This is a genomic window from Sporosarcina thermotolerans, from assembly GCF_030067815.1.
Lineage (GTDB): Bacteria > Bacillota > Bacilli > Bacillales_A > Planococcaceae > Sporosarcina > Sporosarcina thermotolerans.
The window spans coordinates 1,804,388-2,727,133 of record NZ_CP125968.1 but is presented as its reverse complement, the minus strand read 5'-3'; the positions used below and the strand labels follow the sequence as shown (position 1 = coordinate 2,727,133).

Here is a 922,746-nt window from a genome sequence, read left to right as displayed (position 1 = left end):
GACGCCGTTGGGCCGCTAACGATGGATCGATTAAAAGAGATTGTCCCTATGTATTACTCGGACGAAGGGAGCGAATTGTTTGTCTATGCGCCTGGCGTAACGATCCAGACGGGGTTAGAGACAGCCGATTTCGTTAAGGCGATAGTTCATGAAATCAAACCGGATGTTATAATCGTCGTTGATGCCTTAGCGGCAAGGGATAGTTCACGCTTATGTAAAACGATTCAAATGACAGACACAGGGATACATCCTGGTTCAGGCGTTGGAAATAGTCGAAAAGAGTTGTCGAAGGAAACATTGGGAATCCCGGTTATCGCAATTGGTATTCCGACTGTTGTCGACGGTCCTGTCTTAATTGCTGATGCTATAAATACATTGTTTAATTATATCGCGACCAAAATTGAAGAGGAAAGTCATCCATCCTCCCGGTTGTCTGTTTCAAATTGGTTGCATACTCCGAATAAGGATGCGGACAGGACGAAACTGATTCCTATATTTGGGGATTGGACATCATGGCCGCATGAGGAAAGGGTGCAATTATTTGAAGAGGTTTTATCCAACCATGATTTGAATACTTTTATCTCACCAAAAGAGATTGACTCCTGGGCAGCACTTTATGCAGAAATCTTAACTGACTCCATTAGCGAATGGATTCAAGAACTTAAAACAAGTCATTGACCCATTCCCCCCGGCATATAGTTGAAAAAGGGGGATGTCGCATGAAGAAAAATATGCAAATATGGCTTGTAATCGTATTCGTTCTATTCCTATTCCCGGTAGTCATCCAATTTATACCGGAAGAATCCAAGATCTCCAATTCCAAAATAATTAAGGAAAATGCTCTTATCGTCTATGCATCCAACGTAGTGGCAGAGGAAGAGCCAGTCCCTGAGGTTGAAATTGAAGTCCAAACAGAATTGGAAACTGAAGAAGAACCGAAACTTGGAAAAGTATTACTTTATAATACGCACTCTACTGAGGCATACAAACCGATTACAAAAGCGATTGATGGGAAAATTGCCGTAAACCATCAAACTGAAAACGTAGTGAAAATGAGTGAAAAACTTAAAAGCCTACTGGAAATCAATAGCGTGGAAACTGATACACTAAATAAAGCAGTACCCTACTCACGCGCCTATAGGGAAATAAGGCCATTCGTCAAACAGCAAATTTCAGAAAATGAATATGATTTAATAATTGACATCCATCGGGATGATATAGGACCTGAAAAGTCGACGATTATTCATAAAGAAGAACGGTATGCAAAAATCGCATTTGTACTTGGTTTGGATAATCCATCCTATAAAGAGAATGAAGCGATTACGAAGAGATTGAATGCAATAATGGAAAAGAAGGTACCGGGCATCACGAGAGGTGTCATTCCGAAAGGTGGAGCAGGTGTCGATGGGAAGTATAACCAAGATCTTCACCCTAAGTTAGTTCTTTTAGAGTTAGGTGGAGTAGGGAACTCGGAAGACCAGTTGAACAGGACACTAACTGTCCTGTCAGAAGCAATCCTTGAAATGTTTGATGAAGAAGAGTTAGAACAGAAATGACAGGAGTTTCTGCTTCATGGATAGTTTCCATGGGGCTTTTTTCTTTTGAATTGGGCCAGGCTTTATCAAAGTGAACTCATCTGTTAAACTTAATTAGTTGAGCGTGATTAATGAAAATTAGGGAATAAGAATATGTAACATGTTTATCAGTTATTTGCTATAATGCAAATAGCTTATATAGGAGTGAACTGACAGATGAATCATGAGGAAAGATTGGCACGTCAAAAAAACATTAGAAACTTCTCTATCATTGCCCATATCGATCACGGGAAATCGACGTTGGCCGATCGCTTGTTGGAAAAGACTGAAACTGTGAGTTCGCGTGAAATGAAATCACAAACATTGGATTCAATGGATTTGGAGCGCGAGCGCGGAATTACGATTAAATTGAACGCAGTACAATTATCTTACACAGCGAAAAATGGCGAGGAGTATACGTTCCACTTAATCGATACTCCAGGGCACGTCGACTTTACGTATGAAGTGTCACGAAGCCTTGCAGCATGTGAAGGGGCTCTTCTTGTCGTTGACGCAGCCCAAGGAATTGAAGCGCAAACGTTGGCAAACGTTTACTTAGCGCTCGACAATGATCTTGAAATTTTGCCTGTTATTAATAAAATCGATTTACCAGCTGCGGATCCGGATAAAGTGAAAAAGGAAATTGAAGACGTAATTGGCCTGGATGCCTCCGAGGCAGTCCATGCATCTGCAAAAGCTGGTATCGGCATCGAGGAAATCCTTGAGCAGATTGTCGAAAAAGTACCCGCACCTACAGGTGATCCACAAGCACCGTTGAAAGCATTGATCTTCGACTCGCATTATGATCAATATAAAGGCGTTATTGTCAATATTCGGATTGTCGAAGGGACTGTTAAACCAGGTGATAAAATCCGCATGATGGCAACTGGAAAAGAATTCGAAGTCATTGAAACAGGAGTGTTCACACCGAATATTTCCTTGCGCGATGAATTATCTGTAGGCGATGTCGGTTTCCTTTCTGCAGCCATCAAAAATGTCGGAGATACACGCGTCGGTGACACAATCACGAATGCAAAAAATCAAGCCAGTGAACCGTTGCCGGGTTATCGTCGATTGAATCCAATGGTATTCTGCGGATTATACCCGATCGACTCGTCTAAATATGTCGATTTACGTGAAGCACTTGAGAAACTTGAGCTGAACGACTCAGCTTTGGAATACGAAGCAGAGACATCACAAGCGCTTGGCTTTGGATATCGATGCGGCTTCCTTGGATTACTCCATATGGAAATCATCCAGGAGCGGATTGAACGTGAGTTTAAGATTGATTTAATCACAACGGCTCCGAGTGTTATTTACAATGTTGTAACGACAGACGGAAAAGAATTGAAAGTGGATAATCCTTCGATGATGCCAGATGCACAGAAGGTTGACCACGTTGAAGAACCGTATGTGAAAGCATCGATCATGGTGCCGAATGAATACGTCGGCTCTGTCATGGAATTATGCCAGCATAAACGAGGTAACTTCATTACGATGGATTATTTGGATGCATCTCGCGTAAATATCATTTACGAATTGCCTCTCGCGGAAATCGTTTATGACTTTTTCGACCAATTAAAATCAGGTACTAAAGGTTATGCGTCATTTGACTATGAGCTGATTGGCTATAAAACATCGAAGCTTGTCAAAATGGATATTCTATTGAACGGAGAACAGGTCGACGCACTTAGCTTCATCGTGCATCGTGACTTCAGCTATGAGCGAGGCAAAGCGATTGTTGAAAAGTTGAGAAAACTCATTCCGCGTCAACAGTTTGAGGTGCCAGTCCAAGCTGCAATCGGTCAAAAGATTGTAGCGCGTTCAACGATTAAATCAATCGGTAAAAACGTTCTTGCAAAATGTTATGGCGGTGACATTTCCCGTAAACGAAAACTTCTTGAAAAGCAAAAAGAAGGTAAGAAGCGTATGAAACAGGTCGGATCGGTAGAAGTTCCGCAAGAAGCTTTCATGGCGGTCCTTAAAATGGATGAAGATTAACAAAAGCGAAAAGCGCCTGCATTGAAAAGGTTCGCAGTCTAAGTTCGCCGCGTCAAAGAGGAAGGTGACCTAAATGCGCGACATCGTGTCGCAACGGTCGCATGACTCGCATCCTGCGAGCCTCAACGACTGCATGACCGGCATCCTGCCGGCCTCAGGCATAAGGCGAAGATGCGGCGTGGCGCTTTTTGCCACATAGCAACTTTGACTTATGACCCGAGTCTCTGGCGCTCGGAGTCTGGACGATAATCATAAGAAGGGGGCCTACTTCAGGCTCCTTTTTGCACTAACGGCATTGCCGAAAGAAAGGGGACACAACAAATGCGAGGCATGTATATCCATATTCCTTTCTGCCATCAAATTTGCCATTACTGCGATTTCAATAAAGTGTTTTTTAAAAATCAACCAGTTGACGAGTATATTGAATGGATAGGAAATGAATTATCCATAATGAAAGAAGAGGGTACTTCATTTAAAAGTCTTGAAACGGTTTTCTTAGGCGGAGGAACTCCGACAGCATTATCAGAAAACCAATTGGAACGTTTACTTGAAATAATCCATCAATATGTAGATGTTAGTTCCCTTAAAGAATTTTCCACTGAGGCAAATCCGGATGAATTGACTAACGGAAAGCTGTCTGTCTTGAAAAATGGCGGTGTTGGTCGACTGAGCATAGGTGTCCAGTCTTTTGACACGGAGCTTTTAAAGAGGATTGGTAGAACACATGGTGCAGATGATCCGATACGAGTAATAGAAAATGCCCGAAAAATAGGCTTTGAAAATATAAGCATCGATCTCATCTATGGTTTACCAGGACAAACCATCCAACAATGGGAGGATACACTTAATAAAGCACTATCCCTTGATCTTCCACACTACTCCGGGTATTCACTCATAGTGGAACCGAAAACTGTCTTTTATAACTTGATGAATAAAGGGAAGCTTCCTTTGCCCGGTGAAGATATGGAAACGTCCATGTTCTCAATGCTTATCGATCGTATGGAAGCTGCCGGTAGACGACAATATGAAATCAGTAATTTCTCTATTCAAGGAAAAGAATCCATACATAATCTAATCTATTGGGAGAATGATGAATATGCCGGGATAGGTGCCGGAGCGCACGGGTACTTGAATGGACAAAGGTATGCGAACATTGGCCCTTTGAAAAAGTACATGGAAAGCGCGGATAACGGAACACGACCGATCATGAATCAACAAGAAGTAACTAAAATCGAAGCAATGGAGGAAGAAATGTTCCTTGGCCTTCGAAAAACTGACGGAGTTTCATTCAATTCGTTTGAAATGAAGTTTGGTAAAACGTTACCTGAAGTTTATGGAGCCGTTATCAAAGAATTATCCAATAAAGGGCTCGTTCAGATTTCAGAAGAGCATATAAAATTGACAATCAAAGGTGTTTTTAGGGGCAATGAAGTATTCCAGGAATTTCTTCACTGATTGGGAGTTAATTCGTTGACACCGTTAAACTGATTTGATAAATTATGAATAGCATTAGCACTCGCTTATAAAGAGTGCTAACAGGAGTGATGATTAATGTTGACAAACAGACAATTGCTTATATTGCAACTGACGGTTAACGATTTCATCGAATCCGCTCAACCTGTCGGATCAAGGCAGTTATCTAAAAAACCTGAGGCCCCCTTTAGCCCCGCAACCATTCGCAATGAAATGGCTGATTTGGAGGATCTTGGTTATCTTGAAAAGACCCATACTTCATCGGGCAGGATTCCTTCCGAAAAAGGTTACCGTTTCTACGTTGACCATTTGTTGACACCGGAAAAGTTAACAGTGGAAGATAGCGTTCAAATCCGCTCTGTTTTCCAGAACAGTGTCGTGGAAACAGAAGAGCTGATCCGCAATTCTGCTAAAATCATATCTGAATTGACGAATTATACGTCAATCCTTTTAGGGCCAGACACATTGATGCACTCGGTGAAGAAGTTCTCAATTGTACCATTGGATGAAACTAAGGCTGTAGCCATTATTGTTACTGATAATGGACATGTAGAAAACCGGATTTTTGATGTGCCAAAAGGTATGGTGGCTTCGGATATTGAAAAGATGGTAAATATTTTAAACGAAAGGCTTGTCGGAACTCCATTGAGTCTCCTTCAGAACAAGCTTGCCCGGGAAGCAAAAATAGTGTTCGAACAGCATGTCCATCATGCGGGCGACCTATTTGCCTCGTTCCAACGGGCCATGACAATCAAACCAGAGGAACGACTCTATTTCGGCGGCAAAATGAATATGATGAAACAGCCGGAATTCAATGATCTTCAAAAAATGAAGATGTTATTCGAGTTCATGGAGAATGGAACAACCGCTTTTAACTTTTTCCGAGATGACACGAAGGGAATTCATGTACGGATCGGTTCGGAAAATGAACTGGATGCAATGGAAGATTGCAGTGTTATTACTGCGAATTATTCCGCTGGCCCTAATATGTCTGGATCCATAGCAATCATTGGACCGAAACGGATGGATTACGGAAGAGTCATTACGATGCTCGATATCTTAAGCGGTAATTTATCACAAGCATTGGAAAAAAACAGAAAATGAGTATCGGATTGGATAGGAGGAAAGATTTGTGACTGATAAAATGAATGAAGTTGAAAATGATGCTATCGAAAAGCAGGAGGAAGTAAGTACTGATTCAGCAGTTTTGGATGCCGAACAGGAAACGATTTCCGGATCCGATGAAAGTTTGGAAGAGACGAACGAAGTAATCGATGAAAAAGATGCAAAGATAAGTGAGTTGGAATCGAAGTTACAAGACGAGGAAAACAAGCTATTCCGTGTACTCGCTGATTTTGAAAATGCTAAAAGAAGAGCAACTCTTGATAAAGAAGCTTTGAATAAGTACAAAGCACAGAGTATCCTTACAAATCTATTGCCTGTGCTTGATAATTTTGAACGTGCTTTGGCTGTTGAAACAAAAACTGAAGAAGCACAGTCACTTATGACAGGCATGGATATGATATATCGCAGCCTTGTCGATGCACTAAAAGGCGAAGGACTTGTCGAAATCGAGGCATATGATAAAGAGTTCGATCCTAATTTCCATCAAGCGGTTATGACAGGCAGCGAACCTGATAAGTCTTCAGGCATCGTGCTTGAGGAACTTCAAAAAGGGTATATGTTAAAAGATCGTGTGCTTCGACCTTCCATGGTCAAAGTTAACGAATAACCCGTTAAATCTTTTAATTTGCATTATATTTAGGAGGAATACAAATGAGCAAAATTATCGGTATTGACTTAGGAACTACAAACTCTGTAGTAGCAGTATATGAAGGTGGAGAAGCAAAGGTCATTCCTAACCCGGAAGGCAATCGTACAACTCCATCTGTAGTAGCTTTTAAAAACGGCGAACGCCAAGTCGGTGAAGTGGCTAAGCGTCAATCCATTACAAACCCAAACACAATCATGTCCGTTAAAAGACATATGGGATCTGATTATAAAGTAAAAGTTGAAGATAAAGAATATACACCTCAAGAAGTTTCCGCAATGATCCTTCAATACATGAAAGGATATGCAGAAGAATACTTAGGTGAAAAAGTGACAAAAGCGGTCATTACTGTACCAGCTTATTTCAATGATGCACAACGCCAAGCAACAAAAGATGCTGGAACAATTGCAGGTCTTGAAGTAGAACGGATCATAAACGAGCCGACAGCGGCTGCATTGGCATACGGCTTAGATAAGACAGATGAAGATGAAACAATCCTTGTATACGACCTTGGTGGTGGTACATTCGACGTTTCTATCCTTGAACTTGGCGACGGCGTATTCCAAGTACGTGCGACAGCTGGAGACAATAAATTGGGCGGGGACGATTTTGACGATGTTATCATCGACTACCTTGTTCAAGAATTCCGTAAAGAAAACGCAATTGACCTTTCAAAAGACAAAATGGCGATGCAACGTTTGAAAGATGCAGCGGAAAAAGCGAAAAAGGACCTTTCCGGTGTAACTTCTACACAAATTTCCTTGCCGTTCATCACAGCTGGCGAAGCTGGTCCATTGCACCTTGAAATTTCATTAACGCGTGCTAAATTCGATGAATTGACAGCTCATTTAGTTGAACGTTCTATGGTACCAACACGCCAAGCGATGAAAGATGCTGATCTATCAGCGTCCGAAATTGACCGTGTTATCCTTGTTGGTGGTTCAACACGAATTCCAGCAGTCCAAGAAGCGATTAAGAAAGAAACTGGAAAAGAACCGTTCAAAGGTGTAAACCCAGACGAAGTTGTTGCAATGGGTGCAGCTGTTCAAGGTTCAATCATTCGTGGAGATGTGAAAGATGTTGTATTGCTTGACGTCACACCACTTTCACTTGGTATTGAAACAATGGGAAGCGTATTTACAAAATTGATCGAAAGAAATACGACAATCCCTACAAGTAAGTCACAAGTATTCTCAACAGCTGCGGATAACCAACCTGCTGTTGACATCCATGTCTTGCAAGGTGAGCGTCCGATGGCTTCAGACAATAAAACACTTGGCCGCTTCCAATTGACAGATATTCCACCAGCTCCACGTGGAATTCCACAAATTGAAGTGACATTTGATATCGACAAAAACGGTATTGTTACAGTTAAAGCGAAAGATCTTGGTACTCAGAAAGAGCAAAATATTACAATCCAATCAAGCTCAGGTCTATCTGATGACGAAATCGAGCGCATGGTGAAAGACGCCGAAGCGAACGCTGAAGACGACAAGAAACGTAAAGAGGAAGCAGATTTGAAAAATGACGCGGACCAACTCGTTTTCATGGCTGAAAAGACATTGAAGGATCTCGAAGGCAAAGTATCCGAAGACGAAGTGAAAAAAGTTGAGGATGCAAAAGCAGAATTGAAAGCGGCTATTGAAGCTAACAATTTGGATGATATGCGTACGAAGAAAACAGCTTTGGAAGAAATCGTGCAACAAATGACGATGAAATTATATGAACAAGCTGCTGCAGACGCACAAGCTCAAGATGGAGCGGGTGAAGATGTTAGCGGCAAGCCGCAAGATGATGGCGTTGTAGATGCTGATTTTGAAGAAGTTGAAGATGATAAGAAAAACTAATTGAACGATCGATTGACGGAAAAGTCAAAGTCCGATATTCCGGCTTTGGCTTTTTCTTTTGGTAAAGGTTCTTCACGTGTTACAATTAGTCGAGCTTTTAGCCGAATTGAATAATATAAAATAGTGTCGATTGATTTATGGGAGTGTGGAATAATGAGTAAACGAGATTTTTACGAAGTGCTTGGCGTTTCGAAATCAGCAAGCAAAGAAGAAATAAGGAAAGCTTATAGGAAACTATCGAAACAATATCACCCTGACTTGAATAAAGAAGCAGGAGCAGAAGATAAGTTTAAAGAAGTAACAGAAGCATTTGAAACATTGAGTGATGAAAGCAAACGTGCAAATTACGACAGATTTGGTCATTCAGACCCTAACCAAGGATTTGGTGGATTCGGAGGCGGAGGATCAGCAGACGGATTCGGATTCGAAGATATTTTCAGCACGTTTTTGGAGGCGGAAGCACAAGACGTCGTGATCCAAACGCCCCAAGAAAAGGCGATGATCTTCAATATACAATGACAATCGATTTCATGGAAGCGGTTTTCGGTAAAGAAACCGAAGTCGAATTGCCAAAAGAAGAGACATGTGATACTTGTGATGGATCAGGTGCTAAAAAAGGAACACCTGTCAACACTTGTTCGCACTGTGGTGGATCTGGACAGATTTCAGTGACACAAAATACGCCTCTTGGTCAGATGGTAAATCGCCGTACATGTCCACATTGTCAAGGTACAGGGAAAATTATCCCTGAAAAATGTAACACATGCCATGGTTCAGGAAGAGTGACAAAACGGAAGAAGATTAAAGTAACTATTCCTGCTGGAGTTGATGACGGACAGCAACTGCGAGTATCCGGTCAAGGCGAAGCTGGAGTAAATGGCGGACCTTCTGGGGATCTGTACATTGTATTCCGGGTCAGAGAACATGAAAGTTTCGTCCGTGAAGGTGATGATATTTACCTTGAAGTGCCTGTTACATTCCCGCAATTGGCGCTTGGTGATGAAATCGAAGTGCCGACCGTACATGGGAATGTGAAATTGAAAGTACCTGCTGGGACACAAACAGGAACGAACTTCCGTTTACGCGGAAAAGGAGTAAAAAATGTCCATGGTCACGGACAAGGCGACCAACACGTAATTATCAAAGTAGTTACTCCTAAGAAAATGACCGAAAAACAAAAGGAACTACTTCGTGAATTCGCTTCTATCGGAGGCAACTCACCAGATGAATACTCAAGCTCTCTTTTTGACAAAATTAAACGAACACTAAAAGGCGACTGAAAGGGATGAATGTAGTTGAAGTGGTCTGAAATCTCCATCCATACAACACATGAAGCGACCGAAGCGGTTGCCAATATCTTGCATGAAGCAGGAGCAAGTGGTGTCATAATCGAAGATTCAAATGAACCCGATCGCATCCATGAAGATCGTTTCGGGGAAATCTATGAGTTGAAAAAAGAGGATTTTCCTGCTGAGGGTGTCATTGTCAAAGCTTATTTACCTGCCAATAGCTTTTTAATAGAAACTGTAAAAGAAATTAGTGAATCCGTAGACAAATTAGTTGAGTATGGCTTAGATGTCGGTATCAATTTGGTTCAAACAAGTGAAGTGGATGAAGAAGATTGGGCTACTGCTTGGAAGAAATATTATCATCCAGTGAAAATCTCTAGCAGGTTCACAATCGTGCCTACTTGGGAAGATTATGAACCGGTTGAATCTGATGAATTGATTATTGAACTGGATCCAGGGATGGCATTCGGAACTGGAACTCACCCAACAACCGTCCTCTGTCTACAGGCACTTGAAAAATACGTTAAAAAAGGTGACTCTGTCATTGACGTTGGAACCGGTTCAGGTGTATTGTCAATCGGCGCAGCCCTACTTGGTGCATCACATGTTCATGCACTCGATCTTGATGAAGTCGCTGTAACTGCGGCAAAAGAAAATATAGAATTGAATAATGTCCAAAACATTGTGGAAGTCACTCACGGAAACTTATTAGACTCTGTGAAGGATCCAGCTTCAATAATTGTCGCCAATATTCTTGCGGAAGTGATCATGACGTTTACGGAAGACGCATATTCTATCTTGCCTGACAATGGACTGTTCATAGTATCGGGAATCATTGCCCAAAAACGTGACCTTGTAAGGGATGATCTTATTGAAAAAGGCTTTGAAATTGTTGAGTCAATATTAATGGAAGATTGGGTTGCAATTATCGCATCCAAAAGGGGAGTGTAACGGTTGCAACGCTATTTTCTTGACTCTCCTTTCGACGTAGATGGAAAAGCAATGATTCAAGGAGAAGATGGTAAACATATTGTCAAGGTCATGAGGATGAATGTAGGGGATCGAATCATCGCCGTCACTGATGGTGAGGCATTTATCTCAGAAATCATAGAACTATTTTCTGACGGGGTTCTTATCAGTTGTAATGAAGGGCCACTATCATCCAATGAAATGCCGGTTCAAGTGTCTATTGCTTGCGGTTTACCAAAAGGGGATAAGCTTGACTTGATTGTCCAAAAAGGAACTGAGCTTGGCATGAAAGCGATTATTCCATTTGAAGCAGAACGATCTATTGTTAAATGGGATAGTAAAAAAGGCGATAAGAAAGTGGATCGGTTACGTAAAATTGCAAAAGAAGCAGCAGAACAATGTCACCGGACTGTTATCCCGAATGTGAAACCTCCTCTGTCTTTCAAACAGCTTTTAGTCGAAGCCGAAAACTATGATGTACGGTTATTTGCTGATGAAGAGGATGCAAAAAGTGCTGAACCCAATAGGATTGCAGATAGGCTTAAAAACGTGTATCATAAACAAACGGTAATAGTTGTTTTCGGGCCTGAAGGTGGGTTATCCAGAAAAGAGGCGGACTCGTTAGTCTCTGCTGGATTTCTCTCGGTATCATTAGGACCCCGTATTCTTAGGACGGAAACAGCCCCTTTATATCTATTGTCCGCAGTGTCTTACGAATTTGAATGAAAGAGGTGAGCAGCTAGTGTCTTCTGTTGCTTTTCATACATTAGGCTGCAAAGTGAATCATTATGAAACGGAAGCGATCTGGCAACTTTTCAAGGAATCTGGCTACGACCGTTCCGATTTCGAGAAAAATGCAGACGTCTATGTTATCAATACATGTACGGTTACGAATACTGGCGATAAGAAAAGCCGTCAAGTCATTCGAAGGGCAGTGCGTAGAAATCCGGATGCCGTTATTTGTGTTACGGGCTGTTACGCCCAGACATCTCCAGCTGAAATCATGGCAATTCCTGGGGTCGATATTGTTGTCGGTACACAGGATCGTACGAAGTTATTAGGTCTCATCGATGAGTACCGAAGCGAACGTCAACCAATCAATGCTGTCCGCAATATTATGAAAAACAGGGTTTATGAAGAGCTTGACGTCCCTGCATTTACGGACCGTACACGTGCATCTTTGAAAATCCAGGAAGGCTGCAACAACTTCTGCACCTTCTGTATTATTCCTTGGGCACGAGGCCTAATGCGTTCAAGGGACCCCGAAGAAGTCATCCGACAAGCTCAACAGCTTGTTGATGCCGGCTATCTTGAAATCGTCCTTACGGGTATCCATACGGGTGGCTATGGAGAAGATTTGAAAGACTATAACCTGGCCCGTCTGTTACGCGATCTTGAAACGAAAGTAAAAGGCTTGAAAAGGCTTCGCATCAGCTCCATCGAAGCAAGTCAATTAACTGATGAAGTGATTGATGTTCTTCGAAATTCTTCTGTTATTGTGCGCCATTTGCATATCCCGATTCAATCAGGATCCAATACAGTGCTTAAACGTATGAGAAGAAAATATACAATGGAGTTTTTCGCGGAACGATTGGATCGTTTACGTGAAGCGTTGCCGAATCTTGCAATCACATCTGACGTCATCGTTGGTTTCCCGGGTGAGTCTGAAGAGGAATTCATGGATACGTATAATTTCATCAGAGACCACAGATTCTCTGAATTACATGTATTCCCTTATTCGAAACGGACAGGAACACCTGCTGCGCGCATGGAAGATCAAATAGATGAAGATGTGAAAAACGAACGTGTTCACCGTTTAATCGAATTGAACGATCAATTGGCGAAACAATATGCTTCTGAATTCGAAAATGAAGTACTCGAAGTCATCCCGGAAGAAAAGTACAAGCTTGATCCTGAAAGTGGCTTGTATGAAGGGTATACTGATAATTATTTGAAAGTTGCTTTCCAAGCAGATGAGTCAATGGTCGGGAAAATTGTTAAAGTGAAGATTGTCAAAGCGGGTTATCCATATAACGAAGGGCAATTCGTGCGCGTTGTCGAATCAGACGAAGCGCTTGTATAATTTTTAGAAAACAGTCTATCCTTACGGGTGGACTGTTTTTTAATGCAGAGGAAAACAATTTTTGTTATGATGAAGAGGTACATACAACTCAAGGAGGATTATTTACATTGAATAAAAATTATGCATCGTATATTGATCATACATTACTGAAAGCTGACGCAAAAAAGGAAGAAATCGTTTTATTATGTGAAGAAGCGAAAACTTATTCATTCGCATCGGTCTGTGTCAATCCAGCGTGGGTAAAAACAGCCTCGGAACTTCTTGAAGGGACAGACGTGAAAGTTTGTACAGTCATCGGATTTCCACTTGGTGCATCAACATCAGAGGTAAAAGCATTTGAAACGAAAGATGCGATTGGCAATGGTGCAACTGAAATCGATATGGTTATAAATATCGGCGCTTTAAAAAGCGGAGATGATGAAAAAGTTGGACAAGACATTGCAAGCGTAGTAGAAGCAGCAAAAGGAAAAGCGATTGTTAAAGTAATCATTGAAACTTCTTTGCTTACTGACCAGGAAAAGCGCAAGGCTTCTGAATTATCACGTGCAGCTGGAGCTGATTTCGTTAAAACGTCAACTGGCTTCTCTACAGGCGGTGCGACTGAGGAAGATGTAAAGTTGATGCGTGGAGTAGTTGGGCCGGAAATGGGTGTGAAAGCATCCGGAGGAGTTCGTAACTTTGAGGATATGCAAAAAATGATTAATGCCGGCGCAACACGCATTGGAGCAAGTTCAGGCGTTAAAATCATGCAAGGATTACAAAGCGATTCTGATTATTGATAGGTTTGGGACGATTACAAAGGCATTCACCTATTTTGGATAGATATTTTGAAAGTTTTTTATTGACCGTTTTGTAATAGTACGTTATAATTTTTTAGTACAAGGGTATCACCTTGTTTCGAAGTGTGCTCGGAGGGAGGGACAAGAGATATGACGAAAACTGTCGTTCGCAAAAATGAATCGCTTGAAGACGCTCTTCGCCGCTTCAAACGTACTGTATCAAAAAGTGGTACAATACAAGAGGTAAGAAAGCGCGAGTTCTACGAGAAACCAAGTGTCAAACGTAAAAAGAAGTCTGAGGCTGCTCGTAAGCGTAAATTCTAATATCTGTCCATATTGAACTAACAATTAAAGCTTGTTTATTATGAAACCGGAACTTCCTTTGGAATTTCCGGTTTTTTATATGCGTTTTCGCAAATAATATTTTAAAACATCTAATAGAGTGAAACTTAATACCATTACCATACGTAAAGAAGGTATAATTGTAAGTAGAGAAAGGGGTGAACATAAAGATGCATAAAATGATAGGAAAGTTCATCCTGTTCATTTTATTTTTATCTATGATTTCTGTTCCTTTTGCACAAACGTCAGCCGCGGTTGACAAAGTCTACCATGTGAAAATTGATGAGGCTGTAGAAAAAGGCCTTTATGCGTATCTAAAACGATCCTTCCGTGAAGCTGAGGATGCAAATGCCAAAGCGATCATCCTTGAAATCAATACAAATGGAGGTTTTACCGACGCGGCGGGCGAGATTGCAAAGCTGATGAGTGAGACAGAGCCTGATATCATAGCCTTTATCAATTACAAGGCAATTTCAGCAGGGGCATACATCGCACTTTATGCTGATCAGATCTATATGTCACCGAATGGTAAAATCGGCGCTGCACAAGTGATTGAGGGTTCTGGTAATGCCGCGGATGATAAGGCACATAGTCTATGGGTTGCTGAAATGAAAAGCGCAGCCGAATCTCATGGTCGTAATCCGGAATTTGCGATTGCAATGGCTGAACCGTCAGTTGACCTTGAGCAGTATCGTGCAGGACCTGGCAAGCTGTTGACACTTACAGCAAGCGAAGCGGTAAGTGAGGAAGTCGGATATAGTGAAGGAACCGTCTCTTCATTGGATGAACTTTTAAAATTGAATGGACTGCAAGATGCAGAAATCATTGCAACAAAAGTGTCATTTGCTGAAGGGATTGTACGTTTCATTACACATCCGATCGTTGTACCAATCTTGCTATCAATTGCAGGACTCGGCCTTGTAGTGGAACTTTATTCTCCTGGTTTCGGGGTTCCTGGGACGATGGCGATCAGCTCATTGATGTTATTCTTTTTCGGACATCTTATCGCCGGCTTGGCAGGTTATGAGACGCTGATCCTTTTTGGCATAGGTGTCATTCTTATTATATTGGAGCTTTTCCTACCAGGTGGAATTGCCGGGACCCTTGGTGCGATTGCGGTTGTTGTTAGTATCATTTTGGCAGGTGGCAATCCGATGTACATGGCTTATTCTGTTCTTATCGCGATTGCTGTTGCCGTCATTGGGATGGTGATCATAATGAAGTTTTTTGGAAAAAGGTTGCACTTGCTTAATAAGATGGTGCTGATGGATTCAACAGATACCGATAGCGGGTATGTCTCGAACGTCAATCGGACTGAACTGTTAGGTAAGAAAGCCAAAACTATCACTCCTCTCAGACCAGCGGGAACGATTGATATGAATGGAGAACGAATTGATGTTGTTTCCCAAGGAAGTTACATCGACAAAGGTAAACATGTTATTATAGTGAAGGTTGAAGGATCCCGGATTGTTGTCAGGGAATCTGAAAAAAAGGGGGAAAATGAATAATGGGAGCACTTGCAGGAGGTTTACTTATTCCGGGATTAATCATCATCGGGGCAATCATTGTACTGTCAGTATTTTTCACACTTGTTCCTGTAACGCTATGGATTTCGGCGTTGGCAGCAGGTGTACGAGTTAGTATTTTCACGTTAATCGGTATGCGTTTACGTCGGGTAATTCCAAGCAGGGTCGTAAATCCGCTTATTAAGGCGCATAAAGCTGGTTTGAATGTTGGAATCAATCAACTTGAGAGCCATTACCTTGCTGGTGGTAACGTCGACCGTGTTGTCAATGCATTAATTGCTGCACACCGTGCTAATATAGAGTTGACTTTCGAACGTGCTGCTGCAATCGATCTTGCTGGTCGTGATGTTCTTGAAGCGGTACAAATGTCAGTTAACCCGAAAGTCATCGAAACACCATTCATCGCAGGTGTTGCACTTAACGGGATTGAAGTTAAAGCGAAAGCTCGTATTACAGTACGTGCCAACATCGACCGGCTTGTCGGTGGTGCAGGTGAAGAAACAGTTGTTGCACGTGTTGGTGAAGGTATTATTTCAACAATCGGTGCGTCTATCGACCATGCGAAAGTGTTGGAAAATCCGGATTTGATTTCTCAGACTGTATTGGCAAAAGGACTTGACTCCGGTACGGCTTTCGAAATCTTATCCATCGATATCGCGGACGTTGACATCGGTAAAAACATCGGTGCAGAGCTTCAAACTGAACAAGCGATGGCTGATAAGAATATTGCACAAGCTAAAGCCGAAGAACGCCGTGCAATGGCTGTTGCGAACGAACAGGAAATGAAAGCGAGAGTCCAAGAGATGCGCGCGAAAGTGGTCGGAGCTGAGGCTGAAGTACCTTTAGCGATGGCTGAAGCACTCCGTACTGGCAATATCGGCATCATGGACTATATGAATTATAAAAATATCCAAGCGGATACAGGAATGCGTGAATCCATCAGCAAAATTGGTGGAGATCAGCCAAAACCGGATGCAAAGAAAGAGTGACGTTTGAGCATAAAATTCCCGGAAAGGGGATGCACAGATGGAAACGTTGATCATAGCAGTTGTCTTGGGATTCATCAGTATGCTCTTCAAAGGGAAAAAACCTGGTGAAGAATCGAAGACACAAACAAAACGGCCCTCTACACAATCGAAACAACAGCAATGGCCATCTGCGAAACCAGATACACGTGCACAAGATCCATTGCGAAGATTAAAAGAGATGTCCCAAGAGATGTATAAAGAAATTCAACGGGAGTTTCAAACGGAAATTGATGAACCGCCAAGCAGGCAAACTGAACCGGCAAATATGTCGAAAATGGTTCCTGTCGAGGAGAAACCTCAAGAGATTTCAAAGCCTTCTCAACGTAGAGAAAGGGAAAAGCCATCTCAGAAAAATACCCACCGAGGCAGACTCTCTACTCATCAAGGTGAAGCAGTTTGGGAAAAACCTGTTGAACAGTCCCATATGATTCCCAAAACGAACAGGATCTTATCAAGGGCATCATCTTCTCTGAAATTTTAGGACCGCCTAAATCAAAACAATAATCATCGACCCCCTATCCAAATCATAGGCTTGGATAGGGGGTTTTATCATGAAAAATTTATTTAAAATGAACTCTTCAGTAACAATTGATGAATTTGTCGTTATTCGTATCACGGGTCCTTATACTCTATTGAAACTCGGCCCCGATTACGCAGCAGTTCGAAGTGGGGATCATGTCATTGAAGCAACAGGGGAAGATCTTATCGTTGAGACCTTATCAGAGGAATTGGCGGTGTTCTCTTTTGAGGCCATTTCAACGGTATCCATGAAGGAAGTTAAGGATGGACAGGGCGCCTATGATTCATAAAAGATACGAAGTCATTTTAACGGGCAAAACTGATCCATCCAGGTTTTTAGGTTTCCTCGCAAGGTCTGGGGTCAAGATTACAGGGATAACAGAATCGGATGACAAAATCCGATTCCAAACTGACAAGAAAGGCATCCAATTCATACGGAATAATAGGCGTCGATATAGGATGAAGGTATCTATAAAAAGGCCAGATGAAGGATCCGTGGAACAGCGGCTATTTACCTCTTTCCGGTTTTTGATAGCATGCCTAATTCCTTTAATCGCATCAATGTTTCTTTGGGAAATAGAGATTGAATCGGATATGCCAGAAGTGGCTGAACGAATTGAAATTAAATTGGATAAAGCGTCAATTTCAAAATTTCGGCCCCTTTCCACAATTCCTGATGAAGGAGAAATTAGACGAGCGCTAATGCTTGACGATCCATCACTATCCTGGGTTAGATTCAAAAGATCAGGAAGTACATTGACAATCACCCCAATGTTATCACCGAAGTTGAACGACAAAGTTGAAAAAGATGGTCCGCCCTCCGATTTAATCGCAAGAACCGGTGGGGTTATTACAAGCTTTCGATTAAGTAGGGGGAGAGGGTGGCCCACGTCTTCCAAACAGTGAAGAAAGGGGATTTGCTGGTGACTGGCACTTTGGTACAGGGGGATAAGACGACAGTTGTAGGTGCGGAGGGTTCAGTGTTTGCCGATTTTTGGACAGAATACACGTTTAAAATCCCGAAAACAATAGACTACCAGTTGTTAGGTGAAGAGAACGTAATCGTTCATTGGCAATCCCCAATTGTTTGGAAAAAAGAAGGTATTCCATCTTTCCGATCCTTTATAAAAACTGAACATGTCCGAGAAGACCGAATTGAACAGTTTGAATTAACTGAAGACATGGGAGAATCCATCATCCTTCCATTAATAAAACACAAAATCTTAAATGATTCACAGTCCAATCTCATCATTAAAGATGAAAACATTTTACACTTGACGTTCGGAAGTGATACAGTTGAGGGGACTATATTATTTTTAATGAATGAAAATATAGCGGTTAGAAGACCGATTCCCAAGGAGACTGAAACTATTGAGTGAACAAGTAATTCAACTTCATATTGAGGAACCAAATGAAGCGGTTATGCTTTTAGGCATTTCTGATCAGAATTTGAAAATGATTGAAGAGTCAATGAGTATTTCTATCCTGACACGGGGCGATACGATTTCATTGGCGGGTGAAGAAAAAGACATCCAAGCAGGAAAGTTCTTACTTGAGCAACTCTTAAAGGTCATACGAAAAGGAATCAACATTAACTTGCGGGATATTTCTACAGCCATCGAAATGGTGAAGAATGGAACAATTGAATATTTTTCAGAACTGTATGACGAAGAAGTTGCGAGAACTACAAAAGGAAAAGCAATCCGTGCAAAGACGATTGGTCAGCGTGAATATATCCATGCGATACGGAAAAATGACCTTGTTTTTTGCATTGGTCCAGCAGGGACAGGAAAGACATATCTTGCCGTAGTTCTAGCTGTGCAAGCTATGAAAACTGGCAGTGTCAAAAAGATAATTTTGACGAGACCAGCTGTGGAAGCTGGAGAAAGTCTTGGTTTCCTTCCAGGGGATCTAAAAGAAAAGGTCGATCCTTATTTACGTCCTCTGTATGACGCTCTACATGATGTCTTAGGGGCAGAACACACTGAACGACTAATGGAGAGGGGGAGTCATTGAAATTGCTCCCCTGGCCTATATGAGGGGCCGTACGCTCGATGATGCTTTCGTAATTCTTGATGAGGCCCAGAATACAACAAAGGCTCAAATGAAAATGTTTCTGACACGACTTGGCTTCGGGTCTAAAATGGTGATTACGGGGGATAAAACCCAAATTGACTTGCCTAAAGGAATCGGATCAGGGCTAATTGCATCGGAATCGATTTTGAAAAATGTATCTGAAATACACTTCCAGTACCTTGAGCAGGGTGATGTTGTACGCCACCCAATTGTTGCAAAAATCATTGAAGCTTATGAAAGTGAGCAGTCATCTTAAAGTGGCTGCTCTTTCAGTATTTTTATAAACAACAGTAAAAAGATATAAGGGCAGGGGGGATCAATCGTGTTCAAACCAGTGGTGAAGCTTTTCAAGTCATTGAAGTTCAAATACCTTTCTCTGTTTGTAGTCATCTTGGCGGCTATTGCATTATTTTCGTTGATGTATGGGAATGTAAAGCAAGAAACATATGAACTGCATGAATTCAAAATTTCTCCAAAAACGATTAGGTCCTTGAAAACAGTCGAGGATACCGTGAAAACAGAGCAGGAGAAACGTAGAATTGAAGCTGAAGTAACGCCTTTTTATCAATTCAATGAAGATATTTCGAAAAATAGGTCAGCGATAGCGACACAGCTTTTTGATATTATCATAGAAGCCAAACAGGTAAATGTTCCGGACCCCGATGATGAATCCAAAATAGTGAAGTCCCGCTCTGATCAAATAAAAGAAATCCGGACAAAGTTTACTAAGTTGGAGGAAGAAGAGCCGGGCTTAAGGCTGACCAATGAAGCGATAAGCAGCTTATTGAATGAAAATATTATTGAGTTAAGGAAAATGCAAAGGGAAGTCTCTACGATAATTGAAGAAGAATTATCAAAACCGATTCGAGGTGGAGATCTTTCTACAGTAAGGTACGAGGTAGAGAGGAAACTTCGTTTATCCGAGGCCATTAGGCCAGCTGTTTTGCAGACGTTAATCACACTCGGAAGATCCTTAGTTGTCGAAACTGAAACGATTAATAAAGAGTTGACGAATAAACGGATTGAAGAGGAGAAAAATGCGGTTGAATCGAAAAGGATTCTGCAAGGACAAGTAATTGTCCGAGAGGGGCAATTCATTGATTCCGAAATATATAGACAGTTAGAGTTGGCTGGCTTATTGACAAATCAATCCTCTTTAAAACCGATTATAGGACTGAGCCTTTTTGTATTGTTTGTGTCGGCAATTATTTATATGCATTTCCTGACATGGCAAGAAAAAAGCAATAAGAAGAAAAAGTCCTTGCTAATTGTTTATAGTATCTTTTTTATATTAGCTGTAATGATGAAACTAATTGGATTGATAGATAAGGAGTTTGATGTCCAAGTTGCATTTTTATTCCCGACTGCATTGGCGCCTCTTCTTGTGAAACTATTGACGAATGAGCGCTTGGCTTTCATGATGACGATAGTCACCGCCGCAACTGCTGGAATTATGCTTCATGAAGGATTCACTTCAATCATGCAAATGGAAATTGTCCTTTATATCCTATTTGGTGGGATCGTTAGTATTTATGTCTTAGGTAATAACGGAAGAAGGTCGAATATCTTAAGGACGAGTCTTGCCGTTGCTGCGTCCAATATTTTATTCATAGGGTTTTATTTATTAATGACTCAGTCTACATACGACCTAACGGAATTGATATTTTACCTAATTGTCGCTTTAACATCTGGAATAGTCTCTGGAGCGCTGACCATTGGACTAATGCCTTTCTTTGAATCAGCGTTTGGATTGCTTTCTGACATGAGGTTGATAGAATTATCAAACCCCAATCACCCATTACTGAAAAAAGTTCTTACAGAAACACCTGGTACATATCACCATAGTGTCATGGTTGCGAATTTAGCAGATGCCGCCTGTGAATCCGTCGGGGCTAATGGATTGTTGGCAAGAGTGGGAAGTTACTATCATGATATTGGGAAAACCGTGAGACCAAACTTTTTCATCGAGAACCAACATGGGACAACAAATCCACATGATGCTTTGCCACCTGAAAAAAGCCGTGATATCATTATTGCTCATGCTACTGACGGAGCAGATTTACTTGCGAAGCATAAGATGCCATCTGAGATCGTTGATATTGCTAGACAGCACCATGGAACAAGCTTTTTGAAATTCTTTTTTGTAAAGGCGAAGGAAATGGGACAGGATGTAGTTGAGGATGATTTCCGATATCCTGGCCCCAAGCCACAGACGAAGGAAATTGCAATCATTTCAATTTCGGATAGTGTTGAAGCTGCGGTACGTTCAATAAAAGAACCGACGCCGGAGAAAATTTCGAAATTGGTCAAATCGATTATTTCAAGTAAATTAAGTGATGGCCAATTCGATGAATGCGATTTGTCCATGAGAGAGTTGAAGACAATCGAGAACGTCATTTGCGAGACGTTGAACGGCATATTCCATAGCCGGATTGAATACCCGGACTGATAGGAGGAAGGCAAGAGAATGCTGGATATTTATTTCGATGACAGAACTGAAAAAGTGACCGATGATATTACAAAGCTTATTCAGGATGTATTGGATCATGCTGCTAAAATGGAGGATCTTAAGGGAAGTCCCGAGATTTCCATCACTTTCATGACAGACGAAGAAATACGCAAACTAAACGCTGAATACAGGGGAAAAGATAAAGCAACCGATGTTATTTCATTCGCACTTGAAGAAATGACAGAAGGTGAAGTTGCCATTGTACAAGAAGATGATATGCCCATTGTACTTGGGGACATTATTATCTCGGTCGAAACTGCAAATAGGCAAGCTGCGGAGTATGGTCATGATGAAAAACGTGAAATTGGTTTTTTAGCATTGCATGGTTTCCTGCATCTACTTGGATATGACCATATGACGGAAGATGATGAAAAGAAAATGTTCGGAAGGCAGAAGGATATTCTTTCTTCATTCGGCCTTGAAAGGTGACATAGAAATGCATCCTTTCTTCAAATCATTTCATTATGCTTATAAAGGAATACAACATTGCATTATCGCCGAACGGAATATGAAGTTTCATACAATTGCGGCCATCGGAGTTATTGTCGGGGAATACTTACAGGACTATCAAAGATGGAGTGGATTATCATTATACTTCTCATTGGAGGAATGTTAGCCCTTGAGTTGTTGAATACTGCAATTGAAAGGACGGTCGATCTCGTAACGGAGGAATTCCATCCGTTAGCTAAGCAAGCTAAGGATTTGGCCTCCGGAGCGGTTTTGATATTTGCAATTTGTTGTGCAATCATCGGTATGATTATTTTCATTCCAAAATGGTTGTAATAATTAATCTCTAGGAGTGAGTTTATGGATAAAAATATATTAATGGATGAAGCAAAGCTTGCACGCGAAAAGGCATATGTGCCTTATTCAAAGTTTCCGGTAGGAGCGGCTCTTTTAAGTGAAGATGGCCAATTGTACCATGGTTGTAATATTGAAAACTCGGCATACAGTATGACGAATTGTGCGGAGCGGACTGCGTTTTTCAAGGCAGTCTCTGAAGGTGTTACAAAGTTTAAGGCGCTTGCAATTGTTGCAGATACAGAAGGCCCTGTTTCACCATGCGGAGCATGCAGACAAGTCATAGCAGAATTCTGCGATCATTCAATGCCGGTTTATTTGACGAATTTAAAAGGTGAGGTCCAAGCTACAACCGTTGGAGAATTGCTGCCTGGCGCTTTTTCCAAGGAGGATTTAGATTATGCAGAAGGACAGCAATAAATTTAAATCAGGATTCATTTCAATCATTGGACGTCCGAATGTCGGTAAATCCACATTTTTAAATCGTGTCGTTGGACAGAAAATCGCAATTATGAGCGATAAGCCACAAACGACAAGGAATAAAGTTCAAGGCGTCGTAACTACGGATGAATCGCAGTTGATATTCATAGATACTCCAGGTATCCATAAACCGAAGCATAAGCTTGGAGATTTTATGGTGAAGGCTGCACGAAATACATTAAAAGAAGTCGATGTCATCATGTTCATGGTGAATGCCAATGAGCCAATAGGCGGTGGTGACAGATTCATAATCGACTTATTACAAAATACGAAAACACCAGTCTTTTTAGTTATCAATAAAATTGATTTGGTTCACCCAGATAACTTGTTATCAACGATTACGTCATATACCGAAGTCTATGAATTTGCGGAAGTTGTACCATTATCTGCCCTTAATGGGAATAATGTTGAAAGATTAATGGAGACTTTGACGAAGTATTTGCCGGAAGGGCCTAAATATTATCCTGATGACCAGGTAACAGACCATCCGGAGCGCTTCATTATATCTGAATTGATCCGTGAAAAGGTTTTGCATCTTACACGTGAAGAAATTCCACATTCCGTGGCGGTTGTCATCGAGAAAATTGATCGTGATGAAACCCGTGGACTCGTTGAAGTTTCTGCAACAATTGTAGTTGACCGAGATTCCCAAAAGGGGATTGTGATCGGCAAAAAAGGTGCTTTACTAAAAGAAATTGGCACGAAGGCAAGACATGATATCGAAATGCTACTTGGATCGAAAGTGTTTTTAGAACTGTGGGTGAAGGTGCAGAAGGACTGGCGTAATAAGCCAGGCCAACTGCGTGAGTTCGGTTTCAGGGAAGATGAGTATTGAGTCGTTAATGAAAAGGAGTGACGGCCTTGCTTAATAAATGGGAAGGGATCGTTCTTAAAAGCATGCCCTATGGTGAAGCGAATAAAATCGTAACGCTCTACACCCGTGAAGCAGGGAAAATGACGGCGATGGCAAGAGGCGCAAAAAAGCCTGCAAGCCGTCTATCCGCTGTCACACAAACATTCACATATGGATTTTATCTTTTACGGTCGGGTCGTGGAATGGGTACTCTTGAGCAAGGGGAACCAATCGATTCAATGCGGCATATTCGGGAGGACCTCGAAGCTACGGCATACGCGAGTTATATTGTTGAGTTAATCGATCGATTGACAGAAGACCGTGGGGCAAGTCCAAACGTTTTTGGCTTGCTCCATGATGCGCTTCATGCAATCAATGAACAATATGACCCTGAAGCAATTTCGTTATTTGTTGAATGGAAGATGCTGCCAATTGCGGGCGTGCATCCTGTCCTTCATCAATGTGCAAATTGTGGGTCAACTGAAGGAGAATTCGCATTTTCTTTCAGAGAAATCGGCTTCCTCTGTCATCGCTGTTATCAAATCGATCCATATCTGATTCGGATCACTCCAACGCAACTTAGACTAATCCGAACCTTCTTCACGGTACCGATTCAGCAGGTCGGATCGTTGAAGTTAAAAAAAGCGACAAAGCAATTCATGAAAAAAATAGTTCGGACAGTATATGATGAGCAGGTCGGAGTACGTTTGAAATCGAGGTCATTTCTTGACCAATTGGAAAGAACCCCAGAATTATTGCCACAAAGAGAAAAACCACCGGAAGAAGGCGACTAACCTTCTCCTGTGGTTTTTATTATTTTTAAACTAATAATCAGTATGTTGATATTCCGTTGCTTGAAGTGGAAGGCGTCCGCCTGGAACGTAAAGCAACATTTTATTTTTTAGTATTAAAATTCCAGGTGCTTTTCGATGTATGCTTTTACGTCTGCGATTGGCATACGGACTTGTTCCATGGAATCGCGGTGTCTAACAGTCACTTGGCGATCTTCTTCAGAATCGAAGTCGTATGTGATACAGAATGGCGTGCCAATCTCATCCTGACGGCGGTAACGGCGTCCGATGGATTGAGAATCATCATACTGCACAGCGAAATGCTTACGAAGCTCTGCATACACCTCATCAGCGCCTTCAGCCAACTTCTTCGACAATGGAAGAACAGCTGCTTTGATAGGTGCTATAGCTGGGTGGAAACGCATCACAGTACGCTTATCGTCTCCTTCAAGCTCCTCTTCGTCAAACGCATCACATAAGAACGCCAATGTGACACGGTCCGCACCAACAGATGGCTCAATGCAGTATGGAATGTACTTATCGTTTGTAACTGGGTCTTGATAATGGAAGTCTTCTCCGGAATGTTCCATATGTCTGGATAAGTCGAAATCCGTACGGTTTGCAATACCCAAAGTTCTCCCCAACCGAATGGGAATTTGTATTCGATATCAACTGTACCTTTTGAGTAATGAGAAAGTTCATCAGAACTATGTTCACGAAGTCGAATGTTTCCGACTGTCAAACCAAGGTCTACTAGCCATTTCTCAGAGAAATCTCTCCAATATTCATACCATTTCATGTCTTCTCCAGGCTTACAGAAGAATTCCAATTCCATTTGTTCAAATTCACGTGTACGGAATGTGAAGTTACCTGGTGTGATTTCATTACGGAAGCTTTTTCCGATTTGTGCAATTCCAAATGGCATCTTTTTACGCATAGAGCGTTGAACATTTTTAAAGTTCACGAAAATCCCTTGAGCTGTTTCAGGGCGTAGATAGATTTCATTTGCAGATGAATCAGTCACGCCTTGTGAAGTTTTGAACATCAAGTTGAACTGGCGAATTCCAGTATAGTCCATTGCACCACAGCTTGGGCAAACGATAGTATGTTCTTGGATAAGTGCCTCCATTTTTTCAAATGGCATCCCGTCAACTACAAGTTCGATACCTTTTTCATCTAATGCGTCTTCAATCAGTTTGTCAGCACGGTGCCTCGTTTTACATTTCTTACAATCAATCATTGGATCATTGAAATTCCCGATGTGGCCGGAAGCAGACCATACTTTTGGATTCATCAGAATCGCAGCATCCAGACCTTCGTTATAAGGGGATTCCTGGACAAATTTCTGCCACCAAGCGCGTTTAATGTTATTTTTCAATGCAATACCCAGTGGACCGTATCCCAAGTATTTGCTAATCCGCCATAAATATCGGAGCCTGGGAAGACAAAGCCTCTTTGCTTCGATAAATTTACAATCTGTTCCATTGTTAACATAAAAAATCCCTCCAATTAAAATAAGCACCCATCCCCGGACATACAGTCCGAGGACGAGTGCATAATAACCCGCGGTTCCACCCCGATTGGTTGTAGAAACAACCCACTTAAAAAGTTTTTGGCTCCAGGCTGCCGTTTCATGCCTTTACGGGCTTCCACTGTCCCCGTTCGCTATTGTTGGCATTACTTATAGGCCTTTCCTCGCCTATTTAATTCAGTAATAGTGTAGCACGCTTTATGTCGCTCTGCAAACCAAATAGCCAATTACATAAAACAAAGTTAGTTAGGAAGCCATCGGGTTAGGAATTATTGTTGTAAAATGCTATACTATTCAAGTATCTATTATCGAACGATTAGGGCGGTGATTCATATGGAATTGAATAAGCGCCAGACGGAAATTCTTGAAATTGTGAAAGCAGACGGTCCCATCACTGGTGAACAGATAGCTGAAAGATTGAATTTGGCAAGAGCCACGATACGACCCGATCTAGCAATTTTAACGATGGCGGGCTATTTGGATGCAAGGCCGCGTGTCGGTTATTTCTATTCGGGAAAGAAGCCGACCCAATCGGTCATGGATGGCATGATTGGAATGAAGGTCGGAGATTTCCAGTCCATTCCTGTTGTTGTAAATGAAAATGTTACAGTCTATGATGCTATCTGCCAAATGTTTTTGGATGATGTTGGCACTTTGTTTGTTGTGGATAAAAATTCATTTCTAACAGGTGTTCTGTCCAGGAAGGATCTTTTACGAACAAGTCTCGGTAACAGTGAACTTGATAAAATTCCGGTACATGTCATTATGACGAGGATGCCGAATATAACATATTGTAAAAAGCAGGATTCACTTATTCAGGTGGCAAAAAAAATGATTGATCAACAAATAGACTCCCTACCAGTAATATACGCTAAAGAAGAAGGGCTAGAAGTAGTGGGAAGAATAACCAAAACTAATATTACACGAGCTTTCCTTTCGCTAGCAGAGGAACATGAATTATAAGCGGTGTGGCTTAGTGCATAAAGAAAAAGGAGTGATACAATGAGAAAGTTAACATTGTTCATCGTTTCCGATTCTGTCGGTGAGACAGCAGACCTAGTTGCCAAGGCAGCAGCGTGCCAATTCAGGCAGGACCTGGAAACTGTATCGATGAAACGCTTTTCACATGTTGAGGATGAATCCCAACTTAGGGAAATAGCGTATTTGGCTAAACAACAACAAGCCGTCATCATCTATACACTAGTGAAAAGCTCCATGCGTGAAAAACTTAAACAAGAGTGTCAACTTAATGGATTAAATTGCATAGATTTATTAGGGCCGATTGTCGAAGGGATCGGTAATTCACTGGGTGAAAAACCAAAGGAAGAGCCTGGGCTTGTCCGCCAATTAGATGAGGATTATTTCAAAAAGATAGAAGCGATAGAGTTCGCAGTAAAATATGATGACGGTCGGGATCCGAGGGGCGTCATGAAAGCAGACATAGTATTAGTCGGAGTATCTAGGACATCAAAGACCCCACTGTCTCAATATCTTGCTCATCGCAGTTTTAAAGTCGCGAATGTCCCACTTGTTCCTGAAGTTGACCCGCCCGAGGAATTATATAATATTGACCCGAAGAAATGCTTTGGTTTAGTCATTTCGCCGAATGTATTAAATTCGATTCGAAAAGAAAGACTGATTGTACTTGGATTGAAGGATGATGCAAATTATGCCCGAATCGAGCGGATTAAGCAGGAACTTGATCATTTTGAAAAAGTTGTATCGAAAATTGGTTGTAAAGTGATTGATGTATCAAATCGAGCTGTTGAAGAAACTGCAAACCTTATTTTAAGTGAATTACCAAATAGGCGTTTATAAAAAATACAAGAAAAGAAGGACCACCCGATGAGAAATGGTTGGTTCTTTTTTGCGGATTGTGTACAATAGTAAACTGGGTGTAAATTTTATAGAATTTGTTAAAGATGTATTTATAATAAGAACTTTTTTTGTCGAATAAGCAGGATTTATGAAAACTATCCCGAATTGAACTATGTAAGAGGGGAATGGTGATGATAGAATGACCAAAATTCCCGAAGAGACAATTGAGGCGATCCGATCTCAGACAGATATCGTCGATTTAATCGGAGAATATGTTCAACTGACAAAAAGGGGAAGGAATTGGTTTGGATTATGTCCGTTTCACGGCGAGAATACGCCATCCTTTTCCGTTGCAGAGGATAAACAATTGTTTCATTGCTTTGGATGCGGAGCTAGTGGCAATGCCATTACTTTTATCATGGATATTGAAAACAGTCCGTTTACAGAAGCAGTTTCGAAACTTGCAGATCGGGTTGGCATTGAGCTGGAAGTATCGGTAAACGATCGTACAAGAAATGGGAAGACAAGTGACTTTCAGCATATGATTGACGCCCATTCACTTGCAGCGAATTTTTATAGTCATTTACTGCTAAATACAGTAGAGGGTGAGAAAGCATTATATTATTTGGAACAAAGAGGATTTTCCCGTGACCTTATCGAAAAGTATGGTATAGGATGGTCCCTTGATGACCGAGAAGTGCTCACCCAGCTTTTACAACGAAAGAAATTTGAGATGAAGGAGATGGAGCGCGCCGGACTTTGTGTTATGAAAAATGACGGCACTGGGTATTTCGATAGATTCCGCGGACGTATCATGTTCCCATTGCATGACGATAATGGAAATGTTGTCGCCTTTTCGGGACGGGTATTATCAGACTCAAAAGAGGAAGCTAAATACTTGAATAGCCCTGAAACACCCATTTTTGAAAAAAGTCGTTTGCTTTATAATTTTCATCATGCACGTCTTAATGTCCGTAAAACGGGTAAAGTAATACTGTTCGAAGGATTTATGGACACGATTGCTGCAGAAAAAGCAGGAATTATGAATAGTGTTGCAGTCATGGGCACATCCTTGTCTGACACACATCTAACAAAATTGAAACGAATCGCCAACCAATTAATCATTTGTTGTGATGGCGATAACGCAGGCTGGGAGGCCGCCAAAAGGTTTGCTCTCCTTGCCGCACAAAAAGGGTTAGATGCACAAATTGCCCTTTTACCAGGGAAAATGGACCCGGATGAGTATATTTCTATAAACGGTGGCGAAGCATTTACTGAGAAAGTACTAGGGAATCCATACTCTTATATGTCGTTCATTATGGCCTACTATAAAAGGTCGAAGAACTTATCACATGAAAATGATGTGTTGCAATATATTCATGAAGTGATAGAGGAGCTTGCAACGAAAGTATCACCGGTAGAACGGGATTTAATGATCCGTCAATTATCGACTGAAACCGGTGTATCGTCCAACGCTCTAAATGAACAGATCATAAAAAAAGTCGGTCAGCAAGCAAAACAGGAAAAGGCGAATCAGTCGATTGGACAAGCCCCTCAAATTGCTATCAATATGCCGGAGCGTCAGCAAAACAGTATTGATCGGGCAGAACGACTTTTATTATGCCATCTGTTAAACGACGGGAATTTATTCGATAGGATTCGTGACGAGCACCAAGATCTTTTCATGCGAGAAGAGTACGCCACGATTTTTGTGAAACTTGCTGGGTTTTATGAACAGTCTGGCGAGCCGGATTTCCACAGATTCGCTGAGTCTTTGGAGGATCGTGAACTTCGAAAAATCGTCATGGAAGCGGCAATGCTTGAAAGGGATCCAGAATTTGCAGAGCAAGAATTTAGTGATTGCATACACCATCTAAAAAAACATAAAATTAGAAGACGCATTGACGAGATGATGCATGAATCGAAAGAAGCAGAGAAGATGAATGATTATACCCGGGCACTGGAGCTGGCCAGGGAAATTATACAGCTCCGGAAATCATTATCGGCAATGTAGGCCGGATTCTGGTGAATTAAGGAGGAACGGGTATTATGACTAAAAAAGAACAATCCGGAGAGATGGAACACGAGATGACTGTAGATGAAGTAAAAGCAGGTTTATTGGAAGCTGGTAAAAAAGCAGGGGAACTAACCCTTGAAGAGGTAACAGAAAAACTTTCTGTCTTTGAGATGGAGCCTGAGCAATTTGAAGAATTTCTTGATCAAATAGAGGCAGCTGGTATAGAAATGGAACGTAAAGATGATGAAGAGGAATCAAGCAAAGAAGAAGAGCAATTTGACCTGAATGACCTGAGCGTACCGCCTGGTGTTAAGATCAATGACCCCGTACGTATGTATTTGAAGGAAATTGGCCGCGTCGATTTGCTGACAGGAAATGAAGAAGTGAAATTGGCAATTGCGATTAAGGAAGGTGTGGAGGCGGAAGAGAAGCTTGCTGACATGAAAACTCCTGATCCCGAGCAATTAGAGCTTGTCGAGAAGGGTGAAAATGCAAAGAAAAAACTTGCAGAAGCTAACCTCCGTCTTGTAGTCAGTATAGCAAAAGATATGTCGGACGTGGAATGCTCTTTTTGGACTTAATTCAAGAAGGAAATATGGGACTTATCAAAGCGGTTGAGAAATTTGACCATACTAAAGGATTTAAGTTCAGTACGTACGCAACATGGTGGATTCGTCAGGCCATCACACGGGCTATTGCTGACCAAGCGCGTACTATCCGTATCCCGGTTCATATGGTTGAAACGATTAATAAATTGATCCGGGTTCAACGTCAATTGCTTCAGGATCTTGGGCGAGAGCCTTCCCCAGAGGAAATTGGTGAAGAAATGGACTTAACTGCAGAAAAGGTAAGGGAAATTTTAAAAATTGCTCAAGAGCCGGTTTCACTTGAAACACCTATTGGTGAAGAAGATGATTCACATTTAGGTGATTTTATCGAAGACTCTGAAGCGCAATCCCCTTCGGACCACGCTGCTTATGAATTACTGAAAGAACAATTGGAAGATGTTCTTGATACGCTTACCGACCGGGAAGAAAATGTTTTACGACTACGTTTCGGTCTGGATGATGGCAGAACGAGAACTCTCGAAGAAGTCGGCAAGGTTTTCGGAGTTACACGTGAGCGGATCCGTCAAATCGAAGCAAAAGCACTTCGTAAGCTTAGACACCCGTCACGCAGTAAAAGATTGAAGGACTTTTTGGAGTGATCCGCATCGGCATTTTATGCCGATGCGTTTTATTATTTCCTAGGGTTCAGGGGGAGACATCGTGAGTAATCAACGGAAAAAGACCATAATAACAGAAATTAAATATTGGAAGGAAAATAAATTGTTACCTGAGCATTATTGTGATTATCTTATTACTCTATACACTCAAGGGGAACAAGAAGAGAATATCAATGCCTCAGATGCTATCCTTCCGAAAAGGAAAAAGAAATTAAACAAAAGCTTTATTTTTTTGCACCTTATATACATACTCTCTGGATTGATACTACTTGCAGTAAGCTTAAAAGTATGGGCAATCTATTTTGAGGGGCAAACAACATTATTGACTTTGCTCTTAGCCCTGAACTGCTTGCTGTGGTTTGTAATGGGTAGACTATTAAAATTGATCTATTTTACAATTTCAGGAGTTGCAGGCATCATTTTCATCATTACATTTATAGTCATGCATTTATAGAATAGTATCCTTCCAAAGAATGATTGTGATAATGCTTCGGATTTCGGTATAATAGTAATGTAAGCGTTCACAAAAAAGGGGATGTTAAAAATGAATTTTGATTTGACAGATGAGCAGCTGATGATTAGGAAGATGATGAGGGAATTTGCGGATGAAGTTGTTGCGCCAGGTGCAATAGAACGTGACCGTACAAAGGAATTTCCAATAGAGATTTTTAAACAGCTATCTGAAATGGGTATGATGGGGCTACCGTTTCCTGAAGAATATAGTGGGGCAGGGGCAGATACGACAAGTTTCGCAATCGTAACCGAAGAGTTAAGCCGTGCCTGCGCTTCAACTGGTATTACATATTCGGCGCATATCTCATTAGGTGGAGCACCGCTACATCTTTTTGGAACGGAAGAGCAGAAACGGAAGTACTTAACTCCAATCTGTACTGGGGAATCTTTCGGTGCATTTGGACTGACTGAACCGAATGCAGGGTCAGATGCGGGGGGTACTCAAACGACTGCAAAAGAAGACGGGGATGATTTCATCATCAACGGCTCAAAGGTATTTATAACGAATGCAAGTCATGCCAAACATCTTGCCCTTACTGCAATAACAGGTGAGAATAACGGTAAGAAGGAAATTAGTGCAATTATCGTACCGACAGATGCAGAAGGCTTTAAAGTGATTGATAACTATGAAAAGATGGGCTTGAATGCTTCGAATACAACAGAATTAGTACTTGAAAATGTAAGGGTACCGAAAGAAAACCTACTTGGAAAGCGTGGAAATGGGTTCAGGCAATTCCTTGTTACATTGGACGGTGGCAGGATTGGTATCGGGGCAATGGCTGTAGGTATAGCTCAGGCGGCTTTTGAAAGGGCGTTAAAATATTCTAAAGAACGAAAGCAGTTTGGAAAGGCATTATCAGAATTCCAAATAACGCAGTTTAAATTGGCAGATATGGCGATGAAAATAAATTAGCTCGAAATATGGTATATAAGGCTGCATGGATGAAGGATCAAGGCAGACCATTCACGAAAGAGGCTGCAATGTGTAAGCTATATGCGTCTGAAATTGCGATGGAAGTAGCCGATCAAGCAATCCAAATTCACGGTGGCTACGGGTATATGAAAGAATACGAAGTCGAGCGTTATATGCGAGATGCGAAACTGCTCGAAATAGGCGAAGGGACTTCTGAAGTGCAACGAATGGTGATTGCACGAGAAGTTCTTAATTGATTTTCGTATAAAATTTCATAAGCTAAGAAAAAGTATGTCGAATTTGTCACAAACGTAGAATTGTATAGGGATAACTCTTTCAGTTTTCTACAGGATACAGTACAATATTAAATGTGCACTGTATAATTTTACAGAATAATTCCTGGTGAAGGAGGGTAATTCAATGAAAAGCAATCCTGTAGTGCCTTATATCCTGATTTTCGCGCTGGGATTAGGACTTATTTTCTTTATGTCCCTATACGGTCTTGATCAGAAAAAAGAAATTGCTGGGGCGGGTGAAGAAGGTCAAACAGAAACAGATGTAGCTACATCTGAAGATTTCGATCCTGAAAGCTTTACTCAAGGTCAATGTGTGAGCTGTCATGGTGGCGATCTATCTGGTGGATTTGGACCAACTCTTCACGGTCTAACTGACAAAGAAGCGGTTCATGACATCATTAAAAATGGTGTTGGTTCAATGCCTGCATTTGGAAGTAAACTATCTGATGAGCAAATCGATCAACTAACAGACTATCTTCTAACACTTAAATAAGAGCAAGAAGTCATCGAAACTTGGCAATAACTTGCCGTTTCGATGGCTTTTTTAATTTTTGTATGTTTTTAATTCTATCAGTGATTAGTAAATCAGTGACACCGGCATTCTATGGGAAGTCGTGGGCATTCTATGGGAAGTCCGCGGTGTTCTATGGGAAGTCATCGGCGTTCTATGGGAAGTCATCGGCGTTCTATGGGAAGTCGTGGGCATTCTATGGGAAGTCGTGGGCATTCTATGGGAAGTCCGTGGTGTTCTATGGGAAGTCATCGGCGTTCTATGGGAAGTCCCTAACATCCTATGGGAAGTCGTCGGCGTTCTATGGGAAGTGCCGCCGTTTCTACGGGAAGACGCCGTACTCTCCAACGAAGTACATTATCCCGTTTTTGTAAATTGGCAATGATAATGGAATCCCCTTATAATGGGGATATTGGAAAGGCGGGGTTTTATTGAATTCAGACAAACTATCTATGCGACTAACAGCAGTCGCTTCATATGTAGAAACAGGTGCAATACTGGCTGATATCGGGAGCGATCATGCATATTTGCCTTGTTATTTAATCCGCAATGAAAAAATTTCAAAGGCCATTGCGGGAGAAGTTGTAAAAGGCCCTTTTGAGTCGGCAAAGAAAAATGTTAAAAAAGAGGGATTTGAGAATAATATAACTGTTCGTTTAGGAAATGGTTTGCAAGCTGTCGAGGAAAGTGATGGCGTAGATACAATTACCATTGCTGGTATGGGTGGACCTTTAATCGCTTCCATATTACAGGAAGGCCACACTAAACTTGGGCAAGTGAAACGCATAATTACACAACCAAATATTCATTCTTCGTCAATCCGGGAATGGGCAGTGCAAAATGGATGGGTCATTATTGACGAAGAGATCCTTAAAGAAGACGGCAAGATTTATGAAATTATAGTACTTGAAAGAGGGCAAGCCAACTACGATGAACTTGAGATGAAATTTGGCCCTTATTTACTTAAAGAAAAATCTCCAGTTTTTATTGAGAAATGGGAAAGGGAATCGACTGAATGGAAAAGGATTCTTGGCTCGTTGGAAAAGGCGGGAGATACGGAGGAAATCTACCAGAGGAAGGAGCAATTACGGAAGGAAATTGAGTTGGTTGGGAGGGTATTAACAAATTGAAAAAGGTAAATGGGCATGAAATTATAGCTTTATTTGAACAATGGTCCCTAAACGGTTTGCAGAAGATTGGGATCCGATTGGTTTACATATCGGCCAGCTGAACCGTCAAGTCGAGAATGTGTTAGTTACATTGGATGTCAATGAGGCTGTAGTTGACGAAGCAATCAAAAATCGTGCAAATTTAATAATTGCTCACCATCCACCAATCTTTAGCCCGATGAAAACAGTTTGGACGGATACACCCCAAGGTCGCCTTATCGAGAAATGCATTAAACACGATATATCTGTTTATGCTGCACATACGAACTTGGATGTAGCACCAGGTGGGGTGAATGACCTTCTTGCAAACCAATTGGGACTACTTGACTTGGAAGTGATGAGTCCAACCGTTTCAGATCCGTTGTACAAATTGGCTGTCTTTTGTCCAGTGAGTCATGCGGAACAATTACGAGCTGTTTTGGCACAGGCAGGGGCGGGAGCAATAGGAGATTATATCGGATGCAGCTTTACCTCAACCGGTACGGGAAGATTTATCCCGTCGACTGGTGCAAACCCGTTTATCGGAGAAGTTGGCAAGTTGGAAGAGGTCGAGGAGGAACGGATCGAAGTTGTGCTTCCTGGTCCGATCAGAGGAAAAGTTTTGAAGGCAATGCTTGCGGCGCACCCATATGAGGAGCCAGCATATGATTTTTTTGTGCTTGACCAACGAACCGAAGAATTTGGTCTTGGTAGGGTAGGCAATTTACCTGAGAAGATGGAACTTGAGCAATTCGCCATTTATGTAAAAGAAACATTCAAAGTTCCTGCTGTGAGAGTAGTTGGTAGTCCACAGAAGCAAGTACGTAAAGTTGCTGTGCTTGGTGGGAGTGGAAGCAAATATATCAAGGCGGCAAAACGAAAAGGTGCGGATGTTTTTGTAACTGGGGATATGGATTTTCATAGTGCGCAAGATGCTGAGTCATTGGATTTGGCAATTGTCGATCCGGGTCATCATGTAGAAAAGGTAATGATTACAGGCGTTGCAGAATATATGCAGCATGCCTCGCGTGAAAAAGGATATGAGGTTACCTTTATCCAATCCGAAATTGATACCGAACCGTTTCGATTTGTATATTAAATTAATACAAAAAAGAATAAAAAAAGTGCTGCCCAATATGTTAATAATTTAACGCGGGACAGCACTTTATTTAACTACCTTATTCGGTTACGGCATATGGTTCAATTCGCTTAACTGGTTCCGGGTTTTTGATTTTCGGTAAAATCTTCTCCAATTTGAACTTTCGTTCTGGTAAATGAGTGGATGGATCTTCCGGATCAAAGCTTTCAAGGAAATTAATCACTTCACGGACAATGATAGTCGGTGTAGAAGCTCCTGCGGTAACTGAAACGGTTTTAACATCTTTTAACCAATTAATATCAATCTCAGAAACATCCGATATGCGATAAGATGGTGTATTAGCGATTTCGACAGAAACTTGCGTCAGTCGATTTGAGTTATTGCTTTTCGGATCACCGACAACTATTAGAAGATCTGATTCGCCGGCTTGCTCCGCGACTGCTTCCTGTCTAACTTGAGTAGCAAGGCAAATCTCCTTGTGTGCTTCAATATGAGGAAACTTTTCTTTCAAAGCTTCCATAATATGAACGACATCCCACTGGCTCATTGTTGTCTGATTCGTAACAAGCAATTTCTCATTTTCAACCTCTAAATTCTCAACATCATCAAGCGTTTCAATCAGATGGACGGCATGAGGGGCTACGCCAATTGCTCCCTCAGGTTCTGGGTGATATTTCTTACCGATATAAATGATGTCATATCCTTGATCAGTCTTTTCTTTTATCAAGTCATGGGTAACTGTCACGTCTGGGCATGTCGCATCAATTGAAACGAGTCCTTTACGACGTGCTAGTTCCCTAACTTCAGGGGAAACGCCATGTGCCGTGAAGATGACAGTTCCCGTCTCAACCTTTTCAAGGATTTCCAAACGGTTTTTACCATCCAACGTAATAATGCCGTCCTCTTCAAATGCATCAGTAACATGCTTGTTGTGGACAATCATGCCAAGTATATAAATTGGTCTCGGCAATGATTTGTCGAGTGCCGCGTTTCTTGCAATAACCATTGCATCAACAACCCCGTAACAATATCCTCGCGGGGAAATCTTCTTTACTATCATTCGTTCCTCACTCCTCAAAAGAGATCTATATCTATTATAGCGGAGTTAGGCACCTGTTTCAAAATTATAAATTAGGTGGTTGGAAAATACGTGGATTGGAAATACCTGGAGTCGGGCCTGGCGTGCCTACCGGCGGCGTATTCCTTGCAACCGGGTTTGCTGCACCACTTGCTCCCCAGCTGCCCCGGAAGTTGGTAGCGACTGAAATCCTTTATATAATCTCCACATGGCAGGAAGGTTCTGGAACATTGGTGCTATTTGCTGGACAAGTGGTGCATATTGCTGTGCGGTAGTTAAAAAACGGTTAGCAGTTTGCATGTATGCTTCCATTTTGGGAATGTTTTGTCCCTGTCCCTGCATGGGCGGTCCGAATTGATTTCCCATTGGAGACCCCCGAAAAGGTTGTCTCGGTGGCTGGCCGAAGAAGGGTTGCTGTTGTTGGCCGTACATCGGTTGTCTAAAGCCGAACGGCGAAGAATGTCCGCGTGCAAAAGGATAGAAGGATTCGTATCTCATGGATAACCCCTTTCATTTGGTCATGATAACTTTCACATATATACTATGCCAAAAACACATACGATGGAACGAAAATCATGCTACAATAGGAATACGTTAGGAGGCATATAAATGTCTAAATTCACTGATTATCAATTCAAACCATTCATTAGGGAAGCAATCGACCGCTTAGGGTTCAAAGAACCTACACCTATACAGAAGGAAATGATTCCTTTAATTTTAAAAGGGTCGAATGCAATTGGCCAAGCCCATACAGGAACAGAAATCGCATAGTTTCCTTATACCAATTGTTGAACGGTTGGACGAGCAAAAAGAGGAATTGCAAGCTGTCATTACAGCACCGACAAGAGAACTTGCAATGCAACTATATGAAGAATTAAACAAAATAATTGAAAACACGGCAATACGGAGCTCGATTTTGATCGGAGGAACTGATAAGCAACGTTCCATTGACAAATTGAAGTCGAAGCCCCATATCATTGTGGGAACGCCGGGAAGAATCCGGGATCTCGCTGAAAATGGAGCATTGTCAATCCATACTGCTACAATTTTAGTTGTCGACGAAGCGGATCTGGCTTTTGACATGGGATTCATCGAGGATATCGATCAATTCGCTTCAAAAATGCCAACGAACTTGGAGATGTACGTATTCTCGGCTACAATCCCCGAAAAATTAAAGCCATTTCTTGCAAAATACATGGAAAATCCTATCCATGTGCAAATTGGAAATAAAAAGCCATTGACAGAGGGAATGCAATATCTCTTGTGCCGGTTCGAAGTATGGACAGAAAGAAAAAGTTGCTACATGTCTTGAATGCTATCAATCCATATTTGGCGATTGTTTTTACAAATACAAAGCAGAATGCAGATGAACTCGCGAATTATCTTGCTACGCAAGGCATTAAGGCAGGTAGAATCCACGGCGATTTGTCACCACGTGAACGAACAAGAATGATGAAACAGATTCGTGATCTTGAGTACCAATATATCGTAGCGACTGATCTTGCTGCACGCGGAATTGATATTCCTGGCGTCAGCCATGTCGTCAACTATGAACTTCCCGATGACTTGGAGTTTTTCATTCATCGTGTAGGTAGGACTGCGAGAGCGGGTCTTGAAGGTATTGCTATTACATTATATGAGCCTTCAGAGGACGATAAGATTGTCCAAATTGAAAAGATGGGTATCCCATTTGTCCATGAAGATGTGAAAAATGGAGAGTGGATAGAAGTAAAAGAGCGAAATGCACGGAAAAAGCGCGTCAAAGAAGTTGACGAACTGGATCGCAAAGCTGCATCCTTTGTCCGTAAACCTGACAAAGTTAAACCAGGTTACAAAAAGAAAATGGCAAAAGATATAGAGAAATTCAAGAAAAGGGAAAGGAGACTGAAACGCAAAAATGACAAATGATCAACCACTATTATTAGGTTCCCATGTTTCCATGAGCGGGAAAAAAATGCTCTTAGGTTCAAGTGAGGAAGCATTAGGATATGGAGCGAGCACTTTCATGATTTATACGGGTGCTCCGCAAAACACACGTCGAAAAGCAATTGAGGAGCTGAACATCGAACAGGGGCTCCTGCATATGAAAGAGAATGGATTATCCAATATTGTTGTCCATGCACCTTACATTATCAATATCGGGAACACAACAAAGCCCGAAACGTTCAGATTGGGCGTTGACTTCCTTCAAAAGGAAATAGAAAGAACAGCAGCCCTCGGAGCCAATCAGATTGTCCTTCACCCTGGTGCTCATGTAGGTGCGGGTGCCGATAAAGGGATTGAAAAGATTATTGAAGGGTTGAATGAAGTCCTCTCCGAAGATTCCACAGTGCGAATAGCCCTTGAAACGATGGCTGGGAAGGGCAGTGAATGTGGAAGGAATTTTGACGAGATTGCCAAAATTATCGATGGCGTTAAGAACAATGAAAGGCTTTCCGTCTGTTTTGATACTTGTCACGTTCATGACGCAGGCTATGATATCGTTAATGATTTTGATGGTGTATTGGAAGAATTCGACCGGATCATCGGCAAAGATCGAATTTCTGTTATCCATGTCAATGATAGTAAAAACGAACGCGGTGCGATGAAGGATAGACATGAAAATATCGGGCATGGGCATATCGGCTTTGAACCACTTAGCTATATCGTTCACCATCCGGACTTTGCGTTGATTCCAAAAATCTTAGAAACACCTTTCGTTGGTAACGATGCTAAAAACAAGAAAGCTCCATATGAGCAGGAAATCGGTATGTTGAAATTGAAACAATTCCAACCTGAGCTACGAGAGCTTTTATTAGTCTAAAAAAGAAGTCCCGCCCTTACAATAGCAAGGGCGGGGCTTTTTTAAATCATATCTAAATACTGACGAAACAATTCCTCACCTTTTTATCCCCAACAGCATTCTTTACTTTATCCAAGAAGCTTTCTGGTATTCCTGTAAATAGCCAATGAAATGAAATCTCGTCAAGCAATGGACGTAATGCCCTTATTTCATTTACGGATAAATTAATGCCATATGCATCCGCCAACATTTTCGCTTCTTGATCACTTTTCGTTTTTATCTCATTTAAAATTCTCATGTAATCCAAAATTAACCATTCCTTCTCAATTAGTTGTGCCCAGCCATCACTTCGTATATAATTTTACAAGTAATCGTAATCGTTCCTGTTTACAACAAGGAGATAATAGAAAGGATTTTTCATTTGAAAAAGTCGATTATTGAATGTGAAGATGTATATTTTCAGTATGAAGATTCTACTGTTCTTGAAGAAATTACACTAGAAGTGAAAGAGGGCGAGTTTTGGGCGCTTATAGGTCCGAACGGTTCCGGCAAATCAACGTTGATCAATATTATTTTAGGTCTAAAAAATCCCGATCAAGGGATTGTTAAGTTATTTGGTGAAAATGTGGACTCATTCCGGCAGCGGGAACGGATCGGCTATGTCTCACAGAAATCCAATTCATTCAACACGGGCTTTCCAGCTACAGTACTTGAAGTTGTAAAAAGCGGCCTTACCGCAAAGGTAGGATTGTTTAAAGCTTTTTCCAAACAAGATGAGCAGAGGGCGATGGAAGCATTGCGGATTGTTAAGATGGATGCATTTTCAACAAAGAATATTGGAGAATTATCCGGAGGGCAACAGCAGCGAGTGTTCATTGCGAGAGCATTGGTTGGAAAGCCTGACTTACTAATAATGGATGAACCAACTGTAGGAATTGACCAGAAAAACGTTGCTTCGTTCTATTCTATGCTCAATGAATTAAACCGTGAGCATGGTATTGCGATATTGCTTGTTACCCATGAAATTGATTTAGTAACCGACCTTGCAACGCATGTGGCTTGTTTGAATCGGTCAATCCATTTCCATGGCAGAAAAGCAGAATATCAGAATATGGATGATGCTGATATTTCGAAATGGTATGGTCATCCTGTAAGGCGCGTTCATACCGATCGGAAGGGGGTATAACGTTGATCAGTGCTTTATTGACATATGAATTTCTTCAGAATGCATTCTTATCTGGACTGATTATCGGTATCATTGCTCCTTTGTTAGGCTTATTCATTGTTGTAAGAAGACTTGCACTGATAGCGGATGCATTGAGCCATGTTGCACTAGCAGGCATTGCGGGAAGCCTTTTCCTCAGTCAATCGGTGCTGTTTTTTTCTGCTCTAAACCCAGTTTACCTTGGAATGGCGACGGCAGTTGGAGGCTCGCTTTTGATCGAAAAACTGAGAGGTGCCTATAAGCATTTTGAGGAACTTGCCATACCAATTATCCTATCTGCTGGAATTGGTTTTGGAGCAATCTTCATTTCTTTGGCTAAAGGGTTTTCATCTGATTTGATGGGGTATTTATTCGGTTCTGTTTCTGCTGTCAGTCGGCAGGATTTATGGATAATCGTCATTATTGCTATTATTGTTATTGTCTATATCCGATTAGTCTATAAAGAGCTATTTGCATTATCCTTTGACAGCGAATATGCAAAAATCTCAGGAGTGCGTGGCAAAGTAATTCAGACAATTTTTATGATTATCGTTGCATTGGTTATTGGTGCTTCCATGAGAATAGTAGGTATCTTACTTGTATCATCATTGATGACTATTCCCGTTGCGGCTGCAATACAGCTTGCAAAAAGTTTTAAAGGGGCCATGCTGTACTCACTAATTATCGGTGAGCTATCTGTTATCATCGGTTTATTTTCGGCGTACTATCTTGATATTGCCCCAGGAGGTACAATTGTCATAACTTCCATCGTCATTTTACTCGCAGTCTTAGGGTGGAATAAAGTGAAAGGTAGAAAACGAAACCGGATTGTGAAGGGGGAATTTGCATGATGTTAGATGAAGCTTGGATCATTCTACAAGAAAATCAACTCAAGCGGACTAAAAACCGAGAAACAATTCTTGAGTTTTTTGCTGAGAATGACAGGTATTTAACGGCAATGGAAGTTCGGAATTTTATGGCTGCCGATAATCCGGGCATTAGCTTTGATACGATATACCGCAATTTAGCGTCATTTTCCCAACTTGGTATTTTGGAAGAAACGGAGTTAAACGGTGAACGTCACTTCCGGATGCAATGCGATCACGGAGTACATCATCATCATTTTATTTGCACAACATGCGGAAAGACGAGAAATATACTACACTGCCGATGGAATCGATTTCGGTAAATTTACCTGGTTACGAAGTTGAAGGACATAAGTTCGAAATCTACGGAAAATGTCCGGTTTGTACAAAAGCGTAGGGTGCCTGCTTAGGCCCGAAGCTGGACGGCATTGATAATATAAAAGGAGTGGGAATCCCATTATAGGGTCCCACTCCTTATTTTATTTCACACTTTCTATTAGTGGAAACAGTTTATTGATCCATTCATTTGCTTCTTGCCAATTTGTTACTCGTATAACCCCTTCAGGAATCGGTTCGCGATTGTATGGGGTGTCAAAAAGAAAGACTGGAATACCCAATTCTTCATGTATCCCAACTGCATTATCATGCTTATCTTCAAAAAACGCGTCAACTTCAAACTTTCTCGCAGACTCTATTTTTTCATGGCTGCCGATTAATTCGATATGATCGTAAGGAATTTCCTCACGTTCGAACCATTGAACTGTACAATCCAAAACATTTTTTCCCCGTGCCGAAATATAGAACAACTCAAAACGCTGTTGTAATTCCGAAAGAATCATTTTAGCATGTTCCTGAGTGGGGGATGTTTCATAAATCGTAGTTTCAGCCTGACGATACCATTCATAGAACTCTTCTTCATTGACCGGGAAAGCCTTCGTTAAGTCGTATTCCTTTATATCATCTAAAACTAAATTACATCCAAATTGTTTATTGATATGCGGGAGTAGGGAAGTAGGACATGTTACAGTCCCGTCGATATCAATACCAAAACGGAATTCCCTCATTCAGCGGCTCCGCTTTTTAATAGAAGCTCTTCTTGACGCTTCTTTTCAAAGTATTCTTCAGCCAATTTATCGATTTCCATTTTTAACTCTTCAACCATTGTTTCCTCAGGAACTTTCCGGACCGTTTTACCTTTCATGAAAAGAAGGCCTTCCCCACGTGCGCCGGCAATGCCTATATCTGCTTCTCGTGCTTCTCCCGGCCGTTTACCGCACAACCTAATACAGCCACCTTCAAAGGAGCCTTGATCGTTGAAATATACTCTTCAACTTCATTGGCGATGGAAATTAGATCGATTTCGATACGACCACATGTCGGACAAGAGATAAGTGTTGCGGCATTCGATGAAAGTCCAAATACTTTCAATAGCTCGCGAGCAACTTTAACTTCTTGCACAGGATCAGCGCTTAAAGAAACACGAAGTGTATTTCCGATACCTGCTGAAAGCAATGTCCCGAGTCCTGCGGCACTTTTAATAGAACCTGCGAAAAGGGTACCAGATTCTGTAATACCAAGATGTAAAGGATAGTCAAAAGCAGCTGCGGCCTTCGTGTATGCTTCTACCGCGAGATTCACGTCAGATGCTTTCAATGAAACGATAATATCGTGAAAATGCAAGTCTTCTAATATTTTAATATGATGCAATGCACTTTCAACCATTCCATCTGCCGTAGGATATCCGTATTTTTTAAGGATATGCTTTTCAAGAGAACCGGCATTTACACCAATCCGAATTGGAATTCCTTTAGCTTTAGCCGCTTTAACAACAGCTTCCACTTTTTCTTGCCGTCCGATATTTCCAGGGTTGATCCTGATTTTATCGGCACCTTGTTCAATTGCGATTAACGCGAGTTTATAGTCGAAATGGATGTCAACAACTAACGGAATATTGATTCGCTCTTTAATAGCTCCAATTGAATAGGCTGCGCGTTCATCAGGGCAAGCTACACGAACAATTTGACAGCCCGCTTCCTCTAAACGCAATATTTCAGCAACTGTAGCCTCAACATCATGTGTTTTCGTTGTTGCCATGCTTTGGATGAACAACTCATCACTGCCGCCAATTGTCAAATTGCCTACACGGACAGGACGTGTTTTGGATCTGTGTGTCATTTCATTCATGGATTCTCTCTCCTTAAAAACTCATAACTACTTTCTATTTTAGCAATCAATCATATGAAAAGACAAGGGACTGAGTCTAAATCATCTTTAATTGCAGTTGTTCACACCCGTTTTGGAAAGTGGAAGCTTGACGGTCAGGCCGCCTACTATTTCCTGGTTTTGAAGATGGGGATTAAGGGAATAGAAGGTAGATAGTCTTTCTACAAATGTCATATTCATATCCGGATACATTGATAATAGCGTTTCAATTGTATCGCCTTCTATCGTAGTGACGCTTATTGAGTCAATTGTTGATTCGCTGCAAGGCTGCGGTGCTGTATCCCCGTAAAAAGCAGCCAGAGGGATTGTCCCTTCTGAAAAGTCAATTCGGATAATATGGATGGCTATAAAAATAATAACGGCTATTAATAAAGTGCGCATGGTCATTCCCCCTCGCGATACTATATGCGAGAAATGGGAAAGTATTCATTTTGGCGCGTTTGGATAATACTTGAGTGTTACAAAAATATAGCAGATATGAATTAAGGACGACAATACTGAACTAATGGTTTCAGCAGAAGGGAAGAAGTCCAGTACAATCGTTATTAATAAAGGAACAGTCGCTGCAATTGCCGTCGTCCTCCATAAAAAACGATACTCCACACGTTTTTTTCTCAACTTTCCAATGAGCATTCCGATAGCTGCAAAGATACTAATTCTAACAAATACATAAAATGTGGCAATGACAAATTGAATAACAAATGCCATAGGATAAAGTAGTCCGCCAATTGTTTTACTATAATCGTCCAATTCTGGACTAGTTTCAAAAAGTGCAACATCCCCAAAACAAAAAGGCTGAATGAGATCAAAGTCATTAACAGGATGAAAAAGAAAGCAAAGCGGATCACCCTTCCAATTGGAAGGAGACGGAATGCCGCAAGCTTTTTCGGTTCATGAAAGCCAGCAAGTAATAATTGGTGAAACTTCACAATACAACCTCCTTCAACTATTAATAGTTTATCATTTTCTTAATTTAAAAAGGCAAATATGGTTGAAATGCATATTTGACAAAATGATGGCAGTATCTTGGTGAATTGTTAAGGGAATGTAAAGTTTTAGCTGTTAGTATTTACAATTCCTTAATATTATCAACATAATAAGATTGAATTACATAATGTTTGATGGAGGTTGGCTGAATAATGGAGATGAATTGGCAGGAAATGCTCTTTCAGTTTGTGGGGGTTAGGGATTTTCCTCTTTGCCATTAAATACATGGGTGATGGACTACAAAAAGCGGCGGGGGATAGGCTTAGATCCATTTTGGATCGGTTCACTACAAACCCGTTCATGGGTGTGCTTGTCGGAATTATTGTTACCGTCCTCATCCAGTCCAGTTCGGGAACGACTGTTATTACTGTTGGATTGGTTAGTGCAGGCTTCATGACGTTGAGGCAAGCAATCGGTGTCATAATGGGAGCAAATATTGGGACAACAATTACTGCCTTCATCATCGGATTGGACGTAGGTGCGTATGCATTGCCAATTATGGCTGTAGGTGCTTTCCTCATATTTTTCATGAGGAAAAACTCTGTAAAAAATATTGGTGAAGTTATTTTCGGTTTCGGTGGCTTATTCCTAGGTCTCGAGCTTATGAGCGCTGGTATGAAACCACTCAGATCGCTTAGTGCGTTTTCCGATTTTACAGTCGCGATGGCAGATCATCCGTTATTAGGGGTTGTAGCTGGAACGGTATTTACTCTTATTGTTCAAAGCTCAAGTGCGACGGTAGGGATTTTGCAAGGTTTGTATGCAGAGAATCTTATCCCATTAGGTGCTGCTTTACCGGTGCTGTTTGGCGATAATATCGGAACGACAATTACGGCAGTACTTGCGTCAATTGGTGCCTCTGTTGCAGCAAGAAGAGCCGCAGCGACACATGTACTTTTCAATATTGTAGGTACAATCGTGTTCATGATTATCCTTTATCCATTCACTTTATATGTTGAATGGATTGCGGGTGTTTTAAATTTGGAAAATAAAATGCAAATTGCCTTTGCCCATGGTTCATTCAACGTCGCAAATACAATATTGCAATTTCCGTTAATCGGAGCTTGGGCATTGTTGGTAACAAAGATCATTCCAGGCAAGGATGTTACAATTGAATACAAGCCGAAGCATCTGGATCCTAACTTTATCAACCAATCGCCAGCTGTCGCAATTGGACAAGCGAAAGAGGAAATCATTCGAATGGGTGATTTCGCGGTTCAAGGATTGCAAGAGACGTATGAGTATTTAAAAACAAGTAATAAACGAAATGCTGAAACAGCCTATCAAATCGAAGACGCCATCAATAATTTAGATAGAAAAATCACTGATTACCTCGTAGAAATCTCGGCTGTTAACATTTCACCGATCGAATCGGCCAGACATGTAATGCTGATGGATACAGTACGTGATATTGAACGAATTGGTGACCATTTTGAAAACATCATTGAATTGATCGATTTCCGTGAAGTGAACCGTGTGAAATTGACGGATGAAGCTATGAATGACTTAACAGAGATGTTTACTCTAACTATAGGTACAGTTGATAAAGCGATTCGCTCGCTTGATATGAACGATACAGAGTTAGCGAAGTCGGTTGCAGAGCAGGAAGACTTGATCGACAAGATGGAGCGGAAGTTCAGGAAAAACCATATTGTTAGACTAAATGAAGGACTGTGTACTGCACAGTCAGGTATGGTATTTGTCGATATCGTTTCGAATCTTGAACGAATCGGTGATCATGCCGTTAATATTGCAGAGGCGATTTTAGGGAAACGAGTATAAGGAAAATTCGGGAGGGAAGTCATGGAAATAATCGGTTGGATAATAGCCATTGTCATGTTTATCATCGCATTTATCGGATTGGTTTACCCAATCATCCCTTCCGTAATCTTTGTTGTGGGCGGTTTCTTGTTGTATGGATGGATTGTGACGTTTGACGGGATGAATTGGCTATTTTGGATCATCCAAATTCTTTTTGTGGTTTTGCTGTTCGGTGCTGATACACTAGCCAATATTGTTGGCGTGAAGAAATTTGGCGGTTCCAAACCAGGGATGTGGGGAAGTACGATTGGTCTGCTTGTAGGACCTTTCGTAATTCCTGTTGCTGGCATTCTGATTGGACCGTTTATCGGTGCAGTTTTGGCCGAGCTGCTTATATCGCGTACAGACTTTAAACAATCATTGAAAACGGGAATCGGGTCCCTTGTTGGTTTCTTAACATCCATTGTTGCAAAAGGGGCTGTAATGCTTCTAATGATTGGAATATTTATATTCTTTGTCGCCTAATAGTTCATTTAAATTGAATGCCCTTCTAAATTTTGATAATGTTTATAGTGCAGGATAAATTATGAATCAATCAAGGAGGAATGGAAAATGGCTTACAAATTACCAGAACTGCCATACGCATATGATGCGTTAGAGCCTCACATCGACAAAGAAACGATGAACATCCACCACACGAAACATCACAATACGTATGTGACTAACGTGAACAACGCATTGGAAGGACATGAAGAGCTAGCTTCTAAATCTGTAGAAGAGCTTATCTCCAATTTGGATGCTGTTCCTGAAAACATCCGTACAGCTGTACGCAATAACGGTGGTGGACATGCAAACCATACATTCTTCTGGAACATTCTTTCACCAAACGGTGGCGGAACTCCAACGGGTGCTCTTGCAGAAGCTATCGATAAAAAATTCGGAAGCTTTGATGCATTCAAAGAAGAGTTTGCAAAAGCTGCTGCAACTCGCTTCGGCTGGGATGGGCTTGGCTTGTTTCAAACAACGGAGAACTTGAAATCATGTCTACTCCAAACCAAGATTCACCATTAATGGAAGGCAAAACACCAGTGTTAGGTCTTGACGTTTGGGAGCATGCTTACTACCTAAACTACCAAAACAGACGCCCTGACTATGTTTCAGCTTTCTGGAACGTTGTTAATTGGGACGAAGTTGCTAAAAACTTCGGCTAAAATCAAAAATTGATGCAACCTAGCATACATTCTGTTCGTCAGAATGTATGCTTTTTGTATATAGAATGATATAATCCAAAGTGGACTATTTTAAGTAAGGGGAATACATATGAAAAAGCCGATGCGCAAGGTGGATCAAGCAAAAATCCGTCAACGGAAACATATTGCCTTTAGGATGAACCTACTTTTCTTTTCGATTTTCATCCTGTTTTCCATGCTCATTTTCAGGCTTGGGTATTTGCAAATCGTTAAAGGCGAGGACTATACAAGGGAATTGGAGAAGAAAGAGGAAATCGCTGTCAATACCAGTGTCCCACGTGGCAGGATTTATGATCGCATGGGGAATATCCTTGTTGATAATAAACCAATGAACGCCATCACATATACGAAGTCAACATCCACAACTGCAAGGGAAATGTTAGAGATTGCCGAGAGTCTATCCGAATTGATCGAGCAAGATACGAGGAGGGTTACGGTCGGCGATAAACGGGATTTCTGGATTCTTTTGAATAATGAAGAGGCAAAAGCGAAAGTCAGCGCCGAAGAAATAAAGGAAATTGGCAAGGATGGAACGCTTTCCAAACAGGACATTCAGCGCGAGGTAAACAGGTTGACGCGTGAGAGGGTAACAGAAGAAGAACTAGACTCTTTTACAGATCATGAACTTGAAGTATTAGCAATCTATCGAGAGATGATGTCAGGCTATGCTTATTCTCCTCAAATTATTAAAAGCGGCAATGTAACGGAGGAAGAGTTTGCGGCAGTCTCAGAACGATTGACTGAATTTGAAGGAGTCGATACGACGACCGATTGGGAACGTGTTAAATTCTCTGACAGCACAATTCTTGGTACGATGACGAGCCCGATCGAGGGGATTCCGTTAACGCATCTGGATTATTATTTGGCTAGGGACTATTCCCGCAACGATCGGATCGGGCGAAGCTACTTTGAACAATATTACGAAGAACTTTTAAAAGGTCAGAAGACTATCGTCAAAAACATTAAAGATCGAACGGGCCGTGTCGTTGAAACAAAAACCGTAAGAGAAGGTGAGCCGGGTAAGGATCTTGTTTTGTCGATGGACAGTGAATTACAAGAATCATTGGAAAAACTTCTATCAGATAAGTTGTTAGAGTTAAAGAAAGACCCTAAGTCGGATCTATTGGATCGAGCTTTTCTAATCATGATGGATCCGAATAACGGTGAAGTCCTTTCCCTTGTAGGAAAACGACTACTAAAGGATCCTGACTCAGGTAGATGGGAAGTCCGTGACTATGCTTACGGAACATTCACTTCCGCCTATGAAGTAGGGTCAACTGTAAAAATTGCGACTGTATTGACGGGCTATAGTGAGGGCGTATTAAATGTCGGGGACATTAAAATAGACGAACCAATCTATATTGCTAATTCCAAACCAAAACGATCTCTATTCAATCAGAACGGACGCTATTCTGTCGATGACGTCCTGGCACTTGGCAGGTCTTCTAACGTCTATATGTTCCGGATTGCCATGTCTCTTGGGAACGCAGTGTATAGACCAAATCTTCCACTACCAATCGATATTGAAGGATTTGATAGACTTCGGAATGGGTATGCCTCATTCGGGTTAGGTGTGAAGACAGAAATTGATTTGCCGGGCGAATACGCGGGTCAAACAGGTACGGATACTATTTCGGGTAAGCTCTTAGACTTCGCAATCGGGCAGTTTGACACGTATACGCCATTGCAACTCGCACAATACGTTTCTACAGTTGCAAATGGAGGATATAGGGTTGCACCTAAGATTTTGAAAGAAATCCGAGAGCCTTCTCGTGATGGTGAAACACTTGGTCCTTTGTTGCAAGAGACGAAAGTAAAAGTATTAAATCGTATCAACAATACCGAAAAAGAGATTGAGCAAGTGAAAAAAGGGATGAAATACGTATACTATGGACCGAATGGAACGGCGCCGAATCTGTTTAATGATGCACCGTACACAGCTGCGGGTAAAACAGGAACTGCCCAATCTGCGTATTACGGAGATGATCGTAGCAAGTATGGAATGGCGTCTGTTAACTTGACCCATGTCGGATTTGCACCAGCCGAAGAGCCTGAAGTGGCGTATGCGCTTGTTATTCCGTACGCTTCTACGGATCGCGGCCACTACCCAAGTAGGGATGCGAATCGGTTAATGAGAGATGCACTTGATATTTATTTTGATTTGAAAGAAAAACGTGGAAACGTGAACCAAAACGAAACGACTAGTCTAAAAATAGGACGTAAATCTGTTGTGGAGCTTGATGAGGAAGACGAGAAGGAATAAAAAAACTGCCAGATCGATAACAAATCGATAATGGCAGCTTTTTTTATTTCGTTTTTGTGATAATACTTGCAATCGTTTTTAAATCCATAGTCGTGTCGACTTCATATTCTCCAATTTGGATAAGGCCAGAAAGACCATTTTCAATTAAATAGGATTCAAGGTTTTTAGCGCTATCGATAACACCAGCTCTTTCAAGTTTGTTCGCAACAGTTTTGGAATTGGAACCTGGTTCGATGGAGAGTATTATTTTTGTTATTGGCTCAGGCGCAGTTTGTTGTTCATCTTCGGCCTTAGCCACATCCTCGGTTTGAGTTGAAACCGGATTGTTTGGTGTAACCGTTTCTGTGGAAGTTATTGTTTGTGCAATTGCCAATTCCTTTTTCACTCGTTCCAACTCGGTTTGCAACTCTTCCAATTGTGTTTGCTCGTGTTGAGTAGAGGATGGGGTAACTAAGGGTGTTGTAAAATAAATGATTCCTCCAGCCAAAATGCATCCGATACCTGCTGCCCTAAATATATCTTTCATCATAGCAGAACACCTCGGGACTTCAATACATCCAAAACTTCATCGTTTGTAAGAGACGAGCGTTTTGCGATTTCTGGAACGGTATAACCTTGTGCTTGTAAGGAAAGGATTTGGTTGACGATTATTTCATGCACAGGTTTAGTTTTAGGCTGTTTACCCTTTGGAATTGGTCCAACACTGATCATCAATTCCTCTTCGATGGCCCTCAATCTCTTTTTTAACTGATTTGTTTCTTGATGCAGGCTAATTGAGATATTTTCAATTTCATCTTCGTGCTTGCGTGAGGAGGTACCGAAAAAGAATGAAAGTATGATTAAAATAATTCCGCTGACTAATAATATTAATGGTATATCCACTTGAAAACGCCTCCGGGAAAGATTACTTTGTTCCCATAGTATCATATGCACCAATTTATTGTAATTTGAAACTTTCTTCTTTACATACACGTGTGGTATGATACAATAAAAAAGTCGTATAAATCATGCTCATATTTAATTTATATTGCTGAATGAGTGGGAGGGACAACAATGCGCGTAAATATTACACTTGCTTGCACAGAATGTGGAGAGCGTAATTATATTACAAAGAAAAACAAGCGTAACAATCCGGAACGTCTTGAAATGAAAAAATATTGCTCACGTGAAAAGAAACAAACTTTGCATCGTGAAACGAAATAATCGCTCATGCCAAAACTCTTCACGGGTTTTGGTTTTTTATTTCAAAATGGGGAATAATATAATGGGGAAATTGACTAAACGAAAACAAATATTGTCTAATATGAAAGATATGGATACATCCGAATATGCAAGTAAATCTTCATCGATTGTAAAACTCCTATAGCTTCTGAGGAATATTGCAAAGCGGAAACAATTGGTGTAACGATATCTCGTTTTCCGGAAGTCGATACAATTTCTATAATCGAAGCTGCGTGGAAATCGGGTAAGAAGGTAGCTGTACCCAAGTGTATTTCTTCGACCAGGGAAATGGATTTCCGAATCATTACTTCATTTGATGATTTAGAAACAGTCTATATGGATTTAAGAGAGCCTGTCATCGAACGAACCGAAACGGTTGAAAAAACGGCTATCGACCTGCAAATTGTGCCAGGAGTCGTCTATTCCGATGAAGGCTATCGGATCGGCTTTGGTGGCGGATATTATGATCGTTACTTGACTGATTATCCCGGGGAACGTTTATCCCTCGCTTTTAAAGTTCAGACGGCCCTTAACGTTCCTGTTGAAGAACATGATATACCAGTCAATAAGATTATTACTGAAAATGGAGTCATTCAATGCCGAATGTTACGTGAAAGAATATGAAAGAGATGAAAGACTTTTTTAGTGTTCTGCAACTCCTTAAACGTTTTGGGATTTTCATATATACCGGAGACCGAAATACAGACATTGAGCTGATGATGTCCGAGGTGAAAGAGCTATTTGATAACGGCTTAATCCTTAAAGAGGATTACCTACGGGCGCTACTTATATTGAAAAAGGAATTAAATTAAATACGATAAGTTTACTTTTTAAGACTATTTAGAAGTAATTTTTTAAAGATAATCTGCAACTTTTTCTCCTCTAATCCGTCTATAATATGTAGTGCATGTACAATTGACAGGGTGAAATTACAAAAAGCTTCAATAATGAAAGGAAGATAAGTATGAAAAAAGTAACGTGGCCCAAACATTCCGTACTCGGCATTGCAATTGTCGCTACATGGCTCACAACATATATAGGCTACATTACTAGCTTCAATATGAAAATCGATAATATGGTACAGGAGTTAATACTCTTCATAAATCCATTAAGTTTTCTATTATTCCTGTACGGCCTCGCGCTATTCATAAAGAGTACGAAACGTAAGAATATCTATATAATTTCAATCAGTTTGATCACATCTATTATTATGTTCAGTAATGCAGTGTTTTATAGGTTTTTCAGTGACTTCATCACATTGCCATTGTTGTTCCAAACTAATAATTTCGGGGATTTATCTTCCTCGGCAACTGCTAATATGCACTTTACAGACATCTTCTTTTTCGCAGATGTCATCATCATTGCATTAGCTATCAAGTTCATCCCTCAGAGGGAAAGTGCTTTAAATCGTCGTAACATTGGCCGTAAGCTTTATTTTGTTGTAGCTGCTACAATTTTGATGGTGAATTTAGCTTTGGCTGAAGCTCAAAGACCACAACTTCTAACAAGAAGTTTCGATAGGGAACTGCTTGTGAAGAATATCGGGACGTACAACTACCATATTTATGATTTATTCATCCAGTCGAAAACACATGCGCAACGTGCTTTGGCGGATGGTAGTGAGTTGACCGAGGTCGCAAACTATATTAATGCGAATTATGCGGAACCGAATCCGAAAATGTTTGGTGCTGCGGAAGGTCGTAACTTGATCATTGTTTCGATGGAATCTCTTCAAAACTTCGTTATAAATAATAAGATGAATGAGTATGAAATCACACCATTCTTAAACAGTTTGACAAAAGACAAGGATACATTTTATTTCAATAACTTCTATCACCAAACAGGTCTTGGGAAAACATCCGACTCCGAATTCATATTGGAAAACTCCTTGTATGGTAGAAATGGAGGAGCTGTTTTCTTCACAAACAGTGGAAACACGTTTAACTCATTATCTGAAAAACTTGGTCACAATGGTTATTTTACAAGTGTAATGCATGCCAATAACCGAAGCTTCTGGAACCGGGATATTATGTACCAAGCTCTTGGGACTGAAAAGTTCTATGATGTGGAAAGCTATGAAATCGGTGAAGGTCAAGCGGTTAACTGGGGTATGAAGGATATTCCATTTTTAGAGCAATCTGTGGATTTAATGAAAGAAATGCCACAACCATTTGCAACTCGTTTGATCACATTAACGAATCACCATCCTTTCGATTTGGATGAAGAGGATATGATGATTCCGCAGTATGATTCTAATTCGAAAACGGTAAACAAGTATTTTCAAGCAGTCCGCTATATGGATGAGGCGTTAAAGATATTCTTTGATGACTTGAAGCAAAGCGGTTTATACGATAACTCTATTATTGTGATGTATGGAGATCATTACGGTATCTCTGAAAATCATAATAAAGCGATGGGTATGTACATGGATAAAGAAATTACACCGTTTGATAATGTTGAATTGCAGAAAGTGCCAATGTTCATCCATATTCCAGGATACGGAAAAGGTAAAACTATGGATGAATTATCAGGACAATTGGATTTAAGACCAACAATCTTGCATTTATTAGGCGTTGACACAAAAGAAGATATGCAAATGGGTGCTGATGTTTTCTCTCCTGATCATGAACCTTTTGTCATTTTCAGAGATGGTCGATTGGTGACGGAAAACAATATTTTCACCAATGAAGTATGTTATGATATCTCTACAGGAGAAGAAACAGATAACGAAGCTTGTGAGCCTTACGTTGAACGCGCCACAACTGAACTTGACTATTCCGATCTGATCATCAATGGAGACTTGCTCAGATTCACAGATGATGACCAGGAAAAGTCAAAGACAAAGATGCATTAAAACGACTAAGTTCTGCACGGGTTCGTTTCCCGTGCAGTTTTTTTATAAGGATGGGGGGGAGGGGACGTATTGAAAAGAATAGTAATCTTGCTTATATTGGCGTTAATCGCTTTGACGGGTTGTACAACAAAAAAAGAAACAGTTGAACAACCTGAAATCGAAAAACCGAATGAACCAATTGATGGGCCGATTAATGAACCAGATGTAGAAAACATAGTTTCACCTAAGCCTCTTCCCATTTTCAAAGCGGACCCCTCTTCGTTTCACTTCATTGCCGACTGGCTTACTGATTCTGAAATCCTTTATGTGGAAAAGAGGAATGGAGTTTATCAAGTTAAGTCATATAATTTGGAAACGGGAGAATCGAACCTTGTTTATGAAGATGAGTCCTTTATAACGGATATTATTGTTCATCCTTCAATGAATTATTTGCTTGTACATACGAGTGATCAATCGGATCTTGCAATTGTTAAAGTGATTTCAATGGACGGCGTAGTCCGACATCAAGTTGAAATTAATTCCACAGAATTAGCGATTGAATGGAATGATTTGGACCCGGAAAAAATATTACTTACCGCTTTCCATGAAGATTGGTCTTTTGATCTCTTCGTCTTTGATGGCCATACTGAGAGTCTTTCGGTTATTGAGATGGATGATCCGTTTCCAAAATGGATAGGTGATAGTCGAATTGCCAATATTGTTTTTTCGGAACATCCTCTTGATGGAGGAAAAATACAAATTTTAAATATAGCAGCAGGAGCGACAGAAACTTTTGATGCGGAAAATGTCATTTACTTCGATACGTATGAAGATAAGTTACTGATTGTTCAGTCCCTTGAAGCCGATAATTTTTCATATTCATTACGCAATGATACTAACACGGTGTTAGCCAATTGGAATATGCCGTTAGTCAGCAATTATTCGGAATGGGTCATTCCGGAAATTGAATGGATTAATGGAGAAAGTTTTCTTTTTAAAGGAGCTTTGAGAAGCGGGCAGTTGGACGAGCTTAGTTCGGAGTTTAATTTATATCTTCATGAAGTTGGAGTCTCGAAAATAATAACAGAAGGATTGGATGCGGATTCAATCACGTGTTCACCTTCCGGTAAAAGATGTTTGAATGGGTATACTTTCGAAGAAGTAATAGAGGTTGAATCTGGCGATAGAAGGAACTGGATTGAATTCGATAATTGAAAAACATCCCCTGCAGGTGAGTGAAGGGGATGTTTTTTGTTTACCAATTTTAATTAATGTAGAGTTGCCGGATATCCTCCGAAAACAAGCGTAGCAATTGTGAAACCGCCAAAGATAACAGCAGCCGCCAAATTGAACACGATGCTTAGGATATTGCGCTCTTTAAAACCTTGTACAGTTCCGACAACGGAAAGAATCGCTACTAAGCCGAAGATTACCATTAAAATCAAACTTGCGTTCATAATGAAGACACTCCTTTCAAATAGAGAAAAAATGAATGCCGATTTAGCAATATTCCTCTCTTATTGTACTGTTTAAAAAAGATTTTGTCGAGGCATATTAGTGACGTTTGTTTGAAAATGGTATCCGAGTTCATTATTATTACTTAAAGGAGGGTGAAAAATGTTGAAAATACGTACATATCCATTAGGTCCGATTCAAACAAATTGCTATATTGTAAAAGACAGTGAAGGCCAATGTCTGGTGGTAGATCCTGGGGAAGAGGGAAGCAGGATTATACAGAAAATCGAAAACATGAATGGTAAACCTTTGGCTATTCTTTTGACGCATGCACATTTTGATCATATTGGAGCTGTAGATGAGGTTAGAGACCACTTTTCCATTCCGGTTTATATTCATCGGGAGGAGCAATATTGGCTGATGAATCCGGATCTTAACGGTTCGTCGAGATATCCCGGACTACCGCTCGTTTCCAATAAGGCGGCCGATCATTTTTTACAGGAAGGCCAAATAACGATAGGACCGTTTCAATTTGAAATCCGACATACACCCGGCCATTCCCCTGGAAGTGTATCATTTATCTTTAAAGATGCACAATTCGCTATCGTTGGGGATACACTTTTCAAACAAAGTATAGGACGAACCGATTTGCCTAACGGCGACACAAATATGCTCCTTAATTCAATTCAAGGGAAGCTTTTGTCATTGCCTGATGATTGCAAAGTATATCCGGGGCACGGCCCATCGACAACGCCGGGCGCCGAAAAAGTATCCAATCCATTTCTGAAATAAAAAAACAGCCATTAGGCTGTTTTTTTTGATGGACGATTAATTAATGTCCGCCTTGTACATGAATGAATGTTGAGTAGTAGCTGAAACCCACCATGAAAATCATTAGGTAAGCTCCGAACATGTACATATACATACGCTCTGTAAGATTCAAATATCCAAGCAATAGGAAGAAAATAGTGCTGGCTACGAAAATGACGGTTGCTGGCATCATTCCACCGATGAAGAACATAACAGCGAAGATACCCGTCCAAAAACCGCATAGCTTGAACATATTATCCATAAGTGCGTCCCTCCTTAACATGAAACAGTTCAAAGATCTCCTATTCATTATAATGGATAGCAACTTGAAAAGTAAACTCTTATCAAGTCAACATTGTGACAAATGGATGGATTGGAGTTGTTTGGAAAGACAGTAAAATTTAAATTTACTATGGAAAAAGCGGTTTAATATTTCTAATGGGCCGAAAACGGCATGTAAACTTCGAGTTTGCTTCAAACTATTCCTTTATAAATAATTTCATCGTATACTCACGATAAGGTGAAAAGCGGTCTTTCACCCCTAAATTCGAAAAAGGGGTGTTCAATGGAAATGCGTACTAACCTCATTGAAATAAAATGCTTTGAACTTTTGGAACGTGCAATATTCAATGATGCGACTGATATCCATCTTGTTCCAATGCGTGAAGGTTATGATGTGCGTTTCAAAAAGAATTCGAAATTAGAGCGGGCTGGCACATATCCCCACAGTTGGCCACCCGTATGATCTCCTTTTACAAATTCCTTTCATCATTAGATATTAGCGATAAACGTAAACCTCAAAGTGGCTCATTTCATAAAAAAGTTCAGGATAAAAATTATTCATTTCGCGTATCAACTATTCCCTCTGTCCATATGAAAGAAAGTGTCGTAATACGATTGCAAAGGCATGATAGAATCTTGCCCCTTGAAAAACTATGTATCGACCCAATATGGGAACAAAAATTTCGATACGCAACTCAGGAACAGCAGGGGCTGATCATCGTCACGGGGCCTACTGGTAGTGGAAAAACGACTACTATTTATTCACTAACCGCACATTGTGTCAATCATCTTGAAAGGCATGTCATTACATTGGAAGATCCAGTAGAAAATAATCATGCTCATTTGCTGCAAATCGAAGTGAATGAAAGATCCGGCATGACTTATGCCGCTGGTCTGAAAGCAATTCTTAGACATTCACCAGATGTCATTATGATTGGTGAAATTAGAGATGCTGAAACCGCGAAAACAGCCGTGGCGGCGGCTTTGACGGGCCATCTTGTTTTGACGACGGTCCATTCAAAGGATCCGGAAGGTTGTTTTTACAGATTAATGGATTTTGGAATCACTTCGGAAGAGCTACGACAGACAATCGTCTGCATTTCCGCACAGCGGTTGATACAGAAAAAAGATGGTAGTGCAGGCGTGGTGTTTGAAATTGTTCAAGGCAATCTTTTGGAGACTATCGCCGAATCGATCAGTAAAGGCGAAAAGGTATCCATCCCAAGGGAGATAAAAATAGAATCAGTTTTAAAGAAATACAGCAGACAAACCGAAAAGACATATGGCTAAGAAAGGATTTAAGGTTTTCGTCGGTACATCGCAAAATATTGAAAACCGTCCTGCCTTTTTAGAAAGGCTATCGATTTTATTACAGGAAGGTTATACATTTCATGAGAGTCTGGTTCTATTGCTGCCTCATCATTCAAAAAGTTATTCAGAACTACTTGAACGGGTGGAAACTGATCTGAAAAGTGGACAAGGGGTTACGTCAATTCTTGAAAGGCTTGGATTTTCTCAGAGCGTCCTTTTGCCGGTTGTTGTTTCGGAAGTAGATGGGCGATTAGCAGAAACATTGAAGGGGATAGCGGAACGGTTGAAAAAGACCGATGAGAGAAGAAAGAAATTAAGAAATCTCCTTCTTTATCCTCTCGTCCTTTTTTTCTTCATGACCATCTTGCTCCTTGCCTATCGAAACTATTTCCTTCCGAATTTACAGGCATTATCGATATCAAGAAATGAAGAGGGGTCTGGGTTTGTCGATATGTTACCCCTTATCGTCTCCAAAATTCCAGATGTCGTTGTAGGTTCGGTTTTAGTGGTTATTATAGTGGCAACTGCCGGGCTGATATTCTACCGGAAGCTTATGCCGTCGTCAAAAATCAGTTTTTTATTGAAACTGCCTTTAATTCGGTGGTTTTTTACAAAGCTTAAAACACGAGATTTCGCTGGTGAGATAGGAAGCCTGTTGCAATCAGGACTATCCATGCAAGATGCCCTTGAAGTTTTGGTAGTACAAAAAGTAGACCCCATCATGAGTGAAGTTGCAAGCACGATTAAGAAACATGTCGTTTACGGTGAATCTTTCGATCAGGCGATCTATTTGACGAGTGGGTTGCTTGATGAATTAGGTGCATACGCCAAGCATGGTTCTGATACTGGTCACCTTGCGAAAGAACTTATTATCTATAGCGAAAAACTGAATGAGGTGGTAGAAGAAGAGATAGGAAAATGGCTTGCAATGTTGCAGCCGATCCTGTTTACAATACTTGCCATCTGCATTTTATCAGCGTATTTGGCGTTACTTTTACCTGTATATGGCATGTTCGATAAAATTTAGGGGGAGGATAAATTGAAATTTATTAAAGGGGAGAAAGGCTTTACATTAATTGAAATGATGATAGTTTTGTTGATAATCTCTGTTTTAGTATTGATAGCATTACCGAATGTGATGAAGCATGCGGAAAAAATAGATGAAATGGGTTGTGATGCGTATATATCAATGGTTCAGGGGCAAGTTGCGGCGTATATGATGGAGAACCATGAATTACCAGAGTCAGTAAGTGATCTCATCCCCGATTTACTACCTGATCCTGCTGAAGAAGCCATAGAAGCAAAGTGTCCTGATGGAACAGAAATTGAGATAGATAGTAATGGAATTGTAAGTCGAAAAGATGAAAGCAAATAATCAATCAGGCTACACATTCCTTGAAATGCTATTAGTATTAAGTGTAGTTATCATCCTTACGGTCGTCATCATTCCGATTGGCGACCGTTGGATTCAAAAACAAAGTGAGGAAGAGGCACTTCAAATGCTCATAGCAACAATTCACCATGCCCAAGCATATGCGTTAGCTCACGAAGTGCACACTTCTATTTCGTTTCGGAATTCGGGAAGATCCTACAGCCTATTTACCCCCATCAATGTAACGTATTCTACAATTGACTTTCCGGAAGGCATGAGATGGGTTGCTGGTAATAGGTTGAGGGCGGTTGAGTTTCATCCGAATGGCCATATTATTAACCCAGGGACCCTTGTTATCCAGACATCTACTGGGAACAAAGTTATCACCTTGCAGTTACAACATGGGAGGATGCTTGTCTATGATCAATGAAAATGGCTATTCATGGCCTGAATCGATTCTTTCCCTTGGTATTGTAATGGTTATCTTCGGGACGCTTTTTCCTTTTTACTCCCATATGTCAGCGAGGCTCGAGATGAAACGACTGGAAATGCATGCTGCCGAAACCGTATATCATGCCGCTATCCTTCACAAGTCATACGGTTTAAGTGAAGGAGTAAATCGTATAGAAGAGGTTACTTATATATGGACAGTTAACGCTGATTCCATTTGTGTCATGTATAAATCTATCGAAACGGAAGTTATCAAGTGCATAAACTTTTAAAAAATGAAAAAGGATTCACGTTTTTAGAGTCAATCTTTCATTTACTGATTGCTGCTATTTTTCTTCAATTTGTTGTCCTTTTTTTCTACTGGAAATCACCTATTGAACGCCAATTGGAAGATTATTTCGCTACCGAATGGGAGTTATTTGCAATCGATCTTCAAACGTTATTATTGGAAGTTGAGGATTTTAATGTAGCTGCAGGGAATCAATCTATATCGTTTATCAACAAAAGGGGAAAGATTCAAGTTGGGCAAGCGGGTACTTTAATCCGGAAAACAACCATGATAGTGGCTACATCCCACTTTTCACTAATGTGGCTAACACGACCTTCATAGTAGACGGGCATGAATTGCTCTTGAAGGTAAAGATGCTAGACGGTAGTGTAAGGGAGAGGAGATTTGCAATTGGCTCGTATTCGGAATGAAGAAGGCATAATCCTTGTCGCTGCACTTATTTTACTATTTATCGTAAGCCTCTTTCTTTTTACCCTCGTTTCATGGCATAGTAATTTATACAGAACATTCGATTCAATTGAAACGTATTACGAAAAGGAAACAAAAAAGATTATGGGGCAAGGCGGTTAAAATAATGAAGAAAGTTTACTTGGTCGGTTTCATGGGGAGTGGAAAGAGTGCAATTGGCAAACGGTTAAGCACTTTATTGAATATACCCTTTTATGATATGGATGCTGAGATTTCCGAACAAACCGGGATGACGATACACCAAATATTCGAAACGTATGGGGAAGAGAGTTTTCGGGAAATGGAAACGAATTTTTTACGGAGTTTTCATGATGAGTTTTGTATTATTGCCACAGGCGGGGGAGTGGCGATGCGTGAGGAAAATAGAAGTATTATGAGAAAGACAGGCCTTGTCTTTTATTTGAATGCTAATTTCCGTGATATTTGGCGCAGGGTGTCCACGGATATCAACCGTCCAATCGTTCAACGGTCATCAAGGGGTGAGTTGGAGTCTATTTTCAATCAAAGGATGCCGCTCTATCTCAAAAGTGCTCATATTAAAGTTGAGACTGCGGATCGAACATTGAAAGAAATTACACAGTATATAGCGTTTCAGATTGAACGATTGAAAAATTAATAGCCTATTGATGAATTTTATAGTTATTTGACGAAAATGGACGTAGAAAAATAATTTGAACAAGTTAAACACGAACGTTTTACAATGTTTTATAAAAAATGTTCGTGAAATCACCGTTACATTAAAAAGGATTGCGCTTCCACCTATGAAATGTTAAGATATAAGGCGAAAGGGCATGTAGTTGCCAGAATTTTTTCAGATACCTAACACTTAACAGCATATCGCGGATGATTGGATTGGGGAGAGCACGCATCGGGCGTCGCCGAAGGAGCAAGTAACTAAGGTTATGAATCTCTCAGGTAAAAAGACCATCCATGACGCATCTCTGGAGAGCGCCATATTAACGGCCACCAACGAGGAAAGCCGCAAGGTCAAACTTTCAGGTACATGGACAGAGGTTCTCTTATTATTAAGGGGACTTCTGTCTTTTTTTATCAATTATCTAAGGGGGAATATGGCTGTGACAGAAACTTTAAAACGTACCGCGCTTTTTGATAGCTATAAGGAGTATGGCGGTAAAACAATCGATTTCGGCGGTTGGGAATTGCCAGTTCAATTCTCAAGCATTAAAGCTGAACATGAAGCGGTTCGAACAAAAGCAGGTCTATTTGATGTATCGCATATGGGTGAAGTCTTCGTATCCGGAGATCGTGCTCTAAATTACTTGCAAAAGCTTGTTACGAATGATGTTTCAAAACTGAAGGACGGTCAGGCGCAATATACTGCAATGTGCTATGAGAACGGCGGAACCGTAGATGATCTATTAATCTATAAAAGAAAAGATAATGACTATTTATTGGTCGTAAATGCTTCAAACATTGAAAAAGACGTTGAGTGGATGAAGAAATATGTAACTGATGATGTAGTTATTGAAGACCGTTCAGACGAATTTGGTTTGATCGCTTTACAAGGACCAAAAGCGCAGGAAGTCCTGCAGAAATTGACATCTCAACCTTTAGATGAAATCAAATTCTTCCGTTTTAAAGAGAATGTCGATGTTTCTGGACACAATGTCCTTATTTCCCGTACAGGTTATACAGGTGAAGATGGCTTTGAAATTTATGGGTCTCCAGAATCCATTGTTGCCCTTTGGCCGATCATCCTGAACGCAGGCAATGAAGAAGGCGTTGTACCTGCTGGATTAGGTTCACGTGATACTCTTCGTTTTGAGGCTGGGTTACCTCTTTATGGTCAGGAATTATCGAAAGATATTTCACCACTTGAAGCAGGCTTAGGCTTTGTTGTGAAGTTGAATAAAGAAGTCGATTTCATAGGAAAAGAAGAACTTGCAAGACAAAAAGAAGAAGGCGTATCAAGAAAACTTGTCGGCCTTGAAATGATTGATAAAGGAATTCCACGTACTGGCTATAAAGTGTATGTCGGTGATCAGGAAATCGGTGAAGTTACTACTGGTACACAATCGCCTACATTGAAAAAGAATATCGGTTTCGCACTACTTGCAACTGAACATACTGCTGTTGGAACAGAAGTAGAGGTTGAAATTCGAGGAAAACGTTTGAAAGCAGTATTAATTGCAACACCATTTTATAAACGATAATTGAATGAAGAGGAGATATGTGGACATGAAGCTCAAGCATCGTTATATTCCTATGACGGATAAAGATCGCGAAGAAATGCTGTCAACAATCGGCGTTGCGACGGTTGATGAACTTTTTGAAGATATTCCCGAAAAAGCCCGTTTTAAGGGTGAATTGAATATTAAGAAGGCAAAATCTGAATCGGCATTGACGAAGGAACTTGCTCAACTTGCGGCTAAGAATGCTGATGCTCGTACATATGCATCATTCCTTGGAGCTGGTGTTTATGATCATTACAAGCCAATCATCGTTGACCATGTAATTTCACGTTCCGAGTTTTACACGGCTTATACACCATATCAGCCTGAAATTTCACAAGGTGAATTGCAAGCGATTTTCGAATTCCAAACAATGATTTGTGAATTGACTGGCATGGACATTGCGAACTCCTCCATGTATGACGGCGGAACTGCACTTGCAGAAGCCGGGACTATGGCAGCAGGTCATACACGCCGCAAGAAAATTCTTGTTTCTGAAACAGTGCATCCTGAATCTCGTGACGTAGTTACGGCTTATGCGGCTGGACAATATATCGAAGTTGTGACTATCCCGCAAAAAGACGGTGTGACGGATATGGCGCAGCTTGAAGAATTACTCGATGACAATACAGCGGGTGTACTCGTACAATATCCTAACTTCTTTGGACAAGTTGAAGATATTCAAAAAATCGGTGAAATGGCTCATGACAAAGGTGGATTGCTCGTCGTCTCAGCGAACCCTCTTGCTCTTGGTGTGTTGACGCCTCCAGGAAAATTGGGTGCAGACATTACTGTAGGGGACGCTCAACCATTCGGCATTGCTGAACAATTTGGCGGACCGCATTGTGGTTATTTCGCATCAACGAAAAAGTTGATGAGAAAAATGCCGGGCCGATTAGTAGGGGAAACGACTGACGAAGAAGGTAGACGCGGTTATGTATTGACGCTTCAAGCAAGGGAGCAGCATATCCGTCGTGACAAAGCGACATCCAATATCTGTTCGAACCAAGCATTGAATGCTCTTGCAGCTTCTGTTGCGATGACTGCTTTAGGTAAAGTCGGTACGAAAGAAATCGCCTACCAAAATATCGCGAAAACGGCTTATGCGAAAAGTGCATTTGAAAAAGCAGGTTTTGAAGTGAAATTCGGTGGAGCGCATTTCAATGAAATTGTTGTTGCAGTTAACAAGTCTGTAAAAGAGATGAACGCTAAACTTCTTGATAAAGGAATCATCGGTGGATATGATCTTGGTTTGACATATCCTGAGCTATCCAACCATTGTTTGATCGCAGTCACTGAACAGCGTACAAAAGAAGAAATCGATGCACTTGTGCAGGAAATGGAGGCCCTTCATGCATAAAGATAACCAACCGCTAATTTTTGAAATTACAAAAGAAGGTCGAATCGGATATAGTCTGACTGAACTTGATGTGCCGGAAATCGATTTGTCCAGCCATTTGCCAAATGGATTTCTAAGGGAGGAATCGGCTGATCTTCCTGAAGTTTCTGAGCTTGATATTATGCGCCATTACACAGCCTTATCCAACCGTAACCATGGTGTTGACACAGGTTTCTATCCGCTTGGATCATGTACAATGAAATATAACCCTAAAATTAATGAAGCTGTTGCACGTATCCCTGGATTCGCGAACATTCACCCTTTACAAGATGAATCGACGGTCCAAGGTGCAATGGAAATGATGTATGACCTTCAACAGCATCTTTCTGAAATTACTGGTATGGATGAAGTGACACTTCAACCAGCAGCAGGTGCACATGGTGAGTGGACTGCATTAATGATGATCCGTGCATTCCATGAAGCAAACGGAGAAGGCAACCGTACAAAAGTTCTTGTGCCGGATTCCGCTCACGGAACGAATCCTGCTTCTGCAACTGTTGCTGGATTTGATACAGTTACGATTAAGACGAATGAATTCGGATTAGTAGATATTGAAGATTTGAAAACGAAGGTTGATCAAGACACAGCAGCATTTATGTTGACGAACCCAAATACACTTGGGCTTTTCGAAAGAGATGTTCTTGAAATTGCTGAAATCGTACATGGAGTTGGCGGTAAGATGTACTATGACGGCGCTAACCTGAATGCGATCATGGCAAAAGTACGCCCGGGAGATATGGGCTTTGATGCTGTTCACTTGAACTTGCATAAGACGTTCACTGGTCCTCACGGTGGCGGTGGCCCAGGTTCAGGCCCTGTCGGTGTAACAAGTGAATTAGCACCATTCCTACCGAAACCGGTACTTGTGAAGAAAGACGATAAATATACATTCGAATTTGACCGTCCACAGTCAATCGGACGAGTTAAACCGTTTTACGGCAACTTCGGCATCTATTTACGTGCATACACATATATCCGTTCCATGGGTCCAGATGGTTTGAAGGCCGTTACGGAATATGCGGTATTAAACGCGAACTATATGATGCGCAAGTTACAGCCTTATTTCGATCTGCCGTATACACAACATTGTATGCATGAGTTTGTTCTTTCCGGCCGTCGTCAAAAGAAATTGGGTGTCCGTACTTTGGATATGGCAAAACGTCTGTTAGACTTCGGTTTCCATCCACCAACAATCTACTTCCCGTTGAATGTTGAAGAAGGAATGATGATCGAGCCGACTGAAACAGAATCGAAGGAAACGCTTGATTCATTCATCGATGCAATGATTCAAATTGCGAAGGAAGTTGAAGAGACTCCTGAAATCGTTCAGGAAGCTCCACATACGACTGTCATCAACCGTCTTGACGAAACGAAAGCAGCTCGTCAACCGGTATTGCGCTACATCAAAGAAGAAGATCTTGTAAATGCATAATAAGTGAAATGCAAAAGGAGAGTCCCGAAAATGGGGCTCTCCTTTCCTTTTAACTCACAGATTAAAATCCGATGGATCCACCATTTTGATCCCATTCTCCTTTTGAAGACCGTCTGTGTTGTTTTTGAAGATCTTCAATTCTGCGCTGATAGACAATCATTCCATCGTAGTGGAAGCTTATCGCGATTGACATGTATAACTCGTTCAATTGGGAAATCGATAACCCTCTTGTTCGGTTTGCCATATCGTCAAGTTGTTCATCATTGAAAAGGTTTTTGATGTCGAGTTGTTTTAAATAGGCCCTTCTTACTTCTGCAGTAGGGGACGGGATTTCGTATGTGCTATCAAAGCGTCCTGCGCGATTGATAAGGGCTGGGTCAATTCGTTCAGGATAATTGGTCGTCCCGATGATGAAAAGTCCATCACGCACCCGTGCGCCATCCAATGTATTCAGGAATGTGCTTCGCGTATGCTCCGGCATTGAATCGATATCTTCAATGACAAGAATCGCAGGCGCCATCCTCGCTACAGTATTGAACACTTCTTCAACTGAATAACTACCCGTATGTTCTGTAATCTGCCAATAGATGACAGGGGCTGACGTTGAACCGGTGATTGAGCGGACGAGAGTCGTTTTTCCGTTGCCTGGAGCACCGTGTAAAAGAATACCGCGTTTATATGGGAGACCGTATTCTTTATAGAAGTTCCCATCGTTTTTGAAGAATTCATCCACGGAACGATATATATCGTTTTTGATTGTTTCCTCAAGAAATACGTCAGCTCGATCAATCGTATTATCTTGCGCAAAGCTCTTTTTCACAACACCACTATCCGTATCGACCAAATAAGTGATTGTCGTTTTCATCAGTTCACGCTGTAATCGGTTTACATCATTTATGAAATTCAGCACTTTTGCAGGTGTTGGGGCAATGATATGGTGCTCCGGCCAGGTGGTCCCGCTGTCTACATAATAGAGAAATTGTGCAAAGGCCACTTCGTATTCGGGGAAATAGAGCAGCTGATTTTCGATTGTTTCAGAAACGCGTAATTCGAAAGCCCGATCTGATTCGGTTTTTTCGACTTTCCCAGACGGACGTGTGCCATATATATGCCCCAATGATTCGAAATGCAATTTCCCTTTTTTCATTAATTCATCAATGACGGATTCCGCATGTGAAATAAGCTCTTCTGCCTGAATGATTTTCCAGTCTTGCATTTTCCGTGCATTAAGGCGTTCAATGACTTTCCTCATAACGAATGCGTAGTTTTCAAAGTTAGGATGCGAGTCATTAAATAATTTCTCGATTGGTAATAAAGTAAAGGATTGTTGGTTATCCATTAAGGTCTCCATTCATTTTTTAGTTATAGAAAAAGTTCCTCCAAAGGAAGAACTTAAACTGGTTGTATTTTGTATTTAGTTACTTGCTTTTCACTTTTCCTGTCCAAGTGCGGAACCCGCCTTGCAATTGGTAAAGTTGAGTATAATCCTTTTTCTTAAGGAATAAAGCAGCACGGGAACTTTTCCCAGTGTTTTGGTCATACAAGTAAACAGGCTTGTCCGGACGGATCTCTTTGTAGCGCTGACGAAATTGGGAATAAGGGATATTACGTGCACCTAAAATATGTCCCGCTTCATAATCCTTGGGCTCTCTAACATCAACCAATTGGGCTTTACGGTACCCTTCGATAAATTGCTCTTGCGTTAAATTGGTAACAGCTTTTCGTAAACGGACCATTGTGATTACGATATATAATATCAAAATTAGTAAAACTGCACCTGAAACATAATAATTACTCACAACCGCTTTCCCCTTCTATATATAGTTTTATTATATAGAATGACTGTCACTTGTTCAATGGAAATAAAACAATGGTAATTTATAAAACCGCCATTTGTCGAAGTTTGTAAAAATCAATACTTATACGTATGAAGACTTCATGGTATTATAGAAATATTGTTTTGAAAAATGAATGGTGTAAAACTCCGTGTGTAAGCGGGCGATAGTTTAGTCCTTAATGAGGTGTTGTTCAGATTCAGAACGGCGAATAGACTGGAACTTTCGGATTATTTTTCAATGCAAACTGCATGATATCAACTTTTTTATTTCTCATGTCGAAATGTTTTTATTGCAGCGTGTTTCAATATGTAGTAGATTAGGGAATAGATTCAACACAACATGTTGTGTTGCTATAAAATATATCACCAGAAGGAGGATGCGTTAATGGTAATTGTTTCAAAGCATCAAGAACCGATTCTGGACAAGACGCGGTTGAATGCAGATATTGTCGAATTCCCGCAAGTACATCCAATTACAGAAGATATGAAAATCGAACACAGTGGGGTATCCCGACTTGTCATGATTGACCGGTATTCCTTCAAGGATATCGAAAAGAAAACACTTAAAGTTGGTGATTTCGTTGTTCTGACAGTGAAGGAAGATCCGAAATTTCCAGCAAGAGGGCTTGGCTTCATCACAGCACTTGATGAAAAGAATCGAAAAGCAGATATTTGGATCGAAAAAGAATACCGTAGTGCAATCGACAATCCCGAAAGCATGGAAACCGGAATTATTACAAGACCAATCGATGTGATTGAAAAACCACTTGAAGTGTTCTACGAACAGATTGCTAAACGGAATGCAACAGGGCTTGCATCTGTTGAAAAGACAGAAGAACAACGTAAAGCATCTTTCGACAAGTTTTACGGACAATTGTCGAATTTGAATTTTATCCCTGCAGGCCGTGTATTATATGGAGCCGGTTCGGGTACTGAAGTAACGTTTTTCAACTGTTATGTAATGCCGTTTGTTGCGGATTCACGCGAAGGCATTTCTGATCACCGTAAGCAAGTAATGGAAATAATGAGCCGTGGCGGCGGTGTTGGAACGAATGGTTCGACATTACGTCCAAGAAATACATTAGCACGCGGCGTCAACGGAAAATCATCCGGGTCAGTATCATGGCTCGATGACATCGCAAAATTGACACATCTTGTCGAACAAGGTGGATCAAGACGTGGTGCCCAGATGATTATGTTGGCGGACTGGCACCCTGACATTTACGAATTCATCATTTCGAAAATGCAAAATCCAAGGATTCTGCGGTATCTTATTGAAAATACAGAAGACGAATTGATTAAGAAACTTGCAAATGAAAAACTGAAATTCAAACCGCTTACTACACAAGAAGAAGCGATGTACCAAGGAATCCTTAATTATCGGACAATCCCTGGTATGGCGGTTTCAACGAAGCAATCTTAAGAGACGCTGAAACAAAATTACGTGACGGAGGAACTTATTCCGTTAACAATCCAGAGTTCCTAACTGGTGCTAATATTTCAGTTACATTGACAGATGACTTCATGAAAGCTGTGGAACAGGACGCTTATTATGAGCTTCGTTTCCCAGCGGTTGAGAAATATTCTCCTGAAGAAATGGCAACGTATAATGAAGAATGGCATAAAGTTGGAGATGTAAGAGAATGGGAGCGCCAAGGATATGAAGTCCGTGTATACCGGACGATTAAAGCACGCGCACTTTGGGATCTTATCAACATTTGTGCAACGTACTCTGCAGAACCGGGAATTTTCTTTATCGACAATGCGAACAGCGAAACGAATGCAAAAGCTTACGGCCAGCAAGTCGTAGCGACAAACCCGTGTGGTGGACTTCGCCTCACGTTAAAAATTGCGGGATGAAGCGGGGAAGCTGAGAATGCCAATCCGAACCGAAGGCTGAAGGTAAAGCTTCAGTCAGGGGCAACGCATACCTGGTGATCCTGTTTTACATAGTAAAACAGACTATAATCCAGGCACGAGACCGCAAGGCTGTATTAAACAGTCAAAATGTATGCTGAACTTACAGGAAAACGAACTGTAAGAACTGAATGGATAAAAAACCTTCAGGATAACAAAATTGGAACAACCATTAGCACCATATTCGGTTTGTAACCTTGCTGCTGTAAACCTTGCAGAATTCGCTGATAAAGAAACGAAGACAGTAAACTACGATAAATTGAAAGAAACTGTTCGTGTCGGTGTCCGCATGCAGGACAACGTAATTGACGCAACACCTTATTTCCTTGAAGAAAACAAAGTACAAGCCCTTGGTGAACGCCGTGTAGGACTTGGCGTTATGGGACTTGCCGATCTTCTTATCTACTGTGAAAAAGAATATGGTTCAGAAGAGGGCAACGAACTTGTCGATAAAGTTTTCGAAACGATTGCGACAACCGCTTACCGGGAATCAATTGAACTTGCAAAAGAGAAGGGAAGTTTCCCATTCCTTATTGGCAAGACAGACGAGGAAACAAAAGCGCTTCGTGAAGCATACATCAACACAGGTTTCATGAAAAAAATGCCGGAAGATATCCGTGAGGCAATTCTTCAACATGGAATCAGAAACTCCCACTTATTGACAGTTGCACCAACTGGATCCACTGGAACCATGGTTGGCGTTTCTACCGGCTTAGAACCATACTTCTCCTTCACTTATTACCGTAGCGGACGTCTCGGGAAATTCATCGAGGTGAAAGCGGGTATCGTCGAAGAATATTTAAAACGTAATCCAGAAGCAGATCCGGACAATCTTCCTCATTGGTTCATTTCATCAATGAGTTTGGCACCGGAAGCGCATGCTGATGTACAATGCATTATCCAGCGTTGGATTGACAGCTCGATCTCGAAGACTGTTAACGCACCACGCGGTTATACAGTCGAACAGGTAGAAAGCGTATATGAGCGTCTTTATAAAGGCGGAGCGAAAGGCGGTACTGTGTATGTCGATGGCAGCCGTGACTCGCAAGTACTAACGCTGAAAGCTGAAGAAAACGAAATGGATTCCGATTATGTTGAAGAAGTTGTCGAACAACGTAAAGTCGTACTCGTTAATACGATTCAGGACCTACGTTCAACGAATGTCACAATCGGCTCTGAAGTGGGCGATACATGCCCTGTATGTAGACAAGGCACCGTTGAGGAAATGGGCGGCTGTAATACATGCACGAACTGTAATGCACAGTTGAAATGTGGATTATAATCACAGGAACTAAAAGCATCCCAGTTCCTTTTTACAATTAAATAAAGAAATTGAATTAAATGTAAAAATCGTCCTTTCTAATATGGGTTGGCTGACTCCATTATAAGATAGGACGATTTTTTTGCGTTTTTTAAGTTAGTTTCTACGCTACCTTCATCAAACAAGCCTGATTGCAAACAACTAAGAAACTTATTTAATCTTAATCCGTCTAACCATTCAAGAGGAATTATGTGAGAATAAATACTAATCGGAAAAATAGAGTCCAACTTGAAAGGATTGGTTACATTGAAAAGTAGATATTTGGGCTGGAAAAGTATCCCGATACCAGTTATGGTATTCATACTTACTGCTTGTACGGGAGAAATAAGGCCTTCCGATAATACGAAAAAGGAGGCCGTAAAAGTTGACGCGGTTTCGTCTACTTCATCGGGTCAGAATACGACCGATGTTGAAATTCGCCCTGCTGTAAAAGATGTTGAGCTGCTAACATCTAAGGGGAATCAGTCCCTAACGGCTACTCTACAACATGGGAAAGGATTTTCTTTGTATGTTTTTGAGAACTTTACATTTAATGAAGCGACAGGTCGTCTATCATTGAGTAGTAACCCAGAATATTACGTTGATATTGAGTCACTGCCATCCGAAGATGATTTAGCTCAACTTGAAGTAGCAGGTGAGGAAGAGTTAAGTCAGATCGGTGAGGTGTTTAATTACAGCGGTGAGTTGGTTGAACATCCCCTTGGTTTCGCGGATCTCTACCTTCAAACCTCCGGAGAGGGTGGCATTAGCGATTATATTGTGTGGAAATCGGAATCGGGCGCTGCATTCTTATTCCGTCTTCACAATCCGAAAGGGGTGGAGGCATCTGATTTTGCTGGACCAATTCTCGTTTCCCTTTCAACCGTACAAAGCGAATAAAACATTGCACTTTCTGTACTATTTGAAGAAAATCGACCCTTGAACTAACGAGTATATCAGAAAAGTGAATCGTCAAATAACTAATGAGGGGGGATGGTATGAGAAGATTATTTATTTTAGTAGCAGTACTTAGTTTTGCGCTATTTGGATGTAACCAAGGTTCTTCAAATCAAATTGAGGAAGTTGTAAATAGTCATAATGACATTAAAAACTTGGAGGGTTTAGATAAATTTGTTGAAAGTGTAGAAAATCAAAGTGATGCAAAAATAAACTATATTCAGTATGGTATAGGGACAACGTGGCGTCAAGACATTGGCGTTTGACGGAAAGAGCATTAATGTTTCACAAAGTGTAGATGGTGAATTTATTGAGGAATATGATTGCCAAGGGTTAACAATTGAAATAGAGAAAGATATAAAACAATATATTCTCAGAGATTGTAGTGGAAGTTTTAATGGTGATTCTGTATTGTTATCAATCCCAAATAAATAAATGGCGCTTTACTTAAACAAACAAAATGAAGTAATTGGTAAGTCGGGTTATACTTCAATTATCTTAAAGGCAATGAAGAGCAACCACAGTAATTCATATCTGTTCATATAAAAAGGAAGTGTCCATTTATCGGGACACTTCCTTTTATTAATTGACCGGAACTGTAGAATTTTGCACTTTTGCATCCGTCGATTTTAAAATCTCGACATTTTCAATTCCTTGCTCTTCAATTTCCAATAACTTATTAAAAGAAGCGATTGCCACTTCTACTTGATTATCCTCGGGTTCTTTTGTAGTCAATAACTGAAGCCACAAACCAGGGTATCCCAAATACTTCAGTACTGGAATATTCCGGAGGCTATTCGTAAATTGTAACACTTCGAAAGATACACCAATCACGACTGGGATTAATAAAATTCGATTGACAATCCGTAGCCAGAATGGATCTGTTGGAACAAGGAAATAGATGAACATCCCGACAATAACGGTGAATAATAAAAAGCTACTTCGCAACGGAAATGCAGGCGTGACTGCGACTGTACATTTTCCACAGTCAACGGTAATCCGTTTTCATAAGTATTGATTACTTTATGCTCCGCACCATGATATTGAAACACGCGTTTGATAAGAGGTGTCATCGATATAAGAGAAATGTATATCAATAACAACGCAAGCTTGAAGAAGCTTTCCAATAGAATCTGTGCTGTTTTACCGGGAGCTATAAAATCTAACATTTGTGCCAAAAACACGGGAACTAAAGTAAAAGCGAACTTTCCGAACAAGAATGATAGAACACCCACTGCCGCTACACCTAAAACCATAGCCAACTTTGAAGATTCCTGTTCTTCCACAACCTCTTCTCCAGGCATCACGTCATACCGTTCATTTGCGAACGTTAAGTGTCTGGATCCAATGCCTGCTGATTCGACCAATGCTACAATTCCTCTGATAAAAGGTATTTTTTTAAGCTTCGTAGAGATTGGCTTCTGTTCTTTCGGAACATAAAAGTAATCCAGTGAATCATCTTTACGTCTAATTGCTGTCACCGTATGGTTCTTGCTGCCAAACATTACACCTTCTATAAGGGCTTGGCCACCATATGTAGGCGGCTGTTGCTTTTTGGTCATAATTTACCCAACACCTTCTTTTTTTAAATGAGAATCGCATGTACCGCAATCATTGCGATTGAAATTTTAATCGAATCGGAAAGCCTTATCCGCTATTGTGATAACAACTATCTTATCATATTATTGTACAAAAAATCGCATCATTACACCACCTTTTAGGTTTAAAAAACCTAATCTTTCCCGACACTTCTTTTAAGGAGGAATTACAAAATATGAGCAGAACTATGGTATGGACAACTTTATTTGCAGCTTTATTTACATTAATCTCTTTAAAATCATTGCATTTTTTCAATTTCATAAAATGGTCACCTGTTGGTTGGGCGGAAAAATGGTTAATTTTTGGTTCCAAACATGAAGCGCCGAAATGGGCACTATTATTTGTTATTCTACTAATCGCTTTCGGTATTTTTTATTTGGTTTCAAAATTAACAGTCAGCATTTCGCCAGCCATTACAGCTATAGTTATAAGTGTGATTTGCGCAGTAGCCCTCGAGTGGGTCATTTTCTCACCAACATCTCTATCGGAAGGTGTCAAGTCGATTTCAATTCCATTCCTTTCAATTATTGCGGTTGTCAGCAGATTCGTAACAGGTACGGCCGTTTACGAGGTGAAATCTTCAAATAACGACTAAAAATAGGTTGCGACAATGTAGCGATGTGATAAAATGGGAAAGAAAATGGTGAGAGGAATGGTGCGGCGGTGAAACTGCTAGTTCTGAATGGACCGAACTTGAATAGGCTTGGAAAAAGGGAACCGGATATTTATGGAGCAGAGACGTTGGCGGATGTCGAACAAAAACTGCAAACAATTGCTTCAGAGAGCTTCGTTGAACTTTTCTTTTATCAATCTAACAGCGAAGGCGCCTTAATTGATAAAATCCATGAGGCATATGACTTCGGTTACGACGGAATTATTTTTAATCCAGGTGCTTACACACATACAAGCATTGCAATAAGGGATGCTATTGCTTCGGTGGATATTCCGGTTATCGAAATCCATATTTCAAATATACATAGTCGGGAGCCATTCAGACATACTTCTTTAATCGCTCCAGTGTGTATCGGACAGTTATCCGGTTTTGGCACAAGCGGTTATGAGCTTGCACTCCAAGCTTTCCTTCTCCGTAGAAAAGGGGTAAAGCTATGAAACTGTCAAAATTACGTGAATCACTGAAGAAAAGTGGAATCGATGCATTATTGGTAACAAATCCTTATAACCGACGTTATATTACCGGATTTACAGGCAGTGCTGGGGTGGCTGTCATATCTGCTGAAGACGCTGTATTTATCACGGATTTCCGGTATACAGAACAGGCGGCTAAGCAGGTGCAAGGGTTCCGTATCCTGAAACACGAAAAGACACTCATTGAAGAGGTTGCTGTGCAAGTTAAAGAAATGAATGTTAACACGCTTGGATTTGAAAAAGATAATCTTACATTTGGTATGTATGACACGTACAATGAAAAAGTAGATGCGGAATTAAAACCGGTATCCGGTATCATCGAAGAGCTTCGGATGGTAAAAACTACAGAAGAAATTGAAATTCTCAAGCAAGCAGCGAAAATTGCAGATGACGCATTTGCGCATATTTGCACGTTCATAAAACCAGGTGTAACAGAGCTTGAAGTATCTAACGAACTTGAAATGTTCATGAGAAAACAAGGTGCTACATCATCATCTTTCGATACGATTGTAGCTTCAGGTGAGCGGGGAGCTTTACCACATGGTGTCGCTTCCGATAAAGTCATTGAGTCTGGTGACATGGTCACTTTAGATTTTGGGGCTATTTACAACGGTTATATTTCAGACATTACTCGAACAGTTGCAGTTGGAGAACCGTCTGAAAAAATGAAAGAAATCTACGAAGTGACACGTGCCGCACAACAAATGGCTTTAGAACAGATCAAACCGGGTATGACTGGTATAGAAGCTGATGCAGTGGCGCGAGACTACATCAAGTCAAAAGGTTATGGCGATGCATTCGGACATTCGACTGGACATGGTATTGGTTTAGAGGTCCATGAAGGACCAGGATTATCATTCAGATCGGAAACTGTTCTTGTTCCGAATATGGCAGTAACTGTTGAGCCAGGGATTTACCTACCAGGAATTGGCGGTGTCCGTATTGAGGATGATATAATTATCACCGAAGAAGGAAATGTCCGTTTGACACATTCACCAAAAGAATTAATCATCCTATAACGAACATAATGGAGGAAACAGAATGATTTCAGTAAACGAATTTAAAACAGGTCTTACCATCGAAGTGGACGGGGATATTTGGCGCGTCATTGATTTCCAACACGTTAAGCCAGGAAAAGGTGCTGCATTTGTCCGTTCAAAACTACGTAACCTGCGTTCCGGAAACGTGAATGAAAAGACATTCCGTGCGGGTGAAAAAGTGGCAAAGGCACAAATCGACAACCGTCGCATGCAATACTTATATGCAAACGGTGACGACCATGTTTTCATGGATAATGAATCATATGAGCAAATCGAATTGCCTTCAGGACAAATCGAAGAAGAATTGAAATTCTTAAGAGAAAACATGGAAGTTCATATCATTTCCTACAAAGATGAAATCCTTGGGGTTGAACTACCTGCAACAGTAACTCTTGAAGTAACTGAAACTGAACCGGGCATCAAAGGCGACACTGCAAGCGGCGGCTCCAAGCCTGCAACACTCGAAACAGGTCTCATCGTACAAGTACCATTCTTCGTCAACGTTGGTGACAAACTAATCATCAACACAGAAGAAAGTGAATACGTATCAAGAGCATAATTAATTTTAAAAAACACTTCGTTTCCTAAATTAGGAAGCGAAGTGTTTTTGCGTTTATGCTTATCATATTTCACCACGCCCTTTCATAAGTTGTTACATGAAGGGGAACCCGAATTGGAATGAATGATTTACTGAGAATAGCCGGTATTGGATTGGTCATTGGATTTTTACACGTTTTCTTCGAACAGACCGGTAAGAAGGAGTTCTCATTCTTTCTTTTCTTCGTAGCCTATATTTACATTGCCGCTGAAATGATCCGTTTCCTCAGAATTTTCTTCTTAGAAATCGCTGAGTTCTTTCAATGGCTTTCTCTGGCATTCTAAATATGGTTACACTCTTTCAACTGATTGTCATTTATCTCCTTCTACTAACCGTGTCATTTGTCACCAAAAGTTTACAACCGATCATTTACGCAGCCATTTTTTTCATCTTCCTGTCGTATGTCGGTATGACAGTCATCGTACCTTTCGGAAAAACTTTTATGCAGCTATTCGCCCCAATACCGGGTCCATTTGTGAAGTTACTGATCGGAAGTGTCCTTCTATTCTACTTCTCGGAAATAATTGTAAAACATGTATCAGAAGCAGGGTACGACTCAATAGCAAAAGTAGCTCATTTCGCTGTCAAAATCGTAATTTTATCACTTTGGCTACCACAATTATCAGCGTTAATTGAATCACTATCCAAATTTATTATTAAATGATCGGATGAAGAATCCATGATAGCTATGCTTGAATCCGTAATCGGAACTGTACTTTCCAGTTTTATCGTCGTTATTATTTCCTCTTTTATGGTATTAGTATTGGATTTTCTATTTCCTTCGTTCAGTAAATGGACGAGAATGTTTCTTTTTTTCATTGTGCTCACAGTTGTCCTTCAACCGGCATTCGAGCATTTTCAAATGATAAGGTCCATTACACAAAATATCGCATCCATGTTCATCTCAATCTATCCATTATTGACGGCAAGCATAATTGCTTCTGGAGGTTCATTCAGTATGTTGAATTTCCAGCCAGCTATGTTGTTATTCGCGAATGGCGCAGTCATACTGGCAGATAAAATCCTGATTCCATTATTGTCCGCTACGATGCTGTTTGACATCCTGTCGAGACTAAATCCTTCAATCCCTTTTACGAAGATGGCCGACTTGTTACGGACATCCCTTATTAGCCTTGTATCTGCAATGGTTGCTGCTTATTCAATCTTCATCACAGCAGGAGGAACAATATCATGGGCATTGACAGGTGTAACAAGCGAACCGATAAAGGAGTTGATCCGTCAAAACATTCCACTAATTGGTTCGTTCATGACGGATAGTTTGGGGGCTATCGGACGTTATTCCTCAGGAGCAAGTGTGTTCATCGGGGCGTGGCTAATTATTACAATCTGGTCTGTTGCCCTATTGCCGACGCTAAAGACCTTGCTGACAGGCTTTCTTTATCGATGGACGGCAGCAATCATTGAACCATTTGCGAACGAAGAAATCACAGGCATACTCGATGACATCGGCAAGACATTGTTTGTACTTTGCGCCGTCTCTTTCTTGGTCGCATTCGCGTTCATCTATACCGCGCTATTTACAGTCATCCTTGTCAAATTAATAACAGTTGTGAAATGAAATGAGGGGTGGCTTGCAGGGGTTTTTAAGCGGATTACTATTACTCTGCATTTTATCTTCCGTCTTGTCACTTATATTGCCCGGGGAGCTGGAAGATGAATTTCTACCTTTAATGAAGATGGCTATAGGAATTTGGATCATTCATTCTATCACCACAATTTTTGGTCATAGCCTCTTCTGAACAAGCATATCATGCAACATAGATGACACGAACCATATCCGGCTCGAAGAATGAAATGGTGATTATATGCAAAAACCAAAACGAAAACTTCATATGCTCTTCATCGGAACGCTACTCGCGATCCTCATAATTTTCATCAATTCTACAATTGGTTCGATGGGAGGGGGAAATAAGAAAGGGGAGGAGAGTCGAGAGGTTTCTGCACTTGAACAAGCGTTGATGAAAATTGAAGGAATTGGGGAAGTGTTCATCTACACACATTCTGAACCGAAAGATGAGTCAAGCCCATTAACAGATTACTTTTCAGTATCCGGCACCAAGTCTGAAAAACAGAACCCGTTGCAAGGGATCCTCGTCGTTGCGGAAGGTGCGGACAATCCCATGACGAAAAACAAAATCAAACGAATCTTATCGGCGGTTCTCCAATTGCCAGAACATCGGATTGTCGTCGAGGAAATGAATAAAAGGGGGATATATATTGAAAGCGAATAAACGAACTGTCTGGTTCCTAACTCTACTAAGTCTCGTAGCGGTGATCTCAATCTATTATTTGAAAAAGGAAGCACCGATGGATTTAGATGCAATGGCAATTTTTGGAGATAATGATAAAGTTACAGTTTCTAAGCCGGATGTCGAAAGTGCAATAAAACCTGTCTATGCGGACGCCATGCAATTTGAGGAAATGAGAATGAATTTGATGAATGAAAGAAGCACGGAGAAAGCCCTGTTGACGACAAAAATGTTAGATTCAGCTTTGTCAGCAGAAGATAAAATAGCGGCATATGAGGAATTAAATGAACTCAACAAACAGACATCTGCGGAAGAAATGATGGAGATTCAAATAAGAAACCTTGGCTTTCCTGATGCATTTGTAAAAATGGAAAAGGGCAAAGTAACTGTTACTGTCATTGCTGAAGATGGACATTCATCTAAAATGGCGGCAGAAATCACACAATATGTAATGACGAGCTGGGAAAATGCACGTACTGTCCAGGTTGAATTTATGGAATAATTCTAAGACTAGGCCCTAAAAGGTCTTTTTCTTATTAACCGACTCTTTTTCGAAGTAAATCGACTATATCTATTTCAATATGTATGAAAAACGTCTAAAATAGATGTAGTATAGAAAAAAATTAGAGTCAGGAGAATTGTCAATGTTGAAAATTCAAGAAATCCGAGAAATCATTAAATTAATCGACCAATCCTCAATTGAGAAATTTACATTTGAATCAGAAGGCACGAAGATAAAATTGGAAAAAGGTAATTCGAATGCACATGTGCAAACGGAACAAAAAAATGCGGAACCAGTTAAACAAGAAACACCGGCAACGCAAGAAGTTAAACAAGATGAGCCTAAACAAGAAAAAGTTGAAACAACAAACAACGAGAATATATCGAACTCATCTGCCGCAGCAGTTGATCCTTCTTTACACAAAATCACATCTCCGATGGTCGGCACATTCTACCAGTCTTCATCACCGGATACACCTTCATATGTTAAAAAAGGGGACTCCGTCAGCCCAGAGAAAATCGTTTGTATCGTAGAAGCGATGAAGCTCTTCAATGAAATCGAAGCTGAAGTGTCCGGAGAAATCGTGGAGATTCTTGTGGAAGACGGTCAATTGGTTGAATACGGACAACCTCTCTTCCTCGTCAAACAAAACTGAGGGGGGTTACAGAAATGAAAAAAGTATTGATAGCTAACCGCGGGGAAATTGCAGTAAGAATTATCCGCGCATGCAAAGAGATGGATATTAAAACTGTGGCAGTCTATTCAGAAGCTGACCGAGAAGCTCTACACGTTGAGCTTGCAGACGAAGCATATTGCATTGGTCCGAAACTTTCTAAAGACAGCTACTTGAACTTTTCCAATATTATTAGCGTAGCCAAATTGACTGGCTGTGATGGAATTCATCCGGGTTATGGTTTCCTCGCAGAAAATGCAAGTTTCGCTGAACTATGCGAAGAAGTGAATATCGAATTCATTGGCCCAACCTCGGATGCAATTTCGAAAATGGGAACGAAAGATGTCGCGAGAGAAACGATGAAACAAGCCGGAGTTCCGATTGTACCAGGATCCGACGGCCTTGTTGAAGATGAAATCGAAGGGCTTAAAGTAGCTAAAGAAATCGGTTTCCCAGTCATCATTAAAGCAACTGCAGGTGGTGGTGGAAAAGGGATCCGTGTTGCAAGGGATGAAGATGAGTTAGTTAAAGGCATCAAGATCACCCAAAAAGAAGCTGCTGCTGCATTCGGTAATCCAGGAGTATATCTTGAAAAATATATAGAGGTTTTCCGCCACGTAGAAGTACAAGTTCTTGCGGATAAGTATGGCAATACCATTCATTTAGGTGAACGTGATTGCTCAATCCAACGACGAATGCAGAAGCTTGTAGAGGAAGCTCCATCCCCAGCATTAACTCCTAAAATCAGGGAGCAGATGGGTGACGCGGCAGTTAAGGCTGCTAAGGCAGTTAATTACCGTGGAGCGGGAACTGTTGAATTCATATTCGATCATATTAATCAAAAGTTCTATTTCATGGAAATGAACACACGTATCCAGGTAGAACATCCTGTCACAGAGATGATTACTGGAATAGATTTAATCCAACAGCAATTAAAAGTTGCTGCGGGTGAGAAGTTAGCCTTCCGTCAAAAAGATATTAAAATCAATGGATGGTCAATCGAATGCCGTATAAATGCAGAAAACCCATCGAAGAATTTCATGCCGTCCCCAGGTAAAGTTACAATGTATATGCCTCCAGGTGGATACGGAGTAAGGGTTGACTCAGCGGTTTATACTGGATATTCAATCCCGCCTTTCTATGATTCAATGGTCGCAAAACTCATCGTCCATGCCGATACTCGTGAAGAAGCGGTAGCAAGGATGAAACGTGCACTTGACGAATTCATTATTGAAGGCGTGGAAACTACTGTACCGTTCCATTACAACCTAATGAACAACGAAGTGTTCAAATCCGGCGACTTTGATACAAAGTTTCTTGAGAAATACTCCGTAATGGAATAAAAGTAATTTTAGATAGTAGGAGGAGAAGTGGAATGGCTGATAAGACAAATCCTTCATTTGCTGGAAAGAGTTCAAATGGAGACGCGGTTTTAGGACGCGTCCAGTTAGCTCCTGAAGTCCTCGAAGTAATAATTGGCATCGCTACAAACGAAGTAGAAGGTGTCGCAACAACAAAAGGCAATTTTGCAACAGGGGTAGCAGAAAAGTTCGGAAAAGTATTTCATGGTAAAGGTGTTAAGATCGATTGGATCGAAGATAAGCTTATTGTCGATGTTTATTGTGTTGTCCAATACGGCTACCCAATACCTGAAGTAGCTACGGAAATTCAAAAACAGATCCGTCACACCGTACTCAATATGACTTCACTTGAGACTAAAGAAATAAATATCCATGTAACAGGTATCGATTTTGATGTAACAGAGGATAACGAATAAGAAGAAAAGCATCGTCCATCGGATGGTGCTTTTCAACTTGTCCTGCTATATCTTCATCAACCGAATATGCTATGATATAGCCCAAGAGATATAGTAGCGAAGGAGACAAATTTATGAAACGAAGAGAAGCACGTGAAAAAGCGGTACAAACCCTTTTTCAGCTGGATAACACAGAAATGTCAATAGAGGAAGCGATAACGTATATAACAGATGGCCCTATCGACCCTTTCTATGAATCACTTGTCAAAGGAACTACTGAATATCGTGATGAAATCGATGCGGTACTCGCAGACAAACTTGAAAATTGGTCACTTGACCGGTTGCCGAAAATTGAAAGAACGGTCCTCAGACTTGCTGTTTATGAACTTCTTCACCATGTAGATGTACCACATCGAGTAGTACTAAACGAAGCGATTGAACTTTGTAAACAATTTGGGGATGAAAATCCGGCCGCTTTGTTAATGGCGTCCTATCTAAATTCGAAGAAAAATAACAAACTTATGTGGAGGGGAAATAGATGACTGCTCAATTAATCAATGGTGTAGCAATCGGAAAAGAACTCAGGGAGGAAATTAAGCAAGGTGTCAGCAATTTGAAATCATCTGGCACGACGCCGGGCCTCGCAGTAATACTCGTTGGAGAAAATCCCGCTTCAAAAACATATGTTAGAAATAAAGAGAAATCAAGTGCTGAAGTCGGAATAAGGTCCGAAGTGATCAATTTGCCGGCAACTGTTTCTGAAAAGGAACTTTTGGACCAAGTTGAAAAGTTGAATCAAGACGACTCCATCCATGGCATTTTAGTTCAATTGCCTTTACCAGAACATATCAATGAAGATTTAGTCATCCAAAAGATAGACCCTAATAAGGATGTAGATGGTTTCCACCCTCAAAATGTCGGTAAAATGATGATTGGACAAGTGGCATACCTTCCATGCACGCCCCATGGGATTATGGAAATGCTTGAGCGTACTGGTGTTGAAATTGCAGGAAAACATGTAGTCGTTATTGGAAGAAGTAATATAGTCGGCAAACCGATGGGACAATTGCTGCTTCAAAAAGATGCAACGGTCACATATTGCCATTCGAAAACGAAGGATCTTGCGTCCTACACAAAACAAGCGGATATTCTCATTGTTGCTATCGGCCGCGCTAAATTTGTCACGGACGAGCATATTAAAGAAGGTTCGGTTGTCATTGACGTAGGTATGAACCGAGATGAGAATGGTAAATTATGCGGAGATGTAGATTTTGAAAAAGCGAAAGAGGTAGCTTCCGCTATTACCCCTGTACCTGGTGGAGTAGGTCCGATGACGATTACAATGCTTTTGAAAAACACACTTCAAAGCGCGGAAATTGCAAGTGAAAAGAAGATGAGTAATCTTCAGGTTTGAAGATGCGTGAAGCAATTAAAATACTTATAAAGTAATGGTGTCTGGACGCTGTTTTTCGCAGGAAAGACAGCGTTTATATCGTCGGTGAACTGGAGGTGAAAAGATGACTGAAAATCCCTATCTCTCTGTATTTACATTAACAAAATACATAAAACGGAAATTCGAGGCGGATCCTTACCTTAGGAATGTTTTCGTAAAAGGCGAATTATCCAATGTTAAGATTCATCCAAGTGGGCATATTTATTTTACATTAAAGGATGATAAAAGCAGGATACAATCCGCCATGTTCCGTTCTGCAGCAAATTCACTAAAATTCAAACCTGAAGAAGGGATGAACGTCCTTATTACTGGTGACGTGAATGTTTTCGAATCAAGTGGCCAATATCAACTTTACGTTCAATCTATGCAACCTGATGGTGTCGGTGCTCTTTACCTTGCATTCGAGCAACTAAAGAAAGCGTTAGCAAAAGAAGGACTTTTCGACGAAAGATGGAAGCAAAGATTACCTTCACTTCCAAGGCGAATTGGTGTAATTACTGCACAATCTGGGGCTGCAATTCGGGATATCTGCTCCACCATACAACGACGTTATCCTTTGGCGGAGATCTGTTTATTCCCTGCTATCGTGCAAGGTCCTCAAGCTGCGCCCTCTATTGTCAAGGCAATCAGTTCAGCAGAGTCTTATGGTTCAGTAGATGTACTGATCATAGGTCGTGGTGGTGGCTCTATAGAGGATTTATGGGCATTTAATGAAGAGATAGTAGCGAGGGCGATCTTTTCATGTCGCATACCAATTATTAGTGCAGTTGGTCATGAGACGGATACGACAATTGCGGATTTTGTCGCTGACATGAGAGCCCCGACTCCTACCGCAGCGGCTGAATTAGCCGTCCCTTCGCGTGAGGAATTGTTTGAAAGGATATTGGATCGGAAACGTTCAATTTATAGGTCATTTTCACATCAAATTAAACATGAACGTAAACGACTGACAACTACTCAGCAATCATACCCGTTACAATTCCCAGAGAGACTTTATCGTCCTTTCACTGAAAAAATGGCTAACTTGGACGACAGGTTACTAAGAAACAAAAATGACATAACTGCGAATCGTAAGCACAACCATGAGCGATTGGATAGAATGCTTTCATATTATTCACCACTGCAGCGAATAAAAGAGGAAAGCAGAAATATGGACTTGTTAGTTGAAAGAATGACACGTTCAATTCAAAGCGATATGTGCAAGAATCAGGATAATTTCAATTCCATCATCAGAATGTTAAGGGCCCTAAACCCTTTGGACGTCATGGAACGCGGTTTTTCAATTGTTTATAAAGAGGGAAATGTCGTCAATTCAGTTAATAGCCTTAAAGTGGGTTCAACTGTACAAGTCCGGCTGCCAGATGGAACGGTAGAGGCGGACATCAAGTCAATCAAGATGAAGGACAAGGAGGAAGATTCAAATGAGCAATGAAACACTCCGATTTGAAGAGGCGATGTCTAAATTGGAAGATATCGTTCAAAAGTTGGAATCAGGTGATGTTCCCTTGGAAGATGCCATTACACTTTATAAAAAGGGAATGGAGCTATCTGCATATTGCCATGGGAAATTGCAGGATGCTGAAGAGCAGCTAATTACTATAATTGATAAAGAAGGGAAGCCTACTTCGTTCAATCCGGCGAAAGGACAAGATTCCGATGAATAACTATTTACAACAATTTATCTCAGAAAAGACACCCCTGATTGATGCGGAGATGAATCAATTAATCCAATCGAAAAATTCTCCGATCAATTTGAAAGACTCGATGCTTTATTCTGTCAATGCTGGCGGAAAACGGATAAGACCACTCCTTGTCCTTGCGGTTTTGGCCGATTTCGGAAAGACTACTTCGGAAGATGCTCTGAAAGTTGCTTGTGCAGCCGAACTTATTCATACATATTCCCTTATTCATGACGACTTACCTTGCATGGATGATGACGATTTCAGAAGAGGTAAACCTACGAATCACAAAGTGTATGGGGAAGCTACAGCAGTCCTTGCTGGTGATGCCTTGCAAACGGTTGCTTTTGGGATTTTAGCGTCTTTACAACATACAAGTCCTGAAAAGGTGGTTAAACTAATTGCTCTACTTGCCAATGCTTCAGGTGCAGATGGAATGGTTGGTGGCCAAATACTCGATATGGAAGGCGAAAGCTCAACTTTGACGCTTGATGAGCTTGAAGAAGTGCACCGAAATAAGACGGGCGCATTATTATCATTCTGTATTGAAGCTGGTGCAATTCTTGCTGGTGCGGATGAAGAGGAGTTGAACCAACTCCGGGAATATGCGACAAACATTGGGCTGGCTTTTCAAATCCAAGATGATATTCTTGACGTCACTTCAACTACCGAGCAGCTTGGTAAAACTGCAAACAGTGATACTGCAAGTGATAAGTCTACTTATCCATCGCTTCTTGGTCTTGAGGGTGCTAAGCAACAACTTGAAAAATATCACCAAGACGCAATTGAGTGCCTTTCCTTTATAAAAAAGGAAAACTCTATGTTAAAACATTTCGCCGACTATATCGTGCAAAGAAATGCTTGACCGTTAAAAGTTAAAATAGCCTGTTATGCTGATTTTCGCCAAAAAGTTTCTATTGAAGAGCCTTCTTGATATAATGAAAACATTACTGACGCAAACGTGGCAATCAAATTATGAAGGTGTGTGATAGTAGTGGATCTCACTCAAATAGCGAATCCGTCGTTCTTGAAAAAATTTAATAAAGAACAAATGACGGAATTGGCAAAGGAAATTCGGAAATTCCTTATTCATAACCTGTCGACGACGGGTGGTCATATTGGACCGAATTTAGGCGTTGTTGAATTGACAATCGCATTGCATAAACTGTTTGATAGCCCTCAAGATAAGATTATCTGGGATGTTGGACATCAAGCGTATGTGCATAAGATATTAACAGGCCGAGCGGGACAATTTGATACATTACGTCAATATAAGGGATTATGCGGGTTCCCGAAAATGTCCGAAAGCGCACATGATGTATGGGAAACAGGCCATAGCTCAACATCACTTTCCGCAGCGATGGGTATGGCAGCCGCAAGGGATATGCAAAGCGGCTCGAACTATGTTGTACCGGTCATAGGAGATGGGGCATTGACAGGCGGTATGGCCTTAGAAGCCTTAAATCATATTGGCCATCTTAAAACGAATATGATTGTTGTCCTAAATGACAACGAAATGTCAATTGCGCCTAACGTAGGTGCACTTCACGCTGTACTTGGAAAATTGAGGACAGCTGGGAAGTATAACAGTGCCAAGGATGAACTTGAATATCTTCTCAAAAGAATTCCAGCTGTTGGCGGGAAGGTTGCAGCCGCTGCTGAACGAGTGAAAGATAGCTTGAAATATTTGCTCGTATCAGGAGTGTTTTTTGAGGAGCTTGGATTTACTTATCTTGGTCCAATCGACGGACATGACTTTACTGATTTGGAACGAAACATCCAATACGCTAAAAAAATGGATGGTCCAGTCCTCCTTCATGTAATTACGAAAAAGGGTAAGGGATTTAGACCTGCCGAGGACGATAAAATCGGAACGTGGCATGGAACTGGCCCATATAAGATTGAAACAGGAGATTTTGTGAAATCACCGACAACTGCACCATCTTGGAGTGGACTGTTTCTGAAACGGTTAGGAAGATTGCTCGAGAGGATAAACGTGTGGCAGCTATCACACCTGCGATGCCTGTAGGTTCGAAACTCGAATCGTTCGCAGCTGAATTCCCGGAACGCTTCTTTGATGTTGGTATTGCGGAACAGCATGCTGCAACAATGGCAGCAGGCCTGGCAACCCAAGGTATGAAGCCGTTTTTGGCAATTTATTCGACATTCTTGCAACGAGCATACGACCAAGTTTTACATGATATAACTCGTCAAAAACTAAATGTATTCATTGGAATTGATCGTGCGGGACTTGTAGGAGCTGACGGAGAAACCCATCAGGGCGTATTCGATATTGCGTTTTTACGGCATATGCCAAACATTGTTATTATGATGCCGAAAGATGAAAACGAAGGTCAGCATATGGTGAAGACTGCATTAAGTTATGATGATGGTCCGATTGCAATGCGCTATCCGCGAGGCAATGGACTTGGAGTCGTAATGGATGAAAAACTGAAAACCATTCCAATCGGGACATGGGAAGTACTTCGTGAAGGTGCAGACGGGACAATTTTGACATTCGGAACAACGATTCCAATGGCTATCGAGGCGGCTGAAACACTTTCTAAAAAAGGCATTGAAGTAAAAGTGGTAAATGCAAGGTTCATCAAACCCCTTGACACAGAAATGCTTGATGAGATATTTAAGGATGGGAAACCAATCATTACGGTTGAAGAGGCCGTATTGGCAGGTGGATTTGGAAGCGCTGTTCTTGAATATGCACATGATGTATCAATGGGGCATATTTCGATTAATAGGTTAGGCATTCCTGACGAATTCATCGAGCACGGAAGTGTTGATAGATTGCTCGAGGAAATAGACTTGACTTGCGAAAACGTTGTGAAAACTATGGAAAAATCAGTTGCCAAGACTAGTGTTGCGAGGGAAATTGTATGACAAACGGCCAACAGAAGGAGCGGGTCGATATCCTGCTTGTCCAAAGAGGGTTAGTGGAAACAAGGGAACAAGCGAAACGCTCGATAATGGCGGGAATCGTATTCTCTGCCGAAACAAGGTTGGATAAACCTGGAGAAAAGATTAAGATTGACGCCCCTTTAATCGTAAAAGGGGCGGTTTTGAAATATGTAAGCCGTGGCGGTTTGAAACTGGAAAAGGCTTTGGAATTATTTGATATGACCGTTGATGGTAAAATCGTTTTGGACATCGGTTCATCCACCGGCGGATTTACCGACTGCGCACTTCAGAATGGAGCTAAGCATTGTTATGCTTTAGACGTGGGCACCAATCAGCTTGCCTGGAAGATACGAAGTGATGATCGGGTTACGGTAATGGAGAAAACAAACTTCAGGCATGCTACTCCTGAACTGTTTAAAGACGGTGTTCCAGAAGTCGCGACCATTGATGTTTCATTCATCTCTTTGAAATTAATCCTACCTCCATTAAAACAAATTCTTGCTCACGGCGGAGATGTAGTTGCACTTGTTAAACCACAGTTCGAAGCAGGAAAGGACAAAGTAGGGAAAAAGGGAATTGTTAGGGACAAATCCGTGCATTTGGAAGTACTGCAGAAAATTGCGGAGGCTTCCTTACGGGAGGGTTTTTTACTTCAAGGCATCTCATATTCACCAGTTACTGGTGGAGAAGGGAACATTGAATTCCTTTACCATTTAAAATCGGTAAGTGAGCCGGCTATAACTTACGCTCAATCTGAATTTGAATCATTGATCGACGAGGCGCATAAAGCCTTTCAGTAACTTACAGTGATAATTAAGCAATGGAGTGATTGAAATGAATAAGGGACAACGGCATTTACGGATTCGTGAGATTATCACCAATAATGAAGTGGAAACTCAGGATCAACTTGTTGATATGTTAAAAAGTTCGGGTGTGGATGTTACACAGGCGACAGTATCCCGTGATATTAAGGAATTACATCTTATTAAAGTCCCTCTTCCTGACGGCCGTTACAAATATAATATCCCGACTGTCAATAAGTTCAATACCGAAGAAAAACTTGGACGGATGTTAAACGACGCATTCGTCAGTGTGGATAGCGCAAGTCATTTTATCATTCTGAAAACCTTGCCAGGAAACGCCCATGCTGTAGGTTCCCTTATCGATAATTTAGGCTGGGATGAAATGCTTGGAACTATTTGTGGGGATGATACTTGCATGATTATTTGCAGGGATGAGTCGCTAACTATTGAAGTGAAGTCCAGGTTATTAGCACTAATATAAGCCTGATTTTCAATAAAGGAGGCTCGTATTTACATGTTAAGTGAACTATCCATTCGTAATTTCGCTATTATCGAACAACTTGAAGTATCGTTTGAAGAAGGTTTAACTGTTTTAACAGGTGAAACAGGTGCCGGAAAGTCTATAATTATTGATGCAATTCAGCTTCTAGTCGGGGGAAGAGGTTCCCAAGAATTTATTCGCCATGGTGCAAATAAAGCGGAGTTGGAAGGCATGTTCATCATCGAAGAAGAAAATCATCCTGTTTTTGAAAAGTTAAATGACTTTGGAATAGATTTCGAGGATGGCAATATTATACTTAGGCGCGATATCAATTCAAATGGTAAGACGTCTTGCAGGGTTAATGGCAAGCTTGTGACTATTGCAAGTTTACGTGAAATAGGTTCTCAGTTAATCGATATCCATGGCCAACATGATAATCAGGAACTTATGCATGAGAGAAGGCATATTCACCTGCTTGATCAATTTGCAGGACAGCCCTTATTTGAAGCCCATAAAAATTACCATGATATTTATGAACGTTATGTAAAACTAAAGCGAAGACTTGAAACAGCTAATGAGAATGAACAACAGGTTGCACAGCGTATAGACCTTTATTCTTTCCAGTTAAAAGAGATTGATGCAGCAGGTCTACAGGTTGGTGAAGAGGAAGAACTTGAGGAGGAAAAGCTAAAACTCCAACATTTTAATCGGCTTTTCGAACGGTTGAATACTGCATTTGAATCCATTGGCGGAGATAATCACGCTTTGGATTGGGTTGGATCGGCAATGAGCGATCTGGAAGATGCCGCTTCAATTGATAAAGAGCTTTCTTCACAGGCTGAAATCATTTCGTCATGTTTCTATTCCCTTCAGGATGTATCTCATGAGCTTAAAAGTATAATTGACAGTATGGAATTCGACCCTATGAGGTTATCTTTTGTAGAAGACCGTCTTGCTTTGCTTCTATCATTAAAAAGAAAATATGGTACAACGATAGAGGATATCCTAATTTATCGGGAAAAGATTTCTGATGAGCTGGATCAGTTGCTGAATCGAGATGCGCGTATTGTGGAAGAACAAGAAAAGCTTGATCAGTTAAAAAAGGACTTGGAGATCGAAGCAAACGAGTTATCCATAATAAGGAAGAAATCTGCTAGTGTGTTGGAAAAAGCGATTATGCAGCAATTAAAAGAACTACATATGGAAAAATCCGATTTTAAGGTTTCTGTTACAAGAAAACCAGCAAATGTATTTGACAGTAACGGAATTGATGATATTGTTTTCCTAATTTCAACAAATGTCGGTGAGCCATTAAAACAACTTGTTAAAATAGCGTCCGGCGGTGAACTATCACGGATTATGTTGGCGTTAAAAACAATTTTTTCAAAACATCAAGGAATTACTTCAATTATTTTTGATGAGGTAGATACTGGTGTAAGTGGACGGGTCGCACAGGCAATCGCTGACAAAATTTCCATGATTGCAGTAAATTCCCAAGTGCTTTGCATTTCCCATCTTCCACAAGTGGCGGCAATGGCCGATCATCATCTTCTTATTAAAAAAGAAGTAACTGATAATCGGACAACAACAGCCGTTGCTGAAATATTTGAAATAGAGCGAACGAAGGAATTATCGAGGATGCTTTCCGGAGCCGAAATTACTTCGTTAACTTTACAGCATGCGGAAGAGCTACTTTCAATGGCTGAAACAAGAAAAGCTACATTTCATTGATATTTAACAATAAAAAACATTATAGGAAACGATTATTTACGCATACTTAATGTATGCGTTTTTTCTTGTTTTACCCTTTCATAAGTTCCGTCAGAACGGACATACCAATAGTATCTTTCAGCTGAGGAGGTGAACCATGGGATGGAGTAGGCGACTGTTGTCCGTTTCGTTTGCCACGCTTTTGTTATTACTGCCTTTCCACGAGAAAGTATCGGCAACTTCAAGAGATCATGTCATTCCAATGGGACATTCCATTGGTATTCAAATGGATTTGTCCGGTGTTTATATTACGAATGACGTACTCGTTCAGGAAGATTATTGGTTGAAGGCAGGCGATTCCATTATCAAAATGGAGGGGATACCTGTCGTTAATCTGAGGGACTTTGAAAAAGTCGTCGGCAAGGCAAAAAAAGATCGAATCCACATGAATATCAATCGGAAAGGAACACCGATTGAAATACTTGCGGATAGGGATGCGGTAAAACGTCTCCTGCCATTCCTCAAAGACCGAACAGAGGGAACAGGAACTTTAACATATGTTGACCCGAATAGTGGAACATATGGCGCCCTCGGCCATCAGATTGTCGATAGTTCCTTAAAATCACCACCATCATTCAAAAAAGGCGCGATTTACCTCTCTGAAATTGAGCAGATTAAGAAAAGTATACCAGGCACTCCGGGTTACAAGATATCTTCCATCATAGATGGTGAAGATTACCTTGGCACAATTAAAACAAATGGCGTATATGGAATTTTCGGCAACTGGAATGCTGCCTATAAGAAAGTTTTATCCGAGCCGCTTGAAATCATGCAGCCCACGGAATTAAAGACTGGGGCAGCGGAAATTTTTACAACCGTAAAAGGGACTGAAGTCGAGACATTCTCCATCCGAATTACGCATATTGAAGAAGAACAATTCCAGTTCATTCTAACGGATCCTGTCTTGTTAGAAGCAACGGGTGGAATTTTGCAGGGGATGAGTGGAAGTCCCGTTATCCAAAATGGAAAGTTTGTTGGTGCCATAACGCATATGTTTGTGGATGAACCAAAGAAAGGTGCCGGTTTATTCTTAGTGACAATGCGTGACGGCGAAGGAAAGTATTCCATTTTAAAAGGTCAATCCATTGGGGATTGACCTTTTTTTTCTTTATAATCCACCGCCTGTCGAAGCTAAACGCCGCCTTCCACACTTTAATGTCCTGTCAAAGTCCGTCGAAATTTAGGGAAACCCTAATTCATTAGACGCATTTTCAAATTTCTTAAAGGAATGTTAAATCGTTTGTCGAATTTTTACTATACATAAGTTTGCTTAAAGCGAAAAATGTAAAAGGGATAACCAATGGAAAAATACGGGGGGAATTGTGGGATGACGAAAGTGAAAATTGCAATTGCGGATGATAATAAAGAGCTTGTTAAAACGATGACCGCTTATTTTAAACAACATCCGGACCTTGAGGTGATTTGGTCTGCTCATAACGGCAAAGTTTGTCTTTCCATGCTTGAGGAAAACAAACCGGATTTGTTGCTTCTTGATATAATTATGCCCCATTTGGATGGTATAGCTGTTTTGGAAACGATTAAAGGGAATCCAGAAATGTCAGCTATGCATATAATAATGCTAACCGCTTTTGGTCAAGAGGATGTAATGGCTCAAGCTGGAGGCCTTGGTGCATCATATTTCATGTTGAAGCCTTTTGAATTCGATCGATTAATCACACAAATACACCAAGTTGCTGGAACACAAAAACCAGTTAGACCAACGATGCAAGCACCGAAAGAAGAAGTTGAGGATACTGGTATGACACAGCGAGCACTTGATACAACAATAACGACCATCATAAAAGAAATTGGCGTTCCAGCACATATTAAGGGATACGCTTTTTTACGGGAAGCCATTCAAATGGTTTACACAGATAATGATTTACTTGGTTCAGTTACAAAAGTTCTTTATCCGGATATTGCAGAAAGATACAAAACAACCCCGTCACGAGTAGAAAGAGCAATACGGCATGCAATTGAAGTTGCATGGAACAGGGGAAATTATGATACAATTTCCAAAATATTCGGTTATACAGTACATCATTTAAAAAGTAAGCCAACGAATAGTGAATTCATTGCAATGATTGCAGATAAAATTAGACTTGAAAACGTGGCAAGTTGAAATCATACTAAAATTCTTAATCGGACACAGGCCATAGCTTGTGTCCTTTTCATTCGGAAGATCCAATAAAATCTTTTAGGGAGTTCCTTGTTCGATTGGAGTATAATAGTAAAAACTCGAAAGGTGTTTTGAAATTGTCAATTGAATCCCCAAATTATAAACCGCTTGTTTTTGCGCATAGAGGAGCCTCTGGAGTTTGTTTTGAAAATACGATGAGTGCATTCAAGGAAGCATTGAGGCAAGGAGCAGACGGCATTGAGTTGGATGTACAGCTTACTGCCGATGGGATACCTGTAGTTGTTCATGATAAGGATCTATCGAGGGTTGCTGGCATTCGGAAACCCATTTCGTCACTAAGCCTCAGTGAATTGAAAGGAATTAAAGTTGGCAGGAAGTTTATTAGAAATTTTGCCGGTCATGAAATTCCTACATTGAGTGAGGTTGTTTCATTTTGCGCATTGAATCATCTTGCATTGAATATCGAATTGAAAGAAACAGTATCGGAAAGACCCGAATACCTAAGGGATATCCTTAATATGGCTCTTCTTTTGGATCAAGTGCATATATCATCATTTGATGCAGGAATTCTCGAAAGGGTAAAAATGATGGAATCTTCACTTGAAATTGCCTTTTTAGTGAAAAAGAAAACGACTGACTGGGATGATTTAGGGAAATATCATTTCGCGGATGGATTCCATTTATCTAAAAGTCTCATGCAGGAGCCTTATTTGAGTAAGATGGTAGATAGCGGGAAGATATTAAGAGTATACGGAGTGACGGGAAAGGAAGAAAACATACGCAATCCTGCTCCGTCAATAACGGGCTGGATAACCGATTATCCAGGAAGGTTCAAATAATATAAAAAGGGACATCAGCATAACTTGCCGATGTCCCTTTTTATTTGGTTGCATTAATATTTTTTGTTGATTATAGTTGCTCCGTTGATTGGAGCGAAAGGCGGCGACTCCTGCGGGAATAGCATGAGCTGAAGACCCCGCAACGAAGCGTAGTGAAGTGAGGAGGCTGAAGCCATGCCCGCGGAAAGCGTCCGCCTGTAGCGTAAATCAACAGTATCTGCATATTATTTAAATCTTTCCTGAACTCTTCCTTTACGACGGTCGCGGCGTAAAAGGAAGCCTGCGAAAAATGCAAGACCTGCACCAAACATAAGTAAACCGATTACAAATTGTAGCCAAATGAACGGAAGTGGGCTGAATAGAATGCCGAAAAGCGAATCACGCATCAATTTAATGCCACCAGCCGTTATTAAAATGGGTATCAAAAGAACGATGAAAGCTGCCATTCGTGCCATATTATCAATCTCCTTAACATTTTTTATTTTACCTGCTCAACAAATATTGTCAAGAACTGTGCAATCGTGTATGATGAAAATAGATTTGCAAAAGATTGCATGGTGCTAAAAGGAGAATGAATATCCTTGCAAAGTGTTCTTTTAATTGACCTGTTGAAAACTAATGATCAATTCTTTCGAAGGATTCAAACAGAGATGGATAGGCAGCGTTTGATACTCAACTCAATTGATGAAGGTATGATTGGGATTGATCAAAAGGGGATTGTCGATTTCATAAATGAAAGCGCTTGCACAATGTTAGAAGTTTCTGATTTCAACACAATTGGCAAATCGATTTTCGAGATAATTCCCGATAGTAAGTTAGTTAGGGTTCTTAATTCTGGAAAACCTGAACTGAATGACGAATTGGTTCTTCCGAATGGTCTGGCAATAATCAGCTCTCGTTACCCACTTATTTCAGCAACTGGGGAAAGATTTGGTGCGTTTGCAGTTTTCAAGGATGTATCCGAAGTAGTCAAATTAGCTGAGGAAGTTACAGACTTGAAATCAATAAAAACGATGCTCGAAGCCATAATTCAATCAAGTGATGACGCAATTTCAGTCGTAGATGAAAAAGGAAATGGCGTACTTGTCAATCGGGCATATACAAGAATCACAGGCTTGTCTGAAGATGAAGTGATTGGAAAACCCGCCACCGTAGATATTAACGAGGGTGAAAGTATCCATATGAAAGTCTTAGAGACACAAAAACCAATTCGCGGAGTTAATATGCGAATAGGTGAGGAGAATAGGGATGTTATTGTAAATGTAGCTCCTATTATAGTCAACAAGCAGATGAAAGGCAGTGTTGGTGTCATCCATGACATCACAGAAATGCGAAATCTGATGAAAGAGCTTGATTGGGCTAAGCAAATCATTCGGAAATTGGAGTCGACTTTTACATTTTCCGATATTCACGGGAATTCTCCAGATATACGTCTATCAATTGATCAAGCAAAAATTGCTGCGAAGTCGGATATACCTGTTTTATTAAGAGGTGAACCTGGCTCGGGAAAGAGCTCTTTGCAAATGCTATTCATAGTGAGAGTAGTAGAAAATCCTATAAATTTATACGTGTGAACTGCAGTGCGATTGACCCTTCCGTCATTGAAAGGGAGTTATTTGGGGAATATGACCAAGATAGTTCCAAGCCTGTTAAATCGGGATTATTTGATGAGGCCTTTAGCGGCAGTATTTTTCTTGATGAAGTAACTGACTTGCCTTTAGGCGTTCAACTTAGGTTATTGGATCACTTAAAAGAAAGAACAATTCAAATGAATGAACAGCGTGAATTTAATCCGGTGCGTATCATCGCAGCAACCTCCAAAAACTTGGAGAAAGCCATTCATGAAGGTTCATTCAATATCGATTTGTATTATGCATTAAACCGTATTACCATTCAAATTCCTTCATTGCGAAATAGGAAGGCGGACATTCCTGAAATTGCAGTTCAATTACTGAAGAAATTAAATCAAGAATTTGGGATGAATGTTGGAGAAATATCTGATGAAGCAATGAATAGATTGCAACGATATGAATGGCCAGGAAATGTTCGGGAACTTGAAAATGTACTCAGTCGGGCGATGATTTACATAGGGCCAGGTTCGTCAATTATTCAAGTCGAGGATATTAGAAGGTCACTTTTTACAAACGAAGTTAAAACGACTGAAGAGATTCTTCCAGAGAAGAGTACTCTTGCGTCAGTTATGGATGATTACGAACGATCAGTCCTTGAAAAAGCTCTGGACGAGCATAATGGAAATAAATCATTGACAGCGAATCGTCTCGGTATTTCATTGCGCTCCTTATATTACAAACTAGAGAAATTTAAACTTATCTAATGGTGGAGGGCTGAAATGACGACACTAAATGCACTAGTAGAAAAAACTGCGGCCTCCGGTTTTAGGACAGTAGCTGTGGCAAGTGCGGCGGACCCGGAAGTCCTCCAAGCGGTGGAGATGGCAATGATGAGAGGGATTGCCTCCTTTATTTTAGTTGATAATGAGGAGCTATTAAAGAGACTTATTAAATCGCGTTTCCCGGAATTAGAAAGCAATCCTTATATTTCGATTGAGCATGCCGATACTATTCAGGAGGCAGCTGAGAAAGCTGTCCGTTTCGTTTCGACTGGGGAAGCGCAAGTCTTAATGAAGGGGAATTTGCCCACAGCAATTGTCTTAAAAGCTGTGTTAAACTCTGAATATGGATTGCGAACAGGAAAGGTGCTTTCCCATGTAGCGGCTTTTGAAGTTGATGGATACAATCGCTTGCTATTTGTAACGGACGCCGGGATGAATATTGCCCCTAACCTTGAAGAGAAAGCACAAATCATCCGGAATTCAGTAGCGGTTGCTAAAGCTTGTGGAGTTGCTGTACCAATTGTTGCACCCCTCGCAGCCATTGAGACCATCAATCCTGTCATGATACCTACGACGGATGCTGCGGCGCTTGTCGTTATGAATCAGAGGGGGCAAATCAAAGACTGCATTGTCGATGGACCGCTTGCATTAGATAATGCTGTGTCTGTCAAATCGGCCCAACACAAAGGAATTGTTAGCGATACGGCTGGGAAAGCCGATATCCTTGTCGTTCCGTCCATAGAAGCGGGAAATATTTTGTATAAATCACTTATGTACTTCGCCAATGCTAAAGTCGGAGGAATTATACAAGGAGCAAGAGCGCCAATTGTTCTCACTTCAAGATCTGATAGTGCAGAAACAAAGTTGTATTCTTTGGCGTTAGCTATACAAACTTCAAAAAAATAATACGGATTATCCCAAGGAGGAAATGCATCATGGAATTATTTAAATATATGGAAACTCACGATTATGAACAACTTGTTATCTGTCAGGATAAAACTTCCGGCCTTAAAGCAATCATCGCGATTCATGACACAACACTTGGACCAGCATTGGGTGGAACTCGCATGTGGACTTATGCAAGTGAAGAAGAAGCAATTGAAGATGCACTACGACTTGCAAAAGGTATGACATATAAAAATGCAGCTGCCGGATTGAATCTTGGAGGCGGGAAAACAGTTATCATCGGAAATCCAAGAACGGATAAGAATGATGAAATGTTCCGCGCGTTTGGTCGCTTCATTGAAGGTTTAAATGGTAGATACATTACTGCCGAGGATGTTGGTACAACTGAAGAAGATATGGATTTAATCCATTTAGAAACTGATTATGTTACAGGAGTTTCCGCGGAATTCGGTTCATCAGGAAATCCATCACCAGTTACAGCTTACGGCGTTTACAAAGGAATGAAAGCTGCAGCAAAAGAAGCATTCGGTAGCGATTCCCTTGAAGGCAAGACGATTGCTGTACAAGGCGTCGGTAACGTAGCCTATACACTTTGTGAGTATCTCCATGAAGAAGGCGCTAAATTGATCGTAACGGACATAAACAATGAGGCCGTACAACGTGCTGTTGATGCATTCGGTGCAATTGCTGTCGGAATTGATGAAATCTATTCACAAGACGCAGATATTTTTGCACCATGTGCACTTGGAGCAATCATCAATGACGAAACGATTCCACAATTTAAATGCAAAGTTATCGCTGGCTCTGCAAACAACCAATTGAAAAATCCTGAACATGGCGACATCATTCATGAAATGGGAATCGTTTACGCTCCAGACTACGTCATCAACTCAGGCGGTGTTATCAATGTGGCTGATGAGCTTGCAGGCTATAACCGTGAACGTGCGATGAAACGCGTGGCAGGAATTTACGACACAATCGAACAAATCTTTGCGATTTCAAAACGTGATAATATCCCAACATACGTAGCTGCCGACCGCCTTGCAGAAGAAAGAATTGCAAGAGTTGCCAAATCTCGTAGCCAATTTTTGCAAAATGAAAAAAGTGTTCTTTCAAATAAAAAATAAAAGACGGCGCATCTCAGAAGAGTAGGAGGGATGTTCGTGCATAATGAGATCTTTAGGATCCTTGTTATCAATACGGGGTCAACATCAACGAAAATCGGTGTGTACGATAATGAGCATCTTGTATTTGAAGACACATTGAGACATTCAGCAGAGGAACTTGCACAATATCCTTCGGTTATCGATCAATACGTTTTCAGGAAAGATTCTATTATCGCATCGTTAGAGCGCGGAGGAGTCGCCTTGGATGAACTGCATGCAGTTTGTGGTCGGGGTGGACTTCTCCGTCCAATTGCGGGCGGAACATATATTGTCAATGCCCAATGATCGAAGACTTGAAAAAGGGCTATTCCGGACAACATGCATCCAATCTTGGTGGCATCATAGCCGAGAAACTCGCAAATGCCACTAAGATTCCGGCATATATTGTAGATCCAGTAGTTGTTGATGAAATGCATCCGCTTGCCCGTATTTCAGGATTTTCATTAATCAATCGAAAATCGATTTTTCATGCTTTAAATCAAAAAGCAGTTGCAAGACGGTATGCCAAACAAATTGGTAAACGTTATAAAGATTTGCGTCTCATTGTCACTCATATGGGTGGAGGCATAACAGTTGGCGCACATCGTTTTGGAAAAGTGATTGATGTTAATAACGGCTTGCACGGAGACGGACCATTCAGCCCGGAACGAGCGGGAACAGTTCCAATCGGTGAATTAGTCGATCTTTGCTATTCAGGAACTTATTTCAGAACAGAAATCATGTCGAAATTGGTAGGAAAAGGCGGACTCGTAGGATACCTTGGAACAAATGATGCTGTCACTGTAGAAAAACGGATTGATGCAGGCGATGAAGAAGCGGCTCTTGTCTACGAAGCGATGGCATACCAGGTGGCAAAGGAAATTGGAAGTGCCGCAACTGTCCTTGAAGGGAAAGTAGATGCCATCATTCTAACCGGAGGGCTTGCTTACGGGAAACAATACGTGGAAATGATAAACTCCCGAGTTCAATGGATTGCAGATGTAGTTGTCTATCCCGGAGAAGATGAATTACAAGCACTTGCAGAAGGTGCTTTACGCGTCTTGAACGGTGAGGAGAAAGCAAAAACCTATCCCGCGTGATGGATAGCAAGAGGAGGCCATAAACAGATGGCAGTCGAATATGATGTAGTTATTTTAGGCGGCGGAACAGGCGGGTATGTAGCAGCTATTCGTGCAGCACAATTAGGGCTTAAAACAGCTTTAGTTGAAAAGGAGCTACTTGGCGGAACTTGCTTGCATAAAGGATGCATTCCAAGCAAGGCTTTGCTGAAAAGCGCTGAAGTCTACAAAATTGCTAAAACGGATGCTGCGCATTTCGGTGTCGAAACAGCCGGTGCCACGCTAAACTTTACCCGTGTCCAAGCAAGGAAAGAAGAAATCGTCCAACAGCTTCATAAAGGTGTTACTGCCTTGATGAAGAAAGGCAAAATAGATGTCTATGAAGGATTTGGCAGAATGTTAGGCCCATCCATCTTCTCTCCAATGCCGGGCACCATTTCTGTTGAAATGAATAATGGTGAAGAAAATGAAATGCTCATCTTAAAAAACCTTATTTTAGCTACCGGATCAAGACCCCGCACTTTACCGGGACTAGAACTGGATGAAATCCAAGTTCTTTCTTCAGATGGTGCGTTGAAAATGACTAAATTACCGAAGTCGATGTTAATCGTCGGCGGTGGAGTAATCGGAATCGAATGGGCTTCCATGTTATGTGATTTTGGAGTGGAAGTTACAGTAATTGAATACGCTGACAGAATCATCCCAACTGAAGACGAAGATATATCAAAAGAAATGAAAAAACTTCTTTCGAAAAGAGGAGTCACTTTCATCACAGGTGCAAAAGTATTGCCTGAAACGCTTTCAAAATCAGAAGAAGCAGTTACCATTTCAGCTGAAATTGCTGGTGAAACGAAAGAGTTTACTGCGGAGAAATTGCTTGTATCCGTAGGAAGGCAGGCCAATACTGAAGGAATCGGCATCGACAACACCGAAATCCAGTTAGAAAAAGGCTACATACAGACTAAATCGACGTTCCAAACGAAAGAAAGCCATATCTACGCAATCGGCGACGCAATCGGCGGACTTCAATTGGCACATGTTGCCTCACATGAAGGGATAGCTGCTGTTGAACATATTGCTGGACTTTCAACGGAACCGATTAATTATACAAACATTTCCCGATGCATCTATTCAAGCCCTGAAGCTGCAAGTGTCGGGTTGACTGAAGCACAAGCGAAAGAGCAAGGATACAATATAAAAGTAGGTAAATTCCAATTTGCAGCAATCGGCAAAGCACTCGTCAATGGTAACGCAGATGGATTTGTAAAAATTATCGCCGACAAAGATACAAACGACCTATTAGGCATCCATATGATCGGAGCTCATGTTACAGATTTAATATCCGAAGCTGGCCTTGCGATGGTTCTTGACGCCACTCCATGGGAAGTAGCATCTACAATCCACCCACACCCATCCCTTTCCGAAGTAATGGGCGAAGCAGCACTTGCAGTAGACGGAAAAGCTATTCATATGTAATTTTCAATATATCATATCAGATTATATTTATTTCTTGTGATTTCTGTTGCTTGTAGTGGAAGGCGGCGACTCCTGCGGGAATAGCATGAGCTGAAGCCATGCCCGCGGAAAGCGTCCGCCTGGAACGGAAAGCAACAGTTTTATTAATATGACAACCGAAACGAAGGGGGATTCATACAATGGCGAAATTGCGTCATGAAGAATTAGGATTGACGAACGAAAATGTTCTAGAAATCTACGAAACAATGGTAATGGCTAGACGTTTGGACGAACGCATGTGGCTATTAAACCGTGCCGGAAAAATTCCATTCGTCATCTCCTGCCAAGGGCAAGAAGCCGCTCAAGCCGGAGCAGCATACGCACTTGACAAAAACAAAGACTGGATTGCACCATATTACCGCGACATGGGAGTCGTCCTCCACTTCGGAATGACACCAAAAGAACTAATGCTCTCAGCATTCGCAAAAGCAGAAGATCCGAACTCTGGAGGCCGTCAAATGCCTGGTCACTTCGGACAACGAAAAAACCGTATCCTAACAGGATCTTCCCCTGTTACAACACAACTTCCGCACGCTGTCGGAGTTGCACTTGCGGCTAAAATGAAAAAGAAGACTTCATCACATTTGTCACATTAGGTGAAGGTTCATCCAACCAAGGGGACTTCCACGAAGGGATGAACTTTGCAGGAGTCCATAAATTACCGACTGTAGTAATGGTCGAAAACAATAAATATGCAATTTCAGTGCCTCTTGAAAAACAATTGGCTTGTGAAAACGTTTCGGACCGTGCAGTTGGATACGGCATGCCCGGCGTAACAGTTGATGGTACAGATCCACTCGAAGTCTACCGTGTAGTAAAGGAAGCTGCTGACCGTGCTCGTAGCGGAGAAGGACCAAGCCTTGTTGAAGCAATTTGTTACCGCTTGACTGCTCACTCTTCAGACGATGACCATCGTCTATACCGAGATGCAGAAGAGCTTGAAGCTGAACGAAAAAATGATCCAATCCCTAAATTTGCAGCTTACTTGAAAGAAGCCGGTGTCATGGATGACACGCTTGAGAAAGATATTGACGAACGCATCAAGAGAATCGTCAATGAAGCGACTGACTATGCGGAGAAGGCTCCTTACGCTGAACCGGAATATGCACTTCGCCATGTCTATAAAGAGGAAGGGGGAGACCAATAATGGCTGTACTTTCATATATTGATGCAATTACACTTGCGATGAAGGAAGAAATGGAACGGGATGAAAATGTATTCGTTCTTGGAGAGGACGTTGGTAGAAAGGGTGGCGTATTTAAAGCGACAACTGGCCTTTATGACCAATTTGGTGAATACCGTGCACTCGACACGCCACTCGCAGAATCTGCGATTGCCGGTGTTGGAATTGGAGCTGCAATGTACGGAATGCGTCCAATTGCCGAAATGCAATTCGCGGATTTCATAATGCCTGCGGTGAACCAGATTGTTTCTGAAGCAGCGAAAATCCGTTACCGTTCAAACAATGATTGGTCTTGTCCGATTGTTATCCGCGCTCCATTTGGTGGTGGAATTCATGGTGCGTTATACCATTCCCAATCAGTCGAGTCCATGTTCGCAAGTACACCAGGATTGAAAATCGTTATTCCTTCTACTCCTTACGATGCAAAAGGTCTCTTGAAGGCGGCTATCAGAGATGATGATCCGGTACTTTTCTTTGAGCATAAGCGTGCATACCGTTTGATAAAAGGCGAAGTTCCTGAAGAGGAATACGTTTTGCCGATAGGTAAGGCCGATGTGAAGCGTGAAGGTGATGATATTACGATCATCACATACGGACTATGTGTACATTTTGCACTACAAGCAGCTGAAAGGCTTGCTGAAGATGGAATATCTGCACATATCTTAGACTTGCGTACAATTTATCCACTCGATAAAGAAGCAATCATTGAAGCTGCTTCAAAAACGGGTAAGGTATTGTTAGTGACGGAAGACAACCTGGAAGGTAGCGTAATGAGTGAAGTTTCTGCGATAATCGCAGAGAACTGCCTCTTTGACCTTGATGCACCTATCAAACGTCTTGCGGGACCTGATATTCCTGCTATGCCATATGCTCCAACAATGGAAAAGTTCTTCATGGTCAACCCGGATAAAGTTGAAAAAGCAGCGCGTGAATTAGCAGAATTTTAATCGGAAAGGAGGATTTCGAAGTGGCAATTGAAAAAATCGAAATGCCTAAACTTGGCGAAAGCGTTACAGAAGGAACGATTGAAAAGTGGCTTGTTAAACCCGGCGACACGGTTAATAAATACGATCCATTGGCAGAAGTGAATACGGATAAAGTTACTGCGGAAATCCCTTCATCTTTCGCTGGTGTAATTAAAGAAATTACCGTGCAAGAGGGCGAAACGGTGGAAGTGGGAGTCGTCGTCTGTACGATTGAAACGGAAGGCGGAGCGGAAGGGAATGCTGAACAGGTTAGTCAACCTGCAGCAGTGCCTGCAAAAGAGGAACCTGCGAACGAAATGCCAGCTGCTGGATCTCAAAAACCGGCCTCGCCTCTTAAACGCGGAGCAGGAGCAGCCCGCTTTTCACCAGCAGTTATGAGAATGGCGCAAGAAAACAATATCGACCTTTCGCTCGTTGAAGGATCCGGAAAAGAAGGGCGCATAACGCGTAAAGACCTTCAAGCGATTATCGACAGTGGCGAAATTCCAACAGCGGCTGCACAGAAAGTTGAACCGGTTGCTGAAGTTGTTCAGGCGGCACCCTCCCAAGAGGCGCGTCCAGTTAACAAACCTGCTGCCCCTGAGGCAATTCCTACTGCTGCTGGTGATATCGAAATTCCAATCACTGGTGTGCGCCGAGCAATTGCGACTAACATGCTCCGTTCTAAGCATGAAGCACCTCATGCGTGGACTATGATTGAAGTCGATGTGACGAATCTTGTCCAATACCGTGATTCATTGAAAAATGATTTCAAACAAAAGGAAGGCTTCAATCTGACATACTTCGCTTTCTTCGTGAAGGCTGTATCACAGGCATTGAAAGAATTCCCTATGATGAATTCCATGTGGGCCGGGGACAAAATCATCCAAAAGAAAGACATCAATATTTCCATCGCAGTAGCAACGGAAGATGCTTTGTTTGTACCTGTCATCAAACATGCAGATGAAAAAACAATTAAAGGAATCGGAAGGGAAATCAATGAATTGGCTTCAAAAGTCCGTTCAGGAAAACTCAAATCCGACGAAATGCAAGGCGGTACATTCACTGTAAACAACACAGGATCTTTCGGATCTATCCAATCGATGGGTATTATCAATTATCCGCAAGCTGCCATCCTACAGGTCGAATCCATCGTGAAACGTCCTGTCGTCATGAATGGTGGCATGATCGCTGTAAGAGATATGGTAAACCTTTGCCTATCACTTGATCACCGTGTATTGGACGGACTGTAGCGGGACGTTTCCTTGCACGCGTTAAAGAAATACTCGAAAATATAACAGCAGATAACACATCTGTCTATTGATGAAATTTCAGCTGTCTCTCTTTTAGGGGGACAGCTTTTTTGTGTATGAAGAGAGTAAATTTGCCATTCTGACTTTCAAAGAAATTGCATGTCAGGTACACTATAAATAGGCTTTAAAGAATTATAAAATAATTTCTACATAGTTTTCACGACTCCTCATGAATAACGAAAGGAGCAATTCCATTGACAGTTGAAAATATGAAAAAAACAACATTTAATAAAGCGGACTTTAAGCAGTGGAAAGAGATTGCTATACAATCACTTAAAGGAAAGCCATATGAAAGTCTAATTGCAAAAACATGGGAGGGCATTAACCTCCAGCCCCTTTATTTCGAAAAAACAGATTATAAAAAAACAAACAATGAAAACACGACAACCATTCAGTCAATGAAAGAAAACCGAGGTTGGACAATTGCACAACAAACCATTGCTGATCATGCATCTTCTTTTATTGCCGAACTGAAAAATTCACTTGATAGAGGAAATGAATCAATCGTTTACGATGGCTCGTTTTCATTTGACTGGGAAGAGGATGAATTACTGCAGTTAGCCTCATTGCTGTCGGAATATCCCGTGTTTTTTATGAACATTAAGAATGATGATCCTATTTTAAGAGCTTTTGATTTTGTTCATCATGAAATTAGGGAAAACGTGAAGGGGGTCGTTCAGTCGGAAGATTGGATAATTTCTGTCGGTTATAAAAATTTAAGGACAATCGGTGCGGATCTTTGGAAAGTACATCATGATGGTGCCGATGCTGTTTTAGAACTTGCCATCGCCCTTTCTGAAGCTGCCCGAATTGCTGAAGGGACAGAATCATTCCAATCGTTTGCGGATAATTTCTTCGTCCGGTTTGCAATTGACACGCATTTTTTCATGGAAATTGCTAAACTACGAGCATTCCGGATTCTATGGAAAGCTTTTTCAAAAGCATATGAAATTGACGATGCACCATATATACCAATAATGGCTGTAACTTCAGTACGATCCTACTCAAAACTGGATCCCTATGTAAATTTGCTGCGTGCAGGAAATGAAACATTTGCAGCAATTTTGGGCGGCTCTGACTTTATAACAGTTCATCCTCATGATTGTTTGACTGGGCCAAATGCAAGTTCGATACGATATGCAAGGAATATTCAACTTGTTTTAAAGGAAGAAACTCATGTAGAAAAAGTGCTTGACCCTGCTGGCGGTTCATACTTCATCGAGGAATTAACTGATGAACTTGTCGAAAAGGCTTGGGATTTATTTTTGGAAATCGAAAATAAGGGTGGACTTGACGTCTTTCTTCAAGGTGGCGAATTGAAGGAACTCTTGTCAAAACGTCAAACAGAAGTGAATACTGGCAAAAGATCACTTACCGGCACAAATGTATATGCCGAACTTGGAACTACAAATTTTGATGATTGGGATGGGTTCAAGCAACTGAATAGGCTAGCGAAACCATTCGAGGATTTTCGGAAATTAGCGAGTGAAAACCAGCCTAAAACAGTGTTAGTTACATTCGGCGAGTTAAAAAACTTCAAGCCTCGTGCAGATTTCGTTACAGGATTCTTGGCTTCAGGCGGTATAAAAAGTGAATGGAGTCCTTCATTCCAAACAGCCGAACAAGCTATTGAATGGTTGAATACAGCGAAACCTGACTACGCAATTATTTGTGCTACGGATGAGGAACTGTCTAATATCGTTGAATCAATCCTTGAAAAAATGCCTGAAGGTCTACTATTGGATGTCGCAGGTAAAGTCGATAAGGAAACTGAACGAAAATGGTGTGCGAAAGGGTTGAACGGCACAATTTTCAGTGGTCAAAACAAAATTGAAAAACTCCATACCATTTTTGATTCATGGCAAGGGGGGGCTACAAATGATGAAACCAGATTTCAATAAAGTTGATATCAACGCGCTGAAAATCACAAATCATTCCGTAAGTAATGAAAAGCCGTTCCTTACGAATGAAGGAATTGAAATTAAAAAAAGCTATTCAATTGAGGATGTTGCGGGAATTTCGCATTTGGATGATCTACCGGGCATCGCACCGAATACGCGTGGGCCTTATCCAACAATGTATGTAGCTCGTCCATGGACTGTTAGGCAGTATGCAGGATTCTCAACTGCAGAAGAGAGTAATGCCTTTTATCGACGGAACTTGGCGATGGGGCAAAAAGGATTATCTGTCGCCTTTGACCTCGCGACACACCGTGGCTATGACTCCGATCATCCACGTGTAACAGGCGATGTTGGAAAGGCCGGTGTCGCAATCGATTCGGTCGAAGATATGAAAATCCTTTTTGACGGGATTCCACTCGATCAAATGTCGGTATCAATGACAATGAATGGTGCGGTTCTTCCAATCATGGCTTTTTATATCGTTGCTGCTGAGGAGCAAGGTGTTTCGCCATCAAAACTCTCTGGGACGATTCAAAATGATATTTTGAAAGAATATATGGTTCGCAATACGTATATTTTCCCGCCTGAAATGTCGATGCGGATTATTGCGGATATTTTTGAGTATACATCAAAGAATATGCCGAAATTCAATTCCATTTCAATCTCTGGCTACCATATGCAAGAAGCCGGGGCAACAGCGGATATCGAGCTTGCTTATACATTGGCGGATGGGTTGGAATATGTCCGGACTGGACTTAAAGCAGGCATTGATATCGATTCATTCGCCCACGCCTATCTTTCTTCTGGGCAATTGGCATGAATTACTTCATGGAAATCGCCAAGATGCGCGCAGCTCGAAAAATTTGGGCACAAATGATGCAATCATTCAATCCATCAAACCCGAAATCACTCGCCTTACGAACTCATTCCCAAACCTCGGGATGGAGTTTGACAGAGCAGGATCCGTTTAATAACGTAACCCGAACATTGATTGAGGCAAATGCTGCAGCAATGGGCCATACGCAGTCATTACACACAAATGCACTTGACGAAGCGATTGCACTACCGACTGATTTCTCAGCAAGAATAGCGCGTAATACGCAATTATTCCTTCAGGAAGAAACATATATGACGAAAACGATTGACCCATGGGGCGGCTCATATTATGTCGAAAAGCTAACCGCTGAACTAACGGAAAAGGCTTGGGCTTTAATCGAAGAAATCGAAGAATTGGGCGGTATGGCGAAGGCAATCGAAACTGGTTTGCCGAAAATGAAAATCGAGGAAGCAGCTGCAAAACGTCAAGCGAAAATTGACTCGCGTGCAGAAACAATTGTCGGGGTGAATAAATACCGACTTGAAAAAGAAGAGCCGATTGATATTTTGGATATCGACAATTCGCTTGTTCGCCAAAAACAAATCGATCGTATTCATGAAGTGAAAAAGAATCGCAATGAAAATGCAGTCGAAAAAGCGTTGGAAGCACTTACTCATGCCGCACAGGACGGAGAAGGTAATCTTCTTTCGTTATCGGTGGAAGCAGCAAGGGCAAGGGCAACGATAGGGGAAATCTCGGATGCAATCGAGAAAGTGTCGGGCAGACATAAGGCGGTGATTCGTTCGGTGAGTGGCGTATACAGCTCGAACTTCACGAATGCTGAAGAAATCGAAGAAGTGAAAAGAATGTCTGAAGAGTTTTTAGAAAATGAAGGCCGTCGACCGCGGATTCTTATTGCAAAAATGGGACAAGACGGACATGACCGTGGCGCGAAAGTAATTGCCTCATCATTTGCCGACCTCGGATTCGACGTGGATATCGGTCCTTTATTTCAAACTCCGGAAGAGACTGCGTTGCAGGCTGCTGAAAATGATGTGCATGTCATCGGAGTAAGTTCACTTGCGGCAGGACATAAAACACTTGTGCCTACATTGCATAACGAACTGAAGAAAATCGGCCGTGAAGACATCCTGATTGTCGTTGGCGGGGTCATTCCTGCCCAGGACTATGACTTCCTAAGAAGTAATGGCGCGACGGCAATATTCGGTCCTGGAACGGTCATCCCTGTAGCGGCACAGAAAGTGATAGAAGATATTTACAAAGCGCTCGGTTATGAGGAAGTGACAGAGTGAATAAAAAGAATCGTTTACAGGACGACAGCGCATTGCATGTAATGAACGGCATTGAGTCCTCGCATGATGGCATGGTTGCCCCAACTCGCAAACGATTTGTTAAAAAAGAAAGAGCAATTGAGATCGAGGATCTTTACGCAGAAATCTGTAACGGGTAAAGACTTCATTTATCCAAAGCAATCACTCTATTGGAAAGCATAAATGTAACGGATAAGAAGGCGGGTCAAGATCTATTGAAAAAACTGCTTCCTCAGACAGGAAACAGTATTCGAATCGGCATAACGGGAGTACCGGGGGCTGGGAAAAGCACATTCATCGAAGCGTTCGGCCTTCAGTTGGCTGAGCGTGGGTCTAAGGTGGCTGTGCTCGCTATTGACCCAAGCTCAACTGTGACAGGCGGAAGCATATTAGGCGATAAAACAAGAATGGAGACGCTCGCGAGGCATAAGAACGCCTTCATCCGGCCGTCCCCCTCTTCCGGAACACTTGGCGGAGTCCACAGAAAGACACGGGAAACAATGCTCTTATGTGAAGCAGCGGGATACGACATCATCCTCATCGAAACAGTCGGTGTTGGCCAAAGTGAAACCGTCGTAAGGGGAATGGTCGACTTCTTCATGCTTCTTGTTTTAACTGGTGCCGGAGACGAATTACAAGGTATGAAAAAAGGGATAATGGAACTCGCAGACGCCATCATCGTCCATAAAGCGGATGGCGATAACTTGAAGCTTGCTAAAAAGACAGTAAGAGAATACAGTCAATTGCTTCATTTCCTCCAACCCGCAACATTAGGATGGACAACCATCGCCATGCCTGTTTCATCGCTACAAAAAACAGGACTCGACAAAGTCTGGGAAACCATCACCAACTTTCAAGATCAAATGATAGTAAGCGGGGTATGGAACGAACGCAGACAATCCCAAACAAAAGACTGGTTCCACTCCATGATCCGCGACCGACTAATCGACAACTTCTTCTCCGAAAAAGGGAAGAGAGAACTTGTAACTGATCTGGAAGGCCAGTTGTTGTCAGGCGATATCACAGTCGCAAACGCAGTAGACAGGATTTTCTCTAATGAATAACACTATTAGGATTGTAGCGGAAGGTGGCGACTCCAGCAACCCCTGCCTTAATTTCTGCAAAAGGAGCGCAGAAATACGGCAAATCGAACTCTTCGTAGTTCGATTGGAAAGCGTCCACCCGAAGCGAAAATCCGTTTTTTAGAAATTATTCATTTCCAATCTATCTTTTTTGCAACTAAATGTACCACCTGCTATGATAAACTCATACAAAGAAAGGGGACGACTAAAATGACAATGGACTTTAATTTTTATATGGATGACATCACAAAAACAGCACGCAACGAAATGGAAACAAGCGGCTACGAACAACTAACAACACCTGAAGAAGTAGACGCGGCATTCAAACGTTCCGGAACTACTCTAGTAATGGTTAACTCCGTATGTGGTTGTGCAGGAGGCATCGCACGTCCAGCAGCAGCACACGCCGTCCATTACGACAAACGCCCTGATCACCTTGTCACAGTTTTTGCAGGACAAGATAAAGAAGCAACTGCATACGCGCGTATGATTTTCGGCGAAGACCACCTTCCTTCATCGCCATCCTTCGCACTATTAAAAGATGGCAAACTTGTAGCAGAAGTAGGGCGCTATGAAATAGAAGGACATGACCCAATGTCGGTTGTAACAAACCTACAAGGTTATTTCGAAGAATATTGCGAAGAAGTATAATAAAGAAACAGTCCTATGCAGGTGAGGGCACTGAAAAATTCCTCTAAGGCAGATTATCGCGAGAATGGAAACGACTTGTCGTTTTCCATTCTCGCTTTTTTCATCTTGGAAGCCATGGGAACAAGGGGGATGTACTAAAATAGATTAGAAGATGGCGGCGTATACAGCAAGCTGGTCATTTAACGGGCTAAGATTATCGATGTTGTTCATTGTTGCGCGCATTTCCATGTAAGGGAATGCGCCCAGTATCACAATCGGGCCAGATTGGTGGTAGAATAGTATATAAAAAATTATTGGTTCATTTAAAGTTGTTTGGGATTAATCATAGTGAACCGTATCACAAATAGTGGTAAAACAGAGGAGAGAAATAGTCATAAGTAAGAATATTTTAGGAAATTTATAAGTGGACTCACTAATAAACAATGTTATAATTTAGGTAAAATTCATGAGAAACAGACTCCATAAAATCTTTAGGGGTCTGTTTTTTATAAATGAAATGAGGGGGAATCTAAGATAAGACTCAAACATTTAGACTATTACTGTGTGCTTCAATTTTTGTAGTCTTCTTTTTAGCCTATTCTACTGAGGCTTCCGCAACTATTGATAATTTAGAAGAAAAAATTAAAATGATTGACGAAGAAATTGAATATAACATGAGGACACATAATATTCCGAGTATGGCATTTTCATTAGTGGACAGGAATGGTGTTGTATATTCTAAAGGCTACGGCACTTTAAATGTAGGAGATAAATCTGAACTAATAAACGAAAGCACTAATTTTCATTTAGGTTCAGTATCGAAAGTATTCGTTTCACTTGGTATCCTAAAACTCCAAGAGGAAGGTTACATAGATATTGAACAGCCTGTGGTTGATTATCTTCCTTGGTTTTCTACAAAAGATACTTTGCTTTCTAATGAAATCAAAATTGAGCATTTACTAAACCACTCCAGTGGATTACCTGGTAGGTTAAATGTACATGAGATTAGTAGTTTAGAAAGCAGAGAAATTATAAATAAAATTAAACACAAACTAAAGAATGTTACGTTAGTGGGAAAACCGGGGACTGTTAATGAATACACCAATATGAATACGGACTTACTACAGTTAGTAATAGAAGAGGTAACAGGCAAATCATTCATACAATATATGGAAGAAAACCTCTTTACTCCGCTTCAAATGAACCGGACAGGATATTTCATTTTTGATGATAGTCAATTGTCGAATACCGCAATGGGTCATCGATATCACTGGGGAAAGATAAAGCCTTTTAAAGAAGAATTAGTGTATGCAACATCCGCATCTGCTGGGCTATCATCAAATGTTGATGACTTATCAAAGTTTTTATGTTTACTATTAAACGATGGGCAAGGGGCACAAGGCAAATTACTGGATCGTAGTAGCATAGATCAAATGTTCAAACCCAATCAATACGGTGCAGGATACAACTGGAATGTGTACCCACATAATATTTCTATGGATGGTGGTTTACCAGGCTTTACGTCAACCATTGTACTTTCATCAGACAAAACCTTTGGACTTATCCTTTTAGCAAATTCTAAACAGGATATAACGTATCACTCTGGTTTTAACCTTTATAGAATAATAGATGGTGGAACACCCACGAAATTGTTGGAGAAGGACTTTCCAAAAATCCATTTACTTGTGCAGATAATCCTTTTTATTGTAATTATCTTTAGTATTTTAATCTTATATATAGTGGGATTAACTATTTTTCAACTATTTAAAGGTACGAAAGAGATTTCTTTTAGGAAGCCCAGTTTCAAGAAGATTAGGATCATTAGTTTCATTTTAATAATCTATTTAGGTATCATGTACTTCATATATATCCAAATGCCTTTTTACATTGGAGTACCAGCGTTACAGAATTTTAAAATGGAACCCGACACTGTGGGTTTGTTGTACATCATATCGGTAGTATGGTCGATTTTCACTATCCTGTTATGTGGAAAAATAATATTCATCCAAAAGACATGGCAATCAAGCGCTGGTCAATTAACTTCACCATTAAGAAAAAGTGAACCGTATCACAAGTAATAAGATAAAATGGGTCATCTTTGATAAAGTATTAATAGAGTACTCTACAATAAGGAAAATAAGAGAGATATAATGTATTTACTTAGGGAGGGTGGAGAGGGTGTTATTAAATGAGAGTGCGTGTTTATGATAAAGAAAAGGATACTTATTTTAAATCTGAAGTTTATGCAATAATTAACACTGGATACTATGAAAAGTTATTAGTGTTGACTCCTGAAGATATGGGGAATTGCTTAATGTTTTATGATTATTTGGATAAAACGCACAATGAACTTTCCGCACTTATTAATTCAATCAATTTAGCAAGACCAAGTGACTGGATTTATCTAAAATCACAATCTGTAGATGAGCAACTAGATAGATATAAGGGATTATTAAAATCAAATATCAAATTTTTTGATTATATTGGTTTTCCATGGTTGTGGAATAATACTGATTCCTTAATTAAGTTATTAAATGGCGAAGCAATTCCTCTAAGAGGTAGTATTTTTGAAAAAAATTTATATAGTGATATAAACCATACAGAATGGCATTTTATCGAGACGCAAGATGATGTGAATATGCTTATGAAACAGACGTGCTTTTTTCATGATTCTATTATTAATGAAATCAACTATGTTAGTGGGGGTTTTGTTGATTCCGATAAAATTATGAATTTAACTAATTTAAGAAAAGTAACGGTTAAAGTAGATAGCCAACAGTGTAGTAGTATTGAAATGATTTTTGAAGGAGTCACGGCTCTGAATCTAAGACCACCTTTAGATAATTACTCTGGTGATATTTATGAAGCATCAGTAATTGTAAAAGATGCTTCAGTTTTCTTTTGCGATGGCCAGTCGGAACAGATTGATACTAATTATAATGGGACATGGATTTATGCATATAGCTTGAAATGGCGTTTTTTTGATAGTGAAAATACTAATTAAATACAGATGAATTTAAGCCTGATAAATTACAAGATTTCGCAGTAAAACATTGATGTTAAATAAATTAAAAACCTCATTTGGAAATAATCTGAGGAATCTTATCATAAATCATGTTAATAAACAATAGAGCGCTTTTCCCCGCATAAGGGTGTGCTGTTTTAGGATTAGAATAAATAAGCAGATTCTTAGTTGATTGGAGTGGAAGCCGGCGACTCCGGGAGGATCAGCGGGACAGGTGAAACAACCAACGGAAGCGAAGCGAACGGGTTGGTTCACCGCACGCCCTCCGGAAAGCGTCCGGCTGGAATGCAAATCAACGGTTATTAAAGCAATTCCAGATAAGGGCGCGTTTTCGGATTAAAGGTTAGGACAAAAAAATGCACAGGCATTATAACCTGGGCATTTTTTTTTAAAGAAACATGCTTAATCCGAATAAAATACCTAAAGCAACCATTGCCAGAACCATCATATATACAACGAACTTTTGTACTTTTTTATTACTCATTAGGCAATCTCCTCACGATTCGATATACATACATTTTAACAGAAATACAGAATTTCTCAAGGTGTAGCGGAATTATTCACAAAACGTTACAATGAAATAGGGAGGGGGATGCGAGATGAAAAAAGTAGATCATATCGGTATAGCTGTCAGAGATATAACGAATGCGCTTCCACATTACATAGATACGTTGGGGCTTACTTTGCTTGGAATTGAAGAGGTAGAAAATCAGAAAGTGAAAGTGGCATTCATAGATGCTGGCAACGTCAAGCTTGAATTGTTAGAGCCTATTGGTGAAGAAGGCGCAATTGCTAAGTTCATCGAAAAGCGTGGAGAGGGAATCCATCATATTGCTTTCGGTGTAACGGATATTAGAAAACGAATGCTTGAATTGAAGGAAAAAGGTGTTCACCTACTTCAGGAGGAGCCGAATGTTGGTGCAGGAGGTGCCGACGTAGCCTTCCTACATCCGAAATCTTCCTTCGGCGTGCTTTATGAATTATGTGACAAAGGGGACAAGCCAAATGGACATTTATGATAAAATCAATGAATTATATGATAAGAAAAGAGAAATAGAGTTAGGCGGCGGTGACGAGCGAATTGCAAAACAGCATGAAAAGGGAAAATTGACAGCTCGGGAACGCATCAATCTGTTGTTAGATGAAGGGTCTTTTGTTGAATTGAATCCATTTGTCGTCCATCGAACACGCGATTTTGGCATGGATAAACAGACGGGTCCTGGTGACGGGGTAGTTACCGGTTACGGAAAAATCGACGGACGACCAGTCTACCTGTTTTCTCAAGACTTCACTGTGTTTGGTGGAGCACTTGGTGAAATGCATGCCATGAAAATTGCGAACGTCATGGATCTTGCTGCGAAAAACGGAGCACCATTCATCGGATTGAATGATTCGGGCGGAGCGCGTATTCAGGAAGGCGTCGTTTCATTGGATGGATATGGTGAGATTTTTTACCGGAATGCTATCTATTCGGGCGTCATCCCACAAATTTCGGTCATCTTAGGCCCATGCGCGGGCGGAGCTGTTTATTCACCAGCCATCACTGATTTTGTTCTTATGACAGATGAAACGAGCCAAATGTTTATCACAGGGCCTAAAGTGATAGAGACTGTAACAGGTGAAAAAATTTCTTCAGAAGACTTAGGTGGGTCAAAAGTACATAATTCAATTAGTGGAAATGCTCATTTCCGTGGGAAGGATGAAAAGACGGTTTTAGAGCAAGTTCGTCATCTGCTTTCCTATCTTCCACAAAATAATAACGAAAAAACACCGGAGTTGAAGGCGGATTCGAATGACGATTATCGAAATGATTTGGCAGACGTTGTGCCATTTGAAACGATTCGCCCTTATGACATTCGAAAAGTTATTGAGCAGGTTGTCGATGAAGGATCATTCCTTGAAGTACAGGCGGAGTTCGCGAAAAATGCAGTTGTTGGATTTGCGAGGATGAATGGTGAATCGGTCGGCTTGATTTGTAATCAGCCTAAAGTGATGGCAGGGGGGTTAGATATCAATCTCTTCCGATAAAATTGCCCGGTTCATCCGGACTTGTGATTCATTCAATATCCCGTTAATCACATTTGAAGATGTGACTGGATTCTTCCCAGGTGTCAAACAGGAGCACGGGGGCATTATTCGTCATGGAGCTAAAATCCTTTATGCCTATTCTGAAGCTACCGTTCCTAAGATTACGGTCATCCTTCGCAAAGCATTTGGTGGAGCATATGTAGCATTGAATTCAAAAGCAATTGGCGCAGATGTCGTCTATGCTTGGCCGAACGCTGAAATTGCAGTGATGGGGGCGGAAGGTGCAGCTAACATTATTTTCGCACGTGAAATCATGAACAGTGAGAATCCGGAAGGTACAAGGGCTGAAAAGATTGAGGAATATCGAACGAAATTCTCGAATCCATATGTGGCAGCCTCGCACGGAATGGTCGACGATGTTATCGACCCAAGAGAAACTCGCATTAAATTATTGCAGGCGCTTGAAATGATGAGAAATAAACAGGAAACCCGACCTCGTAAAAAGCATGGAAATATTCCATTATAATTAAGAATTTAGAAGGAGAGAAACAAAATGAATGAGCAAAGATTATTAGAAGAGTTTTTTGAACTTGTACAAATCGACTCAGAAACAAAACACGAAGAAGTTATCGTAACTGTATTAAAAGAGAAAATGGAGGCGCTTGGTTTCTCCGTTTTTGAAGACGATTCCAAAGAAATTACGGGCCACGGGGCTGGAAACCTAATTGCGACTTTAAAAGGTACTGTCGAAACCGCGGATCCGATTTATTTCACTTGTCATATGGATACGGTAGTGCCAGGGAAGGGCATTAAACCAGAGTTACGAGAAGATGGCTATATTTATTCTGATGGAACGACGATTTTAGGGGCAGATGATAAAGCAGGCCTTGCAGCTTTATTTGAAATGGTAAGAGTTTTGAAAGAAAGTGGCCAGCCACATGGTGATATCCAATTTATCATAACAGCAGGTGAAGAAAGTGGACTTGTTGGGGCAAAAGCAATGGACCCTTCACATTTAAAAGCAAAATATGGCTATGCTGTAGACAGCGACGGTAAAGTTGGAGGCATTGTAACAGCTGCACCTTACCAAGCTAAACTTCATACAACCATTTATGGAAAGACTGCACATGCAGGAGTAGCGCCTGAAAAGGGAATCTCAGCTATTAATATTGCTGCGAAATCGGTTGCCGCAATGACACTTGGCAGAATTGACTCCGAGACGACAGCAAATATTGGTCGATTCGAAGGTGGACAGGCTACCAATATTGTATGCGATGAAGTTCGAATTTTAGCGGAAGCGCGTTCTATCAATCCGGAAAAACTGGATAAACAAACTGCGCATATGGTTGAGACTTTCGAAAAGACTGCAGCTGCAATGGGAGGAAGAGCCGAAACGGAAGTGAAGTTGGCGTATCCTGGCTTTAGTTTTGGAGAAGAGGCAGAAGTCGTTCAGACGGCGATGGAGGCAATCCGTAATATTGGTAGGACTCCAGAATTGATGACAAGTGGAGGCGGAAGTGACGGTAACGTATTTAATGGTACAGGTGTCCCAACTGTCACTTTATCTGTCGGCTATGAAGAAATCCATACGAAGAATGAGCGCATGCCGGTAGCGGAATTGAATAAGCTTACAGAGTTATTGATTGAAATTGTTCGGATTGCAGCTACGAAAGAGGCTTGACGATGGGCAATCTGAAGGCGGTCATCGTTCAATGTGGGCAAGAAGAATACGCCCTGCCCGTGGATATTGTCATTTCCGTTGAAAAGTTGCAGCAGGTGAACCCGATTCCGCATCTACCAGAATATATGCTTGGTTTGATGAAAATAAGGGGAGAACTAGTTCCATTTTGGATTTTCAATGGATATTATATGATAATTCGGCTAAGGATCATAAAAATGCGAAAGTTGTAGTCGTCCAAACAGAAGGTCTTGATATCGGTTTACTCGTTCTCGATGCAAAGGAAATTCTCGATATATCTGAGGATACATTTACATCATCCGAATTATTAGCCCATTCAAAAACACCTTATTTTACAACGATTGTTAATTTGGAAGAACGGATGATCACAGTTGTTGATCCGCAAATTCTTTCAGAGAGACTTACTGGAATGGAAGTAATTGGAGACTATATTCGTTCGCTAAAAACACAGGAAACGTAAAATACTACCGGATGGTTTGCATCCATCCGGTTTATTTATTTAAATGGAGAGAGGCAAATGACAGAGACCAGAGTGTCACATACCTAGAGTCATCCTACATCTTGATATGAATAGTTTTTTTGCTTCGGTCGAACAAGCCCATGACCCGAAATTGAAAGGAGTACCGATGGCGGTAGCAGGGAATCCGAAGGAAAGACGTGGCATCCTTGTCACTTGCTGTATGAGGCTAGGGCGCTTGGGATTTATACAACGATGTCTGTAGGTGAAGCTAAAAGAATTTGCCCTGAACTTGTCCTTGTCCCACCTGATCACGAGAAATACCGGATCGCTTCTGATGCGGTTTTTTCGATTTTACGGACTTATACCGATCTTGTCGAACCCGTTTCAATCGATGAAGCTTTTATCGATATTACCAATATAGGCGGCTTGACGAATGCTGTACAAATTGCGACGCATATGCAACAGCGCATCTTGTCTGAATTGGATCTGCCTTGCTCCATAGGAATTTCTCCGAATAAATTTCTTGCAAAGACCGCATCTGATATGAAAAAACCGATGGGTATCACTATTTTGCGGAAAAGACAGGTACCTGATATTCTATGGCCACTTCCGGTTATTGAAATGCATGGCGTTGGGCAGAGTACAGAAAAGCGGTTGAATGAAATTGGCATTACGACGATTGGGGATCTTGCTAAAGTTGATGAAGTGCTTATTAAAGCTACGTTAGGTAAAAATGGGTTGCGCCTTCGAAACCGTGCCAACGGTATAGATCATCGACCGTAGATCCGGAAGCTGCGGAAGAGCGTAAAAGTGTTGGGAGTTCTACAACATTACCAATTGACGAGACTGAATTGGATTCTTGCCTTGAAATATTCAAGCAATTAGCCGTTAAAGTTTCCAAACGGTTGGAGAGGAATGGATTAGCAGGAAATGTTGTTATGATTCAAATCCGTACGTCTGATTGGCGTAACCAAACAAGGAGCCGTACAGTATTGAACCCATTGTATAAATCAAATGATATTTACAAGGAAGCGGCAGATTTATTCAAACGACATTGGGACGGGGAACCCGTTCGGTTATTAGGCATTACCGTTTCAAATACCATTCCGATGAACGAGTTGTATGAACAATTATCTATTGATAATTTTGAGATGCATGCGAAAGATGCTAAAGTGGATGAACTCGTAGCGAAAATTGAGAAGAAATTTGGTCCAAACTCAGTTAAACGAGGAATTTAAGAAGGGAGCGACTCAAATGGAAATCTTTTTTTTAGGGACAGGTGCGGGCATGCCCTCCAAGATACGCAATACTTCTTCATTAATCCTGAACCTTTCAGCTGAACAGGAAGGGTACTGGATGTTTGATTGTGGCGAAGCGACCCAGCATCAGTTGCTTAGAACGTCAATTAAACCAAGGAAAATTAATAAGATTTTCATAACCCATTTACACGGAGATCATATTTTCGGTTTGCCGGGCTTCCTTGGTTCTCGTTCGTTTTTAGGTGGTGAAGAAGAGTTGACTATTTATGGTCCAGTTGGAATAAAGGAATGGGTAATCACCTCGCTAAGAATTACAAAGACTCATTTAACCTATCCGTTAACCATTAATGAGATAGATTCAAGTATACTTTTTGAGGATGATCAATTTAAGGTCACAACGAAGGAACTTGAACACGTAATTGAATGCTTTGGTTTTAGGATTGAACAAAAGTCACTGCCCGGAAAACTGCTCATTGAAAAAGCGGTGGAGGCTGGTGTGCCGAAAGGTCCTTTACTAAAAAGGCTAAAGGATGGGGAAGACGTTCAGTTGGACAATGGACAATACGTCTATAGCAAAGATGTAACTGGCGACCCTCAAAAAGGATTTATTGTTACAATCCTTGGGGATACACGATATTGTGAAGCATCGCTTGAGTTGGCAATGGATGCAGATATTTTAGTTCATGAAGCGACTTTTGATAGTGAAACTGGCGAACTTGCGAAAGAATACGGGCATTCTACAATCGCTGATGCCGCAAGGACTGCAAAAGCTACCAACGTCAAAGCGTTAATCGCAAATCATATCAGTGCCCGTTTCATGCCAAGTGATCTTGCGAAATTAAAAGAACAAGGCTCTACCATCTTCCCGAATCTTTTTATCGCTGAAGATTTCAGCCATTTTGAATGGAAAGATGAACAATTGATGAAAAAATAAGCTGTCGCAGAGTCATAAAAATGACCGCGACAGCTTTTATATATTGAAAAACGTTTAAAAACTCCAACCACGCACGTATTGAACTGGTGGCTCAATCTCTACATCTAATTCCTTTGCAGCTGAATAAGCCCAATACGGATTCCTCAACAATTCGCGCGCCAGTAAGACCAAATCAGCCCGTTCGTTTTTCAAAATTTCTTCCGCTTGAATTCCGATGTTATTAATCCCACTGCTCCTGTTGCAATTCCTGCACCCTTTTTGATTTCTTCAGCAAAAGGTACTTGATAACCTGGAAATGCATCGATTTTGGCAGGAACGACTGCACCTGAACTCACATCAATCAAATCAACACCTTGTGTTTTCATCCACTTCACCATCTCGACGTATAGAGTTGGTGACATACCGCCTTCTACATAATCCTTTGCAGAAATACGGACGAATAATGGACCGTCCCATACTGAACGGACTGCATCAATAATTTCACGTAAGATGCGGTACCGATTTTCGGATGAACCACCATAAGCGTCATCTCGCTTATTTGATAAAGGGGATAGGAATTCATTGATAAGATAACCGTGTGCGCCATGCAATTCGATTACATCAAAACCAGCCTGTTTCGCTCGGATTGCACCATCTTTGAATGCATTAACCACTGTTTTAATATCTTCCACTGTCATTTCAACAGGAGTTTTATAGTGTTCATTGAATTGAATTGCACTTGGTGCATAAATGTCACCATCTACAGTCGCTTTTCTACCAGCATGGGCAAGTTGAATTCCTGTCTTTGCACCATGCTGTTTCATAAGACGTACAATTTCAGAAAGTCCTTCAAGATGGTCATCATTCCAAATTCCAAGATCCTGGGCTGAAATGCGACCTTCCTGTAAAACTGCTGTTGCTTCGACAATTATCAAACCAACTTGTCCGACAGCGCGGGTGGCATAATGGATTTTATGCCAATCTTCCACTTTCCCGTCCATATTATGAGAAGAGTACATGCACATCGGTGCCATAACAATCCGATTTTTGAACTCCACACCACGAATTGAATATGGTGAAAATAATTTTGCCATTTCCTGACCTCCTTCCGTTACAATAACCAAATTATAGCAAACTGCCTGACAGAATGCGTTTTGTTTGCTCTACTAATGCCAATGCTCACATATAATCTTTGAAGAAATAAACGACGCCTACTACAAGAGCTAACAACATCACTATAATAGATATTTTCCATACACTGACAGGGGCGTGACCACTAACTTTACCTGTTTGGCCATTAACTAAAAAGCGATAAACCTTATTATTATAATTAAATGAAGAAATCCACATTGGCAGTAAAATATGTTTAAATGTGATTCCATCGTAGTTTGTTTGGACATTAACAATCCGAACTTCATCACCGGTTTCCTTGCGAAGAATTCCGTTTCGGATTCGGGAGTCAATTATGTCCCTGGCCGAATACCATCCGTTTTTTAGCGAAATCGAGTACCGTTCAGCAAGAAAACCCGAAAGGTATTCCGTGCGATAGTCAAGAAGGCCAGAGAGTTGGAAAGGCTCAACCCGGTCGATTAATCCGGAAGCGACATTTTTTGATGCCTTTACAAGGACATCATCATAGAATTTCTGGTAATTGCCGCGTTTTGTACGCCATCTGATCTTTCGGACTTGTTCTGTAATCTGTTCGGTCTTACCGTCGCGATGTACCGTCCTGGTTTCCATTACGTAATAATAGGTGCCGATTTTTACAGTGTAGTCGGAATCAGTGTCCGAATCGAAGGTCCAATATGGAATATAAGCACCATTTATCTTCTGTAGTTCATAATTATGTTTTAATTTTGAAGGGGCGAAATATCGTTTTGCAATCCATTTTTTGAATTTATTTACGGCTTCATCTTTTGAAATATGAAACGGAATGACAAGTGCCGGTTTTATGCCGGCATCGTTTTCGGTTACCGTAATATGGGATGACCCACAAAATGTACAGAAATCAGCGACTTTATCCTTATCCAATAAAGTTTCCGCACCGCAGTTGTCACATTTGAATACCCTTTTTTCATCTCCCCAGCTATGATCAGCCTTATCAAGAGCATCCAAGTAATCATGCTCGGTCGTATTTTCCTCGTTGCTTCGATTTCAACTTCCGTTCCACAAAAAGGGCATTTCAATCCCCGTGTATCTGGATCATAAACCGCATTCCCTCCGCAAGAGGCACACTGGTTCACTTCAGTGTCTTCGTGTTTATTTTCATCCATGAAGTCATCGGCATTATCCAATTTAGTCACCCGGTTTCACCTCTTTACCCTTCAAGTCCCTCTCCACAATCACCGCAAAACTTGGCTGTAGGCCCATTTACCGTACCGCAAGAATTGCATATTTTCTCGGTTACTTGTTTTGTTCCGCATTCACCACAAAATTTTGAGCCTTCTTTAATTTCCGCTTTACAATTAATGCATGGGATCGTCTTCTGTTGTACGGATTTCCCGCAGTCAGGACAGAACTTCGCACTAACTCTAATCTGAGCCTGGCAATGAGGACAGGCCATTTTTGCTGGTTCAGCCGGCGGAGTGGCTTGTTGCTGATTTTGATTTAATGCATTAGCCATCACATTTCCGATTGCGGCTCCTGCGCCAATGCCTGCACCTGTTGCAGCCATTCCACCACCTTCATTGCGCGCAGCATCGCGTAGTGCTTCGGCGGCTTGATATTGCGTGTACGTATTCAAGTTTCCAAGCACACCCATTGTCGTCCGCTTGTCCATAGCTTGCTCGACTTCTTTTGGTAAAGACAAATTCTCAATATATAAGGAAGTGATTTCAAAACCGAATTTTGCAAATCGTTCCTGCATCTTATCTTTACCTTCGTTGCTAAGTTCGTCATAATGCATGGCAAGATCAAGCGCTGGGATTTGTGATTCAGCAAATAGATCCGTCAACCCTGATAAGATCATCTTTTTCAAATGGCCTTCAATGCTGCTTGTATCATACGAAGCATTAGTTCCAAATAACTCTTTTAGAAAGATGACAGGTTCTGATACTCTATAGGAATAGATCCCATACCCACGTAAGCGAATTATCCCGAAATCAGGATCACGCATCATAATAGGATTCGAAGTTCCCCATTTTTGATCAACAAATTGCTTTGTATTAATGAAATAGACTTCCGCCTTGAAAGGGGAGTTGAATCCTGTTTTCCAAGACTTCAGCTTTGTTAAAATCGGCATGTTTTGGGTATATAAAACATGGTGGCCGGGAGTGAATACGTCAGCGATTTCACCTTCATTCACAAAAATCGCTACTTGCGACTCCCTGACAATCAGACTTGCCCCCATTTTGATTTCATTATTTTGCACTGGAAAACGATATACCATTGTATTAGAACTTTGATCTGTCCATTCAATAACTTCGATAAATTGGCTCTTAAAAAAATTGAAAAATCCCATATCGATCCCCCTTGAAAAAAGTTATGGTCATTATATCATATACGTATAAGGGGATAGAAAATTTTCAACGGTTTTATAGGGGATGACATAGGTTTCTAAAAGAGGTAGAATGGACTGAATACCGATTCAGTATGTGAAAATCTGTTGTTAGTTGAGGGAGTTAAAAATATGATACATAAAATTGCTATTCCGACACCATTCGCAGTTGGCGATGTAAATGCATTTGTCGTAAAAGGAGATGCGTTATCACTTGTCGATGCCGGACCGAAAACGCCGAAAGCTTATGAAGCACTAAAACAAGGACTGAATGAAATCGGCTATACATTCAAGGATATCGAACAGGTGATTTTAACCCATCATCATCCTGATCATGCGGGTTGGATGGACGCCTTTGACAAGGCAGAGGTTATCGGTCACCCATATAATGATCTTTGGTTAAAAAGAGATGCAGAATTCATGAAGTACCACGATAAGTTTTATTTGGAACGTCTGATAGAAGAAGGAGTTCCCGAGTCCAAATTCCACTGGCTTGAAAAGATGAAACGTCCAATTAGGTTGATGGGGGAACGGACGCTGGATCGAATAATTGGGGAAGGCGACGAATGGACAGGGCATCCTAACTGGATTGTGATGGAAACACTTGGACACGCCCAAAGTCATATTGCCTTATTTAATGAAAAGACGGGTGAGATGATTGGAGGGGATCTTGTTTTGGAGAAAGTATCTTCCAATCCATTGATCGAACCTCCTGCAAATCCTGAAGCGGATCGACCGAAGTCGTTGTTACAATACAATGCTTCATTGACACGATTATTAGATCTTCCTATAGACATCGTATACGGTGGCCATGGGAATGAAGTGCATAATGTACATGCCCTAGTCGAAACAAGACTACAAAAACAGCATGATCGCGCAATAAAAGTGCATGGCATGCTGAAAGAAGGGCGCAAAACGATTTATGAGCTTACGCAACAATTGTTCCCGGCTGTTTATGAAAAGGAATTAGGACTCACTTTATCCGAAACGATTGGACAAGTGGATTATTTATTATCAAAAGGGCTTATCCGGGAAAATCTCGGAGAAGGCGGCGTCTTGTATTATGACCAAGCGTAAGGTTTTGATTACAGGTGCAACGAGCGGAGTCGGTTTTGCAGTGGCAATGCGCTTACTGGCGGACACGGATAATTTTACGGTCATTGGTACGGGAAGGGCTCCGGATAAGCTATGGGAATTGCAAAACGAAGGGGCAGAAGCTGTACCTGCAGATGTGACGAACATGGAGGACATGGAAAGGGTTTTGGATAAGATCGGCCCTCCGGATATTGTTATCTTTTCCGCAGGTGTCGGCTTTTTCGAGTCAGCCCACCTAATGCCCGAGGAATCAATCCGTGCTATGATGGAAACGAATGTCATAGCTCCGTTTTTATTAACCAAACGCATCTTGCCGCAAATGATGGGACGTCAAAAAGGTCATCTTATCTACATCGGTTCCCAGGCTGGAAAAGTAGCTACGCCCAAAGCGTCAGTTTACGCAGCGACAAAGCATGCATTGATCGGCTATACGAATGCGTTACGCATGGAAGTTGCTGAATTCGGCATTGATGTTAGCGTCATTCATCCCGGGCCGATCGATACTCCATTTATTGATGGGGCAGATCGTACGGGGAGGTATAGGTCATCATTAGGCAAGCATTTGTTGCAAGTAGGTACTGTAGCAGATGCAGTTTTGAAAACGATTGAAAAGCCTGTTCGGGAAGTCAATCTACCTGGGGTTATGGGGTTGACGAGTAAACTATATTCGATTGCACCTAAATTGGTTGAAAAGGTTGGACGTAAATATTTCATGAAAAAATAGCTGTCTTAGAGACAGCTATTTTCATTGAGGTTATTCGTGCAAACGCTCGTTTTTCTACGGAAGCGCTCGTTTAATCGTGAAACCGCTCGTTTACTCGTGAATCCGCTCGTTTATTTCGAAAAGCGCTCGTTTACTTGTGAATCCGCTCGTTTATTCCGAAAAGCGCTCATTAATTCGCAAATCCGCTCGTTTATCCTCACAAGCCCTCGTTTTTCGCCATCTGTTCCTGCGCCAGCCTCACCATTTCTTTCACCATATTTCCTCCAATCGGACCACCGATTTTTCCGGCTTGCTCCGATGTCAATTTTCCATTATATCCATCCGATAACGGAATACCTAATTCCTTTGCGACTTCATATTTCACCGCATCCGGACGCCTATCATCAACATCGTACCCTTTAGCCCGCATGACATCTGCTTTCAATCGATCCAGCTGTTCACGTGCTTGAGGAACTAATATTTTATTTTTTCTTGCCATCTTAACCGCTCCTTTCTTTCATAGTCTTAACCGATCCACTAAAAACATGTAAATAACTATGTAGAATAAGCTAAAATATTCCTTTCCATGTTATACTATTGTCAAATTATACAAGCAGGGAAGTGTGGGAATGAACACAGTTACGATTGCTGACATCGTGAAACGTTTTAAATTGGAAGTGCTGATTGGGCATAACCAACTAAATAAAGTTTTGAAAAAAACAAAAGTGAGAAGGCCAGGATTAGAATTCATGGATAAGTTCGATTTCATCGCTACAGAACATGTGCAAATCCTTGGCAAAAATGAAATTAATTATTTGCATACATTATCGGACGAGGAGTGCAAATTGCGAATCGCTAATATTGTCCAGTATGACCCGCCTTGTATTATTATCACCTCCAATCAGGAAGAGCCGCTTGGGCTTCTGCGCTATTGTACAGATAATCACATACCTGTTTTACGGACACCCGACTCGATGACTGAGATGAGCGCTAAATTAGACGCATATGTTACGAAGGTGATGGCGCCAGAGATTGCAGTTCATGGAGTATGTGTGAATGTAGCAGGAATTGGGATTTTATTACGCGGAAAATCTGGGGTGGGGAAAAGTGAAACCGCCCATACGTTAATCGGAAGAGGGCATCGGCTGATTGCGGATGATATCGTTGTGCTTAAAAAACTGAGTCCGCAGACACTTTTAGGGACGCATAATGAAAAGAATAAAGAATTTCTTGCATTACGAAGCATCGGTTTATTGAACGTCGTACGACTTTACGGACGGGCAGCATTTCAGGATGAAAGCCGAATCGCTCTTGATATTGAATTGACAGAGTGGCAGGAAAATGCGTTGAATAATGAACTTGAACTGGATGAAAAATTCAAGACGTATATGGACGTCCCGATTCCGCATATTCAAATCCAATTGCAGCCGGGAAGAGATGTGGCGGGTTTGATTGAAGCGGCTGCGAATAATTGGTATTTGCAACAGCAAGGATATAGTGCTGCTGATGAATTCATGAAGCGTCTTGAACCGGAATTTGAGGAGGATAATTAAAGAAACCCGCCAATTCGGTATTGGCGGGCTCAAATCGTCTTATTTCCTTTCAAATCCTAAATATCGGGTCCCTTGGAATGCAAGCATACCGATGTCACCTTCCGCAAGCATTCCGTATTCCTTGGCGCTTACACTCAATTCCATCCGATCTCCGCTTTCCACTTGGAATGTTGCATAATACCATGTAGAGGCAGATGAATCGCCGCTTCCACCTGAGGTATGCGCCCGCTTTGTTACAACATGCGCTGGCACTGTCAGTCGAGGTGAATTGTTGTTTTTGGACCATTGTCCGATACTCTTAACAATCACGACAATGAAAAAGCCAATGACTAATGCAAACACAATAAAGAAGAAAATAGGGCCAAAAGAAAACATGAAATCGTCGAATGCATTAAATCCCATGGCGCCACCTCCGTTTGAATCTATTATAGAATACGTCTGTTAGGGAATAAGGTTTCAGCTGACCACTATTGAATAATCGCTTCAACTGTAACTTCTACATTACCTTTTAAGGCTCTGCTAATCATACACGAATCTTCCGCTTTCATAATCAGTCTCTCTGCAATTCTTTTTTTATCTTCTGAAGTGTCCTCATGCAAAACGAGTACAGGCTTATGTATGATCTTCTTATATGTAACAACGCCATTCGTATAGTCGACAACCCCAACGGATTCCATCGTCAAGCTTGTCTTCTCAATGCCGCTTCGCTCAAGCATCGCCGCAAGTGTGATGATATAGCAGGTTGCAGCTGCTCCAAGCAACATTTCATCCGGATTTGTCCCAATTCCAGGGCCATCCATTTCGACTGGTATCGAAACTTTTGTCTTCAAATTCAACGTTTCAATCGACCCTACGTCATTACGTAATCCCGGCCAGTTTGCCTTTAAATGAAATAAATGTTCCGCCATTATAACAACCACCTTTTGTATGAATTAGTTATAGTATAATTCATAATTCTTCTATTTTGTAGTTGTTGGTTTAGTTAGAAAATAGTAAAATTAAGGAAAAAAGCTATTCAGGGAGAGTGGGAGTAAGCGTTATGAAGATAGAATACGGAGAATATGGAGTTCCTGATGAAGTAAAAAAATTGATAGAATTGGAAAATACATTGAAGAAAAAGGGATTAACACTGGATACAATAGGCTTGGTGCCCATCCAAGATTTTTTTTCATATTGGATAACTCCACCAGATGTAATTCCGTTTGCCCATACTGGTGGGGATGGAGTTCATTTTGGGTTTTTAACTGATTTTGGATCAATAACTGATTTGAATGAAGCACCGATTGTTTGTGTTACGCCTACAAATGATCCACCGATACGCTTAACGGCACGAAATATCAATGAGTTTATGACGATAGCCTCGTTTGTTCCGCATGTTGGGCTATTGGATAATTGTTGGCCTTGGAAGGATAAAGAATCCACAGAGCTGATTTTTAAAGATTACCTTACAGACAGTTGGCAAATAAATAGAGATAAGCTTTTGGAACTTCTACAAGAGGTGTTCTGCACGAAGAAGGTGGACGTTGCCGAATATGTTCAAACAGTTCTCCATGAACGTGAAGAAAGTATTGTTTTAAAAACTTATGATGGCCTGGGAATCAAGGGAGCAAATGTTGATCTTCATAGACGCTACTCTTTTGATCCTGAAAGAAGGCAGGATAAGGAACAGATCGTTAGAATGAAACTCTTCTTGAAAGACGCAACATATGAAGAAAAATTGGGTTTTACACGAGATGCAATGTTCTGGTATGTATTAACACCAGATTATGACAGTGAAGTTTTAACCTTGGTTATTGACCTTTTGAAGTCCCTAAATTTAAAGGATGAAGTAAGAAGGCTGACCTTTAGAAACCGTATATGACAGAAAGAAGTACTGTCTATTTCATGAAGAAAAAGGGGGTATCGGTTTGAAAAAGTTTATCGTAACCTCGATGTTTTTGTTTTGCCTATCATTGTATGCTTGTCAGGCTAATAATAAAGAATTGTCATTTATAGGTGAGGTTAAAAACTGGTTTGCAATAGTAACCGTTAATCAGAGTAACGGAAACGAAATCTATCAAATTCAAATTGAATACAAAGGAGATAACCTACAGGATATCAAAACATTTGGTTTCTATGTTAAATCGAAAAATAATGGAGTAATAAGTTTTGGCGGGGATGATTTAACTTTAAACAAAGAAGGCGTATTTTTTAGCGATTTACCAATTTCTAACAGTCCATCAACAAATAAAAATGATAAGTTGGAAATGAAAATAGATTGGAATGGAAGTAGTGAAGAATTTACATTACTAAACGAAAGTAATGATACCAAATAGGAAAACATAGAAAAAGGCAGTAGGGATGAAGTTAACATTCCTACTGCCTTTTAATCGTTATCGCAAGAATCGTCAAAAAACCTCAACTTCGCCTATTGAACGAAATGAGATAGTATGGTAAATTTATAAAGATAGACACTGTGTAATTAATGTGAATATATTAACCCTATTTTAATTATACATCATCATCTATTCATTAGTCAACCCTTTTACTCATTTTTTTAAGGAGTGTTTGCTATGGAATCGACGTTTCAGCACGAACAACAAAGAGTGGATCGTGTAACAGAAATTATTGAAGGACGAATTCTTAAATTAGGGGAAGATACAACCCGGCAACGGAATGAAGTTGTAAAGATCCGAAAATATTTTTGGGATGAAGTTAAGGTCAATGTCGATACGTTCGATGATTATCTTGAAACGATTATTGGATTAAGACAAGAAGCACAAGCCCTTGCTGTTAGTCAAAGCACGCATCGGCTTTCATCCAAAAAGTTGTCCACACTACAACGAATGAAGAAATCACCATATTTTGGTCGAATTGATTTTAGCGAAGAAGGGGTTCCGACTGAAGAACAGATTTATATCGGAATATCCACTTTAACAGATGATAGCGGGGAAGATTTCCTTGTCTATGACTGGAGAGCCCCGATTTCAAGTATTTACTACGATCATCACCCCGGTATGGCTTCTTATGTAACGCCGGGCGGGGTTATCCATGGTAGGTTGGAGAAAAAGTGGCAATATTTAATCCGTGATGGTGTACTCCAATCGATGTTTGATACAAGTCTCACAATTGGAGATGAGATTTTACAGATTGTTTTAGGCAAGGGTACCGATAAGCATATGCATAATATCGTGGCGACGATCCAGCAGGAGCAAAACCGAATCATTCGTCACGATTCGGGTAGGCTTCTTATCGTTCATGGTGCAGCAGGTAGCGGTAAAACGTCTGCGGCCCTACAACGAATCGCCTATTTACTTTACAAATATCGGGATAGTATGAGCGCTGACCAGATTATATTATTTTCGCCGAATTCTTTGTTCAATAATTATGTATCCAATGTCCTACCGGAGCTTGGTGAAGAAAATATGCAGCAAGTCACTTTTCAAGAGTATTTGAACCATCGTCTAAGCGATGGCTTCAAAGTGGAAAATCCATACGAGCAATTGGAATATGTTCTGACTGCTGAAAACACATCATCCTATAGATCAAGGGTGGAGGGCATTGTGTTTCAAAGCCTCGACACCGTTTTTTGAAGCGATCGAATCGTATAGAAGAGGGTTAGAGACATCTAAAATGCTGTTTAAGGATATTCTTTTTAGAGGAAAACCGATTGTAACGAAACAGGAAATTGAAGATATATTTTACAGCAGCGATACCTCACTCCGTTTTCATAATCGCCTTGAAAAGTTGAAGGATTGGCTAATGAAGAGGGTGAATGAAGTTCGTAAAAACGAACTTACAAAGCCGTGGGTAGAAGAGGAAATTGAATTACTTAGCGATGAGGCATATCATAAGGCGCATAAGCATCTCGCGAAAAAGAAAGGCTTTAAGGGTGCGGCCGTTGCTGATTATGAAATGGAGCCGACAGAACTTGGCCGATTGATAGTTCAACAAAGATTTAAGCCACTTCGTAAACAAATAGAAGAGAATGCCTTCATAGACATGAAAGGGATTTACAAGCAGCTATTTACAAGTCCTCAGTATATCGAACAATGGATTGAAGGAGATTTGCCGGCAGAGTGGCAGTCTATTTGTCTAACTACACTTAGCACGATAGATGAAGGTAAGTTGTTGTATGAAGATGCCACGCCATATCTACTATTAAACGAGCTCATCCAGGGCTTTCAAACAAATAGGACGATTAAACATATCGTTGTCGATGAGGCGCAAGACTATTCACCATTCCAATTCGAATACTTGCGTCGTCTATTTCCTACCGCGAAGATGACTGTTTTAGGGGATTTTAATCAAGCTATTTTTGCACATGCAAGTGCACGCGTTGATTTCCAAGTACTAACTGGGCTTTTCGGCCGGAAAACACGGAAGTTGTAAACTTATCACGAAGCTATCGTTCCACAAAGCCGATTATCGAGTTCACACGTCAACTCGTGCCGAACAGTGAGCAGATTATTCCGTTTGAACGTGATGGAGAGCACCCTGTTTTGACAAAACTGGCAAGTTCCGGTGAATTGCATAGCTGTATAACCTCTAAAGTCAGTGAGTTACAAAATGTTGGATACAATACGATTGCAATCATTTGTAAATCGGGAGAGGAAAGTGAGCGCGCTTATAATGCCTTATCCGGCATCGATGGTATCAAGCATGTAAGGAATGGATCGATGGAATATGAACAAGGGGTCGTTGTCATACCATCTTATTTGGCTAAAGGAATTGAATTCGATGCAGTCATTATTTACGATGCTTCAGAGCATGTTTATAACGATGAGAGCTTACGGAGGATTTTTTACACAGCCTGCACGAGAGCTATGCATTATTTACAATTGTACTGTGTGGGTGAACCGACTAATTTGTTGGAAGGCGTTTCGAATGAGAGTTACGTACAGAATTGAAGTGGAATTAAGGCGGTTGGGATGAATGAATCGTTCATTCCAGCTGCTTTTTTGCTTTATGAATTTCTCGCGTCCAAAGTAAATCCCGGCGCGTCCAAAGCAAGCCATTGCGCGTCCAAACAACTCGATTCCACGTCCAAAGCAAGCCCCTGCGCGTCCAAACAACTCGGTTCCACGTCCAAAGCAAGCCACTGCACGTCCAAACAACTCGGTTCCACGTCCAAAGCAAGCCCCTGCACGTCCATAGCAACTCGATGAAAAAAGGAGATTTCATCTTCTATATCGAATAGGTTGGTTAGAAAGTATTAGGGGGAATACTTATGGAATATGATGTCATTGTTGTCGGCGCCGGTCTTGCGGGCCTTGTCACGACTTCCGAATTGATCAAAGGTGGTAAGAAGGTATTACTCTTAGATCAAGAATCCGAAGAGTTTTTAGGCGGACAGGCATGGTGGTCTTTCGGTGGACTTTTTTTAGTCGATTCGCCTGAACAAAGAAGACTCGGCATTAAAGACTCTTTGGAGCTCGCGAGGCAAGATTGGATGGGGAGTGCTGGGTTTGATAGGGAAGAAGATGAGGATTATTGGGCGAAACAGTGGGCTGAGGCTTACCTCGAATTTGCGGCCGGTGAAAAAAGGGAATGGCTGCATTCGTTAGGGGTACGGTTTTTTCCGGTTGTCGGTTGGGCGGAACGTGGAGGATATTTAGCAGAGGGACATGGCAATTCAGTGCCTCGATTCCATATAGTTTGGGGAACTGGACCGGGAATTGTCCAACCATTCGAAAAGGCTGTGCGCGATGGAATGGAAAAAGGGCTTGTCGACTATCACCCACGCCATCAAGTCGACGAATTATTGACAGCGAATGGGGCAGTCATTGGTGTTCAAGGGTCAATCCTTGAGCCAAGTGGTGTCAAAAGAGGGGAATCGAGTTCGAGAACTGTCGTCGGGGAATTTACATATAATGCGCCTGCCGTTGTTGTATGCAGTGGTGGAATCGGAGCGAACTTTGATGTGGTCAGGGAGAATTGGCCAAACGCCTTGGAAACCCACCGGAAAGGATGATTTCAGGAGTACCAGCCCATGTCGACGGGCGAATGTTGCCAATCACTGAAAAGGCTGGCGGGCGCATCGTCAACAAGGATCGGATGTGGCATTATACGGAAGGTATCAGGAATTGGAATCCAATCTGGCCATCTCACGGTATACGAATTCTCCCGGGACCTTCATCAATATGGTTGAATGCAGAGGGAAAACGTTTCGATGCTCCGAATTTCCCAGGTTTCGATACACTTGGGACGTTACATACGATTCAGGATACAGGCTATGATTATTCATGGTTCATCCTAACTGCAAAGATCATTGAAAAGGAATTTGCGTTATCTGGATCTGAACAGAACCCGGATTTGACAGGAAAAAGTATTAAACAAGTTCTTTCCAGAATATTACCAGGTCCTCCAAAACCCGTTCAGGCTTTTATGGACAAAGGGGAAGATTTTATTGTCGCCAGGACAATTGAAGAGTTAGTAGAGGGAATGAATCTCGTAACAGGCAATGAACTATTAGATGTCAATACAATCGAACGTCAATTGCTCGCGAGGGATCGAGAAATGGATAACAGTTTCACGAAAGACCTTCAAATTACTGCCCTACGAGGGGCCAGGAACTATATTGGGGATAAATTAATACGAGTCGCAAAGCCTCACAAAATACTTGATCCTAAAAACGGACCACTTATAGCGGTGCGGCTTAACATTTTAACAAGGAAAACATTAGGTGGACTTCAAACGGATCTTGAAGGACGCGTTATGAATGAATTCGAAAAAGCCGTGCCTGGATTATATGCAGCGGGTGAAGTCGCTGGGTTCGGCGGTGGAGGAGTACATGGATACCGGGCATTAGAAGGCACTTTTTTGGGTGGATGTCTATTTTCAGGAAGGCAAGTTGGACGGGCACTAAGTCAAATCTAATAGAAGCGCATTTCCCTTAACAATGGGAAATGCGCTTCTTCATAGTGTTAAACCCGGTTTTCTCGCATATTTCAAATAAACGATAAAAAACAAACAGGCGGCGAGTAATCGTAATATCGAATTTATGTACATCGCCGTCTCTACGCCTAAACTATTTAACAACCAAATTCCAATCTGTGGCGCGATAAACGCTACAACTGACAGTAATACGTTATAAGTGGTAATACAATACGTTCTTACTTCAGACGGAGACTGTTCCAATAGCAAGTTAAATAATAATAGCACTACACCAGCGAGGAAAAACCCCGAGGAAGTTTGGATAATTGTAATATAGAATAGGTTCGTAGACAAAACGGTTAGAAAAGGGGTGGTTGCCATCCCGATTGCCGCCCAGACGAAAACCAATGTATTTGACCTTTTTTCTGCCCACTTTTTCCATAATGGAAATGAAATAATTTGAGCTAACATGCTTCCTACTGAAAACATGCTAATCCAAAAGATGGTTACACCGACAACTCTAACGTGATAGATATTAAAAATACCCCATGCCATCTGCCATGCAAAATTAAAGAATAATGCTGCAACTAAAAATGAAACGTAATTTTTATATTTAAAAATCGACCAATCCATTGTTTTCTTTTTAAGCGATGTTTCATCAATCTTTGCGGGTTGCTCATCATGCTTCATCAGGAGGAATACTTCAAGTAAACCGAAGCAAAAGGCGATTCCGAACAATATTTGATACGCAATCACATTTTCAGAAGCGTCCTTCATTAAAATACCGATCAGAAGTGTGGAACAGAGTCCAACAATCGTTAATAATCGGTTTCGGTCACTAAAAAAGGTTCCTCGGTTGGATTCTGGAACAGCCCGCTTATGAACGTCTGCCATCCTACGTTTGCAACAGTATTCGGCAAGTTCATCAGTGCAATGATGACTAAAAACATCCACGCTTGTGTAGGCTGAGACGGAATAAAAACAAGCGCAATAATTAATAGAAACATTAATCGTGCGAGCAATACGGAAACAGCGACAAGTTTCTTCTGTGTTTGTGCACGATTTAATAGAATTGCTGCTGGAATTGTCATGAGTAGTGCCATTAACGGGGGGAGTGAACTGATTAACCCAACCTGGTAATTGGTTGCTCCTAAAATAGTGATTGCAAAAATCGGGAAAAAGTTACCTGAAAAGTTTACTGCAACTGTTGAAGCCATGCCATGATAGATGCTTATTTTTTCATTGTAAGTACGCATTAGTCACTCCACATTTCTATGTATCTAACCCTTGTATACAGATTATATACTTAGATTTGCAGAAAACAAGTCCAATTTTGAACTACCCCCACTTTCGCTTCGCTTAGAAGTGAGGGATTCCTAAGAACTCCACCCCAATGGGCAGATATTGATTAGGCGATCCCCGTAGTCCCTACGGTTAGCAGTCTCATCGCTTCTTTTCTAATATTTTTCCCTGCGTTAATATCCCGGTCATGATGAGTGCCACAAGTCAGGCAAGTCCAGTCACGGAGATTCAGGTTCTTAACCTCTTTATTCCGGTGACCACAATCCGAACACAGCTGGGAACTTGGATAGATTTTTGATACAGCGACAACCTGCTTGCCGTACCATTCCGCCTTGTACTCCAACATTTTACGGAACTGTGACCAAGATGCTTCACTGATTGCTTTGGCGAGTTTACGGTTTTTTAGCATGTTGGACACCTGCAAATCCTCAATGCCTACAACATCGTGGTTTTTGATGATGTGCGTCGAGATTTTCTGCAGGTAATCCGTCCTGGCATTTGTAATCCGTTCATGTATCTGCGCCACTTTGCGCTTCTGCTTTAGATAGTTCTTCGCCTCGGACAGTGGGCATTGGCGGTTCACTGCTCCCCTTTGCCGCCTGGAAAGAACGCGTTGTGCATCCGCCAGCTTCTTTTCCATGTTTCGGAACCACTTAGGGTTGCCAAATACCTCGCCCGTTGAAAGGACCGCAAAATCGTTCAGTCCCATATCCACGCCAACAGTCGAACTGGTTTTAGGAAGCTCGCTGATTTCCACTTCCGTTAGGACGGATACGAAATATTTCCCGCTCGGTCGGCGTGTAACGGTTGAATTAAGAATGCGTCCATCTACTTCTTGGCTTTTCGCAATACGCACTAGTCCAAGCTTTGGTAATTTAATTTTTTTATCGAGTAGGGCAATGTTTCCATTCGTATGTTTTGTCGTGTAGGATTGTACGTTGTTCATTTTGGATTTGAAACGGGGATGTTTATTCTGCCCTTTAAAGAAACGATTATACGAATCGGCGAGATGCTTCACGGATGTTTGAATGGCTATGCTATCGACTTCACGCAGCCAAGGCAATTCACTTTTCAGAAGAGGTAGCTGTTTGGAACAGACGTTGTAGGACAGCCCTTTTCCGGTTTCTTTATACGCGTCTGTCCATTTCGCCAGAAAATGATTGAAGACAAATCGCGAACAGCCAATTGTTTTTACAATCAATTGTTCCTGCTCCTTGTTTGGATAGAGTCTAAATTTATACGCTTTATGGACCAGCATACCCTTCATCTCCATCTATCTGTGTGATATTTATTATGACTCTGCATAGGAACATAGGTTCCATTTATTTGACTTTACCAATAATTTGACGCAGTGTCAAGGCTGCGCCTAACCGACATTCATCTCCCGCTTACTCATTGGTCTTCGCCCTTCTCATTCCTTGAAGTGGGAGTCTTCTGTTGGATTTTGATAAATATAACCACAAATATTAGTTGAATAAGCATTACCAATAGCTTAGGAAGTTATAAATATACCGATGTTTTTTATAGTCAAAACGTGGAATAGTGAAAAGAAGATACTTTCTTGAATTGTAGTATAATCGATTAGATATTAAAGGAGGTACTTATGTTTTTTATCGAGGCGAAAAGAATTATTGCGGTGATTTTCAGTGCTTTATTGGTAGCAATTTCATTAAACTTCTTCCTCATAAATGCCAATGTTTACGCAAGTGGATTTGCTGGAGCTGCCCAGCTTGTTTCCAGCATTTTGAATGATCATTTTGGAATATCACTAAGTACTGGAATTTTACTTTTGTTATTCAATATTCCTGTATTCATTCTTGGTTGGTTTAAAGTCGGTAGAGGTTTTACTATCTATAGTATAATATCGGTCTTTTTTACAACTTTGTTCCTTGAGTTATTGCCAATACTTTCACTATCCAATGATATTATTCTAAATGCGGTTTTCGGTGGGGTGATTGCAGGAGTTGGAGTTGGGATATCGTTAAAGCTTGGAGCATCCACCGGCGGAATGGATATTGTCGCAATGGTATTGTCCCGTCTACAGGATAAACCTATCGGTACGTATTTCTTATTGTTGAATGGAATTATTATTGTGCTTGCAGGCTTCTTATATGAACCAGAGAATGCACTTTATACGATGGTTGCCCTGTACGTCACTACTTCAGTCATTGATATGCTTCACACAAGACACGAGAAGGTAACGGCAATGATCATCACACATAAGGCAGATGACCTCCAACAAGCAATTCATAACAAAATGGTGCGAGGAATTACGATTGTGCCAGCAAAGGGCGCATATTCCAAAGAAGAGAAAAATATGTTGTATTTAGTAATCACAAGATATGAATTATATGATTTGGAAAAGATCATTAATGAAGTTGATCCGCAAGCCTTTACAAACATTGTTCAAACTGTAGGCATCTTCGGCTTTTTCAGAAGAGAATAAAGGGCATCCCTTTGTAATCGGGATGCCTTTTTTTATTTATTCGTTAAACTTTCTGTATCCGCTATCTCTTTTTTATCGCTAAGGAAATCATTCAAAGCCTCAATGTTTTGCTCCATATCGATATCAAGGACCGCACCTACATAATCAACTCGTTTATCGGAGTATGAGCCATCAACCGGAAGACGCAATGTCTCGATTTTTTCGGATTTATTGTCCATAATCCCTTTACCGATCGAGAGAATCTTCATCTTATCAAGATTCGTATCGACATATGCATCAGCCGCACCTAAGAGCTTTGGTAGACTTAAAATGCTATGGATACTTACAGCTTCATCTTTCAATTTTGAAAGTACTTCCTGTTGACGATCCACGCGACCAAAATCATTTTTGGAATCATGACGGAAACGGACGTATCCTAATAGTTGGTCACCGTGTAAAATTTGCTTGCCTGGCTTTAGCGTCATATAAATCCCGTGTTCCATCGTATAGGGGATGTCAACCTCTATTCCGTCCGGTGCAATAATATCAGCAATCTTTGGAAAACCTTTAAAGTCAACCATTGCGTAATAGTGTATATCTAACCCGAAGTTTTCTTTAATTGTCTGTCGGACCAATTCTGGACCTCCGACTGTATAGGCAGTGTTAATCTTTTGCTTTCTATAACCGGGTATATCCACGTATACATCTCGCATAATAGAAATTAATTTTACTTTTTTGGTTTCCTGATTGTAATTAGCAATCATTAATGTGTCTGAATGTCCGTCTTCATTTTTACGGGCGTCCGATCCTAAGAGTAATACATTGATCTCTCCGAATTGTGGTTCAGGACCGTCAAAAATACCGAAGTCTTCATTTTGTCCTTTTAATGTCCCATCACCAGAAAGCGATAATCCTTTATTATATTGGTCGACCCAATAATAAACTCCGAAGGCAAGCAACACTAAAATGATGCCGATACCAATTCCGAACTTCTTTTTTCTTTTCTTTTGCGTCCTTATGTCGTGTCTATTCATCTAAGTCACCGCCTTATCTATATAAAATCTTAATTTATTAATATGATTGATTAGCACGCGTATCATATCACCTAATAACTTACTGGGCAAGTATTATTTCAATAGATATAGACGTACAAGGACTTGAAAAGTTTTATAGTTTCCGTAAAAAGTTTATTGTGAAAATAAAGGCAAAACAGAGGATTGTTTAGTTAAAGTCAAAAAATGGTTAAAAATAGCCTTTGCCATAAGTTAGTCGCTCATGGCAAAGGCTATTTATTGATGTCACGATTTATCTTCCGGGCACATCCCGCTCTTCAACAAACACATGTACATCAGGCTCATGCTCCTCATTGATTTCGAGAGCTTTTTTCTCTGCATCCTCCCTGTTCTCATATAATCCTACTTCAAGGTAAAACTCGCTTTCCCATGTGGAAAATAGTATTCCGTTTTCCCGAAGTACTCGCAGTCCTTTTTCTTTTAATAAATATTCTTCATAATAAGGAATATCTCCACCGAATAAATGAGAAGGAGTTCGTACGGTGTATAGTTTTGTTGCGGTCGGTTCCTCATCTGCAGCAACACTGACTACAAGTTGTGCAGGATCGGCATATTCCTCACCTGCAATTTTTACCGGTCCTTTAAAAACGATTGTAAAACGAATGGCTGAATCATCATGTGTGACGAGCCAATAGGCATCCTCAACTAAATCACTGTTTTTCAAATCGATGAATTCATTTGCATCAAATGCCCGTGCCCCGTGTATCGTAAAGGTCATCGTATACGGATTTTCTTGATATTTAATCATATAGACCGGTGCTAAAAGCTGATATTCTTCTTCTTCACCCCTCTGCGTGAAATGGATACTGATATGTTCCACATCATCTTCTTTTTCAAAAGTAATCGATTTGACGTTTACATTATCTGTAATCGTTCCTCCTGTTGCCAATCCATACTCAAACGCAAATGTCTTGACTGGATTCCCAGTATCTGAAATGTCATTGCTTTTGGAATTTGTGGTGGCGACAGCCTCATCTTTCTCCGGTTCCTCGGATACCGGTTCGTTTCCAAATTCAACAGCTTTTACTATATGGCCTAAACAGGAGTATCCGATATACGTGCTGCGAAGCTTGGTATCGTATTTACTGCAGCAATGAACAGGATGAAAGTCGCGATTAGCCAAGCTAAAAAAGGGAAGCCGTTTTTGCTATTTTGCTTTTTCATTTAGTTTATCCTCCTTTTTAGTTCAATTTTCCGAATTTAGTAGATATATATATCCTATCATTTGAGTTTGAAAAATAGAGCAGATAACTGAAATATATTTTTATGGCAGGAAGGATAAGAAGATTTGCAAGATGAATATAGTAGAGAGTCGCTATGATGATTACAAGGGGAGAAAATGATGCGATTGTCAGAGATTCATCCATTTTTTTATCATGCTCGAATTGAGCAGAAAAGGTTTTTTCGCTACATTAGTAATTTGAAGACTAAGAAACAGTTCGCAAGGCAAAAGGTCGAAACGAATTTTCGATTCACATGTAAAAAACATCAATCCTTATTACGGAGAAGATTAGGGACAGTGATCCGATTCTGCAGGAGAATAAAATCGTGAACGTAAGAATGGCCGCAAGTAGAATTGACGGTATACTCATTCAACCGGGAGAAGTATTTTCCTTTTGGGAATTGGTTGGGAGGGCCACAAAGAAAAAAGGTTATATCGAAGGGATGCAATTATCAAGAGGAGAAGTGAAAACCGGAATCGGGGGCGGTATTTGTCAGTTGGCAAACCTTCTCTATTGGATGGTGCTACATACACCGATGACTGTTATTGAACGGCATCATCATAGCTTTGATCCTTTCCCTGATGAGGGAAGGGTTCTTCCGTTCGGCAGCGGGGCGAGCGTTTTTTATAATTATGTGGACTTGCGGTTTAAGAATACGACTACTTATACGTTTCAAATCCGTTTATGGCTGACGGATCGACATTTGAAAGGTGCTGTTTTTGTGAATGAAGAAATGGAATATAGTTACCATATTGAAGAAAGGGAACATCAATTTTATCGACAAAAAGAAAAAAACTATAGAAAGAACGAAATTTGGCGGCGGACGATTGATAAGCGCACAGGGGACTGTGTAAGTGAAGAATTAGTCATAAAGAATAATTCAGAAGTGAAGTATGAGGTGAGTGAGAGGGAGTTAGTCACAACAAGTTAAAAAGGCCAGGCGGTCATTTGCCCGCCCGGCCATGCATTAAAATGTCACTGTATAGAAGCAATAATTCCTTCTTCCCTATCCAGCAAAAGTTTTATGCTTGCTGCATAAGGATCACCTTGTAATACTTCCTTTATATAGAAGCGAATTGATTGAATCATTTCGAACGAGCCAATCACGTATTTTTTATCGAAAAATTCCACTTCCGCAGAAAAGCCTTCATCATCGTCATAGATTAACTCAACTTCAACGTTTTCTGGCAACACATTTTCATGTTTCCATGCTTGTTCAAGACAAATCGCATTAATGATATCTTGCTCGGACATCATTAATTCCGCCATTGATTAACTTCCTCTTTTTCTTTCTTCGCTTTTAGAAGCGTGAAGATCTTCCGTATTAGACTAATCGCAAATACAATAGCAAGTACATTGATCATTAAGCCTAAAATTGACCCTAACATTCCCATATTGGCGAATAGGCTACCGAAAAGTAAGCCTGCAAGCCTCCGATGAACAATCCCCTCATAAGTCCGCCGGAGAAGAAACCGCCCTTCGTGGAAGTGTTTTGGGAAGATTTATTAAATGATGTGTTTTCATCTTGTTTTTTCTTATCCACTTTTGGTTGATTATTGATGCTGTTTTGTTGTGGATTTGTATTAAAGCCTTTCTTTCCTGATTTATACCTTTTCGCTTCAACAGTTGTTGCATGATCATTTAACACTAAGCTGCCGATAGGCGACATAACAATCGTCAAGGCAATTAGCGCAGACAAGATTTTCTTCAATTTCATTTCCCTCCAGTTAGCTGTAAAAAAACTAAGATGTACCTAAAATAGTATAATTCATTTTAAAAGTAAACTATACTAATTTGCCTTATTGTTAGTGGTTAAGTTGATATTCGTAAAACAAATCGATCGGGATGAATAATCCAACTTTGCCATGCTCTTCATGATCCAAAGTAGCAAAGACGACACCGACCACTTGCCCGTATTCATTTATTACCGGACTACCACTATTTCCCCATATACCGGAGCTTTTATCATAATTACCTCGTCCACCCAGTTTTTTAATGTAATGGGAGCCAATATTGTTCCTTCATTTGCGATTCCTTTAAAGCTTAATGGATTTCCGATAAAAGTAATCGGGTCATTTTCTTCCATTCCGTTGTCCTTTGCAAGAGGTAGGGAAGGAAAGTCGTTCCCTTCAATTTCAAGTACAGCCAAATCGATCTCCGGATATGTTTCTAAAATGGTTGCATTATAACGACCATCCTCCGGAAAAACGACTGTAATAAAATTATTTTCTTCAATTACATGATAATTTGTTAAAATTATGCCTTCTTCGGATATGGAGAACCCCGTCCCTTTTCCGTTCTCGGTCGAAACAACCACAACAGATTTTTTATAGGTAGCTATATTTTCCTGTTTCGAAAGTTTTGCAGACGTTATTAGAAATTCAATCGCCGGAATCGAAAACACTTGAAAAAGTCCAACAAACGTACTCAGCGCTAACGTGATCGACATTAGCCAAACAAACCATTTCGGAATACGTCTCTTTGGTAACGCAACTTCCTCGGACGATCTTAGCAAAGCCTCCCTTTGAGCCTCCAACACAAGTTCATTTATCTCCTCATCACTCATTTGTTCGAACTGATCATTGCTTTCATCGTGGACAAGATTATCTTTTTCAGTAGTCAATTACTATTCACTTCCCCGCAAGTAAGAACTTTCTATTATTATAGCAAAAATTTGAATTAATTTAGAATGAACCTAAACCTGTACCTGATATTTCGTTGCTTGAAGTGGAAGGCGGCGACTCCTGTGGGGTTAAGCGCGAATGGTGAGACCCCGCAGGAGCAAAGCGACGAGGAGGCTCACCCGCGCCCCACGGAAAGCGTCCGCCTGAAACGTAAAGCAACAGTTATAATGTAATCCGTTCACATTTTGTACCTTACCACCATATGTATAAAGGGGAAAGGGGAGAGTAATTGGTTTCAATGACACCCATTATTATAAACGGTCACACATTTACAGCAGTGACTGTTCTGTTACCTAAAACAACCTTACTTACCGTCTCAAACGACAAAGGATACATCATGTGTGGTGCACTTGATGTAGCTTTACTGAATAACGTCCTTGCAGATCGGAAAATAATCGCTGGAAGAGCTGTCGGGGTAAAAACAATCGAACAATTATTAAAAGCTCCACTCGAATCAATTACAAAAGAAGCAGAAACTTTAGGGATTCATGTAGGCATGATTGGTGAAGAAGCCTTATTAAAAATGGTATAAAGAAAAAGCATCGAATCGGTTGTTGTGAACCGCTTCGATGCTTTTTCTTTTTAAATATTAACGATTGTTGTTGTTATTGTTATTATTGTTGTTATTTCTGTTATTACGGTTATTCTTATTCCTGTCGTCGTTGTTTCTGTTGTTATTATCTTGATTGTTTACATCAAAAAAGTCTTGACCGAATTCAGTATTGTTGTTTCTGTTTTGATTTCGATTGTTTTGGTCGTTCCTGTTGTTATTGTTGTTCCTGTTTTGTCTATTGTCTGGCATATGAGACATCTCCTTAAATAATTGTTAAGTGAAATGGTCACTTACACAATGTATGATGTCCTAAGTTCAAAAAAATATCCTTTAACATAATAAATGTAAAAAACACCATCCAATGGATGGTGTTGAAATTATGTATCAAACAAGCCGCTTTTGCCGTATCGAGTCATAGAAAGTTTTAAACCACCACTCCTCAAAGTGGGTGTTCGCAGAAACGCTCCTGTTCGTCCCGATTAATAATGAATCGGCATACCATTCCTGTTTCAATGTAAAACTCCCTTTTACAGCTTAAAGGTTAAAACTTAATGTGAATACGTACAATGCAGCCTGTGAATTCATCTTACATGACTTTTTGCTGCGTGGCAATGAAAATAACTTCCAGTTCCAAAAAGGAATGGAAGCCGTTTGCATTTTCGCCTATAGGGAAAGATAAGTTAGCGAAAGGGAGTGAGGAATATGAATCGTGTATTTTTGTTTCTTGCATTCACAGGAGTTCCGTCGGTGTTGATTGGCTCTTTATTAAATTGGCCTGCGATTCCTATTTTTTTAATAAGCTGTGTTAGTATCATTGCGCTTTCGGGGTTTATTGGCAGAGCAACGGAAAGTCTTGCCATTGTGAGTGGACCGAGAATAGGCGGCTTATTGAATGCAACATTCGGCAATGCAGTCGAATTGATCATTTCTATATTCACATTAAAAGCAGGTTTAATCGGGATCGTTCTTGCATCGCTAACAGGGTCCGTCCTTGGGAACTTGTTGCTTGTATTGGGTTTTTCCTTTTTGCGGGAGGGATTAAATATAAAACGCAAAATTTCAGCATTCGTGATGCCCGATATAATTCAGGTTTGTTAATATTTGCGGTTATTGTTGCATTTGTGATTCCCGAAATCTTTTCGCTGAAGATGAATCCTCAAAATACGGTTACATTAAGTATAGGCGTATCGATCATTTTAATCGCCTTATATTTGGCTGGCCTGTTTTTTAAACTTGTGACACATCGAGGTGTGTTTGCTTCTTCCGATAAAGATGTGGAAAAGGAAATTGAAATTCCAGAATGGTCAAAGAACAAGTCGATCATTGTACTTCTTTTATCAACTGTTGCTGTTGCGTTTGTATCCGAAAAATTAGTGCATACATTCGAAACGCTTGGTGACCGATTCGGTTGGACGGAATTATTCATTGGAGTCATCATCGTTGCAATTGTAGGGAACGCTGCGGAACACTTCTCAGCAATAACGATGGCAATGAAAGATAGGATGGATGTGGCTGTCGAAATTGCGGTTGGTTCAACATTACAGGTAGCTATGTTTGTCGCACCTATACTTGTTATCGTTTCACTATTCATGCCAGTGACGATGCCATTAGTGTTTACAATTCCTGAATTGGTAGCCATGGTAACAGCTACTTTTCTTGTTATCAATTTATGTAATGATGGTGAATCCAATTGGTTTGAGGGTCTAACGTTACTATCTGCGTATCTTATTATTGGTATTGGGTTTTATTTCTTATAAAGAATAAATTTTATCACAATAACTTTAATTTGAATTGTATTCATATTTAAAGCATTTATTTAATTTAAATATAACTGTTTATTATATCTTGTTTGGAATGGTGTTAAAATGAACTACACTCATTAATCCCTTAGTTATAAGGTTTTATTGATAATTCATTTATGATAGTTAATTTTCTAATAATATTTTCAGAATAACTATTCAATAAAAACAGTTTGATTTCAGTTGTTTTCGTTGTATAATATAAAAGTGTTAATTCTTCTGACAATTACAAAGGGAGGTCATCATCATGAAGAGAAACAAAATGCTATTGCTCATGGCCCTTTCTTTAGTGCTTAGTGTCGTTCTTGCAGCTTGTGGAGGGAAAGACGAGGCGCCTAATAAAAGTGGCAGTAATGCAACAGGGCAAAATGAAGGAACCGGAGAGCCGGATGCGGAGCAAGTGCTTAACTTGATTGAAGGGGCGACAATTCCTTCCGTAGACTCTGCTATCGTAGAAGACCAAGTAGGATTCAACGTTTTGAATAACGTTAACGAAGGTCTGTACCGTTTGAACTTGGAAAACGTTGCTGAACCTGCTATCGCTGCTGAAGAAGCAGTAGTAAGCGAAGATGGATTGACTTACACATTCAAACTTCGTGACGCAAAATGGTCTGACGGATCAGAAGTTACTGCTCATGACTTCGTATTTGCATGGCAACGTGCAATCGACCCAGATACTGGATCACCTTATGGTCCATTTATGATGTCTGGTGTTGTTAAAAACGCAACAGCAATTAGTGAAGGGAAAATGGACAAGTCAGAATTAGGCATTGTTGCCGAAGACGACAAAACATTGGTTGTTACTTTGGAGCGTCCAGTGCCATATTTCTTATCTCTAATGTCTTTCGGAACATTCTACCCACAAAAAGAAGAATTTGTAACAGATAAGGGCGATGCCTATGCAGCGAACTCCGATAACCTTCTTTACAACGGTCCATTCATTTTAACTGAGTGGGATGGAACAGGGGATAGCTGGGTTTATAAGAAAAATGAGAACTATTGGGATGCAGAAAATGTTAAACTCGACACGATTAATGTTGATGTAGTAAAAGACTCTGCAACCGCTGTAAAACTATATAATGATGGCAAAAAAGACCGTGCTGGTGTATCCGGTGACTTGGCGCTTCAATATGCCGGACATGCTGAAGCAGTAGTTGAACCTGATACATCTATATTCTTTTTGAAGTTTAACCAAATGAAGGACGGCAAAGAAACGCCGCTTGCAAATGAAAACATTCGTAAGGCTATTGCTAAGTCTTTCCAAAAAGAGGATTTGGCTGATGTAGTCCTTGCGAATGGCTCAAGTGCTGCAAACTTCATCGTACCGAAAGAATTCGCTTTTGATGAAAACGGAAATGATTTCCGTGATATGAACGGCGACCTATTGGTGTACGATACTGAAGAAGCGAAAGACTACTGGCAAAAAGGTTTGGACGAGCTTGGAGTATCTAATTTAGAACTTGAAATCCTTGGTGGGGACAGTGAACTTTCCAAGAAAATGGATGAATATTTCAAAGATCAACTTGAAAGCAATCTTAAAGGATTGAAGATCAAGCTGAAAGAAGTACCGTTTTCAGTTCGATTGGAGCTTGAAACTAATCAAGATTACGATATCGAAGTATCTGGATGGGGGCCTGACTTCCAAGACCCGATTTCATTTATGGATATGTTCGTCACTAATGTGACTAACAATTTGATGTCTTATTCAAATTCGGAGTACGATGCGCTAATCAGTTCAACAAAAGATGAACTTGCATTAGATCCAAAAGCGCGTTACGAAGCATTTGCTAAGGCTGAAAAGATTCTTTTAGAAGACGATGCTGCAATCGCACCGATTTATCAAAAAGGATCCATCCAATTACAAAAGCCTTACTTCAAGGATCTTGGTGTGCATCCATTTGGCGCGGACTATAGCTATAAATGGGCTTATATCTCCGGTAAAAAATAAGGGATACGAGTAAATGCTTAATATGCCAGAGAGTATATGGACGGTAATTTGTTCATATACTCTCTCTTTTTAACTAATCGGTTGGAAATCTTTAAATTGAATGAAATAGGTTATTCTACAATTATTGAGCAATATGGAGGTGCGAAATGGTTAAATATGTTGGTAAGCGTCTAATTTATATGTTCCTCACGATGTTCCTCATTGCGACAGCAACTTTTTTCCTTATGCAAACGCTACCAGGTTCACCGATAGCCTCGTATAACAAGCTAAATGAGTCACAAAGGGCAATCGTTGAGAAAAAATATGGCATCGACAAACCGAAACCGGTGCAATATGCCATCTATATGAAGAATTTGGCGAAAGGGGATTTGGGTACATCATTCGTCTTTAAAGGGAAAAGTGTAAACGACCTTCTTGCAAGTCGCTTTAAACCTTCCTTAATCCTTGGGGCACAAGCGATGGTATTCGGTACAATTATTGGTATCCTTTTAGGTATGCTTGCCGCGCTCCGGCAAAATACATTTTGGGATTACGGAAGTACATTCTTTGCGATATTGGGTATATCGATTCCATCCTTTGTCTTCGCATCATTACTTCAATATTGGATCGCTTCCGAATGGCATCTACTGCCGGTTGGATTATGGAATGATGGCTGGAAATCCAGTATCTTGCCATCTATCGCGTTGGCTATGGGCCCGCTTGCTTTATCTGCGAGGTTCATACGGACGGAAATGATTGAAGTGTTGAGTTCGGACTATATAACGTTGGCAAAAGCTAAAGGTGCAAACGGCTTCGAAATCGCCTTTAAGCACGCACTACGTAATGCGTTGATACCTTTGGTTACAGTATTGGGTCCGGTTGCGGCTGGTCTTGTAACAGGATCGCTTGTTGTAGAGCAGATTTTCGCAATCCCAGGTATCGGGGAGCAATTCGTTTCTTCTATTATGACAAATGATCACGCGACGATTATGGGAACAACTTTATTCTTCTCAGCATTCCTGATTGTCGTTATTTTCATCGTTGATATTTTATACGGAATCATTGATCCACGAATCCGTCTGTCTGGAGGTAAGGGATAATGCAAAATGATAAACAGCAATTACCGCCAGAAAAATTCGAACGTGTAACGATTGATACACATACAGCGGAGAGAATTACAAAACCAAGTTTAAGTTTCTGGCAAGATGCTTGGCTTCGCTTACGCAAAAACAAAGCGGCTATCGTCAGTATGGTTGTCTTGGTATTGTTGGTATTGATGGCGCTTGTGGGACCACATTTAAACGGTCGCTCGGGAGATACTCAAAATCTTCGTCATGCTAACTTGCCACCTAAAATTCCTGGCATCGAGAATTTGGGTATTTTTAATGGTGTCGGTGAATTAGGTGGACAAAAGGTCGATCTGTATGAAGTGAAAAAAGTCGACGAGTATTATTGGTTCGGAACGGATGGGTTAGGACGTGATTTGTTCACCCGACTTTGGGAAGGAACTCAGATCTCGCTATTGATCGCTTTCATTGCGGCGTTGATTGACGTTGTGATTGGAGTAGCTTATGGTGGCATTTCGGGCTACTTCGGTGGTCGGACAGATGACGTCATGCAACGGATTGTGGAAATCCTAATCGGAATTCCGACGTTGATCGTCGTTATTCTCATGATTCTTATTATGGAGCCGGGGATAACTGCAATCATCATTGCGATTTCCATCACGGGTTGGATAGGGATGTCCCGTATCGTACGTGCACAAATTTTGAAATTCAAAGGCCAAGAATTTGTTCTTGCTTCAAGAACCCTGGGAGCCGGCCATAGTCGTATCATTACAAAACATCTATTGCCAAATATATTAGGGATTGTCATCATCAATACAATGTTCACAATTCCGAGTGCAATATTCTTTGAAGCGTTTCTGAGCTTTATCGGGATTGGTCTTCAACCGCCAGCAGCTTCACTTGGTACATTAATTAACGATGGATATAAAGTAATGGAATTCCAACCATATGTACTTTTATTCCCGGCGTTGGTCATTAGTATTTTGATGATCGCGTTCAACTTAATCGGTGACGGTTTACGTGATGCGCTTGATCCGAAAATGAAAGATTGATTGGAGGAAAGCCGAGATGGAAAAAATATTGCAAGTAAAAGACTTGGAGCTTTCCTTCCATACCTTTGCCGGTGAAGTGAAAGCAATCCGTGGAGTAAGCTTTGATTTGAACAAAGGGGAGACGTTGGCGATTGTAGGCGAGTCTGGGTCAGGGAAATCGGTGACCACGAAGTCGATTATGCGATTGCTACCCGAGTCGAGCTCCGAGTTTAAAAACGGAGAAATCCTTTTTGAAAGTAAGGATCTAACGAAGTTGCCTGAAAAGGAAATGCAGAAAATCAGAGGGAAAGACATTTCGATGATTTTCCAGGATCCGATGACATCTCTGAATCCGACGATGCCGATCGGAAAGCAGGTTATGGAACCGATTCTAAAACACCAAAAAGTAAGTAAGTCAAAAGCGATGGAAGTTGCCGTCGACTTATTGAAAATGGTCGGAATTCCAAACGCGGAAAACCGATATAAAATGTACCCGCACCAATTTTCTGGGGGACAAAGACAACGGATAGTTATTGCAATTGCACTTGCATGTAATCCTAAAGTGTTGATCGCCGACGAACCAACAACTGCACTTGACGTTACAATCCAGGCACAAATTTTGGAATTGATGAAAGATATCCAGAAGAAAGTTGATACTTCTATCATCTTCATCACGCATGACCTTGGTGTAGTTGCGAACGTCGCCGATCGTGTTGCGGTTATGTATGGAGGCCGTATTGTGGAAGTCGGTACAGTCGATGAAATATTCTATAACCCTCAACATCCATACACATGGGGACTTTTAAGCTCTATGCCATCGTTGGATCTTGAAGAGGAAAGACTTTATGCGATTCCGGGTACTCCGCCAGATCTATTGAATCCGCCAGTAGGTGATGCATTTGCACTGCGTAGTGAATATGCTTTACAAATTGACTTGGAGCAAGCGCCGCCGATGTTCAAGGTAAGTGATACACATTACGCAGCTACATGGCTGCTTCATCCAAACGCACCAAAAGTCGACCCGCCAGCAACGATCATTGAGCGAATGAAGACTTTCCGTGCAAGCAGATATTATGAAGAGACTAATGGAGGTGAAGCGTAATGGCAGAAAAATTGCTTGAAGTAAAGAACTTGAAACAATACTTTAATGCCGGAAAACCTTCAGAAGTTAAAGCGATTGATAATATTAGCTTTGACATATATCGTGGTGAAACATTCGGCTTAGTTGGTGAGTCGGGTTGCGGTAAATGACGACGGGCCGGACGATTATCCGACTTTACGACGCTACAGACGGAGAAGTCCTTTATGATGGTGTTAGTGTCCATGGGAGCAAGTCAAATGCTGAAGTGAAATCTTTAAATCAGAAAATGCAAATGATATTCCAAGACCCTTATGCTTCTTTGAACCCAAGGATGAAGGTTATGGATATTATCGCTGAAGGCCTTGATATCCATGGTCTTGTGAAAAATGCCAAGGAACGTAAGCAGAAGGTAATCGAACTGCTTGAAACGGTAGGTTTGAATAAGGAACATGCGGAACGGTATCCCCATGAATTCTCAGGTGGTCAGCGCCAACGGATTGGTATTGCTCGTGCGTTAGCTGTGAACCCTGAATTCATCATTGCGGATGAGCCGATTTCTGCATTAGACGTTTCAATCCAAGCGCAGGTTGTCAATTTATTAAGGGATTTGCAGAAAGAGAAAGGTCTTACATATTTATTCATCGCACATGATTTATCGATGGTTAAATATATTTCAGACCGGATCGGTGTAATGTATTTTGGTAAACTTGTCGAAATGGCGACTGCTGAAGAACTCTACAAGAATCCGATGCACCCATATACAAAATCATTACTTTCTGCTATTCCGTTGCCGGATCCAATCTATGAACGCTCACGTGTCAGAACGCCATATAATCCGGAAGACCATAAATACGGCCCAGATGAAAAAGTGGAGTTCCGTGAAATATCACCTGAACACTTCGTTTTAAGTTCGGATAAAGAATTTGAAGAAATGAAAAAGCAGTTAAAATAAAAAAAGTAAAGCCGCCTCCATCTGATTAGTGATGGAAGGCGGCTTTTATTATATAGAATAGACTAATAAGGCGACTAACATTAGCAGAATGACTGGAACACCAAGACGGAAAAAGAAGTTAGGTTTTATGGTGATAACTTCTGATGGGGGCCTCATCGTCATAATATCTTCCTGGACATGTTTTCTATAAAAGACTTTTTTCATGCTTGTCGAGAAGAAATCAAAGAAACCAGATTGGAAAACAAGAACTGCAAGGCCCATGAATAGTAATGCTGATCCTATATTGAATGAAACATTAATATAGTCTAAAAGCGTTGCTTCTCCATTTAAAACAAACAATAGTAAAATAATTAATAATTGGCTTACAATAACATTAATTACAATTCTCTTCATATTCTAACCTCTTTTTTATTGTTTATATAATTGTTTATTCCTGTATATTATAACAAATAGGAAAAGAAAGCAATTAGTATAAACCTTATTAAATCAATGTTTCTCTCTAAAATATTGACAATATAAAAACTTCTAATTACTTTAACATAATATTGTTTCTGAAAAAATCGTTAAAAAGGCTTTGACTTGAGACGTTTTCAGGGTATAATAAAAAGTGTTAATTCTTCAGACAATTACAAAAGGAGGTCATCATCATGAAGAGAAACAAAATGCTATTGCTTTTAACACTTTCTTTAGTGTTGAGCGTCGTTCTTGCTGCTTGTGGCGGTAAAGACAAGTCAGAAGATAAAAACGCTGCACCTAACAAAGAAAACGACAAAGCTACACAAGAAGAAGTTAGCGAGCCAGATGCAGAACAAGTTCTTAACTTGATCGAAGCTGCTGCTATTCCTTCTGTAGACTCTGCTATCGTAGAAGACGCAGTAGGTTTCAACGTATTGAATAACGTAAACGAAGGTCTGTACCGTTTGAACTTGGAAAACGTTGCTGAACCTGCTATCGCTGCTGAAGAAGCAGTTGTGAGCGAAGATGGATTGACATACACATTCAAACTTCGCGACGCAAAATGGTCTGACGGATCAGAAGTTACTGCTCATGACTTCGTATTTGCATGGCAACGTGCAATCGACCCAGATACTGGATCACCTTATGGTCCATTCATGATGTCAGGTGTTGTTAAAAACGCAACAGCAATTAGTGAAGGGGATATGGACAAGTCGGAATTAGGTATCGTTGCTGAAGACGACAAAACATTGGTTGTTACTTTGGAACGTCCAGTGCCATACTTCTTATCACTTATGTCTTTCGGAACATTCTACCCACAAAAAGAAGAATTTGTAACAGCTAAAGGCGATGCTTATGCTACAAACTCAGACAACCTTCTATACAACGGTCCGTTCGTTCTAACTGAATGGGATGGTACTGGAGATAGCTGGGTTTATAAGAAAAACGAAAATTACTGGGATGCAGAAAACGTTAAACTTGAAACTATTAATGTTGACGTTGTAAAAGACTCTGCAACTGCTATCAAGCTATACAATGACGGCAAGAAAGACCGTGCAGGTGTATCTGGTGATTTAGCATTACAATACAGTTCTCATGCTGAAGCAATCGTACAACCTGAAACTTCTGTATTCTACATGAAGTTTAACCAAGAAAAAGACGGTAAAGAAACACCACTTGCAAACGTGAATATTCGTAAGGCAATCGCTAAGTCTTTCGAAAAACAAGATTTAGCTGATGTAATCCTTGCAAATGGTTCAATTCCTGCAGACTTCATCGTACCTAAAGATTTCGCTTTTGACGAAAATGGAAAAGACTTCCGCGATATCGGCGGCGACCACCTGGTATATGATGCAGAAGAAGCGAAAGATTTCTGGCAAAAAGGTTTGGACGAGCTTGGTGTAACTGAATTGGAACTTGAAATCCTTGGTGGAGACACTGAACTTTCCAAGAAAATGGACGAGTACTTTAAATCTCAACTTGAAAGCAACCTTGAAGGTTTGAAAATCAAATTGAAAGAAGTACCATTCTCCGTTCGTTTGGAACTTGATACAAACCAACAATATGATATCCAAATTTCCGGATGGGGCCCAGACTTCCAAGACCCGATTTCATTCTTGGACATGTTCGTCACTGATGGTACTAACAACTTGATGTCTTATTCTAACCCTGAATACGATGCGTTGATCGAGGCTTCAAAAGCTGAACTTGCATTGGATCCAGTAGCTCGTTATGAAGCATTTGCAAAAGCCGAGAAAATCCTTTTGGAAGATGACGCAGCTATCGCGCCGATTTACCAACGTGGATTGCTTCAATTGCAAAAACCATACTTTAAAGGTCTTGCAGTACATCCATTCGGAGCTGACTATAGCTACAAGTGGGCTTATATCTCCGGTAAATAATACGCATTACGATAAAACAATTTAATATGGAAGAGAGTATATGAACTCGGTTCGTTCGTATACTCTCTCTCTTTTAGTTGTAGGCAATAATTAGAAAATTTATTGTATTATCAACTTGAAAAAGTATTGAGTATTCAATTTGACATAAATGGAAGACCCTAATTTGGAGGTGCGATATGGTTAAATATGTTAGTAAGCGTCTAATTTATATGTTCCTCACGATGTTCCTCATTGCAACAGCGACATTTTTCCTTATGCAAACGCTACCAGGTTCACCAATAGCTTCATATAACAAGTTAAATGAATCGCAAAGAGCAATAGTAGAAAAGAAGTATGGTATCGACAAACCGAAGCCAGTACAGTACGCAATCTATATGAAGAACTTGGCAAAAGGGGATTTGGGTACATCATTCGTCTTTAAAGGGAAAAGTGTAAACGATCTTCTTGCAAGCCGTTTTAAACCTTCGTTTATCCTTGGGGCACAAGCGATGGTGTTCGGTACGATAATAGGTATCTTATTAGGTATGATTGCCGCGCTACGGCAGAACACATTCTGGGATTACGGAAGTACATTCTTTGCAATCTTAGGAATATCGATTCCATCTTTCGTATTTGCATCTTTACTGCAATATTGGGTTGCTTCAGAATGGCACTTACTACCTGTTGGATTATGGAATGATGGGTGGAAATCCAGTATCTTGCCTTCCATCGCGTTAGCAATGGGTCCGCTTGCATTGTCTGCAAGATTTATCCGTACTGAAATGATTGAAGTATTAAGCTCAGACTATATAACATTAGCAAAAGCTAAAGGTGCAAACGGCTTCGAAATTGCATTCAAACACGCACTTCGAAATGCATTGATTCCTTTAGTTACAGTTTTGGGGCCGGTTGCGGCTGGACTTGTAACAGGATCGCTTGTTGTCGAGCAGATTTTCGCAATCCCAGGTATCGGTGAGCAATTCGTTTCTTCTATTATGTCGAATGACCATGCGACGATTATGGGTACTACATTATTCTTCTCTGCATTCCTGATTGTCGTTATTTTCATCGTTGATATTCTTTACGGAATCATTGATCCAAGAATCCGTCTGTCTGGAGGTAAAAGCTAATGCAACTTGATAAACAACAATTACCGCCGGAAAAATTTGAACGAGTGGTGATCGATAGCGATTCGGCTGAACGTATTACGAAACCAAGTTTAAGTTTCTGGCAAGATGCTTGGCTGCGCTTGCGTAAAAACAAAGCCGCCATTGTCAGTATGGTTGTCCTCGTTTTGTTAGTTTTGATGGCGCTAGGTAGGACCGCATTTAAACGGTCGCTCGGGGGATACTCAAAATCTCCGTCATGCTAACTTACCGCCTAAAATTCCCGGTATCGAAAAGTTGGGTATATTTAATGGTGTTGGTGAACTTGGTGGACAAAAACTTGACCTTTATGAAGTTAAAAAAGTTGACGAATATTATTGGTTCGGAACAGACGGATTAGGGCGTGATTTATTCACTCGTCTTTGGGAAGGAACTCAGATTTCGTTATTGATTGCTTTCATTGCGGCTTTGATTGACGTTGTGATCGGAGTAGCTTACGGCGGTATTTCCGGCTATTTCGGTGGACGAACAGATGATGTCATGCAGAGGATCGTTGAAATTCTAATCGGGATTCCTACCTTGATCGTCGTTATTCTTATGATTCTCATTATGGAACCGGGAATAACAGCAATCATCATAGCGATTTCCATCACAGGTTGGATAGGGATGTCCCGTATTGTTCGTGCACAAATATTGAAATTTAAAGGGCAGGAATTCGTACTTGCCTCAAGAACCCTTGGTGCTGGACATAGCCGCATCATTACAAAACATCTATTGCCAAACATATTAGGAATCGTCATCATCAATACGATGTTCACGATTCCAAGTGCGATTTTCTTTGAGGCGTTCCTAAGCTTTATCGGAATTGGTCTTCAACCGCCTGCAGCTTCGCTTGGTACACTTATCAACGATGGCTACAAAGTTATGGAGTTCCAACCATACGTACTATTATTCCCATCGTTGGTCATAAGTATTTTGATGATCGCGTTCAACTTAATCGGTGACGGTTTGCGTGATGCACTTGATCCGAAAATGAAAGATTAATAGGAGGAAAGCCAAGATGGAAAAAATATTGCAAGTAAAAGACTTGGAGCTTTCCTTCCATACGTTTGCCGGTGAAGTGAAAGCAATCCGCGGAGTAAGTTTTGATTTGAACAAAGGGGAGACCCTTGCAATCGTAGGCGAGTCGGGATCCGGTAAATCCGTAACGACGAAATCCATTATGCGATTACTACCTGAATCTAGCTCCGAGTTTAAAAATGGTCAAATTTTATTCAATAATAATGATTTGACAAAACTCCCTGAAAAAGAGATGCAGAAAATCAGGGGTAAAGAGATTTCAATGATTTTCCAGGATCCAATGACATCTCTGAATCCGACGATGCCAATCGGAAAGCAGGTTATGGAACCGATTTTAAAACACCAAAAAGTGGGTAAAGCGAAGGCTAAGGAAGTTGCCATCGACCTATTGAAAATGGTAGGGATTCCGAATGCGGAAAACCGATATAAAATGTACCCTCACCAATTTTCTGGGGGACAAAGGCAAAGGATTGTCATTGCGATTGCACTTGCATGTAATCCAAAAGTGTTGATTGCTGACGAACCTACAACTGCGCTTGACGTTACAATCCAGGCTCAAATTTTGGAATTGATGAAGGATATTCAGAAGAAAGTCGACACTTCCATCATTTTCATCACACATGACCTTGGGGTCGTAGCGAATGTCGCTGATCGCGTCGCGGTTATGTATGGTGGACGTATTGTTGAAGTTGGTACAGTCGATGAAATATTCTATAACCCTCAACATCCGTACACATGGGGACTTTTAGTTCCATGCCATCGTTGGATCTTGAAGAGGAAAGACTTTATGCAATTCCTGGTACACCGCCGGATTTATTGAATCCACCGGTTGGAGATGCATTTGCACTACGTAGTGAATATGCGTTAAAAATTGACTTGGAGCAAGCCCCACCTATGTTTCAAGTAAGTGAAACACATTTCGCGGCAACATGGCTGCTTCATCCGAATGCACCTAAAGTGGACCCGCCCGCAACGATAATTGAGAGAATGAAGACATTCCGTGGAAGCAGATATTATGTAGAGACTCATGGAGGTGAAGCGTAATGGCAGAAAAATTGCTTGAAGTAAAGAACTTGAAACAATACTTTAATGCCGGAAAACCTTCAGAAGTTAAAGCGATTGATAATATTAGCTTTGACATTTATCGTGGTGAAACATTCGGTTTAGTTGGTGAGTCGGGTTGTGGTAAATCGACTACCGGCCGGACGATTATCCGACTTTACGACGCAACAGACGGTGAAGTCCTCTATGATGGTGTCAGTGTACATGGGAATAAATCGAAGTCTGAAGTAAAATCACTAAATCAAAAGATGCAAATGATATTCCAAGATCCATACGCTTCTTTGAACCCAAGGATGAAGGTTATGGATATTATCGCAGAGGGTCTTGATATCCATGGTCTTGTTAAAAATGCCAAAGAACGTAAACAAAAGGTAATCGAACTACTTGAAACAGTCGGTTTGAATAAAGAACATGCGGAACGGTATCCCCATGAATTCTCAGGCGGTCAGCGCCAGCGGATCGGTATTGCGCGTGCGTTAGCCGTGAACCCTGAATTCATCATTGCGGATGAGCCCATTTCTGCATTAGACGTTTCAATCCAAGCACAGGTTGTCAACTTATTAAGAGATTTGCAGAAAGAGAAAGGTCTTACATATTTATTCATCGCGCATGATTTATCAATGGTTAAATATATTTCAGACCGAATCGGTGTAATGTATTTTGGAAAACTTGTCGAAATGGCAACTGCTGAAGAACTTTACAAGAATCCGATGCACCCATATACAAAATCATTACTTTCCGCTATTCCCTTACCGGATCCAATCTACGAGCGTTCACGCGTCAGAACGCCATATAATCCGGAAGATCATAAATATGGTCCGGATGAAAAGGTGGAATTCCGCGAGATTTCGCCTGAACACTTCGTTTTGTGCTCAGATAGAGAATTTGCACAAATGAAGAAAGAAATAAAGTAAACCAAAGCCGTCCTTGTCGAAATCGATGAAGGCGGCTTTGTATTTTCACCCTTTAGGACGATGGCCATTTGTTTTTCAATCCATTTGATTTATATTGCTTTCACTGATAAGCAGGACTCCTTAAAAGTAGTAAAGTAGTAGGGTAAGAGGCGCTTTCTGTTCGAATTTGAACAGAAGGCGCCTCTATTATAATTTAATCAAAAAATCATGTGCTTTTTACTGTTCTTCCAACATTTGCTTTTTGCAAAATATTATTTTGTTCGCTCACTTTTTTAATATCCAGTTGGATTAAAATGGAGATGATTAATGCAACTACAAAAAGTCCGGCAAAGAAAATAAGGCTGCCTTCATAACTTCCCGTAGTATCCTTCATCCAAGCGGCAAACATAGGTCCTGCTAAACCTGCTGCGGCCCATGCTGTTAATATATATCCATGGATAGCTCCCAACTGCTTTGTGCCGAAAATGTCGCCGATATAGGCAGGGATGCATGAGAAGCCACCGCCATAGCAAGTGTAGATAACGGCAAGCATTACTTGGAAAATAATTGCGTTTGTTGTAAATGGAAGTAGGGCAAACAACGCTATTTGAATAACGAAGAACACCGTGTACGTATGTTTGCGCCCGAGATAATCCGAAATCGAAGCCCATGCCTAGTCTTCCGCCACCATTAAAGAGACCAAGGACACCTACAAGAGCAGCAGCTTGCACTGTCGTCATACCGATACTCTCAATTGCAAGCGGTTTGGCTGCCGACAAAATTGCGATTCCGCAAGTGACATTTATGAAAAGCATAAGCCATAAATAATAGAAACGTTTTGTTTTGACGGCCTCGTTTGCCGTCAGTTGCGCAAGATCCACTTTCGCTTCAACTTTTCCAGCTTCGATCTTTTTCAAAAACCCAGCAGGAGCCCATCCTTCTTCAGGTTTTTCAAGATAAAGTGAGGAAAGAAGCATAATTAGAAGGTAACTTGCCCCAAGTATAAAGAAGGTATTTTGCAGTCCAACTGAAGTTATCAGTATTTCCATTATCGGACTGCTAATTGCAGCGGCAAAACCGAACCCCATAATTGCCAAACCGGTTGCCAAGCCTCGACGGTCAGGAAACCATTTAACAAGTGTTGAAACTGGTGCAATGTACCCGACGCCCAATCCGATACCACCTAATACCCCGTAAAAGATATACAGTAGCGTCAGTGATGAAACGCTTACAGCAAATCCGGCACCCATAACGCCTACTCCGAAACAAATAGCAGCGAGCATTCCAGCTTTACGAGGTCCATGCTTTTCGACAAAATGTCCAAGAAACGCAGCAGATAGACCAAGAAAGAGTATGGCTATGCTAAACGTCAGTTGTACTTGGCTGGTCGTCCATCCGAATTGATCAATAAGCGGGTTTGTAAAATTGCTCCACGCATATACCGATCCAATCGAAATATGAATTCCGACAGCAGAAGCGGCGATCAACCATCTGTTCTTTGTTTTCTTCGATTTCACTTTCAATTTTCACATCTCCCTTTGATAATAATATAATATGACAGAAAATTTTTCTCCCTATTATCTCTCGTTTGTAACCCCTATTTTTAAACGGTAGAGTGAAAAGTTTTTCACGATTAAGAATAAGAAACCATATTTTGTCACATTTTAGTCATATTATCATCATCATTTGGGTTTGTCACTTACTATTTTGTCTAATGTGAAAAAAGTGAAATCAGTGAATTATCCTTTCGGGATGTGTGTAGACGTTGAAAGATTGTCCTCTGATGAACCCTACTGCGGTAATTCCAAGTTCATCAGCAAGATTGATCGCTAAATGTGTAGGTGCTGATTTTGACAGAACGATTTCGCAACCAATTTTGGATACTTTGAGTAAAATTTCCGAAGAAATTCGTCCGCTAAAGACGATGACCTTGTCTTTGACAGAAATATTATTTCTTAAGCAATACCCATATATTTTGTCCAGGGCATTATGCCTGCCGATATCCATCCGGGTTAACATCAGGTTATTCTTATCACACAGGGCTGCGATATGGACACCGCCAGTTTGTTGAAATAAGTCTGCCTGTGTATCCATATTTTCCATCAATGAAATACATTCTTCAGGGGTTAAATGGACATTCTTTTCAATCATTCTTTTTGCAGTTAGCGCATCATTCGCAAACACGAAACCTTGCCGACTCATGCCGCAACAAGATGTAATATACCTTTTATTTTGCAACTGTTCGAAAAACGGAAACGTTTTGTTTGACTCAATCGAGATAAACCCCAATTCTTCCTCCAATCGGATATCCTTGATATCGTCATAGTTTACAATAATCCGTTCGGATGCTAAAAAACCGACAACCATATCCTCTATATATTCGGGTGTGCAAACGATTGTCAATAACTCCTTGCCATTCAATTTCACAGTAATCGGGTATTCGGTTGCAACCACATCCTGTTTTGCTCAAAACGACCATTTGCAAATCGATAAATAGGTCGTTGATGAATCCGGTTCATATTTTTTCTCCTTTCTCATTCATCAATAGGTTTGTCGAACATGAATACAGATACCGCAATATCATCTTCCAATTTTATGTCTGAAAAAAGATGAACAAATTTCGCACCTACCAATTCTTCAAGTCCATCTGGCGGTGCTATATCATACACTTCTTGAATCATTTTCGTTCTCGCCAAATGTACCATCTCTTTTCCATCGGATTTTCCAGCAATGAACTTTTCAGTAGGCGTCAAATTACCGTATAGGGTTGAAATCGCCATATTATCTACGAAAATAGTATGTATTCTATCTGGTCCTTTTCCGAAAAGATCTTTCCTTAGTTTTCGGATGATGGCATTGAAGTCATGTATTTTTTTTGACATTATCAAACTCTCCTTTTTAATGCAATGGTGAATTATCTTGCAATTTACCGAAAAATCGATTGTATAATAGTTTGTTATAATCTATACTATTAAGTAAGTATGATATCGGCGTATGTGACTGCATCGATATTATAATCTCACTTTATAGTTGGATTGGTTATTTAGCAAGCCCTGCTATTAGACTATTCCACCATAATTCAAAGACACCTCTACAGCAGGTTTATTTGGTTATGGTGGTTTTTTTATTACAAAAAGGAGGCGCTTACATTGTCGATTAAAATTAATGGGACAGCATACCCGTACTCAGAAGGCACGACTGTATTACAAGTGATCAATGAATTAAAAATCGACCATCCGCAAATTTGTTACTTTCCTGAAGTAGATCCGATTGAGACATGTGATACGTGCATCGTAGAAGTGAATGGTCGCCTCGTCCGCGCTTGTTCAACAAAAGCAGAACACGGGATGGATGTGCAGCTATCTTCAACACGCGCCAAAGAAGCGCAAACAGAAGCGATGGATCGTATCCTTGAAAATCATCTGTTATATTGCACAGTTTGTGATAACAACAACGGAAACTGCAAAATACATAACACTGTCGATATGATGGGAATCGAGGAACAGAAGTATCCGTACGAGCCAAAATGCACAAAAGACAGTGTCGATTTCACGCATCCGTTTTATCGATACGATCCAAACCAATGTATCGCTTGCGGACAATGTGTGGAAGCCTGTCAAAATCTGCAGGTCAATGAAACACTAAGCATCGATTGGGAACGAGACCGTCCGATAGTCCTTTGGGATGGCGGCGCCAAGATTAATGAATCCTCTTGTGTCGGCTGCGGCCATTGCGTAACGGTTTGCCCATGTAATGCATTGATGGAAAAATCGATGTTGGGTGAAGCAGGATTTATGACGGACATAAAAGAGGAAATTTTGACACCGATGATTGATCTTGTTAAAAACGTAGAGCCCGGTTATAGCGGAATCATGGCGATTTCCGACGCGGAAGCTGCGATGCGTGATACAAGGACTAAAAAGACGAAAACAGTTTGTACGTTCTGTGGTGTAGGCTGTTCATTCGAAGTATGGACGAAGGACCGCGAAATCCTGAAAATTCAACCAGTTTCCGATGCCCCAGTTAATGCGATCTCAACATGCGTGAAAGGGAAATTCGGATGGGATTTCGTCAATAGCGAAGAACGATTGACAACACCCCTTATTCGAAAAGGCGAAACGTTCGTGGAAGCTACGTGGAAAGAGGCATTGGATCTTGTTGCAGATCGTCTGGGATCGATCCATAAAAAACATGGCAAAGACAGTGTCGGCGTCATTTCATCTTCTAAAATAACGAACGAAGAAAATTATGTAATTCAAAAACTGGCTAGACAAGTTTTCAAGACAAATAATGTTGATAACTGCTCTCGCTACTGCCAGTCACCTGCAACTGACGGGTTGTTTAGGACAGTCGGTATGGGTGGAGACGCAGGTACAATTAAGGATATTGCAAAAGCAGGACTCGTCATTATTATCGGTGCGAATCCTGCAGAAGGCCATCCGGTTTTAGCGACACGCGTAAAACGTGCCCATAAGTTGCATGGTCAGAAGTTGATCGTAGCTGATTTGCGTAAGCATGAAATGGCAGAACGATCGGATATATTCATTAGTCCGAAACAAGGAACAGACCAAGTGTGGCTAATGGCAGTTACAAAATATATGATTGACCAAGGGTGGCACGACGCTGCATTCATCCAAGAAAATGTCCATCATTTTGATGATTTTAAAGAAGTGTTGAAAAAATATACACTTGAATACGCCCAACATGTAACAGGCGTTTCTAAAGAAAAGTTGATCCAGACGGCTGAAATGATCCGTGATGCTGATGGAACATGTATTTTATGGGGGATGGGCGTTACCCAAAATACAGGTGGATCCGATACTTCTGCAGCTATTTCAAATCTACTTCTTGCGACGGGCAATTACCGTAGACCAGGTGCTGGTGCGTATCCACTTAGGGGTCATAACAACGTCCAAGGAGCATGCGATATGGGGACTCTTCCAGGATGGTTGCCTGGATATCAGCATGTCACGGATGACGCAGCACGCACAAAATTCGAGCGAGCATATGGAGTTGCAATTGACGACAAGCCAGGAATGGATAATATTCAAATGCTGCATGCCGTTGACGATGGCATTATGAAAGCGATGTATATCGTAGGGGAAGATATGGCGTTAGTAGACTCGAATTCAAACTATGTCCATGATGTAATATCGAAATTGGACTTCTTAGTCGTCCAAGATATTTTCTTCTCAAGGACTGCGAGGTATGCCGATGTCATTCTGCCAGCGGTGCCTTCCTTAGAAAAAGATGGCACATTCACGAATACGGAAAGAAGAGTGCAGCGTCTATACAAAGCATTGCCGGAATTGGGTGATTCAAAGGCAGATTGGTGGATCGTTCAGGAAATCGCAACCAGGTTGGGAGCAGATTGGAACTTTGCAGGACCAAGAGAAATCTTTGCGGAAATGGCAAGTCTATCACCTTTATTCGGTCAAGCCGATTACAGCAATATGGAAAACTGGGATAGCTTTTTATGGGGAAGTCTCGACGGGTCAAGTACACCATTACTTTATGTGGATGGCTTCAATTTCCCTGATGGTAAAGCAAGATTTGCACTATCAGATTGGGTGGAACCTGTTGAATATCCTGCGGAGTTCGACTTGCATATTAATAACGGACGATTACTTGAACACTTCCATGAAGGGAATCTGACGAATAAATCGGATGGTATCCAGTCGAAAGTGCCAGAAATATTTGTCGAAGTCTCCCCTGAACTTGCCAAAGAGCGTGGAGTCTAAGCGGATCTCTCGTCCGACTCGTATCTCCGCACGGGGCACTAAGATTACCTGTATTAGTGACGGACCGCGTAAAAGGTAATGAGCTGTTCTTACCGATGAACTCTGTGAAAAAAGAATCGGCCATCAACTTCCTAACAGGTCCAGCGGTTGATCAGAGAACGAATACACCAGCTTACAAGCAAACGAAAGTGCGCATGGAAGTATTGAGGAAGGAAGGCGACAATCCGTTGCCGGCCAATAATCATCGGAATAAAAAGCGGTACCCTCAAGATGGTGTCGAAGTAGAACGGAAATGGGAACGTCCCGGCTATGAGCATCTGACAGATCAACCGGAGAGAGGGTGACAAAAATGGCGGCACCGATTACATCCATTCAAAGAAAACAACTAACGCAGGAAGAGCAGCAACAAGAAAAATTGAACGAACTCCAAACTTTAATTGCTGAACAGCAGCAGTCTTTGAATAAAATTCTAGAACTTACGGCGGAACTGGATAAAGCGGGAGTGCTTGATGCTATTAATGCAATGGTAAAGGCGAAGGATGATCTAATGGGAATCGCTGTGAATCAAGCATCCCGTGAACCGATGACGAATTTAATCAATAATTTAATGAATACAGCGGGGATCTTAACATCGATAAACCCGGAGGTTACCGAGAGTTTGAAAAAAGCAATCGCACACGGGATTGAAGAGGCTGAATTATACAAAGGGAATGGGGATAAAGTATCCATCTTAAAAGTGATGACTGCTCTAAATGATCCAAATATTAATCGGGCAGTGAAATATGGTCTGGATTTCCTAAAAGGGATGGGGAAGGGACTGGAAGATTAATTCAAATCTTTAGTGGGCGCTCGTTAATTTGCACGGGCGTTCGTTTATCTTGGGAACCGCTCGTTTATTTCGTTATCCGCTCGTTTATCTTGATATCCGCTCGTTAATTTACAAAAGCGCTCGTTTATCCTGGAAACCGCTCGTTTATTTGTAAAAGCGCTCATTAATTCCGCGAACCGCTCATTTGCTAACACTCTCTAAAACTATTTGAAACTTTGTTAATATCTATACGTATCTTAGTTAGAGAAACGAAGTAAAAATAGAGAGAGGGGTATTATGCTGAATATTGAAGACGAAAAAAATGTAGAGCCGAAACTAAATCCGTGGACATCTGTTTGGCTTCATCCAAGAAAAACTGTGCAGTATGTTAGTGAATATAAGCCCGAGAGTTTTATTATTATGATTGCTGTCCTGGCTGGACTTGTTCATTTTCTTGATCAAGCAATGAGCAATGATCTTGGCGATATATGGAGCTTAGGTACAATCCTTTTAGTCTCGCTGATTGCAGGACCACTATTAGGAATCCTTGGTTTATATGTTGCATCTGGTTTATACCATATGATTTCAAGGATGTTCAGGGGATCTGGGACTTTTTCTCAAACGAAATCTGCCTATGCGGTTTCAGGAATCATCTTAGTATTAGGCGGACTAATATGGATTCCGGATCTAATCATTTTAGGGCAAGGCAATTTTATGAGTGACTATGACTTTACATTAGGACACTTTGCTTGGCTATTCATTTCATTGCTTGGCAATTTGACAATTGGGGGTTGGTCGTTAGTCGCTCTAATTGCTGCAATTTCAGAAGTTCATAGATTTTCTATAGGGAAGGCCATATTAGTTGTTGTATTGCCAATAATTATTTTGGTTGTTATAATCATAATAATTATCGCATTAACATTACCATTCTTTTAATAATACTTGCATTGCTTTTCATTGCAATGCAAGTTTTCTTATTATCTTCGCAAGGCATTATGGAGAGAAAGAGGGATTTTTTGGAGAAGATCATTAAAGAAATATTCGTTGGAAAGCCACAAACAGTCGGCGATAAAAATGCCGCAAATTATATGGATAAAGAATGGAAAGTGCTATTTTTAAAAAACCTGTAACCGGGCGCGTTTGGGTTGGAAAAAATGGTTTGGATGGTGACGGCCAAGCAGACACAAAGAATCATGGTGGTCCAGAAAAAGCTATATTCGCTTATCCGAGTGAACATTATGGATATTTTCATGATGAATTTGACTTGACTGCAATGAAAGCAGGGGGAATGGGTGAGAACCTAACACTCGCGAACATGTTGGAAGACGAAGTTTGCATTGGCGATATTTATGAGATAGGTGAAGTCGTTATTCAAGTTTCGCAACCAAGACAACCTTGCTGGAAACCTGCGCGTAGATTTAGAAGAAAGGATCTTTCGTTACTTATTCAAGATTCGGGGAAGACCGGTTGGTATTTCCGCGTTCTTAAAGAAGGATACATCTCCGATGGGCAGAAGCCGAAATTAGTGGATCGACCGGCTCCTGAATGGACAATTGAAAATTGTAATCATGTGATGCATGTTGATAGGGAAAACAAAGAAAAAGCGGCAGCGCTTGCGGCTTGTGAATGGCTGGCAATCAGCTGGAAAAATACTTTGAATAAACGTGTCGGGGTAGGCGTGCAATCCAGTACAGATAAACGATTATATGGAGATGACGACTGAAAGGGCATCCAGCGAAATTCGCTGGACGCCCTTTCATAATGTCGGTTTATCTTTCTCGTTTTGTTTCTGCATTGTTTTCTTATAGACATTTAATACTGCATTCCTATATTCTCCAAGGGATGCAAATTCATGGGCGACTTCTTCGTACATTTCATTTCTTTTTGCGATTTGATTTCGTTTCGTAATTTCCTTTTCAACATGGTCCATATCATTTACCACCCTAACTTTCATTAATGTAGCTGATCATCTACAAATTTCCCGTATTCCGGTACTGCGATGGAATTAAAGTCGGAGACTAATTTTTCTAATCCATCCGCCAACCAATGTCCTTCTCCAGGCACACCATGCCCAGTAACTGCTATTTTGGGATTTAGTGCTTTTAATATATTTACGGATTGCTCTGAAGTTTCCCAGTCGGGGGTTAAGTATCGCGGGGGTCCGTTTACTTCCTTTTCCTGAGTGAATACTTTGTATAGCTCGTCTTGTTTTACCGTCACAAATGCATCACCAACAATCATTGCATGGTCTTCATTTCTGAACATCGAAATATGTCCTTCCGAGTGACCCGGTGTATGAATCCATTTCCAATCCGGCATAAACGGAATCGTATGATCATCCGATAGCGCATGCGCTTTTGTCCCGATGTCAATAGCTTCATTCGGGAACATGAACGACATTTTAGCTACCATTCCTCCCTCTACTGATGTGTCAGGTTTCGGATAGTTTTTTTGTCCAGTTATATATGGAAGTTCCAGTGAATGTGCATATACAGGGACATCCCAAACTTCCAATAGATCAATCAATGCACCGATATGGTCAAAATGGGCATGCGTTAAGATAATTGCCTTTGGTGGGTTGCCTTCTCCAAACCGTTTTTCTGCTTCCTTTTTAATCATCGAAGCAGATTTTGGCATTCCCGCATCAATGAGGACCCAATCATTTCCTTTGCCAGCTATACCGTAAAATACGACATTGACGATTTGAACCGTAAAGCAATATATATCAGGTGCCATTTCAAGTCCAATGCCGTTTGTAACGGATGTAAACGGTTGAAATCTTTCCGTTGATGAACTTCTTTCCATTTCCATTTTTGAATTCCTCCTGAGTGCATTCGCACTTAATATGGTTCTTTTACCTGGTATCCATACCTGTTTCAAACATTTATATTGCCCTTTAAGGCCGATTTCTTTATAATAGAAAGGTACTTTATTTTTGTCTCAGTAGCTCAGGGGATAGAGCGGCAGCCTCCTAAGCTGTAGGTCGCAGGTTCGATTCCTGCCTGGGACGTAGAAGTTATAGAAGTGACCATAAACGTTGATACCAAAGCGTTTATGGTCATTATTTGTTTTTTGGTTATACTTTTTCCCAATTACCCTTTCATATGGTTTTGTTATTGTCATCGGAGCCACGCTTGCCGCAGCAACAGGAATCATCCGCTACAGGCCTGAACATGTTCATTCTTATTTATTCCGCATTTTTAGGGACCGTAATTTGAATATTGTTGGTCGAATATAATTCTGAATTGCCTCATGGAGAATATATCTTCGTGGGGCATTATTGTTGTTTCAAATTGTTGTTTCAATTGTTTAATTGGCTTTACACATGGTAGACGAATTTGACTGTTCTATAATAGAAATGTATATATATTTAAAGCTTTGTCTTTAAATAGCATGTCTTTATTACTGTGATTTTTGAAACAATTTTTCCTTTAGAAAACTGATCCATTTTTGTGTAGGAAGTGAAACGTAGCTGTCTTTTTCCAGCCGATGCCTATTTCCCAAGTTACTTCAGGGTCAACAAGTGGTAATACATTAATCCCTTTATGTTTGACCATAATTATAGTTAGTGTACTTTGCGGTAGAATAGCAATCCCGAGATTAAATGACACAAGTTCTAAAATGAACTTCCATTGGGAAGTCGTGCAAATTATTTCAGGTTGAAAGCCCAACCTCTTGGCTTCCCACATGATCATTTGGTAAACAGAGAATTCCTCACGGAACATGATGTATTTTTCCTCTTTTAATTCATCCCACTTTATGCTCTCCTTATTTGCAAGTTGATGTCTTTCATGAACTAATAGTCGTAGGTCCCCTTTTAAGAAAGGGATGGTCTCAAATTCTTCGTTCGTGGGCAAACTCACTACAACTAAATCAAGTTCTCCCTGAAACAAGAATTCTTTTAAGTTGGCTGCACTATCTTCAACGAAGGTGATGTTAATTTCAGGATATAGTTGATAAAATTCCGTCATGATTTCCGTTAGGATTTCAGTTCCTACTGATGTAAATACCCCCATTTTTATTTGGCCTTTCACTCCACTTTTTATATCATTTAATTCCTCCTGGAAATGGAGCAAAGATCGGGACAAGTTCTCACTGTACTGATACAGAAGACGTCCAGTGTCAGTCAATTCAATTTTTCTTGTTGAACGGTTGAAAAGTTTTGAACCCAGTTCACTCTCAAGTTCTTTTACTACATTACTGATTGTGGGCTGGGAAACAAAAAGTTGCTTAGCTGCTTTTGAAAAACTGCCATGTTTAACGATTTGAGAAAAATAGTGAAGTTGTCTAAAGTCCATACGATCACCTCATTTATAAATTTGATTGATGAATGTTATTAAATATATCTATTTTTATTATAAAGTTTTTGGGTCTATACTGGGAATGCGCAAATAAATGTTGGTTTTTTTATGGGAATTCCACAAAACCCCAATAGTAGGCTGGTCGCCCTCGGCTTATCATCTGCGCTGACATATATCCATCTGGGTGATACATGATGAACCCAGTACAATCTTTCCCCATCGGATATGATTTTTAACAGCACAAAAATTAGTTAAAAAGGAGAAAACAGCATATGGGTACAATCGGTATACTAATTGCGATTGCTTTAATCGTCATTCTAGCTATGAAAGGTTTTAGCATCGTTTTCATAGCACCACTTGCTGCAATAGTTGTAATTGTTACAAATGGAATGGATTTCTTTCCTTCTTTAATAGGAAATGAAAGTTCATTTATGACAGGTTTATCTGGTTTTTTAATCAGTTTTTTTGGAGTGTTTTTATTAGGGGCAATTTTAGCACAGTATATTGAGAAAAGTGGAGCAGCACAAGCCATTGCACAAAAAGTATTATCCATAACAGGAACGAAAAAACCTTTTTCTGTATTGGTTGCAATCTTAATAATTAGTGCAATTTTAACATTCGGCGGAATTAGTTTGTTTGTCGTCTTGTTTGTTGTTATACCATTAGCGAAACCATTATTTAAAGAGTTGAATATCGCATGGAATTTAGTCGTTATTCCAATATTTATAGGTATTGGAACATTCACTATGACGATGTTGCCAGGCACACCATCCATTCAAAACGTTGTCCCAACGAATTACTTAGGGACGACACTAACGGCAGCACCGTTGATGGGGATTGTCGCATCACTAGTCGCAATCATTGTGGGAATTATGTATATGAGATATGCGATGAAAAAAAGCATTGCAGCTGGTAATACATTTGCCCCTTACGAAGATGCAAAAGAAGAGTCACTTGCTTTAAAAGAAAATATTCCCTCTTTCTTGGTAAGTATCTTACCAATTCTTGTACTAATCATCATTATTTTTGCTGGTAGTGCAATGAAAGTGGATAATATCGTATTAATCGGGCTAGGAGCGGGTATTCTTGCAGCGGCAATCTTGTTTCATCCGTTCATACCTTCACATAAAACAGCACTTAGTCTAGGAGCAAATGGTTCTATTACACCTATTTTCTTTACAGCAGCAGCAGTTGCTTTTGGTGTTGTTATTACAATGGCACCAGGGTTCAAATTAATTTCAGACTTCATTTTGGGGATTCCTGGAAACCCATTAATTAGTTTAACAATTGCTTCAGCCTCACTTGGAGCAATGACAGGGTCATCATCAGGTGGACTAGGTATAGCGATGGAAGCATTTGCACAGTCTTATTTGGATATGGGAGTGAATCCTGATGCGATGCACCGAATTTCGGCAATTGCATCGTCAGTATTGACTGGATTACCACATGCTGGAGCAGTTTTATCATTGTTCGCATTGGCGGGGTTGAATCATAAAAATTCCTTTAAGTATGCATTTATTAGTATGACATTGCCAATCTTTTTCGCACTAATCGTTGCATTAATAATGGGTATTACATTGTATTAACAAATACACTGGGGAGAAAGTTTTGAGTCTCTTCCCAGTGAATAAATAACTTAAAGATGGAGGATATTTATTATGAAAACAAATCGTACAGTATTAATCACAGGTGCTGCGCAAGGTATCGGTTATGCAATCGCAGAAGAATTTATTGCAAATGGTGACTTCGTTGCCATCTTCGACATAAATGAAGAAGCAGCTATCGCAGCAGCAGAAAAATTAGGCAATGCAAAAGGCTACAAAGTAAACGTAGCTGACGAAACTTCAGTTAAAACAGCAATCGATACAGTAATTGCTGAACGTGGATCTGTAGACATAGTTGTAAACAACGCTGGTCTACAGTTCATCTCGCAAACAGAAGATTTTCCAGTAGAAAAGTGGGATTTGTTAAACGATGTTATCTTAAAAGGTACATTCTTAATGACGAAACACTCATTAAAATCAATGCAAGCTCAAAATTTCGGTCGTATTATCAACATCGTATCTGCTCATGGTCGTATTCCTGATGCTTACAAATCAGCTTACTGTGCTGCAAAAGCAGGACAAACTGGTTTTACGAAAGTAGTCGCTTTAGAAAACGCGACAAACGGTATCACTTGTAACGCTATTGAGCCAGGTCCAGTTCGTACTGAACTAATTGAAAAACAAATTCCGATTTTAGCTGAAAAAGACGGTACTACTGAAGAAGAAGCAGTAGCCCATCATATCTTAGGAAAACAATGGATCAAGCGTTTACTTGAACCATCTGAAATCGGTAAAACTGCTGTGTTCTTAGCTTCAGAAGGTGCTGCTGCTATCACAGGTGAATCAATCCCTGTAACTGGTGGTATGTAATTTCATATGCGTTTTCAAAATTGTCTCCTATCGTAGGAGGCAATTTTTTTGTGTATTTTTACAGGTATTGATTTCACACGAGCCATCAAACAATATTTAATTTGTTCTCAAATTCCCGACTTTTTATTTGCGATAAAAATCAAAGTGGATTTAATTGTTCGTTGACGAATACAGGAAAACAGGTCTATATTAGATAAGATACTATTTAAATATAACCAACTATAAAATTGTCAAACTGATATAATTTTTTGTAAACAATAAATTGAGTATTCACGGGAGGGGTACTATGGATATGCAGACACAGTATAAATTGTTTCTGCAAAACCTACAAAATACGTTCGCTGATTTGACTGGTCTAACTATAATGATTGTTGATAAGCATGGGAATTGCAGACGGATATTTCTTGGGAACATGAAGCGGCCAAAGAACGATTTAAAAGATATATTGTTCCAAAGGACCTTGTCAATTTCATTAGAAAGCTTGATAACGTCAAAGACACATTACTCTTGGATGCGGCATCTGGAATAAAAATTATCTTTACACCCGTTAAAACGAAAGAAAATCGGTCAATCTATTTCGTTATTGCCGGATATATCGACAAACCCCAGACGGATGAAATGATTGCTAATACGATTCGTGTAATGCCATGGGAAGAAAATCCGAAGGCATATGAGGAGTTATCGAACAAAATTGATCAAATCAAAACGATGACAGAAGCAATCGCGTCTTTTACAAAAATGCTGGATGAAAACAAGGCACGTAAAGACTTTTCAAATCTTATTTCCACTAATTTAAATTCCATAAATAATGGATCGGCATCGATTCAATCATTGTTAGACACGGGAATGTTTTTCGAAGAAATTGATTTTATGGGATTAGCCATTAAAACAGCGAAACATATGTTTACTATTGATACAGTTATTGGGGACCATAATCCGATGCTATTAGGGTATGAATTTGAAACTGGTGAGGGTTTAATGGGTTACTCTGCCGCGACCAAAGAAAATCTTTTTATAGAGAATATGTCCAGTGATGCAAGAAATCGAGTATTCGCCAAAAATAAAATGCATGTTTTTAGCCTATTCTGTTTTCCTTTATTCGATAAGAATGAAGTGATTGGCCTTCTATTTGGTGGGAGCATACGTGAGGTTATTACGAATAATGATTTTTTATACGATAAATTTACGATTTGCGCATCACTTATGAATAATTATTTACTAAAAACAAGGATGGAAAAGAATAATAAAGATTTACAAGTTGAATCTCAATTATTTGAGGATATTCTGAAGGTCCTACAGTCTGCAAAGGACATAAAAAAGTCTCTGTATCTTTTAATTGATCTTAGTATGAATTTCACAGACTTCGAATTTTCTTCTTTCGTTTATAAAACCAACTCCACTCCCAATCAAATTGAAATCTTGACAAGGGGGATGTCCGAAGAGGAGATCCGCGATTATTGTCATGAACTCGCAAAGAAACTGATGGACACCGACTTCCAGACACAAGCAGATGAATGGAGAATGAAAAAGACATCATGGAACGTTGATGTATTAGAATTTCCTTTTATTTTAGACGATGCTGTTCATGGTATTCTTTCAATTGGTTACAAATCAGCCAATAGTATAGAGAAGTATAATAGAATTTTATGGAATTTAGCACGCGCGTCGCGTATTATCCTTTTTAATAACCTAAATGATAATGGAACAAGCCAAAATAGTACTGAGCTCTTCATGAACTGGGTTGAAGAGATTTTATTACACTTTAGGCCTACACAATATAATCGCGCCCAACAAATTAAAATAACAACCTCCAAATTTTTTATGGAAATTGGTATAGAAGAAACTTCGGCTATCGATAAAATAGCTATACTCTCCGTTTGCGGCCGTGAACTTGTGACTAACGTTTTGAAAGATAAAGAACTGATTGAGCGAATGACGGAGTTCTATAATGTATTGGATAAAAAAAGTTCCGGAAGTCACCTGATTGAAGCAGTTGCCGCTGTTTGGACATACTATACGAATGATAAATCAATTGAATCCGTGAGGGATTTAGAGCTTATTCATTCTGAAATTAAGACAACATTTAGCTCGTTCATTAAACGACAAAAGCAGAGTGATCAAACGATTGAATTGACTGAGGACCTTACTGATGAACCTTCAGCACCTGTCAACCTTGGATTGTCGAAAAGGGAAGAAGAAGTTTTAGGTGAAATGATGAAAGGACTTAGTAATAAGGAAATTGGCGGCACCTTATTCATCAGTGAGCATACAGTGAAGAATCATGTTACAAATATTTTAAGTAAATTAGGAGTTGTCTACCGATCCCAGGCTATAGCAAAAATGTATCAAATGGGATTTGGTGGAATTAAAAATATATGATACCGAAAGTCAGGAGGGATTTATTACCTCTTGACTTTTTTATTAATAAAAAGTAATTATTTTATATTTTATGATGATTGTAGTAATAAATAATTCCCGATAGAATGTTTTGATAATTTGATTTAGTGGTATGAGTAAAGTCTTGATTAGTACTGCGTTCCTATGTCTAATGACCCCTTTAGGAGGATAATAGGAACTATGTGTGATTGTCAAAATTTGTATGATACCTGATAATAATAGTAAGAATAGTATTCTGAAATTAAAAAAGGACAGGTGTGTATAAATGAAAGATAATATTTCTGAAAAAACACACTGGCATTTAGTCGATACAACTAAGAGAAAAACAAAACTATACACTGATCTACCAAAGGCGATTGAGAGGGAAGAATTACGATTGCATTACCAGCCTAAGGTAGACCTCGTAACTAACAAGGTTATTGGAGTAGAAGCCCTTGTGCGGTGGGAACATCCGAAATTGGGTCTTATTTATCCTAATGATATCATTCCTATTGCTGAGGAGCTTGGTGAAATAACTTCGATTGGTAATTGGGTAATTCGTACTGCCTGCCAACAGAATAAGAAATGGCAGGAAAATGGATATACTCCAATAATTATGTCAGTAAATCTCTCGATGCAACAATTTACTAGTGATGAATTAGTTTCTACTGTGAAAGGGGTCTTAAACGATACCCTTCTTTCTGCGCATTATTTAGAACTTGAAATTACGGAAAGTATGACGGCGAACGTTCCTGCTACGATTAGTACACTCAAACGTTTAAAATCACTTGGGTTAAAGATCAGTGTCGATGATTTTGGAACTGGGTATAGTAATTTAGCCCATCTTAAGAATTTTCCCGTGGATGTATTAAAGATTGATCAATCATTCATTAAAGACCTGATTCAAAACCCAATTGACCAGGCTATTGTTAAAACAATTATTCACCTTGCATCTGATCTGAATTTGGAAGTGGTTGCCGAAGGAATTGAGACTTCGGAACATTATCAGTTCCTTAAAGAGCATAAATGCCTGATTGGACAAGGATATTTATTTAGCAAACCGGTGGATAGTCATACATTTATTGAAAAAGTTCACTATATTGAATCTGGAAAGTATAGGAGTTTAGGATAAAAAGTGTTATAGGGGTGTAGAAACATGCATTTTGTAATCACAAAAGGGAATAACATTGATGAAGCTATTCAATCAGGACTCGCTAAACTAAATAGTACTAAAAACAATGTTCATATAGAGGTTATACAACATAGAAAAAATAAATTGTTTATTTCCGAAAAGGCGGTTGTCAGATTGACAATGAAAGAAAAAAAGGGAGATTCAAACAATCCCGATTTTTTAAATGACCTTTTAAGTTTACAGGAGTTTCCACCTAAATTTAACGAAAAACCCGTTGATACAAAGGAAGGAAAAGCTTGGATTAAAGACGGTAAAATATACTGTAAACCGGTTGAAGGAAAACAGACTAAACTTACAATCCCACAAAATTTCACATTGCTTATTAATGGAAAAAAAGCAACAAATAGAACAGTTGTATTATCTGATGATGATGATTACGTGCTTGAGTCTGAAATCATAGTCCGAGAGACACAGTGGAAAGCTTCATTGTCCACCGATATGTTGGAAGCAAGGATAACTGTGAAACCGGGATATCGATTGACATATAAAGTTATAGATTCAGAACCTGCTCAGCATCTTGTTCCTATGGTTGTTGAAACTAAAGAAATTCAAAACACATTGGAAATCTCGGATATTATTCAGGAAATGGAATTGTTAGGTGTCAATATAGGATTAAACCACGATGAAATGGAAAAAGCGACACAAACAACCGAATCCCAACCTAAAATATTTGTGATTGCAAATGGAAGCCCGGCAAAGAACGGTGAAAATGGATGGCTAAAAACTCTCGTCAAAACTAAAATCGAAAAGGTTCTTAAAGTGAATGAGGATGGCCGTGTCAATTTTAGGGAAATAAAATCGATTCCAGTCGTAGAAATAGATGATGTCCTTGCGATCATCCACCCACCTACAAATGGAGAGGAAGGCTTTACAGTTCGAAATGAGCCAATCCCATGTGATAAAACTTTCCCAATAGTAACTCATTTAGGTAATGGGGTTGCCATAGAAGGGGATAAAATTATTGCAACGAAATGTGGAAGACCGTTAATAGAACAAACAGGGCAACTCGTTAGGGCTGCAATCATTCGGAAGTTAACCCATCAAGGAAACGTGGATTTGTCATCGGGCAATATAAGATTTAAAGGCGATGTGGAAGTGGTTGGTGAAGTAACAGACAATATGGTAGTCGAGGCTTTTGGTGATATTCTAATTCATAAAGCAATTAATAATGCAATCATCACAACGACCGGTAGTGTGATTACGAATAGCAACTGTAACTCTTCTACAATAACTGCTGCAGAAAATGATTTTTTTGAAGAAGACATTATTAACCAGGTCACTAACATCATTTCAACAACCGAACAAATAAAAGCGCTGCTTTCTATTGTCATGAACTCATCGGAATTTAAAAATAATCTCCACGGAAATAATATACAAGCCATTACGCATTCAATAATCCAAAGTAAGTTTGAGTACTTTCCTAACCAAATTTTAGAACTTAGTGCTTTGATCACGGACAGAGAAGATACCTTATTGAATGGTGAATGGTTAAAGATTTGCCTTTCGTTAGAACGTTGTTTTCTATCGTTAATCGTCGTTCCAGATTATCTTGAAACTCTCGAGGAATTGCTTAGTGACATGAAACAGAGCATTGAGGAAAGTATGAAGTCTATTTCCGAAGAGTCGTTTATTAAAATCCCGAAAGCGATGAATTGTAATATTTTCTGCAATGGTGATGTTTTTGTGACGGACCATGGCTGTATCAATACAAATATACAGTCCGGTGGACATGTACAGATAAATAACAAATTCAGAGGCGGTAAAATAGTGGCCGAGAAGGGTATTTCGGTCGGGGTGGCTGGATCACTTAATTCGTCATTAACTCTCCTTTCAGTATCTGAAGATCAAACCATCCGAATTAGAAGAGCGATGGAAGGTGTTGTATTGAAAATTGGTAAGTTCTCCTATCAATTTACAGAAACTGCTTTTAATGTGAAGGCATTTATGGATAAAAATGGCGAGTTAGTTGTTGAGTTCCAAAAAGGATTATTTAAATAGAATAGTTTTGTTAACAGAGCTGAAAACCCACTGGTTTTTAGCTTTTTAATACGGGTAAAAAGTATAGTTATAGAAAGCGATATAGGGAGAGGGATGGTAGTGGAAAATAGTTTGAAAAACGTTCCAAGCAATGTATATACGTCATTGATCGTTAATAACCAGGATCCTATTTTTATTTTAGATCACTTTGGAAATATAGTTTCAGCGAACTGGGCTATTATGAATGTGTTTGGCTACTCAACTTCAGAAATGAAAGGGAGAAACTATAGGGAAATCTTGCCGTCTATAGTAGAGTTAGAAAAGGATTGTAACGTGTTGGACGGTGCGTATTGCTCTTTTAAAATAGCCACCTGTGATAAATCGGGGCGCACGATTCATCTTGAAGTTAAGACGATTCCTATTGAAGAACATGGAAAATTAGTCAATGTGTTAATGATTACAAAAGATGTGACTGAACTTGTAGAAACAAAAGCTACTCTGCAAGAAACTTCAGAAAAACTACGAACGCTCTATTCTTCGATAGTCGATGCGATTGATGTGGTTGACCTAAATGGGAATATTATACAGGTCAATAAGGCATTCGAAGAGATGTTTGGCTGGAAGGCTGAAGAAGTTATAGGCAAACCGATGAGTGATTTTCTTGTAGAACGGCATGACATGATCCTGCATGAACAGGAAAGGTTATCGAATGATCATTTTATTAAAGGAATGGAACTAAATTGTTCAAAGAAGGATGGTACTTTAATTCCGGTCAGTATAACAATTTCATCTCTTTACGATGAAGAGGGCAATTTAGTAGGGTATTCTGGAATATCGCAGGATATTTCCGAGCGAGAGAGGATGGAAAAGAATCTCATTGAAAGTAAGAATAAATATAAGGAATTGCTAAATGCTTCTCCTGAACCGAGTTTTGTTTTAAGCGAAGGGATTATTCGCTATATTAATAAAGCTGCTGTAAAGACGTTTGGATATCATGAACCAACTGAGCTTCTTGGAATGCATGTATTGAATTTAATTCCTTTTGATTCTATGAAATTCATCGCGGATATGATTCAACGATCTGAATTGAAATTGCCGATTCCTGAACAAACCGTCGAACAGAAAATGTTGGGTAAAGATGGATCATCATTCATAACAGAATCGATTTTTTTAGGGATTGAATATGAAAATAAGCCGGCGGTACATGTGATTTTCAGGGATATTACGGAGAAAAAAGTTATCGAAGAAGCGTTAAGAAATAGCGAAGAGAAGTACCGTTTAATCACTGAACATATGACCGATTTGGTAACTGTTGTAAATGAAGAGGGAATAATCACCTATGCATCACATTCAACATATCCCGCTTTGGGATTTTCGCCAGAAGATTATTTAGGGAAACCAGTTTCATATAAAATTCATCCAGAAGACTATCCAATTGTTCAAAAGCAGGCAAGGGAATTATTCATCTCGAAACAGAATTGCGATTTGGAGTTTCGATATAGACATCGAACAAAGGAATGGATTTGGGTAGAATCAAAAGGCACATACTATGAAGAAAAAGGAAAAGGTTATCTTTTAATTGTCTCACGTGAAATTGAAGAAAGACGAAGTTTACGTGAAAAGTTGAAATCGATGGCTTTTCATGACGAGTTGACCGGATTGTCCAATCGTAGATTATTTCATGAGAAAATGAGCGAGGTATTGGAAGAGGCTAAACTGAACAATTCAAAATGTGCCTTATTATATATGGATATCGATAAGTTTAAATGGGTGAATGACCATCTTGGCCATTCCATTGGTGATGTGCTTCTGAAACAGTTTGCAAATAGGGTCAGCGGGGTTCTTCGAAAGGACGACATATTTGCCCGCCAAGGCGGGGATGAATTTCTTGTCCTTCTGCCTCATATTGAAAGCGATAAAAATGCAATCGCTACAGCTGAGCGAATAGTAACTTCTTTAAGGGAAAACTGGGAAATTGGCGAACATGAATTCAATACGACATCCAGTATCGGGATTGCTGTATTTCCGAAAGATGGAGATAGCATGGATGAATTATTAGCGAATGCAGATTCGGCTTTGTATGAGGCGAAAGAAAATGGCCGGAATAATTATAGGGTGTATTCATAAATAATAAGGGGTTCTGGGACACAATTCACATTTGAATGGGTGTCCTTTTTTGTTGTATCTCAATTTGACTATGAAATTTCGAAATAGATAGATATGTGTTAATATAAAATTAAAACATCATAGAATTATAAGGGTAGAAAGAAAACTATATAGGTGGTGATGGAATGGATTTGATAATGATTCGACACGGGCAAGGGGAGCATACATTGGATTTGCCCAGGAGCCTACAGCATAATGATCCGTCTTTAACTGCTTTAGGTATTGAACAAGCAAGAAAATTAAAAGCCCAATTTCCTTTAGTTGAAGATGATGTCATTTTCATTAGCCCAGTAAGTAGAACTTTGGAAACAGCAGCCATCTTTAGTGAAAATGTAAATTGTCGTAAGATTGTAAGCCCATTAATATCTCCACGAATGTTTCCGATTCTCCCTAACAAAAAGACATTACCCTGTGATAAAATCCTCACCTTAAAAAAAATCAAAAAAGACTATCCAACCTTTGAATTGGATATGGAATCTTCGGCGGAATTGTGGAACGATGGTATAAATACCATGCTTGATCAAGTATTTGAAGAATTAGCACGGATTTTTATATTGAAATGTAGACATCTAAATAAAGAAAGGGTCTACGTCATTTCCCACGATGGTACGATTACTTCATATCGTCAATTAATTACCGGGCAAGTCCTATCACGAGAAGATTTCCCAAGCGAAACAGGTTGGTTTCAACTTAGCTGTTAATGTTTAACTAAAGAGGCAGTTTAGTTGAACATGATAAACAACTACAAACCCTGTTCATTGAATATTTAAATATGCGATCAAAAATCAAATCGAAGGAAAATTTAGCTGATGGTTGTGTGAAAGTAAAACTTCCTTTAAGTTCTATTAATTTCTATAAATTTGCCATTTATTCGAAATTGTCAATTTAGATGTTCGATTACAATTGAAGTATAAGAGATGGAGTGGACAATAAACATGCAATATGGAATGTACGCAATTTTACTTGTTATTTTTGGATTGATACTTTGGAGGCGAACAAGAGCTATGGTACGCCCAATTAAAGGTTCTGGCTTGCGAATTTTGCTGCCGCTGCTCTATATGTCACCTGCCTTTTCTGTGGTGATACAACCATCTGTTCACATGACTTCAATAGAAATTGTCGTTTCAGTGATATTTGGCACTATTTTATCTCTTCCATTGATTTATACAACTGGTTACGAGATTCGAGAGGATGGAAAAATATATGCGAAAAAGAGCATTGGTTTTGTGTTTGCTTTAATTTCAGTATTTGTTATCCGACGATTAGCTGATTACTTATTTCCAGGCATTGATGCTTTGACTTTAAATGCTTTATCTATTATTTCTCTGTTTGTGTATGTTGGGTTATGGAGAATCATAAGTTTTATGAAATTCAAAAAGGTATATAACTCACATGTAGCCATGTAAGTCTTCGGAGTAATAATTTCATTATTAATTACCACTTTTGCTGAATGTTGGTTAGATATCTAACGGGTGGCTTGAGGGCTCTATTTTCTTCTTGAACTAACGAGGCAGGTTAGTTCAATAATATAGTATGTGGGGTTATTTTTGTTCATTAAATTGAAATTAAACAACTATAAAACTACTCTTTCTTGACTGTATATCGAACTTGTTTAAAGATTACTATATCTCCACTTTCAGTATCATCTATAGTTTGCATAAGTTGAACTTTTGGCTTGTAGTCCGTCCTATGAGCATCTTTGATACCCATAATGTCAAGTTTGTAGGTTTCATCATTTTTTATTTTTTGTTCAAATACTTTTTTATTGGCAACAAAAATAAAGGTCACTTTATTTTCATCAATTCCCTCAGTGATAAATTCTAATTGATTATCTTTTGTTGTAATCGTCGGTGTTAATAATTCAATACTTCCGTTACCAGTTTCTTGTTTAGTAGCAATTTCATAAGCAACTCTATCACTTGAATCTAAAGAATTTTCTATTATACCTGAACATCCGTATAATGTGATACCAGCAAATAGAATAAAACTTAATCCAATCACCTTTTTCAAAAATACTCCTCCTTTTAGGAAGACTATAACATATTAATATAACAGTACAAAGAGATGGTTTGCAGTTCGTAACAGTTTACTTCAGATATTGAACTAGGCAGTTAATGAATACATATATAAATTGAAACTATTAACTTAACATGTATAAGCTAGTTAAAGGGAGGAAGGAACTTGAATAAGAAAAATATAATATTATTGGTTTTGTTATTATTTGGTCTTTCTGCCTGTTCAGTACCAGAAACCGTATCCTTAGAAAATCGGTTTAAAGAAATAATGGTTGAGCATAATAATGACTTTGATTCAGTTTGGCATTTTGAAGTTAAGGAAGATGTGGTAATTGTTTTTTACGAAAAAGATCAAAGTTTAAATATAGGCTTTATAAGAGATAAACAAGGTGATTGGGAATGGATAACTGGTACAGGTTCTATTGATCTTAAAGATGGCGGTTACATAGCAACAGCAGAAATGGGGCTTCCATTTTATATTACCGCTGTTGTTAATAATAATGATGATATTAAAGGGATATCAGTTCGTGGGGAATATGCAAAACTGGTACAAATTAGTCCACAGGATAAATTTTGGTTCGCTTTTACCAATAAACCAGCCAGTGGTATAGATATAGAAGAAATTAAATCATGAATTTTATAGTGTCTTTCATAAAGGTAATTACATTAACGGAGCAGGTTAGTTGAAGAAGGGAATTTTACTAAAGATGAGTTTTGTCTGTATAATCAAAATAATAGAAATGGATATTTTGGGAGGGGATTCCAATTAAAAATATACATATATTTGGTGCTGCCGGCTCAGGAACTTCGACACTCGGCACTGTGTTATCAGAGGAACTTTCTTATACTCATCTTGATACAGACGACTATTTTTGGATAACTAAGTTTACAGAACAAAGACCTTTACCTAAAAGAAGAGAAAAGCTAAAACATGATTTATCAATAAATCAAAACTGTGTTCTTTCGGGGGCAATATGTGGTTGGGGTGATGAATTTAAAAGCTATTTTGACTTCGTTATATTTTTGTGGATTCCCCAAAATGTAAGACTTGAGAGATTGCAACAAGGGAATTTCAAAGGTATGGGAATGAAATATTAGCTGGTGGTAGTAAACAAGACCAATCAAAGGCTTTTTTGGAGTGGGCTTCTTTATATGATGAAGCAGGAATGGAAGTTAGAAGTAAAATGTTACACGAACATTGGATGTCGGACTTGGTTTGCCCAATATTGAGAATAGAAGGAGACTATACGGTAAGAGAACGAGTGAATTTAGTTCACAATTATTTAAGTTCCAACTAAAAAAGTTATTAAACTAACGGGTGCATTCGTTTAACAAGTTAAGTCAACTTTTGGTTGGCTTTTTTTGTTGCACATTCGGACTACTATGTGTTTTTCATAACTCCATAAAAAAGTATGTATCATACATGAAGAGAATACTAATGATGTAAGACATTAGTATTTGGGGGGATAGCATGAAGGAAAAAAAGTGGACTATAAAGAAGGGGAGCGAAGGAAACGGCAAATTCGTATTAGGGAAGATTCCGGAGCGACTTCCACAAACAACATTTTTATCTCTTACGAGAGGGGAAGGACTGAATTTATTTCAGCTTTTTGTCAATCAAGTGTTAACATTGATGATCATGAATCAAATGAAGAAATCATCAGGGCTCATTTACGCAGAATTAAGCGGGGAACTGAAAAGGGGCAGAGGAAATGGGCAAACCATGACTGTTTGGGATGGAAAAGTGATGTCCCAATTCCGAAATAAGAGCGCACATGGATTTGCAATGAAATTCTTTGCATGGGTAGTCCACAGAAGAAATACAAAAACGTATTATCTAACATTTTCTGCAAATGGCAAAATACCATCCGCGACCGAGGCTACTAATATATTGAGAGAATGTGGAAAATTTTATGATGGGGGAAGGTTGGTAAGAAAAGCGACTCCCCCAAAAAAGGAATAATTATTAATTCATGAGTTGCTTAGGCAACTCTTTTTTCTTGTTGAACTAACGAAGCAGTTTAGTTGAAGAAGGAAACTGTTGAAAAAGGTGAAAAATGAAGGCAATATCTATTATGTGGGTATTAAATAAATTGAAGTAAAAGTATAAGGGGGAAATACTAGATGGGAGAATTACAATTCATACAAGATTATAGAGATAGTGAGCAACATAGAGAGAGCTTTTTCCAACTTGCTAACAGTGTTTTTGGTTTGAAATTTAAAAGGTGGTACCATCATGGGTTTTGGGGAAATGGATACATACCCTTTTCATATGTGGTTGATGACAAGGTTGTAGCAAATGTTTCAATTAATATTATTGACTTAATTATTGAAGGGGAGCAAAACGTGCGTTACAAGTTGGAACAGTGATGACCCATCCTGATTATCGAAACAGGGGGCTTTCTAAAAGTCTAATGAATAAGGTTTTAGAGGAATATGAACATACGTACGATTTCATGTATCTTTTTGCAAATGACAGTGTGTTAGATTTTTATCCGAAGTTTGGCTTTGAAATAGTGGATGAATATCAATTTTCTATTAATTTTTCGTCGAATCAAAAATCAAAAAACAAACCTCGTAAGCTGAACATAACAAATGTAGATGACATTAATTTTATTTTTGAATTTGCAAAAGAGAGAGTACCTGTTTCTGATCGGTTTTCAACTGGAAATTCCCAAGGAATATTAATGTATTATTGTCTAAACGTTTTTTGTAATGATATTTATTACCTTGGATCCGAAGATGTAATTATAATATTTAAAGAAGAAGAAAACCAAATTGATATTTTTGATATTATCAGTAAGCAAAAAAAATATTAATAATATTCTAATAGAGATTTTAGGGGAGGGAAGCAAAAAGATAGTTTTTCACTACACCCCAGATTATAAAGGCTTAATATTTGAAAGTAATCTTATAAAAGGTGATGGAACATTATTTGTAAAAACTAGTGGTAACAATTATTTTCCAAAATACGTAAAGCATCCTATTACTTCGGAAGCGTAACTCTTCTTCAACTAACGGGTGCTTTACTTGAAGAGTGTTGTGATCTTGTTTTCAATAATTTGGTCCGAGATTGAGTAAAGACGTTGATAAGAGGTGAACAGAATGGACCTGTGGGTCTTGGTTAAAGAACGTTATATGCTTCTTTCGATTTTTACGTTAATTATACTTGCGAGTCTAATTTTAATGTTTGCTACTTGGAAAAATCGTTCGAACATACCCAAAAGTTTAGTTGGAGTAATTATTGTTTTATGTACACTCATACTTGGTTTGTCTTTAGTAGCATTAATTTTCGTAATTTCTTTTGGATATAATTCGTGAGACGCTTCTTATCAAGCTAACGGGTGCTTTACTTGAAGATCATTGGGCTGCTTAAACGACACTTTTTTCTTGTTCAACTAAAGAAGCAGTTTAGTTAATGTAGAAGGTTTTTTTGCGAATGTGTTGAATAAGTTAATATATGTAAATTATTGTGCGGAAGGAGTGCGTTTCTAATAAATTAGAATGGCACTTTTTTTCTTGAACTAATGGGGGCAGTTTGCTTCAAGTGTGTTGTTTATAATAAATGATTCTAAAGAGAGCATTGGGGGGAGTTCATGAGGTTTTTATATTTGTTGTTAATTTTATTATTGTTCGTATTGGCAGGATGTTCTTCTGCTTCACTTTCGGACGCAATTGATAAAGATGGAAGAATCAATGTTGAAATCTTGTTTCAAGATGATATAGATAAAGTTGTTCTTTTCTTGAATGAGGATTATTCGGGCCAACCAATGTTAAGCCTAAATACTTTTACTAAGGAAGATTCAAGGTATATATACAATGCAGGAGGGGAATTTGCTCAAAACGTTAATATAACAAATCAATTTAAAATTATTAAATTAACCCCTGTTGGACACAGTTCGATTATAGCTTTATGGGGAGGAGTGTTTAACTACCCCAATGCAACAACGGTTAGCTATGTATTGAAAGATGATGAGGATAATGAAATATACAGATCAAAAGTTAAAATAACAGACAATATTGTATATGAGAAATTACCAGATGGTATTTATGAACAAGCGAAAAGCTTTCACTATAAGATTCTTGATGGAAAAAATAATGTAATAGTTGAATGGTGACACTACTCTATCTGGTGCTTTTCTGAAAGATCATTGATCTGCTTAGAGTCATCTTTTTTCTTGTTCAACTAACGAGGCAGTTTAGTTGAATAAAGTCAATAACCTGTGAATATAACTATATAAGGTGAATTTAAAGATAAAGGTGGATGCAATTGAAGGTATTGGTGACAGGTTCAACAGGACTACTAGGTTCAGCTTTACTAAAACAACTAACAAGCCCTGAGTATAAAGTCAAAATAACTTCGAGAAGTAAACCTGAAAATACAGGACCTTTCGAGTGGGTTTATAGTGACTTATTATCTGGTGAAGGTATAGAAGAAGCAGTAAAAGGAGTAGATGTAATTATTCACGCAGCAACAAGTCCGGTTAAAGATTCAAAAATCGTTGAGGTTTCAGGTTTTGAAGGGTTTTTAAGAAAGATGCAATACATAAAACATTTTATTTATCCATCAATTGTCGGCATAGATGGAATACCATTGAAATATTATAAGTTGAAATATGAAGCTGAAGATTTGTTAAGGAATAGTTCTATTCCTTATACAATTGTACGTGCAACTCAGTTCCACAACTTTGTTGAAAAATTATTTTTATCAAAACCTCACTTTAAAAGATATATTGTCCCTGGAAACATTAAATTTCAAAGTGTCGATGTAAGTGATTTTGCCAATCATTTAATTGGTTTAGTGGATAAAGATCCCCAAGGAAGAACTAATGATTTTGGTGGACCAGACATAATGACATTAAGAGAAATGGCTGAACTGAAAATCAAGATTAATAATGAAACGAATAAAGTGCTTAGCTTTTCTATACCAGGGGTACTTTACAAATCATTTGTGGATGGTAAAAACACCAATGATAATCAAAAAATGGGGAAAATCACATTTGTGGACTATCTAAGAAATAAGATGGATTGAGGTCATTGTATTGATTGAAGCTATTTTCATTCCCTTAGAACATTAACAAAGCCTTAATAAATAAAGTTTGCGAAGAAATGCACTTAAACTAATAGGGGCGTTGCTCCAAGAAGGAGTAACGCTTTTTTGTAGAACTTATTGTGCTAACGTAGCAGGTTAATGGAATATGGAATATTTTGGTGTAAAGAGCATAACTCTTAGTATATGGCTGTTTTCCAAAATGTCGCTGCTATTTAACAATTTATCATATTGATGTTTCGTCAGTTAAGGAGGAAATCAAATGGATTGGTATATATGGTTCGCCGTAATTGTTGCTGTTATTATTATTATTGGGTATAAATCTTCTAAAAAGAAATAATGCTTGTTGAACTAAACCAGCTAATAGTTTGTCAACATTTTTTAATGAAACATGAAATACTTCTTGTTATACTTAAAAAAGGGTATAACAAATAACCTTCCTCTTAGTCTGTTGGAAGGTTTTGTTATATTTGGTTATCGGTTCTTATGCGTTATCTACAAAAGCAGAATTGGTTCTTAACAGGGCATAAATCCAATGTAAAAGCTTATTTGCACAGGCAATGACAGCTACTTTATAGGGTTTTCCTTCTTCACGTTTCTTATCGTAGAATGCTCGCATTTTCTTGTTGCGCGGGATAACTTCATCAGTAGTTTTCATTTTGCGACTGTCCCGGATTGCACATTTGACGGCCATGAATAGGGCATGTCTTAGTCTACTTGATCCTCTTTTGGTGATCCTGTTTACGGTTCCTTTGAATCTGCCGGATTCAAAGATACTCGGATCTATTCCAGCGAACGCAACCAGTTTCTTCGGATGATTAAACCGATCAATCTCACCGATTTCGGAAATAATCGTTGCAGCGATCTTTTCTCCGATACCCGGAATTGATTGGATAATCTTATATTCTTCAATTTCTTTTGCCGAAACATCTATCTCTTTTCCAAGCTGGATAGGTGCTTTTGGTATTCCAACAACACTTTTATATACATTTCCATGGTTAGAATATGGCTCTGATAAAGGTTGTTTTGAAACGGATTACGTTTAGCAGCATCAATTAACTTCTGTGATCTCGCTTCCGCCCAGCTATATGAACGGCTCTTACAAAGTTCATGAATCTTATTAGATATCTCTTGTTCTTCAGCTGTTAATACATCGTTAGATGTGGGGAATTCCACTAAGGTCAATAAGGAGACAGCTGAGTATAAATCCCCAAACACACCACGATATTCGGGGGAAACCTGATCCAGAATCGCTTGGAATTGTAGTTTTGTCTGTACGTATATATTCGTCAGGTTTTCGTGTTGCCTTGTAAGATTCCGGAGATCTAACAGTTGGATTCCACGTTTCTTATAGGGCACTAATTCCTCTTTGTAGTACAGCTCACAGAGGTGATGGGCATCAATTATATCTGTTTTCACCTTGCGTAAACTGGAACTCTTTGCCCGATATGAAATGAGAGGGTTAACAATAATAATTAAGTAGTTTCTCTCCTCGTAATACTGAACTATCGGTGTATGATAATGCCCTGTAGCTTCCAATACGGCCTGTGGTCGGACACCAGAGACCCTTTCTACCTCCAAGAGAAAATCATGTAAACACTTCAATCCATCTAATTTGTGTGCCACCTTGAAGCTGCTTTTGTAAGGTTCTCTTCTGTCTAAGTATGCTTGAACCTAACTTTCTCCTTTGGCTATATCTAGGCCAATAACAGGATTCATTCTACATCTCCTCCACGTATAGTTTGCCGGTAACCCCTAATCCTCCTTGTAGTGTCATAGCTTCGCTTGTTATACGAAATCTACGTCCCAACCAGCCTTAATCATGCTTCTACAAGTAGGGGGCGGACGGTTTAGTTGACGGGTTCTATCACCCACGATTGCTTACGTCCTACCCAGGCTACAATAATCATAAAACCATATAAAAAATGGTCAACCAGAAATATCTGGCTGACCTTATGGTACGAACGGGTGTTTTACTAAAGATTAAGCACCCTTTTCTTATTCAGCAAAAGGGGCAGGTTAGTGGAATAAGAAGTTGAGATTCAAACAGTAAAGCGGTACGAAAAGTGATGTAACATAAACTTAACATGGTGTATATAATGTATTACATTATGCATATATTATTTTACATGAAGGGGGGAGACTATGACTTATCAAGAGAAAAAAAGCATCGTGTCTTTGGTTAGCGTAATAGTTATTTTTGGATCTTTTTGCTTGTATATGTATCCACAAATTCCCGGAAATGGACTGGAATCACTAGAAACCTATCGTTTTTGGGGGTCTTTTGTCTTTACCTTAATTTTAGTTTCAATAATTGCCCACATTATCATCAATATCGTTTTTAACATCGTGTATAGAATTACGACAGGCGAAAAGGAACCAACATTTGAGGATGAACTGGATAACATTATTAATTTGAGAGCAACAAGAAATTCATTTTTTGTTTTTATCCTAGGGTTTCTTCTTGCAATGGGATCTCTCATCATCTTTCAGCCTTCACAAATGATGTTCATTATTCTAATCACTTCTGGATTTATGTCCGATGTGACTGGCTCGGTTACGAAACTTTACCATTATAGGAAAGGAGTCTAATATGCGTAAAAGTCTTGTCGGCAACCACATTAGAAAATTACGATTTAACCATGATGAAATGACCCAGCAGCAATTAGCTGACAAGGTAGGTGTAACGAGGCAAACTATTGCTGCTCTTGAGAAGGGTAACTATTCCCCATCTTTAGAGCTGGCTTTTCGCATTGCACACTTCTTTGACATGCCTCTGGAAGAAGTGTTTTTTTATAGAAACTAAAAGTTATAAATCCAGTAAACACCTTATAAGGCGGGTTCAATTTTATTGTTAGGCTTAAAGATATCTAATAATTTGATAAATACGTAGGAGGCTAAACAGTTGAAAGCAGCAATTTATAAAACCTATGGTTCCCCTGAAGTAATGGAGATTGGGGATGTTGATAAGCCATTCATCAAGGATGAAGATAGGGTATTAATTAAAGTGGTCTCCGCCTCAGTAAATCAATATGATCATCTATTTCGAAAAGGTTATTTTCCTACCAGATTAGAAAATGGTCTTACAAAGCCAAAAGTGCAAGTTTTAGGAATAGACGTTTCGGGTATAGTTGAAGCCGTAGGAAGAAATGTACAAAAATTTAAGATTGGCGATCATGTTTTTGGAAGTTGTGTCGGCTCCCATGCTGAATATGTCTGCCCAAGACAAAATGTACTAACCATTATGCCAAATAACTTAACTTTTGAAGAGGCCGCTGCAATACCATGTGCTGCACAGACTGCCCTACAAGCATTGCGAGATGTAGGGAATATAAAAGCAGGCGATACGGTTTTAATCTATGGTGCATCGGGCGGAGTGGGGCACTTTGCTGTTCAGCTTGCTGTGTATTTAGGAGCTGAAGTAACCGCAGTTTGTAGTACCTCGAACGTGGAGTGGGTTAAAAATCTAGGTGCTCATCATGTAATTGATTATACCCAAGAAGATTTCGCTCACAACGGAAAAAAATATGACGTTATACTGGATGCTGTCGGAAAGAGGACCTTTTTCAGTTGTTTACGTTCTCTTACCGAAAACGGGATTTATATAACAGAACACGCACTCTACCCCAAGTATCATCCAATTCAATTGATGATAGGCTCTTTCATAGGTAGTAAGAAGCCTAAGATTCATCTTGCAAAACCAAATGACAGTGATTTGGACATATTAAGAGTGCTTATGGAAAAAGAAATAGTGAGACCTGTTATTGAAAAGTGCTTTCCCTTAAATGAAATTGTAGAGGCTCATAGGCACGTTGAAAGTGGAAGGACAAAGGGGAAGGTTGTTCTTAAAATCGAGTAAATCATAAATAAAACAGATAAATAATTTAGAGCCATTTTAAGAACTGGTTGAAGAGCTAAAGATTCATTGAGCTTCAGCTTTTTTTTTGTTTTTTATATAGCTATTTCACTGTTGAATTAGGTTAATTGCACCTTCCCGTTTCATTCGCACCAACTAAAAAACGCCTAAAACCCAAAAAAATTCAAGGGTTTTAGGCGTTCTGTGTTTTATCGTTAGACCGGGTTAGTATAATTTAGAGATACTTAGATATTCAGATGAATATCTTAAAGAACATTACGGGAGTTGTAAAGTTTAAGGTTGGCGCCCCAAAAAGCTAAAAGAATGAAAATCAAGAAGGAAATTAAAGGTTAAGTATTGAAGTTGTATATACACCTTGCATTTAAAAGGGAGGGTAGAATGGTGAATTTTTACTTATATGTAATCACCCCATTATTGTCTTTTATCGGAGGTTTTTCGCTTATATCCTGACATTAAAAATTGTTTGGGAGCAATCATTGAGCGGTGGTGACATGAAAGCTGTATTACTTTGGGGTGGGATTGCATTCTTTTTACTGGCAACTCCAATTTATTTAGGAATTACCTATTTTATTGATAAAAAGTGCAAAAAAATAAAAGGATTACTCTATCCTGCTGGATGTATTCTTGTATTTTTTATACCAACATTATTCGTAACATTATCTTTTGGAAGCATGAACCCGTTTTCCCCGGAAGCAATGTTGTTTCACTCTTTTTCCTAACATCGGGACTGATTTTTGGGCTGTGTAGTTGGGGATTTAAAAGAATTAAAGCTACACCCGTTATTTAAATAGATACCAAGGGTTTTAGGCGTTCCGTCTTCTATACCACCATGCTTATATTGACGCTTAGCTGCATGAGAAAGAAAAAATGGGAAAAGGGGATATGAAATGGAAATTAACGTGATGGAGATACTATTTTTCATCGCTATTCTTTGGATAATGGTCATCGTTTGGAAAATCAATCGCCGTGTCACAGGGATAAAACACATCCTTGATCAGTTGTCTAAACAATATGGTGTCCCGGAAAACCCGATAAATGATGAATTAAGGAAATTAATTAGCCAGGGAGAGGCTATCAAGGCGGAAAAAATAGCACGAAAAACTTTAGGGCTTTCAATGCTGGAAGGCATGCAATATGTAGATGATTTGAAGAAGAAGGGAAAAAATAGTTGAGTTCATGTTCCGAAACGACGGCAATTGTTGAAGTAGGGCTGTGCCACAAACGAAGCGGATTGATGAATCTAATTACAAGCTAAAAACGTCTATAATAAAGGGAAAAGGAGGTTTTTTGTGATGAGTAATTCTGAAGTTATTATCCTGTTACTGATTTACAGTGGAATGCTTATTTTCTTTTTAGTTCCATCTGCTAAGAGGGAAAGTAAAAAAGTGCATAAAGAACAATCAACCTTTCCATTTGTTTTTAAAGACAACTTAGCTAAAATGGTCTTTCAAAAAAAGGCCGCATTGGCTTTAGCATTGTTTGGAGTTGCATTATTCAGTATCCAGTCAGTGTTTGCTGGTGCAGAATGGCATTATAATGCGCATAGCGGCAATCCATCGATTAGTTACAAATCATCAGCACTATTCACTATGGGCGGTATGATAATATATACAGCCATTCTCTTGCTGATACTTGGATACGTAAGAACGATAAAAAGTATAAAGAATGCAAAGCAACAATCAGGCGCAGTTACTGAATAAATTTTATTTCTGAATCAAGCTATTGGGTGGAAATAGAGGGGGCATTGTATTGGGGTTTCTAATAGGTTTTATAATAATAATAATTTTCCTCATGTCATTTGAGGCTCAACTTAGGCGAATGATTAATCAAAATGAACAGGTGATAGAGCTGTTGAAAAAGTTGACTGAAAATACCAAATGACATTCAAGCAATCGTGCCCGAATGCTGCATACAAACTGTTGCCTTTCGTTCCGGCGCACGCTTTCCGTATGCGCTGTTTTTACCCCAAATTATATTCTTGAAAAACCTTACGTTGCACCATTTACAATAATTATAAGTGGAGTTTTATTCTGGTCTACATACCACCTGTGGAAATACTTTGGTGATAAAAAGAAGAAGGATAATACGAAAGGCAGACACGATTTGTAACTTGCTTGTTCTGTAATAGGGCACAGTTGTCGCATAACTGTTTACCGTAAAAGGAGCCATTTAACAGATTATAGAGGGAGTGACGACAATTAATAGAAACTTAAAAGGATGGATGTCTTTTGCCGTTCTGTCGGTCGTAATTGTTGGTGTGGCAATATATTATACTTTCTTTTTCACACCAAAAGATTCTCTTGAATTATATCAAACCATTTCATTTTCGGATGATTTCGATGAAGCCCAAAAGGTAATGTTGAAGGGGTATGAGTCTAATTTTAAGAAAGAGGATTTCGATTTCATTAGTGACTTGAAGAATTCGCCCAATAGAATAAGTCAGTTTAGTCTGTTTGAATATAACCAAAAAACATATCTGGTTTTGACTACACCAGGAACTAAAAGATTGAAGGTTTTGGCTGTTGAGGAGTTACCCAAAGAGATTGAGCAATATTTTCTTGAAGTGACGCCAAAATAAATATGCCTCAATCGGGCGCATTTGTTGAATAAACGCTGGGCCATAATCGGGGCGGATTGTTGAGGGAACATTGAACAAGGCTTGTTAGTTGAAGAAGAACTTTGGGGGGAACTTATGAAAAGACTTGGAATAATCATTGGTGTTGCGGTTGGTTTGGTTATAATATTGGTCATAGTCAACCAAAAGTTTATGTTCAATCCAATATTATTTCGTTCCAACGCAATAACTTATAATAATTGGTCTGATTATACCTATCCTTCAAAAATAGAATATCTTTATTGGGACGATAAAAATGGTTGGAATATTGGAAATGAAAGCAGCAATAATAAGGAAATAAAAAATATTTTCAGAGTGTTGAAGGATGGCTTAGAGAATGCAAAGGTCGCCCGAAATGAATTCAACAATAGTGCTATTAAGAGGGAAATGAAATTAATAATTAGGCGTTCAGACGGTCTCATATTGCTTCAATTTGATTATTATGAGGGTGGAAATATGGCGGATTTAGGTAATGATAACTTTATTGAATTGCCATCATCCTTTAAAAGCATTCTATTAGAGAAAACATTTAATTAATTTAAATGATATTGAGCTAACAGGTGCGTTATTTTTTAAGACGTATGCTAATGAACTTCCGCAACGGGCGCGATTGTGGCACAAAATAATTAAAGGGGGTGGCGATTGCCATCTTTTTTTAATTTTTCCTGTGCAATCCTAAGGGGCGCTTCCTTTCCCCATTTTAGGTTAATTGCACTTTCTCCCTACATTAACATAACCAGTCATTAAATAAAGGCTGTCCCTTTCAAAGGGACGGCCTTTAGACTTTAATAATATGGCGAGATCAAAATATAGACAAGAACTCCTGTAAAACTTACATACAACCATAACGGCATTGTCCATCGAACGATTTGACGATGTCGATCGTATTCCCGATTCCAAGCTCTCGCCACGCTTGTCAATGCAAGGGGTACGATAGCTGCTGCGAGAATAATATGGGTGATCAGAACAAAATAATAAATTCCAGCAATGAGTCCTTCTCCGCCGAATGGTGTAGAGACTGCTAAATAATGATAGGTCACGTATGTGACGAGAAACAATGCTGTCGTGCAGAATGCAGCATAGATGAATTTCCGGTGTGCATTTATATTCTTTTTCTTAATGGCTATCAAAGCGGCTACCAAGAAAATGAAAGTGAAGCTATTGAAAATGGCATTCATCATTGGCAGGATAGTAACATCAAATGCATCAAAATCTTCAGTAGTTCGTTTTCCGGATAATAAACCGATCACGCCTATTAAGATAACTGAAAGAATAATAATGGCGGGTTTATAATTACGTTTTTTAAATGGCTTGTTCGATTCAACCGAGTGATTCATAAAAATCTTCCTTTCTACTTCTTGTTACCCTACATAGTGTACCATATTTTCCATTCACTACTGCCAACTTCACAATTATGACCAAATTCAACTATCCACCAAAGTACTTACCTAATTTGGGGTAATCCAAAAGTAGATTGACGAACCGATTGCCGCTTGTCCCATTGCTCATCAAATATTCTCTATACCGATTTTTATTACTTTCGCGCTCCGCGATATGACCAAATTGAAATGCAAGCTTTGAGTCATTCAATATCTTCTTAAGCACGAGTTTATCCATTTTGTTAAACCCATCGTTCGACTGTATGTTTTCAAGGATCTTGTCAATTTCATCATAAAATTCTCTCACCCGATTATTCGGTTTTTTTCTTCGCATTTCCATTGGTTGAATCATTGCCGATTTTCTATTTATTGAACTAACGCGGCAGGTTAGTTGAAGAGTGTAGTTTAACTTGTGTTCAAAAATCGGGACCATATTGTTGGGAGTGCTTTCAAGAGGGGGATGGGGATATGAAGGTAGTGGTTTGTAATTCCTTGGTGATTATCGGTGCAATCACCAGTCTTATATTTGCAACAATTTTAGGTATATACGGTCAAGATATATCTTATTATTTGAATAACCGTAACCCGACAATTGAATTAACAACGGTTATAACTATAGTAACTTTCCTTAGTATTGGATTGTATATAGTTACTCCTTTTTTGGTATTTAAATTCCTGAAACTAAAAAAGGAATATCTTATTGTGTGTATTATTATCTGTGCCCTTATAGGACTTCCAATCTCTTTGTTCTCATTTTTTGTTTGGGGGATGTGGATGGGTTAATTTTTTGCATTAACAGGCACGATTGTTTAATAATCGTCTCTGTTCTTCTTAAACTAACGAACGTGTGCTTTACTTAATGTTCGTTGAACTGGTTAGACAGCTCTTTTATCTTGATCAACTCCCATGAAAAGTAAAAAATGCTCAAAATCTATAAAATCGCATAACAAAAGAGACCCAGAAAAAGCTTTTTTTAAAAAAGGCTGAGCCTTCAGATTGTGTTTATTGAGTTGGAAGATAAATCAGGAGCCAACTCCATTCTTCTCAGAATAAAGGCAAGGCTGGTGCAATAACCAGAGTAGGATTAATCTCCCATGAGTGCTACTCGTATAGAGTGCGACAGTCTGTGATGCACCGTGGTCGTTGGAGTCAGACTAACGGATGGGCTCAATGGCACCATAGTTGATCGACCTTCATCGCCAGCCATACAAATCTATACCCGTTCTGAAACAATTTTCATCCTCTGTGGTGCAGCGTTTTTTGCTGCATGGATGGCTAACGGGTGCCTTTGAGCTGCTTGAGGGCACAATGAACTAACGGTGCAGGTTAGTTCAATAAGAGGATGAAATTAATTGGTGAAAAATGGATAAAACAAATAGTTATACTCATTTTGGAATTGGGAATAAAGGGGAATTAAACCATAGAGGCATAGTTGCTTATGAAGGTGGTATTTTCAATCCAGACGATATAACAAAGCTACTTGGAATACAACCATAGAGGTTGATATGTATGTGTATCCAGATGAAGTTGAGAGTAAATAGATACTAAGCTAACGGGGTTTAGTGAAGATTCGGCTGCCTATTATGGCAGTTTTTTTATTGTGTAATGGTGTTAAAATACCTCTGTTAAAAGGTTAGTTTTTGCGGATACTAAAAAAAAAGGAGTGAGAAATTTTCATGAGAAATGTATTTGTTATTATGACGATTTACTTATTTTGGTTTGTCGCTATAGAAGATGTCAGTGCAGATAGTGATTCTTTCGAGAAAATTTACCGTGATGGTGGTTATCAAGAAATTTATAAGACATTACAAGAGAGTTAAGCTCATTTCAAACGTACTATTGCACTGCCAACACAATTGCCTCCAATCCCTTTTACTCATAGTTTGGGAAGATTGAGTGACTTAAATGGAAATGAAAATGATCAGCTTGAAATATTTTTTATTAACAAAGAGTTACCCCGAAATCATTATTCAATTCTAATTCAACCAATCGAATACGGATTGGAATTTAGAGAAGAACAAATCGAACAAAAAAATATATTGGAAGATGGGAATGAATCAATTTACACCACTACAGTATTCTTAGGTTTTAATCTCTTAGTTTTCGAAAAAGATGGATGGCAATATATCTTGTCTATCGATAAAAGAAACTCGGACATCGTAACCAAGGAAGTATTACTACAAATCGCAAATTCAATAAAATGATAAGGAACGGGAAAGGTTGTCGAAAAGCATGCGAGTCGAGTGATTAATTTGAAGATTACCCCATCTGATGTGGGGGTTTATGGTAAAATTGATGCAGGAAAGCACTAAAAGTGAGGCGATCGAATTGGAAATACTCATTATTAGACACGGCCAATCAGAGGCGGACATCTTGGAGGTTCATGAAGGAAGAGCGGACTTCCCATTGACGGAGGTTGGCGAGGAGCAAGCAAGGAGGATGGCTGATTTTGTTGCAAAAGAATATCCTCCCGAGATGATCTTATCGAGCACATTAAAGCGGGCAAGTGGGACGGCCGGCATTTTGCAGGAGGCAATCGGATGTGAACTACGGTTCTACGATGAGTTGAGGGAATTCAATAATGGGGTTTTAGCGGGCATGCCGAGGACAGAAGCAGCGATTAAGTATCCGTTGCCTAAAGGCGGCAGGCCGGTACATATTCCGATACAGGACGGAGAATCTGTCCTTGATATTCGCTATAGAGCAGAACGCATCCTTCGGGAGATTCTACATGATTATCAGGACTATAAACGAATTGCGATTGTATCCCATGGCAAGCTGATCTCTAATCTGCTCAAAGCATTTCTTCATCAGCCACATGGCGATATTGCATTTGCTACAGGGGATACGGGTATCCATTTGCTTGAAGTACGAGAGGATCTTCGGCTTGTCAGGTTTTTGAATCGGCTTGAACATGTAACTCACGAATAATATTGGTGTGAATTATGGTTTCTGAACTTGGGGGAAGTATCAGATGAAAATTATCGTGTGTGTATTATTGTTGTTACTCTTCGGATATGTTCTTTTCAAGTTCTATCGGCTCAAAAGTAAATTGAAACAAGCTGTCGTATTTCCTGTCACAGAAGAAGACTTGAAAGCGATGCGGGCACAACCGAAAAAAGCACTGGATCTGCCGGTGGTTGCTATTCTACTAAGGGGCATTTGTGGTTTAGGTCTCTTGTTTCTCCTTTTTATTGTTACGGTAATTTATGATTTGTATGACAGCGAAGTGATTGGGTGGAATCATTACGCCATGTTTATAGTGCCTTTGCTATTTTTTAATCCAGCTTGGAATTCTATTTGCGATCGTAGAAGACGGTGTAATTTGCGAGGGACGGTTTGTACCATGAAATAGCATCAAATGGTATCAAATCGAGGAAGTTCATTCGAACCATCCTGATTTTACGCCTGGGGTTAGCATTGCATACGTGCTGAAGATAAAGAGGAAGAGGAAGAGGAAGTATTTGATCGTTAGTTGTTTTATTACGTCGGATGCGGTGAAAGAGAAGGTAACCGGATTACTGGATGCTCGTTTATCGTGAAAAAGCTAAAGGGGAAATGAAATGAATAGGCTATTTATGATAGTAGCACTGTTACTATTTCTATTAAGTGCTTGTAGTAATAACGATTCAAAATCAAATATTATTTCTGCTGCTGAATTAACAGAGAGAGAGAAAGCATTGCTTTCAACTATCTCGGATAAATCATTTGTTTTTGATTTTAATATTGACAGTGAATATAAAGTAGTGTCTGCATGGATTGAAAAATACGAATTTGGTGAAATGGTTCATAATAAAATAAGCCCTATGACAACACCCGTTGAGGGTGATGGTTCTATCATTTTTGTGACTTCAAAAGTAAATGCCAATCAACAACAACCTACATTTAATATTGGAGTTAGCGGTAATGGTAGTACTGGTTCGATTAGTGGCTTGGATACAACTTCATACGATTTAGATAGCATGTCCAGTGTATGGGGAAGTTTCCAAGAAGAGAACAAATCAATTGAAGGAGAAGTAGTATTAGCAAGTATCTGCTATGTAAGTGATGGTCCTATGAGAAGTCTTACTACCGATTTTTATAATGATGTAGATGGTCATATGAATAAGTTAGAAAACTATGATGTAGTTTATCTTCTCAAAGCTGAATTTAAGAAGTGAGGATTTGTGTAAGTCTTCTTCAACTAAAGCGGCAGTTTAATTGAAGATGAAAAAGGCGGATGAATGGGGGGGAATGATGAACAAAAGATTAAAGAAAAAAATAGGGAATAGATATAATTTAATAAAACGAGCTGAACGACAAACACATAAACGAAAAGGAGCGAGATACATAGACTACGCTCTTATCCCGATAGGTGAGAAAGATAAATTGAGATTTGATCAAGAAGGATATGATATCGATTATCCATTTGCTACACACTGGTTTATCGAAATTGCTCCAACTAAGTTTTACTACATTATTTACGTTTATCCATGTACAAGTAAAGGTAGAAGTGATACTAATTCTTTTTTTGAAGTAATATATGCGGGGAAATTAGATGAAGTAATCTTGGCTTTCAAAAAAACAGTAGATGAAATGGAATATGATAGACATACCTAGCGAGTTTTTAGGATTCTAATTCACCATTATCTTAATCAACTAACGGGAGCTTTACTCAAAGATCGGGCTGCTTAGACGGCTCTTTTTTCTTCAACTAAAAAGGCAGTTTAGTATAAAAAAGAATATAACTATATTCTTTTGGGGTAGTAGTAAATATAAAAAATATGTAAAGGGTATGGGTAGTAAATGGAACCAAGCAGCATAATGCAGTTATTTTTTATTACAAGCTGGATTTTTGCAGTGGGTCTGTTAACTTTTCTATTACCTAAGAAAGTTAGGAAGTTTGTTTGGGCTATATTGGGCATCATTTTAATATGTAGTGTTATCTATCAAGGAGCAATTAAACCTTTGATTATAGAGCAAAAAACTGGGAAAGCCATAGAAGTATTAGAAGGTCATTTAGAAGAAAAATATCCAATAGATTCATGGATAATTACAGATACAGACGACTATAAAATAAAACCTGTTATAACTCTCCATGTAATTTTTGATAGTGAGCCAAAAGTAATTTATGAATATATAGTTGAAAACACAGTGGTACGGCAAGTAGATATGTGGACTGTACTAGGCAATTCGGTAGAAGAAAGTGGAATTGAACCACAACATGCAGAATAATTGATAAGTGTATGTGTATGATCGTTCTTCAACTAACCCTTTAGTTCAATAAGAATAGTGAAAGATTACGCCATTAAAACGCTCATATTAAGCGTTATAACAGTGGACGAGACACGAGTTGGATTGACACCAGCCGAAGTGGAAGCAGCCATGCAGGAAATAATCGATTCGCAGGTTTTTGAAGTGGATGGCTTGACCATATTTAGATTCATCCAAACCAAAATTATTACCGATTTTTTGCTTTAGGATTGTTTAATCGAAAATGGGGACACTAAAAAAGTATGTTTTAACATTTAAAGGAGGATATTTAAGTGGGTAAATTTGAAAATAAAGTAGTTGTTATTACGGGTGCTGCAGGTGGAATAGGAAAAGTAACAGCAAAAAAATTAGCAGATGAAGGTGCAAAATTAGCACTTATCGATTTAAACTTAGATGCAGTAAATGAAGTAGTCAAAGAATTAGGTTTAGGTGAAGATCGTGTCCTTGCACTTCAAGCGAACGTAGCAGATGAAGCACAAGTAAAAGCATATGTGGATGCAACGGTAGAGAAATACGGAAAAATTGATTGTTTCTTCAATAATGCAGGTATCGAAGGAACAACAAAACCAATTGAAGATTACCCAGTTGAGACATTTGATTTAGTTTATAATGTGAACATTAAAGGGGCGTTCTTAGGGTTGAAATATGTATTACCAGTGATGAAAAAACAAGGGTTTGGTTCCATTGTAAACACAGCAAGTGGTGCTGGTTTAATGGCATCTCCTGGTATGGTTGGTTATATCATGTCAAAACATGCGTTAATCGGAATTACCCGTGTGGCTGCTCTTGAAGGTGCACCTCATAAAGTACGTGTAAACGCGGTAGCACCTGGTGTTATTAATACACGTATGATGCGCCAAATTGAAGAAAACACATTACCAGGTGCTGGACAAGCGGCAATTGACGCGTTTTCTCAAGCCGTTCCGATTGGTCGTTATGGTGAACCAGAAGAAGTGGCGAATGTGGTCAGTTTCTTACTTTCAGACGATGCAAGTTATGTGACACAATCGATTTATACAGTTGATGGTGGTCAAATAAATCAATAATTTTTAAAAACATCCCAAATGGGATGTTTTTAAACGTTTGACTTTGAATCTTTTTGCACTAACCTCTTCATTACTCCCAACATTATGACCAATTGTAAAGATACAGTTCCAGTAGCTCTTCAGTCCGGTTTTTAGTTTCGAGGTTCCCATTGAATTCGGAATTGTTTTAGAACCTGGTACCGTTAATTACGTCGCTGCTCTTCCCGTCCGTGGTATAGAAATATGTATGTAGTAAACGTATCACCCATGGTGTCTCGTAGTAGTTTCATTTTGTTTTGACGTAGATAGTCTGATGACTCCTTCATTTCAGTCTGAACAGCATTGATGGCGTGATTGATAAGCCTTATATATGGTGTCTAAAATTTAAAGTTGCCCTTCTCGAAAGTTTGCTGGTCTTTAGCCAATATAGTCAGGACCATAGGAAGGTAAATCATATTTTCAAAGTGTGGAAGTGCCTCTTGTGGGATGAGCATTAGATCATCACGCCTTCTTTATCCGTGACGGGACCTGTTGAACCATAATTCGCCGTTTGTAAATTATTCCATCAGCTTCTATATACATCATTTCCAATAACTTACTATATCTTACCGATTTCTTAAACCTCTTAGACACACTTGTTCCCCTCCTTAATTTCATTATATGGAATGCATGTTCTCGTTTCAAGGAATATAAAATCTTCTTCAAAAAGATTCGGGTATACTTTTCACCAAAAGGGATTTGATACCGCGATAGGTGGTTTGCCTTTACTTGGTTTATTAAGGAAGGCGGGCTGCTTTCATATGCGATTCAATATGTTGTTGGTCAGAACCAATTCCGAATATCGGGCGAATCATTATTAGTAAAGAATTTTATAAGTTTAAAGAAGTTCATCCGGATACGAAGACTTTGAAATATGGATCGGAAATGAAGTAGCGGTGGAGAAAGATGCCGGATGAGGTTGTACTTCCGTAATGAAGATTTTCACCTTTGGTTAACCATTTCATGAGCTTTCTCCTTTTGATAGTGTAGGGAACTGATTTAGTCGTTGTACTCTACATACATTAGGAGTTTTTTGTGTGTATTCAAGCATTAGTATTCAATAAAACGGGCCATTTTCCAGGTTCTTGCCGTGCAACGGTAATAGGTACCTTTACAATTAGTATTATCTTTGTAAAATTTCCACAAATATTAACTTTTTTCTTGGGGTATTAGGTATAATCTATATACCTACTTAAATTATGTTTTAATGGGGAGGTCTTAAGTATGGGATGCGAAGAAAAAATAAATATACTTTTGGTGGATGATCGACCTGAGAATTTATTAGCGATCGAAGCAATTATAGAAAAGGATGAATACAATTTGGTTAAAGCTTCTTCTGGAGAAGAAGCGCTTAAATATCTATTTAATGATAAATTCGCCCTTATTCTTTTAGATGTTCAGATGCCCGGAATGGATGGCTTTACTACTGCCAAATTCATTAAGGCACGGGAAAAGACTAAAAATATCCCAATCCTATTTATTACGGCGAATAGTATGGAGTCGGAACATATTTTCATGGGCTATTCCGTAGGAGCTATTGACTATATCCTCAAACCTGTCGATCCACTAATTTTAAAAACGAAGGTTGAAGGCTTTGTCGATATTTATAAAATGGAATGTAAACTTGTGCAACAAGCGGATTTGTTGACCGCCAAAACACTTAAATTGGAGAAAGCCAATAAAGAGCTTTCTGAAACGACTGCCAAATTACGTTTATCAGAAGCACTTTCAAATGTTATTAGTGAAACGTCAAAGGATTCTATGATCGTTTTAGATAAAGATGGCGTAATTTTAAGTGTGAATCCTTCATGTGAAAATGAACTTCAATATCCGGATAAAGAGCTTATTGGCAAAAATATTAGAATACTATTTACCAATACCGAATCAAAGCTTTATCTAAAAAATATTTTTAGGACAGCTCTAAACTACGGGAGTATACAAGGTTATGAGGGTCATAAAGAGTTGTACATAACGAGAAAAGATGGGACAAGTTTTTTGGCGGAAATACAATTCGGTTGGAAGTTTATTCAAGAAGAAACCATTATCGCTTGTACGATACGGGATATTACCGAGCAGAAAAATAATGAAGCGTTGATCAAACATATGGCCTATCATGACTTCTTAACAGATTTACCAAATAGACGGTCATTTAATGAAACACTAATAGATCATTTGAAGAAAGCAAGAGAGGCCAATCAACCAGTAGCAATCATGTTCTTGAATATGGACCGTTTTAAATATATTAATGATTCGCTTGGTCACACAATTGGGGATCTCATTCTACAAGAAACTTCTGATAGGCTGCGCAGAACTGTAAGTGACCAGGACTTTTTGGCAAGGGTTGGTGGAGATGAATTCAACATTATTTTGCCAAAAACAAACAGGGAAAACGCACTGGAAGTCGCTGATCGAATTTTAGATGTACTTCAAAAACCGTTTTTATTGGATGAATATGAGTTATATATTTCAACGAGCATTGGACTTAGCATCTTCCCTTATGACGGAGAATATTTTAATGAGTTAGTTAAAAATGCAGGCGTAGCGTTAAATCAGGCAAAAGAACATGGTAAGAATAAATATCATGTGTTCCATACAGGTATGAACATGCAATCCTACCGATCTTTTCTTATGCAAAATGATTTGTGGAAAGCAATTGAGCGAGATGAACTGGAACTAGTGCACCAACCACGGGTGGATGTGGTTACTGGAAAAGTTGAATGTGCAGAAGCATTACTTCGATGGAATCATCCAAGCTGGGGCGCTGTATCACCAGCCGAGTTCATCCCTCTTGCAGAGCAAACTGGACAAATTGTAGAAATAGGAGATTGGGTGTTTCGAACTGCCTGCCAACAATTGAAACATTGGGAGGAAAATGGGTACAACTCCATTCGTCTGTCCATAAACTTTTCTGCACAGCAATTTATGCAAAAAGATCTGCCTTCCCGTTTGAAGCGAAGCATAATGGAAACGAATGTATCTGCCAATCGATTGGAGATTGAGTTAACCGAATCAGCTTTAGTAAAAAACGAAGAGTTCATCATCAATACTTTGCGGGAAATAAAAGAAATGGGTATTACAATCAGTATAGATGACTTTGGGACAGGGTACTCCTCCCTACAATATTTAAGCCGTTTACCTATTAATATACTAAAAATCGATAAATCCTTTGTTCACGGAATAACTGATGAGACAAACGAAAACAGATTGATTACCTCTACGATTATTTCATTGGCGAAATCCCTAAATTTATCGGTCGTTGCTGAAGGTGTAGAAACGAAGGAACAGCTTGAGTTCTTGAGTTTGCATCATTGTGACGAAGTGCAGGGCTATCTTTTTAGCCCGCCTGTAAAACAAGAACCATTTGAAAAAATGTTTTTGCAAGAAAAAGATATGGTTTTCGATGTAAAAGTTCAGCATGAAAATAGAATAATGAATCAGGAACGATTTGAAAATCCTATCCCGTTCGCATTAGAAAAGCTTAAGAAGAAACATTCTATATCTACGCGGGAATTAGAAGTCTTTGATTTACTGTTAGACGGATTAGGGAATAAAGAAATATCACAAAAACTTTTCATAAGCGAACATACCGTTAAAAATCATGTCACCCGCATCTTCCAAAAGTTAAATGTAACGGATCGGGCGCAAGCAATGGCAATGGTATATCAATATTGTGTTAATAAATCAAATAGCGTTATCGGCATTTAGTATTTAATCTATCAAGAAGCTGAATGCTGGAAGGGACGGAGGATAGTGAAGATCAGAACAAAGTTAATGTTAGCATTAAGTCCATTGGTGATTCTTTTAGTTGTTCTTGGTATTTCCGGAAGAATTCAAGTGGGTAGCTATAATAAAATTAACAGTACCCTGGAAACAAATTATGATCAATTCGTGTTAGCCACATCGATTCAACGAGATATAAAGAATGAAGTAATTAGTATACGAAATCTTTTAATTAATGAAGATGAAGAGTTAGTCCAAAAAGAAATTACAAAAATTGAAGAAGAAAGTAAACGGGTCTCCAAAAATATTGCTCGGCTTGGAACTCATGCATTTACAGAAAAACAACTACTTATTATGGATGAGTTAGACAATAAATATACAGCATTTGATCACTATAAAGATCAATTAATTGGATATGTATTGACTGGGAATAAGAACGCTGCGATTACTTTGATGAACGATAACTCAGAAACTATTCAGAAAGAATTCGAAGACTTGATCTCAGAGTTATCAACGTCATTCGAAACAAATATGTATACTTCCCTAGAAGGTGAAAGAGACGGTTTTACAAGAAATGTGCTTATAGAATCAATACTATCAATAGTAATAACCATTATTATTACTATCTTATTGTTTAGAAGTATATGGTCTTTCTCCTCCAGATTAAACAGAATGGCAAACGTCATGGGTGGAATCTCGAATGGAAAGTTGGATTTAGCTACGGAAGTGGAAGTTATAGGTAAAGATGAATTTGACGCAGTAGCTACATCATTCAACCAAATGACTGCCGCGTTAGGAAAGGAAATGAAAGTACAGCAAGATCTAACGTGGACAAAATCTAACATAGCTGCTATTACAACGAGTATTAGTGGAGCAAAAACAATAGAATCATTAACGGAATCGTTTTTGTCTCAAATTGTTCCCCTTGTCGGAGGAAGTCATGCCGTATTTTATGTAGTTGATGAAAATGAAGATGAGTTAGACACAGTCTTTACACTACGTGCCTCCTATGCTTTTAGAGAGCGCAAACATATGACAACCTCATTTCGTACCGGTGAAGGGTTAATCGGACAATGTGCTTTCGAAAAAAAACCAATTACGTTCTCAAATGTTCCCTCAGACTATATAACTGTAAAATCTGGACTTGGAGAAGCACCTCCATTAAACCTGTATCTTTTGCCAATCCTATATGAAGGCGAAGTTAAAGGGATTATAGAGATTGCATCATTCGAGCCTATTCATGATAAAGAACAGATATTGCTTGAGGAACTCGTCAATGATTTAGGGATCATTTTAGAAAGTATAATAGGTCACATCAAGCAGGCAAAACTATTGGAAGAAACGCAAATGTTAATGGAAGAAATCCAGACACAATCAGAGGAATTACAGTCCCAACAAGATGAGTTAAAAGCAACAAACGAAGAATTGGAGCAACAGACTATAACACTCCGCGACTCCGAACAAAGGCTCCAGCAACAACAAGAAGAGCTTGAAGAAACAAATACGGAATTAGAGGAGAAGACAAATCGGTTAGAAAAACAAAACAAATTATTTGAGGAAAAAAATCAACAACTTGAAATTGCAAGCATTGAATTAGAAGAAAAAGCAAGACAGCTTGCACTAAGTTCAAAATACAAATCAGAGTTCTTGGCAAATATGTCTCACGAACTCAGAACACCACTGAACAGCATGCTAATTTTATCGAATTTATTAGCGGATAATAAGGATAAGACTTTATCCGGAAAACAAGTTGAATTTGCTAAAACGATTCATACATCCGGAAAAGACCTACTCGCTTTAATAAACGATATTTTAGACCTATCTAAAATCGAATCTGGTAAATCGGATGTAAAGGCAAGTAACGTATCCTTAAACGAATTAGCCGATACAATCGAAAGAAGTTTCAGGCCTGTGGCTAATGAAAAGCATCTTGGATTCCATATTGACTTGCATGATGACCTGCCAGAATTCATTTATACAGATGACGCGAAGCTTCAGCAAATATTAAAGAACCTACTCGCCAATGCTTTTAAGTTTACTGAAAAAGGTGAAGTGAGGCTTGAAGTTTCGAGTGTGGCTTCTGAAGACAATCATTCAACCATCCAATTTACCGTGAAGGATACTGGAATTGGCATTGCGAAAGAAAAGCGTGACCTCATTTTCGAAGCTTTCCAGCAAGTTGATGGAACGATTAGCCGTAAATATGGTGGAACGGGCCTTGGACTCTCCATTAGTAAAGAAATCGCTTTACTCCTTGGTGGTAAAATCACTTTAGAGAGCAGAGAAGGAACTGGAAGTACTTTCTCCTTCATCGTTGGTGATTATAAGGAAGAAATGGCTGAAAAACTTGTAATTGCGCATCAGGAATCAGCTATAACAGTTGAAAATGTCCAACCATTGAAAGAACCATTCATCAAACCTGAGCCTGCCACCGAGAAGCAGTCAATTGATGAAAATAGTCATATAATAAAGCTCTTAATAGTGGATGATGATTTGACACAGAGAAATAGTATAATGGAATTGCTTGGCGACATGGACGTAATTATGAAGGCTGTTTCAACTGGCAAAGAGGCACTTGATGAATTGAGGAGAAATAATTTTGACTGTTTGATTCTCGATTTGGGATTAACCGACATTACAGGATTTGATTTGCTTGAAAATCTTAAAGATGAAGACAAGCAGCTGAAAATATTCATCTATACAGGCAGAGACATTACAGCAGCGGAAGAACATTATTTAAATAAATATGCAGATATCATTATCATCAAAGATCAACATTCCCCTCAACGATTAAAAGAAGAGTTAGGCTTATACTTGATGAACAAACGAACAGATAGCGAAAATTTCATAGCCGAAGATCATGATAAACAGCTGCATAACAAAGAACTTGAGGGAAAAAAGGTTCTTTTAGTGGATGACGATATTCGTAATATTTATGCCCTATCGAGCACCCTCGAACAATACGGTATGGATATCAGCTTCGCAGAAAATGGAATAGAAGCACTCAGGATATTAAATGACGATCCTAACTTTAATCTTATTATTACAGATATAATGATGCCTGAAATGGATGGATATGAAGCAATGAAACAGATTAGACAATTGCCTTCCTACAAGCATCACCCTATAATCGCTTTAACTGCGAAAGCAATGAAGGGAGACCGGGAGAAGAGTCTAATGGCCGGTGCTTCCGATTATATTATGAAGCCTGTCGATAATGATCAATTACTATCTTTGATTAAGGTCTGGTTGTTTAGACATGAAGGAGAACCGGAGTTAGAATGAATGACATAAAATCAGAGATAAGTTCACCTAAGGACTTAGAAAAAATAGAAATCGATTTATTTTTACAAGGAATATTTGAATGGTATGGCTATGATTATCGCGATTATGCCTACCATTCCATTAAAAGAAGAATATGGCATCGTATACACGCGGAGAGGTTAAACTCTGTTCTTGAATTATTGGACAAAGTATTGCATAACCCAGACTGCATGCAAAGGTTAACGGAGGATTTTTCCATAAACGTAACTGAAATGTTCCGGGATCCCCTGTTTTTCTTAGAGTTCCGTAAAAAGGTTATTCCAATATTACGGACATACCCTTCCATTCGGATTTGGCATGCAGGCTGTTCCACTGGAGAAGAAGTCTACTCCATGGCAATTTTGCTACAAGAAGAAGGTCTATACGATAAGACCAAGATTTATGCTACGGATATTAATACAAACGTACTTCGCATCGCTAAAAACGGAATATTTTCCATATCCAACATGAAAAGGTATACAAATAACTACCTGGAAGCAGGTGGGACACGGTCCTTTTCGGAGTATTACAAGGTGACGAACGATAAGGTGAAGTTTGATCCATCCTTATCGAAGAACGTTGTTTTTGCTCAGCATAATCTGGTGACGGATCGATCCTTCAATGAATTTCACGTCATACTATGCCGGAATGTTTTAATCTATTTTAATAGAAACTTACAAGCAAAGGTTCATCAGCTGTTCTATGAAAGTTTAGGCATGTTCGGCATCCTTGGCCTCGGAGACAAAGAAACCATATCCTTCACAAACAAAGCCGATTATTATAAAGAGCTTAGCAGACAACAGAAAATCTACCAAAAGATAAAATAAAAATGCAGGTACCTCTTCGAATTTTGAGGTACCTGTTTTTTGGGGTGTGTGCTGCACCTTTGTAAAGATTCCTGTGCACGAAGCATTTATGACAATTCAACACGTTATTGAAAGATACGAATTGATTGGATCGAAATCCTAATTTTCATTATTGGTTAATCGATGTGCACAATCATCAAGTTTTCGTTCCTTTCGTGTTATTACGGACAGTGGAGAGCAAGTCAATATTGAAATGCAGGTTAGGGGACATAGTTTCGAGTACCAGGTTCTCATTGAATTCGGAATTGTTTTAGAACCTGGTACCATTTTTTATAAGTAATACAGGCGTTGCAATGTGGGTGAATGACTGGCTGCAGATGATTTTCCCGTGGAAGGTGAAGGACTCGAAATACTTGAAGAAGGTCAAAAAATATAAATACCGAGAGACATCGATTCTTGATGCCTCTTTTTTATTCAACTTTTTCTATTGAAGAAGTTCCTGCAGGTTCTTCTTCACCAGAGAAAAAATATTCTCGTTTAACTTCCCCAAACCCTTCTACTAAATAGCTTCTTACAATATCTTTATAGGCATTCATGAATTCAATTACAATTGCATTGTCAAATGTACCATAATGTGTTTCAACTGTAGCAGATACTTCTGTTACGATATATTTATTATAATTAGCCGATGCGACATCGAATGGTGTTTTTAAATATTCAAAGAGTGGTGGAAGGGAATCCAATTCAAATTCTAATTCCGATAGATCTTGATTGTTATAATCCATAGGAAAACCAAATTCCTGTTTCACAATAACAATCTGATTTTCTTCTACACGGTAAGTTGTAAGGGTACCCTACCACCATTGCCTTCGTATTCAATGATATAATTCTCTGACATATATTCAGTACGCTTAATAAAATTAGAATTTTCGTTCCCATCACCTTTAAAATGCGCAATTTTTCCAGCCTCCATGAAATAAGACAATAATGGATGTTGATCAGTTTCTTCTATAAGTTCTTCATTATCATCTTGCATTTCCTGATCATTAGAAACATCTTTAATAACATCTGAATCTTGATTTTGTTCCTTCGTACATGAGACTAATAGTAAAAGACAAGTGAATAATGCCAACATTAGAAACTTATTCATTATCTAATTACTCCTTTAAAGTTATCTAACAAAAAATCTTTTTTTTCAAAAAAATGATTAGGTAGTATTATATTATATTTCATCAATCCTGTTTATGTCCTTTGAGGTCACATGGTTCAGGTGGTTTATAATTTTGTTCGGATATAGGGAATCAGTACACCGTTTATTTAAGTATTTTTAATTAAACAAGGGCATTATCCAAGGGAGGATTAATGCCTTTTTGTTGAACTTCTACAACTATTGGAGCAGGTTAGTTCAACAAGAAGTTTATATAAAAGAGGTCGGGAGGCTTCAAAATAATCATCTAATCTATAAATAAAAGAAAGCTCTTGAAATCAAGTTCCTTCTTTCTAAAAGTTATTAGTTTAATTATATTGGGTCAGCTGGAGCAATAGGGGTAGGGGGCAGTTTAGTTGAAGAAGGAAAAACCACAAATTTAGTTTCTGGAGAATCTTAAAGTTTTTTCATACAATGAAATATAGGCAGTGTTAGAAGGAAGAGAAAAGAGGGATTTGATGACACTCATAATAATGGCAATTAGGTTTGTTTGGGAAATTCTAGCTCTAAAATTTGAGGATAATGTTGTTGTGTTTCCAGCTATTGTCTTAGACGAAGTTGGTAAGAAAAAGAAAATTATGGATGAAGGGGACAGTCCCTCTGTAAAATAATTCACAGATAGGTGCTGTTTAAAATGTATTGCTTATAGTAAGGGGATATCAATTTTGCTGTACTCTTTTGATGTTTTTTAGAACAAAGTAATACAAGTTATATCCTATAAAATAGAATTCTCTGAACACAGAACCTAATAACATGTTTCCTTTGATTCGCTTATTTAAATAGAATAATTGAAAATTTTGTAAAAGTCGTATAAAATAACTATTACTATCCATTTTGTTCACAAAGGGACAATCCCATTGTCCCTATAAGGTAATAGTAGTACCAAGCAGCTTGAGGGATCGGTCTCACTGTACCAACCAAGTGAACCTCACAGCACATTTCATAGTCCAAAGGAGCGGAGATCATACGAAAATCTAAAGTAATTATTGTAGCAGTTATTCTTCTTATTTTATTTATTACCGGTTATTTAGAAAGGTATGGAAGTGAAAGGATAGCAAAGGGAGAAAAAGAAGAAACATCAGAGGTTATTCTATCTGAACTCCCTACTGTTTGGCCAACAGAAGAATGGCCGACTTCAACACCGGAGGAACAAGGAATGGATAGTGAAAAGTTAGTAGAGATGTTTGAATACATTGAACAATATGACCCGAAAAAATTACATGGTTTACTGATCATACGAAATGGCCATATCATCGCAGAGAAATATACTTTCCCATACAATGAGAAGTTTACGCATAATACATATTCTGTAACGAAAAGTCTAACTTCCGCAATAGCTGGAATTGCACTTGATGAAGGAATTATTAATCATAATGACCGTGTACTTGATTATTTTCCGGACATGACGTTTGGAAATATGAGTGAAAAAAAAGAAAATATGACTATCGAACAATTACTTTTGATGAAAACTGGTATTCAGTGGCCGGAATGGGACTCAGATAAACAAATTTTTGAGGTATGGGAAAATAGTGAAAGTCTACTTCAATATTATTTAGATCAACCAATCATTAAGGAACAAGTGGGTAAGTGGAACTATGATACTGGTGCAGTCTACGTTCTAGGTGCCATTATTGAACGAGCATCTGGAATGACATTAAACGAATATGGAAAAGAAAAGATATTCGATAGAATCGGGATGGATAGTTTGCAATTTCATGTAACAAATGACGGAATAGCACATGGTGGAACCTATTCCAGATGACTCCACGGGACATGGCAAGATTTGGTTACCTTTATCTTCATGATGGTAAATGGGATGGGGAACAAATTGTTCCAAAAGAGTGGGTGAAGGAATCCCTTCATCCACATACTGAATTAGGAATGACTGATTATGGTTACTATTTTTATTTGAGTGAAGGTGAAAATGGGCGAGAATTCTCAGCACGTGGTGCATTTGGTCAGTGGATTATAGTTGTTCCCGAACTAGAGCTAATTGTTATTGAAACCGGTAAAGATTCTGAAAGACTATCGATAAGAGATTATATTGGGCCGGCAATCAAATCAGAAAGCCCATTATTAGCGAATGAACAAGCATATGCTAGATTAAAAGAATTGATGGAAAAAAAATGAGGTTTATTGAATTCTGTGTGGATTGAAGGCCTGCAATAGCCCCTCTTTTATTCAAAAGTAAAGAGTGCATAAAATTGTACGCTTTTAGCTATTTTCTAAAATTGGTCATCTGATTGCATGTTACATGAATAAGGTGTGAATATGGTACAAACATAAAAAGGGACATCTCAACAGTACCTATAGATATCCCTTTTTGCTGATTGGTTAATTATCCTTATCAATGAATGTTGCTTGAGTCCCATTGATGATGTATGTTGGCATAACTTCCTCATGGCTATTTTCAGAATAGAAATCTTCTTGGATGGCAATATTCGCCTCAGTTGTAGAGTTAGCTCCCTTTTTATTGAAAATTTTATTGTCCTTATTCATTATTTTATTCAAATCAATGTTTGCTTTAGCTGTTTCCATATTTAAAAACTCATCTTTTTTCATCCTTTTCACCTCTTTTTTTTTAGTATGTGTCAAAAAGGGTGAAAAATTCGATATGTAAAATTGATGATAAGGAAGATGGAAAAGTGAATTTGGGGGAGAACTGAAAAGGCTTGAGAAGAATTGCACTTCAACTAACGCAGCAGATTAGTTGAAGATTCGATTTCCGAAATAATCATCTCTTCATAATAATTAATAGCAATGAACCAAAACAACATAATCAAATAAAAAAGTGCTTTAGTGAAACGGCAGTGCCTTCCACTGAAGCTTTTTGTTTAAATAAAAGTACTCTATCTCTAAATAAGTAAATGGAGTAGACTAAATTAACAAAATAATTGTAAAGTATATATCGATATTTTTTAAAAAATAAAAACTTTTTTGAACGAAATGAAGAAACACTGCGTCTAATGAAGGAAGGAGGCGAATAGGATGGAATTTGAAATCGTGCAGCGTGCTATTCGTGGGGATCATCAAGCGATACTCTCACTGATTGAAATGGATGAAGAGATTTTATATCGCATGGCTTTTACATACATGAAAAATGAACAAGACACGTTAGACGTCATGCAGGATCTTATGTACAAGGCACTTAAAAAAATGCATATCGTTAAACAGCAAGAATATGCGAGAACATGGCTCGTTCGCGTTCTAATCAATTGTTGTAAAGACCATTTAAGAAAAAGACGACCAACCGTTCCAATTGAGGAACATCACTTATCTGGATGGGTCATCTATTCTGATTTGGAACGACTACTGGAACAATTATCTTTATCAGAGCAGCAACTCGTCTATATGAAATATTTCCAGCAACTCAAAAACAAAGAAATTGCTGAGCTAAACCAAATTCCTGAGGGCACTGTAAAGTCTAGGCTTCACTACATATTAAAGAAGCTTAGAAGTTCTGCTGGAGAAAAGGAGGACTGGCTATGAGTAAACTACCGATTGACGTTCCTAAGGAGAAACTTCAACAAATCCGAATGGATGCTTTGCGTAAAGTTCAGCGAGAGAAAAGAACAAAGAAGCGCATTGTACCAGTTGCCATAGTTGCTTTGCTTTGCGTAAGTCTTCTTTTTTCAATTCGCGTTTCTCCTACGATTCCTAGTTATGTTGCAAAAATACCTGGCTTTCATGCACTTGTCTCTGCGGTTTCATTGGATGCCGGAATAAAAGATATAGTAGACAATGACTATTATGAAAAAGTTAATGTCATCAAGTCTAAAAATGGTCTTTCGATTACACTGCAAGGCGTAATTGCAGATCATTCGGGTCTTGTCCTTTTCTATGACGCTGTTGCTCCTTTTGATATGACAAATTTAAATTTGAATGATGTTCAATTGTTCCAGGGAGCCGATGAATTACCAGGCCCAAGTACATTTGTCATGAATACAGGTCAGCAAGAACACATCTCTTCTTATGTAGAATATAATTTTTCAGAGCCAATCGCTTATACTACGAAGGATTTTAGAGCCGTTTTCCACTTTAATGATACAGATAAGGGGAATATTGAAATGAGAGATCCCGTTCACACTACAAAATGAAATCGCTCAGGAAAAAGTTATTGCTGCAAATCGTACTGTAGATATTGATGGTCAAAAATTTACGATTACACAAATTCGTCGTACTCCATTAAAAACGGCTATAGACATTGAAATAGAGGAAGCGAATACAATGCAACTATTAGCTTTTGATGATATTTCAGTCATAACAGATAGTGGTGAGCGAAGAGGTAGTATTATAAATGGCATTGCCAAACAGGGAGATATTCGCGACGGCAAAGTTACGCTCTATGTGCAAAGCAATTACTTTCATGAATCAGATTCACTCATGATTAATATTGGTGCTGTTCAAGCTGTTCCAAAGGGCGAGGATTTTATAGAAGTTGATTTTGCCACAAAAGAAGTACTTACGAAACCTGATTTTTTCGATTGGGCAATTTCCGTAACGTCGAATCATGTATCAGTCGCTGTAAATAAGTGGGATAATGGAGATCGTCTCTTACGGCTATTTGATGGTGTGAAAGAAGATGGAACGACGTTAGAATTTGAAGGTTACACAATTTCACGAGATGAGGAATACGTAATTGAGACGGCACAATTTGAAGAATATGATGGCAAAGCAAAAATATATTTCAGCTATTACTTCAATCCGATTGGGAAAAATATCGAACTGAATATTCCATTGCAATAAAGTGCAGAGAGCATTTTTATGGGTGAATGAAGTACAAATTAGTAAGTATTTGTTGCTAGTTTTTAGAGGGAAAAAGATCTTTTTGTAAAGAAATCTACTTCAACTAAAGTGGTGCTTTACTAAGATTATTGAGCTGCTATAGAGGGCATCTCTTGTTTAACTAACGGGGCAGGTTAGTTGAATAAGGAAATACTTTTATATTCTTTTAAAGGAATTACAGGCATACCCTTAATAGGGAGGTGTTGTTATGAAAAAAGGAAAACTAAGTGTAATCGGTTTTGTCTCACTTTTACTGGTAGTTGCATCCTTGTTTTTATTTAAACAGGTTTCTGGGATAGAAAAAGAAGATATTAATCGTGGTTCTAATTTATCCCAAGGAGAAAAACATGAATTAGAAATTCTGATGGGACAGATAAGCCAAAGTTTACATGACGGAAATTATGGGATTATTTTAGACCATGCAGTCTTGCCTAATGAAAACATTGAAATAATAGTGAAATTAGGAAGCGAAGTGGATAAGAAGACCAAGAAAGAAATACTCCAAATAGCAACAGACGTGATTAAGCAAAATGGTTTTGATTCTGATTTATTCCAATTTAATATAACAAGTTTTTATAACTCTGAAAAAGTAGGAAATCATTTTTCGCAAAGGCTAAGTTATAATGATTTAATGGGAGAGATCATGCAAAGCTTAAATGCAAAGGGCTTTGATGTTGCTGTACAAGGAAAAGTCTCATCGGATAAAAACGTAGAAATATCATTAGTGCTACCTGAGGGTAAGTTCGATGAAAAGACCAAAAAAGAAGTACAACAATTAGCAACTGACGTTATTGAAAAAAACAACTTTGAAACTGAAATATTTCAATTTAACATAACAAGTTACATAAATAAAGACGATTAAATGTACAAATGATAGTTGTATTTCTAGACTAATACTTGAGCCTACCTAGTTCATGGCATTGATCCAAAAGGATTAATGCTTTTTTTGTCGAACTTATTAACTAACGCAGCAGGTTAGTTGAAGAAGAAACTATTGTGTAAGGATTTCAATATTTAATTATAACTACTCAAGGAGTGAAGAAAAAATGAAAGTCAAAGAGTTCATTAAGCAATACAATGAGCGATATCCTAACAAAGAGTTCAGTAATGAACGTTTGGGAAGATTTCCACTTGGGGATCGGCAGAGGCGAGCAACAGAAGAGATGATTATCACACACGAAGAAAAACTTGGCTTTCGATTCCCACCTTCTTTCAAAGAATTTTTATTGGAATTTTCTAATGGGATTATTCTATTAGGTTGGGAGCCCATTGGAGGAGTTGGTCCAAATGCTCCTTTTGCGGAAATTTGCAAAGTGGAGAGGATTATACCAAACATCCCTAGTAATGTACTGATTTTAGATACGAATGAATTTGTAGAATCCAATCGGCTTATTTCTCTTACCATGTATGATTCACGCGATATAAGTAATGATCATTGGGTTTTTATATGCGAAGAAAATGCAATCGATTACAGATTAGGATACGTTGCACAATCCGCTCTTAAGATTGTAGAAGTAGTTGAAAATTTTGAAAAGTGGTTAGAGATATTTTGGGAAGGTAACAAAGACAAGGAAGATAAAATGACCGTATCGACCTTTCAAATACTTGTCCCTGATCATTGGGATCGACAAAGGTTAGTTGCTCCGTGGGAATAACTAAAACTAAGTCACTTTCAAGAGAAGTGTTGAACCGAAAAGGGTTTAACACTCTTTTTGTTTAACTTATTGTACTAAAGTGGCAGGTTAGTTGAATTAGAAGAAAAGGAAAATGGAGGGGATTAGGTTTTTAACAACCTTGATAAATACAAGTTCATTCAACGAACTGTTGGCTTTTTCTGACGAACCCGGACCATGCTATGAAGCTAAGTGTTATTAAAATAATAGGTTGGTACAGCTCATAAGATTTAGTTAGATACAGAATATTTTAATTCTTTATAGGACTATCTTTACATATACCCCGTGCATGTATATGATATGTGTAAAAGGGGGTTTTTTTATGAATCAAATTAATGTAGGAATACTGTTATTTGATGATGTGGATGCACTTGACTTTGCAGGTCCTTATGAAGTTTTCAACTTAACAACTTACAAAGATAGTGATGTAAACAAATTATTTATGAACAAATTAGAAATTCAAGAAAAACCTTTTAATGTCAGTACAGTTTCAGAAGACGGTAGTTCAATAAAAGTGCATAACGGTTTAATTGTTCAACCTGATTTCAGTTTTAATAATGCTCCCCCCTTTGATTTGGTTGTAGTCCCCGGAGGTCCATATAAAGCAATAAAAGCAGTAAGCAAAAATCAAAAAATAATTAATTGGATTGCAAATCAAGGAAAGGATAAATTGATTACCTCTGTGTGCACTGGTTCCATATTTTTGGCAGAAGCTGGACTGTTGGATGGTAAACAGGCAACAACAAATATAGCGGCTTTAGATTATCTGGAAAGGAATTATACAAAAGTAGAAGTTATTAGAGGAGTAAAATACGTTGATCAAGGGAATGTTGTAACGTCCGCTGGAATTTCAGCAGGTATTAATATGGCGCTATTTGTTGTGGGGAAATTATTAAATGAAGAAGCATCGATTAGAACGGCAAATACTATAGAATTTACACCTACAGAAGGATGATTTATTTTGGTGTAAGGACGCATTCGAATCGTTATGTGCATGAATACCTTGTCGATCTAACGGGGCCATTTAGCTGAACAAGTTAAGAAAATAAGTGAAGGATTGGAGAAAAATGAATGTTGCAGCGGATGTCCATAATCTTCTCCGGTGCAATAATTGGCATTGTAAGTGCAATTTCAGGAATGCAAAAGAAAAATGATGGTAAAAAAGAATAAAGTGGTTTGGGCGCGATTGTTTAATAAGCGTCCTTTTTCTTATTAAACTAACGAGGCAGTTTAGTTGAAGAAGGAAACTGTTGAAAAAGGTGAAAAATGAAGGCAATATCTATTATGTGGGTATTAAATAAATTGAAGTAAAAGTATAAGGGGGAAATATAGATGGGAGAATTACAATTCATACAAGATTATAGAGATAGTGAGCAACATAGAGAGAGCTTTTTCCAACTTGCTAACAGTGTTTTTGGTTTGAAATTTAAAAGGTGGTACCATCATGGGTTTTGGGGAAATGGATACATACCCTTTTCATATGTGGTTGATGACAAGGTTGTAGCAAATGTTTCAATTAATATTATTGACTTAATTATTGAAGGGGAGCAAAACGTGCGTTACAAGTTGGAACAGTGATGACCCATCCAGATTATCGAAACAGGGGGCTTTCTAAAAGTCTAATGAATAAGGTTTTAGAGGAATATGAACATACGTACGATTTTGTATCTTTTTGCAAATGACAGTGTGTTAGATTTTTATCCGAAGTTTGGCTTTGAAATAGTGGATGAATATCAATTTTCTATTAATTTTTCGTCGAATCAAAAATCAAAAAACAAACCTCGTAAGCTGAACATAACAAATGTAGATGACATTAATTTTATTTTTGAATTTGCAAAAGAGAGAATACCTGTTTCTGATCGGTTTTCAACTGGAAATTCCCAAGGAATATTAATGTATTATTGTCTAAACGTTTTTTGTAATGATATTTATTACCTTGGATCCGAAGATGTAATTATAATATTTAAAGAAGAAGAAAACCAAATTGATATTTTTGATATTATCAGTAAACAAAAAAAAGATATTAATAATATTCTAATAGAGATTTTAGGGGAGGGAAGCAAAAAGATAGTTTTTCACTACACCCCAGATTATAAAGGCTTAATATTTGAAAGTAATCTTATAAAAGGTGATGGAACATTATTTGTAAAAACTAGTGGTAACAATTATTTTCCAAAATACGTAAAGCATCCTATTACTTCGGAAGCGTAACTCTTCTTCAACTAACGGAGTGCTTTAGTTCAATAAGAGTAGTGAAATATTACGCAAAAAAACGCTCATATTAAGCGTTTTTTCTTTTTTTTATTTAGATATTTCACTGTTTAATTACTGCGATTTTCTCCCCAACAACCGAACCCGTTAACAATTTCCTGCCTCTTTTTGTTTCTTCGACACGGAACGGTAGTTGGTAAGGGACTGAAACAAGTGGAAATTTAATGAGAAGCAGAATTCAGATACAATTCCATAAGCTCTTCCGTCCGGTTTTTCAAACGTACATTCAAATAACGTCTCTGCTCTTCCCGTCCGTGGTATAGAAATATGTATGTAGTAAACATATCACCCATGGTGCCTCGTAGTAGTTTCATTTTGTTTTGACGTAGATAGTCCGATGACTCCTTCATTTCAGTCTGAACAGCATTGATGGCATGATTGATAAGCTTTATATATGGTGTCTGTAATTTAAAGTTACCCTTTTCGAAAGTTTGCTGGTCTTTAGTCAATATTGTCAGGACCATAGGAAGGTAAATCATATTTTCAAAGTGGGGAAGTGCCTCTTGTGGGATGAGCATTAGATCACTACTCCTTCTTTGTGCGTGACGGTACCTGCAGTACCATGATTCGCTGTTAGTAAATCGTTCCATCAGCTTCTATTTACATCATTTCCAATAGCTCACTATATCTTACCGATTTCTCAAACCTCTTACACACTCATTTCCCTCCTTGGTTTCATTATAGGGAATATATGTTCCCGACTCAAGGAATATAAAATCTTTTTCAAAAAGATTTGGGTAGGCAGTATCCTTTTCACCTTTTCGAGTCTATATAGTAAGTGAGAGGGGGAAAGCAGATGGCATCGATCGAATTCAGAAACGCAGTTGGAAAGGTGTATTTTGATGGTGGGATGACGCATGATGGGAAATTGATCAAAAAATCGAAGTCCTACCGCGGCATCGCAGAAGGGGTGACGGCTGACAGCCTTTACATCGCCCTTACACAATTGGCACAGCTCTCCGAATATCCATTAATCGGAGCAGAACGAGTAGAAACAGCAGACATTATGAACTAATTAGAAAGGGGAGATGAGGAATGGCGAAAACGTTACAATTGAACTTCACGACTGCTGTGGGAAAACATACATCCCTAACAGTGGACGAGCCACGAGCTGATTTGACTCCAACCGAAGTGGAGGCAGCCATGCAGGAAATTATCGATTCGCAAGTGTTTGAAGTGGATGGCTCTTTTCTTGCGACAGTAAGGGGCGCTCGTGTTATCGAGCGTACAGTAGATGAAGTGTTAAAAGCATAACTAAAACGGCTCTCCAGCTTGGCTGGGGAGCCTTTTCATTACATTAAATATGGAGGAGGCGGATTCAAAATGGAACAATGGCTAACTTTCATACAGCAAATCGGTTTTCCGATTTTTGTATCTTTTTATCTCTTGCACCGGCTTGAAACGAAACTCGAGGCCATACACAATGCGCTTGTTTCTTTGAAGGTTAAGTGAACCTTACCTAAAAGTCAGGAATTATTGATTATAAATTCCGGCGAAAAGTAGTGATTGTACACCTTCCTTGGCTTAGGAGGGTGTATTTTTTGAAATCTTTTAAAATAACTTTCATAATATTTGATTTATGGGAACAAATGTTTTATTATGAAGAAAAGGGGCGGGGGTGTGAGAGACGGTGGCATTGCTGATGGAGCAGAAGAATTCTTATGATGTTGAACTATTAGATTTACGAAATGATGTCGTGTTTAAAGCTTTTTTCGCTGACAGGAGGAACAATCGGTTATTGCTTAACTTCTTGAATGCTATTATAGGTGGTAATCTTTTATCTGTAGAATTGACAGACCCAACAATCGAGATTGTCCATTCAGTCGACAAGGCATCAGTAATGGACTTACGAGTCATTACAGACAACGGAGAGCAAGTCAACATCGAAATGCAGGTTAGGGGACATCAAGCATTCAGGGAGCGTATGTTAGTATATTGGGCGAAGATGTATGCCAGTCAAGAAGAAACCGGAAAAAGTTATACAGAATTAAAAAAATCCATTCAAATAGTGATTACGGACTTTCATTTGTTGTCAAAACCACATTTCCATAGTAAATTTCAATTAATCGATTCGGAAAATGGAGCGTTGTTTTCTCGCCATGCCGAAATCCATGTTCTGGAACTTCCGAAAGTAACCGAAAAACAAATGTCCTATTTGGATGAATTGGGAAAATGGCTGCTGTTCTTAAAAGGAAACCAACAATTGAAGGAGGCATTAGCCATGGAAAGCTCCACATTACAAGATGCTTATGACGAAATCCGTCGACTTAGTCAAGATCCTAAAACACGTGCCCTCGCCATTGCTCGAGAGATCGGATTAAAAGACCAGCTTCAAAGGGAGTTGGATGCAAAGGAAGAGGGTTTAGCGGAAGGACAAAGAAATATCATCCTAAGCTTGCTTGAAACGGGTATGTCGTTTGAAGAAGTAGCTCAGGCAACGAAAATTTCAATGGATGAGATTGAAAAGTTGATTCGATCGAAATAAATCTAATTGGCCTGTACTTTTTACAAGGCCAATTTTTTTATGCTTACTAACCCAAGATTGTCATAAAAACAACTTGTCTTGAATTCAAGGTATTTTTATTGCTTGATTAACATTTGATTGGTAAAGTGATTAATAGATTGATAGGAAAGGGGTTAACTGATGGGGAACATGATTGTAGACTATGCGCATTCCATAGTTGGATTTAAAGTGAAGCATATGATGGTATCTAATGTAAAAGGTCAATTTATTAACTTTACGGCAAATGTAGAAGCCGATGATATAGAGGATTTAACAACCGCGAGTATAGTATTCCAATTTCAAGGGAGCAGCATAAACACTAATAATCGGGAACGGGATAAACACTTAAAGTCAGTAGACTTTTTTGATATTGAAAATCACCCTACAATCGACTTCATATCAACTTCTATTAGTAAAAGTGAATATGGTTATGATGTGACAGGAAATTTGACGATTAAAAGCATAACGAAACCGGTAACGTTTGCAGTTGAATTTGGCGGTAAAGCGATAAGTCCGCGCGGGTAAATGTTTACGGTTATAGAGCAGAAGCAATTATTAACCGTGAAGAATTTGGCCTAACTTGGAATACAATATTGGAGACTGGCGGAGTATTGGTTGGTAAAGAGGTAGAAATTTTAGTTGAATTAGAATTAAACGAGCCAAATGGTTTAACATTGAATGCAGCCAATTTGGGGCATCCAACTTTAATCGAGGATAATAATTTGGATACAAATAGTGACGATATCCACCAGGTTATTGTTGAAAACTTAACGGACTTTGTTGCAGTCATTGATCGAAATGGTACGTTTCAATACATATCTCCATCGTTTGAAAAAGTGTTACATAATGAGCTTCCACAATGGGAAAGGGAAAAGAATAATCTTTTTGAAATGATCATCAAGATGATAGAGATACCATAAAAAACGAGATAAAAACCTACTCTAATCGAACGATAAAGAACATATTAAACAGCGAATTCCGCCTCATTCTCAATGAAGGGTTTTTTATAAACGTTGAGGCTAATATCGTCAGTATCAATAATCATTCACTTTCACATAGTGACAACGAATTATTACTATTTGTAATGCGCGATATAAGCGAACGAAAAGACGCTGAAAAAGCCATTTATCAATTAGCATTTCATGACTCATTGACGAGTCTTCCAAATCGACGTTCATTTATGAACAAGCTTCTTAATGAGGTAATGCATCGAAAATCACCTGTATCTAAACTTTCCGTACTGTTTATTGATATAGACAATTTTAAACAAATAAATGACCAATGGGGACATGATGTTGGGGACCTAACTCTTCAAGAAACGGCTAAAAGGATACGCTCAATTATTCGTCCAAAAGATGTTGCAGCACGATTTGGCGGGGATGAATTTGTTGTCATGATTAGAGATGTACAAGATGAAAAAGAAGTTATTGAAATTGTTGAGAATATATTGGGTCAGATTCAAAAGCCCATAAACAAGTTTGGACATGCGTTTTCAATAGCTTGCAGTATTGGTGTAGCGCATTATCCGGATCATGGTGATTCTCCAGAAGATCTGGTCAAAAATGCGGATACTGCACTTTATTACGTAAAAGAGCGTGGTAAAAATGACTTTATGATTTTCAATAAACAATTGGAACATCAATCTTTGGAACGTCGAATACTCGAAAGCGCATTAAGACAAGCGATCAAAGAGGAACAATTCTACTTGGAATATCAACCGAAAATGGATATGTCCACCAATGAGATAATTGGGATGGAGGCATTGGTTCGATGGGAACACCCGGATTTGGGGATTATTCCTCCATTGAAATTCATACCATTGGCAGAGGAAACTGGGTTAATCATTCCGTTAGGGGAATGGATTCTTAAAGAAAGTTGTTTTCAAGCATTTGCATGGCAGAACAATGATTTCCCACCCTTACGTTTATCCGTAAATATTTCAGTTCGTCAGTTAGAGGATCCTAATTTTATCGATAAAGTTAAGTCGATAGTTCGCGAAACAGGAATAGATGCTAAAAACCTTGAATTTGAAATAACCGAAAGTGTTCTTGCGAATGTCAATAGCATAGCGCCGATTTTGAAAGAAATTCAAAAAATAGGTATTAGTATATCAGTCGATGATTTCGGAACAGGTTATAGTTCATTAAGTTATATAAAAGATCTTCCGATTGATACATTGAAAATCGACCAATCATTCATAAAGGATATTCATGAAAATAGGGAAAGTAAGGAAATTGCAAAAGCAATCATTAACTTGGCAAACTCCATTGGATTAAATGTTATTGCCGAAGGGGTCGAACTGAAGGAACATGTTGATGAACTTAAAAAAAATGGTTCAATACATGGACAAGGATATTACTATAGTAGACCGTTGAAGGTGTCTGCATTTGAGGAGTTCTTGAAAACTGCTCATGAAGCGCTATTAAGCGTTAACTAGAGTGGCTAAAATTGACTAGTACGTGTGATGTAAGCAACAAGAATGTCTTTAATTCGAGATATTCTTGTTGCTGTTTTATCATTTGAGTGGTAAATTGATAGTAACGAAAGGGAGTGGAGCTGTTGTGAATAAAAATACTCGTGGTTCATTAATATGGCTGCGTCTTGTTCGTTTTACGCATCAAAGCAACTTGCTTTCCAATGAATACTTAAAGCAATTCGATTTAACGACTGCACAATTCGATGTATTGATGCAAATCTCAACCTATGAACCGTTAACACAATGTGATTTAGCCGAGAAAGTCACGGTAACGCAAGGGGGCATATCACGTATGCTTGCACGTCTTGAGAAAGATGGACTTGTGGAACGTAAGCAGGAATGGAAAACGAAAACAATTTTCCTAACAACAAAGGGACGTGAAAAGCTGAATAATGCTTTTGATGCCCAACTCACATTTCAGTCGTCATTTTTCGATGAGTCATTATCCGACGATGAACAAAAAACGTTATACTCGCTAATCTCCCGCGTGCAGAAAAATAGCGAAGAAAAAATGTCGAAACGATAATTTTTTTTATTTCATCACTTGATTAGTCAACTAATAAAAGGAGGGAACTATTTATGTATACAATTCCGGGTCATCATCATATTTCAATGATTACGAAGGATGCAAAACCGAATAATCGCTTTTATAGGGATATTCTTGGTTTACGCCGTGTGAAAATGACAGTGAACCAAGATTCGCCGACGATGTATCACTTATTTTACGGTGATCGAACAGGAAGTCCGGGGACAGAGTTGTCATTCTTTGAAATACCTGCCGCGGGACGCACACACCGAGGAACGAATGCCATCACTCAAATTGGTTTACTGGTACCAACGGAAGATAGCTTAACGTATTGGAAAGCGCGATTTGAGGAATACGGTGTACATCATGGCGACATAACAAAGTATGCAAATAAACCTGCCCTACACTTTGAGGATCATGAAGGGCTTCGCATGGTACTTCTTGTATCGGAAGGCGCGAAAGTTTCCCATTGGGAGACATGGGAAAAGTCGCCTGTTCCGATGGAGCATCAGATTCAAGGAATGGGTTCCGTTGAAATAACGGTCCGTAGACTTGAAAAAATAGCGAAAACGCTGACGGAAATGTTTGGGTACACAGAAGTATCGCGTTCGGAGGACGAGGCTATTTTCCAATCAGTCAGTGGTGAAGTGTTTGGTGAAATCGTTGTTAAATCTTTGGATGGACCAACTGAAAGACCAGGACGAGGCAGCATCCATCATTTGGCGATACGTGTGAAAAATGATGAAGAGCTATCTTATTGGGATGAAATAGTTCGCGCACGTGGCTTCCATACTTCCGGTATCGTGGACCGCTTTTACTTCAAAAGCCTATACTTTAGGGAGTCAAACGGCATCCTATTTGAGATTGCGACAGATGGGCCAGGGTTTACAATCGATGGGGATGTCGAAACCCTCGGTGAACAGTTGGATCTGCCTCCATTTTTAGAAAGTCGACGTGCTGAAATAGAAGAAATACTGCAACCTATTGAGGAGGAATAATAGTGGAACAATATCGAATCGACCCTTCAAAAGGGATGGAATTTGGGCTTTATTCATTGGGGGATCTTATCCCAATCCGCTCACTGGCGAGTGCCAATCCGCCCAAGCGAGAATTAATGAATTAATTGAAGCAAGTCAATTGGCGGAACAAGCGGGGATTGATGTCTTCGGAGTCGGTGAAAGTCACCAAAGTTACTTTACTACACAAGCGCATACCGTTGTCTTAGGTGCCATTGCTCAAGCAACAAAAAAGATTAAGATTACAAGTTCGGCAACGGTGTTGAGTGTATCAGACCCTGTACGCGTGTATGAGGACTTTGCAACCATTGACTTGATTTCCGATGGACGCGCAGAAATTGTTGCTGGACGTGGATCTCGTGTAGGTGCCTATCAGCTCCTTGGTGTGGATTTACAAGACTACGAAGAAATTTTCGAAGAGAAATTGGAACTGCTGAAAAAAATAAATGAAGAAGAATATATAACTTGGCAAGGCGAATACCGTGCACCTTTACAAAAAGCGCAGATTTTGCCGCAACCGAAAAATGGTCAATTCCAATTTGGCGTGCGGTTGGAGGTCCACCAGCAAGTGCCATTAAAGCAGGATATATGGGAATCCCGATGATGTTGACAACTTTGGGCGGCCCAGCCATTAATTTTAAACCTTCTGTAGAAGCCTATCGCGAAGCAGCTCAGCGAAGTGGGTTCGGGCCGAATGATTTACCGATTGCGACAACGAGTCTTTTCTATGTTGCAGACACAACAAAAGAGGCTTTACAAGGTATGTATCCTCATATTAATGGCGGTTTCCAAGCGATTCGTGGCAGTGGCTATCCTAAACAGCAATTCGCCCAAGCACCCGACACACGTGATGCATTGATGGTAGGGAGTAAGGAAGAAATAATCGAAAAACTGCTTTACCAATATGAACTTTACGGCATGCAGCGCTTCATGGCTCAAATTGACTTTGGCGGCGTGCCATTTGAGAAAATTATGAAGAACATCGAAATTATCGGGAACGATATCATTCCGGCGATAAAGAAATATACAGCCCAATAAAGCAGGGGAGGGAACTAAAATGAAAATTGTAGCATTATCCGGCTCAATCGTCGGTTCGAAGACTAAAACTGCTATGCTGAAAACAGTGGATATGTTTAAACAAAAGTATCCTGAACATGAAATCACGCTTCTTGATTTAGCTGATTATAAAGTGGAATTTAGTGATGGACGTAATTATTTCGAATATGAAGGGGATACAAAATACGTTGCGGAAACAATAATGGCAGCAGACGCCATTATCATTGGGACGCCGGTATTCCAGGCATCCATTCCCGCTACACTTAAAAATATCTTTGACCTGTTGCCAGTTAATGCATTCCGTGAAAAGGTTGTCAGCATCGTCGTAACAGCCGGTACTGCAAAGCATTATTTGATGGTCGAGCAGCAGTTGAAACCAGTTTTGGCCTATATGAAGGCTCATATCGTTCCGACTTATGTCTTCATTGAAGAAAAGGACTTTTTACGTAAGGAAATTGTCAACGATGATATCCTTTTCCGGTTGGAACGACTTGTAGAGGATACGGTAATGACAGCGGATGCTTTCGAGGCCATTCGTAAGAAAAAAGATGAAGAATATGATTTTTAATTCCATGGAAAGAGTTAGTCGATTTTAGACTGACTCTTTCTTATTACGTATAAGTGAATGTGATTTTATAAGCTCGTTCGATTTAGAAATTTTTTCGTTCGTTCCATTTTTGGATGTACGAGAACTTCCAAAGGATTTCCCGATTCAACGATTTCACCATTATCCATAAAAAGAACTTTGTTTGCGACATCTCTCGCAAAGTCCATTTCATGCGTCACGATGATCATTGTCATTCGCTCCTTGGCAAGATCTTTGATAACTGTAAGTACTTCGCCAGTCAATTCGGGATCAAGGGCGGAAGTTGGTTCATCAAATAATAGAATGTCTGGCTTCCTCATTAAAGCCCGCGCAATTGCAACACGTTGTTTTTGGCCACCGGAAAGTTTAGCTGGCAGCACATCTGCTTTATCCGAAAGACCGACCTTCTCAAGTAACTCCAAGCTTGCTTTACGATTCTTTTGAGCATTTCCATCTTTTAAAAGCTTTGGTGCAATTTCCAAATTCTCCACTACAGTTAAATGGGGGAGAGGTTGAAATGCTGAAATACCATTCCCATTCGGGACGTAATTTGTTTGATTTGTTTTGGGGATGAATAGATGCCTTCGTTTACGAGGAATTCATCATGTACGGCAATACTTCCACCGTCAATCTCTTCGAGGTGAATGAGGCTTCTAAGCATTGTACTTTTGCCGGAACCCGAAGGCCCAATTACAGCGATGACATCATTTTTATCCACATCAAAACTGATCTGTTTAAGCACTTGCAGTTGATCAAATGACTTTTTCAACTTGTTCACTTGTAAAATAGACATGACTTCACTCCTTTTTAGGTACCTGTGTAGCGAACTATTCAGTTTATACACTACAATTGCATAAATATAAAACTAAAACGTTGAGTATATAATGTTTTATTATGATTAATGTATACATATTAAAATTGATTGAATTATCATGAATGTTTCTTGCACAGGTACCTTAACAATTATTCATATTGCAAACGGCGTTCTAACCATTTGAAGATAAATGTTAGGCATATTGTGATGAGTAGATAAATGATGCCTGCCATTACAAACGGAATTATGGTGAAATCACGATTGACCGCTGTTTGTGCAAAATGCAATAACTCCGGAACTGCCACTGCATATAACAAGGCAGTGTCTTTCACCAATGTGACCGATTCATTTGCAACTGCGGGCAAGGCAATCCGAAACATTTGAGGTAGAACAATATGGACAAGTGTCTGGAATTTATTTAAACCTAACACTTTTGAGGCTTCGTATTGCCCTTTATCGATTGCAAGTAAGCCACCTCGAAAAATTTCTGCAAAATATGCAGCATAATTCAAGATAAAGCCTAAACATGCAGCAACAAATCTATCTATAACTAAATATTGACCAATGCCCGGAATATGCGGTAGGCCAAAGACTAAGAAGAGAAGCTGCAATAATAGCGGCGTTCCCCTCATTACATAGATATAAGAACTCGCAAGCCATGAGAGGGGTCTAATCGAACTTCTAACTGCTAACGTCAACAGGAATCCTAACGGGATTGAAGCAATGATGGCGATGATAAATAGTATGACTGTCGCGCGAGCCCCTTCAAGCATTGGTAGTAATATGGAAATTAAATAATCAATCGTCATAATTTTGCACCCCCTTAAAGCTCACCTTATTTCAGAATCTTATCTTCCCCGAACCATTTTTCAGAGATAGCAGAAGCGGTGCCGTCAGCATTCACTTTGTCTATAGCTGCTTGTAATTTTTCAAGTAGTTCCTCATTGCCTTTTTTGACGCCAATCCCATACAATTCTGGTGCCAAAGACTCTTCGATTACTTTAAAGCTGCCTTCTTCTTTTGCCATATAATAATTAATGACGACTTCATCGATGACTACCGCTTCTACGCGACCGGCTTTCAAATCAGATAAGGCAAGTACGTTGTCGGCATATTCTGAAACTGACTTAACCTCAGAGCTGATAGGATTTGCATTCAATGCATCTGATGCTGAAGATAGTGCTTGTAATCCTACGGCCTTTCCTAAGAGGTCTTTCAACTGAGCAATATCCGAGTTTTGTAATGTGGCAATGACTTGAGCGTTTTTCAAATACGGCTTGGTAAATAAAACCTTCTTTTTTCGTTCATCAGTGATTGTATAACCATTCCATATTAGATCGATTCTTCCACTACTCAATTCTGTTTCTTTCGTTTTCCAATCTATTGGCTGAAACTTAACAGTCATCCCCATTTGTTCCGCGACAGCTTCCGCGTATTCAATATCAAAACCAGTCAGTTCGTTATTTTCATCTCTGAAACCCATTGGAGCAAATTTATCATCTACGCCTATGATGAGAGTATCCTTTTTCGATGCTGAATTGGAATTCGAACTTCCGCAACCAGTCATAAATAGTACAGTGCTAAGTGAAACAATCAAAACCATCATAAACTTTTTCATCATAATCTCCCCTTTATTAGTTGAATTACTTTAACGCTTTAGTGTGTTAAAGTATTAAATACTATATCATGATTATTGGAGTAATAGAACCCCTCCTTGAATATCCGGAATACTTTGTATACAGTGTATCCTTATAATGAAAATGTTTGCAGCCTTACATAAACGGTTATTAAATTAAATAAGGCGATGAATTATTTGTATTAAAGAAAGGAGGATTCCACAATGGATAAGAAATTTAATGAATTGTATTCAGAAGAAGAACAGTGGAATGAGAGAAGGGGAGAGGAATTCAGAAATGAATTCGTTGAAAATGGTAAAGATACCGCAACCCCACTCCAAGCGCTTTCTGATAATACGAAAGACAGTGAACTTGGTCCGGAACCAAATGGAATGGATCCGGTGGATAAGCTGCAAAAAGGGTTCTCTTTTCAGGAAGAGCCAAGTGAATTCCGTTCCCAAGGAGTAGCACAGTTTGGGATTGAACCGAATGGGGTTAACCCAAACAATAAAAAAAACGAATAGTTTGTCGTGTAGCTTTTAGACCTAAAAAACCACTTTCCTATGAAAATGAGCAGGAAAGTGGTTTTTTATAAAAGGGTAGATAATTACTTCAAATCGCGACCCAATGTCCTTTTGACACTTCGACTAATTGGGCGTTTTGCAGGTTGTAGCGGTCTACGGTGTTGTCTTCTTCCGGGATGTAGCGTTTTTTGTTTGCTTCAACCCGTGGATCGGGAATCGGGATGGCGGAGAGCAATGATTTTGTGTACGGGTGCAATGGGTTGCTGTACAGCTCTTCGCTTTCCGCAAGTTCGACGATTTTGCCGGCGTACATGACGGCGACCCGGTCGCTTATATGCTTTACCATCGACAGGTCGTGGGCAATGAATAAATAGGTGAGTCCGAGCCGATGTTGAAGATCCTCGAGCAAGTCGACGATTTGAGTTTGAATCGAAACGTCGAGTGCTGACAATGGCTCGTCGCAGACGATGAAGTCAGGTTCGACGGCTAATGCGCGGGCAATTCCGATACGTTGGCGCTGGCCCCCTGAGAATTCATGGGGATAGCGATTGGCGTGCTCCGGTTTCAATCCCACCATATCAAGCAGTTCTTCAACTCGTTTTCTCCGTTCCGACTTTGAACTGCTTAATTTATGAATATCAAGCGCCTGCCCGATAATATCGAGCACTTTGAAGCGCGGATTAAGCGATGAATATGGATCTTGGAAGATCATTTGCATATGGCGGCGCATCGTTTTCATTTCATCTTTCGATAATCGATTGACGGCAATTCCTTGGTAGAGAACGTCGCCCGCTGTCGGTTCATTGAGCCGCAAGATGGCACGGCCGGTTGTCGATTTACCGGAACCGGATTCGCCGACAAGTCCAAGTGTTTCACCTGGACGGATGAAGAAGCTGATATCATCGACCGCTTTCGTCAATTCACCTTTTCCGCTGTCGAAATGCTGGCGCAGTGAATTCACTTGAACGAGAGGAATCGATGCATCTATACCTTCCTTAATATGAGGAGGACGTTTCGGCTTCTTCTTTTCATCAAGACGTGGCAATGCATTCAACAGTTTTTTCGTATAGGGATGCTGTGGATTTTCGAATATCTCAAGCGTTGTGCCTGTTTCGACAATTTCTCCGTCTTTCATGACAACGACCCGGTCGCACATTCCTGCCACGACGCCAAAGTCGTGTGTAATCAGGATGATGGATGTTTCGAGACGCTGTTGCATACTCTTCATTAACTCCAAGATTTGCGCTTGAATTGTAACGTCAAGTGCAGTTGTCGGCTCATCTGCGATTAGCAGAGAAGGCCTGCACGCGAGCGCGATGGCAATCATGACACGTTGACGCATGCCGCCTGAAAATTCGTGGGGATACTGATTGAATCGCTTTTCACTGTCTTTGATGCCGACAAGTTGCAATAGCTCAATCGCTTCTTCTTTCGCTTCCGCTTTGGATAAACCTCTATGTTTTACGAGACTTTCGGCAATTTGTTTTCCGACCGGATAGTCGGATTTAAAGAGGTCATCGGATCTTGGAATATCATTCCGATTTCTTTCCCACGGATGCTTTCCATTTCTTTCTCTGTTTTCAAGGAAAGGTCTTGCCCTTGAAATTCGATCTTGCCTTGCTTTATATAGGAAGGAGGGGAAGGAAGCAAACGCATGATAGAACGTGCAGTGACGCTTTTTCCACTGCCAGATTCCCCGACGATGCCTAATGTTTCCCCTCTCTTCAATTCAAAACTGACGCCGCGCACTGCATCAAAATCTTTTTCCCTTCCGGCAAATGAAACATGCAGGTCTGACACGCGTAATATAGTATCCGACATTAAAGGTTCCCCAATCGGTTATCAAAATAAGATTAGTAAATTGACAACTTTTCTGTTTGGATATAGTATAGTATACCGATAGGAATTATACAACAATGGGCAGGAGGGAATTTTGAATGAAACTCGGCATATCTGCCTTGCTCAAAAGAACTTATAAAGAGGCGCATGGAAGGTCGATGTATCGATTCCTGCTTTATTTAACAGGATTGCCTCTCCATATACTCGTTTATCTCTTTTATTTAATGAAGAAAAAAGACCGTACTTACGAAGCGACGATGGCAGATGTGAAGCGGAAGCTCTCAGATGAAGGTCGAAAGAAGCAATTGTTCCACGAGTACAAAGATCAGTTGCTGCGAAAAGCGGAATTTTTCCAGGAGAAGAACAGCCCTGATGCGCTTAGCGTTCAGGCGGAAAAATTGGCGGTCGAACGGTTTCAGGAAGAGGTTGTGCGACGGACCGATGAACGGCTTTCGCAACAAGGCGTACGTAAAGAGTCGTATTCTACGTACTTCTTATCACTCTTGGAACGGCCGATGTTCCTCCTTGTTTCGCTGGTGCCGGGTGTCCTAATGTATGCTTGGCTGTTTTTGATCAGCAACCCGTTTTTGAAATATATTATGGAACGACTCGTCCAAAGTGTCTTTGTCATTATCGGAGTTGGAATACTCGTCTTTTCCATTCTTTATATTTCACCATTCGATCCCGCTTCAAACATTCTTGGAGAATCGGCGACGAAAGAGCAGATTGCGGCGTTCAATCAAATCCATGGACTGGACCTGCCGTATTTGCAGCAACTTTGGAATGCATTGAAAGGAATTGCGACGTTCGATCTTGGTTCATCGTTTGCGGGAAGTGAGGATATCGCGTCGAGTATTGCGAATAAATTCCCAATCACGCTGATGATTGCTGTCTTCTCGGTTCTGATGGCGATTGTCATCGCGATTCCGGTCGGCATTTTGTCTGCAACTCGGCCGAATTCGTTTTTGGATACGACATTCATGTTCATCGCATTACTTGGGTTATCGATTCCAAATTTCTGGCAAGGTCTGATCTTCATCTTGAATTTCTCGATCAAGCTTGGTTGGCTGCCAGCCACTTATAGCCCGGGGAATGCGTTGTCGATCATCATGCCGGTTGTCGTGTTGGGAACTGGGCTTACTGCATCGATAGCAAGAATGATGCGTTCTTCGTTACTGGAAATCATCCATGAGGACTACATCATTACGGCACGTGCAAAAGGGCTAACGAAAAGCCAGATGCTTTGGAAGCACGCAGTCGGAAATGCGATGATCCCAGTCATTACCGTTATCGGTCTGATGTTTGGGGGCATGCTCGGCGGCGCTGCTGTAACCGAGAAAGTATTCAATATTAAAGGGATCGGTAGCTACATCGTCGATAAGCAATTCATCCCGGACATCCCGGCGATCATGGGCGGTGTCGTCTATATCGCGATTACGATTTCGCTCGTGAATTTGCTGATTGACATTTTATACGCATTCCTCGATCCACGGATCCGTTCGAAAATGAAACAAACATAAAGCAGGTGAAAAGATGGAAGAGAAGCTGAAAAATCGGCATGCATTGGCTGTATCAAAAAGAATACCCGCAAGCGAATTTCACCTGGATCATTTCACTCGTCGTCTCGTTGATCTTCTTAGGGAATAGTTTCTCGTTCAAGACCGGGGAGATAAATACGATTCTGTTCGCCATTTTCATCGCTTATTTGATAACAACTCTTTTACAGCTGTTTATCACATGGAAGATGAAAAGAGATCTACTGAGCAACGGCGAAATCCGCTTAGGGACTCGGCGATTAGGGTATATACAACTACTTAGTTTAGTGACAGGCAATATCTTTACGGCTGCGTTCGCGTTTAACCTTATCAATAAACGGAAGACGCCGGAATACACGTTTGCTGTCTATATGTTTCTAACCCAGCTATTCGTCATAGCAATTTCGGCAGTGAATATTTTCAAACCGTACGTCACGGATACGTTTCCGGCTGCAATGCTCGTGTTGCTCGTCATCGCGGTATTCCATCTAACGGTGTTGATCATCGTCGCGAAGACAGTGAAGGACGTAAGTGCTCCACGGTGGCTCGGGATTATTGCGGTCATCGTCATTCTCACTGCAGTGACGGGCAATCTGTTCGCGCTGCTACTTGGATGGAGCCTCTTGTTGAAATCAATGAGCAAAGACCATTCGCGCATTATGAAATGGAATGTGATGTGGGAGAAAATCACACGCAATTCGACGGCTACATTGGGAATGTTTTTCATTATCCTCATGCTGTCGATTTCGGTAGTGAGTGAGTTCACGTTTGACTATGCGCTTGCTGTCGAAAACGATTACGGCAATATTTTGCAACAGCCAAGCCTCGCTTATCCATTCGGCACGGATAACTTCGGCCGTGATGTGTTTTCGCGCATTGTGTTCGGCGCAAGGATATCCTTGATTGTCGGCTTCGCTTCAACTCTCATCCCGGGTGTTGTCGGCGGATTCTTAGGTGGGATTGCCGGCTATTACAGCAATCGTACGGATAATATGATCATGCGCGTGCTTGACGTGTTATATGCGATTCCAGGAATCTTGCTTGCGATTGCGATTATCGCAGCGTTCGGTGCGAATACGGTGAACTTGATTATCGCGCTCAGCGTTGGATCGATTCCGACATATGCGCGGACGATGCGGGCGAATGTCCTCATGGTGTCGAATTACGACTTTGTCGATTCGGCTCGTGCACTCGGAACGTCTGATATGTCGATCATCTTCAAGCAGGTCGTGCCGAATTCATTGGCACCGATGATCGTTAAATCGACGCTGACGATTGGTGGAGCCGTCATTGCAACGAGCAGTTTAAGTTATTTAGGGCTTGGGTAGAGCCGCATATTCCGGAGTGGGGAATATCTTGCGGGTCGGCAGTACGTATTTGGAATCCCATTCGTATTTAGCGATTTTCCCGGGGCTCGCGATCATTTTGCTCGTCCTTTCCTTCAACTTTTTAGGGGATGGACTGAGAGATGCGCTTGACCCGCGGCTTGATTAAGTGTATTTCTCCCAGTAGGGACTAACAAATAAAAGCAACTTAGAAAAGGAGATTTGATGATGGGAAAAAGATTATTGACCCTTATGCTTGCGCTTATCGTTGTACTGGCAGGCTGTGTGCAAACGAAATCGGATGTGTCCGGTGAGAAGGAAAAAGGAGATACAAAAGGTGGCGGCAACAACGGCAAGGTAACGATTGAGTTGCTTGGAACGAGCTCCGGTGAGGCAGATATGAATATCGTCCGCGACCAGCTCATCAAAAACGGTTTCGACGTGAAATTGAATATCCAACCGGATTACGGTAGTTTTAAAGCGCAACGGGATGCAGGGAATTTCGACATTGCATTATCCAGCTGGACGACTGTAACAGGGAACCCAGATTATGCAGTACGTTCTTTGTTCAAATCTGGCGGTGACAACAGTGATATCAGTGATGAAGAAGTGGATAAATTAATTGAAAAGGCAAGTACCGAAACACCTGATGAATACCAAGAAACATATAAGCAACTTGAACAACGACTTGTAGTAGAGAAAGCATATATTGCGCCGCTTTATAATTCATTCAAAGCACAAGGGGTCAATAAAGATGTATTGAACCCTAAGACAGTACGTCTTGCGAAATCACGTGCAATCGCATGGGAGACAATCGATTTCAATGATTCATCGAAGCGTGAAACGCTTGCATTGATCGCTCAACAGGCAATTGGTTCATTGACTTCCCTTGACCCAATCAAAGGGAATGACGGTTCTATCAATACGTTGAACACGAATATGTATGTGCGTCTCGTCAATTTGACGGATGACGACCAAGTCATTTCGGATGGATCGCTTTCGTATAACTATGCGATTGGTGAAGGCAACAATGATTATTACTTCATTCTTCGGGATGATATCAACTTTGCGAAAGTGGAAGATGGCAAAGCGGTTGATACTGGAGAACGTGTTGGGTCAGATGATGTTGTATTTTCATTGAACCGCGCGAAAGATAAAAATTCCGTGCCGGATCACCGGACGTACAGTTTGCATGAAAGCATTAAGGACATCGAAGTTGTAACGGACCTTTCTGAGCTTGAAAACGTGAAACTATCCGGTGGGGAAGGGTCAATCCGAGAAGCGCTAGAAAAAGGGCTTGACGCTAACATTACCGAACTTGTTGGAGATAAGACAGCAGCTGACAGCCATGCAGGGAAATACCAAGTCATCAAAGTGACAACGAACGAGCCATTCCCACAAGTGTTGAACTATTTGGCGCATCAATCCGCAGGGATCGTGTCGAAAAAACAAGTGGAAAGCATCAACACATATGATGTAGCGAACTTTAATATCGATAAAGACATTCCATACGGCGACCAACGTACGGTAACGGAAGGTTCTACCTATAACAACCATCTGTATGCGAGTGGTCCATATATTCTTGTGAAGAAAAACGATTACCAAGCAGACTTCGCGAAAAACCCGGTGTATCGCGCGGGCAGTGAATTCGAACCGAACATCTCTAACGTAACTGTCCGATTCATTCAAGACGCAGACAGCGCATTATCCGCATTGCGTAACGGCGAAATCCATTTCTTCAACGGCGTTCCGGAAACGAAGTATGATCTCGTTGAAAATGATGACAAACTCGTCTTGCAGAAGAACGACAGCAACGCAGTCGCTTACTTGGTCTTCAACGCAGGAGACCGCGATGTAGCGAAGAGCGAAAACTTACGGAAAGCCGTTTTGTATTCTATCAACCAAGATGAGTTCTTGAATTATTATCAAGGGAATAAAAAAAAAGCCTACTCAACGGTAAGCCCATTAGTCAACACAGGCAACGAATTGGTTGCAGATCCAGCCAAAGTGAAGGAATTCCTTGCGGAGTTTCAGGCGGAATAAATCCATTCTTAGAGTGGTGCAGCTTCAATTGTATAATGTGAAAGAGAAAAGCCGATCAATGTGGTATTTGATCGGCTTTTCTTTATTTTTAGGCTCATCATTCACCTCTATAGGGAAATAATAAACAAAAAGGGGTGAAAACATGTGAGAAAATACTTAATAGTACTATTAGTCACTTTTTTACTTTGTCTTACTGGAAAAGCTTTTGCAGTTCAAAGGGTTGTAACATCATTCATTAAATCCGATATTTGGTATGAAAATATTTTTCTGATTGCAGATATGGCAGATACAATGGCGACTGATAATTTCACTGTCCAGGTAGGCGGTGGTGTCGATAGTGTAGGTGGTGAATTATTTTACAACTTTCCGGAATGGCGAAATGAAAAATTCGCCCCAAATTATTTTATGAAGATATCAATGCAGATAAGTTAAAAGATATTATTGTTGTGCTGATCTCAGGTGCCGGGTCTGGAATATCAACGAAAGAAATTCATGTATTGAATCAACTACAAGATCCCTATAGTAGATATACAGAAGTTCCCGTCGAGTCTATCTCGGATGCGGTCAAGCGGTTTGTAAAGATGGAGAAAAAAGGGAATGAAATTTTAATCTCGATTGGTAAAAGAAAATATGAAATAGACTATTCGAAATTTGATTATCATACACCTATCCATTCACCTGGGGTAGGGGCAATTGAGGAGTATACTCCTGAAAATGGTGTCCTTTACGGCTATACCACAGTATTTGTTACAATTCCCGAGGCAAGCATTGGAACTTTCAAAGTGAAATACGGATGGGACGGGAAATCGTATAAAGCTGAATCAGTTACTTTTATTGAAAATGTTCCGTAACACTTTTCGCTACAATACATGGTTTTAAGGTCAGGAAAACTACGATTGAAAATGATGATTGAAGAGATAAGTATACTGGAAAGTATAATCCTTTTTCGTATTATGAAACCTTATAAAGTGATGTAGAGCAGCATATATTAACACCTTCCAAAATAAAAGGAGGGTGTGTTTTTTTATGTTAAATGAGTATTTCGAAAATACAAATGGACTTCATGATATAATTGATTTTAAGGAAATATATAAGGGGCGGAGGGAAAGCAGTGGGAAGAGCAGATTCTATTGATAGCAAGTTAGAGTTTGCATTTAAACTATTTGAGAGTAAACGTCTTTCTAAAGCAGAAGAAATTTATCATGAATGTCTTAGTTCACTCGAAGAAAGTTCAAACAACTACAAAGTGGCGTTACATTGGCTTGGGTATGTTAAAAGTGAACTGAAGAAATATGATGAAGCAAGATCAATTTATATTAAACTTAGAGAAATAGCGAAGTTTAGTTCAGATCTCCAAGATGAACTCATTGCAATACATCAATTAGGTATGGTTGAACGCATGGCAAGGAACTACGAAGAAGCAATCAAATTGTTTGATGTAGAACTAAATTTGTTGAAGAACAGTTATCCGGATTTCTATGTAGGTTTTGCGGCCAACTATTACGAACAAGGATATATCCTATTAAAGAAAGGTAGTTTAATCGAGGCTGAAAAACTTATGAATCAATCCCTACAGTATTCCAAGCAGTCAAATGATCCGATTGCTTTGGGATGTTCTTTACGTGGACTTGGAGAAATATTTAATGCTAAAGGCGAGATTGAAAGGGCGAAAGGGTATTTTGAAGAATCGATATTTACGTTTAAAGAGTCTGATGATATTGTGGCGGTGGAAGAGGTGAAAAGTATATTGGATAAAATTTGATCAAATATAGGGGGATGAATATGGATCAATTAAAAAATAAAGTGAAAGTAATTTTCTTTGATGCAGGAGGGGTACTTTTTGATACTCCTATTAAAGGAGATGACAGGATCAGATTTTTATTAATGGAAAGGGGCTATACAAAATCAAAAATTGATTCTGCCCTTTTGAAAGCTAAACAAATTAATCTACCCTTTATTACAAATTGGAACGAAGAAGAACAATACTACAAGCTTTATTATGGAAGAATTGCGGAAGATCTTGGTGAAAATGATTTAGCAAATGAATTATTTCACTTTGCAGATTATGCCGGACATTGTAGGCTTTTTCCAGAAGTAAAAGGTGTCCTTGAGCAATTAAAAAGAGAGTATAAGTTGGCTGTAATTTCAAATGCAATGCCAAGTATGGACTGGATTTTTGATCGATTAGGAATTCGTAAATATTTTGATGCTATTATTCTATCTGCTCTTGTAAAAACAGAAAAACCAGGAGAGGCGATATATAATATTGCCCTAAATCAAATGGAAACAATAAAAGAAAAGTGTATATTTATTGATGATAAAATGGAAAATATTGATGGAGCCGAACAAGCAGGGATTAAAGGGATTCATTTAGATAGAAATAGAGGAGATCTGTTAGATCTATTAAGAGAACGGAATCTAATATGAAATGCGGGTTGCATGAATAGATATTGATATCAGGGAAGGTAGACTGACATAGGTTATCCAACAACATATGAAAATTATATCAAGGCTAAACGGCAGCATATTTGCCTAAGAAAATGCTGATATTTCATTATTATCATGTAAACTAAGAAATTAATAAAAAGAGGGGTGTTCAAATGTTTCAGCCTACAGCACTTTTTCAATCGGGTTTGAAGATTATCGGAGTGTTAACAATTATTTGGGGTTTGACCCACGTTGTCACTGTTGTTTATTCATTCTACTCAATCTTAAATCTATCAGAGTTGATGTCTAATAGTGATTTAACGAATTATCGGCTTTCCCTTATCTTTCAGGCATTCTATCCTGTCTTGCTTTTGGCACTTGGGATTTACTTATTAAAGAGTGGTGAGGCAATCATTCAATTTGCTTTCCGTGGTTCAGGGGAGAAATATGAAGCCAAAACCGGAGAGCTGTTCATGCTGTTTATGAAGTTAGCCGGATTAGTTTTGATCATTTATTCTATACCAAAAGCGTTTCAATTAGTTGCTAACGTCATGTTTGTTTCATCTGCAAAATTAATAGATACAACTGGTCAAACAGAATTCATTATTCATAATCTCATAATTACTGTTATTCAGTTACTGCTTGGTGTGTATCTATTAAAGAGTGGAAAAGTTTTTTATAAAATGGGGTTTAAATAGTCAAAAGTGGTGGTGATTCAATTGATAGAAATTCCTTCAAGTTTAGCAAAATTGACAAACGGATTCGATTGGGAACCAATAACAATTGGGCACTCGCAGTCGATGACCTTCTTATTGAAAGGCTCGTATGCAAACCAATACCTTAAAGTGCAGTCGGTTCATTCGGTTGAACGTCTCTTTGATGAAAAGGAAAAAATGAAATGGTTGGAAGGTAAGCTGCCTGTGCCGCGTGTACTATTCTACGAGATGGATGAAGCATATGAATACCTGTTGATGTCTGAGATTAAAGGTGTGAATGCTTCGGATCAATCCCATCGAGGCGATTTGCCTGCCATGTTAGAGTCGTTAGGAGACGGTCTAAAGGCGATACATTGTATCCGGATCGATGATTGTCCATTTATTCAAAGCTTGGGTGTGAAAGTAGAAGAGGCGAAGAATAGAGTGGCGAATGGCCTTGTCGATGAAGATGATTTTGATGAAGTACGAATGGGAAGGAAAGCAATCGATCTCTATGAGGAGCTTGTCGCCAAAAGGCCTTTGGATGAGGAACTTGTTTTTACACATGGTGACTATTGTTTGCCGAATGTGATTATGGAAAATCAAAGGGTGAGCGGTTTTATCGATTGGGGCAGGGCAGGCGTCGCAGATATATATCAAGACTTGGCATTGGCGATACGAAGCATTTCCAGTAATTTTGGCAAGGAGTATGTTCCTTTCTTTCTTGAGGGTTATGGAATAACAGAATTGGATGAATCTAAGGTCGAATTCTATCAACTAATGGATGAGTTTTATTGAGTTTTTGGTACCTGAATTGATATATAGGGGAGATTGCTTAATGGGGATAAGTAGTATCAAGGAACTCCAAACTCCGCAAGAAATTCTTAAAGCTTTTCCGGTAATGAATCAATTACGAACACATCTAAATGAAAAAGACTATTTGGATTTGGTTACAGAGGCCATGGAAAAAGATATGTACAAAATGTTTGCTTTGTTTGACGAAGGGGAAATTGTGGCGGTTACTGGGTTTAAACCGATGATCACACTTTACTATGGCCGTTTTGTTTGGGTATGTGATTTAGTCACCGATGCAAACAAACGGTCAAATGGATATGGTGAAAAGTTACTTTCTTTCGTTCATGAATGGGCAATAGTAAATGGTTATAAAAGCGTTGCTTTATCATCGGGATTGCAGCGAACCGATGCTCATCAATTTTATGAAGATAAAATGGGGTATGACAAGGTAAGTTATGTCTTTAAGAAAAATTTAGATTTATAATTAGATAGAAGTGATATTATCCCAATTAACTCCATTGCCAATTTACCATAAAAAATAATCCATCCTTGAGTATCGAGCTCGCATTGGACGGATTATTTTACCTTGTATTTGTATTTGAATTAAAACACTTCCTCTAAATTCACTCGGAATCGCTTTAAGACTGTGGATTCGATCATTCCGGTTTTTTTTAGTGAATCGACTTGTTTGAACTGTCCATGCTGATCCAACTCATATACAGGAAAATGAGGATTTACAACGTTAAGGAAGTTTCAATATCAAAAAGTCTAATTTCTTAATTAACTGTGAAGAAATTCATTTCTTAAGTGAACCTACCCACCACTTAACGCTTCGCGTTTGAAGTGGGGCTTCTCGACTTATCGTTGCTTCTGTTAGCCAACGAAAAATGACCGAGCTAACCCTCTTGGACCAAGAGTTTTTTTGTTTAGGACAAACCTATGATCAGCTTGCCTTCATTTTTGATGTTTATGGCGGCATTCCAATCCCGATCAGACACGAACCCGCACTCACAGGAGTATGTTCGTTCCGAAAGGGATAGGGCGGCCTTCACATTTCCGCAATCCGAACACATCTTAGACGATGGAAACCATTTATCGATTTTGAGGAAACGCTTGCCCTGATCTTTTAGTTTGTATTCAAGGAACGTGCTGAACATACCCCATCCGTTGTCGGCAACGCTTTTACCGAAACGCAGGGCTTGTGACATCTCTTTCATATTGAGGTCTTCGATGACAACACAGTCATATTGATTTGCCAGTCGCCAGGATTGTTTATGCAGAAAATCCCTTCGTTGGTTTGCCACTTTTTCGTGGAGTTTGGCAACCCTAATACGCTGTTTTTCCCATCGAGAAGAACCCTTTGTTTTCTTTGATAATATCCGTTGTTCTTTCGCCAGTTTCTCTTCTGCTCGTCGATAGAACTGTGGGTAATTGGCTTTCTTACCCTCTTCACTTTCGACAAACAGGCCGTCCATGGCAAAGTCTAATCCGACTACTTGCTTGATTTCTTTTTTCTTGGGCTTGTGTTCATATTCTGTGAGTATGGAAATATGGTATTTCCCTGTGGAAGAACGGGAAATTGTGCATGACTTGATAACATGATGTGAAGGGATTTCGCGATGCTGTTTCATTCTAAGGGGTGTAAGTTTCGGTAGTTTGATGTGGGCATCCAGAATCTTGATGTTTCCGTTGACCATGTTTGTCGTGTAGGATTGCCTTGACTTACGATTCTTGAATTTCGGGTACTTAGTCTTGCCTGAGAAGAAATTGGAAAACGCTGTTTGCAGATTCAACTGGGCGTTAGCGAGTGCCAGGCTATCAACCTCCTTGAGCCACTCAAATTCTTTCTTATATTTGGCGGGCGTCGGAAGCTTCTGTTTCTTCAGTAATGTCATGTTATCTTTGAGTTTTTCATAGGTTTCCTTGCGTTCCGCGAGCATTTTATTGTAGACAAATCGAACACATCCAAAAGTCTTGACCAAAAAGTCTTCTTGTTCCTTTGTCGGGTAGATTCGAAATTTGTATGCTTTATTTGCCACTCAAATCACCACATTTCAGAAGATTAGGAATACCTGTTCCTATTATACCAACCAAAAGAGGTGTTGGCTATCGCCAACCGAAATTCATCTCCCTCTTACCGTTGGGCTTCACCCTTCACACGCTTGAAGAGGGAGACTTCTTTCGGAGAATTGTTAAAATCTTATTGGTCAAAATCACCTAATCTTTTAAATTTAAAATAGGCTTAAGCAATTGGAATCGATAATATATATATTATGTAACGAAAAAGCAGAGAGGAAGTGATTTATTGTCAAAAGAATTAAGTCAAAAGTATTATAAAGAATTAGTTGATTTGGAGAATGTAGAAGGGGTAGAATCTCAATTTTTAGGCTTACTAGATGTTCAAATCGAATCCGTTTCTGATCTAGAAAAGTGGTTAGAGGATGAAAAGGAATTAATGTTTAAAATCAATGAGGCGATAACAGGTCACCATCTCACTTCTACCGAAACACAGAGGATACGGAAATTAAGTCGACGTATCTTCACGATCAGCAAGTAATCCATCCACTCTTATTGAAATATGAAGCTAAACTCAATGAGAAATGCTGTGAGTCTCCCTTTTTTCATGAATTAGATGAAAAACGTTACGGCTTAATGCGACGAGTTCGCAAGTCTAAAGTGAAATTGTTCAGAGAAGAAAACATTCCATTAATGGTAAAAGAACAAGAGCTCTGTACGAAATATAGTGAAATTATGGGGGGATTAACCGTTGAATGGGAGGGGGAAGAAAAGCCTTTTCCGTTTATCAAATCTCAGCTTGATCATCTAGATAGAGAGGTGCGAGAAAAAGCTTATCATGCCATGATGTCAGCCCATCGTCAAATTAAACCCGATATGGATGCCATCATGGATGAACTGGTTAGGCTGCGCCATCAAATTGCAAAACAAGCAGGCTTTGAAAATTATCGTGAGTATATGTTTGTAGAAAAAAATCGTGAGTATAGCGTTCAAGATTGCTATGACTTTCATGAAAATGCAGAAAAGCATATTATCCCCGCTTGGAACAGGCTCGCAGATGTGTTTAAGAACAAGCTTGGTGTTGATACTTATCGCCCTTGGGATAACACCACCGCTAAATTGTTGAAAAAACCACCATACTCCGAAGTGTCTACTCTTATGGATGGCGTTTCAGAAATTTTAGGGAAGACCGACCCCTATTTTGGAGAGCGTTTCAATTACATGAGAGGGCATGGATTATTAGACCTCGAAGTTCGGAAAGGAAAAGGCCCGCATGCTTTCTGTGCACCCTTACTTGTTTCAGGGGATATCTTTGTTTTTTCGAACTTTAGTCCATCCCATGATTCACTAAGCACATTAATCCATGAAATGGGCCACGCGGTGAATGGGTACCTTGAGTTTTCCGAACACGGTCCTTTTGATCAGCACCAATGGCGAGCGGAAATTGCCGAACTATATTCTTTTGGGATGCAATTGCTCTTATTGGATAAGCTTGATCGTTTTTATCCAGATGAAGAAGATTTTAAGAGCGCACAGCGTGAAGAGCTAAGATACGCATTTACAATGTTATTCAGCCCATTGTCCGGGGATCTCTTCCAGCACTGGATGTATACAAATCCTACGCACACTGCCGAAGAACGTGATCAAAAGTTCTTTGAAATTTCAAAACGCTTTGGCTTAAGCCCTGTCGATACTTCTGGGTTTGAGGAGGAAATTGGGATGAGCTGGGCAGGCACCATTCATTATTTTCACGTTCCTTTCTATACTATTGAATACTCTATGTCAATGCTTGGTGCTCTTCAATTACTTGAGAATTATCAAAAAAATCCCGAGCAGGCTGTGGAATCCTTCAAAAAAGGTGCAAGTGCGGACTTAAATCAATCTATCGCAAAGGTTTATGAAGAAACGGGTGTCCGTTTTGATTTTTCAGAGCCAGTCGTTAAGCAAATGGGTAACTTCTTAGAAAAAGTTATTCAAGAAATTCATTAACGACGATGATGCACCTGGACCATTCTTATAGGGTTTTACACGCAAAAAACACAACTGATGAATTTGTGCCTTTTGCTTTAATCTTCAAAGGTTCTGTCCGCAACATTTTTGATTTCCTGGTATTCCTTCACAAATTCACCGAAAACCAAAATACTTATTGCGCAGTAAGAGCCAGTTTTGAATAATGATTTGGGGGGATGGAAGAATGATTTCTTTAGATGAAATCAATGATGCCAAACAACGAATATATAATATAGCCCATATTACGCCGATTTTACAATCAGAGCAACTCTCCAAAATATGCGGAAATCAGCTGTTTTTAAAATCCGAGCATTTGCAAAAGACAGGGTCTTTTAAAATTCGGGGAGCGAGCAATAAGGTCATCCATTCGGTGGAAAACGGTGCGAAGTTTGTGTCAGCGGCATCATCGGGCAATCACGGTCAAGCAGTCGCTTATGTTGCTAATAAATACGGGATCCCAGCAACGATTGTGGTTCCTGAAGATGCTAGTACATGTAAGACCAATGCGATCCGGGCTTACAATGGCAAGGTGGAATTCTGTGGCACAACTTCCGAAGAGCGAATAAATAGAGCGCAAGAAATTGCCGGAAATGAAAACGGCGTATACATCCCACCGTATGACGACCCTTATATTATGGCAGGGCAAGGAACTGTCGGCCTGGAAATTTTGGATCAGGTGGAAAATGTAGATGCAATTATTGTTCCGATTGGCGGAGGGGACTATTAGCTGGAATTCTGACTGCAATAAAGGAAACGAATCCAAGGATAAAAGTGATTGGTGTTGAGCCCGAATGTGCCAATGATACCTACCTATCGTTGATAAACAAGAAAGTCACCTCAGTTACTACAAATACAATTGCGGACGGATTAAGAACAAGCCAACCTGGGCAGTTAACTTTTCCGATCCTTATGAAATATCTTGATGATTTGGTACTTGTCAGCGAAGATGAGATCCGCCAAGCCTTCAGTTTTGTAATGGAACGCACGAAACAACTTATTGAACCGTCAAGTGCGACAACGATTGCGGCTGCAATATTCGATAAATTAAACCTACGAGATGAAAACATAGTATCTGTCATCTCCGGTGGAAACGTCGACCTGAATAAGGTTCATCAATTTATCCGCCTATGAATATAATAGGTGCTTGTGCTAAGGTTACTGCACCGGCACCTATTTTTTTGTAATGTACTTGACAAATTTTTCCCCCCACACTAGATATGGAATGAAGAGCCATCTATTATTTTCACATTATCCTTGCCTTTAATTTCCTCCATTAAGTGAAACAAGGCCTGATCCTTTCGTTTTGCCTCTATCATGCAGTCAATCTGAGAAACGCTACCTTTAATTTCATTTAAGAATTGAAAAAACGTATCGATATCGACATAATCGGCGTGGTGACGAAATTCCTTTTGGCTTTTCGGGCTGGAAATATGCATTTTTATCGGAAGAGGAGAGTTGCGCCAAGTATTAACGACCCGGTCCCAATGAGTTAGCCAATTTGGGTCGTTGTAGTGCGCAAGGTGATGATGGTAATCAAATACAAGTGGAATATCAAGTTTTTCACATAAGTACAGGGTATCTGTTAGCGTGAATGAAGTATCATCATTTTCGAGCATGATCATTTTTTGAATCGTTTTTGGAACATCCATCCAATTATCGATAAAACGTTCGAGCGATTTTTCCGTTTCCTTATAGTTGCCTCCTACATGCATTACACAGCGATGGATCGGGTCAATTCCCATTCCTTTTAATAATTGATAATGCATTTTAAGTGTTTTTATCGAATTCTTTAAAACACCTTCCTTAATGGAATTAATAAGAACAAAGTGATCAGGATGAAAATCAAGCCTCGGTTTGTTACTTCTGACGAAATCCCCAATTTCAACTAAAAGTTCTTTTAGAGGCTTTATATAATTCCAATCCTGCAACTCCTCGTGGTTAGCAAGTGGAATAAGACGAGAGCTTAAACGATAAAAATGTATCTCGGAAGCTACATTATGCTTCAATAGTCGAAATGTATTTTGTAAATTTGAAATTGAAATGCGTTCCAATTTGCGAATAGCTGCTTCCCGATCACCGATCTTCTGAAATTGTGTAAATGTCATGGTTTGTGAAGGAGATGCATTTTTTACCTCCATACTCATAGCTACATAACCAAGTCGAACAATCATATCTCTCACCTCTCCAAGGAACAATACCAAATCCTAATATGCGCTAAGACATAGCATTTATGTATTTATTTCATTTTTCTATCCAGTGGTCTTAGGTTTATTATCAAAGATATGGGTCATAGTAAAATGGATAGCAAAATGGAGTAGGAGTGAGGAAATGCCAGAAACGAACGATTCTTATAAGGCGGGGGATATTGTCTACGTTTTTTACCGAAATCCCCATACTCAGGATGTAGCAAATGTACAGTCCGCTGCTGTAGTCAATCATCCCGAGGAACCCGATAAACTTGCTTTATTTCTTTATGAAGATTATTATCCATTATCCAATGAAATGGCCGTTTATTCTTCAGAAGAGGATGCGAACCAAGCTTATAATTACTATTTAGGAGATAATGAAGTAGGTCGTTTGGATGAATAAGCCGTTTACACCTAAGCTTGTTTACTTTGAACCGGATGCTCTCAATTATCCATTAGGCAAAGAACTATTGGATAAATTCGAGAAAACCGACGTTGAAATTCGATACACAACCTCCCATAACCAGGTTAGAAATCTTCCTGGTGAAAATGATTTTCAGCGATATCGAATTGCCAAATCTACACTTGTAGTTGGAATAAGAAAAACACTCAAATTTGACACGTCAAAGCCTTCTGCGGAATATGCAATTCCGTTCGCCACAGGTTGTATGGGACATTGTCATTATTGCTATTTACAAACTACGATGGGAAATAAACCTTACATTCGAACATATGTGAATGTGGATGAAATCTTAGATGCCGCTGATCAATATATGGCTGAACGAGCTCCAGATTTCACAAGATTTGAAGCATCTTGTACATCCGATATTGTTGGTATCGATTCTTTGACGCATACATTGAAACGGGCTATTGAGCATTTCGGAAAATCAGAATATGGGAAGCTACGCTTTGTCACGAAATTCCATCATGTTGATCACTTATTAGATGCAAAGCATAATGGAAAAACCCGTTTTCGATTTAGTGTAAATGCTGATTATGTCATCAAGTATTTTGAACCTGGGACCTCACCTTTAGCGAAACGAATTGAGGCTGCGGGAAAGGTTGCACGGGCTGGATATCCTCTTGGTTTTATTGTTGCTCCTATTTATCTACATGAGGGCTGGCAAGATGGATATTATCATATGTTTGAACGTCTGGATGCAGAATTGCCACCTGAGGCTAAAAAGGATCTTACCTTTGAGTTTATCCAACACCGTTTTACAAAACCGGCAAAGCGAGTTATAGAAAAAAATTATCCCATGACAAAATTGGAATTAGATGAGGAAAAACGTAGATACAAATGGGGTAAATATGGAATCGGAAAATACATTTATCAAAAAGATGAAGAAGAAGATATAAAAAGTCATCTCTATGCTTATATGGAAAAATTCTTTCCGGAAGCAAAACTGGAGTACTTCACCTAAAAGTCACCAATAAAACTATTGAAGCCTTTCACACCTTCTTTACGATGAGGAAGGTGTATTTTTTTGAGTTATTTTTCTGTAAATAGTCAGAAAACAACTGGTGTATTCTGTTATAATAGACGATAGGAAAAATAAGGGAGTGTAATCATGCACACATCGCATATTATTTGGGGGAATTATCCTGAAACCGAGGATTTGATCAAGGAATTGCAGCAGAATGAATTCGATATGATCACTGTCGTTGATGCAGAAATTAAGGATGGTAGTGTGCTAAAGCGCGGGGATATTGTCTACGCAACAAAAAGAATATGTGGAAGCTACGCGGATTGAAAAGCTAAAAGAAATCCATTATCATTATTGCCCTGATCAAGAAGAAAAGTGGAGGCGCTCAACAGAGGATAGTATTGAGGAACAAAGATATCTATGTTGAATTTGTTGTGTATTATGATGAGTTAATAAGAAAAAACGACAGAAATCGACTCTGTCGTTTTTTGTTTAATATATGATTTAACAGTCGATACAATCATCGTCATTTTGGTTATTCTTATCGTTTTTTCTATTCTTATCGTTATTATTAAAATCGAATTCTCGACCGAATTCCGTGCGCATTTCATTTTGATTTTTATTTTGATCGTTGTTACGATTTTTGTCTTGATTATTGTTTTGGTTTCTGTTGTTGTTTGACATTTTTATCACCTCCCAGCGTTATGATGGATTCAAAAATCTTTTTCAACACATGTGAATTAATCCCATTTCTGGAATGGTATGCTGTCATGTTAATAGAAGATTAGGGAAATATAAAAAGGGAAGTGATAACATTATTGAATTGGGGATTACAAATGAAGGTTAGACCGTCAGTGAAACCAATTTGTGAAAAATGTAAAGTTATTAGAAGACGCGGTAAGGTCATGGTAATTTGCGAAAACTTTCGACATAAACAAAGACAAGGTTAACTTTTCGGAACAATGGAAAACCATAAGCCGAATCCAATCTGAATCGGATGGAATTTGGCTTATTTGTCTATTAAATCTAATACAATATGAAGATGTTTTTGTTTTAGAAGGTATCTATTTGGGTTTGTCGAATTAGTAAGAATTAGTAATGATATTTATTCTTGGAACTGGGGGAAACGTTCATGCAAACATTTTTCAAATATAACTGGATGGTAAGGGAAGAATGGTATCGATGGTGTGAAGAGGTTAGTGAAGAGGAACTACTGCGAACAAGAACTGGTGGAGTTGGTAGTATACTGCAAACACTCTTCCATGTAATCGATGTGGAATGGAGCTGGATTCACTTTTACAAGGGAAATCAGACTTTGAAGGAGATTTCGGTGACTATAAAAGTTTGGATCAGGTTCGAAAACTGGATGCTGAATTTCGCTCGGAAGTAGAGGAATTTGTGAATAACTGGGATAACAGCATGGAAAGTCAACTATTTTACGATACCCTGCAAGATGGCAGGATTGTAACGGATACCTGGGGGGAACTTATGCGACATATCATAGCACATGAAATTCACCATATCGGACAATTATCAGTATGGGCAAGGGAGATTGGGAAAAAGCCAGTTTCTGCAAACTTTATTGGACGTGGTCTGATCTCTTAATCATTCACAGTTAATATACGAGGTAATTAAGGGAGTGGGGAAATGATAAAAGCTGTCCTATTTGATTTGGACGGAACTTTGTTAAATCGCGATGAATCTTTAATCGGCTTCATAAACAATCAGTATGAACGATTGAAGAGATATGTTGGTCATGTATCGAAAGATCAATACATTAAAAGATTTATTGAGCTTGACGAGCGTGGGTATGTAAGGAAAGACAAGGTATACCGCCAACTAATTTATGAACTTGAAATTGTAGAGATAACTTGGGAGGAACTTTTACAAGACTATATTGATAATTTCAGGTTCAATTGTGTTCCTTTTGATAACTTAATACAGATGTTGAAAGATTTAAAAAGCGAAAAATTCCTTTTAGGCATGATTACAAACGGATTTGGGCAATTTCAAATGGATAATATTAAAGCGTTAGGCATTGAACGATATTTTGATGTAATCCTGGTTTCTGAGTGGGAAGGTGTAAAAAAACCTGATCCTGAAATTTTCCTTAGAGCATTGAAACAACTAAATGTTTCACCTGAGCAAAGTATATTTGTCGGCGATCATCCTGCAAATGATGTAAAGGCTGCTCGAAGTATCGGCATGAAAGGGATTTGGAAAAAAGATCCTCAATGGGAAGATGTTGACGCAGATTTCATAGTCAATGATTTGAGTGAACTACCATGTATTATTAAAATCTTACTGGGAAGTGATTATCATGAAAACATTAAACTTAAACGACTTCCTCAATAAGCTGGAGGAAAATAAGATTTTTTATCGATTATCAAAAGTGAGGGCTGAGGCAATTATGGTGGAGGTAGCTGTCCCTGGACAGAGGTGGGAAATTGAGTTCATGGATGATGGGACAATTCAGATTGAAAAATTTAAAAGTGCCGGTGGCGTCATGTATGACGAAAGGGAATTAGAGGTGCTGTTCAATGAATTCAGCGACTAATTGAATCGGTAACTATGTTGTTGATTTATTGGGAGGGAAGGGGGATTTCCTTTGACTTCAAGTTATAAAGAGATATTTGACCGTTCGTCTATTTATTTATTAACACTATTAATATCTCCCGTTCTATTCGGGTTTTTACTGGCATTTTATTCGGCAATATCATTTGAGGACTCATGGAGTATTGGTCCAACCGTCATTGTGGTGGCGGTTTATTCATTTCCGTTCTTTGCGTTTGGAGCGTTTCCCATTTCGTTGTATATAGACTTTTCAGCTCGGACAAAAAATACCCCAATTGGTTAAAAGTATTAATACTTGGTGGTTTAGGTACTCTCGGGGGCCTTGTCGCTATTGGTCTGTTTGGCATTTTTAACTATATGTTCATCTTCGGTTTGTTCGGTGCAGTGATTTTTTTTCGTTCTGAAGCTGTTAAGCAAGGTAATAAAATAATTTCAAAGGTAGGGTGAAGGAAATAAGAAAATATATATGTATTTGTTTGCTGTTGTTTTTAGCTGCTTGTCAATCTGTACAGGTAAGTGACAGCTCCCATATTACACTGGAAGAAGTAGTCATAGCATTACAAGGCAAAGGTGTTGATTTGGCAGAAGCTGAATTTCCTGAAAATGTATTTGGTTCAGTGCTTGAAAATGTGAAACCAGGAACGTATGAGTTAGGCGGGAAACCATTTTTTATCTTTGAGTTTAAAACGGAAAATGGTCGTGAAAATGGTGAGAAAGAATTTGATAAAAAGACTGGGACGATGGAACTCGTATCTGCCAGTACTTTCAAAAAGAGAAATATACTAATTTTTTATGTTCATGAAATAGATTTTAATTCAGATAATGTTCCATTCGAAAAAGAAATACAAGAAGCAATAGACGGCATTAGCGAAGGGTAAAGATATGGCCGTAATACTCTCCATAAAGTGACGATTATTAAAGGGAGGTAAAGAAAATGCAAGATTTGCATACGCTGTTGCAAAAATACGATTTACTTCATAAAGAGTCCGCTATTTTAAATGCCGCAAAAACGTCAATTAAAATCATCAAACATAATATGGAGGATAACCAAATACCATTAGGTTCCTCTAAAATTGGTGGTTTACCAGATATGCCGGAAGACTGGGCGTTTCCAAGCTATAAGAATCGCTCGCTCTCTTTTTGGGGCAATTCAATTTAATGGAACTAAATCCATATAACACGGAAAGTCATCTACCAACTAATGGTATCCTTTATCTATTTTATGATGTTGTAGCACAGCCGTGGGGATTCGAAGAAGATGAGGGTTGCTTTGGGTTTTATACTTTGACGGGGAAGAAAAAGAGTTAAAGAGGAATGAATACCCGGAAGTGACGGAAGATTACTTCCCTATACCTGTATTTCAAATTACATACGCAAACATCCTTACATTGCCAAAGTATCCAGAAGGTATGGAGTTTAGTGAGGATGAACAAGATAACTATTTTGTAATGAGGCAAGAACTGATCCAACCGAATAACGATCCTGCGCACTACCTATTGGGGTATCCATTTAGCATTCAAAATGATGTTTTTGATGAGTTTGATCTGAAACCGGAAGAAGCCATTCTGCTTCTACAGATTGATTCGGATGAAGAGGATTTAAAATTATTTTGGGGCGATTCAGGCATCATTTATTTTTGTATAGATAAGACCTCACTAACTAATTTGCAATTTGATAAAGTTCAGTTTACATTACAATGCTATTAAAATAAATTAAAATAAGAACAAGTTCGTGAAGGTTTACACTTAAACTAACGCAGCAGGTTAGTTGAAGAAGAAAATAGAATGTGCAATTTATATTTATTCAATGATTTGGGAGGAATTGTAGATGGAGTGGTCCCAATGGTTGCAAGGAGGTCCTTTCCTCGAAGTTAGTTTCTTATTGGAACTTAAAGAAAAGAAAACGAAAACAGTACAGGATATTATTAATAATCTATCAAAGGTTACAAATAAAATTGAAATTGTTGACGAAAACGTTGATGAAATTATTGATTTTTTTAATAGAGGTTATCCCTATGATGAAGAAAATCCGCAAACCATTAACTTGCACTCATTAAGATTAAGATTATATGTCTATTTATTAAGGAAACGTAAGGCGACATTACAATTAGAAGTGGTTTCTCCGAATGCACTAATGGTTAATTTTTGGTTTTATGGAGATGAAAATGATGAACGAGAAGGTGACCAAGTTGGAATAATGAAAGAAGAATTTACAGGCTTTACAAGTTTTTTTAAAGAATTGTATTCCATTTATGAGTTTAAAATCGGTGGAATTGCATTCGAAGAAGATGTACTGAAATTATTTGGGTTCGAAAAAACATACCCGAATGAATGTTTTCGTTACGAAAGCGCATCTCCTACACATTTTTTAAAAGAACCCTCTTCTTTTGTAAATATAATTTGGAATAAAATACGAGAAATTAAGCCATATTCCTTACAATTACAAAAGGCTTGATAAGGAAGGGATACTTATTGAAACAAGTAATTTTAACGTCTAACCTTCTTCAACGGGTGCTTTACTTAAAGATCATTGAACTGCTTGAGGGCTCATTTCTTATTCAACTAACGCATCAGTTTAATTCAATAAAGAAATATTATTAAAGAGCTAAAAATGGATCTGCATTAAAACCTAAATTAAAGAAGACAAAAGATATATAAGGGGGGATTCCGGGGCCAATGAAATCCTTAACCGAATTTGAAAATGTACTAAAAAAAGATAAAATTGATAGCGTCCTTGTCCAGAGGAATAATGCTGTGATATTTGAATACTATCGAAACAATAAAATGAAAGAAAAACAACACAAAATATATTCTGTCACAAAAAGTATCTTATCCGCACTGATCGGGATTGCAATTGACAAAGGGTATATCGAAAATGTTAACACACCAATAAGTAATTACTTTCCGGAATTTAATGAAGATAACGAGAATCAGAAAATCACAATCAAGCACCTACTAACAATGACTTCAGGGTTACACTGGCCAGGTAATAATGGTATGATACCGAGCAAAAATTGGGTGAATTTTGTGCTTCAGCAACCCATTGATAATCCCCCTGGAAATGAACTCGTCTACAGTTGTGGCTCTTCACAATTATTAAGTGCAATCTTACAAAAGACTACTGGATTAAATACAGAGGTTTTCGCCAAAAAGCATTTATTTACACCTCTAGGAATTACAGATTATAAGTGGAACCGTGATGCCCAAGGAATAGCCATTGGTGGATTCGGATTAACAATGAAAACGGCTGATATGTTAAAAATTGGTACGCTGTATTTGAGTAATGGACGATGGAAATCCAAACAAATTGTACCCGTTCATTGGATTGAGGAATCTACAAGTCCCAAAGTCAAAAGTAATGATACTTCTTCATACGCATATCACTGGTGGAATGAACAATTCGACAATCAATTAGGTACGATCTTTTTTGCATACGGACGTGGGGGACAGTATATTATTGTCGCTACTGAGTATCAATTAGTAACGGTTTTCATAAGTAACATTAAAGATGAGACATCAAGACCTTTACATTACTTTAAGGATTATTTAATACCTTATGCCGCCAGTCAGTAAGTACTTTTCGGTCTGCATTAGGTTAGTATCTAGTTTTTTCAACAAACGAGTGCTTTACTTGAAGATCGAAGTTGCTACACGGCTCTTTATTCATATTTAACTAACGGAGCAGATCTGTGAAAGATTGGTGTTTAACTTGTGGGCAATAATCCGTCCAAGTAATAGTGGGAGATGAGTACTGTGGTTGAAAGTAAAATTGATTATTATGAAGAGGAATCTCAGCATTTTAAACCTTTTAAACACTTTTACGGACGTATTAAAGAAATGGAAAATGAATCGAATTATGGAGCGGAAGTTGCTTCTAAGTGGAGCGAAATTGTCAACCAGTCTCTTAGGCATGAACTTTATCCAGTAGTCCATCCAATTGGGCAAGAGACGTTCTCCTTATATGCAGAGTTCCCGACAGGGGTGTTTGAGTACGCTTTTGATATAGATCGTGCTACTTCACTTATAAAAAATGAAAGTATTAAACCTGTTGTTTTCGATCCGCTTGAAATTATAGTTTCCGTTGATGAAGGTAATATAAATACAGATACTAGTAATATTAAAACTAACCATAAGAACCCTGTCATGATACTTCAAAGTCAATATTTAACGGAGAATAAACTATATTGTATCAATGGGAATCACAGGATATTCGAGGCCTATCGAAATAACGAAAAACAAATTGAAGTGTATTTATTTAAAGACCTTGAATTCGATACTTTTTTCTATGATGTTTTAAGTAAAGCTTTATACTTTTTGGAAATGGATTACAGTAATGTAATCAAAAATGAAGGAAACTCTCTAAAAGGGGAGAATACTGCCTATGCATTTAATTTTAATTGCTAAAGATGCTGGAGAGTAATAGAAAGGGGCGGACCCAATGGAAAGAGTAAACTTTCATAATCAAACAATTTTTAAACGTGATGCAGAGAAAACTTTCAGCTCTCAAAAAGAACTCATTCAAGATCTCATTCCAAACGCTGATGTACAACACGTTGGTAGTACTGCTATACCAAACAGTCTTACCAAGGGAGATATAGATATTCAGATTCGTGTTTCCAAGGTTCAGTTTACTCAAGCTGTCGAAGCACTCTCTACCCTATATGAGTCCAATGAGGGAAGTGTAAAAACAAATGAGTTTAGGGCATTTAAAGACGATGCAAATACTCCCCCTTTAGGTATACAACTGACTGTTAAAGGTTCGGAACTAGACTTTTTTTGGAAGTTTCGAGATGTTTTACTGCAAAATGATCGGTATAGAATAGAGTATGATGAATTAAAAAGGAGCTTTGAAGGATTAGAGATGGAAGCGTATAGAGAAGCAAAAGATCTTTTCTTTAGCAAGATAATGAGAACCCCTGAATTCAAGCAATTGAAAACCGATATAGATAAGTAAATAAAGATTTTACTTTATATAATTTCTTTAACTAACTTGTAAGGGTAGCTAATTCTTATTGAACTAACGGGGCAGGTTAGTTGAATAAGGAATGATTGTAACTGAAGAGGACAAACTAAACCTAAATATAATTTAGGGTGATGTAATTGGATAAAAGTAAACCTCTACTATTGGTTTTATTTAGTATACTAATTTGTGGGGTGTACTATGGAACAGTAAATGCACAACTGAACGATACTCCTCCCTCTTTTGAGGAAAAATCTACTGAAGTAAAACAATACACCCCTTTAGAACTCCAGTTAGAGTCTTTTATAGGTGGTCTGCACGTAGGCGAACCGAAACAAGCAGTTGAATTGTGGATATTAGGCGTGAATAATCGAAGTGGTGCCGTTCAATATACGATGTTGTCCCCTTCGCTTCAAGAAAAATCAAGGAGTAAATTTGAGGAAACGCTGGGTAACAGGGCAGTCAAGCCCTTGGGTTAATAACTTTCGTTTCACCAAAGAAGAAAAGCTTAGCGAATCCAAAATGCGGTATACCGTTAATTACGATGTAGAGACATCTACACAGAATTTAGTAAATGGGCAGAAGATTATTATGGTAGAAAAGAATCTATACCATTTAGAGAGTATTGGTTTATTTCATCAATAACAACGAAATATAATGAATGGGAAGCATTTACCCAGCTGAGACAGTTTTAAAATAGAGCATTGCAGTTAATAATCAAATAAAGAGCAAAGTTTGTGAATAAACGTACTTAAACTAAACCAGCTAATAGTTTGTCAACATTTTTTAATGAAACATTATTATACTTAAAAAAGGATATACCAAATAACCTTCCTCATAATCTATTGGAAGGTTTTGTTTTATTTGGTTATTGCTTCTTATGCGTTATCTACCAAAGTAGAATTGGTTCTTAACAGGGCATAAATCCAATGTAAAAGCTTATTTGCACAAGCAATGACAGCTACTTTATAGGGTTTTCCTTCTTCACGTTTCTTATCGTAGAACGCCCGCATTTTCTTGTTGCGTGGGATAACTTCTTCAGTAGTTTTCATTTTGCGGCCGTCCCGGATTGCACATTTGACGGCCATGAATAGGGCATGTCTAAGTCTACTTGATCCTCTTTTGGTGATCCTGTTTACAGTTCCTTTGAATCTGCCGGATTCAAAGATAGTCGGATCTATTCCAGCGAACGCAACCAGTTTCTTTGGATGATTAAACCGATCAATTTCACCGATTTCGGAAATAATCCTAACGGCACTAGTAGTTAGTATGCTATACCTACACGTGATTTAATAAATTCGTTGCTTGTAATCTGCTTGTACGTAAATTCTGTTGTATCCGATACATGTATTTTTACTCCATCTATCGGCAAAAATTCCCGTTCCACACGATATTCACTTAATTGTTCTCCATCCGGTAAATACGTTGGACATACAATCGTCCATTATAGTTGTGATTGTTTGAGCACTTTGTGATGATTATCCGCTGCACGGGTTGGTTTACGCTTGGATTCACTTGATTGATTGGGCGCAAGCTTACGGACCTAATGCTGATTTGCCGATGAATCCTGCAGCTATTCAACCTACAGGAAATAATCAGCCACACAATAACATGCAGCCGTATGTTGGCATAATTTATATTATTGCGCTGCAAGGTATTTATCCACAGCGAGGGTAGCACAAAGGGGAAGTTCATGGTTATGTTGGCCATTTACTTATAGATATTGAGAGAAAGGGGGGACAAATGAGACAGATTGCTGTTTTGTTAAGTGTTTTGTTATGTGTGAGTGTTATATTTCCATATGTTGGTGTGGAGAGAGCTCATGCAGCGGGGACGACAGCAGGGGATACTCAGACCATTGAATTACCCGCACAGGCAGATTTGATGTGGGACAATGAACTCGGTGTCATGGATCATGATGCGGGATATATCCCCATCGGACGGTATTTATGGGAAGGAACCGATATCGTTATCGGCCGAGAAGCCATACGATTCAACTTGGGGTCCATACCTGGAACACCTGTCAAATATGAATTGAAGCTGGGTGTCTCTTCAAGAACGAGCAGTACTGATTTGCAAATTAATGTGTTTGGTTCGGAAGATAACACGATGTTAGATAGTGACACTGTGTTTCCAACTTGGGATGAATCAGCTTATGTTCGGAAAGAGAGTTCAGAGATTATTCCCAGAGAGTATTTGACGTTTGACGTGACGAGCCTTGTGGAGACATACACGAGTGAAACAGATCGTGATATGACGTTTGTATTAAAAGGAAATGAAGCAGAAACGGCACTTGCGCGAATTCGGTCATATGCAAAAGAGAATACGGATCCAGATCCTTTATTTCCAAAATTAGTAGTTACTTATTCATCGAATGAACCACCGACTGGGTCTATTCAAGTCAATGGAGGCTCCGATTATACGAGCTCTACGGATGTTACATTAGACCTTAATGCATCGGATCCGGAGAGTGATCCGATTCAAATGAGGTTTTCAAATGATGGCGTAACATGGAGTGACAGTGAACCTTTTTCAAATAGCAAGTCATGGACATTGGTAGATGGGGATGGCGAGAAAACTGTTTATATGAAATTAACTGATACGGCTGGGAATGAAGCCATTTTTAGCGACACCATTTTGTTAGATACAACAGCACTAGTCGTAACCGGTGTGGTCGATGGTGGGAAATATAACACCGATGTCACGATTACGTTTGATCAAGGAACGGCGACGCTAAATGGAGCTGTTTTTACTTCAGGAAGCCGTGTAAGTGCAGAAGGTTCATATGCGTTAATCGTAACGGGTGCGGGTGGAAGTACGACGATTCACTTTAGTATTGATAAAACAGCACCGACTGTAAGTGGTGTTGAAGATGAAATACATTACAAATATGAAGCTACGCCTGTTTTTGTCGATGCTAACCCGGGAGTTTTCGCGACGTTAAATGGGAAACCGTTTAGCAGTGGAACGAGGATTAGTGCAACAGGTGAATATTCTCTTGTCGTAACAGATGCGTATGGAAACAGTGTGACAATTAATTTTGTTATTTATAATGATGATGAACATGGGAAGATGAGAGTAAATGATTTAACGAGGTTTCATTTGATATCAGTAGAAATAGAGGTTTGGAAGAATTACACTAACTTTCAAGTTCACCTGTCGAACGATAAGGTAAATTGGGTTGATCTAAATGATTTAGATTTTCATCATTTATTTGACAATTACTTCGTTGTACTTTATTGGGAAATTCCAAGAGGGGATGGTATTAAAACGGTTTATGTTAGAATAACTGTTGAAAATGGAGATTCCTTTATTCTTAGTGACACGACTGAACTCGAAACGGTTCCACCTATTGTAACAGGTGTTGAGAACTTTGGAATATATAATCGGGATGTAACGATAGAGTTTAATGAAGGCACTGCGACGTTAGATAATAACTACGATTTTAAATCCGGAACTGTTGTTAGTGCTGAGGGTGAACATTATTTTTACGTCTACGATAAAGCAGGAAACTCTACGGATGTTATTTTTGTTATTGATAAGACAAAACCAGTTGGAACAATTGCCATTTCAAATGATGAGGCAGTGACGCATTCGAAAGAGGTTCAGCTTTCGTTGACAGGAACGGATGAAAATTTTTTTCATAATTATATAAATATGCAGTTTTCAAACGATAGGGAAATTTGGAGTGGAGTTGAACATTTTTCAAACAGTAAGCAATGGACATTGGCTGATGGGGACGGCCAGAAAACTGTCTATATGAGGTTAATTGATGCAGCTGGTAATGAAGTCATTTTCAGTGACTCAATTCTGTTAGCAATTCCACCAGTCGTAACCGGTGTGTTCGATGGTGGAAAATATAATACTGATGTCACGATTACGTTCGACAAAGGAACGGCGACGCTAAATGGGTCACGATTTACTTCCGGAAGTCGTGTAAGTGCAGAAGGTTCCTATACGTTAGTTGTAACGGATGCGGGTGGAAGTACCACGACAGTTCAATTTAGTATTGATAAAACAGCGCCGACCGTAACCGGTGTAACGCATGGAGAGTTTTACAATACGAACGTCAAACCAGTTTTTATCGATGACAACGCGGGTGTTGTTGGTACGCTGAATGGAGTGCCATTTAGTAGTGGAACAGTGATTACTGATGAAGGTGAATATTCACTTGTTGTAACGGATGCGTATGAAAACAGTGTGACGGTGGAATTTGTTATTGACAAAACGGCTCCTATTGGAAACGTTAATCTTATTAAAAAAGATTATCTTGTAAATTCGAGATTGGTAGAATTGATATTAACGGGTGATGATGACTATTTATTTCACGTCCAATATTCGAATGATGGAGATACATGGACAGAATTAGAAGATTTTACGAACAGAAAAGATTGGACTTTGACAAGTGGGGACGGGACGAAAACGGTTTATGTTCGAATGGTTGACGTTGCAGGGAATTCATCTGTGTATACTATCTGGATTACGTTAGATACGACTGCACCGGTTGTGTCTGGTGTGACGAATGGTGGCGCATATAACTCTAATGTGACGATCACATTTAATGAAGGAAAAGCGACGTTGAATGGAGATGCGTTTGCTTCCGGAGATGTTGTGAGTGCTGAAGGTGATTATACGTTAGTCGTAACGGATTACGCGGAAAACGTCACGAACATTCATTTCAGTATCGATAAAACAGCACCAACTGTTAGTGGGGTAACGAATGGAGCGTATTACAACACGAATGTAACACCTATTTTTGAGGACGATCGTTCAGGGGTTTCGGGTACGTTAAATGGAAGTCTGTTTGTCAGTGGAACGGTTGTTTCGGCTGAAGGTGTTTACACGCTTGTCGTTACGGATGCGTATGGAAATAGTGTTACGGTGACGTTCGCGATTGATAAGACAGCGGCGACTGGAAGTATTGTGATTTCAGGTGGAGCAGCTTATACGAATTCCGAAGCGGTTACGCTGACTTTATCTGCTTTCGATACGCATGCCTTAAGTGTTCAATTTTCAAATGATGGCACAGCGTGGAGTGCAGTCGAGAGCTTTGTGGAAAGTAAGTCATGGACATTAAGTAGTGGCGATGGAACGAAGACTGTTTATATGAAGCTAACGGATCTCGCTGGGAATGAATCTGTCTATAACGACACGATTGTGTTAGATACGGTTGCACCAATTGTATCAGGAGTTGTGGATGGCGGAAAGTATAATGTTGATGTGACGATTACGTTTAGTGAAGGAACTGCAACGTTAAATGGAGCAGCATTTACTTCCGGAGGCGTTGTTAGTGCTGAAGGAGATTATACGTTAGTTATTACGGATGCAGCAGGGAACATGACGACGGTTCAATTTAGTATCGATAAAACGAAACCTATCGTGAGTGGGGTAACGGATGGACGTTACTACAATACGGATGTCACACCGATTTTTAGTGATAATAATCCTGGTGTCGTAGGTACGTTAAATGGAAATCCGTTTGTTAGTGGAACAGTCGTTTCAGCGGAAGGCGATTACACACTCATTGTGACGGATGCATATGGAAATAGTGTAACGGTTACATTTACGATTGATAAGACAGCGCCAGTTGGAAATGTGTCGATTGAAAGTGGAGCTGCTTATACAAATACAGGTACAGTCACTTTATCGTTAACCAGCTCGGATCTTCATTCCTTCAAAGCTCAGTTTTCGAATGATGGAATAACGTGGAGTACAGTAGAAGACTTTATGGACAGTAAAACATGGACATTAAGTAGTGGCGATGGGACGAAAACGGTTTACGTGAAGTTAACGGATATTGCAGGAAATGAATCAATTTTTACTGACACGATTATTTTGGATACAGTGGCGCCAGTTGTAATGGGTGTTACAGATGATGGTAAGTATAATGCCGATGTAACGATTACGTTTAATGAAGGAACGGCTACTCTTAATGGCTCAGCGTTTGAGTCAGGAAGTCGAGTTAGTGCCGAGGGGAATTACACGCTTGTCGTAACGGATGCGGCAGGAAATGTAAGATCGATTCAGTTTAGTATAGATCAAACGCCTCCAACTTTGAGTGGCGTGACGAATGGTCAGTACTATAATACGAATGTTACACCTATATTTACGGATAACAATCCGGGAGTCGTAGCGACTTTAAATGGTGTTTCGTTCATAAGTGGAACGGAAATCAAAAAGGATGGCGAGTATACACTGATTGTGACAGATGCCTATGGAAATCGTGTCACCGTCACCTTTACGATTGATCAAACATTCCCAACAGGAAGTATTGTGATTTCAAAAGGTGCCGCATACTCGAATTCGCCTAACGTTACCCTTCAATTAACAGGTGCAGATCGTCTTGCGTTTACGGTGCAGTTTTCGAATGATGGCGTTTCGTGGAGTAGTGAAGAGGGCTTTGTGGAAAGTAAAGCATGGACATTAGCGAGTGGTGACGGAACGAAAACAGTTTATATGAAGTTAACGGATCTCGCAGGAAATGAATCTGTCTTTAGTGACACGATTGTGTTAGATACAGTTGCACCAGTTGTGTCTGGCGTAGTAGAAGGTGGCAAGTACAATTCTGAAGTGACGATTACGTTTAATGAAGGAACTGCCACGTTGAACGTTGAAGCATTTGATTCCGGAAATGTGGTTCGTGATGAGGGTGATTACACAATCGTCGTTACGGATGCAGCAGGGAATGTGACAACGGTTCACTTCAGTATCGATAAAACAGCACCAACGGTATCAGGTGTTACAAATAGTTCGATTTATAACTCGAATGTCACAATCAGATTCGAAGATAATCGAGCTGGCGTCTCGGCTACGTTAAATGGAGTCGCATTTGTTAGTGGCACTGAAGTTACCGAAGATGGAGTGTATACACTTATTATAACGGATGCGTATGGCAACAGTGTGACGGTTTTATTTACAATCGACAAAACAGCTCCTACTGGTAGTATTTCAATTCGAAATGTTGCTGGTGAAACAAAAGTACCTTCTGTCGTGTTAGATTTAAGCGGAATCGATGCGACTTCACTCAAGATGCAGTTTTCGAATGATCATGAAACATGGAGTGAGCTTGAAAATTTTGCAAGCACGAAAGAATGGGAATTGATTCATGGAGACGGGCCAAAAACGGTGTATATGAGGCTAATCGATGCAGCAGGTAATGAAGTCGTGTTCTCCGATACGATTATTCTTTATTCTGGCACGAATGCGAATTTAGCGGATCTCGAATTATCGGAAGGAACGCTTAAACCTGCGTTTTCTGCAGATACTTTCGCATATGAGATGAGTGTTGGAAGGCATGTTGGTGTTATTGATTTCACCGCAATTTTGACAGATGCAAAGGCTACAGTGAAAATTAATGGGAAGGCGGTTGTGAGCGGAGATAAAGAAACGGTAAAACTCGAATATGGCAAAAATACCGTGAAAATCGAAGTCGCTTCTTTCGATGGATCGGTGGTAAAAAAGTATGAAGTCGTTGTCAATCGAGCATACCCACCACCAGCACCAATCCCACCTCAAAGTGGGGTTAAAGAGGTAGAGGGGCAGTATGAAGATGTATTCTTTGTTCACGCTAAATTTGAAGGCAATTCCAATTTGAAATTTGATGTGAAACCAATTGTCGGAAGCGTAAAGAAACCATCCATTTATTCGTTAAGTCATGCATTTGAAGTAAAGTGGATTGGCGATGGGGTTGATAAGTTTACGATTGAATGGAAAGTGAAATTGCTTGAAACGAACATTCCAAATGGATTTGTGAAACAGTTATTCATATGGGATGGCAAGACGTGGCAGCGCATTGAGTCGACAGAAGTGGAAGGCTATTTAGTTGGAACTTCTAACATGATCGGTGTAGTAGCTGCGTTTGCAGTACCGGAAGTAGTTCCTGTAGTGAATGATGTTGATGGGCATTGGGCTAAGGCAGATATTCTTCGTGGCTTGGAATTAGGGATTACGACTGGATATGCAGATGGAACATTTAAGCCTGAACTGAATTCAACGAGATTACACTATACGATTATGTTGATGCGGGTTTTAGGACATCAGGGAGTAGAACAGCCTAAGGGTAAACTTCCGACAGATTGGAAGAGCATTCCGGAATGGGCAAGACCGTATGTGTACGAAGCAATGGACCTTGGCGTAGTCACTGGGTATGGTGATGGAACATTCAGAGCTGGGGCAGAGATTACGAGACTTCAATTGATGGTGATGATTTCGAGAGCTTTAAAGTTAGAAACTAACGATACAGCTGTGCTCGCTCAGTTTAAAGATGCGAATGAAATACCGACTTGGGCAAGAGGTCATGTTGCAGGAATTGTGAATGCTGGCTATATGAAAGGAAACCAATACGGTGAACTTTCACTTAGTGAGAAGGCGACTCGTGCACAGGTGATGACGGCGTTACTGAGAATGTTTGATAAAGGAACGGAGTAAGAGTGGGACCAGTCACCTTTTTTGGTGATTGGTTTTCTTATTAATAGAGTGGTGATTCTATGGGCGGATAGCAGAGACCTATGGAGGAAGGCAATTAGATTAAACTCTATAATAGAAGGTAGTAGCTTCCACAATAAAAAATAATCCGTCCTTGAGTGGCTAGCTCTAATAGGATGGATTATTTCGCCTTATGCTGACCCCATTGATAGGAACCTGTTAGTATCAGACCGCCCAATGTTAGCAGCATTATGCGGTCCTTTTTTATTGCATATGGATAGATAATCGATCATTTCCCAACAGTTATCAATCAATTTCCACAGGTTATCGTTCATTTCCCCACAGTTATCAATCATTTCCCGAGTTATATTGTCATTTTGTGACCTTAGACCTGATTGGCACAAGAAATAGCAGCATCGTATAAATTTATGTGCCTTTGTTAATGCCAAACACTCGCTAATTGGATATTGGAAAAAAAGATTTTAGAAAGATGAGAAATCTATGTTAAAGTAAATTGAAGATTGTGAAACGGATTATTCAACTAACACAGCAGTTTAGTTGAACAAGAAGATTAGATGGAATATTAAGGAGGGAATAAATGACCAAAGATAAAAAAGGAAGGAAAAAAGTACACCGTAAAGTAATACATGGGACGACACCTGTAGAAAGATTTCAAGAAATACACGGGATGACAGTAGAGGAATGGAACGAACAACAATTCAAAGCTAAAACTGGAATGACACCCAGGAATGGTATACAAAACAGGTTAAATCTACAACACCTTTAGATTTTATTAAAGAACACTACGATACGGTTACCGAGGATGATATAAAGCTTGTTAAGGATTTGCAGTTATTGGGATTAAAAGATGGCGTAATAAATGTATTACTTGACTATGTTGAAATTTTTAGTAGAATCGGAATGGTTCACCCGTTGGTAAGAGAAATGGGTAAAAATTGGCACAAGGAAAATATATTAACTGTTGAAAAGGCTATGGTCTTTGTTAGGGAAGAACATAAGAAATACAAAGAGTCATCAGAGAAGTAGTTATTAGTAAGGTGTCGCTACTTGGAAATCCTTCTTGAACTAACGAGGCAGGTTAGTTGAAGATGGTTGTTTAACCTGTGTTCAACAATCGGGCCATTATGTGGCATAGAGCTATAATAATAAAGTGATGCAATGCGACTATATCAATGACTATTATCAAGGAGAACTGATTCAAAATCAATTGGAGCATTAAGTTCTAGGATTTCCAGGTTGTATTAAGATTTATTTGCTAATTCCACTTTTCAAAAGTTGAATTATATACATTAAACAGTCATAACTATGTTTGGAAGGTGATATTGCTTTGCTAGAGTTAAGAAAAATTAATAGTGACAATTATGAAGAATGTTTAAACTTGCGTACAATTGATACCAATGTGGACTTTGTAGATTCTGTAGCGTGGTCATTAGCCGAAGCGTGGGTATTTTATGATGATTCACGCCCTTTTGCAATTTATGCCGATAATGTGATGGTGGGTTTTGTTTCAATGTATATTGGCGAAAATAACCCCCAAATCATAAATTTTATGATAGATAGCCGTTTTCAAAAAAGAGGCTATGGATCAGCAGCGGCTAAGCTTTGTATTGAATATTTGTGTAAAGAATTTAATGCAAGAAGGATCTCCTTACCAGTTAATCTAGAAAATAGAACCGCACAAAAATTTTGGAGCAACATCGGCTTTGAAATAACAGACGATATGGAGGATGGTTATCTTTATATGCGGTTGTACATACCAGAAAAATATGTCTGAGTATATGAAAATGGAACCCATTTCCATAATCGGGCGCAATTGTTTAAGAAGCGTCTCTGTTTTTATTAAACTAACGGGGTGCTTTACTTGAAGATCATTGGGCTGAATAGACGGCTCTAACTGGTGCTTATTAAACTAAAGGGGCAAGTTTAAGAGTGTAATTTAACTTGAGTCCAACAATCGGGCCATATTGCTGAATGAATTGGGTATTGCATTGGAGTATGGGAAGAGAATTTTTCTTCATTATCCAGATGAACTAATTTGGATTTTGTCTTACACTTTGAAGGATATCGGTAAGTTATTGCCGAAGTGGTTAAAAGAAATCTAACTGTAGTTGTATAAGGACGGAAAGGTGAATTGCTATGACAGTAAATAGGGGAAAGTTAAAGAACAGCTCTATGCAAAGTTTGCACTATGAACAACGGCGGTTGTTTGTATAGGGCTAGAAATTGATTTCCGCCTGCAAAGTGATAATTTGTTTGTAGTAATGACTTTGCTACCTTGAAAATTTATTCTATTTTAAGGAGCGAGGCTAACATGAAATATGTAAATGCAAAAAGTATCTTTCCAAAAGAACTGCTGGAGGAGATACAGAAGTATGTAAATGGAGAAATGGTTTATGTCCCTATTTCAAAGGGATTACAAAAGAAATGGGGAGAAAGGTCAGGGAGTAAAAATTACTTAAAACAGAGAAACCTTGAGATCCGACAACGTTTTTCCGTTGGGGTAACTATAGAACAACTTTCAAATCAATTCTTTCTTTCTCACGATAGTATTAAAAAAATTGTTTACTCAAAAGAATAGTTTTTATATGTCACATTGGACTAAATCTGATGTGACTTTTCTATGTAAAGAACGTTTTATAATCGTTTATAATATATATTCATCGGCCTACTCTTATTACAATTACAGCATATACAAATACTATTTTAAAGGAGAAGCCTATGAAAATTGATGTTCGTTTAACAGATAAAAGTGAAGCATATATTATAAAAAACTTATATCCTTTATACCTATATGACCTTTCTGGACATTATGGTAGAACCCCAATGTTCACGGGATATATGAGGATAGTGACGATTTTCGAACATTAAATGATCAGTATGAAGTTCAAAATATTTGGTGGGAAAAGCCAGAAGTTTTATTCCCCTATGTAATTTTAGTAGATGGGATTCCAGCAGGGTTTATCCTAATAGCAACCCCACCACATTGTAATGAAGGAATTGACTATTTTGTAAATGAGTTCTTTTTAATTCAATCATTAAGAGGGAAAGGTATTGCTGAAAGAGCAGCAAATATAGTATTTGACCAATTTAAAGGGAATTGGGAGTTGTTTACTAACCCATTAGAGAAAAACATTGCTGGAAAAAAATTTTGGAGGAGGTCACTATCAAATTACACTAATGGAGTCTACACTGAAACAAACGGGGAAACGTTTAATGGACAACAGACTATTTTCCGATTTGATAATTCCGGAAAAAAATATTCCAAATAGCTTATTTTAATATTAGGTAGTGTAAGTTGAATAGACTATGAACTTCCATAATCAGGCACGATTGTTATGTAAGCGTTTCTGATTTTTTTACTAACGGAGTGCTTTAGTCAAGTAGAGCCATGTCTGTTAAGACGTGGCTCCTTACATTTAAAAGTACTTCTGATAATACTCTTTCCTTAGCCTTCCGCTTAATTCAGCGTATATCCTTGTAGTTTCACTTTTCTCATGTCCCAAAAGACTTTGTATGACTTCAATAGGAGCTCCATTATTCAATAAATGAGTTGCATAGCTGTGTCTAAGTTGGTGTGGATGAATCTCTTTGTTGATTTCGGCACGATTAGAAATTCGCTTGATGATGTATCGCATTTGGGCGACACTCATTTTTTGTGGCTGCCGTGCTGTCACAAAGATGGCAGGATTATTGTCATTCCGGCTTTCAAGATATCGTTTAAGCCATATGATGCAACGTGTATTGAAATAAACTTCCCTTTCTTATCCCCTTTTCCTCTAACAATCGCGGATTGGTTGGTCCAATTAATATTGTTCTTTTCTAAGGCAACTATTTCTCCAATTCGACAACCGGTAGAAAACATGAATTCAAAAATCACTTTTTCTATTGGGGTATGACAGGATTCACGAAGGTGTTCAATCTCTCTTTCGGTTAAATGGTTAGGTATATGCTTACCGACTTTGGGTTCTTTAATCTTGGAAGTTGGATTCTTACTCAGGTAGCCTTCTTCATGAGACCAACGAAAAAAAGATTTCAGAAATCGGATATGATGTGCAAGACTGGCTGGTTTTAAATGCTTACACGATACGGCAAGATATTCCTTCAGTTTATTCGTATTCAGCAAGTCCATCTCTACATCCTTAAAATAACTGATTAGTATCGTAGACTGTAATTGATAGGCCTTCAACGATTGTGGTGAAAAACCCTCTATCCGTTTATCAGCTTCAAACGAAGACCATGCTTTTGACAATAACAATTCCATTCCCCTAAGAGAGTAATATTAAAGGGATTATTGCCAACTTAATAGAAGTATAGTCATATGGAGTATTTTCACTAACGGAGCAGGATACTCAATAAAGAGGAGTAGTGGGTTCTTCTTGTTGAATTAAAGTGGTGGCGTTGGAAGGGAGTTTTTATATTGACAAAAGTTTTTCATATACCTTATGGAGATCACCCGTCCCAATTCGGTGTATTGCGTATACCAGATATTCCTGGACTTAGTCCAGTAGTTGTTACAATTCATGGTGGTTTTTGGCAATCAAAATACGGACTTGAAGAAAATACACCACTTGATGAAGATTTGACTCGTCGTGGTTATGCTACTTGGAATATTGAATATCGTCGAGTCGGAGAAGATGGTGGAGGTTGGTCAGGAACATTTATTGATGTTATTGATGCTGTAAACCACCTCACTCAACTTCAGGAACGCTTTAAGCTCGACCTCTCGCGGGTGGTTATCCTTGGGCATTCAGCAGGGGGACACTTGGCTCTTTGGTTGGCATCTCGGTATAACAAAGTTCAAACGGACGGGATAGGTAATACTCTTCTTATTCCTATACGGAGTGTAATAAGTTTGGCAGGGGTTTTAGATTTGAGAAAGATGTGGGAAATCCATGAAGAAAAAGGGATGACTAGTCCAGTAGCTTCATTTATTGGTGGATCACCACAAGAAGTATCTGAACGTTATAGGTTAGCTTCACCGATAGAATTGTTGCCTTTGAATGTCGAACAAATATTGATTCATGGTGAATTAGATCGTCATGTTCCAGTTGATTTGAGTATTGAGTATCATCGTAGGGCTATTGAACAGGGCGATAAAGTTCGTTTGGTGGTACTTCCAGACGTGGAACATTTTATGGTTATTGATCCGTCATCATCGGCATGGAAGTCAGTGACCGATTCACTAGAAAGTTTAAAAGTAAGTTCAGGTTCTTAAACTAATGGGTGCAATAGTGGATGATTAGGGGCCGTATGGCATCCTTGCCTTCTTGTTGAACTAACGCGGCAGAATAGCCGAACTAATTTTGTAACTTTCAAATAATTATTTACGTCTAATCATAAACTTTAAAGGTGGTTGTTTATGAATAAGTATTTCTTTATATTTGTAGTTCTTTTAGTTCTTATCATTGCGGGTTGTTCAATAGAGGGAATGTCAGGAGTGTCAGGAGACAAGCCGCCAGAAGTCTATATAGTAATTGATAATGATAAATATGAAACGAAACTTGGCACCTATTGTTGGACAGGTGGTTGTGCCGATACAGTTGGACCTGTTGAACTATTAAAAGAAAAAGAGCCTATTAAAGTGACTCCTGGTGAGAAAATAACTTTTAGCATGGACTACAAACCAAAACCAAATGAATTCTATCTTGTTCAGATAAATGGAAGTAATGAAAGCGGAGTTCTGATTGAAGAAAATGGTTTTTCTGCACCAATACAAAAGGGTGTTTATTATTATTCTTATGGAGTATGGTGGATGGATGAAAAGAATGAGAATGTATCCTTTGGAGATGCATTTTATGCATTTGTTTTAGAAGTAAAGTAGTACTTTAAAACGACCAGGTGCTTTACTTCAATAAGGTAGTAAAGCACTTTTTTTATTGAACTAACGGGGCAGGTTAGCATAATAGATGATGAGAAACTTGGAAATGAGGTGGACTCAATGGAGAATGTTAAATGGATAAATGGAAGCCATAAAGAGGATAACCGTATTTTTGACTCGGAGTTTGAAGTTAAAGAATGGACAGAAGCATTATATCCAGATTTTGTTGCCTATTTAAGTAATAAAAATAATGTAGGATATGCCACACCTGATGAAAAGGTAATTAACTATTTAGCATCTCTTTTCCTCAATGGGCTGATTATAACAATTTACAAATCGATGTCTGTACAGAAAAAACAGAAATAAATGGTCAAATTATCTATAAAATTTGGACAGTGAAATTATAATTATTTTTCACTAACGGGGCAGTTTAGTTCATTAAGTGGTTTGGTTAATTGCGGTAAAATATCATAAGATATAGGTGGGATATTATTGGACTTTTATTTTTTCTTAAATATGTTTAGAAATATAATTGCTACTTTTTTCCAAAATGGCATTTGGGTAATCGGCTTTTTTTACTTGTTAATTAAGACATTTGAAAATGATAGACTTAAGCAATTCTCTAAATATGTTATAGGTATTGTTTTGGCAATATTATTTATTTATTCAATACAAGTAAGTAGATAAACTTTCTTCTTATTTAACGGATAGCTTTACTTGAAGATCATTGACCTGTTAGAAGACGGCTCATTTCTTATTAAACTAACGCAGCAGTTTAGTTGAAAAGTGTATAGAACAATTAAGTAACTTATTTTACCGTAGTCAGTCTAATGGTACGAGGAGGGATAACGTGAAAGTACCAAGATTATTTTTCAGTTTGGTTTTTTTCGTAATATTAACTGCTTATGGATGTTCCAGTTCATCAGGTTCTAGTTCATCAGGTACAGGTAAGTTAGAAGTTCATAGTCCTGGAAATCCTAGTGCCGAAGAAGTTCTAACATCAGACCCTGAAGCTGATATATTTCAATTCGAGGGTTTAATTTACGTTAATGGAATTGACTGGGTCGGGGAATTAACTTTAACAAAGGGCGCGCAAGTAGGGGAAATCAAAAAAAGAAATGATACAGATACAAACTTTGAAAATGAAATGTCAAATAAGCTACCTGTTGGTGCAAAGATTTTTTCACCTATCGAAAAGAAAGGTCCTATTTTACTCGTGGAATCCGAAGGAAAAATCTTGAAGTACCATGCACTTATAGAGGGTTAATGAATTTTCCTATATTCCGAAACGGGCGCAATTGTCGTTTATTTAACTAACGGGTGCTTTACTTCAGGAAGGAGTAAAGCCTTTTTTCTTATTGAACCAACGTAGCAGACTAGGAATGTCTAATATATCGGAGGTGTGCCTATGCAAAGGATTTTAATAGTAACAATTCTTGGAGTTGTTATATTAGCAGGTTGTTCTTTGGTTGATGGAAAATCAGAGAATGAAATACAAACTGTTTCGAGTGCAAGCTGGGTAACTGAATTCGTTACATGGGGGAATGAATCTTATGTTGTTACAGAAGAGGAAGTTAATGAAGAGGAAATAGGTGCTGAAATTGGCGAAGTTACTTTCTATTCTCAACAAGAAATTTCTGACACTAGTGGGAACTTCTCAAATAAATATAAAGAAGGAACAAAGTATTATGAGATAACCGATATTAATAAAAAGGAAGCAATAGCTATCGAAGTCAAAGAGGGAAAGTTTCTTAAAGCTGTTATATTTGAAATATGGAAAGAAGAAACTTTTAATTAGATAGGATTTCTTCTTCAACTAACGAGGTGCTTTAGTAAAATAGAGAAACGCCTTCTGTTGATTCTTAATATTGGTACTCATAACCAGGAGAAAAGATATCCTCGTGAATAAAAATGGTGAAAGGGGTGTTTTCTTGGTTACGTATCGGTATCCATCATATAAAAGGTTATTAGTTACCTGTTTACTTGTTTTGGCATTATCATTCCTCTTCAACGGACTCTATCCAATCAAAGATCTTCAGTTGATGTAATCGATATGCCAGATGATTATATAACCATAGAGGGTTATGTGGTTTCCAAAAGAATTGATACTGTATGGTTAGCGAAAGAACCAGTAAGCGTATGGGGGAGATTAACAGGATACTTTACCTCGAACTATGGAATGGATAGTATCATCGTGTCAAAACACAATGTTGCTGAGAATCACAACATATTTGATGACCTGAAGATAAACCAAGAAGTACGTGTTTATGGTGACAACCTAAGAGAATCGCTTCCAGGTAAAATTGCAGCTTATTACATTGAAATTATCAGTAATGATTAGATATGGCTATCAACAAGTATCAATTTATATTGGAAATCATTAAGCTATCGGAACAGGATATTTGAAATACAATGATGAGCAGGTGCAACGGAGTGTACTCTTTCTTCTTCAACTAAAGCAGAATAATTATGAAAATATGGATTTAAAAAGGGGATGTGTCTGTGATCTATCTAACCGTTCAGAGTTCTGAGCGTAAAAGGAGGCATGAATTTTAAGACGTTAAAATTACTCATTAGCTTAATCGGGATATTTTCAATTTTATTAGTAGGTTGTTCAAACGATTTACAAAACACGGAACTAAGTATAGTAGTCGAAAAGCGTATTGGCGATGAAAATAACTATGAAGACTTTAGAGAGGTCACTGATAATGAGCAGGTTCAAAAATTGAAAGAAATCTTAAAAGATGCAAATTGGATAAATGCAAAAGCAGAAATGGTAACCCCACCTGATTACAGATTTGCATTTCGTTTTAAAAATCCTAACATTGAAGCCAAAGCGGTATTATATGAACTATGGATCACTCCAAACATAGATAAAGTAGTACTCATTGGAGGAAATCAATATGTCAAATTAGACATAGACAAGTCAGCAGAGCTATTTAAAATCGTTACAGGAGAAGAATTAACGGACCAGTGAAGCATCAGCAAATTGAACTTGTATTAGCTATTCCACTAACGGGTTTAGTTAAATAAGGACATCTATACAATGAGCTCAAAAAAGTATGACGTCAATCCATGAAGGGCAGCTGAATATGATGAAACCAATACTTAATATACCGGTGACCCCTATAGCAAATCTGCACGAAGAGTTGAAACAGTTGATTCCACGTTCAATCGCAATCGGACATCATAATGATGTATTCGTCTTACTGGCGGAAGAAATTCCTCCTTTAATTAATGGTAGTTTCCCCTCAACGGTTACGGAGAAGAGCTACAGTTATCATGTCGTACATTTGAAGGACGGAAAGAAGAATGTGATCCAATTGCCAGAAGAAACGTGGAATTATCATTTTATACAGCCGATTGATGACGAGCATTTCATGCTTGTCTGTGCTCGTTCGTATTATCACGATGCGCAGAATATTGAAGAAAATGCAAGGGTGTATGATTTGAATGGACGTTTTATCCGATCTTTTTGTTTAGGCGATGGGATTGAGCATGTGTATGTGACAAGGAATCAGGAGATTTGGACCGGATACTTTGATGAAGGGGTTTTTGGCAATTACGGCTGGGAGAAACCGGTCGGCAGGAGCGGGCTCGTTGGCTGGGATTCTATGGGTCGTAAGTTAGATTCCCTTGAGGAGGATAAGGAATATCACATTTTTGAGTGTCTTGCGCTGAATGGTGATTCTAACGGTGGGATTTGGTTTTTCTTCAGTATTGAATCGAAAATTGGAATGCGAAAAGAAGGGCAGTCAGTGTATTATTCACCGAAGATATAAGTTTCAACTCGTTTGCGGTAAGCGGAGAGAAGATTGTTGCATATTTGAATAGATGGGGGCAGCAGGCAATGATTGAGCTGCAGCGCGAAGGAGAAATCTTTAAGAAAATCCATAAAATCGAGTTGATTAAACCGAATGGAATGGTTGTTGAGGCACAATTAGTCAGTAACCGGGAAAATATGCTGCTGTTTTTAGACCGTGATGAATTGTATATGTATGAAGCGAAATAGGGAAAATAATAGGACGAAGGAGTGGGAAAATGACTCTATTGTATATGTTAATAGGAGCATTACCGGGATTACTCTTTCTTGGGATTCCGGTGCAGTGATCGGTGGGCTGATAGGGTTTGTGTATGGAGCCACTCAATCAAATCATAGAAGAATTGTAGAATTGGAAAAGGAAGTAAATGAGCTGAAAGAAAATAAAAATAAATCGGGAAATTGAATTGATAGGAACAAATATATTGAAATATTTGTTATAATAAATATATGAAAAATATTAAAGTGGAAGAGGGGTAGTGAAAATGGACGTAAGATTTCCAATTGGGGAGTTGCAAGTTCCTGAAAATGTAACTTTAGAGAATGTACAAGAATGGTTAAAGGATATCGAATCTTATACGACTCGGTTAAGGGAAACTGTTGACCATTTGGGTGACGAGGATTTAAATAAAACATATCGCGATGGTGCTTGGACAGTACTGCAACTTGTACATCATATAGCGGATTCACAGCTAAACATGTATCAACGTCTAAAGCTTGCATTAACAGATGAAAATCCAACAGTACCAGGATTTGATGAGGAAAAGTGGGCTATCCAACCGGATACGCAGCTTCCTGCTGAAAGCTCCATTAAAATGCTTGAAGGTATAAACGAGCGTATCGTATATTTAGGAAATCATCTAACTGAAGATCAATTAGATCGGACTTTCACCCATGGGAAGAACGGGAAAATTACCGTTGCTACAAAACTTAGGAAATTAGCTTGGCACGAAGAGCACCACTTGGCGCATATAAAAATAGCTTTATCTAAATGATTTTATTCGCTTTTACCGACTAAAAATCCAAATACACCTTTTCTACAGAGGTGTATTTTTTATTGGAATGAATTTTTTGAAAAGTATTAATATCTTCATGGTATAATAGATTAAATGGAATAATCAGGGTTTTTGGACGTTCAAAAGAAAGTTGTCAATCAGATTAGATTCGGCATTAAAAAAGGGGATGTTAATTTTGTTCAATAGAAGAAGGTCAGTGGTATTAATATTCACGTTAGGTGTTCTAACATCAATATTAACACTTCCGTTTCTGTATGCTTTAGGTGTCCCTTCCTTTGACGTTGTTCTCACGTGGGCCTTTGGAGAGGTGAATATCTGGGCAATAATTCTCTCTATATTGCTGTTCATCGCGGTCTTGTTTGGCGTAGGAAAGGCACTAAAAACTTCAAACTAATAGCGTCGGTATGTAAAGAGGGGTTGGAATAAATGAAAAAAACAATAATGTGTTTATTGATAATCACCCTTTTAGTTAATTCGTCTGCTCACGCGTTGAGTTGGGCTATTGAGTTTGTCGTTTGGAATGGAAAGGTATATGAGGTCACGGATGAAAAAGTAATTGATAGTTTGATTGGCAAGCGAATAGGAGAGGTCAAAACAAAGCCCAATGATATGACGGGTAGCCATTATGGGAATGCATCCAATTATTATCCTATTGGGACAGGGTATTTTAAAATAAGTGGTATATCTCCGAGGGATGCTATTGCAGTCGAAGAAAGTGCGGGTAAATGGGTAAAAGCAGTCTATGCCCATAAGGCGCCTTTTCATTGGATGAATGTATTCAATGGTATCTTCCCGTTTTTAGTTTTATTTGCAATAGTATTGCTTTTTGTATTGTGGAAACGAAAAGTGAGAAGACACGAGGGGGATAATGGGGAGTTATGATAACCTCAACAATGATTTTGGGTTGGATAGGCGTTTTATTGTTTTTGATCATAATCTTAACATTTAAGTCGATGACAAAGAAAAATGAGTATGCTTTCCTCCATTTGTTGATGGCAATTATGTACGCCATGTGGTTTCCTTTGCCATTGGCATTAAACCATCTAATCGAATCCGATATAGTATTAGTAGGAACCGTATTTGGCTTTGCCTATTTGTTTTTGTTAGTGAGCTCCATGGTACTTCAAACTGGTCATATTGCATTTATCGAAAAGCATGACAAGGAACATTCCATTCCCGAAAAACATGCGGAATATATGATGGCAACATTGACGAAGCCTTTTGAGAGTTTCCTTGGTGTGTTTAAAAGTATATGGGCCATTTTTTTAGGAATTTCCTTCTGGCAAAGTGGAGAATTGTTGATGGCGGGTTTGATGCTCCTATTTGGTTTATTTATTTTTTATTATTTATTTATTTCGATAGACGCCAGTTTGATGAAGCGAGTAAAACTGTTCTCAAAAGTGAAGCCTAATATATTTATAGTAAACCTTGAAACATTGGCTTTCTTCATAACTTTGATGTGTTACGTCACGTACAGGTCTTTTTCATTGTGAGGAGTGAACTTGTGAAGGTTAAATCATTCGTATTCAGTATATGCATTTTTTCATTCATTTTAGTTGCGGGCTGTTCTTCAAGTGCTGACTGGAATTCAAGATTTGTTGTATGGAACGGCTATTTGTATGATGTGAGCGAAGAGTATATAACTGAAACTGATGATGAGATTGGTCGGGTTACAAAGTATTCAGATAAGGAAGGAACATATTCTGGAACCTATTCGAACAAGTATAAAAAAGGTACTAAGCTTTATTCAATAAAAGGTGTTCATACGGATGAAGCGATTGCGGTTGAGGAAGATGGTAAGTACCGAAAATTAATTAATAATGGAAAGTATGGGGAAAAGTGATTTTTTTAGGGGATGAATAAATGAGTGATGAAATTTTAGAACAAAGAAAAGCAGAGCTAGCAGAAAAATTGGGGTTAGGCAAAACAGAACCGTTGAAAAGCACGTTTTTTAAAGGAGATTTTGGTTACAGTATTAATCTCACAGAACTGCTTTCGATATTGATACTTTTTATATTGGTCGTTTTTCTTTTTGTTTATCGAAAAAAGAAAAAGAAACAATTATAAACAGGTGAGTAATGAGTATAAAACAGAACCGATGATGTGGTTGGTCGGGTTATAAAGTATTCGGATAAGGATAGGTGAAGAATATGAAATTATACTTATCGTCCTATAAGATTGGGAACGAGGAAGAAAAACTGAAAGAAATGACGAAAAATGGGAACCGAAAAGTTGCATATATCAATAATGCTTTGGACTTTGCAACCGATTTAGAACGGAAAAATAAAAGCGACTCACTGGATATATTGGATCTTGAAAGATTGGGTTTTACTGTTGATATCTTGGACCTGAAACAGTATTTCGGTAACAAAGAAGGATTAAAAGAAAAACTTGATCGGTATGATGTTCTCTGGGTAAGAGGTGGAAACACTTTTGTTCTTGCGCAAGCCATGAAGTTAAGCGGATTTGATGAAATTATAAAGAAGTATTACATTGAAAAGAAGGATATTTTATATGGAGGATATAGTGCAGGTGCTTGTATCCTTGGGCCAACATTAAAAGGCATTCACTTGGCGGATAATCCGAATCAGAAACCATATGGGGAAGAGCATCAAACCATTTGGGAGGGATTACACCTAATTGATTATGTAATTGCCCCTCATTATAAATCAGACCATCCTGAATCCGAAGATATAGATAGATCTATCGAATATATGATTGAAAATAAAATACTTTTTAAAGCGCTGAAGGATGGGGAAGTAATTGTCATCGAATGAATAGAGAGAGGTATTGTATTCAGATGCGTAACTGGACGTATACGTTTTATATGCTTTGATTTTAGGTATTGTGGCATTTTTTACAGGTGAAATTGTTACTTTCATTATGCTTGGTTTTATTTTGATTGCTCTTATTAATATCAATACAACGCTTAAAAGAATTTATGAAAGAAATGACGAGCGCGATATTTAGAGGGTGCCAAGGAGGTTGTTAATCTGATTTTTATCACGATTTTATTTTCTTTATTTACTTTATTTACTTCGTCCATTGTATCAATTCATTTAAGAAAAAAGACGAATCGAAATTTATTAAGTATGCTGTCAGCCTTTTTTGGTAAACGGATTTATTTTAACAATAGCTATGTTGTTATCTTACCAATTGAATGAGGAAGCACGTATTTTTGGAACTGGTTATTCTGATCTATATTTTTTGATATTTTCTATTCCAGTTATAACGTGGATTAACTTTTTAATGCTGCAATTTGTAAAAAGGGGGAATTGACATGACATTAATACCCAGTCCAGATAAGGTAGTTAGGGAACTTGATGAATTAAAATTGGTGGGTTATCGTGTTTTGTGTTCCGGTGATGACTATTTAGCCGAAATACCGAAAGCATCACTTAGGTTAAATGAGCGTCTAAGTGAAATTAAACATGTGGTTAACTCAAGTGAACAAATTGGTGCGTTTGTTGTGGAAAGTGAAACTGAATGTATGGATGGTTACTGGGTTTGTGTTGAAGTAAAGGTGTTTGAGGATATTCCTGCTGGGATGGTAACTCTAACAGTACCTTCACAGCGATATGCTTCTTTCAGGCATAAAGGTTCGAATTTTGAAATCGTACAATCGTATAATGAGTTGCACAGATGGATTGAAGATAATAACTTTAATAGGCTGAAAAATAAATGGCATTTAGAAAAGTTTTATAAATGGGGAAATGCCGAAAAACTAGATGTAGAGTTATTGGATACTATTGAGTAATTCAGGTTTTTGTAGAAAAGACACTTGATACTAAAAAAAGGCTATCCCGGATAAGGGACAGCCTTTTCGCATTTAAATTAGAGGATTATCCGGATAGTCCATTCGAACATCACGGTACGTATACTCCCCGTCAATTAAAACAAGAATCTTCCCTTCATTGAAGTAATCATTATATCGATTTGCTTCATCTTCCGGAATACCCGCACCAATCAATGCTCCCGCAAGACCTCCGACCCCAGCACCTGCCGCAGCACCTGTTATGCCTGCAACAATTGGGCCTGCTGCTATAATTGGTCCAACTCCCGGTATGGCGAGTGCACCAAGACCTGCGAGTACGCCGCCAAGACCTCCAAGTACTCCTCCAGTGGCCGCCCCTGTAGCAGCACCGTCAGCAGCATGTGTTCCGGTCTGATCTTCAATGTTTTCTACGTGGTCCCTATCTTTACTTATTATTGAAATGTCATGTGAACGATACCCTTGTCTCTTCAATTCTTCGATTGCCGCCACGGCTTCAGCTTCAGTATCATAGTAACCTACTACATGTCGTTGTACCAAATTCAAACGCCTCCTGAGTAAAGTTATTGTTCTATCGATTACTACTCTTAAATTACCCCAACCATTCATTCTCAAACATTCATAAAAAATCGATTGGTTGAAGTTAGTGATTAACGGGTATTTTTATCGATAGAATTTGGAGGTGTTTGTTATGGATTATTTAATTATAGGATCAAAACTCATTGTCGGACTTATTGCCTTAATGGTGGTCATTAGGCTATTAGGGAAAAAACATTTGGCTGAGATGACTCCGTACGACATCATCTATTTGATCATATTTGGCGGCATCCTTGAAGAAAGCATCTATGATAGTGAAGTTTCCATATGGATGTTCCTCTTTTCACTTGCTGTATGGGCTGCGTCTATTTACTTTATAGAAAAATTAGTGGCCCGATGCAATCCTTTACGAATACTCCTGAAGGGGGAACCCGATCAATTAATAGATGACGGAAAGGTCAATATCAAAGCCTTTAAGAGAAATCAATTGGAGATGGAACAGGTACGAACAATGCTCCGTCAACAAGGTGTTTTTTCACTAAGAGAGGTTCGTGATATGTATATTGAACCAGGCGGACAAATTTCCATCAATTCCTTTGCAAAGTACAAATCTGTTACGGCAGGTGACTTGGAGCTTGAGAAGGAGGAGGAGGCACCGAGCGTGCTATTAGTCGACGAGGGAGAAGTGAAGCGGGAGGTCTTGAATGCGATCGGTAAATCAGAACAATGGTTAAGAGAGGGGCTAATAGATGAGGGATTTGATGAAATAGAAAAGATTCTATACTGCGAATGGTCGAAAGCTGATGGGTTTTTCATACGAAGCTATGCAGATACTATAAATACTAACAAACATAAACCCAGTTGACTGAAAACAGCTCGTTTACTGCAATTGTCGTGATATACTTGAAATCTAAAAGCTGAATTGGAATTTGAGGTGTTTTCATGAAACATATAATTGGGGGCATTCAGTGGGCGGTTTTTTTACTTGCATCCTCGATTGCAGCACCAATCGCCATAGCGCATGTGTTTGGTATGGATACAGTGGAAACTACACTGTTCATTCAACGAACAATGTTTGTGCTTGGTTTGGCTTGTCTCATTCAAGCATTTGTCGGTCATCGTCTGCCGATCAATGAAGGGCCGGCCGGACTTTGGTGGGGCATTTTCGTTGTGTATGCTGGCATGGTGGGCGTCATGTATCCATCAAGCGGGGATGCATTACAAGCATTGCAAAGTGGCATGATTGTTAGCGGAATCCTATTTATTCTGTTAGCCATCACCGGATTAATCTCTAAAATGAAAACACTTTTCACGCCTGCCGTTACATTTACATACCTTATGCTTCTCATCTTACAATTGAGCGGAACGTTTTTAAAAGGAATGGTTGGAGTAGAAACTCATAGTGACCGAATTGATGGGTTATTGTTCTTGGGTAGCCTTTTGGTAGTCTTAGTCACATTCTTTACAATGAATCATAAAGTTCCATGGGTGAAAAGATATTCTGTCCTTTTGTCAATCGGGATTGGTTGGATCCTTTTTTTAGTCATCGGAAAAGCGGGGTTTGTTCATTCTGAATTTGACGGATGGATTCAATTTCCGCAAGTTCTTGTCTATGGAATGCCGGTATGGGATAGTGGAATGTTTATTACTGCGGGATTTATAACACTGTTGCTCATCGCAAATATGATGGCATCCATTCGGGTTATGGAAAGTTTATTGAAGCAATCATTTTCGATTACCCCGCCAGATCGTATGAACAGGGGTCGATTGCATCCGGCTTGAACCATTTGTTTGCAGGTTTATTTTCCGCAATTGGTCCGGTTCCAATTTCCGGGGCAGCCGGGTTTGTCGGTGCAACAAGGATCGCTTCTATAAAACCGTTTATCGTAGGAAGTATCATCGTAATCGTCATTACCATTTTTCCTGCAATCATGTCGGTATTTGCTGCATTGCCAGCCCCGGTTGCTTATGCTGTCACATTTGCGATATTCACGAAAATGGTGGAAATGGCATTTCGTGAGTTATCAGTAGAGCCGAATCAGGAACGTGGCTACAAAGTTGCGGCAGTTGGATTGATGATCGGTGTTGGTATCATGTTCATCCCGCAAGAAAGCATGTCCGATTTGCCAAATGCCATTTCTGCGGTCTTGTCGAATGGGCTTATAACGGGAACAGTAATTGCGATTTTAATCGAACAGTTTTATCTGTGGAGGGACGGCGTCAAACTTGAAATACTTCAAGATTCGGGTAGGTCCAAAGTAATGAAACGACGATAACTTTGTGAAATTGACCGATAAGATCATAATAGTGACCGATAACTCGCGCTGAGTGACCGATAACTCCAGAGAAATGACCGATAATTCTCAGTAAGTGACCGATAACATCCAAAACAAAAGGGCTGCCCCGAAAAGTCATTTTAAATGACGATTTGGGACAGCCCTTGCTTGTTCATTTTGTAATTAATTTCTCGTTGGTGTAATTCAACTTTACTAACTGATCATAAGCATCATCAACTGAACTTGCATGGATGACAAAGTTGTTTTCATGCGGACGTTTTGTCGTTGAATATTCGTAACGGGGATCATAATAATGCTCAAGCAATAATTTTACTGCTGACTCAAAATGCCCCTCATTCAAGCTTTCTTCAATCTCTTTCGCAATTGGCACATGGATTCGGCGTTGTATTAATCGGAATGCCTCGATGAACTGCTCCTGAGATTCCCATGGATTATAGTCGGATAAAATGTTGTGAACACGTTCTTCAATAGGAAGATGGATGAAAACATGTATTCCATTTTCTTTTTTATCAAATAGGTAAGAGGGGACTAACACCTTGCCGATTCGTTTGCTTTCACCTTCGATAAAAACATATGGCTTTTGCTTAACTTTTTGAATTTGCTGGACTAACAATGAGTCGAACTTCTTTTGGTTATTCGGTTCAAGTCCAATTTGGCCGAAAATGGATCCTCGATGTCCAGCAAATTGTTCTAAATCGATCACCGGATGACCTTCATCCGCAAGTCTTTGTAGTAGTAAGGTTTTGCCGGTACCCGTATATCCGTTCAATACGATCAGTTTTGGTGGAAAATCTTCTTTTTCCAATTCCTTCACGACCCATTGGCGATATGTGCGAATTCCGCCACTAAGACGGTTTGCGTTTATGCCCATTAGGTCAAGTACAGTTGCGGCTGTCTTGCTTCGCATGCCGCCACGCCAGCAAAAGACGGTCATCGGTGTTTCAATCGTTTTGAATTGTCTGATGAAATCTGGTAGCTTCGCCGAGAAAATTTCAAGCCCACGTTCATTGGCTGCGTCTTTGCCGACTCGTTTATAAAGTGTCCCAATCTCAGCTCGCTCTTCATCGGAAAAGAAAGGGATGTTAATGCTCCCTGGGATTGTCGCTTCCTTATATTCAGAGGGCGACCTGACGTCGATCAATGTATGAGGTTCTCGTTCTTTTATGAATAACAGGTCTTGTATGCTAATATCTCGAAACATCTTTTTCACCTACTAATTTAAGTCATACTACGTTTATTTTGCCTTTATGTTCACCAGTCACTTCACCGATGATGGCAGCGTTGACGCCATTTGCTTTCATTGTATCGACAAGTTCAGTTGCATGGTCGGAAGAAACAGATATAAGCAGACCGCCTGAAGTTACCGCGTCACATAAGATGTAACGGTCCAATTGATCAAGATGATCGGCGTAAGTGACTGCATCAGCAACATGTGCATAGTTGCTTTTTGTCCCGCCAGGAATTCTACCTGCTTCCGCAAGTTCCTTCGTGCGCGGGAGGATAGGCACTTGTTCGGCAAAGATTCGAATTCCTGCATTGCTTGCTTTGGCCATCTCAGTTGCATGCCCAAGCAAACCGAATCCAGTTACATCTGTAGCCGCATGGACGTCAAAGTCAGACATCACTTCGGATGCTGTCTTATTCAATGTGGTCATAATTGAAGTCACTTGTTCTATTTCATCAGTTGTCAGTGCGCCATTTTTCAATGAAGTTGTGTAAATCCCAACCCCGATCGGCTTCGTCAAAACAAGTTTGTCGTTAGGCTTTGCACCTGCATTCGTACGTACCTTATCGGGATGAACAGTTCCTGTCACTGATAGGCCGAACTTTGGCTCCTGATCGTCAATGGAATGTCCGCCGACAAGTGTGACACCCGCCTCTTTCAACTTGTCTCCAGCCCCACGTAAAATATCGGCAAGAATGCTTTTGTCCAATTTTGCTATCGGGAACGCGACGATATTAAGAGCAGTTATCGGCTTTCCGCCCATTGCATATACATCGCTAATTGCATTTGTTGCTGCAATTTGCCCAAAATCATATGGATCGTCCACAATCGGGGTGAAAAAGTCGAGTGTCTGCACGATTGCGAGATCGTCCGTTAATTTGTAAACTCCCGCATCATCACTCGTATCAAGGCCGACTAAAAGATTTGGGTCAAATGGAGCTTGTGGAAGTGATTGCAGGACTTGTGATAAATCAGCCGGTCCTATTTTACAGCCGCAGCCTCCTTTTGTTGTTAGGGATGTCAATTTTACAGAGTTTGATGTAGTCATCCGGTGAACCACCTTTCAAATTTTTAAGTTAAAAATAGTGTAGCACACTAATTGCTTGCTAATGTATTATCAAGTTTTGAAAAGAAAGAATGTTTAACTCTTAAATCAAGAAAAATAGAAAAAAGAGTGGTACATTGGTTAAGAAAATACAATTTGGGAGGTATGGAGATGAGTACTTCTTTTTCAATGTTGATCAACGGAAAAGAAACCGGGGGAGACCGTCCTTCAATTGAAGTCGTTAATCCAGCGACAGGAAAAACAATTGCAACTGTTCCAGATGGTGGGGCAGAAGAGGCGAGATTGGCAGTGGATGCTGCTACTGATGCATTTCAAAAATGGTCCATGCTTTCTGCGTATGAAAGAAGCAGCTATTTAGTCAAATGGCATGTATTAATCAATGAAAATTTAGAAGATCTTGCTCAAACAATGACCGAAGAACAAGGTAAGCCTTTGGCAGAAGCCCGAGGGGAAATGAATTATGCAAATGGTTTCATCTCCTGGTATGCGGAAGAAGCAAAGCGGATTTACGGTGAAACGATTCCGCAAGCGGTGCAGGCAAGCGGATTTTCATCCATAAACAACCTGTAGGAGTAACAGCAGTAATCACCCCTTGGAATTTCCCTGCGGCAATGATTACGCGAAAAGTCGGCCCTGCACTCGCTGCGGGATGTACTGTCGTTATCAAACCGGCCGAACAAACGCCGTTGACTGCGATTAAATTGGCTCAACTTGCAATGGAAGCAGGGATTCCGGATGGTGTCATTAATGTTGTGACGGGTGACGCAAAGGCAATAGGGGAGACTTGGCTTCAGGATCAACGTGTTAGGAAACTGACATTTACAGGATCGACGGAAGTTGGAAAGCTGCTGATGCGTGGAGCGGCCGATACGGTCAAGAAGATTTCGCTTGAACTTGGGGGGCATGCGCCTGCAATTGTCATGGATGATTGTGATCTCGATAAGGCAGTGGAAGGTGTAGTCGCGGCGAAATTCAGAAATGCCGGGCAGACTTGTGTTTGCGCGAATCGAATTTACGTTCATGAGACGATAGTGGATGAGTTTTCCGAAAGGTTGGCCGAACGAGTTAAGCAATTGAAGGTAGGAAATGGCAAGGAAGAAGGGGTTACGATAGGCCCTCTTATCGATGAAAATGCTATTCAAAAAGTACAACGACATGTCGACGATGCGGTTAAGAAAGGTGCAAAGGTCGTAGCTGGTGGGAAACGTCAAAATGGACTTTTTTATGAACCGACGATTTTGACAGGAGTAAACGATGAGATGATTTGTATGAAGGAAGAGACATTCGGCCCCGTAACACCTATAACAACATTCTCTTCTGAAGAGGAGGTTATTGCCCGGGCGAACGATTCAATCTATGGATTGGCGGCATATGTATTCACTGAGAATTTATCAAGAGGGATCAGGATGAGTGAGAAGTTGGAATATGGTATCGTCGGTCTGAATGATGGTTTACCATCCACTCCTCAAGCACCATTTGGCGGATTCAAGCAAAGTGGGTTAGGCAGGGAAGGCGGACATTATGGGCTGGATGAGTACATTGAAGTGAAATATATTTCTGTTGGTTTGTGACTCTTAGGTAAAGGAGAATTACTATGGAGCATATCTTCTTAAAAGAAACTCTGAATAAACCTGCAACAAGCGAAGAAATAACACGTGTCGAACAAACGCTCTGAAGAAAACTGCCGACTGATTTCGTACAACTGTTGAAAAAAGTAAATGGTGGAACTGTAAAAGAAACGCATCGAGCATTTCCTGTGGATTTTCCTATTGAAAGCGGAGATGGATTCATTATGGTAGAAGAAATCATGGGAGCAAACGAAGAAGGTTTGTTGTTAAGTGATTATTTCATACTGGAATGTGGCCTGCCCGAGGGGCTTGTCCTATTCTCCGGTAGCGGACATGCTTGGGTCGGTTTTAATTATAAAAATCGAGAGGTTCCAAATGTTGTCTATGTAGAGTCGGATGAAGGAAGTGGGAATAATCTCCATGTGATTGCGGACACTTTTACCGAATTCATCAATATGCTGACAGTGGTAGGGTGATAGTGAGTAATAAGTTTAATCTGGAGGTAAATAAGCTATGGATATGATCTTTGCAGTTATTGGTTTTTATTTTATGCCCATATTGGCCATCATTTTTTGTGTCAATCTTGTAGAAATAATAAAAAAAGTAAAGAATGAACAACAAACTACTACTAATACTTTTTGGATGACAACAGCATTTATGTTGATTGTATGGACGATCTCAGTATTGGTTATTGCGACTTCCTAAAGAAAAGGGTGGGAATTTGGATATAAAAATAAAGTTTAGACACGATATTAAACTTAGGCCTATAACGATGGAAGATTTCAGTTGTGTTGCAAAATGGAGTAAGGACAATGTATTTTGCATAGCGAATGGATGGGATTTGAATAGGGATGAGCAAGAATTGTTTAACTGGTGGGGGCGTTGCGTAAACAATGACTCAGAAGGTTTTTTTCGAATCGGTATTGAATTGGAAAGCAAGTTAATTGGATATGCGGATTTGGCTTGCATAAATGGGAATTCTGCTGAAATAGGCATTGCAATTGGAGACAGTACTCTTTGGGGGAAAGGTATAGGATCTGATTCCTGTAAACTTCTGATGAATTATGCCTTTAAGCATTTTGGAATTACGATTTTCAATGCGGAAACCCATGAAACGAATCTTCGCTCAAGGAAAATGCTTGAGAGCATAGGATTCCAAGAAGCAAGCAGAATTGGAACAGAGGAATATTTAGGTACGGATAGCAAGTTGATTCAATATAAATTCATATTCAATTAAATCTGCAGATACTATCTTTAAAACTATTTCTCTCTTAAACATAAAATGGTAGACTGAAAACGACAACTTAGATGAAGGGGGAAACAGTTTGATTTTCAGAAAAGCCGCTATGGTCATTGTCGCCATAGTGATGTCGTTTGCTGCTGTGTTCACGGTCACCCTAAAAGATTCTGTAGTACAAGCTTCAAGTCACTACCAGTCAATGGAAAAAAGCTTAAATGCGATTATGAACGATTCCATTATGAAATCCGCCAATAGTAGCGTCACTGTCCGAAAGGCTTCAACAGGGGAGATTATTTATCAGTCGAACGCCGGAAAGAAAGTAACACCAGCCTCTACACTAAAACTATTAACCTCTGCCGCTGCATTGGAAACACTAAGTGAGGAATATCGATTCCGTACGGATTTACTTACGGATGGCACTATTTCAAAAGGGGTCTTAAAAGGAAATCTTTATCTACGTGGGCAAGGCGATCCGACGCTTTTGAAGACTGATTTGGATCAGTTTGCTGCGACCCTATCGAAAATGGGGATAAAGCAAATAACTGGCGATTTAGTCGGTGATGATACTTGGTTCGATTCTATTAGACTATCACCAGGTATTGATAAAGAGGACGAAACGCATTATTACGCTGCACAAATATCTGGTTTGACGCTCTCGCCGAATACCGATTATGATGCCGGAACGGTAATCGTGGATGCAAAACCGGCTAAAAATGGCTATAAGGCGAACGTTACGTTGAGCCCAGCTACGAAAATTGTCACTGTCGTCAATAAATCAAAAACTGTCCCAAAAGGATATAAAAATACGTTGTCTATTAAACGACAACCCGGAACGAACACAATTCTTATTTCAGGCAATGTGCCGGTGGGTAGTGCTGGGAGTAAACAATGGGTTACCGTATCAAATCCCACGGCCTATACGCTTGATGTCTTTAAACAATCATTGGCATCCAAAGGGATTAAATTTGCGGCCACTTCGAAAACAGTCAGCAGACAAGTTCCGGCAAATGTTTCAATTATCACATCTAAACAATCGATGCCATTGAAAAACTTAATGAAACCATTTATGAAGTTAAGCAATAATACGCATGCGGAAATTTTAGCGAAAACAATGGGGCGGAAAGTTTATGGGACAGGCAGTTGGAATTCAGGATTACGAGTTATGCGCGAATACGCGGAATCCATCGGTCTAAATCCTTCTGAGTGGGTCTTTGAAGATGCTTCGGATTCTCCATAATAACAAAGTGACGTCCGAACAATTGACGGAATTGCTTTACCAAGTTCGGCGTGCACCATGGTACGGCAGTTTTGTACAAGGACTTCCAATTGCAGGGGTAAATGACAGATTTGTCGGTGGGACGTTGAGAAACAGATTAACTACTGCCCCCGTTAAAGGAAAAGTCGTTGCGAAAACAGGAAACTTAAACAGTGTGAGTTCACTGGCCGGTTATGTAGAAACGAAAAAAGGGGAGACGCTCATTTTCACCGTTCTAACTCAAGGACAAACGAAAAGTACAATCCCTACAATTGATAGAATCGCAATGATTCTTGCAAATTCATAAATCGAAAAAGAAATGAAAACGCACCTGTCCGAATGGATAGGGTGTTTTCATGTTTGCCCGGCGAATTGTTAAGGTGCCTGTGCAGCACACAATCGAGAATATTCATCGAATATACATGAAAAGGTTGACTAATTACAATAATTCATACGAATTTTTTATATTTAAGCATAACTGCGAATTGTCATAAATGTGTCGTGCACAGGTACCTTTACAATCATAAATGTACCATGCACAGGTACCTTTACAATTTTATATCAACAGTTCAAACAAAGTACTGTCCTTATTTACTTCTGTGAAGGGGAAGCCACTTTGTTTCATGCGTTGCAAGAGGCCGGCGTGATCTTCTTTTCTTTTTAATTCAATTCCGACGAGTCCCGGTCCGTTTTCTTTGTTATGCTTCTTTGTATATTCAAAGGTAGTGATATCATCATCCGGTCCTAATACGGTATCGAGAAACTGTCTTAAAGCACCTGCCCGTTGTGGGAAATTGATGATGAAATAATGGAGTAGGCCTTCATGCAAAAGAGATTTCTCTTTAATTTCCTGCATACGGCCAATATCATTATTCCCGCCACTGATCACACAAACTACTGACTTTCCTTTTATTTGATCTTTAAAGTAATCGAGTGCTGCAATTGGAAGTGCGCCAGCCGGTTCAGCGATAATTGCGTGTTCGTTATAAAGAGTTAAAATGGAGGTGCATACTTTGCCTTCAGGTATAGCTACAATCTCATCAACGTATTTCCTGCAAATTTCAAAGTTATGAGTGCCGACACATTGTACAGCTGCTCCATCTACAAATTTATCAATATGGTTGAGAGTTGTAATTTCGTCGTTTTCAATGGAGGTTTTCATACTGGCGGCTCCCTCGGGCTCTACTCCAATCATTTTTGTTGCAGGGGAAAGGTTCTTAATATATGTACTGATACCTGACATCAAACCGCCTCCACCGATACTTGCAAAAACGAAATCGATTGGTTCCTCGATGTCATTCATCACTTCAAGAGCGACTGTTCCTTGACCAGCGATGATATCTAAATCATCGAATGGATGGATGAAGATTCGGCTTTCATCTTCTGCACAAATTTTCGCGTGCTTTGATGAATCGTCAAAGGTATCTCCGACAAGAATAATCTCGACAAAGTCTTTTCCGAACATCGCCACTTGATTGACCTTTTGTTTTGGTGTTGTCTGCGGCATGAAGATTTTTCCGCTGATGCCTAATTGGGCACATGCATATGCTACGCCTTGTGCATGGTTGCCTGCACTTGCGCAAACGATCCCTTTTTCTCTGGCTTGACTTTCAATACGTTTGATTTTATAAAATGCCCCTCGTAATTTGAATGAACGGACATGTTGTAAATCTTCACGTTTTATATAGACATGGCAACCATATTTCTCTGAAAGTCGTTTGTTCTTTTGTAAAGGTGTATGTACAACGACATCTTTGAGGAATTGGTTAGCAATCAAGATATCCTCCACTTGTACAGTTTTAGAGTCGCTAATAGCGGTCTTGGTCATAAACTTTTTCCTCCCATTTTCATTATGTAGATTTAGTTATAATTATGAGAATAACATAGAGTAGTCCGTAATTGATAGTTAATTTTAACGAATCCCAAAACAATTTTTATTCAGTTAAATATGTAAGCGTTTTCTTTATAAGAAAATCAAATGACTAAAAACCATTGACGATTAATGAAAATTGGCGCATCCGTTTAGGACTTAAAAGAGTAGGGAATTTATAGTATGGAGTAGGATCTACCGAAGGGAGTTGGAGTCATGCAAAAATGGGATAGTAGGCCAGAAAAACCAGATCGTATGCAATGGGCAGCATTAGGTGGGGCATTCGTTATTATTCTTATCGTCATCTTTATGAATTTAGTCTAACAAACAGAGGCTTCTTACCTGAAAAGGGAGGGAGCCTCTGTTGTTAATATTGCCTATATTAACTATAATGAATAGAATGACAATTTGGAATGGGGAGCTGGGGGATGATGGAGGCGGTTGTTGAAAAGGTTGGCATCCTAGATGCCGATGCGGTTCAAATAGGTGAAATGATTCAGAGAAAAGAAGTTTCTGCTGTATCTATAACTGAAATTTTTATTGAACGGATGAAGAGAAAAATCCGACCGTCAATTTTCTGACGGAAGATCGTTTTGCTGCTGCGTTAAATGAGGCGAAAATGGCGGATGAAAACTTGTCAGGTGGGCAGGTAAAGGGAGCTTTATACGGCGTTCCAATTACTATGAAAGAATGTTTTGATGTGGAAGGAATGCAAACAACTGGTGGCTTGAAAAGTAGGAAAGGACAGGTGCAAAATCAGGATGCAGATGTTGTTTCCAAGTTAAGGGCAGAAGGTGCGATCATACTTGGCAAAACCAATACACCTGAATTATGTTTTTGCCAAGAGACGGACAATAAATTATATGGAAGAACGAATAACCCATGGGATATTAAACGTACAGCGGGTGGCTCGAGTGGCGGGGAAGGGGCCGCTATTGCACTTGGCGCAGCCGCGGTTGGCCTTGGGTCGGACATTGGTGGTTCAATCCGTTTTCCAAGTCATTTTAATGGTGTGATAGGTTTTAAGTCAGGAAAAGGGCAAGTGTCCCAAGTCGGTAGTTTTCCATATGTAGAAAACGAATTGCAGCAACGAATGTTAGGAATTGGACCGATGGCCAAATCTGTTCGGGATGCAAAATTGGTATATGGCATTATTGCCGACAGGAAGCCGGAAGATCGAAATCTAAAAGATTTTTCGGTTAATGTATTCAGGACGATGTCGCAACCTATTTCAAGTGAAACAATAATGCTGTTAAACACAATCTATTTGAAGCTGAAAAATACGAATTTTAGAATTGACACCGAACCGCTTCCACTCCTTGATGAGTCAGCACTTCTTTGGCAGGAAATCATGTCGATCGATGGCGGTGAATCCACAAGGAAGATTGCATTTGATCAAAAATCTGGAAATCCTTACACTGCTTATCTGAAAGAAAAAACGACTAAAAATTCGACTATTCACCGCTATTTATCATGGGCTTTGATAGGGGCATCGCTTTTCAAGCCATCCGCCAAGCGAATTAATGAAATTCATCATCTTATAAAAACTGGTGATGCAATTTTAGAAGAATACTTGGAAGGTCGATTGGTAATTATGCCAGTCTATCATACGGCTGCTCCGCTGCACGGAACTGTCTATAAAGAGATATTTTCAATTAGAAAAACGTTTTTGAAATACATGCCTTTCGTTGCCTATGCAAATACTTGGGGACTTCCCGCTTTAACAGTTCCGGTAGGCTCTGACAACGACGGGATGCCTATTGCCATTCAAATCATTGGAAAGAATGGTAATGAAGATGCGATATTTAAACTCGGATCCTTTATTGAAAAGGAATTTGGCGGGTATAAAAGGGTTGACTGATGAAAAACGTGTCCAAGGTTATTTGGACACGTTTTTTGTTGTGAATAATTGTACCTTTCACTATACTTAATTAGTGTTGAAGAAAGAATGCTATGTTATAATTCAGATTGGAAAAAATAATTATTCTAGAGGAGTAATGGATATGATTTTAAAAGACTTCTTTATGGGACTTTCTCAAAACCAGTTTTTGAATAGTGCAGCGAAAAAATACGGCTTAAAATTAGGTGCTCAAAATGTAGTGGCAGGAACGAATATTGCCGAGACGATTGAAAGCATCAAAGAATTGAACAAACATGGTATTTCTTGTACTGTCGATAATTTAGGCGAGTTTGTCTATGAAAGAGGGGAAGCGACAGCTGCGAAAAACCAAATCATAGCTGTCATTGAAGCTATCCATGAAAACGGCGTAGATGCTCATATTTCATTAAAGCCATCTCAATTAGGCATGGACATCGATTATGATTTTTGTAAAGAGAACATTGAGGCGATTGTTTCAGTGGCGAAAAATTATGGAATCTTCGTTAACTTCGATATGGAAGATTATGCACGTCTGCAACCATCGTTTAACTTACTGGACGAGCTATCCGTTACGTATGATAACATCGGAACTGTCATTCAAGCATACTTTTTCCGTGCGGAAGATGATTTGCATAAACATAAAAATTATCGTCTAAGAATTGTTAAAGGGGCTTACAAAGAGTCTCCAGAGAATGCATACCAAGACAAACAAGATATTGATACGAACTACATTAAACTGATCGAATGGCATTTACTGAACGGTAAATTCACTTCAATTGCAACCCATGATCATAATGTCATCAATCATGTAAAACAATTTGTTAAAGATAATAATATTCCAAATGACAAATTCGAATTCCAAATGCTTTACGGTTTTAGAAAGGAAATGCAATTGGAATTGGCGAAAGAAGGCTATAACTTCTGTACATATGTGCCGTTTGGACAAGATTGGTATGGCTATTTCATGCGTCGACTTGCTGAAAGACCTCAAAATATGAACCTTGTTGTTAAACAAGTATTCACTAAAGAAACAAATACGATGATTGGTCTCGCGGCAGGTGCTTTCTTGTTAGGACGTTTAACTAAAAAGAGAAAATAAAATTAACGTAAAAAAGCGGGTTGTCACAAAAAATCGTGACAGCCCGCTTTTTAATTTAACCAAAAATAACAATTACAACGAAGTAAATAACCATAGCGATAAGACCGACCGGTACACCGAATTTGGCCCACTCGCCACTTTTAATGTTTAACTTTCCCGCAGCGATGATATTCGGTATATTACCAGGGATGAGCATACCTCCACTAATCAGAAGTCCTAAAAGAATCGCTTTAATTGTTGGTTCATCCATCTCTTGGCTGATTTCCGCGGCGGCAAGCGTTGCATTGTCAAGCACAGCTGAAATCATATTAATCCAGTAAAGGACGTATGGACTAAGGCCTAACAAGAACCTTTCGATGAATGGTTCAAAACCTGCACCTAACAAAGTCAAAGCCATGACAAACAGATAAATCTTAAATCCACGAATCAGAATCTCAATGAATGATTCTTGTCCTTGTTTTGCCTTCAATCCGATACCTTTTTTGGAAGGTTTAATCATGAAGGCCGCGAGAATTCCGAAAGCTATAACCCCGGGAATTACATCTGGACCTATTAATCGTAATAAATAAAAGAAATCCTCATTCAATTTACTTGTAGCAATCGTGGAAAGAGGTTCACCGACCGGTGTCAAAACAGCCCCCATTCCAATTGAATAACATGCAAGGATAACAAGTCGTACTTCGGATTTACGGTCGAGTTGCAAGACACCTACAATCGCCACTAAAACAATTGCAGCGATGATTGCTGTAATTAGACTGGAAACGATTCCAAGTACAATTACGACGAGGGCGAGAAATAGCCTATAAGGGATTGTTCGGCTAATTCCCCTAATCCCTTTTTCAAAGGGTCTTTGAAGCCATTTGAATAACAACCCTGCAATAATGACTGCAAGGGTAATATGTATTGGATCTTCAAGAGCTTTAAGTAGTAAAGCCTTGTCCAAGACACCGCTCACTATGACTGCAGCGATACCCATTATGAATAGGAATGCTTCCAAATTGCGTTCAACAAATGGAACTGTGAAAGGCAAAAATAAAACCAATATCAAAATAATCGATAAACCTACAATCAAGTATTTTCCCTCTTTTCTATAAATTTAATTAATACGCCTATCATAACACTCAAGATCCTCTGTAGAAATACTTTTCCTTAAAAAACCCGGATTTTTTACCAAAGGAAAAAAGCATAACCGCGAATGGGTCATGCTTTTCTTCATGCGACAGCCTGCCTAATGCACACCTTTCATGAATCTTTGAATGACAGGAGACGCTGCAAAAAGGATTATGCTTAATACGATTGCAACGCCACCAATGATACCGAAGTATAACATTTCGGTTTTATCAGAATAGAGCTTCACGAGCTGAGCGTTTAATGCTTGAGCGGCGGCATTAGATAAGAACCAGAGGCTCATTGTTTGTGCAGAGAAAGCTGCGGGCGCCAATTTAGTAGTTGCAGATAATCCAACAGGAGAGAGACATAATTCACCTATAACAAGAATGAAAATGCTTAAGGCGAGCCACAATGGGTTCACTAATTTGTCGGTTCCACCAAAATAAGCTGGTAAAAGAATGACGATGAAAGAAAGCCCGGCGAACAAAATCCCTAATGAAAACTTTTGTGGGATCGAAGGTTGCCGTTTACCTAATTTTATCCAGAGCCAAGCAAATACCGGTGCCATAGTAATGATGAATAACGGATTTAACGATTGAAACCACGCAGGTGATATATGAAACCCGAATGCATCTAAATTAGTTCGTTTGTCTGCATAAAGGGCAAGGATAGTAGATCCTTGTTCCGCAATTGCCCAAAACATGACAGCGGCAAGGAATAACGGAATATAAGCAATAATTCTCGATTTCTCATCTGCCGTTGTTTTTGGACTTCTGTACATTAAAAAGAAGTAAGAGAAAGGTATCACAAAGCCCAAAATACCAACGAGAGCAATGAATGAGTTAAATGTTAACCACCCATTAGGAATGGTAATGAACAGTAAAGCAACTAAAACAACTACTCCTATAACAAGATTTTTGACAAAACGCTTTCGCTCAGTAGGGCTAAGTGGATTTGCAATTTGCGTGCCAGCTAAACCAAGATTCTTTTTTGTAATAAGGAACGTAATAAGTCCAACGAACATACCGATAGCCGCAAGACTGAATCCAAGGTGGAAGTTATAGTCCAATCCAATTGTCCCAACAGTTAAAGGCGCTAAAAAACCACCCATATTGATACCCATGTAGAAGACGCTGAAACCGGAATCGCGACGATTATCGTGAGTTGCATAAATGTCACCAACAATACTTGAAATGTTTGGCTTTAAAAGACCTGTCCCTAAGACGATCAATACCATAGAAGTGAAAAACATTGTTAGATTGCCGGGAAACGCTAAGACGATATGTCCAAGCATTATGAAAATACCGCCGTAAAATACGGCTTTCGATGTGCCAAATATGCGGTCTGCCAGCCATCCTCCGATAATTCCGGACATATAAACGAGCGAGCCGTAAATCGACATGATTGCCAATGCGGTTGGTTCGCTTAGGCCTAAACCGCCTTTAGAAACTTCGTAGTACATATAGAAGACAAGAATTGCCCTCATTCCGTAGTATGAAAAACGTTCCCAAAATTCAGTGAAAAACAGAGTGAACAATCCTTTTGGATGTCCGAAAAAACCTTTTTGAGGTACGCTTTCGACAATTTGTTCTTTGGATAGTTGAGCCATTTGGGATTTACCTCCTTTACGTTTAATTATTATATAAACAATTTAATTGTATTGTCAAAATAAAAATCGTTATCTTAAAATGTGTTTTAAGCATGATAATGGTGTGTTTTCAGATATATAAATGTCGGAATAAAACTATAATTATATATTGATTAATTTAGTTTTTGTTCTAAATAATTTACCTTTCCACTCTCTTATCATCTCCATCACGGTGAAGGTGATACCGTTTGTTTTTTAGATTCAATTCGAATGAATGTGTAAACCACTTTTTTTTGACGTTCATTTCGATACACAAGGCGATCGTATTCAAAAATCCACGAAAATGAGCTATCATTAGAGTAAGCAGTTTGTAGAAATGGATGTGTTGTCATGAGCCAATTAATAGTTGAAAAGCTTACAAAAAGCGTGGGTGAGAAGACGTTGTTCCGGGATGTCTCCTTTACAATAGTCCAGGGTGAGAAGTAGGTTTGATCGGGATCAATGGAACCGGTAAGTCGACGCTACTTTCTATTATTGCTGGTACAGAAGAATCGGATTCAATGAAGAAGGAACATCCGAATAACTATACGATTTCTTATTTACCCCAAGTTCCGAATATCAATCATGATAAGACTGTCATGGAAACTGTTTTTATGTCAGATGCGCCAATCATTAAATTGAATTTGGAGTATGAGCATGCACTTGCTGCGTTGACGGATGATCCCTCATCAGAAGAGAAACTACAACGTTTTTCCCGTATGCAAAATGAGATGGATGCACGCTCGGCATGGGATTTAAATACTAAGGCCAGAATGGTGCTGACAAAATTAGGGATTGAAACATTTAATAAAAGGATGGGAGAGCTATCCGGGGGTCAACAGAAGCGGGTATCGTTGGCTAAAGTACTTATAGAACCTGCTGATCTATTGTTATTGGATGAACCTACGAACCATCTTGATGTCCAGTCGATCACTTGGTTGCAGGATTATTTGAAAAACGAAAAAGCTGCAGTCGTTTTCATCACGCATGATCGTTATTTCTTGGATGCTGTTCCCACTCATATCTACGAGTTGGCGGATAAGACGCTTTACGCACATTCCGGCAATTTCGCTGATTATTTGGAGTCGAAAGCGATTCGAGAGGAAATGGCAGAGGCGACTGATGCGAAAAATCGAAACCGATATCGCAATGAATTGAAATGGATCAGACGGGGAGCAAAGGCAAGATCCACAAAACAGAAAGCACGCATTGGCCGTTTTGAAGATCTTGAAGAAAAAGTTAAGAAGGATAATTCTTCAACCAATATGGATGTTGCGTTGAAAACCTCCCGTCTTGGTCGAAAAGTGATTGAGCTTCATGAAGTTTCCAAATCTTATGGAGACAGGAAAGTAATTGATGGATTTAATTGTCTATTGCAATCGGGCGATCGTATTGCAATGGTAGGACCGAACGGGGCCGGTAAAACGACATTGATGAAATTGATTGCAAAAGAATTGGAACCGGATAGTGGCTACCTTGAAATGGGGACCACTGTGAAAATTGCACATTTCCATCAACAGCTTCCCGAAATGGATGGGAGTAAGCGTATAATCGAGTACATACGCGAGACATCTAATGATATCGAGGATAGCAACGGAATTCGAATTTCGGCGACACAAATGTTGGAAAGATTCCTTTTTCCGACTTCATCACATGGTACGCCAATCGGAAAGCTTTCTGGTGGTGAAAGGAAGCGCCTATATCTATTGAAATTACTAATGGAACAGCCGAATGTTCTTTTATTAGATGAACCGACGAATGATTTGGATATTGAAACACTATCGGTACTTGAATCCTTTATCGATACATTTCCTGGAGTGGTTCTTACGATATCCCATGACCGATTTTTCTTGGACAGGACGTCGACGAAATTATGGGTACTCGACGGTTCGGGAAATATCGAAACTTTATACAGCATCTATACCGATTATTTAGAGGAAAAAGCATTACAAAAAACGGAAGAGCCAAAAATTGAAAAAAGTGTGCCAACCCGTACAGCAATTGAACCAGAAAAACCGAAAAAACGAATGACGTATAGCGAGAAAATGGAATGGGAAACGATTGAATCTGATATTGAAAAGAAAGAAGAGGAAATTGCTGCAACTGAGGCAGAAATGATGTCGTCGGGTGCTAATTACGATCGTGTGAGTGAGTTGACTAAGCAATTGGATAAGCTGAATGCAGAATATGAACATCTGATAGAACGGTGGACGTATTTGCAGGAAATCGCTGAATCATAACAAAAGCGGAGGGCGCCTGATTAGAGGCGACAGGCATAAGGCGAAGATGCGGCGTGGCGGTTTTTGCCACAAAGCAGCTTTGACTTATGACCCCGAGACTCTGGCGCCCGAAAAGTAGATGATAAGAGGAGTGGGAGAACATGAAAATCGTTACGATTGAACCGACACCAAGCCCAAATTCCATGAAAATCATTGTGGATGAAGAATTGCCAATGGGAATAAGCCATAACTATAAAAAAGAGGATGCTGAAACCGCGCCACATCCAGTGTCAGATATCCTGGGCATCAAAGGGGTCAAGGGAATCTATCATGTCATGAACTTCATGGCGGTTGAACGGATTGGCAACGTAGCATGGGAGGATATTCTTGCTGAAGTGCGACGTGTTTTTAATGAAGAAAATGTTGAGGCCGACACTGCTGAGCAAGCCCCGGATGAAAATTACGGCGAAGTCTATGTTCATGTCCAAACATATAAAGACATTCCCCTCCAAGTGAAGGTCTTTGATAGTGGCTCGGAGTTGCGGTTCGGTTTAAGTGAACGTTTTAAAAATGCTATGGAAAAAGTGCATAGTACGGAAGTGGAAAACTATATCCTTCTTCGTAAATGGGCCGACTATGGAATCCGTTATGGTGAAAAGCAGGAAATCGGGGAAACAGTTGTTGCAGAAGTTGAAGCAGCTTATCCTGATGAACGGTTACAGGATATTATTGAACAGTCTCTAAACAGCGGAGAAACGAAAGAAAATCGACGAACCAAAGTAACACTTGAACAATTCAACGTGGATGAATGGGAAAAACGCTTCCAGTTAATTGACCAAATGCCGGATCCGGAAGTTTCTGATTTACCTTTGCTTGACAAAGCATTGGATGATGAAAAAATGTCCATACGTCGCCTAGCAACTGTTTATCTTGGAATGATTGAAGATGAAGCTGTTATTCCTTATGTTGAAAAAGCATTGAAGGACAAAAGCTGGGCCGTCAGAAGGACTGCTGGTGATTGTATGAGTGATCTTGGATTTGAAGGGTTTGAAAATGCAGCAATTGAATCACTTCGGGATAAAAACAAGTTAGTACGCTGGCGTGCCGCGATGTTCCTTTATGAAACTGGAACTGAAACAGCATTGGATGCACTTCACGCTGCCGAGGATGATCCGGAATTTGAAGTGAAACTTCAGGTTCGTATGGCAATTGCTCGAATCGAAGAAGGGGAAGAAGCTAAAGGTTCCATTTGGAAACAAATGACGGAAGCTCGAGTGAATTCTGTCGAATAACAAATGAAAAGAATGTCATTAAATGTCTAACATCAGCAGCGCTTGTCATTAAGCGTTTGCTGATGTTTTTTTATTGGTGAATATAATATTGTTATGTAAACCTGTTAGTCGCGAATCCCACTGGGGAAATTCATTGAATTAATCGTAAGACTGGGAATCTTCAATAGATTTATTGACACTGTATGTATAAAGTATTAAAGTACTTTTCATAACATATTATTACTGCGTCGTTTATATAAAGTTATATTGGAGATGCGATAGAAGTAGCATCGATAAGTTGAATCTGTATATAAATGCGCAAAAAACGAATAGAACACCTTTAAAACGCGCCGGCAAGTGAAATTCAAATAATGATCGAAAAGAGGAGAGTATGTATGAGTAATGATCGAAATGTCTTTGATGTAACCATTATCGGTGGTGGGCCTGTGGGATTATTTACTGCATTTTATGCCGGCATGAGAAAAATGTCTGTGAACATTATTGAAAGCCTGCCACAACTTGGTGGACAGCTCACAGCTTTATATCCTGAAAAGTATATTTACGATATTGCTGGATTTCCGAAAATCAGTGGTCAGGAATTAGTCGATAATCTTATGGATCAAATGGCCCAATTCAATCCTACAATCACACTGGAGCAAGATGTTCAACAAGTGGAAAAAATGGAAGATGGTATTTTTAAACTGACTACGAATTGCGCAATCCATTTTTCAAAGGCGATTATTATTACGGCGGGTAATGGTGCATTTCAGCCGAAAAAAATTGGTCTTGAAACTGCTGAGAAATATGAAGGGAAGAACTTGCATTATTTCATAAAAGATTTAAACCACTTTGCTGGTAGGAATGTACAAATTTTCGGAGGAGGAGACTCGGCAGTTGACTGGTCGTTGATGCTTGAACCAATTGCTAAAAAAGTGACACTCATACACAGAAGGGAGAAATTCCGTGCTCATGAGGCCAGTGTGGAAAGGGTAATGAACTCATCTGTGGAGGTCAAGACTCCGTTCATACCAATTGAATTTATCGGTGAGGATCAGATAGAACAAGTTGTACTTGAAAAAGTGAAGGGTGATCATGAAGAAGTCATCGATGTGGATGATGTTATCGTAAACTATGGATTCGTTTCCTCGCTTGGTTCAATTAGTGAGTGGGGGCTTCACATAGTGAAAAATAGTATTGTCGTCAATTCCAAAATGGAATCGTCCATTGAAGGCATTTATGCAGCAGGTGATATATGCACATATGAAGGAAAAGTGAAACTGATTGCCAGTGGGTTTGGCGAGGCTACAACAGCAGTTAGTAATGCGAAGGTGTATATCGATCCAACAGCGAAAGTTCAAGCGGTTCACAGTACGACACTTATGGAACAAGCGGAAAATAAGAAAGTGGAAGTTAGACATAAAAACAGTGGATTATAATCAATCTATAAGGCGTGAAATAGAATTTTAATTTATTAGAATACATTTGCATTTCACAAGTTAATACACTATACTGTTTTCAAGTATAACATTTTGTTATTAAATCGTTATATTTCTGTTATACACAATGGAGAAATGACATATCTTCAATTAAGGGAGGGTTTAGATGATGGCTCTACACAATATGGCTAATGAGGATTTATTGGCCCGCTTTATGGAACGTATCGAGGCGGGGGTTAAGATTGAGGCAGATGACTGGATGCCTGAAGAATACAGACTGACACTGATTAAATTGATTTCCATGCATGGGATGAGCGAAATAATGGGAGCGCTTCCAGAGAAGGAGTGGGTACCGAAAGCTCCATCCCTCAATCGTAAACTTGGCATTATGCTAAAGTGCAGGATGAAATGGGTCATGGTCAGCTTCTGCTTCGAGTTACGGAGGACTTGCTAAAACCTTACGGTAAAAGTCGTGGAGATTTAATGCAAGACTTATTCAATGGGGACTTGAAATTCCATAACGTGTTCCATATGGAAACGAAAACATGGGCGGATGCTGGAATCATAGGTTGGCTCGTTGACGGAGCAGCTATTATTACACAGACGGATATGCTTGGGGCTTCGTATGGACCTTATGCAAGGGCGTTGCAACGCATTTGTGCGGAAGAAGTGTTTCATGCCCAACATGGAGAGTCAATCATCATGGCGTTAGCAGAAGGGACAGATGAACAAAAAGCGATGATCCAAGAAGCTTTGGATCGCTGGTGGGAAGCATTGCTCATGTTCTTTGGACCGGCAAGCAAAGAAACAACGGGGTCATCGAAGCAAGACGTAACGATTAAATATAAAATCCGTACGAAAACAAATGAAGACTTCAGGCAAATCTTTTTTGACAAATACATTCCACGTATTTTATCGCTTGGATTAACAATTCCGGATCCGACTTTCCACTACGATAAAGAAAGTGGATTATGGTCGTACAAACAACCAGACTGGGAAGAGTTTAAGAGAATCATTAAAAACAAAGGACCCCGCTCACAAGCGCGCCTGAACTTACGCCGGTCTTCTTATGAAAATAATGCATGGGTGCGTGATGCATTGAGTGCGACAGTAAATTAAAGGAAGGAGTCTAAAGGAAATGGCTGAAGAGCAAACATTTTACCAAGAATATGAAGTTTTTAGCAAACGGACGCCGACTTCGACATTCCAGTACCAATTCAGCTTACTGGCTCCAAACGAAGATATGGCACTCGTTTTGGCCCAGGAAAATTTCATGCGTCGCGAGCCGGTTACAGACATTTGGATCGTGAATCGAAAGCATATTCGAAAAATGAATGCCGAAGAGAAACTGACACTTAGCAGACTGGACAACAAAGATTATCGTACGACAAAAGGCTACGGGTACTTGAAGAAAAAATGGCGTCACTATGAACAGGAAATCTTGGATGAAAAAGAAATCTTGTCATGGGGAGGAAAACGGAAATGAGCGAAATTGAAAACGGAGTGACCGAGGCCGCGGAAAACAAAGAAGCAATAACGAGTTTGTTATTCCAATTGGCGGATGACGATTTCTTATATGCCTATCGTGGATCTGAATGGCTCGGACTCGCTCCTCATATTGAGGAAGATGTCGCTTCTTCATCGATTAGCCAAGACAGTATGGGCCATGCAGCGATGTATTATAAACTTCTTGAAGAGTTAGAGGCGGGAAATGCAGATGATTTAGCCCATTTGCGCCCGGCGCAAGATAGAAGAAACAGCATTTTAACAGAGCGGGTAAACGGTGAGGGCTTTTATATGGAAACACCGAAATATGATTGGGCCTATCAAGTTGTCAGAAGTTATTTTTACACACAAGCCAAAAAAGTTAAAGTCGATTCGCTATGCCAGAGCACGTATAAACCACTTGCTGAAGCTGCAGTAAAAGTGAGGATGGAACTTTATTATCACAGATTGCATTGGGAAACTTGGTTTAAGCAGTTATTGAGCTCTACCGATGTGGCAAAAAAGCGAATGAATGAAGCCATTACGCTTGTTATGAATGACTTTGGAGATATGTTCTCTTTTGGCAATCAAAAACAGGCAATTGAAAAATATAAACTGATAGACAGTGAGGAAAAATTGAAAGATAACTGGATAGATAGCATTAAGCCGGTGTTTGCCGCTCTTCAAATGGATATACCAACGATTCCGGTAAACCCTGCGAATAATGGAAGGAATGGCGAGCATACAGTAGACCTAAATGAAGCTCTGCTAACGCTTTCTGAAGTTTACAAGGTAGATCCGGTAGCTTCCTGGTAACGGAAAGAAAAGAGGTGAAGAGCATGGCTATTTCTGAAAGCGTTTCCATTGATCGTGTCTATGAAGTCCTTGTGACTGTGAAAGACCCTGAAATTGACTCGGTCAGCATTATTGACCTTGGCATGGTTGAAGAAGTCACGAACTCGGGAAATATCGTAAAAGTAGTTTTACTTCCAACATTTTTAGGATGCCCGGCTTTAGAGATTATAAAGAAGAATACGATAGATGCAATTAAACAACTGCCCGAAGTGGAAGATGTTGAAGTGGAATTCGTTTTTCATCCACCGTGGACATCAGATCGTATTACTGAAGAAGGGCATGTGAATCTGCGGGCGTTTGGAATAGCCCCACCTCCCGGCATATTGAAGAAGACGGCTCCTATCATGTGGATTGTGCCTATTGTGGTTCCACATATGTGACAATGGAAAACATCTTCGGGCCGACAGCATGCAGAAGTATTTTGTATTGTAAGAGCTGTAAAAACGTATTTGAGGCAATGAAACCTGTTTCAACACTACTATAAAGTGAGGAGAATGCTAAATGGCTAAATTAATCGCGTTATACAAACACCCTGAAAACAAAGAGGAATTTGACAACCATTACTTCAATGTTCATGCGCCGATCACAGCGGAAATTCCAGGACTTCGTGAAATGAAAGTGACGAAATTCACAGGATCTCCGATGGGAGGAGAGGGCAAATACTATCTCATGTGTGAGATGTATTATGACAGTTTGGAAGACTTGCAACAGGGGTTGCGTTCACCTGAAGGAAAAGCGTCCGGGAAGGACTGATGGGGTTTGCACGTGATCTTGTTACATTAATGATCGGTGAAGATGCGTAATGAAACGTTTCGTTTTTCTTGAAACGTCCATGGAGGAAAACGGGGTAGCGGTCATCTGTCTGAATCGCCCCCGCCAGTTAAACTCATTGAATCGAAAAATGGTCAGTGAAATCGTCGCAGCGATGGAAGACTATGATCGTGATGAAAACGTACGTGTCATTGTGCTGACTGGCGAGGGCCGTGCTTTTTCAGCGGGAGCAGATATTGATGAAATGACTGGTGATGATCCGATCAGCCTTGAATTATTAAACCAATTTGCGGATTGGGACCGTCTAACACTTATTAAAAAACCGATCATCGGTGCTGTCAAAGGGTTCGTTTTCGGAGGGGGATTCGAGCTTGCCCTTTCTTGTGACCTATTAATCTCAGCTAGCGGAACACAGTTTCATTTCCCGAAGTAGGCCTTGGCGTCATGCCAGGAGCAGGGGGTACGCAGCGGTTGACGAAACTGGCGGGACGAACAAAAGCGATTGAATGGCTGTGGACTGGGGAGAGGATCTCTGCGGAAACGGCTCTTACACACGGAGTCATTAACAAAATCGTGGCACCTGAACTCTTAATGGAGGAAACATTGAAATTCGCCAAACGGCTTGCGAAACAACCGCCGCTCTCGCTGCGCCTCATTAAAGATTCGGTGAACAAGGCGGTGGATTATCCGTTGTATGAAGGAATGCAATATGAACGGAAAAATTTCTATCTACTTTTCGCTTCGCAGGATCAAAAAGAAGGCATGAATGCTTTTGTGGAAAAAAGAAAACCGGATTACCGGGGAAAGTAGGGAGGTCGCGGAATGTTTGAAATGATTCGCTATGAAGTTGCAGATGGAATTGCTTGGCTCTATTTAAATAGGCCCGACAAACTGAATGCATTTATCGCACAGATGAACCGAGAAGTGGGTGTTGCTGTCAAAGCCGCTTCCAATGATGAGGAAGTTCGTTGTATCGTCATAACGGGCGAAGGCCGTGCATTTTGTTCTGGACAGGATTTAGCAGAAGTAGATGAAAACATGGATCACGGGCAAGTGTTACGAGACCATTATGGGCCCATGATCAAGCAACTTAGAGAATGTGAGAAACCGATAATCGCTGCGGTAAATGGAGTTGCCGCTGGAGCTGGATTCAGTCTTGCACTTGCATGCGACTTCAGACTTGTTTCAGAACGGGCAAGTTTTGTAAACGCCTTCATACATGTTGGCCTTATTCCGGATTCTGGCAATCTCTATTATCTGACACAACTTGTAGGACATGCTAAAGCAACGGAACTAGCCATGTTAGGAGAAAAAGTGACTGCTGCTGAGGCGTTGGAAATGGGCCTTGCGAATCGACTAATTCCGGTAGATACATGGGAAGAGGATGTTAACGCATTCGCAGCCCGGCTTGCCGCTTTGCCGACAAAAGCAATTGGGCTAATCAAACGCTCATTGAAGGCGATTTCCACACTTTCTTTCGAAGACTATCTTGAACAAGAAGCCCAAGGACAGCGGATCGCGGGTCTAACAAAAGACCATCGTGAAGGTGTCAACGCATTCATGCAAAAGAGAAAACCTGTCTATTCAGGGCAATAGGAGGAATCAACCAATGACGACAATTCAAGAAGGAACAACAGACCGAGAATCAATGAAGCGTGACTACTATAAACTTTTTATCAACGGTGAACAAGTCGATAGCAGCAATGGGGAGCGCACAAAAATTTATAATCCTGCGACTGGCGAACTGTTAGCTGAAGTGGCGAAAGCGACGAAAGAAGACGCTGAAAAAGCTGTTCGGGCTGCGAGAGATTCTTTTGATAAAGGAAAGTGGAAAATAACGCCTGCGGGACGTCGTGCCCGTGTATTGAACAAAATTGCGGAAATTATGGGCGCTCGCTTTAATGAACTTGTGGAACTGGAAATTTTGAATACAGGAAAATCACTTGCAGCTGCGAAAGGACAGATCGCACAAGCAATCGAAGACTTTGAATTTTACGCAGGCGCTATCGTCGGACATGGTGGATCTGTCAACAACGTACCTGGGCAATTTCATAACTACACAGAAAAAGAGCCGCTTGGTGTATGTGCACAAATCATTCCATGGAACTATCCACTCATGATGGCAGCTTGGAAGATTGCACCTGCGATTGCAGCAGGATGCTCGGTCGTGATTAAGCCGGCGTCTCTAACGCCGCTTACAGCTATTATTCTTGGAGAAATTTGTCATGAAGCAGGCGTGCCAGCAGGCGTTGTTAACATTGTGCCAGGATCTGGTTCAGAGATTGGCAACTACTTAGTAGAACATGAATTAGTGAATAAAGTAGCGTTTACGGGTCAACTGCAATTGGAAAAGACATTATGGCAAGAGCGGCTGGAACAGTAAAACGCGTAACATTAGAACTAGGCGGGAAATCCCCAAGCCTTGTTTTTGAGGATGCAGATATTGATGCAGCTGTCGATGGTTCTCTCTACGGTGCGTTCAATAACACGGGGCAATCTTGTGATGCACGTTCACGCATTTATATTCATGAAAATGTGTACGACGAGTTCGTTGAGAAATTTATCGCGAAAACTGAAAAACTCGCAGTCGGGATCCATTCAGTAAGGCAACACATATGGGTGCAATTATCGATCAAGCCCAGTTGGACACAGTGAAAATGTATGTGCAATCTGCAATCGATGAAGGCGCTGAAATCCTGACGGGCGGCAAAGAGTTGAAACCGGAAGGCTATGAAAATGGTTTTTGGTATGCGCCGACAATTATCGGAAACGTAACACAAGATATGAAAGTTGTTCGTGAAGAAATCTTTGGACCAGTTGTTGTCGTGTCGAAGTTTAAAGACGAAAAAGAAGCGATTTTCTTAGCGAATGATTCGGATTATGGTTTAGCCTCATCTATTTGGTCAACAAATACGGCAACTACAACACGTGTCGCCAACCAAATTCAAGCGGGAATCGTAATGATCAACACGCCATTCTCTGCCTTCCCAGGCACGCCATTCGGCGGCTTCAAACAATCCGGGTTCGGACGTGAACTGTCAGCCGGCTCGCTTGACCTATACACGGAAACGAAAAGCATCATGTCGTACTTTGGAAGCCGACCAGTAAATCCGTTTGGATTATAAGATAACTAAAAGGCATATTGGTTTCACACTTAATATTAATAAACAACGGACAGGGATGTATGATCTCCTGTCCGTATTCTTTCATTATAAAAAGGAGGAATACTCATGATTAAGCGTATCGTCGTGGTCGGTTCCGGTGTGATGGGGAGAGGGATTGCCTATGTCGGTGCCCTTGGCGGGTACTCAGTTACACTTGTCGATATTAACGAAACTGCACTTCAAAATGCAAAGGATGAAATAGAATCTATTTTTGATAAAGGAATAAAGTATGGAAAAATTTCAGCAGACGCAGTGAAGAATGCGAGTCAAAAATTAGGCTATGAAAATGATTTAACAAAAGCAGCAGGAAACGCTGATTTAATTATTGAAGCAGTACCTGAAATGGCATCGATTAAAAAGCAGGTATTTGAGGAAATTGAGAAACACGCTTCAAAAGAGTGTTATTTCGCAACGAATACTTCTACGATGAGTCCAACGGAAATTGCTTCCTTTGGTAAACGTCCTACTAAAACAATTGCCATGCATTTTTTCAATCCAGTACATAAAATGCCACTTGTAGAAATTGTCAAGGGATTGGAAACGAGTGATGAGACGGTTGAAGTAATCAGGGAAGTGGCCGTGAGAATGGGTAAAGAAACTGTTGTCATCAATGAATTTCCCGGGTTCATCACTAGGAGGATTAGTGCACTTGTAGGTAACGAAGCATTTTTCATGCTACAAGAGGGACTTGGAACACCGGAAGAAATTGATAAGGCGATTAAACTTGGCTTAAATTATCCCATGGGCCCATTTGAACTTGGTGATTTGGTGGGACTTGATACGCGCTTAAATAACTTGAAATATTTGCATGAAAAGCTTGGTGAAAAGTACAGACCAGCGCCTCTATTAGAACAATATGTTAAAGCGGGCCGACTTGGTCGAAAAAGTGGCAAGGGCGTATATGACTATGCACTTGAGGAAGAGTTGGTTAGGAAATGAGAGAAGTCGTCATAGTGGATGCTGTCCGTACACCTATCGGAAGATACAATGGCGCTCTAAGAGAAGTGCGCCCGGATGATTTAGGAGCAGTCGTTATTAAAGCGCTTGTCGAAAGGAATCCAAATCTTCCGGTAGAGAAGATTGAAGAAGTCATTTTCGGCAACGCCAATCAAGCTGGCGAAGATAACCGGAATGTGGCGCGAATGGCCGGCCTTTTGGCGGGGCTTCCAGTTGAAGTGGCGGGCACGACGATCAACCGCTTATGTGGTTCAGGACTAGACGCTGTTCTCTACGCCGCGAGAGCAATCGCAGTCGGGGACGGAGATATTTACATTGCAGGCGGGACAGAAAGTATGACGCGTGCACCATTTGTTATGGCAAAGCCCGATAAAGCAAACCCCCGTGGCGATATGGAATTGTTAGATACTACAATTGGTTGGCGTTTCACGAATAATAGTTTGAAAAAAATGTATGGCGCAGATTCAATGCCGCAAACTGCTGAAAATGTTGCACAGCGGTATAAGATAACGCGCGAAAGTCAGGATTTATTTGCATTTGAAAGCCAGCAACGTGCAAAAAAAGCAATGGAAGAAAATCGGTTCGCTGAAGAAATAGTTCCCGTAGTTTATCAAGACCGTAAGGGGAACGGAATCACTGTGGATCGGGATGAGCACCGCGGCCAGATACAACTCTAAAAGATCTCGCTAAACTACGACCCATAGTTGATGGAGGCACTGTTACCGCAGGCAATGCTTCCGGTGTTAATGATGGTGCATCTGCATTGCTTCTGATGAGTTCTGAAAAAGCGAAAGAACTCAACCTTACACCACTTGCGCGATATGTGATCGGAGCAACGGCTGGACTTGAACCTGCTGTAATGGGGCTTGGTCCAATTTACGCTTCGAGAAAAGCATTGGAACGGGCAGGACTTACGATAAATGACATTGGGCTTGTTGAATTGAACGAAGCCTTTGCCTCTCAATCCATCGAGTGTATACGTCAGTTGGAGGTAGATGACAGTAAAGTGAATGTCAACGGCGGGGCAATCGCTTTTGGGCATCCTTTAGGGGCTAGTGGCGCGCGAATTCTTACTACACTTCTGCATGAAATGAAAAAACAGAACGTTAAATATGGGCTGGCGACGATGTGTGTCGGGGTAGGGCAGGGAATTGCAGCAATCATTGAAAATGTAATGGACTAAAGGAGAAGGGAAAATGACAACTGTTTTATATGAAAAAAAGAACAATATTGCCTATGTGACCATTAACCGGGAAGACATGTTAAATTGCTTTGATTATGAAACCCTTCATAAGCTTCAGGAAGTGACGGATTCGATTTCACTCGATCGAGAGGCGCGGGTGGTCATTTTTACTGGAGCAGGCGACAAATCATTTTCTGCAGGAGCCGATTTGAAAGAACGAAAAACATTGAATGAGATGGAAGTTAAAAGAAATGTCAAGGCAATTAGAGATGCATTCAAAGCAATCGCAAACCTTCCGCAGCCAACAATAGCAGCGGTGAACGGCTATGCTTTAGGTGGTGGTTTTGAATTGATGATTGCTTGCGACTTTTCCATTGCAGCAGAAGGAGTAAAAATGGGACTGACTGAAACGAGTTGGGCGATCATCCCAGGGGCAGGCGGGACACAAAGGCTTCCACGACTTGTAGGGGAGATGAAAGCGAAGGAGCTAATCTTCACCGCAAGAAAGTTCACGGCAGAAGAAGGTTTGCAATTAGGTGTCATTCTGAAGGTGGTTAACGGGAAAACCTTCTTGCTGCTTGTGAAGAACTCGCCTTTGATATGATGAAAAATGGCCCGGTTGCGATTCAGCAAGCTAAATATGCTATCACACAAGGGATGAATACGGATTTGCAGACGGGACTTGCGATTGAATCGAAAGCGTACGAATTAATAATCCCAACCGAAGATCGAATGGAAGCTCTACTTGCATTTAGCGAAAAAGAAGTCCGGTATTTACCGGGAAATGAGTTTTCTTTTAGTAATATAACGATATAATGGAAGAAGGGGAAGTTATGATATATCTTTAATGAGTGAAAAAGAAAGAGTGAGCTTAATTGGCCAATACACAGTCAATGATTTTTACCATATACGGAGACTATATCCGTCATTACGGAAATAAGATTTGGATAGGCAGTCTGATTCGATTATTGAAGGAATTCGGCCATAATGAACAATCAGTTCGTGTAGCCGTCTCTAGAATGATGAAGCAAGGCTGGCTTAACTCTGAAAAAAAAGGGAATAAAAGCTATTACTTTCTGACACACCGCGGAGAATTAAGAATTGAAGAAGCGGCTACTCGTATTTTTAAATTGGCACCACACGAGTGGGATGGAAAATGGCGTATGCTTATGTATACGATTCCCGAAGAGAAAAGGCAGATACGTGATGAACTGCGTAAAGAGCTTTTATGGAGCGGATTTGGAAGTTTTTCCAATGGTTGCTGGATAACACCGAATGACCTAGCGAAAGAAGTGAGTCTGCTTATTGATAAATATGAGATCCAACCTTACGCAGATCTATTCTTATCCGAATATGAAGGGCCGCAGGCGAATCGAGCGCTCGTTGAGAAAAGTTGGCCGCTTGAAGAAATCGAAGGGAAGTACCAAGAATTCATTTCCACGTATAGCAATAACTATATCATCCATCAAAGTATGATGAACAATGGGCAGATGACAGATGCTGAGTGTTTCGTAGAGAGGACAAAACTTGTTCATGAATACCGCAAGTTCCTCTTTATTGATCCCGGTTTGCCGAAAGAGTTGCTGCCAGAAATCTGGAAAGGCAACCATGCTGCCCATTTATTTGAACAATATTATAAGTTGTTGGCGCAATCAGCCAGCAGGTTTTTCGAAGATGTGTTTCAAGAAGATAATGACATGCGGCGAAAAGACAAATCGTATGATGCAGAAGTTCACCCGCTGATTATTGACTAATCGTCTATTGCAGCATATGTTCAGAGTTTACTTCATTTAAGCAAAATAATGGTCATTCCATCATATTCACTTCGTAAGACAAACAATTAGGTGCCTCAATGGCAACAGGTTCGGTTGATGGGGAGAAAATATTGAAAAACACTGCGTTCGGGGACACAATTCACATATGAATTGGTGTCCCTGTTTTTGTTGTTCCATCAACATTTAGATGCCTTCTATTGATGAATTGGTACCACAATTGGCACAGGAATTAGCACAGCGCATAAATTTAATTGCCTTTGTAAATTCCGTTGTTAAAACACTTGCTGATTGGATATTGGAAAGTAAATTATATAAGGAAGATGAGAAATCTATGGTGAAATATACCAAAGATTGTGAAATGTTATTTGACTAACGGGGCAGTTTCTCGAATAAGGAGTTATGAAGGATTCTTTTTATCAATGTAGAAGGTAATAAAGAAATATTTTTAAGAGGAGCGTTGATAAAAAATGAGTTTATTTGAAAGAATTGACACGATTTGTTTAAATGTCAGTAATGTTGAAGAAGCAAGTATCTGGTATCAAGATGTATTAGGATTCAATGAGTCTTTTAAAGGTGACAATTATCGGATTTTAACTATTGGAACCAGTGAAGTCCCCTTGACTATTGAAAGTGGCATTGTGAAATCTTCGCATAGTCAGGTTTATCCAATTTTTTTTACTAAAGATATTGAGAATACTTATGAGATTTTAAAAGGAAATAGTGTAACTGTTAGCGAACTACAAAATGACGGTATGAATAAATTTTTTGACTTATATGATTTAGATGGTAACAAGTTGCAGGTTTGTTATTGGGAGTAGAGTTAACGCAGCAGGTTAGTTCAATAAGAACCTGAGTAGGTTTTAATCCACTCCTATATTTCTTAAAAACATATGCTATAAGAAATGATAGGTGAAACTATGTCCAAAAAAGAAAATTAGTAAAAATAGAACCTATCGGTTGTTGTCCACCAGTTAAGTACACAGCACTAAATAGTTGTTGTCTTCCAGACTTCTCGTCTTCGTGTCTTTGTGACTGTTGTGTTACTCCACTTCAGTCCGTCTTACAACAACTTGTTGGGCAAACTGTAATCATTGCCACTATTGCAGACCCACCAAATGCCCAACCACTCGTTTTTTTATTCACAATTGTTGAAGTAAATGATTTTTTAGTTACTGTGACAGATGAAGTGACAACCTATGTGGTAAATATTTCTGATGTTATAGGGGTAGGATTTTTACCACCAGGGCCTACTATCAACTTGTTGTCACCTGTTACTTCTGGTTGCGAATGTGATTGTCGTGAACGACCAATTAGACAATTGCTAGATACACTTATCGGTTCTACAGTGAATCTTTTAGTAAGTAATGGTTCTACTGCAGTAAATTTTAACGTAGAACAAACAGGTCTTGGCATAGTGTTAGGTACTTTACCAATAGATACACTCATTAGATTTGCAATTTCAACTTGCAAAATCACGGCTGTAGGGCAGATTAATTGAATAAAGAATGATACTAAAAACAAATATTTAGTTAGTAAGTAGTTATTAATAATTGGTAACTATCTTGTTCAACGGGTGCTTTACTTGAAGAAAAAAAATAAATAAGAAGGGTCGATTTCTCTTATAGAAATCGACCTTTTTAAGTGTGTATGCTGCATGCATCTTAGTAGACATAAGACCCGTTCACGGAAGTAGTTACCTCTATTACTCAATAAGAAAAGTTACTCTGAAAAGGCAACCGACTCTTGTTTAACTAAGCACCCGTTAGTGATAGAAATAAATATAAAAAACTAGAATAAATAATGTTACCCCTAATGTCTTAACCATTTTAATCATACTACCGGACTCCCAGTATCCAATACTATCGTAAACAAAGCGGACGATAACTAATATGATTGCTTTTGGTGTAGTGATTTTTGATAATTTACTATTTTATGGTGATACAAGTAGTCGATTGCCCTTCACTCCATCTTTTTCACGAATAGAATACTATAGATGGAGGTGAAAAAAATGAATTATTACAACTCCCACTCTAATCGTGGATGTAATAAATGTAATAGCCATACTTGTTCTTGCAAAATAAAATGCGAAGTACCAAGAGTATCTATAGGCCCGTTTAGAGCTTCCGAATCTGCGGGATCGACTAGTACTACCACAGCCACATGTGGGCTATGCGAATACGGGTATATTTACAACCTAACTCCGCAAACGGTAGCTATAGAGGCTGATGTCCTTTTTGATTCAAATGGAATTATTACACCTGGAATTACACACACACCCGGAGCCTCTCAAATTACAGTTATTAATCCGGGAGATTACGAAGTTACTTTTTCGGTGTCGGGTACAGAACCCAACCAGTTCGGGTTATTTATAAATGGCTTACCTGTTGCGGGAACAATCTATGGCTCAGGTGCTGGCACTCAGCAAAACAATGGGCAGGCTATTATCTCCATAGCTGCTAACGATGTTCTTACACTTCGAAATCATTCTTCTGCTGCTGCAGTTGGACTTGCGTCTGTAATAGGTGGCACACAAGCAAACGTAAACGCTTCTATTGTCATTAAAATGTTAAATCGCAATGGATAAAAAGGAATACTCGGTAGTAACGATTTTTGTTTTTAATGAATTTTAATAGAGGCTTCAGAAACCGGAAAATGACATAAATAGTGAAATAAAAACAATGACGCCACCTTTATTAACTTACTTGTTATCCCAGATTATCTTTTTATTTAGCAACATTTCAACATTTTTTCTTGAACTAAAATGCCGTTAGCCATCCATGTAGCGCTGATTTTGCGCTACATGGATGGCTAACGGGGGCTTATTTAAGATGACTACGGTTTTAAGCAATCGGCGCGTTTGTTGCACAAAACAATTAAAGGGGTGGCGATCGCCATCTCTTTTTATTTGGCCAGTGCAATCCTTATAGTAAGCACGGAAAGGGGTCTCATTTTTTCCATTTCAGGTTAGTTGCACTTTTCTCCCCATCAACCGAACCCGTTACCCAAATGGCAACCCAGTATTTTTACTTATTATCTTGATCGGAAAAAATATCACGATAATCATAGCCTTTTTGTACATATGAATCAATCGATAGCTGAATGATTTCAAAATCACTCTCGTTCAATTCCCTTACTACCTTCCCTGGTGTTCCGACAACGAGAGAGCGTGGTGGGATTTTTTTTCCTGGCGGAATCAACGTGTTGGCGCCAATAATACACTCTTCGCCAATTTCTGCATGGTCAAGGATGGTAGATCCCATTCCAATGATCGAACGTCTTCCGACCTTACAACCATGCAGGATTACGTTATGCCCGACGGTCACCTCATCTTCTACGACAACCGGGGCATCTTCATATAAATGAATTGTTGAATTATCCTGGATGCTGCATCGATTCCCAATTGTAATGGGCCCTTCATCTCCCCGTAAGACCGTATTAAACCAGATGGTCGACTCTGTTCCTACTTTGACGTCCCCAATGACTTTAGCGCCCGGGGCGACGAAAACCGTCGGTCGAGTAACGGACTTTTCCCTTTATATGTGATTAACAAAACAAATCTCCTCCTCCTGTATTAGCCAGACTGACTAAACTGACACCCAATTAGGACAAGATAGAAATTTCTCTTAATCTTAATTGTTTTTTAACTTAGATTAGTATAACATATATTCATAGGGGTGAACAAAAAATGATATATGTTTGTGATATGCTTCAGATCGACTTTCCAATTATTCAGGGAGGGATGGGGAATATCAGTAATGCCCAGCTGACTGCGGCTGTATCAGAAGCAGGTGGCCTTGGCACTATCGGATGCGGAACGTTGCCTCCGGATGAAGTTGAAAAAATAATAATGGAAACAAAACGTCTGACGAACAGGAATTTCGCTATTAATATCGCAATCAGTGTTTCTCCTTATGTAAAAGAGTTGATCGGTCTTGTACTCAAACATAAGATACCTATTGTTTCCCTATCGGCAGGAAATCCAACACCGTATATCCCTGTGCTGCAAGAAAATGGTGTAACAGTCATTGCGCTTGTTGCTTCAGTGCAGCATGCACGTAAAGCGGAGGCGGCGGGAGCGGATATTCTTGTGGCGGAGGGGTTCGAGGCAGCTGGCATCAACTCCAATTTAGAACTGACGACCTTCACATTAATACCGCAGATTGTGAAGAACGTTACTGTACCGGTCATTGCTGCAGGTGGAATAGGTGACGGTAAAGGGTTGGCAGCTGCACTTATGTTAGGTGCCAGCGGTGTGCAAATTGGCACCCGCCTAATAGCGACAAAGGAAGCGCCATTCCATGACCGTTATAAACAGAACCTTGTCGATGCAAGTGACACGGAAACCATACTGATTGGGCGCAGTATAGGGAGGCTCAGACGAATCTTGAAGACACCTTATGCCATGAAACTTAAAGAATTGGAAGAATCGGGGATGTCACTGGAACAATATAGTGAATTGACTTCTGAACTAAAGCATATCAAAGGTGCAATCGAGGGCGATATGGAAAATGGATTCATCAATAGCGGACAAATAGCGGGCTTAATAGAAAACATCCCGTCTGTGAAAGAGTTATTCGCTTCTTTGATGGAAGAGGCGGAAAATCAGTTGAATCGAACGATGCAAGAATTCAAAAGCATGTTAACAGACAAACAAAATTGAATGCGTGATAAGTAAGAGGCAACCTATTAAAATACTTCTAATAAAGACTTATAGACATATATTTAATATGATAAGTGTCGAATAATTATTTGTAATATTTGCACTAAGTTGAAGAGGATTGCGTCCTTAAATATGAAAATGAAAAAGTGTATCAAAGTTTTGTAAGCGCTTGCAAATGAATTTTTTTCTTACAACAACACCTATTATTAACATCAAATTAATTACCTATCACTATACATTAAGTAGGGGATAAATGATGAGGTCAGGGATGAAAGTAGGAAGAGAGGAAACGATTGAAATAACTGTGACAGAGGATATGTTTGCTTCATTTGAAGGGCAAGTTGTTCATCCTGTCTATTCAACAGTCGCCATGACATACCATATGGAGTGGGTGTCCAGGAAAATCATCCTTCCATTTTTAGAAAAAGATGAGGAGGGGATGGGCGCTTCAGTCCAGTTGAAACATCTCGCAGCCTCACCTCTTGGAACCACTGTTACTTTGACGGCGACGCTTGTTGAATATCGGGATAATAAGGTAGTGACAAAAGTTACAGCATCCAATCATCTTGGATTAATCGGAAAAGGTGAAGTGGTGCAAGTCATATTGCCTAAAGAAAAGATTATGCAGAAGTTAAAAGAGGCTTCTATTTGAAACTGTTAAATTGGTTCGTACAATCCTAGGGGGAATCACATGATGTTAGCTGAAAAACCATCAATAACAAAGGAATTTGAACTTTTTGATCGAATGAGTGAGCATGAACAGGTCGTTTTCTGTAACGACCCTTCCACAGGTTTGCGTGCAATCATCGCAATCCATAATACAACGCTTGGCCCAGCTTTAGGCGGATGCCGCATGCACCCTTATGCCAGTATGGAAGAAGCATTAGAAGATGTTCTTCGTCTTTCAAAAGGAATGACCTATAAATGCGCGGCTGCCGATGTCGATTTCGGAGGTGGGAAAGCAGTTATTATCGGTGATCCCAAAACAGATAAGTCACCTGAATTATTCCGGGCGTTCGGTCAATTTGTAAACTCATTGGGCGGCCGCTTCTATACAGGAACGGATATGGGAACTACGATGGATGATTTCATTCATGCGATGAAAGAGACCAACTTCATCAATGGTCTCCCTGAAGCGTACGGAGGTGGTGGCGATTCATCGATCCCGACTGCAGAAGGCGTTTTATACGGCATAAAAGCGACCAATCAGTTTGCTTTTGGACATGACGAGTTAGGCCAGCAAATCTATTCGATTCAAGGGCTTGGGAAAGTTGGTTTCAAAGTAGCAAGTGGATTGCTTGAAGCAGGCGCCCGCATTTACGTGACAGATATTAACGAAGAACGTTTGCGTGCAATTGAAGAAGTTGCAGGAAGAACGACAGGTAGCGTACAAATTGTTGCAAGTGAGGACATCTATTCGCAAGAAGCGGATCTATTCATACCGTGTGCATTTGGCGGGATTATAAATGATGCTACAATTCCCCAATTTAAAGTGAAAGCGATTGTAGGTTCCGCTAACAATCAGTTATTGGATGACAGGCATGGTAAACAATTGCGTGATAAAGGGATTTTATATGCACCGGATTATATCGTCAATTCAGGTGGACTTATCCAAGTGGCAGACGAATTGTATGGCATTAATCATGAACGGGTGCTTGCCAAAACAAAACATATATACGACGCAATTTTGGAAGTATATAAGGAAGCTGAGTACACCGGAAAAACAACAGAAGAATCTGCAAATGCGATGTGCGAAAGAAGAATAGCAGACCGGGGAAAACGGAATAACTTTTACTCAGCGCCAATGAAACCGAAGTGGGCGATTCGCAATCTATCATGAGTGGAGGCGTATTTGTGGAACATAACTATCCTATTAAAAGAATAATAGATGATAAAGGATTTTTCGTGGATGCGGATTATGAAGAGCGGATCGACGAAAAGTTGGTTAAAGAGTTGTATTACCATATGGTACGAATTCGGACCTTTGATAGGAAAGCGATAAACTTACAACGACAAGGACGCCTGGGAACCTATGCACCATTTGAAGGGCAGGAAGCTGCACAAGTCGGCAGCGCACTTGCATTGAATGACAATGACTGGGTTTTCCCGACCTATCGGGATCATGGTGCAACGCTTACGTTTGGAAAAAGTATGGCCACTACGTTTTTGTATTGGAATGGACGGATGGAAGGTTGTCTAACTCCGGCAGTCAGACAAATCTTCCCGCCAGCTGTTCCGATTGCGACTCAAATCCCACATGCGGCCGGCGCCGCTTGGGCTGAAAAGAAAAGGGGCACAAAAAATGCGGCAATTGCCTATTTCGGTGACGGAGCTACATCCGAAGGCGACTTTCACGAGGGATTGAATTTTGCAAGTGTATTCAAAGTGCCAGTTGTCTTTTTCAACCAAAATAATGGGTATGCAATTTCTGTTCCAATTGAAAAACAAATGAACTCAAAGACCATCGCACAAAAATCAGTTGCCTATGGTATGCCAGGAATCCGCGTAGATGGAAATGATTGTTTTGCAGTCTATTTGAAACGAAAAAAGCATTTGACCATGCAAGAAGCGGTAACGGTCCGACATTAATAGAAGCAGTTACATGGCGAAAAGGGGCTCATACGACTGCGGATGATCCATCTAAGTACCGTACGGAAGAACGAGCGAAGGATTTCGTTGACCCGCTTATACGTTTAGAGTTATTTATGAAGAATTATGGCTACTGGGATGACGCTTGGAATGAGGACATTAAGGAAAAAACATCCCGGGAAGTCGAAGCAGCTGTCGAAGAAATGGAGAAGTTCCCCCACCGAATGTTGAAGACGTTTTTGACCATGTATACGCTGAAATGCCAGCTCAACTAGCCAAGCAAAAGAAGCGTATCTAGGACATTTAGGGAGGAAATGAGTGATGACACAAGTGAAAGAGTCGCATCAAAAAAGCGAGACGACTAAACAGATGACGTTAATTCAAGCAATCAATGACGCCATGCGTTTAATGCTTGAAGAAGATGATCGTACTGTCATTTTAGGTGAAGATATTGGTAAAAATGGCGGGGTGTTCCGCGCAACAGAAGGGCTCCAGGAAGCGTTCGGTGAAGAAAGGGTCGTTGACACGCCGTTGTCGGAAGCCGGAATAATTGGGACATCAATCGGTCTTGCTGTTAACGGTTTTAGACCGGTTGCAGAAATCCAGTTCCTTGGCTTTATCTATCCCGCGTACGAACAGATCATGACTCATGTCTCGAGGATCCGGATGAGATCGATGTCCCGTTTTACAGTGCCCATGGTCATTCGGGCTCCGTACGGTGCAGGCATCCGGGCGCCGGAGATTCATTCTGATAGTACTGAAACCCTATTCACGCATATGCCTGGCATCAAAGTGGTCTGCCCATCCAGTCCATACGATGCAAAGGGGTTATTGATTGCAGCAATGGAAGATCCAGATCCAGTGCTTGTCCTCGAACCGATGAAAAACTATCGTTCGAAAAGGGAAGAAGTGCCTGTTGGGAAATATACTGTGGAAATTGGTAAAGGGAAGTTAGTTCGTGAAGGTGAGGATGTAACACTCATATCTTGGGGAGCTATGGTTTCGGTAGCTGAAAAGGCGGCAGAGCAGGCCGAGAAAAAAGGGATTAGTTGTGAAATTATTGATCTACGGACATTGTATCCAATTGATAGCGAGATGATAGCTGAGTCTGTAAAAAAGACGACAAGAGCAGTCATCATTCATGAGGCGCATCATACAGGAGGGCTTGGCAACGATATTATTTCGATAATTAACGATACAGCTTTCCTTTATTTGCGCGCTCCAATTGAAAGAATTACAGGATTTGATGTCCCTGTTCCATTCTTTGCATTAGAAGAACATTATCTTCCAACACCTGCACGTATCGTGGAAGGAATAGAGAAAGTGCTTCATTTTTAAGGGGGAACTGTAATGCTTGAAATAAAGTTGCATGATATCGGGGAAGGCATGACTGAAGGGGAAGTGATCCATTATTTAGTCAAGGTTGGCGATACGGTTACGACCGACCAGCCGCTTGTCGAGGTGCAAACAGACAAAATGGTTGCTGAACTCACTTCACCATGTGCAGGTATCGTGAAAGAGATTCGTATCGAAGTTGGTGAAACAGTTAAGGTCGGAACAAGCTTGCTATCTATTGAAACGAATGAAGTTTTGGCGATAGGACAAAAATCGCAAACCGAAACAAAACAATCCATTGAGGAAAATGCAAATCCTACAATAAAAGCTGGTGAAAAATCATCAGCCTCAATTCCTTTTCATCGCGTGCTTGCGGCACCGTATACACGTAAAATTGCACGTGATAACAATATTAATATTGAAGATGTCCATGCCAGTGATCCTTCTGGAAGGATCACTGAAGATGATATCTTTCGATTCCTCGAAGGAAAAAAATTCACAATCGAACCAATTGCCGATAGGAAGCCGGCAGTGGCTGACCAAGCGATTCCTGATGAAATCCCTTTTAGGGGTATCCGGAAGAAAATTGCAGAAAAGATGACGAAATCGCTCTTTACAATACCTCATGTCACTCATTTCGACGAAGTGAATATGACGAATTTAGTTAAATTGAGAGAGCAATTGAAAACAGCGGGTGAATCGGTCAGTGTCCCGGCATTCCTGATCAAGGCGCTTGTTATTTCTTTGAAGGATTTCCCGATATTCAATGCTGAACTCGATGAAGAAAATAACCGGATCCTACTCAAGAAAAACTATCATATCGGAATTGCAACGAATACGGACAACGGACTACTTGTTCCTGTTGTCCATGATGCCGATAAAAAATCGATCAAGGAGATTAATGAAGACGTCAAAGCATTAACGGCAAAAGCGATTGCTGGTAAGTTACAACCGTTTGAAATGCAGAATAGCACGTTTACCGTGAGTAATGTCGGGCCTCTTGGCAGTACGGGTGCAACACCGATTATCAATTACCCGGAAACGGGACTTATTGCTTTTCACAAAACAAAAAAACAGCCAATCGTCAATGAGCATGATGAAATCGTTATAGGTCATATCATGACACTTTCTTTTGTCTTTGACCACCGTGTTGCTGATGGCGCAACAGCTGTTGCATTTACGAATCGCTTTGCAAGTCTAATTGAACAGCCTCACAAGCTGATGATGGAGATGGTTTAATGGTTGTCGGCGAAATCAGTCAGGAAAGAAATCTGATGATCATCGGGGGAGGGCCTGGTGGCTATTCTGCTGCCATCCGTGGCGCACAATTGGGTCTCTCGGTTACGTTGGTTGAACAGGCTGACATTGGCGGTGTCTGTTTGAATGAAGGATGTATTCCTTCAAAGATCATTACACATGCCGCCTCTAAACGTTCAGAATCTGCCCATTTACAGGAACTCGGAATTGGCGGTTCGGATTATCCATTCATTTCCAGAAGCTGCTTGCATATAAAGGTAGGGTTATCAATCAGCTTAGGTCTGGTGTTGAACACCTTTGTAAGGAAAATAAAATTGAAATAATCCGTGGAAAAGCGACTTTCATCGCTGCTGACAAGATCGGTGTGGAAAATGGGCATCAATTCGATATATACGAATTTCAGCAAGTCATTATCGCTACTGGGAGTACAGCGGTTATGTCTTCTGATATGAAAGAAAAAGGGGAAAGAACCCTTTTGCCTCATGAACTTTTTGCATTGGAGGAAGTGCCTGAACACCTCATTGTAAGAGGCAGTGATTACATTGCACTTGAAGCCGCTTCAAGTTATGCAGCACTTGGCGTAAAAGTAAGTGTTGTGATTGATAACAAAGCAAGTTTTCCTTTTGATGAATCCATCAATAAAGAATTAGGTCGGCTGTTTAAAAAACGGAAAATCAAAGTGTATAAAGAACTTCAATTCATCTCAACAAATGAGACAAAAGACGGGATTACAATGACTTTTCTAACGGATAAAAACGTGGAGGAGACGATATGCGGGTCACATCTATTCGTGTCTGGAACGAGGATCCCGAATTTGGAGCCATTGGGCATAAGTCGTTTCGGGATTGACCGAACAGTCGGTGGTTTTATAAAGGTAGATGGAAATATGCAAACATCGCTGCCGGCTATATATGCAATTGGCGATGTGACGGAAGGTCCAATGCTTGCAATAAAAGCGATCAAACAAGGGAAAGCGGCTGTAGCCTCGATTGCAGGACAACAAACGGAAGTCGACCTGACGTTTATGCCAGTCGTTGCACAAACAATTCCGCCAGCCGTTTCCGTAGGGTTGACGGAGCAAAGTGCACGCGAGTTTGGATTGGCAGTTCGCACAAGTCAATTTGCTCTTGGCAGTAATGGGTATGCAACACTATCGGGTAAAAAAGATGGATTCATTAAAGTGATTTCAGATGCTACTACTGAAATCATACAAGGTATTCATATGATTGGTGAAGGGGCCATTGAGCTGTCAGGTTCCTTTGTACAATTGCTTGAAATGGCTGCGAGAGAAGAAGACTTAAAATTCCCACTTTACGCACATCCGGGTATCATTGAAGGTTTTCTTGAAGCGGTAGAGGGATTGGTCGGGCAGGCGATACATGCCGCGCCGGTTAAGCGAGATGTCGCTGTCAATCATTTTCAAATAAACACCAAATAAAACAACCTGTAAAGGGGAAAAAAGATGAAGAATAAGTGGAAAAAAGTGTTGGCGGTTATTTTCAGTTCAGCTCTACTGCTTGCAGCGTGTGGTACGGGGGGAAGTGGAAGTAAGAATTCGGGAGCATCCTCTAAGACATACAAAATAGGTGTCACTCAAATCGTAGAACATCCATCACTCAATGCCGCATACGATGGTTTCAAAAAAGCTCTGGAAGATGCGGGGATTAAAGCGGAATTTGACGTGCAAATTGCTCAAGGCGACAATAGTGCCAACACAACAATCGCGACGAATCTCGTCAGCTCAGGTGTCGACCTGATATTCGCAAACTCTACTCCTAGTGCTCAAGCGGCTGCAAGTGCGACAACGGACATTCCTATTATTTTCACTTCGGTAACCGACGCAGTGGGGGCAGAACTTGTTGAATCAATGGAAGAACCCGGAGGCAACGTAACAGGTACGATCGATGCCCATCCGGACGCAATATCAGAAACGATGAAATTCCTCAAAGAGCAATTGGGAGCGAAAAAGGTTGGAATGGTGTTTAACTCTGGAGAACAAAACTCAAGAGCTCAAGTGGACTCAGTGAAGGAAATGCTGAAAGATATGGATATGACAGTTGTTGAAGCGTCAGTTGCGACGTCAGCGGATGTAAAATCAGCGGCTGAATCGTTGATCGGCAAAGTGGATGCTTTCTATATCATTACAGACAATACAGTCGTTAGTGCGTTAGAGTCCGTGATTTCGGTCGCTAATGATAATAAAATTCCGATGATGGTCGGTGAATTTGACTCAGTAAAGCGAGGCGGTTTAGCGGCATACGGATTTGAATACTTTGACATCGGTTATGAAGCAGGGCAAATGGCTGTCAAAGTATTGAAAGGTGAAAGTAAACCTTATGAATTGCCAGTTCAGATTCCACAAAAGTTGAAATTGATTATGAATAAAGAAACGGCAACTTTGCTTGGACTCGACATTAAAGACGAATGGAAAGCTGAATTCAGTGAATAAATAGGGGGCGATTCCATATGTTTTCAGCTATATTCGGCTCCGTAGAACAAGGAATCATCTATGCAATCATGGCACTCGGTGTGTATCTTTCATTCCGAGTGCTGAGCTTTCCGGATTTGACAGTTGACGGTAGTTTTGTAACAGGGGCCGCAGTAGCTGCAACGATGATTATTTTCGGATATCATCCGGTGTTTGCAACGGTAGTCGCCATTGTTATAGGGTTCCTTGCTGGTTGTGTAACCGGCTTATTGCATACGAAAGGGAAAATCAATGCACTCCTTTCCGGGATATTAATGATGATTGCCTTGTATTCAATAAATTTACGCATAATGGGACTGACCTCGGAGAATTCCATAGGTAAACCGAATATCCCTTTATTGAAAGCTGAAACGATGTTTTCCAGTTCAAATCGTTTTGGAGTCCTTTAGGCATCGATACCTCGATTAATAATTTTCTCGCCATGGTAGGATTCAAAAACTTGCCTTCAACCTACGGTACATTATTCATCATGATCATTATCGCCTTGATCATCAAATTTATCGTGGATTGGTTTTTGAAAACCGAGGTGGGCCTGGCGATAAGGGCTACCGGTGATAATAAAAAAATGATCAGAAGTTTATCAGCAAATACGGACACGCTCATTATTGTGGGGCTTGGCTTTTCGAACGCATTAGTAGCGTTTTCGGGTGCATTGATTGCTCAGTATTCCAAATTTGCCGACGTCGGAATGGGAATTGGAATGATTATCATTGGGTTGGCATCCGTTATTATCGGCGAAGCGATATTTGGTACTAAAACAATAGTGCGCACGACATTTGCCGTAATTGCTGGAGCCATCATTTATAGAATTGTACTGGCTCTTGCCCTTAGGGTGGACTTACTTGACCCAGGGGATATGAAGTTAATTACTGCTGTCATTGTAATTGGGGCATTAATTTTGCCGCAGTACCTTGAAAAGAGACGAGAAAAAAGAAGAAAAGCGAAACGCCATGCTGAACGATTACTGGAGCATGAGCAATTGCGTGAAGGAGCGTAATGCCCTTGCTAAAGATTAATCAGATTAATAAAATATTTAACGAATCGACACCCGATGAAAAAATTGCTTTGGATCAAATAAATCTTACATTGAATACCGGGGACTTTATGACTGTAATCGGCAGCAATGGCGCTGGAAAATCCACTATGCTGAATATGATTTCAGGCGCTCTATCTCCTGATTTCGGTATCATAGAAATAGCAGGTAAAGATGTTACAAGAATGCCTGAATACAAGCGTTCGCAAATGATTGGAAGAGTGTTTCAAGACCCGATGGCCGGTACTGCCCCATCGATGACGATTGAAGAGAACCTTGCCATGGCTTACTCCAGAAATAAAAAACGTGCGTTAAAAAAGGGAGTGGATAAAAAAGCGGCGCGAATTTTTCCGTGAATCCCTTGAAACGCTTCATTTGAATTTAGAGAATCGTTTGAATGCAAAAGTAGGAATGCTTTCTGGAGGGGAAAGGCAAGCACTCTCCCTCTTGATGGCAACATTCACCCAACCGTCCATTTTGCTTTTAGATGAGCATACGGCTGCATTGGATCCTTCACGAGCAGAATTAATTACCAATCTAACAAAGCAACTTGTTGAAAAAGATAAGCTTACTACGTTGATGATCACACATAATATGCAACAGGCGTTAGACCTCGGCAACAGGCTCATCATGATGGATAAAGGACAAATTATCCTTGAAATAGAGACTGAGGAAAAGAAGAACTTGACGATTCCTAAGTTAATGGAAGAATTCCAGCGCATTCGGGGAGAAAAAATGACAAGCGACAAAGCATTGTTGTCTGTCTGAAAGTTCATACAAGTACTAACAAAAGGGGTGAAATGTATGAAGGCAAGACTTAAAGTATTAGGATCGCAAGTTCTATCTTCTGTGGATGTGAATCCGGCTACGAATTCCGTCACCCTTCTTGACGGAGAAGTAAGTCTTGATGATCATCAGATTGACAACCCGATTACCGGGACGGTTTTTGGAACGTTATTGAACTATATAGGAGAACTTGAAAGTTTGGGTGATGCTGTATATGACAAACCATATGGCTCGCCGCCAATCGCCCCCGTCCTTTATATCAAACCGGCAAATACGTATAACCGTAACGGCGGATCGATTCCCATGCCGAAAGGACTATCAAACCTGAGAATAGGCGCAGCGCTTGGGTTGGTTATCGGAAAGCAGGCAATCGCTTTGGATGAAGAAAACGCCCTGACGTATGTTGCGGGCTATACAATCGTCAATGATACAAGCGTTCCGCATGATAGTGTATACCGTCCAGCTGTTCAACATCAGGCACGCGATGGATTTTGCTCAATCGGACCATGGATTGTCGATCACCATGAGGTCAAAAACCCCGATGATTTAGTCATCCGTGTATTCATTAATGAAAAGCTTCAACAGGAAAATTCCACATCGAATCTGATTCGTCCAGTCTCTCGTTTGCTTGCAGATGTAACTGAGTTCATGACGTTAAGTCCTGGGGATGTGTTACTTGTGGGTGTTCCTGAGAATGCGCCATTGGTCCAAATAGGCGATAAGATCCGGATTGAGATAGAAGGTATAGGGAATCTCGAAAACGTGATTGTGGACGAAAAAGAAACAAAATGGAGAGAGCTGATATGAGGAAAGCAAGGACAGCTTATGGGGGTGCCATTCATGAAGCGGTTGAATGGGAAGGGAAACTCAAATTAGATGATGGTCGAATAGTGGATGAGCACGAGGTGATTTGGCTGACGCCAATAGAGCCGCGAACCGTGTTTGCATTAGGGTTGAATTATGCAGATCATGCAGCGGAACTTGCATTTTCCGCTCCATCAGAACCACTTGTTTTCTTAAAAAGTCCAAATACGTTTGTCGGGCATAATGCATATACCCGTCGACCCGTAGATGTAACCTATATGCATTATGAATGTGAATTGGCAGTCATCATCGGCAAAACAGCCCGGAATGTAAAAACTGAAGATGCCTACAATTATATTAAAGGCTATAGTGTCGCCAATGATTATGCAATCAGAGATTACTTGGAAAACTATTATCGTCCAAACTTGCGCGTGAAAAATCGTGATACCGGTACGCCATTCGGTCCATGGATTGTTGATGCTGTAGATGTGGCTGATCCATGAATCTAAAATTGACGACGCATGTCAATGACAAACTCGTCCAGGAAGGTACAACCGCAGATATGATTTTCGATATCCCGACACTCATTTCCTATTTAAGCAGCTTTATGACATTGAGTGAAAACGATGTCATTCTGACAGGTACCCCGAAAGGATCTGTCGATACAGCAGTCGGTGACGTAGTCGTCACGGAAATTGAGGGAATCGGCGTTTGGTCAATACAATAATCGGCGATGAATCATTTACAAATCGTTGTACGAGAAAGGGTGGTTTTAGTTGCCGTTTTTTTTAGTCGAGTACACGGATAATATAAAAGAAGAAGTGGATATCAAAAAACTATTAGAAGAGAGTCATAAGGTTCTTATTGCAAGAGACACTGTTTTTCCGATAGGCGGTCTTCGTTCGAGAGCGATTGAGTTAAAAGAGTATCGCGTGGCAGATGGTGCTGAGGATGATGCTTTCGTCCATGCACAGCTGAAAATCGGAGCTGGTCGCTCTGAGGAAGTAAAAAAAGACGTTTGTGATGCGTTATTTGAAGTGATGAAAGAACATTTCCATCCTGTCATGTCCAAGCGTTATTTAGCATTGTCAATGGAATTAGTTGAATTTAGTGAAGCAGGTACTTATAAACAGAATAACATTCACAATCGATTTAAAAAGTAGATAAACTCATAACAAATAGGAGGGAATCGAATGGGTGCACGTACAGGGAAAGAATACATTGAAGGTATTAAAGAACGGAATACGGAAGTTTGGATCCACGGTGAGAAAGTGGACGACGTCACTACACATCCTGCATTTAAAAATGTAGTCGAGAGCGTTGCGGGTCTTTATGATTTACAACATGAGAAGCCAGAGAAAATGTTGTATACTTCACCGAAATCTGGCGAAAAGGTAGGACTTTCATTTATTGCACCTAAAACAAAAGAGGATTTATTCAAAAGGCGTGAAATGCATACAGAATGGGCTGCATTTTCTGGGGGCATGATGGGGCGATCGCCGGATTATTTGAACACAAGCATTATGGCATTCGGGACAGCCAACCAGTTTTTTGCGCAAGCAGGCGGCGGAAGTGATCAATTTGCTAAAAATGCAGCAGATTACTATGAATATGCACGGGAAAATGATATTAGCTTAACGCATACATTAATCCATCCGCAAGTAAACCGGTCAAAGCTAACGCAATCAGAACAAAAAGATCCATTCCTCTCCGCACGTATTACGAAAAAAACATCAGACGGAATTATTGTCAATGGTTGTCGCCTTTTGGCAACACTTGGCGGAATCACGGATGAGCTCGTCGTATTCCCATCCACCATTAATAGAACGCCTGGCACTACAGATGATCCATTCGCATTTGCATTTGCAATTCCGAATAATACGAAGGGTTTAAAATTCCTATCCCGTGAATCTTTCGACTATGGGAAAAGTAAATGGGATCACCCGTTAGGCGCAAGGTTCGATGAAAGCGATGCCATTATTTCGTTTGAAGATGTATTAGTCCCGTGGGAAAGAGTATTTGTATGTGAAAGTACAGATATCTGTAATCGTACGTATACCGAGACAAATGCGGTTATACATATGACGCATCAAGTTATTTGCAAAAGCATCGTGAAAACTGAATTCATCTTAGGCGTTGTCGTCAGCATGATGGAAGCAATCGGTATCGATCAATTCATGCATGTTAAAGAAAAAGCAAGCGAAATCATGGTCATCCTGGAAGTGATGCGTTCCCATTTATATAAAGCTGAACACAATGCAAAAATCGATCAATATGGTAATATGACGCCGGACTTTGAACCGTTAAATGCGGCACGCAACTGGTTCCCGAAAATGTACCAGCGTATGAATGAAATAATAAAGATCTTAGGTGCTTCAGGATTGATGGCACTCCCAACTGAAGCGGACTTCAGCAACACGGACGTCGGCCCATTAGTCCATCGTTACACGCAAGGTGCGAATATAAACGGTGAGGAAAGAGTACAGCTATTCCGCCTCGCATGGGATATTTCCATCAGCGCATTCGGAAACCGCCAAGCACTTTATGAATATTACTTTTCGGAGATCCAGTAAGAATGTCGAATGCATATTATGATGGATTTGATAAACAACCGTATAAAGATATGGTGACAAACTTCTTGAATAAAGCAAAAAAAGAGGCCGGCATACTATAAGTGAAAGAATTGTTGAAAGTGGGAAGGAGATTGGAGTATGGAACATGTAGATCCCGAGATAGATGATCGGTTGTTCAGAAATGTCATGGGCAGTTTTGCGACAGGTGTAACGGTAATTACGACAAAGGTTGCTGAAGAAGTGCATGGCATGACAGCAAATGCTTTTATGTCCATTTCTCTTAACCCGAAACTTGTCGCAATCAGTATCGCAGAAAATGCGAAAATGCTTCAGCATATAAAAGATGTTAGACAATTTGCGATTAACATATTATCAACTGACCAACAACAAATATCGAAGCAATTTTCAGGTCAACTGCATCTGAAATCTGAAATTACGTTCGGATCCTATAAAGGTTTGCCAGTGTTAGAAGAATCGTTAGCGATTGTCACTTGTGTGCTGCATAGTGAATTTGTTGCGGGAGATCATACGATTTTCATCGGTCATGTTACGGGCGTTAAGCTTGAAGAAAAAGCCCCATTACTATATAGCCAGGGAAAGTATCGCGAACTAAAAGAGCTTGAGGGGTAATTTGTTTGATAAATAAGAAGTACCATGCAAAGGAAATGTGTAATCACCAGGGAGGAGTGGGTTTTAGTGGCATATGAGGAAGAAAAAAAGAAGTTAAGAGGTTCAATTTGTCCTGTCATTACCCCATTTACAGAAAGCGGGGATATTGATGAAAAAACGTTTGTCGAATTGATCAACTGGCAAATTGAAAGTGGCAGCCACGGGATTTCTGTTACGGGAACAAGTGGTGAACCAAGTTCATTAACAATCGCTGAGAGAAAACGTGTTATGAGTTTAGCAAAAGAAACGATTGATGGACGTGTGTTTTTCACTCCAGGCACTGGGTCAACCAATCATGATGAAACAATGGAACTTACAAAATATGCCGAGGAAATAGGTGCGGATGCCGCGATGGTTATAGTGCCTTACTATAACAAACCGAACCAAGAAGCACTTTATCAGCATTTTAAAACGGTAGCAGATTCCGTTGAGATACCCATCATCATTTACAATATACCCGGTCGATCCGCTGTCAATATGGAAGTCAGTACGATGAAACGTCTAAGTGAAGATTGTCCGAACATTATAGGTGTAAAAGAATCGAATAAAGACTTTGAACATGTTAATCGTGTACTGCTAAATTGCGGAAGGGACTTTCTATTGTACTCAGGAATCGAACTCCTTTGCTATCCGATGTTAGCAATCGGGGGTGCAGGATTTATCAGTGCAACAGCAAACGTGGAGCCGAAAAAAGTAGCAGAACTTTATAATGCATGGAATGATGGAGATATAAAAAAAGCACAGGACCTTCACTTCGAATTAATGCCATTAAATGACGTGCTTTTCAAAGATACAAATCCATCACCAGTTAAAGTGGCACTTGGCATGATGGGGAAAATTACACCGAAGCTCCGCTTACCTTTAGGATTGCCATCAGCAGAAATACAAGAAGAAGTTCGTAAAACACTTTTGGACCTATCTATTCTATCGGAGGAAACCGCTGTAGGATAATTGAAGAAAAATAGAAAATAGGTGATGAGGATGATAACAACGAACGAAACGGTTTCTTTGAAACATGAAATACAAAAGAATATATCACTCTATATAAATGGGGAATTCACTTCCTCTGTAAGTGGGAACACCATCAAAAACATGAACCCGTTTACCAATGAACAAATCAATGAAGTCGCCGAAGGACAATCAGCTGACATTGATAAAGCAGTGGCAGCTGCCAGGGAAGCCTTTGATCACGGTCCTTGGAAAACGATGAAACTGAATGAAAGAATGGCATACATTTACCGTATTGCAGATTTGATTGATGAAGAAATAGAAAAAATAGCTTTTTTGGAAGCACTTGATACGGGACTTCCGATTAGTCAAACAAGAAATATGGTAAGCCGTGCTTCAGAAAATTTCAGATTTTATGCCCGCATGGTGGAAAGTCGTCTTGTTGGAGATGCCTATCAAGTGGATGATGAATTTATCAACTATACAATCCATTCGCCAGTAGGGGTTGCAGGATTAATCACACCATGGAATGCTCCTTTCATGTTAGAAACTTGGAAAGTGGCTCCCGCGCTTGCGACTGGTAATACAGTTGTTTTAAAACCGGCAGAACTTTCCCCACTTTCTGCTAATCTATTAGCAGAAGTGATCCATAAAGCTGATCTTCCGAAAGGTGTCTTCAATGTCGTTCATGGCTATGGTGAGATTGCAGGGGATGCGCTTGTCAGACACCCTGATGTTCAGCTTATTTCATTTACAGGAGAAACAAAAACAGGTTCAACAATTATAAAAAATAGTGCTGATACACTGAAGAGCTGCTCGATGGAACTTGGTGGGAAATCACCGATCATCGTCTTCGAAGATGCCGATTTCGATCGGGCTTTAGATGCTTGCGTGTGGGGGATCTATTCCTTCAATGGGGAACGCTGCACAGCAAACTCACGCTTGTTTTTACAAGAGGGGATCAAAGATAAATTCATTGAAGCTTTAAAGATCCGTGTTGCTGCAATTAAAATCGGAGATCCGTTAGACGCGGGAACGGAAGTAGGTCCATTGATTGATAAAGGACATTACAATAAAGTTAAAAGCTACTTGGAAATAGCGAGAGATGAAGGTGCAGAAGTCATTACCGGTGATATTCCAGCCGAATTCGCCAGAGGGAATTTTGTTGCGCCTACCCTTATACTGAATGCCGAAAATCACATGCGCGTAGCACAAGAAGAGATCTTCGGACCTGTATTGACCGTCATGACATTTAAAGATGAAGATGAGGCCGTTAAGTTAGCGAACGACGTCGATTATGGACTCGCGGGTTATGTATGGACGAATGATATCAAACGTGGCCACCGAGTAGCACATAAAATTGAAGCCGGAATGCTTTGGGTCAATGCTCAGAACGTACGCGATTTAAGAACACCTTTCGGAGGATCTAAATACTCTGGAATTGGACGTGAAGGAGGCCATTACGGCTTCGATTTTTATACTGAACTTAAAGTTATACATGTATCGATTGATGAGCATCGTATTCAGCAATTCGGAAAGAAATAGGGAAAGGTAGGGGGGACATAAATGGATTTTTCAATCATTCGAATCGCTAGAACCGTGCTTCATGTAGTGGATTTGCAGGCATCCCGCAAATTTTATGTGGATGGATTAGGTATGATTGAAACGGAAAGTGACGAGAATCATATTTATTTGAGAGGTTTAGAGGAACATTCCCATCACAGTTTACTATTGAAAAAAGCGGAAAAAGCAGCTGTTGAAGTGCTTAGTTATAAGGTTCAGAAAGAACAGGATCTTGATGAAATCGAAAAGCTTTTCATCTCACAAGGATTGAAAACAAGATGGTTGGCGAAAGGCCAACAACATCAGATGGGAAGAACCCTTCGCGTACATGATATATCAGGTATCCCATTGGAGTTTTTTGCAGAAATGACTGTCGTTGATCGGATGCTGCAGCGATATGACCACTATCGTGGTGCAAAAATTCAACGGATTGATCACGTTAATTGTGCAGTACCTGATGTCCAAAAAGCCTATGATTTTTATGTTAATCAGTTAGGGTTTTCCTGTTCAGAGTATACGGATACTGAAGATGGAAACCTATGGGCGGCATGGCTTTACCGAAAGCCGACGGTTCATGATCAGGCCTTCATGAATGGCCCGGGACCCAAATTGCATCATTTCGCGTATTCACTAACTGATCGGCTGAGTATACTTGACTGTTGCGATTGTTTAGCGAGTATGGGGTATGCAACATCGATTGAACGCGGACCTGGTCGTCATGGCTTATCCAACGCGTTCTTCCTTTATCTGAGAGATCCGGATGGTCACCGAATTGAACTTTACACTGGTGATTATTTAACAAGCGATCCGGACTTGAAGCCAAAACGCTGGGATTTAAATGATCCGCTCCGGCAAACTTTCTGGGGACACGAAGCTCCGGATTGCTGGTTTACTGATACAAGTACGTTTATGGATATTGAAACGGGCGATGAAATTGAAAGTGAAGAGCCGTTATTGAAACAAAGAAAACCGGAAATTATGGCTTAGAGACAGAGTGCCATGTTCTCATTGAATTTTGAATTGTTCCAGAACCTTGAACGCGTGAATTCTGTCGAATAATGTTATTAAATGCCTAACATCAGCAACGCTTATCGTCGGCGCTTACTGATGTTTCTTTTGTTTACGTAACATAATATTATTATGTAAACCAGGTAATCGCGAATGAATGAAATTTATTTCAATTCCATGTAGAATGAAATCGATAGAAGTATTGAAAGGGGATTAAAAACATGAACGCATATGATGAGTATATGAGAGGCATTGTTAAACCAATGCGTGAGGAGCTAGTGCAAACTGGATTTACAGAATTGACAACAGCTGAAGAAGTGGAAGGGACGATGAAATCACTTCAAGGAACCGCTTTAGTCGTTATTAATTCAGTATGTGGATGTGCTGCTGGACTGGCGCGGCCGGCTGTCAGAGAAGCGCTTAATGCTTCCAATGCAAAACCGGATCATTTATTCACAGTGTTTGCTGGTCAAGACAAAGAAGCGACAGCAATGATGAGAGATTTCTTCCCAGAAGTTCCACCAAGCTCACCTTCTATTGCTATATGGAAAGATGGTGCTTTGGCAAGTTTCATTCCGAGGGAACAGATTGAGAACTCCGAAATGGAACAGATCAAGGCTCACCTAACTGAGGAACTTGAACAAGTTTGCAAAAAGTGACAACAATTATCACAACAGCAGGAAGACCCGATGAAACGACCTATAATCTTGCAAAAGTTGCAAGTGATGAATTAGCGTATCCGATTGTGGAAAGGAAAAAGCGATCAATCTTGAGAATGCAGAATGAATATGAAGCCGATATTCTTGTTGCAGGAAAAGATCGTTACGAACTTTTTCGCATAGGAATGGACCAACCTTTCTTCTTTCATCCTAATTCTGCTGCATTCCGGTTAAAAAGAATTGCTAAGGGCGAAACGGATCCGACTTATTGACGCGAGTCAATTGGTGGGAGGAGATACATTTCTCGATTGTACACTTGGATTTGCGTCCGATAGTATAATTGCTTCCTATATAATAGATGAAAACGGAAAATGTACTGGATTGGAAGCAGATCCGTCCGTTGCGTTTCTCACAAAGACGGGACTTAAAAAATTCCCTACTGACTCTGAGAAGCTAAAACTTGCGATGAAAGGCATAGAAGTGATTCATTCCGAAGCGATAGCATTTCTTTGTACCCAGGAAGATTCTTCATGGGATGTAGTGTATATCGACCCGATGTTTCATGCCCCAATTGAGGAATCGTCCAATTTCACGCCACTACGTCAGGCTGGAGTTCATACTGCATTAACCGAAGAATGGATGAAAGAGGCGTTCAGAGTATGCAAGCGTCGTGTCGTCGTGAAAGAAAGATTTGATTCACCTGTTTTTGAACAGTTCAATCTTGAACGTATCATACGACCAAATACAAAAATCCACTTTGGATATCTCACAAAATGATTAAAGCCGTCAACTCTGGCAAGAGTTGACGGCTTTATTTTTACTTTACTTCAGCGACATTTTGGTGATCAATCCAGCTTCGGGCGCCAAAGGCTCGGGTCATAAGTCAAATATACTTCGTGGCAAAGAGCGCCACTCCGTATATTTGTCTTATGCCTGTCGCCTCTAACACGACGCCCTCCGCTTTTATCAATGCGTAAAGTTTAACGAGCTTAAATAAAGGACGAGAACGAGCATTCCGATTCCCATTAGTAATTGAACATCCATTTATAAAAACCTCCTTCATAAAACCTCACAAATTAGTTCAGTTTTATTGTACAATGAAATTAAGAAATAAGAAACCTTTTCAAGACTTTTACGTATGTACTATTAGTAAATCTATTTCCCGATTTGACACAAGTTTATTAATTAACATTCAAAATCTCATTTTATTAATAATTATACCTATAACCAATAAGCAGGTGATGAAGATGAAAAAGTACTTCCAAAAATTATTCATTGCAATTGTTGCCGTCCTAACACTTGGCGTCATATCACCAAGCCATGAAATATGGACAACCCTTCAACCAAAAGATAACGCAAGAACCGATTTACCTTCCACAACGAAACATGAACTTCAGTTAGGGCTCGAGGATTCGATATTTGAGCGGGAGACCTTTGAAGAAACACCTTCAATAGAGGAGATGTTGTTTAACCCAGCCAAAGAGCTCGCCTATTTGAAATTCGGTTCACGAATTGGCCCTGTCATCCAACACGAATTCGATCAAGTCATCTTCCCGAAAATGTCAGAAGTCATTGAATCGACGGTCGCTTCTGCTGGCGGCCATGAATACGGAAGAATTTTAATAACAGAAACACCTTCAGGTAACTATGCCGAGAAGATATTTCATGTTTCCGACACAAGCGTAAACAAGGATCTTGTCCGATTCCATGTGAGAACAGAGAAAAGACCACAAGATGGGTATTTCTACAACTTCCACTACCACACTGCTGATGATGGCTTTACTGTCCATCATTCTTTAGGAGATATCTATTGGTCGAAAAACACACCGCCGAAATGGTTATCATAAAACCATTTCGGCGGTTTTTGTTATGCTGAGCCAGTGGTTTTTGTTATACTGTCAGTTAAGCGTAAGGAGGAAATGGTATATGAAACAATACTTGGAGCTTTGTGCTCATATCATTGAACATGGAACTGTAAAGGAAGATAGGACGGGACTGGAACGATAAGTGTTTTCGGCTATCAAATGAGATACGACTTGCAAAAGGGTTTTCCCCTTATGACTACAAAGAAAACTGCTTTCCGATTAATCGCATCTGAGCTTCTCTGGTTCCTTAAAGGGGATACAAATGTGAAGACATTGATCGAAGACCGAAATCCGATTTGGGATGAATGGGGATTCGAGCGATGGGTAAAGAGTGAAGATTATAATGGCCCCGATATGACTGATTTCGGTAAGCGCAGTCAACAAGATGAACAATTCGCTTCCGTTTATAAAGAGCAAATGGAGTTATATAAAAAACAAATTATTGAGGATGAAAATTTCGCTAAGGAATTTGGCGATTTAGGACCGATTTACGGAAAACAATGGCGTTCGTGGACAACAGGGAATGATTCTATCGATCAAATTGCAGCTCTAATTGAGGGCATCAAAAAAAATCCAGACTCAAGAAGACATATTGTCAGTGGTTGGAACCCTTCGGAAGTGAATGAAATGGCTCTGCCGCCATGTCATGCACTCTTCCAATTTTACGTAGCGGACGGAAAGCTTTCCTGCCAACTGTATCAAAGAAGTGGGGATGTTTTCCTTGGTGTACCGTTTAACATTGCCTCCTATGCATTACTAATTCATTTGATCGCCATCGAATGCGGGTTGGAAGTCGGGGAATTCATCCACACACTTGGAGATGCCCACATCTATTTGAATCATATCGAGCAGGTAAAGGAGCAATTATCGAGGACTCCTAAGGAATTACCAATTGTACACATTGATATGAATGGAAAATCGTCAATATTTGACCTTACATACGATGACATATCTGTTGAGGGTTACAATCCATATCCGAAAATTAAAGCGCCGATAGCAGTATAACGACTAACTGAGAGGGAGAATACGATGATTTCATTGCTTGTAGCCGTTGACTTAAACCGTGTTATTGGAGTAGACAATAAAATGCCATGGCATATCCCTGAGGAATTGAAGTATTTTAAAGAAGTGACGATGGGGAAAGCGATTGTTATGGGACGCAAAACGTACGAATCGATTGGACGACCATTGCCGGGAAGATTGAATATAATCATTACAAGAAATGAAGGGTATTCAGTTGAAGGCGCCGAAGTCTTACATGATTTGAATGCAGCAATTGAACGAGGAAAAGAATATTCGGAGGAAGTCGTCATTATCGGCGGGGCTGAAATTTTCAATTTATCAATGCCAATGGCTGACCGTCTATATATAACTGTCATTCGAAACAGTTATGAAGGCGACACGTTCTTTCCTGAATACAACGACGGCAACTGGAAACTCATATCCGAATCCGAAGACCACCACACAGCAGAGGGCATTCCATACTCCTATCTAATTTACGATAGGGCTAAGTAAATAAAGTTATTTCTTTGTAATTGGAAAGTTCCGTTGCTTGAAGCGAAAGGCGGCGACTCTAAGGGAGTAGGAAGTAATTAGCCCCTGCCTTAATTTCTGCAAAAAACCGCAGAAATACGGCAAATCGAACTCTTCGTGGTTCGATTGGAAACCGTCCGCCGAAACGGAAAGCAACAGTTAGCGTCTTCATACATAAAGGAGGACGCTGAAAAACATGCAAACACTACCTGCTATGACAAACATATGCCAAATGCCATGATTGTACGGAATCTTTCTCCAAGCATAAAAAATGGAACCAAACGTATAAAATACCCCTCCCGCACATAGGAGAATAATACCCTCAATTGGCAACTACTCATAAAGAGGTTTAAACGCAAACACGATTAACCAACCCATAACAATATAGAAAACAAGCGATAAAGCTTCATACCTATGAATAAAAAAGACCTTGAAAAGTACACCGACAATCGCAAGACCCCAAATAATACCAAATCAGGTCCAACCAAGCACACCCTTTATGGTGACCAACAAAAACGGCGTGTAGGTCCCGCAATTAGGATGTAAATTGCCGAGTGGTCGAAAATCGAAAACAATTTCTTCACTTTGACGGGCATACTATGGAGTAATGTGCTCATCAGAAATAATAGAAGCGTGGACACACCGAAAATTGTGAAGCTGACAACCGCTATAGCCGTTCCGTGGTTGACACCAGCAATAATGAGCAGAACGAGAGCAGGAATGCTTAATAAAATCCAAGACCATGGGTGATCGCGTTCCATAGCTCTTCTCTCAGATTTTTATAATCAAATGCTTCAGCCATACACACATTCTCCTTTCTGTTACCATTACTATACTAAAATAAATTGAATATCTCCAATTTGACGAGGGAAGTGCTTTAGAATGAAAAAAATACACATTGTCACAGATTCGACTGCAGATTTGATCGAAACTATACAGACCAATACGATATTCATGTCGTTCCTCTTACTATTCATATAGATGGTGAAACGTACATAGACAAAATCGACCTGCAGCCTGAATCATTTATGGAAAAAATGAAAAGTAGCAAAGAACTTCCGAAAAGTTCACAACCCGCAACCGGAGTCTTTAAAGAACTATATGATCGCCTTGGACAAGATGGGAGCGAAATCATATCAATTCATATGACTGGCGGAATGAGTGGAACTGTAAAATCGGCAGAAGCCGCTGCACAAATGACAGATTCCAATGTGACAGTCATCGATTCAATGTATATCTCACATGCCTTAACATTTCAAGTTGTTGAAGCGGCAAAAATGGCGAGTGAAGGAAAAAGTGTTAAGGAAATCGTAGAACGGTTAAAAGATGTGAGGAAAAATACGAAGTTGTTTGTCGTTGTTGATACCCTTGACAATTTGGTAAAAGGAGGACGTGTGGGAAAAGGGAAAGCGATGATTGGTTCATTATTGAATATAAAACCTATCGCGACTCTTCAAGATGGAGTCTATACCCCTGTGGGTAAAGCTCGCAGTCATAGACAAGTAGTATCCCACCTTTTTAAGGCGTTCAAGGAAGAGACTGCAGGGAAAATCATTCGGTCAATTGGGATTTCGCACGCAAACGGAATGGCGATGGCGGGACCACTATTGCAACTAATTGAAGAATCCGGATGGAAAGACATTAAATTCTCATTCACTTCTCCGATTATTAGCACCCATACAGGAGAAGGTGCAATCGGATTCATGTATTATACGGAATAAAGAACTCGTACGGTTCAAAAAATAAATAAAGGAGAACTGTGTTTATGAGAAGAATATTCATAGTGATCATCTTCTCATTCGTTTTAACGGGATGCCAGGAAAAAAGCATTTCCCAACCGAATCCCTTTTTCGAAAGGGAAGAAATTGCGTTTGAGGAATATATGGTCCCTGATTACTTTATCCCTGAAAACATCAATGTCATTGGACTTGGTGATTCATTAACCCAAGGCGTCGGAGATGAACTGAAAAGGGATGGCTATTTCGGACGGGTGGCACTTGCAATGAATTACTGGAAAGGCGTAAAAGAACTTCGATCTGAAAACTTAGCTAAAAGAGGTAGACGAAGCGATCAACTTATCAAACAGCTTGAAGAGCCGGAAATTCAAGCATCTGTAAAAAAAGCAGATGTCATTTATATGACAATTGGTGGAAATGATATGATGAAAATCGTAAAAGAACACCTCTTTGATTTAAAGACGAAGCCTTTTTACGTCGAATTAGGCAAATTTGAAAATCGACTTGATGAAATATTCAAGATGATTCGGGGATTAAACGGCGATGCCATGATAGTTGTGGCGGGACTATACAATCCTTTGTCAATTGTCATCGCCGAAGCGAATGAATTTGATACGATTATAGAAGACTGGAATGAGGCAATAGAAATACAAGCGATCATGGATGGTAAAGCCTGTTTGTGCCAGTGAGTGATCTATTTGTCAGCAATGAAAACATGGTTTACCATACCGATTTCTTTCATCCGAATGCCAAAGGATATGAAAATATGGCAAATCGCTTCATCGAAAAAATCGATAGTTGTGGTTTGAGTGAAATGTCGGATGGGAAATTGGATATGTAGGGGTGGTCATTTGTGAACATATGGAAAATTGCATTTTTCAGTCTGTTGGGATTAATCGTAGCAGGTGTAATAGCGTTAGTGCTATATATTAATAGCCCTAAAGACTCGGAGCCACTTCCTTCATATGTACAATCTTCAAGTGGAAGTGTTTTAAGTATTAAAGCAACCAAGAAAGACCTGGAGTCTTTGGCGAATACTTATATCCAAAAAGCGATGAAGGGGGAGCCCCTTCCTGTAACAATGATTATAAAGGAAGATGTCATTCTGTTTTCCAAGTTGACAGTATTTGGATTTACGTTGCCGGTCATCATGCATTTTGATCCGGTAGTTTTAGAGGATGGGAATTTACTACTAAAACAATCATCATTAGAAATCGGTGATTTTAATTTCCCCCCTTCCACCGTACTTGAAATATTACGTGACACCATTGATTTACCCGAATGGATGGTTGTAAGGGCGAAAGAAGAAGAAATTTTCATCAACTTATCAGAATTACCGGTTTCGGGAAACATATTGATAAAAGCGAAATCGTTCAATCTCAAAGAAGATAATATCGAGCTTGAAGTGACAATTCCAAATCAATAAGGAGTGATATCAATGGCTAATCAAAAAGCTATATTTGCCGGAGGTTGTTTTTGGTGTATGGTAAAACCGTTTGACCGTTATGATGGCGTGATTTCTGTTGTTTCAGGGTACACTGGAGGGGATGTCGAAAATCCGTCCTACGAACTTGTTTGTACAAATACTACGGGACATCGTGAAGCAGTTGAGATAACATTTGATGATGAAGTTATTACGTACGAGGAACTTCTTTCTATTTTTTGGCGGCAAATTGATCCAACTGATTCCGGTGGGCAATTTTTTGACCGCGGAGAATCCTATCAAACAGCTATTTTTACGAATTCACCCGAACAATACGAAAAGGCGCTTCATTCAAAGATAGAACTTGAAACATCAGGAAAATTCTCTAAGTCAATCCAAACTGAGATCCTTCCAGCAAAACCATTCTATCCGGCCGAAGAGGGGCATCAAGACTATTATTTGAAAAACCCTTCCCATTATAATCATTATGCAATTGGTTCCGGACGCGAATCATTCAAAATAAATCACTGGGGTGAAGATGAATGAAGGAAGAACTTAAAAACAAATTAACAGCCATACAGTATTACGTGACACAGGAAAGCGGTACTGAGCCGCCTTTTCAAAATGAATATGATAGCCACTATGAAGAAGGCATCTATGTAGATATCGTTTCAGGAAAACCTTTGTTCAGTTCGAAGGATAAATACGATGCAGGATGTGGTTGGCCAAGTTTTACCAAACCGATCGAAAGTGCGGAAGTAACCGAGCATTTCGATTCAAGCCATGGAATGCGTAGAACTGAAGTACGAAGTAAAACAGCTGATTCCCATCTCGGACATGTATTCCCGGATGGACCCGGTCAGGGGGGCTTAAGGTATTGCATAAACTCAGCCGCACTGCGTTTCATCCCATTCAGTAAGCTCGAAGAGGAAGGCTATGGCCAATATACATCCCTATTTACTGAGTGAAGGGAGGAATAGAGATGGATCGATCTTTTTATCAATTTGTACTATCTTTTCGAGGAGGAAAGAAAGACGATTCAATGAGCGTATTCGCTGAGGCTATGTTCTATGATCAAAGCTTTCCAAGAGATGAAAGGGGATTTGATCCACTCTCCAGATATTTGGAGGAAAAGGCAGATCCTGAAATGCCAAGTGTAGTATTTGATGAATTATTCGAATTGTATCAAGAACGGTTTAGGTAATGCTGTCATAATTGCATAAAACAGCGTTTAACTGTATGATGTATTAAGAATTTGAAAGTGAGGGCATAAAAAATGAGTATACATATTAATGCGAAAAAAGGCGATATAGCAGATACAATTCTTCTGCCGGGAGATCCATTACGTGCGAAATATATCGCAGAGACATTTTTAGAGGATGTCACTCAGTACAATGAAGTAAGGAATATGTTCGGGTATACGGGTACGTACAAAGGAAAGCGAATTTCCGTTCAAGGTACAGGGATGGGGGTACCATCCATCTCAATTTACATTAATGAATTGATGCAGGAATATGATGTGCAAAAGCTAATTCGTGTGGGAACTTGCGGAGCGATCCAAAAAGACGTTAAAGTACGTGATGTAATTCTCGCCCAGACTGCAACGACTAACTCACCTATCAACAGAACATTCTTTAATGGGGTTGACTATGCGCCAACCGCTGATTTCGATTTATTGTTGAAGGCTTATAACGCTGGAGTGGAAAAAGGATTGCATTTGAAAGTTGGAAATGTATTCACTGAAGACTTCTTCTACAACGAACACGCAGAGCATGAGAAGCTTGCTCAATATGGTGTTCTTGCTGTTGAAATGGAAACTGCAGCTCTTTACACATTAGCCGCTAAGTTCGGTAGACAGGCGTTATCAGTATTAACAGTAAGTGATCACATCTTAACAGGGAAGTTACCACTGCGGAAGAACGCCAAACAACTTTCAACGATATGATCGTTGTTGCGTTGGACGCTTCAATTCAATAATCGAGCATCGGAGGACCGCTTGCTGCATCATTGCGGTCCTTTTTTTGAATGGACGATAAAAGAAAGAAAGTGGGGAATGGGATGGACGAGAAAGAGAATAACGTTGGCCAGGAAAATGAGAAAAACTACGAACCACCTGCAAAACGTTTTATAAAATTAAAGCCGTTCTCCTTAGTCATGCTCATATTTGGCCTTGTGTTAACGACAGCCGGAGTTACGTTTTTTGCATTGACTACGGGCGAGGATAAGGTCGTAGAAGTGGTCAGTCCACAAAATCCTACAATCGAGCGTAAGGAATTTAAAAAATTATTTGATGCCTATGATGAATTGAAAAAAACCTACTTCAATGATATTGATGATACAGCGGTCATCGATGGTGCCATTAATGGAATGATTGATGCACTTGGCGACCCCTTTTCTGATTATTTGAATGAAAAGGAAGCAAAACAACTGAATGAAAGCATTTCTTCAAGTTTTCAAGGAATCGGTGCAGAAATCCAGGAATTGAATGGATATATTAATATCGTATCTCCTATTAAAAATTCACCTGCAGAACGTGCGGGACTGCTGCCGAATGACTTGATCATTGCAGTAGACGGAAAAAGCATTCAAGGAATGTCTTCATCTGAAGCTGTCCTACTAATCCGCGGTGAAAAAGGGACGACAGTAACGTTAACGGTTCGTCGTGGTGAAATGAGTGAACCGTTTGATGTATTAATTGAAAGAGACGTCATCCCAATTGAAACGGTTTATACTGAAATGCTTGAGGACAATATAGCCCATATTCGAATTACTAGTTTCTCCGAACATACGTATGAAGAATTGCTGTCAGCGTTAGATGAGATGGAAGCTAAGGGTATGGAAGGGCTAATCGTTGATGTTCGCCAAAACCCTGGGGGGATGTTGAATACTGCAATTGATATCTCCGATTTATTCGTTGAGAAAAATAAGAATCTATTCCAATATCAAGGTAAAGGAAATAACCCTGAGGTTTATGTCGCATCTAATGGTCGTAAAGTAAAGGTGCCTGTTGCTATGATCATCGATGACGGAAGTGCGTCAGCATCTGAAATTTTGGCAGGTGCACTAAAGGAATCAGCAAATGTACCGTTAGTCGGTATTAAAACTTACGGTAAAGGAACTGTTCAAACACCTAAGAATTTATCAGATGGTTCCAATCTGAAACTGACTACTGCAAAATGGTTGACACCTGATGGTAATTGGATCCATGAAAAAGGTATTGAACCCGATATAGAAGTTCAGTACCCGACATACGCAATGCTTCCATTCCTTGATCCAACTATGGAGATGAAAGACGGAATGATCTCTCCGTTAGTGAAAACTGCAGAGGAAATGTTAAGTGCGGTTGGATTTGACCCAGGCGATGTTGACGGCCTATTTGATCAAAACACAGAGGAAGCGGTTAAATCACTGCAACGGGAATTGTCTATAGACGAAGATGGCATCCTTGTTGGAGATACGACTTTCGGTTTAATGAATCGTTTGAGAACCAAAATGCATGATGAAGATCCTCAACTGTTAAAAGCAAAAGAAATCTTATTAGAGACCATCAAAAAGTAAATCAACAATATAAGTAGAGGTGGAATTTCAGTTTTCCTCCTCTGCTTTTTTAGTTTGTAATAAAAATGAGGTGTAAAAATGATTGATGTCTATTTGTTAAGTGGTTTTTTAGGAAGCGGAAAACATCTTTATTAATGAATTTAATCTCCGAATTGAAAGAGATCGGAAGAAAACCGGCAGTTCTAATGAATGAGTTCGGTTCTATCTCTATAGATTCGGATACCGTTGGGCAATCACAGGACGTTCCACTTAAGGAACTCCTTAACGGCTGTATTTGCTGCAGCGGATCAGAAAAAACGGAAGCACAATTGCAAGGGCTTTTGGAAGAGCATGATGTCGATGTTATTTTAATCGAAACTACTGGCGCAGCGCATCCAGTGGAAGCCTTGGATGCCGTCTATTCGCCTTTATTTGCCGAAAAGCTTCGTGTTAAGGGAATCGTCACAGTTGCTGATACTAAAAGATGGCTTGAACGTGACAAAATGTCTCCTCAAATCCGTTCCTTATTCATGGAACAGATTAGGCACGCCCACATCATACTTGCAAATAAAACAGATCTATTGACCGAAGGAGAATTGGCCACTGTTTCAATGGAGCTTTCTAATTTTAACAACACTGCGCCAGTTATACAGACAACGAAAGCACAGTTATCCTTTTCTTTATCGAAGAAACGCTAGGAAATATTCAAAATGATGAAGTGAAAACCGTAATTTCTGGCAAACATCTTCCTTTGACATCTAAGCTGCTCACTTTTGAAAAAGCCGTTGACAAAGAAGAGTTTGAAATGTGGGTCCGCTCATTGCCGGATACTGTATATCGTATGAAAGGATATGTGCCCCTTAAAGGCGCTAAAAATCCATACCTGTTCCAATATGCATACGGAATGGTCAATTGGATGCCTGAATACGTTAAGATGGAAGCACGTTTAGTTATAATTGGTGAAGGTGTAAGTCAGCTAAAATACCAATAATCGTCTACTGGTCTAAGAACTGTCAACCCCCTTTCATATGAAATAATAGACGAGTTGCCCAACATTAGCCAATTTACTAGTTAGCGATTTCCCTTTCTAAGGGTATCTAAAAACCAATTGGACTTTTTGGCAAATCACGCCAACTCTTTATATTCTTCCTTACGTTATGATAGATTGCGAAGGGAGGAGTTAAGAGATGAAAAAAACGATGTCTGTCATCTTACTCGGCTCGGCGCTCTTACTATCGAACAACAATAGTGCTGAAGCTTCTTATCAAAATAATGATTATAAGGTTAATTTCGCTAAACCTACAATCGAGTATTATAGCTTCCAAGGGAAGGTAACTTTAAATAACAATCAAAATATTAACCAATACGAGGTATTGAATAAATATTTAAGCGAATTAGAAAAACAATTTGGTACAAAATTCATATGGAATTTACCAAACAATGTTGCGACACCTGTTGAACAACCTAAACCGGTTGAAAAGCCTGTAACGAAACCTAAACCAGTAGAGAAGCCGGTAGAAGTACAAAAACCGGTTGAAAAGCCAGTGGAAGCTTCAAAACCGGTCGAAAAGCCAGTTGAACAAGCAAAACCGCAAGAACCAGCAAGACCAAATGTACCAGAGCAACAAGAACAGCCTTCAACACCTGTTCAAAATGAAACATCCAATTCTGCACAAAATTCTTCAGCATCTGCTATTGAAAAAGCTGTACTTGACCTAACAAATGTCGAGCGACAAAAAGCAGGCTTAAAGCCTTTGCAAATGGATGAGAAAGTAATGGCATCTGCACGTCAAAAGTCAGCGGATATGTCTAAGAACAATTATTTCGATCATACTAGCCCAACGTACGGTTCTCCGTTCGATCAAATGAAAGCAAATGGCATTTCTTATCGTGCAGCTGCTGAAAACATTGCAATGGGTCAACGTTCTGCCGAAGAAGTTGTTAAAGCATGGATGGAGTCTCCAGGTCATAGACAAAACATTTTAACTCCAGAGTTCACACATATTGGTATCGGTTTTGACCAAAATGGTAATTACTGGACACAACAATTCATTCAAAAATAATATACGAAAGGAACATGGTCGGGATGTCTCCGGCCATGTTCTTTTTTTGCATAAAAGCTTATGATGGCGGCGATACTCAATGCAATGGGGTGATGTCATTGAGCAACACAAGCAAGCAGGTAGTCGATAAGAAATACTTGAAACAACTTTTTTTCAATTCAACAGATTGCGTTATAAACGATGTCGACTGGCCAATAGGCAAAGGGATATTATGCTATTATTCATCATTGGCTGACGGAGCCGAAGTAAACAAACAGATTAATATTATTCAGCAAAGAGCATCGGAGAAAATGAGTAACTGGGGCAAGACTGCCGCATCGAATGTCAAACCATATTCGGAAGATGAGTTAGTAAAGGCTGTTTGCAAAGGACTGACGGCTGTTATATTTCCTGAAGCCCAAGTGATGTTGACCATTTCAGCGCAAATCGATTTTAGCAGGGCACCTGCTGAACCCATCAGCGAGCAAATTGTCCGGGGTGCACATGATGGATTCGTTGAAAACGTACAGAAGAATCTCACCCTTGTTCGTCAAAAACTTGGGAGAAGGGACCTTATCGTCAAATCAATTCAGGTTGGTCAAAATACAATTACGGATATAACGTATCTTTATATTGATTCGTTTGCAGATAAAGAGGTAGTCGAACAATTTGAATCCCGCTTACGCGAGATTCAGAATGAAAACATTATGAATACCGGAGAAATTGAAGACTACTTGGAAGATGATGTTTTCTCACCTTTTCCACAACTCTTGAATACGGAAAGGCCAGACCGGGTCGTCTTCAATTTAATGGAAGGGAAAATCGCTATTTTCACCGATCAATCACCGACAGTATTGATTGCGCCGGTAACTTTTTTTTCATTTTACCAATCTCCGGATGATTTTAATGGTCGTGTCGTCGTCGGATCTTTTTTTTCGGCTATTAAGGATTGCAAGTTTAGTGATTGCCATCTATCTTCCTTCATTTTATATCGCGGTTGTTAGCTTTCATTCAGAAATATTGCCAATAGAAATTAGTAAGAAAGTTAAATTAGCGATTAACGACATTCCTTATCGTCCCATTTTCGAAGCTATTATTATGGAGCTCTTTATTGAATTGATTAGAGAGGCGAGTATTCGGCTTCCGAAGCCGATTGGTCAAACAATAGGAGTTGTTGGCGGTTTGATCATCGGGGATGCAATTGTTAAAGCTGGATTAGTCTCGAATTTAATGGTAATTGTTGTAGCGTTGACGGCAATTTCAAGCTTTGTCGTACCGACTCTTGAGATGAATACATCCATTCGAATATTAAGATTTCCTTTCATGGCTGCCGCAGCAATCTTTGGTTTTTTTGGCATGGCAATCGGAACGATTGTATTACTTATTCATCTATTATCATTATCATCTTTGAGACAACCGTATTTTGCGCCGTTCATTCCGTTAGATACGTCTAGATTCATTGATGTATTTTTCCGGACTCCATATTTTAAGTTTCATAAACAGCAAAAGACGTTTTCATTCAGAATGAAAAAGAAAGGCCGGAAATCATAATGTTCACATTATCGAGGATCCAGTTTTTCTTGCTCCTTTTTGTTGTACAGACGGGGACTGTCTTCGTCTCTTTTCAACATCGGTTGATCAATATAGCAGGAACGACTTCATGGGTCGTATTCATCGCAGCTGGCTTAATGCATTACGTTCTATTATTGCTCTATGAAAAATTTTATAAGCGATTCAAGCCGGGGCGATTTGTTGCGGGATTATATATTGCGTATTGGTCTTTCGCGATCATTGCTTTTCTTTCCTATGTCAATTACACATTATCAGTATGGATATTCCCGAACACTCCACAAATTGTGACGATGGCAATAATCGTCGGAGTGTCGCTTTATGCAAACACAAGAAGAATCGAGGCGGTAATCAATTTACCTTCAATCATATTAGCGTTATTTCCGATTTTTATCGTCTTTTTATTTATGGCAATACCGGATCTTGTATGGACATGGTTGTTTCCAGTGAAACTAACGGAAATCAAACCACTATTGAGAGGCTTGTTCATGGCGCAGGCCACATTCATTGGTATAGAATTTTACTTGTTTTTCAGAAAGTACGTCATCCAAAAGGTTAAAGGCATGCCATTATTCATATATCAGTTAACTTGGTTCTTTTTTTTCTTTACAATTTTGGTTTTTATTCTTCTTTTTTTTCCTGTGCATGCAATCACATTCATACCGGAACCACTCCTTCACATTTTGAAAGCTCAAAAGGTTACATTCGTTGAACGGCTGGATTTGTTTTTCTTGTTCATATGGGTAATTTGGAGCGTCATTGCAATTACACTATATTTTTTCATGTGCGTCCAAGCTCGTCGAATCTATTTCAACAATGAAAATAAATTTTATACCGTCTTATTGCATTGTCTCATAATCATCGTTTCTTCGTATTTTGCAACGAAAGATCGATCCGATATGCTTCGGCAATTAATTGTCTATCCGCATATCCTTTTTACAATATTGATTCCTGCAGTAGTCATTTTGTTAAATAGGGGGAACAAGAATTGAATAAAAGAATGTTGCCGGTACTATTATTTGGGCTGTTTCTGCTTGGAGGATGTTGGGATGAAGCTCAATATAAGGACATTACAATCGTTCCAGTGATGGGATTGACAAATGGGGATAAGGTAGGAGAAGTAAAAGCGATATTTTCTTTTCCAACTTTTGATGAGGACACGATTACATACGCACAATCCGAAGGGACGGGGATTTCGACACGTGCCGCCCGTGAAGCTGCTGCCCATCATACAATGGAAGCACTTGACGTATCCATCTTGAAGTATTGTTAATATCAAGTGAAATGGCAAAAAAAGACCTTTACCCTGAATTGGACATGTTTTTAAGAACACCAAGGAATCGCATTACAAGTTACATTGCCATTGTGGAGGGAGATATGAAACAATATTTCGATCCCCGGGAGATCTAAAGAGCGAGGTTGCGAACTATTATCCTGAATTACTGCGTACTGCCGAACTGTATACATATATGACGGTAGGTACAATGGAAAATGCAGTGAAATTAATGCTTGAAGATTCGATGGACCTAAGTTTACCCTATTTGATCATTGATGATAGTGGAATTCCTACATTGGATGGAATTGCACTGTTCAGCAATAAAAAATTCACAGGGCAAATATTGAGAAAGCAAGATGCGGTTTTGACGGGCGTGATGCAAAGCAAACTTGGAAAATATACACGAGTCAGTTTTGAATGGAAGGAAAAAAAAGTCCAATTACGATTCAAGTAATAAAGGTTCGTAGAAAGTTGAAAATTTCAAATGAGCAAGTCAAAATGAGTTTCGATATCGATGTTAGTGTTGAAGAATTCCCCATAAATGACTTGTACAAAAAACAAAGCCGAAAAGAGGCAGAAAAATTTCTGTCTACCGAGTTTAAAAAAAGTTTTGAAAAAATTATCGCCACAACCCAAGAAGCAAAAAGCGATATCCTCGGTGTTGGACGGAAAGTCCATGCATTCCATACGGAATTGTGGAAGAAAGGGGATTGGCAGGAAACGTATTCCACTTTATCCATCGAGGTTGATGTGAAAGTGAATATGAAAAGGACAAGTATATTGGATTGAAAAATCCCAGCCGCATTAGCTGGCTTCGGGATTTATTCTCTTCACACTTTTCCTTTGGATATAGAATAGACGGATGCTCAAGGAAATTGCACCTATCGATAATCCCGCAATAAGGCCAACCCAGTATCCGTAAGGACCAAGTTCTGTGAAGTTTGCTGCTACATATCCAACGGGCAAACCGATCACCCAGAAAGAGATAATTGCCATTATAAACGTCATATTGACGTCCTTATAACCTCGTAATGAACCTTGAATCGGTGCCTGGATTGCATCAGATAATTGAAAGAACGCTGCAAAGATGAAAAATTGAATGGCCAGTTTAATAATAGCAGTGTCTTTCGTATACAGTGATGCAATGGGTTCTCTAAATGTCAATAAAATTATGATTGAAATAAAGCTGAAAAGAATAGCCACACCTACACCAAGGAAACTATAATGCTTTGCATCTATCGGTTTTTTCGCACCAATCGATTGTCCGACTAATATTGTGACGCCCATTGAAATACTTAGGGGCACCATATATAAGAGTGAGGTGAAATTTAAGGCAATCTGATGAGCGGAAATTGTAGCAGTTGTGTACCCACTCATTAGAAGTGTTACGACAGAAAAGATACTTATTTCCACGAATATTGATAGTCCAATCGGTACACCAATTTTCAAGATTGCTTTCCAACGCTTAAGTGAAACTGCTTCCCAATTTGAAAACAAAGAAAATGACTGAAAAGATTTCCGTTTCCATGCGAGTAAGAATGCAATGCAGAAAACCAACCAGTATGTAATTCCTGAAGCAAAGCCAGCCCCTGCACCACCCATTTCAGGGAAACCAAAATTTCCATAAATAAACAGGAAATTAAGAAAGACGTTAATGGGAGCTGATAATAGAATGATGAACATAGAAACACGGGTTGCACCAAGTGCATCAAAAAACGATCTAAATACTGTATAGGCGAATAGAGGAAGCAGCCCGATGCTCATTCCTTTTAAGTAATCAGCCGCGACAATCCTAACTTCACCTTCGAGCGGCATATGATTAAGAGAGGGGATTACGGCGAATATCATAATTGAGAATACGATTGCTGCAAGTACTATTGATAAATACAAACCTTGCTGAACAGATGGTCTAACCTCGTCCTTCTTACCGCCTCCGATAAGGTGAGCAATTATTGGCGTAAGTCCCATAATAATACCAGATAACCCCGTATAAACAGGCACCCAGAATGAGGATCCAATTGTGACACCTGCGAGGTCTTCCGTATTGTATCTACCAGTCATGAGAATATCGAAAAAAGTCATCAAGTATAGTGCGATTTGAGTAACAAGTATAGGGATAATAATTTTAAAAAGCATATTGATCTTCTGTTTTAAAGGTGTAACATCTTCCAAAATAGTTCTCCTTCCCCAACGGAATTCAGCTAAACGAGTTCCATTCGTCTTCAAGTAAAATTTACGGCTTTATGCAAATCAAACAACATTGTATCATGATTTCTTTGCTATAATAGCGAAGTGGTAAATAAGAAAATAATTAAGCATAAAAAAAGATGGATGAGGTGAATGGCCAAATGAAGCGGCCAGTGATTGTATTAACGGGTGGCGGTACAGCAGGGCATGTCTCCGTAAACGAGGCACTAATACCTGTTTTTGATGAAAAGGGATATGAAATTCATTATATCGGTTCCCATGATGGAATCGAAAAGGAATTGATAAATGGTGGTCACCCCGAGGTAACCTATCATGCGATTCAAAGCGGGAAATTGAGGCGCTATTTTTCCATGAAGAATTTTTCTGATCCATTCCGAGTTGGTACCGGCGTTTTACAAGCGTATATTATATTACAAAAGTTGAAGCCGGAAATCATTTTCTCGAAAGGTGGATTCGTTTCTGTTCCAGTCGTATTGGCAGCAAAACTTGCGAAAATCCCGGTTGTTGCTCATGAATCCGATGTTTCTCCTGGACTTGCAAATAAGTTAGCATTACCGTTTTCTAACCATATATTTACAGTTTTCGAAGAAACTTTGAATTATTTACCAAATGGTAAAGCAACTTGTACAGGAGCAGTCATCAGACCCGAAATTTTCAGCGGAATTCGTAAAGAGGGATTGCGTATTGCCGGCTTGCCTTGCGAAAAGCCAGTATTCATCGTCATGGGTGGAAGTCAAGGGTCTGCTGTACTGAACGATGCAGTGAGAAAAGAATTGGACTCTATCCTAAAGAGATTTGAAGTTATCCATCTCTGCGGTAAAGGAAATATTGATGAGTCTTTGGAACTTGTACCTGGATATTCGCAATTTGAATATGTAACTGAGGGGCTACCTCACTTGTTGGCAGCTGCTGATTTTGCTGTTTCAAGGGCGGGATCGAATGCTATATTCGAATTATTGTCTGTCCATAAGCCAATGTTACTTATTCCCCTATCGGCGGCTAAGAGTAGGGGGGACCAACTTTTGAATGCATCGCTTTTCAAGTCACTTGGAATAGCGCAAATAGTTCAAGAGGAGGAGTTGGATAATTTATCCATGATGGATCTATTTAACCAGTTGGTGAAAGAGAAAAGTGAGCTTGTAGAAAACATGAAAAAAGTTTCAAACACAAAATCTCCTGAAATGATGGCTGATTTGATACTGTCATACAAAAAATAGCTGGATTAGGTCTTAAGTAGATAGAAAATTGTCGAAAATTGTTGCATTTATCTAATAGTGAGTGTAATCTTGTTAACGGTATTACTGTCAAATAATTAGAACGAAACCCTTTCAGTTCTACTATTTGCATGGTAATATGAATACGGATAAAGAATTAACACAACAGGCCAATTGGCAAATGTGGAGGTCATTTTACATGTCGAACAATGTAGGTACCCAACGTTCTCCTTACTCAATATTTACTGGTCCGAATCTCGGGTATGTAATGGAAATGTATGAACAGTTTAAAATGTCACCTGAATCGGTGGACCCTGAGCTTGCTGAAATGTTTAGAAGCTTTGGTGCACCTTCGGTAGATGAAGCAGAACAAACTCAATCCATGGCTGCAACAGCCGTACCTGCTGTCAATTTTGGCAAGGTATTGGCCGCTTATACCTTAATCGATGCTATCCGTGCATACGGACATCTTGCTTCAGATATTTATCCACTAAACGATAGACCGAAAGACTCGACTCGCCTAGAACTTTCCTATTATGGGCTGACTGAAAGCGATTTATTGTCGATGCCAGCTTCTTTATTCCTGAAAACTCCACCGACGAACGTGGAGAATGGAATGGATGCTGTAAATTATTTGAAATCATTGTATACCGGGAAAATTGCTTATGAATTTGCCCATGTAATTGATGAAGAAGAACGTTCGTGGATTCAAACAAGAATCGAAAATGGAGAAGTTTCCATTAACCTATCGAATGAAGACAAAAAAGCAATGCTTGAAAGATTGACTAAGATTGAAGGTTTCGAAAAGTTCATACACCGCACATTTGTCGGGGCAAAACGATTCTCTATAGAAGGACTTGATTCTCTTGTTATCCTTCTTGATGAATTAGTTCGCCGCTCTGAATCACAAAGAATGAAAAAAAAGTATTAATTGGCATGGCTCACCGTGGCCGTTTAAATGTACTGACCCATATTTTGAATAAACCATATGAAATGATGTTTGCTGAATTTGCTGGTGTTCCTTCGGATCCTTTTATTCCTGAAGATGGAACACTAAAAACAACACGCGGTTGGTTCGGAGACGTTAAATACCATATGGGTGCTCTTTACAAAGCACCATCTGGCACTGAGCGTTTCCTTGCATATAATCCATCCCATTTGGAAGTAGTAAACCCTGTAGTTAACGGACAGACTCGCGCTGCCCAAGAAACGACGAATCATGCAGGTGCGCCTGAACAAGACATGAAGGCAGCTTACTCAATTATAATTCACGGGGATGCAGCGTTCCCTGGTCAAGGTATTGTGCCTGAAACGTTCAACTATAGCCGCGTTCGAGGATACAAGACGGGTGGTTCCATTCATATTATTGCGAATAATACGATTGGATTCACTACTGAATATTATGATTCACGCTCCACTCACTACTCTTCGGATCCTGCCAAAGGTTTTGAGGTGCCAATTGTGCACGTCAACGCAGATAGCCCAGAGGACGTAATGGTGGTAGCAGCTTTTGCATTTGAATATCGTCAAAAATTTGGTAAAGATATTCTAATAGACCTAATTGGTTACCGTAGATATGGCCATAATGAAATGGATGAGCCATTGGTTACAAACCCAATGATGTATCATCAAATCCATAAACATCCAACTGCAAGGCAGCTGTACGGAACTGAACTTGTAAATTCCGGCATTATTTCAGATACGGATGTTGAAAAATTAGATGCTGATATTTTCGCGATGATGCAATCTGCATATGACAAAGTAAAAGAAAATAAATCTGACGTTAAAAAACTTTCCGATGCAACACCTGATTACGTTATGGCAGGATATCCTGAGAATCTTGAGACAGGCGTAGAACAGGAAAGACTTGAACGTATGAATGAAGAACTTCTTACGTACCCAGAAGACTTTACTGTGTTCGGCAAGTTGGATCGTATTTTAAAACGCCGCGAAGAACCTTTTAAAGGTAAAGGGAAAATTGACTGGGCACACGCGGAACAATTGGCTTTCGGATCTATCCTTCAAGATGGTAAGCCAATTCGTATTACGGGGCAGGACGTCCAACGGGGTACATTTGCTCACCGCCATCTTGTATTGCATGATGAAAAAACGGGTGAAGAGTTAGTACCACTTCATCATATCAGTGGATCGAATGCTTCCTTTGTTGCCTATAACAGTCCTTTGACAGAATTTGCTGTAGTTGGGTATGAGTTTGGTTATAACCTTGAAAAAGACCAGGCATTATCAATCTGGGAAGCACAGTATGGTGACTTTGCAAATATGGCGCAAGTCATGTTTGACCAATTCATCTCTTCCAGCCATTCAAAATGGGGACAGCAATCAGGAATGGTAATCCTGCTGCCGCATGCATATGAAGGTCAAGGTCCAGAGCACTCCAGTGCGCGCCTTGAAAGGTATTTACAACTTTGCGCTGAAAATAACTGGACGGTTGCCAACATTTCAAGTGCAGCGAACTATTTCCACGTATTACGTAGACAGGCAAAAATGCTTGGGACTGAAGTGGAACGTCCGTTAGTCATCGTATCTCCTAAATCACTGCTTCGTCATCCACTTGTTGGTGCAGATCCAAGTGATTTAGCAAATGGTCATTTCCAAACAGTTCTTGAGCAACCCGGAACAGGTCAGGAACCTAAAAAGGTAAAGAAAGTTCTATTTGCAAGCGGAAAAATGGCAATCGATCTTGCTGAAGCAGTTAAAGACGGAGAAGGATTTGAACACTTGCACATCGTTCGCGTTGAGCAATTGTATCCATTCCCATCTGAGAAAATTGCTGATATCGTTGCACGTTTCCCTAACGTGGAAGAACTTGTCTGGGTCCAGGAAGAGCCGAAAAACATGGGCTCATGGTCATTTGCTTTACCATATCTGCAAGAAATCGCCGAAGAGAAAAAAGTTTCTTATGCAGGCCGAATTCACCGCGCAAGCCCTTCAGAGGGAAGCGGAGATGCACATAAAATTGCACAACAACGTATTATTGATGAAGCTTTGAAAAAGTAATAGCTTAATAACTATAGAAATTGATAAGTGTTACAAACCGTCGTTACGGTACAATAGAGGAGGAATTTATTGTGGCTGAGATCAGAGTACCAGAACTTGCAGAATCGATTACTGAAGGAACTATTGCAAAGTGGTTAAAACAAATAGGTGAAAGTGTTGAAAAAGGCGAATTCATCGTTGAGTTGGAAACAGATAAAGTCAACGTCGAAGTAATTTCCGAAGAAGCTGGGGTAGTTCAAGAACTTCTTGCTGCAGAAGGCGACACAGTTGAAGTCGGCCAAGTTATTGCAGTAGTCGGAGAAGGTTCTGGAGCACCTTCAGCACCAGCTGCTCCTGCTGCTCCAGAAGCGAAAGTGGAAGAAGCTCCTAAAGCTGCCGCTGCACCAGTTGCTGCGCAAACTACGGAACAAACTTCAACAGATCGCACTATCGCAAGCCCAGCAGCTAGAAAATTAGCTCGTGAAAAAGGAATCGACCTTGCCGCGGTTTCACCGGTTGACCCAATGGGCCGAGTACGTGCACAAGACGTTGCTGCTCATGGTAATGCTCCTACGGCACCAGCCGCTGCACCTGCTGCAAAATCAGCAGCGCTAACACCTGTGCAAGACGGACGTGAAACACGTGAAAAAATGACACGTCGCCGCCAAACTATTGCAAAACGTTTACTTGAAGTAAGACAGTCTACAGCTATGTTGACAACTTTCAATGAAATCGATATGTCTGCAGTGATGGAACTTCGTTCACGCAAAAAAGATGAATTCTATGATAAGAATGATGTACGTCTTGGTTTCATGTCATTCTTCACAAAAGCAGTTGTTGCAGCACTTAAAAAATATCCATACGTCAACTCAGAAATCGACGGCGATGAAATCATCTTGAAGCACTATTATGATGTAGGTATTGCCGTTTCCACTGAAGGTGGTCTTGTTGTTCCAATCGTACGTGATGCGGATCGTAAAAACTTTGCCGAGATCGAATCCAACATTGGCGAATTGGCGCTAAAAGCAAGAGACAATAAATTGACGATTGCTGATATGTCAGGTGGATCATTCACAATCACAAACGGTGGTGTATTCGGATCCCTATTCTCTACACCAATCCTTAACGGAACTCAAGTTGGTATTCTTGGAATGCACACAATTCAAAAACGCCCAGTTGCAGTTGGTGACAAAGTAGAAATCCGTCCGATGATGTACATCGCATTGTCATACGACCACCGCGTCATCGATGGAAAAGATTCTGTTGGTTTCTTGAAAATGGTTAAGGAACTAATCGAAAATCCTGAAGATTTACTTCTTGGATCTTAACAAAAGCGGAGGGCGCCTGAATAGAGGTGACGGGCATAAGACGAAGATGCGGCGTGGCGTCTTTTGCCACAGAGCAGCTTTGACTTATGACCCGAACCTCTGGCGACCGAAGTCTGGACGTACTAGTAATAAGAAATACAAAGAAAGGCCGATGTTATATCGGGCCCTTTTTTTGAATTGAAGCAAGGAAGGTGATTTATATGTCATTTAAAGATTGGACAACTGCTCCAACAATCCGTAAAGTCGTCTGTAAACATGCCAATGCTGAAAAATATGTTGTCACGAATGTCCTAACTTTAGGTAAGGAATATGACGTAAAAAATGAAACAGAAGAGTTCATTTTCATCGTAGATAATTCAGGCAAAGTCGGCGGCTATTATAAAACGTATTTCGAATGAAAATTCGCTCGATGCCAAACCTAAAGGCATTGGGCATTTTTATTGGGAGGAAGAATAGCGATGAGTTCAATTATAGTTGCTAAACAGGAACAACGACAAATAAGAACATATGAAAAGAATGAGAAGTTATTGATTCAGGAAGGCGGGTATATTTCACCCATACCTAATCTATGGGAAGATATTTTAATTGGCGTCGTCTTAAAAAAACCGATTCTATTAAAAGGCCCATCCGGTTCAGGAAAAACAAAACTTGCCCAAAGTATTTCTGAGTTTTTCCAACAGCCGATGCATAGCGTGAACTGTTCAGTCGATTTGGATGCTGAATCCCTATTAGGATTTAAGACGATAATTTCGAAAGAAGGTCAGACCGTAATCGAATTTGTGGAAGGTCCTGTTGTCCAGGCGATGAAAGAGGGACATATCCTCTATATTGATGAAATCAATATGGCAAAACCTGAAACATTGCCTATTCTACATAGTGTATTAGATCATCGTCGTATGTTAACAAATCCTTTCACGGGCGAAGTGATACATGCTCATGAGGATTTTACGGTTATCGCTGCCATAAATGAAGGATATGTTGGAACATCACCAATGAACGAAGCATTGAAAAATCGTTTTGTTTCATTCACTATTCCGTACCTTGCTGGTGTTCAGCTTAGGGAAATCATTCAAAACCTATTTCCTCAAGCAGGCGTAAGTTTGGTTGAGTCGATAATGAATATTAATGAGGATTTAAAGAAACAAGTGATGAATGGTCTTTTATCAGAAGAGGCAGCTTCAGTTAGAAGTTTATTGGATGCAATGGCACTCGCTGAGCATATTCCGGTAAGACGAGCAATTCAGTATGCAATCGCGGAGAAGTTGGATGATAAGATGGAACAGAAGCTCGTTATGGAATTAGTGGATACCTGGGTGAAATGAGGCGAATAGAGTGGTGAAGTTAAATCGGTTCATCCAATTCAATGATGAAACAATCGATGCCAACCAGCTTTTGCTTTATGAACGGCTTGGAAGGGCGCTTGCGGATGCACCGTATCTTGAATTAACCGAACGAAAACTGTTTGAACTTCAGCCGAAAGAAGGAGGAATTTCATTAAGCGTATTTTGGAGACATCGGCCGGAGGAAATTACCCATATGGGGAGACTTTCTGATGTTTATTTAATGACCGCTGGGTTTTGGAAGAATTTTTCTGTAAGTGATTGGCTAAAGTTCAGACAGCAGTATGAAAGACATCATTTAAGAAAATTCGCAGAAGAACTATTACTCATGCTGGAAGAGTTTAGATTGATGGATCTTGTTGAGAAGCAACGACCAGGTACAAGTAGGGCATTTTCTGTGAGAAGGCAATTACTGCTTCAATTCCATTATGACAGGCTCGTTTCAAATTTCAAAAAGGGATTTTATGCAGACGCCTTGATGGATCAGCTATTCATTACACTTCATGATAGTATGTTCGCACAATCGACTGTGGAATGGGAATTGCCGATCGAACAGATTCATTTAATTGCTTCATACGCAACCGATGCGACATCAACGTCCCAAATGATGAATGTCGTTGACCGTATAATTTTCATGATTGAAGAAGTTATCGAGCAGGATCTTATCCATCAGTATTATGCAATTGGCGATTCGATTTCGGAAGAGACTGCGGCGTTTCATTTTCATGATGGTATGAAGGAAGCAGAAAAAGGGAGCCGGAAGTCAAAGAAACAATTGACGAGGTGTTCCGCACATGGCATCGGGAAAATGAAAGTGAGTCTGGCGTCCATCTTGAATATGAACTTGAACATGGCAGAGCGGGTAGGGGAGACGGCAGCAACGTGGCAGAAGGAAATGAAAATGCCGAAATCCAAGAAACCGGGACTGGTGAATCAGAGGGCAACGAAAGCGGGCAATGGTCCGATGAAGAGCATGAACAAACTGACAAGAAAATTGCGCAGAAAAAAGCCGGGAAAGAATTCGGGAAAGAGCATGCGCATGTAGTTTTCGAGGAAAAAGTGGTCGAAGCGGTAAGTAATGAAGCGAATAAGATTAAATTGTTAAAATGGCGTGAAGAACATAAGCCCTATATCCGTTCATTTGTTGAAGAGATGAAGAAACGGATTGAAATGAAAGAGGATGCACGAAGAACTGGGTTGCCCAAAGGCCGATTATCGCCAAAGCTAACGACGATACTTGTTGATGAACGCCCAAGACCATTTTATCGAAAAAACATTCCTTCCGATAAGTTAGATGCAGTTTTCGGTCTGTTAGTTGATGGATCTGCTTCCATGATGGACAAACTGGATGAAACGAAGAAGGCGGTCTTGATGTTTCATGACGTGTTACGTCAGCTTGCCGTACCGCATGAAATCTCATCGTATTATGAGGATGCCAACCATGCGACAAAGGAGCTCCAACCAAATGTATTTGGTCTGATGCATACGTTCATGGAACAACGTCAGGATAATGGGTTGTCAATCCTTTCATTTGAGACGAACGAAGATAACCGAGATGGTTTTGCGATTAGGTGGATGACGCGAAGACTTTTGGCGAGACCTGAAAAAAATAAGTTTTTACTTGTTTTCTCGGATGGTGAACCCTCCGCATTCGGCTATGATCGAAATGGTATTTTGGATACGAGGGAAGCTGTGATGGAAGCGGAGAAGCAAGGAATTTCCGTCATTCATTTATTCTTGGCGTCTGAAGAACCAACCGATGACCAACGTGCGTTGTTTTCAATGATGTTCGGAATAAATCAGCGGCTTCTCATTCGGTTGAAAACTTTACGGATCAGACGTTGAGGATTTTAAGAAAGTTGCTGGCTATTGCGATTGGGTGAGTGAAGGTCCATTCTTCCGCGGTTAGGGTCCGTTCTTTCTAACAAGGGCCCATTCTTTTGCTGGCAAGGTCCGTTCTTTCACTGCGCGGGTCCATTCTTTCTTACAAGGGCTCATTCTTTTGATGCCAAAGTCCATTCTTTTACGAATACTGGATAGTAGCGAAGAGTTCTCGTTTACCTTGGAAAAGTTCGCATTAATGGATGAAGAGTTCTCGATTACTATCGAGGAGTGCTCATTAATGTATAATGAGTTCTCATTTACTGCGTAAAAGTTCTCATTAATCGTGAAGAATTATCGTTTACTACGCTAAAATAATTATTTTACAAAAGGGGGTGCATGGATATTAAGTACAAACTAATTTCCTTACTCATTGCAGCGAGTTTAATTTTGTCGGCATGTTCGGCAGATGTCAAAGCAGACCAGAAGACAAATTCTGAACTTAAAAAGGACAATGCATTGTCCAAATACTCTTCCGAGGAAATCGAATACGCAAGGGTTTGGTTGCAACTTGGACCAAATCAAGAAATTGATGAACTAAATGTTTGGCATATTTCTGCTGGTGAACCACTCAATCCCGATGATGAAACGAGCGCAGTCTATCCGGAGAACGTTATTCAATTGGCCGGTTCACGACTGATCGATGGATCGGTTACATATAGTAGTAATGGGAATGGCACCATTAATATATATAACGTTCCGTTACGTTGGGATGGAAAATACCCTGCCGGTAAGAGCTTTTATGAGGATTTTATTAAAAATAAAAAGGTCGTATCCATCAATCTGGGTGACGATGAAAAAGTTATAAGGCTTATCAAATTACTTCATATTCACTAAGTTAAATAAAAACAGGTGAGGGGAGCTAAATAGCTTCCTTCACCTGTTTTAGGATCTTAATACGGCCGCTGTGGGGATTGTGTTTTTTCGTGCACAGCAAGAAGACGTTGTTTCAATTCTTCCTCCATACGAGCAATCTCCACTTCAGCAGCTTTTCGTTTAGCACGACCATCCGCTTGAATAACAAGCGTTTCTTCAATCGTTTGTATCAAATTCTCTTGTGTCTTTTTCAACGTATCGATTTCAATAATGCCACGTTCGTTTTCTTTTGCAGTTTCAATTGAATTGACCTTCAACATCTCTGAATTCTTCAAGAGCAGATCATTCGTTGTTTTTGTCACTAATTTTTGCGACTCCACTGCTTTTCTCTGGCGATTCAATGTCAGAGCAATGGCAATTTGGTTTTTCCATAATGGAATGGAAGTCATGATGGATGATTGAATCTTCTCCGCAAGAGTCTGGTTTGTTTGTTGAATCATCCTAATTTGTGGAGCACTTTGGATTGTAATCTGTCTTGATAGTTGCAAATCATACAACCGTTTTTCCAACCGGTCGAGGAACTGACCCATGTCATTCACTTCCTGGAATGCCATCTGATCATTTGACAGTTCAGCTTCTCTCTTCATTTCCGGTATAATGACATTGGCAATCTCATCCCGCTTCAACTCAGCTGCTGCAATATAGACATTCAAAGCTTGGAAGTATGTCTTGTTTTGTTCGTATAAGCTGTCGAGCATTTGGACATCTTCAAGCAAGCCTCGTTTTGAATGCTCAAGCTGAACACCAATACGATCTATTTGTGTGCTTAGTTTTTGATACTTTGTCATCATCTCTTGAATGGAGCGGGTAGCTTTTTTAAATAGACGGGCTAAGCCAGATTTCTTCTTCTCGGATAAATCTTCAGGATCAATTTCCGAAAGCTTGCTCATTAAGTCACTCAGTACATCTCCAACAGGCCCGATATCTTTGCTTTGCACATGGTCTAACATTTTATGAGAAAAACGGGATAATTCATTTTGGGCATTTGCACCATATGTTATGATTGCTTCGTAATTCCCAACAGGGATCTGCTCCGCAAGTTGCTTTGCTTTTTCCTGTTCTTCGGGAGTCAAGCGGTCCATAAGCTTAACGGCTACCTGCCCATTACTTTGTTCCGTTTGCATTTCTTTAGGTAATAAAGGTTCATTTACATTAAATGGATTGTCCAATAGGTCATCCATGGTCTTTACCTCATTATTTGTCATATTATTCCCTGTCATTACGCATTTCTCCTTTCATCTCAAGCAACGGCTTATTCTTTTTCATTGTAACATCCACATAGTCCAATTCGAGTTGAAGTTGTTCAATATCTGTAGCAAGTGCACCTCTTAAATCCTGCTCCAACTGTCTATTCACATCATTTAGTGTTTCCCTTGTATGTTGAAGAGCAACTCTGATTTCCTGATCTTTTAAAGGTTGGTTCACAAGGATTGCATATTTGGAAGTCAGTTCGACTGCAGAATCAAGATGGGAGTAGAAAAATTTTTCTACATGGTAGAACTTTTTAGGGTTTTTGCGTACTATGGTTAGAATCCTTTTCGCTAAATTATTTATCTCGTAAACCTGTTTGAACGCTTGGACAGAACGGACTTGACCATAGAGCCCATTCAGTTTATTAATTTTAGTCTTTGCTTCATTCATTTGAGATTTGATGTGTTTAAATTCTGATCTTGACATTCCAAGTTCTTTAACATTTGAGGAAAGTTGTATTTGTTTAATCGTGAAATTACCGCCCAGGTAAATTGCAATCATTAGGCCTGTCGCAGCGAGTGGATTCATGCCTGCTGCCAAGGTCATTGTTAACCAAGAGCCGAAACTGATAGGTGCTGTTATTAAGTGTCTTTGGAAAAACTGTTTGACTTCTTTCAATATCTCCAGGCCTCCTTGCTTTTCTCTTCATATTACTTTATACGTTTAACGTGGCTTTAAGTTTCATGTCTCTAGTGCAATTATACCTGATTTGTAGTTGAATTACAGTGTTATTAACGCCGAATCCAATTACTTGGATAGTTCCAATAGATTTGATAAAATAAATCCACTCACATTCGAATAATGGGGGGAAGAAAAATGGATTATGAAATTATTTATATGAAAGCGGATTATGAGCCATGGTGGATGTTCGAAGACTGGGAAACCACGATCCAGTCCAGAAGAAAATTTGATACGGCAACGGATGCCGAATTATACCTTGATGAATTAAAAAAAGAATTTGAAGCAAAATATAAGTATAAAGAAGAGCGAGATAGCTGTTTTTTTGCTTATTGGTCTGAAACGGAACGTTGTTTCTGTGATGGTTGCGACGAGGATCTACAAATTTTTCACGGACTTCTCTCCTTGGTTGATGGTAAACCATCCACAATGATAGATAAATAATTCGAATATTTGATATTGTTATATTGACAAATATTATGGGTATGTTATAGTATCAGTAACTAAAAGCAATACCGAAGAAAAACGTATTCACGTATTACAAAAGGTGATCGGCGTTGTCGGTACTTTTTGTAATATGTGAATTTTTTTCATGTATTAGTAAGTAAATTATTTGGAGGTAGTCACACATGAAACAAGGTACTGTAAAGTGGTTCAACTCTGAAAAAGGCTTCGGATTCATCGAAGTTGAAGGGGAAGACGATGTATTCGTACACTTCTCTGCTATTCAGGGAGACGGATTTAAAACTTTGGATGAAGGTCAACAAGTTGAATTCGAAGTTGTAGAAGGCAATCGTGGTCTTCAAGCTGCTAACGTAGTGAAACTATAATTCGTCAGATAAAAGAGGCCCTTCACCGGAGCCTCTTTTTATTTATTTCCGTGGAAAATGTCCCATGCAACGGAAATTAAGGTTTAGTTACCGACTCTAATGTGGAAGTAACAATGAATTTCTCATTATTTTCGACTTCCATAATCGCTTCTCGTTTAACCTCACCGTATCCTTCAACAAAATATTTTCTATTTACTGCATTATTTTCTTTTGATTCAATTACGAATGCATTATCGAATTTTTGGTAAGGGGTTTCAACTGTAACACCGGTTTCAGTAATCTTCCACTTGCCGAAAGTAGTGCCGACTTCAAATGGTTTTTTCAAATAAATACCTTCCGGTTCCATTGCCTCAATTTCCGAGAGGGAAGGGAAGTCCTCATTCATATCTACTGGAGTATGATTAATTATTGTAATCTGATTCTCCTCGATCTTATAAATATGCCTAATGGTGACTCCGCCATTATTTTCATGAACCCCTACGATATTTTCATATGGCATGGCAAACGTAAGATCTAATTCTGCAAATTCATTTCCTTCACCAAGGAAATGCGCTTTGAACCATCTGGCATAAAGTAATCCTTCAGCGACTTATCGACAGTCTCTTTCACTTGATTATTGCCATTTTCCGTAACTTGGTCCGGATCGTTTGACTCCCCGCTATTGCCTGAATTATTTAATGTAGTTGTTTTGCTTGAGCATCCCATGATTAATAGGGTTGAAAATACCAGCAAAATGAGCAGACGATACATCCTCATGAAAAACACTCTCCTTTTCAAATAATATACCCGAAATAAAATTGATTATCCTATTTGAAAGTAAAGTAAAATCAGCTACAGGCGGCATTCAAAGCCGTTACGAAGAACGGCTTTTGCGAGTAAAAGCGAAGCGTTAGGAGCACATCTTGTCCTCTCAGGTCGCTTCGGTCTTGAAAGAAAAGGTAAAAACCACCTATTTTCAAGACCTCCACCGCCTGTCGAGGCTAAACGCCGCCTTCCGCTTTATATTAAAAAACCGCTTTTCCCAAATGAGAAAAGCGGTACGGTTAGAGATTAGTTGGATACAGCTTGTTGTTCCTTCCACTCCAAGTATTCATCATATTGCATCATTTTATCAAAAATTGTACCGTCTTCACGGATTTCAATAATTCTGTTCGCAACAGTTTGGATAAATTGCTGGTCATGTGAAGTAAATAACATAGCACCTTTAAATGCCATCAAGCCATTATTCAGCGCTTGGATAGACTCCAAATCCAAGTGGTTCATTGGCTCATCCAATAGAAGGACGTTTGCATTTGTTAACATCATCTTGGAAAGCATGCAACGGACTTTTTCTCCACCAGATAGGACAGATGGTTTCTTTTTAACTTCTTCACCAGAGAAGAGCATACGACCAAGGAAACCACGTAAGAATGTTTCAGTCTGATCTTCAGGAGAATACTGGCGAAGCCACTCAACTAAAGATGCCTCGTTTCCTTCGAAAAATTCACTGTTATCGAGAGGGAAGTATGCATTTGTTGTTGTTACACCCCATTTGTATGAACCTTCATCTGCTTCTGATTCACCAGCAAGGATTTCCAATAATGCTGTTTTCGCTAATGGATTACCTAAAAGTATAATTTTATCTTCTTTATTCATCGTAAAGGTTGCGTCTTTTATCATCACTTTACCGTCTTGCGATTTTGAAAGACCTTGAACAGTAAGGACATCGTTCCCGATTTCACGTCCGATTTGGAAGTTGACGAATGGATAACGACGGGAAGATGGGCGAATATCATCCAATTCGATTTTTTCGAGAGCTTTTTTCCTTGAAGTGGCTTGTTTCGATTTTGATGCATTCGCACTGAAACGTGCAACGAATGCTTGTAATTCTTTGATCTTCTCTTCTTTTTTCTTGTTTTGATCTTGAGCCATTTTCAATGCCAATTGGCTGGACTCATACCAGAAATCATAGTTTCCTGGGTAAAGTTGAATTTTAGAGAAATCAAGATCCGCGATTTGTGTACAAACTTTATTCAAGAAGTGGCGGTCATGGGATACAACGATAACAGTGTTATCGAAGTTGATTAGAAACTCTTCAAGCCATTGGATCGCTTTTAAGTCCAAATGGTTCGTAGGCTCGTCAAGAAGCAAAACGTCAGGTTTTCCGAATAGCGCTTGTGCTAGAAGGACCTTAACTTTATCTGAACCTGTGAGCTCCGCCATTTTCACATTGTGAAGGGATTCGCCTATTCCAAGTCCTTGTAGCAAGATGGCTGCTTCTGATTCAGCTTCCCATCCATTCAACTCACCGAATTCGCCTTCAAGTTCAGCTGCACGCATGCCGTCCTCATCAGAGAAATCCTCTTTCATATAGATTGCATTTTTTTCGGTCATGATATCATATAGACGTTTATGCCCCATGATGACCGTATTAAGTACTTCGCTTTCTTCATACTCGAAGTGGTTTTGCTTTAGGACGGCAAGACGCTCATCCTTGTTCATGATGACATTACCTGTTTGCGGTTCTATTTCACCTGACAAAATTTTAAGGAATGTCGATTTTCCGGCACCGTTTGCACCGATTAAACCATAGCAATGACCCGGGTTAAACTGTATATTTACATCTTCAAACAGTTTACGGTCACCGAATTGAAGACTTACATTACTGACTGCTATCATAAAAATCCTCCTAAATTCACAATGCTCCTATTATAGCATGAATCCACACAATAATGGTATTGTGTTCAGTCCGTTATCCGCACTTTTTGATCAATGATCATTGATCAAAAAGTTGTCTGATATATAAAAACTGGACTCCAATGTAATCCGGTTTTGAATTGGTTCATTTCCAGTTTTCAGTTATGAATTCATCTCGTCCGGATTTTGCACGATCTTCTTCATAATGAGTCTTTTCTTTTAAATAATAATCCTGATGGTATTCCTCCGCACGGTAAAACGTTTCCGCAGGCCTGATAACTGTTACAATTGGCTTTGAGAATCTTCCACTTTGTTCAAGTTTGACTTTCGAAAGTTCTGCAGCCTTTTTTTGTACTTCGGTATAGTAGAAAATAGCAGTGGAATACGAATGTCCACGGTCTTGGAATTGACCATCTGCATCAGTCGGATCAATTTGTGGCCAATATAAGTCAAGCAATTCGTTATAGTTGAAAAGGGAAGGGTCATATGTAATTTCTACAACTTCCAAATGTCCTGAATCTCCACGCTTTACATCTTCGTATGTAGGATTCTCTACATGGCCACCCATATATCCCGATACAACATCATGGATGCCTTCCCAATCCTTAAACGGCTTTACCATGCACCAGAAACAACCTCCAGCAAAAGTGGCCTTCTCTAATTTTTTCTCTGTCATCATGCACAACCCCTTTCGAGGAAATTGTATCATAGTCTCTTATGATTTTGTTTATATAAAACAAAAGAAAGATTGTTTTTCTGTTTGCAAGCAAACAGAAGCACAATCTTTCCGTAAGGTGCCAATGAGTGGTAATGCGTTTTAGGAAATCAATAGCAAATAAAGCTAGCACCAATAATGATTAACAGGATGAAAAGCACTACAATTAAAGCAAAGGAGGAATTATTTCTCCCGAATTCACGTCCCATTTATACCACCACCTTCAACATATCTTATGCTGTGGATGGACTCATGATTGGGGAATCAGCCGCTACAAACACAAATTAACATGGTATACTTATGAGTAAAACGGAACCCGTGCTTGACACGAGTCGTCCCTATAGGTGACTTGAATTTTTGGAGGAATCGGATTTGAAAGAAGACCAATACGAAGGGCCAGTTCGTAGACGAAGAAGAAGGAAATTACGGGTTGGTAGATTATTTATGACGATTTTGTTCATCGCTTTCATTGCAATCGGCCTTTTTTCATATTTTCAATATAAAGAGGGGAAAAAGTTAGCAAGTGGCAATGAAATCGATCCAGGTTCTTTTACGGGAGATGTTGTTGACCCGAAAAAACCATCAGTCGAAAACTTCTTATTATTAGGCATTGATAATGATGGAACCGGCAAATCACGAACCGATACAATGATGGTTTTGTCATGGGATAAAAAATCGGGTTCCATCCGACTCGTTTCGTTCATGCGTGATATCTATGCAGATATACCCGGGTTTAAGTCATACAAACTGAATACGGCATATTATTTAAATGGGGTACAATCGACAAAGGACACAATCACAGGAATGTTCGGATTCCAATCCATCATTATGCAATCGTTGACTTTGACAATTTCGAATCGATTATCGATATTGCGTTTCCTAAAGGTATTGAAATCAATGTGCAAAAAGAAATGCATGAAAAAATCGGGGTTACTTTAATGCCTGGTAAACAGAACCTTAATGGAAAAGAGCTCCTTGGATACGCGAGATTTCGTGCAGATGCTGAAGGGGATTTCGGAAGAGTTGCAAGACAGCAGGAGGTCATATCAGCTGTAAAAGAAGAAGCACTCCGTCCGAGAATGATTCGCCATGTTCCTAAATTATCCGGTGCGATTTCAGGCTTCATCCAAACAGATTTGACAGCAAAAGATGAAATCTCAAAGGCGCTCAATCTTCTTATGAAAGGAAAGGTCGACTTAAAGACCATGACAATCCCTGTTGAAGGAACGTATAGTTTTAACTACTATCCACATGCGGGATCTGTAATTGAAGTTGACGTGGAAAAGAACAAGGAAGCGATTTCCGCTTTTTTAAATATGAAAATTGATTGAGGGAGGGGAGAATTTGGAACAACCTAATAAGTCTAAAACAACGGGACAAGCAGTACCTGAAAACATAGGGACACCATGGATTATTCGTTTCTTAGGTGGAAAGGCAACAATGTTCATCCTCCTTTCCATTCTTTTAATCGGCCTTATCATTTTAGTGTACAGTAAAGTTGATTTTATCTTTTATCCAATCAAAGTGTTTTTTTCTACTGTTGTATTGCCGATCATACTTGCGACAATCGCCTACTATTTGTTAAGACCGATACTGCGCTTTTTGGAGCGTTTAAAAATACCACGAGTATGGGGAATTTTTATCATTTTTATTGGATTGATAGGTTTACTTACATTATTAGTCTTTCTTGTATTTCCCTTTTTGAAGGGCCAGTTTTCTAATTTGATTGAAGAGTTTCCGACATATTTTAAGCAGATGCTTATTAATATCGATTCCTTTTTAAGGACATCCATATTCTCATCCTATTATCTTGAAATGGATATTAATATTAATAAGTTTTTAGATAATGGATTAGGGAATATCGGACAATTTTTTGCCGACACAGTCGGTGGAATTGCCTCAGGTATTACTTCGTTCATCTCTGCTTTGACTGGATTCGTTTTAGCTATTATTACAGTACCTTTCATCCTCTTTTACTTACTAAAAGACGGGGATAAGTTGCCAATCATGATTAAAAGAATGCTGCCCCCACGTCTCCGGGATGACGCTGAAGATATTATGAAAGATGCCGATCATCAGATAAGTGCGTATATTCAAGGACAAATCCTTGTTGCCATCTGTATCGGCATAATGGTTTCGATTGGATTTCTTATTATTGGCATGAAATATGCATTATTATTAGGGGCACTTGCAATGTTTACGAGCGTTGTACCGTATTTGGGACCTATTATTGCAATTACTCCAGCGGCTATCATCGCTATTGTCGCTTCTCCATTTATGTTAGTGAAATTGGCTGTAGTATGGACAATTGTTCAATTTGTTGAAGGGAAATTCATATCACCGCAAATAATGGGTAAATCATTGCATGTTCATCCCATTACGATTATTTTCGTTTTATTGACAGCGGGTTCACTGTTTGGAGTAGTCGGAGTGGTTCTTGGGATACCAGGATACGCGCTATTGAAAGTAGTATTTACACATATGTTCGATTTGTTGAAACTGAGATACGATAAGCATGAGCCAGACCCAACCATGCATTACGAGAATCCTGAAGAAAAGTATTGAGTTGCTCATAATATGATTATGTAAACTGATTAGCTTAAAAGGAGCTATTGTATTGAAAAAAGTTATTTATTGTTTACTGATTCTGTTAATTATCACGATTTTGACCAGCTGCTCCAATGAAAGGGACAAGCCTGTCGAGATTATGATATCCGCAGCAGTCAGCTTAACAGATGCCCTGAATGAAGTGAAAGAGAATTATGAAACAACAAATCAGAATGTACAATTGACATTCAATCTCGGCAGTTCCGGTAAATTGGCAAACCAAATCGACCGAGGCGCCCCAGTAGATATGTTTTTTATCCGCAAGCTCAAAAGACATGGATACCATTGCCGCCAAAGGGCTTATTGATGAATCTACTAAGGTGGAGTTTGCTTCCAACTCTCTTGTATTAATCACCCATAGAGATAATTCAACAACTATAAATTCATTCGAACAGATTCAACCAGAAAAAATTGCACATTTTTCTATTGGAGAGCCTAATAGTGTTCCAGTAGGTAGATATACGAAGCAAGTTTTCGAACGTCTTGGTATTTGGGACCCATTACAAAGTAAACTGGTCATGGGTTCACACGCCCGTCAAGTTTTGACGTATGTTGAAATGGGTAATGTGGATTTTGGTGTCGTCTATTCCAGTGATACGGTAATAACTGATAAAGTAAAAGTTCTTGCTGAAGCGGACGATGAATGGCATGAATCGATTACTTATCCGGGAGCAATTATTAATGATTCCTTACATAAAAAAGAAGCACAAGCATTCCTTGACTATTTAACAAGTGAAGAAGGGAAAGCCGTTTTAAAGAAATATGGATTCAAGTAATCAAATAGGGAGGTATCAATGTGAATGGCGTAGACTACACACCATTACTTTTATCAATGAAAGTGGCGGCCATTTCGACCTCCATCGTATTTTTGACAGGTGTTTATTTTGCTCATTTATTTACACGAAAAAGCTTTTTCGGTAAAAGTATCATCGAATCTTTCTTCATGCTCCCACTTGTCCTCCCCCAACCGTTGTAGGATTTGCCCTTCTTGTTTTATTCGGGAAAAAGGGATGGATAGGTAGTTGGCTTCTTGAATGGTTCGACTTACAAGTTGTATTCACTTGGATAGGGGCTGTTATCGCCTCGATTGTCGTTTCATTTCCATTAATGTATCAAAGTGCTTCCGCCGCTTTTAGTAGTCTTGATAGTCGGCTTGAAAACGCTGCAAGAACGATGGGGGCTTCTGAATGGCGTGTGTTTTGGACAGTCGCATTTCCTCTTGCTTGGCCAGGTTTATTAGCCGGCCTTGTATTGTCATTTGCAAGAGGACTTGGAGAATTTGGCGCAACGCTTATGTTGGCTGGTTTTATTCCAGGTAAAACAGATACTATCCCGATGGCCATCTATTTCGCTGTCGAATCCGGACAAATGGAACAAGCAACTTTCTGGGTCGTAATTATTGTTGCCTTAGGTTTTAGTACGATCATGTGGCTAAATTGGTGGAGTAAAAGAAATATGAGACGTTTTTCGGCGGATAAGAGTAGGTGATTGAGTGTTAGATGTACAAATAAAAAAGCAACTATTTCATTATGACTTGGAAGTAGATTTTTCAGTAGGGAATGAAAAAGTGATCCTCTTTGGTCCATCTGGCTCCGGAAAAACAACAATACTGGATAGTATTGCAGGTCTTAACAAACCTGATTCCGGAAAAATATGTTTAGGTAACAATTTGTTTTTTGATCAAAAACAATGGATGCCTACTCGGGTTCGAAATGTTGGATATCTGTTCCAAGATTACGCCCTTTTTCCGCATATGACCGTTGAAAAGAATATTTATTATGGAATTCGAAAAAAAGAGCAAAATTCTGCTATCGAGAAGATTCTCGATGTCCTTCGAATCCATCATTTATGGACGAAGTTTCCTCATCAAATTTCCGGAGGGGAAAAACAGCGAGTGGCACTTGCGCGGGCGTTGGCGACGGAGCCGTCTGTTTTACTGCTTGATGAACCTTTATCCGCACTGGATAAACAGACACGCACCGAATGTCAGGATGAAATACTTCGAATCCATGAGTTCTGGAAAATCCCGTTTATAATCGTTACGCATGATATGGACGAAGCGGAAAAGCTTGGTAATAAAATTATTTTCCTTGAAGAAGGTAAAATTATAAAAACGACTACTGTTTGACAGATAATCCGTCAAATAGAGTCGTTTTTTAGTGGTATTCACGCCTCTTTGAAATGTGAAAGCAATGAATTATAATCTTCGGGTGTGTCTACATCGAATAAAAGTCTATGATCCTCACATGGCAGCCGTTTCCCCTGATTGTAAACGCGTCCCCGTATGATTTCTCTCGCTCCTTTATCCCCGCGTATATTCAGTAGAGCAGGGAAAAGGGAAGAGGAGAAGAGAATGGGTGGTTTCATTAACCCATCATATGAAGCTGTAGCTACATACTGACTGTTAGGATTCTGATTAAAACAATTAATCATTTCATTAATCATAAGTTTTGTAATGAAGGGCTGGTCCGCCAAAAGAACAATTGCTGCTGATGCCCCGTGTTCCATAGCATGCTTAATGCCGCATTGTAAAGACACGGATTGACCTTCATTGGAATTTGGACAAGGAAGTATCGTACATTTTTTGTGTGTCCTCATGCGGCTTGGAATCCAGTAAAGTTCATCGTCAGCATTTGTCACAACGAAGATTTGATCCAATGCTGAGTCAATCGCCGTATCAAGTGCAAGACTTCCAAGTGTCATCTTTCCAACCTGAAGTGCCAATTTATTCTCCCCCATACGACGGCTTTGACCGGCTGCTAAATAGATGCCAACGACGGCCATACCGCTGCACTCCTTCTGACGGATATCATTTCCGCAATAATACTAACTGCAATTTCTTCAGGCCCCTCTGCGCCAATTGATATACCGATTGGGGAATTAAGCCAATCAGGAATGTCTCCCCTAATAACCGCGATGTTCGTTTTTTTGATCCCAATAAACCGGCATATAGTAACTGTTCATCTTGTATCCTCTTTAAAATAAGCTTATCGACTTGAAAATCATGTGTCATAATAACAACTGAATCAAGTTGAGTAAAAGTTATGTTCTTAAGTAATTCTTCAATACTGCCTATTTGGAAAGAGGCAGCTGATGGGAAGTGTTTTTCTGAACAAAGGGACGGTCTCCAATCACAAATGTGTACACTATAGCCAACTTTCGCGGCCAAAGCTGCAAACGGCCTTGCATCCACGCCTGCTCCGAATACGTATAGAACGGGTTCGGGCCAAATCGCTTGGTAATAGAAAGATTCATCTTCAATCCACCTGCGTCCAGCAGCTTGCTGATAAGGGTGCGGAGTTTCATTGATTTTATTAATAGGCAACGTACCGATTTGGTATGGTTCACTACTAAAATGGTAGTTGAAATCTCCTTCCAATTCCTGCAAGAAGGTAACACATTGCTTTTTTTGCAAATGATCATGCAGAAATAGTAAGCCTTTCCTAAATTCGTTGTCAACATCTCTTAACAGAACGGTAACAACCCCATTGCATCCCGCACCGCGCCCCCATCCAAGATCATCTTCGGAACTTAAGTCGAATTCACAAACCTGCACTTGGCCTGTATGAAAAAGTTCTCTTGCCCTGCTTTGTAAGTCAGCTTCAAGACATCCACCGCTAAGCATACCGATTTTTGAACCGCGTTCTGTAAAGAACATCCAAGCGCCTTCTCTTCGGTATGCAGATCCCTCAACGTGTACGATTTGTGCAAGGACAATGGCCTGATCGTTTTTGATAATTGTATCAATCATTTGTGGAATAAATCCCATTCATCTTCACCTCAACTATTCATTTTATAGAACAGTTTCATCCAATAACTGTCGGTTTATTCGAAATCCGGATTATAAATGAGGGTAATCTTGGCAAATATAACTACCAGTTGAGATTGCGTTGGTATTTAGTAAGGGAGGAAAAAGTTTTGCAGAATGGATTTCCAAAAATAGTTGGTACTGCTGAACAACGAATTGATGCGGTAGAAAAATCTACAGGAAATGTCAAATACCTTGGAGATAAATTGTTGAAGGGAATGTTACATGCAAAGATTGCCACGAGTACAGAGGCTCACGCACGTATTAAATCAGTTGATACAAGTGAGGCTTGGAAAGTGCCTGGTGTCCGAGCGATTGTGACGGGAGAGACTTTTCCTTTTCCGATTGGACCAATACTCGCAGATCGTCCTCCAATTGCTTTTGAGAAAGTTCGCTACTATGGCGAACCGGTTGCAATCGTTGTTGCAGATTATCCCTATCAAGCAAAACAGGCTGCAAATAAGATAGTCATTGAGTATGAGAAACTGCCTGTTGTAAATTCACTTGAACAAGCATTTCAAAGTGATGCACCTGTTATCCATGAACAATTGGGTCAGTATACTAAAATCATTGACAATGTCTATCCCGTTCCGGGTACCAACATTGCCAGTCATATTAAAATCAGAAAAGGCGAATTCGGCCAAGCATGGGCAAGTTGCAAAGATACAATTACGGCTACATATTCATTCAATCTTTCAGATCACGCGGCAATGGAAACACGCTCTGCGACTGTGGAGATTAATCCTGACGGACGCGTCATTGTCCATTCTACAAGTCAATCACCTTTTACAATCAAAAAGATATTAAACCAATTTTTCAATATCGAAGTTGGTAAAGTTGTCGTCCATATACCGATGTTAGGCGGTGCTTTTGGTGGAAAAGGTGCAGTTCAACTTGAACCACTTGCTTATTTAGCATCCAGTGCAGTTGGAGGAAAACTAGGAAGCTGCATTATGAATGTGAAGAGGATATGATGACCGCGCCTTGTCATATTGGATTTAATGCAACTGTAAAATTGGGTGTCAATGAAGAAGGGAAACTGATAGCTGGCCAGTATACATTTTTGATAGAAGCAGGCGCCTATTCCGATCAGGCAGCAGGTATCACTCGTGCCGCTGCTATTGATTGTACGGGGCCTTACCATATCCCTAACGTTTGGTGCGATTCCTATTGCATGTATACGAATCATCCATATGCTACCTCATTTAGGGGATATGGCCATCCGGAGCTCACTTTTGCGATTGAACGGACGATGGATCAATTTGCGAAGCAATTGAATATGGATCCAATAGAATTCCGATTACTGAATGCTATTAAACTTGGACATTCTACACCAACGCAATCCGTATTGAATGAAAACAATATCGGGGATGCTGCGAAATGTATGACAAGGGCAAAAGAGTTGATTGAATGGAATCGATATAAAAACAATTGCCCTTGGATACAAATACCTGAACGGACATACGGTAGGCAGACAAATCATCGGAACAGGGGTTCATGTCCAAAAACAATTAACAGAAATGGATAAAGAAACAGGGTTCGGCGACCCAGGGCCATGGTGGTCTGTCGGTGCACAAGCAGTGGAAATTGAATGGGATGAACAGAATTTCACTTATGAAATCGTGAAAGCGGTAACTGTAATGGATGGCGGAACAATCATAAATCCAATGACTGCTACCCAGCAAATGCGTGGTGGGATTTTCTTAGGGTTAAGCATAGCAAGTGGTGAATCATTCGAGTTCAATGATAAAGGTGTCATCCAAAATCCGGATTTCCGAACGTACCAGCTAATGCGGTTTGGTGAACAGCCTAAAGAATATATCGTTGAGTTCGTTGAGACACCCTCAGCGGATGGACCTTATGGCGCAAGAGGAATTGGGGAATATGGAGTAATTGGAGCTGCTTCAGCATTGGCAAACAGTCTCTCATCAGCAACTAAGACAGAGCTGAACAAACTCCCATTAACACCGGAAATGATATGGCGTACAAGGAGGGCAAGCTATGATAAATTCAAATACAAGCAAATATACTATTGTTTCTTTACTTGTAAATGGGTCTTCCCACGACGTAATGATTCGATCCGCTGATACACTGTTAGAAACGTTACGGGAACAAGTAGGACTGACAGGCGCCAAACTTTCATGTGGTAATGGAGATTGTGGTGCATGTACAGTATTAGTTAATGGAAAACCAATGCATTCGTGTTTGACATAGCGATAGAGTCAGTAAACGATGAAATCACGACAATTGAAGGAATGAGGCACTCTGAAATTAGGGAAGCCTTTGTGGAACAATGGGCTATTCAATGAAAAGATGCCGTCAAGTCAGTTTTACAGGCTGTGTTGATAATACATACATTAGTCTGAAGGTTAACTAATATTAATCTGTTTTGTGGTATAATTGCATAACAAATACTGGAAGGAGAGTTATATTGGGGGGAATATCCAACTCTTTCGAACTGTTTTCTACTATCCATCTTGCTACGATTATTGTTTTGTTCTGTTTAATAGTCTATCTATTTTGGCAACGTAGGAATTTAAGCAGCAGGCATACTGAGCAGTTGAAAACCTATGAGCGAATCGTTGCTGGATCACTTTTAGCTATGGAGATCACCTATCATATATGGTTGGTTACAAGTGGCAGATGGGCTGCGGACGATTCATTACCATTAGAGTTATGTAGCATTTCACTATTTGTCGCAATTGCTCTGCTTTGGACAGGAAATAGGTATTTAGTTGACTTTGTTGTTTTTGCTGGGATTGGAGGAGCCATTCAAGCGATTGCTACTCCTGTTTTAGACATGAATTTTCCTCACTTTCGTTTTTTTCACTTTTTCTATACACATGCTGGTATTATCTTGACTGGCCTATATTTCGTTTGGGTGAAAGGTTATGTACCAACATTTAAAGGTGTTATAAAAACAATGATGTTTCTTAATATAATTTTGCCAGTCATTATGGTAGTTAATTGGCTATTCGATGGAAATTATATGTTCCTACGAATGAAACCGCAAAATGGCAGCATACTTGACTTTCTTGGTCCGTATCCATGGTATATTCTGTCCCTTGAAATGGTGGCATTTACAACATTCGTCCTCATTTGGTTAATACTGGTAAAAGATAAAAGAAACGGAATATAAATGACATCTTTTATAGACAGAAATTTGCCCCAGTGGTACAATTTAATAACTAAAACTCTTTTTGTAGGAGGATATCTATGACAACCGATAAGAAAAAAATTAGTTTAAAGGATGCTGTAAAGCAACAGCTAGAAGCAAAGAAAAATAATAACGCCTCACTTAAGGCAACTAATTCTTCTAATCAGCAAACACCTAAGATGAAAAGCCAGCAAGCGAAAAAAGTAAGCCAGAATAGAAGAAAAATGGGCGTTTGATCATTTACGGAAACTAAAATAAAGCCAAAAAGCAAGCCTTTCTAATAGGGCTTGCTTTTTCATATTTATCATGAGTATTTATATTCATGAATTCATTTCGAAAATAAGCTTAAAAAGCTGAAAATCAAAGGCCTGTATTCTATAATGATAAAAGTAAATATAATTTACTTTAACTTAGAAGACAAGAAGTGAGGAACATCCATGTTCAGACAAGCAATAGGGAAGGCGCATGGCAAATTGATTTTGATAGGGGAGCATTCGGTTGTCTATGATAAACCGGCAATCGCACTCCCATTTTCTGATGTTGGCGTAACAGCGTTGATAAAAGAACAGAATAAGGATAACGATATAATGTTTAATAGCGGATATTTCAGTGGACCTTTATCAAAGGCGCCAGAAGAACTATCTGGCATTAAAGCATGCGTAAAAGAAACATTGCATTTGCTGAACACTATACAAACAAAAATATGTATTTCTATTGAGTCAACAATTCCTTCCGGACGGGGATTGGGGTCCAGCGCTGCAGTGGCCCACTCAATTGTAAAAGGAATTTTCAACTACTTCGATACTCCATTACGGCATGATGTACAAATGCATCTTGTCCAAATCGCTGAGACACATGCCCATGGAAATCCAAGTGGAATCGATATGGAGGCAACTTCAAACGATTGTCCAATATGGTTCCAAAAAGGCAGACCAGTAAAAAGGCTTGAGATTCATCAACCGCTATATTTGGTTGTTGCTGACTCAGGTAAGTTCGGTGATACAAAGAGTGCAGTTGATGGGATTCGCAATCTTTATTTGAAAACCCCGGAAATTGCCCGGAAATCCATCGATTTACTTGAAGACTATACATATAAATGTGAGCGCTATTTATCATCGGGAAAAATAACCGAGGTGGGGAAGTGTCTCGACCTCGCCCAAATCGAACTAACACGATTAGGTGTAAGTGATGAAACACTGGATCATCTAATAGAAACTTCAAAAAGACACGGCGCGTTAGGAGCCAAGTTGACAGGTGGCGGACGTGGCGGCTGTATTTTAGCATTGGCTCAAGACCAACAACATGCAGCCAATCTTTCAGATGCACTAACCGAAGCAGGTGCATTTCAAATTTGGACAAATGTGATTAGCTAACCGCCTCTTAGTGAGTGAAAGGAAGGACTTAAATGAAAATAACAGCAAGGGCTCATACTAATATAGCCTTAATAAAATATTGGGGAAAACGAAACGAACAATTGTTCTTACCGATGAATAATAGCATTTCGATTACACTGGATCAGTTTTATACGACCACATCTGTTACTTTCCGTGACGATTTAAAGGCTGATTCATTTATTTTGAATGGAAGCGAAATGGGAGGGCAAGAGACTGATAAAATATCCGGATTTCTTGATTTGATTCGAGAAAAGGCGAGACGAAATGAATATGCAGTCATAGACTCCATAAATAATGTTCCGACAGCCGCTGGTTTTGCATCTTCTGCATCGGGGTTTGCCGCTTTGGCAGCAGCCGCTACAAAGGCAATTGGATTAAACTACAGCGGTGCCGACCTTTCAAGAATTTCAAGATTCGGCTCCGGCTCTGCCTGCAGATCAATCTATGGTGGGTTTGTGGAGTGGAACAAAGGTGTTCGGGCAGACGGAACAGATTCATTTGCCGAGCAGATTATTGATGAATCGGAATGGGATTTAAGCATCCTTTCTGTCATGGTGGAATCGAAGCCGAAGAAAGTGTTAAGTAGGGAAGGGATGCAGCGTACAGTAAAGACGTCTGCTTTTTATTCAGGATGGTTGGAAACAATTGATGCTGATTTGAATTTTACAAGAGAGGCGATCCAAGAACGGGATTTCGAGAAATTAGGAACGGTTCTTGAACATAATGCACTTAAAATGCATGCGACGATGTTAGGTGCGAATCCACCTTTCTTTTATTGGACGGGATCCACATTAGATGTCATGCATAAGGTTCAAGAGCTAAGGGATTCAGGAATCCAAGCATACTTTACAATTGATGCTGGCCCGAATGTCAAAGTGATTTGCCAACCGGAGGATGAACGGATTGTTAAAGAGAGTATGCAGCAAATTCAAAGTGTGCGCGATGTGTTTGTTTGTCATCCTGGACCAGGAGTAAGTTATATTGGCGAATGAAAGGCGTGTTCAGATGGACACTTTGTCTAATAAAATCCGCGTACCCGGAAAATTGTTTATCGCCGGTGAATTTGCAGTTCTCGAACCCGATGGACAATGCATCGTTGTTGCTGTTGACAGGTATGTGTTCGCCGAAGTAAAAAGAAGTGAAGAAAATCGAATTGATCTTCCGCAAATAGGTTATTCGGATATTACATGGAATGCTGAAGGTAATAAATTAACCTTTAATGTGACGGGACCTAAACTAAACTTTATTCAAAATACGATCGAAATTTGTCACCAATATATCCTTGAATCAGGCGTTAGTCCACTGCCATTCAATTTGTCAATTACAAGTGAATTGGATGATGCATCAGGTAAAAAATATGGCCTTGGATCAAGTGCGGCGGTTGTCGTTGCTGTTGTAACTGCGATTTTGCAAAGTCAAAAGGAAGTCGGTATTCATTCATCAAAAGAACTTATCTTCAAATTGGCCGCAATGGCTCATTTTAAGACGCAAGGAAATGGTTCATGCGCCGATATTGCTGCATCCACGTATGGAGGTTGGCTGCTTTATAGCCCTTTCTATGGAGAGTGGTTAAATAAGCGTCTGCAAAAGAAAATGAACGCGTATACACTTGTCAATGAACATTGGCCAGGTCTTATCATCCAAGCGATTACACCACCTAAAGACTTAAGACTGTATATCGGATGGACTGGTAGTGAGATGAGGACTGCCGGGATGATTCGACGGGTTCAGGATTTTAAAAATACGCACCCCGATGCCTATCAAGATTTTTTAGAGACGAGTGGGGCTGCAGTATCCTCTTTGGTTAAGAGCTTTACCGAAGGGGACATCGATCGATCACTCTTAAGCCTTATGATGAACCGTAATGCTTTGATGCAGATAAGTGATCAAGCGGATGCCGGAATAGAAACATTGGAGTTAAAACAGTTAATCGAAATTGCCAATAAATATGGTGTCGGAAAGACATCTGGTGCAGGTGGCGGAGATTGTGGAATTGCATTCATTAAAAATGGACAAGATACCGAGTCCTTAAAAAATGATTGGAAAGAAGCATTAATCGAACCGTTGGATCTCAGAGTTTCGACTGAAGGTGCAACAGTTATAGGAAAGGGGAAGAAGTGAATGACGGATTCAATTAACAAACGGAAAGCGGAACATATACAAATAACGCTTAACGAAAAAGTGACTGGTAATGAAATAACTACTGGATTAGAGAGTGCATTTCATACATAATGCACTTCCGGAAATAAATTTTCCCGATATTGCAATCGAGAGCAAGTTTGTAGGACAAACACGACCTACACCTTTTATGATCAGTTCAATGACTGGAGGGGCTGCGTTCGCTGAAACGATAAATCGAAATTTAGCGATTGCAGCGGAAGAGAAAGGTTGGATCTTCGCACTTGGATCAATGCGAGCACTTATTGAAAGTGACGAACATCGCGCCTCGTTCCAAGTTAGGGAATATGCACCATCCGTTCCAATTATCGCGAATTTAGGAGCTGTCCAGTTAAATTACGGTTTTGGAGTCGACAAATGCCGTCAGATTATCGAAATGTCGGATGCAAACATGTTAGTGTTGCATTTGAATAGCATTCAGGAAGTTATTCAACCGAACGGCGACTTGAATTTCAAGGATTTATTAGTGAAAATCGAAGAACTTACAAGAACATTAGCTGTACCGGTAGGTGTGAAAGAAGTCGGTTGGGGCATAGACGGTCATACTGCAAGAAAGCTATGTGATGTTGGTGTGTCATTTATTGACGTAGCAGGAGCCGGTGGAACTTCATGGAGCCAAGTTGAAAAATACCGTTCAAATGATCCGGTAAAACGTGTTGCGGCTGAAACATTTAGCGTTTGGGGCAATCCAACGGTGGATTGTATTGTTTCCGTCCGTGAAGAGATTGGGAATGAGTCGATTGTAGCAAGTGGCGGCATGTATACAGGCCTCGATGCAGCAAAATCGATTGCATTGGGCGCAGATGTCGTAGGATTTGGAAGATCCATCTTGAAAGAAGCAACTCAATCCGTTGAAGATGTTATCCAAGTCATGGAGACAAAGGAACTTGAGCTACGATTAGCGATGTTCGGTGTCGGTGCTGCTACATTACCTGAATTACAAGCGAGCGATAGGGTTCGTTATACGAAAATATAGTATCCGTTATGACCACTGGTTAAAACTGGTGGTCTTTTTCTTAGTAAAAGCAGATTGGATGTTCTCCTATGCATTATCAAACTAATTTGTATTTATTGAAAGTGGGAACGTTAGTTTGTATAATGTGGATAGGGGGGATGGAAAATGTCAAGAAATCCGGGTATGACAGATGAAAAGATCATTGAATTGTACAAAAGTGAGTTGTCATATGCTGAACTATGTTCGATTGTCGGTTTGTCTGCGAGTGGAATTAAGAATGTAATTAAAAAGCATGGTGTTGAGCTAAAACATACTGCGGGCCGTCCACGTATTCATAAAGTGAATGAGGATTATTTTAAAGTTTGGAGTCATGAAATGACCTGGGTATTGGGATTAATTATTACTGATGGTACTATTAACAAAAAGATGCATAGTGTTTATCTATCCCAAAAAGATGAGGAGATACTGCGCAAAGTTGCTCTGCTTATGGGGGCAGAACCAAGAATAACAGCGCCGACTGGTACCAGGACAACTCCAATGTTAATCATTAATTCAAAAATTATCAAAGATGACTTGGAACAAATTGGTATTAAACCAAACAAATCACATTCTGTACCTTTTCCCGTAGTGCCCACTGAGTATTTACCTGCGTTTGTCAGGGGTGTAATTGATGGCGATGGATGGGTTCAGGACCGCGGATATGTCATGAACATAACTACAGCAAGTAAGTTGTTTGCAAAAGGGCTTTATCAAGTATTTAAAGAATGGAATTTAAGAACAGAAATTACGAGTGAAAAAACTAAATCAAATAATATTGTATATAGGGTTTGGGTAAAAGGAAAACACGAGCTTCCAAAACTTGCAACTATCATTTACGATGGTTCAGAAGGTCTATTTATACAACATAAAAAGGATAGAATGTCTCAACACTCTATCACTGGTCAACAAAACTTAGAATTGGAGTGACATATATGTGGAAACTTGTTAATGGTAAATTACAGCAAACTACAGATATGAGTAGGGTTAAATTTAGAACAACGATAAGTAAAGCATTGATTAATGAATTATCGATTTTAGCGAAGAAGAATAATACACACGTTAATTATCTAATAGAAAGCGGTTTTGTAAACTTCTTAGATAACGGTGAGGAGATATCCTTTAATAAGGATCAAAGGCCAAAGGATCGAGCACATTATAAAACAACGTATGATAAAGAGTTATTGGAAGCAATTAAAGAAGTAGCAAAAGAGAATGAGTTATATATAAATGATGTTATCGAATACAGCACAAAATTCATCGATGTTGAAAGCAGCAAAAATAGTAACTACCGATACAGAATAGAGGTATGAGAAGACCACTATACTTAACACCTTCTTTAGTGCCCCCGTCATAATATAAATTATAGAGAGTTACATTTCACTTGGAAGTATACTTGGAACAGTGAGATGAAATGGATTTTCAGCCTAAAAAAAATACCTGCTACGGATTATCAGATGATTTCCGCTGCAGGTTCGGCTTTGACTTGGTGTTCTAAAATTATATTCCTTCGTTTCATTTGAATAAAAAATAACAACGTCAGACTTAAACTGATCATCCCAAAAATGATCACCATTGTCTGCAATCCTAATATGTCTAAAAATGCTCCTGCACTTAGTAAGACAATTTGGAACATGACTCTTTCCAACATATTTCGGAATGAAAAAAACGTCCGTGATATGCTTTTGGCATTTGTTTTTGAAAAATAACCATTGCTGTTGGAAAAAAACATCCCAACGAAAAACCTAAAACCGCAAATGCTGCCAAAGTTATCACAATATTATCTGCAAAATAAAGCATGAATTCTGCTACTGCTACCATGGATGCAAAGAAAAATAAAATAACTGTTGTTTTCCATTTTTTCGTTATTAATTTAACTACAAAAGAACCAATCATGAAAGCAATACCTTCAAAAGTATAAATCAACCCTTTTATTGATGAAGAATCCTGGATTTCACTAATATTAATGACAATCAGGTTGAAAGATCCAAGGAATAATAAAGGAATCATCGTCATAACAAGTGTCATTCCGACAGCTGGGAATGCCTTTAAGACGGGAAATACTTCTATAAATCCTCCCCTTTTCTTTTTTGGCCATTCTCTCCCCTTCCCTTTTTCTCCTCATCAATTCGTAAGAACATCGTGAAGCCTAATAACAAGGCATACGCCAACATTGAGACCCAATAGAGTGATGCTAATGACCAATAAACGAGCATGACACCAGCAAGGGCTGTTCCGGCAACACGTGCAATCGTAGCAACATTCATATGCATTCCGTTCATCGTTAAAAGATCATCGTCTTTTACAATCAAAGGAATTGTTGATTGTAATGCTGGAAAATAGAAAGTTGCTGATAGTTGTATTGTAATGATGAATGCGACCATCCACCAGACAGATCCTGTTGATATGGCTAATAGCATAAATACGACACTAAACAGTCTACCAAAACCTGCTACGATTAATATTGTTTTCTTTTTTGATTGGTCTATGATTCTTCCCGCGAGTGGTCCAGCAATAATACCTGCCAATAAACCGATGGAAAGGATCAATGCTTTTACAAAATCGGAAGGAACTTTTTCTTGTAAAAACTCCAGATTTCCAATTATCCCTGTCCATAATCCAAGACCTGCTATCATTTCCCCACTAAGGATAATCCAAACATTCCGATTTCTCCACATACCATTCACCGTTCCCTCAACTTATTTCGACTTCCGAATTATTATACGGTAAAAAATGAAAAATGTCACTATCGATATTTCGACAACAAAAAAAGCGTCTGTCAACAGATTAACAATTGTTGACAGACACCGGATCAGGATTTCATTTCTGCTTTTAATTCTTTATAAACCGAAACAACAGTTCCCTCTTTACTTTCATCAAACAGAGAACTTCCGTTCGATAAGCGTTCGACAAGTCTCAAACTTCCTGATTCAACAGTTACTTTGTGATCTTTGTCTGTCGCTACTATGATATTTTCACTTGGTTTTACAGGTTTAGTTCCTACAATTCGATGTGGGTTTGTTTTTAATTCTTTCAATACAACTAAACCACGTTGTGCCCTTGCGGCTATTTCAAATTCTTTTAAGCCCATTCGTTTGACTGATCCACGCTGTGTAGCGATGAATATGGATTCCGATTCATCCCGAATGACAATCATTGAGACAAGCTTATCTTCCGTCTTCAAATTCATGCCACGGACACCCGCTGTTCGTATGCCAGTAATCGTCAGTTCAGTAAGTGAAAAACGTAACGCATATGCCTGTTCACTAAATAAAATAACCTCTTCTTCACCTGTGACCAGCTGCGCATCAACCATATAATTGCCCTTTTTAATATTCATTGCTTTAAAGGTTCTTGAATATCGTTGAACTTGGAAATCAGAGAGCTTTGAAAGCTTAATATTTCCGTTATCCGATACAGTTAGAATTGATTTTTCATCATCAAATTTATCTACGCCAATTGCTGCAATGATCTCCTCATTCGGTTCTAACGAAATTATGCTTGAGATATGCTGTCCTAAATCACGCCATCTAATATCAGGTAATTCATGAACTGGTTGATACATATAGTTGCCGAATGATGTGAATAGAAGAATATGATGCTGTGTATTCATAACGGATTCCAGTAGGACATAGTCAGATTCCTTTATATCCATACCAGTGCCGTTTGAAGCACTGTACGAACGAATGCTCGTCCTCTTTACATATCCATCCTTCGTAACTGAAACAACAACTTCTTCACTTGGAACAAGGATATCAAGATCTACCTTGATCGCTTCAATCATCTCTTCGATAACCGATCTTCTTTGTTCGGAAAACTGTTTACGAATATCCATTAATTCTTTTTTGATGACTGCAGAGAGTTTTTTATCACTTTTCAAGATAGCATCAAGATGCTCAATCAATTTCCTAAGCTCAGCATCCTCTCTCTTCAATTCAGTTATATCTGTATTCGTAAGTCTATATAACTGGAGAGATACGATTGCTTCTGCCTGTACCTCAGTAAAACCGAATTTAGAAATGATGTTAGTTTTGGCATCACGTTTGTCTTTTGATGCGCGTATTGCCTTAATCACTTCATCTAAAATTGACAAAGCCTTCATAAGACCTTCAACAATATGCAAACGATCCTTCGCTTTTTGAATATCGTATTTCGATCTTCTTGTAACAACTTCCTTTTGATGATCGATATAGGCATCCAATAACATCGGTAGAGACATTAGTGTTGGTCTTCTGTTTGATATTGCGACCATATTAAAGTTATAGGTAACTTGGAGGTCTGTATTTTTTAAGAGATATTGTAAAATGGCATTGCCATCCATATCTTTTTTCAACTCAATAACAATTCGAAGGCCTGTACGGTCGGATTCATCCCTTACATCAGCAATTCCATCCATTTTCCGATCCAAACGCAACTCATCAATCTTCTTCACTAAATTCGCCTTATTAACATCATATGGAATTTCGGTGATGACGATTTGAGATTTGCCTGCCTTTAACGGTTCAATTTCGGATTTTGCCCGAATGATAAATCGGCCTTTACCCGTCTCATAAGCGGTTTTAATACCACCAGTGCCTTGGATAATTGCACCTGTCGGGAAATCCGGTCCCTTAATAACAGTCATCAATTCATCGACTGTAACATTCGGATTATCCATCCTCATCAGGACTGCATCAATTACCTCATGAAGAGCATGTGGTGGAATATCCGTCGCATACCCTGCAGAAATCCCAGTTGATCCGTTTACTAACAAGTTGGGAAAACGAGCTGGTAGAACGGTCGGTTCTGGCTCTGTATCATCGAAGTTCGGAACAAACTCAACAGTTTCCTTTCCGATATCCGCAACATTTCCGAAGCAATCGCTGAGAGTCTTGCCTCTGTATAACGCATTGCAGCTGCTGAATCACCGTCCACGGAACCATTGTTCCCATGCATCTCGACCATTAGGTGACGAAGCTTCCAATCCTGGCTCATCCTTACCATTGCCTCATAAACGGATGAATCGCCATGAGGGTGATAGTTCCCAATAACATTTCCGACCGTTTTCGCGGATTTCCGGAATGCTTTATCATGCGTATTCCCTTCATGGAACATCGCGTATAAAATACGTCTTTGTACAGGCTTTAATCCATCCCGTGCATCGGGTAGAGCGCGGTCTTGGATGATATATTTACTGTAACGGCCAAAACGATCACCAATTACTTCTTCAAGGGGCAGATCTTGATAACGCTCAGTTGAAGTCATTTATAATCCCCCTCATCAACATGCAAATGTTCATTTTCCAATATATTATGTTCTTCCGTACCAAAATCCACGTTGTTTTCTATCCATTTCCTTCTTGGTTCTACTTTATCGCCCATTAGTGTAGTGACACGTCTTTCTGATTGTGCGCCATCCTCAATCGTGACTCGGATTAGTGTCCTCGTTTCGGGATTCATTGTCGTATCCCAAAGTTGGTCAGCGTTCATTTCCCCGAGTCCTTTATAACGTTGCAACATATAGCCACGTCCGACCTTTTTGATTGCAGCGTCAAGATCCGATTCAGTCCAAGCGTATTCAACTATTTCTTTTTTGCCGGCACCTTTGAAGACTTTATATAATGGGGGCAAAGCGATATACACTTTTCCAGCCTCAATCAAAGGCTTCATATAGCGGTAAAAGAATGTCAGAAGAAGCACTTGGATATGTGCTCCATCAGTATCCGCATCGGTCATGATAATCACTTTATCATACGCAATATCGTCTATTTGGAAATCCGATCCGACTCCTCCACCAATTGCATGGATGATCGTGTTAATTTCCTCGTTCTTCATTATATCTTCTAATTTTGCTTTTTCGGTATTAATTACTTTTCCTCGAAGTGGCAAAATCGCTTGGAATGTTCGATCCCTTCCTTGTTTTGCGGAGCCTCCTGCAGAATCCCCTTCGACAAGATATAGCTCATTCTTTGCTGCGTTTCTTGATTGGGCTGGAGTTAGCTTCCCTGTTAACAAATTATCGGAACGTCTACGTTTTTTTCCAGAACGTGCGTCTTCCCTTGCTTTACGTGCCGCTTCTCTCGCTTGATGTGCCCGTACCGCTTTTCGGATCAAATTGGCACTCAACTCGGCATTCTCTTCGAGGAAATATAGAAGATGCTGGGAAATGATTGCATCTGTTGCTGTTCTTGCCTCGCTCGTCCCTAACTTCCCTTTTGTTTGACCTTCAAACTGAAGTATTTCCTCGGGGATCCGGACAGAAACGATTGCAGATACCCCTTCACGAATATCAGATCCATCAAGGTTTTTATCCTTCTCTTTCAACAAACCAGTTTTTCTTGCATATTCATTGAAAACGCGCGTCATTGCAGTCTTTGCACCGGTTTCATGTGTTCCCCGTCTCTTGTCCGTACATTATTTACGAAGGAAAGGATTGTTTCCGAATAGCCATCCGTAAACTGAAATGCAAATTCCACTTCAATTCCTTCGGATTCCCCTTCAAGGTATGCAACCTCATGCAGTACATCCTTTTCTTCATTTAAATAATCAATGAAAGCTTTAATACCGGTTTCATAATGAAAGATATCGTTTTTTTCCGTTCCTTCTTCCTTTAAAACGATTTTCAAACCTTTCAAAAGGAATGCAGATTCCCGTAAACGCTCTGAAAGAATCTCATATTGATATTTAATCGTAGAGAAAATCACTGGGTCTGGCTTGAAATGTAACAAAGTACCTTTCTCACGCGTCGTGCCGATCTCTTCCAATGTAGTAACTGGTTTTCCCCGTGTTCAAAGCGTTGGCGGAATTTTTTACCGTCACGAAAAATCGTCACTTCAAGCCATTCCGATAACGCATTAACGACAGATGCGCCAACCCCGTGCAAGCCACCGCTTGTCTTATATCCGCCTTGTCCAAACTTGCCTCCCGCATGGAGGACTGTCAGAATGACTTCAGTTGTCGGCTTTCCAGTCTTGTGCATCCCTGTTGGCATTCCGCGTCCATAATCCCGAACGCCAATACTTCCATCCGCATGGATTGTTACATCTATTTCGGTACCAAATCCTGCAAGTGCCTCATCCACCGCGTTATCTACAATTTCATAAACAAGGTGATGAAGTCCCGTGAATCGGTTGAACCAATATACATCCCCGGTCTTTTTCGAACTGCATCAAGGCCCTCAAGGACTTGGATGGAGTCATCATCATATGCATATACTTCTTGCTCTTTCGTCAAATTGCAACCCCCATCAAACGAATGTTCTCTTTTTTATATATATTATCGTATCGCTTCCTGTAAAGCTTGTCAAATCAACGTTTCAGGAAGCTTGCTCAATTAATTGTATAGAAGAAAGCCATTTATTGCAATTAGATAAGGAAAAACTTAGTTTTAGAAGATCATAACAAACCGCCTATCATGCTAAATTATTTCAGTGGAACCTTGAATCCTTCCATTGTAGGAGTCTTCAGGTTCTGTTAGACTTGAACCAAAGAAACTAAAAGGGGATTTATTATGGAAATTTTCATTTTAATACTATGCGCTTATTTACTTGGCTCCATCCCTTCGGCATTATGGGTGGGCAAGCTCTTCTACAAAACAGATGTGCGGGAACACGGCAGTGGGAATCTTGGTGGTACAAATACATTTCGCGTACTTGGTAAGACTGCGGGACTTGTCGTTACCATTCTTGATATCCTGAAAGGTACAGCTGCTGTCCTTCTTGTACTGATACCTATATTCAGTAATTCAGGAATCCATCCACTTGTTCTTGGCTTTTGTGCTGTACTCGGCCATATCTTCCCTATCTTTGCGGGATTCAAAGGCGGCAAGGCCGTTGCCACTTCGGGCGGAGTACTGCTTGGCTATAACTGGCCGATTTTCATCATCGTACTACTTACTTTCTTACTCGCATTAAAAATCACTAAGATGGTTTCATTATCTTCAATGATTGTGGCAGTTGTAGCATTTATATATTGTATTGCTTTTTACGTTTGGTCCGGCGATTTCTCGTTGATGATTATCGTGGGTCTTATGGGAATCTTCATTTTCTATAGGCACCGTGCAAATATTACAAGAATCAAAGCAGGAACTGAGCCTAAAGTGAAGTGGTTGTAAACAAAAAGAGGTATCTACCGAAAGGCGTGATGATCAATTGAAAATCATATTATCAGATGATGCATTACATTGGTTTAGAGATGAGATGGAAGCGAAATCTGGCGAATACATTAAATTTTTCGCAAGATATGGCGGTTCAAGCCCATTGCATGACGGCTTTTCCCTCGGCGTTACAAAAGAACATCCCGACGAGGCAGAAGCAGAGACAATAAAAGAAGACATTCACTTTTATATCGAAAGAAGAGACTACTGGTTTTTCGACAAACATGATCTCCATGTCAATGTCGATTCATCGATTAATGAATTAGTTTACTCCTACAAAAAAGCGTGATGGCATAAAGCCACACGCTTTTTATATTATTTCCTTCCTTAATTCCCCTTTTTTCGCTTGTAATCTATTTGTAAAGAAGAGGGACGAGACCAGAATGCGCAGGCATTTCGGAAACATGTTTCGTTTGTTGGTGAATATTCCCTTCAAATACCCCACTTTTACTATGCTACTATCAGTGCGTAGATAAAGAAAACTATTTTAGGAGGATTCATAATGAAAACGTAAACTGTTATCCGCTGCATTAATCACATGCGTCACTGCAACATCACTAACAATGCCAACATTTGAGCATAACTATAATAATGTCTCAGCAGCCACTATTACTACGCAGCAATCACAACAAGTAGTAGATGCTAAAGCCGATCAATTGATCCAATTAGCGAAAAGCCTGATTGGAAAGGCAACATATAGTACAGCTGAGTACAAGCAAACTTACCCGTATAAATTCTCTTGCGCAACATTTCTTATGTACATTTTCGAAAAAAGTGGTGTAGACCTAGCAACATACAATGAAAACTATATGATGCAACAAGGTACCCCTGTTGCCAAAGGGCAATGGAAAAGGGAGATTTGCTATTCTTTAAAAGCAAAAAAACGGGAACGGATCCTGACCACGTCGCAATGTATATTGGTGACAATAAAGTAATCCATATGGCCGATCCCAAGCAAAACATCGTTATTTCCGACTTGAACAGCAAACCGTATTACACAGATAATTATTACGGTGCAACACGTGTCATTCCAAGCCTACTTTCATCTAATCCCCGACAACAGGAGATAAGATTACAGAATTAGCGTATGAGTTAAAGGACCAAGCTACTATTGGTTCAGTAAACAATGAAACTACCAAGAAGTTTACAAGTACCGGTTTTGTGAATTATGTTTACAAACAAAACGGTACAACGTTAAATGCTAAAAGCATAAAAGATTTACAAAGTAAAGGAACAACTGTATCCCGTTCCAATTTAAAGAAAGGGGATCTTGTTTTCTTTAACAGTGTAACAGGTTCAACAACCGCAAGCTTAGTCGGAATTTATGCCGGTGAACATCGCGTTGTAATACCAACTTCTGGCGGTGTTATTACAAGGGTTCTGCTCGCAGATTATTATAATGACCATTATATCACTGCAAAACGGGTGTTTAATGAGTCTGTTTCATCTACACCATCTACACCATCTACACCGACTGCACCTTCAACTCCAAGTGCATCTTCGGCAGATAAACTTGTCGATTTCGCAGAAGGTCTAACGAGTAAAGCAAAATTCGGATATGTATATAATGAAAAAACATTAACATTCACCGGTGCTGGTTTCACGTATTATGTCTATAAACAACACGGTATCGATTTAAAATACAAACTCGCAGCCCAACAGGCGCAAGTTGGTAAGTCCGTATTAAAATCAAATCTACAAAAAGGAGATCTTCTATTCTTCTCCACTGATAATAAAGGTACTCGAATTACACAAACTGGGATTTACATGGGCAACAATCAATTCATCAGCCTATCTACAACAGGCAAAGTGGAAAAACAAAGTCTTTCCTCTACATGGGCATCCAAAAACTACGTACAAGCCCGTCGTGTAATTACTAACTAAGAAAAAGAAGCATCTTCGCATTTGCGATCGATGCTTCTTTTTTAGCATTTACTTTTTTAGTCTTTTAGCAAATTCAATCATTCCACGGCTTGACATCGGTCCTTTAATAAGGACAATCGATTTTTCATCAAATAGATGATCCACTTTATCACCGATCTCATTTACATTTTCAAAACTCATGATATTTGCGGTGCTGCCATCCCTACTTGCCTGTCTTGCGATTTCTACAGCTTTTTTCCCGATTGTGATTAATGCACTAATATTTCTTTTTGCAATCATACTACCAATTTCCCTGTGGTATCGTCTCTCGAAGTTTCCTAATCGATTAATATCTCCTAATATCAAAATAACGTTTTTATCTTTCCCAACTGAATCGAGCACCTTTAATGCAGCCTCTACTGATGTTGGATTATTCGTCCACGTATCATCAATGATTGTGCTACCTTGGATGCCTTTAGAAAACTCCAAATGGCGATTCATATTTTTGAAAGTCTTCAACCTTGAAATCGCTGTATTCACATCCATTCCCATTTCGTGGACAGCTGCGAGTGCCGCGAGTGCATTGCTAACTTGATGCTCCCCGTATCCCGGGATGAAAGCCCTATGTGTTCGATTACCTGTATGGAGGATAAAATCCATTCCCCCAATACCATATTTAATTTGTGATGCCTTAAAATGAGATTTATCAGCGGTCCCAAAATAGATGATTTTTCCCTTGAAATTACTGATCCGTAATTTCTTTGTGTTTTGATCATCAGCATTCAATATTAAAGTTCCGCCTTCTCTAATGCCACCCACAATTTCTTCCTTCGCTCGAATATACCCTTCCAAGTCTCCACAACCGTCCAAATGATGGACCCCTATCGTCGTTATGATCCCGATTGTCGGCTGATAAATCATGCATTGATGTTTGATATTGCCCGTATTGCCGAGTCCATGTTCAAAAACAGCTGCTTCTGTATGATCATCAATCCCCATCAAATATGGGAGTGAGCGTCTTGGTTCATTTTGACTGCTGACAGATGAATGGACATTCCATGTTGACTGAAGAATATGTCTGATCATGTCTTTTACTGTTGTTTTTCCACAAGTTCCTGTTATTGTCACAACAGGAATTTGAAAAAGATTTCGATAGTAGTTCATAAACTTCCAATACGACTGCACCAAGCTATCTACTTGCATGACAGTGACATTCGGATAGACGCCAGTTAGTTTAACCACTTTATCAGTAACAATTAGAGAAGGTCCCTTTTTATTCATCATAGCCCAGTTTATTTCATCTGACCGGCTTACGAAGAGTAAAGTGTTTCGATTGACATGCTCATGACGTTTGTAATAAATGACGTCTTTCACTTCCCAGTCAACGGCGCCAGTAATAATTCTGCCTTTTAACACTTTGAGAATTTCACTTACAACTAATGGTCTCAATTTTTTTCCTCCTCTCGATCGGACAGCAATAATTTCCTTTTTTTATTTAAAACGATATATTTATTAATGGTTTCATACATTTTGTTCCCAGCAAATTTGTAAAACATTGAAGTGGAAGGAACATAGTTTCCTTCGATAATCCAAATCGCCCCATACCTATCTATTGCAATATCAAATCCGATAATCGTTATACCGTTGTAATTCTTCATTAGGATCATAGATGCGTCCTTACAAATTTTATCTATTAAAAATACACATTTATCAATATAAATGTGACTATCTATCTCGTTAAAAGCTTCTTCCAAAGTAAGTAACCTACTTGCCCGATTTGAGATGAAATATTCTCTTGCCGCTACTTTTACTAACTTGCCCGTTATGATCCATTCATCCTCATGCAATTGCGACATGACACGCACATCAAAAAAACGACCATCGATTTTGTTTATATTAATAAATTGTTGAACGATATAATCATTTCCATTTAGATACTGTTCATGAATATAACTGAATAGGTCAGAAAAACTGTTTTTGACTATTTTTGTTCTTTTCTCATGTATCTCAAAAGTGTTATCGTCTAACACTGTTATTTTTATAATTCCTTTCCCTTGTTGCCCAATACAAGGTTTCAAAACAACTTGTTGAAATGAGTTTAAAAGTTTTTTCATAGTTTCCTTCGTACAAAGTTCTGTTCGGGGAATGTAACTGCGTAATACTCTACTGCTATATAAAGAATGGTATTGGCTCCATTTACTATTTTTTTCATGTAGAACCGAATCGGTAATCCAAAGTTCTCCATCTTATTTTGCATGACCTCTATTACAGTCGTATTGCAACTGGAGTAGAAGTTTCCTAATACGTTAGCTGCATGTACCACTAATTTAAAAGCTTTCCAAATAGGAATAGATTTTAGTGTCTTTCCAAATCCATAGTCGCCTGACATCGTATGATGGACGACTTTCCAATTAGAGGAAGGAGATATTCTATGAAGGGTAAATCGGTGAACATGAAGGACGGAGTGTTTCGGTACAGGAATCGTTTGTAGGACATAATGCTTTTTAATCAATACATGCTCAGCAAGATATTCATATATTTCTTCTTTGGTTGAATATTGGATATGTGTATCAGCTAACTCGACGATTTGATTAACAGGATCCACCTTGATTTCTTGAGGACCCATTACTGGCATGATGGTAATAACTTGATTGCGGGTTAAGGCTTTGAAAAAATTGTCTTTCGAAAACCTTGTGATTTCAGCTAAGTTAACTGTTGCATCAAGTTCCGCCTTTAACATTTTCATCTGACCAAAACGGCCTCTTATCCCCTTCATAGTCTTACCTCCCTCTTGAAGAATGATGAATAGCTTTCGTTTATTAATGATTAAACACAGCCAACTGCTACGATTGACCCTTGTGGAACTGTTGCAGGCCCGTTTTGATCAAAGAATCGAGTGATTACAAAGCTTTGAACGGTATCTTTGTTTGAGGTTGCAACCTGATCCCGGAAAACGGCTACAAATGGATATATGTTTTCCCCAACAGTACCAGTTCCAGTTACAGTCACTTCACAGTTCTGGCAAATCTCTCTGCACTCAACTGAAGTGATTGTCCGAGCGACAAATTCGAAGCTCCGATTTACCGCGTTTCCTGACCTGTCAGTAAAATGTAACGTTAAAAAGGATGCTGATAAATTATTATCACAAGCATTTGCCATGTACTGTAAATCACCTTTAATTTTGCATTTTACACCTGCAAATTTGACATTATTATCTTTGGACAAGCCGTCGACGACCACACGGCAATTACAAATTAACCCCATTATTCTTCCCCCTCAAATTGATCTACATTACTATATTACTTAGTGAATGATTGAGCTTGGTGTTTGTCCATTTTCTTAAAATTAAAGATCTGTCGATACTATTTATTTTTTTTTCGTAATAGCATTGATATTTTTTTAATGGGTTCGCTATACATATCCCCTTTGATAAGTACAATTGATGTTGGGTCAACAATATTTTTTAGGAAGGGAAACGCTTGGATATGATTCATAAATGAATATACCTCCAATGTATGATTTAGGATTTTTGCGGTTTCTCCATGATCTTTGCATGCATTCCAATCGTAATAAGAACGTCTACATCACTTGAGGCAATTATCTCACCTGCAAGTTCATGGATTACATATCCCCAAGAGCCTAAATCAGTAATTGTTCCGATCACCGCTATTTTCCTTTTGCTTTTTCCTACGTTTTCCAAAACTTTTAATGCAGCTTTTAGAGAAAGTAGTGTAATACTCCAAGAATCATCGATGAGAGTCGATCCATTAGGCCCGTTATATACTTTCATTTGTCTGTTAAATGTTTCAAATGACATCAAACGTTCCTTAATGGCAAGAAAGCCCATGCCAATCTGGTGAACCGCTACAATTGCTGCAAGCGCATTGTATACTTGATGTTCACCAAGCCCAGGTACGTACATTTGGTGCTTCTTTTGATCATGTTCAAGTGTAAACTTCATACCGTTTGTTGAATATTCAAGATTGCTTGCCCGATAATCACATGTTTTGTGAATCCCGAATGTAAGAATTTTTCCTGAAAACTGTTTAAAATCAAGTTTAGTTGTTTTTTCATCATCTGCATTGATGATGAGAATTCCATTCGGTTGAAGAGAAGAAATCATCTCTCCCTTTGCTGCGATATAGGCTTCCAATGTCTTACAGTGGTTAAGATGATGTTCTCCTATGTTCGTAATAATTCCGATTGTCGGCTTTAAATAAGCAGCTGCTTTTACTATGTCGTTAGGCGCTCCCACAGCTGTTTCGAATACTGCCGCTTCAGTAGTTCCATCGATACTAAGCAGATTCGCTAAATGGACTGTGCGGGAATTGTTCGTGCTAATTGTAAAAGCGATATTTCTGTTGGCCATCAAAAAGTGCTTGATCATCTCTTTCGTTGTTGTTTTGCCGGAAGTACCGGTAACAGCAATGATTGGAATATCAATGCTATCCCGGTAATCATTGATGAATTTCCAGTATGCCTCATCTAAATTTTCGACTTTAATAATTGTTATGTCTTCAGCATATTCGGGGCGATTGCATGAATTTTTCTGCTACAATTGCAATCGGAAAAAATGGCTTTAAATGATCCCATTTAATGATTTTTCCTTTTAGAAAAAGGATTGTATGTGAATGTCGAACTTGTTTAAGGCGATAGGCACCATAATGAATTTGTAAATCATCAGATCCTTGGAGCTTTTCTCCGTTTATAACATGCCTAATGTATCCTGTCGTTAATGGTTTCAATAGTTTCACTCCCTTCTCCTCTACCATTTTATGCAGCAATTATCATGCAGCTTGTACGAAATACATGAGTAACGGAGAAATGTTTATCAAAACCCATATGATGTATAACCATGTATCGGTAAAATTCCTTCATAACCTATAAAGAGTCGTCTTAATTATGAAGGAGTGGGCTTTTTGAAAACAATCATTTTTATCGGTACAAATAAATCGGGTTCAAGTCGGGAAGCAATTAGAGCGGCTGTTCTGCTTGGTTATTTTACTGTGCTATTTACAAGCAACGAAAAGCAGATTCAACAACGGAAAGAGTATTTGGACGTTCATGAAATGGTGTACGTCGATGTAACTAACTTATTAGAGATGAAGAAAGAGATTCTGACATTGAAATCCAAGGGAAATGAAATTATGACAATTGCAAGCTTTGTTGACTCCAATGTTGCTCGGGCTCTGAAATTATGCGAAGAATTTTGCCCGAATGGTACATCTTCAAACGCAGCACTTATTATGGAAAATAAGGCAGGGACAAGAGATAAACTAAAAGGCCTTCCTTACTCCCCAAAATACTTGACAATCGACCCAGGAGGTAAACTGGATACAAAAAGTATTGAAGAGTTACCCGATTTCCCGCTGATTGTGAAAACAGCTTCATCCACTGGTTCAAAGGACGTAATACGCGCAACCAATCTACAACAATTGGAGCGCCATGTCCTTAAATTCCAAGAGAGGAACCCCCTGGAAGCTGTAATTATCGAGGAATTTATTGAAGGGGATCAATATTTGGTGGAAGCGATTGTCCACAATAAAGAAATAAAGATTGCGGGAGTTATCAAACAAGAAATAACGTTCGTGAAGAGGTTCATAATTACAGGATATGGGGTTCTCGCCGTCGTTCCGAGACAGGTGAACGATGGCGTTAAGGAAGTTTTGAAATCAATTATTGGAGAGTTAGAGATTCAAAACGGTGCTCTCCATGTAGAGATGCGGTTGACAGCAAATGGCTGGCGCTTAATCGAAATAAACCCCCGAATTTCGGGTGGTGCGATGAATAATATGCTGAAAGCGGCTTTCGGCTATGACCTAACTGAAGAAACCTTAAAATTATACTTAGGTGAACGACCTTCACTTGTTGTAACACAGCGGAATTTTGTATTTACTCAATACGTTATCGTCGAACAGAAAGGGGTTTTGGAAAAAGTTACTGGTAAAAATAGAGCCCGTAAATCGCCTGGAATTGTAGAAGTGTATATTAAGCCTAAAAAAGGGACTTTACTTATACCGCCACTATCGATGGGACACAGATACGCCTATGTCATCGCGCAAGGAAGAACACTTGAAGAAGCAAAAAGTTTTGCCAAAAAGGCTGTGGAGGAAATAGAATTTCATGTGAAAGAACAATAACAAAGAGGACTTCCATAAAAGGAGTCCTCTTTTGTTATTCAGCCATATTAATTATCACCATACTTTTTATCGATGAATTTTACCGTTTCGAACATATTCGTTTTACTTGCCCCTTTGATGAGTATTGTGTCATCTTTCTTAATCAGATTAGACAATAAATCATGCAATTTCTCTCGGTCTGTAAAATGATAGATATTCTGAGCGGGCATTCCTTGCCTTTTCGTTTGTTCCCCGATTTCCTCAGTTCTAAAACCGTATGTGATTAACAAGTCAATCCCTTGCTGCTGGATATAGTCCCTAATTTCCGGTATTCCCTCTCCCGAATATCACCTAACTCCCTCATTTGGCCGATAATGGCGATTGTTCGATGCTTTGCAAGGTTCGTCAAAACGTCTAATGCTGCTCGAACTCCTTCAGGATGCGAATGGACAGTATCGTCGATCATCGTAATATTGTCCTTGCAATTATAAATCGTCAGCCTTCTTGGTGGTTTTTTGAATAGAAGACCGGTCTTGATTTCCATCGGTGAAAAGCCTAAATGATCTGCAATCGCAATTGCAGATAGGGCGTTATACACATGATGCTCCCCAAATATTGGGATGAACAATTCAATTTCTTCATTTTGCAGTTTCATCTTAAAGTTCATGCCTTGGTCAGTATATTTGATATCGTATGCCCGATAGTCCGCAGGTTTCTTTATGCCGATTGTTATCGTTTTTCCTTTGAAATTCTGTGTCTCCAAAAATCGTGAATTATCATTATCTCGGTTAAGGCACAGCACTCCCGATTGATCCATCCCGTGTATCAATTCGGATTTTGCTTTTGCCACTCCTCGTGGATCACCATTAAAGTTTCCGACGTGTGCAAGTCCAACGTTTGTTACAATGGACATATTCGGCTGGATAATTTGGCAATGTTCTGTAATGACACCAGGATAGGCCATCCCATACTCAAGAACGACTGCTTGATGTGAGGAATTGATTTCCGCAGCATGCTTTTTTGTATGCTCCGTCGTATTCCAATAATCTTTTGACTCAAAGACATTCCACTTTTTTGAGAGAATGGATGATAAAAATGCTTTTGTCGTCGTTTTACCTGCACTTCCTGTAATGGCGATAATAGGGGTACCTTGCTCCTTCTTTGCCCCTCTACGTTTTGCTGCCCTAATTTTCTGTTGGATGGCTTGTTGATTATTGGCGATATACATTGCATACTTTATCGTGTTTTTTACAACATCCAATTCCAAATAGAATGCAGGAGGGCACCCTGGACGCCAGTTCACTTCATAAATCCATAGCTTCAGGTCTTGATCCATTCCGATATCAATACCTATTTCGTCAATCACTTCTCCATATTTCTCTATTTGAAGTTCATCTAAATGTTTTGCGAGTGACAGAGAGAAATACTCCAATTTCTTTTTAATATTAAATGCATCATCCTTAAATTCCTGTTCCAAGAAAGGCTCCAAATAATTCGTATAGCCGCCACTATTTATATTTGCAATAATTGAACCTTTCGGAGCAACACGTGGATAAATTGTCGTAATTACCCATTCACCTTCGCCATTTTTTTGAACATGCAATCTGAAGTCAAACACTTGCCCAGATTTTGTGACCGATTCGATATAGGGCTGGATGATGAAAGTACCTTGTGACAATTTCTGTTTGATGAATGCATTTAATTGTGCAACTGTATAATTCTTATTCGACCCATCCCCTCGCACTGAAAAACGGTTGACTTCCTGTATGATGAAAAAGATACCTTTCCCTTTTTCGCCCATCAATCGGTTTTATGACGACTTTTTCAAATGCTGCAATGAATGTCATGAAGTGATCTGAATCTTTGATGACTTCGGTTGGTATTAGATAACTGGCGAAGTCCTTCGCCTCTTTTAGACGACGATTGACACTCCATTTATTTCCGATTGAATAGGTTGTAAAAGGGATTTCTTTTCTTAATTGATTGATGATTTCTTTTGATTTAGATAGTTTTTCGGGGCTACCCGCATTGTAGATGACATTCGGAAATGGCATTATTTTCGTTTGCCATTTTCCTTTTTCATACACTTGTCCTCTGATTGTTCGATTTACTAAGTTTACTTCCCCCGGAGAAAAGTAAAAAAACTTCGCACCCTCGGCTTCAGCTACCGCAGCAAATGCATACGCCTTCATAACAGTTTCCGGCTCTTTCCGATGATGTAACATTCCTATTGTTATCATAGTCTATCTCCTTTTTAGTGGCTCTATATAATACATTCATTTGAATGTAGAACGATAAGGACAGGAGTTTACAAAACAGGATTTAGTTTTCAGGTTTTTGATTCGATAATTGGTAGAGGTCTGTCAAGTAGGTCTGTGGAAAGTGGAGTGAATGCGCAGAAGCAGCAAAGATCTACGTGGATGCAGTGGGATGTTTTTTTCAATGCGTAAAGATCTTTTTCAGTTAATGCGAGCCTGCCTTTAAAATCGACTGGTTTGAGCAATCTCAATTGAGCGCAGCAACTTGATTCATCAATTTTTTCTAATCTAAAATAAGGAGTCGTCCCGCTGTCAATAATCGCTGTAAAATAGTCGAAATTGTCCGACGACTGTAACGTAAATGGAATCGTATCCTTACATTTGGGCATATGAACAAACTTGAAGCCTTTCCAAAATTCAGATAGCAACTTCTGCTCCTCCCAAAGTGCCTTCATAACATTGCAAATACAGCATTTCGTCATCTTTTTCCCCTCCCTTTATGTAGATTGTCTAAGGCTTCATATCAGTTCAACATAGAATTTTATATACCTAACAGCCAATTCCGCCCTTTCCTTTGCTTCAACTGAAGTATCACCTATTGCCATTACATAGCCATACCGCTGCCCCATCGATATAGGCGGCATCATCATAGTTCCGATTACCGGCCTTAGATGGATGTCGACAACTCCGGAAGATGAAACTGCTTCTTTTTCCCCTTCAATCTCGAGTAAAATCCCATAGCTATTAATCGTAATAAAAGATGTATAGACCGGCTGGCATTTTATTCTAAGGAGATCCGGTTCCTTTCCAAGATAAAGTTTGATCGTCTCCTGAACGAGATTGATGCCAAACGCTTCAAAGATCATTCGGTTCATAGCACCACCAGAGATCCTTGGATTAATCTCTATCAACTTCCATCCCTTTCTTGAATGACGCATTTCAAGATGGCAAGCACCATGGTCTAACCCAATTTCTCCAAGGATTGAAATGACGGATTTCCGTAAATCACGGTAGATTGTTTCGTCCATTTTGATGACTACTTCATAACCCGTTACGATGAATGTATACTCCATTGTTATTTCCTGCTTTATAATCGCGGCAATCATTGGAAAACCTTTACAAACAAGGAGTTCAATGACGTATTGGTCTCCATCTACAAATTCTTCAATGATTACTGGATTTTGTGTTGCCAATTTTTTAAACGCAATATCAAAGTACTCTTCACTTTCAATTAAATAAACGTCTTTTGAACCATTGGAAACTGGTTTTTTCAACACGAAAGGATATTTCATGGATGAATGGATTAACTGTTTTCCATTTATTATTTCAAATTCACAAGTTGCAGGATGATCTTTTAAAACTTCGCGTGTACTGGATTTATCTTCAATTATTTGTAGAGCATCGGATGAGATGGAGGAATTGCAAAACTCATTGGAAAGTCTTGCAGCTAACGAGGTATATGGATCTATAAAGCTGATGATCGCTTGGAGGGTATATTCTATATTTATGGACTCAATAATTTGTTTCCGTATAGTATTTTCATCCATAACATTCAAGTGAATTACTTTATTAAGGAAAGGAAAATCGTTTTGGTTATAGATAAATGTCTTGCGATTTGTCATTAATAGGGTTCGATAGCCTAATCGATTGGCAGCTTCAATCGCATCCATACTTGAACCGGAAGTCGCGGATCCGATAAATAGAATTGTTTCCATCTCTACGGCACCCTCTTCCTCAAGACATTCCCCTACTATTAGTTGTATGCAATTGCAGGAGTTCGCTTTAGGCAAAGTAAATAAGCATGAAGGGCTATCCCTCATGCTTATCCATTAGATTAAATCGATTTACTTGTTCAAATAACCCAGCATCGAGTAATGCTTTCAGTTCAATTTTGCCGAATAAATCATAATGGGGATAGTCTTCCCGGTAGTCGATCCATTCAGGCTTTAACCCATATGTTTTTCCCCATTCAATCAATTTATCAAGATCCGTACAACCCGCTTTTGTCACGGTTTTACAGCCCGGAAATCGATCATCAAGCCAATAATGGGTAAGAAAAGCAATCTCGCCTTTCCGGACTTTTTCCTTCCAAGCTTTCAACTCAGCACGATTGATACCGAACGCCATCAGTCTGTCACCCGGCAGATTTCCATATACTTAGCATCCCATGCAGGATCAATTTTTCGCAATGAAACCGGTCTGAAACTTTCCCTTTTCACTAAAATATGTTCGGAAGTGGCGGTTGCCGCAACAGTTCCATCTTCATGAAGAATTTCATAGCCGTATACCGTCCGGAGCTTTCCATGCGACTCAACCCATGTACGCACGGTCGCCTTTTGTCCATACCGCATAGCAGCCTTATATTGGATTGATAAGTCAATAACTGGAGAAAGATAGCCTTCCGCTTCAAGACCCGCATATGTAAAGCCTAAATCCTGTATCAGGCTTGTTCGCCCGATTTCCATCCAGACTAAGTAATTCGCGTGATAGACGACCCCCATCTGGTCGGTTTCAGCATACCTGATTTCTATTTCTTTTTCACTGATAAACATGTAATCACCTCTCTTGAACATTATACAAAAGAGAGGTAATTATTGCTGACCTTGGAACTTACTAATAACGGAATTTGGCAGACACTACCATATACATTTGCTACATACTCAAAAATGTGTTCTGCGCCCATAAAAGCGTATTCCTCATCACAGTTGCACATCCCGCGCTCAAGGAAGAATGTATATGGTAATATAGAGATAGATTGTCAAGGGGGCTGTTGGAAGTGTTGATATGACAAGGTTTTGAAGTGCATTGCCAATATTTCAGTTTCAAGTTGGCAGTATGAGGGCATCGGCTCGAACCCGGAATGCTCCATTCGAGGAAACCTCATCAAATAATACTTGATAAGGTTTTTTTTTATTTGGGCCGTGTTCCGGATCTTTTCAGTAACTTTTGTTTGAAAAATCAGTAGATTTTCTATGACCTATAGACATACCTCCATCTCATTCCAATTTCAATTCATATGTTAGTAGTGGAGGAGCTATTAAGACAATCAAAATGAAACGACTTTGGTTTAGGTCAGAGTAATTCTAGAGGTGGTGACAAATTACCATGAATAAAATAAATCCCAGAAAATTTAATTGCAACTATTGTTGTGAAAACAGAAGATTTTATTGGCCACGTATAATAGCTAGGACTACACCTTCTGTTCCTTTTCCACCTGTCATTGTCCCTGATCAGGCGATTATTCCAACAATAAATAGGTATTTCTATATTGTTACAGAAGATATAAATCTAACAAACGGAGCAACCCTCCCAGCCAATTTGTTTACTGATGATAATAGTAATCCAATAACAGAATTTACAATCTACAATCCTAATGGATACGTTAATATTTACATCAATGCTATGATGCAAGAAGGTGGGATATATTCTGTAACTCCAGATGCACTGACTATTGAACCGGTAGCTGCAACAATATTTGCTGGAACGCCAATCATTATAGAATCTTTGGGATTCTCTACTGCTGCAATATAAAATAGTACACCAACTGGGTTTGTCACACAGTTGTATTTGAACCTTATCAAATCAAATTTGATGGGTTTCTTTTTACTTACCTGGTAAAGGAGCAGGGCTCGTATACATACAGATGAATATCTTTTAGGCGAAGTCATTATAATTACGGAGGATCGTTATTGGAAATTTTGTCAATGTAGAACCGGGCGTCAATCTATATATGGAAGATATATAACTCGCCAATTCTCGGATTGGTTTTTTCAAATGTAAATGCAGGTGTAGGGTGGTCTACTGCGGTCTTCAATTTATTAAGAGTAAAGAATCCGTATCCAAAACTTCTGAAAATAGTTACCCCTTGTTGTGAGCCGCATTGGGAAATTGGTCTCCCACATCAGTTCCGACTTTTACTAGAATCTGTTTAGCCATACGAGTGGCAATATCGGGAATAGAATCCAACCTTTCAATATCTTCCTGATGGGAGGATGGTCTAGTAGCCACCTCTTGGTTTAGCAACGCAACCTAATCAGTTTGAAAATCAATATGAGTGAGAATGGTTTTTATCATTAACCGTTTATGTTGATTGATATACCCACGAAGAACGAGTTCAAGTTCAGCCCTTTTTTTTTCATTGTTCGGCGAGTGAACCCCGCTAACTTTTTCTAGATTTTCTACGCCAGCGGCGATGGTACGAAGCATATCAAGAGCAGAGACGCCCATGACGTCGGAGACAACAGAGCCCAATTTGACTTTCGCTCCTTCTTAAACCTTTTGAATCCGATTATGTTTTCTAACACGCTCTTCTATGGTATCGAATTTCGTTAACGCACCGTAGTCGTTGGAGTCAGACTAACGGATAGGCTCTATGGCACCATAGGTGATCAAACTTTCCTCTCCCAGCTGTAGTATCCAATACCCGTTCTGCACACATTTTCATCTTGCGTGGCGCTGATTTTGCGCTACATGGATGTCAAACGGGTTTAAATGAATTAGGATACCCGCCAATTACCGTATGCAACATACCCGTCTGTTATATTTCCAGGCACGAGCCGAAAGCTATTATAAAAATTATACACTGATTGAAAAAGTTTCCAAGACTGTTTAATCGGTGCGTTAGCGAACAATTGTGCATTGCACGAGGTTAATAAGGAAAGGGTGCTCATGTCAGCACTCTTTTATTATTCCACTTTTAATAAATTCAAGACTTCATCAATGAGCAGCTGACCAAGGTCCCCTTCTTTCCGCTTCCGAACAGAAACCATTTGTTTTTCAACTTCCTGATCTCCAACAATCATCATATAAGGAACCTTCTGTTTCTCCGATTCCCTGATTTTCAACCCCATCTTTTCAGCTCGATCATCCACTTTTACTCGGTACCCATTTGCAGCAAGCGCCTTCTTTACTTCTTCAGCATAAGCAACATGCTTATCGGCAATCGGAATGATTCTTACTTGCTCCGGTGCGAGCCATAATGGGAACTCTCCCGCATAGTGCTCAACCAAAATTGCAAGGAACCTCTCTACGGAGCCGAAAATCGCCCTATGGATAATGATTGGAAATTCAAGTTCATTCTGTTCATTAATATATCGGCAATTGAACTTCTCCGGCATTTGGAAATCCAGTTGCACAGTTCCGCATTGCCAGCTCCGTCCTAACGAATCCAAAATGTGAAAATCGATTTTCGGACCATAAAATGCTCCATCCCCTTCGTTAATACGATAAGCCATTCCCCGCTGTTTCAACACCTCTTCCAATGACTGTTCCGCTTTATCCCATAAATCAATGGAGCCCATATAATTTTCCGGTCTTGTCGATAATTCGACTTCATAACTGAAACCGAATTTCGAATAGATGTCGTCAATCAAATTCAATACATGATCTACTTCCCGTTGAATTTGATCTTTCCGAACGAATAAATGTGCATCGTCTTGTGTAAATGCACGTACTCGCAATAGTCCATTCAAGGAGCCTGATAATTCGTGGCGGTGTACCAATCCTAATTCTGCGTATCGAATTGGAAGTTCTCGATAACTTCTCCGTTTATGATTAAATACAAGCATCGCACCGGACAATTCATCGGTTTCAATGCATACTGCTGTTCATCCACATCCGAAAAATACATGTTCTCATGATAATGATCCCAATGGCCGGATTGTTCCCATAATCCTTGCTTCATCATGATTGGTGTTTTAATCTCTTCATAGCCCGCTTCCTGATGCTTCCGTTTCCAAAATTGCTCCAACTCATTCCTCAAAACCATCCCTTTTGGTAAATAAAACGGCATGCCCGGCGCTTCCTCTGACGCCATAAACAATTCAAGTTCTTGACCTAATTTTCGATGATTCCTTTTTTCGATCTCCAGTTGTACTGACATTGTAATTCCTCCTTTTTTTATATAAAAAGCTAAGGGCGCTTGCTCAGCTGCGACAGGCATAAGACGGACATGCGAAACGGCGCTTTTTGCCGTGAAGCAGGGCTGGCTTATGACCCGAGCAGTTAGCGCCCGCAGCTGGATTAAAATAAAAAAACCGCATTCTTCCCCTAATAAAGGGACGAATGCGGTCGTGGTACCACCCAAATTTCGCCGTGCTTAAAAAGCGCAGCGCTCTACTGATAACGGTCTCCCGATCATAGTTTCCTACATATGCAGTCCCCTACGATAGCTCAAAGGTGGTAAATCACATCTTCCGCTACAGGACTTCCAGCCAAGGTCCCGCTCTCTGGTAAAGCTTCCAAAATGATTCATGTCCTCTCAACGCTTCATATAAAATAAAAAAAACCGCATTCTTCCCCTATAAAGGGACGAATGCGGTGGTGGTGCCACCCAAATTTCGCCATGTCTAAAAAGCACAGCGCTTCAAATGATAACGGTCTCCCGATCATAGTTTCCTGCCTAATGCAGTCCTCTATGATAGCTCGAAGGTGGTAAATCAATTTTTCCGCTACAAGGCTTCCAGCCATGGCCCTGTTCTCTGGTAAAGCTTCCGAAATGATTCATAGCCTTCTCAACGCTCGTTTATAGAACCTTAATTGTATTGTATTATATGTGAGTATTCTTAATCCGTCAACAATGAAAATAAGTATGTAAAAAAGCACCGATTTAATCGGACGCTTTTTAGGTACAAATTAGTTATTTTTCATTTTATCACGAAGAACCATTTGAAGGATTCCACCGTGACGGTAGTAATCTACTTCCACGTCAGAGTCGAAACGTGCAAGCACGTCAAATTCTTTAACAGAACCGTCTTTCGCAGTTGCAGTTACTTTTAGGATGTCGCGTGGTTTTACGCCTTCCGCGATGTTTACGCTAATTGCTTCTTCGCCTGTAAGGCCAAGTGTTTCAGCGCTTTCTCCCTTCATGTATTGAAGAGGAAGAACACCCATCATGACAAGGTTTGAACGGTGAATACGCTCGTAGCTTTCCGCGATAACTGTTTTGATACCTAATAGTGAAGTACCTTTTGCAGCCCAGTCACGTGAAGAGCCCATCCGGATGTCGGCACAACTTGAAGGGCGTAGAATAAAAATTGCTACATGTTGTTTTCTCGATCTAATCTCTTTTGCAGCATTTCCTTAGCCTCTTCCACCTTGTCTAAAAGCCAAATTGAGTACCTTTCTCAATAATTACATGGAATGTCTCGTCTTGATAAAATGGAAGGATTTGCAATTGAGATAATATGGATTTCATTTTCGGCTCGTCTTGATTGGAATTAGCTATAATAAGTGCTATTTCCAAATGAGGAGGAGTAGTTAAAGTTTGCATTTCTTCGGATAGAAGAGGCTCAACGATGTCTAGTTGACGGTCAAAAAAAAAGTATAATAGTAACATTTTGTGTAATTGTAAGCATTTACTTCACTTTCCAATTGTTTCTCATCAATGATGTTAAGATAAGTACGTAAACGTTCCCCGTCATTCCCGTAATAGGCGTCACTAGAAAACATTTCCAAATAGCGTACTGAGCTTTCTAATTCTTTTTCTGTTACTTCACCAACATTATAAGGAATGAATGCATCAAAGACATTTACAGTAGATAATCGATTTCTATTCAACACTCGATCCTTACCTGTCGTCAAGTCCATCATCATTAATTCATCATCTGAATAGCCGTAAAATATCACATTAAAACTATTATTTCCAATCAGATTAAATTTAGCATATACCGGTTTTCCCGCAAAAACAGCAGTTTCAATGTCATCGTATGATGCATATTTTGGATAAACAATTAATCCTTTCGCCCGATAAATATCAAACACATCCATGACAGAATAATGTCCATCTAAATATCTAATTCCGATCTCCGGTAATTCATTTTGTGTAACTTCGACATCATAATAACGCGCCAATTGATTTACCGCACTTATCCATAAGTCTGACTTAAATACATTATCAAATTCGAACATTTTCTCCGGCTGATCTAAAATCGTAAAAGTCTTTTCTACTTCCACGTTCGGCTCTACTACTTCCGGCTTCGGGTTGCATGCAGAAAGTAGTAGAAGTCCAGACAAGATTACCGTAAGACATAATCGAATCATCGTATTGCAACCTTATAAGGTTTCAGTTCGACTCGACCATCCAATACATGTATCGATTCTTCTGCACGCTGTGCCAATTCCGGATCATGAGTAATTAGAATGACCGTGACACCGTCTTCATCATGGATTTTCTCTAACAGATTGATAATTGTCTTCCCTGTTTCTGAATCTAGATTTCCAGTCGGTTCATCAGCAAGGATGATTTCAGGTTTCGTGACGAGTGCACGTGCAAGTGCCACTCGTTGTTGCTCCCTCCAGATAACTTGGATGGGAGATGATTTAATCGATGTGCGAGACCGACACGTGTCAACGCTTCTTCTGCGTCTTTTTTAATTTGTGGAGAAGAAAACATCGTTAATAAAGGCATCATTACATTTTCAAGAGCAGTTGCAGTCGACAGCAACTGGAATTGCTGAAAAACATACCCGATTTTTTTAAGTCGAAGTTTTGCCAAGGCATTATCTTTCATCGTGTGAACCGGTTGTCCATCAACCCAAACCTCACCCCGAATTAATCGGTTCAAGTCCACCGATAATATGCAATAAAGTAGACTTTCCCGATCCGGAAGGACCTGTTATTGAGACGTATTTTCCTTTGTCGATTTCTAACGAGACATCTTTCAAGATTTCCGTCTCTTCTCCTCCCGTTCTATAGCTTTTTGATACAGATTTGAGTTTTATCATTGCCAATGACCTCCGGTTTCTATCAAGCGTAATGGTTATTCACAATCCGTTTCATATTTAATGAGCGCACGATTAACAAGGAAAAAATGAGCATTAGGATTGGCGGTGCCAAGATTATCAGAACTAACAACCAAACCGGAAGCCAAATGGTCGAATAATATGTTAGCAAAGCATAGGCGCCGATTCCTCCTATTACGGAACCGATGGCGGCAACCAATAACACTTCGGATCCGATGTAAAGTTGGATTCGCTTAAGTGACCAACCGATGGAGCGAAGAACAAAGAACTCTCTTTTCCTTTCCGTTATATTCAAAAAAAGGAGCAAGAAGACAATGGAAGCTGTCAAGAGGACACCCGCAACTAAAAATACTGTCTGAAATCCCTTCAAATTCAAATCGATTGTTTCGCCTAAAAAACTGAGAAACAGAAAATCGGACAGGCTTTTTTGGGTAGCAAGAAACAGAATGACCATAAAGAGGTCATTGCGAGCACAATAGATAACAAACCGAAACGCAATGGTCGTCTTATTAGTTGATGAATGACATAACTGAACAGACCTTTAATCGAAAACACCCGCATGAACTTCCATTCAGTACCTTCCCCTTCAAGACCTGCGCGTGGTGAAAGTTTCAATGCCTTTCTGCTACCAGTGACGTAACCAATCGCAATTAAGCAGAAGGAAAACAGAATAACTAAAAGTACTTGTTCCCATATGAGTGTTTGGACAAAAATGTTCATAATGACGACAGGTACAATTGAAAGTAGACATAAGGTTATTATTTCAAGGAACAAAGAAGCGATAATTTTTCTACGAGACCAGCCAATCGCTCGCAGCATTGCAAAGTCTGTCGATCTGGCCAATAAACTATGTGTAATTACGGTATAGCAAAAGATAAAACTGACTATTGATAAGTAGATAAATAAAATGATGTTCGATTTTTCAATCTGCTCTTGTATTGACCAGCTAACACCGGTTTGTTGCCAACCTTCTTCAACTACACCAGCAGCTTCGGCATTATTGGAGTCAAGATCGATATGGACTTTGGAAGAGGAGGAACCGAGCATAATTTGAACTTGATGTCCAGTACGGTCCATAATCTCTTTTGCTATCTTCTCTACTTTCAATTGACTTGCATCAGTTCTCTCTTCAACGCCATCTACTACGACACGAATGGATGATATAATGTCTTCATCCTCAAAAAATATGGATGCTGCTTCAATTGTAGTAATTGCATCAGGTGAACCGGTATAATATGTGTCTTTATAAGGCAATGGGAGCAACGGTGTAGGATCAATATTTTCTCCAAAACCATTTTTAAGGATCATGCTGTGATGCGGTGTGTAAATTTCCGTAGGATCACCATGTTGCCATGAACCTTTGTAGACTGGAGTAATTTTGGTAGAATCATAGAAATCAATGATTGTATAATTGAAGCCTAGAGGTCCGTCTTTTTCAGGCTGACTTCGATAAATTGGAAGTTCTCTATTATCCCAAGAACTCTTTTCAACTATATTCGCTTTCATTACCGGTATACCAGCATCTTCTCCCATCGAAGTGAAGGTAATCGGTGTCAAACGAGAAACCCACGTTTCTGTACTTAGACCTGGAATTTCACTGAAATTATAATTACTGCCACCTGTTAAATTCATTTCGCCTGTTGCGTAGCGCCATTTCTCTGAAAACGTATTCAGTGATAAATCCACGAGGGTTGTTCTGGGTAATCGTAATAGGAACTCTGTAGCACTTTCTTTATATTCATCTTCACTTACAAATTCGGGAACATGAATTCGCTCAATCGTTATTTTTTCATTTAATTGAGATTGATTATTTCCAAGGGCAAGAAACGGCAAAGTCGGTACACCTATTTTATTGCTAACTTCCGCTTCACTTAGTGAATTTCCGAGCAACAGACTGTCATCTAATGAATATAACTGATTTTCACTTATCGGATCTACGGCAATGACCATTAGACTATTCGGTTGCCTTATATGAAATCCTGCGGGCATGTAGGTTCTCCAGCCTTCGTTTTCCCCAGCAAGTTTGTTGGATAACCCACCGTAATTTGTTGGATCCCATTCATACGGATTGCGTCCATAATTTACACTATATTCCCGGATACCCTTATAATCATAAACAACGATTTCAGAAAGCCCGTCAAAAGTAGTCGTCAGTTGTTTGGAATATGAATAAGCCTCTTTTTCATCTGCATTATAATAAGCTCCAATTCCATTTACTTCTACATACCCTAACAGGGAAAGCGGGGCTGCAACCCTTACACCTGGGATATCCCTTATGCTTTGCAAGTCGACCAATGATATTCCACCATAGCTTGCAATGCTTGATTGTGGAGCAAGCCAACCATCTTCAAGTCCTTTTGTTGGGTCTACCTCTTTAGGTATAACTAATAAATCATATTGATATCGCCAATTTTTGTCTAAATCTTCTTTCGCCTGAATGACGATTTTATCAGATATTGTTAGTGAACCCATATAACCTAAACCAATTGTGCTAAGTATAAGTAGGATAGTTAAAAACAACCGCCATCGTTCACGAAATGATGATTTCGCATATTGGAACATTTAGATCCTCCCTCTATAAGAATTGGAAAGTGAGCCAACTTTCCTTTCACTGATATTTGGTATTTCCGTTCATATGTCTATGCTGAAAAAGTGCTAGTGCTAACAAACCAGCGGAATGTTTTTTCAATTTGCCTTCTTCAATTAGTGAAATGATATTTGGCTTCTATTGTAAACTTTAGCATAATATCATATTTAATCAATGCGATATTCATAAGTTTCTAATATTATCGAAAATGGTGATTTTTTGAATGAAAAAAAAGTCCAATGTAAATGGACGTCTTTTTAATCTTTATTATTCAGTTTTCATTTTATCACGTAGAACCATTTGAAGGATTCCGCCGTGACGGTAGTAGTCTACTTCTACGTCAGAGTCGAAACGTGCAAGTACGTCAAATTCTTTAACAGAACCGTCTTTCGCAGTTGCATTTACTTTTAGGATGTCGCGTGGTTTTACGCCTTCCGCGATGTTTACGCTGATTGCTTCTTCGCCTGTAAGGCCAAGTGTTTCAGCGCTTTCTCCCTTCATGAATTGAAGAGGAAGAACACCCATCATGACAAGGTTTGAACGGTGGATACGCTTGTAGCTTTCTGCGATGACTGTTTTGATACCTAGTAGTGAAGTACCTTTTGCAGCCCAGTCACGTGAAGAGCCCATTCCATAGTCCTTACCTGTAATAATTGCAAGACCTGTGCCATCTTCTTGATACTTCATAGCTGCATCATAGATTGGCATGATTTCTTTTGTAGGCCAGTAAGTTGTGAATCCGCCTTCAGTATTATCTGTTCAAAACGTCATCCGGATAATAACTTCAATGATTGTTCCATCACGACCGAAAAATGCTCCTTAGGCTTATCCATTACCATCGGAATTGCTTATATTTTTTGATTAACTTCTATTTTGTTTTATTTTTCAACATTTCTTCAGCATCAGTGACAAGCTTTGTAAAGCCGAATTCCGTCCCTTTTTTCACGATAAGTTCAAGCGTTTCCGTGCGATGGGAAGCTAATAATTGAAGGTTTGCTAATTCGGATTTCAGTTTATCTTCGTCCTCATTATAATTGGCCAATGCGATTGAAATTTCCATATTTGCTGGGTTTTTCATTGATGCAAGTTCTTTTTCCAGAATCGGTTCAACGATTTCAGGCTGGAAATCATAAAAAGTGTAGTAATACATGAACAAATAATTATAGAAAAAGATTTCTTCTGTTAAGTTTTCGTTTTCTATTGCAGTTAACGCATTCAAAATCAGTTCCCCATCATCTTCATAATATGCATCGCTAGCAATGATTTCTAAGTAATAAGCGGATTGTTCAAGGTCTGATGCCGCTAGCGTTTCTCCTTTATATGGAATGAGTGTCGTAAATTTGTCTACAGTGGATAGTCTCGTTCGGTCGACTGATTTCTTTTCACCTGTTTCAAAATCCATGTAAGCCAATTGCTCATCGGAATACCCGTAAAATATGACTTTCCACATATTATTGCTTATTAATGCAAATTCAGCATATACGGGTTTCCCTTTTAGCACCGCTTCTTCTATAACATCATAATCTGTATATAAAGGTAGAATGGGAACCCCTTTATCTTGAACAAGATTTAAGACATCCAAGACTGATTCCTTGCCGTACATTTTTGTTTTACGGACTTTTTGCAACTCAGCATCGGTTAACGGGGCATCATAATATTTCATGATTTTGTCTACCGCTTCAAGTATCGGTGAATCGGTAAATTTGTTTTCCCCTTCAAACATTTTTTGGGGGTTTCAATCTCAATGAATTCCTCATCAACTTCCACGACTACATCTTCTTCTGGCTTCGGATTGCAAGCGTTTACGATAAGTAATAATCCGCGGCCAACAGCAACCATTTAAAGCGCATTAAACCGTTGCTGCCTTTTGCAATGATTGCTCGACTTTTCCGTCAAGGACGTGAATTGTTTCCACTGCCCGTTTTGCAAGATCCGGATCATGTGTGATGAGAACGACAGTAACACCATCTTCCTCATGAACTTTTTCTATCAAGTCTATGATTGCCATGCCTGTTTCAGAGTCCAAGTTTCCAGTCGGTTCGTCTGCTAGAATGATTTCAGGCTTCGTGACGAGTGCACGTGCAATTGCAACACGTTGTTGTTCCCCGCCTGAGAGCCTTGAAGGTAAATGGTGAAGCCGATGGGCAAGCCCGACACGCGTTAATGCTTCCTCGGCGTCTTTTTTAATTTGCGCGGATGAAAACATAGTAAGTAGCGGCATCATCACATTTTCAAGCGCAGTAGCGGTCGACAGCAATTGAAATTGTTGAAAAACGTATCCGATTTTTTCAAGCCGAAGTTTTGCTAACGCATTATCTTTCATTTTATGGACAGGTTGCCCGTCGACCCATACTTCTCCTTCATCAATGGGCTCTAATCCCCGATTAAATGAAGAAGCGTTGATTTACCCGAACCCGAAGGTCCAGTGATCGACACGTACTTTCCTTTATCTATATCAATCGAAACATCTTTCAATACTTCTGTGTGCTCTGCCCCTGTTTTATAACTCTTTTTTACGGATACAAGTTTAATCATGATAGTATTTCCCCCTCTTGATTTCTTAAATTAAGCAGAATAATGATTGTTTACAATTCCTTTCATTCTCATGGACTGGACAATCGCCATGGAAAAAAGAAGCATCAGAATAGGCGGTGTAATAACGATTGTGATCAACAACCATATCGGCAACCAAATCGCCGAGAAGTAGGTCAATAATGCATATGCGGCAATCCCCCCAATAATCGATCCCACAACCGCGACTAATAGAACTTCAATCCCCATATAAAGTTGGATTCGCTGCAGAGACCAACCAATCGAACGCAAGATAAAGAACTCGCCTCGTCGTTCCGTAATGTTTAAATAGAGTAAAAGGAACACTATTGACACTGTCAAGATGATTCCTGCAACTAAAAACACAGTTTGGAACCCTTTCAAATTAAGGTCTATTGTTTCACCCAAAAAGCTGAGTAATAGAAAATCCGATAGACTCTTCTGTGTGGCGATGAACAGAATAACCATAAATGAAGTAAGCGCTAACACAATCGATAATAAACCAAAACGTAAGGGGCGTCGCATGAGTTGATGCGTTACGTAAGTGAATAAACCTTTAATGGAAAAGAATCGCATAAATTTCCACTGCGTTCCTTCCCCTTCAAGCCCGGCACGTGGAGAAAGTTTGAGTGCTTTACGGCTTCCAGTGAAATAGCCAATTCCGATAACGGGCAGGATGATGAGAAACACAAACCCTAGTTGATACCAGGCCAATATATCTAATTTTGCATTCGCAATAACAATTGGAATGAACGCCAACAAGCTTAACGCGAAGATTTCAACAATAAGTGAGCCAATGATTTTTCTTCTAGACCAGCCAATTGCCCGTAGCATCGCAAATTCCGTAGAACGTCGGAGCAAACTATGTGTTATAACCGTATAGCAGAATACGAAACTAACTAGAAGTAAATAGATGAAGAGAACGACATTTGACTTCTCAATTTGTTCTTGAATAGACCAGCTAACGCCTGTTTGTTGCCAGCCTTCTTCGACGACTCCCGGTTCATTATCGCTTTCTGCCGCTAAATCTATATGAACTTTTGATGCACTTGATCCAAGTAAAATCTCAACATGAAGACCTGTTTTGTCGATAATCTCTTTCGCAATCATTTCGACCTTTTGTTGACTTGCGTTCGTGCGCTCTTCCACCCCATTGACTACAACACGGACAGAAGATAAAAAGTTTTGGTCACCTTCGTAAAATATCTTTGCAGCGTCCAAAATTGTAATCATATCCGGTGATCCCGTGTAATAAGTATCCTTGTAAGGAAGTGGGATTAACGGTGTAGGATCGACCTCATTTCCTGTACCATCTGCTATAATCATGCTATGTTGTGGCGTATAAACATCCGTCGGTTCTCCAACATTCCACGAGCCTTTATAAATCGGTTCAATTTCATCTGGAACATAATAATCGACAACATTCAAACCAAAATCCGCAAACTTTAAATCCCCAGACACTCTTTCTCGATAGAGTGTTAAATTTCGTGTGTCATGCTCATTCTTTTTTACAGGTATCGCTTTAAGTTGAGGGATTCCTGTACTATTGGTCGTATCCCCGACTCAAATTTGATTGGTGAATAATGATAGTACACCCCAAAAAATGAATCGAGATATGGTTGTTCTTCATATTTATCTTCCCCAGTTAAATTAATACTTACATTCTTATACTTCCATTCCGGAGAAAAAGGTTCCAATGTAATATCTGCATACAAACTTCTTGGTAAATTCATTAAATAATCAGTTGCACTTTTTCCAAAATCAGATTCACTTACATTTTCCGGTACTTGAATATCATAAACTTTTAGGGATTCCGTCATTTGTACTTTTGAATCTGCAAGCGCTAATACGGGGATCAAATCAAACTGATCAACTTTAGATATTGCTAAATCATTCAAAGGATTTCCCAATACTAAACTATCATTTAATGAATATAACTTATTTTCCTCAATAGGATCGATTGCAATCAACATGAGATGATTGGGTTGTCTCATTGATACTGTCGCGGGTCCATACATCCGATACAAATTTTCCTCTTCATTCTCGTAAGCTAACTTATTCGATAGCTCAGAGTAGTTTTCAGGATTCCACTCATCTCCACCGAAATGCAAGGAATGCTCTAAAACTACTTCAGATTCATAAATTGTATAATGTGCAAGCCCATTAAAGGCGCTGGATTTTCTTTCACTATACGTGTAAGTTCCCGGAGGTTGGTTGTTATTACTGACGCTCAATATATCTCCTTCAGGATAAGCGAGTATGGATATTGGTGCAGCTACTTCCACTCCCGAAATCTCCCGGATTGTCTCTACATCCTTTAAAGATATACCTCCGTAATTAGAAATACTTGCCTGTGGAGCTAGCCAACCATTGCCTAGAACAGTAGAAGTTTCATCCTTATTTGGCAATACTAAAATATCATATTGATATCTCCAGTTTTTATCTAAATCACCTTTTGCTTGAATGACCATTCGTTCTGATACCGATAGAGCCCCCATATAGCCGAGTCCAATCGTACTTAAAATAATCAACACAACTAAAAATAACGGCCATCTTTCCCTTAACGTTGTTTTCAAATAATAAAACATCAGTTAATTCCCCCTTTTCTTGAGAAGATTAAGTCTATTCAATCATAGCATTATCGGATAAGAACGGTTCACAATTTCAAGTTTTCGAGTTTTTATTCTAAATAAGGTGCTCAATTTATAGAGCACCTCAGAGTGTAGACAAAAGGGTTGGAAATCAAAATGATTTCCAACCCTTTTGCTAACATCAAACATTTTCTTAAGTTGACGTGTATGGAGCGGCGACTCCTGCGGGAACAGCACGAGCTGAAGACCCTGGACTGAGCGCAGCGAGGGAAGCGGCTGAAGCCGTGCCCGCGGAAAGCGTCCGCTCGCAGTGGAATTCAACATTTATAGCTTTATCTCTATTTTAAAAGAAAAAAGACTGTAGGCAACACCAAAAATCAGGCTGTTTGTCTACAGTCTGAGGTGCTCAATTTATTGAGCACCTTTTGATAAATTAGTTAGTTTTCATTTTATCACGAAGAACCATTTGAAGGATTCCGCCGTGACGGTAGTAGTCTACTTCTACGTCAGAGTCGAAACGTGCAAGTACGTCGAATTCTTTAACAGAACCGTCTTTCGCAGTTGCAGTTACTTTTAGGATGTCGCGTGGTTTTACGCCTTCCGCGATGTTCACGCTGATTGCTTCTTCGCCTGTAAGGCCAAGTGTTTCAGCGCTGTCCCCATTCAAGTATTGAAGTGGAAGAACACCCATCATGACAAGGTTAGAACGGTGAATACGCTCATAGCTTTCAGCGATAACTGTTTTGATACCTAATAGTGAAGTACCTTTTGCAGCCCAGTCACGTGAAGAGCCCATTCCGTAATCTTTACCTGCAAGAATTGCAAGACCTGTTCCGTCAGCTTGGTATTTCATCGCTGCATCATAGATTGGCATGATTTCTTTTGTTGGCCAGTAAGTAGTGAAGCCACCTTCTGTGCCTTTTGCAATTTGGTTACGGATACGGATGTTCGCGAATGTACCGCGCATCATCACTTCATGGTTACCACGGCGGAACCGTAAGAGTTGAAGTAACGTGGCTCTACGCCGCGTTCACGCAGTATTTACCAGCTGGCGTATCTTTACCGATTGCACCTGCAGGTGAGATATGGTCAGTCGTGATTGAATCTCCGAATTTACCTACAACACGAAGTCCAGATAGAGCTTCGATATCAGCAGGCTCTTTTGATAGACCTTCGAAGAACGGTGGGTTTTGGATATAAGTCGAGTTTTCATCGAAATCATATAATGAATCGTCAGTTGTCTCGATTGCATTCCAAGCTTTGTTCTCTGTGAATACGCGAGCATATTCTTTACGGAATAGGTCAGGTGTTACAGTAGCTTTAACAACTTCCTTCACTTCTTCCGATGTTGGCCAGATATCTTTAAAGTATACATCTGTGCCGTCTTTTGCTTTACCAATTGGATCTTTTTCGAAGTCAATATCGACCGTTCCAGCAAGCGCATAAGCAACAACAAGTGGCGGTGAAGCCAAGTAGTTCGCTTTCACAAGTGGGTGGATACGCCCTTCAAAGTTACGGTTACCGGAAAGCACTGAAGAAACTAAAAGGTCGTTTTCCGTAATCGTTTTTTCGATTTCAGGAAGAAGTGGACCGGAGTTTCCGATACATGTCGTACATCCGTAACCAACTGTGTTGAATCCGATTTGATCCAAGTATTGATTAAGACCGGAGTCTTCCAAATAGCCAGTGACGACTTTTGAACCTGGTGCCAGTGAAGTTTTCACGTATGCAGGAGGTGTAAGTCCTTTTTCAACAGCTTTCTTCGCAACAAGTCCAGCACCTAACATAACGTATGGGTTGGAAGTGTTTGTACAAGAAGTGATTGCTGCAATTGCAAGGTCACCTGTTTTCATGCCAACAGTGCGGCCGTCTGCAAACTCAACTGTTCCTTGCTTTTCGAATTCCTTCGGAGTAAGACCGAAGCCTTGGTTTCCTTCAGGAGCTACAACGGAATCTTTGAAAGAATGTTGTAGTTCTGTAAGAGGGATCATATCTTGCGGACGCTTAGGACCAGCTAGATTCGCTTCGATTTTAGTTAGATCAATTTCAATCACTTCTGTGTAAGTAGGATCTTCGTTATCTGGTGTGAAGAACATATCGTTTTCCTCAAGATATTTCTTAACGACTTGGATATGGTCTTCTTCACGGCCAGTTAGGCGCATGTAGTCAAGGGACTCTTCGTCAACTGGGAAGAAACCACAAGTTGCACCGTATTCAGGAGCCATGTTTGCGATTGTTGCACGGTCCGCAAGTGGTAATTTAGATACGCCAGGTCCGAAGAACTCGACGAATTTACCAACAACACCATGTGCACGAAGTGTTTGAGTCACTTTAAGCGCAAGGTCAGTTGCAGTTGTACCGTTCGGAAGCTCACCAACAAGTTTTACACCGATAACTTCTGGAATTGGGAAGTATGAAGGTTGGCCAAGCATTCCTGCTTCAGCTTCGATACCACCTACACCCCATCCAAGAACACCGATACCATTGATCATTGTTGTATGAGAGTCTGTACCAACAAGTGTATCTGGATATGTTTCGAATGTGCCATCTTCGTTTTCAATTGCATGGACTACGCTTGCAAGATACTCCAGGTTAACTTGGTGAACGATACCTGTAGCTGGAGGAACAGCACGGTAGTTATCATATGCTTTTTGTGCCCAGCTTAGGAATTGATAACGCTCAGCGTTACGTTCGAATTCAAGTTCCATGTTCAAACGAAGTGCATCTGCTGAACCGTAACGGTCAACTTGTACGGAGTGGTCGATAACAAGGTCGACTGGAATTTCAGGATTGATTTTGTTCGGGTCTCCACCCATTTCAGCCATAGCTGAACGTAGAGATGCAAGGTCAACGACAACTGGAACTCCAGTGAAGTCTTGTAGGATGACGCGGGAAGGTTTGAAAGGAACTTCAGCGTCCTTATCAGCATCCTTGCCCCATTTTGCCAAGTTTTCAACGTGTTCGTCTTTGATTACATAACCGTCATGTTGGCGCAAGACGGACTCTAAAAGTACTTTTACTGAATAAGGTAGTTTGGAAACGTTCGCAACGCCTGCTTCTTCAAGAGCTTTTAGTTGGTAATAATTATATGTCTTACCATTCAGCTCGAAAGATTTACGGCTGTTGTGCAAATTGCTTTTTGCCATTTGTAATTCCTCCTTTTTCGACAGAAAAGGCTGTAAATAAGCATCTTTTCTCTACTCCATCATAGTACACCTACGTTCATAAGTAAAATACTTAAAATTTATAGTCTTACATAAGAAAATGTAATGACCTTGTCGTCAAGAATGAATTTAATCTTTTTTACTGAAATATCTCCTTGCGTGTGTCATGATAGCAGTATAGACATTTGGAAAGGGTGGGAATGATGAACAAAGCTTTGTTAGTAATTGATTATACGTATGATTTTGTTTCGGAAGATGGTGCCCTTACATGCGGTCAGCCGGGTATTGATTTAGGGGGCTATATTACAGAATTGACAAGAAAATTTTTGGATGATGGAGAGCTTGTCATCATACCTGTGGATATACATGAGAAGGATGATCCGTTTCATCCGGAAACTAAATTATTTCCTCCACATAATATTAAAGGAAGCCAAGGGCGAGATCTATTCGGTACTCTCCACACATTGTATGAGGAAAGAAAAGATGAGATTTTAATGATGGACAAGACACGCTACAGTGCCTTTGCCGGTACTGATCTTGAACTGCAATTGCGCGCTCGCGGCATTAATGAATTGCATTTGGTCGGTGTGTGTACGGATATATGCATCCTTCATACATCGGTTGATGCTTACAATAAAGGGTTCGACATTGTGATCCATGAAAAAGGGGTTGCAAGCTTTAATCCTGCGGGTCATGAGTGGGCACTTGGCCATTTTGAAAACTCCCTGGGTGCTACAGTCATCCGATAATTCATCCCTTTTTTTAGTATTTTTTTCGCCTTAAATGTTTGATGTATCGAAATAACGGATATTCATATACTACAGAGGCAATCATGAATTACTAAAAAGGAGATGAAGTAATATGAGCTTTATATGGTTTTTAATTATCGGTGGAGTTATCGGTTGGCTTGCGGGCCTAATTTTAGGAAAAGATATTCCAGGCGGTATTATTGGTAATATTATTGCAGGTATCGTCGGTGCTTGGGTTGGTGGAATGCTTCTTGGTAAATGGGGACCACGGATTTCTGATTTTTATATCATCCCTGCCTTATTAGGTGCGCTAATCCTTGTATTTATTGTGAGCCTGATTATGAAATCGATGCGTAGAGCATCGTAAAATTAAAAGCGAAGGGCGCCTGCCTTGTCCCGACAAACGCTGGAAGACATGACGGAAAGGCGCTCTTTGCCTTTTTGGCATGTCTGAAGCGTCTCGAGGGACTGGCGCCAAAGTCTAGACGAATAAAAAGAGCGTCGAGGATTCCCCTCGACGCTCTTTTTATTTTCCATCTTGTCGTTGATTTTCAAATTCATTGTAAAACCACATTACATCTTCAACGTATTTATCACTACGGTTATAAAGGAAAATTGCTTCTTTAATCTTACCGTCGGCTGCCCCGCTTCTTGATAAATAATTGGCGGCACTGAAAATTGCATCTTCAATATCAAAAGGATCTGCTTTCCCATCGCCATTTGCATCTACGCCATACCCACCGTGCTTTTTGATAATTGCTGGATTGGTCTTTTCTTTTTCAGGGATATCGCCTTTACCAAGACCTTCACATCCCGGATAGCTCCAACCGACAAATGTGCATGGCATGAATTGCATATGGCCTTCGGCTCCCACTGGCGATAATAATGGGTCCATCGTTGAGAAGCGGGTCTCGATTCGATGATGTGCTGCAAGTAGCGTCCACGGAACACCGTATTCCTCAGCCGCTGCCTTATAGATTGGAATGTATTCTTCAGGAATTACAGTTGCCGTATGCCTATCTTGAAATTCAAGCAAAGTACTCGCAGATTTCTTTAAAACGTCTGGATTTTGAATACCTGTCCAAATAATTGCTGACAGGGTGAAGGTGACTACAGCTATAGGGATCAGTAAAACGATCATGAATAGCTTCGTTTTTATAGACAATCCCTTTTTCTTCTTCTTCACTGCATCACCCTTTTCTGTTTATCAGTTATGATTTTGCTTCTTCTTTAATAAGCGCCTTTATATCTTTTACCATTTGATCGTACGGCACATCTTCTGCACCGTTATATGTTTTTACAGATACTCCATCTTTGTTGACCAAACTAAATCCAGAACCGTGGATGACATCATTAGGTGTCTTCGTTACGAATGTCTTGAAAGATCCAATTGCAAGGTTTTCGATTGTTTCCTGGCTATATCCAGTCAACATTTCCCATTTGCTTGGATCTACTGGGTCGAACGCCTCTAAGTAGTCCTGTAACACTTCCGGTGAATCGAACTCAGGATCAACACTGAAAGAAACGATTTTATAATCTTCAATTCCCTCGTCTTGCAGTTGCTTTTGAAGATCCGCCATATTCGCCATCATTGGCAAGCAAACATTATCACAATTTGTAAAGACAAATTGTGCAATCCATACTGTCCCTTTGAGATCGTCCAAGGAAACTTGTTCATTATGTTGGTTTGTCGAGTCGAATGACTCAATCTTATACTTGTGATCAGGCTTGAATCCGCCCATTGAACACGCACTCAATAGTAACATGAGTGGTAAAAATAATGAAAGTAAAATTTTTTTAGGCATAATCAGACTCCTCCACTTTCCATACTTACTTTATCATAGTAGAAGGGTCTATTTCAAACAACCGCACTACACTATCCTTCTTGTCCAATTTTTGACTTTTAAGTGAAGTTCACTTCACTTTTAATGAAATAAGTGCATGATGAATGATGAAAAGGATACTTTCTTCGTGTGTTTTTTCGAAAAAGCTTTTATAATGGGGAGTAGAATGGAAGAGGTGAAGATAGTTGCAAGATTTCTTTATGTGGTTCATCGTTTTCTGGTGTTTCGTTCTTATCGGTCTTTTCGGTATAGGTGGCTTTTTCATGTTCCGTAAATTCCTCAAGGTATTCCCAAAGGCTGACGGCAAATCTACACTTGATTGGGAAGAACATTATGTAAATGAATCCCTTCATCTCTGGAATGATGAAGCAAAAGCTATGTTAAATGAACTTGTCAGCCCCGTTCCGGAACTGTTCCGAGATGTTGCCAAACAGAAAATAGGTGCTAAAATTGGTCAAATCGCGTTAGAGGACCGTGCGAAGACAATCAGCTTCGACCATATTATCCGTGGGTATATCGTCGCTACACCAAAGCGCGACCATAAATTTCTGCGCAAGAAATTGGATTCGATGAAGGTTGATATGAGCCCTTATGAGCATTTATTTGAATAATAAAAGAGGCCTTCCTATTTATAAGTAGAAGGCCTCTTTTGTCTATTTCCTTGTATTTTTAAGTTTATAGTATTTCACAAGCATACCTATTCGCCATGGAAGGATCATTGCGAAAGCCAAAATCCAAAATATCCCCGCAAGCTCCCCGACATTAATCGTACTGCTCAATATCAACTTTGCAATGACACGAAAAACCAGTAATCCCCCTAATATGAACAGGAAAGTCTTTGATTTCTTCAAATATAGCTTTTCCTCTACAACTTCAAAATTTGTTGTTTTGATCAAAACCAAAGAAAACAATAGACCGACGAACACTGATTCTATCACTTGAGGCAACGGCACCAAAACTCTTCAAATACAAACATCAATGCCCCAGTTGACATAAATAATGGTGGCAAGATGATCCTTTTTGGAGATATTGGCTTTTTAGCTGCCTTCGCGCGTATGAAAAACGCCAACGTTCCCATGAATAAGAAGACTAGGGTTGAACCGACTATTAGGTAAACAGAAGGGATTTCTGTAAAAACATATTCAATGATTTCACGTAACTTAAGCATCGCCCTTTCCCCACTCGACCAATTCAGCCATTCGATGTTTCAGTTCTTCCATCGGAACAAATCTTGCGAATCGTGCTGTTTCTTTCTCTTGATGGAATAAAAGAATAACAGGTGCCGTAAATAGGGATAATTGTCCCGCCATCTCAGGTACTTGTGCTACATTCACTTTATAAAAAGGAAATGAATAGTCATCTTCAAGTTCTGCCACTTGTGGATACAGCCCGTCACAAACTGAGCAATGATCCGTTTTTACAAACAGCAGCAATTGAGGTTCCATTGTCATAATATCCAACCACTGTTCAAATGATCCGACCTCTTTCATCGGCAATTCCTCCACTTCAATGTAGAACCCAATTTGCCCCCATCTACATTATTATAATGGATGGAGGCAAGTGTGGTGAGCGTTTGTATTAATTAAAAACCTTGGAAATCTCCAAAAATTGGGCTTAGCAAGCTTGTTAGGTATGTGATGCCGTCGAAAAATAAAACAAGACCGAATACAATCATGATATAGCCACCGATTTTCATAATGAGATTGCTGTTTCTGCGGATCCATCCAAGTCTTGTGATGAAAAATGACAAGACGAAAAATGGAATCGCAAAACCTAATACATACAGCATCATGTAAAGCATGCTGGACCCTGGATTTGCTGCAGCCAATCCAATAATTGCCCCGATAATTGGCCCCATACATGGTTGCCAGCCTGCGGAAAAAGCAAGACCGATTAGAGCTGTACCTAGAAAGCCCGCCGGACGATTTTTGAATTGCAGCCTATGTTCTTTCATTAAAAACTTTGGTGTGAACAAACCGATGACCATAAGTCCAAATATAACTATGAAAATGGCACCAATCTGTCTAAGCATATCTTTGTATTGTATGAAAAAAGTGCCAACAAACGAAGTACTGAACCCTAAAAATACGAACACAACTGAAAACCCAAGTAAAAAGAAAAGTGTGTGAAGCATACCGTTTCGGTTCATCCGTTTAGAATCCGATTTCAGCTCTTCAATCGACATCCCGGTAATGTATGATATGAATGCTGGATACAATGGCAGGACGCAAGGTGATATGAAGCTTAGGAAACCCGCCCCGAATGCAAGAAAAATATTCAAATCAGTGCCCATCATTCTCTCCCCTTCATTTTTCTAACTCCATCGTAACAAATCCCGAACCAAATTTCGCTGATTTGAACTGTGAAATGTTTATGACAATATAGAAAAGCGGAGGGCACCTGGAGCTGGACAAGTTATTTCGGGTAAGTTAAAGGTCCCAAGACGAGCAAAACTTGTTCAAACTCGAGCATAACTCCCCCAAACTCGAGCAAATCGACATCAAACTCGAGCAAAACTACGCCCAACTCAAGCATATCCCCGCCTAACTCGAGCAAAACTTTTGCTTCCAAAGAAAAAACGGCTTGCAACGCATTGTTTTGCCATGCGTGCAAGCCATTTTTTTAAATTGCGTCATCCATAATTCCATTTTGAAGCTGGTACATCATATAATACAAACCTTTTTGAGCAAGGAGATGCTGATGGTTTCCACGTTCAACGATTTCACCTTGGTGTAATACAAGGATGAGCTCAGCATCTTGAATTGTACTCAATCGGTGAGCAATCGCAATCGTTGTTCTGCCTTTACGCATTTTCTCCAAGCTTGCCTGGATGGCGACTTCTGTTTCAGTATCGATATTGGCTGTCGCTTCGTCCAGGACAAGAATTTTCGGGTTCGTCGCGATTGTCCTTGCGAATGCAACAAGTTGGCGCTGCCCGCTGGAGAATGTTGAACCACGTTCCGTTACTTTTTGTGCATATTTATCTGGCAGCTTTTCGATGAATTCATTCGCTTGAACAAATTCAGCCGCGGCACGTACCTCTTCCGAAGACATCTCTTTATTATGGAGACGGATATTACTTTCGATATCCCCGTAGAACAGGAACGGATCTTGAAGGACCAGACCAATTTTCTTTCGAAGTTCCTCTTTCGGCAAATCCTTCAAAGAAACCCCATCGATCAGGATTTCCCCTTTATTGTATTCATAGAAACGCATAAGCAAGTTGATGATGGAACTCTTTCCGCTTCCCGTATGTCCGACCAACGCCACTGTTTCGCCGGCATTTGCAGTGAATGAGATGTTTTTCAATACATCATTTTTTCCATCATACGAAAACGTTACATCCTTGAATTCAATAGTTCCTTTTGGAATTTCCTTATTAACCGTTTCTTTTTGCGCAGGCTCCATATCAGGGTCATCCATCAATTTAAACACGCGTGATGCTGAAACTAACGCCTGTTGGAAGATTGATAACCTCTGCATTACTTGCTGAACCGGTTGGAACAAACGTCCGATCAACGTCGTGAATGCGTAGATGATTCCGACTTCGACTGCACTGTCGAGTGACATGAATCCAAAATAGCCAAGGACGCAAACGATTGCGAGCGCATATAGCAAGTCGATGAATGGCCCAAGCAGGACACTATCGAATTTGATATTTCGCATACCTGCCCGGTAATGGCCTTCGTTGATGTTGTCAAATTCTTTCGCCAAGCGTTCCTCTTGTCTGAACGCTTGCACCATTCCCATACCAGACAATGACTCTGCGATTTTGGCATTCAATTGACTTAAACGCTCCCGCAAATCCTGATAGAAATCGGCACTGTAACGTCGGTATACAATAATGATTGTCAGGAATAAAGGAAGCAAGAGCATGGATGCAAACGTCAATTTCACATCCAATGAAAATAATGCGATGAAAACACCAATTAAGACAAGAATCGCTTGTAGGAACGTAACAACGACACTTGTAAACATTTCCTTGATGGATTCCGTGTCGTTTGTTACACGTGATACAATGCTTCCCGCTGGTGTCCTGTCAAAGTAGCGCATACCTAAGCCGTGTACTTTTGTAAAAACGTCATCCTCATCTGCTGAATAATTTTCAAAGAGATATCTTGAAATCGCAGCAGTTGAAAATACGATACGGTTACGATGAACACTTGTAATCCGATATAGACGAGTGCAAGTGTCATTACTTCGTTTTTCGGAAAATAGAGCGGTGTTAGATTATTATCAATGAATGATTGAATGATAAGAGGTCCTACAATGCTTCCGGTTATCGTCAAAATAAGCAAGGACAATGCGATTGTAATGCTTACTTTATGCGGGATTGTATAGCGCATAAGTCGCTTGAACACCTTGAATTGGTCCTTCGCCGTCAATTTGGGCTGTTTTTCCATCTGCATTATTCTTCCCCTCCTTGCTCGACAAGCACTTCCAATTGTTGCAAGTCATACATTTCTTTATATCTTCCGTCCAATTCAAGCAATTCTTCATGTGTACCTGCCTCAACAATCGTCCCTTCATGCATGACGATAATCTTATGGGCATGCTGGATTGCACTTAGACGATGTGATGTTATGATTGTCGTCTCCCTGTCCGCATCTGTTTCAGCGATTCAAGGATAGCCTCTTCTGTTTTGGCGTCGACCGCTGAAAGCGAATCATCCAAAATAAGCAATTCCGGTTCCATGATAAGTGCGCGGGCAATTGAAATCCGTTGCTTTTGTCCTCCGGATAATGATACGCCGCGTTCCCCTACAACCGTTTCATATCCTTCAGCGAAACCTTTAATATCTTCATGGATTTGTGCAAGGCTTGCTGCTTCATAAATTTTTTCGCGATCGATTTTCGGATTTGTGAATGCGATATTTTCTGCAATCGTAGTTGAGAATAGGAAATGATCCTGCGGCACATAACCGATTGATTCCCGTAAACGTTGCTGTTTGTATTTGTTAATTGGGTTTCCGCCATAGACAATGCTTCCCTTGTACCCTTCAAATTCCCTTAGAAGCAACTTCAAAATAGCAGTTTTCCCGATCCCGTTTTCCCGACAATTCCTAACGTTTCCCCGCGTTTTAACGTGAAATGTACATCACGAAGCGCTGGAGTTTCGTCATCAGGGAACTTGAATTCCTTAATGTCGAAGTGAAGATCCCCTTCTGGTCGATGATTAATGGCTCCTGTGACATCCTGAATATCAGGATTGATTGATAACAATTCAGTAATCCGGCTATAGGAAGCATTTCCGCGTTCTACGATATTGAATAGGAATCCGAATGCAAGCATTGGCCATGTAAGCAATCCAAGGTATGTACTGAATGCAATCATGTCACCGATAGACATATCACCGGCAATGATGAATTTTGTTCCGAAATAGAAAGATAGAATATAAGATACGGCAAAAATTCCAGTAATCGTCGGATCGAAAAGTGCATCGACTTTTGCCACCCGCATGTTCCTAGCAACCACATCCGTTGATAAATCCGTGAAATCTTCAATATCTTCCTTTTGCTGTCCAAATGTTTTGATTACTTTAACGCCGGAAATGCTCTCCTGCGTCTTATCATTCAGATTGGAGAAAGCCTCTTGCGCAAAACGGAAACGTCGGCGCAGCAATCTACCATAATAGCTTGTTAGGAAAATCATAACTGGAAAAGGAACAAGTGCGATTAATGTCAGTTTCCAGTTGATGGTTAAAGCCATCGTCAAGATGACGAACCCACCCGTGGAAAGGGAGTCGACCAGCGTCAGGATCCCCATTCCCGCTGTCTGTTGCACTGCATTGATGTCGTTTGTCGCGTGGGCCATCAAATCCCCGACCCGTCTCTTTTGATAAAAAGAAGGCGACATTCTTGTAAAATGATTGAATAATTTCTCACGCATTGTCCGCGATAATAGTACCGCCGAGCCAAAAATCATGACGCGCCAATAATAGCGCGATACGTACATCAGAGTTCCCGCAACAGCCAAAATAATAAGCCACTTTGTCAGTTGAGACCCCGTCAATGTCCCGAGTGTAATGTCATCGACGATATAGCCGATGATTTTCGGAGGAAGCAATTGTAATAAGGAAACGAACATAAGCGCCGCAATTCCTAGTCCGTATTGTTTCTTCCGTTGTTTGAAAAACCAGCCAAGCTGCAGTAAGACTTTCACGATATTCCCCTACTCTTTTTCTATGTCCTTGAATAGTCTACCAAAATTCTGAACAATAGAAAAGGTACGAGACTCAAATTATTCGAAATCTGAAATACTTTTTAGGTTGACAAAGGGAATTGTGTATGTCCGACCTGCTTGAGAATTCAATTGGAACATGCCTCCTTGTATATCGATTTTGCCGATAATCCCGCTCACTATCATGATTCTTTGATCTTGCCAATAATGAACGGTAAGCTGCAAATTCCTTTCGATTGCCTCTTGGATTTGATAGTTCCATTCTTCCATTTGTTGTTCGTCGGGCTGTTGCCTTAGTTGATGTTGATCTTCCTTTTGCCAGTCTCGCAGCTGTTCGACGTGTTCCGGAAGCATCATCGCCGTCCATTTGATACGCCCTCGGTCACGGATCATTCGATCATCTCCTTAACTACTTACTTGTAATGCCCGCCAATCAGCTTCGATCGATGGACGGCTGTTCCTGCGTCTGTGTAGGATACGGCCCGTAATATGGCTGTGGGGCCGTATTTTTTACGCAGTGAGTCCATTGCCTTTCCAAGTTGGCGGTTGCGCCATTTATGTTGATCAAAAAGGCTAAGTTGCATGGCGTATTCGTCTTCTAAATTTGCCAAACTGATGGCGATGCGCCTAACGGGACGGCCATCATGGAATTCGTCTAAAAGCTTTGTGCAAAGCCTGTAAATGGCCATCGTGTCATTTGTCGCTTCGTACATCGAACGGGATCGCCCGAAGCCGCCACCAAGGGAATTTTTAGAGTAACCGATGGACAAATGGACTGTACGCCCTGCCTTCCCCGCTTCCCTCGCCCGTAATGCGACATCTTCACACATCTCAAGAATGACTGTCAGAATATCTTCCCGCTTCGTATAATCACGATAGAGGATCTGCCCTTTCCCGAAGCTGATTTGTCCTTCGATAAGAGGCGCACCAAGATCAGATAGATCGATACCGTGCGCATGGTGATACAATTGGTTTCCCATGACTCCAAATTTCTGTTCCAACCGTTCAAGAGGAGTATGTGCCAAATCCCCGACCGAGAAGATCCCCATATTATTTAATGTTTTTTCAAGTCTGCTGCCGATTCCCCACATGCGGCTCAGTGGTGCAACTGGCCAAAGCCTTGATGGAATGTCTTCATATGTCCAGCGGGCGAAGCCGGTCTTCTTGGCATCGAGGTCGAGGGCCAATTTCGACATCAGCATATTCGGTCCCATTCCACATGCCGACCTCAACTGGAACTGATCGACAAGCTCGTCTTGCATCCGTTGAACTGTCTCTTCAGGCGGCCCCCAGAGCCGCTCCGTCCCCCAAGGTCAATGAAGCTCTCATCGACAGAATAGACATGGATTGCCTCTTTCGGCACGTAGCGGTTCAAGAGCCTGGCGATTTCCATTGAAACATCGATATAAAACTGCATTTTCGGCTCAATCAGTCGGATGGACGGATCGTCAGGAATTTCATATAGCCGCATTCCCGTCTGTACGCCAAATTCCTTTTTCAAGGCGGGCGAAGCAGCGAGGACAATTCCTCCTTTCCGCTCCTTATTGCCGATGATAGCAATCGGCGTATCCATGACATCAAGCCCTTCCATCACCGCCGCACAGCTGGCATAGAAACTCCGCATATCAAGGCAAACAATTTTCCGGTCCGGTAAGTCAGTGTACATATCGATTTCCCCTCCACTTAGAACACTCGTTCTTTATAGTATACTCAGAACAAGTGTTCATATTCAATGGGCGTTATTGGAAATGAAAATAAAAAGCATCCATCCATGGGATTGGCCCTTGGACAGATGCTATTTAATTTTATTTACTCAACTTTTGATTTCCGCCAGAAGAATGTACCTCTTAAACATATGAGAAAGTCACCAATACTGGAATATCGGCAATAAATCACAATCGTTAGGACGCCAAACCATTATATCAATATATACATCCTCTTTCAGAGTATTTCGATTGTGTATAGGTTAACTGCACGGCCCTCTTATGTTAAAATGGAATTTACCGGGCACATATTAATATGGAGAGGATAAGATACAATGAGCATTCAAAGAAATGAAAACAAGCATTTTACATTTCAAGATTTCCTATCGTGGGATGAAGGTAGTCGATATGAGATTTTTGACGGTGCTCCTGTTTTACTTGCTTCGCCCACTACGAAACACCAAGGGGTCGTCTCCTTTTTAACAATCGAGTTTGGAATGCACTTGAAAGGTAGAGAATGCAAAGTCTTCCCTTCCCCGTTTACAGTTCGGTTTTCGGAAGTAGATGATTATGAAAATGCAGATAATGTATTTGAACCAGATATTTCTATTGTCTGTAATAAGAATCAGCTTGATTTGTATGGATGCAAAGGAGCTCCTAACCTAGTTGTAGAAGTCTTATCACCTTCCACGAGTAGGAATGACAGAATAAAAAAATACAATGCATATCAAAGATTCGGGGTTAGCGAGTATTGGATTGTAGATCCTTTGAATGAAACTGTAGAGGTATATGTCTTAAATACGGGAACATACAAACGCGGGAATGTGTATGGACGGGAAGATGTGATTAAATCGCAACAATTTGAAAGCTTGGAGATTATAGGTGAAGAAATGTTTTCATATGGAGAATAATATGGCACTATCTGTTCAAATTTGAACAGATAGTGCGCCTCTTTCTAATACGGAAACGAATAATGTCCGCGGTTTGATAGATTTATTCCGGTTCGAAAGTTGAGTTATTTTGATGTCGGATCCTTAACTTCCTTCGGTAACTCAAAGTTCTCTGCGTCGTTGAAATAACTATATGTGGCATTCAACTTCTGTTGGGACCTGTACGAATTGCTGTCTTTATATGTCTTGATATAAGAAGACATTGTAAAACCGGTTACGTAAAGAGTTCGGTTATTGAATGTAATGACAATATCCAATCTGTCAACCATGTCGAACCCTTCTTGACTTGAACCGATATCAGGGAAAATCTCCTTAAATTGCTTTAACTGATTACGGTCCAATGATAATTTCAAGGCATAGCCATAATCGATTGGTTGAAGAATGAAGTCATCCTCGAACTCTTTGAACTTGGATAGATCAACGATTGGGTTGACGCCCGATACTAACGTACCGAACACTTCAGCAATTGAGCCGGAAGATAGTTCATCCCATTTGTTATTTTTGTTGTCTGTTACAAACACACGGTCGTCAACTCGGTATACATCCATATTCCATGGCGCAGTGCCGCGAGGAGTGACCTTCGTCTCTGTATGAACTTTTACAGGGTCAAGGAAAGCAACCGTATTCATATCGAATTTGACACCGGCTCTTTCTGGATTCTCCAGATCACCATCGAAAACAGTTACTTCAGTTTCGTCATAGACGATATGCGACTGGACGGATTTCAAAGAAGTTTCCATCGCTTTTTGCGATTTATCCAACAAATCTCCAGCCGTCATTACATTCTGGGCCTTTCCCGTATAGCTACAAGCAGCAAGCAGAAGCAGCATAGAGCTTACCGCGAGAGCGTTAATTATTTTTTTCACATTAAACTCCCTCTCTACAAAAACCCTATTTCATTTTACTGGAAAAACTATCATTCATCAATCTATTCGAAATGATAGCTTGCAGTGGTAAATTCATCGATTGTCTGAAAATCCGGTGTATAACCAATGCCAGGCTCATCCGGAACAGTAATGAAACCATCTTCCACAACCACTTCAGGCTTAATAATATCCTTTTCCCAATAACGGGAAGAGCCCGCAGTATCTCCCGGAAAAACGAAATTCGGTAGTGTAGTCAAGGCAATATTATGGGCGCGCCCAATCCCAGCCTCAAGCATGCCCCCACACCAAACGGGAATCCCGTTCGCCATACAATAATCATGGATTCTCTTTGCCTCCGATAACCCGCCTACTCTTCCGATTTTCACATTGATGACTTTTGTACTCCCCATCTCAACCGCCTTCCGCACATCTTCCAATGAAAGAATGCTTTCGTCAAGGCAGATCGGTGTTTTAAGCTCCTTTGTAAGACAGCATGATCGAAAATATCATCATAAGCAAGCGGCTGCTCAATCATTAGGAGGTCAAATACATCTAACTGCTTCAGCAAATCGATATTGTCCAACGAATAGGCCGAATTGGCGTCTGCCATAAGTGGGACATTCGGAAACGCTTCCCTCAACCCTCGAATTACATCAATATCGGCACCCGGTTTGATTTTCACCTTAATTCGTTTATACCCTTCATCTAAATAACCTTGTACTTTTTCGATTAAACGTGCCAAGTTTTCTTGAATTCCAATGCTAATCCCGACTTCAATCCGCTCCCGATTCCCTCCTATTGCCTCGGCCAACGGGATTCCCTTACGCTTTGCATAAAGATCCCAGACAGCACCCTCAATAGCGGCCTTCGCCATATTATTTTTTGGATAGGAGAAAATAGAGCCCCTACTTCGTCCGGATGGGTAATTTCCTTCCCAAGAAGTACAGGGATGAGAAAATCACGGATCATATGTAAATTCGTCTCAACTGTTTCTTCTGTATACCACGGGGCATCGAAAGCAACTGATTCCCCCCAGCCGGTATTCCCCTTTTCATCTTTGACTTCCAACAATAAAAATTGCTTGTCCTGCATCGTTCCAAAACTCGTTGCAAAAGGCTCCTTCATTCTCATTTTCATTTTACGAACTGTGACTTTTTTAATTTGCATGCAGGTTCTCCTCCATTTCGTTCAGGTGAACTCTATCCGTGTTATTATACACTAACTACATAGTGGATATGGTAAAATTGAAGTAATGGAGGGATGAGCTTGAACGGAAATGAAAAAATGCCCGGAGAAGAACGCCGGGAACTAATTTTGGCTACATTGCAAAAAGCAGATAGACCGATGACCGGAAAAGAACTTGGAGAATTGACAAATGTCAGCCGTCAAGTAATTGTGGGAGATATCACTTTATTGAAAGCTAAAAACGAACCAATCATCGCTACGAGCCAAGGCTATCTGTATATGCATGCTCCAGTCGGTCCCGGAAAAATTGAAAAAACACTTGTCTGTCAACATGGTCCAGAGCAGACTGAAGAAGAATTGAATATTCTTGTCGACCACGGCCTAACGGTGAAAGACGTAAAAATCGAACATCCTGTTTACGGTGACTTAAGTGCATCAATCATGGTGTCAAACAGGCAGGAAGTAAAAGAATTCATCCGGCAAGTCCAAGAAGCAAATGCTGTGTATTTATCGAAACTCGCGGAAGAAGGCATTCACCTTCACACAGTTATCGCGGAAACTGAACAGCAAATCGAAAAAGCAAAAATCGCATTAAAACAATCGGGTATCCTCGTCGAATGAAGGATACCCGATTAATATTGAAAGGTTAAAAGAAGATTGATTTGCAGTCTATCAAGGCAGATATTTATGACAAACATAAATTAACTATAAATATCCCTCTTGTTATATCCTATAAAACCAACAACAATTAACAGTACCCCCACGATGGTAAGAATGGAAACGTTAATAATATCCATATCTCCAACAGGAAGTTCAGGGACATAACCAAACGGCGATAGTTTACCAAGCCATTCCGGCAATTGGAGTAACTTGCCTACATACAGAACAAAGAAGGAAAAGGTCAAGTAAAGCCACGTGAAGCCGGACCGTTTTGGAGCAAATCCGATAAATAGCATTGCAATGCCGATCATGATCAACAGCGCAGGAAAATACACGATTGCAGATTGATAGAAGACGCCAAAAGGGATCGCATCATCCATTACCGAATTTGCGGCTGTACCTAAACCGACGGAAGCAAGTGAAAGCATCGCGAACCCGCTTATCACAGAAACAGTCAAATAGCTCCCCAGTAACCGTGAACGTGATACAGCACGGCTTAACAAATGCTCCGTAAAATTCCTCTTCTCTTCACCTTTAAGCTTGAGTATGGCTAGTAACGGCGGCACCGTGCACAATATGGCGATCACCTTCATCAGCGTCGTTAAAAATTGTTCCATTAATGAAAATCCTTCTCCATGTGCAAACATTTTTTCCATCATTTCATTGTTTGTAAAAAAGGCTTCCAGATCACCGAAAACCGCCCCATACGATGCGCCAAGGATGAGCATTCCAACAGCCCAGGCAATGAGCCCAGTACGCTGAAGCCTCAATGCAAGACCAAATGGATTTTGTAAAAACTTTGAGGCATTTTTTCTTCCGGGTCTTGCCGGGATAAATCCAGCTCCCAAGTCGCGAATGACGTTCAAATAAAAGGAAATGGTAATCAAGACAAGCGCAACACCGATTATTGCTGCAATTGGCCACCAGTAATTATTCACATATGTTTCTGTTCTTAAAATCAAGCCAAGCGGCGACAACACGGATAGTATTTCATTGCTGACATCGCCAATCGCACGCATCAAATAGGAAAGGAGCAATACAGTAATCGAGAACCCTATTGTTCCCCGAGAGTTCTCCGTGAGTTGTGCAAGAAACGCAGTTATTGCCGAGAAAATGATACCTGTTGCGCCCAACGATGCTCCGTACAAAAGCGAACCTTCCAAATCCATACTTTCGATTTGTAGTGCATACAATCCAAATCCAGCGAAGAGCGCCAACACTATATTGACTCCAAACGATAAGACAATCGTCGCTTGCAACGTAGCTAACCGACCGACAGGCAAAGAGCGGATCATTTCGATGCGCCCATCCTCTTCATCTGCCCTTGTATGTCGCGTAACGATTAAAATGCTCATGATTGCGACAGCCAAGGCGGTGAATAGCAGCATTTGATGGGCCAGCATCGCGCCGTTTGTATAATTGTCCAAGCCATACCCCTGGCCAACCATTGCAATCATGGCAGGGTTCCTCATTGTTTCTCCCATCGATTGCCTTTCCTGTTCTGATGCGTATAGATTCGCAAATGCATTGGCAACAGCAAATGTAAGAAAAGAAAGAGATAGGATCCAAACAGGGATGCGAATGCGGTCTTGCCGTACCATTATCCTAACAAGTCTACCCGAATTATGGACTACCAGATTCGCCATGTTACACCCTCCTCGAAGCATTTTCCGCCCCTTCATAATGGCGCATGAACAAGTCTTCCAATGTAGGCGGTGAACTTTCCAGTTTCATAATCCCATATTGACTTATCTCCATCATGACTTTGTCCATTGCATCCGCATCTACTTGAAATGAAAGCGCGTGATCCGTCCTCTTGATATTATGGATCCCTACCAACTCATGTAAAGAATCTATTGGCAGCTTCGTCTCAACTAGGAAATTAGTTCTCGTTAAATGACGCAGTTCAGTTAATGTCCCTGTTTCAATCATTTGCCCTTGCCGAATAATCCCCACCCGATCGCACAACTTTTCAACCTCAGATAAAATATGACTGGAAAGCAATATGGTCTTCCCTTCCCTTTTGCATCCATCACACATTTTTGAAAAACCTTTTCCATCAATGGATCGAGACCCGACGTCGGTTCATCGAGAATATACAAATCTGCATCCGATGAAAAAGCTGCAATAAGCGCGACCTTCTGCCGGTTTCCTTTTGAATACGTCCTGCATTTTTTGGTAGGGTCCAAGCCGAACATGTCGATCAGTTCTTCGCGCCTGCCTCCTTGATCCACCCCGCGCAGCTTCATAAAAAGATCAATCACTTCTCCGCCCGTTAAGTTGGACCATAAGTTGACATCCCCAGGAACGTAGGCAACTCGTTTATGAATTTCAACCGCATCTTTCCATGCGTCCATCCCAAATATCTTTGCCTCGCCTTCTGTCGCCTTTAGAATACCGAGCAGGATACGAATGGTCGTTGACTTTCCGGCGCCGTTCGGTCCGATGAATCCAAACACCTCGCCCTTATTCATCTCAATGTTGACGCCATTTAAAGCTGAAAACTTTCCAAATCTTTTCGTTACATTCACCGTTTTTACTACGGACATTTTGTAGCACCCCTCTTGTCAGAATTTTAATTCCCCTTCCAGACGTGCAAAATATGAAATATCTTCATTGTTTAAGTTCATAATATATCGAAGAAACATCCTTGGCAATAGTTTATGAACTATTGTTATTGTTTTATTACATAACTTTGTCTACACTAACATTGAGGTGACCAATATGAATGGATTCCAACTTCGCAGAGAACAAAAAAAACTAGCAATTTTAGAGGCGGCTTTATCTCTATTTTTCGAGCATGGTGTTAAAAAGATTTCAATTGCAGAAATAGCAAGTAAAGCAAAGGTCTCCCAAGTAACCATCTATAATTATTTTGAAAGCAAACATAATTTAGCCCACGAGGTTTTTATTTACTATTTTAAAAAGGTATCTAATGAATTTGACGAGATATTAAATAGCGACATCGCTTTTCCTGAAAAAATCAAGGCGGTCATATTTACTAAAAATGCGGCAGCAAGGGAAATTAATGAAGATTTTTATGAATATATCATGAATGAATTTACGACGGACAAAAGCAATGCAGAACAGCTATATGAGAAGCAGGCACTCCCACGCCTAATTCAATTATTTAATGAGGGAAAAGCACAGGGGTATGTAGATCCGAATTTGTCTAATGAAGCCATCCTCTTTTATATGAAGGCGGTGAATGAATTTATAAAAAAGAGAAGATGTTTATCACCAAATACTACCCTTAACCGAGGATATTATGTATATATTATTTTACGGCATTGTCGGTAAGAAATGAGGGATACTTAAGCATGTTCATCGACAGAACAAGCAGACAGCGTATCTAAATACACTACCTGCTTGATATGGGTCAGTTTAATTTGAGAAGGTCTAAACTCACAAAACGATGATATATTTCGAGAAATGATTGATGAATTTTTCGAGCTGACTAGGTGAATACAAAAAGGATCTTTTCCGCTTTCAAGAAAAGACTCCGAAATCACATTGTCAGTAACATCTGAAAAGTGTTTATACTCGTTGTTTGGTGATTGATTCCGATCTATCAAGACGGAGCGGACACCTTCAAATAAGAGATTCTTGAAATAAACGAGTGCTTTCCGGAATAAACGAGCGGTTCCAGGGATAAACAAGCGCTTCCTTATCTGTTCCCTTCATCAATCCAAATACTTCAATCTTCTCTCATCATAGGTTTTCTCATCCTCAGTACCAAACCCATAACCGTCTGAAATAATTGACCTTACCGGGACATGCGGAGTCAAAGCTATTTTCCATTCTCCATCTTCCCGAACTAAAGCCATTAAAAAATAATTCATGCCATCAATGAAGTATTCGTTCTGGGAGTACACTTCAAAATCCACACCAACATAATACACTTTAATGTTTTTGAATTTCTCCATGTAATGATACGGTACAAACTGTTGGCCGTATTCAATAGGCAGCTCTTTCCACATAACAAGGCTGGCCTTTTCAATATTTAACAATCCAAGTCTCTGGATTTGATTTTCCCTATCGGCAATAAAGTCCAATAAATCCTTTTCAGTTTTCTTATCCCACCGGGAAATCGCTTTTTCCAACTGTTTCTTATTCAACTCATCAAAATAAGAACGGATGACTTGTTCTGGCGACCCGATTTCTTCCGCGTTAACAGGAAAAGAATAGGATGAAAAGCAAATAACTAATGCAATAACTAAAATTCTAAGTTTCATACCACACAGCTCCTATAAAAAATTAATCATAGGTTGCCCTGTTTAGTTCTTTAAATCCGTGCAATAAAGCTATACTACCCTATCAATTAACAAATCTATAAAAGACCCACTTCCCTCTTCAACTGTTCAAGGAAATCAAGCATGAACTTATGCCGCTCTTCCGCCAGCCTTTTCCCTTCCTCAGTAACCATAAGGTCTTTTAATAGTAAGAGCTTCTCATAAAAATGAGTGACGGAAGAAGTGTTTTTGGAACGGTATTCAGATTCGGACATAGTTGTTCTCGCTATTTCATCCGCATCATACAACTTTCTTCCCCTTGCACCACCAAAAGCGAAAGCCCTTGCAATCCCTATCGCACCGATTGCATCAAGGCGATCCGCATCCCTCAAAATTGCCCCTTCAATTGAAACGATTTCTTCCTCATTTCCTCCATTGAATGAAACACTCTTAATCGTTTCCAAGACACGAAATGTCGTTTCATCATCAACACCTGACGATTGTAATAATTCAAGAGCTGTAATATGATTCACCATTTTATATTTTGGGTCATCCACATCATGAAGAAGAGCCGCAAGCCTTACAATCGCCATATTAGCTTCCGGCAAAGTCTCCGCAATCGCCTTTGCATTTCTCATTACTCGCAAAATATGATCAAAATCATGACTCGCATCAAACTGCTCATAAATCTCAATCACTTGCCCCGTACATTTTTCAATAATCTGTTCCATCTAAGCACCAACTTTCTATATACTGAAAAGCTATGGTTTTCATATTATCTTGGTAAAAAGAACTTGTTATCTATTGGAATTTCCGTTGATTGAAGCGAAAGGCGGCGACTCCTGGGAAAGCCCCTGCCTTAATTTCTGCAAAAGGCTCAGAAATACGGCAAATCGAACTCTTCGTGGTTCGATTGGAAAGCGTCCGTCTGTAGCGGAAATCAACAGTTCTACATAGCTTATTTAACACTCGTTAGAAAATTCAAACCATATCATTGACGTATATTGTCGATTCATGTATAGTAAATTCAACCATGTCAATAATGGGATAGACATTGAATTGCCGAGGGAGGAATAAACATGTACCAAGGTAAAGTAAAATGGTTTAGCAACGAAAAAGGATATGGTTTTATCGAAACCGACAATGGCGAAGATGTATTTGTACACTACACTGGTATTATGTCAGATGGGTTCAAGACGTTGGATGAAGGCCAGACAGTCTCCTTCGAAATCATTGAAGGCAACCGTGGTCCCCAAGCGGCAAATGTCTTAAGTATTAGCTAAAATGAAAATTGAATTGTAAATATCCCGCCATGTAATTTATGGCGGGGTATTATTTTGTCAATTTATTCATTTCATTTCCAAGAAACTGCAGTTGTTCCCCTATCGTACATGTCCGAATACAAAATTGATGTGCAGACGTTTTCCCAATATCCTTCACTTGTTGCCTTTTCACGAAACAACCTTCACAATACGTATCAAGCACTTTATTTATTTCATTCATGATTGTTAATTTGTCCATAATAACCTCCCGTGCGGGTCATTCATTCATTTTAATGTCCATTTAATGAAATTGCAACTAAGTCCAAGGAGTGATGAAAAATGATAGAGTTATACGTAGATGGCGCGAGCGCCGGTAACCCTGGAAAAAGCGGAATCGGAATTTACATCAAAGGAGAAGGAACACAAGTAAAGCTATCAGAACCGATCGAGCCAACAAATAATCATACAGCTGAATTCATCGCACTCTTGCGCGGTATGGAAGAAACAGCAAAATTGACGACCGGAATCGTATCAGCACGCTCTGATTCAAAAGCAGTCGTTTCCGCAGTTGAAAATGAATTTGTGAAAAATGAACTTCATAAAGGATATTTGAATGAAATCCTGTCAATCGCGAAAACATTCGAATTCTTCTTCATTAAATGGATTCCGGATACTGAAAACCGTGCAGCTGATGCCCTCGCAAGAGAAGCAATCCATCAGCAAAGCGATGCTTGACCCAATAAAAAATAGTCGCCGCCAAAAGGGTTGGCGGCAAACACTTATTCCACTTTCATAAATGACACCGTATTATGGGTACTGTCGAACAGAACCCATTCCCTATCATCGACAACCGCTCCAACATTGACAAGCGTCTGTCCAGCTCCAATAAAATACGGGTGCTCGAACAGCACATCTTCTTTCTTTCCATTATGCATCAACCCCGAATTATGGCTATGCCCATAGAACGTCAGCGACTTCACTGTATCTGCCTTCAGTAAAGACCAAGGTTCCCCGCCCCATGTCCATTGATGTCCATGGATGACTTCCGCATTTCCAAGTTCCATTTTCTCCGGCATCTCGGATAACATTTTGAGCAAAGGGTCATCAGCTTCAGTAATCAGTAAAATTCGCTCCTCCTGATTCCCTTTGACAGATGGAAAAGTAAGTAATTCTTTAAAGCCATCAGGCAGTAACATCACTTCAGACAAGCTGGTATACTTACGTTCAGTTATATTACGTTTACTGATTGTACATTCAAACAAGTCACCCGTGCCGATTAAAACGGCATCAGGCGCTTGTTTATTTATATGGTAAAGCACTTTTTCCAAATCTTCTTTAGAGGAATGAATATCCCCAATTATCGCGTATTGCATCAATGGTACCTCCACTACGTTCAACCTTTTTCTACATCTATGGAATCTCTGGAAATCCAATCACTGTAACTTCCAATATATAGCTTTACATGATCATATCCATTATGTTTCAGCATGGCGTATAACGGCGTAGCCGTAACTCCGCTGCCGCAATAGACAGTAATTTCGTCTTCCTTACTAACTACTTTTGAAAGCTGATCTTTCACGTCACTCCCCAAGTCATAGGCTCCATCCTTTTTTAGCTGTTCCCAGTCGAAATTCAATGCCCCGGGAATATGCCCCGCAATCGGGTCGATCGGTTCCACTTCCCCGCGATACCTCTCCGCAGATCGCGCATCCACAAGTACATTTTTCGTTTCCCCAGCCACGGTCTTTTCAACGAATTCGCGGGAAGCGAAAATGGATTCATTCCATTCCGGGTTGACTTTCGAAGGCTCAGGCTTTGTGAATTCATCGGAAACTGGGACACCCGATGCCTTTAACTGATCAAAACCTTCATGGGAAATGAACGCGTTCTTAAAACCAGCATATTGAAGAATCCACCAAGCCCTTGTTGCAAAAGGTGCCCCACCGTCATCATAGACGAGTATTAGATCATCTAATTCAAGTTCACTTTCCCTGAACAAAGACGTCAATTCATCTTTATCTGGCAAAGGATGTCTACCCGACTTTTTATTCAAATCGGATAGGTCTTTCCCGAGATCCCAATGGACTGCATCTTTAATATGCCCCTCTTCGAATTTCTTTTTCCCCAATTTTCATCTTGCAATGAATAACGTGCATCAATCCATTTAACCCCCTTGACAGTAACGTCGGTGATTGATTTAAAAACTTTCCCCATTGTAAAACATCCCCCTTAACGAATTTGTTTGTAAACTGTACGCCATTCATCCAATTGTTCAGTATCTTGTAATAAAGAACGTTCTGATTCGATTTGCTGAATACTTTGTTTCAATAAATGAAGTCGTAACCCTTCTGCTTCGGCCTCAATCCATTGATCGGCCCAAAATTCAAGTCGTTCTTTTTCTTTCCCTAAATAGATTGAAGCATCTTGCTTCAAACGCTCTTCAAGCTGATCTCTTAGAACCAATCGATCGCCTCTTTCGAAAAACGATTTCTGGTTTTTAAATAGACGGTTAACATCTTTATACACCGCTGGATTCTCATAAGGAGTTGCGAATGAAAGCATCTCTTTATCTTCTGTCTCATATGGTGACGGTGAAATAGAGGAATCCTTTTCACCAAGGAATCGCACTTCCGAACGCTGACGCTCTTTCAATTGTTTATTCATAAAGTTAAGCATGCGTAAGTTCGTGACCTTCAATTCTTGTGTCAAGTCAAACCCGACCATTTGCACGGTTTCAGCAAGAGACATTGACAATGCCTTATCAGCAGGGTAATTAGCAAATGTTGACGGACTATAACCTTCCTTGAAAAAGTCTCCGAAACACAAGAATACACGTTGTAAAATATAGTAAACCAACTCATTCAACTCATTAGTCGATGCTTTTCGAATAACTTCTGCAAATCCATGTGAGAAATGAGCACGAATTTCCTGTTCAAAACGGTCAAGCTCAAGCATACGTTCCGCTTTTCGGGATTGGTTCAATTCTGTTCTTTCGATCAAAGTTGCAAGACGGTTAACCGTTTTTTCAGCCTCTTCTTGGAGTGCCTGAACAGCAAGACCCTTTAAATCATCTTTCAAGAAACGCTCAAAATGGCTTTCAAATTCTTGCATAAAAGGATCCTGTTGACCAGAAAGTTTCGCTTCCAATGCTTGCAAGCTCGAAATTCCATGGACGCGGGGATGACGGATTCCAAATGACGTCAACTCCTGCTCAACAAATGATTTTACAGCTTCAGCTTCTTCATCATTTGAGGCTAAGTCGATTGCATTGACGACAAAGAACATTTTGTCCAATTCGAAAGCATCTTTCACCCGTCCCAGTTGAATGAGGAACTCGCGGTCTGCTCTTGCAAAAGCGTGATTGTAATACGTAATGAAAAGAATCGCATCCGCATTTCTAATATAATCGAAAGCGACATCCGTATGTCTCGCGTTAATTGAGTCGGCTCCTGGTGTATCAACAAGAGTAATCCCCTGCCTTGTCAATGCACAATCGATGAAGAGATCGATTGAGTCTACGAAACAGCTACGTTCTTCTTCAGCTACAAATCGGGTAAATTCACTTTCTTCCACGTTCACAGTTGTTCCAAGTTTTTCCCCGTAGACAGGATACCCTTTTTCGAATGCACGGATGAACGTTTTATGGATATGAAGGCTTTCATCCTCCAACTCCCGCTTCAACACTTCTTCGGATTTCCTAAACGCTTCTTCAAGTGACAAAATCGGAATACCTAACTTTTCGAACGAGAACGCAACGTCTTCTGTCATCTGTTTGACTGATTTCAAATGAACATCCGCTGTTCGATCCTCTTTTCCAGAAGATAACGGTCGAATTCGATTTATAGCAGCAGTCGTCGGATTTGGAGAGACAGGTAAAATACGGTCACCGATCAATGCATTCGAAAATGAGGATTTCCCTGCACTAAACGCACCAAACAACGCTACTGTAAATTCCTGCTGGGAAAGCCGGTCAGACTTATTCCGCAAATAATTTGCCGTTTCCAAAAAGCCCGGAATGTCCGTTACTGCTTCTGCAATATGTAATGCTTGTTCAATCACTTGACTAGCCTCAGTTGTATTAGACTCCGTTTCTTCTTCTGTCTGTTCGTCTAACTTAGACTCCTCAGCAACAATTTCACTTTCCACTACTTCAAGATTATCAAGGTCAATCAACTTAATTTCAGATTTCTTTTCCCATTCACTAAGGAGATGACGGCTTTTCTCTTTCAAACTTGCAGATGGAGTTGTAACGTCATCGTTAAGAGTAGACAATTTTTCGTTAATCTCTTCAACTTGCGAAATGGCTGAAAGTTTTTGCTCAAGTGAATGAATAGTTGAAAATAGTGATTCTGATTCTTCATTTCCAATTGATTCGGCGATGGTAGACATTTCTTTTTCCAGTCATCCGTTCGTTTCCGGATGACTTGTTGGATGGCCGATTTCATCTGTTCCGCCATATTAAGAACAGTATCACCTGTCAGGACATCGGAAACATTCAGATAGGAATCAATTTCCTCAAATGGGACAGTCAAATCCATTTCATCTATTTCAATCGACCGTTGATCGGTCATGAAACCAGCATCTTTCAGCACTTTTTTCATTAATGCCTTCATATGCACTTCAATTTGGGTATGTATAAGTTTGGATAAATTAGCTGTCAAAGCATTCTTTCTATTTTCTCTTTCCTCTGCAGTCTTTTTAGCTCCGAATAGAAAACCTACCTTGAATCTAGAAGATTTCGATTCCAAATACTCTTTTAGCAATTCCCTCGTTTCGAAAGGACTAACTGATGCGTTTCGCAGCAAATCATTTCGTTCCCTTTCAAAAACGGCATAAAATTCATCACCCGTCAGAAGGGCTGCACGCTTTTTCAACTCTTTCACTTCGGTTAAAAGTTCCCCATGTTGGGACCATTCGTCTTCAGAGATCAACTCCGCATAAGCCTGTTTACGTTCTTCTTTTTCTGTTTCAAGGTAATTAATATGCTCTTCTTTTAACTTAAAGAGGGAAAGTTCTGCGTTTTCCAAGAAATGCTCTTTCCAGTTTTCCATTGAGCCTTCTACAATCTTTTTCACCTTTTCAAAATCATTATATGAAAGGTCTTTATCTCTTAAAGATGTGTAAAAAATGCCTTTTGGTTCAACTCCCCATAGACTAAATGAGTCTTCGACCGACTTCTTGAACGCCTCAAAAGGCAATTCGCTTTCCCGATGTTTATCAATCTGGTTAATGATCAAATAAACATTGGGATTATAACGCAATAGCTCTTTTGTAAACTTGAAATTCAGTTCTGACTGGACATGATTATAGTCCATCGTATAAAAAACAAGATCCGCCAGATGTAGAGCCGATTCTGTTGATAGGCGATGTGCATCATCTGTTGAATCGACGCCAGGCGTATCCATAACAGTTATAGCTTCAGGTAATTTTGAAGCGGGATGACCTATTTCAACAAGCGCAATTTCAGCACCGTCTTTGCTGAAAGACTTAATCGCTGGCGAAAAGCCATGCCCTTCGTATTTATATACTGTACCGTCAGTCCTATGGATAATTGCATATTCACTATCTGTCTTTTTCACTTTTACAATATTGGCGCTCGTCGGGATAGGACTGGATGGCAATAAATCATCACCTGTCAGCGCATTGATCATTGATGATTTCCCTGCAGAAAAATGACCTGCAAAACCGATGACAAATTCCTCATCTACTAACTTTCGCGCTAGTGATGCAGCTTTCTTCACACGGTCTTCGTCATGATTTTCTTTAAATAATTGACCGTAAATTGCCACCTGCTGTAAAACATCTACTTGTTGTAAATTATGTGACATTGTATTCTTTCCTTCCCTAAAATTCTGTTTCTATCATACCATCTTTTCCAAATGAAATAAGCAATTAGAAAGTTGCGAAATTACTCAAATTATTCTCGCATAGAAAAAGCTGTCTCTAATTGGATTTACCTAAATTAGAGACAGCTTGATAATTATTTAATGATAGTTGTTTGGATTTCTACTGGAAAAATACCTGAAATTACGCTCTTCAATTCCTTGTCTTGCCCTTCAAGTGGAATATGGATACTTCCGTAGTCATCGCTTGTTCGTATGAGTCGTCCCGCACCTTGGCGTAGTCTTAGCAACATGAACGGAAGGTCGACCTCTTTGAATGGATTTTCTGCATGCTTTCTACGTGCATCAAATAAAGGATCTTGAGGTGGAAATGGCAAATCGTAAATGATGACACGTGTTAAGGCATCATTCGGAACATCTAAACCTTCCCATAAATGATACGAGCAAAGAACCGATATTTCCTTACTTTGGAAGTCTCGAATCATTGAAGATAATTCCCTTTCCCCTTCAAATGCAATTTCCTTCTGTTCTTCTCCAACCTTCTCTTTAAATTCCTTCATGGATTGTTCGGATTTAAACAGAATAAGTGTTTGTTCATCCTTTTGCAGTAAATCAAGGACATAATCATTCTTATCCCCTTCTTCTAGTTCCGCAACAATTACGTCCATCACTTCTTCATAATCAAAAGGTGATTCAACAGAAAACGACAGAAAATCATCGATTCCAAGGCTATCCAGTAAATACGTAAAATCTTGCCCGACTGATAGAGTTGCGGATGAAAAGACAATTGGAAGGTTAGAGGAAAATAGTTTTTCCTTTAGTATATCCGTTACGAGTCGAGGCATAATGATAAGCGTCATTTCCCCTTCAGCCTCTTCGACCCAATCCACCGCATCGTTTTCGGAAGTGAATAATTCCATCGAGAAAATATATTGTTCCAAGTATTCCTCAACCATTGTCAAATCATATTCTGGAATAATATAAAGTTCGCCTTCGAAAACAAATTCTTCCAATAATGCGTTGGAAATCGCTATTGTTTCCTTTCCTACAGAAAGAAGTTCAACGCTTTTATTGATAGCTTTCCGTTCTGTGGTATTTCCATTCGAATTCGCGCGGAGTAGGCGGAAAAATTCTTCATGCAGGTCAATCAATTGTTCCATTAACCGCAGTGTCTCTTCCCGAACCCCGTCAACCATGATACGTTCCAATAAGTTCAGCAATGTATTATTTTGAACTTCATATGTGAGTGCCCGTTGAGCTGAATATTCAAGAAGATGTCCTTCATCGAAAACAATCATGGATACATCAGGTAGCAAAGGGAGCTGTCCTTGACGCTTTCTTGATTCCTTCGTCCAAATATGTTCCATATAGAAGTCATGTGAACAAATGATCACATCAGCTGCCTCACGATAATGATTGCGGTGGATTGTCTGACCGCATCTGTTTCGGATATCGCAGGCTGCACATTGTTGAACCGGATGGAAATTAATTGTTTTCCATTGTTCATCATTTATGTCAGGATAATCGGATCTCTCTCCATATGGGGAAATAGATTGCATGGATAGATTGCCTCGAACAAAGTCAGGCAGACTACTTTGAACGTTTTCTGCATACACTTCGGAAGTTGCATCCACCGCATCTTCCAATCTTTTTAAACATAAATATTGGTCTCTCGCCTTCGCAAGACGGACATCGATATCGATTTGAAGAGCATCGCTGATTTTTCTGATATCGCCCTCTTCTTTAACAAGCTGATCGATTAGTGTTTCATCCGCACAAGAGATAAGGGCTGGCTTTCCTGTGTATCTCGCATAAGCAATGGCTGGCAATAAATAAGCAATTGTTTTCCGGTTCCAACTCCCGCTTCAGCAAGGAGAACTTTCTTCTCTTTTAGCGCTTTTTCAATTTGGAATGCCATATAGATCTGTTCATCCCTGCATTCAAATCCTTTTTCTGTCAGATCATCATATAATGTATCACCAATCCAGTCATTTAAGGATTCGTAGAATGATTTCTCTTTGACAATGAAAATGGCATTTTTCTTTTCATCTGCGCTTCCCCTTTCCTTTACACATGGAAACGGAAGAGGGGCATCCTCTTCCGTTAACTAAATCTTATTTCCGCTGACCCCAATATTGATAAAGGTCCGTTCGGATAAAGCCATTGAATAATTTACGTTTCTTAGTCGCTTTTTTACCATACATCGTTTCGAAGTTTTCCAAGGAGGAAAGCATGTAAACGGACCATGAAGGATACTTATCCATAATATGGCCCATAATCTGCGTTAGTTCCTCTGCTTCTTCAACTTCCCCCAACCGTTCTCCATAAGGAGGATTACCGACAAGAACGCCGTTCAAACCTTCAACCGATAAATCTTTAATGTCCCGTTGTTCAAAACGGATCAAGTCCATAAAACCGGCCTCGACGGCATTTTGCTGGGCTACTTTTATCATTCTTGAATCGACATCGAATCCTTTAATGTCCAGTGGTTGATCGTACTTTGCTATGTCTTCTGCTTCTTCTCGTATACGGTCCCAAATTGTAGAATTCATCCATGGCCAATGTTCGCTACTGAATTCACGGTTATAGCCCGGTGCAATATTCTGGCCAATCATTGCCGCTTCTATCGGAATTGTACCCGATCCACAAAACGGGTCGACAAATGGCCGATCGGGATTCCAGCGTGTCAATTTGACGAGGGCGGCTGCCAGCGTTTCTTTCAGTGGTGCGTCCCCTTGTCCGATACGATAGCCGCGCTTATGCAAACCGGTACCACTCGAATCAATTGTTAGAGTGACCTTATCTTTTAAAATTGATACTTCAAGTTTGAATAATGGACCGATTCGTCTAAAAAGCCTGTCCTGTGATAGGCAGTCTTCAACCGTTCGACAATTGCTTTTTTAACGATTGCCTGGCAGTCAGGGACACTGAAAAGCGCGGATTTGACTGATTTTCCAGCTACTGGGAAGTTTGCGTCGACTGGTAGATATTGTTCCCATGGAAGTGCTTTTGTTTGTTCGAATAGGTCATCGAATGTTGTTGCGTGGAATTCTCGACTATGACGCGTACGCGGTCAGCGACACGAAGCCACATATTCGTTTTTGCGATTGCTGTTTCGTCGCCTTCAAAGTATATTTTTCCGTTTTCTGTTTTAGTTTGGAAACCAAGTTCCTTCACTTCATCCGCAACAATTGACTCAAGGCCCATTGCAGACGTAGCTACCAATTTATAATTAGCCATTCATGTCCAACTCCAATTCATAACGTATGTATAGGCAGTTGCTATATACTTATATAGTCTGTGTAAGTTTTATCAAATAATTTCCCAATTAATGAAGAAATGCTCTCCAAGCGTACGGAGAGCATTGATTGTTATGTTGAACCATCGTGAATTCGATAAGCCATGTTTTGTTCCCGTGTACTCAAACGGCTTGCGCCTCGTACTTAGGGTGGTAATCATCTATCTACAGACCCATCTAAAATGATGTCTGTCCCTTCATCTGTTAAATTCCTTCAGAAGAGTGCCCCTACCATAATTTGGGTTTCTCGCTCGTGGGGTTTACCGCGTTCCATCTGACCCGTTTCCGAACCAGCTACGTCACTGTGGCACTTTTCAGGGAACCTCGCCCATATGCGGCAAGCGCACTTAGGACTTATCCCCGCCGTCAATGTGCTATGCACAAAGCCACGGCTTATTTTTTTCGCCGAGCACGAACACTACGGTCATCTCAGAACCGTGCGAGCATGGACTTTCCTCTACAACGTATGTTGCAGCGATTACCTGAATTCACACTATGGTCTTAACAGTATACAGCTTTTTTCATTAAATATCAATTGATTAATTTATTGCTTTTCTTTGCAACGTGTTCACTCGTAGTCGTATAGTTTACTACCGAAAACATGCTTTTCTAAATTCGAAATCCGCTTTAACAAGTCAAAGTTAGTTGTATTAGTGTTAGTGGCAGCTGGACGTTTAGCCTGTGCAGCCAACTCATCTTTCAATCTTTCGTTTTCCATTCGCAATTCGGAAATCGTTTTTTTGAAAGCCTCATAATCCTGTATAACTTGGTCAAGGAATAAGTCAACATCTTCCTGATTGTATCCGCGTAGACCCGTTTTGAATTCTTTTTCAAGAATTGTTTTCGTATCGAGTTTTATTTCCATAAAATGACGCCCTTCCATCTGTGTTTACGTATCGCAAGTATAGCATATTTTGTATATCTGTGTCTTTTATTTTCAGTGTTAAAAGACGGTTTTTGTCGGTTGATGCGCTTCCCGGGAAATAGCTTCTTCCGCAATCTTATTTCCCTGTATTCGAAGTCATTTCCCATTCTCTTTTGAAACGTTCTGGGAAGTCGGAATTGTTGTTCAGCAATTTAATCGCCATCCTTGTATAACGCAATGCCGTGTCCAGCTCTTTTACCTTATGCTCGTACAGCTTGGCTAATTCCTCGAAAGCTATAATTCTTTCCCTTCCGTCTATACCATCAGCAGCAATTTTAAACGAACTAATTGCCTCCGTATGACGATTCTCTTTCTTAAGGATGAAGCCAATATGGAAATGTGCCATAGGTTCCTCTGCTCCGAATTCGGCAATGACATCGCCAAGAACCTTTTTGCTTCGGTCAAAGGATTTTAAATCTCGATACCATTTCCCGATGTTTGTTTTGGAATTAGCCGAAGATAATTGCTGTTCTTCAAGAAGAAGGTTGGTCGATCGGATATATAATGTAACAAGTGAAAGGATATCCCATTCATTATGCATAAGCACTTTCATCAGCATCTCTGGACGTCCGTTTTTTACCGCGTCTTGGTAAATAATTGGGGCCATATATCCGGGGATGTCTCCTTCGCGGAAGAAACCAAGCTGTTCTTCCTCGACGGCAGTGAGTTTGAACGTATCCATTTCGTTTTTCCAGATCCGTTTCGATCCATGTAGCAAATCGATTTCCGTATGTTTCAATAAAGGCGGCAGATGATCTCTATTCATCGTCCATCTTGTCTCCACTTGAGGCATGTCAAAACTTTTCCCATTATACATGACGACCGACATTGGGATTTTCCAGAAGTTCGATGCGTAAAGAAAGGCAGCCTCGTGATCAGGACCGGGTAAAACATATTGGGTTAACGTGAATTTCGTTTCAGTGTATTCGATAAAGCCCATCAGGAAGATTAGTGTCCCTGCACCCTTAAGTCCAGTAGTTTCTGTATCGAAGAAAACAAGGGGCCGGGATAAATCCGGAGCGAGAGGATGAATTTCATTTGCTTCTCGCCAACTTTCCACAGTACCCAATAAACTTGATAGTTTGTACTTTCCATGAAAGTGTTCCGGTCCGTAAGTAACTACACGTTTATAGATAATTCCATACTTATTTTCTTCTTTCGTCAGGCCAGCCGCAAGCCAATTCTCTTCGTAAGGTGGAGAAGGTGGTCTTTTTCGTTTCGGTTCCTCTGGCTTTTCATTCGATTCGGCAGGTTTTTTCTTCAGAAGCTTCTTCATCTGCATCAATTTGGCTTCATATGACACTTGAAGTACCTCCAATTAAAGGTCTTAATACTGAGGATATATGCTGCAAGTATTTATGTTGGCGCATTGATCCCCACCTTTCTATCTTTCTTTTATGGATATCGTAACATAGAAAAGAATGGAGAGGTGTAGTATTCAATGGCTTATTGTCTTGACCGGCCATTCAGGAATACTCATTACTTTAGAAGAAAAACTAATTTACTCCGACAAATCTTGCGATAAACGAATCATATCCCTACACTGAATACCGTTTTCGAAAATTGCTTTGGGATAATGTCTAACAAAAAAGTCAATATCGATACCAACAATCCTAAATCCACATTTTTGATAAAGGGCCAGTTGTCCGATGCTTGAATTTCCGGTTCCAATTTCAATTGTTTTATATCCTTTTTTCTTGGCAACATTTATAGCATCCATCACCAACTGTTTGCCTATGCCGCTTCCATGTTGCTCTTCCACGACTGCAACATTCACCAGCTCCACTGTCTTTGGTCTTGTTGGAAGTAATACGTAAACACCAACAATCTGTTGTTCAATTTCAGCTATATAACATTCGCCCCTGTTGACATACTCTTCTATACTTTCTCTTGAAGGGTCGGCCAATAACAACAAGTCTAAGGGGATTTTTTCACCGTTATTTAGTTTTCTAATATCCATTTTATAACTCACATTTCCTTTACAACAAAATTATGATAGATTACCGTCCTACTTCAATACAAGGAATTCAAGTACTTGATATACCCACAATTAATTTAATCGCCTTTCGAGATTTTTGTGTCCGTTTAAAACCTTCTTTTGAGTCAAGTATAAAAACGGTTTTACCAATCCAAATTCTAAAGTATAAAGAGTGGTATTGTATTGGACCCACAACCCCTTTTTCCTCATATTCGGTTCCATTCTCTAATTCTGTCTCTGTCCTAATGAGCCATGTATTACCAATTCCAAACTCAATAAATTTCAAAAAACCATCTCCTACCGAACCTGTCTTATACGTATCCCTTTTTGAGCGCGATGGTCGAACATTAATTACATCGATAACTTCAGCGTTATCGTGAACCAAATAATCATGCAAAGGCAATTCAAAAGATAAAATGCGAAAATGTAATTTGCCTATTAAAGGGGTTGAAGCCATGTAACAAAGCTTCAACCCCTCTTTTTATTGCACTAATTTATGCAGCAACGCACTAACTTGCCGTTTAGCAGTTTTCACGCCTTCTTCCTGAGCACCGATACAAACCGGACAGCCGTTTTCACAAACGCAGCCAGCGACATGTTTTGCTGTTCTGCCGATCAGTCTCTCCACCTGCCATAAAGCTTTTCGCTTAACCCAATGCCTCCCGGGTAACTATCGTAGATGAAGATGGTCGGTTTACCTGTATGGATCGCTTTTACTTGCGGAACTACATGGATATCTGTTCGATCGCATCGGACGAATAACGGAATGAATGATTGAATCGCATATGCTGCCCCTGTCAACGCATCCGTCAAATCGGATTCCTTCCAGCCTTCAGGGGTGTCGAATGTGTACCATGTGGATGAGGTATGCAATTCTTCTGCTGGTAGAGTGATAGGGCCAGAGCCGATATTATCATGTGTATCGAACCGGATTTTTTTGAATATCGTCGGGATGGCCAGGACCGCAATATCGCCGAAAGCGGTCGTAGCTTCGCCTAATTGCTCTCTTTCATCCTCACTGATGACCTTCAACTCAACCGCAAGATTTGCATCCGTATAGTAATCCACGTCCACTTCTGTGACATATGCCTTCTTCTCTTCCCAATCTAACATCTCCACCTGATACTGTTTTCCCTGATGGATATAAATCGCCTCTTCATGCAAAAGGGTCATCGCGCTATAGCGATCCATCTCCCCTATTACGACTGTCCCTTTCGGAATCGTTCTGTCTATGATGACGACATTTTCCTGAGAGGCGGAACGGAGGCTGATTTCGCTTGCTGGGAATCGGTCTGTCATCCAATGCCATTTATCTGAAGTTCGGACTAGGACGCCTTCGCTTTCTAAAAAAGCAAGTAGTTCTTGGACTTCGAATTCACCATATGTTTCGGTCAGTGTGAAAGGCAATTCAAATGAAGCGCATTTCAAATGATCCATTAGGATAAGCATATTATCTGGATGAATCCGAGCCTCTTCTGGAGTTTGTCCCAATAAGTAATCTGGATGTTGAATAATGTATTGGTCGAGCGCCATAGATTGAGCGACATAAATGATTAAAGCATCATCTTGCCTTCTCCCTGCCCTTCCAGCTTGTTGAAAAGCGCTGGCGATGTTTCCTGGATAACCGGTCATTATGCATGCCTGAAGTTGCCCAATATCAATTCCCAATTCAAGCGCATTTGTACTGACCACTGTTCTGATTTCGCCTTCGCGTAATCGTTTTTCGATTTTCCTGCGCTCCGAAGGTAAATAACCGCCCCTGTAGCCCATGATTGTTTCATCGAAAAGTTTTTTCTTCGTTAATTCCTTCATATAGGTTACGAGCATCTCAACACGTACCCTACTTTTTGCAAAGATTATTGTTTGAATACCCTCCCTATAAAGGAAGGAAGCGATATCTCGTACTTCAAGAATGGCACTTCTCCGAATCCCGAATGTTTTATGGACGACTGGAGGGTTATAGAAAACAAAATGCTTAACCCCAGCCGGAGCACCGTTGTTCGAGATAAGTTCCATTTCAGTACCCGTCAATGATTCAGCCAACTCTTTCGGATTGGCAATTGTTGCGGATGTACAAATGAAAGTCGGGTTACAGCCATAATAATTGCAAATACGTTTCAACCTTCTTAAAACATGCGCAACATGGCTACCGAACACTCCTTTATACGTATGCAACTCGTCAATGATGATATATTTCAAGTTCTCGAAGAGTGAAACCCATTTCGTGTGATGAGGTAAAATTCCAGAGTGCAGCATATCCGGATTCGTCAAAACGATATGGCCGGACTTCCGAACTTTTGTCCTTAGACCGGGTGCTGTATCTCCATCATACGTATAGCTCAGTATCGTTTCTCCACTTGCCTCGATCAATCCATGTAAATCGGCCAACTGATCTTGTGCTAAAGCTTTTGTCGGAAATAAATAAAGAGCGCGTGATGAATCGTCCTCCAAAATGCTTTGCAGGACCGGCAGATGATAACATAATGATTTACCTGAAGCGGTCGGCGTCACCGCTGTTATCGAATTGCCTGAATCGGCAAGATCGAAAGCAACACGTTGATGGCTATAAAGTTTTTCGATCCCCTTCTCCTTAAGCGCCTTTACAATTGAAGGATGAAGACTTGACGGAAAAGGTGCGTATGTGGCAGACTTCCCAGGAATCTTTTGATAGTGGCTAATGTTTGGCGATAACTCAGGATCCGTTAAGAGATGATTGACTATCTCACGGACACTTCCCTGCTTCATTCGCTGTAACCCCTCTCAGATTCCAATGCTTCTAACACCGTTTTAAGTGTGTATGTGGCAGAATTTATGGAAAGCACAAATCGCTTCTTTCCCGTTTTCGCATAAAAGGATTGTACAATGAATTGTTTCATCGATTCATTCAACGATTCAACTTGATGGATATGGACGTATCTTGGTTTTTCAGTGCGAATATATGTCCTCATTTCCTCCGTCCAATCGTCTACTAATTTATGGTTTTCATCTGCATATGGCTTCACTTCATTAAAAAAATCGGGCTCCTCTTCCAATTCCCGCATAGCTAAAAGTCTTGGTAGGCATTCTTCACATACCGAAAGGAGCCGTTCCGTTTTCTCTATAAGATTCAAGTGATCTCTTCCTTCCCGGATTCTTTCCTTTAGTCTATCAAAATTTTACGGAGACACCAAGTTCAACGAACGTATATTCTTTGGGAATTCATGTTAACACGGAACTTTTATAAGGATAATCCGTCCAATCATTATGGTATGATAGTGATACGAGGTGGTAGGTATGACGATACGATATCCGAATGGGAAGAAATACGTCCCTGTTCAACAGTTGGAAACCGGAAGAAAAAAACAAATCCATCGTTCAGCAACCGCGGAAAAACGCTTGAAGATGAATTGAATGATACGAATGAATATTACTTGTCCAACAACATAGCGGTTATCCATAAAAAACCTGTCCCTATCCAGGTCGTGAATGTGAAATATCCTGCCGCAGTGCCGCTGTTATTACGGAAGCATACTTCAGGTCACCATCGACAACGGATTATAATGGAGTGTGGAATGGAAAATATATTGATTTTGAAGCGAAAGAGACTAAAAATCGAACTTCTTTCCCTTTGCAGAACATCCACGAACACCAAGTAGAGCATATGAGGAAAGTATCAGAGCAAAATGGAATCACGTTTCTCTTGGTTAAATTCACGGTTTTAGATCGCTATTTCGTTGTGCCTTATGAGTACTTCGAAAAAAAGTGGGAAAGAATGATAGAAGGCGGAAGAAAATCTATAACACTCTCTGAAATTGAGGAGATGTCCATAGAAATAGAAGCTCGTTACAATCCACGGCTTGACTATCTATCAGCCTTAAAGAAACTACAAAACAATTTCAATTGATCGAAAGGCAGGAAAAAATATGAGTGATACTTTAAATTCACGCGCAGCCCGCCGTCAAAAAATGGAAGCGGAACGGAAACGCGGAAAAAATAAAAAACCTAAAAAAAATGGCAATGTCATCAAGAAAATTATTTTAGCAATAATTGCCGTCGGACTTGCGGTATTTATTGGTGGGCTCGCACTCTTCGCTTTTTACGCAAGCAGTGCACCCGATTTGGATGAAAGTCTTTTGAAAGATCCGATTACAAGCAATATTGCCGATCGTAACGGAAATGTTTTCATGAAATTAGGAGCTGAAAAGCGGGAGTTTGTCCCTTACAATGAAATACCAAAAGAAATGGAAAATGCAATTCTTGCGACTGAAGATGTACGATTTTACAAACATCATGGTATGGACTTTTGGAGACTCGGCGGAGCAGTTTTAGCGAACTTTAGAAGTGGATTCGGTTCGCAAGGTGCTTCAACGTTAACGCAACAGGTTATTAAAAACTCTTTTCTAACCGATGAGAAAACCTTAAAGCGAAAAGCACAGGAAGCATGGCTCGCGCTTAAATTGGAAAGGGAATATGAAAAAGAAGATATTTTTGAAATGTACTTCAACAAAATCCTGATGTCCGGGAGGGTACATGGTTTCGGCACTGCCGCACAATATTTCTATGGAAAGAAGTTAGATGAACTTGAGCTTCATGAAATGGCGATGTTGGCTGGTTTACCACAATCTCCAAATGGATATAATCCATTCAAAAATCCAGAGCGTGCGGAAAAACGTCGAAACACAGTTCTCAGCTTAATGTACAAACACGAGAAAATTACAAAAGAACAGATGGAAGAAGCAAAAGCAATTCCTGTTACTCAGACCCTTGTTCCTGAAGATCAACGAGAAGATTCCAATTCTCAATATCTTGCTTATGTAGATATCGTATTGGATGAACTGGAAGCTGCCGGCATGATGGATCTTCTATCAGAAGGCGTAACAATTCAAACTGCGCTTGATCCTAAGGCACAACAGTCGGTTGAAAGAGCTATCAATTCAAATATTTACGAATCAGATGAAATGCAAGCTGGAATGACTGTATTGAATACAAAAACAGGTGAAATTGTTGCGATTGGCGGCGGTCGTAACTTTTCGGGTCGAAACCTGAATTTCGCTTCAGATAATCGTAGACAGCCTGGTTCGGTTATTAAACCTATCCTTTCATACGGCCCTATTATCGAAAACGAAAACTGGTCAACAGCTCATACAGTAGTGGATGAACCTTATAAATATAGGGGAACGAATATATCGATACGGAATGTCGATGGTAAATTCTTAGGCCCTATTACAACAAGGGAAGCATTATATAAATCTAGGAACATCCCCGCTGTCAAAGTTTTTGAAGAAGTTGGAGCAAAAAAAGCCGTCCAATTCGCAAGCAAACTAGGGCTTTCTTATGATAAGTTGGAATCCGTCATAGCTATCGGTGGTGGACGGGCCAATTTTCTACAATTGAAATGGCAGGAGCTTATTCCGCTTTCGGTAACGGGGGTATCTATACGAAACCCCATGCGGTTAAAAATGTAATTTTAAGAGATGGGAAAACAAACATAAAACTTTCCCCTGACCCGGTAACTGTCATGAAAGATTCTACAGCATACATGGTGACAGACATTTTAAGGGATGTTGTCACAATGGGAACAGGGAAAACAGCAAATGTTTCAGGCTTAGATATGGCTGGAAAGACGGGTACGACAAACTATGATGCCGATGCTAAAAAGAAACTTGGCTTGAAGAACTCTGATGTTCCCGACAGCTGGTTCACCGGCTATACAACAGAATATACAATTGCCGTTTGGGGAGGTTACAAAAATTATACGACCCCAATTACAACTTTCGATCGTGGTCGCTATGTACCTCAAATCCTATTCAGAACGGTAATGACTGATCTTGTCGCGGGCAAGAAGACGCCACATTTCAAACAACCAAGCTCAGTGGAAGAGGCAACAATTGTGAAAGGTTCGAATCCTACAATCCTTGCAAGCAGGTCAACTCCGGATGCATTAAGAAGCACCGAACTATTTGTACGCGGAACTGTTCCAACAAAAATGGATAAGGAATACCTGACTGAGTTAGATGCACCGGCTGGATTATCAGCGGAATACGACAATGAGACAAATTCAGTAATACTTAACTGGACACATAAAGGTCCAGATACAGAATTACTTCTTGGACCAGTCCAATTTGAAGTTTCTGTCGCGATGGACGGTAGCGAAGTGCAAAAAATGACGACGACTACCGATCAAACCGTGACATTCTCTGGAGTAGAGTTGGGTCATACGTATGTCTTTTATGTCAAGGCAATCGCGGGCGATATTGAAAGTAGTCCTGCCTCCACTTCACTTCTGATTGAAGGGCAAAAAGAACCTGAATTTAACAATGAAGATGGCAATCAAGGCAATGATCAAGGCGAAGAAAATAACGGGAATAACAATGGCAATAATAAAGGAAACAACAATAAAGGTAATAATGGTAACAAAGGCAACAATGGAAATGACGGCAACAACAACGGTTCAGACAACAACCCGGATGAAGACGGGAGTGACTCCGGTAACAGTGGAGATGATTCCGGTTCCGGAGATGATGGCGAACCAGACAATGGAACCGATGATGGTAGCCAGTAAATAATAAAGCCGGTAAAGGATTGAATCCTTTACCGGCTTTTTATCATGTTTCTTGCCAATAAGCTGACAGCTTTTTTCTGTGCTTCGGAATATAAGGCTTTTAATTGAATATAAGCAAACTCCCTATTCATCTTTTCACGGATAAACAGTAATCGTTCATGTCCATTCAATGGTTCAATGGCTTGCGATGTATCTTCAACCGCAGTGGGCTCAATAAAAACGAAAGAACTAAGCATTTCTGAATAGTTATTAATGGCAGTTTCCATCAATGGCACTACCTTCCGATCCTTCTGCTTCAGAGCTGCCGCAATCTCATCACTTAACCCAAGCCACTTATCCCAATAAGAATTTAACACTTCATGATCCCTATTTTTATAGTTAAGCAAGGTTTTTCATCCGTTTCTTCCCTTCCCTGCATAACGGTAAAAGTGGACATTCTGGGCAGGCGGGATTTTGCGCTTTACAATGATATCTTCCAAAGAAGATGATCTGGTGATGTGTATCAGTCCATCTTTCCCTCGGCGTCCAGCGCATAATTTTTTCTTCCACCATTAATGGTGTATCCTTCCAACGATTCATCCCAAGTCTCTTTGCTACACGCTCTACATGTGTATCAACAGCCATTGCGGGAATTCCGAACGCATTGGATACAACAACATTTGCTGTTTTCCGACCTACTCCCGGGAACGTCGTCAGCAAATCACGATCAGCGGGTACTTCCCCACCAAATTGTTCGATTAGAAGAACACTTAATGCTTGAATATTTTTTGCTTTATTTCTATATAGACCGATTGACCGAATGTCATTTTGCAATTCTTCAATTTCAACAGCCAAATAGTCTTCAGGTTTTTTATACTTACGAAATAGATCAGCTGTCACCCGGTTCACAAGAACATCTGTGCATTGTGCTGAAAGTAAAGTTGCAATAAGAAGTTCAAAAGGATTATCATGCACTAATTCACAATGTGCATCTGGGAACATCTTACCAATTTCTTCAAGGCAGATTTCCCATTCTTTCTTTGTCAACATGTCCCATCACCTATTCCCGTTCTTCCAACCAATTATAAAACGGCACCTTCTTAACGCTGCTATCCTGCTTAGATGCCGGACGTATTATTGCGGTCCGAAATGATTTAGATTGCTTTTCCACATCTGATAATGTTTTTATATTCTTTTTCTTCCACTCGAAAAGAATTCGATCAATGTACCGTAAACTTAACTTTTGGGCAAGCACTGCTTCCTTCAAAGCTTGTCTTATAATTTCCGCGGAATGTCGATCATCATCCAGCCACATCGTAATTGTTTCGCATTCCATCGGGGAGAGCAACCTACCAAATTCCTGTTCAAATAATGTAAAGATCTCTCCCTCATCATTCTGAGAAGTTTGCTCCTCAACGATTGTCTTTTTTTCGGCAAGGGCAACATTTACAAGTTTAATCCATAAGGAATGCATAGATATTTGTTCGTAAAGAACACCATTAGGATCTTGATCTTGCTTGATTTCTATTAATCCTCGTTGCATCAGCCGTTGCATGATTTCAGATACTTGATTCACATTTAAATGCATACGTCCAGCGAGTTCCAATGGTGTAGGAAACTGTGAACCTTCCGTTTGAAAAGCAAGCATATGCATGATTAACATTGCATCCAAATCTTTTATATCCAATGCTTTATAATACTGAAAAAAAAGCTGGGAAATGGTAACATTTCCCTGCTCAATCCAAATTCGGAGCCGTTCTTCGTCTTGCATTCCGAACACCTCACTATATATATCTTTCCGATTAAGGGTACAAACGATTCAACAAACGTGGGAATGGAATAGTCTCCCTAACATGCTCCACTCCTGAAATCCAAGCGACTGTCCGCTCCAATCCAAGGCCGAATCCGGAGTGTGGAACAGCACCATATTTACAAAGATCCAAATACCAGCTGTATGCAGATTCATCCAAATTATGATCTTGAATACGTTGCTTCATCAATTCATAATCATAAATACGTTCAGAACCACCAATGATTTCGCCATAGCCTTCAGGCGCGATCAAATCAGCGCAAAGTACGACATCGTCGCGATCCGGGTGCGGCTGCATATAGAACGATTTAATATCTTTCGGATAATGCGTAATGAATACTGGCATATCGTAGTTTTCAGCGATCGCTGTTTCATGCGGTGCACCGAAATCATCGCCCCACTGGATATCATCAAAGCCTTTACCATGAAGGAATTCAATTGCGTCATCATAAGTGATTCGTGGGAATGGTGCCTGAATCTTTTCAAGCTTCGACACATCCCTACCGAGCCGCTCAAGTTCCAATGGACAGTTTTGTACAACAGATTGAACGATATGCGATACATACTGCTCTTGGATTTCCAAGCTTTCCTCGTGTTGGACAAACGCCATTTCTGGCTCAATCATCCAGAATTCGATTAAATGGCGACGTGTTTTCGATTTTTCTGCACGGAATGTTGGTCCGAAAGAAAAAACTTTTCCAAGCGCCATTGCAGCAGCCTCCATATAAAGTTGGCCGGATTGTGATAAATAAGCGTCTTCATCAAAGTATTTCGTATGGAATAGTTCCGTCGTTCCTTCAGGTGAAGAACCAGTTAAAATAGGAGGATCTATTTTCACAAAACCGTTCATATGGAAAAACTCATATGTCGAGCGGATGATTTCATCCCGAATTTTCATGACGGCATGCTGTTTACGAGAACGCAGCCATAAATGGCGGTTATCCATCAAAAACTCAGTTCCGTGCTCCTTCGGTGTGATTGGATAATCCACTGCTTCATTGATGATTTCAATATCCTTCACTTGCAGTTCAACACCGAATGATGAGCGCTCATCTTCCGTAACTTCAGCAGTGACATAAAGTGAAGATTCCTGATGAACGGATTTAGCCTTTGCAAATACCTCTTCGCCTACTGCTTCTTTTACGACAACTCCTTGAACGAAGCCTGAACCGTCACGAAGTTGCAGGAATGCGATTTTACCGCTTGAACGTTTGTTTGCTAACCATGCTCCGATGCGGACTGTTTCCCCTACATGATCGGGCATTTCGTGAATCATAATTGTTTTCATAAGTACCTCCGTAAATATCTGCTATTATTCTTTCCAATTCGTTTCTACATATGAATGGATTCGTTTTACTGCTTCTTCTAATAAGTCAATAGATGTTGCATAGGATAATCGAATTGTTTCAGGTGAGCCAAAGCCCGAACCTGGGATGACTGCAACTTTCGCTTCGGTCAATAATGCGGAAGCGAATTCATCAACAGAGGAAAACCCTGTTTTTGCGGCTGCTTCCGAAACTTCCGGCAACAAATAGAATGCCCCTTGTGGTTTGATGACCTTGAAGCCCGGGATTGCCTGAAGCAGTGGATAGATGCGCTCGAGTCTTGATTCAAAATCCTTTCGCATACCTTCAACAGTATCTTGAGGTCCGTTATAGGCCTCTATCGCCGCATATTGTGAAGTAGTAGTAGGATTGGAAGTTGAGTGGCTTGCCAAGTTTGTCATTGCACTGACGACTTCCTGATTACCAGCAATATAACCGATTCTCCAACCTGTCATAGAATGCGATTTGGATACCCCGTTGATAATGAATGTCCTTTCCTTAGCGTCATTGGAAATTTGTGCAATCGACACATGTTTCTCGCCGCCATAGATAAGTTTTTCATAGATTTCATCCGAAATGATCCAAATATCTTTTTCTTTGCAGACTTCTGCGATTCTAAGAAGTTCTTCATGGGAATAAATCATCCCTGTCGGATTACCTGGAGAATTGATGATGACTGCCTTTGTTTTTGAAGAAACTGCTGCACTTAACTGCTCTGCAGTGACCTTGAATTGAGATTCAGGAGTACTTTCCACAAACACTGGAACACCGCCTGCCAACTTCACCTGTTCTGGATAGCTTACCCAGTAAGGGGTTGGAATGATCACTTCATCTCCCGGATCCAAAATTACTTGGAATAATGTATAAAGGACATGTTTTGCTCCGATGCCAATCATAATCTCTTTGCGTGTAAAATTCAATTGCTGGTCTTTTTTCAGTTTCTCTATGACAGCATCCTTTAATGCTGGTAAACCGCCAGAAGGAGTGTACTTTGTTTTTCCTTCTTTCATGGAGGCAATTGCCGCTTCGAGAATGTTTGTTGGAGTGTTGTAATCAGGTTCTCCGGCGCCGAGGCCGATTACATCAATCCCTGATTCTTTCATCTCTTTAGCTCTCGCAGTGATGGCCAGTGTTGATGACGGAGATAATGTGCTAACCCTATCGGCTAATTTCTTTGTCAATTGAATCGTCCCCTAGTATCTTTATCAGTGAATGGATAGGTTATAGGTTTAAGATTCGTTTCCACCATTCGCCATTCTCAAAAAATACATACACATAATTCAGTTTGCCGTTTTCACTTTTGAATGCGACTTCCCATACAGGATGCCCCTCTTCCAGGCCTAATACTACATGCAGGATTTTCTCCATTTGAAGTTCGGATTTGACTGTTTCAAGCGCTGTTTTTGCATCATTCCGTCTTTTAAATCTACTTCATCAAGAACCTTTTCCGTTTTTTCTTCAATAAATATCGCTTTTTCATTACCATCGGCATCTTTTCCGTAAACAGTCACCATGGAAATGGTACCGTTGTAAATTTCCATGCGGTCAACCGTTTGGAGATTCCCATTCTTTAAGGCAATATCTTCCGCATTTTTCTGTACGGTAGAAAAAGGTTTATTCGCATTATATAAAACGATGACGGTGATGAAAAGTGATAAGGCAAGAAGGAAGGCAACGATGAATTTGACCCAGTTCAGCATAGTGCATCATTTCCTATATACGAAAAAACAAATTCCAAAACTTTCCCATCCCGCTTTCTTTTGGATTCCTATTCATTATAACAATCTTCGAGGTTCTTAACCATATGTTCGAGTGAGACGTTCTTAATAGGAACTGAAGGCAAAGCATTCAAAAAGCTTTTCCCATAAGACTTCGTTTCAATTCTCCTATCTAAAATGATGAAAAATCCTCTATCTTCAGACGAGCGGATCAATCTGCCGAACCCTTGTCGAAAACGTAAAATCGCTTCTGGCAACGCAAGTTCAGTGAATGGATTCCCACCATTTGCATTTAGCTTTGCCGCACGTGCCTTGAATATCATTTCGTCAGGAGATGTGAATGGTAATCGGACAATGATAACGGCAGATAGCGCCTCGCCTGGTACGTCGACACCTTCCCAAAAGCTATTTGTGCCGAATAAAACCGATTTGTCGAATTGGCGGAACGACTTCAATAGTTTCAACCGACTACCCGAACTAACTCCCTGTGCAATTAATGCGTATTCCCTTAATAATTCACTGTCTAAAATCAGTTCATACGTTTTTCGAAGCATATCCTGGGAAGTGAACAGAACGAATAATCTGCCCCAGTCGCTATCACCGTTTGGACGACTGCGTCGGCTACAGCTTCGATATAATCGTTTTGCGATACATGTTGAATGGATGGCATATCGTCGACAATGAATATGGCTGCTTTATCATAAAAATGCTGAGGGGCAGCAAAAGTCTTAATAGGAACACCGTCTGAAATTCCAAGCTGCTTTACTACAAATCGTTCATTATTAGTAATCGTCATAGTTCCTGATGTCCATATAATACCGATGTTCTCTTTCTCCATCCGTGTAGTAAATTCGTTTATCATTACCGAAGCATCAATAGGACTTTTTACAATACTCAGACTACCAGGTAGACTCCGTTTATCTTTTTCAATCCAAACGGTAAAGTTATCATTACGATCATCTAAAAATATTTCGACCCATTCTCCAGCTTTGATCTTCAATTCCCTTAGCCAATATTCCCATTCCGAGAGAAGTGCCACTTCACGATTCGACATCTTTGATTTGTGAATTATTAGCTGTGATTGGATCGTTTGGAGTACCTCTATATATTCAGCCATTTTTTCAGCTACTTTTGCAAAAATCGGCTCATTCCGTACTTCATCAAGTGCAAAAATCACACGGTTTCCATGCTGCCCGCCGCGTGCTTTTGTTCGATGATTTGACAACTTATAAGCAACATCATCAAATACATGGGTGAATTTTTCATAAGTTGTGCCAAGCTTATCAAATACATGACTCCCAAAATTACTGAAACGATTGTGAAGTTTCATTATTTTATGCAGCAATTGACCTTCCGCGTCCGATCCTATCTGACCTATGACATATTTCCAGTTCATATAGGAAAGTACAATTTCATTTGAGCGTATGGCTGTATGAATGAATTGATGGGCCTCATCAATGATCAAGCCCGAAAACGAATGGAAAATCTTCTGTTCTCGATTCGAATCGGACAGTAACATTGAATGATTTGTAATGACTAAATTGGAATTACCACAGGCATCAATCATCTTTAGATGATAGTCCGCCAATCTTTCATCTTCCAACATTTTAGACGTCCGTTTGCGGATTCGGTCAATAAATAATTGTCCGCCTCCAGAAACATTCAATTCGTTGACATCCCCGGTACGGTCTCTGTTAACCAAACAAGCACCTGCATGATTGTAAATGTCTCATCATACGATTCATCCGTTATTCGAAGGAGTTCTTCGAATTTGCCGAACGAAATATACTGTTCTTTGCCTTTCAAAACCGTTGCAGTACAATCAATATCTAAAATTTTGCGGATACGCTTCACTTCATCTTCCAATATTTTATCAACTAAATGATTTGTAAACGTACTTATGACGACCGGTTTTCCAGTTTGAAGCGAGTGAATTACCGCAGGTAGCAAATAGCTTACAGTCTTCCCGATTCCTGTCGGTACCTCGGTAATCACTTCTTTGTTTGATTGAAGGGCTTCCCAAACAGTGTCCATGAATGATAGTTGAGATTTTCTATATTCAAAAGAAGGATATCCTTTTTTCAATAATTGTACTTTTTCATCGTCCTTAATAGGAAACGTCGTACGAACAGTTACAGAACTAAGCGGTTTGTTCACGTCGCGATATGGAATCCCTCTGAACATCGGTAATTTTGTGGCATTACTTCCCTGCCTGACTGATTTCAAGGCTTCATAAAACAAGGAAGAAATATCCGATCGTAAAGAAAACGAGCGTCTGTGTAGAAGGTTCAATGTCTCTTCCGGCAATGTTTGCAGTTTAGATAGGGCTGCCAATAATAAGTGTGCTGTTGCTTCTGCATCATCATCAGCCCGATGCGCGGTTGAAAGCGGGATATCTAATTCTTCCGCTAAATCCTGTAATCTGTAACTGGAAGAGGAAGGGAATAGAATTTTGGATAATTCAACTGTGTCAATTTTCTTCCCGGACCATGTTGCAACTTTGCACCGTTTGAATTCGCTTTGTAAAAATGATAAATCAAAGTCAGTATTATGCGCGACAAAGACAGTTCCTTGTAGTAGATCGGAAACTTCTTGTGCGATTTCTTCAAATGTAGGAGCCGAAATGACTTCATTATCCGTAATTGAAGTCAATTGTTGGATAAATAAAGGGATTTCACGTTCCGGGTTTACGAAACGGGCATATTTTCGAGAGATTATGCCGTTCTCTATGAAGACAATTGCGATTTGAATGATCCTGTCCCCTTTTGAAGGCGAGTGCCCGGTCGTTTCTAAATCAACAACTGCGTATGTACGGTTATCCATTCAATCATCAACTTCCTGTATCAAATACTACAGCAGATTGTATCATATTCCAGGCTGTGATTGCTTATTTAGGTGTTCGGTTCATATAAACTTTCCTTAAACTTGAAAAGCTGATGATTTGGCTATGCCATTTCACCAGCTTTTCTCCTAATAGCTTACGCAATTACTCCAGGGGCTTCTGTGATTATTTCTTTGATGCTGTTTTTCTCATCCATTAGAAGGACTGTTGGTTGGTGAGTTTTAGCTTCTTCATTCGAGACATACACATAGGAAATGATGATGACGATATCACCCGGTTGGACTAATCTTGCTGCGGCTCCGTTCACGCAGATTTCGCCAGTTCCCCGAGCTCCGGCGATGATGTATGTTTCAAATCGGGCACCATTGTTGTTATTGACAATATGGACTTTTTCATTTGGCAGCATTCCAGCAGCGTCCAATAAGTCACTGTCAATTGTAATACTTCCTACGTAATTGAGGTTTGCCTCCGTGACAGTTGCTCTGTGTAGTTTACTGTTCATCATCATTCTGAACATACGAACCATCCTTTGTTTACATAATAATATTATCTATCAATCTGGTCTTTGAGAATTTGACGGCAACAGCTAAAATGACTTCATCTGTTTCGCTTGTTATTGGCTGAAGGCTTGGATAAGACAGCAGCTTAACATAATCAATTTCCCCCGTGCTACCATCTGTTATATAGCTTGCCACTTCATCCTCAATTTGTTCAGGCTTTAAGCCAATTGAATGAAGCTCAGCACCTTTTAATAATGCTTGATGGATAATGGGTGCTTGGGCCCGTTCATCTGGCGTTAAGTTGACGTTCCTTGAACTTTTAGCCAAGCCGTCGTCTTCACGGACGATGGGAACACGTACTATCTTTGTTCGTAAATTAAAATCACGGACAAAAGTTTCAATGATTGCAAGTTGCTGTGCATCTTTCATTCCGAAATAGGAGCGGTCAGGGTTAACGATGTTAAAAAGTTTTAAAACGACTTTCAAAACTCCGTCGAAATGCCCCGGTCTAGATGCGCCGCAAAGTTCGTTAGCTTGTGGTCCCGGAAGAATCCGAATACCGCCCTCGAACGGATACATTTCTTTAACGGATGGGATGAATACGATATTGACACCCGCTTCTTCCGCCAATCTAACATCTTTTCAAGATCACGTGGATAGGATTCGAAATCCTCGCCCGGTCCAAATTGCGCTGGGTTAACAAAGATGCTCATCACGACAATGTCATTTTGCTCTTTGGCATGTTTGACAAGTGAGAGATGTCCTTCATGCAAAAAGCCCATTGTCGGTACTAAGCCAACTGTTTTACCGCTTTTTTTATTGATCAACTGCTGAAGTTCTTCAATTGTTTCTACAACTTTTATGCTATTTATTTCAGTGTTCAGCATCCTTCATTCCTCCGTAAAGTGCCACCAATTCATCTTCTTTCATCGTAAAGCGATGTGCCTCAGACGGGAATGCCCCGGATTTGACTGCCGCCACATATTCTTCCAATCCAGCCCAATATCATCCCCGACATTGGCATAGGTTTCGACAAATTTCGGGATATGATGGTTGCCGTATTTAATCGTATCATGGAAAACTAACACTTGGCCGTCTGTTTCAGCGCCTGCCCCGATACCGATTGTCGGAACGGAAACCGCTTTTGACACTTGCTCCCCAATTGGTATGGAATGCATTCCAATACGATCATACAAGCACCTGCAGCCTCACAAGCAACAGCATCACGGATAAGTTGTTCCGCAGCCGCTGCCGTCTTTCCTTGCACTTTGTAACCGCCTTCAACTGCAGCGGACTGAGGCAGTAATCCGAGATGAGCGACGACTGGAATTCCTGTACTTGTCAAAAGACGTATTGTGTCAATTACCTTGCCGGATCCTTCCAATTTCAATGCATTCGCACCGGTCTCCTGGAAAATTCTTACCGCGGCTTCCAGAGTGCGATCTTCGGAACCATGATAAGAACCGAATGGCATATCGACAACAACAAAAGTCTCTTTCGCTCCCCTTCTTACCGCTTTGCCATGATGAATCATGTCATCGACTGTTACGGCCGCTGTCGTTTCATAACCCAAAACGACCATGCCTAATGAGTCCCCACAAGGATGACATCAATTCCGGCTTGCTCCGCCAATTGTGCAGACGGGTGATCATAAGCGGTCAGCATGACAACCTTTTCATTTTTTTGTTTCATTTTCTTAAAATCAGACGTACTTTTCATTTCTTCCCCACTCCCTTTCATATTAATTGAAAGGAGAAAACCGAAAAATAAAACCCTTCAAGCCAAATTGGACAGAAGGGTTGCGTATGATAGCAGATTGGTTTCCTCCGTCCCTGTCTTTCGCAAGATCAAGGCAGAACCTATTGAGTTGGATGTTTCTTTACTATTTGAAAGGTGCAGTTCCGATTGATACTGCCCTTCGCCACTACTATAGCAAATGAAAGTTTATTTGTATAGATTCTATTTGAAGCAATTTAAAGATAGGAAAAGTAAATCAACGTGGAAAATTCACCATCCACTCCTGATTAGATTAATAAACTGTAGCTCCGTCGGACTGTATGAATTTTATCCTTACTTTTTGATTGTACATTTTTTCTAAAATAACCTTAAATTCTTTTTCATTCTTACGGTTTAAAACTAACAGACCTACTATTAAGGTATCGGTTTCCTCTTCCACCCACATCTCTGAGACAAATATTTTTTGTTGTTCAAACAAGTTATTCGGAACACTTAATTCTTCAAATACTTTATCCATAGCTAATTTCGCAACCATATATTCTGACTTTTCTATATTATAAAAATGAATCGGCAGACCCCCTACAAGGTCTTTTATAACTTTTTCATTTTTTTTTGCTTGCCAGTTAAACCTACATTCAGTACTTGGTTGTCGTCAATAAAAGCACCAATATATTCAATCTGGTCGTGCTCATTCATATACATTATGATTTTTTGATAGAGTTCAACAGCTTTAGCGTTTTTATCATATCTATCCCTATCAGATCTCGAAATTCCTTTTGCAATATCACTTGCACTTAATTCCTCACTGATATTCTTAGTCTCATTTGCATGGGGAACCTTAACAAGCCGAATACTGGAGAATACTATAAACACCAAAAGAAATGCAGAAATAAAAATCATAGACTTCTTCTCCAAAAGCTCTCCCCCTCTGCAATCTACCTCTATTCATTATAACATCATAAGAAATAAAAAATTATATAGTTAAGAAAATTCATTTTTTAATATTTACTTCCAAGAATTGGGCATGCAGTTTGGGATGTGTGGTAGGTGAAAAGTAACAAGACGAGCAAAATGAGGCTGAACTCAGCATAACCACCTCAAACTCGAGAAATAACCTGCCGAACCCGAGCATAACGATCCCAAACTCGAGCATAACTTACCATGATTCTTTGAGGCGAACGTTTTTCGGCCAGAATTTCCCCGGTTTGGACGAACTTCCCGTAGAACGCATGCAACTTCCCATAGAACGTATCTTACTTCCCATAGAACGACGATGACCTCCATAGAACACTCACAACTTCTCATAGAACGTCGATGACTTCCCATAGAGTACTAAAAACTTCCCATTGACTGCCGGCAATACAAAAAAACAGGCAAAAGGAAAACTAAACGTTTTCCCCGCCTGCTCCTACTGAATCTGAATATCCGCCGAATAAATCCCTCTCACTGACCCATCATCCAATTGAAGTTCAAGCAATCCTTCTTCGGAAATGCCCAACGCGACACCTTCAATCGTTTCATTCAACATCACCGCACGAATCCGTTTCCCTGCCGTGTTCGAATACCCTTCCCACAACAGCTTGATCGGCCCGAAACCGTGTTTTTCATACATGTTTGTATACTGTTCTAAATACCTTAAAATGCCTGCAATAAGTTTTGCACGGTTGATGTGCTGACCTGTTGCTATTTTCAGCGAAGTTGCAATCGATTGGAGTTCATCCGGGAAATCTTCCTCATCTTGATTGACGTTCATCCCAATCCCTATGATGATTGCCTTTACCCGATCGGGATCTGCTTGCAGTTCCGTCAAGATTCCTGTCATTTTTTTACCGTTGATCAAAATATCATTCGGCCATTTTATCGTCGCTTCAATCCCCGTGACCTCTTCAATTGCGCGTATAATCGCCACAGCGGTTACAAGAGTCATTTGTGGAGCTTGCTGTGGTGTTAGGGTAGGTCGAATGATTAAACTCATCCAAATCCCTTTACGAGCAGCTGAGGACCAAGGTCGATATAACCTTCCTCTCCCCGCGGTCTGTTCTTCCGCTACTATAAGGGTTCCATCAGGCACTCCTGCCTGTGCGGCATCATGTGCTAAAGGTTGAGTGGATTCTACGCTTTCGTAATAATCAACACTTCTTCCATACATCGATGTTTCAAGATGGTTTAGGATATTGGCTGAATTCACCGATCTGGCGAAGAAATCAGTGCGTACCCCTTTTTGCGAATCGAGGTGATTTCATAGCCTTCTTCTTCAAATTCCTTAATGTATTTCCAAATGGCTGTTCTTGATAGCCCGTATTCATCTGCAAATTCCTGGCCTGATACTGGTTCGCCTTTCGCTTCAAAGAGTCTGTTCAATAATTCATTCTTGACGTTTGTATTCATTGAAAAACCATTCCTTTATCTTTTCCGTGTCGTTCGGGCATTCACGATGGAGAACCGCCTTTTCGATTCGATCCATCCATTCACCAAGCCAAGGACCGCCCCGTTGCTCAGTCCATGCCATAAGATCTTTACCATTCACTTGAAGTTCATCTTTCGAGCGTATTGGCAACTCTCTTTGCTTCATGGCAATTTCATGTTGAGGGATACCGTCTTCCGAAGGATTGAATGCTTGCCAGATATTTTCCGCCGCGCATATCACGTCGAACGGAAAGCGATAATAATCATCCGTCGTATATCTTCCCAACTGTCTACGGTCGAAGGCAACATGAACTGCTGATAAAAACTCCTTTTCGCGGTTGGACAGTTTATAGGCCCTTGCAACCTCGGAAGCCGTAAAACCACCTGCAAGCATCAAGGCAGCCCATCCTTGAAGCGCATCTTCAAAAGGAACACTTTCGGATAATATGCGGATATCCTGCGGAAAACCGGAAGATGATGTGAAAGACCAGTTTCGGCGATTAACGCGAACCCCTTGTTCGGCTCTTTCCCTTTCATCAACTTGTCCATCTCCACTTTGATGCGTTCAACAGAGACATGTCGGATTTTTTCAGCGTTGCCTGAAATGGCTTGACGCGTACCAGCTTCCACTTCAAACCCTAAAACCGAGGCAAATCGGACTGCCCGGACCATTCTTAATGCATCCTCCGTAAAGCGGTCTTGCGCATTGCCAACAGCCCGAATCACTCGCCCTTTTAGGTCATCCCTTCCACCGAATGGGTCAATCAGTTCTCCGGACACTGTTAATGCCAATGCATTTATTGTGAAATCCCTTCGCCTTAAATCTTCCTTTAGTGATTTTACAAATTTCACTTCATCAGGTCTTCGATGATCTGTATATGTACTTTCCGTCCGGTAAGTCGTTACCTCGATTGGCTCCCGGTCCATTAAAACCATCACGGTTCCGTGTTCAATTCCGACATCTATTGTATTGGGAAAAACCTGCTTCACTTCCTCGGGCGATGCAGATGTGGCGATATCTATATCAGAAGCATCCTTACCCAAAAGATAATCTCGAACGGAACCTCCAACAAACACCGCCTCATAACCCGCATCTCCTAAGAGCTTGATGACCTTCCGACTTGAAGCTGATCCAAATTCACTCATGAGTTCAATCCCGCAACTTTGTAATAAAGTTCCTCGTATTCATTAACAATGGATGTTGAATCGAATTTTTCATGCACAGTGCGCAATGCGTTTTCACGGAACATTTTATGTTTAACTGGATCTTGCAGTAGCCCAATTGCTTTCTCTGCTGCAGCTCTGACATCACCTAATTCAACGAGGTAACCGTTTTCCCCATCCTCAATCACTTCAGGTATGCCGCCAATATTGGTTGCAATTGCAGGTACCCCACAAGCAAAGCCTTCTAACAGAACGAGACCGAATGCCTCTTTCTCCGATAATAGAAACATTAGATCACTGATTGCCAACAACTCAGGGAGGTCGTCACGTTTACCCGTGAAAATGATCTCGTTTTCCAAACCTTCTTGTTTTACCTTCTCCCTCATTTCAATCTTTTCGGGACCGGTACCAACTAATACTAATTTTGCATTGATTGTTTCACGGATGATCTTAAAGCTATCAATTATATCATCCACGCGTTTGACTGCCCGGAAATTGGACACATGGATAATGACTTTTTCCTCTTCACGGATTCCTAAGTCTTTTTTCAGCGAACCGGGATCGACCGGCTTGTATTTGTCTTCATCGATGAAATTATAGATCGTTAAGATCTCTTTATCGGGCTCGATCAGCGAAAACGTATCTTGGCGAAGTGATTCAGAGACAGCTGTCGTTATTTCCGACTTTTCAATTCCATAGCGAACAGTGTATTTCAGCGCGGGATCATGACCAAGAACCGTTACGTCCGTTCCATGTAAAGTCGTGATCACGCCAATAGACGATTTTGCCATATCCTTGGCGAGTGCCGCTGAAATTGCATGTGGCACTGCGTAATGGACATGCAATAGGTCGAGTTTCTCCTTTTGGATGACATGTGCGATCCGATTCGCTAATGCGATGTCATAAGGAGGATATTTGAATACCGCATAGCCGTCTATTTTCACCTCGTGGAAATGAATATTCGGATGGACGTCAATTAAGCGGAACGGCTTCTCGGATGAGATATAATGCATCTCATGTCCTTTCTCTGCCATTTTCATCCCCAGTTCAGTCGCAACAACACCTGAACCTCCTAATGAAGGATAACAAATTACACCGACTTTCAATTTGTTCATGTGATCACCTCTCGTACCAAACTTAATCGATTATATTTTCCAATCCGTAAATTAGATCATTACGTCCTATTACATTTCGAATCGCCATCATGATGCCAGGCATGAAACTTTTTCTGCTTAATGAATCATGTCGGATTGTAAGCAATTCTCCTCTCCCCCTAAAAGCACTTGCTGATGCGCAAGCAAGCCCGGTAGGCGGATACTATGGATCTTCATGCCTTCTACATCACCGCCACGGGCTCCCTCTAAGTGGATCTGTTCTTCTGGATGGCCTTGTATATGCGGAGGTCGATTTTCCATTATCATTTCCGCTGTTTTCACTGCCGTTCCTGATGGGGCATCGAGTTTTCTATCATGATGCATTTCCAATATTTCTACATCCCCTAAATAACGGGAAGCTTGAGCGGCAAACTTCATCATCAGTACTGCACCAATCGAAAAGTTAGGTGCGATGATTCCACCAGTTTTTGTCGTTTCCACCATTTCCGAAATCTGCTTTAATTCTTGCTTTGTTAAGCCTGAAGTTCCGACTACAGGATGTATACCCAAAGACAATGCATCTTTCACATTAGTAAACACTGCATCCGGATCCGTAACATCAAGAAGGACAGTAGGATGGTGTTCTTCAACTAATTTGGAGAGTGATGTGTAAATTGGGATTCCTTGTTTCTCTTCATTCACAGAAGCATTATGTAAATGCATTCCATCAAATTTATAGTCTAATGCTGCAACAACTTCAGCATCTACCGCTTCTTCAATCGCTTCGATAGCTGTAGTTCCATTCTTCCTCTGGCACCCGCTATAGCTACTTTAATTTTCATCAATCAATGTTCTCCTTTCTAGTCCAACGGTTTGCATCACGATCGTTAAATTTCTTTAAAACCGATGTTAGTGCATCTTGAAGGTCAATTCCTTGTGAATTCGCAAAGCAGATGAGGACAAATAACAAATCCCCAGTCTCCTCCGCAAGGGATCCGATTTCTTCGCTCTCTTTTTCTTTTTCATCCGTGCACATGTTGTACTTCTCTGGAAAGCTCACCTAACTCTTCGGTAAGTCTTGCCATTAATTCCATTGGTGGAAAATACCCTTCCTCGAAACCCGATATATATTCATGGACCTCTTCCTGAAGACTTTTCAACGTTCTAGCTTGTTCCATTTGCTTCATTCTCCTTCATTTGCTATCGTATTCATTCATAGGACTGTTGTCAAAAAAACTGGAATCATAGATAATGTAAAATGTGCCAAGAAAGGTGGTTTTTCTATGTTTCGTGGAATAAAATTTAAAAATATATTCTTCATTATACTTGGAGCCGCAATTTTCAGTTTTGGGCTTGTGCACTTTAACATCCAGCATGAGCTTGCCGAAGGTGGCTTCACGGGAATTACACTTATCCTGCTATTTGCTTTTAATTGGGATCCTGCATTATGAACCTTTTGTTGAACATTCCGATGTTCATCATTGGATGGAAGCTGTTAGGCAGAAAGGTGTTCATTTATACAGTGATTGGAACAGTCGCTGTGTCCGTCTTCCTGAAAATCTTCATGAAATACCAGTTCAATATACACCTTGAAGGTGATATGTTTCTTGTTGCTTTATTTGCCGGTGTTTTTATTGGGATCGGTTTGGGGATCATATTCCGATTCGGTGGAACAACTGGCGGTGTAGATATTATCGCACGTTTGGCGCATAAGTACATAGGCTGGAGCATGGGAAAGACAATGTTTTTGTTCGATGCGTTTGTTATTTTACTTTCCTGGGCAGTGTACTTGGACCATCGTTCCATGATGTATACGTTAGTCGCCCTTTTTGTAGGCGCCCGTGTCATCGATTTTGTCCAAGAAGGTGCCTATGCAGCAAGAGGTGCTTTTATTATTTCCGATTCCCAGGATGCCATCGCTTCCAAGATTACACTGGAAATGGATCGTGGCGTTACTGTTTTTAGAGGCTATGGACATTTCACAAAATCCGACAGGGAAATTCTTTATTGTGTAGTCGGAAAAAACGAAATCATGCGCCTGAAAAACATCGTGACAGCGATCGACCCACATGCTTTTGTTTCTGTAACTGAAGTTCACGACGTCCTTGGAGAAGGCTTTACGTTGGATGAGCAAAAACAACCGATAGAAAAATAATGACAATCGTCAAATTGAAAAACCCGACCATCCAAAGGTCGGGTTTTTGCTATTAGTCCCTGTTTGTGAAGATAAGAATAAGGCGTAGCAATTCAAGAACAGCGACTGCAGTAGCCGCCACATAAGTCATTGCCGCAGCACTTAACACTTTTTTCGCATGTGGTTCTTCTTCATTACGAATGATTCCGAATTCGACAATTTGGTTCATCGCACGACTGGATGCATTGAACTCAACAGGCAACGTTACAATTTGGAATAGAACTCCAACTGCCATTAAGACGATCCCGATGCCAAGCAAGGAATTCATACTTGAGAAGATTAGACCTATCATAATGAAAACCCCATGAAGCATTGGATGTAATATTTGCAACAGGTGCCAATCGATGACGGAAACGTAAAAATGCATAAGCTTCTGCATCTTGGATTGCGTGTCCTACTTCGTGGGCTGCGATAGCTGTCCCGCAACTGAAGCTTCATGGTAGTTCTGAGATGATAATGCGACCGTCTTCGTTAATGGATTGTAATGATCACTTAGAAAACCACTGCTTTCTACTACTTTCACATCTTGTAATCCATTTTTATCGAGAATGAGACGAGCCACTTCCGCACCCGACATACCGGATGTCGAACGTACCTTCGCATATTTTTTATACGTGCTTTTCACTTTGAATTGTGCATACAATGGTAGCAAAATGATGATACCGAGGTAAATCAAAAACATTCTTCCTATCCCTCCCTTTTCTCTATTTCTATTTTATAATGTACATCGAACAACCGCAACTTATTGATATTATACTATAACAGTTTTTCGTTTTACTCTTTTTCTCCAAACGATATAAGCCAATGTAATACAAGCGATGGAGAGCCAAAATGTAAAGTAACCAATTTGTTGCATATGCTTCATCAAATCATAGTAAATCGGCATTTGGCCAAATACATAATCGATGACGTCGTTATGCAAAGTCCAGATGGCGGCTATTACAATATGTTTGAAATCGAATTTATACATTCCACTATAAAGGATTGCTTGAACTGCCATTGCGAAATGCGATCCGATAAGCATCCAACCTACCTTATCGATTGAACCAAGCTCATTAAGTGTTAGAAGATTCATGACTACAGCCCATAATCCATATTTGACAAGTGTAATGAGAGCAAGTGCTTCAATCAATTTAAAATTTTTGCCAATCAGCCACCCAATAATAGCTATTGAAAAAAACAGGCTTGCGGTAGGACTGTCAGGTACAAATATCCAAAAAATAGGATCAGTCATTTCCAATTGCCACATATACCAGTCATAACCGTAAACTGTTCCAAAAATATTGACAAACAATAAAATCCATAAAAAAGACTTATGGGTCAAAATGAGCCATGCCATATTTTTAAGAGAACTCAAAGACATCTCTCCCATCACTTGTTTATATGTTATGTATAGCGGGAAAACAGTTTTACCCACATGAATTAGTATAGCAAAAAAGAGTCAGTCTCCTGACTCTTTTTATTTGTTAGTACTATTATTCAGATTTCAAGCTTTCAAGGAACTCAGCAAGTACTTGCAAGTCTTCCTCGGAGCCAGTCCACTGATTAGCTGGCATTGTCCCAATACCGTTATGAGCGATATCGATTATTTCGTCAGCAGTTAGTCCAGTATTAACTAGGGTTGGTCCAAGACCGCCTTCGAATTCACCGCCGTGACAGCTGATACATGATGAACCTGCGTAAATCTGATACCCTTCAGAATCTGGGTCAAATTGAACTTCTTCACGAATAGCACCTTGTGCTTTTGCTTTTTCCCAGTCATGGTTCACAACAGACTCATATGTCAAATAGAAGATTGCTGCGAATGCAAGAGCATAAAGCCTGTCGGAAGAGGGCGTTTAAATGGACGACGCTCTTTCGATGTATCCATGAAAGGAACAAGCATTAATGCACCCACTGCCAATCCAGGGATAACGATAGCACCGATGACGTTATACGGTCCGGAAGCAAATTCATATTTCAGCAATTGATACATGAATAGGAAATACCAGTCAGGAACCGGTATGTATGTTGTATCCGTAGGGTCTGCTTGTCTTTCAAGCGGAGACGGATGGGCAACTGTAATGATTAAATACCCGATAAGGAAGATGGCACCAATCATCCACTCTTTCAAGAGGAAGTTAGGCCAGAATGCTTCTGTTTTACCTGGATATTCTGAGTAATCCTTCGGGACGTTCGGCATCTTACCTTCGGCTTTGATGCGCGAGTCACCAACAAATTTCATGCCTTTTCCGCGTTGCATTATGTCCCCTCCTTATTCTAATTTCAGACAATCAACAACAAAGTGGATGTTGATCTTATAGCGGTCCGGAGATACCTTGTCTTCTGATCATGATAAAGTGTGCTGCAAGCAACCCAAGCAAAGCAGCCGGTAGGAAGAATACATGAATCGCGAAGAAACGAGTCAAAGTTTGCGCACCAAGAATTGTAGAGTCACCTGCAAGAAGGATCTTGATCTGTTCACCGATAAACGGTACAGATGCGGCGATTTCAATACCAACCTTAGTTGCGAACAATGCTTTCATATCCCATGGCAATAAGTAACCTGTGAAACCAAGACCCAACATTGTAACGAAGATAAGAACTCCGACAATCCAGTTCAATTCACGAGGCTTTTTATACGAGCCTGTAAAGAATACACGCAGCGTATGTAGGAACATCATAACAATAACAAGAGACGCTCCCCAGTGGTGCATCCCACGCACAATTTCACCGAATGCTACTTCGTTTTGAAGGTAGTAAACGGATTTCCATGCATTTTCAATATCCGGGGTGTAATACATTGTAAGGAACATACCTGATAGAATCTGGATGACCGTTACGAAAAACGTCAAACCACCGAAACAATAGATGAATGCAGAAAAATGATGTGCAGGGTTTACGTGCTCAGGTACTTCATGGTCAGCGATATCCCGCCAAATCGGGGTGATATCCAACCGTTCGTCAACCCAATCATAAATTTTATTTAGCACTTCGGTCGTACCCCCTTACATTTTAAACTAATGTGTTTGGAACCGTTTTTCCAAGATAAACATAGCCATCCACAACATTTACCATATACTCATCGAGTGGTCCAAGTGGTGGAGATCCAGGTATGTTTTTACCGTTTTTCTCGTAACGTCCATTATGGCAAGGGCAGAAGAATTCATTCTTATGCTTCTCGTCCCCTTCCCAGCTCACCGTGCAACCAAGGTGTTTACAGACAGGAGAAAGTGCGATGACCGTATCGCCTTCTTTATAGACCCAAGCAGTGTTCGATACATCAGACTTGTACCATGCATCTTTACGATCTTTAATAGTAAAGTCAACACGTACAGGAGAATCGGTCAATTGATCCACTTTTTGCGGAGTTGGAATAAATTCACCTTCACTCTTTGGTTGCAATACTGGATCGACCGCAAATCGTACCATCGGCATTAACATAGCTGAAGCCATGAATCCGCCGACACCCATCAACGTATAGCTCAGGAATTGGCGTCTAGACACTTTGCTGCTCATCAGTTTCCCTCCTCTTACTCCAAAATCAGTCCAACGGACATACTTTTGCTAATTGTAATACTAGGACATATCTATGATATATCAATCGTAGTTTAAATTCAATCATGCGTTCCACTGTAAAAATAGAATGTGAACAATTCATGAATTTTACATTAATCATTTTAGAACAGCTATAATTAAAACTCATTATTTTCGAGAAATTATTTTTTATTTAAGTTAAACCGACCATTTCTCGATGAATTTCGGAAGCACCTGTCGTAATTGATCTTCAAGGATCGATTGACGTAACGAGGCTTCCATACTTTCGAGAGGGATGGAAGGCATCCATATAACTTGTCCAGGCAATTTTAGAGTTGACCACGCATGATCCGTCGTTAAGAAGAAAACATGCTTAAATGGTGTATCCGAAAATTCCAGTAATGTCGTTTTCGCCATACTTGGCAGATCCGTTGCGGATGAATAGCTGAATGGTGGAACAAACATCATGCGTCCTTTAAATTGAGTTTCAATTAGAGATGATAGATGCATGATAAATTCTGCCGAAGATGCACTTGCCTTCATATTATCCAATTTCAACTCAATTTTTACAAGCGGTATCACTAAAGTATCGATATATTCTTTCTGCGATAGATATGTATCCATGTCCTTGCCTGTCCAATTCATTTCAATTCCCCCTAAAAAAGTCAAGCAAATGACTCCATCAAGAAGATGGAGTCATTAGTCTTTTATAATTTTCATATCATTCAACATTGCTGATAGTACAAGAAAACGTTCCCGATCATTTGCATCAAGGGCTTCATCTACCCGTTTCATAAGTAGATCCAACGACATAGATGCGGCACTTTCCTCTAACAGTTTTTCGGCAATTTTCCGGTCCCTAGGACTTACTTGCAGTTCTGCAGGGAGAAATGGGTTTTCCTCCCGAACACTTGCATAATGCGGACACGTATTGCTATTAGGAAAGTTCAGCTGTATAAACATTTTTTCGTCCGGATGAAGTCGTAAATCATGAAATGACTTTTCTGCATCTGCCGTCATCAGATTGCCTTTGTAAAAACGAAATGGGATACTCTCGGAATTTATCGTGGAGATCACCATTGCGCGAGGACAGTAATGCACCTCATCCGTGAAGTGTACGTTTTGAAGAAGCTGTTCATGGCTTAGAAGATAGTTCAGAATCCAAACACATTCCCGACGCTTTAATTTATAGCGCTTTAAAAACCACCGAACAAAGTCTTTTTTGGCAGCGACAGGAACCATGGCTGTCATATCACACCTCCTTGTCATTCAACATTTCAAGAAAAGCGGCCCATTCATCATGCTGTGTTAGCGACACAAGCGTCTTAATTACCTCGATTGCTTCATCCCGTTTACCCTCATCCAAAAGGAATCTCGCGAATTTATCCAAAAATGATGGATCATCTTTCAATCCAGTATATGCCTTACGGTAAGATCGGTATGCATCGTCATATAGTTCCTCCCTTTCTAAAGCAAATGCTTTAAATGCGGAAAGGAGTGGGAGATCCATCTCTTCCTCTTTCATCTCAGCCAAAAGACCAAGGAGTTCCTCATCCTGCTCTCTTTCATTATAAATCGAAGCGAGTGTGATGATAGCATCAATATATTCAGGGTCAAGTGCAATGGAATGTTTTAAATGCTCCTCCGCTTCATCGGGAAGAGATAACTTTAACGCGGACTTTCCTGCAGCCAAGCGCAATTCTTTGTCGAATTCATCACGTGCAATGCCTTGAATGTATAACTCATAAGCTTTTTTGTCCTCACCCAATTGAGATTGGGCCTGCCCAGCAAGCATATAAGCAGAAAAATAATCCGGATCCATTTGTATAAGGTTTTCGAGTAATTGAATCGATCGTTCTGGTTGTCTGCTTTGATAGTACGCGTACGCAGCACCGAAAAGCGTATCAGGACTTTGCTCATCCACCAATAGATCCTCATAATAGGGCAGAGCTTCTTCATAAGCAGCGCCTGCACTAAATGTTTCTGCTATTCGAAGTGGGATGCTAATACCAGCTATCTCCTTGTTTCCCTCATTAAAAAGCTCGGAAAATAGCTTGGCAGCTTCGATATACCTTCCCGCGTCAAGTAAAAGTTCCGCATAAGCAAAGCGAATGACCGGCTCATATGGGGCTAATTCAATAGCCTCTTTCACCTTACCAAGTGCGGCTTCCGCCATGCCTATCATTTGATAGTAATCAGCTAATGCCATCAACGCTTGAACATATTCATCCTGGTCGGCATCACCTCAGATAACAAAAGCAACGCTTCGTCTTCATCACCAAGTTCAAGCAATGTAGATGCCCTATCGATTTTCAGTTGTGCTTCGTCCGGCATAACCTGACTCAACGTTTCATAAATATGATCCGCCTGGCCGATATAACCGTACTCAACCATTAACCCCGCAACATCATAGAGAAGGTCAAATTCCTCCATTTTTTCTGCACGATCAATTAACTCATTCATTAAGCGAATATCACCTTCAAAAATCGCTTTTTCAAATTCATGTAACTGGTTCATATTTTCACCTGTTCCTTCATGTTGTATACATTAGGAAAATTATTCATCCTCACCTTTTTTGATGAGATCAGATAATTGTTCAAAGAAATTCGGGTAGGATATTGCGATGCAGGAAGGATTTTCAATTTCGACTGGCCCTTCTGTTATAAGTGCCGCTATGGCTGCCATCATACCTAATCGATGGTCGCCATAGGATTTCAAATTTGATCCCTTTAGTGGAGTTGGTCCTTTAATGATCATTCCATCTTCCGTCGCTTCTATTTCTGCCCCCAATTTAATCAACTCATTGGTAACTGCAGCGATACGATCTGTTTCTTTCACGCGTAGTTCCTCTGCATCCTTAATGATCGTTACGCCTTCAGCCTGTGTTGCCAGTAATGCAATAATAGGCAATTCATCAATTAGTGTCGGGATAATATCCCCTTCAATCACTATTCCTTTTAATTGTGAATTGGAAACCCTTATTATACCATATGGCTCCTCGTTTTCCCGTATTGTTCAAGAATCTCTACCGAGGCTCCCATTTTCTCCAAAACTTTGATGATTCCGGTTCTCGTTGGATTCAGTCCGACATCTATGAACTTAATGGAGCTTCCTTTTATCATAGCCGCCGCCGCCATGAAAAATGCAGCGGAAGATATATCCCCAGGAACGACTACATCTGTTCCCTTCAATTCTTGACCGCTTTGTAAACTTACTGCATTTCCGTCTTGTTGGATATTCGCTCCAAATTGTTTGAACATACGTTCTGTGTGATCTCTTGATATTGCAGATTCTCTTACGACTGTGATTCCTTCGGCATTTAAACCAGCAAATAGGATTGCAGATTTCACCTGTGCACTTGCTACGGGCATTTCATAATCGATCCCCTTTAATGCCCCACCTTTAATAGAAAGTGGTAGGAAGTCACCTTCGCTAGCTCCTGAAATTGAAGCTCCCATTGCCTGCAAAGGATTTGTCACTCTTTTCATCGGCCTTTTTGACAGTGAGTCATCCCCTGTCAAAACGGAGTTGACTGATGAGCCCGACAATATACCAAGTAATAATCTTGCGGTTGTACCTGAATTACCTGCATACAATTCGCCTACGGGTGTTTTCCACTGATGAATTCCAGGACTTTCAATCAATACATCGGTTCCATTCCGCTCTATGGAGACGCCCAATTGCCTAAAAATATCGATTGTCCGTAAACAATCTTCCCCTTCAAGAAATCCCTTAACGGTCGTCTTTCCAGTAGCAATTGATCCCAACATGATTGCCCGGTGAGATATGGATTTATCTCCCGGGACTTTTAACGAACCTGCTACAACCGGCTTATCGAACTGTATTGTTTTCAATTCACCCACAGTCATCAACCCCTTTTAAAGAATATGCATGCTATAGTCAGTCGTTCTTGAGAGAACAGCCCTTGCTGCTTTGCGATCATCTGTATTCTGGAAACTGATCACAAGAATTCCATACACATCTGTTCTCGTTTCTACAATTCGGATATTCGTAATGCTGATTTGTTCATCGGCAAGTATTTTCGTAATTTCTGATATGACACCTGGATGATCGGGAATATCGATATGTAAGTCAAATGTCATATACAGGGCCCCTTGTAGAGCTCCTTCAGAAGTTGAAGGCAATCGGTCCCTGAATTTCTTAGCATCTTCAAAGAACCGGAAAATTAGCTCCGGGTCATTTTCGAATATAAGTGTTCGGATAGACTCCATTTCCTGTAACCATCCATCAAGTTGGATTAATAATTCTTCACGATTTTGCATTGTTATGTCGCGCCACATAGTAGGATCAGCCGAGGCGATACGCGTTAAATCACGGAAACCTCCGGCTGCCAGTTTTTTAACGAATGGTTGCTGTTTTTCCTGATCAGCCAGTCTACCTACAAGTGAAGATGCGATTATATGTGGGAAATGACTAACGATGGCAGTCATTCGATCATGCTCATCAGCATTTAATACAACAATTTTCCCTTTTGTTGGTTGCAGTAAGTTTGATAATTGATTGATTTGTTCTGAACTTGCACCCTCATGAGGTGTCAAAATATAATAGGCATTTTCGAATAAATGCTCTTTCGCCGCTGAGATACCACTCTTATGGGATCCTGCCATTGGATGGCCTCCAATGAAAGTTAGTCCCTTATCGGTGAGAACCTTTGCAGCTTCCATAATAGGTTTTTTCGTACTTCCTGTATCAGATATGATGACCCTATCCTTGAAATCCCATAAGGACGCCTCTTCTAACAATACAGCTGTAGTATTAACTGGAGTTGCAAAGATAATGACATCTGCTTTTTCACAGGCGGATTTAGCGGATGGAGCAATCGAGTCGATTATCCCACGTCGGTAAGCTTCATCCGCTGTTGCGTAAGATCGGTCAAACCCTATGATATGTATATCTTGTTTACTGCGTTTTAGAGCAAGGCCAAGGGAGCCCCCTATTAGCCCAAGTCCCACGATTGCAACGTTTTGCGTCATATTTATCTACCTTTTTCTTTTAATAGAAGATCGAATGCATGAAACACTCCTGTATTCTGCTCTTCTGTACCTATTGTGATTCTAACATGCATTGGTGTACCTAATGCATTGCCACTTCGAACGATAAATCCTTTTTTCAATAGAAATTCCGATGCTTCATCTGCGTCCATTGGAACTTCCATTAACACAAAATTCGTTTGCGAATCATATACATGGAGGCCATTCAGTGAAGCATACGCCATGTAGCGCTCTCGTTGAACCTGGTTCTTCTGACGGCACTCTTCTATGAAACCGTCGTCTTCAAGAGCTACATTTGCAACAGCTAGTGCAAGTGAATTATTATTGAACGGGTTACGTACTTTATTCAATTCTGTAATAATTGCGGAGAGCCAATTGCATAACCAAGTCGGAAGGCAGCCAACCCATACGCCTTAGAAAATGTTCTAAGTACTAAAATATTCGGAAACTGATCCAATAGGCGAATTGAATCAGTATGATGTGGATCGGTCACATATTCAAAATAGGCTTCGTCTAAGACTACAAGGATATTTTCTGGAACCTTGCTTAAAAACTCAATCAATTCTTCACTTGGTATTAAATTACCAGTAGGATTGTTTGGGTTGCAGATCCAAATGACTGCGGTTCGTTCATTGACCGCTGATAGGAATGCATTGAGGTCATGAAGGCCATCGACCAAAGGGATCTCTATAAAATCTGCTCCCTCAATTTTTGCATTATGTGCATATTGTGGAAATGTTGGAGCTGGCATAATTGTGTGGGTGTTATCATCAAGCAAAGCCCGTGAAATAAGTGAAATAATTTCATCTGAGCCGTTCCCAAAAGAATGGAAGCTTCATCCACACTGTGTTTAATAGCCAATTTACTTCGAAGATTTGTTGCATGACCGTCAGGATAAATTTGAAACGGCATAGAAGAACTTGTTAAAAACTCCGTTACTGATGATGCACAGCCGTAAGGATTCTCGTTTGAAGCTAATTTTACGACTTCTTTCAGATTGTATAAATCCTTAACCTCCTCAATCGATCTTCCAGGTTTATAAGGTTTCATTTCTTTCAGGGCTTCTTTCCATTTCATATGAATTCCTCCAGTCTTTGTGTGTTTATTGTTGCAAGTCGGGACGAAGCTTAACCGCTTCACTATGATAAATATGTCGAATATCTTTTTGCGAAATTTCACTGTTTACATGCATAAGAACTCTTATGCAAAGTGGCATGGAACCTTGAACGTCCATTTCATGCGTACACATGACAGGGACAAACTTCCAACCATCCAACGTTCTTACCGCCTTAGCTGGAAAGGCTGATTTTACGTCCCAGTCGTTGAAATAATAACCGAAATAATGTCTTCCGGGTCTACACCATTCGATTTAGCCATTTCAATCACCAAAGTCCTTGTTGCTTCGTGGACACTTTCCATATGATCCGATTCTACTGTGGTAGCTCCCCTAATCCCTCTAACTGTCATTCTTATTTCCCCCTAATCTAGTCTAAGCTGCAACTCATTAAAGACACGTTTGCATTCTATTTCTGTAACTTTCTGTACAAAAGGGATGCCTACTTCTTTTAGCACAATAAAATTCATCTCGCCAAATGTTGCTTTTTTATCTTTTTTCATATAGAACAAAAACTCGTTGAATGAATGATTTAAGACTGGTTCAAATGAATAACCATTCTTTTTGGCAAAGTCAATGAAATGGTTAGTAAATGAAGAATCTATATTGCCGTATTTCTCACTTAGAATAAAACTATAAGCCATGCCAATTATGACACTTTCTCCATGACTAAGACCGCCGAATCCGCAAACAGCTTCTACAGCATGACCAAACGTATGGCCGAAGTTTAGATATTTTCGAATAGAATGTTCAAACTCATCAGCTGCAACAATATCCGCCTTCACTTGAATCCCCTTTAAGAGTTCTGTTGAAAGCCACTCTATAGATGGATTGGAAAAATTTCTTTCTTCCATTAACTGATTCGCCCAGTTTGCATCTGTAATAAATGCATGTTTTATCAATTCCGCCATCCCTGAACGAACCTCTCGCGAAGGTAATGTTTTTAGTAAGGCTGTATTGAATAATACAGCTGAAGGTTGGTGAAAGGAGCCAACCATATTCTTCCCTTCCGGCAGATTGATGGCAGTCTTGCCGCCTACAGCGCTATCATGGGCTAGGATAGTTGTCGGGCATTGTATGAACCGGATTCCTCTCATAAATGTCGCAGCGACAAATCCGGCTAAGTCTCCACAGGCCCCTCCTCCAAATGCAATCACCAATGAATTCCGGGTGAAATTCTCCTGCAGCAAAAACGATTGACATTCAATATAGACCATTGAAGTTTTACATTTTTCACCTGCTGGAACAATTTTGACGCTTGGAGATACTCCTGCATTTTCCAAAGCTTCAAGAAGAACTGGTAAATGATTGGTTGCAACCACATCATCAGCAATAATCCCGATCCTGTCAGCTGTATTCAGCAGCTCTCTGAAATCGGATGAAAAAAGTTCATAAACATGGTCTCCCACATGCACATCATATTGAGCATTCGGTAATTGAACGGTCAGTTTCCCCATATTAGAACCCCTTCACATATTCTTTATACCGATTGATTTCGTCCTTTAAGCCATCCATCGTATCAGAACGGAATTCATCCATGATTGCTTTAGCTACTTCAGTTGCGATGACATGTTCCGCGACTACAGAGGCTGCAGGCACAGCACATGGATCGGATCTCTCAATCGTTGCTACAAAAGGTTCTTTTGTTTCAATATCAACACTTTCAAGCGGCTTATATAAAGTAGGTATTGGCTTCATGACTCCCCTAATAACGATTGGCATTCCGGTTGTCATACCACCTTCCAGCCCCCAAGTCTATTCGACTTTCGGTAGTAACCAAGTTCTTCCGACCAAGCAATCTCATCATGGACCTCGCTTCCGGGGTTTTGAGCCATCTTAAAGCCCATTCCAAATTCAACACCTTTAAAAGCATTGATACTCATCATAGCTCCAGCAAGTCTGCCATCCATTTTACGGTCGAACTGAACGTAGCTGCCAATCCCAGGCGGGCATCCTTCCACAACAACCTCCACGACGCCTCCAAGTGTATCCCCGCGGCCTTTGATATCATCAATTGCCGCAACCATCTTGGAAGAAGCAACTTCATCCGCACAATATACTGGGTCTTGCTCAATGATTTCACGGATTTCATCAACGTTTAAAGCTGCATATGATTCAGGATCAGTTGTTATTCCACCGATTTCTGTAACATGTGCAACTGTCTTTATCCCAAGTTGACGAAGGAACTGCTTGGCTACTGCGCCTATCGCAACCCGCATCGTCGTTTCCCTTGCGGAAGACCTTTCCAATACATTTCGTAAATCACGATGACCGTATTTCATGCCTCCTACAAGATCTGCATGACCTGGTCGCGGGCGAGTAATCCGTCTCTTAATATCCTCAGGATTGATATCGTCCGGAAGTGGTTCAATCCCCATAATATTTGTCCAGTGCTTCCAATCATCATTCATAACGGTAAGTGTTACTGGCGATCCTAAAGTCAAGCCATGCCTTACACCAGATGTAATGAGTACCTGATCCTTTTCAATCTGCATTCTTCGGCCACGCCCATGACCGCCTTGGCGTCTTTTCAATTCTGTATTGATCATTTCTACAGTTAAAGGCATTTGAGCTGGTAACCCTTCAATAATTGCTGTCAATTGAGGACCATGTGATTCTCCTGCTGTAAAAAACCTCATTCCAAACTCCTCCTTTTCTCTCTCTTTTTAAAGGTTGGATAAATATCCGCTTCATAGCACCTTATCAGAGTATAGCAATTTTGACTATAGTTATTATAAAAAAAATCTGGATTATTGCTACAAAAAGAATATCACTTCTTCTTGTAGAAAAAAGTCTCCACAGGCTCAAGACCATATTTAGATGGGGTGAATATTTGTTCTGTACTCCCAACAAAAAGAATCCCCCCAGGTTTTAGAGCCTTAGCAAAGTTTATGTACAGTTGTTCTTTAGCTTTATCAGTAAAATAGATCATTACGTTACGACAAATAATAAGGTCAAATCCGTACCCGTATGGATCGTTCAGTAAATTATGTTGTTTGAATTTAACGGTTCGCTTAATTTCATCTACTACTTGATAATGTTGACCTTGATTTATAAAGTAACGATCCAACAACTTTTGTGAAAGTTCTTTTAGTGATCTTTCGGTATAAAGACCGACACTCGCCTTATCCAAGACACTTGTATCAAGGTCAGTTGCTAAAATGGAAATATCTTTAAGTGGTAAATGCGATGATAAAACCATGGCGAGCGAGTAAGGTTCTTCTCCTGTAGAACACGCAGCACTCCAGGCTTTCAAATTTTTATTCATGGAAAGAAGTTCTGGAAGAATTATTTTATCGAGCACTTCCCAGCGCTGGGAATTACGATAGAATTCCGATACATTGATTGTTATCCTATCTAAAAACTCCTCTAATAATTGCAGATCATTATGTATAGCTAAATAATACTCGGTAAAATTGGAATACCCTCTTTTTTCATAAAGTGAAGTAATTCTTCTTTTCATTTGAGCCTCTTTATACATGGATAGATCTATCCCAGTTTTGTTCTTTATATGAAAAATGAAGTTGGTGTAATCTGACAATCGTATCCCCCAATACCAACTTTTTTCTATTATACCGAAAAACACAGTAAAATTGGTAAACAAAAACAGCCACGCATTATTTTGCATGACTGTTTTTAAAGTTGACGTTAATAATCTTTTATTAGTTGATCCAGCTAACCATTGATTTGTCATAGCTGACAAGCTCTTCTTCTTTAAAGAAAAGGTTGATTTCACGAACTGCAGATTCTGGTGAGTCAGAACCATGGATAATGTTTTTGCCAACTGTTACTGCGAAATCTCCACGAATTGTTCCAGGAGCTGATTCCTTAGGGTTTGTTGCACCCATCATCAAACGTGCTGTAGAAATGACATTCTCACCTTCCCAAACCATTGCAAAAACTGGGCCAGAAGTGATGAACTCTACAAGCTCTCCAAAGAATGGACGCTCTTTATGCTCGCCGTAATGTTGTTCTGCAAGCTCTTGGGAGATTTGCATCAATTTACCGCCAACTAACGTGAATCCTTTACTTTCGAAACGGCTTACAATCTCACCGATCAAGTTACGTTGTACGCCATCAGGTTTTACCATTAAAAATGTCTTTTCCATTTATAACACTCCTTCATATATGTATCGGATTTTATCCTTACCGATCGTACCAAACAGAAGCCAATCTTTCAACTAGCAACCCTTCAATCAGAACTTTCTTTTGCCGATAAATGCCGCGATTTGAAGTAAGGCTTTCTTTGCGTCACCATCCGGCAATGATTGAACTTCTGAAATCGCCTTTTTAAGGTACAGTGCACTTACTTCCTGAGCCTTCTCTACTGCGCCAGATTGACGAATATAGCGAAGCATTTGAACACGCTCCTCCTCTGTCAATGTACCATCAAAAGAGCGAATTAAAAATGGTTGGAATTCGGGATTATCTTTTATGTATAATGTCGGCAATGTAATATGACCATTCAGCAAGTCACTACCAGCAGGTTTACCTAACTTTTCATCAGTCGATGTGATATCCAAAATGTCATCGACAATCTGAAAAGCCATACCTGCAAAATAACCGAATCGTTTCAGCTTTCCTACAGTATCTGCACTTGCATTTGATACAAGCGCGCCTAATTCACAGCTGGATGATAATAATAGTGCCGTTTTCCTTTTGATACGGCGTAAATAATCTCGAAATGTTTGGTCCGTTCTTTGCTGATATTCAAGCTGAATGATTTCCCCTTTGCAAATTTCCAACATTGTTTTAGCCAATAGTTGATGAACAGTTTGCATCTCGATTTCTCCGATGGAAACGAGCGCACGGGAAAAGATATAGTCACCAGTATACATCGCAATCCTATTATTCCACCTTGACTTAACCGTCTCAAAACCTCTACGGAAGTCGGAGTCGTCGATGACGTCATCATGGACAAGGGAAGCCATGTGAATAAGTTCCAAAGATACTGCAACCTTTGCTACATTTTCCATCGAATATTCACCGAATTTTGATGAAAGTATAACAAAAATCGGTCGTATCCTTTTTCCTCCAGCCCGCAATAAATGTAAGGAAGCTTGTCGGATGACCGGGGAAGAGGAGTCAACGGATTTTTCAAGTTCCTTTTCGATATATGACAGATCCTTCCGGAAATCTGCGTAGAGCGACATTAACTTCAATTTCTCCAAGATGATTACCTTCCCCTACCTGCAATTATTTGAAAGCGATATGCCCTGCTGCTGCACCACCGCTATATTTCTTGAATGACACTTCCCGAAAACCGGCGTCAACAAACATTTGCGCAAGTTGTTTCGCTCCGGGGAAATCATCTGCCGATTCTTGAAGCCAAGAGTATTCTTTATAACTTTTCGCAAAAATTTTACCGAATAACGGCATGATGTATTTAAAATAAAAGCGAAACATTTGACGGTAAACCGGAATTTCTGTTTGAGAGGTTTCCAAACACGCTGCCATGCCTCCCGGTTTAAGAACCCTGTGTAACTCCCTCAATACTTGTTCATAATCAGGCACATTACGTAAACCAAATCCTATTGTTACATAATCGAAGCTATTATCCTCGAATGGCAGCTCCATTGCATTTCCTTGAATGAGATTGATGGAGGGATATCCTTGCACTTTAGGCCGTGCAGATGCGAGCATCCCTTCACTGAAATCAAGGCCTGTTACACTACCCTCTTTACCGACTGCTTCCGCTAATGCAATCGTCCAATCTCCTGTTCCACAACATACATCTAAAGCTCTTGAATGAGGTTTAACATTCATGCGCTTCATAATATCGTTTCGCCATTTTTTGTGTTGATTGAAGCTGATGACTGAATTCATCTTATCATAGTCATCTGCGATTCTTTTGAAGACGTGATGGACTTTCTTTTCTTTGGATGTCTCCATATGTCTTCCCTTCTTTCCTTAGAGAGGCTTTCCTGATAAAGGATGTGCCAACCTATGTATTTCCTGCTTTAAAAATGGAGCTAAAAAGTCGGCATTTACAAGTTCATTCCTCATCTTTGAGGACAATATTGAAATTGCCGATTCAATCTCTTCCTTTTTCAGCCTGTTTGTTGATCGATCCCAATTGCAGTTAACACCTTTTGTCAACTGTTTGAAATACCAAATTAGACACAATGCAGTTTCAGATATCGTTTTATATTTTGTAAAACCATATCTCTGTTGGAATTCACCAATGCAACCCGATTCAATTACAGTCATCGAGTCAATATGCCAACATGTATCTTCAACAGTTTCCATGAATAGATCTGTTTTAACCTCGTTGATACGACCTATCATTTCCGACATCGCTGTAATAAATTCGAAATCAGGAATAGATGATAATAAACGATAATGGATTCCACTGAAATGATCTCCGGATAATACCATAAGCTGCTGTTTTTCGCAGAGGCATCAAGTAGGTCAACCCGATCATGTATATCAAATGCAGCATGAACAGCACCAACAGCAATGGCTGATATATTCAGCATTGGTGACCAATTTTCGCCATTCAGCAATGGCAAAAGAAGGAAGAAGGCTTTCGCTTCATCCAAAGGCATCTTTCCAAGTTCCCTATAAACAATCGGTTCTTGGATTGATTGCTCAACTTTCTTTATATAATTTTCGACGTATCGATTAATTGTTAGTCTGTCCATCTTCGGTTCTCCATTCAAAGACAATGTGAAAGGTCGATCCGTTATGATTTATTCTTTCCCATCGCTGTAAACAATACCATGCGCGGAGTGAATTTCTGCCTTGCCACGTATTTTCATGGCGGATGTATGTTCAGTGAATTGGGCAATCATTACTTCTCCACGATCCAATTTTTCGGTGTGATGAAATTTTGTATCATTGCCTCTAGTAAGTCCAATGACATTTACTCCGTCTTCTTGCGCTTTTATAACGATAAAATCAGGTTGTGGCATATTTTCATCTCCCGTCATTCATATACAATTCATCATATCATAGAAATGAATTGAACCGCAAAGTCATCGGTCTTATTTAAGAAGAGACAGAATTTCTGCTCTTTTCACATCATCGTGTTCATAAATTCCTCGAGCTACTGTTGTTACAGTTTTAGCTCCAGGCTTTTGATCCCTCTCATAGTCATGCACATATGTTCAGCCTCAATTATTACGTAGACGCCGATTGGATTTAGCATTTCCATCATTGCGTTGGCAACGGTGGAGGTGATTCTTTCTTGCAGTTGTGGTCTTTTAGCGGTCGTTTCCACGGCTCTTGCGAGTTTGCTAAGCCCAGCAACTACTCCATTTCGTGGTATGTATGCGATATGTGCGTGTCCGAAGAACGGTACCAGGTGATGTTCACACATTGAATGAAATGGTATGTCTTTTACCAATACCACTTCATCATGATTTTCATGGAATACTGTTTCGAAATATTGTCGGGGGTCTTTATCCAGTCCTTCGAATACTTCGGCGTACATTTTAGCTACACGTTTCGGTGTGTCGAGCAACCCTTCCCGCCCGGGTCTTCCCCTACGGCTTCAAGAATCATCGTTATTGCTTTTTCTATTTTTTCAAGATCCATCTGAGACATATTGATAACCTCCCTAACCCAATCAATGCTATTCCTTCAAAGATAGTAGCACACTCCCACCAATACGTACAGTTGATAGATTCGACGAATGTACCGTTGCTTTACGTTTCAGGCGGACGCTTTCCGTGGGCACGGCTTCAATCTCCTCGTCGCTTCGCTCCTGCGGGGCTTTCAGCTCGCGCTGTTCCCACCGGAGTCGGCGCCTTCCACTTCAAGCAACTGGAGTTACCAACTCATTAGTTCAGCTTATCAAAAATGAAAAGGAGTCCGCCACTATGATCTGGTTAGCCAGATGTAGCGGACGGACTCCTATGTAAACTTAAAGATTACTTAACAGCATCTTTAAGCGCTTTACCTGCTTTGAACGCAGGAACTTTGCTTGCAGCAATTTCGATTTCCTCACCAGATTGAGGGTTACGTCCTTTACGTGCAGCACGCTCACGCACTTCAAAGTTACCGAAACCGATCAATTGTACTTTATCACCATTAGCAAGTGCTGATTGGATTGTATCGAAAACAGCTTCAACCGCTTTAGTAGCATCTTTCTTAGTCAATTCTGCCGCTTCAGCAACTGAGTTGATCAATTCTGTTTATTCACACCATTCACCTCCTCTCAAAGGTAAATTACATTTGCTTTTAAAAGAGTAACACACTAAAAACCGCGGTGCAACAATATTATCGACGTTTAGCTTGGATTTTGTTCAATTTCGGTAAAAAAAAAAAAGACCCGTGAAATACGGATCTTTTAAGGTTCTTCGACTTATTGAAAGCTCTATTTTTTAAACGATAAATGTTATCATGCCTTTATTACCATCGTTGACCATCTGCTCAATTGTTTCGCGTAGGCGTTTTCGCGCATTTGGTGGAACGGAAGACGTTTTAAAGCGGATGCTTTCCTTCATCACTTCGTGCAATGGTGTACCGAAGAGCTGTGTCTGCCATAAGGCATCCCTGTCATGAAGATAGGCATTCTTTAATTCCTTCAGCAAATGATGGCTATGGAATTCCGAACCGATAAGCGGTGCGAACTCCGCATCCATATCGATACGGATAATATGAAGCGATGGTGCAGACGCCTTCATTCGTACACCATAGAAATTATTTTCTTTAATAAGTTCAGGTGGCGATGGTTGGAAATCATCAATTGTCGGCAATGCAACACCATAACCGCTTTTCTTCGCAGTATCAATCGCTTCTGCGTACATATCATATGACCTTTTGGCTTTTACAGCATCTTTGACGAAAAGGAGCCAATCCTTTTTCGTTTTCATCTCCTGTTGCATGATTTCTTCGCAAATCTCACGGAATGCTTGTTCATCCATCACAATATTGACTGTCGCTTTACCCTTTCCTGCATCGACATCAACAACTTCAGCATGCCGTACAAACCTTTCATCCTTCAATCGTTCAGCAAGCTCTTGAATTTTACGGATTTTAGAAGCTTCGAGGAATCCTTCATTGATAACTTTGTCAATAGCTGCATTCAACTCATGATCCGAACCAAGCACGTCCATCCAGTCAGGCTTTTGCAATTCGATATCCGTGATAGGGAATTCGTAAAGTGCCTCTTTTAGGATAAGTTGGATTTCTTGGGCGTTTAATTGGTCCGCGCTAATTGCGATTACAGGGACCCCGTGTTTTTCATGCAACTGATCCTTTAAAGCTACTGTTCTTTCATTGGCAGGCATTTTCGAATTCAGGACAATGACAAAAGGCTTCCCAATATCCTTCAACTTCCCGACAATTTCTTCTTCAGCAACTTCTGCTGCCGCTCGTGGAATGTTGTTAACCGTTCCATCAGTTGTTACAAGAATGCCGATTGTTGCATGGTCTCGGATAACTTTGTCCGTTCCGATTCGAGCCGCCTCTTCAAACGGTATCGGTTCATTATGCCAAGGAGTATGGACAAATTTCGGACCATCTTCATCCTCATATCCTTTCACTCCGTCAATCACATAACCGACACAATCAGCGAGCCTAACTTGAAAGGACAATTCCCCATCCCCGATGGATACTTGGGTACCTTGTGCGGGGACGAATTTCGGTTCAGACGTCATAATAATCGGACCTGGCGAGCTTTGAGGCAATTCGTCCTGCGCCCTTGCCCTATCGCCTGCATCCGTCATATTCGGTATGACCACCTCCTCCATCACCCTTTTGACGAATGTCGATTTACCGACACGTACAGGGCCGACAACACCGATATAAATATCCCCATCCGTTCGTCTTGCAAGATTTTCATATAACTCCTCTTTCATACTTAGCCCTCCTTTTTTAGCGCATATTAGTTTATGTAAATGAAAAACGTTTCATGCTAAAAACACATGAAACGTTTTAGATACTCTATGAAATTATTTCTTTTTCATAAACACCGGTTCATTTTGATCATTTACAGTATATGGCAATGAATAGGCCGGTACGATGGGAAAGTCATCAGAAAGAAGATGCCTTATGTCTTCTCCTTCATTGACATTCGGTTTCTTCTCTTGAAGAATTCTGTTCAGATCGATAGAGTAGTCCACATAAAACTTCCCATCCCCACCGACAACAATCGGAAGTAATGCGTCAGATACGGGCTTTCTATCTTTAAAGGGTCTTTAAAACCCATAGCTTCGAAATCTATCTCATAAACATTTTCACCGACAGCTTCTTTAAAAGGCAGCTTTCCGTTTATATGTTTACGTAAGTTCAGTTCACGTATTCGTTCAGCAATTCGTAAATCTACTAGTTTAACGGTTGGATTTTCATCTACATCCATTAATACATATTGATAAATTCCCCCGTCTCAAATGCATTGGATGGAATTTTTTCCGTATATGCTGGAACAAGCTTTGAAAACTCAATTGGATACTTTATGTACTGATCTGTTTCATTTTCCCTTGTCTTAATAGGTAATAATCCGCCAGTGTTTTCCTTATAAGCATTAACTGCCTTTTGAATCGTTTCAATTTGATCTTTATACGGGATTTCCCTTTTTTCTTTTCATCACCAGGATACATGCAGCCAGATAAAATCATCATGAAAAATAGCGAAATTAATAATGTTAATCTTTTTTGAATCCCCCTCATCTTGCTCCTCCTGTTGGCCCGCTGAATACAAGATAAACCATAGCGAAAAAAGAAAATATCAATAACGCATACGCGATTAGGGCAAAAATGAATTTCAATAATTTGTTCGAAATCTTATGTCGGCTAACATAGATGAGTCCCATGGAAATCGCCATGAAACCCATCGCATAAAACGATAGCCACATTTTATCCAAAGAGGACAAAAGGATCATCCTTTCGTGTCATAAGGGACATCTATTATTTATAAAAAATATCTTCTATCTCTTGTTTTTTCATTCTGTTCATTAATTGATCCACCGCTTCTTTCGGTGGAACACCTTCAAATAGGACTGAATACAATGCCTCTGTTAAAGGCATTGAAACATCATATTGAATGGATAGCTGATGAGCAGCTTTTGTTGTTCGAATTCCTTCGATGACCATTCCCATTCCGGAAACAACTTCCTCAATTGACTTACCTTGGCCCAAAAGGCTACCTGCTTTCCAGTTACGTGAATGGACACTCGTACATGTGACAATTAAATCACCTAATCCCGTCAGGCCTGAGAACGTAAGAGGGTTTGCACCTATTTTCATGCCAAGTCGAGTGATTTCCGCAAGGCCACGGGTTATTAAAGCCGCCTTTGCATTGTCTCCATAGCCAATACCATCAATGATACCAGCAGCAAGCGCAATTATATTTTTCAAAGCTGCACCTAATTCAACACCGATTAAGTCATCGTTCGTGTAGACACGGAAATATTGATTCATAAAAAGGTCTTGAACCTGTTCTGCGGCTTTTTGATCATTTGATGCCGCGGTAACCGTTGTCGGTTGGCGAAGGACAACTTCCTCTGCATGGCTCGGACCTGAGAGTGCCACGATTGAACGAAGTTTATTCGGATTGATCTCTTCCTCAATCATTTCAGAAATGCGCTTCAATGTATCCGGTTCGATTCCTTTCGAAACATGTATAATCAGTTTTGGTGTGTCGGTTAACTTATCAATTTGCTTCGAAATTTCCCGAATAGCCTTAGTCGGCACTGCAATGACAAGGATTTCAGCATGTTGTATAGACCCCTTTAAGTCAGTTGTCGCCTTCAAATTACCGGGCAATGAAATGCCTGGCAAGTACACAGAATTCGTATGCATTTCATTAATTTCATTAGCTTGTTCAGACCTTCTTGTCCATAAAAGACAATCATGTCCATTTTCTGCAAGAACGAACGCGATAGCGGTTCCCCAACTGCCTGCTCCTAATACAGAAACGTTTTCCAATAATTCCACCTCTTTTTAATCAGCTTCTTGCTCTTGTAATAAGACGTATAGGTGTACCCTCGAAGCCAAATGATTCCCTCAAGCGATTTTGCAGGAAGCGTTCATATGAAAAATGCATGAGTTCAGGTTCATTGACGAAAACAATGAAGACTGGAGGCTTTACAGCCACTTGCGTTGCATAATAGATACGCAGTCTACGGCCTTTATCTGATGGAGCTGGATTACGCGCCACAGCATCTTCAATCACTTCGTTCAACACGCTTGACTGGATGCGTAATGCGTGGTTTTCACTTATCATTTTAATGGTATCGAATAAAGTCGTAACACGTTGTTTCGTTTTCGCAGAGACGTAGGCGATCGGAGCGTAATCTAAGAACAGGAAATTCTTTCGGATATCCTCATTGAATTTGTTCATCGTCTTGTCGTCTTTTTCGATAGCATCCCATTTATTCACGACAAACATGACTCCTTTTCCTGCTTCTTCTGCATATCCGGCAATACGCTTATCCTGTTCACGTATCCCTTCCTCACCATTTATAACAATTAACACGACGTCTGAACGGTCTATTGCTTTTAATGCTCGTAAAACACTATACTTCTCCATGTTCTCATACACTTTACCCTTTTTGCGCATTCCGGCAGTGTCGATGATCTTGTACTTTTGCCCTTCGTACTCATAGGAAGTATCAATTGCATCTGTTGTCGTTCCTGCTACATCGCTGACGATGACCCGTTCTTCTCCAAGCAATGCGTTCACTAAGGACGATTTGCCAACATTCGGTCTACCTATCAATGAAAAACGGATGACGTCATCCTCTATGACTTCTTCCCCAGGTTCCGGGAAACTGGCTGCAACTGCATCAAGCAGATCACCCAGCCCGATACCGTGTGATCCAGAAATCGGATATGGGTCGCCAAAACCAAGCGAATAAAAGTCATAGATCATATCACGCATATCTGGGTTATCGATTTTATTTACAGCGAGAACGATAGGTTTCTTTGTTTTGTAAAGGATTTTGGCAACATGCTCGTCTGCGTCGGTTACACCTTCACGTCCGTTAGTCAAGAAGATGATGACATCGGCTTCTTCGATTGCGATTTCAGCTTGTGCCCTGATTTGTTCAAGGAATGGCTCATCGCCAATATCGATGCCACCCGTATCGATTAGATTAAAATCATGGGAGAGCCAGTCAGCGGAGCTATATATCCGGTCTCTCGTTACGCCAGCTACGTCCTCGACGATTGAAATACGTTCTCCGACGATTCGGTTGAAGATAGTCGATTTTCCGACATTCGGTCTTCCAACGATTGCAACAGTTGGTTTACTCATTATTTAACACCCTTCCAATATATCTCTTGTGTATTATACACAAAAAAGATGATGATGCCTATGTAAGCACCATCACCATATGAATCGTAATTCAATCATCTGTTCAAAAATTAGTCAAACTTACTCAGTAAATTTTTTGAGTTGGTCTCCGATGACGTCGCTTAGGGAGAATCCTGTTTCTTCTTTCATCTCGTAATCGCCGTATGAATTGTCTTCTTCTTCTTTTTCCACCAAATCTTTAATGCTGAGAGAGAGTCGCTTATCGTCTGCATTGACTTCTACCACTTTGACGTCAACTGTTTGACCTTCTTGCAAGACCTCGTGAGGTGTTCCGATATGCTGATGAGAGATGCGTGAAATATGAACAAGTCCTTCCACACCCGGGAATACTTCTACAAACGCACCGTAGGAAACGAGACGTTTAACAGTACCCTGCAACACGGATCCTCTTGGAGCACGATTTTCGATATCTTCCCATGGTCCAGGCAATGTTTCTTTGATCGACAAGGAGATACGCTCGGAATCACGATCTACTGAAAGCACCTTGACGTTTACTTTGTCTCCTTCTTTCAGGACATCTGAAACTTTTTCGACATGTTCGTGTGAAAGTTGTGAAATATGGACTAACCCATCAACTCCACCAATATCGACAAAAGCACCGAACGAAGCGATACGCTGTACTGTCCCTTCCAGAACTTGACCCTCTTTTAGTTCAGTAAGGATTTCATCTCTTTTATTCGCTTTCGCTTCCTGTAGGACGGCACGATGAGAAAGGATCAGGCGGTTTTTCTCCTTGTCCATTTCCACAATTTTGAATTCCATTGTACGTCCTTTATAGTCTTCGAACGACTCAACAAAATGATCTTCAACAAGGGACGCCGGGATAAACCCACGTACACCAAGATCTACTACAAGTCCACCTTTTACAACGTCCTTAACTTCTGTTTCAATTGTTTGTTGGTTGTTAAACATCTCTTCAAGAGAATCCCATGCATTTCTGCATCCACTTTTCGCTTCGATAAAACATAGTTTTCATCTTCCACTTTTGTGATAAGCAATTCAAGTTCATCTCCGACTTGCACTGCATCTGATGCTTTTTCAATGTGAAGGCTTGACAGTTCGCTAATTGGGATGACACCGTCAAACGGCGCACCAGAAATTTCGACCATCACCGATTTATCCTCGATTTTTGTCACCTTACCAGTTACACGGTCACCTTCTTTATAACCGTTCAATTCATCCAAATTCATCTCTTCAGTCATATGTAGTCCTCCTCCATAATGAATCCTATCTCTATATTATTCGAATCGATTCATAAAAACAAAAAATTACTCTTATAAATTTATTTATTCTGTTCTAAAAGGGTACGAATTTCACTCATAATCACTTCTGTCACTTCTTCTGCGGATGCTTTTGTTTCCGATAGCTCGTCATGTCGATAGGCTTACCAAAAATGACTTTTAACATTTTGAATGGTTTATAAGGACCGATGATTGCACATGGCATAACGACTGCATCGCCTTTAAGAGCGAAAAATCCTGCTCCTGCAAGTCCCTTTCCAAGTTCTCCCGTCTTACTCCTTGTCCCTTCAGGAAACATGCCAACAACATGACCGCCTCGCAACAATTTCAGGGTAGTTCTGAAAGCCTCACGGTCGCTCATGCCCCGTTTAACAGGAAATGCATTCACACTTGGTAAAATGGATTTCAGGATTGGTACATTAAACAATTCTTCCTTTGCCATGAAATGGACTGTTCGCGGACTACATTTCCAACAACCGGCGGATCGAAATTATTAATATGGTTTGTACAAAGAAGCACTCCACCTTCTTGCGGAAAGTTCTCTTTGCCAATAACTTTGACCCGATAAAGAGGATAGAAAATAGTACTAACTAAAAATTTACCGAACGGGTATAGATTCATTGGTTCATCCTCTTTTCCGCCAGCATAATTACCTGATTAGCCACCTCTTCGATTGACATGGATGTGGTATCTACCAAAATGGCATCGTCCGCCATTTTCAATGGAGATAATTCCCGCTCACTATCAGCACGGTCTCTCTTCTCGATTTCCTCTTTTAATTGAGCAAGAGGGATATGAATTCCTCGTTTTTCGTTTTCGACAAAGCGCCTTTCAGCCCTTTCATCTACAGAGGCAGTCATAAATACTTTTAACTCTGCCTTTGGAAGCACTGCAGTGCCGATATCGCGACCGTCCATCACAACGCCAGTTCCTTCAGCTAATTCTCTTTGCTTCTCCACCATTAGATGTCTAACTGTACTATGGGCAGCTACTTCAGAAACATTTGCTGTTACTTCTTGTGAGCGAATTTCCTCGGAGCAATCGACACCGTCAATCCAAACGGCTTGGCCATTTTCTTCAGGAACCAATACTATTTCAGTATGCTTTAGTAAATCTGCTAAATCCTTATCACTACCCATATTTATGTTCGATTGGATAGCTTTATGCGTCAAAGCCCGATACATCGCACCAGTGTCTATATACGTATACCCTAATTTTTGTGCTATCCTTTTTGCAATTGTACTTTTGCCTGCAGCTGCAGGACCATCAATTGCAATAATAATCCCTTTACTCATATCATCTACCCCCGTATTCAGTTCGAAAACATTGTATCATAATCCAGCTTAAGGTGGCAGCTACTCGGGTCATAAGTCAAAGTTGCTTCGTGGCAAAGAACGCCACTACGCGCCTGCAAGGATGCAGGTGTGCAGTCGTTGCGACAGGACGTCGCGAACTTAGACTGCCTTCAACTATTTGTCTAACGCCTGTCGTCGCTAAACACCACCTTCCGCTTTTTAATCAAAAAGGGAAAAGTCCTGATTGAATAGGACTTTCCCCGTGAACTACGCTATGCATCATTCCTTGCCTGCAATTGTCTTTCAAAGCAAAATCGGATAATGTCCTGTCTATCCTTGGATGTTGTTTCCAAAAACTGCAGGGATGCAATGGCACGCTCATTCTTCTTCCATGTACGTACGGCTTTCGCTTCAGTATTAATATACTTAATCTCATCATTTATGAAAGGTAAGGCAATCGTTAATTTCACCTTTTCACCATCTTCGAACGTGTCATTCGGTCCGAGGTTTAAAGCTATGCCTCCAGCACTAATATCATCTGCGACAAATTGTTGAATAACTCCCCTATAATCCACAGCGACATCTACGGCCGTTTCCACACGCACATATTCACGTCTTTGGATTTTAGTTAGTTTTTTATCCCCTGGATAGGAGATTTTCAACATCGGGATGTCTTTATTTGCCCTACCTGTCACTTCAGTTTTAAAAGAATAAGAAATATTATTTCTGACAAAAGAAACATGCAATTTTGTACCATCGATGAAAAACGTAGTCCGGTTTGTTTCAATATTCACGGGATAATCAATCATGACAAAGTCATCGCCCGTGTCAACCACCTTACTTTTAAACTGCTCATTATTTTCTTCATTGCTATCTTTACTGATGGTTAACGTTGTACCGATAGTAAGGAACAATGCAAACACCTACCCTTGAATGGTTATTACCATTATGTCATGGGTAGGCAATAATTCCAATATATAATTTTCAGTTCAATCTTCCTATCGAACTCAATCCAGTTTTTCCGTCTTTATAACTTCAGCTGTTTCAGTATCAACAATAACTGTGTAGGTGCCAGTATGGCCGTTTTCATCACGGGTTACTGTTAGATAGTGAGTAAGTCTTTGTTCCAGTCTCTCGTTTTCAACATAGGCAAGTTCATCTTCAACGACCTGGACATCCTTATGGAAAAACTCTTTCCAATCAATCTTTTTAATTGCTTGTCTTGCCAATTGTTCTTTTCGGATGTATTCGGATGCATCCAATCCGATAATGTCCCCATTATCTTTAGCGACTTTCAAATGGATTACGTCCGAAAATACTTTTTGCTCCGTAAAATGGTTCTTTCCTGACAAATACGAAATGCCATGCTGTATTGTTTTCCCTTGATTCTTGATAGACGAGATCCTTGTAGTCAGCATTCTTTAAAAAGTCTTCCGCCCTCTTTTTTATATCATCAAATGATAATGATGCCTTTCCAAAAGGTCTTTCTGAAAGATAGGAAAGTACATGGCCACCTTTTTCTGTAATATCGATATAACCGATGGATTCACGATCGGCAAACCGGATATGAAAAAATGGGTAAGGGGAACCTGGTTTACTCATCTCAACACCAATTACATCATTGGAGACATTTGGGAATAATGTCTTGAATCGGTCAATCGCTTCCGCTTGTGTGACCTTGGCGTCTTCAATATGTTTTAGTTCTTTTTTCTTCATGGCATCAGATTCACTTGCAGTTAAAGGAAAATCGCTTTCCGTGTATGATTTAATGGAAGCCCCCATATTGGACCAATCAAAATTAGGATTCGACGTGTCCAATTTACGTGTCCATTCGCCCATGGAATATTGTCCATCCAGCAATCCTGCCGTTGCGAGTTGCCAATCACCCTGCATGGCTCCTAAGTTATTCGATGCCTGCGACATTACTTTATAATACTCATCGGGCTGTTCCGCTCGGTCAGCTTCCTTCGCGTAATTTCCTATTCTGCTTAAATAATTCATCCAGGAAGTTGTAAAACTTGCATCAAGCGGTAATGACGCAATCGAGCTTTTTATATCTGAAGAAAGTCGCCAGATGTCTTCCGTGCCTTCTTTGACCCTTCAGAATGATTAAATAAAAGTGTTTGTTTTACAGCCTTATCAAGTTCTCCAAGTTTATCGGATGCGTCCGCCATTTTCATCGCGTACTCGTTACTTAATGCCAAAGAAAGTTTATTATTTTCCGTTGTCTTAGTAAAAGCAAATATTGAAACAGCAATCAGCGCGTATGCAAGAACAAATACAGTTTTTTTCATTTTGGATATAAACAGCGTTAATAGCTGTTCTTCGATCCTCCTTTATCAGTTGCAAAAGATATGCAGGCCAATCTTTTTAATTTGTGGTCGGGACCAAATCCATTTACTTGTAGCTGTAATCGGATTGAAATAATAGATGGCATTTTCTGAAGGGTCCCACCCATTTAAGGCATCAAGTACAGCCTCTTTGCCCGCTCATTAGGGGTTAGCCAGATTTGTCCATCTGCAACAGCAGTGAATGCTCCCGGCTGGAAGATAACTCCACTAACAGTATTAGGGAAATCGGCATGTTCTACCCGATTTAAAATGACAGCTGCTACTGCTACCTGCCCCTCATAAGGCTCCCCACGTGCTTCACCATATACGGCATTAGCCATGAGTTTAAGATCTTGCTCAGTGTACTTAGAAGGCAGATGGATATTTTCCGTTTTACCGCCTCCTTTTTTTACTTGCGAGGCCAGTGGTTTTCCGCCATAGTGGGTAAACTTATTTCCTTTCTTCAAATTCTCCATTACAAACTTTTCATCGTAAGAGGAAGCAGCTGTAAGTTTCTTTTTTGTTTGCGACCCAGCAATTCCGTCAATCGGTAATCCGTATTTATCTTGGAAGTTACGTAAGGCCCAATAGGTTCCATAGCCGAACTTTCCGTCGATATCACCTCTGTAGAATCCAATGTATTGAAGCCTTGCCTGTAGTTCAATAACATCGTCTCCAGTTGCTCCCCTTCCTAAATCCCGCGAGCTGAATGCGTCGGTATGGATAGGGATGTTGCGTATACAGAACCAATTAGCAATACAAGTATTAATAAACGTTGTACATTTTTTTTCAATACAATTCCTCCTTTCTCTCAGTTTGTCCAAACAATTTCTTTTTAGTATCAAGAAAAAAAAAAAAAGATCCGGATTTACTCCGAATCTTGAATGGCCTTATATACGTAAGTGATTTACTTCATTTTAACGAGGTCTTTTTTCTGAATTGTTGCATTGCAAAGGTATGTGCATATTTCACCCGTGTCAATCCGAACCACCATAAAAACAACATGAAAGGAATGATTAAGTATAAAGAATGGTCATTCACTCCAATGATACCGTTGTATATGAAATGTAGAATGAATGGTGCAAAGAATGCGAAGAATAACATGCCTTTTTTATTGGATTTAGTTGTGAATTTAGCCCTACCGAAATAATATCCCATTACGACACCAAATAACGCATGACTTGAAACAGGCAATAAAGCTCGTAAAAAAGCGGTATCTAATCCGAAAATGAGTAAATAGAGAATGTTTTCGACTGTGGCGAATCCGAGAGATACACTTGCACCGTAAAGAATCCCGTCATATGCATCTTCGAACTCCATATGTTTATATATTGCTATTAAGAGGATTAGCCATTTGAAAAATTCTTCGATCCAACTGGTAAAGATGACATTGCGGAAGAATTCGTTTGGGATGATGCTTTCTTCTTTGAATACATGTTGGATGAACATGATTGGGAATGTCATCATTGCACCGTATATGAATGTATGAAATAGGGTGTGCGACGGTTCTTTCGCTATTTGTTTGCGTAGGTAAAAGTAGCTGAAGAGTGCCAAGCCTGGCGCAATCGCTACTGTAAGTAATATGATCATACCCGACCGGCCTCCTTCCTGCCACTCATTCTCCTGTTAGTTATTTTCCGCTATATGTTCGGCTATTAATTCACCATGGTGGCGTCCGTTTTCGATAAAGATTTCGTTTGTATTGTTGCCCGCTGCAATGACACCCGCAATATATATTCCTTTGATATTGGATTCCATTGTAGATTCATCATAGACTGGCCGACCAGTTTCTTCATCGACTTCGATGCCGATTCTACCTAAAAAACTATGGTCAGGATGGTAGCCGATCATGGCGAATACATAATCGTTCTCTATTGAAAGTCTTTCGCCATCCCTTTCAAATACAACTGTATTGGGGGTGATTTCAAGGACATTCGAGTTAAAATGCATGTCGATTTCACCATTACGAACAAGGCTGTCAAAGCCCGGTAGAATCCATGGTTTTACACTTGGGGAATAGTCTGAGCCCCTGTAGATCACAGTAACAGAGGCACCTGCACGAAATAGTTCTATTGCTGCATCCACTGCGGAATTCTTGCCCCAATAACGACAACCTTTTTTCCAAAGTATGGATGGGCTTCCTTGAAATAATGGGATACTTTCGGCAAATCCTCGCCAGTTATTCCAAGCTTGTTCGGATTGTCATAGTAACCTGTTGCAATAATTACATATTTAGCAGAATAGTTGTTCAGATTCGTCTTAACGATAAATACATCGTTTTGTTTTTCGACATCCTCGACAGTTTCATAGTTATTAATGGAGAGTTTCTTTTAACTCCGCCACTTGACGATAATAGACAAGTGCATCGTTTCTTTTAGGTTTTTCTTTCGCGGTGATGAAGGGGATATCTCCAATGGATAGCTTTATGCTTGAACTGAAGAATGTTTGATGTGTTGGATATCGATAAAGCGAATTTACAATATTTTCTTTTTAATTATTAATACATCCAACCCTTTATTTTGTATTTCAATTGCGGCGGATAGTCCACAAGGTCCTCCGCCGATCACTATGGCGTCTTTCGTAATCATTTCTATCAATCTCCTTAAGTACTTTTACAGCGAGTGAATCTCACCGACTAATTGATGTTGAGTTGAAAAAAGACCCAACATCAATAATTTATTTTAATAACATGGCTTTCCGGGGCTGCCCCTAACCGGAGTGGAACGATGGATGTCCCGTACCCATTGCTTACCAATTTTGCTTTTCCTTCTTGCTCACTAAATCTACCTAATGCATGCAATGAAAATTTCCCCATTCTAATTTGTCCACCATGGGTATGGCCTGCAAGCATCAAGTCGGGGCTACAAACTTCCTCTATTTTTCTGAACATATATGGATTATGTGCCGCCACAATCAAATATGGATAGGATTTGGCATTTTTCAGTGTAGCCTTAATATCGACGCGGCCACTGGATGGATCATCAGTACCACAAATTCCCCATAATGGATTGTTCGGTATTGCTGCATCCGTGTTATCTAAGATAACACCGCCATGCCTACTGATTATTTTCCGAATTTCATCTTCCCCGACTTCCCGATCATTATTGCCCCAGATAAAAAATAATGGACCAAGAGTGGAAAGTGCCCTTATATTTCGTTCAATACGGGGCAACGGAACACCTGCCTCCGCAAGATCTCCACCTATGACGACGATATCAATTGACCCATACGATTTAACTTTTTCCAATAATCGTCTATCAATATGGCGCCTGTGTATGTCCGATATAAAAAACAAGGAAAGCTCCTTGCCCTGTTTTATTTCTTTTCCGACAGTGTAGGAATGACTAATTACATTTCTGCGTTTCGCAAAAGCGAACATATACAGTAAAACTGCAATTATTAAACCCGCAATCCCAAACAAACTGTTCAATATTATTCTCATTACACACCTGCCATAAGAAAAAGGCAAAGTACACGGCTTTGCCTCTTTCAGGATTTCATTTTATGGAATGATCAACTTTTGTCCAGCCATTATATTATTTGAAGTCAGACCATTCGCATTCATAATCTTTTCAATGCCTGCAACGCTTCCATAATAATTCATCGAAATGCGATAGAGCGTTTCGTTTTGGCAACGATATGGGTTTTAGCTATTGTTTGCTCAGTTGTTTTTCCTTCATCTTTCGGTTTTTCTGTCACCTTTGATGAATCTTCTTTTTCAGATGCCGGAGGATTAACGTTTACAACAGGTTTTTTAGTTTCTGATTCGTCAACAGCTTCTTCATCAGCATTCCCTTCAGAAGCATTTTCATCCTCTTCTTCTTTTGGTGAACCAATAACGACCGAGTTAAGATTATCAGTCTTCCCTGAAGAAGAATTTGTGCCCACTTGTACAGGAACCTCTGTATTAGCAACTTTAGCGGAGCCACTATCTGGTCCATAATAGTAATTATATATAACATATACGAATATCAATATGGGTATGAATGTAAAAACGCCAAGGATGACATTGATCATTGTATATCTTGACGTTTTTTTCTGCTTTCGCTGGCGTCCATATCGTTCTACGCGCGAAGGCAAACTTGCGTCCTCATTATGATCAAGCTCTATCTCTTTGCGATTATTCTCGAATTCTACTTTATAATCATCATTTTTCATCGACAAATTCTCCTATCCAACGATGCTCTTCCTTATATTATGACGAATATTGTCGTAAAAGTAAACGTTCATCAGACATGTTAGCCAAGAAGATTGGTAATTCTATCATCCCAAGTGACTTTTACACTCATATTTTTCTTATTTGTTTTTTCTGTAAGCCATTCCATCTCTTTCAGACCGCAAGTTGAACAACATGCTTGAGGCTTTTCTTTGCACCGTTCACCAAAATACGACAAAACGGTTTCCCGTAAGCATTTGTCAGAATGTACAAGGTTGAGCATCTTTTGAAGCTCTGTTTCTTTTCGGCGGAGAGAGTTTTCATTCGCTCATTTGTTTCATCCAATGAATATCTTTCCAAATAATAGTCTACTATTCTTCTTCCCGTATCCGATAAGCCTGCTAATTCAGCCGATGTAGAAGGTTCTTGACCTTCAGCGAGCATCTTTACATAATGTCGCATCTGACTTTCATCCGGTCTATCCGATTGGATGATGAAACTTGTCATCCTTTCATCAGCTGGCATATAAAGCAGCGTTGCGGCGGAAGGTAGACCATCCCTTCCAGCCCTTCCCACTTCCTGGAGATAACCGGCAATGTTGGACGGGAGATGTTCATGAATAACTTGACGAATATCACTTTTATGTACGCCCATACCAAATGCATTTGTTGCACATATCCATTTTAGTTCATTATTTAGGAATTGTTCTTGGATGATTGCTCGTTCATCTTGTTCTTTTCCCGCATGATACGACTGAATAGCATATCCAGCCCACTGTAATTCAGCCGCCAATTCGTCAGCGCGTTTCCTTGAAGAAGTATAGATTATCCCAGGACCGGTAGTTTTCATAATCCTTTCCTTAATCCAATCCGTTTTCTCCAAGGTTGAGTTAAGTTGAATGATTGAGTAAGAGATATTCGGTCGATCTAAAGAGTGTCTTTCGATGGCTGGTTCATCCATTTTCAAATAGCTCGTTATGTCATTTATCACTTTTGTATCGGCTGTTGCTGTCAAAGCCAATATTGGTGAACTCCAAGAAGATAAAAACTCGCCAATACGTAAATAATCAGGACGGAAATCAAACCCCCACTGCGAAATGCAATGGGCTTCATCTACAACTATGAGGCCAATTTCAATTCTTTTAAGATGAGACTCAAAAGATTTATGTGAAAGCATCTCAGGCGAGACGAAGATAAACTTATATTCTCCAAGGCGAGAGATAACTCTGTTTCTCTCAGAAAAAGGGAGAAAAGAATTTAAAGCTACAACCCGCTTTTCACCATTCTTCCTCATTTGCATGACCTGATCCTCCATTAGGGAGACAAGCGGTGAAATGATTAAAACAGAACCGGGCAAAATATATCCAGGTAATTGATAACAGAGTGACTTCCCCATTCCTGTAGGCAAGATAGCTACGCAATCGCGTTTATTCAATACATGATGAATCACTTCTTTTTGCCCTGTGCGAAAATGAGTGTAACCAAACCGTTCTTTGAGTAACAATTGTAAATCCATCACAACTCCCCCTCCCTAGTAACGGTTAATATTAATCGAAGTTCGAAATAGGAAAGCTTTTCGAATTCATTTTTCAATAGCTTAAGTCTTTTTGTCCCCAATTCTTTGGATTTAGAGAGGACTGCCTGAATAGAATCTTCTGAAATGAAATGAGTTACGGGGAATAGCTCATCATTCATCGCCATCTCGATAATATGATCTTCAATCGTACTCATTTTCAAATTGCGGACCCTTACTATGTCCTCCATCGAATATCCTTGGTCAAAAAGCTTTTTTGTTCTTAATGCAGATTCGGTTAAATAGGAATGGACTTTTACATCCGTTGCGCATGTTTTTAAAAATGGAAAGTTATCGGTTGATTCAACGGCCGGCAACAGCATATGTAAACTCTCTATGAATAACAGATAAATCCCTGAAGGTGAACTATTCAATTCGGAGGCAAGCTGATCCAATGTTTTCGCTGTTACGCCATTTCCTGTCAACCTGTTCGAAAATATGTATTTATGTCGATCACTCATCCCGCTTGCTACAAGGGCTCGTTTAAGTTCATCGCCAATTCTCTTCCCGAACTCCGGTTCAGTTAGCGGTTTTCCCTCAAGAAGACGTTTTACAAAAAGTTGAATTTCACGATCTCTTTGTATGGGAGTGAATGATGTGGAACCTGAACGAAAATGAGATATAGTTTGGACTGCCAATGCAATTCTCCCAAAAAATATGACTTCCCTTCCACGATAATCCCACCCTTTAAATTGGGGACACCGGAAACCATTCACTTCCTTTTTCCCTTTTTCAGTAAGACGACAAAATTTCTGATCGGTTGTGATCAGTTCATTTTTCACCAATTCATCTACTGTCTGTTGGTATAAAAACTCATCCAATTTTGGCCAAATTCCGAAAAAAGATCTCAAGTCGAAATACTCAACATCTTGTAAGGTCTGACCTGATTTTTTCCCACGCAAGAGATGTAGACCTGCATTCAATGTCCGTTCTCCGTTCATCTTGTCTATGATAAATAATAGGATTGAAGACAAATTCATGTCAGATTCCTCCTAAGTCAACGTTATATTAATGTTTTTCTGTTGAAAAGTAGTGAAAACAGCTTTAGAATAGTAAGGGAACTAAATAGATTGTGCGGAGAAAGAGGAGAGAACGTCAATGACTAGCAAAAAATACACCATCGTTGACCAAGATACATGTATTGCATGCGGAGCTTGCGGCGCTGCGGCACCTGACATCTACGATTATGACGATGAGGGAATTGCCTATGTTATTTTAGATGATAACACGGGTACAACTGAAGTTCCAGAAGAACTATTGGAGGACATGGAGGATGCATTTGATGGCTGCCCAACAGACTCTATCAAAGTCGCTGATGCACCATTCGATGGCGATCCATTAAAATATGAAGACTAAGTAAATGAGTGGCTGCCCTTTTTGAGGCAGCCTTTTTTATTCTTTTAAACAATATTGTAACACCCAGAGGGATTTCCGCTTCATTCCCAAACTAGAACATAGAAAATTCCCTAAATCCATATTCATTTGCCGCATCACTTATTAATTTTTTCACTTTCTAATAACTCTATAAGCTTATCTAATTTCTGTTCTATTCTTTTATTGCCTTGAATTTTTTTATTTTGATTACTTAATACAGAACTAAACATTAATGCCAGAAAGCAGACAAATAAAATAAATAATAGCAACTCCATATATATCACCTTTAACTACCTTAAGTAGTTACCTTTCCAACTCAATGTATTCCCTTAATTACTTCCACTGATTTTCTTCTTTCACATGATTAATCGTTCACTGTCCTTTTTCGCTCATCCGTTTAAGGGACAATAACACTACCAATATTGCAATAAAGCCCCACCAAGTGCTTAGCAAAAATTCATTTAACGAACCAGGTTGTTCTCCCTCTAATTTATATGAGGAAAATAATCCTTGTGTTATAAGAATAAAGCCACAAAATACCGCAGTAAACAACCAATACCACCACCGTTTCATTGCTCCCCCAACCTCCCGATTCAAACTACTGTTTACAATTACATTCATATTCTTTGAACTTATACATACGCATCCCCTCTTATATCATAGGTCTCTGTAGTTACTTCTATATTAATTGCTCCAATAGTAATTCTAAATCCTCAGGATAGACGTGGTTTATCGCATTTAATTCAGCTAAAGACTTCCAATTAGCTTCTGCAATAATTTCATCAGGATCATTAATTCCGCTACTTTCACCAATCTTTTCAACCCTAAAATAATATGTAGTTACATGAATGTCGTTAATGGTTGTTTCTTTCACCCTTATAAGCTCTATGACCTTCACGTCATATCCGGTTTCTTCTTTGACTTCCCTAATGCAACATTCCTCGGGACTTTCCCCTGCTTCAATACCACCAGAAGGTACTGCCCACCCCTCTGACTCAAAACTTTTTACCATCAATACTTCCATTTTTTCATTGATACAAATACCTGCTGATCCTGACCAGCTTTTCATTCGAATATTCCCCGCCTTTACCGTTCTATAGTTTTGTAATAATAATCTCGAATACCATTAATTCTATTATATCATGAATTCTCCAACCACTTTCAAAAGGTTCAGATAAAATAATCTCGAACTTGTAAGTATTTAAAACAGTCCCAAGTGCCCGTGATTCACAAAAAAACCACCTCAACTGATATCTAAATCAGTTAAAGTGGTTTTTCTTAGCTTTATTCATTACCCAGTTATAAGAATAACAATAAAATAAGCAACCATAGCAATCAAGCCAACAGGAAACGCAAATTTCGCGTATTCTAAACTAGGAATTTTAAGCTTTCCTGCAGCGATGATATTAGGAATGTTTCCAGGAATAAGCATTCCTTCACTAATAATGAGGCCTAATAGTACGGCTTTAATGGTTGGTTCACTCATTGCTGGACTGATTTCTGCAGCAGCGAGCGTGGCATTGTCCAATAAAAGAGTCCATCTACCAAAGGGCATACTACTCCCTTGGTGACAGACTCTTCCTAAAAAATTACTGAATATTCAATTTAAGTAATTGGCCTATTGGTGATAGTTTAACATAACAATCGCAAGAAGCAAAGGTTTATTAAAGGAGTTGCCTTCTAAATTCAATTAGAAGCTAACACTGGAGATCACCTTTAACCATGAATTTTATTTTTGGTTAATTGCACTTTCATCAATATAAGCAACTTCCCATAAATGACCGTCTAAATCCTGAAACCCCCGTATATACATAAATCCATGATCTTGAACATCACTAAAAGATGTACCACCAGATGCTAATGCCTTATTTACTATCTCATCCACTTGATCCCGACTTTCAGCTGAAAAGCTTAAAATTGCTTCAGCAGAAATAGTAGTATCCACAATTTCCTTCTTACTAAATCCTTTGAAACGTTCCTCAATCATTATCATAGCAAAGATATTGTCACTGATGATCATACAAGACGTGGTATCATCTGAGAATTGTGGGTTGAACTCAAACCCTAACTCCTTGAAAAAAGTTGTGGACTTGTTCACGTCTTTTACTGATAAATTGATAAAGATATTTTTGGATGTGAATGCCATTTTTCATTACCTCCTTTAAAAATTACTGGCAAGAAAGCCATGTCAATTAGTCTTTCATTAAATGTTGCTAAATATTCCATCTGAAATTGTAAATATACGAAATGAAAGTCGGCCATATACGTAAATGGCCACTTTTCTTATTGTCATATATGCCCTTTGCACCGACACAATTCATATTCGGGATAGGTTATATGGATTTTCTCCCAGTCCAAGGCGTTCCTAATTTCGGTAGTGCCCAACGATCGAGTCCATACCAGCCAGCCACTTTCCATGCAAGCACTAGCCAGGTTGCAAGGATGAACAGCAACGGATTGGCGCTTAATGTCCCAGCGAATAAGAAACTGACATTCATTAAGGCTCCAAAGAAGGCGGCTATTCCTGTCAATAGCCCAAGTATTAGGCCAAGACCGACTAATAGTTCGCCGTATGCAACCATGACGCTAAATACTTCTGCATTGGGCAAGACGGTGTTTTCTAAGAACGACGCATACCATCCCGAAACATCTCCGCCTCCCTCTGCCTTTGTCAATGCTCCGTTTATGAAGCCTTGAAGTGCAGTCCCAGCGTTTTCACCTGTCCACGCATCACTTCTTACTTTTCCCCATCCTGCTTTCAACCATTCAAATCCAACGTACAAACGTATGATTAACCAAAAGAGTCCCGAGCGGGTGTCACTGAATAAAAACCGTGATACCGGGTTTTCTGGTATTACTATTGTTTTATTGTTTTTCATTCGAATATCCTCCTTTTTTTTCAGTGTATCGCAGAAAAAGTTCAATCTCTAATGTGTTCATAATACTGTAATGATTTACAACTCATCTTATGTATATTTGATTACAAGTTGATTCTAAGCTTGCATTTAGATTTTGACGTATAATACCCACGGTGAGATCATGTATTTTGGCAGTTGGGTGAAATAATACTTCACAAAAAGTATTTCAAGGGCTGAGATCAATTCTGATAGTATTCCCGACCCAAAATAACTAAGCCCAAAATCGATAAAATCACACCAATAATTAGAGGAAACCCTAAAAATAACGAGTCAACAGCGTCATTACCATATTGTTCGCCACCAATAATCGCGAACCAAAACTTCGACCTGCCAGACCACCACGACGTCGAATCTGGTACATATATAGCACCTGTTAGCAAAATAGTCGACACAATGAATAACCCGCCCATCATTACGAATCCACCAATTAGAGCTCTTTTCAAAGTTGTCTCACTCCTCTGCTACCTGGCTGAACCCACTTCTGAAGGATGCCGTGAAAGATGCCAGTTTCTGTTAGAATTCCAAACTCTATATGAACTAAACACTGGAAACACTTCAACATTTTTTTCAGAAAAACGTAAAGGGAAAAAATAGTCATAAGCCTTTTTCCAGCATTAATTTTGCTCCTAATATTCGTTTAACTGTTCATACTAAAAGCAGCATTGAATGGAGGAAGGTTCACTATTTATAAAAAAAGGTCGCATATTACTTACGTTAGTGAACAACTTCCGTACCGGCCACCCAATCATAAACATTTTTCCTTTTTTTATTTGTGAAGGGGATAATTAGATAGGCTACTATTGCAAGATTGACAGCATTTAATATTATATAAACGGTAATTTCAGAAAGGCTTGATGGAAGCATTAATCGCCATATCCCGAAGTGAGCAATCTCCCAAGGAAGAAATTTGATAGCTGTTCGCACTGCCGAACGACCAATTCCAATACGTTGGCCGAAACCGTCAACTACCCGAATACCCATTATTCTTTTCCCCAATGTTCCCTGCCATTTTGAACACTCGCATAAAATAAAGTAAAGTGAAACTGGCAAGGTAATCATAAAAAAACCTGTCAGTTCTGCCGTTACTGGGGAACTTGAAAATAAAGGGTTAATATATTGTCTAAAAACAAACGAAATGGTACCAACAACAAATACACCGTATATAACAATAACAAGATAATCTAATAGGAAAGCATAAACACGGGTTCTAAATAACGAATAAGACATAGCCCCCCCCTTTTTAACAACATTCTTACTGTCCTTTCCCATGTTTTTCCTCGAACGCTTCAATCCATTCCATATCGATTGGCCCATTAAGAACTTTGTAATACGAGGTTTTATTGTAGGATAGGATTCGATTTTCATATATGGACGCGCCTGTCGTTTTACCCTTCAAGTAAACCATGACCTGAAATCCTTTTTCTCCGGAAACATTACTATTCCACTCGGAGTCCTTCATCTTCTTCACTCTATACTGGCTTAAGAATTCCAACATTTCTTCAACGGGTTCTTTCTCTTCAATTCGCCAATCGGAGAAATTGAATTCCATAGCTTTGAATTTATTGTCTTGATATTTGATTAATTCATCCAAACTCTTTTCCCTATGGTCGTCAAATATACTCCATGAAAAAAACAACATGACACCGATGATCCCAATCATGTGATACGTCATCGGTATTTTAATCACAAGAAATCTCGAGGTTAAAAACGCTGTAGGAATGACGATCAATAGGATTACGAGAAGTCCGAGTGGTTCCGGTATAATGCTCCCGAAAAACCACCGATTCCATACAAAAGCAATAATTTTAAAATATAAGAAGAAAAATAGGATTCCCCAAAAATAAAACGCAAATTTCCCCTTCGTTGTATCCACTTTTACTCCCCCTTGTCAGCTAAAATCTCATGATCATCTTCGTGTAACCTAACATAGATTTCCTCTAATAGCCGCCTCACTTTATCATGTTCTTCACGCTCAACAAGCTTTTCCAATGAACTATCATTATATTTAATCTTGGTAAACCATAAAGCAGATGATATTGAATAAACGTCACTTAACACCGCGTTTTCATCATCCGACAAAGGTCTTGCAGTAATATAGCCTTTATAGTAGGTCTTGAATAATTCTTTTCGATCATTATCAGTTAATCCATCGGCTAAATCCATTTCACAAGCTGTCAACAATCCCTCAAGTACCATGTCTCCTACAAGGGTTTCATCTCCAGCAATGTTGTAATCGAATATCCCAATATTCCCTTCTATGTACGATAAATTGTTAATAGAAATATCACCTTGTGTGGCAAACCTCGGTAACTTACCCCAAGACAACTTTACTTTCTCAAGCTTCTTTGTATATAACTCTATTATTTTCCAATACATTACCGTATCAATTGCCCCCGCTTCACCAAGCTCACGAAATGCATTGTATCCACTGACTTCGTTATATCCAACAAGATTAAAAATAGTACTATTTCCAATAAGACAATTTCCCTTCTCCGATATTTTGTGGATTTTCCCCATTAATTGGCCCAATTTATAGGCAAGATTATAGTCAATCGCTTTGATCTCTTCCCCTAAATAATCCTCAACAGTAACAGCAACATCCAAATGATGCAATTTGTAATTTTGGCAGTACCTTCCCTCGCTGACATACCTTCTTGGCGTCAAAATGCCGTGATCCCTTAAATACTCAGAAAAGAGACTTTGAGACTCAATAATATGAGATGGATGTTCTTTTTCTTTGACAAATTTCACAACAACCGGATTTCTATCAGTGAATTCCACCTTACATATTATTTTGACTTCCGCATTTTTTTCATCATAGTAATGAATAAAATTATGGATGTTAGATATTTGCCCTTTAATCGTGTACAGTGCCAAAACTTCATTTATCGTTTCCAACCCGATATTCATGTTGTACCCCCGTTGCGCCAGTCGATGCTGTTTAACTCAGGGACAAATTGAAACAAATCGTCTACAGCCGCCCCGTCTGGCGTATGAATGTGGAATAACTCAATTATTTCTTTTTCATCTCTATTTATTTTCCATACTGAAGACAAATACAAGGACAGTCCATAAGTAGTAATGGTAACCCCATTTTGAAGTGCCGACTGAAACAGCTTAATGCTTTCTTCAAATCTTTCAATCTTATGAAATGTACAAGCACCATTATGAAGCAAAACAGTCATCGAACTCTTGTTTAACCGAGAACTATTAAGGTCATCCCAACTCCCAAACAAATCACTTTCCTTTTCATCTGCTTTCGCATCGAGCACTCCCTTAATTTCATCATCTAACAGGTTTATATTTTTTACAGCCTCTATTACCAGCTCAGTTTCGTCTAGGATAAAAGCTTTCTCAGCCACAAGCGTCCAATATGTAAACTCAGCAAAAATTTTATTTTCCCAGTTCTGATCCTCTTCTATTACATCCAACATATTTCTTAATGGCATGTCAATCTCTGAAAGCTCGTTCAGAGTTAAGAGTGACCAAACGGCCGCACGATGACTTTCAAACCGTACACCTCTATTGTCCTTAATCCGGGAAGAATGTTCACAGGCATACATATACCAATCAAACCATTCGCCAAAGTAGTCACCTAAAGAAAGTGTTAAAGCTTGAGTTGCATCCGACACAAACCAATGCAGCTTATGGGGAAACAAAGATTGCTTGCCCCACTCTACAAATTCAACATGGTTTTTATAAACAGTCTCAGCTTTTCGCAAAATGGCTGGGATATCCGAAAGATTCCAATACATCCAGCCAATTTCATCTACTGTCAATGTTTTCGACTTTTCTTTTAGATCAAGTATCAGCTGAAATGCTTCTTCGTTTTTGTTGTTTTTTAGTAGAAAGTCAATATGTTTAAAAGCCCCCATTATTCATTCCCCATACATAAAAGCGTTTTTCAGTGAAGAAAGCTAAATAGATTATTAAACGAACTATTATTAAATGAATGAGTATTCCTACACCTTTCCTGCCTATACCCTCCACTAAATCTTGAAGCCCTCCCCATTTTTAATGGTTAAATGACAGTATTGCTACAATTAATGTTACGTATTGTGCTTGAAGTAATAATAGTTGCGATAGGATGTCGCGAATTTAGATTGATCTTCTTAGGGAAGTAGCAGACCATCCTTGAACCACCTATTCTTTGATCAAATTTCCATCCAAATCGTAATATTTGTAATTTCGTTATTCATAATGATCTTTATTTGTTTGAGGATAATCAACCCAAGTAACAGTTGCTTGATACGGAATAAAATGTTCTTCTATTGTTATCCCATTTATATCTACTACCAGTTTAGCAATTTCATTTTCATAGTTAGTCACAAACATCATTTTAGAGTTTTCAAATTGGGTTAAGAACATACTAAATGATTCATCTTTACGGGTCTCAACATACCTCCAGACATAATTACCTTTTCGATTTTTATTAAACTCTATGATAGACGGACTATTATTGGATAGGAAACCAGCAATTCTGATATCATCAAAATCGGTGATTTCCATGATTTCAATGTCCTTATCCTTATAACCATCAATTGACTTAATGACATTTACGATAGAAGCCTTATCATTTCCATATAACTCTTTTGTATTATAAAAATAATAAAATACTACTAAGACTAAAAGGCATACACCTATAATGAACCCTATTTTTTTCTTCATAGTAATTACACCCCTACTTTAAGGAATAATCCTCTTTTGTTACAATCACCTTCTTACTTGTATTCTACATTCTCGTATAAATACCTTCATTGTGTAACCTGCACATGAAAAAGTGAGGATTCGCTTGTAAATCGCATAGAAAACGGCTGAATTGTTGAGAGTCGGTGATAAACCCGTGCGAGTCGGTGATAAACCCATTCAAGGCGGTGATAACAGCACCCAAGTCGGTGATAAACGCTTTTCGAATGTAAAAAAGCGTCCGCCTGAAAGGAAATCAACAATATCGCATATTGTTGTATACTAAAAGGCTATCCCATATTCGGGATAGCCTTTTCTTTACATCGATAATTTATGCTGTTGTTGGTTAATCCATTTATACATACTCTTATATAACAATAACGAAACGACCATTAGCATGATTCCTTTTATGAGATTAAAAGGAAAAATCCCTAATACGATTACATTAAACATTGCGTCGCTCGTATAAGCTGGCATATTTAAAAAGTAAACGTACATCGGCAGGAATACTGCATAGTTCAATACGCTCATACCGATTGCCATTGAAGCAGTTCCTGCAATTAGACCCACTGTAAGTCCTTTAGTAGATTTAATTTTATTGAAGATGAAATAGATTGGCATAATGAATAGAATTCCTGTTACAAAGTTTGCCATCTCACCAACTGGTACGCCTGTCGGACTTCCTGATAAAAACCAATGCAGTACATTCTTCAGTAGTTCTACGGCGATGCCTGCAACTGGACCCATCGTCATGATTGCTAATACTGCCGGGATTTCACTGAAATCGATTTTCAGGAATGCCGGTAGAGCTGGCAGCGGGAAATTCAACTGCATTAAAACTGTTGAGATGCTCCCTAACATTGCGATGAGAATCATCTTTCTTAACTTCTTGTTGTTCATTTTGTTCCTCTCTCCTTTTGCGATTCACTTCAAAAGAGGAAAGGTCTGACCGAATATTGTGTGTCCTTTACATCCAGCTTCGGCGGTCGCCTCCGCTTTAGATATAAAAAATCCCCAAAGCTAAATAAGCTTTAGGGAGAGTTTAAAAGGCATCATTAAATAAGGGGTCGGCTACAAAGAAATTTTCTTCATACATCCCCACACTTAAATAAGCACCCTTTTTGTAGACGACACAAAAAGACGGCTGCACCTTCACCTTCTCCCATCCAGACTATACTGTCGGCTCTGGAATCTCACCAGAATCAGCTGTTAAGCTCGCGGGCTAAGAAGTATATCTTCTATTTCCGCCGGTCGGGAATTACACCCTGCCCCGAAGATGAATCAATATTATATTACTACTCTATTGTAGATCAAAAAAAGCATTTTGTAAACTCACCTGTTTACAAAATGCTTTTCATTATGGTAGCCAAATTGGATTTGCACCAACCGGCTTGGGTAATGGTTTTGTCAGATCATAGTTTTCGAAATGACTCTGTTCAATATTTTTCAATTGGACCTGTACGTCGTAATTACTTGCCGTCAACATGAATCCCTCTATCATTTGCAATACATCTTGTTGAGGTATAGTTGTAAAATCTACAGGAGAATCGAAAGATACAACAGCAATTCCATCGACCTCGGTAACTTGGTAGTCAACTCCTGCAGGAATGACCTCTTTCACAATGTCATTTTCAGCCTTTTTCATTGACAGTAAAGCTTCAGTTACAGTAGAAGAATCCCCATTCTCATACGGAACTAAATAAACTTCCCCGGAAGGCATGACATACTTGAAATAAGGCAGTTGACGTTTTAAGGGAAAGTCCATAGCTTTTCCGATATAATCAAATACCAATGGCATTCCGTCTTCATCCACCACTTTTAAATCCTCATAATCAGTAAATGTTGACCTCGCTGAATCTTCATACGAGGAGAATGTAGCTGGTGCCATATCATACCCATGATTCTCCGGAAGCTTATGAATTACAGTCTTTTCTGATGTCGTCAAGTCCCCTTTATATGGATGATAATTATCGAACCCATAACTCTCTTCATCAAAAATTCCTGCATATTCCTTATAAAGTTCCACACTATCCGGTTTATCGATCCCTAAATCAGCCTTAACCCTGTCACTTCCGATAAGAATAGTGACAGGTATAACATTCGCTTCATGAATGAGTCCAAGATTTAATGAAAACGTGTTATTTTGATTCGCGAAGACGACATGACTTTTCATTCCCATAATATCCATTGATGAAAATGTCGTTGCATCAACTGATTCAGCGTCACTATCTTCTTCAACTGATGCTGATTCAGCTTTACTATCCGTCGTAATCGCTTGCTTCCCAGCTGATCTTGCATTCTCCATCATAGGTTCGGATACCATGTCTTGGTTACCTTTTAACATAGATGGCAGAAGCAAGCAGAGCAATAATAAGGCGGCAACAGCAACGATACTCGGGATCCACTTTTTCACTTTTGGTCGACGATCCTTTTTCAATCGATCATCTTTTTTCAGACGCTCCAAGATTTCCGATGAAGGGCGGTCATCCGAGATTTTCGGCATTGAATGAAGGAGTTTATTAAGATTGTCGTCATTCCATTGATTGTTTGCCATTCAACTTCCCCCTTCTTCCGAAAGAGCATTCATTTTCTTTTGTAATGCTTTTATGGCACGGTGCTGGGTTGTCTTCACTTTCCCTTCCGTCCAACCAAGAGTTTCTGCAGTTTCGGCAATGGACAGCTCTTGGAAGTACCGTAAGACAATTACCATTTTTTGATCGCCCGTGCATGTGTTTAATACTGAGAGCAATTGTTTCATGTCTTCATTCAATGATAATAATTCTTCAGGAGTACTGCCGCTAGATACAAGCTCGCTTTGCTCCCAATCAAACTTATCGAAATGATGTTTTTGCCTAACAGATTTCTTTCTGAAATGGTCAATAGCAACATTTTTCGCGATTGAAAACAACCAAGTTTTTTCTGAACTTTTACCTTCAAAACCGGAATATGCACGCAGCACCCGAATATATACTTCATGCATAAGGTCTTCGGACTGAGTACGATCTCCGGTTAAATAGATAAGAAAGTTGAATATATCCTGATGATATTGCTCATATAGCCTGTGGAAAACGGAGTCATCCACGAAATCCCCCCGTTCAATACATTAGTCGTAATTCAAGATGAAAAGTTTCAACTTTGGGTATTGATTTTTGTTTGGTAGTTAGGAATTTGAATCGGCTTGTTCCGGGCCTAACGGCAATGTGCAATTAAAGATAGTCCCTGAAGGATGAGCCAATTCTGCAGTTATTCGGCCATCATGTGATTCGATTATTGTTTTTGCAATGGCCAAACCTAAACCTGTTCCGCCCTTTCCTCTTGTCCTTGCTTTGTCCGCCTTATAGAAACGCTCGAAAATGAATGGCAAATCTTCTTTAGGAATCCCACTGCCTGTATCTGCTACCGTAATGTCTACGGTCTCCTTCTTCTTTTCGACACTTATTACCACTTTTCCTCCATCTTGAGTATGTCGAATTGCATTATCAATTAGATTTGTAAAGACTTGTTCCAGTCGATCATCGTCAGCAAACAAAATTGTTTCATTGTCACTTTCATCATAGTTTATATAGAGTTCGACATTTGTGTCTCTTGCAATTTGCATGAATTTGTTCAAAACCCTATTTAAAAATGGAATTAGTGAAAAATGATCTTTATACAATCGCATATGTCCAGATTCCATTCTCGCCAAGTCAAGCAGATCCGTAACAAGACGACTCATCCTTTTCGATTCATCGTGAATGATTTGCACCATCTCATTTCGTTCCTCTTCACTCGTCACCACATTGTCAATTATTGCTTCACTGTAGCCTTGAAGCAGCGATATAGGAGTTCTAAGCTCATGTGACACATTGGCGATAAAATCAGATCTCAGCTTATCTAATTTATGCTGTTCCGTCATATCACGTAACACCGCAACGGCCCCACGGATACTATTTTCACTATAGAGCGGGCTAATCGAAACACCATAGAACTGACCAGCCAATTCCAATTCATCTTCCACTTCTTCTGAAAAAGAAATGGCATGTTCTAACATATGGAATATTTCAGGTGGTAGTACCTTATCATTCGCCCCATTTGCAAAATACCACTTTTGTAAAAGTCGTTCCGCCTGGGGATTGCTAAGTAAAATTGAATAATCTCTGTTAAATGTAATGACAGCATCTGTCATGGACGTTAAAATACTTGATAATTGTTCTTTTTCCTGCTTGATTAACTCCATTTGGTATTTCAGCTGTCTTCCCATTTGGTTGAAAGCAGTGGCCAACTGGCCTATCTCATCATTTTGGGTTGCTGGAAGCCGGGTGTCAAAATTACCCTTAGACAGTTCAAACGCCGCCTGTCTCATTCCTCGTAAAGGAGAAGTGATTCTTGTTGAAAGGAAAAAGGCAAAGATCGTTGTTAAAATGAAAGCGATAAAAGCTGAAAGGAAAACAATATGTGTAGTTCTTTTCGTTGTTCGATGAACGGCGTCTAAACTTTGGTACATGACAATGGTGTTGAAAGTGCCACCCATCTCTTCGAAAGGATATACAATGACCAAGTATTGTTCCATGACATCAGGATCTTTAACGGATGGTAATATCATTTCTTTCACAATCTTTTCGTTCACTTTCAAATTTGTGAAAAACTTTGGTTCCGATAAAATCTTCTGCTCGATTTTTTCTCCATTCAACCCTTTATGAAATGAATATTGAACTTCCTTATCGGAGCTCACGATTAATGCATTTGTTTCGTTATCTAAAATATCTTGGATAATCAGTCGCAATGCCGATTCACTTTCATGATCGATAACAATTTTTCCGATTGTCGTTGCTTCTCTTCGAAGCGAATCCTCTGCTTGGTTTGTATGAAAATTGTCAAGGAACTCTAAAAGAAGTACGGTAACGATAAAGAGGACAAAGGAAACGAGAAGCAATATGGTTGCCCATAGCTTCCCGACGATTGAATGCCATATCCTATTCATTTGGTACCTCGAATTTATATCCGACACCCCAAACTGTTACAATCATTTTAGCTGCACTTTCAGATACACGGCTGAGTTTTTCCCTAAGCCGTTTTACATGTGTGTCAACTGTACGTAAATCTCCGAAAAATTCATAATGCCAAACTTCCTTCAATAATTGTTCACGGTCAAAAACTTTGTCCGGTGCCTTCGCTAGGAAATACAATAACTCATACTCTTTAGGAGTTAAATTGACCTCCTTCCCTTCCGCTGTTACTCGATGGGCATCGTGATCTATTGTTAATTGAGGGAAGACGACAAGATCTTTTGAGCTATTTGTTGCGGTAGCATCAGGGAACGTTACAGATCGTCTAAGAATTGCTTTCACACGAAGAACAACCTCTCTCGGACTGAAAGGTTTAACTATATAATCATCTGCCCCTGTTTCAAACCCTGCAACGCGATCTGACTCCTCACCTTTTGCTGTTAGGAGGATAACAGGTGTCATTTTTTTAGCATCTCGTAATTCCTGCAAAACTTGAAGACCGTCTTTTTCTGGCATCATTAAATCAAGTAAAATGCAATCATAATAATTCGCTAGGGCTTTCTCAATTGCCTCTGCTCCATCAATTGCCTCTTCTATTTCAAAACCTTCTCGGGAAAGATACATATTCAGAAGGCGACGGATACGATCCTCGTCATCCACCACAAGTAATTTTACAGTTTCATCCATAATTATTATCTCCTTTCACAACTCTCCTGCTATTATTGTACAAGCTGTTTGAAAAAAAAGAAAGACTGCACAGCCCTTCATTAGCTGTGCAGTCCAATCGGTTTATGCATACGAATGCAAACCGGCTATAATCAGGTTCACGGCAATTAGGTTGAACATGATGATAACAAATCCAATAACCGCGAGCCACGCTGATTTCTTACCTTCCCACCCTTGTGATAGGCGAACGTGTAAGAATGCTGCATAGAAGAGCCAAGTAATAAGTGCCCAAACCTCTTTGGGGTCCCATCCCCAGAATCTTGACCATGCTTCATGAGCCCAAATCATAGCGAAGATTAATGCACCTAAAGTGAAAACAGGGAATCCAATTAGAACGGAACGGTAACCGATTTCATCCATAAGTTGCGAATTGGCTTTTTTAGCAAACGGTTGGAATACACTCGCAATCGGTTTGCGGAAAATTAATCGTAACAATAGATATAGGATTGTACCTGTAAATACCGACCAAACAAATGTCGTCAATGTTTTCGCATTGACAATAGCCGGCATTTCAAACCATGGCGTCATTGCTTCAGATGTTTGTGCTTCATATTCATTCATCCCGAACAATGGCGGGTAATTATACTCGATTTTTGCAGGCATCTGATTCTTATCAATATACGTAAAGTGGGCTTCATAGCCTGTCACTTTGAATGTTGTAGAGGATACTACAAATCCAAGTACAAGTATAAGTGTAAACATGACCGCTTCAAGCCAAAAACGTTCTTTCGACTTTTTTGTCAAATCTACGTTCTTCAATAAATAAATCAAACCCGCTACTGCACTTATTGCAAGGATTGCCTCGCCTAATGCTGCAGTTATTACATGAGTTGCCAACCAATGGCTTTGCAGCGCAGGAATTAATGGAGTAATCTCTGTCGGGAACATACTGGCATAGCCAATAATAATGATGGCTATCGGCAATGCGAATAGGCCGAGCGACGGCGTTCGATACAAGTAGAAAATAAGAATGAAAGCCCCTACTAACATCATGCCAAACGCAGTAGTAAATTCAAACATATTACTCATAGGTGCATGTCCAGATGCAATCCATCTTGTAATGAAATAGCCGACATGTGTGATGAAGCCGATAATCGTTATCGAAATACCGATTTTACCCCATCTATTATTTTTATAAGAAGCTTCCGATTTTGCACCTTTCACCGCACCACCGAAGAAAAGAGTGGCTACCAAATAGGCGATGAAAGAAACTAAAAGCAGATTAGCGCTTAGTGATGCAAGGCTCATAATTATTTTTCTCCTTCCTCTTGCTCAATGGACTGTTATCCCGTCTATCTTCATATTTTGGTAAGTTGGCGAAGTTTTTCACTTCATCCAATTCCTTTTTCAAAGTGAACCAGTTTTTATTTGTATGGGCAGCGACAAGCAATTCCTCGCCTTCCCCTTTTTGAACCCAAATTCGTCTATGGTTCCAGAAGGATCCTTGACAAACACCGATCATGAAAATGAGTCCACCAAATAGAAGTATATATAAAGTCTTATCTTTACGGATTGTCAAACCTGATATATCACGAGTATCTGCACTGACAAATTTAACAGCATACGCATTTTCTTCAGTCTCTAAGTTTGCCGAATGGCAACAAAACTTTTTTCACCTTGTGGTTTCTCAAGTGTTTTCATATCAAATATGAATGCTGGGTTGTTTGGAATTGGAGATTTCGAGACAGGTTCACCATTTTCGACGCCGTCATAGTCCGCGTAATATCCTATCAAATTAACCTGCGCACCATCATTCAACTTATAAACACCTTCGGGATCATCAAGATCAATCGTAAACTCACCAAAAGACTTATTAGTTTTCTTTTCTACTAATTGCATCGTCATTGATTTAAGTTCATTTAATCGATAGTCCATTTGGAAAATGCTGTATCCATCAAATTTCAGTGGCTTATTGACGATTATTGAATAATCCTTCACAAGATCCATATCCGTAGAACCAGGGAGAAGATCCTCTTTCAATTTGTATAGAGTTACATCTGTTTGGTAATTTTTAACGATAGTGCCTACTCTATCAAGGGCATCCCCGAAGACTTCGGAGGCCTCTTCTTTTGTATAATATTCCATACTAAAATCATTACTCTTCAAATAGAACTCCGGTGCACCGGGTATCGAGCGTAATTCACCCTCCCGAATCCACATTGTCTCATCGACATAGAAGCCTGGAATGCCGCGTAACAGAATACCAAATAAGAAAATGATCAATCCTGTATGATTGACATAAGGACCCCAACGAGAAAAACGTCCTTTTTCGGCTAATATCGCGCCATCTTCCATCTTCACATTATATTTCATTTCTTTCAGTTTTTCTTCTGCTTTTGTCAAAGCCAAATCCGGGTTTTCAGAAGAGCCTATGCCGTAGACACGTTGCCTTTTCATGAAAGAAGTATGACGCTTCGTCCGCTGTTTCTTCAGCGATTTATAGAGTGGGATAACCCTATCCACACTCGCGATAATGATGGATGTTCCAAGCATTCCGATGAGTATCTTAAACCACCAGCTATTGTACATATCATAGAAGCCTAATTTATAATAAAGCGTTCCAATGAAACCATATAGCCGTTCATAGTAAGCTAACATTTCTTCTTCACGTACGGGTACATAAAACTTTTGAGGGAATAATGTACCGATAGCTGACGTCGCAAGTACTGCGACAATTATGCTTACACCAATTTTTACACTTGAGAAAAAGTTCCATATCTTATCGATAATTGATCTTTTATATGTTTGTGATCTTCGCGCTGATCCCTCATATCGCATATCAACGACATCGGCTTTTTTCGCTTCCTCAGTCATTGGTCTGCCACATTGTTCACAGAGCACTATTCCAAATGGATTTTCGTGACCACATTGGCATTTGATTTTACTCATGTTTATGAACTCCTTATTAAGGTTGGATGCTTTCCATGTAGGAAATTATTTCATCCCTAGTCATTTCCGTAATGATGATCTTTTTTATTCTTCCGTCTTTATCGATAAGGAATGTCGTTGGAAGTGGTTGAATATTGTAAAGATCTCTGATGTCCTTCGCCTTGTCTATAACGATCGGAAAAGTAAGACCATATTGATCCCGGAATGTATCCACCTTTAAATTGGATTCACCACTGTTTACTGATAAAACATGAACACCTTTTTCTTTGAAGGCATTATACTGTTCTTCCATATCTGGCATTTCCCGTTTACACGGCGGACACCATGTGCCCCAGAAATTCAAAAATACACCTTCACCTTTATAGTCAGATAATCGTTGTTTATTTCCATCTAAGTCAACAAGTTCAAAATCCGGCGCTTTATCACCTACCGCAAGAACTTTCACCTTGTCTTTTGAAACTATAGAAAATATAATAGCTGCCGCCAATAACAGAAGAACTACGCTTCTAAAAATAAGGCGTGACTGCTTTTTATTCGCCTTGGACAATTTAAATAGCCCCCTAACGATAATGGTACTCCTATTCTATTATAGCAAACCAACCATAGGTAAATTTAAGAAGTAATGATAGGTTTGTGACAAAATCAAAAATGCTGGGTGGCTAACCGCCACCCGCGAAGTACATTTATCCGATTTTTCCGGTCTCAGCAAGCACTCTTAGTTGCTTTACTTCATGAGTAGTCAATTCCCGTGCTTCACCCGCATTTAATCCGTGCGTAGTCAGCATCGCGAAAGACTCCCTTCTCAACTTTTGTACAGGACAGCCGATAGCGTCAAACATCCTACGGACTTGTCGGTTTCGTCCTTCATGTATCGTGATATCAACAATTGCCGTACCCGTTTTTTTGTCAAACGATTGCATCTTAACTCTTGCTGGTGCCGTCATGCCATCTTCCAGCTCAATTCCCCGTTCAAGCTTTTTCAACGCGCTACGTTCAGGAATCCCCTTTACTTTTGCCACATACTTTTTGTGAATACCAAATTTCGGATGTGTCATCAAATACGAGAAATCACCATCATTCGTTAAAATGATTATTCCGGACGTATCAAAATCAAGTCTGCCGACTGGGAATATCCGTTGTTCCACCATCGGGAGCAGATCGAGGACAGTCTTTCTACCTTTGTCATCACTTACAGTCGATATGTATCCTCTCGGTTTGTATAGTAAATAATAGACGAACTCCTCCTTAACAAGCTCGACTCCTTCAACTTCTACCCTGTCGTTACGGGTAACTTTCGTACCTAATTCAGTAACAACGATTCCATTCACTTTCACTTTTCCATCGACGATTAGCTTTTCCGCTTTTCTACGGGATGCAACGCCGGCTTGGGCCAACACTTTTTGTAGTCTTTCCAAATCGTCACCTTCTTTCTACCTCAAAAAATTATGTCATATTTCCACGCAAATGAAAAGAAGACCGACCTGTATACAGTCAGTCTTCCCGAAATTTTCTAGTCAACACAATTATTTATCATTGTTTTTGATTCTTTTTCGTTATTTTCTTATGTCTACTTGTGTTGTAATAAGAAGTTCATTGTCCAATGAGACGGTCCATGTTCCGGTGCCTTTTTTTCCTTGGTTTCGTGGAATGTATACGACATGGGATACTCTTTCCGCCTCGTCCTTATTTAACAATAAGACGATGGGTTTTTTTAACTTGCCGGTAATTCCGGGTAAAATGCGGTATTCGCCTTTTTTGGCAACCGTAACAAGATCATACGTATTAAATGTTTCACTCGCCAATTGTTCATGTATATTCCAGTCATTCCCGTTATTCAGCGTGACAACTATCAGTTTTTTGCCATCCTTTTCGAAATAAGTTGCGAGTGTCTTCCAGCCGCTTTTGTGAAACCAGTCTTCCCGGCAATGACCGTTTTATTGGTATGAACAAGACGGTGTTTGTTTCGCCAACTTCTTACTTCGTCTCCTTTTCGATAGACAAAGTTCTCGGTTGATGCAATTTTTCTAAACTCATTATTTTTCATCGCAAAATAAAGCATAAGACCTGTCTCATAAGCAGTTGAAAGATGTTCTTCATGATGAAGTCCGGACGGATTTTTGAAGGTTGTCCGTTCGAAACCATATAACTTTGCTTTTTCATTCATTAGGTCAACAAAGCCATCAACAGATCCTCCAGCATGCTCAGCCAATGCAAATGCGGCATCATTTCCCGATCGTAACATCAACCCGTAAAGTAACGCATCACTATCCATTATTTCACCTTGTTGTGTATAGATGGACGAACCTTCCGCTGATGCTGCTGCAGGTGAAATAGTAATCTTCTCGCCTGCCGAACCACTTTCAAGAAAAGTTAGGGCAGTCCATATTTTAGTCAAACTGGCTATTGGCAACTGAAGATTTTCATTGGACCCATTCAACAAACGGCCCGTGTCTGCGTCGATTACCGCCCATGCACTTCCACCAAATGCGGCATCTTTTCTGTCATTTGGTAGTGGTGTTAATACAAGGGATACGAAAAGGACAATTGCAATTATCGTCCGCTTCAATCACTGTTTCCTCCTTCGTCAGTCATTTCGAATGCTTCTTGGAATTTTGTCATAAACAAATCAGTGTCTCCAAACGGTTCATCATTACTTTCCACCAATGGCGGCAACATATCGATTGACTCTAACCCGAATTTATCCAAAAACAATTCGGTCGTCCCATAAAGGATTGGTCTTCCGCTACTTTCTAAGCGCCCCTTTTCCATGATGAAACCTTTTGCTACGAGTGTTTGTATTGGACCATCGGATTTCACTCCTCGTAGATCATCTATTTCTACCCGTGTCACGGGCTGTTTATACGCTATAATGGCTAATACCTCAAGTGATGCCTGTGTAATAGGATTTCTTGTCGGATTTTCGAGCATACGCAAAATATCGTCTGCAAATTCAGCTTTCGTCACAAGGCGATATGACCCTCCATATAACCTCAACGTAATGCCCGAACTCAACCGATTTTCATAATTTAAACGAAGTTGCTCGGCAATGATAACGGCTGTCTCATCATCGGTTTGAAGCAATGTTGAAATGTTTTTCAATGTTAAACCGTCATCTCCTGCTATGAATAAAAAGCTTTCAAGCATGCCGATGATCCGATCATCGATTGTTTCCATAACTCTCCTCCATCCCGGTCGTAACAGTCATTTTCTCGAAATTACCATCTTGTAAAACGACGATATCTGACCTTTTCATCAACTCTAATAACGATAGAAATGTTACGACTAATCCTTCTATATCTCCTACTTCGAATAGTGAATCAAATTCGCAGCTGCCGCCTTGCCTTTCAAGTATAATCATAATATGATCCATCTTTTCACTAACAGAAATCTCAGCCCTCATAATACTGGCAGTCAGTGGTGCACGAAGTTTTTTCCTTTCAAGCATTTTTTGAAATGCTCCGATTAAGTCAAACACATTAAGTTTGTCCTCTGTTTCAGGGACAGTCAATTCCCCGTATTGCGATAAGTCCCAGGAAGTTTCGTAAAATGAACAGAGCGTTCTTCTGCAGATTCTTTCAGTGAGATTGCTGCTTCTTTGTACTTTTTGTATTCGATCAATCGAGCAACCAGTTCGTCCCGTGGATCCTCTTCCATTTCAAAGTCGGATGATTCATCTATCTCTTCTCCTTCATGTACCGGCAAGAGCATTTTGCTTTTTATTTCAAGTAGGGTGGCGGCTAACACCAGATACTCGCTTAGTTCATCCAGTTGCAAAACACGCATAGTATGGAGGTGATCGATGTATTGACTAGTGAGTTCTGCCATCGGTATATCATAGATATCAATTTCAAGTCGGTTGATTAAATGTAATAATAGATCAAGAGGCCCTTCAAAGGCTTCTAGTTTCACTTTATATGTCATATAATTCCTCCATGCATTTATTGCGTATTTTTATTATGTATATATCCACTTGTTGCTTTTTCATAGTTAAATTGAAAGGATTTGATTACAAAATGGAACTATATTATCATCCGTTATTCTTAAAGTTTATTGGTTATTTCAATTGGAATCAAGACTACTTCGAATGCCATGAAGTACCTAGAAGAGTATTGGAAATCAATACCTAATTATACGAAAGAGGATCCTCTTACTGCGTATATTCTATTGTCTACAGGACTTTACCATTGGCGAAGAGGTAATTTTAATGGCGCTAATCGAACACTTGTAAAAGCTCAAAAAAGGATGCTTGCTTTTCCCGCTTCTAAAGATACCAACTGCATCGATTATAAGAAACTTTTAAATGACATTGATCATTCCATAGAAAGAGTGAAAAAAGCCGAGTCGTTTTTACCTTTCACACTATCTTTGAACTCAAAAAGATTAAAAGCGTTGGTCAATGAAACTGTATCTACGATGGATCTTCTTCCTCTAAACAGTGATGCTGTCATTCATAAACATATGCTAAGGGATCGTAATGATATTCTTCTTGAACGCGAAAAGAAAAAGGGCAGACCAATTTGATCTGCTCCTTTTTGTTATTTCGGGTTATCTTCCCTGTTCAAACACTTCGTCATAAAGGATTTTGTATATTCATTACTCTTACATTCCAAATCGGGATAGAGTTCCCCAAGCTTCAAAATCATTTCTGTACCGATTCCCTCTCCGCGGAACGATGGATTAACCGATAAATGCATGACCGTATAAGAATTTTCATCCATTTTTAGCCCGACAAGGCCAATGAAGTCTTCACCTTGTTTTAGAAGATATAGATGCCAATGTTCATCATTCTCATACTTATGAATCGTTTCCTGCAGTTTTTTAACGACCTTTTCTCCAGGCATATACGAGAGCAAGCCCATTGCAATTTTTTCATATGCCTTTTTATATCGTAAAAGTATCATTAGGAATCCCTTCTTTTCAAAAAATCCTCATTTGTTAGCTAACCATCATGGTAATGGCAACTTCCGCTGAACAAAACTAATCGTACATGATATATGAGGATATATCAATGACCGAGGAAGTTTATTTATCCAATCCTGTTAAAGGGGCGATAAAATACCAGTACACTGCCCCCCAGATAAGCGCGATGAAGATTATGATTAAGAAAAGGATTAAATTTCGCTTTCTCATAACGATACTTCCTGCCCTGTCTTTTGAAGCGGTACATCCAGTCTAATTATATCTTCATATGTTTCCCTTCGGACAACTAATTGGTCGTGCCCATTTTCACAAAATACAATGGCTGGCTTCGGGAGACGATTATAGTTGCTGGCCATGGAGTATGTGTATGCACCTGTGCAAAAAACAGCTATGAGATCACCTTCTTCAGGATCAGCAATGAAGGCGTCCTCAATGATTTTATCACCAGATTCACAACATTTTCCGGCAATCGTCACTCTATCGGAATGTGGAGCCATCATCCGATTAGCCGTAACTGCCGTATATTTCGCTCCATAAAGCGCTGGTCGTATATTATCCGACATACCTCCATCGACAGCAACATAAGTCCTTACGCCTGGCACTTCTTTCATACTTCCGGTCGTATAAAGTGTAGTTCCAGCATCCCCTACAAGAGATCGACCCGGTTCAATCCAGATCTCCGGTACCGGATAATTATGCTTTCTCGTCATCGATAAAACGACATTTTCCATTTCCTCAACGTACTTTGATGGGGCGAGCGGTTTATCATCAACTGTATAGCGTATTCCAAATCCGCCTCCAAGATTAAGAACAGAACAAGTGAATTTGAATTTTTCGCGCCACTCGATCATTTTATACATTAATGCCTCCGCAGCGATACGGAAAGCATCTGTTTCGAAAATTTGTGAGCCGATATGGCAATGCATCCCTAACAATGTAATGTATGGGTGGTTGTACAATTTCAGGAATGCATCATCTGCCTGTCCGTTCTTTAAATCGAAACCAAACTTAGAATCTTCCTGTCCAGTTGTGATGAAATCATGCGTTTCAGCATTGACCCCAGGAGTAACACGTAAGAGGATTTGCATCTTCTGTTGACGAGCTTCAGAAATTTCCTTAATCATTTCTATTTCCAAAAAGTTGTCAACTACAATACATCCTATTTTTTCATCAAATGCATACTGTAGTTCCGTATAGCTTTTATTATTCCCGTGAAAATGAATCTTCTCACGTGGGAAATCAGCCGTAGCCGCTGTATATAGTTCTCCTCCTGAAACTACATCAAGAGAGAGGTCCATCTCTTTTGCAATCTCATAGATCGCAATGGAAGAAAATGCTTTACTCGCATATGCAACCTGAGCTTTGATGCCAGCTTTTTTGAATGTTTCTTTAAATGCTATAGCACGTTCCCTAAATAAAGCGATATCGTAGACAAGCAAAGGCGTCCCATATACTTGTGCAAGGTCGACCGTATCCACGCCGCCTATCGTCAAATGGCCAAGTTCATTCACCGATTGAGTACCATATAGGTGCATATTCCATTCCTCCAAGTCTTATTGATAAAACTTTATCATATCTGGAAGGTTGGAAGCAATCCCCTACGAAAGCCTATCCCTGTTAGGTGAGTCTGTTATGAAAGGTCTTGGTGCATCCAATGTCATTGGATATCTAATGATTACACGCCGCATCGCGGCTGGAAAGAACGGTAAGAGTGGCCATAGATATGGAACACCCATTGGCTTAAGGGATGCTAAGTAGTAGACAAGAAGCACAATCCCCAAAAAGAACCCTGGTGCTCCCAAAATACCGGTTAAAACAAGTATGAAAACCCTAAACACCTTCGTCGTTAAACTTAATTCAAATGAAGGGATTGCAAACGTAAATATCGCACTTACAGCCACGTATAAAATTACCTCTCCGGTGAACAATCCTACATCAATAGCTACCTGACCAATAACGATTGCTGCAACGAGTCCCATTGCGGTCGACATCGGATTCGGTGTATGAATGGCCGCCATTCGTAGTACCTCGATACCGATATCCGCCATAAGTAGTTGGACGATCAACGGTACAGACCCTGGATCATTTGGTCCGATATAATTCAGCATAACTGGCAAATATTGCTGATGGGTTGCAACCAAATACCAAAACGGAAGAAGAACCATACTAATTAGCGCACCGAACAATCTTATCCACCTAACAAAGGTACCTGTAAATGGGGATTGACGATATTCCTCGGCATGCTGTAAATGATCAAATAAGGTTATAGGAACTAAAATTACAGAAGGAGATGTATCGACAATTACAGCAATATGTCCTTCCAAGAGGTAGGCTGCAGTAATGTCTGGCCTTTCCGTAAAACGAACAAAAGGCATTGGATGAAATCTCTGTTTGAAAAGAAACTCCTCCAAAGACTTATCAGTCATCGTCAGGCCATCGTGTTTGATCTCGTCAAGTCTTTTGCGAATAAGTGAAAGATGCTCCTCACTGGCAGCACCTTTCATATATGTGATTGCCACATCCGTTTTTCCATTTACTGTCGTTGAATGCATTTCAAAACGAAGATCTTCTGTCTTTAATCTTCTTCTTACAAGCGCGGTATTAACGATAATGTTTTCAGTAAAACCGTCCCTTGAACCTCTTATAACCTTTTCGGTGTCGGGTTCCTCAGGATTTCTTCCCGGTGAGCTTCGTAAATCGGCAAGGAAAGCATAGCCATTCGGTAAAATAAAACCGACTAAACCACTTAATATAGATGTAAGTAATGTATCCCGTTCATCCACATCTTCCAATGCGTAGTAAGGGAAATAATTTAAAAACCATTCAGGGTCATCTTTATGGCCCTCTTTTTGTCGAACCCTTCTTGCATTTCAGCTAATAGAATTGTCAAAAGCTGTCCATCCATAAGTCCGTTAATATAAAACATCATAACTGGCATTTCCCAAAGATGGACTGTTTTTGCGGTTGCATCAAATGTTTCATTCTTGCCAAATTTACTTTCAAACCATTTTTCTGCTTCTTTCAAAGATGTGAATAACTTCGCCATGCTTAGTCCGCCCTCACTTTATTGTCACTTTCATCTTGTTGTGAGCTCATCCATGTCTTTAATTGGGCAAGTATCTTTTTTTTCTAATCGGGAAACCTGTACTTGGGAAATGCCGATTCTTTCGGCAATATCACTTTGTGTGTAGTCAAGGTAATACCTCATATAGATGATTGTCTGATCACGTTTATTAAGTTTTGAAACTACATCTCTTAGAGGTATATGATCGAAGAATCTTTCAGAACGATCGTCCCGAAGTTGATCCATCAATGTCAAACTATCTCCTTCGTTTTCATATAGTTGCTCATGAAGAGAAGCAGGATCTCTTAATGCGTCTGAAGCTAAAATCACTTCATCTACAGACACTTCCAATGCCTCTGCAATTTCAGAGACGGACGGCGATTTACCATGGTTTTTAATATAATTATCAGTTGCATGGCGGATTTTAAAACTTAATTCGCGAATCGATCTACTTACTTTCACCATGCCGTCATCCCTTAAGAATCGTTGGATTTCTCCTACAATCATGGGCACAGCATAAGTGGAGAATTTCACGTCATAGGACAAATCAAATTTGTCTATCGATTTCATAAGTCCAATGCATCCGATTTGAAACAGATCTTCAAGATCCGCTCCTCGCGTTGAAAAACGTTGCACGATGGACCAAACTAATCTTGTATTCCCTTCAACCATCATGCGCCTTGCGTCCTTATCCCCCTCCTGGGATTGCTGGATAAGAACTCTCATTTTTTCCTGGGACAAAAGAGCATCTTGTCTTTCAACAGATGTATCCATCGGTCACCTCATTCTGCTTACTTCCGTGACCGGAGAAAACGTTTTCTCAAATCGAACTACCGTCCCATTACCAAGCGTAGATTCTACGGAAAGACTGTCTGAAAAACTTTCCATAATCGTGAATCCCATTCCGGATCTTTCCATTAATGGCTTTGTTGTAAACATGGGCTCCATAGCTTGTTCCACATCAAAAATACCTTCGCCATTGTCCTCGACGGTCATCATAACCTTGTTGTCGTCAATCACGGCATGAATCGTAACCAAACTTTTACCATCACAATTATATCCATGGATAATTGCGTTAGTGACGGCTTCCGAGACAATCGTTTTGAACTCTGAAATTTCTTCAAGTGTCGGATCGAGTGGTGTGATGAAACAAGTCATCGCCATTCTCGCCAACGCTTCATTCTCTTCAATCGCAACGAAAGATAATGTCATTTCATTTCTCATATAAGACCCTCCGATTTCACCAATTACACTGTCGATTGAGCCATGCCTGATATTGGAACCCAAACCTGAAAAGTTAAAAATCTTTTCCATCGTAGGAGACGGATTTACGATGATGGTTTCCCCATTGAATGGTGCAAGATCGCGCATTCTTCCTAAAATAAGGCCAATCCCCGCGCTATCCATGAATCCAAGCCGGCTTAAATCCCAAACGATTCCCCGTATTTTCCCCGTGAAGATAGAGGAAGATATAGTGGAACGAATCTTGTTTGCTTCAAGATTGTCCAACTCCCCTGCCAACGTTACTACCATAATGCCATCAATTTGTTTAATTTCAGCCATGCTGAATCCCTCCTTTATGCGGAACTATTCAACACGGGAAGTGGAAAACCCTTTTGCTCGACAGAAGTAGTCATACAATTCTTAAATCTCCTATCTTTCGACATTGCGTTCTACCTTAAAAGCCTATCCATTTTAAGGACGGTTTACACATGAAAGGAAATAAATTCTTATAGAATCTTTTGAAACGGATACCAAATAAAAAAACCATTCCTCGAACATTTTTGCTGTTCAAGGAATGGTTTATTTCATTCAGTAATCATTTTCTTAATTAACTCAGGTTTTTCTTGTATGTTATCTGAAACATGAATATGTTTTTGGATCAATTCGATGGATTTTGCTACATTTTCATTATTTGAATGAATAATAGCTAACGGCTCGCCCGCTGTAACAGTATCCCCTATTTTTTTCTCCAAAATAATGCCTACAGCCAAATCGATTTCGTCTTCTTTGGTCGCTCTTCCTGCTCCAAGTAGCATTGCAGCTACACCGATTTCATCTGCTTCCATTTTTGAAATGGTACCGGTAACAAGCGCCGGAACTTCGATTTCGTATTTTGCAGTTGGCAATAACGATGTGTCATGAATAATGCGAGCGTCTCCGCCTTGCGCTTCGATTAACTTGCCGAATAACTCCAAAGCCGAGCCGTCCGCAATGACGGCCTCCAACATTTTCCGAGCCTCTTCAAGCGAATCAGCTTTTTTGCCAGCCACAATCATCTTACTGCCTAAGACAAAACAGAGTTCGGTTAAATCTTCTGGTCCCTGCCCTTTTAGTGTATCAATCGCCTCTTTGATTTCAAGTGCGTTTCCGATTGCAAACCCTAAAGGCTGGCTCATATCGGAAATAACCGCCATCGTATCGCGACCAACCTGATGTCCGATTGATACCATCGAGTGAGCCAAAGCTTCAGCGTCTTCTTGCGTTTTCATAAATGCGCCATCACCTGTTTTGACATCCAAAACAATGGCATCTGCACCTGCAGCAATTTTTTTACTCATAATTGAACTTGCAATTAGCGGGATGCTGTTTACTGTAGCAGTGACATCACGCAATGAATACAGTTTTTTATCCGCAGGAGTCAGATTGCCGCTTTGCCCGATTACGGCAAGCTTAAGATCATTCACCTGTTTGACGAATTGCTCTTCCGTAAGTTCAATATGAAAACCTTCTATAGATTCAAGCTTATCAAGTGTACCGCCAGTATGTCCTAATCCTCTTCCGCTCATTTTGGCTACAGGTACACCACATGCCGCCACTAACGGTACTAAAATAAGAGTTGTCGTATCCCCTACTCCACCTGTGGAGTGCTTATCCACTTTGACACCTTCAATGGCAGATAAATCGATTTGATCGCCTGATTCAACCATCGCCAACGTCAAGTGCCCTTGCTCCTCGGCTGTCATTCCTTTAAAGTATACTGCCATTAAAAATGCACTTGCTTGATAATCCGGAATGGATCCATTTGTATATCCATCGATGAAAAATGTTATCTCATCTTTCGTAAGTGTTTCCCCGTCCCTTTTTTTCTCGATAATGTCAACCATTCTGAACACAGTCATCACACCTTTTCCGTTAATAAACTTAAAAAGCTTTCTCCAAACTGAGGTAGCTTCACGCCAAAGTTATCGGCAATTGTTGCACCAACATCCGAGAATGTATTCCGTAAAGGCAATTCGCCACCCTGTTTAAACAACGGTGAGTAAATAATAAGTGGAACATACTCCCTCGTATGATCAGTTCCGCTATGCACAGGGTCATTCCCGTGATCCGCCGTTATGATTAGCAAGTCGTCATCTTTAAGAGCCTTCATGATTTCTGGAATACGAGCATCAAAATCTTGTAATGCATTTCCGTAACCGATTGGATCTCTGCGGTGGCCATATAAGGCATCGAAATCAACAAGATTTGTAAAGCTTAGCCCATTAAAATCCGATTTCATGACGTCAAGCAATTTATCAACGCCATCCATATTACTTACCGTTCGTACCGCTTCCGTAACACCTTCTTCATTGAAAATGTCGGAAATTTTACCGACTGCAATAACAGATTGACCCACATCTTTCAGTTCATTCATGACGGTTCGATCGAAAGGCTTTAATGCATAGTCATGACGGTTTGTTGTACGTATGAAATTTCCAGGTTCGCCGACAAACGGTCTTGCGATTACCCTTCCAACAAGAAATTCAGGTTTTAACGTAATCTCGCGGGCTATTTCACAAATACGATATTGCTCTTCGATTGGTATGATTCCTTCGTGGGCAGCAATTTGAAGAACGGGATCGGCTGATGTATAGACAATTATTGCACCTGTTTTCATATGTTCTTCACCAAGCTCCTGGATGATTCCGGTTCCACTTGCTGGTTTATTGCCAATAACCTTCCTACCCGTCCTTTGCTCCAACTCTTCAATCAGTTCCCGAGGGAATCCGTTCGGATACACTTTAAATGGTTTATCGATATTAAGCCCCATCATTTCCCAGTGTCCTGTCATTGTATCTTTACCGACTGAGGCTTCTTGCATTTTTCCATAAAGCCCGATTGGATTTGGTTCGACATCGATTCCTTCAATTTCCTTTATATTCGATAAACCCAATTTTCCCATGTTCGGCATCTTCAAGCCGCCCATTCTTTCTCCAATATGTCCAAGTGTATCCGCACCCACATCACCGAAAAGTTCGGCATCCGGGGCTTCTCCGATCCCTACCGAGTCAAGAACTATTAAATGAATACGTTTAAATTGTTGTTTTTCCATATCGATTCCTCCAGTTTGTGTCACTGTATCTTTGAGTCTTCAAGCTCTTGGATGGAACTTTACATAAACATCCTTAAGCCTTGCCTTACTTACATGTGTATAAATCTGTGTTGTTGAAATATCCGCATGGCCAAGCATTTCCTGTACTGCACGGATGTCAGCACCATTTTCAATAAGATGAGTCGCAAAAGAATGACGTAAAATATGCGGCGTCAGTTCTTTTTGTATACCCGCTTTAACAGCATACCCTTTTAATATTTTCCAACAACCTTGCCTTGTCAAGCGGGTCCCCCTCATATTAACAAAAAAGGCATTTGTCCCTTTTGTTTTTGCAATGAATTCAGGACGCGCTTCCTTTAAATATGTAGAACATGCTCTTAATGCACCGCCGCCAAGTGGTATAATCCTTTCCTTACCACCCTTGCCAAATACGCGGACGAATCCCATTGACAAATGGACATCCTCGACATCAAGACCTATTAGTTCACTGACCCGCATTCCAGTACCATAAAGCAATTCCATAAGGGCGACATCTCGTTTCCCTTGAAATTTACTGCTCTCCGGCATTGATATTAGCTTGTCCACTTCTGCAACTGAAAGTACAGATGGTAATTTTTGCTCAAGCTTAGGCATTTCAAGGTGAACGGTCGGATCTTGTGTCGTCACTTTTTCACGTAATAGGAATTGATGAAAAGACCTCACCGAAGATATATGACGAGCTATCGTCCGAGAAGATTTCCCTTCTTCTTTCAATTTATGCAAATGTCGTAAAATGGAAGAACGATCTATTTTGTCAATCGATTCCATACCAATCTTTTCCATTGCATCAATATATTCAACAAGATCCCGTTTATAGGACGAAATTGTGTTTTTGGAAAGTTGCCTTTCTACCTTTAGAAAGTGCATATAATCTTCCAACGCAAATTTTCCATCTTTCATATTAAGCAGGCAAAATCGTTCAAGCCATTCCCTCCCTTACACTTAAATGACAAAAAGGGACAGCATCTCGCCATCCCTCTTTCACTTTTTACTCTCATTGCCTGAAGACTTACAACTTTGACAAACACCATGGAATGTCAACCAGTGGTCCTTAACAGTAAAACCATATCGGCTTTCGACAATTTTCTCCACATCGCCCAATAGATCTTCTTGTATTTCAGCAACTTTACCACATTCAATACAAATAAGATGATGGTGAAATCGTGATGCTCCTTCTTGTCGTAAATCATATCGGGAGACACCGTCACCAAAATTAATCTTGTCAACAATTTTCAATTCTGTCAGCAGTTCCAATGTCCGGTAGACAGTGGCCAAGCCAATTTCTGGTGCCTTCTCTTTAACAAGTAAAAAAACATCTTCAGCACTTAAATGATCTTCTTCGTTTTCAAGAAGGACCAAGACCGTAGCTTCCCGCTGAGGCGTCAACTTATAGCTGGCCCCGTGCAATTGCTTTTTGATCCGTTCAATCCGGCTCTCCATATGACGCCCCCCTCAACACTAAATCCATTATATCAAATGGGCCTTCAGTGTGACAACAGAAAGGGAATATGAAACTATTAAATGAGTTATTTGATAAGAAAATGAAAAATGGTCATTTCTATTAAAAAGATCAATAAACATAGGCCAGCTAAGAAAGGAACCGCTTGTAAGTTCCGTCCTTTCCTTGAAATCCGATTGAAAAATGGGGGACTTAAAACATTGCAGTAAACCAAATAAAGATAGCTAGACACTAGTTGGAACGGAACCACCAAATTGTATATGCCCATAATTTCATCCCTGAAGAGAGAAGATATGAAGATGATAATCCAAATAAAACGCACTTTACTGCACCGACAAAAAGAATGGCATGTCTTGTTTTACTATTCATCGAAAGAAGAAATGCAACAACGAAAAATATAATTAATGTCAATAAAGGTCTTATAAAACTTCCTTCACTGGACGAGATAACTCTTGGATAGAAAAACCCGATCCAGTTTTCGGATGCAACGACTGGAATTTCTCTAAACAACAATGCCCCGCCGATATAACCGACGGCTAGTACGATAAATAGATGGATAAATGATAAGGAACGGACCATAGGTTTCACCTCCGCATCGTTTCTATAACGTATGCTTGTCCGTTCCTAAATAGCTCATTTATTTAAAAGTATTTTTGCGTAAAGGATCCCAAAAGCTGTTTTGGCATCATAAATCCTTTCATCTATCACCATTTGCTCGGCTTCTTCGAGTGTACATTCTATTATATTAATGAATTCATCCTCATCCCCCATTGCCGGCTTTTCTATTTTATATAATCCTTTCGCAACGAAAATATGAATAATTTCGTTTGCAAAACCAGGTGACGTGGCAAATGACTGAATATAGTTGAAATGATTAGCCCCGTACCCCGTCTCTTCCTCCAATTCACGGAGGGCAGTCACTTCAATATCTTCACCGGGTTCGATCTTGCCAGCGGGGATTTCGATGATGGAACGGTTCAATGCCTTTCTGTATTGCTCAACGAGAACAAGTTTCCCATCTTCTGTAATTGGAATGATGGCAACAGCCCCCGGATGACCAACAAGTTCCCTTTTCGCTTGCTTGCCGTCGGGTAATTCGACTTCTTCAACACGTAGCGATATAATTTTCCCTTCGAACAATACATCGGATGAAATAGTTTTTTCCTCAAAACGATTATTCATTTTGACACACTCCTTTTCTCTTCCCAAGCAACAATTCTTTCCCTATTAACCTCTACATTGTACAGTGAAGTGAAGTGGATGAAAACAATTGTGGAGGTGCTCTGATGAAAAAAAGAGAGATTGGTAAGAGTGGTTTATATGCATCGGAACTTGGACTCGGGTGTATGTCGTTCCCTGACGACTTGGATGAAGTGAAAAACATCGTAGACGCGGCGCTGCACGCGGGCATCAATTTCTTTGATACTGCGGATTTATATGCTGGTGGCAAAAATGAGGCTTTGGTCGGAGAAGCGTTAAAAGGCCGACGTGATGAAATCATCCTTGCGACAAAGGTCGGCAACCGAATGCTTCCTAACGAGGAAGGCTGGCGCTGGGATGCATCGAAGAAATATATAAAAGAGGCTGTAAAAATGAGCTTAAAACGCCTTAAAACGGACTATATCGACCTGTATCAATTGCACGGTGGAACAATGGAGGATAATGTGACTGAAACGATTGAAGCATTCGAGGACTTGAAAAAGGAAGGACTCATCCGGCAATACGGAATTTCTTCGATTCGACCGAATGTCATCAAACGTTTTTTAACAAGCAGCTCCGCCGTATCCGTCATGATGCAATACAGTCTGTTGGATCGCCGGCCTGAGGAATGGTTTCCCATGATTCACGAAGCGGGAGCATCCGTAATCACAAGAGGGACATTGGCAAAGGGATTATTAACGGATGAAGGTGTAGCAAGGGCGGAAAAAATGAACAGCTTTGCTGAATATGGTCCAGAAGATTTAAAGAAGACTGTTCGGAAAGTACATGAATCCACGAATGATGTGCATGCGTCCGCTCTTTCATTCAACTTAAACGAAGATGTTGTTGCTTCCGCGTTAATTGGGGCCAGCTCAACGGATCAACTCCTTGATTCGATTCTCGCTTATGAAAAGTTGGTGGAGCAATCTGAGGTGGACTCCATCACGCAATTGACCGAATCACATCAATACGTGCAGCACCGACCGTAAGTCTGTAACATTATCGAAATAAATCTGTAATGATTAGGAAACTATTTCAAGGGTATCTAACAAGTAGGCAACAATTAAAGATTACACCTTGGAGGAGATTTCAATGAAATTACTAACTGAAGACAAGAAATGGTTAAAACTTGGAGCTGCAACATTCCTATCCGTAGGATTACTCGCAGCATGTGCAGATGGCGAAGACGATACGGACGTAGATATCAATAATCCACCTGCCGATGTAGAAGATGGCACAGATACAAATGTCGATCTTGACGTGGATGATGGTTCTGATACGGACACGGATACGGATGACAGCAAATAATTCAGCAAAAAAGAGACCTCATTCAGGTCTCTTTTTTTACGTAGAAACTCCGAATAGTATACAAACATCATAAATTCAAACCTTTTATCTCGTAATCATTACCAATATTTCAAAAGGGTTAAGTCCACCTAAAAACCGTTTATTCTTTTCAACTTCGGCTATATATGGACTGTAGGCCACTACAAAAATATCAAACTAAAAGGAGAGATATTACAATGGCTAAAAACAACAATAATAATAACAATCGTGGAAAAATGTCGTTAGAGGAAGCTGGACGTAAAGGCGGAGAAGCTACTGCAAAGAATCATAACAGGGATTTCTATGAAGAGATTGGGCGTAAGGGTGGAGAGGCCACAGCCGAAAACCATGATAGGGGTTTCTACGAAGAGATCGGGCGTAAAGGTGGAGAAGCTACCGCTCGAAATCATGACAGAGATTTCTATGAAGAAATCGGACGTAAAGGCGGAGAAGCCCGTGCTCAACAAAATGAAAACAATAATAACGGCCGTTAAATAGCAAAACACAAATAGTTTACAGGCCTAAACAGCCGGAAGAGTTTAGCATTACCTCTTCCGGATGTTTTTTTGTATAGCTCATGCAGTTATTCCAGTAACGTCTAATTCCAATACAATCGGGCAATGATCGCTTCCCATTATATGTGGGTGGATATCAGCAGTTTTCAATAAGTGATTTAAACGCTCGGAAACGATGAAATAATCAATGCGCCAACCGATGTTTCTCTCCCTTACATTTCTCATATAGGACCACCAAGTATAGGCATGTTCAACTTCTGGATTTAAATGACGGAACGTGTCGATGAAGCCCGCATTTAATAATGCAGTCATTTCCCCTCTTCTTCATCGGTAAAGCCGGAGTTCCCAACATTCGTTTTAAAATTACGGATATCGATGTTTTGATGAGCAACATTTAAATCTCCACAGAAAATGACTGGTTTTACTTGATTCAGCTGAATTAAGTAGTCTCTCATTCTTGCTTCCCAGTCCATTCTGAAAGGAAGCCGGGCCAAATCCCTTTGTGCGTTTGGTGCGTAGACATTTACTAAGTAGAACTGTGGGAATTCCAATGTTAGAATTCGTCCTTCATCTTCTGTATCCAAATCGCCTACTCCATATTTGACGCTTAGTGGCTTTTCTTTTGTGAAAACTGCCGTACCTGAATAGCCTTTTTTCAATGCATAGTTCCAATACTGGTGGTACCCCTCCAGCTCGAGCTCGATTTGTCCGCTTTGCAATTTTGTTTCTTGAATGCAGAAAATGTCTGCGTCCTGTTCTCCGAAATAATCGAGAAAGCCTTTCTTGACACAGGCTCTTAATCCATTAACATTCCACGAGATCAATTTCATGATAAAAACTCCTTCATTAAACACTACATTTCATTGTACTAAAAAAGAGAGTGTCCTGAAAGAATAATAGCGGTAAGATGATTTGCTTTGGACGCATTGGAATTCTCGTTCTTCGATGAAAAGTTCTCGTTTACGTATCCAGAGTTCTCGTTCCTCATTGGAAAGTTCTCATTACCACTCCTGAATTTCTCGTTCTCCATTAAAAAGTTCTCATTTACCAAATGCTACACAAAAAAATGCTGTCCAGACTATTTCCTGGACAGCTTCTTTACAAGTTCTATTATTTTGCGTTAAATGCAACTGCGATTTTCGCACCAACCACAGCGTTATTTTTAACTAAAGCGATATTCGCTTCAAGGCTACGGCCTTCTGTAAGATCTTTCACTTTACCTAACATGAATGGTGTAACGTCTTTTCCTGCAATGTTTTGCTCTTCTGCTTCTTTAAGCGCCGTATTAATGATACCGTCGATGAACGACTTTTCCATAGCATCTGCTACTGGAATTGGATTAGCGATAACTGCGCCGCCTTTTAAGCCAAGGTCCCATTTCACACGAAGAATGTCAGCAACTGTCTCTGGGTTGTCCACGCGGATGTTAAGTTTGAAATCACTTTCACGCGTAAAGAATGCCGGAAGGACATCCGTGCCGTAACCAACGACTGGTACACCATTCGTTTCCAAATATTCGAGTGTCAATCCGAGATCAAGGATTGATTTCGCACCGGCACAAATGACAGCAACATCTGTTTGCGCAAGCTCTTCCAAGTCAGCAGAAATATCCATTGTCGTCTCAGCTCCACGGTGGACGCCGCCGATTCCGCCAGTTACGAAAATTTTAATGTCCGCAAGAGCTGCAGCAATCATTGTAGTCGCAACTGTTGTCGCTCCAAGTTGTTTTGTTGCAAGTAGATACGCAAGGTCACGTCTTGATGCTTTTGCAACTCCTTGACTATTACCGAACATTTCAAGTTCATCATCTGAAAGACCGATTTTGATCTTCCCGTCAATAAGGGCAATTGTTGCAGGAACTGCACCGTTGTCGCGGATGATTTGCTCTACTTCGCGTGCAGTTTGCACGTTTTGCGGATAAGGCATACCGTGTGAGATGATTGTAGATTCTAATGCAACTACCGGTTTTCCTGCAGCAAACGCCTCTTGTACTTCGTTTGAATACTCTAGATATTGTTTCATGATAATTCCTCCAATTCTTTTTTAAGAAGTTCTCTGTTCAATTCTGGTCTTACTGTAAAGGGGCTCTCTATGTTTTTGCCGCATTCATTAATCCCATACGGATATTGTCTTCCAAAGAACCTTCCACTAAATGTCCATGAAGCAATCCTGAGACAAACGCATCCCCTGCCCCGGTCACATCTTCTACATGCACATTTTGCACGGCAGGGAAACGGATTGGTTCCCCCCCAGATGCAGCCGCCATGATTCCTCTCGATCCGGCTGTGACAACAACATTTTCAGCACCAAATTTTAGTAATTCCTGGACAGCTTTCTTCCAGTCCGCTTCATTGTCGATTGTTAGACCTGTATAAGTCTCTGCTTCATCCTGATTGCAGATGAACCATGTCACTCCTTTTAGGTCACTCGGCATCCTATTCATCTTTGGTGAAGAAACGGGAATGATTACAAGTTGGTTTCCTTTTTGACTTGCTAAGTTTTTAATATAATCGACAGATTCTTTTGGACAGTTTAAATCAATGATGATCATAGATGCGTTTGAGATGACCCTCGATTTTTCCTCTAAGTAGACAGTATTCAGCGAATCATAGATTTCCATATTCGCTAAAGCGATGACAAGTTCTCCCGTCGGATCCAAAACTGCTGAGTAGGAGCCCGTTGATTTACCAATCAATTGGCCTACATCCGAAACGTCCATATAGGACGAGGATACCCTCGAAATTACATCCCAGTCACTATCATTTCCAGCAACCGTCAAAAGTCTGACATGATGCTGTAGGCGACCTAAGTTTTCAGCAATGTTTCGAGCTACTCCTCCGACAGAAACAGTCATCGAAGCAGGATTGGAAGTTCCAAGTTTAGTTTCTTCATTTAAATGGAATTTCCTATCTATATTTGCACCGCCAATACAGATAATTTCCTTTTCTTCTGGGATAATATATGCTCGACCCGAAATCTTCCCCTGTTTAATCAAACCGGAAATGAGATTTGCTAACGTTGGTCTTGACATGCTAAGGGCATCAGCCATTTCTTGTTGCGATAAATAAGGGTTGACTCGAATTAAGTCAAGAACAGCCCTTTCCTTTTCATTCAATTCCATCACCCTTTAAACATTTGTTTTTATTATAAACTTTTGTTTTATATATTTCAAGAAAAAGTTTGATCGACACTATATAAAGATAAGTCAATGTCTACAGTATGCCCAAGGGCCATGTTAGCTAACTGCTTTCCAAGGTATGGACCGACAGTTAACCCTGATGCACCTAAACCATTAGCAAATAGTAGCTCGGGATGTCCGGGCACTTCACCGATTATCGGCAAAAATCCTGGCGTAAACGGCCGTAAACCAACCCGTACTTCTTCAAATGTCGCTTCTGCCAAACCCGGCACAACTTTCATCGCCTTATCTAAAACTTCATACATTCCACCCGCTGTAGGTTCAAAAATGTTACGGGCCTCATCTTCATGTGTAGCGCCAACTATAATTTTCCCGTCATCTGACGGCACGATATATTGGTCGGTGGGTGGCATGACGACTGGCCATTCTGATGTATCTTGAATCGGCAACCGCAAATGAACGATTTGTGCCTTCTGTCCAGTCACCGATACATTTAACCCAAGTGGTTCCAACAGGTTACCAGCCCACACTCCAGCAGTAATGATCACTTTAGATGCTTTAATTAATTCCCCATCCACTATGATGCCATCTACTTTATTTCCCTCTGTAGTCAGTTTCGCAGAGCCAAACCTCACCGATGCTCCATGCTTTCTTGAAGCATTGATAAGTGCATCCCTCAATGCTCTCCATCGACCCGTGCAGCTCCCTCTACAAAGATTGATGAAAATCCTTCCGATAATGGCGGAAATAGATTTGTCGTCAATGTTTCATTCAACAGTTTGACTTCTCCGATTTCCGGTGCTTCTGTCCTTCTTTTTAGTGCTCGCTCTTGTATCTTCTCAAGCTTACCCATTTCACTATGTAAACTAATCGCGCCTACCCTTCGGTACCCCGTTTTAGTCTCGCCGTCTTCCTCCAACTGTTTTATCAATTCCGGATAATAGGATGCTCCTCCTTTTGCCAAAGCATACCAGGCTTTATTTCTTCGTTGCGAAATCCAAGGGCAAATGATCCCTGCTGCGGCATCTGTTGCCTGTCCTTTATCCTTTCGATCGACAAGTATTACTTCCGATCCCGTTCTCGCCAAAAAGTAAGCAGTTGACGCACCTAAGATTCCCCACCGATTATGATGAAACGTTCCATATTAAACACCTTTTCTCTTTTTAGGTATAGTGTACAAGCTAAAATTCATACATACAAACATAGTCGAAATGAAACCGTTTTCATAATTGAAATAATAATGAAATAATTCCAATCTTTATTTTCTTTTCGAAAAGAAGTATAATTATTCTTATTAATTAGTACATAACAAAAAACTAAAACGAGGAGATTTGATCGGCATGAGAAATTTACCCATCCAGACTATACTGAGCGATTCAAGAAAGAGAAGCCGAATCCAGAGACACTTGTTTTCGGTAGAAGTTTTACCGATCATATGTTCACCGCGGAGTATGATGAAGGGATAGGATGGCATAGTCATCGAATTGTACCATATGCCCCTGTCACTTTGGATCCTGCTGCAATTGTTTTCCACTACGGTCAAACAGTTTTTGAAGGTTTAAAAGCGTATCGGTCAAGTGATGGAACGGTAAGGCTTTTCCGTCCTGAAGAGAATATGAAAAGGATGAACCAATCATTAGACCGCCTATGCATGCCTAAAATTGATGAAGAAATGGCATTACAAGCGCTAACTGAACTTATCCAAATTGAAAAGGATTGGATTCCTACCCTAAAAGGCACTTCACTATATATCAGGCCATTTGTGATAGCAAATGAGGCTTTTCTTGGAGTTGCTCCATCTAAAAAGTATCAATTCTTCATTATTCTATCCCCAGTAGGCTCATATTATAAAGAGGGCATTCACCCTATTAAGATTCTTGTTGAGAATGAATTCGTCAGAGCAGTAAAAGGCGGTACGGGCGGGGCAAAAACTGCTGGGAATTATGCATCCGGATTAAAAGCCCAAGAAGTTGCAAATGAACGCGGGCTTTCCCAAGTTCTTTGGCTGGATGGAGTTGAACGTAAATATATCGAGGAAGTCGGCAGTATGAATATCTTCTTTAAAATAGATGGGGAAGTTGTTACCCCTGCCATCAATGGCAGTATCCTTGAAGGTATTACCCGTAAATCGATTCTTCACTTGCTCCATCATTGGAATATCCCGGTTGCAGAGAGAAAAGTTTCAATAGAGGAAATCCAGGAAGCTTTTGAAGCAGGAAAGCTTGAAGAGGTATTCGGAACAGGAACTGCGGCCGTCATTTCACCTGTTGGAGAATTGAATTGGGACGGTTATAAAATGGTCGTAAACGATGGAAAAACTGGCCCCTTGGCAAGGCAGCTATTCAATACGTTAACAAATATTCAAACCGGACTTGCAGAGGATCCCTTTGACTGGGTCTTGGAATTGAAAAACGAGTTGGCTAAGCTCGCATAAAAAAGGCAGAGAGGAAATTGCACAATTCCTCTCTGCCAATTTCTATAGGCTTACAATCTATGCGATCTTTTGATATCGATTCAATAAAATATCAAGTTCTTGGCTACAGGCGACCACTTCAGGATGTGTCAGTCCACGATTTTTTGCTTTTTCTACCATCTCGGTCCTTTTGATGAAAATCATTACAGATAAAATCTGTTTATCAATCAATCCCATTTGCAACTAATCCTCCATCAATTTATTATCCTTGCTCATCATAATTGACTTTCACTGAAAAAAATGTCGGATATGTAACGACAATCGAAAGTTTAGACACTTGTCATAAATCTGTCACAATTAAAAAGGATAGGCATGTATATTTTAATACATACCCATCCTTATAGGATATAAACTTATATTTGACGAATTATCTTGCTTCAGGGAACATACGATTAATGCTTGTCGTCACTTCTTCAAAGAAGCCTGCCACAGGATGACCAGCCCGTATTTGATTTCCATATTCCGTAAAACTTTGTGCCACTTCTGGATTAAAGGAAATGTACACATTATTGAAATCAGTACGAACTTTCCTTACTTCATCCGCAATCTTGGTCTTTAATGCCTCATCTTCTTTTACACCCTTCTTCAAGACAACTCCAATATACGCGTTGCGGTTAGTCACTAATACATTGGAACTTTCCACTTCTTTAAGCGCAGTGATTTTATCTGCAACATCGTCAGCAACTTCGACATTCGTCTCTCCGGTTGTGTTGTTCACAGTACCGTTATTGTTAGTACCGTTATTGTTCATAGTACCGTTATTATTTAATGTACCGTTTGTTCCTGCAGCGCTCTCTCCAGTCCTATTTACGTCATTGGCAGCATTGTTATCCGTTGTAGTCTTAGGATTATTTGTTCCGCATCCAATTAATAAAACCGTCAAAACCAAAGATAATGGAACCAAAGCTATTTTTCTCATCGTTAATCACTCCTTATTTTTTCTTTCAACTGTATGATGTGTAAAATACGCTTTTCTATTCACAAAAAAAAAAAACGGATGACAAACCCATCCGTTTTCAGTAAAAAATCATTAAAATTTCGAACCACTATCTCCATATTCGTCCAAAAGTTCCGCAAAAGATTTATTCTTTTCCCGCTCTAATTTTTCTTTTCGTATTTTTTCGAGACGCTCTTCTTCCTTCGCCTGTGCACTTGCCAACAACTCTTTTTTCGCCTCTTTTAATTTATCTACAATATCATTATCGAGTGAATCCATAAGAGTTGCCTTTTCGTTCTCTTGCTTTTTCGGCGAAAGCTGTTTCTTCGTTTTTTTCTTTGCCATACGGTTCACCTTCTTTCTTTATGGAAGTTGAACGATTGTGGCCACACCTTGTCCCCACCGATGCATAGTGTAGCAAGGCCGGTTTTTGCCTCACGACGCTTCATTTCATGCAGCAATGTGACGAGAATTCTTGCCCCACTTGCCCCAATTGGGTGTCCAAGGGCGATTGCACCACCATTGACATTCAATTTTTCTTTATCAAATTGAAGTTCGCGATCTACCGCAAGTGATTGAGCGGCAAATGCTTCATTTGCCTCAATCAAGTCTATATCCGCCAATTCCAATCCTGATTTTTCTAATACATTTTTCACAGCTTGCACAGGTCCAATACCCATAACAGCTGGATCCACGCCCGCATTAGCATTTGCTTTGATGATTGCCAAAGGCTCAACACCAAGTTCTTCTGCTTTCTTCTTTGACATGATGACGAATGCCGCTGCACCATCATTTATGCCGGATGCATTACCTGCTGTTACACTGCCATCCTTTTTGAATGCCGGACGTAATTTCGCAAGCTTCTCAACTGTAGTGCCGCCTTTCACATACTCGTCTGTATCAAAGACCATTGGATCGCCTTTACGTTGAGGTATTTCAACTGGAACAATTTCTTCTTTGAACTTTCCACTTTCAATTGCCACTATAGCTTTTTCCTGTGAAGCAGCCGAAAACGCATCTTGTTCTTCCCTCGTTAAAGAATAGCGTTCACATAAATTTTCCGCAGTAATGCCCATATGATAATCGTTGAAGGCACACCAGAGTCCGTCAGAAATCATACTGTCGATAACTTTTTGGTCACCCATTTTAAACCCATCCCGTGCATTTTGGAGTAAAAATGGGGCTTGGCTCATATTTTCCATTCCACCCGCAACTACAATATCCGCGTCACCCGCGATAATTGCCTGTCTTGCGAGATGCACGGCTTTCAATCCTGAACCGCATACTTTATTGATCGTCAATGCGGGCACAGTTTCCGGTAGACCAGCTTTAATAGCTGCTTGGCGTGCTGGATTTTGACCAAGGCCAGACTGTAGGACATTACCCATGATCACTTCATCAATATCTTCTGCTTTAACACCTGAACGCGAAAGAGCTTCCTTAATAACAATTCCGCCAAGCTCAGTAGCAGATACATTTTTCAAGGATCCCAAAAACGAACCAATTGCTGTGCGCACTGCACTGACGATTACGACTTCATTCGACAAAACGATTCCCCTATCATTTGATGACGCTTTCAAATTCCCAAAAATGTCTTCATTCTGAATTGCCCTTTATTGCATCCCTTCAGTACAATAGAAGTAGGAGGGATGATATGTTCATTTTACCAAAGAACGTTACAATTATCGAGGTTGGACCGCGGGATGGTCTTCAAAATGAAAAGAAACATGTGGAAGAAACTGAGAAAATAGGATTCATCCACGCACTTCAAGAGTCTGGAATTACAGAAATGGAACTCACTTCATTCGTCTCGCCGAAATGGGTACCACAAATGGCGGATGCTAAAAATATTGTAGGTAAATCTAATAAAGTCGGTCGTCAGTTTGTCCTCGCACCAAATGAAAAAGGTGCTGAACTTGCTATGGAAGCCGGTGCAAAAAGTATCGCAGTCTTTGTGGGAGTTAGCAATACTTTCAATCAAAAAAATATTAACCGGACAACTGAGGAAAGCATGGATGCACTTGAACCAGTTATCGATCGGTTGAAAAACGAAGGTGTTTTCGTGAGGGCATGTATTTCGACCGCATTTTATTGTCCGTATGAAGGGAAGATTAATAAAGAGGATGTTATCAATTTATGCCGACGGTTCGTTTCAATGGGAGTAGATGAATTAAGTGTTGCGGACACAATTGGAATGGCTAACCCTGTCGAAAGCTACGAATTATTCAACCAGCTTAATGAGGAATTGAATGGTAAAGTTCTGTTAACCGCCCATTTTCATGATACGCGTAAAATGGCACTTGCCAATATTTTTGCAGCATTGCAAGCAGGCATTGACCGGTTCGATACTTCTGCCGGTGGCCTTGGTGGTTGCCCTTTCGCACCAGGCGCAACGGGGAATATCGCGACTGAAGACGTCGTGAACATGTTAGAAGCAATTGGCATAAAAACAGGAATCGACGTTGAAAAAGTATGTCAGGCTGTTGAAAAAATCGCTCCACATGTTTCACAACCGATTGAAACAGGTATGTACAGATTATACAAAAACCGCGATTTTTAGAGGAGTTGAATTAAATTGAAACGGCGCTTCCTTTATTTAACAGGTATTATAGGAAGCATTTATACCGCAATTCTCACAGTTTTAGGCTTTTATGCAACAAGTAGATTGATGTACATGAAATTGAAGGATACTGATGTAATCATTAAACGCGAAATCATTGCAAAGCGTTTTGACGAACAATGGTATGAAACTGTGCGAAAAGAAAACTTTTGGGTAAATTCTCCGAATGGATATCAGCTTCGAGCGGTTTTTTTGCAACCTTTGGATACAACAAGAACAATGATCATTTGCCATGGCGTAACGGAGAATAAGATTAACTCGGTAAAATATGCGAGATTATTCGAGCGGTTAGGATTCAATTCTGTTGTCTACGACCACCGACGCCATGGCGATTCCGGTGGAAAGACAACAAGTTTTGGCTTTTATGAGAAAGTCGATCTAAACGCTGTCGTTACGGAAGTTCGGAATCGTATCGGAAGCCGGGCACTCCTTGGAATCCACGGAGAGTCAATGGGTGCTGCGACAACGATTTTATATGGGGGCGATTTTGAAGGCGAAGCCGATTTTTATATTGTCGATTGCCCGTTCTCTGATTTATCCGAACAGGTTCTTCATATTTTGCGAACAAGCACACCCCTACGTTCATCGATGACACTGCGTGCTGCTAACCTCATCTTGAAATTCAGGGACGGCTACACTACAAATCTGATCTCACCTCGAGAAGCAATCACGAATATTTCACTTCCAATGCTTTTCATCCACAGCATAGAAGACGAGTTCATCTTGCCTGAAATGACAAAGGAACTGTTCGGATTGAAAAAGGATAAAAAGATGATGAAACTGTTCCCAAAAGGGGCTCACGCAAAATCATTCAACGAAAATCCTGAGGAATACGAAAAAGTCGTGATTCAGTTCTTACATGAGTTTGGATTTACTTCATAGAAATTGCAAAAGACCCTTTCTTTCAGGAGTTATTGAAAAAAGGGTTTTTTTGTGGTCTTTTTTAGCACGTCTTATGATATGGCTATCACTAAATCTGCAATGCTGACGGGTTTTACTTTGTCCATATAATATTTTTCTCCCTGCCAGTATCTTTCCGTATACTTTTTCAATCTCTCTTGGTAATTTCCGATATACGAATCGCGATTTAATACCCTTTCTTTTCGTATTTCGTGAGGGCAATCTATAAAGATAACAAAATCAAAAAAGCTCCTCCACTCCTCCCTTTGCAGGAAGATGCCTTCTATGATCACTATACTGTCCGGTATTATTTTGATGTGACTGGCAGAAAAAGAATCATTGAATTTATCATAGAACTGTAAAAGTGTATAATCATGTGAATGCAAAGGTTCAAGCAAGTTTGTTCTGATTCCAGAAAGATCCCATTGCATGTAATAATACTCATACCATTCGTCTTGCCCGGTTTGATAACGTTTGTTCTTTTCAACAATATGATTATCAAGATGTAATGTAAGTAATTTACAGTTTTTACGTTTTAACTCCTGCACAATCTTCGTGGAAAAGGTAGTTTTACCGGCCCCACCCATTCCATCTACCCCGACAATAAAAGGTCGTTCTTTAAAGGAACGATTAAGAAACATTGAATATAAAATTTCTGCCGTCTCTTTACTACACATTGTTTTCATTTCAACTTTTCACCTGTTTCGTCTATTTTGAAAGACCAACAATTTCTTTTATAACAGAACCAACTTCATCACTATCTTTAATTACGAATAAAAAATCCGCTTCCCCTTCTTCCGGGTCCACAACATCTTCCAATTGAGATTCTTTCTGCTGCCTCAACAGTACTTCCTTAAAAGTAGTGTAATTACCTCTAAATATGTTTGTACTACGTTGACTATTGGCAATTCGTTCAAAAAGAATTTCATCCGGAATATCGAAATGGACTAAGATGCGGACAAATTCATCTTTAGGATATATTTCTTCCAATAAGTACCTTCTTCCTTTTCGATTTGCATTACTTGCAATGATATGGAAATCAGTATGTTCCTTTGCGTAATCAACGATTAACTTTGAAATGGAATGCTTAAGCGTATTAGGAACTGATTTAGGTTGCAACTTTTTATAATGCAAATTAATAAATTCAGCGTGGTTGTCTTGGTCCATAACAAAGGAGTTGTCCAACGCTCTTTCCAAATCCCTTGCAAATGTACTTTTTCCACTGTGTGTCTTTCCAACAGTAATAATCGCTAACCTTTTCACATGACCACCCCATTGCTAAACAAGGGCACACTACCCCTGTTAATATATTCCTATGATAGCATGAAAGTAGAATCAATTTTTGAATAATTTAACGGAGTCAATATCTATACCTATCTACAAGGAATACTGAACCACAAAAAAGCAATCCCAAACGGAATTGCTTTCCAAGCCCATACTATAAATACAGGTTGCTCACACTTCAAACGCTGTAAAACTTCCTTCGTCATCAAAATCTTTAACTGTGATTAGCCTATCGCTGAACTGTTCCACAGTATTACTGTTGTTTCCTATGATCAGGGAAAGTACATTGAAGGCCTTCTCTCTTTTCACCTTATTGAATAATTTAAGGAATGTATCCGTTACTCGATCTTCTCCATCTGTGATAAAAACGATATCAGCTTGTTTAAAACGACTTTTACTTATTACACGCACTGCAGCATCCAGTGCATGTGCAAAATTAGTTCCTCCTCCTAAAAATGTCCGTGCAAGTCTAACCATTTGAGAAGTTGCTATTTTCCCTTTTCTGTATTCAAAGATTTGAGTAGTCGAAGAGAATAATACCAAGCAAAAATCTCTTTTTTGCTTCTTTGCAATTGACATTAGAGCTAATGCAAACCCTTTTGATTTGGTGTCAAGGCCGCTCATACTGTCGGATTGATCAAGACAAAGTACAATTGGACCCTTTTTCAAATCCTCACAACCAATAATTTCAAATTGCATCGTTTCGCTTTCCGCAAAGCGACGAAGGAAATCCATTTTCGTCAGCCGATGCGCAAAGAAGCTTAATTCAACTGGAAGCAAATTTTCAATGTCGTTTCCAATAGTCACTCCTTTTCTTTCTACAGATTGGTCTTGTTTTGTCTTTTGTTTTTTCTGTGCAATCTGTTTGAATCGACCGGCCCAATCAGCTATTTCTCTCATCTTTTTTGAAGATGCAAGTTTCTCTGCTAATATGATCTGATCGCGTAAAGGCACTTTCTTTAATGTTGTTTCAGCATTACCAGCACTTATGCCACATAACAATGATTTTAAGCCATCATTTACTTGCTTCGATTCTTTTCGGGCTTGCTCCATCGACTGAAGGAAACTATCGCTATTACTTTGAATCGTCTGCTGTAATTTGGCATTAAATTCACTCATTGCATCGGCAAGTTTTTTCTGGTGAACATCTTGAATTTGCTTTTTTTGTGGTTTTCTTAATAATAGTTGAACATGTCGCACTTGTTCTTGAAGATTTTTGTCCTCTTTTAGTTTCTGATTCAACCAATCATTTATCATTTCTCCGAATTTTATTGTACTGATGGCAGATGCTAAATCATTTAATCGTGTAAAATTCCTGAAATAAGTAAAGTATTCATCCGTCATAACGACTTTCATAAATGATTTATTTACCAAAAGAATGTCATCAATCTTATTAACGCTTATTTCCGGTTTCATCTTAAACTGGGAAGCCCATATATCACTCAGCAATGGTTCAAAAGTAGGTAATATAGCCTCATCTCTTAACTGTTGTAGCCTTTGTGACATTTCAAGAATCTCCTTGAAACGTCTTCTATCGAATGTATCCGTATTCAACACTGAACTGTTCTCTTCATAGATCCTTCTCACTCTGGCACGCCCTTCACATTCTGTAAAATATACCAGATGACTCCTCTATTTCATTTTTGACGTGTAACGCATCAAAAAACATCGGCTCTAATACTGAGTTAAGGATTTCTTGCTGAATCGATTTCACTTTAACAAGCATGGCATCAATTTCTACATCCCGACCCTGTTGACTCATTTTAAGCCTGTTCAAATCCCTCTCCAATGCCTTCATTTTTTGTGTCGCTTCCATTCCAGCTTCTACCGAATTATCATGCTTTATAGCATTGTACACATCACTCACTTCACTTTGTATTGAATCAAGCTTTTGAATAACATTATCTTGAGCATGTCTACGAACAATGAAAGACACTGTATCTTTTTGGTCAATTGTTTCCCAAACAACATTTTCAAGGATAACAATGTCCTCTACCCTCACGACATTTCTATTACGAATCAACGCTCGAGCCTTCAGAATGCTTAATGACTGTTTAAACCGTCGATCTGACGGTCGTATCCCCTCATCCCGCAACTCTTTTCTTATTTTTGAAATAGCCTTGAATACTTCATCCGGGATGATTACCGTATCTGATAAAGTTTGAAAATGTTTCAAGTTCTCCATTGTTATGGTTGGTATTTGCACATTTTGTCCAGCATTTTTCATCATAGAAATAAAATTCGAATCATCCACTATATATTCCACTTCAAAGCGTAGCAGAAAACGGTCGAATAACGCTTCAAGTCCTTCTCCTTCTTCCGGGTATTCATTTGAAGCACCTATTACTGATATCAAAGGGACATTAACGGGAGACCCGTCATTGTAAAAAAACCTTTCATTAATGATTGTCAGTAAACTATTTAAAATAGCGCTGTTTGCCTTGAAAATTTCATCTAAAAAAACTATATTTGCCTCAGGCATTTTTGCTTCCGTATTCCGCTTATATACACCCTGTTCCAGATCCTTCAACGATAAGGGGCCAAATAACTCCTCCGGTGTGCTAAACCTGGTTAGTAGCCATTGAAAATAGTGTGAGCCCTGTATTATTTTCGCGAATTCTATCGCTAATGCAGATTTTGCAGTACCTGAAGGGCCAACCATGAGTACATGTTGTCGAGATAATAAAGCAATCAGAATTGCTTCAACCTCGGCTTCGCGCTCATAAAATTTCGCATTTAACGCGTCCTTAATTTCTTTTAATTTCGAGAAGCTGTTCTCCATTAACCACTACTCCTTTAACTTACCGATGTGTTTCCATTAAGCTTTTCCATCTCTATCATCTGTTATTCTGCTGCTTATACCTGTTAATTCCCCTTCTCTGATTAATAATTGCTGCAGAGGGTACTATATCTTCATAAACATTAACGAGGTGATGTAATGAAACAGAATGAAATTGAAACATTAAGAGAGTTAATCAAAGACGTGGACATTGCAATGCTTACAACACAATCTGAAGAAGGGCTTATTTCCCGTCCGATGAAAACACAAGAAGTAGAATTTGATGGCGACTTATGGTTTTTTACAAAGAAAGAGACAGATAAGTATAAGGAAATATTACATGATAAAGATGTGAATGTGGCATACGCAGGTAAATCCTACGTTTCCGTCCGTGGACGAGCGGAAATCATTGATGATCTTAACAAGAAAAAAGAATTATGGAACAAAGCATATGAGAAATTCATGCAAACCACGTATGATGATTCTGACCTTGTCTTAATAAAGGTAAAAGCTGAAGCCGCTGAATATTGGGAAACCGGAAACTTCACAAAGAAAATCTCCTTTTTCTTTAAACGAATGACAGGGCAAAATGCCGAATCGACAAATATCAATGAAACGCTGAAGTTAAATGACTAAAAGCAAAATGGGTTGTCTGGTAATGAGACAACCCATTTTGCTTTTAGCATATACTGAGTAATGTTTGAGTGACCTCGAATTGACATGAAAAACAATAATAGAAGTGGGTGTCTTAATGCGTTTATGGCATGAGGATTTGATCTCAAAACTTCCAAGGCAACAATTGCTTGGACAACATCGGGAGTGCTGCGCTTTAAGAGGATTGGGGTGGAAAAAGAAACATGCTACAGTAGATTATGTATTCGAATATCCCCCGTTTAAACTATATCATTACCATATGAAAGTAATGAAAGAAATGAAACGAAGAGGCTATCAAAATGATCGAAAATGGGAAGATCCCGCATACCGAGGAAAAAACTGCCCCGCATACGATGAACTAATTGAGTGTCCAGATGATACACTTAAATACCCTGAACATGATGGAAATTACCTAACTGAATGTCTTGAAAACTTAGCCGGTAAAGGTATATATATTCCACAATGAATTTGTTAGATATACAATCAATAACGATGCAAGCGATAACGGATCACTCAAACGTCAGTATTTACTAAATTACAAAAAAAGTAAAAAAGACCTTTTATTCGTTTAGAAAAAGGTCTTTTTGTGTCGATTATTTTTTATCATTCATTTTGTTCATCTGATTCATCATCTGGTTAATCTTCTTTTGTGAAGGTTTTTGTCCCATTTGCATCAAAACGTTGAGATGATTGGATTTACACCAACCATACCAACTACTTTTTCTAGTGAGAAAAATATACCACTATCTATCAATTTGTCGAGTATATAATTGGGTACATTTAGTATGTGTTTAATCTTTCTCCCACTTTCAAGAACTTCGTCCATGTTAGAAGCAGAAAAAACGGGTCTGGTCGATTAGTTCAAGAAGCTTGTCAGTCAGATTCCTTTGCCCCCTATATAGATGGGAGGGGTCAAAAAGGATACTCAAAATTGAATTTTTTTATAAATAGATATAAATACCTATTTTAAAGAAGTAACGATATTTAAAGTAAAAAAATCGGTTTCGGGAATATTTAATGGATAATTAAAAAAGCGGAAGAATGTCTTCGAACTTATTGGAGCGGAAGGCGGCGACTCCTGTGGAATTAGCGTCAGCCTGAAGCGGAAATCAACTGTTTTTCAGATTTTCTAATTAGTCTTCTACAACAAAAAAACCACCTCTACTGATTTATATTTCATCAGTAAAAGTGGTTTTCATTTCGTTTGATATACGTAAAGATCGCCTGTTATTTGTATGCCCTGGTTCAATGAACTAGCTGTCCCTAAGAAAAAACAGCGTAGGCGCCTTTCAAGTGGAAGAATTCCACAAAGCGGGGTATTATCATTATTTTTCTCCCAAAAGAGTTGAAATTGGATAAATTTCCCCTTTTTCAGGTAAGAATGTTTGATTTGGACCTTGCAACAATTCGGGTGTAAAACCATGTAACGGAATGGTCACTTTTGCTTGCATAGCATCTGCTAGCCATTTTATTTGTGCAGCAGCTGCATGACCAGATACGCCTAATACAACGAGCTCCATACCAAGTTTCTCAATCCACTCCAACAACTCAGCATACACGGGATCAAAGCTTCCTAGTGGCACGCCATTCGAGTGAACGTACGTGGCACCTTTTACAGGTAGGTCCAATAAAGTCATCATATGATGATAAGAAGATTGAAGCCACACTTGCGAAAACTCGCTATTCAATTCCGCTACTGTTATCGGCTGAATTGCGTGGATTTGGTTGCTGATTTTTGAATCGTATCGTTCATCCAGTAAATAACGTACATGTGGTGCTTCCAGTTTGTAGGCCTGCACCAAATAAGCTGTTTCAGGTTCGAAGACAATCGTTTTTCCTTTTTGCCTTGCAGCTTCGATCAATATTTCCAAACGCTTCAAGTTTCGATGATAAATATTGAAAACTAAAGGAGACTTAATTTCTAGTAAACCTGCTGTTAACTTGTCCGCTTCACTTTGAATGACAGGATTAATATCAAGAAATTCCTCTTGCACATTGGTCGTCTCAATAATTAATAGATCTGGAGATCCTGCAATCGTTGGTAAGTTTGCCGTATCTACATCGGCTTCATGTAAACGTACATCACCAGTGTAGACAATCGTTGTATCAGGTGTTGTAATCCGCATTGCGGAAGCACCTGGTGCATCGTGATTGACCGGGAAAAACTCGACTTGTATATGCTCAGAAACGAATAGTGCCTGATGAAATGGAACACTTTTTACTTGTTTCGCCACATCTACATTAGGCTCTTCACCAATTGTATGCAAATGTTCGTATAAGGTTTTGCTACCCTCACTCATGATTATTGGTACATCTGGGTGTACATATTGTAACAAGCCTATATGATCTAGATGTAAATGAGAAATTGCGATGGTCGCATTTTCATCAATCTCATCCGTTTTCAACACACCACTAATCAGGGGAATCACGCCGATTGCTTGTAACTCTGAAATTATATTTTGAGGGCGCGCTTGCACACCCTCTTTATTTTGAAAAACCATCCCAAAATCAGCTATAAATCTTTCCTCTTTGTACTTCACCTCAAAAATAGTCCCACCGATTGTTTTTAAGCCAGCATAAAATTGAATCGTAGTATCACTATTTTTAATTGCATTTTCTGTACTCATTTCGCTTTATCAAGTGCTTCTTGAGCTTTTGTACTCATTGATTTTAGTGTTTCCGCTGGCGTTGCGTTTTCATATAACATTTTATCTAATTCCACTTGCATTGCATTTTTCATTGCAAAGGAACCAGGTAAACGGACATCAATAAATCCATATGCATATTGTGCATTACCTGCTTTAAATGGCTCGTTCGCTTTAATGAATGAAATCCAATCTGAACTTTGTTGAGCAGATTCGCGAACTGGAAGGTAACCTGTTGTTTTTGCCCAATCAACTGTGTTCTCGGGAGTAATAAGGAATTTCATATACTCAAATGCAGCTGCTTGTTCTGCTTCAGTGCTATTGGAGAACATTGTAATATTTGTTCCTTGGAAAGGAGCAGCTTGTTTAACACCCTTTGGAAGTGGAGTTGTTGACCATGCCATATCTCCAGCATCTTTTGCTACAAATGCAATACCTGCACTTGAACCGATATACATAGCAACGTCACCTCTTGTGAAAGGACCAGACATGTAACCATCTTCACCAGCCATACGAGCAGAACCGTTTTTAAGCATTGTATCGATAAACGTTAACGCATGTAAACCAGCTTCTGAATTAAACAACACTTTTCCTTGCTGCTCATCAACGAATTCTCCCCTGCTTGTTCAATCCACATACTAAGTTCAGTAGCCATTCCATTTTCAAAGCCCATTCCAATGACTTTTTTTCCATCAATTTCTTTTGTTAATGTTTTAGCAGCAGTGGCTAATTCATCCCATGTTGTAGGAGGTGTTAAGCCGTTATCCTCAAAATACTTTTTGTTGTAGAAAAGTACGCGTGATGATTTATTAAATGGTAATCCTAAAATTTTATCGCCAAATGTATTGTCGTCACGGAAAACTTTGCTAATATCTTCATAGCTCTGGTCTGCCGGGAATCCATTCTTTCCGTTAATCATCGGAGTTAAATCTACTACAAGATTGTGCTGATTATAATCTGTCATCCACTCAGCATAAGCTTGTGTAATTGTAGGTGATGTTTTAGCTTTCGCAGCAGCTAATAGCTTTTGTGACAAATCACCGTAGTTACCCTGGTTCACTAATTTAACTGTAACATTTTTATGTTCGGCAATGAATTTAGCTGTTGCTTCTTCTAACCATTTTTCATGTGTGTCACTCATGGCATGCCAAAATTCAACTTCTACCGGTTTGTTTGCCTCCGTTTTTACTGTATCTGTAGTTTTTGTTGAAGTATTATTTTTATTGTAGTTACAAGCAACTAGTAACACGCTCACCATCATTATAAATACTAATAAAGATAATTTTTTCATGTTTAATTCTCCCTTGTTTTTAATGGAAACATGTAGAATTTAGTATTAGCAATGATTAATACTTCGATATCCCTAAGCAACACCTCCTTTAATATTCGCTCCCTCAACCTTTAATCCCTGCTCCTGCAATTCCTTTGACGATATACTTTTGTAAGAAAATAAATAAAATTATCATCGGCAATATAATCATTGTAGATGCTGCCATAAGCAGCTCATACACAGTTCCTGCTTCTGTTGAAAAGCTTGTTAATCCGACAGGTAATGTTCTCATTTCTTTTGAATTTGTTACTACCAGAGGCCATAAAAATGCGTTCCAGGATCCAATTGCTTTTAATAAAATAATCGTAACTAACGCTGGTTTTGCAATCGGAATCATGATTGACCATAAAAATCTGAAATTTGTACACCCATCCACACGAGCCGCATAGTTTAATTCTTTAGGAATTTTCATGAAAAACTGTCGCAATAAAAAGATGGAAAAGATGCTGGCTGTCCAAGGGATGATTAGAGCCTCGTAACGATCAATCCAGCCTAAATTAGAAAGTAAAACAAAATTAGGTACAAGTAAAACCTCGCCAGGAACCATCATCGTTGCAACCAATAGGGCAAATAGTGCATCTTTTCCCGAAAGTTTAATCGGCTAAATGCATAAGCAGCTAAAATAGTTGTAATGACTTCACCCAGGGTACTCAAGACCATGACAATGACTGAATTCACAAAGTATGTTGCAAAAGGTGCTTTATCAAATGCCTCTACATAGTTATTGAAACGAAACGTTTCTGGAATCCATATAGGTGGCATCATCATCACTTCGTTCCCACTTTTAAGCGATGTGGAAATCATCCAAACGAAAGGTAAGAGCATTAAAATGCTGCCGATCCCTAGCAGACCGTAAATAAATGTCTTCGAAAGTGGACTCGTTTTCATGTTCTTTCTCCCTTAATAAGTGATTTTTTTCTTACTGATGTAAAACTGCAGTAATGTAAAAATGAAGATAATGGCGAATAAAACATACGCAGCAGCTGAAGCAACTCCAAAGTCCCATTCTCCGTAAAATTTATTGAATACATAATACACAACGGTTAACGCGCTATTAGATGGACCTGCTTTCCCATCAAACAATGCATAAATTTCATCAAACACTTTAAATGAATTGATAATCGAAATGATGGATATGAAAAATGTCGTTGGTGCCAATTGAGGCAGTGTGACATGTATAAACCTACTCCAGCGCTTGGCTCCATCTATTCTTGCGGCATTGTAATAAGTGTCCCCAATCGTTTGTAAACCCGCTAAAAAAATGATGATGTTATAGCCTAATCCTTTCCAAATAGCCAGAATGATTAGGGAAGGCATAGCCCACTCTGTACTTGCAAGCCATTGAATAGGTTCAATACCGAAGAAACCTAAAAAGTAGTTCATAATTCCATAGTTGGAATGAAAAATCCAGCGCCATACGATAGACACCGCCACAACACTCGTAACGAATGGAATAAAATAAATGGTTCTAAAAAACTTATTGAGCGCGTTAATCGAGTTCAGCATTAGGGCTATCCATAATGAGATAATAATGGAAATGGGTACAACACCTAATACAAAGACAAACGTATTTTGCAGTGCTTTATGAAAGACTGTATCATTCCACAAATACACAAAGTTATCAAAACCATATCGATGAACGACATCAGTGAAAAAATCATAATCCGCATAAAAACTCATTAAGAACGACTTAATTATTGGATAAATGACAAATGTCCCGACAATGAGCAGTGCTGGGAATAGGTAAAGAGCCGCTTTAGTTGTATCATTGAGTTTCATCGTCCGATTACCCCTTTAAATAGATTCTTTCCCCAGTTTTTCGGAAAATTCGAATGTCAGCTTGATTCGCTTGAACATGTACTGCTTGTCCCGCTTCTACATGCTCCTCTTTTTGTAGGAAGAGCCGTGTTTTGTCATCTTCGGTGCCGACAACAGCAAGTGTATCTTTTCCGATTCGCTCTACATACTGTACTTTTTTGGAGATTCCAGTATTAGCAAGGTAGAGATTTTCAGGGCGAACAGCAATTTGTACTGGTTGATCAGCTGCTTCAACAGCAACGTCATACCCAAACGGAGTTTTTAGTACTCCGCTAACAATTTCCCCTTCAAAATAGTTCATCGGTGGAGAGCCGATGAAGCTTGCCACAAATTGATGATTAGGTTCATCGTACAGATTTTCAGGAACATCGAATTGCATGAGCTCTCCTTGATTCATCAACATAACATGATCTGAAATACTAAGTGCTTCTTCTTGGTCATGTGTAACAAAAACGGTTGTAATTTTAAGTGCTTGTTGAATTCTTCTAATTTCTTCCCGCATCGTTAACCGTAAGCGGGCATCTAAATTCGACAGAGGTTCATCTAATAATAAAATTTCCGGTTCTCTCACTAAGGCACGTGCGATCGCTACACGTTGCTGCTGTCCACCTGATAACATACTCGGTTTTCGATCCAATAAGTGGTCGATTTCCACAAGTTTAGCCATTTCAATCGCCTTTGCTTTTGCTTCTGTTTTTTTCACTTTATGCATCTTTAAAGGAAACATAATATTTTGTAATACAGTCATATGGGGATAGAGGGCATAGTTTTGAAATACCATCCCAATGCCGCGTTTCTCCGGTGTTAGTTTTGTGACGTCCTTGCCGTTAAACAAAATCGCTCCATCAGTTGGTTCATAAAGGCCGGCGAGCATATATAACGTCGTACTTTTCCCACAGCCGCTAGGTCCCAAAATAGAGACGAGCTCCCCTTTCGGAATCGTAATATTCAGTTGATTCACTGCAGTTGTATTTAAAAATTTCATAGAAATATTATTCAAAGAAATGGTCATCATAAATCTCCTTTAATAATTATTGTGTAGCACGTCAGTATTTCAATGAAAACCAATAGGGTTGAAGTTATGTAAAGATTCGATGAATACTTTGTAAAGAAAAAGGAAAGTTGATAAGCTCAACTCTCCTAAATGTGTAATCTCCCCCTTTTTATCGCCGCTACCAAATAACTTTCCAATTATGATTAACGGTTGCTTTAACAGTTTGTCTATCGAGAATATAAGTTGTGAGGATTTCCGTCATATCCATAGGTATATCTTTAATAACTGGTTTATCTTTAAACATTGTGAAATTCCCCCGCCTCCAGCACGATAATTATTCATCACGACATGATACTTCCCATCCAAATGTATAGGGTCTCCTTTATAAGTTAAAGTAGTTACTGTTTTCCAATAGGGTTACGAATATCCAAGATGTATTCAATTCCTTCCCACATATCGTAGTTATAATGTTGAGGTTTTGGATAGATAAACGCTGGATTTACTTCAAGAGCTCCTGTTTCATTCAACGTAAAATAACTGGCACTCTGTTCAAGTGCATCTCTAATATCTTGCCCATTTAAACAAAGAACTTTCAATGTATTAGGAAATATGTAATTCGAAATAATATCGCGCATAGTTACATTTGTTCTGAATCCTGGAGAGAGGTTGTTAAATAGGGAGGTGTTAGAAATATCCACACCAGCAACCTGCATTTGTACTTTGTTAATAAATTCAATTGCAGGATGCTCACAAGTTCGAACTGAAAGAGAATCAGTGATTAACATATCCCCCTCTATTTTTCCGATAGGTTGGTCGAGCCATTTTTGTGTTTGTGCTTCCAAATCTGAAGTAAGCTTTAGAATTTCCTGATCTGCCTCTAAATCATCAATTCGTAATAACTCAGAGGTTTTATTGATAATTTCATTTTGCGCATTTAAAGTAAGGGTTACTTTTCCCATCATTTTCCCATTATTAGACGGTTGAACAATTTCTACACCATTAATATTGCCTGTTAAAGAGCGGTGTTGATGTCCTGTTAATAAAACATCAATCCCTTCAACTTCGTGACATATAGCATAACCTTGATTTTCCCCTGTTAAATTTTCAGTTGGTTCGCCAGTTTCGAGATCCCGTTCAAAACCTCCGTGATAAGAAACAATAACTACGTCGGGACGTTCCTTATCTCTAATATATGCAACCCATTTCTTCGTCTCTTGAAGACAGTCCTTAAAATTGAGCCCAGCTATATTCTGTTCGCTTTCCCAATTTGGTATGTAATGGGTCGTAACACCTAAGATAGCTATCTTTACAGAATTTATCATTTTAATGATATAAGGGTTTCCGAAATAAGGATTACCTGTATTTGCAGCTATAATATTGGCAGATAACCAAGGAAAATTAGATTCATGTACAGCACAATCTAATACGTCTAGGCCGTAGTTAAATTCATGATTTCCAATGACAGCAGCCTCATAGGATAAGTGATTTAAGAGGCTGATCATCGGATTATTTTCATTTTTTAAAAACCGGACATAAAAATAGGTTAGAGGAGTACCTTGGATGAGATCTCCATTGTCAACTAAAATGAGTTGTTCATCTAAAGCACGTTCTTGTTTTATTTTTGTAGCAATCTTCCCGAGTCCGACGTCTGCTTTTTCGTTATTTCCATAGTTTAGAGGATAGATGCTCCCGTGAATATCGCTTGTTTGTAGTATGGTTATTTTTTTCATAAATAATTATCTCCAGTTTCTTTTAGGATTGGGAAAAAAATTGAAGCTAGAAAAACCTAATTCATCATAACAAATCCAAATTGGAATCTAACACAAAAAGATTACAGAAGATTACAGTGTTAGATACCAGAGTTCTAAATAATTATGTGAACTTGGTGCTTTTTTTATTCAACCGTGAGTACTTTCGGTCTTCTATATTCCTCCAACACAGCCTCTAACTCCAACAAAAAAACCACCTTTGCTGATTTATATTTCATCAGTAAAAGTAGTTTTCATATCGTTTGATATACGGAAATTCATAAGTTGGAGCAAAATAAACCGGGTAGCATAAATGCTTGTCTTCTCTAATTTTGCATAAAAAAGAAGAGAAAATGAAAAGAAGAAATCAAATAATAACATAACATGTAAATGTCTATCTACTTTCAGCCCACTTTACAACTGCTATCTCCAAAAAAGATTGTTGCTATATTATCAATACTCCATCCTTTTCAATTGCTTAGAGTTTTAAACAACCACATTCTATGATACTCGAAGTGACCCACAATAGAATCATCAAGTATGCCTATAAGTTTTTCACTTACTGTTTCTTTTTCCGAATCAGTTAATTTCAGTTCATTTAGAAACACGAAGATATGTTTAAAAGACTCTTATTTCTCATTGTTTTTTCCGTAAACCCTTTTGCTAAACAATGGTAACGATATTCCTCCAATACATCTTCCAAATTCAACAAAAAAACCACCGCTCCGGTTTATCTTTCACCAGAAAAAGTGGTTAGTTTGTATTCATAAAGAAAGATTAAGCACAAAATGTGATTTTAGGAAGAATGATAACCTATACAACAATGTAACAGGCAATAATTTATAAGAACCATTAGCGAGCATTTGTTGATACGCTCACAAACTGCGTTAACTCAACAATTTTTGCTTACTTGTCCAATTATTTCTTATCGCTCATTTTGTTCATCTGATTCATCATTTGATTAATCTTCTTTTGTGAAGGTTTTTGTCCCATCTGCATCATCATCATACGTAACATTTGCTCATTAATCGGCGGGTTCTCTTTCAAATATTTCATCATATATTGGCGTGCGATGAAAAATCCGAGGGCCACACCAGCAATTAATGCAACGACTGCAATAAGGATTACCCAAGTCGTGCCCATTCGCTATTCCCTCCTTCACTTCCCTTAATTCAGGTTTACTCTACCAAGATGGATTATACAACAAAGGGATGGGAGATAGCAATGACTGGCACCAAAATTATTCCATGAATACCTACAGTTTCTTACTAAAAAAGGATTGTCCCTTCTGTCATCAACCGGTTATCCTGTTTAATCGGCTTTAGCCATCCCCATTCTCCACGCTCGTCCATCACCGCAAAAAACCGATCGTCTGATCCGGATAATGCAACAAACAAATCAAGATCCAGCATTCTTGACCCATCGCAATAAGCTTGAAGAGAATAAGGAGTTAGTGAAATGTGAATGGATCCTTTCATCGGGTGGGATAGCTTATATTCACCATCATCACTTTCCACTTTTGTAAAACTTTTTCCCAAGTTACCGAGGATTGCCTGGTCAATCGTTGATTCTTCAATTTCATCACATAGGTATTTCACTTCCTGCAAAGGTTGCTGCTGCTCATAATCCTTTAACAAATTGTAAAGAAGCCCTTCTCTTCCAAGTATGAATGATTGATATCTCTTTTTCACTTTATAGATATCATAAGTCCTCATGACGGCCACCTCCTTATTTCATATAATACCTCAACTTATGTGAAAAGTTTGTCAAAATGCGTTAAAAAAAGGCACTATTATTGTCGGATGTTTCCAAATAGTGAATTTAGTCGACAAAAAACGCTTCGGGGCAAAATTTATTCTTTACCCGAAGCGTTAAATTAATTATTTCGATAAAATGTCTTTCATTTGCTGAACAACGTTTTCTTCTGTGAAACCATATTCCGCAATAACCTTTTCACCTGGTGCACTTGCTCCAAACATATCGATTGCAAGGCTCGCACCTTCGTCTCCGACATATTTATGCCAGCCGAGGGAAACACCCATTTCGAGAGATAGACGTTTCTTAACTGCCTTCGGTAAGACACTTTCCTTATAGGCTTCGTCTTGTTCTTCAAAAAGGTCCCATGAAGGCATAGATACAACAGCCACATCGATCCCTTCTTCGCGAAGTTTTGTTTGTGCAGAAACAGCAAGGTTAACTTCAGATCCAGTTGCGATCAATATACCATCCGCCAAATCCTTTTCTGAAGGCGAAACTGTATAGGCACCGCGTTTCACTCCGTCCATAGCAAGTTCTTGGGATTTTTCCAATACATCCAAGTTTTGACGCGAAAGGACTAAAACTGTCGGTTTGTTTTTAGACGTCACTGCAATATGCCATGCCGCAGATGTCTCATTACCATCAGCTGGTCGAATGACAGTCAAGTTAGGCATTGCACGCAACGATGCAAGGTGCTCGACTGGTTCATGTGTCGGACCGCTTCCCCAACAGCAACGCTGTCGTGAGTAAATACGTATGTTACAGGCACGCCCATGAGTGCCGATAATCTGATTGCAGGGCGCACGTAATCACTGAATACAAAGAACGTACCGCCGAACACATTCACTCCACCGTGGAGAGCCATTCCGTTCAATGCAGTACCCATTGCAAATTCACGGACGCCGAACCAGATATTTCGTCCTGAGAAATCCCCAGGAAGGAAATCACCTGCTCCTTTAATTGTAGTCTTGTTTGATCCCGCTAGGTCAGCACTTCCTCCGAAGAAAGAAGGTACCGCTTTAGCGATTGCATTGATTGCGTCTCCTGAAGCGGATCGTGTAGCATGGGACGAGCCAACTTCATATTTCGGCATTACATCTTGCAGCCCTTCAGGCATCTTACCTTCAATCGCAGCTTTAAATTGTTTGGCAAGATCTTCATGGGAGCTTTCATACTGTGCGAACAATTCATTCCATTGTTCCTCTTTTTTAACACCCAATTCATCTGTTGCTGCTTTAAATGCTTCATAGACTCCTTCAGGTACACAGAAATCCTCTTCGTAAGTCCATTTATAGTATTCTTTGGTAAGCTTCATTTCATCCTCACCAAGTGGTGCACCATGAACATCAGATTTTCCGGATTTATTCGGAGAACCGTATCCAATGACAGTCTTGACTTCAATGATTGTAGGACCGCCACTATTGCCCTTAGCTTCTTCAATCGCTTTAGAAACAAGGCCAGTATTATTTCCGTCATCGACACGGAAATAATTCCATCCGTATGATTCGAATCGTTTTCGTATGTTTTCAGAGAATGACTTATCAAGGTCACCATCCAAGGAAATGTCATTGCTATCGTAAAGGACAATCAATTTATCTAACTGAAGATGTCCTGCTAAGGAAATGGCTTCTGCAGCTACACCTTCCATTAGATCGCCATCTCCACAGAGTGCAAATGTATGATGGTCGACAATGTCAAAATTAGGACGGTTATAAACAGCTGCCAAATGTTTTTCAGCCATGGCCATTCCAACTGCCATACCAATCCCTTGTCCAAGTGGTCCAGTTGTAGCTTCCACACCGACTGTATGGCCGTATTCAGGATGACCAGGTGTTTTGGAGCCCCATTGTCTAAAATTCTTCAATTCGTCCATTGGCAAGCCATAACCGCTGAGATGGAGCAGGCTATATAACAGCATTGACCCATGTCCCGCTGATAGAACGAAACGGTCCCTATTGAACCAATCCGGATTTGAAGGGTTATGATGCATATGCTTCGTCCAAAGTGTATAAGCCATCGGAGCTGCCCCCATTGGCAAACCTGGGTGCCCGGAATTAGCTTTCTCAATTGCATCGATGGACAATGTTCGGATTGTGTTAATTGCTAACTGATCAATCTTTTCGGTCATTAATTAGACATCCTTTCCCGACTTTCTCTTATCTTCATTATTACCTTCTATAGTGTAGTCAAAATAGGGATGAATTACAATCCACGATATGTGACTCTATATGGTTATTAGTTCAAATACTTATTTGTTCGTGCATCTTTCACTTTTTGGGGTGTTACATCTTTTCCTTCCGGATCGATCACTTTAACATGTTCAATTGTATCACGCATGGATGAACGGAAAGTTTCTAGGTACTCTTTCCGTAATTGAGTCTGTTCTTTTGCCTCTTCAATCGATAATCCTATTGTCTTCGATTTTTTAGATAGCTCATTGATTCGTTTTATCTTATCTGGTGTTAACATCAAATTCCTCCAATAATAGTACTTAAATAAAAGCGTTTCGCGCTTTATTATACTTTGAAGGTATACAAAAAAAGCAGGAAGTGCAACCAATCAGCCTTCCTGCTTCATTTCATATTCCTTATATCTTCGATGTACCGTTGCTTTACTAATATCGTGACCAAGCCCCCTCAGTACACTCGCAATCTCTTCAAACGTTAAACCTTTTGTTCGCAGCGATACAATTTCCTCTAACGGGACGTCTATTCTTTCCCGTCCTTCAAGGTTACCTTTATTCTTTAAGTTTTTTTCGGGTCTATAGCCTTCCCGAACTGCCCTTTTCATACCTCTTCTGATTTTGGCATTATGTAATTTACGTTGATACTCCTCAACAATCGCAAGAATCTCAAGGAGCATTGTATCCATTTCGTTCAATTTCAATGCCCCGTTGTCATGATTCGTAATAATCATTGTATTTGTTTTAGCCAATAAATGAAGAATGGCGACCCTTGCATTACCCCTGCCAAGTCTCGTCTCATCCTGAATAAGGACAGCGTCCACTTTCTCATCTTTGATAAAATCCAATAAATTAAGCAGGCCCTCACGATCCATATCATAGCCGCTATGTTTTTCCTTAAAAACCTGTAATGTTTTCAACCCAAGACTGTTGGACAGTTTGACTAATTCTTCTTCCTGCCTTGATAAGGAGGTTTCCTGCGCTTCTTTGTCTGTGCTAACTCTGCAATAGATAACACAAGTCTTTAATTCATCTGCCATTATTTTCCCCCTGCCATTTCAACAAGCTTATCATCGATTGATATAGGAGCGGGTACAGGCAATTTAAGTTTTTCTCCGGTTTTAATCATTGAAGTCTCTAAATTATTGAGCACCATCACCTCATCAATCCATCTATGCGTTCGTTTATTTTCCGAAAAATCTTGTGCTAATCCCCATAACGTATCACCATCGTTAACCGTAATCTCAATGAATGTATTTCTTTTTGACTCTTTTATCACCCCTGCAATAGTGAAAGCTGTGCAAAGAAATACTATTAATAGGATATAGCCGTATTTTTGAAATAAAGACATGATTTATACCTCCAGGAATATATGTTCGGAATACTTGTTCCCATTATAAGATAAGTATTTTTAGAAGTCAACAAAACATTCGAACCTTTGTTTGCTAACGACCCGAACACCTGTTATACTATTCTTAAGCAATAAAACGGACGCGGGATACCAATCGCGAATATCCTAACTATTTATTTTCTGGAGGGGCGGAAAAATGAAGAAAATTTCAAAACGACAGCAGGATATATTATCATTCATTAAAGAAGAGGTTAAAATCAAAGGGTATCCCCCTTCCGTACGGGAGATCGGGGAAGCAGTAGGATTAGCATCCAGTTCAACTGTTCACGGGCACTTGGCACGTCTAGAAAGCAAGGGTTTCATACGTAGGGACCCCACTAAACCACGTGCAATAGAGGTATTGGATCCTGAAGGTCTCGAAGCTATGAAGTCCGGAGTAGTACATGTACCTCTCGTTGGTAAGGTAACTGCCGGCCTTCCGATAACTGCGATTGAAAATATCGAAGAGTATTTCCCATTGCCAGATTCATACGGAACTGCTGATGAAAATCTATTCATGTTAGAAATTGTCGGCAGCAGTATGATTGATGCTGGAATATTGAATGGTGACTATGTAGTTGTTAAACAACAACAAACAGCTAATAATGGTGAGATTGTTGTTGCCATGACGGAAGAAGATGAGGCAACTGTGAAGAGATTTTTCAAGGAAAAAGATTATTTCCGTTTACAGCCTGAAAACGAATCAATGGAACCAATTATCGTAAATAATGTTTCCATTCTTGGTAAAGTCGTAGGCGTATACCGACAAATCCATTAATAAAAAGAGGGAGTCCCAGTCTAATAGCCTTGACGGGGACTCCCTCTTTTTATTTTCTTTCAATCAATTTATCTTCAAATAATTTCTCTACAGAGGACATGACAGCAGCCTTTACGTGTTCGTACGTTAATCCACCTTGGACGTATGCAGTATAAGGAGGTCTAATCGGGCCATCAGCTGTTAGTTCTATACTCGAACCTTGTATGAATGTGCCTGCAGCCATGATCACATCATCGGAATAACCTGGCATATATGATGGTTCTGGCGCATAATGTGCGTTTATTGGAGAATTTTCTTGAATGGTTCTGCAGAATGCAATCATTTGATCTGCATTACTAAAGTTAACTGATTGGATCAAATCTGTTCGCTTGTTCGTATAATGCGGAGTTGTGTCAAATCCGAAACTTTCAAGGAATGCCGCAGTGAAAAGCGCTCCTTTACAGCTTGGCTTACGACGTGCGGGGCGAGGAAGAAACCTTGGTACATTTCGAGTAATGTATCAAGTGATGCTCCTGCTTCTGCACCTATTCCCGGAGAAGTCATTCGATAGGCACATTTTTTCACAAGATCCTCACGACCCGCAATATAGCCACCAGTTCTTGCAAGTCCCCCACCCGGATTTTTAATGAGTGAACCTGCCATTAAATCAGCCCCAACTTCGGTTGGCTCTGTCGTTTCCACGAATTCACCATAACAATTATCAACAAATACAATTATTTCGGAGTCAATCGATTTAATAAACCGTACCATTTCCTCAATTTCACTTATACTAAAGGAAGGACGGTCTGAATAACCTTTCGAACGCTGAATTCCAACCATTCTTGTCTTGCTATGAATGTTCTTTTTCACTTCTTCAAAATTAACCGATCCATCGTTGTTCAAGTCGATATGCTTATAGGAGATACCAAAATCATTTAACGAACCCGTATCCTCTCCATGACCAGTTACAATCGAGTCAAGAGTGTCATATGGTTTCCCTGTTATGTATAGGAGTTCATCCCCTGGTCTAAGTATACCGAATAAGCTGAGCGATATAGCATGTGTTCCTGAAATAATCTGATTGCGAACAAGGCATGATTCAGCTCCAAATACATCTGCATACACTTGTTCAAGTACATCACGACCACTATCATCATAGCCGTATCCAGTGGAACCGGTTAAATGAAAATCACTGACCATGTTCTTTCGGAAAGCCGACAGAACCTTCCTTTGATTGAAAAACGCTATCTTTTCAACTTCTTTAAAATATGGAGTAAGTTTTAGTTCAGCCTCTTCAGCCCTTGAATCAATTTCAGTTGTAAATTCGTGAATCCTCATTGTTTTATCCTCTTTCCTACTAATAGTCACCTCATTATATTATCAGTCTGACGGTAGAGGTCAATGAGAAAGAAAAAAGAACAGGATGTATGCCCCTGTTCTTTGGTCTATTAGTTATTCTTCATCCTTCAAAAGAACCGGTTTTGCAGGTACGTAAGTTGAAATCGCATGCTTGTAAATCAATTGTTGCTTACCATCGGATTCAAGTAGAACGGTGTAATTATCATATGATTTGATAAGACCTTTTAATTGAAAACCGTTCAGCAGAAAAACAGTGACAAATGTATTGTTTTTCCTTAAAGAATTCAAAAACACTTCTTGCATATTACCTTGTGACATACACCCCAGCCTCCAATTACTTCTATATTTCTATTGCTCTTTTACTTATTCGATTCGATTCGATTAAAATCCTTTAAAATTATTAAAATTCCCTCAACATTTTTTTTCGTATCTAAAAGGGCATCCACCCAAAAAATATCCATTTTATTTCTAAAATAGGTCATTTGCCGTTTTGCATAATGACGTGTATTTTGTTTTATTAAGGCAACAGCATCATCAAACGACAATTTCCCCTCTAAATACTGATGAATTTCTTTATATCCGATTGCCTGGACTGATTGAACATCGCGGATTCCCTTATTCCATAAAGCACTCGCTTCGTCCAGTAATCCTTCCTCCATCATTTGATCTACCCTTCGATTGATTCTATCATAGAGGACTTCACGATCCATATCCATTCCAATGATCACATGATCATATACAGGGACGCGTCCCTTTCCTTTTTCATGTTCGTTTTTGGTCTTGCCTGTAACTTCAATAATTTCTAACGCACGTATTAGTCTTCTGTGATTATTCGGATGAATTTTTTCTGCACTATTGGGATCTAATGTAAGTAGACGATTGTACAAGCGTTCTGGCCCGCCGTCAGTAGTTAATTCATCTTCGAGGGCCGTCCTGACAGTTTCATCGGAAGCCTCATCCGTAAATCTGAAATCGAATAGGACAGACTGAATATATAGTCCAGTGCCTCCAACGATAATTGGTTGCTTTCCCCTTTTCAAAATATCATCGATACAGTTCCTGACTGCATATTGGTATTCAGCAACAGAAAATGACTCCGAAGGCCCTTTCACATCAAATAAATGATGAGGAATTCCATCTTTTTCTTCTTCTTTTATTTTTGCTGTTCCGATATCCAAACCTTTATATACTTGCATTGCGTCCCCATTAATTATTTCTCCGTCCAACATTTTGGCAAGCTCAATACTTAATGCAGTTTTGCCTGATGCTGTGGGACCGACGATCGCTATTACTTTAATTTCATTTTTCATTTTTATCGATCCAGCCTTTTATAAAATCATATACTTCTTCACGATTTACTTCTTGTAACATTTCATGTCGGCCGCCTTCGTACAGCATGACAGTTACATTTTGTAGTCCCTCATTTACAAGTTGACGTGCAACCTTCCATATACCTTTCCCTTGTTCACCAACAGGATCTTGTAAACCCGATAGTAGCAAAATGGGCAAGTTTGCAGGTGTTTGACGGATTAGTCCTCGATTATGGATTTTGGATATCCCATTAAAGAGTTCAAGGAAAAAACCAGTCGATGGCACAAAGCCACAAAGTGGATCATTAATATACTCTTCTACAGTTTCTCTCCTTGAAGACAGCCAATCAAGGGGAGTTTCCGGAGATACAACTGAATTTTTAAAGGCGCCAAATACTAATTTATTGATAAAGTAATCCTGTTTTTCAAAATCTGTTACTTGCCCCTTCAATTTCGCAAGAGCTTGTCCTCCAAGTCGACTCACCCTTGAATCCGACGCAGTTCCCGAACAAATCATTAAATCCAATTCGATCCCGAACATTTGTGCATATCTTCTTGCAATAAAAGATCCCATACTATGACCTAAAAGTATGAAACGCGGTGCTTGAAACTTACTCTTAAAATAATTTGCAACTTCAAATGCATCCTCAACGATGCAATCGAATCCGACGGAAAGACCAAAGGATCCCAATTTGCCATTCAATTGGGCAGTTTGGCCATGCCCGCGATGATCATGGCCAGAAACAGCAAATCCATTTGCAACAAGATAATGGATGAAATCCTTATACCTTCCAATATGTTCTGCCATCCCATGAAGGAGATGAATATGTGCGATTGGATGACTTGCGGGCTCCGCATAGATTGAATGGATGGTAAAACCATCGTTCATTTCCAATTGAATTTCATTCAATTTTGCTCTCCTCCAGTTCAATGCTTGAACACTCTTGCAGCCTCGACAGCTTTTTTTCCACCCTGTATAAAGTGCCTCTTGCGTTTCAGGTTCCATTTTAGGCGAGTAGGTCCTTTCTTTCGCCCATAACGCCTCAACCTTTTCCTTCGATTCAAAAAATCCAGTCGCAAGCCCCGCGAGATACGCAGCACCTAATGCGGTCGTTTCTAAAAATGCCGACTGCTCTACTTCTATTTGCAATAGATCACTTTGAAACTGCATAAGGAACGTGTTGGCGACCGCGCCACCATCAACTCGTAAGATATTTATCTTTTTCTCGGCGTCTTTTCCATAGTCAACAGGACATCATTTGTTTGGTAGGCTAATGATTCAACCGTAGCCCTGATGAAATGCTCTTTTTCAGTGCCGCGTGTTAGTCCGAAAACTGCCCCTCTTGCATCGGAATCCCAATATGGGGTGCCAAGCCCAACAAACGCTGGAACAACATAGACACCATCAGTCGATGCGATTCGTGTCGAATAGGTCTCAGAATCCTCTGCTTTCTGAATCATCCTCATGCCATCCCTTAGCCATTGGATGGCAGATCCAGCAACGAAAACGCTGCCTTCTAACGCATAGGTCACTTTCCCATCTATTCCCCATGCTATCGTTGTAAGTAAACCATTTTTGGATTGGACAGGTTTTTCACCAGTGTTCAGCAACATGAAGCAACCCGTGCCATACGTATTCTTTGCCATTCCCTCATGGAAGCATGCCTGCCCGAATAAAGCGCATTGCTGATCACCCGCAGCACCCGCGATTGGTACTTCTGCTCCAAAAAAAACCGATGGCGCTGTATGTGCATATATTTCAGACGACCCTTTGACTTCAGGTAACATATTCATCGGAATATCTAACAAGTCACATAAGTCTTTATCCCAAGCAAGTTCATTTATATTAAAGAGCATTGTCCTACGCGTTGGAATAATCAGTGACATGGACTTTACCGTTAGAAAGCTTCCAGATGAGGAATGAATCAATTGTGCCGAAAAGCAATTCACCTTTTCGGGCACGTTCTCGCACCATCAACTTCATCCAAAATCCATTTCACTTTCGTTCCAGAAAAATAAGGATCCAATTGCAATCCTGTCTTTTCACGAATGCTTTCTTCAATACCCTTTTCACGAAGCTCTTCAACAATCCGTTGGGTTTGCCGGGATTGCCAAACAATTGCATTATAGATGGGTTGGCCCGTATTCTTATCCCAAATGACTGTCGTTTCCCGTTGATTTGTAATACCGATTCCGTCAATATCCTCCGGCTGATGCCCACTTTCCGTAAGAACTGAAGCAATGACGGACAGCACCGAACCCCAAATTTCATTAGCATTATGCTCAACCCAACCTGGCTTAGGGAATATCTGACTGAACTCCCTTTGTGCCAAATGAACAATTTTACCTTCTTTATTAAAAAGAATTGCCCTTGTGCTAGTCGTTCCCTGGTCGATGGCTAAAATGAATTTCCCCATTCCCTACTCCACTCCCCTTGTTTCAACTGAAATTCACATTACTCTTTTGAACATTTTCTCTATCTCATATGTTGAAAAGTGAACAAGTACTGGCCGTCCATGCGGACATGTATATGGGTTTTCGGCATGTGATAAGTCTGATAGTAATTTTTCCATATCATTAAACGATAGATGATGATTAGCTTTTATCGATTTCTTACAACTCATCATAATGGCCGTTTCTTCTCGGAGCTTTCCTATATCGGTTTTCCTTGTCGTTAAAACTTGTTCAATCAGCTCTTCGATAAGAGATGTAACTTCTCCTGCTGGAAACCAAGCCGGGTATTCTTTCACTGTATAGGAAGACGGTCCAAATTCCTCAAGGAAAACACCGACCTCATGCATTGCTTCCATGTTTTCTTCAAGTTTCACTTTTTCATTACCAGAATAATGGAATATGAGTGGCATCAAGAGCATTTGCCTTTCATCTACTTCAACTTTACTCAATTTATCTCTAAAGAATTCATATTTTATGCGTTCCTGGGCGGCATGCTGGTCAATCATGTAAAAACCATCTTCATTTTGTGCGATTATATAAGTACCGTGAACTTGACCGACGGGAACAAGTGAAGGGAACCTCTTTTCCGGTTCTTCTATTTTCACACTAATAGGTTCTTCTTCATGCTCTTCCATTACTTTTTCCGGCTGTACAGTGTTTATTGTTTCAGTTGGAGTGGGCGGAACATAAACGGTTTGGGCGGGAAACGTTTCTTCAACAACTACCGGGCTCTTTTGTTCAACTTCTCGTTCTACCTCTTTCCTAACTGGCGAAATACCGCTCCATATCGTTGTTTGTTCTGATTGTATTTTTGTGACAGGTTCTTTTTTAACGGCATTCGGAACGATTATAGATAGTTTGACTGCATCACGGACTGCAGATTTAATGATTGAAAGTAATTCGCCCTCTTTGCTAATACGGATATGCTGTTTGGAGGGGTGGACGTTTACATCGGTAAGAAACGGATCGCTTTCTACATTTATGACAGCGATCGGATACCGTCCAATTGGCAAGTATGTATGCATGCCATCAAGGACGGCCTGGTTTACCGCATAGCTTTTTACCCATCTACCGTTCACAATAAGAGTCATATAATTTTTAGAAGCCCTTGTCATCTCGGGTAATGTGATAAAGCCGTTCACTTTGAAATCGGCGTTCTCTCCACTGAAGGGGACCATTTTTCGCGCTACCGCCATGCCGTATATATCATTCAACACTCTTCTTTGGTCCCCACTACCGGTCGTTTGAAGGATCAACTGGCTATGATGGGATAGTTTAAAAGCAATATGCGGATGGCTTAAGGCTAGTCGGTTCACAAGATCAATTGTATGACCAAGTTCAGTCTGTATCGTTTTCATATACTTCAATCTTGCAGGTGTGTTGTAGAAAAGTTGTGCAATCGTCATGTCTGTCCCTTTTCTGAAGGCTGCATCCGATTGATCTAAAACAACACCGCCATCAATTTGCACTTTTGTCCCTTCCGTTTCGCCATCAGATGTCCAAAGGCTGATTTTTGAAACGGAAGCGATACTTGCCAGTGCTTCTCCTCTGAATCCGAGGGTTTTGATTCTGAATAAATCATGTTCGTTTGAAATCTTGCTTGTTGCGTGACGTTCAAATGCGAGGACGGCGTCATGTCGGGACATCCCTTTCCCATTATCAGTTACTCGTATGGAGGTGAGACCAGCTTCTTCTAATGCGATTTCAATTGATGTACTGTGTGCATCGATTGAGTTTTCGACGAGTTCTTTGACGATTGAGGCGGGTCTTTCTACGACTTCACCTGCTGCAATTTTGTTTGATAATGAATCATCCATTACTGAAATGATGTCCATTGCAATCCCTCCTCGTTGCTTAATTGAATCTATTTTTAACTATTTTTAAGTTCTTTTTGCCAATCCATGATTAGATGCATTGCTTGCATTGGGGTTAGGTTCAGTAGGTCAGTATGCTCCAATGCGTCGAGTACTGATTTATCTTTTTCTGTCATCTGATCAGATTCATCGGGCAAGTCGAAGAACGACAGTTGTGTTGCACTTGTCTCATTATTCATTGTCTGTTCACTTTCGAAGTTGTCCAATAGCTCCTTGGCACGGATTACGATTGAATCCGGAAGGCCGGCAAGTTGTGCAACATGAATCCCATAGCTTTTATCCGCTGCTCCAGCCATCACTTTATGAAGAAAGACGACTCTCCCTTCTCGTTCCATCGCTGCAACATGGACATTCACTAAACGATTCAAGTTCTCATTGAGTTTTGTCAGCTCGTGATAATGGGTGGAGAATAGTGTATTGGCGCCAATTTCATCATGGATGAACTCCATCATTGCTTGGGCAAGTGACATTCCGTCGTACGTTGATGTTCCCGACCTATTTCATCGAATAGAAGAAGGCTTTTTTCCGTGGCATTTGCAATGGCATATCTAGATTCCATCATTTCCATCATGAATGTGCTCTGCCCTGAAGCAAGGTCGTCTGCTGCACCTATTCTTGTAAATATCTGATCGGTAACTGGTAGTTTAGCGAACTCGCATGGTACATAACAGCCGATTTGCGCCATAATAACCGTCAAAGCAACTTGTCGCATGAATGTACTTTTACCTGACATGTTTGGACCGGTGATTAACAACATATTGGCGTCTTCTGCCAATACACAGCTATTCGGTACATATAGTGACTGATCCATCATTTTCTCAACAACGGGATGACGACCATTTTTAATTTCTAAGGCTCGTCCATTATGGAATTGCGGTCTTGTATATCGATATTTTTCCGAAACTGTTGCAAAAGAAAGAAGTACATCTAATTCAGATAATACGCTTGCTAACTTTTGCACTTTCCGTATATGGCTTTTCATCTCATCGCGAACATTGCAGAATAAGGTATATTCGAGATCCTGTCCTTCAGCTTCCGCATTTAATATTAAATCTTCCTTCTCTTTTAGCTCAGAAGTGATATAACGCTCCGCATTGGCAAGTGTTTGCTTTCGTTCATATCTTGTTAAATCAGCGAGATGAATATTAGACTTTGTAATTTCGATATAATAGCCAAATATGCGATTGTACCCAATCTTCAATGACTTAATGCCAGTTCGTTCACGTTCATCTCGTTCGAGTCCAGCTAACCATTCCTTACCGTTTCTTGAGGCGTCCCGATACTGATCCAATTTTTCATTAAAGCCGTCTTTAATGATGCCGCCTTCTTTAACCGATAGAGGTGGGTTTTCTGCGACGGAAGCTTCCAATAATTGCAGGGCTTCTTCACATGTATCAAGTCGTTCAGAAAAGCGTTGGAGCCGTTCGTGACCTGATTGGAATAGTGCGTTTTTCAAATTAGGAATGCACCTAAGTGAATTTCTTAATTGAGCCAAGTCCCTTCCGCTTGCGTTGCCCATGGAAATCCGACCTGATAGCCGTTCAAGATCATAAACTTCTTTCAACGATGTCTTCAATTCATCCCGTAGAAAGTAATCATCTATTAAATCGGTTACAAGCTCTAACCTGTCTTCGATTGCAGACTTGTCCGCAAGTGGCTGGTGAATCCATATTCTTAATTTCCTTGCGCCCATAGCAGTGGAGGTTTCATCCAACAACCAGAATAGCGTGCCTTCTTTACTTCCATTACGTATAGACTTAATCAGTTCCAAATTCCGCATCGAGTTTGCGTCAATGGAAAGTTTATCTGTCTTTTGTATGTAATCGAATGGGCGTAAATGATCGAGGCTGGATTTTTGAGTACGTTTGAGATAAGATAGGAGAATTTCGCATGCTTCCATCATCTCAGAAGGAATTTCGGACTGCGTTGCAATTCCGCCTTTTTCTCCTTCTCCATTTTCCATTGAAAGAACGATATCCCTTTTTGCCATGCCTTCATTTAAGGTAATATGTAGACGTTCACGGACAACGATTTCCTTCATGCCTAACGCTTCGATTTCACTAATTAGAGTTCTTTCATCACCCGAAACAAATTCCACTTTACCTTCCCCTGTTGCAAGGTCGACATAAGCAAGTGCATACCGACCATCCTCTAATTGATCTGCCGCTCCGATGAAGTGATTCGCATTTGCATCGATCGTCTTACCTTCTGTGATTGTACCTGGTGTTATCACTTTCACGACTTCTCGCTTTACAATTCCTTTAGCTGCTCTTGGATCTTCGGTTTGTTCACAGATTGCAACTTTATGACCTTTTTGCACAAGTGTTTCGATATATCCTTCTGCGGAGTGATATGGAATTCCACACATTGGTATTTTATCCGCACTACCACCGTCTCTGCTTGTTAATGTGATTTCAAGGATGTTTGATGCTTCAATTGCGTCGTTGAAAAACATCTCATAGAAGTCACCGAGACGGAAAAATAGAAAGGCATCTTCATATTCGGCTTTCACATTTAGGTATTGTTTTATCATCGGTGTATATGTTGTCATTTTAAACCTCACTGTATCTACGTTTTCCCCTATTATATCAAAACTAACCCTATCACAGTAACAAAGCTCAAAAGACAATTAATTTCATATAAAACAAAAAAAGCCGGATGCTTCTTCCGGCTTAGAATGGTCGTGAATCTTTTCCTCTGTCTTCCTGATGATTATCTTCCGCTTTGAAACTTGGTTTGTGATCATGACCCTCATGAGAGGATGACTCATCGGAGATAGCCCACTCCTCTTCAAACTGGTGAGGATGGATTGTAATGGCCACTTTTGTTTCCCCAATGACTTCTGCAACCAATTCCCTTTCAACTTTAACAAGGAATTTTTCACCATCTTCAGAGATAAGTGCTTCAGTACAATTTGGATGTTGGACCACGTTGACAATAATTTCTTCCTGGCCAGATACCGGCTCATCACGGTAATGAATTCTAATTCGATCCTTATACGGAACGGTTTCGGAATAGACAGAAGTCTTTGAGTGGTCATGATGCGAATACCATACATTCACATCAAATTTGCCAGTAACTTCGATGTATTTGCCCACTTTTTTCGCCTGATGTGTGTGGTTAATCACCCAACAGCCCAAAATACTGGATGGATTATTCGGTGGCCTAAGTGTTACAGTCGATTCCGTGCGCTTTCTCCCTTTCGCGATAACAGTCTTCGTCACAATTTGCCGTATGTTTTTCAGTTCTCTTCCTCCTTCATTGACTTCTACCTATCCTATGCAACACGAGCCCAGAAAGTGAAAAAAACCGATAAGGAATTATTTATCCTCGTCGGTTTTTTTATCATTCGGTTACTTGGCGTCATTCGCTTTTGTTATCATCCAGCTGCGGGTGGCAGCTGCTCGGGTCATAAGTCAGTTCTGCTGTACGGCAAAGAACGCCGTTTCGCGCCTGCATGGATGCAGGTGTGCAGTCGTTGCGACAGGACGTCGCGCACTTAGACTGCCTTCCACTGCCTTATGCCTATCGCAGCTAACCGCCACCCTCCGCTTTTGTTATGATCCAGCTGCGGGTGGCAGCTGCTCGGGTCATAAGTCAATTCTGCTGTACGGCAAAGAACGCCGTTTCGCAGATCTGTCTTATGCCTGTCGCAGCTAACCGCCACCCTCCGCTTTTGTTATCATCCAGCTGCGGGTGGCAGCTGCTCGGGTCATAAGTCAGTTCTGCTGTACGGCAAAGGACGCCGTTTCGCAGATCTGCCTTATGCCTGTCGCAGCTAACCGCCACCCTCCGCTTTTGTTATGACAATGGTTTTGGTTTTGTGTTTTCAACGTAGGAACCAGTCTTGCCTCCACGGACATCGCCGCCAGTGGATTCAATGATTTCATCCGTCACGCTGTTTGAAATCGTATTTGAGACCAATTGAAGAAGGTCATTAACTTCAACTTGGGATTGTTTAAATTCCTGAACAATCGGCACTTCATCAATTTCCTCTTGAATTTTTTCGATTTTCCCTTCGATGATTTCAAGGGCACGTGCTTTTTCATACATTTGGAAATTTACAGCTTGTGTTTGTAATGATCTTAAGCTTGCAATTTTCTCACGAATCTTTTGGTTTTCATTGATTTGTTCTTCTGCACGTTTGAAAAATTCAACTTGTTCAGTGTTAGCGATCATATGGGCAATTTCACGTGCTTTTTCAATGATCTCTTCTTTTGTATATAGTTTTTCCATTATGACATCACCTTATCCTCTTCTACAACGCCGATAAATTCGCCGTCGAGTGACCATGTTTTGGCCTCTGTAATTTTCACGTTGACTATTTCACCAATGACAGAACGTGGAGCTCTGAAATTCACAAGTTTATTCTTTTCGGTATACCCCGCGAGAACATCAGGGTTCCTTTTACTTTCACCTTCAACAAGCACTTTAACCACTTTGCCATCATACGGCTTCATTGCTTCAGCCGACATTTCATTCACCAATTTATTAAGACGTTGAAGCCTTTCTTTCTTCACTTCCATCGGAATATTATCCACCATTTTTGCAGCTGGAGTTCCTTCGCGTGGTGAATAAATATACGTATAGGCCATTTCAAATCCGACTTCTTTGTATAAAGAAAGTGTTTCCTCGAATTGCTCATCTGTTTCGTTAGGGAAACCGACAATAATATCAGTTGTTAGCGTTACATTAGGAATGGCTTTTTTAATTTTCCCTACAAGTTCCAAGTATTGCTCCCGTGAGTATTTACGCGCCATGATTTTCAAAATATCACTGGATCCTGATTGGACAGGTAAGTGGATATGGTCAAGTAAGTTGCCACCTTTTGCAAGCACTTCGATTAAATGATCATCGAAGTCTCGGGGATGGCTCGTTGTAAAACGGATTCTTGGGATGTTTATCTTTCGAAGATCATCCATCAAGTCACCCAGCCGGTAATCCAAGTCCTCAAAGTCTTTCCCGTAAGCGTTAACGTTTTGACCAAGAAGCATAATTTCCTTGTATCCATGTGCAGCAAGCTGTCTTACTTCTTGAATAATGTCCTGAGGACGTCTGCTTCGTTCTTTCCCTCTAGTGTAAGGGACAATGCAATATGTACAGAACTTATCACAGCCATACATGATGTTTACCCAGGCTTTAATATTGCCGTGGCGTACTTTTGGAAGGTTTTCAATAATGTCCCCTTCTTTAGACCAAACCTCGACAACCATCTCTTTAGACATATATGCCTCGTGTAGGATATTCGGTAATCTATGGATGTTATGCGTACCGAATATCATATCTACTTGATCGTAGGTTCGAAGAATCTTATTGACGACCGATTCCTCCTGAGACATACATCCACACACGCCAATAAGCATGTCCGGACGCTCAAGTTTCAACGGCTTCAAATGACCCAACTCACCAAACACCTTGTTTTCCGCATTTTCCCGAATCGCACAAGTATTCAGTAGAACGACATCTGCGTCTTCAACTGTATTTGTCGATTCATATCCTAAACTTGTGAATATACCGGCCATCACTTCTGTATCATGTTCATTCATCTGACAGCCATATGTACGGATATAAAATTTACGACCTTTCCCCATGCCTAAAAAACGTTCGTCAATTTTGAAATCATCATGATAAGCGATTTCTTCCTTCCCACGTTTCTTTGCATTTTTCAAGGAAGGTGGTGTATAGACAGTCTCAAAATATTTACTATAGTCTTTTTCCGCAGCAACGGTCGATTTCACAAGCCCCGATTGCAGACGTTGCTCTTCATTCATAAATAACTTCCCCTTTCTTCAAACCTTGTGGGAATTGTATAGACTCGACTACATTATACATGAAGTTCTTTATAGTTTGAAGTGACGGGTTTGTGATTTATGGAAATCCTGTAGATTTAGGCAACCGTGTGACATTATAGTCTAAATGGGAAAAAATGAAGCCCATGGAACGAATGCTTCCGTGGGCTTCAGATAATGATTATTATCGTTTTCGTTTTTCAACGAGCAGCTTTAATGCTGTTCGTCCCTCGCCATTAATTTCAATATCAGTAAATGCTGGTGCGCATACGAGGTCGCTTCCGCTTGGGGCGACAAAACCACGAGCAATTGCAACTGCTTTAATAGCCTGATTCAAAGCACCTGCACCTACCGCCTGCATTTCCGCATACCCTTGATCTCTGATGACCGCTACAAGTGCTCCTGCGACAGAATTCGGATTAGAGCGGGATGATACTTTCAATGGACTCACCATGTTTCCTCCTTGTTTTCACGATGTCTATGGAATGTATTTATCCATAAGTCATCTTATGAAAAGAAGGAGATGATTAGACGCAACTCATGCTTCGAATACATGATCGTCGTTGATCATGATGCGCTCAATCGATAGTGCCTTTCCAGTTTGGTCGTCTAATTCTACGAAAAGACCATTCAATTGACTACGCCCTTTTTTGGGAACTTCAAAACGGACCGGTAGATTTGTTTTAAAACGATAAATAACATCCTCTTTTTTCATTCCCAATATTTCATCATAAGGGCCTGTCATTCCTGCGTCCGTTAAGTATGCGGTTCCTCCAGGGAGAATGCGGTCATCAGCTGTTTGGACATGTGTATGGGTTCCAACCACAACAGATGCTTTACCATCGAGATGCCATCCCATTGCAATTTTTTCACTCGTTGCCTCAGCATGGAAATCAACGAATATAAGTGGAGAAATTTTAGTTGCCTCTTCTATCAACTGCTCGGCTTTTTCAAAAGGATCAGAATGTGGTGGTAAAAATGTACGTCCATGTAAATTTATTACTGAAAGTGTCACACCGTTTTTCGTAATGTTGGTCATCCCCCTACCAGGTGCCTCATCTGAAAAATTCGCCGGACGAATTAAATAATCGGTGTCATCGATGAAATCATAGATCTCTTTTGATCCCAAGTGTGATTTCCCATTGTTACCACATCAACGCCCGAACGTAGAAGATCGTCGAAAATAGCTTTAGTGATTCCTCTGCCCGATGCAGCATTTTCTCCATTTGCGATGATTACGTCCGCCTGGTACTTCCTTTTTAAACGTGCGATATAGTTAAACACCATATCTCTGCCGATTGATCCAACAATATCGCCTATAAATACTACCTTCATAAATTTATACCTCTTCCTTTGTGAAGATGACAAAAAAAAACACTCCTGCACCATAATGGACAGGAGTCATTTCACATCATTTTGCATATTCGACAGCACGTGTCTCCCGGATCACAGTCACTTTGATATGACCTGGATAATCGAGCTCTTCTTCAATTCTTTTACGTATATCCCTTGCCAATCGATGGGCTGTTATATCATCGATCTGATCAGGACGTACAATAATTCGGACTTCGCGTCCCGCTTGAATTGCGAATGATTTCTCGACTCCATCATATGATTCCGATATCTCTTCGAGTTTTTGCAGTCTGCGAATGTAGTTCTCAAGAGTTTCACTTCTCGCACCCGGTCTAGCAGCAGATAATGCATCAGCAGCCGCAACCAATACTGCAATGACCGAAGTAGCCTCTTCATCACCATGATGGGAAGCAATACTGTTGATTACAACAGGATGTTCTTTGTACTTTGTAGCTAATTCTACTCCGATTTGGACGTGGCTTCCTTCAACTTCATGATCAATTGCTTTACCAATATCGTGAAGGAGTCCTGCACGCCTTGCCAACGTAACATCTTCGCCAACTTCCGCAGCTAAGAGTCCAGCAAGATAAGCAACCTCAACGGAATGCTTCAGGACATTTTGTCCATAGCTTGTACGGAAATGCAAACGTCCAAGGATTTTGATAAGATCCGGGTGAAGGTTATGGACACCCACGTCGAAAGTGGTTTGTTCACCTTTTTCGCGGATCAATTCATCCACTTCCCGTCTTGACTTATCTACCATCTCTTCAATCCGGGCCGGATGGATCCTGCCATCTTGTACGAGTTTTTCAAGTGCAAGTCGCGCGGTTTCACGGCGGACAGGATCGAATCCTGATAGGATGACTGCTTCAGGTGTGTCATCGATAATCAGATCGATACCAGTCAATGTTTCCAAAGTTCTGATATTGCGGCCTTCCCTTCCGATGATTCGTCCTTTCATTTCATCGTTCGGCAAGTTCACTACAGATACAGTCGTTTCTGCGACATGATCTGCGGCGAAACGTTGTAATGCAAGAGAAAGGATTTCACGTGCTTTCTTTTCTGATTCCTCTTTAGCACGTTGCTCCGATTCTTTCGTCATTACAGCAATATCCGTGGAAAGTTCCTTCTCAACATCGTCAAGGATAATTCGTTTCGCTTCATCCCTGGTGAGTGCCGAGATTCTTTCAAGTTCCGTCTGTTGGACGGCAACAAGATCTTCCGCCTTGCGTTCCATTTGTTCAATATGCTGTTGTCTACTGGAAAGCGCATCTTCTTTACGCTCCAGTCCCGCTTCTCTTTTATTGAGAGCATCATCCTTGCGGTCAAGATTTTCTTCCCGTTGTAAAAGGCGGTTTTCCTGCTTCTGCAATTCCGCTCTTCTTTCACGGACTTCTGATTCCGCTTCAATTCTCAGTTTGTGATTTTCATCTTTGGCTTCTAAAAGTGCCTCTTTTTTCAAAGCTTCTGCTTCACGTCTTGCATCTTCGATGATTTGTTCTGCAGAGTTTTTGGCACCCGTCACTCTTGATTCATTCACCTTTTTGATAACTAAATAGATAACAACTGCACCGACGAATAGACCTACCAAAGCGGAGATGATGTTTATAATGATGTCTGGCATCCAGGTCACCTCCTCCTGCTATTCTTTTCGTTTTCAGTCGGCCCGTATATCAACATTCAACATACTGCCATAATGATTTCATTGGTGTGAAATTATACAATTCTAATTGTATCTATGAAAAATTAACATGTCAAGGATTGTAAACAAAAGCGGAGGGGGCGGTTAGCTGCGACAGGCATAAGGCGGATTCGTGAAACGGCGATCTTTGCCGTGTAGCGAAGCTGACTTATGACCCGAGCAGCTGCCCCCAGGAGCTGGATGTAAACAAAAGCAGAGGGCAACGCTTAGGCCCGACAAGCGCTGGAAGACAAGCCGGAAAGGCGATCTTTGCCTTTTTGGCTTGTCTGAAGTGACTCGAGGGCCTGGCGACCGAAGCTGGATGATAACAAAAGCGGAGGGGGGCGGTGCGCTGCGACAGGCATAAGGCGGATTCGTGAAACGGCGATCTTTGCCGTGTAGCGAAGCTGACTTATGACCCGAGCAGCTGCCCCCAGGAGCTGGATGTAAACAAAAGCGGAGGGCAACGCTTAGGCCCGACAAGCGCTGGAAGACAAGGCGGAAAGGCGCCCTTTGCCTTTTTGGCTTGTCTGAAGCGACTCGAGGGCCTGGCGACCGAAGCTGGATGATAACAAAAGCGGAGGGGGGCGGTTAGCTGCGACAGGCATAAGGCGGATTCGTGAAACGGCGATCTTTGCCGTGTAGCGAAGCTGACTTATGACCCGAGCAGCTGCCCCCGGAGCTGGATGATAACAAAAGCGGAGAGCGATGCTAAGGCACCAAAAAACAAAAAAGCTAACTTGCACAAAGGCATGTCAGCTTTTTCGTATTATTTTTTTTCTTCAAGGAATAATTCAAGTTCTTCATCTTCCTCTTCGTCATGGCCTGCAATTACATAATTAGCAGCAGCCATTCCGTATGAACCACGAATCTTGTTCGCAATTTCAGCACGGATATCTGGGTTTTCCCGAAGGAACTGTTTCGCATTCTCACGGCCTTGTCCAACGCGTTCCCCTTCATAGGAATACCATGCACCGCTCTTTGTACAATTTCCAGTTCTGCACCAATGTCGATAATCTCGCCTTCCCTTGAGATACCTTCTCCGTACATAATATCCACTTCTGCAGTGCGGAACGGTGGAGCGACTTTGTTTTTCACGACACGAACGCGCGTTTTGTTACCTACGATATCATTTCCTTGCTTGATTGCTTCTCCACGGCGTACTTCAAGACGGACAGAAGAATAGAACTTCAGTGCCCGGCCGCCAGGTGTTACTTCAGGGTTACCGAACATGACACCGACCTTTTCACGAATCTGGTTAATGAAAACGGCGATTGTTTTCGATTTGTTGATTGCTCCAGACAGTTTACGAAGCGCTTGTGACATAAGACGTGCTTGCAAACCGATATGTGAATCACCCATCTCCCCTTCAATTTCCGCCTTTGGTACCAATGCGGCAACGGAGTCAACGACGATGATGTCAACTGCTCCACTTCGTACAAGTGCTTCAGCAATTTCCAGCGCCTGTTCGCCGGTGTCCGGCTGGGATAAAAGCAATTCGTCAATATTGACGCCTAATTTTCGGGCATAAATTGGATCCAACGCATGCTCGGCATCAATAAACGCTGCTTGTCCACCTGCTGCTTGGACTTCCGCTATTGCATGAAGTGCTACAGTCGTTTTACCCGAGCTCTCAGGTCCATAGATTTCAATGACACAGGCCCCTTGGATAGCCTCCTACCCCTAATGCCGCATCTAACGCAAGTGAACCGGTTGAAGATGTGGAAACTTGCAGGTCTGTCTTCTCCCCCAATTTCATGACGGAGCCTTTCCCGAATTGTTTCTCGATTTGTTTCAAGGCTTGATCCAAAGCCGCTTTACGATCGCTCAAAATGATTCCTCCCCTTAAAGGTCCTGTTCTGTTGTTCTTTTTCTTCCTGTCTCTACTATACTCCTTTTATGAGAAATACTCAATAAAAAGTCGAACGCTTATTCGATTTATTTTCCCGAAAGTCATTTTTAAATGAGAATACATAGGTAAAAATCATTTTTAATTGAGAATTTCAGTCCAAAATCTTATTTTCAACTATTCTCTTTTTCAATTCTTTTATTAAATAGTAGAGTGCATATTGAGAGGCACGACGACGGTTTGTATTTCGAGTGCCTGATAAATCAAGTTTAAATGTCTTTACATCGCCATCCTGAAGAGCAATACCTATCCAAACCGTCCCTACAGGTTTTCCATCGTGAGGATCGGGTCCGGCGGCACCTGTTAATCCGACCCCTATATCAGAACCGAATTTTAGTTTCGCACTTCTGGCAAGTGCTTCCGCGCATTCAGAGCTAACAACTCCATACTCCTTAAGCAATGAACGTGAAACGCCAAGCTGTTCAACTTTCATGTCGTCATTGTAGACAACAACTCCGCCCTTCAAAGAGGAACTGATTCCAGATTCACCTGCCAACTCGGACATGAATTGTCCTGCGGTCAGACTTTCAGCTGCCGCAATAGTCAATTGGGCCTTTTTTAACAGATCTGCTGCTTTTGATGATAATGTATCATTATTGATTCCGAATATAAATTCTCCGACAAGATCACGGATCTCCTTTTCAACAGGAGCGATCAATTTCTCCGCCTCATCAGTAGAAAGTGCTTTTGCCGTTATTCGAAGAATGACTGCATCTTGGGATGCTAGTGGCGCGATAGTCGGATTGGATTGTTTTTGTAAGATTCCTTGAACGCGATGCTCAAGCTCTGCTTCTCCAATTCCAAAAAATTTCAAAACACGGGAAACTATGACTTCCTTATTACCTAATGCCCCAAGTAAATAAGGGATAGCTTCTCTTTCAAACATGGGTTCCAATTCATGTGGAGGACCGGGTAATAAAATATAAGATACCCCACTTTTTTCAAGAGCCATACCCGGCGCCATTCCGTTACGATTTTTCAATACAACAGAATCCGCCAAAACGAGTGCCTGCTTTTTATTGTTCTCGGTCATCATTCTACCAGTTCGTAAGAAATAGTCTTCAATTGAAACAAGGGCTTCATTATTCATTTTCAGATGGGTTCCCAACATTTCAGCAATTGTTTCTTTCGTCAGATCATCTTTTGTTGGACCAAGTCCTCCAGAAAAAACTATCAGATCCGCACGCTTTTCTGCGATTCCGATAGCCTTTTTAATCGATCGGGATTATCCCCTACAACCGTATGATAGTATACATCAATTCCTATTTCGGCAAGACGAGCCGAAATGAATGTGGCATTCGTATTCGTAATTTGACCTAATAGAAGTTCAGAACCTACTGCAATGATTTCCGCCCTCATAATGGTGCCTCCTTACATCGAGTCAAGCAAGACACGACGATTCTTATAAAAGTAATCAGCTCCAGACCAAATGGTGAAAAATAGTGCAATGTACAGCATAATTGAACCAAATGGAATGTTAATCATTTCAAAAAAGATATTGTTCATTAGAAGGAAAGTTATTGCGACTAACTGGGTTGCAGTCTTAATCTTCCCTAACTGCTGGGCTGCGACCACTTCGCCGCCACCTGCCATTATCATCCTTAAACCGGTTACAGCAAACTCCCTGCTAATAATGATGATGACGACCCATGATGCCGCATTCCCTAATTCCACTAAAACGACCAACGCTGCGGATACAAGCAACTTGTCCGCAAGCGGATCAAGGAATTTACCCATATTCGTAACAAGATTATGTTTTCTTGCTAAATGACCATCAAACCAATCCGTCAAACTGGCTATTATGAATATGATTGCCCCTATTAAATGCTCAGTTGGAAGTGTGGTACCCCCTACATTCAATGTTCCCATTCCAAAATCGACAAGCATGAAAATGATAAATATAGGGATTAGAAAAACACGGGAAACCGTAATTTTATTTGGTAAGTTCAACTGTCTCATCCTTCCTAAAAATTAATGCGTTATGTATGGTGAATGAAAATAGTCATCCATATAGATGACTATTTTCATTTCTTATATTCAATGTAAATATTTTGTGGAGATACGTTTGATGAATATTCCAGTTTTTCTTCATTCACGTAGATATTCGCAAAGGATGGTACAGCGACTCGAATTCGGACATACTCGACATCTGAAACATCTAACTCAAGTGTTTCCCCATTTTTCATAACGCGAGCCATCGGTGTCAGTTCCTCTTTCTTTTCGTTCTGAACACCAATCCATGTATCTCCTAATGTATCAATTTTAAGCTTGAATTCATCTGCATCTGTCAGGGAGTATTTAAAATCTGATCCAGTTGTACTTTCATATGCAAGAACCTGTTCTTTAACTACTTCTTCCGGTTCTGGATCCGGCTCCACTGTTTCTTCCTCAATTGGATCATCAACAACTTCTTCTTCAGTATTTCCTGGCGTTTGATTGTTATCCATTGTTACTAGCTTATCTTCAGGCTTTACATCGGTGCCTGTTTGCTTCGATGCCGCTTGTTGCGAAAGAACCCAAACTACAACAATGATTACAATAATGAAAAACGCCACAATGATTTTCGGTATTGTTTCATTCAGACGACTGTTGCCTTTTAAGCCTCGGCTCCTTGTCAGTGGAGGGGCGATGTTTTCTTCTTCGAGATTATCATAATTAGCTGATTCCTTATATAATGTCAACATTTCATCAGCATCCAAACCGACTGCCTCTGAATATTGTTTGATAAACGCACGAACGTAGAAAGCTCCAGGCATCATACTGTAATCTTCATTTTCAATACCGGAAAGGTACCGTTTCTGAATTTTAGTTATGGTTTGCAAATCATCCAATGAGTAGCCTTTCGCAGTTCTTGCTTCCTTTAGACGATCACCTAATCCGGTCATTTTAGTCACCTTCCTTGTTTAAAAGTTAAAATTTCCAAATCCACCCATCTGCCCTGTATCGGTCATCATATGGTTCTTCTCCATCATTTCATATGTGATTTCCTGATCTGGATCTGTTCGTAATTCGATAATATAATCAAAGTCTTCCATGTCGTATTCGGAGTGCCGAACAAACATGTCCGGATGTTCGACAACTTTAATAGAAGGCATACCCATCATCTCACGTACAAGCTGCATATGCCTCTCATCTCCCGATTTACGTGAAACAATGCCATCTAAGATGAAAATATTATCTCTGGAGAATTCATCTCCAGCTAGGTGCTTCTAACGGTTTGTTTTATCATCGTGGAAGAGAGGAAAATCCATTTCTTATTCGCACATACACTCGCGGCAACTACTGACTCCGTCTTTCCGACCCGTGGCATTCCACGTATTCCGATTAACTTATGCCCTTCTTGTTTAAACAATTCCGCCATGAAGTCAACAAGAATACCCAGTTCACTCCGGAGGAATCGGAACGTTTTCCGGTCATCAATATCCTGTTGGATATATCTTCCATGCCTTACCGCTAAAATATCGCGTAATTTCGGCTCACGGATCTTCTTTACTTGAATGGTTTCCATTGTGGATGCAATCAATTCAAAACGTTTGATTTGATCATCATTTTCTGTCCTGACCAGCATTCCCCGATGGCCACCATCCACACCGTTGATCGTAATAATATTAACGCGAAGCATCCCTAAAAGTGAAGCGATATCTCCAAGCAAGCCAGGTCGATTCACTTGTATCTCGTACTCGACATACCATTCACCCATTCGACACACTCCTATCGTTCCCTATATCCAATTTAGGATAACCAATAAAATAGAAACCGTTCATTTGCAACCCTTATGAAAGTACCCAGGGTATAGGACGCGCGAGTCGCAACTTAGTTCTATAATAACGGATAAATGGGATGAAGAAAAGTAAAAAAAAAAAGGGGAACAATATCTCCCCTTTTTAAATTCAAATATACCACCCACCATTTAATTTCACTATTTCACCAGTTATATAATCCGCTTTTCCACTGACTAAGAAACCCGTAAGTTCTGCAACTTCCTCAGGCGATCCAGTTTTTTGTAAGGGGATCTGCTCAATAACCATCTGTTTATCCTCTTCCGACAATTCATCATTCATTTCCGTATCTATCCACCCAGGAGCTATTGCATTCACACGAGTACCCGTATATGCCGCCTCCTTAGCATACGCCTTAACGAAAGCATGTTGGGCACCTTTTACGGCAGAATACATGACTTCACCTGCAGCACCTGTGTTGCCCCAAATGAACCGATAAAAACAATATATGATACTTTGTGACTTCGTAATTGAGATGATATGTAACTTATGAACAAGGATGGATTTTGCATATGCACTTTCCAAAGGGCATCCATGTCTTGTTGCGTTGTATCCGTCAAAAGTTTAAGCATTGATTGTCCAGATGCGACGATAACTGTCTGGACATGACCTACTTGGTTAGCAAGTATTTCAGCACCATCATCTTTTGAAAAATCCGATTGAACGAGTTGGAAATCCCCGTTCGGATATGACTCGGACAATTCTTGTTGAAGGAGCGAAACCCGCGTTTTACTTTTGTTGAAATGAAGGTACAAGGACCAGCCATCAGCTGCCAACTTACGGCTGATGGCTTCTCCAATACCTCCCGATGCCCCAAGGATTACTGCATAACGTTTCATGTTCAGTTTTCCTTCGCTCCAGGAACAATCGTCATAACTGTATGACTGTTTAGGTCTGATATCGTAGAGAAGGCGTCTTTCAGGTGGTCAATAGTCATCTTTTCAAGAGTTGGGACAACGTCGAATAAATTCATATCATTAAAATTATAAGTTGTGAATTGGTTGGAAATGAATTCAATCGAATTCAGCGAGCGCATAAATTGGCCGATTCTCCGCTTTCGCGCACGTTCCAAGTCCGCCTCAGTAACTGTCCAATTTTCAACTTGAGAGGATAGTGTCTTCCGAATTACCGCTTCCAGATCAGTCGGATTCTCGGTATCAGACTCCACCATTGCAAATCCAAATCCCTTTTCCAAAGTGAAATCATAATTATATGTTTCATCGATCAGATTGTCATTATAAGCTTTCGTGTAAAATTCGGATGTTCTACCAAACAGAATGTCAAGCACAAGATGGACTGCTAAATCTTGACGAATCATTTCATCACCTTTAAGATCTGTCCGGTTACATTTCATGCCAAAATTGAATTTCGGTCTTTGGACATCCATTTCAAGTACAGTTTTCTCCGTTGTAGCCTCCAACGGCTCTTTCGGAAATTCCCTTGTAATCTCTTCAGGTTCAGAAAACTCCTTCCCCTTCTGATCTTCCTTGATGAAATTCATCATTTCTTCCGGGTCAACTGCTCCAATTACGAAAACTGCCATATTCGAAGGGTGATAAAATGTTTCGTAACATTCATACAAATGTTCAGCAGTAATTTCCTCTATTGTTTCAATAGTCCCCGCAATATCGATTCTGACAGGATGTTCTTTGTATAGGCTTTCAATTGTTCCGAAATAGTTTCGCCAGTCCGGATTATCATCGTACATCGTTATCTCTTGAGCAATAATCCCTTTTTCTTTTTCAACCTTTTCTTTCGTAAAATATGGCTCTTGGACAAAATCTAACAATACCTTCGTGTTTTCATAAAGGTTTTCAGTCGTTGAGAACAAGTATGATGTCCTTGTAAATGATGTGAACGCATTCGCACTTGCACCAAGAACTCCGAATTTCTGGAAAACATCCCCTTCTTTTTTATCGAACATCTTATGTTCTAAAAAGTGGGCGATGCCATCGGGACTGTTACAAAATCCTTCTTCCCTCTTGGGATGAATGTTCTATCAATCGAACCGTATTTCGTTGTAAATGTGACATATGTTTTGGAAAATCCTCGTTTAGGTAAAATATATACACTTAACCCATTATCAAGCTTTTCGTGGAATAAAGTTTCTTGTAAATTGTCAAAGCTTATCTTTTCCATCATTATGCCTCCCTTCCGGATAACAAGTAGATGAGTTCCAATTTAATCTGTGAAGCCATCTGTTTAATATCTTCGATGGTGACCGACTTCCACTGTGCAATCCATTTATCGGCAGTGAAATCCTCATCAAAGTATTTATATTGATCATAAATTTCGATTTGCCCTCTTGCGGAATCAAAGGCGCTTCGAATACTGTTTGATAATAAAGCAACGGTTTGCTCAAGTTCCATATCCGTCACATTACCCTTCTGTAAAGCGTCAATTTGTTCTCCAATCAATTTAACAGCTTTCTCTTCAAGCTCTGCATCAATCCCTGCCATGTACACTACGCCATAATACGCAGCGTAGGCGCTATTTACAGTGTATGCCATGCTCTCTTTTCACGGACATTCATGAATAATTTACTATGTGCAAATCCACCGAATACCCCATTTGTAACTTGCATTTTAGGATAATCTGGATGATAAAAGGAAACAGGCGTACTATATCCTACTTGCAATTTCCCTTGCTTCATATCCTGTTTCTCAAAAACCGTTTGGATATCTTTCACTTCATTCGTATCAAGTTCGGAGGGCTTACGGACAAACTCCCTCTCTTGAAAATTAAACATCTCTTTAATTTTCTCGATTAATTCTTCCTCTTGACATCTCCAACAATATAAATGTCAACTGCATCATTCTTCAACATGTTCTCATATGTATCGAGAAGCGTTGCACTTGTAATGCTTTCTACGTCTTCTTCAGTTCCGTTAGCCGATATCGAAGCTGGGGTATTTGGGCGCATTAAATCGAACATGCGCTTATGGGCATATCTTGCTTTATCATCATAGATAGAACGGATTCGTTCAATTACTGTTCGTTTTTCACGACGAACGATTGATTCATCAAATGAGCCATCTTTGAAATTCGGTTTAAAAATAACAGTTTGTATCATTTTCAATGCATCATCAAAAACACCGTCAGTTGACAGATACTCGTCGTTAACACACTCCATATTTAGAGAAATAATATGTGTATTGTCACGTTTACCCGCATCCAAGTAAAATACGGTGCCATAAAGTTCATCCAATGCCTTTCGTAGCTCACTTTGTTGCGGATACTCAGCATTTGAATCTTGAAGTACATTCGATAATACGGCACGATGCGCGGCTTGTTTTGCGTCTAATTCTGAAATCCATTTAATAGACATCGTAATTGTCTTGAATTGTTCCGTCTTTCGAATATATAGATTGACGCCCTTTTGCAGCACAATTTTCTTAAACATATGAACACCTCGTTTTTCCTTTATTATACGAATACCTTTCTACACTATACATTCCACAACGTTGCCAGAGCAAAATAAACGCATTATTTATAACTTTGCACAAAAAAACTGCCCAGAATCCATAGAGGAATCTGGGCGACTGATTGTTATTTATCTACTACCCTTAATATACGGCACACCACTAGCCTTCGGTGCGTTCGCTTTTCCAATAAATCCAGCGAGCGCTAAGATCGTCAAGACGTACGGTAGTATATGGAAGTATACAGTTGGTATTTTTTGAATGAACTCTATATCGATTGACCCTGCACTGATTGCAAGTGTTTGAGCGAACCCGAAGAATAAGGCAGCTCCATTGCACCAATCGGATGCCATTTACCAAAAATCATAGCAGCCAACGCCATGAAACCTTGACCATTTATCGTCGCGTGACCAAAATCGCCTGTCATCGTTTGGGAATAAATTGCCCCACCAATACCTGCAAGACCACCGGAAATGATAACGGCAGCATACCGGATTTTCGTGACATTGATCCCCATCGTATCTGCAGCCATCGGGTGTTCACCTACTGAGCGAAGACGGAGGCCGAATGGCGTCTTGTATAGGACGAACCATGCGATAAACGCAACAACGACTGCCAATACTGAAGTTCCGTAAAGGGATTTGAAGAACATCGGCCGATTATCGGGATATCCTGCAAAATTGGAACGTTAACGCGCGGAATTTTTTGCTGAATGAAATCAGTCTGCCCTTTTCCAAACATCATTTTTACAGAAAATAACGCAATTGCAATTCCTAACATATTGATCGCTACCCGGAAACAACCTGATCTGCCCGGAAGGAAACGGAAGCGACAGCATGCATGATGGAGAAGATTGCAGCAACAAGCATCGCAGCAAGCAGGGCAATCCACGGTGTCCATCCGCCAAATACATTAACAAAGGCTAAATTGAAAACAATACCTACAAACGCGCCCATTACCATAAGACCTTCAAGTCCAATATTGACAACACCGGAACGTTCGGAGAAAACGCCACCTATTGCTGTAAGGATGAGAGGGGCTGCATAAGCGATTGAAGTCGGGATGATAAAATATAGTACTTCTAAAAAGCTCATGTCATTTCGCCTCCTTTTTCTTTTTCAGACGTTGCAGTCCAACACGGATGATATATCCTGAAGCAACAAAGAAAATGATAAGTGCAACGACGATTGAAACGATTTCAAGCGGTATATTTGCAGCATTCGGCATATTATTCGCACCATACTTAAGTGAACCGAACAAGGAAGCTCCGAAAATGACACCAAGCGGAGTGTTTGCACCAAGTAGGGCAACCGCAATACCGTCAAATCCAATACCAGTGAAACCGCCTAGACTAGTCATGCTTCCAAAAGTCCCCAGACCTTCCATTGCGCCAGCAAGCCCTGCAAACGCACCGGAGATGACCATGGAAAGGACAATGTTCTTTTTAACATTCATCCCTGCATACTGGGAAGCATTTTCGTTGAATCCGACTGATTTTAACTCGAAACCAGTTTTTGTTTTTTCCAAGATGAACCACATTACAATAACCATCGCAAGGGCAACAAAAATACCATAGTGAAGCGTTGAGTAATCTGTTAAATTTGAAAGGAAATCTGACCGCAATGATGCTGTCGGCTGGATTTTTTCCGTTTTATAGCTACCGTTAGAAACTGTTTTGATTAGTGCATTCACAACATGAAGGGCAACGTAGTTCATCATAATCGTTACAATAACTTCATGCACCCGAAGTGTAGCCTTCAAAATCCCTGGGACAAGTCCCATAGGGCACCTGCCAATGCTGCTGCGAGTAAAGTAATTGGTAGATGGATAATCATAGGTAATTCAAATGCTGCACCCACATATACTGCCGCAAACCAACCGACCATCAACTGTCCTTCAACACCAATGTTGAAAAGACCTGTACGGAATGCGAATGCTACAGCAAGTCCGGCAAGGATATAGGGACTAATTTGCCGAATCGTCTCACCAATAGCATAGCTGTCTCCAAATATTCCATTCCAAAGAGCTATATATCCGTTTACCGGATCATAGCCACTGAAAAGCATAACAATCGCTCCGACAAGTAAACCAAGTAGGATCGAAATGACTGGAACTAAAATATTAATAACTCTATTTGACATCTCGATCCACACCTTCTTTCAATGCATCTTTTCCTTTGATGGCATGACCTGCCATCAAAAGACCTAATTCCTGTTCATTTGTCTCAGCTGGGATAACAGTGTCTACGATTTGTCCATCATGGATAACCGCAATACGATCCGAAACATTCATAACCTCATCCAGCTCAAATGATATTAAGAATACTGCTTTCCCGTTATCACGCTGTTCGATTAGCCTTTTATGAATAAATTCAATCGCACCTACATCGAGACCCCTTGTCGGCAATGCGGCAATAAGCAAATCAGGATCTCTCGATACTTCCCGTCCGATGATCAATTTTTGTTGGTTTCCGCCTGATAGGGCACGGGCAAGTTCCCATTCCCCTTGCGTACGTACATCATATTCTTCTATGATGTTATTAGCATTTTCGGAGATCACACCATAGTTCATGATGCCATTCTTTGAAAATGGCTCGTGGTAATATTCTTGCAATGCGGCATTATAGCCAACAGAAAAATTAAGTACAAGTCCATGCTTATGTCTGTCTTGCGGAATATGTCCCAAGCCTGATTGAGTTATTTCCCTCGGACTCATGCCAGTAATATCTTTCGAATTAATAGTGATTTTCCCGCTTTTAACTTTTCTAAGGCCAGCAATCGCTTCGATCAACTCGGTTTGTCCATTTCCGTCAATACCTGCAAGACCAACAATTTCTCCTCTACGGATTGAAAGATTTAAACCTTTTACTCTTTCAATTCCCCTATTATCCGTAACAACAAGATCTGTGACGGACAATACTTCATTAGTTGGATTCGCCGGCCCTTTTTCTGTTTTAAACGTAACTTGTCTTCCGACCATTAATGTTGCCAACTCTTCCGGATTCGTTTCTGAAGTAACAACTGTCCCGACTCCTTGACCTTTTCGGATGACGGTGACTCGATCAGATACGTCCATAATCTCCTGCAATTTATGAGTGATCAAAATAATCGACTTGCCTTCAGTTATCAACTTCTTCATAATGGTAATCAATTCTTGAATTTCCTGAGGAGTTAGTGAAGCCGTTGGTTCGTCAAAGATTAGAATGTTCGCTCCACGATAGAGTGTTTTTAAAATTTCAACGCGTTGCTGCATCCCAACAGATATATCCTCGATTTTCTCATATGGATCTACATTCAAACCGTAAAGTTTAGAGATTTCTGCGACTTTTTTCGCAGCATCCTTGATGTTTACGACACCCATTTTTTTCGGCTCACTGCCAAGGATAATATTTTCGGTAACAGTCAAATTTTCCACAAGCATGAAATGTTGATGAACCATACCGATTCCTAAATCATTTGCTACGTTTGGATTCGAGATATTGACCTTTTTTCCATTGACACGTATTTCTCCATCTTCAGGTTGATATAGCCCGAATAATACGTTCATCAATGTAGATTTCCCTGCGCCATTTTCACCTAATAACGCATGGATCTCTCCTTTTCCCAATTGTAGAGTGATGTTGTCATTCGCCCGGAATTCACCAAACTTCTTTGTAATGTTCAACATCTCAATGACATATTCCAATGGTTTCACTTCCTTGTATAATAATATAACGTTAATCTTCAGGAAAAAATTAATACAATAAAAGATTCTGTTTTACCACAATAAGTGGAATTACCCAATATAAAAGCGTATGACCTAATCATAAGCTCATCTATATTGATAAAGAACCTTTTACTCTATTAATTTACTACTAACTCTCGTTAATACATTAAATAAATGTATCCCACAAAATCCATATCCACAACAAAGGCCGGACTAAACCGGCCCTTATTGCTGTTTATAAATTATTTTAGGGATTCAGATACTACGATTTCACCATCAGCGATCTTTTTAGCGTATTCGTCAATTTGCTTAAGAACATCTTCAGGAAGTGCACCACGTGAATCTGCAAGTTTTACGCCATCATCATGAAGACCGTAAACTTTTGTTTCTCCACCTGGGAATTTACCTTCCTTAGCAAGTGCTGAGATGTCTTGAACCGCTACGTCAACACGCTTAAGCATAGATGTTAATGTAATGTTGTCATCACCAACTTGACCTTCGTCGTATTGGTCGGAGTCAACACCGATTACCCATACATTTGCATTTTTATCTGCTTGTTTACGTTCTTTCGCTTCAGAGAAGACACCGTTACCTGTTCCGCCAGCTGCGTGGAAGATAATATCTACGCCTGAAGAATACATACGAGCCGCTTCAGCTTTACCAAGTTCAGCTTTGTCAAAGAATCCAGTGTATTTAACGTCTACTTTAATATTAGGATTTACTGCTGCAACACCTTCAACAAATCCAGCTTCGAAACGGTTGATAACCGGGATATCCATACCGCCGACAAATCCGATCTTATCGGATTTTGTCATTAAAGCTGCTGCGACACCCGCAAGGAATGCACCTTCTTGCTCTTTGAATAGAATGCTTGCTACGTTCGGCTCATTAACTTCACCGTCAATGATTGCAAATTCCTTGTCAGTTTGTTGACTAGCAATCGTTCCAATCGCATCTTCCATCATGAAACCAACGCCAAATACGAGGCTGAAATCACGGCGGGCAAGCGCATTTAAGTGAGTAGTGTAGTCTGCTTCACCTGTTGACTGAAGATATGTGTATCCGTCTCCTTCAGTTAACCCATTGTCTTTCCCGAACTTTTGGATCCCTTCCCAAGCTGATTGGTTGAAGGATTTATCGTCAACACCACCGACATCCGTAACCATCGCTACTGAAAAGTTTGATTCATTTCCACCTTTTGATGATGTAGAATCTTTTTTGTCTTTGTCCGTACCACATGCACCAAGTAATGTACCTGCTGCAAGAACCAATGATAATGCAAGACCGTATTTACGTTTGCTCACTGATTGGACCCCCCTGTTTTTTATTTTGGTATAAAATATTGACGTATGAACGTCTATTTAAAGACTCTTGGAAAATTAGCAACCGCTTACAGAATCAGTACAGGTGAGAATTGCCACCTGTAATTGGATGAAGGGTTACCTAATATTTTTCCAATTGACCTTATACCCTTTTTCGAACTACATGAAAGCTGAACTTATCGGCCCTAAAATAATTTTTAGAGTAAAGGACCATTTCGCCTTCTTCACTATAATGATACTGAATTAATACGAGCAAAGGAATGTCCACCCCACATCTTAAAATTGATGAGGCTTCATCATCATACCCAACAGGTTCAATATTCGCTATAGCTTGGGCAATTTTAATCTTACCCGATTTTTCGAGCGAATCAAAAATAGATTCTTTCAATAAGTCTTCTGCCCAGCATTTAAATTCCTGGAAAGCACATGATCGATACAGTATACAACTGGATCTCCATCTGCTGTTCTAACCCTTTTAATTGTAACAAGACTATCTTCCGTTCCGCAATCAAATTTTCCCATCATTTCATCAGTAGGGGGATTCTCTTGAACCTCCATAAATATGGTACCTGGTTCCATTCCTGCATCACGTATCATCGAGGAGACGCTTGAAAGTTGTTCGATACCGGACGAAAATATTGGGCGCGGATTAACGAAAGTACCTACTCCGTGTTTACGAATAATCACTTTCTCTTCTTCAAGAACACGCAAGGCTTCCCTTAGTGTCGCCCTGCTGACGCCTAAATTCCTCGCTAACTCAAATTCCGAGGGGAATTTCTCATTTTCTTTGAAAATACCGGAGTCAATATCACCCTTTAAACGTTCAATTACCTGCACGTATAAATGCCTTTGATCCGTCTTAACCAACATGTTCAATCCCCCCTTAGTGAGGTTAGACCTCAGACGTGTTACATCTTTCCTAATCATTCATACTATATCATCTTCATCCTACAAAATAAACAGTAGATTTTATATAAACAAGATTTTTAGATAGTAAATTGTTACAATCTTGTTTCTATAGTCATAATAATCATTGATGAATATCCACTTCACTTTGGGAAACAAGGACTTGTCTCGGCTTACTACCCTCCGGAGGACCTGACCCCACGCATTTCCATTTGATCTACAATCCGGGCAGCCCTAGAATAACCAACTCGGAAACGGCGCTGCAACATAGATACAGATGCCGTCTGCATCTCTATGACCAATTGAACAGCATCATTGTATAGTTCATCTGTTTCTTCATGTGGCTGTACTTCCTCGATATCAGTCGGGATCATTTCTTCTTGATATTGAGCCTTTTGTTGTTCTATGACAAAATTGACAATACTCTCGACTTCCTGATCGGAAACGAAAGCCCCTTGAATTCTTACTGGCTTCGATGCACCAGCAGGCAGGAATAACATATCTCCTCGACCCAAAAGCTTCTCGGCACCGGATCCGTCTAAAATTGTCCTTGAATCTACAGAGGATGAAACAGCGAAGGCGATTCGTGACGGAATGTTCGCCTTAATGATCCCTGTAATGACATCTACACTTGGACGTTGAGTCGCAATGATTAAATGGATGCCCGCAGCTCTTGCCATTTGAGCAAGACGAGTAATCGAATCCTCGACATCACTCGAAGCAACCATCATTAAATCCGCAAGCTCATCAACAATAACAACTATATAAGGCATTTTCGGATGTTTTTCATCGTTTTCTACATTCCATTGTTCAATGTGATCATTATACCCCTCAATATTCCGGGTTCCTGTATGCGAGAATAATTCATATCGACGTTCCATTTCTGATACGACCTTCTTCAAAGCTTGGGAAGCTTTCCGAGGATCGGTTACAACCGGTGCCAACAAATGAGGTACTCCATTGTACACATTTAATTCAACCATTTTAGGGTCGATCATCATCATTTTAACTTCATGTGGCTTGGCACGCATTAAAATACTAATGATGATGCCGTTGATGCAAACACTTTTCCCACTACCCGTCGATCCGCAACAAGGACGTGAGGCATTTTATTCAACTCGGCCATCATTGCTTGTCCAGTCACGTCGCGACCTAACGCAATCATCAATTTCGAATCAGGTCGATTGTTTTCCTTCGCTTCAATCACTTCCCGCAAACTCACAATAGCGACAGAACTATTTGGAACTTCAATTCCGACAGCTGATTTCCCTGGAATCGGTGCCTCGATTCTAATATCACTTGCTGCAAGGGCAAGGGCAATATCATCCGCTAACTAACGATTCTACTAACTTTTACACCTGTGTCCGGGAGCACTTCATACTTTGTAACTGCAGGACCTAAATGAACTTGTTCAACTGTTGCTTTCACACCAAAACTTAAAAACGTTTTTTCCAGTTTTTCGGCATTGGCTTGGATGGAAACAAATTCAGCTGATTGGTCATTAGAAGGGGACTGGAGTAGTAATGAAGGCGGCGGAAGAATATATGAAACATTCTCCTCCTCCCCGCAACACCAGAATATGTGTCCATCTGATTTTGCTCAGGGCTGCTCGTTTCTTCTTTTTTCTGCTCTACTGGCCTTTCCATCTCTGCTACAGCGGCTTGTTCATCAAGGGTTGACTTATTAATATTTTCCTTGAAGTTAGAAATAATCGGTTTAGAAATGATTTCTTGTTGTTCACCCACATCAGGTGTGAATTCTTGCTCCTTATCATTATCAGTTTGTTTCCCTTTTTGGGAACACGACATTCTTGATGGTACAGACGAATCTTGTTTTTCTTTTGGTTTCTTTTCGTTCTTTCTGTTCTTTTCGTTCCTTTCGAATTTCGACTTAAAGGATTCTGCTATTTTTGGATACAATTCCAATAAATATGGAACAAATGCTTTACCGGTTAATAGAATAATACCAACCAACAATAGGAGTACCCCTGCGACAGTCGCACCGGAGGAATCGAATAATGTATGGAATAAAGCAAATAGGATGGCACCTATTAATCCCCGCCAAGTGCCCCGCTTCTGGAAACTATTCCTCCATTAGTTACAAGGACTTTCCATGTTTCTTTAATTGCTGAATTCGTCATAAGTACTTTGCTTTCATATAGTTCTTTGAATAAATGGATATGGCTAAATAGTAATAAACTTGCAAGTATGAACAGACTACCCCCAACAATACGATTTTTCCATCCTACTGTTTTACGATTGATCATGAAAAGAAGTGCTTGTACGATCAATAAAAATGGACAGCTCCATGCCAATTACCAAATAGCAGTCTCGCAAATGAAGACAGACCCCTTCCTACCATTCCAAATTCAAAAATAATAATAATAGCGAAGCCAATCATTGTTAAACCTGAAACTTCATACACTAATGGATTAATGCCATCCTTCTTTTTCCGTGAAGCACTGGCCTTTTTTCGTTTCTTCGATTTTTTGGACATGTTTCCTCCTCCTTTCACAAAAAGGATTTCCCGCCGTACGGTCGGCATGGAAATCCTTTTTCGTTTTTAGTTGAATTAGTACTCCATAATGATTGGAATGATCATTGGTCTTTTTTTGTTTGTTGGAACAAATACGAACTCAACGTATCACGGATCTCTTGTTTTATGTTTGTCCATTCGAATGTATCTTTATTCACATACTTTTCGACAATCTTATGGACAAGCTTTCTGGACTCCTCAAGTAGCTCCTCTGATTCACGGACATATACAAAGCCCCGTGACACAATTTCAGGACCTGCGGCAATTTTTTTCTGTCTACGGCTTAGTGTAATGACTACCGTAAATATCCCATCTTGTGACAATAGCTTTCTGTCTCTTAAGACAATATTGCCGACATCTCCTACCCCGATACCGTCAATAAGGATATTTCCAGCCTGTACTCTGCCGCTCATTCTCATCTTGTCATTTTTATATTCGACAATGTCGCCCTTATCAGCAATGAAGATCTGGGATTTTTGCAAGCCGACCTGCTGTGCAAGTTTGGAGTGAGCAATCAGCATCTTGTATTCCCCTGAATAGGGATGAAATATTTAGGTTGCATTAGATTCAACATTAATTTCAAATCTTCTTGGCTCCCATGCCCGGAAACATGAACGTTACGGGATGAAGTAAGAACGTTTGCCCCGGCTTTCGACAATTCATTGGCCATCTTGAACATAGATACTTCCATGCCAGGAGATGGAGTAAAGGTGATTAGGACTGTGTCGGTCTCTTTAATCTTAATATCTTTATGGTATTTCCGTACAATTTTTTCAAGCGCATCAAGTGGCTCGCCTTTGTTTCCTGTCACAATGATCACAATTTGGTCATCGGTGTATTTTCCAATGTCCTTCACTGAGATGACCACATCTTCTTCTATTTGCAAATAGCCTAAACGCATTCCTACTTCGAAATAGCTTTCTAGACTTTTACCAACTACCGCTACTTTTTTGCCTGTTTCCAAGGCTTTATCGAAAACTTGCTGAATTCTTATGAAATTCGATGCATAAAGTGCAACAAGGATGCGCCCCTCTGCTCCATGGAACGTCGTAGAGAGCTTCTCTTCTATAACCAACTCAGATGTCGTATATCCAGGGCGCTCCGCCTCATTGGAATCAGACAGTAGAATGAACACACCTTCTTCTCCAAGTGCAGCCATTTTTGCAATATCGGGACGGTATTTTCCTTTGCCGACTGATCAAATTTGAATTCTCCCGTGTGGACAATCGCTCCTTCACTTGTATGGAATACGATGCCAAGAGTGTCGGGAATGCTATGAGTTGTATGGAAAAATGTCACATATGTCCGTTTGAAATTCATACGACTTTTATTTGTAACTTCGAAAAACTTAACACTAGAAGGTGCCGGCATATCCTTCAAATGTTCTTTCGCAAGTGCGAGAGTCAGTTTCGATCCATAGACAGGTGCTTGCACTTTTTGCAGAAGGTAGGCGATGGATCCGATTGCATCCTCATGACCATGAGTCAGAAAAATCCCTTTAACCCTCTCTTTATTTTCCTCTATATAAGTCAAATCAGGAATCACAATATCAATCCCAAGCATTTCTCCCTCCGGGAACATTAGCCCAGAATCCACTATAAAAAGTTCATCGTCAATTTCAATGACGTACATCGCTTTTCCAATTTCCCCAACTCCTCCGAGCGGGATTACTTTTATCACTTCATTTTTTATCTTTGTCACTTTATTTCCTCCTATACTGTTTATAAAAGACTGATTTTGTAATATCGTCCGTCTATGTATGTTTTTATGGGATTAGTGTTTTTACATTCAATAAACATGTCCACTCTTTTATCCCACTTAACCATTATCCATCAAACCTAACATATTTGTTGAGTACCCGTCCACAACGACTAACTTTCATTATACGTGAGAACGCCCCTACTACACAAACAAAAAAAGCCGGTAATCCGCAACCGGCTTTAGTTTATTGAGAAATTTGTAGTTTATTTTTAAATTCGTTCCAAATGGCGTCGAATGATGCGGACTCCCTACCAAATTCTGTTAACGGCATTCTTACCCCTCCGGTATTAATCCCTATTTTCTTTAAAGCATATTTAATAGGGACTGGGTTTGGCGCGGAGAATATTGCTTGAAATAATGGAAGGAGCGTACGGTGCATTTCTGCCGCATTGTTCGTGTCACCTAACTTGAATGCACTCATCATTTGTTGCATTTGTGAACCGACAATATGGGATGCAACCGAAATGACTCCATCACCACCAATCGATAATACTGGTAATGTGAGGGCATCATCTCCACTGTATACTTTGAATCCCTTATCGGTGCCAGAGATGATATTTGATATCTGATCAAGGCTTCCGCTTGCTTCTTTTACAGCTCGGATGTTCTTGATCTTTGATAGCTCGATAACCGTTTCTGACTGCATATTTACTGCCGATCTTCCGGGGATATTATAAAGCATGATTGGAAGGTTCGTTTCACCCGCGATATGGGAAAAGTGTGCAATAATCCCCTTCTGGTCAGGCTTATTGTAATAAGGCGTGACAAGCATTATGCCGTCTGCTCCCAAAGTTTCGGCCTGCCTCGTCAACTGACGGTTTCCGCAGTATTGAATGTTCCCGTACCTGCAATAACAGGTATTCTCTTGTTTACGATTTCGATTGCGTATTTAAATAGATTTGATTTTTCTTCATGATTAAGAGTGGGCGACTCCCCTGTTGTACCACATACAATCAGGGAATCTGTCCCAGTTGCTATAAGATGTTCAATTAGGGTCTCTGTCAAGTCATAATCGATGTATCCTGTTTCGGAAAAAGGTGTGACCATTGCCGTTCCTATATATCCAAGATCCATACAGATCATTCCTTTTCGTAGCTTACTCTTGATGCAACTCACTGATAACCAAGGAACAAGAAAACCTTTACTTAACTAGTTCCTCTGCGATTTGTATTGAATTCAAAGCTGCTCCTTTAAGCAAATTGTCAGCAACAATCCAAAGATGGAATCCGTTTGGATGATTTGGGTCTTTTCGAATTCGACCAACAAAAACCTCATCTTTCCCTTCTGAATATAAAGGCATTGGATAGACTTGCGAAGATGGGTCATCTTGCAAGACAACACCGGATGCACTCTCAATTGCTGAGCGGATATCTTCCACAGTTGTATTCAAATCCGTTTCGATATAGACAGACTCGGAATGTCCCGTGACAACAGGTAGACGGACACAAGTTGCAGAGACAGCTAATTTTTGGTCCTCAAATATCTTTTTAGTTTCGTTCATCATTTTAAGTTCTTCCAACGTATAGCCTGAATCATCGAATAGATCGATTTGAGGAATCGCATTAAAAGCAATTGGGAAATGACGGTCAGCGGAAGCTGAAGGAAGTATTTCAGCCTTGATACTTGACCGGCCTTCGAATTGTTTACTTTGTTCCCCCAACTCGTCTATCGCTTCAGAACCTGCTCCAGATACAGCCTGGTATGTCGATACGATAATCCGGCTGATACCGAACTTTTCCTTCACTGGTTGAAGTGCCGCAACCATTTGGATTGTTGAGCAATTTGGATTCGCGATAATTCCATTATGCCCCTTCAATGCAGATGGATTTACTTCTGGAACAACTAATGGCACATCTTCATCCATCCTGAATGCACTTGTGTTATCTATGACAACAGCCCCTCTTTTAACGGCCTCATGTGCAAATTTTCGGGAGATGGATCCCCCGGCGCTAAAGAAGGCGATATCAATCCCTTCAAAAGATTCGGGGACAGTTTCTTCTACGATGTATGTTTGCCCACCAACGGAAATCTCTGTTCCCGCAGAACGTTTCGAGGCAAGCATTTTAATGGTTTTTGCCGGAAACTTGCGCTCTATAAGCTTTTCAAGTATTTTCGAACCGACCGCTCCAGTTGCTCCGACAATTGCCACATTTAGATTTTCATTCTTCATTTCTGTCTCCCTTTCATTACAAATAGTAATTCTCTTGAATAAATATACAAGAGTTCATTGGGGAAATTATATCATATACATTAATAATCTGCTTTGGATTATTTTTCATGAATGATCAAGAGAGGTTGAAGTTGCTTATGCTCAAGTGCTGCAGCAGCCGCAGGTACCATTTTTGTGAAGTCGGAGATAAGGGAGTTTGGTTTTTTGTACGGGTCATCCTGTCCGAAAGGGATGAAATACACATTTTTCGTGTTAAGAAGTTTCATAACGTTATATCCGTTCAAGCCTAATGCATCATTTGTTGAGATACCAAGTAAAACCGGACTACCATTTCGTAAAGTAGCTTTTGCCGCCATTAAAACAGGCGAATCCGTTGCGGCATTCGCAAATTTACTCATGGAATTTCCAGTCATCGGAGCGATAATCATAATATCTACTGGAGAAGTCGGGCCAAATGGCTCAGCACCTACAATTGTTGAAATAACTTTCTCTCCAGTTGCATCCTCAATCCTTTTTATCCATTCTTCACCTGTACCGAACCTTGTCGCTGCCGTCAGTACTGAATGGGTAATTACCGGCACTACAGTCGCCCCATTTTCTTGCAATTCACTAATCACAGGTAGTATTTGGTCATACGTGCAATGTGATGCCGTTATACCAAGGCCAATCCTTTTACCTTGTAGCATCTATTTTCCCCTTTCATCTACTATTCATCCTCAGTAGTGCATCAGCAAGTGCTTTTGCCGCATCAACCGGAAAATGCTTACCGGGTAATCCGAGGTGTATTGTATAGTATTCAACAGGGTCATTGTCCTTTAGGCAGCCCGGTGCCGAAGCCAAGTCAAAAATGCGGATTTCGGCATTTTCGCTGGCCCGCAACCATTTAGCTGGGATTGTATTAATGAAGTTCCCCTGCAAATTCACATCACCCGGTGTTAATGGTAATGTATTATAACCAATAGCAGAGGCTTCACCTAATTGGTCTTGGGAACGAGCCAAAATTGTTACTGATGCCCCCAGTGAAAAGAGAACATCGGCTGTCATTTTCGCTACCTTCCCAAAACCTGCAATATAAAAATGGTCACCCGATATTCGGCGTTTGGTTGAAGAGTAGTATTCGATTAAAAATCCTTCCGCCGTTAACCTCGCATTCTCCCAAACGTATTCAACTTCTTTCAGATAAGGTTTTACAGTAATTCCCGCTTTACTGAAATGTTTTAGCCAATCTTCTGTAGCCACTCCAGGATAAAGAATGGTTCCCTCATTGATTTTATCCACTGGAATGGTACCTTCCATTTGAAGAACCGGAAAAACTATATGGGTAGGTGCGAACTTCTCAAGCGCATTAGATAACTCGTTTGTATACGCATTTCCATTATGATGATACGTTTCAGCACCCAATTCCTTCATAATTCTACAACATTCCGATAATCGCTTATCCGTTCCGATGAACAGCCATTTTCCGTCAATTGTCGTCAATGTCAAAATCCCCCATACTATGTGTTTTCCCGAAAAGGATACGATGTTCACCTATCAAAACAATTTCACTCCATGGAATAAATTCCGATGATTCCTGTTCCCGATTTCGAAATGGGAAACGACCGAATTTCTTCTTCACTTCAAAACCAATGATTTCACCAGTTTTCCGATTAAAAATTAAATCCGTATCTGCAAGAAACCCATAACGGATTCCTTCCTCTACTTGGATAAGCTCTTTTTGTGCCATTTCTGAGAGCAGCATATCCTTCCCCCTTTTTTACAGTCCTTCTTCATCATATGATTCAAAAAGGCAAAGCTGCACTTTTTGGTGCGATAATGGAAATGGCCCGTTTATCGGTGAACGTCTCGTACGCTATTTGATTAACATCAGTTATCTTCACGCTGTCAATTATACTTTGAACTTCATCTATTCCCTTATGCTCGTTAAGGACTAATTCATTCTTTCCATTCCGATGCATTCTCGATTCTGTACTTTCGAGGCCAAGCAAAATGGTAGCTTTTAATTGTTCCTTCGCATTAGACAACTCCAATTCAGTCACACCTTCAGATTTTATCTGAGCAGTGATTCTATCCATAGTAACGACCATATTCTCCAATTGTTCAGGACTCGTTCCGCCATAAATTACGAATGAGCCTGCCATCGTATAGGATGAATAATAGGAGAAGACAGAATACGCAAGTCCTTGTTCTTCACGGATCTCTTGGAATAAACGCGATGACATTGTGCCGCCAACAATACTATCAAGGAGGATCAAATCATGCAGTCTCTTTTCGTTCAGGGCCAAACCAGGATAACCGATACATATATGAGCTTGTTCAATTTCTTTATGTTTTGTCGTCAATCCACTTTTAAAGATGGGTTGCACGTCTGATATCGAATCTATCCCCTTCGCATTCCCGCTAAATGCCCCAAACTTGCTTTCAATGAAATCCACTAACTTTTCATCATAATTACCTGCAATTGAAATGACAATATTTTCGGGAGTATAAAGACGAGACATATAATCATCTATCATTTTCCGATTGAATTTGCCTAATGTATCTTTCACTCCGCCGATGGATCGGCCAATTGGATGATTGGGATACATGACAGACCAAAGTCTTTCATCGACATCGTCATCCGGTGTATCTTCTACAGATGCAATTTCATCCAAAATAACTGACTTTTCCTTTTCAATTTCAGTTTCATCAAAAACAGAATGGAAGAACATATCTACAAGTATTTCCATCGCTTTCTCTGCATGATAGTCAAGAACTGTTGTATAAAAACAGGTCATCTCTTTCGATGTATAGGCATTTATATCACCGCCAATACGATCAAATTGCTCCGCAATCGCTTTTGCGCTTCGGTTGGTAGTACCTTTGAAAAGCATATGTTCAATGAAGTGAGATAGGCCCCACTCGGCTTTGTTTTCATCCAAAGAACCAGCCTTAACCCATATACCGATTGCGACTGAACGAGTGTATGGCATCTTTTCATGAACGATCCTTACGCCATTCGCACATATTGTTTTTTTCATTAAAATGATTCCCCGTTTTTCTACTCCGATTAAATTTTATATAAGAATGAACAAAAAGCCTCCATCTTTACGTCATCGTAAAAGAGGGGCTTTCTATTTTTATGACTAAATTCACTTTTTATATTATTCTTTTCCTTCTTTTTCTGCAGCTTCCTTTTGCTCCTTAAGAACAATCTTTCTTGACAGGTTTACGCGGCCTTGGTTGTCAATTTCGATGACCTTTACAAGAAGTTCATCTCCCATTTTCAATACATCCTCAACAGCCTTCGTGCGTTCTTCTTGGATTTCCGAGATGTGAAGAAGACCATCTTTACCAGGGAATATCTCAAGGAATGCTCCGAATTTCTCAATTCTTTTCACTTTCCCTAAATAATATTCTCCAACTTTTGCTTCGCGAACAATATTTTCAATCATTGTTTTCGCCTTTTCATTCATATCGGATTCAGGGGATGAAATGTAGATTGTACCGTCTTGTTCAGTGTCAATCTTAACATTAGTTTCTTCAATGATCTTATTGATCACTTTTCCACCTGGTCCAATTACATCTCGAATTTTATCCGGATTAATGCGAATCATAATGATTTTCGGTGCATATCTCGAAAGTTCCTCGCGTGATGTGGAAATCGTTGAAAGCATATGATCAAGGATTTTCATCCGGCCAATCTTCGCTTGAACCAATGATTCCTCTAAAATTTGTCGGGATAATCCTTCGATTTTAATGTCCATTTGTAATGCTGTAATTCCTTTTTCAGTACCTGCAACTTTGAAGTCCATATCACCTAAATGGTCTTCCATGCCTTGAATGTCAGATAGGATTGAATAGTTATCCCCTTTTTTCACAAGCCCCATTGCAATACCAGCAACTGGCGCTTTAATCGGGATACCTGCATCCATCATCGCCATAGTTGACGCGCAGATCGAAGCTTGGGATGAAGACCCATTGGATTCAAGTACTTCTGCTACGAGACGGATTGTGTAAGGGAATTCTTTCTCATCCGGAATAATCGCTTCAAGAGCACGTTCTCCTAATGCTCCGTGACCGATTTCACGACGGCCAGGTCCACGGATAGGACCCGTTTCCCCTACGCTGAAGTTCGGGAAGTTGTAATGGTGCATAAAGCGTTTTGATTCCTCTAAGCCAAGTCCATCAATGATTTGAACTTCACCAAGTGCGCCAAGTGTACATACGCTAAGTGCTTGAGTTTGTCCACGTGTGAACAAGCCTGAGCCATGTGTACGCTGTAAGATACCGACTTCAGATGCCAGCGGGCGGATTTCATCCAGACCACGGCCATCCGGGCGGACCTTTTCATCAGTGATGAGTCTGCGGACCTCATTTTTAACAAGGTGATCCAAGATGTTTTTTACTTGTTTGAGCGTATCATCGTTCGCTTCTTCACTCTTATAATGTTCCATCACTTCGTTTTTCACTGTATTTATCGCATCTTCACGGGCATGCTTCTCTTCCGTTTGGATTGCATTGATAAGATTAGTCTCACATTTGTCTTTCACTTCAGCAAGTATTGCTTCGTCAAGCTCGAACAAAGTGATTTCCATTTTTTCCTTACCGACTTCCGCGATAATCTTCTCTTGGAATTCAATCAGCTTTATAATCTGCTCGTGACCGAACATAATTGCTTCCAGAATAACATCTTCTGCAACTTCTTTGGCACCGGCTTCAACCATATTGATGGCATCCTTAGTTCCGGCAACTACAAGATCCAACTCACTTGCATTTAGTTGTTCTGGAGTCGGGTTGACGATGAATTCACCATTAATACGTCCGATTTGAACACCTGCAATCGGGCCTTCGAACGGGATGTCAGAAACGGATAATGCAAGGGATGAGCCAAGCATAGCAGCCATTTCGGATGAGCAATTCTGATCAACTGACATGACGAGCGAAATGACTTGTACATCATTACGGAAGCCGTCTGCGAATAATGGGCGGATTGGGCGGTCAATTAGTCGGCTAGTTAAAACCGCTTTCTCTGATGGACGTCCTTCACGTTTGATGAAGCCTCCAGGAATTTTACCGACTGCGTATAGTCTTTCCTCGTAGTTTACAGTTAACGGAAAGAAATCAAGCGCTTTCGGTGTTTTAGATGTTGTAGCTGTCGACAATACCGTTGTATCACCGTATCTTACAAGTACTGCACCATTTGCCTGTTTTGCAAGCTGTCCAGTTTCAATGGTCAGTTGCCTCCCAGCCCAATCAAATGTGTAAACTTTTTTCTGTTCTGTCATTATGGTACTCCTCTCTAATTCAAGCATGGACATCATACGTAGTATGTATTAACTAGTAGTGTATCAAAAAGACGGATATATGTAAACAAAAGCGAAGGGCGCCTGCTGAGTCCCGAAAAGCGCTGGAAGAAATACCGGAAAGGCGCCCTTTGCCTTTTTGGTATTTCTGAAGCGACTCGAGGGACTGGCGCCCGGAGTCTGGCCGGAAACACGCTATTTTACAGGTATATTCATACTAAGATTTCATAATTTCTAAAGCATAAAAAAAAGCGGGCAAGGCCCGCTTTCGTATACATCTTATTAACGGCGAAGGCCGAGTTTAGCAATAAGATCACGGTAACGTTGAACATCAGTTTCACGCAAATACTTTAGAAGTCTTTTACGCGTACCGACCATTTTAAATAGACCGCGACGTGAGTGGTGGTCTTTGTTATGCACTTTAAAGTGGTTGTTCAAGTTGTTGATCTCTTCAGTAAGGATAGCGATCTGAACTACTGCAGACCCTGTATCGTTTTCATGAATTTTGAACTCATTGATCAATTCATTTTTACGCTCTTGTGTAATAGCCATCCTTTTCACCTCCTATTGATTAAAGTAAAATAAAATATCCCCAATCCCGAGCATTCGTTGGTGATTCGAAATGCCAAGGAAAGGTTTGTGCTGTGGCACTGATTTATCATAACATATGTGAAAATCATATACAACAAATATATACATGCATCAGTTGCTTTACGTTTCGGGCGGACGCTTTCCACGGGCGTCGCCTCAGCCTCCTCACTTCGCTACGCTTCGTTGCGGGGTCTTCTGCTGACGCTTTTCCCGTAGGAGTCGCCGCCCTTCACTTCAAGCAACGGAAATGGCCAGGTACTGGCCAGGTACTAATTATAAGTTCCTGCCAAGCAGTTCCTTCGCAGTTTCCTTATCCATGCTGATTTGCTCAACTAATTCGTCAACTGAGCCGAATTTCTTTTCGTCTCTGATGCGGGCGATCCAGTCTACTGAGACTTCTTTTCCGTATAGATCTCCAGTAAAGTCGAGGAGGTGCACTTCGACGCTTGTCTTACTGACAGATGGGTCGTGGAAGGTTGGTTTGACTCCAACGTTGCATACCCCATCGTAGATTTGATCGGCAAGCGAGAATTTAACTGCGTATACTCCGTTGGAAGGGATTATTAGCTCGTCATCAGGCAAGACGTTGGCTGTTGGAAATCCAAGTAGTCTCCCTCTTTTCTCACCATCGACAACTGTCCCTACAGTACGGAATGATCTTCCCAATAATGTAGCTGTCTTTTCGACATCGCCTTCTGAAAGAAGTTTACGTATTAATGTTGAGGAAACCTTTTCGTCTGAGTCTGTCACTTTCTCAATGACTGATGTGCTGTAATCCCCATTCGATAGCGCATCCATTTGTGCCATTGTACCGGCACCTTTGGAACCGAACGTGAAATCGAATCCAGCTGTTACATGTTTAACTCCCAAGCCTTTTATGAAAATTTCTATGAATTGCTCGGGTGAAAGTGAGGAAAGTGGCTGATCGAATTTCACGATGAACAAGGCATCGATTCCCATTTCTTCAATATATTGAGATTTTAAAGGATATTGGGTAATGTAGCCAACTTTATTCTCTCCATCACCGAAAAGATGTGAAGGATGTGGATCAAACGTCATTACTGCAGATTTGATACCAAGTTGTTCTGCTTTTTTCTTTGCCTCTTCAATTACAGCTTGATGGCCTTTATGCAACCCATCAAAAAAACCGATTGCTAGTGAAAAGGGCCCTATATCATCGATTGTCTTATGTTGTGGATATTGCAAATGATAGATTTCCATGTCTTTCTCCCTACCTGTTAAATGGAAACATTTTCTCTGGTTTCATTAATCCTTTTTTTTCTGGATGGTGACGATAGACTGCCACCGCTTTTGAATTTTTAGTGAAAACGATTTGTTCGTGATTCTCAAGTAATGGATGACTATGTAAAACTTGTCCATTCATAATCTTATCATATAATTCATCATCCAGTTCCTCAAATACGAATTCTCCAAGTGCATCTTCGAGCGGTCGCACATACGTACTAAGATTGCCACTATCTTTCAATTCCTCAACCTCTCGAAGTGTCAAGCAATCCTGCTGCCTAAACTTACCGGAAGAGGTTCGGACTAACTTTGCCATATGTGCTGGGTAACCGAGGATTTCACCAATTTGAACGGATAACGTTCTAATATATGTACCTTTTCCGCAATTAACACGAATTGTAAAAAGGATTTCTTCACCTTCGAATAAATCACGATCATCAAGTAATTCTATTTCATAGATAGTTACTTTCCGTTCAGGGCGTTCTACCTCAACCCCTTTTCGGGCATACTCGTACAGTCTTTTCCCATTTACCTTTACAGCTGAATACATGGGTGGTATCTGTATAATTTCTCCGGTCAACTTTGAAAGAGCTTGAAGAATTTCTTCTCTTTTAATCTTTTTGGGTGAATCATCGAGCTTTATGACTTCCCCATCTGAATCTTCCGTTTCAGTAGCACTCCCTATTGAAACCGTAGCAACATACTCTTTCCCGGAGTCAGTTACATATTCGGCCACCTTCGTCGCTTGACCAAGGCAAATCGGCAATACACCTTCCACATTTGGATCTAATGTTCCCGTATGTCCAACTCTTTTCATGCCTAAAATTTTTCTAAGCTTAAACACGCAATCATGCGAGGTCATCCCTTTTTCTTTCCATAAAGGAAGAATCCCATCCATTTATATCCTCCTAAAAAAGAAAGAAGCCGGAAAGTCCTTTTGGACACCGACTTCCTCCGTTTTGTTATTCTTCGCCTTTATTAACCTGGCGTAACAATGATTCAATACGATTTCCGTATTCAACAGAATCATCAAATGCAAAATCTATCTCCGGTGTTTTTCGGAGTCTAATCCGTTGGCCAATTTCGGTACGGATAAATCCTTTTGCTTTTGTCAGACCTGCAAGGGTTGCTTCTTTTTCCGAATCATTTCCCAATACTGAAATGAAGATCGTAGCTTGCTGAAGATCGCCCGTCACTTCGACGTCCGTTACCGTGACAAAGCCAATGCGAGGATCTTTCAATTTTTGGCCAATAATTCCGCCTAATTCCTTTTTCATCTGTTCAGCGACACGATTCGCACGCATAGACATGGATGGTCACCCCGATTCCGCATCAATAATAGTCAAATAGTTGTTCTGTCATTTCCCATTCTGGATTCGATTCTAAAAAACGAATGGCTCTTCTTGTCTCTCCCTCAGCCGCCTCTTTTGAAGAAGCGACTGAAACGAGAGCAATCGTTGTTCTTTGCCAAAGATCTTGGTGATCGATTTCCGCAACGGAAACATTAAATTCATTTTTAACTCGATCCGTCATTCTTTTTAATACGGATCTTTTTCTTTCAACGAATGGACATCGGGAATAAAGAATGTACACTCAGCATAGACAATCATGCCCGTTTAATTTCCTCCATTACAAAGGCTTCGAAAATGTCGCCTTCTTTAATATCATTGAAGTTCTTAACGGTAATTCCGCATTCATAGCCTTTTGCTACTTCTTTAACATCGTCTTTGAAACGTTTCAAAGTATCTAACTCACCTTCAAAGATGACGATATTATCACGTAGTACGCGGACACCGGCATCACGTGTAATTTTCCCTTCTGTAACATAACTACCTGCGATTGTTCCGATTTTCGTGACTTTGAATGTTTCACGAACTTCGGCCTGACCGATTACTTTTTCCTGATATTCAGGATCCAATAATCCCTTCATCGCAAATTCAATTTCCTCAATTACTTTATAGATAACACGGTGTAAACGAATATCGACGCCCTCTTCTTCAGCTGCACGCTTAGCATTGACATCCGGACGCACATTAAATCCAATGACAATCGCGTTTGATGCTGCCGCAAGAGAAATATCCGATTCATTAATCGCACCCGCACCAGTATGGATGATCTTAACGTTTACGCCCTCAACTTCAATTTTCATCAGGGAAGCAGCCATTGCTTCAACTGTACCTTGAACATCGGCTTTTACGATAAGATTCAATTCTTTCATTTCGCCTTGCTTCATTTGTTCGAATAAATTATCAAGAGTAACACGTGTTTTTTCAACACGTTGTTCTTGTAAGGCTTCCCCTGCTCGGGATTCACCAATTTGACGTGCAGTCTTCTCATCCTCGAAGACAACAAAGCGGTCACCTGCTTGCGGAACATCACTCAAACCTGTTATTTCAACAGGAGTTGATGGACCAGCTTCCTTTACACGACGTCCTAAATCATTGATCATTGCACGTACTTTACCGAATGTGTTCCCGACAACAATAGGATCTCCAATACGAAGTGTCCCGTCTTGAACTAACAATGTTGCTACGGATCCTCGACCACGGTCAAGCTGTGCCTCAATGACAGTACCCCGAGCACGAATGTTTTTGCTCGCTTTCAATTCTCCTACTTCAGCGACTAATAAAACCATTTCGAGCAATTGATTGATTCCTTCACCTTTCAATGCGGAAATCGGTACAAAGATTGTGTCTCCGCCCATGCTTCGGCTAAAAGACCATGTTCCGTCAACTCTTGCATCACACGATCAGGATTTGCAGATGGTTTATCCATCTTGTTGACAGCTACAATGATTGGTACTTCAGCAGCTTTCGCATGGTTTATCGCTTCTATTGTCTGCGGCATTACACCGTCATCAGCTGCTACGACAAGTATCGTAATATCGGTAACTTTTGCCCCACGTGCACGCATTGTTGTAAATGCAGCATGCCCTGGTGTATCAAGGAAGGTAATTTTCTTTCCTTCAACTTCAACCTGGTAAGCTCCGATATGTTGGGTGATACCGCCTGCTTCACCTTGAGTTACTTTTGTATCTCTGATTGAATCCAGTAGGGTTGTTTTACCGTGGTCGACGTGACCCATTATCGTTACGACTGGTGGTCGTTCAGTTTGAGTTTCCTCAACGACTTCATCTTCCTCGAAGTAAATCTCGAGATCCGTTACATCAATTCGAATTTCTTCTTCTACTTCAACGCCGTAATCAGCACAGATCAGCTCGATTGCATCCTTATCCAATTCTTGGTTAATGGTTGCCATAACACCAAGCATGAATAGTTTTTTGATGATTTCAGAAGGCTCCCGGCCTAGCTTGTTAGCAAGTTCACCAACAGAAAGGGATTCATAGAAAGTAATCTTTTCTGGTAGTGGTTTTTCCACTTTAGGCATTGGGGCTGGACGATGTCTTCTGCGACCTTGGTTTATGCCACGAGCTGGTGGTCTTCCACCACGTCCAGCTGGACGTCCGCCGCCTCCTTGGCCTTGGCGTTGTTGACCTTGTTGACCTTGTTGGCCTTGTTGGCCTTGTGCAGGGCGGTTGCCACCTTGCGTTCCTTGGCCTTGACGTTGTTGACCTGTAGCGGGACGGTTGCCACCTTGTGCCCCTGTACTTGGACGCTGTTGACCTGTTGCATTACGGTTACCGCTTTGTGTCCCTTGTCCTTGGCGTTGTTGACCTGTAGGACGGTTGCCGCCTTGCGACCCCTGACCTTGGCGTTGTTGTCCTTGTGCTGGACGGTTGCCACCTTGTGATCCTTGACCTTGTTGACCTGTAGGACGGTTACCGCCTTGTGATCCTTGACCTTGTTGACCTGTAGGACGGTTGCCACCTTGTGATCCTTGACCTTGGCGTTGTTGCCCTTGTACTGGACGGTTGCCGCCTTGTGAACTTTGACTTGGTCGCTGTTGACCTTGTGCTGGACGATTGCCGCCTTGTGAACTTTGACTTGGTCGCTGTTGACCTTGTGCCGCAGGACTGTCGCCTCTTCTTTGCTTATCTTGCGCATTACTTGCAGGACGTGAAGATTGCTTATGATCCTGTCCAGCCGACTTATCTGACGGTGTTGATCCACCCTTACCAAATCGTTGGTCCAATTTAGATGTAGCATCTCTATCCAACATAGACATGTGGTTAGTTACATTCACATTTAATTTTCCAAGCTCCTCGATGACTTCCTTACTCGTCCGATTCACTTTTTTCGCGTATTCGTGTACACGTATCTTCGTCATTAGCCCACCCCCGGTTATATTCGTTGAGGAGCCCGGACAATTTTCCGGCAAAACCGGTATCCGTTAACGCGAGTACGACCCGCGACTCTTTTCCGATTGCATGGCCGAGTGCTTCTCTACTCCCGAACACATGCTTCTCAACGTTATAAAAATCACATTTATCATTTATTTTCTTCAATGTATTCTTTGAAGCATCTTCAGAAACAATCACGATGCGTGCGTTCCCTGATCGTACTTCTTTTATGACGAGTTCTTCGCCTGTAATCAGTTTCCTGGCCCTTGCTGCCATCCCTAACAATTGGAATATTTCTTTAGGATGATTCATTTCAAAGCCTCACGACGGATTGCATGAAGAAGATCTTCGTATACTTCCTCCGGCACTGATGCTCCAAGCTGGTTTTCAATCGACCTGTTGCGCTTGGCTGTTTCGACAGCTGCTTCAGTTTTCGATACGTATGTACCACGTCCCGATTTTTTGCCTGTCAGATCGACTGAAACATCCCCTTCTTTCGTGCGGACAATGCGGATCATTTCTTTCTTAGGTAACATCTCGCCTGTCGCAGCACATTTACGCAAAGGGAGTTTCTTCTTGCTTGTCATGGGCAATCATCCTTTCAACTCAATTGTTTTCGTCAGTTTCTGAATATAAATCGATCTTTTCGTATTCAGATTCCTTTTCGGAGTCATTGTCGAAATACGGATCTTCCATATATTCATCTTTTCCATTTTCGGTTACGTCATATACATCTTCTGCGAAAGGACCTTCATTTGACGCTGCAGGAGGATAAATGCCCAACTCTCTTGCGTCTGTCTCGCTTTTAATATCAATTTTCCACCCAGTCAATTTGGCAGCGAGTCTGGCGTTTTGACCACGTTTACCAATTGCCAAAGATAGCTGATAGTCCGGAACTACAACCCTTGTCGATCTATCTTCTTCGTTCACTTGCACATCTAATACTTTTGATGGGCTTAACGCATTCGCAACAAACAAGACCGGATCTTCAGACCATTCCACGATATCAATCTTCTCACCGTTGAGTTCATTCGAAATGGATTGGACCCTTGCACCGCGTGAACCTACACATGAACCAACCGGATCTACTTCGTCATTTGTCGTATGAACTGAAATTTTGGAACGGTCCCCCGCTTCCCTTGCAATCGATTTGATTTCAACTGTTCCGTCATAAATTTCCGGAACTTCCATTTCAAACAGCCTACGCAATAGGCCAGGATGTGTACGGGAAACAAATACTTGAGGCCCACGGGATGTACGCTCAACCTTTGTAATATACACTTTAATACGATCATGTGGTTGATAGGATTCCGTAGTGATCTGTTCCGTTGCTGGTAAGACCGCTTCCACTTTACCTAACCCGACATACAGGTTTCTTGCATCTAAGCGTTCAACGATACCATTGACAATGTCATCTTCGCGGTCTACGTACTCATCATAAATCAGACCACGTTCAGCTTCACGTACACGCTGGGTAACAACTTGTTTAGCCGTTTGTGCAGCGATTCGACCAAAGTCACGTGGAGTCACTTCTTCTTCAACGATATCTCCTAATTCATACGCGGGATTAATGGCCAAGGCATCCTCCAAAGCCATTTGAAGTCTTTCATCATCCACTTCTTCAACTACATCTTTGCGTGAGTAAACTTTCATAGTCCCTTTATCTAAGTTCAAATCGACCCGCACATTTTGAGCTTGGTTGAAATTCCGTTTATAAGCCGTTACAAGGGCGGCTTCAATTGCTTCAACAATTACATCTCTTGAGATACCTTTCTGTTTTTCAAGAGCTGTTAATGCATCGAGTAGATCACTACTCATAGTTAATCACTCCTATATTCAATTATGCGGAAAAGTCAATCGCCAATCTTGCGAAGGCAATTTTTTCGTTTTCAATCTTCACTTGCAATTTTCTGGTCTTAATCCGAATTTCCACTTCTGCGAATTCAGAACCATAGGAAAGCAAGTACCCTTCAAATTCCTTCATGCCATTGATCGGTTCATATGTCTTTATAAATACATACTGACCGACCGCCTTATGAAAGTCCTCTTCTTTTTTCAAAGGTCGTTCAGCACCCGGTGAAGATACTTCGAGGAAATAGTTTTGGTGATTGGATCGGTACGGTCCAGTTCTTCACTAAGCCTTTCGCTAACTTGTGCACATTGTTCAATATCGATATTCCCTTCAGGTGTATCAACATAAACCCGTAAAAACCAGTCTCTACCTTCTTTTACAAATTCAATATCTACCAATTCCAACTCGAGGTCGTTCACAATCGGACTGACGAGTTTTTGGACTTCCTCTGTAATTTTACTCATCAAAACCCTCCCGAAATTTGATTAAAATAGTTTAATACATACAGAACAACAGAAAAGAGCGGGAAACCCCACTCTTTTTCGCGCAAGACTTATAGCAAAAGTTGCTACAATTGTAGCATTTATAGGGCATCATTGCAAATAATGTGCCGTGCTAACCAATTTCGGCGTGGCCTAAGGTCAAAATAATGATAATTGATTCGAATCCGGCATGCCTTCCAAGCAACCTAATGAGTCCATATATTCAATGACGGTTTTAGATACCCTGCCTCGCTGCTGCAGGTCTTCTTTCGACAAGAAGATTCCATCCTTACGTGCCTCAACAATTGTTCTCGCTACGTTTGTACCAAGTGAAGGAATGGAGTCAAAGGAGGAATTAGTTTATTGTCCTCAATAATGAATACGGAAGCATCAGATTTATATAAATCAGGCTTCGCGAAAGAAAATCCGCGTTCTCCCATTTCCAATGCTATTTCAAGTACTGTCAATAAGTTCTTCTCTTTCGGGCTTGCCTCTAACCCTTTGTCATTGATTTCCTTAATTTTTGCACGCATTGAAGCTGTGCCTTTCGTCATTACTAAAAGATCATAGTCTGTTGCACGCACAGTGAAATAGGCTGCGTAATACATAATTGGATGGTGCACTTTAAAATATGCAATCCTTAACGCCATGAGAACATAGGCTGCCGCATGGGCCTTAGGAAACATATATTTTATTTTCTTACAAGAATCAATATACCAGCCGGGAACGTTATTCGCCTTCATCTCTGCTTCAAATTCCGGAGTCAATCCTTTTCCTTTACGAACAGATTCCATAATTTTAAAGGCAATTGACGGTTCCAATCCTTGATAAATAAGGTAAACCATTATATCGTCACGGCATCCGATAACATCCGACAATTGACAAATATTATTTTGGATCAATTCCTGTGCATTTCCAAGCCAGACATCCGTTCCATGCGATAGTCCCGAAATCTGGATAAGTTCCGAAAATGTGGAAGGTTTTGTCTCCTCTAACATCTGCCTAACAAATCGTGTACCGAACTCAGGAACACCTAATGTACCCGTCTTACAGTCAATCTGTTCTTCAGTAACGCCTAAAGATGAGGTTCCGCTGAAGAGTGCCATTACCCCTTCGTCATCTGGTGGAATCGTTTTCGGGTCGATACCGGAAAGGTCTTCCAGCATTTTGATCATCGTTGGATCATCATGCCCAAGTATATCAAGTTTCAATAAGTTATTATCGATTGAATGGAAGTCAAAATGTGTTGTTCGCCAGCTTGATGAAGTATCGTCAGCCGGGAATTGAATTGGTGAAAAGTCGAAAATCTCCATATTATCAGGTACAACGATGATTCCACCTGGATGTTGCCCTGTATTTCGTTTAACGCCAGTACATCCTTGAACCAACCTGTCAATTTCCGCCCCTCTTAAATGGAGATTATTATCATTCATATATCCCCGGACATACCCATATGCTGTTTTTTCAGCAACTGTACCGATTGTTCCGGCACGATAGACATAATCCTCTCCAAAGAGCTCCTTCGTATAGTTATGCGCATGCGCCTGGTACTCTCCACTAAAGTTCAAATCGATATCAGGGACTTTATCTCCGTTAAACCCAAGAAACGTTTCAAACGGGATATCTTGTCCATCTTTTTTAAACATTGTTCCGCAGGATGGACACGCTTTGTCCGGCAAGTCAAAACCAGAACCGACAGAACCATCGGAAAAGAATTCGGATACTTTACATGATGGACAAACGTAATGTGGCGGCATCGGGTTCACTTCGGTAATTTCCATCATCGTTGCAACGAGTGAAGAACCTACTGACCCACGTGAACCAACTATATACCCGTCGTCCAATGATCTTTTGACCAGCTTATGTGAAATCAGATAAATAACAGCGAAGCCGTTATCGATAATCGATTTCAATTCTTTTTCGATACGCGCTTCAATAATTTCGGGTAATTGTTCACCATAAATATGACGGGCCATCGAATAGGTAAGCTCCCGTACCTCTTCATCCGCCCCCTCAATCTCTGGGGTATAAAGGTCATCTTTGATAACTTTCACATCTCCGATTCGGTCGGCAATAGATTGCGGGTTATCAATGACAATTTGTTCAGCAGTTTCATTTCCTAAAAACGAAAAATGCTCGAGCATTTCATCGGTTGTCCTAAAATGCACTTCAGGTAATGAATGTCGATTCATCGGATTCGCGCCACCTTGTGATCGAACAAGTACTTGACGATACGTTGCATCCGTTTCATCTATATAGTGAACGTTCCCTGTAGCACAAACCGGGAGACTGAGCTTTTTTCCAAGTTTGATCATTTTACGCATTATATCTTCGAGATTCCATTCATCTCGTATAAGTTCTAACTCAATTAGATGCGAGTAAACCGGTTTTGGATGCAATTCAAGGTAATCATAAAAACGAGCAATTTCCTCTACTTCCTCCATCGATTTTTGCATTAAGCCTTCGAAGACTTCTCCTTTATCACATCCTGATCCAACTAATAAACCCTGTCGGTGTTTTATTAATAACGACCGTGGAATCCTTGGCACCCGATAAAAGTAGTCCATATGGGAAATCGAGACAAGTTTGAATAAATTCTTCAATCCTTCGTCATCGGTTGCAAGTAAAGTACAATGTGAAGGCCTCGACCTTTTATACGCATCCCCTTCCCCGATATTCTTATTGAAATCATCTAAGTAGACGATACCTTTCTCCGAAGCATCTTTCATTAGACGAATGAATAGATAAGCTGTCGCTTCCGTATCGTAGATCGCACGGTGATGCTGAGTCAGTTCGATATCGAATTTCTTCGCCAATGTATTCAATCTGTGATTTCGTAATTCAGGAAATAAAAATCGGGATAGTTCAAGTGTATCGATTGTTGGATAGTTCTTATCATGCAAATCAGCTTTTTTACTAGCCTCATAAAAGAAGCCCATATCAAAAGAGGCATTATGAGCGACTAAGATTGAATCACCGATAAATTCCTTGAAATCCCTGATGACTTCTGATACTTCTGGTGCATCTTTCACCATATCATCCGTAATGCCAGTTAGTTCTGTGGTTGTAGAAGATAGTGGATGATGCGGATTGGCAAAACGTTCAAATCTATCTTTTATTTCGCCATTTACTACTTTCACTGCTGCAAGTTCGATAATTGTGTCATACACAGCAGATAAGCCTGTTGTCTCTACGTCAAACACAACGTACGTATCATCTTCAAGTAAACGATGCTGTTCATCGTAAACAATTGGAACGCCATCATCTACAAGGTTTGCTTCTAAACCGAACAGTACTTTTATGCCATGTTTCTTACCCGCGGAATACGCTTCAGGAAATGATTGGACATTTGCATGATCCGTGATGGCAATTGCAGGATGACCCCATTTAGCTGCTTGAGCGACTAAATTCGATGCAGATGTTACGGCATCCATCTGACTCATATTCGTATGGGCGTGTAATTCAATACGCTTTCGATTCTCAGGTGCATTGTCCTTGCGGATAACTGGAGTGACTTCCATGATGTCTTGAGCCATCATAATAAGATCCTGACAAAGGTATCATTCTGAATGCTTCCTCGAGCACGAACCCAAGAACCCTTTTTCAATGTTTTCATAAGCTCCGCATCTTCATTATCTCTCGAAAACATTTTAACTAATATTGAGTCGGTATAATCGGTCACTTTGATGGTGATCAATGAGCGTCCACTTCTTAGTTCCCTGACTTCTGTATCGAAGACATATCCTTCGATTGTGACACGTCTTTCTTCATCTTGAATTGTCTGGATGCCAATAATAGGCTCATCTGGTTTAATAGGCACACCTAACACGAATGGCCTGTTTCCGGCATCGCCATTTTCTTTTTTGCTTGCTTCTAATTTTTGAAGGTTTGCTAATGCATTTCTTGCAAATGCTTCTTCCTCCGCTTCCTTCTGTGCAATAAAGGCTAAACGCTCCGCTTCGTTATTTTCAGCCCCTTCAGATATCGTAAATTCAATAGCCATTGTCGGGAAACCGAAAGACCCATAAACTTCCGAGATAAGAGGCCCGTATTTACTTTTCAACGTTTGTTGTTCGAAGTCGTTTGTGCACTCCAATCTCATCTTTTCACCAATCATAACTGGTTGCTGTCCAATGAGACGTTCACGGATTGGTGGAGACATATCTCTCATCTCTTCGATGACGTACGGCCAGTATCCGACTACATTATCGGGATTCCACTCTGGAGAGCTTGTACTTATTTTAAGGCGAATTGTGGCAATGGATTTAAAGGCTTCTTTTAATTTATGTTGGAATAGCTGAAAAACTTGCAAAGGCAATGTTTTTTCAAGTTGAATATTGAATTGCCAGATCCTTGATTTTCGATGGATGTCCACTCGTTCAAGTGTGGCATGTTGGAAGTGGATGATGGTTTGGTCATCAGACATTCCGATTTGTTGCAATAGAGTTAGCATTTTCACTTTAGCATCCATATGTAACCCCCCTGTTTTACAGTGAAAAGGGAAGCGTCGGAACACCCGACCTCCCCTTTCATCATACTATTAATTAAAAAACGATTGTAGTTTTTCTGTAATTTCTTCTTTTTGCCAAACGACTGTTTCACCTGTCTCGCGGAATTTGACTTCTACCATTCCGTCCTGTGCCATTTTACCGATGGTGATACGGACTGGTAATCCAATAAGATCGGCATCCGTGAATTTCACTCCTGCTCTTTCATCCCGATCATCATGAAGGATATCGTACCGGTACGTTTTCAGGAGGTGATAAAGTTCGTTTGATAATTTTGTTTGAATTTCATCGTTCATATTGATTGTTATTAGATGAATGTCATAGGGTGCCAATTTTTTCGGCCATTTCAACCCGTTTGCATCATTGTATTGTTCAGCGATTGCCGCTAAAATTCGAGAAACGCCTATCCCATAACATCCCATTACAAAATGCTGGGAATTTCCATTTTCATCAAGATACGTCGCTTTCATCGCTTCACTATAGGAGACACCTAATTTAAATGTATGGCCGAGTTCAATCCCTTTCGCAAAACGAATTGTTCCGTTTCCGTCCGGCGAAAGGTCCCCCTCCTTTATGAATCTTAAATCTAAATACTTATCAACAGCGAAGTCGCGTTCAGGATTGACATTTTTCAGATGGAAGTCATCCTCATTCGCACCGCAAATTCCGTTAACGATTTCTTTTACAGCATTATCGGCATACACCTTAATTTCAAGAGGTAATTTAACAGGCCCAATAGTACCAACTTTGCAGGAAAGAGTTTTTTCAATTTCACTTTCTGAAGCAAGATTTAACTCACTAACAGAAAGTGCTTTTCTAAGTTTTATCTCATTAATATCATGATCACCACGAACTATAACTGCGCACAATTCATCATCAGCACGGAAGATAATCGTTTTGATAATTTTTGAAGGATCAACATTTAAAAATGTTGCAACATCCACTATAGTCTTTTTTTAGGTGTTTCAACTTTTTCCAATTCCCTCATTGGTTCACTTGATTTGGCATAGTCGATGTTCACTTCTGCAATTTCAATATTAGCAGCATAAGGTGAAGTTTCACTGAACGCAATTGTATCTTCCCCTGTTTCTGATAGGGCCATGAACTCATGTGTGCTCTTACCACCTATCGATCCGCCATCTGCCAGAACCGTTCGAAATTCCAAACCAAGCCTTGTAAAAATCCTCGAGTAAGCTTCAAGCATTTCATTATACTTCACATCAAGACTTTCCTCTGTGGAATGAAAGGAATATGCATCCTTCATGATGAATTCCCTGCCACGCAGTAATCCGAATCTTGGCCTTTTCTCATCCCTGAACTTTGTTTGAATTTGATACATGGTTAGTGGAAGCTTTTTATAGGATTGCACATCATCACGAACAAGTGATGTGATCACTTCTTCGTGAGTTGGTCCTAATGCCATTTCCCTGTCATGTCTATCAGTTAAGCGGAATAATTCTTGACCATACGTTTGCCATCTTCCCGTTTCTTCCCAAAGGTCAGTTTGTTGCAATGTAGGCAATAAAACCTCTACCGCCTCAATTGCATCCATTTCTTCACGGATAATGTTTTCAATTTTCCTTAACACTTTTTTTGCTAATGGCAAATATGAATAGACCCCGCTCATATGTTGACGAATAAAACCGGCCCTTAATAACAATTGATGGGAGACGATTTCAGCATCGCTTGGTATTTCACGTAAAGTTGGGATGAATGTCCGTGATTGTTTCATAAAAGAGTTCACCTCGGATTCTAAAGAAAAGCGGAAGGCGCTTGCTCAGATGTGACAGGCATAAGGCAAATATGCGTAGTGGCGTCCTTTGACACGCGGCATATTTGACTTATGTCCCGAGTATCTAACGCCTCGAGCTGGACAATAAATTAGTCCAATTCTATTAAAAGAAAAACCTTTGTATATCGTTCCATGTAACGACTAACATAAGCACCATTAATAACATAATCCCTACAAAATGGACCATTCCTTCTTTTTGCTTATCGACAGGTTTGCCCGTAAGCCTTCAAATAAGAAGAACAATAATCTACCACCATCAAGTGCCGGAAGTGGTAATAGGTTCATGATGCCTAAGTTAATGCTTAATACAGCCGCCCAATTCATAAGGGAGAAAACGCCAAATTGTGCAACTTCCTCAGTTGCCTTATAAATTCCCACTGGGCCACTTAATGCTTCAATTGTAAATTTACCTGTTACGAGCATACCTAAAAGCTCGAAGATTCGTTTAGTCCAGGTATATGTTTGTTCTGCTCCAAAAGCGAACGCCTTCATCGGGTTCTTTTCTAAAGGCGGATCGTACATAACTCCGATCTGGCCTACTTTCTCACCAGCCTCATTCACCACTGTATTCGGAGTTACTGCAAACGTAACGAGATCACCGCCACGCTCTACCTTCAATTGAATTTTTTCGCTGCCACTGCTTTTCACTATATCAGTAAATTCGGTCCACGTCTTAACAGGTACTCCATCCACTTCCTTAATGAAATCTCCTGGTTCCATTCCCGCAGAATATGCAGGACTGTCGCTGATAACTTCGCTAATGATTGGTTCATTAGTAGGGATTCCATGCAGAAGACCAATTGCCAAGAAGATGAAGAATGCAAGGATGAAGTTGAAAAGAGGACCAGCAAAGATAGCCATTGCCCTACTGCCTAAAGGCTTTGAATCAAATTGACGATCATAAGGAGCTATTATTGTCTCCTGACCTTTTTCATAAACAATAGCATTTCTTGAAACGTTGTATTTAACAAGATTTCCGTCTTCATCATATCCCTCGATGAAGAGCGCTTTACTCAAATCGGCCTTTTCCGTTTCTATGAATAGGACATTCGGATTTGAAACTTCCCGATTCAAGTAAATCTTTTCCACCACATCTTCATTATTTAAAATAACGCCAACACGATAACCGGGTTGTAATTCTACAGTGTCAAAATCATCACCTGCCATCCTGACGTATCCCCCAAGGGAAGAAGGCGGATTGTGTAGAGCGTCTCGTTCTTTCGCAATGCTAATATTTTTGGTCCAAATCCAATTGCAAATTCACGGACCATGATTCCAGCCTTTTTCGCAAACAGGAAATGACCTAATTCATGAAAAAAGACGAGAGAACCAAATATGATTATAAACGCAATTACGGTTTCCATAAAAAACCACCTTAACTGGCCACTTTAGCCGATTTATGAATCATTTTACCTTATCATACACCATCTTACGGGTCAGGGAATCAATTTCAAGGATCGTTTCCAAGTCAGGTGATGAAATTTTTTCGTGCTGATTCATCATCCTTTCAACAATTTCCTCGATTTGTAAAAAAGGAATTTCACCTTTCATAAACAGTTCAACAGCAACCTCATTTGCTGCATTCATCACTGTTGGCATTGTACCGCCTTCCCTACCTGCAGCGTATGCAAGTGCAAGTGCTTTATATCTTTCCATATCCATTTTCTCAAAATGCAAAGTTCCAATTTCCTCGAGTTTGAGTGGTTTTGCATTTTGCATCTGAATCCGATCAGGATAGGTCATTGCGTATTGGATCGGAACACGCATATCAGGAGACCCCAACTGAGCAATCATACTCGTATCTTCAAATTCAACAATTGAATGGATAATACTTTCTTTATGAAGAAGACAATCAATTTTTTCATAAGGCATATTAAATAAATGATGGGCCTCTATCACCTCAAGTCCTTTGTTCATCATCGTCGCAGAGTCAATTGTCAATTTATTGCCCATTGACCAATTGGGATGCGCCAACGCTTGTTGAACAGTAACGTCCTTTAATCCGCTTCTCGACAAATGCCTGAAACTCCTCCAGAAGCGGTAAGGATTAAACGGGACACTGTTTGGGATTTTCACCATTCATGGATTGAAACAATGCAGAATGCTCACTATCTACCGGCAACAGTGCAACATTATTCTTTTTTGCTTCCGCCATAACGATATCTCCTGCAGCTACTAATGTTTCTTTATTTGCAATAGCTATCGTTATGCCTTCTTTGATGGCTTCTATAGTCGGCTCCAAACCGATACTGCCAATCACCGCATTGACAAGCATGTCCGCGTTGGAATGAGCAGCAACAATAATTAGGCCTTCTTTTCCATAAACGAATTTCGTCTTAGGGAATTCAGCTTGTAAGACACTCGCGTCAGTCGAGTTTATGACAGATACGATTTCGGGCTGAAACTCCGTTGTGATTTCTCTTACTTTAGTAATATTCATCCCAGCCGAAAAAGATACGAGCTTAAATTTTTCACGGTTTGATTGAATAATATCCAGGGTCTGTGTACCGATTGACCCTGTAGCTCCAAGCAGACTAATTTTTTTCACCATACTGAACTACATCCTTTCCTTTAACCAACAAGATGAAGAAAATGAATAAGTGGCAATACGAAAAGGAGACTATCAAATCTATCAAGAATTCCACCATGTCCCGGTAAAAGATTTCCTGAATCCTTCACTTTAAAATGCCGCTTCAATGCAGATTCAACCAAATCCCCCAACTGACCAACGATGGAGGCAATTATCGTAATAATAGCCAACACGAAATAAGAAGATGCTATTGGATAAAATAGTTGGAAAACTAACGCGAATAGAACAGCAAAAAGAATTCCACCAAGAAACCCTTCTACCGTCTTATTAGGGGAAATTTCCGGCCAAAGTTTACGTTTCCCTATTCTTCTTCCTGTAAAATAAGCTCCGGAATCAGTCGTCCAAATAACCAATAAGGCATAGAAAACATATTCAAATCCGTAAAATCGTGTTTCAATCAAGAAATAAAAACCTATGCCAAGGTATAATGCGCTAAACGCAGTAAATGCCGCATGATCGAATGTAAAACGATTTTTTGAGATTACTGTGAAAATAAGTAAGATAAGTATGAATGCGAATATCAATTCTGTTTTTGTGTAACCGGTAAATTGCAGCACTTCATTCGTCCATGTCGAAGGCATTAAAAGGATAGCAAGCATAAACCATGTAAGGATTCCCTCCACTGAGAATATGCGAATGTTTTTCATGCGTAGCAATTCGAATAAGCCTATTGAAGCGATGGCATAAATCGCTAGTGTAAACGGAAAACCACCTATGATGACGAGTGGGAAAAAAACTGCTAATGCTACAATTGCTGTAATGATTCTCTGTTTCAAAGTTCGTTATCTCCTTCCACACTCCCAAAACGCCTGTTGCGCTTTTGGAATTCTTCTATAGCATTAAGCATACATGATTCGTCGAAATCAGGCCAAAGAACATCTGTGAATGAGAATTCTGAATAGGCAAGTTGCCACAGCATGAAATTCGACAATCTTACTTCCCCACTTGTTCGAATTAGTAAATCCGGTTCAGGCAAATGTGAAGTCATTAAATGCGCATCAATCAAAGATTCATTAATATCATCTATCGATAATTGATTGTTTGCTGTCAATTGGACAATTTCTTTTACTGTCTCAACAATTTCGAGACGGCTTCCGTAATTCATTGCGAAGTTCAGTACAAGACCGGTATTCATCGAGGTAGCTTCTACCGCCTTCAAAATAGCTTCTTTCGTATGGGGTGGCAAAGCATCGAAGTTACCGATTGTTTCTACTTTAACATTCTGTTCAATCAATTCCGGTAAATATGTAGATAAAAACTCTCCAGGAAGCTTCATAAGAAAATCGATTTCCATTTTCGGACGTTTCCAGTTTTCGGTTGAAAAAGCGTATAGCGTTAAGACTTTAATGCCGATATCATTCGCAATACGGGTAATTTTACGGACTGTTTTCATTCCCTCATGGTGACCAGCAATTCTTGGCAAGCTGCGTTGTTTAGCCCATCTGCCGTTCCCATCCATAATGATGGCGACGTGTGAAGGTATTGTCCTACTTTTCACATTCTTAATCCTGTCGGAAATTGACAAATCGGACCCTTTAGTTTTTTTTCGCAACAGTTTTTCTAACATTCCGTTTCCTCCACTCGCCTGCTATTTGAGCAAGTACCTAGTCTATCGTATCAAATCGGCCAGCAAATTTCATTAAAACAAGCAAACGTTTCGATGAAATTTAAAGGATCCCTTGTATAAGACTATGCGTGCCTACTAATAATAATCAATAATATAATAGTTGCCTTCCGTTCCCGGCGGACGTTTTCCACTTTAAGGAACGGAAATCACCATTTACATATGTATGTCATTGGTTTAAACAATTTGGCAAAAAAAAGACGTCCTGAAGATAGGACGTCCGGAGATATAGAAAGTTCTTCGATCAGATTTCCATAATTTCGTTTTCTTTCGCTTTGGAGATCCCGTCAATCTTTTCAATGTACGAATCAGTTAGTTTTTGAATCTCATCGCCCTCACGACGTAATTCATCCTCAGTGATTTCGCCACTTTTTTTCCAACTTCTTCAACTCGTCATTCGCATCTCTTCGAACATTTCGAATTGCAATTTTGGAATCCTCTGATTCCTTTTTAACTTCTTTCACAAGTTCCTTACGACGCTCTTCCGTTAAGGCAGGTACAGCCAAACGGATTACAGAACCATCATTGGAAGGAGTGATCCCGATATCAGATTTCAATATCGCCTTTTCAATATCCCCAATTGTCGTTTTGTCATAAGGTTGTATTACCATTAGTCTTGCCTCAGGCACGGAAATACCAGCCATTTGGTTTAACGGCGTTGGTGCTCCGTAGTAAAGAACATTGATTCGATCAAGCAATGATGCACTTGCACGTCCCGCACGGATTGAAGCTAATTGTCGTGAAAATGCTCCAATTGCTTTCTCCATTCTTTCAATCGTTTGGTCCATTAATTCTTTTGGCATTTACCCATTCCTCCTCACAACCGTACCAATCGGTTCCCCTAATACGGCCTTTTTAATATTTCCATTATCCATTATTGAGAATACTACGAGAGGGATATCATTGTCCATACATAGGGTTGAAGCTGTTGAATCCATAACCGCAAGACCTTGGCTAATTACTTCCAAATACGTCAAATCGGTGTATTTCACTGCGTCCTTATCTTTCAGTGGATCGGCAGAATAGACACCATCAACATTGTTTTTCGCCATCAGAATGACATCAGCTTCGATTTCAGCCGCTCTTAGAGCCGCAGTCGTATCGGTTGAGAAGTAAGGGTTCCCTGTTCCAGCAGCAAAGATGACGACACGTTTCTTTTCAAGATGTCTAATCGCTTTTCTCCGAATGTACGGTTCAGCCACTTGACGCATTTCGATAGAAGATGATACTCGTGTTTCAACTCCTAATTTTTCAAGTGCATCTTGTAGTGCTAATGAATTCATGACCGTGGCAAGCATACCCATATAATCAGCAGTCGTGCGGTCCATTCCCATCTCACTGCCGATCTTTCCACGCCAAATATTTCCTCCACCAACTACCACTGCAACTTCCACACCAAGTTCCGTTACATCTTTCACCTGTGCCGCAACTGTTTTAATGATTTCAGGAGATAATCCGAATCCCTTTTCACCTGCGAGTGCTTCACCGCTAAGCTTTAAGACAATTCTTTTGTATTTTGGGACGCTCATATGTACCCTCCGTCTTTAATTTTCTTGAAAAATAGGGAACACAAAGTTGTGTCCCCTAAATTATTTTGTATTCATTAAATGTGAATTAGTTACCTTTAACTTGGCTCATAACTTCTTCAGCAAAGTTATCTTCACGTTTTTCAATGCCTTCACCTACAGCATAGCGAACGAATTCTTTCAAAGAGCCGCCAGTGGACTTAACAAAGTCACGAACTTTTTGATCAGAATTTTTAACGAATGCTTGGTCAAGAACACATTTCTTCGAAGTATTTACCAAGACGGCCTTCAACCATTTTCGCAACAATATTTTCAGGCTTGCCTTCGTTCAACGCTTGTTCTGTAAGAACTTTACGCTCGCGCTCCACTTCTTCTGCGGACACTTCGTCACGTGAAATGTATTTAGGGTTCAATGCAGCAATATGCATTGCAACGTCTTTTGCAGCATCAGCGTCTGTTGTGCCTTCAAGGATTGTCAACACAGCAATACGACCGCCCATATGAAGATATGGACCGAATGCATCGTTATCTGTTTTTGTTTTCACTTCAAAGCGGCGAAGAGTGATTTTCTCTCCGATTTTTGAAACAGCGTTAGAAATATGTTCAGCGACTGTAAGGCCGTTTTCCAATTTAGATTCGTTAGCTTCCTCGATTGTAGCTGGTTTAGCTGCAAGAAGATGTTCTCCAAGTTCTTTTACAAGTGTTTGGAATCCTTCGTTTTTCGCAACAAAGTCTGTTTCAGCGTTTACTTCGAAGATAACTGCTTCGTTACCGTTAACGACGATTTCAGTTGTACCTTCAGCTGCGATGCGGTCAGCTTTTTTAGCTGCACTAGATAATCCTTTTTCACGGAGGAAGTCAACTGCTGCTTCCATATCACCGTTTACTTCTGTAAGTGCTTTTTTGCAGTCCATCATGCCTGCGCCAGTTTTTTCACGAAGTTCTTTTACCATTTGTGCTGTAATTGCCATTATAATTTCCTCCTGTATGAGTGATTTGTGACGACAATACTTTGTCTTGTTCAAAAATATTGTTGACCATTTGACGCGTTTCACACCAAAACTTGAACATCAACAAGTGAGTTGAACAAGCCTAATCTTTAAAAAAGACGATAAGGGGGTTGGCCGCTTATCGTCTGTTCATTTCCTAATTTTACTCTGCAGCTACCGTTTCAGACGCTTCTTCAGATACTTCTTCATCTGCGCCTTGTCTTGATTCGATCAACGCATCTGCCATTTTGCTTGTAAGTAAACGAACGGCACGGATTGCGTCATCATTCGCAGGAATGACGTAGTCGATTTCGTCCGGATCACAGTTCGTATCAACAATACCGACGAGTGGAATGTTCAATTTGATAGCTTCAGCTACAGCGATGCGCTCTTTGCGTGGGTCAACAACAAAGATAACATCCGGCAATGATTTCATATCACGGATACCGCCAAGGAATTTCACAAGACGTTCGTGTTCTTTTCTTAGTTCAGAAACTTCTTTCTTAGGAAGTACAGCAAATGTACCGTCCTCTTCCATCGTTTCGATCTTTTTCATACGTGCAACACGTTTTTGGATCGTTCCGAAGTTTGTAAGTGTACCACCAAGCCAACGTTGGTTGATGTAGTACATACCAGCACGTTCTGCTTCTTCTTTAATAGCATCTTGTGCTTGTTTTTTCGTGCCGACGAAAAGTACTTTTCCGCCATCTGCACCAACTTGACGCATGAAGTCATATGCTTCTTCAAGTTTTTTCACCGTCTTTTGAAGATCGATGATGTAGATTCCGTTACGTTCTTGGAAGATAAATTTCTTCATTTTCGGGTTCCAACGACGAGTTTGGTGTCCAAGTGTACACCTGCTTCAAGCAGTTGTTTCATTGAGATTACTGACATTTGATATTCCTCCTATTTGGTTTGTTTCCTCCGTATGTTTCATCCGATGAAGCGACCTTTCGGCACCGTTTCCATCGTCCACGTACGTGTGTAGTAACACCATTTGATAATATACCATAGTGATTTTAATTTTGCAACTCTGTTCATCGGAATTTGAGTAGTAATTCTACTTCGGTTGTCCCTTTGCCGAGGGTTTTGGCGATTTCTTCTACTGTTTTGCCTTCATCAAACATTGATAAAGCACGATGGTGGTCGTTCTTTTCGGGAGTTAAATTTAACGTTTTTGGGGTTGTAGGTGCATTCTGATATGACTTCAATGCAACATTTACAGGAATATTTGGTTGAACGATCGTAAATTCATTTTCATTTTCCACAATCTTAGTCTTACGGGTAGGTTTTACTTCTTCTTGTACTTTTATAAGGACTTTTTCTTCACGATTTTCAATGATATTAATTAGTCGTTCATTTTCTTCTTTCAATTCGGAAAGATAAGCGGCGATGGCATCATCCATTTCAGCCATAAGCCGCTCTTGCTTTTTTTCAAGGTTGTTGAATTTGGATATCTTCATATACAGAAGTGCAATGACATAAAAACTAACCATTTGTAAAACGAATAACAATAATAAAAATAATGAACTCATTTGCTTAACCTGTAAAGTCTACGAATGACCCTTTATACGGATGCATCGCTTTCTTTTCCTCTTCTCTTTGTTGACGATTTCTTGCTGAAGGTTCCCTTTCCCTTTCCTGCTGACTACTATTTGCGTCGGAATTTGTTTTCGCATATTTGTCAGTATGCAAGACAGTCTCACGGTTTTTCAAAACTTCTTTTTCATTTAACGATTGGGCATGTCCCTGGTCAATTTGGGGTTGTTGTTGCTTTTGCTCTGTTAGTTTACCAGCATCGAAAGTTCTGGGAATTGCAATTTGGAGTTCGATTCCTTTTAAGCTCATAAAATCCCTCCATCAACTATTTCCGGTAATAGTGACTTTCTTAATTTGAAGAGCGCTTTTGAATGAATTTGAGAAATTCGGGAAGTTGATAAACCTAAGATTTCACCAATTTCAGTCAAGGTCATTTCATTCGTATAAAATAGATCTAACACCATTTGCTCATTCGCATTTAATTCTTTGATTTTCATTGTTAAATCCTGAACAAGTTCGCCCATCATGACATGATGCTCCGGTGTTGGTTCATGATGATCTTGTAAAGTATACGAATTGCCTTCCTCGTCATCAGAACCCACACGTTCCTCCATGGAAAGTACGTTTGAAAAGTAATGTTCGTGCAATGTCTGATAGACATCGTCCACTTCAATACCAAGATGATCGGCAATTTCTTCAGGAGTGGCATGTCGCAATAATTTTTGTTCCAACTTACTAATCTCATTCTCCAGTTTTTTTGACTTTTCACGGGCTAACCTTGGCATCCAATCCTCTTTACGAAGTCCGTCTATTATCGATCCGCGTATCCTGAATGAGGCGTATGTATCAAATTTTAAATCTCGATTCGGGTCGAATTTTGTCAAAGCATCGAATAGTCCCTGGAGACCAAGACTTACAATATCGTCCCTTGATACATTTCGGGGCAGGCCTGAGCTGATTCGTTGCACATGATAATTGACTAGAGGAGTATATTTTCGGACAAGGACATCACCCGCATCTGAATCCCTTTTTTTCAACCATTGTATCCAAATTATATCTTCATCCGTCAAATTCTGTTTGGACATGAACTCCACCCACTTTCCATGTTACGACATTCTTCAGCAATAGTTTGACTACAATTATAGCAAACGCAGCTAAAAAAAAGCGACTGAATCGTTCAGCCCCCTTGATACCTATCCATATAACTTTCGCCAATCCACTAGAACGCCATCAAATTTCATTCGTTCCTTCATTAACCGTTCGAATGCTTAATTTAATCGATATCGGGTCAAACTCAATTGTACGCCCTCTTGATCCACCTGTATCTTCTGCAATGATAGGGATTGATAGTCTGCCAAGGACCAGCTTGACCGCTTCAATATTTGGGGGCCGATGCGGATTGTATCTTTTGATCCGAACTGGAACATTTGAGCTCCACCAGCAATTTTAGCCTTTAAAGAATTAGGATTTACTCCTTCCTTCTTTAATAGTTCCACCAATGAATAGATACCTGTGTCTGCAAATTTAGCCCTATTAAAACTTTCTAATCTTCCAAGACTTGAATCAGGCAACATAACGTGGACTAATCCCGCAATCTTAGTTGTTTCATCGTATAGGACGACACCGACACAAGAACCTAAACTTGATGTCCGAATTTTTTGGGGCGCTTTAACAATCTTCATATCCGCGATACCAACTCTAACAACATTTTTAACTGTATCCATTTATAGAACACCTAACGATCGAAATAAGGAAATATAGGCCTCTGGGTTTGGAAGTAGAAAAAAATGTCCATCCACACTGGAACTTCCCTCAACAATAATTTGAGTGTCTATGACGATAGCCTCGTCGTAATAATGTGATAGTTCTATAAGTCCGAAACTAATTATAGCGCCCACCATATCTACACTAAGCGATGGAACAGTCGGTTGTATCTTCAACTGTGTGAAATCCGATAAAGCAGAAAGATACGACCCAGCTAAGATATTTCCAACCTCCTGCATTGCTGATATCGCCAATTCCGATATTGTTGAATTATGGAAATCGATTGAGGTTTCACCGACTAATCTTTTAGTCAGTTGATTTGCAGAATCTAACGGCAACAAGTAGAACATATTGCCAGAAAGATCACCTTCGATCTTTTGTAGTATTCCGACGACTATTCTTTCAGACCCTCCTGCTAAATCGAACATTTCATCAAATGATACAAAACTTACGTTTGGTACAAGCATTTCAATTTTCTTATCTAATAACTGTGATAATGAAGTGGCTGCATGTGCAGCACCGATACTTCCAATTTCCTTTAAGACATCGAGATGCATATCTGTAATTTTATAGTCAATATTCATCGGTTGTCACTCGTTTCACAGGGATCAGTACTTTATTAAGATTTAACATAACCAAAATCCGTTTATCGATCCTTGCTACTCCATAAATGAATTCAGATTCAACCGAACCAACTACTTTCGGTTGCGGCTCTATTGAATCCTTCGGAATATCAATAACATCAGTCGCCGCATCGACGATCAATCCAACCTTAAACTCGTCACATGAAACGATTATGTTCCGAGTGTCTTCATCAATAGGTTTCATTTCAAGTTCAAACCGTGCTCGCAAATCAATAATCGGTGTAATTACTCCCCTTAGATTAACGACACCTTTTACATAGGAGGGTGTTAGTGGGACATTCGTGATTGAAAGAGTCCTTTCAATCGATTCAACTACATCCACTTTTAGCATATACTCTTTCTCTGCCAACTGGAAAACAACCACTTTTATAACTTCTTTATTTTGGTCCCAATTGTCCGTTGCAGCCATACAATCTCCCTCCATCTATTTGATTAATGCATTGCAATCAACGATTAATGCGACTCTGCCAGTACCAAGAATTGTAGCGCCTGAAATCGCAAAAACGCTTTGCAAGTAATTCCCAAGTGATTTCAGTACAATTTCTTGTTGTCCAATGAATGAATCCACGATTAGACCAGCCATCTTTTCGCCCTTTTGGACAATAACGATTGATTGGAATTCTTTGGTTTCGACTCCGTTATCCATTTCAAAGATTTCTTTTAAATTCACAAGAGGGACAATGCTTCCCCGTACGTCAATTAACTTTTGGTTATGGCCACTCATAATGTCCGAAGTTCGTATAATTGCTACTTCGTGAATCGATGAAAGCGGGATGGCATATACATCTTCATCTAAATTCACAAGCATTACAGATATGATTGACAGCGTGAGTGGCAATTGTATCCGAAATAGGGTCCCTCGATCCTTTTCAGATTGAATTGCGATATAGCCACCAAGTGATTCTATTTTACTTTTCACAACATCCATACCGACTCCCCGTCCAGACAAATCGGTAACTTTTTCAGCTGTTGAAAATCCCGGCGACATGATCAATTCTAAAATTTGCTCGTCCGTCAATGACGAAGCAAACTCTGCAGTGACAATTCCGCTTTTAATGGCTTTCTTCATAACAAGTTCCTTGTTTATACCTGCCCCGTCATCTTCCATTTCGATAAAGACATGGTTCCCCGAGTGATATGCCCTAAGCGAGATAGACCCCTCCGCAGGTTTTCCTTTTTCAAGTCGTACTGCAGGACTTTCTATTCCGTGGTCAATTGCATTACGGAGTAAATGAACAAGCGGGTCTCCAATTTTATCCATAACTGTGCGATCTAATTCGGTTTTAGCACCTGTAATTTTGAGATTAATAGTCTTCTCTAAATCACGTGCCAATTGACGTACCATTTTTGGAAAGCGGTTAAATACTGTTTCCACTGGAACCATTCTCATTTTAAGAATGATACTTTGAAGGTCGCCTGTAATCCGTGTCATACGTTCCACAGTTTCATCCAAATCCTCATTATGTAATTCATCGGCAATAGATTGTAGGCGCCCCCATCAATTATTAGTTCCTCAAAAAGATTCATAAGAGTATCGAGCCTGTCTGTATTGACGCGAATTGTCTTACTTGTATTTTGAACAGTTACTGCTCTACTTTCTATTTTGGGGTTTAACTCAGACTTTGCATATTCGATTATTTCTTCATTCTCGGATATTAGAACTGAACCTACTGTTACCGGATGTACGAGAACATTCTCCACTTCCGATATATTCATTACCTGATTTTTTAGTGTATTGGCGTCTATTTTAGTTAATAGAACGACAGTGAACAGTAAATCGAAGTCTTCATTTTCCAATTGTTCAATAGATGGAGTCGATTTAATGATTTCCCCAAACTTCTCGACTAACTCAAACACCATGAATACACGGGCAGCTTTTAGTATGCAATCTTCACCTAAGAGCACGCGTACCTCGAAGGCATTGAAACCCTCTTCCTGTGATTGACTAATAACAGCCATCTCAAATTCATCATATATGATTGCCTGTGTCGGAGTCTCTTTTTCTTGAAGATGATGATAGGATTGAATGTTCGGATTCAATCCTGTTTAAAACGTGAACGATTTCACTTACATCTTTTTCTCCAGTTCCTCCTGCTTCTATCTCCAACACCATTTCTTCCAACAAATCGACAGCTTTGAAGACTATATCAAGAATTTCCGTCGTTACATTGATTTTGGAATTACGTATAGCATCAAGAATATTCTCCATTTTATGTGTCACTTCGACAATATTTCCATAGCCCATTGTTGCTGACATTCCTTTTAATGTATGCGCAGAGCGAAAGATTTCATTAACAATGGCTAAGTCTTCCGGATTTTTTTCAAGTGCAAGTAAGAGTTCATTACATGCCTGTAAATGTTCTTTACTTTCATCCAAGAACATATCCAAGTATTGCGCTATTTCCATTCTTAATGTCCCCCCTTCACGATATTTGACCCATATAATTATTGCTATTGCAATCTCTTGTATAAGCCAAGCCACTTTTGTCCCAATCCATGAAGTTCTTTCGCTACTTAAAACCTATTGCTCTAACTATGAAAATTCGGATATAATAGATTCCGGGTTTAGCATAAAAATCGTGCAGAGGCGTTTTATTGACGCCCTTTCATAAAGATTCCCTTCAATTTGCCAAGGAATCCAGTCTCTTTTTTCGACTCTGGTTGATTCATTTGTACAAATTTTTCCGCAATTGCTAACATACATTTTGAAATTGGGGCGTTTGGATAAAGAAGTAAAAAAGGTTTTTGGGCTAATACCGCCTTCTGAACAGATGGATCTTCAGGTAGGAACCCTAATATTGCAGTTTCTTTATCTAAAAACTTTCGCATCGCAAACTGCAACCTCTTTACTGCATCATTTCCACCATCTCGTTTGGTCAGTCGATTGCTGACAATGTGGAACTCTTTTTCTTGATCTTTAAGGTAGATGAATTTCATCATAGAATAAGCATCCGTTATGGACGTAGGTTCCGTTGTAGAAATAACAATCACTTCATCAACGGATAAAATTAGATCAATAGACTGTTGGGTAGCACCTGCCGCCATATCAAAAAGGATAAAATCGTATTCTTGCTGTAATTGTTCGAAAGCTGTAAATAACCGACTTAACATATCCTGCGACCATTCCAATATGCTATCTAACCCCGATCCACCTGATATATACACTAACCCCTCTTTTTCAACATTAATAACATCTTCCAATTCCGCTTCACCAATTAAATAATCTTTCAAACTATTATTGGGTGCTTCCCCAATAAGGATTGAAATGTTGCCCATACCTATATCCATATCAATAACAATGACTTTCTTCCCTTTTTTTATTAGAGAGTGAGCAAAGTTAACGGAAAAGTTAGACTTTCCCACTCCTCCTTTTCCACTAACAATTGCAATTGACCTCGCTAATTCACCTTTGGCTTTCAACATTTTCAATCTAAGCGCTTCGGCTTGGTCACGCATGTTTAACACCTACCAATAGCAGATTGAGCATTGCTTCAAGATTAGCCTCCATTATATCCTCAGGTACTTCCTGACCGTCTGTAAAATATGCCGTCCCTATTTTGTATTGTTTCATCAAATTGAACATTTGACCGATTGAGCCGGTTTCATCCACTTTTGTGAAGATGAATTTTTCAATCGGGAATGAGGAGAACATTTCGATAATCTTCTTCATGTCTGCTTCTTTAGATGTAACAGATAAGACAAGGAAAGATTCCATATTAATCGAAAAATCGATAATACGGTTCAAATCATCTAAAAATTTCTTTTCCATATAATTACGTCCGGCAGTATCGATAAATATCAAATCAAGATCTTTCATTTTATCAATTGCCGCTTTAAAATCATTGCTGTTATAAACTACTTCAACAGGTGCCTGTAGTAAATTTGCATATGTCCTAAGTTGCTCTATTGCTGCAATTCGATATGTATCAGTCGTTATAAAACCAATCTTTTTCCTATTTTCCAGGACTGCTCTCGCGGCAATCTTAGCAATTGTCGTTGTTTTCCCCACCCCGGTCGGACCGAGTAAATTTACATATTTTTTATTGAATGAAATGCCGCCAAACGGCAAATCAGAATACTCTTTCATCATGAAATCCTTTACAATTTGCAGTTGTTCCGCCTTTGTAAAGTCCTTCTTTTCCGACTTCATCAAAGAAAAGATTTCATTGCCAATTTGTAAAACCAACTCTTTAGACAAATCTTGTTGCTCCAACGAAGCAAGCAATGGTTGTAGTTCATCAGGAAGGCTCCCGAAAGATGCCACTTGTTTCATTTCCTGTAAAAGTTTCTTCATCTCATTCATTTCTTTTTGAATTCCAGAATCCGTCTTTTTCTCAACAGACGAATACTGTGGATGAAAGGTCGTTTCGACAGGTTTCGATACAGTCCTGTCCAACCCCGCAACAACTTCCACGGACTTTTTACGGAATAATCCCATAAAACCTTTCGATTTTACTACTGATGAACTAAGTATGACGGCTTCGTCCCCAAGGTCCATTCGTACTTGTTTCATCGCCTCAACCATTGTGTCCGCTGTATATTTTTTCATCTTCATCAAATTTCCACCACCCCTACGCTTTGGATTTCAATTGATGCCTCAAGTTCATTGTATGATAAAACTGGTATTTGCGGGAAGTATCTTTCTGTTATTTGCCTTAAGTACATTCGTATAGCCGGTGAACAAAGAATTACCGGTGATTGATCCATCAATGCCACCCTTTCAATCTCTTTTGCTATCGATTCCAAAATCTCTTGTGAATGTGAAGGGTTGATGGATAGATAATTTCCTTGCTCAGTTTGCTGGATATTATCAGCAATTAACTTCTCGATTTTCCCTGACACTGTCAGCACTTTTAATGTGTCCACCCCTGCTGAATATTGGGTAGTAATTTGTCGTGCAAGGGATTGGCGGACATATTCTGTTAACAAATCGATATCAGATGTATATTTCGAGTAATCCGCAAGGGTTTCAAATATGATAGGAAGATTGCGGATTGACACATTTTCTCTTAATAACTTGGCCAATACTTTCTGGATTTCACCAATTGAAAGTGGCGTAGGTGTAAGTTCCTCCACCAAAATCGGATAGGTTTCCCGAATATGATCTACAAGTTGTTTTGTTTCTTGACGGCCAATTAGATCAGCTGCATTAGCTCGAATCACTTCTGTTAGATGAGTTGAAACGACACTTGGCGGATCTACGACAGTATAGCCCAAAATCTCAGCATCCTCTTTAACATCCTCGGTTATCCATTTCGCAGGTAGGCCGAATGAAGGCTCAATCGTGTCAATTCCACTGATAGAATCATCACCACCGGGACTCATTGCGAGATAATGGTCCAGGAGAAGTTCTCCCTTTGCAAGCTCATTTCCTTTGATCTTAATTCTATACTCATTCGGCTGAAGTTGAATGTTATCCCTGATCCGTACGACTGGAATGACCAATCCTAATTCAAGAGCAAGTTGTCTTCGAATCATGACAACTCGATCAAGCAGATCACCGCCTTGCTGGGCATCAACTAATGGAATAAGTCCATATCCGAATTCGAATTCGATTGGGTCAACGTTCAATAAATTGACAACGTTTTCCGGACTTTTCATACCTTCAGTTTCAACTTCCTCCGCCATTTCTAACATTTCCTCCGGATCCTCGTCCGGCTTTTGAGACATTCTGTAGGCGCCAATTGCCAATGCCGCAGCAATTGGAATCGTGACGATATCTTGAATTGGCGTAAAGAAGCCTAAAAGAAAAATGGTTGTTGCAGCAACATAAAGGAGTTTTGGTTGTCCCAATAATTGTTTCGTAATATCAGAGCCAAGATTCCCCTCAGATGCCGCTCGTGTTACGACGATACCAGTTGCTGTCGAAGTGAGCAATGCTGGTATTTGTGATACGATCCCATCACCTACTGTTAGCTGGGAAAATTTCATGGCGGCTTCTGCAAATGGTAAGCCCATTTGAATAACCCCGATGATCATCCCAACAAGGAGGTTAATAATTACAATGATAATCCCAGCGATGGCATCTCCCTTAACAAATTTTGTCGCTCCATCCATCGCTCCATAAAAATCCGCTTCATTACTTACTTTTTCACGACGCATTCTCGCTTCTACCTCAGAAATCATTCCTGCATTCAAATCCGCATCAATACTCATCTGTTTACCAGGCATCGCATCTAACGTGAAACGTGCCGCGACTTCAGAAACGCGTTCCGCACCTTTTGTAATTACGATGAATTGAATAATGACTAAAATGGCAAAGACAACAAGGCCGACAACGATATTCCCACCTGTAACAAATGTTCCAAATGTATCAACAACGCCACCAGCATCCCCTTTCGAAAGAATTGCCCGTGTCGTTGAAACATTTAATCCAAGACGAAAAAGTGTTAGCAATAAAACTAAAGAAGGAAAAATTGAAAACTGCAATGCTTCTTGCATATTCATCGATGTTAATAAGACCAATAGAGCCAGTGTAATATTTATAATTATTAAAAAGCTAATAATCCAAGGGGGTAATGGGATGACAAGCATTGCGACAATCATTATGACTGCCGCCAATACACCAATATCCTTAATTTGCATGTCAACACCGCTTTCTCAAGAAGTCCTAAATTTTTCGTTGTATTCTGTACACATACGCCAAGATTTCAGCTACGGTTTTGAAAAATTGATCCGGTATCCGGCCACCAATCTCTACATCATCGTAGAGGGCTCTCGCCAAAGGTCGATTTTCCACCATAGTAATATTATTCTCTTTAGCTATTAGTTTTATCTTTTGAGCGATAAAATCGGCTCCTTTCGCAATTACAATTGGAGCATCCATCTTTTCATCGTCGTATTTCAAGCAAATCGCATAGTGTGTAGGGTTCGTAATGACTACATCCGCCTGCGGGACTTCCTGCATCATCCTTCTCATCGCCATTTCTCTTTGTCGTTGCTTTATTCGAGATTTGATGATTGGGTCCCCTTCAGTATTTTTATATTCATCCTTAATATCCTGCTTGGACATTCGGAGGTTTTTTTCATAGTCAAATTTCTGATAAAAGAAATCTAATATAGCGATAAATAAAAGAACAAAGGAGGCTACAATCCCCATTAGGCCAACCAATTGGCCGACAGTAAGCAATGTAATTTCGGGAGTTTTAAAAGCGAGTCCCAAAACTTTATCTAAATTCATGACTAACAATAGTGTTGTTGTAAAACCTATAAATGAGATTTTCAATAATGATTTCATAAGCTCCACAAGAGCACGGATTGAGAAAATACGCTTTAAACCTTTTATCGGATCAATCTTTTTTAAATCGAATTTCAATGGTTCAGTAGTGAATAACAGCCCGAATTGAAACATATTGCCGGCTATGCTTGCAATTACAGCAACCGCCATAATCGGCAATAAAATATATGCCATTTGGATAACCATGTCCTTATAGATAATCATAGAACTATCAATCGATAATGATTTAATAGATAAAAGCTCATTAAAGGAATGATTGAAGAACATAAAAAAACGATCTCTCATAAAACCTGCTGTAAAAAAAAGAAATAGAAAAATGCAGAGAAGGACAATTGCACTCGTCACATCCTGACTTTTCAATACCTGTCCTTTCTTTCGTGAATCCTGCCGTTTCTTCGGAGTGGCTTTTTCAGTTTTTTCACCAGCAAAGAACTGTAGATCAAGTCTAATCATTTATTAGCCACCCCCTAAGAGAAGCATTAGATCCCTCATTGCGGTAATCATCACCTCAAACAATTTACGCATCATCGAAATCATTACCGTAAACATCGATGCAAGTACAAGAAAACTAACCCCGATTTTAATTGGAAAACCGACAACAAAGATATTTAATTGTGGTACTGTCCTTGCTGTAATACCAAGAGCAAGGTCGACTAAAAATAGGGTTGCGACGATTGGAACAGACATTTGAAATGCGATTGCAAATGATGTAGCAAACGTTTTAATGACGAATTCGACGAGACGTTCACTTCCGAAAGATGGCCAAAGCAGTTCGATGGGGATAAAACGATAGCTGTAAAAAATTCCATCTAATAACATATGGTGACCATTTACTGTCAATAAGAGCAACATGGCGAGAACATTGAAAAACTGTCCCAATAAGGGAGATTGCGCGCCTGTTTGCGGATCATTACGTTTGCTATCGCAAAACCCATTTGAAAATCGATAAACCCACCAGCAACTTGAATAGCTGAGATGACAATATAGGCAATGATACCGATAAAAAGTCCGGTCGTAGCCTCCTTGATAACAAGTAAAATATACAATCCATCAATCTGGAGTTCAGGGGCATCAATGGTATAAACCATCATCCAGGATAATAGGGCAGCGAAAATAATTCTATGCGTTGTAGGAATCGCACGGTATGAAAATAACGGTACAGTAATGATAAAGGCTGTTACCCTTGTTAAAACTAACAAATATACAGCTAAAGAAGGGATTAATGCTTCCATTCTATCACCCTATGTATCGAACAAGATTTTCGAAAATGTCCGATGCAAAAGCGGTCACCCTGGACAACATCCATGGCCCGAAAAAGATTATTCCTACAAGAACTGCTATGATCTTAGGTACAAATGCAAGGGTCTGTTCCTGTATTTGAGTTGTAGCCTGAAAAATACTAACAATTAATCCAGTGACCAATGCCACAATCAAAAGTGGGCCAGAAGCTAATAATATGACCCATATTGCACGTTCAGCGATCGCAATGACCAATTCGCCTGACATTCAAACCACTCCTATACTTAAAAAATATCTATTGGCCGAAAGCGACAATTGATACCCGCTAAAAACTTTGCAACAATGATTTGACAATAAGATACCAGCCATCAACAAGGACGAACAGTAAAATTTTGAAAGGTAATGAGATCATAACTGGGGGTAACATCATCATCCCCATTGACATCAGAACACTTGCAACGATCATATCAATAACAAGGAAAGGAATGAATATCATAAAACCCATTTGAAAGGCAGTCTTTAATTCACTTAACGCAAATGCCGGAACCATCATAGTTAACGGAATATCATTCAACGTTTCTGGACGTTCTGCCTGATTGTAACGTAGGAATAACTCCAAATCCTTTTGTCGTGTATGTTTACTCATAAATTCCTTAAACGGTATGCTTGCACGATCATACGCCTCTTCAAGTGTTATTTCTTCAGCGAATAATGGCGTTAATGCCGTCTCGTTCACTTGTTGAAATGTCGGAGCCATTATGAAAAAAGTGAGAAATAGTGCTAAGCCGACAATAACTTGATTGGGCGGCATTTGTTGTGTAGCCAGTGCTGTTCTGACAAATGAAAGTACAATCACAATCCTTGCAAAGGATGTCATTAGAATAAGAATTGCGGGCGCAAGTGACAACACCGTTAGAAGAAGGAGCATTTTGATAGATGTCGACACATTGGACGGGTCACTATCAGAGAAAAACTGCATAAAATCATTCATCTTTTCTCTTCTCCTTTTCCTTTAGGCGGTTCAAATGTTTTTTCCGTTCCTCCCTTAATTCATCAAGTCTGGACGTGAATAACTTTCCAAAATCAACTGGTTCTTCATCTGTTGATTCTCTTTTACTTTTAAGCATTGTCATTATTTTATCAACGATGTTTGACGGGCTTTGTTCATCGTTATTTTCAAAATAATTTTCAAGTACATTAATTTCTTCGGCATCTGTAATTTCCTTCAGCAAACGAACTTCATCACCAACACCTACGATGAAATAAGTTTCTCCGATAACAACTAATTGGATTGACTTATTTTGTCCAAGTGAAAGACCGCCAATGTTCTTCATCAACTGGTGCTGATTGAACATCCTATTTTTACGGTTTATGAACTTTAATAAAGCGAAAAGAAGAACTATGACAAACAATAATGCGAAAACTGTCCTTACATAATCCCAAAAGGACAATCCGAAAGTTTCTTCGTCAGCAGTACTGCTATTAACAGGTTCACTTTTATCAAATTCACTTTGAGGTTCTTGATCACAGTCCTCGTTTTTTCCAAGGCAATCGAATATGGATTTATTCGAGTCGGTTTCCGCATGGACCACTTCAAATAGACTAACGTTTAAAACAAAAAAAGTAAGCAGGCAAGTTAAGACTAATTTAAAACCATTTGTAAAGTTCATGAGTTAACCCAATGCTTTTTGGATTGCTTCAACAACGCGATCAGATTGAAATGGTTTCACTATGAAATCTTTCGCTCCTGCCTGAATAGCATCGATAACCATGGCCTGTTGACCCATTGCAGAGCACATGATGACTTTTGCCGAAGGATCATTTTCTTTAATTTGTTTTAAAGCTGTAATCCCATCCATTTCGGGCATTGTAATATCCATCGTTACGAGGTCCGGCAGTAATTCCATATACTTTTCCACGGCCTGCACACCATCCGCAGCCTCACCAACAACTTCAAAATTGTTTTTTATTAAAATATCTTTTATCATCATACGCATAAATGCCGCATCATCGACTATCAATATACGTTTACCCATTTTGTTAGCCTCCGGATTCTATCTTAAATTGTTTAGTCTTTCTTTTTGGCTCAAAACATCTGTAATCCTAACTCCAAAATTCTCATCGATTACAACGACTTCCCCACGTGCAATATGCCGGTTATTCACCAAAATATCAACTGGTTCACCAGCTAACTTATCTAATTCGATAATATAGCCACTTGACATTTCAAGGATTTCTTTAACAGAGCGTTTCGTCCGTCCCAATTCTACTGTCACTTGTAATGGGATATCCAATAACATATTTAAGTTGTTCGATTTTGTCTTATCAAAAGATGGAGTATCAAAACTTGCAAATTGAGCTTGTTGTACATGTACAGTTGGTTGAGGTTCTTTTGTTTGCTCAATCTGTTGTGCTGCATCAAATGATTGTTTGGTCGTTTGCGAATCGCTTTGACTTTTCTCGAAACTTTGAGATTCCTGCCCGCTATTTTCAGACTGTTGCTGCTGGTTTCGGTAGGAGGCAGTATTGGAGTTTCCATTGTTATTGCTGCCTCATTCGCAACGTCCATTCCCATTAACGTAGTAACAAGATTTTTACCGAATTGTAAAGGGAAAAGCTGCATAATATGGGAGTCTATCAAATTCCCTACTTTTAATTTAAATGAAACTTTAATCATTGGCTCATTTTCTGGAATATATGAAATTTCGTTCTCGCTTGGCATATCGATTAAATCGATAGACGGGGGAGAAATATCGACTCTCTTATTAAAGACTGTCGACATTGATGTTGCTGCAGACCCCATCATTTGATTCATCGCTTCTTGCACTGCACTAAATCGAATTTCATTTAATTCTTCAGGAGGTTGTAGACCATCTTCTCCAAGCATCAAGTCCGCGATAATGGCTGCATCCCTTTGTTTAATGATAAGGAGATTCATGCCATTCAAACCTTCTGTATACTCAACTTGAACTACGATATATGGATGAATGAATTCAGCCATCAGCATATTACGATCAACAACTGTAATTGAAGGTGTTGTGATTTCGACTTTATGACCAAGCAATGAGGAAAGTGCTGTTGCAGAACTGCCGAAGGAAATATTCCCTACTTCACCTAAAGCATCTTTTTCCATTTCACTTAATTCATTATTAGGATTCTGATTCGTTTGGGACGATGTATCAGTTTTTGTCGAATGAATTTCTTCGCCGCGTAATAACGCTTCAATTTCCTCTTGAGAGAGTATATTATCACTCATCATCTTCATCCCCTTCATTCAAACTACCAATAATTTGTACTGCCATTCTATTTCGCACTTGGCCGGGTTGTGCGGTAAATTTAGGTATTCCGCCAACCCTTACTTGTAAAGGATCTTCAATCCTTTTTCCAAGGGGGATAACATCGTCTACTTGAAGGGATAAGAATTCATCAATTGACATTGTACCTTGACCTAACTCAACGCTAATCGGTAAAGTGGTTTGCTTTAAACGTTTTTCCAATTCCGTGTTCTGTTCAGGAGTCGATTCTTTCTGATTGGACTGCATCCAATACCTGACTGAAAGATTAGGAACAATTGGCTCAAGAACGACGTGCGGAATACAAATATTTATCATGCCACTTGACTCTCCAATAACAATATTAAAACCAATGACGACGACTGTTTCATTCGGTGAAATTGTTTGTAAGAATTGAGGATTCACTTCAATTTCTGACAGGTATGGGTCAATTTCAATGATTCCAGTCCACGCCTCTCTAAAATTGTCAAATGAACGTTCAAATAGATTCGTTAAAATCTTCGTTTCAATTTCCGTCATATTATTTATTAGTCCAGTACCTTTTCCTGCACCGCCCATCAAACGGTCAAGCATGGAATAGGCAATATTCGGGTTGACTTCCATTATGATATTCCCTTCCAAAGGTGGAACATCGAATATGTTAAGCAATGTCATATTTGGCATTGACCGGATAAATTCTTCAAACGGAATTTGATCGACTGTAGCGACATGTATTTGAATATAAGTTCGTAATTGTGCAGAAAAATAAGTAGTTAACAATCTCGCAAAGTTCTCATGGATTCTTGTTAAACTACGAATTTGATCTTTTGAAAAACGAAGCGCCCGTTTGAAATCATATACTTTGACCTTCCGGGTTCCATCCTCTTTTTCATGTTTTCTGCGGACATTTCTCCTGTTGACAATGCGGATAATAAAGCATCTATTTCATTTTGGGATAAGATATCTTCCGGCATTAGGCCACCTCCCGGTACTGTATATGTTTAAGTTCACTGAATGATATAACTAACAATATAAACCTTTTCAATTTCACCCTTTTGCATTAGAGGATTCAATTGAGCTTTTATGGTATCTTCAAATGCCTGTTTTCCTGCTTTTCCTTCAAGTTCTTTGGAGGTCATTTCAGAAAGCTCTTGGATTACCATGTTCTGGACTTGAAATTCCCGTTTTTTCAATTCTTCAGCAGCCTTCTTATCTGTTGTTTGGATCTTTAATGTAATTCTAATAAACTGCTTTCCCGATAAATTTGTCATTATTTCAGGTATATCAACCGATGACTTAAGAATTTCATCAATTGAAGCTTCCTTTATATTTGTTTTGTCACTTTTGTCCAATTGCATCTTAAGAGCAATCCCGATAATGCCGACAAGTGAAATACATATTAAAATGATAAGGACCAATGTCAAAACTTTATTCTTCATGTTCGTCACCCCGGATATGCGGATTTGATAATATTTGAACTGCTTGATAGAAATCGATAATTCGTTGGTTAACAACTTCAATCGGATCGAGGACAACGTATTTCGATCCAGTTGTTAAGGTAATTGTCGTATCGGGAAATGACTCGATTTTTTCTATGTATAATGCATTCAATGTAAAGACTTTTCCATTAAGACGTGTGACTTTTATCATGATAAAGGGGCCGGGCGCTGGGCCGGCCCATCCTCCTTTTCTGTAACCAATTATGAAAATCTAATTATCGTTTCAAGTTTACGAGTTCTTGAAGGATTTCGTCGGATGTTGTGATGATACGTGTATTTGCTTGGAAACCACGTTGTGCAACGATCATCTCGGTGAATTCCTCTGAAAGGTCGACGTTGGACATTTCAAGGAAGCCTGATGCGATTTTACCGCGGCCTTCTAATTGCGGCTCACCTTCACTTGGTTCACCGGAGTTTGCAGTTCTTTGATAAAGGTTAGAACCTACTTTCTCAAGTCCACCTGGATTTGGGAATTTAGCCATTTGAATAATTCCTACGTCTTCAGGCACATTATTTATGACGGCCGTTACTGTACCATCTTCAGAGATTGACATTGATGAAGCTTCCAAATCTACTTGAATCGGCCCGTCAGCTCCTTGTAAAAACCTTCCTTCTCCATCTACAATGTAGCCATCCTGATCCATATAAAAATTACCTGCCCTTGTATAAAGTAAATCTTCACCCTCTGAGTTACCTACAATAAAGAAACCATCACCAGCAATCGCTAAGTCTAATGTGTTACCCGTAAACTGGGTCGAACCATTTGTGTGCATTGTGTCAATGGCAGCAATTTGCGAACCTAAACCAACTTGTTTAGGGTTGACACCTCCACGATTTTCATTTCCAGCAGCAGCACCCGCTACTGTCTGCGAAATCAAATCTTTAAAAATAACTCGTCCTTTTTTAAAGCCATACGTATTGACGTTCGCGATGTTATTTCCGATTACGTCCAACTTTGTTTGGAAATTTCGTAGGCCAGAGATTCCTGAATACATTGATCTTAACATGCTTTTCCCTCCCGGATTATATGTGTAACTGCCTCTATCATTCGGCAGTACGATGGCATCCTTATAGGTCCTGCCATTAATAGTTAACTAAGTACAATCGTTCCATCGATATTAGTGAATAATTGATCCTTTGCTTCTTTACGATCCATCGCCGTAATTACTGTGGAATTTTTTGCGCTAATGATTAATGCTGCCTGATCCATTAGAACAAGCGATTCTTTAATTCCCTTCCTCTTTGCCTCGTTCACCTTTTCGCCAATATGTGCCCATTCACTGTCTGAAATATGAATATGTCTTTCTTTCAATCTTTCATTTGCATGTTTGCTTATTTTCAGCTCATGCGGTTCGATTGCTTTATTCAGCTGCTCGAGGAAAGATTGTTTAGGCGCATTAGTCGATTTTGATAGTTGTCTTTGGTGAATAAGCGGCTGCGATGGAACCCTATGAAAATTCAACCTCTCCATTACAATGGCTCCTATTCTATTGACTTATTGATGTAAATGAATCCCCATCAATTCGGCTTCCGTCACTTAATATATATTGCAGTTTTCCATTTTTATTGGAAACGGATACGACAGTACCTGACTTTTCAACTTCTCCGTCCATATAGCCGACCGTTTTACCTATCATGCGACTTGCCTCTACTAAATCTATTGAGTTCGATGCCGAGAGCACCTCTGAAATATTGCCTGGTGAAAGCTCTTTCCCATCTTCCATCGTAAACACTACGGATCCATTCACAAATTTAGCAGATTGGATAATGCCTGTTCCTTCATTTACAACCATTTTTCCTTCTTCGTCTTTCTTATCCGTAATTTCATGCCATCGGACACTCTTACCGACGAATTGATTGTATTGGATTAATTGGGTCTGATTTTGTGATTCTGCAAACTTTTCAAATGCACTTGCCAAGTTCATTGTTTGTTCCAACGATGAAAACTGTGCCATTTGCGCTATGAACTCATTATCCTTCATCGGATTTGTTGGATCCTGGTTTTGCAACTGTGCAATAAGAATCTTCATGAAGGCGTCTTTTCCCATTGTATCCGGACCTGTCTTGCGCTGATCTCGTTGTTTATTGATAAGGAACATCGATTCAGTAATGGGTTTTTGTCCATCAATCATTTATTACACCTCCAATTCAAGTAAATACTCTTCAAAGGATTGGTTTTCTTCGGAATGATTATCGGTTTTCTCCTTTTCCGCATGCTGCTCGCGTTCAAAATGCTCATTAAAGGATTGTTCCCTTTCATTCCTCGATGACTCTTGGATTGATTGGGCAATATCAATACGATCGACTTGGATATTCTGTTGGGTAAAGGCGTGTTTTAATTGATGCAACTGGCTATCCAACATTCCTTTCGCGAGGGCTGTTGATGCTAAAATCCTCGCAGAAATTACACCGTTTGTTTCCACCAATTCAATCCGAATTTGCCCCAAATGCTCAGGATACAATTTAATTAACATCCGATTTGTACCATTAACTTGACCGAAATTGGATCTTTTGAATAAAACCTGTAACTCTCGCACTAAGGATTCGCTTTGATTCAAATTCGTTTTGTTTGGTACAAGATCACCTTTCAAAGTCGATGGTAAGTTAGGTGTAGTTGCTTGTAATTCACTCACTTGTTTAGGGCCTTCTTTTTCTTCAGAAGAGGCCTGGGAAGAATTAAGTTCAGAAATAATTCTAAAGTTGAATTTCTGAATTGGGATATCCAATAACTTTTGTTTCCCCGAAGTAAGCACCTCTTGGTCGAATTGTATAGCGGCTTCCGTAATCATACTTTGAAAAACATGTAACTTCTGCTCCATTGAAATTACCATATCACTTTGCTTTGCCGAAATTTCCACTGTTTTTAAAAAGGCAAGCAGCTGGATAGCTTCCTTGTTTTGTACATTGCTTGTAATAGAATTATTCAAGATCTCCAAAGCGTTATTTCCCAGACCATCAAAGGTAGATAGCATTGTCCATATATCTGCCGATACCGTCAGTTCTTTTTAGTTCCTCAAGGGATTTACCCGCCTTAAGCAACAGGTCCTTTAACAATTCTAAAGTTTTTTCCGGGTCCATTGACATTGCCATGGACAGTTCTTCTAAAGTTAAAGTATTTCTTTCACCTAAAAGATCCGATAGCTCTATTGATTCAATACCTTGAAGGGATTCCAATACTTCTTGAAGATCTTCGACTGAATCCGCAGCAAAAATGTCTGAAACCAATTCGGTAGGAATTTCTGTAGACGTTTTAGTTTGTTGATTTTCCCTCGCCGAGACAGCTGAAGTTACCTTATTGAATACGTCACCGAACGACTGCTTGTACTCCCCACCTAAATCCGCACTTTCGGGAAGCTTTTTGCCGATTGTAAAACTCGATTGCAACGCTCCAACGTTCACTATTTTTTCACCCCCCTTCAAAGGAAACTCTTATTTTGTCAAAAGGCTTGTATATCTTGCGGCATCCTCAGCTGAGAGTTTTTCCAAAATCGGAGCCAACACATCCGGCTTAAGGCTTGAAAGTATTTCAATCGCCTCTTCATCATTCATCTTTGAAATAATTGGCGCTACGGATTTAGCTGACATCTTCTCAAAAGTAGAAATAATCTCACTCAAATCACGTTTTTGATCTTCTTTTGCCATTTTCAATTCATCGATTTCAGCCAATAATGCTTTCTGGTCAACTAACAATACTTTCTTTTCCTCATCAGCTTTTGACAATGCCTTTTCAAGTTTGACTAATTGCGCTTCTTTTTCCTGGATTTCAGCTTGTAAGGAGACAACGCGTTCCTCAAATAGAAAAGCATCTAACTTTTCCTCTTCGTCAACTAATTTACTAACAAAAGGAAGTGATGGGTTCCATTCATTTACATCAAATATATTTATATCTGCGACGTATGCTATGATTAAGAGCACCATTGTAGTGGAAAGCAATGGGACAAGAGTCCACAGCAAAACTCCTTGTAAAAGGCCACCTTTCTTTTTATTCACATTTGAATTCAACATTTGCTGTTTTGATTTTTTTACCACATTACCACCCTGTTTTTCTTCGATGGAACTTAGCCGTTGTCAACTCATCCAAGAATCGACCTTCTTGCAGTTCCATTTCATCTCGATAATGTTCTTGATCCTTTTCCTTCATCTTTTCAAACTTTTTTACCTCAATCGTCTTTTCAAGTAACTTTTCCTCGAACCAATTCATTTTTGTCCGCGCCTTAATAACGGATTGTTGCAGAATTGAAATCCGTTTTCTATACTTTCCAAGTAACGTGTGTATAGGTGGATATCGTTGATGTTGAATCCTTGTTTCATTTTATTTTGATGATCGTATTCAAGGTCTTCTTTCTTTTTCAATAACTCGTATAATTCCGTTGCAACCTTTTCGAAAGAATGTACAGATTTTTTATATTCAACTTCTGTTTCTTCTTTTTCCTGCTCCCGAAACGTTAACACTTTTTCAAATCTGTATAAATAGGGTTTCATCAAACTCCGCCTCCAGAAGCAAGGGAAATCAATTCTTCAATACTATCTTCCATTCTCACATTATCGTTATAACTTTGCTTCAAAAACTTTGTTATATGGGGCTCGAATTCAATTGCTTCATCGATTTCTTTTGATGTCCCACGTTTATAGGCTCCGATATTAATCAGATCTTCAGATTTGTTATAGGTGTAATACAGTTCGCGGAGTTTTTCTGCGGCTTTTATATGTTCCTGACTTGCAATATGATTCATAAGACGGCTGACACTTTTCAATACATTGATAGCTGGATATTGGCCTTTGTTGGCGAGTGTTCTATCCAATACAATGTGGCCATCCAGTATACCCCTGACTGCATCCGCAATCGGCTCGTTCATATCGTCACCATCTACGAGAACCGTGTAGAAGGCTGTAATTGCTCCAACTTCATTTGTTCCTGTTCGTTCAAGCAATTTTGGAAGAATAGAAAAGACAGACGGCGTATAGCCTCGAGTTGCAGGTGGTTCTCCAACTGCAAGCCCAATTTCACGCTGAGCCATTGCAACACGTGTCACGGAATCCATCATTAGCATGACGTTCATCCCTTTATTACGAAAGTATTCCGCTATAGCTGTAGCTGTAAAAGCACCTTTAATACGCATAAGTGCAGGTTGATCGGAAGTGGCTGCAACTACAATTGTTCGACTTAATCCTTCAGGTCCAAGATCCCGCTCAATGAATTCGAGGACTTTCCCGTCCCCTTTCTCCAATAAGTGCGATAACGTTTAAATCTGCAGTCGTATTCCTTGCAATCATACCTAATAAAGTACTCTTACCCACTCCCGAACCTGCAAAGATCCCTACCCTTTGGCCATTCCCGACAGCAAGCATGCCGTCTATCGCTTTGACACCAACAGCTAACTTTTCACTAATTGGTTTTCTGGTCATGACGTTAGGAGGTTCCTGCTCCGTCCTGATTGTCGACAGTCCTTTTGGTAATGCGCTATTATCAATCGGATTCCCCATCGCATCAAGCACTTTTCCAATTAGGTTCATACCTACCTTTACCTCAAGGGGTTTTCCGGTACTTTCCACTAAACAGCCGCTTGAAATATCCATAATATTGGTATACGGCATAAGAATGACAATCTCTTCACGAAAGCCGACGACTTCAGCAAAAACAACGGAACTTTCTTTTCTTCCATTTTTCAAATGAATGCGGCAAACATCACCGATGGAACTTTCAGGTCCTTGAGATTCTATCATTAAACCAATTACCTGGACGACTCGCCCAAATTTTCTATGGGAATTTAATTTTGGTATGACATTAAGCAGCTCATTGGCCTTCTTCAATGTCAGTCACCACTTTCCATTAAGTCAAATAGTTGTTCTTTCAGCATGTTCAACTGCTCATCCACACTTACTACAATCCGTCCCTGATTCGTTTCAATGATGCAGTCGTTCACATCAAAATCGTCATTAACAAATATGAGGAATGGGACTTCAGGAGGGAATATCGACATCAACTCGTCACGGTTCGAGGAGATAAAGTCAAAGTGGGCAATTGAAACATACAATTTAACCTCTTTCATTTCCCTAACTTCTTTTAAGCCTTTTTTTACAATTGATAAAAACTTCTCTTCATCATTTTCAAGCAGTGTTCCTAAAATCCGCTCGGCCGTTTTCATTGCAATTTCAAGGATTACTTTTTCCTGTTCTTCAATATACTTCAATGCATTTTCATGCGATTTAGCAGTAATTTCATTCGCAATTTTCACGGATTCATTCATATCGGACAATGATTTATTTCTTCCCTCTTCGTAACCTTGCTGAAAACCTTCTTCATAAGCTTGTTGTTGTAAGTTAGTCTTCTCCTGTTCCCACGCAGATTGCATAGCAGCTATATCCTCAAGTGCGGTTTGTCTTATTTGAGCCAAGTCAGACTTTTCGGTTTCAATTCTCATTTGGGCATCCTGTAACAGTCGATTTCTCTCAATCATAAGTGATTCTTGTGTAAGTACTTGTTCTTCATCAAACGATGATCTATTCAATGTCTTTATTGTGATTTCTTTTACATTTCCTTCTTTGGAAAACGTATTTGCAGCACGATAAACATTAGACAATGATGTCATCTCCTCCACCGCGTGCAATTATGATTTCACCGGATTCCTCTAGTCTACGGATAATAGAAACAATCCTCGCTTGTGCTTCCTCTACATCCCGTAGACGGACAGGTCCCATTACTTCCATTTCATCTTTGAAAGATTCAGCCATCCGCTGAGACATATTCTTAAATAGAACCTCTCTAACCTCTTCGCTTGAAACTCTTAGTGATAAAACAAGGTCGGCGTTTTCGCATTCACGGACAATACGTTGAATTGAACGATTATCCAATGTGACGATATCTTCAAAGACGAACATTCTCTTACGTATTTCCTCAGCAAGTTCTGGGTCCTGGATTTCAAGTGCATCCATTATTGTTTTTTCTGTCGCCCTGTCAACGCCATTCAATACTTGTACAACTGCATCTATTCCACCAGTCTCAGTGAAATCTTGAGTTACTGTAGAAGAAAGTTTCCTTTCAAGTACAGACTCAATCTCACTGATTACTTCTGGGGAAGTTGAATCCATAGTCGCTATTCTTTTAGCGATATCCGCCTGCATTTCCTGTGGCAGTGATGACAATATTATTCCAGCCTGCTCAGCTTCCAAGTAGGAAAGTATTAATGCTATTGTCTGCGGATGTTCATTTTGAATGAAATTCAGCACCTGTGATGGATCAGCTTTTCGGGCAAAATCAAACGGTCTAACTTGCAAGGACGTCGTTAGACGATTGATGATGGATAGGGCATGCTCTTTTCCTAATGCCTTTTCCAACACCGTCTTTGCGTAACCAATTCCACCTTGCGAAATATAGTCTTGAGCAAGTGCAATATTATTGAATTCTTCAATGATTTCTTCCTTAACGGTCGAATCTACTTTTTTTACACCGGAGATTTCAAGGGTCAACATTTCAATCTCTTCTTCTGTCAAATGCTTATAGACGGACGCTGAGACTTCGGGTCCAAGCGAAATGAGAAGAAGTGCCGCTTTTTGTTTACCGGTCATTTCTTTATCTTTCCTAACCATTTTCATCTCTCCATCAATCATCAGTAAGCCATGACCTTAATAACTTTGCAAACTCTTCTGGCTTATCTTTCGCCATTTTTTCAAGAGATTTTTTTCGTAATGAAGCTTCTGTTTCAGGTGCAGTTCTGTTGTCAGTCGCTGTTCCCATTTCTTGGATAATTGCTTCTTCATTCTCAGTTGAACGTCCGCGTTTGCGGAAGTAAACAAAGACAAGAATGACAATTACTATAAGTAAAAAGGCACCGATGCCATAAACCCACCATGGGATGGTAGTCTGTTCAATTGGAGTTGCAGAGCCTGCTTTACCGTTGAAAATCTGTGTAGATATAGCGATTTTATTTTCCCAGAAACTATCAGGTATTTCTGAAGGTAAGTAGCTTTTGTCAATTGAAGTACTAATAATTGTCTCTAAAATCGACCTAATATCTGTTTGCACATCAGCTGATAACGATTCTACATCGTTAACATCAGGAGGCTCTACCATTACCTGTATACCTATGTCTCGAATTTTATAAGGACTTTCAACAATATCTCTTCGAATTCTATTTACTTCGTTATTGATCGTTTCTTCCAAACGGTCATAATCACCGTTTGATGTGCCTGCTTCACCAGTGGTTGTTCGGTTATCTGTAGGGTCTTCTCCCTCCAAAGGGCCTCCCGCATTTGCGCCATTTCCAGAGAAGGTCTCTGTTATTCTTTGTACACTGATTGATAGACTATCAAGATCCTCATCGATACGGTCCACAAGGTTTTCCTGTCTATTTTCCTGTTTAAAGTCAATGTCAGTTGTAACTGAAACGATAACCTTATCTTGACCAACTAAAGTACCAAGCATCATTTGCACTTTCCGTTGTAAATCTCTTTCTATATCTTTCTTCAATTCCATTTGATTAACGATAGATGTGCCTGAAGATTGAGTAGAATTCAGATCAAAGTATTCGGAATACTGGTTCATAATTACGATGTCATCTGTAGATAAATTCGGTAAGCTTTTCGATACCAGATTATAAAGTGCATTTATTTGTGGTTCTGTAAATTGATGACCAGGTTCAGTATCCAGCCTAATCGCCGCAGTGGCATTTTGAACAGATTCGTTCATAAAAACACTTGGTGTCGGCAAAGTGATCATCACCTGCGCGTCCTTAACACCACGAATTCCTTTTATCAAATTAGCCAATTCTGTTTGCATCGTTGCAAGTTTAATCATATTGAATTCATTATCAGTCGTTCCAAAACCTGCATTTTGGGAGAAAAATGAATAATCGATTGTTCCTGAATTCGGATACCCTTCCGCTGCCAATGTCACAAGTAATTCATCAACACGGTTTTTTGGCACAAGGATAGAAGTTCCTCCAGGGGCGATTTGGTTCGGAATACCCTGGACATCCAACTCTTCCTTAATGCGTCCAATTTCAGCACGCGATACATCTTTATAAAGCGGAACAAAGTCAGTCTTCGACAAGAAAAATGTCAAGACTGCGGCCATTGCAACAATCACCACCGCAAACCCGATATATGAAGTTTTTTGTTGTTTGGTGCGACTTGACCAGAACCGTTTTAAATCAGCTCCAATTTTAGTCAATCTTTCTTTCATTCTAATCCCCCGTCTACTTACGTGGTTCAAGAAACATATATTAGACGGATTATACAGGCATCCGAATAATTTCCTGATAGGCTTCCACTACTTTGTTTCGCACTTCCATTGTAGCGTTCAATGCTATTGAAGCTTTTTGTGCGGTAATCATTACGTTATGTAGATCAACATTTTCACCCATTATAAGCTTCTGGGTTAGTTCATCAGATTTAACTTGTTTGCTATTCACATCCTGGATAGCGTCTTTTAAGTATGCACCAAAGCTTTGTTGCGCCTCGAAAGGTGTTGGCTTTAGGCTTTGATTCACCTTTATCATTCCTGCTGTGTTGTTAATTCCAGTTAATGATTGTATCGGCATTAGTTGTCCCTCCCCTTATCATTTACCTATCTCAAGGGCTTTCATTAGCATAGATTTATTGGCATTTAATACAGTTATATTTGCCTCATAAGATCTTGTTGCTGACATAAGATCAATCATTTCCCTTAACGGATCTACGTTCGGCATTTGAACGTAGCCATCTTCATTCGCATCGGGGTGTGTTGGATCAAATACAAGTTTAAACGGAGTCTCCAGATCTTCATTAATTGCTGAGACCGTTACTCCGTAACCCGCAGTACCCTTATTATTTCCTATTGCTGCATTTAACATTGTTGAAAATTGCCCTTCAATAGGTTTGAAGCTTACTGTTTTTCTTCGGTATGGCTGCCATTCGCCATTTACCATTTTACCTCTTGTCGTTTCAACATTAGCCATATTCGAGGAAATAACATCCATCCTTAAACGTTGAGCGGTTAAGGCTGAAGCGGAAGTGTTCAAACTTTGAAATATTGACATCCTTAACGGCCTCCCTTGATAACGTTTTGAAGTGTATTAAACTTCCCATTTAAACGATCGACAAGCGCATTATAATAAATCTGGTTTGCTGCAAGATCCGCTTGTTCCTTTTCCATATCTACTCCATTACCATTATGCCTATAGCGGAAATCCGAACTGTTGAACCCACTTTTTTGTGATACGTTCGAATTGAAGTCAATGTGCAAGTCATTCGTCCGATATGCTTTTATAGGGCTTGTACTGGATTCGTGAAGTAGTTCTTTAAAACTAACACTCTTCGCTTTATAGTTCGGCGTGTCGACATTTGCTATATTTTGCGAAATTGCTTTACCTTTAGCAGATGAAAAATTCAGTCCACGTTCCAAGAGTGAGATAGTGGATCCGTAAATATTCATATCTATAAATCACCTCATATCTTTTTAACTCTATGTATTACAAGTTTTAATTTCTATCAAATATAAAATTATATATATATATGTCTTATTGTATCGGATTTTGAAGAACTTTGTCTATCATATTAATGTAAATAGCATAGTACAAAACAACCCTTTTAAATACATTAGACATAGGTAAAAACTAACTTATAGGACTATTACTTCGGCTCCTTCAAATATGAACCTATCATTTAATATTTTTTCCCATATTTCTTTTCATAAAAATAACACTTCCGCAAAATAATGCGAAAGTGTTATCAGGATTTAATTAATTCTTTTGGTTTTCAAGTTCTTCAAGGAATTTACTGTTAAGGACTTTGATATACGTTCCTTTCATACCAAGGGAACGTGATTCAATTACACCAGCACTTTCAAGTTTACGTAAAGCATTTACGATAACTGAACGTGTTATTCCAACTCTGTCTGCAATTTTTGAAGCAACAAGTAGTCCCTCGTTACCATTAAGCTCATTGAAAATATGTTCAATTGCTTCGTGTTCGCTATAAGAAAGCGAGTTGATCGCCATTTGAACGACAGCCTTACTACGTGCTTCGATTTCAATTTCTTCTGCTCTTTCACGAAGAATTTCCATACCAACAACTGTAGCGCCGTATTCAGCAAGGATAAGATCATCTTCAGTGAACTCTTGTTGTAATCGAGCAAGAATTAGTGTACCAAGGCGTTCTCCACCACCAATAATTGGAACAACAGTAGTTAGGCCTTCCTTAAAGAGTTCACGTTCTTCTTCAGGAAATACTGTGTAATCACTGTAAACGTCAATATTGGAAGATGTTTCGTTCACTTCGAAAAGTTTTTTTGTATATTCCTCAGGGAATTTACGATCTTCAAACATTTGTTTCAAACGCTCATTTTCGATTTGTTGATGAATTTCTAGTCCAAGTAGTTTACCTTTACGGCTGACGATGAAAGCATTACATTCAATAACTGAACTTAACTTTTCCGCCATTTCCTTAAAGTTAACAGATTTCCCTGCTGATTCTTGTAACATTGCGTTGATTTTTCTTGTTTTAGTTAGTAAAGCCATTACTATTTCCTCCTTAGGTTTCCGTGCATTTATGAATATTCTAAAGCTTTTTAATCGTTAAATAAAGTAAAACGACTCAATTAAAGGATAAAATGTGACAAATCTTTGTTTTTTATGATGTTTTTCATCTTTTCATCGACATATGCCAACGTAATTTTAATTGTGGTCGGTCCAATTTCAGCTGCTTCATAGGATAGTTCCTCAAGTAATTTTTCCAAAATGGTATGCAATCGACGAGCACCGATATTTTCCGTATTGTCATTCACATCATATGCAATTTCAGCGATACGCTCAATCGCATCCTCTGTAAATTCAATATTGACGTTTTCTGTCGCCAATAATCTTTGATATTGAGTGATCAACGAAAAATCTGGTTCTTTCAATATCCTGAAAAAGTCATCTTTTGTCAGTTTATCAAGCTCTACTCGAATCGGGAAACGCCCTGAAGCTCTGGAATGATATCCGATGGTTTAGACATATGAAAAGCGCCTGCCGCGATAAACAGGATAAAATCCGTTTTAACAGGGCCGTATTTCGTAGTAACGGTTGAGCCCTCCACAATTGGAAGAATGTCTCTTTGTACACCTTCTCTTGAAACATCTGCAGAAGAACCGCCACTATTGCCACGACTAGCGATTTTATCCATTTCATCGATGAAGATAATACCTTGTTGTTCAACTGCTTCAACTGCTTTTCTTGCTATTTCATCAGTATCAATTAGTTTATCCGCTTCTTCTGCTTGAAGGATTTTCCTTGCATCCCTCACCTTCATTTTTCGTTTCATCGTTTTTTTCGGCATTAGAGAAGAGAATGCATCTTGCATACTCGCCCCCATTTGTTCCATTCCCGAACCTTGGAGCGCGTCAAACATCGAAGGTTGTTGGGAAGAGACTTCGACCGTAATCATTTCCTCTTCTAACTCCCCTGCAGCAAGCCTACTTGAAATTTCCGAGCGTTTTCGGCCAATTTCAACTTGCTCCACTGAATCCTTTTCCTCTTCATCAGCCTTTTGTCCGAAAAGCATTTCAAAAGGGTTTTGCATATTCCCTTTTCGTTTCCGTTCCGGGACTAACAACTCACAAGCCGCTCTTCTGCAAGCTTTTCAGCCTGACCCCTCACAGATTCTCGCATTTCTTCACGGACGATTCTGACACCGACTTCAGTCAAATCTCTAACCATCGACTCGACATCTCTGCCAACATATCCGACTTCTGTAAACTTGGTCGCCTCTACCTTGACGAATGGAGCGTTCACTAATTTCGCAATTCTTCTTGCTATTTCAGTCTTCCCCACTCCAGTAGGTCCAATCATCAAAATATTTTTCGGTATGATTTCACTTTTCTCTTCATCCGTCAAAAGACTTCTTCGATATCTATTCCGCATTGCAACCGCAACAGCCTTTTTAGCTGCGTCTTGGCCAACAATATAGCGATCAAGGAATGCAGTAAGCTCGCGTGGTGTCATTTCCTTTTTTTTGTTCATTTTAGTACCTCCACAATAATTCGATCATTTGTGTAGACACATATTTCTGCGGCAGTTTCAAGTGCCGCCCTTGCAATCTCTTCAGCGGTAAGTGAATCGCCACTATACTTTTTCAACGCACGTCCTGCAGCCAACGCATAGTTTCCACCGGACCCAATAGCAAGGATACCGTCATCAGGCTCAATAACTTCGCCCGTACCCGAAACAAGTAAAATCCTGTCCTTATCGGCAACTAAAAGTAGTGCCTCCAATTTTCTTAGGATACGGTCTCCTCGCCATTCTTTTGCAACTTCAACTGCCGCACGCTCAAGGTTTCCATTAAATTCACCCAATTTACCTTCGAAAAGTTCAAAAAGGGTAAAGGCATCGGCAACCGAACCTGCAAAGCCTGCGAGGATTTTGTCTCCAAAGAGTCTTCTTACCTTTTTCGCAGTATTCTTCATGACAACGGATTCCCCATCGTCACTTGCCCATCACCTGACATTGCACAAACACCATTATGCCTTACAGCAAATATCGTGGTGGCATGAAATTCCATCAGCTCATCCTCCTACGCTCGCGGATGTGTCTTCATATATACTTTCCGCAAGTGTTCTTTTGTAATATGCGTATACACTTGTGTCGAAGATAAATGACTATGGCCAAGAAGTTCCTGAACTGTCCGTATATCCGCCCCATTTGAGAGCAAATGTGTCGCAAACGAATGGCGGATCATATGCGGATGAATCTTACCATGAATTGCAGCTACCTCCATCATTTTGTTTAAGACATGACGAACACCACTATCAGTAATCGGTTCACCACGTAAATTAACAAACAAGGATTGATGGTTTTGCTTCTTCATCAATATAGGACGACTTTTCTCCAAATAGGATTCCAAAGCTGTCTGGGCAAAACTTCCATAAGGTACATAACGTTCCTTCCTACCTTTACCCATCACCTTGATAATCCCAAGTGAATTATCGATATCTGCAAGTCTGATGAATGTCAATTCACTTACCCGTATGCCAGTTGCATAAAGCAATTCAAGGAGGGCAAGATTGCGAAGTGATTTTGGATCTTCACCATTGCAAGATGTGAACAGCATTTCCAGTTCTTCTTCATAAAAAAAAGCCGGAAGCCGCTGTTCCTTCTTTGGGTGGTTTAACAAACGGAATGCACTATCATTTATCCCGAATCGAGCATTTCCAAATTTATATAACGAACGTATCGACGAAATTTTTCGGGAAATTGTCATTCTTGATAAACCGCGATCGTACAGTCTTGTTACATATAATCTTGCCTCTGGGTACTCGACTTTGTCTAAGTCTACAATTCCTTCTTGACCTAAAAAAGAAAAAAACTCCCGGATATCATTGCTGTATTCCGAAACAGTTAACGACGAATAGTTCTTTTCCAGTCGAATATAGGATATATACTCGTCAAGAATAATAGACATCTCATTTTGCTGCATTAAGTGGTTCACCCCCATAATGAATCACCTTGTTAATTATAACAAAATTAGAACATGTTTGAATAGTGGTTCTTCTTTGTTTTTTAAAAATAGATTACATTCTCGATCTAATTAATCGAATTGGAGGACTAATCGTGTAATTCGAAAGTCGTCCACGATTCACTATACAACCCTTTCGCCACTTCGGCAACAGAATCGTCTTAGGAAGTCTGACATCTCGTGAACTCATCTTTATTTTGACACAATTTGTTCAAATTATCGTAGTTGTAACATGAAAAACTGCACAATGTGAATTATTTCCACATTGCGCAGCCTCTTAACAACAATTTAAAATCAGTGCCCATTGATTACTCTTGTGCATCCTCTTTGTAATCACATTCCGTACATTGAATTTGAACACCTTTTTTAAGTCGTTTTTCGACTAAGGTACTTTGACACTTAGGACACGGCCTCGATATCGGTTTATCCCAAGAAACATATTCACATTCTGGATAGCGGTCACATCCAAAGAATATCCTCTTCGTTTTACTCTTTCTTTTCGACAACTTGCCCCTCTTTACAAGATGGACAAGTGACTCCGATTGGCTTAATGATCGCTTTAGTATTTCTACAATCCGGAAAGTTTGAGCATGCCATAAATTTACCGTAGCGTCCCATTTTGAATACCATTGGTGAACCGCATTTTTCACAGTCTTCTCCTGCTGGCTCATCTTTGATTTCAATTTTCTCCATTTCCTCTTCAGCTACTTTTAGATGCTTTTCAAATTCCTTATAAAATTCATCTATGACCTGCTTCCACTGAACTTCGCCTTCTTCAACATCATCCAGACTTTTTTCCATCTCCGCAGTAAATTCAACGTTTATGATGTCCGGGAAGTATTGATTCATAGCTTGATGGACAATTTCACCAAGCTCGGTCGGCACAAAACGTTTGGCGTCCAATGTGACATAACCACGTTTTTGAATCGTATCAAGTGTCGGCGCATATGTCGATGGTCTCCCAATTCCAAGCTCCTCAAGGGTCTTAACAAGCCTCGCTTCAGAATACCGCGGAGGTGGCTGCGTGAAATGCTGCTTCGGATCAATATCTTCACCTTTAATAAGCTCGCCTATTTCAAGCGGGGGTAATATCCGATCCTTTTCCTCTTGCTGATCGTCGTCCCCCTCAATATAGACTTTCATAAATCCAGGGAATTTAACTTCTGATCCCGTCGCTCTGAACTTAACTTCTCCGTTCATCAGATCAGCTGTAACAGTATCAAGAACAGCTTGGGCCATCTGACTCGCCACAAAGCGCTCCCAAATCAATTTATATAATCTAAGCTGGTCACGGGATAAAAACGCTTTCATCGCCTCAGGTGGTCTCATAACTGATGTTGGTCTCACTGCTTCATGCGCATCTTGGGAATTGGCCGATTCCTTGGCCTTCGTCTTTGTAGTTGAAATGTATTCTTTCCCGTACATTGTTTCGATAAAAGAGGCAGCCTCTGCTTTGGCCCCTTCGGAAATACGGGTAGAATCCGTTCTCATATATGTGATGAGTCCAACAATTCCTTCTTTTCCTGTATTGATACCTTCATACAACTGTTGTGCAAGCATCATAGTCTTACGTGCTCTGAAATTCAACTTGCGTGCCGCTTCCTGCTGGAGAGAAGAAGTAGTGAAAGGTGGTGCAGCATTCCTTTTTCTTTCCTTTTTAACAAGGTTTACGACTTCGAATTCTTCGCCAGACATTTTTGATAGGATCTCATCGACCTGTTCCTTATTTTCGAGCTTCAATTTTTTCTTAGCATCGCCATAAAAAGAAGCCTCAAATTTTTTCCCGTTTTTAGTAAACTCTCCAACTATGCTCCAGTATTCCTCTGGCACAAAAGCCTTTATCTCATTCTCACGATCAATTATTAATCGTAATGCAACAGATTGTACTCTACCGGCCGATAATCCTTTTTTAACTTTCTTCCAAAGGATTGGGCTAATATTATAGCCTACAAGTCTGTCTAAAATCCTTCTTGCCTGTTGAGCATCTACACGATTCATATCTATCGGTCTTGGGCTTTTAAAAGATTCTTTAATAGCATCCTTCGTAATTTCATTAAATACTACACGACAGTCCGAATCGATATCAACTCCCAATTGATGGGCCAGATGCCAAGCAATTGCCTCCCCTTCTCTGTCGGGGTCAGCTGCGAGGAATATTTTCTTCGCTTTTTTCGCATCTTTTTTCAATTCTTGGAGAATCGGACCTTTTCCGCGTATTGTAATATATTTCGGTTCATAATTATTTTCGGTGTCCACGCCCATTTGGCTGCGTGGCAAATCCCTTAAATGACCGATAGATGCACGTACTTTATACTTTTTTCCTAAATAACGCTCAATTGTCTTCGCCTTTGCTGGAGATTCGACAATTACTAAATAATCTGCCATTTGCTATGTTCCTCCTCATAGAGGTATCCTATTTATTCACCAAAATTGGTTGTTGTTTATCCTTGCCCATTCTCACTACTGGTGAATACAGACTCAAAAGAATATCTGATGCAAAATGTATAACAGATTTGAGATAAAATCAACCTTTTCAGTACAATGATTGGAATTTACATGTTTTCAGCTAGCTCATTTCGAACACTTGAAAGCCGTTCCAGATGGGTTTAGCGCCCTGTACAATCAATTTATTCGGCCCAAGCGATAAAGACGATGTAATTGGCCCCGGAACGGCGTAAATGGCCTTCCCGTGTTCAAGAGCGTGGTCTACTGTGCTCATCGTTCCGCTTTTCTCATTTGATTCAGTTATAATCACAGATTCTGATAGTCCACTTATAATTCGATTGCGCATCGGAAATGTCCATTTCGCCGGTTTCATATAGGGTGGGTATTCAGTTAATAATAAATGTTTTTTTGCTATTTCTTGAGCGAGATGTCTATTGGCATAAGGATACAAATGAAACAATCCATGACCTAAAACCGCAATTGTTTTACCGCCATATTGAATTGCCGATTCATGTGCCATTGTATCGGCACCTTTCGCAAGCCCGGAAACAATGACTGCCCCCTTATCGACAAGTGGAGGTACAATGAAAGAAAGTGCTTTTTTAGAGTAATCTGTTGCTTTTCTCGAGCCAATTATGGCGACTTTTAACGACGCCTTCAAAACGCTTGTCATTCCTCTTAAATATAGAACAGTTGGAGGATCAACTAACAATTTTAATGACTGCGGATAGTTCTTATTCGTTATTGGTATGGGTATGATGTTTTCTTGATGATAAAGTAGATGAAAGGGGGTTTTTTCATGAAGTACAAGCTGTTCTTTCAGACGGACTGCTTTAATTTCGGGGATTTGCAGCAGCCTCGCTAGGTCACTTGCATAATAGTTAAAAAGAAGTTCGAGATCCGGATCATTCCTCATTATTTCACTTAATTTATTGAAAGGCACAGGATATACATAATGTAAAGCAAGTAGTCTTTTGTCAACTTCAGTAATTTCCATTTGGTTCCTCCTTTAGATGCGTAAATGCAAAAGAACAGCATGCAGTTTTACCTGCATGCCGTACTATGAATTAATGAGTTTTACATTGTTCGTAAAGCCCTTTTTCTTTCAAAACTTTAATCAATGTTTCGCCGATTACGGATGGTGTGTCTGCAACTTCGATACCTGCTGCGTTCATTGCTTTGATCTTTTCAGCTGCAGTACCTTTACCACCGGAAATGATTGCGCCAGCGTGGCCCATACGTTTTCCTGGAGGTGCAGTTTGACCACCGATGAAGCCAACAACAGGTTTAGTCATGTTAGCCTTAACCCACTCAGCAGCCTCTTCCTCAGCAGTACCACCGATTTCACCGATCATGACAACCGCATATGTTTCAGGGTCTTCATTGAACGCCTTAAGAACATCGATGAAATTCGTACCGTTTACAGGGTCTCCACCGATTCCGACTGCAGTTGTTTGACCGATACCAGCTTGGCTTAATTGGTGAGTTGCTTCATAAGTCAATGTCCCAGAACGGGAAACGACACCGACATGGCCTTTTGTATGGATGTAGCCAGGCATAATACCAATCTTGCATTCATCAGCAGTGATGACACCAGGGCAGTTCGGCCCAACAAGACGGGTTTTCTTACCTTCCATATAGCGTTTAACTTTAATCATATCAATAACTGGAATGTGTTCAGTAATACAGATTGCCATATCCAATTCTGCATCGACTGCTTCAAGAATCGCATCCGCTGCAAAAGGAGCTGGAACATAGATGACGGATACGTTTGCGCCTGTTGCTTTAACCGCTTCTTCAACAGTGTTGAAAACAGGAACACCTTCAACTTCTGTTCCGCCTTTTCCTGGAGTAACTCCACCAACAATTTTCGTGCCATACTCAAGCATTTGCTTTGTATGGAAAAGAGCTGTAGAACCTGTGATACCTTGTACAATCACTTTTGTATCTTTATTAATATAAATAGCCATCGTTTGTCCCTGCCTTTCTTAGCCTACGAGTTCAACAATCTTTTGTGCACCGTCTGCCATTGTGTCAGCAGCGATGATATTCAAACCAGATTCGTTCAATAAAGCTTTACCTTTGTCCACATTTGTACCTTCCAAACGTACGACTAATGGTACTTGAAGTCCACTTCTTTCGCAGCTGCAATAACACCTTCTGCGATAACGTCACATTTCATGATACCACCGAAAATGTTAACGAAAATTCCTTTAACAGCTTCGTCGGACAGGATGATTTTGAATGCTTCAGTAACTTTCTCAGCAGTCGCACCGCCCCCAACGTCAAGGAAGTTTGCGGGTGCTCCGCCGTAGTAATTGATTGTATCCATCGTAGCCATAGCAAGGCCGGCACCGTTAACCATGCAGCCGATATTGCCATCTAAAGAAATATAGCTAAGGTCGTATTTCGATGCTTCGATTTCTTTTGCGTCTTCTTCATCGAAATCGCGTAATTCGACAATGTCTTTATGACGATATAACGCGTTTGCGTCAAAGTTGAATTTTGCATCCAACGCCAATACATCATCATTACTTGTAACGACAAGTGGATTGATTTCTACGATGGAAGCATCTTTTTCAACAAACACTTGATAAAGGCCAAGCATGAATTTCGCTGCCTTGTTTACAAGATGTGTTGGGATGTTCATGTTGAATGCCATACGTCTAGCTTGGAAACCTGTCAAGCCGACGATAGGATCGATAACTTCTTTAAAGATTTTTTCAGGTGTTTTTTCAGCAACTTCCTCGATGTCCATTCCGCCTTCTTCAGATCCCATTAACGTAACACGATCAGTAGCGCGGTCAACTACAAGGCCAATATAGTATTCTTTTTTAATATCGGATCCTTCTTCGATAAGAAGTCTTTTAATTTCTTTACCTTCTGGACCTGTTTGATGGGTTACAAGAGTTTTACCAAGAAGCTCTTTTGCGTATTCACGCACTTCGTCAAGATTTTTAGCGATTTTAACGCCGCCCGCTTTACCACGCCCGCCAGCATGGATTTGTGCTTTGACGACGATGACGTCAGTTCCGAGCTCTTTCGCCGCTTTTACAGCTTCATCGGGTGAGAATGCTACCCGACCGTTTGAAACAGCAACGCCATAATCTCTAAGCAGCTGCTTACCTTGATATTCATGGATATTCATCTTACATCCTCCATTCGAACTTGTAGCTCATAATTTACTGCCGTATCCATTGTAGTAAAGATGTAAATTAATGTCCACAATTGTATGCGCTTTTTGTGTATTTTTTGACAGAGTTCATCATTTTACGATATTTTTCTTTGATACACCATGGTTTCTATCAATATGGTAAATGTAGGCAAACACCTCTGCTACGGCTTGATATAGCTGTTCTGGAATCGTTTCGTTCACGTCAAGTTGACCCAATAACGCCACCAAAGTTGCGTCTTCTTGTATCGGTATGTCGTGCTCCTTTGCTTTTTCAATAATATTTTGGGCTATCATACCTTTGCCCTTAGCAATTATTTTTGGTGCCTCCTCGACATTGGGATCATATGAAAGTGCAATTGCACCTTTTCTCATATTCTTATTTTCCATCATATCCGAAGGTCAACTCCTTGAAAATCTATCTTCGACTGAATCTTTTTTAAGCCTTCTTCTTTTGCAAGTTTTTTAAAAGAGACGCCAGATAATTTATAGTCTGCCGATTCAAGTCCACTCTTCAATTTGTCCTGAAAAACGCTTCCGATAGCCTTTAACCTTTCATCATCATTGAAAACTGTGACAGCCACAATTCTATTTTGTACCTGCATATCAATAACTGTTTCCTTAATCGAATCCAAGTCAAGGTAAAACATAATCCTTGCATATTCTGGATCGATTTTTCCGTCATCCTTCATTCTTCCATTCCATTGCAATGTTGCATCTATACGTTTTCCTAAAAACTCAAGCGGGAATTGCATAATAATCTGTTGGTTCACACCTGCTTCACCAGTATGCAAAAGTGAACCATTCATGCGAGCCAATGCAAATTCTGCGACTCCCTTTAGAGCAGGAGAAATTTCAGTGTCATTCAACAAGGAAATCAATTGCGGCTTTAACATGTCTGCTATCTTTTTGAAATCCGGCTCCTGCCGTAATAATTCCGCTTCGTAATTAAATCCTAAAGAATTGAATAGTTTTTGCATTGCTTCCTTCATTACATTTCCGTCTATGGATTGTTCAACCACTGAATTTGAAATTCTGATTAATTCTTTTGCAACAGGAAGGGGTGATTGCTCCATCATGAGATACAAATCACGAATGCCATTACTCTTAGCCACGTGCTGTAAGAACTCACCTAACTTTGACGCCACATCTGTACTAAACGGCATAGAACGGGTTTGTTCCAAAGTTGCACGCAAATTTTCTGAACCAGATTCTTCATTAACCAATTCTTGTAGATTCGCAAGTGTTATTACGGGAGGAAGAACACCGGATGTCTTCATCATGCCCAACAATTGAGATCTTTCCGCCAGTGGAGCTTTTCCATCTATTAGTTTTATCAATACCTCACTAACTAACACTCTTTCCGAAGCCAAGTGCGTAAATCTTCCCAATGTATCTGAAGTTCCTATTATGCTCTCTTTTAGTTGTGGCGAAACTCCCAAGTCGTCAATTAACGCTGTTTTAAGCAAGTCTAAAACACCGTGAAATCCTTCTTTGGTTTCAATTCCAACGAATGTTTTAAAGTTAAGATCACTTAATGGCAATTTCAATTCAATCAGACGCTGAATTGAGTGCAACGCTTCCCCTGAATAGTAGGAGGTACAGATTTCATGAGTTGGGCCGCGCCTATGAGATTTTCACGGGATACAGGTAATTTTCGATTCATAAAATGGTTCAATAAAGTTTGCATTTCCGCTTGTTTTGGGAGTTGCATTGACTCCATCAAATTTATTAGTTGTTTTGCCCTTGTATCCGTTTCATTTAAAGGACCTGTAATAACCTTTAATTGCAGTTCCGGTTCAACAGATTTTACCTGGAAGAAATATGCATCTCCCGCCTTCATCGGTACTTCCAGTCGGGCCATCAATTTCTGATCACCAATTTGCACTTCAGCCATCTGCCCTTTGTAAAGTTGTTTTATCTGCCCATGAAACATTTGCCCTTCACGTAATGGCTGGGCTTTTGAGGTTGTGGTAACAGTCTGATTCATCAATCTCTGAATCGATGGATGACTCACCTCTCCATCACACCTTCCAATATCGATTTTACAGGCTCAAAAGTTTTCCTATGCTGTGCACACGGCCATGGATACGGAGAGCTTCAACGTGCTCTGGCGTACCGTACCCTGCATTCTTTTTGAATTGATACATTGGGTAACAAGTATCAAGCTCGTCCATCAAATCATCCCTTGTCGTCTTTGCCAATATAGAGGCAGCTGCTATCGCAAGACTTTGTGCATCCCCTTTAATAATTGATTCACAACGGCAGTTAACTTTAAGTGCCATTGCATCTGCCAAAACAATCGATGGATAGACAGATAAATTATTTACAGCTGTCTCCATCGATTCCCTCGTCGCAGCATAAATATTCACGGAATCTATCCGTTCCGCTGATTGAATATGTATTGAATAACTAACTGCAATTTCTTTTATCAAGGATGCTAGACGATTCCTTTCCTGCTTTGGCGTCTTTTTTGAATCATCAAGACCTAAAAGACAGTCTACTTCGTCCGGCAAAATAACAGCGGCGCAAACAACGGGACCCGCTAAAGGCCCACGTCCCGCCTCATCTACACCCGCAACCAATTCCGTATCGGCTACCTTATAGCTATCATCAAAGTCGATTTTTTCTTGTAGCATTTTTTTCAATTGCTGTTTCTTCTCAAATTTTCGATACCAGCGTTCCAACTCCGTTTTCACACCGATACGATGATCGGTTTCAAGTTCCTTCATCCATTGTTGAGGTATTTCTGTTGATTTTAATCGCTCGGAGATTTCTTTTATCGTTTTCATGTTTTTCCCCTTTTATATGTATATCGCCTTATCTTTTTTATCGGCAAAAGCAGCGCTACGTTTATTGCCCTTAATAGAAAAAGGCCGATTGTCACGGAATTATTCCGTAACGTTATCGACCATTTCCTCTTGTTCTCGTCTGTAAAATCGAATGTTAACTTGCCTAACAGTTCGCTGCGTATGTCCAACACAATCAATTCAGCTACTTTGTCATAATCAATTTCCCCGCCTTGAATATACGCCTTGCGGGACTCACCTATCGTATTGAAGACCGCTTGGATATCTTCTCCAACCGTTTTTATGCCATATCGTTTTTCGAGCCGATCGGGATAATGCGTTTCTAAAAAACGCAGTCCGTATACAGCAAGGTTTTCCATATTAACAACTGTATCTTTAATCGCGCCTGTTAAGGCAAGTTTGTACCCGACCGCTTGATCTTCGAATTTCGGCCATAGAATTCCTGGGGTATCCAATAATTCAAGTTCTTTTTCAAACTTGATCCATTGCTGTGCTTTTGTTACACCTGGCTTATTTCCCGTTTTAGCTATATTTTTCTTCGCCAAACGATTTATTAATGTTGATTTACCGACATTCGGAATTCCGACAATCATTGCACGGATGGCTCCAGGTCGGATACCTCTTTTTTTCATACGCTCAATTTTCGGTGCCAGTATCTCCTTTGCCGCCTTCGTCACCGTTTGTAGGCCTTTTCCTTCAAATGAATTGATAGCGACAGCCCGAATACCTTCTGCTTCAAAGTGTTTAATCCAGCGGTCTGTCTCTTTTTTCATCCGCAAGATCCATCTTATTTAATATCAATAATCTCGGTTTTTGTTGAATAACCTCGTCAATCATTGGATTCCTTGATGAAAGGGGTAATCTGGCGTCTATCAATTCAAATACGATATCGACAAGTTTCAATTGTTCCGTAACTTCCCGTCTTGCTTTGGCCATATGGCCGGAAACCATTGAATCGTCAATGTACTCAACCCCTTTCTTTACTCCACCAATCCGAAATCTGCGATTGGCCAAAAAAAAATTTTGTACTTCCTATGATTTCATCGATAGGAACCGCTCCGATATGTCTCGAATCCTTACTTTTTCGGCGATTATCTCCATAACGAAAACATGACCTTCCGGTACGGTCATCCTATCAATTTTCTCTTCAAGAGTAAAATCTTCAGTTAATGGGCCGTCTGTGACCTCTGCTTTGTATTGGTCAAGATAAGGTTCTTCCTGTGGTACATCATTGATATATAAAATATCATCCCGGTATTCAACCTTGTCTCCAGGAAGCCCGATGACCCGTTTAATATAATCCTTTTTTTCAGGGGCATGGAAGACGACAATATCGAAACGATCGGGTTTACCAGTGTGTAACCGATTTTGTTTACGATCATTTTATCTCCATGCTCAAGTGTCGGCATCATTGAAATACCGTCTACTACAATTGGTGTAAATAGAAATATTCGAATGACTGCTGCCAACCCGAACGCGATTAATAGCGCTTTAATCCATTCCCATGTTTCATTTTTCTTCTTTTCCTCATTCATCGTCAAAGCCTCCCGCCGAACTACTATAGCTATTGTACCGTTTTATCATATTTCAGGCAAAAACAAAAGCACAGGGTGGCGGTTAGCCTCGACAGGCATAAGGCAGCGGAAGGCAGTCTAAGTGCGCGACGTCCTGTCGCGACGTCTGCACACCTGCATCCATGCAGGCGCTTTTTTGCCGTGTAGCAGAGCTGACTTATGACCCGAGAGGCTGCCACCCAGAGCTGGATGCAAAACAAAAGCGGAGGGTGGCGGTTAGCCTCGACAGGCATAAAGCTGCGGAAGGCAGTCTAAGTGCGCGACGTCCTGTCGCGACGACTGCACACCTGCATCCATGCAGGCGCTTTTTTGCCGTGTAGCAGAGCTGACTTATGACCCGACAGGCTGCCACCCAGAGCTGGATGCAAACAAAAGCACGGGGCGCCTGGAGTTAACAACAAAAAGAAAGGAGACCATTTTCTTTTGGCCTCCTTTTGCTACAAAAAGAAACAGCGGAGAGATGCTCTCCGCCGTTTGCATATTATCGGATTTCTTTGATACGTGCAGCTTTTCCGCGTAGGTTGCGAAGGTAGTACAATTTCGCACGGCGTACTTTACCACGACGAGTTACTTCAAGTTTAGCAATTTTTGGTGTGTGTACAGGGAATGTACGTTCAACACCAACACCGTTGGAGATTTTACGAACTGTGAAAGTTTCACTGATTCCGCCTCCACGACGTTTGATAACGACACCTTCGAAAAGCTGGATACGCTCACGCGTGCCCTCAACGATTTTCACGTGCAAGCGGACAGTGTCCCCAGGACGGAAATCAGGATGATCTGTACGAAGTTGGTCTTTTGTTACTTCTGCAATAATGTTTTGCATGATTTTCTCTCCTTATTCACAGATGCTCTTGCACTTCTTGCCTTTGCAGCGGAACACCAGTCAGTTTGTACTCCCCATAGAAGTACATAGTAGATGATAACATATTAGAATGGCTTGTGCAAGCGTGAAATTTAGTAAGGCTAACAGTTGATTTACGCTACAGGCGGACGCTTTCCGTGGGGCGCGGGTGAGCCTCCTCGTCGCTTCGCTCCTGCGGGGTCTCACCATTCGCGCTAAATCCCACAGGAAAAGCCGTAACAAAGAACGGCTTTTGCGAACAAAAGCGAAGCGTTGAGAGCACATTTTTGCACTTCGCCGCCTTTAGCTTCAATCAACGGAAATACTTCATAATAAAGTTTTCTATCTACCACAATCACGCATAAAGTCAGTGAGATGCGCATAAATCGCGTCAGATACGCATAAGTTCTGCTTTATGCGTTTTTCGACAGATTTCTGCGTTTCTCGTGGCTTTTATGCGTGTTTGATCACTATTATGCGTTATTTTATTGATTTTCTTCCTCATACAAACGTTTTAAGTACTTTTGTTGATGTTCCGTCAATGGTGCATTAGCCAAAAGGTCTCTTCTTCGTTCAAACGTCCTTTTCAATGACTGTTCTTGCCGCCATTTTTCGATTTCGGCGTGATTTCCTGATAGAAGGACATCTGGGACTTTCATTCCTCTGAAATCGGCAGGTCTTGTGTATTGCGGGTGTTCGAGTAGTCCAGTCGAGAATGAATCATGTACAGGCGAATCCGTATTGCCCAACACATTTGGTAGGAGTCTTACGACGCTGTCGATGATTGCCATTGAGGCAATTTCTCCGCCAGTCAGAACGAAGTCGCCGAGCGAAATCTCGTCCGTGACAAGATGCTCGCGTATGCGCTCGTCGTAGCCTTCGTAATGCCCGCATAGGAACACGAGATGTTCTTCCTTTGAAAGTTCCTCAGCCTTCTGTTGATTGAATGTGGCACCTTGAGGGCACATCAGAATGACACGCGGCTTGTTAGATGCATCAAGTGCCAGTGATTCGACAGCGGCAAATAAAGGTTCAGGCTTTAATACCATTCCAGCTCCACCGCCGTATGGGTAATCGTCGACTTTATGATGCTTGTTGCCCGAGAAGTCCCTGAAATCGGTCACTTTAAAAGAAACCGCTTCGTTCTCCTGCGCTTTTTTCATGATGGATGAATGCAGGACCCCTTCGAACATTTCTGGAAATAAGGAGAGAACATCTATTTTCATCATGAAAGAAGACCTTCCATTGGTTCGATGACGATTCGTTTTTGTTCGATATCTACCTCTAAAACCACGTCATCGATATAAGGGATGTAATGTGGCTTTCCTGTTTTTGGTGTGACTGTCCATACATCATTGGCACCTGTTTCGATGATTTCAGTCACTTCACCAAGCTCTTCGCCTTTATCCGTATAAACTGTGCAGCCGACGATCTCGTGGTAGTAGAATTCCCCTTCCTCAAGATCTCCAAGCTGCTTTTCAGAGACTTTTAATATGCCATCTCTGTATTTTTCTACGTCACTAATATTGATATGACCCTCAAATGTCAGAAGGTCAAAGTTTTTATGGCGGCGATGACTTGCAACAATCAGCTTGATTGGTTTTTTTTCATTTGACATGAATAAAGAAAGTTCATTCCCGATAGCGTATCTTTCTTCAGGGAAATCGGTACGGGAAATGACTCTGACTTCACCATGTATTCCGTGTGTGTTGACGATTTTTCCAACATTGAACCATTGCATGTAATACACCTTCCTTTCTTTCAGAACATAATCGTAAATAGACAAAAAGGAGGGAACATGAGCTCCCTCCTTTTTCACAGGTTTTCGGAAAAGTTCCGGTGAGCCTGTTGTTTAGTCTGATCTTTTGCTTTCGCTTTCAATCAGTCAATGATATCAAGGTAAACTTTCTTACCGTGGTGACTGCCTGCCGCTGAGTAAACAATAGTACGTATCGCTTTCGCAACACGTCCCTGCTTTCCGATCACTTTCCCCATATCTTCGGGATTGACGGAAAGTTTGTAAGTGACTCGATGATGTTGTTCATCTTTATCGACCTGAACATCTCCGGGATGATCGACTAAAGGTTTGACAATCGTTTCAATCAGCTGCTTCATGTCCACCCTCCTGATTATTTACCGTATTTAGCGTTATGGAATTTCTCCATGATGCCTTGCTCTGAGAACAGGTTACGAACTGTATCAGATGGCTTAGCACCGTTTTGAAGCCATTTAAGCGCCAATTCTTCGTCGATTTTTACTTCCGCAGGTTTTGTAAGCGGGTTGTAAGTACCAACTGTTTCGATTTGACGACCATCACGTGGTGAACGTGAATCTGCTACTACAATACGATAGAAAGGAGTTTTCTTAGCTCCCATACGTTTTAGACGAATTTTTACTGACATTTTTACTTGCACCTCCGAATAGTTTCACACAAGATAGTATATTATCAAGGTTTTTCATGTTTGTAAAGTGTTTTTTCTTAACACCTTAAATTAATGCGTGAAATCAACAGTTTCACCTAAAAAAAGAGTCGAATCCAGGCATTTTCATTTTCTTTTTACCCTTTTGTTGCATATTGGTCATCTGTTTGACCATTTTTTTCATGTCTTCAAATTGCTTCAACAGTCGATTCACTTCCTGGATGGATGTTCCAGACCCTTTTGCAATTCTTTTCTTTCTGTTTGCGTTGATGATTTCCGGAGTTGTTCTCTCCACCATTGTCATAGATCGAATGACTGCCTCCACGCGACCCATCTGACTTTCGTCCACTTGGGCGTTTTCAAGGCCTTTTATTTTATTCATACCAGGCATCATTTTCAGAATCTCGTCAAGAGGTCCCATTTTCTTCACTTGCTGAAGTTGGTCCAAAAAGTCGTCGAGCGTGAAAGTTTGCGTACGGAACTTCTGTTCAAGTTCCTTCGCCTTCTCCTCATCGACATTTTCTTGAGCCTTTTCAATAAGTGACATGACGTCGCCCATCCCTAAAATCCGGGAAGCCATACGCTCGGGATGGAATGGTTCAAGTGCGTCCATTTTTTCTCCCATACCAACGAATTTAATCGGTTTTTGGGTAACGGAACGAATAGACAATGCTGCACCACCACGGGTGTCGCCGTCTAATTTTGTTAAAACTACACCAGTAATTCCTATTGCTTCATCAAAAGATTTAGCGACATTGACCGCGTCTTGCCCCGTCATCGCATCTACAACCAGGAACACTTCGTCAGGTTTGCTTAAAGCCTGTATATCCTTAAGCTCCTGCATCAGTTTCTCATCGACATGCAATCGTCCAGCTGTATCGATGATGACAACATCATGATGTTCTCTTGCTGCTTCCTCAAGTGCTTGACGCGCGATTTCAACCGGTGACACGTCAGTTCCTAAAGAAAAGACAGGAAGCGTCAATTGTTTGCCAAGTGTTTGCAGTTGCTGGATTGCGGCTGGACGGTAAACGTCAGCGGCAACTAACAATGGTTTTTTATTATGACGTTTGCGAAGAACTGTCGCAAGTTTTCCGGTAGTCGTCGTTTTACCTGCCCCTTGCAGTCCGACCATCATGATAACAGTGGGCGATTTCCTTGCGAATTGGATCGGGTTCTGCTCTCCGCCCATCAAATTCGTCAATTCATCTTTAACGATTTTCACGACTTGCTGGCCTGGTGTCAAGCTCTTCATCACATCTTGACCAACCGCCCGTTCACTTACCGTCTTGACGAACTCTTTAACGACTTTCAAGTTAACGTCTGCCTCGATTAGTGCGAATCGCACTTCTCGCATCATTTCTTTGACGTCTGCCTCACTGATTTTACCTTTGCCCTTTATTTTCTGAAGCGTCCCTTGCAGGCGCTGGGCCAAACCTTCAAATGCCATGCATAGACCCCCTACTCATGTTCTTTAAATGCAGTCAACAGGACCCTTACTTTTTCGGATGGGCCATTGTCATCAGATAAAAGGTGTTCAAGCTCGTCAACAAGCTCCATCCTTTTTTGGAATTTCGAAAAAAGATTCAATTTATTCTCATAGTCTTCCAACATAGCTTCTGTTCTTCGGACATTGTCGTAAACCGCTTGCCTTGAAACCCCATATTCCTCGGCAATTTCACCAAGTGAAAGATCATCAAGATAATAAAGCTGCATATAAATGCGCTGCTTATCGGTCAACAAAGTCTGATAGAAATCATAGAGGAAGTTAACGCGCGTCGTTTTTTCAAGCATCCCGCATCGCCCCCTCTGCCAATCTTAATATTCCCTGCAAGAACTGTCAAGTGAATTTACTTGTCTAATAATGCCGAGGAAGGCGTTTAACTGCGACGGGCGATGGAGGGCTGGAGATAAAGACGCTTTTTGTCATTATTCTCCAGACCGAAGAGACCGTAGCAGTTGCCTTCCGAAGCCGGATTGAACGATTACTCTTCCGCTTCCATTTCCAAGCCTTCCGCAAAGAGCCCGTAAACGTATTTCTCCGGGTCAAATGGTTGCAGATCATCCATTCCTTCACCCAGTCCTACGAATTTAACAGGGATATTCAGCTTGTTGCGGATAGCTAAAACGATTCCGCCCTTGGCTGTCCCGTCAAGCTTCGTTAAAACAATTCCAGTTACATTAGTTGCTTCTTTGAATGTCTGCGCCTGAATTAATGCATTCTGCCCAGTAGTTGCGTCTAACGCAAGAAGGACTTCATGAGGCGCTCCTTCAACCTCTTTACCAATCACACGGTGAACTTTTTCCAATTCATTCATCAAGTTTACTTTATTTTGCAATCGGCCAGCAGTGTCACAGATCAGGACATCCACCTTTCGATTTTTTGCTGCACGAATCGCGTCGTACATGACAGCTGCAGGATCAGATCCTTCCGATTGACGGATCACTTCTACACCGACCCGTTCACCCCAAACAACAAGCTGATCGATTGCACCTGCACGGAATGTATCCCCCGCCGCAAGCATGACTGTCTTTCCTTCGTCTTTTAGACGGGCTGCAAGTTTGCCGATAGTCGTCGTTTTCCCGACACCGTTGACTCCAACCATTAGAATTACTGTCAAATCATCTTGTATATTCAGATTCGTATCAAGTTCCTCACCGGCTTTGTATATTTCCACCAACTTTTCGGAAATGACAGATTGAATACCATCTGTATTCTTTATATTTTTCCTCTTAACTTCCCATCGTAGCTGATCAACAAGCTCCATCACGGTTTCAACACCGACATCGGCTTGTAATAGAAGCTCCTCTAACTCTTCAAAAAAGTCCTCATCCACTTCACGGAAGCGTGCAACGAGATCATTAACTTTCGAAGTGAAGGAATCGCGTGTCTTCGTAAGCCCGTCTTTGAACTTTTCTGTTACAGCTTCGTTTGTTCCCGTGATTTTCTCTTTAAGTTTCTTGAAAAATGACAATCCACTCTCTCCTTTTCACCATGCTATTTGGTTATCTATCCTACTATTTCTGCAGGCACTTCAGACAATTGTACTGAAATCAATTTCGAGACGCCAGATTCCTGCATTGTAACACCGTAAAGGACATCCGCACCTTCCATCGTACCCTTTCGATGGGTGATAACGATGAATTGAGTATTGTTAGAGAACTTCTTCAAGTACTTACTGTAACGGATGACATTTGCTTCGTCGAGTGCCGCCTCAACCTCATCCAAAATACAGAATGGAACAGGCCGCACTTCAATGATGGAAAACAATAAAGTAATCGCTGTAAGCGCTCGTTCCCCGCCTGATAATAGACTTAGGTTTTGGAGCTTCTTACCTGGTGGCCTTGCAACAATTTCAACTCCTGTATCCAACAAGTTATCAGGCTGCGTAAGGATCAAATCCGCATCCCCGCCACCGAACATCTCCTTGAAAACAGTATGGAACCGACTTCTCACCGCATTAAATGTCGTACCGAATCTCATTTCCATTTCCTGATCCATTTCTGACATTGCTTCATTCAACGTGTTTTTGGCCTCTAAAAGATCATTCCTTTGCTCTGTCAAAAATGCATGACGTTCAGACACTTCTTGAAACTCCTGAATAGCGCCAGGGTTTACTGAACCTATCGAATCAAGTTCACCCTTCAGTTGCTCGACACGGATTCTCGTCCTGTCCACATCAAAATCATCATCATTTTCAAAATCAGGATAGAGTCCATACTCGTCCAATAAACGGTTTGTGATAGATTCATATTTTACTTCAAGACGTGAAACGGCCACATTTATTTCATTAAATGCCGAGACAGCTTTGTTTTCCTCGATTCGCATACTTTTCAATGAATGCTCTTGCTGCTCCAGGCCATCTGATAGTCGATTCCTCGTTGCCCTTTCATCCAACAATGTTTGTTCAATCTTTGTCTTTTCCATTGCAGATTTCTCTATACGTGAAGATATCTCTTCCGGTGACAGTTCGATGCCATTTTCATCCTCAGAATACAGACGTTGTTCAGCAACAAGGGTAGAGATTCTTTGCTCCAATTGGGCAAACGTCCTGTCCATTTCCTCCATCAAGGATTGCTGATGTCCTTTTTGCTCCCTAAGGATTGCCGCCTTCTCCCGAAGTTCTCCATTCCTTGCAATGAAAGCAGCTTCTTCGTTCCGTCTATCGGAAGCCAACCGCTCTAATGTCTCCACTTCCTTTTGAATCGACTCGAGTGAAGATTTTATCGCAATATGCTGTTCAAGTAATTCCGATTTTCGTTTTGTTAACTCGGAACCAATATTTTCCGAACCAGCTTTTCCTTTTTCAGCAATGAAAATTTCCGATTCGATTGCCCTGACTTCAACATCCAATTCTCGGATACCAGAATCAATTGAAGACATTTCCTCACGGATGCCTTCCAACTGTTGGCGGTATTTTTCGGCATCGTGCATATGCTGCGCTACATTCATTTTGGAGTCGCCCATTTTTTTCGTTGCAGTTTTTATGGAAGCGTCCATTCGTTCAAGCTGTGCACTTAGGGCATCCAATTCAGCTTTCCGTGAAAACACGGTCGACTGACCTTTTGCACCACCACCTGTTAGAGAACCACCAGCGTTAACCACATCCCCGTCAAGGGTAACTATCCGAAACTTGTATCCCAATGTTTTCGCAATGGCGGATGCCCCGGATAATGTCTTTGCGACTAACGTCATACCAAGGAGGTTTTCAATGATGGCTGTAAATACAGGTTCTGTTCTCACGAGTTGGTCTGCTGTTCCGATGAATTCCGGTGCCCCTCAACAATACGAATAGATGCAGGTGAAATTTTTCTCGATCTTATAACATCTCGTGGTAAGAATGTTGCGCGTCCCGCATTTTTCTTTTTCAAATAACCAATAGCATTTCGTGCTTCAACTTCGGATGCCGTAACGATATGCTGCATGGCACCACCCAAAGCAGTCTCAACCGCTTTGATGTACATATCTTCTACACTAATAAGTTCCGCGACTGCCCCATCCACTCCGCGTAATTGACCTTCTTTATTTGCGACTAACACAGCCCTTACGCCTGAATAAAAACCTGAAAAGTCAGCCTCCAAGCTTTTAAGAGCACGCAATCTTCCTTGCATTTCAGATTGCTTGTTCATTGCGGTTTGCATGAATTGCTGTTGGTTTCTTAGTCCGTTTCAGATTCCTGGAAAAGTCCATTGGAATAGTTGTATGCAGCTTCAGCTTGAGCTCTTTTTTCATTCATTGAAGCCTTAATGGTCAATAGGCCCGATCGTTTTTCGGTCAATTCATTAAGTTTGCGTTTTAAAACTGTTGTTTGTTCAACAATTCTGTTCGCTGAGGACTTCTCCCCTGTAAACGTTCATCGATATGTTTCAAATCGTTTCTCACTGTCGCTTCTTCATTTAAAAGATCGATATAAGACGACTTCAGCTCATTGATTTCTTCTTCGGTTTCTTTAACGGATCGTTTCAGAATTTGGGAAATCTCATTCATTTCAATTTGTATCTTATTTAAATCCGAAGAAGTAATTTCCATTTTCTCCTTCATCGCAGCTATTTTAACGACAAGATCCTCTTTATCCTTTTGAGCAATCCCTAATTCATTGTTGATGCGGTTGATATGTTCTTTCGTGTTCCTTTGTTTTTCGAGGGTTAAGAGTCGGCGTCCTTCCCATCTCTCAGTTTCGGCGCTTATTTCGACCAATTGTTTTTGGAGCAATTCAATTTTTCGATCCGCTTCCGCCAATTGGGATTTCAATAAATTCGACTGTTGCTCGGCTTTTGCGATTTCTTTTTCAAAACCTTCGCGTTGGACTCGTTTCTCTTCCAGTAATTTGGTCTTCGCAACTATTTCATTGCGTAATTTAGCACCATCAAAATTCAGGAGACGGACATCAGCCTCCCTGATTTCCGAGGACAAAATCCCGTGTTTCTCAGCTGCTTTCGCATTTTTTTCAAGTGGCCCGATTCGATCATCCAATTCCTTTAAAATATCAAGGACACGATCTAAATTATCTTCGGTTTCAAAAAGCTTATGTTCAGCTTTTCTCTTTCTTGTCTTATATTTTAAAACCCCTGCTGCTTCGTCAAAAATACTCCTTCTATCTTCTGGACGGCTATTTAAGATCTCATCAACCCGGCCTTGAGAAATGATTGAAAAAGCTTCTTTTCCCAATCCTGAATCCATGAAGACATCATTAATATCTTTCAGTCGGCATTGCTGACCGTTCAATAAATAATTGCTTTCACCCGAGCGGAAGACGCGTCGGCTTACACTAATTTCCGTGTAATCCAGCGGAAAAGCCCGTTTGTGTTATCAAGGATCAACGTAACTTCCGCGTAATTCAGCGGCTTCCTTGAATCACTACCCGCAAAAATGACATCTTCCATTTTGGCACCCCGTAGGGATTTTGCTGATTGTTCACCAAGCACCCAACGGATTGCATCTGTGATATTACTTTTCCCACTGCCATTCGGTCCGACAATTGCGGTCACGCCCGGTACAAAATCGATTCCAATCCGCTCGGCAAATGATTTAAATCCGATAATCTCTACTCTTTTAAGAAACACAATCAGTTCTCTCCTTCGGCCTCAATGCCTTTTAATACATGAATGGCTTGACGGGCCGCATCCTGCTCGGCTTCTTTTTTCGACCTTCCAATACCTGTTCCTAATTCACGATTTTCCAATCTAACGACGGTGACAAACTTTTTCGCATGCGCAGGACCTTTCTCTTCAACAATCTCGTAATTCAGGTTGCCATGATTGGTCTGTTGAACAATCTCCTGTAGGCGACTCTTATAATCCATCACATGCGAAAAAGCACCGTCTCCAATTTTCGGAAAAACTACTTGTTCAAGGAAAGTAGTCACTGGTTCCATTCCTTGATCCAAAAACAATGCTCCGATAAATGCTTCAAAAACATCAGCAAGCAGAGCTGGCCGCGTTCGACCCCCTGTTTGTTCTTCACCTTTGCCAAGTAAGATAAAGTCTCCGAAATGGAGTTCATTGGAGAATTTGACTAATGAGGGCTCACAGACAATTGCCGCCCTAAGTTTCGTTAGCTCGCCTTCGCTCATATCCGGTTCAGTTGCAAATAGAAAACGAGAAACACCAAGTTCCAATACAGCATCGCCTAAGAATTCAAGTCTCTCGTTGTCCGAGAAATTTTTACGACGATGTTCATTTACATAGGAAGAATGTGTAAATGCATTGTAAAGAAGCGATTCATCCTTAAATTGGATAGAAAGTCGATCTTGGAGTCCTTTAAATTTTCTTCTCACTTCGACTGGGAGTAGCGAGGAGGCATATTTATATTTCTGTTTATTATTCATCGCGATTCTGCCTTTCACTTCATAGTTCTCTTAATTTTACACGGTTCGTGCCTTACATGCAAAACCGAAAAGAGATACTTTCATTCCTTTTCTTGGTTTAAGAAAGGAAGAAAGCATCTCGTTGGAAATTCATTCATATTAGTTGAAGTATTAATGAGCCCATTTTTTCGGTTTTACGAATAAATGAAATTAATTCACTTTTTCTTCGATATATTTCACAGCGTCACCGACAGTTCCGATCTTTTCAGCATCGTCATCGGAAATTTCCATATCGAATTCATCTTCTAATTCCATAACAAGCTCAACGACATCCAAAGAGTCTGCGCCGAGATCATCTTTGAAAGAAGCTTCAGGTTTTACTTCGCTTTCATCGACACCAAGACGGTCGACAACCACTTTCGTTACACGTTCAAGTACTGACAACATAGTCACCTCCTCTCAAGAAAAGCGTAAGCGGCCTGCTTAGGTGCTACAGGCATAAGACACAAGGAAGGCAGTCTAATTTCGCCACTTCCTGTGGCAACGACTGCATACCCGCATCCTGTGGGCACGAAGCGGCGCTTTTTGCCGCACTGCCGGGCTGGCTTATGACCCGAGCACCTGGCCGCTGAAGCTGGACAATAATATTGTACAGGTTATTACATTACCATACCGCCGTCGACATGAATAGTTTGTCCTGTTATATAATTTGCATCGTTGGATAGTAAGAACGCAACTGTTCCTGCGACGTCTTCGGCTGAGCCTAATTTGCCTAAAGGAATGGAGCCAACATTTGCGCTTTCACGTCTTCAGGAAGAGCGTCTGTCATGTCAGTCGTTATGAAACCTGGAGCGACTGCGTTAACAGTAATGTTTCTTGAAGAAAGCTCTCTCGCAGTTGTTTTTGTTAAGCCAATGACACCTGCTTTTGCTGCGACATAGTTCGCTTGTCCAGGGTTGCCGATGACGCCGACGATTGAAGCGAGATTGACGATTTTTCCTGCACGTTGTTTCATCATTTGGCGAGTGACAGCTTTTGTGCAGAGGAATACGCCTTTTAGGTTGATGTCGATAACATCGTCCCATTCGTCCTCTTTCATGCGCATTAAGAGATTGTCTCTTGTGATGCCGGCATTGTTCACGAGGAAGTCGATTGAACCGAAGTTTTCCATCGTTGCGTCAATCATTTGTTTCACTTGATTGGCGTCTGAAACGTTCGCTTGGATTGCAAATGCATCGCTACCAGAATCCTTAATCAGTTGGACAACTTCTTCAGCTTTCTCTGCTACCGCCGTAGTTGACGGCAACTCGAACACCCTCACGACCTAATAATATAGCAATCTCACGTCCAATTCCTCTTGAAGCACCCGTGACAATCGCCGTTTTCCCTTCAAATCTTCCCATCTTATTCCCACCCTTTCGCTGCATCAATGACTGCTTGTAATGTCTCTTCGTCATAGACTGGGAGCACTGTAACAGATCGATCGATTTTCTTTACAAGTCCACTGAGCACTTTTCCTGGACCACATTCGATGAAATGCGTAACTCCAAGGTTGATCAGTTCACGTACCGAATCTTCCCAACGAACTGGAGAATAAAGTTGTTCAACTAACAACTGCTTGATCACTTCACGGTCGGAAACAGTTTCTGCATTCACATTCGCTACAACTGGGATAGAAGCGTCTTTCATTTCAACTTCTTCCAAAGCTTTTTTCAGACGTTCCGCAGCTGGCTTCATGAGGGATGAATGGAATGGTCCGCTCACATCAAGTGGAATCGCTCTTTTCGCACCTGCCTCTTTAAGTGCCACACAAGCTTTTTCGACACCTGCTTTTGTGCCTGATATGACGATTTGACCTGGGCAATTCAAGTTCGCCGGTTGGACGGAATCTCCTTCTACCGTTATGGCGTCCGTCACTTCTTGTAGCTTCTCGCTATCCAATCCAAGAATGGCTGCCATCGCGCCTTCACCCGCAGGTACTGCATCATTCATGAATAAGCCGCGTTGATGGACAACGGAAACTCCATCTTCGAATGATAGAACTCCCGATGCAACAAGAGCTGTATACTCACCAAGACTGTGTCCTGCCGTATAGTCAGGTGTAATGCCGCCTTCAACAAGCTTCGAAGCGATCATTGCTCCTACTGTCAAAAGTGCAGGCTGCGCATTGTACGTTAATGTCAGTTCCTCTTGAGGTCCTTCTTTGAGTAATTTGCTTAAACCGAACTGCAAAACTTCATCAGCACGTTCGAGGAAATTTCCACCGCTATTGAAAAGCTCTTCTCCCATTCCTACGGATTGTGAACCTTGACCCGGGAATATAAACGCTATTTTCGTCACTCCGCCTCCACCTTTCCAACTGTCCTTCCAATTGTTCCACAGACATCGTATTTAACCATCGTCCTAGCTTGTCTAATTGCATTTAATATCGCATTGGCATTAGACGAACCATGCGCTTTAATGACAGGAGAATTTAAGCCGAAGAGACCAGCTCCCCCATATTCCGTGTAATCCATCTTCTTTTTTAATCCCCGTAGGCCATCCTTGACCATTGCAGCGGACAGTTTTGATTTTAATGAAGCGCCGTAAACTTCCTTCAACATCGTGAAGAAGCTAAGAGCTGTACCTTCAATCGTTTTAAGCACCATATTTCCTGTAAAACCGTCGGTAACAACGACATCTGCCGCTCCACTTAATAAATCCCTCGATTCCACATTACCGATAAAATTGATCGGCGCCTCGGAAAGAAGATCATATGCAGCTTTCGTCAATTCATTTCCTTTGCCTTCTTCGGTACCAATATTCAATAGTCCTACACGTGGCCTTTGAATTCCACGGACTTTTTCGGCATAAATACTTCCCATAATTGCGTATTGCTGTAAATGGACCGGTTTGGCATCGGCATTGGCTCCGACATCCAAAAAGACGAAACCTTGACCTTCTATAGTTGGTAGTGTCGGTGACAGTGCAGGACGGTCAATACCTTTTATACGACCTACAACGAATAGACCTGCCGCCATAAGTGCGCCGGTGTTTCCAGCCGAAACACAAGCATCTGCCTCTCCATCCTTTCCTGCTTGTGCCATTCTCACCATTGATGCATCTTTTTTCTTTCTGATAGCTCGAACGGGTTCATCATCTGGTTCAATCTTCTCTGAACAATGGAACACTTTTAACCGATCATGTTCTTTTAAATACGGAGCCATCATTTCTTCATTTCCATAAATATGTATATGTATATCTTCAAATTCATTTAGACTTTGGAGAGCGCCTGCGATGATTTCACCCGGTGCGTTATCTCCGCCCATTCCGTCTAATGCAATAATCATTTTACTTCACTCCTACTGTGGTTCGTAGTCTGGTACATCTGGAATTCACCTGTGAAAACCGTTTCGTTTTCAACTGTAGAAACGACATCGACGAATGTCCTTTTCTCATTTGAACGCTCTTTATCCACAGTGGCGCGTGAAATTACACGGTCACCCGATCTAACTGGCTTCAAAAAATTGAGTGTCGATGTGACTGTCAAGGCAAGATCATCATCTAATACTGCTACGGCCAAAGAGTTCGCCTGCGCAAATAAATGATGGCCACGGGCTATTCCGCTTCGTCTGAAGACATGATCATCAGTAACATCGAATATGGAAATCGCCCTCTTGTCCAACTCGATGTCAACGATTTCACCGATGACTTCATCAGACTGAATGGATTTCACCTCTGCATCGATTGTTCGTGCAGCTACCGTTTTCAATCGTTCACGTAATTCCGGAATTCCACATTCCAATCGATCTAAGCGAATCGTCTGGACGCTTACTTTAAATTGCTTGGACAATTCTTCGTCTGTCAGAAAAGGATTTTGTTCGAGGCTCATTTCAAGCTGGCGTTGCCTCTCCCTTTTTGGCATTCTCACTCGTTTCACCCTTCCGGATTAGCACTTGGTACTAATACCAGTATATTATCATAGTTCATCTTTGATTTCTACAAAACATTGATGAAGAGTTCTCTTTTTTCTATGATGAAGTTCTCGTTTCCTCCCCATAATTTCTCATTCTAATGCAATAAGTTCTCGTATAACCAAGACCAGTTCCCGTTCGGTGGCAAAAGGTTCTCATTTAACCCCGAATATTTCTCATTCTCAGGCAAGGAGTTCTCACCCATAGCCTGTTGAAACGGTCAGCTGATTTTGCGATTCTTCGATCGGTTGGATGGAAACGGAAAAAGATTGTTCGTATTCTGATCGTTGAAGTTCTATTGATTTCGATACTTCCCGTCATTCCGTTTTCAATTGTGAATCGTTCGTTTGCAATCGGGGATGGCTACCAAAGCATTTTCCTATTCCTGATTTTATTCTTGATCACTGGAATCAGCTACTATTCCGGCAGCCGCCACTCCATTATACAAACACCGCGGCAGGCTTTGAACAGTGAAGTGAAGGACAGCAGGGCTTTCCGACTTTTGAATATTAGAAGCATTACCGGATTTGCATACAATCAAATGTTCCGTAGACCGGCACGTTTTTTATTGCTTGCCCTTGTAATTGCGATGACATCGTTCATGATTTTCATTATCCTATCGACACAACAATCACTGCAGAATGAATTGCATGTAAGTTTTGTCGGGAAACGTTAAACGTGCAACTTTCCGGACTTCAAAATCTGTATGTGGCAATGGGGATAATCCTCACAACTGCCGTCATGCTTTTATTAATTTACTTGAACTTGTCTGAACGGCAAAAGGAATTTCACGTCTTAAAAGCAATCGGTTGGAAGTTCAAACGCGTGCGGATTTATTTGATCATCGAGGCGATTGGCATTTCAGCAATCGGAACAATTGTAGGGAGTACAGCAGCGCTCATCCTTTTGTTGCAAGTCCCTTCCTTCCAGATTACTTGGTGGATCGGCATCCTTGTTTTAGCTATGCCCGTTCTGCAGCAGTTGATATTTACGTTGCTTCTTGTCACGATGATGAACCGGAAAGGAACTTCCATGCTTAAGGAAGCTTGAATGCCGGTAAGGAGATGATAGAAATGATTGATGTGAAGAATGTCAAAAAAAGCTTTATTACCGGAAATAGCAAGACAATAATTTTAAATGATGTTACTTTTTCCATTGAACGCGGTAGATATGTTGCGATCACCGGTCCATCGGGTTCTGGTAAATCTACGTTACTCAATGTTATAGGCGGCCTTGAACCGATAGATGGCGGAGAAATCTACATTAACCGGGATCCAGTCCATCGAATGAATGACGATGAAATGGCGGAAATGCGTGCGAGTATCATCGGCTATGTGTTTCAACAGTTCCACCTGTTGCCGACAGCTACCGCATTAGAAAATGTAATGATGCCGCTGTTATCGACAACTTCATCCAAAGAGGTTGTGGAACTTGCAAAAGAATCGCTCAAACGCGTCGGTCTTGAACACCGAATGAATCACCTGCCAAGCAAACTTTCCGGTGGTGAACAACAGCGGGTTGCAATCGCCCGCGCGATGGTCATTAAACCAAGGATATTATTGGCGGACGAACCGACAGGAAATTTGGACTCCGAAACAGGAAAGCGAATCATCGATTTAATTGAAGGTCTTCGTGAGGAGCAAAAGATGACTATCGTATTAGTGACACATGATTTGGATCTCGCAGCAAGAGCGGATTCCATCATCCATGTGCGAGATGGGGAAGTAGGGTATATTGAACAGAATTTGGCGGAAAAGGTAACACAGGCATAATTCCAAATTAAAAGGCGAGCTTCCTTGAATACAGGCTCGCCTTTTTTATTTTTTAACCTCAACAACTATCCATTCAATCCATTCTCTCTTGAGAAAGCGCGCCGGATTGTTCCAAGTCTTCTCTTAAGAAATTATATTCCGGAGAGCTCCAGAAGCTGTCGGATGATAGCATTTTCTCAGCATCTTGACGAGCGGTTTCCAATGCACGGAAATCGTGGACGAGATCTGCCATTTTAAATTCAGGCATTCCACTTTGCTTTTTGCCGAAAAAGTCTCCTGCCCCTCTTAGCTCGAGGTCTTTTTCCGCGAGGAGGAATCCGTCATTTGTCTCCGTCATCGATTGCATCCGTTCTTTTCCTTCTTCGTTTTTCGGATCAGCAAGAAGGACACAGTATGATTGATCAGCGCCCCGCCCTACTCTTCCTCGTAATTGGTGGAGTTGTGCTAATCCGAAACGGGTTGCATCGTAAATGAGCATAAACGTCGCATTTGGAACGTTTACACCAACTTCAACAACTGTTGTTGAAACGAGGCAGTCGATTTTCCCATCGCTGAAATCACGCATGATTTCGTCCTTTTCATCCGGATGCAGACGCCCATGCATCAGTCCGACTGTATATCTGCCTTTAAAATGGTGGGTGAGCTGTGCATGGACATCGACGGCATTTTGTACATCAAGCTTGTCCGATTCCTCTATCAGAGGGCAAATAACATAAGCTTGGCGACCTGCATGCAATTCCCTCTCCATTTTTCTTAATACGGGTAGTAATGACTCTTCTTTCAACCAATACGTTTCGATTTGTTTACGACCTGCTGGCATTTCATCCAGAACCGAAACATCCATTTCACCGAATGCCGTGATCGCCAAAGTTCTTGGGATTGGAGTTGCTGTCATGAAAAGCACATCCGGATTCAATCCTTTTTCCCTAAGCACACGGCGTTGTTCAACACCGAATCGATGTTGCTCATCTGTTATGACAAGGCCCAATTTGGTGAAACTGACATCTGGTTGAATAAGGGCATGTGTACCAATCAAAAGATCGATTTCACCGTTCGCTAAATTCTCCAAGATATGTCTTCTCGCCTTTACCTTTGTAGATCCCGAAAGAAATGCTACCTTCACTCCAAACGGCTCTAACCAGGAAGAAAGCGAATTGGCATGCTGTTCAGCAAGGATTTCTGTCGGAGCCATCAGTGCTCCTTGGAAGCCTGCGGTGATGGCGGCATATAGTGCAATTGCTGCGACGACAGTCTTTCCGGAACCAACATCCCCTTGCAGAAGGCGATTCATCCTCCCGGAACTTTTCAATTCAGCACAGAGTTCGTTGACGACTCTTTTTTGGCACCGGTTAACTCAAACGGCAATGAAGAAATAAATGCTTTCAACCGCTCCAAATCGTACTGGATAGTTGTTCCTTTTTCCGCATCCTTACGTATTTTCTTCATCCCAATCATCTTCAATTGGAATTTAAGCAATTCTTCATAGACAAATCTTCTTCTTGCTTGTTTTACATCTGTTGGTGACTTCGGAAAATGAACCATCTCCAATGCCTCACTAACGGATGGCAGCATATAAGCCTCTCTTATGGAATCCGGTAATACTTCCTCTATTTCACCAGCACACAAGTCAAGTGCATTTCTCATATATTTTCGGAATGTCTTTTGATGCATTACATTTTTCAAACTATAAACAGGTTCAAAATCCGCTTGGTCCGTTTTGGGTCCCTCGCTGAAATTGCTAACATTGATCACTTGCCGTCCGCGATCCCATTTTCCTGTCACTGTTACAACCATCCCTATTGAAAGACGTTCTTTTAAATAATGCTGATTGAAAAAGATCGCTTTGACGAGATGTGGACCCGCGAGGAGTCTGATTTGTAGTCGAGAACGGTTCCTCCCTAAAAAAAGAACGGAAGGCTCGCTTTCGACCCTTCCTTCAATCGTAACCCGTTCATTATGCGGTGTATCCGCTAAATCTTTCAATCTAAAATCTTCATGTCGATAAGGAATTGTATTGATCAAATCCCCTATTGTTTCAATCCCTAATTTTTGGAGCCGTTCGGCAGATGCCTTCCCTACACCTTTCAGCGATGTGACCGCGTCACGAATTGACGCGGTCATTGACCGTTCTATCCTTCCCGAATATCTTAGCCTCAAGCCATTTGCCGGTAGGTGTAGCAGCAAGTCCGCCCCTCGCAGTCTCTTTTAGAGCAGACGGCATCGTTTGTCCGATCCTATGCATCGCTTCAATTACTTCGTCGGTAGGGATTCTGCTGACGACTCCTGCAAGGGCCATGTCTGCTCCTACAAGAGCTTTCGCTGCACCCATTGCGTTCCGTTTCACACATGGTACTTCAACCAAACCAGCTACAGGATCACAAACAAGTCCAAGCATATTTTTCATTACAATGGAGAAAGCCTCTGCACTTTGTTGAGGTGTTCCGCCAGCCATTTCTACGATTGCTGCTGCGGCCATGGAAGCCGCAGATCCAGTTTCAGCCTGACACCCTCCTGCTGCACCTGAGATGGATGCGTTATTTGCAACGACAAAGCCGAAAGCTCCAGATGTGAATAGGTAGTTCACCATTTGCTCCCTTGTCGGATTCAATTTGTCTATCACTGCAAAAAGCGTTCCTGGCACAATGCCTGCAGCCCCAGCTGTCGGAGTTGCACAGATCATTCCCATTGCGGCATTCACTTCATTCGTTGCAACTGCTTTGCTGACGGCGTCTAATATAAGGTCACCCGATAAGGATTTCCCGGTCTTTATATAATTTTGAAGAAGTACTGCATCTCCACCAGTCAAACCAGAGGTAGATTTTACACCTTTAAGTCCTTGCTCAACGGCACTTTCCATAACAGTAAGGTTATTATCCATCTGCGCAATTATTTCTTCACGCGTACGCTTTGTAATAAGCATTTCCTGCTCAATCATGATTTCAGAAATTGGCTTGTTTTGTGTCTCAGCAAGTGTTACAAGTTCCTTTACCGAACTGAATAGTACTTCCATATCTATATTCCCCTTAATTTGCCAATGTCGACACTTGTGTGACATTCGGCAAGGATTTCAATTCATTTATTAACGTTTCATCAAACATCTGATCTATTTCGATAACCATAAGTGCCATTTTCCCTTTTTCTTTCCTGCCGACTTCCATATGAGCAATATTCATCCCTTGCGAAGCAATTGCATTGGAAACGTTTGCAATGACACCTGAACGGTCATGATGAACAACAAGAAGCGCTGGAAAATGGCCAGAAAGACGGAGTGGGAAACCATTCAACTCGGTCACTTCCATTGTCCCCCACCGATTGAAATGCCTACGAGCTCCATTTCACCTTGGCTATCCCCAATTCTAATTTTCGCCGTATTTGGATGCTCAGCTTCCTCTTCCTCTGGTATGAACTCAAATGTCATTCCAAGTGCTGTAGCATCTTCAAATGCTGTTTTGATCCGTTCGTCAAAGGTATCATAATCTAATAATCCACCGATGATTGCAACATCGGTTCCATGACCTTTATATGTTTCCGCGAAAGAACCATATAAATGAATTTTCGCCCATTCCGGTTGTCTACCAAACAAATCTCGGGCTACACGGCCAATCCTCGCAGCGCCCGCAGTATGTGAAGATGAAGGTCCTATCATCACAGGACCGATTATTTCAAACACGGATCTGTATTTCATACATAATACCCCCTAATTAAAAGACAAGCATGAATTCATTTTACATGATAAAGACAAAATAGAAAAGACGGCACGCTCGTCAAGAGCATACCGTCATTTTCTTTTATTACTCCACAGAGAGGATATATGGATACAACGGCTGTTTCCCATTATAGAGTTCAACTTCCGTATGATCATAATTCTCTTCTACATAGCTCGCAATTTCGTTTGCCTCTTCTTCAGTAACATCTTCACCATAGATAATTGTAACGATTTCATCGTCTTCATCTATCAAAGAAGCCAATAATGTTTTAATAACATCATCCAAAGAAGGCTTAGAAATGACAATTTTACTACCCGCAAGACCCATGAAATCATCTTTCTTAATGTCTACACCGTCAATCGATGTGTCGCGGATTGAATAAGTGACTTGTCCTGTCTTGACGGCAGCTGCAGCCTTGGACATTACTTTTTCATTTTCACTTACACCGATTTCAGGATTGAATGCGAGAATTGCCGATAGACCTTCAGGAACTGATTTCGTTTCTACGACAGCAGCTTCGATACCGATCACTTCAGCTGCCTGCTTTGCAGCCATGATGATATTTTTATTATTCGGCAGGATAATTACACGTTCTGCTCCGACATCTTTGATGGCTTTAACAATATCTTCCGTTGAAGGATTCATTGTCTGACCACCTTCGATTACCGCAGATGCACCGATACTTTTCAGCAGGTCGGCAACTCCGGATCCCATTGCGACTGTTACGATTGCATAAGGATGAACAGCCTTCTCTTCCTTCTTCGTTGAATGGCCTTCACCAACGATGTCGATATGCTGTTGTCGCATATTTTCAATCTTGATGTTAATAAGTGAACCGTATCGTTGAGCGTAATTCAGGGCATCTCCAGGTTCCTCTGTATGGATATGTACTTTCGCGATTTCATCATCGGAGATGACAAGTAACGAATCTCCAAATTTACTTAGATCCAGTCTGAAGTCACCTTCTTCAAAAGGATTCTTCTTAACTTTATCGTCTTCAAATTTCACCATGAATTCTGTGCAATAACCGAATTCAATATCTTCAGTGTTCATGAAACCTTGAACACCGCGATGATGCTCGGCATTTACAAGATCATCCATTGATCCAATTGTTGTACGCTCAGGTAGCGCCTCACCTTTTAGACACGCCAAAAAGCCTTCATATACATAGACAAGGCCTTGTCCACCGCTATCTACAACACCGACTTCTTTCAACACTGGCAAAAGATCCGGAGTTCTCTTTAATGATGCTTTTGATTCTTCGACAATCGCTTCCATTACCTTGATGATATCATCCGTAGTATTAGCCACTTCGACACCTTTTTCGCAGCATCTTTCGCAACGGTTAAGATAGTCCCTTCGACAGGCTTCATAACTGCCTTATAGGCTGTTTGAACACCATAGTCCAGTGCTCCTGCGAATTTGACACTATTAAGCTTCTCTTCCTCTTCAACCGCTTTCCCGAAACCGCGGAATAATTGAGATAGAATGACGCCTGAGTTCCCACGTGCACCCATTAAAAGACCTTTGGATAATGCTTGAGCTGTTTTACCTAAATGCACAGATGCATGTGCAGCTGTTTCCTTTGCACCTGAGGCAATCGATAAATTCATATTTGTTCCTGTATCACCATCGGGTACTGGAAACACGTTTAATGAATCGACATAGTCTGCATTAAGATGAAGGTGATGAGCACCTATCTTCACCATGTCCGCAAATTTAACACCATCAATAAACTTCATTGAAAGTTTTCCTCCTTCTATCAACTCGTCACCCGAACTCCTTGAACAAATATATTCACTGAATCCACTGTTAACGATAATGTCTTTTTTAGTGTATACATAACTTTGGATTGCACTTGGTACGCAACCTCGGAGATTTTAGTGCCGTAACCAACGATGACATACATATCGATATGTGTCTCATCCCCGATTGTTCTCACAATGACTCCTCTTGCATAATTCTCTTTTCCAAGGATGTCTGTAAGCCCATCCCGGATCTGATGACGTGAAGCCATGCCGACAATTCCGTAGCATTCGATTGCCGCCTCTCCAACCACTTGGGCAATGACGTCATTCGTAATATCTATTTTACCGTAATCGTTTTTCAATTCAATTGACATGATAGCTTCCCCTCCTGCATCCTTTATAGCTTCCCCTATTGTACTATACACCATAACATTATTAAAGAAGAAGTAACCGCAAACATTAAATCTGTAAAGGAGTTTCACTTGAAAGCATCATTAAAAAAGGTTGCAAGCCATTATTTCCTGTGATAAAGTATTATGGTATGCGAATTAGATAGTGAATCGCTTAATCATTATTAGCGAGGAGGTCATAAAAATGGCTAAAGAATGTGTTATTACTGGACGTAAAGCTCGTACTGGAAATGCTCGTTCACACGCAATGAACGCTAACAGACGTACTTGGGGAGCTAACCTTCAAAAAGTCCGTATTCTTGTTAACGGTAAACCAAAACGTGTTTGGGTATCTGCAAGAGCACTTAAATCAGGTAAAGTAGAAAGAGTTTAAACGAAAAGCGGAAACGACCGTTTAGGCTCGACAGGCATAAGACAGATTAGCGTAACGGCGAACTTTGCCGTGGAGCTAATATGGCTTATGACCCGAGAGACTGGTCGTTGCAGCTAGACAATAATTACTTCTTTTGCTTTCCGACAATACGAAAAAAAGAAATAAAACGCCAGGCCGATAAGTTCAGCCTGACGTTTTTTCTTTTTTCCTTTTTCTATTGCGCTGACTCGCACTTGCAGCTGCCTGGCTCTTCTGCTTATCATCTTTTTGGAAGACGACCATGCATTTTCGGACAAAACTACTGAGAAACTTTGGCATCGTAAATGTATAGACTCGCAATTCCCGGCTCCTTTCAGGAATCTGAACTCCTTACCATTAAGCATATGCCTTTCCGGAATGAGATAGTACAAACTTCTTCAATTGGTTCATTGCTTGTAAACTTTGTCATACCCATTTCCATCCGAGCATTTACAGTCTCATACTTAAAGCCAGTCAAGGTAATTCCCTCAACGGTACTTCCAAAAGGAAAAAAGGATACATAGGGCAGACCTTCGTTTTTATTCACAAGATGTGTTCCCGACTTTAAAATATATAATTCATTGCTTATATTCTTAACGATGAATGACACATCTTCATATTCAATTTGAAGCCGGTATAGTAACTGCAGCGCTGATTCGAAATGATCAATTCTTCCACCCGTCACACCTATGAGGATGATTTCATCGGGTTCATGGGTAAGAGCACGTGTAACCGCCAATTCAGTATCTGTTTCATCTTTCATGGCATTGAATGCATCAACACGGTCCACAGCCGATTGGATCATCTCAAATTCACTTTTAGTAACCGAATCGAAATCACCTACTGCCTCCAAAGGAACTATTCCTCTTTCCAAAAGATGAAGGGAGCCACGATCCACTCCAATAAAAATAGTCCCTTCTGACTTTAAGGCAAGTAAATCCGGTAATTCCTCAACCGGTCCACCAGCGCAAATAACAACTCTTTTCATTATTTCAGCACGCTTTCCCCTGCAGCTTTGATCCGTTGTAATGCCTCTTCACGGTTTTCCGTATTAAAAATAGCAGATCCCGCTACAAAAATAGTAGCACCCGCTTCAGCGCATGGAATGATTGTTTCCTCATTAATGCCGCCGTCGATTTCAATTTCAATGTTGAGTCCTTTTTCTTTAATGACGTCGGAAAGCTGCTTCACTTTCGGAACAACTGAATGAATGAATTTCTGCCCGCCAAATCCCGGGTTCACAGTCATGAACAAGACAAGGTCCACATCCTCCAAGATATGAAGAATATGCTCAATAGGTGTATGTGGATTAAGCACAACACCAGGTTTTACACCAAATGAACGAATTAGTTGAATCGTACGGTGCAAATGCCTACATGCCTCTACATGCACAGTTATATAATCTGCTCCTGCTTTTGCAAACTGTTCAATATATGCATCTGGATTCTCAATCATGAGGTGAACATCAAGAGGGAGGTTGGTTACTGGTCGCAACGCCTCCACAACAATCGGGCCCATCGTAATGTTCGGAACGAAATGTCCATCCATTACATCAATATGGATCAGTTCCGCACCTGCTGCTTCCACTTCTTTAACTTCTTCAGCTAACTTCGAAAAGTCCGCTGCCAATATTGATGGTGCAATTTTAATCATTTTTCGGATACCTCGGCTTTCGGTCAGTAATCTCTTGTAAAAACTGTACGTAATTATCGTATCTGGAGTTTAAAATTTCGCCGGTATCGACCTTTGCTTTTACTGCACATTTAGGCTCTTTAAGATGTAAACAACCTCTGAATTTACAAAGTGGCGCCGCTTGCTCCATTTCAACGAAATAATTACGTAATTCTTCTTTTTCGATATGATCGAAGTCAAGCGAGCTAAAACCCGGAGTGTCTGCAACAAGTCCTCCTGCGACTTCCATTAGTTCGACATGACGAGTTGTGTGTTTTCCCTGCCCAATGCCTCTGAAATTTCACCAGTTTTCAATAGCAAACCAGGGATCAACGTATTTAACAATGTTGACTTTCCTACACCTGATTGACCCGCAAGGACGGTCGTATTCCCTTTAAGAAAAGGATAAAGTAGGTCGTGCAAATCAGGATCATCGATATATGTCTGAATGACGTCATACCCAATGCCTTCATAGTATTCTATTGCAGCATTAGCGAGTTGAAGGTCAGTTTCATTCGCAATATCCTTTTTGGTTAGACAGATGATAGGTTTTATGTCGACAGATTCAATGACAGTCAGGAATCTATCCAATAAATGAAGGCTGAAATCAGGTTCAACAATAGAGAATACAAGCAATGCCTGATCGATATTAGCAATCGGCGGCCGTACAAGTTCATTTTTCCTCTCATGAACTTCTGTAATTGTCGCATCATTATCGCCATCTTCGACAATCGTTACAATGTCACCTACAAGGGGGGAGATCCCTCTATTTCTAAAGACTCCCCTCCCCTTGCACTGGATCAGATTCCCGTTTTCCCTTTGCACATAATAAAAACCACTAATCGCTTTTCTGATTTGTCCTTGCGGCATCCAATCCCTCTTTCTTATTCTTCGATATCATCGTAATCAACTGTTATATCCTCTATGACTGTATCTCCTCTATAGATGATATATCTTCCACGTTGACCCTCTTCAAGTTCAATCGTAATCTCTCTACGTGTATCTTCAGTAATTTTAAATTCTGCAACCGGGTCTGTCATGGAATGCTTATTATCCTGGATGTATATTTTAACAGTCTGTGGTTCGGGCTCGGATGATTCATCCTCATCATCTACAGTTGTAGATTCATACGGAATATCCACAGGCCTTACATAAACTCTCACTGGTTTCTTCTCTTGTCCTTTGGAACGGACAACGCCAACTTTTGCACCGACTTGCAAATCGGATCCCGCAGGAGGATCTTGCGAAATAACATTACCTTCCGGAATTGTATCATGATACTCCTCTTTTACTACACGAATATCAAATCCCAGGATTCCGCATAATCATCCAACTGCTTCTTATCATAATTCGTCAGATCGCCTAACTTGACCATTCTCTTTCCTTGACTGACTTTGAATACGATATCCGTCTCCCCTGGAACGACATGCTCGCCTTCAGCTGGGGTTTGCTCAAGAATTTGACCTTCTGGCTGGTCAGAATAAACCGGATCAGCCGTAATTGACCTAAAATTAAATCCTTGCAAGAAATTATAGATTTCATCATAATCCTTACCCGTATAATCAGTCATTTCCATCGTGTCTTTGCCTTTACTTACGTAAAGTGTGACCGGGGTGCCTAACTCACGGTTTTTTCCAGCCTCCGGGATTGTTTTGAAAACCTTACCGGCTTCGTATTCATCGGAGAAGTCCTCGATTATGCCTTCTACCACAAACCCAGTTTCACTAATGAGGTCCCTTGCTTCCGCTTCATCCAATCCCGCAACTTCAGGGATAAGAGCGTCTTTCGGACCTAATAATGAAGGCAGGAAAAGAGCCAATAATGCGATTGCAATAAGACCTATAGAAATACCTAAAACAATCGGCCATTTCTTCCTCTTCTTCTTCACAGGCGGTTGAGGTTCAGGAGTTACTGGTTCGATAATTTTAGTCGTGTCGTGATTATCCACTTTTGATGGATCTGTGATCACGGGAATAATACGAGTTTTATCATCATCAAACGGTAATGTAAACTTACTTTCATACTGTCTTTCAGGAGAAAGAACTGTTAGTAAATCATCATACATTTCATCCGCTGATCGATATCTGTATGTAGCATCTTTCGCTGTTGCCTTTAAAATAACATTTTCAACGCTTTGAGGTATACCGGGAAACGTATTTCGTACAGACGGTGTCTCCTCCTGCAAATGTTTTAAAGCGATTGCGACAGCTGTTTCCGCCGAAAACGGTAATTCGCCAGTCAATAATTCATAAAAGACGATACCTAAGGAGTAAATATCCGATTTTTTAGTCGCCATTCCACCCCTTGCTTGTTCGGGGGATAAATAATGGACTGTCCCAATAACTGAATTTGTTTTTGTATGCGCGGTCGCATGCAGGGCCATTGCAATTCCAAAATCAGTTATCTTCACATCACCATCGGCGTCCATTAAAATATTTTGCGGCTTGATATCCCGATGAATAATGCCATTATGATGCGCATTTGCAATCGCTGAAACAAGTTGTTTCATAATATTGACAGCTTGGGCAACAGGTAATGGACCATTCGACTGAATATATTTTTTCAATGTTTGACCTTCGATGTACTCCATTACGAAATAATGAAGTTCTCCTTCTTCATCTACATCATAAATATTCACAATATGTGGATGCGTCAAACTTGTTGCTGACAATGCTTCCCTTTGAAATCTTTTCTTTATATCTTGCTCGTTTGCGAAATCATAGTTAAGCACTTTAATCGCTACATCGCGGTCTAAAATAATGTCATGTGCCAAATAGACTTTTGACATACCGCCTTCTCCGATGCCTTTAATGACTTCGTAACGTCCACCAATTCGTTTTCCGATCATGATGATCTCACCTCCGAATCGGAGTATCCTAAAACAACAGAAATATTATCTTCGCCACCCATATCATTCGCTAATTTAACTAATTCAACTGCCTTGGAATGGAGATTCCCATCCAATGTAACGATACTATGAATTTTTTCACTATGGACTTTATTGCTTAATCCATCTGTACAGATCAATAGATAAGCGTTTTCTTTCAGCTGAATATGATAAAAATCAGGTGTTATGGATTTTTCTGATCCAACCGCTCGCATGATCCAATTTCGTTGAGGATGCGTCGCAGCTTCTTCTTCTGTTATTTCACCAGAATCAAGCAAGATATTGACGTAGGAATGATCTTTCGTAATTTGAATGATTTCTGTTTCATTAATAATATACACACGACTATCACCTACATGTGTAACTAATCCCTTATTTCCGTTAACAAGCACAGCATCAAGAGTTGTCCCCATACCCTTGAAGTTCTCATCTCTCTCTGCAACCTCGAAAATAGTCTGGTTGATGAATGAAACCGTCTCTAAAAGCCATTCTTTCCAGTCTTCATCATCCATTTCAGCTGAATTGGATACTCCTTGGCCTCTCCCCCAATAGTTGAACTGCTGTTGCACTTGCAAAGTCTCCACCCCGATGGCCTCCCATACCGTCTGCAATTACAGCCAGTGTTGGGCCATTCTGAATTGTAAAAACAGCTGCACTATCCTCGTTCACTGAACGCTTCTTCCCAATATCCGAAAGCACTTCAAATCGCAACACTTGTCCCCCCTTAATCTTTAAACGCGCAGCAATTACTTCTTACGAAATGCGGTAACAAAAAAACCGTCACTTCCAAAATGTTGAGGTAATACTTGCAACATATTATCTTTAATTGCCAATGATTCATTATTTACGAACGAATCAAGCGGAACAGTTGTCATATCTGTATGTTTTTCAAGGAAATTATGGACTACCCCGGCATTCTCACTATATTCAACTGTACAAGTGCTATAGACTATAATGCCATCTTCTTTTACTAAACCATAGGCTGTATCCAGTAATTCTTCCTGGATTTTTGTTAGGTTTTCCAAGTCCTGCTCTGTCTTATTATATTTTATCTCTGGCTTGCGGCGAATGACCCCGAGACCACTACATGGCGCATCGACCAAAATTCTATCGAAAGAAGAAGGTTCATAAATGGTACCTAATTGTCGACTATCTCCACTGCTCAGTCTGATCGACTCGATTCCAAGTCGATTGGCATTGGATTCGATCAATTTCAATTTATGTTCATGTAAGTCATGTGCATAAACTTCTCCCTGGTTATTCATTTTCTCCGCGATGAATGTTGTTTTTCCGCCTGGAGCGGCACACATGTCCAATACTTTCATATCCGGTTTCACATCAAGAGCAATAACAGGTAACATGGAACTCTCATCCTGGATTGTTAGTAGACCGTTCGCAAAAGCTGCTGTATTCGCCAAACTTCCGCTTGCCGTTTGGATACTTTCCGGCACGACTTCTCCCCTTGTTGCATCAATGCCTTCTTTGGCCAATTCCTTTACAACATCGTCAACCGTCGTTTTCAATAAATTGACACGAGCTGTCATACGGGCAGGATGGTTATTTTCATGGGCCATCGCCAATGCTTCTTCTTTGCCAAATTGTTCAACCCAACGTTTGATCAACCATATAGGGTGACTCGTTTCAATGGAAATTCGTTCAATATCATCTTTGATGTCTTCGATCGAACGGACACCTTTTCGTAAAACGGAACGCAAGATACCATTCACAGTTGACGATATGCCTTTATGACCACGTCTTTTCGCGATTTCCACAGCTTCATGGACTACTGCATGTGGCGGGATTTTTGTTAAGTAGACAATTTGGTAAATCGATAATCGTAATAACTCCCTAACCCATGCATCAAGTTTCCCTTTTACAAATGGCTCTAAATAAAAATCCAGAGTCATTCGATGCTGTAAAGTTCCGTAGGTTAACTCCGTCAATAAGCCGCGGTCTTTTGGATCGATGGCGTATTTTTTAATTGTTCTGTTTAAAAGAAGGTTGCTATAGGCCTGATTATCATTTATCTCCATTAATATCGAAAGTGCTGCATCTCGAACATTTCCGTTCCAAATCTTCTTTTTGGTTTTGTTAATCATTCGAAATGATCTCCTTCATTCCAATTGGCTCCTGCCCCGTTCATAAACTCCTCAGCGGCCATTCGTTTCTTTCCTGCCGGTTGCAATTCTGTTATTGCGATGGAAGTACCGTCGCCTGTTTTTACAACAAGACTGTCCTTTAATCGTTTAATAATTGTACCCGGTGAGGCATCCGTGTCGATTTCACTTTTTTTCGCTTTCCATACTTTTACGTTACCATCTTGGAAAACAGAATATGCTCCTGGCCAAGGATATAACCCACGCACTTTATTGAAGATCTCATTGCCTCCACGTGACCAATCAATACGCTCCTGTTCTCGAGTAATGTTTCCAGCAAACGTTACGTATTTTTCATCTTGGGGAATTCGATCATTCGTCCCAGCCACAATTGATGGCAATGTTTCTTTTAATAATTGCGTACCAGCAGTGGATAACTTTTCAAACAATATTCCTGTATTATCTTCTTCTAAAATCGGAATGCGTACTTGTGAAATAATATCCCCGGCATCCAATTTTTCAACCATATACATTATCGTGACACCTGTTTCCGCTTCGCCATCCATAACAGCTTGGTGGATTGGTGCCCTCCTCGATATTTCGGTAAAAGCGAGGCATGGACATTGATGCAGCCTAACCTCGGTACATCAAGCAAATCCTTCGGTAGGATTTGCCCATATGCTGCAGTTACGATTAAATCAGGATTCATATTTTTAAGTTCCGTTAATTCATCGGAATTTCTCAGTTTTTCGGGCTGCAAAACTGTCAAACCAAGTCGGTTCGCTTCCACCTTAACGGGAGGTGGTGTAAGAACCCGCTTTTGACCGACAGGCCGATCGGGTTGTGTAACAACAGCCGCAATTTCGAATCCCTCGTTATGTAGCATCGTTAAAACAGGTACTGAAAAGTCGGGTGTCCCCATGAAAACGATTTTCGTCATTCCTCTTCTTCCTCTCCTTCAACCTCTTCAAATTCACTCGGATCTACAATTCGTTTGATTTTCGAGTCGAAAAGAATTCCGTCCAGATGATCGATTTCATGTAAAATCGCCCTTGCTTCATAATCTTCAGCCTCAAGTTCATACAAAGAACCATCACGTTCCTGCGCTTCCACTCGAACGAAGAAAGGACGTTCGACTTCTCCATAAAGGCCGGGAAAACTTAGGCATCCTTCTACATCCACTTCGGAACCACCAATTGCGGTGACAACGGGATTGATCATTTCAATGACTTCGTTCCCTTCACCTAAATCGACAATGGCAACCCGGACAAGTTCACCCACTTGCGGAGCTGCAATTCCAACTCCGTCTGCAGCCACCATCGTTTCGTACATATCATCTAATAATTTTGCAAGCTTTTCATCAAACTTGTCCACTTCCTTGCAGCGTTGTGTAAGCAACGGTGAAGGACTTTTCACAATTTCAAGTATCGCCAAGTCTATTCCTCTTTTCTAGATGTAGATATATATCGGGCTATGTTAATTAATTGAGGTCGGGTCCATGTCAACTGTCATGAGCAACCCTTCCTTCATCCAGTTTGTCCGATACATTTTTATCAATTGCTGTAGTGTTTCAATCAGCTTTGGCTCTATTTTGTATTTTATCAAACATTGGTACCGATATCTATTGTTCACGCGACTGATAGCAGCGGCGGCTGGACCGATAATGACCGTTTCAGGTGAGAGAGAATTTTTCATATACCTTGTACCTTTTTCAGCAAAATCCGCCACTTTCAATAAATCTTCATGGGAAAATTGGATAAGTGTTATATAAAAGAAAGGAGGATACCCATATTGTTTCCTCGCCGACATTTCCAAATTGTAAAACGTCTCGAAGTGTTGCGTCTTTGCAAGCTCTATCGCGTAATGTTCTGGAGAATACGTCTGAATGAATACTTCCCCAGCTAACTCATGACGTCCCGCACGTCCACTAACTTGAGTCATCAATTGAAATGTTTTTTCTGCTGCCGGAAGTCGGCCAAATGTAATGTAGTATCCGCAGCAAGTACACCAACCAATGTAATATTAGGAAAATCCAGTCCTTTTGCAATCATTTGGGTTCCTAACAGTATATCGGCCTTCCCCTCGCTAAATTTGCGAAGAAGACGTTCATGTGAGCCCTTCTGTCGAGTTGTATCTACATCCATCCGAAGCACCCTCGCTTCAGGGAATAGCTTATAAATTTCTTCTTCGGCTTTCTGTGTACCTGTCCCGAAGAACCGGATATGCTCACTCTCGCATTCTGGACAAACGAGTGGCACACCTTCCTCATGGCCACAATAATGACATTTCAATCTTTCATTTGCCCGATGATACGTTAATGAAATATCACAATTCGGACATTGGACGACTGTGCCACAATCTCTGCATAATACAAAGGAAGAAAATCCCCTTTTATTGAGGAATAGGACAATCTGTTCCTTCCTTTCAAGCCGCTGATGAATAGCATCCGCAAGACTCACTGAAAACATCGAACGATTTCCTTCTTTCAATTCGTCCCGCATATCGACAACCGTTACTGATGGTAATGATTGGTTCTTCGCTCTTTTCGATAACTCAAGTAGTGTATAGACTCCTTTTTCGCTCTCGCAAAAGATTCCAGCGAAGGGGTTGCACTTCCAAGGATAACCGGGCATCTGTAAAATTCTGAGCGCCAAATCGCAACATCCCTCGCATGATAGCGGGGGTTGTCCTCCTGTTTGTACGTAGATTCATGTTCTTCGTCGAGAATAATAATCCCAATATTTTCAAAGGGAGCAAAGATGGCCGACCGCGCACCAACGACAACCTTCACTTCGCGCCGATGTATTTTACGCCATTCATCGTATTTTTCACCAGCTGATAAACCGCTATGCATGACAGCGACAAGACTACCGAATCTTTCCTGGAAACGGGCCGTCATTTGCGGAGTCAAAGAAATCTCAGGGACGAGGACAATTGCTTCCTTCCCTTTTTCTAATACATGCTTGATAGCCTGTAGGTATACTTCCGTTTTCCACTACCCGTTACCCCATGCAAAAGAAAAGTTTCCGCTTTCTTCTGATCCGTTGCTATATTAACAGCTTGTAACGCCACTTGTTGTTCATCTGTAAGCCGAATTGGAATTGGTGTATCTTTTAAGTTCGGAGCCTCAGGTTCACGATAAACTTCCGCAACCCCTTCAATTCCTCCACCTTTTTCAACGATCGCTTTCAAGACGGAGTTCTGAATACCTGATTCCTTCAGAAGCTTAGAAACTTCCATTGTTTCCCCAGCGTGGCCTAACATCCAACTGATCAATTCCGTCTGTTTCTTTGCATTAGGATGAACTGACTTCAATAAATCGCTTAAGGTTAAAGAATCAGCAATTTGGATTGTCCGTACCTTTTTCATTTTGGTCTGTTGGCTAACTACGGTATCAACAGAGACTATGCCTTTTGTTGAATAGTCCTTAACAACTTTTAGCAAATGAGAATCATGAAGTTGCTTTAAAGGAATCCTTGTCCTCCCCTTCAAGAAATCGGATAGGCTTGGATCTTCAATCTCATCAGGTCGCTCTATATTAATGAACTTCTCATACTTTGCACGCATAGCAGCTGGTAACATGACTTGTAACGCATCAATTTCATATGAAAGTGTTTCCCTTGCCATCTTTTTTGAAAGCGATAAAAGTTCCGTAGACAAGATAGGCTCTAAATCAATTAATTCATCAATTGGCTTTAATTTTTCCTCATCAACTTCACTTTCCGCTTTCAATCCTGTGACGTACCCAAGCACTTTCCTCGGTCCAAATGGGACTTTGACACGTGATCCGATTTCCATAACCGATTCAAGGTGTTTCGGGACTCTGTAATCGAAAGGCCGGTCAATCGGATAGGCCGAAACATCTACAATGATTTCAACGATCATCTGAAATCGGCCTTTCGTCTGCCACAATCGTTTCAAGCAGCACTTTTGCAAGTTGTTTCTTTTCCATAGCTTCGAATGGATATTGATTTCCCATACCTGTCAATAGTGTGACGACATTCGTGTCATTTCCGAACCCACCATTAGGATCCGTTACATCGTTGACAATGATGTAATCCAAGTTCTTATTCGTCAGCTTAGACATGCCGTATGAAATCGCATCATTTGTTTCTGCTGCAAAACCGACAAGGATTTGGTCTTTCTTCTGTTCACCGAGTGTTCTAAGAATATCTGTTGTACGTTCCAGTTCAATGGATGAATCTCCGTCTTTTTTCTTCATCTTTTGTGTATGTTGTTCTTTCGGGCGATAATCCGCGACAGCAGCTGATTTTATAACCATCGATGCATTGTCGAAATTCTCAAGTACTGCCTCAAGCATCTCGGCCGCGCTCTCGACTTGTATAAATTCGACGCCCGCCGGTTTCGGCAAATCAACAGGTCCTGAAATTAAGACCGTATCAGCACCTAACGATACAGCTGCTTCAGCCATCGCATACCCCATTTTCCCGCTCGAAAAATTGGAAATATACCGTACTGGGTCGATTCGCTCTCTTGTAGGACCCGCAGTAACGACAACTTTTTTGCCTAACAGCGGCAATTCCTTAGTCGATTTCAAAAATCTCTGTTTCACAAGTTCAACTATTTTTTCAGGTTCTTCAAGTCTACCTTTCCCTACATAGCCACATGCAAGAAAACCTACTGACGGTTCAATGAAACGGAAACCATCCTCATGAAGTTGTTGAATGTTGCGGATAACCGCTTTATTTTCGTACATATGTACATTCATTGCCGGGGCGATCCAGACTTCAGATGTTGTTGCAAGTAATGTTGAGGTAACCATATCATCCGCAATGCCGTTAGCAATCTTTCCTATCGTATTAGCAGTGGCAGGCGCGACTATAATTAGATCCGCCCAATCCGCAAGGTCAATATGAGCGATGACACGGGAGTCTTTTTCGTCAAACGTATCGTAATAGACATCATTCCGCGACATTACTTGGAATGTAAGCGGTTGTACAAATTCCATAGCTGAAGCGGTCATAATCACTTTTATTTCCGCTCCTGCCTGGGATAGTTTACTTACTAACGCCACTGTCTTATAGACAGCAATTCCACCAGTGACACATACAAGAATTTTTTTATTCAACAAACGTCTCACCCTTTTTCAGTTAAAATGACAAACTCCCTAAGAAAGTTTGTTTCCAAGGGAGTTATAAGAGCTTATTAAATTCTTCACGGAAGCAAAGACAATCAGATTTCGTCTTCATAGACAATGGAAGCGTCTTGCACTTGTTTTGATAGTGCACCAGCTGCCACTTCTTCCAAGGCTTTCCCTACATTCTTATGAGAGGTATAGGTGCGAAGCAGTTCATTTTTACTTTCCTGCATTTCACGAGCTCTTTTTGCAGCAAGTGTAACTAACGTGTATTTCGAATCAATTTTGCCTTTTAATGAATCGACTGATGGATATAACATGTATTATTCCCCTTCCAACATAAGTAAATAACGTTTTTCGACGCGCTCACGACGACAATGTTCAGCTGTAACGATTGAATTGATGCGATCACAAGCTTTCGATACTTCGTCATTTTCAACAACATAATCGTATAAATTCATCATTTCTAACTCATCGCGTGCTTTTAACACTCGACTCGCGATAACATCGGCTTCTTCTGTGCCTCTTCCTACCAATCGATCCTCTAATTCGGAGAGGCTTGGCGGGGCAAGGAAGATGAAGAGTCCATCGGGAACCTTTTCCCTGACTTGTGCGGCACCGACAACTTCTATTTCAAGAAATACATCTCTTCCTGCGTCGAGAGTTTCGTTGACGTAGTCGAGCGGTGTGCCATAGTAGTTGCCTACGTATTCGGCATACTCGAGAAGTTTGCCTTCGTTAATAAGTGTTTCGAATTCGCTGCGGGATTTGAAGAAGTAATCGACGCCGTCTTGTTCGCCTTCCCGCGGGCTTCTTGTTGTCATTGATATTGAGTATTCGTAGTTTGTGTCAGGTTGTTGAAATAGTTCTTTTCTGACGGTTCCTTTTCCTACACCGGATGGACCGGACAGGACGATTAATAAGCCACGTTTTTTGTACATGCCATCCCTCTTCTTATGTATTATATAGTAGCGATAAAAGAATCAAATCTATACATGGACCGTTGCTTTGCGTTCCAGGAGGACGGTTTCCAATCGAACTACGAAGAGTTCGATTTGCCGTATTTCTGCGCCTTTTGCAGAAATTAAGGCAGGGCTTCCCCCAGGAGTCGCCGCCCTCTGCTCCAAGCAACTAATACTTCTCAATATAGAGCGTATTAATCCTTAGTACTTACTATATAGAAATTTTGGTTAAACGGTAAAAGAATCTCATCATATTATAACATAAGTTGACCGTAGAGTGCTAAAATGGAACAAAACGTTTGAAAGAGGAATTATCATGGCATTTGATGGATTATTCACTGCAGCGATTGTTAAGGAGCTGCAACAAATTAAAGATGGCCGTATATCGAAAATACATCAGCCAAATGCGCAGGAAGTTGTTTTGATGGTGCGGGCTGGAAGAAGCAATTACAAACTTCTCATTTCTGCCCATCCATCGTACTCTCGGGTTCAGTTGACTGATGAAACGATTGCAAATCCCGCGGAACCTCCTATGTTTTGCATGGTGTTGAGGAAGCATCTTGAAGGCGGTATGATTCAATCGATCAGGCAGTCAGGCAATGATCGTATCATATCTTTTGATATAAGAGCAAAAAATGAAATCGGGGATGAGATCCACCGTGAATTGATTGTCGAAGTTATGGGAAGGCATAGTAATTTATTATTGATCGACCGGAACGAAATATGATCATTGATAGTATGAAACATCTTCCGCCTTCCGTAAACAGTTACAGAACGGTTTTGCCTGGACAGCCTTATGTACCAGCACCGCCACAAGAGAAATTGGATCCATTTGAGTTGGACGAGAAGGAGTTTCTTTCATTATTACCAGAATGGGAGAATGCCAAACAGATTGTTGGGAAACTTTCGGGTTTCTCCCCTATCCATGGTGAGGAGCTTTTGCACCGTTTGAAAGGGATACGGGAGGAAGAAGCCTATCCTATCTATAAGACTTTCCTTTCTTCGTTCAAAGGTGTTGGCCAATTGCCAACGATTGCAGAGGTTGGTACGAAATCTATTTTTTCCGCGACAACATTGACGTATGCCGACAAAATCGTTGCAACGTTTGAGACTCTTGGTGAATTGCTTGATAAGGTTTATTTTGCAAGAGCTGAACGGGAACGTGTGAAATCACAAGCTGCTGATTTGGAACGTTGGCTTGATAATGAAACCGCTAAGTTGAAATTAAAGAAAGAAAAATTGGGTAAGGAACAGAAGGCGGCAGAGAAACTGGATACATTCCAATTGTATGGTGAATTACTGACCGCGAATAGCTATGCCATTCAAAAAGGAGATACTGAGGCTACTGTCGACAATTATTACGAGGAAGGAACAACTGTTACCATTCCCCTTGACGCCAGAAAGACCCCTATCGAGAATGCACAGCGCTTTTATTCCCGTTATACGAAAGCAAAAAATGCTTTGATCATGATTGCTGACCAATTGGCGAAAGCACGGGAAGACATCGAGTATTTTGAAATGATTAAGCAGCAAGTCATGCAAGCCTCTCCGGAAGATATCGATGAAATTCGGGAGGAGTTGGCGGAAGCGGGTTTAATGAGGGCAAGGAAAAGCAAGAAGAAGCAAAAGCCGAAAAAACCTTCTCCTGAAGCCTATGTCTCTTCGTCAGGCATTCCGATTTCTGTTGGTAAAAACAATAAGCAAAATGATTATTTGACGTTCAAGATTGCAGCGAGGGACCATGTATGGCTACATACGAAAGATATTCCTGGATCACATGTCGTAATACATGCGGCCAATCCTGATGAGGAAACGATTCAAGAAGCAGCGACTCTTTCAGCTTACTTTAGTAAAGCAAGAGGCTCATCTTCCGTTCCGGTTGATTTCACTGAAATCAAGCACGTGAAAAAGCCGAATGGCGCAAAACCTGGATTTGTTATATATTTTGAGCAGAAGACTTTGTATGTTACTCCAGATGAGGATGTTGTAAGGAAATTGAAGAAATGAAATAAAGGACTGCCGTATTGTATATGACGGCAATCCTTTTTATTACAGTGATCCGGTTTTTAATTTTCCATGCCATTCGAGCAAATCGCTAATGGATGCTTCATTAATCGATCCAGCATCTTTCGCGGCTTCTGTTAAAGCACCGAAATTCGTTAGACTTTGGTAAGATAGCCCCGCCTCTTCAAATGCCTGATCTGCACTTTCGAGTTCGTATGTAAAGATTGAGACAACGCCCGTAACCTCAACATCCTCTGAGCGAAGAGCTTCTACTGCATTCAAACTGCTTCCGCCTGTTGAAATTAAGTCTTCGATGATGATTGCTTTATCTTCCGGCTTCACTTTACCTTCAATTTGACGGCTACGTCCATGGCCTTTTGCCTTAGAACGGATATACACCATTGGCAAGTCTAAAATGTCCGCCACCCAAGCAGCGTGCGGAATTCCCGCTGTTGCCGTTCCAGCGATAAGTGTAGTCTCTGGATAATGTTCTTTGATTAACCCAGCAAGCCCTTCAGCGATTTGCTTGCGGCCTACTGGATCTGACATTGTCAAACGGTTATCACAATAAATCGGGGACTGTATACCTGATGCCCATGTGAACGGGTCTTCCGGACTCAATTCCACAGCTCCGACATTCAATAAGATTTCTGCGATTTCTTTTTTACCCAATTGACTCCATCCCTTTCCATAATGTACTAATTTCCTCGTAGGCAGCCAAAGGATCTGATGCGCCAGTAATCGCTCTTCCGACTACGATATGTGTCGATCCTTGTTTTTTCGCTTCTACTGGTGTAGCAACCCTTTTCTGATCATGCACCCCGCCCCCGGGTAAACGGATTCCAGGAGTGACCTTTAGGAATTCTGGTCCGCAGACTTCCGAAATGATCGAGGCTTCATGAACTGAACATACGACGCCATCGAGTCCAGCAACACTCGCAAGCTTTGCATAATGAAGGACAGATTCATCAAGGGATGCATGGATAAGTTGTTCCTCTTGCACCTGGCGTTCATCTGTCGAAGTGAGTTGAGTCACACCAATGATGGAAGGTCGTTTCATACCTGACGGCGTCCCTTTATCAAGTCCTTCAAGTGCTGCTTCCATCATTGTCCTCCGCCCGCAGCATGGACATTGACTAAGCCGACTCCTAAGCCTGCCAACACTTCCATCGCAGACTTCACTGTGTTCGGAATGTCATGAAGTTTCAAGTCTAAGAAGATATCAAACCCACGTTCTTTTAGTTTCTCAATAATTGCAGGGCCTTCTTTATAATAAAGTTGCATGCCCACTTTGACATTGACGTCTCCATTGAAAGCGCTAAGAAATTCAAACGTAGTTTGTGCAGATTCAAAATCTAACGCAATAATTGGTGAGGTTTTCATAATCGATGGCTCCTTCCTACAAGCTCTGAAATATGATCAACGCCTAATTCATCCAATTTCACTGGAAGTTCTTCAATGATTTTCGGGCATATGAAAGGATCGACGAAATTTGCCGTACCTACAGCAACAGCACTTGCACCTGCGGATAGGAAGTCGATGACATCTGCTGTTTCAGACACTCCGCCCATTCCGATGATCGGAATCGTAACGACTTGACTCACTTCGTATACCATTTTAATTGCGACCGGTTTAACAGCAGGTCCCGATAAACCGCCTGTAATATTCGCGATGATCGGACGTCCTGTCTTTTGGTCGAGCCTCATGCCGACAAGTGTGTTAATCATCGTAATACCATCTGCTCCAGCCGCTTCGACTGCTTTCGCGATTTCTTTAATATCAGTCACATTCGGTGAAAGCTTTACATACACAGGAACTTCAGACACTTCTTTTACAGCGGCTGTCAAATCATGCGCTTGCTGTGGGTCTGTACCAAAAGTGATCCCTCCGCATTTCACATTCGGACAAGATATGTTCAACTCAAGTGCTTTTACATTAGGAGCCGTTGAGATTGTTTTCGCCACTTCTACATAATCAGCTGTTTCCGTCCCAGCAACGTTTGCAATGATCGGAACATCAAATTGCTCAAGCCAAGGCAATTCATTTTCCATAACACTTTGCAAACCAGGATTTTGTAGACCGATTGCATTCAGCATTCCGGAAGCCGTTTCTGCAACACGCGGAGTCGGGTTGCCGAAACGCGTTTCAAGAGTCGTTGCCTTGATCATAATCGCACCTAATTTTGATAAATCATAAAGTGCCCCGTATTCTTTACCAAATCCGAAACAGCCCGATGCCGGCATAATTGGATTTTTCAATTGTAATCCTGGCAATTCCATTGATAATCTGTTCATATCGACACCACCCCTGCTGGAAATACTGGTCCATCCGAACATACTTTAACGTATGGTTTTTCGTTTTTCTCAGTCGTCTTACAAACACATGCGAAGCAAGCCCCAATGCCGCAACCCATCCGTTGTTCGAATGAAAGGAAACCCTTCTTTTCGGCGTATGCTGTTTGCACGGCGTTGAGCATCGGGATCGGACCACAACTATAGTAAGTCGCAAATCCATCGCCAATTTCCGCCATCACATCTGTGACAAAGCCCGCAGTTCCTTTCGTGCCATCTACTGTAGCTATATATGTATCTCCCAAAACGCTGAATTCTTCCTCGTAAAAAGAGAGAGACTCAGTTTGAAATCCTAATATATGAATGCACTTAACACCTTTAGCAGTTAGTTGTTTTGATAGCTCATACAAAGGAGGTACACCAATTCCCCCCCCACAAGAATAGCAGTTTCGCCTGCGGATGTTTCATCTACTGGAAACCCATTCCCCAATGGACCAAGAACATCCACTACCTCACCTTCCCTTTTCAGGGAAAGCAATGTCGTGCCCCTACCCTCTGCACGATAAATGATTGTCATTTCATTTCTTTCATTATCAATAGATGCGATCGAAATCGGTCTTCTCAACAGAGGTTCGAATGAGTCCGATACTCGTATATGGACAAACTGGCCGGGGGAACTAATTTCCCCACCAACTTGCCAGTTAATTTCATTTCAAATATATTCTTTGCAATTTCCCGTTGTCCCGACACTTTCATTCGGTCCTGGATGATCATACTCTCACCTGCTGTTTTGATATATTTTCCGTTTGATCAGCTGTGCTTCCTTCACTATCCTGCCAAACGATTTGTCCTCCGAAAATTGTTGTTACAGGCCATCCAGCACAATTCCAGCCGTCAAAAGGTGTATTTTTCCCTTTGGACAAAAACGTCTCCCGGTCGATTACTTGTTCTTTATTCAAATCAAGGAGAACGAGATCAGCTTGAGCACCGACTTCAATTTTCCCGTAAGGAAGATCAAATACAGCGGCAGGCTTGATAGTCATCCAGTCGATCAATTGCTTCAATGTCCATTTACCTTCTTTTACAAAATGCGTGTAAAGAAGAGGGAATGCTGTTTCGAATCCTGTAATCCCAAAAGGCGCGTTGGCAAAACCGGCATTTTTCTCTTCCGCTGTATGCGGTGCATGATCTGTTGCGATGAAGTCAAGTGTTCCATCCATTAGCCCTTCTTGCAACGCAAGCAAATCCTCTACTCCGCGAAGTGGTGGGTTCATCTTCCAATCAGCATCATCACCTGGGATATCCTCTTCAGATAAAATCAGATGATGAGGACTTACTTCAGCCGTTACATGAACTCCGGCTTTCTTCGCATCGCGGATGACCCTTACAGATTCTTTCGTACTCACGTGGCACACGTGGTAATGGGCGTTAGCTGCTTCCGCAAGAAGAATATCGCGGACGATATGAACCGATTCTGCCACTGAAGGGATTCCCGGAAGTCCAAGCTCTTTATTCCGTTTCCCTTCATGCATTGCTCCGCCGTATATTAATGTATTGTCTTCACAATGCGCGACAATTGGCATACCGATTTCCGCAGCGTCTTGCATCGCTTCGAACATCATTCCCGCTTGCTGGATGCCGACGCCGTCATCTGTGAATGCGAATGCACCGTTCTCCTTCAATTCTTTCAAGTTCGTCCGCTCTTTTCCAGCTTCCCTAATTGTTATAGAAGCGTATGGCAGCACTCGAATATGTGCTTTATCTGCGATCAATTTATTGACTAAGGATAAGTTTTCTTTTGTATCGGAACCGGTCTCGTATTCGGCATTGCGCAAATTGTTGTATACCCGCCTTTAGCAGCCGCAAGTGTACCTGTTTCAATTGTTTCTTTATGTTCCCCGCCAGGTTCGCGCAAATGGACATGGACGTCGATGAATCCCGGTGCAAGCAGCAGACCATTGCCTTCAATCACTTCGGAATTCCCTACATTCAAATCGGCGCTAATTTCGGATATTCGGTCCCCCTCAATTCGGACATCAACTAAAACCTTTTCACCTTCATTATTCAAAACATATGCACTCTTGATGATCTTTCCATGCCAATTCCTCCTTTTGTAAAATCGTTTCTAAGATAGCCGCACGTATATAGACACCATTTTCAACTTGCTTATAAATCATTGATCGGCTGCATTCGACAAGACTTCCCGCTATTTCAACGTCCCGGTTAACCGGTGCAGGATGCATGATGATCGATCCGGGCTTCATTTCCCTTTCCCGTTCAACTGTCAAACCATACTTCTCATGGTATTCTTCCTTCGTAAACCTCATTTTGCCATCATGTCTTTCGTGCTGAACTCTCAGAAGCATGACAACATCGCTTGTGTAGATCACTTCATCCCAGTCACTCACTGATGGGAAATCACCTGCCCACTCCGGGGGGCATAGGAATTTCACATTTGCACCAAGCTTTACAAGAGCATCTGCATTCGACTTTGCAACTCTACTATGGGAAATGTCACCGGCGATGAGCACATTTAACCCTTTAAAGCCGCCGAGCGTTTCTTTTATCGTGAACAAGTCAAGCAATGATTGTGTTGGATGTTGTCCTGATCCATCACCACCGTTGATAATTGCCATATTCATTTTTCCGACGAGATCCTCATAATAGCCTTCTTCGGGATGTCTAATGACGACTGCATCCAATCCGATTTCTTCAAGGGTGCGAAGTGTGTCGTACAACGTTTCTCCCTTTACTGCACTTGAAGAATTAGCTTCAAAGGGGATCGTTTCAAGACCCAATTTCCGTTCCGCCACCTCAAAACTCATTTTTGTCCGTGTACTTGGTTCAAAGAATAGATTGCTAACCATATATTTTTGAGGTAAAGCGCGGATTCCATATCTTTTTAACATTGCGGCACGATCCAAAATAGCTGAAATTTCGTCGATTGTTAAATCTTTCATTGATAATAGGTTTTTCATTTTGAAAATCCCCTTCCGTTTTGGATAAAAAAATGGCCTTTCCGTTAAATGGAAAGGCCAGTGGCATGACTGAACAACCGTCATTTAGATTAAATGACTATCAGTCTACTGAACCTTTCCTTGTCTCTCAGTACAATTTTAAAAGGTCTTTCTATTCTGTTTGACTATCAGCTAAACTATCATTTGATCTGCCTGGCAATATCATGTTAAGTAGCACACCGACGATAGCAGCAAGCGCCATTCCCCGACTTGGAATGTTTCGCTGAAATGGATTGACGCGCCGCCGATTCCGATGACAAGTATGACCGAGGCGATAACGAGATTCCGTTGCTGTCCAAAATCCACTTTGTGATCGACGAGCATCCTCAATCCTGATGAAGCGATGATCCCAAACAGTAGAATCGATATCCCACCGAGCACTGCTGTCGGAATCGTTGCGATAACTGCCATCAGCTTGCCGATGAAAGAGAACAATATCGCGAATACTGCCGCGCCAATAATGACGTAGATGCTATACACGCGAGTGATTGCCATTACTCCGATGTTTTCACCGTAAGTTGTTTTCGGTGGACCTCCAAGGAATCCACTTAGGAGAGTTCCTAACCCGTCTCCAAGTAAGGACCTGTTCAAACCAGGGTCTCTGATAAAGTCTTTATTGACAACACGACCTAATACAAGCTGGTGACCGATATGCTCCGAAATTGTAACGATTGATATTGGAACCATGATTGCAAGCAATGTTGGAGTAACAACAAAGTCATATCTATTCCAGGAATTAGGAATTCCGGCATTGCAATCCAATCGGCTTCATGCACTTTTGTGAAGTCCAATATTCCGATTGCCGCAGAGTATATGTAACCGACGACTATTCCGATCAGGACAGGCATGAGGCTGACCACTCCTCTAAAGAACATGAGGCAGATGATCGCTGCTGCCAATGTGACAATCGCTGCCGAGAAATGCAGAAGATTGTATTGCGCTTCGCCATCCACTTGGATTGTACTTGCCATGCTGACTGCCGTCGGTGCCAAAGCTAATCCGATTACCATGATCACCGGTCCGACTACGACTGGTGGTAGGAATTCCATGATCCACCCAGATCCCGTCGTCCAGATCAATAACGATACGAGTGCATACACGAGGGCGACAAACATGCTTCCGATCATCGCGCTTCCAATTCCACCATTTTCTGTAGCCACTATTATCGGCGCAATGAATGCGAAAGATGAACCCAGGTAAGCCGGAACTTTGAACCGTGTGACAAGGACGAAGACGATTGTCGCAAGTCCGCTTGTGAGTAAGGCAATTGCTGGGCTTAAGCCGACTAATTGCGGAACAAGGATTGTTGCTCCAAACATTGCAAACATATGCTGCAAACTAAGGGCGAGCCATTTACCAGCATCTGGTTTATCATGTACATCTAACACTTTGTTGTCACTCATCATTTCTCACCTGTCCCTATTCGGATTTTTCTTTATTTTGCGTGAATCGTTACGCCGTCCGAGCCATCTTCTTCAACGACATTGACGACTACCCGTTCTTCACTTGATGTCGGAATGTTTTTACCGACAAAATCAGGTCGAATTGGTAATTCGCGGTGTCCCCTGTCAACAAGGACTGCAAGCTGAATTGCCGCTGGTCTACCTAAATCGATAACAGCATCCATCGCCGCTCTCACCGTTCTTCCTGTGTAAAGCACATCGTCAACAAGAATCACTTTCTTTTCCGTTACATCGTGTTCAATGTCGACTTGGTGGACAAGTGGTTCATGGTTTCCATGTTTATGTTGAAGATCATCCCTATACAGCGTAATATCCAACTCACCAGTCAAAATCGGTCTTCCTTCAATTTGCTTGATCCTTTCTGCAAGACGTTTTGCAAGGACTGCACCTCTTGTTTTGATGCCGACAAGAATACATTCATCGATTCCTTTATTCTTTTCAATGATCTCGTAGGCGATTCTTGTTACCGCTCGTGATATTGCCTGTTCGTCAAGAATGATTGCTTTTTCCGTCATGAAAATTCCTCCTATAATTTAATCTTCTACTCGAGGTGCACTTTCTATTTTTACGTAAAAAAATACTCCTACCAAGATGGCAGGAGGTATACGTGCAGAAATAAGCGTATTCAAGAACAGCGTGCAGCTGTTCATAAATACTTTCCGTGCAACCTTCCCAGCCTCTCTGGACTGTCTTTAAAGGTATCGCTATTCAATTTCAGTTTTAGTATAGACTTATATATTTACAATGTCAACGTTTTTCGTTTTGCATTTTTTCAATCAGGTTTTTGAAGTCCTCCGGCAAAGGTTGTGTAAACTCCAGATATTCGCCTGTCTTCGGATGTTTGAAGCCGATTGTCCCAGCATGCAAAACCTGTCCATTGAAGTCGATTGTTTTCTTCGGGCCATATTTAGGATCCCCTGCAAGTGGATGTCCAATATACTTCATATGCACACGAATCTGATGGGTTCTTCCTGTTTCCAACCTACATTCGACTAATGTGAAGTCCCCGAAACGTTCTAAAACATTGAAGTGCGTAACGGCATGCTTTCCTTTATCTATAATCGTCATGCTTTGACGGTCCCTCGGATCTCTTCCGATAGGTGCATCAATCGTTCCCTGGTCATGCGGGATATGACCATGCACAAGTGCTGTATATACACGTGTAACGGATTTATCGACAAGTTGGTTTACAAGAGATACATGTGCCTGGTCATTTTTCGCGACCATTAGCAAACCCGAGGTATCCTTATCGATTCGATGGACGATACCGGGACGCATAACACCGTTAATACCCGATAGATCGTTCACTTGGTGCATCAACCCGTTAACAAGTGTTCCGCGACTATGACCCGGCGCTGGATGAACGACCATTCCACGGGGTTTATTGACAACAAGGACATCGCTGTCTTCATAAACAATTTCCAAGTCAAGATCCTCAGCAACAATATCAAGTTCTTCCAACTCAGGCTCGACAACTACGATAATATCTCCTGTTTTCACCTTATAATTGGCTTTCACTTGTTCTTCATTCACTAAAATCGCACCATCTTTAACCCATTGCTGAATCTGTGTCCGTGACCATTCAGGATTGTACGTCGATAATGCTTTATCGATTCGTCCTTTTTCCATATCTTCTGATACTACAATTTCAATCGGTTCCATTATGACACCTTTTTCTTGTTCTTTTTTTCATCTAATATTACGTGAATGATCATTAGTACTACCCCTATTGTCAATGCTGCGTCTGCAACATTAAAAATCGGGAAATCATAATTGACGATTGGGATGATTACGTCGACGAAATCGACAACTTCTTTACGCCATAATCGATCAATGAAGTTACCAAGCGCCCCTCCTAATAAAAACATCAAGCTTGTACTAAGTAAAGGTTGGCCTTTGCTTTCCTTGTGGAAGAAATAGATTATACCTCCCACAACAATTACTGTGACAACGTAAAATAGCCACATTTGCCCTTCAAGCATTCCCCATGCCGCTCCTTTGTTACGGTGCGAGAGGAGTGCAAGGTAAGGGTCCATAATTGGAATTCTTTCACCTAAATTCATATTTTGTACAACAAGCCATTTTGTCAGCTGATCTAACAGTATTAAAATAATTGCTATCCCGTAATAAATGAACATACCCAAAACCCCCGTCCGACAGTTTCCGTTTCATTTTACCATAAAAACACTTATATCATACAAACAAAGAAAAGGCTGATTATAACAACGGCATTCAGCCACTGTTACAAACAGCCTTAACCAAATTGCTTATGAATAGTATTTCTTTACAACATCTGCACAACGGGAACATAGTTCTGGATGTTCCGTATCGTTGCCGACAGTTTCTGAAATCGTCCAGCAGCGATCACATTTTTCACCGTCCGCTTTTTCAACAAGAACTGTTGCAGCATCAAGCTTAAGTGCATCAGTAGACATTTCCCCATCTTTGCCTTCGACAAAGTTAGAAACGATAAAGAATTGTGCGAAATCGATATCCTCCGCCGCAAATACTCCAGTCATTTTTTCCGGCAATGCGACAGTCACTTTTGCCTCAAGGGATTTACCAATTACTTTAGCATTTCGAGCTTCTTCAAGTGCTTTCAATACATCATCACGCACAAGCATCAATTTAGCAAATCGCTCGCGTAACGTAGTAGCCAATTCACCAAGTTCTTCAGCTTGTGGCATGTCTGTCAATTGGACGCTTTCCTCTTCAACATGCTCAAGGAATGCCCACATTTCATCCGTAGTATGAGGGATGATTGGAGTCAAAAGCTTCAATAGTGCAAGCAGGGAATCATACATAACCGTTTGCATCGCACGACGATGTGGATGATCCGCACCTTCGATATAGACAACATCTTTAGCGATATCCAAATAGAATGAGCTTAAGTCGCCTGTACAGAAATTATTTACAGCATGATAAACGCCTGCAAACTCATAGTTTTCATATGACTTCAATACTTCCTTAATTAAATCTTGAAGCTTCACATTGACGTATTGGTCAATCGGACGCATATCTTCAAATGCTACACGATCAGTTGACGGATTAAAGTCGGATACATTTCCGTGTAGGAAACGGAGGGTATTCCGGATTTTACGGTATACCTCTGATACTTGCTTAAAGTTCGAATCGGAAACACGGACATCTGCCGTATAATCTACAGACGATACCCATAGACGAAGAATATCAGCACCTAATTGATTCATCACTTTTGCTGGTACGATTACGTTTCCAAGTGATTTACTCATCTTGCGCCCTTCTCCATCCAAAGTGAAGCCATGGCTTAATAAGCCTTTATATGGAGAGATTCCATTGATCGCAACACTTGTTGTCAATGATGAGTTGAACCAACCACGGTATTGGTCGCTTCCTTCAAGATATAGGTCTGCAGGATAGACAAGATCGTCTCTCTCTACAAGCACACCTTGATGCGTTGAGCCTGAATCGAACCAAACATCCATGATGTCCGTCTCTTTCGTGAAGATGCCGTTCGGGCTGCCTGCGTGTTCAAAACCTTCAGGAAGAAGATCTTTTGCATCACGTTCAAACCAAATGTTTGAACCATGTTCACGGAATAGGCGAGATACATTGGAAATAGTTTCATCTGTAATGATGGCTTCTCCGTTTTCCGCGTAAAATACCGGAATTGGAACACCCCATACACGTTGACGGGAAATACACCAATCTCCACGGTCACGTACCATGTTGTAAAGACGTGTTTCACCCCAAGTTGGAGTGAATTTTGTATTACGGATTGCGTCAAGCAATTCGTTACGGAAAGAATTGATAGATGCAAACCATTGCGCCGTTGCACGGTAAATGACTGGTTTCTTAGAACGCCAATCATGTGGGTAGGAGTGCGTGATGAATGAAAGTTTCAAAAGTGCCCCTGCTTCATCCAACTTCTTCGTTACCTCTTTATTTGCATCTTCATAAAACAATCCTTCAAATCCAGGTGCCTCTTCAGTCATGACACCCCGGTCATTGACAGGGATAATGCATCAATTCCATATTGTTTCGAAACATAGAAGTCATCCTCACCGTGACCAGGTGCAGTATGGACACAGCCTGTTCCTGCCTCAGCTGTTACATGCTCACCAAGCATTACAAGGGAGTCACGATCGTAGAACGGATGTTTAGCAATTACCCGGTCTAAGTCGGCCCCTTTTAATTCGCGTACAACTTCGTATGATTCCCAGCCAATTTCTTTGGCAACTAATTCGACAAGATCTTTTGCCAATAGATATTTATTTCCATCCACTTCTACAATTGCGTAATTGAATTCCGGATGGACTGAAATTCCAAGGTTTGCAGGAATCGTCCAAGGAGTTGTCGTCCAGATAACAATACGGACGTCTTCTTCCACTACACCTAATCCGTCTTTGATCGGGAAAGCGACATAAATGGAAGGTGATTTTTTATCTTGATATTCAATTTCCGCTTCAGCAAGTGCTGATTCACTTGAAGGGGACCAGTAAACTGGCTTCAGGCCTTTGTAGATATAGCCTTTTTTCGCCATTTCGCCGAAAACTTCAATTTGTCGAGATTCAAATTCTGGTTTCAATGTGATATATGGGTTATCCCAGTTACCACGCACACCGATCCGTTTGAATTGTGAACGTTGGTTGTCAATTTGACTATAGGCATATTCTTCACACATTCTGCGGAATTCTGCAACAGAGTGCTCTTTACGGTTTACACCTTTGTTCACAAGTGCTTGCTCAATTGGAAGACCGTGAGTGTCCCAGCCTGGTACGTATGGAGCATGGAAGCCTGTCATTGATTTATGGCGAACAATCATGTCTTTTAGTACTTTGTTTAGGGCGTGACCCATATGAAGGTCACCGTTTGCGTATGGTGGCCCGTCGTGAAGTACGAAGAAGGGACGGTCTTTAGTCCGTTCTTGGACTTTTTGATAGATGTCCATTTCTTCCCACTTTTCCTGCATTTGCGGTTCTTTATTTGGCAAGTTGCCGCGCATTGGAAATTCCGTTTTCGGCATTAGCAATGTGTCTTTGTAATCCATTTAACTTCCTCCTTTAAAAGATATAACCTTGAAATGTTGATTTCAGCTATAGGCGGACGCTTTCCGCGGGCACGGCTTCAGCCGATCGAACCACGCAGAGTTCGATTTGCCGTATTTCTGCGGTTTTTGCAGAAATTAAGGCAGCGGCTAACTTCATCCTGTTCGCAACGCTCCGCTTTTGCTCACAAACACCGTTCTTCGTGACGGTGTTCGCTGGAGTCGCCGCCTTCCGCTCCAATCAACGGAAAATCTAAAATAACAATAAATGTTCTTAAGTGGTGAAGAATATAAAAAACCCCGCCCCTAAAAAAGGGACGAGGTTTTGTTCTCGCGTTACCACCCTAGTTGCAATATGAACTCATATTGCCGCTCAGAACACCATAACGGGGTGCATCCGGGATTGGTTTTGGTCAATCCGGCTCTAAAGTGATTTTCGTTTCCGTTCATCGACCAGGCTTCCACCATCCCCGGCTCGCTATACGTGTATACGGAAAGTACTCTCTCTGTCAACGCCTATTCCTGCTTATATGGTAATTATTATATGCGTGTTGGAAATAGTTTGTCAAGCATCCTTGTTATTCAACATCAGAGGCAGCTTCAAGTTCTTCTGCATCTGGTCGATATTCCATAAGTCTTTCCCAATCATCCGTTTTAATCATGTCGAGTTGAGCCTCGATTAACATACGGAATCGATTTCGGAATACTTTTGACTGTTTTTTCAAATCTTCAATTTCCATAGCAATCTTCCTAGGACGGGATAGTGCTTCGTTAACAATACGGTCTGCATTCTTTTCCGCTTCTTTAACGATAAGCTTGGATTCTTGAAGTGAATTCCTTCGCACATCCTCTGCCGCTTCTTGGGCAATTAAAATGGATTTTTGCAATGTCTCTTCTATGGAATTAAAGTGGGAAATCTTTTCCTTCGTTTCCTTAAGACTATTTTTTAATGTCTTGTTCTCCTCAAGAACATTTTCGTAGTCCTTCATGATTTGTTCAAGGAATTCATTGACCTCATCTTCATCATACCCGCGGAAGCCACGGCTGAATTCCTTATTATGTATATCAAGCGGTGATAATGCCATCTGCTGTTTCCTCCTCTTCAAATCTTCTTATTCTTATTATACATGTACACAAAAGATAAAACAGCAGTTTTTATACAGATGTCTGAAAAATCATTCTAACTTCCCTATCAACAATCTAATTTTATCTTTTCGTGTTCTGCCTTCAATCGACATAATTTTAAAACGCCCAAAACCTCTAATCGAAAGGATATCTGATTCATTCACTTCAAACGCTTGCTGATTACGAATAACGTGATTCACTTTCACTTTATCATTCTGAACAAGTGCGACCGCTTTTTGACGCGGATAATTCACTAACGAAGCGACAATTGAGTCGAGACGTAAAGAGCTGATTGTATGAAGCTCCTCTTTCCATGATTCTGCCATCACGATTAGGTCGTCCGCGGAAGTGACTTCTTCAACACGTACTTTGGATTTACCGATTGAAGTTAAGTTAGCGATAAGATAATCTTTCATCTCTTCTGCTGCGGTGAATTGAGCGACACCTTCCTTAAGGCGTATATCTCCAAATTTCGAACGGTCGATACCGAGTGCCATAAGTGATCCTAAAATGTCACGATGTTCAACCGACATGAATTTTGCAGGATACCTAACTGAAAAAACAATTACTTGAAAATCTTCATCTTCGGGTTCGTAATAATCCGGATAGATTAAAGCGCGTTGACGTTCCGGTTCAAGGAAGGCACCGTTTACCGCAAATTGCAAACCAGAGCCTCCTACGATGGAACTTAAAATGAAAATCTGTCTCGGATCAAGAAAACCAGTTAACTTCGGAGAATACGTATCCTCAACTTCCCGCGTCCACCCGACTACAGTTTCTATGAATGGCTGCTCGTCTTTTCTAAAATGTTGTAAGATGGATTCCATTGTTTACGACTCCTTACGATGATTGAGAGAATGCCCTTTATAGAAAAAACCTCACATGAGTGAGGCTCTGATTAACCTATATACTTCAAATACGCCTCTTGTAATTAAATAATTCAAGACAAAAATAGCAACGATCGGCGAAATATCAATCATTCCAAGTGGTGGAATGAATCTGCGGAAAAAGGCCAAATAAGGCTCAGTTATCCGGCTTAAGAGTATACCAAATTTAGTTTCCCTCGATGCTGGTACCCACGACATTAAAATATATATAATGAGGAGTATCATGTAAAGTTGTATTCCCTTAAATATTAGACCAAATATCAAATCAACAGCTTGTATCATATCAGTTTCTACACCTCATCCAGTTCTATCTTTCAAAAAAATCCGAAATGGAACCTGCCACTTCGACGTTCTCAGGCACGCATAAAAAAATATCAGTTCCGATACGTTGAATATCTCCCCCAAGCGCATAAACTGTCCCACTTAGGAAATCTACAATACGGATACCTTGATCTCTTTCAATTCTTTGTAAATTTACAACTACTGCCCTTTTATTCTTCAAGTGTTCGGAAATATCCTGTGCTTCTGCATAAACCCTTGGTTCAAACAGGACAACTTTTGAAGACTTCTGAAGGCTTTGCAAGCTTACGACCGTGCCTGGTTGCTGTGTTTCCGCCACTTGCTGTTTTCGTGATGCCACTTTCCTTGGCTGTTGTTCCTGAGTAGGCGGCTGTTGTCGAACAGGCTGCTCTTGTTGGATTTCCTCTTCATCTTCAAGATAAAACCATTTTTCAAACTTTCTTTTTATACTCATCCGTCTCCCTCGCTTTCCAATCCGACTAAAGCGGTACCGATTCTAATATGGGTTGCACCTTCTTCTATTGCTATTGTGTAATCATTTGACATTCCCATAGATAATTCTGTGCAAGGTGCATTTATTAAGTTAAGAGCAGCTATCTGGTCACGAAGGACACGTAACGACCGGAATACCGAACGGATTAAATCCTCATCCTCTGTAAATGGTGCCATTGTCATTAATCCGATGACACGTATTTTATCAAATTCCGATAATTCACGAAGAAACCCTTTTAGTTCTTCCGGTTGAATTCCTGATTTGGATTCTTCTCCTGAAACATTCACTTGTAAAAAGCAATCAATAGTAGATGCTGCCCTTTTTTGAATCTCTTTTGCAATAGTTATCCGATCAAGGGAATGAAGAAAATCTACTTTATCAATGATGTCCTTAACTTTCCTACTTTGGACGTTCCCGATGAAATGCCAGTTGATAGTATCCAAGGTAATCTCTTCCTGTTTTCCTAAAAGTCCCTCAGGCCGATTTTCTCCAAGGTTGTCTATACCGGCTTTAATAACTTCCTGCGTTCTTTCGACTGAAACTTGCTTTGTTACGGCAATAACAGTTATATCGTTTCTTTTACGTCCTGAACGTGTGCAGGCAGCTTGAATCTCTTCTTCTATAACTTTCATTCGTTGTTGAAGTGTTTCCAATGCAATCACTACTTTTCGGGTTACTTTGCTTTATTGTATCAAGTGAATGCTCACATATCAATGATAAGTCATCATGTATCGGTCTTTTTACCGACTAACACAATATCTTTTCCTATTGTTAACACATCGTCATATTTAACTTGCTTCAAATCTTTAATTTTTGAATCTAAAAAAAGCGACCTTTCTGCCCCTCCAACTTGTAAAACTGCAATCTTCCCGTTTTTCATATCAATTGTTGCATCTTGAACAAATCCCAAGAACGATCCTTTTTTCACTTCAATTACTTCTTTTTTTTGCAAATCGGAAAATCTCATCTACATTCCTCCTTTTTACAGGATATGCGTAATGCGGCAAGAAAAAAACGCAATGCATTTGCATTGCGTTACCGTCATCATTTATTTTCCATACCTTCACGAATAATTTGAATGGCGTTTTTCTCTAACCTTGAAATCTGTGCTTGGGAGATACCTAATTCTTTAGCTATTTCGGTCTGAGTCTGCCCTAAATAAAATCGTTTAGAAAGGATCAATTGCTGTCTTTCCGTCATTCCTGAAACAGTTTCCTTTACTGATACATAAGTGAGCCAACGCTCTTCTGATACTTTTTTATCTTGTAACTGGTCCATAATATAGACTGGATCTCCACCATCCCCATTCATTGGTTCATGTAGGGACATTGGATCTTGGATTGCATCCAAAGCAAACAATATATCATCTTCAGGAATACCTGTAATTTCGGCCAAATCGGAGATTCTTGGTTCTTTTTGATGATCATTGACAAATTGTTCCTTCGCCCGAATTGCTTTATAAGCAATATCTCTGAGAGATCTGGATACCCTAATAGCATGGTGATCCCTTAAATGCCTTTTAATTTCACCAATAATCATTGGTACGGCATACGTTGAAAATCGGACATTATGTTTCAAATCGAAATTGTCAATTGACTTCAATAAACCGATACAACCTACCTGAAAAAGATCGTCTGCTTGTTCACCCCTATATGCAAATCTTTGGACAAGGCTTAGCACCAATCGCAAGTTCCCAACTACAAGTTCTTCCCTTGCAGATTCGTCACCATTTTGAAGCCGGATAAACGTTTCTTTCATCACTTCATTCGTCAGTAATGGCAAATTGGACGTATCGATTCCGCATATTTCCACTCTTGTACGCATCATTCGCTTTTCCTCCGCATTCTGTAGATGACTGTACGAAATAGTTTGTCCTCAGTCTTGCAGAATATGCGAAATTCGATTCTCCAATTTCAACCATTAGGCAATCGGATGGTTCAATCTATCCCTTAATTCAGAGATGATTTTCTTTTCAAGACGTGATATATAAGATTGCGAAATACCGAGTAATTCAGCTACTTCCTTCTGTGTCATTTCCAAATGTCCGGTTAAGCCAAATCTACATTCCATAATATATCGTTCTCTTTCATCCAACGTACTAATTGCCTCAATCATATGTTGTCTCTCTAATTTTTTTTCAACATCATCAATAATAATATGCTCGTCTGTGCCCAATATATCCGAAAGCAATAATTCATTGCCATCCGCGTCCGAGTTCAAAGGTTCATCAAATGAAATTTCCGATCTTGTCCGGTTTGTTTTACGTAAGTGCATCAAAATTTCATTCTCAATACAACGTGAAGCGTATGTCGCTAATTTAATATTGCGATCGCTTTTAAATGTTTCGATCGCTTTTATAAGTCCAATAGTGCCTATACTTATTAAATCTTCAATATGTGTATTCGTATTATCAAATCTTCTTGCAATATAAACGACAAGTCTTAAATTCTTTTCGATAAGAGTGTCTCTTGCATCCATGTCACCTTCCATAAATGCTCGAATTGTTTGAGCCTCTTCTTCTCTTGTTAACGGTTTTGGTAGTGATTCGTGGCCCCCAATGTAATATGTGCCACTTTTTCTTTTTGAAAAGAAACTTTTAATAATTGATAACCAATTTTTCATTTTATGCCACATGTTCTGTTCCCCTTTCTTCCGTTATTGATTCCAATGCAGAGGCATGCAGAATGGCGGCTGCGCCTTCGGGATAACGATTATCTTCCTTTGTAAGGACAATATAGCCTGTTGGCAACTCACTTCCTTCCCCGATGACCCAATGGTCGAATTTAAAACCAACTGCCCAAGAGGCACCCTGCACTGTTTGAAGGCGGATAAGACGTGCATTTTTTTGATACTGTTTGGGAATCTTCGAAAGTTGATGCATGTCTTTGGTATTCCATGTATGCAAAGGCTTTACAAGCTCCTTGGGTATAATGGACTCAACAGCTTTGAAAGATACGAAGTGAACCGCTTCGCCTGTAAGAGGTTCAATACACCGATTTCCGGTATCGATGAACACTTGAATCGTAGTTGTTCCTTCCCAAATTGATAGCACCGAAGTGTATGAAAAAGTTGACATCTGACGGGCCATTCTTACATCCAACCATTTTGTTTTTAATAAGTACAATGAAATATAAGCTAAAAGTGCACAAACAAAGACGGTCACTCTGGCATCAGAAAACATGAATCTGTCAGTGAATACGGTTAGTACTCCTCCGGCGAAAAGTGCGCCTATAAGTACAATGAGTGAGGGACCTTTCCAAGCAGTGAAAGATACCCCAAAGGCACAAACAACCATTCCTAAAAAAGCGATTACAATTGCGAAAGCAGAGTTAGGGAAGAGTGTGACTGGAAAGGCGCCAATGAATGATGCAAGTAGGAGGCGTTTCCAGGTTGTCTGTGACTTGGCCATTCGGCTGGCGAATGAAAGAATTGCATAGTTGAATACCATGTTAATACCAATAATGATTTCCCCATACATCAGCCCACCCTCCTTGAAAGTAAGGATAACACTCAAATTCTGCAATGTTTGTCGGAATGAGGATGAATTTTGAGTAAAAATACGACAAAATCTGAAGTCCAAATGAAGTATGTTGTGTTACGAAGAGTTTATGTTGTGATACAAGGGAGTTACTTTTAAGTTGTGATACGGTGGTTACATTGTGATACGAACGAGTTACGTTGTGATACGAAGCTTTTACATTGTGATACGACCAAGTTCCATTGTGATACAAATCCCTTAAATGAACATCAAAAAAATCCCCGGCTTGTCCATTTGGACTCCGGGGATTTTCTATTCAAAAGATTATCTTCTTTGACGATTACGCAGGAAAGTTGGAATATCCAATGCATCATCCTGCTGATTGCTTTGCTGTTGTCTTCCCATCTCAGGTTGATGGTATTGTTGTTGTGGCTCTTCCCTACGTGTATGCATTGTTGTTACTGGTTGCTGTTCACGTTGACGAGTTGCGCCGAAGCCTGGGTTTCTTGTAGCCTTCGAAGGGCTTAACTGTTCTTCATTGAAACCTGTAGCAATAACGGTAACAACAATTTCATCTTTCAAATTATCATTGATGACGGAACCGAAAATCATATTTACATCTTCGTCTGAAGCAGATGCCACTATATCAGCAGCCTCTTGAACCTCAAACAAGCTTAAATTGGAACCGCCTGTAATATTCATCAAGACACCTTTAGCGCCATCAATAGAAGTTTCTAAAAGTGGACTTGAAATCGCTTTTTTCGCAGCTTCTGCAGCACGGTTTTCACCAGTGGACATACCGATACCCATAAGTGCAGAACCTTTATTTGACATGATTGTTTTCACATCGGCGAAATCCAAGTTAATAAGCCCTGGCACTGCAATTAGATCTGAAATACCTTGTACACCTTGTCGAAGGACATTGTCAGCTTCACGGAAAGCTTCCAACATTGGTGTATTCTTATCGACAATTTCCAATAACTTATCATTTGGAATGACAATTAGCGTATCGACCGATTCTTTCATTGCAGTAATTCCACCGATTGCTTGTGTTTGGCGTTTTCGACCTTCAAACGTGAATGGACGCGTAACAACACCAACTGTTAATGCGCCAAGATCCTTAGCCACTTGGGCGATAACAGGAGCTGCACCAGTTCCAGTTCCGCCTCCCATTCCGGCTGTTACAAAGACCATATCTGCACCACGAAGTGCTTCTTCAATCTGTTCACGGCTTTCTTCTGCTGCCTTCTTACCTACTTCAGGATTTGCCCCGGCACCAAGTCCGCGTGTCAGTTTTCCACCGATTTGCAATTTCACTTCAGCTGCAGATAGGTTAAGTGCTTGTGCATCCGTATTCACCGCGATGAATTCTACGCCTTGTACTCCATGTTCGATCATGCGATTAACCGCATTGTTTCCTCCACCACCGACTCCAATCACCTTTATGACTGCGAGTGCATCGATATTTGTATCAAAATCCAGCATTGTCTCTCCTCCTAATCCCAATCAGACCGTTTTTTTTGGTCATTCAAAAAATCCATCGAAAAATTTCTTAGTCTTGCTCATGAAGCTTGATTTTTTCTCTTTATTCTGTACCGTAGCCTTCTTTTTCGGTGTTGAAGGGTAATCCATATCACTATGAGCTGCTGCAGATTGAGATTCTGCTGAAATACCAAAATAGGAATCTTCCATATTAGCATAACGGATAAGACCCACAGCCGTCGAATACATTGGTTCGCGAACACCGATATACTCAGGTGTATGGATACGAACCCTTGTCTTCAAGACATGTCTTGCAAGCTGCAGGATGCCCTCTAACTTGGTAGTCCCACCAGTCAATACGACTCCGCCAGGCAAATCTCGAATCCCCATTCGGTAAAATTCTTCTAGCACCAAGTCGAATAATTCTTCCAATCGGACACCAATGATTTCCGATATGTATCGTTGACTATATTGATCTTTTGAATCGGCACCAATGACAGGAACTTCAAAAAGCTCATCATCAGATGCATCATCATAAAAGGCATGTCCAAATTGATGTTTGATCTTCCTGGCTTGTTCAGTAGGAGTTTTTAAAATAATGGACAAGTCCTTTGTTATATGGTCTCCTCCGACTGGAATGACTGTGGTAGACATGAAACGGTTATCCTCGAAAACGGTGATAGTTGTCGAACCTCCACCAATGTCGATGAAAGCCGTGCCGTGATTCATCTCATCTTCCGTTAAAGCAAATGTACCTGCTGCCAAAGGTTGAAGATAGATTTCACGTATTACCAGCCCAGCCCTTTCAACGCATCGTAAAATATTATGCACCAATGTTTTGGAAGTAGTGATAAGTGTACCGTCCAGCTCGAGACGAACGCCTATCATCCCGCGTGGGTCTTTAATTTCATCATAATCGTCGACAATAAATTGTTTTGGGATGATATTAACTATTTCCCGATCAGGAGGAACCGACATGACCTGAGCAGATTTCATAACACGACTCAAATCATCATCCGTTATCTCCCTATTCTCCGAATTAACAGCGACAACACCTTTAACGTCCTGTAAATGAACGCCATTAGCGGGGACACCCAATATAACTTCCCGAATTTGCATGCCCGTCATCCGCTCCGCCTGTTCCACCGCTTTTCGGATTGACTGGACGGTCGCATCTATGTCGATTATCGTCCCTTTTCGAATTCCGGCCGATTGGACGTTGCCAACTCCAATCACATGGAGGGAGCCGCTATCCACTTCGCCAATCAGCACTTTGACTGACGAAGATCCTATATCAAGTGATACATATGTTGTAGATTGATTCAATTCCCGGCACCTCCTATTGCTGTCCTTACCTTACATTCTATTGTATTAGAGTCATATTGTCTAAATATTTTCGCCATCTTTCCCTCAAATCCTTTCATTCCTGAAATTTCTTTTCAGAAACCTTTCCTCGTTCCGACCATTTCGTTAGCAAAATCCTTCTTATAACTGCGATATTTTGGAAAAGTCTTACCCCAAATGCGAATACCGCTGCCAAATATAGATCTACTCCCAGATGTACACCGAGGAATGCCAAACCGGCAGCAAGGGCGATATTAAAGAAGAAGCCCAAATAAAAACCTTATCATCATAAATTTGTTGAAGGTGCGCCCGTATCCCACCGAATAATGTATCCAGTGCAGCTAATACGGCGATTGATAAATAGTTGCTATAAAGTTGTGGAATTTGAATATCTGATAACAGACCAAGCGAAACTCCAAGTATTAAGCCAAGCAACGGCAACCACATTGTCATTCCCCTTTCGGCAGCTCCTGCAAATACAGATTTTCAAATTTCTCAGGCCATCCACGAATGCTTACATCATTCACTGGCTGATTAATATCTAACACTAAATTATCAAGATAAAAATCATCATGAATGGATGAGGCCAATAAATAATTATAAAGCTTTTCACTGTCGGACATTGTAGGTGAAATAATCTTAATCTTAAAAGGTGGTGTCGAAACATTGAGTCCGTTTACTGATGTATAACCATTTATGACCCTTATCGAGCTCATCACTGTATACCGCTTACCGTCAATCTCCATGGTGATCCCTTTAAACCGATTCACCTCGTTGACAAAACGTGTCAATAAATCTGATGAAATACTCGTGATTGGTATTCCATACGCTACACTTTCAGGTGATGGATTGATTTCAATAGTAATACCGGTCCGGTTATATCCGTTGTCCCGCTTTGCGGTTTAGTTTATCCACCGTATCATTCAAGGCTTGTCCAGCACTGGACTCGCTCAGCGACTTATAAGTCGATATTGTTTTGTCCAAATCCCTGATTTCTGATAGTAGCTCCGAATGAAGTTTCTTTTCCTCTGCCAACTCTTGTCGAATTGCCCATATATCCCTCGTATCACGTATCTTAGGATTTTTCACTGAATTATACTGAATGGCAATCATGAAGCCGATTAACAGAAGGACCATAGTGAATTTCCAATTGATTGCCTTATTCATGGATCCCCCTCCCTTTACTACAGCAGTTTACGATTCATCCCTCAATGCAGGTAATTTCAGCACTTTCAATTGTTCAAGGGTTACCTCAATATTGTCGTGGACAAGGCCATCAATAACCCCTCCGCCAAGACTTAGTGATGAAGATAATATATTCGCGTCTCCAATTGCTTCAACTACGAAAGGTGCAGGTAAAGTGCGGCCGTCAATCTGAATAACGGGTCCTGTGCATTTTATATATGAATTTGAAGATATCCTTTGGCCATTGATGGCGATACCTTGTGCACCGGATATTTTCAATTCGTTTACAACTCGTAGCACATGACTTTCATGCACAATATAGTCGTTCGGATTTTGTTCGATTGGATCATAATCCCCATCTTTCAATGTAACGCGGACTCCGGGTCCAACTGCCGGAATAACCCCTAAAAGTAAACGTAGATCTTTAGCTTCTTCAACAAGTACTGCATGATTCTCTTCGTTTTCAGAGAAAGATTGTTCAAATTCACGGATTGCTGCTTGTTTTGACCGCATCTCGTCTGTTAGTTCCTTATTTCTTTCCTTTTGAACAATTAAATCCGCACGATATTGCTCTTCCTCTTGAAAAGTGGGTGATGGGGAAGTTTCTCCACTGTCCTTACCTAAAGTACGATAAGAAAATGCGAAGATAAATCCAAGGACCAAAAAGACAAGGGAGTACAAAATATATCTGCCTTTCTTTTTATTTTCCTCACTCATTTTCTTCGCCATCTACATCACCTTCTCCTTCTCCATTCCCCTCCATTTCTAGTTCCTTCTCAATTCCGTAAACTTTGTTAAATGGGGAAAAATATGTACCGACTTCCATATCGATTATACCTTTTTCCATGCCCTCTAATTGAGATGTAATTTCTGGATAGTAATCCATTTTCTCCGCGAAAGTCGGAATAATAGCATGGACTTCATATCCATCATCCATATAGGCCGTTATTGTATCGGGATATTCCTCAGTTCCTGTATATATAATTTCAGAAATTAAGTGCAGGACATCCTTGTCCATCTTCATAAGTTGATGAGTCAGCTTTTTCCTTATGTCGGGCTTGTCCAAATGATTCAATATCGGGACATTTGGATAATTGTTGTCACTTGAAATAAGTTCACCATTCTCCAACAATAAATCAAATTTTCCGCTGTTCTCCATATAGGCAACCATTTTCCACTCAGTTATGGAAATTTCAATATCCCTAAAAAGTTTTCTTGATACGGATACTTTACTGACGCCTTCGATTTTCAAAAGTTCTTTCTCAATTTCTTTTGTGTCGAACCCCCAATATGGACTACCTAAAGGGACACCACTCTTTTCGAAGTAAAACTGATCATCATACAGTTCCGCGCCATGGATTTCAATCGCCCCCACTTTACTAAGCGGTGATTGGAAATATAGTAGCACAAGGAGGGCTATGCAGAATACGGCAATGATGAAAATGAATTTTTTATTCGTTTTCCTTCGCCGTTTTTCCCGCATGGACGGTATTCTTTCTTCGATGTCAATCACTTTATCCATGTGTTAGCCCCCCCCTTTTTAGGTTTTTTTATAAAGGCAAAGTGTAAAATAGTTCCTACGGCCATCCATGTCGTTAGCAAGGAAGAGCCACCATAACTAATGAACGGTAAAGTTACCCCGGTTACAGGTAGTAATCCAGAAACGACACCAACGTTAAGGAATGTTTGAAAAATGATCATGGAAGCCATTCCCGCTGTTATTAAAAACGCTTTGTAATCATGCGTTCGGATTGCGATACCAAAGGCTGATAAAAGCAGTACTGCAAATAATAACAATATGAATGTAGCTCCTATAAAACCGGTCTCCTCAGCAATTATTGAAAAGATGAAATCATTTTGCGGTTCCGGCAGGTAAAGGTATTTTTGCCGACTATTGCCATATCCATGACCAAATAATCCACCTGGGGCAATTGCAAACAGTGACTGGATTCCTTGAAACCCTTTTCCAAGGGGGTCATTCCATGGGTCTATATATGATTTAATACGGTCAATCCTGTATGGGGCCGAAATTATCAATACCACAAAGGCACCGATTCCAGTCATACCAAGAATTGCGAAAAAGGATAATGGATAGCCTGCAAGGAATAGAATTACGAACGCTGCAACAATCATTATCACAGTTGATCCAAGATCCGGTTGCAACATGATTAAACCTGCTGGAAGTAAAATTAATACAAAATGACTCAACCTAAATGGACTTTTCCCAGAAGAGTTTTTAACACTGGAAGCAAGTTTTCCGATAAGGGCAACTTTGACAAACTCTGCGGGTTGGATGCTGAATGGGCCGAGGGCTATCCAACTTTGAGAGCCGTTCCTCACCGCTCCAATTCCAGGAATCATGACAGCGACTAATAAGATAATTGTTATGTAATAAAAGGCAGTCCAAAATGATTCATTGGATGTCCATTTCCCTTTCATCAACATTAGTGCGACAAAGATTGATATTACCATGTATATACCCTGTTTTACTATGAATGGGGATGAATCCGCGTAGTGGATTTGTCCCCAATATGAACCAGCAGAATGGACAAAAATCAAGCCAATTAGTGATAGTGATACTGCCGAAATGATGAAGGCAGCTTTCAATTTCTGATCCAGTGAACGCATCCTTCCGTGTTAGTGTTAAATCGGTTAAGAAGCTATTTTACAGCTTATCGATAGCGTCGATAAAGGCATCGCCGCGTTTTTCGAAGTTTGGATACTGGTCCCAGCTTGCACAGGCTGGCGAAAGTACTATTTGATCGCCTTCCAAGGAAATTTGAAAAGCTCCATTGACTGCATCATCCATCGTTTCCACTTTTTCAGCGTAAGGAACACCACATGATTTTGCGAATTCGATTAATCGATCGCCGGTTTCACCCAATGCAAAAAGTGCCTTTACCCTTCCCATATAAGGTCGAAGCTCTTCGAAAGAATGTCCTCTGTCCAATCCACCCGCTAACAGGATTACAGGAGCTTGGAAAGATGATAGGGCACTTTTCGTCGCCAATGTATTAGTGGCTTTTGAGTCATTATAAAATGCTCGCCCCTTCAGTTCTTTCACAAATTGCATACGATGCCGTACACCTGTGAATGAACTTAAAACATTCTCGATCGTTTCTTTATCACAATCCATTAAGATTGCAGAAGCCGTTGCAGCTAAAATGTTTTCCAAATTATGCTGACCTAAAAGCTTTATGATTGAACGCTCTAAAAAAGGTTCTCCTAGCCAATAAATCATCTCTTCATCGGCAGAAATACCTTCGACCGCCCTTCCTTTCAAAGTAAAAGGAATCTTTGTTGCTGCAGATCTCTCTACATACGGGAGTAATTCCGGTTGGTCAGCATTGTATATGAAGAAATCATCTTTTGTCTGGTTTCTTGTAACTTTCGCTTTTGCCATAGCGTATTCTTCGGTAGTTCCATGATAATCGATATGGGCTTCGTATAAATTTGTCCAAACGGATATTCTCGGACGAAACTTCTCCGTACCCGCCAATTGGAACGAAGAAACTTCCATGGCGATAACTTCTTCTTCAGTTGCCTCTTCCGCTACTGTACATGCAACAGTCCCGATATTTCCCGCAATAAGTGGTTTTTTACCACCAATATTCAAAATATGATAGAGAAGGGTTGTAGTTGTAGTCTTACCATTGGAACCTGTAATTGCTATGATAGGAGCCTTACTTATTAGGTACGCTAACTCAATCTCAGTCCAAATCGGAATCTCTTTTTTTAGGGCTTGCTGAAGAACTTGGTTCTTATAAGGAATCCCTGGGTTTTTCACTATGAAGTCAAAGCCTCCATCCAAGATTCCCTTGGGATGGCCACCGCAAATTACATTAATACCTTTTGACTGTAGAGCAAGGGCTTCATTATTTCCTTCCTCAGGTGAAGAATCATTGACAAGTACTTCTGCTCCAAGGGAATGCAGCAAATCAGCCGCAGCATAACCACTTTTAGCAAGACCAAGCACCAGTACTTTCTTTCCTTTAAACTGAATTCGATTTTCCACTTACATCACCTCCCACAATATGGGCAGTATTGAAGCCAAGAAGGCAATTCCCCAAAACACAATTACAATCTTCCACTCAGACCAACCCGAAAGCTCGAAGTGATGGTGGATCGGACTCATTTTAAATACCCGTTTTCCCGTCAGCTTAAAGCTTGTTACTTGAATCATTACTGATAATGTTTCAATCACATATACGATTCCAATAACAAGTAACAGAAGCTCCTGCTTTACAAGAATTGAAAGCATTGCAAGAACTCCGCCCAATGCCAAGGAACCAGTATCGCCCATAAACACTTTCGCTGGCTTCATATTGAACAATAAAAACCCTAACATTGCACCAGCAACAACGAATGCGAACATCGCGATGTCATGCTGCTCATAGATGAGGCCATACACACCAAATGCAGCAAATGCCACAGTTGATGTACCTGCAACAAGTCCATCAAGTCCATCCGATAAATTGACTGCGTTTGAAAACCCTACAAGCCAAAATATTAGGAAAGCCACGTAGATTATACCTAAGTCTATGGTGATATTCGTAAATGGAATGAGTACTGTTGTTTCAAAAGGTCCCATTCTTAATAGGAAGTAGGCAAGAACAGCAATTACAATCTGTCCGATTAACTTTTGTATGGATGTTAAGCCCAAGTTCCGTTTCATGACGACAATGATAAAATCGTCTAGGAATCCGATAACACCGAATCCAGCAAGCACAATCATCAGTACAATTGTCTGTGTTGTTAGTACTTCTTCATATATGTATGAAAGGACGAGCATCGTAATGATGATAGAACTCAGGAAAATAAGGCCGCCCATAGTGGGCATGCCTGCTTTTTCTTATGGGCTGCTGGACCTTCTTCCCTGATGCTCTGCCCAAACTTTAATCTTCTAAGCAACGGTATGATGGCGGTCCCGATAAGTGCTGTTAGTATAAATGAAACGGTGATTACCGTAATTGTAGTGACAAGTGTCATAATATTTCTCCTTAACTGTTATGAAACTGTATTAGTGTTGTCTAGCTACAGGCGCCAGGTGCTCGGGTCATAAGTCAAAGCTGCTTTGTGGCAAAGAACGCCACGACGCATCTTCGCCTTATGCCTGTCGCACCTAAGCGGGCGCCTTCCGCTTTTCTATTCTTCCTCAGTATATACGTGGATGATATCGTCCACCATTATTAAGGAATCAGGTGCCGGCATTTGATATTTTATCACTTCTCCATCACCATGCCATTGTATACGATATGTGTGAAGTTGGCGCCCAACCATTCCTTTTGTCATCCCTGTCAAATCAGGTGCACGATGTGTTAAAGGATCACCCCAGCGATATTCCTTTTCAATCTGCCCTTCCCTTTTTTCAATCCCTGCAAGAGGTGCAATTTCCTCAATGATCCGTCCTACGATTGGTGCAGCAATGACACCACCGAACTGGATTGAGTTTTTAGGACTATCAACAGCGATATAGACAAGTAGTTCAGGGTCGTCAGCCGGTGTAAATCCAATGAAAGATACAATATAGTCCCCATCGCTATACGTACCATTCACGACCTTTTGTGCCGTACCCGTTTTTCCGCCTACTCGTAGACCATCATTGAATGCATTCCGACCTGAACCATTTGCGACAACCGATTCAAGAGCTTCTCGAACTTTAGCTGATGTTTCTTCGCTAATGACACGGCGTTTCATCTCTGGTTCAAAAGACTGTATTGTCTCACCCTTATCATTCTTAATTTCCTTAATAATATACGGCTTATACAAATAGCCTCCGTTAATAGCTGCTGCTACCGCCTGAACTTGTTGAATTGGCGTGACAGATATACCTTGACCGAACGCGGTCGTAGCCTGTTCAACTGGACCGAATGCCTTTTGCGAGAATAATATTCCCTTTGCCTCTCCCGCAATGCCGGAGCCAGTCGATTCACCAAAACCGAAATCCCTAATGTATTTATCTAACTTTTCGCCGCCTAAGCGCCTGCCAATTTCGATGAATCCTGGGTTACAGGAATTTTCTACAACTTCGAGGAAGGTTTGATGACCATGGCCTTCCCTTTTCCAACATCTTAACCTTGCGTTCGCGACCATTGTATATCCCGGGTCATTAAAGTGTTGATTATGCAAATCGATGACACCTTCCTCGAGTCCTGCAGCAAGTGTCACGATCTTGAATGTTGATCCCGGCTCGAATGTCATCCAAACCGGCAAGTTGCGATTGTAAATCGAAGGGTCAGCATTTTGATAATTGGCCGGGTCAAATGAAGGCACGGAGGCAAGGACAAGAATTTCTCCCGTCTTTGGATTCATGACAATCGCTAACGCCGATGCAGCATCAAATTTTTCCAAAGCCTGTTGCAACTCCCGCTCAACTGCTTTTTGCATTTCAAGGTCGATTGTCAATTCAACACTCGCCCCATTTTTGCCAGTTTCGAAACTGTCATCTACATGAGGCAATGGGATTGTCCTTGCATCCGTATATAGACGTATTTTATCGCCTGTACCTTTTAAGATTTCATCATATGCATATTCAATTCCAGCAAGGCCATCTCCATCATAACCAGTGAATCCAATGAGCCTTGATAATAATTCTCCATTTGGGTAATTCCTAACAAAATCTACCCCAGTATACAAACCATCAATTTGCAACTTCGCAATTTCATCAGCTTGATCTTGGGTTATGTTCTTACCCTCAGGAGCCAATTTGACCATATACGCTTTTTTTGTCATCTTCTCAAGCAGTTTATCTTTATCCATACCGATGACGCTTGCTATTGCTGCTGCAGCCTTTTCAGGTTCTTTGTTCTGGGATGGCATGTAATAAAGCGTTGGAGCAAGTCGGTTACCAACTATCAATTGACCATTACGATCATTGATTTCTCCCTTAATGCTCCAAAAGGGATTTCCCTATCCCAGTTCTCTTCCGCACGCGCCTTTAACCATTCATGTTTAATGATTTGAACGTGGAAGAGCTTTCCTACGACCATGAAGATTGCAATAACGAAAATAATATAGACAGCCCGCAATCTTTTCTTGGATTGCAGATCAGCATATTTTTTACGCAGCGCCCCACACCTTTCGTTTTTCTACTAACCTATGAATAGATGTGGACTGCTATACATCATCCTCCAATTATCTCCTCTTCTTTTCCTCATCCTGCGGGGCAGGAGTATGAAGATCGGCCGGCGTCAACAGTTGAAGGACAACGGGATCGTCCTTACTAATAACGGCTCCTTCGGATAAGCTTTGTTCGGTTACATATCCATCACCATTCAAACGAATATCAAGCCCTGATAACATTTTAAATGATAATGCCATTTTTTTCGACCACCCGTAAAAATTTGGCAAAGTAGTATCCCCATTAGTTTCCAGGAGAACAATAGATCCTTTATTCATCTTCGTGCCTTTTTGAGGGTATTGACTAATAACATTGCCACCCTCTCCTATTAACACCGGAGAAAAACCTTGTTCACGGAGTTCTTCGATTGCAGAAGATGAATCACTGCCGATAAATTCCGATATAGGGACAGTTGAAGAACTTTCATTATTTTCTGGTACGATATTCATATATTTCAAACTGCTTTCCATAATTGACGTAAACAGTTTTGCCACAGGATCAGAACCATATTGTCCTATCTCAAGCTTCGGTTGCTGAACAATAACGTAAGCCAATAATTGGGGATCTTCGATTGGCGCCATCCCAAGGAACGAATAAAGATAATTCCCATCTCCTGAGAGATATCCCGGTCCATCCTTTTTGGGTATTTCTGCAGTTCCTGTTTTTCCGCCGACCGAATAACCCGAGAGGGCAAATTTTTTAGCTGTCCCAGGCGCAGAAGTTACGGTTGTGGCTAAGATTTCACGAACTTGCTTTGCAGTTTCAGCCGAAATAGGTGATTCCTTTTCTTCTGGTTTATGGTCTTCTACAGTTTCTTCAGTATTTGGGTTAATAATCTTATCAATGACGTACGGTTTCATCATCTTGCCATCGTTTGCAACCGCAGTAGCCGCTTGAATCATTTGAATTGGAGTTACAGTCGAACCTTGTCCATATGAAGTTGTTAATCTCTCACTCGGATTTATATCCAAAATGATGCCAGATGCTTCATTCGGCAAGTCAATTCCAACCTTTTCGCCAAAGCCAAAATCCTTTAAGTACTCGATGAATGTGCGATCTCCCATTCTTTCCAATAGGTAAGCCATCGAAACGTTGGATGATCTCTGAAAACCTTCGAGAAAGGAAATCCTTCCCCAACCGGTTCTATTAACATCTCGAATTGTCTTATCATAGATCGTATATTGTCCGGATTGGAATTCCGCAAATGGATCCCATTTTCTTTCCTCGATTGCTGCGGCTAATGTGAATATTTTCATTGTTGAACCCGGTTCAATCGTATTTTGCACAGCATCGTTCAACCAGTTTTCGGTCAGACCGACGCGTGTTGAAGGGTGAAATGAAGGTCGCTGGCTCATCGCATAAATTTCACCGGTATTAGGGTTAGTTATGATGACAAGCATTTTTTCGGGCGAGTATTCTTCGTCAACCTGATTCATAGCATCCTCAACAAAGTTTTGAATCGTCTTATCAATCGTTAACTGAATCGTCATGCCGTCTTGTGCAGCAACAATTTGTTTTTCTGACTTCGGTAATATAAAGCCCCATCTATCAGTCTTAAAATCCACCTTACCGTTCACACCTGTCAATGCCTCGTTGTATGTCTGCTCAAGGCCCATTTTACCGACTGTGGATACTTTTTATTTTCATCCTCTTCCCTCATCGCAAAACCGATCAAATAGGATGCAAAATTGCCATTCGGATAAAATCTTTTTTTATCTTCGATGAACTGCAGACCTGTTACGCCTTCCTTATCCGCCGCCTCTTTAATGGCTAACATCGTTTCATGACTAATATCCCTTCCTGCCTTACCGAACTCGATTTGATAAACATTCGAGTTATTCGCAACAGCCTTATCCCTAATCTCAATCATCTTGGATTTCTCCATTGGGATAAATCTACTTAACAGGTCTGCCGCTTTTTCAAAATCCACGACATGTCTTGGCTCCTGAGCACCTTTTTCAGTCGCTTTTTCATTCAATACCGCAATAAGCCGGTAACTTAATGTATCGGAAGCGATTAATTCACCGTTACGGTCAATAATTTTTCCTCTTTCAGCCTGAAGGATTGCTTCCCTTGCATATTTCGCCTCAGCCATGACAGCCATTGGTCTACCTTCAGCTTGTCCGGTAATTTGGATACTTAATAAACGTCCAAACAATAGGAAAAAGAGCCCTCCAAAAAAACGAACATCAGAAAGGCTCCCCATTGAAATCGAAACTTCTTCTTTTTCATCGTCCAGGCACGACCTTTACGTTTTTCTCGTTTAGATTCAAGCCGAGCTCCTTCGCTTTATTCCAAATCACTTCATATGTAGATTTCTCGCTCACGAGATTGGACAATTCAGTATTCTGTTTTTGAGTTTCTACAACTTCACTATTTAAAAGTTGCACTTCCTTATTGGTATCATTAATTTGCGCCTGTGTATGCAAAATCATCGTAGAAAAAATAACGAGAATTGCTGAAAACAGCACGAACAAAAACTTTTCGCCTTTGGAAATAAGTCTTTTAGAACGCCTATTCGGCTGCAACTCTTGTTTCTTCGGTGATTGTGGTGCTTCAATTTCATGTACTGTATTCATCTGGAATGTCCTTTGTTCCAATGCCATCTAACAATTCCCCTTCTATTTTTTCTCAATAATCCGTAATTTTGCTGATCTTGATCTTTTGTTCACTGAAATTTCCTCTTCACTTGGCACAATCGGTTTTCTTGTAACTGACTTGAATTCAGGTTCCATATGATCAGGAATAACTGGTAAATTTGGTGGAAGTTCCGGTAAAGAGGTCACCTCTTTAAAAATGTTTTGCACAAACGGTCCTCCAATGAGTGGAAGGTGATGACAGAAATACGTCCACCTGGATTCATGACCGTTAATGCGTCAGTTAATGAGTCTTCAGCTGCCCCAAGTTCATCATTTACAGCAATTCTTATTGCCTGGAATACTCTTTTGGCCGGATGTCCACCCGTCCTGCGTGCTGCTGCAGGGATGCCGTTCTTTATCAGTTCAACTAATTCTCCCGTACTTTGAATGGGTGCTTGTTTACGTGCTTCTTCTATTTTACGGGCGATTCCTTTTGAAAACTTTTCTTCCCCATATCTGAAAAAGATACGGACTAAATCTTCGTAAGCCCACTCGTTCACAACGTCAAAGGCTGTTAAAGGTGCATCTGTATCCATACGCATGTCCAGTTTTGCATCATGATTGTAGCTGAAACCGCGTTCTGGAGTGTCGAGCTGTGGTGATGATACACCAAGGTCATAGAGAACCCCATCCACAGAGTGAATTCCGATGTTTTTGAGTTCGTTTTTCAAGTTTCTAAAGTTCGAATGAATGAAAGTAATTTGGGATAAATAATCTTTTAGTTTTACTTTTGCTGCTTCAATTGCTGTTGTATCCTGATCGAAACAAATCAGTCGACCTTCAGGTGAGAGCTTTTTAACAATTTCAAGGCTGTGTCCTGCACCTCCAAGTGTGCAGTCTACGTAGACACCATCGGGCTTAATATTAAGCCCTTCGACGGCTTCGTGGAGTAATACGGTTATATGATCGAACATTGAAACCGCCATCCTTTCTTTTTCTAATATTAAAAATCAAAGTCGATGATGTTTTCAGCGATTTCGTTGAATGATTGCTCCGACTCATCATAATAGGAGTCCCAAGATGATTTGGACCAAATTTCGATACGGCTGGAAACTCCGATGACTACGCAATCTTTTTCCACTTTTGCATAATCCAGTAGGGAGGTTGGTATATTTACGCGACCTTGCTTGTCGATTTCCACTTCTGTAGCACCTGAAAAGAAAAACCTTGCAAATGCCCGAGCATCTTTTTTCGTTACGGGCAGTGCTTTCAATTTTTCCTCTAATCGCTTCCATTCCTCCATAGGGTAACCGAAGAGGCAATTATCCAATCCACGAGTCAACACAAAGCCATCCGCCAAATATTCCCTGAATTTAGAAGGGACTATTAAGCGGCCTTTTGCATCCACAGTATGCTGATATTCGCCCATGAACATACTCTTCACCCCACTATGTGATTTTAATGTACCACATCCCCCACATTCCTCCACCCATAATCTATTTTCCATTAAAAATGTGCCGATAGTACTTGTTTTATTGAGATGGGGCTTGATTTTCACCAATCACGTAGGTCTAAATAAAAAAGCTTTTCCAGTCGAAAATTGACTGGAAAAGCTAATAATTATCAAAGATAAACGATTTGATGGGTGCCGTCCATTTTCAATGGCTGGCAAAGCAAATTTCGGACCAATTCAGGACCATATTGATTCATAAAAGTATAGGGAGTGAAAAGCCGTTCTTGCAATGACCCTTCTGGAAGTAGTTCATTTTCAAGGATTCGATATTTACGTAAGGCAACCTCATGTTTAAGTAAAAGGCTTTCTTCAGCTTTCCCTCTTAAGTAATTTAGTTGTTTCTTATGAAATTCGAGGTTTTTATGAAGCAATTGCGTCATTGAAAGATCTACCACGGACTCTAATTCTACGTATTTACTTGTTAAAAACGTTTCTGTTTCCCTAAGTAGTTCATCAAATTGCTCATCATGCAATGTTTCAATGAATTTTTCACGTTCGTCTAGTACTTTTCCGGACAATACATCTGAGACCGTCAATGCAACATCGTCCATAGCCTGTTTCGCCTGTGGAGTGACTAATGTAATTGAAATCCGTGGAACAAGAATCGGCATTTTGATGCCAAAATGGTGGAAGGCATCTTTCAATAATGCCCAATAGGCAATTTCGCCAGGCCCCCCGACAAAAGATAGGACTGGAAATACCATATCTTGCATTATCGGACGTGTTGCAACATTATTGCTTAGGAGCCAAGGTTCCTCATTCGCCACTTTCATCAATTCATCGGGCGTGAAACGGATACCTGCACTACTATTCACGAAGTCTTCATTATCCCTTGTCAATAAGACCCTTCCCGTTTCATGCATATAAAAAAGATTCGCTGCATCGTATTCCGCTTGGATTGGCCTACCGAAACCAATCGCATCAAATTCTTCTTCTGTACTTGCAATCATTTTCGCGATTTTTTCAGCCGCTTCGATGAAACCAGTGAATGGTCCTTTTTCTATCTCTCTTAACGGTTTATATGCCGAATCAATAAGGAGGAGACCATGCTCACTGAATAGGCCATTCATCAATCTGACAAAAAAGCCAGTGAAAGTCTTTTCTAAACTAACTGCTTCAAGGACTTCGTCCAATAAGGATTTCGTATGCTCGGTTTCTCCGAATTGACGGAAAGTATCTTTAACGAAGGTGGTCATCATCTCATGTGAATACTCGGCTTCTGATGCCATTAATTTTAAAATATATTTTTCACGGTATTTATTCTTTGTCACCTTTCCGGAAACCTCTGTATAGACATGATTAATTTCATTCAGATCATGATCTTCTCCGGCAATCCAGAAAACAGGAATAACTGGAACACCAAGTTCTTCCCTCTTCTTTTCAGCAAGCAAGATGACAGTTATTGCTTTATGGACTGAATAAAGTGGCCCTGTCATTATTCCAGCTTGTTGGCCACCGATGACAACAACACCATCATTAGCTAACTCATCGATATATTTTGCAGCTTTTTCAGAGATGCCAAACGGTTCCATAAAGGAAGTAATTACATTCGCCAATTCCTTCCTCTGAAATGAACGATCCGACAACTCTTTCAACCTCTTCGGATAGGAGTTGCTTTCATTTTTATAGTCAAAAAAAGTATGTATGAATTTTTCATCATGATTATATGCTTGCATTACCTTATTTCCATTTTGTAATTCCAATGACTCAAGTTCCATCCTTCATGCCCCTTTTTACTAGTTTGAACAAAGTATACATTGAATTTCATCAGATTGAAAAAATTACGCTTATCCCCTACTATTTCGATCTCATTTGACATATTCCGAAACTTTGAAAATGATACCTGTCACAATTAGAACTAGGTAGGATAGTCCTAATACAAGAAAATATAATCTCCATGTTTTTTGTAAAAAGCGAGAGATTATAAATTCTTTCACTTTCATTCTTTCGATCACCGCTTGAAGTATGGCGATGAATATGGCGATACCCACAATATAGTACCCTACTCCATCACCGAATATTGCTGAAGCGCTGATATATACAGCTAAAAAAAGAAAGGGGGTTGTCCAGTCCGCCGCCTGTCCTAAAACACGTGCTGGAGCCTTCCCATTTTTCTCATCGTCACAAGAAAAACGATAGTTACAAGAAAAGGACATACAATAACTATTCCAATGAGCACCGAAATGATTCCATGAATCACGAACAATCATCTCCATCCAAGACAAACAAAATTTTCTCAAGGGTTTTCAATATCGGTAGAGGCGTTCCCTTTTTTTCCGCCATCTTAATAACCGCTGTCACAATTGTTTCTATTTCCATCGAATTCCCATTCAACCTATCTTTTAACATAGAAGACTGATTTAACGCGGTTTTCCGGCATACTTCTTCAATAGCATCCTTTGGTAAACTTTCTTGCATTTCCGGAAAGGCATTACTGATTTCCAAAAATAATTCATCAAACAAGATCTTCGCATGCTTACGCTCCAATAATTCACCATTTCTTAATTGAAGAATCGCAGTCAATGGATTAATCATGCAGTTGATCAGCACTTTTCGTAACACGATTCCCCGAGCATCCTCTACGAATTCGATAGGAAACGCCGATGTATTGACAAACCGCAGCGGATCAAAAACATTTTCATCCCCACGGAAAGGGGCAATCCTTATAAAACCAATACCATTGTGCGAAACAGTGCGGTCATTTAGACGACCAGCTCCGTGTTCAACAGTCGCAAGAAAACAGTCGGTAATTCTGATTCTTCAACAAGATTGAAATGTCCTAAACCATTTTGAATAAACATCACCGCATTGTCCATTTTTCTTTCTTCAAGAATTGAGATAATTGAAGCAACTCCACTATATTTTACAGCGACTATCCAAGGCGCTGACTTAGGTAATTTCTCAATCTCCGTTTCAGCATTAACTTGAAATATGCATTCAGTTCCTTCTGCATCAATCCGCTTAATCCCTTCTTTACGAATAATTGAAGCTTGTTCTTCCCTTCTTGTATAGAGAAACCTTCCATCCAGCTTCCGCAAAATAGGATCCATGAGCAAACCGATCGAACCAGCCCCCGCAATAACAACTTCCACCCCGATACCCTCCTTGTAGAAAAGGGCACCTTCAGAAAAAGGCGCCCTCTATTTTTCCTATTATTCAATTATACAGGATATACTGGATGTTTTTTAGGTGGTAATGGAAGATCTTTTGTCGAATAGAAATTGAATCTCTCCGCAAGTACTTCGCGTAAATCTGAAGGTGAAATAATTTCATCCACGATCATCTCGGAAGCCATTTTGTAAATATCAATTTCTTCTTTATATTCCTTCTGCTTCGCCTGCACAAATGCAATTCTCTCTTTCGGATCTTCAATTGCTTCAATCTTATTCGAATAAACAGCGTTGACAGCCGCTTCTGGTCCCATGACAGCAATTTGTGCAGTTGGTAAAGCTATACATACATCCGGTTCAAAAGCCGGACCCGCCATTGCATATAATCCAGCACCATAAGCTTTTCTAACAACAACCGAAATCTTTGGCACAGTTGCTGAACTCATCGCCATGATTAATTTAGCTCCATGGCGGATAATTCCATCACGTTCAACTTTCGTCCCTATCATGAAACCTGGAACATCAGCCAGGAATAATAACGGTATCGAAAAGGCGTCACATAAGTTAATGAATTTCGCTGCCTTATCCGCAGAATCTACGAATAGGACACCACCCTTAATTTTCGGCTGGTTTGCAATAATCCCAACAGGTTGCCCTTCAATCCTCGCGAGTCCCGTAATCATTTCTGAAGCAAATAGTTTTTTAATATATCAAAGAAGCTTCCTTCATCGATTAAAGCATCAATCGCTTCATACATATCGAACGGTGCATTCTGGTTTAGAGGGATGATTTCCTCAAGCGAGCGTCCTGCTTTTCTCGCTACAGGGTCTTTTAGTGAAGGCTTTTCAGTAAAGTTTGCCGGAAAGAATTCCAGATAACGGCGGGCTTCACTTATTGCCTTTTCTTCACTTTCAACAAGGACGTCACCGCAGCCACTAACTGTACAATGCATTCTTGCCCCACCCATTTCTTCCAATGAAACCTTTTCCCCAATCACTTTTTCCGCCATTCGAGGGGATCCTAAATACATTGATGCATTTCCTTCCACCATAATGACGATGTCACAAAATGCCGGGATGTATGCACCTCCCGCAGCGGATGGTCCAAACAAAAGACAGATTTGAGGGATGAAGCCGGATAACCTCACTTGGTTATGAAAAATCCTTCCCGCACCACGGCGGTTCGGGAACATATCAAGCTGATCTGTAATCCTTGCTCCAGCCGAATCGACAAGGTATAGGATAGGAACCCGATTTTTCTCTGCAACTTCTTGGATACGAATAATTTTTTCTACTGTTCGGGATCCCCAAGATCCAGCTTTCACTGTAGAATCATTCGCCATTACACAAACTGTTTGCCCATTTACCTTCCCCATTGCAGTCACTACACCATCTGCGGGTAAATCGTCAGCTTCACAATTCGCAAAACGGCCGTCTTCCATGTATTTTCCGTCATCGAATAAAAGTCTCAAACGATCACGAACGAATAACTTATTCTGTTCTTTCAATCTCTCATGATATTTCGGATGTCCACCCGCTACAATTTCTTCGATCTTCTTTTTTAATTGTTCATTGTAAACTGTCTGTTCTGCTTGTTTTGTCATCGTGTTCTACCCTTCCGATCACAGTTGCCTTTGTTAGATAGTTCGGCAAATCCCATTCTTTTATGCCTCAATTACAGCCAATACATCCTCTTCATTTACAAAATCCCCAACTTGAACATTAATAGAAGATACTTTACCGGTAATTTCTGCTTCAACAGGAATTTCCATTTTCATGGATTCCAATACAATAATCACTTGACCGGCCTCTACTTGTTCACCTTCCGCCACATTTACAGTGAATACCGTACCAGCCATAGCCGCTTTTAATTGTGTCATATATTTACTTCCTCCTTATTAGTTAATAACCATTCCATTAACACATTTGTATTGTAATTGCCGTCCAAGAATTCTTTGGAGTCGATGAATTTTTGGAACAGCGGTATATTTGTTTTAATACCTTCAATTGTATACGAATTGAAAAATGTCTTTGATTTTTCAATCACTTCTTGACGCGTCTCTCCATAAACAATAACTTTTGCAATCATCGGGTCATAAAAAGGCGTGATTGCACCACTTCTTCATAACCAGCGTCAATACGTACGCCTTCCAAATGAAGCGACTCCATCTTGGCAATTTTACCTGGAGATGGCATGAATGTTGTTGGGTGTTCCGCATAAATCCTGTATTCAACGGCGTGGCCCGAAGAGGAAATCAACTTTTGTTCCTTTATCGGCAATTCATTTCCACGGGCAACTTCAATTTGCCACTCTACCAAATCATATCCAGTCACTTCTTCGGTTACTGGGTGTTCTACTTGTAAACGTGTATTCATCTCAAGGAAATAAAATTCATCATTATCCGCTAAAATGAATTCCACCGTTCCAGCATTTTCATATGCTACAGCCTTAGCAGCATTCACCGCGGCTTCATGCAATCGAACTCTTACCTCTTCACTTAAACCCGGTGATGGAGATTCCTCAATCACTTTTTGATTTCTTCTTTGAACGGAACAATTCCGTTCGAATAGATGGACTATATTTCCCTTTGAATCTCCGAAAACCTGCACTTCAATATGACGTGCATTTTCAACAAACTTTTCAAGGAAAACCACATCATCACCGAAATAGGCCTTTGCACGGCTTTTGATGGATTGGAAGTGCTGACTGAGCGCTTGCTCACTTTCACATCGCACCATACCAATTCCTCCGCCGCCAGCACTTGCCTTTAGCATTATTGGATAACCAATCTGTTCAGCTGCAACGATAGCTTCTTCAATTGTAGAAACGCCCTCATCCGTACCAGGAACGACCGGAACCCCTGCATCCTTCATCTTCACCCTTGATGCAATTTTGTCCCCATTAATTCAATTGTTTGCGCATCGGGACCGATAAATTTCAAGCCCGCGTCTTTAATTTTCCGAGCAAATACCGCGTTTTCTGATAACAGACCATACCCCGGATGAATCGCTTCCGCACCGGTCTGTAGTGCGATTCCAATAATATCATCAGCCTTCAGATATGACTGCTGAACAGGTCCCGGTCCGATTAAATAGGCTTCATCCGCGGCTTTCACGAAAGGCATGTGCTCGTCAGCTGCAGAATATACAGCTACTGTGCTAATTCCGAGTCGCTTGCATGTTTTGATGATTCTAAGGGCAATTTCTCCGCGATTCGCTATAAGAATTTTATTCATTTTGAAACCCCCAAGTTGCTTAAATTAGAATTTCTCCCCATCTATAGTTTATACGAAGAATGAAACCGTTTTCAACTATTAGTCTGAATAAGTTTGATAATCTAAGTTTTATCAGTACTTATTTTTTTCTTAAGAAACTTTCCACAGCCTTATGATGCGCTTCGCTTTCCCATAGTTTGGCGCATTGTTCGGCCTCTTCAAGCATCCGATTTTCTATTTCGGTGTTTTTCCAATTTTGAATGGAAATCTTTTTATAAGCCCTATGTACATCTGGATGGATATCTTTCATCGTGGAGATGAATTCATGTAAACCTATTTCAGCAGTGTCATCATAAATAGAGGTAGCCCAACCTATCGATTTCAACTCTTCCGCATTATGGATTTTTGCTTCAGTTAGGAATTTCAAAACGGCATCATGATTTTTCATTTTCGTAAATAGTTGTGTAGCCCCACCCCAACCACTTGTAATCGCGAGTGTACCTTGGATGAATCCTGCCCTCGCTTTTGAGGATACAACCCTATAATCACAAGCTGATGCGATTTCACAACCACCTCCGACTGCTGCTCCGTTGACGAGTGCAATGACTGGCATAGGTAAGGTAGACAATCTGAATAATAAGCTCGCCATTCTACTCAACATCGGATAGGCTTCGATTGCTGTGCGAAAGCCATGAAATTCCGATAAATCTCCACCTGAACAAAATGCGCGGTCACCAGATCCAGTTATAACTGCGAAGGCGATTTTTTCATCATTCTCCACAATCCCTAAAAACTTTTCCAAGCCATCCATGACCTCAAAATTAATGGCGTTCCTCATTTCAGGCCGGTTAATCGTAAACGTAGCAACACCATCATTGATTTTAATTTTATACGCCAACATTATCCCTCCCTTTTAGGTAGTTGAAGAAATATATCGATCATTTCCCAATGGATATCAATCATTTCCACGATATATCGATCAATTCAAAGGATATATCGGTTATTTCCCGACTTATATTGATCATTTCCCGAGATATATGGTCATTTCGGGTCTTTAGTCACATCTACATAGCGCGCTTTCCGCTTTTTTCAATCCAGCTACAGCGGCCAGACGCTCGGGTCATAAGTCAGACATGCTGCACGGCAAAAAGCGCCGTTTCTCGTGGCCGCCTTATGCCTGTCGCATCTTAACGGCCGCCTCCGCTTTTTTTCAATCCAACTCCGGCGGCCAGACGCTCGGGTCATAAGTCAGATACGCTACACGGCAAAAAGCACCGTTGCGCGTGTCCGCCTTATGCCTGTCGCATCTAAACGGCCGCCTCCGCTTTTTAAATATAAAAAAGATCACCGGAGCCATGGCCTCTCGGTGATCTTTTAAGTAGGTTTTTGATTATTCGCCTACTACTTCTTTTCCTTTGTAATGACCGCAAGATTTGCAAACGCGGTGTGCCAACTTCACTTCGCCACAATTGTCACAAGTTGTCATGCCTGGAACTTGTAGTTTGAAATGTGTACGACGAAGTCTTTTAGATGTTTTTGAAGTTCTTCTTTTTGGTACTGCCATTTGAGGCACCTCCTTATAATCGATCGCCTATTCCTTGTCCGAATTAAAAAATTCAGCCAATCCAGCTAATCGTGGATCAACTTTATTTTCCTTTTCTTCGTTCAACTGCGCATCGTATTCATCTTCTGTTGTATATGACCAACCTTTCCCCTCTGCCCTTTTCATCTTTTCAGCTTCTTCGCTAAAAACTTGTAAAGGCACTTCAAGAAGAATTAATTCTTCAAAAAGTAGAGTCGGATCGACAACTTCACCTTCTACGGGGTGAATTGAATCGTCCGAAGCAAGGGTGGCTTCATCCCAACTAAACTGTTCGTTCGTTTCTATTGAAAAAGGAAATTCAACATCTACCCATGTACGAGAACAAGGTAATGTCATAACACCTTCAAGGTGAAAACGACAACTCAGTTTTTTCGAACCAATTACACAGCTGCCCGTTACGTGGACAGGCTTAATATCCCGGATTTCCGGATTCCGCTTTTTAACGGTTTCAAGGTTGACCGCTTCGTCAAGCGGCATAGCCCCTTGTCGGTATTTCTGTAATTGATGAATGGACCATTTCACGTCTATATCACCTCAAGACAACACTGTTGATTATATAATGGATAAAATGGGATGTCAAGATATTTTCTTGTCACCTAAATCGCAGCATCGTATAATTTAAATAGATAATATCAAAGGGGTGGACAAATGAAAGCAACAGGGGTTGTCGTTGAATATAACCCTTTGCATAACGGGCATGTATACCATGCACAGCAAGCTAAAGCGGCGACAAATGCTGATTTAATCATTGCTGTCATGAGTGGCAATTTCCTGCAAAGAGGAGAACCCGCATTTATCGATAAATGGGCGCGGACAAAGATGGCCTTGGCGTCCGGTGTAGATATTGTTTTCGAGCTGCCTTATCGCTTCGCAACCGGACATGCCACAGTATTTGCTCACGGGGCAATAAGCTTACTTGACGCTGCGGGTTGCACGGCATTTTGTTTTCGGTAGTGAAGATGGTGATATTGAGCCCTTCCACAACACCTTGGACCTTCTTGACAATAATTCGGAAGAATACAACCAGGCAATAAAAAACGCCATGCAAGAAGGGTTAAGCTATCCAATGGCACTAAACAAGGCATATGATGCAGTTCAACCTAACACAGAAAAGGGTGGAAGGCTTGTTGACCTCTCCAAACCAAACAATATTTTAGGGTTCCATTACATGCAAGCAGCCCGTACACTAAACTCATCAATGATGCCAACAACTATTAAAAGGCTTGGTGCAGAGTATCACGACGATACATTGGAAGTTAATAAAGTGGCGAGCGCTACGGGAATCCGCAAATCTTTTTTTTCGACAGAAAAATTGGATGAAGTACTCAATTTCATTCCCGAATCAACAAAAAACATTCTGATCGAATGGCAAACTGAACGAATGAATTTTGGTAACTGGGAGAGTTTTTATCCATTTTTACGATTTAGTATTTTACGGGATGGCCCAGCGCACCTTTCTACCATTGCCGACCTTTCAGAAGGTATCGAGAACCTGATTTACCGCGCCGCCAAAAAAAACGATACATTTCAAACATTTATGAATGACATAAAGTCTAAGCGCTATACATGGACAAGGATTCAACGAATGCTAACACATATATTAACCGGTTTTACAAAAGAAATGCGTTCTGAAATAGATGTTCCCGCTTATTTGAGATTGTTAGGAATGACAGATAAGGGACGGTCCTATCTTAGCGGTAGGAAAAAGGACTTGCCACTTCCCCTCATCAGCAAAGTGGCAGCCTTTTCAAATCCATCACTTGATATGGATATCCAAGCATCCGATATTTATGCATTGGCGATTGGAAAAGGATCTATCGCTTCTAAAATAGGGCTGGATTATACAATATCTCCAATTATGAACAATTACTTTTCAGGCAGTCCCCTTAAATAAGCTAGGGCATTGTCAATTGTTCGGACGGGCACGATTTTCATCTTCGTGCCTATTTTTTTCGGCCATTTTTACGGCTTCCTGATAGTTCGTCTTTATACCGGGGTTAGCATTGATCACTTGATCAGATAAATAATCATCAGGAGCAAAGAATATTTCAATGCCTTCTCGATCAGCAGCAATCACCTTAAAATCGGCTCCACCAATTCGTCCAACTGTACCGTCAGCAAGCATTTCACCGGTCCCTGCAATGTTGTACCCTTTTGTTAAGTCCTCATCCATCAACTGATTCATGATTTGAAGTGTAAACATTAGACCGGCAGAAGGTCCGCCTATTTCAGCTGTATGGATATCCACTTTTGGATTCGTAGATAGCTCACGATCTTCTTGGAATTGAACCCCTAAGCCTACCCGTCCTTCTTGGTTAGGAATTTCACTTAATACTAAATCTACATCCTTTTGTTCCGAGTCCCTGTCAACGGTTAGAGTTACTTTATCTCCCTTACCTTTTCCGGAAATTTTAGAGGCGAATTGTCCGGACTCTGCAATTGCTCCCCGTCAATTTTACGAATCTTATCACCGACTTCAAGCTTTCCGTCTGCAGCCCCCCAGTCAATACACTTACGACGAAGACGCCATCGTATGTAATATCGACCGGGATTCCTACCCTCTCGAATGCGACTGTAATCGCATTAAATTGTGAATCCGACATAAGCTTCTTTTGGCGAATATTATATTCTTTATCATTTTCCCCATCCCGCCTCACTTTATTTACCTCTAAGATTTTCATCCGATCTGAAAACTTGGAGGCTACATAAGAAAAGGGAGTGGCTTTTCCGATTGAAATCGTCATCAAATTAAATGTTCCGACATCATTCACATCGCCCCCTTCAACCTCTACAATTGGCGCTAAATCATAGGCACCACCAGGTTTAGATACGTAAGCATCCAAAGGGAAAATAAATAAAAACAACAATAAAAGCACAACAACCGCATACAATCCAATCCTTTTAGCTTTCATACACACACACCTCCATTAATAGCCTGTACAGATAACGCATATAAATAACAAAAGAAAAGCGTAGGCGGCCTGCTTAGGTGCGACAGGCATAAGACTGACCTACGAAACGGCGCTTTTTGCCGTGCAGTAGGGCTGGCTTATGACCCGAGCACCTGGCCGCCGGAGCTGGACAAAGAAAAGCGTAGGCGGCCTGCTTAGGTGCGACAGGCATAAGTCAGACCTACTAAACGGCGCCCTTTGCCGTGCAGTAGGGCTGACTTATGACCCGAGCACCTGGCCGCCGAAGCTGGACAAAAGAAAAACAGAGGGTGGCGTTTAGCTGCGACAGGCACTAAAGGATTTGAAAACAAAGGCGCTTTTTGCCTTTATTTCAAAACCGAAGTGACCCGAGCAGCTGCCACCCGGAGTTAGACAAAGAAAAGCGGAGGCGGCCGCTTAGGTGCGACAGGCATAAGACTGACCTACGAAACGGCGCTTTTTGCCGTGCAGTAGGGCTGGCTTATGACCCGAGCACCTGGCCGCCGGAGCTGGACAACAATATTGTTAACTAGTGTACCATCAAAAATATTCACAATAAAGTATTAATAAAAACGAATCCAATTCTGAGCCTGAAAGGAAGAGCATACTTGAAAAAACACTTACATAACATGCCACAATCGATAATATGATCAATCTTATTATTATATGGGGTCTGATCGTCTTATTCATCTTACAGCCAGGCATTGCCCATGACGGTGCAGAGGCCGGCGCTGCATTATTTGTAAATGCGCTGCTCCCTTACTTATTACCCTATATTATTCTAACGCAATGGCTTTTAAAAACGCCAATGAAGTCCAATTCAAAAAGAAACTGGAAGCGTTATTTTAAGGCATATGTTTTAGGTTCTTTCGGTGGGTTTCCTGTTGGAGCAGTAACCGTAACGGAAATGGTGAAAAACGGAGAATTGACGCGACGGGAAAGTGGCTACCTGCTTGCGGCATGTCATGCACCTGGCCCGATGTTCATTATAGGTTTTGTCGGTACAGAATTATTCGGCAGTTCAATAGCTGGCTGGAAACTTCTTGCTTCCATCCATATTGCTAATATCATATTTTTCATATTCACTTTACTATTATTAAAGAAAACTCAACCAAAAATGGAGATCCCTCAACAAGTGAGCAAGATAAAAGTTTCTAATTCCCCCCTTTTGGATGCACTAAAGGACAGCACAAACGTTATTGTATTGGTTGCAACTACTGTCATATTCTTCTCTTCTCTTGGAAATGTCTTAACCTCAACGATTTTATCTACTTTTACTGTTGATCTTGGAATTACTAAAACAATTCTTTTAGCTATATTTGAAATGACATCAGGTGTCCAGTCCGCTACAGATCATTTTTACACATCAAAACTATTTCCATTCATAATAGCTGCAATTATTTCTATGAACGGCCTAAGTATCCATATGCAAGTGTTCGTCATCGCAAAAACAGTCAATACACCACTTCTCCCCTACTTCTTTAGCAGACTTTGGAGCATCATTACAGTACCAGTAATTTTATATTTTCTTTTATAAATATAAATGTAGGGGGCTGGGGTTTTCCCCTGCCCCTACATAATTACTTTTCAAACTTCTTATTTAGTGCAACTTCAACCTCATGAGGAACAAGTGCTGATATATCCCCACCGTACTGCGCAACTTCCTTCACAATGGAAGAACTGAGGAAGGAGTACTGATTTTTCGTCATAACAAAAAATGTTTCAATACTTTCATCTAACATCCGATTCATCGAAGTAATCTGCATTTCATATTCAAAATCCGAAATCGCACGCAGACCACGTACAATTACTGAGGCCCCAGCATTTCGAGCATAATCCATTAACAAACCACTTGAAGATTCTACAATAACATTTGGAAACTTCGAAGTAACGGCACGGATTAATTCCTTCCGTTCCTCTACGGTGAATAGGGAACGTTTCGAAGAATTATTCATAACTGCTACTCGAACTTCTGGAAAAACTTTTGATGCTCTTTCGATAATATCAAGATGACCATTTGTAATCGGATCAAAACTTCCAGGTACTACTGCTATTTTCGACATAGATGTTCACTCATTTCATATAAATGGATATCGCACTGTTGCCGTAAATTGGGTTTTTCGTCTTTATGTATTCTCCAAATGACTCTGGTAATGTCAACTGCTTTTCATGTTCACAAATAACAATCGCATTATCGGATAATAAGCCCGCTTGCACAAATTCCAAAGCCAAGTCATAATACTTATCCTCAGCATATGGAGGGTCGATAAATAATAAATCTACAAGAACGTTAGATGATTGCAATGACTTTACCGCATTCCTCGCATCATTCCGTATGATATGCACTTCATCTGTAAATCGGCATTTCTCTACATTTTCCCGTATGATTGTGCAAGCCTTCGGGTTTTTTTCGAATATATACGCTTCATCCACCCCTCTTGACAGCGATTCGATGGACAATGAGCCACTGCCTCCGAATAATTCAACAACTATCCCACCATCAAAATAAGGGCCAATCATATTAAAAATTGATTCTTTCACTTTATCAGAGGTTGGTCTTGTCAAGTTGCCCGTTAGTGATTTTAATGGAGTTCCTTTCCTTGACCCTGAAACGACTCTCATTCAATTCCACCTCCCGTTAATGTAGTGATAAATATGGCCTCTTGATTTTTTTGTATCGATAAGTGAAATAGACGTCTTAATGTGTCTTCCTCGAAATAATATTCATTGTCAATTAATTCGAAAGGTGAATCCCTAAACGTATATCTTCTTTCGTTCAATACATAAAAAGGATCCAGTAATGAAAACCTAATCTTCTCTGCATCATTTTCAATGTATATAGATTGATCGGTAATTAATAGTGTATAACCACTCTGTGTCAAAATCTCCATCGCTGGATAGAGAGTCCTGTTATTCACTACTACCGCCCGCAGATCCTCTTGCGCCTTGCCGTTTAAATGGATGGTTTTAGTCTCTTCAAAAAGAAGAGGATAATTACCTTCTCTGTTCTTTTGTACAAAAGTGGTCCTTAGTCCATTTACTTCACCGATTAGTCTATCCAACGCGGCTGCATCGACACTTGTCCCCGTAGGTCGGCCAAATGGGTTTTCAACTCTTCCAACTGACTTGTTCTCAAAGACTTTTTCAACATCTCAAAAGCCTCCGTCGACCTTTGGTTCCCAATAGGCTTATCAATGAGTATGGACACTATTAAATCGGCTGTTAGCTGCTCCCCCTCGGGGAAAAAGTACTGGGAATGTACACCTCTATCCAAGACCGCATCCGTACTTTCAGGAAAGCCAAGATGGGCAATGACGAACCGGTCTGAATGAAGCGACTCCCCTTCGGGATCCACTGCTAATACAAGGTGAGTAGCATTCATTTTCCCTAACTGATCATTTAATTGGGTTGCTAACTCTTCATTAACGGATTGACCTAATATTGAAAGGTTGCTTCCCTTGTATGCTAGGGGCAGGGCTTTCTGTTGCCAATAAAGGTCGGTTACTTGGCCATTGCCTTTATACAATGAGTAGTCAATCATCTCCGTTTTTTTAGTTCCTACCAATTTTAATCCACTGATCCATATGCCGTTAATACCTGTTTCGTCTGTGATATGCAACATAGTTGTATCAGGTGTTGCACCTTTCAATGTAGCGAAAGGGCTTCTCCATAACTTCCTCACAGCCATAGTTTCGGATTTTGGAATGTTGTAAGAAATGGATTGATGGTTAATCTCACCTTCCAAAATCGCCGAAACATTTTCATTGATTCTTTCACAAGATGAGTCGACCTCACTGTAGCAGCTAATGTCCTCGCTGCCCTCTGGCCATATAATTTCATATCTGTTTGAGTTCAAATTTCGAAAATGGTGCCTGACAAAAAGCGCATCGGTTCTATTTATTACTTCAATTTCTTCTGAGTATGTCATTACTTGTTCCATAGTACCGTTTGCATCCGCCATTTGGCTGTAATGCATATATAATAATGAGAAGTTCATTATTAATAACAGAATGACTGTTCTAATGACGATCTTCATTTGTTGCACCTCATTGCAAGGGATGATAAATGCACTTTAAAAAATTCAATGCTATGATATGATGTATTCTGTTTCAAAGAAAGGTGGTTAAAAAATTATGTTACAACAGTACTTTATTGAATTAGGCGAAGGCTACGGTGACATTTTTGAGTTAGTCGAACTTATGAAAACAAATCAAAAGCGCTTACATAGAACCTTCATATTTTCTTCCAATACGAACGGAGGACAAGCAATCTCCCTTGCAGCCGTATTCCATCCTGCACAAGATAGTAAATTCATGCCAATATACATATGCCGGGAAGGAATTAAACAAATAGATGATAAAAAATCAAAAAGAAGAGTACTTTTTGAAAAGGCGGCTGAAGAAGTTGGTCAGGAACCCATTTTTATAGAATTAAAGCATTCTTCTGAGTTCGCTGATCATCGTCTTTTTTATCAGTATATAACAGGAATCCTACGTTTGAATCATTTAGTTCCGCCTCTGCAATAACGAAACAGTTTCAAAGACCGATTTTGTAGTCGTATTCTTTCGCCTTATCGGGTTTTACATTCTCGTATTCGGTTTTTACAAAAGGTCGATATGATGGCAGTACTTTTTTAACAGATGGAAGACGTTCAATTTTACGGATGTTCTCTTCAACATCCACTTGATCACAATACAGGACAACATATTTCAGTTTTCTCGATATATAATGGACATGACCATACTTCCTTAATGACTTGGCTTGTTTCAAATGATGCAGATAGACTATTATCCCTTGTCGATCAATCATGATTTCCCCCCTCTTTCCTATCCCATACAATACCATAGGTGAGAAATAGCCTGCAACCGAACATTGCTGACAGCCTTCGTTTTTTCCCTTATAATGTGTGTAGGACATGTTTACGATAATAGAGGAGGATACGAAATGGGAAGAAAAACGAAAGTGGCCATTACCGTTGGAGCAGCCGGTCTAACAGCTTGGGCAGCCTCCAAAGTAGTTGCCAAGCCGAAACCCCGCTCTCCCAAGCAATCACTTGAATTCAAAAATCCAGTCGTCCTATCAAATCGTGGTGGAATGATAAACGCACCAGAACACACATTGGCAGCGTTTTCAAAATCGGCAGAACTTGGTGTTAATGGTTTTGCTATTGATATCCGATTAACTAAAGACGAAGAGATCATCGTTTTCCACGATGAAACAGCAGATCGAACAACTGACTTTTCTGGTAAAATATCCGAATATACATTAGATGAGTTAAAAAATGCAGATGCTGGATATATGTTTGTAGATGATGAAGGCAATTATCCATACCGCGATAAAGGTGAGAAAATTATTACCTTGCGTGAACTATTGCATGCATACCCGCAAATGCTTATTGCCATTAATCTTAAAGACTCACCTGACACGTATGAAGGCAGTTTAATGCCATCCAAACTTTGGCGTCTCCTTGAAGAGACAGGTGCTGAGGATCGTGTCATTGTCATAAGTTCTTTTGACGAGCAAACGGATCGCTTCAATTTGTATGCTCAAAACAAAGTTGCAACCGGAGCCGGAAATGATGAAGTGAGAAAGGCCTATGCAGCGTATTCAAGTAAATTTGGTCATTTATACAATCCACGTGCAGATTTATTTTGCATCCCGGAAAAGTTGGGGGTTTTCCCGATGAATACTGAAAGCTTTATCAACTTCCTTTCTAGTCTTAACGTTGCTGTTTACTATAATGATGTTAAAGATAAAGAAACAATTGAAAGATTACTTAGCATAGGGGCGGCTGGTTTTGTAACTGATGTCCCGGAATTGGTGACGGAAATCATTCAACACCATTCAGACTAATAGAAACGGTTGCCATTATAAGAATGGCAACCGTTTCTTTTGTTTATACATATATTTTTACGCCGAACATGAACAACTTCCTCCGGTACCGCATCCAATCGAACAGCGAAGGGTTCATTTGCCGTATTTCTGCGCCTTTTGCAGAAATTAAGGCACCACGATTCACTTGTCACTATTTTAAAAGCGTTTAAGCCGAACAGGAACAACTGCCGCCGGAGCCACACCCTCCACCGCATGATGAATCCGTAAAGAATCCGTCACCAGCAGGGGCCTTGACCGAATCGGACACCGATTTTGCAATGATTGCACTAACCTCGTTCAATAAGTTCTGAACATCGTTCTCAGCAATTCTAAGAGCAGCTATCTGCTCATTCATATCCAAGTTTCTTTTTTGGATACGTATATCTTTCATCACTGTCTTATAATCAGGATGGTATCTACCAAAACGTTGCACTTCTTCGTAACGCTCTTTCATGTTGGTAAAATCGTAAATCGCTTTTGCCAACAACTTGTCGGAATATACGGCATGATTCGCTCTTCTATACTCATTAATAATTTCAGAAGAGAGTATCATGTCGGAGAGCGTCTCCGCTTTCTCAATGATTGACATCCATTCATCTGTCATCATCATCGGGCATTCCCCTCCATTCCAACTAATCATAACAAATATGATACTGTTTTTGCATGTTTTCTGTTCAATTAATCTCGAATTTTTTATTCTGCAATGCTTCTTTTGCAATCCGAGAATCAGAGAACGGAAAAACATTTGACCGACCTGCTGCGTTTTTTCATGCCCCTTACCAGCTATCAATACAACATCTCCATCTTTTGCTTCAAATACTGCTCTCTCAATGGCGGTTTTCCGATCAGGTTCAACAATTATATTAGGCGACATGTCATCTATCCCCATTAATATCTCATAAATTATTCTAAGTGGATCTTCATTTCTTGGATTATCGGAAGTAATAATTACTTGTGTCGAGAAGGCCGCCGCTACTTCTCCCATCATCGGACGCTTCCCATGATCCCTGTCACCCCCGCAACCAAATACAGTGATTAGTCCGCCAGTGCATTCTTTCCTCAAAGAGGATAGTACATTATGGAGTGCATCAGGTGTATGGGCATAGTCAATATAAACCGTTACACCTGATTCTTCAATTCTTTGCAAACGCCCCTCCGGCAATTGAAGCTGTTGGCAAAGTGATAATAATTCCATCCTATCAAAACCAAGAGAACTTAAAGTTGTAACGGCGGCAAGTGCGTTCATCCTATTATGTCTACCAGGTATAGCAGTGAAGTAGAGTCCATCCGTAGCCTTTACATCAGTGATCATCGTTTCACTAAAATAGATTGTTGGTCGCTTGGAATTATGAACAAGGGCCATGCATTGTTCGTCATCTGCATTCACAACCAATTCTTTCGCTATTGAAGCCAACTTCTTTTTTGCACTAAGATAGGACTGCTTACTGCCATGTTCCTCGTAATGGTCAACACCGATGTTTAAAAATACACCAATGTCGATTATGCAATGATCGAGTCTTGATGTGGAAAGTCCCAAAGAAGAGGCTTCCATGACTACATATTCCATTCCCGCATGAAGGCATCCTTTTAATAAGGGATGGAGGAATTCAGCTGGTAATGTTGTCATCTCAGGAACTTCCATACTAATTTTTCTTCCATTCGAAAAGATGCCTGTCGTACCGATAACTGCAGCTTGTTTCCCACACATATTTAATAATTGACCGATAAAATGCGTAACAGTTGTCTTGCCATTCGTGCCAGTTACAGCAATGATTGTCAGTGATTCTGATGGATCACCTGCAAGTTTTGAGCTTACATATGAGATGAACTTTCTTCCATCCGGTACGGCAATAATTGTAATATTATCAGGTATTTTTATATTTATAGTTGTATTGCGATCAACAACAATTGCAATCGCACCACTTTCTATTGCTTCCTGTAGATGACATAACCCATCATCCTTGGCACCTTTCCTTGCAACAAAAATATAACCCTCTCTCACATTCCCCGAGCGCTCGGTTATGCCACGTACTGACATACCGATACTTCCAGAAACCGTGCAGGGCCAATCTTTCAAGATCTCCGACAGTAACAAAAGCCCTCTCCCCTTCCCGAACAATTTTCACGAATACCGAATATATTGAGAGCGAACCATACTTTATCGTATGAAGAAAATGAAACGAACGACACGAAGAAAGTTGGGAGCTTGAATGATAGTTCAAAAATTTGGCGGAGTGGCTATGAAAGACCAACAAACAAGAAAATTATGCATCGAACACATCCAAGCCGCTCTGGAGAGATATCAAAATGTTGTAGTGGTCGTTTCGGCCATCGGAAGAGGGATTGATCCATATTCCACAGATAGTCTATTACATCTAACCGATGCTTTTAGCTCTGCGAAAGCTGCAAGTGATTTAGCCGCTTCATGTGGGGAGCTTATCGCTGCGGCCATCCTATCTGCGGAACTACAACAGGCAGGTACCCCGAATAGGATTTTACATGGCATACAAGCGGGTATTTGGACATCTGGAGATTTCGGGGATGGAACAATAAGTGATGTTGATCCAACAATGATAAAAGATGCATTAACAGAAACTGGTTGCGTCATTATTCCCGGTTTTCAAGGGATAAACGAATTCGGTCAGGTAATGACCATTGGAAGAGGTGGAAGTGATTTGACTGCCATCGCTGTTGGTGCTGCTCTAAGAGTCTCACATGTTGAGTTTTTCAAAGACGTTCCAGGCATCATGTCCAGCGACCCCAAAGATCACAATGATTCCAGGAAGTTAGATAATCTTAACATCCTTCAACTGCTACCTCTACTTGAAACAGACCGCCCCGTTATTCAAAAACGAGCTGCAATTTATGCAATGAAAAAAGCGATACCCCTGTATGTAAGAGGTATCACTTCTAAAGAGAATGGTACTTGGGTCAATCCATAATTCATCTTTGCATTAATCCTGAATCAGTTTTTTTCTTTGGATCGGATTTAATTAATACTTGTGTATAAAATTTTCCATATGCACCAGTACCGATATCCGTTGCATCGGGATCCAATAAGACACTGCGATGTGCGGGGGAATTCAGCCAACCATGTACCGCTTCTATAGCGTCTACGTAATTGGAGGCAATATTCTCCCCCGCCTTTTTATGTTCAATACCGGAGTTTTTCAACCGTTCTGATAGGTTTCCACCTGAAGGAGACTCATGTGAAAAGTAATTTCCGATAGCCATGTCTTTGCTATGATTTTGGGCAAGAGTTGTTAACCAATAATTATTTTCCAAAGGCTCAAGTCCGTGGTGTTCACGATAAAAATTCGTCAATTCAAAAATTTGTCGCTCCATGGAACGATCCACTTCCATCTGGGCTCTCGAAGATGGATGCCGAGCCACCATCAACTCACCCATATATTCCATATCATACGGTTGGTGGACGACTAATGTCTTAGGGTCGATAAATCGTACACCTTCAATTATTTCTTCTTCTCCATCTACATAAATTTGTGCAAAAAGACCTTCAAACTTCAATAGGATTTTATCTTTTAAATCTTGACTGTTTAATGTAAATGTATATACATTTTCTCCTAACACAACATTCACTTCGGTTTCTATAATTGAAAATCTATAAATTTCATTTATATCTTGCCCGACAAAAAATGGTTTCAATTCCACTGATTGATCTGCACTGAATATTTGGTTCACTTTTTCATCGTCGTTCACACCTGCCATGAAAGAGTATCCATCCGTGTATATCCACCATTCGTAACCATAGGAGGAAGGTTCAATCCTGTCTGGTTCTCCAAATGCTTCAATCAAGTCAATAGTATTCTTCCCGACAAATGTCGAAAGTCCTGATTTGGGTCTTTCAGGACCAGAAATCTGTTGTTCATCAAATTCCTTATCGGGTACGGGAATTGCCGTTCCGTGTTTTACTGGTGATTCAAGTGGTTCATTTTCTTTGACCCGACTGTCCAAGAAATAGAAAACTGCGAGAAGTATAAACAGTAATAAAGCTATCTTCCAAAAAACTCTCAAGTCTTCTCGCCCCTTTCTGATTACTTCAACCTATAGTTTACGTGAATTTAATCCTATTATAATACATTCATGACTATAGGGGCTATGTTAATTGTAACGACTTAAAAAACCGCCTCATTTTATCATGACTATCCAATTTAGACGTCCTCACTTCAATCATGACACAATGTTGTCATTGCAACTCACTCGAAATTGTTCTATTATGAATAAGTATAAGCAATTGACTGGATGATCACGAAGGAGGACTTTAGACGATGTATATTGAAAATACAGGCATTGAAGAAGTTGTTGCCGACTTATCATTACTTGATGAAATCATGTTGAATCATGATCTTGTTCGTGCTGGACAATGGGACTACGAGCGAGTAACCTATGATAAAAAATATGTAATTAAAGAGGGTACATATTACCTTCGTGTATTCGGTTTCACACCTGATGGAGATGTCGATACACGCGATGCCACCATACACTTAAAGAAACCAGCACTTGGGAAACACTACTATCCACACGGCGTTGAATATGGAGAAGATGAGAACTTCCCAGCGGGCCTTGTGAAAGACTGCCAAACAACATTGAAGGCAGTTATGGAAGATCTTAAACCATACCTACAAAAAAATTAATATTTTTAGTAAAAGTCGAAGAACTTTTGGTTCTTCGACTTTTTTTCTATTTAACTTTGCCTAATTTTGGGTATAATGCTAACAATGAACATTATGGAGGTATGACCATTGGCTCGTTGGCTTACAAAGAGGAATATTACGCTCTTTTCCTGCTCATCATCGTCATTTTACTATCAATTTTTATACTCCCTGTCTCAATACCAATTATTTTGGCCTTTTTAACCGCACTTCTTTTCGAACCACTCGTGAAATTAGCCGAATCAAAATTTAAATGGAAACGAAATGTGTCCGTTATGTCTGTTTATATTTTCATAATTGCACTTTTAGCTGTTATCATCTATTATACAGTCACTTCATTGATAGGTAGACTCATTCAATTCACAAAAGACGCACCGGAGTACTTGAACAAACTTTCAAATGTATGGATAGACTTCCAAAGTAAGATCTTTTTATACACCTCCGATTTGCCAGATGATGTAGTGAGGTCAATGCAAAATGGTTTTAATGATATTTTGATATCCTTTAAGGATTCATTTTTAGCTTTTTTTAATTCCGAAAAGATACTATCCTTAGCGTCTGAAATTCCAAGCTACTTAGTCAGCTTTATATTTTATATGATTGCGCTATTCCTCTTCATGTTAGAAATACCGGAGTTAAAGAAAATGATTTTCAGATACTTGTCAGAAGAAACTTCTAAGAAAGTACGCTATATGATAGTGAAATTAAACTCAGTCATTTTCGGATTTTTAAAAGCGCAATTGCTTGTAAGTTTCGTCATCCTTGCTGTTAGTTTCGTAGGTTTACTGTTCATAGCACCAAAATATGCTTTGGTCATGTCCCTCGTTATTTGGATAATCGATATTATCCCGATTTTAGGGGCTATCATCATACTTGCACCTTGGTCATTATATCAATACGTCAGTGGAGATATTGGACTCGGTACAAAGCTTGCTATCCTCGCTGCTGTTCTATTAGTCGTTCGAAGAACTGTCGAACCGAAAGTGATGGGCAATCAGATTGGCCTTTCCCTCTTCCAACGTTGATAGGAATGTTCATCGGTTTAAAATTGTTTGGTGTATTTGGATTGTTCATTGGACCAATGATAGTAATAATATTTAATACCGCGCGAGAAGCAGGCATCATCAAGTTGAATTTTAAATTATAAAAAACACGCTCCCTCAGAAGCGTGTTTTTCTTATATTCCTAATATGGCTTTGATCATTGACGTTGTTTCTCCGCCTTCATATATTACATAAAGCAATAAATAAACGGCAACGCCAGTGAGTGCGGTGAATAGCCAAATAATGCTTGTAACCGGACCAATCTTACGGTGTTTGTCCAATTTGTTTTTTAATCCCCAATTGATAGTAATCGCCCCGAAGATTGCTCCCGTAGTCGCAAGGACAATGTGAAAAACAAGGAAAATTGTATAGTAGACCTTCAAATTATCTGGCCCACCGAAAGCTGTATTTCCAATTAGAATAGTGCGTGTTGCGTATATGATAAAGAAAATTACAGCTGAGACTGCTGCAGCAATCATCATTTTTTTATGAGCTTCAATTTTTCTATCACGTATCAGTTTCCAACCAATTACTACAAAGATTGCTGATAACACTATGAAAAAAGTGCTCACTGTCGGTAAAAAAGGAACATCCATACATAATACTCCTTCAAAGTGAAATAGATTATCTATTCATTTCAAATTTTTGTCTTTCCAATAAATCTCTTTGAGTAATCTCATCAGCATTCAATTGCTCATCACGATACCATTTAATGAAGATTTTACCGATGACAACTACATAGATTAATTCTTGAATAATTTTCATAATAATTCCGCCCAGTTGCTGATCATATACTGTAGGCATGTTTGTAAATAACTCCGGTCCTGAAATGCCTAGACCAGATATGCCAGATAGCGTCCCAGCAGGTACACACAGTGCCATTGCCTTCAACCACGCTTCTCCGCTGCTGTACGTTTCATATACAGGTACATCTACAAAAATGATTAACGCACATGCAGGCGTCACTAAAAGGGCACTCAATATGACATAGCCAATTTTCTTCAATCCATGCAGTGTAGGATGATCTTCCATTGTATTTACAACCGGCCACCATAAAACCACAGCCGCTAAAAATACTGTAATTGTAAATATTGCATGCAATACCGCACTTAATTTAATGTAATCTAAAATCATCGGATAGTGGTACATAGAAAATGCAAGCGTAAAAATAAGTAAGCTAATAATTGGCTTGGTAAACAATCTAAAAACCTTATCAATGATTTTCACACTGAAAACTTTTTTCCAAATAAAGTTTGGTATTCCGATAATCATTAATGGGGCGACTCCCAATAATAGAAGAGCCATCTGCGTCATATGAACTGAAAACAAAATATGCCCAATCAAATCAAGCGGCGATCCTTTTACAATATACAAAAGAATCATTGAAGCAATAAAATACTTGATTTGTCGACCCGATACAGGTTCGGTTCCCTCAAACCAATGTCGCCATTTCTTCGTCAATAGGAAGTATAGTACGACAAGCAGTACAATTGTTAAGAAAAAATAGGGACTCCAAAGTGCCTGAAATCCGAATATGCTAAAAGGCATCATTGCCATCGCTCCTTTAAGGTGTCTTATTCTATTATAAAACGAACGAGACATTTAACACAATGAACGAACTTTAACATTGCCTCATTTTTGACTAGAATGTGACGAATTGATCTGAAATACACCGTAAAACAGAAAAAGCCTGTGGAATGGATCCACAGGTTTTTCTTACTAATTACCACCAAACGATTGTAACGAATGTTAAAGGGATCAAGAAACCTAAAAGGGCTCCTGTGTACATGAACATTTGAGGAATGCCATGCCCTTTTTCACTCATATGCATGAAGTAATACAGTTGCAACCCAACTTGAACAGCTGCAAAAAGCATGATCATCGGGATAATAAAGAATTTGGAAAACCCTGCAACTTCAGCTTCATATGCAACAACCATAGAGAATGAAACAATTGTCAGGAAGATCATAAGAGAAAACATCATAACCTGACTGCGCATAGATTGCTTTGCACGTCTTTGTGCAAGCTGTTGTTCAGCCGGTGTACGTTTGTAAACTTGGATGTCTGCCATCTTAACCTACCACTCCCATCAAGTAGACTACAGTGAAGATGAATACCCAAACAACGTCGATAAAGTGCCAGTACAATGAAAATGTATAGTACTTCGTAGCGTTATAAAGGTTTAAACCGCGTTTCGCATTACGGAAAATCAACAACGTGATCCAAACAAGACCAACAGCTACGTGGAACCCGTGAGTTCCAACAAGCGTATAGAACGCCGAACTGAAAGCACTGTTACCGTAAGTGAACCCTAAGCTGACATAATGCGAGAACTCATAAACTTCAAGCATTAGGAAGCCAAGTCCTAAAAATGCAGTAATTGCAAGCCAAAGTTGCATTTTCTTGAAGTTGTAGTTACGCAAATGGTACATCGCAAACACACTTGTCAATGAAGATGTTAGAAGCAACATCGTCATGACGAATACTAATGGTAATTCATAAAGCCCTTGAGTCGAGAAGCCAAAGCCGCTCGGTCCAGAGTTTTTCAATGCAACGTATGTTGCAAATAATGTCGCGAACAAGATTGTCTCTCCACCAAGGAAGAGCCAGAAACCTACAAATTTGTTTTTCGCTTCAAGCGTTGCTCTTTCCGGATGGTCAGGCCACGTCTCAGGGGTGAATTTTTTATTCAAATCCATTAGTTTTGACCCCCTTTACGTTTCAAATCACGGAGAATCTCTTCTTTTTTAACATAGTATCCAGTGTCATCTTGCAAAGAACGTGCTGCCATTGAAACGAAAGTCCATAGTAGACCGAAGATAAGTAATGGTAATCCCCATGACTCTTCAGTACGGAACATCGCGCCAAATCCTGCAATGAATAAACCGAAAGCCATAAGCAAAGGAATGATAGAACCGTTTGGCATATGAATGTCTTTGACTGGTTCTGAAGGTGTTAATCCTGACTCGTTGCCTTCCTTCTTCTCAATCCAAACAGTATCAAGTCCACGAACAAGTGGAGTTGCAGCGAAGTTGTAATACACAGGTGGTGATTCAATTGCCCACTCCAGTGTACGTCCATCTCCCCATGGATCGTTTGAAACTTTTACATTTTTAACTGATGTGATGATTGCATTGATAACAAGTACAATAACCCCTACTGCCATAAAGAACGCACCAACTGTACTGATAAGGTTTGCAAGGTTCCAACCTTGACCGTCCATATACGTCCAAACTCGACGCGGCATACCCCAGAATCCTAACCAGTGTTGGATAAGGAATGTCATATGGAATCCGATAAAGAAGAACCAGAATGTTACTTTACCAAGCGTTTCATTCAACATCGTACCAAACATTTTTGGCCACCAGTAATGTGTAGCTGCCAAAATCGCAAGAACAACACCACCAACGATTACGTAGTGGAAGTGAGCTACGATGAAATAAGAATCGTGCAATTGGTAGTCAAGTGGTGCAGCCCCTTGCATAACACCCGTAACCCCACCCATTGTAAATGATGGTATGAAACCAAGTGCATAAAGCATTGGAGTTGTAACCTTGATGCTTCCGCCCCACATTGTCAATAGCCAGTTAAAGATTTTAACCCCTGTAGGCACGGCAATCGCCATTGTTGCAACAGCGAAAATTGCGTTCGCAGTCGGCCCTAAACCAACAGTGAACATATGGTGAGCCCACACCATAAATCCTAGGAAACCGATCAACACAGTCGCGAAGACCATGGATGGATATCCGAACAAACGCTTACGGGAGAATACCGAGAAAATCTCAGAGAAAATACCGAAAGCAGGCAAAATAAGAATATAAACTTCAGGGTGACCGAAAATCCAGAAAATATGCTCCCAGATAATTGTATTACCACCCATTTCATGATTGAAGAAGTTTCCTCCGAACATACGGTCAAACGTCAAGAAGAATAGACCTATTGTCAATGGAGGGAATGCGAACAAGATCATTGCAGATGCAACAAACGTTGTCCATGTGAACAATGGCATCCGCATGTACGTCATACCTGGCGCGCGCATGTTGATGATTGTGACGAGGAAGTTGATCCCCGCTATCAATGTACCGCCCCCGGCAATTTGAAGCCCTATCGCATAGAAATCAACACCATGTCCTTGGGATGCAAGTGAAAGTGATGCGTAAGATGTCCATCCAGCATCAGGAACCTCACCATATAACCAAGAAATGTTGAGGAATAATCCTCCGAAGAAGAACATCCAAAAACCCAATGAGTTAAGGAATGGGAACGCAACGTCACGCGCACCGATTTGTAACGGCATTATCGCGTTCATAAATCCAAATAATATAGGCATGGCTGCTAAGAAAATCATCGTCGTTCCGTGCATTGTGATCAAATCATTGAATAGACCTGCACTAACGAAATCATTGTTTGGAATATGAAGCTGCCAACGAATCAGCATAGCTTCAATTCCGCCTACAACGAAGAAGAATCCGCCCCCAAGGAAGTAAAGGATTCCGATTTTCTTATGGTCGACTGTAGTTAACCAGTCCCACAGCGTTGCGCCAAAACCCTTTTTTTGAGCAACTGAACTCACTTTGTTTACCTCCTCATCAAAATCGAGTGAAAATTATTATTCAATAGATAGACCCATTAGGTATTCAGCAATGGCATCCAATTCCGAATCAGAAAACTGACCATCGAAATCAGGCATCTTATTACCTGGTTTGTATTGTTGTGGATGTTTGATCCATTCAATCAAATCTTCTTTCGTGTGATCCATAAATCCAGCAACACGGTTACGGTCTCCGAAAGTAGCAAGGTTCGGGCCTTGTGCTCCAGTCTCACCTACACCTGAAACTGCGTGACACCCGATACAGCTTTGTTGGAATAAGCTTGACCATCTGGATTTGCTACAACTTGATTATCAGCTGTTGCCTGCATTGCAGTAACCCAACGGTCAAATTCAGCACGTGGCATCGTTTTTACTTTGAAGTCCATCAATGCGTGAGATGGTCCACAAAGCTCCGCACACTTACCATAGAAGACTCCGCCTGCGTCTTTAAGATCTTTTGAATTCTTTTCAAATGTTAGATAGAACTTATTGACGTTTTCAACGTTCGTATCAAGCTTACCACCTACGGCTGGTATCCAGAATGAGTGTTTAACGTCTGCAGCAATTAGATTGAAGTAAACCTTTTCATCCATCGGCACGACCAATTCTTGTGCAGTTACGATACCTAAATCTGGGTATTCAAACTCCCACCAATATAGTTTCGCAGTAACATCTACTACAAGATTTTCAGCATTCCCATCTTCATCTACAGCACCCATTGCTGCCACATCTCCAAGTTTATAAGTGTAATAAACAGTAGGAACAGCGAGTAGTAAAATTAATAGAATCGGAATGATCGTCCATACAAGCTCAAGCTTATGACTGCCTTCAACTTGTTCTGGAATATGATCTTCACCTAATTTGGAGCGTCTGAAAACGTACTAACGCTACTAAATAAATTGCTACAACTACGAGAATAACGAGTAACATGATCGCTGAAGACAGTAGTAGTAAGTTGAACTGATCTCTTCCGACTTGTCCTGCAGGCAGAAGCGTTGATAGTTCTTCTTGACCACATCCCGCAAGGAACACTGTTAGTACAGCCAATAGAGAAAAGAGACGCCAATTTTTAAGTCCTTTCATCATCGCTAACTAATACCTCTCTTTCTAAAAAAATGTTTTGTTCAAATGAGGACTGTTGACCTCTCTATCATGAATTCCTGTCAAAAGAAAGAATTCCATCATTTAGATGAATATCGAAAAAATGATCATAGCAACAAAAAGGATTGTCATGTAATTCAGTGAATAGATGAACATGGATGTTGCCCATTTCAAATCTTCCTTTGCCTTAAATCCTTTTACCGCCAAGTATAACCAACCGATATTCAATACAGTTCCCAACACAATGAATCCGACACCAAGATCAGCAAGTAGGAATGGCAACGGGAATAATAGAAGCACCCATGCAAGTATTGAAACTTTTGTCCTCTTGAAACCCTTTACAACTGGTAGCATCGGTATTCCTGCAGCACGGTACTCTTCAGTCCTGCGCATTGCCAGAGCATAAAAATGTGGGGGCTGCCACACGAACATAATAAGGAATAACGCCCAGGCACCCATACCAAGTGTGGGTTCAACCGCGGCCCAACCGATTAAAGGAGGTATTGCTCCGGATATACTACCTACGATAGTATTGCTGACATATTTTCTTTTAGACCACATTGAATAGAGTACAACATAGCTGAATACACCCGCAAGCCCCCATAATCCAGCCGCTGGTGATGCTGCAAACAACATCACTTCTCCTATCACTATGAAAGCGAGAGCGAGAGTTAATACGTAAGGTGCTTTAAATCTACCTGTGACTGTTGGGCGCGTCTTGGTTCTTGTCATAACGGGATCGATATCCCGATCGATAAGATTATTCAAAGCTGCCGACCCGGCAATAATGAGCCCTGAACCAAGAAGTGCATACAACATTAAGTCCAAATTGTGGATAAAGCTCTTGCTTGAGAATTGAAAGGCTAAGAAAAGTCCGGTAAATGTTGTAATCAGATTAGAATTGACTATGCCTATTTTAATAAGTGCAAGGAAATCTTTCACGATGGAAGTCGATCTGATATCCGGTTCAACGGATGACGTAATCGCCCGACCATTTGACATATGTACCCTCCTTTCAAGGATGTCGGCAAGGACCGCTATACTTTACTATATCGAAATTCGGGACTAATTTCTATACATAAACCGAATTTCAATAAATCCGCAAAGTTGTACCACTTGTAAATTCACTTCGCCTATCTATAGTAAATCATTTCCCTATGCCTTTTGTGAAGTTAAAGGGTCTTTTTTATGAACAATTTGTGAAATAGCTTAGGGTAAACCCTGAATTGGCCAATATACGTTGTTTTTTCTACTATTTTTCGATATCATCTACAAGCGGAGTCTTTTATTCATATAGCAATCATTAGTTAAAGTAGGTGTTTTTTTGAGATATAATAAATTTTTAAAATGGTTTGCTGTAGCTTCTACAATTGGTATGCTACTAATTCTTTTGGGCGGTGCACTTGTTACAAAGACCGATAGCGGTATGGGTTGCGGAAGGCATTGGCCAGGTTGTAATGGTCAATTGATTCCTGATGAAATAACTGCGGAAGTGTTAATCGAATTCTCTCATCGGCTTGTGACTGGTGCTGTTGGAATCTTGATTGTCGTCTTGTCTGTTTGGTCGTGGAAAGCGATTGGCCATATTAGAGAAACGAAACTCCTTTCTTTTTTAGCTCTATTCTTCTTGATCTTACAAGCGTTAATAGGAGCTGCACAGGTTCTATGGGGACAAGGTGATTTCATACTTGCACTTCACTTTGGAATATCGCTTATTTCATTCGCTTCTGTCCTACTTCTTACCTTGTTAATATTTGAGGTTGATAAGAAATTTGACGCAGACACGCTGAAAATTGGTAAAACACTCAAAACACATACGATTGGAGTAACAATTTACTCTTATATTGTTGTTTATACTGGAGCGCTTGTTCGCCATACAGAGTCTGAACTTAGCTGTACAGATTGGCCGATGTGCAAAAACGGAGACTTTTCCCTTCCGCAAAACTTCTGGGAATGGGTTCAAATGGGTCATCGGACAGCAGCCGCATTAATTTTTATATGGCTCTTGATTATTGCAATCCACGCAATTAGGCATTATAAAAACCAAAGAGTTATCTATTGGGGATGGATCATCGCCTTCTCATTAGTGACATTACAAGTTTTAGCTGGCGCTATCGTCATTATTACTCGTTTGAATCTATACGTTGCTTTAGCCCACTCACTATTTGTAATCCTATTGTTTGGATTACTAACGTATATGGTCCTACTCGTATCAAGAAGTAGACAAAATTAATAAAAAAAACAACGCTCGTGAGTCAATGCTCACGAGCGTTGTTTTAATGATCAAGCTCTATTAGTAAATCCCCTGTCGAAATGGATTCCCCTGCGTTTACGTAGATTTCTTTTACTATCCCATCGAATGGTGCTTGGATCGTCGTTTCCATCTTCATTGCCTCTGTGATTAGTAGATGCTCTCCCCTTCTGACTTTTGTTCCTTTTGAGACAGCAATTTTCAATACAGTTCCAGGCATTGTTGCCGCTATATGCGAATCATTTGATAGATCCGCTTTTTGTTTATGAATAACATCGGATTCGATGTTCATGTCCTGTATGACAATTTCCCGTGGTTGGCCGTTTAATTCGAAGTAAATTACCTATTCCCATCCGATTGCGGTTCCCCAATGGATACCAATTTAATGATTAGTGTTTTCCCTCTTTCAATCTCCACTTCAATTTCTTGCCCCAATCGCATTCCGAAAAGGAATTCTGATGTATTAACGACAGATATGTTTCCGAACTGCTTCTTCGTCGTTGCATACTCCTCGAACACTTTTGGATAAAGCGTGTATGCCAATGCATCTTTCATCGTTGAAGGATGACCTAATAATTCCTCCGTCTTATTAAGAAGGATTTCAAAGTCCACATCCTCTAATAGTTCACCGGGACGTACAGTAATCGGCTTTCTTCCCTTTAGAATGACCTGTTGCAATTCTTCCGGGAATCCGCCATACGGTTGGCCTATATACCCTTCAAAAAACTCGATGACAGATTCAGGAAAATCAATTGTCTTCCCTCGATCTATAACCGAAATCTCATTCAGATTATTTTGCACCATGAACAATGCCATATCTCCGATTACTTTCGAAGATGGTGTTACTTTCACAACATCTCCGAAGAGCAAGTTGACACGGGAATACATTTCTTTCACTTCTTCCCATCTTTCCCCGAGTCCTACAGCCTTTGCTTGTTGTTGAAGATTGGAATATTGACCACCGGGCATTTCATGCACGTAAACTTCAGAGTGAGGGCTCACCATGCCGCTTTCAAAGTTTTGATAATATTTCCGTACATCCTCCCAGTAATAAGATAAGGATTCAAGTGCTTTAACGTCAGCACGTACTTGCCGTTTACCATGCTGCAAAGCATAATAAAGAGAACTTACAGATGGCTGAGAAGTGAGACCCGACATAGAACCAAGAGCAGTATCAACGATATCGACTCCAGCTTCTACAGCTTTTGCATACATATAGATCCCATTCCCACTCGTGTCATGTGAGTGAAGATGAATCGGTATGTCAACTGTCGCCTTTAGTTCTGAAATTAGTCTGTAAGCTGCCTCTGGTTTCAACAGACCAGCCATATCTTTTATGGCAAGAATATGAGCACCAGTTGCTTCAAGCTCCTTCGCCATCTTCTTATAATAATCCACCGTATATTTTGCTCGGGAATCATCAAGGATGTCCCCTGTATAACAAAGTGCGGCTTCTGCGACCTTACCCGCTTGACGAGTTGCATCAATAGCAATCTCCATTCCTTTTATCCAGTTCAGGCTATCGAAAATACGAAACACATCTATCCCAGATTCCGCCGAAGTTTTGATGAATTCACGGATGACATTATCGGGATAATTTGAATATCCAACCGCATTAGCCCCTCGGAAAAGCATCTGAAAAAGTACATTTGGAATTTGGTTGCGAAGTTTCGTTAGCCTTTCCCATGGATCCTCTTTTAAGAACCGGTATGCAACGTCAAATGTTGCACCTCCCCACATTTCAAACGAAAACAGATCGGGCATAAGTCTTGCTGACTCAGAAGCAATATTTACAATATCCGAAGTACGAACACGTGTCGCAAGTAATGATTGGTGTGCATCCCGAAATGTAGTATCCGTGAGAAGAACATCTTTTGATCCTTTATCCATTGAACCAATGCTTCGGGTCCTTTTTCATCCAATAGTTGCTTTGTACCGTAAGTCGGCGGAACGGATAGATCTATTGCGGGTTTTCTTACTGGATGGAAAATAGGTTTGGCCTGTTTACCTATGCCCGGAAACCCGTTGACTGTCACATTTCCCAAGTAATTAAGAATTTTGGTTCCTCTGTCTTTCCTTACTGGGAATTCGAATAACTCTGGTGTAGAGTCTATGAAACTAGTGTCATAACTTCCTGTTAGAAAGTTCTCATGACGGACAACATTCTCTAAGAATGGTATGTTTGTTTTAATTCCCCTAATTCTAAATTCTTGTAAATTGCGGTCCATCTTCGCTGCTGCGTCTTTGAATGAGGTTCCCCAAGTCGACACCTTGACTAAAAGGGAATCGTAATATGGGGTAATGACTGCCCCTTGGAAGCCGTTACCTGCGTCAAGTCGGACGCCAAAGCCTCCACCCGATCGATAGACCATCAGCTTGCCAGTATCAGGCATGAAATCATTTAACGGGTCTTCCGTTGTCACCCTGGATTGAATCGCATAACCGAATAGTGGTATTTTACTCTGTTCCGGAATTGCGGATTCACCTTCATGGAGATTTCCTCCATTTGCAATATGGATTTGAGCATGTACGATATCAATACCTGTCACCATCTCCGTAATAGTGTGCTCGACTTGAATACGAGGATTAACCTCGATGAAATAAAAATCACCATCCGAAACGAGGAATTCAACTGTTCCAGCATTGACGTAGGAAACATTTCTCGCCAATTTCACAGCTGCATCGCAAATATCTTGGCGTAGCGTATCATCCAATGATATTGATGGTGCTATCTCAACTACCTTCTGGTGGCGACGTTGAATGGAACAATCTCGTTCATATAAATGAACAACATTGCCATACGCATCTCCTAAGATTTGAACTTCTATATGTTTTGGCTTGTTAATATATTTTTCAACATACACTTCATCAGAACCGAATGCCGATTTTGCTTCTGACTTCGCACGTTCATAAGCATCAGGGACTTCATCCTCGGAATGGACAATTCGCATCCCTCTCCCCCCACCACCAAGTGAAGCTTTGATAATGAGTGGATAACCATGAATATCCGCGAAAGCGTTTACTTCCGAAATGGAGGAAACAGGACCATCCGTACCTGGAATTACTGGAATTTTAGCTTTAATCGCCTGTTCTCTTGCTTTTACCTTATCCCCAAACATATCTAAATGTTTGGATGAAGGCCCTATGAATATGATCCCTTCCTCTTCAAGTCTTCGGGCAAACTCCTCGTTTTCTGCAAGAAAACCATATCCAGGATGGACTGCATTTGCCCCGCATGACTTCGCTAACGCAATGATCCCTTCAATATCCAAGTATGCATCAATCGGTTTTTTCCCTTCACCGATAAGGTATGATTCATCAGCTTTGTAACGGTGGAATGAACCCCTGTCTTCTGCAGAATAAATACCGACAGTTGGGATTCTTAATTCAGTACATGCACGAAATATGCGGATTGCAATTTCACCGCGGTTTGCTACGAGGATTTTCTTTATACGTCCTAATTCCACCGTAAATGCACTTCCTTTTCTATTTATTCTTTTGGTATTTTGAGAACATTGACACATTCATCAATATTCCTAAAGATAAAGATAACAGAATCATAGAAGTTCCGCCATAACTTATAAGAGGAAGGGGTACACCTGTAAGCGGAATTAAACCGGTTAACCCACCAAGATTCACAAATGTCTGGATCCCAATGACACTTCCAATACCAGCTGCAAGCATTCGGGCTTGTGGGTCTGTAGTGGTCATCGCAATATACAATGCACGTAATACGATGAACCCAAGACCTCCTATAACAATGATTGTCCCAAGTATACCAATCTCTTCAGAAATTACAGCCATGATTACATCCGTATGCGGCTCTGGTAAATAGCCCATCTTCTGAATGGAATTTCCTAAACCCAATCCTTTTACTCCCCAGTTCCAATTGCAATATAACCGTTTGCGATTTGGTATCCGGAGCCTTGTACATAATCGAAAGGGTTCATGAAAGATAAAATACGGCCTTTCCGACTGTCATTCATGACTGTATCCCAAATAAAATAAAGACTAGCTGAACCTATTATCATCCCTACCATAATTATTCCGCCTAATTTACCAAACGTCTTTAATCGTAGACCGCTTGCAGCAATTACTGAAAAGGCACCCATGATAATGATGAATGATGTGCCGATATCTGTCTCAAACATAATCAATCCAATAGCAAAGACAAGGATGCCGACAGGAGGTCCAATCGATTTATTAATAGAATCGATTGTTCCTGCTTCATATTTTTTAGCAAAAACACTTGCAAAATAGATGATGATTACAAGCTTCGCAACTTCCGAAGGTTGGATGTTTCCGAATCCCGGGACTCGGATCCAACTTTGGGAACCACCTGCAGCATATCCAATGAAATGGACAAGTATGAGCAGCATGAACATTACTGCAATCGAAAACATCATGAACTTTTTTCTCTTGTAATTCTGATACGGGAAGAATGACGCTAATAGGAAAACAGGAATTGACACTGCCAGATTCTTCAATTGTCTTACATAAAAATGGTCAGGTGAAAAACCATATCGATTAACCGCCACTACCATACTTGAACTATAGATCATCACTAATCCGAAGAGGCAAAGCACTATGTATACTATGAATAACGGATAATCGAAGTTTGAAATCATTCTCTTAATATATTTCCCCATCGGACTTCCCACCTTTATTAAATAAAAAACTCAAACCAATTAATGAGTTTGAGTCTTTTGTTTATTTTTTTGTATATAGCTCATGCAGAATGTTCATCTCTTTTTCTAACAACGAAAGGATTTCCTTTCCTCTTTCACGCTCAATCAATCCAAGCTTGACAGCAAAATCAATTTCCCTGGATAAGCCGTACATTTGGGTATCCAACACTTCCTCGTAAAGAGGGCATTGGGGCATAGTCAAATGATCCATCTGTACCTTTATGAGTTGTGCGATTTTATCTGCATCAGCTTGCAATTGTTTCATTGCTTTTTCCTGATAGGTTTCCTGCAATTCAATATCCACGAGGACGCCCCATTCACCTTTTATTTCTACTACGGTGATTATGAATTAAATTGTATCTTTTGAGAAGGTAAATTGCAAGTGTTTCCCTTTTCACAGGTAGTATAATATCAATGTCTTTCCACAATCAATTGGAAGGAGTATACTATATACTAAACAGCTATAAGTTGTAGGAGGCTATTCACATTGGAAACAATCATAACTGTACAAGGCAATGTAAAACATAACATCACCCTCGATCCAACTGTCTGGATCTTCGACGACCGTAGAATTGATTTAAATACGTATTTTAACGAAGATCGAATTGAAATAGATGAAGACGAGAAATATTTAAATAGCATGGGCAAACATTGGTCCAGGGAGATTATGGAGGGTGCTACTTTCCCTCCTACATTAAAAACAGAAAAAAAGTTTGACCGTAAAAAAATGGTTACAGGTACTTTCGGGATTTTATTGAAACCTTTCCTGAAAAACGCCGTCCCGGGGGAAAATGCGGAGACGATCACTTTCGTTACATCTACCAATCACGAAGAAACATTTTCGCTTTCTGAAGCTGAAGATTTTATCTTTAAGTTCAGTCAGGACGGCAAGCCATTACTGGAAGACGGACCTGTACATCTATTATTTAATGATGGGTCGAATATCGAAAACCCTTTAAAAGCAATCAGCGGCATAGTCATTAAGTGATAATTGTCTTGTTTGGTTTTTCACGAAAAAGGAGTTGATCATTTGCGAGTAAAATGTGTTCTTTGCGACGAAATCGGGCAGCTACAAGATGATACTCCACTTGCTAAAAAACTTAGGAATCATCCGATCAATACCTATATGTGCGATCAATGCAATGAACGGATTACGAATTATACTAACTTACGAGTCAGCACGGGCAAGTTTATCTTCCACCGCAGTTCCCACTCTGCTGAAGATAAATTTTAGCCGATAAAATTTTAGTCCATAAGAAAACTCCACCGTTTAAACGGTGGAGTTTTCTTTATGCTCGTTCATCCTACGAATTCTGTAAATGATTAATATGAGCGCTGCAACAATCAGTCCCTCCGCAATTGGAAGGAAGAAGGCAAGGAACGTCAAGATAAGACATCCCAAAAACAAGAATGCATATATAACGAGATTTTGCCATGGCTTGATTTTCCTGGCAAAACCAAGCTTATAAACAAGTGCCGATAAGAGGAACACGAGGGCTAATAACACATACCCTGCCGAAGTGAACGAAGGCATCATTTCATATATAAAACGTGATATCCCCGACATACTTTCGATTACGTCCGAATCCTCCAACTTCATTCAACACATCCCTTTCCATCAACTCGATATAGCCTTACTCACCGAGTTTTTTCTTCTTTTGCACACGTTCACGTTCGTTTTTATCAAGGATCTTTTTACGTAAGCGGATTGATTGAGGTGTAACTTCACAATACTCATCATCTCCAACATATTGTAACGCTTCCTCAAGTGACATAATCCGTGGTTTCTTAGTTGTAACAGTTTGATCTTTTGTAGCAGATCGCACGTTTGTAGCATGCTTGATCTTTGTTAGATTAATCGTCAAGTCATTGTCACGGCTATTTTCACCGACAACCATCCCGGCGTAAATTTCAGTACCCGCATCTACAAACATGACTCCACGATCTTCCAATTGCATTATACCATATCCTGTGACAGTTCCTGTCTCCATAGATACAAGCACACCATGGCGACGGCCACCAACACGACCGTGCGCAACCGGCTTATAAGAATCGAATGTATGATTAATAATTCCGTACCCTCTTGTTAGTGTAAGGAAGTCAGTAGATACCCAATCAATCCCCTAGCTGGAACTAGGAAAATTAGGCGAACCTGTCCATTACCGTTGTTAATCATATCCAGCATTTCACCTTTGCGCTCTCCGATGGATTCGATAATAGCGCCGGTATATTCTTCAGGGATGTCAATTTGTACACGTTCAACAGGTTCAGAACGCACTCCATCAATTGTACGAATGATAACTTCAGGCTTCGATACTTGAAGTTCGAACCCTTCTCGACGCATATTTTCAATCAGAATAGAAAGATGAAGTTCCCCACGTCCCGAAACAACCCAAGCATCCGGTGAATCTGTAGGATCTACACGCAGAGAGACATCCGTTTGTAATTGCTGTTCTAATCTTTCCTCGATTTTCCTTGCTGTTACCCATTTACCTTCTTTCCCGGCAAACGGACTATTATTGACAAGGAAAGTCATTTGAAGCGTTGGTTCATCGATGTGAAGTTCAGGCAATGCTTCCTGGTGATCGATAGGACAAACCGTTTCACCAACGTCTATATTTTCCATTCCTGATACAGCGATCAAGTCTCCCGCATAAGCCTCTTCAATCTCAATTCGCTTTAACCCTAGGAAACCATACATTTTCGTAACGCGATAATTTTTGGTTGAACCATCACGTTTTAGAACTGATACTTGTTGACCCACTTTCATAGTTCCACGGAAAACACGCCAATTCCAATTCGACCAACATAGTCATTGTAATCAAGTAATGAAACTTGGAATTGTAACGGCTCTTCACGATTATCGACAGGAGCAGGAATATGTTCAACAATTGCATCGAACAATACTTCCAACGTTTCTTCCTGATCTGCTGGGTTTGGTGACAGACTTGCTGTTCCATTAAAACCGGAAGCATAGACTACAGGGAACTCAAGTTGTTCATCATTCGCATCCAACTCAATGAATAATTCGAGTACTTCGTCGACTACTTCTTCAGGACGCGCAAAATCTCTGTCAATTTTGTTTACAACAACAATCGGTTTTAAATTCGTTTCCAATGCTTTTTTCAACACGAAACGGGTTTGCGGCATACATCCTTCGAAGGAGTCGACAACAAGTACGACACCGTCTACCATTTTCAAGATCCGTTCCACTTCCCCACCAAAATCAGCATGTCCTGGTGTATCAAGAATGTTAATTTTCGTGTCTTTATACTCAATTCCCGTATTTTTAGCAAGAATTGTAATTCCACGTTCACGTTCAAGATCATTTGAGTCCATTGCACGGTCTTCTACATGTTCATTTGACCGGAATATACCGGATTGCTTTAACAACGAATCGACGAGTGTCGTTTTTCCGTGGTCAACGTGGGCGATAATTGCTATATTCCGTAAATCATTACGTTTTTTTGTCATGTTTTCACTCCGTTATCTTTTATCAGATGTATAACTGTGTTATTATAGCACATAGGGATGGTATTAAAAAACATTTTATTTCGGGAGATGTATCATTTTGAAGAATATTAAATGGGTTTTCGTCATTTATTCTTTTGCTGCAATTGCTGCCATGTGTGGTATTGGTATAGCCGTAGGCATGCGTAGCATCCCCGCTGCTCTAATTGCTATTCTCGCACTTATTTTCGTCATGGGTAATGGTTTCAAAACGAAGAAGAAGATGCGGGAACAAGGTTTATTATAATCGTGAAAAGGGACTGCAGGTTATTTTAAGCAGTCCTTTTTTTATTTGAGTACTATATAGTTTTTCAAAATCTCCTCATGTAATCCGGATTTTGCAACGATAAAAGTATCCTGCCCTAATAAATGCGGGTTTTCACCTTTCATATTTGTCGCTATCGCCCCAACCTCCTGGGCGATGACCATTCCTCCGGCAATATCCCAAGGCGATAAACGCAGAGACATATAGGCATCGATACGCCCTGATGACACATAAGCAAGTTCAATGGCTGCGGACCCATAAGATCTGGTTCCACGGCATCTATGTACCATTTCAACAATCGGCATATGTTCAATTCTTCGATTAGGTGCAACCCAGCTGGCATTTACACCAATGACCGCTTCTTCGATCGGCGTATTTTCAAGCATAGGGAGACGTTCATCGTTAAAATATGCCCCTTCGCCTTTTACGGCATGGTAAAAGTCATCATTCATCACATCATATATATAACCAAGTATTCCAACGCCTTCAAGATAAATGCCAAGTGAAATAGCGAAGTTCCTTTTTTGGTGGATGAAATTCATAGTACCATCTATCGGATCAAGCATCCAAATCACACCTTCAAGTGACTTGATCTCATCACCAAAACCCTCTTCCCCAAAAATACGGTGATCAGGAAATTTCTCTCTAATCTTGCGAATGAAAAATTGTTCGATGTCACGGTCAATATTCGTGACTAAATCATTCGCTTCAGCTTTAGACTCAACATCAATTGTTTTGTAAAAGGACACCCTTATTTTATGGCCCGCTTCTTTAATAAGGGATTTTGCATACCGGTCAATTGCTCCCCAGTTCATCTATACACCCCATCTACAGTCTTATTATTCAATAATAACATAATCCGCAGACAAAAAGGCGCCCACACTGTTATGTACCCTAAAGGGTTTTCAGTGAAGGCGCCTAATTCGGTTCGATGGATTTCTATTACGCAAAAGCATTGAAAGTCTCCAGCTCACAATGGATTTCAGTGAGTCTTACCTTGCTTTTCTCAGCCTGTTTGCTATCCTTCTCTTGCATGGCATCGAACAATGTAGCTAATTCATAATCCAATTCAAGATGCAGTAGTTTCACGTACTCCTTTTCAATTTCAGCTTTACGGATAATATGGACGACTTGTTTCATTTCGTAACACCCCTTTTTTTATCATTTACTTACGATGCATTTACTTACTTCTAACTTATGCTGGCCATTTTGCTTTTGTTAGTTATAAGCCTTCTTGTATAAGATTGTTCCCCGTTTTCTGTTACGATAAACGTGGAGAATGAAATGGAGGAGTTAAAATTGACACAAGGATTTTGGACAAAAGAAGATTTTAATGTATTTTCAATAGATGGATTAGATAACAGAATGAGTGCGCTTCAAAATAGAATTCAACCGAAGTTTGGAGTAATTGGTGAACATATTGCAACTTTTTTATCTTCTCATGGAACAGGCGAATTTTATCCACATATTGCAAAACACGCAAGAAGGACGGTTAATCCGCCGAAAGATAGCTGGGTGGCGTTCGCTCCTGCAAAACGAGGATATAAAGCTTTACCGCATTTTCAAGTGGGATTATGGGGAACCCATTTATTTATCATTTTGGCCGTAATTTATGAAAATCCGGATAAAAAAGGAATTGCTGAAAGGCTTAGTAAAAACAGTAACGTGCTTTTATCTTTACCTGAAGACTTCGTTATATCGGGTGACCATATGAAACCTGAGGCGGAATACATACATGAAATAGGGATTGAAGGGATCGAAAGTTTATTGGAAAGGTTAAAAACCGTAAAAAAAGCTGAGCTTGTAATCGGTAAGCATTTGTCTACAGACGTAGCAACCACCCTTTCTGAAACAGAATTTTTGGTACTTGTGGAAAAAACAATCAATGATCTTTATCCTTTATATGATGTCATCATCGGATAAAAGGAAGGGATGCATGTAGTATGCATCCCTTTTCTCAATTGTATAAGTCGTTTTTTCAGAAAAACTTTTTTTCGTACCCGCCCGTTATGCCTTGATTAATTCACCGTCATCGCCTTCTTTAGCGGACTTCACGATTTTATAGCTATTAAACCCGCTGACGTCTTCAAATTCTTTGAAAATCGTTTTTTCTTCTGCCATTGAAGGAACGACCTTTTTGAAAGCCCTATAAGCATTCATGAAATTCTCTCTCTTTATTTCTTTTTCATAAGCCTTTTCGACAGCCTGAAAGAAATTTACAACATCAATTATTTCTTCAGTCGTCCAATGATGACTCAGTGGGTAATTATAATCCAATATTCTTCCGCACCTTTCTTCAAGCCCATTTTCCACGTATTTTTTCGGCTTGATCTACCATTCGTCCGATCAATTCAGCAACTGAAGGTACATCCTCAATCATTCCAGCAACTTGTCCAGCCCAACCGAAACCTTGCTGCTCGTCCCCATGATGGATAAATCGGCAATTTGCCTCTCCGCTAATATAATCCTTCAACTTATCATAATCCGCATTGTCGGCTTCCATACGTAAGATTTTTTCAGTCCATGTACCAGTGAGGGCGCGTGCAGGTGCGCCAATTGTACGTTTAATGACAACTGTACCTGTTTCCTCAGCTTGAAGTAATGCATCTTTATACGCAGAGGAGGCATGAACACATTCTTTTGTCGCGATAAAACGCGTTCCCATCTCAATGCCTTCCGCGCCTAAGGTATGAGCAGCCATCCATCCACGTCCGTCCCCAATGCCACCTGAAGCGATTACAGGGATTTTAACAGCGTCAACAACTTGAGGGACTAAGACAAACGTACCGATATCGTCACGCCCTAAATGGCCGCCACCTTCTTGGCCGACAACCATTACAGCATCCGCTCCGAGGGATTCCGCTTTTATCGCTTGTCTCTTGGAGGCAACTAAGACAAGTTTTTTTATATCGATCCCTTTTAAGTACTCAAAGAATGGAGCTGGATTTCCCCCAGTAACAGAGACCACCTTAACATTTTCTTCGATTGCTACATCCAATAGATGTTCATACGGCCTTCCATGTTGACCAATTGCAAAGTTCACGCCAAAAGGCTTATTCGTCAACGACTTAACTTTTTTTATTTCCTCTCTTAACGCATCTGGAGATTCAAGACTCATCGCTGTAATTTGTCCAAGTCCACCGGCTTTGGAAACCGCTGCAGCAAGGTCCGAATACGCAAGATAAGCCAAACCTCCTTGAATAATCGGGTATTCAATTCCCAACAGTTCAGTAACTCTCGTTTTCCACTGCATGATTCATTCCCCCATTCACTTATTCATTCTCTTCTATTCCTTTTATCAAATTCGGATCGACAAAATTATAACCTTTCTCTCGCAATCCGTTTACTATCTCCTCTAACGCATCAGCTGTCCATTCCCTATCATGCATTAATAGATTTGAGCCATTTCTCAAGAGTTCAGTATTCACCATAATATCCGCAATTTTTTCTTTCGTCATATACTCTTTTTCATAATCGTATCCATATGACCAATTCATCAACAGCATACCTTCTTCTTTCGCCAAAGCACGGCTAAAATCGGTATTCACACCAAATGGAGCACGGAAAAACTTTGGACGCTCACCAGTCACCTCTTCAACGATATCATTCACGGAAATGATTTCCTCACGTTGTTCATCTTCCGATATTTTTTTTAGATTCGCATGCGTTTTTGTATGATTACCGATTATAAAACCCATATCATGGATTTCTTTCAGAATCGTCTTTTTTTCGTCAGTAGCGATGAAGTGACCGTTGACGAAGAAAATTGCAGGAACACCCAATTCCTTCAATGTCTTGGCCATATCAAGAGCCCGTTTATCTGGAGCGTCGTCTATTGTAAGAAGTACAACTTTTGGGTCCGCTTCACCGAATGGTTCGATTGAATACGTATTTGGATTCATCACGTATTGTGGTGCTCGAATAGATTTCTCCTCTTCTTCCTCTGCTATTTCCGTTTCGGATTCATTTTCAATATCCTTTTCCAAAACCTCTTCTGTTTCTATTTCTGCATTTGCTGGATTTTCTTCATGTAGAGAAGTTTCAGGATTCGTTTTTTCATTGCAAGAAGCCAAAAGCAGCATGGACAGTAATGGTATGTATAGTATTCTCTTTTCATAGAAACATCTCCTTTTATTGAATAATTCAATCCTAACATGATTTTGGATATCGCTTCAAACGAATAAAACGCGTCCGGCGGCAATTCATGCCTTGGACGCGTTCTCTATTAAACATGAAATATTATTTTGTAATCATATGAATAGGTTTACCTAAAGCAACTTCCGCTGCTTCCATTGAGATTTCACCCAATGTTGGATGCGCATGGATTGTCATTGCGATATCTTCAAGTGTCATACCTGCTTCAATTGCAAGTCCAAGTTCCGCTATCATATCGGATGCATTTTCTCCTACGATTTGCGCACCTAATAGTAATCCGTCTTCTTTACGTGAAACAAGTTTAACGAAACCGTCAGTTGCATTCAGTGCAAGCGCACGTCCATTTGCAGCAAATGGGAATTTGCCAGCTACAACTTCATACCCTTCGTCTTTCGCTTGTTTTTCATTTAATCCTACTGTTGCAAGCTCAGGATCAGTGAAGCAGACAGCCGGAATAGCCAAATAATCTACCTCGGATTTCTCGCCTGAAATCGCTTCAGCTGCTACTTTCGCTTCATAAGAAGCTTTGTGTGCAAGCTGTGGACCCGATACGATATCACCGATTGCATAGATGTTCGAGATACTTGTACGGCATTGCTTATCTACATCGATCAAACCACGCTCAAGGAATTTAACGCCCATTTCTTCAAGACCGATTTCATCTGTGTTCGGACGACGTCCAACTGTAACGAGAACATAGTCAGCTTCAACTTTTTGCTCTTCGCCTTTTGCTTCGTAAGTAACGACAACTCCAGTATCGGACTCTTCAACGCCTTTTGCAGATGCTTTCACAACCACTTCGACGCCTTTATTCTTCAAGCCTTTTTTAACGATTTGAGTCATTTGTTTTTCGAAGCCAGCAAGGATATCATCTCCACCTTCGATAATTGTAACTTTCGATCCAAGGTTGGCATAAGCGGAACCAAGTTCAGTTCCTATGTAACCGCCACCGATAACTACAAGATGTCCAGGCACCTCTTCTAAGTTTAGCGCCCCTGTAGAATTGATAACACGTTTCGAGTATTTGAATGATGGAATTTCAACAGGACGTGAACCAGTAGCGATGATCGCATTTTTAAACTTATACGTTTGCGAAGATTTCTCGTCCATTACTTTTGCAGTATTAGCGTCAACGAAGTATGCTTCCCCGTGACGATATCCACTTTATTACCTTTTAACAATCCTTCAACGCCGCCAGTCAATTTGTTGACTACACTATTTTTGAAAGCTTGAGCTTTTGAGAAGTCAAGCTTTACATCTGTTGCCGTAATTCCCATATCATCGGAATTCTTAGCAGATGCGTAACGGTGACCTACAGAAATAAGTGCTTTGGAAGGGATGCATCCAACGTTCAGACATACGCCTCCAAGATTTTCTCTTTCAACGATTGTCACTTTTTGTCCCAACTGCGCTGCTCGGATTGCCGCAACGTATCCTCCTGGGCCAGATCCTACAACAAGTGTATCCACTTCGATTGGAAAGTCTCCTACTACCATTTGCTTACGCCTCCATTAATAATAGTTCTGGATTGCCGAGTAATTTTTTAATATGGTTCAGAGCTTGCTGTCCTGTAACACCATCAATCACTCGATGATCGAATACCAAAGATAATGCTAACATAGGTGCAGCTATAATTTCACCATTTTTTACAATTGGTTTTTCTGAAATTCTTCCAATTCCAAGAATTGCAACCTCAGGATGGTTGATAATCGGTGTGAACCATTGTCCACCTGCAGAGCCGATATTCGTGATTGAACAAGAAGCACCTTTCATTTCTGCGGGGCTTAATTTACCGTCACGAGCCTTTTCTCCCAACGTGCTAATCTCTTCAGAAATTGCAAATACTGATTTACGATCTGCATGTTTAATTACCGGAACTAAAAGACCGCGATCTGTATCAGCCGCAATTCCAATGTTGTAATAATGCTTTTGAATAATTTCTTCTTTTGCATCATCAAGTGATGTATTCAACTGCGGGAACTCACGTAAGGTCGATACAAGAGCTTTTACAACGTAAGGAAGATATGTTAACTTAATATCTTTTTCCGCAGCAATCGCCTTGAATTTCTTACGATGAGCGACAAGCTCGGTTACATCGATTTCATCCAATAATGTCACGTGTGGTGCAGTATGCTTGGAATTGACCATTGCTTTTGCAATTGCCTTACGGATTCCTGACATTTTCTCACGAGTTTCTGGGAAATCACCCTCAAGCACGACTGGTGCCGCAGGGATAGCAACTTTTTCTTCAGATACAACAGCGTCTGTAGTTTGAGCTTCTTGAGTCGGTTGTGCAACTTCCTGTTGTCCGCCGCTTAAGAACGTCTCAATATCCTCTTCACAACACGCCCGTTTTTACCTGACCCTTGCACCTGACGAATATCTACTCCCTGCTCACGAGCATATTTTCGGACAGATGGCATCGCGATAACACGTAGTGATGGTGATTCTTCAGCTTGCACTTTTTCAGGCTGCTGTTGCTTTACTTCAGCCTTTTCGATTTTTTGTCCTGCTTCAGCAGTCGACTGAACCTGTGCTTCAGTCTCCTCTTGCCCTCTTCTTCAACATGAGGACTTTCGAATCCTGGAGCATCAAGACGGATTAAAACGTCTCCAACAATTGCAACTTTACCTTCTTCAACAAGGATTTCTTCAACTGTGCCGGTAACAGGAGATGGTATCTCTACTACTGCTTTATCATTTTGGATTTCAAGAAGCGTGTCGTCTTCATTGATTTTATCGCCTTTAGCAACAAACCACTTTACAACTTCACCTTCGTGGATTCCTTCTCCGATATCCGGTAAACGGAATTCATATGCCACAAGATTCACCCTTTCATATTGTCACTGTTAAACCTCAAATTAGAATGTCAACACTTTCTTAGCTGTTTCAATAATGTCGTTTGCATCCGGCAGCCAAGCATTTTCACCTTGTGCAAATGGATAGATTGTATCTGGAGCTGCCACCCTTAAGACTGGAGCCTCCAAGCTCAAGATTGCTCGTTCTGTAATTTCGGATACGACATTAGCTGCTATACCTGCTTGTTTTTGTGCTTCTTGGACAACGATTGCTCGGTTCGTTTTCTCAACGGATGCAATGATTGTTTCGATATCCAATGGTTGGATTGTCCGCAAGTCAACTACTTCTACTGAGTATCCTTCTTTCTCCAATACTTCAGCTGCTTTCAAGCTTTCATGCACCATCGCACCATAAGTAATGATTGAAAGATCGCTACCTTCACGTTTCACATCAGCCTTACCAAGTGGAATTGTATTCTCCCTCAGGAACTTCTTGTCTGAATGAACGGTAAAGTTTCATATGCTCAAGGAAAACAACCGGATTATCATCCTTAATAGCAGAAATAAGAAGCCCTTTTGCATCATAAGGAGTTGAAGGAATAACTACTTTTATCCCCGGTTGTGATGCGACAAGTCCTTCTAAGCTATCAGCATGCATTTCCGGTGTTGCAACACCCCCGCCGAATGGAGAACGGATTGTAACTGGAGCATTGAAATGTCCACCACTACGGAAGGATTGACGTGCTAGCTGACCGCTTACAGAGTCGATCACTTCAAAAATGAAACCGAAGAATTGGATTTCCATTACCGGACGGAATCCAGTTAACGATAAACCAATTGCAAGTCCGCCGATACCAGACTCGGCAAGTGGTGTATCGAATACTCGATCCTCGCCAAATTCTTTTTGTAGCCCCTCTGTTGCGCGGAATACACCGCCATTTACCCCAACGTCTTCACCGAAGACGAGGACGTTTTCATCATTTTTAAGCTCCGTGCGCATTGCATCGGTAATCGCTTGAATCATCGTCATTTGTGCCATCGGTTACTTCGACTCCTTCTCTGTGTAGATATCAAGTTGTTCTTGTAAGTTATATGGCAGATCGCCTTTATACATAATTTTGATAAAATCGCTTACTTTCTGTTTAGGTGCACCGTCAGCCAATTTAATAGCTTCTTTGATTTCTTCTTTAGCGCGCTCGATCACTTCGTTTTCCTTTTCTTCCGACCAAATGCCTTTTGCTTCAAGGTATTTACGGAAACGGATCAACGGATCGCGCTTCTCCCATTCGTTATCCGTGTCGGACGTACGGTATCTCGTCGGATCATCGCCCGCCATTGTATGTGGACCATATCTGTAACACATCGTTTCGATCAACGTAGGACCTTCACCGTTAATCGCACGTTCTCTTGCATCATGAGTCGCAACATACACTGCAAGTGCGTCCATCCCGTCAACAAGAATGCTTGGAATACCTGCTGCAACACCTTTTTGTGCAAGTGTTTTCGCAGCTGTCTGCAATTCACGAGGAGTTGAGATTGCATATTGGTTGTTTTGAACTACAAAAATTGCTGGTACACGGAATGCTCCTGCAAAGTTGATACCTTCGTAGAAATCACCTTGTGAAGTTCCACCATCACCTGTATAAGTCATAGCAACCGCTTTCACACCACGTTTTTGGAAACCAAGTGCAACTCCTGCGGCTTGGATATATTGTGCCCCAATAATGATTTGCGGAACGAAAATATTCAATCCTTCAGGAATGACACTTCCTTGATAATGTCCACGGGACCATAAAAACGCCATATGTAATGGAAGGCCATGGAATAAAAGTTGCGGTGCATCACGGTAGCCCGGCAAGATGAAGTCTTCTTTTTCCAATGCAAAGTGTGATGCTAACTGCGAAGCTTCCTGACCTGCTGTCGGAGCATAGAATCCAAGTCGACCTTGACGGTTCAAAGAGATAGAGCGTTGATCTAAAATTCTTGTATAGACCATTCTCGTCATTAATTCCGTAAGTTCTTCGTTGGACAATTTCGGCTCAGCGTCCTTATTGACGATTTCGCCTTCTTCATTCAAAATCTGGAACATCTCAAACTGTTCTTCAATAGAATGAAGCGTTTCCACCGGATTGAACTGCTTGTCTTTTTTTGCAGCCATAGCGGCAACTCTCCTTTATAACTGTATTATTTTTTCTATTACTTAAAGTGATACAATAGTCTTCACCATTTAGTATACTTAAGTGGAGCAAATTGGTCAATCGTTGAAATCATCGTTATTTCAATGCGTAATCACTATCTTAATTATACCAGAATAACAGTCTGTACTACTACAATATTTCACCTGTATTATAATAGTTATGCATTTTAAGAAAAAGAAAAAGTGGAGCAAATCGCCACCACTTTACCCATTTCCTTTATTTATCCTTTTCTAAACTTGAAAACACATCGTCCTTTATCGAATTGACTTCTTTTGTTGCTTCATTGAAATCGGCAATAGCAGTTTTAACAACCGCATTTTGTTCGTTGATTTCTTCCACTCTTTGCTTTAATTCTTCCAATTTAACATCTTCTTTGGATAAAACACTGTAAAATTCTTTTTGAAGAGAAGCTAACTTTCTATATTCATCCACAAATGACCGATGTAGTTCATATCGTTTTTGAACAGAGACTTTCAACTTTTCGACCTGACTTTTCTCCGATTCTGAAGCTTTTTCCAGAATCGTATCGAGTTCTTTGATGAATCCTTCCGCTTCCTTCATGGATTCTTTTTCTTTGCCTAATTGACCTAACCTCTCTTCAATAAGTTTCTCCAACTCTGTCACATTGGACCGTAACTTATCAACATCTTCCTTCGTTAACTCCATTGTTTCTTCAAATATCTTTTGTTCCGTCAATTCCATCTCTGTCATTTCACTTTGCGTATTTCGATATTCCGACTCAGAATCATTCATTTTAGATAGCGTGTCGGATAATTGTTTCTCGGTTGACACACCTATGCTGCAACCTGATAGTATCATTACACCGATCACCAAAAATCCTAACAGATTTTTCTTCATACGTTTTCCTCCAATCTTTGTTTCACTATATCGCTATCGTTCATCCTTTTCAAGGATGCACAAATTACTTTAACCATTTTTCCTATTAGCATATAATAGAGGAAAGCATGGTAAATGAAAGGAAGAAGAGCATCCAATGATTTTGATGAATGATATTGTGCGCGAGGGTCATCCCGTACTAAGAAAAGTCGCAAAAGAAGTGACTTTCCCTTTAATTGATGAAGACAAAAAACTTTGTGAAGAGTTACTTCAATATATTATAAATAGTCAAGACTTTGAAGTATGCGAACGATACGACCTGCGACCAGGCATAGGACTCGCTGCACCACAGGTTAATGTTTCAAAACGAGTATTCGCCTTGCATATTGAAGATGATGATGAAGATAAAGAGCCGCTAAGCTTTGTCGCCATCAACCCGAAAATAATTAGCCATTCAGTTGAAAGAACTTATTTATCGTCCGGAGAAGGCTGTTTATCAGTAGACCGCGATGTTGAAGGTTTTGTACCTCGCTATTCGAGAATTACGATTAAAGCATTCGATGTTGACGGCAAGGAATTCAAGTTAAGATTAAAGGGCCTTCCGGCTATTGCATTTCAACATGAATTGGACCATTTGAACGGTGTCATGTTTTACGATCATATCGATCCTAATGAACCTTTCAAAGAAATCCCAGGCGCAGTTCCTTTTGAAAGGGATTAATGGAAGATAAATAAAAAGTAAACCGTTGATTTACGCTGCTGGCGGACGCTTTCCGGGGGGCGGGCGGTGAGCCTCCTCGGTCGCTTCGCTCCACTGCGGGGTCTCACCTGTCCCGCTTATCCCCAGGAAAAGCCGTAACAAAGAACGGCTTTTGCGAACAATAGCGAAGCGTTGAGAGCATATCTTTGCATTTCGCCGCCTTCCGCTTCAATAAACAGATATTCTTTCACCATAATTAAAGTTTAAAATTAATAGAATACCCCATCAAAAAATGCTTAGAAGTCTCTGAGCATTTTTTCTTTCCATATTCCTTCTAAAACTATTTCCCTTGTTTGAAACGAAATCGTCCACTTGCAGCGCAAAATAACAGCAAATTTCTAATCAGGAAAATGTTTATCACCACTCAAAGCATGCTTATCACCACTTATGTGGGGTTTATCACCACTTAAAGCATGCTTATCACCACTAAGGCGATGTTTATCACCACTTAGTGTTAAAAACTCGATTTTTCCCTATACTATGCGTTTTATGTCCATAACATTTCTAAATTAAAAGTAATCCAAGTAGCTAAAGTGTGATCATCGTCGATTTTTAACAATCCTTCGTAAACAGGTGTATTATAATCCAATTCTTTTGACTCAATGATTAGTGCTTTTAAAAAGTCTAGAATATCTGTACGTATTTGGGGGTGTTTGAACCCACCGTTACCAAGATTTGACCAGATGAATTGTTTAATTTTCTCTGCTTGCACCTCTTCCACGTCAGTTAACGATACTTTCATAGTTGTACCATTAATTTGGTACACTTTCTCAATCTTCTCAGGAATAGTTCCCAAATTCACCATTTCTCCATCTGACGTACTTGCAGTAAACGGTTGTTCCTTTATCTCTAATCCCCAACACTCAGCCAATTCTGACCAACCGTAACCTTTAAATTTATATTCACTCATTATTTTCATCCTTTCATTAATGGGAAGTATTTCCGTTGATTGAAGCGGAAACCGTCCGCCTGCAGCGCAAATCAACATTACCTATTTTCATCATTAAACCTTAATTCAACTTGACAGAAAGTTCGAATAGATGTATAATGTCTTTAAGGAGTGATATGCCCATGTACAAGCGCCTAAAACGCAAACTGTTGAAACGGCTCAATGGCATACTCGGCAAAAAGACTATTGCATAATTTCACGCCCGCCAATGCAATTGGTGGGCTTTTCTTTATTTTAGACAACTGACATGCTAAGATGAAGAGAAAGATTTCAAACGAACGTAAAAAAGGAGAGCTTACCATGATTTACAAAGTCTATTACCAAGAAAATGTAACACAAGTACCTATTCGCGAAAACACAAAACATTTGTACATCGAATCCGATTCAGAAAGAACTGTCCGCGAAAAACTGAAGGATCGTAAGTACAATATTGAATTGATTCAGCTACTTGAAGGCGAACATCTCGAATATGAGCAAGCATCCCCTCATTTTGAGTTAGAGCAGGTCTAAGCATCATGAAATTAATAAAAAACAATGAAACTGCCGTTTTCGCTTTAGGCGGACTTGGTGAAATCGGCAAAAATACGTACTGCGTACAATTTCAGGATGAAATCATCCTAATTGACGCAGGCATTAAATTTCCAGAGGACGATTTGCTTGGAATTGACTATGTAATTCCTGACTATACGTATTTGGAAAGGAATATCGATAAAATCAAAGGGCTATTTATCACGCATGGCCACGAAGATCATATTGGCGGTATTCCATATTTACTAAGAAAAATTAATATTCCAGTCTATGGTGGGAAATTAGCACTTGGCCTTCTTCGCAATAAACTCGAGGAACACGGCCTCCTTCGAACAACAAAAATGATTGAAATCAAAGAAGAAGACGTCATCAAATTCAGAAAGACATCTGTTTCTTTTTTTCCGAACAACCCATAGTATTCCCGATGCTTTCGGAGTAGTCGTTAAAACACCTTCCGGAAATGTCGTACACACGGGAGATTTCAAATTTGATTTCACTCCGGTCGGAGAGCCTGCTAATCTTGCAAAAATGGCAAAAGTCGGTAGCGACGGTGTCCTTTGTCTTTTATCGGACAGTACGAATGCCGAAGTGCCGAACTTTACAATGTCGGAACGAAAAGTCGGTGACAGTCTTAACGAAATTTTCCGGAAAGTGGATGGAAGGATCATTTTCGCTACTTTCGCTTCCAATATACATCGTCTACAACAGGTTATCGAAGCTGCTGAGCATTATGGTAGAAAAATAGCTGTATTCGGCCGTAGCATGGATAATGCAATTACAATTGGTCGTGAACTGGGATATATTAATGCCCCTAAGGAATTATTCGTTGATACTCAATCACTAAACAGACTTCCCGCCAATGAAGTAATGATTCTTTGTACAGGAAGCCAAGGTGAGCCTATGGCAGCTTTGTCGAGGATTGCGAATGGGACTCATCGCCAAGTACAAATACAACCTGGCGACACTGTAATCTTTTCGTCGTCTCCAATTCCCGGAAACACTCTTAGTGTTAACAAAACAATTAATGCGTTGTTCCGTGCAGGAGCCGAAGTTATTTATGGTGCTCTAAACAACATCCATACATCTGGTCACGGATCCCAAGAAGAACAGAAACTGATGCTTCGTTTGATTAAACCTAAATTCTTTATGCCTATCCATGGAGAATACCGCATGTTAAAGATGCATAAAGAGCTTGCCATTGACTGTGATGTTGAACCAGAAAACACATTCATCATGAGTAACGGTGATGTCTTGGCGTTAACTGAGAATACTGCAAGAGTCGCTGGCAAAATTCCATCAGGAGATGTGTACATCGACGGAAGTGGAATTGGTGATATTGGAAGTGTTGTATTACGCGATCGTAAAATCCTTTCCGAAGACGGTTTGGTGATCGTTGTTGCAACAGTTGATAAGAAACGTAACAAAGTTGTTTCAGGACCGGACATTATTTCTCGTGGTTTTGTCTATATGAGAGAGTCAGGTACAATGATTAGCGAAGCCCAGCAATTGTTGTCTAAGGAATTGAATAAAAAGCTTGCCAATTCCTCGGCCGAAGCAGGAGCTTTAAAGAGTGACATAATCGATATCCTATCCCCTTATTTATACGACCAGACAAAGCGGAGACCAATGGTCCTTCCTGTCGTCATGGAAGTATAAAACAAAAAATCCTCTGTCATTAAATGACATGAGGATTTTTTTATCTTTCAAATTTAATGAAGAGACTTTCTCTCGAATCTATGGATATCGATATCAGAACCAATGACAATCAAAATATCATTCAGTTCAATCTCCTCAATAGCTTGTGGTGAAACTAATATTTGTGATTGGCGTTTAATCGCGACAATATTGACCCCGAATTTCGCACGGATATCTAAATCGATCAGTGTAAAACCTGCAATTTTTTCATTTGCCCTGATTTCAACAATCGAATACTCATCCGACAATTCAAGGTAGTCAAGGATGTTATTCGAAACCATATTATTTGCAAGCCTTTTCGCCATATCGCGCTCTGGATGCACAACCTGATCGGCCCCGATTTTACTTAATACTTTTTCATGATAATCATTTTGCGCTTTGACGGTAACTTTCTTTATACCGATTTCTTTTAATATCAATGTCGTTAAAATACTTGCTTGTATATTCTCCCCGATCGCGACGACAACATGTTCGAAATTCCGGATCCCGAGTGCACGTAACGCAGATTCGTCGGTCGTATCTGCTGAAACTGCAGTAGTCGCAATTTGAGCAAACTCTTCCACCCGTTCATGGGACACATCAATCGCCATAACATCCGCGCCAAGTTCCACTAATTCCTTAACAATGCTACCGCCAAATCTCCCTAATCCAATGACAACAAATTCCTTTTTCATATACCGACGCTCCAATCCGCTTGATGGATGAAACTAGTGTATCATACTTTCCTGACAAATAAAAAAGACGACCTATCCTATAGGCCATCCCGTTTATCTATTGCATTCTCGTTTCATCCAATACACGACTTACACGATTTTCAAGCATATGCATACTTCCGCTTCCACCTGCTTGGAAATGACGCAATTGACCATGCTTATCGAAGACATAATACGCCGGAACGAATTGGTTATCGAATGCATCTGACAATAGTAAATCATTATCGACAAAAACCGGTTGTGTAATATCATGTAATCTAACAAGCGCTTTAATCGTATCCAAATCATTGTCATCTGCGGATCGAGGCATATGCACAGCGACAATATTCAATTTACCCTTGTAGCGGTCACGGATATAATTTACATCCCGTATTGCTACTTTGCATTGACGGCAGCTTGCAGACCAAAAATGAATAAGGGTAGGCCTCTCACCTATCAGATCATACCTATCCACCCTCCCATTTAACCAAGTTGTTGCTCCTCTCAATTCGGGCATCTGTTCGCGTATTTTCATAGGTTTTTCCCTCCGTTTAAAAAGATCTTCACTGCCTATTCTATGCGTGCCCATCAAAATTTGTATTAAATTTAATTAACATCTTGATTTTCAACCAGTATTTTGTATAATTAAAAAGGTTTATAGTAAACTTAAAGTACAGTAATACTAAACTCCGATATGAAGGGAAGATGATACACCATGCAGATCGGGAGTAAAATCAAAAGTCTTCGATTGAAAAAAGGATTGACCCAAGAAGAGTTAGGCGAAAGAACTGACCTTACAAAAGGCTATATATCTCAATTGGAACGCGAACTTACTTCTCCATCAATCGAAACTCTCTTTTCTTTATTGGAGGTGTTAGGAACTACGCCAAAAGAATTTTTCGATGAACCTAAGAAAAACATGAAAGTAGTTTACTCACCTGAAGATCAAACCACCTATGTGAATGACGAACTAAAATATAGTATCCGTTGGTCAGTTCCCCGTTCGAATGAAAATGAAATGGAACCTGTCCATATTTCATTTTCAAAACACGGCGAATTTAAACAGTTCGATCCATCGCTTGCGGAAACTTTCATTTATGTTTTATCCGGTAAAGTTGAAATTGAACTTGGCAAACGTACATACACGGCCTCGAAGGGTGATTCAGCTTATTATGAAGCATCCGACCATCATCGTGTATCGAATGCAAATGAAGGTCCGACCGAGTTGCTACTTGTGGCAACAGAATCATATTTATAAAGGGGGAAATTTTTAAAATGGCAAACCAGCCTATTATCCGTTTTGAGAACGTAACAAAGAAATACAGTGATGACACAACCGTATTGGATAATGTCTCTTTCGAGATGGAACGCGGTAAGTTTTATACTTTATTAGGACCTTCAGGATGTGGTAAGACGACAATTCTTCGATTAATCGCGGGATTTATCGAGCCAACTGATGGGACGATTTACTTCAATGGAAAAAACATCAATAACGTCCCTGCAAATGAACGTCAAGTGAATACGGTATTCCAAGACTATGCCCTCTTCCCCATCTGAATGTGTATGAAAATATCGCATTCGGCTTGCGTATAAAAAAAGTGAAGAAGGATGAAATCGATCTTAAAGTCAAGGAAGCATTGAAATTCGTCAATCTTGCGGGCTATGAGAATCGGAAATTACGGAGATGTCAGGTGGCCAACGCCAACGTGTTGCAATTGCAAGAGCGATTGTCAATGATCCCGAAATCATTCTCTTAGACGAACCTTTATCCGCCCTTGACTTAAAGTTACGTTCGGAAATGCAGTATGAATTACGCGAATTACAGCAGCGTTTAGGTAAAACATTCGTCTTCGTCACTCATGACCAAGAAGAAGCACTTGCCATGTCGGATGAAATCTTCGTCATGAACGACGGTGTTATTCAACAATCCGGTACACCTCTTGATATTTACGACGAACCGATTAACCGTTTTGTCGCAGATTTCATTGGTGAATCCAATATAGTTTCAGGTCGAATGATTGAGGATTATATCGTTGAATTTACAAGCAAGAGATTTGATTGTGCTGATGCGGGTCTTCAACCGAATGAAAAAGTCGATATCGTCATCCGGCCAGAGGATTTGGAGATTACAACCGTCGATAAAGGTAAAATGAATGTAACAGTAGATACACAATTATTCCGTGGAGTACATTATGAACTGTCCACTTATGACAAGGACGGAAACGAATGGCTCGTCCATTCAACAAAGAAGGCGGAAGTTGGTGCAGTAATCGGTCTCGATTTCAATCCTGAAGACATTCATGTCATGAGGTTGAATGAGTCAGAAGAAGAATACGATGCAAGACTTGAATCCTATGGAGCGCTTGCCGATGAAGAATAATCGCCTACGGTCAATTTACACGGTTCCTTATACAGCTTGGATAGTATTGTTTGTCCTTGCACCGATTGCATTGATCGTCTACTATTCATTTTTCGATTTAACAGGCAACTTCACTTTATCCAATTATAAAGACTTTTTTACATCTGTTTATCTTAAGCTAACAATAAGTTCATTTTGGTATGCATTTTTAATTACATTGTTTTCATTGTTAATCGCCTATCCAACAGCTTATTTCATAACAAAGACTAAGCATAAGCAGCTATGGCTTTTATTAATCATTATTCCTTCGTGGATTAATCTATTGCTAAAAACGTATGCGTTCATTGGATTAATGGGATTATACGGACCAATCAATGCGTTGCTTGATGTAATAGGTATTGGCAAACAACAGATTCTGTTCACCGATTTCAGTTTCGTTTTCGTTTCCGTCTATATTTTCATTCCGTTCATGATTTTGCCGATTTTCAACGCGCTCGACAAGTTGAACCCTGCATTGATAGACGCGTCACGTGATTTAGGTGCTAATAGTTGGACGACGTTTAAACGTGTGATCTGGCCGTTGACGATAAACGGCGTGAAATCGGGTATTCAAGTGGTTTTCATCCCTGCCCTATCGCTCTTCATGATCACAAGACTGATTGCAGGTAACAAAGTGATTACACTAGGAACAGCAATTGAACAACAGTTTTTAGTGACGCAAAACTGGGGAATGGGTTCAACGATTGCGGTATTCCTAATTCTCTTCATGTTCATTATAATGATGTTCACTACTGGTAAAGAAAAGGGGGTTACAGGCAATGGAAAGAATAGGTAAGCTTCCAAAACTGTATCTAACTGTTATTTTCATTATCCTGTATGCGCCTATTTTTTATTTGATATTCTACTCTTTTAATTCTGGAGGCGGAATGTCGAATTTCGAATCATTTACTTGGGAGCATTATGCCGCAGTTTTTGAAGATAAACGGCTGATTATCATTGTATTAAATACAGTCATTATCGCCCTATTATCCGCACTTGTTTCAACAGCTATCGGTGTTATCGGAGCGTTGGCTATTTACTTCATGAGAAATAAAAAAATGAGAAATGCAGTGCTTTCACTGAATAATATTCTGATGGTAAGCCCAGATGTTATTATCGGAGCATCATTCCTCATCCTTTTCACAATGATTGGGGTTAAATTAGGCTTCGCATCGGTGTTGATATCACATATTGCATTCAGTATTCCGATTGTTGTTATTATGGTATTGCCGAAATTATCGGAGATGAATCCTACTTTGATAGATGCTGCACGCGATTTAGGTGCAACGCATAAAGACATTATGACAAGGGTCATCCTCCCTTTCATAAAGCCAGGTATATTCGCCGGGTTTTTCCTTGCACTAACCTATTCTCTTGATGATTTTGCAGTTACATTCTTTGTAACTGGAAATGGATTCTCTACTTTATCCGTTGAAATCTATTCAATGGCGAGAACAGGGATTAGTCTTACTATCAATGCCCTATCCGGAATTATCTTCGTAGTAACAGTTGGCCTTGTACTTGGATATTACGCACTAACTCGGAAAATGAAAGCGCCTCTTGCGGGGGTGAAAAAATGAAATCAATCTATCAAGCAGCAATATTAATCCTTATCGTTTCCGGTATCCTAATTTTCATCAATGCCAAATTGAATGAAGGAGGTTCAGCCGGAAAAAATACAATCACAGTTTACAACTGGGGCGAATATATCGATCCTGATCTGATAAAGCAATTTGAACAAGAAACAGGCATCAAGGTCATTTATGAAACATTCGATTCGAATGAAGGAATGATGGGAAAGATCGAGCAAGGCGGTACATCATATGATATTACAGCTCCTTCAGAATATATGATAGAAATGATGAAAGAAAAGAACCTTTTGTTGCCACTTGATTTCAGTAAAATTCCAAACATCAAGCATATCGACCCCTATTTTTTAGATTTGTCATTCGACCCGGGGAATAAATACTCCGTCCCTTATTTTTGGGGAACGGTGGGGATCGCCTATAATCCCACTTTGTTAGAAGGCCAAACATTTGAAAGTTGGGACGATCTCTGGGACCCTTCCCTAAAGCAAAGGGTTATCCTTGTAGATAGCGCAAGAGAGACAGTAGGGATGAGTTTAAATTCATTGGGATATTCTTTGAACTCAACAGATCTTGATGAATTACGCGAAGCAACAGATAAGTTGAAGGCATTAACTCCCAATGTCAAAGCAGTAATCGGCGATGAAGTAACTCAGTTAATGGTCAATAACGAGGCGGCCATAGCGCTAACTTGGTCCGGTCAGGCAGCTGACATGATGTCTGAGAATGAAGATATCGACTATATCGTACCTGAAGAAGGGTCCAATTTATGGTTTGACAATTTTGTCATTCCACGGACGGTTAAAAATATCGAAGGTGCCTATGCCTTCCTTAATTTTATGCTTGACCCAGAAGTAGCAGCTCAAAATGCTGATTATGTCGGTTATTCAACGCCAAATCTAACGGCACTTGACTTGATGGATCCTGAAGTGGTGGAAGATGAACGCTTCTACCCTGATGAAGAGACACGGAGCCATTTGGAAGTGTATAAAAACTTAGGTTTAGAATTATTAGGCGTTTACAATGAACTCTTCTTGGAATTCAAAATGAATTTGAGATAATCGTTCAATGCCCCCCCTCAATCTGTTTGAGGGGGGGTCATGTTCCTAAGCACCGAAGTGTTTTTACTTGCCGACTGTGGTAAACTATTTCAGATACACGAAATAGTTAAGAGAGGTGGTGTGTTCTTGGTCGAGAAACAACAATCCAATAATTTGGCATTATACATACTGATGTTCAATATGTTTATCGCCATGGCTGGCATTGGCCTAATTATTCCTATCATGCCGAAGTTCCTTGGAACATTCGGAGCTGCCGGGCAAGTGCTTGGGTTCCTGATTGCAATATTTTCCTTTGCACAGTTCATTTTTTCTCCTATCTCCGGAAGTTTATCCGACCGACATGGCAGAAAGAAAATTATTATTTTCGGATTAATAATATACGGCTTAGCGCAGCTTGCGTTCAGTATGTCGACTCATTTATGGATGCTTTTCGCAGCTCGATTCTTCTCGGGTCTCGGGGCCGCATTCATCGTGCCACCAATGATGGCATTCGTTGCCGATATAACGACTTTGGAGCGACGTGGGAGAGGAATGGGTCTCCTTGGAGCGTCAATGTCATTGGGCTTTATGATTGGACCGGGTATTGGCGGTTTTCTTTCGAAGATTAGTCTTCTGTTTCCTTTTTATTTTGCAGCAGGAGCTGCAGTGTTTGCAGCAATATTATCTATTTTCATCTTGCCGAATCCCGCGCCATCCATCTCAGTTGAAAAGCTTCAGAGTCGGAAAGAAAATCTGATTGAACAATTGTATCGGTCAACGAAAACACCTTACTTCATAATGTTGATTGTCATGTTCGTTTTTTCCTTCGGACTTGCAAACTATCAGGCGACAATTTCACTATATGTTGACCAGAAATACGGATATACTCCTTCTCAAATCGCAATCCTTATCACTGTCGGGGATTTGTCGGCGTCATTGTACAAACTTTTGTTATTAACCCGCTGTTTAAACGGTACGGTGAAATGCGCGTTATATTAGTCAACTTGATTGTCGCTGCATTTTCTATGTCGGCAGTTTTACTTGTTGATCTATTTTGGACGATTCTTTTAGTTGCGACAGTATTCTCAACAGCTACTTCCCTACTACGTCCAGCCGTGAACACACTCGTATCAAAGCTTGCTGGAGAAGAACAAGGCTTTGCAGCAGGGATGATGAATGCCTATATGAGTTTAGGCAATATGGTCGGTCCCGCACTTGCCGGTTCTATTTTCGATTTCAATATCGCTTTGCCTTACTTGGTTGGTACAGCAATATTATTAATTTGTTTTGGAATTACTGGCTTTTGGGCCAATAAAAACAAAACACTTCTTGCATCAACACGGACAACATAAAAACCTCATCTTCGAATCTGAAGATGAGGTTTTTCTTATCTTTTCTTTTTCGCTTTCAAAAGTTCAGATACATGGTCTTCTGCAACGGCGGGGTTTTTCCGTTACAGGTTTTTTCTCGATTTTTGCCATGAGTCCGAGAACATGCCAAAACGGCGTAATGTAATATCAATAAAAAATAAGATCATCGCAGCCATGATCAACCAATTTGCGATAGGCTTTTGATTCCCACTCTTAAACGGATGTGACCTGAATACTTTTTCAGGATCTTCATGATATTCTCCGCCTGTACGCTCAGCGATTTTTTCCAGTAACGCAACATTCGGCTCTGATGGCTTGTATTCCTCACTGTAAGGGACTGACACACCCGCTTCAAACAAACCGCCTTTATCATCCGAAACACCGAAAAAGACAAGTCCCGGATCTGCTTGCAAGGTAACTCTTACTTTCCCGGGAGCCAAAGGTTCAGACTGGAAAGGTACCTCATTTCCTTTTTCATCTATAATGGCAATATCGAGGAATGCAGCCTTACGGGAACTGTCTGTTACTGTATACGTACCGCCACGATCATGGGTAATGAGATAAGGGACGTCTTCATACGACGGCAGAAGTCGTGAAACAGCCGTATTCCAAAAATCGGAATAGCCTCCCCATCTTGCAAGATCCCTGACCACTTTCCTGTCGAATCTGAAGTGAAAGCAATCGTACGACCTAAACCATACATCCACTCCGCAATGACAGGGTCTTCTTTAGGACTTTCCGCAACAATAGTCGAGGATCCCTTTGGAGTTGTTGCAATATAAGCATTCATTTGTGGTACCCGTCCTTGAAAATCGATGTCCACTCCGGAACATTGCTGAATGTTGCGTAGAACGGATCGTCTTCAATATACGTTCGGGTTAGCATCGATGTCTCCCGCGTTAATATTGCGGGAATTGTTGACTCATCCACCGCATCATAAAATCTTCCCCGCCAATTTCAGCTAATTCTTCTAATAAGACACTATCTGCATCCGTTCCGATTGCAACGGTTGATAATGTAACATTGTTATTTTTCCCCTCTGAAATAATATCTTCATAATCAGGAGGCATACCTGACTGCCCATCTGTCAAAAGGATAATATGTTTTCGTTGGAGCTTTAAATCGGCTAAATCTTCGTAACCTTTCTCGACAGAAGGGAAAATATCTGTACCACCAGCGGCGGGAATCGATAGAATTTTATCGATCGTCTCTTGCTTATTCCCTAAGGGTCCAACGGGAATCACTTCCCATATTTCATGGTCAAATGCAGTGAAACCAAATGTATCATCATTCCGCAGCAATTCCACTGCCCTTGCGGCAGCTTCCCTAGCAATCACAATTTTCAGCCGGACATACTTCCCGAACGGTCCATAGCGATGACAAGTCCAAGTGAAGGAAGCTGTTCTTTTCCTTTCACTTCCATTTCCACAGGCAATAAACGCTCGATTGGGGATTTGAAATAACCACCTAATCCATAGCTTTCATCTCCGCCCACCATCATGAAGCCTGTACCGAAGCTCTTGACTGCCTGTTCGATTACTGCCATTTTATGTTCACCAACAAGATGACCTGGGACATTATCGAAAAGAATCGCACCATAGCCCAAAAACCCTGATAAATTCTCTGGTAACTGTTCGGCATTCACAACTTCAACTTCCATGGCATTTTGGTCAAGAAGTGTTGGGATAACAGATGGATTACGCTCCGTTTGAACGATGAGAACCCTTGGGGATTGCTCCAACATCGTAACGGATAGCATTCGGTTGTTTTCCAGTAATCCATCATCAGGGACAATCAGTTTTGCCTCGTATTTCAGAAGTCCAGTTCCCCTTGCCTCTACATGGAATGAAAACATGTTTCCACCTTCATCAAGTGAGACAAGTTCATTAATTATTTCTTCATCGTTTCGATAGATAAGTAACTGACCAGATTTCTGGGAAGACGATTCTACTTCCAGCTGCAGTAATTGTTTTTCCCCTTCATATGCAGTTCGTGGGGTTTCGAATAGCGAGATAGATGCATCTGTTCTATTTGCCCTGTTTAAGACAACCGTATCGATTTGAACTCGGCTATTCTCGTACTTTGGCAATAGTTCCTCCATAGACCCTTCCGTCTCTAACCCGTCGGATAAAAGAACAATCCTTGTAGCTAAATTCGATTTTGCCACTGCTGCGGACAAATCTATTGCATTCGCGATGTTCGTATTATTACTTGATTCAATCGGCTCCAATTTTGGCAGCTTTGCTTCCCCATCGGATAATTGAAAATCGGTTCGAAAGGTACCGGCAAATGAATAGATCCCTACTGATTGATTTGCACGGCGGAACTTTAAGCTGTCCGTAATCCATTTTTCAGCTGATGGTCCTGCATCTTCGACTGATACGGATCTATCCACGACAAATAAAATCTGTTCCTCATTATCCGGCAACATAATATAAGGGAAAGTAAGTGCAAATACGATACAAAAAATTGTCAGGCTCCTTAGCGCATAAAGAATGGTTCCTTTTCCAAAGAACCGCATTTTCGAAGCCTTCCAAGTGTACACCATATAAAGCGCTACAGGGATAAGCAACACTAGCCATAGCGGCTCCTCAATTCGGATATCCACGACGTCTTTGCACCTCCCACTCAATCAATAAAAGAAGGAGGACAGGCAATAAAAATAGCCATCCAATCATACTTTTGCCTTCTTCTTTCCACTACTATCAACTTCAACGAAGCCTATACGATAACTCATTCCACTGGAAACAACTTTTTCGTTCGGTTCCAATTGAACTGATAAATATTTCTCCGTTCCGCCATCTATCATTTTATAAACCCCTGGTACTGAGGGTGCTACAAAACTTCTGCCATTCGGGTAGCTAACAACGTATTTGTCTTCGATTGTAAAAATTTCGATTCCGTCCGATCCTCCACTTGTTAGGACGGCTTTCCTTTCATTTGGAGTAAAAGTCCCTACATTCTCATTAGCCGACCTAAGCGTTTCTGCAGTACTCCATATAAATAGCGGAAATGAGGGATGTAATGGCCAATCGGTCAACGCAATATCTGATAAGACGATAATATCGCCTCGCTGCGAACGCTGTATAAAAGGCTTTCCATCTATTGACGCCAATGTCGTATACCCCTCAAACGGAGGGTATACTGCACTCACGTATATATCATTAATCGATGCAATGGTAAACAAGGAGTCGTTGACACTATCCACCACCCCTGAAACCGGCTCAGTTGACGAATCGTTTCTGCCAAGTAAAAGAATCGGGTCCGATCCCTCAAGAAGAAATGACGGATCATTTGTCACAAGCATTGCCTGATCCCTTGCCATCGCATTTTTCTTAACGGAGCCCGTCGTTACGGTTAATCCGATTGCTTCAAATGCTTTCTTTACAAGTTCATGCAATTGGCTATCTACAATTACCTCAGACGATTCGTTGCCAATCATGACGAAGGCCTCGTTATCAGTTTGATAATCATCTTGTACTTGAAGAACAGCACTAACGGCAGAGAGTAACGGTAAACCTTTAAATGAAAGAAGAATATCAGCTTCCTCATTGACGGAAAATTCCTGTTCCGATAATGATTCATCTGTCAATTCATTCTTAATGATCACCTTTCCAGATTGTTTAGATTTAGATTGATTCGACAGCTTAATAATGGCCTCGGTTCCATCCACGGTAGATACGGCACCGAACTTTTCAATGGCGATATTAACGGATGGACTTTCATTGTTATGTACTGTCCAGGTGATTCCACTTACACTTTCCACGAATACCGACCTATCTAAAAAATCGGTGAAAATATGGACATCCGCACCATCCTGCAAAGCAATTGACTTTGCGAAGTCGATTGAGCGTGCCATATGTTCATGTTCATATTGCACACCTAATTTATCAATTGCTGCCAAAACTGCGCGTGTATCAGTCTCTTTCCGCAATAACAAAGACGGTTCTTTTCCGGTGGTAATGATTGATATTGCGTTACCAGCACGCTCTTCAGCGAGGTTTATCATTTTTTCTTTATTTCTTTCAAACAATGAAAGATCACCATCGGTTACACCCATGCTTGCAGATGTATCCACGACGAAAACAGTATGACTGTCCATAACAGTTTCCTTCGGTAAAAAAGGTGCAAGTAATATAAAAAGCAAAAGTAATAATGCCGCCATTTGTAAATAGAATAACGCATTACGCTGTAAATTTTTCAAATAAGGAGACACCTTCGTCTCACGCATTGAGTTCTCCCAGAATAATGTAGATGAAATTGTTGTGGTGACATACTTTTTCCTGAAGAAATAATAAAGAAGGACGGCCAACGGAAAAACCGCAGTCCACATATTACTTAACTGATCGAACCCCACTTAGCCGCCCCTATCACTGTAACCAACCAACTTGGCGCATTTTTTTCGTGAATAGATCCATGACACCTTCAGAAACCTCTGAACGTAATAATCCAATTCCGTACTTATTCGCCAATGCGGTTAGTTCGTTTTCATGTTTTCTTTTTTTCTCGGTATAGTCTTCAACGATTCTTTTAGTCATTGAAACTTCAATAACCGATTCATTCTCGATATCCACTAGCCTGACATCGCCTTCAAATGCAGGAAGCTCTTCCGATGAAGAGTGTACGGTCACTATACGGACATCCCTACAAATACCGGGTAATCTCTTGCATAACTTCTCCCATTTCTCAAGCTGTTCCAAACCGTCGGTAATAATTAATAGTACAGTCAATGCCTTCGGTATATGTTTTAAGGCTTGATCAGCAAAATCCATATTGGATGATGGGGTTTCAATTTTGGAAATGAATTTTGATAAATTAGCACGATGTAATGCACCTTTTTTCCGAAAAAAGAAGCTTTCATCCGTGCTCCAGGTAGAAAACGAAACAGTATCACCGCTTTTTAAAGCAATATGGCCGAATCCAATTGCAATTTGGCGTGCAAAATCCCATTTACCATCTGTACCCATGGACTTTGTGGAATCGAGTAAGATATGTACCCGCATCTCCTGTTCATCTAAAAACTGCTTAATGAAGGGTTTATCCGTACGCGCAAATACATTCCAGTCGATATGCCGTAAATCGTCGCCGGGATGATATTCTCGGAAATCCGAAAAATCGAGGGAAGAACCCGTCTTAGTTGAACGATGCGCACCTTTATGATGACCAAGGCGTCTCGATTTCGTCGAAATGGACAAAGCACCCAACCGTTTGGCCAATCTATCGGGAAATAGCTCTACCTTCATTGGATTGAAGCCCCTTGACGTACTTCCTCCAATAGTTTATCGATAAGCTTGTCGACATCAATCCCTTCCGCTTCCCCTTCATAATTGATGAGGATACGGTGCCGTAATGCTGGTTTTGCAACTGTTTTAATATCTGCAATTGATACATGAACACGCCCCGCCATAAGCGCTCTTGCTTTCGCAAGACGTATGATGGACTGCAACCCACGAGGGCCACTGCCATACTGAACGTACTGATTCCATTCATCTTCCGATCCCGATTTATGATGGGTTGCTGAAACAAGATCGACTGCGTAGTCAATCATATCATCAGCAATGACAACCGCTTTCGCCATTTCTTGTGCTTCTACGATTGTTTCAGTATTCATGACTTTTCGTATGGCAATAGACTCAGGACCGGTTGTTCTTAACATTATTTCCTTCAATTCTTCCTTAGAAGGATATGGCAATAAAACTTTACATAAGAACCGGTCCATTTGAGCTTCAGGCAATGGATAGGTACCTTCCATTTCAATCGGGTTTTGAGTAGCCAAGACAAAAAACGGTTTGGCCATCTTTCTAGTTTCACCAAGCACTGTTACGGTTTTCTCACCCATTGCTTCAAGAAGAGCACTCTGTGTCTTCGGTGTGGCACGGTTTATCTCATCCGCAAGTACCATTTGGCTGAAGATGGGTCCTTCCTTGAAAACAAATCGTTGTACGCCATCCTCACTGCGTTCAAGAATACTGGTTCCCGTTATATCTGCCGGCATTAGATCCGGTGTGAATTGGATTCGAGAGAAGGAAAGGTCCAAGACTTCCGAAATAGTTCTGATAAGCATGGTTTTCCCAAGTCCAGGTAGCCCTTCCAACAAAGCATGCCCATCAGACAAAATGGAGTACAAGGAAAATTCGACTGCTTCCTGTTGTCCAACTATGAATTTGCCTATTTCTGCACGTACATCAGCAAGTTTCTTGCTCATTTCTTCAAATTGTTCCGACGAAAACGACATGTGTACATCTCCCATTCATTTCTCATTCAATTGATGAAAAGTAATCAGAAAGAATTCTTTGCAAGTCAGCAGGTAACTTTAACTTATCCGAACCTTTCAAGTATGCATCTTTGTAACTGCCCACTACTTCGCGGTATGGCTTAAGGTTTCCTCTTTCGACAAGACCGTCACGTTCATTCTCTTCGATAAACTCACCTTCTCCAAGTTCACCGCCAATTACTGTTGGATCATTGTAGCCACCTATACGATCGTTTGGAATCGAAAGCATATTCCGGCCACCTGTTCCCGTTCCAGCACCCGGGCCCTGACCTTGGCCTTGACCTTGACCTTGACCTTGGCCTTGACCTTGACCTTGACCTTGACCCTGACCTTGGCCTTGCCCTTGCCCTTGCCCTTGCCCTTGACCTTGACCTTGGCCTTGACCTTCGCCCTGACCCTCGCCTTGACCTTCGCCTTGACCTTCGCCCTGACCCTCGCCCTGACCCTCGCCTTGACCTTCGTCTTGACCTTCGCCTTGACCTTCGCCTTGACCTTGACCTTGGCCTCCAGAACCAACTTGGGATTGGCCTGAGCCGGTTTTTCCATTTGTATTGGTGTTAGATTGGCCACTGCCCAACGGCTGGTTCCCGGCGTTAGCTAATGCTGGTAAAGAAGGGGCTTTGCCGATTTTATTTAATGCGCTTTGTGACTTTCCTGCTTGCTGAGCGAGCTGGTCGACTAACGGCCTAAGTTTGTCGAGTTCATCCTCTTCAGATTCACTTAATCCTTCGCCATCGTTATTTTTCTTTTCGGCTAATCTCTGTTCCTTCAACTTGAACTCTTTTTGTTTCTTCACTAATTCTCGCAAAGTCTCTTCAGTTGTTTCCATGGCTTTTAATTTCTCAGTTAAGTCTTCAAGATCCTTCTTAAGTTCAGGGTTTTTTTCCTTTTTGGCTAACTCTTGAATTTCTTTCTTTAATTCTTCAATGATCTCTTTCTCCTTGGCAACAGCAGTCGCTTCCTGCTGTGCATTAGAAGGAAACATCACCAACAATATAGATGCTGTAAGAAGGATCAGAAAACCAACTAACATCTTGCCATTTACAAACTTCTTTTCACGTTTCTTAAATTCTAGATACGCAGAGTTCATACTTTTCTTCGCATTTTGAGTGATTGACTCAGCAAAGCTCGATTGTTGGATACGATCATCCAATGCCGTCACTAATAAATTATCAGGTAAATATTTATCCAGCCTCCAGATGGCCTCTTCACGCCGAACATTTTTTAGTAATAAAGCGACAATCGTAACTCCAATTGTTAGGCAAGCAATCCAAATGGCTATCAATAAGTAATGCGGCAGTATGAACAGTCTGGAAGCGGAAAGGATTAGTGTGAACAGCAAAGCGGACAGAAACAATCCAGTTTGCAACTTATAGACCGATCGTTCGAGACGTAATGATCTTAACGCCTTTTTGACATATCGCTGTAACGCTATTTTCCCTTCCATCTGTTACACCCCCTCATTTTAATCTTTTCATATTGACACGTAATCTTTTCACCGATATAAAAAACGCCGTCACGGTAATCAATCCATAAAATATTAAATAACCGGCCCAAATCGGGAAGTCGATTTTCGTTAATTCGCTAATGGAGCTATTCAAATCGGGTGATAAAAATGATGCAAACAGCACCCAGGATTAATGGATGCCAAAAACTGACCTAAATAAGAAGGTGAGGTAATGGTCCCCATATTATTGAAAGCTTTCATTTGCATTACAATAATGAATAGGAAACCAGTTACTACCGATAAGAAAAGCATTGATCCATATGTTGCAATCATTGATACAATTGTTCTGCGAATTAATGTAGAGAACATGACCCCGATACTTCCAATTGCTAACAACGTTACGAATAGGAAGAAAAAAACCTTTACAAAATCCATTGGGGAAATACCGCCAAACAAGAATACCAAGCTATAAACAGGAAGTCCCGCAACGATTAGTAAGAGTAGGAAAGCTACGGACGAAAGCATTTTCCCTGAAATTATTTGAAACGAGCTTTGAGAAGTTGTCAAAAGAATTGGCAATGTCTGTTTTTCCCTTTCCGAACTGATTGATCCAGCCGTTAGCCCTGGGGCTGTGAATAACACAAGCCCAAGTTGGATATAGGATAGAAAGGCAAATAGGACAAAACTTTGACTTGGTCTGAAATAGGATGTGCCCGTCATGTTAACAGTGAGGAATATATAACCGAAAACAAATATGCACATAGCTAACAGAAAGAATAATATCCCATTGAAGCCTTTGAATGATCGGAATCTAAGTTTCAATTCCTTAAAAAGAACCGGATTATTAAAATTCATATTAGTCGGCGGCTCCTTTCGTTATTTCCATAAAGACATCTTCAAGGTTTGTTACATGTTCCATGAATGAAACAATCGGCAAATCTTCTAACATCGCCTTTTTCAGCATGCCAATCTGCTCCTCTTCGCTTCCCCTATACGTGAAGGAAATGCCATCTCCACTATCAAGCCTTTCAATTGATGTAACATATGGCTGTTCCTCAAAAAAGGAAATTACTTCATAAGTTTTAGAGATAAGTCGAACTGTAATTACTTTTTCTCCTTGCAATTTTTTCTGTATTTCAGCAACGGATCCATGTGCAATCAGTTTCCCATTGTCAATAACACCAATTTCATCACACATCTCCGCAAGTTCAGGCAGAATATGAGAGGAGATTAAGATTGTCTTTCCCATACCTTTTAACGTTTTTAGAATATCACGCATTTCAACCCGTGCCCTTGGATCAAGTCCAGAAGCAGGTTCATCCAAAATAAGCACCTTAGGATCGTGTATCAAGCTACGAGCCAAGCATAGTCTCTGCTTCATCCCCCTCGAAAGCAAATCAACATAAGAATTTCTTTTATGAGTTAGATTTACTAACTCCAACAACTGCGGTATAAGTATCTTCCTTTCCTCATCAGGAATACCGTAGCTGGCTCCATAAAAGTCCAAATATTCATCAGCCTTTAGCTGATCGTATACACCGAAGAAATCTGGCATATAGCCAATCAGTTTTCGGATTTCTGATGGCTTTTCACGAACGCTGATGCCATTGATGAATACTTCTCCTGAAGTTGGTTGAAGCAATGTGGAAAGGATTAAAAATGTCGTTGATTTACCGGCACCATTCGCACCGACAAATCCGAATACCGTTCCCTCATCGAGCGTTAAATCCAAATTATCAAGCGCGGTAAATTGCCCATATTTCTTTGTCAGCCCTTTAATTTCTATCATTTCTTCACCTCGCCATGCAACTTGATTTCGGGAGCTTGTGCTTCATTCCACGTTGCCCACCTGTAAATTCAAGGTGGAATTTCAATTCACCATTTTCAGACAAGTAAGGCCGGATTGAATCGATGGTTTGCTTCCGTTCAGACTTTAATTGCTCGAATTGCTGTGTGGTTTGATTAAAAATGCTCAAATTATATAATTGGTGTTGAATTTTGGATATATCTGCTGACTTCCAGTGGAATCCATTCCCCATGTACTCCTCAGGAATCTTCCATGTTTGGACATAACTTTCCTCATCGAAATAGTACATATTACCCGGATAGCCCGTTAGATGAGGCTCCATATTATATTTCTCCGAAAGAAGTTTCATCTCCATCATTTCGGCATCCATCGTGAAGGAATCACTGAATTCAATTTTAGGTGTAAATGGCTGTGTAATCATTGTCAGTGCGTCGGTAGTCGCTTTTATCTTCTCAAGCTTTACAGGTATTAGTTGTGTATCCGCATAACCAATGATTGCTGGTTTGGATTGACTATTGATAAAATCACCTGAAAACGACATTAGTCCACGTTTTCTCATTTCCATTAATTCATCTGTGTTCACCGGCATTTGGCCCGAATACACATTGCTGACTGAACGTTTAGGCAATAATGTGGAAGTAGTCAAAGTTTCATTCACTTTTAACGTTTCGCCCGGTCCTAAATCACCAATTTCGATTTGCTTATTTCCTGACCAAATAGCAACATCTTTTAAAGGGAAAGGGAAATTATTCGTTATTTCACCAGTAAGCTGTTTATCCTTCACGGTAAGTTTCACATCGTAATTTCCTTTTAGATCCAGCGTCGTTTGACCATACACGGAAGCAACATCCCAGTAACCAATATCTCTTAAAGATAATTTAGAGCCTGTTGCGTCTTTTTCAAGGATAGCCCGCTTATGTGAATTGGTGCTCATTCGCGAAGGTCCGAAAATGGAACCCATCGAATATGGCGTATACGTTGATAAAGTCGTCTCGAGGGGTACTGAGAAAACAAAATCCCCTGCTTTGTTTGTCAAAATGGATTCAACAAAATAACCAGTCAATGTTCCATCCCCGCTCACATCAAAGACGGAAGTCTGCTGTATTTGAGCCTGGCCGATACGATCTCGTGCACCATATGCAAAGATGAACACGGAAACGGCAACCGATATCGCGGGAATAATCCACCATGCGTGCTCCCTTTTGTCTTTACGTTTCAATACAAGATATAAAATCGGAATGATGATGACAATGTAGATCAGAATTACTCCAAATAGAAGTGGGGCGGACACTTTGAATGATGGAAAGAGCTCATTCGAATTTCCAATGGTCCAACGTAATGATTCAACCGGATCGTTGTAATATGGCATCATACCACCTGTCATCATTGATTGATCAACAGTGTCAAGTAGTTTTTTCCACACAGTATGTGCCCCATGCATTTTTGAAAAGGGTTCATCTCCCAATGAAAAAGAGGTTTGAACTACCATTCCCTTACCAAGTGGCTTCGATGCCGCCAAAATATGAGGACCGTCTGCATAAATCACTTTGGCATCGGCATTCAATTCTGACTGCGCAATAGTAACTTCCTTATCAAAGCCTTCGATTCCAGTCCAAATAATGAATGCTTCAGGACCGATTGTTGTACTAGTAGTTTGTGTAAGCGGCAAATAATCTGCAAAAACACCAGACTCTACAGTTAGATGATCTGAACCTCCGAAAATGATGACCCCACCTGAACGAACCCAGTTTAGTAACGCTTCCTGTTCAGCAGTAGTCATGTCAGCAATCGGGTATTCATCAATGATAATCGTATCAGTTGGTCCCCATCCGGCAGATTCATCTGGTAGTTTAACGGAGGCTATCTTGGAAGCATCAATCATCTGCACGTTAGGATAATTGGTTAAGCGCATTCCTTTTAAAGCGGACAGACGATCGATATTATCCGTAAATGCAGTTATGATTTTTGTATCTTCGTGATACATAGCAACCGTTATTTGCTGAGAACCTTTATGGGCTATCTCTTTCCCTTGTTTCCAGCCACCTTCATAAAAGAAGATTGACTTAGTGTTCATACCATACATATTGAAATCGAACATCTTAGAATTAATGAAAGTGACTGTTTTCGTTTCCCCAGCCCCTATATTTAGCGGAAAAACTTCACCGACTCCTGATTCATATGATTGCTGTGTATCGATGATTAAATCACCATTAAACGACGATGTTCCACTATTTTCGATTTCAATCGTAATGGGTGCCCCTTTACCATACTTTGCCTTTCCGTCAAACCCGGCAGACACCTTTACTTTAAGCTCAGGAGCTGCCATTGCATGAATGGTTGGTAAAAACAGGCATAATGCCATTAGTGTTAAAATAATTCCTATTTGCCTCTTCCACATAAGTAAATCCCCCTTCGTCAAACGCCATCTAACTTTGACCTTTCCTAATTAGTACGTAGAGAATAGAGGAAAGTTCCCTTCTATTCTGATTCCTTTCTTAATCTTCCAGCATATTTATTTACAACTTGAGTAAACGCATCCACTTGTTTCAATGCAAACGAAGATTCATAGCCGATCAGCCATGTATCTCTTGTCAGTTCAAATTCTTCCTCACTATTCAAAAGCGGTATCCTATTGACATCCTCATTCCCCGTTAACGTTATGGAAGGTAAGATCGCATAACCGATTCCATTAAGCGCAAGCTGTTTACACGTCTCGATTTGGTCCACGGTAATTTGTCTTCCAGGGTTTTGCGTGAAATGGCGCTGCCACCATCGCTGGATTTCCATATAATAATTTGAATCGCTTTTAAACTGGATGAATGGCCTGCTTGTATTTTTCAACTCGTCAATTGATGTGATTTCTTGATCGACAAGATACAGGCGATCCCTGAATAAATATTCTTTTTTACTTTTCCAATCGACTTGTCCACGTACAATTCCAATATGCGCTTCCCCGTCATAAAGTGCTTTTACAATTTCCGAACTCCAACCAGTCATCAAAGAAATTTTTGCATCAGGATACGTACCAACAAACTCTTTCAATACTTGAGGCAGCCATGTTTGGCCAACAATAGAAGCGCAGGCAATTTTCAAGGTTCCATGCACTTTATCCGCCAATGAAGCAATCATTTCCGCAGTTTCCTCTTTTTTAAGAATTGTTTCCTTTGCGAACGAAATAACAAGTTCACCAGCTGGAGTAGGTTCCAATCCTTTTTGGGAGCGGATGAAAAGCAATGTCCCCCATTCTTTCTCAATTGTCTGAAGCCGTTGAGAAAGTGCAGGCTGCGATAGAAATAACCGTTCTGCAGCCTTCCGCATATTTCCCTCTTCAGCCAAAGTCTTGATAATTTCAAGTTCAGTTGTCGTCATATTGAACCACCCCCCGCGGAATCCGTAAAATAAGTAGCATACTTATTACTGCAAAAACAAGAACGGCGATATATACCCATTGTAAAGACCCATCAAGTGCATGTTGCAATTCTTCCATTTTGAAAACTGGCAGTGTTGACCTCGCTTCTTCCGTCAAAAGAAGATTAATGTCATTTACTTCATAGTCAAGTTCCTTCTTTTTGAAGATCGTAAGTAATGATCCATTAAGTACGGCTCCGAAAATTGCGGCTCCTATCGTATTCCCAAAATTACGCATGAACATGTTAGCCGCAGTCGCAGAACCGCGGTGTTCCCGGCTAACAGCTCCTTGAATAGTTACAATGAAGGCTGTACTTGTCAAACCCATACCTACACCAATAAAAAAGCTTGAGAATGCTGCCCATAAAGGGCCCGACCCACCAGTCATTAATACGAATAACATTCCTCCGATAATTAATGATAACCCTCCGGCGAATGAAACCTTAAAAGTCCCGAATCTTATAAGAAGATGTCCTGCAACAGAAGAGGCAATTGGCCATCCTATCGACATCGCTGTCAATGTAAACCCAGCGATAATTGCAGGCTGTTCCATTACACCTGTCACGAATGTCGGTAAATAAGAGGAAACGCCAATCATTATGCCACCTGTCGTTAACGAAACAAGATTTGCGTAAAGAATCACAGGATTTTTCCAAATAGCAAATGGCATCATAGGATCCGCGGCCCTTCGCTCCGTCCAGATGAATAATGTAAACAATCCAATCCCGAAAACAACTAAGAAAAGACTTAATAAGGATGTCCTATCGAATGCTTGCCCGCCTTCAACAAGCCAAAATAGGATGATTGATAAAGAAGTGGCTAAAAGTGCTGCCCCTTTAAAATCAATGGCAACCTTCCGTTCAATTACAGGTTCTTGAAGAAAGAAAAATACTCCCGCCATCGCCAAAAGACCAAGTGGTACATTCACCCAGAAAACATATTTCCAGTCCATATACTGGACAATCAAACCACCAATGACTGGGCCTGAAACTGCAGAAACGCCCCATACACTTGATAGGTAACCTTGGATTTTCGCCCTTTCCTTAGTCGAATAGATATCCCCAACAATCGTAGTTGCGATTGGCATGACTGCGCCTGCTCCTAACCCTTGGATCAATCTATAGACGATTAACTGTTCCATCGTGTATGCAAAGCCACAAAGGATAGAACCTATAAGAAAGATAGACATTCCAATAAAGAATATTGGTTTACGACCAAACAAGTCCGCCAACTTTCCATATATAAGAACAGTGACAGTACTCATCAACAAATAGGATGAAAATATCCAACTATATCTCGAAAAGCCACCAAGTTCTGCAGCAATTGCAGGCATTGCCGTTGAAACGATTGTCGCTTCTACCGCACCAACGAACATGGCAAGCATCACTGAGATCAAAACGAATGGTCGATTTGTCTTTTTATGTATATTCATAATAATTCTCCTTCTCACATCGATACAAATAACAAAAGGCCCCAATTGGAGCCTTCCTCTTCAACGGCGAACCATTGAGCATTAATTCTTGTAAATGTATTTCTTAAATTCTTTCAGCATAACTCTTCTCGTCAGTATACCCGCAAAAGTACCGTCCTCTTCAGTTACACAAAGAAAAGTATGATTAATAAGCAGGTCCAAGCCCTTTTGGAACTTGTCAGTAGTTTTTATGTTCGGAATATCCGTTTGCATGATTTGGTCCACCTTCAAGTCTGCAAGCTTTTCATATTCGATTCGTTCCAACCCTAAAATGGAATCTGTAATCATCCCAATTCCAAGGAGTCCTTTTAGGTGATTTTTTGAATCGATGACAGGTATTGCAGAATAACCGGTTTTCGTAAGGACGAGAAGGGCGTGTTCCGCATTATTGCCGATTTGAACATGTGCCACTTTTTCGGCAGGAATTATATAATCGGCAATCGGTACGAATAGAAAATCCCTGTTATTTAGAGAAATCATTGAAATATCGCTCCTTCTGTTCACAAGCTTTAAAACAATTCTACAACACTATCATACCATAAGAGCAGTTAACATCCCATCGAATTCAAAATAAATGCGCAGGGCGCTCGCCTAACTGCGACAGGCATAAGACAGATAGCTAAACGGAGTCTTTTGACGTGCAGCGAAGCTGACTTATGACCCAAGCAGTTAGCGCCCGGAGCTGGACAAGTTTCAGCAGCAAAAAAGAAAACCCCTTCCTATATGGAAGAGGCCCAGTAAAAGAAAATTACGAATAGAATAAATAACGTTGCCACAGCGATCACCCAAATGATAGGGTTCAGAGACATCGGATGATCTTCAATCGCATCTGAAACATCATGATCATTTTCATTCAGAACAACACCGGTATTCCAGCTTCTTACAGCTTTCCATCCAATAGCCCCAATAATAAAAAACACGATTGCCAATGGAATAACCCAAATTACCATCTAAAAACATCCTCCCTAACACAATTTTCATTTAGGATGTGTTAGTTAAGCGATATAATACTTGTTCAGTTAGTGTTTTCACTTTAGAAAGGATACTGGTTCAACCATTGACCGCCGTCTAATGTTACGATTTCGCCGTTCATATATGCTGCTTTGTCTGACATGATGAAGGCAGCTAATTCAGCAATTTCTTCTGGTTTACCCACTCTTCCAAGCGGTACTGAATTGATCGTTCGTTGAACTGCTTTTTCCGATTGGAACAGACGTTCTGCACCGCCAGTTCGTTCAATTGGGCCTGGAGCAATTCCATTTATTCTGAACCCGTAGCTTCTTCCCCACTCAACAGCAAGTGTGCGTGTCAACGACATGACGCCAGCCTTTGCCGCAGCCGAATGGACAATTCCCGGACCAGCATCCCATGCGTAGGTCGCCAGCATATTAAGAATGGAACCTTTCTGCCCTTTTTTAATCCAATAATTCCCGACTGCACTTGTACAGTAGAATGTCCCATTTAAAACAATATCAATGACCGCATTCCATCCATTCGGAGAAAGTTCCTCCGCTTTGACAATGAAATTACCGGCAGCGTTATTCACGAGGCCATCAATTTTCCCGAATTTCTCGTCTGCGAATTCGACTAAACCTTGTACATTTTCAATATTGCGCACGTCCATTTGATAAATATGCGCTCTTTCCCCAATTTCCCCTTTTGCGGCATTTAGCCGATCGAGGTCGCGCCCGGTGATAATTACATCGGCACCTTCATCAGCAAATTTCTTTGCCATGTACTTCCCCATACCGTTCGATCCACCAGTTACAATAAACACCTTTTCAGTAAACATAACAATCCCCCTTAAAAGTGAATGAGTATTCATTCAAAATTATAGCATAACTTTCCATAGTTTCCGAGAGTAATCTGTCAACCGTTGATTTCCGTTTCAGGCGGACGCTTTCCGCAGGGCGGGCGGTGAACCACACCGCTCGCTACGCTCACAGGGTGTTTCACCTGTCAGAGCAAAGATGTGCTCCTTTCGCTACGCTTCACTCGCAAAAGCCGTTCTTCGTTACGGCTCTCGCTAATCCTCCCGGAGTCGCCGCCCTCCGCTCCAATCAACTAAGAGAATGCTTATTAATCAATTTATTAATTACATAATTAATTGAGGCTATTTGGGGTTAAAGAAATACATGTTCACTTTAGTTGAGATAGTTAGCCATGTAGTTTCCTTCTTCAAAAATTTCCTCCGAACTTTTTGAAGTCCATTCTCCTACTGTCATATCAGGATGCATATTTAAATAAGATCGAACCATTTTGTATCCTTCGCTATAGCCATAATTATGTGGGAGATTATTAGTGCCACCAAACATCATTTCAGCAATGATTTCATTGGTAGGGATACTATTAAGATATGGCTCAATCTTGCTCCAATTTTCTTTGTTAAAGCCTTCGTCAACATAATAATGGGTACTGTTTAAATTGGGATACACCAAGGTTTCAAACATTACTGCTTGCCCTTCCAGTATTAAATAATCTAATCCTGTCAAATTATAATTTTCCGTATGATGTTTTCCAATCCAAACACTATGATGGTATTCATGGGCCATACCTGGTTTATAAGTATTATCAAGCCTACTGTAAAAGACTGTAACTTTCCCTGACCCGCTTGTCACCATTTGAGAAGGATACCTTTCATTTTCAGGAAACACACATACTGTAGTTGTTTTATCTGATGGGAGTATGTCTGAGGACTTAACAAGTGATTCCTCAAATATCTCATTTAAATAATCTTTATTCATTTTTTCAATTTGATTTTTAATACTGTCAAAATCACTTTCTTTTGGTGTCCATTCCAATACAGTGGCAGAATCCATGTTAAAATGTTCAGCATCTTTGAAGCATGCTTCATATACAGGTTGTATTATTTCCTGTTGATATAATCTATAGAGTGTTTGATCTGGATTATCTTTGACTGCATCAAAAAAATACCCATATAACAAGTAGGCATAGATTATATTAAATTCCTGCCCTGTATTTGGGTTTTTAAATGAATAAGATATGCCTTCTTGCTCACTTTTTATATCCTCATTTGATTGCTCAATTTGCTTACAGGCAGTTAAAGATAAAATAAAAAGAAAACAAATTGTAATTAAAACTTTATTTGTGGTTTTTATTGTTCTCCTCTTCCTTTACTAGATTGTTGAACCTTCCCCATTTATAAAACTCTCCGTTGCTTGAAGTGGAAGGCGGCGAAGTTCAAAGATATGCTCTCAACGCTTCGCTTTTGTTCGCAAAAGCCGTTCTTCGTTCGTTACGGATTTTCCTGCGGGAAAAGCGAGACAACTGAGACCCGCAAGGAGCGCGCTTTTCGCGACTGAGGAGGCTCAGCCTCGCCCGCGGAAAGCGTCCGCCTGGAACGGAGAGCAACTGTTTAAGGCATTTTCTTTCACATCCATGAAAAATACTTTTCAACAATTTGTGAAGCAGGTATAGCCTTGCTGAATAAAAACCCCTGCGCTTTATGGCAGTCGGCCTCTGTTAGGATTTTAACCTGTAAATCCTTCTCTACTCCTTCAGCAATCACTTGCATCCCAAGATTATGCGCAAGATTAATAATCGTCTTGGCAATCGCAGCATTTTTTTCATCCACTTCAATATCCTTAATAAACGATCGGTCGATCTTAATGATATCAATCGGATACAATTTCAAGTAACTAAGTGATGAATATCCAGTACCGAAATCATCTATTGAAATCGTTACGCCAATCTCCTTCAGCTTTTGCAAAGTGAAAAGTGTATCTTTTATATTCATAAGTACAGTTTCAGTTATTTCAACTTCGAATGAGGACGCATGTATACCATACTTATCAATCATATCTTTTGCTTTATTCGCAAATTCACCTGTGCTGAATTGTTTTGGTGAGATATTTACTGCAATCCGCACTTTCCGGAATTGCTTGTCCTGCCATTCCTTCAGTTGTTTACAAACAGTTTCCAGTACCCAATCCCCTATTGTATGAATGAGTCCTGATTCTTCCGCCATCGGTATGAATAGCGATGGTGAGACGAAACCGAATTTACGATTATTCCACCTTAGCAATGCCTCGAAGCTGTCAATTTGTCCAGTTTTTAAATTCACTTGCGGTTGATAATGAATTTCAAGTTCATTGAACTCTATCGCTCTACGGAGATGGGATTCCATTATTGCAGCATCCGTAAAGGATGTGTTCATCTCTTCTTTATAAAACCTGTAATGTGCTCTCCCACGTTCTTTGACGAAAAATACAGCCTGCTCCGCTTTTTTTAGAAGATCTTCAAGTATCACCCATCGTCGGGGTAAACTGAAATACCGATAGAAGAGGAAATGAAATATTCTTGATGGTCGAAATAGAACGGCTTTGTAAAATCGCTTAATATTCGTTTAGATAGGTCTTCCGTTTTTTCGATGGAATGATCGCGCAAAAGGATGATAAATTCGTCCCCGCCATTCCGATAGAGCTTGCCTGCCTTCGGACATACAACTTTGATCCGTTCAGCAATCATTTTTAGGATTTCATCGGCACCTGTTCTTCCAATCGAATCGTTGATGGTCTTGAAACGATCCAAATCCAAATGAATGAACGATATTTTTTCTTCACTGCGGTATGCGTATTCAGCATCACCCTCAAAATGTTCTTTCAAGGCCCTTCTGTTCCACAATCCCGTTAATTGGTCATGATAAGATAGGAATAATAGCTTTTCGTTATTTTTAAAATGTGTAGAAGTATCCCTTAATATAAAATGGATTTCCTGTATTTCCCCTTGTATTGAAACGGGGATGGTTTTCAAATAAGCTGACAGATACTGTCCTTTTTTATGAAAAAAAGTTATTCCTTCCATTTCGATTGACTCACCAGAGAACGCACGCGATAGGAAACTCCTAAAATCGTCGACCCTTTCGTCTCCAATTAAATCCACAATGGATCTGCCCGTCAATTCTTTTGAACGATACCCAAAAGATTTATGAACCGCGCTATTTGCATATGTAATCCGGTTTTTCCGATTAACTGTAATAATCGGATCTAAATTATGATCAATGACTGACATATACTTTTGCTCGTATAGCCACCTAACTTTTTGTTCTGACATTAATTCATCTTGGGCACTTAATTCGATAAATATAGTTTGCTCGAATTCTTTGGTTTCTTGTCGAAATAATCTCAACTCAAAAAGCTTATCCTTATCATCTGTTTTGATGGTTAAAAACGCTTGTGTATACGGTCGAACCTTTAACGCTTTTAGATGCTTTTTAATCGTTTTCCAAATAGATCCAAAAAAAGCCGATGCAAGGACCCCTTCTTCCTCCTTGAAAAAGTGGCTTGCTTTATTATTAGCGAGGATCACCTTCCATTCATTTTCTATGCCCGACCCGATTAGGACGGTCATGTCGAATGGATGATTGTAAAAGTATGTATCCGTTGCTGGTTCAAGTTGAGCTTCAATTTCCACTGTTTTATTCTTCATGGCCGCCTCCATGCATGTCTTGAATGTAAAATAGTTTTATGCTCTCATGCAGTACTTTTTTTCGACGTTATTTTACAAGTATACCTTTTAATTCGACAAAAAAATAGTAGTTTCCTAAAATTTCAGTACCTTTCGCCTAATCATTTTGTAAATGTTTCGAGAATATTTGTGATAAAATATAAAGAGAGGAAAGATTTTAAAATAAATAGGAGGAGTCTATGGAAACTGAGAGCAACATACGTCAAATCGCCATTGCAATTTACACTGTGAATCGGCACGCAAAAACTGCACCAAATAATCGAGTACTATACGAATTGAAAAACAGTTCGATACGAAAATTGCTTCGTTTGGGATATGCACAAAAAATCGGCTTACACTTTATCGAAAATCCCCAATTAAGCAAACAAAGCTCTACCGTATTAGTTAAATGCGGTGACTTCCTCTTCATACCTTACCTGAAAAAGAAGACTTCAAATCTCTTCCCCATTTAGGCAACCAAGACGAAACATTTCGGAACCCCCAAGAACGGATGAATTTGAAAACCGCGAAAGAAATATTGTCAGATTTTATCGATGAACAAAATCCACCGATAACGGTCGGAAAGAAAAAGATTGGTTTCACCAAAACGACCAGCTAAACGATTAAAACCGAGAGTGAGCAACACCCAATCATTTCGTTCATCATACTTGGATGGAAAATAAAAAGGAGGGTTTCCCCTCCTTTTTCACTTGCCGATATATCGTTTGTATAAAACCTGTGTCCCTTTCTCACCATATCCTTCTCCAATAAGTTCATCATACATATTCCTTGCCATTTCAAGACCTGGGAGCGATATCCCCATAAGTTCAGCTTCAGATAATGCAATATTCATGTCCTTCAGGAAATGTTTAACAAAGAATCCTGGTTCAAAATCACCGTTTATAATTCGTGGAGCTAAATTTGAAAGGGACCATGATCCCGCGGCGCCAGATGAAATGGATTGCAATATCGTGTCAGCATCCAATCCAGCGGCCTTTCCATAGGCAAGCGCTTCACAGACCCCAATCATATTTGTCGCGATGGCAATTTGATTGCACATTTTTGTATGCTGACCTGCACCTGCACCCCCTTGGTAAACAATTTGCTTCCCGAAAACCTCTAAAATTGGGAGCAATCGTTTAAATGTCTGCTCATCTCCTCCACACATAATCGATAAAGTACCATTTTGGGCACCGACATCCCCTCCGGAGACTGGTGCATCTATAGAATGAAGTCCCTTATTTTCACCATCCGCCGCAATTCTTTTTGCTAATTCCGGACTTGATGTCGTCATATCAACTAAAACTGCTCCATTTTGCGCATTCGCAAAAATTCCATTTTTGGAGTAATATACTTCTTCAACGTCTGCCGGATAGCCAACCATTGTAAAGATAAGGTCAGCATCTTTCACTGCTTGTCCAACTGTTTCAGCCCACTTTGCTCCCAAGGCAATTACCGACTCTGCCCTTTCCTTAGTACGTGTAAAAATTGTCACATCATATTCAGCATTTCTTAGGTGTTTAACAATACTACTTCCCATAACTCCGGTTCCAATAAAAGCAATTTTCTCTTTCCCCATTCATAACTCCTCCAATTTTTAGTCTATATCCATTATAATCAAAAATCATAAAAAAAGGAGGACAGATCCTGTAAAGGGTCCGTCCTCAAAAGGGGGAAATGAGAATGTTGCTGTGTTCAATTATAATGTCCCCCGTTTTAAAACATTCTAAACCTCTTTTACGAAAAAACTTTTTTTAATTTGATCAAGTGCTTGCATAAAATTAGTTTGCTCACTCTCTGTAGGGACATGCGAGCCATATCTGACCTCATTGTAAACAGTTAAAATCTGTTCATTCTGCCCCCAGCCCATGCGTGAAAACCACTCTTTCACAGTCTCACCGTGCAGCCTATTTAATTTAAAGTCCTGAGCCTCTTTCTCAAATCGTTCAAAAGATTTCCGTACCTCATCCCTTGCGGAAGAATAATCATACAACAAGCTTTGATGTTTCGTTTCTTTCTCTTTCTTCCCTTTGAACGAAAATGTGTAGGCTTCCTGTTTTTCAACATAGCGATTGTTTTTCTTTTTCATGATGATGATGATTACGACGGCGATTAAAATAACCAAAGCAACAGCCAATGTCGTGTATTCAAAGATTGAGGAAGTGTTGCCAAAGACTTTATATGGATCATCTAATGGTGTCCAGTCGTCCCAACTACCTTCAACTTCTTCCTCCACATTTTCCTCTATGATTACTTGAGGTTCCAGTATAGGATCCAACGCTCTCCCAAAAATCCCAAACACGCCACCGAAAAGAAAACTGAAAATCTCGATGAACATTGTTCGTACAGGCTTCAGGGCAAATAAAATAACTAAAAACGCTGAAGTCCCAATCCCCATAATAACGCCGAAAATCCTTCCAGCTTCTCTCACTTTGAAGTTGCCTAACTGCCTGCTGTTCACCGTAATCGAAAGCATCCGTATAAAATAGAACAGCAACGATGTGCACAGATAGATGATCAGCATTTGCCGCATGATCAACTGTGGATTTTCGAATACATAAAACACCCTCGAAACAAAAGAGAAAAAGACCAAAGCGGCTGAATTTGCAGCAAAAAATGGCCAACCATTAATTCGCGAGCCATTGAAGTTTGCATGAATCCTCCAAAGCACAAATACGAAAAACACCAAAAGAATCATCAATGGAGTCCCAATCAGCCATAACAGCACCATCAGGCATACCGCGAGTGCAAGGCTAAGACCGAAAGAATAACTACGTTTAGTAAACAGGACATAAGAGATGATCCGCCAACAATTGCGATAAGCAGCCAAATGTATGGCATGATGGAAGTTGGATTCGCAAGTAGGAAGGCGAATAGATACACTAAAAGAAATAGTTCAACGACTAAGCGCTCGGAATGGATGAATCTGTTCCGGTCTTTTTCAAAACTGGATTGTTCCATTCTTCTCCACTCCCTTCACTTGCGGTATCCATAATGACCGTGTATTGTTTCGACCACTTTTGTGCAACCGCCCTGACCTTTTCATTTTCATGCGTAATCAAAACGATCGTTTGCGGAAGTTGTCCAGTACTTTCCATATTTAACAGCATCTCTTCATAAAACATTTTTGCATTCTTATCAGATATTTTCGCAAGCATGACCATCGTTTTTTGAAACTGGATTTTCCCGGTACCGCTTGGCAATTGTAAATAAGGTGTTGATCCAAAGCTACGCAAATTGATTGAAACCGAATAAGGAATATTATGTTTCATGCAATAATCGGCATATGAAACGAGCCTTTCGATTTTTTTTTTCGAAATCCATATACCCTCTGTCCTTCTCGATTGCATTCAAAATGAGCGCGACACTTTGTGAGCTGACCGGAAGGAATTCCTTCGTTTGGAGTTTTTGCATTTTAGCGCTTGCCGTCCAGTGGATTTGATCGAAACGATCTGTCGGCACGTAATCACGGGTGCCGATCATCTGCAATGTATCTCTAAACAGTGAAGTCTTTTGCTCAACTTCCCCAGGCTTGAATGGTGATGATTCCAGTTCCCTTCTAAGTGTCGTTACTCGCGGGTAAACTAAGCTTTGATAGGAAATTGGATCTTCTAGTTCCATATTGACAGAGCCGTCACCAAATAGGTGCGGTACTTCCAGCAATAGTCTTGTGACCCTCGACATTCCCCTCTTTTTACCTTCAAGAGGAATCCGGATTTCAACCTTCTTATTTGACCCAACCGCAAACGGAACCGATAAGTCGTAAATGCCGCTATAATGTTTTCGATTATCAGTATTCGGCGCAACGGGATCTTCAATTGACAGGGTAAGCGTGCCATTCCAAATCGGAACGATGCCATTTTCAAACTCCATGATCAACTCTTCTTCACCATCTATCAAAATACGTTTCTGTTTTGCCTTGAAGTTGACTTTCAAATCCTTGCCTACCTTGGCAAAATAAACGTTCTGGAATGCAAGCATACCAAAAACCGCACCAAAGCCTGCAGCCAACCACGGTTGTAAAAAAATGAAGGACCAGATAAAAAATATGAAAGTAAAGGCCATGCCTTGATGTATAGTCTTAAATCCATTTTCATAACGTATCCAGTTCATTAGACTGTAGCCTCTAATGGAGTTGGAATGGAAACAACTATTTCTTGAAGCACTTCATCAATACTCTTTGTCAATACCCCTTCCGTCGATAGCTCCATCCGATGCAGTGCAACTGGTGCAACAATTGCCTTAACGTCGTCTGGCGTTGCATAATCCCTGCCTTCGAGATAGGCCTTTGTACGCGTAGCTTGGAGAATTGCGAGAGCCGCACGAGAACTCAAACCAAGTTCCAAGAATGGATGCTCCCTTGTCGCACGGACGATTTTCAATATATACTTTTCGATATCTTCATGGACACTTACTTTTCGAGCTTCAGCCGCCCATTTCAAAACAGTTTCTGCGTCGATAATCGTTTGCGTTTTAATATCCCCAGGCTTTTGGCCATACTGCTTTAAAATCTCATGTTCCTCTTCAAATGTCGGATAATCGATGTTCAATTTAAAAAGAAAACGGTCTAATTGTGCAGCTGGCAGCGGGAATGTCCCTTGTTGCGACTCAATTGGATTTTGCGTTGCAATGACCATGAACGGTTTCGGTAATGGAAGCGTTTCTCCGTCTATCGTCACTTGCTTCTCTTCCATCGACTCAAGCAAACTAGACTGCGTACGCGGTGTTGCACGGTTTATTTCATCTGCCAATAGAATATTTGAAGAGACCGGACCAGCTTTCAGTATGAAATCCTGTGATTGAGGATTGAAATAACGAATACCTGTTACATCTGATGGCAAAACATCTGGCGTGAATTGAACACGTTTAAAATCACCTTTAAATGCGTTCGCAAAACTTTTAGCCATCATCGTTTTTCCTGACCCAGGCACACTTTCAAGCAATACATGTCCATCTTGCAATAAAGCTATCAACATCAAATCAAATTCTTTCTCTCTACCAATTACAGCCTGGTTTAACTCTTTTCTAAAATCTTTAATTGTTACCAAATAAACCACCCTTTCCCATTTCCCTATTTATTTTAAAAAGATCTCTTCATTTTCAAGGGAATTGTATTGGTTGATTAGACGATCAAGCTCTTCACTTATCATTAAGGTATCAATCGATGATAAACCTTTTTGCCTAGCCATCACGATCAACTCCGTGCGCTTGGACTCAACTTGTTCCTCTAACATCTGTTTCAAGCGCAATCCCCCCACTATAGAAGATATTACTAAATTATTATTATACATGATTTTGAAGATAAAGGTAATTCTATTTTAGATATCTTGAACAAATAAAAAAATTCTATTTTAATAGGAAAGACTTTACGTTATAGTTTTTTTATTGCACACTATAAGGTGAAACTTCTTGCATTGCAGATTTTCCACTGCATGTTAGTTGAAGTAATCAATTAAAGGAGCTGTTTCGCTATGAAAATTGCGGAAGTTGGAAATATTATAGAATTCAAAGATGGGCTGCAAGGAATCGTTGAGAAGGTGAATGAAAACTCAGTAATTGTTGACTTGACATATATGGAGAACTTCAACGAATTGGAACTAGAAGAAAAGACTGTCATCAACCACAAACGTTATACAATCATCCATGGAAGCGATGAATGAAACATTTTTTTCCTACAACCGTCTAAATAGGAAATGAGGAGGGATAGTAGTGAAAGTAAATTGGAAACTTTTATGTACTGGATTTGCAACAGCGGTTCTACTTTCCGCATGTACAAATAGCGATACAAAACCGAGTGAAAACACAGACCCAAACAATTCAGAGCAAGTTTCCGACGAAACAGCAACTGATCAGGGAAGCATCGTTAATGAGGACATGTCAGAGGCCATTTTGACTGATAGTGATGCGCAACCTTTCTCGATGTATGTATTGCCTACCTATAAGCTTACAAGCGAAGAGCCTGGACGGGATAGCTTATATTCAGAAGAAAACCCTTCTGCCTTTATGCGTATTGAAACGCAGGTTGCAGAGGAAGAGACATATGAATATTTATTAGACAATATGCAAGAAGTTTTAATTGCTTCTAGGAACGGCGAAGAACCAAAAGAGGTGCAAGATGTTTTTGCAAACCCAAGTGAGAAAGAAATAAAAAACGTAAAAGCATTTAAAGTGGATACTGAGACTGGTCCTGTTACAGGTGTCCTATTCGAAAAGGATAATATGGTCATCCGACTTACCCTTTTTGACACACCTGAAGAGGAATATCAGAAAGACTTTCTGAACATGGGGCAAACGATTAAATAATAAACGCCGCCCGAAGCTGGATAACAAAAAGCCGAACAGAATCGTCTGTTCGGCTTTTTTATGATAAGTTCTTAATGGATAATCCTAATTTTTTTAGAAGTTCGATTGCTGTCTCTTGCTCTTCCTTAGAAAGAACGGACATCAAATCTTGAATTTTTTCTTCATGGGACGGAAATATTCTTTCAATCAATTCTTTACCAGCTGGTGTGATGGACATATATGTGACCCTTTTATCCTCTTGGCAAAAAACCCTTTCCAATAACCCCTTCTTTTCAAGCTTATCCACGACATATGTCATTGACCCACTTCTGAGCAATATCTTTTGCCCAATCTTTTGTATCGGCTGCCTACCTTTATGATGTAATAGCTCCAACACTGCAAATTCAGTAGGGTTCAATTCATATGATTCGATTATTTTATTTGCTTCTTCCGAGACTACCTTGCTTGCCCTCGAAAGCACTATAAATAACTTCAATGCGATTTCAGTATCATTTCCCATTTATCGGATCCACCTTTTGTATTCCTGTCAAAGACTTGTAACTATTATAGCCAATATATTTGGTAGGTGTCAAAATGAATAGGTTATAATATAATGGATTGTATTTTTTCCAAAGGAATCGGTTTACTGTCGCTCATCAATGGAAAACTCAATATGAATTGTGTGCCAACGTCCACTCGGCTTTCCACTTTGATCGTACCGCCGTGATCTTCCACTGTTTTAAGGACAAAAGGAAGACCTAAACCAGTTCCCCCAGGTTTCGAACTGAAAAACGGCATGAATACTTGACTCACTTGATGATCTGTCATTCCTTTACCTGTATCGGAAACAATTAGGCTTAATCTTCCATCGTCTTCGGCTAAAAGGGTGGATAATATTCCCCTTCTTTCATGGCCTCTAACGCATTCTTATACAAATTTAATAGCACTTGTTTAATCTTATCGGGATCACCGTAAATTAAAGGAACATTGTTCAATTCGACTTTTTCGATAACTTCAATACCTTCCATATTCGCTTTAGGTTTTATGACCGCAACCATATCGGCAATTAACAGATCTAAAGAGAAAGCTATTTTCTTTTTTCTGGATGGTTTCGAAAGTACAAGCATTTCACCTAAAATTGATTCCATTCTTTCAATCTCATCCTCGATAACAGAAATGTATCGGACTGAATCATCTGAAGCGGACGCCTTTAGTAACTGCGTAAATCCTTTTAATGTCGTAATTGGATTTCTAAGTTCATGGGCAATACTTGCTGCTATCTGGCCAACAGCTGAAAGCGAACCTGAATGAGCTAATTGAACTTGTAAGTTTTCTTTTTCAGTTGCATCCGACATATGGACGATAAACATTTTCGTTTCCTTGTCATAATACGAGACAATATGATAAAATCGTGTATCCTCCGTCGATTTTTGATACTTTATAATCGTCGTGACACAACCTTGTTTCTCGGCGAGTTCAAAGTAATCGGGAAGTTGCTGAGCATTTTCTGGATCAATCAATGAAAAAACCTTAGAAATATGTTCACCGATCAATTCTTCACTTGTTTGGTTAATAAACATTGTATGCATTTCATTAACATCCCGAATAATCCCTTTTCGGTCAACTAAAAGCATAAAGGAACCGGATTGTTTGAATGCATTCAAGTACGTTTTAAGTGAGGGAATCTTTTGCGGTTCAAGGATATCAAATAATGCAATGATTTTATTTATATCGGGCAGATAAAATAACTGTACGTCAATCTTATGCTTTTCATTAAATAAGACATTCATCTGTATCATTTCCATTAGAATATGGGGTGAGTTTGCAGACCGTTCCGTAAAACTTGTCCAAGAATGTATCGATGATGAGTCAATGATTTCATCGATATTCTGTCGAGTTTTAGCCGCAAAGTGCACTTTAAATTGCTCATTTTCGTAATAAATATCTCCATTTAATTGCACGATTACACCCGGACGAAAACTATCGTCCAATAAAAACGACACACTTTTTCTTATCTTATCAACACTGTTCAATTTGATACCTCCCGCGCCTTTTACCAATACAGTATGAGAAACGACAAGATTTCATTCGTTACATAAAATTTATTAAAACATCTTAATTCAGATTATTTCATATTGTCAATATAAATTATATAGTATATATAGACCCATTTCAATGAACAAAAATATGAAATTAGTAACATATAAAAGGAGAAATAAAATGAATATAGTCCTTACAACTTTAAACGCAAAATATATTCACACGAATCTTGCGATCAGGTATTTGAAATCATACGTAATGCCCGATTATGAACCGATTTTATCGGAATATACGATAAAAGATCCTATTTTAAACATTGTAGCAGATATTCATCAGAAAAAACCGAAAATTGTTGGATTTAGTTTGTATATTTGGAATATCGAGGAATCTATTAAAGTAATTCGGATACTAAAGAAAACAAATCCTGAACTAGTCATTGTCGCGGGCGGTCCTGAAGTAACGTATGACTACGATAAATGGCTTGAAAAAGTCCCAGAGATTGATTTCATTGCTATTGGTGAAGGTGAGCGAACTTTTAAACAGCTGTTAGACTATCACGCGGGGAAAATTCAACTTTCAGAAGTACAAGGGATCGCTTACAACATAGATGACAAGTTAAAAATCACAGCACCTGGTCCAAAACTCGACTTAAGAGAGATCCCTTCCCCATTCAGATTCCCTGAGGATGTCCCTCATCTTAGCAGTCGTGTCACGTATATTGAGACAAGCAGAGGCTGTCCATTTTCCTGCCAATTTTGCTTATCCTCAATCGAAGTAGGGGTTCGCTATTTCAATCGAGAAACGGTTAAAGACGACATCCGGTACTTGATGAAAAACGGTGCCAAAACGATTAAATTCGTCGATCGAACATTTAATATAAGCCGTAGCTACGCAATGGAAATGTTCCGATTTTTAATTGATGAATATTTGCCAGGGACTGTCTTCCAATTTGAAATAACCGGAGACATTATGCGACCTGAAGTTATTAATTTCCTAAACGAAAACGCTCCGAAAGGACTATTCCGATTTGAAATCGGCATCCAATCGACAAATGATTTAACGAATGAACTTGTTAAAAGGAGACAGAATTTCGAAAAGCTCTCACGAACTGTCACAATGGTTAAAGAGGGCGGGAAAATTGCACAGCATCTGGACTTAATCGCAGGTTTACCTGAAGAGGATTATGATTCATTCAGAAAAACGTTTAACGATGTTTTTGCTATGCGTCCTGAAGAATTACAATTAGGTTTCCTTAAGCTTTTAAGAGGAACTGGGTTGCGTATTCAAGCGGAACAATACGGCTATACGTATATCGATGAGGCACCATATGAAATCCTTTCGAATAACGTTTTGACATTTGATGAAATTCTTCGTATTAAACAAACAGAAGACGTGCTTGAAAAATATTGGAATGATAATCGTATGCCAAGAACAATTGAATATCTTGTTTCTGAAGTGTTTGAAACACCATTCGACTTCTTCCAGGAATTCGGTACTTTTTGGGAATTGAGCGGATGGTCAAGAATTGGCCATCAACTACAGGATTTGTATACACGACTCGAGTCGTTCCTATTGGAATTTGGAAAAGCGGATATGGAAATCGTCCAGAGCCTAATGAAAATTGACTACCTTGCACACCACACATTCCAGCCGCGCCATATTTGGTGGAAAGATGATTTTGACGCTGATACATTGACTGGTATTGAACGATTGATTTTGAATGATGCTGAGCTGCTTGAGAGGACAGTAACCCCTACCAAGCTAACCGAAAGAAATATCCGTAAACATACCTTCATCACACCGGTTGCTATTAGACCGAATGAGACAAATGAAAATGAGTTTATCAAAGAAGATGGCTATCTCGTTACATTCTTCTGCCGCGGGCAAGAACCCCAGTTCCATTTTCTTGCAAAAAAATTAATGAATGCTTAAATCAAAAAGCATCTTTCCGATTCTAACGAATCGAAAAGATGCTTTTTTTCATCCAATAATAACGCGTTCCTTCGGATATGAATACGGTCTTTTATTTGTCTTACCACCTAATGTGTAAAGGAATGAAATCAACCCTACACGACCAATGAACATCAGTACCATAATGATTGATTTCCCTATAATCGACAGATCGGATGTAATTCCGAGTGACATTCCGCACGTACCGAAAGCCGATGTTATCTCAAATAACAATGCAACAACAGGTACGCCCGGCTCGGTAATAAGCAAGATAAGCAATGCTGTCATAACCATCATTGCGGCTAATAAAATTACCGCATAGGAACGGTAGACATCGATTAACTTGATCTCACGTTTAAATATATTGATGACATTATTGCCTTGTGCGAAATTGATAAGGAATAAAAGCGCTATCGCAAAAGTAGTTGTCCGAATTCCCCCTCCACCGAACTTGGTGAAGCACCAATGAACATTAGAGAGGATATGAATATATCTGTCGCATCGCTGAACTGGGTAATATCGTAAGTTGTTAGACCGGCTGATCTTGCAGAAACTGAATGGAATAATGACGCAAATATCCTTTCATGCCACGCAAGACCTTTGAAAGAATGAAATGATTCCAACACAAAAATGAGAACTGCACCCCAAACAAGTAGAAAAGCGAATGTGACTGTTGTAATCTTCGTAAATAGGGAAAACCTGAAATTCGGTGCCTTTTTTGAAAAAAATGCCTTTACTTCAATAAGCACCGGGAAGCCGATAGCACCTAATACAATAAGGATCATAATTACGGTCTGTATAAAATAATCACCGAAGTATGGATGCATCGAAGAGCCTGTAATGTCGAATCCCGCATTTGTTGTAGCTGATACCGCCATGAACATTCCATTTAAAAGCGCCTCGCTAAAGCTGTCATAAAACTTCATAATATACAATGTCAAAATGATTCCACCAATTGCCTCTATCAAGAAGATGATTACGACAATCTGTTGAATCAGCTGTACTACTCCCGCCAAGGAATATTGATTATGATCCACCATTATCAATTGGCGCTCACGCAGCCCTATCTTTTTCTTTACAAGAAGCCAGAAGAACGTACCTATTGACATAATCCCGATTCCACCAAGTTGAAGGACGAGCATAAGCATGCAGAGGCCAAAGATGGAGTAAGTCCCACCAATGCTTATTGGCGTCAATCCGGTTACGCTAACGGCACTTACCGCAGTAAACAGGCTATCAATGAAGCTAACCTTCACTCCCGGCAAATAAACGCCAGGAAGATTCAACAAAAGGAATGAAAAGCCAATTGCCAAAAAGTAATAAAAGACAATTATTTGTGCAGGTGTAAACCTATGCAAATTTTCCCTTGTTAGTTTCATGCCATCAATACCTTTCTGTATGAAGGAATCATCTTTCCATTTTAGAGAATTTCTCTGTAAAAAGAAAGGAAACAACAAAAAAGAAGGCTGGACACATTTATCATGTCCAACCTTCCCCATTCAATTATTTTTTCTTTTTCGCCACTGCAGTAATCCAACCACCAATTGCGATTGATGCAAGTACAATCCAGAAGATCAATTTCCACAATGTCGAATGTGGGAATGCCTCATCGATAATTTGCAAGTTCGGATGTGCCAATGTCAGAACGACTAATTTAACACCTACCCAGCCGACGATTAAGAATGCAGCTGTTTCAAGGGATGGATATTTTTCAAGCAATACAACGAACTGTCTTGCTGCAAAACGGATGATAACAAGACCGATAATTCCACCAAGAAGCATGACAGTGAATTGGCCGCCGTTTATTCCACCGATATGAAAATCTCCAAGCTCTGGCAAGGTAACAGCCAATGCAACCGCAGCAAGCATTGAATCGAGGGCGAAAGCGATATCAGCAAGCTCTACCTTTAACACAGTCATCCAAAAACCGGATTTTTTGCGTGGTTTTTTTAAATCGTCATGGTCTCCTTTTCCTTTATCCAATAAGCTTTTGATGGATATGAATAAAAGATAAGCTGCGCCAAGTGCCTGTATTTGCCAAATATTCACCAAGAACGTAATCATGAACAAAGCTGCAAAACGGAAGACAAATGCTCCTAAAAGCCCGTAAAACAATGCCTTCTTCTGTTGTACCTTTGGCAAATGTTTTACCATTACAGCCATAACAACTGCATTATCTGCAGCCAACAATCCTTCAAGTGCTATCAATACTACAAGTACCCATGCGTATTCCAATAATATTGCTTCCAACTAATTTCCTCCTTAATAAACCAAATAAAAAAACCCTCACCTAATAAAAGGCAAAGGTCTCGCTAAGTCAGAAATTCAGACGTGAATAATCCTGCTATCATAACCGATGGCACTTGCCACGTATTGACGACTATGAAATAGGTTGCCCTATAGCTACTCCCCTTTGACAACTGTCAAAGAACTAATATGTTGTTGAGTGAATTCTTATGCTTAATTGTACCATCATTAATTCTTTAATACAATTTTTATTGATAGAAAAAAGGTAGGTTCTTTTACCGTTTTCCCCAATGGCACGTTTTCTTGTCTGCTGATCAAACAAGCTATAGATGATTGGAACGATATACAACGTTAAGAACGTTGAGCTGATCAGACCACCTATAACCGCAATTCCCATCGGCTGATTCATTTCCGTACCTTCGCCTATGCCTAACGCCAAAGGCAGTAGACCTAAAATAGTAGTTAATGCGGTCATCAAAATAGGCCGGACCCGATCCCTTACAGAAGCGATGATTGCATCATAAGAAGTCATCCCTGCTTCCTTCCTTTGATTTATATAATCGACAAGGACAATCCCATTGTTTACTACGATACCAACAAGCACAAGTATACCGATAATGGCTGTAACACTTATTGGTGTCGATGTTATCAATAATCCAGCCGCCACGCCAATCACCATCAACGGCACGGAGAACATGATAACGAAAGGATATTTAAAGGATTCAAACTGTGCAGCCATTACGATGTAAACTAATACGACAGCAAGAGCGATGGCTAATAGCATATCATCAATGGCATTATCGAATAACTCCCTGTCGCCGCCATATGACATTTCCGTTTCTTCGGATATATCGATTCCATTGATCATTTCCTCTACTTTCGTAGTCATATCACCCATCGATAAGGATGACACATACTTAACATTAAAGGTAACCGAATGGGCTTGATCGACCCTTCGGATTGAAACAGGACCTTCTGCAATTGAAATTGTGGCAACATCCTTTAGTGCTACAAAATTACCCATTTGAGTCCTTAATTTGATTTTATTTAAAGCCTCTATACTGTCTCGATATTTTTCATCATACCTGACGATAACCGAGATTACTTTTTCATTTTCATCAACTATTTGCGATGCAAAAGTACCCCTTGTTATTGTGTTTACAGTTTGAGCGATTTGGTATGGAACCAATCCAAGGTCGGAGGCTTTCTCCCGATTCACATCTATATGAATCTCCTCAATTGTATCCTGAAGATTATTTGTAACCTTAAGTACTGAATCCAGTTTACGCAATTCATTATTAACCTTCTCAACTGCGTTTTTCAACCTCGCTTCATCCGTGTCTTTCAATGAAAATGATAATGTATTTGGATTAGAACCCGCTGCTGTTTGCATGTCAAAGCTTACACGGGCATCATCACCTACCAGTTCAAGCACTTCCGGTTGTACATCATCTATGAACTCGAAAACCGAACGTCCCCGGTCTGATAAGGGAACTAATTTGACATACATTTCCGCAGTGTTTGTTTTAGAGCTGCCTTGCGCCATGCTTTGCTGTGTTCCACCTACAAGACTTACATAAACTTCTATTTCTTCTTCTTCCTTTAATTTATCCTCAATTCTTTTAACGACTTCATTTGTTGCTGTTAGTGAGGACCCATTTGGAAGCTTAACGGAAATACTGAAGAATCCTTCATCTGTTGGCGGAAGGAATTCCGTACCGACTTTGAATAATCCGAAGCCGCTTCCTACAAGCAAGATACCTGTCATGATTAAAATAAATGCGCGATGCTTCAATGACCATTTTACTGATCGCTCAAAATTATTGAATGCCTTGGAACGACGCCTTCTTGCATCAATATTCCCCTTTGGTTTATTCAGCATTCGGCTTGCCATCATCGGCACAACTGTCAAAGCAACTACAAGCGAGGCAAATAGGCTAAAGGATATCGTCAATGCGAATTCTGTGAAAATCTGTCCAATCAGTCCACTAATAAAGATCACAGGAACAAAAACAGCAAGTGTTGTTAATGTTGAGGCTGTTATTGCACCACTGATTTCCTTGGCACCATCTCTCGCAGCATCTACACGGTCTTTCCCCATTGCAAGATGCCGTTCGATATTTTCGATCACAACAATCGCATTATCGACCAACATTCCTATACCAAGCGCCAATGCTCCCAAAGTCATTATATTCAGTGAGAAATTCGCAAAAAACATGAGTACAAATGTAACAATGACTGAATATGGAATAGCTACACCGATAATAATCGGGCTCTTTATACCCCTGAGGAAAAAGAACAAGACAAGCATCGCGAATAATCCACCAAGTATTAATGATTGTCCGATATTACCGATCGCAAGCTTCACATAGTCGCCTTGATCGAATAAAATATCAGCCTTAATATCCTTGAATTCATCTTGTTTTAGCAACTTATCCAATGCATTCTTAAAGGCGGTAGATACTGTTGCTGTATTAGCTCCTGATTCCTGAAGCACCGACATAAGCACGGCCTTTTGATCATTCGCTCTTGTTTCAGAAGATACCGGCGCCTCAAGTAATGCCACTTTCCCAACCTCAGAAATCTTTACTTTCTTCCCAGTCAAAGGGTGTGTACCGACCGTAATATTTTGTATATCAGTAACAGAAGTTAGTGAACTGATTATTCTTGTAGTCAGCTGTTTTCCATCTTGCGTTTCAATTGGTTCACCCGGCATGGATACATTATTCGCCTGAATCGCCTGAACAATATCCGATTGAACCATTCCGTTGCTTTCCAATTTACTCTGATCTAATATTACCTGGACTTCTTCTACCAATTTACCTGAAACGGTTACACTGGCAACGCCATTCGTCCTGCGCAATTCCGTCTCGAGACGTTCTGATAGTTCCCTTATGTCAGCCCCTTCAGCATTCGTTCTAAGCGACAACTGAATGACCGGAAATTGAGCAGGGTCAAACTTCATGAATCTTGGGGCTTTTGCTCCTTCCGGTACTGGAACTTGGTCAATCCTTTGCATAATATCCAACTGAACATCATCAATTTTTGTAGACCAATCGAACATTAATAAAATGAAATTTGCACCTTCCTGTGATGAAGATTGCATTGATTTCAATCCAGGAGAAGTGGATAGACTCGCCTCAAGTGGCTTCGTTAATTTCTCACTCACCTCAGTCGATGAAGCACCCGGATAATTTGTAACGACGACTGCAACAGGCGGATTTAACTCTGGTATTAACGTGACAGGAATCTTGAAAAAGGAAACTGTCCCTAAAATGATGACAAGTAACATCGTAACAATTGTAAAAACCGGTCTTCGTATGGAAAAATTACTGATCTTCATTCGCAAAATTCCTTTCATTTACAAAACTCTCTCTATCCATCATATTGAAATTCACAACCAACATCAAATGCGGACTACAATATATATTTCGCCAAATACAACCGTTTCCCTGCGCAGGTACTCGTTTATATCTGAATCCGCTCGTTCTATCGTGGAACCGCTCGTTTATTCCTGGAATCGCTCGTTCTTTCGTGGAACCGCTGTTTATTCCTGGAACCGCTCGTTCTTTCGTGTAACCGCTCGTTTATTCCTAAATCCGCTCGTTCTTTCGTGGAACCGCTCGTTTATTCCTGGATCCGCTCGTTCTTTCGTGGAACCGCTCGTTTATTCCTGGAACCGCTCGTATTCCAGAATCCGCTCGTTCATCATACAACGAAGTACGTTTTTATTTTGACAAAGGCACTTGGCGCGATATTTTAGATGTTTAGTAAAAAGGGTTTACCGCGTGACGTTAACCATTTTGTATCAAACATACCGCCGTATTTTTTAATACTTTCGACAATTTCAATCAGACTATTCCAAAATTCGACAAGTTTGGATACAATGAAGTGGAGGTGATGATGTGTTAGTAAAAAATAGAACAAAGACAATGGAAATTGACGGACTAATCGCATTGCTAAAACGAATGGGGAAAGGAGATGAGAGAAGAACAAGAATTGAAGAGAGATTGTACAACTTACAAGCCGGATTCGGGGGTGAAAGTCAATATGATAAGTATTTAACGGAATTCAAACCCGACTTTCCACATGCTATATTGCATTACGTCACACTTTGCGACGATAATACTTTCTTCCAAATGGATTCCATATTGATTACTCCAGCGTTTATCGTAATTTCGGAGGTCAAGAACATTGCGGAGAAGATCGTTGTTAAATCTAACCCTTTACAGTTTATCAAGGAATATCCCACCGGAAAAAGACTGCCATTGAAAAATCCAATTGTTGAAGTGGAAAGAAAAATGTTCCATCTGAATAGTTGGTTAAAAAAGCGTAAAATCAACATTCCAATAAAAGGATTAATTGCATTCGCTTATAACAATGAACTAATAATCGAGGAACCCCCTAATATGGACATCATGTTTACCTACGAAGTTGCCGCACATCTTAGAACATTATCGGTTACTCAAAGCATTCTTGACAAACCGAAAATCCACTCATTAGCACAAAAGATGGTTAAAAACCACAAAGAATTCCACCCGTTTCCTTTAATAAATAAATATAATATCCATCTTAGCGATATAAAAACAGGTGTTTTCTGCCCCATTTGCAGTAGCCTTTCCATGAAGTGGGAATATCAAAAATGGAGATGTACAAGCTGCGGTCACACAGGGAAAAAGGAACACCAAAATGCTTTATTTGATTGGTCAATGTTAATAAGGGAAAATATCACAAACAAGGAATTCCGCTATTTCACACGCTTGAATGACAGACATACAGCTAAAAGGTTACTGGCCACATCGTCGGCGGAACTGACTGGAAACGGAAGAGGTTCAAGATACAATATTGTCTTGCGTCCCGAGACTAAATTACCTTTATCGTAGAACCTTGCACCATATGGACGTATTGCTGAACCGCGGAAACTTGGTTAGTGTTTTGATCTGCTATATCGCGCTAAATGCATTTTACAAATTAATATTACTATCTTTTCAACCAGTGCTTGTTTATATCAATAGGCACTTGTTTTATTTGTTAATCGCTCGTTCTTTCGTGAAACCGCTCGTTTATTCCTAAATCCGCTCGTTCTTTCGTGGAACCGCTCGTTTATTCCTGGAATCGCTCGTTCTTACGTGGTACCGCTCGTTTATATCTGAATCCGCTCGTTCTTCTTCACAACTGCTCGTTTTCTCGCCCGCCATCGACAAAAAACCGGGAGGACTTTTAAACGTAAGTCCTTCCGGTTCCAGTTGTTCTTATAATAAGTTATATAGCTTAATATCAGGATATTTATCTCCGAACCAGCGGAGCGCGAATTCATTTTCGAATAGGAAGACAAGATTGTCATAACGGTCTTTTACAAGCATGGAGCGTTGACCTGTCATTGACTCTTTAACATCACTTTCATTTTCAATCCAACGAGCGACTTTTGAACCGACATGCTCCATATTGACTTCAACATTATACTCGTTTTTCATACGGTGCTCGAACACTTCGAATTGAAGTTGACCGACAGCGCCGAGGATAACTTCTTCTGTATGAAGTGTTTTATAGTATTGAATGGCACCCTCCTGGACCAGTTGAAGAATCCCTTTATGGAAGTGCTTTGATTTCATAACGTTTTTTGCCGTGACTCGTACGAATAGCTCGGGAGTAAACTGCGGCAATGCTTCGAATTGGAAATTCAACTTGCCCCCAACTACTGTATCGCCAATCTGATAGTTCCCTGTGTCGTAAAGACCAATTATATCCCCGCAACCGCTTCGTTTACAGTTTCACGATCATCCGCAAGGAATTGTGTTGTCTGGGATAATTTAAAGGACTTTGAAATCCTTGGTACAGTAACCGACATTCCTCTTTCGAAGGCACCAGATACAATACGAACGAATGCAATTCTATCGCGGTGAGCCGGATTCATATTCGCTTGAATTTTAAAGATAAATCCTGAAAAATCTTCAGATTGCGGGTCGACCTGCTGATCCTCCTTCGTCTGACGAGGTTGTGGCGGTGGAGCAAATTGAAGAAACGTCTCCAAAAATGTTTGTACACCGAAATTAGTCAATGCACTACCGAAAAATACCGGTGTCAACTCACCTTTCGATACACGCTCAATATCAAATTTATTTCCAGCCTCATTCAATAGCATTACATCTTCAATAGCCTGTTTATAATAGGACGTTTCTGTCATCGGGTGCTCGACTGCAAGCTCCCCTTCTTCATTCAAAGGTAGGTAATGACTGTCGCCTTCAACACGCGCTTGTTCAATCCTATTATTGAATCGATCGTATACGCCGATAAACTCTTTCCCCATACCGATCGGATAGTTCATGGCATAAGATTGAATTTCAAGAACTTCCTCAAGTTCTTCCATTAATTCAAGCGGTTCTTTCCCTTGGCGGTCCATCTTGTTCATGAACGTGAAAATAGGAATGCCTCTCATTCGACAAACTTTGAACAACTTGATTGTTTGAGGTTCAATTCCCTTTGCTGAATCGACCATCATGACAGCGGCATCTACAGCCATTAGTGTACGGTACGTATCTTCACTGAAGTCCTCATGTCCCGGTGTATCCAAAATATTGACGCGCTTCTCATCATAGTCAAATTGCAAAACCGATGATGTAACTGAAATTCCACGTTGCTTTTCAATTTCCATCCAGTCGGACGTTGCATACTTACCAGTCTTTTTACCTTTTACAGTACCTGCGTCCCGAATTGCCCCACCGAAATAAAGCAGTTTTTCAGTCATAGTCGTTTTCCCAGCATCTGGGTGGGAAATGATTGCGAATGTGCGTCGGGATGCGATTTCTTCATTTATAGGTCTTTGCATTTTAAACGAACTCCTTCTTTTCTGCTTTTATAAGCATAGACAGATTACGAGCCAATTTCAACATTTTTTTCTTTGTCAATAGAACATTATATGTAAAATAGAAAAAGCTGCCCCAGAGACAGCTTTTTCGTCATACTCAATTGTCCAAAATACCTTCGCCAAACTTTTTCTTCGCCTCATCCAATGCGATTGTTGCATCTGAATGCGGCAGTTTTTCCCTGCCTACAATTTGAAAATCTTCATGACCTTTTCCTGCAAAAATAATGATGTCTCCTGGATCAGCAACTGAAACAGCATGGCGGACAGCTTCTTCCCGATCCCCTATGCACGCATAGCGTTCATGTTTCATACCTGCTTCCAATTCGGCAAGGATGGATTCAAATGGCTCATCACGAGGATCATCAGTCGTTAAAATAACATAATCCGAAATCGAAGCCTTCTCCGCCATGATTGGACGTTTCTGTCTGTCTCTATTTCCCCTGTCCCGATAACAAAGATTAATTTGCTATCAGCATCTTTATATGGAAGAACAGCTTGAATCGCCTTTTCTATTGCATCTGGAGAATGGGCATAATCGATATAAATCGTCAATGGCATATCGGTTTCCACTTTTTCCATTCGACCTTTCGCTGCCGGAATAACAGCAAGCCCGTCTAAAATTTCTTCCATTTCAAGCCCTTTTGCAAATAGCGCAGCAATGACGGCAAGCGCGTTATAGACATTAAACTCTCCAATTAGGGACATGGAAGCTTCAAACTCTCCCACGGGTGACACTAATGTAAATGTTGTGCCTTCCACAGTTAACTTAATGTCTTTCGCCATAAAATCTGCATTTTTATGAACTGCATACGTCAAAATAGGGTAAGGTGTCATTTCCATCATTCGCCCACCCCAAGGATCATCAACATTCACTATTCCAAATTTCGATTGACTTAAATCTTGTCCAAGCTGAGCAAATAATAGACCTTTTGCGTAGCCGTAGTTTTCCATAGTCTTATGGAAGTCCAAATGGTCATGTGATAAATTCGTAAACACGGCAATATCGAACTCCGTACCAGCCAATCTTCCTTCCATAAGGCCATGTGAAGAAACTTCCATCGTCATTGTTGTGCAAGCTGCATTTGCCGCCTGATTGATCATCTGCTGGGTCGTCAATACATCAGCTGTAGTGTTTTCTGTTTCATATAACACTCCATCCAAGTTAAATCCAATCGTTCCAGTAACAGCTGACTTTTCGCCGACATGACTTAATATGGAGTGCAGCATATTGCTGACACTTGTTTTTCCGTTTGTACCGGTAACACCGATCATCGTCATCTGTTTGGAAGGATAATTAAAGAATCTCGGTGCGAGTAAGGCGACTGCCCTTGTGGTATCTTCAACATAGACGACTGCTTGCTTGTCCAAATCCACTTCGATTTCACGTGACGCAACAATAACTCGCGCCCCTTGGTCGATTGCTTTTTGCACATAAGCATGTCCATCCACTGTAAAACCTTCAATACAAACAAAAACGCCGCCAGCATTCACAGTACGGGAATCCACAGCAAGATCTGTAACAATTTCAGGTAAATTCCCTTCCACTTTCTTTATCGGTAAGCTTGAGAATAAATATTCGCTTTCCATGACCTGCCTCCAATCAATCCATCATGTCTGAAGTAATATACGAATGTAGTAATTGTGCTGTCGCTTTTAACGAGTCGACATGTGTCCTCTCAAGTGCATGGGACAATTCAATCCCCGGTCCGAATAATGCATGCTTTACATCGAATCCTGCACGGATTGCAGCAGACGCATCCGAACCATAGTATGGATAAATATCAAGCTTGAATGGAATGCTTCCTTTTTCACAAAGACCCGTCAAATGTCTTGTTAATGCATAATGATACGGACCGCTCGAATCCTTTGCACAAATTGAAACTGTGTATTCATCCGAGGATTGTCCATCTCCTATTGCCCCATGTCGACAGCTATGTATTCAACTGTTTCAGGCGTGATATTGGAGTTCCCTCCGTAACCGATCTCTTCATTGTTCGATATATAGAAGTGCGTTGTATTTGGTAATTCAATCCCATTTTCCGTTACCGAACGGACGAGGTCAACCAACAACGCTGTGCTCGCTTTATCATCAAGATGTCTTGATTTGATAAACCCGCTTGGAGTCACTTCAAATCTTGGGTCAAATGAAACGAAATCTCCCACCTCAATGCCAAGCGCTTTCGTTTCAGCTGCATTTTTCACCTTTTCATCAATGCGAACTTCAATATTGTCTGCATTTCTTTCTGCAGTACCTGAGTTGCGGTATACGTGAACTGTAGTTTGGTGCATAAGGATTGTCCCTCGAACTTCCTTGCCGGAAGCTGTATGTATATGACAATACTCTCCTTCAACAGCATTCCAATTAAATCCGCCAATCATCGCTAACTTAAGTCTTCCGTTACTCTTTATTTCTTTGACCATTGCTCCGAGTGTATCAGTATGTGCCGTCAATAATCGATGGCGGGAATCGTCTTTCCCTTTAACCGTCGCGATAATTGCCCCTTTATTCGTTCGTTTGTAAGTGACACCAATATTCGTAAATTCATCGCTGATTACTTTCATCACCTTTTCGGTAAAACCGGAAGGACTTGGTGTTTCCACTAATCTTTTTAACAGCTCTGTCGTTCTTGCCTCATTAAATTGATACATTCCCTACATCCCCTTTTTCGTTTTATATGATACTTATACTACTACAATAAAACAGGTTTTTCCCAGTATAATTATCGAATGATTCGCTTGATAAGCGAAAGTTTATTTCCATATGGCGGGAATCCCATACGCACAGAAAGTTTCGTACTCTTCTTCAAAATTGATTTTGAATGGGTGAACAAATCAAAACTTGCTTTGCCATGGTAGGCGTTCATACCGGATGCGCCGACTCCCCCAAACGGTAGATGAATGTTACCAACATGGGAAATCGTATCATTTATACAACCTCCACCAAATGGGAGATTTCCCAAAAAGTATTCCCGTGCTTGTGTATTCTCACTAAATAGGTAAGCTGATAGCGGCTTCGGTAATTTTTGAATTCTATGAATAACTCCCCCTAAATTCTGATAAGTTAGAATCGGTAGGATAGGTCCGAAAATCTCATCCTCCATGGACGGATTCGACCAAGTGACATTATCCAAAATCGTCGGGCTGATGAATAAATCATCGCGATCCATTTTACCGCCGAATACAATATTCTTCTTCTCTTTTTGAATCAACTCCGACAAACGATCAAAATGCTTGGAGTTAACAATCCTGCCGTAATCCACACTTGCGGAAACTTCTTCGCCGTAAAAATCTCGTATGCAATTGACAATTTCCTTTATCAGCTTATCCTTCACAGTCTCATGTACAAGGATATAATCTGGCGCAACACAGGTTTGTCCATTATTAAGAAATTTCCCCCAAACAATCCGCTCAGCTGCAATTTTTATATTCGCTGTTTGATCAACAATTACAGGACTTTTTCCACCTAACTCGAGCGTTAAAGGAGTAAGTCTTTCAGCGGCAGCTTTCATGACGATTTTTCCGACCGTTACACTTCCAGTAAAAAAAATATAGTCGAATGGTGCGTGTATAAGAGCATTTGTCTCCTCAATTCCGCCATTTACGACATGGATAAAATCGGATGGGTAGAGTTCCGTTAATAGTTCATTTATAAGTGTCGTTGTGTGAACAGTAGCTTCTGACGGTTTAACAACTGCACAATTACCGGCTGCAATGGCTCCAACTAACGGATCCATTATTAATTGGAAAGGATAATTAAAAGGGCCGATGATTAATACCGAACCATATGGCTCGCGTACGATGAAACTTTTTGCAGGTTGTAAATGGGCTGGTGTTTTCACTTGCTCAGGCTTCATCCATTCTCTCAAGTTTTTTATCATCAATGAAATACTCGATAAAACAAATCCTACTTCAGTTACATACGCTTCAAAAGGACTCTTCCCTAAATCTTTCTTCAAGGCTTCATGAATTTTATCTTCATTCAATTTGATCGCATCTCTCAAGCGCATCAACATTTCAATTCGAAAATCGGCGTCTTTTGTCTTGCCCGTCAGGTATAAGCTTTGCTGCAATTCGATTATTGTATCAATATTATTTTGAACATCCAACATCTCGGCGCCTCCTTCAGCGAAAACAAATTGTCAATATAGCAAAAGGACTGAATTTAAAACGACAAATTCCGACCAATTACGCAGTTTGGCGAAAAGCTTGTCAACATATACTATGGTTACACAAATCGTTGGGGCATTCCTGCTTTTCTGTTATTTTCAATTGAAATCACTACCAAAAGATGGATTGAAGGACTCCATCTAACAATAGGCCTTAAGATTCTTTTTCAATGGTTTACGTTTTAGTTCCTTTCAGTACAGGGTAAGGAATTACACAATCGCAAATAGTGAATATAATTGAAATGGAGGAAATGAACATGACAACAACAGATACTTGGTGGGAAACAATCTTTGAGGGAAATCTTTCATTAGGTCTCAACAAGGAACGCATCTCGGACCTGAACGATGAAAATTTCCTCTTCTTTGACGACCGCTTTGAACAAGAAAACGAACATACACATTCATAATAAATAACCTGGCTTTCCTATATAGGGAAGCTTTTTTCATGCTCAAAGTGTCACTCTATACTTCTCCATAAATACAATGCGGCGTAGCTTAAGTATGGTTTCCAAATCGGAATTTGTTCCATAATTTCTTCTTTTGTCGGTTTACGGTCCATTGCCCATATATTTTTCAGGGCGTTTTGCAACCCTATATCTGCTATAGGGAATAGATTCGGCCGCCCTAAACCGAACATGAGAAAGTTTTGTGCAGTCCATGGCCCAATCCCACGATGGGCAACCATTTCATGAATTATCTCTTCATCTTCCATCTTTTCAAACTTATTCAAGTCTAGATTTCCATCGACAATTGCACGTGAAAGTCCGATTACATATTCAGCTTTCCTCCCACTAAATTGAAGCTGACGTAAATCCTCCACTTTTAGTGCGGCGATTTTTTCAGGTTCTGGATATCGCCATACCCCATCTTGATTTTCGCCAGAGTTCTCAACAAATCGCATCGTTAAAACATGCGAAAATGCAAGATTTAGCTGTTGGTGAATGATACTTTTCATTAGTGTACCGTAAAGCGAGAACTCTTTGATAAGCGGTGTACCAGCATGTTCGACGAAAAGCTTCTCAAGGTTGGTATCCCGGAAATGATCAGAAACCGTATCTAAACGCCGATCAAAATGAAAAAAGGATTTCACTTTATCAACTTGCGATTCATCTATTGCGTTCTCCAGCAAAAACGAAGGTGAATCCGTGGTGCCTAAACCGCGTAGAGTGATGACATTCCCCTCTTCCATCGGAATCTTCACTTCCCGTTTTTGTAAATCGACTGCATTTACAGGATCCCCCGCCAACCGTTCGAGTGCTCGTTCAAAATCATAATTGAATGGTAAGGAAATTTGCATTTCCAGCCACCCCCCTTTCTTTCCATTCTACCTTTATATCATCGAAAGAAAAAACTTTTAGAAATGATGTTGACTTCTTGGACAAACCCGCTATAATAATAAATGTGCAGTAAGCAAGTACAACTTCTCCCGATTCCGTAGCTCAGCTGGGAGAGCGCTACCTTGACAGGGTAGAGGTCGCTGGTTCGAGCCCAGTCGGAATCATTGGGTGCCAAACCCTTGGAAGTATTGTCGGAACAACGATACTTCTCCGAAACAGTCCTATTAGGCCGGATGCCTAGGGGCTGTTTTTTTATGGTTTTTTTACCTAATGTCCGCAATTTGTCCGCAGTTGCTTTTCTTGTTTTTTCTTCCTCCATAGCATCCGGTATGCCACTTCAATAAAAAAGGCTTTACTCCTTCTTGAAGTAAAGCTACCCGTTAGTAAAAACTCACTTTAAAAAGGACCTGTCAAAATACTCCTTTATTAGTATTGCTAGCCCCAAAATCGTAAACAACAATCCTACAACAAATGGGAATCCTAAGAATAAACTTTGAACAGTTTCAATCCCATATTGCTTTCCTCCAAAAATCGCATACCACAACTTTGAACCAGACCAACTAGTCATGCTTGGAATATACGTCATTGCTACCAAAATTATAGTTAGTGTAGTAAATAATCCCCCTATCATTATAAAACCACCAATTACTGTCCTTTTCATTCTTTCGCCCCCAATCTTTATCTCCAATCAAAATAGTATATTTTTTACTTCAAGTTAAAAATCCCCTTACCAGTTTCCATATTTATTGGCAATGATGAATGTTCATGAGCTATGACCCAAGATTCATTCACTTTCTTTAAACCAAATGTGAACCGATTGGTCATTTGACGAAGTTTCTCACCAGATTCTTCTTGGTGAGCAGCATATGTTATTGCACAATGAACAAATGCTATATATGAATCTTCTTCAACTACTATGTCATTAAAATCAACTTTAAGTAAAACGCCATCCTCACTCAATCCATTAAACCACTCTGTTACATTTTGCTTCCACGAAGAAATACCCTTGCTTTCCCAGTTCCCCCAGCAATCATAAATATGCATTTCGCGATCATACATGGATAAGAATTTTTCAACATCTTTTTCGTAAACTGCTGTTTTGTAATTTTCAAGTATGTCTTGAACTTTGAAAAAACCCTCCGTCATTAAGTGCATCCCCTTTACTAATCTCAGAAATGTAAGAATGTTACTATAGATAAATTCTATACTCAATCATTTTTTCCTTCTTCAATTACCTGCCCCTTTAGTTCAATTAAGAAATGATCCTCCAAGCAGTTCAATGATCTATTAAAAAACACCCGTTTGGATCAGAACTCAAATTCAAACGACATCAATCGATGCGAATATTCGAAACCCAATTTTCCAGCTACTCTTTTGGACGGCTCATTCGATTCATCAGTAGTCCAAAACACACCAATCCCTCTTTTCAAGCATTCCTTTATGTATTGTTGTCCTAGGATCGTTGCCAAACCGCGATTTCGGACATTTTGATCAAATGTTGCTATATAAATTTCATGGCGGTCTCCGTTCACACAACATGTGTAACATGTACTTATTACTTTACCATTTTTTAAAACAGCATATCCTTCCCCATATTGAGTAAAAGATTCCGCTGAAGACCAGTATTCTGTTAACTCTTCCCTTAGATTCTCGTCAGCGTTAATCAATTCCTTAGTGATCTTTACCATGGTAATACCTTCATCAAGCACATGACATAGTTGCTCCAAACCTTTATTGAAACGAACCGTATCCAATTCGTAATAGACGTTATATCCCACATAATATTTACGCCCATCAACCATTTTTTTCAGAGCCTCTTTCCAAGTTTCGTTAAAGATATTGGCGATAAACCAGGTTCCTCCACATAAATCCAGACTTTCTTGCTTTAATTGTGTGGAAATTAAATTACCCAGGTGGCTGTTAAACAACTCATTCTCTGGATCACCGAGCAGATAGTACCCCAAGCCCACCGCGTATACAATTGCAGTACGGGGCTCCTCTATCTGATCAACATATACTACGCCTTGATTCATTCCGCTAAGAACTGCATTTAATACATTTTCATTTTTTTCTTGCGGACTAACCAACAATTTATTAATTTTGTAATAATTTTCTTTTGGCAGTTTAACGATCATCATTTATTCCTCCCTTAAGGTTTTATTTTTATTCTACTAGTAACCAAGCGCATTTTTTCACAAACCTCTTATAATATAGAAAATATTATGTTGTTCAGTAAATACATTTCATAATCTCGCTGATTTCATTTAAATTCATATCAAATATAGTGGAATATGATGCGGTTGATTTACTTATCGATTCAAAGTATTTATCTTTACAATTTCATAGTTTCTTTTTGTTTCATTCATTTAATTTTCCTCCCCATGAGCTAATCAGTAATTCAAATTGTTCCGATAAATCCTTCTTCCCTTTATCTTACAATATTTACTAATGCAACATGACATTATCACAACTATATATTTGTACAAAAAGGCGAGGATTGAAGAGTTTTTTTCTATATAAGTTCAAGTTCATTGATGTTTCGGCATTGGATCGCAGGTATATAGGATATAGTTGATTGAAGCGGAGAACGGCGACTCCAACGGGAACAGCGCGAGCTGAAGACCCTGGACTGAGCGAAAGCCGTAACGTAGAACGGCTTTTGCGAGCAAAAGCGTAGCGTTGCGAGCACGGATGCAAAGCTGCCTTTATTTCTGCAAAATGCGCAGAAATACGGCAAATCGAACTCTTCGTGGTTCCATTGGCTGAAGCCTTGCCCGCGAAAAGCGTCCGTTCGGAGCGGAAATCAACATTGCCTAATATTACCCCTACAGTATAAAATTTTAAGTTAACCTCCACCCTTTATGGACGTCTAAATCTGTTACAATATATATTGAAATTAATTGGAAGGAATAGAGTATAATTTGACTGAAGTTGTTATCTTTTTAATAAAGGAGGAGAGTACAATCTACCCAGAGGAAATCGGTAGGAAGGTAAAAGAAGCGAGATTAAACAAGTCCTTTACTCAACAGGAATTAGCAGATAAATGCTCGTTAACAAAGAGTCATATATCCAAAATCGAGAATGGACAAGCTTCCCCCGCCTTAGCAACGTTATCGAAAATAGCAAAAGAATTAAATGCACCCTTGTCCTATTTTTTGGAATCAAATAATCAAAGCAAGATGGCAATCGTTAGAAATACTGAAAGAACATTAAAAGTTGGAAATGAAGAAATTGGTTATACATATGAAGCTTTGGCGAAGCGTCCTCATTTCAGCAAAATTGAACCAGTAATCGTGACAGTCTTGCCGGAAGCGGAATTAGTAGAACCTTTTACACATGCGGAGGATGAATTTATATTCGTCCTTTCCGGCTCCATTAATCTTTATTATGATGGTGAATTACATTTATTGGAACAAGGCGATAGTGCTTATTTCGAAGGAACGATTCCCCATATATTTCTTTCAACTGGAAAAATAGAAGCAAAGGTCTTAACGATGTTCATTCAGGTAGATAGCCTGTAGTCTGAAAAATAATTTTGTTTTGAATGTAAGTGTTTACATTATTTTCGTTTTCATGTACTATTTTGTGTAACCGCATTCAACTCAGTTGAATGTAATTACACAACAAGGAGTGTATATTAATGACAACTACTAGAATTCCAGGATTTTATCGTTTATCAACTCAGGAAAGATTAGATATTGTTACGAAGGGACGCGGCTTAACAGAGGATGAATTATCATATCTATCTGCCAATCAAACGCTACCTATGGACCTCGCAGATTCCATGATTGAAAATGTTGTTGGCCAAATCAGTATCCCGGTTGGAATTGCAACTAACTTTAAAATAAACGGAAAAGATACGTTCATTCCAATGGCTACTGAAGAACCATCAGTTGTAGCAGCAGCAAGTAATGCAGCAAAAGCTACATATGAACATGGCGGATTCTTCACATCTATGAGTGGAACAATTATGCGAGGACAGATTCAAGTTCTTAATGTTGCTGATCCTTATGCAGCAAAAGCTAAAATCTTCGAACATAAAGAAGAGATTATGAATCTTTGTAATGAGAAAGACCCAACATTAGTTTCTTTAGGCGGCGGAGTAAAAGACCTCGAAGTGCATATTATTCCAACGACAAATCATACTATGCTTGTTATTCATCTCATCGTTGACACGCGAGATGCAATGGGTGCAAATGCTGTAAATACGATGGCTGAATCCGTTGCGCCTATGATTGAAACAATAACAGGTGGTAGAGTGCTTCTAAGAATCATTTCAAATTTGGCAGATCGTAGACTAGTTCGTGCACGCGCAGTATTTTCAGCCGAAGCCCTTGGTGGCAAAGAGGTTGTGAAAGATATTGTAAGTGCTTATGAATTTGCAGAGTTTGATCCTTATCGTGCAGCTACACATAATAAAGGAATTATGAATGGTATTTCAGCGGTTGTTTTAGCGACTGGTAATGATACTCGTGCTGTAGAAGCGGGTGCCCATGCTTACGCTTCCATCTCCGGACATTATAAATCCTTGACGAAGTTTGAAATAAATGCGGATGGTGATTTATCAGGTTCAATCGAGCTTCCTATGGCGGTTGGAATTGTTGGCGGAGCAACAAAAACGCATCCAGTTGCAAAGGCTTCGTTAAAAATTATGGGGATAAGCTCTGCGGAAGAACTCGCAGGTTGCATTGCAGCGACAGGACTTGCCCAAAACGCTGCTGGTCTTCGTGCACTTGCATCAGAAGGCATCCAGAGAGGTCATATGTCGCTACACGCAAGAAATTTAGCGGTTATGGCTGGCGCAGCTAAGTCGGATATTGATCGAATTGTTGCTCAAGCAGTAGCAGAAAAAGATTTAAGATACGATCGAATTTTGGAGATCACTAAAGCAATTCAAAGAGGTGAATAATTTGAACGATAAACATGTCAATTCGACCGATACTTCTTCAAAAAATAAATACTTAGAAATACTTGGAGATACAATTGTACCTAATCAGTTGCTCTTCTCAATTGTAATAAGTGTCGCAGTAAGTTTAGGTGGTTATAATCTTGGTCTCTGGTTTTTCCCATCTATTGCGAGTGAAAATATGGTCGCTTCCTATTCCCTACTTCTTGGTATTACAGGAACCGTCCTTTCATTAGTATTATGTTCTTTTGTCTTTAAACCAAAACGAATATTGATCGAAGAAGAGACTTCAACTAACAGTATGAGAGAAGTTTTTGAGGATTTACAATTAGATGCAGATGAAGAGCTTGCACTAATAGAGAACGACCCAATTACCAAAAAAGAATTAGAAGAACTTGGTGTTCTTGAGCAGTTTAGAGCTCTGGGGGTGACAAAAAGAAATGAGTTTATTACTAACGGCAATTATATTTGCATTTATTGGTGCAATTGTGTTTTCTTTAATCGGATTGATATCCGGTACGGATGAAACAGCGATCATGGTACCCCTTACTCTGTTAGTCATTCTTTTGGGCGCTCCCCCAGTAGCCGTCTTTTCATTCTTCATGGCTGCTGTTTTGGCAAAGCACCTCACGCATGCTGTACCTACAGCGTTAATGGGGATTCCTGGTGATACTACGGCGGTCCCTTTAATCGACCATGCCAATACACTAAGAAGAATGGGAATGCCCCATGTCGCTCTGAGAAAGATGATCTCTGGAGGTATTATTGGAGCGTTCATCGCCCTACCTACAGCGGTTCTGTTAGGACAATTTTTAGGTCAGTTTGCTGATTTCTTTAAATCATCGGCTGGAATCATTTTCACACTTGCAGCAATATTAATTGCCTACTTCTCAAAAGGTAGATGGGTAAGTGTTTTAATGATCATCCCTTTTGCATTCTTTATAAAAAGTTTAGATTTAATGAGTTTTACACTATTGGACAAACATTTATCAATCAGCTTCTTCTTAGGAATTGCTGTCGGCCCTATGTTTTCTGATATTTTATTTGCCACTTCTGCAAGTGCAAAACGTTCAATTGAAAGAAGCAAGCCTAAAGAGTATCACTTGGCTCCTGAGACGAAAGCATGGAAAGGATACTTTCCAAACCCATTAAAAATACTCACAGGCAGGCAAAAGTTTTTCACAGCGATTACGACATTTATTTCTTCATTAACGTTTGTTTTCAGTCCAGTCGGTATGACCTCATTAATGGGTGAAATCGTTGGGTCCCGTACGAAAGGGGCTTATAAAAAATCGACAACAAGTTTAACAGTTATGAATGGTGTTACTGAGTCTACATATATTGCAGAAGCAATCATTCCACTTATTGCGTTCGGGATTCCTTTGAGTCCTGTTGCATTAGGGCCAGCTTCTCCTTTATTCAATGCACCACCTGTTTTTACTGTTGACCCTGTCAATAATTTGCATACGTACATGACGTCATGGGATTTCTTCATTTATGGATTTATAGGTCTCGCTGTGGCTGCACTCATCGCATATCCGTTTTCAATGAACTATGCAAGAAAAGCTTCCGTTATCGTTATGAAATTCGTCAGTCAGGAAGCAATCGTTGCAATGTTCATTGGATTAGCATGTCTACTTGCTTTTCATGAGGCACAATTTGTCGGTATCGCGCTTACCTTTACGGTAGCAGCTGTTGGTGGGCTATTGAATCGTATCCTCGGTATTGGAGCAGGTGTACAGTTTATGGTGTTCTATGCTTCAGCTTGGATTATGGCTACCCTATTTGGATTTTAATTGAAAGGGGTTTGTATAAATGACATTTAAACAATTCCCGGAACAGGTATTTATAAGAGAAGTCGGTCCAAGAGACGGCTTACAGAATGAAAGCAAATTTATCAATACAGAGGACAAGATCGAATGGATAAACCAGCTTTCTTCAACTGGTTTGAGCTATATAGAGGTCACTTCTTTCGTTAATCCTACATGGATTCCTGCATTATCTGATGCGGATTCCGTTGTCAAACAGATTACAAAAGCTCCCGGAGTGACATATGCAGCTCTTGTACCAAATATGCGAGGACTAAACCGCGCTTTGGAGAGTCAAATAGACGAAGTTTCAGTTTTCATCTCGGCTAGTGAGACTCACAACAAGAAAAATATCAATAAGACAATTAGAGAAACAGAAACTGTTCTTGCTGAAGTTGTACGAGAATCAATTACAAACAATAAGTCGGTAAGGGGTTATATCTCAACTGTGTTTGGCTGTCCTTTTGAAGGTAACGTCGAGATAAATGAAGTACTTCGATTGACGGATTCTCTTTTGAAATGGGCATAGAAGAATTATCATTAGGGGATGCTATTGGCGTCGCTAATCCGTTGCAAGTAAGAATACTTTTGGAAGAGCTTTTAAAGCGGTATCCACAAGAAAAAATAGCGATGCATTTCCATAATACCCGTGGTACAGCTATGGCAAATGTGCTTGCCTCTTTAGAGATGGGGATCACTAAGTTCGACAGTTCCCTTGGCGGTCTTGGAGGTTGTCCATATGCACCGGGCGCATCGGGTAATTTGGCAACAGATGATCTTCACTATATGCTTTCAAATATGGGCATTCAAACAAATATAAATGCTGAAAAACTTCTTTCGGCAGCGATGTTCATGCAGGATAAAATGGATAAGCCTTTAGATAGTCATACCGTTAAGTATCGAATGAACAACTAATATAAGCATTCATTTACAATCCGAGACTAAAATCTTATAGTCTCGGATTGTCTAATAGAGAGGACGATTTAAGATGGCAGATAGGAAATCATTGGCGGATTATCAGAGGGAATATGAGATAATTATCTTTGCAGATCAACCAAAAAAGGATATACTACTTGCCGGTTTAATGAATGAGATGGAAAAACAATTCAATATCCCCTTCCCGAGAAATGTGTCTTGGGAAAGAGAGAATCCTAAGATTAATGCAATGTACAGGAAAATAGCGATTACTAGGACACTTTAACATCCTGTTCGAATAAAATAATAGTATGATCAATTCAGAGACTGGGTGAATAACGTGTTCATAGGTGATCAAAAAAGAAATGATTTGATTAATTATCCTAATGGAAATGGCGCACAACAGACGAGTGTAAGTAAAGGGGCCTTATTGGGATTAATAGGAGGAATCACCTCTACCATCGGTGACGCACTCCAAGCATTCGGGACAGCGGTATCCATCACGGAAGATCAACAACAACAAATTCAACAGGATCAACAACAGCAGCAGGTAAATAAGCAACTTCAGGATTTACAACAACAAATCGAACAGCTGAAACAACAGCAACAACAACAGCAAACCGAGCAACAAATGCAACAACAAATTCAACTATTACAGCAGCAGATGATTAAAACACAAGAGAAACAAGAGGAACAACTCAATATATTGAAAGAATTTATCAAGCATCTTCAAAAATAGTAAAGAAAGCCATGAGACAATTTCATGACTTTCTTTTTTCATTTATGAGAATCAATGAATCGGTATTAGGATTTCAACAACTTCTTCCTTTGCGCCATTCTCAAGGTAGAAAATTTCGATTGGACAAGAGTCGTTAAACTGGTTTTGTTTATATCCGTTCTCCCCATCCAAGCAAACAATTTACTATACCCTTGGTCAATTGTTCTATTTGAGCAGCAGATTTTTGCGTATTTCATTAATGGTAATTCGAGTCCCATCATGCCATCAGGTATTTCATTTAACTCATCAACCTCTAAACTAGGAAAATAAGTGGCGAAGATACCATTGGACATGTATGGACTAAATAATACCTGTTTACTTTTGCTATTCGCTATCTCATCCATTCTTCTTTCGAAATCCATTTGAACCTTTATGGCAGCATCCGGGAATCCTTTAGGAAAGTTTGCGGTTATGCTCTGCCCTACCAACTGGTACTCCTTTTCGATAATTCCACATTCAAAACTGGCAATTGTTTTCACTTCCATTGTTATCTCCCCCACAACTGTATTTCCTACTAAATTCGCCATTTGTTTTTGAATTCCTTTCGAGTATAGTAAAAATATAAGGGGGAATTTAAATGGAAATTATTGCAGTAACTGAAAGACAAGATCTTTTCGAAAAGGCGGCAAAAGCATTTTGGGAGCAATGGGGAAACGAATCGAATTATAAGTTTTACAAGGATTGCATGATTCATTCGACAACTGAAAGCGTCCCATCATTTTACATTGCAGTGGATGGTGATTCAATCATCGGAACATATGCGATTTTGCGGAATGATTTGGTTAGTCGACAAGATCTCTCTCCGTGGCTTGCCTGTCTGTATGTGGACCCAGCTTACCGAGGACAAGCGATGGGCTCGAAGTTAATGGATCATGCTATTGCTGAGGCCAACAAGAAAGGATACGACAAGCTGTATTTGACGACCGATCATATTGGATATTATGAAAAATATGGATGGTCAAGACTAACAGAGTGCTATGACTTATTCGGAAATCAGACATCCGTTTACGAAAAAAAATGTTAACTATTTATTAATACAAAAACCGCCTACATCGTAAGCGGTTTTTTCTTCAGGATAAAAATGATGCTATGAAAATAACGATGATGGCAAGAGGTGCAACAAAACGTACGATAAACTTCCATGAACGATTCAAAAACGGATGCATTTTTAACTCATCATCGGTATCAGCAGTCGTTAGTACATAGCCGGCAAAAATCGAGATAAGAAGTGCTCCAATCGGTAATCCGAATCGGCTTGTCAGAATATCTGCGAAGTCGAAAAACGTGCCTCCGGGCAATTTCAGATTCTGTAACAATCCAAATGATAAAGCACTTGGGATCCGACGATGAAAATAAGCAAACCAAACAACCAGGAAGCTTTCCTTCTCCACTCATGTTTTTTCCCAATTCCTGTAGACACGACAATTTCCAACATTGCAATCGAAGAAGTTAGCGTAGCAAATAATAATAAAATGAAAAACAGCACTATGAAAAATCCACCCAAAGGAATTTCATTGAAGATAGCTGGTAAGATAACAAATATAAGTCCCGGACCTTCAGCAGGTGATTGTCCAAGCGCGAATACAGCTGGAAAAATGACGATGCCAGCCAGTAGAGAGATGAAAATATTCAATATGGAGACATTAAACGCCGATTGACCGAGCTTTTCTTCTTCGACAAATAGGACGCATATGTCAGCATCGCCGTCACCCCGACACTTAACGAGAAAAAGGCTTGTCCAAGTGCAAGTAAGAACGTTTTCGCGGTTAAATAAGACCAATTCGGAACGAAAAGAAACCGGATTCCTTCCATAGCCCCGTCAAGTGTAACCGACCGTATTGCAAGCACAATGAAGAAAATGAATAATAAAGGCATCATCCATCGACTCGCGCGCTCAATTCCGCCTTTAATACCGCTTTGAACAATCCAGATTGTCATAAGCATAAAGACAGCTTGAGCAAGCAACACCTCCATCGGATCTGCAATAATCGAATTAAATAGTCCGCTATAATCCGTGGTATCAAGACGTGAAACAATTGCCCTTGCGAGATAGGATAAAATCCATCCTCCAACTACGCTATAAAATGATAATAAAATAAATGAAGAACCTAACCCAAGCCAACCGATCAAATACCAGCTGCTTTTCGGTGCAAGACGTTTTAGGGATGTAACCGCATCATGCTGTCCCCTTCTTCCAACAACGAATTCTGCTAAAAGTATGGGCAGACCAATTGCCAACGTACAAATAATAAATAGCAAAACAAAGACACTTCCGCCATTTGTTCCTGCCATATAAGGAAACTTCCATATCGCCCCAAGTCCTATAGCGCTACCTGCGGCCGCTAAAACAAATCCAATCTTAGATGTCCATTGCTCTCGTTGTTTCACCAAAATCACTCACTTCGTATAATGTGTCCCCACTGAATTTTTCTTATTATACCTTATTCAAATTGAAATGATCATTATTTTATTATTCCGTAAAACAATAAGTAAAAAGCAAATATTTCCATTGATAATCCAGTAAAACACATGTATTATATAAACATAAGCTGCATTGTACGTATAACATTAAGTTTTAACCTTTATGCTGTAAAAGGGAGTTTTATATAAGAACAGGAATGGCAAGCCCTATCCTTTACTGATAGGGACAGACAGGAATGTTTTTGCGAACACCCACTTTGAGGAGTGGTGGTTTAAAACTTTCTATGATAAATACGGCAAAGGCGGCTTTACTTACATAAAATTATTTAGCACCTCCCTTATCTTATAGGGTGGTGCTTTTTTGAATGATTATAATCAAATTCGGCATCCTATAGAAAAGGAGCTGAATTTGAAATGCGAAATATGCTGATTGCTCTTGGGCTAATAATAACTACTCATTCTACACTGACTCATCATCCGGTGGTCGTTAACGAGCCTGTTGAACCTGCTTACGCAAAATGGGGACAGCTTGCTATGAAAGAAGTTAAAGCAAAGTACCCTAATGCAGAAATTATCGACTACTTGCACGAAGGAACCGAATCTGTTGGGGACTCAACAATTGAAAAGTTTAAACTATGGCTTAAAGAGGGAAACCGTGAATTCGGTGTTTTTGTGAGGATCACATATACAACCAAAACGGGTGAACTAAAAGGAATAGACTATCGGGAATCCGACCGATGAAATCAATTAGGATCAATCACAAGTTCGGATGTAATTGATCCATTCCTTCCCTTCTATTTCAAAAATAAACCATTAATTCCTCATCAAAATATGTCCCATCAATTTTCAATGCATTTTTCTCAATCCCGTACGTTTCAAATCCAAATGAAGCATAAAGGCTATTTGCAGCCTTATTGGAACTGACCACTGCCAAATGAATTTGTTCAATGCCTTTTATTGTCCTTGCAGTTGTTATCGCTTCTTTGATAAGTTGTTTCGCTACGCCATTTCCGCGTTTTTCGGGTTTAACGTACATGGCGACAATCGATGCACGATGGTTAAGTTTCACCAATTTTTCTGGAATTAACGTAACGGTGCCAATTAATCCATCATCATCAAAAGCTCCAAATGTAAATGAATCATCGTTTCTAAATCTCTTTAGATACTTCTCGGCTAATTGCCCCTTCTCCTCCAAGTAACTAACAGCAAATGCTTCTGGGTTCATATTTAACGCCTCTAACCGAATAGCATAGTAATCTCCTGCATCTTGCGCGCATAATCTTTTAATCTGCATCACTTATCCCCCTCACCATGTTTTCTCTAACGATAATTTATACGACTATCATTGTCCAGTAAAATTAGCACACTCGTCTTTTACACCTCGAACATACATTAGTTTAGTATAATAGAAAAATATACAGACGTTGATAATTGCAGAAAGGGTGGTCAAATGTCAAAAGAACTTTTCATCACAACAGATCTACAAAAAGAATGGATGGCTAAAATAATGGGCCTGGAATCACAAATTCGAGGCTCTGCCGAAAAGACAGACAAACTTGCCGTCTTTCCAAAAGAAAATATTCAATCCCTCGTAGAGCTTGGCTATACAACACTCACACTTCCAAAAAAATATGGAGGTGGTGGAATTACGGTGAAAGACATGGTTTTATTACAAGAAACGATTGCATCCTTCGATGGCGCCACCGCGTTATCCATCGGTTGGCATCAGGGCGCGGTTGGTGATCTTTATGAAAACGAACTATGGGAAACGAGCCGGTTAGATCATTTCGCAAAAGATGTCTTGAATGGTGCATTAGTGAACCGTGCGGCAAGTGAAGCCCAAACTGGCAGTCCAACTCGAGGTGGTCGCCCACGAACAACGGCGGTCAAAAAGGATGGACATTGGGTCATTACCGGTCAGAAAAACTTCACTTCGATGTCACCTGTACTCACTCACTTCCTTGTCTCAGCTTGGGTAGAGGAACGCGAAGGCATCGGCTTTTTCCTCATCAAAAGAGACAGTGAAGGGTTATCCATAAAAGAGACTTGGAATATGCTCGGCATGCGTGGCACTGAAAGCCATGACTTGGTTTTGAATAATGTGAAGGTCAATGAGGAAGCCTTCGTTGAGTTCAGCAAAGGCCCCCGTGGAGACAAATTGAATGGATGGCTTCTACATATTCCAGCCTGTTATTTGGGAATTGCGCAAGCTGCCCGTGATTACGCCGTGAAGTTCGCAGTAGAATATAAACCGAATAGCATTCAAGGGAGTATTTCTGAATTGCCGAATGTCCAAAGTCATATCGGCAAATTGATCTCGAATTGATGCAAGCGAGACATTTCCTTTATAGTGTCGCCGCCGCGTATGATGACACAGATAGACGGAAATCGATGAAACAAGAATTAGGAGCCGCAAAGCATGTAGTCACAAACGCTGCAATTCGAATTGTTGACCGCTCAATGCGTCTCGTCGGGGCGAAAAGCCTGGAGTTAACCAACCCACTTCAACGCTATTATCGGGACGTCCGTGCCGGTTTGCATAATCCTCCAATGGATGATATGGTCGTTTCGAAAATAGCGAAGGTGGCAATCGAGGATATGCTTAATGATTAAAAGACTTGTCATAACAGGTTACAAAGCACATGAATTAGGCATTTTCAACGATACTCATCCTGGTATTGGTATTATCAAAAAGGCGTTAGAAAGCAGATTGACTCCCCTTTTAGATAGTGGCCTTGAATGGGTGATCCTCAGCGGACAACCGGGCGTTGAGACATGGGCGGCAGAAACAGTGATTGACTTACAAGAAATCTATCCTTCGCTACAATTTGCAGTCATCACACCTTTTTTGGAACAAGAAAAAAATTGGAATGAAGCGAAGAAAGAAGCTTATGAATTCATCCTCACCCATGCAGACTATACAGTTAGTTTAACGAAACGTCCTTATGAAGCCCCGTGGCAATTTATCGAGCGCGATAAATTTTTATTGCGGAATTCGGACGGGATTTTGCTTGTTTATGATGAGGAAAACGATGGATCTCCGAAGTTCATGAAGAAAATGGCTTTGAAGTTTGCGGAAACGAGCGATTATGAAGTGCTGACGATAACGGCGGATGATTTACAACTAATAGCTGAGGATTTGCAGAGACGGGATTGGGATTGAACTTGATCGAACGAGAATTCCTCATGAAGAAACGAGCGCTTTTCAGTATAAACGAGCGGTTCCCGAAATAAACGAGCACTTTCCAGAATAAACGAGCGGTTCCCGAAATAAACGAGCGCTTTCCAGAATAAACGAGCGGTTCCCGAAATAAACGAGCACTTTCCAGTATAAACGAGCGGTTCCCGAAATAAACGAGCGCTTTCCAGAATAAACGAGCGGTTCCCGAAATAAACGAGCACTTTCCAGTATAAACGAGCGGTTCCCGAAATAAACGAGCGCTTCAATCAAAATAGCTGTCCGCCGGTCAGATAACGACCGATGGACAGCTATTCCTTTTATTACTTCTGATGCTTTTCCAAAAACTCCAACATCAAACTGTAAACCTTTATTTCATTCTCTTTCTTCGAAAAACCATGACCTTCATCTTCCAATATTAGGTACTCAACATCTCGTCCTAAGCCTTCCAACTTTGCAACAATTTGGTCAGACTCCTCTTTCACGACACGCGGATCCTTCGCGCCTTGAATAACCAACATTGGTTTCACCATTCCGTCCAGATACGTAACTGGGGAATCTTTAATGAATCGTTCTTTATCACGTTCAGGATCTCCAAGCCAGCGATCCATTATCGGCTTCCAGTGAGGAGGAACTGAATTGACGAATGTAAATAAATCGGATGGACCGAAAATATCTACGACTGCTTTGAAGTAATCTGCATGGCGACCGTGCAGCAGTAACGCCATATAACCACCGTAACTTCCCCCGACAAGGAAAAGACGGTCACGGTCCGTGATATCGTTATCGAATAACCATTCGATCCCTGCCAAACAGTCAAGGCGAGGGCCTTCGCCCCAGTCCCGCTCCACCATTTTCGTGAATTCCGAGCCGTACCCAGTACTTCCCCGGAAGTTTGGCGCAAAAATGTTATATCCCCTGTTCAAGAAGCATTGGAACATCGAACGGAACATTTTCCGTTCAGAGGCTTGCGGACCGCCGTGTGGCCAGAAAATCGTAAAGCCATTTGCATTCTCAGGCTTTGCCTTGAATAGTAAAGATTCAATTTCCAAACCGTCGAATGACTTATAGGAAACAACATCAGGCTCAACCATTCCATCTTTGCTGACACCAAGCACCCTGTTTTCCGTAAGCTGCTCCCACTCTTGTCCATCCGCTGATTTGAAAATATTATGCGGAGCTGTAGCACTTGCTCCTAAGATATAGAGATTTCCAGCTTTCGTAAAATTGATTTGATAAAGCACATCAACCGGCAACGTACACTCTTCCGGCTTTTCCCCTTCTAACTTAAAGCGGTATAATTTATCAGTTACCCCTCTGGAAGTGACGAAGTAGAACTCGCCTTTATCCTTATTGAACTTGATTGTCTGGATACTTTCCCCTTCAACTTCCAAAACTCTTGAAAATTCTTTTGTCGTCAAATCAAATTTCGCAATATAAGAGAAATCTCCCTCATAATCCGTTACAAAGTAAATTGTATTATCATCCGTAAATACCGGATCATAAGCGACATGCACCTTGGAAACGTCAGGCGTTAAGTTGAAAGTCTCTTCCCCATTTTCACGAAACTAATTGAATATGTGTTCGCAAATGAACGGGAATATACAAACTTCTCTTCGTCATTTGATACTGCCGAAAGACGCGTAGGTGATGTCTCTCCAATATTCAATAAAGTATCTACACCACTTTCCAAATTCCGCATATGCGTATTCAAGTACATCGGATTATCCAAGGACGTCACATAGTAAATTCTTTTTCCATCTTCACTTAGGTGGCTGAAAAAGAATTTTTCATTAGAATCCCCTGTAATTAATGGATGTGGCAAACCACCTTCTAGGGGAATCGAATAGATTTGATAGTTTTCATCCCCATCACTATCGAATCCGGCAAGAACATATCGATTGTCCGGATCGAACTTGATGAAATTGCAGGACTCGTCCCGATGAGCAAATAAATAAGGAAACGATTTAGGAAGATCCATTGCCCATAAATTCATCTTTCCATTTAAATTCGTGTTGAAGACAAGTTTAGTTTCATCAGCATTTACATCAAAATTCGTAATTGCATACGTACGGAAAAACTGCTCAACTGTTGGTTTCGCGAAAGTAATCATGATTTTCCCCCTACTTGAATTCTATTTCCCACTCAAAGTATAGTATAACATTTCTATACTTATGAAAGAATCATATTTAACTATCTTTGTCGAATAATCGTACATCTCAGTTTTCATTCAAATTAGCAGCTCCACAAGCATACGCTGTCATAGTGGGGGTGAAGCTTTTGGAAATCGAAAAACAGCAAACAAATGGAATGGCTGTTAGTTCACTTGTTTTAGGAATTCTTGGAGTCGTGTTAAATCTAATACCAATCCTCCCTTATCTACTTGGTATTTTAGCTATCGTTTTCGGAACGATGGGCAAAAAAACAGAAAGTGGAAAAGGGATGGCCGTTGCGGGTACCATTTTAGGTGGTATTGCTTTAGCCATGAAAGTTGTTTTTTGGCTCTTTGTCATTGCGATTGGGGGACTAAATTATTAGGTGTTTTACAGAAGAAATCCGCCTCGAAAGAATCGGGACGGATTTTTTTCATACATTATTTAGTTGGTTCTCTACCAAATCTCCGATGAACGGCAATTTGAAGTAGTTTCCTTTATACGCCTGGTACATCAAGAAAATCATTAACACAAATGAAAGTGGACCTAACAGCAGACTAATCATGAAACCTATGATAGGAATGAACCCTAACACAATGCCGATTAAGAAAATTGCAAGTGCAGTGAAAACTGCTTGCAAGGCGTGGAATCTGATGAAACGATTTTCTTTTTCTATAATCAGAAAAACAATACCGATGATGAAGATATAACAAAGCATTCCCCAACATTCTCTGTAAGTCCAATTGACGTCTTATCGGACTTATCTTGGGTAACTAAAAGATTACTTTGTTTGTCATCATCTAATTTGTTTTCACTCAATCAGCGTGCCTCCTTTTTAGCTACTATATGGGAGTGCCACTAAAAACATTCCATATATATTATGTGTTTGGATCATACTCATTTTGAGCCTGCTTTCCTTTCACTAATATACGAAAAACTTTTATCAATTTTTTCGGCGATAAAATGTGTTCTTTCAAACAAAACTGATTTCAGGAAGTCCATTTGCCGCATCAATTTGTCGACCAATCCTTCCTGCTGTTCAATCCTGTCCACGATTTTCTCCTGTGTACTCTTCTGCTCCTCCAGTGATATCGAAAATTGCTGCTGACGATCGAGTTGCTCATCCATCTTTCTCAAAAGCATTTCCTGATCTACGTCAAACTTTTTTAGTTGCTCGGCTATTTCCGAGTTTGATTGACTTAACTGATTAATTTGCTGGACGAGTTCTTCATTCTTTTTCCGCTTTTTCTCCAAAGCACTTTGCAGCTCTTTGTTTTGATTATCCAGACGTTCCAATGTTTCCATTGCTTCCCGCTCAAAATGGTGGTGCTGTGATTGATTTTCCAGGATTTCATCGAACCGATAGTCGGTCGTCTTCCATCGTTCGGATTGAATCCTTTTCTGATTACGAAGTTGTTTCTCCAGAACACCATATTTCTCATTCATTTTGTCAAAAGCTTTCTGTTGCTCTTCCAAAGCCGTTGAAACCGTATCAGTACGAAAGACCTCCTGATTATGATTATCTATATTGTTGCCTTCATATATTTTCAATTCATTTTTTCTGTTAAAGAACAATCCCATCATTCAACCCCCATCCATCGTTTTCTTTATGATATGTCGTCAAGTCTGTATTTGTACGGAAGAGGTATTTAGTGCGATGGAAAAAATAGGCAAAAAATAGAGAAGGGAACCGAAAATCCCTTCTCTACATGTTCATCGGTTACTTTTCAAAAACTTGGTGGAGTACTTTGTCCGCCTGAACGTTAATTAAGTTTTTATAAATACTGTTATTCGGTTTAGTTCGAAGTGTTTTGGCAAATGAGTTCGCATGCTCCGCCTCACCAACTACATATAATTCCTTCCAGTCACGTTCTTTTCGGATCCTTTCGACAATGACGCCCATTTCTTTATAAAACCGCTGTAGATTTTCTTTAAGACGCTGATCAAGTCCATCGCTATTACCTTCACCTGTTCCTGTTTGAAGTGACGATTTCACCCTATTATTTTCTTTCCAAACATCCAAGCCCGAGTCAAATCCATATGACCTCTCACCCGTAATGAACCCCATCGCAGTATCCAAAATACGTACTTCCCCAAAGCTTGGCAAAACAATGCCCGCCTCTGGGTAAGCCTTTAGCATATACTCCATTTCCTCTGTAACTGGGTGGTCCTCCCAGTGGAAGCTGTTCTTCACTTGCACTTGAACGTAGTGGACTGACCATAATTCGGGATCCTCGGACGCAAAAATAACGACTCCTTTATTAAAGTCGCCTTGATTGGTTTCAATTTCCTTCGTTACTTTATCCCTCAATTTTTTGTACGCTTTTAATTCCTTTTCATCGTTAGAAGCTTCCAAATACTCATGGATGCGCTTCAATCCAGTTTTCAAATGGATTCGCCAAGCACCATTCTGTTGTTCCGGGTCGGCAGCGTTGGTATTTAAGTAAACACTTAACACACAGCGGGAGTCGCATTTGTATTCCTTCAGTTTTTGCAGTTCTTTACTAAATGTCATCTATCCCGAACCTCCTTAAAGTATGCTCACTTTTAGCATACCCTGGTGATTCAAATCTAAAACGAGGAGTTTCGGCATGTCAGTCGATTGTAATGTTTCACTGTAATTTCTCAGCATAAAACGATTGAATAGCGCCATATTATGAACGACGATAACGAAAGGAGCGAAAAAACATGGGAAGAGATAATCATAATAACAAGACCGGAAATAATAAAAACTCTTTGCCGCAAACTCCTAAAAACCAGAAGATCAAACCAGGAGATATGAAGAGGAAATAGCAAAGGAATTTGCAGAGCTACGAAGTGGCAATAAGGATAAAAAGAAGAAACAATTTAGATGGCCTTAATAGTATGCCCCTACACGAAAAATTCACGTGTAGGGGCATCAGATTTTTAATTTTAAATGAATGAAATGAAATAAAAACGCATAAATGTCTGGAAAGAAGCATAAAACCCTAAAAAGAAGCATAAAGTCCCGGAAAGACGCATAAAAAATAGTTATGCGTATCTTGGTCGATTTATGCGCACCTAACAAGATTTATGCGCATTTCAACCAATTTATGCGTTTTTGTGATCAAATTAATTATTTTGTTCCAGACTTTCATATACAGCCATCATATCCCGTTTATTCAACTCACGAATACGGTCGAAAATTGGAATGTCTGATACGGCTTTTGAACTTTCATCCACAACGTCCCTAACTTTGCCAGTGAGCCAAGTTAGTACGTCTATCCCCTCGACGAGTTCCTTCAGACCTTCCTCATTGATGCCTGTAGCATGGCAGCTTACACAAGGGATTGTTAATTTGAACACGCCATCATGTAAATTTTCCTCTGATATCACTTTTTTACCTTTACAGAACGGACAAGGATGGGCTTTTCTAATTTTGTTAATATGTGTGACTAATTTTTTATAACCAAATGCTTCATAAACATAGGTCAGCTTTTTGTATTTTCCGTTTGTGAAATACTTATCGATAATTATTTCTCTTGTTTCATTCACATTGGGGAAATCGCAGATCGTAACTTGATTATTCCTACTGATCGACTCGATATTACCTTTAATGTTATCCCAAAAAGGCAAAGCATTCTGTAAGACGATTTCATATCCAGTGAAGCTTGCCTGTTCCAATTCAAACATTTTCAGTGCGACTTGTACTTCCCGAGGTTGCAATGAAATATCCTTCGTCAAAATCATCTCACCGCCGACAATCGATTTTAGTTTGACAAGGACAGGTAAATCACCAACGATTGCTAATACTTCACTAACTTTCAAATTGATCATTTCACGAATATCCGTGTTTTCGTACTTTAGCGGTTTTTGGTGGTTCAACACTGTACCTTCACAAATAGGACATCTAATCTTTTCTTTAGAGACTTTCATTTGCTCTTTAATATCTGATTTGAAACGACCATATACATGCCTAAAATTGTATTAAATCCTACCCATGTTCTGCGCGCCTTTCCTTCCTTATCATAAAATGACTTCTCAAAGTATCCATACCAAAACGTATGCTTTTCTTCATCGGTCATCTCGTTATAACTCTTTGAAAGGTCATGTCCTAATTCGTTCTTAATTTCTTCAAATAGAAATTTCAGCTTATCGTGTTTATAATACTTCAATACTTCCATCACTTCAGGATGAAGCAATCCATTCCAGAAAGGAACGTCTTTGTTTTGAATGACAAGTTCTTTATCAAAAACTTCAATCTCAAGACGGCCGGAGCATGATGGGCAATGATTGTCTTTATTATAGAAATCAAAGCTTTTCGTATCTTTGTTTGTAGGATGCGCCGCCACGATATGGTTGATAAGCCCACCGATTTCATACAGAAAACTATATTGGCTATACAAATGTCTTTCAAGGTCAATGGCAATGACGGGTGCGATGGTGTCAGATTCGTATTCACCGTAAATCAAACGGGCCATCGAGGACAAACTTTTTAAGATACCGCCTTTATAGATGTTCTCTGCGTTTTTAAAGTAATCGATATGATTTTCTTTTAAATAAGAAATGCCATTTTGCTGTTTCAGTGTAGAAGAAATATGCGCGGGCACCTCAACATCTTCCCTATTTTTATCCTTATAATAATCGTTATGACTAACGACATCTAAATGTGTAACAGGGTCACTTATTCTCTTCCCAAAATCGGCGATGAAATCCGAACTCTCCATCATATACCCATTATGTTCAATCATGATAATTGAAACGGTTTCATCTTCAAGAATTAGCCTGAGACTATCAATGAATTGATTCAAAATATTTTGGGATAAACCTTTTGAAGGCTCGTCAAATATAAAAAGTGTATGCGGTTTTCTTGTGTTAGAAAACAGTTCTGAAACTAAATGGACACATTGAAATTCACCCGTCGACAAAGTCTGTGTCTTTCTTTCCAACGTTAGGTAACCGAGTCCAAGTTTGATCAATAAGCTCAAACGTTTATGAGCAATGTCTTCATTCGGCAGATCATCGATAATATCTTCAATCGACCGTTCAAAAATATCATCAATCTCATCGCTGTATTTATTAAGCTTCTGTTTAATATCAAGGAACGTTGCAACTGTCGAACGGCTCGTAATCGATTGGTTGCGGTCCTGGCCAACTGTGACCAATTTATCTTTCGGATATCGCTTCACAAAATCTTTGGCGACACATTCATTGATAAGTGTAGATTTACCGCAACCGGACTCGCCCGTAACGGTTACAAGTCTGTTTTTCGGAATCTCAAATTCAGCCATTTGGATATTACGGCAATAAAGATCCTTAAACAGATAGGTTTCTGTTGGCTTTTCTACATTCAGTTCCTGAAAAACAGGTTGTGGACGCGGTGATTCTTCAACAATTTTCCCGCCATATTTACCACTGCCAGGTCCGAAGAAAACTTGCTCATCCGTTATATCGAGCACCGTGTCCGAATGGTCGATGAGCAAGATTTGATTTTTATAGCCCAATTGCTTAATCTGCTCTAAGATTTTCAGTAATGTTTGGCGATCAAGACCGACTGAGATTTCATCGATAATAATAACGGTATTTTCACTAGCTGCCATGAATTCCGCCAAGTAAAGGCGTGTCAATTCTCCACCAGATAGTGTACCCATTATGCGGTTTACTGTTAAGTAACCGATATTCATATTGATAATATTTTTGAGGATCAGTTGTTTCGCTTCACTAATATGTAATTCTTCAGCAAGTGAAAGAATCGTTTCCAACGCTCAAGTTGTTAATATCGGCAATCGTATGCGGTTTATCAAGTAATTCAATCGTATATTGCATTACATCTTGATTATAGCGTTTACCTTCACACGCCTTACATTCAACGTTACTATTACTCCCGCGTCCTTTACATTTCGGACACCAGCCTAATTCATTGTTGAATGAAAACACTTCTGGAGAAAGATTAAATTTATCGGCAATACTTGCTCGAATCTCTGTGAAAACGCCTGTATGTGTTCCAATGGTTGATCGTGGATTCGAAGAAATGGATGATCTACCGAGAAAAAGCACTAAAGGCATCTCTTCCATTTTGATGGCACTGAAATTGGTTTCCATAATATTTGGGAATAAATATTGGTAGTCTGCCTTCGGTAATAAGGAAACGAGTCGCTTCTTCGACTCTTCGCCGATTGTCTGGCAAAAAGTAGTTTTACCAGACCCGGATAATCCAGCAATGCCTAACGATTTATCTTCAGGAAGATCTGCATTTAAGCGTTTAATATTGTTAGCGATTAATTGGTTTATTTTCATTTTGACATCCTCTCCAATCTCTGACTATAGTATCGCCATGTTAATAGAACTTCATTACTTATTCCAATAAAAATGACGCTTTCCCTCTCCTGGAAAAGCGCCCTATAATAGGTTTAGTATGGAGTGTTCGTGGATATTTTACTCTTCTTCTAACACAATTGTAAGCTTCTCGGACATATTCGTCCAACCATATTGAGCACCCTTCAATCCGTCTTCACTGTGGATTCCGGTTTGATCAAGGTGGAGATTTGTGTTGCCATCCGGCGTCTCTGTTAATGTCCAAGTGACTACATGCTCTTCAGCGCCACTCGCCCATGTGTAAGAAATCATATTCGGCTCGTCCACTTCCAAAACTTCACCCTTGACGATTCCATCCCACCATTCACTTGGCTCGGCGCGGAATGTAAACTTATGTCCGACTTCTGGTTTAAAGTCATTTTTCCAGATCCACTTCTCAAGCATATCCGAATCCGTTAATGCGTGCCACACTTTGTCGATTGTTTTGTTGTACTGAAAATCCATAGTTAAAGATAAACTCATTCTTCTTCCTCCTCTAATAGTTGGTTAAGGCGAGACAGTCGGGCACTCCAGAACTTGTCGTAGAAAGCCACCCAATCTTGAATTTCTTTGAGCGGGGAGGCGTTCAACTTAAATCGGGTTTCCCTGCCTACTTTTCTGCTTGTCACAAGTCCCGCCTCTTTTAAGATTGCCAAATGTTTTGAAACTGCAGTACGACCCATTTCGAAATGAAACGTTAGCTCATTAAGAGGCGATTCTTCTACGTCTGCCAACAATTGAAGCAGTTTCCTCCGAGTTGGATCAGCTACCGCTTCATAAACATCTCGAGTAGGTCTTGTCCCGTTCAAAATCACTCTCCCCCAATTTTCGCAAAGTGATACCAAAAGGTGTCCTAATGGAATTAATAATACGACACTGTTGGGTGTCGTGTCAAGTATGTCCTTGTTGAATACTTTTAGTCAAAGTGTTTAGGGGGAGATGGGGATTGAAAGAAAATACTTCAAATAAAAAAACCTAATTTCTCATTTATTGTGAAGAAATCAGGCTTTTATCATTCAATTTAATCACTCAATATCGATCTGCTTTAGTATAGCATTGACCTGTATGCCCCGATTAACAAGCATATGCTCAAGTTCATCGGCAGTTTTTTTCCATCTTTGCCCCATAATTTCGGCATCGGGACTTTTTTTAATTAATTTTTTAAGGATCAAATATTGGGATACATATAATGCATGTTCTTCTGATACTTCTATGTGCGGTGCTACACCTATTCCTTCCCAATTATCATTGGTTATAGGATTTACTGCTCTGCCAATCGGAATATTTACAGTGAAGTGATCATTAATTCTTTGAAAGCCACCAGGATGTGCACCGCCACTCGTTCTTTCACCAACTATTGTAGCTCGCTTTAGTGCTTTAAGATTGTAAGCAAAGTCTTCTGCTCCAGAAAATGTCCTCTCACTTGTTAAGACAAACACATCTTTATCATGAAGAGTTTTGCCCTCAATATGGGAATTAGTCCAAATTTGCTCGATTCGGTTGCCTTTCCTCCAATGAAAATCATTCAAGTGCACTCGACCTTTGAATAAATAGCTGCAAATTAGGGCAACCATACCAGCATCCCCACCTGTATTTTCTCGCAAGTCAAATATTATGGCACTTGTATTTGTTAGGAAATTGAGTGAAGCAACCGCCACATCACCTTCGATTTCCGTTTCAAAGAACTTTACTGTTTTATGATAGCCAATATTCCCAGGTAATCTCTCAACTTTATCAAATCCATAATTATGCAATGCTAAAAGTCTATTTCTTTTTTCAGCTTCTTTTTCCTTATCTGATTCGGTCTGGGCTTTAGGCATTTCAAGAAACTTTAATCCAAGATGCTTATCCTTACTTATACTTTGCAAGTCTTTCGTTATTATTTGGCAAAATTGAGTAGGGTCAATAATTTCAATGTAATCTCCATTGTTTAACTTACTAAGAATTATATTCTCCACTTTCTCTGCTACTTCAGGAAATATATAGGATTCTTTTATTAACACAAGCATTCGTGTAATAACCTCTTGCTGTAAATCATCAGTAAGGACATATTGAATTTTAGTTGGTGTCTCGTTCATTATAATCCCCCTTGTACTCATCATTTTCCTACAGCAAATGTCTATCACCCAACGAAATCACTTGGAATACTGCCCTGTTCAGATATGTCTATCGTCCAAGCAATCATGGTAGTACTATCTCTTACATTATTATTTATAATTTTATCAAAAATACTAAAAAGAGTTACGACGGGTTCCCCCTCCATCAATATATCTCCTAAATCGATTGGGTTCGTGAAGGGTTCCCCTGGACATTCAAGCAAGCCATCCGTTGTCATGAAGATATGATTTGTCCCTTTTCTTAATTCCCGAACACCGGACGAGAAGCACGGCACAGCTTTATCAAACGTATTCACTTGACCGATCCACTCATAGAATTGCCTTTGATTCAGCTGAAATTGACCAAGAGCGATTAATTCCGGATGGAAAACGTAAACTACACAATCACCGACAGAAAACCACCAAAGATAGTTTTCCTTACGGATACAGATGAGACAAGCCGTCTCACCTTTGACCTTTTTGCATTGATCAAGAAATTCGTCACTTTGGAAGATATCAAGCAACTTCTCTTGAACATGGTGAAATCCCGGTTTGGCAATCAATACAGAAAGTTCCTGCTTGGATTTTTGCAGTGTATTGATCACAAGCGCGGCACTTTCAGCACTATAATGTGCATCAAGAACTGCGGCAAACTCCCAATCATCACCGACCCAAATGACACATCCGTCCTCATTCTTATATTGACCAGCTGACGAATTGCCGCCATAAAGCCCAACTGTTACGTTACCGATTGATTGCACAAAGGGATGATCAATGTAATGACGGTCGCTTCCAACCCATGAAAAACTATTCATGGTTATTTGTTTCCAAATATGATTTGATACGTAGACAAAGTTCCTTCACTTCTTTATTTCCGCCTACCGGGGCACCTTCCCAGTCATGAACGGACATCGGTCCCCAATATTCCCTTGGAGTTCCTAAATACCGCGGCACAATATGCATATGCAAATGAGGTACAGAATTTCCTGATACAAGCGAATAGATATGTTCCGCTCCTTCAGTCACCATAAGAGCCTTACTCACCCGTGCCATGGTACTTCCAAACGCCTTCGCTTCCTCTTCATACATATCCCCAAGTGTCGGTGTATGCCTCTTCAGATCAATCATTAGATGACCTAAATAACCGGGTTCACCGTTATTATCGATATGCCCAACATACACAAATTCATCTTCGTAGATGGTGATACCATCTGTCTGAATTTCCCCCTTATGTTTATCACAAATGAAACAAGACTCTTCCATGACTCCATTTCCCCCTCTTCTTGATTCCACAGAGTTTTTATATAGGCTTTTCACAAGGGCTCATTCTTCTGTCCTACGGGTCCGTTCTTTTCTACAAAGGCCCATTCTTTCCCTGTTTAGGTCCATTCTTTTATACAAGGGCCCATTCTTTCCCTGTTTAGGTCCATTCTTTTATACAAGGGTCCATTCTGGCACCTCAACGGCCCATTCTTCCTACAGCTTTATTTTCAACTAAATTGATTGAGATCGAGTCCTTCTGATTCGATGACGATTGCTTTCATCCCTTCGTCTGTTGATGTTTCATGTCCTTCTCCTTTACCCCAAATGACAACATCACCCGACGTAACTTTCACTTTCGGTTCATCGCCTGTTCGGACCCAGCCTTCACCTTCAATGATTACAAGCATTTGCGGGATGGTCGCTTCGTGATAACCTACCAGCCCATTTTCACCCAAGCCCATAATTCCGACGTGAGAGGGTTGATTTGTCATTAATAGTTTTCTCATATTAAAATTCGAGCCATACTGAGTAATGTTCTTTCCTATGACTTCATTCAAGCGTAAAATTCTCAACCTTCGTCCCCTATGGTTTTGAGTATAGTCAGTGAGAATCGGCAAATCTGGAGGACTTATGTTGCTTGGCAATTCGTCAGTTGAAAAGAATCGCAACGACGATACTTCATTCTTATCTGCTATTAATTCCCCGCTATAACTTTTACAAATGAAAGTGGTTACAACGTTATATACTTCATCACCATGTGGATAGCGATAATAAAGTTCCTCCCCAGAATAGACGTTAAATAATGAAAGTTCGTTTGCAGTTAGATTTGTTTCCTCATAGAGCTCTCGTTTCGCCACATCTTCCAGTGATTCGCCAAGTTCCATAGACCCACCAGGCAGCCCCCAGCAATTATTGTCGATTCTCAGCTGAAGGAGTAGTTGATCTTCTTCATTTACAACTATTACATTTGCTCCTGCCATAATAATGGGCCGTGAACCAATCAATTTTCTCAATTCTTTTATATACCCCATAAGATACCCCTAATTTCTATCCTTGTTAAATGAAGGACTTAATTCGCTCCACACATCAAATTGATTTCCGTCTAAGTCCAAAATACGAAATTGACTCCTGCGTGTCCCCTTTTTTCAATCTCGCCGACACTCACATCAATTTTAATAAATTGTTCATGGATTCTTTTTTAGAGCCTCTTCCCCATCGACTTCAAATGTAAGAGAAAAACGCTCATTCCCATAGACATCCAAAAAGTTGGCAGTCTGTGATTCTTTCGCTTTTACAAGGAAGAAACTTTGATCTGTTAAATTTATAATCGCTTTGTCTTCGTCCCGATAACTTAATTCCGCATCCAACTTTTCTACATACCATTCAGCAGCCAGTTCAACATTGGATACTGGAATATATGTAATGCCTACCCTTAGTAATCTATTAGTACTCTTTTGTTTCACATCAACCAACTCAAATCGTTCACAAACAAGCAAAATATCCTCAGTGAATTTTAGACCAACTTTTCCTAATTCCCGTTTGAAGTAACGTTCATGGATTTCCTTCCAATTCCGGTACGATCCATCACCTTCCGCCAAAGCAAACTCCTCTGTCACTTCATTCATTGGAATTATTGATACATCCACTGTTTTGATGATCGCGACAGGCTCGTTTAGGCTATTCAGGATGATGCTGTACTCGTTAACTACTGGAATCGGTTCCTTCTCCAATTCATATAATACATGTGCTGAACAAGTCGCAGTCTTTCTTCCTTCAATCACCGCTTGCGCTAATTCATCAACCGCTTCGCCAAACATCCAAGCGCTGACATTTACGGGGCGATCATTCTTTCCCCAAAATTGATCCCAATAATCCTTCGCAGCTTGATTCATGATAATTCCCCCTATAATACCATTTCAATGATTTTCCGACACTTGTCCTCATCGGCATCAATCCCAAGTTCGTCACTCAAAATTTTATTTAACCTATAAAATTCGGGAACGATATTTTTCACTGTTCTCATGATGTCATGCTTATTTCTTCCACAATCCCAGCTTGCCAACTCGTCTAACTGTTTTTCATCTAAACGGCTTCGTTGTCCTTCAATTTTCGACCATACCCCATAGGAGCTATTTAAATGGCGACCTTTCTCCATATACCATCCATAAGCAATCAACCAGCGAATTCGGTCTAAATTTGATAAAGCATAATAATATTCTTCTCTCATAGCAGCTCGGTATGTTTCATGAATAAATGCCAAGACTTTACCACGCCAACGTTCAACTTCTTGTTTCGTTGGCGCATACACGATTCTTTCTGACTCCCCAATTCGCTTCGTAATGACTCCACTTTTATCGACATATACCTTCAGCCCTTGCAGCCATATGGAAGGTTCGATATCATCCGCAGTTTGATACCAAGAATCTACTTTCACAAAACAATCATAATGAGTTACGATTACGGGTGAGGAAGGCGAAGATTCCTCAAAAAATAATACATTTCCCCATTTCTCGGCCCGTGACCGTTTTTCTTCGATAAATTTCAATTTCATACTAGGCGCCACAATTACGTGCAAATCGATGTCCGAATAATTATCGTAATCGCCTCGCGCTAACGACCCACCTTCAAAAATCGCTTCCACATATGGATCGTCAGTCAAATCTCGTAATGCGTTATTCAATATCTTTTTACGTTGTTCCGGTAATTGTAAGTCTCTTTCCTTATGTTTAGATTCAAATCCCACACATAGAATGTCATCTCCTTTAAATTCCTACTTCCGCAACCCTCTTCACTCGCTCAACAAATTCAACAACCGGTTTATCATTTGCAAATAGTACGAATAACTTGATGAACCACTTAAGTGGTTTGTTTGTAGTTGTATAAGTGAAGCGTGTTTTCTCATCATTTATTCGGTAAAGTTTATATCCTGCAGTAATTTCAAACATCCCACCGAGTGTAAAACCGACTTTCATCTTTTTTTCATCTGGAGAATCGAAATAGTCGAGTGTTTCAACTTCATACTCCATGACACGCTTGCCTTCTCTATACTTCTGCAAATATATACTTCCTACCATTCCCTCGGTAATGGTGACAGTTTCGTTCGATACGACTTGAGGCATGATCTTTTGCATGTCCTCTAACGATCCATTTAAATACTTCCAAACATGTTCGATTGGCGCTTCAATCTCAATTTCCTTCGTCCACTTCTTCATTCCCAGATCCTCCAATCTTGACAACTAATTAACCGTACTTAAAAACTTGTAATGCTTTGAAAGGAATTCATCCAATATGGCCCTATGACTTTTCACGATATTTTCCGGAAGTTCATGTGGATAAAAATAGTTAAATGTAATGGATTCAGCCTGATCGACAACTATATCGCCAATTGCGTTTTCTGCGTAATAAGCGGTTGTCACCACATAAAATTCATCGCCATTTGCAGCTCGGATAAAATGTTCAGGACCCGAGTAAACATTGATTAATTTTAATTCATTGACTTGTAGACGGGTCTCTTCAAATAATTCACGCCTTGCCACGTCTTCCGTTGACTCCCCTAATTCCATCAATCCGCCAGGAATTCCCCAGACCCCCTCTGGAAATTTCCTTTGTTGTAGCAAGATCCTTCCCTTTTCATCAATTACAATTACTACAGATCCAACAAAAATTAGTGGTTGGTGTCCAACAAGTTTACGCAAATCTTCAATATAGCCCATTTCCAATCCCCCTGTTTTATGATCGCACCGGTGAAATCAGCTGCACGTAAGATGTCTCAATTTCCGGCGTAATGACCGCCGGTTTCATAACTCCATAAAAACTGATTGTCACCTGTTCTTCCTGTATCCCTTTTAAAGCATCAAGCAAAAATCGCCCGTCAAATGTCATGTTAACGTCGGTGTTTCCTTCCACCATACTAATTCTCTGTTGTTCTTCGATTGCTCCTATTCCCGCTGAGTTTGTTGTTATTTTCAAAATGGTGTTGTCGATAATCGTCAAATGTACATTATTATGTTTCCATTCTTCGGAGAAAACGCATGCTCGGTCAATCCCTGCAATCAATGTCTTCGTATTCATCGTAATTCTTGTCGCGAAATCCGTAGGAATCAATGACTGTGTATTAGGGTAGTTCCCTTCGATTAATACGGAATACAAAATCGTATTTTCTGTGGAAAACAAAATCATATTCTTCGCAATTGTAATATGTACTGTAGCAAGGCTTGATTCCTTCAGTTGTAGAAGTTCGATCAAACTTTTACTCGGAACAATGACTGAATGGGAGTCCTCAGTGTATGAGATTTGTATCTCTCTATGCGATAAGCGATGAGAGTCTGTTGCGGTACAAATAAGTTTATTGTTATCAAACTCCATCTTCACACCAGTTAGCGCCGGCTTTTCTTCACTTTTCGAGACAGCAAATATCGTTTGTTTGATCACTTCCTTTAACGAGGTTAGATTAACCTCAATTGAATGGAGAACTTTGATTTCTGGCAGAGTTGGATAATCGGCTGCACGTAAGCCATTCAATCTTGTTACAATATCACCTGATTTAATGAGTACTGACTGCATATCGTCAGATGAGATTTCAATGTCGTCCGGCAGTTTTTTCAAGAGGGTCACAAAATGCTTGGACAATACAACAACGCTTCCCTCTTCATGCACCTCAACGACTGTTTCCCCATTTATATGCAGGGGGAATTTCTTTTTGATGAATAACTCTGCATTCCCGCCGACTAACACAACACCGTCTTTGCGTGCTTCGATTTTTATACCGGATAGGATCGGAAGGAGACTTTTATTCGAACTAATTTTATGTAGTTCAGAAACGATTGCCGTAAATAATGAATTCTTTATAGTGAATTTCATACAAATGCTCCCTTTTCTGATTTTCCCTTCATAATACTTCCACTTTGCTCCATATCGATTTCCATTTTTTCTTGTGAACACGATCTTCATAAATCACCATGCCCTCTTTTGTTTCATTAAAGAAAGGAGTTGGCCTTATGTGACAGTTGATAACATCACTTATTCCATGCGGAGCAGTCAATAGTACCTTGCCTCGTTCATCCAATTTCACGCCCAACGCAGTAGCAGTTTCAGGAAATTTGGCTATTGCATCAACTGAGGACGAATAGGGGTAGATATTGTTCACGCTATGCATTCTTGCTTGATTTTTCACAGACCACGGAATATTAGGTTGAAGACGATTTAGTATTTGTTCATAACTTTTCTCTATCTTTTCATCCACATTTACTTCATCGAAATAAATCACATCAATATCCGGCAAAGGTGTTCTTTCATTAAATTCATGCAGCACATCCCAGATTTTCGATCGCACGAAACCCGCACAAACCCACCAATCCGGTAAATTCAAAGACTTTGCACTCCGTAAAATATCCATCATCCACTCGTCTTCAGAAACCAAACGGATTACATCCTCCTCGTTATAAATCAACATACGACTACCTTTTTGTCGATTTTCAAATGAATCAATTCATGCTTTACTCCAAATCCAGCAGCTTGATACAGTCTTATTGCATTTTCATTTTCGTTATCAACACATAAAGAAATTTCTTCAATTTCCTCATAAGCAAACAATTGGTTCACTGCAAATGAGAGCAACTTTTTGCCAATCCCTCGTTTACGAAACTGATCAGAAACTGCGATGTATTCAATAGAGCCTTCCCCATGTAGAGGATCAGCTTCAATATAGACATAACCGGTCAATTGGTCACCACAAGTCGCAATAAATAATTGATTTTGTTCACTTAAACGTTCAAATATCGTTTGTGCGCTGTAATATGTAGAAGGAAATGCCTGGCCATGCAATTCTTCAAAGCCTTCTTCATAAGCAGAATCGTATTCTATTACTCCTTCATCAACGACTCGTCCCCATTCATTCTTCTTGGCTACTAAAACTGTATGTTGCCCCGTCGATTCCCCTCCATGTGAAATGGAGAATTCTTTTGCATATGCGTTTTCACGGTTCAGGAAAAAATTATATCGATCCACTTGCGAGGCGGATAGCGCAGTCACTTTCTCCCACAGTTCATTGACAAGAGCAGTATGTATATATGCCTCACTCAAAAAGGGCCCCCATACTTCCGCACTCCTGTCTTCCAAATCGATATCCAGTCCGATTGCACCTACAATTTCCTCTTTCTCATAAGCGACCATAAAAGAATTTTCTAAATCCAAGTCTGAGAAATCGCTTGTAAGCGTATCGTATATTTCCTCTTTTGATTCCCCGCAATAGCCGACATGTTGGCTCGTCTGTGTATTCATATTCGCAAGGTATATAGCCAAATCTTTACTATTTCTTGGTGATTCTATTTCTATATTCATCCTTTACTCCCTCATTTCACATAAGCATATAATGTTTCCGCAACGACATACGACAACTCTTTACAAATATGTAATGAATATGGACATGTGGAATCCACTTCTTTTTCGATGAATGAAATGCTATGCTTCACTGCATCCTCAATTTGTCTTTGAATCAATTTATCTAAGTCAGTTAGTCTTGTTAGATCAGCTACTCCAACCCACCCCAACTCCCAACTATTCTCATCGTACTCATACATAAGACTGAAGGCAATAATATCCAAACCGTCTACCATGACATAGCTATAGTCTTCCATTAATCCATCCATTGCAGCCTGTCTCCAACTATCACTCGACAAATTTGCAACAGGGTTGTCCGTATGAGTTTCTGTATACGTCTTTTTACAAAGTTGAATAAAACTATCCATTGCTGCTTCATTCGAACGAATCTCCCTAATAGATAAAATTCGTTCATCATGCCCCATTTCACTTTTTGGCAGAGTCGGCTCGATATGTATAATCTCCGTTTTTCTAATCATCCAGAACTGATCGCGTGTGAGAACTTCTATTAATCCATAAAATCTATTGTCTAACAGGAAAAATAATGGTTGATCATATTTATTTTTCAACATAGTAATCATAGATTGTAGAGCTCTCGCATCGACCCCATACAGATTATAAGCAAGTTGGACATATATACAATTTGGATGCCAAGTAGATTTATGGGTGGAAGCCACAATATGTATTTCCTTGTCAATTTCTAATACAAAAATGTCTTTATGCAATTTGGCGGAAATGTTAGTGTTCATTCGCGACTTCAAATCACTATTCTCTAAAAATACCTTGTCTATGAAAATAGTTAATTCGTTCAATTCACCTAAATTGTTTTTATCCAGCATCCTTATTTCCAATCCAATACTCCTTCCCATCATCACTGCGTTTCATAAAACCATAGTCGATAAAAAAACGTCGAATGGTTGCAAAATCGAGATATATTTCTTTCAGAATTACGTTTATCTCTTTTTCCAAATACACTTTTCCAACTTCAAAACGTTTTATTATTTCTTGGGCAATGATATACTTCCTTTTCTCTTTGCTCGGAAACGTATCAAGCGGCCCGTCTAATCCTTTTCTGAAATAGTTTTTAACCACTTTCTCTCGTTCTGTTTCAGTAACTTGGAACCTTTCTTCCATTTCTATCATTCCTTTATATTTATGTGCTTTGATAACTCTACGAAATGCACATTGGCTAATTCAAGAAGGTAAAATCGTTTATCATCAATCAATCTTTTCAACTTCCTATATTCCAACCATGCCTGGACATATTCATGTTTCGATATGATTTGCTGATTGAACGCATCTTCCAATTCATCCGCATCTTTCTCATTCACATCTCCAGTAGGCAGAACAATCAGATCCAAAAACCAATCATCCATCCACGGACCATTCGTATCACAATATCCATTTTGCTTACAAATATCGATGTACCATTGGACAACTTGATTTTCATCATTAAATACGGTTGTCACTGAATAATATTCACCTTCAGGAAAATGCTGAAGCCAGCTGTATCCCTTGTCAGCTATACAAGTATTTTTCTCACCATACTTTTTGAATAAAGGCTCTTTCACTTCATCCATACGGAAAAGGGTCACATGTCCCCTGAATCGCGGAGTATCATAATACTTTTCAACATAACTCTTTTTCAAAATCCGTTTCCAGTCATATCTGCTGCCATACTTTCTCTTCAACATTTACCCCCACCCCTAACTCGGTCTTTCGCTATATGGATGAAGTTGACCGATTATCCTTTCGTCTTTCTTATTAACAATATGCTCAACAACCCCGCCTGCGATTTCATCATGTGTCAGCCATCTTGAAGTTCCTTCCTCTTTCACAAAGCCAAGGAACACTTTTTCATATTCACAATTGACAGGGACTCGAATTTCTTCATCTTCAAAATACCTTCGGCTTCCTTTCATATGAATAAGTCGAAATGATGTTGCTTGCTCATTTATTTCACAAATCTGTTCAAGCGCACGATAATTCGGTGTCCAGCTGACGATCAACTTAAATGGACCCCTTTCCGCAATCGCTTTTTCCACTTTTGAAAAAAGCGTATTTGAATCATAGTCAACTTGGATTGGGAAAATAGTGCCCGATGGACTCTCTGCTTTCAAACGTTCAAACTTTGCAGCTGTCCGACCAATGACCGAAACCAAAAACCCTTCCTTTGCCAAGAACAACGATACACCTGCAAGCATACCCGTTCCACCGATGATGAGCGCGTGGTTATTTCTCACCTAAACTCACCTCCTGAGTTAAGAACTTCACATATTACCTACCCAAAAAAAATCTTTGATCCGCATTCTTAGGATTTCGATAGATAGTTTTTTGCCAAATGGTAAGCAGTCACCGTGAAAAGCTGGGTGATTTCTTTATTTCGAATCATTGCTTCTATACTCTCAAAAGGATAATGCTTAACATCTAACACTTCGGTTTCATCCAAGTTTTGTTCATGCATATGTACGGCATCAGTCATTAAATAGCTGATTACCTTATTCGTTTGTGTTGCAGGGTTAACCATGAACTCACCTAACAGGATCAGCTTTTGCTCCGAAATATACCCAGTCTCTTCACAAACCTCACGGCGGATTGCCTCCTCATACGATTCGCCTTCTTCTATTTTCCCAGCGGGTACTTCAAGATAAAAACCGTTCCCGGGATGGCGATATTGCTTTACGAGAACAATCTTCTTATCTTTCGTCAACACAACTGCATTTACCCAATCTGCATACTCGTTCACATAGTAATCTTCAATCACTGTCCCGTCAGACATTTCACAAGTATCTTTACGTAAATTCCCGAACGGCGACTTATACGTGTATTCACTGTTCAATACTTTCCATTTTTCCAACTTCACTACCTCCGTTTTCAATCCAATCTTTCAACACCCGGTTAAACAACTGCGGATTGGCTACTGGAAATCCATGTCCGATATCCGGCACAATGAATGACTCACAACACTTATTGCCATTGATGATTTTCTGAACACTCTTCTTCACTAATCCCTTCTCTTTTTCACCGGCAGTAACTAAAATACGTGCAGAGCTTTTCGGGAAATCTTTAGGAAGTTTGAAAGCCATATTCTCTTTCAAAACGGCTATAAGCGTTGAAGGATTCATCTTCAAGCTTTCTTCATAATACTTCGTGAAAAAATGCCCATCCATATACAATTGTTTCGCCTGTGCCTTGGCGAACGTCTTGTTTTTAATGAGTGGGAACGTCATTTTAATTGTCGGTGCAATGAAGGGGATCATGTATCCCATAGGAATGACAACAGCACTGTTTATCATGGCGGTTTTAATAAGAGTTGGCGCGAGGGTCAAGATTTCCAAACAGATTTGCGAGCCAATAGAGAAACCTATAATATGTACGTCCTTCTCAACTTTCTTCTGTAATATCAACTCGATTATTTCAAGTGCATTTCCACGTATGGAAAAAGCCGTTTCATCACTTCTGCTTCCATGTCCTTGTAGTGTAGGGATCAACACGTGGTAGTTTTTAAAATAGTCCGCCTGCTGACCCCACATCCACCCTCCTACACCGCCCCCATGTAGAAAAACGAGGAGCGGTGCTTCTTTATTTCCAAACTCTCTAACATGCATAACTAAAACTCACTCCTTGCTATCAAACCGTAAAATATGGGTCGTTTCAGAGGCAGAGTCATCGAACTCAAAGCCGCATGCACGATAAAATGCATCTGCTTTCGCGGAATCAGTTCGTACGGTGATTTCTTTGAAATGGTTTTTCGCATGATCCACAATTGTCTGTTGCAGCAAAGTCCCCACACCTTGGCGACGAACTTCATCCAATACGTAGAATCTTCTAAGGCGAGCAACTTCCGCATCTTGCGCAAATGGTGATTGGTTAATGCCACCGATTGCAACAACCTTTCCCTCATTATTAACTACACAAAAAAGGGCTTCGTCGGGCTTGGAAAATGTATTTGTTCCATCTTGAAATTCAGAGACCAATCTAGTGACAAAACGATAACCTTCCTTCTCGCTTTCCTGAACCAATTGCCCAATATCCAACACATTTAGATCATTAACCCTTTCAACGAAATACTCCATCTGCTCTCCCCCTCATTTTTGAATATACTATTTAATTAACTTCCACAAGTGCAACAATAAAACCTGCTTATTTTTAGATTATGTCTATTTAAAAAGTGAGCGACCGCTCTTTAAAGCAAAAGTAATAAAATATGGGGACACTTTGAGGATTTGCGGGAAGATTTTAAGGAAATGCGGGCACACTTTCAAAGTTTGCGGGGAAACCCGGGAGATGCGGGGATACTTTGCCTATTTGCGGGGGCATTTCATGCAATTGCAGGCACACATGCAACAGGCGAATCCGCAAACGCCTTCACAAAGAACGGCGTTTGTGGATTCAAGTTTTTCATTCAATCTATCTCTCAGTTTTAGTATTCATACTGCACTCTCATTGTTGAACGAATAGTAATTTGCCCTCCTTCAATCGGAGTACCTCCTGCAGCCATGTTAACTGATTTGAAAGCGACGGGAGGCTCTCTACCACCCGCTAACTCAGTTACTTTTATTGGCTCTGGATTGATTTGCAGATGTAATGTGTTCGCAATTGTGCGTGCCTTAACTTGTGCATCCTGCAAAGCTTTAACGATTGCCTCCTGCTTATGCTGTTCGACATTTCGAACAGAAAACTGTACATTCGACACTCGATTCGCCCCATTTGCCACCGCAGTATCAATAACAGTTCCTACCTGCTGAATGTCTGAAAGCGTTACGGCAATTGCATTCGTTACTTCATATCCCCTAAAAACCTGTTCGCCATCGACAAAATCATATCTTGGAAAAATGGAGTAAGACACTGTTTGGATATTTTCTCTTGGAATCCCTAACTGATATAAGGATTGAATCACTTGATTCATTAGTGTCGCATTTTCTTGCTGTGCATCTTGCAGTTCTTTACTTTGTGTATTGATCTCCAATTGTATCGTTGCAACGTCTGGCTCGGCCGCCACTTCACCATTTCCCACTACCGTTATCAAACGGTAAGAATGCTTCACTTGTTGACGGATATATGGATAATACAAAGGGAACCCCCTCTCCCTGATTTTTTGTTTCACTTCAATGTATGCCCGGCGTTTGAAGAAAATTAAAGATGCCCTCGACATTCTCAGTCGAGGGCATCCGCAAATACATACTATAAAATTTTACTAAAGAACGCTTTCGTTCTTTCATTTTTAGGATTTGAGAAAATTTCCTCAGGGGTTCCTTCTTCTACCAATAATCCTTGATCCAAAAATAAAACTCGATCTCCCATTTCTCTTGCAAAACCCATTTCATGTGTGACGACAACCATCGTCATCCCTTCTAAAGCCAGTTGTTTCATAACATCCAATACTTCCTTCACCATTTCGGGATCCAATGCCGATGTCGGTTCATCGAATAACATCACTTTCGGTTTCATCGCAAGCGCCCTGGCGATAGCCACCCGCTGCATTTGCCCCCCAGATAATTGTTCTGGGTATGCATACGCTTTATCGGCCAAACCGACCTTCTCAAGTAATTGGAGTGCCAATTCTTCGGCTTTCCCTTGACTCATTTTCCTGATTTTCTTTGGAGAAATTGTTATATTGTCAATGACACGCATATGTGGAAACAGGTTGAATTGTTGAAAGACCATACCGACCTCACGGCGTATTTCGTTTATATCCGTTTTGGGATCATTGATTTTCACACCGTCTATGAAGACTTCACCATCTGTAATTTCTTCAAGAAGGTTGATACATCTCAAAAAAGTACTTTTTCCCGATCCACTTGGACCGATGACACAAATGACCTCCTTCTCCTTAATGTCATAATCAATCCCTTTCAACACATCCAATTGCCCAAACGATTTATGCAAGTTCCTAACTTTGATCATCGTAACCCCCCTCCATCGAAGAACGTCTCATTTTAAAAATCGACCTTCTTGAGGACGGTACGTAACTATTACTAAACCGTTTTTCAATATAATTAATGAGTTTCCCGCATGCGAATGTCAATAGTAGATAAAGGACAGCAACTGTTAAATAGGGCTCCCAAAATCTTTGATAGACCCCTGCCACAATCTTGCCTGCATAAAGAATGTCACTTGCCGCGATGACCATAAGGAGTGAAGAATCCTTTAGTAATGCTATCAATTCATTGCCAAGCGGCGGAATCATTCTTCTGAATGCTTGTGGCAGAATTACCAATTTCATAGCAGTGTTATGGGGCATTCCAAGCGAACGGGCAGCTTCCATCTGTCCCCTATCGATGGATTGAATCCCAGCTCGAATAATTTCGGCATTATAAGCAGCACTGTTAAGCGAAAGTGCTAATACTCCTGTAACAAAATAACCTAAAGAATGCCCGAAGAGACTTGGAATCAAAGCTGTGTGGATTAACAGGATTTGCACCAATAATGGAGTTCCTCGAAAAAAATCAACATAGTATTTCGCCGGATAGTAAATCCATTTTCTTTTCGACAACTTGCCCAACCGACGATTAAACCTAAGATAAACCCTCCTACATAACCTGCAGCTGTCAATCCAAGAGTTACCCAAATTCCACGAATGAAAAGCTCACGATAACTCCAAATATTTTCCATCATTTCAAATCTTATACCTAAAAACTCCATGTTAATCACCTCCAGGATGGGAATGGCTGTTGCTTATAAGTCAACAATTACTCCACATCAAAGCCAGTGATCTCTTTTAGTTTTCCGTTTGCCTTGATCTTTTCGATTCCTTCATTTAATAGATCAAGTATCTCCTGGTTTCCTTTTTTGACCATTAACCCGTAATATTCCTTTTCAAAACTATCATCTTCAATCGTCTTTAATTTCACATTCGGATTATTTGCCTTGTAATCAATGATGACCGCATTGTCGCCTACTGAAGCATCTGCATTTCCATTGATCATCTCAGTGATTGCAAGTGGCATCGTTTCGGTTGCCACGATTTTTGAACTTGTTTTTCCTAACAGATCAGCAACAACGAGATGCCCTGTTGTATTAATTTGCACTGAAACTCTTTTATCAGCTAAATCACTGAATGATTCAACATCTGAATCTTCCGGGACTAAGATTAATTGATTCGCAATGAAATATGGATCAGAAAAGTCAAATGACTGTTTCCGTTCATCTGTAATTGTAATAGAAGATACTGCAAAATCGACCTCTCCGTTATCTACCGCTGGGAATAATGGCTCCAACCATAGTTCTTATATTCGACTTCAAACCCAGCCGCTTCGGCAATCGCATTCACAATTTCAATATCAATTCCGATAATATTCCCTTTTCATCCATAAACTCCATTGGTGCATATGTCGCGTCCGTACCAACGATCAACTTCTTTTTCCCACCAGAATTCGTTGCATCAGAACCACCACTTGAGTTCGTTGAACCTGCACCACAACCAATTAAAAGAATAGATAGACAAGCCATTGCAACCCCTAATAGTAAACGCTTAAATGATTTACTCCCCAATCTTACTCCCCCTATATCCCTTTTAATTTACTGAATAGATTGATACTTTAATTGATTATATATGAAAAAGGGTCTATTCACAACAAAATATTTTAAATAAACTACCAATATAGAATAGTCCGTTATCACTGTATATAAAAACTGCTCCTTCGTCAAAATTCGACTTAAAGAGCAGTTTAGTAATATATACTATTTTCCATTCATGTAAAAGCAGGCATCGTAACAGCTACCATCAATAAGAATAATATCGCTATATAATTTACCGAATAAAGGAACATGACATATGCCCATTTATTATCATCTTTCGTGAAAAACCCGCGGATTGATATCGCTAAGAACCCAATATTCAATATTGTTGCAAGAACGATAAATACCATTCCAAGTGAACTTAAATAGAAAGGAAGTGGCAACAAACATGCGATATATACGAACATTTGTCGCTTTGTCATTTTGAAACCGCAAACAACAGGCAACATGGCAACATTCGCAGCTTTATATTCATCGTACTTTCTCATTGCAATTGCGAACGTATGCGGCATCTGCCAAATGAACAATATGATGAAGAGTATCACTGGAACAATATGATACGCGGGTGCAAGAGCTGCCCAGCCGATTAGCGGAGTTACAGCTCCGGAAATACTTCCAATGACGGTATTTAATGTGTATTTACGCTTCGTCCACATTGTATACATGATTACATACGTGAACCAGCCAATAAAGGCGTAAATTGCTGCTTCCATAGTGGTAAACATAAGCATGATCATACCAATCGCAGACATGGAAATCCCGATTCCAAGGACGGTCTTTAACGATATATTCCAGTAACGGTCGGACGTTTTTGTGTTCTTTTCATCACAGTATCAATATCTACATCATACCAGTTATTTAAGACAAGAGCCCCACCCATTAAAATTGTGCTACCAATAATGGAGAGCCAAAACAACCTGCTGTTCGCAAGTAAAGTTCCCCGGTAAAATGAAGGGCAAGCCAAAAACCGACGAATACGGGTAGTGCATTAGCAATTAACACGGGACCTTTGAATAGCGACTTTACATCCCTAATAATTGAGCCCGCCTTATCTTTATCCATTGTAGTATTTTCATTGTATGGAATTTCAATTTCTTTCGTCATCTATTTATCCTCCTTAGAGGTATTTCGAGATTATACCGTCCTAATCATAACATTTCATTCCTAATAATATAAACGTTTTCGGACTTTTTTTCAGGGAATCCCCTTACTTTATCAACAGTTCGTCACAAATTATTCAAATGTGGGCCTTTGTATATCACTGTGATTTGCCGGTTATGTTAAAGGTAGTGCATTGGAAAGGATGAATAGTTAAATGAAAAAAATAGTTTTCTTTATTTTCTTAGTACAATTATTGCTTATCGCATCTGCTTGTAGCGACCAAAATATTATACCGAAAGAGAAAGCAAGCGAAGTGGTCGAAACATACGGCATCAAAGCATTCACTGTCAAGATTGAGACGAAAGAACAAAAAGAAGCCCTTAAAGCAAGCTTTATAGAAAAAAAGGACCGTTCTGAAGCGGAATATTTAAATAAGAAGGATGATGTTACCCTTCACGGCAAAAAGGCACTAAAGAAAATAATGGAGGCATTTGAAAAACTTGACCCTAATCCCGAAGCCGATGAAACCGAATTAATCACGAAAACGGCTGAGGCATTCGGTTTCAAGGATTATAAAATGATCCGGTTGGAGGTCACATTTAAAGGACACGATAGCAAGGAAATTATGTTTTCTAAATAGAGGTGAGGCATCGGAGGCCAAAACGGCATTCGATGTCTTATTTACTTTATTAAACATTTATGAAAAAGGGTAAAGGGATAGACAAGTAGTTTGAGGAGGCGGTTTACTTGGAATGGAAAGGCAGAAGGGGTAGTACGAGCGCTTGTACAAGTAATTAAGCAGGTGAAGGATTCTTGTTCAGTTGAACATTTCCCTTCACCTGCTCGTTTGCTTTTAAACTACACTCGATACAATTTTCGACTGTTTGTCGAGTTCAGATGCCGATGAAGCAATTTTCAGGAAATCTTCCATCGCCACTTCAATTCTTTGCTGACAACGGTCCACATTTTCCTCAGCCAGCGTCGTCCCTTTGGAGATGTTTTGGATTTCCGCTGTAATTGCTTCTACTCCTTCCCGTACTTCAACAATCGATTTTTCCACCCTTGCTGACAATTTTCTTACTTCTTTTGCAACGACATCGAATCCTCGTCCATGCTCGCCTGCCCTTGCCGCTTCAATTGCAGCATTTAAAGCCAGCAAATTCGTTTGCGCCGCAATTTCCCTAATCGTCTTTACGATATATTGAATACTCTCAACATGGGTTTCTAAATTACCCAAGGTATTTGTATTGGTACGGGATATATCAGCAATGTCTTCGATAAGGGCTAACAATTCCTTACTTCGTACTATTCCAATATCCGCTCGTTCGGTCAATCCTTCTGCCATCTGACTCAGCTCTTCAACAACCGATGTGATGGATGCTTGCCGAGAAGTAATATTCGAAGCGACTTTTGAAATGCCGATCACCCTACTTCCATTCGAACTGAAAACAGGCATATACGTTGCTTCGAGCCACACTTTATTACCTCTCTTATCCTTTCGCACAACCTTCTCTTGTTTGCTTATTCCACGCTTCAATTCATTCCAAAACAGTTCATATTCCCTACTATTTGCATAATCATCGAAACATAAATCCTTATGAGCGATTCCAATCATCTCTTCTTTCGTATATCCCATTGCATTCGCAAAGATATCATTCACAAAAGCGATTCTATGATCTAAGTCAAATCGAATAATTGCGAGATTTTTTTCAAGAGATTTAACTACATGATCATCTGTAACCTGTTCAATAATCTGTCCATGTCGTTCCCCCATTTGCTTTTATGTTCCTATTGCGATTTCACTTTCCAAGTTAGCGAGTGTTGCTATAATACTCGATCCAGTAATATGACTTGTCTTCGGATTATCTGGTGATGGGTTATTTTTAATCGTCAAGACAAACTCCCCAAAGGCACCAATTACCTCAATCTGATGAGTATTTTGGGTAACAGCTGGATCTGCTATTATTTGGACAGCTGTCTTGTCCACCCCTAATCCCGCCAAAGACAAGACAATTGCAACGTTTGCATTCTTAGGGAATTGTTTTATCGCTTCACGGGCTGAGCCTTCGAATAAGATTTGCTCCCCTGAAATAATTTCATCAGATAGTGAATTTGCAGGCTTTCTTGTTGTCAACATTACAGACTCCAACCCACCAGCCAATTTTGCCGCCTTCAATGCATCCAATCCGCCAATTGCACCCGATGGTAGATAAACGCGATTTCCGTATTTCCGTGCGTCCTCTTTTAAAATTTCGGCAAAAGGAGTATCGGCAAATGCTCCAATGCTAATCAACAGTAGGTTTTTCTTTTTAATGACTTCTGTAGCGTACAACTTGGCAGTTTCAATATTAGCGCATTCAACTACGATATCGATGCCTGACTTTAAGAATGAATGAATGTCTTGAAACGAGTCACAATCGTATTTTTCTGCAAGTATGGAAAGTTCGTCTTTCGCTTTTTCTCGTTCATCTAATATAGAGACAATCTTGTAGTCTTTAAGGATTTTTTCGTGATTTATTTTTCGTAAGAGAAACAAGCCTAAATTGCCTTTTCCGATTAGACCAATCCTGATTGGAATCAATCCTTTCGTTAATCCTTATTTTTAGAGGCCTTTTTGAGATACATTTGATAGATTGGTTTTAATGATTTCGGGTTTAAATCGATATCGTTTTCATACGCGTATTTCACGGCATGTCCAAGGGCAATTGTCATCCCACCAGCCACGCTTGCCCCGCTACCATACCTGCACCAGGAACTACTTTTACGATTTGCCTAAAGATTGTCTTTCCGATATTTCCTACAATCGTAGCAATGATCAGTTCCTTAGCTTTGTCTTTCGTTATCGGTTTCCCGTAGAGTGTCGACAGCTTTAACATCAGACTTACTTGCAAAGCAGTGAGGGGAACAAAATCCGAGCCAGGTATCGGTACTGCACCGATTGCAGCTGCAGAAGCCCCTGCCCCCAATATCCACCGATTCGCAATCGCCGATTTATCGGCCATATTAGCGGCCATTAAAATGTCTTTTTTTTTTCGTCTCGAGTAAATCAAGCACTTCTTTTTGAAGCAAGCTGATATTTTCTCCGGTTCGCGAGGATATCGGAGTGATAGGATAGTTATAATCCGTGTGCTCCTCGACATATTTCACCAAACTTGGTATATCGTCCGCTGCATCTATTTTGTTCAACACAAGAATTATATCTTTATTCACTTTAGCGATTTTCTTTAGTGATTTTAGTTCCGTTTCTGATAAAACAGTTCCCGCTGCATTTAGGAAGAATAAAATTAGATCGGCCTGTTTGTAAAACTTCAATGTTTCGGCGGAATGCTCCGTATATATATCATCCAATCCTGGTGTATCGACGAAAATGATTTTGTCCTTAAAAATGAATTTCCTAATTTCGATTGTTTCACCGGGTTTCGCACCTACCTGAGCGACTTCAGATCCCATTAGTCGATTGATGGTTGATGATTTACCCGCATTGACGTCACCAATCATAGCAATCAGAATTTCACTTTCCAATTGTTCGTTGATTTCGGATGATTTCTCGTCAAATATCTGGTCAAACTCTTCATTCGACATCCATTGCTTTTCCACTCGGATCACCTTCCCATTTAATGTCTGTCTATAGTACGGATAGTATGTGGTTAAGTTTTCAGTACATTAATCATACCCCTATAAGGCATTGATAAAAAGTGAAGGCGGGATAGGTTCTATGCATTTAATAATTCATCAAACCATAAAGCACATTGGTAAGTATCCTTCCAATCGGGATCTTTATCCTCAATACTCCAACACGCATATAAAGTCCAACCCAACAGCCGCTTTCAATAACCTTTCACGATCCAAACTTAATTGATCCAAGAGTGCATCGACTCGTAGTTTTAACAGCTTTTTTGGGTTAGGCTTGGAGAATAGATGATTGATCATGAAAGAAATTAGGTCAAAGTGTGAATCGCCCCCAACCCCTTTTGGGTCAATTGCCAGCCAGCCTCGCTCATTGGAATACAAGATATTTTCATGATGCAAATCACCATGCAATAATTGAATGTCCGTTGAAGTTTGCATGATTTCTTCTATATATGTTTCAGCCACTTTAACGTGTTCAGTGGGAATCGGACCATCATTAGCTAGATACAAGCCTATGTATTTTCCGAATGCAGATGCCCAGTTCGTGATCGTTGGAAATTCCCCGGTATTTGGCAGTGGCCTGCGGATTGATCGCCATACCTCGCAGAACGTTTGGATAACGACATGTTCATCTTCAATTTCAGAAAGCATTTTTCCAGGCTGCAACTTTTCGAGTAACATAGCACCGGCATCCAGATTCGCTTGAATCACCTTTGCACAACCCCTACCATCGTAAAGTTGCACAGTCCGTAATTCATTTTGGAAATCAAAACCTGGCAAACCCATCTTCAGTATGTATTGGTTATTATTCTTGTCGCTGACATTGATGACATAATTATAGGATAGATTGGCCACTGGATTTTCGAGTGTCAGTTCCCACTTCTCCGCTATTTCTTTTGTTTTTGCTTCCAATGAGTGTAGCCAAGTTTCACCCGAGACACCAAAGCAATTTATTATTTTTTCCTGAAATGAATGAGGAATGTCCATTTTACATCTCCTTATATTAACTTCGCCATGTAATATTCATCGATGTATTCACCATTAACGAGCAAGGAATTCTTTTTCACTCCTTCGATCTGGAAGCCAGCCTTTTCATACAAGGCAACGCCAGGGGCATTCGTTTTCATCACTGTTAATTCAAGACGATGGAGATTTTGTTTGCGGGCCCAATTGTCAAGCTCCGCAAAAAGTGCTTTGCCAATCCCTTGCCCTCTAAACTCCCTTGAAATTCCAATCACTAAATAGGCCGAGTGCTTATTTCTTTTTGACCCACCTGCAATTACCATTAAATATCCAGTCAATGCTCCCTCATTTTCAGAAATGAGAATGGTGGACGCATCCTCCCCAAATGATTCGATTCTTTTTCGAAATTGCTCCGCAGATAAATTTCGCTCACCCGCTTCAAATAACATAAAATCGGATGTACTTTCTACATGACTGATCAATTTTACTAATTGCTCTGCATCGGGTGGTTTAACCTGCCTGACTTTCATTTGATTTCCTTCTTTCTTTAATAATTATACGGGGGCATAAATTCATTCCCCTATCTTCCCGATATCTTCCCAATAATATGCAATCTCTTTAAATTGTTCTCCACCGATTTCAATCATGGTCTCAGCAAGTGGTTTCCCGCCGAGTGCTTCATAGAATTTCTTAGACGGATTAAGTTCAAGCACCCATACTAACATGGAAGAAAGTCCTTGTTTGTTTAGTTTATTTGCAATCTCCATCGTCAGCGTTTTTCCTATCCCTCCCCCTTGCGCTTCCTCTATTAGATAGATTGCATATAACTCGCCATCTACACCATAATTACCTGTTCGCTCTTTTCCACCGGTTGCGAAACCAACTATTTCTCCTCTTTCACTCTCAGCTACAAATATTGTGTTATGACCTATGCCGCGACGCCAATTTTCAGCGCGCTGCTCGTATGATAATTGTTGAAGATAAGAATCTGGCACTATCCCTTTGTATGTACTCCGCCAACTATCGACATGTACGCGTGCAATCGCTTCGACATCTTCTAATATTGCTTCTCTCATTTGCATTCCCTTTTCCCCCTGCCCCATTTCTATTAGTTTACCGCAAATTACAGAATAATAGAATTGTACAAATTTAATTGAAGAGAATTGACCATGATCTAAAACTTATCGGTCATATTCACAATTTTATCGGTCAGTTTAGTGGAGTTATCGGTCACTTTTACAATTTTATCGGTCAATCTGGCGAAGTTATCGGTCACTTTCACATTTATATCGTCTTTTCGTTACCTTTGACCTACAAAAAACCCTCACAAAAAAGCCGCCACTTGGACAACTCATCCAATGCGACGGCCAAATTCTCTTCAAGCATATCTTCGATGAACCTTTTTCCCATCATACGAGAACACGATTTGTTTAGAATCTGTATACGTCTCCAAGTGGACGATACGGCCCCATAATTGATGTATATAAGGAAGGACATTCTCCAAATAGGGGACATCTAATTCCGTTCCTTCAAACTTATGCACCAGATAAAGCTCACCATTTCGAACGTAGTCCCCATCGTGGACGACGATAAAAGGAAATCCACCATTTACTCGTTGCGCGATTAACCGCTCTTGCACATTTCGATATTCTTTATCTGATATTTTATAATAACTTCCTTTTTTCTCGAAAACATACATGTCTTCTTGTTGCACGATTTCCTTGGTCAAGTAGTTTCTTATGAATGAAATATCGGAATCCATTTCCCTAACTTCAAACATTTTTTCCCTACCCGAATTCGGAGTCACCCCAAACTCCATCATTTCTTTGGTAGGATTATCGTATCGGCGTTCAATATCCTCGAAAATCTTCAGTCCCAAATAATATGGATTAATGGATGTTCTTGACGGTTGAATAACGTTCGCATTCAATTTAGCAAATTCAATTGTTTCGTCTGACGTCAAGTCCATTTCCCTAAGGATCCGTTGATGCCAGAATGTTGCCCAACCTTCATTCATGATTTTCGTTTCCATTTGTGGCCAGAAGTAAAGCATCTCTTCACGAACCATCGTCAAAATATCTCGCTGCCACTCTGAGAGTTCCCGACTATGCTCCAATATGAAAAGCAGTATATCCTTTTCCGGTTGAGCAGGAACTCTTTTTCTTGTTGTTTCCAAAGTGGGCGATGATAGTTTACGATTATCAATTTCCCAAAGATCGTCGTATGCAGTTTTACGAAGGATGGGTTTCGTTTCTTCTTCCTCTACTTCTTCATTGCCATATCTCCATCTTACGAGTGATGGATCGATATGTTCCTGAATCGCAAGCACCGCATCCAAAAATTGTTCAACTTCGTCTTTTCCATAAGTCATTTCATAATTTGCTATACGTTCCGCTGTTGCAGTCATACTTTCTACCATATCCCGTCGCGTATTCGCAAACCTTGCATTGTTTTTAAAGAAATCGCAATGGGCTAAAACATGGGCGATGATCAGCTTATTTTGTAACAGTGTATTGCTTTCGAGCAAAAATGCATAACAAGGATTTGAATTGATCACTAATTCATAAATCTGACTCAGCCCTAAATCATATTGCAACTTCATTTTGTGGAACTGTTTTCCAAAACTCCAATGAGAGAACCGTGTAGGCATTCCGTAAGCACCAAATGTATAAATAATATCTGCTGGACAGACTTCATACCGCATCGGATAGAAATCCAGTCCGAAACCTTTGGCTATCTCCGTAATTTCTTCAACCGCATATTGCAGTGCCCTGCGGTCCGTCATTCGGATCCCTCCTGATGCTTGTGGAAAAACTTCTTTAATGCATGGTAAACATCTTTGTTATCTTTCAGTACATAATGACGGAATTTCGGATCTTCTATTTTATTGTACGTATTCATCAGTGTTGAATATCGGCTATGGGCATTCACTTCCCCATAACCGAACATATTTGAGACTTCCATCAATTCATTCACCAACGATAAACATTTCCCGTTATCCGATGACATATTTTCCCCATCTGAGAAATGGAAAGGGTAAATATTAAAACGTGTCGGATTATATTTCTTTGAAATAAGATCGAGCGCTTTTTCATAAGCGGTCGAGCAAATTGTCCCTCCACTTTCACCTTTGGAAAAGAAATCAGTTTCCGACACCACTTTAGCAATCGTGTGGTGGGCTATGAATTCAATTTCTACCTTTTCATATTTTGTGCGTAAAAACTTCATCATCCAAAAATAGAAGCTTCTTGCCATATACTTTTCAAAGGTGCCCATTGAGGCACTTGTGTCCATCATCATCAGAACGACTGCACTGGATTGGGGCTTTGTGACCTCATCCCAAGTTTTAAACCGCAAATCATCGTTATAGATTGGCATGATTCCGGTTTTACCATCCATTGCATTCCGTTTGAATGCAGCAATAATTGTTCTCTTTTTATCAATATTTCCGATAAGACCTTTTTTCCTTATATCATTGAAAGCGATTGTATCGTCGGTAATATCCACCTGTTCTCGTTGTTCAAGATTCGGCAATTCCAATTCTTTAAATAAGGCCGCTTCTATTTCAGCAATGGATACTTCGGCCTCATAATAGTCCTTGCCTGGCTGATCGCCTGCCTGTTTTCCTTTACCGTTGCCTTGTTTTCCGTCACTCGCAACAACGTCACCCACCTGGCTCTTCCCATCGCCTTGCCCGACATGCTTAGACTTATCGTGATTGTACCGGATTTTATATTCATCTAACGACCGTATTGGTATTTTGATAATCTCTTTGCCGTCCGACATAACAATGCTTTCTTCGGTGATCAATTCAGGTAAATTGCTATGAATCGCTTTTTTCACTTTATCCATATGACGTTTCTGATCCTGGTAGCCTTTTCGGTGAAGCGTCCAGTCTTCCTGAGAGACGACAAAAGACTCGTTTTGATTGTCATGCAATACTATTCACCTACCCCAGTCCATTCATTTTTTTAGTATATGCAACGACTGGCGGGTTATTGAAATCTATTAACGGTTTAGGAGGCTTCCGACATAACGTAATAATTCATTTGCAGAAACTGAATTATAGCCATATTCATCAATAAGTCTGGCAACGACTTCGTTGATTTTTTTCAAATGTGTTTCGTCTGGTGTAGTGGATGAGGTCGTAATTTTGACAACATCCTTCAGGTCCGCAAAGAGTTTCTTTTGAATGGCCTCACGTAACCGCTCATGCGATTTGTATTCGAACCGTTTGCCCTTCCTTGCATATGCTGAGATCCGGATAAGAATTTCTTCTCGGAAAGCCCGTTTAGCATTCTCAGAAATTCCAATTTGTTCTTCAATAGACCGCATTAGCTTTTCATCCGGACTCATTTCCTCGCCAGTGAGTGGATCCTTCAATTTATGTTTATTACAAAAAGCCTCCACGTTATCGAGGTAATTATCCATCATTGTCTTAGCGGATTCTTCATACGAATAGACGAATGCTTTCTGAACTTCCTTTTTAGCAATCTCATCAAATTCCTTACGCGCGATAGAGATATAATTCAAATACTCTTCTCTGTCTTCCTTTGAGATGGATGCATGCTGATCTAATCCTTCTTTTAATGCACGCAACACATCCAGGGCATTGATGGCATCCACTTCTTTTCGAATGATGGCCGACGATATCCGGTTAATAACATATCTTGGGTCAATTCCGTCCATTCCTTCATTCGGGTATTCCTTTTTCAATTCTTCCAAATCTGCAGAGTTAAAGCCTTCCACATTTTCTCCGTCATATAGTCGCATCTTCTTTACAATATCGATGCCCTGTTTTTTCGAAACCTTTAATCTCGTCAATACAGAGAAGATAGCTGCAACTCTAAGGGCATGTGGAGCTATATGAACATGGGACATGTCACTTTCCCGAATCATCTTTTCATAAATCTTTTCCTCTTGGCTTACTTTCAAGTTGTAAGGGATCGGCATGACGATAATTCTGGAATGGAGCGCTTCATTCTTTTTATTGGAAATGAAAGACCTATATTCCGTTTCATTCGTATGTGCAACGATTAATTCATCCGCGCTTATAAGAGCAAACCGACCTGCTTTGAAATTCCCTTCCTGGGTCAATGAAAGAAGATGCCATAAAAACTTCTCATCCAATTTCAGCATCTCTTGAAACTCCATCATTCCTCGGTTCGCCTTATTCAGCTCACCATCAAATCGATATGCACGCGGATCTGATTCGGATCCGTATTCGGCAATCGTGGAGAAATCGATACTGCCTGTTAAATCGGCAATGTCCTGAGATTTTGGATCGGATGGAGTGAATGTGCCAATTCCCACCCGTTTATCCTCCGAAAAGAAAATCCTTTCTATTAATACATTTTCAATCCGCCCATCGTATTCCTTTTCAAGGCGCATCGTGTTCAATGGAGAAAGACTGCCTTCAATTCGAATGCCGAATTCCTCAAAAAAGTCATCCCTTAAATAATCAGGAATTAAATGTAGCGGGTCTTCATGCATCGGACAGCCTTTAATGGCATATACAGCCCCATCATCTGTTTTTGAATACTGTTCCAAACCGCGTTTTAACAGCGTGACAATGGTCGATTTTCCTCCACTGACCGGCCCCATTAGCAAAAGGATTCTCTTTCTGACATCAAGTCGTTTTGCCGCAGGATGAAAATATTCATTTACCAACCGTTCGATTGTATCTTCAAGCCCATAAATTTCATCATCAAAAAAGTGGAATTTAGATTGACCGTTTTTCTTTGTTTCCCCATGGCTCTTAATCATTTCATACACACGAGAATGAGCAGTTTGCGCAACTTCCCTACGGCCTTTTAAAACGTTCAAATACTCTTCAAAGGTGCCTTCCCACTTCAACCTGTTTTCCTCTTCACGGAAGTGTTCGACTTTCCGCAATATATCCATTCATTTCCCTCCATTCAGGGCGTGGTTTCAACCATTATATGCAGGAGAACTCAGTAAAATGAGACTGACAAAATAAGCGGCTAAATGAATAAGTTCATTTAGCCGCCTTTATTAGGATTCTGGATAATTTTTTCTGAGAAACGTGACAGATTGGACAATTAGGTCCCTCAAGACTTCGATATCGATATCATCTACTTTGTTTATATACACACAAGATTTTCCTGATGTATGTTTCCCAAATTGCTTCAACAATTCATCCCGTTCAGTATCACCTGTAGCAAAATAGAGGCTTGTTTTCGCCTTGCGTGGTGAAAACCCCACTAATGGTGCATCCCCTTCATGCCCAGTTTTATATACATAATGGTAAGATCCAAAACCGATTATTGTAGGTCCCCACATTTTCGCATCAAAACCTGTCGTTTCGGTGAAGATATCCAAGAGCCTATAAGCATCTTCACGCTTTTTAGGACTTTCTACAGCTTCGATGAATTCAATGACACTAGTGTCCGTTTCCTTTGTCTTTTGTTCGTACATTTTTTATCCCGCCTCCTATAAATCTGAATGATTCAATTACTTGCTATTATACAGAACATATAATAGTGTTAAAAGCACCAAAACTCCTTCATTTACCTAATAGTAGAGAGGTTAGACGACTGGAGTGCAAAGTGCAAATAAATTATCTTGACTAGCTAACTTTTTACTTTATAATTAGAATGATTTTACCGATATTGTCGAAAAAAGGAGTGATATTCAGGTTGGAAAATAAGCTGAAATTGTACGGCTTTAACAACCTCACAAAAACACTTAGCTTCAACATCTATGATGTGAGCTATGCAAAAAGTGAGCGGGAGCAAAAAGATTATATTGCCTATATCGATGAGCAGTACAATTCTGAGCGTTTGACAAATATTCTGTATGAGGTTACCAAGATTATCGGTGCACAAATATTGAATGTCAGCAAACAGGATTATGATCCACAAGGCGCAAGTGTGACAATCCTTATTACAGAGGAGTCACTTCCAGTTGCCGTAATAGATGAATCTTGTAATCTTGGCGAAATCGATATTTTAAAAACCCGGGATTCCGTTGTAGGTCATTTAGATAAAAGCCATGTCACTGTCCATACGTATCCTGAGTATCACCCGGATAATTCAATTGCTACTTTTCGTGTCGATATCGAAGTATCAACTTGTGGGGAAATTTCCCCGTTGAACGCTTTGGATTACCTAATCGGTAGCTTCGATTCCGATATTATTACGACTGATTACCGTGTAAGAGGGTTTACTCGTGATGATAAAGGGAAGAAGTTGTTTATGGACCATAAGATGACGTCCATACAAGACTACATCGACAGTGAAACGTTACAAAAGTATGATGCCATAGATGTGAACGTATATCAATCCAACATTTTCCATACAAAACTGCTGATTAAAGATATCAATTTGCAAAATTACCTTTTCAATACGGATGTCTATGAAATACCACCGAAGGAAAGGCTGAACATTACAAACAATTTGCGCAAAGAGATGATTGAAATATTCAGCGGTTCCAATATATATGAAGAGTGAGAGGACGAAAAATGAACATTCTTTCACAACAGAAGGCTCCAATTATGGAGGCCTTAAACAAATACAAAAAAATGCGTGTCGTTCCTTTTGACGTTCCTGGCCATAAACGTGGCAGAGGCAATGCGGAACTGACCGCTTTTTTAGGCGAGAATTGCATGACAGTCGACGTTAACTCGATGAAACCGTTGGATAATCTAATTCACCCGGTTTCTGTCATTCGTGAAGCCGAAGAGCTTGCGGCTGAAGCATTCGGTGCAAAGCACGCCTTTTTCATGGTGAATGGGACGACTTCTGCCGTACAAGCGATGGTTATGACTGCATGTAAGGCGGGGGAAAAGATTATCATGCCCGTAATGTGCATCGCAGCGCTATTAATGCCCTTATCCTAAGCGGGGCAGTTCCTGTTTATGTCAATCCAGGTGTCAATAAAGAGCTTGGAATTCCTCTCGGGATGGCCGTTAAGGATGTCGAAAGAGCAATCCTTGAAAATCCTGACGCTAAAGCAATTCTTATAAATAACCCGACTTATTACGGGATTTGTTCGAATATGCAAGCAATCACGGATCTTGCACATCGTCACGGAATGCTTGTCCTTGTCGACGAGGCGCATGGAACTCATTTCTATTTTAGTGACGAACTCCCTGCCTCTGCAATGTCTGTCGGTGCCGATATGGCCTCCGTAAGCATGCATAAATCGGGTGGTTCACTGACCCAAAGCTCTTTGCTATTGATTAATAATGAAGTGAGCGAAGGGTACACAAGACAAATCATCAATTTGACACAAACGACTAGCGGCTCGTATTTACTTCTTTCTTCATTAGATATCTCACGAAAAAACCTTGCATTGAATGGTAAGGACATTTTCCGGAAGGTTGGAGAAATGGCACAGTACACACGGGATGAAATCAATAAAATCGGTGGGTACTACGCTTTTTCTGAGGAATTACGAAATGGCGATACGATTTACGATTTCGATACAACAAAGCTTTCCGTCCATTCACTTGAAATTGGATTAGCTGGGGTTGAAGTTTATGACATTCTTCGAGACGAGTACGACATCCAAATCGAATTTGGGGATATCGGCAACTTTTTAGCATACATATCAGTCGGAGACCGTCGTTTAGATCTTGAGAGGCTCGTATCAGCCCTCGCGGAGATCAAAAGGCGCTACAGCAAGGATAAGGGCGGATTATTCGATCATGAATATATCAATCCGCAAGTCGTCTACACACCCCAAAAAGCGTTTTATGCGCCAAAGGAGACGCTGCCTATTAATGAAAGTGCTGGTCGAATCGCGAGCGAGTTCGTCATGGCCTACCCTCCCGGAATACCGATTTTAGCGCCAGGTGAAATGATCACCCCTGATATTTTAAAATACATTCAATACTGCAAAGACAAAGGGAGCTTCATGACAGGTACGGAAGATAGCAAAATCGAACATATCAATGTTTTGAAGGAGACTGAGCAATGAATTTATGGTTTACCGAAAATCATTCGCCAAATGTCCTATTTTCCATAAAAGTCTTGGAACATCTATATACTGGGAAAAGCGAGTTCCAAAAAATTGATGTGCTTCAGACAGCGGAATTCGGACGTGTTTTAACGCTCGACGGATTAGTCATGGTCACTGAAAAAGACGAGTTCATCTACCACGATATGATCACACATGTAGCGATGGCGACCAATCCAGGCATAAAGAAAGTGCTTGTCATTGGTGCTGGTGATGGCGGCACAGTAAGGGAATTGACAAAATACGAAACAATTGAGCATATCGATATGGTTGAAATCGATGAGATGGTTGTCGATGTATGCAAGGAATTCATTCCGCAAACTGCTTCTAAATTAGACGATCCGCGTGTCCATCTTCACTTTGAAGATGGGTTGAAATTTGTCCGTTCCCATGAAAACGAATACGATTTGATCATCGTCGACTCGACGGATCCATTCGGGCCAGGCGAAGGACTGTTCACAAGAGAATTTTACGGTAACTGTTACAAGGCGTTAAACGAAGATGGCATACTTGTCAATCAACACGAGAGCCCTTTTTACGAAGAGGATGCGCTTGGCATGCAACGGGCACATAAGCGGATCACCGGATTCTTCCCGGTCTGTAAAGTGTATCAAGTGCATATTCCGACGTATCCATCCGGTCATTGGCTATTCGGTTTTGCCTCTAAAAAGTATGACCCTATCAATGACTTGAACGCAGATGCTTGGAACCAGCTTGGACTGAAAACGAAGTATTACAATACAGACATCCACGTCGGTTCGTTTGCTTTGCCGAATTACGTAAAGGAGCAATTAAAAGATGTTGAATAAAAACATTGAAACTTTCATCGGGTGCGATAATGAATACGATGAATCCCGCATTGTCATTTTTGGTGCCCCATTTGATTCGACCACTTCCTTTCGACCAGGCACTCGCTTTGCGAGTAAGGTGATGCGTGGAGAATCATTCGGAATCGAAACATATAGCCCCTATCAAGACAAGGACCTCGAGGATATCAACGTGTACGATGGCGGGGATCTTGAACTGAGTTTCGGGAATCCTGAAAAGGCATTAGGCAGGATTGAAGAATACACTCAAAAAGTCGTCGAGGACGGCAAAGTCCCTTGTATGATTGGTGGCGAGCATCTCGTGACACTTGGCGCAATTCGAGCTGTCGCAAAGCAATATCCCGATTTGCACGTCATCCAATTTGACGCGCATGCAGACTTGAGGGATGAATACCTTGGCGAACAATTATCGCATGCAAGCGTCATTCATCGTGTATGGGACATTTTAGGCGACAATAGGATTTTCCAATTCGGAATCCGCTCAGGCGATCGAAGTGAATTTGAATGGGGCAAAGATCATGTCTTCACGAATAAATTTAACTTTAACGGTCTTGAAGAAGTTGTTGAAAGTTTAAAAGGGAAACCAGTTTACCTAACGATTGACTTGGATGTTTTGGATCCTTCCGTCTTCCCTGGTACAGGTACTCCTGAAGCTGGCGGTGTAAGCTTCATGGAGTTATTGCAAGGTGTTTTGACAGTGAGCGGACTTAACATTGTAGGTTGCGATGTGAACGAACTGTCCCTATTTACGATCAAAGCGGAGTTTCTACCGCGGTTGCTTGTAAAGTTCTTCGAGAACTTTTACTGGCAGTTCATACAGAAAAATAATTATGGGTGGTGTTTTGATTGGGTAAAGCGTTAATCATTGGAGCAGGTGGAGTTGCAAGTGTAGTAGTTCACAAATGTGTTCAAGTCCCAGATGTGTTTGAAGAAATTTGCATCGCAAGCCGTACGAAATCGAAATGTGATGCGTTGAAGGAAAAACTTGACGGAAGAGGAACAAAGATTCAAACTGCACAAGTTGATGCAGATAATGTTGATGAACTGATTGAACTCATCAATGATTTCAAACCTGAAATCGTCATTAACGTTGCACTTCCATACCAAGACTTAACAATTATGGATGCATGCCTTGCTACAGGTGTTCACTATTTGGATACTGCGAACTATGAACCTCTTGATACGGCAAAATTCGAATATAAATGGCAGTGGGCATATCGCGAAAAGTTCGAACAAGCTGGCCTAACTGCAATCCTTGGATGCGGTTTCGACCCAGGTGTAACAGGAGTCTTCTCCGCTTATGCACAAAAGCATTACTTTGATGAAATCCATACGATTGATATCGTTGACGCCAATGCTGGAGACCATGGTTATCCTTTCGCAACGAACTTCAATCCAGAGATCAATATCCGTGAAATCACGGCAAACGGCCGCTATTGGGAAAACGGTGAGTTCATCGAAACTCCTCCACTTTCCGAAAAACGTGTTTATGATTTGCCTGAAATCGGTCCTAAAGATGTTTACCTTCTATATCATGAAGAATTGGAGTCACTTGCACAAAACATTAATGGCATCAAGAAAATCCGTTTCTGGATGACATTCTCAGAAAAGTATTTGACACATTTAAAAGTACTTGAAAATGTCGGGATGACTTCGATTGAGCCGATTAATTTCGAAGGCCAGGAAATGGTACCATTACAGTTCCTGAAGGCTGTACTTCCGGATCCAGCTTCCCTTGGACCACGTACAAAAGGAAAAACAAACATCGGTTGTATTTTCCAAGGTACGAAAGATGGCGAAGAGAAGACATACTATGTCTATAACATATCTGACCACCAAGAGTGCTACCGTGAAGTCGGTTCCCAAGCGATTTCCTACACAACCGGCGTTCCTGCAATGATTGGTGCAATGCTATTGATGAAAGGCGAATGGAAAAAACCTGGCGTTTATAACGTAGAAGAGTTCAATCCAGATCCATTCATGGAAGCATTGAACGAATATGGGCTGCCTTGGCAGGAAGACTTCAATCCGGAACTCATCGATTGATAGGAGGCATGCAACTAATGAAATTGAATTTCGATCCACATGCAGTCCCCTCCCCTTCATATGTAGTGGACGAAGGGCTGTTGATCAAAAACTTGGAATTGCTTAAGTCCATAATTGACCGAACAGGTTGTAAAATTTTATTGGCCCAAAAAGGGTTTTCGATGTACTCCGTCTATCCGCTTATCGGAAAGTATTTGAACGGGGTGACTTCAAGTGGTTTATTGGAGGCGAAATTAGGCTTTGAAGAGATGGGGAAAGAAGTTCACACTTACTCTCCCGCCTATTCAGAAGCAGATTTTGACGAAGTTTTGTCGTATTCCGACCATCTCGTGTTCAACACATTCGACCAATGGAGACGGTTCAAGGACAGAGTGAAAAACCATCCAAAACCGATTGAATGCGGGATTCGGATAAACCCGGAGTATTCCGAGATTGAAGTCGATATGTATAATCCTTGCTTCGCATTTTCACGATTCGGAGTGACGCTTGAGAACTTCGAACCGGAAGAACTTGAAGGCATTAGCGGCTTGCATTTCCATACGATGTGCGAACAGAATTCCGACACACTTGCAAGAACCATCAAAGTCGTGGATGAAAAATTCGGCAAGTATTTGAATTTGAAAGGCATGAAATGGATCAATTTCGGAGGCGGTCATCATATTACCCGCCGGACTATGATATTGAAACGCTCATCGAATCGATACTGTTCATGAAGGAAAAGTATGGACTGGATGTCTATTTAGAGCCAGGCGAAGCAATTGCTTTAAACACCGGATTCCTTGTAACGACTGTCTTAGATACGATGCAAAACGGTATGCCAATTGCTATTGTTGATACATCAGCTTCCTGTCATATGCCTGACGTATTGGAAATGCCGTATCGTCCTGAAATCGTAGGGTCCGGAAAGCCAAACGAGAAATCCATCACCTACCGACTCGGCGGTCCTACTTGCCTTGCTGGAGATGTCATCGGCGATTACTCATTTGAGCAGCCGTTAACAGCAGGAGATAAACTCGTATTTACTGACATGGCTCATTACACAATGGTGAAGAACAATACTTTCAACGGCATGAACTTGCCTTCAATCGTACTGAATACCGTAAATGACGGACCGAAAGTGATCAAAGAATTCAGGTACGACGACTTTAAAGAACGCTTGTCATAAAAATTAAAGGGTTAGCCTACCGCATCATTTGCGTCAGGCTAACCCTTTAATATAATCGTCTATTGTTCTTTACAACCAATAGAAAAAGCCTGAAACGCTCGTCTTTGACGGTCCCTTCGTTTCAGGCTTTCATTTATCTTATGTCATTCATCTGAGAGAAGCATGTTCAAGAATTCTTCTGATACATATGTTTTATTGCCACCGATCAGTTCAGGTGCAACTGCAAATTGACGAATGCTTTTATTTAATCCGTACGACTTTGTGCCCCGGGTAATTGTAAAAGAACGATTCTCCCCATCTCTTGTAAGAATTGCTCCATTCACTTCCCCACGTGATATAACCAAATAACCAAGTTCCTCTGCAACCTTGCGCAGCGGAATCATTTTCACGCCATCCTTCATGTAATGATCTTTTTCAATGATGTTCATGACACGCATATACTTTTCTGACTCTAATGTATCTAAAGCAATGATTTTGGTTGGTGGTGTTTGTGGCGGTAAACTCATTGTCATAATTGAGTAAAATACGATTAATTCTTTACCTTTTAGATCTGCTTGTTGAATTTTTTTGCCTTGCTGATTCACTAATACTGTTTCTTCACCGATGTTCAATTTCAATTCCCCGTCTAAACTAAGGAAAGATTCATCAAACTTCCCTACTTTAACGCTGCCCATATGTTCTTCATCCATTACAAAGAATAGCTCAGGTGTTATTTGGGCTGGGTATATCAAAATCATAGGCTTGTTTTTATCGTAATAGCCTTCGACTTTCATCCCTTTTTGCAACTTATCGGCTCCGAAACTTTCAGTCTTTCCGCTATGGAAAAGAAGCGTGTCATTTGTTATCATGAAGTTCGTAATTCCGCCTTCATCACTTTCCACAGTTACCATTCGAGCATTTTCACGGTTTTCGATATTCGTAATAACCCCTGTTTCCTTCATGTAGACAGAAGCATCCTTCACGTCTCCATTCTCCATTTGGATCACGTTCTCTTTTGCTTGAACAGAATACGTGGTTGCCCATGCGGAACTCGCTAATAGCGCTGTTAACGCGATTGCTCCAATTTTTTTCATATCTCTCTCTCCTTCAATTGGTTTTCAACGAGTTAGACGGAAAACTTTGCTAATAGTTACATGTTTTTTCTTCGTTTACTAATTTTATATTTTAGTATACAAAAACGGATTCCACAGTTCGTGAAATCCGGTTTTGTAACTAATGCCTCTCAGTTTAAACTCGGAATAAGTAAGACAGATGATAAAAGATCTACTGCCTGATCGATTTCCTCTTCGGTTACCGTCAATGGTGGCAGCAACCGAATGACAGTCGGTCCAGCCTGAACGACAAGAAGACCCACTACCTCCGCTTTACTTATAAAAGAAGTAACATCCTCTTTGCAATCAATGCCAAGTAACAACCCCTTACCCCTAACATCAAACTGCTTCGGCAATGCCGACTCTAATTTTCCAATTAAATAATCCGATTTATGTTGAACTTCTTTTAAAAAGGAGCCATCAAAGATATAATCCACAACCGTCTGTGCAACAGAAATAGCGAGGGGGTTTCCACCGAAAGTCGTCCCATGAGACCCGGGTGTGAATGCATCGAACAACTCAGCAGTCCCAAGCATGGCACCAATTGGGAATCCCCCACCGAGTCCTTTTGCAAGCGTCATTATGTCCGGAACAAGCGAAGTTTGCTCATAAGCATAGCGCGTTCCAGTTCTGCCGATTCCAGTTTGCACTTCATCTACAATGCATAAAATCCCCTTTGACTTACAAATACCCGCAATTGCATCTGTGAATTCAGCAGTGACCTCATGAACTCCGCCTTCACCTTGGATCACTTCAAGCATGATCGCTGCAACATCATCGTCTATTGCAGCTTCAAGTGCTGCCGGGTCATTGAACGGAACCGTTCGGAAAGATTCAAGCATTGGACCGAACCCTTGCTTAATCTTCTCTTGGCCGGTTGCCGCCATTGCCCCAAATGTACGCCCATGGAAGGATTGCTCGAATGTGATGATGACATGTTTACCAGTATGCTTTCTTGCAAGTTTTATAGCGGCTTCATTCGCTTCCGCCCCGCTATTGCAAAAGAATGCATGAGCGAACCGTGTATTTTTCGTCAATGTTTCTGCAAGTTTTTCCTGTTCCGGACTTTCAAAAAGATTGGATACATGCCAAAGCTTTTCACTCTGATTTTTTATCGTTTCGACAATTGCCGGATGTGCGTGACCCAAGCTGACAACAGCTATACCGCTTATGAAATCGAGATACTGTTTACCCTTGTCATCTTGGACAATCGTTCCTTTCCCGCTTACAAGATGGATAGGCCGCCTTGAATAGTTTTTGAATAAAAAGGTCAATTCAATACCCCCTCGTATGCAATAATCGTTCCGGTCAAATATTGATCTACCACTTGAACAGTTGGAACACCTGCATCCAGGCAAGCAATTGCCGCGTTCACTTTAGGAATCATGCCCCATAAATATCCCCGTCTTCAATCCAATTGGCAACTTGCTCAGGGGAGACAATCTGCTGAATCTTGCTGTTAATCTTTATCCCCGGTGTGTCCGTCACAAGTAGAAGACTATCCGCCCCGATGGCAAGCGCGATAAAGCTTGCAACCGTGTCTGCATTAATATTGAGTGAATGGCCATCATTCGTTGAACCGATACAGGTAATCACCGGCACAATATTTGCAGCAAGCAACTTTTCAATCATTGTTTTATTCACCGATTGGATGTCTCCAACGAAGCCATAACGTTTCTCGTCTAATATGGAGCACTCCAATAGTTTGCCATCGAATCCGTTAAGGCCGATCGCTTCGATGCCATTCTGGTTCAATTGATGGACGAGTGACGTATTGACATCCCCAATCAACACCTGCTTCACGATTGAAATGGATTTCTCACATGTCACCCGGATGCCATTGTCGATTTTCGATTCAATGCCGTTCTCCTTCAACGCCTCATTGATGAATGGACCTCCGCCATGGACGATGATAATTTCATTTCCCTCGTTCCGCATTTCGTTGAAATTTGTGAAAAACTCATCACTTATACGTTCAAGCATGCTGCCGCCTAATTTGATGACGATTCGTTTATGTTCGGTATGATGCATTGATTTGGACGTAGTCATATGTCAAATCACACCCCCATGCGATTCCGTGTCCGCTTCCCTTATTCAATTCTACGAGGATTTTCACTTCGGGCTGTTTTAAATAAAGAAGCAGCTGCTCTTCCGAAAAGATAACTGGTTCGCCATCTTTCACAACCAACGTTTCGCCAATTTTAATGGAAATCCCTAAAGGATCTACGGATGCGCCGCTATACCCGACTGCCGCAATGATTCTTCCCCAGTTCGCATCACATCCGAATACCGCTGTTTTGACAAGTGGAGATCCAACAACCGTTTTTGCGATTTTTCGCGCTTCAAGGTCAGATAGTGCCCCATTTACTTCCGCCTCGATTAATTTCGTCGCCCCTTCACCGTCTTTTGCAATCATTTTCGCAAGATCTTGGGCCACGGCGTGTAAGGTATGAAGAAAAGCGTTCCAATCAGGATGCGCCGGGTTCAGAGAAGAATTTCCTGCCATCCCATTTGCAAGGACCAGGACCATATCATTCGTAGAAGTGTCCCCATCAACCGTAATCGAATTGAACGTTACATCCGTCACTGCTTTCAATGCTTCCTGTAAATGGACTGTTTCAATTTCTGCATCAGTCGTTATGAAGCCTAACATTGTTGCCATATTCGGTTCGATCATGCCTGAACCCTTTGCTGTACCAGCTATCATGACCTCTTTTCCATCGACTTCCATTCGATAGACAGTGTTTTTCATGACGGTGTCTGTTGTCAAAATCGCTTGCGAAAATTGAATCGAGCCTTCCAAGCTGTCAACTGGAGTCAACTTTTCAATCCCATTCAACAGGGGCTCCATATTCAATTTCTCACCGATTACGCCTGTTGAAGCGACGCCGACCAAGTCAGATGCAATGCCGAACTTTTGGGCGGTCTTTTCCTGCATCGTCAATGCATCCAACAATCCCTGTTTCCCTGTACACGCATTCGCGTTACCAGAATTGATAATTACCGCTTGCATCTTCCCTTTTTGGACGACTTCCTTCGTTACGATGAGGGGTGCGGCTTGAATTGCATTCGTAGTGAAAACCCCTGCTACACTCGCCGGAACTTCGCTCAGTAAAACTGCCAAATCATATTTTTTATGTTTTAATCCACAATGAATACCGATTGCTTTGAAACCTTTCGGTGAAGTGATATTTGTTCCCGAAACGTGTTTTGCCTGTTGAATGGCAATCGTCATATCGTTTCCTCCTCTTTATATGAATAACGGGACTTGATGCAACCCAAGCGTTTCTTTTAACCCGAATGATACGTTCATATTTTGAATCGCCTGGCCCGCTGCACCCTTCACCAAATTATCGATGACGGAAACAACAGTCGCCCGATTCGTCCGCGAATCCACTTTGACATGGATATCACAGAAGTTCGTGCCATACACTTGCTTCGTGCAAAATCTCGGTGAATCCGGCATGACACGGATGAATGGCCGACCTTCGTAATAGTCCTTTAAACAATTGATAAGCTGCTCTTCAGTAACGCCTTCCCTAATTGGTGCATAGCTTGTTGCCATAATTCCCGAGTCATCGGGACTAAATGCGTTGTAAATGTCACAGGTGTTTTTTGATTGCCAAACTGTTCGATTCCCTGTTCAATTTCAGGGATATGCTGATGTTGATTAATTTTATAGATTGATAGATTTTCATTTGTCTCACTGAAATGTGTCATCGGTCCTGGTGTGTTCCCCGCTCCCGACACTCCACTTTTCGCATCGATAATCAGCCCCGTTGCATTGATTAGCCGTTCCTTAACAAGTGGCAATAAAGAAAGAAGGACCGCTGTTGGATAACAACCTGGATTCGCGATTAACTCAGCCTTATGGATTGCTTCCGTATTCCATTCCGTCAAGCCGTATGCACTTTGCTCGACAGCTTCCTTTGGTGCGGGTGACTTCTTATACCAAAGCTCATAATCTCTGGAATTCTTCAATCTGAAGTCACCAGAAAGGTCAATCAGCTTTGGTCCTTTTCCGATGAAAGAAGGCAATAATTGACTTGTAACCCCTGCTGGCGTACTTGCAAATAGGACGTCGTAGTCGATTAATTGCGCATGATCAATTTTTAACAGAGATTGATCATACAAATTGGTTGTATGAGGATACTTCGATGAAAACACTGTCCCTCTTCAGAAGATGTGTATAAATCGATTACGTGAACTTCCGGATGCTGATGCAGTAATCGCATCAATTCAAGGCCCCCGTATCCTGTGGCGCCAATGATTCCAATCTTCATGTCCCCACTCCTTTTTACCATTAAAAGTAGTATATCCATGCATAAATATAAAGTCAACTGCATTTTTATAAATATTTTCTCTGTTTATATTCACATCCGTTGAATTGAAGTGTTGAATTGTGGGAGAGTATGTTATAATTTTGTTATTATCAGGTACTAATATTAGGTATTAGCTTTTTAAGGAGGATATAATAGTGGATTTATTAAAACTAAAAGATAAGAACATTGTCGTTATGGGTGTTGCGAATGAAAGAAGTCTTGCTTGGGGAGTAGCAAAATCCCTTTTTGAAGTCGGTGCAAATGTAATTTTCACATATCGTAAAGAACGTTCTCTTGCAAAGCTTGAAAAAGCATTGGAAAGCAATGGTCTGGAACCGAAAATGATCGTACAATGCGATGTCAATGAAGATGAAAGTATCCAACAAGCTTTCTCATCAATCGGTGAAAAACTGGTACGATCCATGGCGTCGTACACTCTATCGCATTTGCGCACGCTGAAGATTTAAAGAATGACTTTGTCGAAACGACAAGAAGTGGATATGCTTTTGCGCAGGATTCGAGTTCATACTCACTTGTCGCAACAGCGAGAGAAGCACGTCGCTTTATGACAGAAGGCGGCTCAATCATTACGATGAGTTATTTGGGAGCGGAACGCGTTCTTGACGGATATAACGTCATGGGAGTAGCAAAGGCCGCGCTTGAAGCGTCTGTCCGCTACTTAGCAAATGATCTTGGAAAAGAAGCAATTCGTGTCAATGCGATTTCTGCAGGTGCTGTACGTACATTGTCAGCAAAAGGCGTTCCTTCATTCAATAAGATCTTAGGTCAAATTGAAGAGAAGGCACCTTTGAAGCGTAATATTACGAATGAAGAAGTTGCGAAGATGTCAATCGCAATGTTAAGCGACCTATCAAGCGGAGTTACCGGAGAAGTTATTTACGTCGATGGCGGATATCATATTATGGGGTAAAAAAAGAGGAGCCTAATGGCTTCTTTTTTTTGCCTTTGGGACGGTAATCTGTCTCTTTGTACACGAAACTGCACACTTTGGTTGTCCGACTGCTTCTAACAATACCTGTTGAAAATCTCCCTAAGTTATTTTCTATTTCCGTTTGTATACATAGAGTCAGAAATCCTGCAGATAATAAACTGAAGAATGTTAAAAGGAGAGCACATGATGACAACTGCCTATAAAGGTACCAATAAATTAATCACAGGAATTGTATTTGGTGTATTGACGTTTTGGTTATTTGCTCAAGCAATGGTCAATGTTGTTCCTGCAGTACAGAATGATTTAGGTGTTTCATCCGGAACATTGAACATCGCAATTAGTTTAACAGCACTTTTTTCGGGAATTTTCATAGTAGCAGCGGGTGGCCTCGCCGATAAGTATGGGCGAAAGAAACTGACAAATATCGGGCTATTTCTAAGTATTATCGGTTCACTTTGTTTAGTATTAGCAACCGGTTCATTTTTACTTATTATTGGTCGGGTTATACAAGGTATATCTGCCGCCTGCATTATGCCTGCTACCATCGCATTGATGAAAGATTATTTTGAAGGTGCAGAACGACAACGGGCACTTAGTTACTGGTCGATTGGTTCTTGGGGTGGTTCAGGAGTTTGTTCGTTATTTGGCGGAGCAGTTGCAACCTATATGGGATGGAAGTGGATTTTCATCTTTTCCATTATCTTCGCCATTGTTGCCTTGTGGTTAATTAAAGACACACCTGAAAGTAAAGCGAAACAAACAGGGAACTCCAAATTTGATGTCAACGGTCTGATTGTATTCATCATCACCATGTTGGCATTAAATATTTTCATCACTCAAGGTGCTGGATTTGGTTGGACTAATTGGATTACGATTGTATTGTTAGCCGTTGCAGTTATTGGTGCGATCGTCTTCATTAAAGTTGAAAATGGCAAGGACAATGCATTAATCGATTTTAAATTATTTAAAAACATGCCGTATACAGGTGCAACTGTTTCAAACTTCTTATTAAATGCCGTCGCTGGAACCCTGGTCGTTGCGAACACCTATGTACAAGAAGGAAGAGGGTTTACTTCATTCCAATCAGGGATGCTTTCCATCGGTTATTTGATTGCCGTACTTGGTATGATCCGTGTTGGAGAGAAGATCCTTCAAAAAATTGGTGCGAAAAAACCAATGCTATGGGGTACTATTTTAACGCTCATCGGTGTTGGAGTGATGGGGTTAACATTTTTACCAGACGTTGCATATACAGCCGTCGTATTTATAGGATTCGCTTTGTTTGGATTAGGCTTAGGGATCTATGCAACACCTTCTACAGACACTGCCGTATCGAATGCACCGGACAAAAAATTGGTGCGGCGTCAGGAATTTATAAAATGGCAAGTTCACTTGGTTCCGCTTTTGGAGTTGCCATCTCAGCAACCGTGTATGCAATGATTTCAACAAGTAGCGGCGTGCATGTAGCAGCAACTGGAGGTATCATTGCTAACGTCATTTTCGCAGCTATCGCATTGTTATCGATTATCTTCTTAGTTCCAAATAATGCTGGCAAAAGCGAAGCTAAATAAGGGAGTGTGTGATACGTGAAGGAACAATTAATGAAAATGCTGGACGAGCGTAAAGATGAAATGATTCAAATTCGCCGTTATTTACACGAATACCCGGAGTTATCGTTTAAAGAAGAAAAAACGGCTCAATATATTGCCGACTTCTATAAAGGCAAGGATGTCGATATACAAACTAATGTTGGAAATGGATACGGAATTATTGTAACGATAAAGGGTGCTAAACCCGGAAAAACAATTGGATTGCGCGCAGATTTTGACGCACTTCCGATTGTGGAAGAAGCAGATGTGCCATTCAAGTCGAAAAATGAAGGTGTCATGCATGCATGCGGGCATGATGGCCATACGGCATATTTATTAATTCTCGCGGATTGTTTAATCCAATTGAAATCTGAACTATCCGGTACGATTAAAATCATCCACCAACATGCAGAAGAAGTTCCGCCAGGTGGAGCAAAGAGCATTGTCGAATCTGGACTGTTGGATGATTTGGATGAAGTATTTGGCATTCACCTTCTGCCGATTGCCCCTGCCGGTATGGTTGGCTACAACAAAGGCTATGCTTTCAACGGCCGGGCATACATGAAACTGAAAGTGCAAGGCAGAGGCGGACATGGTTCATCGCCTCATTTAGCGAACGATGCCATTGTTGCCGGGCACACTTTGTAACTGCAATACAAACGATTATTAGCCGTAGATTGAGTCCTTTTAGTATTGGTGTTATTACAATTGGATCTTTTGATGGAGCGGGCATATTTAATGTGATTAAGGATAGTGTGGAACTTGAGGGTGATATCCGTTACATGACAACTGAAACGAAAGAAATAATTGAACGGGAAATAATACGCATGGTTAAAGGACTTGAAGAGGAGTTCGATGTGGAATGCGACCTAACCTATACACCAGATTATCCGCCGTTATACAATAATCCTGAACTTACAGAAAAAGTAGCGAACGCACTGAAAAATGCGAATGTGAAAGAAATTACAGAGGTAAAAGAAGTGCCGCCAATGGCACCTTCAGAAGACTTCGCTTATTATGCCGAGAAATTCCCAGCTTGCTTCTTTTATATTGGGTGTACACCTAAAGGCGTTGAAAAACCATATTTCAACCATCATCCAAAATTCGATATCGATGAAGATTCGCTCCTTGTTGCAGCTAAAGCCGTTGGGCAAGTGGTTTGCAGTTTACAAGAATAATCCATTATTTAAAAATCGCCAGAACAGCTTGTATGAGCGGTCCCTGGCGATTTTCTTTAATTTTCAAGAGTGCTCTACTTCCCTACTTCCATCATTAACCCCTTATTTCCTTTCGTCAAAATGTTTTCATACTCGATGTATTCGTAAATATCATTATCTATCTTTTCACTAAACGTTGACAGTTCCTCCACTGTCAAATCCTCAATAGCCTTCTTCTCTGCTTCACAATAAATGATGATTTTCCCAACGATTTCATGTGCATCGCGGAATGGCGTCCCTTTGCTTACCAAATAATCGGCCACTTCGGTTGCATTAAGAAAGCCAGCTTTAATAGCCGCCTTCATATTCTCTGCATTCACTTGCAATGTATCGATCATTTTGGACATGATTTCCATGCAGTCCAGCACGGTATCAAGTGCATCGAAAAACTGCTCTTTATCTTCCTGCATGTCCTTGTTATATGTTAGCGGCAACCCTTTCAACGTCGTCAATAAAGCGAATAAAGAGCCGTAAACTCTGCCAGTTTTCCCACGTATCAGTTCCGCCGCATCGGGGTTCTTCTTCTGTGGCATGATGCTACTGCCTGTCGAATATGCATCTGCCATTGTAATGAACTTGAACTCCTGGCTGCTCCATAAAATCAGCTCTTCACTTAATCGGCTTAAATGCATCATAATGATTGAGAAATCGGACATCAATTCAAGCATATAATCACGATCGCTAACTCCGTCAAGGAAATTATCGACCGGCTTCGCAAATCGTAAGAGTGCCGTCGTTACATCCCGATCGATAGCATGTGTCGTTCCCGCAAGCGCACCACATCCTAACGGGTTTTCATCCAATAGTTCGAGTGCATTGCTGATTCGTTTCTTATCACGCTTGAACATTTGCTCGTAAGCGCCTAAATGATGTCCAAACGTGACGACTTGCGCCCGTTGCAAATGTGTATAACCTGGCATGATGACATTATTCGCTTTCGCTTTTGCATGCAATGAGTCAATCAATGACTGAAGGCCATCTTTTACTTCGACCGCCTTATTTTTTGCATATAACCGCATATCGACTGCTACTTGGTCATTTCGGCTGCGGGCGGTATGCAGTTTTTTACCTGTTTCACCAATGCGTTCCGTCAAGTGCATTTCCACGAATGAGTGAATATCTTCATAATTCCCTTCAATCACTAACACTCCACTTTCAATATCATGGAGAATGGACTCAAGCCCTTGTATGAGTAAATCCCCTTCCTCCGGTGTCAGCAAATCGCTATGGACAAGCATAGAAACATGGGCCAAGCTGCCTGCGATGTCTTCCCGGAACAGTCTATGATCTACTGGCAATGATGTATTGAACTGCTCCATTATTTGATCGGCGCGACTTGTAAAACGACCTCCCCAAAGCTTCATGTATAATCAACCTCCGTTATGTATTTTTATTCATTTTAATGTATTATAATGAATAAATGCCTCTATTGCAATGCATTCCTGAACAATAGTCAAATCCTTGATTGAACTTGAGTGAAATGCTATGCTTAACTGACTGACTGCAAAAGAGTGATTAAATTGACTAAATACTGTGACCAACAAAACTATATGGTTTATTCTAACTAACCCTTGACAACAATATGTCAAGGGTTTTTGTTTCCCCAGGGAAAAAATGAGTTTGGAGGCAAGAATTATGAATACAAAACAAAACCATTCCATCGCTTCAGTGTTTGCAATTTGGATCAGTTTAATAAGTAATATTGTTTTAACCGTGTTGAAAATCCTCGTTGGTGCGCTTTTCAACAGCCCCGTTTTACTGGCCGATGGCTTCCATAATGCGGGGGATGTTGTCGCTTCTGCAGCTGCTTTAACATCAATGCGGTATTCACAAAGACCTGCGGATGAAGACCACCCTTATGGCCATGGAAAAGCTGAAGTTATCGGTTCAGGAATTGTTGCCATCATTCTTGCCATCGCATCCATTTATATTGGTTATGAAGCTGTAAAAACATTTTTCGAAGAACCCGCAAAAGCAAGTGTGATTGCATTGATCACTGCAATCATCTCCCTCATCTGGAAGCAGGCGCTCTATATATACACAATGCGTATCGGAAAGAAAGTGAACAGCAAAGGGCTAATCGCAACTGCCTATGATCACTTGGCGGATGTATACGCCTCACTCGCTGCAGTCGTTGGAATTGGATTGGCACTCATTGGCGATGCCTACAATATTTCATTCCTTTCTTATGGCGATCCATTCGCAGGAGTAATCGTTTCCATTCTTGTTCTAAGGCTTGCATACGAAATTGGAAAAGAAGCAATGGATATCTTAATGGAAAAGAACGTCTCTGAAGAACGACTTAGGGAATTCGCGGCTTTGATACGCACGGTTCCTGAAGTAAAACGAATTGATCGCTTACGTGCACGTGAGCATGGCCATTACGTTCTTGTTGACTTACGTATTGGGATTCCGGGTACGATGACAATTCAGGAAGGGCATGATACCTCAAGTAAAATTCGGAACATGATCATCAATGAACACCAAGATGTAGATGAAGTACTCATTCATTTGAATCCCTGGTATCCCGGGAATAATTGGGCAAATTATAGTTGAATTACGGTATACTGTAGAGTGAAAAGGAGTGTCTCTCATGTTAAAAGAGAAAATTGAGCAATTAGTTGTTGGGAACGAACCATTATTCCCGATTGAAAAAGCATATGCTGTCAAACAAGGGTTAATTGATGAAAACGTAGACATTCACTATAAAGGGTGGGGCTACACCGTCATTGAAAGATGCTTGAAAGAGACAGAAGAAGTTATTAAAGAGGAACATGGGACCTTCATGAATGAACCGGTTTCCTATTTTAAAAGGAATATCGATGAATTTGTCTATATCGAATCAACCGCTTTCGAAATAATTAAAGTGGACGGCATGGCACTCGAAACAGATGATGTATTCCAAACTTATACAGTTTTATTCGGATTAAAAGTACAGAAAAAATGGGGACCTTTCCTGAAAGATTATTTGGCGGCGAACGTTGGATCTAAGACATATAGTGCAATGTTCTCTGATACAGACGGATTATGGGACGTCAATATTCCACTTAATCATTTGGAGGGGTTCGAAAGTGAAATGCCAATTACAGATGCAGTGGACCTTGCCTATCGATTCATCTTTAATTTACTTGAAGCAATCGAGGCTGCAAATTGAAACATGCATTTGAAGTGGATACTAAGAAGTTCATCTACACGTATGTGCGGCAAGTAGATGAACATGACCTATGCCGTTTGGAAATGAGGGCATTCTTTGGCTATGATAGCCCTACGAACGTCATTACGAGTAAAGTGAAAATCGATCCAAGCAGGAGCCCTTTCATAAGGGAGCGCTTGGAAGTCATTTTTTCAGGAAAAGACTTGGATGAAATAAAAGGACAAGCAACTGAATTTGTCACACATAAAAGTTTCAAAGTAACATGCCTGAACTCAATTGCGCTCAATATGACGCCTAAACTCCATCATCCAGAGCGACGAAGCATCGAGCGGGAAATTGGTGAAGTGATTCAAGGGGAAGCCGATTTACATGAACCTGAAGTTAACTTTGGAATCGTCTTATTGGATGAAGTTTGGTATTTTGGCATCATCAAGGAAAGCGAACCCATTTGGAGATTCCATATGAAAAAGCCCCATATGTATTCCACTGCGCTAAGCACGAGGGTTGCTCGCGCAGTCGCTAACATTGCAGTCCCTCACCCCGAGGGAATCCGTGCGATTGACCCTTGCTGCGGCATCGGGACTGTTTTGGTCGAAGCCCGCTCAATGGGAATTGACATTGTCGGTAGGGATATCAACCCTCTCGTTTGCCTCGGATCCAGGAAGAACCTTGCACACTTCGGGTTGGAAGGTGAAGTTGTCATCGGTCCTATTTCCGAAGTGACGAATACATATGATGCTGCAATTATCGACATGCCGTATAATTTATTCACCCATATTACGGCTGAAGGACAATTAAACATTTTAAAAGATGCCAGACGGATTACATCGAAGTTGGTAGTCGTCACGATTGAACCAATGGATCATATGATTACTGAAGCTGGATTTGAAATCGTTGATCGTTGTATAGCGAAAAAAGGAACATTCGAACGGCAAATTGTTGTTTGTGAATAAATTTAATAAAAAAAAGGACATAACATATTCGTCTTACTGAATATGTTATGTCCTTTACTATTTCAATTCCTGTTTCAAAAACTCTTTTAGATTTGGAGATTGATTATATTTAATTGCTGCCTGCTCGTCTTTTTCTATAATGGCTTTTGTTAAATCGATTTGATTGATACTTGCAATGGCAACTGCGTAATGGATAACATCTACTAATTCACGTTCCAGGGATGCATCTGATGACATAGATTTTCGGCCTTCTTGCTGGTTTAATACCTCTGCAACTTCACCAATTTCTTCGACCAACTTCATAAATAATCCAGTGGACATCCGTCCTTCTTTGTATTTTAATGATAAATAACTTTGTAATGCTTGAAATGTTAATTGATCCATAAGTAAGTCCTCACAATGTTAGTTATGTTTTACGACATTACGCTCTTTTGCTAATAGGAATCAAGATATCAAAATGAGGATTGTTAACATCCCGGTCATTCGGATATCTTTCGTGCTTTATCGGTAGCCGATCGAAATACTCCACGTCATCTTCCCTCAATGGCTCATATTTACTTTCCTTCAGCCATTGAAAGATATTGTCATAACTCTGACCAATGATGTGTTCTTTTTTATGATGTATCATTAAGTAAGTCATTTCAGGTATATAAATTTCTACCATACCCTCCGGGATTTGTTGTTCTTCACTAACTTCATACACGGAATAATGTACAAAGCCGTCAGGACGCAGATGATAGGACAATCCAAGTTGAACTTCTGGATTAATTGCATGCTCTAACTCACTTACTCCACTACTCATACTATAAATAATTTCTTTCAAAGAACTAACTTCGGTATACGGGCCATCCCACTTATATCCAATTGCACGATATGCTGGTATCTCCACAATTTCATATTGGAAGTTTTGCATTATTATTAATCCCCTTTTTAATATTAATGAACAATCAATTGCCTATTAGTCTTCGTATACTTTATATGATTCGTATTTGAATCCCTGATACAGATAGTTTTGTTTTTTGTACATTTCCCTTGGGGTGTCTTCACCATCGGCCACTAATATTACAACTTTCTCCGGAAATGAATCCATGACGAATTTTTGTAATCGACTTCCTATCCCCTTTTTCTGAAACGATTCATCTACAGTTAGGTTATCGATTTCTGCTGTTTCATTCGAGACAATGACATCAACATAACCTGCCGGAGATCCTTTATAAAAAGCCAAAACTTGAAGTATGTCGTGATCGGTAAATTGACGCTTTATAAGATCGGCCTTCTGTTCAGCAAATTCATTTCCAATCTCTAAGTCATGCTTATACTGCAAATCAAGATATATATTTAGTGTTCTATCTGTCACTGCTTGAATATCTATATCTGGATTGTTTGTTATTGAAGGGAAGTCTTTCGGCTGAATTGTATACAGCTCTAAAAAACCTGTTTCATAACCCCTATCGGCTAAATATGCAGAGAGTTCTTCTGTCGGCTTTATATTTGCCGGAAAAGAGAATTTCACATGCTTTTGGCCTCTTTTCACATGAAAATCCCTAAGATAATTTTCGATCTCTTTAAACTCAGTTAATGACGGTATCGTTTTAAATTCAATGAAATTACTATCATACCTGACTAACATCTCAGGATAATGAAAATGTCTATAAAGAGCATTTTCCTCCACTATGTTTCCAAGTATATTAATTTGATCAAATGTTATTTGTTCCATCTGTACTCTCCTAATTATCTGGTTGCGCTACGCTATCTTGCTGAACTTTTTCAATCAATAATTTTTTTATCTTTTCAAGGTAAGGAACTACAATTCCATCGTTAAACATACTTTCAAGTTCAGTTATAGTAACCCATTTTGCATCAGTTACCTCTTCTGGTTGAAGTACGGTGTCTTCAATATCAAAATCATGATGAAATAGCCACACATCTTTGAAATCGTGATTCCGACGTTCACTCTTTACTAATTCTCCATAGCTGCTTGATAGGTCAATCCCGATTTCTTCTTTTACTTCCCTCAGTGCACCTTCCAAACTGTCCTCCCCCGTCAAAACAGAACCTCCGGGGCATTCCCACATGTTCGGATAAGGCTTGTCGGGATGCCGTTTGGTTACCAAAATTTCTTGTCTACTATTAACGATCAAAACTGTGACGACCAAATGATAGTCTCCAGCAGGAAGAGGTTTTCCTCGCTCATGCTTCCTTCCAGTTTTAATTCTGTTTTTATCGTATATATCCCAATACTCCACCAGAATCCCTCCTCCACTTAACTAAGCTTCAACCATCTTATAGGTTATTCTTTATATACCCAAAAAACATCATCTCGCCATTTTCATTTTCA

Annotated in this window: 829 protein-coding genes, 2 tRNA genes, 3 other RNA genes, 213 pseudogenes, 2 riboswitches and 1 other annotated feature (2 of these 1050 only partly in view); of the genes and pseudogenes, 444 read left to right on the top strand and 603 right to left on the bottom strand. The window is 40.2% G+C overall.

Going from position 1 to position 922,746, the window contains the following annotated elements; translation table 11 throughout:
* The 25 genes and pseudogenes from gpr to recO all read left to right on the top strand — a co-directional run.
* On the top strand, positions 1-678 hold the 3' portion of the coding sequence (gpr, locus tag QNH10_RS15445; RefSeq protein WP_283734660.1) for a GPR endopeptidase. 261 nt of this gene lie to the left of the window's left edge; the window shows 678 of its 939 coding nt (coding positions 262-939); the start codon falls outside the window, past its left edge; the stop codon is at positions 676-678.
* Positions 679-719: 41 nt separating this feature from the next.
* On the top strand, positions 720-1,556 hold the full coding sequence (spoIIP, locus tag QNH10_RS15440; protein WP_283732242.1) for a stage II sporulation protein P: 837 nt from the start codon (positions 720-722) through the stop codon (positions 1,554-1,556).
* Positions 1,557-1,751: 195 nt separating this feature from the next.
* Positions 1,752-3,575 (top strand): translation elongation factor 4, encoded by a 1,824-nt coding sequence (lepA, locus tag QNH10_RS15435; protein ID WP_283732241.1) that lies wholly within the window; start codon positions 1,752-1,754, stop codon positions 3,573-3,575.
* 321 nt (positions 3,576-3,896) lie between these two features.
* Positions 3,897-5,030: a radical SAM family heme chaperone HemW gene (hemW, locus tag QNH10_RS15430; RefSeq protein WP_283732240.1), complete on the top strand. Its 1,134-nt coding sequence runs from the start codon at positions 3,897-3,899 to the stop codon at positions 5,028-5,030.
* Positions 5,031-5,126: 96 nt separating this feature from the next.
* Positions 5,127-6,152, top strand: a complete 1,026-nt coding sequence (gene hrcA / locus QNH10_RS15425) for a heat-inducible transcriptional repressor HrcA (RefSeq protein WP_283732239.1) — start codon at positions 5,127-5,129, stop codon at positions 6,150-6,152.
* Positions 6,153-6,180: 28 nt separating this feature from the next.
* The gene (gene grpE, locus QNH10_RS15420) at positions 6,181-6,780 is read left to right on the top strand and encodes a nucleotide exchange factor GrpE (RefSeq protein WP_283732238.1); all 600 of its coding nucleotides are present in this window, start codon (positions 6,181-6,183) and stop codon (positions 6,778-6,780) included.
* A 44-nt stretch (positions 6,781-6,824) separates the two neighbouring features.
* Positions 6,825-8,666: a molecular chaperone DnaK gene (gene dnaK, locus QNH10_RS15415; RefSeq protein WP_283732237.1), complete on the top strand. Its 1,842-nt coding sequence runs from the start codon at positions 6,825-6,827 to the stop codon at positions 8,664-8,666.
* Positions 8,667-8,819: 153 nt separating this feature from the next.
* Positions 8,820-9,946 (top strand): annotated as a pseudogene (gene dnaJ / locus QNH10_RS15410) (molecular chaperone DnaJ).
* 15 nt (positions 9,947-9,961) lie between these two features.
* A complete protein-coding gene (gene prmA / locus QNH10_RS15405; protein WP_283732236.1) occupies positions 9,962-10,906 on the top strand; it encodes a 50S ribosomal protein L11 methyltransferase in 945 nt (314 codons plus the stop codon).
* Between the two features lie 3 nt (positions 10,907-10,909).
* A complete protein-coding gene (locus QNH10_RS15400; protein WP_283732235.1) occupies positions 10,910-11,650 on the top strand; it encodes a 16S rRNA (uracil(1498)-N(3))-methyltransferase in 741 nt (246 codons plus the stop codon).
* A gap of 16 nt (positions 11,651-11,666) precedes the next feature.
* A complete protein-coding gene (gene mtaB / locus QNH10_RS15395) occupies positions 11,667-13,007 on the top strand; it encodes a tRNA (N(6)-L-threonylcarbamoyladenosine(37)-C(2))-methylthiotransferase MtaB (protein ID WP_283732234.1) in 1,341 nt (446 codons plus the stop codon).
* A gap of 107 nt (positions 13,008-13,114) precedes the next feature.
* Positions 13,115-13,786: a deoxyribose-phosphate aldolase gene (gene deoC / locus QNH10_RS15390; protein WP_283732233.1), complete on the top strand. Its 672-nt coding sequence runs from the start codon at positions 13,115-13,117 to the stop codon at positions 13,784-13,786.
* A 150-nt stretch (positions 13,787-13,936) separates the two neighbouring features.
* Positions 13,937-14,110: a 30S ribosomal protein S21 gene (rpsU, locus tag QNH10_RS15385; RefSeq protein ID WP_009496905.1), complete on the top strand. Its 174-nt coding sequence runs from the start codon at positions 13,937-13,939 to the stop codon at positions 14,108-14,110.
* Between the two features lie 188 nt (positions 14,111-14,298).
* Positions 14,299-15,636 (top strand): NfeD family protein, encoded by a 1,338-nt coding sequence (locus tag QNH10_RS15380; RefSeq protein WP_283732232.1) that lies wholly within the window; start codon positions 14,299-14,301, stop codon positions 15,634-15,636.
* Positions 15,636-16,643, top strand: a complete 1,008-nt coding sequence (gene floA, locus QNH10_RS15375) for a flotillin-like protein FloA (protein WP_283732231.1) — start codon at positions 15,636-15,638, stop codon at positions 16,641-16,643. The genes QNH10_RS15380 and floA overlap by 1 nt, the downstream gene beginning before the upstream one ends.
* Before the next feature lie 37 nt (positions 16,644-16,680).
* Positions 16,681-17,163, top strand: a complete 483-nt coding sequence (locus tag QNH10_RS15370) for a hypothetical protein (RefSeq protein WP_283732230.1) — start codon at positions 16,681-16,683, stop codon at positions 17,161-17,163.
* Positions 17,164-17,233: 70 nt separating this feature from the next.
* Positions 17,234-17,491 (top strand): hypothetical protein, encoded by a 258-nt coding sequence (locus QNH10_RS15365; protein ID WP_283732229.1) that lies wholly within the window; start codon positions 17,234-17,236, stop codon positions 17,489-17,491.
* A pseudogene (locus QNH10_RS21260) lies at positions 17,466-18,580 on the top strand (sporulation protein YqfD). The gene QNH10_RS15365 and the pseudogene QNH10_RS21260 overlap by 26 nt, the downstream one beginning before the upstream one ends.
* Positions 18,573-19,533 (top strand): annotated as a pseudogene (locus QNH10_RS15350) (PhoH family protein). The pseudogenes QNH10_RS21260 and QNH10_RS15350 overlap by 8 nt, the downstream one beginning before the upstream one ends.
* Positions 19,534-19,599: 66 nt before the next feature.
* Positions 19,600-21,726, top strand: a complete 2,127-nt coding sequence (locus tag QNH10_RS15345; protein ID WP_283732226.1) for an HD family phosphohydrolase — start codon at positions 19,600-19,602, stop codon at positions 21,724-21,726.
* A gap of 18 nt (positions 21,727-21,744) precedes the next feature.
* Positions 21,745-22,215, top strand: a complete 471-nt coding sequence (gene ybeY, locus QNH10_RS15340) for an rRNA maturation RNase YbeY (protein ID WP_283732225.1) — start codon at positions 21,745-21,747, stop codon at positions 22,213-22,215.
* Positions 22,216-22,222: 7 nt separating this feature from the next.
* Positions 22,223-22,569 (top strand): annotated as a pseudogene (locus QNH10_RS15335) (diacylglycerol kinase family protein).
* Positions 22,570-22,593: 24 nt separating this feature from the next.
* Complete coding sequence (locus QNH10_RS15330; RefSeq protein WP_283732224.1) at positions 22,594-23,007, top strand: cytidine deaminase; 414 nt, start codon at positions 22,594-22,596, stop codon at positions 23,005-23,007.
* Complete coding sequence (gene era / locus QNH10_RS15325) at positions 22,988-23,902, top strand: GTPase Era (RefSeq protein ID WP_283732223.1); 915 nt, start codon at positions 22,988-22,990, stop codon at positions 23,900-23,902. Before QNH10_RS15330 ends, era begins: the two co-directional genes overlap by 20 nt.
* Positions 23,903-23,928: 26 nt before the next feature.
* On the top strand, positions 23,929-24,714 hold the full coding sequence (recO, locus tag QNH10_RS15320) for a DNA repair protein RecO (protein ID WP_283732222.1): 786 nt from the start codon (positions 23,929-23,931) through the stop codon (positions 24,712-24,714).
* A 113-nt stretch (positions 24,715-24,827) separates the two neighbouring features.
* Here recO and QNH10_RS15315 read toward each other — a convergent pair.
* Positions 24,828-26,205: pseudogene (locus QNH10_RS15315) on the bottom strand (glycine--tRNA ligase).
* 370 nt (positions 26,206-26,575) lie between these two features.
* Between QNH10_RS15315 and ccpN the strand changes: the two are divergent.
* The 10 genes and pseudogenes from ccpN to QNH10_RS15265 all read left to right on the top strand — a co-directional run bounded on the left by ccpN (position 26,576) and on the right by QNH10_RS15265 (position 35,782).
* Complete coding sequence (ccpN, locus tag QNH10_RS15310) at positions 26,576-27,205, top strand: transcriptional regulator CcpN (RefSeq protein WP_381427416.1); 630 nt, start codon at positions 26,576-26,578, stop codon at positions 27,203-27,205.
* A 39-nt stretch (positions 27,206-27,244) separates the two neighbouring features.
* Positions 27,245-28,060, top strand: coding sequence for a pyruvate, water dikinase regulatory protein (locus QNH10_RS15305; RefSeq protein WP_283732221.1), 816 nt, complete (start codon positions 27,245-27,247; stop codon positions 28,058-28,060).
* Positions 28,061-28,259: 199 nt separating this feature from the next.
* Complete coding sequence (gene dnaG, locus QNH10_RS15300; RefSeq protein ID WP_283732220.1) at positions 28,260-30,074, top strand: DNA primase; 1,815 nt, start codon at positions 28,260-28,262, stop codon at positions 30,072-30,074.
* A gap of 35 nt (positions 30,075-30,109) precedes the next feature.
* Positions 30,110-31,284 (top strand): annotated as a pseudogene (rpoD, locus tag QNH10_RS15295) (RNA polymerase sigma factor RpoD).
* A gap of 61 nt (positions 31,285-31,345) precedes the next feature.
* A complete protein-coding gene (locus tag QNH10_RS15290) occupies positions 31,346-31,756 on the top strand; it encodes a hypothetical protein (protein ID WP_283732219.1) in 411 nt (136 codons plus the stop codon).
* 90 nt (positions 31,757-31,846) lie between these two features.
* Positions 31,847-32,985: pseudogene (locus QNH10_RS15285) on the top strand (acyl-CoA dehydrogenase).
* A gap of 163 nt (positions 32,986-33,148) precedes the next feature.
* Entirely contained in the window at positions 33,149-33,517 is a 369-nt protein-coding gene (locus QNH10_RS15280) for a c-type cytochrome (protein ID WP_283732218.1), read from the top strand.
* A gap of 121 nt (positions 33,518-33,638) precedes the next feature.
* Positions 33,639-33,920: a hypothetical protein gene (locus tag QNH10_RS15275; RefSeq protein WP_283732217.1), complete on the top strand. Its 282-nt coding sequence runs from the start codon at positions 33,639-33,641 to the stop codon at positions 33,918-33,920.
* Between the two features lie 46 nt (positions 33,921-33,966).
* On the top strand, positions 33,967-34,665 hold the full coding sequence (locus tag QNH10_RS15270; RefSeq protein ID WP_283732216.1) for a tRNA (adenine(22)-N(1))-methyltransferase: 699 nt from the start codon (positions 33,967-33,969) through the stop codon (positions 34,663-34,665).
* Positions 34,662-35,782: pseudogene (locus tag QNH10_RS15265) on the top strand (Nif3-like dinuclear metal center hexameric protein). Before QNH10_RS15270 ends, QNH10_RS15265 begins: the two are co-directional and overlap by 4 nt.
* A 79-nt stretch (positions 35,783-35,861) precedes the next feature.
* Here QNH10_RS15265 and QNH10_RS15260 read toward each other — a convergent pair.
* Positions 35,862-36,842 (bottom strand): 4-hydroxy-3-methylbut-2-enyl diphosphate reductase, encoded by a 981-nt coding sequence (locus tag QNH10_RS15260; RefSeq protein WP_283732215.1) that lies wholly within the window; start codon positions 36,840-36,842, stop codon positions 35,862-35,864.
* Positions 36,843-36,968: 126 nt separating this feature from the next.
* Positions 36,969-37,160 carry a VrrA/YqfQ family protein gene (vrrA, locus tag QNH10_RS21255; RefSeq protein WP_430541125.1) on the bottom strand — a complete coding sequence of 64 codons (192 nt, stop codon included), beginning with the start codon at positions 37,158-37,160 and terminating at the stop codon, positions 36,969-36,971.
* Positions 37,161-37,469: 309 nt separating this feature from the next.
* On the opposite strand from vrrA, the pseudogene QNH10_RS15250 reads away from it, so the two are divergent.
* A pseudogene (locus QNH10_RS15250) lies at positions 37,470-38,768 on the top strand (DEAD/DEAH box helicase).
* Positions 38,758-39,663: a deoxyribonuclease IV gene (locus tag QNH10_RS15245; protein ID WP_283732213.1), complete on the top strand. Its 906-nt coding sequence runs from the start codon at positions 38,758-38,760 to the stop codon at positions 39,661-39,663. Before QNH10_RS15250 ends, QNH10_RS15245 begins: the two are co-directional and overlap by 11 nt.
* Positions 39,664-39,715: 52 nt before the next feature.
* Here the strand turns inward: QNH10_RS15245 and QNH10_RS15240 are convergent, their stop codons facing one another.
* Positions 39,716-39,940: a hypothetical protein gene (locus QNH10_RS15240; protein WP_283734658.1), complete on the bottom strand. Its 225-nt coding sequence runs from the start codon at positions 39,938-39,940 to the stop codon at positions 39,716-39,718.
* Between the two features lie 123 nt (positions 39,941-40,063).
* Between QNH10_RS15240 and QNH10_RS15235 the strand changes: the two genes are divergently transcribed.
* The 3 genes and pseudogenes from QNH10_RS15235 (at position 40,064) to QNH10_RS15225 (ending at position 42,109) form a co-directional block, all read left to right on the top strand.
* On the top strand, positions 40,064-40,828 hold the full coding sequence (locus tag QNH10_RS15235; RefSeq protein WP_283732212.1) for a metal ABC transporter ATP-binding protein: 765 nt from the start codon (positions 40,064-40,066) through the stop codon (positions 40,826-40,828).
* Positions 40,829-40,830: 2 nt separating this feature from the next.
* A complete protein-coding gene (locus QNH10_RS15230; RefSeq protein ID WP_283732211.1) occupies positions 40,831-41,697 on the top strand; it encodes a metal ABC transporter permease in 867 nt (288 codons plus the stop codon).
* Positions 41,694-42,109: pseudogene (locus QNH10_RS15225) on the top strand (Fur family transcriptional regulator). The gene QNH10_RS15230 and the pseudogene QNH10_RS15225 overlap by 4 nt, the downstream one beginning before the upstream one ends.
* An 82-nt stretch (positions 42,110-42,191) precedes the next feature.
* Here the strand turns inward: QNH10_RS15225 and QNH10_RS15220 are convergent.
* The 5 genes and pseudogenes from QNH10_RS15220 to QNH10_RS15205 form a co-directional block, all read right to left on the bottom strand.
* Complete coding sequence (locus QNH10_RS15220; RefSeq protein ID WP_283732210.1) at positions 42,192-42,776, bottom strand: 5' nucleotidase, NT5C type; 585 nt, start codon at positions 42,774-42,776, stop codon at positions 42,192-42,194.
* A pseudogene (gene ispG / locus QNH10_RS15215) lies at positions 42,773-43,896 on the bottom strand (flavodoxin-dependent (E)-4-hydroxy-3-methylbut-2-enyl-diphosphate synthase). The gene QNH10_RS15220 and the pseudogene ispG overlap by 4 nt, the downstream one beginning before the upstream one ends.
* An 87-nt stretch (positions 43,897-43,983) precedes the next feature.
* The gene (locus QNH10_RS15210; RefSeq protein WP_283732209.1) at positions 43,984-44,316 is read right to left on the bottom strand and encodes a hypothetical protein; all 333 of its coding nucleotides are present in this window, start codon (positions 44,314-44,316) and stop codon (positions 43,984-43,986) included.
* Between the two features lie 45 nt (positions 44,317-44,361).
* On the bottom strand, positions 44,362-44,643 hold the full coding sequence (locus QNH10_RS21250; protein ID WP_430541071.1) for a DUF1189 family protein: 282 nt from the start codon (positions 44,641-44,643) through the stop codon (positions 44,362-44,364).
* Positions 44,550-44,864, bottom strand: coding sequence for a hypothetical protein (locus QNH10_RS15205; RefSeq protein WP_283732208.1), 315 nt, complete (start codon positions 44,862-44,864; stop codon positions 44,550-44,552). The genes QNH10_RS21250 and QNH10_RS15205 overlap by 94 nt, the downstream gene beginning before the upstream one ends.
* Before the next feature lie 210 nt (positions 44,865-45,074).
* Between QNH10_RS15205 and QNH10_RS15200 the strand changes: the two are divergent.
* From QNH10_RS15200 to QNH10_RS15185, 4 genes and pseudogenes are all read left to right on the top strand, one after another.
* A pseudogene (locus QNH10_RS15200) lies at positions 45,075-46,704 on the top strand (Na/Pi cotransporter family protein).
* Between the two features lie 21 nt (positions 46,705-46,725).
* Positions 46,726-47,208, top strand: a complete 483-nt coding sequence (locus tag QNH10_RS15195) for a DUF456 domain-containing protein (RefSeq protein WP_283732207.1) — start codon at positions 46,726-46,728, stop codon at positions 47,206-47,208.
* 87 nt (positions 47,209-47,295) lie between these two features.
* Positions 47,296-47,894 (top strand): annotated as a pseudogene (sodA, locus tag QNH10_RS15190) (superoxide dismutase SodA).
* A 109-nt stretch (positions 47,895-48,003) separates the two neighbouring features.
* Positions 48,004-50,196, top strand: coding sequence for a peptidoglycan D,D-transpeptidase FtsI family protein (locus QNH10_RS15185; protein ID WP_283732206.1), 2,193 nt, complete (start codon positions 48,004-48,006; stop codon positions 50,194-50,196).
* A gap of 43 nt (positions 50,197-50,239) precedes the next feature.
* Here the strand turns inward: QNH10_RS15185 and QNH10_RS15180 are convergent, their stop codons facing one another.
* On the bottom strand, positions 50,240-50,725 hold the full coding sequence (locus QNH10_RS15180; protein WP_283732205.1) for a hypothetical protein: 486 nt from the start codon (positions 50,723-50,725) through the stop codon (positions 50,240-50,242).
* Positions 50,722-51,078, bottom strand: a complete 357-nt coding sequence (locus tag QNH10_RS15175; protein ID WP_283732204.1) for a hypothetical protein — start codon at positions 51,076-51,078, stop codon at positions 50,722-50,724. The genes QNH10_RS15180 and QNH10_RS15175 overlap by 4 nt, the downstream gene beginning before the upstream one ends.
* Before the next feature lie 171 nt (positions 51,079-51,249).
* On the opposite strand from QNH10_RS15175, the gene rpmG reads away from it, so the two are divergent.
* The 5 genes and pseudogenes from rpmG (at position 51,250) to QNH10_RS15150 (ending at position 55,465) form a co-directional block, all read left to right on the top strand.
* The gene (gene rpmG, locus QNH10_RS15170; RefSeq protein WP_060210366.1) at positions 51,250-51,399 is read left to right on the top strand and encodes a 50S ribosomal protein L33; all 150 of its coding nucleotides are present in this window, start codon (positions 51,250-51,252) and stop codon (positions 51,397-51,399) included.
* Positions 51,400-51,460: 61 nt separating this feature from the next.
* Positions 51,461-52,041 (top strand): annotated as a pseudogene (locus tag QNH10_RS15165) (5-formyltetrahydrofolate cyclo-ligase).
* Positions 52,038-52,229, top strand: coding sequence for a YqgQ family protein (locus QNH10_RS15160; RefSeq protein WP_283732203.1), 192 nt, complete (start codon positions 52,038-52,040; stop codon positions 52,227-52,229). Before QNH10_RS15165 ends, QNH10_RS15160 begins: the two are co-directional and overlap by 4 nt.
* Before the next feature lie 152 nt (positions 52,230-52,381).
* Positions 52,382-54,271, top strand: a complete 1,890-nt coding sequence (locus QNH10_RS15155) for an LTA synthase family protein (RefSeq protein WP_283732202.1) — start codon at positions 52,382-52,384, stop codon at positions 54,269-54,271.
* Between the two features lie 69 nt (positions 54,272-54,340).
* A complete protein-coding gene (locus tag QNH10_RS15150) occupies positions 54,341-55,465 on the top strand; it encodes a YqgU-like beta propeller domain-containing protein (RefSeq protein WP_283732201.1) in 1,125 nt (374 codons plus the stop codon).
* 53 nt (positions 55,466-55,518) lie between these two features.
* Here QNH10_RS15150 and QNH10_RS15145 read toward each other — a convergent pair whose 3' ends face one another.
* Positions 55,519-55,707 carry a DUF2759 family protein gene (locus QNH10_RS15145; protein WP_283732200.1) on the bottom strand — a complete coding sequence of 63 codons (189 nt, stop codon included), beginning with the start codon at positions 55,705-55,707 and terminating at the stop codon, positions 55,519-55,521.
* A 160-nt stretch (positions 55,708-55,867) separates the two neighbouring features.
* Here QNH10_RS15145 and QNH10_RS15140 point away from each other — a divergent pair, with 160 nt between their 5' ends.
* The gene (locus tag QNH10_RS15140; RefSeq protein ID WP_283732199.1) at positions 55,868-56,497 is read left to right on the top strand and encodes an MBL fold metallo-hydrolase; all 630 of its coding nucleotides are present in this window, start codon (positions 55,868-55,870) and stop codon (positions 56,495-56,497) included.
* Positions 56,498-56,537: 40 nt separating this feature from the next.
* Here QNH10_RS15140 and QNH10_RS15135 read toward each other — a convergent pair whose 3' ends face one another.
* On the bottom strand, positions 56,538-56,777 hold the full coding sequence (locus QNH10_RS15135; protein ID WP_283732198.1) for a DUF2626 family protein: 240 nt from the start codon (positions 56,775-56,777) through the stop codon (positions 56,538-56,540).
* Positions 56,778-57,080: 303 nt separating this feature from the next.
* Here QNH10_RS15135 and QNH10_RS15130 point away from each other — a divergent pair, with 303 nt between their 5' ends.
* The 12 genes from QNH10_RS15130 (at position 57,081) to gcvPB (ending at position 65,710) form a co-directional block, all read left to right on the top strand.
* Positions 57,081-57,260: a hypothetical protein gene (locus QNH10_RS15130; RefSeq protein ID WP_283732197.1), complete on the top strand. Its 180-nt coding sequence runs from the start codon at positions 57,081-57,083 to the stop codon at positions 57,258-57,260.
* Positions 57,257-58,087: a competence type IV pilus ATPase ComGA gene (gene comGA, locus QNH10_RS15125; RefSeq protein ID WP_283732196.1), complete on the top strand. Its 831-nt coding sequence runs from the start codon at positions 57,257-57,259 to the stop codon at positions 58,085-58,087. Before QNH10_RS15130 ends, comGA begins: the two co-directional genes overlap by 4 nt.
* On the top strand, positions 58,080-59,135 hold the full coding sequence (comGB, locus tag QNH10_RS15120) for a competence type IV pilus assembly protein ComGB (RefSeq protein ID WP_283732195.1): 1,056 nt from the start codon (positions 58,080-58,082) through the stop codon (positions 59,133-59,135). The genes comGA and comGB overlap by 8 nt, the downstream gene beginning before the upstream one ends.
* Positions 59,136-59,147: 12 nt before the next feature.
* Complete coding sequence (gene comGC, locus QNH10_RS15115) at positions 59,148-59,483, top strand: competence type IV pilus major pilin ComGC (protein ID WP_317940746.1); 336 nt, start codon at positions 59,148-59,150, stop codon at positions 59,481-59,483.
* On the top strand, positions 59,470-59,910 hold the full coding sequence (locus QNH10_RS15110; protein ID WP_283732194.1) for a hypothetical protein: 441 nt from the start codon (positions 59,470-59,472) through the stop codon (positions 59,908-59,910). The genes comGC and QNH10_RS15110 overlap by 14 nt, the downstream gene beginning before the upstream one ends.
* On the top strand, positions 59,900-60,202 hold the full coding sequence (locus tag QNH10_RS15105; protein WP_283732193.1) for a hypothetical protein: 303 nt from the start codon (positions 59,900-59,902) through the stop codon (positions 60,200-60,202). Before QNH10_RS15110 ends, QNH10_RS15105 begins: the two co-directional genes overlap by 11 nt.
* A complete protein-coding gene (locus QNH10_RS15100; RefSeq protein WP_283732192.1) occupies positions 60,187-60,540 on the top strand; it encodes a hypothetical protein in 354 nt (117 codons plus the stop codon). The genes QNH10_RS15105 and QNH10_RS15100 overlap by 16 nt, the downstream gene beginning before the upstream one ends.
* A 69-nt stretch (positions 60,541-60,609) precedes the next feature.
* Positions 60,610-60,789, top strand: coding sequence for a hypothetical protein (locus QNH10_RS15095; RefSeq protein WP_283732191.1), 180 nt, complete (start codon positions 60,610-60,612; stop codon positions 60,787-60,789).
* A gap of 4 nt (positions 60,790-60,793) precedes the next feature.
* On the top strand, positions 60,794-61,303 hold the full coding sequence (locus QNH10_RS15090; RefSeq protein WP_283732190.1) for a shikimate kinase: 510 nt from the start codon (positions 60,794-60,796) through the stop codon (positions 61,301-61,303).
* A 227-nt stretch (positions 61,304-61,530) separates the two neighbouring features.
* Positions 61,531-61,623: riboswitch (glycine riboswitch) on the top strand.
* Positions 61,624-61,763: 140 nt separating this feature from the next.
* Positions 61,764-62,861, top strand: coding sequence for a glycine cleavage system aminomethyltransferase GcvT (gcvT, locus tag QNH10_RS15085; RefSeq protein WP_283732189.1), 1,098 nt, complete (start codon positions 61,764-61,766; stop codon positions 62,859-62,861).
* A gap of 25 nt (positions 62,862-62,886) precedes the next feature.
* Positions 62,887-64,239 (top strand): aminomethyl-transferring glycine dehydrogenase subunit GcvPA, encoded by a 1,353-nt coding sequence (gene gcvPA, locus QNH10_RS15080; RefSeq protein WP_283732188.1) that lies wholly within the window; start codon positions 62,887-62,889, stop codon positions 64,237-64,239.
* A complete protein-coding gene (gene gcvPB / locus QNH10_RS15075; protein WP_283732187.1) occupies positions 64,232-65,710 on the top strand; it encodes an aminomethyl-transferring glycine dehydrogenase subunit GcvPB in 1,479 nt (492 codons plus the stop codon). The genes gcvPA and gcvPB overlap by 8 nt, the downstream gene beginning before the upstream one ends.
* Before the next feature lie 61 nt (positions 65,711-65,771).
* Here the strand turns inward: gcvPB and QNH10_RS15070 are convergent, their stop codons facing one another.
* Complete coding sequence (locus QNH10_RS15070) at positions 65,772-67,049, bottom strand: AAA family ATPase (protein ID WP_283732186.1); 1,278 nt, start codon at positions 67,047-67,049, stop codon at positions 65,772-65,774.
* A 79-nt stretch (positions 67,050-67,128) separates the two neighbouring features.
* A complete protein-coding gene (locus QNH10_RS15065; protein ID WP_283732185.1) occupies positions 67,129-67,509 on the bottom strand; it encodes a rhodanese-like domain-containing protein in 381 nt (126 codons plus the stop codon).
* Positions 67,510-67,932: 423 nt separating this feature from the next.
* Here QNH10_RS15065 and QNH10_RS15060 point away from each other — a divergent pair.
* The 5 genes and pseudogenes from QNH10_RS15060 to QNH10_RS15040 form a co-directional block, all read left to right on the top strand.
* Positions 67,933-69,371 (top strand): annotated as a pseudogene (locus QNH10_RS15060) (vitamin B12-dependent ribonucleotide reductase); the annotation flags it as partial.
* 256 nt (positions 69,372-69,627) lie between these two features.
* Positions 69,628-70,746 (top strand): annotated as a pseudogene (locus QNH10_RS15055) (vitamin B12-dependent ribonucleotide reductase); the annotation flags it as partial.
* Positions 70,747-71,031: 285 nt separating this feature from the next.
* Positions 71,032-71,664 (top strand): DUF8580 domain-containing lipoprotein, encoded by a 633-nt coding sequence (locus tag QNH10_RS15050; protein ID WP_283732184.1) that lies wholly within the window; start codon positions 71,032-71,034, stop codon positions 71,662-71,664.
* A 98-nt stretch (positions 71,665-71,762) separates the two neighbouring features.
* On the top strand, positions 71,763-71,987 hold the full coding sequence (locus QNH10_RS15045; RefSeq protein ID WP_283732183.1) for a DUF4362 domain-containing protein: 225 nt from the start codon (positions 71,763-71,765) through the stop codon (positions 71,985-71,987).
* Positions 71,977-72,156: a hypothetical protein gene (locus QNH10_RS15040; protein ID WP_283732182.1), complete on the top strand. Its 180-nt coding sequence runs from the start codon at positions 71,977-71,979 to the stop codon at positions 72,154-72,156. Before QNH10_RS15045 ends, QNH10_RS15040 begins: the two co-directional genes overlap by 11 nt.
* Before the next feature lie 147 nt (positions 72,157-72,303).
* Here the strand turns inward: QNH10_RS15040 and QNH10_RS15035 are convergent.
* Positions 72,304-73,283: pseudogene (locus QNH10_RS15035) on the bottom strand (DUF1385 domain-containing protein).
* Positions 73,284-73,495: 212 nt separating this feature from the next.
* Between QNH10_RS15035 and QNH10_RS15030 the strand changes: the two are divergent.
* From QNH10_RS15030 to QNH10_RS14915, 24 genes and pseudogenes are all read left to right on the top strand, one after another.
* Positions 73,496-73,915 (top strand): hypothetical protein, encoded by a 420-nt coding sequence (locus QNH10_RS15030; RefSeq protein WP_283732181.1) that lies wholly within the window; start codon positions 73,496-73,498, stop codon positions 73,913-73,915.
* Between the two features lie 68 nt (positions 73,916-73,983).
* Entirely contained in the window at positions 73,984-74,430 is a 447-nt protein-coding gene (aroQ, locus tag QNH10_RS15025) for a type II 3-dehydroquinate dehydratase (protein ID WP_283732180.1), read from the top strand.
* Positions 74,427-75,485, top strand: a complete 1,059-nt coding sequence (locus tag QNH10_RS15020) for a M24 family metallopeptidase (RefSeq protein WP_283732179.1) — start codon at positions 74,427-74,429, stop codon at positions 75,483-75,485. The genes aroQ and QNH10_RS15020 overlap by 4 nt, the downstream gene beginning before the upstream one ends.
* 22 nt (positions 75,486-75,507) lie before the next feature.
* Complete coding sequence (gene efp, locus QNH10_RS15015; protein ID WP_283732178.1) at positions 75,508-76,065, top strand: elongation factor P; 558 nt, start codon at positions 75,508-75,510, stop codon at positions 76,063-76,065.
* Between the two features lie 119 nt (positions 76,066-76,184).
* Positions 76,185-76,388, top strand: coding sequence for a SpoIIIAC/SpoIIIAD family protein (locus tag QNH10_RS15010; protein WP_430541070.1), 204 nt, complete (start codon positions 76,185-76,187; stop codon positions 76,386-76,388).
* Positions 76,367-76,768, top strand: coding sequence for a SpoIIIAC/SpoIIIAD family protein (locus QNH10_RS15005; RefSeq protein ID WP_283732177.1), 402 nt, complete (start codon positions 76,367-76,369; stop codon positions 76,766-76,768). Before QNH10_RS15010 ends, QNH10_RS15005 begins: the two co-directional genes overlap by 22 nt.
* Before the next feature lie 15 nt (positions 76,769-76,783).
* On the top strand, positions 76,784-77,683 hold the full coding sequence (locus tag QNH10_RS15000) for a stage III sporulation protein AE (RefSeq protein ID WP_283732176.1): 900 nt from the start codon (positions 76,784-76,786) through the stop codon (positions 77,681-77,683).
* Between the two features lie 247 nt (positions 77,684-77,930).
* Entirely contained in the window at positions 77,931-78,356 is a 426-nt protein-coding gene (locus QNH10_RS14995) for a hypothetical protein (protein WP_283732175.1), read from the top strand.
* Entirely contained in the window at positions 78,343-78,876 is a 534-nt protein-coding gene (locus QNH10_RS14990) for a SpoIIIAH-like family protein (protein ID WP_283732174.1), read from the top strand. The genes QNH10_RS14995 and QNH10_RS14990 overlap by 14 nt, the downstream gene beginning before the upstream one ends.
* 142 nt (positions 78,877-79,018) lie before the next feature.
* The gene (gene accB / locus QNH10_RS14985; RefSeq protein WP_283732173.1) at positions 79,019-79,531 is read left to right on the top strand and encodes an acetyl-CoA carboxylase biotin carboxyl carrier protein; all 513 of its coding nucleotides are present in this window, start codon (positions 79,019-79,021) and stop codon (positions 79,529-79,531) included.
* 14 nt (positions 79,532-79,545) lie between these two features.
* The gene (gene accC / locus QNH10_RS14980) at positions 79,546-80,892 is read left to right on the top strand and encodes an acetyl-CoA carboxylase biotin carboxylase subunit (RefSeq protein WP_283732172.1); all 1,347 of its coding nucleotides are present in this window, start codon (positions 79,546-79,548) and stop codon (positions 80,890-80,892) included.
* Positions 80,893-80,924: 32 nt separating this feature from the next.
* Positions 80,925-81,326 (top strand): Asp23/Gls24 family envelope stress response protein, encoded by a 402-nt coding sequence (locus QNH10_RS14975; protein ID WP_283732171.1) that lies wholly within the window; start codon positions 80,925-80,927, stop codon positions 81,324-81,326.
* 113 nt (positions 81,327-81,439) lie between these two features.
* A pseudogene (gene nusB / locus QNH10_RS14970) lies at positions 81,440-81,819 on the top strand (transcription antitermination factor NusB).
* A 24-nt stretch (positions 81,820-81,843) separates the two neighbouring features.
* Positions 81,844-82,719 carry a bifunctional methylenetetrahydrofolate dehydrogenase/methenyltetrahydrofolate cyclohydrolase FolD gene (gene folD, locus QNH10_RS14965; protein WP_283732170.1) on the top strand — a complete coding sequence of 292 codons (876 nt, stop codon included), beginning with the start codon at positions 81,844-81,846 and terminating at the stop codon, positions 82,717-82,719.
* Between the two features lie 103 nt (positions 82,720-82,822).
* Entirely contained in the window at positions 82,823-84,190 is a 1,368-nt protein-coding gene (xseA, locus tag QNH10_RS14960) for an exodeoxyribonuclease VII large subunit (RefSeq protein ID WP_283732169.1), read from the top strand.
* Entirely contained in the window at positions 84,180-84,422 is a 243-nt protein-coding gene (xseB, locus tag QNH10_RS14955; RefSeq protein ID WP_283732168.1) for an exodeoxyribonuclease VII small subunit, read from the top strand. The genes xseA and xseB overlap by 11 nt, the downstream gene beginning before the upstream one ends.
* Positions 84,415-85,302: a polyprenyl synthetase family protein gene (locus tag QNH10_RS14950; RefSeq protein WP_283732167.1), complete on the top strand. Its 888-nt coding sequence runs from the start codon at positions 84,415-84,417 to the stop codon at positions 85,300-85,302. The genes xseB and QNH10_RS14950 overlap by 8 nt, the downstream gene beginning before the upstream one ends.
* A 129-nt stretch (positions 85,303-85,431) precedes the next feature.
* Positions 85,432-87,332: pseudogene (dxs, locus tag QNH10_RS14945) on the top strand (1-deoxy-D-xylulose-5-phosphate synthase).
* The gene (locus QNH10_RS14940) at positions 87,329-88,150 is read left to right on the top strand and encodes a TlyA family RNA methyltransferase (protein ID WP_283732166.1); all 822 of its coding nucleotides are present in this window, start codon (positions 87,329-87,331) and stop codon (positions 88,148-88,150) included. Before dxs ends, QNH10_RS14940 begins: the two are co-directional and overlap by 4 nt.
* 34 nt (positions 88,151-88,184) lie before the next feature.
* Entirely contained in the window at positions 88,185-88,634 is a 450-nt protein-coding gene (ahrC, locus tag QNH10_RS14935) for a transcriptional regulator AhrC/ArgR (protein ID WP_283732164.1), read from the top strand.
* Positions 88,635-88,667: 33 nt separating this feature from the next.
* Positions 88,668-90,365, top strand: a complete 1,698-nt coding sequence (recN, locus tag QNH10_RS14930; protein ID WP_283732163.1) for a DNA repair protein RecN — start codon at positions 88,668-88,670, stop codon at positions 90,363-90,365.
* Positions 90,366-90,501: 136 nt separating this feature from the next.
* Complete coding sequence (locus QNH10_RS14925; RefSeq protein ID WP_283732162.1) at positions 90,502-91,500, top strand: SpoIVB peptidase S55 domain-containing protein; 999 nt, start codon at positions 90,502-90,504, stop codon at positions 91,498-91,500.
* A 231-nt stretch (positions 91,501-91,731) separates the two neighbouring features.
* Positions 91,732-92,526 carry a sporulation transcription factor Spo0A gene (spo0A, locus tag QNH10_RS14920; protein WP_283732161.1) on the top strand — a complete coding sequence of 265 codons (795 nt, stop codon included), beginning with the start codon at positions 91,732-91,734 and terminating at the stop codon, positions 92,524-92,526.
* 134 nt (positions 92,527-92,660) lie between these two features.
* On the top strand, positions 92,661-93,383 hold the full coding sequence (locus QNH10_RS14915) for a glycerophosphodiester phosphodiesterase (protein ID WP_283732160.1): 723 nt from the start codon (positions 92,661-92,663) through the stop codon (positions 93,381-93,383).
* A 224-nt stretch (positions 93,384-93,607) separates the two neighbouring features.
* On the opposite strand, the gene QNH10_RS14910 is transcribed toward QNH10_RS14915, so the two are convergent.
* Entirely contained in the window at positions 93,608-93,838 is a 231-nt protein-coding gene (locus tag QNH10_RS14910) for a DUF2627 domain-containing protein (protein ID WP_283732159.1), read from the bottom strand.
* A gap of 126 nt (positions 93,839-93,964) precedes the next feature.
* On the opposite strand from QNH10_RS14910, the gene QNH10_RS14905 reads away from it, so the two are divergent.
* The 15 genes and pseudogenes from QNH10_RS14905 to QNH10_RS14835 all read left to right on the top strand — a co-directional run bounded on the left by QNH10_RS14905 (position 93,965) and on the right by QNH10_RS14835 (position 112,607).
* Positions 93,965-94,957 carry a PAS domain S-box protein gene (locus QNH10_RS14905; protein ID WP_283732158.1) on the top strand — a complete coding sequence of 331 codons (993 nt, stop codon included), beginning with the start codon at positions 93,965-93,967 and terminating at the stop codon, positions 94,955-94,957.
* Complete coding sequence (locus tag QNH10_RS14900; protein WP_347178066.1) at positions 94,912-95,718, top strand: sigma 54-interacting transcriptional regulator; 807 nt, start codon at positions 94,912-94,914, stop codon at positions 95,716-95,718. Before QNH10_RS14905 ends, QNH10_RS14900 begins: the two co-directional genes overlap by 46 nt.
* A 15-nt stretch (positions 95,719-95,733) precedes the next feature.
* Positions 95,734-96,642 carry a phosphate butyryltransferase gene (gene yqiS / locus QNH10_RS14895; RefSeq protein WP_283732157.1) on the top strand — a complete coding sequence of 303 codons (909 nt, stop codon included), beginning with the start codon at positions 95,734-95,736 and terminating at the stop codon, positions 96,640-96,642.
* Between the two features lie 29 nt (positions 96,643-96,671).
* Positions 96,672-97,769, top strand: a complete 1,098-nt coding sequence (gene bcd / locus QNH10_RS14890; protein WP_283732156.1) for a branched-chain amino acid dehydrogenase — start codon at positions 96,672-96,674, stop codon at positions 97,767-97,769.
* Positions 97,770-97,799: 30 nt separating this feature from the next.
* A pseudogene (gene buk / locus QNH10_RS14885) lies at positions 97,800-98,887 on the top strand (butyrate kinase).
* A gap of 27 nt (positions 98,888-98,914) precedes the next feature.
* Entirely contained in the window at positions 98,915-100,342 is a 1,428-nt protein-coding gene (gene lpdA / locus QNH10_RS14880) for a dihydrolipoyl dehydrogenase (protein WP_283732155.1), read from the top strand.
* Between the two features lie 179 nt (positions 100,343-100,521).
* A pseudogene (locus tag QNH10_RS14875) lies at positions 100,522-101,528 on the top strand (thiamine pyrophosphate-dependent dehydrogenase E1 component subunit alpha).
* The gene (locus QNH10_RS14870) at positions 101,528-102,511 is read left to right on the top strand and encodes an alpha-ketoacid dehydrogenase subunit beta (RefSeq protein WP_283732154.1); all 984 of its coding nucleotides are present in this window, start codon (positions 101,528-101,530) and stop codon (positions 102,509-102,511) included. The pseudogene QNH10_RS14875 and the gene QNH10_RS14870 overlap by 1 nt, the downstream one beginning before the upstream one ends.
* Positions 102,512-102,531: 20 nt before the next feature.
* Positions 102,532-103,782, top strand: coding sequence for a dihydrolipoamide acetyltransferase family protein (locus QNH10_RS14865; protein ID WP_430541069.1), 1,251 nt, complete (start codon positions 102,532-102,534; stop codon positions 103,780-103,782).
* 254 nt (positions 103,783-104,036) lie between these two features.
* The gene (locus QNH10_RS14860; RefSeq protein WP_283732153.1) at positions 104,037-105,743 is read left to right on the top strand and encodes a methylmalonyl-CoA mutase family protein; all 1,707 of its coding nucleotides are present in this window, start codon (positions 104,037-104,039) and stop codon (positions 105,741-105,743) included.
* Positions 105,721-107,873 (top strand): annotated as a pseudogene (gene scpA / locus QNH10_RS14855) (methylmalonyl-CoA mutase). The gene QNH10_RS14860 and the pseudogene scpA overlap by 23 nt, the downstream one beginning before the upstream one ends.
* A 41-nt stretch (positions 107,874-107,914) precedes the next feature.
* Positions 107,915-108,955: pseudogene (gene meaB, locus QNH10_RS14850) on the top strand (methylmalonyl Co-A mutase-associated GTPase MeaB).
* A 228-nt stretch (positions 108,956-109,183) separates the two neighbouring features.
* On the top strand, positions 109,184-109,624 hold the full coding sequence (locus tag QNH10_RS14845) for a BrxA/BrxB family bacilliredoxin (RefSeq protein ID WP_283732152.1): 441 nt from the start codon (positions 109,184-109,186) through the stop codon (positions 109,622-109,624).
* Between the two features lie 626 nt (positions 109,625-110,250).
* Positions 110,251-111,681: a serine hydrolase domain-containing protein gene (locus QNH10_RS14840; RefSeq protein WP_283732151.1), complete on the top strand. Its 1,431-nt coding sequence runs from the start codon at positions 110,251-110,253 to the stop codon at positions 111,679-111,681.
* Positions 111,682-111,791: 110 nt separating this feature from the next.
* Complete coding sequence (locus QNH10_RS14835; RefSeq protein ID WP_283732149.1) at positions 111,792-112,607, top strand: hypothetical protein; 816 nt, start codon at positions 111,792-111,794, stop codon at positions 112,605-112,607.
* Positions 112,608-113,016: 409 nt separating this feature from the next.
* On the opposite strand, the gene QNH10_RS20740 is transcribed toward QNH10_RS14835, so the two are convergent.
* Positions 113,017-113,073 (bottom strand): hypothetical protein, encoded by a 57-nt coding sequence (locus tag QNH10_RS20740; protein ID WP_347178065.1) that lies wholly within the window; start codon positions 113,071-113,073, stop codon positions 113,017-113,019.
* Between the two features lie 154 nt (positions 113,074-113,227).
* Between QNH10_RS20740 and mce the strand changes: the two genes are divergently transcribed.
* The 8 genes and pseudogenes from mce to rnz all read left to right on the top strand — a co-directional run bounded on the left by mce (position 113,228) and on the right by rnz (position 119,008).
* On the top strand, positions 113,228-113,647 hold the full coding sequence (gene mce, locus QNH10_RS14825) for a methylmalonyl-CoA epimerase (RefSeq protein WP_283732147.1): 420 nt from the start codon (positions 113,228-113,230) through the stop codon (positions 113,645-113,647).
* Positions 113,634-115,182, top strand: a pseudogene (locus QNH10_RS14820) (acyl-CoA carboxylase subunit beta). The gene mce and the pseudogene QNH10_RS14820 overlap by 14 nt, the downstream one beginning before the upstream one ends.
* A 27-nt stretch (positions 115,183-115,209) precedes the next feature.
* Positions 115,210-116,337: a M20/M25/M40 family metallo-hydrolase gene (locus tag QNH10_RS14815; protein WP_283732146.1), complete on the top strand. Its 1,128-nt coding sequence runs from the start codon at positions 115,210-115,212 to the stop codon at positions 116,335-116,337.
* 2 nt (positions 116,338-116,339) lie between these two features.
* Positions 116,340-116,815: pseudogene (locus QNH10_RS14805) on the top strand (chemotaxis protein CheW).
* 106 nt (positions 116,816-116,921) lie between these two features.
* A pseudogene (locus QNH10_RS21245) lies at positions 116,922-117,298 on the top strand (Y-family DNA polymerase); the annotation flags it as partial.
* Positions 117,272-117,598, top strand: a complete 327-nt coding sequence (locus tag QNH10_RS21240) for a DNA polymerase thumb domain-containing protein (RefSeq protein WP_430541124.1) — start codon at positions 117,272-117,274, stop codon at positions 117,596-117,598. The pseudogene QNH10_RS21245 and the gene QNH10_RS21240, both read left to right, overlap by 27 nt.
* A 68-nt stretch (positions 117,599-117,666) precedes the next feature.
* Complete coding sequence (locus QNH10_RS20725; protein WP_347177894.1) at positions 117,667-118,053, top strand: DinB/UmuC family translesion DNA polymerase; 387 nt, start codon at positions 117,667-117,669, stop codon at positions 118,051-118,053.
* Positions 118,054-118,069: 16 nt separating this feature from the next.
* Positions 118,070-119,008 (top strand): ribonuclease Z, encoded by a 939-nt coding sequence (rnz, locus tag QNH10_RS14795; protein ID WP_283732143.1) that lies wholly within the window; start codon positions 118,070-118,072, stop codon positions 119,006-119,008.
* Between the two features lie 54 nt (positions 119,009-119,062).
* Here the strand turns inward: rnz and namA are convergent.
* The 3 genes and pseudogenes from namA to QNH10_RS14780 form a co-directional block, all read right to left on the bottom strand.
* Positions 119,063-120,081 (bottom strand): annotated as a pseudogene (namA, locus tag QNH10_RS14790) (NADPH dehydrogenase NamA).
* Positions 120,082-120,166: 85 nt separating this feature from the next.
* Positions 120,167-121,102: a TFIIB-type zinc ribbon-containing protein gene (locus QNH10_RS14785; protein WP_283732142.1), complete on the bottom strand. Its 936-nt coding sequence runs from the start codon at positions 121,100-121,102 to the stop codon at positions 120,167-120,169.
* A 202-nt stretch (positions 121,103-121,304) separates the two neighbouring features.
* Entirely contained in the window at positions 121,305-122,447 is a 1,143-nt protein-coding gene (locus QNH10_RS14780) for an SPFH domain-containing protein (protein ID WP_283732141.1), read from the bottom strand.
* A gap of 168 nt (positions 122,448-122,615) precedes the next feature.
* On the opposite strand from QNH10_RS14780, the gene QNH10_RS14775 reads away from it, so the two are divergent.
* The gene (locus QNH10_RS14775) at positions 122,616-123,560 is read left to right on the top strand and encodes an MBL fold metallo-hydrolase (RefSeq protein WP_283732140.1); all 945 of its coding nucleotides are present in this window, start codon (positions 122,616-122,618) and stop codon (positions 123,558-123,560) included.
* Positions 123,547-124,302, top strand: coding sequence for an SDR family NAD(P)-dependent oxidoreductase (locus QNH10_RS14770; RefSeq protein WP_283732139.1), 756 nt, complete (start codon positions 123,547-123,549; stop codon positions 124,300-124,302). Before QNH10_RS14775 ends, QNH10_RS14770 begins: the two co-directional genes overlap by 14 nt.
* Before the next feature lie 196 nt (positions 124,303-124,498).
* Here the strand turns inward: QNH10_RS14770 and QNH10_RS14765 are convergent, their stop codons facing one another.
* Positions 124,499-124,780 (bottom strand): alpha/beta-type small acid-soluble spore protein, encoded by a 282-nt coding sequence (locus QNH10_RS14765; protein ID WP_283732138.1) that lies wholly within the window; start codon positions 124,778-124,780, stop codon positions 124,499-124,501.
* 130 nt (positions 124,781-124,910) lie between these two features.
* Between QNH10_RS14765 and hprK the strand changes: the two genes are divergently transcribed.
* Positions 124,911-125,834 (top strand): HPr(Ser) kinase/phosphatase, encoded by a 924-nt coding sequence (gene hprK, locus QNH10_RS14760; RefSeq protein WP_283732137.1) that lies wholly within the window; start codon positions 124,911-124,913, stop codon positions 125,832-125,834.
* Positions 125,835-125,873: 39 nt separating this feature from the next.
* On the opposite strand, the gene QNH10_RS14755 is transcribed toward hprK, so the two are convergent.
* Positions 125,874-126,236 carry a DUF2500 domain-containing protein gene (locus tag QNH10_RS14755; protein ID WP_283732136.1) on the bottom strand — a complete coding sequence of 121 codons (363 nt, stop codon included), beginning with the start codon at positions 126,234-126,236 and terminating at the stop codon, positions 125,874-125,876.
* Between the two features lie 65 nt (positions 126,237-126,301).
* On the bottom strand, positions 126,302-126,742 hold the full coding sequence (locus QNH10_RS14750) for an OsmC family protein (RefSeq protein ID WP_283732134.1): 441 nt from the start codon (positions 126,740-126,742) through the stop codon (positions 126,302-126,304).
* A 131-nt stretch (positions 126,743-126,873) separates the two neighbouring features.
* Between QNH10_RS14750 and QNH10_RS14745 the strand changes: the two genes are divergently transcribed.
* The 4 genes and pseudogenes from QNH10_RS14745 (at position 126,874) to QNH10_RS14730 (ending at position 132,692) form a co-directional block, all read left to right on the top strand.
* Entirely contained in the window at positions 126,874-127,695 is an 822-nt protein-coding gene (locus tag QNH10_RS14745; RefSeq protein ID WP_283732133.1) for a hypothetical protein, read from the top strand.
* A gap of 46 nt (positions 127,696-127,741) precedes the next feature.
* On the top strand, positions 127,742-128,149 hold the full coding sequence (locus QNH10_RS14740; protein ID WP_283732132.1) for a hypothetical protein: 408 nt from the start codon (positions 127,742-127,744) through the stop codon (positions 128,147-128,149).
* Between the two features lie 237 nt (positions 128,150-128,386).
* Positions 128,387-130,723: pseudogene (helD, locus tag QNH10_RS14735) on the top strand (RNA polymerase recycling motor HelD).
* A gap of 320 nt (positions 130,724-131,043) precedes the next feature.
* Positions 131,044-132,692: pseudogene (locus QNH10_RS14730) on the top strand (FAD-binding dehydrogenase).
* Between the two features lie 39 nt (positions 132,693-132,731).
* Here the strand turns inward: QNH10_RS14730 and QNH10_RS14725 are convergent.
* The 3 genes from QNH10_RS14725 to tnpB form a co-directional block, all read right to left on the bottom strand.
* A complete protein-coding gene (locus QNH10_RS14725; RefSeq protein WP_283732131.1) occupies positions 132,732-133,445 on the bottom strand; it encodes an MFS transporter in 714 nt (237 codons plus the stop codon).
* A 62-nt stretch (positions 133,446-133,507) separates the two neighbouring features.
* Positions 133,508-133,945, bottom strand: coding sequence for an MFS transporter (locus QNH10_RS14720; protein WP_283732130.1), 438 nt, complete (start codon positions 133,943-133,945; stop codon positions 133,508-133,510).
* A gap of 152 nt (positions 133,946-134,097) precedes the next feature.
* Entirely contained in the window at positions 134,098-135,249 is a 1,152-nt protein-coding gene (gene tnpB, locus QNH10_RS14715) for an IS200/IS605 family element RNA-guided endonuclease TnpB (RefSeq protein WP_283732129.1), read from the bottom strand.
* Between the two features lie 345 nt (positions 135,250-135,594).
* Here tnpB and QNH10_RS14710 point away from each other — a divergent pair, with 345 nt between their 5' ends.
* Positions 135,595-136,437, top strand: coding sequence for a YitT family protein (locus QNH10_RS14710; protein WP_283732128.1), 843 nt, complete (start codon positions 135,595-135,597; stop codon positions 136,435-136,437).
* A gap of 32 nt (positions 136,438-136,469) precedes the next feature.
* On the opposite strand, the gene QNH10_RS14705 is transcribed toward QNH10_RS14710, so the two are convergent.
* The 3 genes from QNH10_RS14705 to QNH10_RS14695 form a co-directional block, all read right to left on the bottom strand.
* Complete coding sequence (locus QNH10_RS14705) at positions 136,470-137,450, bottom strand: LCP family protein (RefSeq protein ID WP_283732127.1); 981 nt, start codon at positions 137,448-137,450, stop codon at positions 136,470-136,472.
* A 271-nt stretch (positions 137,451-137,721) separates the two neighbouring features.
* Positions 137,722-138,378, bottom strand: coding sequence for a hypothetical protein (locus tag QNH10_RS14700; protein ID WP_283732126.1), 657 nt, complete (start codon positions 138,376-138,378; stop codon positions 137,722-137,724).
* Between the two features lie 146 nt (positions 138,379-138,524).
* A complete protein-coding gene (locus QNH10_RS14695; RefSeq protein WP_283732125.1) occupies positions 138,525-138,653 on the bottom strand; it encodes a hypothetical protein in 129 nt (42 codons plus the stop codon).
* A 384-nt stretch (positions 138,654-139,037) separates the two neighbouring features.
* Between QNH10_RS14695 and QNH10_RS14690 the strand changes: the two genes are divergently transcribed.
* Positions 139,038-139,643, top strand: coding sequence for a VanW family protein (locus QNH10_RS14690; protein ID WP_283732124.1), 606 nt, complete (start codon positions 139,038-139,040; stop codon positions 139,641-139,643).
* Between the two features lie 44 nt (positions 139,644-139,687).
* Here the strand turns inward: QNH10_RS14690 and QNH10_RS14685 are convergent, their stop codons facing one another.
* The 4 genes from QNH10_RS14685 to QNH10_RS14675 all read right to left on the bottom strand — a co-directional run bounded on the left by QNH10_RS14685 (position 139,688) and on the right by QNH10_RS14675 (position 141,335).
* Complete coding sequence (locus tag QNH10_RS14685) at positions 139,688-139,981, bottom strand: DUF2653 family protein (protein ID WP_283732123.1); 294 nt, start codon at positions 139,979-139,981, stop codon at positions 139,688-139,690.
* Between the two features lie 112 nt (positions 139,982-140,093).
* The gene (locus QNH10_RS14680) at positions 140,094-140,423 is read right to left on the bottom strand and encodes a hypothetical protein (RefSeq protein ID WP_430541068.1); all 330 of its coding nucleotides are present in this window, start codon (positions 140,421-140,423) and stop codon (positions 140,094-140,096) included.
* Between the two features lie 94 nt (positions 140,424-140,517).
* A complete protein-coding gene (locus tag QNH10_RS20720; protein ID WP_347177893.1) occupies positions 140,518-140,619 on the bottom strand; it encodes a hypothetical protein in 102 nt (33 codons plus the stop codon).
* Between the two features lie 17 nt (positions 140,620-140,636).
* Positions 140,637-141,335, bottom strand: coding sequence for a S1C family serine protease (locus QNH10_RS14675; RefSeq protein WP_347177892.1), 699 nt, complete (start codon positions 141,333-141,335; stop codon positions 140,637-140,639).
* Positions 141,336-141,634: 299 nt separating this feature from the next.
* Between QNH10_RS14675 and QNH10_RS14670 the strand changes: the two genes are divergently transcribed.
* Positions 141,635-141,928 (top strand): YunC family protein, encoded by a 294-nt coding sequence (locus QNH10_RS14670; protein ID WP_381427510.1) that lies wholly within the window; start codon positions 141,635-141,637, stop codon positions 141,926-141,928.
* Positions 141,929-142,335: 407 nt separating this feature from the next.
* Here QNH10_RS14670 and ssrS (QNH10_RS14665) read toward each other — a convergent pair.
* Positions 142,336-142,527, bottom strand: a non-coding RNA gene (gene ssrS / locus QNH10_RS14665) — 6S RNA.
* Positions 142,528-142,651: 124 nt separating this feature from the next.
* On the opposite strand from ssrS (QNH10_RS14665), the pseudogene cax reads away from it, so the two are divergent.
* The 6 genes and pseudogenes from cax to QNH10_RS14635 all read left to right on the top strand — a co-directional run bounded on the left by cax (position 142,652) and on the right by QNH10_RS14635 (position 149,806).
* Positions 142,652-143,706, top strand: a pseudogene (gene cax, locus QNH10_RS14660) (calcium/proton exchanger).
* 289 nt (positions 143,707-143,995) lie between these two features.
* The gene (locus QNH10_RS14655; protein WP_283732121.1) at positions 143,996-145,696 is read left to right on the top strand and encodes a peptide ABC transporter substrate-binding protein; all 1,701 of its coding nucleotides are present in this window, start codon (positions 143,996-143,998) and stop codon (positions 145,694-145,696) included.
* A gap of 146 nt (positions 145,697-145,842) precedes the next feature.
* A complete protein-coding gene (opp3b, locus tag QNH10_RS14650) occupies positions 145,843-146,775 on the top strand; it encodes an oligopeptide ABC transporter permease (protein ID WP_283732120.1) in 933 nt (310 codons plus the stop codon).
* Entirely contained in the window at positions 146,775-147,794 is a 1,020-nt protein-coding gene (gene opp3C, locus QNH10_RS14645; protein ID WP_283732119.1) for an oligopeptide ABC transporter permease, read from the top strand. Before opp3b (QNH10_RS14650) ends, opp3C (QNH10_RS14645) begins: the two co-directional genes overlap by 1 nt.
* 16 nt (positions 147,795-147,810) lie before the next feature.
* Positions 147,811-148,875, top strand: coding sequence for an ABC transporter ATP-binding protein (locus tag QNH10_RS14640; protein WP_283732118.1), 1,065 nt, complete (start codon positions 147,811-147,813; stop codon positions 148,873-148,875).
* Positions 148,875-149,806: pseudogene (locus tag QNH10_RS14635) on the top strand (ABC transporter ATP-binding protein). Before QNH10_RS14640 ends, QNH10_RS14635 begins: the two are co-directional and overlap by 1 nt.
* A gap of 48 nt (positions 149,807-149,854) precedes the next feature.
* On the opposite strand, the gene QNH10_RS14630 reads toward QNH10_RS14635, so the two are convergent.
* On the bottom strand, positions 149,855-150,199 hold the full coding sequence (locus tag QNH10_RS14630; RefSeq protein ID WP_283732117.1) for a DUF3899 domain-containing protein: 345 nt from the start codon (positions 150,197-150,199) through the stop codon (positions 149,855-149,857).
* Positions 150,200-150,453: 254 nt separating this feature from the next.
* Between QNH10_RS14630 and QNH10_RS14625 the strand changes: the two genes are divergently transcribed.
* From QNH10_RS14625 to QNH10_RS14605, 5 genes and pseudogenes are all read left to right on the top strand, one after another.
* Complete coding sequence (locus QNH10_RS14625) at positions 150,454-152,163, top strand: peptide ABC transporter substrate-binding protein (RefSeq protein ID WP_283732116.1); 1,710 nt, start codon at positions 150,454-150,456, stop codon at positions 152,161-152,163.
* Positions 152,164-152,339: 176 nt separating this feature from the next.
* Entirely contained in the window at positions 152,340-153,272 is a 933-nt protein-coding gene (gene opp3b / locus QNH10_RS14620) for an oligopeptide ABC transporter permease (RefSeq protein ID WP_283732115.1), read from the top strand.
* A pseudogene (gene opp3C / locus QNH10_RS14615) lies at positions 153,272-154,292 on the top strand (oligopeptide ABC transporter permease). Before opp3b (QNH10_RS14620) ends, opp3C (QNH10_RS14615) begins: the two are co-directional and overlap by 1 nt.
* Positions 154,293-154,308: 16 nt before the next feature.
* Positions 154,309-155,372 (top strand): annotated as a pseudogene (locus QNH10_RS14610) (ABC transporter ATP-binding protein).
* Positions 155,372-156,304, top strand: a complete 933-nt coding sequence (locus tag QNH10_RS14605) for an ABC transporter ATP-binding protein (RefSeq protein ID WP_283732114.1) — start codon at positions 155,372-155,374, stop codon at positions 156,302-156,304. Before QNH10_RS14610 ends, QNH10_RS14605 begins: the two are co-directional and overlap by 1 nt.
* Positions 156,305-156,509: 205 nt before the next feature.
* Here QNH10_RS14605 and QNH10_RS14600 read toward each other — a convergent pair.
* From QNH10_RS14600 to QNH10_RS14590, 3 genes and pseudogenes are all read right to left on the bottom strand, one after another.
* Positions 156,510-157,800: pseudogene (locus QNH10_RS14600) on the bottom strand (L-lactate MFS transporter).
* Positions 157,801-158,014: 214 nt separating this feature from the next.
* Positions 158,015-158,802 (bottom strand): annotated as a pseudogene (gene fdhD, locus QNH10_RS14595) (formate dehydrogenase accessory sulfurtransferase FdhD).
* Between the two features lie 15 nt (positions 158,803-158,817).
* Positions 158,818-159,165 carry a Na-translocating system protein MpsC family protein gene (locus QNH10_RS14590; protein WP_283732113.1) on the bottom strand — a complete coding sequence of 116 codons (348 nt, stop codon included), beginning with the start codon at positions 159,163-159,165 and terminating at the stop codon, positions 158,818-158,820.
* 273 nt (positions 159,166-159,438) lie between these two features.
* On the opposite strand from QNH10_RS14590, the pseudogene fdhF reads away from it, so the two are divergent.
* The 4 genes and pseudogenes from fdhF to QNH10_RS14570 all read left to right on the top strand — a co-directional run bounded on the left by fdhF (position 159,439) and on the right by QNH10_RS14570 (position 164,555).
* Positions 159,439-162,368, top strand: a pseudogene (gene fdhF, locus QNH10_RS14585) (formate dehydrogenase subunit alpha).
* Between the two features lie 5 nt (positions 162,369-162,373).
* A complete protein-coding gene (locus tag QNH10_RS14580; RefSeq protein WP_283732112.1) occupies positions 162,374-162,853 on the top strand; it encodes a helical membrane plugin domain-containing protein in 480 nt (159 codons plus the stop codon).
* A gap of 276 nt (positions 162,854-163,129) precedes the next feature.
* Positions 163,130-163,768 (top strand): Yip1 family protein, encoded by a 639-nt coding sequence (locus tag QNH10_RS14575; protein ID WP_283732111.1) that lies wholly within the window; start codon positions 163,130-163,132, stop codon positions 163,766-163,768.
* Positions 163,769-163,931: 163 nt separating this feature from the next.
* Positions 163,932-164,555: an MOSC domain-containing protein gene (locus tag QNH10_RS14570; protein WP_347177891.1), complete on the top strand. Its 624-nt coding sequence runs from the start codon at positions 163,932-163,934 to the stop codon at positions 164,553-164,555.
* A gap of 33 nt (positions 164,556-164,588) precedes the next feature.
* Here QNH10_RS14570 and QNH10_RS14565 read toward each other — a convergent pair whose 3' ends face one another.
* On the bottom strand, positions 164,589-164,762 hold the full coding sequence (locus QNH10_RS14565) for a hypothetical protein (protein ID WP_283732110.1): 174 nt from the start codon (positions 164,760-164,762) through the stop codon (positions 164,589-164,591).
* Positions 164,763-164,785: 23 nt separating this feature from the next.
* Entirely contained in the window at positions 164,786-165,637 is an 852-nt protein-coding gene (locus QNH10_RS14560; protein ID WP_381427516.1) for an MBL fold metallo-hydrolase, read from the bottom strand.
* A gap of 132 nt (positions 165,638-165,769) precedes the next feature.
* Here QNH10_RS14560 and QNH10_RS14555 point away from each other — a divergent pair.
* Positions 165,770-165,842 (top strand) — tRNA-Arg (locus QNH10_RS14555).
* 421 nt (positions 165,843-166,263) lie between these two features.
* Here the strand turns inward: QNH10_RS14555 and QNH10_RS14550 are convergent.
* Both QNH10_RS14550 and QNH10_RS14545 read right to left on the bottom strand, forming a co-directional pair.
* A complete protein-coding gene (locus QNH10_RS14550) occupies positions 166,264-167,130 on the bottom strand; it encodes a LysR family transcriptional regulator (RefSeq protein WP_283732108.1) in 867 nt (288 codons plus the stop codon).
* 109 nt (positions 167,131-167,239) lie between these two features.
* Entirely contained in the window at positions 167,240-167,326 is an 87-nt protein-coding gene (locus tag QNH10_RS14545) for a hypothetical protein (RefSeq protein ID WP_283734654.1), read from the bottom strand.
* 79 nt (positions 167,327-167,405) lie between these two features.
* Here QNH10_RS14545 and QNH10_RS14540 point away from each other — a divergent pair, with 79 nt between their 5' ends.
* The 8 genes from QNH10_RS14540 (at position 167,406) to QNH10_RS14505 (ending at position 178,664) form a co-directional block, all read left to right on the top strand.
* A complete protein-coding gene (locus tag QNH10_RS14540; RefSeq protein WP_283732107.1) occupies positions 167,406-168,719 on the top strand; it encodes a GntP family permease in 1,314 nt (437 codons plus the stop codon).
* Positions 168,720-168,791: 72 nt separating this feature from the next.
* Positions 168,792-169,547, top strand: a complete 756-nt coding sequence (locus tag QNH10_RS14535) for a 3-hydroxybutyrate dehydrogenase (RefSeq protein WP_283732106.1) — start codon at positions 168,792-168,794, stop codon at positions 169,545-169,547.
* Between the two features lie 387 nt (positions 169,548-169,934).
* A complete protein-coding gene (locus QNH10_RS14530; RefSeq protein ID WP_283732105.1) occupies positions 169,935-171,926 on the top strand; it encodes a LuxR C-terminal-related transcriptional regulator in 1,992 nt (663 codons plus the stop codon).
* A 283-nt stretch (positions 171,927-172,209) separates the two neighbouring features.
* Entirely contained in the window at positions 172,210-173,055 is an 846-nt protein-coding gene (locus QNH10_RS14525) for a putative bifunctional diguanylate cyclase/phosphodiesterase (protein WP_283732104.1), read from the top strand.
* A gap of 24 nt (positions 173,056-173,079) precedes the next feature.
* A complete protein-coding gene (locus QNH10_RS14520; protein ID WP_283732103.1) occupies positions 173,080-175,113 on the top strand; it encodes a FapA family protein in 2,034 nt (677 codons plus the stop codon).
* Positions 175,114-175,212: 99 nt separating this feature from the next.
* Positions 175,213-177,219 (top strand): PAS domain S-box protein, encoded by a 2,007-nt coding sequence (locus tag QNH10_RS14515; RefSeq protein WP_283732102.1) that lies wholly within the window; start codon positions 175,213-175,215, stop codon positions 177,217-177,219.
* 164 nt (positions 177,220-177,383) lie between these two features.
* Entirely contained in the window at positions 177,384-177,959 is a 576-nt protein-coding gene (locus QNH10_RS14510; RefSeq protein WP_283732101.1) for a histidine phosphatase family protein, read from the top strand.
* 216 nt (positions 177,960-178,175) lie between these two features.
* The gene (locus QNH10_RS14505; RefSeq protein WP_283732100.1) at positions 178,176-178,664 is read left to right on the top strand and encodes a CcdC protein domain-containing protein; all 489 of its coding nucleotides are present in this window, start codon (positions 178,176-178,178) and stop codon (positions 178,662-178,664) included.
* 175 nt (positions 178,665-178,839) lie between these two features.
* On the opposite strand, the gene QNH10_RS14500 is transcribed toward QNH10_RS14505, so the two are convergent.
* Positions 178,840-179,268: a hypothetical protein gene (locus QNH10_RS14500; protein ID WP_283732099.1), complete on the bottom strand. Its 429-nt coding sequence runs from the start codon at positions 179,266-179,268 to the stop codon at positions 178,840-178,842.
* A 171-nt stretch (positions 179,269-179,439) separates the two neighbouring features.
* Between QNH10_RS14500 and QNH10_RS14495 the strand changes: the two genes are divergently transcribed.
* The 7 genes and pseudogenes from QNH10_RS14495 (at position 179,440) to QNH10_RS14465 (ending at position 184,305) form a co-directional block, all read left to right on the top strand.
* On the top strand, positions 179,440-179,907 hold the full coding sequence (locus QNH10_RS14495) for a hypothetical protein (RefSeq protein ID WP_283732098.1): 468 nt from the start codon (positions 179,440-179,442) through the stop codon (positions 179,905-179,907).
* A 131-nt stretch (positions 179,908-180,038) separates the two neighbouring features.
* Positions 180,039-180,571, top strand: a pseudogene (locus tag QNH10_RS14490) (ATP-binding protein).
* 173 nt (positions 180,572-180,744) lie between these two features.
* Complete coding sequence (locus QNH10_RS14485) at positions 180,745-181,236, top strand: hypothetical protein (RefSeq protein ID WP_283732097.1); 492 nt, start codon at positions 180,745-180,747, stop codon at positions 181,234-181,236.
* Positions 181,237-181,397: 161 nt separating this feature from the next.
* Positions 181,398-181,643: a hypothetical protein gene (locus QNH10_RS14480; RefSeq protein WP_283732060.1), complete on the top strand. Its 246-nt coding sequence runs from the start codon at positions 181,398-181,400 to the stop codon at positions 181,641-181,643.
* Entirely contained in the window at positions 181,643-182,092 is a 450-nt protein-coding gene (locus QNH10_RS14475) for a GNAT family N-acetyltransferase (RefSeq protein WP_283732096.1), read from the top strand. Before QNH10_RS14480 ends, QNH10_RS14475 begins: the two co-directional genes overlap by 1 nt.
* Positions 182,093-182,869: 777 nt before the next feature.
* The gene (locus QNH10_RS14470) at positions 182,870-183,391 is read left to right on the top strand and encodes a hypothetical protein (RefSeq protein ID WP_283732095.1); all 522 of its coding nucleotides are present in this window, start codon (positions 182,870-182,872) and stop codon (positions 183,389-183,391) included.
* A gap of 152 nt (positions 183,392-183,543) precedes the next feature.
* Positions 183,544-184,305, top strand: a complete 762-nt coding sequence (locus QNH10_RS14465; protein ID WP_283732094.1) for an SDR family oxidoreductase — start codon at positions 183,544-183,546, stop codon at positions 184,303-184,305.
* Between the two features lie 502 nt (positions 184,306-184,807).
* On the opposite strand, the pseudogene QNH10_RS14460 reads toward QNH10_RS14465, so the two are convergent.
* A pseudogene (locus QNH10_RS14460) lies at positions 184,808-186,042 on the bottom strand (IS110 family RNA-guided transposase).
* A gap of 426 nt (positions 186,043-186,468) precedes the next feature.
* On the opposite strand from QNH10_RS14460, the gene QNH10_RS14455 reads away from it, so the two are divergent.
* The 8 genes from QNH10_RS14455 (at position 186,469) to QNH10_RS14420 (ending at position 191,351) form a co-directional block, all read left to right on the top strand.
* Positions 186,469-186,915 (top strand): hypothetical protein, encoded by a 447-nt coding sequence (locus QNH10_RS14455; protein ID WP_283732093.1) that lies wholly within the window; start codon positions 186,469-186,471, stop codon positions 186,913-186,915.
* 1 nt (position 186,916) lies between these two features.
* Positions 186,917-187,129, top strand: coding sequence for a helix-turn-helix transcriptional regulator (locus QNH10_RS14450; RefSeq protein ID WP_283732092.1), 213 nt, complete (start codon positions 186,917-186,919; stop codon positions 187,127-187,129).
* A gap of 99 nt (positions 187,130-187,228) precedes the next feature.
* Complete coding sequence (locus QNH10_RS14445; RefSeq protein ID WP_283732091.1) at positions 187,229-188,182, top strand: NAD(P)-dependent alcohol dehydrogenase; 954 nt, start codon at positions 187,229-187,231, stop codon at positions 188,180-188,182.
* 509 nt (positions 188,183-188,691) lie between these two features.
* The gene (locus tag QNH10_RS14440; RefSeq protein WP_283732090.1) at positions 188,692-188,919 is read left to right on the top strand and encodes a hypothetical protein; all 228 of its coding nucleotides are present in this window, start codon (positions 188,692-188,694) and stop codon (positions 188,917-188,919) included.
* A 168-nt stretch (positions 188,920-189,087) separates the two neighbouring features.
* Complete coding sequence (locus QNH10_RS14435; protein ID WP_283732089.1) at positions 189,088-189,372, top strand: hypothetical protein; 285 nt, start codon at positions 189,088-189,090, stop codon at positions 189,370-189,372.
* A 120-nt stretch (positions 189,373-189,492) separates the two neighbouring features.
* Positions 189,493-189,900 (top strand): hypothetical protein, encoded by a 408-nt coding sequence (locus tag QNH10_RS14430; RefSeq protein WP_283732088.1) that lies wholly within the window; start codon positions 189,493-189,495, stop codon positions 189,898-189,900.
* A gap of 488 nt (positions 189,901-190,388) precedes the next feature.
* Positions 190,389-190,778: a hypothetical protein gene (locus tag QNH10_RS14425; RefSeq protein ID WP_283732087.1), complete on the top strand. Its 390-nt coding sequence runs from the start codon at positions 190,389-190,391 to the stop codon at positions 190,776-190,778.
* A 114-nt stretch (positions 190,779-190,892) separates the two neighbouring features.
* A complete protein-coding gene (locus tag QNH10_RS14420; protein ID WP_283732086.1) occupies positions 190,893-191,351 on the top strand; it encodes a hypothetical protein in 459 nt (152 codons plus the stop codon).
* A gap of 248 nt (positions 191,352-191,599) precedes the next feature.
* Here QNH10_RS14420 and QNH10_RS14415 read toward each other — a convergent pair whose 3' ends face one another.
* Positions 191,600-192,151, bottom strand: a complete 552-nt coding sequence (locus tag QNH10_RS14415) for a DUF420 domain-containing protein (RefSeq protein ID WP_283732085.1) — start codon at positions 192,149-192,151, stop codon at positions 191,600-191,602.
* Between the two features lie 91 nt (positions 192,152-192,242).
* Entirely contained in the window at positions 192,243-192,545 is a 303-nt protein-coding gene (locus tag QNH10_RS14410) for a hypothetical protein (RefSeq protein WP_283732084.1), read from the bottom strand.
* A 116-nt stretch (positions 192,546-192,661) separates the two neighbouring features.
* On the opposite strand from QNH10_RS14410, the gene QNH10_RS14405 reads away from it, so the two are divergent.
* From QNH10_RS14405 to QNH10_RS14360, 10 genes are all read left to right on the top strand, one after another.
* Positions 192,662-192,976: a hypothetical protein gene (locus QNH10_RS14405; RefSeq protein ID WP_283732083.1), complete on the top strand. Its 315-nt coding sequence runs from the start codon at positions 192,662-192,664 to the stop codon at positions 192,974-192,976.
* Between the two features lie 893 nt (positions 192,977-193,869).
* Complete coding sequence (locus QNH10_RS14400; RefSeq protein WP_283732082.1) at positions 193,870-194,013, top strand: hypothetical protein; 144 nt, start codon at positions 193,870-193,872, stop codon at positions 194,011-194,013.
* A 72-nt stretch (positions 194,014-194,085) separates the two neighbouring features.
* Positions 194,086-194,397 carry a hypothetical protein gene (locus QNH10_RS14395; RefSeq protein ID WP_283732081.1) on the top strand — a complete coding sequence of 104 codons (312 nt, stop codon included), beginning with the start codon at positions 194,086-194,088 and terminating at the stop codon, positions 194,395-194,397.
* 79 nt (positions 194,398-194,476) lie between these two features.
* Positions 194,477-195,124, top strand: coding sequence for a histidine phosphatase family protein (locus QNH10_RS14390; protein WP_283732080.1), 648 nt, complete (start codon positions 194,477-194,479; stop codon positions 195,122-195,124).
* A 43-nt stretch (positions 195,125-195,167) separates the two neighbouring features.
* Complete coding sequence (locus tag QNH10_RS14385; protein ID WP_283732079.1) at positions 195,168-195,548, top strand: hypothetical protein; 381 nt, start codon at positions 195,168-195,170, stop codon at positions 195,546-195,548.
* A gap of 208 nt (positions 195,549-195,756) precedes the next feature.
* Positions 195,757-196,353, top strand: a complete 597-nt coding sequence (locus tag QNH10_RS14380; protein ID WP_283732078.1) for a hypothetical protein — start codon at positions 195,757-195,759, stop codon at positions 196,351-196,353.
* Between the two features lie 40 nt (positions 196,354-196,393).
* A complete protein-coding gene (locus QNH10_RS14375; RefSeq protein WP_283732077.1) occupies positions 196,394-196,792 on the top strand; it encodes a hypothetical protein in 399 nt (132 codons plus the stop codon).
* 186 nt (positions 196,793-196,978) lie between these two features.
* On the top strand, positions 196,979-197,407 hold the full coding sequence (locus QNH10_RS14370) for a hypothetical protein (protein WP_283732076.1): 429 nt from the start codon (positions 196,979-196,981) through the stop codon (positions 197,405-197,407).
* A 102-nt stretch (positions 197,408-197,509) separates the two neighbouring features.
* Positions 197,510-197,653, top strand: coding sequence for a DUF2922 family protein (locus QNH10_RS14365; protein ID WP_283732075.1), 144 nt, complete (start codon positions 197,510-197,512; stop codon positions 197,651-197,653).
* 65 nt (positions 197,654-197,718) lie between these two features.
* The gene (locus QNH10_RS14360; RefSeq protein WP_283732074.1) at positions 197,719-198,492 is read left to right on the top strand and encodes an SDR family NAD(P)-dependent oxidoreductase; all 774 of its coding nucleotides are present in this window, start codon (positions 197,719-197,721) and stop codon (positions 198,490-198,492) included.
* 182 nt (positions 198,493-198,674) lie between these two features.
* Here QNH10_RS14360 and QNH10_RS21380 read toward each other — a convergent pair.
* A pseudogene (locus tag QNH10_RS21380) lies at positions 198,675-198,911 on the bottom strand (YhjD family protein).
* An 823-nt stretch (positions 198,912-199,734) separates the two neighbouring features.
* Between QNH10_RS21380 and QNH10_RS14355 the strand changes: the two are divergent.
* The 3 genes from QNH10_RS14355 to QNH10_RS14345 are packed head-to-tail and all read left to right on the top strand — an operon-like array spanning position 199,735 to position 206,360.
* Entirely contained in the window at positions 199,735-202,215 is a 2,481-nt protein-coding gene (locus tag QNH10_RS14355; RefSeq protein WP_283732073.1) for an EAL domain-containing protein, read from the top strand.
* Positions 202,216-202,260: 45 nt separating this feature from the next.
* Positions 202,261-205,515, top strand: a complete 3,255-nt coding sequence (locus QNH10_RS14350; protein ID WP_283732072.1) for a response regulator — start codon at positions 202,261-202,263, stop codon at positions 205,513-205,515.
* Positions 205,512-206,360 carry a CheR family methyltransferase gene (locus QNH10_RS14345; protein ID WP_283732071.1) on the top strand — a complete coding sequence of 283 codons (849 nt, stop codon included), beginning with the start codon at positions 205,512-205,514 and terminating at the stop codon, positions 206,358-206,360. Before QNH10_RS14350 ends, QNH10_RS14345 begins: the two co-directional genes overlap by 4 nt.
* Positions 206,361-206,809: 449 nt before the next feature.
* Here QNH10_RS14345 and QNH10_RS14340 read toward each other — a convergent pair whose 3' ends face one another.
* Positions 206,810-207,148 carry a hypothetical protein gene (locus tag QNH10_RS14340; RefSeq protein WP_283732070.1) on the bottom strand — a complete coding sequence of 113 codons (339 nt, stop codon included), beginning with the start codon at positions 207,146-207,148 and terminating at the stop codon, positions 206,810-206,812.
* 20 nt (positions 207,149-207,168) lie between these two features.
* Positions 207,169-207,489 (bottom strand): hypothetical protein, encoded by a 321-nt coding sequence (locus tag QNH10_RS14335; protein WP_283732069.1) that lies wholly within the window; start codon positions 207,487-207,489, stop codon positions 207,169-207,171.
* Positions 207,490-207,974: 485 nt separating this feature from the next.
* Here QNH10_RS14335 and QNH10_RS14330 point away from each other — a divergent pair, with 485 nt between their 5' ends.
* The 3 genes from QNH10_RS14330 (at position 207,975) to QNH10_RS14320 (ending at position 209,676) form a co-directional block, all read left to right on the top strand.
* The gene (locus QNH10_RS14330; protein WP_283732068.1) at positions 207,975-208,157 is read left to right on the top strand and encodes a hypothetical protein; all 183 of its coding nucleotides are present in this window, start codon (positions 207,975-207,977) and stop codon (positions 208,155-208,157) included.
* 545 nt (positions 208,158-208,702) lie between these two features.
* The gene (locus tag QNH10_RS14325) at positions 208,703-209,308 is read left to right on the top strand and encodes a serine hydrolase domain-containing protein (protein ID WP_283732067.1); all 606 of its coding nucleotides are present in this window, start codon (positions 208,703-208,705) and stop codon (positions 209,306-209,308) included.
* An 11-nt stretch (positions 209,309-209,319) separates the two neighbouring features.
* Positions 209,320-209,676, top strand: a complete 357-nt coding sequence (locus QNH10_RS14320; protein WP_283732066.1) for a serine hydrolase domain-containing protein — start codon at positions 209,320-209,322, stop codon at positions 209,674-209,676.
* A gap of 204 nt (positions 209,677-209,880) precedes the next feature.
* Here QNH10_RS14320 and QNH10_RS14315 read toward each other — a convergent pair whose 3' ends face one another.
* The gene (locus tag QNH10_RS14315) at positions 209,881-210,108 is read right to left on the bottom strand and encodes a hypothetical protein (protein WP_283732065.1); all 228 of its coding nucleotides are present in this window, start codon (positions 210,106-210,108) and stop codon (positions 209,881-209,883) included.
* 426 nt (positions 210,109-210,534) lie between these two features.
* Between QNH10_RS14315 and QNH10_RS14310 the strand changes: the two genes are divergently transcribed.
* The 9 genes from QNH10_RS14310 (at position 210,535) to QNH10_RS14275 (ending at position 216,215) form a co-directional block, all read left to right on the top strand.
* Complete coding sequence (locus QNH10_RS14310) at positions 210,535-211,035, top strand: sigma-70 family RNA polymerase sigma factor (RefSeq protein ID WP_283732064.1); 501 nt, start codon at positions 210,535-210,537, stop codon at positions 211,033-211,035.
* Positions 211,032-211,643, top strand: coding sequence for a DUF4179 domain-containing protein (locus QNH10_RS14305; protein WP_283732063.1), 612 nt, complete (start codon positions 211,032-211,034; stop codon positions 211,641-211,643). Before QNH10_RS14310 ends, QNH10_RS14305 begins: the two co-directional genes overlap by 4 nt.
* Entirely contained in the window at positions 211,621-212,292 is a 672-nt protein-coding gene (locus QNH10_RS14300; protein ID WP_347178064.1) for a DUF5643 domain-containing protein, read from the top strand. The genes QNH10_RS14305 and QNH10_RS14300 overlap by 23 nt, the downstream gene beginning before the upstream one ends.
* Positions 212,293-212,539: 247 nt before the next feature.
* Positions 212,540-213,193 carry a hypothetical protein gene (locus QNH10_RS14295; RefSeq protein ID WP_283732062.1) on the top strand — a complete coding sequence of 218 codons (654 nt, stop codon included), beginning with the start codon at positions 212,540-212,542 and terminating at the stop codon, positions 213,191-213,193.
* A 184-nt stretch (positions 213,194-213,377) separates the two neighbouring features.
* The gene (locus QNH10_RS14290; RefSeq protein ID WP_283732061.1) at positions 213,378-213,986 is read left to right on the top strand and encodes an SMI1/KNR4 family protein; all 609 of its coding nucleotides are present in this window, start codon (positions 213,378-213,380) and stop codon (positions 213,984-213,986) included.
* A 340-nt stretch (positions 213,987-214,326) separates the two neighbouring features.
* Entirely contained in the window at positions 214,327-214,959 is a 633-nt protein-coding gene (locus QNH10_RS14285) for a DJ-1/PfpI family protein (RefSeq protein ID WP_239431834.1), read from the top strand.
* A 377-nt stretch (positions 214,960-215,336) separates the two neighbouring features.
* On the top strand, positions 215,337-215,582 hold the full coding sequence (locus QNH10_RS14280; protein ID WP_283732060.1) for a hypothetical protein: 246 nt from the start codon (positions 215,337-215,339) through the stop codon (positions 215,580-215,582).
* Positions 215,582-215,686 (top strand): hypothetical protein, encoded by a 105-nt coding sequence (locus QNH10_RS21235; protein ID WP_430541067.1) that lies wholly within the window; start codon positions 215,582-215,584, stop codon positions 215,684-215,686. The genes QNH10_RS14280 and QNH10_RS21235 overlap by 1 nt, the downstream gene beginning before the upstream one ends.
* A complete protein-coding gene (locus tag QNH10_RS14275; protein ID WP_283732059.1) occupies positions 215,649-216,215 on the top strand; it encodes a hypothetical protein in 567 nt (188 codons plus the stop codon). The genes QNH10_RS21235 and QNH10_RS14275 overlap by 38 nt, the downstream gene beginning before the upstream one ends.
* Before the next feature lie 221 nt (positions 216,216-216,436).
* On the opposite strand, the gene QNH10_RS14270 is transcribed toward QNH10_RS14275, so the two are convergent.
* On the bottom strand, positions 216,437-216,793 hold the full coding sequence (locus QNH10_RS14270) for a YhjD family protein (RefSeq protein ID WP_283732058.1): 357 nt from the start codon (positions 216,791-216,793) through the stop codon (positions 216,437-216,439).
* 278 nt (positions 216,794-217,071) lie between these two features.
* Between QNH10_RS14270 and QNH10_RS14265 the strand changes: the two genes are divergently transcribed.
* From QNH10_RS14265 to QNH10_RS14220, 10 genes and pseudogenes are all read left to right on the top strand, one after another.
* Positions 217,072-217,290 carry a DUF1659 domain-containing protein gene (locus QNH10_RS14265; protein WP_283732057.1) on the top strand — a complete coding sequence of 73 codons (219 nt, stop codon included), beginning with the start codon at positions 217,072-217,074 and terminating at the stop codon, positions 217,288-217,290.
* A 20-nt stretch (positions 217,291-217,310) separates the two neighbouring features.
* Complete coding sequence (locus QNH10_RS14260; RefSeq protein ID WP_283732056.1) at positions 217,311-217,529, top strand: DUF2922 domain-containing protein; 219 nt, start codon at positions 217,311-217,313, stop codon at positions 217,527-217,529.
* A 69-nt stretch (positions 217,530-217,598) separates the two neighbouring features.
* Positions 217,599-217,727 (top strand): YvrJ family protein, encoded by a 129-nt coding sequence (locus tag QNH10_RS14255; RefSeq protein WP_283732055.1) that lies wholly within the window; start codon positions 217,599-217,601, stop codon positions 217,725-217,727.
* A 190-nt stretch (positions 217,728-217,917) separates the two neighbouring features.
* A complete protein-coding gene (locus tag QNH10_RS14250; RefSeq protein WP_283732054.1) occupies positions 217,918-218,760 on the top strand; it encodes an Rpn family recombination-promoting nuclease/putative transposase in 843 nt (280 codons plus the stop codon).
* Positions 218,761-218,919: 159 nt separating this feature from the next.
* Positions 218,920-219,434 (top strand): annotated as a pseudogene (locus QNH10_RS14245) (YceI family protein); the annotation flags it as partial.
* A gap of 428 nt (positions 219,435-219,862) precedes the next feature.
* Positions 219,863-221,215 carry a putative bifunctional diguanylate cyclase/phosphodiesterase gene (locus QNH10_RS14240; RefSeq protein WP_283732053.1) on the top strand — a complete coding sequence of 451 codons (1,353 nt, stop codon included), beginning with the start codon at positions 219,863-219,865 and terminating at the stop codon, positions 221,213-221,215.
* Between the two features lie 124 nt (positions 221,216-221,339).
* Positions 221,340-221,780: a MarR family winged helix-turn-helix transcriptional regulator gene (locus tag QNH10_RS14235; protein ID WP_283732052.1), complete on the top strand. Its 441-nt coding sequence runs from the start codon at positions 221,340-221,342 to the stop codon at positions 221,778-221,780.
* Between the two features lie 53 nt (positions 221,781-221,833).
* Entirely contained in the window at positions 221,834-222,778 is a 945-nt protein-coding gene (locus QNH10_RS14230) for a ring-cleaving dioxygenase (RefSeq protein ID WP_283732051.1), read from the top strand.
* Between the two features lie 2 nt (positions 222,779-222,780).
* A pseudogene (locus tag QNH10_RS14225) lies at positions 222,781-223,834 on the top strand (LLM class flavin-dependent oxidoreductase).
* A 19-nt stretch (positions 223,835-223,853) separates the two neighbouring features.
* A complete protein-coding gene (locus tag QNH10_RS14220) occupies positions 223,854-224,420 on the top strand; it encodes an NADPH-dependent FMN reductase (protein WP_283732050.1) in 567 nt (188 codons plus the stop codon).
* A 65-nt stretch (positions 224,421-224,485) separates the two neighbouring features.
* Here the strand turns inward: QNH10_RS14220 and QNH10_RS14215 are convergent.
* The 3 genes and pseudogenes from QNH10_RS14215 to QNH10_RS14205 form a co-directional block, all read right to left on the bottom strand.
* Positions 224,486-225,231: pseudogene (locus QNH10_RS14215) on the bottom strand (amino acid ABC transporter ATP-binding protein).
* A 170-nt stretch (positions 225,232-225,401) separates the two neighbouring features.
* A complete protein-coding gene (locus QNH10_RS14210; RefSeq protein WP_283732049.1) occupies positions 225,402-226,061 on the bottom strand; it encodes an amino acid ABC transporter permease in 660 nt (219 codons plus the stop codon).
* 26 nt (positions 226,062-226,087) lie between these two features.
* Entirely contained in the window at positions 226,088-226,870 is a 783-nt protein-coding gene (locus QNH10_RS14205; protein ID WP_283734652.1) for an amino acid ABC transporter substrate-binding protein, read from the bottom strand.
* A 222-nt stretch (positions 226,871-227,092) separates the two neighbouring features.
* Between QNH10_RS14205 and QNH10_RS14200 the strand changes: the two genes are divergently transcribed.
* Positions 227,093-227,392 carry a hypothetical protein gene (locus tag QNH10_RS14200; RefSeq protein ID WP_283732048.1) on the top strand — a complete coding sequence of 100 codons (300 nt, stop codon included), beginning with the start codon at positions 227,093-227,095 and terminating at the stop codon, positions 227,390-227,392.
* 88 nt (positions 227,393-227,480) lie between these two features.
* On the opposite strand, the gene QNH10_RS20715 is transcribed toward QNH10_RS14200, so the two are convergent.
* From QNH10_RS20715 to QNH10_RS21230, 3 genes and pseudogenes are all read right to left on the bottom strand, one after another.
* Positions 227,481-228,485: an ATP-binding cassette domain-containing protein gene (locus QNH10_RS20715; protein ID WP_488199570.1), complete on the bottom strand. Its 1,005-nt coding sequence runs from the start codon at positions 228,483-228,485 to the stop codon at positions 227,481-227,483.
* Positions 228,465-229,010 (bottom strand): annotated as a pseudogene (locus QNH10_RS21375) (ATP-binding cassette domain-containing protein); the annotation flags it as partial. The pseudogene QNH10_RS21375 and the gene QNH10_RS20715, both read right to left, overlap by 21 nt.
* Positions 228,944-229,213: pseudogene (locus QNH10_RS21230) on the bottom strand (ATP-binding cassette domain-containing protein); the annotation flags it as partial. The pseudogenes QNH10_RS21230 and QNH10_RS21375, both read right to left, overlap by 67 nt.
* A gap of 116 nt (positions 229,214-229,329) precedes the next feature.
* Between QNH10_RS21230 and QNH10_RS14180 the strand changes: the two are divergent.
* From QNH10_RS14180 to QNH10_RS14135, 10 genes and pseudogenes are all read left to right on the top strand, one after another.
* A complete protein-coding gene (locus QNH10_RS14180) occupies positions 229,330-230,751 on the top strand; it encodes an ABC transporter permease (RefSeq protein ID WP_381426417.1) in 1,422 nt (473 codons plus the stop codon).
* A 38-nt stretch (positions 230,752-230,789) separates the two neighbouring features.
* Positions 230,790-232,260 (top strand): annotated as a pseudogene (locus QNH10_RS14175) (ABC transporter permease).
* Between the two features lie 56 nt (positions 232,261-232,316).
* The gene (locus QNH10_RS14170) at positions 232,317-234,134 is read left to right on the top strand and encodes an ABC transporter substrate-binding protein (RefSeq protein ID WP_283732046.1); all 1,818 of its coding nucleotides are present in this window, start codon (positions 232,317-232,319) and stop codon (positions 234,132-234,134) included.
* A gap of 144 nt (positions 234,135-234,278) precedes the next feature.
* Positions 234,279-234,566 (top strand): hypothetical protein, encoded by a 288-nt coding sequence (locus QNH10_RS14165; RefSeq protein WP_283732045.1) that lies wholly within the window; start codon positions 234,279-234,281, stop codon positions 234,564-234,566.
* 65 nt (positions 234,567-234,631) lie between these two features.
* A complete protein-coding gene (locus QNH10_RS14160) occupies positions 234,632-234,985 on the top strand; it encodes a hypothetical protein (RefSeq protein ID WP_283732044.1) in 354 nt (117 codons plus the stop codon).
* Between the two features lie 260 nt (positions 234,986-235,245).
* On the top strand, positions 235,246-235,896 hold the full coding sequence (locus QNH10_RS14155) for a tetratricopeptide repeat protein (RefSeq protein WP_283732043.1): 651 nt from the start codon (positions 235,246-235,248) through the stop codon (positions 235,894-235,896).
* Positions 235,897-235,916: 20 nt separating this feature from the next.
* Positions 235,917-236,561: an HAD family hydrolase gene (locus tag QNH10_RS14150; protein WP_283732042.1), complete on the top strand. Its 645-nt coding sequence runs from the start codon at positions 235,917-235,919 to the stop codon at positions 236,559-236,561.
* Between the two features lie 173 nt (positions 236,562-236,734).
* Positions 236,735-237,259 carry a hypothetical protein gene (locus tag QNH10_RS14145; protein WP_283732041.1) on the top strand — a complete coding sequence of 175 codons (525 nt, stop codon included), beginning with the start codon at positions 236,735-236,737 and terminating at the stop codon, positions 237,257-237,259.
* 21 nt (positions 237,260-237,280) lie between these two features.
* Positions 237,281-238,054 (top strand): APH(3') family aminoglycoside O-phosphotransferase, encoded by a 774-nt coding sequence (locus QNH10_RS14140; RefSeq protein ID WP_283732040.1) that lies wholly within the window; start codon positions 237,281-237,283, stop codon positions 238,052-238,054.
* Positions 238,055-238,094: 40 nt separating this feature from the next.
* On the top strand, positions 238,095-238,535 hold the full coding sequence (locus QNH10_RS14135) for a GNAT family N-acetyltransferase (protein WP_283732039.1): 441 nt from the start codon (positions 238,095-238,097) through the stop codon (positions 238,533-238,535).
* 442 nt (positions 238,536-238,977) lie between these two features.
* Here the strand turns inward: QNH10_RS14135 and QNH10_RS14130 are convergent, their stop codons facing one another.
* Entirely contained in the window at positions 238,978-240,090 is a 1,113-nt protein-coding gene (locus QNH10_RS14130) for an RNA-guided endonuclease TnpB family protein (RefSeq protein ID WP_283732038.1), read from the bottom strand.
* A gap of 266 nt (positions 240,091-240,356) precedes the next feature.
* On the opposite strand from QNH10_RS14130, the gene QNH10_RS14125 reads away from it, so the two are divergent.
* The 3 genes and pseudogenes from QNH10_RS14125 (at position 240,357) to QNH10_RS14115 (ending at position 243,208) form a co-directional block, all read left to right on the top strand.
* Positions 240,357-240,608, top strand: a complete 252-nt coding sequence (locus QNH10_RS14125) for a hypothetical protein (protein ID WP_283732037.1) — start codon at positions 240,357-240,359, stop codon at positions 240,606-240,608.
* Entirely contained in the window at positions 240,575-242,056 is a 1,482-nt protein-coding gene (locus QNH10_RS14120) for a M3 family oligoendopeptidase (RefSeq protein ID WP_347178063.1), read from the top strand. The genes QNH10_RS14125 and QNH10_RS14120 overlap by 34 nt, the downstream gene beginning before the upstream one ends.
* Positions 242,057-242,261: 205 nt before the next feature.
* A pseudogene (locus QNH10_RS14115) lies at positions 242,262-243,208 on the top strand (threonine ammonia-lyase).
* 80 nt (positions 243,209-243,288) lie between these two features.
* On the opposite strand, the gene uvsE reads toward QNH10_RS14115, so the two are convergent.
* Positions 243,289-244,248 (bottom strand): UV DNA damage repair endonuclease UvsE, encoded by a 960-nt coding sequence (gene uvsE / locus QNH10_RS14110; RefSeq protein WP_283732036.1) that lies wholly within the window; start codon positions 244,246-244,248, stop codon positions 243,289-243,291.
* Between the two features lie 157 nt (positions 244,249-244,405).
* Here uvsE and QNH10_RS14105 point away from each other — a divergent pair, with 157 nt between their 5' ends.
* The 3 genes from QNH10_RS14105 (at position 244,406) to QNH10_RS14095 (ending at position 246,017) form a co-directional block, all read left to right on the top strand.
* Complete coding sequence (locus QNH10_RS14105) at positions 244,406-244,666, top strand: transcriptional regulator SplA domain-containing protein (protein ID WP_283732035.1); 261 nt, start codon at positions 244,406-244,408, stop codon at positions 244,664-244,666.
* On the top strand, positions 244,659-245,687 hold the full coding sequence (gene splB / locus QNH10_RS14100; protein ID WP_283732034.1) for a spore photoproduct lyase: 1,029 nt from the start codon (positions 244,659-244,661) through the stop codon (positions 245,685-245,687). The genes QNH10_RS14105 and splB overlap by 8 nt, the downstream gene beginning before the upstream one ends.
* A gap of 147 nt (positions 245,688-245,834) precedes the next feature.
* A complete protein-coding gene (locus QNH10_RS14095) occupies positions 245,835-246,017 on the top strand; it encodes a hypothetical protein (RefSeq protein ID WP_283732033.1) in 183 nt (60 codons plus the stop codon).
* 177 nt (positions 246,018-246,194) lie between these two features.
* Here the strand turns inward: QNH10_RS14095 and QNH10_RS14090 are convergent, their stop codons facing one another.
* Positions 246,195-246,374: a hypothetical protein gene (locus QNH10_RS14090; protein WP_283732032.1), complete on the bottom strand. Its 180-nt coding sequence runs from the start codon at positions 246,372-246,374 to the stop codon at positions 246,195-246,197.
* 152 nt (positions 246,375-246,526) lie between these two features.
* Between QNH10_RS14090 and rpmJ the strand changes: the two genes are divergently transcribed.
* The 14 genes and pseudogenes from rpmJ to QNH10_RS14025 all read left to right on the top strand — a co-directional run bounded on the left by rpmJ (position 246,527) and on the right by QNH10_RS14025 (position 253,702).
* Entirely contained in the window at positions 246,527-246,640 is a 114-nt protein-coding gene (gene rpmJ, locus QNH10_RS14085) for a 50S ribosomal protein L36 (RefSeq protein ID WP_283732031.1), read from the top strand.
* A gap of 182 nt (positions 246,641-246,822) precedes the next feature.
* Positions 246,823-247,295 (top strand): annotated as a pseudogene (locus tag QNH10_RS14080) (DinB family protein).
* Positions 247,296-247,337: 42 nt separating this feature from the next.
* A complete protein-coding gene (locus QNH10_RS14075) occupies positions 247,338-248,045 on the top strand; it encodes an HAD family hydrolase (RefSeq protein ID WP_283732030.1) in 708 nt (235 codons plus the stop codon).
* The gene (locus QNH10_RS14070) at positions 248,011-248,247 is read left to right on the top strand and encodes a hypothetical protein (protein ID WP_283732029.1); all 237 of its coding nucleotides are present in this window, start codon (positions 248,011-248,013) and stop codon (positions 248,245-248,247) included. Before QNH10_RS14075 ends, QNH10_RS14070 begins: the two co-directional genes overlap by 35 nt.
* Before the next feature lie 51 nt (positions 248,248-248,298).
* Positions 248,299-248,547: a hypothetical protein gene (locus QNH10_RS14065; protein ID WP_283732028.1), complete on the top strand. Its 249-nt coding sequence runs from the start codon at positions 248,299-248,301 to the stop codon at positions 248,545-248,547.
* Between the two features lie 160 nt (positions 248,548-248,707).
* Positions 248,708-249,142, top strand: a complete 435-nt coding sequence (locus QNH10_RS14060; protein WP_283732027.1) for a hypothetical protein — start codon at positions 248,708-248,710, stop codon at positions 249,140-249,142.
* 56 nt (positions 249,143-249,198) lie between these two features.
* Positions 249,199-249,423 carry a hypothetical protein gene (locus QNH10_RS14055; RefSeq protein ID WP_283732026.1) on the top strand — a complete coding sequence of 75 codons (225 nt, stop codon included), beginning with the start codon at positions 249,199-249,201 and terminating at the stop codon, positions 249,421-249,423.
* Positions 249,423-249,572 (top strand): hypothetical protein, encoded by a 150-nt coding sequence (locus tag QNH10_RS21225; RefSeq protein ID WP_430541066.1) that lies wholly within the window; start codon positions 249,423-249,425, stop codon positions 249,570-249,572. Before QNH10_RS14055 ends, QNH10_RS21225 begins: the two co-directional genes overlap by 1 nt.
* Positions 249,530-249,970: a DUF1963 domain-containing protein gene (locus QNH10_RS14050; protein WP_283732025.1), complete on the top strand. Its 441-nt coding sequence runs from the start codon at positions 249,530-249,532 to the stop codon at positions 249,968-249,970. The genes QNH10_RS21225 and QNH10_RS14050 overlap by 43 nt, the downstream gene beginning before the upstream one ends.
* Positions 249,971-250,091: 121 nt before the next feature.
* A complete protein-coding gene (locus QNH10_RS14045; RefSeq protein ID WP_283732024.1) occupies positions 250,092-250,718 on the top strand; it encodes a hypothetical protein in 627 nt (208 codons plus the stop codon).
* Positions 250,719-250,939: 221 nt separating this feature from the next.
* Positions 250,940-251,836, top strand: coding sequence for a serine hydrolase domain-containing protein (locus QNH10_RS14040; protein WP_283732023.1), 897 nt, complete (start codon positions 250,940-250,942; stop codon positions 251,834-251,836).
* A 180-nt stretch (positions 251,837-252,016) separates the two neighbouring features.
* Complete coding sequence (locus QNH10_RS14035; protein ID WP_283732022.1) at positions 252,017-252,667, top strand: hypothetical protein; 651 nt, start codon at positions 252,017-252,019, stop codon at positions 252,665-252,667.
* Positions 252,668-252,701: 34 nt separating this feature from the next.
* Complete coding sequence (locus QNH10_RS14030) at positions 252,702-253,217, top strand: GrpB family protein (protein WP_283732021.1); 516 nt, start codon at positions 252,702-252,704, stop codon at positions 253,215-253,217.
* 146 nt (positions 253,218-253,363) lie between these two features.
* Positions 253,364-253,702, top strand: a complete 339-nt coding sequence (locus QNH10_RS14025) for a hypothetical protein (protein WP_283732020.1) — start codon at positions 253,364-253,366, stop codon at positions 253,700-253,702.
* A 399-nt stretch (positions 253,703-254,101) separates the two neighbouring features.
* Here QNH10_RS14025 and QNH10_RS14020 read toward each other — a convergent pair.
* Positions 254,102-254,479: pseudogene (locus QNH10_RS14020) on the bottom strand (transposase); the annotation flags it as partial.
* 8 nt (positions 254,480-254,487) lie between these two features.
* Positions 254,488-254,745 (bottom strand): annotated as a pseudogene (locus QNH10_RS21220) (NAD(P)H-binding protein); the annotation flags it as partial.
* A 221-nt stretch (positions 254,746-254,966) separates the two neighbouring features.
* Here QNH10_RS21220 and QNH10_RS14015 point away from each other — a divergent pair.
* The 7 genes from QNH10_RS14015 (at position 254,967) to QNH10_RS13985 (ending at position 264,937) form a co-directional block, all read left to right on the top strand.
* Positions 254,967-261,650 (top strand): S-layer homology domain-containing protein, encoded by a 6,684-nt coding sequence (locus QNH10_RS14015; protein WP_283732019.1) that lies wholly within the window; start codon positions 254,967-254,969, stop codon positions 261,648-261,650.
* A 595-nt stretch (positions 261,651-262,245) separates the two neighbouring features.
* A complete protein-coding gene (locus tag QNH10_RS14010; protein ID WP_283732018.1) occupies positions 262,246-262,434 on the top strand; it encodes a hypothetical protein in 189 nt (62 codons plus the stop codon).
* Positions 262,435-262,502: 68 nt separating this feature from the next.
* A complete protein-coding gene (locus QNH10_RS14005; RefSeq protein WP_283732017.1) occupies positions 262,503-262,694 on the top strand; it encodes a hypothetical protein in 192 nt (63 codons plus the stop codon).
* A gap of 301 nt (positions 262,695-262,995) precedes the next feature.
* Positions 262,996-263,442: a GNAT family N-acetyltransferase gene (locus QNH10_RS14000; protein ID WP_283732016.1), complete on the top strand. Its 447-nt coding sequence runs from the start codon at positions 262,996-262,998 to the stop codon at positions 263,440-263,442.
* Positions 263,443-263,632: 190 nt separating this feature from the next.
* Complete coding sequence (locus QNH10_RS13995; RefSeq protein ID WP_283732015.1) at positions 263,633-263,770, top strand: hypothetical protein; 138 nt, start codon at positions 263,633-263,635, stop codon at positions 263,768-263,770.
* 209 nt (positions 263,771-263,979) lie between these two features.
* Positions 263,980-264,246, top strand: coding sequence for a CD3324 family protein (locus QNH10_RS13990; RefSeq protein WP_283732014.1), 267 nt, complete (start codon positions 263,980-263,982; stop codon positions 264,244-264,246).
* A gap of 256 nt (positions 264,247-264,502) precedes the next feature.
* Positions 264,503-264,937, top strand: a complete 435-nt coding sequence (locus QNH10_RS13985; protein WP_347178062.1) for a GNAT family N-acetyltransferase — start codon at positions 264,503-264,505, stop codon at positions 264,935-264,937.
* 147 nt (positions 264,938-265,084) lie between these two features.
* On the opposite strand, the pseudogene QNH10_RS13980 reads toward QNH10_RS13985, so the two are convergent.
* Positions 265,085-265,923, bottom strand: a pseudogene (locus QNH10_RS13980) (tyrosine-type recombinase/integrase).
* Between the two features lie 162 nt (positions 265,924-266,085).
* On the opposite strand from QNH10_RS13980, the gene QNH10_RS13975 reads away from it, so the two are divergent.
* From QNH10_RS13975 to QNH10_RS13900, 16 genes are all read left to right on the top strand, one after another.
* A complete protein-coding gene (locus QNH10_RS13975) occupies positions 266,086-266,883 on the top strand; it encodes an alpha/beta hydrolase family protein (protein WP_283732013.1) in 798 nt (265 codons plus the stop codon).
* Between the two features lie 144 nt (positions 266,884-267,027).
* Entirely contained in the window at positions 267,028-267,489 is a 462-nt protein-coding gene (locus tag QNH10_RS13970) for a hypothetical protein (protein ID WP_283732012.1), read from the top strand.
* A gap of 117 nt (positions 267,490-267,606) precedes the next feature.
* Positions 267,607-267,852, top strand: a complete 246-nt coding sequence (locus tag QNH10_RS13965; protein ID WP_283732011.1) for a hypothetical protein — start codon at positions 267,607-267,609, stop codon at positions 267,850-267,852.
* Between the two features lie 484 nt (positions 267,853-268,336).
* Positions 268,337-268,753: a hypothetical protein gene (locus QNH10_RS13960; protein WP_283732010.1), complete on the top strand. Its 417-nt coding sequence runs from the start codon at positions 268,337-268,339 to the stop codon at positions 268,751-268,753.
* Between the two features lie 141 nt (positions 268,754-268,894).
* Positions 268,895-269,284: a hypothetical protein gene (locus tag QNH10_RS13955; protein WP_283732009.1), complete on the top strand. Its 390-nt coding sequence runs from the start codon at positions 268,895-268,897 to the stop codon at positions 269,282-269,284.
* A gap of 255 nt (positions 269,285-269,539) precedes the next feature.
* Positions 269,540-269,827, top strand: coding sequence for a DUF3221 domain-containing protein (locus QNH10_RS13950; protein WP_283732008.1), 288 nt, complete (start codon positions 269,540-269,542; stop codon positions 269,825-269,827).
* Positions 269,828-270,031: 204 nt separating this feature from the next.
* Positions 270,032-270,463, top strand: a complete 432-nt coding sequence (locus QNH10_RS13945; protein WP_283732007.1) for a YhfM domain-containing protein — start codon at positions 270,032-270,034, stop codon at positions 270,461-270,463.
* Positions 270,464-270,548: 85 nt separating this feature from the next.
* Positions 270,549-271,268 (top strand): hypothetical protein, encoded by a 720-nt coding sequence (locus QNH10_RS13940; protein ID WP_283732006.1) that lies wholly within the window; start codon positions 270,549-270,551, stop codon positions 271,266-271,268.
* A 68-nt stretch (positions 271,269-271,336) separates the two neighbouring features.
* Positions 271,337-271,498 carry a hypothetical protein gene (locus tag QNH10_RS13935; RefSeq protein ID WP_283732005.1) on the top strand — a complete coding sequence of 54 codons (162 nt, stop codon included), beginning with the start codon at positions 271,337-271,339 and terminating at the stop codon, positions 271,496-271,498.
* Between the two features lie 293 nt (positions 271,499-271,791).
* Complete coding sequence (locus tag QNH10_RS13930) at positions 271,792-272,301, top strand: YfiT family bacillithiol transferase (protein ID WP_283732004.1); 510 nt, start codon at positions 271,792-271,794, stop codon at positions 272,299-272,301.
* A 447-nt stretch (positions 272,302-272,748) separates the two neighbouring features.
* Complete coding sequence (locus QNH10_RS13925; protein WP_283732003.1) at positions 272,749-273,204, top strand: hypothetical protein; 456 nt, start codon at positions 272,749-272,751, stop codon at positions 273,202-273,204.
* Positions 273,201-273,815, top strand: a complete 615-nt coding sequence (locus QNH10_RS13920; protein WP_283732002.1) for a hypothetical protein — start codon at positions 273,201-273,203, stop codon at positions 273,813-273,815. The genes QNH10_RS13925 and QNH10_RS13920 overlap by 4 nt, the downstream gene beginning before the upstream one ends.
* Before the next feature lie 11 nt (positions 273,816-273,826).
* Positions 273,827-274,165: a hypothetical protein gene (locus QNH10_RS13915; RefSeq protein ID WP_283732001.1), complete on the top strand. Its 339-nt coding sequence runs from the start codon at positions 273,827-273,829 to the stop codon at positions 274,163-274,165.
* 20 nt (positions 274,166-274,185) lie between these two features.
* Positions 274,186-274,389, top strand: coding sequence for a hypothetical protein (locus QNH10_RS13910; protein ID WP_283732000.1), 204 nt, complete (start codon positions 274,186-274,188; stop codon positions 274,387-274,389).
* Positions 274,390-274,472: 83 nt separating this feature from the next.
* Positions 274,473-275,099, top strand: coding sequence for a Type 1 glutamine amidotransferase-like domain-containing protein (locus QNH10_RS13905; RefSeq protein WP_283731999.1), 627 nt, complete (start codon positions 274,473-274,475; stop codon positions 275,097-275,099).
* A gap of 503 nt (positions 275,100-275,602) precedes the next feature.
* Positions 275,603-276,079: a GyrI-like domain-containing protein gene (locus QNH10_RS13900; protein WP_283731998.1), complete on the top strand. Its 477-nt coding sequence runs from the start codon at positions 275,603-275,605 to the stop codon at positions 276,077-276,079.
* 72 nt (positions 276,080-276,151) lie between these two features.
* Here the strand turns inward: QNH10_RS13900 and QNH10_RS13895 are convergent, their stop codons facing one another.
* Positions 276,152-276,634 carry a general stress protein gene (locus tag QNH10_RS13895; protein WP_283731997.1) on the bottom strand — a complete coding sequence of 161 codons (483 nt, stop codon included), beginning with the start codon at positions 276,632-276,634 and terminating at the stop codon, positions 276,152-276,154.
* Between the two features lie 151 nt (positions 276,635-276,785).
* On the opposite strand from QNH10_RS13895, the gene QNH10_RS13890 reads away from it, so the two are divergent.
* Both QNH10_RS13890 and QNH10_RS21215 read left to right on the top strand, forming a co-directional pair.
* Positions 276,786-277,496 (top strand): DUF421 domain-containing protein, encoded by a 711-nt coding sequence (locus QNH10_RS13890; protein ID WP_283731996.1) that lies wholly within the window; start codon positions 276,786-276,788, stop codon positions 277,494-277,496.
* Between the two features lie 77 nt (positions 277,497-277,573).
* A pseudogene (locus tag QNH10_RS21215) lies at positions 277,574-278,907 on the top strand (purine/pyrimidine permease).
* Between the two features lie 172 nt (positions 278,908-279,079).
* Here the strand turns inward: QNH10_RS21215 and mnmH are convergent.
* Positions 279,080-280,129 (bottom strand): tRNA 2-selenouridine(34) synthase MnmH, encoded by a 1,050-nt coding sequence (gene mnmH / locus QNH10_RS13875; protein ID WP_283731993.1) that lies wholly within the window; start codon positions 280,127-280,129, stop codon positions 279,080-279,082.
* 22 nt (positions 280,130-280,151) lie between these two features.
* Positions 280,152-281,201 (bottom strand): selenide, water dikinase SelD, encoded by a 1,050-nt coding sequence (selD, locus tag QNH10_RS13870; protein WP_283731992.1) that lies wholly within the window; start codon positions 281,199-281,201, stop codon positions 280,152-280,154.
* Positions 281,202-281,369: 168 nt separating this feature from the next.
* On the opposite strand from selD, the pseudogene QNH10_RS13865 reads away from it, so the two are divergent.
* From QNH10_RS13865 to QNH10_RS13840, 6 genes and pseudogenes are all read left to right on the top strand, one after another.
* Positions 281,370-282,790 (top strand): annotated as a pseudogene (locus QNH10_RS13865) (NAD-dependent succinate-semialdehyde dehydrogenase).
* Between the two features lie 134 nt (positions 282,791-282,924).
* Positions 282,925-283,263 carry an SMI1/KNR4 family protein gene (locus tag QNH10_RS13860; RefSeq protein WP_283731991.1) on the top strand — a complete coding sequence of 113 codons (339 nt, stop codon included), beginning with the start codon at positions 282,925-282,927 and terminating at the stop codon, positions 283,261-283,263.
* Between the two features lie 37 nt (positions 283,264-283,300).
* Positions 283,301-283,492 carry a hypothetical protein gene (locus QNH10_RS13855; RefSeq protein WP_283731990.1) on the top strand — a complete coding sequence of 64 codons (192 nt, stop codon included), beginning with the start codon at positions 283,301-283,303 and terminating at the stop codon, positions 283,490-283,492.
* Between the two features lie 16 nt (positions 283,493-283,508).
* Positions 283,509-284,024 (top strand): GNAT family N-acetyltransferase, encoded by a 516-nt coding sequence (locus QNH10_RS13850; RefSeq protein ID WP_283731989.1) that lies wholly within the window; start codon positions 283,509-283,511, stop codon positions 284,022-284,024.
* A gap of 88 nt (positions 284,025-284,112) precedes the next feature.
* Positions 284,113-285,264: a D-alanyl-D-alanine carboxypeptidase/D-alanyl-D-alanine endopeptidase gene (gene dacB / locus QNH10_RS13845; RefSeq protein ID WP_283731988.1), complete on the top strand. Its 1,152-nt coding sequence runs from the start codon at positions 284,113-284,115 to the stop codon at positions 285,262-285,264.
* Positions 285,245-285,589: a D-alanyl-D-alanine carboxypeptidase gene (locus QNH10_RS13840; protein WP_283731987.1), complete on the top strand. Its 345-nt coding sequence runs from the start codon at positions 285,245-285,247 to the stop codon at positions 285,587-285,589. Before dacB ends, QNH10_RS13840 begins: the two co-directional genes overlap by 20 nt.
* A 249-nt stretch (positions 285,590-285,838) precedes the next feature.
* Here QNH10_RS13840 and ilvA read toward each other — a convergent pair whose 3' ends face one another.
* The gene (gene ilvA, locus QNH10_RS13835; RefSeq protein WP_283731986.1) at positions 285,839-287,110 is read right to left on the bottom strand and encodes a threonine ammonia-lyase IlvA; all 1,272 of its coding nucleotides are present in this window, start codon (positions 287,108-287,110) and stop codon (positions 285,839-285,841) included.
* A 470-nt stretch (positions 287,111-287,580) separates the two neighbouring features.
* Here ilvA and QNH10_RS13830 point away from each other — a divergent pair, with 470 nt between their 5' ends.
* From QNH10_RS13830 to QNH10_RS13820, 3 genes are all read left to right on the top strand, one after another.
* Positions 287,581-287,733 (top strand): hypothetical protein, encoded by a 153-nt coding sequence (locus QNH10_RS13830; RefSeq protein ID WP_283731985.1) that lies wholly within the window; start codon positions 287,581-287,583, stop codon positions 287,731-287,733.
* A complete protein-coding gene (locus QNH10_RS13825) occupies positions 287,730-289,013 on the top strand; it encodes an amidase (RefSeq protein WP_283734647.1) in 1,284 nt (427 codons plus the stop codon). The genes QNH10_RS13830 and QNH10_RS13825 overlap by 4 nt, the downstream gene beginning before the upstream one ends.
* A 142-nt stretch (positions 289,014-289,155) precedes the next feature.
* A complete protein-coding gene (locus tag QNH10_RS13820) occupies positions 289,156-290,130 on the top strand; it encodes a proline dehydrogenase family protein (protein WP_283731984.1) in 975 nt (324 codons plus the stop codon).
* A gap of 55 nt (positions 290,131-290,185) precedes the next feature.
* Here QNH10_RS13820 and QNH10_RS13815 read toward each other — a convergent pair whose 3' ends face one another.
* On the bottom strand, positions 290,186-291,202 hold the full coding sequence (locus QNH10_RS13815; RefSeq protein ID WP_283731983.1) for a DUF1646 family protein: 1,017 nt from the start codon (positions 291,200-291,202) through the stop codon (positions 290,186-290,188).
* 156 nt (positions 291,203-291,358) lie between these two features.
* Positions 291,359-292,849: a peptide MFS transporter gene (locus tag QNH10_RS13810; RefSeq protein ID WP_283731982.1), complete on the bottom strand. Its 1,491-nt coding sequence runs from the start codon at positions 292,847-292,849 to the stop codon at positions 291,359-291,361.
* A gap of 369 nt (positions 292,850-293,218) precedes the next feature.
* On the opposite strand from QNH10_RS13810, the pseudogene QNH10_RS13805 reads away from it, so the two are divergent.
* The 18 genes and pseudogenes from QNH10_RS13805 to QNH10_RS13720 all read left to right on the top strand — a co-directional run bounded on the left by QNH10_RS13805 (position 293,219) and on the right by QNH10_RS13720 (position 310,567).
* Positions 293,219-295,107, top strand: a pseudogene (locus tag QNH10_RS13805) (ABC-F family ATP-binding cassette domain-containing protein).
* Positions 295,108-295,247: 140 nt separating this feature from the next.
* A complete protein-coding gene (locus QNH10_RS13800) occupies positions 295,248-296,378 on the top strand; it encodes a virulence factor (protein ID WP_283731981.1) in 1,131 nt (376 codons plus the stop codon).
* Positions 296,379-296,752: 374 nt separating this feature from the next.
* Positions 296,753-297,793 carry an NAD(P)/FAD-dependent oxidoreductase gene (locus QNH10_RS13795; RefSeq protein ID WP_283731980.1) on the top strand — a complete coding sequence of 347 codons (1,041 nt, stop codon included), beginning with the start codon at positions 296,753-296,755 and terminating at the stop codon, positions 297,791-297,793.
* Positions 297,794-297,959: 166 nt separating this feature from the next.
* Positions 297,960-298,912 (top strand): annotated as a pseudogene (gene paaA, locus QNH10_RS13790) (1,2-phenylacetyl-CoA epoxidase subunit PaaA).
* A 19-nt stretch (positions 298,913-298,931) separates the two neighbouring features.
* Positions 298,932-299,279, top strand: a complete 348-nt coding sequence (paaB, locus tag QNH10_RS13785; protein ID WP_283731979.1) for a 1,2-phenylacetyl-CoA epoxidase subunit PaaB — start codon at positions 298,932-298,934, stop codon at positions 299,277-299,279.
* Positions 299,276-300,094: a 1,2-phenylacetyl-CoA epoxidase subunit PaaC gene (gene paaC / locus QNH10_RS13780; protein ID WP_283731978.1), complete on the top strand. Its 819-nt coding sequence runs from the start codon at positions 299,276-299,278 to the stop codon at positions 300,092-300,094. The genes paaB and paaC overlap by 4 nt, the downstream gene beginning before the upstream one ends.
* A 23-nt stretch (positions 300,095-300,117) precedes the next feature.
* Positions 300,118-300,617 (top strand): annotated as a pseudogene (paaD, locus tag QNH10_RS13775) (1,2-phenylacetyl-CoA epoxidase subunit PaaD).
* A gap of 17 nt (positions 300,618-300,634) precedes the next feature.
* Positions 300,635-300,936, top strand: a pseudogene (locus QNH10_RS13770) (EthD family reductase).
* Positions 300,936-301,714 (top strand): annotated as a pseudogene (locus tag QNH10_RS13765) (enoyl-CoA hydratase/isomerase family protein). Before QNH10_RS13770 ends, QNH10_RS13765 begins: the two co-directional pseudogenes overlap by 1 nt.
* Before the next feature lie 12 nt (positions 301,715-301,726).
* Positions 301,727-302,500, top strand: a complete 774-nt coding sequence (locus QNH10_RS13760) for an enoyl-CoA hydratase-related protein (RefSeq protein ID WP_283731977.1) — start codon at positions 301,727-301,729, stop codon at positions 302,498-302,500.
* A 13-nt stretch (positions 302,501-302,513) separates the two neighbouring features.
* Positions 302,514-304,029 (top strand): annotated as a pseudogene (locus QNH10_RS13755) (aldehyde dehydrogenase family protein).
* 105 nt (positions 304,030-304,134) lie between these two features.
* Positions 304,135-305,007 carry a 3-hydroxyacyl-CoA dehydrogenase gene (locus QNH10_RS13750; protein ID WP_283731976.1) on the top strand — a complete coding sequence of 291 codons (873 nt, stop codon included), beginning with the start codon at positions 304,135-304,137 and terminating at the stop codon, positions 305,005-305,007.
* A pseudogene (locus tag QNH10_RS13745) lies at positions 305,004-306,208 on the top strand (acetyl-CoA C-acyltransferase). The gene QNH10_RS13750 and the pseudogene QNH10_RS13745 overlap by 4 nt, the downstream one beginning before the upstream one ends.
* A 13-nt stretch (positions 306,209-306,221) precedes the next feature.
* Positions 306,222-306,996: pseudogene (locus QNH10_RS13740) on the top strand (enoyl-CoA hydratase-related protein).
* Between the two features lie 105 nt (positions 306,997-307,101).
* The gene (gene paaX, locus QNH10_RS13735; RefSeq protein ID WP_283734646.1) at positions 307,102-307,962 is read left to right on the top strand and encodes a phenylacetic acid degradation operon negative regulatory protein PaaX; all 861 of its coding nucleotides are present in this window, start codon (positions 307,102-307,104) and stop codon (positions 307,960-307,962) included.
* Between the two features lie 488 nt (positions 307,963-308,450).
* The gene (locus QNH10_RS13730) at positions 308,451-308,801 is read left to right on the top strand and encodes a VOC family protein (RefSeq protein ID WP_283731975.1); all 351 of its coding nucleotides are present in this window, start codon (positions 308,451-308,453) and stop codon (positions 308,799-308,801) included.
* A gap of 194 nt (positions 308,802-308,995) precedes the next feature.
* Positions 308,996-309,481, top strand: a pseudogene (locus QNH10_RS13725) (hypothetical protein); the annotation flags it as partial.
* A gap of 495 nt (positions 309,482-309,976) precedes the next feature.
* Positions 309,977-310,567, top strand: a complete 591-nt coding sequence (locus tag QNH10_RS13720; RefSeq protein WP_347177890.1) for a BclA C-terminal domain-containing protein — start codon at positions 309,977-309,979, stop codon at positions 310,565-310,567.
* Between the two features lie 439 nt (positions 310,568-311,006).
* Here the strand turns inward: QNH10_RS13720 and QNH10_RS13715 are convergent.
* Positions 311,007-311,533: pseudogene (locus QNH10_RS13715) on the bottom strand (gamma carbonic anhydrase family protein).
* A gap of 135 nt (positions 311,534-311,668) precedes the next feature.
* Here QNH10_RS13715 and QNH10_RS13710 point away from each other — a divergent pair.
* The 25 genes and pseudogenes from QNH10_RS13710 to QNH10_RS13590 all read left to right on the top strand — a co-directional run bounded on the left by QNH10_RS13710 (position 311,669) and on the right by QNH10_RS13590 (position 333,735).
* Positions 311,669-312,643 (top strand): NAD(P)H-dependent flavin oxidoreductase, encoded by a 975-nt coding sequence (locus tag QNH10_RS13710; RefSeq protein ID WP_283731973.1) that lies wholly within the window; start codon positions 311,669-311,671, stop codon positions 312,641-312,643.
* Positions 312,644-312,899: 256 nt separating this feature from the next.
* Positions 312,900-313,295, top strand: a complete 396-nt coding sequence (locus QNH10_RS13705; RefSeq protein WP_283734645.1) for a thioesterase family protein — start codon at positions 312,900-312,902, stop codon at positions 313,293-313,295.
* A gap of 39 nt (positions 313,296-313,334) precedes the next feature.
* Positions 313,335-314,483: a Leu/Phe/Val dehydrogenase gene (locus QNH10_RS13700; RefSeq protein ID WP_283731972.1), complete on the top strand. Its 1,149-nt coding sequence runs from the start codon at positions 313,335-313,337 to the stop codon at positions 314,481-314,483.
* Between the two features lie 14 nt (positions 314,484-314,497).
* A pseudogene (pdhA, locus tag QNH10_RS13695) lies at positions 314,498-315,530 on the top strand (pyruvate dehydrogenase (acetyl-transferring) E1 component subunit alpha).
* A 23-nt stretch (positions 315,531-315,553) separates the two neighbouring features.
* Positions 315,554-316,570 (top strand): alpha-ketoacid dehydrogenase subunit beta, encoded by a 1,017-nt coding sequence (locus QNH10_RS13690; protein WP_283731971.1) that lies wholly within the window; start codon positions 315,554-315,556, stop codon positions 316,568-316,570.
* Between the two features lie 12 nt (positions 316,571-316,582).
* Complete coding sequence (locus QNH10_RS13685) at positions 316,583-317,806, top strand: dihydrolipoamide acetyltransferase family protein (protein ID WP_283731970.1); 1,224 nt, start codon at positions 316,583-316,585, stop codon at positions 317,804-317,806.
* Complete coding sequence (locus QNH10_RS13680; RefSeq protein WP_283731969.1) at positions 317,806-318,147, top strand: FAD-dependent oxidoreductase; 342 nt, start codon at positions 317,806-317,808, stop codon at positions 318,145-318,147. The genes QNH10_RS13685 and QNH10_RS13680 overlap by 1 nt, the downstream gene beginning before the upstream one ends.
* On the top strand, positions 318,051-319,262 hold the full coding sequence (locus QNH10_RS13675; RefSeq protein ID WP_347178061.1) for a dihydrolipoyl dehydrogenase family protein: 1,212 nt from the start codon (positions 318,051-318,053) through the stop codon (positions 319,260-319,262). Before QNH10_RS13680 ends, QNH10_RS13675 begins: the two co-directional genes overlap by 97 nt.
* A gap of 24 nt (positions 319,263-319,286) precedes the next feature.
* A complete protein-coding gene (locus QNH10_RS13670; protein WP_283731968.1) occupies positions 319,287-320,273 on the top strand; it encodes an ABC transporter substrate-binding protein in 987 nt (328 codons plus the stop codon).
* Positions 320,274-320,290: 17 nt separating this feature from the next.
* Positions 320,291-321,309 (top strand): annotated as a pseudogene (locus tag QNH10_RS13665) (ABC transporter permease).
* Positions 321,310-321,314: 5 nt separating this feature from the next.
* A pseudogene (locus tag QNH10_RS13660) lies at positions 321,315-322,113 on the top strand (ABC transporter ATP-binding protein).
* 36 nt (positions 322,114-322,149) lie between these two features.
* Positions 322,150-322,938, top strand: coding sequence for a fumarylacetoacetate hydrolase family protein (locus tag QNH10_RS13655; RefSeq protein WP_283731967.1), 789 nt, complete (start codon positions 322,150-322,152; stop codon positions 322,936-322,938).
* A pseudogene (locus tag QNH10_RS13650) lies at positions 322,935-323,727 on the top strand (fumarylacetoacetate hydrolase family protein). The gene QNH10_RS13655 and the pseudogene QNH10_RS13650 overlap by 4 nt, the downstream one beginning before the upstream one ends.
* Positions 323,712-324,098, top strand: a complete 387-nt coding sequence (locus tag QNH10_RS13645) for a 5-carboxymethyl-2-hydroxymuconate Delta-isomerase (protein ID WP_283731966.1) — start codon at positions 323,712-323,714, stop codon at positions 324,096-324,098. The pseudogene QNH10_RS13650 and the gene QNH10_RS13645 overlap by 16 nt, the downstream one beginning before the upstream one ends.
* A gap of 30 nt (positions 324,099-324,128) precedes the next feature.
* Positions 324,129-325,609: pseudogene (hpaB, locus tag QNH10_RS13640) on the top strand (4-hydroxyphenylacetate 3-monooxygenase, oxygenase component).
* 37 nt (positions 325,610-325,646) lie between these two features.
* On the top strand, positions 325,647-326,138 hold the full coding sequence (locus tag QNH10_RS13635) for a flavin reductase family protein (RefSeq protein WP_283731965.1): 492 nt from the start codon (positions 325,647-325,649) through the stop codon (positions 326,136-326,138).
* Between the two features lie 66 nt (positions 326,139-326,204).
* Complete coding sequence (gene hpaI / locus QNH10_RS13630) at positions 326,205-327,128, top strand: 2,4-dihydroxyhept-2-ene-1,7-dioic acid aldolase (protein WP_283731964.1); 924 nt, start codon at positions 326,205-326,207, stop codon at positions 327,126-327,128.
* 24 nt (positions 327,129-327,152) lie between these two features.
* On the top strand, positions 327,153-328,670 hold the full coding sequence (gene hpaE, locus QNH10_RS13625; protein WP_381427183.1) for a 5-carboxymethyl-2-hydroxymuconate semialdehyde dehydrogenase: 1,518 nt from the start codon (positions 327,153-327,155) through the stop codon (positions 328,668-328,670).
* Between the two features lie 21 nt (positions 328,671-328,691).
* Positions 328,692-329,675, top strand: a complete 984-nt coding sequence (gene hpaD, locus QNH10_RS13620) for a 3,4-dihydroxyphenylacetate 2,3-dioxygenase (protein WP_283731962.1) — start codon at positions 328,692-328,694, stop codon at positions 329,673-329,675.
* Between the two features lie 242 nt (positions 329,676-329,917).
* Positions 329,918-330,355, top strand: coding sequence for a BrxA/BrxB family bacilliredoxin (locus QNH10_RS13615; RefSeq protein ID WP_283731961.1), 438 nt, complete (start codon positions 329,918-329,920; stop codon positions 330,353-330,355).
* Entirely contained in the window at positions 330,343-330,627 is a 285-nt protein-coding gene (locus tag QNH10_RS13610) for a hypothetical protein (protein ID WP_283731960.1), read from the top strand. Before QNH10_RS13615 ends, QNH10_RS13610 begins: the two co-directional genes overlap by 13 nt.
* 13 nt (positions 330,628-330,640) lie before the next feature.
* Positions 330,641-331,132 (top strand): class I SAM-dependent methyltransferase, encoded by a 492-nt coding sequence (locus tag QNH10_RS13605; RefSeq protein WP_283731959.1) that lies wholly within the window; start codon positions 330,641-330,643, stop codon positions 331,130-331,132.
* Between the two features lie 470 nt (positions 331,133-331,602).
* Entirely contained in the window at positions 331,603-332,202 is a 600-nt protein-coding gene (locus tag QNH10_RS13600; RefSeq protein WP_283731958.1) for a YpjP family protein, read from the top strand.
* 177 nt (positions 332,203-332,379) lie between these two features.
* Positions 332,380-333,225: a thymidylate synthase gene (locus tag QNH10_RS13595; RefSeq protein WP_283731957.1), complete on the top strand. Its 846-nt coding sequence runs from the start codon at positions 332,380-332,382 to the stop codon at positions 333,223-333,225.
* 24 nt (positions 333,226-333,249) lie between these two features.
* Positions 333,250-333,735, top strand: a complete 486-nt coding sequence (locus QNH10_RS13590) for a dihydrofolate reductase (protein ID WP_283731956.1) — start codon at positions 333,250-333,252, stop codon at positions 333,733-333,735.
* 186 nt (positions 333,736-333,921) lie between these two features.
* On the opposite strand, the pseudogene trhA reads toward QNH10_RS13590, so the two are convergent.
* Positions 333,922-334,555 (bottom strand): annotated as a pseudogene (trhA, locus tag QNH10_RS13585) (PAQR family membrane homeostasis protein TrhA).
* Positions 334,556-334,635: 80 nt separating this feature from the next.
* On the opposite strand from trhA, the pseudogene QNH10_RS13580 reads away from it, so the two are divergent.
* The 18 genes and pseudogenes from QNH10_RS13580 to QNH10_RS13500 all read left to right on the top strand — a co-directional run bounded on the left by QNH10_RS13580 (position 334,636) and on the right by QNH10_RS13500 (position 346,125).
* A pseudogene (locus QNH10_RS13580) lies at positions 334,636-335,474 on the top strand (DegV family protein).
* A gap of 44 nt (positions 335,475-335,518) precedes the next feature.
* Complete coding sequence (locus QNH10_RS13575; protein WP_283731955.1) at positions 335,519-336,178, top strand: GDSL-type esterase/lipase family protein; 660 nt, start codon at positions 335,519-335,521, stop codon at positions 336,176-336,178.
* Complete coding sequence (locus QNH10_RS13570; RefSeq protein WP_283731954.1) at positions 336,169-336,330, top strand: hypothetical protein; 162 nt, start codon at positions 336,169-336,171, stop codon at positions 336,328-336,330. The genes QNH10_RS13575 and QNH10_RS13570 overlap by 10 nt, the downstream gene beginning before the upstream one ends.
* Before the next feature lie 12 nt (positions 336,331-336,342).
* Positions 336,343-336,915, top strand: a complete 573-nt coding sequence (locus QNH10_RS13565) for a YpmS family protein (RefSeq protein WP_283731953.1) — start codon at positions 336,343-336,345, stop codon at positions 336,913-336,915.
* Positions 336,916-336,927: 12 nt separating this feature from the next.
* Positions 336,928-337,458, top strand: coding sequence for a peptide-methionine (S)-S-oxide reductase MsrA (msrA, locus tag QNH10_RS13560; RefSeq protein WP_283731952.1), 531 nt, complete (start codon positions 336,928-336,930; stop codon positions 337,456-337,458).
* Positions 337,455-337,880 carry a peptide-methionine (R)-S-oxide reductase MsrB gene (msrB, locus tag QNH10_RS13555; protein ID WP_283731951.1) on the top strand — a complete coding sequence of 142 codons (426 nt, stop codon included), beginning with the start codon at positions 337,455-337,457 and terminating at the stop codon, positions 337,878-337,880. Before msrA (QNH10_RS13560) ends, msrB begins: the two co-directional genes overlap by 4 nt.
* Before the next feature lie 14 nt (positions 337,881-337,894).
* Positions 337,895-338,116: a YozE family protein gene (locus QNH10_RS13550; protein ID WP_283731950.1), complete on the top strand. Its 222-nt coding sequence runs from the start codon at positions 337,895-337,897 to the stop codon at positions 338,114-338,116.
* A 72-nt stretch (positions 338,117-338,188) separates the two neighbouring features.
* A pseudogene (deoD, locus tag QNH10_RS13545) lies at positions 338,189-338,889 on the top strand (purine-nucleoside phosphorylase).
* An 81-nt stretch (positions 338,890-338,970) separates the two neighbouring features.
* A complete protein-coding gene (locus tag QNH10_RS13540) occupies positions 338,971-340,470 on the top strand; it encodes a lmo1851 family serine protease (RefSeq protein ID WP_283731949.1) in 1,500 nt (499 codons plus the stop codon).
* Between the two features lie 78 nt (positions 340,471-340,548).
* Positions 340,549-341,440: pseudogene (locus QNH10_RS13535) on the top strand (CobW family GTP-binding protein).
* A gap of 196 nt (positions 341,441-341,636) precedes the next feature.
* On the top strand, positions 341,637-342,512 hold the full coding sequence (locus QNH10_RS13530; RefSeq protein WP_283731948.1) for a CAP domain-containing protein: 876 nt from the start codon (positions 341,637-341,639) through the stop codon (positions 342,510-342,512).
* Between the two features lie 98 nt (positions 342,513-342,610).
* Positions 342,611-343,495: a spore germination protein gene (locus tag QNH10_RS13525; protein ID WP_283731947.1), complete on the top strand. Its 885-nt coding sequence runs from the start codon at positions 342,611-342,613 to the stop codon at positions 343,493-343,495.
* Positions 343,452-344,042: a spore germination protein gene (locus tag QNH10_RS13520; protein ID WP_283731946.1), complete on the top strand. Its 591-nt coding sequence runs from the start codon at positions 343,452-343,454 to the stop codon at positions 344,040-344,042. The genes QNH10_RS13525 and QNH10_RS13520 overlap by 44 nt, the downstream gene beginning before the upstream one ends.
* Positions 344,042-345,052 (top strand): GerAB/ArcD/ProY family transporter, encoded by a 1,011-nt coding sequence (locus tag QNH10_RS13515; protein WP_283731945.1) that lies wholly within the window; start codon positions 344,042-344,044, stop codon positions 345,050-345,052. Before QNH10_RS13520 ends, QNH10_RS13515 begins: the two co-directional genes overlap by 1 nt.
* Positions 345,049-345,333 carry a hypothetical protein gene (locus QNH10_RS13510; protein ID WP_283731944.1) on the top strand — a complete coding sequence of 95 codons (285 nt, stop codon included), beginning with the start codon at positions 345,049-345,051 and terminating at the stop codon, positions 345,331-345,333. The genes QNH10_RS13515 and QNH10_RS13510 overlap by 4 nt, the downstream gene beginning before the upstream one ends.
* Positions 345,334-345,344: 11 nt before the next feature.
* Positions 345,345-345,470, top strand: a complete 126-nt coding sequence (locus QNH10_RS21370) for a Ger(x)C family spore germination protein (protein ID WP_488199562.1) — start codon at positions 345,345-345,347, stop codon at positions 345,468-345,470.
* Positions 345,471-345,529: 59 nt separating this feature from the next.
* Positions 345,530-345,790, top strand: a complete 261-nt coding sequence (locus tag QNH10_RS13505) for a hypothetical protein (RefSeq protein ID WP_283731943.1) — start codon at positions 345,530-345,532, stop codon at positions 345,788-345,790.
* A complete protein-coding gene (locus QNH10_RS13500) occupies positions 345,754-346,125 on the top strand; it encodes a Ger(x)C family spore germination C-terminal domain-containing protein (RefSeq protein WP_283731942.1) in 372 nt (123 codons plus the stop codon). Before QNH10_RS13505 ends, QNH10_RS13500 begins: the two co-directional genes overlap by 37 nt.
* A 15-nt stretch (positions 346,126-346,140) precedes the next feature.
* Here QNH10_RS13500 and QNH10_RS13495 read toward each other — a convergent pair whose 3' ends face one another.
* A complete protein-coding gene (locus tag QNH10_RS13495; RefSeq protein ID WP_283731941.1) occupies positions 346,141-347,508 on the bottom strand; it encodes an MATE family efflux transporter in 1,368 nt (455 codons plus the stop codon).
* Positions 347,509-347,684: 176 nt separating this feature from the next.
* On the opposite strand from QNH10_RS13495, the gene murG reads away from it, so the two are divergent.
* From murG to QNH10_RS13450, 9 genes and pseudogenes are all read left to right on the top strand, one after another.
* The gene (gene murG / locus QNH10_RS13490; protein ID WP_283731940.1) at positions 347,685-348,761 is read left to right on the top strand and encodes an undecaprenyldiphospho-muramoylpentapeptide beta-N-acetylglucosaminyltransferase; all 1,077 of its coding nucleotides are present in this window, start codon (positions 347,685-347,687) and stop codon (positions 348,759-348,761) included.
* A gap of 196 nt (positions 348,762-348,957) precedes the next feature.
* Positions 348,958-351,776 (top strand): annotated as a pseudogene (locus QNH10_RS13485) (2-oxoglutarate dehydrogenase E1 component).
* Positions 351,777-351,847: 71 nt separating this feature from the next.
* On the top strand, positions 351,848-353,083 hold the full coding sequence (gene odhB, locus QNH10_RS13480) for a 2-oxoglutarate dehydrogenase complex dihydrolipoyllysine-residue succinyltransferase (protein WP_283731939.1): 1,236 nt from the start codon (positions 351,848-351,850) through the stop codon (positions 353,081-353,083).
* A gap of 200 nt (positions 353,084-353,283) precedes the next feature.
* Positions 353,284-353,481, top strand: a complete 198-nt coding sequence (locus QNH10_RS13475) for a DUF6501 family protein (RefSeq protein WP_283731938.1) — start codon at positions 353,284-353,286, stop codon at positions 353,479-353,481.
* 60 nt (positions 353,482-353,541) lie between these two features.
* The gene (locus QNH10_RS13470) at positions 353,542-354,405 is read left to right on the top strand and encodes an AAA family ATPase (RefSeq protein WP_283731937.1); all 864 of its coding nucleotides are present in this window, start codon (positions 353,542-353,544) and stop codon (positions 354,403-354,405) included.
* A gap of 10 nt (positions 354,406-354,415) precedes the next feature.
* Positions 354,416-355,468, top strand: a complete 1,053-nt coding sequence (locus QNH10_RS13465) for a hypothetical protein (RefSeq protein WP_283731936.1) — start codon at positions 354,416-354,418, stop codon at positions 355,466-355,468.
* Between the two features lie 107 nt (positions 355,469-355,575).
* Complete coding sequence (locus QNH10_RS20710; protein WP_347178060.1) at positions 355,576-356,268, top strand: vWA domain-containing protein; 693 nt, start codon at positions 355,576-355,578, stop codon at positions 356,266-356,268.
* A 160-nt stretch (positions 356,269-356,428) separates the two neighbouring features.
* Positions 356,429-356,575, top strand: a complete 147-nt coding sequence (locus QNH10_RS13455) for a hypothetical protein (protein WP_283731935.1) — start codon at positions 356,429-356,431, stop codon at positions 356,573-356,575.
* A gap of 68 nt (positions 356,576-356,643) precedes the next feature.
* Complete coding sequence (locus QNH10_RS13450) at positions 356,644-357,141, top strand: hypothetical protein (RefSeq protein ID WP_381426667.1); 498 nt, start codon at positions 356,644-356,646, stop codon at positions 357,139-357,141.
* 56 nt (positions 357,142-357,197) lie between these two features.
* Here QNH10_RS13450 and QNH10_RS13445 read toward each other — a convergent pair whose 3' ends face one another.
* Positions 357,198-358,400 carry a toxic anion resistance protein gene (locus QNH10_RS13445; RefSeq protein WP_283731934.1) on the bottom strand — a complete coding sequence of 401 codons (1,203 nt, stop codon included), beginning with the start codon at positions 358,398-358,400 and terminating at the stop codon, positions 357,198-357,200.
* Positions 358,387-359,049 carry a 5-bromo-4-chloroindolyl phosphate hydrolysis family protein gene (locus QNH10_RS13440; RefSeq protein ID WP_283731933.1) on the bottom strand — a complete coding sequence of 221 codons (663 nt, stop codon included), beginning with the start codon at positions 359,047-359,049 and terminating at the stop codon, positions 358,387-358,389. The genes QNH10_RS13445 and QNH10_RS13440 overlap by 14 nt, the downstream gene beginning before the upstream one ends.
* Positions 359,050-359,247: 198 nt before the next feature.
* Between QNH10_RS13440 and QNH10_RS13435 the strand changes: the two genes are divergently transcribed.
* Both QNH10_RS13435 and QNH10_RS13430 read left to right on the top strand, forming a co-directional pair.
* Positions 359,248-359,553, top strand: coding sequence for a DUF1033 family protein (locus tag QNH10_RS13435; protein ID WP_283731932.1), 306 nt, complete (start codon positions 359,248-359,250; stop codon positions 359,551-359,553).
* A gap of 185 nt (positions 359,554-359,738) precedes the next feature.
* Positions 359,739-359,939, top strand: a complete 201-nt coding sequence (locus QNH10_RS13430; RefSeq protein WP_060210432.1) for a cold-shock protein — start codon at positions 359,739-359,741, stop codon at positions 359,937-359,939.
* A gap of 76 nt (positions 359,940-360,015) precedes the next feature.
* On the opposite strand, the gene QNH10_RS13425 is transcribed toward QNH10_RS13430, so the two are convergent.
* The 5 genes from QNH10_RS13425 to QNH10_RS13405 all read right to left on the bottom strand — a co-directional run bounded on the left by QNH10_RS13425 (position 360,016) and on the right by QNH10_RS13405 (position 363,539).
* Positions 360,016-360,438, bottom strand: coding sequence for a hypothetical protein (locus QNH10_RS13425; RefSeq protein WP_283731931.1), 423 nt, complete (start codon positions 360,436-360,438; stop codon positions 360,016-360,018).
* A 14-nt stretch (positions 360,439-360,452) separates the two neighbouring features.
* Positions 360,453-360,695 (bottom strand): hypothetical protein, encoded by a 243-nt coding sequence (locus QNH10_RS13420; protein WP_283731930.1) that lies wholly within the window; start codon positions 360,693-360,695, stop codon positions 360,453-360,455.
* Positions 360,696-360,989: 294 nt separating this feature from the next.
* A complete protein-coding gene (locus QNH10_RS13415) occupies positions 360,990-362,597 on the bottom strand; it encodes an ABC-F family ATP-binding cassette domain-containing protein (RefSeq protein WP_283731929.1) in 1,608 nt (535 codons plus the stop codon).
* 163 nt (positions 362,598-362,760) lie between these two features.
* Positions 362,761-363,291 carry a peptide-methionine (S)-S-oxide reductase MsrA gene (msrA, locus tag QNH10_RS13410; protein ID WP_283734642.1) on the bottom strand — a complete coding sequence of 177 codons (531 nt, stop codon included), beginning with the start codon at positions 363,289-363,291 and terminating at the stop codon, positions 362,761-362,763.
* Between the two features lie 149 nt (positions 363,292-363,440).
* The gene (locus tag QNH10_RS13405; RefSeq protein WP_283731928.1) at positions 363,441-363,539 is read right to left on the bottom strand and encodes a YjcZ family sporulation protein; all 99 of its coding nucleotides are present in this window, start codon (positions 363,537-363,539) and stop codon (positions 363,441-363,443) included.
* A gap of 235 nt (positions 363,540-363,774) precedes the next feature.
* On the opposite strand from QNH10_RS13405, the pseudogene QNH10_RS21210 reads away from it, so the two are divergent.
* The 6 genes and pseudogenes from QNH10_RS21210 (at position 363,775) to QNH10_RS13375 (ending at position 368,065) form a co-directional block, all read left to right on the top strand.
* A pseudogene (locus QNH10_RS21210) lies at positions 363,775-364,661 on the top strand (LCP family protein).
* Positions 364,662-364,725: 64 nt separating this feature from the next.
* A complete protein-coding gene (locus tag QNH10_RS13395) occupies positions 364,726-365,895 on the top strand; it encodes an AI-2E family transporter (RefSeq protein WP_283734641.1) in 1,170 nt (389 codons plus the stop codon).
* 52 nt (positions 365,896-365,947) lie between these two features.
* Positions 365,948-366,244, top strand: a complete 297-nt coding sequence (locus QNH10_RS13390) for a substrate-binding domain-containing protein (protein WP_283731927.1) — start codon at positions 365,948-365,950, stop codon at positions 366,242-366,244.
* Positions 366,213-366,713: a molybdate ABC transporter substrate-binding protein gene (gene modA, locus QNH10_RS13385; protein ID WP_283731926.1), complete on the top strand. Its 501-nt coding sequence runs from the start codon at positions 366,213-366,215 to the stop codon at positions 366,711-366,713. The genes QNH10_RS13390 and modA overlap by 32 nt, the downstream gene beginning before the upstream one ends.
* Before the next feature lie 56 nt (positions 366,714-366,769).
* Positions 366,770-367,425, top strand: a pseudogene (gene modB / locus QNH10_RS13380) (molybdate ABC transporter permease subunit).
* Positions 367,426-367,429: 4 nt separating this feature from the next.
* Entirely contained in the window at positions 367,430-368,065 is a 636-nt protein-coding gene (locus QNH10_RS13375) for an ATP-binding cassette domain-containing protein (protein WP_283731925.1), read from the top strand.
* A gap of 38 nt (positions 368,066-368,103) precedes the next feature.
* Here QNH10_RS13375 and QNH10_RS13370 read toward each other — a convergent pair whose 3' ends face one another.
* From QNH10_RS13370 to QNH10_RS13365, 3 genes and pseudogenes are all read right to left on the bottom strand, one after another.
* On the bottom strand, positions 368,104-368,721 hold the full coding sequence (locus QNH10_RS13370) for a nucleotidyltransferase family protein (protein ID WP_283731924.1): 618 nt from the start codon (positions 368,719-368,721) through the stop codon (positions 368,104-368,106).
* Complete coding sequence (locus tag QNH10_RS21205) at positions 368,697-368,798, bottom strand: hypothetical protein (RefSeq protein WP_430541122.1); 102 nt, start codon at positions 368,796-368,798, stop codon at positions 368,697-368,699. Before QNH10_RS21205 ends, QNH10_RS13370 begins: the two co-directional genes overlap by 25 nt.
* 98 nt (positions 368,799-368,896) lie before the next feature.
* A pseudogene (locus QNH10_RS13365) lies at positions 368,897-369,688 on the bottom strand (XdhC family protein); the annotation flags it as partial.
* A 167-nt stretch (positions 369,689-369,855) separates the two neighbouring features.
* Here QNH10_RS13365 and QNH10_RS21200 point away from each other — a divergent pair.
* The 12 genes and pseudogenes from QNH10_RS21200 to QNH10_RS13315 all read left to right on the top strand — a co-directional run bounded on the left by QNH10_RS21200 (position 369,856) and on the right by QNH10_RS13315 (position 378,778).
* Positions 369,856-370,719, top strand: a complete 864-nt coding sequence (locus QNH10_RS21200; RefSeq protein WP_430541065.1) for a xanthine dehydrogenase family protein molybdopterin-binding subunit — start codon at positions 369,856-369,858, stop codon at positions 370,717-370,719.
* Positions 370,716-371,273 (top strand): molybdopterin cofactor-binding domain-containing protein, encoded by a 558-nt coding sequence (locus QNH10_RS21195; protein WP_430541064.1) that lies wholly within the window; start codon positions 370,716-370,718, stop codon positions 371,271-371,273. Before QNH10_RS21200 ends, QNH10_RS21195 begins: the two co-directional genes overlap by 4 nt.
* Complete coding sequence (locus tag QNH10_RS21190) at positions 371,161-371,832, top strand: molybdopterin cofactor-binding domain-containing protein (RefSeq protein ID WP_430541121.1); 672 nt, start codon at positions 371,161-371,163, stop codon at positions 371,830-371,832. Before QNH10_RS21195 ends, QNH10_RS21190 begins: the two co-directional genes overlap by 113 nt.
* Positions 371,747-371,959 carry a (2Fe-2S)-binding protein gene (locus QNH10_RS13355; protein WP_347177888.1) on the top strand — a complete coding sequence of 71 codons (213 nt, stop codon included), beginning with the start codon at positions 371,747-371,749 and terminating at the stop codon, positions 371,957-371,959. The genes QNH10_RS21190 and QNH10_RS13355 overlap by 86 nt, the downstream gene beginning before the upstream one ends.
* 217 nt (positions 371,960-372,176) lie before the next feature.
* Positions 372,177-372,884: a YwaF family protein gene (locus QNH10_RS13350; RefSeq protein WP_283731921.1), complete on the top strand. Its 708-nt coding sequence runs from the start codon at positions 372,177-372,179 to the stop codon at positions 372,882-372,884.
* A 77-nt stretch (positions 372,885-372,961) separates the two neighbouring features.
* On the top strand, positions 372,962-373,138 hold the full coding sequence (locus QNH10_RS13345) for a hypothetical protein (protein ID WP_283731920.1): 177 nt from the start codon (positions 372,962-372,964) through the stop codon (positions 373,136-373,138).
* A gap of 201 nt (positions 373,139-373,339) precedes the next feature.
* A complete protein-coding gene (gene mvk / locus QNH10_RS13340; protein WP_283731919.1) occupies positions 373,340-374,275 on the top strand; it encodes a mevalonate kinase in 936 nt (311 codons plus the stop codon).
* A gap of 32 nt (positions 374,276-374,307) precedes the next feature.
* Positions 374,308-375,288, top strand: a complete 981-nt coding sequence (gene mvaD, locus QNH10_RS13335; RefSeq protein ID WP_283731918.1) for a diphosphomevalonate decarboxylase — start codon at positions 374,308-374,310, stop codon at positions 375,286-375,288.
* The gene (locus tag QNH10_RS13330; RefSeq protein WP_283731917.1) at positions 375,278-376,417 is read left to right on the top strand and encodes a phosphomevalonate kinase; all 1,140 of its coding nucleotides are present in this window, start codon (positions 375,278-375,280) and stop codon (positions 376,415-376,417) included. The genes mvaD and QNH10_RS13330 overlap by 11 nt, the downstream gene beginning before the upstream one ends.
* Positions 376,418-377,450 (top strand): annotated as a pseudogene (gene fni / locus QNH10_RS13325) (type 2 isopentenyl-diphosphate Delta-isomerase).
* A gap of 144 nt (positions 377,451-377,594) precedes the next feature.
* Positions 377,595-378,395 carry an LAGLIDADG family homing endonuclease gene (locus tag QNH10_RS13320; RefSeq protein ID WP_283731916.1) on the top strand — a complete coding sequence of 267 codons (801 nt, stop codon included), beginning with the start codon at positions 377,595-377,597 and terminating at the stop codon, positions 378,393-378,395.
* A 5-nt stretch (positions 378,396-378,400) separates the two neighbouring features.
* A complete protein-coding gene (locus QNH10_RS13315; RefSeq protein WP_283731915.1) occupies positions 378,401-378,778 on the top strand; it encodes an rRNA methyltransferase in 378 nt (125 codons plus the stop codon).
* A gap of 140 nt (positions 378,779-378,918) precedes the next feature.
* Here the strand turns inward: QNH10_RS13315 and QNH10_RS20695 are convergent, their stop codons facing one another.
* From QNH10_RS20695 to parE, 5 genes and pseudogenes are all read right to left on the bottom strand, one after another.
* Positions 378,919-379,101 (bottom strand): hypothetical protein, encoded by a 183-nt coding sequence (locus tag QNH10_RS20695; RefSeq protein ID WP_347177887.1) that lies wholly within the window; start codon positions 379,099-379,101, stop codon positions 378,919-378,921.
* Positions 379,080-379,481 (bottom strand): MFS transporter, encoded by a 402-nt coding sequence (locus tag QNH10_RS20690; protein ID WP_347177886.1) that lies wholly within the window; start codon positions 379,479-379,481, stop codon positions 379,080-379,082. The genes QNH10_RS20695 and QNH10_RS20690 overlap by 22 nt, the downstream gene beginning before the upstream one ends.
* A gap of 50 nt (positions 379,482-379,531) precedes the next feature.
* On the bottom strand, positions 379,532-380,143 hold the full coding sequence (locus QNH10_RS20685; RefSeq protein ID WP_347178058.1) for an MFS transporter: 612 nt from the start codon (positions 380,141-380,143) through the stop codon (positions 379,532-379,534).
* A 134-nt stretch (positions 380,144-380,277) separates the two neighbouring features.
* A pseudogene (parC, locus tag QNH10_RS13305) lies at positions 380,278-382,709 on the bottom strand (DNA topoisomerase IV subunit A).
* Positions 382,706-384,589, bottom strand: a pseudogene (gene parE / locus QNH10_RS13300) (DNA topoisomerase IV subunit B). The pseudogenes parC and parE overlap by 4 nt, the downstream one beginning before the upstream one ends.
* 363 nt (positions 384,590-384,952) lie before the next feature.
* Here parE and plsY point away from each other — a divergent pair.
* The 4 genes from plsY to QNH10_RS13280 all read left to right on the top strand — a co-directional run bounded on the left by plsY (position 384,953) and on the right by QNH10_RS13280 (position 387,481).
* Positions 384,953-385,555: a glycerol-3-phosphate 1-O-acyltransferase PlsY gene (plsY, locus tag QNH10_RS13295; RefSeq protein ID WP_283731914.1), complete on the top strand. Its 603-nt coding sequence runs from the start codon at positions 384,953-384,955 to the stop codon at positions 385,553-385,555.
* 37 nt (positions 385,556-385,592) lie between these two features.
* Complete coding sequence (locus QNH10_RS13290) at positions 385,593-385,886, top strand: HesB/YadR/YfhF family protein (protein ID WP_283731913.1); 294 nt, start codon at positions 385,593-385,595, stop codon at positions 385,884-385,886.
* A 555-nt stretch (positions 385,887-386,441) separates the two neighbouring features.
* Entirely contained in the window at positions 386,442-386,681 is a 240-nt protein-coding gene (locus QNH10_RS13285; protein ID WP_283731912.1) for a C40 family peptidase, read from the top strand.
* A gap of 77 nt (positions 386,682-386,758) precedes the next feature.
* Positions 386,759-387,481, top strand: a complete 723-nt coding sequence (locus QNH10_RS13280) for a C40 family peptidase (RefSeq protein WP_283731911.1) — start codon at positions 386,759-386,761, stop codon at positions 387,479-387,481.
* A 48-nt stretch (positions 387,482-387,529) separates the two neighbouring features.
* Here QNH10_RS13280 and QNH10_RS13275 read toward each other — a convergent pair whose 3' ends face one another.
* The 6 genes from QNH10_RS13275 to QNH10_RS13250 all read right to left on the bottom strand — a co-directional run bounded on the left by QNH10_RS13275 (position 387,530) and on the right by QNH10_RS13250 (position 392,205).
* Complete coding sequence (locus QNH10_RS13275; RefSeq protein ID WP_283731910.1) at positions 387,530-388,909, bottom strand: UDP-N-acetylmuramoyl-tripeptide--D-alanyl-D-alanine ligase; 1,380 nt, start codon at positions 388,907-388,909, stop codon at positions 387,530-387,532.
* On the bottom strand, positions 388,906-389,607 hold the full coding sequence (locus QNH10_RS13270; protein ID WP_283734640.1) for a YheC/YheD family protein: 702 nt from the start codon (positions 389,605-389,607) through the stop codon (positions 388,906-388,908). The genes QNH10_RS13275 and QNH10_RS13270 overlap by 4 nt, the downstream gene beginning before the upstream one ends.
* On the bottom strand, positions 389,571-390,236 hold the full coding sequence (locus QNH10_RS13265; protein ID WP_283731909.1) for a hypothetical protein: 666 nt from the start codon (positions 390,234-390,236) through the stop codon (positions 389,571-389,573). Before QNH10_RS13265 ends, QNH10_RS13270 begins: the two co-directional genes overlap by 37 nt.
* A 50-nt stretch (positions 390,237-390,286) precedes the next feature.
* A complete protein-coding gene (locus QNH10_RS13260) occupies positions 390,287-390,724 on the bottom strand; it encodes a hypothetical protein (RefSeq protein WP_283731908.1) in 438 nt (145 codons plus the stop codon).
* Positions 390,725-390,980: 256 nt separating this feature from the next.
* Positions 390,981-391,829 carry a Mur ligase family protein gene (locus QNH10_RS13255; protein ID WP_283734639.1) on the bottom strand — a complete coding sequence of 283 codons (849 nt, stop codon included), beginning with the start codon at positions 391,827-391,829 and terminating at the stop codon, positions 390,981-390,983.
* Positions 391,830-391,977: 148 nt separating this feature from the next.
* A complete protein-coding gene (locus QNH10_RS13250; protein ID WP_283731907.1) occupies positions 391,978-392,205 on the bottom strand; it encodes a hypothetical protein in 228 nt (75 codons plus the stop codon).
* Between the two features lie 165 nt (positions 392,206-392,370).
* Here QNH10_RS13250 and QNH10_RS13245 point away from each other — a divergent pair, with 165 nt between their 5' ends.
* Complete coding sequence (locus QNH10_RS13245) at positions 392,371-393,600, top strand: ATP-grasp domain-containing protein (protein ID WP_283731906.1); 1,230 nt, start codon at positions 392,371-392,373, stop codon at positions 393,598-393,600.
* Between the two features lie 47 nt (positions 393,601-393,647).
* Here QNH10_RS13245 and QNH10_RS13240 read toward each other — a convergent pair whose 3' ends face one another.
* The 7 genes from QNH10_RS13240 to QNH10_RS13210 form a co-directional block, all read right to left on the bottom strand.
* Positions 393,648-393,869 carry a hypothetical protein gene (locus QNH10_RS13240; RefSeq protein ID WP_283731905.1) on the bottom strand — a complete coding sequence of 74 codons (222 nt, stop codon included), beginning with the start codon at positions 393,867-393,869 and terminating at the stop codon, positions 393,648-393,650.
* Positions 393,863-395,323 (bottom strand): YheC/YheD family protein, encoded by a 1,461-nt coding sequence (locus QNH10_RS13235; protein ID WP_283731904.1) that lies wholly within the window; start codon positions 395,321-395,323, stop codon positions 393,863-393,865. The genes QNH10_RS13240 and QNH10_RS13235 overlap by 7 nt, the downstream gene beginning before the upstream one ends.
* Complete coding sequence (locus QNH10_RS13230; protein WP_283731903.1) at positions 395,301-395,819, bottom strand: YheC/YheD family protein; 519 nt, start codon at positions 395,817-395,819, stop codon at positions 395,301-395,303. The genes QNH10_RS13235 and QNH10_RS13230 overlap by 23 nt, the downstream gene beginning before the upstream one ends.
* An 89-nt stretch (positions 395,820-395,908) precedes the next feature.
* Positions 395,909-396,319 (bottom strand): CotY/CotZ family spore coat protein, encoded by a 411-nt coding sequence (locus QNH10_RS13225; RefSeq protein WP_283731902.1) that lies wholly within the window; start codon positions 396,317-396,319, stop codon positions 395,909-395,911.
* A gap of 36 nt (positions 396,320-396,355) precedes the next feature.
* Entirely contained in the window at positions 396,356-397,552 is a 1,197-nt protein-coding gene (locus QNH10_RS13220) for an ATP-grasp domain-containing protein (protein ID WP_283731901.1), read from the bottom strand.
* A gap of 94 nt (positions 397,553-397,646) precedes the next feature.
* Positions 397,647-397,964, bottom strand: a complete 318-nt coding sequence (locus QNH10_RS13215; RefSeq protein ID WP_283731900.1) for a hypothetical protein — start codon at positions 397,962-397,964, stop codon at positions 397,647-397,649.
* Positions 397,964-398,389: an acyl-CoA thioesterase gene (locus QNH10_RS13210; RefSeq protein ID WP_283731899.1), complete on the bottom strand. Its 426-nt coding sequence runs from the start codon at positions 398,387-398,389 to the stop codon at positions 397,964-397,966. Before QNH10_RS13210 ends, QNH10_RS13215 begins: the two co-directional genes overlap by 1 nt.
* Before the next feature lie 553 nt (positions 398,390-398,942).
* Between QNH10_RS13210 and QNH10_RS13205 the strand changes: the two genes are divergently transcribed.
* On the top strand, positions 398,943-399,368 hold the full coding sequence (locus QNH10_RS13205; RefSeq protein ID WP_283731898.1) for a DUF4183 domain-containing protein: 426 nt from the start codon (positions 398,943-398,945) through the stop codon (positions 399,366-399,368).
* A gap of 498 nt (positions 399,369-399,866) precedes the next feature.
* On the opposite strand, the gene QNH10_RS13200 is transcribed toward QNH10_RS13205, so the two are convergent.
* From QNH10_RS13200 to acnA, 17 genes and pseudogenes are all read right to left on the bottom strand, one after another.
* Complete coding sequence (locus QNH10_RS13200; protein ID WP_283731897.1) at positions 399,867-400,088, bottom strand: hypothetical protein; 222 nt, start codon at positions 400,086-400,088, stop codon at positions 399,867-399,869.
* A gap of 434 nt (positions 400,089-400,522) precedes the next feature.
* Positions 400,523-401,404 carry a threonine--tRNA ligase gene (thrS, locus tag QNH10_RS13195; protein WP_430541063.1) on the bottom strand — a complete coding sequence of 294 codons (882 nt, stop codon included), beginning with the start codon at positions 401,402-401,404 and terminating at the stop codon, positions 400,523-400,525.
* Positions 401,341-401,718: a hypothetical protein gene (locus tag QNH10_RS21185; protein ID WP_430541062.1), complete on the bottom strand. Its 378-nt coding sequence runs from the start codon at positions 401,716-401,718 to the stop codon at positions 401,341-401,343. Before QNH10_RS21185 ends, thrS begins: the two co-directional genes overlap by 64 nt.
* A gap of 752 nt (positions 401,719-402,470) precedes the next feature.
* Positions 402,471-402,842 (bottom strand): annotated as a pseudogene (locus tag QNH10_RS13190) (aconitate hydratase); the annotation flags it as partial.
* Positions 402,843-403,136: 294 nt separating this feature from the next.
* A complete protein-coding gene (locus tag QNH10_RS13185) occupies positions 403,137-403,877 on the bottom strand; it encodes a hypothetical protein (RefSeq protein ID WP_283731896.1) in 741 nt (246 codons plus the stop codon).
* On the bottom strand, positions 403,874-404,116 hold the full coding sequence (locus QNH10_RS13180; RefSeq protein ID WP_283731895.1) for a P-loop NTPase family protein: 243 nt from the start codon (positions 404,114-404,116) through the stop codon (positions 403,874-403,876). Before QNH10_RS13180 ends, QNH10_RS13185 begins: the two co-directional genes overlap by 4 nt.
* A pseudogene (locus QNH10_RS21180) lies at positions 404,117-404,346 on the bottom strand (ATP-binding cassette domain-containing protein); the annotation flags it as partial.
* 31 nt (positions 404,347-404,377) lie between these two features.
* The gene (locus tag QNH10_RS13175) at positions 404,378-404,560 is read right to left on the bottom strand and encodes an ATP-binding cassette domain-containing protein (RefSeq protein ID WP_283731894.1); all 183 of its coding nucleotides are present in this window, start codon (positions 404,558-404,560) and stop codon (positions 404,378-404,380) included.
* Positions 404,561-404,582: 22 nt separating this feature from the next.
* A complete protein-coding gene (locus QNH10_RS13170) occupies positions 404,583-404,954 on the bottom strand; it encodes an FtsX-like permease family protein (protein ID WP_283731893.1) in 372 nt (123 codons plus the stop codon).
* A 14-nt stretch (positions 404,955-404,968) separates the two neighbouring features.
* Positions 404,969-407,140 (bottom strand): FtsX-like permease family protein, encoded by a 2,172-nt coding sequence (locus QNH10_RS13165; protein ID WP_283731892.1) that lies wholly within the window; start codon positions 407,138-407,140, stop codon positions 404,969-404,971.
* A 292-nt stretch (positions 407,141-407,432) separates the two neighbouring features.
* Positions 407,433-407,915, bottom strand: a pseudogene (locus tag QNH10_RS13160) (aconitate hydratase); the annotation flags it as partial.
* 118 nt (positions 407,916-408,033) lie between these two features.
* Positions 408,034-408,828 carry a hypothetical protein gene (locus QNH10_RS13155; protein WP_283731891.1) on the bottom strand — a complete coding sequence of 265 codons (795 nt, stop codon included), beginning with the start codon at positions 408,826-408,828 and terminating at the stop codon, positions 408,034-408,036.
* Between the two features lie 186 nt (positions 408,829-409,014).
* Complete coding sequence (locus QNH10_RS13150) at positions 409,015-409,488, bottom strand: ABC transporter ATP-binding protein (RefSeq protein ID WP_283731890.1); 474 nt, start codon at positions 409,486-409,488, stop codon at positions 409,015-409,017.
* A gap of 50 nt (positions 409,489-409,538) precedes the next feature.
* On the bottom strand, positions 409,539-409,700 hold the full coding sequence (locus tag QNH10_RS13145; protein ID WP_283731889.1) for an ATP-binding cassette domain-containing protein: 162 nt from the start codon (positions 409,698-409,700) through the stop codon (positions 409,539-409,541).
* A 30-nt stretch (positions 409,701-409,730) separates the two neighbouring features.
* Positions 409,731-411,176: an FtsX-like permease family protein gene (locus tag QNH10_RS13140; protein ID WP_283731888.1), complete on the bottom strand. Its 1,446-nt coding sequence runs from the start codon at positions 411,174-411,176 to the stop codon at positions 409,731-409,733.
* Between the two features lie 47 nt (positions 411,177-411,223).
* Positions 411,224-412,303: a hypothetical protein gene (locus QNH10_RS13135; protein WP_283731887.1), complete on the bottom strand. Its 1,080-nt coding sequence runs from the start codon at positions 412,301-412,303 to the stop codon at positions 411,224-411,226.
* A 436-nt stretch (positions 412,304-412,739) separates the two neighbouring features.
* A pseudogene (acnA, locus tag QNH10_RS13130) lies at positions 412,740-415,452 on the bottom strand (aconitate hydratase AcnA).
* Between the two features lie 221 nt (positions 415,453-415,673).
* Here acnA and QNH10_RS13125 point away from each other — a divergent pair.
* Entirely contained in the window at positions 415,674-416,219 is a 546-nt protein-coding gene (locus tag QNH10_RS13125; protein ID WP_283734638.1) for a cysteine hydrolase family protein, read from the top strand.
* Between the two features lie 112 nt (positions 416,220-416,331).
* Positions 416,332-416,586 carry a GlsB/YeaQ/YmgE family stress response membrane protein gene (locus QNH10_RS13120; protein ID WP_283731886.1) on the top strand — a complete coding sequence of 85 codons (255 nt, stop codon included), beginning with the start codon at positions 416,332-416,334 and terminating at the stop codon, positions 416,584-416,586.
* A gap of 159 nt (positions 416,587-416,745) precedes the next feature.
* On the opposite strand, the gene QNH10_RS13115 is transcribed toward QNH10_RS13120, so the two are convergent.
* Both QNH10_RS13115 and QNH10_RS13110 read right to left on the bottom strand, forming a co-directional pair.
* The gene (locus tag QNH10_RS13115; protein WP_283731885.1) at positions 416,746-417,405 is read right to left on the bottom strand and encodes a lytic transglycosylase domain-containing protein; all 660 of its coding nucleotides are present in this window, start codon (positions 417,403-417,405) and stop codon (positions 416,746-416,748) included.
* A 25-nt stretch (positions 417,406-417,430) separates the two neighbouring features.
* On the bottom strand, positions 417,431-418,024 hold the full coding sequence (locus tag QNH10_RS13110) for an SCO family protein (protein WP_283731884.1): 594 nt from the start codon (positions 418,022-418,024) through the stop codon (positions 417,431-417,433).
* A gap of 239 nt (positions 418,025-418,263) precedes the next feature.
* On the opposite strand from QNH10_RS13110, the gene QNH10_RS13105 reads away from it, so the two are divergent.
* Positions 418,264-418,674: a DUF2621 domain-containing protein gene (locus QNH10_RS13105; RefSeq protein WP_283734637.1), complete on the top strand. Its 411-nt coding sequence runs from the start codon at positions 418,264-418,266 to the stop codon at positions 418,672-418,674.
* A gap of 42 nt (positions 418,675-418,716) precedes the next feature.
* Here QNH10_RS13105 and QNH10_RS13100 read toward each other — a convergent pair.
* The 8 genes and pseudogenes from QNH10_RS13100 to QNH10_RS13065 all read right to left on the bottom strand — a co-directional run bounded on the left by QNH10_RS13100 (position 418,717) and on the right by QNH10_RS13065 (position 425,908).
* Positions 418,717-419,231 (bottom strand): annotated as a pseudogene (locus QNH10_RS13100) (CcdC family protein).
* Positions 419,224-419,553 (bottom strand): thioredoxin family protein, encoded by a 330-nt coding sequence (locus QNH10_RS13095; protein ID WP_283731883.1) that lies wholly within the window; start codon positions 419,551-419,553, stop codon positions 419,224-419,226. The pseudogene QNH10_RS13100 and the gene QNH10_RS13095 overlap by 8 nt, the downstream one beginning before the upstream one ends.
* 92 nt (positions 419,554-419,645) lie before the next feature.
* On the bottom strand, positions 419,646-420,356 hold the full coding sequence (locus tag QNH10_RS13090) for a cytochrome c biogenesis CcdA family protein (protein ID WP_283734636.1): 711 nt from the start codon (positions 420,354-420,356) through the stop codon (positions 419,646-419,648).
* A gap of 122 nt (positions 420,357-420,478) precedes the next feature.
* Positions 420,479-420,634, bottom strand: coding sequence for a hypothetical protein (locus tag QNH10_RS13085; protein ID WP_283731882.1), 156 nt, complete (start codon positions 420,632-420,634; stop codon positions 420,479-420,481).
* 51 nt (positions 420,635-420,685) lie between these two features.
* Positions 420,686-422,466 (bottom strand): annotated as a pseudogene (locus QNH10_RS13080) (ABC transporter ATP-binding protein).
* A gap of 5 nt (positions 422,467-422,471) precedes the next feature.
* Positions 422,472-424,224, bottom strand: a pseudogene (locus QNH10_RS13075) (ABC transporter ATP-binding protein).
* Positions 424,225-424,302: 78 nt separating this feature from the next.
* A complete protein-coding gene (locus tag QNH10_RS13070) occupies positions 424,303-424,635 on the bottom strand; it encodes a YolD-like family protein (RefSeq protein ID WP_283731881.1) in 333 nt (110 codons plus the stop codon).
* 20 nt (positions 424,636-424,655) lie between these two features.
* Positions 424,656-425,908 (bottom strand): annotated as a pseudogene (locus QNH10_RS13065) (Y-family DNA polymerase).
* Between the two features lie 372 nt (positions 425,909-426,280).
* On the opposite strand from QNH10_RS13065, the gene QNH10_RS13060 reads away from it, so the two are divergent.
* Positions 426,281-426,856, top strand: a complete 576-nt coding sequence (locus QNH10_RS13060; protein WP_283731880.1) for a Uma2 family endonuclease — start codon at positions 426,281-426,283, stop codon at positions 426,854-426,856.
* A 104-nt stretch (positions 426,857-426,960) separates the two neighbouring features.
* On the opposite strand, the gene QNH10_RS13055 is transcribed toward QNH10_RS13060, so the two are convergent.
* Together QNH10_RS13055 and menC are read right to left on the bottom strand one after the other, a co-directional pair.
* Complete coding sequence (locus tag QNH10_RS13055) at positions 426,961-427,761, bottom strand: DUF6612 family protein (protein WP_283731879.1); 801 nt, start codon at positions 427,759-427,761, stop codon at positions 426,961-426,963.
* A 62-nt stretch (positions 427,762-427,823) separates the two neighbouring features.
* A pseudogene (gene menC / locus QNH10_RS13050) lies at positions 427,824-428,928 on the bottom strand (o-succinylbenzoate synthase).
* Between the two features lie 99 nt (positions 428,929-429,027).
* Here menC and QNH10_RS13045 point away from each other — a divergent pair.
* A complete protein-coding gene (locus QNH10_RS13045; protein WP_283731878.1) occupies positions 429,028-429,567 on the top strand; it encodes a transcription repressor NadR in 540 nt (179 codons plus the stop codon).
* Between the two features lie 80 nt (positions 429,568-429,647).
* Here QNH10_RS13045 and QNH10_RS13040 read toward each other — a convergent pair whose 3' ends face one another.
* Positions 429,648-431,252, bottom strand: coding sequence for an ABC transporter permease (locus tag QNH10_RS13040; protein ID WP_283731877.1), 1,605 nt, complete (start codon positions 431,250-431,252; stop codon positions 429,648-429,650).
* 1 nt (position 431,253) lies between these two features.
* Positions 431,254-432,155 (bottom strand): annotated as a pseudogene (locus QNH10_RS13035) (ABC transporter ATP-binding protein).
* A 175-nt stretch (positions 432,156-432,330) separates the two neighbouring features.
* Here QNH10_RS13035 and QNH10_RS13030 point away from each other — a divergent pair.
* Entirely contained in the window at positions 432,331-432,906 is a 576-nt protein-coding gene (locus QNH10_RS13030; RefSeq protein ID WP_347177885.1) for a TetR/AcrR family transcriptional regulator, read from the top strand.
* Positions 432,907-433,289: 383 nt separating this feature from the next.
* Here the strand turns inward: QNH10_RS13030 and QNH10_RS13025 are convergent, their stop codons facing one another.
* Together QNH10_RS13025 and QNH10_RS13020 are read right to left on the bottom strand one after the other, a co-directional pair.
* A complete protein-coding gene (locus QNH10_RS13025; protein ID WP_283731876.1) occupies positions 433,290-433,841 on the bottom strand; it encodes a DUF4829 domain-containing protein in 552 nt (183 codons plus the stop codon).
* A gap of 95 nt (positions 433,842-433,936) precedes the next feature.
* Complete coding sequence (locus tag QNH10_RS13020; protein ID WP_283731875.1) at positions 433,937-434,569, bottom strand: HD domain-containing protein; 633 nt, start codon at positions 434,567-434,569, stop codon at positions 433,937-433,939.
* 348 nt (positions 434,570-434,917) lie between these two features.
* Here QNH10_RS13020 and QNH10_RS13015 point away from each other — a divergent pair, with 348 nt between their 5' ends.
* Positions 434,918-435,121: a cold-shock protein gene (locus QNH10_RS13015; RefSeq protein ID WP_283731874.1), complete on the top strand. Its 204-nt coding sequence runs from the start codon at positions 434,918-434,920 to the stop codon at positions 435,119-435,121.
* A 49-nt stretch (positions 435,122-435,170) separates the two neighbouring features.
* Here the strand turns inward: QNH10_RS13015 and QNH10_RS13010 are convergent, their stop codons facing one another.
* A complete protein-coding gene (locus QNH10_RS13010; protein ID WP_283731873.1) occupies positions 435,171-435,359 on the bottom strand; it encodes a zinc-finger domain-containing protein in 189 nt (62 codons plus the stop codon).
* 80 nt (positions 435,360-435,439) lie between these two features.
* Between QNH10_RS13010 and QNH10_RS13005 the strand changes: the two genes are divergently transcribed.
* Positions 435,440-435,835, top strand: a complete 396-nt coding sequence (locus QNH10_RS13005) for a ribonuclease HI family protein (RefSeq protein WP_283731872.1) — start codon at positions 435,440-435,442, stop codon at positions 435,833-435,835.
* A gap of 44 nt (positions 435,836-435,879) precedes the next feature.
* Here QNH10_RS13005 and QNH10_RS13000 read toward each other — a convergent pair whose 3' ends face one another.
* From QNH10_RS13000 to QNH10_RS12945, 13 genes and pseudogenes are all read right to left on the bottom strand, one after another.
* On the bottom strand, positions 435,880-436,473 hold the full coding sequence (locus tag QNH10_RS13000) for a metallophosphoesterase family protein (protein WP_283731871.1): 594 nt from the start codon (positions 436,471-436,473) through the stop codon (positions 435,880-435,882).
* A gap of 20 nt (positions 436,474-436,493) precedes the next feature.
* Positions 436,494-437,228, bottom strand: a complete 735-nt coding sequence (locus QNH10_RS12995; protein WP_347177884.1) for a sulfurtransferase — start codon at positions 437,226-437,228, stop codon at positions 436,494-436,496.
* Positions 437,229-437,329: 101 nt separating this feature from the next.
* Positions 437,330-439,159, bottom strand: coding sequence for a dynamin family protein (locus tag QNH10_RS20680; RefSeq protein ID WP_347178057.1), 1,830 nt, complete (start codon positions 439,157-439,159; stop codon positions 437,330-437,332).
* Positions 439,160-439,326: 167 nt separating this feature from the next.
* A complete protein-coding gene (locus QNH10_RS20675) occupies positions 439,327-440,928 on the bottom strand; it encodes a dynamin family protein (protein ID WP_347177883.1) in 1,602 nt (533 codons plus the stop codon).
* A 152-nt stretch (positions 440,929-441,080) separates the two neighbouring features.
* A pseudogene (locus QNH10_RS12985) lies at positions 441,081-442,992 on the bottom strand (ATP-dependent DNA helicase).
* A 65-nt stretch (positions 442,993-443,057) separates the two neighbouring features.
* Positions 443,058-444,183 (bottom strand): annotated as a pseudogene (locus QNH10_RS12980) (THUMP domain-containing class I SAM-dependent RNA methyltransferase).
* 151 nt (positions 444,184-444,334) lie between these two features.
* An RNA gene (gene rnpB, locus QNH10_RS12975) (RNase P RNA component class B) lies at positions 444,335-444,731 on the bottom strand.
* Positions 444,732-444,809: 78 nt separating this feature from the next.
* Positions 444,810-445,106: a cell division regulator GpsB gene (gpsB, locus tag QNH10_RS12970; protein WP_283731870.1), complete on the bottom strand. Its 297-nt coding sequence runs from the start codon at positions 445,104-445,106 to the stop codon at positions 444,810-444,812.
* A gap of 136 nt (positions 445,107-445,242) precedes the next feature.
* Positions 445,243-446,469, bottom strand: a complete 1,227-nt coding sequence (locus QNH10_RS12965) for a ribonuclease H-like domain-containing protein (protein ID WP_283731869.1) — start codon at positions 446,467-446,469, stop codon at positions 445,243-445,245.
* 198 nt (positions 446,470-446,667) lie between these two features.
* On the bottom strand, positions 446,668-447,126 hold the full coding sequence (locus QNH10_RS12960; protein WP_283731868.1) for a GNAT family N-acetyltransferase: 459 nt from the start codon (positions 447,124-447,126) through the stop codon (positions 446,668-446,670).
* A 67-nt stretch (positions 447,127-447,193) separates the two neighbouring features.
* The gene (locus QNH10_RS12955) at positions 447,194-447,430 is read right to left on the bottom strand and encodes a DUF3977 family protein (protein ID WP_283734635.1); all 237 of its coding nucleotides are present in this window, start codon (positions 447,428-447,430) and stop codon (positions 447,194-447,196) included.
* Positions 447,431-447,625: 195 nt separating this feature from the next.
* Positions 447,626-449,889 (bottom strand): annotated as a pseudogene (locus QNH10_RS12950) (DEAD/DEAH box helicase).
* Positions 449,886-450,254, bottom strand: a complete 369-nt coding sequence (locus tag QNH10_RS12945; protein WP_283731867.1) for a YppE family protein — start codon at positions 450,252-450,254, stop codon at positions 449,886-449,888. The pseudogene QNH10_RS12950 and the gene QNH10_RS12945 overlap by 4 nt, the downstream one beginning before the upstream one ends.
* Positions 450,255-450,423: 169 nt before the next feature.
* Here QNH10_RS12945 and recU point away from each other — a divergent pair.
* From recU to QNH10_RS12930, 3 genes and pseudogenes are all read left to right on the top strand, one after another.
* Positions 450,424-451,027, top strand: a pseudogene (gene recU / locus QNH10_RS12940) (Holliday junction resolvase RecU).
* A gap of 19 nt (positions 451,028-451,046) precedes the next feature.
* Entirely contained in the window at positions 451,047-452,588 is a 1,542-nt protein-coding gene (locus QNH10_RS12935; protein ID WP_283731866.1) for a transglycosylase domain-containing protein, read from the top strand.
* Positions 452,519-453,685, top strand: coding sequence for a penicillin-binding transpeptidase domain-containing protein (locus QNH10_RS12930; RefSeq protein WP_283731865.1), 1,167 nt, complete (start codon positions 452,519-452,521; stop codon positions 453,683-453,685). Before QNH10_RS12935 ends, QNH10_RS12930 begins: the two co-directional genes overlap by 70 nt.
* Before the next feature lie 29 nt (positions 453,686-453,714).
* On the opposite strand, the gene QNH10_RS12925 is transcribed toward QNH10_RS12930, so the two are convergent.
* From QNH10_RS12925 to QNH10_RS12830, 21 genes and pseudogenes are all read right to left on the bottom strand, one after another.
* Positions 453,715-454,071 (bottom strand): YpoC family protein, encoded by a 357-nt coding sequence (locus tag QNH10_RS12925; protein WP_283731864.1) that lies wholly within the window; start codon positions 454,069-454,071, stop codon positions 453,715-453,717.
* Positions 454,064-454,714 carry an endonuclease III gene (gene nth / locus QNH10_RS12920; RefSeq protein WP_283731863.1) on the bottom strand — a complete coding sequence of 217 codons (651 nt, stop codon included), beginning with the start codon at positions 454,712-454,714 and terminating at the stop codon, positions 454,064-454,066. Before nth ends, QNH10_RS12925 begins: the two co-directional genes overlap by 8 nt.
* Before the next feature lie 10 nt (positions 454,715-454,724).
* Positions 454,725-455,435 (bottom strand): DnaD domain-containing protein, encoded by a 711-nt coding sequence (locus tag QNH10_RS12915; RefSeq protein WP_283731862.1) that lies wholly within the window; start codon positions 455,433-455,435, stop codon positions 454,725-454,727.
* A gap of 31 nt (positions 455,436-455,466) precedes the next feature.
* The gene (asnS, locus tag QNH10_RS12910) at positions 455,467-456,762 is read right to left on the bottom strand and encodes an asparagine--tRNA ligase (protein WP_283731861.1); all 1,296 of its coding nucleotides are present in this window, start codon (positions 456,760-456,762) and stop codon (positions 455,467-455,469) included.
* Positions 456,763-456,786: 24 nt separating this feature from the next.
* On the bottom strand, positions 456,787-457,980 hold the full coding sequence (locus tag QNH10_RS12905) for a pyridoxal phosphate-dependent aminotransferase (RefSeq protein ID WP_283731860.1): 1,194 nt from the start codon (positions 457,978-457,980) through the stop codon (positions 456,787-456,789).
* A 165-nt stretch (positions 457,981-458,145) separates the two neighbouring features.
* The gene (locus QNH10_RS12900; RefSeq protein ID WP_283731859.1) at positions 458,146-458,499 is read right to left on the bottom strand and encodes a cell wall elongation regulator TseB-like domain-containing protein; all 354 of its coding nucleotides are present in this window, start codon (positions 458,497-458,499) and stop codon (positions 458,146-458,148) included.
* A gap of 68 nt (positions 458,500-458,567) precedes the next feature.
* Positions 458,568-459,071 (bottom strand): helicase C-terminal domain-containing protein, encoded by a 504-nt coding sequence (locus QNH10_RS12895; protein ID WP_283731858.1) that lies wholly within the window; start codon positions 459,069-459,071, stop codon positions 458,568-458,570.
* Positions 459,047-460,219: a hypothetical protein gene (locus QNH10_RS12890; protein WP_283731857.1), complete on the bottom strand. Its 1,173-nt coding sequence runs from the start codon at positions 460,217-460,219 to the stop codon at positions 459,047-459,049. Before QNH10_RS12890 ends, QNH10_RS12895 begins: the two co-directional genes overlap by 25 nt.
* A complete protein-coding gene (locus tag QNH10_RS12885) occupies positions 460,180-461,340 on the bottom strand; it encodes an exonuclease domain-containing protein (RefSeq protein ID WP_283731856.1) in 1,161 nt (386 codons plus the stop codon). The genes QNH10_RS12890 and QNH10_RS12885 overlap by 40 nt, the downstream gene beginning before the upstream one ends.
* A gap of 155 nt (positions 461,341-461,495) precedes the next feature.
* Positions 461,496-461,876, bottom strand: coding sequence for an aspartate 1-decarboxylase (gene panD / locus QNH10_RS12880; protein ID WP_283731855.1), 381 nt, complete (start codon positions 461,874-461,876; stop codon positions 461,496-461,498).
* Between the two features lie 16 nt (positions 461,877-461,892).
* Positions 461,893-462,746, bottom strand: a pseudogene (gene panC / locus QNH10_RS12875) (pantoate--beta-alanine ligase).
* Positions 462,733-463,578 (bottom strand): annotated as a pseudogene (gene panB, locus QNH10_RS12870) (3-methyl-2-oxobutanoate hydroxymethyltransferase). The pseudogenes panC and panB overlap by 14 nt, the downstream one beginning before the upstream one ends.
* Positions 463,579-463,888: 310 nt before the next feature.
* The gene (locus QNH10_RS12865; protein WP_283731854.1) at positions 463,889-464,131 is read right to left on the bottom strand and encodes a hypothetical protein; all 243 of its coding nucleotides are present in this window, start codon (positions 464,129-464,131) and stop codon (positions 463,889-463,891) included.
* A gap of 56 nt (positions 464,132-464,187) precedes the next feature.
* Positions 464,188-464,511 (bottom strand): hypothetical protein, encoded by a 324-nt coding sequence (locus tag QNH10_RS12860; protein ID WP_283731853.1) that lies wholly within the window; start codon positions 464,509-464,511, stop codon positions 464,188-464,190.
* Between the two features lie 493 nt (positions 464,512-465,004).
* Entirely contained in the window at positions 465,005-465,784 is a 780-nt protein-coding gene (locus QNH10_RS12855; protein ID WP_347177882.1) for a biotin--[acetyl-CoA-carboxylase] ligase, read from the bottom strand.
* Positions 465,781-465,984 carry an HTH domain-containing protein gene (locus QNH10_RS20670; RefSeq protein WP_347177881.1) on the bottom strand — a complete coding sequence of 68 codons (204 nt, stop codon included), beginning with the start codon at positions 465,982-465,984 and terminating at the stop codon, positions 465,781-465,783. The genes QNH10_RS12855 and QNH10_RS20670 overlap by 4 nt, the downstream gene beginning before the upstream one ends.
* Positions 465,962-466,396 (bottom strand): hypothetical protein, encoded by a 435-nt coding sequence (locus QNH10_RS12850; RefSeq protein ID WP_283734634.1) that lies wholly within the window; start codon positions 466,394-466,396, stop codon positions 465,962-465,964. Before QNH10_RS12850 ends, QNH10_RS20670 begins: the two co-directional genes overlap by 23 nt.
* The gene (locus QNH10_RS12845; protein ID WP_283731852.1) at positions 466,396-467,148 is read right to left on the bottom strand and encodes a CCA tRNA nucleotidyltransferase; all 753 of its coding nucleotides are present in this window, start codon (positions 467,146-467,148) and stop codon (positions 466,396-466,398) included. Before QNH10_RS12845 ends, QNH10_RS12850 begins: the two co-directional genes overlap by 1 nt.
* Entirely contained in the window at positions 467,145-468,281 is a 1,137-nt protein-coding gene (bshA, locus tag QNH10_RS12840; RefSeq protein ID WP_283731851.1) for an N-acetyl-alpha-D-glucosaminyl L-malate synthase BshA, read from the bottom strand. The genes QNH10_RS12845 and bshA overlap by 4 nt, the downstream gene beginning before the upstream one ends.
* A 22-nt stretch (positions 468,282-468,303) precedes the next feature.
* Positions 468,304-469,102 (bottom strand): annotated as a pseudogene (gene dapB / locus QNH10_RS12835) (4-hydroxy-tetrahydrodipicolinate reductase).
* Positions 469,102-469,438: pseudogene (locus QNH10_RS12830) on the bottom strand (nucleotide pyrophosphohydrolase). Before QNH10_RS12830 ends, dapB begins: the two co-directional pseudogenes overlap by 1 nt.
* A gap of 105 nt (positions 469,439-469,543) precedes the next feature.
* On the opposite strand from QNH10_RS12830, the pseudogene QNH10_RS12825 reads away from it, so the two are divergent.
* Positions 469,544-470,415 (top strand): annotated as a pseudogene (locus QNH10_RS12825) (YitT family protein).
* A 52-nt stretch (positions 470,416-470,467) separates the two neighbouring features.
* Here QNH10_RS12825 and QNH10_RS12820 read toward each other — a convergent pair.
* From QNH10_RS12820 to QNH10_RS12600, 46 genes and pseudogenes are all read right to left on the bottom strand, one after another.
* Positions 470,468-471,136: pseudogene (locus QNH10_RS12820) on the bottom strand (zinc metallopeptidase).
* 69 nt (positions 471,137-471,205) lie between these two features.
* On the bottom strand, positions 471,206-471,817 hold the full coding sequence (gene lhaT / locus QNH10_RS12815) for a lipoprotein heptaprenylglyceryl N-acetyltransferase LhaT (protein WP_381427191.1): 612 nt from the start codon (positions 471,815-471,817) through the stop codon (positions 471,206-471,208).
* A 112-nt stretch (positions 471,818-471,929) separates the two neighbouring features.
* Positions 471,930-472,696: pseudogene (locus tag QNH10_RS12810) on the bottom strand (c-type cytochrome).
* 55 nt (positions 472,697-472,751) lie between these two features.
* Entirely contained in the window at positions 472,752-473,426 is a 675-nt protein-coding gene (gene qcrB / locus QNH10_RS12805) for a menaquinol-cytochrome c reductase cytochrome b subunit (RefSeq protein ID WP_060208191.1), read from the bottom strand.
* Positions 473,427-473,448: 22 nt separating this feature from the next.
* Positions 473,449-473,955 carry a QcrA and Rieske domain-containing protein gene (locus QNH10_RS12800; protein ID WP_283734632.1) on the bottom strand — a complete coding sequence of 169 codons (507 nt, stop codon included), beginning with the start codon at positions 473,953-473,955 and terminating at the stop codon, positions 473,449-473,451.
* Positions 473,956-474,168: 213 nt separating this feature from the next.
* Positions 474,169-474,615 (bottom strand): DUF2487 family protein, encoded by a 447-nt coding sequence (locus QNH10_RS12795; RefSeq protein WP_283731850.1) that lies wholly within the window; start codon positions 474,613-474,615, stop codon positions 474,169-474,171.
* 54 nt (positions 474,616-474,669) lie between these two features.
* Positions 474,670-475,221, bottom strand: a complete 552-nt coding sequence (locus QNH10_RS12790; RefSeq protein WP_283731849.1) for a ReoY family proteolytic degradation factor — start codon at positions 475,219-475,221, stop codon at positions 474,670-474,672.
* Position 475,222: 1 nt separating this feature from the next.
* The gene (locus QNH10_RS12785; protein ID WP_283734631.1) at positions 475,223-476,179 is read right to left on the bottom strand and encodes a tetratricopeptide repeat protein; all 957 of its coding nucleotides are present in this window, start codon (positions 476,177-476,179) and stop codon (positions 475,223-475,225) included.
* Positions 476,179-476,487 carry a hypothetical protein gene (locus tag QNH10_RS12780; RefSeq protein WP_283731848.1) on the bottom strand — a complete coding sequence of 103 codons (309 nt, stop codon included), beginning with the start codon at positions 476,485-476,487 and terminating at the stop codon, positions 476,179-476,181. Before QNH10_RS12780 ends, QNH10_RS12785 begins: the two co-directional genes overlap by 1 nt.
* A 39-nt stretch (positions 476,488-476,526) precedes the next feature.
* Positions 476,527-477,839: pseudogene (gene aroA / locus QNH10_RS12775) on the bottom strand (3-phosphoshikimate 1-carboxyvinyltransferase).
* A 9-nt stretch (positions 477,840-477,848) separates the two neighbouring features.
* Positions 477,849-478,964 (bottom strand): prephenate dehydrogenase, encoded by a 1,116-nt coding sequence (locus QNH10_RS12770; RefSeq protein WP_283731847.1) that lies wholly within the window; start codon positions 478,962-478,964, stop codon positions 477,849-477,851.
* Positions 478,965-478,966: 2 nt separating this feature from the next.
* Positions 478,967-480,059, bottom strand: a pseudogene (gene hisC / locus QNH10_RS12765) (histidinol-phosphate transaminase).
* A 25-nt stretch (positions 480,060-480,084) separates the two neighbouring features.
* Positions 480,085-480,449: pseudogene (aroH, locus tag QNH10_RS12760) on the bottom strand (chorismate mutase).
* 12 nt (positions 480,450-480,461) lie between these two features.
* Complete coding sequence (gene aroB, locus QNH10_RS12755) at positions 480,462-481,553, bottom strand: 3-dehydroquinate synthase (RefSeq protein ID WP_283731846.1); 1,092 nt, start codon at positions 481,551-481,553, stop codon at positions 480,462-480,464.
* 1 nt (position 481,554) lies between these two features.
* Positions 481,555-482,735: pseudogene (gene aroC, locus QNH10_RS12750) on the bottom strand (chorismate synthase).
* Positions 482,736-482,866: 131 nt separating this feature from the next.
* Positions 482,867-483,637 carry a CheR family methyltransferase gene (locus QNH10_RS12745; RefSeq protein ID WP_283734630.1) on the bottom strand — a complete coding sequence of 257 codons (771 nt, stop codon included), beginning with the start codon at positions 483,635-483,637 and terminating at the stop codon, positions 482,867-482,869.
* A gap of 121 nt (positions 483,638-483,758) precedes the next feature.
* Complete coding sequence (gene ndk / locus QNH10_RS12740; RefSeq protein WP_283731845.1) at positions 483,759-484,205, bottom strand: nucleoside-diphosphate kinase; 447 nt, start codon at positions 484,203-484,205, stop codon at positions 483,759-483,761.
* 87 nt (positions 484,206-484,292) lie between these two features.
* Positions 484,293-485,267, bottom strand: coding sequence for a polyprenyl synthetase family protein (locus tag QNH10_RS12735; protein WP_283731844.1), 975 nt, complete (start codon positions 485,265-485,267; stop codon positions 484,293-484,295).
* Between the two features lie 25 nt (positions 485,268-485,292).
* On the bottom strand, positions 485,293-485,988 hold the full coding sequence (locus QNH10_RS12730; RefSeq protein WP_283731843.1) for a demethylmenaquinone methyltransferase: 696 nt from the start codon (positions 485,986-485,988) through the stop codon (positions 485,293-485,295).
* Positions 485,989-486,006: 18 nt separating this feature from the next.
* Complete coding sequence (locus QNH10_RS12725; RefSeq protein WP_283731842.1) at positions 486,007-486,474, bottom strand: heptaprenyl diphosphate synthase component 1; 468 nt, start codon at positions 486,472-486,474, stop codon at positions 486,007-486,009.
* On the bottom strand, positions 486,381-486,740 hold the full coding sequence (locus QNH10_RS12720; protein WP_283731841.1) for a hypothetical protein: 360 nt from the start codon (positions 486,738-486,740) through the stop codon (positions 486,381-486,383). Before QNH10_RS12720 ends, QNH10_RS12725 begins: the two co-directional genes overlap by 94 nt.
* A gap of 48 nt (positions 486,741-486,788) precedes the next feature.
* Positions 486,789-487,010, bottom strand: a complete 222-nt coding sequence (mtrB, locus tag QNH10_RS12715; RefSeq protein WP_283731840.1) for a trp RNA-binding attenuation protein MtrB — start codon at positions 487,008-487,010, stop codon at positions 486,789-486,791.
* A 72-nt stretch (positions 487,011-487,082) separates the two neighbouring features.
* Positions 487,083-487,644 (bottom strand): annotated as a pseudogene (folE, locus tag QNH10_RS12710) (GTP cyclohydrolase I FolE).
* A 326-nt stretch (positions 487,645-487,970) separates the two neighbouring features.
* Complete coding sequence (locus tag QNH10_RS12705) at positions 487,971-488,228, bottom strand: HU family DNA-binding protein (protein ID WP_283731839.1); 258 nt, start codon at positions 488,226-488,228, stop codon at positions 487,971-487,973.
* Positions 488,229-488,423: 195 nt separating this feature from the next.
* Positions 488,424-489,902 (bottom strand): stage IV sporulation protein A, encoded by a 1,479-nt coding sequence (spoIVA, locus tag QNH10_RS12700; RefSeq protein ID WP_283731838.1) that lies wholly within the window; start codon positions 489,900-489,902, stop codon positions 488,424-488,426.
* Between the two features lie 93 nt (positions 489,903-489,995).
* On the bottom strand, positions 489,996-490,166 hold the full coding sequence (locus tag QNH10_RS20665) for a hypothetical protein (protein WP_347177880.1): 171 nt from the start codon (positions 490,164-490,166) through the stop codon (positions 489,996-489,998).
* A gap of 235 nt (positions 490,167-490,401) precedes the next feature.
* Entirely contained in the window at positions 490,402-490,584 is a 183-nt protein-coding gene (locus tag QNH10_RS21365) for a YphF family lipoprotein (RefSeq protein WP_488199569.1), read from the bottom strand.
* The gene (locus QNH10_RS20660) at positions 490,497-490,712 is read right to left on the bottom strand and encodes a hypothetical protein (RefSeq protein ID WP_347177879.1); all 216 of its coding nucleotides are present in this window, start codon (positions 490,710-490,712) and stop codon (positions 490,497-490,499) included. Before QNH10_RS20660 ends, QNH10_RS21365 begins: the two co-directional genes overlap by 88 nt.
* Positions 490,709-490,855, bottom strand: a complete 147-nt coding sequence (locus QNH10_RS12690) for a DUF2768 family protein (protein ID WP_430541120.1) — start codon at positions 490,853-490,855, stop codon at positions 490,709-490,711. Before QNH10_RS12690 ends, QNH10_RS20660 begins: the two co-directional genes overlap by 4 nt.
* A gap of 94 nt (positions 490,856-490,949) precedes the next feature.
* Positions 490,950-491,969: an NAD(P)H-dependent glycerol-3-phosphate dehydrogenase gene (locus tag QNH10_RS12685; RefSeq protein WP_283731836.1), complete on the bottom strand. Its 1,020-nt coding sequence runs from the start codon at positions 491,967-491,969 to the stop codon at positions 490,950-490,952.
* A 19-nt stretch (positions 491,970-491,988) separates the two neighbouring features.
* Complete coding sequence (gene der, locus QNH10_RS12680; RefSeq protein ID WP_283731835.1) at positions 491,989-493,299, bottom strand: ribosome biogenesis GTPase Der; 1,311 nt, start codon at positions 493,297-493,299, stop codon at positions 491,989-491,991.
* Between the two features lie 120 nt (positions 493,300-493,419).
* Positions 493,420-494,561: pseudogene (gene rpsA / locus QNH10_RS12675) on the bottom strand (30S ribosomal protein S1).
* Positions 494,562-494,641: 80 nt separating this feature from the next.
* Positions 494,642-495,221 (bottom strand): annotated as a pseudogene (locus QNH10_RS12670) (lysophospholipid acyltransferase family protein).
* Complete coding sequence (gene cmk / locus QNH10_RS12665) at positions 495,218-495,895, bottom strand: (d)CMP kinase (RefSeq protein WP_283731834.1); 678 nt, start codon at positions 495,893-495,895, stop codon at positions 495,218-495,220. Before cmk ends, QNH10_RS12670 begins: the two are co-directional and overlap by 4 nt.
* A 272-nt stretch (positions 495,896-496,167) precedes the next feature.
* On the bottom strand, positions 496,168-496,809 hold the full coding sequence (locus QNH10_RS12660; protein WP_283731833.1) for a flagellar brake protein: 642 nt from the start codon (positions 496,807-496,809) through the stop codon (positions 496,168-496,170).
* A gap of 93 nt (positions 496,810-496,902) precedes the next feature.
* Positions 496,903-497,193 carry a hypothetical protein gene (locus tag QNH10_RS12655; RefSeq protein ID WP_283731832.1) on the bottom strand — a complete coding sequence of 97 codons (291 nt, stop codon included), beginning with the start codon at positions 497,191-497,193 and terminating at the stop codon, positions 496,903-496,905.
* Positions 497,180-497,896 carry a PepSY1/2 domain-containing protein gene (locus tag QNH10_RS12650; protein WP_347177878.1) on the bottom strand — a complete coding sequence of 239 codons (717 nt, stop codon included), beginning with the start codon at positions 497,894-497,896 and terminating at the stop codon, positions 497,180-497,182. The genes QNH10_RS12655 and QNH10_RS12650 overlap by 14 nt, the downstream gene beginning before the upstream one ends.
* Before the next feature lie 50 nt (positions 497,897-497,946).
* Positions 497,947-498,189 (bottom strand): hypothetical protein, encoded by a 243-nt coding sequence (locus QNH10_RS12645; RefSeq protein ID WP_283731831.1) that lies wholly within the window; start codon positions 498,187-498,189, stop codon positions 497,947-497,949.
* A gap of 45 nt (positions 498,190-498,234) precedes the next feature.
* A pseudogene (gene sleB / locus QNH10_RS12640) lies at positions 498,235-498,965 on the bottom strand (spore cortex-lytic enzyme).
* A gap of 172 nt (positions 498,966-499,137) precedes the next feature.
* Positions 499,138-499,815 (bottom strand): glutamic-type intramembrane protease PrsW, encoded by a 678-nt coding sequence (gene prsW / locus QNH10_RS12635; RefSeq protein ID WP_283731830.1) that lies wholly within the window; start codon positions 499,813-499,815, stop codon positions 499,138-499,140.
* Between the two features lie 36 nt (positions 499,816-499,851).
* Positions 499,852-500,813 (bottom strand): annotated as a pseudogene (locus QNH10_RS12630) (YpdA family putative bacillithiol disulfide reductase).
* Positions 500,814-500,893: 80 nt separating this feature from the next.
* Positions 500,894-501,667 carry a metallophosphoesterase gene (locus QNH10_RS12625; protein WP_283731829.1) on the bottom strand — a complete coding sequence of 258 codons (774 nt, stop codon included), beginning with the start codon at positions 501,665-501,667 and terminating at the stop codon, positions 500,894-500,896.
* 158 nt (positions 501,668-501,825) lie between these two features.
* A complete protein-coding gene (locus QNH10_RS12615; protein ID WP_283731827.1) occupies positions 501,826-502,383 on the bottom strand; it encodes a hypothetical protein in 558 nt (185 codons plus the stop codon).
* Between the two features lie 80 nt (positions 502,384-502,463).
* The gene (locus QNH10_RS12610; protein ID WP_283731826.1) at positions 502,464-502,664 is read right to left on the bottom strand and encodes a RecQ family zinc-binding domain-containing protein; all 201 of its coding nucleotides are present in this window, start codon (positions 502,662-502,664) and stop codon (positions 502,464-502,466) included.
* A 212-nt stretch (positions 502,665-502,876) separates the two neighbouring features.
* Positions 502,877-503,896 (bottom strand): annotated as a pseudogene (locus tag QNH10_RS12605) (RecQ family ATP-dependent DNA helicase); the annotation flags it as partial.
* Positions 503,896-504,933 carry a YpbB family protein gene (locus QNH10_RS12600; RefSeq protein ID WP_283731825.1) on the bottom strand — a complete coding sequence of 346 codons (1,038 nt, stop codon included), beginning with the start codon at positions 504,931-504,933 and terminating at the stop codon, positions 503,896-503,898. The gene QNH10_RS12600 and the pseudogene QNH10_RS12605, both read right to left, overlap by 1 nt.
* Positions 504,934-505,051: 118 nt before the next feature.
* Between QNH10_RS12600 and QNH10_RS12595 the strand changes: the two genes are divergently transcribed.
* Complete coding sequence (locus tag QNH10_RS12595) at positions 505,052-505,309, top strand: ferredoxin (RefSeq protein WP_283731824.1); 258 nt, start codon at positions 505,052-505,054, stop codon at positions 505,307-505,309.
* A 134-nt stretch (positions 505,310-505,443) separates the two neighbouring features.
* On the opposite strand, the gene QNH10_RS21175 is transcribed toward QNH10_RS12595, so the two are convergent.
* The 26 genes and pseudogenes from QNH10_RS21175 to QNH10_RS12470 all read right to left on the bottom strand — a co-directional run bounded on the left by QNH10_RS21175 (position 505,444) and on the right by QNH10_RS12470 (position 525,356).
* Positions 505,444-505,557 carry a hypothetical protein gene (locus QNH10_RS21175; RefSeq protein WP_430541119.1) on the bottom strand — a complete coding sequence of 38 codons (114 nt, stop codon included), beginning with the start codon at positions 505,555-505,557 and terminating at the stop codon, positions 505,444-505,446.
* Between the two features lie 142 nt (positions 505,558-505,699).
* Positions 505,700-505,900, bottom strand: a complete 201-nt coding sequence (locus QNH10_RS12590) for a hypothetical protein (protein ID WP_283731823.1) — start codon at positions 505,898-505,900, stop codon at positions 505,700-505,702.
* 106 nt (positions 505,901-506,006) lie between these two features.
* Complete coding sequence (locus QNH10_RS12585) at positions 506,007-506,396, bottom strand: NUDIX hydrolase (RefSeq protein ID WP_283731822.1); 390 nt, start codon at positions 506,394-506,396, stop codon at positions 506,007-506,009.
* A 222-nt stretch (positions 506,397-506,618) separates the two neighbouring features.
* Positions 506,619-506,858: pseudogene (locus QNH10_RS12580) on the bottom strand (DUF1646 family protein); the annotation flags it as partial.
* A 198-nt stretch (positions 506,859-507,056) separates the two neighbouring features.
* Complete coding sequence (locus tag QNH10_RS12575; protein ID WP_283731821.1) at positions 507,057-507,473, bottom strand: VOC family protein; 417 nt, start codon at positions 507,471-507,473, stop codon at positions 507,057-507,059.
* Positions 507,474-507,660: 187 nt separating this feature from the next.
* Entirely contained in the window at positions 507,661-508,206 is a 546-nt protein-coding gene (locus QNH10_RS12570; RefSeq protein ID WP_283731820.1) for a DoxX family membrane protein, read from the bottom strand.
* A 218-nt stretch (positions 508,207-508,424) separates the two neighbouring features.
* Positions 508,425-508,688, bottom strand: coding sequence for a hypothetical protein (locus tag QNH10_RS12565; RefSeq protein ID WP_283731819.1), 264 nt, complete (start codon positions 508,686-508,688; stop codon positions 508,425-508,427).
* Between the two features lie 271 nt (positions 508,689-508,959).
* Positions 508,960-509,472, bottom strand: a complete 513-nt coding sequence (locus tag QNH10_RS12560; RefSeq protein ID WP_283731818.1) for an RDD family protein — start codon at positions 509,470-509,472, stop codon at positions 508,960-508,962.
* Positions 509,473-509,497: 25 nt separating this feature from the next.
* A complete protein-coding gene (locus QNH10_RS12555; protein WP_283731817.1) occupies positions 509,498-510,118 on the bottom strand; it encodes a hypothetical protein in 621 nt (206 codons plus the stop codon).
* A 2-nt stretch (positions 510,119-510,120) separates the two neighbouring features.
* The gene (locus tag QNH10_RS12550; protein ID WP_283731816.1) at positions 510,121-511,155 is read right to left on the bottom strand and encodes a protein kinase family protein; all 1,035 of its coding nucleotides are present in this window, start codon (positions 511,153-511,155) and stop codon (positions 510,121-510,123) included.
* Positions 511,152-512,120, bottom strand: coding sequence for a hypothetical protein (locus QNH10_RS12545; RefSeq protein ID WP_283731815.1), 969 nt, complete (start codon positions 512,118-512,120; stop codon positions 511,152-511,154). The genes QNH10_RS12550 and QNH10_RS12545 overlap by 4 nt, the downstream gene beginning before the upstream one ends.
* Entirely contained in the window at positions 512,107-512,235 is a 129-nt protein-coding gene (locus tag QNH10_RS12540; RefSeq protein WP_283731814.1) for a hypothetical protein, read from the bottom strand. The genes QNH10_RS12545 and QNH10_RS12540 overlap by 14 nt, the downstream gene beginning before the upstream one ends.
* A 201-nt stretch (positions 512,236-512,436) precedes the next feature.
* Positions 512,437-512,913: a hypothetical protein gene (locus tag QNH10_RS12535; RefSeq protein ID WP_283731813.1), complete on the bottom strand. Its 477-nt coding sequence runs from the start codon at positions 512,911-512,913 to the stop codon at positions 512,437-512,439.
* A 336-nt stretch (positions 512,914-513,249) separates the two neighbouring features.
* On the bottom strand, positions 513,250-513,831 hold the full coding sequence (locus QNH10_RS12530; RefSeq protein WP_283731812.1) for an ECF transporter S component: 582 nt from the start codon (positions 513,829-513,831) through the stop codon (positions 513,250-513,252).
* A gap of 250 nt (positions 513,832-514,081) precedes the next feature.
* A riboswitch (FMN riboswitch) is annotated at positions 514,082-514,213 on the bottom strand.
* A gap of 75 nt (positions 514,214-514,288) precedes the next feature.
* Positions 514,289-515,485, bottom strand: coding sequence for a hypothetical protein (locus QNH10_RS12525; RefSeq protein WP_283731811.1), 1,197 nt, complete (start codon positions 515,483-515,485; stop codon positions 514,289-514,291).
* Positions 515,486-516,013 carry an RNA polymerase sigma factor SigX gene (gene sigX, locus QNH10_RS12520; RefSeq protein ID WP_283731810.1) on the bottom strand — a complete coding sequence of 176 codons (528 nt, stop codon included), beginning with the start codon at positions 516,011-516,013 and terminating at the stop codon, positions 515,486-515,488.
* 78 nt (positions 516,014-516,091) lie between these two features.
* Positions 516,092-517,891, bottom strand: a complete 1,800-nt coding sequence (locus tag QNH10_RS12515) for an ATP-binding protein (protein ID WP_283731809.1) — start codon at positions 517,889-517,891, stop codon at positions 516,092-516,094.
* Entirely contained in the window at positions 517,884-518,603 is a 720-nt protein-coding gene (locus tag QNH10_RS12510) for a response regulator transcription factor (protein ID WP_283731808.1), read from the bottom strand. Before QNH10_RS12510 ends, QNH10_RS12515 begins: the two co-directional genes overlap by 8 nt.
* A gap of 102 nt (positions 518,604-518,705) precedes the next feature.
* Positions 518,706-519,890, bottom strand: coding sequence for a c-type cytochrome biogenesis protein CcsB (gene ccsB, locus QNH10_RS12505; protein ID WP_283731807.1), 1,185 nt, complete (start codon positions 519,888-519,890; stop codon positions 518,706-518,708).
* Positions 519,865-521,531, bottom strand: a pseudogene (resB, locus tag QNH10_RS12500) (cytochrome c biogenesis protein ResB). The gene ccsB and the pseudogene resB overlap by 26 nt, the downstream one beginning before the upstream one ends.
* A 16-nt stretch (positions 521,532-521,547) precedes the next feature.
* A complete protein-coding gene (resA, locus tag QNH10_RS12495; RefSeq protein WP_283731806.1) occupies positions 521,548-522,078 on the bottom strand; it encodes a thiol-disulfide oxidoreductase ResA in 531 nt (176 codons plus the stop codon).
* A gap of 136 nt (positions 522,079-522,214) precedes the next feature.
* Positions 522,215-522,946, bottom strand: coding sequence for a pseudouridine synthase (locus QNH10_RS12490; protein WP_283731805.1), 732 nt, complete (start codon positions 522,944-522,946; stop codon positions 522,215-522,217).
* 138 nt (positions 522,947-523,084) lie between these two features.
* Positions 523,085-523,333 (bottom strand): hypothetical protein, encoded by a 249-nt coding sequence (locus tag QNH10_RS12485; protein WP_283731804.1) that lies wholly within the window; start codon positions 523,331-523,333, stop codon positions 523,085-523,087.
* A 47-nt stretch (positions 523,334-523,380) separates the two neighbouring features.
* Positions 523,381-524,097, bottom strand: coding sequence for a D-alanyl-D-alanine carboxypeptidase family protein (locus QNH10_RS12480; RefSeq protein WP_283731803.1), 717 nt, complete (start codon positions 524,095-524,097; stop codon positions 523,381-523,383).
* Positions 524,094-524,705, bottom strand: coding sequence for an SMC-Scp complex subunit ScpB (gene scpB, locus QNH10_RS12475; RefSeq protein WP_283731802.1), 612 nt, complete (start codon positions 524,703-524,705; stop codon positions 524,094-524,096). Before scpB ends, QNH10_RS12480 begins: the two co-directional genes overlap by 4 nt.
* Positions 524,689-525,356 (bottom strand): annotated as a pseudogene (locus QNH10_RS12470) (segregation and condensation protein A). The gene scpB and the pseudogene QNH10_RS12470 overlap by 17 nt, the downstream one beginning before the upstream one ends.
* 264 nt (positions 525,357-525,620) lie before the next feature.
* On the opposite strand from QNH10_RS12470, the gene QNH10_RS12465 reads away from it, so the two are divergent.
* On the top strand, positions 525,621-526,052 hold the full coding sequence (locus tag QNH10_RS12465) for a DUF309 domain-containing protein (protein ID WP_283731801.1): 432 nt from the start codon (positions 525,621-525,623) through the stop codon (positions 526,050-526,052).
* 14 nt (positions 526,053-526,066) lie between these two features.
* On the opposite strand, the gene QNH10_RS12460 is transcribed toward QNH10_RS12465, so the two are convergent.
* The 13 genes and pseudogenes from QNH10_RS12460 to QNH10_RS12405 form a co-directional block, all read right to left on the bottom strand.
* A complete protein-coding gene (locus QNH10_RS12460; RefSeq protein WP_283734628.1) occupies positions 526,067-526,429 on the bottom strand; it encodes a GNAT family N-acetyltransferase in 363 nt (120 codons plus the stop codon).
* Between the two features lie 228 nt (positions 526,430-526,657).
* Positions 526,658-527,986 carry a diaminopimelate decarboxylase gene (gene lysA / locus QNH10_RS12455; protein ID WP_283731800.1) on the bottom strand — a complete coding sequence of 443 codons (1,329 nt, stop codon included), beginning with the start codon at positions 527,984-527,986 and terminating at the stop codon, positions 526,658-526,660.
* A gap of 63 nt (positions 527,987-528,049) precedes the next feature.
* On the bottom strand, positions 528,050-529,234 hold the full coding sequence (locus tag QNH10_RS12450) for a spore germination protein (RefSeq protein WP_347177877.1): 1,185 nt from the start codon (positions 529,232-529,234) through the stop codon (positions 528,050-528,052).
* Positions 529,235-529,263: 29 nt separating this feature from the next.
* Entirely contained in the window at positions 529,264-529,497 is a 234-nt protein-coding gene (locus QNH10_RS20655; RefSeq protein WP_347177876.1) for a hypothetical protein, read from the bottom strand.
* 2 nt (positions 529,498-529,499) lie between these two features.
* A pseudogene (locus QNH10_RS12445) lies at positions 529,500-530,289 on the bottom strand (SigF/SigG family RNA polymerase sporulation sigma factor).
* A 3-nt stretch (positions 530,290-530,292) separates the two neighbouring features.
* On the bottom strand, positions 530,293-530,739 hold the full coding sequence (gene spoIIAB / locus QNH10_RS12440) for an anti-sigma F factor (RefSeq protein ID WP_283734627.1): 447 nt from the start codon (positions 530,737-530,739) through the stop codon (positions 530,293-530,295).
* Positions 530,740-530,847: 108 nt separating this feature from the next.
* A pseudogene (locus QNH10_RS12435) lies at positions 530,848-531,048 on the bottom strand (STAS domain-containing protein); the annotation flags it as partial.
* Positions 531,049-531,323: 275 nt separating this feature from the next.
* Complete coding sequence (locus QNH10_RS12430) at positions 531,324-532,622, bottom strand: pyrimidine-nucleoside phosphorylase (RefSeq protein ID WP_283734626.1); 1,299 nt, start codon at positions 532,620-532,622, stop codon at positions 531,324-531,326.
* Positions 532,623-532,636: 14 nt separating this feature from the next.
* Positions 532,637-533,830 carry a phosphopentomutase gene (deoB, locus tag QNH10_RS12425; RefSeq protein WP_283731799.1) on the bottom strand — a complete coding sequence of 398 codons (1,194 nt, stop codon included), beginning with the start codon at positions 533,828-533,830 and terminating at the stop codon, positions 532,637-532,639.
* 39 nt (positions 533,831-533,869) lie between these two features.
* Complete coding sequence (gene xerD / locus QNH10_RS12420; protein WP_283731798.1) at positions 533,870-534,769, bottom strand: site-specific tyrosine recombinase XerD; 900 nt, start codon at positions 534,767-534,769, stop codon at positions 533,870-533,872.
* A gap of 81 nt (positions 534,770-534,850) precedes the next feature.
* A complete protein-coding gene (gene fur, locus QNH10_RS12415; RefSeq protein WP_283731797.1) occupies positions 534,851-535,309 on the bottom strand; it encodes a ferric iron uptake transcriptional regulator in 459 nt (152 codons plus the stop codon).
* A gap of 250 nt (positions 535,310-535,559) precedes the next feature.
* Complete coding sequence (locus tag QNH10_RS12410; protein WP_283731796.1) at positions 535,560-535,907, bottom strand: hypothetical protein; 348 nt, start codon at positions 535,905-535,907, stop codon at positions 535,560-535,562.
* A 54-nt stretch (positions 535,908-535,961) separates the two neighbouring features.
* Positions 535,962-536,510 carry an NUDIX hydrolase gene (locus QNH10_RS12405; RefSeq protein ID WP_283731795.1) on the bottom strand — a complete coding sequence of 183 codons (549 nt, stop codon included), beginning with the start codon at positions 536,508-536,510 and terminating at the stop codon, positions 535,962-535,964.
* Between the two features lie 104 nt (positions 536,511-536,614).
* Between QNH10_RS12405 and QNH10_RS12400 the strand changes: the two genes are divergently transcribed.
* From QNH10_RS12400 to QNH10_RS12390, 3 genes are all read left to right on the top strand, one after another.
* On the top strand, positions 536,615-537,517 hold the full coding sequence (locus tag QNH10_RS12400) for an aldo/keto reductase (protein WP_283731794.1): 903 nt from the start codon (positions 536,615-536,617) through the stop codon (positions 537,515-537,517).
* A 103-nt stretch (positions 537,518-537,620) separates the two neighbouring features.
* Entirely contained in the window at positions 537,621-537,836 is a 216-nt protein-coding gene (locus tag QNH10_RS12395) for a hypothetical protein (RefSeq protein ID WP_283731793.1), read from the top strand.
* Between the two features lie 215 nt (positions 537,837-538,051).
* The gene (locus QNH10_RS12390; RefSeq protein ID WP_283731792.1) at positions 538,052-538,348 is read left to right on the top strand and encodes a KGG domain-containing protein; all 297 of its coding nucleotides are present in this window, start codon (positions 538,052-538,054) and stop codon (positions 538,346-538,348) included.
* Positions 538,349-538,429: 81 nt separating this feature from the next.
* Here the strand turns inward: QNH10_RS12390 and QNH10_RS12385 are convergent.
* The 4 genes and pseudogenes from QNH10_RS12385 to QNH10_RS12370 form a co-directional block, all read right to left on the bottom strand.
* Positions 538,430-539,199 (bottom strand): annotated as a pseudogene (locus QNH10_RS12385) (exodeoxyribonuclease III).
* Positions 539,200-539,479: 280 nt separating this feature from the next.
* The gene (locus QNH10_RS12380) at positions 539,480-540,391 is read right to left on the bottom strand and encodes a pseudouridine-5'-phosphate glycosidase (RefSeq protein ID WP_283731791.1); all 912 of its coding nucleotides are present in this window, start codon (positions 540,389-540,391) and stop codon (positions 539,480-539,482) included.
* Between the two features lie 67 nt (positions 540,392-540,458).
* Entirely contained in the window at positions 540,459-541,484 is a 1,026-nt protein-coding gene (locus tag QNH10_RS12375) for a PfkB family carbohydrate kinase (RefSeq protein WP_347177875.1), read from the bottom strand.
* 53 nt (positions 541,485-541,537) lie between these two features.
* Positions 541,538-542,651: pseudogene (locus tag QNH10_RS12370) on the bottom strand (NAD(P)/FAD-dependent oxidoreductase).
* Between the two features lie 235 nt (positions 542,652-542,886).
* On the opposite strand from QNH10_RS12370, the pseudogene QNH10_RS12365 reads away from it, so the two are divergent.
* Positions 542,887-543,942 (top strand): annotated as a pseudogene (locus tag QNH10_RS12365) (branched-chain amino acid aminotransferase); the annotation flags it as partial.
* Positions 543,943-543,999: 57 nt separating this feature from the next.
* Here QNH10_RS12365 and QNH10_RS12360 read toward each other — a convergent pair.
* The 4 genes and pseudogenes from QNH10_RS12360 to QNH10_RS12345 form a co-directional block, all read right to left on the bottom strand.
* Positions 544,000-544,158 (bottom strand): aspartyl-phosphate phosphatase Spo0E family protein, encoded by a 159-nt coding sequence (locus tag QNH10_RS12360; protein WP_283731790.1) that lies wholly within the window; start codon positions 544,156-544,158, stop codon positions 544,000-544,002.
* A gap of 190 nt (positions 544,159-544,348) precedes the next feature.
* On the bottom strand, positions 544,349-544,900 hold the full coding sequence (locus tag QNH10_RS12355) for a YhcN/YlaJ family sporulation lipoprotein (protein ID WP_283731789.1): 552 nt from the start codon (positions 544,898-544,900) through the stop codon (positions 544,349-544,351).
* A 111-nt stretch (positions 544,901-545,011) separates the two neighbouring features.
* Complete coding sequence (locus tag QNH10_RS12350) at positions 545,012-545,263, bottom strand: YqkE family protein (RefSeq protein WP_283731788.1); 252 nt, start codon at positions 545,261-545,263, stop codon at positions 545,012-545,014.
* A gap of 18 nt (positions 545,264-545,281) precedes the next feature.
* Positions 545,282-546,465: pseudogene (locus QNH10_RS12345) on the bottom strand (acetyl-CoA C-acetyltransferase).
* A 107-nt stretch (positions 546,466-546,572) separates the two neighbouring features.
* On the opposite strand from QNH10_RS12345, the gene QNH10_RS12340 reads away from it, so the two are divergent.
* Both QNH10_RS12340 and QNH10_RS12335 read left to right on the top strand, forming a co-directional pair.
* On the top strand, positions 546,573-547,478 hold the full coding sequence (locus QNH10_RS12340; protein ID WP_283731787.1) for a hydroxymethylglutaryl-CoA lyase: 906 nt from the start codon (positions 546,573-546,575) through the stop codon (positions 547,476-547,478).
* Between the two features lie 15 nt (positions 547,479-547,493).
* Positions 547,494-548,420 (top strand): alpha/beta hydrolase, encoded by a 927-nt coding sequence (locus QNH10_RS12335; protein ID WP_283731786.1) that lies wholly within the window; start codon positions 547,494-547,496, stop codon positions 548,418-548,420.
* A gap of 71 nt (positions 548,421-548,491) precedes the next feature.
* Here QNH10_RS12335 and QNH10_RS12330 read toward each other — a convergent pair whose 3' ends face one another.
* The 4 genes from QNH10_RS12330 to QNH10_RS12315 form a co-directional block, all read right to left on the bottom strand.
* Positions 548,492-549,124, bottom strand: coding sequence for a kinase (locus QNH10_RS12330; RefSeq protein ID WP_283731785.1), 633 nt, complete (start codon positions 549,122-549,124; stop codon positions 548,492-548,494).
* Positions 549,125-549,146: 22 nt separating this feature from the next.
* On the bottom strand, positions 549,147-549,701 hold the full coding sequence (locus QNH10_RS12325; protein WP_283731784.1) for an AAA family ATPase: 555 nt from the start codon (positions 549,699-549,701) through the stop codon (positions 549,147-549,149).
* A gap of 192 nt (positions 549,702-549,893) precedes the next feature.
* Positions 549,894-551,228: a vWA domain-containing protein gene (locus QNH10_RS12320; RefSeq protein ID WP_283731783.1), complete on the bottom strand. Its 1,335-nt coding sequence runs from the start codon at positions 551,226-551,228 to the stop codon at positions 549,894-549,896.
* A 94-nt stretch (positions 551,229-551,322) separates the two neighbouring features.
* Entirely contained in the window at positions 551,323-552,504 is a 1,182-nt protein-coding gene (locus QNH10_RS12315) for an AAA family ATPase (protein WP_283731782.1), read from the bottom strand.
* A 156-nt stretch (positions 552,505-552,660) separates the two neighbouring features.
* Between QNH10_RS12315 and QNH10_RS12310 the strand changes: the two genes are divergently transcribed.
* Together QNH10_RS12310 and QNH10_RS12305 are read left to right on the top strand one after the other, a co-directional pair.
* Positions 552,661-553,137, top strand: a complete 477-nt coding sequence (locus QNH10_RS12310) for a pyridoxamine 5'-phosphate oxidase family protein (RefSeq protein WP_283731781.1) — start codon at positions 552,661-552,663, stop codon at positions 553,135-553,137.
* Positions 553,138-553,252: 115 nt separating this feature from the next.
* Positions 553,253-553,621, top strand: a complete 369-nt coding sequence (locus QNH10_RS12305) for a TIGR02328 family protein (protein WP_283731780.1) — start codon at positions 553,253-553,255, stop codon at positions 553,619-553,621.
* Positions 553,622-553,748: 127 nt separating this feature from the next.
* On the opposite strand, the pseudogene QNH10_RS12300 reads toward QNH10_RS12305, so the two are convergent.
* The 15 genes and pseudogenes from QNH10_RS12300 to yneA all read right to left on the bottom strand — a co-directional run.
* Positions 553,749-553,835: pseudogene (locus QNH10_RS12300) on the bottom strand (YneF family protein); the annotation flags it as partial.
* A 645-nt stretch (positions 553,836-554,480) separates the two neighbouring features.
* Positions 554,481-555,782 carry an MBL fold metallo-hydrolase gene (locus QNH10_RS12295; RefSeq protein WP_283731779.1) on the bottom strand — a complete coding sequence of 434 codons (1,302 nt, stop codon included), beginning with the start codon at positions 555,780-555,782 and terminating at the stop codon, positions 554,481-554,483.
* Positions 555,779-556,387: an extracellular solute-binding protein gene (locus tag QNH10_RS12290; RefSeq protein ID WP_283731778.1), complete on the bottom strand. Its 609-nt coding sequence runs from the start codon at positions 556,385-556,387 to the stop codon at positions 555,779-555,781. The genes QNH10_RS12295 and QNH10_RS12290 overlap by 4 nt, the downstream gene beginning before the upstream one ends.
* The gene (locus QNH10_RS12285; protein WP_283731777.1) at positions 556,351-557,091 is read right to left on the bottom strand and encodes an extracellular solute-binding protein; all 741 of its coding nucleotides are present in this window, start codon (positions 557,089-557,091) and stop codon (positions 556,351-556,353) included. The genes QNH10_RS12290 and QNH10_RS12285 overlap by 37 nt, the downstream gene beginning before the upstream one ends.
* Before the next feature lie 103 nt (positions 557,092-557,194).
* Entirely contained in the window at positions 557,195-557,692 is a 498-nt protein-coding gene (locus tag QNH10_RS12280) for a carbohydrate ABC transporter permease (protein ID WP_283731776.1), read from the bottom strand.
* Positions 557,677-558,018, bottom strand: a complete 342-nt coding sequence (locus QNH10_RS12275; RefSeq protein WP_283731775.1) for an ABC transporter permease family protein — start codon at positions 558,016-558,018, stop codon at positions 557,677-557,679. Before QNH10_RS12275 ends, QNH10_RS12280 begins: the two co-directional genes overlap by 16 nt.
* Positions 558,019-558,030: 12 nt before the next feature.
* Entirely contained in the window at positions 558,031-558,909 is an 879-nt protein-coding gene (locus QNH10_RS12270) for a carbohydrate ABC transporter permease (RefSeq protein WP_283731774.1), read from the bottom strand.
* A 7-nt stretch (positions 558,910-558,916) separates the two neighbouring features.
* Positions 558,917-559,933, bottom strand: coding sequence for an ABC transporter ATP-binding protein (locus tag QNH10_RS12265; RefSeq protein ID WP_283731773.1), 1,017 nt, complete (start codon positions 559,931-559,933; stop codon positions 558,917-558,919).
* Positions 559,934-560,120: 187 nt separating this feature from the next.
* Positions 560,121-561,672 (bottom strand): annotated as a pseudogene (locus QNH10_RS12260) (bifunctional metallophosphatase/5'-nucleotidase).
* Positions 561,673-562,608: 936 nt separating this feature from the next.
* Complete coding sequence (locus QNH10_RS12255) at positions 562,609-562,833, bottom strand: YneF family protein (RefSeq protein ID WP_283731772.1); 225 nt, start codon at positions 562,831-562,833, stop codon at positions 562,609-562,611.
* A gap of 125 nt (positions 562,834-562,958) precedes the next feature.
* Complete coding sequence (gene sirA, locus QNH10_RS12250) at positions 562,959-563,405, bottom strand: sporulation inhibitor of replication protein SirA (protein WP_283731771.1); 447 nt, start codon at positions 563,403-563,405, stop codon at positions 562,959-562,961.
* A 165-nt stretch (positions 563,406-563,570) separates the two neighbouring features.
* Positions 563,571-565,576 (bottom strand): annotated as a pseudogene (tkt, locus tag QNH10_RS12245) (transketolase).
* Between the two features lie 107 nt (positions 565,577-565,683).
* Entirely contained in the window at positions 565,684-565,917 is a 234-nt protein-coding gene (locus QNH10_RS12240; RefSeq protein WP_283731770.1) for a DUF896 domain-containing protein, read from the bottom strand.
* A 90-nt stretch (positions 565,918-566,007) separates the two neighbouring features.
* A complete protein-coding gene (locus tag QNH10_RS12235) occupies positions 566,008-566,670 on the bottom strand; it encodes a YneB family resolvase-like protein (protein WP_283731769.1) in 663 nt (220 codons plus the stop codon).
* The gene (gene yneA / locus QNH10_RS12230) at positions 566,670-566,981 is read right to left on the bottom strand and encodes a cell division suppressor protein YneA (RefSeq protein WP_283731768.1); all 312 of its coding nucleotides are present in this window, start codon (positions 566,979-566,981) and stop codon (positions 566,670-566,672) included. Before yneA ends, QNH10_RS12235 begins: the two co-directional genes overlap by 1 nt.
* A 196-nt stretch (positions 566,982-567,177) precedes the next feature.
* Here yneA and lexA point away from each other — a divergent pair, with 196 nt between their 5' ends.
* A complete protein-coding gene (gene lexA, locus QNH10_RS12225) occupies positions 567,178-567,798 on the top strand; it encodes a transcriptional repressor LexA (protein WP_283731767.1) in 621 nt (206 codons plus the stop codon).
* A gap of 49 nt (positions 567,799-567,847) precedes the next feature.
* Here the strand turns inward: lexA and QNH10_RS12220 are convergent.
* The 125 genes and pseudogenes from QNH10_RS12220 to fapR all read right to left on the bottom strand — a co-directional run bounded on the left by QNH10_RS12220 (position 567,848) and on the right by fapR (position 687,974).
* A pseudogene (locus QNH10_RS12220) lies at positions 567,848-569,115 on the bottom strand (methionine gamma-lyase family protein).
* A 114-nt stretch (positions 569,116-569,229) separates the two neighbouring features.
* A complete protein-coding gene (gene hfq / locus QNH10_RS12215) occupies positions 569,230-569,454 on the bottom strand; it encodes an RNA chaperone Hfq (protein ID WP_283731766.1) in 225 nt (74 codons plus the stop codon).
* 41 nt (positions 569,455-569,495) lie between these two features.
* A complete protein-coding gene (miaA, locus tag QNH10_RS12210; RefSeq protein WP_283731765.1) occupies positions 569,496-570,446 on the bottom strand; it encodes a tRNA (adenosine(37)-N6)-dimethylallyltransferase MiaA in 951 nt (316 codons plus the stop codon).
* Positions 570,436-571,227 (bottom strand): annotated as a pseudogene (locus tag QNH10_RS12205) (alpha/beta fold hydrolase); the annotation flags it as partial. The gene miaA and the pseudogene QNH10_RS12205, both read right to left, overlap by 11 nt.
* Positions 571,228-571,373: 146 nt before the next feature.
* Positions 571,374-572,863 (bottom strand): annotated as a pseudogene (glpK, locus tag QNH10_RS12200) (glycerol kinase GlpK).
* Between the two features lie 33 nt (positions 572,864-572,896).
* A complete protein-coding gene (gene mutL / locus QNH10_RS12195; protein WP_283731764.1) occupies positions 572,897-574,735 on the bottom strand; it encodes a DNA mismatch repair endonuclease MutL in 1,839 nt (612 codons plus the stop codon).
* A gap of 35 nt (positions 574,736-574,770) precedes the next feature.
* Positions 574,771-577,325, bottom strand: a pseudogene (gene mutS / locus QNH10_RS12190) (DNA mismatch repair protein MutS).
* 121 nt (positions 577,326-577,446) lie between these two features.
* Complete coding sequence (gene cotE / locus QNH10_RS12185; RefSeq protein WP_283731763.1) at positions 577,447-577,998, bottom strand: outer spore coat protein CotE; 552 nt, start codon at positions 577,996-577,998, stop codon at positions 577,447-577,449.
* 577 nt (positions 577,999-578,575) lie between these two features.
* Positions 578,576-579,010: a YlbF/YmcA family competence regulator gene (locus QNH10_RS12180; RefSeq protein WP_283731762.1), complete on the bottom strand. Its 435-nt coding sequence runs from the start codon at positions 579,008-579,010 to the stop codon at positions 578,576-578,578.
* Entirely contained in the window at positions 579,010-580,545 is a 1,536-nt protein-coding gene (gene miaB / locus QNH10_RS12175; RefSeq protein WP_283731761.1) for a tRNA (N6-isopentenyl adenosine(37)-C2)-methylthiotransferase MiaB, read from the bottom strand. Before miaB ends, QNH10_RS12180 begins: the two co-directional genes overlap by 1 nt.
* Positions 580,546-580,747: 202 nt before the next feature.
* On the bottom strand, positions 580,748-581,014 hold the full coding sequence (locus QNH10_RS12170) for a stage V sporulation protein S (RefSeq protein ID WP_283734624.1): 267 nt from the start codon (positions 581,012-581,014) through the stop codon (positions 580,748-580,750).
* Positions 581,015-581,101: 87 nt separating this feature from the next.
* Positions 581,102-581,898 (bottom strand): annotated as a pseudogene (locus tag QNH10_RS12165) (TIGR00282 family metallophosphoesterase).
* A 76-nt stretch (positions 581,899-581,974) separates the two neighbouring features.
* Complete coding sequence (rny, locus tag QNH10_RS12160; RefSeq protein WP_283731760.1) at positions 581,975-583,540, bottom strand: ribonuclease Y; 1,566 nt, start codon at positions 583,538-583,540, stop codon at positions 581,975-581,977.
* An 826-nt stretch (positions 583,541-584,366) separates the two neighbouring features.
* Positions 584,367-585,428, bottom strand: a pseudogene (gene recA / locus QNH10_RS12155) (recombinase RecA).
* A 172-nt stretch (positions 585,429-585,600) separates the two neighbouring features.
* A pseudogene (locus QNH10_RS12150) lies at positions 585,601-586,865 on the bottom strand (competence/damage-inducible protein A).
* 12 nt (positions 586,866-586,877) lie between these two features.
* Entirely contained in the window at positions 586,878-587,456 is a 579-nt protein-coding gene (gene pgsA / locus QNH10_RS12145) for a CDP-diacylglycerol--glycerol-3-phosphate 3-phosphatidyltransferase (protein WP_283731759.1), read from the bottom strand.
* Positions 587,457-587,530: 74 nt separating this feature from the next.
* A complete protein-coding gene (locus QNH10_RS12140) occupies positions 587,531-588,391 on the bottom strand; it encodes a helix-turn-helix domain-containing protein (RefSeq protein WP_283731758.1) in 861 nt (286 codons plus the stop codon).
* Between the two features lie 18 nt (positions 588,392-588,409).
* Positions 588,410-589,206: pseudogene (locus tag QNH10_RS12135) on the bottom strand (YmfK family protein).
* Between the two features lie 190 nt (positions 589,207-589,396).
* A pseudogene (gene ymfI / locus QNH10_RS12130) lies at positions 589,397-590,124 on the bottom strand (elongation factor P 5-aminopentanone reductase).
* 2 nt (positions 590,125-590,126) lie between these two features.
* A pseudogene (gene yfmH / locus QNH10_RS12125) lies at positions 590,127-591,424 on the bottom strand (EF-P 5-aminopentanol modification-associated protein YfmH).
* Between the two features lie 2 nt (positions 591,425-591,426).
* Positions 591,427-591,795 (bottom strand): peptidase M16 family protein, encoded by a 369-nt coding sequence (locus QNH10_RS20650; RefSeq protein ID WP_347177874.1) that lies wholly within the window; start codon positions 591,793-591,795, stop codon positions 591,427-591,429.
* Positions 591,780-592,034 carry an insulinase family protein gene (locus QNH10_RS20645; RefSeq protein ID WP_347177873.1) on the bottom strand — a complete coding sequence of 85 codons (255 nt, stop codon included), beginning with the start codon at positions 592,032-592,034 and terminating at the stop codon, positions 591,780-591,782. The genes QNH10_RS20650 and QNH10_RS20645 overlap by 16 nt, the downstream gene beginning before the upstream one ends.
* 17 nt (positions 592,035-592,051) lie before the next feature.
* Complete coding sequence (locus QNH10_RS20640; protein ID WP_347177872.1) at positions 592,052-592,687, bottom strand: peptidase M16 family protein; 636 nt, start codon at positions 592,685-592,687, stop codon at positions 592,052-592,054.
* Positions 592,688-592,837: 150 nt separating this feature from the next.
* Positions 592,838-593,800, bottom strand: a pseudogene (locus tag QNH10_RS12115) (ABC transporter permease).
* 1 nt (position 593,801) lies between these two features.
* A pseudogene (locus QNH10_RS12110) lies at positions 593,802-594,847 on the bottom strand (ABC transporter permease).
* A complete protein-coding gene (locus QNH10_RS12105; RefSeq protein WP_283731757.1) occupies positions 594,837-596,390 on the bottom strand; it encodes an ABC transporter ATP-binding protein in 1,554 nt (517 codons plus the stop codon). The pseudogene QNH10_RS12110 and the gene QNH10_RS12105 overlap by 11 nt, the downstream one beginning before the upstream one ends.
* Before the next feature lie 263 nt (positions 596,391-596,653).
* The gene (locus QNH10_RS12100; protein ID WP_283731756.1) at positions 596,654-597,715 is read right to left on the bottom strand and encodes a BMP family lipoprotein; all 1,062 of its coding nucleotides are present in this window, start codon (positions 597,713-597,715) and stop codon (positions 596,654-596,656) included.
* A 160-nt stretch (positions 597,716-597,875) separates the two neighbouring features.
* A pseudogene (locus QNH10_RS12095) lies at positions 597,876-598,603 on the bottom strand (GntR family transcriptional regulator).
* Between the two features lie 160 nt (positions 598,604-598,763).
* Positions 598,764-600,687, bottom strand: a pseudogene (locus tag QNH10_RS12090) (DNA translocase FtsK); the annotation flags it as partial.
* A 2-nt stretch (positions 600,688-600,689) separates the two neighbouring features.
* Entirely contained in the window at positions 600,690-600,929 is a 240-nt protein-coding gene (locus tag QNH10_RS21170) for a hypothetical protein (protein WP_430541061.1), read from the bottom strand.
* Positions 600,926-601,135 (bottom strand): hypothetical protein, encoded by a 210-nt coding sequence (locus QNH10_RS21165; RefSeq protein WP_430541060.1) that lies wholly within the window; start codon positions 601,133-601,135, stop codon positions 600,926-600,928. The genes QNH10_RS21170 and QNH10_RS21165 overlap by 4 nt, the downstream gene beginning before the upstream one ends.
* A gap of 75 nt (positions 601,136-601,210) precedes the next feature.
* Positions 601,211-602,875: pseudogene (locus tag QNH10_RS12085) on the bottom strand (ribonuclease J).
* A 244-nt stretch (positions 602,876-603,119) separates the two neighbouring features.
* Positions 603,120-604,009 (bottom strand): annotated as a pseudogene (gene dapA / locus QNH10_RS12080) (4-hydroxy-tetrahydrodipicolinate synthase).
* 67 nt (positions 604,010-604,076) lie between these two features.
* On the bottom strand, positions 604,077-605,105 hold the full coding sequence (locus QNH10_RS12075; RefSeq protein WP_283731755.1) for an aspartate-semialdehyde dehydrogenase: 1,029 nt from the start codon (positions 605,103-605,105) through the stop codon (positions 604,077-604,079).
* Between the two features lie 98 nt (positions 605,106-605,203).
* A complete protein-coding gene (locus QNH10_RS12070; RefSeq protein ID WP_283731754.1) occupies positions 605,204-605,791 on the bottom strand; it encodes a dipicolinate synthase subunit B in 588 nt (195 codons plus the stop codon).
* Between the two features lie 13 nt (positions 605,792-605,804).
* Positions 605,805-606,584 carry a hypothetical protein gene (locus tag QNH10_RS12065; protein WP_283731753.1) on the bottom strand — a complete coding sequence of 260 codons (780 nt, stop codon included), beginning with the start codon at positions 606,582-606,584 and terminating at the stop codon, positions 605,805-605,807.
* Positions 606,571-606,846, bottom strand: a complete 276-nt coding sequence (locus tag QNH10_RS12060) for a YlmC/YmxH family sporulation protein (RefSeq protein ID WP_283731752.1) — start codon at positions 606,844-606,846, stop codon at positions 606,571-606,573. Before QNH10_RS12060 ends, QNH10_RS12065 begins: the two co-directional genes overlap by 14 nt.
* A gap of 40 nt (positions 606,847-606,886) precedes the next feature.
* Positions 606,887-608,125, bottom strand: a complete 1,239-nt coding sequence (locus tag QNH10_RS12055; RefSeq protein ID WP_283731751.1) for a M16 family metallopeptidase — start codon at positions 608,123-608,125, stop codon at positions 606,887-606,889.
* A 123-nt stretch (positions 608,126-608,248) separates the two neighbouring features.
* Positions 608,249-610,372: a polyribonucleotide nucleotidyltransferase gene (pnp, locus tag QNH10_RS12050; protein WP_283731750.1), complete on the bottom strand. Its 2,124-nt coding sequence runs from the start codon at positions 610,370-610,372 to the stop codon at positions 608,249-608,251.
* Positions 610,373-610,672: 300 nt separating this feature from the next.
* Positions 610,673-610,942, bottom strand: coding sequence for a 30S ribosomal protein S15 (gene rpsO / locus QNH10_RS12045; protein ID WP_283731749.1), 270 nt, complete (start codon positions 610,940-610,942; stop codon positions 610,673-610,675).
* 312 nt (positions 610,943-611,254) lie between these two features.
* Positions 611,255-612,202: a bifunctional riboflavin kinase/FAD synthetase gene (locus QNH10_RS12040; protein WP_283731748.1), complete on the bottom strand. Its 948-nt coding sequence runs from the start codon at positions 612,200-612,202 to the stop codon at positions 611,255-611,257.
* Between the two features lie 10 nt (positions 612,203-612,212).
* On the bottom strand, positions 612,213-613,124 hold the full coding sequence (truB, locus tag QNH10_RS12035) for a tRNA pseudouridine(55) synthase TruB (RefSeq protein ID WP_283731747.1): 912 nt from the start codon (positions 613,122-613,124) through the stop codon (positions 612,213-612,215).
* 64 nt (positions 613,125-613,188) lie between these two features.
* On the bottom strand, positions 613,189-613,536 hold the full coding sequence (gene rbfA / locus QNH10_RS12030) for a 30S ribosome-binding factor RbfA (RefSeq protein ID WP_283731746.1): 348 nt from the start codon (positions 613,534-613,536) through the stop codon (positions 613,189-613,191).
* Between the two features lie 22 nt (positions 613,537-613,558).
* Positions 613,559-613,836: pseudogene (locus tag QNH10_RS12025) on the bottom strand (DUF503 domain-containing protein).
* Positions 613,833-616,453, bottom strand: a pseudogene (gene infB, locus QNH10_RS12020) (translation initiation factor IF-2). Before infB ends, QNH10_RS12025 begins: the two co-directional pseudogenes overlap by 4 nt.
* The gene (locus QNH10_RS12015; protein ID WP_283731745.1) at positions 616,401-616,778 is read right to left on the bottom strand and encodes a YlxQ family RNA-binding protein; all 378 of its coding nucleotides are present in this window, start codon (positions 616,776-616,778) and stop codon (positions 616,401-616,403) included. Before QNH10_RS12015 ends, infB begins: the two are co-directional and overlap by 53 nt.
* The gene (gene rnpM / locus QNH10_RS12010) at positions 616,775-617,053 is read right to left on the bottom strand and encodes an RNase P modulator RnpM (RefSeq protein WP_283731744.1); all 279 of its coding nucleotides are present in this window, start codon (positions 617,051-617,053) and stop codon (positions 616,775-616,777) included. The genes QNH10_RS12015 and rnpM overlap by 4 nt, the downstream gene beginning before the upstream one ends.
* A gap of 19 nt (positions 617,054-617,072) precedes the next feature.
* Entirely contained in the window at positions 617,073-618,284 is a 1,212-nt protein-coding gene (gene nusA, locus QNH10_RS12005) for a transcription termination factor NusA (RefSeq protein WP_283731743.1), read from the bottom strand.
* Between the two features lie 22 nt (positions 618,285-618,306).
* Positions 618,307-618,782: pseudogene (rimP, locus tag QNH10_RS12000) on the bottom strand (ribosome maturation factor RimP).
* A 177-nt stretch (positions 618,783-618,959) separates the two neighbouring features.
* Positions 618,960-623,271: pseudogene (locus QNH10_RS11995) on the bottom strand (PolC-type DNA polymerase III).
* A 69-nt stretch (positions 623,272-623,340) separates the two neighbouring features.
* Positions 623,341-625,040: pseudogene (locus QNH10_RS11990) on the bottom strand (proline--tRNA ligase).
* A gap of 163 nt (positions 625,041-625,203) precedes the next feature.
* Positions 625,204-626,464, bottom strand: a pseudogene (rseP, locus tag QNH10_RS11985) (RIP metalloprotease RseP).
* Positions 626,465-626,504: 40 nt separating this feature from the next.
* Positions 626,505-627,648: pseudogene (locus tag QNH10_RS11980) on the bottom strand (1-deoxy-D-xylulose-5-phosphate reductoisomerase).
* A 23-nt stretch (positions 627,649-627,671) separates the two neighbouring features.
* Positions 627,672-628,466: a phosphatidate cytidylyltransferase gene (locus QNH10_RS11975; protein WP_283731742.1), complete on the bottom strand. Its 795-nt coding sequence runs from the start codon at positions 628,464-628,466 to the stop codon at positions 627,672-627,674.
* Positions 628,463-629,257 carry an undecaprenyl pyrophosphate synthase gene (uppS, locus tag QNH10_RS11970; protein WP_283731741.1) on the bottom strand — a complete coding sequence of 265 codons (795 nt, stop codon included), beginning with the start codon at positions 629,255-629,257 and terminating at the stop codon, positions 628,463-628,465. Before uppS ends, QNH10_RS11975 begins: the two co-directional genes overlap by 4 nt.
* A gap of 301 nt (positions 629,258-629,558) precedes the next feature.
* A pseudogene (frr, locus tag QNH10_RS11965) lies at positions 629,559-630,117 on the bottom strand (ribosome recycling factor).
* Positions 630,118-630,843, bottom strand: a complete 726-nt coding sequence (gene pyrH / locus QNH10_RS11960) for a UMP kinase (protein ID WP_283731740.1) — start codon at positions 630,841-630,843, stop codon at positions 630,118-630,120. It abuts the pseudogene before it with no gap.
* An 85-nt stretch (positions 630,844-630,928) separates the two neighbouring features.
* Positions 630,929-631,811 (bottom strand): annotated as a pseudogene (gene tsf, locus QNH10_RS11955) (translation elongation factor Ts).
* Between the two features lie 181 nt (positions 631,812-631,992).
* Positions 631,993-632,723 (bottom strand): annotated as a pseudogene (gene rpsB, locus QNH10_RS11950) (30S ribosomal protein S2).
* Positions 632,724-632,866: 143 nt separating this feature from the next.
* A complete protein-coding gene (locus QNH10_RS11945) occupies positions 632,867-633,364 on the bottom strand; it encodes a DUF6115 domain-containing protein (protein WP_283731739.1) in 498 nt (165 codons plus the stop codon).
* Positions 633,365-633,368: 4 nt separating this feature from the next.
* Positions 633,369-633,677: an RNA polymerase subunit sigma gene (locus QNH10_RS11940; protein WP_283731738.1), complete on the bottom strand. Its 309-nt coding sequence runs from the start codon at positions 633,675-633,677 to the stop codon at positions 633,369-633,371.
* Complete coding sequence (locus tag QNH10_RS11935) at positions 633,674-634,453, bottom strand: FliA/WhiG family RNA polymerase sigma factor (protein WP_283731737.1); 780 nt, start codon at positions 634,451-634,453, stop codon at positions 633,674-633,676. Before QNH10_RS11935 ends, QNH10_RS11940 begins: the two co-directional genes overlap by 4 nt.
* Positions 634,428-634,583, bottom strand: a complete 156-nt coding sequence (locus tag QNH10_RS11930) for a hypothetical protein (protein WP_283731736.1) — start codon at positions 634,581-634,583, stop codon at positions 634,428-634,430. Before QNH10_RS11930 ends, QNH10_RS11935 begins: the two co-directional genes overlap by 26 nt.
* 15 nt (positions 634,584-634,598) lie before the next feature.
* A pseudogene (locus QNH10_RS11925) lies at positions 634,599-635,092 on the bottom strand (chemotaxis protein CheD).
* On the bottom strand, positions 635,093-635,716 hold the full coding sequence (locus tag QNH10_RS11920; RefSeq protein WP_283731735.1) for a chemotaxis protein CheC: 624 nt from the start codon (positions 635,714-635,716) through the stop codon (positions 635,093-635,095). It lies immediately after the preceding pseudogene.
* Positions 635,706-636,185: a chemotaxis protein CheW gene (locus QNH10_RS11915; RefSeq protein ID WP_283731734.1), complete on the bottom strand. Its 480-nt coding sequence runs from the start codon at positions 636,183-636,185 to the stop codon at positions 635,706-635,708. The genes QNH10_RS11920 and QNH10_RS11915 overlap by 11 nt, the downstream gene beginning before the upstream one ends.
* Before the next feature lie 15 nt (positions 636,186-636,200).
* A pseudogene (locus QNH10_RS11910) lies at positions 636,201-638,183 on the bottom strand (chemotaxis protein CheA).
* A gap of 185 nt (positions 638,184-638,368) precedes the next feature.
* Positions 638,369-639,232 carry a MinD/ParA family protein gene (locus QNH10_RS11905; protein ID WP_283731733.1) on the bottom strand — a complete coding sequence of 288 codons (864 nt, stop codon included), beginning with the start codon at positions 639,230-639,232 and terminating at the stop codon, positions 638,369-638,371.
* Complete coding sequence (flhF, locus tag QNH10_RS11900) at positions 639,225-640,331, bottom strand: flagellar biosynthesis GTPase FlhF (RefSeq protein WP_283731732.1); 1,107 nt, start codon at positions 640,329-640,331, stop codon at positions 639,225-639,227. Before flhF ends, QNH10_RS11905 begins: the two co-directional genes overlap by 8 nt.
* Positions 640,331-642,361 (bottom strand): flagellar biosynthesis protein FlhA, encoded by a 2,031-nt coding sequence (gene flhA, locus QNH10_RS11895; RefSeq protein ID WP_283731731.1) that lies wholly within the window; start codon positions 642,359-642,361, stop codon positions 640,331-640,333. Before flhA ends, flhF begins: the two co-directional genes overlap by 1 nt.
* Before the next feature lie 25 nt (positions 642,362-642,386).
* The gene (gene flhB, locus QNH10_RS11890) at positions 642,387-643,466 is read right to left on the bottom strand and encodes a flagellar biosynthesis protein FlhB (protein ID WP_283731730.1); all 1,080 of its coding nucleotides are present in this window, start codon (positions 643,464-643,466) and stop codon (positions 642,387-642,389) included.
* A gap of 3 nt (positions 643,467-643,469) precedes the next feature.
* Positions 643,470-644,245, bottom strand: a pseudogene (gene fliR / locus QNH10_RS11885) (flagellar biosynthetic protein FliR).
* 4 nt (positions 644,246-644,249) lie between these two features.
* Positions 644,250-644,519 (bottom strand): flagellar biosynthesis protein FliQ, encoded by a 270-nt coding sequence (gene fliQ / locus QNH10_RS11880; RefSeq protein WP_283731729.1) that lies wholly within the window; start codon positions 644,517-644,519, stop codon positions 644,250-644,252.
* A 58-nt stretch (positions 644,520-644,577) separates the two neighbouring features.
* On the bottom strand, positions 644,578-645,243 hold the full coding sequence (gene fliP, locus QNH10_RS11875; protein WP_283731728.1) for a flagellar type III secretion system pore protein FliP: 666 nt from the start codon (positions 645,241-645,243) through the stop codon (positions 644,578-644,580).
* Entirely contained in the window at positions 645,236-645,922 is a 687-nt protein-coding gene (locus tag QNH10_RS11870; protein ID WP_283731727.1) for a flagellar biosynthetic protein FliO, read from the bottom strand. The genes fliP and QNH10_RS11870 overlap by 8 nt, the downstream gene beginning before the upstream one ends.
* A 3-nt stretch (positions 645,923-645,925) precedes the next feature.
* Entirely contained in the window at positions 645,926-646,288 is a 363-nt protein-coding gene (locus QNH10_RS11865; protein ID WP_283731726.1) for a response regulator, read from the bottom strand.
* Positions 646,289-646,306: 18 nt separating this feature from the next.
* Positions 646,307-647,508: pseudogene (gene fliY / locus QNH10_RS11860) on the bottom strand (flagellar motor switch phosphatase FliY).
* A pseudogene (gene fliM, locus QNH10_RS11855) lies at positions 647,501-648,498 on the bottom strand (flagellar motor switch protein FliM). The pseudogenes fliY and fliM overlap by 8 nt, the downstream one beginning before the upstream one ends.
* 33 nt (positions 648,499-648,531) lie before the next feature.
* Entirely contained in the window at positions 648,532-648,963 is a 432-nt protein-coding gene (fliL, locus tag QNH10_RS11850) for a flagellar basal body-associated protein FliL (RefSeq protein WP_283731725.1), read from the bottom strand.
* The gene (locus QNH10_RS11845; RefSeq protein ID WP_283731724.1) at positions 648,953-649,174 is read right to left on the bottom strand and encodes a flagellar FlbD family protein; all 222 of its coding nucleotides are present in this window, start codon (positions 649,172-649,174) and stop codon (positions 648,953-648,955) included. Before QNH10_RS11845 ends, fliL begins: the two co-directional genes overlap by 11 nt.
* 64 nt (positions 649,175-649,238) lie before the next feature.
* The gene (gene flgG, locus QNH10_RS11840; RefSeq protein ID WP_283731723.1) at positions 649,239-650,030 is read right to left on the bottom strand and encodes a flagellar basal body rod protein FlgG; all 792 of its coding nucleotides are present in this window, start codon (positions 650,028-650,030) and stop codon (positions 649,239-649,241) included.
* Positions 650,031-650,113: 83 nt separating this feature from the next.
* Positions 650,114-650,494, bottom strand: coding sequence for a TIGR02530 family flagellar biosynthesis protein (locus QNH10_RS11835; protein WP_283731722.1), 381 nt, complete (start codon positions 650,492-650,494; stop codon positions 650,114-650,116).
* A 16-nt stretch (positions 650,495-650,510) separates the two neighbouring features.
* Positions 650,511-651,155, bottom strand: coding sequence for a flagellar hook assembly protein FlgD (gene flgD / locus QNH10_RS11830; RefSeq protein ID WP_283731721.1), 645 nt, complete (start codon positions 651,153-651,155; stop codon positions 650,511-650,513).
* A 3-nt stretch (positions 651,156-651,158) separates the two neighbouring features.
* Positions 651,159-651,959, bottom strand: a complete 801-nt coding sequence (locus tag QNH10_RS11825) for a flagellar hook-length control protein FliK (RefSeq protein WP_283731720.1) — start codon at positions 651,957-651,959, stop codon at positions 651,159-651,161.
* Between the two features lie 19 nt (positions 651,960-651,978).
* A complete protein-coding gene (locus tag QNH10_RS11820) occupies positions 651,979-652,422 on the bottom strand; it encodes a hypothetical protein (protein ID WP_283731719.1) in 444 nt (147 codons plus the stop codon).
* A 30-nt stretch (positions 652,423-652,452) separates the two neighbouring features.
* A complete protein-coding gene (locus QNH10_RS11815; RefSeq protein ID WP_283731718.1) occupies positions 652,453-653,052 on the bottom strand; it encodes a MotE family protein in 600 nt (199 codons plus the stop codon).
* 1 nt (position 653,053) lies between these two features.
* Positions 653,054-653,505 (bottom strand): annotated as a pseudogene (fliJ, locus tag QNH10_RS11810) (flagellar export protein FliJ).
* Positions 653,505-654,840 (bottom strand): annotated as a pseudogene (fliI, locus tag QNH10_RS11805) (flagellar protein export ATPase FliI). The pseudogenes fliJ and fliI overlap by 1 nt, the downstream one beginning before the upstream one ends.
* Positions 654,837-655,613: a flagellar assembly protein FliH gene (gene fliH, locus QNH10_RS11800; RefSeq protein WP_381426929.1), complete on the bottom strand. Its 777-nt coding sequence runs from the start codon at positions 655,611-655,613 to the stop codon at positions 654,837-654,839. Before fliH ends, fliI begins: the two are co-directional and overlap by 4 nt.
* The gene (gene fliG, locus QNH10_RS11795; protein WP_283731716.1) at positions 655,597-656,610 is read right to left on the bottom strand and encodes a flagellar motor switch protein FliG; all 1,014 of its coding nucleotides are present in this window, start codon (positions 656,608-656,610) and stop codon (positions 655,597-655,599) included. The genes fliH and fliG overlap by 17 nt, the downstream gene beginning before the upstream one ends.
* A 13-nt stretch (positions 656,611-656,623) precedes the next feature.
* Positions 656,624-658,204, bottom strand: coding sequence for a flagellar basal-body MS-ring/collar protein FliF (gene fliF, locus QNH10_RS11790; RefSeq protein ID WP_283731715.1), 1,581 nt, complete (start codon positions 658,202-658,204; stop codon positions 656,624-656,626).
* 49 nt (positions 658,205-658,253) lie between these two features.
* The gene (fliE, locus tag QNH10_RS11785) at positions 658,254-658,562 is read right to left on the bottom strand and encodes a flagellar hook-basal body complex protein FliE (RefSeq protein WP_283731714.1); all 309 of its coding nucleotides are present in this window, start codon (positions 658,560-658,562) and stop codon (positions 658,254-658,256) included.
* 18 nt (positions 658,563-658,580) lie between these two features.
* Positions 658,581-659,039 carry a flagellar basal body rod protein FlgC gene (gene flgC / locus QNH10_RS11780; RefSeq protein WP_283731713.1) on the bottom strand — a complete coding sequence of 153 codons (459 nt, stop codon included), beginning with the start codon at positions 659,037-659,039 and terminating at the stop codon, positions 658,581-658,583.
* Positions 659,040-659,041: 2 nt separating this feature from the next.
* Positions 659,042-659,434, bottom strand: coding sequence for a flagellar basal body rod protein FlgB (flgB, locus tag QNH10_RS11775; RefSeq protein WP_283731712.1), 393 nt, complete (start codon positions 659,432-659,434; stop codon positions 659,042-659,044).
* Positions 659,435-659,741: 307 nt separating this feature from the next.
* The gene (gene codY, locus QNH10_RS11770) at positions 659,742-660,518 is read right to left on the bottom strand and encodes a GTP-sensing pleiotropic transcriptional regulator CodY (protein WP_283731711.1); all 777 of its coding nucleotides are present in this window, start codon (positions 660,516-660,518) and stop codon (positions 659,742-659,744) included.
* Positions 660,519-660,598: 80 nt separating this feature from the next.
* Positions 660,599-662,000 (bottom strand): annotated as a pseudogene (hslU, locus tag QNH10_RS11765) (ATP-dependent protease ATPase subunit HslU).
* Positions 661,997-662,541, bottom strand: a pseudogene (gene hslV / locus QNH10_RS11760) (ATP-dependent protease subunit HslV). Before hslV ends, hslU begins: the two co-directional pseudogenes overlap by 4 nt.
* A gap of 9 nt (positions 662,542-662,550) precedes the next feature.
* Positions 662,551-663,453 (bottom strand): tyrosine recombinase XerC, encoded by a 903-nt coding sequence (gene xerC / locus QNH10_RS11755; protein WP_283731710.1) that lies wholly within the window; start codon positions 663,451-663,453, stop codon positions 662,551-662,553.
* A 347-nt stretch (positions 663,454-663,800) separates the two neighbouring features.
* Positions 663,801-665,877 (bottom strand): annotated as a pseudogene (gene topA, locus QNH10_RS11750) (type I DNA topoisomerase).
* 181 nt (positions 665,878-666,058) lie between these two features.
* Entirely contained in the window at positions 666,059-666,934 is an 876-nt protein-coding gene (gene dprA, locus QNH10_RS11745) for a DNA-processing protein DprA (RefSeq protein ID WP_283731709.1), read from the bottom strand.
* A 70-nt stretch (positions 666,935-667,004) separates the two neighbouring features.
* Positions 667,005-667,907: a succinate--CoA ligase subunit alpha gene (sucD, locus tag QNH10_RS11740; protein ID WP_283731708.1), complete on the bottom strand. Its 903-nt coding sequence runs from the start codon at positions 667,905-667,907 to the stop codon at positions 667,005-667,007.
* 18 nt (positions 667,908-667,925) lie between these two features.
* Positions 667,926-669,085 (bottom strand): annotated as a pseudogene (gene sucC, locus QNH10_RS11735) (ADP-forming succinate--CoA ligase subunit beta).
* A 117-nt stretch (positions 669,086-669,202) separates the two neighbouring features.
* Positions 669,203-669,502 (bottom strand): EscU/YscU/HrcU family type III secretion system export apparatus switch protein, encoded by a 300-nt coding sequence (locus tag QNH10_RS11730; RefSeq protein ID WP_283731707.1) that lies wholly within the window; start codon positions 669,500-669,502, stop codon positions 669,203-669,205.
* The gene (locus QNH10_RS11725) at positions 669,499-670,686 is read right to left on the bottom strand and encodes a hypothetical protein (protein WP_283731706.1); all 1,188 of its coding nucleotides are present in this window, start codon (positions 670,684-670,686) and stop codon (positions 669,499-669,501) included. The genes QNH10_RS11730 and QNH10_RS11725 overlap by 4 nt, the downstream gene beginning before the upstream one ends.
* Entirely contained in the window at positions 670,665-671,126 is a 462-nt protein-coding gene (locus tag QNH10_RS11720; RefSeq protein ID WP_283731705.1) for a hypothetical protein, read from the bottom strand. Before QNH10_RS11720 ends, QNH10_RS11725 begins: the two co-directional genes overlap by 22 nt.
* A 28-nt stretch (positions 671,127-671,154) precedes the next feature.
* Complete coding sequence (gene rnhB, locus QNH10_RS11715) at positions 671,155-671,901, bottom strand: ribonuclease HII (protein ID WP_347177871.1); 747 nt, start codon at positions 671,899-671,901, stop codon at positions 671,155-671,157.
* A pseudogene (gene ylqF / locus QNH10_RS11710) lies at positions 671,898-672,881 on the bottom strand (ribosome biogenesis GTPase YlqF). Before ylqF ends, rnhB begins: the two are co-directional and overlap by 4 nt.
* Before the next feature lie 18 nt (positions 672,882-672,899).
* Positions 672,900-673,454: pseudogene (gene lepB, locus QNH10_RS11705) on the bottom strand (signal peptidase I).
* Positions 673,455-673,974: 520 nt separating this feature from the next.
* Positions 673,975-674,319, bottom strand: a complete 345-nt coding sequence (gene rplS / locus QNH10_RS11700; RefSeq protein ID WP_283731704.1) for a 50S ribosomal protein L19 — start codon at positions 674,317-674,319, stop codon at positions 673,975-673,977.
* A gap of 503 nt (positions 674,320-674,822) precedes the next feature.
* Positions 674,823-675,563, bottom strand: a complete 741-nt coding sequence (gene trmD / locus QNH10_RS11695) for a tRNA (guanosine(37)-N1)-methyltransferase TrmD (protein WP_283734623.1) — start codon at positions 675,561-675,563, stop codon at positions 674,823-674,825.
* Positions 675,563-676,078, bottom strand: a complete 516-nt coding sequence (gene rimM / locus QNH10_RS11690) for a ribosome maturation factor RimM (protein ID WP_283731703.1) — start codon at positions 676,076-676,078, stop codon at positions 675,563-675,565. Before rimM ends, trmD begins: the two co-directional genes overlap by 1 nt.
* A gap of 140 nt (positions 676,079-676,218) precedes the next feature.
* The gene (locus QNH10_RS11685) at positions 676,219-676,452 is read right to left on the bottom strand and encodes a KH domain-containing protein (RefSeq protein ID WP_283731702.1); all 234 of its coding nucleotides are present in this window, start codon (positions 676,450-676,452) and stop codon (positions 676,219-676,221) included.
* A gap of 14 nt (positions 676,453-676,466) precedes the next feature.
* Positions 676,467-676,739, bottom strand: a complete 273-nt coding sequence (gene rpsP / locus QNH10_RS11680; protein ID WP_060209070.1) for a 30S ribosomal protein S16 — start codon at positions 676,737-676,739, stop codon at positions 676,467-676,469.
* 112 nt (positions 676,740-676,851) lie between these two features.
* Positions 676,852-678,207: a signal recognition particle protein gene (gene ffh, locus QNH10_RS11675; protein ID WP_283731701.1), complete on the bottom strand. Its 1,356-nt coding sequence runs from the start codon at positions 678,205-678,207 to the stop codon at positions 676,852-676,854.
* A gap of 11 nt (positions 678,208-678,218) precedes the next feature.
* Positions 678,219-678,551 carry a putative DNA-binding protein gene (locus QNH10_RS11670; protein WP_283731700.1) on the bottom strand — a complete coding sequence of 111 codons (333 nt, stop codon included), beginning with the start codon at positions 678,549-678,551 and terminating at the stop codon, positions 678,219-678,221.
* 191 nt (positions 678,552-678,742) lie between these two features.
* On the bottom strand, positions 678,743-679,732 hold the full coding sequence (gene ftsY / locus QNH10_RS11665; protein WP_283731699.1) for a signal recognition particle-docking protein FtsY: 990 nt from the start codon (positions 679,730-679,732) through the stop codon (positions 678,743-678,745).
* Positions 679,733-679,767: 35 nt separating this feature from the next.
* Positions 679,768-680,817, bottom strand: a complete 1,050-nt coding sequence (locus tag QNH10_RS21160) for a chromosome segregation SMC family protein (protein ID WP_430541117.1) — start codon at positions 680,815-680,817, stop codon at positions 679,768-679,770.
* Between the two features lie 680 nt (positions 680,818-681,497).
* Positions 681,498-681,857 (bottom strand): hypothetical protein, encoded by a 360-nt coding sequence (locus tag QNH10_RS11655; RefSeq protein ID WP_283731697.1) that lies wholly within the window; start codon positions 681,855-681,857, stop codon positions 681,498-681,500.
* A gap of 837 nt (positions 681,858-682,694) precedes the next feature.
* Positions 682,695-683,321 (bottom strand): annotated as a pseudogene (locus QNH10_RS21155) (chromosome segregation SMC family protein); the annotation flags it as partial.
* Positions 683,322-683,323: 2 nt separating this feature from the next.
* Positions 683,324-684,085: a ribonuclease III gene (gene rnc, locus QNH10_RS11640; protein ID WP_283734622.1), complete on the bottom strand. Its 762-nt coding sequence runs from the start codon at positions 684,083-684,085 to the stop codon at positions 683,324-683,326.
* Between the two features lie 189 nt (positions 684,086-684,274).
* Positions 684,275-684,511 carry an acyl carrier protein gene (locus QNH10_RS11635; RefSeq protein ID WP_060209057.1) on the bottom strand — a complete coding sequence of 79 codons (237 nt, stop codon included), beginning with the start codon at positions 684,509-684,511 and terminating at the stop codon, positions 684,275-684,277.
* Between the two features lie 212 nt (positions 684,512-684,723).
* Positions 684,724-685,467 (bottom strand): annotated as a pseudogene (fabG, locus tag QNH10_RS11630) (3-oxoacyl-[acyl-carrier-protein] reductase).
* 1 nt (position 685,468) lies between these two features.
* Positions 685,469-686,404: an ACP S-malonyltransferase gene (fabD, locus tag QNH10_RS11625; protein WP_283731694.1), complete on the bottom strand. Its 936-nt coding sequence runs from the start codon at positions 686,402-686,404 to the stop codon at positions 685,469-685,471.
* Entirely contained in the window at positions 686,401-687,393 is a 993-nt protein-coding gene (plsX, locus tag QNH10_RS11620; protein ID WP_283731693.1) for a phosphate acyltransferase PlsX, read from the bottom strand. Before plsX ends, fabD begins: the two co-directional genes overlap by 4 nt.
* Entirely contained in the window at positions 687,390-687,974 is a 585-nt protein-coding gene (fapR, locus tag QNH10_RS11615; RefSeq protein WP_283731692.1) for a transcription factor FapR, read from the bottom strand. Before fapR ends, plsX begins: the two co-directional genes overlap by 4 nt.
* A gap of 254 nt (positions 687,975-688,228) precedes the next feature.
* On the opposite strand from fapR, the gene QNH10_RS11610 reads away from it, so the two are divergent.
* The 3 genes from QNH10_RS11610 to QNH10_RS11600 are packed head-to-tail and all read left to right on the top strand — an operon-like array spanning position 688,229 to position 689,789.
* Positions 688,229-688,693 (top strand): FtsX-like permease family protein, encoded by a 465-nt coding sequence (locus QNH10_RS11610; RefSeq protein ID WP_283731691.1) that lies wholly within the window; start codon positions 688,229-688,231, stop codon positions 688,691-688,693.
* Between the two features lie 2 nt (positions 688,694-688,695).
* Entirely contained in the window at positions 688,696-689,067 is a 372-nt protein-coding gene (locus QNH10_RS11605; RefSeq protein WP_283731690.1) for an FtsX-like permease family protein, read from the top strand.
* A gap of 23 nt (positions 689,068-689,090) precedes the next feature.
* Entirely contained in the window at positions 689,091-689,789 is a 699-nt protein-coding gene (locus QNH10_RS11600; RefSeq protein WP_283731689.1) for an ABC transporter ATP-binding protein, read from the top strand.
* Positions 689,790-689,862: 73 nt separating this feature from the next.
* Here QNH10_RS11600 and recG read toward each other — a convergent pair.
* The 5 genes and pseudogenes from recG to QNH10_RS11575 form a co-directional block, all read right to left on the bottom strand.
* Positions 689,863-691,910: pseudogene (gene recG / locus QNH10_RS11595) on the bottom strand (ATP-dependent DNA helicase RecG).
* Positions 691,891-692,799: an L-serine ammonia-lyase, iron-sulfur-dependent, subunit alpha gene (sdaAA, locus tag QNH10_RS11590; protein ID WP_283731688.1), complete on the bottom strand. Its 909-nt coding sequence runs from the start codon at positions 692,797-692,799 to the stop codon at positions 691,891-691,893. The pseudogene recG and the gene sdaAA overlap by 20 nt, the downstream one beginning before the upstream one ends.
* A gap of 13 nt (positions 692,800-692,812) precedes the next feature.
* Positions 692,813-693,474: pseudogene (gene sdaAB, locus QNH10_RS11585) on the bottom strand (L-serine ammonia-lyase, iron-sulfur-dependent subunit beta).
* A gap of 106 nt (positions 693,475-693,580) precedes the next feature.
* Positions 693,581-695,238: pseudogene (locus QNH10_RS11580) on the bottom strand (DAK2 domain-containing protein).
* A gap of 20 nt (positions 695,239-695,258) precedes the next feature.
* On the bottom strand, positions 695,259-695,618 hold the full coding sequence (locus QNH10_RS11575; protein WP_283731687.1) for an Asp23/Gls24 family envelope stress response protein: 360 nt from the start codon (positions 695,616-695,618) through the stop codon (positions 695,259-695,261).
* Positions 695,619-695,838: 220 nt separating this feature from the next.
* Between QNH10_RS11575 and rpmB the strand changes: the two genes are divergently transcribed.
* Positions 695,839-696,027, top strand: a complete 189-nt coding sequence (gene rpmB, locus QNH10_RS11570) for a 50S ribosomal protein L28 (protein ID WP_283731686.1) — start codon at positions 695,839-695,841, stop codon at positions 696,025-696,027.
* A gap of 183 nt (positions 696,028-696,210) precedes the next feature.
* Here rpmB and spoVM read toward each other — a convergent pair whose 3' ends face one another.
* The 15 genes and pseudogenes from spoVM to gmk form a co-directional block, all read right to left on the bottom strand.
* Positions 696,211-696,366, bottom strand: coding sequence for a stage V sporulation protein SpoVM (gene spoVM, locus QNH10_RS11565; RefSeq protein ID WP_283731685.1), 156 nt, complete (start codon positions 696,364-696,366; stop codon positions 696,211-696,213).
* Positions 696,367-696,379: 13 nt separating this feature from the next.
* Positions 696,380-697,033 (bottom strand): thiamine diphosphokinase, encoded by a 654-nt coding sequence (locus QNH10_RS11560; protein WP_283731684.1) that lies wholly within the window; start codon positions 697,031-697,033, stop codon positions 696,380-696,382.
* Entirely contained in the window at positions 697,033-697,698 is a 666-nt protein-coding gene (gene rpe, locus QNH10_RS11555) for a ribulose-phosphate 3-epimerase (RefSeq protein ID WP_283731683.1), read from the bottom strand. The genes QNH10_RS11560 and rpe overlap by 1 nt, the downstream gene beginning before the upstream one ends.
* Positions 697,691-698,586, bottom strand: a pseudogene (rsgA, locus tag QNH10_RS11550) (ribosome small subunit-dependent GTPase A). The gene rpe and the pseudogene rsgA overlap by 8 nt, the downstream one beginning before the upstream one ends.
* Before the next feature lie 14 nt (positions 698,587-698,600).
* Positions 698,601-698,936 (bottom strand): hypothetical protein, encoded by a 336-nt coding sequence (locus tag QNH10_RS20635; protein WP_347177870.1) that lies wholly within the window; start codon positions 698,934-698,936, stop codon positions 698,601-698,603.
* A gap of 71 nt (positions 698,937-699,007) precedes the next feature.
* Positions 699,008-700,564, bottom strand: a complete 1,557-nt coding sequence (gene pknB, locus QNH10_RS11545) for a Stk1 family PASTA domain-containing Ser/Thr kinase (RefSeq protein WP_347177869.1) — start codon at positions 700,562-700,564, stop codon at positions 699,008-699,010.
* Positions 700,561-701,187 (bottom strand): protein phosphatase 2C domain-containing protein, encoded by a 627-nt coding sequence (locus QNH10_RS11540; protein WP_283731682.1) that lies wholly within the window; start codon positions 701,185-701,187, stop codon positions 700,561-700,563. Before QNH10_RS11540 ends, pknB begins: the two co-directional genes overlap by 4 nt.
* On the bottom strand, positions 701,117-701,314 hold the full coding sequence (locus QNH10_RS11535) for a protein phosphatase 2C domain-containing protein (RefSeq protein ID WP_283731681.1): 198 nt from the start codon (positions 701,312-701,314) through the stop codon (positions 701,117-701,119). The genes QNH10_RS11540 and QNH10_RS11535 overlap by 71 nt, the downstream gene beginning before the upstream one ends.
* A 35-nt stretch (positions 701,315-701,349) precedes the next feature.
* Entirely contained in the window at positions 701,350-702,699 is a 1,350-nt protein-coding gene (gene rsmB, locus QNH10_RS11530; protein WP_381427202.1) for a 16S rRNA (cytosine(967)-C(5))-methyltransferase RsmB, read from the bottom strand.
* Positions 702,699-703,639, bottom strand: a pseudogene (fmt, locus tag QNH10_RS11525) (methionyl-tRNA formyltransferase). Before fmt ends, rsmB begins: the two are co-directional and overlap by 1 nt.
* A complete protein-coding gene (gene def / locus QNH10_RS11520; RefSeq protein ID WP_283731679.1) occupies positions 703,636-704,133 on the bottom strand; it encodes a peptide deformylase in 498 nt (165 codons plus the stop codon). The pseudogene fmt and the gene def (QNH10_RS11520) overlap by 4 nt, the downstream one beginning before the upstream one ends.
* A 42-nt stretch (positions 704,134-704,175) precedes the next feature.
* A pseudogene (priA, locus tag QNH10_RS11515) lies at positions 704,176-706,584 on the bottom strand (primosomal protein N').
* The gene (gene coaBC, locus QNH10_RS11510) at positions 706,574-707,791 is read right to left on the bottom strand and encodes a bifunctional phosphopantothenoylcysteine decarboxylase/phosphopantothenate--cysteine ligase CoaBC (RefSeq protein WP_283731678.1); all 1,218 of its coding nucleotides are present in this window, start codon (positions 707,789-707,791) and stop codon (positions 706,574-706,576) included. Before coaBC ends, priA begins: the two are co-directional and overlap by 11 nt.
* Positions 707,792-707,892: 101 nt before the next feature.
* Positions 707,893-708,117: a DNA-directed RNA polymerase subunit omega gene (gene rpoZ / locus QNH10_RS11505; RefSeq protein ID WP_283731677.1), complete on the bottom strand. Its 225-nt coding sequence runs from the start codon at positions 708,115-708,117 to the stop codon at positions 707,893-707,895.
* 3 nt (positions 708,118-708,120) lie between these two features.
* Positions 708,121-708,738 carry a guanylate kinase gene (gene gmk / locus QNH10_RS11500; protein WP_283731676.1) on the bottom strand — a complete coding sequence of 206 codons (618 nt, stop codon included), beginning with the start codon at positions 708,736-708,738 and terminating at the stop codon, positions 708,121-708,123.
* A 337-nt stretch (positions 708,739-709,075) separates the two neighbouring features.
* On the opposite strand from gmk, the pseudogene QNH10_RS11495 reads away from it, so the two are divergent.
* A pseudogene (locus QNH10_RS11495) lies at positions 709,076-710,766 on the top strand (Rqc2 family fibronectin-binding protein).
* Between the two features lie 42 nt (positions 710,767-710,808).
* On the opposite strand, the gene pyrE reads toward QNH10_RS11495, so the two are convergent.
* The 46 genes and pseudogenes from pyrE to QNH10_RS11265 form a co-directional block, all read right to left on the bottom strand.
* Complete coding sequence (gene pyrE / locus QNH10_RS11490) at positions 710,809-711,435, bottom strand: orotate phosphoribosyltransferase (protein ID WP_283731675.1); 627 nt, start codon at positions 711,433-711,435, stop codon at positions 710,809-710,811.
* Positions 711,428-712,146: pseudogene (pyrF, locus tag QNH10_RS11485) on the bottom strand (orotidine-5'-phosphate decarboxylase). Before pyrF ends, pyrE begins: the two are co-directional and overlap by 8 nt.
* On the bottom strand, positions 712,143-713,057 hold the full coding sequence (locus QNH10_RS11480; protein ID WP_283731674.1) for a dihydroorotate dehydrogenase: 915 nt from the start codon (positions 713,055-713,057) through the stop codon (positions 712,143-712,145). Before QNH10_RS11480 ends, pyrF begins: the two are co-directional and overlap by 4 nt.
* Positions 713,054-713,828, bottom strand: a pseudogene (locus tag QNH10_RS11475) (dihydroorotate dehydrogenase electron transfer subunit). Before QNH10_RS11475 ends, QNH10_RS11480 begins: the two are co-directional and overlap by 4 nt.
* Positions 713,825-715,143, bottom strand: a pseudogene (locus QNH10_RS11470) (dihydroorotase). The pseudogenes QNH10_RS11475 and QNH10_RS11470 overlap by 4 nt, the downstream one beginning before the upstream one ends.
* Positions 715,115-716,032 carry an aspartate carbamoyltransferase catalytic subunit gene (locus QNH10_RS11465; RefSeq protein WP_283731673.1) on the bottom strand — a complete coding sequence of 306 codons (918 nt, stop codon included), beginning with the start codon at positions 716,030-716,032 and terminating at the stop codon, positions 715,115-715,117. The pseudogene QNH10_RS11470 and the gene QNH10_RS11465 overlap by 29 nt, the downstream one beginning before the upstream one ends.
* Positions 716,033-716,183: 151 nt before the next feature.
* Positions 716,184-717,477: pseudogene (locus QNH10_RS11460) on the bottom strand (uracil-xanthine permease family protein).
* 29 nt (positions 717,478-717,506) lie between these two features.
* Positions 717,507-718,049 (bottom strand): bifunctional pyr operon transcriptional regulator/uracil phosphoribosyltransferase PyrR, encoded by a 543-nt coding sequence (gene pyrR / locus QNH10_RS11455; RefSeq protein WP_283731672.1) that lies wholly within the window; start codon positions 718,047-718,049, stop codon positions 717,507-717,509.
* A gap of 232 nt (positions 718,050-718,281) precedes the next feature.
* Positions 718,282-719,196, bottom strand: coding sequence for an RluA family pseudouridine synthase (locus QNH10_RS11450; protein ID WP_283731671.1), 915 nt, complete (start codon positions 719,194-719,196; stop codon positions 718,282-718,284).
* Positions 719,196-719,672 carry a signal peptidase II gene (gene lspA, locus QNH10_RS11445; RefSeq protein ID WP_283731670.1) on the bottom strand — a complete coding sequence of 159 codons (477 nt, stop codon included), beginning with the start codon at positions 719,670-719,672 and terminating at the stop codon, positions 719,196-719,198. Before lspA ends, QNH10_RS11450 begins: the two co-directional genes overlap by 1 nt.
* 129 nt (positions 719,673-719,801) lie before the next feature.
* Positions 719,802-722,563 (bottom strand): annotated as a pseudogene (gene ileS / locus QNH10_RS11440) (isoleucine--tRNA ligase).
* A 307-nt stretch (positions 722,564-722,870) separates the two neighbouring features.
* Positions 722,871-723,082, bottom strand: a binding site (T-box leader).
* A gap of 56 nt (positions 723,083-723,138) precedes the next feature.
* Positions 723,139-723,645: a DivIVA domain-containing protein gene (locus tag QNH10_RS11435; protein WP_283731669.1), complete on the bottom strand. Its 507-nt coding sequence runs from the start codon at positions 723,643-723,645 to the stop codon at positions 723,139-723,141.
* A gap of 90 nt (positions 723,646-723,735) precedes the next feature.
* On the bottom strand, positions 723,736-724,512 hold the full coding sequence (locus QNH10_RS11430) for a YlmH family RNA-binding protein (protein ID WP_283731668.1): 777 nt from the start codon (positions 724,510-724,512) through the stop codon (positions 723,736-723,738).
* Positions 724,513-724,563: 51 nt separating this feature from the next.
* Positions 724,564-724,797 (bottom strand): YggT family protein, encoded by a 234-nt coding sequence (locus QNH10_RS11425; RefSeq protein ID WP_488199568.1) that lies wholly within the window; start codon positions 724,795-724,797, stop codon positions 724,564-724,566.
* Between the two features lie 82 nt (positions 724,798-724,879).
* A complete protein-coding gene (locus tag QNH10_RS11420) occupies positions 724,880-725,326 on the bottom strand; it encodes a cell division protein SepF (protein ID WP_283731666.1) in 447 nt (148 codons plus the stop codon).
* Positions 725,323-726,018, bottom strand: a complete 696-nt coding sequence (locus QNH10_RS11415) for a YggS family pyridoxal phosphate-dependent enzyme (protein WP_283731665.1) — start codon at positions 726,016-726,018, stop codon at positions 725,323-725,325. Before QNH10_RS11415 ends, QNH10_RS11420 begins: the two co-directional genes overlap by 4 nt.
* 71 nt (positions 726,019-726,089) lie before the next feature.
* Positions 726,090-726,332 (bottom strand): PRC-barrel domain-containing protein, encoded by a 243-nt coding sequence (locus QNH10_RS11410; protein WP_283731664.1) that lies wholly within the window; start codon positions 726,330-726,332, stop codon positions 726,090-726,092.
* A gap of 77 nt (positions 726,333-726,409) precedes the next feature.
* A complete protein-coding gene (gene sigG / locus QNH10_RS11405) occupies positions 726,410-727,192 on the bottom strand; it encodes an RNA polymerase sporulation sigma factor SigG (protein WP_381426999.1) in 783 nt (260 codons plus the stop codon).
* Between the two features lie 93 nt (positions 727,193-727,285).
* Positions 727,286-727,987 carry an RNA polymerase sporulation sigma factor SigE gene (gene sigE / locus QNH10_RS11400; RefSeq protein WP_283731663.1) on the bottom strand — a complete coding sequence of 234 codons (702 nt, stop codon included), beginning with the start codon at positions 727,985-727,987 and terminating at the stop codon, positions 727,286-727,288.
* A gap of 1 nt (position 727,988) precedes the next feature.
* Positions 727,989-728,843 (bottom strand): sigma-E processing peptidase SpoIIGA, encoded by an 855-nt coding sequence (locus tag QNH10_RS11395; protein ID WP_283731662.1) that lies wholly within the window; start codon positions 728,841-728,843, stop codon positions 727,989-727,991.
* A 324-nt stretch (positions 728,844-729,167) separates the two neighbouring features.
* The gene (gene ftsZ / locus QNH10_RS11390; protein WP_283731661.1) at positions 729,168-730,328 is read right to left on the bottom strand and encodes a cell division protein FtsZ; all 1,161 of its coding nucleotides are present in this window, start codon (positions 730,326-730,328) and stop codon (positions 729,168-729,170) included.
* Between the two features lie 39 nt (positions 730,329-730,367).
* Complete coding sequence (gene ftsA / locus QNH10_RS11385; protein WP_283731660.1) at positions 730,368-731,651, bottom strand: cell division protein FtsA; 1,284 nt, start codon at positions 731,649-731,651, stop codon at positions 730,368-730,370.
* Positions 731,652-731,745: 94 nt separating this feature from the next.
* Positions 731,746-732,116, bottom strand: a pseudogene (locus QNH10_RS11380) (small basic family protein).
* A gap of 2 nt (positions 732,117-732,118) precedes the next feature.
* Positions 732,119-732,484, bottom strand: coding sequence for a DUF881 domain-containing protein (locus tag QNH10_RS11375; RefSeq protein ID WP_283734620.1), 366 nt, complete (start codon positions 732,482-732,484; stop codon positions 732,119-732,121).
* Positions 732,485-732,545: 61 nt separating this feature from the next.
* Positions 732,546-732,836 carry a hypothetical protein gene (locus tag QNH10_RS11370; RefSeq protein ID WP_283731659.1) on the bottom strand — a complete coding sequence of 97 codons (291 nt, stop codon included), beginning with the start codon at positions 732,834-732,836 and terminating at the stop codon, positions 732,546-732,548.
* 27 nt (positions 732,837-732,863) lie between these two features.
* A complete protein-coding gene (locus tag QNH10_RS11365; RefSeq protein WP_283731658.1) occupies positions 732,864-733,583 on the bottom strand; it encodes a DUF881 domain-containing protein in 720 nt (239 codons plus the stop codon).
* Complete coding sequence (locus QNH10_RS11360) at positions 733,564-734,376, bottom strand: cell division protein FtsQ/DivIB (protein WP_283731657.1); 813 nt, start codon at positions 734,374-734,376, stop codon at positions 733,564-733,566. Before QNH10_RS11360 ends, QNH10_RS11365 begins: the two co-directional genes overlap by 20 nt.
* The gene (ftsW, locus tag QNH10_RS11355; RefSeq protein WP_283731656.1) at positions 734,364-735,482 is read right to left on the bottom strand and encodes a putative lipid II flippase FtsW; all 1,119 of its coding nucleotides are present in this window, start codon (positions 735,480-735,482) and stop codon (positions 734,364-734,366) included. Before ftsW ends, QNH10_RS11360 begins: the two co-directional genes overlap by 13 nt.
* Positions 735,483-735,519: 37 nt before the next feature.
* A complete protein-coding gene (murD, locus tag QNH10_RS11350) occupies positions 735,520-736,869 on the bottom strand; it encodes a UDP-N-acetylmuramoyl-L-alanine--D-glutamate ligase (RefSeq protein ID WP_283731655.1) in 1,350 nt (449 codons plus the stop codon).
* Positions 736,870-737,843, bottom strand: a pseudogene (gene mraY, locus QNH10_RS11345) (phospho-N-acetylmuramoyl-pentapeptide-transferase). It lies immediately after the preceding gene.
* Positions 737,844-737,999: 156 nt separating this feature from the next.
* Positions 738,000-739,843: pseudogene (locus QNH10_RS11340) on the bottom strand (penicillin-binding transpeptidase domain-containing protein).
* A 145-nt stretch (positions 739,844-739,988) separates the two neighbouring features.
* On the bottom strand, positions 739,989-741,590 hold the full coding sequence (locus QNH10_RS11335; protein ID WP_283731654.1) for a penicillin-binding protein: 1,602 nt from the start codon (positions 741,588-741,590) through the stop codon (positions 739,989-739,991).
* Positions 741,557-742,132: a penicillin-binding protein 2 gene (locus QNH10_RS11330; protein WP_283731653.1), complete on the bottom strand. Its 576-nt coding sequence runs from the start codon at positions 742,130-742,132 to the stop codon at positions 741,557-741,559. The genes QNH10_RS11335 and QNH10_RS11330 overlap by 34 nt, the downstream gene beginning before the upstream one ends.
* A 70-nt stretch (positions 742,133-742,202) precedes the next feature.
* Entirely contained in the window at positions 742,203-742,580 is a 378-nt protein-coding gene (gene ftsL / locus QNH10_RS11325) for a cell division protein FtsL (protein WP_283731652.1), read from the bottom strand.
* 15 nt (positions 742,581-742,595) lie between these two features.
* A pseudogene (gene rsmH / locus QNH10_RS11320) lies at positions 742,596-743,527 on the bottom strand (16S rRNA (cytosine(1402)-N(4))-methyltransferase RsmH).
* Positions 743,528-743,556: 29 nt separating this feature from the next.
* Positions 743,557-743,988, bottom strand: coding sequence for a division/cell wall cluster transcriptional repressor MraZ (gene mraZ / locus QNH10_RS11315; protein ID WP_283731651.1), 432 nt, complete (start codon positions 743,986-743,988; stop codon positions 743,557-743,559).
* A 188-nt stretch (positions 743,989-744,176) separates the two neighbouring features.
* The gene (gene bshC, locus QNH10_RS11310) at positions 744,177-745,784 is read right to left on the bottom strand and encodes a bacillithiol biosynthesis cysteine-adding enzyme BshC (protein ID WP_283731650.1); all 1,608 of its coding nucleotides are present in this window, start codon (positions 745,782-745,784) and stop codon (positions 744,177-744,179) included.
* A gap of 90 nt (positions 745,785-745,874) precedes the next feature.
* On the bottom strand, positions 745,875-746,282 hold the full coding sequence (locus tag QNH10_RS11305; protein ID WP_283731649.1) for a DUF3397 domain-containing protein: 408 nt from the start codon (positions 746,280-746,282) through the stop codon (positions 745,875-745,877).
* Positions 746,263-746,628: a ketopantoate reductase family protein gene (locus QNH10_RS11300; protein WP_283731648.1), complete on the bottom strand. Its 366-nt coding sequence runs from the start codon at positions 746,626-746,628 to the stop codon at positions 746,263-746,265. Before QNH10_RS11300 ends, QNH10_RS11305 begins: the two co-directional genes overlap by 20 nt.
* A gap of 140 nt (positions 746,629-746,768) precedes the next feature.
* Positions 746,769-747,158 (bottom strand): ketopantoate reductase family protein, encoded by a 390-nt coding sequence (locus QNH10_RS11295; RefSeq protein ID WP_283731647.1) that lies wholly within the window; start codon positions 747,156-747,158, stop codon positions 746,769-746,771.
* 68 nt (positions 747,159-747,226) lie between these two features.
* Positions 747,227-748,779: pseudogene (locus QNH10_RS11290) on the bottom strand (acyl-CoA carboxylase subunit beta).
* Positions 748,780-748,839: 60 nt separating this feature from the next.
* The gene (locus tag QNH10_RS11285; RefSeq protein WP_283731646.1) at positions 748,840-749,055 is read right to left on the bottom strand and encodes a biotin/lipoyl-binding carrier protein; all 216 of its coding nucleotides are present in this window, start codon (positions 749,053-749,055) and stop codon (positions 748,840-748,842) included.
* Positions 749,052-750,411 (bottom strand): annotated as a pseudogene (locus QNH10_RS11280) (acetyl-CoA carboxylase biotin carboxylase subunit). Before QNH10_RS11280 ends, QNH10_RS11285 begins: the two are co-directional and overlap by 4 nt.
* A 118-nt stretch (positions 750,412-750,529) precedes the next feature.
* The gene (locus QNH10_RS11275) at positions 750,530-751,288 is read right to left on the bottom strand and encodes an enoyl-CoA hydratase/isomerase family protein (protein WP_283734619.1); all 759 of its coding nucleotides are present in this window, start codon (positions 751,286-751,288) and stop codon (positions 750,530-750,532) included.
* 492 nt (positions 751,289-751,780) lie between these two features.
* The gene (gene rpmF, locus QNH10_RS11270) at positions 751,781-751,954 is read right to left on the bottom strand and encodes a 50S ribosomal protein L32 (protein ID WP_283731645.1); all 174 of its coding nucleotides are present in this window, start codon (positions 751,952-751,954) and stop codon (positions 751,781-751,783) included.
* Positions 751,955-751,981: 27 nt separating this feature from the next.
* Positions 751,982-752,515, bottom strand: a complete 534-nt coding sequence (locus QNH10_RS11265) for a YceD family protein (RefSeq protein ID WP_283731644.1) — start codon at positions 752,513-752,515, stop codon at positions 751,982-751,984.
* A gap of 126 nt (positions 752,516-752,641) precedes the next feature.
* Here QNH10_RS11265 and QNH10_RS11260 point away from each other — a divergent pair, with 126 nt between their 5' ends.
* Together QNH10_RS11260 and QNH10_RS11255 are read left to right on the top strand one after the other, a co-directional pair.
* Positions 752,642-752,947, top strand: a complete 306-nt coding sequence (locus tag QNH10_RS11260; protein WP_283731643.1) for a nucleotidyltransferase family protein — start codon at positions 752,642-752,644, stop codon at positions 752,945-752,947.
* Positions 752,910-753,887 (top strand): tRNA(Met) cytidine acetate ligase, encoded by a 978-nt coding sequence (locus QNH10_RS11255; protein ID WP_283731642.1) that lies wholly within the window; start codon positions 752,910-752,912, stop codon positions 753,885-753,887. The genes QNH10_RS11260 and QNH10_RS11255 overlap by 38 nt, the downstream gene beginning before the upstream one ends.
* A gap of 12 nt (positions 753,888-753,899) precedes the next feature.
* On the opposite strand, the gene QNH10_RS20630 is transcribed toward QNH10_RS11255, so the two are convergent.
* Both QNH10_RS20630 and QNH10_RS20625 read right to left on the bottom strand, forming a co-directional pair.
* On the bottom strand, positions 753,900-754,241 hold the full coding sequence (locus QNH10_RS20630; RefSeq protein WP_347177868.1) for a S16 family serine protease: 342 nt from the start codon (positions 754,239-754,241) through the stop codon (positions 753,900-753,902).
* Between the two features lie 163 nt (positions 754,242-754,404).
* Positions 754,405-754,905 (bottom strand): hypothetical protein, encoded by a 501-nt coding sequence (locus tag QNH10_RS20625; RefSeq protein ID WP_347177867.1) that lies wholly within the window; start codon positions 754,903-754,905, stop codon positions 754,405-754,407.
* A gap of 664 nt (positions 754,906-755,569) precedes the next feature.
* Here QNH10_RS20625 and QNH10_RS11245 point away from each other — a divergent pair.
* The gene (locus QNH10_RS11245) at positions 755,570-756,460 is read left to right on the top strand and encodes a hypothetical protein (protein WP_283731641.1); all 891 of its coding nucleotides are present in this window, start codon (positions 755,570-755,572) and stop codon (positions 756,458-756,460) included.
* Between the two features lie 43 nt (positions 756,461-756,503).
* Here QNH10_RS11245 and coaD read toward each other — a convergent pair whose 3' ends face one another.
* Genes coaD through QNH10_RS11225 form a run of 4 tightly spaced genes read right to left on the bottom strand, consistent with a single transcriptional unit; the run spans position 756,504 to position 758,959 of the window.
* Entirely contained in the window at positions 756,504-756,986 is a 483-nt protein-coding gene (gene coaD, locus QNH10_RS11240; protein WP_283731640.1) for a pantetheine-phosphate adenylyltransferase, read from the bottom strand.
* Between the two features lie 10 nt (positions 756,987-756,996).
* Positions 756,997-757,545, bottom strand: coding sequence for a 16S rRNA (guanine(966)-N(2))-methyltransferase RsmD (rsmD, locus tag QNH10_RS11235; protein ID WP_283731639.1), 549 nt, complete (start codon positions 757,543-757,545; stop codon positions 756,997-756,999).
* Positions 757,542-757,985 carry a hypothetical protein gene (locus tag QNH10_RS11230; RefSeq protein WP_283731638.1) on the bottom strand — a complete coding sequence of 148 codons (444 nt, stop codon included), beginning with the start codon at positions 757,983-757,985 and terminating at the stop codon, positions 757,542-757,544. The genes rsmD and QNH10_RS11230 overlap by 4 nt, the downstream gene beginning before the upstream one ends.
* Entirely contained in the window at positions 757,973-758,959 is a 987-nt protein-coding gene (locus QNH10_RS11225; RefSeq protein ID WP_283731637.1) for a hypothetical protein, read from the bottom strand. The genes QNH10_RS11230 and QNH10_RS11225 overlap by 13 nt, the downstream gene beginning before the upstream one ends.
* Positions 758,960-759,056: 97 nt before the next feature.
* On the opposite strand from QNH10_RS11225, the gene QNH10_RS11220 reads away from it, so the two are divergent.
* A complete protein-coding gene (locus QNH10_RS11220) occupies positions 759,057-759,449 on the top strand; it encodes a DUF7147 family protein (RefSeq protein ID WP_283731636.1) in 393 nt (130 codons plus the stop codon).
* Between the two features lie 10 nt (positions 759,450-759,459).
* Here QNH10_RS11220 and QNH10_RS11215 read toward each other — a convergent pair whose 3' ends face one another.
* On the bottom strand, positions 759,460-759,732 hold the full coding sequence (locus QNH10_RS11215) for a YlbG family protein (RefSeq protein WP_283731635.1): 273 nt from the start codon (positions 759,730-759,732) through the stop codon (positions 759,460-759,462).
* A 135-nt stretch (positions 759,733-759,867) separates the two neighbouring features.
* Here QNH10_RS11215 and QNH10_RS11210 point away from each other — a divergent pair, with 135 nt between their 5' ends.
* Positions 759,868-760,776: a glycerophosphodiester phosphodiesterase family protein gene (locus QNH10_RS11210; RefSeq protein ID WP_283731634.1), complete on the top strand. Its 909-nt coding sequence runs from the start codon at positions 759,868-759,870 to the stop codon at positions 760,774-760,776.
* Positions 760,777-760,963: 187 nt separating this feature from the next.
* On the opposite strand, the gene QNH10_RS11205 is transcribed toward QNH10_RS11210, so the two are convergent.
* The gene (locus tag QNH10_RS11205; RefSeq protein WP_283731633.1) at positions 760,964-762,892 is read right to left on the bottom strand and encodes a UDP-N-acetylmuramoyl-L-alanyl-D-glutamate--2,6-diaminopimelate ligase; all 1,929 of its coding nucleotides are present in this window, start codon (positions 762,890-762,892) and stop codon (positions 760,964-760,966) included.
* A gap of 145 nt (positions 762,893-763,037) precedes the next feature.
* On the opposite strand from QNH10_RS11205, the gene QNH10_RS11200 reads away from it, so the two are divergent.
* Positions 763,038-763,739 carry an amino acid kinase family protein gene (locus tag QNH10_RS11200; protein WP_283731632.1) on the top strand — a complete coding sequence of 234 codons (702 nt, stop codon included), beginning with the start codon at positions 763,038-763,040 and terminating at the stop codon, positions 763,737-763,739.
* A gap of 1 nt (position 763,740) precedes the next feature.
* Here QNH10_RS11200 and QNH10_RS11195 read toward each other — a convergent pair whose 3' ends face one another.
* Positions 763,741-764,832, bottom strand: coding sequence for a CAP domain-containing protein (locus QNH10_RS11195; RefSeq protein ID WP_283731631.1), 1,092 nt, complete (start codon positions 764,830-764,832; stop codon positions 763,741-763,743).
* Between the two features lie 254 nt (positions 764,833-765,086).
* Between QNH10_RS11195 and QNH10_RS11190 the strand changes: the two genes are divergently transcribed.
* On the top strand, positions 765,087-765,452 hold the full coding sequence (locus QNH10_RS11190) for a YugN family protein (RefSeq protein WP_283731630.1): 366 nt from the start codon (positions 765,087-765,089) through the stop codon (positions 765,450-765,452).
* A gap of 101 nt (positions 765,453-765,553) precedes the next feature.
* Positions 765,554-766,495 (top strand): sporulation integral membrane protein YtvI, encoded by a 942-nt coding sequence (gene ytvI, locus QNH10_RS11185; RefSeq protein ID WP_283731629.1) that lies wholly within the window; start codon positions 765,554-765,556, stop codon positions 766,493-766,495.
* A 152-nt stretch (positions 766,496-766,647) separates the two neighbouring features.
* On the opposite strand, the gene QNH10_RS11180 is transcribed toward ytvI, so the two are convergent.
* The 7 genes and pseudogenes from QNH10_RS11180 to cyoE (QNH10_RS11150) all read right to left on the bottom strand — a co-directional run bounded on the left by QNH10_RS11180 (position 766,648) and on the right by cyoE (QNH10_RS11150) (position 773,207).
* Positions 766,648-767,109, bottom strand: a complete 462-nt coding sequence (locus tag QNH10_RS11180; protein ID WP_283731628.1) for a DUF420 domain-containing protein — start codon at positions 767,107-767,109, stop codon at positions 766,648-766,650.
* A 28-nt stretch (positions 767,110-767,137) separates the two neighbouring features.
* A complete protein-coding gene (gene ctaG, locus QNH10_RS11175) occupies positions 767,138-768,064 on the bottom strand; it encodes a cytochrome c oxidase assembly factor CtaG (RefSeq protein ID WP_317940154.1) in 927 nt (308 codons plus the stop codon).
* A gap of 172 nt (positions 768,065-768,236) precedes the next feature.
* Complete coding sequence (locus tag QNH10_RS11170) at positions 768,237-768,584, bottom strand: cytochrome C oxidase subunit IV family protein (RefSeq protein WP_283731627.1); 348 nt, start codon at positions 768,582-768,584, stop codon at positions 768,237-768,239.
* A gap of 1 nt (position 768,585) precedes the next feature.
* Complete coding sequence (locus tag QNH10_RS11165; protein ID WP_283731626.1) at positions 768,586-769,212, bottom strand: cytochrome (ubi)quinol oxidase subunit III; 627 nt, start codon at positions 769,210-769,212, stop codon at positions 768,586-768,588.
* A complete protein-coding gene (locus tag QNH10_RS11160) occupies positions 769,212-771,086 on the bottom strand; it encodes a cytochrome c oxidase subunit I (protein ID WP_283731625.1) in 1,875 nt (624 codons plus the stop codon). Before QNH10_RS11160 ends, QNH10_RS11165 begins: the two co-directional genes overlap by 1 nt.
* A 36-nt stretch (positions 771,087-771,122) precedes the next feature.
* Positions 771,123-772,190: pseudogene (gene coxB, locus QNH10_RS11155) on the bottom strand (cytochrome c oxidase subunit II).
* Positions 772,191-772,289: 99 nt separating this feature from the next.
* Entirely contained in the window at positions 772,290-773,207 is a 918-nt protein-coding gene (cyoE, locus tag QNH10_RS11150; RefSeq protein ID WP_283731624.1) for a heme o synthase, read from the bottom strand.
* Positions 773,208-773,580: 373 nt separating this feature from the next.
* Between cyoE (QNH10_RS11150) and QNH10_RS11145 the strand changes: the two genes are divergently transcribed.
* The gene (locus QNH10_RS11145; protein ID WP_430541116.1) at positions 773,581-774,438 is read left to right on the top strand and encodes a COX15/CtaA family protein; all 858 of its coding nucleotides are present in this window, start codon (positions 773,581-773,583) and stop codon (positions 774,436-774,438) included.
* Between the two features lie 43 nt (positions 774,439-774,481).
* On the opposite strand, the pseudogene pyc reads toward QNH10_RS11145, so the two are convergent.
* The 3 genes and pseudogenes from pyc to QNH10_RS11130 all read right to left on the bottom strand — a co-directional run bounded on the left by pyc (position 774,482) and on the right by QNH10_RS11130 (position 779,409).
* Positions 774,482-777,980, bottom strand: a pseudogene (gene pyc, locus QNH10_RS11140) (pyruvate carboxylase).
* Positions 777,943-779,000, bottom strand: a pseudogene (locus QNH10_RS11135) (FtsW/RodA/SpoVE family cell cycle protein). The pseudogenes pyc and QNH10_RS11135 overlap by 38 nt, the downstream one beginning before the upstream one ends.
* Positions 779,001-779,166: 166 nt before the next feature.
* Positions 779,167-779,409 (bottom strand): Fpa/YlaN family protein, encoded by a 243-nt coding sequence (locus QNH10_RS11130; protein ID WP_283734617.1) that lies wholly within the window; start codon positions 779,407-779,409, stop codon positions 779,167-779,169.
* A 222-nt stretch (positions 779,410-779,631) separates the two neighbouring features.
* Between QNH10_RS11130 and QNH10_RS11125 the strand changes: the two genes are divergently transcribed.
* Both QNH10_RS11125 and QNH10_RS11120 read left to right on the top strand, forming a co-directional pair.
* A complete protein-coding gene (locus QNH10_RS11125; protein ID WP_283731622.1) occupies positions 779,632-780,132 on the top strand; it encodes a peptidyl-prolyl cis-trans isomerase in 501 nt (166 codons plus the stop codon).
* Between the two features lie 42 nt (positions 780,133-780,174).
* Positions 780,175-780,378 (top strand): YlaI family protein, encoded by a 204-nt coding sequence (locus QNH10_RS11120; RefSeq protein WP_283731621.1) that lies wholly within the window; start codon positions 780,175-780,177, stop codon positions 780,376-780,378.
* Between the two features lie 36 nt (positions 780,379-780,414).
* Here QNH10_RS11120 and QNH10_RS11115 read toward each other — a convergent pair whose 3' ends face one another.
* Complete coding sequence (locus tag QNH10_RS11115) at positions 780,415-780,744, bottom strand: YlaH-like family protein (protein WP_283731620.1); 330 nt, start codon at positions 780,742-780,744, stop codon at positions 780,415-780,417.
* A 34-nt stretch (positions 780,745-780,778) separates the two neighbouring features.
* Positions 780,779-782,618, bottom strand: a pseudogene (gene typA / locus QNH10_RS11110) (translational GTPase TypA).
* Between the two features lie 97 nt (positions 782,619-782,715).
* Between typA and QNH10_RS11105 the strand changes: the two are divergent.
* Positions 782,716-782,901 carry a YlaF family protein gene (locus QNH10_RS11105; RefSeq protein WP_283731619.1) on the top strand — a complete coding sequence of 62 codons (186 nt, stop codon included), beginning with the start codon at positions 782,716-782,718 and terminating at the stop codon, positions 782,899-782,901.
* A gap of 41 nt (positions 782,902-782,942) precedes the next feature.
* Here QNH10_RS11105 and QNH10_RS11100 read toward each other — a convergent pair whose 3' ends face one another.
* Entirely contained in the window at positions 782,943-783,734 is a 792-nt protein-coding gene (locus QNH10_RS11100) for an inositol monophosphatase family protein (protein WP_283731618.1), read from the bottom strand.
* A gap of 127 nt (positions 783,735-783,861) precedes the next feature.
* On the bottom strand, positions 783,862-784,059 hold the full coding sequence (locus tag QNH10_RS11095) for a hypothetical protein (protein ID WP_283731617.1): 198 nt from the start codon (positions 784,057-784,059) through the stop codon (positions 783,862-783,864).
* Between the two features lie 144 nt (positions 784,060-784,203).
* On the opposite strand from QNH10_RS11095, the gene QNH10_RS11090 reads away from it, so the two are divergent.
* The gene (locus QNH10_RS11090) at positions 784,204-784,842 is read left to right on the top strand and encodes a YktB family protein (RefSeq protein ID WP_283731616.1); all 639 of its coding nucleotides are present in this window, start codon (positions 784,204-784,206) and stop codon (positions 784,840-784,842) included.
* A gap of 84 nt (positions 784,843-784,926) precedes the next feature.
* Here the strand turns inward: QNH10_RS11090 and QNH10_RS11085 are convergent, their stop codons facing one another.
* The 9 genes and pseudogenes from QNH10_RS11085 to QNH10_RS11050 all read right to left on the bottom strand — a co-directional run bounded on the left by QNH10_RS11085 (position 784,927) and on the right by QNH10_RS11050 (position 792,927).
* Positions 784,927-785,196 (bottom strand): UPF0223 family protein, encoded by a 270-nt coding sequence (locus tag QNH10_RS11085; protein ID WP_283731615.1) that lies wholly within the window; start codon positions 785,194-785,196, stop codon positions 784,927-784,929.
* Positions 785,197-785,215: 19 nt separating this feature from the next.
* Positions 785,216-786,172: an NAD(P)H-dependent flavin oxidoreductase gene (locus QNH10_RS11080; protein ID WP_283731614.1), complete on the bottom strand. Its 957-nt coding sequence runs from the start codon at positions 786,170-786,172 to the stop codon at positions 785,216-785,218.
* A gap of 19 nt (positions 786,173-786,191) precedes the next feature.
* Positions 786,192-787,001, bottom strand: coding sequence for a polysaccharide deacetylase family protein (locus QNH10_RS11075; RefSeq protein WP_283731613.1), 810 nt, complete (start codon positions 786,999-787,001; stop codon positions 786,192-786,194).
* Positions 787,002-787,158: 157 nt separating this feature from the next.
* Positions 787,159-788,570: pseudogene (gene lpdA, locus QNH10_RS11070) on the bottom strand (dihydrolipoyl dehydrogenase).
* Between the two features lie 4 nt (positions 788,571-788,574).
* Positions 788,575-789,285, bottom strand: a pseudogene (locus QNH10_RS21150) (dihydrolipoamide acetyltransferase family protein); the annotation flags it as partial.
* Positions 789,286-789,389: 104 nt separating this feature from the next.
* Positions 789,390-789,895 (bottom strand): annotated as a pseudogene (locus QNH10_RS21145) (biotin/lipoyl-containing protein).
* 39 nt (positions 789,896-789,934) lie between these two features.
* A pseudogene (locus tag QNH10_RS11060) lies at positions 789,935-790,910 on the bottom strand (alpha-ketoacid dehydrogenase subunit beta).
* A gap of 3 nt (positions 790,911-790,913) precedes the next feature.
* Complete coding sequence (pdhA, locus tag QNH10_RS11055) at positions 790,914-792,029, bottom strand: pyruvate dehydrogenase (acetyl-transferring) E1 component subunit alpha (RefSeq protein WP_283731612.1); 1,116 nt, start codon at positions 792,027-792,029, stop codon at positions 790,914-790,916.
* A gap of 256 nt (positions 792,030-792,285) precedes the next feature.
* A complete protein-coding gene (locus QNH10_RS11050) occupies positions 792,286-792,927 on the bottom strand; it encodes a YkyA family protein (protein WP_283731611.1) in 642 nt (213 codons plus the stop codon).
* 136 nt (positions 792,928-793,063) lie between these two features.
* On the opposite strand from QNH10_RS11050, the gene def (QNH10_RS11045) reads away from it, so the two are divergent.
* Positions 793,064-793,627, top strand: coding sequence for a peptide deformylase (def, locus tag QNH10_RS11045; protein ID WP_283731610.1), 564 nt, complete (start codon positions 793,064-793,066; stop codon positions 793,625-793,627).
* Between the two features lie 526 nt (positions 793,628-794,153).
* Here the strand turns inward: def (QNH10_RS11045) and QNH10_RS11040 are convergent.
* Positions 794,154-794,576 (bottom strand): hypothetical protein, encoded by a 423-nt coding sequence (locus QNH10_RS11040; protein ID WP_283731609.1) that lies wholly within the window; start codon positions 794,574-794,576, stop codon positions 794,154-794,156.
* Between the two features lie 339 nt (positions 794,577-794,915).
* Between QNH10_RS11040 and QNH10_RS11035 the strand changes: the two genes are divergently transcribed.
* Together QNH10_RS11035 and rnjA are read left to right on the top strand one after the other, a co-directional pair.
* Positions 794,916-795,125, top strand: coding sequence for a DNA-dependent RNA polymerase subunit epsilon (locus QNH10_RS11035; RefSeq protein WP_283731608.1), 210 nt, complete (start codon positions 794,916-794,918; stop codon positions 795,123-795,125).
* A 5-nt stretch (positions 795,126-795,130) separates the two neighbouring features.
* Positions 795,131-796,799: pseudogene (gene rnjA / locus QNH10_RS11030) on the top strand (ribonuclease J1).
* A gap of 53 nt (positions 796,800-796,852) precedes the next feature.
* On the opposite strand, the gene QNH10_RS11025 reads toward rnjA, so the two are convergent.
* Positions 796,853-797,512: a potassium channel family protein gene (locus tag QNH10_RS11025; protein ID WP_283731607.1), complete on the bottom strand. Its 660-nt coding sequence runs from the start codon at positions 797,510-797,512 to the stop codon at positions 796,853-796,855.
* A 97-nt stretch (positions 797,513-797,609) separates the two neighbouring features.
* Positions 797,610-798,065, bottom strand: coding sequence for a redoxin domain-containing protein (locus QNH10_RS11020; RefSeq protein WP_283731606.1), 456 nt, complete (start codon positions 798,063-798,065; stop codon positions 797,610-797,612).
* A gap of 180 nt (positions 798,066-798,245) precedes the next feature.
* Here QNH10_RS11020 and QNH10_RS11015 point away from each other — a divergent pair, with 180 nt between their 5' ends.
* From QNH10_RS11015 to QNH10_RS10990, 6 genes and pseudogenes are all read left to right on the top strand, one after another.
* Entirely contained in the window at positions 798,246-798,788 is a 543-nt protein-coding gene (locus tag QNH10_RS11015; RefSeq protein WP_283731605.1) for a helix-turn-helix domain-containing protein, read from the top strand.
* A 17-nt stretch (positions 798,789-798,805) separates the two neighbouring features.
* Positions 798,806-799,910, top strand: a pseudogene (locus QNH10_RS11010) (ABC transporter ATP-binding protein).
* On the top strand, positions 799,900-800,724 hold the full coding sequence (locus QNH10_RS11005) for an ABC transporter permease (RefSeq protein ID WP_283734616.1): 825 nt from the start codon (positions 799,900-799,902) through the stop codon (positions 800,722-800,724). Before QNH10_RS11010 ends, QNH10_RS11005 begins: the two are co-directional and overlap by 11 nt.
* The gene (locus tag QNH10_RS11000) at positions 800,708-801,508 is read left to right on the top strand and encodes an ABC transporter permease (protein WP_283731604.1); all 801 of its coding nucleotides are present in this window, start codon (positions 800,708-800,710) and stop codon (positions 801,506-801,508) included. The genes QNH10_RS11005 and QNH10_RS11000 overlap by 17 nt, the downstream gene beginning before the upstream one ends.
* Positions 801,505-802,575, top strand: coding sequence for an ABC transporter substrate-binding protein (locus tag QNH10_RS10995; RefSeq protein ID WP_283731603.1), 1,071 nt, complete (start codon positions 801,505-801,507; stop codon positions 802,573-802,575). Before QNH10_RS11000 ends, QNH10_RS10995 begins: the two co-directional genes overlap by 4 nt.
* Positions 802,576-802,746: 171 nt before the next feature.
* Positions 802,747-803,906, top strand: a pseudogene (locus QNH10_RS10990) (MFS transporter).
* A gap of 101 nt (positions 803,907-804,007) precedes the next feature.
* On the opposite strand, the gene QNH10_RS10985 reads toward QNH10_RS10990, so the two are convergent.
* The 18 genes from QNH10_RS10985 to QNH10_RS10900 form a co-directional block, all read right to left on the bottom strand.
* The gene (locus QNH10_RS10985) at positions 804,008-804,577 is read right to left on the bottom strand and encodes a hypothetical protein (RefSeq protein WP_283731602.1); all 570 of its coding nucleotides are present in this window, start codon (positions 804,575-804,577) and stop codon (positions 804,008-804,010) included.
* 246 nt (positions 804,578-804,823) lie between these two features.
* Complete coding sequence (locus tag QNH10_RS10980) at positions 804,824-805,261, bottom strand: VWA domain-containing protein (RefSeq protein WP_283731601.1); 438 nt, start codon at positions 805,259-805,261, stop codon at positions 804,824-804,826.
* A gap of 5 nt (positions 805,262-805,266) precedes the next feature.
* The gene (locus tag QNH10_RS10975; protein ID WP_283731600.1) at positions 805,267-806,532 is read right to left on the bottom strand and encodes a vWA domain-containing protein; all 1,266 of its coding nucleotides are present in this window, start codon (positions 806,530-806,532) and stop codon (positions 805,267-805,269) included.
* 66 nt (positions 806,533-806,598) lie between these two features.
* Entirely contained in the window at positions 806,599-808,281 is a 1,683-nt protein-coding gene (locus tag QNH10_RS10970; protein WP_283731599.1) for a vWA domain-containing protein, read from the bottom strand.
* 13 nt (positions 808,282-808,294) lie between these two features.
* Entirely contained in the window at positions 808,295-809,167 is an 873-nt protein-coding gene (locus tag QNH10_RS10965) for a DUF58 domain-containing protein (RefSeq protein ID WP_283731598.1), read from the bottom strand.
* Entirely contained in the window at positions 809,164-810,159 is a 996-nt protein-coding gene (locus QNH10_RS10960) for an AAA family ATPase (RefSeq protein ID WP_283731597.1), read from the bottom strand. Before QNH10_RS10960 ends, QNH10_RS10965 begins: the two co-directional genes overlap by 4 nt.
* Before the next feature lie 22 nt (positions 810,160-810,181).
* Positions 810,182-811,645 (bottom strand): DUF8809 domain-containing protein, encoded by a 1,464-nt coding sequence (locus tag QNH10_RS10955; RefSeq protein WP_283731596.1) that lies wholly within the window; start codon positions 811,643-811,645, stop codon positions 810,182-810,184.
* 150 nt (positions 811,646-811,795) lie between these two features.
* Positions 811,796-812,500, bottom strand: coding sequence for an ABC transporter permease (locus QNH10_RS10950; protein ID WP_347177866.1), 705 nt, complete (start codon positions 812,498-812,500; stop codon positions 811,796-811,798).
* A 1-nt stretch (position 812,501) separates the two neighbouring features.
* Positions 812,502-813,434 (bottom strand): ABC transporter ATP-binding protein, encoded by a 933-nt coding sequence (locus tag QNH10_RS10945; RefSeq protein WP_283731595.1) that lies wholly within the window; start codon positions 813,432-813,434, stop codon positions 812,502-812,504.
* A 4-nt stretch (positions 813,435-813,438) separates the two neighbouring features.
* Entirely contained in the window at positions 813,439-815,850 is a 2,412-nt protein-coding gene (locus tag QNH10_RS10940; protein ID WP_283731594.1) for a DUF8725 domain-containing protein, read from the bottom strand.
* 80 nt (positions 815,851-815,930) lie between these two features.
* A complete protein-coding gene (gene ccpC, locus QNH10_RS10935; RefSeq protein ID WP_283731593.1) occupies positions 815,931-816,821 on the bottom strand; it encodes a transcriptional regulator CcpC in 891 nt (296 codons plus the stop codon).
* Positions 816,808-818,292, bottom strand: a complete 1,485-nt coding sequence (locus QNH10_RS10930; RefSeq protein WP_283731592.1) for an MDR family MFS transporter — start codon at positions 818,290-818,292, stop codon at positions 816,808-816,810. Before QNH10_RS10930 ends, ccpC begins: the two co-directional genes overlap by 14 nt.
* Positions 818,293-818,373: 81 nt before the next feature.
* On the bottom strand, positions 818,374-818,811 hold the full coding sequence (cbpB, locus tag QNH10_RS10925) for a cyclic-di-AMP-binding protein CbpB (protein ID WP_283731591.1): 438 nt from the start codon (positions 818,809-818,811) through the stop codon (positions 818,374-818,376).
* A 239-nt stretch (positions 818,812-819,050) separates the two neighbouring features.
* Complete coding sequence (locus tag QNH10_RS10920; RefSeq protein WP_283731590.1) at positions 819,051-819,281, bottom strand: hypothetical protein; 231 nt, start codon at positions 819,279-819,281, stop codon at positions 819,051-819,053.
* A gap of 83 nt (positions 819,282-819,364) precedes the next feature.
* Positions 819,365-820,123 (bottom strand): 2,4-dienoyl-CoA reductase, encoded by a 759-nt coding sequence (gene fadH, locus QNH10_RS10915; RefSeq protein ID WP_283731589.1) that lies wholly within the window; start codon positions 820,121-820,123, stop codon positions 819,365-819,367.
* A gap of 352 nt (positions 820,124-820,475) precedes the next feature.
* Positions 820,476-821,276: a DUF2268 domain-containing putative Zn-dependent protease gene (locus QNH10_RS10910; RefSeq protein ID WP_283731588.1), complete on the bottom strand. Its 801-nt coding sequence runs from the start codon at positions 821,274-821,276 to the stop codon at positions 820,476-820,478.
* A gap of 446 nt (positions 821,277-821,722) precedes the next feature.
* Entirely contained in the window at positions 821,723-822,601 is an 879-nt protein-coding gene (locus QNH10_RS10905) for a putative bifunctional diguanylate cyclase/phosphodiesterase (RefSeq protein WP_283731587.1), read from the bottom strand.
* Positions 822,598-823,779, bottom strand: a complete 1,182-nt coding sequence (locus tag QNH10_RS10900; RefSeq protein WP_283731586.1) for a sensor domain-containing diguanylate cyclase — start codon at positions 823,777-823,779, stop codon at positions 822,598-822,600. Before QNH10_RS10900 ends, QNH10_RS10905 begins: the two co-directional genes overlap by 4 nt.
* Positions 823,780-823,997: 218 nt before the next feature.
* On the opposite strand from QNH10_RS10900, the pseudogene QNH10_RS10895 reads away from it, so the two are divergent.
* Positions 823,998-824,416, top strand: a pseudogene (locus QNH10_RS10895) (YkyB family protein).
* Between the two features lie 87 nt (positions 824,417-824,503).
* Here QNH10_RS10895 and QNH10_RS10885 read toward each other — a convergent pair.
* The 6 genes from QNH10_RS10885 to QNH10_RS10860 form a co-directional block, all read right to left on the bottom strand.
* Positions 824,504-825,376, bottom strand: a complete 873-nt coding sequence (locus tag QNH10_RS10885) for an NAD(P)-dependent oxidoreductase (protein ID WP_283731584.1) — start codon at positions 825,374-825,376, stop codon at positions 824,504-824,506.
* A gap of 147 nt (positions 825,377-825,523) precedes the next feature.
* Positions 825,524-826,528: a hypothetical protein gene (locus QNH10_RS10880; protein ID WP_283731583.1), complete on the bottom strand. Its 1,005-nt coding sequence runs from the start codon at positions 826,526-826,528 to the stop codon at positions 825,524-825,526.
* A gap of 172 nt (positions 826,529-826,700) precedes the next feature.
* On the bottom strand, positions 826,701-827,069 hold the full coding sequence (locus QNH10_RS10875; protein WP_283731582.1) for a hypothetical protein: 369 nt from the start codon (positions 827,067-827,069) through the stop codon (positions 826,701-826,703).
* Positions 827,059-827,910: a DUF58 domain-containing protein gene (locus QNH10_RS10870; RefSeq protein ID WP_283731581.1), complete on the bottom strand. Its 852-nt coding sequence runs from the start codon at positions 827,908-827,910 to the stop codon at positions 827,059-827,061. Before QNH10_RS10870 ends, QNH10_RS10875 begins: the two co-directional genes overlap by 11 nt.
* A complete protein-coding gene (locus QNH10_RS10865; protein ID WP_283731580.1) occupies positions 827,910-828,845 on the bottom strand; it encodes an AAA family ATPase in 936 nt (311 codons plus the stop codon). The genes QNH10_RS10870 and QNH10_RS10865 overlap by 1 nt, the downstream gene beginning before the upstream one ends.
* Before the next feature lie 27 nt (positions 828,846-828,872).
* Complete coding sequence (locus tag QNH10_RS10860) at positions 828,873-829,031, bottom strand: aspartyl-phosphate phosphatase Spo0E family protein (RefSeq protein ID WP_283734615.1); 159 nt, start codon at positions 829,029-829,031, stop codon at positions 828,873-828,875.
* Positions 829,032-829,268: 237 nt separating this feature from the next.
* Here QNH10_RS10860 and QNH10_RS10855 point away from each other — a divergent pair, with 237 nt between their 5' ends.
* Complete coding sequence (locus QNH10_RS10855; RefSeq protein WP_283731579.1) at positions 829,269-829,457, top strand: YkvS family protein; 189 nt, start codon at positions 829,269-829,271, stop codon at positions 829,455-829,457.
* Between the two features lie 49 nt (positions 829,458-829,506).
* Entirely contained in the window at positions 829,507-830,100 is a 594-nt protein-coding gene (locus tag QNH10_RS10850) for a hypothetical protein (protein ID WP_283731578.1), read from the top strand.
* A 58-nt stretch (positions 830,101-830,158) separates the two neighbouring features.
* Here QNH10_RS10850 and QNH10_RS10845 read toward each other — a convergent pair whose 3' ends face one another.
* From QNH10_RS10845 to QNH10_RS10835, 3 genes are all read right to left on the bottom strand, one after another.
* Positions 830,159-830,599, bottom strand: coding sequence for a MarR family winged helix-turn-helix transcriptional regulator (locus QNH10_RS10845; protein ID WP_283731577.1), 441 nt, complete (start codon positions 830,597-830,599; stop codon positions 830,159-830,161).
* Between the two features lie 83 nt (positions 830,600-830,682).
* Positions 830,683-830,907: an ATP-binding protein gene (locus QNH10_RS10840; protein WP_283731576.1), complete on the bottom strand. Its 225-nt coding sequence runs from the start codon at positions 830,905-830,907 to the stop codon at positions 830,683-830,685.
* Positions 830,908-830,957: 50 nt separating this feature from the next.
* Positions 830,958-832,112 (bottom strand): PAS domain-containing sensor histidine kinase, encoded by a 1,155-nt coding sequence (locus tag QNH10_RS10835; protein ID WP_283731575.1) that lies wholly within the window; start codon positions 832,110-832,112, stop codon positions 830,958-830,960.
* Between the two features lie 187 nt (positions 832,113-832,299).
* On the opposite strand from QNH10_RS10835, the gene QNH10_RS10830 reads away from it, so the two are divergent.
* On the top strand, positions 832,300-834,051 hold the full coding sequence (locus QNH10_RS10830) for a B12-binding domain-containing radical SAM protein (RefSeq protein ID WP_283731574.1): 1,752 nt from the start codon (positions 832,300-832,302) through the stop codon (positions 834,049-834,051).
* A 48-nt stretch (positions 834,052-834,099) separates the two neighbouring features.
* Here QNH10_RS10830 and QNH10_RS10825 read toward each other — a convergent pair.
* The 3 genes and pseudogenes from QNH10_RS10825 to QNH10_RS10815 form a co-directional block, all read right to left on the bottom strand.
* Positions 834,100-835,448: pseudogene (locus tag QNH10_RS10825) on the bottom strand (TrkH family potassium uptake protein).
* Between the two features lie 124 nt (positions 835,449-835,572).
* The gene (locus tag QNH10_RS10820; RefSeq protein ID WP_283731573.1) at positions 835,573-836,319 is read right to left on the bottom strand and encodes a TerC family protein; all 747 of its coding nucleotides are present in this window, start codon (positions 836,317-836,319) and stop codon (positions 835,573-835,575) included.
* A gap of 181 nt (positions 836,320-836,500) precedes the next feature.
* Positions 836,501-839,659 (bottom strand): efflux RND transporter permease subunit, encoded by a 3,159-nt coding sequence (locus tag QNH10_RS10815; protein WP_283731572.1) that lies wholly within the window; start codon positions 839,657-839,659, stop codon positions 836,501-836,503.
* Between the two features lie 562 nt (positions 839,660-840,221).
* Here QNH10_RS10815 and QNH10_RS10810 point away from each other — a divergent pair.
* Complete coding sequence (locus QNH10_RS10810; protein ID WP_283731571.1) at positions 840,222-841,199, top strand: nuclease-related domain-containing protein; 978 nt, start codon at positions 840,222-840,224, stop codon at positions 841,197-841,199.
* A 369-nt stretch (positions 841,200-841,568) separates the two neighbouring features.
* Here the strand turns inward: QNH10_RS10810 and QNH10_RS10805 are convergent.
* The 4 genes and pseudogenes from QNH10_RS10805 to QNH10_RS10790 all read right to left on the bottom strand — a co-directional run bounded on the left by QNH10_RS10805 (position 841,569) and on the right by QNH10_RS10790 (position 847,290).
* Positions 841,569-843,142, bottom strand: a pseudogene (locus tag QNH10_RS10805) (peptide chain release factor 3).
* Positions 843,143-843,278: 136 nt separating this feature from the next.
* A pseudogene (locus QNH10_RS10800) lies at positions 843,279-844,768 on the bottom strand (UDP-N-acetylmuramoyl-L-alanyl-D-glutamate--2,6-diaminopimelate ligase).
* Between the two features lie 13 nt (positions 844,769-844,781).
* Positions 844,782-845,830: pseudogene (locus QNH10_RS10795) on the bottom strand (M42 family metallopeptidase).
* Between the two features lie 71 nt (positions 845,831-845,901).
* Positions 845,902-847,290 (bottom strand): aldehyde dehydrogenase, encoded by a 1,389-nt coding sequence (locus tag QNH10_RS10790; protein ID WP_283731570.1) that lies wholly within the window; start codon positions 847,288-847,290, stop codon positions 845,902-845,904.
* Between the two features lie 314 nt (positions 847,291-847,604).
* On the opposite strand from QNH10_RS10790, the gene QNH10_RS10785 reads away from it, so the two are divergent.
* A complete protein-coding gene (locus QNH10_RS10785; protein WP_283731569.1) occupies positions 847,605-847,754 on the top strand; it encodes a hypothetical protein in 150 nt (49 codons plus the stop codon).
* 50 nt (positions 847,755-847,804) lie between these two features.
* Here QNH10_RS10785 and QNH10_RS10780 read toward each other — a convergent pair whose 3' ends face one another.
* Positions 847,805-848,644 (bottom strand): DNA-3-methyladenine glycosylase family protein, encoded by an 840-nt coding sequence (locus QNH10_RS10780; RefSeq protein ID WP_283731568.1) that lies wholly within the window; start codon positions 848,642-848,644, stop codon positions 847,805-847,807.
* Between the two features lie 131 nt (positions 848,645-848,775).
* Here QNH10_RS10780 and QNH10_RS10775 point away from each other — a divergent pair.
* Positions 848,776-848,848: transfer RNA gene (locus tag QNH10_RS10775), tRNA-Val, on the top strand.
* Between the two features lie 227 nt (positions 848,849-849,075).
* On the opposite strand, the gene QNH10_RS10770 is transcribed toward QNH10_RS10775, so the two are convergent.
* The 3 genes from QNH10_RS10770 to QNH10_RS10760 all read right to left on the bottom strand — a co-directional run bounded on the left by QNH10_RS10770 (position 849,076) and on the right by QNH10_RS10760 (position 850,822).
* Positions 849,076-849,345, bottom strand: a complete 270-nt coding sequence (locus QNH10_RS10770; RefSeq protein WP_283731567.1) for a hypothetical protein — start codon at positions 849,343-849,345, stop codon at positions 849,076-849,078.
* Between the two features lie 44 nt (positions 849,346-849,389).
* A complete protein-coding gene (locus QNH10_RS10765; protein ID WP_283731566.1) occupies positions 849,390-849,830 on the bottom strand; it encodes a YybH family protein in 441 nt (146 codons plus the stop codon).
* Between the two features lie 161 nt (positions 849,831-849,991).
* On the bottom strand, positions 849,992-850,822 hold the full coding sequence (locus QNH10_RS10760; protein ID WP_283731565.1) for a GNAT family N-acetyltransferase: 831 nt from the start codon (positions 850,820-850,822) through the stop codon (positions 849,992-849,994).
* Between the two features lie 783 nt (positions 850,823-851,605).
* On the opposite strand from QNH10_RS10760, the gene QNH10_RS10755 reads away from it, so the two are divergent.
* From QNH10_RS10755 to QNH10_RS10725, 7 genes and pseudogenes are all read left to right on the top strand, one after another.
* The gene (locus QNH10_RS10755; protein ID WP_283731564.1) at positions 851,606-852,205 is read left to right on the top strand and encodes a helix-turn-helix domain-containing protein; all 600 of its coding nucleotides are present in this window, start codon (positions 851,606-851,608) and stop codon (positions 852,203-852,205) included.
* A 119-nt stretch (positions 852,206-852,324) separates the two neighbouring features.
* Positions 852,325-853,593, top strand: a complete 1,269-nt coding sequence (locus QNH10_RS10750; RefSeq protein ID WP_283731563.1) for a hydroxymethylglutaryl-CoA reductase, degradative — start codon at positions 852,325-852,327, stop codon at positions 853,591-853,593.
* A gap of 1 nt (position 853,594) precedes the next feature.
* A complete protein-coding gene (locus tag QNH10_RS10745) occupies positions 853,595-854,116 on the top strand; it encodes a hypothetical protein (RefSeq protein ID WP_283731562.1) in 522 nt (173 codons plus the stop codon).
* The gene (locus QNH10_RS10740) at positions 854,031-855,386 is read left to right on the top strand and encodes a tripartite tricarboxylate transporter permease (protein ID WP_283731561.1); all 1,356 of its coding nucleotides are present in this window, start codon (positions 854,031-854,033) and stop codon (positions 855,384-855,386) included. Before QNH10_RS10745 ends, QNH10_RS10740 begins: the two co-directional genes overlap by 86 nt.
* 19 nt (positions 855,387-855,405) lie before the next feature.
* Positions 855,406-856,313, top strand: a pseudogene (locus QNH10_RS10735) (hydroxymethylglutaryl-CoA lyase).
* 73 nt (positions 856,314-856,386) lie between these two features.
* Positions 856,387-856,599 carry a hypothetical protein gene (locus QNH10_RS10730; RefSeq protein WP_283731560.1) on the top strand — a complete coding sequence of 71 codons (213 nt, stop codon included), beginning with the start codon at positions 856,387-856,389 and terminating at the stop codon, positions 856,597-856,599.
* A gap of 54 nt (positions 856,600-856,653) precedes the next feature.
* A complete protein-coding gene (locus QNH10_RS10725; protein ID WP_283731559.1) occupies positions 856,654-857,052 on the top strand; it encodes a hypothetical protein in 399 nt (132 codons plus the stop codon).
* A gap of 65 nt (positions 857,053-857,117) precedes the next feature.
* Here the strand turns inward: QNH10_RS10725 and QNH10_RS10720 are convergent, their stop codons facing one another.
* A complete protein-coding gene (locus QNH10_RS10720) occupies positions 857,118-857,618 on the bottom strand; it encodes an AraC family transcriptional regulator (protein WP_283731558.1) in 501 nt (166 codons plus the stop codon).
* 50 nt (positions 857,619-857,668) lie between these two features.
* Between QNH10_RS10720 and QNH10_RS10715 the strand changes: the two genes are divergently transcribed.
* Positions 857,669-858,115, top strand: a complete 447-nt coding sequence (locus tag QNH10_RS10715; RefSeq protein WP_283731557.1) for a GNAT family N-acetyltransferase — start codon at positions 857,669-857,671, stop codon at positions 858,113-858,115.
* 46 nt (positions 858,116-858,161) lie between these two features.
* Here the strand turns inward: QNH10_RS10715 and QNH10_RS10710 are convergent.
* Positions 858,162-859,479 (bottom strand): annotated as a pseudogene (locus QNH10_RS10710) (sodium-dependent transporter).
* A gap of 155 nt (positions 859,480-859,634) precedes the next feature.
* On the opposite strand from QNH10_RS10710, the gene ssrS (QNH10_RS10705) reads away from it, so the two are divergent.
* Together ssrS (QNH10_RS10705) and QNH10_RS10700 are read left to right on the top strand one after the other, a co-directional pair.
* Positions 859,635-859,825: non-coding RNA, 6S RNA (ssrS, locus tag QNH10_RS10705), on the top strand.
* Between the two features lie 101 nt (positions 859,826-859,926).
* Entirely contained in the window at positions 859,927-860,253 is a 327-nt protein-coding gene (locus tag QNH10_RS10700) for a DUF3889 domain-containing protein (protein ID WP_283731556.1), read from the top strand.
* Between the two features lie 58 nt (positions 860,254-860,311).
* Here the strand turns inward: QNH10_RS10700 and QNH10_RS10695 are convergent, their stop codons facing one another.
* Positions 860,312-860,806, bottom strand: coding sequence for a GNAT family N-acetyltransferase (locus QNH10_RS10695; RefSeq protein WP_283731555.1), 495 nt, complete (start codon positions 860,804-860,806; stop codon positions 860,312-860,314).
* Between the two features lie 156 nt (positions 860,807-860,962).
* On the opposite strand from QNH10_RS10695, the pseudogene QNH10_RS10690 reads away from it, so the two are divergent.
* Both QNH10_RS10690 and QNH10_RS10685 read left to right on the top strand, forming a co-directional pair.
* Positions 860,963-862,125: pseudogene (locus tag QNH10_RS10690) on the top strand (acyl-CoA dehydrogenase family protein).
* Entirely contained in the window at positions 862,118-862,675 is a 558-nt protein-coding gene (locus QNH10_RS10685; protein WP_283731554.1) for an SLOG family protein, read from the top strand. The pseudogene QNH10_RS10690 and the gene QNH10_RS10685 overlap by 8 nt, the downstream one beginning before the upstream one ends.
* Before the next feature lie 338 nt (positions 862,676-863,013).
* Here the strand turns inward: QNH10_RS10685 and QNH10_RS10680 are convergent.
* Positions 863,014-864,803: pseudogene (locus QNH10_RS10680) on the bottom strand (S9 family peptidase).
* 167 nt (positions 864,804-864,970) lie between these two features.
* On the opposite strand from QNH10_RS10680, the gene QNH10_RS10675 reads away from it, so the two are divergent.
* A complete protein-coding gene (locus tag QNH10_RS10675; RefSeq protein WP_283731553.1) occupies positions 864,971-865,228 on the top strand; it encodes a DUF4190 domain-containing protein in 258 nt (85 codons plus the stop codon).
* Between the two features lie 48 nt (positions 865,229-865,276).
* On the opposite strand, the gene QNH10_RS10670 is transcribed toward QNH10_RS10675, so the two are convergent.
* The 3 genes from QNH10_RS10670 to QNH10_RS10660 form a co-directional block, all read right to left on the bottom strand.
* Entirely contained in the window at positions 865,277-865,561 is a 285-nt protein-coding gene (locus QNH10_RS10670) for a DUF4870 domain-containing protein (RefSeq protein WP_283731552.1), read from the bottom strand.
* A gap of 179 nt (positions 865,562-865,740) precedes the next feature.
* A complete protein-coding gene (locus tag QNH10_RS10665) occupies positions 865,741-866,427 on the bottom strand; it encodes a hypothetical protein (protein ID WP_283731551.1) in 687 nt (228 codons plus the stop codon).
* Positions 866,428-866,563: 136 nt separating this feature from the next.
* The gene (locus QNH10_RS10660) at positions 866,564-867,358 is read right to left on the bottom strand and encodes a VLRF1 family aeRF1-type release factor (protein ID WP_283731550.1); all 795 of its coding nucleotides are present in this window, start codon (positions 867,356-867,358) and stop codon (positions 866,564-866,566) included.
* Positions 867,359-867,531: 173 nt separating this feature from the next.
* On the opposite strand from QNH10_RS10660, the gene QNH10_RS20620 reads away from it, so the two are divergent.
* Positions 867,532-867,636 carry a YfhD family protein gene (locus tag QNH10_RS20620; protein ID WP_347177865.1) on the top strand — a complete coding sequence of 35 codons (105 nt, stop codon included), beginning with the start codon at positions 867,532-867,534 and terminating at the stop codon, positions 867,634-867,636.
* 300 nt (positions 867,637-867,936) lie between these two features.
* On the opposite strand, the pseudogene QNH10_RS10655 reads toward QNH10_RS20620, so the two are convergent.
* From QNH10_RS10655 to QNH10_RS10520, 28 genes and pseudogenes are all read right to left on the bottom strand, one after another.
* Positions 867,937-871,101: pseudogene (locus QNH10_RS10655) on the bottom strand (ATP-binding cassette domain-containing protein).
* A 138-nt stretch (positions 871,102-871,239) separates the two neighbouring features.
* The gene (locus tag QNH10_RS10650) at positions 871,240-871,641 is read right to left on the bottom strand and encodes an SRPBCC family protein (RefSeq protein WP_283731549.1); all 402 of its coding nucleotides are present in this window, start codon (positions 871,639-871,641) and stop codon (positions 871,240-871,242) included.
* Entirely contained in the window at positions 871,638-871,967 is a 330-nt protein-coding gene (locus QNH10_RS10645; RefSeq protein ID WP_283731548.1) for an ArsR/SmtB family transcription factor, read from the bottom strand. The genes QNH10_RS10650 and QNH10_RS10645 overlap by 4 nt, the downstream gene beginning before the upstream one ends.
* Positions 871,968-872,183: 216 nt before the next feature.
* Entirely contained in the window at positions 872,184-873,236 is a 1,053-nt protein-coding gene (locus tag QNH10_RS10640; protein ID WP_283731547.1) for a S41 family peptidase, read from the bottom strand.
* A gap of 44 nt (positions 873,237-873,280) precedes the next feature.
* Positions 873,281-874,069, bottom strand: coding sequence for a PP2C family serine/threonine-protein phosphatase (locus QNH10_RS10635; protein ID WP_283731546.1), 789 nt, complete (start codon positions 874,067-874,069; stop codon positions 873,281-873,283).
* Entirely contained in the window at positions 874,062-874,517 is a 456-nt protein-coding gene (locus QNH10_RS10630; RefSeq protein WP_283731545.1) for an HIT family protein, read from the bottom strand. The genes QNH10_RS10635 and QNH10_RS10630 overlap by 8 nt, the downstream gene beginning before the upstream one ends.
* A 596-nt stretch (positions 874,518-875,113) precedes the next feature.
* Positions 875,114-875,548, bottom strand: a pseudogene (locus QNH10_RS10625) (NUDIX hydrolase); the annotation flags it as partial.
* Positions 875,549-875,557: 9 nt separating this feature from the next.
* Positions 875,558-875,980, bottom strand: a pseudogene (locus QNH10_RS10620) (VOC family protein).
* A pseudogene (locus QNH10_RS10615) lies at positions 875,969-876,409 on the bottom strand (ASCH domain-containing protein); the annotation flags it as partial. The pseudogenes QNH10_RS10620 and QNH10_RS10615, both read right to left, overlap by 12 nt.
* A gap of 11 nt (positions 876,410-876,420) precedes the next feature.
* Positions 876,421-877,260 carry a nucleotidyltransferase domain-containing protein gene (locus QNH10_RS10610; protein ID WP_283731544.1) on the bottom strand — a complete coding sequence of 280 codons (840 nt, stop codon included), beginning with the start codon at positions 877,258-877,260 and terminating at the stop codon, positions 876,421-876,423.
* 19 nt (positions 877,261-877,279) lie between these two features.
* Positions 877,280-877,729 (bottom strand): SRPBCC family protein, encoded by a 450-nt coding sequence (locus QNH10_RS10605; protein ID WP_283731543.1) that lies wholly within the window; start codon positions 877,727-877,729, stop codon positions 877,280-877,282.
* A gap of 24 nt (positions 877,730-877,753) precedes the next feature.
* Positions 877,754-878,230: an NUDIX hydrolase gene (locus QNH10_RS10600; RefSeq protein WP_283731542.1), complete on the bottom strand. Its 477-nt coding sequence runs from the start codon at positions 878,228-878,230 to the stop codon at positions 877,754-877,756.
* A gap of 16 nt (positions 878,231-878,246) precedes the next feature.
* Positions 878,247-879,377: a DNA polymerase III subunit beta gene (dnaN, locus tag QNH10_RS10595; RefSeq protein WP_283731541.1), complete on the bottom strand. Its 1,131-nt coding sequence runs from the start codon at positions 879,375-879,377 to the stop codon at positions 878,247-878,249.
* 28 nt (positions 879,378-879,405) lie between these two features.
* Entirely contained in the window at positions 879,406-879,969 is a 564-nt protein-coding gene (locus tag QNH10_RS10590; protein ID WP_283731540.1) for a nucleotidyltransferase family protein, read from the bottom strand.
* Positions 879,963-880,856, bottom strand: a complete 894-nt coding sequence (locus QNH10_RS10585) for a GNAT family N-acetyltransferase (protein ID WP_283731539.1) — start codon at positions 880,854-880,856, stop codon at positions 879,963-879,965. Before QNH10_RS10585 ends, QNH10_RS10590 begins: the two co-directional genes overlap by 7 nt.
* A gap of 11 nt (positions 880,857-880,867) precedes the next feature.
* Positions 880,868-881,746: a hypothetical protein gene (locus tag QNH10_RS10580; RefSeq protein ID WP_283731538.1), complete on the bottom strand. Its 879-nt coding sequence runs from the start codon at positions 881,744-881,746 to the stop codon at positions 880,868-880,870.
* Positions 881,724-882,029 carry a DUF2087 domain-containing protein gene (locus tag QNH10_RS10575; RefSeq protein WP_283731537.1) on the bottom strand — a complete coding sequence of 102 codons (306 nt, stop codon included), beginning with the start codon at positions 882,027-882,029 and terminating at the stop codon, positions 881,724-881,726. The genes QNH10_RS10580 and QNH10_RS10575 overlap by 23 nt, the downstream gene beginning before the upstream one ends.
* Positions 882,030-882,034: 5 nt before the next feature.
* Positions 882,035-882,589, bottom strand: coding sequence for a ribonuclease FAU-1 family protein (locus QNH10_RS10570; protein WP_283731536.1), 555 nt, complete (start codon positions 882,587-882,589; stop codon positions 882,035-882,037).
* Between the two features lie 12 nt (positions 882,590-882,601).
* Positions 882,602-883,138 (bottom strand): Rossmann-fold NAD(P)-binding domain-containing protein, encoded by a 537-nt coding sequence (locus tag QNH10_RS10565; RefSeq protein WP_283731535.1) that lies wholly within the window; start codon positions 883,136-883,138, stop codon positions 882,602-882,604.
* A 68-nt stretch (positions 883,139-883,206) separates the two neighbouring features.
* A complete protein-coding gene (locus QNH10_RS10560) occupies positions 883,207-883,758 on the bottom strand; it encodes an NUDIX hydrolase (RefSeq protein ID WP_381427117.1) in 552 nt (183 codons plus the stop codon).
* Entirely contained in the window at positions 883,724-884,503 is a 780-nt protein-coding gene (locus QNH10_RS10555) for an alpha/beta fold hydrolase (protein ID WP_283731533.1), read from the bottom strand. Before QNH10_RS10555 ends, QNH10_RS10560 begins: the two co-directional genes overlap by 35 nt.
* 9 nt (positions 884,504-884,512) lie before the next feature.
* Positions 884,513-884,971 carry a GNAT family N-acetyltransferase gene (locus tag QNH10_RS10550; RefSeq protein WP_283731532.1) on the bottom strand — a complete coding sequence of 153 codons (459 nt, stop codon included), beginning with the start codon at positions 884,969-884,971 and terminating at the stop codon, positions 884,513-884,515.
* Positions 884,972-885,318: 347 nt separating this feature from the next.
* The gene (locus QNH10_RS10545; protein WP_283731531.1) at positions 885,319-885,969 is read right to left on the bottom strand and encodes an SIMPL domain-containing protein; all 651 of its coding nucleotides are present in this window, start codon (positions 885,967-885,969) and stop codon (positions 885,319-885,321) included.
* A 110-nt stretch (positions 885,970-886,079) separates the two neighbouring features.
* Positions 886,080-886,802, bottom strand: coding sequence for an amino acid ABC transporter ATP-binding protein (locus tag QNH10_RS10540; protein WP_283731530.1), 723 nt, complete (start codon positions 886,800-886,802; stop codon positions 886,080-886,082).
* A pseudogene (locus QNH10_RS10535) lies at positions 886,789-887,540 on the bottom strand (amino acid ABC transporter permease). Before QNH10_RS10535 ends, QNH10_RS10540 begins: the two are co-directional and overlap by 14 nt.
* A gap of 47 nt (positions 887,541-887,587) precedes the next feature.
* Positions 887,588-888,347: pseudogene (locus QNH10_RS10530) on the bottom strand (basic amino acid ABC transporter substrate-binding protein).
* A 242-nt stretch (positions 888,348-888,589) separates the two neighbouring features.
* Positions 888,590-889,332: pseudogene (gene cyoE, locus QNH10_RS10525) on the bottom strand (heme o synthase).
* Complete coding sequence (locus QNH10_RS10520) at positions 889,296-889,520, bottom strand: hypothetical protein (RefSeq protein WP_283731529.1); 225 nt, start codon at positions 889,518-889,520, stop codon at positions 889,296-889,298. The pseudogene cyoE (QNH10_RS10525) and the gene QNH10_RS10520 overlap by 37 nt, the downstream one beginning before the upstream one ends.
* 211 nt (positions 889,521-889,731) lie before the next feature.
* Here QNH10_RS10520 and QNH10_RS10515 point away from each other — a divergent pair, with 211 nt between their 5' ends.
* The gene (locus QNH10_RS10515) at positions 889,732-890,157 is read left to right on the top strand and encodes a YusW family protein (protein WP_283731528.1); all 426 of its coding nucleotides are present in this window, start codon (positions 889,732-889,734) and stop codon (positions 890,155-890,157) included.
* A 213-nt stretch (positions 890,158-890,370) separates the two neighbouring features.
* On the opposite strand, the gene QNH10_RS10510 is transcribed toward QNH10_RS10515, so the two are convergent.
* The 12 genes from QNH10_RS10510 to QNH10_RS10465 form a co-directional block, all read right to left on the bottom strand.
* Complete coding sequence (locus QNH10_RS10510; protein WP_283731527.1) at positions 890,371-891,291, bottom strand: methyl-accepting chemotaxis protein; 921 nt, start codon at positions 891,289-891,291, stop codon at positions 890,371-890,373.
* A gap of 6 nt (positions 891,292-891,297) precedes the next feature.
* On the bottom strand, positions 891,298-892,098 hold the full coding sequence (gene nadX / locus QNH10_RS10505; RefSeq protein WP_283731526.1) for an aspartate dehydrogenase: 801 nt from the start codon (positions 892,096-892,098) through the stop codon (positions 891,298-891,300).
* 8 nt (positions 892,099-892,106) lie between these two features.
* Positions 892,107-892,241 (bottom strand): hypothetical protein, encoded by a 135-nt coding sequence (locus QNH10_RS20615; protein WP_347177864.1) that lies wholly within the window; start codon positions 892,239-892,241, stop codon positions 892,107-892,109.
* The gene (locus QNH10_RS20610) at positions 892,226-892,531 is read right to left on the bottom strand and encodes a DUF697 domain-containing protein (RefSeq protein ID WP_347177863.1); all 306 of its coding nucleotides are present in this window, start codon (positions 892,529-892,531) and stop codon (positions 892,226-892,228) included. Before QNH10_RS20610 ends, QNH10_RS20615 begins: the two co-directional genes overlap by 16 nt.
* Positions 892,521-893,114, bottom strand: a complete 594-nt coding sequence (locus tag QNH10_RS20605; protein ID WP_347177862.1) for a GTPase — start codon at positions 893,112-893,114, stop codon at positions 892,521-892,523. Before QNH10_RS20605 ends, QNH10_RS20610 begins: the two co-directional genes overlap by 11 nt.
* 186 nt (positions 893,115-893,300) lie before the next feature.
* Positions 893,301-894,134 (bottom strand): aminoglycoside phosphotransferase family protein, encoded by an 834-nt coding sequence (locus tag QNH10_RS10495; protein WP_283731525.1) that lies wholly within the window; start codon positions 894,132-894,134, stop codon positions 893,301-893,303.
* A gap of 11 nt (positions 894,135-894,145) precedes the next feature.
* Positions 894,146-894,640, bottom strand: coding sequence for a GNAT family N-acetyltransferase (locus QNH10_RS10490; RefSeq protein WP_283731524.1), 495 nt, complete (start codon positions 894,638-894,640; stop codon positions 894,146-894,148).
* A 42-nt stretch (positions 894,641-894,682) separates the two neighbouring features.
* Positions 894,683-895,192 (bottom strand): GNAT family N-acetyltransferase, encoded by a 510-nt coding sequence (locus tag QNH10_RS10485; protein WP_283731523.1) that lies wholly within the window; start codon positions 895,190-895,192, stop codon positions 894,683-894,685.
* A gap of 296 nt (positions 895,193-895,488) precedes the next feature.
* Entirely contained in the window at positions 895,489-896,895 is a 1,407-nt protein-coding gene (locus QNH10_RS10480; RefSeq protein ID WP_283731522.1) for a SpoVR family protein, read from the bottom strand.
* On the bottom strand, positions 896,892-898,049 hold the full coding sequence (gene yhbH / locus QNH10_RS10475; protein ID WP_283734532.1) for a sporulation protein YhbH: 1,158 nt from the start codon (positions 898,047-898,049) through the stop codon (positions 896,892-896,894). The genes QNH10_RS10480 and yhbH overlap by 4 nt, the downstream gene beginning before the upstream one ends.
* Before the next feature lie 69 nt (positions 898,050-898,118).
* Positions 898,119-900,014 carry a PrkA family serine protein kinase gene (locus QNH10_RS10470; protein ID WP_283734531.1) on the bottom strand — a complete coding sequence of 632 codons (1,896 nt, stop codon included), beginning with the start codon at positions 900,012-900,014 and terminating at the stop codon, positions 898,119-898,121.
* A 111-nt stretch (positions 900,015-900,125) separates the two neighbouring features.
* Positions 900,126-900,548, bottom strand: coding sequence for a DUF1801 domain-containing protein (locus QNH10_RS10465; protein ID WP_283734530.1), 423 nt, complete (start codon positions 900,546-900,548; stop codon positions 900,126-900,128).
* A gap of 221 nt (positions 900,549-900,769) precedes the next feature.
* Here QNH10_RS10465 and speD point away from each other — a divergent pair, with 221 nt between their 5' ends.
* From speD to nspC, 7 genes and pseudogenes are all read left to right on the top strand, one after another.
* Positions 900,770-901,582, top strand: a complete 813-nt coding sequence (gene speD / locus QNH10_RS10460) for an adenosylmethionine decarboxylase (RefSeq protein ID WP_283734529.1) — start codon at positions 900,770-900,772, stop codon at positions 901,580-901,582.
* An 11-nt stretch (positions 901,583-901,593) separates the two neighbouring features.
* Positions 901,594-902,468: pseudogene (locus tag QNH10_RS21140) on the top strand (aminotransferase class I/II-fold pyridoxal phosphate-dependent enzyme); the annotation flags it as partial.
* Positions 902,463-903,053 (top strand): Orn/Lys/Arg family decarboxylase, encoded by a 591-nt coding sequence (locus QNH10_RS21135; RefSeq protein ID WP_283734614.1) that lies wholly within the window; start codon positions 902,463-902,465, stop codon positions 903,051-903,053. The pseudogene QNH10_RS21140 and the gene QNH10_RS21135, both read left to right, overlap by 6 nt.
* A complete protein-coding gene (gene speE, locus QNH10_RS10445) occupies positions 903,050-903,901 on the top strand; it encodes a polyamine aminopropyltransferase (RefSeq protein ID WP_283734528.1) in 852 nt (283 codons plus the stop codon). The genes QNH10_RS21135 and speE overlap by 4 nt, the downstream gene beginning before the upstream one ends.
* A complete protein-coding gene (gene speB / locus QNH10_RS10440; protein WP_347178034.1) occupies positions 903,891-904,781 on the top strand; it encodes an agmatinase in 891 nt (296 codons plus the stop codon). Before speE ends, speB begins: the two co-directional genes overlap by 11 nt.
* Positions 904,766-905,965: a saccharopine dehydrogenase family protein gene (locus QNH10_RS10435; RefSeq protein WP_283734527.1), complete on the top strand. Its 1,200-nt coding sequence runs from the start codon at positions 904,766-904,768 to the stop codon at positions 905,963-905,965. The genes speB and QNH10_RS10435 overlap by 16 nt, the downstream gene beginning before the upstream one ends.
* A 17-nt stretch (positions 905,966-905,982) precedes the next feature.
* Positions 905,983-907,130, top strand: a pseudogene (gene nspC / locus QNH10_RS10430) (carboxynorspermidine decarboxylase).
* Positions 907,131-907,273: 143 nt separating this feature from the next.
* On the opposite strand, the gene QNH10_RS10425 reads toward nspC, so the two are convergent.
* From QNH10_RS10425 to argC, 5 genes and pseudogenes are all read right to left on the bottom strand, one after another.
* Positions 907,274-908,203, bottom strand: a complete 930-nt coding sequence (locus tag QNH10_RS10425) for a stalk domain-containing protein (protein WP_283734526.1) — start codon at positions 908,201-908,203, stop codon at positions 907,274-907,276.
* 149 nt (positions 908,204-908,352) lie between these two features.
* On the bottom strand, positions 908,353-909,495 hold the full coding sequence (argD, locus tag QNH10_RS10420; protein WP_283734525.1) for an acetylornithine transaminase: 1,143 nt from the start codon (positions 909,493-909,495) through the stop codon (positions 908,353-908,355).
* Between the two features lie 109 nt (positions 909,496-909,604).
* A complete protein-coding gene (gene argB / locus QNH10_RS10415; RefSeq protein ID WP_347178033.1) occupies positions 909,605-910,270 on the bottom strand; it encodes an acetylglutamate kinase in 666 nt (221 codons plus the stop codon).
* A complete protein-coding gene (gene argJ, locus QNH10_RS10410; RefSeq protein WP_283734524.1) occupies positions 910,233-911,456 on the bottom strand; it encodes a bifunctional ornithine acetyltransferase/N-acetylglutamate synthase in 1,224 nt (407 codons plus the stop codon). The genes argB and argJ overlap by 38 nt, the downstream gene beginning before the upstream one ends.
* Before the next feature lie 15 nt (positions 911,457-911,471).
* Positions 911,472-912,504: pseudogene (gene argC, locus QNH10_RS10405) on the bottom strand (N-acetyl-gamma-glutamyl-phosphate reductase).
* Between the two features lie 233 nt (positions 912,505-912,737).
* Here argC and QNH10_RS10400 point away from each other — a divergent pair.
* The 3 pseudogenes from QNH10_RS10400 (at position 912,738) to QNH10_RS10390 (ending at position 916,262) form a co-directional block, all read left to right on the top strand.
* A pseudogene (locus QNH10_RS10400) lies at positions 912,738-913,474 on the top strand (enoyl-ACP reductase FabI).
* A 204-nt stretch (positions 913,475-913,678) separates the two neighbouring features.
* Positions 913,679-915,066: pseudogene (locus QNH10_RS10395) on the top strand (MFS transporter).
* Between the two features lie 15 nt (positions 915,067-915,081).
* A pseudogene (locus QNH10_RS10390) lies at positions 915,082-916,262 on the top strand (amidohydrolase).
* A gap of 74 nt (positions 916,263-916,336) precedes the next feature.
* Here the strand turns inward: QNH10_RS10390 and argH are convergent.
* Positions 916,337-917,665: an argininosuccinate lyase gene (gene argH / locus QNH10_RS10385; RefSeq protein ID WP_283734523.1), complete on the bottom strand. Its 1,329-nt coding sequence runs from the start codon at positions 917,663-917,665 to the stop codon at positions 916,337-916,339.
* Between the two features lie 271 nt (positions 917,666-917,936).
* Here argH and QNH10_RS10380 point away from each other — a divergent pair, with 271 nt between their 5' ends.
* From QNH10_RS10380 to QNH10_RS10370, 3 genes are read left to right on the top strand one after another with little or no spacing between them, the layout of a single operon-like run.
* Complete coding sequence (locus tag QNH10_RS10380) at positions 917,937-918,857, top strand: cation diffusion facilitator family transporter (RefSeq protein WP_283734522.1); 921 nt, start codon at positions 917,937-917,939, stop codon at positions 918,855-918,857.
* A 37-nt stretch (positions 918,858-918,894) separates the two neighbouring features.
* Positions 918,895-919,455, top strand: coding sequence for a branched-chain amino acid aminotransferase (locus QNH10_RS10375; protein WP_283734521.1), 561 nt, complete (start codon positions 918,895-918,897; stop codon positions 919,453-919,455).
* Positions 919,452-920,408, top strand: coding sequence for a TRM11 family methyltransferase (locus QNH10_RS10370; protein ID WP_283734520.1), 957 nt, complete (start codon positions 919,452-919,454; stop codon positions 920,406-920,408). Before QNH10_RS10375 ends, QNH10_RS10370 begins: the two co-directional genes overlap by 4 nt.
* 57 nt (positions 920,409-920,465) lie before the next feature.
* Here the strand turns inward: QNH10_RS10370 and QNH10_RS10365 are convergent, their stop codons facing one another.
* The 5 genes in view from QNH10_RS10365 to QNH10_RS10345 are tightly spaced (at most 45 nt apart) and all read right to left on the bottom strand, a layout consistent with a single transcriptional unit that may run on beyond the window.
* On the bottom strand, positions 920,466-920,792 hold the full coding sequence (locus QNH10_RS10365) for a MazG nucleotide pyrophosphohydrolase domain-containing protein (protein WP_283734519.1): 327 nt from the start codon (positions 920,790-920,792) through the stop codon (positions 920,466-920,468).
* A 37-nt stretch (positions 920,793-920,829) separates the two neighbouring features.
* Positions 920,830-921,321, bottom strand: coding sequence for a GyrI-like domain-containing protein (locus tag QNH10_RS10360; RefSeq protein WP_283734518.1), 492 nt, complete (start codon positions 921,319-921,321; stop codon positions 920,830-920,832).
* Positions 921,322-921,366: 45 nt separating this feature from the next.
* On the bottom strand, positions 921,367-922,125 hold the full coding sequence (locus QNH10_RS10355) for a GNAT family N-acetyltransferase (RefSeq protein WP_283734517.1): 759 nt from the start codon (positions 922,123-922,125) through the stop codon (positions 921,367-921,369).
* Between the two features lie 10 nt (positions 922,126-922,135).
* Positions 922,136-922,654, bottom strand: coding sequence for an NUDIX hydrolase (locus tag QNH10_RS10350; RefSeq protein WP_283734516.1), 519 nt, complete (start codon positions 922,652-922,654; stop codon positions 922,136-922,138).
* 37 nt (positions 922,655-922,691) lie between these two features.
* On the bottom strand, positions 922,692-922,746 hold the 3' end of the coding sequence (locus tag QNH10_RS10345; RefSeq protein ID WP_283734515.1) for a hypothetical protein. Its footprint extends 329 nt past the window's final position; 55 of the gene's 384 nt are visible here — the last part of the coding sequence; the start codon falls outside the window, past its right edge; its stop codon occupies positions 922,692-922,694.

Coding starts and splice junctions, on each gene's coding strand:
- spoIIP (WP_283732242.1), top strand. CDS start 720: ATGAAGAAAAATATGCAAATATGGCTTGTAATCGTATTCGTTCTATTC.
- lepA (WP_283732241.1), top strand. CDS start 1,752: ATGAATCATGAGGAAAGATTGGCACGTCAAAAAAACATTAGAAACTTC.
- hemW (WP_283732240.1), top strand. CDS start 3,897: ATGCGAGGCATGTATATCCATATTCCTTTCTGCCATCAAATTTGCCAT.
- hrcA (WP_283732239.1), top strand. CDS start 5,127: ATGTTGACAAACAGACAATTGCTTATATTGCAACTGACGGTTAACGAT.
- dnaK (WP_283732237.1), top strand. CDS start 6,825: ATGAGCAAAATTATCGGTATTGACTTAGGAACTACAAACTCTGTAGTA.
- rpsU (WP_009496905.1), top strand. CDS start 13,937: ATGACGAAAACTGTCGTTCGCAAAAATGAATCGCTTGAAGACGCTCTT.
- QNH10_RS15380 (WP_283732232.1), top strand. CDS start 14,299: ATGCATAAAATGATAGGAAAGTTCATCCTGTTCATTTTATTTTTATCT.
- floA (WP_283732231.1), top strand. CDS start 15,636: ATGGGAGCACTTGCAGGAGGTTTACTTATTCCGGGATTAATCATCATC.
- QNH10_RS15370 (WP_283732230.1), top strand. CDS start 16,681: ATGGAAACGTTGATCATAGCAGTTGTCTTGGGATTCATCAGTATGCTC.
- QNH10_RS15365 (WP_283732229.1), top strand. CDS start 17,234: ATGAAAAATTTATTTAAAATGAACTCTTCAGTAACAATTGATGAATTT.
- ybeY (WP_283732225.1), top strand. CDS start 21,745: ATGCTGGATATTTATTTCGATGACAGAACTGAAAAAGTGACCGATGAT.
- QNH10_RS15330 (WP_283732224.1), top strand. CDS start 22,594: ATGGATAAAAATATATTAATGGATGAAGCAAAGCTTGCACGCGAAAAG.
- era (WP_283732223.1), top strand. CDS start 22,988: ATGCAGAAGGACAGCAATAAATTTAAATCAGGATTCATTTCAATCATT.
- ccpN (WP_381427416.1), top strand. CDS start 26,576: ATGGAATTGAATAAGCGCCAGACGGAAATTCTTGAAATTGTGAAAGCA.
- QNH10_RS15305 (WP_283732221.1), top strand. CDS start 27,245: ATGAGAAAGTTAACATTGTTCATCGTTTCCGATTCTGTCGGTGAGACA.
- dnaG (WP_283732220.1), top strand. CDS start 28,260: ATGACCAAAATTCCCGAAGAGACAATTGAGGCGATCCGATCTCAGACA.
- QNH10_RS15280 (WP_283732218.1), top strand. CDS start 33,149: ATGAAAAGCAATCCTGTAGTGCCTTATATCCTGATTTTCGCGCTGGGA.
- QNH10_RS15260 (WP_283732215.1), bottom strand. CDS start 36,842: ATGATAGTAAAGAAGATTTCCCCGCGAGGATATTGTTACGGGGTTGTT.
- vrrA (WP_430541125.1), bottom strand. CDS start 37,160: ATGCAAACTGCTAACCGTTTTTTAACTACCGCACAGCAATATGCACCA.
- QNH10_RS15245 (WP_283732213.1), top strand. CDS start 38,758: ATGACAAATGATCAACCACTATTATTAGGTTCCCATGTTTCCATGAGC.
- QNH10_RS15240 (WP_283734658.1), bottom strand. CDS start 39,940: ATGAGAATTTTAAATGAGATAAAAACGAAAAGTGATCAAGAAGCGAAA.
- QNH10_RS15220 (WP_283732210.1), bottom strand. CDS start 42,776: ATGAGGGAATTCCGTTTTGGTATTGATATCGACGGGACTGTAACATGT.
- QNH10_RS15210 (WP_283732209.1), bottom strand. CDS start 44,316: ATGCGCACTTTATTAATAGCCGTTATTATTTTTATAGCCATCCATATT.
- QNH10_RS21250 (WP_430541071.1), bottom strand. CDS start 44,643: ATGGCATTTGTTATTCAATTTGTCATTGCCACATTTTATGTATTTGTT.
- QNH10_RS15195 (WP_283732207.1), top strand. CDS start 46,726: ATGGAAATAATCGGTTGGATAATAGCCATTGTCATGTTTATCATCGCA.
- QNH10_RS15185 (WP_283732206.1), top strand. CDS start 48,004: ATGAAAAAGCCGATGCGCAAGGTGGATCAAGCAAAAATCCGTCAACGG.
- QNH10_RS15180 (WP_283732205.1), bottom strand. CDS start 50,725: ATGATGAAAGATATATTTAGGGCAGCAGGTATCGGATGCATTTTGGCT.
- rpmG (WP_060210366.1), top strand. CDS start 51,250: ATGCGCGTAAATATTACACTTGCTTGCACAGAATGTGGAGAGCGTAAT.
- QNH10_RS15160 (WP_283732203.1), top strand. CDS start 52,038: ATGAAAGAGATGAAAGACTTTTTTAGTGTTCTGCAACTCCTTAAACGT.
- QNH10_RS15155 (WP_283732202.1), top strand. CDS start 52,382: ATGAAAAAAGTAACGTGGCCCAAACATTCCGTACTCGGCATTGCAATT.
- QNH10_RS15145 (WP_283732200.1), bottom strand. CDS start 55,707: ATGAACGCAAGTTTGATTTTAATGGTAATCTTCGGCTTAGTAGCGATT.
- QNH10_RS15140 (WP_283732199.1), top strand. CDS start 55,868: ATGTTGAAAATACGTACATATCCATTAGGTCCGATTCAAACAAATTGC.
- QNH10_RS15135 (WP_283732198.1), bottom strand. CDS start 56,777: ATGGATAATATGTTCAAGCTATGCGGTTTTTGGACGGGTATCTTCGCT.
- QNH10_RS15130 (WP_283732197.1), top strand. CDS start 57,081: ATGGAAATGCGTACTAACCTCATTGAAATAAAATGCTTTGAACTTTTG.
- comGA (WP_283732196.1), top strand. CDS start 57,257: ATGATCTCCTTTTACAAATTCCTTTCATCATTAGATATTAGCGATAAA.
- comGB (WP_283732195.1), top strand. CDS start 58,080: ATGGCTAAGAAAGGATTTAAGGTTTTCGTCGGTACATCGCAAAATATT.
- QNH10_RS15110 (WP_283732194.1), top strand. CDS start 59,470: ATGAAAGCAAATAATCAATCAGGCTACACATTCCTTGAAATGCTATTA.
- QNH10_RS15105 (WP_283732193.1), top strand. CDS start 59,900: ATGATCAATGAAAATGGCTATTCATGGCCTGAATCGATTCTTTCCCTT.
- QNH10_RS15090 (WP_283732190.1), top strand. CDS start 60,794: ATGAAGAAAGTTTACTTGGTCGGTTTCATGGGGAGTGGAAAGAGTGCA.
- gcvPA (WP_283732188.1), top strand. CDS start 62,887: ATGAAGCTCAAGCATCGTTATATTCCTATGACGGATAAAGATCGCGAA.
- gcvPB (WP_283732187.1), top strand. CDS start 64,232: ATGCATAAAGATAACCAACCGCTAATTTTTGAAATTACAAAAGAAGGT.
- QNH10_RS15070 (WP_283732186.1), bottom strand. CDS start 67,049: ATGGATAACCAACAATCCTTTACTTTATTACCAATCGAGAAATTATTT.
- QNH10_RS15045 (WP_283732183.1), top strand. CDS start 71,763: ATGAGAAGATTATTTATTTTAGTAGCAGTACTTAGTTTTGCGCTATTT.
- QNH10_RS15030 (WP_283732181.1), top strand. CDS start 73,496: ATGAGCAGAACTATGGTATGGACAACTTTATTTGCAGCTTTATTTACA.
- QNH10_RS15020 (WP_283732179.1), top strand. CDS start 74,427: ATGAAACTGTCAAAATTACGTGAATCACTGAAGAAAAGTGGAATCGAT.
- efp (WP_283732178.1), top strand. CDS start 75,508: ATGATTTCAGTAAACGAATTTAAAACAGGTCTTACCATCGAAGTGGAC.
- QNH10_RS15010 (WP_430541070.1), top strand. CDS start 76,185: ATGAATGATTTACTGAGAATAGCCGGTATTGGATTGGTCATTGGATTT.
- QNH10_RS15005 (WP_283732177.1), top strand. CDS start 76,367: ATGGCTTTCTCTGGCATTCTAAATATGGTTACACTCTTTCAACTGATT.
- QNH10_RS15000 (WP_283732176.1), top strand. CDS start 76,784: ATGATAGCTATGCTTGAATCCGTAATCGGAACTGTACTTTCCAGTTTT.
- QNH10_RS14995 (WP_283732175.1), top strand. CDS start 77,931: ATGCAAAAACCAAAACGAAAACTTCATATGCTCTTCATCGGAACGCTA.
- accB (WP_283732173.1), top strand. CDS start 79,019: ATGTTGAAAATTCAAGAAATCCGAGAAATCATTAAATTAATCGACCAA.
- accC (WP_283732172.1), top strand. CDS start 79,546: ATGAAAAAAGTATTGATAGCTAACCGCGGGGAAATTGCAGTAAGAATT.
- QNH10_RS14975 (WP_283732171.1), top strand. CDS start 80,925: ATGGCTGATAAGACAAATCCTTCATTTGCTGGAAAGAGTTCAAATGGA.
- folD (WP_283732170.1), top strand. CDS start 81,844: ATGACTGCTCAATTAATCAATGGTGTAGCAATCGGAAAAGAACTCAGG.
- xseA (WP_283732169.1), top strand. CDS start 82,823: ATGACTGAAAATCCCTATCTCTCTGTATTTACATTAACAAAATACATA.
- xseB (WP_283732168.1), top strand. CDS start 84,180: ATGAGCAATGAAACACTCCGATTTGAAGAGGCGATGTCTAAATTGGAA.
- QNH10_RS14950 (WP_283732167.1), top strand. CDS start 84,415: ATGAATAACTATTTACAACAATTTATCTCAGAAAAGACACCCCTGATT.
- QNH10_RS14940 (WP_283732166.1), top strand. CDS start 87,329: ATGACAAACGGCCAACAGAAGGAGCGGGTCGATATCCTGCTTGTCCAA.
- ahrC (WP_283732164.1), top strand. CDS start 88,185: ATGAATAAGGGACAACGGCATTTACGGATTCGTGAGATTATCACCAAT.
- recN (WP_283732163.1), top strand. CDS start 88,668: ATGTTAAGTGAACTATCCATTCGTAATTTCGCTATTATCGAACAACTT.
- QNH10_RS14925 (WP_283732162.1), top strand. CDS start 90,502: ATGGGATGGAGTAGGCGACTGTTGTCCGTTTCGTTTGCCACGCTTTTG.
- spo0A (WP_283732161.1), top strand. CDS start 91,732: ATGACGAAAGTGAAAATTGCAATTGCGGATGATAATAAAGAGCTTGTT.
- QNH10_RS14910 (WP_283732159.1), bottom strand. CDS start 93,838: ATGGCACGAATGGCAGCTTTCATCGTTCTTTTGATACCCATTTTAATA.
- yqiS (WP_283732157.1), top strand. CDS start 95,734: ATGACGACACTAAATGCACTAGTAGAAAAAACTGCGGCCTCCGGTTTT.
- bcd (WP_283732156.1), top strand. CDS start 96,672: ATGGAATTATTTAAATATATGGAAACTCACGATTATGAACAACTTGTT.
- lpdA (WP_283732155.1), top strand. CDS start 98,915: ATGGCAGTCGAATATGATGTAGTTATTTTAGGCGGCGGAACAGGCGGG.
- QNH10_RS14870 (WP_283732154.1), top strand. CDS start 101,528: ATGGCTGTACTTTCATATATTGATGCAATTACACTTGCGATGAAGGAA.
- QNH10_RS14845 (WP_283732152.1), top strand. CDS start 109,184: ATGACAATGGACTTTAATTTTTATATGGATGACATCACAAAAACAGCA.
- QNH10_RS14840 (WP_283732151.1), top strand. CDS start 110,251: ATGATTGACGAAGAAATTGAATATAACATGAGGACACATAATATTCCG.
- QNH10_RS14835 (WP_283732149.1), top strand. CDS start 111,792: ATGAGAGTGCGTGTTTATGATAAAGAAAAGGATACTTATTTTAAATCT.
- mce (WP_283732147.1), top strand. CDS start 113,228: ATGAAAAAAGTAGATCATATCGGTATAGCTGTCAGAGATATAACGAAT.
- QNH10_RS14815 (WP_283732146.1), top strand. CDS start 115,210: ATGAATGAGCAAAGATTATTAGAAGAGTTTTTTGAACTTGTACAAATC.
- QNH10_RS21240 (WP_430541124.1), top strand. CDS start 117,272: ATGCAACAGCGCATCTTGTCTGAATTGGATCTGCCTTGCTCCATAGGA.
- rnz (WP_283732143.1), top strand. CDS start 118,070: ATGGAAATCTTTTTTTTAGGGACAGGTGCGGGCATGCCCTCCAAGATA.
- QNH10_RS14780 (WP_283732141.1), bottom strand. CDS start 122,447: ATGGGATTTTTCAATTTTTTTAAGAGCCAATTTATCGAAGTTATTGAA.
- QNH10_RS14775 (WP_283732140.1), top strand. CDS start 122,616: ATGATACATAAAATTGCTATTCCGACACCATTCGCAGTTGGCGATGTA.
- QNH10_RS14770 (WP_283732139.1), top strand. CDS start 123,547: ATGACCAAGCGTAAGGTTTTGATTACAGGTGCAACGAGCGGAGTCGGT.
- QNH10_RS14765 (WP_283732138.1), bottom strand. CDS start 124,780: ATGGCAAGAAAAAATAAAATATTAGTTCCTCAAGCACGTGAACAGCTG.
- hprK (WP_283732137.1), top strand. CDS start 124,911: ATGAACACAGTTACGATTGCTGACATCGTGAAACGTTTTAAATTGGAA.
- QNH10_RS14755 (WP_283732136.1), bottom strand. CDS start 126,236: ATGGGATTTAATGCATTCGACGATTTCATGTTTTCTTTTGGCCCTATT.
- QNH10_RS14750 (WP_283732134.1), bottom strand. CDS start 126,742: ATGGCGGAACATTTATTTCATTTAAAGGCAAACTGGCCGGGATTACGT.
- QNH10_RS14745 (WP_283732133.1), top strand. CDS start 126,874: ATGAAGATAGAATACGGAGAATATGGAGTTCCTGATGAAGTAAAAAAA.
- QNH10_RS14720 (WP_283732130.1), bottom strand. CDS start 133,945: ATGCGTACTTACAATGAAAAAATAAGCATCTATCATGGCATGGCTTCA.
- tnpB (WP_283732129.1), bottom strand. CDS start 135,249: ATGCTGGTCCATAAAGCGTATAAATTTAGACTCTATCCAAACAAGGAG.
- QNH10_RS14710 (WP_283732128.1), top strand. CDS start 135,595: ATGTTTTTTATCGAGGCGAAAAGAATTATTGCGGTGATTTTCAGTGCT.
- QNH10_RS14705 (WP_283732127.1), bottom strand. CDS start 137,450: ATGAATAGACACGACATAAGGACGCAAAAGAAAAGAAAAAAGAAGTTC.
- QNH10_RS14695 (WP_283732125.1), bottom strand. CDS start 138,653: ATGAAAAAGCAAAATAGCAAAAACGGCTTCCCTTTTTTAGCTTGGCTA.
- QNH10_RS14685 (WP_283732123.1), bottom strand. CDS start 139,981: ATGGCGGAATTAATGATGTCCGAGCAAGATATCATTAATGCGATTTGT.
- QNH10_RS14670 (WP_381427510.1), top strand. CDS start 141,635: ATGACACCCATTATTATAAACGGTCACACATTTACAGCAGTGACTGTT.
- QNH10_RS14655 (WP_283732121.1), top strand. CDS start 143,996: ATGAAGAGAAACAAAATGCTATTGCTCATGGCCCTTTCTTTAGTGCTT.
- opp3b (WP_283732120.1), top strand. CDS start 145,843: ATGGTTAAATATGTTGGTAAGCGTCTAATTTATATGTTCCTCACGATG.
- opp3C (WP_283732119.1), top strand. CDS start 146,775: ATGCAAAATGATAAACAGCAATTACCGCCAGAAAAATTCGAACGTGTA.
- QNH10_RS14640 (WP_283732118.1), top strand. CDS start 147,811: ATGGAAAAAATATTGCAAGTAAAAGACTTGGAGCTTTCCTTCCATACC.
- QNH10_RS14630 (WP_283732117.1), bottom strand. CDS start 150,199: ATGAAGAGAATTGTAATTAATGTTATTGTAAGCCAATTATTAATTATT.
- QNH10_RS14625 (WP_283732116.1), top strand. CDS start 150,454: ATGAAGAGAAACAAAATGCTATTGCTTTTAACACTTTCTTTAGTGTTG.
- opp3b (WP_283732115.1), top strand. CDS start 152,340: ATGGTTAAATATGTTAGTAAGCGTCTAATTTATATGTTCCTCACGATG.
- QNH10_RS14605 (WP_283732114.1), top strand. CDS start 155,372: ATGGCAGAAAAATTGCTTGAAGTAAAGAACTTGAAACAATACTTTAAT.
- QNH10_RS14590 (WP_283732113.1), bottom strand. CDS start 159,165: ATGTCAAAAAAAATACATGACTTCAATGCCATCATCCGAAAACTAAGG.
- QNH10_RS14580 (WP_283732112.1), top strand. CDS start 162,374: ATGGCGGCACCGATTACATCCATTCAAAGAAAACAACTAACGCAGGAA.
- QNH10_RS14575 (WP_283732111.1), top strand. CDS start 163,130: ATGCTGAATATTGAAGACGAAAAAAATGTAGAGCCGAAACTAAATCCG.
- QNH10_RS14570 (WP_347177891.1), top strand. CDS start 163,932: ATGGAAAGTGCTATTTTTAAAAAACCTGTAACCGGGCGCGTTTGGGTT.
- QNH10_RS14565 (WP_283732110.1), bottom strand. CDS start 164,762: ATGGACCATGTTGAAAAGGAAATTACGAAACGAAATCAAATCGCAAAA.
- QNH10_RS14560 (WP_381427516.1), bottom strand. CDS start 165,637: ATGGAAAGAAGTTCATCAACGGAAAGATTTCAACCGTTTACATCCGTT.
- QNH10_RS14550 (WP_283732108.1), bottom strand. CDS start 167,130: ATGGACTTTAGACAACTTCACTATTTTTCTCAAATCGTTAAACATGGC.
- QNH10_RS14545 (WP_283734654.1), bottom strand. CDS start 167,326: ATGTATCACCCAGATGGATATATGTCAGCGCAGATGATAAGCCGAGGG.
- QNH10_RS14540 (WP_283732107.1), top strand. CDS start 167,406: ATGGGTACAATCGGTATACTAATTGCGATTGCTTTAATCGTCATTCTA.
- QNH10_RS14535 (WP_283732106.1), top strand. CDS start 168,792: ATGAAAACAAATCGTACAGTATTAATCACAGGTGCTGCGCAAGGTATC.
- QNH10_RS14525 (WP_283732104.1), top strand. CDS start 172,210: ATGAAAGATAATATTTCTGAAAAAACACACTGGCATTTAGTCGATACA.
- QNH10_RS14520 (WP_283732103.1), top strand. CDS start 173,080: ATGCATTTTGTAATCACAAAAGGGAATAACATTGATGAAGCTATTCAA.
- QNH10_RS14510 (WP_283732101.1), top strand. CDS start 177,384: ATGGATTTGATAATGATTCGACACGGGCAAGGGGAGCATACATTGGAT.
- QNH10_RS14505 (WP_283732100.1), top strand. CDS start 178,176: ATGGAGTGGACAATAAACATGCAATATGGAATGTACGCAATTTTACTT.
- QNH10_RS14485 (WP_283732097.1), top strand. CDS start 180,745: ATGAAGGAAAAAAAGTGGACTATAAAGAAGGGGAGCGAAGGAAACGGC.
- QNH10_RS14480 (WP_283732060.1), top strand. CDS start 181,398: ATGGGAGAATTACAATTCATACAAGATTATAGAGATAGTGAGCAACAT.
- QNH10_RS14475 (WP_283732096.1), top strand. CDS start 181,643: ATGACCCATCCTGATTATCGAAACAGGGGGCTTTCTAAAAGTCTAATG.
- QNH10_RS14470 (WP_283732095.1), top strand. CDS start 182,870: ATGAGGTTTTTATATTTGTTGTTAATTTTATTATTGTTCGTATTGGCA.
- QNH10_RS14455 (WP_283732093.1), top strand. CDS start 186,469: ATGACTTATCAAGAGAAAAAAAGCATCGTGTCTTTGGTTAGCGTAATA.
- QNH10_RS14450 (WP_283732092.1), top strand. CDS start 186,917: ATGCGTAAAAGTCTTGTCGGCAACCACATTAGAAAATTACGATTTAAC.
- QNH10_RS14440 (WP_283732090.1), top strand. CDS start 188,692: ATGAAAGCTGTATTACTTTGGGGTGGGATTGCATTCTTTTTACTGGCA.
- QNH10_RS14435 (WP_283732089.1), top strand. CDS start 189,088: ATGGAAATTAACGTGATGGAGATACTATTTTTCATCGCTATTCTTTGG.
- QNH10_RS14430 (WP_283732088.1), top strand. CDS start 189,493: ATGAGTAATTCTGAAGTTATTATCCTGTTACTGATTTACAGTGGAATG.
- QNH10_RS14420 (WP_283732086.1), top strand. CDS start 190,893: ATGAAAAGACTTGGAATAATCATTGGTGTTGCGGTTGGTTTGGTTATA.
- QNH10_RS14415 (WP_283732085.1), bottom strand. CDS start 192,151: ATGAATCACTCGGTTGAATCGAACAAGCCATTTAAAAAACGTAATTAT.
- QNH10_RS14410 (WP_283732084.1), bottom strand. CDS start 192,545: ATGATTCAACCAATGGAAATGCGAAGAAAAAAACCGAATAATCGGGTG.
- QNH10_RS14405 (WP_283732083.1), top strand. CDS start 192,662: ATGAAGGTAGTGGTTTGTAATTCCTTGGTGATTATCGGTGCAATCACC.
- QNH10_RS14400 (WP_283732082.1), top strand. CDS start 193,870: ATGAGAAATGTATTTGTTATTATGACGATTTACTTATTTTGGTTTGTC.
- QNH10_RS14390 (WP_283732080.1), top strand. CDS start 194,477: ATGGTAAAATTGATGCAGGAAAGCACTAAAAGTGAGGCGATCGAATTG.
- QNH10_RS14385 (WP_283732079.1), top strand. CDS start 195,168: ATGAAAATTATCGTGTGTGTATTATTGTTGTTACTCTTCGGATATGTT.
- QNH10_RS14380 (WP_283732078.1), top strand. CDS start 195,757: ATGAATAGGCTATTTATGATAGTAGCACTGTTACTATTTCTATTAAGT.
- QNH10_RS14370 (WP_283732076.1), top strand. CDS start 196,979: ATGGAACCAAGCAGCATAATGCAGTTATTTTTTATTACAAGCTGGATT.
- QNH10_RS14355 (WP_283732073.1), top strand. CDS start 199,735: ATGGGATGCGAAGAAAAAATAAATATACTTTTGGTGGATGATCGACCT.
- QNH10_RS14345 (WP_283732071.1), top strand. CDS start 205,512: ATGAATGACATAAAATCAGAGATAAGTTCACCTAAGGACTTAGAAAAA.
- QNH10_RS14335 (WP_283732069.1), bottom strand. CDS start 207,489: ATGAATAAGTTTCTAATGTTGGCATTATTCACTTGTCTTTTACTATTA.
- QNH10_RS14325 (WP_283732067.1), top strand. CDS start 208,703: ATGGATAGTGAAAAGTTAGTAGAGATGTTTGAATACATTGAACAATAT.
- QNH10_RS14320 (WP_283732066.1), top strand. CDS start 209,320: ATGGCAAGATTTGGTTACCTTTATCTTCATGATGGTAAATGGGATGGG.
- QNH10_RS14315 (WP_283732065.1), bottom strand. CDS start 210,108: ATGAAAAAAGATGAGTTTTTAAATATGGAAACAGCTAAAGCAAACATT.
- QNH10_RS14310 (WP_283732064.1), top strand. CDS start 210,535: ATGGAATTTGAAATCGTGCAGCGTGCTATTCGTGGGGATCATCAAGCG.
- QNH10_RS14305 (WP_283732063.1), top strand. CDS start 211,032: ATGAGTAAACTACCGATTGACGTTCCTAAGGAGAAACTTCAACAAATC.
- QNH10_RS14295 (WP_283732062.1), top strand. CDS start 212,540: ATGAAAAAAGGAAAACTAAGTGTAATCGGTTTTGTCTCACTTTTACTG.
- QNH10_RS14290 (WP_283732061.1), top strand. CDS start 213,378: ATGAAAGTCAAAGAGTTCATTAAGCAATACAATGAGCGATATCCTAAC.
- QNH10_RS14285 (WP_239431834.1), top strand. CDS start 214,327: ATGAATCAAATTAATGTAGGAATACTGTTATTTGATGATGTGGATGCA.
- QNH10_RS14280 (WP_283732060.1), top strand. CDS start 215,337: ATGGGAGAATTACAATTCATACAAGATTATAGAGATAGTGAGCAACAT.
- QNH10_RS21235 (WP_430541067.1), top strand. CDS start 215,582: ATGACCCATCCAGATTATCGAAACAGGGGGCTTTCTAAAAGTCTAATG.
- QNH10_RS14275 (WP_283732059.1), top strand. CDS start 215,649: ATGAACATACGTACGATTTTGTATCTTTTTGCAAATGACAGTGTGTTA.
- QNH10_RS14270 (WP_283732058.1), bottom strand. CDS start 216,793: ATGCTCATCCCACAAGAGGCACTTCCCCACTTTGAAAATATGATTTAC.
- QNH10_RS14265 (WP_283732057.1), top strand. CDS start 217,072: ATGGCATCGATCGAATTCAGAAACGCAGTTGGAAAGGTGTATTTTGAT.
- QNH10_RS14260 (WP_283732056.1), top strand. CDS start 217,311: ATGGCGAAAACGTTACAATTGAACTTCACGACTGCTGTGGGAAAACAT.
- QNH10_RS14255 (WP_283732055.1), top strand. CDS start 217,599: ATGGAACAATGGCTAACTTTCATACAGCAAATCGGTTTTCCGATTTTT.
- QNH10_RS14250 (WP_283732054.1), top strand. CDS start 217,918: ATGGAGCAGAAGAATTCTTATGATGTTGAACTATTAGATTTACGAAAT.
- QNH10_RS14240 (WP_283732053.1), top strand. CDS start 219,863: ATGCGCGATATAAGCGAACGAAAAGACGCTGAAAAAGCCATTTATCAA.
- QNH10_RS14230 (WP_283732051.1), top strand. CDS start 221,834: ATGTATACAATTCCGGGTCATCATCATATTTCAATGATTACGAAGGAT.
- QNH10_RS14220 (WP_283732050.1), top strand. CDS start 223,854: ATGAAAATTGTAGCATTATCCGGCTCAATCGTCGGTTCGAAGACTAAA.
- QNH10_RS14210 (WP_283732049.1), bottom strand. CDS start 226,061: ATGACGATTGATTATTTAATTTCCATATTACTACCAATGCTTGAAGGG.
- QNH10_RS14205 (WP_283734652.1), bottom strand. CDS start 226,870: ATGAAAAAGTTTATGATGGTTTTGATTGTTTCACTTAGCACTGTACTA.
- QNH10_RS14200 (WP_283732048.1), top strand. CDS start 227,093: ATGGATAAGAAATTTAATGAATTGTATTCAGAAGAAGAACAGTGGAAT.
- QNH10_RS14180 (WP_381426417.1), top strand. CDS start 229,330: ATGAAACTCGGCATATCTGCCTTGCTCAAAAGAACTTATAAAGAGGCG.
- QNH10_RS14170 (WP_283732046.1), top strand. CDS start 232,317: ATGATGGGAAAAAGATTATTGACCCTTATGCTTGCGCTTATCGTTGTA.
- QNH10_RS14150 (WP_283732042.1), top strand. CDS start 235,917: ATGGATCAATTAAAAAATAAAGTGAAAGTAATTTTCTTTGATGCAGGA.
- QNH10_RS14145 (WP_283732041.1), top strand. CDS start 236,735: ATGTTTCAGCCTACAGCACTTTTTCAATCGGGTTTGAAGATTATCGGA.
- QNH10_RS14135 (WP_283732039.1), top strand. CDS start 238,095: ATGGGGATAAGTAGTATCAAGGAACTCCAAACTCCGCAAGAAATTCTT.
- uvsE (WP_283732036.1), bottom strand. CDS start 244,248: ATGATTGTTCGACTTGGTTATGTAGCTATGAGTATGGAGGTAAAAAAT.
- QNH10_RS14105 (WP_283732035.1), top strand. CDS start 244,406: ATGCCAGAAACGAACGATTCTTATAAGGCGGGGGATATTGTCTACGTT.
- splB (WP_283732034.1), top strand. CDS start 244,659: ATGAATAAGCCGTTTACACCTAAGCTTGTTTACTTTGAACCGGATGCT.
- QNH10_RS14095 (WP_283732033.1), top strand. CDS start 245,835: ATGCACACATCGCATATTATTTGGGGGAATTATCCTGAAACCGAGGAT.
- QNH10_RS14090 (WP_283732032.1), bottom strand. CDS start 246,374: ATGTCAAACAACAACAGAAACCAAAACAATAATCAAGACAAAAATCGT.
- rpmJ (WP_283732031.1), top strand. CDS start 246,527: ATGAAGGTTAGACCGTCAGTGAAACCAATTTGTGAAAAATGTAAAGTT.
- QNH10_RS14075 (WP_283732030.1), top strand. CDS start 247,338: ATGATAAAAGCTGTCCTATTTGATTTGGACGGAACTTTGTTAAATCGC.
- QNH10_RS14070 (WP_283732029.1), top strand. CDS start 248,011: ATGAAAACATTAAACTTAAACGACTTCCTCAATAAGCTGGAGGAAAAT.
- QNH10_RS14055 (WP_283732026.1), top strand. CDS start 249,199: ATGCAAGATTTGCATACGCTGTTGCAAAAATACGATTTACTTCATAAA.
- QNH10_RS21225 (WP_430541066.1), top strand. CDS start 249,423: ATGGAACTAAATCCATATAACACGGAAAGTCATCTACCAACTAATGGT.
- QNH10_RS14045 (WP_283732024.1), top strand. CDS start 250,092: ATGGAGTGGTCCCAATGGTTGCAAGGAGGTCCTTTCCTCGAAGTTAGT.
- QNH10_RS14040 (WP_283732023.1), top strand. CDS start 250,940: ATGAAATCCTTAACCGAATTTGAAAATGTACTAAAAAAAGATAAAATT.
- QNH10_RS14030 (WP_283732021.1), top strand. CDS start 252,702: ATGGAAAGAGTAAACTTTCATAATCAAACAATTTTTAAACGTGATGCA.
- QNH10_RS14015 (WP_283732019.1), top strand. CDS start 254,967: ATGAGACAGATTGCTGTTTTGTTAAGTGTTTTGTTATGTGTGAGTGTT.
- QNH10_RS14010 (WP_283732018.1), top strand. CDS start 262,246: ATGACCAAAGATAAAAAAGGAAGGAAAAAAGTACACCGTAAAGTAATA.
- QNH10_RS13990 (WP_283732014.1), top strand. CDS start 263,980: ATGAAATATGTAAATGCAAAAAGTATCTTTCCAAAAGAACTGCTGGAG.
- QNH10_RS13970 (WP_283732012.1), top strand. CDS start 267,028: ATGAATAAGTATTTCTTTATATTTGTAGTTCTTTTAGTTCTTATCATT.
- QNH10_RS13965 (WP_283732011.1), top strand. CDS start 267,607: ATGGAGAATGTTAAATGGATAAATGGAAGCCATAAAGAGGATAACCGT.
- QNH10_RS13955 (WP_283732009.1), top strand. CDS start 268,895: ATGCAAAGGATTTTAATAGTAACAATTCTTGGAGTTGTTATATTAGCA.
- QNH10_RS13950 (WP_283732008.1), top strand. CDS start 269,540: ATGCCAGATGATTATATAACCATAGAGGGTTATGTGGTTTCCAAAAGA.
- QNH10_RS13945 (WP_283732007.1), top strand. CDS start 270,032: ATGAATTTTAAGACGTTAAAATTACTCATTAGCTTAATCGGGATATTT.
- QNH10_RS13940 (WP_283732006.1), top strand. CDS start 270,549: ATGACGTCAATCCATGAAGGGCAGCTGAATATGATGAAACCAATACTT.
- QNH10_RS13935 (WP_283732005.1), top strand. CDS start 271,337: ATGATTGAGCTGCAGCGCGAAGGAGAAATCTTTAAGAAAATCCATAAA.
- QNH10_RS13930 (WP_283732004.1), top strand. CDS start 271,792: ATGGACGTAAGATTTCCAATTGGGGAGTTGCAAGTTCCTGAAAATGTA.
- QNH10_RS13925 (WP_283732003.1), top strand. CDS start 272,749: ATGAAAAAAACAATAATGTGTTTATTGATAATCACCCTTTTAGTTAAT.
- QNH10_RS13920 (WP_283732002.1), top strand. CDS start 273,201: ATGATAACCTCAACAATGATTTTGGGTTGGATAGGCGTTTTATTGTTT.
- QNH10_RS13910 (WP_283732000.1), top strand. CDS start 274,186: ATGAGTGATGAAATTTTAGAACAAAGAAAAGCAGAGCTAGCAGAAAAA.
- QNH10_RS13905 (WP_283731999.1), top strand. CDS start 274,473: ATGAAATTATACTTATCGTCCTATAAGATTGGGAACGAGGAAGAAAAA.
- QNH10_RS13900 (WP_283731998.1), top strand. CDS start 275,603: ATGACATTAATACCCAGTCCAGATAAGGTAGTTAGGGAACTTGATGAA.
- QNH10_RS13890 (WP_283731996.1), top strand. CDS start 276,786: ATGGATTATTTAATTATAGGATCAAAACTCATTGTCGGACTTATTGCC.
- mnmH (WP_283731993.1), bottom strand. CDS start 280,129: ATGTTTCGAGATATTAGCATACAAGACCTGTTATTCATAAAAGAACGA.
- selD (WP_283731992.1), bottom strand. CDS start 281,201: ATGACTACATCAAACTCTGTAAAATTGACATCCCTAACAACAAAAGGA.
- QNH10_RS13855 (WP_283731990.1), top strand. CDS start 283,301: ATGGATATGATCTTTGCAGTTATTGGTTTTTATTTTATGCCCATATTG.
- QNH10_RS13840 (WP_283731987.1), top strand. CDS start 285,245: ATGCTTCGGATTCTCCATAATAACAAAGTGACGTCCGAACAATTGACG.
- ilvA (WP_283731986.1), bottom strand. CDS start 287,110: ATGACCAAGACCGCTATTAGCGACTCTAAAACTGTACAAGTGGAGGAT.
- QNH10_RS13830 (WP_283731985.1), top strand. CDS start 287,581: ATGATGGAGGCGGTTGTTGAAAAGGTTGGCATCCTAGATGCCGATGCG.
- QNH10_RS13820 (WP_283731984.1), top strand. CDS start 289,156: ATGATTTTAAAAGACTTCTTTATGGGACTTTCTCAAAACCAGTTTTTG.
- QNH10_RS13810 (WP_283731982.1), bottom strand. CDS start 292,849: ATGGCTCAACTATCCAAAGAACAAATTGTCGAAAGCGTACCTCAAAAA.
- QNH10_RS13800 (WP_283731981.1), top strand. CDS start 295,248: ATGAAAATCGTTACGATTGAACCGACACCAAGCCCAAATTCCATGAAA.
- QNH10_RS13795 (WP_283731980.1), top strand. CDS start 296,753: ATGAGTAATGATCGAAATGTCTTTGATGTAACCATTATCGGTGGTGGG.
- paaB (WP_283731979.1), top strand. CDS start 298,932: ATGGCTGAAGAGCAAACATTTTACCAAGAATATGAAGTTTTTAGCAAA.
- paaC (WP_283731978.1), top strand. CDS start 299,276: ATGAGCGAAATTGAAAACGGAGTGACCGAGGCCGCGGAAAACAAAGAA.
- QNH10_RS13760 (WP_283731977.1), top strand. CDS start 301,727: ATGTTTGAAATGATTCGCTATGAAGTTGCAGATGGAATTGCTTGGCTC.
- QNH10_RS13750 (WP_283731976.1), top strand. CDS start 304,135: ATGATTAAGCGTATCGTCGTGGTCGGTTCCGGTGTGATGGGGAGAGGG.
- paaX (WP_283734646.1), top strand. CDS start 307,102: ATGATTTTTACCATATACGGAGACTATATCCGTCATTACGGAAATAAG.
- QNH10_RS13730 (WP_283731975.1), top strand. CDS start 308,451: ATGAGTTTATTTGAAAGAATTGACACGATTTGTTTAAATGTCAGTAAT.
- QNH10_RS13720 (WP_347177890.1), top strand. CDS start 309,977: ATGGAGGTGAAAAAAATGAATTATTACAACTCCCACTCTAATCGTGGA.
- QNH10_RS13710 (WP_283731973.1), top strand. CDS start 311,669: ATGATATATGTTTGTGATATGCTTCAGATCGACTTTCCAATTATTCAG.
- QNH10_RS13705 (WP_283734645.1), top strand. CDS start 312,900: ATGAGGTCAGGGATGAAAGTAGGAAGAGAGGAAACGATTGAAATAACT.
- QNH10_RS13700 (WP_283731972.1), top strand. CDS start 313,335: ATGATGTTAGCTGAAAAACCATCAATAACAAAGGAATTTGAACTTTTT.
- QNH10_RS13690 (WP_283731971.1), top strand. CDS start 315,554: ATGACACAAGTGAAAGAGTCGCATCAAAAAAGCGAGACGACTAAACAG.
- QNH10_RS13685 (WP_283731970.1), top strand. CDS start 316,583: ATGCTTGAAATAAAGTTGCATGATATCGGGGAAGGCATGACTGAAGGG.
- QNH10_RS13680 (WP_283731969.1), top strand. CDS start 317,806: ATGGTTGTCGGCGAAATCAGTCAGGAAAGAAATCTGATGATCATCGGG.
- QNH10_RS13670 (WP_283731968.1), top strand. CDS start 319,287: ATGAAGAATAAGTGGAAAAAAGTGTTGGCGGTTATTTTCAGTTCAGCT.
- QNH10_RS13655 (WP_283731967.1), top strand. CDS start 322,150: ATGAAGGCAAGACTTAAAGTATTAGGATCGCAAGTTCTATCTTCTGTG.
- QNH10_RS13635 (WP_283731965.1), top strand. CDS start 325,647: ATGGAACATGTAGATCCCGAGATAGATGATCGGTTGTTCAGAAATGTC.
- hpaE (WP_381427183.1), top strand. CDS start 327,153: ATGAGGATGATAACAACGAACGAAACGGTTTCTTTGAAACATGAAATA.
- hpaD (WP_283731962.1), top strand. CDS start 328,692: ATGGATTTTTCAATCATTCGAATCGCTAGAACCGTGCTTCATGTAGTG.
- QNH10_RS13615 (WP_283731961.1), top strand. CDS start 329,918: ATGAACGCATATGATGAGTATATGAGAGGCATTGTTAAACCAATGCGT.
- QNH10_RS13600 (WP_283731958.1), top strand. CDS start 331,603: ATGAAAAAGTACTTCCAAAAATTATTCATTGCAATTGTTGCCGTCCTA.
- QNH10_RS13595 (WP_283731957.1), top strand. CDS start 332,380: ATGAGATACGACTTGCAAAAGGGTTTTCCCCTTATGACTACAAAGAAA.
- QNH10_RS13590 (WP_283731956.1), top strand. CDS start 333,250: ATGATTTCATTGCTTGTAGCCGTTGACTTAAACCGTGTTATTGGAGTA.
- QNH10_RS13575 (WP_283731955.1), top strand. CDS start 335,519: ATGAGAAGAATATTCATAGTGATCATCTTCTCATTCGTTTTAACGGGA.
- msrA (WP_283731952.1), top strand. CDS start 336,928: ATGGCTAATCAAAAAGCTATATTTGCCGGAGGTTGTTTTTGGTGTATG.
- msrB (WP_283731951.1), top strand. CDS start 337,455: ATGAAGGAAGAACTTAAAAACAAATTAACAGCCATACAGTATTACGTG.
- QNH10_RS13550 (WP_283731950.1), top strand. CDS start 337,895: ATGGATCGATCTTTTTATCAATTTGTACTATCTTTTCGAGGAGGAAAG.
- QNH10_RS13540 (WP_283731949.1), top strand. CDS start 338,971: ATGGACGAGAAAGAGAATAACGTTGGCCAGGAAAATGAGAAAAACTAC.
- QNH10_RS13530 (WP_283731948.1), top strand. CDS start 341,637: ATGAAAAAAACGATGTCTGTCATCTTACTCGGCTCGGCGCTCTTACTA.
- QNH10_RS13515 (WP_283731945.1), top strand. CDS start 344,042: ATGTTCACATTATCGAGGATCCAGTTTTTCTTGCTCCTTTTTGTTGTA.
- QNH10_RS21370 (WP_488199562.1), top strand. CDS start 345,345: ATGGCAAAAAAAGACCTTTACCCTGAATTGGACATGTTTTTAAGAACA.
- QNH10_RS13505 (WP_283731943.1), top strand. CDS start 345,530: ATGACGGTAGGTACAATGGAAAATGCAGTGAAATTAATGCTTGAAGAT.
- QNH10_RS13500 (WP_283731942.1), top strand. CDS start 345,754: ATGGAAGGAAAAAAAAGTCCAATTACGATTCAAGTAATAAAGGTTCGT.
- murG (WP_283731940.1), top strand. CDS start 347,685: ATGAAGCGGCCAGTGATTGTATTAACGGGTGGCGGTACAGCAGGGCAT.
- QNH10_RS13475 (WP_283731938.1), top strand. CDS start 353,284: ATGTCATTTAAAGATTGGACAACTGCTCCAACAATCCGTAAAGTCGTC.
- QNH10_RS13470 (WP_283731937.1), top strand. CDS start 353,542: ATGAGTTCAATTATAGTTGCTAAACAGGAACAACGACAAATAAGAACA.
- QNH10_RS20710 (WP_347178060.1), top strand. CDS start 355,576: ATGAAGAAACGGATTGAAATGAAAGAGGATGCACGAAGAACTGGGTTG.
- QNH10_RS13455 (WP_283731935.1), top strand. CDS start 356,429: ATGCCAAAGTCCATTCTTTTACGAATACTGGATAGTAGCGAAGAGTTC.
- QNH10_RS13450 (WP_381426667.1), top strand. CDS start 356,644: ATGGATATTAAGTACAAACTAATTTCCTTACTCATTGCAGCGAGTTTA.
- QNH10_RS13445 (WP_283731934.1), bottom strand. CDS start 358,400: ATGACAGGGAATAATATGACAAATAATGAGGTAAAGACCATGGATGAC.
- QNH10_RS13435 (WP_283731932.1), top strand. CDS start 359,248: ATGGATTATGAAATTATTTATATGAAAGCGGATTATGAGCCATGGTGG.
- QNH10_RS13430 (WP_060210432.1), top strand. CDS start 359,739: ATGAAACAAGGTACTGTAAAGTGGTTCAACTCTGAAAAAGGCTTCGGA.
- QNH10_RS13425 (WP_283731931.1), bottom strand. CDS start 360,438: ATGCCATATGAAAATATCGTAGGGGTTCATGAAAATAATGGCGGAGTC.
- QNH10_RS13420 (WP_283731930.1), bottom strand. CDS start 360,695: ATGAGGATGTATCGTCTGCTCATTTTGCTGGTATTTTCAACCCTATTA.
- QNH10_RS13415 (WP_283731929.1), bottom strand. CDS start 362,597: ATGATAGCAGTCAGTAATGTAAGTCTTCAATTCGGTGACCGTAAACTG.
- msrA (WP_283734642.1), bottom strand. CDS start 363,291: ATGACAGAGAAAAAATTAGAGAAGGCCACTTTTGCTGGAGGTTGTTTC.
- QNH10_RS13405 (WP_283731928.1), bottom strand. CDS start 363,539: ATGGGACGTGAATTCGGGAGAAATAATTCCTCCTTTGCTTTAATTGTA.
- modA (WP_283731926.1), top strand. CDS start 366,213: ATGGATACCATTGCCGCCAAAGGGCTTATTGATGAATCTACTAAGGTG.
- QNH10_RS13370 (WP_283731924.1), bottom strand. CDS start 368,721: ATGGCCGTCGTTGGCATCTATTTAGCAGCCGGTCAAAGCCGTCGTATG.
- QNH10_RS21195 (WP_430541064.1), top strand. CDS start 370,716: ATGATGACCGCGCCTTGTCATATTGGATTTAATGCAACTGTAAAATTG.
- QNH10_RS13355 (WP_347177888.1), top strand. CDS start 371,747: ATGATAAATTCAAATACAAGCAAATATACTATTGTTTCTTTACTTGTA.
- QNH10_RS13345 (WP_283731920.1), top strand. CDS start 372,962: ATGACAACCGATAAGAAAAAAATTAGTTTAAAGGATGCTGTAAAGCAA.
- mvk (WP_283731919.1), top strand. CDS start 373,340: ATGTTCAGACAAGCAATAGGGAAGGCGCATGGCAAATTGATTTTGATA.
- mvaD (WP_283731918.1), top strand. CDS start 374,308: ATGAAAATAACAGCAAGGGCTCATACTAATATAGCCTTAATAAAATAT.
- QNH10_RS13320 (WP_283731916.1), top strand. CDS start 377,595: ATGTCAAGAAATCCGGGTATGACAGATGAAAAGATCATTGAATTGTAC.
- QNH10_RS13315 (WP_283731915.1), top strand. CDS start 378,401: ATGTGGAAACTTGTTAATGGTAAATTACAGCAAACTACAGATATGAGT.
- QNH10_RS20695 (WP_347177887.1), bottom strand. CDS start 379,101: ATGTTCCAAATTGTCTTACTAAGTGCAGGAGCATTTTTAGACATATTA.
- QNH10_RS20690 (WP_347177886.1), bottom strand. CDS start 379,481: ATGACGATGATTCCTTTATTATTCCTTGGATCTTTCAACCTGATTGTC.
- QNH10_RS20685 (WP_347178058.1), bottom strand. CDS start 380,143: ATGTGGAGAAATCGGAATGTTTGGATTATCCTTAGTGGGGAAATGATA.
- plsY (WP_283731914.1), top strand. CDS start 384,953: ATGGAAATTTTCATTTTAATACTATGCGCTTATTTACTTGGCTCCATC.
- QNH10_RS13285 (WP_283731912.1), top strand. CDS start 386,442: ATGGAAAAGGGAGATTTGCTATTCTTTAAAAGCAAAAAAACGGGAACG.
- QNH10_RS13265 (WP_283731909.1), bottom strand. CDS start 390,236: ATGAAGGGGATAAGAGGCCGTTTTGGTCAGATGAAAATGTTAAAGGCG.
- QNH10_RS13260 (WP_283731908.1), bottom strand. CDS start 390,724: ATGGGGTTAATTTGTAATTGCCGTGTGGTCGTCGACGGCTTGTCCAAA.
- QNH10_RS13255 (WP_283734639.1), bottom strand. CDS start 391,829: ATGGCCAACAGAAATATCGCTTTTACAATTAGCACGAACAATTCCCGC.
- QNH10_RS13230 (WP_283731903.1), bottom strand. CDS start 395,819: ATGATAACAATAGGAATGTTACATCATCGGAAAGAGCCGGAAACTGTT.
- QNH10_RS13225 (WP_283731902.1), bottom strand. CDS start 396,319: ATGACGAAATGCTGTATTTGCAATGTTATGAAGGCACTTTGGGAGGAG.
- QNH10_RS13220 (WP_283731901.1), bottom strand. CDS start 397,552: ATGGAAACAATTCTATTTATCGGATCCGCGACTTCCGGTTCAAGTATG.
- QNH10_RS13215 (WP_283731900.1), bottom strand. CDS start 397,964: ATGGCGTTCGGTATCAATCGTGCTGAGTTGAAAGCTTGGAAGGAAAAA.
- QNH10_RS13210 (WP_283731899.1), bottom strand. CDS start 398,389: ATGTTTATCAGTGAAAAAGAAATAGAAATCAGGTATGCTGAAACCGAC.
- QNH10_RS13205 (WP_283731898.1), top strand. CDS start 398,943: ATGAATAAAATAAATCCCAGAAAATTTAATTGCAACTATTGTTGTGAA.
- thrS (WP_430541063.1), bottom strand. CDS start 401,404: ATGCTTGTATTTAATCATAAACGGAGAAGTTATCGAGAACTTCCAATT.
- QNH10_RS21185 (WP_430541062.1), bottom strand. CDS start 401,718: ATGTCAGTACAACTGGAGATCGAAAAAAGGAATCATCGAAAATTAGGT.
- QNH10_RS13185 (WP_283731896.1), bottom strand. CDS start 403,877: ATGATTCGATTATGTCTTACGGTAATCTTGTCTGGACTTCTACTACTT.
- QNH10_RS13175 (WP_283731894.1), bottom strand. CDS start 404,560: ATGATAAAACTCAAATCTGTATCAAAAAGCTATAGAACGGGAGGAGAA.
- QNH10_RS13165 (WP_283731892.1), bottom strand. CDS start 407,140: ATGTTCCAATATGCGAAATCATCATTTCGTGAACGATGGCGGTTGTTT.
- QNH10_RS13155 (WP_283731891.1), bottom strand. CDS start 408,828: ATGAAATATTATGATGCCCCGTTAACCGATGCTGAGTTGCAAAAAGTC.
- QNH10_RS13150 (WP_283731890.1), bottom strand. CDS start 409,488: ATGAAAGATAATGCGTTAGCAAAACTTCGGCTTGAAAAAATCGGATAC.
- QNH10_RS13145 (WP_283731889.1), bottom strand. CDS start 409,700: ATGATTAAACTTGTATCCGTAAAAAAGAGTTATAAAACAGGGGCAGAG.
- QNH10_RS13135 (WP_283731887.1), bottom strand. CDS start 412,303: ATGTTTTATTATTTGAAAACAACGTTAAGGGAAAGATGGCCGTTATTT.
- QNH10_RS13125 (WP_283734638.1), top strand. CDS start 415,674: ATGAACAAAGCTTTGTTAGTAATTGATTATACGTATGATTTTGTTTCG.
- QNH10_RS13120 (WP_283731886.1), top strand. CDS start 416,332: ATGAGCTTTATATGGTTTTTAATTATCGGTGGAGTTATCGGTTGGCTT.
- QNH10_RS13110 (WP_283731884.1), bottom strand. CDS start 418,024: ATGCCTAAAAAAATTTTACTTTCATTATTTTTACCACTCATGTTACTA.
- QNH10_RS13105 (WP_283734637.1), top strand. CDS start 418,264: ATGTGGTTCATCGTTTTCTGGTGTTTCGTTCTTATCGGTCTTTTCGGT.
- QNH10_RS13095 (WP_283731883.1), bottom strand. CDS start 419,553: ATGAAAGAGGTCGGATCATTTGAACAGTGGTTGGATATTATGACAATG.
- QNH10_RS13090 (WP_283734636.1), bottom strand. CDS start 420,356: ATGGGCACTGATTTGAATATTTTTCTTGCATTCGGGGCGGGTTTCCTA.
- QNH10_RS13070 (WP_283731881.1), bottom strand. CDS start 424,635: ATGATCCGTGACCGAGGGCGTATCAAATGGACGGCGATGATGCTTCCG.
- QNH10_RS13060 (WP_283731880.1), top strand. CDS start 426,281: ATGAGCATTCAAAGAAATGAAAACAAGCATTTTACATTTCAAGATTTC.
- QNH10_RS13040 (WP_283731877.1), bottom strand. CDS start 431,252: ATGGCGAATCTGGTAGTCCATAATTCGGGTAGACTTGTTAGGATAATG.
- QNH10_RS13030 (WP_347177885.1), top strand. CDS start 432,331: ATGAATGGATTCCAACTTCGCAGAGAACAAAAAAAACTAGCAATTTTA.
- QNH10_RS13025 (WP_283731876.1), bottom strand. CDS start 433,841: ATGAAACTTAGAATTTTAGTTATTGCATTAGTTATTTGCTTTTCATCC.
- QNH10_RS13020 (WP_283731875.1), bottom strand. CDS start 434,569: ATGGAACAGATTATTGAAAAATGTACGGGGCAAGTGATTGAGATTTAT.
- QNH10_RS13015 (WP_283731874.1), top strand. CDS start 434,918: ATGTACCAAGGTAAAGTAAAATGGTTTAGCAACGAAAAAGGATATGGT.
- QNH10_RS13010 (WP_283731873.1), bottom strand. CDS start 435,359: ATGGACAAATTAACAATCATGAATGAAATAAATAAAGTGCTTGATACG.
- QNH10_RS13005 (WP_283731872.1), top strand. CDS start 435,440: ATGATAGAGTTATACGTAGATGGCGCGAGCGCCGGTAACCCTGGAAAA.
- QNH10_RS13000 (WP_283731871.1), bottom strand. CDS start 436,473: ATGCAATACGCGATAATTGGGGATATTCATTCCTCTAAAGAAGATTTG.
- QNH10_RS20675 (WP_347177883.1), bottom strand. CDS start 440,928: ATGTCACATAATTTACAACAAGTAGATGTTTTACAGCAGGTGGCAATT.
- gpsB (WP_283731870.1), bottom strand. CDS start 445,106: ATGGAAATAAAACTCGATACGAAAACAATTCTTGAAAAAGAATTCAAA.
- QNH10_RS12960 (WP_283731868.1), bottom strand. CDS start 447,126: ATGGATATTAGAAAACTAAATAACGGTGAAAAAATCCCCTTAGACTTG.
- QNH10_RS12935 (WP_283731866.1), top strand. CDS start 451,047: ATGAGTGATACTTTAAATTCACGCGCAGCCCGCCGTCAAAAAATGGAA.
- QNH10_RS12930 (WP_283731865.1), top strand. CDS start 452,519: ATGGCAGGAGCTTATTCCGCTTTCGGTAACGGGGGTATCTATACGAAA.
- nth (WP_283731863.1), bottom strand. CDS start 454,714: ATGTTGACAAAGAAAGAATGGGAAATCTGCCTTGAAGAAATTGGTAAG.
- QNH10_RS12915 (WP_283731862.1), bottom strand. CDS start 455,435: ATGCAAGACGAAGAACGGCTCCGAATTTGGATTGAGCAGGGAAATGTT.
- asnS (WP_283731861.1), bottom strand. CDS start 456,762: ATGAAAACAATTATGATTCACGAAATGCCCGATCATGTAGGGGAAACA.
- QNH10_RS12900 (WP_283731859.1), bottom strand. CDS start 458,499: ATGCTGAACTGGGTCAAATTCATCGTTGCCTTCCTTCTTGCCTTATCA.
- QNH10_RS12895 (WP_283731858.1), bottom strand. CDS start 459,071: ATGCTTCGAAAAACGTATGAACTGATTTTAGACAGTGAATTATTAAGG.
- QNH10_RS12885 (WP_283731856.1), bottom strand. CDS start 461,340: ATGGATAACCGTACATACGCAGTTGTTGATTTAGAAACGACCGGGCAC.
- panD (WP_283731855.1), bottom strand. CDS start 461,876: ATGTTCAGAATGATGATGAACAGTAAACTACACAGAGCAACTGTCACG.
- QNH10_RS12865 (WP_283731854.1), bottom strand. CDS start 464,131: ATGGTTGCGAAATTAGCTATGGATAAAGTATTTGAAGAATTAAGTGTT.
- QNH10_RS20670 (WP_347177881.1), bottom strand. CDS start 465,984: ATGAATACAAACGTCAAGAATGAATTATTGAACAGACTCTTTGAAGCG.
- QNH10_RS12850 (WP_283734634.1), bottom strand. CDS start 466,396: ATGCTTGCAGGTGGTTTTACGGCTTCCGAGGTTGCAAGGGCCTATAAA.
- QNH10_RS12845 (WP_283731852.1), bottom strand. CDS start 467,148: ATGAGTGAATTTGGATCAGCTTCAAGTCGGAAGGTCATCAAGCTCTTA.
- bshA (WP_283731851.1), bottom strand. CDS start 468,281: ATGAACAAATTGAAAGTCGGTGTAATTTGTTATCCTTCATTAGGAGGT.
- lhaT (WP_381427191.1), bottom strand. CDS start 471,817: ATGTCTTTGAGTTCTCTTAAAAATATGGCATGGCTCATTTTGACCCAT.
- QNH10_RS12795 (WP_283731850.1), bottom strand. CDS start 474,615: ATGAATTGGACAGGCAAGGACATGGATACATATCTATCGCAGAAAGAA.
- QNH10_RS12790 (WP_283731849.1), bottom strand. CDS start 475,221: ATGACAGCCATGGTTCCTGTCGCTGCCAAAAAAGACTTTGTTCGGTGG.
- QNH10_RS12785 (WP_283734631.1), bottom strand. CDS start 476,179: ATGGCATTAGCTGATTACTATCAAATGATAGGCATGGCGGAAGCCGCA.
- QNH10_RS12780 (WP_283731848.1), bottom strand. CDS start 476,487: ATGAACCAGTTACATGAATTTGAAAAAGCGATTTTTGAAGGTGATATT.
- QNH10_RS12770 (WP_283731847.1), bottom strand. CDS start 478,964: ATGACGCAAAACGTTGCAATCGTGGGACTTGGGCTAATAGGGGGCTCC.
- aroB (WP_283731846.1), bottom strand. CDS start 481,553: ATGGGGAAACTGACCGTTCAATTACCGAATGCTCAATATGATGTGCAT.
- ndk (WP_283731845.1), bottom strand. CDS start 484,205: ATGGAAAAGACATTTTTAATGGTAAAACCTGATGGCGTACAACGTAAC.
- QNH10_RS12730 (WP_283731843.1), bottom strand. CDS start 485,988: ATGGAGACATCCAAAGAAAAGAAAGTCCATCACGTCTTCAAAAGAATC.
- QNH10_RS12725 (WP_283731842.1), bottom strand. CDS start 486,474: ATGGTATTATCCGGAGATCATTTCAGTGGAATCCATTATCGTTTATTA.
- QNH10_RS12720 (WP_283731841.1), bottom strand. CDS start 486,740: ATGGACAGACTAACAATTAATCGATACGTCGAAAATTATATAAAGAAA.
- mtrB (WP_283731840.1), bottom strand. CDS start 487,010: ATGCCACAACCTGATTTTATCGTTATAAAAGCGCAAGAAGACGGAGTA.
- spoIVA (WP_283731838.1), bottom strand. CDS start 489,902: ATGAAAGAGGAGTTATATGAAAATCTTGCAAGACGAACGGATGGGGAT.
- QNH10_RS20660 (WP_347177879.1), bottom strand. CDS start 490,712: ATGAGGGGGATTCAAAAAAGATTAACATTATTAATTTCGCTATTTTTC.
- QNH10_RS12690 (WP_430541120.1), bottom strand. CDS start 490,855: ATGGGACTCATCTATGTTAGCCGACATAAGATTTCGAACAAATTATTG.
- der (WP_283731835.1), bottom strand. CDS start 493,299: ATGAGTAAACCAACTGTTGCAATCGTTGGAAGACCGAATGTCGGAAAA.
- cmk (WP_283731834.1), bottom strand. CDS start 495,895: ATGAGTAAAGGGATTATTATTGCAATTGATGGTCCTGCAGCTGCAGGC.
- QNH10_RS12650 (WP_347177878.1), bottom strand. CDS start 497,896: ATGAATTATTTAAGCAGAATAGGAAATTACGCGAAGGAAGCTGACCGA.
- QNH10_RS12645 (WP_283731831.1), bottom strand. CDS start 498,189: ATGAAAAAAACTGTATTTGTTCTTGCATACGCGCTGATTGCTGTTTCA.
- prsW (WP_283731830.1), bottom strand. CDS start 499,815: ATGATCATATTACTTACAGTAGCGATTGCGCCAGGCTTGGCACTCTTC.
- QNH10_RS12625 (WP_283731829.1), bottom strand. CDS start 501,667: ATGAGAATAATATTGAACAGTTTGTTTGGGATTGCGGGTTTAATAATT.
- QNH10_RS12615 (WP_283731827.1), bottom strand. CDS start 502,383: ATGAAAAATGATGATTATAAAGTAGAATTCGAGAATAATCGCAAAGAG.
- QNH10_RS12610 (WP_283731826.1), bottom strand. CDS start 502,664: ATGCTCAACCTTGTACATTCTGACAAATGCTTACGGGAAACCGTTTTG.
- QNH10_RS12600 (WP_283731825.1), bottom strand. CDS start 504,933: ATGAATTTGTCTTCAATCCTATTATTTATCATAGACAAGATGAACGGA.
- QNH10_RS12595 (WP_283731824.1), top strand. CDS start 505,052: ATGACTAGCAAAAAATACACCATCGTTGACCAAGATACATGTATTGCA.
- QNH10_RS21175 (WP_430541119.1), bottom strand. CDS start 505,557: ATGTTTAGTTCTGTATTAAGTAATCAAAATAAAAAAATTCAAGGCAAT.
- QNH10_RS12590 (WP_283731823.1), bottom strand. CDS start 505,900: ATGAAACGGTGGTGGTATTGGTTGTTTACTGCGGTATTTTGTGGCTTT.
- QNH10_RS12585 (WP_283731822.1), bottom strand. CDS start 506,396: ATGAAAAGCTGGTCAGGATCAGCAGGTATTTGTATCAATGAAAAAATG.
- QNH10_RS12575 (WP_283731821.1), bottom strand. CDS start 507,473: ATGGCATTCACATCCAAAAATATCTTTATCAATTTATCAGTAAAAGAC.
- QNH10_RS12570 (WP_283731820.1), bottom strand. CDS start 508,206: ATGAAAAACAATAAAACAATAGTAATACCAGAAAACCCGGTATCACGG.
- QNH10_RS12560 (WP_283731818.1), bottom strand. CDS start 509,472: ATGTCTTATTCGTTATTTAGAACCCGTGTTTATGCTTTCCTATTAGAT.
- QNH10_RS12550 (WP_283731816.1), bottom strand. CDS start 511,155: ATGAATATCGGGTTGGAAACGATAAATGAAGTTTTGGCACTGTACACG.
- QNH10_RS12545 (WP_283731815.1), bottom strand. CDS start 512,120: ATGGGGGCTTTTAAACATATTGACTTTCTACTAAAAAACAACAAAAAC.
- QNH10_RS12535 (WP_283731813.1), bottom strand. CDS start 512,913: ATGAAGAAAAAAATAGGGTTCATTATAGGTGTATGCCTTTTAGTCTTA.
- QNH10_RS12530 (WP_283731812.1), bottom strand. CDS start 513,831: ATGAACAACAAGAAGTTAAGAAAGATGATTCTCATCGCAATGTTAGGG.
- QNH10_RS12525 (WP_283731811.1), bottom strand. CDS start 515,485: ATGGCAAACAATCAATGGAATGACGACAATCTTAATAAACTCCTTCAT.
- QNH10_RS12515 (WP_283731809.1), bottom strand. CDS start 517,891: ATGAATAGGATATGGCATTCAATCGTCGGGAAGCTATGGGCAACCATA.
- QNH10_RS12510 (WP_283731808.1), bottom strand. CDS start 518,603: ATGGATGAAACTGTAAAATTACTTGTGGTGGATGACGAGGATCGTATC.
- ccsB (WP_283731807.1), bottom strand. CDS start 519,890: ATGAGCCTTGCATCACTAAGCGCTAATCTGCTTTTAGTTTCTTTCATC.
- scpB (WP_283731802.1), bottom strand. CDS start 524,705: ATGGAAACAATCGATGATCGGATCATCGGCATGCTTGAAAGCTTTTTA.
- QNH10_RS12465 (WP_283731801.1), top strand. CDS start 525,621: ATGAAGTACCTAGAAGAGTATTGGAAATCAATACCTAATTATACGAAA.
- lysA (WP_283731800.1), bottom strand. CDS start 527,986: ATGCACCTATATGGTACTCAATCGGTGAATGAACTTGGCCATTTGACG.
- QNH10_RS20655 (WP_347177876.1), bottom strand. CDS start 529,497: ATGGCGAAGTTATTCACATCTTTGAAAGAAGCAGAAAAATGGTTTGAA.
- spoIIAB (WP_283734627.1), bottom strand. CDS start 530,739: ATGAGAAATGAAATGACATTATCTTTCGTTGCGATTGAAGAGAATGAA.
- QNH10_RS12430 (WP_283734626.1), bottom strand. CDS start 532,622: ATGGTTGACATTATCGAGAAAAAAAGGGACGGGGAAACACTTACGAAA.
- deoB (WP_283731799.1), bottom strand. CDS start 533,830: ATGGAAAAACAACAATTTAAACGTATTCATTTAATAGTTCTTGACTCG.
- xerD (WP_283731798.1), bottom strand. CDS start 534,769: ATGAAAGATGGAAAATTTGCGTTGGAAGATTATATGCACTTTCTAAAG.
- fur (WP_283731797.1), bottom strand. CDS start 535,309: ATGGAGAGCCGGATTGAACGGATCAAAAAGCAATTGCACGGGGCCAGC.
- QNH10_RS12410 (WP_283731796.1), bottom strand. CDS start 535,907: ATGGTCCGTTCCTTATCATTTATCCATCTATTTATCGTACTAGCCGTC.
- QNH10_RS12405 (WP_283731795.1), bottom strand. CDS start 536,510: ATGAATAATCGTTTTGAGGAAAAAACTATTTCATCCGATGTATTGTTC.
- QNH10_RS12400 (WP_283731794.1), top strand. CDS start 536,615: ATGAAAAAAAGAGAGATTGGTAAGAGTGGTTTATATGCATCGGAACTT.
- QNH10_RS12395 (WP_283731793.1), top strand. CDS start 537,621: ATGAAATTACTAACTGAAGACAAGAAATGGTTAAAACTTGGAGCTGCA.
- QNH10_RS12390 (WP_283731792.1), top strand. CDS start 538,052: ATGGCTAAAAACAACAATAATAATAACAATCGTGGAAAAATGTCGTTA.
- QNH10_RS12380 (WP_283731791.1), bottom strand. CDS start 540,391: ATGAAACAATATCTAGAGTATTCAAACGAAGTACAAGAGGCGTTTGCT.
- QNH10_RS12360 (WP_283731790.1), bottom strand. CDS start 544,158: ATGGGATTGATTGATAAACAGATTTTATCTGTAATGATTTTCATCAAA.
- QNH10_RS12355 (WP_283731789.1), bottom strand. CDS start 544,900: ATGAGAAAAATAGCTTTGGTTCCATTATCTTTGGTTTTGACGGTTTTA.
- QNH10_RS12350 (WP_283731788.1), bottom strand. CDS start 545,263: ATGGCAAAGAAAAAAACGAAGAAACAGCTTTCGCCGAAAAAGCAAGAG.
- QNH10_RS12340 (WP_283731787.1), top strand. CDS start 546,573: ATGTTCATTTTACCAAAGAACGTTACAATTATCGAGGTTGGACCGCGG.
- QNH10_RS12330 (WP_283731785.1), bottom strand. CDS start 549,124: ATGAAAACAATGTGTAGTAAAGAGACGGCAGAAATTTTATATTCAATG.
- QNH10_RS12320 (WP_283731783.1), bottom strand. CDS start 551,228: ATGTCACAAAGGCTACAACAGTTAAGAGATGAGGCTATATTACCTACT.
- QNH10_RS12315 (WP_283731782.1), bottom strand. CDS start 552,504: ATGGAGAACAGCTTCTCGAAATTAAAAGAAATTAAGGACGCGTTAAAT.
- QNH10_RS12310 (WP_283731781.1), top strand. CDS start 552,661: ATGAAACAGAATGAAATTGAAACATTAAGAGAGTTAATCAAAGACGTG.
- QNH10_RS12305 (WP_283731780.1), top strand. CDS start 553,253: ATGCGTTTATGGCATGAGGATTTGATCTCAAAACTTCCAAGGCAACAA.
- QNH10_RS12295 (WP_283731779.1), bottom strand. CDS start 555,782: ATGAGTACAGAAAATGCAATTAAAAATAGTGATACTACGATTCAATTT.
- QNH10_RS12285 (WP_283731777.1), bottom strand. CDS start 557,091: ATGAAAAAATTATCTTTATTAGTATTTATAATGATGGTGAGCGTGTTA.
- QNH10_RS12275 (WP_283731775.1), bottom strand. CDS start 558,018: ATGAAAACGAGTCCACTTTCGAAGACATTTATTTACGGTCTGCTAGGG.
- QNH10_RS12270 (WP_283731774.1), bottom strand. CDS start 558,909: ATGAAACTCAATGATACAACTAAAGCGGCTCTTTACCTATTCCCAGCA.
- QNH10_RS12265 (WP_283731773.1), bottom strand. CDS start 559,933: ATGAAATTTTTAAATACAACTGCAGTGAATCAACTGAATATTACGATT.
- QNH10_RS12255 (WP_283731772.1), bottom strand. CDS start 562,833: ATGGGCACGACTTGGGTAATCCTTATTGCAGTCGTTGCATTAATTGCT.
- sirA (WP_283731771.1), bottom strand. CDS start 563,405: ATGAGGACTTATGATATCTATAAAGTGAAAAAGAGATATCAATCATTC.
- QNH10_RS12240 (WP_283731770.1), bottom strand. CDS start 565,917: ATGTTAACACCAGATAAGATAAAACGAATCAATGAGCTATCTAAAAAA.
- QNH10_RS12235 (WP_283731769.1), bottom strand. CDS start 566,670: ATGGCAGATGAATTAAAGACTTGTGTTATCTATTGCAGAGTTAGCACA.
- yneA (WP_283731768.1), bottom strand. CDS start 566,981: ATGTCTTTATTTCAAAAATACGGCTATATCCTATTAATAGTATTTCTT.
- lexA (WP_283731767.1), top strand. CDS start 567,178: ATGAAGAAAATTTCAAAACGACAGCAGGATATATTATCATTCATTAAA.
- hfq (WP_283731766.1), bottom strand. CDS start 569,454: ATGTCACAAGGTAATATGCAAGAAGTGTTTTTGAATTCTTTAAGGAAA.
- miaA (WP_283731765.1), bottom strand. CDS start 570,446: ATGAAAAATGAAATTAAAGTAATAGCGATCGTCGGTCCCACAGCATCA.
- mutL (WP_283731764.1), bottom strand. CDS start 574,735: ATGGACATCATTTCAGTAATGGATGATTCATTATCAAACAAAATTGCA.
- QNH10_RS12180 (WP_283731762.1), bottom strand. CDS start 579,010: ATGGAAAAACTATATACAAAAGAAGAGATCATTGAAAAAGCACGTGAA.
- miaB (WP_283731761.1), bottom strand. CDS start 580,545: ATGAATGAAGAGCAACGTCTGCAATCGGGGCTTGTGAAATCGACCGTT.
- rny (WP_283731760.1), bottom strand. CDS start 583,540: ATGCCAGACATCATTATAAACATCATCTCCGCTTTGGTAGGTCTATTC.
- QNH10_RS12140 (WP_283731758.1), bottom strand. CDS start 588,391: ATGACCGGATTAGGTGATCGTCTAAAGGAAGCAAGAACTGCGAAAGGC.
- QNH10_RS20650 (WP_347177874.1), bottom strand. CDS start 591,795: ATGGCATACACTGTAAATAGCGCCTACGCTGCGTATTATGGCGTAGTG.
- QNH10_RS20645 (WP_347177873.1), bottom strand. CDS start 592,034: ATGTTTAATTTTCAAGAGAGGGAGTTTGTCCGTAAGCCCTCCGAACTT.
- QNH10_RS20640 (WP_347177872.1), bottom strand. CDS start 592,687: ATGTTTAAGAAAATTGTGCTGCAAAAGGGCGTCAATCTATATATTCGA.
- QNH10_RS21165 (WP_430541060.1), bottom strand. CDS start 601,135: ATGTCCAAAAAATCGAAGAAACGAAAAAAGGCCAGTGCTTCACGGAAA.
- QNH10_RS12075 (WP_283731755.1), bottom strand. CDS start 605,105: ATGAAGAATGAAAATCTAAATGTGGCAATTGTCGGAGCAACTGGAGCG.
- QNH10_RS12070 (WP_283731754.1), bottom strand. CDS start 605,791: ATGCTACAAGGTAAAAGGATTGGCCTTGGTATAACGGCATCACATTGC.
- QNH10_RS12060 (WP_283731752.1), bottom strand. CDS start 606,846: ATGCTGCTCTCAGAAATGGCACAAAAAGAGCTTATCCAAGTAGAGGAA.
- QNH10_RS12055 (WP_283731751.1), bottom strand. CDS start 608,125: ATGAAAAAAACAATATGTGCGAATGGCGTAAGGATCGTTCATGAAAAG.
- pnp (WP_283731750.1), bottom strand. CDS start 610,372: ATGACAGAACAGAAAAAAGTTTACACATTTGATTGGGCTGGGAGGCAA.
- rpsO (WP_283731749.1), bottom strand. CDS start 610,942: ATGGCTATTACACAAGAGCGTAAAAATGAATTGATCAATGAGTTCAAA.
- QNH10_RS12040 (WP_283731748.1), bottom strand. CDS start 612,202: ATGGAAATCTATCATTTGCAATATCCACAACATAAGACAATCGATGAT.
- truB (WP_283731747.1), bottom strand. CDS start 613,124: ATGGATGGGATTCTTCCTTTATGGAAAGAAAAAGGGATGACCTCGCAT.
- rbfA (WP_283731746.1), bottom strand. CDS start 613,536: ATGTCTATGCGTGCGAATCGTGTCGCTGAACAGATGAAAAAGGAATTA.
- QNH10_RS12015 (WP_283731745.1), bottom strand. CDS start 616,778: ATGAATCATCCTAAAGAAATATTCCAATTGTTAGGGATGGCAGCAAGG.
- rnpM (WP_283731744.1), bottom strand. CDS start 617,053: ATGACAAGCAAGAAGAAACTCCCTTTGCGTAAATGTGCTGCGACAGGC.
- nusA (WP_283731743.1), bottom strand. CDS start 618,284: ATGAGTAGTGATCTACTCGATGCATTAACAGCTCTTGAAAAACAGAAA.
- uppS (WP_283731741.1), bottom strand. CDS start 629,257: ATGTTAGAAAAACTGTTGCGAAAAAAAACTAAAGGGTCCGATTTGTCA.
- pyrH (WP_283731740.1), bottom strand. CDS start 630,843: ATGAGCGTCCCAAAATACAAAAGAATTGTCTTAAAGCTTAGCGGTGAA.
- QNH10_RS11945 (WP_283731739.1), bottom strand. CDS start 633,364: ATGAGTTCATTATTTTTATTATTGTTATTCGTTTTACAAATGGTTAGT.
- QNH10_RS11940 (WP_283731738.1), bottom strand. CDS start 633,677: ATGAGCTTAAAAGGAATCGAACTCCAAATTGCAATTCCCAGAACTTTC.
- QNH10_RS11935 (WP_283731737.1), bottom strand. CDS start 634,453: ATGTCCAAACAGAATTTGACGGATGAAGATATAATTTGGATACAATGG.
- QNH10_RS11920 (WP_283731735.1), bottom strand. CDS start 635,716: ATGAATATTGACTATAAAATTACAGATATGCATCTCGATGTCTTAAAG.
- QNH10_RS11915 (WP_283731734.1), bottom strand. CDS start 636,185: ATGGCTGCAACGGACAATTGGGACCAAAATAAAGAAGTTATAAAAGTG.
- QNH10_RS11905 (WP_283731733.1), bottom strand. CDS start 639,232: ATGCGTGACCAAGCCGAAGCGCTTAGATTGAAAATGTTGAAAGCCAAA.
- flhF (WP_283731732.1), bottom strand. CDS start 640,331: ATGAAGATGAAAAAATATACAGCGGACACAATGGTTGAGGCGATGAAA.
- flhA (WP_283731731.1), bottom strand. CDS start 642,361: ATGCAAATTAAGGATATTGGTGTATTGGCGGCAGTCATAATGATTGTC.
- flhB (WP_283731730.1), bottom strand. CDS start 643,466: ATGATTAGACTTGATCTACAGTTCTTTGCTGGTGAAAAAACTGAAAAA.
- fliQ (WP_283731729.1), bottom strand. CDS start 644,519: ATGTCAGGCGAATTGGTCATTGCGATCGCTGAACGTGCAATATGGGTC.
- fliP (WP_283731728.1), bottom strand. CDS start 645,243: ATGAATGATTTTATGCAGTTTTTCTCTGATAGTGACCCGTCCAATGTG.
- QNH10_RS11870 (WP_283731727.1), bottom strand. CDS start 645,922: ATGAACTTTACAAATGGTTTTAAATTAGTCTTAACTTGCCTGCTTACT.
- QNH10_RS11865 (WP_283731726.1), bottom strand. CDS start 646,288: ATGGGTAAACGTATATTGATAGTCGATGATGCGGCATTTATGCGTATG.
- fliL (WP_283731725.1), bottom strand. CDS start 648,963: ATGAAGAATAAAGTTTTGACATTGGTCCTTATCATTTTAATATGTATT.
- QNH10_RS11845 (WP_283731724.1), bottom strand. CDS start 649,174: ATGATAAAAGTCACACGTCTTAATGGAAAAGTCTTTACATTGAATGCA.
- flgG (WP_283731723.1), bottom strand. CDS start 650,030: ATGTTAAGATCAATGTATTCAGGAATCTCTGGCCTACGAAATTTCCAA.
- QNH10_RS11835 (WP_283731722.1), bottom strand. CDS start 650,494: ATGGAGAGGTTGAATTTTCATAGGGTTCCATCGCAGCCGCTTATTCAC.
- flgD (WP_283731721.1), bottom strand. CDS start 651,155: ATGATTGATGGACAAAAACCCATTACTGAATCGATGTTCCTTATCAAT.
- fliH (WP_381426929.1), bottom strand. CDS start 655,613: ATGACATCATTGTCTAATGTTTATCGTGCTGCAAATACGTTTTCCAAA.
- fliG (WP_283731716.1), bottom strand. CDS start 656,610: ATGGTTAGGAAAGATAAAGAAATGACCGGTAAACAAAAAGCGGCACTT.
- fliF (WP_283731715.1), bottom strand. CDS start 658,204: ATGAAAGAAAGATTGACTAAAATTGGAGCTGATTTAAAACGGTTCTGG.
- fliE (WP_283731714.1), bottom strand. CDS start 658,562: ATGCCGATACAATCATTAACTGGAATTAACAACACAGCAGGAATGATA.
- flgC (WP_283731713.1), bottom strand. CDS start 659,039: ATGTCAATATTTCAAAGTTTGAACACTTCCGCTTCAGCCTTAACCGCT.
- flgB (WP_283731712.1), bottom strand. CDS start 659,434: ATGAATATTTACGGATCCACTATCTCACTCTTGGAACGTGGACTGAAT.
- codY (WP_283731711.1), bottom strand. CDS start 660,518: ATGGCTTTACTAACTAAAACAAGAAAAATCAACGCAATGTTACAAGAA.
- xerC (WP_283731710.1), bottom strand. CDS start 663,453: ATGCAGCAAAATGAGATGTCTATTATTCTTGACGAGTATATATCCTAT.
- dprA (WP_283731709.1), bottom strand. CDS start 666,934: ATGGAAATTACTGAAGTTGACAAAAGACTACTTGCTTTACATTATGTA.
- sucD (WP_283731708.1), bottom strand. CDS start 667,907: ATGGCTATTTATATTAATAAAGATACAAAAGTGATTGTACAAGGTATC.
- QNH10_RS11730 (WP_283731707.1), bottom strand. CDS start 669,502: ATGATGGAAAATAAGAATATGAGAAAAGGTGCAATTGCACTTTCATAT.
- rnhB (WP_347177871.1), bottom strand. CDS start 671,901: ATGAAAACGATAAAAGAAATCTCCGAGCGATTAAAATCAACAGAAATA.
- rplS (WP_283731704.1), bottom strand. CDS start 674,319: ATGCAAAACATTATTGCAGAAGTAACAAAAGACCAACTTCGTACAGAT.
- trmD (WP_283734623.1), bottom strand. CDS start 675,563: ATGAAAATAGATGTTCTCTCCTTATTTCCAGAAATGTTCGAAGGGGTC.
- rimM (WP_283731703.1), bottom strand. CDS start 676,078: ATGCAATGGTTCAATGTTGGAAAAATCGTCAACACACACGGAATACAT.
- QNH10_RS11685 (WP_283731702.1), bottom strand. CDS start 676,452: ATGAAGCAGCTGATTGAAACGATTGTCAAACCTTTAGTCGATCATCCC.
- rpsP (WP_060209070.1), bottom strand. CDS start 676,739: ATGTCAGTAAAAATTCGTCTAAAACGTATGGGAGCTAAGAAAACTCCT.
- ffh (WP_283731701.1), bottom strand. CDS start 678,207: ATGGCATTTGAAGGTTTGGCCCAGCGCCTGCAAGGGACGCTTCAGAAA.
- QNH10_RS11670 (WP_283731700.1), bottom strand. CDS start 678,551: ATGCTTGAAAAAACGACGCGCGTTAACTTCCTCTATGATTTCTATCAG.
- QNH10_RS21160 (WP_430541117.1), bottom strand. CDS start 680,817: ATGGACAGGACGTTTGCCCAATTGGAGCAAAGAATCTCTACCCTTGTT.
- rnc (WP_283734622.1), bottom strand. CDS start 684,085: ATGAATAATAAACAGAAATATAAATATGCCTCCTCGCTACTCCCAGTC.
- QNH10_RS11635 (WP_060209057.1), bottom strand. CDS start 684,511: ATGTTGTCAGTACTTGAACGTGTAACGAAAGTGGTTGTCGACCGTCTT.
- plsX (WP_283731693.1), bottom strand. CDS start 687,393: ATGATTATTGCATTAGACGGAATGGGCGGAGATAACGCACCGGGTGAA.
- QNH10_RS11600 (WP_283731689.1), top strand. CDS start 689,091: ATGATTGATGTGAAGAATGTCAAAAAAAGCTTTATTACCGGAAATAGC.
- sdaAA (WP_283731688.1), bottom strand. CDS start 692,799: ATGGAAGTACTATTCAGTTCGGTAAAGGAACTTGTAACACTTGCTGAG.
- QNH10_RS11575 (WP_283731687.1), bottom strand. CDS start 695,618: ATGTCAATTGAATTGAAAAACGATTACGGTAAAATAGATATTACGAAT.
- rpmB (WP_283731686.1), top strand. CDS start 695,839: ATGGCTAAAGAATGTGTTATTACTGGACGTAAAGCTCGTACTGGAAAT.
- QNH10_RS11560 (WP_283731684.1), bottom strand. CDS start 697,033: ATGAAAAGAGTTGTTATTTGCGCTGGTGGACCGGTTGAGGAATTACCG.
- rpe (WP_283731683.1), bottom strand. CDS start 697,698: ATGATTAAAATTGCACCATCAATATTGGCAGCGGACTTTTCGAAGTTA.
- pknB (WP_347177869.1), bottom strand. CDS start 700,564: ATGATCGGAAAACGAATTGGTGGACGTTACGAAGTCATTAAAGGCATC.
- rpoZ (WP_283731677.1), bottom strand. CDS start 708,117: ATGTTATATCCATCAGTCGATTCATTAAAAGGCAAAATTGATTCGAAA.
- gmk (WP_283731676.1), bottom strand. CDS start 708,738: ATGTACAAAAAACGTGGCTTATTAATCGTCCTGTCCGGTCCATCCGGT.
- QNH10_RS11480 (WP_283731674.1), bottom strand. CDS start 713,057: ATGAACAGATTATCAATGGAATTGCCAGGATTACAATTGAAAAATCCA.
- QNH10_RS11465 (WP_283731673.1), bottom strand. CDS start 716,032: ATGAAAAACCTATTATCAATGAAAGATTTAACAATCGACGAAATTTCA.
- pyrR (WP_283731672.1), bottom strand. CDS start 718,049: ATGACGGAAAAAGCAATCATTCTTGACGAACAGGCAATATCACGAGCG.
- QNH10_RS11450 (WP_283731671.1), bottom strand. CDS start 719,196: ATGGAACCGATTGAAATTGTAGTATCAGAAGATATGGAAAAAGGACGA.
- lspA (WP_283731670.1), bottom strand. CDS start 719,672: ATGTTCATTTATTACGGGATAGCAATTATTTTAATACTGTTAGATCAG.
- QNH10_RS11435 (WP_283731669.1), bottom strand. CDS start 723,645: ATGGCATTATCACCGCTTGATATACATAATAAGGAATTCAGCCGTGGC.
- QNH10_RS11430 (WP_283731668.1), bottom strand. CDS start 724,512: ATGGAATCCATCTTACAACATTTTAGAAAAGACGAGCAGCCATTCATA.
- QNH10_RS11425 (WP_488199568.1), bottom strand. CDS start 724,797: ATGATACTCCTCATTATATATATTTTAATGTCGTGGGTACCAGCATCG.
- QNH10_RS11420 (WP_283731666.1), bottom strand. CDS start 725,326: ATGAGTATAAAAAGAAAGTTTGAAAAATGGTTTTATCTTGAAGATGAA.
- QNH10_RS11410 (WP_283731664.1), bottom strand. CDS start 726,332: ATGAGATTTTCCGATTTGCAAAAAAAAGAAGTAATTGAAGTGAAAAAA.
- sigG (WP_381426999.1), bottom strand. CDS start 727,192: ATGATGCGTACAAGAGTGGAAATATGCGGAATCGATACGTCCAATTTG.
- sigE (WP_283731663.1), bottom strand. CDS start 727,987: ATGAAAAATTGGTTATCAATTATTAAAAGTTTCTTTTCAAAAAGAAAA.
- QNH10_RS11395 (WP_283731662.1), bottom strand. CDS start 728,843: ATGTATGGGGAAATCATTATTGGTATTAACATGGTATTCAACTATGCA.
- ftsZ (WP_283731661.1), bottom strand. CDS start 730,328: ATGCTGGATTTTGATACAAATATCGATGCACTCGCAGTCATAAAGGTG.
- QNH10_RS11370 (WP_283731659.1), bottom strand. CDS start 732,836: ATGAATAAGGCAATCAATTGGAAATTCACTATGGTCCTTCTGTTAATC.
- QNH10_RS11365 (WP_283731658.1), bottom strand. CDS start 733,583: ATGGCGAAGAAAATGAGTGAGGAAAATAAAAAGAAAGGCAGATATATT.
- QNH10_RS11360 (WP_283731657.1), bottom strand. CDS start 734,376: ATGGATAAAGTGATTGACATCGAAGAAAGAATACCGTCCATGCGGGAA.
- ftsW (WP_283731656.1), bottom strand. CDS start 735,482: ATGCGTTCACTGGATCAGAAATTGAAAGCTGCCTTCATCATTTCGGCA.
- QNH10_RS11335 (WP_283731654.1), bottom strand. CDS start 741,590: ATGGGCCTTGAGCAGACATACAACGAGGCATTGACAGGTGTGAACGGT.
- ftsL (WP_283731652.1), bottom strand. CDS start 742,580: ATGGCATTGGAACAAAGGACATTCCAGATGAATACAGTACATGAAATT.
- mraZ (WP_283731651.1), bottom strand. CDS start 743,988: ATGTTCATGGGCGAATATCAGCATACTGTGGATGCAAAAGGCCGCTTA.
- bshC (WP_283731650.1), bottom strand. CDS start 745,784: ATGGAACTTGAGTCATTGGAATTACAAAATGGAAATAAGGTAATGCAA.
- QNH10_RS11305 (WP_283731649.1), bottom strand. CDS start 746,282: ATGGAGATGATTGTTCGTGATTCATGGAATCATTTCGGTGCTCATTGG.
- QNH10_RS11285 (WP_283731646.1), bottom strand. CDS start 749,055: ATGACACAATTAAAAGCGGCTATGGCTGGTACGGTATTCACTGTAAAT.
- rpmF (WP_283731645.1), bottom strand. CDS start 751,954: ATGGCAGTACCAAAAAGAAGAACTTCAAAAACATCTAAAAGACTTCGT.
- QNH10_RS11260 (WP_283731643.1), top strand. CDS start 752,642: ATGAAAGCAACAGGGGTTGTCGTTGAATATAACCCTTTGCATAACGGG.
- QNH10_RS20625 (WP_347177867.1), bottom strand. CDS start 754,905: ATGAAAGCTAAAAGGATTGGATTGTATGCGGTTGTTGTGCTTTTATTG.
- QNH10_RS11245 (WP_283731641.1), top strand. CDS start 755,570: ATGATCAATCTTATTATTATATGGGGTCTGATCGTCTTATTCATCTTA.
- coaD (WP_283731640.1), bottom strand. CDS start 756,986: ATGTCGAAAATAGCAGTAGTACCTGGAAGTTTTGATCCGATTACAAAT.
- rsmD (WP_283731639.1), bottom strand. CDS start 757,545: ATGAGAGTCGTTTCAGGGTCAAGGAAAGGAACTCCATTAAAATCACTA.
- QNH10_RS11225 (WP_283731637.1), bottom strand. CDS start 758,959: ATGAAGATCGTCATTAGAACAGTCATTCTGTTATTAATAATGAACTTC.
- QNH10_RS11220 (WP_283731636.1), top strand. CDS start 759,057: ATGTTACAACAGTACTTTATTGAATTAGGCGAAGGCTACGGTGACATT.
- QNH10_RS11215 (WP_283731635.1), bottom strand. CDS start 759,732: ATGATTGATCGACAAGGGATAATAGTCTATCTGCATCATTTGAAACAA.
- QNH10_RS11210 (WP_283731634.1), top strand. CDS start 759,868: ATGGGAAGAAAAACGAAAGTGGCCATTACCGTTGGAGCAGCCGGTCTA.
- QNH10_RS11200 (WP_283731632.1), top strand. CDS start 763,038: ATGAAAGACCAACAAACAAGAAAATTATGCATCGAACACATCCAAGCC.
- QNH10_RS11190 (WP_283731630.1), top strand. CDS start 765,087: ATGTATATTGAAAATACAGGCATTGAAGAAGTTGTTGCCGACTTATCA.
- ytvI (WP_283731629.1), top strand. CDS start 765,554: ATGACCATTGGCTCGTTGGCTTACAAAGAGGAATATTACGCTCTTTTC.
- QNH10_RS11180 (WP_283731628.1), bottom strand. CDS start 767,109: ATGGATGTTCCTTTTTTACCGACAGTGAGCACTTTTTTCATAGTGTTA.
- ctaG (WP_317940154.1), bottom strand. CDS start 768,064: ATGATGCCTTTTAGCATATTCGGATTTCAGGCACTTTGGAGTCCCTAT.
- QNH10_RS11170 (WP_283731627.1), bottom strand. CDS start 768,584: ATGGCAGACATCCAAGTTTACAAACGTACACCGGCTGAACAACAGCTT.
- QNH10_RS11165 (WP_283731626.1), bottom strand. CDS start 769,212: ATGGATTTGAATAAAAAATTCACCCCTGAGACGTGGCCTGACCATCCG.
- cyoE (WP_283731624.1), bottom strand. CDS start 773,207: ATGTCAAATGGTCGGGCGATTACGTCATCCGTTGAACCGGATATCAGA.
- QNH10_RS11145 (WP_430541116.1), top strand. CDS start 773,581: ATGCTACTAATTCTTTTGGGCGGTGCACTTGTTACAAAGACCGATAGC.
- QNH10_RS11130 (WP_283734617.1), bottom strand. CDS start 779,409: ATGAAACAATTGCAAGCTGATGCAGATAAAATCGCACAACTCATAAAG.
- QNH10_RS11115 (WP_283731620.1), bottom strand. CDS start 780,744: ATGAAGTTGGAGGATTCGGACGTAATCGAAAGTATGTCGGGGATATCA.
- QNH10_RS11100 (WP_283731618.1), bottom strand. CDS start 783,734: ATGAACTGGGGAGCAATTGACCGGTATGCAAAATCCCTTATTAAAGAA.
- QNH10_RS11095 (WP_283731617.1), bottom strand. CDS start 784,059: ATGAAACAAGTCGTCCATATTATCCGTAAAGCTGAAATTGAAAAGGAG.
- QNH10_RS11090 (WP_283731616.1), top strand. CDS start 784,204: ATGGAGGAGTTAAAATTGACACAAGGATTTTGGACAAAAGAAGATTTT.
- QNH10_RS11080 (WP_283731614.1), bottom strand. CDS start 786,172: ATGCAGTGGAAAACGAGAGTTACTGAACTGTTGGGAATTGAATACCCG.
- QNH10_RS11075 (WP_283731613.1), bottom strand. CDS start 787,001: ATGCTGCTTTTGGCTTCTTGCAATGAAAAAACGAATCCTGAAACTTCT.
- pdhA (WP_283731612.1), bottom strand. CDS start 792,029: ATGGCTGCAAAAAAAGACAAGCAGTTCAATCCGGTGGAAACGCTTCAT.
- QNH10_RS11050 (WP_283731611.1), bottom strand. CDS start 792,927: ATGAAGAAAAATCTGTTAGGATTTTTGGTGATCGGTGTAATGATACTA.
- def (WP_283731610.1), top strand. CDS start 793,064: ATGATTTTGATGAATGATATTGTGCGCGAGGGTCATCCCGTACTAAGA.
- QNH10_RS11040 (WP_283731609.1), bottom strand. CDS start 794,576: ATGAGTGAATATAAATTTAAAGGTTACGGTTGGTCAGAATTGGCTGAG.
- QNH10_RS11035 (WP_283731608.1), top strand. CDS start 794,916: ATGATTTACAAAGTCTATTACCAAGAAAATGTAACACAAGTACCTATT.
- QNH10_RS11025 (WP_283731607.1), bottom strand. CDS start 797,512: ATGAAAAAGGAATTTGTTGTCATTGGATTAGGGAGATTTGGCGGTAGC.
- QNH10_RS11020 (WP_283731606.1), bottom strand. CDS start 798,065: ATGAAAATACGCGAACAGATGCCCGAATTGAGAGGAGCAACAACTTGG.
- QNH10_RS11015 (WP_283731605.1), top strand. CDS start 798,246: ATGCAGATCGGGAGTAAAATCAAAAGTCTTCGATTGAAAAAAGGATTG.
- QNH10_RS11005 (WP_283734616.1), top strand. CDS start 799,900: ATGAAGAATAATCGCCTACGGTCAATTTACACGGTTCCTTATACAGCT.
- QNH10_RS11000 (WP_283731604.1), top strand. CDS start 800,708: ATGGAAAGAATAGGTAAGCTTCCAAAACTGTATCTAACTGTTATTTTC.
- QNH10_RS10995 (WP_283731603.1), top strand. CDS start 801,505: ATGAAATCAATCTATCAAGCAGCAATATTAATCCTTATCGTTTCCGGT.
- QNH10_RS10965 (WP_283731598.1), bottom strand. CDS start 809,167: ATGAAGGTAGAGCTATTTCCCGATAGATTGGCCAAACGGTTGGGTGCT.
- QNH10_RS10960 (WP_283731597.1), bottom strand. CDS start 810,159: ATGTCGTTTTCGTCGGAACAATTTGAAGAAATGAGCAAGAAACTTGCT.
- QNH10_RS10955 (WP_283731596.1), bottom strand. CDS start 811,645: ATGGAAGGGAAAATAGCGTTACAGCGATATGTCAAAAAGGCGTTAAGA.
- QNH10_RS10950 (WP_347177866.1), bottom strand. CDS start 812,500: ATGAATTTTAATAATCCGGTTCTTTTTAAGGAATTGAAACTTAGATTC.
- QNH10_RS10945 (WP_283731595.1), bottom strand. CDS start 813,434: ATGATAGAAATTAAAGGGCTGACAAAGAAATATGGGCAATTTACCGCG.
- QNH10_RS10940 (WP_283731594.1), bottom strand. CDS start 815,850: ATGTGGAAGAGGCAAATAGGAATTATTTTAACACTAATGGCATTATGC.
- ccpC (WP_283731593.1), bottom strand. CDS start 816,821: ATGACGACAACTGAACTTGAAATTATCAAGACTTTGGCTGAAGAGGGA.
- QNH10_RS10930 (WP_283731592.1), bottom strand. CDS start 818,292: ATGAATATACATAAAAAGACAAATCGACCATTCGTTTTGATCTCAGTG.
- cbpB (WP_283731591.1), bottom strand. CDS start 818,811: ATGATTTCTCTAAATAACAGGGATTTTCTATTCGTACCGATTGCCGAT.
- QNH10_RS10920 (WP_283731590.1), bottom strand. CDS start 819,281: ATGGTAATTTGGGTTATTCCATTGGCAATCGTGTTTTTTATTATTGGG.
- fadH (WP_283731589.1), bottom strand. CDS start 820,123: ATGTTTACTGAAAAGGTGTTTATTGTAACTGGTGGATCGAACGGTATG.
- QNH10_RS10900 (WP_283731586.1), bottom strand. CDS start 823,779: ATGAAGAATAAAACAGTGGAAATTGAAGCTCAACTTGAACCAGCAACG.
- QNH10_RS10885 (WP_283731584.1), bottom strand. CDS start 825,376: ATGGGGAAAGAGAAAATTGCTTTTATTGGAACCGGAGTTATGGGAAGT.
- QNH10_RS10880 (WP_283731583.1), bottom strand. CDS start 826,528: ATGGTGCTGTTATGGCTGATTGGGACTCCATTGATGATTCTTTTGGTG.
- QNH10_RS10875 (WP_283731582.1), bottom strand. CDS start 827,069: ATGAAACATAATATTCCTTATTCGGTTTCAATCAATTTGCGTAGCTTT.
- QNH10_RS10870 (WP_283731581.1), bottom strand. CDS start 827,910: ATGAACTGGATACGTTATGAAAATGGATTTAAGACTATACATCAAGGC.
- QNH10_RS10860 (WP_283734615.1), bottom strand. CDS start 829,031: ATGTTAGAGGAACAAGTTGAGTCCAAGCGCACGGAGTTGATCGTGATG.
- QNH10_RS10855 (WP_283731579.1), top strand. CDS start 829,269: ATGAAAATTGCGGAAGTTGGAAATATTATAGAATTCAAAGATGGGCTG.
- QNH10_RS10845 (WP_283731577.1), bottom strand. CDS start 830,599: ATGGGAAATGATACTGAAATCGCATTGAAGTTATTTATAGTGCTTTCG.
- QNH10_RS10840 (WP_283731576.1), bottom strand. CDS start 830,907: ATGACAGATCATCAAGTGAGTCAAGTATTCATGCCGTTTTTCAGTTCG.
- QNH10_RS10830 (WP_283731574.1), top strand. CDS start 832,300: ATGAATATAGTCCTTACAACTTTAAACGCAAAATATATTCACACGAAT.
- QNH10_RS10815 (WP_283731572.1), bottom strand. CDS start 839,659: ATGAAGATCAGTAATTTTTCCATACGAAGACCGGTTTTTACAATTGTT.
- QNH10_RS10790 (WP_283731570.1), bottom strand. CDS start 847,290: ATGTTGGATGTTCAAAATAATATTGATACAATAATCGAATTGCAGCAA.
- QNH10_RS10785 (WP_283731569.1), top strand. CDS start 847,605: ATGACAACAACAGATACTTGGTGGGAAACAATCTTTGAGGGAAATCTT.
- QNH10_RS10780 (WP_283731568.1), bottom strand. CDS start 848,644: ATGCAAATTTCCTTACCATTCAATTATGATTTTGAACGAGCACTCGAA.
- QNH10_RS10770 (WP_283731567.1), bottom strand. CDS start 849,345: ATGAAAAGGACAGTAATTGGTGGTTTTATAATGATAGGGGGATTATTT.
- QNH10_RS10765 (WP_283731566.1), bottom strand. CDS start 849,830: ATGACGGAGGGTTTTTTCAAAGTTCAAGACATACTTGAAAATTACAAA.
- QNH10_RS10760 (WP_283731565.1), bottom strand. CDS start 850,822: ATGATGATCGTTAAACTGCCAAAAGAAAATTATTACAAAATTAATAAA.
- QNH10_RS10750 (WP_283731563.1), top strand. CDS start 852,325: ATGACAACTACTAGAATTCCAGGATTTTATCGTTTATCAACTCAGGAA.
- QNH10_RS10740 (WP_283731561.1), top strand. CDS start 854,031: ATGAGTTTATTACTAACGGCAATTATATTTGCATTTATTGGTGCAATT.
- QNH10_RS10730 (WP_283731560.1), top strand. CDS start 856,387: ATGGCAGATAGGAAATCATTGGCGGATTATCAGAGGGAATATGAGATA.
- QNH10_RS10720 (WP_283731558.1), bottom strand. CDS start 857,618: ATGGCGAATTTAGTAGGAAATACAGTTGTGGGGGAGATAACAATGGAA.
- QNH10_RS10715 (WP_283731557.1), top strand. CDS start 857,669: ATGGAAATTATTGCAGTAACTGAAAGACAAGATCTTTTCGAAAAGGCG.
- QNH10_RS10700 (WP_283731556.1), top strand. CDS start 859,927: ATGCGAAATATGCTGATTGCTCTTGGGCTAATAATAACTACTCATTCT.
- QNH10_RS10695 (WP_283731555.1), bottom strand. CDS start 860,806: ATGCAGATTAAAAGATTATGCGCGCAAGATGCAGGAGATTACTATGCT.
- QNH10_RS10685 (WP_283731554.1), top strand. CDS start 862,118: ATGATTAAAAGACTTGTCATAACAGGTTACAAAGCACATGAATTAGGC.
- QNH10_RS10670 (WP_283731552.1), bottom strand. CDS start 865,561: ATGCTTTGTTATATCTTCATCATCGGTATTGTTTTTCTGATTATAGAA.
- QNH10_RS10665 (WP_283731551.1), bottom strand. CDS start 866,427: ATGATGGGATTGTTCTTTAACAGAAAAAATGAATTGAAAATATATGAA.
- QNH10_RS10660 (WP_283731550.1), bottom strand. CDS start 867,358: ATGACATTTAGTAAAGAACTGCAAAAACTGAAGGAATACAAATGCGAC.
- QNH10_RS20620 (WP_347177865.1), top strand. CDS start 867,532: ATGGGAAGAGATAATCATAATAACAAGACCGGAAATAATAAAAACTCT.
- QNH10_RS10650 (WP_283731549.1), bottom strand. CDS start 871,641: ATGAGTTTATCTTTAACTATGGATTTTCAGTACAACAAAACAATCGAC.
- QNH10_RS10640 (WP_283731547.1), bottom strand. CDS start 873,236: ATGAACGAGACACCAACTAAAATTCAATATGTCCTTACTGATGATTTA.
- QNH10_RS10635 (WP_283731546.1), bottom strand. CDS start 874,069: ATGAATAGTTTTTCATGGGTTGGAAGCGACCGTCATTACATTGATCAT.
- QNH10_RS10630 (WP_283731545.1), bottom strand. CDS start 874,517: ATGGAAGAGTCTTGTTTCATTTGTGATAAACATAAGGGGGAAATTCAG.
- QNH10_RS10605 (WP_283731543.1), bottom strand. CDS start 877,729: ATGAAGAAGTGGACGAAGGAAATTGAGATTGAAGCGCCAATCGAACAT.
- QNH10_RS10600 (WP_283731542.1), bottom strand. CDS start 878,230: ATGGGCTATATTGAAGATTTGCGTAAACTTGTTGGACACCAACCACTA.
- dnaN (WP_283731541.1), bottom strand. CDS start 879,377: ATGAAATTCACTATAAAGAATTCATTATTTACGGCAATCGTTTCTGAA.
- QNH10_RS10590 (WP_283731540.1), bottom strand. CDS start 879,969: ATGTTGATTTATAACGAGGAGGATGTAATCCGTTTGGTTTCTGAAGAC.
- QNH10_RS10585 (WP_283731539.1), bottom strand. CDS start 880,856: ATGAATATAGAAATAGAATCACCAAGAAATAGTAAAGATTTGGCTATA.
- QNH10_RS10575 (WP_283731537.1), bottom strand. CDS start 882,029: ATGGAAGAAAGGTTCCAAGTTACTGAAACAGAACGAGAGAAAGTGGTT.
- QNH10_RS10570 (WP_283731536.1), bottom strand. CDS start 882,589: ATGTTGAAGAGAAAGTATGGCAGCAGATATGACTGGAAACGGATTTTG.
- QNH10_RS10555 (WP_283731533.1), bottom strand. CDS start 884,503: ATGCATGTTAGAGAGTTTGGAAATAAAGAAGCACCGCTCCTCGTTTTT.
- QNH10_RS10550 (WP_283731532.1), bottom strand. CDS start 884,971: ATGGAGTATTTCGTTGAAAGGGTTAATGATCTAAATGTGTTGGATATT.
- QNH10_RS10540 (WP_283731530.1), bottom strand. CDS start 886,802: ATGATCAAAGTTAGGAACTTGCATAAATCGTTTGGGCAATTGGATGTG.
- QNH10_RS10520 (WP_283731529.1), bottom strand. CDS start 889,520: ATGACGAAAGAAATTGAAATTCCATACAATGAAAATACTACAATGGAT.
- QNH10_RS10515 (WP_283731528.1), top strand. CDS start 889,732: ATGAAAAAAATAGTTTTCTTTATTTTCTTAGTACAATTATTGCTTATC.
- QNH10_RS10510 (WP_283731527.1), bottom strand. CDS start 891,291: ATGGGGGAACGACATGGACAGATTATTGAACAGGTTACAGATGATCAT.
- QNH10_RS20610 (WP_347177863.1), bottom strand. CDS start 892,531: ATGGCCGCTAATATGGCCGATAAATCGGCGATTGCGAATCGGTGGATA.
- QNH10_RS10495 (WP_283731525.1), bottom strand. CDS start 894,134: ATGGACATTCCTCATTCATTTCAGGAAAAAATAATAAATTGCTTTGGT.
- QNH10_RS10490 (WP_283731524.1), bottom strand. CDS start 894,640: ATGAAAGTCAGGCAGGTTAAACCACCCGATGCAGAGCAATTAGTAAAA.
- QNH10_RS10485 (WP_283731523.1), bottom strand. CDS start 895,192: ATGCAAATGAGAGAAGCAATATTAGAAGATGTCGAAGCGATTGCACGC.
- QNH10_RS10480 (WP_283731522.1), bottom strand. CDS start 896,895: ATGACGGACCGCAGGGCACTGCAATATGCGGTTGAAGAAATTACGGAG.
- QNH10_RS10470 (WP_283734531.1), bottom strand. CDS start 900,014: ATGGATATATTGCGGAAAGTCGAACACTTCCGTGAAGAGGAAAACAGG.
- QNH10_RS10465 (WP_283734530.1), bottom strand. CDS start 900,548: ATGTACGAACAAAAGACAAAGGAAACGGACACTAGTGTCATTGAATTC.
- QNH10_RS21135 (WP_283734614.1), top strand. CDS start 902,463: ATGGCACAGTACACACGGGATGAAATCAATAAAATCGGTGGGTACTAC.
- speE (WP_283734528.1), top strand. CDS start 903,050: ATGAATTTATGGTTTACCGAAAATCATTCGCCAAATGTCCTATTTTCC.
- speB (WP_347178034.1), top strand. CDS start 903,891: ATGTTGAATAAAAACATTGAAACTTTCATCGGGTGCGATAATGAATAC.
- QNH10_RS10425 (WP_283734526.1), bottom strand. CDS start 908,203: ATGAAAAAAATTGGAGCAATCGCGTTAACAGCGCTATTAGCGAGTTCC.
- argB (WP_347178033.1), bottom strand. CDS start 910,270: ATGACTACGTCCAAATCAATGCATCATACCGAACATAAACGAATCGTC.
- argJ (WP_283734524.1), bottom strand. CDS start 911,456: ATGACGATTGCCATTCAACAGGCAAAACACGTTTCGGGAACAAATATC.
- argH (WP_283734523.1), bottom strand. CDS start 917,665: ATGAAGCTTTGGGGAGGTCGTTTTACAAGTCGCGCCGATCAAATAATG.
- QNH10_RS10380 (WP_283734522.1), top strand. CDS start 917,937: ATGAATACAAAACAAAACCATTCCATCGCTTCAGTGTTTGCAATTTGG.
- QNH10_RS10375 (WP_283734521.1), top strand. CDS start 918,895: ATGTTAAAAGAGAAAATTGAGCAATTAGTTGTTGGGAACGAACCATTA.
- QNH10_RS10365 (WP_283734519.1), bottom strand. CDS start 920,792: ATGGATCAATTAACATTTCAAGCATTACAAAGTTATTTATCATTAAAA.
- QNH10_RS10360 (WP_283734518.1), bottom strand. CDS start 921,321: ATGCAAAACTTCCAATATGAAATTGTGGAGATACCAGCATATCGTGCA.
- QNH10_RS10355 (WP_283734517.1), bottom strand. CDS start 922,125: ATGGAACAAATAACATTTGATCAAATTAATATACTTGGAAACATAGTG.